General features: G+C 30.3%; 860 protein-coding genes, 1 tRNA gene, 6 rRNA genes, 14 pseudogenes, 1 CRISPR repeat array, 5 riboswitches and 2 other annotated features (1 of these 889 cut by a window edge). Of the genes and pseudogenes, 674 read left to right on the top strand and 207 right to left on the bottom strand.

The genetic code is table 11. The features are described from left to right. Positions 1–916 precede the first annotated feature (916 nt). From rpmH to Fi14EGH31_RS15145, 7 genes are all read left to right on the top strand, one after another. Entirely contained in the window at positions 917–1,051 is a 135-nt protein-coding gene (rpmH, locus tag Fi14EGH31_RS15175) for a 50S ribosomal protein L34 (protein WP_022002045.1), read from the top strand. A 41-nt stretch (positions 1,052–1,092) separates the two neighbouring features. Further along, positions 1,093–1,434 (top strand): ribonuclease P protein component, encoded by a 342-nt coding sequence (rnpA, locus tag Fi14EGH31_RS15170; RefSeq protein ID WP_022002046.1) that lies wholly within the window; start codon positions 1,093–1,095, stop codon positions 1,432–1,434. Continuing rightward, positions 1,431–2,345, top strand: coding sequence for a YidC/Oxa1 family membrane protein insertase (locus Fi14EGH31_RS15165; RefSeq protein ID WP_200765001.1), 915 nt, complete (start codon positions 1,431–1,433; stop codon positions 2,343–2,345). Before rnpA ends, Fi14EGH31_RS15165 begins: the two co-directional genes overlap by 4 nt. 10 nt (positions 2,346–2,355) lie before the next feature. Continuing rightward, a complete protein-coding gene (locus Fi14EGH31_RS15160) occupies positions 2,356–2,955 on the top strand; it encodes a Jag family protein (protein ID WP_022002048.1) in 600 nt (199 codons plus the stop codon). 34 nt (positions 2,956–2,989) lie between these two features. Next, on the top strand, positions 2,990–3,934 hold the full coding sequence (locus Fi14EGH31_RS15155; protein ID WP_117782959.1) for an AEC family transporter: 945 nt from the start codon (positions 2,990–2,992) through the stop codon (positions 3,932–3,934). 646 nt (positions 3,935–4,580) lie between these two features. Further along, positions 4,581–5,144, top strand: coding sequence for an alkyl hydroperoxide reductase subunit C (ahpC, locus tag Fi14EGH31_RS15150; RefSeq protein WP_022002050.1), 564 nt, complete (start codon positions 4,581–4,583; stop codon positions 5,142–5,144). 3 nt (positions 5,145–5,147) lie between these two features. Beyond that, complete coding sequence (locus tag Fi14EGH31_RS15145) at positions 5,148–6,752, top strand: FAD-dependent oxidoreductase (protein ID WP_117844684.1); 1,605 nt, start codon at positions 5,148–5,150, stop codon at positions 6,750–6,752. A gap of 23 nt (positions 6,753–6,775) precedes the next feature. On the opposite strand, the gene Fi14EGH31_RS15140 is transcribed toward Fi14EGH31_RS15145, so the two are convergent. Further along, positions 6,776–8,392, bottom strand: a complete 1,617-nt coding sequence (locus Fi14EGH31_RS15140; protein WP_117844682.1) for a VanW family protein — start codon at positions 8,390–8,392, stop codon at positions 6,776–6,778. A gap of 161 nt (positions 8,393–8,553) precedes the next feature. Here Fi14EGH31_RS15140 and mnmE point away from each other — a divergent pair, with 161 nt between their 5' ends. The 6 genes from mnmE to Fi14EGH31_RS15110 all read left to right on the top strand — a co-directional run bounded on the left by mnmE (position 8,554) and on the right by Fi14EGH31_RS15110 (position 13,855). Continuing rightward, positions 8,554–9,888 carry a tRNA uridine-5-carboxymethylaminomethyl(34) synthesis GTPase MnmE gene (mnmE, locus tag Fi14EGH31_RS15135; RefSeq protein WP_117844680.1) on the top strand — a complete coding sequence of 445 codons (1,335 nt, stop codon included), beginning with the start codon at positions 8,554–8,556 and terminating at the stop codon, positions 9,886–9,888. A 1-nt stretch (position 9,889) separates the two neighbouring features. Then, positions 9,890–10,111: a hypothetical protein gene (locus tag Fi14EGH31_RS15130; protein ID WP_117844678.1), complete on the top strand. Its 222-nt coding sequence runs from the start codon at positions 9,890–9,892 to the stop codon at positions 10,109–10,111. 5 nt (positions 10,112–10,116) lie between these two features. Next, positions 10,117–10,938, top strand: a complete 822-nt coding sequence (locus Fi14EGH31_RS15125; protein WP_117574336.1) for a mechanosensitive ion channel family protein — start codon at positions 10,117–10,119, stop codon at positions 10,936–10,938. Between the two features lie 133 nt (positions 10,939–11,071). Further along, on the top strand, positions 11,072–12,130 hold the full coding sequence (locus Fi14EGH31_RS15120) for a DNA cytosine methyltransferase (RefSeq protein ID WP_117844676.1): 1,059 nt from the start codon (positions 11,072–11,074) through the stop codon (positions 12,128–12,130). Further along, a complete protein-coding gene (locus Fi14EGH31_RS15115; RefSeq protein ID WP_117844674.1) occupies positions 12,123–13,160 on the top strand; it encodes a DUF262 domain-containing protein in 1,038 nt (345 codons plus the stop codon). Before Fi14EGH31_RS15120 ends, Fi14EGH31_RS15115 begins: the two co-directional genes overlap by 8 nt. 5 nt (positions 13,161–13,165) lie before the next feature. Beyond that, on the top strand, positions 13,166–13,855 hold the full coding sequence (locus tag Fi14EGH31_RS15110; RefSeq protein ID WP_117844672.1) for an MAE_28990/MAE_18760 family HEPN-like nuclease: 690 nt from the start codon (positions 13,166–13,168) through the stop codon (positions 13,853–13,855). Positions 13,856–14,024: 169 nt separating this feature from the next. Here Fi14EGH31_RS15110 and Fi14EGH31_RS15105 read toward each other — a convergent pair whose 3' ends face one another. Continuing rightward, positions 14,025–15,137, bottom strand: a complete 1,113-nt coding sequence (locus Fi14EGH31_RS15105; protein ID WP_199664715.1) for a 5-methyltetrahydropteroyltriglutamate--homocysteine S-methyltransferase — start codon at positions 15,135–15,137, stop codon at positions 14,025–14,027. Between the two features lie 225 nt (positions 15,138–15,362). On the opposite strand from Fi14EGH31_RS15105, the gene Fi14EGH31_RS15100 reads away from it, so the two are divergent. Further along, entirely contained in the window at positions 15,363–15,515 is a 153-nt protein-coding gene (locus Fi14EGH31_RS15100; RefSeq protein ID WP_022002057.1) for a hypothetical protein, read from the top strand. Between the two features lie 40 nt (positions 15,516–15,555). Here Fi14EGH31_RS15100 and Fi14EGH31_RS15095 read toward each other — a convergent pair whose 3' ends face one another. The 5 genes from Fi14EGH31_RS15095 to Fi14EGH31_RS15075 are packed head-to-tail and all read right to left on the bottom strand — an operon-like array spanning position 15,556 to position 20,690. Further along, entirely contained in the window at positions 15,556–15,963 is a 408-nt protein-coding gene (locus Fi14EGH31_RS15095; RefSeq protein WP_118487734.1) for a very short patch repair endonuclease, read from the bottom strand. Between the two features lie 21 nt (positions 15,964–15,984). Then, the gene (locus Fi14EGH31_RS15090; protein ID WP_117844666.1) at positions 15,985–17,412 is read right to left on the bottom strand and encodes an LlaJI family restriction endonuclease; all 1,428 of its coding nucleotides are present in this window, start codon (positions 17,410–17,412) and stop codon (positions 15,985–15,987) included. Further along, positions 17,412–19,397, bottom strand: a complete 1,986-nt coding sequence (locus Fi14EGH31_RS15085) for an McrB family protein (protein ID WP_200765000.1) — start codon at positions 19,395–19,397, stop codon at positions 17,412–17,414. The genes Fi14EGH31_RS15090 and Fi14EGH31_RS15085 overlap by 1 nt, the downstream gene beginning before the upstream one ends. Positions 19,398–19,413: 16 nt before the next feature. Next, a complete protein-coding gene (locus Fi14EGH31_RS15080; RefSeq protein ID WP_200764999.1) occupies positions 19,414–20,481 on the bottom strand; it encodes a DNA cytosine methyltransferase in 1,068 nt (355 codons plus the stop codon). Beyond that, a complete protein-coding gene (locus Fi14EGH31_RS15075) occupies positions 20,481–20,690 on the bottom strand; it encodes a helix-turn-helix domain-containing protein (protein WP_117844660.1) in 210 nt (69 codons plus the stop codon). The genes Fi14EGH31_RS15080 and Fi14EGH31_RS15075 overlap by 1 nt, the downstream gene beginning before the upstream one ends. 326 nt (positions 20,691–21,016) lie before the next feature. Here Fi14EGH31_RS15075 and Fi14EGH31_RS15070 point away from each other — a divergent pair, with 326 nt between their 5' ends. Beyond that, positions 21,017–21,427 carry a hypothetical protein gene (locus tag Fi14EGH31_RS15070; RefSeq protein ID WP_117844658.1) on the top strand — a complete coding sequence of 137 codons (411 nt, stop codon included), beginning with the start codon at positions 21,017–21,019 and terminating at the stop codon, positions 21,425–21,427. Between the two features lie 222 nt (positions 21,428–21,649). Here Fi14EGH31_RS15070 and Fi14EGH31_RS15065 read toward each other — a convergent pair whose 3' ends face one another. The 3 genes from Fi14EGH31_RS15065 to Fi14EGH31_RS15055 form a co-directional block, all read right to left on the bottom strand. After that, the gene (locus tag Fi14EGH31_RS15065) at positions 21,650–22,594 is read right to left on the bottom strand and encodes a hypothetical protein (RefSeq protein WP_117844656.1); all 945 of its coding nucleotides are present in this window, start codon (positions 22,592–22,594) and stop codon (positions 21,650–21,652) included. 20 nt (positions 22,595–22,614) lie between these two features. Continuing rightward, positions 22,615–22,845 carry a hypothetical protein gene (locus tag Fi14EGH31_RS15060; RefSeq protein ID WP_117844654.1) on the bottom strand — a complete coding sequence of 77 codons (231 nt, stop codon included), beginning with the start codon at positions 22,843–22,845 and terminating at the stop codon, positions 22,615–22,617. A 100-nt stretch (positions 22,846–22,945) separates the two neighbouring features. Continuing rightward, a complete protein-coding gene (locus tag Fi14EGH31_RS15055) occupies positions 22,946–24,382 on the bottom strand; it encodes an ATP-binding protein (protein WP_200764998.1) in 1,437 nt (478 codons plus the stop codon). Between the two features lie 237 nt (positions 24,383–24,619). Here Fi14EGH31_RS15055 and Fi14EGH31_RS15050 point away from each other — a divergent pair, with 237 nt between their 5' ends. Continuing rightward, positions 24,620–25,582, top strand: coding sequence for an Abi family protein (locus tag Fi14EGH31_RS15050; protein ID WP_117844650.1), 963 nt, complete (start codon positions 24,620–24,622; stop codon positions 25,580–25,582). A 112-nt stretch (positions 25,583–25,694) separates the two neighbouring features. Here the strand turns inward: Fi14EGH31_RS15050 and Fi14EGH31_RS15045 are convergent, their stop codons facing one another. The 4 genes from Fi14EGH31_RS15045 to Fi14EGH31_RS15030 form a co-directional block, all read right to left on the bottom strand. Next, positions 25,695–27,338, bottom strand: coding sequence for a glycoside hydrolase family 13 protein (locus tag Fi14EGH31_RS15045; protein WP_117844648.1), 1,644 nt, complete (start codon positions 27,336–27,338; stop codon positions 25,695–25,697). Next, the gene (locus Fi14EGH31_RS15040) at positions 27,331–29,547 is read right to left on the bottom strand and encodes an alpha-galactosidase (protein ID WP_117844646.1); all 2,217 of its coding nucleotides are present in this window, start codon (positions 29,545–29,547) and stop codon (positions 27,331–27,333) included. Before Fi14EGH31_RS15040 ends, Fi14EGH31_RS15045 begins: the two co-directional genes overlap by 8 nt. Before the next feature lie 10 nt (positions 29,548–29,557). Further along, on the bottom strand, positions 29,558–30,364 hold the full coding sequence (locus tag Fi14EGH31_RS15035) for an HAD family hydrolase (RefSeq protein WP_117574352.1): 807 nt from the start codon (positions 30,362–30,364) through the stop codon (positions 29,558–29,560). A 130-nt stretch (positions 30,365–30,494) separates the two neighbouring features. After that, complete coding sequence (locus Fi14EGH31_RS15030) at positions 30,495–31,973, bottom strand: 6-phospho-beta-glucosidase (RefSeq protein WP_117844644.1); 1,479 nt, start codon at positions 31,971–31,973, stop codon at positions 30,495–30,497. 154 nt (positions 31,974–32,127) lie between these two features. Between Fi14EGH31_RS15030 and Fi14EGH31_RS15025 the strand changes: the two genes are divergently transcribed. Beyond that, positions 32,128–33,018, top strand: coding sequence for a helix-turn-helix domain-containing protein (locus Fi14EGH31_RS15025; RefSeq protein ID WP_117574354.1), 891 nt, complete (start codon positions 32,128–32,130; stop codon positions 33,016–33,018). Positions 33,019–33,026: 8 nt separating this feature from the next. Here Fi14EGH31_RS15025 and Fi14EGH31_RS15020 read toward each other — a convergent pair whose 3' ends face one another. From Fi14EGH31_RS15020 to Fi14EGH31_RS14985, 8 genes are all read right to left on the bottom strand, one after another. After that, complete coding sequence (locus Fi14EGH31_RS15020) at positions 33,027–34,379, bottom strand: MATE family efflux transporter (protein WP_200764997.1); 1,353 nt, start codon at positions 34,377–34,379, stop codon at positions 33,027–33,029. Positions 34,380–34,448: 69 nt separating this feature from the next. Then, positions 34,449–35,309, bottom strand: coding sequence for a LysR family transcriptional regulator (locus Fi14EGH31_RS15015; RefSeq protein ID WP_107029216.1), 861 nt, complete (start codon positions 35,307–35,309; stop codon positions 34,449–34,451). Positions 35,310–35,367: 58 nt separating this feature from the next. Further along, a complete protein-coding gene (locus tag Fi14EGH31_RS15010) occupies positions 35,368–35,742 on the bottom strand; it encodes a DUF956 family protein (protein ID WP_022002075.1) in 375 nt (124 codons plus the stop codon). A 32-nt stretch (positions 35,743–35,774) separates the two neighbouring features. Next, complete coding sequence (locus Fi14EGH31_RS15005; protein ID WP_107029215.1) at positions 35,775–36,692, bottom strand: PTS system mannose/fructose/sorbose family transporter subunit IID; 918 nt, start codon at positions 36,690–36,692, stop codon at positions 35,775–35,777. Positions 36,693–36,712: 20 nt separating this feature from the next. Beyond that, a complete protein-coding gene (locus Fi14EGH31_RS15000; protein ID WP_022002077.1) occupies positions 36,713–37,528 on the bottom strand; it encodes a PTS mannose/fructose/sorbose transporter subunit IIC in 816 nt (271 codons plus the stop codon). Between the two features lie 12 nt (positions 37,529–37,540). After that, a complete protein-coding gene (locus Fi14EGH31_RS14995) occupies positions 37,541–38,533 on the bottom strand; it encodes a PTS sugar transporter subunit IIB (RefSeq protein WP_200764996.1) in 993 nt (330 codons plus the stop codon). 300 nt (positions 38,534–38,833) lie between these two features. Beyond that, positions 38,834–39,667: a PRD domain-containing protein gene (locus tag Fi14EGH31_RS14990; protein WP_117347759.1), complete on the bottom strand. Its 834-nt coding sequence runs from the start codon at positions 39,665–39,667 to the stop codon at positions 38,834–38,836. Between the two features lie 5 nt (positions 39,668–39,672). Further along, positions 39,673–41,754, bottom strand: a complete 2,082-nt coding sequence (locus tag Fi14EGH31_RS14985; RefSeq protein ID WP_200764995.1) for a PTS transporter subunit IIABC — start codon at positions 41,752–41,754, stop codon at positions 39,673–39,675. 461 nt (positions 41,755–42,215) lie between these two features. Here Fi14EGH31_RS14985 and Fi14EGH31_RS14980 point away from each other — a divergent pair, with 461 nt between their 5' ends. Continuing rightward, positions 42,216–42,518 carry a hypothetical protein gene (locus Fi14EGH31_RS14980; RefSeq protein ID WP_022002081.1) on the top strand — a complete coding sequence of 101 codons (303 nt, stop codon included), beginning with the start codon at positions 42,216–42,218 and terminating at the stop codon, positions 42,516–42,518. Here the strand turns inward: Fi14EGH31_RS14980 and Fi14EGH31_RS14975 are convergent. After that, on the bottom strand, positions 42,434–42,685 hold the full coding sequence (locus Fi14EGH31_RS14975; protein WP_022002082.1) for a hypothetical protein: 252 nt from the start codon (positions 42,683–42,685) through the stop codon (positions 42,434–42,436). The two genes, Fi14EGH31_RS14980 and Fi14EGH31_RS14975, sit on opposite strands and share 85 nt — an antisense overlap. 120 nt (positions 42,686–42,805) lie before the next feature. Further along, the gene (locus tag Fi14EGH31_RS14970) at positions 42,806–43,027 is read right to left on the bottom strand and encodes a hypothetical protein (protein ID WP_022002083.1); all 222 of its coding nucleotides are present in this window, start codon (positions 43,025–43,027) and stop codon (positions 42,806–42,808) included. Between the two features lie 157 nt (positions 43,028–43,184). On the opposite strand from Fi14EGH31_RS14970, the gene Fi14EGH31_RS14965 reads away from it, so the two are divergent. Continuing rightward, positions 43,185–43,943 carry an SDR family NAD(P)-dependent oxidoreductase gene (locus tag Fi14EGH31_RS14965; RefSeq protein ID WP_022002084.1) on the top strand — a complete coding sequence of 253 codons (759 nt, stop codon included), beginning with the start codon at positions 43,185–43,187 and terminating at the stop codon, positions 43,941–43,943. Positions 43,944–44,206: 263 nt separating this feature from the next. On the opposite strand, the gene Fi14EGH31_RS14960 is transcribed toward Fi14EGH31_RS14965, so the two are convergent. Then, positions 44,207–45,544, bottom strand: a complete 1,338-nt coding sequence (locus Fi14EGH31_RS14960; RefSeq protein WP_117831969.1) for an MATE family efflux transporter — start codon at positions 45,542–45,544, stop codon at positions 44,207–44,209. Positions 45,545–45,856: 312 nt separating this feature from the next. On the opposite strand from Fi14EGH31_RS14960, the gene Fi14EGH31_RS14955 reads away from it, so the two are divergent. Both Fi14EGH31_RS14955 and Fi14EGH31_RS14950 read left to right on the top strand, forming a co-directional pair. Further along, on the top strand, positions 45,857–46,816 hold the full coding sequence (locus Fi14EGH31_RS14955) for an HRDC domain-containing protein (protein WP_107029208.1): 960 nt from the start codon (positions 45,857–45,859) through the stop codon (positions 46,814–46,816). A gap of 436 nt (positions 46,817–47,252) precedes the next feature. Continuing rightward, the gene (locus Fi14EGH31_RS14950; RefSeq protein WP_200764994.1) at positions 47,253–49,253 is read left to right on the top strand and encodes a glycogen synthase; all 2,001 of its coding nucleotides are present in this window, start codon (positions 47,253–47,255) and stop codon (positions 49,251–49,253) included. Positions 49,254–49,565: 312 nt separating this feature from the next. Here the strand turns inward: Fi14EGH31_RS14950 and feoB are convergent, their stop codons facing one another. Continuing rightward, positions 49,566–51,905, bottom strand: coding sequence for a ferrous iron transport protein B (gene feoB / locus Fi14EGH31_RS14945; RefSeq protein ID WP_022002613.1), 2,340 nt, complete (start codon positions 51,903–51,905; stop codon positions 49,566–49,568). A gap of 132 nt (positions 51,906–52,037) precedes the next feature. Here feoB and Fi14EGH31_RS14940 point away from each other — a divergent pair, with 132 nt between their 5' ends. Next, a complete protein-coding gene (locus Fi14EGH31_RS14940; protein ID WP_118721741.1) occupies positions 52,038–53,465 on the top strand; it encodes an ABC transporter permease in 1,428 nt (475 codons plus the stop codon). Position 53,466: 1 nt separating this feature from the next. Further along, positions 53,467–54,141, top strand: coding sequence for an ABC transporter ATP-binding protein (locus Fi14EGH31_RS14935; RefSeq protein ID WP_118721740.1), 675 nt, complete (start codon positions 53,467–53,469; stop codon positions 54,139–54,141). 75 nt (positions 54,142–54,216) lie between these two features. On the opposite strand, the gene Fi14EGH31_RS14930 is transcribed toward Fi14EGH31_RS14935, so the two are convergent. Then, entirely contained in the window at positions 54,217–54,891 is a 675-nt protein-coding gene (locus Fi14EGH31_RS14930; RefSeq protein ID WP_032091063.1) for a helix-turn-helix transcriptional regulator, read from the bottom strand. A gap of 231 nt (positions 54,892–55,122) precedes the next feature. Between Fi14EGH31_RS14930 and Fi14EGH31_RS14925 the strand changes: the two genes are divergently transcribed. From Fi14EGH31_RS14925 to Fi14EGH31_RS14900, 7 genes are read left to right on the top strand one after another with little or no spacing between them, the layout of a single operon-like run. Then, the gene (locus Fi14EGH31_RS14925) at positions 55,123–55,500 is read left to right on the top strand and encodes a RidA family protein (protein ID WP_032091062.1); all 378 of its coding nucleotides are present in this window, start codon (positions 55,123–55,125) and stop codon (positions 55,498–55,500) included. A gap of 26 nt (positions 55,501–55,526) precedes the next feature. Further along, a complete protein-coding gene (locus Fi14EGH31_RS14920) occupies positions 55,527–57,143 on the top strand; it encodes a PTS transporter subunit EIIC (RefSeq protein WP_200764993.1) in 1,617 nt (538 codons plus the stop codon). 26 nt (positions 57,144–57,169) lie between these two features. After that, positions 57,170–57,508, top strand: coding sequence for a PTS lactose/cellobiose transporter subunit IIA (locus Fi14EGH31_RS14915; protein WP_032091060.1), 339 nt, complete (start codon positions 57,170–57,172; stop codon positions 57,506–57,508). A 56-nt stretch (positions 57,509–57,564) separates the two neighbouring features. After that, positions 57,565–58,764 carry a pyridoxal phosphate-dependent aminotransferase gene (locus tag Fi14EGH31_RS14910; RefSeq protein WP_117809815.1) on the top strand — a complete coding sequence of 400 codons (1,200 nt, stop codon included), beginning with the start codon at positions 57,565–57,567 and terminating at the stop codon, positions 58,762–58,764. Between the two features lie 5 nt (positions 58,765–58,769). Then, positions 58,770–60,242, top strand: coding sequence for a glycoside hydrolase family 1 protein (locus Fi14EGH31_RS14905; RefSeq protein WP_118661718.1), 1,473 nt, complete (start codon positions 58,770–58,772; stop codon positions 60,240–60,242). Beyond that, on the top strand, positions 60,235–60,378 hold the full coding sequence (locus Fi14EGH31_RS15655; RefSeq protein ID WP_317233022.1) for a proline racemase family protein: 144 nt from the start codon (positions 60,235–60,237) through the stop codon (positions 60,376–60,378). Before Fi14EGH31_RS14905 ends, Fi14EGH31_RS15655 begins: the two co-directional genes overlap by 8 nt. A 15-nt stretch (positions 60,379–60,393) precedes the next feature. After that, positions 60,394–61,218, top strand: coding sequence for a proline racemase family protein (locus tag Fi14EGH31_RS14900; protein WP_318030067.1), 825 nt, complete (start codon positions 60,394–60,396; stop codon positions 61,216–61,218). Positions 61,219–62,126: 908 nt separating this feature from the next. Here Fi14EGH31_RS14900 and Fi14EGH31_RS14895 read toward each other — a convergent pair. After that, on the bottom strand, positions 62,127–62,585 hold the full coding sequence (locus tag Fi14EGH31_RS14895) for an Lrp/AsnC family transcriptional regulator (protein WP_117347776.1): 459 nt from the start codon (positions 62,583–62,585) through the stop codon (positions 62,127–62,129). A 149-nt stretch (positions 62,586–62,734) separates the two neighbouring features. Here Fi14EGH31_RS14895 and Fi14EGH31_RS14890 point away from each other — a divergent pair, with 149 nt between their 5' ends. The 4 genes from Fi14EGH31_RS14890 to Fi14EGH31_RS14875 all read left to right on the top strand — a co-directional run bounded on the left by Fi14EGH31_RS14890 (position 62,735) and on the right by Fi14EGH31_RS14875 (position 66,388). Continuing rightward, a complete protein-coding gene (locus Fi14EGH31_RS14890; protein ID WP_117787931.1) occupies positions 62,735–64,081 on the top strand; it encodes an MATE family efflux transporter in 1,347 nt (448 codons plus the stop codon). A 23-nt stretch (positions 64,082–64,104) separates the two neighbouring features. Then, positions 64,105–64,473: an NAD(P)-dependent oxidoreductase gene (locus Fi14EGH31_RS14885; RefSeq protein ID WP_234697809.1), complete on the top strand. Its 369-nt coding sequence runs from the start codon at positions 64,105–64,107 to the stop codon at positions 64,471–64,473. Between the two features lie 168 nt (positions 64,474–64,641). Beyond that, positions 64,642–65,853, top strand: a complete 1,212-nt coding sequence (locus tag Fi14EGH31_RS14880) for an ATP-binding protein (protein ID WP_118721737.1) — start codon at positions 64,642–64,644, stop codon at positions 65,851–65,853. A gap of 211 nt (positions 65,854–66,064) precedes the next feature. Next, positions 66,065–66,388, top strand: a complete 324-nt coding sequence (locus Fi14EGH31_RS14875) for a winged helix-turn-helix transcriptional regulator (RefSeq protein WP_022002620.1) — start codon at positions 66,065–66,067, stop codon at positions 66,386–66,388. 138 nt (positions 66,389–66,526) lie between these two features. Here the strand turns inward: Fi14EGH31_RS14875 and Fi14EGH31_RS14870 are convergent, their stop codons facing one another. Further along, positions 66,527–66,826: an MGMT family protein gene (locus Fi14EGH31_RS14870; protein ID WP_022002621.1), complete on the bottom strand. Its 300-nt coding sequence runs from the start codon at positions 66,824–66,826 to the stop codon at positions 66,527–66,529. Between the two features lie 58 nt (positions 66,827–66,884). On the opposite strand from Fi14EGH31_RS14870, the gene Fi14EGH31_RS14865 reads away from it, so the two are divergent. From Fi14EGH31_RS14865 to Fi14EGH31_RS14840, 6 genes are all read left to right on the top strand, one after another. Next, positions 66,885–67,055, top strand: coding sequence for a hypothetical protein (locus Fi14EGH31_RS14865; RefSeq protein WP_199676910.1), 171 nt, complete (start codon positions 66,885–66,887; stop codon positions 67,053–67,055). Continuing rightward, on the top strand, positions 67,030–67,434 hold the full coding sequence (locus Fi14EGH31_RS14860) for a flavodoxin family protein (protein WP_199676909.1): 405 nt from the start codon (positions 67,030–67,032) through the stop codon (positions 67,432–67,434). Before Fi14EGH31_RS14865 ends, Fi14EGH31_RS14860 begins: the two co-directional genes overlap by 26 nt. 33 nt (positions 67,435–67,467) lie before the next feature. Continuing rightward, positions 67,468–67,842 (top strand): arsenate reductase/protein-tyrosine-phosphatase family protein, encoded by a 375-nt coding sequence (locus tag Fi14EGH31_RS14855; protein WP_117864148.1) that lies wholly within the window; start codon positions 67,468–67,470, stop codon positions 67,840–67,842. A 77-nt stretch (positions 67,843–67,919) separates the two neighbouring features. Then, positions 67,920–68,405, top strand: coding sequence for a hypothetical protein (locus Fi14EGH31_RS14850; RefSeq protein WP_107029197.1), 486 nt, complete (start codon positions 67,920–67,922; stop codon positions 68,403–68,405). Beyond that, positions 68,365–68,850, top strand: coding sequence for a hypothetical protein (locus tag Fi14EGH31_RS14845; RefSeq protein ID WP_200764992.1), 486 nt, complete (start codon positions 68,365–68,367; stop codon positions 68,848–68,850). Before Fi14EGH31_RS14850 ends, Fi14EGH31_RS14845 begins: the two co-directional genes overlap by 41 nt. 22 nt (positions 68,851–68,872) lie before the next feature. Beyond that, the gene (locus Fi14EGH31_RS14840) at positions 68,873–69,064 is read left to right on the top strand and encodes a hypothetical protein (protein ID WP_107029195.1); all 192 of its coding nucleotides are present in this window, start codon (positions 68,873–68,875) and stop codon (positions 69,062–69,064) included. A gap of 44 nt (positions 69,065–69,108) precedes the next feature. Here the strand turns inward: Fi14EGH31_RS14840 and Fi14EGH31_RS14835 are convergent, their stop codons facing one another. Next, on the bottom strand, positions 69,109–70,266 hold the full coding sequence (locus Fi14EGH31_RS14835; RefSeq protein ID WP_118573121.1) for an MFS transporter: 1,158 nt from the start codon (positions 70,264–70,266) through the stop codon (positions 69,109–69,111). 9 nt (positions 70,267–70,275) lie between these two features. Further along, on the bottom strand, positions 70,276–71,439 hold the full coding sequence (locus Fi14EGH31_RS14830; protein WP_200764991.1) for an MFS transporter: 1,164 nt from the start codon (positions 71,437–71,439) through the stop codon (positions 70,276–70,278). 45 nt (positions 71,440–71,484) lie between these two features. Here Fi14EGH31_RS14830 and Fi14EGH31_RS14825 point away from each other — a divergent pair, with 45 nt between their 5' ends. After that, positions 71,485–72,372, top strand: coding sequence for a MurR/RpiR family transcriptional regulator (locus tag Fi14EGH31_RS14825; protein ID WP_117828332.1), 888 nt, complete (start codon positions 71,485–71,487; stop codon positions 72,370–72,372). A gap of 10 nt (positions 72,373–72,382) precedes the next feature. On the opposite strand, the gene Fi14EGH31_RS14820 is transcribed toward Fi14EGH31_RS14825, so the two are convergent. The 15 genes from Fi14EGH31_RS14820 to Fi14EGH31_RS14755 all read right to left on the bottom strand — a co-directional run bounded on the left by Fi14EGH31_RS14820 (position 72,383) and on the right by Fi14EGH31_RS14755 (position 86,193). Beyond that, on the bottom strand, positions 72,383–72,787 hold the full coding sequence (locus Fi14EGH31_RS14820; RefSeq protein WP_107029191.1) for a C-GCAxxG-C-C family protein: 405 nt from the start codon (positions 72,785–72,787) through the stop codon (positions 72,383–72,385). 118 nt (positions 72,788–72,905) lie between these two features. After that, positions 72,906–73,829 carry a calcium/sodium antiporter gene (locus Fi14EGH31_RS14815; RefSeq protein ID WP_200764990.1) on the bottom strand — a complete coding sequence of 308 codons (924 nt, stop codon included), beginning with the start codon at positions 73,827–73,829 and terminating at the stop codon, positions 72,906–72,908. A 196-nt stretch (positions 73,830–74,025) separates the two neighbouring features. Then, positions 74,026–74,307, bottom strand: coding sequence for an HAD hydrolase family protein (locus Fi14EGH31_RS15620; protein WP_267905639.1), 282 nt, complete (start codon positions 74,305–74,307; stop codon positions 74,026–74,028). Further along, positions 74,273–74,854, bottom strand: a complete 582-nt coding sequence (locus Fi14EGH31_RS14810) for an HAD hydrolase family protein (RefSeq protein WP_267905638.1) — start codon at positions 74,852–74,854, stop codon at positions 74,273–74,275. Before Fi14EGH31_RS14810 ends, Fi14EGH31_RS15620 begins: the two co-directional genes overlap by 35 nt. 13 nt (positions 74,855–74,867) lie before the next feature. Then, positions 74,868–75,707 (bottom strand): HAD family hydrolase, encoded by an 840-nt coding sequence (locus Fi14EGH31_RS14805; protein WP_200764989.1) that lies wholly within the window; start codon positions 75,705–75,707, stop codon positions 74,868–74,870. Between the two features lie 78 nt (positions 75,708–75,785). Further along, a CRISPR array of direct repeats spans positions 75,786–76,643; the repeat unit is 32 nt; unit sequence GCGTTAATCCTTAATAAGTATGATATCTAACT. A 158-nt stretch (positions 76,644–76,801) separates the two neighbouring features. Further along, positions 76,802–77,065 (bottom strand): CRISPR-associated endonuclease Cas2, encoded by a 264-nt coding sequence (gene cas2 / locus Fi14EGH31_RS14800; RefSeq protein WP_117825347.1) that lies wholly within the window; start codon positions 77,063–77,065, stop codon positions 76,802–76,804. A 1-nt stretch (position 77,066) separates the two neighbouring features. Then, complete coding sequence (gene cas1 / locus Fi14EGH31_RS14795; protein WP_200764988.1) at positions 77,067–78,053, bottom strand: CRISPR-associated endonuclease Cas1; 987 nt, start codon at positions 78,051–78,053, stop codon at positions 77,067–77,069. Then, positions 78,028–78,765 carry a CRISPR-associated endoribonuclease Cas6 gene (gene cas6, locus Fi14EGH31_RS14790; protein WP_200764987.1) on the bottom strand — a complete coding sequence of 246 codons (738 nt, stop codon included), beginning with the start codon at positions 78,763–78,765 and terminating at the stop codon, positions 78,028–78,030. Before cas6 ends, cas1 begins: the two co-directional genes overlap by 26 nt. Then, on the bottom strand, positions 78,755–79,471 hold the full coding sequence (locus tag Fi14EGH31_RS14785) for a hypothetical protein (protein ID WP_118347337.1): 717 nt from the start codon (positions 79,469–79,471) through the stop codon (positions 78,755–78,757). The genes cas6 and Fi14EGH31_RS14785 overlap by 11 nt, the downstream gene beginning before the upstream one ends. Next, positions 79,458–80,603: a type III-A CRISPR-associated RAMP protein Csm5 gene (gene csm5 / locus Fi14EGH31_RS14780; RefSeq protein ID WP_200764986.1), complete on the bottom strand. Its 1,146-nt coding sequence runs from the start codon at positions 80,601–80,603 to the stop codon at positions 79,458–79,460. Before csm5 ends, Fi14EGH31_RS14785 begins: the two co-directional genes overlap by 14 nt. A 12-nt stretch (positions 80,604–80,615) precedes the next feature. After that, a complete protein-coding gene (gene csm4, locus Fi14EGH31_RS14775) occupies positions 80,616–81,572 on the bottom strand; it encodes a type III-A CRISPR-associated RAMP protein Csm4 (RefSeq protein ID WP_117825339.1) in 957 nt (318 codons plus the stop codon). Beyond that, the gene (csm3, locus tag Fi14EGH31_RS14770; protein WP_022002450.1) at positions 81,559–82,191 is read right to left on the bottom strand and encodes a type III-A CRISPR-associated RAMP protein Csm3; all 633 of its coding nucleotides are present in this window, start codon (positions 82,189–82,191) and stop codon (positions 81,559–81,561) included. The genes csm4 and csm3 overlap by 14 nt, the downstream gene beginning before the upstream one ends. A gap of 2 nt (positions 82,192–82,193) precedes the next feature. After that, a complete protein-coding gene (gene csm2 / locus Fi14EGH31_RS14765; protein WP_022002449.1) occupies positions 82,194–82,652 on the bottom strand; it encodes a type III-A CRISPR-associated protein Csm2 in 459 nt (152 codons plus the stop codon). After that, entirely contained in the window at positions 82,653–84,980 is a 2,328-nt protein-coding gene (cas10, locus tag Fi14EGH31_RS14760) for a type III-A CRISPR-associated protein Cas10/Csm1 (RefSeq protein ID WP_022002448.1), read from the bottom strand. A gap of 1 nt (position 84,981) precedes the next feature. Then, complete coding sequence (locus Fi14EGH31_RS14755; protein ID WP_022002447.1) at positions 84,982–86,193, bottom strand: CRISPR-associated DxTHG motif protein; 1,212 nt, start codon at positions 86,191–86,193, stop codon at positions 84,982–84,984. A 188-nt stretch (positions 86,194–86,381) separates the two neighbouring features. Between Fi14EGH31_RS14755 and Fi14EGH31_RS14750 the strand changes: the two genes are divergently transcribed. Both Fi14EGH31_RS14750 and Fi14EGH31_RS14745 read left to right on the top strand, forming a co-directional pair. After that, complete coding sequence (locus Fi14EGH31_RS14750) at positions 86,382–87,314, top strand: PD-(D/E)XK nuclease family transposase (protein ID WP_022002446.1); 933 nt, start codon at positions 86,382–86,384, stop codon at positions 87,312–87,314. Between the two features lie 53 nt (positions 87,315–87,367). Further along, positions 87,368–87,913 (top strand): flavin reductase family protein, encoded by a 546-nt coding sequence (locus Fi14EGH31_RS14745; protein ID WP_118347026.1) that lies wholly within the window; start codon positions 87,368–87,370, stop codon positions 87,911–87,913. 23 nt (positions 87,914–87,936) lie between these two features. Here Fi14EGH31_RS14745 and Fi14EGH31_RS14740 read toward each other — a convergent pair whose 3' ends face one another. Together Fi14EGH31_RS14740 and Fi14EGH31_RS14735 are read right to left on the bottom strand one after the other, a co-directional pair. Beyond that, the gene (locus tag Fi14EGH31_RS14740) at positions 87,937–88,701 is read right to left on the bottom strand and encodes a zinc dependent phospholipase C family protein (protein WP_118516267.1); all 765 of its coding nucleotides are present in this window, start codon (positions 88,699–88,701) and stop codon (positions 87,937–87,939) included. After that, the gene (locus Fi14EGH31_RS14735) at positions 88,701–89,048 is read right to left on the bottom strand and encodes an arsenate reductase family protein (protein ID WP_267905637.1); all 348 of its coding nucleotides are present in this window, start codon (positions 89,046–89,048) and stop codon (positions 88,701–88,703) included. Before Fi14EGH31_RS14735 ends, Fi14EGH31_RS14740 begins: the two co-directional genes overlap by 1 nt. A gap of 100 nt (positions 89,049–89,148) precedes the next feature. Beyond that, positions 89,149–89,322: riboswitch (Lysine riboswitch) on the top strand. A gap of 87 nt (positions 89,323–89,409) precedes the next feature. On the opposite strand from Fi14EGH31_RS14735, the gene Fi14EGH31_RS14730 reads away from it, so the two are divergent. The 5 genes from Fi14EGH31_RS14730 to Fi14EGH31_RS14710 all read left to right on the top strand — a co-directional run bounded on the left by Fi14EGH31_RS14730 (position 89,410) and on the right by Fi14EGH31_RS14710 (position 96,071). Continuing rightward, on the top strand, positions 89,410–89,886 hold the full coding sequence (locus tag Fi14EGH31_RS14730; RefSeq protein WP_022002442.1) for an ACT domain-containing protein: 477 nt from the start codon (positions 89,410–89,412) through the stop codon (positions 89,884–89,886). A gap of 2 nt (positions 89,887–89,888) precedes the next feature. Beyond that, positions 89,889–90,782 (top strand): 4-hydroxy-tetrahydrodipicolinate synthase, encoded by an 894-nt coding sequence (gene dapA / locus Fi14EGH31_RS14725; RefSeq protein WP_139940375.1) that lies wholly within the window; start codon positions 89,889–89,891, stop codon positions 90,780–90,782. 1 nt (position 90,783) lies between these two features. After that, complete coding sequence (gene dapB, locus Fi14EGH31_RS14720; protein ID WP_139940373.1) at positions 90,784–91,527, top strand: 4-hydroxy-tetrahydrodipicolinate reductase; 744 nt, start codon at positions 90,784–90,786, stop codon at positions 91,525–91,527. Between the two features lie 11 nt (positions 91,528–91,538). Further along, positions 91,539–92,837, top strand: coding sequence for a diaminopimelate decarboxylase (lysA, locus tag Fi14EGH31_RS14715; protein WP_022002439.1), 1,299 nt, complete (start codon positions 91,539–91,541; stop codon positions 92,835–92,837). A gap of 315 nt (positions 92,838–93,152) precedes the next feature. Continuing rightward, positions 93,153–96,071, top strand: coding sequence for a TOTE conflict system archaeo-eukaryotic primase domain-containing protein (locus Fi14EGH31_RS14710; RefSeq protein ID WP_200764985.1), 2,919 nt, complete (start codon positions 93,153–93,155; stop codon positions 96,069–96,071). Between the two features lie 69 nt (positions 96,072–96,140). Here Fi14EGH31_RS14710 and Fi14EGH31_RS14705 read toward each other — a convergent pair whose 3' ends face one another. Beyond that, a complete protein-coding gene (locus Fi14EGH31_RS14705) occupies positions 96,141–96,344 on the bottom strand; it encodes a hypothetical protein (RefSeq protein ID WP_195947362.1) in 204 nt (67 codons plus the stop codon). Position 96,345: 1 nt separating this feature from the next. Beyond that, entirely contained in the window at positions 96,346–96,654 is a 309-nt protein-coding gene (locus Fi14EGH31_RS14700; protein ID WP_107029175.1) for a hypothetical protein, read from the bottom strand. Positions 96,655–96,749: 95 nt separating this feature from the next. On the opposite strand from Fi14EGH31_RS14700, the gene Fi14EGH31_RS14695 reads away from it, so the two are divergent. The 4 genes from Fi14EGH31_RS14695 (at position 96,750) to hypB (ending at position 101,315) form a co-directional block, all read left to right on the top strand. Next, positions 96,750–97,346: a pyridoxamine 5'-phosphate oxidase family protein gene (locus Fi14EGH31_RS14695; RefSeq protein ID WP_234697808.1), complete on the top strand. Its 597-nt coding sequence runs from the start codon at positions 96,750–96,752 to the stop codon at positions 97,344–97,346. Positions 97,347–97,517: 171 nt separating this feature from the next. Further along, on the top strand, positions 97,518–100,322 hold the full coding sequence (locus tag Fi14EGH31_RS14690; RefSeq protein WP_200764984.1) for an FAD-dependent oxidoreductase: 2,805 nt from the start codon (positions 97,518–97,520) through the stop codon (positions 100,320–100,322). Position 100,323: 1 nt separating this feature from the next. After that, complete coding sequence (locus Fi14EGH31_RS14685; protein WP_022000769.1) at positions 100,324–100,677, top strand: hydrogenase maturation nickel metallochaperone HypA; 354 nt, start codon at positions 100,324–100,326, stop codon at positions 100,675–100,677. 50 nt (positions 100,678–100,727) lie between these two features. Beyond that, positions 100,728–101,315: a hydrogenase nickel incorporation protein HypB gene (gene hypB / locus Fi14EGH31_RS14680; RefSeq protein WP_234697807.1), complete on the top strand. Its 588-nt coding sequence runs from the start codon at positions 100,728–100,730 to the stop codon at positions 101,313–101,315. Positions 101,316–101,329: 14 nt separating this feature from the next. Here the strand turns inward: hypB and Fi14EGH31_RS14675 are convergent, their stop codons facing one another. Continuing rightward, positions 101,330–102,217, bottom strand: coding sequence for a LysR family transcriptional regulator (locus Fi14EGH31_RS14675; RefSeq protein WP_200764983.1), 888 nt, complete (start codon positions 102,215–102,217; stop codon positions 101,330–101,332). Positions 102,218–102,342: 125 nt separating this feature from the next. On the opposite strand from Fi14EGH31_RS14675, the gene Fi14EGH31_RS14670 reads away from it, so the two are divergent. The 12 genes from Fi14EGH31_RS14670 to Fi14EGH31_RS14615 all read left to right on the top strand — a co-directional run bounded on the left by Fi14EGH31_RS14670 (position 102,343) and on the right by Fi14EGH31_RS14615 (position 117,695). Continuing rightward, the gene (locus Fi14EGH31_RS14670; RefSeq protein WP_200764982.1) at positions 102,343–103,278 is read left to right on the top strand and encodes an AEC family transporter; all 936 of its coding nucleotides are present in this window, start codon (positions 102,343–102,345) and stop codon (positions 103,276–103,278) included. Positions 103,279–103,343: 65 nt separating this feature from the next. Continuing rightward, entirely contained in the window at positions 103,344–104,807 is a 1,464-nt protein-coding gene (locus tag Fi14EGH31_RS14665) for a family 1 glycosylhydrolase (RefSeq protein WP_200764981.1), read from the top strand. A 235-nt stretch (positions 104,808–105,042) separates the two neighbouring features. Further along, on the top strand, positions 105,043–105,423 hold the full coding sequence (locus Fi14EGH31_RS14660) for a TnpV protein (RefSeq protein WP_195947397.1): 381 nt from the start codon (positions 105,043–105,045) through the stop codon (positions 105,421–105,423). Between the two features lie 114 nt (positions 105,424–105,537). Further along, entirely contained in the window at positions 105,538–106,608 is a 1,071-nt protein-coding gene (locus Fi14EGH31_RS14655; RefSeq protein ID WP_200764980.1) for a hypothetical protein, read from the top strand. A gap of 279 nt (positions 106,609–106,887) precedes the next feature. Further along, positions 106,888–106,963, top strand: a riboswitch (cyclic di-GMP riboswitch). A 99-nt stretch (positions 106,964–107,062) separates the two neighbouring features. Then, entirely contained in the window at positions 107,063–108,907 is a 1,845-nt protein-coding gene (locus Fi14EGH31_RS14650; protein ID WP_195947378.1) for an ABC transporter substrate-binding protein, read from the top strand. A gap of 146 nt (positions 108,908–109,053) precedes the next feature. Continuing rightward, a complete protein-coding gene (locus Fi14EGH31_RS14645) occupies positions 109,054–111,189 on the top strand; it encodes an ATP-binding protein (RefSeq protein WP_200764979.1) in 2,136 nt (711 codons plus the stop codon). A 66-nt stretch (positions 111,190–111,255) separates the two neighbouring features. Beyond that, positions 111,256–112,071: a substrate-binding periplasmic protein gene (locus Fi14EGH31_RS14640; protein ID WP_117480493.1), complete on the top strand. Its 816-nt coding sequence runs from the start codon at positions 111,256–111,258 to the stop codon at positions 112,069–112,071. Continuing rightward, positions 112,061–114,217, top strand: a complete 2,157-nt coding sequence (locus Fi14EGH31_RS14635; protein WP_200764978.1) for an ATP-binding response regulator — start codon at positions 112,061–112,063, stop codon at positions 114,215–114,217. Before Fi14EGH31_RS14640 ends, Fi14EGH31_RS14635 begins: the two co-directional genes overlap by 11 nt. Beyond that, positions 114,217–115,725 (top strand): response regulator, encoded by a 1,509-nt coding sequence (locus tag Fi14EGH31_RS14630; protein ID WP_200764977.1) that lies wholly within the window; start codon positions 114,217–114,219, stop codon positions 115,723–115,725. The genes Fi14EGH31_RS14635 and Fi14EGH31_RS14630 overlap by 1 nt, the downstream gene beginning before the upstream one ends. A gap of 226 nt (positions 115,726–115,951) precedes the next feature. Further along, entirely contained in the window at positions 115,952–116,233 is a 282-nt protein-coding gene (locus Fi14EGH31_RS14625; protein ID WP_230308199.1) for a pyridoxamine 5'-phosphate oxidase family protein, read from the top strand. 268 nt (positions 116,234–116,501) lie between these two features. After that, on the top strand, positions 116,502–116,780 hold the full coding sequence (locus Fi14EGH31_RS14620) for a site-specific integrase (RefSeq protein ID WP_200764976.1): 279 nt from the start codon (positions 116,502–116,504) through the stop codon (positions 116,778–116,780). A 474-nt stretch (positions 116,781–117,254) separates the two neighbouring features. Further along, on the top strand, positions 117,255–117,695 hold the full coding sequence (locus Fi14EGH31_RS14615; protein WP_107029165.1) for an Hsp20/alpha crystallin family protein: 441 nt from the start codon (positions 117,255–117,257) through the stop codon (positions 117,693–117,695). Positions 117,696–117,719: 24 nt separating this feature from the next. Here Fi14EGH31_RS14615 and Fi14EGH31_RS15490 read toward each other — a convergent pair whose 3' ends face one another. The 4 genes and pseudogenes from Fi14EGH31_RS15490 to Fi14EGH31_RS14605 all read right to left on the bottom strand — a co-directional run bounded on the left by Fi14EGH31_RS15490 (position 117,720) and on the right by Fi14EGH31_RS14605 (position 119,592). After that, entirely contained in the window at positions 117,720–118,262 is a 543-nt protein-coding gene (locus tag Fi14EGH31_RS15490; protein WP_234697806.1) for a type II toxin-antitoxin system death-on-curing family toxin, read from the bottom strand. Between the two features lie 42 nt (positions 118,263–118,304). Then, positions 118,305–118,364, bottom strand: a pseudogene (locus tag Fi14EGH31_RS15485) (hypothetical protein); the annotation flags it as partial. A gap of 44 nt (positions 118,365–118,408) precedes the next feature. Continuing rightward, on the bottom strand, positions 118,409–118,690 hold the full coding sequence (locus Fi14EGH31_RS15480) for a hypothetical protein (protein WP_234697805.1): 282 nt from the start codon (positions 118,688–118,690) through the stop codon (positions 118,409–118,411). Between the two features lie 221 nt (positions 118,691–118,911). After that, positions 118,912–119,592, bottom strand: coding sequence for a GTP pyrophosphokinase (locus Fi14EGH31_RS14605; RefSeq protein WP_022000677.1), 681 nt, complete (start codon positions 119,590–119,592; stop codon positions 118,912–118,914). Positions 119,593–119,655: 63 nt separating this feature from the next. On the opposite strand from Fi14EGH31_RS14605, the gene Fi14EGH31_RS14600 reads away from it, so the two are divergent. From Fi14EGH31_RS14600 to Fi14EGH31_RS14575, 6 genes are all read left to right on the top strand, one after another. Next, a complete protein-coding gene (locus tag Fi14EGH31_RS14600; protein ID WP_032091018.1) occupies positions 119,656–120,018 on the top strand; it encodes a hypothetical protein in 363 nt (120 codons plus the stop codon). 60 nt (positions 120,019–120,078) lie between these two features. Further along, the gene (locus Fi14EGH31_RS14595; protein ID WP_200764975.1) at positions 120,079–122,004 is read left to right on the top strand and encodes an AAA family ATPase; all 1,926 of its coding nucleotides are present in this window, start codon (positions 120,079–120,081) and stop codon (positions 122,002–122,004) included. A 141-nt stretch (positions 122,005–122,145) separates the two neighbouring features. Further along, on the top strand, positions 122,146–123,546 hold the full coding sequence (locus tag Fi14EGH31_RS14590) for a glycoside hydrolase family 1 protein (RefSeq protein WP_022000674.1): 1,401 nt from the start codon (positions 122,146–122,148) through the stop codon (positions 123,544–123,546). Between the two features lie 116 nt (positions 123,547–123,662). Next, positions 123,663–124,520 (top strand): MurR/RpiR family transcriptional regulator, encoded by an 858-nt coding sequence (locus tag Fi14EGH31_RS14585; RefSeq protein ID WP_118347068.1) that lies wholly within the window; start codon positions 123,663–123,665, stop codon positions 124,518–124,520. Between the two features lie 217 nt (positions 124,521–124,737). Then, positions 124,738–125,544, top strand: coding sequence for a Cof-type HAD-IIB family hydrolase (locus Fi14EGH31_RS14580; protein WP_118347070.1), 807 nt, complete (start codon positions 124,738–124,740; stop codon positions 125,542–125,544). A gap of 201 nt (positions 125,545–125,745) precedes the next feature. Then, a complete protein-coding gene (locus Fi14EGH31_RS14575) occupies positions 125,746–126,798 on the top strand; it encodes a hypothetical protein (protein ID WP_200764974.1) in 1,053 nt (350 codons plus the stop codon). 34 nt (positions 126,799–126,832) lie between these two features. Here Fi14EGH31_RS14575 and Fi14EGH31_RS14570 read toward each other — a convergent pair whose 3' ends face one another. Then, positions 126,833–127,750 carry a nucleotidyltransferase family protein gene (locus Fi14EGH31_RS14570; protein ID WP_117792227.1) on the bottom strand — a complete coding sequence of 306 codons (918 nt, stop codon included), beginning with the start codon at positions 127,748–127,750 and terminating at the stop codon, positions 126,833–126,835. Positions 127,751–127,855: 105 nt separating this feature from the next. On the opposite strand from Fi14EGH31_RS14570, the gene ispD reads away from it, so the two are divergent. Further along, positions 127,856–128,494, top strand: coding sequence for a 2-C-methyl-D-erythritol 4-phosphate cytidylyltransferase (gene ispD / locus Fi14EGH31_RS14565; RefSeq protein ID WP_117480483.1), 639 nt, complete (start codon positions 127,856–127,858; stop codon positions 128,492–128,494). Then, positions 128,491–128,841: a hypothetical protein gene (locus Fi14EGH31_RS14560; protein ID WP_117480482.1), complete on the top strand. Its 351-nt coding sequence runs from the start codon at positions 128,491–128,493 to the stop codon at positions 128,839–128,841. The genes ispD and Fi14EGH31_RS14560 overlap by 4 nt, the downstream gene beginning before the upstream one ends. 82 nt (positions 128,842–128,923) lie before the next feature. Here Fi14EGH31_RS14560 and Fi14EGH31_RS14555 read toward each other — a convergent pair whose 3' ends face one another. The 6 genes from Fi14EGH31_RS14555 to Fi14EGH31_RS14530 form a co-directional block, all read right to left on the bottom strand. Then, positions 128,924–130,570: a recombinase family protein gene (locus Fi14EGH31_RS14555; RefSeq protein WP_200764973.1), complete on the bottom strand. Its 1,647-nt coding sequence runs from the start codon at positions 130,568–130,570 to the stop codon at positions 128,924–128,926. An 80-nt stretch (positions 130,571–130,650) separates the two neighbouring features. Next, positions 130,651–130,953, bottom strand: a complete 303-nt coding sequence (locus Fi14EGH31_RS14550; RefSeq protein ID WP_033121834.1) for a hypothetical protein — start codon at positions 130,951–130,953, stop codon at positions 130,651–130,653. An 18-nt stretch (positions 130,954–130,971) separates the two neighbouring features. Further along, positions 130,972–132,261, bottom strand: a complete 1,290-nt coding sequence (locus Fi14EGH31_RS14545) for a plasmid recombination protein (RefSeq protein ID WP_200764972.1) — start codon at positions 132,259–132,261, stop codon at positions 130,972–130,974. 346 nt (positions 132,262–132,607) lie between these two features. Beyond that, a complete protein-coding gene (locus Fi14EGH31_RS14540; protein WP_055228675.1) occupies positions 132,608–132,823 on the bottom strand; it encodes a type 2 periplasmic-binding domain-containing protein in 216 nt (71 codons plus the stop codon). Positions 132,824–133,223: 400 nt separating this feature from the next. Next, complete coding sequence (locus tag Fi14EGH31_RS14535) at positions 133,224–134,597, bottom strand: DNA primase family protein (RefSeq protein ID WP_227351978.1); 1,374 nt, start codon at positions 134,595–134,597, stop codon at positions 133,224–133,226. Beyond that, positions 134,572–135,192 carry a CHC2 zinc finger domain-containing protein gene (locus Fi14EGH31_RS14530; RefSeq protein ID WP_033121509.1) on the bottom strand — a complete coding sequence of 207 codons (621 nt, stop codon included), beginning with the start codon at positions 135,190–135,192 and terminating at the stop codon, positions 134,572–134,574. Before Fi14EGH31_RS14530 ends, Fi14EGH31_RS14535 begins: the two co-directional genes overlap by 26 nt. A 222-nt stretch (positions 135,193–135,414) precedes the next feature. Between Fi14EGH31_RS14530 and Fi14EGH31_RS14525 the strand changes: the two genes are divergently transcribed. The 7 genes from Fi14EGH31_RS14525 (at position 135,415) to Fi14EGH31_RS14495 (ending at position 143,088) form a co-directional block, all read left to right on the top strand. Then, entirely contained in the window at positions 135,415–136,521 is a 1,107-nt protein-coding gene (locus Fi14EGH31_RS14525; protein WP_033121508.1) for a DUF6076 domain-containing protein, read from the top strand. 10 nt (positions 136,522–136,531) lie between these two features. Beyond that, positions 136,532–137,239, top strand: a complete 708-nt coding sequence (locus tag Fi14EGH31_RS14520; RefSeq protein WP_055228676.1) for a hypothetical protein — start codon at positions 136,532–136,534, stop codon at positions 137,237–137,239. Between the two features lie 35 nt (positions 137,240–137,274). Beyond that, complete coding sequence (locus Fi14EGH31_RS14515) at positions 137,275–138,462, top strand: sigma-70 family RNA polymerase sigma factor (protein WP_117864223.1); 1,188 nt, start codon at positions 137,275–137,277, stop codon at positions 138,460–138,462. A gap of 77 nt (positions 138,463–138,539) precedes the next feature. Beyond that, positions 138,540–139,307 (top strand): ABC transporter ATP-binding protein, encoded by a 768-nt coding sequence (locus Fi14EGH31_RS14510; protein ID WP_033121505.1) that lies wholly within the window; start codon positions 138,540–138,542, stop codon positions 139,305–139,307. Next, on the top strand, positions 139,297–141,369 hold the full coding sequence (locus tag Fi14EGH31_RS14505) for an ABC transporter permease (protein WP_117864225.1): 2,073 nt from the start codon (positions 139,297–139,299) through the stop codon (positions 141,367–141,369). Before Fi14EGH31_RS14510 ends, Fi14EGH31_RS14505 begins: the two co-directional genes overlap by 11 nt. Positions 141,370–141,388: 19 nt before the next feature. Then, positions 141,389–142,066 (top strand): response regulator transcription factor, encoded by a 678-nt coding sequence (locus Fi14EGH31_RS14500; RefSeq protein ID WP_055228678.1) that lies wholly within the window; start codon positions 141,389–141,391, stop codon positions 142,064–142,066. Then, positions 142,063–143,088, top strand: a complete 1,026-nt coding sequence (locus Fi14EGH31_RS14495; protein ID WP_055228679.1) for a sensor histidine kinase — start codon at positions 142,063–142,065, stop codon at positions 143,086–143,088. The genes Fi14EGH31_RS14500 and Fi14EGH31_RS14495 overlap by 4 nt, the downstream gene beginning before the upstream one ends. A gap of 49 nt (positions 143,089–143,137) precedes the next feature. Here the strand turns inward: Fi14EGH31_RS14495 and Fi14EGH31_RS14490 are convergent, their stop codons facing one another. Both Fi14EGH31_RS14490 and Fi14EGH31_RS14485 read right to left on the bottom strand, forming a co-directional pair. After that, positions 143,138–143,386: a DUF6061 family protein gene (locus tag Fi14EGH31_RS14490; protein ID WP_033121501.1), complete on the bottom strand. Its 249-nt coding sequence runs from the start codon at positions 143,384–143,386 to the stop codon at positions 143,138–143,140. A gap of 96 nt (positions 143,387–143,482) precedes the next feature. Further along, positions 143,483–143,827, bottom strand: a complete 345-nt coding sequence (locus Fi14EGH31_RS14485; protein WP_117864231.1) for a hypothetical protein — start codon at positions 143,825–143,827, stop codon at positions 143,483–143,485. A gap of 179 nt (positions 143,828–144,006) precedes the next feature. Between Fi14EGH31_RS14485 and rpsF the strand changes: the two genes are divergently transcribed. From rpsF to rpsR, 3 genes are read left to right on the top strand one after another with little or no spacing between them, the layout of a single operon-like run. Beyond that, positions 144,007–144,288 (top strand): 30S ribosomal protein S6, encoded by a 282-nt coding sequence (gene rpsF / locus Fi14EGH31_RS14480; protein ID WP_022001178.1) that lies wholly within the window; start codon positions 144,007–144,009, stop codon positions 144,286–144,288. Positions 144,289–144,305: 17 nt separating this feature from the next. Beyond that, entirely contained in the window at positions 144,306–144,788 is a 483-nt protein-coding gene (ssb, locus tag Fi14EGH31_RS14475) for a single-stranded DNA-binding protein (RefSeq protein WP_022001179.1), read from the top strand. A 17-nt stretch (positions 144,789–144,805) separates the two neighbouring features. Then, complete coding sequence (gene rpsR / locus Fi14EGH31_RS14470; RefSeq protein WP_022001180.1) at positions 144,806–145,036, top strand: 30S ribosomal protein S18; 231 nt, start codon at positions 144,806–144,808, stop codon at positions 145,034–145,036. A 266-nt stretch (positions 145,037–145,302) separates the two neighbouring features. On the opposite strand, the gene Fi14EGH31_RS14465 is transcribed toward rpsR, so the two are convergent. From Fi14EGH31_RS14465 to Fi14EGH31_RS14455, 3 genes are all read right to left on the bottom strand, one after another. Further along, positions 145,303–145,695 (bottom strand): hypothetical protein, encoded by a 393-nt coding sequence (locus Fi14EGH31_RS14465; RefSeq protein WP_146137612.1) that lies wholly within the window; start codon positions 145,693–145,695, stop codon positions 145,303–145,305. A 104-nt stretch (positions 145,696–145,799) separates the two neighbouring features. After that, entirely contained in the window at positions 145,800–146,240 is a 441-nt protein-coding gene (locus Fi14EGH31_RS14460; protein WP_117575410.1) for a helix-turn-helix domain-containing protein, read from the bottom strand. 379 nt (positions 146,241–146,619) lie between these two features. After that, entirely contained in the window at positions 146,620–146,952 is a 333-nt protein-coding gene (locus Fi14EGH31_RS14455) for a winged helix-turn-helix transcriptional regulator (protein WP_107029150.1), read from the bottom strand. A gap of 142 nt (positions 146,953–147,094) precedes the next feature. Here Fi14EGH31_RS14455 and Fi14EGH31_RS14450 point away from each other — a divergent pair, with 142 nt between their 5' ends. Further along, positions 147,095–147,448, top strand: a complete 354-nt coding sequence (locus Fi14EGH31_RS14450; protein ID WP_107029149.1) for a cupin domain-containing protein — start codon at positions 147,095–147,097, stop codon at positions 147,446–147,448. Positions 147,449–147,614: 166 nt separating this feature from the next. On the opposite strand, the gene Fi14EGH31_RS14445 is transcribed toward Fi14EGH31_RS14450, so the two are convergent. The 5 genes from Fi14EGH31_RS14445 to Fi14EGH31_RS15800 all read right to left on the bottom strand — a co-directional run bounded on the left by Fi14EGH31_RS14445 (position 147,615) and on the right by Fi14EGH31_RS15800 (position 151,082). Then, positions 147,615–148,523: a radical SAM mobile pair protein B gene (locus Fi14EGH31_RS14445; protein ID WP_107029148.1), complete on the bottom strand. Its 909-nt coding sequence runs from the start codon at positions 148,521–148,523 to the stop codon at positions 147,615–147,617. Next, entirely contained in the window at positions 148,511–149,200 is a 690-nt protein-coding gene (locus Fi14EGH31_RS14440; protein WP_107029147.1) for a radical SAM mobile pair protein A, read from the bottom strand. Before Fi14EGH31_RS14440 ends, Fi14EGH31_RS14445 begins: the two co-directional genes overlap by 13 nt. Further along, on the bottom strand, positions 149,197–149,634 hold the full coding sequence (locus Fi14EGH31_RS14435) for a radical SAM mobile pair system MarR family transcriptional regulator (RefSeq protein ID WP_107029146.1): 438 nt from the start codon (positions 149,632–149,634) through the stop codon (positions 149,197–149,199). The genes Fi14EGH31_RS14440 and Fi14EGH31_RS14435 overlap by 4 nt, the downstream gene beginning before the upstream one ends. Positions 149,635–149,732: 98 nt before the next feature. Beyond that, a complete protein-coding gene (locus tag Fi14EGH31_RS15805) occupies positions 149,733–150,356 on the bottom strand; it encodes a zinc ribbon domain-containing protein (protein WP_442345806.1) in 624 nt (207 codons plus the stop codon). A 30-nt stretch (positions 150,357–150,386) separates the two neighbouring features. Then, positions 150,387–151,082, bottom strand: a complete 696-nt coding sequence (locus Fi14EGH31_RS15800; RefSeq protein ID WP_455550745.1) for a recombinase family protein — start codon at positions 151,080–151,082, stop codon at positions 150,387–150,389. A 721-nt stretch (positions 151,083–151,803) separates the two neighbouring features. Between Fi14EGH31_RS15800 and Fi14EGH31_RS14425 the strand changes: the two genes are divergently transcribed. The 3 genes from Fi14EGH31_RS14425 (at position 151,804) to Fi14EGH31_RS14415 (ending at position 153,340) form a co-directional block, all read left to right on the top strand. Continuing rightward, positions 151,804–152,319 carry an SDR family NAD(P)-dependent oxidoreductase gene (locus tag Fi14EGH31_RS14425; protein WP_117480480.1) on the top strand — a complete coding sequence of 172 codons (516 nt, stop codon included), beginning with the start codon at positions 151,804–151,806 and terminating at the stop codon, positions 152,317–152,319. A 93-nt stretch (positions 152,320–152,412) separates the two neighbouring features. After that, positions 152,413–152,856, top strand: a complete 444-nt coding sequence (locus tag Fi14EGH31_RS14420) for an Rrf2 family transcriptional regulator (protein ID WP_117864233.1) — start codon at positions 152,413–152,415, stop codon at positions 152,854–152,856. 109 nt (positions 152,857–152,965) lie between these two features. Continuing rightward, positions 152,966–153,340 (top strand): desulfoferrodoxin family protein, encoded by a 375-nt coding sequence (locus Fi14EGH31_RS14415; RefSeq protein WP_107029143.1) that lies wholly within the window; start codon positions 152,966–152,968, stop codon positions 153,338–153,340. A 32-nt stretch (positions 153,341–153,372) separates the two neighbouring features. Here the strand turns inward: Fi14EGH31_RS14415 and Fi14EGH31_RS14410 are convergent, their stop codons facing one another. Further along, entirely contained in the window at positions 153,373–154,380 is a 1,008-nt protein-coding gene (locus tag Fi14EGH31_RS14410) for an AraC family transcriptional regulator (RefSeq protein WP_234697804.1), read from the bottom strand. 95 nt (positions 154,381–154,475) lie between these two features. Between Fi14EGH31_RS14410 and Fi14EGH31_RS14405 the strand changes: the two genes are divergently transcribed. Next, complete coding sequence (locus Fi14EGH31_RS14405) at positions 154,476–155,600, top strand: MFS transporter (RefSeq protein ID WP_117828363.1); 1,125 nt, start codon at positions 154,476–154,478, stop codon at positions 155,598–155,600. A gap of 159 nt (positions 155,601–155,759) precedes the next feature. Here the strand turns inward: Fi14EGH31_RS14405 and Fi14EGH31_RS15770 are convergent, their stop codons facing one another. Continuing rightward, positions 155,760–155,912 carry a transposase gene (locus Fi14EGH31_RS15770; protein WP_107029141.1) on the bottom strand — a complete coding sequence of 51 codons (153 nt, stop codon included), beginning with the start codon at positions 155,910–155,912 and terminating at the stop codon, positions 155,760–155,762. After that, entirely contained in the window at positions 155,875–156,183 is a 309-nt protein-coding gene (locus tag Fi14EGH31_RS14400) for a transposase (protein ID WP_200764971.1), read from the bottom strand. The genes Fi14EGH31_RS15770 and Fi14EGH31_RS14400 overlap by 38 nt, the downstream gene beginning before the upstream one ends. Positions 156,184–156,512: 329 nt before the next feature. Here Fi14EGH31_RS14400 and Fi14EGH31_RS15475 point away from each other — a divergent pair, with 329 nt between their 5' ends. The 5 genes from Fi14EGH31_RS15475 to Fi14EGH31_RS14380 all read left to right on the top strand — a co-directional run bounded on the left by Fi14EGH31_RS15475 (position 156,513) and on the right by Fi14EGH31_RS14380 (position 159,537). After that, positions 156,513–156,944 (top strand): aldo/keto reductase, encoded by a 432-nt coding sequence (locus Fi14EGH31_RS15475; RefSeq protein ID WP_234697803.1) that lies wholly within the window; start codon positions 156,513–156,515, stop codon positions 156,942–156,944. Beyond that, positions 156,925–157,599 (top strand): aldo/keto reductase, encoded by a 675-nt coding sequence (locus Fi14EGH31_RS15470; protein WP_234697869.1) that lies wholly within the window; start codon positions 156,925–156,927, stop codon positions 157,597–157,599. Before Fi14EGH31_RS15475 ends, Fi14EGH31_RS15470 begins: the two co-directional genes overlap by 20 nt. 13 nt (positions 157,600–157,612) lie before the next feature. Continuing rightward, a complete protein-coding gene (locus Fi14EGH31_RS14390; RefSeq protein WP_117575470.1) occupies positions 157,613–158,332 on the top strand; it encodes an SDR family oxidoreductase in 720 nt (239 codons plus the stop codon). After that, positions 158,325–159,140 (top strand): aldo/keto reductase, encoded by an 816-nt coding sequence (locus Fi14EGH31_RS14385; protein ID WP_107029137.1) that lies wholly within the window; start codon positions 158,325–158,327, stop codon positions 159,138–159,140. The genes Fi14EGH31_RS14390 and Fi14EGH31_RS14385 overlap by 8 nt, the downstream gene beginning before the upstream one ends. Before the next feature lie 142 nt (positions 159,141–159,282). Beyond that, positions 159,283–159,537 (top strand): hypothetical protein, encoded by a 255-nt coding sequence (locus Fi14EGH31_RS14380; protein ID WP_117575420.1) that lies wholly within the window; start codon positions 159,283–159,285, stop codon positions 159,535–159,537. A gap of 178 nt (positions 159,538–159,715) precedes the next feature. On the opposite strand, the gene Fi14EGH31_RS14375 is transcribed toward Fi14EGH31_RS14380, so the two are convergent. After that, positions 159,716–160,123, bottom strand: coding sequence for a MerR family transcriptional regulator (locus Fi14EGH31_RS14375; protein ID WP_117787975.1), 408 nt, complete (start codon positions 160,121–160,123; stop codon positions 159,716–159,718). Between the two features lie 82 nt (positions 160,124–160,205). Here Fi14EGH31_RS14375 and Fi14EGH31_RS14370 point away from each other — a divergent pair, with 82 nt between their 5' ends. The 6 genes from Fi14EGH31_RS14370 to Fi14EGH31_RS14345 all read left to right on the top strand — a co-directional run bounded on the left by Fi14EGH31_RS14370 (position 160,206) and on the right by Fi14EGH31_RS14345 (position 166,744). After that, positions 160,206–161,051 (top strand): aldo/keto reductase, encoded by an 846-nt coding sequence (locus Fi14EGH31_RS14370; RefSeq protein ID WP_117787977.1) that lies wholly within the window; start codon positions 160,206–160,208, stop codon positions 161,049–161,051. Positions 161,052–161,134: 83 nt separating this feature from the next. Continuing rightward, on the top strand, positions 161,135–162,619 hold the full coding sequence (locus Fi14EGH31_RS14365; protein WP_118347080.1) for a glycoside hydrolase family 1 protein: 1,485 nt from the start codon (positions 161,135–161,137) through the stop codon (positions 162,617–162,619). Positions 162,620–162,755: 136 nt separating this feature from the next. Continuing rightward, positions 162,756–163,748, top strand: a complete 993-nt coding sequence (locus tag Fi14EGH31_RS14360; RefSeq protein ID WP_022002467.1) for a LacI family DNA-binding transcriptional regulator — start codon at positions 162,756–162,758, stop codon at positions 163,746–163,748. A gap of 136 nt (positions 163,749–163,884) precedes the next feature. Beyond that, positions 163,885–165,150, top strand: coding sequence for a PTS sugar transporter subunit IIC (locus Fi14EGH31_RS14355; protein WP_022002468.1), 1,266 nt, complete (start codon positions 163,885–163,887; stop codon positions 165,148–165,150). Between the two features lie 33 nt (positions 165,151–165,183). Then, positions 165,184–166,446: an apiosidase-like domain-containing protein gene (locus Fi14EGH31_RS14350; RefSeq protein WP_022002469.1), complete on the top strand. Its 1,263-nt coding sequence runs from the start codon at positions 165,184–165,186 to the stop codon at positions 166,444–166,446. Beyond that, positions 166,439–166,744, top strand: coding sequence for a PTS sugar transporter subunit IIB (locus Fi14EGH31_RS14345; protein ID WP_022002470.1), 306 nt, complete (start codon positions 166,439–166,441; stop codon positions 166,742–166,744). The genes Fi14EGH31_RS14350 and Fi14EGH31_RS14345 overlap by 8 nt, the downstream gene beginning before the upstream one ends. A gap of 17 nt (positions 166,745–166,761) precedes the next feature. Here Fi14EGH31_RS14345 and Fi14EGH31_RS14340 read toward each other — a convergent pair whose 3' ends face one another. Further along, positions 166,762–167,619: a LysR family transcriptional regulator gene (locus Fi14EGH31_RS14340; protein ID WP_107029131.1), complete on the bottom strand. Its 858-nt coding sequence runs from the start codon at positions 167,617–167,619 to the stop codon at positions 166,762–166,764. Positions 167,620–167,727: 108 nt separating this feature from the next. Here Fi14EGH31_RS14340 and Fi14EGH31_RS14335 point away from each other — a divergent pair, with 108 nt between their 5' ends. Genes Fi14EGH31_RS14335 through Fi14EGH31_RS14315 form a run of 5 tightly spaced genes read left to right on the top strand, consistent with a single transcriptional unit; the run spans position 167,728 to position 171,210 of the window. Further along, positions 167,728–168,567 carry an oxidoreductase gene (locus tag Fi14EGH31_RS14335; RefSeq protein ID WP_117792255.1) on the top strand — a complete coding sequence of 280 codons (840 nt, stop codon included), beginning with the start codon at positions 167,728–167,730 and terminating at the stop codon, positions 168,565–168,567. A 4-nt stretch (positions 168,568–168,571) separates the two neighbouring features. Then, complete coding sequence (locus Fi14EGH31_RS14330) at positions 168,572–169,552, top strand: aldo/keto reductase (RefSeq protein ID WP_117867524.1); 981 nt, start codon at positions 168,572–168,574, stop codon at positions 169,550–169,552. Then, complete coding sequence (locus Fi14EGH31_RS14325) at positions 169,552–170,556, top strand: alpha/beta hydrolase (RefSeq protein ID WP_200764970.1); 1,005 nt, start codon at positions 169,552–169,554, stop codon at positions 170,554–170,556. Before Fi14EGH31_RS14330 ends, Fi14EGH31_RS14325 begins: the two co-directional genes overlap by 1 nt. Positions 170,557–170,569: 13 nt before the next feature. Further along, positions 170,570–170,791 (top strand): hypothetical protein, encoded by a 222-nt coding sequence (locus tag Fi14EGH31_RS14320; RefSeq protein ID WP_106987508.1) that lies wholly within the window; start codon positions 170,570–170,572, stop codon positions 170,789–170,791. Positions 170,792–170,793: 2 nt separating this feature from the next. Next, positions 170,794–171,210: a flavodoxin family protein gene (locus tag Fi14EGH31_RS14315; RefSeq protein WP_200764969.1), complete on the top strand. Its 417-nt coding sequence runs from the start codon at positions 170,794–170,796 to the stop codon at positions 171,208–171,210. Positions 171,211–171,257: 47 nt separating this feature from the next. On the opposite strand, the gene Fi14EGH31_RS14310 is transcribed toward Fi14EGH31_RS14315, so the two are convergent. Beyond that, positions 171,258–171,938 carry a DUF6198 family protein gene (locus tag Fi14EGH31_RS14310; RefSeq protein ID WP_022002478.1) on the bottom strand — a complete coding sequence of 227 codons (681 nt, stop codon included), beginning with the start codon at positions 171,936–171,938 and terminating at the stop codon, positions 171,258–171,260. Positions 171,939–172,095: 157 nt separating this feature from the next. Between Fi14EGH31_RS14310 and Fi14EGH31_RS14305 the strand changes: the two genes are divergently transcribed. The 12 genes from Fi14EGH31_RS14305 to Fi14EGH31_RS15465 all read left to right on the top strand — a co-directional run bounded on the left by Fi14EGH31_RS14305 (position 172,096) and on the right by Fi14EGH31_RS15465 (position 180,257). Further along, entirely contained in the window at positions 172,096–172,833 is a 738-nt protein-coding gene (locus Fi14EGH31_RS14305) for a helix-turn-helix domain-containing protein (RefSeq protein WP_200764968.1), read from the top strand. Positions 172,834–172,920: 87 nt separating this feature from the next. After that, positions 172,921–173,373 carry an RNA polymerase sigma factor gene (locus tag Fi14EGH31_RS14300; protein WP_022000737.1) on the top strand — a complete coding sequence of 151 codons (453 nt, stop codon included), beginning with the start codon at positions 172,921–172,923 and terminating at the stop codon, positions 173,371–173,373. After that, complete coding sequence (locus Fi14EGH31_RS14295) at positions 173,363–174,895, top strand: hypothetical protein (protein ID WP_200764967.1); 1,533 nt, start codon at positions 173,363–173,365, stop codon at positions 174,893–174,895. Before Fi14EGH31_RS14300 ends, Fi14EGH31_RS14295 begins: the two co-directional genes overlap by 11 nt. A 316-nt stretch (positions 174,896–175,211) precedes the next feature. Next, positions 175,212–175,463, top strand: a complete 252-nt coding sequence (locus tag Fi14EGH31_RS14290) for a hypothetical protein (protein WP_032090981.1) — start codon at positions 175,212–175,214, stop codon at positions 175,461–175,463. Positions 175,464–175,628: 165 nt separating this feature from the next. Next, positions 175,629–176,144 carry a hypothetical protein gene (locus tag Fi14EGH31_RS14285; protein ID WP_200764966.1) on the top strand — a complete coding sequence of 172 codons (516 nt, stop codon included), beginning with the start codon at positions 175,629–175,631 and terminating at the stop codon, positions 176,142–176,144. A gap of 214 nt (positions 176,145–176,358) precedes the next feature. Continuing rightward, positions 176,359–176,493: a hypothetical protein gene (locus tag Fi14EGH31_RS15615; RefSeq protein ID WP_267905636.1), complete on the top strand. Its 135-nt coding sequence runs from the start codon at positions 176,359–176,361 to the stop codon at positions 176,491–176,493. Between the two features lie 89 nt (positions 176,494–176,582). Further along, the gene (locus Fi14EGH31_RS14280) at positions 176,583–177,146 is read left to right on the top strand and encodes a DJ-1 family glyoxalase III (protein ID WP_233543281.1); all 564 of its coding nucleotides are present in this window, start codon (positions 176,583–176,585) and stop codon (positions 177,144–177,146) included. A gap of 1 nt (position 177,147) precedes the next feature. Next, positions 177,148–177,699: a DJ-1 family glyoxalase III gene (locus Fi14EGH31_RS14275; protein WP_117480465.1), complete on the top strand. Its 552-nt coding sequence runs from the start codon at positions 177,148–177,150 to the stop codon at positions 177,697–177,699. 8 nt (positions 177,700–177,707) lie between these two features. Next, positions 177,708–178,472: a MurR/RpiR family transcriptional regulator gene (locus tag Fi14EGH31_RS14270; RefSeq protein WP_117575446.1), complete on the top strand. Its 765-nt coding sequence runs from the start codon at positions 177,708–177,710 to the stop codon at positions 178,470–178,472. Positions 178,473–178,547: 75 nt separating this feature from the next. After that, positions 178,548–179,771, top strand: coding sequence for an MFS transporter (locus Fi14EGH31_RS14265; protein ID WP_200764965.1), 1,224 nt, complete (start codon positions 178,548–178,550; stop codon positions 179,769–179,771). Beyond that, entirely contained in the window at positions 179,771–180,124 is a 354-nt protein-coding gene (locus Fi14EGH31_RS14260; protein WP_234697802.1) for an NUDIX domain-containing protein, read from the top strand. Before Fi14EGH31_RS14265 ends, Fi14EGH31_RS14260 begins: the two co-directional genes overlap by 1 nt. Next, complete coding sequence (locus tag Fi14EGH31_RS15465) at positions 180,108–180,257, top strand: NUDIX hydrolase (protein WP_234697801.1); 150 nt, start codon at positions 180,108–180,110, stop codon at positions 180,255–180,257. The genes Fi14EGH31_RS14260 and Fi14EGH31_RS15465 overlap by 17 nt, the downstream gene beginning before the upstream one ends. Positions 180,258–180,265: 8 nt before the next feature. On the opposite strand, the gene Fi14EGH31_RS14255 is transcribed toward Fi14EGH31_RS15465, so the two are convergent. From Fi14EGH31_RS14255 to ahpC (Fi14EGH31_RS14245), 3 genes are all read right to left on the bottom strand, one after another. Next, positions 180,266–181,693 carry a 6-phospho-beta-glucosidase gene (locus tag Fi14EGH31_RS14255; protein ID WP_117575450.1) on the bottom strand — a complete coding sequence of 476 codons (1,428 nt, stop codon included), beginning with the start codon at positions 181,691–181,693 and terminating at the stop codon, positions 180,266–180,268. Between the two features lie 84 nt (positions 181,694–181,777). Further along, positions 181,778–182,512, bottom strand: coding sequence for a MurR/RpiR family transcriptional regulator (locus Fi14EGH31_RS14250; protein ID WP_107029118.1), 735 nt, complete (start codon positions 182,510–182,512; stop codon positions 181,778–181,780). Between the two features lie 40 nt (positions 182,513–182,552). Next, complete coding sequence (gene ahpC / locus Fi14EGH31_RS14245) at positions 182,553–183,113, bottom strand: alkyl hydroperoxide reductase subunit C (protein WP_107029117.1); 561 nt, start codon at positions 183,111–183,113, stop codon at positions 182,553–182,555. Between the two features lie 256 nt (positions 183,114–183,369). Between ahpC (Fi14EGH31_RS14245) and Fi14EGH31_RS14240 the strand changes: the two genes are divergently transcribed. Continuing rightward, positions 183,370–184,194, top strand: a complete 825-nt coding sequence (locus Fi14EGH31_RS14240) for a histidinol-phosphatase HisJ family protein (protein ID WP_107029116.1) — start codon at positions 183,370–183,372, stop codon at positions 184,192–184,194. A 104-nt stretch (positions 184,195–184,298) separates the two neighbouring features. Next, on the top strand, positions 184,299–185,717 hold the full coding sequence (locus Fi14EGH31_RS14235; RefSeq protein WP_107029115.1) for an NAD(P)/FAD-dependent oxidoreductase: 1,419 nt from the start codon (positions 184,299–184,301) through the stop codon (positions 185,715–185,717). 82 nt (positions 185,718–185,799) lie between these two features. Here Fi14EGH31_RS14235 and Fi14EGH31_RS14230 read toward each other — a convergent pair whose 3' ends face one another. Further along, positions 185,800–186,486, bottom strand: coding sequence for a MurR/RpiR family transcriptional regulator (locus Fi14EGH31_RS14230; RefSeq protein WP_117346201.1), 687 nt, complete (start codon positions 186,484–186,486; stop codon positions 185,800–185,802). A 52-nt stretch (positions 186,487–186,538) separates the two neighbouring features. Between Fi14EGH31_RS14230 and Fi14EGH31_RS14225 the strand changes: the two genes are divergently transcribed. The 6 genes from Fi14EGH31_RS14225 (at position 186,539) to Fi14EGH31_RS14200 (ending at position 191,403) form a co-directional block, all read left to right on the top strand. After that, a complete protein-coding gene (locus Fi14EGH31_RS14225) occupies positions 186,539–187,150 on the top strand; it encodes an AAA family ATPase (RefSeq protein ID WP_032090968.1) in 612 nt (203 codons plus the stop codon). A 27-nt stretch (positions 187,151–187,177) separates the two neighbouring features. Continuing rightward, on the top strand, positions 187,178–188,455 hold the full coding sequence (locus tag Fi14EGH31_RS14220; RefSeq protein WP_117864264.1) for a PTS sugar transporter subunit IIC: 1,278 nt from the start codon (positions 187,178–187,180) through the stop codon (positions 188,453–188,455). Positions 188,456–188,558: 103 nt separating this feature from the next. Continuing rightward, positions 188,559–189,608 (top strand): GGDEF domain-containing protein, encoded by a 1,050-nt coding sequence (locus tag Fi14EGH31_RS14215; RefSeq protein WP_200764964.1) that lies wholly within the window; start codon positions 188,559–188,561, stop codon positions 189,606–189,608. A 79-nt stretch (positions 189,609–189,687) separates the two neighbouring features. Then, complete coding sequence (gene folD, locus Fi14EGH31_RS14210) at positions 189,688–190,536, top strand: bifunctional methylenetetrahydrofolate dehydrogenase/methenyltetrahydrofolate cyclohydrolase FolD (RefSeq protein WP_107029105.1); 849 nt, start codon at positions 189,688–189,690, stop codon at positions 190,534–190,536. 2 nt (positions 190,537–190,538) lie between these two features. After that, positions 190,539–190,727, top strand: coding sequence for a DUF951 domain-containing protein (locus Fi14EGH31_RS14205; protein ID WP_022002571.1), 189 nt, complete (start codon positions 190,539–190,541; stop codon positions 190,725–190,727). 82 nt (positions 190,728–190,809) lie between these two features. Beyond that, complete coding sequence (locus Fi14EGH31_RS14200) at positions 190,810–191,403, top strand: GNAT family N-acetyltransferase (protein WP_195946339.1); 594 nt, start codon at positions 190,810–190,812, stop codon at positions 191,401–191,403. Between the two features lie 41 nt (positions 191,404–191,444). Here Fi14EGH31_RS14200 and Fi14EGH31_RS14195 read toward each other — a convergent pair whose 3' ends face one another. Then, positions 191,445–192,227, bottom strand: a complete 783-nt coding sequence (locus tag Fi14EGH31_RS14195; RefSeq protein WP_022002573.1) for a Cof-type HAD-IIB family hydrolase — start codon at positions 192,225–192,227, stop codon at positions 191,445–191,447. A 111-nt stretch (positions 192,228–192,338) separates the two neighbouring features. On the opposite strand from Fi14EGH31_RS14195, the gene Fi14EGH31_RS14190 reads away from it, so the two are divergent. Further along, positions 192,339–193,772, top strand: coding sequence for an LTA synthase family protein (locus Fi14EGH31_RS14190; protein WP_117864272.1), 1,434 nt, complete (start codon positions 192,339–192,341; stop codon positions 193,770–193,772). Positions 193,773–193,784: 12 nt separating this feature from the next. On the opposite strand, the gene Fi14EGH31_RS14185 is transcribed toward Fi14EGH31_RS14190, so the two are convergent. The 3 genes from Fi14EGH31_RS14185 to Fi14EGH31_RS14175 form a co-directional block, all read right to left on the bottom strand. Beyond that, positions 193,785–194,738, bottom strand: coding sequence for a hypothetical protein (locus tag Fi14EGH31_RS14185; RefSeq protein ID WP_200764963.1), 954 nt, complete (start codon positions 194,736–194,738; stop codon positions 193,785–193,787). Positions 194,739–194,832: 94 nt separating this feature from the next. Continuing rightward, the gene (locus Fi14EGH31_RS14180; RefSeq protein WP_117346208.1) at positions 194,833–195,303 is read right to left on the bottom strand and encodes a phosphatase PAP2 family protein; all 471 of its coding nucleotides are present in this window, start codon (positions 195,301–195,303) and stop codon (positions 194,833–194,835) included. Further along, positions 195,303–195,527, bottom strand: coding sequence for a Smr/MutS family protein (locus Fi14EGH31_RS14175; protein ID WP_107029100.1), 225 nt, complete (start codon positions 195,525–195,527; stop codon positions 195,303–195,305). The genes Fi14EGH31_RS14180 and Fi14EGH31_RS14175 overlap by 1 nt, the downstream gene beginning before the upstream one ends. Before the next feature lie 120 nt (positions 195,528–195,647). Between Fi14EGH31_RS14175 and ychF the strand changes: the two genes are divergently transcribed. The 3 genes from ychF to Fi14EGH31_RS14160 all read left to right on the top strand — a co-directional run bounded on the left by ychF (position 195,648) and on the right by Fi14EGH31_RS14160 (position 199,123). Beyond that, positions 195,648–196,748 carry a redox-regulated ATPase YchF gene (gene ychF, locus Fi14EGH31_RS14170; RefSeq protein WP_022002578.1) on the top strand — a complete coding sequence of 367 codons (1,101 nt, stop codon included), beginning with the start codon at positions 195,648–195,650 and terminating at the stop codon, positions 196,746–196,748. Then, positions 196,748–197,512, top strand: coding sequence for a class B sortase (gene srtB / locus Fi14EGH31_RS14165; RefSeq protein WP_195932795.1), 765 nt, complete (start codon positions 196,748–196,750; stop codon positions 197,510–197,512). Before ychF ends, srtB begins: the two co-directional genes overlap by 1 nt. Before the next feature lie 96 nt (positions 197,513–197,608). Beyond that, positions 197,609–199,123: an LCP family protein gene (locus Fi14EGH31_RS14160; protein ID WP_107029099.1), complete on the top strand. Its 1,515-nt coding sequence runs from the start codon at positions 197,609–197,611 to the stop codon at positions 199,121–199,123. Between the two features lie 13 nt (positions 199,124–199,136). Here Fi14EGH31_RS14160 and Fi14EGH31_RS14155 read toward each other — a convergent pair whose 3' ends face one another. Both Fi14EGH31_RS14155 and Fi14EGH31_RS14150 read right to left on the bottom strand, forming a co-directional pair. Beyond that, positions 199,137–200,396 (bottom strand): ATP-binding protein, encoded by a 1,260-nt coding sequence (locus Fi14EGH31_RS14155; protein WP_118470612.1) that lies wholly within the window; start codon positions 200,394–200,396, stop codon positions 199,137–199,139. Positions 200,397–200,399: 3 nt separating this feature from the next. Further along, positions 200,400–201,116, bottom strand: a complete 717-nt coding sequence (locus Fi14EGH31_RS14150) for a LytR/AlgR family response regulator transcription factor (RefSeq protein ID WP_199596425.1) — start codon at positions 201,114–201,116, stop codon at positions 200,400–200,402. A gap of 163 nt (positions 201,117–201,279) precedes the next feature. Between Fi14EGH31_RS14150 and Fi14EGH31_RS14145 the strand changes: the two genes are divergently transcribed. Both Fi14EGH31_RS14145 and Fi14EGH31_RS14140 read left to right on the top strand, forming a co-directional pair. Beyond that, positions 201,280–203,784: a vWA domain-containing protein gene (locus Fi14EGH31_RS14145; protein ID WP_200764962.1), complete on the top strand. Its 2,505-nt coding sequence runs from the start codon at positions 201,280–201,282 to the stop codon at positions 203,782–203,784. 63 nt (positions 203,785–203,847) lie between these two features. After that, positions 203,848–204,426 carry a nuclease-related domain-containing protein gene (locus tag Fi14EGH31_RS14140; protein ID WP_200764961.1) on the top strand — a complete coding sequence of 193 codons (579 nt, stop codon included), beginning with the start codon at positions 203,848–203,850 and terminating at the stop codon, positions 204,424–204,426. Between the two features lie 34 nt (positions 204,427–204,460). Here the strand turns inward: Fi14EGH31_RS14140 and Fi14EGH31_RS14135 are convergent, their stop codons facing one another. After that, on the bottom strand, positions 204,461–205,777 hold the full coding sequence (locus Fi14EGH31_RS14135; RefSeq protein ID WP_234697800.1) for an MATE family efflux transporter: 1,317 nt from the start codon (positions 205,775–205,777) through the stop codon (positions 204,461–204,463). A gap of 74 nt (positions 205,778–205,851) precedes the next feature. Between Fi14EGH31_RS14135 and Fi14EGH31_RS14130 the strand changes: the two genes are divergently transcribed. Together Fi14EGH31_RS14130 and Fi14EGH31_RS14125 are read left to right on the top strand one after the other, a co-directional pair. After that, the gene (locus Fi14EGH31_RS14130) at positions 205,852–206,052 is read left to right on the top strand and encodes a hypothetical protein (protein ID WP_200764960.1); all 201 of its coding nucleotides are present in this window, start codon (positions 205,852–205,854) and stop codon (positions 206,050–206,052) included. A 48-nt stretch (positions 206,053–206,100) separates the two neighbouring features. Beyond that, positions 206,101–206,469: a cyclic nucleotide-binding domain-containing protein gene (locus Fi14EGH31_RS14125; protein WP_200764959.1), complete on the top strand. Its 369-nt coding sequence runs from the start codon at positions 206,101–206,103 to the stop codon at positions 206,467–206,469. A gap of 19 nt (positions 206,470–206,488) precedes the next feature. Here the strand turns inward: Fi14EGH31_RS14125 and Fi14EGH31_RS14120 are convergent, their stop codons facing one another. After that, a complete protein-coding gene (locus Fi14EGH31_RS14120) occupies positions 206,489–207,709 on the bottom strand; it encodes an L-lactate MFS transporter (RefSeq protein WP_118573736.1) in 1,221 nt (406 codons plus the stop codon). 19 nt (positions 207,710–207,728) lie between these two features. Next, positions 207,729–208,505, bottom strand: a complete 777-nt coding sequence (locus Fi14EGH31_RS14115) for an SDR family NAD(P)-dependent oxidoreductase (RefSeq protein WP_118573737.1) — start codon at positions 208,503–208,505, stop codon at positions 207,729–207,731. A 181-nt stretch (positions 208,506–208,686) separates the two neighbouring features. On the opposite strand from Fi14EGH31_RS14115, the gene Fi14EGH31_RS14110 reads away from it, so the two are divergent. Beyond that, positions 208,687–209,490, top strand: coding sequence for a MerR family transcriptional regulator (locus Fi14EGH31_RS14110; protein WP_146137611.1), 804 nt, complete (start codon positions 208,687–208,689; stop codon positions 209,488–209,490). A 27-nt stretch (positions 209,491–209,517) separates the two neighbouring features. Here Fi14EGH31_RS14110 and Fi14EGH31_RS14105 read toward each other — a convergent pair whose 3' ends face one another. Next, positions 209,518–210,009, bottom strand: a complete 492-nt coding sequence (locus Fi14EGH31_RS14105; RefSeq protein WP_022002589.1) for a hypothetical protein — start codon at positions 210,007–210,009, stop codon at positions 209,518–209,520. Positions 210,010–210,134: 125 nt separating this feature from the next. Here Fi14EGH31_RS14105 and Fi14EGH31_RS14100 point away from each other — a divergent pair, with 125 nt between their 5' ends. After that, a complete protein-coding gene (locus tag Fi14EGH31_RS14100) occupies positions 210,135–210,518 on the top strand; it encodes a PAS domain-containing protein (RefSeq protein WP_117825855.1) in 384 nt (127 codons plus the stop codon). Between the two features lie 12 nt (positions 210,519–210,530). Here Fi14EGH31_RS14100 and Fi14EGH31_RS14095 read toward each other — a convergent pair whose 3' ends face one another. Both Fi14EGH31_RS14095 and Fi14EGH31_RS14090 read right to left on the bottom strand, forming a co-directional pair. After that, complete coding sequence (locus Fi14EGH31_RS14095) at positions 210,531–211,358, bottom strand: M15 family metallopeptidase (RefSeq protein ID WP_118573738.1); 828 nt, start codon at positions 211,356–211,358, stop codon at positions 210,531–210,533. A gap of 7 nt (positions 211,359–211,365) precedes the next feature. After that, a complete protein-coding gene (locus tag Fi14EGH31_RS14090) occupies positions 211,366–212,544 on the bottom strand; it encodes a CapA family protein (RefSeq protein ID WP_107029089.1) in 1,179 nt (392 codons plus the stop codon). 77 nt (positions 212,545–212,621) lie between these two features. On the opposite strand from Fi14EGH31_RS14090, the gene Fi14EGH31_RS14085 reads away from it, so the two are divergent. Further along, entirely contained in the window at positions 212,622–213,353 is a 732-nt protein-coding gene (locus Fi14EGH31_RS14085) for an acyl-[acyl-carrier-protein] thioesterase (RefSeq protein WP_022002593.1), read from the top strand. Between the two features lie 74 nt (positions 213,354–213,427). Here Fi14EGH31_RS14085 and groL read toward each other — a convergent pair whose 3' ends face one another. Next, positions 213,428–215,041 carry a chaperonin GroEL gene (groL, locus tag Fi14EGH31_RS14080; RefSeq protein ID WP_118573739.1) on the bottom strand — a complete coding sequence of 538 codons (1,614 nt, stop codon included), beginning with the start codon at positions 215,039–215,041 and terminating at the stop codon, positions 213,428–213,430. Positions 215,042–215,055: 14 nt separating this feature from the next. Then, positions 215,056–215,316, bottom strand: a complete 261-nt coding sequence (locus Fi14EGH31_RS14075; protein ID WP_118573740.1) for a GroES family chaperonin — start codon at positions 215,314–215,316, stop codon at positions 215,056–215,058. A gap of 184 nt (positions 215,317–215,500) precedes the next feature. On the opposite strand from Fi14EGH31_RS14075, the gene Fi14EGH31_RS14070 reads away from it, so the two are divergent. The 11 genes from Fi14EGH31_RS14070 (at position 215,501) to Fi14EGH31_RS14020 (ending at position 224,961) form a co-directional block, all read left to right on the top strand. Further along, positions 215,501–216,109 carry a hypothetical protein gene (locus Fi14EGH31_RS14070; protein ID WP_118573741.1) on the top strand — a complete coding sequence of 203 codons (609 nt, stop codon included), beginning with the start codon at positions 215,501–215,503 and terminating at the stop codon, positions 216,107–216,109. A gap of 216 nt (positions 216,110–216,325) precedes the next feature. Continuing rightward, entirely contained in the window at positions 216,326–218,233 is a 1,908-nt protein-coding gene (locus tag Fi14EGH31_RS14065) for a BglG family transcription antiterminator (protein ID WP_117346223.1), read from the top strand. Beyond that, a complete protein-coding gene (ypdE, locus tag Fi14EGH31_RS14060) occupies positions 218,226–219,272 on the top strand; it encodes an aminopeptidase (RefSeq protein ID WP_117864575.1) in 1,047 nt (348 codons plus the stop codon). The genes Fi14EGH31_RS14065 and ypdE overlap by 8 nt, the downstream gene beginning before the upstream one ends. A 4-nt stretch (positions 219,273–219,276) precedes the next feature. Then, positions 219,277–219,597 (top strand): PTS lactose/cellobiose transporter subunit IIA, encoded by a 321-nt coding sequence (locus tag Fi14EGH31_RS14055; RefSeq protein WP_022002599.1) that lies wholly within the window; start codon positions 219,277–219,279, stop codon positions 219,595–219,597. Next, complete coding sequence (locus Fi14EGH31_RS14050; RefSeq protein WP_022002600.1) at positions 219,597–219,929, top strand: PTS sugar transporter subunit IIB; 333 nt, start codon at positions 219,597–219,599, stop codon at positions 219,927–219,929. Before Fi14EGH31_RS14055 ends, Fi14EGH31_RS14050 begins: the two co-directional genes overlap by 1 nt. Positions 219,930–219,975: 46 nt before the next feature. Beyond that, positions 219,976–221,265, top strand: coding sequence for a PTS sugar transporter subunit IIC (locus Fi14EGH31_RS14045; RefSeq protein ID WP_234697799.1), 1,290 nt, complete (start codon positions 219,976–219,978; stop codon positions 221,263–221,265). A gap of 46 nt (positions 221,266–221,311) precedes the next feature. Continuing rightward, positions 221,312–222,400, top strand: coding sequence for a M24 family metallopeptidase (locus tag Fi14EGH31_RS14040; protein WP_117864577.1), 1,089 nt, complete (start codon positions 221,312–221,314; stop codon positions 222,398–222,400). Next, a complete protein-coding gene (locus tag Fi14EGH31_RS14035; protein WP_117864579.1) occupies positions 222,401–223,576 on the top strand; it encodes a MalY/PatB family protein in 1,176 nt (391 codons plus the stop codon). A gap of 11 nt (positions 223,577–223,587) precedes the next feature. After that, positions 223,588–224,262, top strand: a complete 675-nt coding sequence (locus Fi14EGH31_RS14030) for an RDD family protein (protein ID WP_233544711.1) — start codon at positions 223,588–223,590, stop codon at positions 224,260–224,262. Between the two features lie 186 nt (positions 224,263–224,448). After that, a complete protein-coding gene (gene tnpA / locus Fi14EGH31_RS14025) occupies positions 224,449–224,790 on the top strand; it encodes an IS200/IS605 family transposase (RefSeq protein ID WP_117864581.1) in 342 nt (113 codons plus the stop codon). A gap of 12 nt (positions 224,791–224,802) precedes the next feature. Continuing rightward, positions 224,803–224,961 carry a hypothetical protein gene (locus Fi14EGH31_RS14020; RefSeq protein ID WP_158560049.1) on the top strand — a complete coding sequence of 53 codons (159 nt, stop codon included), beginning with the start codon at positions 224,803–224,805 and terminating at the stop codon, positions 224,959–224,961. 256 nt (positions 224,962–225,217) lie between these two features. On the opposite strand, the gene Fi14EGH31_RS14015 is transcribed toward Fi14EGH31_RS14020, so the two are convergent. From Fi14EGH31_RS14015 to Fi14EGH31_RS13995, 5 genes are all read right to left on the bottom strand, one after another. Next, a complete protein-coding gene (locus Fi14EGH31_RS14015) occupies positions 225,218–225,976 on the bottom strand; it encodes a MurR/RpiR family transcriptional regulator (RefSeq protein ID WP_117346228.1) in 759 nt (252 codons plus the stop codon). Between the two features lie 80 nt (positions 225,977–226,056). Continuing rightward, positions 226,057–227,538: a glycoside hydrolase family 1 protein gene (locus tag Fi14EGH31_RS14010; RefSeq protein WP_117864583.1), complete on the bottom strand. Its 1,482-nt coding sequence runs from the start codon at positions 227,536–227,538 to the stop codon at positions 226,057–226,059. Then, complete coding sequence (locus Fi14EGH31_RS14005; RefSeq protein WP_200764958.1) at positions 227,538–228,851, bottom strand: PTS sugar transporter subunit IIC; 1,314 nt, start codon at positions 228,849–228,851, stop codon at positions 227,538–227,540. The genes Fi14EGH31_RS14010 and Fi14EGH31_RS14005 overlap by 1 nt, the downstream gene beginning before the upstream one ends. Before the next feature lie 196 nt (positions 228,852–229,047). Then, positions 229,048–229,938, bottom strand: coding sequence for an RluA family pseudouridine synthase (locus Fi14EGH31_RS14000; protein WP_117864587.1), 891 nt, complete (start codon positions 229,936–229,938; stop codon positions 229,048–229,050). Beyond that, the gene (locus Fi14EGH31_RS13995) at positions 229,925–230,734 is read right to left on the bottom strand and encodes a methyltransferase domain-containing protein (protein WP_022000832.1); all 810 of its coding nucleotides are present in this window, start codon (positions 230,732–230,734) and stop codon (positions 229,925–229,927) included. Before Fi14EGH31_RS13995 ends, Fi14EGH31_RS14000 begins: the two co-directional genes overlap by 14 nt. Positions 230,735–230,832: 98 nt before the next feature. Between Fi14EGH31_RS13995 and Fi14EGH31_RS13990 the strand changes: the two genes are divergently transcribed. The 8 genes from Fi14EGH31_RS13990 to rlmH all read left to right on the top strand — a co-directional run bounded on the left by Fi14EGH31_RS13990 (position 230,833) and on the right by rlmH (position 236,904). Beyond that, entirely contained in the window at positions 230,833–231,099 is a 267-nt protein-coding gene (locus Fi14EGH31_RS13990) for a hypothetical protein (RefSeq protein WP_022000831.1), read from the top strand. Then, complete coding sequence (locus Fi14EGH31_RS13985; protein WP_107029080.1) at positions 231,089–231,826, top strand: TrmH family RNA methyltransferase; 738 nt, start codon at positions 231,089–231,091, stop codon at positions 231,824–231,826. Before Fi14EGH31_RS13990 ends, Fi14EGH31_RS13985 begins: the two co-directional genes overlap by 11 nt. An 11-nt stretch (positions 231,827–231,837) precedes the next feature. Continuing rightward, on the top strand, positions 231,838–233,007 hold the full coding sequence (locus Fi14EGH31_RS13980; protein WP_117481828.1) for a MalY/PatB family protein: 1,170 nt from the start codon (positions 231,838–231,840) through the stop codon (positions 233,005–233,007). Positions 233,008–233,086: 79 nt separating this feature from the next. After that, positions 233,087–233,953: a class II fructose-1,6-bisphosphate aldolase gene (gene fba, locus Fi14EGH31_RS13975; RefSeq protein WP_118346710.1), complete on the top strand. Its 867-nt coding sequence runs from the start codon at positions 233,087–233,089 to the stop codon at positions 233,951–233,953. Between the two features lie 120 nt (positions 233,954–234,073). Further along, positions 234,074–235,339 (top strand): UDP-N-acetylglucosamine 1-carboxyvinyltransferase, encoded by a 1,266-nt coding sequence (locus tag Fi14EGH31_RS13970; RefSeq protein ID WP_118346712.1) that lies wholly within the window; start codon positions 234,074–234,076, stop codon positions 235,337–235,339. A 100-nt stretch (positions 235,340–235,439) separates the two neighbouring features. Continuing rightward, entirely contained in the window at positions 235,440–235,643 is a 204-nt protein-coding gene (gene rpmE / locus Fi14EGH31_RS13965) for a 50S ribosomal protein L31 (RefSeq protein ID WP_022000826.1), read from the top strand. 42 nt (positions 235,644–235,685) lie between these two features. Then, positions 235,686–236,435, top strand: a complete 750-nt coding sequence (locus Fi14EGH31_RS13960) for an MBL fold metallo-hydrolase (RefSeq protein WP_022000825.1) — start codon at positions 235,686–235,688, stop codon at positions 236,433–236,435. Continuing rightward, entirely contained in the window at positions 236,425–236,904 is a 480-nt protein-coding gene (rlmH, locus tag Fi14EGH31_RS13955; RefSeq protein WP_117346232.1) for a 23S rRNA (pseudouridine(1915)-N(3))-methyltransferase RlmH, read from the top strand. Before Fi14EGH31_RS13960 ends, rlmH begins: the two co-directional genes overlap by 11 nt. An 89-nt stretch (positions 236,905–236,993) precedes the next feature. Here rlmH and Fi14EGH31_RS13950 read toward each other — a convergent pair whose 3' ends face one another. After that, positions 236,994–237,593, bottom strand: a complete 600-nt coding sequence (locus tag Fi14EGH31_RS13950) for a hypothetical protein (protein ID WP_168191683.1) — start codon at positions 237,591–237,593, stop codon at positions 236,994–236,996. Positions 237,594–237,932: 339 nt separating this feature from the next. On the opposite strand from Fi14EGH31_RS13950, the gene Fi14EGH31_RS13945 reads away from it, so the two are divergent. Both Fi14EGH31_RS13945 and Fi14EGH31_RS13940 read left to right on the top strand, forming a co-directional pair. Further along, complete coding sequence (locus Fi14EGH31_RS13945; RefSeq protein ID WP_022001182.1) at positions 237,933–238,295, top strand: hypothetical protein; 363 nt, start codon at positions 237,933–237,935, stop codon at positions 238,293–238,295. Between the two features lie 86 nt (positions 238,296–238,381). Then, positions 238,382–238,549 (top strand): hypothetical protein, encoded by a 168-nt coding sequence (locus tag Fi14EGH31_RS13940; protein ID WP_195932779.1) that lies wholly within the window; start codon positions 238,382–238,384, stop codon positions 238,547–238,549. A gap of 10 nt (positions 238,550–238,559) precedes the next feature. Here the strand turns inward: Fi14EGH31_RS13940 and Fi14EGH31_RS13935 are convergent, their stop codons facing one another. Beyond that, entirely contained in the window at positions 238,560–239,726 is a 1,167-nt protein-coding gene (locus Fi14EGH31_RS13935) for an O-antigen ligase family protein (RefSeq protein WP_200764957.1), read from the bottom strand. A gap of 96 nt (positions 239,727–239,822) precedes the next feature. Here Fi14EGH31_RS13935 and Fi14EGH31_RS13930 point away from each other — a divergent pair, with 96 nt between their 5' ends. Beyond that, entirely contained in the window at positions 239,823–240,755 is a 933-nt protein-coding gene (locus tag Fi14EGH31_RS13930) for a TRM11 family SAM-dependent methyltransferase (protein WP_117783386.1), read from the top strand. Positions 240,756–240,767: 12 nt separating this feature from the next. Here the strand turns inward: Fi14EGH31_RS13930 and Fi14EGH31_RS13925 are convergent, their stop codons facing one another. Both Fi14EGH31_RS13925 and Fi14EGH31_RS13920 read right to left on the bottom strand, forming a co-directional pair. Next, a complete protein-coding gene (locus Fi14EGH31_RS13925) occupies positions 240,768–241,679 on the bottom strand; it encodes a PD-(D/E)XK nuclease family transposase (protein ID WP_200764956.1) in 912 nt (303 codons plus the stop codon). Positions 241,680–241,764: 85 nt separating this feature from the next. Continuing rightward, positions 241,765–242,241 (bottom strand): phosphatase PAP2 family protein, encoded by a 477-nt coding sequence (locus tag Fi14EGH31_RS13920; protein WP_022001430.1) that lies wholly within the window; start codon positions 242,239–242,241, stop codon positions 241,765–241,767. Positions 242,242–242,344: 103 nt separating this feature from the next. On the opposite strand from Fi14EGH31_RS13920, the gene Fi14EGH31_RS13915 reads away from it, so the two are divergent. The 62 genes from Fi14EGH31_RS13915 (at position 242,345) to Fi14EGH31_RS13610 (ending at position 311,228) form a co-directional block, all read left to right on the top strand. Then, a complete protein-coding gene (locus tag Fi14EGH31_RS13915) occupies positions 242,345–243,709 on the top strand; it encodes an exopolysaccharide biosynthesis polyprenyl glycosylphosphotransferase (protein WP_022001431.1) in 1,365 nt (454 codons plus the stop codon). Positions 243,710–244,615: 906 nt separating this feature from the next. Continuing rightward, positions 244,616–245,482, top strand: coding sequence for a core-2/I-Branching enzyme (locus Fi14EGH31_RS13910; RefSeq protein WP_022001103.1), 867 nt, complete (start codon positions 244,616–244,618; stop codon positions 245,480–245,482). A 944-nt stretch (positions 245,483–246,426) separates the two neighbouring features. Next, positions 246,427–247,362 carry a glycosyltransferase gene (locus Fi14EGH31_RS13905; RefSeq protein WP_022001102.1) on the top strand — a complete coding sequence of 312 codons (936 nt, stop codon included), beginning with the start codon at positions 246,427–246,429 and terminating at the stop codon, positions 247,360–247,362. A gap of 359 nt (positions 247,363–247,721) precedes the next feature. Continuing rightward, positions 247,722–248,126: a sugar 3,4-ketoisomerase gene (locus Fi14EGH31_RS13900; protein ID WP_022001101.1), complete on the top strand. Its 405-nt coding sequence runs from the start codon at positions 247,722–247,724 to the stop codon at positions 248,124–248,126. A gap of 1 nt (position 248,127) precedes the next feature. Beyond that, on the top strand, positions 248,128–249,228 hold the full coding sequence (locus tag Fi14EGH31_RS13895; RefSeq protein WP_022001100.1) for a DegT/DnrJ/EryC1/StrS family aminotransferase: 1,101 nt from the start codon (positions 248,128–248,130) through the stop codon (positions 249,226–249,228). A 13-nt stretch (positions 249,229–249,241) separates the two neighbouring features. After that, on the top strand, positions 249,242–249,736 hold the full coding sequence (locus Fi14EGH31_RS13890; protein WP_022001099.1) for a GNAT family N-acetyltransferase: 495 nt from the start codon (positions 249,242–249,244) through the stop codon (positions 249,734–249,736). Between the two features lie 328 nt (positions 249,737–250,064). Continuing rightward, the gene (locus Fi14EGH31_RS13885) at positions 250,065–251,513 is read left to right on the top strand and encodes an oligosaccharide flippase family protein (RefSeq protein WP_022001098.1); all 1,449 of its coding nucleotides are present in this window, start codon (positions 250,065–250,067) and stop codon (positions 251,511–251,513) included. Positions 251,514–251,520: 7 nt separating this feature from the next. Then, complete coding sequence (locus Fi14EGH31_RS13880; RefSeq protein ID WP_022001097.1) at positions 251,521–252,777, top strand: hypothetical protein; 1,257 nt, start codon at positions 251,521–251,523, stop codon at positions 252,775–252,777. Between the two features lie 14 nt (positions 252,778–252,791). Then, positions 252,792–253,670 (top strand): glycosyltransferase, encoded by an 879-nt coding sequence (locus Fi14EGH31_RS13875; protein WP_022001096.1) that lies wholly within the window; start codon positions 252,792–252,794, stop codon positions 253,668–253,670. Between the two features lie 11 nt (positions 253,671–253,681). Beyond that, positions 253,682–254,992, top strand: coding sequence for a DUF6056 family protein (locus Fi14EGH31_RS13870; protein WP_117864605.1), 1,311 nt, complete (start codon positions 253,682–253,684; stop codon positions 254,990–254,992). A 110-nt stretch (positions 254,993–255,102) separates the two neighbouring features. Beyond that, positions 255,103–256,644 carry a L,D-transpeptidase family protein gene (locus tag Fi14EGH31_RS13865; protein WP_118346813.1) on the top strand — a complete coding sequence of 514 codons (1,542 nt, stop codon included), beginning with the start codon at positions 255,103–255,105 and terminating at the stop codon, positions 256,642–256,644. 98 nt (positions 256,645–256,742) lie between these two features. Then, a complete protein-coding gene (locus Fi14EGH31_RS13860) occupies positions 256,743–259,340 on the top strand; it encodes a transglutaminase domain-containing protein (protein WP_200764955.1) in 2,598 nt (865 codons plus the stop codon). Between the two features lie 192 nt (positions 259,341–259,532). Next, the gene (locus tag Fi14EGH31_RS13855) at positions 259,533–260,456 is read left to right on the top strand and encodes a glycosyltransferase (RefSeq protein ID WP_118346817.1); all 924 of its coding nucleotides are present in this window, start codon (positions 259,533–259,535) and stop codon (positions 260,454–260,456) included. 242 nt (positions 260,457–260,698) lie between these two features. Next, positions 260,699–262,576, top strand: coding sequence for a CHAP domain-containing protein (locus Fi14EGH31_RS13850; RefSeq protein ID WP_118346819.1), 1,878 nt, complete (start codon positions 260,699–260,701; stop codon positions 262,574–262,576). 80 nt (positions 262,577–262,656) lie between these two features. Beyond that, a complete protein-coding gene (locus Fi14EGH31_RS13845; RefSeq protein ID WP_022001902.1) occupies positions 262,657–264,420 on the top strand; it encodes a phosphotransferase in 1,764 nt (587 codons plus the stop codon). Next, positions 264,408–265,121, top strand: coding sequence for an NTP transferase domain-containing protein (locus Fi14EGH31_RS13840; RefSeq protein ID WP_022001903.1), 714 nt, complete (start codon positions 264,408–264,410; stop codon positions 265,119–265,121). The genes Fi14EGH31_RS13845 and Fi14EGH31_RS13840 overlap by 13 nt, the downstream gene beginning before the upstream one ends. 1 nt (position 265,122) lies before the next feature. After that, positions 265,123–266,664 carry a BCCT family transporter gene (locus tag Fi14EGH31_RS13835; protein WP_200764954.1) on the top strand — a complete coding sequence of 514 codons (1,542 nt, stop codon included), beginning with the start codon at positions 265,123–265,125 and terminating at the stop codon, positions 266,662–266,664. Positions 266,665–266,855: 191 nt separating this feature from the next. Next, positions 266,856–269,390, top strand: a complete 2,535-nt coding sequence (locus tag Fi14EGH31_RS13830) for a glucosaminidase domain-containing protein (protein ID WP_200764953.1) — start codon at positions 266,856–266,858, stop codon at positions 269,388–269,390. A gap of 28 nt (positions 269,391–269,418) precedes the next feature. Next, positions 269,419–271,524, top strand: a complete 2,106-nt coding sequence (locus Fi14EGH31_RS15650; RefSeq protein ID WP_117864618.1) for a GH25 family lysozyme — start codon at positions 269,419–269,421, stop codon at positions 271,522–271,524. Between the two features lie 59 nt (positions 271,525–271,583). Then, complete coding sequence (locus tag Fi14EGH31_RS13820; protein WP_117864620.1) at positions 271,584–272,660, top strand: acyltransferase; 1,077 nt, start codon at positions 271,584–271,586, stop codon at positions 272,658–272,660. Between the two features lie 95 nt (positions 272,661–272,755). After that, entirely contained in the window at positions 272,756–273,355 is a 600-nt protein-coding gene (locus tag Fi14EGH31_RS13815; RefSeq protein ID WP_117864622.1) for a hypothetical protein, read from the top strand. Positions 273,356–273,421: 66 nt separating this feature from the next. Then, positions 273,422–273,943 carry a hypothetical protein gene (locus Fi14EGH31_RS13810; RefSeq protein ID WP_117864624.1) on the top strand — a complete coding sequence of 174 codons (522 nt, stop codon included), beginning with the start codon at positions 273,422–273,424 and terminating at the stop codon, positions 273,941–273,943. After that, on the top strand, positions 273,903–274,358 hold the full coding sequence (locus Fi14EGH31_RS13805) for a hypothetical protein (RefSeq protein ID WP_117864625.1): 456 nt from the start codon (positions 273,903–273,905) through the stop codon (positions 274,356–274,358). The genes Fi14EGH31_RS13810 and Fi14EGH31_RS13805 overlap by 41 nt, the downstream gene beginning before the upstream one ends. A gap of 116 nt (positions 274,359–274,474) precedes the next feature. After that, on the top strand, positions 274,475–275,146 hold the full coding sequence (locus Fi14EGH31_RS13800; RefSeq protein WP_022001912.1) for a glycosyltransferase family 2 protein: 672 nt from the start codon (positions 274,475–274,477) through the stop codon (positions 275,144–275,146). A 10-nt stretch (positions 275,147–275,156) separates the two neighbouring features. Continuing rightward, the gene (locus tag Fi14EGH31_RS13795) at positions 275,157–275,498 is read left to right on the top strand and encodes a DUF2304 domain-containing protein (protein WP_117864627.1); all 342 of its coding nucleotides are present in this window, start codon (positions 275,157–275,159) and stop codon (positions 275,496–275,498) included. 77 nt (positions 275,499–275,575) lie between these two features. Continuing rightward, positions 275,576–277,540, top strand: a complete 1,965-nt coding sequence (locus Fi14EGH31_RS13790) for a DUF6077 domain-containing protein (RefSeq protein WP_200764952.1) — start codon at positions 275,576–275,578, stop codon at positions 277,538–277,540. Between the two features lie 189 nt (positions 277,541–277,729). Then, positions 277,730–278,863 carry an ABC transporter ATP-binding protein gene (locus Fi14EGH31_RS13785; protein ID WP_117852108.1) on the top strand — a complete coding sequence of 378 codons (1,134 nt, stop codon included), beginning with the start codon at positions 277,730–277,732 and terminating at the stop codon, positions 278,861–278,863. 12 nt (positions 278,864–278,875) lie between these two features. Further along, positions 278,876–279,649, top strand: a complete 774-nt coding sequence (locus Fi14EGH31_RS13780; RefSeq protein WP_022001916.1) for an ABC transporter permease — start codon at positions 278,876–278,878, stop codon at positions 279,647–279,649. Between the two features lie 12 nt (positions 279,650–279,661). Further along, the gene (locus tag Fi14EGH31_RS13775; RefSeq protein WP_022001917.1) at positions 279,662–281,845 is read left to right on the top strand and encodes a glycosyltransferase family 2 protein; all 2,184 of its coding nucleotides are present in this window, start codon (positions 279,662–279,664) and stop codon (positions 281,843–281,845) included. Between the two features lie 82 nt (positions 281,846–281,927). Further along, a complete protein-coding gene (locus Fi14EGH31_RS13770) occupies positions 281,928–282,326 on the top strand; it encodes a GtrA family protein (protein WP_117825799.1) in 399 nt (132 codons plus the stop codon). Position 282,327: 1 nt separating this feature from the next. After that, entirely contained in the window at positions 282,328–283,275 is a 948-nt protein-coding gene (locus Fi14EGH31_RS13765) for a glycosyltransferase family 2 protein (protein ID WP_118346830.1), read from the top strand. Continuing rightward, positions 283,259–284,767: an ArnT family glycosyltransferase gene (locus Fi14EGH31_RS13760; protein ID WP_118346832.1), complete on the top strand. Its 1,509-nt coding sequence runs from the start codon at positions 283,259–283,261 to the stop codon at positions 284,765–284,767. The genes Fi14EGH31_RS13765 and Fi14EGH31_RS13760 overlap by 17 nt, the downstream gene beginning before the upstream one ends. A gap of 9 nt (positions 284,768–284,776) precedes the next feature. Next, on the top strand, positions 284,777–286,042 hold the full coding sequence (locus tag Fi14EGH31_RS13755) for a DUF6056 family protein (RefSeq protein WP_117575352.1): 1,266 nt from the start codon (positions 284,777–284,779) through the stop codon (positions 286,040–286,042). A 26-nt stretch (positions 286,043–286,068) separates the two neighbouring features. Beyond that, on the top strand, positions 286,069–286,959 hold the full coding sequence (gene rfbD, locus Fi14EGH31_RS13750; RefSeq protein ID WP_118346834.1) for a dTDP-4-dehydrorhamnose reductase: 891 nt from the start codon (positions 286,069–286,071) through the stop codon (positions 286,957–286,959). Positions 286,960–287,045: 86 nt separating this feature from the next. Beyond that, a complete protein-coding gene (locus tag Fi14EGH31_RS13745) occupies positions 287,046–288,158 on the top strand; it encodes an AAA family ATPase (protein WP_022001923.1) in 1,113 nt (370 codons plus the stop codon). Then, the gene (locus Fi14EGH31_RS13740) at positions 288,158–288,883 is read left to right on the top strand and encodes a DUF3226 domain-containing protein (RefSeq protein ID WP_022001924.1); all 726 of its coding nucleotides are present in this window, start codon (positions 288,158–288,160) and stop codon (positions 288,881–288,883) included. Before Fi14EGH31_RS13745 ends, Fi14EGH31_RS13740 begins: the two co-directional genes overlap by 1 nt. A gap of 100 nt (positions 288,884–288,983) precedes the next feature. Further along, positions 288,984–289,946 carry a glycosyltransferase gene (locus Fi14EGH31_RS13735; protein WP_022001925.1) on the top strand — a complete coding sequence of 321 codons (963 nt, stop codon included), beginning with the start codon at positions 288,984–288,986 and terminating at the stop codon, positions 289,944–289,946. An 8-nt stretch (positions 289,947–289,954) separates the two neighbouring features. After that, a complete protein-coding gene (locus tag Fi14EGH31_RS13730) occupies positions 289,955–291,037 on the top strand; it encodes a glycosyltransferase family 4 protein (RefSeq protein ID WP_117575342.1) in 1,083 nt (360 codons plus the stop codon). 11 nt (positions 291,038–291,048) lie between these two features. Next, positions 291,049–291,885 (top strand): glycosyltransferase family 2 protein, encoded by an 837-nt coding sequence (locus tag Fi14EGH31_RS13725; RefSeq protein WP_022001927.1) that lies wholly within the window; start codon positions 291,049–291,051, stop codon positions 291,883–291,885. 3 nt (positions 291,886–291,888) lie between these two features. Next, a complete protein-coding gene (gene cps2T / locus Fi14EGH31_RS13720; RefSeq protein ID WP_022001928.1) occupies positions 291,889–293,046 on the top strand; it encodes a beta 1-4 rhamnosyltransferase Cps2T in 1,158 nt (385 codons plus the stop codon). Positions 293,047–293,107: 61 nt separating this feature from the next. After that, positions 293,108–293,806, top strand: a complete 699-nt coding sequence (locus tag Fi14EGH31_RS13715) for a hypothetical protein (protein ID WP_022001929.1) — start codon at positions 293,108–293,110, stop codon at positions 293,804–293,806. Positions 293,807–293,877: 71 nt separating this feature from the next. Beyond that, entirely contained in the window at positions 293,878–295,221 is a 1,344-nt protein-coding gene (locus Fi14EGH31_RS13710; protein WP_118346838.1) for an ArnT family glycosyltransferase, read from the top strand. Positions 295,222–295,236: 15 nt separating this feature from the next. After that, positions 295,237–296,817, top strand: a complete 1,581-nt coding sequence (locus tag Fi14EGH31_RS13705) for a hypothetical protein (RefSeq protein WP_022001931.1) — start codon at positions 295,237–295,239, stop codon at positions 296,815–296,817. Between the two features lie 10 nt (positions 296,818–296,827). Further along, positions 296,828–297,184 carry a GtrA family protein gene (locus Fi14EGH31_RS13700; protein ID WP_022001932.1) on the top strand — a complete coding sequence of 119 codons (357 nt, stop codon included), beginning with the start codon at positions 296,828–296,830 and terminating at the stop codon, positions 297,182–297,184. Further along, the gene (locus tag Fi14EGH31_RS13695; protein WP_118346840.1) at positions 297,181–297,618 is read left to right on the top strand and encodes an AlbA family DNA-binding domain-containing protein; all 438 of its coding nucleotides are present in this window, start codon (positions 297,181–297,183) and stop codon (positions 297,616–297,618) included. Before Fi14EGH31_RS13700 ends, Fi14EGH31_RS13695 begins: the two co-directional genes overlap by 4 nt. A gap of 36 nt (positions 297,619–297,654) precedes the next feature. Continuing rightward, a complete protein-coding gene (locus tag Fi14EGH31_RS13690; protein ID WP_200764951.1) occupies positions 297,655–298,704 on the top strand; it encodes an ATP-binding protein in 1,050 nt (349 codons plus the stop codon). 509 nt (positions 298,705–299,213) lie between these two features. Then, positions 299,214–299,816: an L-threonylcarbamoyladenylate synthase gene (locus Fi14EGH31_RS13685; protein ID WP_022001935.1), complete on the top strand. Its 603-nt coding sequence runs from the start codon at positions 299,214–299,216 to the stop codon at positions 299,814–299,816. Continuing rightward, positions 299,813–300,253: a ribose 5-phosphate isomerase B gene (gene rpiB / locus Fi14EGH31_RS13680; RefSeq protein WP_022001936.1), complete on the top strand. Its 441-nt coding sequence runs from the start codon at positions 299,813–299,815 to the stop codon at positions 300,251–300,253. The genes Fi14EGH31_RS13685 and rpiB overlap by 4 nt, the downstream gene beginning before the upstream one ends. A gap of 6 nt (positions 300,254–300,259) precedes the next feature. After that, complete coding sequence (locus tag Fi14EGH31_RS13675) at positions 300,260–301,498, top strand: serine hydroxymethyltransferase (RefSeq protein ID WP_200764950.1); 1,239 nt, start codon at positions 300,260–300,262, stop codon at positions 301,496–301,498. Positions 301,499–301,507: 9 nt separating this feature from the next. Continuing rightward, the gene (gene upp / locus Fi14EGH31_RS13670; RefSeq protein WP_022001938.1) at positions 301,508–302,134 is read left to right on the top strand and encodes a uracil phosphoribosyltransferase; all 627 of its coding nucleotides are present in this window, start codon (positions 301,508–301,510) and stop codon (positions 302,132–302,134) included. Beyond that, positions 302,118–302,330 (top strand): hypothetical protein, encoded by a 213-nt coding sequence (locus tag Fi14EGH31_RS13665; protein WP_032090885.1) that lies wholly within the window; start codon positions 302,118–302,120, stop codon positions 302,328–302,330. Before upp ends, Fi14EGH31_RS13665 begins: the two co-directional genes overlap by 17 nt. Then, positions 302,327–302,692: a hypothetical protein gene (locus tag Fi14EGH31_RS13660; RefSeq protein WP_118346844.1), complete on the top strand. Its 366-nt coding sequence runs from the start codon at positions 302,327–302,329 to the stop codon at positions 302,690–302,692. Before Fi14EGH31_RS13665 ends, Fi14EGH31_RS13660 begins: the two co-directional genes overlap by 4 nt. Next, complete coding sequence (locus Fi14EGH31_RS13655; protein WP_117346253.1) at positions 302,689–303,357, top strand: F0F1 ATP synthase subunit A; 669 nt, start codon at positions 302,689–302,691, stop codon at positions 303,355–303,357. Before Fi14EGH31_RS13660 ends, Fi14EGH31_RS13655 begins: the two co-directional genes overlap by 4 nt. A 67-nt stretch (positions 303,358–303,424) precedes the next feature. Continuing rightward, complete coding sequence (gene atpE, locus Fi14EGH31_RS13650; RefSeq protein WP_022001942.1) at positions 303,425–303,649, top strand: ATP synthase F0 subunit C; 225 nt, start codon at positions 303,425–303,427, stop codon at positions 303,647–303,649. A gap of 31 nt (positions 303,650–303,680) precedes the next feature. Then, positions 303,681–304,181, top strand: coding sequence for a F0F1 ATP synthase subunit B (gene atpF / locus Fi14EGH31_RS13645; RefSeq protein ID WP_022001943.1), 501 nt, complete (start codon positions 303,681–303,683; stop codon positions 304,179–304,181). Beyond that, positions 304,181–304,714 (top strand): F0F1 ATP synthase subunit delta, encoded by a 534-nt coding sequence (locus Fi14EGH31_RS13640; protein WP_022001944.1) that lies wholly within the window; start codon positions 304,181–304,183, stop codon positions 304,712–304,714. The genes atpF and Fi14EGH31_RS13640 overlap by 1 nt, the downstream gene beginning before the upstream one ends. A gap of 9 nt (positions 304,715–304,723) precedes the next feature. Further along, complete coding sequence (gene atpA, locus Fi14EGH31_RS13635) at positions 304,724–306,247, top strand: F0F1 ATP synthase subunit alpha (RefSeq protein ID WP_022001945.1); 1,524 nt, start codon at positions 304,724–304,726, stop codon at positions 306,245–306,247. Then, positions 306,247–307,101: an ATP synthase F1 subunit gamma gene (gene atpG, locus Fi14EGH31_RS13630; RefSeq protein WP_032090881.1), complete on the top strand. Its 855-nt coding sequence runs from the start codon at positions 306,247–306,249 to the stop codon at positions 307,099–307,101. Before atpA ends, atpG begins: the two co-directional genes overlap by 1 nt. A gap of 10 nt (positions 307,102–307,111) precedes the next feature. Continuing rightward, the gene (gene atpD / locus Fi14EGH31_RS13625; RefSeq protein WP_022001947.1) at positions 307,112–308,515 is read left to right on the top strand and encodes a F0F1 ATP synthase subunit beta; all 1,404 of its coding nucleotides are present in this window, start codon (positions 307,112–307,114) and stop codon (positions 308,513–308,515) included. Next, positions 308,508–308,906, top strand: a complete 399-nt coding sequence (atpC, locus tag Fi14EGH31_RS13620) for an ATP synthase F1 subunit epsilon (RefSeq protein ID WP_022001948.1) — start codon at positions 308,508–308,510, stop codon at positions 308,904–308,906. Before atpD ends, atpC begins: the two co-directional genes overlap by 8 nt. Before the next feature lie 58 nt (positions 308,907–308,964). Further along, a complete protein-coding gene (locus Fi14EGH31_RS13615) occupies positions 308,965–310,194 on the top strand; it encodes an N-acetylmuramoyl-L-alanine amidase (protein ID WP_200764949.1) in 1,230 nt (409 codons plus the stop codon). 23 nt (positions 310,195–310,217) lie between these two features. Then, a complete protein-coding gene (locus Fi14EGH31_RS13610) occupies positions 310,218–311,228 on the top strand; it encodes an aldo/keto reductase (protein WP_022001950.1) in 1,011 nt (336 codons plus the stop codon). A 59-nt stretch (positions 311,229–311,287) separates the two neighbouring features. Here the strand turns inward: Fi14EGH31_RS13610 and Fi14EGH31_RS13605 are convergent, their stop codons facing one another. Together Fi14EGH31_RS13605 and Fi14EGH31_RS13600 are read right to left on the bottom strand one after the other, a co-directional pair. Continuing rightward, entirely contained in the window at positions 311,288–312,667 is a 1,380-nt protein-coding gene (locus Fi14EGH31_RS13605) for a coiled-coil domain-containing protein (RefSeq protein ID WP_234697798.1), read from the bottom strand. Between the two features lie 106 nt (positions 312,668–312,773). Further along, entirely contained in the window at positions 312,774–313,934 is a 1,161-nt protein-coding gene (locus tag Fi14EGH31_RS13600) for a C40 family peptidase (protein ID WP_022001952.1), read from the bottom strand. 115 nt (positions 313,935–314,049) lie between these two features. Between Fi14EGH31_RS13600 and Fi14EGH31_RS13595 the strand changes: the two genes are divergently transcribed. After that, positions 314,050–315,057 carry a glycoside hydrolase family 25 protein gene (locus Fi14EGH31_RS13595; protein WP_022001953.1) on the top strand — a complete coding sequence of 336 codons (1,008 nt, stop codon included), beginning with the start codon at positions 314,050–314,052 and terminating at the stop codon, positions 315,055–315,057. Between the two features lie 8 nt (positions 315,058–315,065). On the opposite strand, the gene Fi14EGH31_RS13590 is transcribed toward Fi14EGH31_RS13595, so the two are convergent. Beyond that, positions 315,066–315,560 (bottom strand): GNAT family N-acetyltransferase, encoded by a 495-nt coding sequence (locus Fi14EGH31_RS13590; RefSeq protein ID WP_022001954.1) that lies wholly within the window; start codon positions 315,558–315,560, stop codon positions 315,066–315,068. Between the two features lie 121 nt (positions 315,561–315,681). Between Fi14EGH31_RS13590 and acpP the strand changes: the two genes are divergently transcribed. Next, the gene (gene acpP, locus Fi14EGH31_RS13585; protein WP_022001955.1) at positions 315,682–315,909 is read left to right on the top strand and encodes an acyl carrier protein; all 228 of its coding nucleotides are present in this window, start codon (positions 315,682–315,684) and stop codon (positions 315,907–315,909) included. Positions 315,910–315,947: 38 nt separating this feature from the next. Here the strand turns inward: acpP and Fi14EGH31_RS13580 are convergent, their stop codons facing one another. Then, entirely contained in the window at positions 315,948–316,427 is a 480-nt protein-coding gene (locus Fi14EGH31_RS13580) for a QueT transporter family protein (RefSeq protein WP_022001956.1), read from the bottom strand. Positions 316,428–316,501: 74 nt separating this feature from the next. Further along, positions 316,502–316,548, bottom strand: a riboswitch (PreQ1 riboswitch). 70 nt (positions 316,549–316,618) lie between these two features. Here Fi14EGH31_RS13580 and Fi14EGH31_RS13575 point away from each other — a divergent pair. The 7 genes from Fi14EGH31_RS13575 to gltA all read left to right on the top strand — a co-directional run bounded on the left by Fi14EGH31_RS13575 (position 316,619) and on the right by gltA (position 322,334). Continuing rightward, positions 316,619–317,422, top strand: coding sequence for a YARHG domain-containing protein (locus Fi14EGH31_RS13575; RefSeq protein WP_200764948.1), 804 nt, complete (start codon positions 316,619–316,621; stop codon positions 317,420–317,422). A 243-nt stretch (positions 317,423–317,665) separates the two neighbouring features. Beyond that, entirely contained in the window at positions 317,666–318,451 is a 786-nt protein-coding gene (locus tag Fi14EGH31_RS13570; protein ID WP_117788147.1) for a PTS sugar transporter subunit IIC, read from the top strand. Between the two features lie 122 nt (positions 318,452–318,573). Beyond that, complete coding sequence (locus Fi14EGH31_RS13565) at positions 318,574–319,341, top strand: DeoR/GlpR family DNA-binding transcription regulator (RefSeq protein WP_107029756.1); 768 nt, start codon at positions 318,574–318,576, stop codon at positions 319,339–319,341. A 115-nt stretch (positions 319,342–319,456) separates the two neighbouring features. Further along, entirely contained in the window at positions 319,457–319,711 is a 255-nt protein-coding gene (locus tag Fi14EGH31_RS15445) for a MurR/RpiR family transcriptional regulator (protein ID WP_234697797.1), read from the top strand. Then, positions 319,680–319,994 (top strand): SIS domain-containing protein, encoded by a 315-nt coding sequence (locus tag Fi14EGH31_RS15440; RefSeq protein WP_234697796.1) that lies wholly within the window; start codon positions 319,680–319,682, stop codon positions 319,992–319,994. The genes Fi14EGH31_RS15445 and Fi14EGH31_RS15440 overlap by 32 nt, the downstream gene beginning before the upstream one ends. Before the next feature lie 103 nt (positions 319,995–320,097). Then, on the top strand, positions 320,098–320,946 hold the full coding sequence (locus tag Fi14EGH31_RS13555) for a sulfide/dihydroorotate dehydrogenase-like FAD/NAD-binding protein (RefSeq protein WP_022001960.1): 849 nt from the start codon (positions 320,098–320,100) through the stop codon (positions 320,944–320,946). Then, positions 320,946–322,334 carry an NADPH-dependent glutamate synthase gene (gltA, locus tag Fi14EGH31_RS13550; protein ID WP_022001961.1) on the top strand — a complete coding sequence of 463 codons (1,389 nt, stop codon included), beginning with the start codon at positions 320,946–320,948 and terminating at the stop codon, positions 322,332–322,334. Before Fi14EGH31_RS13555 ends, gltA begins: the two co-directional genes overlap by 1 nt. Before the next feature lie 21 nt (positions 322,335–322,355). Here gltA and Fi14EGH31_RS13545 read toward each other — a convergent pair whose 3' ends face one another. From Fi14EGH31_RS13545 to Fi14EGH31_RS15605, 4 genes are read right to left on the bottom strand one after another with little or no spacing between them, the layout of a single operon-like run. Next, positions 322,356–322,841, bottom strand: a complete 486-nt coding sequence (locus Fi14EGH31_RS13545) for an accessory gene regulator B family protein (RefSeq protein ID WP_158562523.1) — start codon at positions 322,839–322,841, stop codon at positions 322,356–322,358. Further along, positions 322,822–324,012, bottom strand: coding sequence for a hypothetical protein (locus Fi14EGH31_RS13540; protein ID WP_118346848.1), 1,191 nt, complete (start codon positions 324,010–324,012; stop codon positions 322,822–322,824). Before Fi14EGH31_RS13540 ends, Fi14EGH31_RS13545 begins: the two co-directional genes overlap by 20 nt. Continuing rightward, positions 323,999–324,697, bottom strand: a complete 699-nt coding sequence (locus Fi14EGH31_RS13535; protein ID WP_118346850.1) for a LytR/AlgR family response regulator transcription factor — start codon at positions 324,695–324,697, stop codon at positions 323,999–324,001. The genes Fi14EGH31_RS13540 and Fi14EGH31_RS13535 overlap by 14 nt, the downstream gene beginning before the upstream one ends. A gap of 16 nt (positions 324,698–324,713) precedes the next feature. Continuing rightward, positions 324,714–324,845 (bottom strand): hypothetical protein, encoded by a 132-nt coding sequence (locus tag Fi14EGH31_RS15605; protein ID WP_267905635.1) that lies wholly within the window; start codon positions 324,843–324,845, stop codon positions 324,714–324,716. Positions 324,846–325,016: 171 nt separating this feature from the next. Here Fi14EGH31_RS15605 and Fi14EGH31_RS13530 point away from each other — a divergent pair, with 171 nt between their 5' ends. Next, complete coding sequence (locus Fi14EGH31_RS13530) at positions 325,017–325,313, top strand: helix-turn-helix domain-containing protein (protein WP_158546495.1); 297 nt, start codon at positions 325,017–325,019, stop codon at positions 325,311–325,313. Positions 325,314–325,334: 21 nt separating this feature from the next. Here Fi14EGH31_RS13530 and Fi14EGH31_RS13525 read toward each other — a convergent pair whose 3' ends face one another. After that, positions 325,335–325,796, bottom strand: a complete 462-nt coding sequence (locus Fi14EGH31_RS13525) for a hypothetical protein (RefSeq protein ID WP_117788131.1) — start codon at positions 325,794–325,796, stop codon at positions 325,335–325,337. A 134-nt stretch (positions 325,797–325,930) separates the two neighbouring features. On the opposite strand from Fi14EGH31_RS13525, the gene Fi14EGH31_RS13520 reads away from it, so the two are divergent. From Fi14EGH31_RS13520 to carB (Fi14EGH31_RS13460), 14 genes are all read left to right on the top strand, one after another. Then, positions 325,931–326,134 carry a helix-turn-helix transcriptional regulator gene (locus Fi14EGH31_RS13520; RefSeq protein ID WP_200764947.1) on the top strand — a complete coding sequence of 68 codons (204 nt, stop codon included), beginning with the start codon at positions 325,931–325,933 and terminating at the stop codon, positions 326,132–326,134. A gap of 29 nt (positions 326,135–326,163) precedes the next feature. Next, positions 326,164–326,307, top strand: coding sequence for a hypothetical protein (locus Fi14EGH31_RS13515; RefSeq protein ID WP_158560058.1), 144 nt, complete (start codon positions 326,164–326,166; stop codon positions 326,305–326,307). Between the two features lie 90 nt (positions 326,308–326,397). After that, positions 326,398–326,850, top strand: coding sequence for a hypothetical protein (locus tag Fi14EGH31_RS13510; protein WP_117825757.1), 453 nt, complete (start codon positions 326,398–326,400; stop codon positions 326,848–326,850). Positions 326,851–327,198: 348 nt separating this feature from the next. Further along, positions 327,199–330,417, top strand: coding sequence for a carbamoyl-phosphate synthase large subunit (gene carB / locus Fi14EGH31_RS13505; RefSeq protein WP_200764946.1), 3,219 nt, complete (start codon positions 327,199–327,201; stop codon positions 330,415–330,417). 113 nt (positions 330,418–330,530) lie between these two features. Then, on the top strand, positions 330,531–331,214 hold the full coding sequence (locus tag Fi14EGH31_RS13500; RefSeq protein WP_200764945.1) for a LytR/AlgR family response regulator transcription factor: 684 nt from the start codon (positions 330,531–330,533) through the stop codon (positions 331,212–331,214). Beyond that, entirely contained in the window at positions 331,211–332,341 is a 1,131-nt protein-coding gene (locus Fi14EGH31_RS13495; RefSeq protein ID WP_107029747.1) for a hypothetical protein, read from the top strand. Before Fi14EGH31_RS13500 ends, Fi14EGH31_RS13495 begins: the two co-directional genes overlap by 4 nt. A gap of 126 nt (positions 332,342–332,467) precedes the next feature. Continuing rightward, positions 332,468–332,791, top strand: a complete 324-nt coding sequence (locus Fi14EGH31_RS13490; RefSeq protein ID WP_107029746.1) for a hypothetical protein — start codon at positions 332,468–332,470, stop codon at positions 332,789–332,791. Positions 332,792–332,818: 27 nt separating this feature from the next. Next, complete coding sequence (locus Fi14EGH31_RS13485; RefSeq protein WP_200764944.1) at positions 332,819–334,837, top strand: ATP-binding cassette domain-containing protein; 2,019 nt, start codon at positions 332,819–332,821, stop codon at positions 334,835–334,837. Further along, the gene (locus Fi14EGH31_RS13480; RefSeq protein ID WP_200764943.1) at positions 334,834–336,717 is read left to right on the top strand and encodes an ATP-binding cassette domain-containing protein; all 1,884 of its coding nucleotides are present in this window, start codon (positions 334,834–334,836) and stop codon (positions 336,715–336,717) included. The genes Fi14EGH31_RS13485 and Fi14EGH31_RS13480 overlap by 4 nt, the downstream gene beginning before the upstream one ends. A 5-nt stretch (positions 336,718–336,722) precedes the next feature. Then, positions 336,723–336,920 (top strand): hypothetical protein, encoded by a 198-nt coding sequence (locus Fi14EGH31_RS13475; protein WP_048924770.1) that lies wholly within the window; start codon positions 336,723–336,725, stop codon positions 336,918–336,920. An 85-nt stretch (positions 336,921–337,005) separates the two neighbouring features. Next, on the top strand, positions 337,006–337,128 hold the full coding sequence (locus Fi14EGH31_RS15600; protein WP_267905634.1) for a hypothetical protein: 123 nt from the start codon (positions 337,006–337,008) through the stop codon (positions 337,126–337,128). A 47-nt stretch (positions 337,129–337,175) separates the two neighbouring features. Continuing rightward, the gene (locus tag Fi14EGH31_RS13470) at positions 337,176–337,388 is read left to right on the top strand and encodes a hypothetical protein (RefSeq protein ID WP_107029742.1); all 213 of its coding nucleotides are present in this window, start codon (positions 337,176–337,178) and stop codon (positions 337,386–337,388) included. A gap of 273 nt (positions 337,389–337,661) precedes the next feature. Further along, the gene (locus tag Fi14EGH31_RS13465; protein ID WP_107029741.1) at positions 337,662–338,732 is read left to right on the top strand and encodes a carbamoyl phosphate synthase small subunit; all 1,071 of its coding nucleotides are present in this window, start codon (positions 337,662–337,664) and stop codon (positions 338,730–338,732) included. A gap of 1 nt (position 338,733) precedes the next feature. After that, on the top strand, positions 338,734–341,931 hold the full coding sequence (carB, locus tag Fi14EGH31_RS13460; protein WP_200764942.1) for a carbamoyl-phosphate synthase large subunit: 3,198 nt from the start codon (positions 338,734–338,736) through the stop codon (positions 341,929–341,931). A gap of 306 nt (positions 341,932–342,237) precedes the next feature. On the opposite strand, the gene Fi14EGH31_RS13455 is transcribed toward carB (Fi14EGH31_RS13460), so the two are convergent. From Fi14EGH31_RS13455 to nagA, 4 genes are all read right to left on the bottom strand, one after another. Continuing rightward, positions 342,238–343,005: an HAD family hydrolase gene (locus Fi14EGH31_RS13455; protein WP_022001976.1), complete on the bottom strand. Its 768-nt coding sequence runs from the start codon at positions 343,003–343,005 to the stop codon at positions 342,238–342,240. Further along, positions 343,005–343,679 (bottom strand): TIGR00266 family protein, encoded by a 675-nt coding sequence (locus Fi14EGH31_RS13450; protein WP_200764941.1) that lies wholly within the window; start codon positions 343,677–343,679, stop codon positions 343,005–343,007. Before Fi14EGH31_RS13450 ends, Fi14EGH31_RS13455 begins: the two co-directional genes overlap by 1 nt. A gap of 10 nt (positions 343,680–343,689) precedes the next feature. Next, positions 343,690–344,712: a lactonase family protein gene (locus tag Fi14EGH31_RS13445; protein WP_200764940.1), complete on the bottom strand. Its 1,023-nt coding sequence runs from the start codon at positions 344,710–344,712 to the stop codon at positions 343,690–343,692. 95 nt (positions 344,713–344,807) lie between these two features. Next, a complete protein-coding gene (nagA, locus tag Fi14EGH31_RS13440; RefSeq protein ID WP_200764939.1) occupies positions 344,808–345,947 on the bottom strand; it encodes an N-acetylglucosamine-6-phosphate deacetylase in 1,140 nt (379 codons plus the stop codon). 133 nt (positions 345,948–346,080) lie between these two features. Here nagA and Fi14EGH31_RS13435 point away from each other — a divergent pair, with 133 nt between their 5' ends. The 5 genes from Fi14EGH31_RS13435 (at position 346,081) to Fi14EGH31_RS13415 (ending at position 350,158) form a co-directional block, all read left to right on the top strand. Further along, the gene (locus tag Fi14EGH31_RS13435; RefSeq protein WP_118305913.1) at positions 346,081–346,572 is read left to right on the top strand and encodes an Lrp/AsnC family transcriptional regulator; all 492 of its coding nucleotides are present in this window, start codon (positions 346,081–346,083) and stop codon (positions 346,570–346,572) included. Beyond that, positions 346,572–347,741 (top strand): aminotransferase class I/II-fold pyridoxal phosphate-dependent enzyme, encoded by a 1,170-nt coding sequence (locus Fi14EGH31_RS13430; RefSeq protein ID WP_200764938.1) that lies wholly within the window; start codon positions 346,572–346,574, stop codon positions 347,739–347,741. The genes Fi14EGH31_RS13435 and Fi14EGH31_RS13430 overlap by 1 nt, the downstream gene beginning before the upstream one ends. Before the next feature lie 90 nt (positions 347,742–347,831). After that, on the top strand, positions 347,832–348,464 hold the full coding sequence (locus Fi14EGH31_RS13425) for a hypothetical protein (protein WP_200764937.1): 633 nt from the start codon (positions 347,832–347,834) through the stop codon (positions 348,462–348,464). A gap of 9 nt (positions 348,465–348,473) precedes the next feature. Beyond that, positions 348,474–349,463, top strand: coding sequence for a helix-turn-helix transcriptional regulator (locus Fi14EGH31_RS13420; protein WP_200764936.1), 990 nt, complete (start codon positions 348,474–348,476; stop codon positions 349,461–349,463). A gap of 8 nt (positions 349,464–349,471) precedes the next feature. Further along, positions 349,472–350,158, top strand: coding sequence for a metallophosphoesterase (locus tag Fi14EGH31_RS13415; protein ID WP_200764935.1), 687 nt, complete (start codon positions 349,472–349,474; stop codon positions 350,156–350,158). 45 nt (positions 350,159–350,203) lie between these two features. On the opposite strand, the gene Fi14EGH31_RS13410 is transcribed toward Fi14EGH31_RS13415, so the two are convergent. Together Fi14EGH31_RS13410 and Fi14EGH31_RS13405 are read right to left on the bottom strand one after the other, a co-directional pair. Further along, complete coding sequence (locus tag Fi14EGH31_RS13410) at positions 350,204–350,710, bottom strand: LysR substrate-binding domain-containing protein (RefSeq protein ID WP_200765402.1); 507 nt, start codon at positions 350,708–350,710, stop codon at positions 350,204–350,206. 6 nt (positions 350,711–350,716) lie between these two features. After that, on the bottom strand, positions 350,717–351,091 hold the full coding sequence (locus Fi14EGH31_RS13405; protein WP_200764934.1) for a LysR family transcriptional regulator: 375 nt from the start codon (positions 351,089–351,091) through the stop codon (positions 350,717–350,719). Between the two features lie 129 nt (positions 351,092–351,220). On the opposite strand from Fi14EGH31_RS13405, the gene Fi14EGH31_RS13400 reads away from it, so the two are divergent. The 30 genes and pseudogenes from Fi14EGH31_RS13400 to Fi14EGH31_RS13255 all read left to right on the top strand — a co-directional run bounded on the left by Fi14EGH31_RS13400 (position 351,221) and on the right by Fi14EGH31_RS13255 (position 381,376). Next, a complete protein-coding gene (locus tag Fi14EGH31_RS13400) occupies positions 351,221–351,841 on the top strand; it encodes a flavodoxin family protein (RefSeq protein ID WP_200764933.1) in 621 nt (206 codons plus the stop codon). Positions 351,842–351,861: 20 nt separating this feature from the next. Continuing rightward, a complete protein-coding gene (locus Fi14EGH31_RS13395) occupies positions 351,862–352,950 on the top strand; it encodes an ROK family protein (protein ID WP_234697795.1) in 1,089 nt (362 codons plus the stop codon). Positions 352,951–352,983: 33 nt separating this feature from the next. Next, positions 352,984–353,268, top strand: coding sequence for a hypothetical protein (locus tag Fi14EGH31_RS15435; RefSeq protein WP_234697794.1), 285 nt, complete (start codon positions 352,984–352,986; stop codon positions 353,266–353,268). A gap of 116 nt (positions 353,269–353,384) precedes the next feature. Beyond that, positions 353,385–354,077 carry an aspartate/glutamate racemase family protein gene (locus tag Fi14EGH31_RS13390; RefSeq protein WP_200764932.1) on the top strand — a complete coding sequence of 231 codons (693 nt, stop codon included), beginning with the start codon at positions 353,385–353,387 and terminating at the stop codon, positions 354,075–354,077. Positions 354,078–354,250: 173 nt separating this feature from the next. Then, positions 354,251–354,532, top strand: a complete 282-nt coding sequence (locus Fi14EGH31_RS15765) for a 4Fe-4S binding protein (protein WP_200765401.1) — start codon at positions 354,251–354,253, stop codon at positions 354,530–354,532. A gap of 87 nt (positions 354,533–354,619) precedes the next feature. Continuing rightward, complete coding sequence (locus Fi14EGH31_RS13380) at positions 354,620–355,468, top strand: aldo/keto reductase (protein ID WP_200764931.1); 849 nt, start codon at positions 354,620–354,622, stop codon at positions 355,466–355,468. Next, complete coding sequence (locus tag Fi14EGH31_RS13375; RefSeq protein ID WP_200764930.1) at positions 355,461–356,300, top strand: aldo/keto reductase; 840 nt, start codon at positions 355,461–355,463, stop codon at positions 356,298–356,300. Before Fi14EGH31_RS13380 ends, Fi14EGH31_RS13375 begins: the two co-directional genes overlap by 8 nt. 11 nt (positions 356,301–356,311) lie before the next feature. Next, the gene (locus Fi14EGH31_RS13370) at positions 356,312–357,157 is read left to right on the top strand and encodes an aldo/keto reductase (protein WP_200764929.1); all 846 of its coding nucleotides are present in this window, start codon (positions 356,312–356,314) and stop codon (positions 357,155–357,157) included. A gap of 496 nt (positions 357,158–357,653) precedes the next feature. Then, positions 357,654–357,953, top strand: a complete 300-nt coding sequence (locus tag Fi14EGH31_RS13365) for a hypothetical protein (RefSeq protein WP_117871797.1) — start codon at positions 357,654–357,656, stop codon at positions 357,951–357,953. A gap of 145 nt (positions 357,954–358,098) precedes the next feature. After that, positions 358,099–358,938, top strand: a complete 840-nt coding sequence (gene licT / locus Fi14EGH31_RS13360; RefSeq protein ID WP_117782725.1) for a BglG family transcription antiterminator LicT — start codon at positions 358,099–358,101, stop codon at positions 358,936–358,938. Positions 358,939–359,005: 67 nt separating this feature from the next. Beyond that, complete coding sequence (locus Fi14EGH31_RS13355; protein WP_200764928.1) at positions 359,006–360,880, top strand: beta-glucoside-specific PTS transporter subunit IIABC; 1,875 nt, start codon at positions 359,006–359,008, stop codon at positions 360,878–360,880. A gap of 17 nt (positions 360,881–360,897) precedes the next feature. Next, entirely contained in the window at positions 360,898–361,593 is a 696-nt protein-coding gene (locus Fi14EGH31_RS13350) for a dihydrofolate reductase family protein (RefSeq protein ID WP_117782727.1), read from the top strand. A gap of 167 nt (positions 361,594–361,760) precedes the next feature. After that, positions 361,761–363,398, top strand: a complete 1,638-nt coding sequence (locus Fi14EGH31_RS13345; protein ID WP_117792792.1) for an AAA family ATPase — start codon at positions 361,761–361,763, stop codon at positions 363,396–363,398. An 84-nt stretch (positions 363,399–363,482) separates the two neighbouring features. Beyond that, positions 363,483–364,115, top strand: a pseudogene (locus tag Fi14EGH31_RS13340) (flavodoxin). A gap of 234 nt (positions 364,116–364,349) precedes the next feature. Beyond that, a complete protein-coding gene (locus Fi14EGH31_RS13330; RefSeq protein WP_200764926.1) occupies positions 364,350–365,183 on the top strand; it encodes a phosphate ABC transporter substrate-binding protein in 834 nt (277 codons plus the stop codon). Between the two features lie 19 nt (positions 365,184–365,202). After that, positions 365,203–366,132: a phosphate ABC transporter permease subunit PstC gene (gene pstC, locus Fi14EGH31_RS13325; protein ID WP_107029727.1), complete on the top strand. Its 930-nt coding sequence runs from the start codon at positions 365,203–365,205 to the stop codon at positions 366,130–366,132. Next, positions 366,125–366,991 (top strand): phosphate ABC transporter permease PstA, encoded by an 867-nt coding sequence (gene pstA, locus Fi14EGH31_RS13320; protein ID WP_200764925.1) that lies wholly within the window; start codon positions 366,125–366,127, stop codon positions 366,989–366,991. The genes pstC and pstA overlap by 8 nt, the downstream gene beginning before the upstream one ends. Position 366,992: 1 nt before the next feature. Continuing rightward, complete coding sequence (pstB, locus tag Fi14EGH31_RS13315) at positions 366,993–367,748, top strand: phosphate ABC transporter ATP-binding protein PstB (RefSeq protein ID WP_117851370.1); 756 nt, start codon at positions 366,993–366,995, stop codon at positions 367,746–367,748. Positions 367,749–367,760: 12 nt separating this feature from the next. Beyond that, positions 367,761–368,420, top strand: coding sequence for a phosphate signaling complex protein PhoU (gene phoU / locus Fi14EGH31_RS13310; protein ID WP_032090841.1), 660 nt, complete (start codon positions 367,761–367,763; stop codon positions 368,418–368,420). A gap of 623 nt (positions 368,421–369,043) precedes the next feature. After that, a complete protein-coding gene (locus tag Fi14EGH31_RS13305) occupies positions 369,044–370,891 on the top strand; it encodes a penicillin-binding transpeptidase domain-containing protein (protein ID WP_200764924.1) in 1,848 nt (615 codons plus the stop codon). A 9-nt stretch (positions 370,892–370,900) separates the two neighbouring features. After that, a complete protein-coding gene (locus Fi14EGH31_RS13300; RefSeq protein WP_200764923.1) occupies positions 370,901–371,611 on the top strand; it encodes a hypothetical protein in 711 nt (236 codons plus the stop codon). Between the two features lie 52 nt (positions 371,612–371,663). After that, entirely contained in the window at positions 371,664–372,356 is a 693-nt protein-coding gene (locus Fi14EGH31_RS13295) for a LytR/AlgR family response regulator transcription factor (protein ID WP_022001998.1), read from the top strand. Continuing rightward, positions 372,353–373,516: a hypothetical protein gene (locus tag Fi14EGH31_RS13290; protein ID WP_117480770.1), complete on the top strand. Its 1,164-nt coding sequence runs from the start codon at positions 372,353–372,355 to the stop codon at positions 373,514–373,516. The genes Fi14EGH31_RS13295 and Fi14EGH31_RS13290 overlap by 4 nt, the downstream gene beginning before the upstream one ends. A gap of 115 nt (positions 373,517–373,631) precedes the next feature. Continuing rightward, positions 373,632–374,312: a response regulator transcription factor gene (locus tag Fi14EGH31_RS13285; protein WP_117792785.1), complete on the top strand. Its 681-nt coding sequence runs from the start codon at positions 373,632–373,634 to the stop codon at positions 374,310–374,312. Position 374,313: 1 nt separating this feature from the next. Beyond that, entirely contained in the window at positions 374,314–376,005 is a 1,692-nt protein-coding gene (locus tag Fi14EGH31_RS13280) for a sensor histidine kinase (protein ID WP_117792783.1), read from the top strand. A gap of 171 nt (positions 376,006–376,176) precedes the next feature. Then, positions 376,177–376,941 (top strand): DeoR/GlpR family DNA-binding transcription regulator, encoded by a 765-nt coding sequence (locus tag Fi14EGH31_RS13275; protein WP_117792781.1) that lies wholly within the window; start codon positions 376,177–376,179, stop codon positions 376,939–376,941. 10 nt (positions 376,942–376,951) lie between these two features. After that, complete coding sequence (locus tag Fi14EGH31_RS13270; protein WP_200764922.1) at positions 376,952–377,341, top strand: IS1096 element passenger TnpR family protein; 390 nt, start codon at positions 376,952–376,954, stop codon at positions 377,339–377,341. Between the two features lie 120 nt (positions 377,342–377,461). After that, the gene (locus Fi14EGH31_RS13265; protein WP_200764921.1) at positions 377,462–379,795 is read left to right on the top strand and encodes a glycyl radical protein; all 2,334 of its coding nucleotides are present in this window, start codon (positions 377,462–377,464) and stop codon (positions 379,793–379,795) included. After that, entirely contained in the window at positions 379,758–380,684 is a 927-nt protein-coding gene (locus Fi14EGH31_RS13260; RefSeq protein WP_200764920.1) for a glycyl-radical enzyme activating protein, read from the top strand. The genes Fi14EGH31_RS13265 and Fi14EGH31_RS13260 overlap by 38 nt, the downstream gene beginning before the upstream one ends. Before the next feature lie 11 nt (positions 380,685–380,695). Continuing rightward, positions 380,696–381,376 carry a fructose-6-phosphate aldolase gene (locus Fi14EGH31_RS13255; RefSeq protein WP_200764919.1) on the top strand — a complete coding sequence of 227 codons (681 nt, stop codon included), beginning with the start codon at positions 380,696–380,698 and terminating at the stop codon, positions 381,374–381,376. 38 nt (positions 381,377–381,414) lie between these two features. Here Fi14EGH31_RS13255 and Fi14EGH31_RS13250 read toward each other — a convergent pair whose 3' ends face one another. From Fi14EGH31_RS13250 to Fi14EGH31_RS13240, 3 genes are read right to left on the bottom strand one after another with little or no spacing between them, the layout of a single operon-like run. Next, positions 381,415–382,077 (bottom strand): ABC-2 transporter permease, encoded by a 663-nt coding sequence (locus Fi14EGH31_RS13250; protein ID WP_200764918.1) that lies wholly within the window; start codon positions 382,075–382,077, stop codon positions 381,415–381,417. A 1-nt stretch (position 382,078) separates the two neighbouring features. Beyond that, the gene (locus Fi14EGH31_RS13245; protein WP_022002690.1) at positions 382,079–382,915 is read right to left on the bottom strand and encodes an ABC transporter ATP-binding protein; all 837 of its coding nucleotides are present in this window, start codon (positions 382,913–382,915) and stop codon (positions 382,079–382,081) included. Position 382,916: 1 nt separating this feature from the next. Beyond that, a complete protein-coding gene (locus Fi14EGH31_RS13240; RefSeq protein WP_022002689.1) occupies positions 382,917–383,288 on the bottom strand; it encodes a GntR family transcriptional regulator in 372 nt (123 codons plus the stop codon). 558 nt (positions 383,289–383,846) lie between these two features. Between Fi14EGH31_RS13240 and Fi14EGH31_RS13235 the strand changes: the two genes are divergently transcribed. Further along, entirely contained in the window at positions 383,847–384,404 is a 558-nt protein-coding gene (locus tag Fi14EGH31_RS13235) for a sugar O-acetyltransferase (RefSeq protein ID WP_117813593.1), read from the top strand. 29 nt (positions 384,405–384,433) lie between these two features. On the opposite strand, the gene Fi14EGH31_RS13230 is transcribed toward Fi14EGH31_RS13235, so the two are convergent. After that, positions 384,434–385,471, bottom strand: coding sequence for an aspartate-semialdehyde dehydrogenase (locus Fi14EGH31_RS13230; RefSeq protein ID WP_107030051.1), 1,038 nt, complete (start codon positions 385,469–385,471; stop codon positions 384,434–384,436). Between the two features lie 13 nt (positions 385,472–385,484). Beyond that, positions 385,485–386,639: a homoserine dehydrogenase gene (locus Fi14EGH31_RS13225; protein ID WP_200764917.1), complete on the bottom strand. Its 1,155-nt coding sequence runs from the start codon at positions 386,637–386,639 to the stop codon at positions 385,485–385,487. Between the two features lie 288 nt (positions 386,640–386,927). Here Fi14EGH31_RS13225 and thrC point away from each other — a divergent pair, with 288 nt between their 5' ends. Together thrC and thrB are read left to right on the top strand one after the other, a co-directional pair. Next, positions 386,928–388,412, top strand: coding sequence for a threonine synthase (gene thrC, locus Fi14EGH31_RS13220; protein ID WP_022002685.1), 1,485 nt, complete (start codon positions 386,928–386,930; stop codon positions 388,410–388,412). A 3-nt stretch (positions 388,413–388,415) separates the two neighbouring features. Next, a complete protein-coding gene (gene thrB, locus Fi14EGH31_RS13215; protein ID WP_107030054.1) occupies positions 388,416–389,309 on the top strand; it encodes a homoserine kinase in 894 nt (297 codons plus the stop codon). A 14-nt stretch (positions 389,310–389,323) separates the two neighbouring features. On the opposite strand, the gene Fi14EGH31_RS13210 is transcribed toward thrB, so the two are convergent. Continuing rightward, a complete protein-coding gene (locus Fi14EGH31_RS13210) occupies positions 389,324–389,557 on the bottom strand; it encodes a helix-turn-helix domain-containing protein (RefSeq protein WP_022002683.1) in 234 nt (77 codons plus the stop codon). Positions 389,558–389,748: 191 nt separating this feature from the next. Here Fi14EGH31_RS13210 and Fi14EGH31_RS13205 point away from each other — a divergent pair, with 191 nt between their 5' ends. The 8 genes from Fi14EGH31_RS13205 to rpsI all read left to right on the top strand — a co-directional run bounded on the left by Fi14EGH31_RS13205 (position 389,749) and on the right by rpsI (position 393,676). Beyond that, on the top strand, positions 389,749–389,988 hold the full coding sequence (locus Fi14EGH31_RS13205; RefSeq protein WP_117574898.1) for a hypothetical protein: 240 nt from the start codon (positions 389,749–389,751) through the stop codon (positions 389,986–389,988). A gap of 1 nt (position 389,989) precedes the next feature. Further along, entirely contained in the window at positions 389,990–390,721 is a 732-nt protein-coding gene (locus Fi14EGH31_RS13200; RefSeq protein ID WP_107030055.1) for an alpha/beta hydrolase family protein, read from the top strand. Between the two features lie 94 nt (positions 390,722–390,815). Next, the gene (locus tag Fi14EGH31_RS13195; protein ID WP_022002680.1) at positions 390,816–391,142 is read left to right on the top strand and encodes a PadR family transcriptional regulator; all 327 of its coding nucleotides are present in this window, start codon (positions 390,816–390,818) and stop codon (positions 391,140–391,142) included. Beyond that, the gene (locus tag Fi14EGH31_RS13190) at positions 391,135–391,734 is read left to right on the top strand and encodes a DUF1700 domain-containing protein (protein WP_200764916.1); all 600 of its coding nucleotides are present in this window, start codon (positions 391,135–391,137) and stop codon (positions 391,732–391,734) included. The genes Fi14EGH31_RS13195 and Fi14EGH31_RS13190 overlap by 8 nt, the downstream gene beginning before the upstream one ends. 1 nt (position 391,735) lies before the next feature. Next, positions 391,736–392,494: a DUF4097 family beta strand repeat-containing protein gene (locus Fi14EGH31_RS13185; protein ID WP_117574900.1), complete on the top strand. Its 759-nt coding sequence runs from the start codon at positions 391,736–391,738 to the stop codon at positions 392,492–392,494. Positions 392,495–392,496: 2 nt separating this feature from the next. Next, positions 392,497–392,685: a PspC domain-containing protein gene (locus Fi14EGH31_RS13180; RefSeq protein WP_022002677.1), complete on the top strand. Its 189-nt coding sequence runs from the start codon at positions 392,497–392,499 to the stop codon at positions 392,683–392,685. Between the two features lie 149 nt (positions 392,686–392,834). Continuing rightward, complete coding sequence (gene rplM, locus Fi14EGH31_RS13175; protein ID WP_022002676.1) at positions 392,835–393,272, top strand: 50S ribosomal protein L13; 438 nt, start codon at positions 392,835–392,837, stop codon at positions 393,270–393,272. Positions 393,273–393,283: 11 nt separating this feature from the next. Next, on the top strand, positions 393,284–393,676 hold the full coding sequence (gene rpsI / locus Fi14EGH31_RS13170; RefSeq protein ID WP_022002675.1) for a 30S ribosomal protein S9: 393 nt from the start codon (positions 393,284–393,286) through the stop codon (positions 393,674–393,676). A gap of 127 nt (positions 393,677–393,803) precedes the next feature. On the opposite strand, the gene Fi14EGH31_RS13165 is transcribed toward rpsI, so the two are convergent. Together Fi14EGH31_RS13165 and Fi14EGH31_RS13160 are read right to left on the bottom strand one after the other, a co-directional pair. Beyond that, positions 393,804–394,346: a type III toxin-antitoxin system ToxN/AbiQ family toxin gene (locus Fi14EGH31_RS13165; RefSeq protein WP_158561725.1), complete on the bottom strand. Its 543-nt coding sequence runs from the start codon at positions 394,344–394,346 to the stop codon at positions 393,804–393,806. 178 nt (positions 394,347–394,524) lie between these two features. Further along, a complete protein-coding gene (locus tag Fi14EGH31_RS13160; protein WP_200764915.1) occupies positions 394,525–394,743 on the bottom strand; it encodes a site-specific integrase in 219 nt (72 codons plus the stop codon). A 1,020-nt stretch (positions 394,744–395,763) separates the two neighbouring features. Here Fi14EGH31_RS13160 and Fi14EGH31_RS13155 point away from each other — a divergent pair. Continuing rightward, positions 395,764–397,008 (top strand): ATP-binding protein, encoded by a 1,245-nt coding sequence (locus Fi14EGH31_RS13155; protein WP_107030058.1) that lies wholly within the window; start codon positions 395,764–395,766, stop codon positions 397,006–397,008. Positions 397,009–397,294: 286 nt separating this feature from the next. Here Fi14EGH31_RS13155 and Fi14EGH31_RS13150 read toward each other — a convergent pair whose 3' ends face one another. After that, the gene (locus Fi14EGH31_RS13150) at positions 397,295–398,047 is read right to left on the bottom strand and encodes an SDR family NAD(P)-dependent oxidoreductase (RefSeq protein WP_107030059.1); all 753 of its coding nucleotides are present in this window, start codon (positions 398,045–398,047) and stop codon (positions 397,295–397,297) included. A 193-nt stretch (positions 398,048–398,240) separates the two neighbouring features. Between Fi14EGH31_RS13150 and Fi14EGH31_RS13145 the strand changes: the two genes are divergently transcribed. The 15 genes from Fi14EGH31_RS13145 (at position 398,241) to Fi14EGH31_RS13075 (ending at position 412,889) form a co-directional block, all read left to right on the top strand. Next, positions 398,241–399,062: a MerR family transcriptional regulator gene (locus Fi14EGH31_RS13145; RefSeq protein WP_107030060.1), complete on the top strand. Its 822-nt coding sequence runs from the start codon at positions 398,241–398,243 to the stop codon at positions 399,060–399,062. A 79-nt stretch (positions 399,063–399,141) separates the two neighbouring features. Next, complete coding sequence (locus Fi14EGH31_RS13140) at positions 399,142–401,742, top strand: PRD domain-containing protein (RefSeq protein WP_107030061.1); 2,601 nt, start codon at positions 399,142–399,144, stop codon at positions 401,740–401,742. 324 nt (positions 401,743–402,066) lie between these two features. Beyond that, positions 402,067–402,372 (top strand): PTS sugar transporter subunit IIB, encoded by a 306-nt coding sequence (locus Fi14EGH31_RS13135; RefSeq protein WP_107030062.1) that lies wholly within the window; start codon positions 402,067–402,069, stop codon positions 402,370–402,372. Then, the gene (locus Fi14EGH31_RS13130) at positions 402,373–403,707 is read left to right on the top strand and encodes a PTS sugar transporter subunit IIC (protein ID WP_107030063.1); all 1,335 of its coding nucleotides are present in this window, start codon (positions 402,373–402,375) and stop codon (positions 403,705–403,707) included. Position 403,708: 1 nt separating this feature from the next. Then, positions 403,709–405,139, top strand: a complete 1,431-nt coding sequence (locus Fi14EGH31_RS13125; RefSeq protein ID WP_107030064.1) for a 6-phospho-beta-glucosidase — start codon at positions 403,709–403,711, stop codon at positions 405,137–405,139. A gap of 445 nt (positions 405,140–405,584) precedes the next feature. After that, entirely contained in the window at positions 405,585–405,974 is a 390-nt protein-coding gene (locus Fi14EGH31_RS13120) for a hypothetical protein (protein ID WP_022002666.1), read from the top strand. Positions 405,975–406,060: 86 nt separating this feature from the next. Further along, the gene (locus Fi14EGH31_RS13115) at positions 406,061–406,804 is read left to right on the top strand and encodes a PfkB family carbohydrate kinase (protein ID WP_117782754.1); all 744 of its coding nucleotides are present in this window, start codon (positions 406,061–406,063) and stop codon (positions 406,802–406,804) included. 212 nt (positions 406,805–407,016) lie between these two features. Beyond that, positions 407,017–407,280, top strand: coding sequence for an autorepressor SdpR family transcription factor (locus Fi14EGH31_RS13110; RefSeq protein WP_117346316.1), 264 nt, complete (start codon positions 407,017–407,019; stop codon positions 407,278–407,280). Between the two features lie 2 nt (positions 407,281–407,282). Then, the gene (locus Fi14EGH31_RS13105; RefSeq protein ID WP_107030067.1) at positions 407,283–407,918 is read left to right on the top strand and encodes an SdpI family protein; all 636 of its coding nucleotides are present in this window, start codon (positions 407,283–407,285) and stop codon (positions 407,916–407,918) included. A gap of 108 nt (positions 407,919–408,026) precedes the next feature. Next, a complete protein-coding gene (locus Fi14EGH31_RS13100; RefSeq protein ID WP_117346317.1) occupies positions 408,027–408,593 on the top strand; it encodes a TetR/AcrR family transcriptional regulator in 567 nt (188 codons plus the stop codon). 1 nt (position 408,594) lies between these two features. Then, positions 408,595–409,353, top strand: a complete 759-nt coding sequence (locus Fi14EGH31_RS13095; protein ID WP_022002661.1) for a GNAT family N-acetyltransferase — start codon at positions 408,595–408,597, stop codon at positions 409,351–409,353. Positions 409,354–409,357: 4 nt separating this feature from the next. Next, positions 409,358–410,674, top strand: a complete 1,317-nt coding sequence (locus Fi14EGH31_RS13090) for a replication-associated recombination protein A (protein WP_200764914.1) — start codon at positions 409,358–409,360, stop codon at positions 410,672–410,674. A gap of 113 nt (positions 410,675–410,787) precedes the next feature. Further along, positions 410,788–411,144: a hypothetical protein gene (locus Fi14EGH31_RS13085; protein WP_200764913.1), complete on the top strand. Its 357-nt coding sequence runs from the start codon at positions 410,788–410,790 to the stop codon at positions 411,142–411,144. 120 nt (positions 411,145–411,264) lie between these two features. Continuing rightward, positions 411,265–411,858 carry a TetR/AcrR family transcriptional regulator gene (locus Fi14EGH31_RS13080; protein WP_107030069.1) on the top strand — a complete coding sequence of 198 codons (594 nt, stop codon included), beginning with the start codon at positions 411,265–411,267 and terminating at the stop codon, positions 411,856–411,858. After that, on the top strand, positions 411,855–412,889 hold the full coding sequence (locus Fi14EGH31_RS13075; protein ID WP_107030070.1) for a zinc-dependent alcohol dehydrogenase: 1,035 nt from the start codon (positions 411,855–411,857) through the stop codon (positions 412,887–412,889). Before Fi14EGH31_RS13080 ends, Fi14EGH31_RS13075 begins: the two co-directional genes overlap by 4 nt. Before the next feature lie 25 nt (positions 412,890–412,914). On the opposite strand, the gene Fi14EGH31_RS13070 is transcribed toward Fi14EGH31_RS13075, so the two are convergent. Further along, on the bottom strand, positions 412,915–413,238 hold the full coding sequence (locus tag Fi14EGH31_RS13070; RefSeq protein ID WP_107030071.1) for a winged helix-turn-helix transcriptional regulator: 324 nt from the start codon (positions 413,236–413,238) through the stop codon (positions 412,915–412,917). Positions 413,239–413,738: 500 nt separating this feature from the next. Between Fi14EGH31_RS13070 and Fi14EGH31_RS15760 the strand changes: the two genes are divergently transcribed. Then, positions 413,739–413,924 (top strand): 4Fe-4S binding protein, encoded by a 186-nt coding sequence (locus tag Fi14EGH31_RS15760; protein ID WP_107030102.1) that lies wholly within the window; start codon positions 413,739–413,741, stop codon positions 413,922–413,924. Between the two features lie 20 nt (positions 413,925–413,944). Here the strand turns inward: Fi14EGH31_RS15760 and Fi14EGH31_RS13060 are convergent, their stop codons facing one another. Both Fi14EGH31_RS13060 and Fi14EGH31_RS13055 read right to left on the bottom strand, forming a co-directional pair. Beyond that, positions 413,945–414,565: a LytR/AlgR family response regulator transcription factor gene (locus tag Fi14EGH31_RS13060; protein ID WP_107030072.1), complete on the bottom strand. Its 621-nt coding sequence runs from the start codon at positions 414,563–414,565 to the stop codon at positions 413,945–413,947. After that, on the bottom strand, positions 414,562–415,143 hold the full coding sequence (locus Fi14EGH31_RS13055; protein WP_107030073.1) for a hypothetical protein: 582 nt from the start codon (positions 415,141–415,143) through the stop codon (positions 414,562–414,564). Before Fi14EGH31_RS13055 ends, Fi14EGH31_RS13060 begins: the two co-directional genes overlap by 4 nt. Positions 415,144–415,279: 136 nt before the next feature. Between Fi14EGH31_RS13055 and Fi14EGH31_RS13050 the strand changes: the two genes are divergently transcribed. The 14 genes from Fi14EGH31_RS13050 to Fi14EGH31_RS12985 all read left to right on the top strand — a co-directional run bounded on the left by Fi14EGH31_RS13050 (position 415,280) and on the right by Fi14EGH31_RS12985 (position 425,949). Beyond that, a complete protein-coding gene (locus Fi14EGH31_RS13050; protein ID WP_107030074.1) occupies positions 415,280–416,554 on the top strand; it encodes an FtsX-like permease family protein in 1,275 nt (424 codons plus the stop codon). A 1-nt stretch (position 416,555) separates the two neighbouring features. Then, the gene (locus Fi14EGH31_RS13045; protein WP_107030075.1) at positions 416,556–417,317 is read left to right on the top strand and encodes an ABC transporter ATP-binding protein; all 762 of its coding nucleotides are present in this window, start codon (positions 416,556–416,558) and stop codon (positions 417,315–417,317) included. Positions 417,318–417,346: 29 nt separating this feature from the next. Continuing rightward, positions 417,347–417,670 (top strand): hypothetical protein, encoded by a 324-nt coding sequence (locus Fi14EGH31_RS13040; protein WP_117574910.1) that lies wholly within the window; start codon positions 417,347–417,349, stop codon positions 417,668–417,670. 114 nt (positions 417,671–417,784) lie between these two features. Continuing rightward, on the top strand, positions 417,785–418,801 hold the full coding sequence (locus Fi14EGH31_RS13035) for an alpha-hydroxy-acid oxidizing protein (protein ID WP_200764912.1): 1,017 nt from the start codon (positions 417,785–417,787) through the stop codon (positions 418,799–418,801). A gap of 129 nt (positions 418,802–418,930) precedes the next feature. After that, a complete protein-coding gene (locus tag Fi14EGH31_RS13030) occupies positions 418,931–419,593 on the top strand; it encodes a helix-turn-helix transcriptional regulator (protein ID WP_022002649.1) in 663 nt (220 codons plus the stop codon). A gap of 12 nt (positions 419,594–419,605) precedes the next feature. Next, positions 419,606–421,246 (top strand): putative manganese-dependent inorganic diphosphatase, encoded by a 1,641-nt coding sequence (locus Fi14EGH31_RS13025; protein WP_200764911.1) that lies wholly within the window; start codon positions 419,606–419,608, stop codon positions 421,244–421,246. Position 421,247: 1 nt separating this feature from the next. Next, complete coding sequence (locus Fi14EGH31_RS13020; RefSeq protein WP_022002647.1) at positions 421,248–421,514, top strand: RNA-binding S4 domain-containing protein; 267 nt, start codon at positions 421,248–421,250, stop codon at positions 421,512–421,514. 51 nt (positions 421,515–421,565) lie between these two features. After that, positions 421,566–421,859: a sporulation protein YabP gene (gene yabP, locus Fi14EGH31_RS13015; RefSeq protein WP_022002646.1), complete on the top strand. Its 294-nt coding sequence runs from the start codon at positions 421,566–421,568 to the stop codon at positions 421,857–421,859. Then, positions 421,859–422,245, top strand: coding sequence for a spore cortex biosynthesis protein YabQ (gene yabQ, locus Fi14EGH31_RS13010; RefSeq protein ID WP_022002645.1), 387 nt, complete (start codon positions 421,859–421,861; stop codon positions 422,243–422,245). Before yabP ends, yabQ begins: the two co-directional genes overlap by 1 nt. After that, entirely contained in the window at positions 422,242–422,535 is a 294-nt protein-coding gene (locus Fi14EGH31_RS13005; protein ID WP_022002644.1) for an FtsB family cell division protein, read from the top strand. Before yabQ ends, Fi14EGH31_RS13005 begins: the two co-directional genes overlap by 4 nt. Before the next feature lie 36 nt (positions 422,536–422,571). Further along, positions 422,572–423,324, top strand: coding sequence for an alpha/beta hydrolase (locus Fi14EGH31_RS13000; RefSeq protein ID WP_022002643.1), 753 nt, complete (start codon positions 422,572–422,574; stop codon positions 423,322–423,324). Positions 423,325–423,328: 4 nt separating this feature from the next. Beyond that, entirely contained in the window at positions 423,329–424,156 is an 828-nt protein-coding gene (locus Fi14EGH31_RS12995) for a Cof-type HAD-IIB family hydrolase (RefSeq protein ID WP_107030079.1), read from the top strand. Then, a complete protein-coding gene (locus Fi14EGH31_RS12990; RefSeq protein ID WP_117480846.1) occupies positions 424,149–424,808 on the top strand; it encodes a uracil-DNA glycosylase in 660 nt (219 codons plus the stop codon). Before Fi14EGH31_RS12995 ends, Fi14EGH31_RS12990 begins: the two co-directional genes overlap by 8 nt. Beyond that, positions 424,801–425,949: a bifunctional folylpolyglutamate synthase/dihydrofolate synthase gene (locus tag Fi14EGH31_RS12985; protein WP_195933290.1), complete on the top strand. Its 1,149-nt coding sequence runs from the start codon at positions 424,801–424,803 to the stop codon at positions 425,947–425,949. Before Fi14EGH31_RS12990 ends, Fi14EGH31_RS12985 begins: the two co-directional genes overlap by 8 nt. 4 nt (positions 425,950–425,953) lie before the next feature. Here the strand turns inward: Fi14EGH31_RS12985 and Fi14EGH31_RS12980 are convergent, their stop codons facing one another. Further along, positions 425,954–426,289: a spore coat protein GerQ gene (locus Fi14EGH31_RS12980; RefSeq protein WP_022002639.1), complete on the bottom strand. Its 336-nt coding sequence runs from the start codon at positions 426,287–426,289 to the stop codon at positions 425,954–425,956. Positions 426,290–426,298: 9 nt separating this feature from the next. Continuing rightward, on the bottom strand, positions 426,299–426,718 hold the full coding sequence (locus tag Fi14EGH31_RS12975) for a cell wall hydrolase (RefSeq protein WP_022002638.1): 420 nt from the start codon (positions 426,716–426,718) through the stop codon (positions 426,299–426,301). A gap of 189 nt (positions 426,719–426,907) precedes the next feature. On the opposite strand from Fi14EGH31_RS12975, the gene Fi14EGH31_RS12970 reads away from it, so the two are divergent. From Fi14EGH31_RS12970 to Fi14EGH31_RS12890, 17 genes and pseudogenes are all read left to right on the top strand, one after another. Further along, complete coding sequence (locus Fi14EGH31_RS12970; RefSeq protein ID WP_117826327.1) at positions 426,908–428,035, top strand: glucose-1-phosphate adenylyltransferase; 1,128 nt, start codon at positions 426,908–426,910, stop codon at positions 428,033–428,035. A gap of 15 nt (positions 428,036–428,050) precedes the next feature. Continuing rightward, positions 428,051–429,163 carry a glucose-1-phosphate adenylyltransferase subunit GlgD gene (gene glgD / locus Fi14EGH31_RS12965; RefSeq protein ID WP_022002636.1) on the top strand — a complete coding sequence of 371 codons (1,113 nt, stop codon included), beginning with the start codon at positions 428,051–428,053 and terminating at the stop codon, positions 429,161–429,163. Next, complete coding sequence (gene glgA, locus Fi14EGH31_RS12960) at positions 429,163–430,590, top strand: glycogen synthase GlgA (protein WP_022002635.1); 1,428 nt, start codon at positions 429,163–429,165, stop codon at positions 430,588–430,590. The genes glgD and glgA overlap by 1 nt, the downstream gene beginning before the upstream one ends. Positions 430,591–430,659: 69 nt before the next feature. Beyond that, positions 430,660–431,355: a type IV pilin protein gene (locus Fi14EGH31_RS15430; RefSeq protein WP_234697793.1), complete on the top strand. Its 696-nt coding sequence runs from the start codon at positions 430,660–430,662 to the stop codon at positions 431,353–431,355. Positions 431,356–431,471: 116 nt separating this feature from the next. Continuing rightward, positions 431,472–431,993 (top strand): hypothetical protein, encoded by a 522-nt coding sequence (locus Fi14EGH31_RS12950; protein WP_022002633.1) that lies wholly within the window; start codon positions 431,472–431,474, stop codon positions 431,991–431,993. 254 nt (positions 431,994–432,247) lie between these two features. Continuing rightward, a complete protein-coding gene (gene cysS, locus Fi14EGH31_RS12945; protein WP_022002632.1) occupies positions 432,248–433,585 on the top strand; it encodes a cysteine--tRNA ligase in 1,338 nt (445 codons plus the stop codon). Beyond that, on the top strand, positions 433,585–433,977 hold the full coding sequence (locus tag Fi14EGH31_RS12940) for a Mini-ribonuclease 3 (protein WP_022002631.1): 393 nt from the start codon (positions 433,585–433,587) through the stop codon (positions 433,975–433,977). Before cysS ends, Fi14EGH31_RS12940 begins: the two co-directional genes overlap by 1 nt. 20 nt (positions 433,978–433,997) lie before the next feature. Then, positions 433,998–434,720: a 23S rRNA (guanosine(2251)-2'-O)-methyltransferase RlmB gene (gene rlmB / locus Fi14EGH31_RS12935; RefSeq protein WP_022002630.1), complete on the top strand. Its 723-nt coding sequence runs from the start codon at positions 433,998–434,000 to the stop codon at positions 434,718–434,720. A gap of 20 nt (positions 434,721–434,740) precedes the next feature. Beyond that, the gene (locus tag Fi14EGH31_RS12930) at positions 434,741–435,328 is read left to right on the top strand and encodes a LuxR C-terminal-related transcriptional regulator (RefSeq protein ID WP_022002629.1); all 588 of its coding nucleotides are present in this window, start codon (positions 434,741–434,743) and stop codon (positions 435,326–435,328) included. A 58-nt stretch (positions 435,329–435,386) separates the two neighbouring features. Continuing rightward, positions 435,387–435,536: a 50S ribosomal protein L33 gene (rpmG, locus tag Fi14EGH31_RS12925; RefSeq protein ID WP_022002628.1), complete on the top strand. Its 150-nt coding sequence runs from the start codon at positions 435,387–435,389 to the stop codon at positions 435,534–435,536. Between the two features lie 12 nt (positions 435,537–435,548). After that, positions 435,549–435,788 (top strand): preprotein translocase subunit SecE, encoded by a 240-nt coding sequence (secE, locus tag Fi14EGH31_RS12920; RefSeq protein WP_022002627.1) that lies wholly within the window; start codon positions 435,549–435,551, stop codon positions 435,786–435,788. A gap of 2 nt (positions 435,789–435,790) precedes the next feature. Then, complete coding sequence (gene nusG, locus Fi14EGH31_RS12915; RefSeq protein WP_022002626.1) at positions 435,791–436,345, top strand: transcription termination/antitermination protein NusG; 555 nt, start codon at positions 435,791–435,793, stop codon at positions 436,343–436,345. A gap of 42 nt (positions 436,346–436,387) precedes the next feature. Then, complete coding sequence (locus tag Fi14EGH31_RS12910; protein WP_117792588.1) at positions 436,388–437,179, top strand: HAD family hydrolase; 792 nt, start codon at positions 436,388–436,390, stop codon at positions 437,177–437,179. Positions 437,180–437,223: 44 nt separating this feature from the next. Then, positions 437,224–437,616: pseudogene (locus Fi14EGH31_RS12905) on the top strand (RNA-guided endonuclease TnpB family protein); the annotation flags it as partial. Between the two features lie 319 nt (positions 437,617–437,935). Then, complete coding sequence (locus Fi14EGH31_RS12900) at positions 437,936–438,631, top strand: glycerophosphodiester phosphodiesterase family protein (protein ID WP_022001238.1); 696 nt, start codon at positions 437,936–437,938, stop codon at positions 438,629–438,631. Between the two features lie 116 nt (positions 438,632–438,747). Beyond that, complete coding sequence (gene adhE, locus Fi14EGH31_RS12895) at positions 438,748–441,393, top strand: bifunctional acetaldehyde-CoA/alcohol dehydrogenase (RefSeq protein ID WP_022001239.1); 2,646 nt, start codon at positions 438,748–438,750, stop codon at positions 441,391–441,393. Between the two features lie 416 nt (positions 441,394–441,809). Then, entirely contained in the window at positions 441,810–443,414 is a 1,605-nt protein-coding gene (locus Fi14EGH31_RS12890) for a CTP synthase (RefSeq protein WP_200764909.1), read from the top strand. A gap of 68 nt (positions 443,415–443,482) precedes the next feature. On the opposite strand, the gene Fi14EGH31_RS12885 is transcribed toward Fi14EGH31_RS12890, so the two are convergent. Beyond that, the gene (locus tag Fi14EGH31_RS12885; RefSeq protein WP_118721955.1) at positions 443,483–445,153 is read right to left on the bottom strand and encodes a glutamine--tRNA ligase/YqeY domain fusion protein; all 1,671 of its coding nucleotides are present in this window, start codon (positions 445,151–445,153) and stop codon (positions 443,483–443,485) included. Between the two features lie 118 nt (positions 445,154–445,271). On the opposite strand from Fi14EGH31_RS12885, the gene ispF reads away from it, so the two are divergent. The 5 genes from ispF (at position 445,272) to Fi14EGH31_RS12860 (ending at position 449,175) form a co-directional block, all read left to right on the top strand. Beyond that, positions 445,272–445,754, top strand: a complete 483-nt coding sequence (gene ispF, locus Fi14EGH31_RS12880) for a 2-C-methyl-D-erythritol 2,4-cyclodiphosphate synthase (protein ID WP_107030090.1) — start codon at positions 445,272–445,274, stop codon at positions 445,752–445,754. Between the two features lie 2 nt (positions 445,755–445,756). Continuing rightward, a complete protein-coding gene (gltX, locus tag Fi14EGH31_RS12875; RefSeq protein WP_107030091.1) occupies positions 445,757–447,181 on the top strand; it encodes a glutamate--tRNA ligase in 1,425 nt (474 codons plus the stop codon). A gap of 157 nt (positions 447,182–447,338) precedes the next feature. Continuing rightward, on the top strand, positions 447,339–448,142 hold the full coding sequence (locus Fi14EGH31_RS12870; protein WP_200764908.1) for an immunoglobulin-like domain-containing protein: 804 nt from the start codon (positions 447,339–447,341) through the stop codon (positions 448,140–448,142). Further along, on the top strand, positions 448,139–448,723 hold the full coding sequence (locus Fi14EGH31_RS12865) for a rhomboid family intramembrane serine protease (protein WP_117574923.1): 585 nt from the start codon (positions 448,139–448,141) through the stop codon (positions 448,721–448,723). Before Fi14EGH31_RS12870 ends, Fi14EGH31_RS12865 begins: the two co-directional genes overlap by 4 nt. Beyond that, positions 448,711–449,175 carry a DUF188 domain-containing protein gene (locus Fi14EGH31_RS12860; protein WP_117346335.1) on the top strand — a complete coding sequence of 155 codons (465 nt, stop codon included), beginning with the start codon at positions 448,711–448,713 and terminating at the stop codon, positions 449,173–449,175. The genes Fi14EGH31_RS12865 and Fi14EGH31_RS12860 overlap by 13 nt, the downstream gene beginning before the upstream one ends. Positions 449,176–449,196: 21 nt before the next feature. Here Fi14EGH31_RS12860 and asnB read toward each other — a convergent pair whose 3' ends face one another. Then, entirely contained in the window at positions 449,197–450,783 is a 1,587-nt protein-coding gene (asnB, locus tag Fi14EGH31_RS12855) for an asparagine synthase B (RefSeq protein WP_117346336.1), read from the bottom strand. A 456-nt stretch (positions 450,784–451,239) separates the two neighbouring features. Between asnB and Fi14EGH31_RS12850 the strand changes: the two genes are divergently transcribed. From Fi14EGH31_RS12850 to Fi14EGH31_RS12835, 4 genes are all read left to right on the top strand, one after another. Continuing rightward, the gene (locus Fi14EGH31_RS12850) at positions 451,240–451,416 is read left to right on the top strand and encodes a DUF4250 domain-containing protein (protein WP_022001248.1); all 177 of its coding nucleotides are present in this window, start codon (positions 451,240–451,242) and stop codon (positions 451,414–451,416) included. A 56-nt stretch (positions 451,417–451,472) separates the two neighbouring features. Then, positions 451,473–452,675, top strand: a complete 1,203-nt coding sequence (ilvA, locus tag Fi14EGH31_RS12845; protein ID WP_107030096.1) for a threonine ammonia-lyase — start codon at positions 451,473–451,475, stop codon at positions 452,673–452,675. 48 nt (positions 452,676–452,723) lie between these two features. After that, positions 452,724–453,644, top strand: coding sequence for a hypothetical protein (locus tag Fi14EGH31_RS12840; protein ID WP_022001250.1), 921 nt, complete (start codon positions 452,724–452,726; stop codon positions 453,642–453,644). A 112-nt stretch (positions 453,645–453,756) separates the two neighbouring features. Beyond that, positions 453,757–456,849, top strand: a complete 3,093-nt coding sequence (locus tag Fi14EGH31_RS12835; RefSeq protein ID WP_118632861.1) for a SpaA isopeptide-forming pilin-related protein — start codon at positions 453,757–453,759, stop codon at positions 456,847–456,849. On the opposite strand, the gene Fi14EGH31_RS12830 is transcribed toward Fi14EGH31_RS12835, so the two are convergent. Next, the gene (locus Fi14EGH31_RS12830) at positions 456,842–457,414 is read right to left on the bottom strand and encodes an ATP-dependent Clp protease proteolytic subunit (protein WP_022001252.1); all 573 of its coding nucleotides are present in this window, start codon (positions 457,412–457,414) and stop codon (positions 456,842–456,844) included. The two genes, Fi14EGH31_RS12835 and Fi14EGH31_RS12830, sit on opposite strands and share 8 nt — an antisense overlap. Before the next feature lie 260 nt (positions 457,415–457,674). Here Fi14EGH31_RS12830 and gap point away from each other — a divergent pair, with 260 nt between their 5' ends. Then, the gene (gap, locus tag Fi14EGH31_RS12825) at positions 457,675–458,688 is read left to right on the top strand and encodes a type I glyceraldehyde-3-phosphate dehydrogenase (protein WP_022001253.1); all 1,014 of its coding nucleotides are present in this window, start codon (positions 457,675–457,677) and stop codon (positions 458,686–458,688) included. Between the two features lie 251 nt (positions 458,689–458,939). Here the strand turns inward: gap and Fi14EGH31_RS12820 are convergent, their stop codons facing one another. After that, complete coding sequence (locus Fi14EGH31_RS12820) at positions 458,940–459,359, bottom strand: hypothetical protein (protein ID WP_200764907.1); 420 nt, start codon at positions 459,357–459,359, stop codon at positions 458,940–458,942. Between the two features lie 71 nt (positions 459,360–459,430). Between Fi14EGH31_RS12820 and Fi14EGH31_RS12815 the strand changes: the two are divergent. From Fi14EGH31_RS12815 to rrf (Fi14EGH31_RS12755), 13 genes and pseudogenes are all read left to right on the top strand, one after another. Further along, positions 459,431–459,772 (top strand): annotated as a pseudogene (locus Fi14EGH31_RS12815) (TnpV protein). Positions 459,773–460,002: 230 nt separating this feature from the next. Further along, entirely contained in the window at positions 460,003–460,452 is a 450-nt protein-coding gene (locus Fi14EGH31_RS12810) for a hypothetical protein (protein WP_200764906.1), read from the top strand. Between the two features lie 11 nt (positions 460,453–460,463). Beyond that, on the top strand, positions 460,464–460,733 hold the full coding sequence (locus Fi14EGH31_RS12805; protein ID WP_117346340.1) for a hypothetical protein: 270 nt from the start codon (positions 460,464–460,466) through the stop codon (positions 460,731–460,733). Between the two features lie 358 nt (positions 460,734–461,091). Beyond that, complete coding sequence (locus Fi14EGH31_RS12800; protein WP_200764905.1) at positions 461,092–461,787, top strand: LytR/AlgR family response regulator transcription factor; 696 nt, start codon at positions 461,092–461,094, stop codon at positions 461,785–461,787. Then, on the top strand, positions 461,784–462,977 hold the full coding sequence (locus tag Fi14EGH31_RS12795; RefSeq protein WP_200764904.1) for a hypothetical protein: 1,194 nt from the start codon (positions 461,784–461,786) through the stop codon (positions 462,975–462,977). The genes Fi14EGH31_RS12800 and Fi14EGH31_RS12795 overlap by 4 nt, the downstream gene beginning before the upstream one ends. 187 nt (positions 462,978–463,164) lie before the next feature. Beyond that, on the top strand, positions 463,165–463,614 hold the full coding sequence (locus Fi14EGH31_RS12790) for a hypothetical protein (protein ID WP_200764903.1): 450 nt from the start codon (positions 463,165–463,167) through the stop codon (positions 463,612–463,614). A 12-nt stretch (positions 463,615–463,626) separates the two neighbouring features. Then, positions 463,627–464,907 carry an FtsX-like permease family protein gene (locus tag Fi14EGH31_RS12785; RefSeq protein ID WP_200764902.1) on the top strand — a complete coding sequence of 427 codons (1,281 nt, stop codon included), beginning with the start codon at positions 463,627–463,629 and terminating at the stop codon, positions 464,905–464,907. Next, the gene (locus Fi14EGH31_RS12780; protein ID WP_200764901.1) at positions 464,888–465,637 is read left to right on the top strand and encodes an ABC transporter ATP-binding protein; all 750 of its coding nucleotides are present in this window, start codon (positions 464,888–464,890) and stop codon (positions 465,635–465,637) included. Before Fi14EGH31_RS12785 ends, Fi14EGH31_RS12780 begins: the two co-directional genes overlap by 20 nt. Before the next feature lie 593 nt (positions 465,638–466,230). Further along, positions 466,231–466,419, top strand: coding sequence for a hypothetical protein (locus tag Fi14EGH31_RS12775; RefSeq protein WP_200764900.1), 189 nt, complete (start codon positions 466,231–466,233; stop codon positions 466,417–466,419). Between the two features lie 189 nt (positions 466,420–466,608). Continuing rightward, positions 466,609–467,622: a MerR family transcriptional regulator gene (locus Fi14EGH31_RS12770; RefSeq protein ID WP_200764899.1), complete on the top strand. Its 1,014-nt coding sequence runs from the start codon at positions 466,609–466,611 to the stop codon at positions 467,620–467,622. 386 nt (positions 467,623–468,008) lie between these two features. Further along, a 16S ribosomal RNA gene (locus Fi14EGH31_RS12765) occupies positions 468,009–469,533 on the top strand. A gap of 215 nt (positions 469,534–469,748) precedes the next feature. Further along, positions 469,749–472,651 (top strand): 23S ribosomal RNA (locus Fi14EGH31_RS12760). A gap of 74 nt (positions 472,652–472,725) precedes the next feature. After that, positions 472,726–472,833, top strand: a 5S ribosomal RNA gene (rrf, locus tag Fi14EGH31_RS12755). Together the 16S, 23S and 5S rRNA genes form the textbook arrangement of a ribosomal RNA operon. A 60-nt stretch (positions 472,834–472,893) precedes the next feature. Here rrf (Fi14EGH31_RS12755) and Fi14EGH31_RS12750 read toward each other — a convergent pair. Further along, positions 472,894–473,571, bottom strand: a complete 678-nt coding sequence (locus tag Fi14EGH31_RS12750) for a YjjG family noncanonical pyrimidine nucleotidase (protein ID WP_117346350.1) — start codon at positions 473,569–473,571, stop codon at positions 472,894–472,896. Positions 473,572–473,750: 179 nt separating this feature from the next. Here Fi14EGH31_RS12750 and Fi14EGH31_RS12745 point away from each other — a divergent pair, with 179 nt between their 5' ends. The 13 genes from Fi14EGH31_RS12745 (at position 473,751) to Fi14EGH31_RS12685 (ending at position 483,484) form a co-directional block, all read left to right on the top strand. Next, complete coding sequence (locus Fi14EGH31_RS12745) at positions 473,751–475,232, top strand: Y-family DNA polymerase (protein ID WP_234697792.1); 1,482 nt, start codon at positions 473,751–473,753, stop codon at positions 475,230–475,232. Then, positions 475,232–475,654, top strand: a complete 423-nt coding sequence (locus Fi14EGH31_RS12740) for a YolD-like family protein (RefSeq protein WP_117827212.1) — start codon at positions 475,232–475,234, stop codon at positions 475,652–475,654. The genes Fi14EGH31_RS12745 and Fi14EGH31_RS12740 overlap by 1 nt, the downstream gene beginning before the upstream one ends. 50 nt (positions 475,655–475,704) lie before the next feature. Beyond that, positions 475,705–475,977: a DUF2624 family protein gene (locus Fi14EGH31_RS12735; protein ID WP_117481117.1), complete on the top strand. Its 273-nt coding sequence runs from the start codon at positions 475,705–475,707 to the stop codon at positions 475,975–475,977. Positions 475,978–476,046: 69 nt separating this feature from the next. Then, positions 476,047–476,664, top strand: coding sequence for a LiaF transmembrane domain-containing protein (locus tag Fi14EGH31_RS12730; RefSeq protein WP_200764897.1), 618 nt, complete (start codon positions 476,047–476,049; stop codon positions 476,662–476,664). 14 nt (positions 476,665–476,678) lie between these two features. Then, positions 476,679–477,881: a class I SAM-dependent rRNA methyltransferase gene (locus Fi14EGH31_RS12725; protein WP_117481113.1), complete on the top strand. Its 1,203-nt coding sequence runs from the start codon at positions 476,679–476,681 to the stop codon at positions 477,879–477,881. A gap of 99 nt (positions 477,882–477,980) precedes the next feature. Beyond that, positions 477,981–478,229, top strand: a complete 249-nt coding sequence (locus tag Fi14EGH31_RS12720) for a helix-turn-helix transcriptional regulator (RefSeq protein WP_200764896.1) — start codon at positions 477,981–477,983, stop codon at positions 478,227–478,229. 184 nt (positions 478,230–478,413) lie between these two features. Next, positions 478,414–479,772 carry an MATE family efflux transporter gene (locus Fi14EGH31_RS12715; protein ID WP_118348094.1) on the top strand — a complete coding sequence of 453 codons (1,359 nt, stop codon included), beginning with the start codon at positions 478,414–478,416 and terminating at the stop codon, positions 479,770–479,772. 78 nt (positions 479,773–479,850) lie between these two features. Next, the gene (locus Fi14EGH31_RS12710; protein WP_117346356.1) at positions 479,851–480,459 is read left to right on the top strand and encodes a helix-turn-helix domain-containing protein; all 609 of its coding nucleotides are present in this window, start codon (positions 479,851–479,853) and stop codon (positions 480,457–480,459) included. Positions 480,460–480,503: 44 nt separating this feature from the next. After that, positions 480,504–480,902 carry a C-GCAxxG-C-C family protein gene (locus Fi14EGH31_RS12705; RefSeq protein WP_022002326.1) on the top strand — a complete coding sequence of 133 codons (399 nt, stop codon included), beginning with the start codon at positions 480,504–480,506 and terminating at the stop codon, positions 480,900–480,902. Continuing rightward, positions 480,895–481,386: an HD domain-containing protein gene (locus Fi14EGH31_RS12700; RefSeq protein WP_022002325.1), complete on the top strand. Its 492-nt coding sequence runs from the start codon at positions 480,895–480,897 to the stop codon at positions 481,384–481,386. Before Fi14EGH31_RS12705 ends, Fi14EGH31_RS12700 begins: the two co-directional genes overlap by 8 nt. 130 nt (positions 481,387–481,516) lie before the next feature. Next, a complete protein-coding gene (locus tag Fi14EGH31_RS12695) occupies positions 481,517–482,332 on the top strand; it encodes a Cof-type HAD-IIB family hydrolase (RefSeq protein ID WP_200764895.1) in 816 nt (271 codons plus the stop codon). Positions 482,333–482,360: 28 nt separating this feature from the next. Next, positions 482,361–482,864 carry a GNAT family N-acetyltransferase gene (locus tag Fi14EGH31_RS12690; RefSeq protein WP_107030246.1) on the top strand — a complete coding sequence of 168 codons (504 nt, stop codon included), beginning with the start codon at positions 482,361–482,363 and terminating at the stop codon, positions 482,862–482,864. Further along, a complete protein-coding gene (locus Fi14EGH31_RS12685; RefSeq protein WP_022002322.1) occupies positions 482,861–483,484 on the top strand; it encodes a pentapeptide repeat-containing protein in 624 nt (207 codons plus the stop codon). The genes Fi14EGH31_RS12690 and Fi14EGH31_RS12685 overlap by 4 nt, the downstream gene beginning before the upstream one ends. 24 nt (positions 483,485–483,508) lie before the next feature. Here Fi14EGH31_RS12685 and Fi14EGH31_RS12680 read toward each other — a convergent pair whose 3' ends face one another. Further along, on the bottom strand, positions 483,509–484,525 hold the full coding sequence (locus Fi14EGH31_RS12680) for a M42 family metallopeptidase (RefSeq protein ID WP_118348092.1): 1,017 nt from the start codon (positions 484,523–484,525) through the stop codon (positions 483,509–483,511). Positions 484,526–484,630: 105 nt separating this feature from the next. Then, a riboswitch (Lysine riboswitch) is annotated at positions 484,631–484,799 on the top strand. Between the two features lie 48 nt (positions 484,800–484,847). Between Fi14EGH31_RS12680 and Fi14EGH31_RS12675 the strand changes: the two genes are divergently transcribed. From Fi14EGH31_RS12675 to Fi14EGH31_RS12665, 3 genes are all read left to right on the top strand, one after another. Then, the gene (locus Fi14EGH31_RS12675) at positions 484,848–486,344 is read left to right on the top strand and encodes a Na+/H+ antiporter NhaC family protein (protein ID WP_117829046.1); all 1,497 of its coding nucleotides are present in this window, start codon (positions 484,848–484,850) and stop codon (positions 486,342–486,344) included. Positions 486,345–486,395: 51 nt separating this feature from the next. Beyond that, complete coding sequence (locus tag Fi14EGH31_RS12670) at positions 486,396–487,073, top strand: Pr6Pr family membrane protein (RefSeq protein WP_117346361.1); 678 nt, start codon at positions 486,396–486,398, stop codon at positions 487,071–487,073. Positions 487,074–487,242: 169 nt separating this feature from the next. Further along, complete coding sequence (locus Fi14EGH31_RS12665; protein ID WP_200764894.1) at positions 487,243–487,737, top strand: AEC family transporter; 495 nt, start codon at positions 487,243–487,245, stop codon at positions 487,735–487,737. Between the two features lie 183 nt (positions 487,738–487,920). On the opposite strand, the gene Fi14EGH31_RS12660 is transcribed toward Fi14EGH31_RS12665, so the two are convergent. Both Fi14EGH31_RS12660 and Fi14EGH31_RS12655 read right to left on the bottom strand, forming a co-directional pair. Next, on the bottom strand, positions 487,921–490,032 hold the full coding sequence (locus Fi14EGH31_RS12660) for an immunoglobulin-like domain-containing protein (protein ID WP_009242237.1): 2,112 nt from the start codon (positions 490,030–490,032) through the stop codon (positions 487,921–487,923). A gap of 426 nt (positions 490,033–490,458) precedes the next feature. Next, positions 490,459–491,094 (bottom strand): helix-turn-helix domain-containing protein, encoded by a 636-nt coding sequence (locus Fi14EGH31_RS12655; protein WP_004610984.1) that lies wholly within the window; start codon positions 491,092–491,094, stop codon positions 490,459–490,461. Positions 491,095–491,605: 511 nt separating this feature from the next. Here Fi14EGH31_RS12655 and Fi14EGH31_RS12650 point away from each other — a divergent pair. The 10 genes and pseudogenes from Fi14EGH31_RS12650 to Fi14EGH31_RS12605 all read left to right on the top strand — a co-directional run bounded on the left by Fi14EGH31_RS12650 (position 491,606) and on the right by Fi14EGH31_RS12605 (position 499,682). Beyond that, positions 491,606–492,748, top strand: a complete 1,143-nt coding sequence (locus tag Fi14EGH31_RS12650; RefSeq protein WP_004610987.1) for an XRE family transcriptional regulator — start codon at positions 491,606–491,608, stop codon at positions 492,746–492,748. Further along, a complete protein-coding gene (locus Fi14EGH31_RS12645) occupies positions 492,741–492,947 on the top strand; it encodes an excisionase (protein WP_005336079.1) in 207 nt (68 codons plus the stop codon). Before Fi14EGH31_RS12650 ends, Fi14EGH31_RS12645 begins: the two co-directional genes overlap by 8 nt. 78 nt (positions 492,948–493,025) lie before the next feature. Continuing rightward, positions 493,026–494,219, top strand: a complete 1,194-nt coding sequence (locus tag Fi14EGH31_RS12640) for a site-specific integrase (protein ID WP_009242235.1) — start codon at positions 493,026–493,028, stop codon at positions 494,217–494,219. A gap of 179 nt (positions 494,220–494,398) precedes the next feature. Beyond that, positions 494,399–494,842: pseudogene (locus Fi14EGH31_RS12635) on the top strand (AEC family transporter); the annotation flags it as partial. Positions 494,843–494,850: 8 nt separating this feature from the next. Beyond that, positions 494,851–495,255, top strand: coding sequence for a GNAT family N-acetyltransferase (locus Fi14EGH31_RS12630; RefSeq protein WP_200764892.1), 405 nt, complete (start codon positions 494,851–494,853; stop codon positions 495,253–495,255). Between the two features lie 142 nt (positions 495,256–495,397). Next, positions 495,398–497,131 (top strand): hypothetical protein, encoded by a 1,734-nt coding sequence (locus Fi14EGH31_RS12625; protein WP_200764891.1) that lies wholly within the window; start codon positions 495,398–495,400, stop codon positions 497,129–497,131. A gap of 98 nt (positions 497,132–497,229) precedes the next feature. Further along, positions 497,230–497,463: a binding site (T-box leader), on the top strand. 41 nt (positions 497,464–497,504) lie between these two features. Continuing rightward, positions 497,505–498,371 (top strand): shikimate dehydrogenase, encoded by an 867-nt coding sequence (locus Fi14EGH31_RS12620; protein WP_200764890.1) that lies wholly within the window; start codon positions 497,505–497,507, stop codon positions 498,369–498,371. Between the two features lie 86 nt (positions 498,372–498,457). After that, complete coding sequence (locus Fi14EGH31_RS12615) at positions 498,458–498,745, top strand: putative quinol monooxygenase (protein WP_032089782.1); 288 nt, start codon at positions 498,458–498,460, stop codon at positions 498,743–498,745. Beyond that, positions 498,745–499,266: a nitroreductase family protein gene (locus tag Fi14EGH31_RS12610; RefSeq protein WP_107030240.1), complete on the top strand. Its 522-nt coding sequence runs from the start codon at positions 498,745–498,747 to the stop codon at positions 499,264–499,266. The genes Fi14EGH31_RS12615 and Fi14EGH31_RS12610 overlap by 1 nt, the downstream gene beginning before the upstream one ends. Positions 499,267–499,268: 2 nt before the next feature. Further along, entirely contained in the window at positions 499,269–499,682 is a 414-nt protein-coding gene (locus tag Fi14EGH31_RS12605) for a peptide deformylase (RefSeq protein ID WP_022002497.1), read from the top strand. A gap of 23 nt (positions 499,683–499,705) precedes the next feature. Here the strand turns inward: Fi14EGH31_RS12605 and Fi14EGH31_RS12600 are convergent, their stop codons facing one another. After that, entirely contained in the window at positions 499,706–500,869 is a 1,164-nt protein-coding gene (locus Fi14EGH31_RS12600; protein ID WP_107030238.1) for an FprA family A-type flavoprotein, read from the bottom strand. Between the two features lie 283 nt (positions 500,870–501,152). Between Fi14EGH31_RS12600 and Fi14EGH31_RS12595 the strand changes: the two genes are divergently transcribed. The 14 genes and pseudogenes from Fi14EGH31_RS12595 to Fi14EGH31_RS12530 form a co-directional block, all read left to right on the top strand. Beyond that, a complete protein-coding gene (locus Fi14EGH31_RS12595; RefSeq protein ID WP_117872112.1) occupies positions 501,153–501,368 on the top strand; it encodes a hypothetical protein in 216 nt (71 codons plus the stop codon). Beyond that, positions 501,317–501,514 (top strand): DUF4351 domain-containing protein, encoded by a 198-nt coding sequence (locus Fi14EGH31_RS15755; protein ID WP_117851445.1) that lies wholly within the window; start codon positions 501,317–501,319, stop codon positions 501,512–501,514. Before Fi14EGH31_RS12595 ends, Fi14EGH31_RS15755 begins: the two co-directional genes overlap by 52 nt. A 334-nt stretch (positions 501,515–501,848) precedes the next feature. Then, positions 501,849–504,902 carry a VaFE repeat-containing surface-anchored protein gene (locus Fi14EGH31_RS12585; RefSeq protein WP_200764889.1) on the top strand — a complete coding sequence of 1,018 codons (3,054 nt, stop codon included), beginning with the start codon at positions 501,849–501,851 and terminating at the stop codon, positions 504,900–504,902. 177 nt (positions 504,903–505,079) lie between these two features. After that, a complete protein-coding gene (locus tag Fi14EGH31_RS12580) occupies positions 505,080–505,403 on the top strand; it encodes a YdcP family protein (RefSeq protein ID WP_055158624.1) in 324 nt (107 codons plus the stop codon). A gap of 15 nt (positions 505,404–505,418) precedes the next feature. Beyond that, positions 505,419–505,802 (top strand): YdcP family protein, encoded by a 384-nt coding sequence (locus Fi14EGH31_RS12575; RefSeq protein ID WP_200764888.1) that lies wholly within the window; start codon positions 505,419–505,421, stop codon positions 505,800–505,802. An 89-nt stretch (positions 505,803–505,891) separates the two neighbouring features. Next, positions 505,892–506,116 carry a hypothetical protein gene (locus tag Fi14EGH31_RS12570; RefSeq protein WP_055039113.1) on the top strand — a complete coding sequence of 75 codons (225 nt, stop codon included), beginning with the start codon at positions 505,892–505,894 and terminating at the stop codon, positions 506,114–506,116. 76 nt (positions 506,117–506,192) lie between these two features. Further along, positions 506,193–507,587 (top strand): FtsK/SpoIIIE domain-containing protein, encoded by a 1,395-nt coding sequence (locus Fi14EGH31_RS12565; RefSeq protein ID WP_200764887.1) that lies wholly within the window; start codon positions 506,193–506,195, stop codon positions 507,585–507,587. Between the two features lie 158 nt (positions 507,588–507,745). Next, positions 507,746–508,978, top strand: coding sequence for a MobT family relaxase (gene mobT, locus Fi14EGH31_RS12560; protein ID WP_117636643.1), 1,233 nt, complete (start codon positions 507,746–507,748; stop codon positions 508,976–508,978). A gap of 3 nt (positions 508,979–508,981) precedes the next feature. Continuing rightward, the gene (locus Fi14EGH31_RS12555; protein ID WP_005611092.1) at positions 508,982–509,116 is read left to right on the top strand and encodes a DUF3789 domain-containing protein; all 135 of its coding nucleotides are present in this window, start codon (positions 508,982–508,984) and stop codon (positions 509,114–509,116) included. Beyond that, on the top strand, positions 509,113–509,334 hold the full coding sequence (locus Fi14EGH31_RS12550) for a hypothetical protein (protein WP_004844214.1): 222 nt from the start codon (positions 509,113–509,115) through the stop codon (positions 509,332–509,334). Before Fi14EGH31_RS12555 ends, Fi14EGH31_RS12550 begins: the two co-directional genes overlap by 4 nt. Before the next feature lie 4 nt (positions 509,335–509,338). Then, the gene (locus tag Fi14EGH31_RS12545) at positions 509,339–509,830 is read left to right on the top strand and encodes an antirestriction protein ArdA (RefSeq protein WP_118208032.1); all 492 of its coding nucleotides are present in this window, start codon (positions 509,339–509,341) and stop codon (positions 509,828–509,830) included. 26 nt (positions 509,831–509,856) lie between these two features. After that, complete coding sequence (locus Fi14EGH31_RS12540) at positions 509,857–510,360, top strand: antirestriction protein ArdA (RefSeq protein WP_055158607.1); 504 nt, start codon at positions 509,857–509,859, stop codon at positions 510,358–510,360. 113 nt (positions 510,361–510,473) lie between these two features. After that, a complete protein-coding gene (locus Fi14EGH31_RS12535) occupies positions 510,474–510,863 on the top strand; it encodes a conjugal transfer protein (RefSeq protein ID WP_005611098.1) in 390 nt (129 codons plus the stop codon). Then, positions 510,850–512,232: pseudogene (locus Fi14EGH31_RS12530) on the top strand (ATP-binding protein); the annotation flags it as partial. The gene Fi14EGH31_RS12535 and the pseudogene Fi14EGH31_RS12530, both read left to right, overlap by 14 nt. Here the strand turns inward: Fi14EGH31_RS12530 and Fi14EGH31_RS12525 are convergent. Then, positions 512,223–514,291, bottom strand: a pseudogene (locus tag Fi14EGH31_RS12525) (MSCRAMM family protein); the annotation flags it as partial. The pseudogenes Fi14EGH31_RS12530 and Fi14EGH31_RS12525 overlap by 10 nt on opposite strands. Here Fi14EGH31_RS12525 and Fi14EGH31_RS12520 point away from each other — a divergent pair. Genes Fi14EGH31_RS12520 through Fi14EGH31_RS12510 form a run of 3 tightly spaced genes read left to right on the top strand, consistent with a single transcriptional unit; the run spans position 514,209 to position 516,849 of the window. Continuing rightward, a complete protein-coding gene (locus Fi14EGH31_RS12520; protein WP_200764885.1) occupies positions 514,209–514,928 on the top strand; it encodes a hypothetical protein in 720 nt (239 codons plus the stop codon). The pseudogene Fi14EGH31_RS12525 and the gene Fi14EGH31_RS12520 sit on opposite strands and share 83 nt — an antisense overlap. Further along, positions 514,925–515,932 (top strand): bifunctional lytic transglycosylase/C40 family peptidase, encoded by a 1,008-nt coding sequence (locus Fi14EGH31_RS12515; RefSeq protein ID WP_200764884.1) that lies wholly within the window; start codon positions 514,925–514,927, stop codon positions 515,930–515,932. The genes Fi14EGH31_RS12520 and Fi14EGH31_RS12515 overlap by 4 nt, the downstream gene beginning before the upstream one ends. A gap of 14 nt (positions 515,933–515,946) precedes the next feature. Beyond that, entirely contained in the window at positions 515,947–516,849 is a 903-nt protein-coding gene (locus Fi14EGH31_RS12510) for a conjugal transfer protein (RefSeq protein WP_200764883.1), read from the top strand. Between the two features lie 65 nt (positions 516,850–516,914). On the opposite strand, the gene Fi14EGH31_RS12505 is transcribed toward Fi14EGH31_RS12510, so the two are convergent. Then, entirely contained in the window at positions 516,915–517,238 is a 324-nt protein-coding gene (locus Fi14EGH31_RS12505) for a winged helix-turn-helix transcriptional regulator (RefSeq protein WP_025579182.1), read from the bottom strand. Positions 517,239–517,361: 123 nt separating this feature from the next. Here Fi14EGH31_RS12505 and Fi14EGH31_RS12500 point away from each other — a divergent pair, with 123 nt between their 5' ends. The 6 genes from Fi14EGH31_RS12500 (at position 517,362) to Fi14EGH31_RS12475 (ending at position 520,382) form a co-directional block, all read left to right on the top strand. After that, entirely contained in the window at positions 517,362–517,880 is a 519-nt protein-coding gene (locus Fi14EGH31_RS12500; protein ID WP_025579184.1) for a nitroreductase family protein, read from the top strand. A gap of 399 nt (positions 517,881–518,279) precedes the next feature. Then, on the top strand, positions 518,280–518,504 hold the full coding sequence (locus Fi14EGH31_RS12495; protein ID WP_118144824.1) for a hypothetical protein: 225 nt from the start codon (positions 518,280–518,282) through the stop codon (positions 518,502–518,504). A 117-nt stretch (positions 518,505–518,621) separates the two neighbouring features. Next, positions 518,622–519,071: a LytTR family DNA-binding domain-containing protein gene (locus Fi14EGH31_RS12490; protein WP_200764882.1), complete on the top strand. Its 450-nt coding sequence runs from the start codon at positions 518,622–518,624 to the stop codon at positions 519,069–519,071. Beyond that, positions 519,064–519,477: a hypothetical protein gene (locus tag Fi14EGH31_RS12485; protein WP_200764881.1), complete on the top strand. Its 414-nt coding sequence runs from the start codon at positions 519,064–519,066 to the stop codon at positions 519,475–519,477. The genes Fi14EGH31_RS12490 and Fi14EGH31_RS12485 overlap by 8 nt, the downstream gene beginning before the upstream one ends. 5 nt (positions 519,478–519,482) lie before the next feature. Beyond that, positions 519,483–520,094, top strand: a complete 612-nt coding sequence (locus Fi14EGH31_RS12480; RefSeq protein WP_195232888.1) for a methyltransferase family protein — start codon at positions 519,483–519,485, stop codon at positions 520,092–520,094. Positions 520,095–520,181: 87 nt separating this feature from the next. After that, positions 520,182–520,382 (top strand): cysteine-rich KTR domain-containing protein, encoded by a 201-nt coding sequence (locus Fi14EGH31_RS12475; protein WP_439647251.1) that lies wholly within the window; start codon positions 520,182–520,184, stop codon positions 520,380–520,382. 114 nt (positions 520,383–520,496) lie between these two features. On the opposite strand, the gene Fi14EGH31_RS12470 is transcribed toward Fi14EGH31_RS12475, so the two are convergent. Continuing rightward, entirely contained in the window at positions 520,497–520,856 is a 360-nt protein-coding gene (locus Fi14EGH31_RS12470; protein WP_005342894.1) for a helix-turn-helix transcriptional regulator, read from the bottom strand. Positions 520,857–521,089: 233 nt separating this feature from the next. On the opposite strand from Fi14EGH31_RS12470, the gene Fi14EGH31_RS15795 reads away from it, so the two are divergent. From Fi14EGH31_RS15795 to Fi14EGH31_RS12415, 11 genes are all read left to right on the top strand, one after another. Next, positions 521,090–521,785 carry an RNA polymerase sigma factor gene (locus Fi14EGH31_RS15795; protein WP_455550742.1) on the top strand — a complete coding sequence of 232 codons (696 nt, stop codon included), beginning with the start codon at positions 521,090–521,092 and terminating at the stop codon, positions 521,783–521,785. Then, entirely contained in the window at positions 521,775–522,014 is a 240-nt protein-coding gene (locus tag Fi14EGH31_RS12460; RefSeq protein WP_005423216.1) for a helix-turn-helix domain-containing protein, read from the top strand. The genes Fi14EGH31_RS15795 and Fi14EGH31_RS12460 overlap by 11 nt, the downstream gene beginning before the upstream one ends. Before the next feature lie 457 nt (positions 522,015–522,471). Further along, the gene (locus Fi14EGH31_RS12455) at positions 522,472–522,666 is read left to right on the top strand and encodes a hypothetical protein (protein ID WP_005423220.1); all 195 of its coding nucleotides are present in this window, start codon (positions 522,472–522,474) and stop codon (positions 522,664–522,666) included. Between the two features lie 105 nt (positions 522,667–522,771). Further along, entirely contained in the window at positions 522,772–523,989 is a 1,218-nt protein-coding gene (locus tag Fi14EGH31_RS12450; RefSeq protein ID WP_117458669.1) for a tyrosine-type recombinase/integrase, read from the top strand. 207 nt (positions 523,990–524,196) lie between these two features. Beyond that, positions 524,197–526,764: an ATP-dependent chaperone ClpB gene (clpB, locus tag Fi14EGH31_RS12445; protein ID WP_200764880.1), complete on the top strand. Its 2,568-nt coding sequence runs from the start codon at positions 524,197–524,199 to the stop codon at positions 526,762–526,764. Positions 526,765–526,946: 182 nt separating this feature from the next. Continuing rightward, entirely contained in the window at positions 526,947–527,687 is a 741-nt protein-coding gene (locus tag Fi14EGH31_RS12440) for an RsmE family RNA methyltransferase (RefSeq protein ID WP_022002493.1), read from the top strand. After that, entirely contained in the window at positions 527,684–528,436 is a 753-nt protein-coding gene (locus Fi14EGH31_RS12435; RefSeq protein WP_117814077.1) for a hypothetical protein, read from the top strand. Before Fi14EGH31_RS12440 ends, Fi14EGH31_RS12435 begins: the two co-directional genes overlap by 4 nt. Before the next feature lie 8 nt (positions 528,437–528,444). Beyond that, the gene (gene mtaB / locus Fi14EGH31_RS12430; RefSeq protein WP_022002491.1) at positions 528,445–529,725 is read left to right on the top strand and encodes a tRNA (N(6)-L-threonylcarbamoyladenosine(37)-C(2))-methylthiotransferase MtaB; all 1,281 of its coding nucleotides are present in this window, start codon (positions 528,445–528,447) and stop codon (positions 529,723–529,725) included. Next, on the top strand, positions 529,725–531,191 hold the full coding sequence (locus Fi14EGH31_RS12425; RefSeq protein WP_200764879.1) for a UDP-N-acetylmuramoyl-L-alanyl-D-glutamate--2,6-diaminopimelate ligase: 1,467 nt from the start codon (positions 529,725–529,727) through the stop codon (positions 531,189–531,191). The genes mtaB and Fi14EGH31_RS12425 overlap by 1 nt, the downstream gene beginning before the upstream one ends. After that, the gene (deoC, locus tag Fi14EGH31_RS12420) at positions 531,169–531,810 is read left to right on the top strand and encodes a deoxyribose-phosphate aldolase (RefSeq protein WP_022002489.1); all 642 of its coding nucleotides are present in this window, start codon (positions 531,169–531,171) and stop codon (positions 531,808–531,810) included. Before Fi14EGH31_RS12425 ends, deoC begins: the two co-directional genes overlap by 23 nt. Before the next feature lie 142 nt (positions 531,811–531,952). After that, a complete protein-coding gene (locus Fi14EGH31_RS12415; protein ID WP_234697791.1) occupies positions 531,953–534,439 on the top strand; it encodes an excinuclease ABC subunit UvrA in 2,487 nt (828 codons plus the stop codon). 25 nt (positions 534,440–534,464) lie between these two features. Here the strand turns inward: Fi14EGH31_RS12415 and Fi14EGH31_RS12410 are convergent, their stop codons facing one another. Next, positions 534,465–535,154, bottom strand: a complete 690-nt coding sequence (locus tag Fi14EGH31_RS12410) for a BglG family transcription antiterminator (RefSeq protein WP_022002486.1) — start codon at positions 535,152–535,154, stop codon at positions 534,465–534,467. A 236-nt stretch (positions 535,155–535,390) separates the two neighbouring features. On the opposite strand from Fi14EGH31_RS12410, the gene pflB reads away from it, so the two are divergent. The 10 genes from pflB to Fi14EGH31_RS12360 all read left to right on the top strand — a co-directional run bounded on the left by pflB (position 535,391) and on the right by Fi14EGH31_RS12360 (position 548,967). Beyond that, entirely contained in the window at positions 535,391–537,655 is a 2,265-nt protein-coding gene (gene pflB / locus Fi14EGH31_RS12405) for a formate C-acetyltransferase (RefSeq protein ID WP_117346373.1), read from the top strand. Positions 537,656–537,717: 62 nt separating this feature from the next. Beyond that, positions 537,718–538,473: a pyruvate formate-lyase-activating protein gene (pflA, locus tag Fi14EGH31_RS12400; RefSeq protein WP_022002484.1), complete on the top strand. Its 756-nt coding sequence runs from the start codon at positions 537,718–537,720 to the stop codon at positions 538,471–538,473. Between the two features lie 131 nt (positions 538,474–538,604). Beyond that, positions 538,605–539,480 carry an ROK family protein gene (locus tag Fi14EGH31_RS12395; RefSeq protein ID WP_200764877.1) on the top strand — a complete coding sequence of 292 codons (876 nt, stop codon included), beginning with the start codon at positions 538,605–538,607 and terminating at the stop codon, positions 539,478–539,480. Positions 539,481–539,633: 153 nt separating this feature from the next. Next, the gene (locus Fi14EGH31_RS12390; protein ID WP_200764876.1) at positions 539,634–541,226 is read left to right on the top strand and encodes a peptide ABC transporter substrate-binding protein; all 1,593 of its coding nucleotides are present in this window, start codon (positions 539,634–539,636) and stop codon (positions 541,224–541,226) included. A 208-nt stretch (positions 541,227–541,434) separates the two neighbouring features. Beyond that, positions 541,435–543,057, top strand: a complete 1,623-nt coding sequence (locus Fi14EGH31_RS12385; RefSeq protein WP_200764875.1) for a peptide ABC transporter substrate-binding protein — start codon at positions 541,435–541,437, stop codon at positions 543,055–543,057. A 305-nt stretch (positions 543,058–543,362) separates the two neighbouring features. Next, on the top strand, positions 543,363–544,982 hold the full coding sequence (locus Fi14EGH31_RS12380; RefSeq protein WP_117829038.1) for a peptide ABC transporter substrate-binding protein: 1,620 nt from the start codon (positions 543,363–543,365) through the stop codon (positions 544,980–544,982). An 88-nt stretch (positions 544,983–545,070) separates the two neighbouring features. Beyond that, the gene (locus Fi14EGH31_RS12375) at positions 545,071–546,015 is read left to right on the top strand and encodes an ABC transporter permease (protein WP_032089801.1); all 945 of its coding nucleotides are present in this window, start codon (positions 545,071–545,073) and stop codon (positions 546,013–546,015) included. Between the two features lie 2 nt (positions 546,016–546,017). Further along, entirely contained in the window at positions 546,018–546,950 is a 933-nt protein-coding gene (locus tag Fi14EGH31_RS12370; RefSeq protein ID WP_200764874.1) for an ABC transporter permease, read from the top strand. 2 nt (positions 546,951–546,952) lie between these two features. Further along, a complete protein-coding gene (locus tag Fi14EGH31_RS12365; RefSeq protein ID WP_200764873.1) occupies positions 546,953–548,038 on the top strand; it encodes an ABC transporter ATP-binding protein in 1,086 nt (361 codons plus the stop codon). Next, positions 548,038–548,967, top strand: a complete 930-nt coding sequence (locus Fi14EGH31_RS12360; protein ID WP_107030227.1) for an ABC transporter ATP-binding protein — start codon at positions 548,038–548,040, stop codon at positions 548,965–548,967. Before Fi14EGH31_RS12365 ends, Fi14EGH31_RS12360 begins: the two co-directional genes overlap by 1 nt. A 25-nt stretch (positions 548,968–548,992) precedes the next feature. On the opposite strand, the gene pepT is transcribed toward Fi14EGH31_RS12360, so the two are convergent. Next, on the bottom strand, positions 548,993–550,213 hold the full coding sequence (pepT, locus tag Fi14EGH31_RS12355; protein ID WP_200764872.1) for a peptidase T: 1,221 nt from the start codon (positions 550,211–550,213) through the stop codon (positions 548,993–548,995). Between the two features lie 123 nt (positions 550,214–550,336). On the opposite strand from pepT, the gene Fi14EGH31_RS12350 reads away from it, so the two are divergent. From Fi14EGH31_RS12350 to Fi14EGH31_RS12335, 4 genes are all read left to right on the top strand, one after another. After that, on the top strand, positions 550,337–550,780 hold the full coding sequence (locus tag Fi14EGH31_RS12350) for a MarR family winged helix-turn-helix transcriptional regulator (protein WP_200764871.1): 444 nt from the start codon (positions 550,337–550,339) through the stop codon (positions 550,778–550,780). Positions 550,781–550,823: 43 nt separating this feature from the next. Continuing rightward, complete coding sequence (locus tag Fi14EGH31_RS12345; protein ID WP_117829034.1) at positions 550,824–552,554, top strand: ABC transporter ATP-binding protein; 1,731 nt, start codon at positions 550,824–550,826, stop codon at positions 552,552–552,554. Continuing rightward, positions 552,554–554,404 carry an ABC transporter ATP-binding protein gene (locus Fi14EGH31_RS12340; RefSeq protein WP_200764870.1) on the top strand — a complete coding sequence of 617 codons (1,851 nt, stop codon included), beginning with the start codon at positions 552,554–552,556 and terminating at the stop codon, positions 554,402–554,404. Before Fi14EGH31_RS12345 ends, Fi14EGH31_RS12340 begins: the two co-directional genes overlap by 1 nt. 200 nt (positions 554,405–554,604) lie before the next feature. Further along, on the top strand, positions 554,605–555,546 hold the full coding sequence (locus tag Fi14EGH31_RS12335) for an Rpn family recombination-promoting nuclease/putative transposase (RefSeq protein WP_200764869.1): 942 nt from the start codon (positions 554,605–554,607) through the stop codon (positions 555,544–555,546). A 44-nt stretch (positions 555,547–555,590) separates the two neighbouring features. Here the strand turns inward: Fi14EGH31_RS12335 and Fi14EGH31_RS12330 are convergent, their stop codons facing one another. After that, positions 555,591–556,490, bottom strand: coding sequence for a diacylglycerol/lipid kinase family protein (locus tag Fi14EGH31_RS12330; RefSeq protein ID WP_107030218.1), 900 nt, complete (start codon positions 556,488–556,490; stop codon positions 555,591–555,593). 108 nt (positions 556,491–556,598) lie between these two features. On the opposite strand from Fi14EGH31_RS12330, the gene Fi14EGH31_RS12325 reads away from it, so the two are divergent. Further along, positions 556,599–557,192: a ribonuclease H1 domain-containing protein gene (locus tag Fi14EGH31_RS12325; protein WP_200764868.1), complete on the top strand. Its 594-nt coding sequence runs from the start codon at positions 556,599–556,601 to the stop codon at positions 557,190–557,192. A 10-nt stretch (positions 557,193–557,202) separates the two neighbouring features. Here the strand turns inward: Fi14EGH31_RS12325 and Fi14EGH31_RS12320 are convergent, their stop codons facing one another. Beyond that, complete coding sequence (locus Fi14EGH31_RS12320) at positions 557,203–557,481, bottom strand: hypothetical protein (RefSeq protein WP_117346383.1); 279 nt, start codon at positions 557,479–557,481, stop codon at positions 557,203–557,205. A 111-nt stretch (positions 557,482–557,592) separates the two neighbouring features. Here Fi14EGH31_RS12320 and Fi14EGH31_RS12315 point away from each other — a divergent pair, with 111 nt between their 5' ends. The 5 genes from Fi14EGH31_RS12315 to Fi14EGH31_RS12295 all read left to right on the top strand — a co-directional run bounded on the left by Fi14EGH31_RS12315 (position 557,593) and on the right by Fi14EGH31_RS12295 (position 560,703). Continuing rightward, positions 557,593–558,564, top strand: a complete 972-nt coding sequence (locus Fi14EGH31_RS12315) for a glycosyltransferase family 2 protein (RefSeq protein ID WP_158546527.1) — start codon at positions 557,593–557,595, stop codon at positions 558,562–558,564. A gap of 1 nt (position 558,565) precedes the next feature. Further along, positions 558,566–559,150, top strand: coding sequence for a phosphatase PAP2 family protein (locus tag Fi14EGH31_RS12310; protein ID WP_107030215.1), 585 nt, complete (start codon positions 558,566–558,568; stop codon positions 559,148–559,150). A gap of 23 nt (positions 559,151–559,173) precedes the next feature. Next, positions 559,174–559,356, top strand: coding sequence for a hypothetical protein (locus Fi14EGH31_RS12305; RefSeq protein WP_022001205.1), 183 nt, complete (start codon positions 559,174–559,176; stop codon positions 559,354–559,356). Between the two features lie 26 nt (positions 559,357–559,382). Continuing rightward, positions 559,383–560,480 carry an AI-2E family transporter gene (locus Fi14EGH31_RS12300; protein WP_022001204.1) on the top strand — a complete coding sequence of 366 codons (1,098 nt, stop codon included), beginning with the start codon at positions 559,383–559,385 and terminating at the stop codon, positions 560,478–560,480. Between the two features lie 146 nt (positions 560,481–560,626). Further along, a tRNA-Arg gene (locus Fi14EGH31_RS12295) sits at positions 560,627–560,703 on the top strand. A gap of 208 nt (positions 560,704–560,911) precedes the next feature. Here Fi14EGH31_RS12295 and Fi14EGH31_RS12290 read toward each other — a convergent pair. From Fi14EGH31_RS12290 to Fi14EGH31_RS12275, 4 genes are all read right to left on the bottom strand, one after another. After that, on the bottom strand, positions 560,912–562,357 hold the full coding sequence (locus Fi14EGH31_RS12290) for a site-specific integrase (protein ID WP_200764867.1): 1,446 nt from the start codon (positions 562,355–562,357) through the stop codon (positions 560,912–560,914). 18 nt (positions 562,358–562,375) lie between these two features. Further along, positions 562,376–562,576, bottom strand: a complete 201-nt coding sequence (locus tag Fi14EGH31_RS12285; protein WP_226853985.1) for a helix-turn-helix domain-containing protein — start codon at positions 562,574–562,576, stop codon at positions 562,376–562,378. Positions 562,577–563,044: 468 nt separating this feature from the next. Continuing rightward, entirely contained in the window at positions 563,045–563,278 is a 234-nt protein-coding gene (locus tag Fi14EGH31_RS12280) for a helix-turn-helix domain-containing protein (protein WP_009588285.1), read from the bottom strand. Then, positions 563,275–563,694 (bottom strand): RNA polymerase sigma factor, encoded by a 420-nt coding sequence (locus tag Fi14EGH31_RS12275; protein ID WP_009588276.1) that lies wholly within the window; start codon positions 563,692–563,694, stop codon positions 563,275–563,277. Before Fi14EGH31_RS12275 ends, Fi14EGH31_RS12280 begins: the two co-directional genes overlap by 4 nt. 510 nt (positions 563,695–564,204) lie before the next feature. Here Fi14EGH31_RS12275 and Fi14EGH31_RS12270 point away from each other — a divergent pair. Further along, complete coding sequence (locus Fi14EGH31_RS12270) at positions 564,205–564,564, top strand: helix-turn-helix transcriptional regulator (protein ID WP_009588264.1); 360 nt, start codon at positions 564,205–564,207, stop codon at positions 564,562–564,564. 93 nt (positions 564,565–564,657) lie between these two features. Here Fi14EGH31_RS12270 and Fi14EGH31_RS12265 read toward each other — a convergent pair whose 3' ends face one another. The 19 genes and pseudogenes from Fi14EGH31_RS12265 to Fi14EGH31_RS12175 all read right to left on the bottom strand — a co-directional run bounded on the left by Fi14EGH31_RS12265 (position 564,658) and on the right by Fi14EGH31_RS12175 (position 582,675). Then, entirely contained in the window at positions 564,658–564,882 is a 225-nt protein-coding gene (locus Fi14EGH31_RS12265) for a hypothetical protein (protein WP_200764866.1), read from the bottom strand. Then, the gene (locus Fi14EGH31_RS12260) at positions 564,883–565,872 is read right to left on the bottom strand and encodes a serine hydrolase domain-containing protein (RefSeq protein WP_118116515.1); all 990 of its coding nucleotides are present in this window, start codon (positions 565,870–565,872) and stop codon (positions 564,883–564,885) included. A 77-nt stretch (positions 565,873–565,949) separates the two neighbouring features. Then, complete coding sequence (locus Fi14EGH31_RS12255) at positions 565,950–566,771, bottom strand: MerR family transcriptional regulator (protein WP_200764865.1); 822 nt, start codon at positions 566,769–566,771, stop codon at positions 565,950–565,952. A gap of 198 nt (positions 566,772–566,969) precedes the next feature. Further along, entirely contained in the window at positions 566,970–567,872 is a 903-nt protein-coding gene (locus tag Fi14EGH31_RS12250; protein ID WP_200764864.1) for a conjugal transfer protein, read from the bottom strand. A 16-nt stretch (positions 567,873–567,888) separates the two neighbouring features. Beyond that, positions 567,889–568,896 (bottom strand): C40 family peptidase, encoded by a 1,008-nt coding sequence (locus tag Fi14EGH31_RS12245; protein WP_200764863.1) that lies wholly within the window; start codon positions 568,894–568,896, stop codon positions 567,889–567,891. A 5-nt stretch (positions 568,897–568,901) separates the two neighbouring features. Then, a pseudogene (locus Fi14EGH31_RS12240) lies at positions 568,902–570,974 on the bottom strand (CD3337/EF1877 family mobilome membrane protein); the annotation flags it as partial. After that, entirely contained in the window at positions 570,974–573,424 is a 2,451-nt protein-coding gene (tcpF, locus tag Fi14EGH31_RS12235) for a conjugal transfer ATPase TcpF (RefSeq protein ID WP_200764861.1), read from the bottom strand. The gene tcpF and the pseudogene Fi14EGH31_RS12240, both read right to left, overlap by 1 nt. Then, the gene (locus tag Fi14EGH31_RS12230; RefSeq protein ID WP_077712158.1) at positions 573,402–573,800 is read right to left on the bottom strand and encodes a conjugal transfer protein; all 399 of its coding nucleotides are present in this window, start codon (positions 573,798–573,800) and stop codon (positions 573,402–573,404) included. Before Fi14EGH31_RS12230 ends, tcpF begins: the two co-directional genes overlap by 23 nt. Positions 573,801–573,915: 115 nt before the next feature. Beyond that, a complete protein-coding gene (locus Fi14EGH31_RS12225; RefSeq protein WP_455550741.1) occupies positions 573,916–574,422 on the bottom strand; it encodes an antirestriction protein ArdA in 507 nt (168 codons plus the stop codon). 15 nt (positions 574,423–574,437) lie between these two features. Continuing rightward, complete coding sequence (locus Fi14EGH31_RS12220) at positions 574,438–574,935, bottom strand: antirestriction protein ArdA (RefSeq protein ID WP_200764860.1); 498 nt, start codon at positions 574,933–574,935, stop codon at positions 574,438–574,440. Next, positions 574,932–575,144 (bottom strand): hypothetical protein, encoded by a 213-nt coding sequence (locus Fi14EGH31_RS12215; RefSeq protein WP_200764859.1) that lies wholly within the window; start codon positions 575,142–575,144, stop codon positions 574,932–574,934. The genes Fi14EGH31_RS12220 and Fi14EGH31_RS12215 overlap by 4 nt, the downstream gene beginning before the upstream one ends. Before the next feature lie 86 nt (positions 575,145–575,230). After that, entirely contained in the window at positions 575,231–575,452 is a 222-nt protein-coding gene (locus Fi14EGH31_RS12210; protein ID WP_002317729.1) for a hypothetical protein, read from the bottom strand. Then, positions 575,453–575,596 carry a DUF3789 domain-containing protein gene (locus Fi14EGH31_RS12205; protein ID WP_009588273.1) on the bottom strand — a complete coding sequence of 48 codons (144 nt, stop codon included), beginning with the start codon at positions 575,594–575,596 and terminating at the stop codon, positions 575,453–575,455. It abuts the gene before it with no gap. Positions 575,597–575,607: 11 nt separating this feature from the next. Next, positions 575,608–576,804, bottom strand: coding sequence for a MobT family relaxase (mobT, locus tag Fi14EGH31_RS12200; RefSeq protein ID WP_200764858.1), 1,197 nt, complete (start codon positions 576,802–576,804; stop codon positions 575,608–575,610). A gap of 183 nt (positions 576,805–576,987) precedes the next feature. After that, positions 576,988–578,382, bottom strand: coding sequence for an FtsK/SpoIIIE domain-containing protein (locus Fi14EGH31_RS12195; protein WP_200765398.1), 1,395 nt, complete (start codon positions 578,380–578,382; stop codon positions 576,988–576,990). Positions 578,383–578,440: 58 nt separating this feature from the next. Then, entirely contained in the window at positions 578,441–578,773 is a 333-nt protein-coding gene (locus tag Fi14EGH31_RS12190) for a hypothetical protein (protein WP_200764857.1), read from the bottom strand. 81 nt (positions 578,774–578,854) lie between these two features. Continuing rightward, a complete protein-coding gene (locus tag Fi14EGH31_RS12185; protein ID WP_200764856.1) occupies positions 578,855–579,241 on the bottom strand; it encodes a YdcP family protein in 387 nt (128 codons plus the stop codon). 15 nt (positions 579,242–579,256) lie between these two features. After that, positions 579,257–579,583, bottom strand: coding sequence for a YdcP family protein (locus Fi14EGH31_RS12180; protein ID WP_200764855.1), 327 nt, complete (start codon positions 579,581–579,583; stop codon positions 579,257–579,259). Next, on the bottom strand, positions 579,574–582,675 hold the full coding sequence (locus Fi14EGH31_RS12175) for an SrtB-anchored collagen-binding adhesin (RefSeq protein ID WP_234697790.1): 3,102 nt from the start codon (positions 582,673–582,675) through the stop codon (positions 579,574–579,576). Before Fi14EGH31_RS12175 ends, Fi14EGH31_RS12180 begins: the two co-directional genes overlap by 10 nt. Positions 582,676–583,168: 493 nt before the next feature. Between Fi14EGH31_RS12175 and Fi14EGH31_RS12170 the strand changes: the two genes are divergently transcribed. The 10 genes and pseudogenes from Fi14EGH31_RS12170 to Fi14EGH31_RS12125 all read left to right on the top strand — a co-directional run bounded on the left by Fi14EGH31_RS12170 (position 583,169) and on the right by Fi14EGH31_RS12125 (position 588,275). Further along, a complete protein-coding gene (locus tag Fi14EGH31_RS12170; protein ID WP_117814053.1) occupies positions 583,169–583,531 on the top strand; it encodes a hypothetical protein in 363 nt (120 codons plus the stop codon). Positions 583,532–583,766: 235 nt separating this feature from the next. After that, positions 583,767–584,750 carry a Gfo/Idh/MocA family protein gene (locus Fi14EGH31_RS12165; RefSeq protein WP_022002105.1) on the top strand — a complete coding sequence of 328 codons (984 nt, stop codon included), beginning with the start codon at positions 583,767–583,769 and terminating at the stop codon, positions 584,748–584,750. 63 nt (positions 584,751–584,813) lie between these two features. Beyond that, entirely contained in the window at positions 584,814–585,206 is a 393-nt protein-coding gene (locus Fi14EGH31_RS12160; protein WP_022002104.1) for a pyridoxamine 5'-phosphate oxidase family protein, read from the top strand. Between the two features lie 152 nt (positions 585,207–585,358). Further along, entirely contained in the window at positions 585,359–586,165 is an 807-nt protein-coding gene (locus Fi14EGH31_RS12155) for an MBL fold metallo-hydrolase (protein ID WP_022002103.1), read from the top strand. 12 nt (positions 586,166–586,177) lie between these two features. Continuing rightward, on the top strand, positions 586,178–586,330 hold the full coding sequence (locus Fi14EGH31_RS12150) for a hypothetical protein (RefSeq protein WP_158546525.1): 153 nt from the start codon (positions 586,178–586,180) through the stop codon (positions 586,328–586,330). Between the two features lie 75 nt (positions 586,331–586,405). Beyond that, positions 586,406–586,570, top strand: coding sequence for a hypothetical protein (locus Fi14EGH31_RS12145; RefSeq protein ID WP_158560215.1), 165 nt, complete (start codon positions 586,406–586,408; stop codon positions 586,568–586,570). A 76-nt stretch (positions 586,571–586,646) separates the two neighbouring features. Continuing rightward, complete coding sequence (locus Fi14EGH31_RS15425) at positions 586,647–586,835, top strand: MerR family transcriptional regulator (protein WP_234697789.1); 189 nt, start codon at positions 586,647–586,649, stop codon at positions 586,833–586,835. A 15-nt stretch (positions 586,836–586,850) separates the two neighbouring features. Beyond that, complete coding sequence (locus Fi14EGH31_RS15420; RefSeq protein ID WP_227352247.1) at positions 586,851–587,003, top strand: hypothetical protein; 153 nt, start codon at positions 586,851–586,853, stop codon at positions 587,001–587,003. A 133-nt stretch (positions 587,004–587,136) separates the two neighbouring features. Beyond that, positions 587,137–587,505, top strand: a pseudogene (locus tag Fi14EGH31_RS15750) (flavodoxin). A 92-nt stretch (positions 587,506–587,597) separates the two neighbouring features. Then, positions 587,598–588,275, top strand: a complete 678-nt coding sequence (locus Fi14EGH31_RS12125; protein WP_200764854.1) for a carboxymuconolactone decarboxylase family protein — start codon at positions 587,598–587,600, stop codon at positions 588,273–588,275. Positions 588,276–588,567: 292 nt separating this feature from the next. Here the strand turns inward: Fi14EGH31_RS12125 and Fi14EGH31_RS12120 are convergent, their stop codons facing one another. After that, positions 588,568–589,095 carry a GNAT family N-acetyltransferase gene (locus tag Fi14EGH31_RS12120; RefSeq protein WP_107030108.1) on the bottom strand — a complete coding sequence of 176 codons (528 nt, stop codon included), beginning with the start codon at positions 589,093–589,095 and terminating at the stop codon, positions 588,568–588,570. Between the two features lie 104 nt (positions 589,096–589,199). Next, positions 589,200–590,363: an EAL domain-containing protein gene (locus Fi14EGH31_RS12115; protein ID WP_117346399.1), complete on the bottom strand. Its 1,164-nt coding sequence runs from the start codon at positions 590,361–590,363 to the stop codon at positions 589,200–589,202. Between the two features lie 125 nt (positions 590,364–590,488). On the opposite strand from Fi14EGH31_RS12115, the gene Fi14EGH31_RS12110 reads away from it, so the two are divergent. Next, positions 590,489–590,947, top strand: coding sequence for a GNAT family N-acetyltransferase (locus tag Fi14EGH31_RS12110; RefSeq protein WP_107030110.1), 459 nt, complete (start codon positions 590,489–590,491; stop codon positions 590,945–590,947). 150 nt (positions 590,948–591,097) lie between these two features. Here the strand turns inward: Fi14EGH31_RS12110 and Fi14EGH31_RS12105 are convergent, their stop codons facing one another. Continuing rightward, on the bottom strand, positions 591,098–591,742 hold the full coding sequence (locus Fi14EGH31_RS12105; RefSeq protein ID WP_117576001.1) for a LytR/AlgR family response regulator transcription factor: 645 nt from the start codon (positions 591,740–591,742) through the stop codon (positions 591,098–591,100). Further along, positions 591,735–592,361 carry a hypothetical protein gene (locus Fi14EGH31_RS12100; RefSeq protein ID WP_022002094.1) on the bottom strand — a complete coding sequence of 209 codons (627 nt, stop codon included), beginning with the start codon at positions 592,359–592,361 and terminating at the stop codon, positions 591,735–591,737. Before Fi14EGH31_RS12100 ends, Fi14EGH31_RS12105 begins: the two co-directional genes overlap by 8 nt. 138 nt (positions 592,362–592,499) lie before the next feature. On the opposite strand from Fi14EGH31_RS12100, the gene Fi14EGH31_RS12095 reads away from it, so the two are divergent. The 13 genes from Fi14EGH31_RS12095 (at position 592,500) to Fi14EGH31_RS12035 (ending at position 602,370) form a co-directional block, all read left to right on the top strand. Next, positions 592,500–592,892, top strand: a complete 393-nt coding sequence (locus Fi14EGH31_RS12095) for a hypothetical protein (RefSeq protein WP_107030113.1) — start codon at positions 592,500–592,502, stop codon at positions 592,890–592,892. A gap of 58 nt (positions 592,893–592,950) precedes the next feature. After that, on the top strand, positions 592,951–593,913 hold the full coding sequence (locus tag Fi14EGH31_RS12090) for a P1 family peptidase (protein ID WP_455550740.1): 963 nt from the start codon (positions 592,951–592,953) through the stop codon (positions 593,911–593,913). A gap of 134 nt (positions 593,914–594,047) precedes the next feature. Continuing rightward, complete coding sequence (locus tag Fi14EGH31_RS12085; RefSeq protein WP_022002091.1) at positions 594,048–594,659, top strand: ECF transporter S component; 612 nt, start codon at positions 594,048–594,050, stop codon at positions 594,657–594,659. A 35-nt stretch (positions 594,660–594,694) separates the two neighbouring features. After that, complete coding sequence (locus tag Fi14EGH31_RS12080) at positions 594,695–595,279, top strand: histidine phosphatase family protein (protein ID WP_022002090.1); 585 nt, start codon at positions 594,695–594,697, stop codon at positions 595,277–595,279. 209 nt (positions 595,280–595,488) lie between these two features. Further along, a complete protein-coding gene (infC, locus tag Fi14EGH31_RS12075) occupies positions 595,489–596,046 on the top strand; it encodes a translation initiation factor IF-3 (RefSeq protein WP_032089875.1) in 558 nt (185 codons plus the stop codon). 18 nt (positions 596,047–596,064) lie between these two features. Then, positions 596,065–596,259 (top strand): 50S ribosomal protein L35, encoded by a 195-nt coding sequence (rpmI, locus tag Fi14EGH31_RS12070; RefSeq protein ID WP_022002088.1) that lies wholly within the window; start codon positions 596,065–596,067, stop codon positions 596,257–596,259. A gap of 34 nt (positions 596,260–596,293) precedes the next feature. Continuing rightward, positions 596,294–596,653 (top strand): 50S ribosomal protein L20, encoded by a 360-nt coding sequence (gene rplT, locus Fi14EGH31_RS12065; protein ID WP_022002087.1) that lies wholly within the window; start codon positions 596,294–596,296, stop codon positions 596,651–596,653. Between the two features lie 117 nt (positions 596,654–596,770). Further along, the gene (cysK, locus tag Fi14EGH31_RS12060) at positions 596,771–597,703 is read left to right on the top strand and encodes a cysteine synthase A (RefSeq protein WP_200764853.1); all 933 of its coding nucleotides are present in this window, start codon (positions 596,771–596,773) and stop codon (positions 597,701–597,703) included. 39 nt (positions 597,704–597,742) lie between these two features. After that, positions 597,743–598,414 (top strand): B3/B4 domain-containing protein, encoded by a 672-nt coding sequence (locus tag Fi14EGH31_RS12055; protein WP_200764852.1) that lies wholly within the window; start codon positions 597,743–597,745, stop codon positions 598,412–598,414. A gap of 184 nt (positions 598,415–598,598) precedes the next feature. Beyond that, positions 598,599–599,021 carry a MarR family winged helix-turn-helix transcriptional regulator gene (locus tag Fi14EGH31_RS12050; protein ID WP_048924323.1) on the top strand — a complete coding sequence of 141 codons (423 nt, stop codon included), beginning with the start codon at positions 598,599–598,601 and terminating at the stop codon, positions 599,019–599,021. A 9-nt stretch (positions 599,022–599,030) separates the two neighbouring features. Then, positions 599,031–600,326: an ABC transporter permease family protein gene (locus Fi14EGH31_RS12045; RefSeq protein WP_200764851.1), complete on the top strand. Its 1,296-nt coding sequence runs from the start codon at positions 599,031–599,033 to the stop codon at positions 600,324–600,326. 2 nt (positions 600,327–600,328) lie between these two features. Beyond that, positions 600,329–601,099: an ABC transporter ATP-binding protein gene (locus Fi14EGH31_RS12040; protein ID WP_117481131.1), complete on the top strand. Its 771-nt coding sequence runs from the start codon at positions 600,329–600,331 to the stop codon at positions 601,097–601,099. 140 nt (positions 601,100–601,239) lie between these two features. After that, positions 601,240–602,370, top strand: coding sequence for an FtsX-like permease family protein (locus Fi14EGH31_RS12035; RefSeq protein ID WP_200764850.1), 1,131 nt, complete (start codon positions 601,240–601,242; stop codon positions 602,368–602,370). Here the strand turns inward: Fi14EGH31_RS12035 and Fi14EGH31_RS12030 are convergent, their stop codons facing one another. Next, positions 602,371–602,898 (bottom strand): metallophosphoesterase family protein, encoded by a 528-nt coding sequence (locus tag Fi14EGH31_RS12030; RefSeq protein ID WP_200764849.1) that lies wholly within the window; start codon positions 602,896–602,898, stop codon positions 602,371–602,373. It abuts the gene before it with no gap. A gap of 61 nt (positions 602,899–602,959) precedes the next feature. Here Fi14EGH31_RS12030 and Fi14EGH31_RS12025 point away from each other — a divergent pair, with 61 nt between their 5' ends. The 7 genes from Fi14EGH31_RS12025 (at position 602,960) to Fi14EGH31_RS11995 (ending at position 612,362) form a co-directional block, all read left to right on the top strand. Further along, positions 602,960–603,664, top strand: coding sequence for an ABC transporter ATP-binding protein (locus Fi14EGH31_RS12025; RefSeq protein WP_117865140.1), 705 nt, complete (start codon positions 602,960–602,962; stop codon positions 603,662–603,664). Between the two features lie 2 nt (positions 603,665–603,666). Further along, on the top strand, positions 603,667–606,894 hold the full coding sequence (locus Fi14EGH31_RS12020; protein ID WP_200764848.1) for an ABC transporter permease: 3,228 nt from the start codon (positions 603,667–603,669) through the stop codon (positions 606,892–606,894). Between the two features lie 191 nt (positions 606,895–607,085). After that, positions 607,086–608,594 carry a C40 family peptidase gene (locus tag Fi14EGH31_RS12015; protein ID WP_230311153.1) on the top strand — a complete coding sequence of 503 codons (1,509 nt, stop codon included), beginning with the start codon at positions 607,086–607,088 and terminating at the stop codon, positions 608,592–608,594. A gap of 194 nt (positions 608,595–608,788) precedes the next feature. Further along, entirely contained in the window at positions 608,789–610,204 is a 1,416-nt protein-coding gene (locus Fi14EGH31_RS12010; RefSeq protein ID WP_195933371.1) for a C40 family peptidase, read from the top strand. A 69-nt stretch (positions 610,205–610,273) separates the two neighbouring features. Continuing rightward, a complete protein-coding gene (locus tag Fi14EGH31_RS12005; protein WP_195933370.1) occupies positions 610,274–611,743 on the top strand; it encodes an NAD(P)H-hydrate dehydratase in 1,470 nt (489 codons plus the stop codon). A gap of 96 nt (positions 611,744–611,839) precedes the next feature. Then, positions 611,840–612,010, top strand: coding sequence for a hypothetical protein (locus Fi14EGH31_RS12000; RefSeq protein WP_158548292.1), 171 nt, complete (start codon positions 611,840–611,842; stop codon positions 612,008–612,010). Next, a complete protein-coding gene (locus Fi14EGH31_RS11995; RefSeq protein ID WP_200764847.1) occupies positions 611,991–612,362 on the top strand; it encodes a hypothetical protein in 372 nt (123 codons plus the stop codon). Before Fi14EGH31_RS12000 ends, Fi14EGH31_RS11995 begins: the two co-directional genes overlap by 20 nt. Positions 612,363–612,391: 29 nt before the next feature. Here the strand turns inward: Fi14EGH31_RS11995 and pgeF are convergent, their stop codons facing one another. Further along, positions 612,392–613,138 (bottom strand): peptidoglycan editing factor PgeF, encoded by a 747-nt coding sequence (gene pgeF, locus Fi14EGH31_RS11990; protein WP_032089887.1) that lies wholly within the window; start codon positions 613,136–613,138, stop codon positions 612,392–612,394. A 69-nt stretch (positions 613,139–613,207) separates the two neighbouring features. Between pgeF and Fi14EGH31_RS11985 the strand changes: the two genes are divergently transcribed. After that, the gene (locus tag Fi14EGH31_RS11985) at positions 613,208–613,486 is read left to right on the top strand and encodes a hypothetical protein (protein ID WP_022001654.1); all 279 of its coding nucleotides are present in this window, start codon (positions 613,208–613,210) and stop codon (positions 613,484–613,486) included. Positions 613,487–613,503: 17 nt separating this feature from the next. On the opposite strand, the gene Fi14EGH31_RS11980 is transcribed toward Fi14EGH31_RS11985, so the two are convergent. After that, on the bottom strand, positions 613,504–615,144 hold the full coding sequence (locus Fi14EGH31_RS11980; RefSeq protein ID WP_022001655.1) for an Rqc2 family fibronectin-binding protein: 1,641 nt from the start codon (positions 615,142–615,144) through the stop codon (positions 613,504–613,506). A 99-nt stretch (positions 615,145–615,243) separates the two neighbouring features. On the opposite strand from Fi14EGH31_RS11980, the gene gmk reads away from it, so the two are divergent. The 20 genes and pseudogenes from gmk to tnpB all read left to right on the top strand — a co-directional run bounded on the left by gmk (position 615,244) and on the right by tnpB (position 635,053). Beyond that, positions 615,244–615,807: a guanylate kinase gene (gene gmk / locus Fi14EGH31_RS11975; protein ID WP_107030125.1), complete on the top strand. Its 564-nt coding sequence runs from the start codon at positions 615,244–615,246 to the stop codon at positions 615,805–615,807. 81 nt (positions 615,808–615,888) lie between these two features. After that, positions 615,889–618,078 (top strand): replication restart helicase PriA, encoded by a 2,190-nt coding sequence (gene priA, locus Fi14EGH31_RS11970; RefSeq protein ID WP_022001657.1) that lies wholly within the window; start codon positions 615,889–615,891, stop codon positions 618,076–618,078. A gap of 2 nt (positions 618,079–618,080) precedes the next feature. Next, entirely contained in the window at positions 618,081–619,331 is a 1,251-nt protein-coding gene (gene rsmB, locus Fi14EGH31_RS11965; protein ID WP_200764846.1) for a 16S rRNA (cytosine(967)-C(5))-methyltransferase RsmB, read from the top strand. 3 nt (positions 619,332–619,334) lie between these two features. Then, complete coding sequence (rlmN, locus tag Fi14EGH31_RS11960) at positions 619,335–620,357, top strand: 23S rRNA (adenine(2503)-C(2))-methyltransferase RlmN (protein ID WP_118573335.1); 1,023 nt, start codon at positions 619,335–619,337, stop codon at positions 620,355–620,357. Beyond that, on the top strand, positions 620,357–621,088 hold the full coding sequence (locus Fi14EGH31_RS11955; protein ID WP_107030128.1) for a Stp1/IreP family PP2C-type Ser/Thr phosphatase: 732 nt from the start codon (positions 620,357–620,359) through the stop codon (positions 621,086–621,088). Before rlmN ends, Fi14EGH31_RS11955 begins: the two co-directional genes overlap by 1 nt. Before the next feature lie 3 nt (positions 621,089–621,091). Next, on the top strand, positions 621,092–622,993 hold the full coding sequence (gene pknB / locus Fi14EGH31_RS11950; RefSeq protein WP_117788746.1) for a Stk1 family PASTA domain-containing Ser/Thr kinase: 1,902 nt from the start codon (positions 621,092–621,094) through the stop codon (positions 622,991–622,993). 1 nt (position 622,994) lies between these two features. Then, complete coding sequence (gene rsgA, locus Fi14EGH31_RS11945) at positions 622,995–623,870, top strand: ribosome small subunit-dependent GTPase A (protein ID WP_107030153.1); 876 nt, start codon at positions 622,995–622,997, stop codon at positions 623,868–623,870. Continuing rightward, positions 623,863–624,513: a ribulose-phosphate 3-epimerase gene (rpe, locus tag Fi14EGH31_RS11940; RefSeq protein WP_022001663.1), complete on the top strand. Its 651-nt coding sequence runs from the start codon at positions 623,863–623,865 to the stop codon at positions 624,511–624,513. The genes rsgA and rpe overlap by 8 nt, the downstream gene beginning before the upstream one ends. Beyond that, complete coding sequence (locus Fi14EGH31_RS11935; RefSeq protein ID WP_200764845.1) at positions 624,510–625,106, top strand: thiamine diphosphokinase; 597 nt, start codon at positions 624,510–624,512, stop codon at positions 625,104–625,106. The genes rpe and Fi14EGH31_RS11935 overlap by 4 nt, the downstream gene beginning before the upstream one ends. Before the next feature lie 793 nt (positions 625,107–625,899). Next, positions 625,900–626,793: a MurR/RpiR family transcriptional regulator gene (locus Fi14EGH31_RS11930; protein ID WP_117865149.1), complete on the top strand. Its 894-nt coding sequence runs from the start codon at positions 625,900–625,902 to the stop codon at positions 626,791–626,793. A 113-nt stretch (positions 626,794–626,906) separates the two neighbouring features. Next, on the top strand, positions 626,907–628,313 hold the full coding sequence (locus Fi14EGH31_RS11925; RefSeq protein ID WP_200764844.1) for a family 1 glycosylhydrolase: 1,407 nt from the start codon (positions 626,907–626,909) through the stop codon (positions 628,311–628,313). Between the two features lie 9 nt (positions 628,314–628,322). Then, on the top strand, positions 628,323–629,609 hold the full coding sequence (locus Fi14EGH31_RS11920) for a PTS sugar transporter subunit IIC (RefSeq protein ID WP_234697787.1): 1,287 nt from the start codon (positions 628,323–628,325) through the stop codon (positions 629,607–629,609). A 29-nt stretch (positions 629,610–629,638) separates the two neighbouring features. Further along, positions 629,639–630,754 carry a M20/M25/M40 family metallo-hydrolase gene (locus Fi14EGH31_RS11915; protein WP_117865153.1) on the top strand — a complete coding sequence of 372 codons (1,116 nt, stop codon included), beginning with the start codon at positions 629,639–629,641 and terminating at the stop codon, positions 630,752–630,754. A gap of 1 nt (position 630,755) precedes the next feature. Next, positions 630,756–631,652: an AEC family transporter gene (locus tag Fi14EGH31_RS11910; RefSeq protein WP_117346425.1), complete on the top strand. Its 897-nt coding sequence runs from the start codon at positions 630,756–630,758 to the stop codon at positions 631,650–631,652. Beyond that, on the top strand, positions 631,640–632,500 hold the full coding sequence (locus tag Fi14EGH31_RS11905; RefSeq protein WP_118473340.1) for a YitT family protein: 861 nt from the start codon (positions 631,640–631,642) through the stop codon (positions 632,498–632,500). Before Fi14EGH31_RS11910 ends, Fi14EGH31_RS11905 begins: the two co-directional genes overlap by 13 nt. Before the next feature lie 155 nt (positions 632,501–632,655). Further along, a complete protein-coding gene (locus Fi14EGH31_RS11900; protein ID WP_022000839.1) occupies positions 632,656–633,246 on the top strand; it encodes a rubredoxin-like domain-containing protein in 591 nt (196 codons plus the stop codon). Between the two features lie 191 nt (positions 633,247–633,437). Continuing rightward, positions 633,438–633,731 (top strand): Spy0128 family protein, encoded by a 294-nt coding sequence (locus tag Fi14EGH31_RS15745; protein ID WP_200765395.1) that lies wholly within the window; start codon positions 633,438–633,440, stop codon positions 633,729–633,731. Further along, positions 633,719–634,213, top strand: a pseudogene (locus Fi14EGH31_RS15790) (DUF7601 domain-containing protein); the annotation flags it as partial. The gene Fi14EGH31_RS15745 and the pseudogene Fi14EGH31_RS15790, both read left to right, overlap by 13 nt. A 385-nt stretch (positions 634,214–634,598) precedes the next feature. Beyond that, a complete protein-coding gene (gene tnpA, locus Fi14EGH31_RS11890; RefSeq protein WP_200764843.1) occupies positions 634,599–634,919 on the top strand; it encodes an IS66 family insertion sequence element accessory protein TnpA in 321 nt (106 codons plus the stop codon). Next, positions 634,859–635,053 (top strand): IS66 family insertion sequence element accessory protein TnpB, encoded by a 195-nt coding sequence (tnpB, locus tag Fi14EGH31_RS15740; RefSeq protein ID WP_396132911.1) that lies wholly within the window; start codon positions 634,859–634,861, stop codon positions 635,051–635,053. Before tnpA (Fi14EGH31_RS11890) ends, tnpB begins: the two co-directional genes overlap by 61 nt. Here the strand turns inward: tnpB and Fi14EGH31_RS15735 are convergent. Both Fi14EGH31_RS15735 and Fi14EGH31_RS11875 read right to left on the bottom strand, forming a co-directional pair. Further along, on the bottom strand, positions 635,009–635,278 hold the full coding sequence (locus Fi14EGH31_RS15735) for an IS3 family transposase (protein WP_396132940.1): 270 nt from the start codon (positions 635,276–635,278) through the stop codon (positions 635,009–635,011). The genes tnpB and Fi14EGH31_RS15735 overlap by 45 nt on opposite strands. A gap of 11 nt (positions 635,279–635,289) precedes the next feature. Continuing rightward, entirely contained in the window at positions 635,290–635,580 is a 291-nt protein-coding gene (locus tag Fi14EGH31_RS11875) for a transposase (protein ID WP_117845053.1), read from the bottom strand. Between the two features lie 264 nt (positions 635,581–635,844). Here Fi14EGH31_RS11875 and Fi14EGH31_RS11870 point away from each other — a divergent pair, with 264 nt between their 5' ends. The 16 genes and pseudogenes from Fi14EGH31_RS11870 to Fi14EGH31_RS11800 all read left to right on the top strand — a co-directional run bounded on the left by Fi14EGH31_RS11870 (position 635,845) and on the right by Fi14EGH31_RS11800 (position 652,100). After that, positions 635,845–636,498 carry a hypothetical protein gene (locus tag Fi14EGH31_RS11870; protein WP_227408475.1) on the top strand — a complete coding sequence of 218 codons (654 nt, stop codon included), beginning with the start codon at positions 635,845–635,847 and terminating at the stop codon, positions 636,496–636,498. 325 nt (positions 636,499–636,823) lie between these two features. Continuing rightward, entirely contained in the window at positions 636,824–636,934 is a 111-nt protein-coding gene (locus tag Fi14EGH31_RS15640; protein WP_318025949.1) for a CD1871A family CXXC motif-containing protein, read from the top strand. A 382-nt stretch (positions 636,935–637,316) separates the two neighbouring features. Then, positions 637,317–638,594, top strand: a complete 1,278-nt coding sequence (locus tag Fi14EGH31_RS11865) for an ABC transporter permease (RefSeq protein ID WP_200764842.1) — start codon at positions 637,317–637,319, stop codon at positions 638,592–638,594. A 9-nt stretch (positions 638,595–638,603) separates the two neighbouring features. Then, positions 638,604–639,260 (top strand): ABC transporter ATP-binding protein, encoded by a 657-nt coding sequence (locus Fi14EGH31_RS11860; RefSeq protein ID WP_200764841.1) that lies wholly within the window; start codon positions 638,604–638,606, stop codon positions 639,258–639,260. Further along, the gene (locus Fi14EGH31_RS11855; protein WP_200764840.1) at positions 639,260–640,636 is read left to right on the top strand and encodes an ABC transporter permease; all 1,377 of its coding nucleotides are present in this window, start codon (positions 639,260–639,262) and stop codon (positions 640,634–640,636) included. The genes Fi14EGH31_RS11860 and Fi14EGH31_RS11855 overlap by 1 nt, the downstream gene beginning before the upstream one ends. A 97-nt stretch (positions 640,637–640,733) precedes the next feature. Further along, positions 640,734–641,387 carry a response regulator transcription factor gene (locus Fi14EGH31_RS11850; RefSeq protein WP_107030145.1) on the top strand — a complete coding sequence of 218 codons (654 nt, stop codon included), beginning with the start codon at positions 640,734–640,736 and terminating at the stop codon, positions 641,385–641,387. A 4-nt stretch (positions 641,388–641,391) separates the two neighbouring features. Then, the gene (locus tag Fi14EGH31_RS11845; protein ID WP_200764839.1) at positions 641,392–642,714 is read left to right on the top strand and encodes a sensor histidine kinase; all 1,323 of its coding nucleotides are present in this window, start codon (positions 641,392–641,394) and stop codon (positions 642,712–642,714) included. 1,393 nt (positions 642,715–644,107) lie between these two features. Then, a complete protein-coding gene (locus tag Fi14EGH31_RS11840; RefSeq protein ID WP_022001899.1) occupies positions 644,108–645,589 on the top strand; it encodes an EAL domain-containing protein in 1,482 nt (493 codons plus the stop codon). A 22-nt stretch (positions 645,590–645,611) separates the two neighbouring features. Further along, positions 645,612–646,244, top strand: a complete 633-nt coding sequence (locus Fi14EGH31_RS11835; protein ID WP_200764838.1) for a flavin reductase — start codon at positions 645,612–645,614, stop codon at positions 646,242–646,244. Beyond that, on the top strand, positions 646,241–646,492 hold the full coding sequence (locus Fi14EGH31_RS11830) for a hypothetical protein (protein ID WP_022001897.1): 252 nt from the start codon (positions 646,241–646,243) through the stop codon (positions 646,490–646,492). Before Fi14EGH31_RS11835 ends, Fi14EGH31_RS11830 begins: the two co-directional genes overlap by 4 nt. 186 nt (positions 646,493–646,678) lie before the next feature. Continuing rightward, positions 646,679–647,482, top strand: a complete 804-nt coding sequence (locus Fi14EGH31_RS11825; protein ID WP_117829373.1) for a hypothetical protein — start codon at positions 646,679–646,681, stop codon at positions 647,480–647,482. Then, positions 647,371–647,934 (top strand): IS30 family transposase, encoded by a 564-nt coding sequence (locus tag Fi14EGH31_RS11820; protein WP_200765393.1) that lies wholly within the window; start codon positions 647,371–647,373, stop codon positions 647,932–647,934. Before Fi14EGH31_RS11825 ends, Fi14EGH31_RS11820 begins: the two co-directional genes overlap by 112 nt. Positions 647,935–648,276: 342 nt before the next feature. Next, on the top strand, positions 648,277–648,579 hold the full coding sequence (locus tag Fi14EGH31_RS11815; protein WP_158546531.1) for a hypothetical protein: 303 nt from the start codon (positions 648,277–648,279) through the stop codon (positions 648,577–648,579). Further along, entirely contained in the window at positions 648,554–650,911 is a 2,358-nt protein-coding gene (locus Fi14EGH31_RS11810) for a DUF7507 domain-containing protein (protein ID WP_200764837.1), read from the top strand. The genes Fi14EGH31_RS11815 and Fi14EGH31_RS11810 overlap by 26 nt, the downstream gene beginning before the upstream one ends. A 49-nt stretch (positions 650,912–650,960) precedes the next feature. Then, positions 650,961–651,263, top strand: a pseudogene (locus Fi14EGH31_RS15785) (DUF7507 domain-containing protein); the annotation flags it as partial. Positions 651,264–651,317: 54 nt separating this feature from the next. Further along, a complete protein-coding gene (locus Fi14EGH31_RS11800; protein WP_195946360.1) occupies positions 651,318–652,100 on the top strand; it encodes a DUF7507 domain-containing protein in 783 nt (260 codons plus the stop codon). A gap of 200 nt (positions 652,101–652,300) precedes the next feature. On the opposite strand, the gene Fi14EGH31_RS11795 is transcribed toward Fi14EGH31_RS11800, so the two are convergent. Next, positions 652,301–652,939: a hypothetical protein gene (locus Fi14EGH31_RS11795; protein WP_107030150.1), complete on the bottom strand. Its 639-nt coding sequence runs from the start codon at positions 652,937–652,939 to the stop codon at positions 652,301–652,303. Between the two features lie 492 nt (positions 652,940–653,431). Here Fi14EGH31_RS11795 and Fi14EGH31_RS11790 point away from each other — a divergent pair, with 492 nt between their 5' ends. Then, a complete protein-coding gene (locus Fi14EGH31_RS11790) occupies positions 653,432–657,418 on the top strand; it encodes an NPCBM/NEW2 domain-containing protein (protein WP_234697786.1) in 3,987 nt (1,328 codons plus the stop codon). A gap of 21 nt (positions 657,419–657,439) precedes the next feature. After that, positions 657,440–658,318, top strand: coding sequence for a hypothetical protein (locus tag Fi14EGH31_RS11785; RefSeq protein WP_022002108.1), 879 nt, complete (start codon positions 657,440–657,442; stop codon positions 658,316–658,318). A 417-nt stretch (positions 658,319–658,735) separates the two neighbouring features. On the opposite strand, the gene Fi14EGH31_RS11780 is transcribed toward Fi14EGH31_RS11785, so the two are convergent. Then, entirely contained in the window at positions 658,736–659,848 is a 1,113-nt protein-coding gene (locus Fi14EGH31_RS11780) for a transposase (RefSeq protein WP_200764836.1), read from the bottom strand. A gap of 85 nt (positions 659,849–659,933) precedes the next feature. On the opposite strand from Fi14EGH31_RS11780, the gene Fi14EGH31_RS11775 reads away from it, so the two are divergent. The 16 genes from Fi14EGH31_RS11775 to Fi14EGH31_RS11700 all read left to right on the top strand — a co-directional run bounded on the left by Fi14EGH31_RS11775 (position 659,934) and on the right by Fi14EGH31_RS11700 (position 676,136). Next, a protein-coding gene (locus Fi14EGH31_RS11775) for an IS3 family transposase (protein WP_107030509.1) occupies positions 659,934–661,045 on the top strand; the annotation gives its coding sequence in 2 pieces (ribosomal slippage) (positions 659,934–660,180 and positions 660,180–661,045; 1,113 coding nt in all). Positions 661,046–661,305: 260 nt separating this feature from the next. Next, on the top strand, positions 661,306–661,701 hold the full coding sequence (locus tag Fi14EGH31_RS11770) for a hypothetical protein (RefSeq protein WP_022001392.1): 396 nt from the start codon (positions 661,306–661,308) through the stop codon (positions 661,699–661,701). 91 nt (positions 661,702–661,792) lie between these two features. Beyond that, positions 661,793–662,491 (top strand): DUF554 domain-containing protein, encoded by a 699-nt coding sequence (locus Fi14EGH31_RS11765; RefSeq protein ID WP_200764835.1) that lies wholly within the window; start codon positions 661,793–661,795, stop codon positions 662,489–662,491. Positions 662,492–662,500: 9 nt separating this feature from the next. Continuing rightward, the gene (locus tag Fi14EGH31_RS11760) at positions 662,501–662,989 is read left to right on the top strand and encodes a GNAT family N-acetyltransferase (protein ID WP_022001394.1); all 489 of its coding nucleotides are present in this window, start codon (positions 662,501–662,503) and stop codon (positions 662,987–662,989) included. 85 nt (positions 662,990–663,074) lie between these two features. Beyond that, positions 663,075–664,223 (top strand): hypothetical protein, encoded by a 1,149-nt coding sequence (locus tag Fi14EGH31_RS11755; RefSeq protein ID WP_117346433.1) that lies wholly within the window; start codon positions 663,075–663,077, stop codon positions 664,221–664,223. Positions 664,224–664,269: 46 nt separating this feature from the next. Further along, the gene (locus Fi14EGH31_RS11750; RefSeq protein WP_022001396.1) at positions 664,270–665,007 is read left to right on the top strand and encodes an esterase family protein; all 738 of its coding nucleotides are present in this window, start codon (positions 664,270–664,272) and stop codon (positions 665,005–665,007) included. 16 nt (positions 665,008–665,023) lie between these two features. Then, positions 665,024–666,223, top strand: coding sequence for an ATP-grasp domain-containing protein (locus Fi14EGH31_RS11745; RefSeq protein ID WP_117346435.1), 1,200 nt, complete (start codon positions 665,024–665,026; stop codon positions 666,221–666,223). 87 nt (positions 666,224–666,310) lie between these two features. After that, positions 666,311–667,750, top strand: coding sequence for a hypothetical protein (locus tag Fi14EGH31_RS11740; RefSeq protein WP_022001398.1), 1,440 nt, complete (start codon positions 666,311–666,313; stop codon positions 667,748–667,750). A 3-nt stretch (positions 667,751–667,753) separates the two neighbouring features. Next, complete coding sequence (locus Fi14EGH31_RS11735; RefSeq protein WP_032089912.1) at positions 667,754–668,812, top strand: class I SAM-dependent methyltransferase; 1,059 nt, start codon at positions 667,754–667,756, stop codon at positions 668,810–668,812. Positions 668,813–668,976: 164 nt separating this feature from the next. Then, positions 668,977–669,246, top strand: coding sequence for a phosphocarrier protein HPr (locus tag Fi14EGH31_RS11730; protein WP_022001400.1), 270 nt, complete (start codon positions 668,977–668,979; stop codon positions 669,244–669,246). 70 nt (positions 669,247–669,316) lie between these two features. Then, entirely contained in the window at positions 669,317–669,799 is a 483-nt protein-coding gene (gene ybaK / locus Fi14EGH31_RS11725) for a Cys-tRNA(Pro) deacylase (RefSeq protein ID WP_117346437.1), read from the top strand. 73 nt (positions 669,800–669,872) lie between these two features. Beyond that, positions 669,873–671,558 carry a phospho-sugar mutase gene (locus Fi14EGH31_RS11720; RefSeq protein ID WP_117829357.1) on the top strand — a complete coding sequence of 562 codons (1,686 nt, stop codon included), beginning with the start codon at positions 669,873–669,875 and terminating at the stop codon, positions 671,556–671,558. Between the two features lie 50 nt (positions 671,559–671,608). Continuing rightward, on the top strand, positions 671,609–672,763 hold the full coding sequence (locus Fi14EGH31_RS11715; protein ID WP_107030514.1) for a hypothetical protein: 1,155 nt from the start codon (positions 671,609–671,611) through the stop codon (positions 672,761–672,763). A gap of 43 nt (positions 672,764–672,806) precedes the next feature. Further along, positions 672,807–674,171, top strand: a complete 1,365-nt coding sequence (locus tag Fi14EGH31_RS11710; protein ID WP_117872053.1) for an aminopeptidase — start codon at positions 672,807–672,809, stop codon at positions 674,169–674,171. Between the two features lie 87 nt (positions 674,172–674,258). After that, a complete protein-coding gene (locus Fi14EGH31_RS11705; protein ID WP_107030516.1) occupies positions 674,259–675,617 on the top strand; it encodes a sodium-dependent transporter in 1,359 nt (452 codons plus the stop codon). A gap of 9 nt (positions 675,618–675,626) precedes the next feature. Further along, positions 675,627–676,136, top strand: coding sequence for a GNAT family N-acetyltransferase (locus Fi14EGH31_RS11700; RefSeq protein ID WP_118306534.1), 510 nt, complete (start codon positions 675,627–675,629; stop codon positions 676,134–676,136). Between the two features lie 28 nt (positions 676,137–676,164). On the opposite strand, the gene Fi14EGH31_RS11695 is transcribed toward Fi14EGH31_RS11700, so the two are convergent. Further along, positions 676,165–677,070 carry a serine O-acetyltransferase gene (locus Fi14EGH31_RS11695; protein ID WP_032089919.1) on the bottom strand — a complete coding sequence of 302 codons (906 nt, stop codon included), beginning with the start codon at positions 677,068–677,070 and terminating at the stop codon, positions 676,165–676,167. Between the two features lie 163 nt (positions 677,071–677,233). Here Fi14EGH31_RS11695 and cysK (Fi14EGH31_RS11690) point away from each other — a divergent pair, with 163 nt between their 5' ends. Together cysK (Fi14EGH31_RS11690) and Fi14EGH31_RS11685 are read left to right on the top strand one after the other, a co-directional pair. Further along, positions 677,234–678,166, top strand: a complete 933-nt coding sequence (gene cysK, locus Fi14EGH31_RS11690) for a cysteine synthase A (protein WP_139939924.1) — start codon at positions 677,234–677,236, stop codon at positions 678,164–678,166. Positions 678,167–678,291: 125 nt separating this feature from the next. After that, complete coding sequence (locus tag Fi14EGH31_RS11685; protein WP_117346442.1) at positions 678,292–679,593, top strand: O-acetylhomoserine aminocarboxypropyltransferase/cysteine synthase family protein; 1,302 nt, start codon at positions 678,292–678,294, stop codon at positions 679,591–679,593. Positions 679,594–679,617: 24 nt separating this feature from the next. Here Fi14EGH31_RS11685 and Fi14EGH31_RS11680 read toward each other — a convergent pair whose 3' ends face one another. Continuing rightward, positions 679,618–680,154, bottom strand: a complete 537-nt coding sequence (locus tag Fi14EGH31_RS11680; RefSeq protein WP_117481835.1) for a hypothetical protein — start codon at positions 680,152–680,154, stop codon at positions 679,618–679,620. A 129-nt stretch (positions 680,155–680,283) separates the two neighbouring features. On the opposite strand from Fi14EGH31_RS11680, the gene Fi14EGH31_RS11675 reads away from it, so the two are divergent. Further along, complete coding sequence (locus Fi14EGH31_RS11675; protein ID WP_022001771.1) at positions 680,284–681,123, top strand: tRNA 2-thiocytidine biosynthesis TtcA family protein; 840 nt, start codon at positions 680,284–680,286, stop codon at positions 681,121–681,123. A 53-nt stretch (positions 681,124–681,176) separates the two neighbouring features. Here the strand turns inward: Fi14EGH31_RS11675 and Fi14EGH31_RS11670 are convergent, their stop codons facing one another. Together Fi14EGH31_RS11670 and Fi14EGH31_RS11665 are read right to left on the bottom strand one after the other, a co-directional pair. Then, a complete protein-coding gene (locus Fi14EGH31_RS11670; RefSeq protein ID WP_022001772.1) occupies positions 681,177–681,608 on the bottom strand; it encodes an RrF2 family transcriptional regulator in 432 nt (143 codons plus the stop codon). Positions 681,609–681,697: 89 nt separating this feature from the next. Beyond that, entirely contained in the window at positions 681,698–683,017 is a 1,320-nt protein-coding gene (locus Fi14EGH31_RS11665) for an aspartate kinase (protein ID WP_032089923.1), read from the bottom strand. 128 nt (positions 683,018–683,145) lie between these two features. On the opposite strand from Fi14EGH31_RS11665, the gene Fi14EGH31_RS11660 reads away from it, so the two are divergent. The 5 genes and pseudogenes from Fi14EGH31_RS11660 (at position 683,146) to Fi14EGH31_RS11640 (ending at position 685,066) form a co-directional block, all read left to right on the top strand. Continuing rightward, on the top strand, positions 683,146–683,796 hold the full coding sequence (locus tag Fi14EGH31_RS11660; protein ID WP_117829352.1) for a GDSL-type esterase/lipase family protein: 651 nt from the start codon (positions 683,146–683,148) through the stop codon (positions 683,794–683,796). 39 nt (positions 683,797–683,835) lie between these two features. After that, positions 683,836–684,255 carry a YHYH domain-containing protein gene (locus tag Fi14EGH31_RS11655; RefSeq protein WP_200764834.1) on the top strand — a complete coding sequence of 140 codons (420 nt, stop codon included), beginning with the start codon at positions 683,836–683,838 and terminating at the stop codon, positions 684,253–684,255. Continuing rightward, the gene (locus Fi14EGH31_RS11650) at positions 684,227–684,421 is read left to right on the top strand and encodes a hypothetical protein (protein ID WP_118306832.1); all 195 of its coding nucleotides are present in this window, start codon (positions 684,227–684,229) and stop codon (positions 684,419–684,421) included. Before Fi14EGH31_RS11655 ends, Fi14EGH31_RS11650 begins: the two co-directional genes overlap by 29 nt. A 2-nt stretch (positions 684,422–684,423) precedes the next feature. Continuing rightward, positions 684,424–684,468 (top strand): hypothetical protein, encoded by a 45-nt coding sequence (locus tag Fi14EGH31_RS15725; RefSeq protein WP_227408681.1) that lies wholly within the window; start codon positions 684,424–684,426, stop codon positions 684,466–684,468. 8 nt (positions 684,469–684,476) lie between these two features. Then, positions 684,477–685,066: pseudogene (locus Fi14EGH31_RS11640) on the top strand (nitroreductase). Between the two features lie 22 nt (positions 685,067–685,088). On the opposite strand, the gene Fi14EGH31_RS11635 reads toward Fi14EGH31_RS11640, so the two are convergent. From Fi14EGH31_RS11635 to Fi14EGH31_RS11615, 5 genes are all read right to left on the bottom strand, one after another. After that, entirely contained in the window at positions 685,089–685,724 is a 636-nt protein-coding gene (locus Fi14EGH31_RS11635; RefSeq protein WP_022000732.1) for an epoxyqueuosine reductase QueH, read from the bottom strand. Continuing rightward, positions 685,724–686,749 carry a tRNA preQ1(34) S-adenosylmethionine ribosyltransferase-isomerase QueA gene (gene queA, locus Fi14EGH31_RS11630; RefSeq protein ID WP_200764833.1) on the bottom strand — a complete coding sequence of 342 codons (1,026 nt, stop codon included), beginning with the start codon at positions 686,747–686,749 and terminating at the stop codon, positions 685,724–685,726. Before queA ends, Fi14EGH31_RS11635 begins: the two co-directional genes overlap by 1 nt. Further along, entirely contained in the window at positions 686,750–687,883 is a 1,134-nt protein-coding gene (tgt, locus tag Fi14EGH31_RS11625) for a tRNA guanosine(34) transglycosylase Tgt (protein ID WP_032089927.1), read from the bottom strand. Positions 687,884–687,957: 74 nt separating this feature from the next. Beyond that, positions 687,958–688,902, bottom strand: a complete 945-nt coding sequence (locus tag Fi14EGH31_RS11620; RefSeq protein ID WP_200764832.1) for a TIGR03943 family putative permease subunit — start codon at positions 688,900–688,902, stop codon at positions 687,958–687,960. 4 nt (positions 688,903–688,906) lie between these two features. Continuing rightward, positions 688,907–689,974, bottom strand: a complete 1,068-nt coding sequence (locus Fi14EGH31_RS11615; RefSeq protein WP_200764831.1) for a CobW family GTP-binding protein — start codon at positions 689,972–689,974, stop codon at positions 688,907–688,909. A 95-nt stretch (positions 689,975–690,069) separates the two neighbouring features. Between Fi14EGH31_RS11615 and rlmD the strand changes: the two genes are divergently transcribed. The 9 genes from rlmD to rrf (Fi14EGH31_RS11570) all read left to right on the top strand — a co-directional run bounded on the left by rlmD (position 690,070) and on the right by rrf (Fi14EGH31_RS11570) (position 700,827). Further along, the gene (rlmD, locus tag Fi14EGH31_RS11610; protein ID WP_117833023.1) at positions 690,070–691,209 is read left to right on the top strand and encodes a 23S rRNA (uracil(1939)-C(5))-methyltransferase RlmD; all 1,140 of its coding nucleotides are present in this window, start codon (positions 690,070–690,072) and stop codon (positions 691,207–691,209) included. Positions 691,210–691,503: 294 nt separating this feature from the next. After that, entirely contained in the window at positions 691,504–691,716 is a 213-nt protein-coding gene (locus Fi14EGH31_RS11605; RefSeq protein WP_200764830.1) for a hypothetical protein, read from the top strand. After that, positions 691,655–693,187, top strand: a complete 1,533-nt coding sequence (locus tag Fi14EGH31_RS11600) for an AIPR family protein (RefSeq protein WP_200764829.1) — start codon at positions 691,655–691,657, stop codon at positions 693,185–693,187. Before Fi14EGH31_RS11605 ends, Fi14EGH31_RS11600 begins: the two co-directional genes overlap by 62 nt. 422 nt (positions 693,188–693,609) lie before the next feature. Then, positions 693,610–693,858 carry a hypothetical protein gene (locus Fi14EGH31_RS11595; protein ID WP_117829345.1) on the top strand — a complete coding sequence of 83 codons (249 nt, stop codon included), beginning with the start codon at positions 693,610–693,612 and terminating at the stop codon, positions 693,856–693,858. 13 nt (positions 693,859–693,871) lie between these two features. Continuing rightward, positions 693,872–694,534: an acyltransferase gene (locus tag Fi14EGH31_RS11590; RefSeq protein WP_032089935.1), complete on the top strand. Its 663-nt coding sequence runs from the start codon at positions 693,872–693,874 to the stop codon at positions 694,532–694,534. Between the two features lie 196 nt (positions 694,535–694,730). Continuing rightward, the gene (galU, locus tag Fi14EGH31_RS11585) at positions 694,731–695,630 is read left to right on the top strand and encodes a UTP--glucose-1-phosphate uridylyltransferase GalU (protein WP_107030690.1); all 900 of its coding nucleotides are present in this window, start codon (positions 694,731–694,733) and stop codon (positions 695,628–695,630) included. A 372-nt stretch (positions 695,631–696,002) separates the two neighbouring features. After that, a 16S ribosomal RNA gene (locus tag Fi14EGH31_RS11580) occupies positions 696,003–697,527 on the top strand. A gap of 215 nt (positions 697,528–697,742) precedes the next feature. Further along, positions 697,743–700,645: ribosomal RNA gene (locus Fi14EGH31_RS11575) — 23S ribosomal RNA — on the top strand. Positions 700,646–700,719: 74 nt separating this feature from the next. Beyond that, a 5S ribosomal RNA gene (rrf, locus tag Fi14EGH31_RS11570) occupies positions 700,720–700,827 on the top strand. A gap of 56 nt (positions 700,828–700,883) precedes the next feature. Here rrf (Fi14EGH31_RS11570) and pdxR read toward each other — a convergent pair. Next, positions 700,884–702,272, bottom strand: coding sequence for a MocR-like pyridoxine biosynthesis transcription factor PdxR (gene pdxR / locus Fi14EGH31_RS11565; RefSeq protein WP_200764828.1), 1,389 nt, complete (start codon positions 702,270–702,272; stop codon positions 700,884–700,886). A gap of 113 nt (positions 702,273–702,385) precedes the next feature. Between pdxR and pdxS the strand changes: the two genes are divergently transcribed. The 4 genes from pdxS to Fi14EGH31_RS11545 all read left to right on the top strand — a co-directional run bounded on the left by pdxS (position 702,386) and on the right by Fi14EGH31_RS11545 (position 706,378). Continuing rightward, positions 702,386–703,261, top strand: coding sequence for a pyridoxal 5'-phosphate synthase lyase subunit PdxS (gene pdxS / locus Fi14EGH31_RS11560; protein ID WP_118473894.1), 876 nt, complete (start codon positions 702,386–702,388; stop codon positions 703,259–703,261). Then, the gene (pdxT, locus tag Fi14EGH31_RS11555; protein WP_107030584.1) at positions 703,261–703,836 is read left to right on the top strand and encodes a pyridoxal 5'-phosphate synthase glutaminase subunit PdxT; all 576 of its coding nucleotides are present in this window, start codon (positions 703,261–703,263) and stop codon (positions 703,834–703,836) included. Before pdxS ends, pdxT begins: the two co-directional genes overlap by 1 nt. A gap of 36 nt (positions 703,837–703,872) precedes the next feature. After that, positions 703,873–704,652, top strand: coding sequence for a helix-turn-helix transcriptional regulator (locus Fi14EGH31_RS11550; RefSeq protein ID WP_117787366.1), 780 nt, complete (start codon positions 703,873–703,875; stop codon positions 704,650–704,652). Between the two features lie 70 nt (positions 704,653–704,722). Next, on the top strand, positions 704,723–706,378 hold the full coding sequence (locus tag Fi14EGH31_RS11545; protein WP_022001091.1) for a glycoside hydrolase family 13 protein: 1,656 nt from the start codon (positions 704,723–704,725) through the stop codon (positions 706,376–706,378). Between the two features lie 14 nt (positions 706,379–706,392). On the opposite strand, the gene Fi14EGH31_RS11540 is transcribed toward Fi14EGH31_RS11545, so the two are convergent. Both Fi14EGH31_RS11540 and Fi14EGH31_RS11535 read right to left on the bottom strand, forming a co-directional pair. Further along, positions 706,393–707,418, bottom strand: a complete 1,026-nt coding sequence (locus Fi14EGH31_RS11540; RefSeq protein ID WP_107030582.1) for an NAD(P)H-dependent amine dehydrogenase family protein — start codon at positions 707,416–707,418, stop codon at positions 706,393–706,395. 59 nt (positions 707,419–707,477) lie between these two features. Beyond that, complete coding sequence (locus Fi14EGH31_RS11535; protein ID WP_107030581.1) at positions 707,478–708,317, bottom strand: MerR family transcriptional regulator; 840 nt, start codon at positions 708,315–708,317, stop codon at positions 707,478–707,480. A gap of 328 nt (positions 708,318–708,645) precedes the next feature. Between Fi14EGH31_RS11535 and Fi14EGH31_RS11530 the strand changes: the two genes are divergently transcribed. The 10 genes from Fi14EGH31_RS11530 (at position 708,646) to Fi14EGH31_RS11485 (ending at position 716,183) form a co-directional block, all read left to right on the top strand. Then, entirely contained in the window at positions 708,646–709,347 is a 702-nt protein-coding gene (locus Fi14EGH31_RS11530; RefSeq protein WP_200764827.1) for a response regulator transcription factor, read from the top strand. An 8-nt stretch (positions 709,348–709,355) separates the two neighbouring features. Beyond that, on the top strand, positions 709,356–711,551 hold the full coding sequence (locus Fi14EGH31_RS15405) for a sensor histidine kinase (RefSeq protein ID WP_234697783.1): 2,196 nt from the start codon (positions 709,356–709,358) through the stop codon (positions 711,549–711,551). Positions 711,552–711,718: 167 nt separating this feature from the next. Beyond that, positions 711,719–712,366, top strand: coding sequence for a YczE/YyaS/YitT family protein (locus Fi14EGH31_RS11520; protein ID WP_022000658.1), 648 nt, complete (start codon positions 711,719–711,721; stop codon positions 712,364–712,366). A 56-nt stretch (positions 712,367–712,422) separates the two neighbouring features. After that, positions 712,423–713,118 (top strand): AzlC family ABC transporter permease, encoded by a 696-nt coding sequence (locus Fi14EGH31_RS11515; protein ID WP_106987881.1) that lies wholly within the window; start codon positions 712,423–712,425, stop codon positions 713,116–713,118. After that, positions 713,111–713,416 (top strand): AzlD domain-containing protein, encoded by a 306-nt coding sequence (locus Fi14EGH31_RS11510; protein WP_022000660.1) that lies wholly within the window; start codon positions 713,111–713,113, stop codon positions 713,414–713,416. Before Fi14EGH31_RS11515 ends, Fi14EGH31_RS11510 begins: the two co-directional genes overlap by 8 nt. Before the next feature lie 134 nt (positions 713,417–713,550). Beyond that, the gene (locus Fi14EGH31_RS11505; RefSeq protein WP_107030578.1) at positions 713,551–713,958 is read left to right on the top strand and encodes a helix-turn-helix transcriptional regulator; all 408 of its coding nucleotides are present in this window, start codon (positions 713,551–713,553) and stop codon (positions 713,956–713,958) included. A gap of 13 nt (positions 713,959–713,971) precedes the next feature. Beyond that, complete coding sequence (locus Fi14EGH31_RS11500) at positions 713,972–714,304, top strand: hypothetical protein (protein ID WP_107030577.1); 333 nt, start codon at positions 713,972–713,974, stop codon at positions 714,302–714,304. Between the two features lie 157 nt (positions 714,305–714,461). Next, positions 714,462–714,902 carry an Hsp20/alpha crystallin family protein gene (locus Fi14EGH31_RS11495; RefSeq protein WP_117575928.1) on the top strand — a complete coding sequence of 147 codons (441 nt, stop codon included), beginning with the start codon at positions 714,462–714,464 and terminating at the stop codon, positions 714,900–714,902. 80 nt (positions 714,903–714,982) lie between these two features. Next, positions 714,983–715,408 carry a MarR family winged helix-turn-helix transcriptional regulator gene (locus tag Fi14EGH31_RS11490; protein ID WP_117575929.1) on the top strand — a complete coding sequence of 142 codons (426 nt, stop codon included), beginning with the start codon at positions 714,983–714,985 and terminating at the stop codon, positions 715,406–715,408. Position 715,409: 1 nt separating this feature from the next. After that, entirely contained in the window at positions 715,410–716,183 is a 774-nt protein-coding gene (locus tag Fi14EGH31_RS11485; RefSeq protein WP_234697782.1) for a sulfite exporter TauE/SafE family protein, read from the top strand. A gap of 34 nt (positions 716,184–716,217) precedes the next feature. Here Fi14EGH31_RS11485 and Fi14EGH31_RS11480 read toward each other — a convergent pair whose 3' ends face one another. Next, positions 716,218–717,177 (bottom strand): D-isomer specific 2-hydroxyacid dehydrogenase family protein, encoded by a 960-nt coding sequence (locus tag Fi14EGH31_RS11480; protein WP_200764826.1) that lies wholly within the window; start codon positions 717,175–717,177, stop codon positions 716,218–716,220. Further along, on the bottom strand, positions 717,158–718,543 hold the full coding sequence (locus Fi14EGH31_RS11475; RefSeq protein ID WP_118473892.1) for an LVIVD repeat-containing protein: 1,386 nt from the start codon (positions 718,541–718,543) through the stop codon (positions 717,158–717,160). The genes Fi14EGH31_RS11480 and Fi14EGH31_RS11475 overlap by 20 nt, the downstream gene beginning before the upstream one ends. Positions 718,544–718,660: 117 nt before the next feature. On the opposite strand from Fi14EGH31_RS11475, the gene Fi14EGH31_RS11470 reads away from it, so the two are divergent. The 25 genes from Fi14EGH31_RS11470 (at position 718,661) to Fi14EGH31_RS11350 (ending at position 738,291) form a co-directional block, all read left to right on the top strand. Continuing rightward, complete coding sequence (locus Fi14EGH31_RS11470; RefSeq protein ID WP_107030574.1) at positions 718,661–719,542, top strand: LysR family transcriptional regulator; 882 nt, start codon at positions 718,661–718,663, stop codon at positions 719,540–719,542. A gap of 276 nt (positions 719,543–719,818) precedes the next feature. Further along, complete coding sequence (locus Fi14EGH31_RS11465) at positions 719,819–720,034, top strand: type III toxin-antitoxin system ToxN/AbiQ family toxin (protein ID WP_200764825.1); 216 nt, start codon at positions 719,819–719,821, stop codon at positions 720,032–720,034. A 35-nt stretch (positions 720,035–720,069) separates the two neighbouring features. Further along, the gene (locus tag Fi14EGH31_RS11460; protein ID WP_396132909.1) at positions 720,070–720,309 is read left to right on the top strand and encodes a type III toxin-antitoxin system ToxN/AbiQ family toxin; all 240 of its coding nucleotides are present in this window, start codon (positions 720,070–720,072) and stop codon (positions 720,307–720,309) included. 85 nt (positions 720,310–720,394) lie between these two features. Next, positions 720,395–720,673 carry a PTS sugar transporter subunit IIB gene (locus tag Fi14EGH31_RS11455; protein WP_117575933.1) on the top strand — a complete coding sequence of 93 codons (279 nt, stop codon included), beginning with the start codon at positions 720,395–720,397 and terminating at the stop codon, positions 720,671–720,673. A gap of 87 nt (positions 720,674–720,760) precedes the next feature. Next, the gene (locus Fi14EGH31_RS11450) at positions 720,761–721,714 is read left to right on the top strand and encodes a sugar ABC transporter substrate-binding protein (RefSeq protein WP_117792965.1); all 954 of its coding nucleotides are present in this window, start codon (positions 720,761–720,763) and stop codon (positions 721,712–721,714) included. Beyond that, on the top strand, positions 721,714–723,015 hold the full coding sequence (locus tag Fi14EGH31_RS11445) for a sensor histidine kinase (RefSeq protein WP_022001600.1): 1,302 nt from the start codon (positions 721,714–721,716) through the stop codon (positions 723,013–723,015). Before Fi14EGH31_RS11450 ends, Fi14EGH31_RS11445 begins: the two co-directional genes overlap by 1 nt. Next, entirely contained in the window at positions 723,008–723,688 is a 681-nt protein-coding gene (locus Fi14EGH31_RS11440; RefSeq protein ID WP_117346474.1) for a response regulator transcription factor, read from the top strand. Before Fi14EGH31_RS11445 ends, Fi14EGH31_RS11440 begins: the two co-directional genes overlap by 8 nt. Further along, a complete protein-coding gene (locus Fi14EGH31_RS11435) occupies positions 723,681–724,967 on the top strand; it encodes an ABC transporter substrate-binding protein (RefSeq protein ID WP_200764824.1) in 1,287 nt (428 codons plus the stop codon). The genes Fi14EGH31_RS11440 and Fi14EGH31_RS11435 overlap by 8 nt, the downstream gene beginning before the upstream one ends. A 156-nt stretch (positions 724,968–725,123) precedes the next feature. Continuing rightward, on the top strand, positions 725,124–725,546 hold the full coding sequence (locus Fi14EGH31_RS11430) for a PTS sugar transporter subunit IIA (protein ID WP_022001602.1): 423 nt from the start codon (positions 725,124–725,126) through the stop codon (positions 725,544–725,546). Positions 725,547–725,558: 12 nt separating this feature from the next. Beyond that, positions 725,559–726,050: a PTS system mannose/fructose/N-acetylgalactosamine-transporter subunit IIB gene (locus Fi14EGH31_RS11425; protein ID WP_022001603.1), complete on the top strand. Its 492-nt coding sequence runs from the start codon at positions 725,559–725,561 to the stop codon at positions 726,048–726,050. A gap of 30 nt (positions 726,051–726,080) precedes the next feature. Beyond that, positions 726,081–726,926, top strand: a complete 846-nt coding sequence (locus Fi14EGH31_RS11420) for a PTS mannose/fructose/sorbose/N-acetylgalactosamine transporter subunit IIC (protein ID WP_200764823.1) — start codon at positions 726,081–726,083, stop codon at positions 726,924–726,926. A 1-nt stretch (position 726,927) separates the two neighbouring features. Beyond that, positions 726,928–727,764, top strand: a complete 837-nt coding sequence (locus tag Fi14EGH31_RS11415) for a PTS system mannose/fructose/sorbose family transporter subunit IID (protein ID WP_022001605.1) — start codon at positions 726,928–726,930, stop codon at positions 727,762–727,764. A gap of 12 nt (positions 727,765–727,776) precedes the next feature. Continuing rightward, the gene (locus Fi14EGH31_RS11410; protein WP_117481684.1) at positions 727,777–728,061 is read left to right on the top strand and encodes a DUF202 domain-containing protein; all 285 of its coding nucleotides are present in this window, start codon (positions 727,777–727,779) and stop codon (positions 728,059–728,061) included. A gap of 54 nt (positions 728,062–728,115) precedes the next feature. Beyond that, on the top strand, positions 728,116–728,334 hold the full coding sequence (locus Fi14EGH31_RS11405) for a hypothetical protein (RefSeq protein WP_117828392.1): 219 nt from the start codon (positions 728,116–728,118) through the stop codon (positions 728,332–728,334). Between the two features lie 182 nt (positions 728,335–728,516). Further along, positions 728,517–728,861 (top strand): hypothetical protein, encoded by a 345-nt coding sequence (locus Fi14EGH31_RS11400; RefSeq protein ID WP_117828393.1) that lies wholly within the window; start codon positions 728,517–728,519, stop codon positions 728,859–728,861. Positions 728,862–728,955: 94 nt separating this feature from the next. Beyond that, positions 728,956–730,053: an MFS transporter gene (locus Fi14EGH31_RS11395; protein ID WP_200764822.1), complete on the top strand. Its 1,098-nt coding sequence runs from the start codon at positions 728,956–728,958 to the stop codon at positions 730,051–730,053. A 13-nt stretch (positions 730,054–730,066) separates the two neighbouring features. Further along, on the top strand, positions 730,067–730,336 hold the full coding sequence (locus tag Fi14EGH31_RS11390; RefSeq protein ID WP_200764821.1) for a hypothetical protein: 270 nt from the start codon (positions 730,067–730,069) through the stop codon (positions 730,334–730,336). After that, the gene (locus Fi14EGH31_RS11385) at positions 730,333–731,103 is read left to right on the top strand and encodes an SDR family NAD(P)-dependent oxidoreductase (RefSeq protein WP_022002435.1); all 771 of its coding nucleotides are present in this window, start codon (positions 730,333–730,335) and stop codon (positions 731,101–731,103) included. Before Fi14EGH31_RS11390 ends, Fi14EGH31_RS11385 begins: the two co-directional genes overlap by 4 nt. Before the next feature lie 12 nt (positions 731,104–731,115). Then, on the top strand, positions 731,116–731,406 hold the full coding sequence (locus Fi14EGH31_RS11380) for a Dabb family protein (protein ID WP_107030565.1): 291 nt from the start codon (positions 731,116–731,118) through the stop codon (positions 731,404–731,406). A gap of 143 nt (positions 731,407–731,549) precedes the next feature. Then, on the top strand, positions 731,550–732,293 hold the full coding sequence (locus tag Fi14EGH31_RS11375; protein WP_118632794.1) for a DeoR/GlpR family DNA-binding transcription regulator: 744 nt from the start codon (positions 731,550–731,552) through the stop codon (positions 732,291–732,293). Further along, positions 732,293–733,210, top strand: coding sequence for a 1-phosphofructokinase (gene pfkB / locus Fi14EGH31_RS11370; protein ID WP_117575939.1), 918 nt, complete (start codon positions 732,293–732,295; stop codon positions 733,208–733,210). The genes Fi14EGH31_RS11375 and pfkB overlap by 1 nt, the downstream gene beginning before the upstream one ends. 33 nt (positions 733,211–733,243) lie before the next feature. Next, positions 733,244–734,971 carry a PTS fructose transporter subunit IIABC gene (locus tag Fi14EGH31_RS11365; protein ID WP_267905662.1) on the top strand — a complete coding sequence of 576 codons (1,728 nt, stop codon included), beginning with the start codon at positions 733,244–733,246 and terminating at the stop codon, positions 734,969–734,971. A gap of 72 nt (positions 734,972–735,043) precedes the next feature. Then, positions 735,044–735,478: a hypothetical protein gene (locus Fi14EGH31_RS11360; protein ID WP_107030562.1), complete on the top strand. Its 435-nt coding sequence runs from the start codon at positions 735,044–735,046 to the stop codon at positions 735,476–735,478. Positions 735,479–735,572: 94 nt separating this feature from the next. Continuing rightward, positions 735,573–736,496, top strand: a complete 924-nt coding sequence (locus Fi14EGH31_RS11355; protein WP_117828396.1) for a hypothetical protein — start codon at positions 735,573–735,575, stop codon at positions 736,494–736,496. Positions 736,497–736,629: 133 nt separating this feature from the next. Then, positions 736,630–738,291, top strand: coding sequence for a sensor domain-containing protein (locus Fi14EGH31_RS11350; RefSeq protein ID WP_107029607.1), 1,662 nt, complete (start codon positions 736,630–736,632; stop codon positions 738,289–738,291). Between the two features lie 37 nt (positions 738,292–738,328). Here the strand turns inward: Fi14EGH31_RS11350 and Fi14EGH31_RS11345 are convergent, their stop codons facing one another. Continuing rightward, positions 738,329–739,027 (bottom strand): GntR family transcriptional regulator, encoded by a 699-nt coding sequence (locus tag Fi14EGH31_RS11345; RefSeq protein ID WP_107029606.1) that lies wholly within the window; start codon positions 739,025–739,027, stop codon positions 738,329–738,331. A gap of 175 nt (positions 739,028–739,202) precedes the next feature. Between Fi14EGH31_RS11345 and Fi14EGH31_RS11340 the strand changes: the two genes are divergently transcribed. From Fi14EGH31_RS11340 to rsmH, 20 genes are all read left to right on the top strand, one after another. Continuing rightward, complete coding sequence (locus tag Fi14EGH31_RS11340; protein ID WP_234697781.1) at positions 739,203–745,958, top strand: glycoside hydrolase family 3 N-terminal domain-containing protein; 6,756 nt, start codon at positions 739,203–739,205, stop codon at positions 745,956–745,958. Between the two features lie 201 nt (positions 745,959–746,159). Beyond that, complete coding sequence (locus Fi14EGH31_RS11335; protein WP_117574631.1) at positions 746,160–746,906, top strand: copper homeostasis protein CutC; 747 nt, start codon at positions 746,160–746,162, stop codon at positions 746,904–746,906. After that, positions 746,903–747,748 (top strand): alpha/beta hydrolase, encoded by an 846-nt coding sequence (locus Fi14EGH31_RS11330; protein ID WP_107029603.1) that lies wholly within the window; start codon positions 746,903–746,905, stop codon positions 747,746–747,748. Before Fi14EGH31_RS11335 ends, Fi14EGH31_RS11330 begins: the two co-directional genes overlap by 4 nt. Positions 747,749–747,753: 5 nt before the next feature. Beyond that, positions 747,754–749,370: a hypothetical protein gene (locus tag Fi14EGH31_RS11325; protein WP_117574630.1), complete on the top strand. Its 1,617-nt coding sequence runs from the start codon at positions 747,754–747,756 to the stop codon at positions 749,368–749,370. A gap of 113 nt (positions 749,371–749,483) precedes the next feature. Further along, positions 749,484–749,906, top strand: coding sequence for a hypothetical protein (locus Fi14EGH31_RS11320; RefSeq protein ID WP_107029601.1), 423 nt, complete (start codon positions 749,484–749,486; stop codon positions 749,904–749,906). After that, the gene (locus Fi14EGH31_RS11315; protein ID WP_107029600.1) at positions 749,881–751,206 is read left to right on the top strand and encodes a TrkH family potassium uptake protein; all 1,326 of its coding nucleotides are present in this window, start codon (positions 749,881–749,883) and stop codon (positions 751,204–751,206) included. Before Fi14EGH31_RS11320 ends, Fi14EGH31_RS11315 begins: the two co-directional genes overlap by 26 nt. A gap of 8 nt (positions 751,207–751,214) precedes the next feature. Further along, the gene (locus tag Fi14EGH31_RS11310; RefSeq protein WP_200764820.1) at positions 751,215–751,868 is read left to right on the top strand and encodes a potassium channel family protein; all 654 of its coding nucleotides are present in this window, start codon (positions 751,215–751,217) and stop codon (positions 751,866–751,868) included. A gap of 16 nt (positions 751,869–751,884) precedes the next feature. Then, positions 751,885–753,249, top strand: coding sequence for a sensor histidine kinase (locus tag Fi14EGH31_RS11305; RefSeq protein ID WP_107029598.1), 1,365 nt, complete (start codon positions 751,885–751,887; stop codon positions 753,247–753,249). Next, positions 753,249–753,929, top strand: a complete 681-nt coding sequence (locus tag Fi14EGH31_RS11300) for a response regulator (RefSeq protein ID WP_107029597.1) — start codon at positions 753,249–753,251, stop codon at positions 753,927–753,929. The genes Fi14EGH31_RS11305 and Fi14EGH31_RS11300 overlap by 1 nt, the downstream gene beginning before the upstream one ends. A 49-nt stretch (positions 753,930–753,978) precedes the next feature. Beyond that, on the top strand, positions 753,979–755,928 hold the full coding sequence (locus Fi14EGH31_RS11295) for a BglG family transcription antiterminator (protein ID WP_234697780.1): 1,950 nt from the start codon (positions 753,979–753,981) through the stop codon (positions 755,926–755,928). Between the two features lie 12 nt (positions 755,929–755,940). Continuing rightward, positions 755,941–756,489 (top strand): RDD family protein, encoded by a 549-nt coding sequence (locus tag Fi14EGH31_RS11290; protein WP_022001209.1) that lies wholly within the window; start codon positions 755,941–755,943, stop codon positions 756,487–756,489. Positions 756,490–756,575: 86 nt separating this feature from the next. After that, positions 756,576–756,896, top strand: coding sequence for a PTS lactose/cellobiose transporter subunit IIA (locus tag Fi14EGH31_RS11285; protein WP_107029594.1), 321 nt, complete (start codon positions 756,576–756,578; stop codon positions 756,894–756,896). 15 nt (positions 756,897–756,911) lie between these two features. Then, positions 756,912–757,235, top strand: a complete 324-nt coding sequence (locus Fi14EGH31_RS11280; RefSeq protein WP_022001211.1) for a PTS sugar transporter subunit IIB — start codon at positions 756,912–756,914, stop codon at positions 757,233–757,235. A 16-nt stretch (positions 757,236–757,251) separates the two neighbouring features. Continuing rightward, on the top strand, positions 757,252–758,604 hold the full coding sequence (locus Fi14EGH31_RS11275) for a PTS sugar transporter subunit IIC (protein ID WP_022001212.1): 1,353 nt from the start codon (positions 757,252–757,254) through the stop codon (positions 758,602–758,604). A gap of 13 nt (positions 758,605–758,617) precedes the next feature. After that, complete coding sequence (locus Fi14EGH31_RS11270; protein WP_022001213.1) at positions 758,618–759,139, top strand: GrdB-related putative oxidoreductase; 522 nt, start codon at positions 758,618–758,620, stop codon at positions 759,137–759,139. A 38-nt stretch (positions 759,140–759,177) separates the two neighbouring features. Further along, positions 759,178–760,134, top strand: coding sequence for a N(4)-(beta-N-acetylglucosaminyl)-L-asparaginase (locus Fi14EGH31_RS11265; RefSeq protein WP_022001214.1), 957 nt, complete (start codon positions 759,178–759,180; stop codon positions 760,132–760,134). A gap of 1 nt (position 760,135) precedes the next feature. Further along, on the top strand, positions 760,136–761,242 hold the full coding sequence (locus tag Fi14EGH31_RS11260; RefSeq protein ID WP_022001215.1) for a Sapep family Mn(2+)-dependent dipeptidase: 1,107 nt from the start codon (positions 760,136–760,138) through the stop codon (positions 761,240–761,242). 8 nt (positions 761,243–761,250) lie between these two features. Continuing rightward, positions 761,251–761,991 (top strand): copper homeostasis protein CutC, encoded by a 741-nt coding sequence (locus Fi14EGH31_RS11255; protein ID WP_117825915.1) that lies wholly within the window; start codon positions 761,251–761,253, stop codon positions 761,989–761,991. Continuing rightward, on the top strand, positions 761,988–762,863 hold the full coding sequence (locus Fi14EGH31_RS11250) for a YitT family protein (protein WP_117346497.1): 876 nt from the start codon (positions 761,988–761,990) through the stop codon (positions 762,861–762,863). The genes Fi14EGH31_RS11255 and Fi14EGH31_RS11250 overlap by 4 nt, the downstream gene beginning before the upstream one ends. Positions 762,864–762,994: 131 nt before the next feature. After that, a complete protein-coding gene (gene rsmH, locus Fi14EGH31_RS11245; protein WP_118347296.1) occupies positions 762,995–764,041 on the top strand; it encodes a 16S rRNA (cytosine(1402)-N(4))-methyltransferase RsmH in 1,047 nt (348 codons plus the stop codon). A 25-nt stretch (positions 764,042–764,066) separates the two neighbouring features. Here the strand turns inward: rsmH and Fi14EGH31_RS11240 are convergent, their stop codons facing one another. After that, positions 764,067–764,918: a LysR family transcriptional regulator gene (locus Fi14EGH31_RS11240; protein ID WP_022001219.1), complete on the bottom strand. Its 852-nt coding sequence runs from the start codon at positions 764,916–764,918 to the stop codon at positions 764,067–764,069. A 96-nt stretch (positions 764,919–765,014) separates the two neighbouring features. On the opposite strand from Fi14EGH31_RS11240, the gene Fi14EGH31_RS11235 reads away from it, so the two are divergent. The 4 genes from Fi14EGH31_RS11235 (at position 765,015) to Fi14EGH31_RS11220 (ending at position 768,976) form a co-directional block, all read left to right on the top strand. After that, a complete protein-coding gene (locus Fi14EGH31_RS11235; protein WP_107029592.1) occupies positions 765,015–765,575 on the top strand; it encodes a chromate transporter in 561 nt (186 codons plus the stop codon). After that, positions 765,572–766,126 (top strand): chromate transporter, encoded by a 555-nt coding sequence (locus tag Fi14EGH31_RS11230; protein WP_022001651.1) that lies wholly within the window; start codon positions 765,572–765,574, stop codon positions 766,124–766,126. The genes Fi14EGH31_RS11235 and Fi14EGH31_RS11230 overlap by 4 nt, the downstream gene beginning before the upstream one ends. An 11-nt stretch (positions 766,127–766,137) precedes the next feature. Beyond that, positions 766,138–766,734, top strand: coding sequence for a hypothetical protein (locus Fi14EGH31_RS11225; RefSeq protein ID WP_118347298.1), 597 nt, complete (start codon positions 766,138–766,140; stop codon positions 766,732–766,734). A gap of 160 nt (positions 766,735–766,894) precedes the next feature. Next, on the top strand, positions 766,895–768,976 hold the full coding sequence (locus tag Fi14EGH31_RS11220) for a GLUG motif-containing protein (protein WP_118347300.1): 2,082 nt from the start codon (positions 766,895–766,897) through the stop codon (positions 768,974–768,976). Between the two features lie 57 nt (positions 768,977–769,033). On the opposite strand, the gene Fi14EGH31_RS11215 is transcribed toward Fi14EGH31_RS11220, so the two are convergent. Next, positions 769,034–769,465, bottom strand: coding sequence for an Rrf2 family transcriptional regulator (locus Fi14EGH31_RS11215; RefSeq protein ID WP_022001648.1), 432 nt, complete (start codon positions 769,463–769,465; stop codon positions 769,034–769,036). Positions 769,466–769,615: 150 nt separating this feature from the next. Here Fi14EGH31_RS11215 and Fi14EGH31_RS11210 point away from each other — a divergent pair, with 150 nt between their 5' ends. The 11 genes from Fi14EGH31_RS11210 to Fi14EGH31_RS11160 all read left to right on the top strand — a co-directional run bounded on the left by Fi14EGH31_RS11210 (position 769,616) and on the right by Fi14EGH31_RS11160 (position 788,802). Beyond that, positions 769,616–772,210 carry a YhgE/Pip domain-containing protein gene (locus tag Fi14EGH31_RS11210; RefSeq protein WP_118306508.1) on the top strand — a complete coding sequence of 865 codons (2,595 nt, stop codon included), beginning with the start codon at positions 769,616–769,618 and terminating at the stop codon, positions 772,208–772,210. Between the two features lie 114 nt (positions 772,211–772,324). Continuing rightward, positions 772,325–773,269 carry a 3-hydroxyacyl-CoA dehydrogenase gene (locus Fi14EGH31_RS11205; RefSeq protein ID WP_107029580.1) on the top strand — a complete coding sequence of 315 codons (945 nt, stop codon included), beginning with the start codon at positions 772,325–772,327 and terminating at the stop codon, positions 773,267–773,269. Positions 773,270–773,416: 147 nt separating this feature from the next. After that, positions 773,417–774,370: a hypothetical protein gene (locus tag Fi14EGH31_RS11200; protein WP_117831657.1), complete on the top strand. Its 954-nt coding sequence runs from the start codon at positions 773,417–773,419 to the stop codon at positions 774,368–774,370. Between the two features lie 104 nt (positions 774,371–774,474). Next, on the top strand, positions 774,475–775,959 hold the full coding sequence (locus tag Fi14EGH31_RS11195) for a glycoside hydrolase family 1 protein (protein ID WP_107029578.1): 1,485 nt from the start codon (positions 774,475–774,477) through the stop codon (positions 775,957–775,959). Between the two features lie 552 nt (positions 775,960–776,511). Next, positions 776,512–778,716, top strand: a complete 2,205-nt coding sequence (locus Fi14EGH31_RS11190; protein ID WP_200764819.1) for a GGDEF domain-containing protein — start codon at positions 776,512–776,514, stop codon at positions 778,714–778,716. Positions 778,717–778,728: 12 nt separating this feature from the next. Then, complete coding sequence (locus tag Fi14EGH31_RS11185) at positions 778,729–780,408, top strand: sensor domain-containing protein (RefSeq protein ID WP_200764818.1); 1,680 nt, start codon at positions 778,729–778,731, stop codon at positions 780,406–780,408. Positions 780,409–780,524: 116 nt separating this feature from the next. Continuing rightward, entirely contained in the window at positions 780,525–782,564 is a 2,040-nt protein-coding gene (gene ppk1 / locus Fi14EGH31_RS11180) for a polyphosphate kinase 1 (protein ID WP_117831652.1), read from the top strand. Between the two features lie 10 nt (positions 782,565–782,574). Further along, the gene (locus tag Fi14EGH31_RS11175; protein WP_107029574.1) at positions 782,575–783,642 is read left to right on the top strand and encodes a 6-phosphofructokinase; all 1,068 of its coding nucleotides are present in this window, start codon (positions 782,575–782,577) and stop codon (positions 783,640–783,642) included. Between the two features lie 76 nt (positions 783,643–783,718). Beyond that, positions 783,719–784,849 carry a GGDEF domain-containing protein gene (locus Fi14EGH31_RS11170; RefSeq protein ID WP_118347306.1) on the top strand — a complete coding sequence of 377 codons (1,131 nt, stop codon included), beginning with the start codon at positions 783,719–783,721 and terminating at the stop codon, positions 784,847–784,849. A 29-nt stretch (positions 784,850–784,878) separates the two neighbouring features. Then, positions 784,879–787,245, top strand: a complete 2,367-nt coding sequence (locus Fi14EGH31_RS11165; RefSeq protein ID WP_200764817.1) for a diguanylate cyclase — start codon at positions 784,879–784,881, stop codon at positions 787,243–787,245. Positions 787,246–787,362: 117 nt separating this feature from the next. Further along, entirely contained in the window at positions 787,363–788,802 is a 1,440-nt protein-coding gene (locus Fi14EGH31_RS11160) for a glycoside hydrolase family 1 protein (RefSeq protein ID WP_117346515.1), read from the top strand. A 408-nt stretch (positions 788,803–789,210) separates the two neighbouring features. On the opposite strand, the gene Fi14EGH31_RS11155 is transcribed toward Fi14EGH31_RS11160, so the two are convergent. From Fi14EGH31_RS11155 to Fi14EGH31_RS11150, 3 genes and pseudogenes are all read right to left on the bottom strand, one after another. Beyond that, a complete protein-coding gene (locus Fi14EGH31_RS11155) occupies positions 789,211–789,963 on the bottom strand; it encodes a hypothetical protein (protein ID WP_234697779.1) in 753 nt (250 codons plus the stop codon). Between the two features lie 90 nt (positions 789,964–790,053). Further along, positions 790,054–790,113, bottom strand: a pseudogene (locus Fi14EGH31_RS15595) (prepilin-type N-terminal cleavage/methylation domain-containing protein); the annotation flags it as partial. Between the two features lie 46 nt (positions 790,114–790,159). Further along, complete coding sequence (locus tag Fi14EGH31_RS11150; protein ID WP_107029569.1) at positions 790,160–791,080, bottom strand: LysR family transcriptional regulator; 921 nt, start codon at positions 791,078–791,080, stop codon at positions 790,160–790,162. 129 nt (positions 791,081–791,209) lie between these two features. Between Fi14EGH31_RS11150 and Fi14EGH31_RS11145 the strand changes: the two genes are divergently transcribed. The 28 genes from Fi14EGH31_RS11145 to Fi14EGH31_RS11010 all read left to right on the top strand — a co-directional run bounded on the left by Fi14EGH31_RS11145 (position 791,210) and on the right by Fi14EGH31_RS11010 (position 819,573). Beyond that, the gene (locus tag Fi14EGH31_RS11145; RefSeq protein ID WP_199596392.1) at positions 791,210–791,443 is read left to right on the top strand and encodes a hypothetical protein; all 234 of its coding nucleotides are present in this window, start codon (positions 791,210–791,212) and stop codon (positions 791,441–791,443) included. A gap of 1 nt (position 791,444) precedes the next feature. Next, on the top strand, positions 791,445–792,290 hold the full coding sequence (locus Fi14EGH31_RS11140) for a DUF3737 family protein (RefSeq protein WP_200764816.1): 846 nt from the start codon (positions 791,445–791,447) through the stop codon (positions 792,288–792,290). 2 nt (positions 792,291–792,292) lie between these two features. Continuing rightward, a complete protein-coding gene (locus Fi14EGH31_RS11135) occupies positions 792,293–793,456 on the top strand; it encodes a MalY/PatB family protein (protein WP_200764815.1) in 1,164 nt (387 codons plus the stop codon). A 259-nt stretch (positions 793,457–793,715) separates the two neighbouring features. Then, positions 793,716–794,510, top strand: coding sequence for a Cof-type HAD-IIB family hydrolase (locus tag Fi14EGH31_RS11130; protein WP_107029565.1), 795 nt, complete (start codon positions 793,716–793,718; stop codon positions 794,508–794,510). A gap of 105 nt (positions 794,511–794,615) precedes the next feature. Further along, positions 794,616–796,433: a translational GTPase TypA gene (typA, locus tag Fi14EGH31_RS11125; protein ID WP_200764814.1), complete on the top strand. Its 1,818-nt coding sequence runs from the start codon at positions 794,616–794,618 to the stop codon at positions 796,431–796,433. A gap of 125 nt (positions 796,434–796,558) precedes the next feature. Beyond that, positions 796,559–797,371, top strand: a complete 813-nt coding sequence (cdaA, locus tag Fi14EGH31_RS11120) for a diadenylate cyclase CdaA (protein WP_022001808.1) — start codon at positions 796,559–796,561, stop codon at positions 797,369–797,371. Continuing rightward, positions 797,364–798,764, top strand: coding sequence for a CdaR family protein (locus tag Fi14EGH31_RS11115; RefSeq protein WP_158560157.1), 1,401 nt, complete (start codon positions 797,364–797,366; stop codon positions 798,762–798,764). Before cdaA ends, Fi14EGH31_RS11115 begins: the two co-directional genes overlap by 8 nt. Positions 798,765–798,776: 12 nt before the next feature. Beyond that, entirely contained in the window at positions 798,777–800,129 is a 1,353-nt protein-coding gene (gene glmM / locus Fi14EGH31_RS11110; protein WP_022001806.1) for a phosphoglucosamine mutase, read from the top strand. A 94-nt stretch (positions 800,130–800,223) separates the two neighbouring features. Next, on the top strand, positions 800,224–800,877 hold the full coding sequence (locus Fi14EGH31_RS11105; protein ID WP_022001805.1) for a response regulator transcription factor: 654 nt from the start codon (positions 800,224–800,226) through the stop codon (positions 800,875–800,877). Further along, complete coding sequence (locus tag Fi14EGH31_RS11100) at positions 800,877–802,184, top strand: HAMP domain-containing sensor histidine kinase (protein ID WP_107029562.1); 1,308 nt, start codon at positions 800,877–800,879, stop codon at positions 802,182–802,184. Before Fi14EGH31_RS11105 ends, Fi14EGH31_RS11100 begins: the two co-directional genes overlap by 1 nt. A 124-nt stretch (positions 802,185–802,308) precedes the next feature. Beyond that, a complete protein-coding gene (gene murG / locus Fi14EGH31_RS11095; protein ID WP_118347318.1) occupies positions 802,309–803,385 on the top strand; it encodes an undecaprenyldiphospho-muramoylpentapeptide beta-N-acetylglucosaminyltransferase in 1,077 nt (358 codons plus the stop codon). A gap of 2 nt (positions 803,386–803,387) precedes the next feature. Next, the gene (gene murB, locus Fi14EGH31_RS11090; RefSeq protein WP_022001802.1) at positions 803,388–804,302 is read left to right on the top strand and encodes a UDP-N-acetylmuramate dehydrogenase; all 915 of its coding nucleotides are present in this window, start codon (positions 803,388–803,390) and stop codon (positions 804,300–804,302) included. A gap of 1 nt (position 804,303) precedes the next feature. After that, a complete protein-coding gene (locus tag Fi14EGH31_RS11085) occupies positions 804,304–805,056 on the top strand; it encodes a cell division protein FtsQ/DivIB (RefSeq protein WP_200764813.1) in 753 nt (250 codons plus the stop codon). Positions 805,057–805,153: 97 nt separating this feature from the next. Next, positions 805,154–806,416: a cell division FtsA domain-containing protein gene (locus tag Fi14EGH31_RS11080; protein ID WP_022001800.1), complete on the top strand. Its 1,263-nt coding sequence runs from the start codon at positions 805,154–805,156 to the stop codon at positions 806,414–806,416. Between the two features lie 19 nt (positions 806,417–806,435). Next, on the top strand, positions 806,436–807,518 hold the full coding sequence (gene ftsZ, locus Fi14EGH31_RS11075; protein WP_022001799.1) for a cell division protein FtsZ: 1,083 nt from the start codon (positions 806,436–806,438) through the stop codon (positions 807,516–807,518). 48 nt (positions 807,519–807,566) lie between these two features. After that, positions 807,567–808,340 (top strand): pyrroline-5-carboxylate reductase, encoded by a 774-nt coding sequence (gene proC, locus Fi14EGH31_RS11070; protein ID WP_117480623.1) that lies wholly within the window; start codon positions 807,567–807,569, stop codon positions 808,338–808,340. 463 nt (positions 808,341–808,803) lie between these two features. Beyond that, positions 808,804–809,181 carry a sigma-E processing peptidase SpoIIGA gene (locus Fi14EGH31_RS15720; protein WP_230308165.1) on the top strand — a complete coding sequence of 126 codons (378 nt, stop codon included), beginning with the start codon at positions 808,804–808,806 and terminating at the stop codon, positions 809,179–809,181. Beyond that, positions 809,181–809,876, top strand: coding sequence for a sigma-70 family RNA polymerase sigma factor (locus Fi14EGH31_RS11060; protein WP_022001796.1), 696 nt, complete (start codon positions 809,181–809,183; stop codon positions 809,874–809,876). Before Fi14EGH31_RS15720 ends, Fi14EGH31_RS11060 begins: the two co-directional genes overlap by 1 nt. 43 nt (positions 809,877–809,919) lie before the next feature. Next, on the top strand, positions 809,920–810,690 hold the full coding sequence (locus Fi14EGH31_RS11055) for a sigma-70 family RNA polymerase sigma factor (protein ID WP_233544733.1): 771 nt from the start codon (positions 809,920–809,922) through the stop codon (positions 810,688–810,690). Between the two features lie 24 nt (positions 810,691–810,714). Then, positions 810,715–810,957, top strand: coding sequence for a PRC-barrel domain-containing protein (locus tag Fi14EGH31_RS11050; protein ID WP_022001794.1), 243 nt, complete (start codon positions 810,715–810,717; stop codon positions 810,955–810,957). Positions 810,958–811,035: 78 nt separating this feature from the next. Further along, a complete protein-coding gene (locus tag Fi14EGH31_RS11045) occupies positions 811,036–811,476 on the top strand; it encodes a cell division protein SepF (protein ID WP_022001793.1) in 441 nt (146 codons plus the stop codon). A 29-nt stretch (positions 811,477–811,505) separates the two neighbouring features. Beyond that, positions 811,506–812,264, top strand: a complete 759-nt coding sequence (locus Fi14EGH31_RS11040; RefSeq protein WP_107029558.1) for a YlmH family RNA-binding protein — start codon at positions 811,506–811,508, stop codon at positions 812,262–812,264. A 9-nt stretch (positions 812,265–812,273) separates the two neighbouring features. Further along, positions 812,274–812,717, top strand: a complete 444-nt coding sequence (locus tag Fi14EGH31_RS11035; protein WP_022001791.1) for a DivIVA domain-containing protein — start codon at positions 812,274–812,276, stop codon at positions 812,715–812,717. Continuing rightward, positions 812,689–812,887, top strand: a binding site (T-box leader). (Overlaps the previous gene by 29 nt.) A gap of 39 nt (positions 812,888–812,926) precedes the next feature. Continuing rightward, positions 812,927–815,665 (top strand): isoleucine--tRNA ligase, encoded by a 2,739-nt coding sequence (gene ileS / locus Fi14EGH31_RS11030; RefSeq protein ID WP_117787534.1) that lies wholly within the window; start codon positions 812,927–812,929, stop codon positions 815,663–815,665. Between the two features lie 112 nt (positions 815,666–815,777). Next, positions 815,778–816,659: a DMT family transporter gene (locus Fi14EGH31_RS11025; protein WP_117480619.1), complete on the top strand. Its 882-nt coding sequence runs from the start codon at positions 815,778–815,780 to the stop codon at positions 816,657–816,659. Further along, a complete protein-coding gene (locus Fi14EGH31_RS11020) occupies positions 816,656–817,927 on the top strand; it encodes a D-alanyl-D-alanine carboxypeptidase family protein (RefSeq protein WP_200764812.1) in 1,272 nt (423 codons plus the stop codon). The genes Fi14EGH31_RS11025 and Fi14EGH31_RS11020 overlap by 4 nt, the downstream gene beginning before the upstream one ends. A 109-nt stretch (positions 817,928–818,036) precedes the next feature. Beyond that, positions 818,037–818,822 (top strand): Cof-type HAD-IIB family hydrolase, encoded by a 786-nt coding sequence (locus Fi14EGH31_RS11015; RefSeq protein ID WP_022001787.1) that lies wholly within the window; start codon positions 818,037–818,039, stop codon positions 818,820–818,822. A gap of 1 nt (position 818,823) precedes the next feature. Next, positions 818,824–819,573 carry a DeoR/GlpR family DNA-binding transcription regulator gene (locus tag Fi14EGH31_RS11010; protein ID WP_118573261.1) on the top strand — a complete coding sequence of 250 codons (750 nt, stop codon included), beginning with the start codon at positions 818,824–818,826 and terminating at the stop codon, positions 819,571–819,573. A 12-nt stretch (positions 819,574–819,585) separates the two neighbouring features. Here the strand turns inward: Fi14EGH31_RS11010 and Fi14EGH31_RS11005 are convergent, their stop codons facing one another. Next, the gene (locus Fi14EGH31_RS11005) at positions 819,586–819,777 is read right to left on the bottom strand and encodes a hypothetical protein (protein WP_022001785.1); all 192 of its coding nucleotides are present in this window, start codon (positions 819,775–819,777) and stop codon (positions 819,586–819,588) included. A 94-nt stretch (positions 819,778–819,871) separates the two neighbouring features. Between Fi14EGH31_RS11005 and Fi14EGH31_RS11000 the strand changes: the two genes are divergently transcribed. From Fi14EGH31_RS11000 to tenA, 6 genes are all read left to right on the top strand, one after another. Further along, complete coding sequence (locus Fi14EGH31_RS11000; RefSeq protein WP_022001784.1) at positions 819,872–820,513, top strand: HAD family hydrolase; 642 nt, start codon at positions 819,872–819,874, stop codon at positions 820,511–820,513. Then, complete coding sequence (locus tag Fi14EGH31_RS10995) at positions 820,510–820,956, top strand: DUF523 domain-containing protein (RefSeq protein ID WP_117825955.1); 447 nt, start codon at positions 820,510–820,512, stop codon at positions 820,954–820,956. The genes Fi14EGH31_RS11000 and Fi14EGH31_RS10995 overlap by 4 nt, the downstream gene beginning before the upstream one ends. 2 nt (positions 820,957–820,958) lie before the next feature. Continuing rightward, a complete protein-coding gene (gene manA / locus Fi14EGH31_RS10990; protein ID WP_117828417.1) occupies positions 820,959–821,894 on the top strand; it encodes a mannose-6-phosphate isomerase, class I in 936 nt (311 codons plus the stop codon). Beyond that, positions 821,894–822,181 (top strand): hypothetical protein, encoded by a 288-nt coding sequence (locus tag Fi14EGH31_RS10985; RefSeq protein WP_022001404.1) that lies wholly within the window; start codon positions 821,894–821,896, stop codon positions 822,179–822,181. The genes manA and Fi14EGH31_RS10985 overlap by 1 nt, the downstream gene beginning before the upstream one ends. 40 nt (positions 822,182–822,221) lie before the next feature. Further along, positions 822,222–822,328: riboswitch (TPP riboswitch) on the top strand. A gap of 248 nt (positions 822,329–822,576) precedes the next feature. After that, the gene (gene thiM / locus Fi14EGH31_RS10980) at positions 822,577–823,398 is read left to right on the top strand and encodes a hydroxyethylthiazole kinase (RefSeq protein ID WP_200764811.1); all 822 of its coding nucleotides are present in this window, start codon (positions 822,577–822,579) and stop codon (positions 823,396–823,398) included. Between the two features lie 42 nt (positions 823,399–823,440). Then, positions 823,441–824,100, top strand: coding sequence for a thiaminase II (gene tenA / locus Fi14EGH31_RS10975; protein WP_200764810.1), 660 nt, complete (start codon positions 823,441–823,443; stop codon positions 824,098–824,100). Between the two features lie 65 nt (positions 824,101–824,165). Here tenA and Fi14EGH31_RS10970 read toward each other — a convergent pair whose 3' ends face one another. Next, positions 824,166–824,897: a YebC/PmpR family DNA-binding transcriptional regulator gene (locus Fi14EGH31_RS10970; RefSeq protein ID WP_032090637.1), complete on the bottom strand. Its 732-nt coding sequence runs from the start codon at positions 824,895–824,897 to the stop codon at positions 824,166–824,168. A gap of 134 nt (positions 824,898–825,031) precedes the next feature. On the opposite strand from Fi14EGH31_RS10970, the gene Fi14EGH31_RS10965 reads away from it, so the two are divergent. From Fi14EGH31_RS10965 to Fi14EGH31_RS10895, 15 genes are all read left to right on the top strand, one after another. Next, on the top strand, positions 825,032–826,102 hold the full coding sequence (locus tag Fi14EGH31_RS10965; protein ID WP_200764809.1) for an NAD(P)/FAD-dependent oxidoreductase: 1,071 nt from the start codon (positions 825,032–825,034) through the stop codon (positions 826,100–826,102). A gap of 87 nt (positions 826,103–826,189) precedes the next feature. Beyond that, on the top strand, positions 826,190–826,450 hold the full coding sequence (locus tag Fi14EGH31_RS10960) for an AlbA family DNA-binding domain-containing protein (protein ID WP_048923617.1): 261 nt from the start codon (positions 826,190–826,192) through the stop codon (positions 826,448–826,450). 165 nt (positions 826,451–826,615) lie between these two features. Continuing rightward, entirely contained in the window at positions 826,616–827,218 is a 603-nt protein-coding gene (locus Fi14EGH31_RS10955; protein ID WP_117782348.1) for a Type 1 glutamine amidotransferase-like domain-containing protein, read from the top strand. Positions 827,219–827,336: 118 nt separating this feature from the next. Further along, a complete protein-coding gene (locus tag Fi14EGH31_RS10950; RefSeq protein ID WP_118347564.1) occupies positions 827,337–828,191 on the top strand; it encodes an ATP-binding protein in 855 nt (284 codons plus the stop codon). Next, positions 828,152–828,490 (top strand): winged helix-turn-helix domain-containing protein, encoded by a 339-nt coding sequence (locus Fi14EGH31_RS10945; RefSeq protein WP_118347563.1) that lies wholly within the window; start codon positions 828,152–828,154, stop codon positions 828,488–828,490. The genes Fi14EGH31_RS10950 and Fi14EGH31_RS10945 overlap by 40 nt, the downstream gene beginning before the upstream one ends. 8 nt (positions 828,491–828,498) lie before the next feature. Further along, positions 828,499–830,058 (top strand): NAD(P)/FAD-dependent oxidoreductase, encoded by a 1,560-nt coding sequence (locus Fi14EGH31_RS10940; protein WP_118347561.1) that lies wholly within the window; start codon positions 828,499–828,501, stop codon positions 830,056–830,058. Between the two features lies 1 nt (position 830,059). Further along, entirely contained in the window at positions 830,060–830,608 is a 549-nt protein-coding gene (locus tag Fi14EGH31_RS10935) for a manganese efflux pump MntP (RefSeq protein WP_032090633.1), read from the top strand. A gap of 30 nt (positions 830,609–830,638) precedes the next feature. Continuing rightward, positions 830,639–831,814, top strand: a complete 1,176-nt coding sequence (locus Fi14EGH31_RS10930) for a deoxyguanosinetriphosphate triphosphohydrolase family protein (protein ID WP_117787457.1) — start codon at positions 830,639–830,641, stop codon at positions 831,812–831,814. A 48-nt stretch (positions 831,815–831,862) separates the two neighbouring features. Further along, positions 831,863–832,189, top strand: coding sequence for a cyclic-di-AMP receptor (locus tag Fi14EGH31_RS10925; RefSeq protein WP_022000754.1), 327 nt, complete (start codon positions 831,863–831,865; stop codon positions 832,187–832,189). 54 nt (positions 832,190–832,243) lie between these two features. After that, positions 832,244–833,755 carry a bifunctional folylpolyglutamate synthase/dihydrofolate synthase gene (locus tag Fi14EGH31_RS10920; RefSeq protein WP_230311098.1) on the top strand — a complete coding sequence of 504 codons (1,512 nt, stop codon included), beginning with the start codon at positions 832,244–832,246 and terminating at the stop codon, positions 833,753–833,755. Between the two features lie 222 nt (positions 833,756–833,977). Next, complete coding sequence (locus Fi14EGH31_RS10915; protein WP_227408354.1) at positions 833,978–834,808, top strand: folate family ECF transporter S component; 831 nt, start codon at positions 833,978–833,980, stop codon at positions 834,806–834,808. 178 nt (positions 834,809–834,986) lie between these two features. Next, on the top strand, positions 834,987–835,754 hold the full coding sequence (locus Fi14EGH31_RS10910) for an ATP-binding protein (RefSeq protein ID WP_200764808.1): 768 nt from the start codon (positions 834,987–834,989) through the stop codon (positions 835,752–835,754). Positions 835,755–836,415: 661 nt separating this feature from the next. After that, positions 836,416–838,959 (top strand): cation-translocating P-type ATPase, encoded by a 2,544-nt coding sequence (locus tag Fi14EGH31_RS10905; protein ID WP_227359880.1) that lies wholly within the window; start codon positions 836,416–836,418, stop codon positions 838,957–838,959. Between the two features lie 37 nt (positions 838,960–838,996). Continuing rightward, positions 838,997–839,446: an AI-2E family transporter gene (locus tag Fi14EGH31_RS10900; protein WP_200764806.1), complete on the top strand. Its 450-nt coding sequence runs from the start codon at positions 838,997–838,999 to the stop codon at positions 839,444–839,446. 13 nt (positions 839,447–839,459) lie between these two features. Continuing rightward, on the top strand, positions 839,460–840,158 hold the full coding sequence (locus tag Fi14EGH31_RS10895) for an AI-2E family transporter (RefSeq protein ID WP_234697778.1): 699 nt from the start codon (positions 839,460–839,462) through the stop codon (positions 840,156–840,158). A 179-nt stretch (positions 840,159–840,337) separates the two neighbouring features. On the opposite strand, the pseudogene Fi14EGH31_RS10890 reads toward Fi14EGH31_RS10895, so the two are convergent. After that, a pseudogene (locus Fi14EGH31_RS10890) lies at positions 840,338–841,843 on the bottom strand (IS1634 family transposase); the annotation flags it as partial. Between the two features lie 4 nt (positions 841,844–841,847). Here Fi14EGH31_RS10890 and Fi14EGH31_RS10885 point away from each other — a divergent pair. The 8 genes from Fi14EGH31_RS10885 to Fi14EGH31_RS10850 form a co-directional block, all read left to right on the top strand. Further along, a complete protein-coding gene (locus Fi14EGH31_RS10885; RefSeq protein ID WP_118347553.1) occupies positions 841,848–842,897 on the top strand; it encodes a cytidylate kinase family protein in 1,050 nt (349 codons plus the stop codon). An 80-nt stretch (positions 842,898–842,977) separates the two neighbouring features. Further along, positions 842,978–844,141 carry an MFS transporter gene (locus Fi14EGH31_RS10880; protein WP_200764803.1) on the top strand — a complete coding sequence of 388 codons (1,164 nt, stop codon included), beginning with the start codon at positions 842,978–842,980 and terminating at the stop codon, positions 844,139–844,141. Position 844,142: 1 nt separating this feature from the next. Next, positions 844,143–844,811: an HAD family hydrolase gene (locus Fi14EGH31_RS10875; protein ID WP_107029540.1), complete on the top strand. Its 669-nt coding sequence runs from the start codon at positions 844,143–844,145 to the stop codon at positions 844,809–844,811. Continuing rightward, positions 844,798–845,277: a DNA-deoxyinosine glycosylase gene (locus tag Fi14EGH31_RS10870; RefSeq protein WP_022001876.1), complete on the top strand. Its 480-nt coding sequence runs from the start codon at positions 844,798–844,800 to the stop codon at positions 845,275–845,277. The genes Fi14EGH31_RS10875 and Fi14EGH31_RS10870 overlap by 14 nt, the downstream gene beginning before the upstream one ends. Before the next feature lie 57 nt (positions 845,278–845,334). Further along, complete coding sequence (locus Fi14EGH31_RS10865; RefSeq protein WP_317994121.1) at positions 845,335–845,694, top strand: MATE family efflux transporter; 360 nt, start codon at positions 845,335–845,337, stop codon at positions 845,692–845,694. 127 nt (positions 845,695–845,821) lie between these two features. After that, positions 845,822–847,255 (top strand): N-acetylglucosamine-specific PTS transporter subunit IIBC, encoded by a 1,434-nt coding sequence (gene nagE, locus Fi14EGH31_RS10860; protein WP_200764802.1) that lies wholly within the window; start codon positions 845,822–845,824, stop codon positions 847,253–847,255. A 5-nt stretch (positions 847,256–847,260) separates the two neighbouring features. Then, positions 847,261–848,097, top strand: coding sequence for a PRD domain-containing protein (locus Fi14EGH31_RS10855; RefSeq protein WP_227359884.1), 837 nt, complete (start codon positions 847,261–847,263; stop codon positions 848,095–848,097). Positions 848,098–848,245: 148 nt separating this feature from the next. Beyond that, positions 848,246–851,478: the 5' portion of a discoidin domain-containing protein gene (locus Fi14EGH31_RS10850; RefSeq protein ID WP_158560064.1), read on the top strand. Its footprint extends 1,636 nt past the window's final position; 3,233 of the gene's 4,869 nt are visible here — the first part of the coding sequence; its start codon is at positions 848,246–848,248; its stop codon lies off the right edge, out of view.

Raw genomic sequence — 851,478 nt, 5'->3', positions numbered from 1 at the left:
AAGTGTGAAATATCAATCATTTAGAGTACTTATTCACATTATTCACAACTTCATTTTTCGCTATGAATTTTATTAAATGTGAACTTAGTGCATATTGTATAGAATAAAAAACAATGTGCACATAGGTGTTCACAATAAAAAATACGCTGATATCAACGCATTTTTTACTAATTCACACATATGAATAACTCAGTTCACCACGTGAATAAGCATGTGCAAAACTTGTCGAAATATAAAATTTAACAAAAAATGAATATTCACAATGTGAATTTTAAGAAAAAATCCGATTTTTCCTTGAAAAATAGATGAAATGTAAAATAAAGGTTAAGATGAAATAATATTCACTTTAGGGTGTGAATATCTAAAATAAAGAGTTTATTCACATTAGATTAGTGACTATTTTGAGTATATTGTATAAATATTGATACAAAAGTACGTAAATACTTAGAAGTGCTCACTTGATTTTAGGGGAAAAACAAGGATTTATAAGGAGTTGGAGGAAAATGTGAATAAGTTTTTTTATGAGCTTTAAAGAAATTCACATGTTGTCGTACGTACTTGATTGAAAAATGTTCACAAATAATGTGCATTTAATAAGAGTTATGCTTAGTGATGTTACTTTTTTTGATAAAAGTTATTATTTTTATACAATTTTCTATCTATTTCGATATATCACAAGATGTGAATAATAAATTTAAATTCACAATAAAGAGAATTTTTCTAAATTAAAAAAGTTCACAAAAAAATGTGCAAATAATCATTAGATATTGTTATTCTTATTATTTGTCATCATTAAAAATAATGAATTTAAGAGTAGAAATATAGAATTTAGAATTGACTTGTCACAATAATTCCTATAAGATATAGGAGCATATGTTATTTGTATAAAAAGATAAAAATTTTGGAGGTGTAAAATATGAAAAGAACATATCAACCAAATAAAAGAAAAAGAGCAAAAACTCATGGTTTTAGAGCTAGAATGGCAACTGTTGGAGGAAGAAAAGTAATCGCACGTCGCCGTAAAAGAGGAAGAAAAGTATTAACTGCTTAATGTAAAATCCACTTTTTCGGTGGATTTTTTTCTAAAATTTTATGAAAAAAGAATTTAGAGTAAAAAGAAATGAAGATTTTAGCAAGATTATTGCTAGAAAAAAGAGTTTTGCGAATTCTTGTTTTATTATTTATAAAGATGAAAATCAAATTGGGCATGGACGTGTTGGTATTTCAGTAAGCAAAAAATTAGGAAACGCTGTTACTAGAAATAAAATAAAAAGACAGTTACGTATGATGATTCAAGAATGTTTTCATTTTGATGAAGAAGTTGACTATATTGTAATTGTAAGAAAAAATTTCTTAAATCATACATATATAGAAAATAAAAAAGAATTAGAGTACTTGTATAAAAAAGTGAAGAGAAAGGAGATCAGCAAATGATCTTAGATAACAAAACTAAAAAATATTTTAAAATTATTTGTTTAGTTTTATTTGTTGTAGCCTTAACTGGATGTACAGCAAATCTTGATTCAAGTGGTAAACTGATTGCTAAAAGAGCAATTAATTTAAACACACCATGGTCTATGAAGTCAGGAATTTTTGATTTCTTATTAGTTATTCCTATTTCTAAAAGTATTATTTATTTAGGAGATGTTTTATTAAATAATATCGCCTTAGGTGTTATCTTAATTACTATTTTAATTAATATTATCATTTTACCAATTATGATTAAATCAACTGTTTCTCAACAAAAGATGCAATTGATTCAACCAGAAATGGAAAGAATTCAAAATAAATATAAAGGAAGAAAAGATCAAACTTCTCAAATGAGAATGTCTGCTGAAATTCAAGCTTTATATAAGAAAAATGATATTAGTATGTTGGCTTCGTTTACAACATTCTTAACATTACCTATTATGTTTGCAATGTGGCAAGCGGTTCAACGTATTGAAATTTTATATCAAACAAATATGTTTGGAATCAACTTAGGTGCTAAACCTATTGATCACGTATTTAAGTTTGAAATAGCTTATATTGTATTACTTGCCATTGTTGCTTTAACTCAATATTTTGCGATGAAAATCAACACAATCATGTCAAAAAGAAATCCAAAATATAGAGAAACATCACAAATGCAATCAATGAACATGATGAATAATTTCATGACATTATTTATCATTTACTTTGCAGCAATTATGCCTGCAGCAATGTCACTTTATTGGATGACAACAAACATTATTACAATTGTTAGAACATGGTATATTTATATTTACCATGTTGAAAAAGCACAAAAAGAAGTTGATCAAGCAAATACAAATTATTTAACAAAGAGACAAAATAAGAATAAATAGAGGTATAAATATGAAAACATATACTGCAAAAACAGTTGAAGATGCTGTTAATAAAGCATGCCTTGATTTAGGTGTTACAGTTGATCAATTAAATTATGAAGTTACTTTAGAAACTAAAGGTTTATTTAGTAAGAAAGCTGAAATTTCTTGTTGGACAGTAGAAATGGTTCAAGAATATATTGAAAGCTTTATTAGAAAGATTTTAACTGATATGGAATTTGAAGTTGAAACAATTTCTTATGTTCAAGATGGAAGAATTTATTGTAATATTAATACAAGTAATAATTCTATTTTGATTGGTAAAGCTGGAGTTATTTTAAGAGCTATTAACTTAATTGTGAAAAATGCTGTGAGTACAACATTTAAAAAACGTTTAGAAGTAAGTGTTGATATCAATGGTTATAAAGAAGAACGTTATAAAAAAGTTGCAAGTATGGCAAGACGTTTTGGTAAAACAGTTTTAAGAACAAAAGCTGATTTAAAATTGGATCCTATGCCTGCAGATGAAAGAAAAGTGATGCATCAAGAAATTGCAAAGATGGATCATTTAAAGACTGAATCTAAAGGTGAAGGAAAAAATAGATATATGACAATCTCATATGTAGATTAAGCCGCGAATGCGGTTTTTTCTTTAGGGAGGAAAGATGGAAAATTTAATTTTTAGTTTAAATGCGACCGTGCCTGTTTTTGCGATGATTGTATTAGGAATGTTTTTTAAGAAGATAGATATTATTGATGATGTTTTTGCTTCTAGAATGAATAAGTTTGTTTTTTTAATTCCCCTACCTGTTTTATTATTTAAAGATCTAGCAACTTTAGATTTTAAGACAATTTGGGATACGAAGTTTGTTCTATTTTGTTTTTTCATTACAATTTTAAGTATTTTAATTGTTACTTTACTTTCTTTTTTATTAAAGAATAAACAAAATCAAGGGGAATTTATTCAAGCAAGTTATCGTAGTTCGGCAGCTTTACTCGGTATTGCCTTGATTCAAAACGTCTATGGAAAAGCAACCATGGCGCCTTTAATGATTATTGGGAGTGTCCCTTTATATAATATTATGGCCGTTGTCGTCCTTTCTTTCTTTTCACCAGAAAGAAAAGGATTAAGTAAAGAAGTTTGGCTTAAAACAATCAAAGGAATTTTAACAAACCCAATACTTATTGGTATCGTTGTTGGTATTTTATGGTCCTTACTTCATTTACCAATGCCAACGATGTTAGATAAGACCGTGACTTCGATTGGAAATGTAGCGACACCTCTAGGACTTATGGCAATGGGAGCAACTTTTAATTATAAAGAAGCCCTTGGGGATTTAAAACCTGCTTTATGTGCTTCATTCATTAAATTATTTGGCTTCTGTGCAATGTTTCTACCACTTGCCATCTATTTAGGGTTCCAAGGAGAACAGCTCATAGCCATCCTTGTAATGCTTGGATCAGCAACTACAGTTTCATGCTTTGTTATGGCTAAAAACATGGGACATACAGGAATACTTACCATCACAGTCGTGATGTTAACAACCATCTTTAGTGGATTTTCTATAACAATGTGGCTTTATATTTTAAAAGGAATGGGACTTCTTTAGAGGCTGTAACGAAATAAAATATTGATATAGTCCAGCAAAAAAAACAATGTTGCCAGTATTATACTGATGTACATTGTCTTTTTTTGTAGTGTGCCGGGCATGGCACTAGATAAACCAACCACAGGTATTTACCGCTAAGTGTAATGAACCACAAGTTGTTGTCAGTGATGATAAGGATAAAGGAAGTGATGTAGTGATTCCTTTGAGCGTACGAACAGACTTCACAAGAAGAGGATTGAAAAATACAAAAATGGAATTTCTCGTTGTATATTTGGGTTATAATTTGAGAAAATATCATAAATATAGATTGAAGAAAGAAAAATCAACACAATCAAAAGGTCTTCTTAACTAAAAAGTATGTACTTACAAATAAATAAAAAGTATATAAAAATCAGGTTACATCTCGCTAAAATAGCTGAAGATGTTTTTTTATACGAAAAACAAAGAAAAAGAAGCTAAACGAAACGAAATTAACTTCTTAAAAAATTATTTCGTTACAGTCTCTTTTATTTTTACAATAAATGGACATAATATATATGTATTAATAAATAATAACAATAATTATTACTATTTATATTGACGATTCTAATTTTTAGCGATATGATAAACACATAAGTTAGCAAGAGCTAACCAAGGAGGAGATTATATGTCATTAATTAATAAAGAAGTCAATGATTTTGAAGTTCAAGCATTTCAAAATGATGAATTTAAAACAGTTAAAAAAGAAGATATTTTAGGAAAATGGAGTGTATTTTTCTTTTATCCAGCAGATTTTACGTTTGTTTGCCCTACTGAATTAGAAGATTTATCAAACAAATATGAAGAATTTAAAAAAGTAGATTGTGAAATCTATTCAGTATCTACTGATACTCATTTTGTTCATAAAGCATGGCATGATAGTTCAAAACGTATTTCTAAAATTGAATACCCTATGTTAGCAGATCCTACTCATGCCTTATCAAAAGATTTTGAAGTATTAATTGAAGAAGACGGTTTAGCTGAAAGAGGTACATTTGTTGTTAATCCTGAAGGTAAAATTGTGGCTTATGAAGTCAATGCTGGTAATGTTGGTCGTAATGCAGACGAATTATTGAGAAAAGTGCAAGCTTGCCAATTTGTTTATACTCATGGAGATGAAGTATGTCCAGCAAAATGGGAACCAGGTAAAGAAACATTAAAACCAAGTTTAGATCTTGTAGGACAATTATAGTTTATGGAACAAACAATTTATGATGCCATTGTTATAGGTGGAGGGCCTGCAGGTTTAACTGCAGCTCTTTATTTAGCAAGAGCAAATAATCGTGTTCTTGTTATTGAAAAAGAAACATTTGGTGGACAAATTACTATTACATCTGATGTTGTTAATTATCCTGGTATTTTAAAAACAAGTGGAAAAGAATTGACAGAATCAATGAGACAACAAGCTCAAGATTTTGGAGCTGATTTTGTGTTAGCTGAGGTTCAAAAGATTGAAGATGATGGGGATTTTAAACAAGTAAAAACGACAAGAGGAACATTTAAGTGTTTTGGTATTGTTATAGCGACAGGTGCTCACCCAAGAAAAGCAGGTTTTATTGGTGAAGAAGAATTTAAAGGGCATGGTATTGCCTACTGTGCAACGTGTGATGGTTCATTTTTTGAAGGAAAAGAAATATTTGTTGTAGGTGGTGGCTATGCTGCTGCAGAAGAAAGTGTTTTTCTTACCAGATATGCAAAACATGTCACTATTTTAATAAGAGAAGATGACTTTAGTTGTGCTTCTTCTATTGCTTCGTTAGCAAAAAATCATGAAAAGATAACTGTTTATACAAATGTTGAAGTACTTGAAGTCAGTGGTCATACGTATTTAGAATCTTTAAAGTATCATAATAAAAAAACAAATGAAGTGATTGAATATCATGCAAATGAAAATGATACTTTTGGTGTTTTTGTCTTTGCGGGTTATCAACCGAATACATCTCTTGTAAAAGATATTGTAGAACTCAATGAATCTGGTTATATCGTTACTGATCAAAATCAAAAAACAAATAAAGAAGGTATCTATGGAGCTGGTGATGTTTGTATTAAAGAATTGCGTCAAGTCGTTACAGCGGTAAGTGATGGTGCAAAAGCAGCCACATCATTAGAAAAATATGTTGAAAAAATGCATCAAAAAACGGGAATAATACCAAAAATTCCTCAAGTAAAAAAGGAAGAACAGGTAACTGTTAATAACGATTCATTACTTGATGAACACATGCTTTCACAATTACAAGCTGTTTTTTCACGTATGGAAAATCCAATTATTCTTAAATTATTACTCAATGAAAGTACGTTATCCAATGAATTAAAAGGATATATGGAAGCATTAGCATTACAAACCGATAAAATAAAAATAGCTATAGAAAAAACAAATCAAGAGATTCCTTCTGTCAATATTTGTTTAGAAGATGGTACATGGAGTGGCTTAACTTTCCATGGTGTACCTGGTGGACATGAATTCACCTCTTTCATTCTAGGAATTTATAATGTTGCAGGACCAGGACAAAAGATAGAACAAACTTATTTAGAAAGAATAGATAAAATAAATAAAGAGATTAATATAAAAATTATAGTTTCTTTATCTTGTACGATGTGTCCAGAACTCGTTACTTCAGCTCAAAGAATAGCTTCGTTAAATAAACAAATAATAACGGAGGTCTATGATATTCAACACTTTAAACAACTTAAAGATCAATATCAAATCATGTCAGTACCATGCATGGTTATTAATGATCAAAAAGTCGTTTTTGGAAAAAAGAATATCGAACAAATTTTAGAAATCATTGAAAATGTATAAAAAAACGAGCAATGCTCGTTTTTTTATTGTGCTGTCGTTTCTGAGGGTTCAATCGTTGTTTCAGGTTGAGTTGGTTCAGTATTTGGAGTCGTTTCAGGGGTTGTTTCTGGAACTTGTTCCACTTTCATTGTACCAACAGCAATAATTGCTTCATGACCTTTATAATAACTCTTAGCTTCTTTTTTCTTTGAAAGCAATTTACCATCTTTATCATAAACCAAACGATAAGAAACAGCTCTTCCCCCATTTGATCCAGCTTGTTTAGTTACTTGTTGTCCTTCAGGAATAGTTGCATCATTTTCATATTTAGTATTATAAGCAACATCCCCTGTTCTTTCACTTGTAAACTTCACGTAACTTCCATCAACATTAGTTCCAATAATTTTACATGTTAATTTACTATTAGCATAACTTGCTTCAATCTTAATAGGGTAATCTCTATTATTTTTAAACTTAAAATCAGGACCACCCCAAGAAACAGTAGCATCTCTACCAATAGGCACATAACTAGAAATATAAGTATGATTTGTTCTTTCAGTCACTTCTAAATTAGATAAAACAACAGCATTATATAATGTTGAAGAAGTTTGACAAACGCCACCCCCAACTTCTTGAACAGTTTCGCCATTTAAATAAGCTCCTGCTTCACCAAAACCATTTTCTTTTGTTCTTTTTCCAACTGTTTGATTGTAAGAAAATTCTTCACCTGGTAGTAAGATCACATTACATTTTTCACCAGCAAGTCTGACATTGTTTTTTCTTACAGATGAACCATTTACAGTTGTTGTATATTCACCTAAAACATCTTTAAATAAATTCTTTTCTAAATCTTCTTTAGTAATACTTGGAACAATAGCTTTTGCTTTAACTTCAAATTCTTTTCCTTCTTTAGCTTTATTAAAAGCACTAATTGAATCATCTAAATCATATTTAGCACCATATTGTTCAGCTACAATTTTATAATCATTATTTTTATCTAAAGTCGCATTTTTACCTTCCTTAGATAAAGTCTTATAAATTGTTTTCATTACACTTTCATCTTCTGAAACAGATGAAGGTTTAATCTTTAAAGTTTTATTAAAATCATATTCATTTAAAGCAGTTTGAATTGTGTTATAAACATCTTTTTGTTTAACTGCTTCACCACTTTTACCTTTAGTAAAGATAACTTTTGTTTTTTCAACTTTATAAGTAGTAGGTACTAAAGTTGAATAATCTAAAATACCTGATTTTTTGATATCTTTATTAAGTTGTTTTTGATCTTTAATATCTATAGAAATATTTTCATTATGTTTTAATAAATAATGATAACCCTTAGTAAAGAAATTATTATATTTCTTTTGAATATCATTAACTTGATCTTTAATGTTAATTTTAACATTATCTTTCATATCAATTTGATATTTTTGACCATTCATTTCAAGATTTAATAATAATTGATCTTGATCTTTTTGATACTTATTTTCAAGTTTAGAAATGACCTCTTCTTTAGACATATTATTAACCTTTATGCCATTAATTGTCATATTCTTAATAAACCCTTTACCTGATGCTAGAAAACATAAAATGATATAAATAACCAATATCACTCCTATAACAGCACCTCCGATTATAGGAACTTTTTTATTCAGCTTTTTCATTTTTTCACCCCTATTTGTACATAATAATATATGATTAAAATATAGAAATCAATCGAAAAAAATCATATGTTAAAAATAAAAAATATTTGTTATAATGAGGGAGTTATTTATTGATAAAATCAACAAATTAAGATAGTATCAAGAAGAAAGGTGGTATGAAAATGAATGATGATATTATTGCTGCAGTAGCAACATCAAGACTAGAAGCAGCAATTTCAATTATCCGTTTATCAGGAAAAGATGTAATTGCTTTTGTTCAACAGTTTTTTACAGGAAAAATATTAAATAAAGAGAGTCATACCATTACTTATGGTTATATAAAAGATAATGGTGAAAAAATAGATGAAGTATTAGTAAATATCTATCGTGGAAAAAGAACTTTTACTGGAGAAGAAATGGTTGAAATTAACTGTCATGGTGGTGTTTATATTACAAATAGAGTTGTAGATATTTGTTTACATCATGGGGCAAGACTGGCAGAACGTGGTGAATTTAGTAAACGTGCTTTTTTAAATGGACGTATTGACTTATCACAAGCAGAAGCTATTAGTGATATTATTACGGCTAAAAATAGTTATGCTTCTTCTCTTGCTTTAAAAGGAATTCAAGGAAGTATTAGTCATTTTATTAAGGATTTAAAAGAAGAATTGATTCAAATTATTACGCAAATAGAAGTAAATATTGATTATCCTGAATATGAAGATGTAGAAGAATTAACAGCTGATAAGTTATTACCAATGTCTACTTCTTTAATTGAAAGGATGAATAAGATCATAGAAGATTCTAAAAATATTAAATTATTAAAAGATGGTATTCAAACAGCGATCATTGGTAAACCAAATGTTGGTAAATCAAGTTTATTAAATGCCATGTTAAAAGAAGAAAAAGCGATTGTCACAAATATTGCAGGAACAACAAGAGATGTCGTTGAAGGATCAGTGACAGTAGATGGTATTTTATTAAATATGATCGATACGGCAGGTATTCGTGAAACAGATAATATTGTAGAAAGTCTTGGGGTTGAAAAATCAAAAGAAATGATTAAAAAAGCAGATCTTGTTTTATTAGTTATTGATGGAAGTAAAGAACTTGATCAAGAAGATCAAAAGTTACTTGAACTTACAGAAGATACAAATCGTATTATTATTATTAATAAAGCTGATTTAGGTAAGAAAGTTGATTTAGAAGGAATTGAAATATCGGCTAAAGAACAAGATATTTTAGCGCTTACTAAAGAAATTAAAAAGAAATTTAATTTAGGACTTATAAGTAATCAAGAAGAATATTATCTTACAAATGCAAGACAAACACAATTATTAGAAAAAGCAGCTGTTTCTTTACAAAGTGCTATTGATGCTATGAAGATGTCTATTCCTGCTGATTTAATTGTAGAAGATTTATATGATAGTTGGTCTTGTTTAAAAGAAATATTAGGAGAACAAGCAAAAGAAGATTTATTAGATGAACTCTTTAAACGCTTTTGTATAGGTAAATAAGATGAATACGAATGAAATATTAGCACAAAGATTTTATAGATTCTTTAAGTATACAAGGAATATTGCTTTAATATCATTTATTGTTTTCCTTATATTAAATGCAATTAATACAGGAAATAGTATTTTATATTGGATTTGTTATGGATGTTTAATGATTTCTATTGTAGGAGCAATGCAATCAGTTTTGTTGTATGTTCTTTCAAAGTATTATAAAAAGAGGTAATTTGAATGGAAAAAGTATTTGAACAAATTGATAATTTGTTTGTAAATGGGGTTATAAATGGGGTTATTTCTATTATTATTGCAGGAATTGTTTTAATTGCAATCAATAAATTATTAAATAAGTTTATTAAAAAGAAATGGCCTGATAATTATGTTTTACAAAAAAGAATTAAAAAGATTATTCTCATTACAATCTTTTTAGCAATTATATGTGGTGAAGTGAAATTTTTAAAATCATTTGCGACTGCCCTACTTGCATCTGGAGGAATCGTTGCTGTTGTCATTGGGCTTGCCAGTCAAGAAGCAGCAGGTAATTTAATTAATGGGGCCATGATTATGGCTTATAAGCCATATAAGATTGGTGATTTTATTGTTGTTACAGGACATAATGTTAGAGGAACTGTTATTGATATTTCACTTAGACATAGTGTCATTGAAACATTAGAAAAGACACAAATGATTGTGCCTAATGATATTATGAATAAAGCAATTATTGAAAATATTTCACAAATAGAACATGTTAAAGCAAATTATCTTTATATCGATATTTCTTATGAAAGTGATATAGATCAAGCAATCAAAGTGATTCAAGATCTTGTTGTAAAACATCCTTTATTCATTGATGGAAGAAAAGATAAAAAGGATCCATTAGTCCCTGTGATTGTTTCTGATTTAAAAGATAGCAGTATTCAATTAAGAGCAACAATCACTAGTGAAGATAATGTACAAGGTTTTCAAATGCTGGCAGATATTCGTAAAGATTTAGTCACTGAATTTAAAAAGGAAGGTATTGAAATACCTTACCCTCATATGCATATTGTTAAATAGTGTACGCATATTTTAATAAAATAAATTAAAAAAATAAAATAGCATATAATTTATAAATAGAATTTTGCTATAATATCTCATAAAAATTAAATGTATTAAAATGATGGATAATATAAAAAAGGAGAGATAAAAAATGTCAAATGCAGTTATAGATTTGTTTTGTGGAATAGGTGGATTGACAAAAGGGTTAGAATTATCTGGATTAAATGTAGTTGCAGGGATAGACATTGATAAAAGCTGTAGATTTGCATATGAGCATAATAATAGAGCAAAATTTATTTATGGTGATGTTGGTTCCATTGATACCGAATTATTAAAAAGATATTATCCTAAAAATTCTATTAAAATTTTAGTGGGATGTGCACCATGTCAGCCTTTTTCAAAATATACTCAAAGATATAGAAAAAGAGGAAGAAATGATGATAAATGGAAGTTGTTATATTCTTTTTCTAAATTGATAGATGATTTAAATCCAAGTATTATTTCAATGGAAAATGTTCCAGAGCTAGAGAGAGAAAAAGTATTTCATGATTTTGTTAAACATTTAGAAAATAAGGGATATAATTATTCATATTCTATTGTATTTTGTCCAGATTATGGAGTCCCACAGAAGAGAAAACGACTAGTTCTTTTAGCATCAAAATTAGGCGATATACATTTGATACCGCCTATATATAATACTAATAATTACAAAACCGTAAGAGATGCTATATACAATTTAGAACACTTAAATTCTGGAGAGACGAGCAAAAATGATGCTATACATTGTGCCACAAAATTGACAAATATAAATTTGGAAAGAATTAGACAATCAGTACCAGGAGGAACGTGGAAGGATTGGGATGAAAATTTAAAATTAGATTGTCATAAGAAAAAGAGTGGGAAGAGTTATGGTGCTGTTTATGGAAGAATGGTATGGGATGAACCTTCCCCTACTATAACGACTCAATTCTATGGATATGGTAATGGTCGTTTTGGGCATCCTGAACAAGATAGAGCCTTATCATATAGAGAAGGAGCGCTATTACAATCATTTCCTATAGATTACGATTTTGTAGAAAATAAAGATAATTTTAATAAAAGAGAATTAGGAATTCATATTGGAAACGCTGTTCCTGTTGAATTAGGAAGAGCTATAGGAATTAGTATTCAAAATCATTTACGAGAAATGGAGATGGATAATCATGAATAAAAGAAAAACACCTGCAGATATAAAAAATGCAGAAATTCAAATAAAAAATTTAAGGAAGGAAATTGATTATGATACTAGAGATTATTCAATTGATTTTCTTGTACAGCAATTTAGAGATGATGAATTTTATATTCCAGATGAATATCAAAGAAAATATATTTGGAAGGAAGATGATAAAACAAGATTTATAGAATCAATTATTTTAGGGTTACCTATACCTTTTATGTTTTTTTCTGATACTGACGATGGAAGATGTGAGATTATTGATGGAGCTCAAAGAACACAAACATTAGTTGAGTTTTTAGATAATGATTTAATTTTAAATAATTTAAAAAAATTAACATCTTTAGAAGGATTTAAATATAATGATTTACCAGAATATTTTAGAAGAAAACTTAATAAAACAACTATGCGAATTATAGTTCTTTCAGATGAGACTACTTTGGAAATTAGACAAGAGATATTTAATAGAATTAATACAACTGGAGTAAGAGCTAATCCTAGTGAAATTAGAAGAGGAAGTTATACAGGTCGCTTTATGGATTTTTTAAAGGAATGTGCTAACAACGATAAATTTAAAACAATATGTCCAGTAAGTGAAAACTCAAAAAAGAGGTATGATGATTTAGAGTTGGTTCTTAGATTTTTTGCATTTTTGAATAATTATCAAAACTTTAAGCATAGAGTTGATGAATTTTTGGATGATTACGTAGAAACAGTAAAAGATAATTTTGATGAAGAAAAATTCAAATTAGAATTTGAAAGAATGGTTGATTTTGTAGATAAATATTTTGAAAATGGTTTTCGAAAAACAAAAACTTCTAAATCAACACCTAGGGTGCGATTTGAAGCAATTGCTGTAGGTGTAGGCTTGGCCTTAAGAGAAAATCCAAATTTAATACCTGATTCGATGGATTGGATTAAGGGAGAAGAGTTTAAAAAACATACAACTACACATGCAAGCAATTCTCCTGCACGTGTTAAAGGAAGAGTTGAATATGTTAAGGAAATGTTACTTAATAAGAGGTAGAAAACATGCAGTCAGTAATAGATGACTTTGATGAAAGAAAGCAAGAAATAGAAGAATATTATTCAGCTCTTGAGGAATTATATGTTTCTAAAAATATCACCAATAATGATGAAAAATATTTGGATGATGCATTTTTAAAGATGTTAAAATCTAATGCGATTTTAATGATATATAATTTAGTAGAATCAACAATTATGAGTGCAATTTTAAAAATATATGATAGTTTTTTTCAACAAGAATTAACGTATAATATGGTAAGAAAAGAAATTCAAGATATATGGTTTTCATATAAATTTAATCAGGTATATGATAAAAATGCACACTTTAACTCGTATAGAGGAAAGGCAAAAGAAATCATTGATTTTGTTTTAGATAATAAAATATTAAAATTAGATAGAAAAGCAACTGATATAAGTGGAAATTTGGATGCTCAAAAAATTAGAGATATTTGTAATAATCATGGAATTATTATACATTTGGATCCTCAATGTAGAGGAGGAGAAATCTTGAAAGAAGTAAAAGAAGAGAGAAATAATTTAGCACATGGTACGATTTCATTTGTCGAATGTGGAAGAAATTACAGTATAGATGATTTAAAAAAAATAAAGAATGAAACAGAATGTTTTTTAGAAAATATATTAGAAGGAATGAAAGATTATTATGAAAATCAATTGTATTTAAAAGCACATGAATAATCATACGATAAAAAATATTAATAGAAATTGAAAAAATAAATTTTTGATATCAAATTAAAATTTATCATATTTTAACAATCAAATAATGTGGGATGATTTTTACCCCACATTATTTGATATATTTAAACGTAATAAAATACTGGAACTTTATAATAATTGAAATAATAAACTAACCCCATACTTCTTCAGCTATTTCTTTAACAAGTTTTAATTTAGCCCATTGTTGTTCTTCTGTAAGTTTATTACCAATTTCACATGAAGCAAAACCACATTGAGGACTTAAATAAAGACGTTCTAAAGGAATATATTTAGTAGCTTCATAGATTCTTCTTTTAACAAGTTCTTTATCTTCTAAATCAGGTTTCTTTGTTGTAATAAGACCTAAAACAACTTTCTTATCTCCTGATACTTTCTTTAATGGAGCAAAGCCACCAGAACGATGATCATCATATTCTAAGAAATAAGCATCTACATTTTCTTCACCAAAGAGTAAATCAGCTACACCATCATAAGCTCCTGAACTAAAGTAAGTAGAATGATAATTTCCTCTACATACATGAGTATTAATTGTTAGATTTTCAGGTGCACTAGCAACAACTTTATTATTTAAATCTAATAAAAGTTGTTTATATTTTTCTAATTCTTCTCCTTTTCTTCCTGTTAAACTTACAGCAAGTTCAGGATTGACCATACCACCCCAAACACAATCATCAAATTGTAATTGACGACATCCAGCTACGTAGATTTCTTTTACAAATTCATTGTATGCTTTAATAACATCTTCAGCAAATGCTTCTTCACTACCATAGAAACCTAATGTTTTATCTAATAAATCAGCTCCTGTAAAGAAAGCATAGAATTGACCAGGTGAAGGAATTGTTTGCTTAGCAACTGTATTTTCATCTTCTAATGCTTTTACAAATTTAAAGTGTTCAACAAAAGGATGATCTTTACAAGAAATCTTTCCTGTCATAAAAGTATCATCAATCATAGCAGCTTCACCATCAAACGTTTGATTGCCATCTACAGTCTTTTTATGTTCAACCCCTTCAAATCCCCACATAAAGTCTAAATGCCAAGTAGAACGTCTAAATTCACCATCTGTGATAGTATGATAACCTAATTCTTTAAGTTTATTTACAAGTTCTACAATACATTCATCTTCTACTTTAGTAAGTTCTTCTTTAGTTATATTATTTAATTCATAATTTTTTCTAGCTTCTTTTAATCTTTCAGGACGTAAAAAACTTCCTACAAATTCATATCTATTTAATTGACTCATATCATTCATTCCTTTCAAGCTATGACATTATTTTATCAATCAAATAACTATTTTAAAAATACAAATAAACATCAGTTAGATATAGTTTTAAACTATATCAATATTTGTGCATCATGCACAAATGTATACAGTATTCTCATGACTTCAACACATATAATTTTTAAACTTTCTTACATATAATATAAGTAACAAAAGGGATACAAAATATTAAGGAGGAACAAAATCATGTGTGTAAATTACTATTCATATTTAACAACTAACCAAGCAGATGTACAACCAGGATGGGCTAAGAAAGACAGATTCGATTCAAGCAACACAACATTATCAAAAATTAAAAATCACGTTGTTAAAAACTATTTCTCTAAACTATTTAAATAATATATAATAATACGAAAAACCTGCACGAAATGCAGGTTTTTTAGTCTTCATTTTTTATTTCTTCTAGTAAACTTTCCATACGATAATCAAAACACTCTTTTAATTCACATTCCCATATTACAATTACTTTAATATCCATTTGTTCTAATTGTTTATAGTGTTCAATATCATTTTTCATATTTTTTTCAAATTTATTAATCCAATAATCTTGATTTGTTTTGGGAATATAAGCATATTTACAATTATAATGATGATGCCAAAAACAACCGTTAATAAAAATAGCAACATTGTATTTTGATATGTATATGTCAGGTGTTCCAGGTAATGTTTTAACATTTTTTTGATATCTAAAACCTTTATGGTAAAGATACTTTCTTACTTTGATTTCAATAGAAGTATCTTTACTTTTTATTCTAGACATATTGTAAGATCTTTGCTTTGAAACCATGATATTATTCCTGGACTTTAATTATTTATTTTTTATAGCATAAATTTTATTTTTCAAATAATGGTCAAAAGCGTCAGAGGCTTCTATGAATATAACTTCAATAGATGGTAAATCTAATTCATTCATCATTTCAAGAGAAACATTGAAATGATTTGATAAGTTCTTATTTTCAATTGGTAAAACAAAATAATTTTCAACTTTTGTTATATTATGCTTCTCAATAAATTTTTTATATGCTAAATGATATAAATATTGTTTAGTAATACTTTCTATACCTGGTTGATTAATTATTTTGTTATTTTTGATCAATAATTTGTAATATTTGGCATCATATATGTACATGATATTATCTTGAAAAGTTATTGTATCTGGTTTTAAAGTATCAGCTAAAAATGATGAAGTATTATTTAATTTCCAAATAGGTTTTTCAATTAAATCTATAAGTTTTTTTTCGTCATCTTTTGTGTAATTATTATTTTCAATATTTAGTTTGTATAAAGGAGAGTAAAGTTGATTATCAAATATTACAGCAATAACCTCTTCCCATACTAAATTAAAATTAGCCGTTCCATATGTACTAAAATAACTGATGTTATCAAAATTGCCTTTTTTTGAAATATATGCATACATCGCTTTTAATAAATATATTTTTCGCGTATTAAATTGTTTATCAAGTTCATTTTCAATACGATATAAAATATAATCTACGTCACCAAAGTCATCTAAATTGTAATTAGATAGTTCAATTTCTTCTATATTGAAAAGATATAGAAGATCTGCATTTTTTAATTCTTTAGAGCACATAGAAATTATCCAAGCATGTAATTGCCTAAAATAGTCAAGATTATTAGATATTCTTTTATTTGTATAATAATTTAAATAGTAAGGCTTATTTCCTTTTATGATTGAGAAACCATCATTTATTGTCCTATCCCAATTTATTTCACCATTACCATTTTCTTCAGTAATATTAATATCATTAGAATAAAGATCATTATCATAATAGTCATTTATAAAAAATAATAGAAGTGCCAAATAATTAAAGGAATTATTATCTTCGCTATTATTGAATATCTTGATAATTTGTTCTTTTGAATTGTATTTTTCTAAAACTGATAAAATTTGTTTTAACTCTTTAATTGGTTCATCAGTACTATCGATATATTTTGGATATATTTTTAAAACCATATTCTCTACTATTGTTATACCAACATATTTAAATATATAATAATAGTCATCGTTAAATTTTTGAGAAACAGATATTTCAATGTCTTCTTCTACAAGATCTGTTATATCTTTTTGCTTATTATTTTTCTTTACAGTACGAATTATAGAATATTCTTTTAAAATGTTAATATAATGAACAATTTTTTCTTCTGAACATTTAAATAAATTTTTCAAATCATCCTGAGAATACCTTTTTTGTTCTTTGATAAAAACAGATAACATTATAAATCATCTCCAGATGATTTAGCTTTAGCCTCAAATTCTTTTACTTTATTTGTGAAATCTTCACCAAAGATTTTTAATCCTTTTTCATCGTATTCTTTACATATTTCTGAATAAATACGAGGATTTTCAATTCCGCTAAAAATAAAATCTTTTTTTTGTTTTGCAGCATCTTCAAATAAATACATGATTATTTTATCTTTAAATAAGTTATTAAATTTTTCTTGTAATTTAGATTTATTATCAGAATATCTATCCATTAGATCATTAACATTTAAAAAGAAAGGACCTAATTGTTTATCTTCGTTAACTTTTATTTCTGTCAACTCGCAATTAATAGCTTTTCTAATACTATTCCAATGTATAGGTTCAGGATCATTGTTTATTATAATATCAAGAGTTGTTTGTTTATTTAATTCATCTTCTTTTTTATTGATACCGCAATATTCAAAATTCCATCTACGTTTAAAAGCGGTATCCATAGGGAATACACCTTGATCTGCGCTATTCATAGTTGCCCAAATAAACATGTTATCTGGGATTCGTAATTCAGCACATTGATCCGCAGGAATTTTTAATTCTTCAGAAATGTATTTTTTCATATCTTCAGAAGTATGTATAGGATATTCACTAACTCCATTATTTCTATCCAATAATTGGAATATATCACCGAATACAGAAGCAGGATTTGCTCTATTAATTTCTTCAATGATTAATAAATATGGTTCAGGTGTATCACTCATATTGCTTTCTAAAGCTTTTACTAAAATTCTTAAAAAAGGGCCAGGAACATATTTATAAGAAATTTCATCGTTATCATTGTTCACAGGTTTATAAGTTCCAACAAAATTTGCATAGGAATAATCAGGATGAAAAGTAACTCGCTCATAGTTTTCATTTTTTTTGATTAAATCCTCTTTATCTTTATTAAGTGTATAGCTTTTACCAGTACCTGGTGCTCCAAAAATAATACGGTTGTATTCAAAGTCAATATTATTAGAACTTGTATATTTTTTTCCAGTTTTGAATATAAGCTTTGAATTTTTTTTAGTCTTATTATTTATCATTCTACTTAATACGTCTTCAATATTTTCTCCGTAAGAAGAAATAGTTGGAATTAATACTTTGACATCTCCTAAAACTTGTTGCATAAATTTGGAAGAAAAAATATTGTCAAAATTTTTTTTGAGAGAAGGATTATCGTCTAATACAGCTCTAATTACAGAAATTGCTTTATTTTCTGTAAGGATACTTATTGCTTGAGTGGGATCACGTTTTAATTCAGGACCAATAAATGTTGCGTTAAATGTATCTGGATATCTAAAAAAATGTTCTCTTTTATAACTATTGTCAAAAAGGCAATCAATAGATATTTCAAATTTAAAATATTTACTATCCCCTGAATACCCAGTATCATATGGTTCCTTTGTTATATGGCCAATACCTTTAAAACCTGGATTCCAATCGATTTCTTTTTTATTAACATCTCCACCTAATGTTATAAAAACAATTTTATTTAATTTAAGTTGATTTTTTAGTGTATACACTCCATCAATAATAATATTGTTACTATTTTTTAATATGGTATGAACTGTTTCTGGAATACCACATTTCAACGTTATAAATTCGTTAGTATATGCATTAGTATATAATTGAATAATTTCGTCCACAGCATTTTCAATTATTTCTATAGGATAATCTTTAAATTTATTATAAATACTAACATAATCTTTTCCAACACGTGTTATTAGGTCTCTGTCATCTTCAAAACCTTTTCTACCATTATTTGGAAAATATTTGTCAAAAGAATCTTTGTTAAGCTTGTAAGTTGACGGTTTAATATTAAATTTTTCCCCTAATATTTTCCAATATTCGTCACGCTTTTTATATCTATTATCAGATCTTGGTAACATGGCAAAAAACATACAAACTAGAGCTTGATGTTGTTTTTCATTTAAATTTCTAATATTTATTTTTTCTTTCATAATTTTAGACTCCTTGTTATTGTTCATGGGCTTCCATGCTTTCATATTCTATACCTGCAAACGTATTTAGTATTGCTTCAAATATTATTCTTGCACCTTTAACAGGAACAGCCATACCTATTTGTTTACGTACTGATTCTTTTGATCCTTCAAAAACATAATCATCAGGGAATGTTTGTAATCTAGCTCTTTCTCTGTTTGTTAGAGCTCTATTTTCTTTATAATGATACATATGGGTTCCACCTCCACCAGAGCCAGTTACTGTGTAAGCTGGTTTAGAAGGATCAAGTTTTTTATAAATTTGACTAATCTTTGCTCCTTTAACATTTAGCTGCAAATGTTTTGGAATATTTGCTGTAAATGCATTTTGACCAGGTTTAATATATGATAATCGTTCTATTACTTTTTTTGATTGTTTTGTTAGTTCATTATTTGCAACATTCTTTTTTATTGGTGGAATTTCTATTGCTGTTTTACAGCTAACGTCAATATGTTTATATGGTTTAGTACTTGGAATTTTAAATGTACAAGGTAAATCATCTCTTATTCCAACAATAATTATTCTATGTCTTGCCTGTGGAACGCCATATTCTTCAAACTTATATAAATTAGGATAAATTTTATACCCTGCGTTTATAAGATCTTTCTTTATCTTTTCAAATGCTTTTCCTTCATTTGCACTTTTAAGCCCACCTACATTTTCTGCCAAGAACCATAAAGGTTGATATTTTTTTAGTACATTAACACCATATGTATATAAAGGACCATATTCTCCGTTGAATCCTTTTTGTTCTCCGACAACGGAAAAATCATTGCAAGGAAAACCAAATGCTAATGCATCTATATCCCCCAATGGTTCAATATCTAATTTTCGAACATCTTTATAAATAACAGTTTCAGGATTATTTGGACATATATTTTTTCTGTATGTATTACATGTATCCAAATCATAATCGTTAGCCCATTTGTGTATAATTTTATAATCTGGATCTTTAATAGTTGCAGATATTGCTCCTAAGGCTAGCCCACCAGGGCCGCAAAAAAGTTCACCTAATTTAAAAATTTTTTTATCATTTATGCTCATTATACTTTATCTCCATTTTTTAAAATAAATTCTCTTCTAAATTTTACATTTAACACATTGGCAATTTTTTCTAATTCGACTATAGTAAAACTTTCTCTTTTCATTTTAGAATTAAAATTTTGAGGTGATGTGCCTAATCTTCTCGCTAATTCAGCTTCGCTTACATTACATCTAACACACAAAATTTTAATTTGTTCTTTTATTGTCATGAAATTTCCTCCATTTTGTTTCTTATTTTTAAATTATATTTATTTTGTTTTATAATGTCAATTTAAACGTTTATTATATCATGAATATAATATATAATTTACATTTTATAAAAAATAACGGAGCTAATATGTAAGCGTTTTAATCTACGTTTTTAAATTTTCCTTGGATGTTTGTTCTTACTTTATTTCATTATAATATGATACTTTTTTCTTGGGATGAACAGATAGATTCATGTATATATGAATAAACGAAAAAGAATAATAAAAAATATCTAATATAGTGCTATAATTAATAAAAGAAATAATTTAGAAAGGAATGAGATTATATGGCTAACAAGGGAAATAAGTTTATTGTTGTACTTACTGAATCGCAATTAGGGTGGGGTGAAAAAAGATATACATCTTCACGAAATTATCGTAAAGGTGAAGCCTACTTAGCAATACCTAGAAGAATTGCGCAAGAATTAGAATTGTATAATTCTAATTATAAAGAAGGGAAAGATATTCTTGGTATAAACATTTTTAATTGTACTAGTTCAGATGGAAAATTTATTTGTCAATTAAAATCACAAGGAAGTAAATCTGCTGGAGATAAATATGCCAAACAATTTTCTGTTAACGATGATCTTCGAGCTTTAGGAAATTGGTATTCTGAAATAAATGCACGAGTTGGAGATCAGATAGAAGTGTATTTCACGTCTCCGTGTGATATTTGTTTAACGTATTTGAAAAAGTAAATATTGTTTAACATTAAAAATTAGTTATTATTCAATAGCTATATTAAATGGCTGATTAAGTTACATTTCAAACTTTTTACTTAATAATGTACGAAAATAATTATTGAGTAAAAAGCTCTTAAGTGATACGATTCTATGTCGGTGAAAAATACAGTGTTTTGTAAAGATAGTTATGTTCACTAAAGTTCTTGAAAAAAGAAAGTATAATATTATAAAGAAAAATCAAAGTATAATACTAATTATATTTTGATTTTCACATATTTTTATATTTACATCCAACCAATTATTTAACCCGTTTATTTTACCAATCATTTTATTAAACATATTATTACTTTTAAATGATAAAATTATTTGTTTATAGTTAAATTCACATTCTATATTATTTAAAACATCTAAAGGAGATATATCTAAATCAGAACATGTTTTTATAGGTTCTAAAGTATCAGCTAAAGCTAGAATAAATAATATAGGGTTCCTATTAAATTGAATTGGTTGAGCGTAAGGGAGGGTCAATTGTTTTAAACCATATTTTTCATATTTTTCTATAGTAGAGTCATCAGTTGCCAACCACATATTATGAGAAATAATACAATCAGCTAAATATGCAAATATAGGAAATTGAGAAGTACTGAAATGTAGATTATCAACATAGAAATCACTAAAATTTGCAGATTTGTTTCTTGAAAAAGATAAATAATAATTTTTAATTAGGATATCATATAACCATAATCCTCCTACTATTCCATGATCATAATGATTAATATCTGGATTCATTTTGCAATATTCTAAATAATTAAAAATAGTTCCACATGTATACATACTTTTCTTAATTGTAGTTCCATTATTAAAAGAAATTCCATTATAGTAAGGTATTTCATATTTTGTTCTAACTGTTGGTGTATGATATCTTACATAGCGAGAAGGAACTGGAAAAGTAATTCCTAAATCATAATATGCTGTAAAAGGCATACGTTTATAAAATGAATGATTATAATAAATTTTATTTTCTTTCATAATCTTTTCAAAATCTTTAGATTTTTTTCTATAATCAAATTTGTATGTCCAGTCTTTTTCTTGAATATATCCCATATCATGAAATAAAGAGACTAAAAACCAAAGATAACTAAATTCAAAAATTTCATTTTGATCATTATCAATTATTTTCAAATCATGAAATGAACTGTTTTTTATAAGAAGTCCAATAAAAAAACTGACAGTGTATGATTTACTCTTAATGTTTCACATTCTTGTAATATATCACGAATTAGATAACTTTTTCCAGCATATGCGTAAAAATCATCTATAAATTTTCTAGCATCATTTATATTTTTTGGAAATGTTAAATCGTTTAAATAATAATTCCAATCAATATTGTTATATTTGTAATAATTAGACATTGTTTCATATAAAGTTTTCATGTTCTTTCTCTTTTCTAAATATTTTATAATTCTATTTTATCGTATTACATTGATTTAATCATTATATTTTATGATGCACATTAAGCTGTCTTATGACAGCTTAATCAAATGACATATCTTTTAAATTGAATAATAATAGTTGCTCATTCTTTTCTTCTATGATATTTTCATCAAAACCATTTTTAGAAAATAAAGCATAATAGATTTTATTATTTTTCTTTAATGGTTCTAGTTTTGCAAGAGTATCTAAATATTCTGAATAAGAAAATGGACTTTCTTTGAATTTACATTCACCTATTAAATAACATTTTTCTTTTTTAGATAAAGCAAGAATATCAATTTTTGTTTCTTTAATTTCAGTATTATTATTTTTGCTTCTAACAGTTGTTTTTCCAAACCAGCGCCCTATTTTTTCATATCTAAAAGGAAGCTTATTTTTTAATTGTAATCTTGTAAGATATTGTTGACATACTTTTTCATAGGTAATAGAAGCATATCTATCTAGATTATCAGCAATAACATACTGGTAAATACCATCTACATCACCATCTTCTAGACTAGAATAGTTAGTAAATATAAAGGTGTACCAAAATCTAAAGAATTGATTAGTTAATTGATAAATCCCACGATTATTATTTGCTATTTCTTTATTACCAGCATCGATAGAGAGTTCTCTTTCTACAATACCAAGTTCTATTAAATTTTTTAAGTAAACGCTGTTTTTTGAAGTGTTGTTAATAAGTGTTTGAGTAGATATTTCATTTACTTTAGTACTTCCTAAGGCAATAGCTTCTATAATAGAATTATATAAAGCCGTTTCTCTTAATTCTTGATGTAAAAGGAATTCAACTTCGTTGAATAAGATGCACCCTTTTGTTAGTATATTATACTTTATATTTTCTTCAATAGTTAAGTCACTATTGAATTGTTTTAAATAATGAGGTATTCCACCTAGTATAGAATAAGTAATAATTTGTTGCTCTAAAGAATAATTTGGAAAGAATTTTCTAGCATCAAAGAAATTCATTTCTTTCATTTTATAAATACCAGTAGCACGACCATATAATGGATTTTTATTTGCAAGCAATTCTTTTTCAATAAAACTCATTGCACTACCACATAAAACGATCATTACATTTTCATTTTTTAGAGTAGTATCCCATAAATTTTGTAAAATAGAAGGAATAGATTTATTATTTTTACACATATAAGGAAATTCATCAATAATAATTAATTTTTTTTCTTTATAAGGTAACTCTATGATAGAGCTTAATGCTTGCTGCCAATCATAAAAAGTACTTAAATATTGGCTTGCTTTAATATTTTCTTTTAATAATGATTGAGAAAAGTTTCTTAATTGAATATTATCAGGACATTCTTGACATGAGTAAAAAATATGTTCTTTGTCTTTACAAAATTCATGTAATGTTTCTGTTTTACCAATGTGGTATCTCCCATATAAAAAAATAAGTTCTGTATTTTTTGAATGATAACGACTATTTAAAAAATTTAATTCTTGTTCTCTACCTATAAACATATATCTTCACCTTTTTTATAATTATAAGGTTATATATAATTGAAACAATGGACAAATAGTCCACAAATTTACCTAAGCAAGAATAGATAAAAAAACATTTTTTTAAATAGTGAATAAATTTTAAAACAGATAGATGATATAAGATTATTTTGGTAATAAAGTATGGTAATATAATGTTATCAATAAAAAAAGAAATACTTTTATTTTTATAATATTTTATCGAAAAGAGGGATATGAGTGAGTGTCTTACTTCAAGAAAAAACAAAACCTATATTGTCTGTTGATGAGCAAATAGATAAATTAAAAGAAAATGGTGTAACTTTTAAATATGTTTCAGAAGATAATGCCAAAGAATATTTAAGGAAAAATAACTATTATTTTAAGTTAACATCGTATAGAAAGAATTTCTTAAAAAAAGAAGTCGATGGTAAAAAAGTGTACATTGATTTGGATTTTGCATATTTACAAGATTTAGCAATCATTGATATGGAATTGAGGTATTTGTTAGTAGATTTGTCTTTAGATATTGAACACTGGACAAAAATATATTTATTAAATTTAATTCAATTACATCATGAAGATGGTTATGAAATTGTAAATGATTTTTTGGATAGTTTAGATAAAAATCAGTATGATAGATTAGAAAATGAAGTATTAAGAAATCGAAAGTCAATTTATTGTGAAGATTTAATAAATAGCTATCCTGATTTAAAAAAATACCCTATATGGGTTTTTATCGAAGTAATTTCTTTTGGTACACTAATATCATTTTATAAATTTTGTGGGGAAAGATACAATGATAAAATGATATCAAAAGATCATTTTATATTAAAAATGTGTAAAAGTGTTAGAAATGCAGCGGCACATAGTAATTGTATAATAAATGATTTAAATGCAAAAACAACATCATTATCAACAAGTTATTTAGTTACAAAAGAATTGGCAAATATAGAGAAAATTTCGAAGGTTACTAGAATTAAGAAAATGAGTAATGGTAGAATACAACAAGTAATATCTTTGCTTTATATGCATAAAAAACCAATACCAAGTGAAGGTGTTAGAAAGAATGCTGTTATAAATTTGCAAAAATTTAGTGATAGAATAAAAAGAAACGGTCACTATTATGATAATAATGATTTGATTAGGACAACTTTTGAATTTTTGAATATTGTTATTGACAATTGGTATCCAGTTGACTAAAATGAAATTGCATAAAAAAATATATAAATATATTTTGTAAGGACCGTGTAGTAATACATGGTTCTATTTTTTTACAATAAAAGCCCTCTAGCTTATCACTAAAGGGCTGTTATTATTTTTTGATCATAATAAATTGATAAGGTTTTAAAGTTGTTGGGTTGTAATTGTTGTAGTTATCTAACAAGATGTTTCCTTGGGTTTTTGGGATTTGTTGTTCTTTGTTTGTAAAGTTACAGAAACAAAGTATTTCTTGTCCTTGATAAGTACGTTTATAACCAATGACATCATCTACTGTGTTGATTTCTTCAAAATCTCCATAAACAAGAATATCTTCTTGTTTTCTAATAGAGATCATTTTTTTATAGAAGCTATAGATTGAATTTGGATCATTGAATTGACTTTCAACATTGATTTTATCTTGGCTACCTGTCATTTTTAACCATGGTTCATGATTACTGAATCCAGCATATTCACTACTATCCCATTGCATTGGTGTTCTGGTATTATCTCTACTTCTAAGGTTAAGGAAATGCATGGCTTCTTCTTTAGTAAAGCCTTCTTCTAAAGCTCTTTGGTATTGACCATGACTTCCAATATCATCAAATTCACTAATGTCTTTTCTTTCAAAGTTTTCCATACCGATTTCTTCACCTTGATAGATAAATGGTGTTCCTCTTAAATTAAAGAACATACCAGCAAGCATTGTTTGTGAATAATAATTATGCTCTTTTTTATCTAAAACAAATTTATCGATTGCTCTAGGTTGATCATGATTTTCTAAGAAACTTGCAATCCATCCAAGCTTTTGAACTTCTCTTTGACTTGTAAATAAAAGCTCTTTAAATTGTTTAGTTGTCCAATCTTGTCTTTTAAACCATTCTTCATCTTCACTAATATCAAAATTACAATAATTAAAATCAAACATCATTGAAAAACATCCTTGTTCACCAATAAAAATACCTAAATCCTTATATTGAACTCCAACAGCTTCAGCGACTGTCATACAATTATGTTTTTCAAAAGTTTCTTTCTTTAATTCATCAAAAAAGACTTCAATTCCTGGTTGATTTCTAGAATAAGCAAAACAAGCACTTAAACCATCTTGTCCATCAACAGGACCATCTAAATATCTTTGATCTTTTTTAATAAAGTTAATCGCATCAACTCTAAATCCCGCAATTCCTTTATCTAACCACCAGTTAATCATTTTATAAAGTTCTTGTCTTAAAGCTGGATTTTCCCAATTTAAATCAGGTTGTTTTTTAGAAAAAGCATGGAAATAATATTCATCTCTACCTTCTACCTTTTGCCATACTGAACCTCCAAAAACAGATCTCCAGTTATTTGGTTCTTTACCATCTTTAGAGGGTTTAAAGATATAATAATCATGATAAGGACTATTTGGATTTTTTAGTGCTTCTTGAAACCAAGCATGTTCATCTGAACTATGATTGATAACAAGATCCATAATAATCTTAATTCCTTTATTTTTAGCTTTTTCAATCAATTCTTCTAAATCAGCCATTGTTCCAAATTCAGGATTAATATCATAATAATCAGAAATATCATACCCATTATCATCCATAGGTGATTTATAAATAGGACATAACCATAATAAAGTCACCCCTAAATCCTCTAAATAATCAAGCTTTTCAATAATTCCTCTTAAATCACCAATTCCATCTCCATTAGAGTCCTTAAAACTTTTAGGATAAATTTGATAAGCTATCTCTTTCTTCCACCATTCATTACTCATTTTCTTTTTTCTCCTTTAAAATATATAATTTAGAATAATAATCTCCAATACCATCCTTATTCTCACCACAAGAACTATCACTTATAATAAGTCCCATATTCATCAATTCATCTCCATATAAATCTAAACCATTAACATGATACATCTTATCTTCATCTAAACCTAATAAAGGTAAACGACGATATCCAACATTAACTTCTTGTAAAGGTCGATAGTAACCAACAATTGCTTGTGTTTTATCATGAGAGACAACCATCCAAGCTGTCTCATTTCCTTCAAAAGGACTTTTTAAATGATAAAAAGTACCAAATTGAAATAAAGAACGATATTGTTTCATAAAAACAATTTGTTTTTTAATGATTTCTTTTTCTTCATCACTTAAATAATTAACATCTAATTCATAACCAAAAGTACCAAAATAGGCCACATTAGCGCGTGTTTGTAAAGGCACTTTTCTAAATGTTTGATGATTAGGAATATTGGATACATGTGATCCCATCGAAGATAAAGGATAAACTAGAGAGGTTCCATATTGAATCTTTAATCTTTCTATCGCATCAGTATCATCACTGGTCCAACATTGAGGGGCATAATAAAGCATTCCTGGATCAAAGCGTGCTCCTCCACTTGCACAGGATTCAAAGAGTATATCAGGGTATTTCGTCGTTAGAACATCGTATAAATGATAAACACCTAGGATATATTCATGCATGACTCTTCCTTGTGATAAAACATCATGAGTGCTTGAATAGACTTCTGACATACAACGATTCATGTCCCATTTAATATATGAAATATAGGAATCATCAATCACATTCATCATTGCCTGGGCGATATAGCTGACAACTTCAGGATTAGAAAAATCTAAAATATATTGATTTCTTCCATGACAACTCTTTCTATGAGGTGTTTTTAATACCCATTCAGGATGATTTCTATATAAGTTAGAATCTTCATTGACCATCTCTGGCTCAAACCATAATCCAAATTTTAAACCTAAATCATGAATTCTCTTTGATAAACCATTAATTCCATGAGGCAATTTATCTAAATTAGGGAACCAATCTCCTAATCCTTGATGATCATTATTTCTATTACCAAACCAACCATCATCTAACACAAATAACTCAATTCCTAATTCTTTTGCTGTATTAGCCATTGAAACAATCTTATCTTCATTAAAATCAAAATAAGTTCCTTCCCAATTATTCACCAAAATAGGTCTTACTTGATCTCGATACTTTCCTCTAGCAAGTCTTTTTTGATAAAGCTGATGATAGGTTTGTGACATCTTATTCAGTCCTTGATTACTATAAACCATTACAACTTCAGGACTTTGAAAAGAATCTAAATGATCTAATAGATATTCAAAACAATGAGGATGAATTCCCATAGAGACACGTGAGACATGATAATTATCAACTTCTACTTGGGCTAAAAAATTACCACTATAAACCAAACTAAAACCTAAAACCTCACAACTTGTTTCTTTACAATCTTCTCTTTTTAAAGCAATAAAAGGATTAAATTGATGTGAAGAACATCCTCTCAAAGAATAAATACTTTGAATACCTTCTGTAAGTTTTCTTGTTTTAATAGAACGTTCTCTTGCCCATGATCCTGTAAGTTCAATCATTTCATAATCTTGATCAGGTAAGTCTAAAGATATAGACATCATTTGATTAAGTCTTAATTTTTGTTTCCCCTCATTAACAATAAAAGCATTTCTTGTAATTACAGGAAAATCTTGATAAATAGTATAACTTAATTGAAGCTTTGTTTCAATGACTCCATCATATAAGGTAATGATAAGAGTTTGGGCTTCGTTTTCATTTTCTACATAGGTAGCAGGAAGATCTTTTAATTTTGGTTTTCCTTGTATGATTTCATGACTTACATATTCAAAGTTTAAAATATGACTCCCATTTTCTTGTAAAATATCGATAGCAGGATGACGTAAATCACCTGAACCATAAACAGGATATTCTTGTTTAATATGTTCTAATGAAAAACTTAAATCCCCTTTATAGCTACAAGGTGACATAGGACGAGGAAAGAGTTCTAATAAATGATCAAAGTCTTTACGATCATGAATTCTTTTTCCATAATAGAGTTGTCCTAATTGATTATTTTCTAAGATTTTAAACATATAACTAATTTCATTATTATACAAATGAAAAGTTTTACTTTCTTCATGAAATACAATCATAGATTTCTCCTTAATCACTAAATAGTATTTTTAAAATATCTTCTAAACCATCATCAACAACCGATTTACAAATAATATTTGCTTTAACTTTTAATAAATCACAGGCATTTCCCATAGCAACCCCTACACGACAAAATTCAATCATTTCTAAATCGTTTTCACCATCTCCAAAAGCGTATGTGTCATCTTGATTTAAATGATAATAATCAAGAATTTTTTGAATACCTGTAGCTTTTGAAATCGTTGGTGAATAGAATTCAAAAGCATTATCACTGCCATGTTCATCAAAATTAATAACATAACCAAAATCATTTTGGATATACTTTTCTATTTTTTCACGATCTTTATTTGTAACATTTGCTTCTATTTTAATCGCTCTTTTTAATACCTCATTACGATCAAACTTTATTGTAAATAGATCTTCAAAATGTCCCTTTTGAACAAAGAAGTTATAAAGTTCTTTATAAGAAGGATCAATGTATAAATGATTCGCTGTCGCAATCATATAATCACAATGAAGTTCTTCTAAAATATTTGCTGTCTTTAAACATAACTCATAATCCATTCTATTTTCATAAATAGATTTTCCATCAATTTCTACATAACCACCATTATTTAAAATATAACCGTCAAAAGTTCCATCGAGCCATTTTTCATCTAACATGGCTTTGGGTCTTCCACTACAAATAAAGAGTTTATGTCCTTGTTTCTTTAATCTATTTAATTGTTGTTTTACACCTAAAGGTATTTCATAAATTCCCATTTGTGAGCATACTAATGTCCCATCTATATCAAAAAATAATACTTTCTCTTTCATAAAAAATCTCCTTTAGCTAATTATATCACAAAGTCCCTTTCTATGATTTTCAATAAAAGAAAATATAAAAAGTACGTATGATAGTACGCAAGATAATACGTATGAAAAAAGGAATCTTTCGATTCCTTAACTAGTCATCTAAAATAGAAGATCCATTAGTCGCAATAACTTCTTTATACCAATCATAAGATTTCTTTTTAGAGCGTTTATAAGTTCCATTACCATAATCATCAACATCTACATAAATAAATCCATAACGTTTAGACATTTGATTTGTAGAGTTAGATAATAAATCAATTGGTGCCCAAGTTGTATAACCCATTAATTCAACACCGTCTTCTTCAATAGCTTTATACATTTGTCTAATATGTTCTCTTAAATAATCAATACGATAATCATCATTAATAGAACCATCTTCTTCCACTGTATCTTTTGCTCCTAAACCATTTTCTACAATAAATAATGGTTTTCTATAACGATCATATAAATCTACACAAGAAATTCTTAAACCGATAGGATCAATTTGCCATCCCCAATCAGAACTTGGAATATATGGATTTTTAATAGCTGTTTCTGTATTACCTGCACTCATTTCTAAGCCTTTTGTATCAGCAGCAACACAACTTGATGAATAATAACTAAATGAAATAAAATCAACAGGATATTTTTTCATGATTTTTAGATCTTCATCAGTCATTTTAATATTGAATCCTTTATTTTTATACATTTGTAATAAATATTTAGGATATTCACCATGAACTTGTGTATCACTATAACAATAGATTTGTCTCATTCTTTGTTGTTGTTCTAAAAGATCTTCTGGTTTACAAGTATATGGATAGTAAGTTAATTTAGTAAGCATACATCCTACTTTAGCATCAGGAATGTTTTCATGTGTAATTTTTACAGCAAGTGCACTTGCTACAAATTGATGATGCATTGCTTGATATTCTACTTCTTCAAATTCTTCAGGTTTAAATCTTGATTCAATTAATCCACCTGTCATAAATGGATGTCTAATAATTGAATCAATTTCATTAAATGTAAGCCATAATTTAACTTTATCTTTATATCTTTTAGTAATAACATCCACATAACGTGTAAAGAATTCAATGGAACGACGATCATACCAACCATTATAATCCATACAAAATGCAAGAGGTGGTTCATAATGAGACATTGTAACTAAAGGTTGCATTCCATATTTTAAACATTCATCAAAAACAGCATCATAGAATTTTAAACCTTCTTCATTAGGTTCTAATTCATCCCCTCTAGGGAAAATACGAGACCAAGCAATAGACATTCTATAAACCTTAAATCCCATTCCTGCAAGTAAAGCAATATCTTCTTTATAATGATGATAAAAATCAATCCCATGACGTTTTGGATAGTAAACTTCATCATCAGTACTTAAAGCTTTTTCAATCATTTCATCAGAAATATCACATAACCCATGAGTATTTAATAAATCTTTCATAGATTTAGGATCAGTAAATAATTGTACATCACTACAACTTACTCCTTTTCCGCCTTCTTTCCAACCACCTTCATATTGGTTAGCGGCAGTAGCTCCACCCCATAAAAATCCTTCTGGAAATTGTTTCATATTATGTTCTCCTTTTTTATCTTATTTCCTTGATTTTATTATAGCTAAATTGTTTTTTATTTGTTTGTTTTTTCATAATATAAAAACTAATTCTACTTATAAGAGGTGTTGTTTTCTATTTAAAATGATATGATTTGATAAGGAAGGTGGTTATATGGATCTTATTAAAATTGGTAAATATATAGCAGTTAAAAGAAAATCATTAGGTTTGACCCAAAAACAACTTGCAGAAAAATTAAATATGTCTGATAAATCTGTATCTAAATGGGAAAGAGGCATTTGTTTACCAGATGTAACAGTCTATCTTGAATTATGTAAGATACTAGATATAAGTATTAATGAATTTCTTGCTGGAGAAGATATACCTAAAGAAACAATTGAACAAAAAGCAGAAGAAAATATTATTCAGATTACAAAAGATAATAAAAACAAACAAAAGTATCTAAAGAAAATTATAAAATTATTAATAGTTATGCTTGTTGTTTTCATATTTATTACAAGCATATTTATCTACAAAAAATTAACACAACCACAAAACTATATAGAACCTTATTTAGAAAAAAGCACAGAAATGCAAACAGCAAATATGCTTTCTAATCATCCAGGTGATATTTTGTTATTTCATTATAATTCAAAAAAAGATTTTGATTCATTAACTATGTATTTAACCCAATATCAAAAAGGTAAAAAGATATCTGATAAAGAAATCTGTACATTTTATAATAATCCTTCAAAAGGAACAAATACCGGAAATATTGCTTTAGTAATAGATCGAGAAGCACCTACTTTGAAGATTATAGATGCTTTTGAAGATGGGTATTATATAGCTGAAGGTATTTCATTTTTAGAAAACATTAGTAACTATGATGTTTGGGATTATGATAAAATTGAAGAAAAAACAGCTATTAAATATAGTAAAAAACAAATGTTAGTGGCATTATCTTATGGAAAAAATCATGTCACATCTCTTCCTATAAAAGAGTTAGAAACAAACAAAAAGATAAAGAATGATTATACATGTATTCTTTCAATTAAGTTTAAGTAAAAACGTCATCACTTGGATGACGTTTTTTGAAAATCAAATTTATTCTTTTTCTTCATAACAATAAAGACAGTTATACAAATAAGGGCAGATAAAATAGAACCTAGAGCGGGTGTAAGTCCCATTGGTAGTAATGTTTCAGGGAAAAGTTTAGAAGTAATATAAGCTCCTGGAACTCTTATAAGGACTATGGAAATTACATTATGAATAAAGGAAATAATGGAATAACCATAAGCAGTAAAGAATCCACTAAAACAAAAATGAATAGAAGCAAACATACAATCTAAAACATATCCTTTTAAATACTGACTTCCATACATAATAACGATAGCTTCACTTGTAAATAGCGAAAGAATTTCCTTGGAAATAAATTGACAAGTAATCGCAAAGAAAATTCCAAATCCTAAAGCAATCATCATTCCATAACGTAATGTTTGGCGAGCACGTTGATGTTGTTTTGTTCCTACACATTGGGCACATATAGCAGAGATTGCTGAAAGCATACTTGATGGTACTAAGAATAAAAAGCTAATGATTTTTTCTACAACACCAACTGCTGCGGCAATATTAACACCACGGCTATTGGCAATAATCGTAATAATAATGAATGATACTTGAATAAGACCATCTTGCATAGAAATAGGAAAACCGATTTTAAAGATATCTTTAATAATTTTTTTATGTAATTTCAAATGGTATCTATGGATGACAATCAATTTTCTTTTAATGATTGCAAATAAAGCAACAATTACACTAATAAGTTGTGAAATCACTGTCCCAAATGCTGCACCAACGGCATGCATATTGAAATAACCAATGAAAATGAAATCTAACACAATATTAAAAAAACAAGCAACTGCCACAAAATACATGGGTCTTTTAGAATCCCCTAATCCTCTAAAAATAGAACTAATAATATTGTAAGCAGTAATAAAAGGAATTCCAATAAAACATATTTTTAAATAAAGTGTTGTTTCTTGAATCGCTTCTACAGGTGTAGACATAATAGAAACAATCGGATTAATAAAGAATAATAAAATCAAAGTAACAATCAGAGATAAAATCATAAAGATTATGCTTGTATTTCCTACAGTCATCCTTTTTTCTTCTTCTTTTCTTTCACCAACATAACGACCAATCATGACCGTTGAACCCATTGCAATTCCTACAAGCATAACAGTAATCATATGCATGACCTGACTTCCAATAGAAACCCCTGATAAAGAAGCAGCTCCATTGTATTGACCGACAATAAATAAATCAGCCATACCATAGAATGTTTGTAAGAAATTAGCAAGTAAAAAAGGTAATGAGAAAGTAATAATATTTTTTAAGGCACTGCCTTTTGTTAAATCTTTTTGCATAACATCAACTCCTTGCTTTGTATTATATAGGATAAATGTTAAAAGATAAAACGAAAAAAAATGTTTAATCTAGCACTTTTTTTCATGGATATGTTGCAATAATAGATTTAAGTTCTCTGATTTATTTTGTTTTAAATAAACAAGATCTATTTTTTCAAGATCAGCAAAGTATTTACTAATATCCTCTAAATAGAACTGATCTCTGTTTTCTACTTCTTTTGTAGGAAGGATTGAAAAACCTCTAGATAGATTAAGTAAAAGAAGTTGTTTGGGAAATTCTTTAACGTATTCTACTTTATTAAAAGTTGTATGATAAATTTTATAAAGTTCATCTTTACATAATTGATGATAGTTTTGATCTGTTGCTTTTGTAATATAGGGAACAGATTGCATGACCTTTTCTATTGTATGATATTTATGGATCAGTTCTTTTGAACAAACAAGAGAAACGTTTTCTTTAGATAAGGTTGTTGTTTCAATTGGATTATTTTTGTAGAAAGAGAGCATACTTGGAGAAATTAACGCATCGAGTTGATGCGCTTTTAGGCCTTCCATCAATTCATTTTCTTCAAGATAAGAATAAGAAATAGAAAGATGTGGGTATTTCTTTTCAAAGCTTTCAAGAATTTCAAAGTCTGTAAAATCTGTTGTTTTCATGCCTATATGTAAAGTATTCGTTTGTTGAATATTTTGACATAAAGTTTGATAAGAAGCATAAATGTTTTTCATTCCTTCATAGAACTGTTTTCCTTGTTTAGTAAGAGTTAATGTTCTATGTTCTCTTATAAATAGCTGTGTTTGGAGTTCTTGCTCTAAGACAGCAATGTATTTAGACATGGTTGTTTGTCCAATATGACAAGCGTTAGCTGCTTGCGTAAAGTTTTTATATTCAACAGCTTTAAAGAAATAATGTATTCTATTTAGATCCATATTATCACCTCTTTCATTATAACAAAAAAAGGAGCAATAAAGCTCCTTTGCTCAATATTTATTTACGTTTGAATAATGATTTTAAACCACGAGAGATTACTTGAAAGAAACTAAGAGAACGAACCATATTATTTGGATCAACATAATTTCTAACAGCTCTTAATGTCTTTTTATTATCTCTTGTCGAAAAGATAAAGTTTCCGTTGTTTTTCGTAACAACTGCAAAACGAGGAATCCATTTTCCTTTAAACATGACACTTGCCATGATTTCTGTTACTTCAGACCAAGGAATTTGAATATAATCATTGACGTTTTTATCATTGTAATATTCAAAAGCTTCATCCCCGACTAACACTTTACCATAGTTTGCCATTCCTAAATAAGAAGTAGCATTAATTGTTAAATCGACTTTTTTATTTAATGATTGTACCATATATTCCCTCCATAAATATTGAACTTTTTAAATTACATAATTCCAGCTAAACGAGCTAAGATACCAACGATAAATAATGCAACGATAATAACGATTGGTGAAACTTTTTTCTTTAATAACCAGCAGCAAAGTAATGTAAGTAATAATGCTGCAAGTCCAGGAATTAATTGATCTAAGTTTTGTTGTAAAGTAGTAACTTTAATTTTATCTAATCCATTAGCTCCAAGGGAAGCATATTGAGATAAAGCTGATTTAATACCTTCAGCTCCACCTTTGATTTGACTCCAATCAATATAAGCACCTTCAGATTGAGTAACTCTAGAAACAACAGGAGTAAATGAAATACTTACCCAACGTTGAACTAAAGAACCGATAATGAACATACCTAAAATAGAAGCACCTTGAGTAATTTTACCTAATAAACCACCAGATAAATCTTTTGCGATAGAAGTACCAACTTTATATCCAAATTCTTGAGTATACCAAATAAATGCCATACGGATAATATTCCAAGCAAAGAAGAATAATAATGGACCAACAATACTTCCACCTAAAGCAAGAGAAGCACCTAAAGCACCTAAGATTGGTCTTAAAGTGAACCAGAATACTGGATCTCCAACCCCTGCAAGAGGTCCCATCATACCAACTTTAACCCCTTGAATAGCTTGATTATTGATTTCAGCACCATTAGCTCTTTCTTCTTCTAAGGCTAATGTAACACCCATAACTGGAGCTGAAACATAAGGATGTGTATTATAGAATTCTAGATGTCTTTTTAAAGCATCTGCTCTATCTTGTGGATCTTTGTATAATTTTTTGATAGCTGGGATAATTGAATAACACCAACCACCATTTTGCATACGTTCATAGTTCCATGATCCTTGAAGGAACTGATGACGCCAAGCAACTGATAAACGATCTTTTTTAGTTAATTGAATTTTTTCTGCCATATTTCTTTCCTCCTTCAAGATTAATAGTCATTTAAAATATCACCTAATGGATCACCAGAACCAGTAGAACCACCATTACCAGAACCACCGTTTTCTTTTAATCCTAAGTAAATTAAAGCAATAGCAACACCTAAAGCACCTAAAGCGATTAATGTTAATTCACTTAATGCAGCTAATACGAAACCGATAGCAAAGAATGGCCAAGTTTCTTTAGTTGACATCATATTAATAACCATTGCATAACCTACAGCGGCAACCATTCCACCACCAACAGTCATACCACCTGATAACCAAGCAGGCATTTGATTTAAAACACTAGTTACTGCTTCAGCAGGAACGATACATAGTGCAGCAGCAGGAACTGCGATTCTGACACCTTGTAATAAGATACCTAAAATTTGATAGATTTCAATTTTACGGAAATCTCCTTTTTCAGCAGCACCATCCATTAAGTGAACTAATGGGATAGCGATTGTACGACAAATCATAGTTAAGAATAAACCAGCTACTGATAAAGGAATTGCAACAGCAATTGAAGTAGAGATAGCTGTTTGTGTATTAACAGTACCACCATTTAAACCTAAAACCATGATAATTGCAGAAGCAACAGAAGCTAAAGCAGCATCTGGAGCAACAGCAGCACCAACGTTTGCCCATCCTAAGGCAATCATTTGTAAAGAACCACCTAAGATAATACCTTCACTTAGATGTCCTGAAACTAAACCAATTAAAGTACACGCTACTAGCGGTTGATGGAATTGGAATTCATCTAAAATCCCTTCCATACCTGCTAATAATGCTACTAAAATAATTAACATAATAGTAATTGCAGACATTAAATTTTCCCCCTATTTCATATTTTGAAGTTCAGTCTTTGCTTTTTTAAGAAGACTGTCCATATTTTCTTTAGAATCAGCAGGTACTTTACGAACATCGAAAGTAACACCCATTTCTTTTAATTTTTCTAAAGTTTCAACATCATCCTGATCCATAGCAATGGCTTTATTAACAACCACTTTACCAACAGAGTGAGCCATAGAACCAATATTTAATTCTTTAATATCAACGCCACCTTCAATAGCTCTTAAAGCATCTTGAGGAGTTTCAAATAACAATAAAGCTTTAGTAGCACCAAAACGAGGATCTTTAGCGACTTCGATCATCTTTTTGATTGGTACAACGTTTGCTTTAACACCTGGTGGTGCAGCTTGTTCAATCATTTGTTTACGTAATGCATCTTGAGATACTGCATCAGATACAACAATGATACGTGTTGGTTGAGTTGATTTTGTCCAAGTAGTAGCTACTTGACCATGTAATAAACGTGTATCAACACGAGCTAAGACATATTTAATATGTCCATCTCCAAGAACAGTTCCTTCAGGAATAGCCCCAGCAGGTGCTGGTTTTTCAGCTTTTACTGCTTCTTCCTTTTTAGGTTCTAATTCTTCTGGACGAATGTTAACTCCGTCTCTAGCAACTTCACAGATATGAGTTGCGATTTCATGTGCGCTGTCAGTAGACATACGCATTGCATATGCTTCAATAAGCATTGGTAAATTTAACCCAGTAACGATAGCCCAATGATCTTCATGACCGTTAAGTAATAAGTTAGCTTGATTAAATGGAGTTCCACTCCATAAATCAACTAAGAAAAGAACTTCGTCTTGATTTTCAAAAGTGGAAATAGCTTCTTCCATTTTTGCTCTTAAATCATCAGGACCTTCACTTGGTTGTAAAGTCACAGCTTTTACATCTTTTTGTTCACCGAAAATCATAGAACCAGATTGTAAAATTCCATTAGCGAATTCACCATGACTTGCAAGAATAATTCCTACCATATTTTTCCTCCCTCTCTCTAATTAACATTGAATAACAAAAAAAGTAGGCCAACTATTTAAAAGAAGATACAATAAAGCTATTGCTCTTTTTTAAAATAGTTAATGCCTACTTAAAGTTACACACTATTGAATATTCAATTTAATTACAGTGATATACTAACATCAAAAAATGTAAGCGTCAATCATTTTTTTTACGTTTTTATGTTCTTTCATTATTTTTTGATATAAAAAATAATGAAAAAGATAATATATAATATAAAACAATCACAATTTATCAATAAATAAAAAAGGGGTGATCCCCTAATTTTGAAATGCACTTGATAAAATTCTTTCCAAATGTAAAGCAAGATAGCCAATTTCTGATTCTGGTAATTCTTTATGAAGTACCTTTGATAAATTATCACACATCCTTATTGCTTGTTCATAAGCAAAAGGAAATTTATTTTTGGTAAATTCACTAATATCCATTTGCAATTGTTCATTAGTATTTAAACGAATGATTAGGAATTTAATATGATTCATTAAACGGGCATAAGAAATTGATTCAACATCAATTTTCATATTTAAATCAGTTTGTAATTTAATAATACTTTCATGAACAACACGTGCTGCTTCCATAGATTCCCCTACTTTATTAGAAGAAATTGCTGAGTGAATATGTAGAGTAATAAAACCTACTTCATCATTATTGATTTCTTTATTGATAAAGCTTTTTATGATTTCTTTTGATTTTAAAGCAACTTCATATTCATCGGGGAATAAAAGTCTAATATCATAAGTAAAGGGATTTGTAGGCATGATGTTTTCATCCATACGTTTAATCGCAAAATAAATATGATCAGCCAGTGGAATTAAAATATCATGATTGACTTGTTCAAATTTATTTGTTGCTTCTTTAATGATTTCAGCTGCGATTTCAAGATAAACAGGATTGATATAGTCAATGACTTTCTTTTGTTTATCTTTAGCTTGATAGTTCTTTTGCATCATGTATTTCTTGGCGTGAGGTGGAATTTCAAAATGTTCATTTACTTTTTTACCAAAACCAATTCCTTTTGCCATAACTATTATTTCATTATCATCTTCTTTAGCTAGAATGGTATTATTATTTAATACTTTTAAGACTTGATACATTTTGTTCACCTCTTTATTTTTAAAATCGTTTCTCCACTTTTTTTATGACCATAGTTCTTTTCTAAAGGTCCTTGACCTTTAGTGATAATCATTAAAAGACAATCATCGATGGCATTTTCTTTAATATAATTCAAATCTGCATTCCATAACAGATCTCCCTTTTTAACCTTCTGATTTATTTTAACAAGAAGTTCAAACCCTTGTCCATTTAATTTTACAGTATTAATACCAAAATGAATCAATATTTCCATACCATTTTCTAATTCAATCCCTAAAGCATGTTTTGTAGGATAAATCATAGAAATCGTTCCATCACAAGGAGCAACAACCAAACCATGTATTGGACGAATCATGAGACCATCTCCTAACAACTTATGAGCAAAGATATCATCGCAGCAATCTTCAATAGGTAAAACCTCACCATCAACAATATTTCCTATTTCTACATCCGTTGTATGATAATCAATTGTTTTTTCTTCATCATAAGAAGCAGGAACGTTATTTAAATAATCATTAATCTTTGTTTTTAAAGAAGAAGCTTTTGGACCAAAGATGATTTGAATAGCATTGCCCTGTAATAAAACAGCAGCTGCCCCTGCTTGTTTTAAAGAGCCTTCGCTTACAAGACTTGGATCTTGTAAAGAAGCACGTAATCGTGTAATACAACAATCAAGGTCACTAAAGTTATATCTTCCTCCTAGCCCTTTAATAATCATTTGTACTTGGGGATCAAGTAATGATTGGTCAAAAGAGTAATCCATTTTCTTTTTATTAAAAATCGTTAATTTATTATCATCTTCTCTTCCTGGTGTTTTTAAATCAAATTTCTTAATTAAAAAACGGAATGAAAAATAATATAAGAAGAAATACATAACTCCACCAACAATAATAAAAACCCAATGAGTTTTACTATTACCTTGTAATACACCAAAAACAAGAAAATCTATTAAACCACAAGAAAAAGTAAACCCAATCGTCACCTTTAAAACATGAGCTAAAACAAAAGCCGTACCCGCTAAAAAAACATCAACGACAAATAACATAGGAGCCACAAAAATAAAAGCAAATTCAATGGGTTCTGTAATTCCTGTAAGCATACTCGTAAGGGCTGCTGATAAAAAAAGACTTCTTATAACTTTTTTTGATTCAGCTTTAGCACTGCGATACATCGCTAAAGCTGCTCCTGGTAAACCAAACATCATAATCATATATTCACCAGAGAAATACTTAGTTGCTTCAACACTAAAGTGCTTTAAATTTGGATCAGCAAGTTGAGCAAAGAAAATATTTTGGGCACCATCAATTAAAACCCCATTGACTTCCAAAGTACCACCAATAGCAGTTTGATAAAAAGGCATATAGAAAACATGATGTAAGCCAAAAGGGACAAGGGCTCTTTTAACAATTCCATAAACAAAAGTTCCCCCATAGCCACTACTAGCAATCCATTGTCCAAATTTAAAAATCCCGTCTTGGAAAGTAGGCCAAATATAAAACATCAAAAATCCTACCAAAATATAAACAATGGTAGAAATAATAGGAATAAATCTTTCTCCTTCAAAGAAAGATAAAAAATCAGGTAATTGAATTTGATAAAAGCGATTATGTAAACAACTCACACCTAAACCAACAATAATTCCTCCAAATACCCCCATTTGTAAGGATACTTGCCCACATACATTTGTAAGGGTTCCTTCAACAACTTTTTTAACAATCTCATTTCCTTTAATAACTTCATCAAAAATAAGCAAACTATGAATCGTTGAATGCATCACAAAAAAAGCAATAATAGAAGATAACACTGCTACTTCTTTTGATTTCTTTGCCATTCCTAAAGCAACAGAGGCTGCAAAAATCAAAGGCAGATTATCAAAAATTGTTTGCCCTACAGACATTAATAAAATCAATATATGATTTAAAGTTGTTCCTGTACCTAAAATACCTTCTAAACCAAGAGAAGCAATTGTTGCTTCGTTGGTAAGAGAACTCCCAATACCTAAAAACATTCCCGCAATCGGTAGTACAGCAATAGGTAGCATAAAACTACGCCCTATTCTTTGTAAAACCCCAAAAATTTTCTTTTTCATTTTCTTCCCTTTCATTTATAAAAAAGTATAGAATTTTATACTTTAAAAACACAATTTTTCGCATTTAGTGTATCATAAAATAATCTATATGTACATTTGTATAGATGAGTTAGATTATAGATATCTTTAATGGGTAAGGTATTGTATAATATTTATATATAACTAAATTCAAGGGAGGAAAAGCATATGGAAGAGAAAAGCTGGTTGAGTAAAGATGAAGTCTATTTTTTAGTATTTTTTTCTAATTTCTTTATTGGATCAATCATATTGTCTAATAGGTATCACTTTGATTCAATACGTTCATTTTTTATATTTGCTGGAGAGGATCCCTTTCCATTTACTTTATTTTTCATAGTGTTCTTTTGTTGTCTTTATTATCTTTTTAAAATTTTGATAAAAAAATACCCACTAAGAAATTTTATTAAGAGTAATGATGTTTAATGTCAAAAAGGAGAAATATTATGGAAGAAATTAAACAACTTGTTTATAACTATGCTAAAGCAATACACACACAAAATGAAAAAGATTTTAAAGCATTATGGTCATCTAAAGAAAATACTTTGATTTCACTTACGAATCAATTTAATGAAATTGATGCTATTTATAATGATTTTTTAATAGGTGGTATTCAAAGACTTTATGAATCAATTGATTTAATTATAGAAGGAATAGAAATACATCAAATAGATGATAATAAAGCATTGCTTGATAACACAAGAGCACAAACAAGTAAAATTGTTCCTACAACATTAATAACAGCATAGATTGCAGTTGGTTTAGCTCCATAAAATGTTTCAACAAGTGTTTTACTTCCAAATTTACTCATAATTAAATAAGTTATTGCAAGCATAAAAACTAAAACACTGATACTAATAATGACAATTTGTAGAGCAGTTAATGATTGACTTGATGAAGTCATTTCTTGATTCATTTGGTCAGGTTGATTGTTGTTTTGTTGATTTTGTCCTGGGGAATCTTGTTGATTATTAGGTGCTTGTCCAGTAGAATTTTCATTTGTTTGATCATTTAAATCTTGGTTTTGTGAATTTGATTAATCATTGCTACTTTTGTTATTTTGAGATGAATCTTGTTGATTAGACTCATTATTTTGACTATTTTCTCCTTGATTAGGCATTGAAGGAGGTGTTCCTTCTGCTTGTTGCATCATAGATGAAGTATTATGGTTTTTAGCATAATACAAAGTTCCTGAAATCGAACCTAAGGAAACGATAATACAAATTACACTGATTATAACGGATAATTTCTTTTTCATGTCTATCTCCTCTTGACACCTATATAGTACCCATTCTTTAACATATAAGAGTGTGAGTAGTGTGTAAAAATATGGTAAACTCATATACAATTTTGAGATATGAAAAAGATGGAGTTAAGCGCTTACATGTGTTACTATATATCTAGGAGGATTTTTTATGGGAAAATTGGATAATAAAGTGGCAATTATTACAGGAGGGAATGCCGGCGTTGGTAAAGAAATTGCGAAACTGTTTGCGAGTGAAGGAGCAAAAGTTGTTATTTCAGCAAGACGTCAACAAGTCTTGGAAGAAGCAGCAAAAGAAATTGAAGCAGCAGGAGGAACTGTTTTATGTGTTCCTACTGATATTTCTAAAGTGGATGATGTTAAAAACTTAGTAAGTAAAACAGTTGAAACTTTTGGTCAATTAGATATTTTAATTAATAATGCAGGTGTGTTAGATAAAGGATTAAATGCAATTGATCAAATTGATTATGATGATTTAAATAGAGTTATTGATATTAATCAAAAAGGAACAATGTATTGTATGTCAGAAGCTTTAAAAGTGATGAAAAGTGGAGCTTCTATCGTTAATATCTCAAGTGTTGCTGGTCAATATGGAGCAGGTGGTGCTGTTTATGTATCTACTAAAGCAGCAATTATTGGGGTAACAAAACATGCTGCTATGCGTTTTGCTAAAGAAAAAATTAGATGTAATGTTATCTGTCCAGGAAGTATTACAACAGATATGGCAGCAGGATTAACACCTGATACCATGGATATGAAAATGATGGGCGCTATGTCAGCTCATAGTGATTTAACACTTCAACCTTGTAGTCCTTTAGATGTTGCAAAAGTAGCACTTTTCCTTGCAAGTGATGATGCAGCGCCACTTACAGGACAAGTTGTTGTGAGTGATTATGGTGTAGATTTATAATATAAAAAATAAAGAGATTTCATTTATTATTGAAGCAGTCAATATTAGAAATCTCTTTTTCATTTTCAAAAAAATTTAATCATTATCTAATTTAACGGATACATACACAAATAAAAGATATGTTTATTATTATAAAGATAACCATAATTTAAAGAAAAGATATAAACACTGCCTTGATCTATAAAACCTAAACGGCAACATTGATTATTTTCAATGATTTCTTTTATTTAAATCTGTAATTTCTCGTTCTGTTCGTCGCATAACTATGCTCCAAAATGATGTTTTTTAAATTGTTTGTAATAAACAATAAATAAGAATGATGTCGTAAACCAAGTAATTGGATAAGATATAACAACTCCCTTTAATGTTGGATAGTGTGGTGAAATGAAAGTAACCCAAGCTACACGTAAAACACAAATTCCAAGACAGACTAAAAGCATTGGTTTTAATGATTCCCCACACCCTCTCATTGTCCCTGAAAAGATTTCTACACAACAGTATGAAAAATAGAAAGGCATTAAAAAGAGTATTAAACTTTGACATTGATTAACGATGGCTGGATCAGATGAAAAGAGTTTTGTAATATAACTTCCCCCAAAACATAAGATCACACTTAAAGAAACTGCTATTGTTAAGGCAATCGTTAAAGCGGTTCTTGCTCCTTTTTGGATACGATCATAAAGATGAGCACCATAGTTTTGTCCTACAAAAGTTGTAATGGCAGCTCCAATAGCAGCCATGACCATCCAAAATAAAGCATCGATTTTCACATAGACTGACCATGAAGCAATCGTTTGTGTTCCAAAAGAATTAATGTGTGTTTGTAAGACGATATTAGCGATACTATACATTGTTGATTGAATTCCAGCAGGAGCACCAATTTTAACAATTTTCTTTAATACAGGTAAATGAAATTTAATTTTTGATAATGTAAGTTGATAAACATCTTTAGAAAATATCAATTGAAGTGTGACTAAAATAGCACATACTGTTTGGGCAATAAATGTTGCAATCGCTGCCCCAGCAATACCTTTATGTAAAATAACAACAAAAACAAAGTCAAAAACAACATTAACAATACTACAAATAATTAAATAATAAAGAGGTCTTTTACTATCTCCTACAGCTCTTAAAATTCCTGAACCAATATTATAAATAGCTCCAGGAATCATCCCTAAAAAGTAAAGTTTCATATAAAGACTGGCATCATTTAAAATATCATGAGGAACACCTATCGCATCTAAACATTGATAAGAAAAGAATAAACCAAAAAGCATCATGATAATTCCACTAACAATAGCAAGCATATATGAAGTATGAACCGCTTGATGAATCTTACCTTTATTATGAGCTCCATAATATTGAGCAATAACAACAGAAGCTCCAGTTGATAAACCAACATAGAAGTTAACAACTAAGTTTGTCAAATTCCCTGTTGAACCAACAGCAGCAAGAGCATTTGTCCCACAAGCTTGACCAACAATAATGGTATCAACGGTATTATATAGTTGTTGAAAAAAGCTCCCAATTAATATTGGAAAAAAGAAAAAAAGTAATTGTTTCCAAATAACTCCTTTCGTAAAATCTTGTGTTTTATTCATAGATTACCCTCCCTATAATAAAAAACACCCAAAGGTGCATTGTTTGAAATAATGGTATCACATAATTTTTGACAAAACAACCAAAGAAGAAACATCAAAAAGTTAAATCAAGTTCATATTTCTTCTTTATGATAATACACGAAAGGAGGAACAGGAACTTACTTAAACGAAACTTAATTATAAACTTCCCTTTTTAAAAAAATAATAGTAGATAATAGTAAAAAGCAGATCTTTTCCCTTCCCTTTGATCTGTTTTTTTGTTGTTTCTATAAAATGAAAATGATAAGGTAGATAGAGAGAGGTGCAAAATCTATGTTATTTAAAGATAAATTAAAAGAACCTGTTATTTATAAAGGGAGTAATAAGGCAATAAATGAACTAAATCAAATACAAGAATATTTAAAAACACATACAAGTAAAGAATTAGAAAAGAAAGCAAGATTTATTCAGTATGGTATTGAAGGAGAAGAGAATGTTCTATTTGAATTAAAGAATAGTCATTTTCCAATGTATGTTTTACATGATATTTATATGGTAGATCATGATTTGAGTGCGCAAATTGATTATATAATTATTACGCCATCGATGGTTTATTTTATAGAATGTAAAAATCTTATAGGGACAATCACGATAGATTCTATGGGAAATTTTACAAGAGAGTATAATTATAATGGGAAAATAATTAAAGAAGGTATTTATTCACCCATAACACAAAATCAAAGACATTTAGAGTTATATAAAATGTTACGTGAAAAGGATAAAGGATCAGTAATGAAATTTCTTTATAATAAGACCTTTTCAAGTGGTTTTAAATCACTTGTTGTCCTTGCTAATCCAAAGTCTATCTTAAAAAGTCGTTATGCTCCTAAAGAAATAAAAGAAAAAGTTATTAAAGCAGACCAACTGATAGATTATATAAAGAAGCATGAACAAAGTGCTTTTAGAAATCAAAAAGATATGATTGCTATGGCTGATGGACTTTTATCTTATCATCAAAAACAAGAAATACCACCAATTCAAGAAGAAAATACATTTGAAAGTATAGCAATTAATAATGATGATCATTTAATTGAATCATTAAAAAAATATCGTATGAATAAAGCGCAAGAAAAGAATTTACCACCTTATTATATATTTAATGATATTACTTTAAATGAAATCGTTGCTTATAAACCAACAACAATAGAAGAACTCCTTTCGATAAAAGGATTTGGACCAAAGAAATGTGATTGGTATGGAGAAGATATTTTAGACATAATAAGAAGTTTGTAAAAAACTTCTTATTAATCACATGATTTTCGACAAAACAACCAAAAAAGAAACATGAAAAAGTAAAATAAAGTTCATATTTCTTCTTTATGATAATAGACGAAAGGAGGAACAAGAACTTACTTAAACAAAACTTAATCATAAATTTCCCTTTTTAAAAAAAGATAATAATAGATTAAAAAACAGATTCTCCCCCTCCCTTTTGAATCTGTTTTTTGTGCAGAATATATAAACAACATTCATTGATTATGATACAATAATTAAAAGAACATTTTGAATATGAAAGTAAATTAAAATGAAAGAATTTTTGTATGTATAAAATATTAAAAAGATACAAAAATTGCAAATTCTAATGACTATAATAGGAAATGTTAATAAGAGAAAATGATGAAGTTAGAGTTTTAAACATGATATTATTTTCAAGATGGGAGAAAAAATTATGAGTAAAAAAACAGTTCAAAAAAGTAAAAAAAGAACAACAAGAACGAATAAAAAAAGAACATCAGGTGTAAAGGCCAATACGGTTGTTGAACCAACACCAATCACAAGTGAAAAGAAAACTGATGTTAAACCAGTAGAAGTGCCTAAAAAAACTACTACTGTTGAACCAAAAGAAACAAGTGAAAAAGTTGTTGCTGCTGAATCAGCACCAGCTGTAAAAACAGCGCCTGCTAAGAAAGCAACTACTAAAAAGACAACAACTGCTAAATCAACAACAGCTACAAGTAAAAAGGCAGCTACTGCAAAATCAGAAACAACAACTGAAAAAGTCGCTGCCAAAACAACAACGACTAAAAAAACAGCTTCTACTAAGAAAGCAACTACTAAAAAGACAACAACTGCTAAATCAACAACAGCTACAAGTAAAAAAACAACTACTGCTAAACCAAAATCTGTAAAAAGTGAAACACCTGTTGAGGCTAAACCAACAGAAGTTATTCAAGAAGTTCCTGTTGAAAAACCTCAATCAATTGATTTAGGACCACGTAGAAGTGTTGCTTTTATTGGTTCAGAATGTTATCCATTTGTAAAAACGGGTGGATTAGGGGATGTTATGTCAGCTCTTCCAAAGAGTTTAGCTAAATTAAATATGGATGTTAAAGTTATTATTCCTAGATATAAATGTATTCCTCAAAAGTTCCAAGAAAAGATGGAATATAAAGGATCATTTTATATGGATCTATGTGCAGATGGAAAACAATATTATGTAGGTATTATGGAATATCAAGAAGATGGTGTTGTTTATGATTTTATCGATAATGATGAATTCTTCTCATGGGGTAATCCATATACTAATCTTATCGATGATATTCCTAAGTTCTGTTATTTTAGTAAAGCAGCTCTTGCGGCACTTAATTATTTAAATTGGACACCAGATATTGTACATTGTCATGATTGGCAAGCAGCTTTAGTTCCTCTTTATTTAAGAACAACCTTTAAAGATACAAACGTTGGACGTGCAGGTGCTATTCTTACAATTCATAACTTAAGATTCCAAGGTGTCTATGATCGAAAAACAATTCAATATTGGTCTGATCTTCCTGATTATGTCTTCAATAAAGATTGTATGACACAAAATTGGTTAGATGCGAATATGTTAAAAGGTGGTATTACTTATAGTAATGTAGTTACAACCGTAAGTAATACGTATGCTGGAGAAATTCAAACAGAAGAATATGGTGAAGGTCTTGAAGAACATTTAAGATATCATAGTAGTAAGATTTTAGGAATTGTTAATGGTATTGATACGGATATTTGGAACCCAGCAACAGATAAACTTTTAGCTGCTCAATATGATAGTCAATCTGTTATCAAGAATAAAAAAGCAAATAAAAAAGCACTTCAAGAATCATTAGGATTAGAAGTTGATGATCATAAAATTGTCATTGGACTTATTTCACGTCTTACAAATCAAAAAGGTCTTGATCTTGTCAATGATGTTATTCCAAGTATTATGGATGAACATACACAAGTTGTTGTTTTAGGTACAGGAGATGCGATGTATGAAGATGCTTTCCGTTATTATGAAAATAAATATAAAGGAAACTTCTGTGCATATATTGCTTACAATGAAAATGTCGCTCACAATATTTATGCAGGATGTGATGCTTTACTAGTACCATCAAGATTTGAACCATGTGGACTTACACAACTTATTAGTATGAGATATGGTTCTATCCCAATTGTAAGAGAAACGGGTGGACTTAAAGATACTGTTCAACCTTATAATCTATTTGATAATACAGGTAATGGTTTTACATTTGATCGTTATGAAAGTGGACTTCTTTATGATGCAATCAATCGTGCTAAAACACTTTATTTTGAAAATAGAAAATATTGGGATGAAATGGTTGTTCGTGATATGAATAAAGATGTTTCTTGGCAACAAAGCGCAAAACAATACAAAGATATGTATGTAGAATTAACACCAAAATATTAAAGCAATTTAAAAATGCAATGTTATTTAACGTTGCATTTTTTTATCCCATAATTTTTGACAAAACAAACAAGAAAGAAACATGAAAAAGTTAAATAAAATTCATAAAACTTATCTATGATAATACACGAAAGGAGGAACAAGAACTTACTTAAACTCAAAACTTAATTATCAATTTCCCTTTTTAAAAAATAATAATAGATAATAGTAAAAAGCAGATCTTTTCTCTTCCCTTGGATCTGTTTTTTTGTTGTAACAATAAAAATTGCATTGTAACAATCTAATTGTTACAATGCAAAAACTGATGTTACAATACTAAAATACCAATAAAATCAAATGATACACAACAAAAGAGGCAAGCCAAGCAATAAGGCATTGTCCAAAGACAACAATCAATGCCCATTTACCATTAAGTTCTCTTTTGATTGCAGCAATAGCAGCAATACAAGGTGTATAAAGTAAACAAAAAATAAGTAAAGATAAAGCAGCTGGTGTTGTAAGTGACATCAACAATGATTGGGTTGAACCATAAAGAATAGATAATGTCGAAACAACACTTTCCTTTGCCATAAATCCTGAAATAAGGGCTGTTGAAATGCGCCAGTCACCAAATCCTAATGGATTAAAGATTGGAGCAATATAACCAGCAAGAATAGCTAGAATGCTATCTTTTGATTCAGTAACAATATTAAATCTTAAATCAAAAGTTTGTAAGAACCAAATAACAATGGTTGCAACAAAGATAACTGTAAAAGCTCTTTGTAAGAAATCTTTGGCTTTTTCCCATAATAATTGACAGACGTTTTTAGCGCCAGGCATACGATAGTTTGGAAGTTCCATGACAAAAGGAACAGGTTCACCTTTAAAAAGGGATCCTTTTAAAATCAAAGCAAAAATAATACCCGTCAAAATACCAAAAACATATAAGAAAATCATGACTAATGCGCCCTTACCTGGGAAAAAGACGGAGGTAAAGAAAGCATAGATTGGAAGTTTTGCTGAACATGACATAAATGGTGTTAGAATGATTGTCATTTGTCGATCTCTTCTTGAAGAAAGTGTACGACTTGCCATAACGCCAGGTACTGTACAACCAAAGCCAATCAACATAGGGACAATACTTCGTCCAGAAAGTCCTATTTTTCTAAGCAGTTTATCCATGATAAATGCCACACGTGCCATATATCCACTATCTTCTAGAATTGATAAAAAGAAGAATAAAGTAACGATAATTGGTAAGAAACTTAAAACAGTTCCTACCCCATTAAAAATCCCATCTATAATCAAAGAATGCAAAGCAACATTAATTTGAGCATTTGTGAGTAAAGTGTCAACATAATTTGTGACAACAGTCACCCCACTTTCTAAAACTCCTTGTAAAAAAGCTCCAATAACATTAAATGTTAGAAAGAAAACAATTCCCATGATTCCAATAAAAGCAGGAATTCCTGTATATTTTCCTGTTAAGAATTGATCAATTTTTTGACTTCTTAATCTTTCTTTACTTTCATGTGGTTTTTTTACAGTTTGTTTACAAATATCTGTAATATAATGAAATCTATTACTTGCTATAGCAGCAGAACAATCAAGATTACTTTCTTCTTCTAATTGAATACGAATGTGTTCTAAAGTTTCTTTTTCATTTTGACTTAGATCAAGTTGTTCTAATAAAAGTTCATCTTTTTCAACAAGTTTACTTGCTGCAAAACGTAATGGAATCTTTGCGTTTGAGGCATGATCTTCAATTAAATGTTCAATCGCATTTAAACAACGATCAATCGCTTTGTTTTGTTGATTGTCTATATGTTGATAGAATTGAGGTCTTTCTTGATAATAAGCAACATGTAAAACATGGCTGACGAGTTCATCAATACCTTCCCCTTTAGCAGCTGAAATAGGAATAACTGGAACACCGAGATATTCTTCTAAATCATTGATTAATACAGTTCCTCCATTACCTAACATTTCATCCATCATATTTAAAGCGACAACCATTGGCATATTAAGTTCTAAAAGTTGCATTGTAAGATAAAGATTTCTTTCAATGTTTGTAGCATCTACAATATTAATAATAGCTTTAGGTCTTTCTCTTAATAAGAAGTTTCTTGTGACGATTTCTTCACTACTATAAGGTGACATAGAATAAATACCTGGTAAATCAGTAATCAGAGTATTTTGATACCCTTTAATTCTTCCATCTTTACGATCAACAGTAACTCCAGGAAAGTTACCAACATGTTGATTTGAACCTGTAAGTTGATTGAATAGTGTGGTTTTACCACAGTTTTGATTTCCTACTAAAGCAAATGTGAGTAAATCACTTTCATGATAGATTTGATGATCATTCATTTTATGATAACTTGATTCACCATAGCCAGGGTGATCTTTATATTGAAAAATGAATGAATCATTTTTATTTTCTGTTTTTTTAGTTATTTCTTTAATTTCAATTTTATGAGCATCTTCTTTCCTTAAAGTAAGCTCATAATCATGTATTTTAATTTCCATAGGATCACCCATCGGTGCATACTTTACCATGGTAACCTCTGTACCTTGAATTAATCCCATATCTAAAAAGTGTTGTCTTAAAGCTCCTTCTCCGCCAACAGAGAGAATAACAGCACTTTTTCCAATAGCCAATTCCTCTAATTTCATAATTTTCCTTCTTTCCTTTATAAGGATAACTTTTTAATAAAAGAGTTGCAATGATGAAACACTTTTTTTAACATAATTATTCCATTTTATTGTTAAAGTATATCGGTATATTAAAGTCGGAGGTAGAAATGTATGATAAAAAATGCACTATTAAGTTTAAAGAAAAATATAGGAAAAACGATTTTATTATTTGTAATTATTGTTGTAATTACAAATCTCGTTATTGCTGGTTTATCTATTCAATCAGCAACAAAAAAATCAATGGATCAAATTCGTAGTAGTTTAGGAAACGATGTAACTCTTTCTGTTGATTTTAGAAATATGATGAAAAACAGAAAACCTAGTGAAGCCGTAAGTAATGAGACATCATTAACAACAACCATGGCAGATAGTTTAAAAGATTTAAAGTATGTAAAAAATTATAATTATCAAATATCTACATCAGCTAACAGTAATTCTATTTCAGCGGTAGAAACTGCATCAGATAATAGTAATAATCAACCAGAACAAGCTTCAAATCAAGTTGATTTTACAATCAGTGCCAACACCACAATGAAGTATTTAGATTCTTTTACCAATAACAATTATAAACTTACAAAAGGGCGTTTACTTACAACAAAAGATCAAAATACAAATAATTGTGTTATTGAAACCAATCTTGCAAGTGATAATGATTTAAGTGTTGGTGATACTTTTACTATTACAACAACGATTAATGATGAAACAATTATTCAAGAACTTATAATTGTAGGTATTTATGAAATTCAATCAACAAATGAAATTGGTAGTGCTCATTTCAATAATCCAGTAAACACAATTTATACTGATTTATCAATTGGACAAACACTTACTGGAAGTAGTGAAAATATTACATCAGCAATTTATTATTTAGATGATCCAGAAAACGCAGAAGCTTTTGTAGAACTTGCGAAAAAGAAAAGTGATATTGATTTTGATACGTTCTCATTAGATGCCAATAATCGTCTTTATCAACAAAATGCTTCTTCTCTTGAAAGTATGCAATCATTTGCAAAGATGTTTGTATGGATCGTAGTGATTGCTGGTAGTGCAATTCTTTGTTTAATCTTAGCTCTAACAATTAGAAATAGATATTATGAAATTGGTGTTCTTTTATCACTTGGACAAAGTAAAGTTAAAATTATTGCTCAACAACTTATTGAAGTAGGGTTAATTGCAGTAGTTGCTTTTGTGATTTCTTTAGGTACAGGACAATTAACATCTCATTATATGGGAAATATGTTAGAAAGTAGTTCTTCTTCAAATGTCATGCAAATGGGTCAAAAAGGAGATCAACCAAATGACAATCAAAATCAATCAGATAGTAATCAACAAAAAAACAATACACAAACAAAAGAAAATTTCCTAGGAAATATGATTCAAGGACCATCAAATCAGGAATTAGATGTTTCGATTACAGGTGAAAATGTCATTCAACTTGCCGGTGTGACTGCAGCTATTTGTATTGTTTCTATTGCTGTACCTGCAGCCTATGTATTAAGACTTACACCTAGACAAATCTTATCTAGAAAGGAAGGTTAAGATGGAAAAGTTATTAGAATTAGAAAATGTAAGCTATAGTTATCAAGATGGCAAAGAAAAAAATCAAATTTTAGATCATGCTTCTTATTTGTTTGAAAAAGGTAAAATCTATGCAGTTGTTGGTGCGAGTGGAAGCGGGAAAACAACAACTCTTTCTCTTGCATCTGGTTTAGATAAACCTGATGATGGAAAAGTTTTGTTCAAAGGAAAAGATATTCAAGAAATAGGTTTGAATAAATATCGTCGAGAAGATATTTCAATTGTCTTTCAATCTTATAATCTTATTTATTATATGAATGCTTTAGAAAATGTTATGTCTGCTTTAGAAATTGCGGGAATCAAAAGAAAAGATAAAAAAGAATATTGTTTATCTATTCTTGAACAACTTGGACTTTCCAAAGATGAATGTAAAAGAGATATTCGACAATTATCAGGAGGACAACAACAAAGAGTTGCAATTGCACGTGCTATTGCAAGAGAAGTCGATTTGATTCTTTGTGATGAACCCACGGGTAACCTTGATGAAAAGAATTCACTAGATATCATGAATACTTTCTTAGATTTAGCACATATTCATCATAAATGTGTTATTTTGGTAACCCATTCACCTACTCTAGCAAAGATGTGTGATGTGTCTTTAAGAATTAAAGAAGGAAAAATAGAAGTAAAACGTTAGGGTTTTGCTTCCGAATTGATTAAAAAATTTTAATTAATAAAAACACCTAAGAGAATAGTATCTTAGGTGTTTTTATTAATTTCCTTGAGGCGATAAATTGCGCAAATGTAAATATACAGTATTTTTTGAAATGTTTAATTCGTCTGCAATTTTTGGAACAGAATCTTTTATTTGGAAAATACCCCTATCATATAATTGAGAAATTATAGCCTTGTTTTTATTAGAATATGAAATTGAAGAATCTTCGTATACTTCGTTCTTTACATATTCCAAAGTAGATAAAATCATTTCATCTACGTTACTTGCAAAAGTTTCAGTAACAGATTTGATTTGTACTTCTTCTTGTTTTTTAGGAACATAAGATTGAATAAAATCGTTTAAACTAATATTCATATAATAGTTCATACATAATAATCCAATAATTCTATTATTTTCACCACGAATTGCAATAGTAGTACTTTTTAATGGTTCACCTTTAGCGTTTGTAGAAAAGTAAGTTTCACTTGATTCACCGCTATCTTTTAAACGACTAAGCATTTCTAATGCTTTGTCTGTAATAGGAGCCCCTATCTTACGGCCAGTATGTTCACCGTTTACTATATTTATGACCGAGTGTTCATAACTATCTAAGCTATGCAATACAATTTCATAACCATATCCTAAATATTTTTCTAAGCCTTCTAGTAGTGTACTGTAACTTTTTAAAATTTGTTGATCGATTAATGTAAGTTGAATTTCTTTGAATTTCATAGTTACCTCCAATACCTATTATAACATAAATTAAATAAATTTAAAATAAATAATGAAAAATATTTCATTTAATAAATATATTTAATATAATCAAGTTAAAAATAAGCGCTATCATTTTATAAAATAGTAAAAAATAGTTTATAAAATTAAAGAAAGTTTATTGACTAAAATAAAATAACATACTACAATGTAATTGTGAAAAATATTTCATTAGAGAGAGGAGCTAAGAAAATGAATAGTGAAATTAAAACAAAAGAAGCCCCAGCAGCAATTGGGCCATATTCTCAAGGAATTATAGCTGGTGAATTTGCATTTGTTTCTGGACAAATTCCAGTTAATCCTAAAACAGGATGTGTAGAATCTGATAATATTGAAGGACAGGCTAAACAGTCTTTAGAAAATGTTAAAGCTGTTTTAGAAGAAGCTGGTTTTAAATTAAGCGATGTTGTTAAGACAACATGCTTTATTGCAGATATGAATGATTTTGCGACTTTCAATAAAGTATATAGTGAATATTTTAATGGAATGTGTCCAGCAAGATCTTGTGTGGCTGTTAAAGAACTTCCAAAACAAGTGCTTTGTGAGGTAGAAGTAATTGCTCATAAATAATAAAGAAAGAAAATAGGTGAAGAAATATGAAAATATTATTGATGTGCGGTGCCGGTGCTTCGAGTGGGTTCATGGCTCAAGCTATGCGTAAAGCCGCAAAAGAACAAGGATTAGATGATATTGATGTTATTGCAAGAAGCGAAGCTGAGATGACAAATAATCTAAAAGGAACAGACATTATTATGTTTGGACCACACTTAGCTTATAAGAAAGATGCTTTAGCAAAAGATTTAGAACAATATAATATTCCATTTGCTTTTATTGATAAAGATGCATATGGAGCTATTGATGGTGCAGCAACTTTAAAACAAGCAATGGATATTTTAAAAGGTGCTAAACCACAAGAAGTAGAAAAAGAACCAGTAAAAGAAGTAGAAAAAAAAGAAGTTAAAGCTGACAAAAATGTTGAAAATCAAAAAGGTTTTATGGGTTGGATTACAAATTCATTAGCACCTAAGTTAGATAAATTAACACAAAATGTTTATATTATGGCAATTCAACAATCAATCATGAGCATTTTACCAATGATTATGATTGGATCGGTATCTTCAATTGTTGGTGTATTTAGAAATTTTGAAGCATTGAGCTGGATTCCAGACATTTCACAATTGAATACTTTCTCATTTGGATTAATTGCTATTTTCTTAACAATATTAGTTCCAATGAAAGTATTAGAAAAAAAGGGAAATGAAAAATTAAAAATTTCCGCTATGTTATCAAGTTTAGCATTATTCTTTATTATCACTATACCAAATATTGCAGATGGTAATATTTCATTTGTAATGGATAAAATTGGTACTGGAGGTATGTTGACGGCTGTTGTTACTGCAGTATTTACTGCTTGGATTTTCAATGTAGCATCAAATCATTCAATGTTTAAAAAAGATACAGTTATGCCTGATATGGTTGTGGATTGGATGGATGCACTTGTTCCAGTTACAATTACATTGGTTATTGGTTTAGTTATCATGAATACTGGATTTGATTTACCATTATTTATTCGTGGATTATTCTCTCCAATTTCAGCATTTGGTCAAACTTGGTTAGGATTAATTGCGATTACATTCTTTACATGTTTCTTATATTCATTTGGATTTACTTGGATTTTATTCCCAATTGCATGGGCAATTTGGATGGAAGGTATGGATGCTAATATGGCAGCTGTAGCTGCGGGACATGTTGCACAAAATATTAACTTAATGGAAACAGTTATGGGATTAACTTATATCGGTGGTCAAGGATGTACATTAGCATTAGTTATTATGTGTATGCGTTCTAAAGTAAAACGTTTAAAAGCTATTGGAAATGTATGTGTTTTACCAGCAATTTTCAATATTAATGAACCAATTGTTTTCGGTGCACCAGTAGTTTGGAACCCAATTTTAATGATTCCATTATGTTTAAACTCAATTGTCATTCCTAGCATCATGTATTTAGTTATGAGAATTGGATTAGTGCCTGTTCCTAGCGCACCAATGCAAATGTGGTATTTACCAAATATCATTCAAGGTTATTTAACAACAGGAAGTCTTGCTGGAGTTGTTTTAGTAATCGTATTGTTTATCGTTTCATGGTTTATTTGGTTACCATTCTTTAAAGTTTACGAAAAACAACAATATTTAGAAGAAAACAGTAAAAAATAAAATTAGAGTAGAAATGAGGGAATAAAATGAATTTAGAACACGCACAAACAGCAATGAAGATTATTTTACATGCAGGAGATGCTAGAGAAAAAACAATGGATGCTTTAAAAGCTTTGGATACATTTGATATAGAAAATGCAAAAGAATTATTAAAGCAAGCAAATGAAGCTATTGTACAAGCTCATCAAGTACAAACAGATGCTTTACAAGCAGAATCTCGTGGAGAAGAATTAGAATATTCAATATTATTCTCTCATGCACAAGATACATGTATGTGTGCAAGTAGTGAATTAAATGTAGCAATGCATTTAGTTGATTTGTTTGAAGTTATTGATAAAAGATTTAAAAAATTAGAAAATAAATAATTACTTATTTGGCAGGAATATATTCCTGCCAAATTTAGAAGATAGGAGATGAATATATGTCATTTTTTGATGATGAAAATGTAAATTTAGATGTATTAAAAAGAAAAGCGTACAATTTGCGTTGGGCAGAAGTTGAGGAAGGAGTTATTCCACTAACAGCTGCAGATCCTGATTTTCCTTGTCCACCTATGGTAAAACAAGCAATGCTAGATTATATTTCTGATGGGTATTTTTCATACACACCAAAAACAGGATTTGATGATTTTAAAATTGCTTTATCGAATTATGTTAAAGATTTAAAGAATGAAAATATTCCAGCAAAAAATGTATTACCGGTAGATAGCGCAGCACGAGCAATGTATATTGTAGCAAAAGCATTTTTAAAACCTGGAGATGAAATGATTGTTTTTGATCCTTGTGATTTTTTATTTAGAGAATCATGCTTAGCAGCAGGAGCAACACCAGTATATTATTCTTGTGGAATTGATGAAAAAAAAAGAAAAATGGATCTTTCTAAATTAGAAAGTTGTATTACTGAGAAAACAAAAATGATAGGATTATGTAATCCACATAATCCTTATGGATTGACTTATACAAAAGAAGAATTAGATTATATTATGTCACTTTGTGAAAAATATGATCTTTATATTATGAATGATGAAATTTGGTCAGATATTGTTTATCCAGATGCAAAATTTGAAAGTATTTATTGTTTAGGAAATGAACGATGTCACCGAGTTATGTCTGTATTTGGTTATTCAAAAAGTTTTGGACTAGCAGGTCTTAGAGTGGGATGTGTTTATACTACAAATGATGATGCATTTGATAAATTGGTAGAAGCAAGTGATGTTATGTCTACTGCAGGAGGTGCAACTTCAATTTCTCAAGTAGCTGCCATTGCGGCAATGAATGATTCTAGAGACTGGGGAAAAGAATTTATAAAACATTTAACAGAAAATAGAGACTATGCGGTAAACTTTATTAATAACAATATTCCTCAATTACATGCATATAGACCTAAAGCAACTTATTTGTTATATGTAGATATTAAAGATTTAAACTGTACAGCAGTTGAATTAGTTGATTTCTTAAAGAAAGAAGTTAAGCTTTCAGTTGTTCCAGGCGGACATAATTATTTTGGTAATCAATCTGAAGGACATGTTCGAATTTGTATAGCTACAAGTAAAGGAATATTACATGAAGGATTAAATCGTTTAAAATTAGGTGTAGAAAAATTTGTTAGTCAGAAAGGATAATGATTATGAATAATAATGAATTCCCAAAAGGATTTTTATGGGGAGGTGCAACAGCAGCTTACCAATGTGAAGGAGCATGGAATGAAGATGGAAAAGGATTTGCGATAACTGATTTATTAACAGCAGGAACACGTAGAAATCCTAGAAAATTAACAACGAAAGAAGAATCAAGAGTTTATTATCCTGCAAAAATAGGTATTGATCATTACCATCGTTATAAAGAAGATATTAAATTATTTGCTGAAATGGGTTTTAAAGTCTATAGAATGTCAGTTTCATGGGCGAGAATTTTCCCAAATGGAGATGATGAAAAACCAAATCAAAAGGGATTAGATTTTTATAGAGATGTATTTAATGAGTGTCACAAATATGGAATAGAACCATTAGTATCAATTATGCATCATGATACACCAATGGCATTAGCTATTAAACAAGATGGTTGGTTATGTAAAGATACAATTGGTGCTTATGTTAAGTATGCTAAAACTTTATTTAATGAATATAAAGGTTTAGTTCATTATTGGATTACATTTAATGAAATTAATATGACAATGAACTATTTTGGTGATGTTTATGGTGCAGGTATCTTATCAAATCAAACAACGGTAATTGATATTAATAATGTAAGTGATGATTCAATGTCTAAAGAAAAACAAAATAAACGTTTTGCGGCATTACATAACCAATTTTTAGCTAGTGCTTTAGTGGTTAAAGCAGGACATGAAATTGATCCATCAAATAAAATTGGTTGTATGATATCATCGGATGCACATTATCCATATTCTTGTAATCCAATTAATATTTTAGCTGCACAAAACTCAATGCGTAAACTATGGTATTGTGGAGATGTGCAAGTAAGAGGTGAATACTCTTACTTTACAAAAAGCTTCTTAAAAGAAAAAGGTGTAACACTAGAAATCACAGAACAAGATAAAAAAATTCTCAAAGAAGGAACTGTGGACTTCTATTCATTAAGTTACTATACTTCTGGAACAGATTGCTTAGATCAAAAAGTTGATACAGATTCAGGAAACTTTAATTTAGGAGCTGCAAATCCCTATTTAAAAAAATCAGAATGGGGTTGGGCTTTTGATCCTGATGGATTACGTTGGGTATTAAATGAAATTTATGGACGTTATCATATACCATTATTTATTGCAGAAAATGGATTGGGTGCAATTGATGAAGTGAGTGAAGATGGTAAAGTTCATGATCCTTATCGTATTGAATATTTAAAAGCACATACAAAAGCAATGAAACAAGCGATTGATGATGGTGTAGACTTATTTGGTTATACTTGGTGGGGACCTATTGATTTAGTAAGTGCTTCAACAGGAGAAATGAAAAAACGTTATGGGTTCATTTATGTAGATTTGGATAATGCTGGAAATGGAACGTTAGAAAGACAAAGAAAAGACTCATTCTATTATTATAAAAAATTAATTGAATCGAATGGAGCGTGTGTCTTTGATGAATAAAAAAGCAATTTGTTTTAAGACGATTGAAACACATACTTTAGGAGAACCTACACGTATTGTTACTGAAGGTTTTCCTAAGCATAAAGCAAAATCTATGATGGAATATAAAGAGTATTTAGAAAATAATTATGATTAATATCGATCAGTACTTATGTGTGAACCTAGAGGTCATAAAGATATGGTTGGAGCACTTCTAGTAGAACCAATTTATAAGGAAGCGGATATAGGTGTCATTTACATGGATGCCAACCGATGGATAAATATGTGTGGGCATGCTACTATCGGAGTATCTATGACATTGGTTAATGAAAATCTAGTTAAAGTTGTAGAACCTGTAACCCATTTAACTTTAGAAATGCCAGCTGGACTTATTCATGTAGATGTAGAAGTTGAAGATGGAAAGACAAAAAGTGTTTCTTTTGAAAATATTCCTTCTTTCTTATTTGAAGAAAATTGTCTCGTAAATAATATCCACTTTGATATTAGTTATTCAGGATCATTTTTTGCTTTGGTAGATGCTGATCAATTAGACATAGAAATCAATATTAATAATGCAAATAAATTTAAAGGACTTGGAGTAAATTTATTGAGACAGATTAACGAAAAATATGATGTGAAGCACCCTACTTTACCGATAAATCGAGTGGTTAATGTAGAATTTTATCATAAGACAGATGATGGACAAAAAAATATTGTTATTAGTGAAGAAGGCATGATTGATCGTTCCCCATGTGGTACAGGAACTTGTGCAAAACTTGCATATATGTATAACACAAATAAATTAAAGTTAAATGAAACATTTATTAATCAAAGCTTTACCGGGGTTTCTTTTAAAGGAAGAGTAATAGAAGAAACTAAAATAGATAAATATAAAGCTATTATATCAAGTATTACGGGAGTAGCCTATATTGATGGATATAGTACATTTTTAATAGATGAAGATGATCCGTTAAAATATGGATTTGTTATTAATTAACATGATGAAAATGTGATTTTCCTTCCTTGTATACATTAACATTTTAATTGTTTAATATAATCAAATCTTTAAAAAAAAGAGAGAAATTTTTAAAATGGACCCTGTAAAACGGACACAAGAAAAAAGTACTTTGGTGCTTAGTCCTGTTTTACAGGGCTTTTATTTTGTGTATTATGATTATTAGAGAAATGGCGGTGTATTTATGGGAGTTAATTATTTGACAGATGAACAGCTTAGTTTATCAGAAGAAAATCCCTATGCAATAAAAGCATAACCTATTCAGAAGAATTTAAAGAACTTCTGCTTGAATTGGATTGATTATCAAAATAGGATGCAGCCAATAGAGATATTTAAAAAATATGGATTTGATCCCTATGCTTTGGGATTAAGAAGACGAAATAATTTTACGAATCGTTAAAAAGGTTGTAAGAGAAGATGGCTTCAAAGACACAAGAAGCAAAAATTGTAGTAGACCATCTACCAAAGACTTATCTTTAGAAGAACAACTGGAATAAGAACAAAGTTCTCCAACAGGAGAATGATTTTTTAAAAAGAGTGAGATCTATCAACAGAAAACAAATTACAAAACAATTGAAAAACAAACAGTAAGAGAAAAATATGAACTTATTGATAGAACGTTAAATTCACCAAAAAAATGTATTAACAGTGTCATATATTTGTGAAAAAGAACAGAACATAGAAATATGTCTATCCTTAACTTAATGATATTTCTTTACAGCTTTTTTTATTCTCGCATTGGCACAAGTTTTCTGACAATACGATGACATAGATGATTGACATAATATGATGTGTTGGAAAAACCTACTAAATGACTCTTTCTAAAACTTAATAGATTAAATTTTCATTCATTTTCAAATAACTCTTTTATTAAAAAAGATGATCTATAACTATAAACGTAATCCTTTAATATCTTTAATACGTGAAAGAATAATATTACAACTACAACTAATAACCCCTGGTAATGTATCAATAGTAGTATGTAAGAAATCCTCCATCTCACTATTAGAAGCAGCAACAGCGTGTACATGTAATTTGTTTTTTCCTGTAACACGATAAATTTGAGTAACAATATTATTTTGGTTTAATATTTCTATAACATCAGTAAACGAATTTGATAATGTTTCAATTTCAAAATAACAAGATATAGCACCACTTATTTTTTGAGGATTGATAATTGTCGTATATTCTTCAATAACCCCTTTTTTTTCTAATGCTTGAATTCTAGCTTTTACAGCAACTCTAGAAATCCCTACCTCTTTTCCGATATCAGAGTAAGAAAAACGTGCATTTTTTATTAATAATTGAACAATTTTTTGATCTAATTCATCAAGCCCATTTAAATACATAATCATTCCCCCGTTAATCATTTATTTAATACTATCATGCTCCTTATTATAAGTAAATCTTTTAAAAATTAGAGATATTGACTGAAAATAAATATTTGATTATAATACTTACAAAACGTAAGATGAATATTACGAAAGGAATGTAAAAGATGAATAGAGATTTAACAAAAGGTTCAGTTTTAAAGTCTATGCTTCTTTTTTCAATTCCAATGATTTTAGGTGATTTACTTCAACAATGTTATAACATTGTTGATACATTGATTGTTGGTCAATTTCTTGGTAAAAATGCTCTAGCAAGTGTTGGCTCATCGTTTACCTTAATGACATTTATAACATCTATAATCCTTGGTTTATGTATGGGAAGTGGAGCGTTGTTTTCAATTAGATATGGACAAAAAGATGAAAAAGGATTACAGGAAGATGTATGTGCATCATTTTTCTTTATTGCACTCGTCACGTTTATACTAACAGTAATATCTTATATTTTTCTTAATCAGCTTTCTGTTTTTTTACATGTTCCACATGAAGTGTGGGGAGATATGAAAGGCTATCTTATTGTTATTTTTATAGGAATACCAGCTATTTTTTTATATAACTATTTTGCTTCTTATTTAAGAGCTATTGGTAATTCAATGACGCCACTTATATTTTTAGCTGTTTCGGCAATACTTAATATTGCATTAGATTTATTTTTTGTCATTGTATTAAAATTAGGAGTTGAAGGCGCAGCTATTGCTACGGTGATTTCCCAATATCTTTCAGGTATTGGCATCAGTATTTACTCACTTATAAAAAATATACAGGTACGAGCAATTACAAAATTACAATATTTTCATTTAAAGAGGGTTCATAAAGTAATCTCATTTTCAGTTCTTACATGTATTCAACAATCAGTAATGAATTTAGGTATTTTAATGGTACAAGGGTTAGTAAATAGTTTTGGAACTGTGGTTATGGCAGCATTTGCTGCGGCTGTTAAAATTGATGCTTTTGCATATATGCCAGTACAAGATTTTGGGAATGCATTTTCTACTTTTATTGCTCAAAACTATGGTGCAAAAGAAAAAATGCGTATTCAATCAGGATTAAAATCAGCAGTTTGTCTTTCTATGGGATTTTGTATAATTATTTCAACTATTGTATGTATTTTTGCTAAAGATTTAATGACTATTTTTATAGATGCAAAAGAAACAGAAATTATTATGGAAGGTGTCAAGTATTTAAAAATTGAAGGTGCCTTTTATTGTGGAATTGGTTGTTTGTTTTTGTTGTATGGTTTGTATCGTGCTTTAGGTAAACCTGGTATGAGTGTCATTCTTACAATATTTTCTTTAGGTACACGTGTTGTGTTAGCTTATGTTTTATCCGCAATTCCAGCGATTGGTGTTACTGGTATTTGGTGGTCTGTTCCTATTGGATGGGCACTTGCAGATTTAATAGGATTAATTTATTATAGGCGTAAAAAAAAGGAATTGCTTTCTTTCAATATTGGGTAGGAGCTGGGCATATAGGAAAAAATGTGATAAAAATTGCTCAGGCGTTAGATATGGATATTATGGTGTATACAAGAACGTCTAGAGAAGATCATGATGGAATTCATTATGTATCATTGGGTACTTTATTAAAGAATAGTGATTATATTTCTTTGCATTGTCCATTAACTAATCATATGTTTGTAGTTTGTCTTTTCTACATTTTCTGCTTTATAGGAAATGCTTTTGTAGGATTCTATCGAGGAATCGGTAAAGTAGATGTTCCTTTTAAAGGAACAACGATGCATGTTACATTACGTGTTATTTTATCTTATTTACTTATTCATCAATTCTGTGGCTTTAGGTTGTGGTATCGGTTGGATATTTGTGAATATTTATCAAATATATGCATATAGAAAATTAAAGTTGTAAAAAAATAAGTAATAATTTAATAATCATAATAATAAAATCTGTAATATAAACGCAATAATTTATAAAATAATATAGTTTTGCGGTTTAAAACCGCAAAACTATTGAACGCTATGTATTTTTGCGATAAAATCTATATAAAATGAGGTGATAACATGATAGAAAGACCGCTTTATTTAAATAAAATAATGCCTTTTGTTGATACACCTTTTGTTAAGATATTAACAGGTGTAAGAAGATGTGGTAAATCAACAATATTAAAGATGATCCAAAAAAAATTAAAAGAAGAACACCATATTACTGATGAACAAATTTTGAGTTATCGTTTTGATTCAATGGAATATGAAGATATGACATCAAAAGAGCTTTATCAAGAATTAAAAACAAAGATTTTAAATACTAAAAAAACATATTTATTCTTAGATGAAATTCAAGAAATAAATGGTTGGGAAAAAGTAGTAAATACACTCGCTTCTGATTATGATGTTGATATTTATATAACAGGTTCAAATTCTAGAATGATGTCTTCAGAAATATCAACATATTTAACAGGAAGGTATGTTACATTTCATATTTATACATTATCTTTTGATGAATATTTAACGTTTAAAAAAAGCTATTCAACAATTTATGATATTAAACAAGAGTTTAATCAATATGTACGTTTAGGTGGTTTCCCTGCGACACATTTACAAGAATACTCACAAGATGAAGTCTATACGATTGTTAGAGATATTTATAATTCCACAATATTTTCAGATATCGTTCGTCGAAATCAGGTAAAGAAAATAGATCAGTTAGAAAGAGTGGTAAAATATACTTTTAATAACGTTGGTAATACTTTTTCTGCTAAGTCAATTTCAAATTATTTAAAGTCTGAGCAAAGAAAAATAGATAACGAAACAGTTTATAGATATTTAGAAAAACTGCAAAAAGCTTATATTCTTCATAGATGTTCACGTTATGATTTACAAGGGAAATCTATTTTAAAAACACAAGAGAAATTTTATTTAGCTGATATTTCTTTAAGATATGCTGTTTTAGGATATACAATAGATAGCGTAGCATCATCATTGGAAAATATTGTTTATTTAGAACTTAAAAGAAGAGGGTATGATGTTTGTATTGGGAAGTATAAAGATAAAGAAATTGATTTTGTTGCAACAAAACAAAATGAGAAAATTTATGTTCAAGTGACACAAGAAATTAAATCAGAAAAAACACAAAAAAGAGAATATGAGCAATTATTAGAAATTAAAGATAATTATCCTAAATATATGGTTTTAACAGATGATTTTGCAGGTGGTAATTATCAAGGAATTAAAACAATGCATATAACAGATTTCTTATTAAGTAAGGAATATTAAAAACAGATGACTACACATGGAATCATCTGTTTTTTTCTAATTATAATTAAAGCATTAAATTTGTTATTCCTACATTTTGCTTAACTTCTATAGATTACGATTGTTAACTTACTAGAATATTTTATTTAAAACTGCTAAAATTTCTAGAAATGTATATCTATGTTACAATAAAAGTAGTAAATCATTAACAATGCGATGAGGAGATGAGTTTATGATTAAGAAAGAAAACTTACCTGAATGTCCTGTAGCAACAACTGTTTCTTTGATAGGAAGTAAATGGAAATTGTTGATTTTAAGAGATTTATTAACGGGGACAAAACGTTTTGGACAGTTAAAGAAATCATTACCTGATATTTCTCAAAAGGTATTGACGGAGTCTTTAAAATCAATGGTTGATGATGGAATTGTAGAACGTGTGGCTTATCCTGAAGTACCACCACGTGTAGAATATAGTTTAACAGATTTAGGAGAATCAATGAGACCTGTGATTTCTGTAATGGAACAATGGGGAAAGGAATATAAGGAAAGTATTTAGGGTATAAAAAAAGCACCTTTTTTAATAAAGTTGTTCAAGCTAAATTAAAAGAAAAGGTGCAATACAATTATATATGATTAAAAATAATTTTGTATATAAAAATCTAATATTTGATGAATTTCATCAAATATTAGATTTTTATTTTATTTTCCATTGATGTTTTTTTAAATCAACATGATGATCATCTTTAAAAGTAACTCCTTCTTTTTCTAATAATTCTTTTTGTTCAAACCAACCAGGAACAAGTCTTCCTTGAAAATTAACGACACGATGACAAGGATAATGTCCATAATATGAGGCATTTGCTAGTATTTTACCTACTAAACGACTATTTTTTTCTCTACCAATTAAACAAGCAATTTGTTTATATGTTGCCACACATCCTTTAGGTATTTCTCCTACTGTTTCTAATACTTGATAAATTAATTCTTCATTCATAATGATCATTCCTTTTCCTTTAATTTATTATAAAAAATGAATGCAAGAGAATCAATTTATGTTAGTATTATTTAAGGAAAAGGAAGAAGTAAATGTGAAAATTGTTTTATTAAACGGAAGTCCACGTAGAGGTGGAAATACAGAAATTATGATTAATACATTTATGGAAAATGTTAAAGGTCATGATGTTGTTAAATTAAATATTGCATCAAGGATGCTTAGGATGTAAGTATTGTTGGTCACATCAAGGAGAATGTGTTCAAAAAGATGATATGGAACAAGTATGGACACATTTAAAAGAAGCAGATATTATGATTTTTGCATCACCAATCTATTGGTTTGATATGACTGCTCAATTAAAAACTGTCATTGATCGTATGTATGCAGGTGGAAGCACAGGGTTTCATTTCCACCAAACAGCTTTATTATTAGATGCTGGAGCTGATCATGTTTTTGATGCAGCGATAAGTCAATATAAAGCCATGACATCTTATTTAAAATGGGAAGATCTTGGTATTATTTGTGTTCCTAATATGGAAAATAAAGGAAGTATGAAAGAATCTTCAAAATTAGGTGAAGTTATTCAATTAGCTAAAAGTATTAAATAAGAAGATTTAAAGTAATGAAAAAAAGTTGCATTCATATGTGTTCACAATTCTTGTAGAAGTCAAATTGCTGAAACTTTAGGAAAGCATCTTACAAGTGATGTTTTTGAAAGCTATTCAGCAGGAAGTGAAATCAAAAATCAAATAAATCTAGACGCTGTTCGTTTAATGAAAAATTTGTATGGAATAGATATGGAAAAGACACAACATCCAAAGTTGATCAATGAAATACCTCAAGCAGATATGCTAATATCAATGGGATGTAATGTTGGTTGTCCTTTTGTTGGTAAAGAATTTGATGATAATTGGCAACTTGATGATCCAACGGGAAAAGAGGATCAAGAATTTATAAAAGTGATTCATGAAATCGAAGAGAAAATATTAAAACTTAAAGAAGAACTTACGAAATAAAAAATTCGTAAGTTTTTTTATTTTTTTGAAGAAAAAAGTAAAAAAATAAACGATATATATAGTAGGAGGAACTACTTATGCAACAATTAAATTTTATAACAAGCTCTAATAAAACAATCATGTATGATCAGTATTGTAAAATGCTGATAGGACATCCGTATATGCTTGCAAGAATCATTTCTTATTTTGTTGAAGAAGCAAAGTATCTTTCATTAGATGAAATAAAAAAATTGATTAAAGGAGTTCGTATTGGTGATAAAATCGGCAATCCTCATTTTTATTTAATGGATAAAGAAGCTTTTATCAAGGATGAGGGCTTAATGTGCTATGATATTTATTTCTATATCGATTTACCACAAATAGATCAATCAACCAAAAGAGTCTACATCAATATTGAAATCCAAAACAATCCTTATACAAAATATCATCTTGTCACAAGAAGCATTGCCTATAGTTCAAGAATGATTTCCAGTCAATGGGGAAGAGAATATGATAGCGAAAACTATGATGGAATGAAAAAAAGTGTATTCATTTTGGATCATGCCACAAGCTATAAAGAGTAAAGATGGCTGCATCAATCAACTCAAAATAGCAGAAAATCATTTAAGTGGAAATTATCAAGAAAAAAGAGAAAGTTATGATAAAGAAGAACAACTTATGATATACTTAAGCAAAGGGCATAGTCCTAATGATAAGTATGAAAGCTATGATGAAATACTAATGCCTATAGGTGCATTATTGAATAATACATTGAATTATCAAGAAAAGAATGAAGTAATAAAAGAATATGGCTTAGATGATGAAGAATTTAAAGAAAGGATGAGAGATATGTGTAATTTAGGAGAAGCATTGGAATTAGAAGCAAGACAAGAAGAAAGCAAAAGAAAGGATGTAGAACATGTAAGAAATATTATTGATGAATTTCATTGTTCACTTGAAAAAGCCATGGATATTTTAAAACTAACAGAAAAAGAAAGACAAGAAATTATGCCTTATTTTCAAGCATAGTGCATGTTTTATGAGAGTGGATATGTGTAATTTAGGTGAAATTTTAGAATTAGAAGCAATAAAAAGTGAGAGAGTTAGAAATATCAAAAGTATTATGACAAAACTCAAAATGTCTTTTAAAGAAGCGATAGCTTTTTTAGAAATTCCTGAAGATGAAGTATTAGAATTAGAATTAGAAGATGTATTTAATAATGATTTAAAGAATAAGAATTAAATTATTTGAATAAAGGGGACAATGCTAAGCATTGTCCTCGATTTTTAATTAAAGAGTTTTTGATCTTTTCCAGAAGGAACTTTAAAGAGGATAACAAGAACAAAACCCACTACAATAACAATTAATGATAAAGCAAATAGGATTTGATAAGAAGAAATATCAAGTATTTGTCCTGCAATGTTTTGAAAAATAATAGAACTTAGATTTCTTAAAGTTTGTACAAAAGCAAGTGCTGTAATTTGATGTTCTTTAGGAACAAGTGTACTAACAATTTTTAAATTAATCATAATAAATAACATACCTGAAGGATGTTTTGTAATTAAAGTAATAATGACTTTAAGTGGTAACCAAACATTTAAGGCATAACATAAAAATTGAATAGTAATCATACTATAAGCAATGATAAGTAATCTTTTGTTAGTAAGTTTATCCATGAATTTATGTGAAAATAAAACAAGAGGTGCTTCACATAAGACAGCAAAAGATAAAATAGTAGAAACAAGACTTACTTTTAAACCATCATTTTGAAACATAGCTGGAATATAAGTATTAGCCATATTTGTAATTCCTTGGAAAATAGCAGCAATGATTAAATAATATAGGTATTTATAGTTATGAAAGAGTGTACTTGTTTTTGTTTTTTCTTCATTGTTTTGACCAAGTTCACTAGGTGTTTGGGTACCTAGTAGGCCAATGATACAAAGAATCATTGTAATGATAAAACAAATAAAGATGGCTGATGGTGAAATAAGTTGATAAATCATTCCTGCAAGCCATGAACCAGTAGCATATCCAATGGTTCCCCAAATTCTTATTTTTCCATATTGATATGGAGAAGAGGATGCAATCTTTTCCATAACAGGATTTGTACCATTAATTAAAGTTAATACAAAACTATAACCAATTGTAATGGTTATTAAAGAAGAAGCAAACATAAAGGCAAGACCACCAATACCTGCTAAAGTAAATAAAACAAAGTTGACTTTTTTAACATCATAACGATCACTAAACATACCAATCACTGGTTGAAATATCATAGATGTTAAAAAAGAAGTAGAAACAACTAAAGAAACTTCACTTGCTTTAAAACCTTTATCTAATAAATAAATAGAAATTAAAGCAGAGAAGATAGCCCATGATAAATAATAGAAATTATACATGAGAAAATAACTTAAATAACTATTTTTATAACGTTCTAACATAAAAACCTCCTAATGAAATACTTTTAAATCTTTATTGGTTGGTACTTTAAAAAAGAAAACAAGGACCATACCAATAACACTACAAATAAATAAAACAAAATAAAACATTTGATAACCTGTAAAATCAATCAAATAACCAGCAAGCATTTGAAAGACAATAGATGCAAAGCTTTTACAAGCTGAAACAAGAGACAAAGCGGTGTTTTGTCTAGCATTATCAACAATGGTTGAAATAATTCTTAAATTAATCATTACAAAAGCCATAGTAGCAACTGTTTTTATGGTAAAAACAATCATGATTTGGATAATAAGTGATGATAGAAAACTAAAAGTAAAAAATTGAATGCATAGTAAAATAAAAACACTCATTAATAATTGTTTATTTGAAAAACGATTCATATAAAAATGAGATAATAAGGTTACAGGAACTTCTGATAAAGTAGAAACAAAGATAACATTTGAGACGTTATTGATTGGTAATCCACTCTGTTTTAACATAGCTGGTAAATAAAGATGATGAACATTGGTAATACCATAAAATAAGCAAACAATAATTAAATAATAAGGAATATGTTTAATCTTAAAAACGGATGACATCGAAATCTTTTCATTTATCTTTTCAACAGGAGGTAGAATACTTTGCGTACCTAATAGACCTATAACACATAAAAGTTCTCCTATCGAAAAGAAAACATAAAGACTATAAGCTCCAATGTTTTTATAAATATATCCTGATATGATTGTTGCAATGGCATAGCCAATGGTAGCCCACACACGAATAGAACCATATTTGAATCTTGATAGAACAGCCATTCTTTCAATGATTGGATTTGTTCCATTAGTAATTGATAAAACAAGACTATAAACAAGTGCAATTAAATAAATATTTTTTAAGAACATAAAAATAATTCCTAAAAGGCCTGCAATTAATAATAAAACACCATTAACATATTTTGATTCATAAACATCATTTAATTTACCAATAAAAGGTTGAACGATCACAGATAAAATAAATGAACAAGAAACAACAAAACTTACTTGTGAAGCACTAAAGCCTTGATCCATTAAATAAACAGATAGAAGTCCAGAAAAGAAAGCAAGACTGAAAAAAAAGAAAAAATACATTAAGAAATAACTTAAATAACTATTTTTATAATATTTTAATAAATACATTTTTTCCTCCCTTAATTTTTTATATAATAAATAAGAGGTGATGGCATGCTTTTACAAGAACAAATGAAACAAGATATTTTCTCGTATAATGAAAAAACAATCATTAATTTCATATTAGAAAAACAAGAACAAATAAAAGACTATTCTACTAAAATGATTGGTGATGAAACCTATACAGCTCCTTCTACCATCATTCGAATTGCCCATAAATTAGGTTTTCAAGGATGGTCAGATTTTAAAGAAGCTTTTTTAGATGAAGTCATCTATTTAAATAATAATTTTCAAGAAATAGATCCTAACTTTCCTTTTACTAATCAAGATACGATGATGCAAATTGCTCATAAAATAACACAATTACATATTGAAAGTGCTAAAGATACGGCATCACTTATTCAACATGATACTTTACAAAAAGCTTTGCGTATTATGGCAAAAGCAGATGTTATTAAAGTATTTGCGGTAGCTAATTTGAATTTTATTGGTGAAGAATTTGTATTCAAACTTAATCGTATTCATAAAAGAGCCTATATTGAACCTGTTCAAGATAATCAATTTCAAGATGCTATTATGACAACCAGTAATGAATGTGCTATTTGTTTATCTTATTCAGGAGAAACCCCTACTCTTTTAAAAACTGCACAATATTTAAAGGAGAATAATGTACCTATTATCGCTATTACAAGTCTTGGTAAAAATAGACTTTCTGATTTAGCGGATGTTTCTTTGAATATTTCTACTCGAGAAAAATCATTTTCTAAAATTGCAGGATTTACTTCTTGGGAATCTATGAATATTGTTTTAAATATTCTTTATTCATGTTTGTTTTCTTTGAATTATCAAGCAAATTTAGACTATAAAATTAAGGTTGCTAGAAGAGTAGAAACAAATCGTAAAATAGATAATGAAATTATTGAAGAACTTAAAGAAGATTAGTTCTTCTTTTTTATTTTAAACAATCATCTAAAATAGCAATTCCCATTTTTAATAAATCACTACAGCATCTTTTCTTCTCTTTATTTTCCTTTAAAAGAGTATGGCAACATAAACTTCCTGCCTGTTCTTTAAAATCCATAGCTAAACATTTACCACAAGCATAACTTTTAAGTTTAGACTGAGGATTTTCTACATTTCCATCACATGTTTTCAAACAAGAATAAATCATAGCAATTAAAATAGGAATACAACACATTTCTTCTAAACCAGCAACGCCTCTTCCAAGTCCTTCTGTAAGTTTGAAGAGTTCTTTTTCTTCAAAGGGTAAAATATCTTGATAGCTACAAATTAAAGCTTGAGCACAGTTATAACCATGCGTATGTAAAGATAATACTTTTTCTTCTCTTTGACTCATCACTTCTCACCTCGTTTACTAGTTTATTGATTTTATTTGTTTTTGAAATATAAAAAAATGTAAATGGAGCACCATTTACATTTAAGAAATATTTAATTTATTTTTTTGTAAATAAGATTTACATAAGGCATAAGTAAATGAAATAAAACATATAACAAAGAAGCATAACAATACCACATGGTTTCCTTAATTCTTGATGTTTCATTGTACCAAACCATAGAATTAAACCAGCAATAATTACAATGATTGTATCAACCAAAAATTTACTTTCAAAAGGAACATTACAAATTAGAGAAGTTGTCCCAATAACAAAAAGAATATTAAAAATATTACTTCCTACAATATTGCCTATCGCAATTCCAGCATTACCACGTTTTGCTGCAGTGACTGATGTAACAAGTTCGGGCAGTGAAGTTCCAAAAGCAACAATTGTTAAACCAATAAATCGTTCACTCATACCAAAATAACGAGCAATAGCACTAGCTCCACTTACTGCAAAATCACTTCCTTTAACAACAAGGATTCCTCCAATAAGGATGAATATAAGACATTTCCAAACAGGAATATCTTTTTCTTCTTCTTGAGTTTCACCATTTTTTGCCATGATAAATAAATAAACAAGATAAGCAATAAAAAGAATCCAAAGGAAAATACCTTCAATAAAAGTAATTTTCATATCCGTCATACCACAGATCATGAGAATGATTGTTATAAAAATCATAAAGGGAATTTCATAACGAATGGTTGATTTTTGTATTTTTACATTGGTGATCAAGGCTGTAATTCCTAAAATAATAAAAATATTTAAGATATTACTACCTACCACATTTCCAATAGTAATCCCCGCATTTTGTTGTATGGCAGCCGTAATACTGACGGCAGCTTCAGGCATACTGGTTCCCATAGCAACAATTGTAAGACCAATGATTAATTGGGGAATACCCAGTTTTCTAGCAATGCTTGCCGCCCCTTCTACAAACCAATCAGCTCCTTTTACTAGAAAAACAAAACCTACTAATAAAATAATAATTTGTTGAATCATAACGATTACTCCTTCCTTATATTTTGCAGTAGGTATAAAAAAAGCGGACTCCTACTGCATTGCAGTAAAAGTCTCGCTATTCAATCACTTTCCGAGTTATTAATTAACTGTACTGACGAAGAAGTGAACCGATATCATCGGCAAGCTACTCCCTTTTATGAGGTCATTCTATCAAATAATATTAATTTAAGCAACTTTAAATTAATTTTAAATATTTAAAGGCATTGTATAAACCATCTTCATTTACATCATCAGTAATATAATCAGCGGCTTCTTTAATTTCAAAGCCACCATTACCCATCGCAACATTATAAGCGCAACATTCAAACATCGACAAGTCAATTTTAGCGTCACCAAAAGAAATCGTATCTTTAGGATCGGCATGTAAATAATCTAATAGAACTTCAATAGCATGTCTTTTAGTAATACCTGTAGGTCCTAAATCACCAAATAATGCAACCTCCCCAAGTATTCGCAACTAAATGAGGGAAGTCTACTTTAGAATCTAAATGATCTTGATATGTTCTTAAAATGAAACTGATTTTATTAACATCGTCACGGTATAACTCATCCCCTTGTAAATGAATGAAACCATCAATAAAATGTTGAGCAGAACTTTTGGCATTCTCTAAGCTTGCCCCTTTGCCTTTAGCGTATTTTACCATGGTTTCAGGTCCTTGTTCTAACATATAATCATTACAATACATACCACTATTAGCTTCTAAATAAAAACCAATATGTCTTTCATTACACCAATCAACAATATTTTTTACATCTTCTTTAGATAATCCTTGATGCATAACAACATGTCCGTTATCTTCAACATAAGCGCCATTTCCACCAATCATACCATCTAAATCACACAAATTTCTTTGTAGAATTTCAGCTTTCGAACAACCTGTACAAATATACACTTTATGTCCATTGGCTCTAGCTTGATCAACAGCTTTAGCAGCAGAAGCAGGTAATTTTGCTTCATAATCGATTAATGTTCCATCTACATCTAAAAATACTATCTTACTCATAATTCTCTCCTTTTTAAATCAATTTTAAATATTTAAAAGCATTATATAAGCCATCTTCATTTACATCATCGGTAATATAATCAGCGGCCTCTTTGATCTCTGGTCCACCATTACCCATAGCAACATTGAAACCACAACATTCAAACATCGATAAATCAACTTTAGCATCACCAAAAGAAATAGTATCTTCTTTACCTAATTTTAAATAATCCAACAACACTTCGATGGCATGTTTTTTATTAATTCCTGTAGGACCCAAATCACTAAATAATGCAAGTTCCCCTTTTCCTCCCCAAGTATTATGTGCTAAATGAGGAAAGGCAGTAATTGCATCTAAATGATCTTGATAATCACGAATAATAAAGTCTATTTTATTAACATCTTCACGATAAAATTCATCTCCATGAATTAAGGTAAAAGAATCAATAAAACTTTTTGCCTTTTCTATCGCATTTGAAAGATCTGCACCTTTACCTTGACCGTATTTAATCATGACAGCTGGTCCATCTTTAATCATTTGTTCATTACAATAAACTCCACTATTTGTTTCTAAGTAAAAAGCAAGTTTTCTTTCTTTACACCAATGAACAACCTTTTTTACTTCATCTAAAGGCATTGCTTGATGCATAATGACATGATTATGATCTTCTACATAAGTACCATTACCTAAAATCATCCCATCTAACTCACATAGATTTCTTTGTAAGATTTCATCTTTAGAACAACCTGTACAAATATAGACTTTATGTCCATTAGCTCTGGCTTGATCAACAGCTTTTCTTGCTGAATCAGGTAACTTTGTTTCATAGTCAATTAAAGTTCCATCAACATCTAAAAATACAATTTTACTCATAATACTCTCCTTTGTATATATTCTATTGTACTAAAAGAAGAACATAAAATATAGTTTTTTCATTATTTGATAGAAATAAAAATAAACCTTAATAAGTATGATATCTAACTGAATTATTCGGTAAAGAAAGAATTGATAATAGAATTATGCGTTAATCCTTAATAAGTATGATATCTAACGACTATGTTTTTACAAAATCACAAATCACTACAGTTGAGCGTTAATCCTTAATAAGTATGATATCTAACTTTGAAGAACAAGTTGAAGCACAATTTAATGCTTTAATGGGCGTTAATCCTTAATAAGTATGATATCTAACTATTCAATGCACTAGCTTTAATGCTTTATGCAACTCAGCGTTAATCCTTAATAAGTATGATATCTAACTATTCAGCAGTTAAATTAAATAGAAATGGAATAGGTTGGCGTTAATCCTTAATAAGTATGATATCTAACTTATGGAGATTACAACTATAATGATAGTTTTGTAAAGCGTTAATCCTTAATAAGTATGATATCTAACTGATTATGATTATATATTTTATGATGAGTTTATCTCTAAGCGTTAATCCTTAATAAGTATGATATCTAACATAAGAAAGGAAAATATAAAAATGAGAGTTATAACAAGCGTTAATCCTTAATAAGTATGATATCTAACATGTTTAAATATATTGTAAATTTTTAATTATATAATTGCGTTAATCCTTAATAAGTATGATATCTAACAAATTGAAGGGATGTGACTGAAATGAGAATATAACCTAGCGTTAATCCTTAATAAGTATGATATCTAACTATATGGTTTATTCAAAGGTTTATTAGAAAGGAAATAGCGTTAATCCTTAATAAGTATGATATCTAACGGTATTCCAATCATACGATAGTACCATTGTAGAAGTAAGCGTTAATCCTTAATAAGTATGATATCTAACAATGAAATATTAACATATTTAATGAATAATATAAATTGATTTGTTAATATACTAAAAATATGTAAAATTAAGAAGAAAAATGATTAGAAATATCGACTATCTATCAAAAATATAAGTTTTTTCATAGAAATTCTTATAGTAATTAGGGGATAGTCGATATTAATCTATTATGAAACGTGTTTTATCAATAGAATTACCGATTTCTTGTTTCTTAATCATTTTAGAATTATATGAATAATAGATTGCAACATGATCAGCATCTGTAATGATTTTTTCTAACTCTTTAGTTAATTTTTTATATGTTGCTGGTGTAAGTTCACCTTCAAATACAGATTCTTGAACATGAAAAAGATATCTTCTTAACAACTTCATAAACTTTGGACAGTTCTTGCTTTTTACATCATAAGTACAAATTATATACATTTTACCACTTCATAATATATGGTTTATAATCATTTGATTCATTAGCGATGTAATTAGAAAGCAAGTGAACTTCACGAGATATAAGATTTCTATATGAATAGTATCTATTATTTATTTTGATTGTTTTCAAAAGATAATTTTCATATTTTTCAACAAAGAATTTAACACCTTCTTTGTTGAGATAACATCTATCACTTTTGTAATCAAAATATTCATCTTTTAATAATTTATGTCTACAAAGACTAAGAACAAGTCTATCAACCAATACTGGTTTTAATATATCGGCTAAATCAAATTGTAAAGATTCACTACATTTAGTTAAACTGTGAACAAATGAGATTTGTGAATAAAGACGACTCCTATCTATAACAGATATATAATTAGCATAAAGTAAAGAATATCCATAGCTCAATAAAGCATTTATTTCATTTTGAGGAGGATTCTTTGTTCTTTTTATAAAATGATACTTTTCTTTTTCTAGAATAATATCAAAGCTATTAAAATATATTTTCTTTGCTTGAGCTTCTAATAATAGAAGTTCAGTTACTGATTTATTTTTACATTCTTTGATAATAGATTCTATTTCAATAATATTGTCTAATAAAGGAAATTGCTTTTTATTATAATATTTCAACAGGGCCAAACAATTTTTTAATGATGAGATAATCATAGTTTTTGCTATATGGTATCGTATTGTTTCATTTTCAAAGATATGAATTTGATTAATTAGTATTTTGCCATCTAAATATTGTTTAGGTGTAAATCTTCCAATATATTGACCATAAAAATTAAAAAATAGAATAACTATATTATGTTTATTTAATAATGACAAAGTGCGTTTATTTATTGAAATCTCTCCAAAACAAATAAGCGTATCTATTTGTTCAATAGGAATGTAAGAGACATAATCTTTTTTATCTTTTAATATTAAGGAACAATCTTTACATAATAATTGGCCACTTTTATAAAGATATATTACTTTTTTCATGTGCAATATCTATCATGCCAAAACCACATGAATTTTTACTTGAAAGCCCACAGTTATAAATAAGTGATAATGTTTCAAAATTTGTTTCAATTTCTAATTTTGTCATAAAACATTCATAGAAGCAGTTTTTAAATTTCATCATTCTTCTTTTTTCATATATTATATGATCAATTTTAAATACTAATTCTTTTATTGGATAATGGTAAGCAAGGCACTTATCTTGAATATTGTTAATAATAAAATTAAGACTTTCTTTATCTGAAGGTCTGTAATATGTTGAATAATTATCTTTTGTTGAATAGATAAGCATAGGAGATAATGTTTCAATACATATTTTTTTTGTTCCTATAAAAGGTTGTAAATTAAGAATAGATATATTTTTAATTTTTACTTGTTGTTTATTAATTAATAATGAGTTATTTAAAAGAATTGTTTTATATATATGTTTTAAAAATTTTTCATCTAAAGAACTAATATAGAAATAAAAATCATCATCAAAAATTAAATGTTTATTTTCAATTTTATATTTTCCAAATAGTTGACTAAATGTAAAACATTTAAATGTTTTTTTATCATAATGATATCCATCATTATGGTAAAAATCTCCTAATTCATCTTTAGATAATAATGAATAAATAACACCTTGTAGAATGCTTTGATAACTCATAGGAACCGTAAAATTATTATAAGATAGTTGTATTTTAAGTCTCAAGTTCTCCACCTCCTATAAAATTGAAATGTCCAATACCAATATATAAAATATCTAAAGGTATATTAATATCTTTATTAAACGATATATGATATGTAAATCCTCTAGGTACTATTTTCTTTGTTTTAAATTGAATACCTTCTTGTTGACTATGTTTAATGTTTTTAATATCTACCATATAATTAGATAAATTATTGTATTGAGTTAAATAATGTTTATTGTAATAATTGATCATTTGATTATATTCATCAGTAAAATGAGTTGTTTTAATGCAAGAAGAAATCATTATATGATTTAAACTGATATTTTTTTGATTACAATCTATCATGTTTATATTTTTTAAATAAAAGAAATATCCTTGAATTTTTTGATTAAGATAGGATTGAAAAAAGAGTTTAATATAATTCATATGTTTAATATCTTCACCAATTATAAAAAATGATATTTTTAATACTTCTTCTTTTTGAAAAATAGCTTGTGTAAAAATAGGGTTTTCTATTAAAATATTAGGATAATATTTAAAATTTTCACCAGTGCAATGATAATAATAACATTCTTTAGAAAAAGGACAGGAGCAACATTTTTGGTCTACTACAAAACAATTCAATTTATATAAAAAGTTGATATATTGTTTATAGATAAATAAATTAATATTTTGATAAAAAAGTGCTCCTTGTGGTAAAATAAGCTCTATTTCAATTTTCTTCATAGGGTTCAACCTTAATAAATCCTGGTAGATAACATTCACTATCATATTTAAAAATAATTCTTGTTTTAGGCATAGTATCTGCTTTAGGAGAATTCTTTTTCCCTAATCTAATTGGAGCGAATAAGCTGAAATTATTATCATAAAATTCATAAAAATTTTTTTTAATAAATATAGAGATTGATTTATAAAAGTAATTCGTGCTATTTCCTACTCTTAAGTAACATATATCTTTATTATCAAAAGATATACTATTTAAAAATTCAATAATTTGACCTCTTCCTTCAAAATCAGATTTTTTGAAATAATCAAATTGATCTTCAATAAAATATTTTTTATCATCTTTTATTATAGTTCGAAAATAATTTCTACAAGCAATAATTATATTTCTTTTATTAAAGAATATACGTAACTTTTTAATTATTTCTTTGTTGCTATATTTATTTAAAAATACTTTTTGTCTAGTTTGATCTATCATAAATAGATTAGTCTTTTTTTCTTGTAAGTTATCAATACATTCAAATTTACTAAATTCTTGGGATTTTTTATGATTATTATTTTTCATGTTTAAACGATCACTATCACAAAGAATCATAGTATCAAAAAATATATCTTCACAACAAATACAAGAAGAAAATAATTTAAATATCTCTTCAAAATCTTTTCCAAAAAGATAAGACAATAGTTCTTTTTCAAAGTTTTTAGATAAATTTCTATTAAAATTAATAAGAAATTCTTTTATTTTTTCTTTATTATCATTTAATAGATTAAATATAATGGCATTCATAATTGCACCCTTTATACTGCTACCTGGTATATAGGGTTTATTTAATGATTTGACTTGCTCAGTGACATCTTTAGAAAAAGGTTTAAATTTATAAAATAAGAAGTACTGAGGTTTTAATTGATTATAATTTACATAATTATTAAATAGCTTGATAATATCTTTTTTACCATTATTACTAGCATTATCTGGTTGTAATTCTAATAATTTTTGAGGTGGAATAAATTGTAATAAATCTTCTATTCTATAACAATTAAAGTGATCATTTTTATCAGGATGATATAAGAAACAAGCATTTTTATTGCCTGATGATATATGAACAGGTGTTAATATAGATATTTTATAAGTCATGTTTTTAACCTCCTATATAATGTAGCCAATGCCATAGTAGTATAATGGTTTTTTATCAATATTGAATGATAGAATTTTACCTATCCATTCTTTATCTTGTGTTAGTTTTAAATAGCTTCCTTCATTAAATAAATTCATTTTATGAGTTGTTTTATTTATATATGTTTTAGAAGGATGATATTGTTTAGAAATAATTTGATAGTTTGATTCACTTAAATTGATGCATTCATCGAAAACTGATTGAGAAAGCAAAAGTTTATTATTTAAATTAGGTTTTCTTTTTATTTCTTCTATAGAAATTAATTTAAAACTGTTTTTTCCAACAGAGTGGCGAGGTCCAAAACCGAAAAAATGAGAATAAGAAAATATATCTTTTATTTTTTTAATATTTTCATTTGTTTTAACTAATATATAAAATAATCCATTAGTATATATAGTATCATCGTAATACAAAGCATTATCATCCCCTATAGAAGTGTTGTAGTAATCTTTTTTTCTTACATGTGTATTGAGTTGTTTGGTTTGTTCAAATAATATATTTTCACTAGCTTTTTGAAGACAATAGTTTTTAATGTTTATTTTTTTATTAAGTAAATCATCACGCATTTTATTGAAATCAGATTTAATAATATAGTCATTAAAAATAGATTCTGTAGTATAATTTATTTTTTTATAATTTTTTAATGTTTGTAAATAAGATAATTGATCAATACTTTTTTCTTTTAAAATATTATGATTTATATAATCTATATCAAAAATGTTATAGTGAACCATTGGTAACATATTCAATGGAAACATGGATGAATGTATAAAAAGAGGTTGATTATTAAATGAACTAATATAATTATTTAAAGCTTCTTCTCCTTGTGTATTTACTATAATATTACATATTGCTCCAAAAATAGTTTGAGCATTTGGAATATTGGTAATAGTTGATAATGGTTTAAAAACTAACTTATATTCCTTCATTGTTATTCAACTCTTCCATTTCTATTTGGATACGCCCATATCCTCGTGATCCACTACCACCAATATAATTATAATTAAGTAAATTTACACCAGTTTCTAAGTATTTATAAAGTGTTTGATAATCATCGTTATCAAATTCAAGCAAGTCTATGTAACCAATAAATTTACTACCAGCAGGAACACGTTCAATAAATCGTGGAGCATCAGCCGTCCCTTTAAATCTATTAATTTTATTTTCAGCTTTAATTTCAGTATATGTATGCTCACCTAAATATGTTTGTAATTCGATTTTACTAGATTCTGTTAAAACAGCATCTCTAAAGATAGCTCTAGTCATTTGTGGTATGTCATTTGTATTTGGCTCAAATAAGCTTAATAATTGATTATGCTCAGGCACAGGTTTTAATTCGTTATTTATAAATGTTCCATATTTAAATTCTAAAAGAGAACGAATTTTTCCTTTTAAAGTACTGCCAGGTATATAGGGTTCACCAGTTAGAGGATTTTTAATAACTTGTGAATCTGCACCTCCAATATCAAAAGTATCATCTCCACCAGTTATATGCATTCCTGACAATAATTCAATTTTTAGTTGTATTCTATGAGTCTTTTTTAACATTTTTATTTCTCCTTTTTATTTTGATTTAATACTTTATGGTAAGCAATAATACTTGTAAAAATTTGGTCTAATATTTCAATATCTTTTGGTGATTGAATAGCTTTTTCATTAATATGTTGATAGACAAAATTATATAATTCTTGAAGTCCTTTATTTCTACCTGTGTTATAAGCAGTTAAGGGAACAATGTAATAAAGTTTATTTCTAGCATCAATAAATTTATTTGGATTACGTTTTACGATTGTTACAGATTCTTTTAAGACATTTAGAATTTTTCTTAATTGATGTGGTGCTATATCTCCCATTTTATTTGCTATTTTGTAGGCTATTCCAGTATCAAGAAATATTTCAGCAGGATTAGTGTATTTTTCTGATAATGGGATAGTTATTTTTTCGGGCATATTATTTCTTTCTTTTGGTGGTTTGTTTGGTAATCTATGTTGTTTAGTGTTATAACTCATTTAATTAACCTCCCTTGTAAATAAGATAACGAGTTTCATAATAGTTACTTGTTTGTTAATTTCTTCGTCTGTTTTTAGAGTTGTTAAATCTTGTAATATTTTTTTTCTTAAAGTCTCATGGCTATTATCGATTTGTCTATATAGTGAATATTGAATAATAGGAATTGTTGAATAGTATTCATCTAGTGTTTTATTATCCATATGGGACATAATGTTATAAAATCCAGTACGAGATAATGGATTTGTTTTATCATTTAAATAACCACGATAAGTCTCTATTTTATTTAAAATATTTGGTAATTCTTCGAATGAAAAAGTACTGTTCATAATTGTAATAGCATTTTTTGAGCGGTTATCTTTTACATAAGATTTTGAGGCTTCTAATGCATTATCTGCCATTTTAATTCCAAAACGTATAGGTTTTTTAGGATTTTGAATATGTATACCAGCTGATAATGTTATATTAGGATTTTGAACAAATTCTTTAAATTCAATATGTATTTTATTGGCTAATTGTAGAATTCCATAAATTGGTCCTAAAATAACAAGATCATCTCCTCCAGCATAATTAATATAAAAGATGTTTTCGTTTTTATTTTGTAGTTTTTTACTTAAATCAAGACAAATTTGTTTTAATTTGTATCCAAAGAATAATTCTATAAATCTACTTAAAGTTAAATATTTTGATAAAGAACGTTGCAATGTTACATCATTATTTTTTCCTTGTTTAAGTCCAAAAGCAAAGATTGCTCCAAGATTATCGACATCCATTTTAAGAACTCCTAATTTTTCATCACCATAAGATTTATCTAATGTTTTTGTAATATTTTCAAAATTTAAAATAGTATTATTTTCTTTTGGAACAAGGTTAGCAAGAAGTTTAACATTTCCAGCTTCAAAATGATTAACAGCATCTATATAATAAAAGTCATTTTTATTAATTAATTCATGAGGTATTTTTTCAAAAAAGTAAATTTTTATAAAACCTAAATCCATTAAACAATTATTATAATCTAAATTAGAGTATAGGATAGTGAATTTATCGTGTTTTGTGTAATAATCAGATATATTTAGAATGTCTAAGCAATTTTGACATTTATGATCTTTTTTTACATAATTTTGACCACATAATTCACAAATTTCTTTATCTTCTAAATGTTCAACACAGAAATCATTATTAATTAAAGGATAGAATTTTTTTAATTTATATTCCTCTAATTTTGTTTTTAATGCAAGGGCCTTTTCTGTTTTGAAATTACTTAATTCAAACTTATCAACTTTCTCAATTGCGTAAACAACAGATAATGAAGTATTAAATCTTTTATAAAGTTCTTTTGTTATAGTATTGAATGTATTATGAATGATTTTTTCAGTATCATCTAAATAAGGTAATAAGAGTAATGCTCCTCCACCAGTATTGAAAATGATATTAGCTTGTGTAAGTTTAAATTTATCTAATATTGTATATGTAATGGCATTAGTAATAAGAGTAACAAATGCTGAACGTCCTCTTAAAGATTTGGCAATATTAGTTTTAGTTTTAGATCCTTCGGTAATTTTATAAATAAAACTTTGAATACCAGAGACATCAAATTCTAACATATAAAAGTTATTACAATTATTTTGTGATAAACAGCTTGCAATAGCTGTTGTAAGTTTTAAATGATCAAATAAACTTACAGTTTGATTATTTGTTTCATATGTAGAAGAAGGAATCAAGGTTGTATATTTATAAAGTAAAGAATACATACGATGATATTTATAGGGCGTTGGTTTACCAATTAATAAATTATCGAATTTTATTTCTTCAATAAATTGAGCGAATAGTTTTTTATATTCCTCAATACTTTCAATTGTATTTTGTTCAATATTATTTCTACACGGGTTCATACATTGATCTATGCTAGTTAATTTGAACTTTGAATCATAAATTGTTTGTCCAAAATCTATATTTCCCATAATAGATGATAGTCTAGACGTAATGTATTGATATCTAGTTTTTTTATGATTTTCCTCAAAATCAAAGTTTTCATCATTTCTATCAATTTTAGAAGCAATTCGATCAGCATCACGAATAATACTATCAAATTCATCAACCTCATTAATATGATGTCCACTAGATGCTTTTTCTAGCTGATCATTCAAATGAAGATAATCATGAAAAAATTTTGCAGTATATCCACTATGAATATGTGTATGATAGCCATTTGCATGTATTGGAGTAGATGCAATTTCTTGTGAGTTTAGTAAAGAAATCTTTGTAGTTCTTTGATAAAATTTCCCAATATCATGAAGCAAAGCTGCATAAGCAATATTTAAATTATTCATTTTAGCCCTCCTTTATAAATTTTTCTACACTATCAAGGCATTTTAAAATTATCTTATTCACATCTACATTTTGTTTAATTTTACCACCGTGATTAACAACATTTCTTATTTTTAAATAAAAATCATTTATGCTATCTTTATCAAGAATGTCAGTGTTTTTTGAGAGATTATTATTTTTATTACGAATTTTTACTATATAATCTTTTGAATTTATATTCTTAGATGAATTTCGTATATTTAAAAAGAATAAAAGATCTGTTGATAAGTCATAAAAATCAGATTCTTTAGCAATTTTATTTAATAATTCTTCTTTAAACGATTTACTATCTGGAAAATAATAATAATGCACAAGTTCTTCCCTAATTAGTTGATCTGTAAACGTAATAGCAATTTGTAAAGAATTATGAGCTAATAAAAGTTTAATAAATTTGATTTTTTTAATAGCATCATTTTTTTCTATATAAATATTTGATAATTTCTTTTGTATACTTTTGAGATATGGTGTAAGAAGAATATATTTATCTTTTTCTTTTAATATGGATTGGCAGAAATTATAAATTTGAGAAATAGAATGAACACAGCTATCAAATTCACAATAATCTAGCATGTGATTAAATTGATAAATGCCTTTCATCAAATTATTTATTTTATTATCATTTAAATTGTATAAATATGTATCTGATATCTTTAAAAATTGATCGAATGCCATTAATGATGAAGCAATTTTTGAATTTTCATATTGGTTAATTAAATCAATAATTAATCCTTCATTAGTTTCACGATTATAATTACCATAGAATAGATGCTTTAATTGTTTTTTAGTTGATACTTCTAAATAATTAGATATCATTGTCACTGAAATTGGAATATTTCTAAAACTATGTGTAACATCAATAATAAAATCTTCTTTTAATACTTCATTCATTTTTTGTAGAATTTCTTCAATTTTTACGAATTCATTTATAGTTATAAATTTAATATCTATATTAAATTTAGTTTTTATTTCATTTTTAATGTTTCTAGCACCTAGACTATATGACTTCTCGGTACAAAATACAAATACTTCAGAAATATCTGATTGAAATTTTTCAATGATAGCGCTCTGAACGTACTTAGAAGCATGAATTTCTTCTTTGTTATCTTCAAAAGAATAAAGCGCCTCTTCATAGCCTTCCGGAAGAGTACCAACTCCTAAAAAAGTAAAGTATTGCATAATTAATCGCCTCCTTATATATTATTATACCATATATAAAACTGTATATTGAAAACACTTTCATATAAATTCTATAGTGATATTTTTAATAAAATACTGAATTAAACAATTAAAAATAAAAAAATTCATTTTTTAAAAGAAATTTTGACTTTTAGTGTCTATATATATACTGAAAGGAGAATTTTATAATGGAAAAGATAAGACCTAGAATTGCCGATTTTAAAAATGATCTTGTATTTAAGTATCTATTATCCAATATGAAAGATGTTCAGTGTTACTATCTATTAAAACTCATCATCGAAGAGATTGCACATATCAAAACTCAAGAAATTACAGTCTTAAACTCTGAACTTAATCCCAGTCATATAAGTGATAAAGATATGATTTTGGATGTTCAGGTAAAAACAGAAGATGGGGAACTGATTGATATAGAAATGCAGAATACAAAGTTTTCTAGAGAAATCTATCATCGTTTTCAAGCTTATGAATCTCGCATGCTTGATCATCAAGTCAATCGAGGAGATAAGAAATATAGTGAAAATCTACATAAAGTAGTAACTATTCTTTTTATCGATGATATTGATAAAGACAATCTTGAATTGATAGATGCTTATATGCCTAGAAATAGACATGGATATGTAAGAAGGTTTAATTTAATAGAAAGCTACTTTGTACAACTTCCTTTTATTAAAGTCATTGAAAAAGAAAGAGGAATTAAAAGCTTTAGTAAATCAGAAATCTTAATCTACATCTTATATCAAGGACTTACCCATGATATAATGACCTTAGATAATGAGGTGGTAACAATCATGAAAGATAAACTTGAACAATTCAATGAAGATGAAGGACTTGTTTTAGCAGCAGAGAAAAGACAACTCGTTAAAATTCAACATTACCAAGAAGAACAAAGAATTCGTAAAGAATCATTAGAAGAAGGAAAAGCTGAAGGAGAATTATTAAAAGCTAAAGAAAATACTATTGCGCTTTTTAAAAGTAAATTTTCCCAAGAACATGATGAAATATTAGAAAATTTGACACTTGAAAAATACAATCTAATTTTTGATGCATTAATCAATGATCAGGATTTAGAGAGAATTAAAGAAATTATAAGTCGAGATTAATAAAGCTTGGCTTTTATCTATGGTATAATATAAGAATCAGGAGAAACATATATATGAGAAAAGATTTAGGAAATAAAATGCAATTTATGCCTTTACCTGTTTTAATGCTTGCAACATATGATCAAGATGGTAAAGCCAATGTCATGAATGCTGCTTGGGGTGGTGTTTATGATTATAATCAAGTTTATGTATCACTTTCTAAACATAAAACAACAGATAATTTAGAATTAAAGAAAGCTTTTACTTTATCATTTGCGACAAAGAAAACTGAAAAAATTTCTGATTATTTCGGTGTTGTTTCAGGAAATAAAGAAGATAAGATTGCTAAAAGTGGTGTCCATATAACACCTTCAAAACATGTTGATGCACCAATTATTGAAGAATATCCACTTACTTTAGAATGTACTGTAGAATCTTTTGAAGATGGAAATTTAATTGGAAATGTTGTGAATGTTTCTATTGATGAAGATTATTTAGATGAAAATGGTAAGATAGATGTAGATAAAATGGAAATTATTGCTTTTGATATGGTCAATAATACGTATCGTGTTTTAGGAGAAAATGTTGGTAAAGCTTTCAAAGATGGTTTTGATTTATAAAAAATAGTGCATCGTTTGATGCACTATTTGTAGTTGTGATAGTAGCGTTCTGGTAAAGGAGCGTGTTTTTTATAGTTTTGAATATATAAAGGAAGATAAATAAGAGCTTCTTTTAAGGTTTGTTGGTAGATTTTATCAAGAATATCATTATATTTTTCCATTTCTTTATTATGATGGTAGTTAATAATTAAACCTTGGAGTTTATGAAAATTGAATGTGAGATGGAAACATCCATAAATAAGCCCCCTTTTTAAAAAGCTAGGGGCTTTTAATAAATGATCAATTCTTTTTAATCCTTTAAGAGCTTTTTCAATATCTAAATAAGATAGTTCAGGAAAAAAGGATTGAATAGTACATATTTCTTTTTCTTTAAAGCGAATATGTTCATAGATTTCTTTATGCAAAGGGTCTTGATGATGTCTTTTTAAAAGAAGACGATCATAATCAGATTCTATTTCAAAATGATCCATATTTGTATTTTTAATCATCCTTTTAATATAAGGGTGCATTTGACTATCTAATAAATAATGACAAATAAAACCAAGAATATAAGCAAGTTGTGCTTCACTTTGAATAATATCTTGTGCCTTTTCAAAGAAAGTATTGGCTTTATCTTGATGCATCTTTCTTGCTATTTTATTCCATCTTTCATAAAAGAAAATATCTGGACCATGAAGACCAATTAAAAAACAATTTTCATTTCTAAGTAATAAATCTTTAATATTTTGATCATCAAGATGTTTATAAACATCTTTACCAAAACAATAATGTGTATATCCAGCAGGCATTAGAGAAGTTCCTTATATTGCTCTTCTTTAAAACCAACAAGAACTTTGTCTTTTGTTTCAAGTATAGGTCTTTTAACAAGCATACCATTAGTAGAAAGTAGTTCTAATTGTTCATCTTCACTTAAAGTCGGTAAAACATCTTTTAAATGTTTTTCTTTATAAAGATTACCTGATGTATTAAAGAATCTTTTAAGTGGTAAACCACTTTTTAAATAAAGTGCTTTTAATTCATCTTTATTTAGTTTTTCTTCAACGATATGTCTTTCATCAAATTCAATTTGATGATCTAATAAAAATTTCTTTGCTTTTTTACATGTCGAACATTTTGGATAACAAATAAATAACATAAATATCCCTCCTGAAACTATCATATCAAAATTACTACTAAATGAAAAATAATAAGGCTTATTATTGTATACTATTTCAAGATGTGATAGAATTTACTCAAATAAAGATAGAGGCGCAAGATGTTATGAGATTATTATTATTTGATGCAACAAGGTAATGAAGGAGGAGCACTTGCCGAAAGATTGTATCTATTGCATGAGGTAGAATCTTGGGTGTCTAGGAAAGACCTATTCAACTGTCATTATCTAAAGGTAATGGGGAGCTATCATTGATAACGAATTTTTTGTTGCAATGATACTCATTGCAATTTTTTATTTGTCACTTTTTATAAGAGGATGAATAAAATATAGGGAGGAAATTATGAACGATATTATTGAAGCTATAAGTTGTGAAAAAGAAATTATTCAACTTAAGTTATTAAATGTACCAAAACATCCTAAAATGATTGCGAAAATCTTTTCTATATTAAAAGATGAAGAAATTAATGTAGACATGATTTCACAAGTTACTGTTGATGATTTTGTTCAAATTGAAATTACATTAGATCAAGAATTCCAATTAAAACTAAATCAAGCAATCATGAAATTAAAAGATGAATTTAAACAAATTCAAATTTATCAAATTAGAAAATACGCTAAAGTTGCGGTTGGGGGAAAACTGGTAGAAACAACACCAGGTTTAGCAGCTGAAGTATTTGATGTTTTAGGACAAGCTAATATTCACTTTTATCAAATTACGACAAGTAAAAGAACAATTTCTTTAGTTATTGATAAAGAGAATTTAGATCAAGCAATTCAATTATTAAAAGAAAGATTTCATATTGAGGAGGATAAATAAATATGACAATTTTTGAAGGAAGTGCAGTTGCACTTGTATTACCAATGTTTGATAACGGAGACATTGATTTTGAAGGATTTAAAAAACAAGTTCAAAGAATGATTGATGGTGGTGTACAAGCTTTACTTGTAAATGGAACAACAGGTGAAACAGCTACAATTACTATTGAAGATGAATTTAAATTATTAGATCTAACACTAGAACTTGCGAAAGGGACAGGCGTTAAAGTTATTTGTGGAGCTGGTTCAAATGATACACAAACAGCTTTAAAGAAAGCACGTTATGCTAAAGAAAAAGGGGCGGATGCGATTCTTGTCGTAACACCTTACTACAATAAAACAAGCCAAAGAGGTTTAATTCAACATTATACAACAATTGCGGATGCCGTTGATATTCCAATGATTTTATACAATGTACCAGGAAGAACAGGATTAAATATTTCGGTTGATACTGTTGTTGAACTTGCTAAACACAAAAACATTCAAGCAATGAAAGATGCCACAGATAATATTGCTTATGCGATGGAAGTTTTAGCTAAAACAGCTGATTTAGACTTTGATTTATATTCAGGATGTGATGATAACATTCTTCCATTTATGGCAGCTGGAGGAAAAGGGGTTATTTCTGTAACTTCTAACTTATATCCAGAAGCAGTAGAAAAATTAACACAATTAATCTTAAAAGGAAATATTAAAGAAGCTCAACCTTTAGCTTATGCTTTAGATCCTATTTCACGTTTATTATTTATTGATGTTAATCCAATTATGCCAAAAGCTGCACTTGCGAAAATGGGAGTATGTGGTGAACATTTAAGATTACCATTAATTGAAACAACAGAAGAAAATAAAAAAGCTTTATTTGATGCAATGGATACATTTGAAAAATTGGGGTATTAAGATGAAGGTATTATTATATGGATATGGTTTGATGGGTAAAAAAGTAGCTCATCAATTAAGAACACAAGAAGGTTTTGATTTAATTGGGATTGTTTCTTATGTGTTTGATGAAAAAGCACCAGAAGCAATGTACAATAATTTAACAGAAGTCCAAGATCGTGCGGATGTGATTATTGATTTTTCACATCCAAACAATCTTGATGATATTTTAGCTTACGCTAAAAAGAATAAAACAAAAGTTGTTTTTGCAACAACTGGTTTTTCTAAGGAACAATTAGATAAGATTGAAGAAGCTTCTAAAGAAATTGCTATCTTCCAATCTTATAATACAAGCTTTGGAATTCAAATGGTGACAAAAATTTTAAAACAAGTTGCTAAAGAATTCTATGATAATGGTTATGATATTGAGATCTTAGAAAAACATCATAATCAAAAGATTGATGCACCATCAGGTACAGCAAAGCTTTTATATGAAGTAATGGAAGATGAAATTAAAGAAACAACACCTGTATATGATCGTAGTGCACTTCATGAAAAAAGAAAGAAACAAGAAATTGGAATTCAAGCACTTCGTGGTGGAACAATTTTTGGTGAACATGAAATTATGTTTGCGGGATTAGATGAAATTATTGAAATTAAACATACAGCTTTATCTAAAGATGTCTTTGTTCAAGGTGCTTTAGCTGCAGCTAAAGCCTTACAAGATAAGGATCATGGGTTGTTTACGTTAAAAACACTTTATTAGGGAGAAAAGAAATGGTTTTACAAACTGAATTTGCACAAATTAAGGGAAATGATTTATACATAGATGATGTGAAAGCAACTGATTTAGTTAAACAATATGGAACACCACTCTATGTTATGTCTGAAGGACATATTAGAAAACAATTTAATACATTAAAAACAAAAATGATTGATAAATATGAAAATACATTACCATTATTTGCATCAAAATCATTTTCATGTAAAGCAATCTATAAATTAGCAATGGAATATGGCGTAGGAATTGATTGCGTTTCTGCAGGAGAAATCAGTGTTGCGTTAAAAGCAGGATTTGATCCTAAAAAGATTTATTTCCATGGGAATAATAAATTACCTTCAGAAATTCAATACGCTTTAGAAAATGGTGTAGAAAACTTTGTCATTGATAACTTCTATGAAATTGAACTTGTTGAAGAAATTGCTTCAAAATTAAATGTTAAAGTCAATGGACTTGTCAGAATCACACCAGGTGTCTATGCAGGTGGACATGATTATATTCGTGTTGGAGCCAAAGATACAAAATTTGGTTTTTCAAGTCATGATAATACATACTTAAAAGCAATTAAAAAAGTTATTGATGCACCACATATCAATTTTGATGGAATTCATTGTCACGTAGGTAGTCAAATTGAAGAAATTCAAGCTTATGTACTTGCAATGAATAAATTTGTAGATATTGCTTATGAAATCTATGATATCTTTGGAATCGTTATTAATAAATTAAATGCTGGTGGTGGTTTTGGTATCCAATATACAGCAAGTGATCATCCACTAGAATTTGATGATGTTGTTTCTACAATCATGGATATCATCTACAAAGGATTCGACAAAAGAGATATGAAACGACCAATGGTCTTAGTAGAACCAGGACGTTATTGTGTAGGTAATGCAGGTATTACTTTATATACAGTAGGTTCATATAAATACATTAGAGATATTAGAGATTATATTAGTGTAGATGGAGGAATGACAGATAACATCCGTTCATCATTATATAACGCTAAATATGATGCTGTTATCGCTAATAAAGCTGGACAAGAAGCAAATCATTTAGTAACAGTAGCTGGTAAAAACTGTGAATCAGGAGATATTTTAATTAGAGATATTATGTTACAAGATCCTCAACCAGGAGACATTCTAGCAATGTTCTCGACAGGAGCTTATCACTATTCAATGTCTTCTAATTACAACCAATTACCTAAACCAGCAGTAGTCTTTACATACCAAGGTAAATCTAAAGAAGTCATTCGTAGACAAACTTTTGATGATTTGGTTGCATATGATGTAGATTAAAAAATATAAATTAAATTAAAATAGCCCTTGTAAAACGGACATAAGAAAAAGTACTTTGATACTTAGTCCTGTTCTACAGGGCTTTTATTTTATATATTGGGTAATCAAATAATTTGGGGACAACCTAAATATTACAAGAAATTGAATAATAAAGAGAACAACCAGAAATGGTGGGTATATTATAAAAATATTTTTATAATATACCCGAGATGAAAAATTTTTAAAGGGAATACAAAATTAGTATTCTCTTTTTATATATTTATTATTTGATACATTATAAAATATATATAATAAATTGTTTAAGGAGATTCTTCTATGAATATTACAGGTTATAACTTAGAAACATTGAGGAAAAAAATAAGGGATTTACAAGAAGAAAATAACAAATTAAAAGAATTGTTAAAAAAATCAAATATAATATTTGATGAACAAACGAATAATATAACAAATAATCTAACTGAATATAATGAAGATCAAGGTGCTTGTATAAAAGATCAATATATTACAGGTGAAATGGCTGCTATTTTTTTAACAATATTTCAAGGTAGGAGAGACGTCTATGCATTAAGAGGTTCACGAGGTGGTTATTTTCCGCAATGTAATAATAGATGGAATAGTATGTGTCCTAAACAAAACAATGTAAAAACATCATGTATAGATTGTCCGTATAAGCAATGGAAAGAATTAAACAGAAATGTAGGATTAAATCATTTGCTTGGTCATAAAGATAATTGCACAGATGTAATAGGTATTTATCCTCTTTTAGAAAATGATACATGTAAGTTTATTGTTTTTGATTTTGATAATCATGATGAAGAGAGTATAGATAATAATGATTGGAAAGATGAAGTAAATGCGTTAAGAAAAATTTGTGAAGAAAGTAATATTGATGTTTTAATAGAAAGGTCTCGTTCTGGAAATGGGGCACATGCTTGGATAGTATTCAAAGAATTTATATCAGCATCGCTAGCAAGAGATTTTGGCTATTTACTAATAGAAAAAGGAGCTGCATCAATTAACTTAAAATCATTTAGATATTATGATCGAATGTTTCCTACACAAGATCATAATCAAGGGCTTGGGAATGTTATAGCACTTCCATTACAAGGTAAAGCGTTAAAAAATGGTAATAGTGCTTTTGTTGATGAAAATTGGAATGCTTATTATGATCAATGGTTGGTTCTTAATAAAATTAATAGATTAACCAAAAAAGATGTTGAAAGGTATATTGATAAATGGAAGATCGAATTAGCAGAAGGTAAAGGATTATTGATAAATCCTAATCGAGAAGCGAGAATTAAGCCATGGAAAAAAGATGAGCCTTTTTATAAAGAAGATGTTGTAGAAAAAATGACAATTGTGCTTGCTGATGGTATTTATATTGATACTTTGAATTTAAGCCCTAGAATTCAAAATCAAATAAGGAGTTTAGTTGCTTTTGATAATCCAATATTTTATAAGAATAATAGATTAGGGTACTCGAATTGGAATCAACCAATGGTTGTTTATATGGGAAGTGATATTAATGACTATATTAAAATCCCTAGAGGACTAATGGAAAAGATTAGTGATAAGTGCTCACAGGCAAATATTCCATATGAAATTATTGATAAAAGAGAAAGAGGAAAACCAGTCAATGTAGAATTTAAAGGACAATTAAAAGATAATCAGAATACAGCAGCAAATGAATTATTAAAATATGATAATGGTATTTTAAATGCAACAACAGCGTTTGGAAAAACGGTTGTTGCAAGTTACCTTATTTCAAAAAGAAAAGTAAGTACATTGATTGTTATGCAAAGTGTCAGTTTAATCAATCAATGGGTAGAAGAGTTACATAAATTTTTAGATATAAATGAAGAATTACCAACCTATCAAACTAAAACGGGAATAATTAAAACAAGGAATGATGTTATAGGGGTTCTTTATGGAAATAAAAACACGTTAACTGGGATAATAGATGTTGTATCTGTCAATTCAATTTACGATAAAAATGGAAAAAGTAAGTTAAAAGATTCTTATGGTATGGTGATAGTTGATGAATGCCATCATAGTGCATCATCTGTATTTGAAAATGTATTAAATAAAGTGAATTCAAAATACGTTTATGGTGTTTCAGCAAATGATAAGAGAATCGATCAATTAGAAAAGAAAGTTTATATGTTGATAGGATCTATAAGACATCAATTCACAAGTAGACAAAGGATAGAACAACAAAACATTGATCATTTTATTTATCCGCGATTTACACGAGTTATTAATTTAGGTGATAGTAAACAAGATATAAATAGTGCGTATTCATTAATAGCAAAAAGTACAATTAGAAATGAAATGATAATTTCAGATATAAAAGAATGTATTAAAAATAAAAGAAGTCCTATTGTTTTAACTCGTTATAAGGAACACGCTAAATATTTATATGATGTTTTAAAGAAAGATGTGCTTGATAATACTTTCTTGATTTATGGTGATAATACTCAAAAGAAAAATAACGAAGTAAGAAAACAATTGTTAGAAATAAACCAAAATGAATCGTTTATTTTGGTTGCTACTTCACAATCTGTAGGTGAAGGGTTTAATGTTCCAAGATTAGATACACTTTTTCTTACAACACCAGTTTCAGGAGAACCATTAGTAGAACAATTTTTAGGAAGAATTAATAGAGATTATGAATTTAAGGAAAGTGCTATCGTATATGATTATGTAGATTTACATATTAGCTTTTTTAACAATATGTATAAAAAGAGGCTAAGAGCTTATAGAAAAATTGGTTTCGACGTTATTACAAATGTAGTGAATAATAAACAAGAAGCTCATCATATTTATAATTATAATGATTACTCTGAAATATTTGCTCAGGACATTCATGAGTCAAATAAGGAAATAATTGTATGTAGTCCACAATTAGATGAAAAGAAAATATTTGAATTCATTGATTTGGTGAAGAATAAACAAGAAAAAGGAGTTACGGTTATTGTTATTACAAGAGATCCTAATAATTTGCAGTTTGATAATCCTGATTATGCAAATTACTTAATATATCATTTAAAAATGGCAGGTATAATTGTTGAATTATGTGAAAACCTAGATAATCATTATGCTATTATTGACCAAGAAATTGTATGGCATGGGGGAATTAATTTATTAGGTAGACCAGATATTTATGATAATTTAATTAGATTAAAATCCGTTGATGTTGCATCGGAGTTGTTAACGTTAGATAAGGATGAATAAGATCAATATGATAATGATAAGAGCGCGCGTGAATAATATAGATTAAAAACAAGCCTCATACGCTTGTTTTTAATATCCTCTCATATGCCATATTTGTTCAGTACAGTCCTCAATAGAAAGTGTTTCTTTGTTTTTAATAAAGTCTAAAAAATCATTTTCATTTAGATTATCTTGTTCTAAAGTTCCTAGAATGCCAGCCATACTAATATGATCAATACCAAAATCCTTAAGCATATGAATTATTTTTCTTTGTGTTTCATTTATTTTTTTCATATTACCCCTCACTATTTTTTATCATTTTTATCCAGTTTTTACTGGCAAATTCAATTTCATCTTCATAATCATCAAAATCATTATAATAATAAAGTTCATATTCTTTATGATCTATAAAGAGATAACCATAGTTATAGTTTTCTAATTCAAGTTGAATGAAAATTGAATAATTTTCATAATTCATTTGTAAGAGAAGCTGTTTTATTTCTTCTTCATTTTTATTTGTAGATAGGATATGTATTTGATCATCTTTTAGATGAAAAGGATTATTTTTATAAAAAGGTTTAATTTGTATTTTTAATGTATTCATAAGCCACCTCAAAAAATATTATAAGATATTTTTCAAAAACTGAAAGATTTTTAAAAAAAGAAAAAAAGGAAGTATAGTGTAAACGAGGTGGAAGAATGCGTAGATTTGAAAGAGAAGTAGTAGATTATGAATTAATAAAAGCAATGTTGAAGGAAATGAATATTGCAAATATTGGTATGAATGATGAAGATGGGTATCCTTATGTTGTTCCAACTAATTTTGGTTTTGAAATGACAGATACACATTTAAATATTTATACTCATTTTATGAAGGTGGGAAAAAAGGCTGATTTATTAAAGAAGGATCCTCGCGTATGTGTTGAGTTTAGTATTTTTAATGATTTTCCTGATAAGAAATATAAAGGGCATTATCATGATTATCGTAGTGTTATCGCTAAAGGAAAGATGAAGATGTTAGATTATAAAGATGATCCTGAAACTTGGGAAAAGGGACACAATTTTCTTTATACATGTAATCATCGTGAGATTAAACCATTAAGTGAAAGAAAGGTTGTACCTGGTATTTATATTGGTGTGATTGAATGTGATTTAAAGGATGTTACGGCTAAATCTGAGTTCCCTTTAAGGACAGTTGAAGATGTTCCTTTTTTGAATGTTTATGAACAAGAGGATGATGAAATTCCTTTTGATATATCGGATATTATTGCTGATAGAAAGGCTAGAATGAAGTAGGAGAATCGTTTTGATTCTTTTTTTTAGACAAATTAAATGATATGTCTAAATTTATGTGAAAAAATCAACGATTATTTAATAAACAATTACTTAATAGAGGGGTTTCATGTATAATAAATTGGACGTAATTGTTTTAATTAAAGAACAATTAAGGGAGGAAGGAAAAATTAAATGAGTATGAAAAAATACGAGGAGTGGGATGCAAATCACAAGCATGACAATCCTCCAAGAGAGAAAATTGTTAAGTTAGGTAGAAAGATTACCGATGTGGCAGATCATATTTTTGGTGGCGTAAAAGTAGAAGATCCAGAATATTGGGGACTTGCTGAAATTATAAGTGATGAAATGGCTGACATTGCTTTACAAATGAAAAAACGTACACCTTATACTTTTAAAGAAATGTGTAAGTTATGTAAGATTGAAAAAAATCAAGAGGAAGCATTTCAAAAAATATTAGATGAAATGAGTTATATTGGTTTACTTGAATATGATTATGGTTATCACTATGATCATAATGGTCGCACTGCACCACAAAGTGAAAGAAGATATATTTTACCAATGTTTGTACCTGGAAGTGCAGAGTTATTTAATATGGAAGAGTTACCAGATGGATCAAATCCACGTGTAACAAATCATCCAGATGTAGCTGCTTTTTTTGAACGTATGACTTATATTCCGCTTGCAGGAATTACACAAATGGTACCACCAGGTGGTGGAGGAATTGGAATGCATGTTATTCCTGTTGAAAAAGCCATTTCTATGGAAAATGAAGCCATTGATATTGAAAAATTATCTTATTGGTTAGATAAATATGAAGGTAAAATTGGTGTAGGAAGATGTTCATGCCGTGCTTCAAGAAAAGCAATTGGTGATGGATGTGCTGATGATGATTTTGGTTGGTGTATCGGTGTTGGAGATTTTGCCGATTATTGTCGTGAAACAGGTAAAGGACATGATATTACTAAAGAAGAAGCTTTAGCTATTTTAAAACGTGCAGAAGATAATGGTTTTGTTCACCAAATAACAAATATTGATGGTGAAAATAAAATTTTTGGTATTTGTAACTGTAATGTTGAAATTTGTAATGCTTTAAGAACATCACAATTATTTAATACACCAAATATGTCACGTTCTGCTTATGTAGCTCATGTAGAAAAAGATAAGTGTGTGGCGTGTGGAAGATGTGTGGAATATTGCCCAGCAGGTGCTGTACGTTTAGGACAAAAATTATGTAAAAAAGATGGTTCTGAAATTAAGTATCCAAAACAAGAATTACCAGATGCTACAAAATGGGGACCAGAAAAATACGATTTTAATTATCGTGATAATAATAGAATTAATACTCATGAAACAGGAACAGCTCCTTGTAAAAGTGCTTGTCCTGCTCATATTGCAGTACAAGGTTATATTAAAATGGCATCTCAAGGAAGATATCAAGATGCTTTAGCGCTCATTAAAAAACAAAATCCATTCCCAGCTGTCTGTGGAGCGATTTGTAATAGAAGATGTGAAGATGCTTGTACACGTGGTAAAGTCGATGAAGCTTTATCAATCGATGCAATTAAAAGATTTATTGCGGAACAAGATTTAAATGCCAAAACGAGACATATTCCAAAAGTTGTGATTCCTGCAAGTATTCATATGGATCATTTTGATGAAAAAATTGCGATTATTGGAGCAGGACCTGCTGGTTTAACAGCTGCTTTCTATTTAGCTGAGACAGGTTATCGTCCTACAGTGTTTGAAAAAAGCAAACATCCGGGAGGAATGTTACGTTATGGGATTCCATCTTATAAACTAGAAAAAGATTTATTAGATGCTGAAATCGATGTCGCAAAAGCGATGGGTGTTGAAATTAAAACAGGAATTGAAGTTGGAAAAGATGTAACAATTCAACAATTAAGAGAACAAGGTTATAAAGCTTTCTATATTGCTATTGGATGCGCTGCTGGTCGTTTACCAGGACTTGAAAATGAAAACGCAGAAGGTGTTATGACAGCTATTGATTATTTACATGATGCAAACTGTGGTAATGCGCCATTTGCTGGAAAAGTTGTTGTCGTCGGTGGTGGAAATGTAGCCATTGATGCTTCTCGTGTATCTGCAAGAAATGCAGCAAGTTCAGTATTCCAATTTAGCTTAGAACAAGAACCAGATATGCCAGCTTCAGTTGAAGAAATCAAAGAAGCAAGAGAAGATGGTGTTACAATCAATTGTGGTTGGGGACCAAAAGAAATTCTTGCAGAAAATGGTAAAGTGACAGGTATTGTTTTCAAAAAATGTTTATCTGTAATTAATGATGGTAAATTTGCGCCAGTTTATGATGAAAATGAAACTATGACAGTTGAATGTGGTCGTTTAATCTTTGCGATTGGACAACAAAGTGTATGGAAAGATTTATTAAAAGGTGAAGATGTTAAATTCAATGGACCAGCTATTGAATTAAATCAAGTGACTTTCCAATCAAGTAAAGAAGATATCTTTGCTGGAGGAGATGTTTATACTGGACCTAAATTCGCAATTGATGCCATTGCCCAAGGTAAGATTGCTGCTGAATCATTACATCGTTATGTTCATAATGGACATATGGAAACAGGACGTAATCGTTGGCAATTTAAGCAACTTGATACAGATGATATTTTAGTAGAAAGCTATGATCGTGGACCTAAACAAGTTGAAGGTATTAACCTTGAGGTTAAAGATCGATTCAAAGATAATACACAAATTCTTACAGAAGAACAAATTAAAAAAGAAACAGCAAGATGTTTAGGATGCGGAGCAACAATCGTTGATGCGAATAAATGTATTGGTTGTGGGGTATGTACAACTAAATGTGAATTTGATGCTATCAAACTTCATCGTGATCATCCAGAATGTTCTAATATGGTTGTGGCAGAAGATAAGTTTAAAGCAATTATCCCTTATCAATTAAAACGTGTAAAAAATATTATTTTAAAGAAAAAGGTAGAACATTAAGATGCATGAATTAGGTGTTACATTTTATGTTGTTAAAGATGTAAAAAAAGTTGCGCAAGAAAATAAAGTTGATAAAATTGATTATGTGAAGTTAGAAATTGGTGAAGTTTCTGGTGTTGTTCATGATCAATTAATTGATTGTTGGAATTGGGCAAGAAAAAAAGAAGCAGTGACAGAACATGCAAAAATGTATATAGAAACATTAGAAGCAATTACTTATTGTGAAGATTGTCATGGACAATATCGTACGATTGATTATGGTAAAACATGTCCCTATTGCCATAGTGAAAATACCTATTTATTAAGAGGTAATGAGTTTAATATTAAGGAGATTGGTATTTATGAAGATTCTTGAACTTAAACAAAATATATTTAAAGAAAACGAAGTAACTGCAGATAAAATTCGTGAAGAATTTAAAAAAACAAAAAAAATTAATGATTAATGTGATGTCTTCTCCCGGTTCGGGGAAGACAACCACATTACTTCGTACGATTGAAAGATTACAAGGTATTACTCGTATAGGTGTCATGGAATGTGACATTGATGCTAGTGTTGATGCTGTTACGATCGAAAATGGTGGAGCAAAAGCCATTCAATTACATACAGGTGGTATGTGTCATATGGATGCAGCGATGACTCAACAAGGACTTAATGAAATGGGAATGGATGATGTAGATCTTATTTTCATTGAAAATGTTGGAAATCTTGTTTGTCCTGCAGAATTTGATACAGGAGCAAGTATTAATATTACGATTTTATCAGTTCCTGAAGGGGATGATAAACCAGCTAAGTATCCATTGGTTTATACTGTTAGTGATGTTGTTTTAATTAATAAGATCGATACATTACCTGTCTTTGATTTTAATAAAGAATTAGTGGAACAAAGAATCCATGAATTAAATCCAAATGCAAAAATTATCTGTTTAAGTGCAAAAACAGGTGAAGGTATGAATGAATTTATTCAATGGATCAAAGAAAATAAAAATAATTAAAAAGGTATAGATGGCTATGCCTTTTCATTTAGTTCTTTATTTAAAATTTCTAGAAAAGCTTCTTCAGCTTTAGAAAACAAACGATACTTTTTCCAAATAAGATTACTTTTAATCATAAGTGGTGGATTTAGTGGTTTAAAACACAAAGAACTTTCAGTTGTTTCATGATAAAGATGTTCAAAAGTTAAAACATAACCAACATCCTCTTCACACATCAATTGGGCATTATAAAAAAGATTATAAGTAGCTACCACATTAAGTGCTCTTTGATTACCTCCTAACCATCCCGCAATATTATTTTTAACCATCTCTTGATTAGATATAATAATTGGCTGATTCATTAGATCCTTAGGTGTAATGAAATCTTTATTCGCAAGATTATAATCCTTTTTCATAAGAATTCCTTCAAGGTCATAACCAGGAAGCTTTAAATAATCATATTTAGAAAAATTTGCAGGTTCCACAACAATCCCTAGATCAAAAATACTTTGATCAATCTTTTCTTCAACATATTGTGCATTTCCACTATAAAGATGAAATTTAATATGGGGATATTGTTTTTGAGTTTTAGCAATAGCTTTCATAATAACACGATTACATATACTTTCACTACATCCAATATGAATATTTCCACTAATATATTTTTTATTATTTCTAAGATAATCCTCACTTCTGTCTACAAGATTTAAAATCTCAATAGCTTGTTCCTTAAATAACCGTCCTTCTTCGGTTAAAGAAACAGTTCGCGTTGTACGATTAAAAAGAGTTATTTGATATTCATCTTCTAAATCTTTAATTTGTTTAGAAAGTGCAGGTTGAGAGACATTGAGTACTTTAGCGGCCTTGGAGAAACTTTGTTCCTGTGCAACTGTTATAAAGTATTTTAAGACACGTAATTCCATTAAATCACCTCATCATAAGTATATCATTATTTATAATTAAAAATAATAAATATCTATAATATATAAGTATTTGTAATTATAAATCTTCTTTTTTACAATACTCTTGAAAAACAAGGAGGAAAATTATGAGCGCATTATCAACTTTATTCCCAGTATTTTTTATGATCATTTTAGGAATGATCGCGCGTATTAAAAACTTTATTAGTTCTAAACAAAAAGAAGGAGCCAATCATATTGTTTTCAATGTATTGTTTCCTATCTTAATTTTTAATGTTTTATTTACTGCTAAAATAGAAGCTTCAGCAATATTGATTGTGCTATATGTTTTAGTTGCTTTTACATTAGCTATGGTTTTAGGTAAATTTATTGCTAAATTTACAGGAAAAGAAATGGAACATATTTCACCCTATCTTTTAACAACTTGTGAAGGAGGAAATGTTGCATTACCACTTTATACATCCATTGTAGGTGTAGCTTATGCAAGCAATACAGTTATTTATGATATTGCTGGAACAGTGATTGCTTTTATTATTATTCCTGTACTTGTTGCTAAAAAGACATCAGGAAATACAAGTACTAAGGAATTATTGAAAACAATTTTCACAAATTCATTTGTAATTGCGGTTATGTTAGGAATCATTTTAAATGTTTTAGGTGTATATGACTTGTTAAGTCAAACTGCTTTTATTGATCTTTATACAAATACAATTCAACAAGCAACAGCTCCTATTGTGAGTCTTATTTTATTGATTATTGGTTATAACTTAAAAATTAATAAAGATACTTTAGGATCATTATTAAAACTTGTAGGAGTTAGAATTATCTTTTATATGCTTGTTATTGCAGGATTCTTTATCTTCTTCCCAAATTTAATGGCAGATAAGATCTATATGATGGGTGTATTGATTTATTTTATGTGTCCAACAGGATTTGCAATGCCGATGTTGATTTCACCACTTTATAAAGGTGAAGAAGATGAAGATTTTGTTGCTGCCTTTATTTCATTATTTATGGTTATTACGTTAATTGTTTATACATGTGTCGTTTTATTTGTTGCATAGTTTGAAAATTTCATATTTTTGACATAAATATATTTTATAATAAGGATAATTGAGGAGGAAAAAAAATGAAATTTAGTAAAGATTTTTATTGGGGTGGAGCAGTAGCTGCTAACCAATGTGAAGGTGCATGGAATGTAGACGGACGTGGAATGACACGTACAGATGTAACGACAGGTGGAACAGTAAATACACCACGTATGGTTACTTTTATTGATAAAGATGGAAATAAACAAAAGTTACCAAATCATGGATTTAAATTACCAGAAGGAGCTCATTTTGCTGTCTTTGATGATGAACTTTATCCAAATCATGATGGTATTGATTTCTATCATCATTATAAAGAAGATATTGCTTTACTTAAAGAAATGGGATTCAAGATGTTTAGATTATCTATCTCTTGGTCAAGAATCTATCCAACAGGAGAAGAAGATAAACCTAATCAAGCAGGATTAGATTTCTATAGAAATGTATTTACTGAACTTAGAAATGCGGGTATTGAACCATTAGTTTCTATTTGGCATTTTGATACACCACTTGCTTTAGAAGAAAAATATGGAGATTGGTTAGATCGTAAATATATTGCCCTTTATGAAAAATACGTAACAACAATCTTTAATGAATACAAGGGACTCGTTAAATATTGGTTAACATTTAATGAAATCAATAATACAGTTAACTTTATTCCTGATGATGCAAGTGATGAAGTTTATCAAGAAGCTTATCAACATTTACATTATCAATTTGTAGCAAGTGCAAGGGCTGTACAAATTGGACATCAAATTGATCCTGAAAATAAAATTGGATGTATGATTTGTGGTATTACTTATTATCCATTAACATCTGATCCAGAAGATATTTTATTTAATCGTTCTAAATGGGAAAAAGGTATCTTCTATTGTGGAGATGTTCAATGTAAAGGTAAATATCCAACATATGCGAAACGTTTATGGAAAGAACATAATGTTAAATTAGATATTACTGAACAAGATTTAGAAGAACTAAAAAAAGGTACAGTAGATATGTATACTTTCTCATACTACATGTCTCAAGCAGTAACTACTCATGAAAATGATGATGCTGTAAGTGGAAATATGTCATTTGGTGTACGTAACCCATATTTAGAATATTCTGATTGGGGATGGGCATTAGATCCTAAAGGATTAAGATATTACTTAGAAATGATCTATGATCGTTATGAAAAACCATTAATGGTTGTAGAAAATGGTTTAGGTGCTTATGATACAGTAGAAGAAGATGGAAGTATTCATGATAATTATCGTATTGAATACTATCGTGCTCATATTGAAGAAATGGCAAAAGCCATTGAAGATGGTGTAGACCTTATTGGTTATACGACTTGGGGATGTATTGATTTAGTTTCTGCAGGAACTGGAGAAATGAGAAAACGTTATGGTTTCATTTACGTTGATAAACATGATGATGGTAGCGGAACAATGAAAAGAAGTAGAAAAGATTCTTTCTATTGGTATAAAAAAGTCATTGCTTCACAAGGAGAAGATTTAGATTAAATATATTAGAAGTTTAACTTTTTGGGTTAAACTTCTTTTTTATTATTTTTAGCACTCACCTCTTGATAATGGAAGTTGATTTTTGTTCTGTCTTGTGTATCCTAGAAGTGCCTGTTTTACGGGCTTTCCGAGGCATCAGTCATTTTGTCTGGTATTGTAAAGCAGTGTCAGATTTGTCGTAAATGTCGTAAATTTGTGGTCAAAAAAAGGATGAGAAATGGAGAGTGCTAATAAAATGAAATTAACGTATACGAATGTAAACGGATATCTAATCCCGAATCTCACCTATAAATCCGGTGAACAGATGGAGCAACTTGGCAAGTATGGTTTTCTTCGCAGAGATTATCTGAAAAACCATCGAAATTCAACCTATCAGGTGATGCTTTTACAGAATACAATTGGAGAACACCTTCTGGAAGTAGATAGGGCAGCAAGAGAACGGGAAGGAGTGATCCTGAAACAGTTGGAAGAAAAAGAACCATTACCGGATAAAGAGAAAGATCAGATGGCATGGGTAAGAGCTGCTAATCAGCATAGAGCGATTGCGGAAGAGATTATTCTCAAGGAATTGATTTATGTATTAATGTTGCTAGTAAACAATTTAGCAGATAACTAATGAAAATAGAATATTGTGAGCGAAGTAAGGCGTGAGTCATAGAAATGTGGCTTGCGTCTTTTTCTTTGCCTAAAAGGAAGTGATAAGTTTGAACAAGAAGTTTTGAAGCATTATATGGAAACCAATCCAGAAGGGACAGTACAGACTTATATCTTTCTGGTGGACAATCAAGATATCGCACTGAATATTGTGATGTCAGGTTATCAGGCACTTTGTCTGGTTCAGGAAGATGACGGATATTATTTCAGTGCAGATTCCTTTATAGAAGAAATGAGAGCTATTCAGTTTACTGGAAGCTGTCAGTATGCCTATCATTATGTGGCTTCCTGTACGGTGAAGTGGGTAAATGATAAGTTACTGACATTTTTTAAAGACGCTGGTCTTGATGGAAAAGCAGGCTGGCAGTTGCTCAAAGAGAAAGAGTATCTTGGCAAACTGGATAATCAGAAAGAAGTTGAGAAATTACTGGAACAGTATATTCTTCGGTTTGAGCGAAATCCGAAAGAAGAACCGGAACTGAGCCATTTTCACTTATTTGATGCAAAAGGAAATGTGAAAGGTGTTCGGAATATGGAGATTGTAGATTATCTGGTGGAGAATGTTCAGTTTTTTGTCGTGGGAATCACACCTTATTATTATGAACACGGCGTTTTTCTGGAAGACCATGATGGGGTAAGAATGAAATACCGTATTCAGAAGCTGGTCTATCGAGATCAGGTACAGAGTGGCGTGATCAAAAGAATCTATAATCTGCTGATCACACAGCCAAAAGTCTACAGAGAGGCATATGAACTAAATAAACAGCCTGTGCGGTGGATTAACTTTAAAAATGGATATTATGATCCGGTTACGGGTGAAATGCTGGAACACAATCCTGATTATCTGACAATCAATCAGATTCCATTTCCCTATTATCCAGAGGATTGTGAGCAGGTGTTACAAGGCGGAGAAAATATCAAAAAGTATCTTGCATTGTCTCTTCCTAATAAAGAAGAACAGCAGATAGCAGAAAAGAATGAGAGCAGAGAAGCTGTGCCAAGAACTGGCGTTGAAGCAAATACAGTAGTTAAGGATGCGGGGAAAGCTGAAAGAAAGGCAATAACAGAGAAAAAGACAATGATAGGAAAAGAGAAGAAACTATCGATCCATGAACACTTGAAAAAATATGTACAGCTTTGGGCGTGACATTATCGCAGTTTTTTCAGGAAGGTAATTCAGAGAATCTGACAGAAAAATAGAAAGAAGTTCTAGGGATATGGAACGATCTGAGTACAAATGAGCAGGAAACAGTAATGTCAATGCTGCGTGGACTTCGGAAGTAGGAGAACAGTTCGAGTATATGTATCGGCTGTTCTTTTTTTGTTTTTGAACGTTAAAACGGTAGTTTTTTTCTTGTGCATAGTAGAACGTTAAAGTATAATAAAATTAGTTTTTTTGGTATAAGTTTAAAAGCTATATCTATAATAAGGAAATCGGCAAACCAGATGAAAGTCTGGGACGCAAAGCTACAGGGCCTGTAAAATGGCAGCCAGTTGCATGAAATGAGGTGCACTGTCTGTCTGACGGTGCTTTTTTACGGTGTTATTTCACAGACGTAACAATAATGATTTTATCAGGAAAGAATGAGGAAAATAAAAGTATGAAAAAGGCAAAACGTTGTCTGATAGCAGTGGTGTCAGGTGTACTTGTAGCAACTGCTGTCTTGTCTGGATGTGGACAGTCAAAGAAAGAAGTATCTAAAAACGATGATCATCTTACCGTTTATCTGTGGGAAAATCGTTTGATGAAAAATATTGCACCCTATATCCATGAACAGTTTCCTGATCAGGATATTGAATTTATTATTGGTAACAATGATACCGATTTATACAGTTATTTTAAAGAACATGATGAATTACCGGATATCATAACAGTACGTCGATTTTCTGGAACGGATGCACAGGACTTACAGCCTTATCTTATGGATTTTGCTTCTTATGATGTTGTTTCTAAGTATTATTCTTATGCGGTGCAATATTATAAGAATGCGGATGATGAAATCCAGTGGCTGCCAATCTGTGGTATTCCGCAGACGATCATTGCCAACAAAACACTGTTTGATCAGTATGGCGTAAAGATTCCAGAAAATTATGAGGAATATGTACAGGCCTGTCAGCAGTTTTATGATAATGGCATAAAACCGTATTCCATGGATCTTGGTGAAGACTGGTCAAATAATGAGATCATCCAGGCGGCGGCAATCGGTGAGTTCACAAGCCTGGATGGTATTGAATGGCGAAACGGTGCAGAGACTGCATCGGATGAAGTAAAGTTTGATGATGCATTATGGAAACGTATTTTTTCAGAAACCAGTCAGTTTCTGAAAGACTCGCACTTTGGTAAAGAAGATATCAATATTGATGTCGATACAGGAATCCAGATGTTTGCCGCAGGAAAATCAGCAATGTTTCATGGACATCCGACGGTTATGCAGCAGCTGCAGAAACAGATGGATGCGGAGCTGATCCGTATTCCTTATTTTTCACAGACATCGGATGAATCCTATGTGTACATGACTCCGTCCTTAAACATTGCATTTAACAAAAACCTGGAAAAAGACCGGGAGAAACTGGATACTGCACTGGATGTGCTGGATTGTATGATTTCAGAAGAGGGGCAAAAGCTGATTGCGGATGGAAGCGGTGTTATTTCATTGAATACAGATGTTCCAACCATGATGCAGGATGTGCCTGGACTGGAAGAGGAAATTAACAATAATGCTGTTTATATCCGATATTCCGCTCAAAAGTCATTTGATGCAAGCCTTGAGGCTGTTCACGGATTACTGTCAGGGGAGATGGATGAAATACAGGCTTATGATACTTTGCGCAGTGTAATGAATCGTAAAGATCCAGAAGAAAAAGCAACGGTGAATTTTAAAAATGAATATTCCATCTCACTGAACGATAGAAATGGCCGTGATGCAGCATCTTCCATTTTAACTACGATCAGAGAAGAAAATGAGGCACAGCTGGCTCTGGCGCCATATTATTATTTCACTTCCTCTATGTACAAAGGAGAATGCACCAGCAGCCGGGTTGGCATGATGACAGCGAAGAGTTCAGATACAGCATTATATTATGCAAAAATCAATGGTAAACAGGTTTATGAACTCGTGGAAAATTATCTTGCTGATGCTGATGAGAATTTTTACGTAACCAATAAATACGAATTACCAATTGCATCCGGTATGAAAATGATCGTCAATCAAGCGGAAAGTAGATTTTCATTAAAGGACTTAACAGTTAATGATAAGAAAATAGACAAAGAAAAGGAATACTCGATTCTTCTTACAGACACCACAATGTCTGTTTTGAAAAAAATAAATCCGAAATGTGAGATTGAGCAGCTTAAAGATACCACATTATCAAGTGCATGGACCAAAGCAATGTCAAAAGGACAGCAGCCGTCAGCACCGGAAGACTATATAGAGGTTGAACAGTAAAAGTGGAGATAGAACAAAAGGTAAACAAAAGAAAAAAAATAACAAGGCTGTTGCTTATACTACTTATTATTCTTTTAAGCTTAGTTTGTATAAAGTATCTTATAAGTAAGTCTAATAAGTATATCAGTGAAAATGGAAAAAGCAGTATGGGAGCTGTTATTGACCAGATACAGCAGACCTATGATCTTCAGGTGAGTGGATACTACAGCCAGCTGCAGTTGGTTGAGGAATTTTTACTTCATGAGAGGGAGCTGTCTCTTGAAACGGATACGAACAAAAGTTTCTTTGAAGCATGGGAAAAAGAATCGGAAAGTACACTTATATTCCTTCAGGAAAATGGTCAGGCGATATCAGCATGTGGAACAAAAATGCGGATTGATATGCCAAGTAAATTTCTGCTGGACTTAAAGAATGGATACAATATTGGAAAACTGGTGTGTCTTGATTATGATCAGAAGAAAAAAGACGGTTATCTGGTTGCGATTCCATGTCAGGAATACACGATCAATGGGGAAACTTATACGGCAATTGGAACTGTGTATGATCATTCGAAACTGGATTCCATGTTAAAACTGAAAGGTTATGATGGGAAAGCATATTTTTTCATGCTGGATGATGACGGAAATATAACGTATACGAACCTGAGTGGTGATAAATACTTTCGTAATTATTCTTTGTTAAAACATTTAAAAGGGGAACAGGCTATTACAGAAGAAGAGGCTGATTTGTTCAAAAAGAAGTTTGATAACAGAGAATCCGGAGTTGCACTTTTGGGAAAACAGAATCCCTATTATCTGGGGTATTGCCCGATAGAAAGCAACAACACCATTTTGGTATGCATTGTGGCAAAGGGAGTTGTGGACAATGTGCTGATAGATTACCAGAAAACGGTGCTGTGTACAACAACACTCATGGCAGGTTTTATACTTTTACTTTTTGCCGGATTATTCTACAGTATTTCCAGACTTAGTCTTGCAGATCAAAAAGCAGAATATGAAAAAAGAAACAATGAACTTCATTTACAGACAATGAAGGAAATGGAAATAGTCAATCAAAAACTGAAAAAGGCAAAGAATGTTACGACAGAGGCTTTACAGACAGCGGAAAATGCAAATAAGGCGAAAACGGATTTCCTGTCTAATATGTCACATGATATTCGTACACCTATGAATGCAATCATTGGTATCACATCTTTGATCAGACATGATGCAGGTAATAAAGCAAAAGTTATAGAGTATGCAGATAAAATAGATATTTCATCACAACATCTGTTAGGAATTATCAATGACGTTCTGGATATGAGCAAGATTGAGGCAGGAAAAACAGTCTTCAAGTATTCTGACTTTTCTATTCTGGATTTTGTACAGGAGCTTGACACTATATTTCATTCTCAAATATATGAAAAGAAGCAGACGCTTACAATTATAAAAGAAAGCATCCGTCATGAGTGGGTGAATGGGGATCAGGTTCATTTGATGCAGATTTTCAGTAATCTGCTGTCGAATGCCATAAAATATACGCAGGAAGGTGGAGAAATTCAGTTTCTAGTAGAAGAATGTGAGACAAAGTCATCTGTCTATGCAAAGTACCGCTTTTTAGTCAGTGACAACGGTATGGGAATGTCGGCAGATTTCAAAGAGACAATCTTTGATCCGTTTACCCGTGCGGAAAGTTCTGTGACGAATAAGATCCAGGGAACCGGACTTGGAATGGCGATTACCAGGAACCTGGTTGAAGCAATGGGAGGTACCATTGATGTGGAGAGTGAACCGGGACAGGGAAGCTGTTTTGAGGTTCTCATAGATTTGAAAATTGCAGAGAATCGAACGGTTGCTCTGGCGGCACAAGAAGGTGAGCGGGATGGAAATATTCTGCAGGGCATGAGATTCCTGTGTGCAGAGGATAATGAGCTGAACGCAGAGATCCTGACGGAACTGTTAAAGATTGAAGGTGCGGAATGTACCATCTGTGAAAATGGCGAAGAGATTTTGAAAGTATTTGAACAGTCTGCTCCAGGTGATTATGATATGATCCTGATGGACATACAGATGCCTGTTTTGAATGGTTATGAGGCAACGAAAGCAATCCGCAGAAGTTCCCATAAACTGGCAAAGACGATTCCGATCATTGCCATGACTGCGAATGCATTCTCAGAGGATATTCAGCATTCTCTGGCAGCCGGTATGAATGCACATGTTTCAAAACCGGTTGAGATGAAGGTGCTGGAAAAGACAATAAGAAGTATAAAATCCGGGGGGGGGTACCGAACCGCAGGGCATTGAACAGTGATAAATGGAAAGTAACCAGACATAAAAGAATCGAAAAGGATAGTTAGGGATAGAAGAAAAATGAAAGGAAAAAGAGTGATTGCAGGCATTCTGCTTGCGGGAATTTTAGCAGTCACCCTGGCAGGGTGTAAAAACACAGATAACACGAAAGAAGAAACCGAAAAGCCTGTCATTACGCTTGGCAGCGACAACTATCCACCATACAATTATCTGAATGAGGATGGTGTACCGACGGGCATAGATGTAGAACTGGCTACGGAAGCATTTAAAAGAATGGGATATCAGGTGGAGGTTGTCCAGATCAACTGGGAGAAGAAAAAAGAACTGGTGGAAAGCGGAGAGATTGACTGTATCATGGGCTGTTTTTCCATGGAAGGGCGTCTTGATGATTATCGCTGGGCGGGACCATATATAGCAAGCCGTCAGGTGGTTGCTGTAAATGAGAATAGTGATATCTATAAACTGAGTGACCTGGAGGGAAAGAACCTGGCTGTTCAGTCAACAACCAAACCGGAAGGTATCTTTCTGAACCGGACGGATGAAAGAATCCCAAAACTGGGCAATCTGATCAGCCTGGGACACAGGGAGCTGATCTATACATTTCTGGGAAAAGGATATGTAGATGCAGTTGCAGCACACGAGGAATCTATTGTTCAGTATATGAAGGATTATGATGTAAGCTTCCGTATCCTGGAAGAACCTTTGATGATCACCGGAATAGGTGTCGCTTTTGCAAAAGATGATGACAGAGGAATCTGTGAGCAGATGAGCCAGACGCTGGAAGAAATGCGGCAGGATGGCACATCTCTGAAAATTATTGAAAAATATTTGGATGATCCTCAGAAGTATCTGGAGGTGGATGATCTTGGATATTAAGAGAAAGAAAAAAGAAAAACGAATCCAGCTGTTCGGTGCTCTGATTGGAATCTGTGTGGCTGTAGTCTCTCTGTTTTATTTCTTCCACGCAGAAAAAGCAGAAGCAGAGAAAAGGCTGGTAGAGATTGTAAATTATGTCAAGGTGCAGTGCTCCACCTACACCCATTATAATGAATCTTCGGAATCAAAAAGCCTTCTCCGTGCGATTGAAAGCTCCAGGCAGATGAGCACGAATATTAACATGGAAATAGAAAACGGCGGTCATCTAAGTCAGGAGTTCCTGAAAGAAAATCTTCAGACTCTCTGGGTGGATGGTATCTTTGTGCTGGATGCAGATGGAAAGACGGACTACGAATACAGCATGGATGAGTCTTTGACAGATGAGATTACGGAGTATTTGCAGAAAGACATCATCATGGAGTATAGCGGATACGAAGAAAGAACCTATTCGGAACGATTTACCAGGGAAGACGGATCTCGTATCGACATTGCAGCCTGTGCCAGAAAAGATGCATCGGGTATTGTTGCAGTTTATTATTATACACCATCGGAATTTGTCAGAAACTATACCCTGACCATACAGGGACTTTTAAATGGTTATAGTGTCCAGAAAGATGGAACGATTATTGTTGCAGACGAAGGGATTGTTGTTGCCAGCAATGATGAGAGTCTGTTAGGGCAGAATACAGCCGACAACGAAGTTGTTCAGGCAATGAAAAATCATACAGACAGTCAGCACATTTATCATCTCAAGAATGAAGGAACCGGATGTTATGGAATCATGCTGAAGCAACGAGATTATTATATCTATGCGTATCTTCCGGATACGGAAGTGTTTCATAACCTTCCATTAAGTGTAGCAGGTGTTATTTTTCTTTATTTTCTGATATTCAGTATATTTTTGTTCTGGGGTCACAGAACCAATCAGGCACATCAGAAACAGGGGCAGGAAAAAGATGAAAAATATAAAGCAGAACTATTAATAGCTGCAAAAAAGGCAGAAGCCGCCAACGAGGCAAAAACAGAGTTCCTCCAACGTATGAGCCATGATATCCGGACTCCGATCAATGGAATCCGAGGCATGGTCAATATGGCAGACCATTATGCAGATGATATGGAGAAGCAGACGGAATACAGGACAAAGGTGAAAGAGGCTTCCAATCTGTTGCTGGAACTGGTAAATGATGTTCTGGATATGAGTAAGCTTGAGTCAGGTGAAGTTGTTCTGGAAGAGAGTCCATTTAATCTGAGCAGTATTTTCAGGGAAGTATTTAATGTGATCGAGCAGATGGCTGCAGAACAGAATATCCGGATTGTATGGGAGAAAAAAGAAATCATACACCGTGATCTTATTGGAAGCCCGAGGTATGTAAAACGTGTGATGATGAATATCCTGTCGAATGCGGTGAAATATAACAGAGAAAACGGACAGATTTATATCAGCTGCAGGGAAATTCCATCCGAACAGCCGGAAATGACGATAATGGAATTTATCTGCCGGGATACCGGAATCGGAATGACAGATGAGTTTCAGAAGCATATTTTTGAACCATTTGCACAGGAGCATACCGGAAGCCGCACGAAATTTACAGGAACAGGTCTGGGAATGCCGATTACAAAGAAACTGGTCGAGAAAATGGGTGGTACCGTTACTTTTGAAAGTGAAAAAGGCGTAGGGACGACATTTGTGATCCGGGTTCCATTTAAAATAGATCCGGATGCGGATAAACGTGAAGAACAGACGGATGCATCCGAAAAATCTATAAAGGGACTGCATATTCTTCTGGCAGAAGATAATGAGCTGAATATGGAAATCACCGAATTTGTGCTTCAAAATGAAGGTGCTGACTTGACAAAAGCCTGGGATGGTCAGGAAGCTGTTGAACTGTTCAGAAATAGTGAACCTGGTGAATTTGATGTCATTCTTATGGACATTATGATGCCAGTCATGGATGGTTATGAAGCTGCAAAGATGATCAGGTCTCTGGACAGAGAGGATGCAAAGGAGATACCGATCATTGCAATGACAGCAAATGCGTTCACGGAGGACAGAATAAAAGCAAAAGCAGCAGGAATGGATGAACATGTTGCTAAGCCTGTTGATGTGGAATTACTGATAAAAGTAATTCATAAATTGGTGGGATGATGAAAAATATGGATAAAAGACAAAAAATTCTGATTGTAGATGATTCAAACTTAAACAGAGACATATTGAAGGAGATTCTTGGAGATACTTATAATTATCTGGAAGCTGAAAATGGAAATCAGGCAATCCAGATGATAGGAGAAAATATTGGAATTGATCTGATGCTTTTAGATATCAATATGCCACAGATGAATGGCTTTGAAGTCTTGGAAATAATGAAAAGAAGCCAGTGTATTGCTGAAACTCCTGTAATTATGATATCTTCTGAAGATGCTGTTGATACTATGCGTAAGGCATATGAGCTGGGAATCACAGATTATATCACACGACCGTTTGATTCTGTGATTGTAAAGAAAAGAGTTCAGAATACCTTAGGCCTCTATATGAACCAAAAGCATCTGATAAATGTGGTTTATGATCAGGTTTACGAAAAAGAAGAAAATAATAATATCATGATCCAGATTATGAGTAATATATTGGGATCTCGTAATAGCGAGAGCAGAGAACACATTCTGCATATTAAAACAGCAACGGAGATGATGCTGAGACAGCTGGTAAAAGTAACAGATGCTTATCCTTTGACAGAGGCAGATATTGCTTTGATTACAACTGCTTCTTCCCTTCATGATATTGGTAAGATTCGTATTCCGGAAGAAATATTGAATAAACCAGGCAGACTCACTGATGAAGAATTTAAGATTATGAAAAAACATAGTGAGCTTGGCGCAGCTATAATTAAGGATATGGACTTTCCACAAGATCATCGACTGGTACATACCGCATGGGAAATCTGCAGATGGCATCATGAAAGATGGGATGGAAAAGGCTATCCGGATGGCCTGAAAGGAGAAGAAATACCAATCTGTGCGCAGGTGGTATCGATTGTTGATGTTTATGATGCACTTACCAGTGAAAGATGTTATAAGAAAGCATTTGATCATGACACAGCGATTCAAATGATCCTGGATGGGCAATGCGGACAATTTAATCCCATCCTCCTTAAGTGTTTGAAAGAACTGAGTATTCAGCTTTCAAAAATGTCTGGTAAAGAGATGGATGATAATAAACATTATCATGAAATACAGAGACTTTCGAATGAAATACTCAGCGATAAATTCTTACCGAACCAGATTTATTCACAGAGTCTTGTCAAGGTCATGCAGGAAAAAATCGATTTCTTCAAATCGAACAGTGGCAAGAATTCGATTGATTACAATGCGGTTTCAGGTCAATTAACTATATTAAATGGAGAACATCAGATATTATGTCAGAGAGATAACCCGAATTTCAATTTGTTTAAAGAATTTGGAGTAAATGAAGAAGATGTTCAATGTATTCGTGTTTTATTACATCAGACATCTGTACAAAATAAAGAAATATCTGCCACGATAAAAGCGACGGTGGAAAATAACAGTCAGATGTATAGAATAAAATTGCATACATTGTGGTCGCCTTTAAAGAAGGATGGATACATTGGAATCATTGGATATTTTGACACTGTAAAATAAGTATGAAGATTACAATCATAGAGTGTATGGAATCAAATCCATATGCTCTTTTTCTTGAAATAAGTATAAACAGTTAAGTGGGGAGAGTAACAATATGCAATTGGGAAGGATAGATTTTCCAAAGGAAGACAGGTAGAAGGCATGGTACTGTGTTTGGTAAAAAAGGAGGGGGGAATAGTGGTATAATTCTCTTATTGATAGATTTTAATAACAGGAGGCTTATACCATGGAACGAGTAGTAAATTTTTTAAAAGAAGCGGAAACATATTATTTGGCAACAGTGGAAGGAGATCAACCAAGGGTAAGGCCTTTTGGAACAGCACATATTTTTGAAGGAAAACTGTATATTCAAACCGGAAAGGTGAAGGATGTTTCAAAACAGATTCATGCAAATCCAAAGGTGGAAATCTGTGCATTTAAGAATGGAGAGTGGCTTCGTGTAGCAGGCGAACTTGTAGAAGATGATAGAAGAGAAGCAAGACAGTCCTTGATGCTTATCCATCTTTAAAGAACATGTACTCAGCATATGATGGAAATACAGAGGTATTCTATTTTAAGAATACGACAGCTACATTTTCAGCATTTACACATAAACCGGAAGTAGTGAAGTTCTAAGGATAACATAAGATGGCGAAAAGTAAGAAGACAAAAATCCATAAAAAGATAGATGGTCAGCTTTTACAGATGAACAAGAAGTTTAGTAATCTCAAGGTGATGAAGGATATTGTTTCCATGATTCAGAAACCAAAATGGATGCAGGAATCAGAGACATTCCTATGACACAGATGGTATATGATGCGTTCCGTAAACAGAGAGAGCTGAACCTGATGCTTGGTTTACAGAGTAATGTGGAGATTGGTGGACGCAGTGGATTCATCTTCAATACAAAGCATGGACGTCCAATCATGCCGGCGGGAGTGAACAGCTTTCTGAAAAATATTGTCAATACCTATAATAAGAAAGAAAGCAAACTGGCAGAAGAAGAGAACCGAGAGCCGGAGCTGATGTCTCCTATTTCATCGCATACCCTTCGTCATACGGGATGTACCAGATAGGGTGAGAACAATGTCAATCCCAAAGTTATGCAGTATGTGATGGGCCATTCAGATGCACAGATCACAATGAATGTCTACAATCATATTGCAGAGAAGTCTCACGTGGAGAATGAGATGTCTAAAATGAACCTGCCAGAAACTGTACCTGCTGTGGTATAAACCATAAGTCGTTGTCGTAAAATGTGGTAAGAAAATCATACGAATACATTTTTCCAAGAATTTGTCGTAAAAATGTGGTCAAATCAAGAAAATTGAGTGCGAAAGCAAGTGAAAAATTCCTGTGAAGCCCGTAAAATCAAGGCTTCACAAAATTTTCACAAAAATTAGCACTCTGTACTTGACAGTGCTAAAAGTAAGAACTATAATGTATTTAGAAATTAGGAAAGAGATTAATAAAGAACCTAGTTTCAAAGTTAACACCGCTTGAAACAACGATGCAAAACTAAGTATCAAGATTGAAAGGGGTAATGACTTATGATGATGCCTAGTCTATTTACAGAAAATTTATTTGATGATTTCTTTGATGAAATGGATAAAGATTTTTTTGGAAAGAAAAATCCATTATATGGAAAACATGGAAGAAATATGATGAAAACAGATGTAAGGGAAACAGATAATACCTATGAAGTAGATATTGATCTTCCAGGCTTTAAAAAAGAAGATATCAATATCAATTATGAAAATGGTTATCTAACAATCTCAACAAGTAAGGGATTGGATAAAGATGAAAAGGATGAACAAGGACATTATATCCGACAAGAAAGATATGTTGGAAATATGTCAAGAAGCTTCTATTTAGGAGATATTCCAAAAGAAGATATTAAAGCAAAATATGAAGGTGGCGTTCTTCGTTTATCTGTTCCAAAAGCAGATATGAAACAAGTAGAAAATAGTTCTACTATCTATATTGAATAAGGAATCTGACGATTCCTTATTTTTTTATTTAATAATAGTTTTGATAAGTTGTATCATAATTTCTTTATCTTCAGGTCTAGAACTTGCGACAAGGATAGTAAGGGTAGCAAGAGCATCATTCTTAATTCTTTCTTTACCGTTTTTATAAAGAGCGTTATTCATATTTAAAAAGTAAAGAAAAATAGTTGCTCCAATTCTTTTATTCCCATCAATAAAACTATGATTTTTAACAATAAAATACAGTAAAGCACTTGCTTTATCTTCTAAAGTTGGATATAAATCAATCTCTCCAAAACTTTGATAAATCGTTGAAATACTACTTTTAAAAGAATCATCTCTTTCAATAGAAAATAAATCTCCTCTATTTTCAAACATCGTATTATGTATAAGATTTATACACTCATCATAACGAAGAACATAAGTATCTTTTTGGCTAACAGGAACCTCTAAATGATGATGATCATAATCATCAAGAATCTTAAAACCTCTTTGATAAGCTTTTAGAAATTCTAACATAGAAATACTACTCGGTAATTGTCCACCTGCATTTCTATATTGATCAAGCATTGTTGTTACATAATCAATATCTTGAAAATGACGATCATTAACAGCATAACCTTTTAAAAGATATTCTTTTAATATACTATTAGCCCATTTTCTAAAAAGAATTCCTTGTTTAGATTTAACTCTATAACCTACAGAGATAATAACATCTAATTAACATCGACTACAGCGATTCTGTCTTTCTTAGTACGAGGGTCATATCTTTTTAGTTTAGTTGCATTTTTTGCAACAGAACTCTTTTCGTCTAATTCTTTTTCATTAAAAATATTAGCTATGTGTCTAGAAATAGTAGACTTATTTTTGTTAAAAAGCTTACTCATTTGATCTAAGGTTAACCATACTGTTTCACCATTAGAAGAGACATTTACATCTAATACAAAATTTCCATCTTTGAACTGCACAACTTCATTTTTTTCAATCAAATCAACCATAAAAATACCATCCTTTCCTTTTGGTTCTTTAAATGATAGTAGCATGGTATATAAAGGTTGTCATTGGACAGATAGTCCACTATAAAGAGGTCGATTTTTTTTGACATGATGATATTGATGAAAATGATATGATAAAGGTAGAAAGAAGTAAAGGAGCAGGAATTCGTTATTGTTTTAATTAAATAATTATATGATAAAAGCTAACGGTTTTGCGTTAGCTTTTAGATTTTATGATGACCAAAGACTTCATTATGTATATCTTCCATTTCATAATCAATATCTGTAATGCTTTTAGCACAATCTGATAAACGATTACGAATATCATCAGAAATTTCTTTATCATTTTTATAACGTAAATGATGTTCTAATGTTGCCCAAAAATCCATCGCAATAGTACGAATTTGTATTTCTACGGGAACCATTACTTTTTCATTCGCTAAATAAACAGGAACTTCTACAACAAGATGTAAACTACGATAACCATTTTCTTTAGGATTTTTAATATAATCTTTAATCTTTAATAAATGAATATCATCTTGTCTTAAAAGAAGATCAGACATACGATAAATATCTTTAATATAATGACAAATCACACGTATACCAGCAATATCTTCAATATTTCCTTTGATTGATGAAACTTCTACAGGTAGATTTCTTCTTTTCATTTTTTCAACAACACTATGGGGAGATTTTAAACGCCATTCCATATGATGAATAGGATTATGATCAAAACGATGATGAAATTCATCATCTAAAATTTCTAATTTTGTTCTTACTTCCTTAATACCTGCTAAATACTTTTGTTCAACGTTGACATATTCATGATAAAAATCTAAATGATCTTTCGCAAAGAAAAAATCATTCATTTCACTTTTTATTTCTTTTTGCATGATACGACTCATAAAAGTTCACTCCTTATGTTTATTTTTATTATAAACGAACATAATGAACTTGAGGTGAAGTTTATGAAAAAAATCATTATTTTTCTTTTAATTATGATGAATTTAACAAGCGTCTGTGCAGTAAATGAAACACCAAGATATAAGATCATTGGTTCTTCTTATCAACAAGAAGATATTGATGAAATGTACAAAGTAAAAGATCAACTTCTTTTAAATTATAAAAAATGGGTCAAAGGTGTTGATGATGTTTATCAAGTTTTAGCAGATCATCAAGATGATTTTAATGCAAAATATTATAATGGTCTTTATACGATTGTATTAGGTGAAGGTAAAGGTAAATCTTTAGAAGGAAAGTTACAAGTTTCTTATTGTACATCAAGTAAAGAAATTAAAAAGAAATCTTGGTTGATTAAGATGTTTTCTTAATGGTGTGTACTAATAATTATTCAGTTTGTACATACTATTATAAGGAAAGAGGTGAAGTCATTGTTGAGAGAATTTGATGAACAAGCACAAAAGGCGATTGTGGTAGCTGAAAGTTTATCTTTTGATTTTGGTCATCAAAATGTTGGAAGTGAACATTTATTGCTTTCATTATTAAAGATTCATGATAATCAATTAAAAAGATTATTACAAAAATATGATGTCAATGATGCAGTTGTAGAAGAAGATATAAAAAGGTTGTTTGGCACAAATGATGATCAACCTTTTTATATGGAATATAGTCAAAGTGTAAAAAGAATATTAGAGAGAAGTATTGAATACGCTAAAGATAAAAATCAAGATCAAGTAACTTTAAATATCTTAATTATTTCTTTATTAAAAGAAAAAGAATCAGTTGCTTATGAAATATTACAAAAATATCATGTAGATGTAGAAGAAGTTATTTATTTGTTGCAGGAAAAATCTGCTTTTGAAACACCATTGGATCAAATACCAACACTTGTCAATATTAATAAAAAAGTGAAGACTAAAAAATATAAAATTATTGGTAGAGAAAATGAAATTGATCAAGTATGTACTATTTTATCTAAAAAAGAAAAAAATAATGTTTTGATTATTGGTGAAGCGGGTGTAGGTAAGTCAGCTTTAGTAGAAAAATTAGCAATGATGATCAATCAAGGAAAAGTAGTAGATTCTTTGAAGAATAAGATTATTTATGAACTTTCTTTATCTTCACTGGTTGCGGGTACAAAGTATCGTGGTGAATTTGAAGAGAAGTTTAAAAAGATTATTGATAAAGTAAAAGACTTGGATAATGTGATTATTTTTATTGATGAAATTCATAATGTCATTGGGGCTGGTGGAGCTGAAGGGGCAATTGATGCTTCTAATATTTTAAAGCCTTATCTTGCTAGAAAAGATATGACGGTTATTGGTGCTACAACTATTGATGAATATTATAAACATTTTGAAAAAGATCATGCAATGAATAGAAGGTTTTCTATTGTCACTTTAAAAGAAAATACAAAAGAGGAAACATTAGAGATATTAAAAGGAATTAAAGGTTATTATGAAAGTTATCATCAAATTAAAATAGATAATGTACTTTTAAAAGAATTAATAGAATTAGTAGATTGTCATATTAAAAATAGAACTTATCCTGATAAAGCAATCGATATCTTAGATTTATCATGTGTTAAAGCTAAATTTTATCATGAAAAAGAACTTACAAAGAATAGAATTGTAGAAACAATTGAAAAGTATTTAAATATTACAATTCATCATCAAATGGATTACCAAAAATTAGAAAAACAATTAAATAAAGATATTTTAGGTCAAGAAAAAGGAATTCATCAGATGATTGAAACATTTCAACATAAACAATTACCTATCTCCTTTTTTATTTATGGACCAACAAGTTGTGGTAAAACATTAACGGCTAAATCCTTAGCTAAATATCTAAATTATCATTATTTAAAATTAGATATGAATCAATATCAAGAAAGCCATTCCCTTTATAAACTTCTAGAAACATATCATGAACAACCAAGTCTTCTTTTATCAACTTTACAAAGTTATCCACATACTGTTTTATTATTAGATCATATTGATCAAGCATGTGAAGAAATTATTCATTTATTTTCACAAATCTTTGATGATGGTTATTATGAAGATCAAGCTAAAAGAAAGATTAGTTTTGAAAATGTTGTTTTTATAATGAGTCAAACAGGTACGTCACGTTGTTGTATGGGATTTAAAAAGAGTAGACAAACTAAGTATTTAAGGCATGAATTGTTTGATAAGGTTGATCAAATAATTGAATATCAACCTTTATCTAAAGAAATAATAGAAAAAATTATTCATTTACGTGAACATATTTCTATTGAGAAAATACACAATTTATTAAAAGAGGAACATGTTCCGATTAATCTATCTAAAATGATGAAACAAATTAAACAAATGTCCTAATAGGGGCATTTTTGTATTTTATTTACATGATTATAAAGAAAAAGAAATAAGTAAGAAAATAGAATACATTTCCTCCAGCAAACAAGATTTAATGATATAATGTAAGTATAATAATCGCAAAAGATAACGGAGGAAGAAAAGATGACGATTAAATTACCTAAAGATTTCTTTTTTGGTGCAGCAATGTCAGGACCTCAAACAGAAGGTGCCTGGAATGTAGGTGGAAGATTACGTTCTTATTGGGATATGTATTCTGATCAAGAAATTAATGCTTTCTTTAATAATGTGGGATCATATGTTGGAAATGATATGTACCATAAATATGAAGAAGATATTAAATTATTAAAAAGTTTAAACTTTAAATCATTTAGAACTTCTATGCAATGGACTCGTTTATTAGATCAAGATGGTAAATTAAATCCAGAAGGTGCCGCTTGGTATCATAAATTAATTGATTGTGCAAATGAAAATGGAATTGATATTTTCATGAACATGTATCATTTCGATATGCCTGAATATTTAGTTAAACGTGGTGGATGGCAAAATAGAGAAGTTGTTGAAGCTTATGCGAACTTTGTAAAGATTGCAATGGAAGAATTTGGAGATAAAGTAAAATATTGGTTTACTTTCAATGAACCTATTGTAGAACCAGAACAACAATTCTTACATGGTGTTTGGTATCCATATCAAAAAGATTTCAAACAATCTATTAATGTACAATATAATATTACTTTAGCGCATTGTTTAGCTGTCGCAAACTTTAGAAAATTAAAAGCAGAAGGAAAACTTTGTGAAGGTGCAAAAATCGGTATGATCAACTGTTTTGCTCCACCTTATACAAAAGAAAATCCAACTCCTGAAGATTTAGAAGCCGTACGTATGACAGATGGATTACACAACAGATGGTGGTTAGATGTCGTTGCTCATGGACATTTACCACAAGATGTTTTAGATACTGTAGAAAACGATTGGAAAGTAGAAATCAATCGTCGTCCTGGTGATGAAGCTATCTTAGCTCAAGGTAAAGTAGATTGGTTAGGATTTAACTATTATCAACCAACACGTGTTCAAGCACCAGATAGTAAATTTGATGAAAATGGTTTACCATGTATTTCTAAACCATATATTTGGCCTGAAAGAAAAATGAATGTTTATCGTGGATGGGAAATTTATCCAAAAGGTATTTATGATTTTGGTATGAAAATTAAAAAAGAGTGTCCAGATTTACCTTTCTTTATTTCTGAAAATGGAATGGGTGTTGAAGGTGAAGAAAAATATATGGATGAAAATGGAACTGTTCAAGATGATTATCGTATTGAATTTGTTAGAGATCATTTAGAATGGATCGCTAAAGCAATTGAAGATGGAGCTAATTGTTTAGGATATCATTATTGGGGTGTTATTGATAACTGGTCATGGTGTAATGCTTTTAAAAACAGATACGGATTTGTTCGTGTATGTTTAGATGATGGTTATAAACGTAAAGAAAAGAAATCAGCTTCATGGATTAGAGAAGTTGCTAGAACTAATGAATTTGAATAAAAGAGAAGGTGTCTACCAAGTGTAGGCACTTTTATTTTAGAAAATTGAAATTTTTTTAGTATATGAAAAAAATACATTTATGGGTATAAATGCATTAAAATAAAGATGGTGATGATATGAATCTATTTATAAATTTAAAAGAAAACAAAGATTTATCAAAAAATGAAAGAATCTTGGCAGATTATATCTTAAAACATCCAGAAGATGTTTTAAAAATGTCATCTAAAGATTTAGGAAAAGAATGTTTTGTTTCAACAGCAACAGTTTATCGTTTATGTGATAAATTAGGACTATCAGGATTTTCTGATTTAAAAATAAAAATAACTAGTTCTTTAGATGATTATAGAAAAAGTAATGAAGATTTTAACTTTGATTTTCCTGTTAATCAATTTCAAACACATTATGAAATTATTCAAAAAATCAAAGAAGATTATGAACAAACCCTTAATCTAACAGCTAATCTTTTTAGTCTAGACCAATTACGTCTTATTGCATCAGCAATGAAAAAAGCACAAATCATTGATGTGTATACTTCTGCAGGTAATATTAATTTTGCTTTGAATTTTCAATTTCAAATGCAAGAAATAGGTAAACAAGTAAATGTTCCTATTGATGAATACCAACAAAGACTTATAGCAGCAAGTAGTAATGAAAATCATCTAGCAATTATTATTACTTTTGGAGGAAGAGGTATATTATCTGATATTTTACCTCGTATATTGCATAAGGTAAAAACACCAATCGTTTTAATTTCATCATATGATTATACATTTAAAGATCTTGATCCGGATTATCAACTCTATATATCATCTTATGAAAATCATTATAAAAAGATTTCATCTTTTTCAACACGACTTTCTATTCTTTATATTTTAGATGTTTTATATACATGTTATTTTAAATTAGATTATCAAGAGAATATTGAAAAGAAATTGGCTTATTATAATAATATTGTAGAAGGGACTATTAAATAAATTTCAATAAATGATAATTTTGTTATCAATTCAACAAAAAAACAATGAGTTTTCTATATACAAAATCACTAAATTTTGAAAAAACAGTGAAAAATAATGAGAAAATAATTCTAATTTATAATTAAGAGAAAAAAGAATTTGAGAAAAAAATTCTTTTTTTGTACTCTAATTGTTTCAATTGAAAAGATTATTTATGATTTCAGTAGGAGGTGTTTTTATGAACGTAAAAGCAATTATGTGTGATATAGATGGAACACTACTTTCAAGTGAAGGTGTTGTTACAAAGAAGACGGTTGAAATGATAAAAAAAGCTAGAGAAAAAGGAACCCTTTTTGGTTTATCAACAGGTAGAGATGTTAATAGTATTCAAACATTACTTGGTACTTGGGGTATTGAAGGCTTGGTAGATATGATTGTTGGTACTGGTGGAGCAGAAATATATGATTATACGCTTGATATTTCTAAAGCTCAATATCCATTAGATGGAGAGTTGATTAAAGAAATTGTAAAGCATTATGAAGATATGGATTGTAATTTTGCGATTCCTGAAGATGGTATTTTTTATTCACCAAAGGATGATGAATATATTCAAGATCTTTCTAAAGGGGATAGAGTTCCTTATAAGGTTGTTGATTATAATGAATATTTAACGTCACCTAAAGCTAAGCTTATTATTATTTGTAAACCTGAATATATGGATCAAATCATTGAAAGATCTAAAACATTTCATAGTGATGATTATAAATCATCATCACTTAAAACAGCGAGTGTATTGTACGAATACATGGATCCAAGAATATCAAAAACTGCAGGACTTAAAGAAATATTAAAATTACATCATATTGATATTAAAGATATTGTTACATTTGGAGATGCAGATAACGACTATGATATGACATTAAATGCTGGTGTTGGTGTTGTTATGGCTAATGGTAGTGAAAAAACAAAGAGTGTAGCTGATTATATTACCGATGATAATGATCATGATGGAATAGGAAATTATATTGAAAAATATATTCTTTAAGAGTAAAAAGAATTAAAATCTATTATCAAAGAAAATATGAATAATTAGTATTGTTTTACAACTGATGCTGTTGATTGAGATATTTGTTTATTTTGTATTGATTTGTTTTTAGAAGTTTTTGCATAAGCAAAAGCTTTTTTTCTATTTGACAGTTTTTCTTAAATAGAGATATCATAGGTGTGATAAGTAGAGGGTAAAAGAATGGAAATAGAGTTAATTCAAGATGGTAAAGTCGTTGATTATAATAAATATCAAGAAGTAATAGAGAACGTTAAAGAATCTCTTTTTAGAAGAAATATGGATAAAGAAACAAAAGAATGGATGTATATAAGTAATTTTGTAGGCATTCTTTTAGATAAAGATAGATTAATTTTATCTTTACCAAAATCAGTTATTATTAAAGATAGCATTGATAAAGAAATATTATTATATAAATATGCAAGATTATTTGATTTATATTTTGTAGTTAATGAAAAAAAGTGTGATTTGATAAATAAGTATGAATCTATTGAAAATTGGTGCAAAAAAACTATAGAAGAAAATAAAACAAGTTCTAGTTGTCAAGAAATCATTACTTTTAAATTTGAAATGGTTTTTGAATGGATGATAGGAGAATTTTTTCAAAATCAAATAAGTATTCAAAAGGGTAAGGTTCTCTTTAATAGTCAATTATTAGATAAAGAAATAGATATTAATGATACAAAATATAACACTTATCATTGGAATGCGATAGGAAAACAGACAAAAGATCATAAACAAAAACAAATTATCCAAGAAAGAGAAAGTGTTTTTATCAATCAAAATAAAAAGAATATTCCAGATATTGTTTGTGAAAGAATCCTAGAAAATCCTAAATATGATCGTCCACAAAAAAGTTGTTGTATACTTGATGCGAAATATTATGGGTGGGATTATGAAAACGAAGCCTATTATTTGCCAGGAAATCTAGATATTTATAAACAATTTTTCTATCAAGAACAATTTCAACGTATTTATGAAAAAGAAAATGAATCAAATATAGGTGTATATAATTTTCTTGTGTTACCTGATTATTTAGGAGATACCAAAGATACGAAATGGGGAATTATAAGACAATGTGCTGTTATTGAATTTGATTATCATCAAAGTCAAAAGATTGCTATTTTACAAGTGGATATAGAGAAACTTGTGGATTTTATTTATAGTGGATTAGATATGAAAGAAGATGTACTTTCTGTTTTTTTAGGTAATAATCGTGTTGTACCGATGATTTAAGGTAATGAAAAAGTCTAACTTTAAGCTAGACTTTTTATTTCCATAATTTTTCTGGATAAATTCCTTTTTCAATAAGTTCTTTAATAGAATCTTGAACTGCTTGCTTATCTTCTGGATAAGTAACCCCAAACCATTTATCAGTTGTTTCTAATACTTTTACTGAAGCTCTGTTTGTTTTAATTAATTGATCAACAATAATAGGTAATAAATATTCTTTAGTAAGTTCATCTCCACTATCATCTAATAAGAATTCTTTAAAACCATTTTCAAGATAATCAATAAAACAAGGATAACCAGCCCACATATTCATAGAAACACGGTTATTTTCTTGAATAATATCTTTACTTTCTTCTGTTTCACAATCAATTGTTCCTTGATTATTTCTAATAATCCCTTTAGTTTCAATAACTCTATGTAAATAACCATCTTCATCTTCTACACAAATACCACGAGTAACTGTTCCATTATCACTTAAAGTATTTTTTAAGATAAAACCAGCCATGGCCATGGTAAACTCACTATTTCTATGACTATCTTCAATTAAAAAATCATGAAGCTTTTTAAAAGCAACTTTTCCATAATAATCATCAGCATTGATAATGACAAATGGTTCATTAACGATTCCTTTACAAGATAAAATAGCTTGTCCAGTTCCCCAAGGTTTGATTCTACCTTCGGGTACTGTACACCCTTCAGGAATATTATTAATTTCTTGGAAAACATATTCAACTTGAATGTGTTTTTCAATACGATTACCAATAACTTCTTTAAATTCTTTTTCGATGTCTTTTCTAATAATAAAAACGACTTTATTAAAACCAGCTTCAAGAGCATCATAAATGGAATAATCCATAATGATTTCGTCATGAGGACCGATTTTCGCTAGTTGTTTAATTCCTTTTCCATAGCGTGAACCAATTCCAGCCGCCATAATAATAAGTGTTGTATTCATAAAATTCTCCTTTTTCTAAGTTAGATTATATCATATTTCTAGAAATATCTATGTAAATTTTATTATTTTATCACGGTGTGATAAAATAATCATGAGGTGAAAAACATGAACTATAGTTTAATTCTTTTATGTGCTGGAAGTGGCAAAAGAACAGGTTTGAAATATAATAAAATTTTTTATAAAATAAACAATCAAACTGTTTATGAAATGAATATTTCTCATTTTTTAGAGGATAATAGATGTAAACAAATTATTGTTGTAACGAAAGAAAATGAAATAGATGATATAAGAACATTAGTTAATGATTCAAGAATTGAGTATGTTTTTGGTGGTAAAGAAAGACAAGATAGTGTTTATGAAGGTTTACAAAAAGTAAAAGAAAATCATGTCTTTATTCATGATGGAGCAAGACCTTATGTAAGTAAACAAAGTATTAATGATTTAGTTGAATGTTTAAAAACATATGATGCTGGGTTATTAATGGTTCCTTGTAAAGATACAATTAAAGAAGTGAAAGAGGGTATTGTTGTTAAAACTTTAAAAAGAGAAACATTGATGCAGGCTCAAACACCACAAGTATTTAAAAGTGAAGATATTAAGGTGGCTTATCAAAAGGCAAAAGATGAAGGATATGTTGCGACTGATGATAGTCAATTATTTGAAAGATATATAGATAAGGATATTAAGGCAGTATTAGGAGATTATAGTAATTTAAAAATTACAACACAGGAAGATTTAAGATGAAAGGTAAGCATATTAGAAAAGAGAAAAAGAGTATAATTTGGATTTTAATTACTTTATTTGTTTTAATAGGAGTTATTTTTGGATGTTTTCATTTTAAATCTGATGATCAAGAAAATTTAAGTCAATATAAAACAATTGTAGGAACAATTAAAAATGTGGGTGATGAAACATTATTGATAGAAACAAATGATCATCAAAAGTATTTAATTTCTATTGCGGGAGCAATAGATTCTAATAAAGGTCTTATCAAAGGAAATAGAATATATATTTACTATGAAGGAACATTAGATATAAAAAATAAAGATATCCAAAGTATAAAAGTAAAATCATATAAAGTATTGGAGTAATAAACCTAGAACAATACCTATAAAAGAAGGCTTAATAGTGACAAGTAACTATTTTGTCGCAGAGAACGGTGTGACCCGAAGGTCACGCCGTTTTTCTGTGTTCATAGGTTGTTTGCGTGATGATAGGCTCGGAAATAACGGGAATATCTACATCGTCCACGAAGTTGAAGAAAATCTTCACTTTCTGCTTGCGCTTGCCGCTGGATTTGTCCGGGGCATAGACGATGATTTTCTTGATATACTCGTTCACGATGGTCTGTGTCAGCTCCTCCACATCCACATATTTCTGTGTCAGGGCGATAAAGGCATCCAGACCGTCGTTCATTTCTTCCCGCTGTTCCACCCATTCTTCGATAACTTCAATTTCGAGCTTTAACCGTTCCTGCTCCGCTTCATAGTCCGCAGACATCTTTCTGTATCTGTCCTGATTGAGATTTCCAAGAACATAGTCCTCGTACAGCCGGGCGATGATGACATCCAGATCGGCAAGGCGTTTCTTTGCCTGTTCCAGCTTCTTTTTGTCATCCCGGATGCTGCGCTCCTGGTCAGTCCTGCGGCATTGCAGCCATTCCTCCTGAAAACCGTCCACATCGCTTCGGATATACTCATTGACTGCCCGGATGCGTTCCAGAACGATTTCACGAAGCACATCTTCCCTGATATAGTGGGCAGTACAAGTACCACGGTTGCTCTTGTAGTTGTTGCAGACGTAGTGATCCTGCTTGCCCTCAAAGCTTTTGCTTGTGGCAAAGTGGAGCTTGCCGCCGCAATCGGCACAAAACAGAAGCCCGGAGAACAATCCCTGCCGTTCCGCTTTTGCGGGGCGGCGTTTGTTTTTCCTCAGTTCCTGCACCCTGTCAAACTGTGCCTGAGATACAATCGCTTCCTGTGTGTCCGGCAGATAAAACATATTCTCCGGCTCATTGGGAATCCGCTTTTTCAGCTTGTAGGACTTGGAATAAGTCTTGAAGTTGCAGGTACAGCCTGTGTACTCCTGCCGTTCCAAAATCCCTGCAATGGACTGGTTGCCCCAGTGGTACGGTCTTTCCGGCATCGGCTTTTTCTTTCGCTTGGCATAGAGTGCCTTTGCGGTCATAATCTGCTTTTCTTCCAGAATCCTTGCAATCTGCTCCGGGCCTTTGCCGTCAATGCAAAGGTCGAAGATGAGCTTGACTACCGGAGCCGCTTCTTCATCCAGAATCCAGTGATCCTTGTCCTCCGGGTCACAGCGGTATCCGTAGGGCGGTTTGCCCATGTGCTTCCCACTGGTTCCTCTCTGCCGCAAACTGACACGGACTTTCTTGCTGGTATCACGGGGATACCACTCGTTGAACAGATTACGGATTGCGGCGAAGCTCTCGCTGTCTCCCCGGTTGCTGTCTACGCCATCATTTATAGCGATAAAGCGGACATCATAACTCGGAAAGATAATATCCGTATATTGTCCAACAGTCAGATAGTCACGACCAAAGCGGCTGAGGTCTTTGACCAGCCAGCAGCCCACAAGCCCCTGCTTGACAAGCTCAAAGCCTTCCTGCACACCGGGACGATTGAAGTTCGTCCCCGTATAACCGTCATCCACCAGAATTTTCAGGTTTGTATACCCGTGGTCACGGGCATATCGGGTTAAATACTCTCTCTGATTTGCGATACTGTTACTCTCGCCTTCCTGGGCATCCTCGTTGCTCAGACGGCAATAGAGAATGGTAATTTTCTGCTGATCCAACATAATATCCTCCTTCGGTGGTTGGTCAGCCGACAGTACCGTTGTGCATATTGGAATTATATCATGCTTTTGTGTCGCAGTCATTAACAAATCACCCCCTTGTCAGAAAAAATGAGCCGTTTTACCTTGTCGGTAAGTGGCTCATTTCCATCACACTCCGTTTCAATCACATACCATGTGTTTCCGATCTTGCACTCAATGGTTTTGCAGAAAGAGGACTGTGCCGCTTCCCAACGCTTGCGGCATTCTTCCAGAAAATCAATAGGCGGCTCAAAAATCGGATCGAAGCAGGAGCAAATATCAATATAGCCGATGGCATCGTTGATTTCTTCCATCGGGGCATCTTCCATAATCATCTTGTTAATTTCATCTACGGTTTTCTTCATAGGCAAATAGTTCCTTTCTTAAATTTCCATGTCCTGTCCACGATTGCGGGCAGGGTGTTTGTGTTCATACAGTTCCTTTCCCCTGGCGAGGATGGCATTGATAAAAGCCCAGACCTTTTCAGATGCAATCTCAATCGCATCCAGGAAAGGCTGGGCTTTTTGTTTCAGCTCCTCATAGTCTTTGTTCAGTTTTTCAAAACGGTCTTTCCATATCTTTGCGTTTTTATCTGCCTGCTCGAATTTCTGCTTGTATTTCAGCTTCTCAGACTTTTCCGCAAAGCTGCTGACCGCATAATCCTTTAGCGTGCGGCACTCATCCGCCGTCATGGTAACATTTCCCGTAATGGGATTTTTCTTGCCCATCGACTCAATCTCATGTGCAGTCATAGCAACAGACTTAGCAGCCTGAGTTTCCTTTTTCAGAGCTTCCAGTTTCTTTTTCTGCTTCTCCGTGGCAGCTTTGGCATCCGCTAAGCTCTGCTCGGCCTGTGCCCCCTGTCCGGTCACAGCTTCCAAACGCTGCTGTTCGGCCTGTACCTTGAACTGTGTCACCGTCAGATGTTCTTCGGTGCTGACACATTCTCCACGCTCTACATCGGTATAACCAGCGTTTCGCATGAAATTGAAAAAGTCATCCTGCAGCACACTGTAGGACGACTTCAAAATCTTTTTCCCTTTTGCGTTCAACATAGGATTTCCGTTTTCATCAAGAACGGGTTTGGATTCCCACTTCTTACTGCGGCTGACCTGTGTGATCGTTTCCTTTACCGTTCCCCGGAGGGATTCATCCTTGCATCGCTTCGACCACAGGATTTGTTTCTCCACCACCGGGATATAAACCACATGAAGGTGATAGTGGTACACATCCTCACCCAGAGCTTCCGACATTGCCCGGTTGCGCTCGTCGGCATGCATTACAGCGGAGAGGATATACTGCTCACCGCCCACGATCTCCACGGCGGCTTTATAGGCATCGGCATAAAACTGTTTTGCAAACTCATAGCCGCCGTGGTTGTAGAAATAAGCGGAGTTCACATCGAAAACCAACTCGCCATATTTGACGGCATCCGGTTTCAGCCCTCTGGTGGAGATGATCTTGTCCTGCTCCATCTGCTCAAACATTTTTACATAATCGTCAGTGGGAGACTTGAAGTGAACATTCAGCGCAGTACGTTCCGGCACGATGTCCACATTGGAATAACGGTCTTTTTCACGCTCATTGTGTTCCTGTACTTTTGTCACATCATCCGGAGTTTCCAAGTCCTGATTTCTGGCTAAGGTACGATCAATTCCATCATTTCTTGCCATAGATTTTTGTCCTTTCTTTAAGATTTGCAGACAGCGGAGGGCTGAGGAACGGCACTTTTTCAAAGTGTAATAACCCACTATTACACTTTCATCCATGCTGGCTACAAAGTGCCGTGGGCTCTCCGAGGGCTCTCCCGAGGGGGAATGCGGTCACTGCGGTGACCTCTGCTGACCAAGGCAAAATGTCTGCGCCTTTTACCTTGGTCAGCCCGTCTGCATGAAGCTGTTCTGCGGAACATTTCTTGCAGACGATGGCAGCGAAAACCGTATCTTTCACTGCCTGTCCATGGGCAGCACTGCGGTGCGCCTATGGGGACGGGAGATGCGGAGGGCTGTTGCCGGGGTATCACTTCTCCCGTCTTTTCTGCCATACGATGTCGTAACCAAGCACAGCGGCAAGCTCCAATACTTCCTTGTATCGTATACTTTCCCGCTGTAATTTTGCGGACAGGTTGGAAACGCTGTCGCTCCATCCGTACTCGTCCGAGAGCAGGTCAACAACTTCCTGCATGGTCATCCCGGCACGGATGATCTGTGCCTTTATTTCGTTGCGTATATTCATATTGATAAAATCCTCCATAATTCAGTTCATGTGTCGGTGCAACCTCTGCGCTCCAAGGTGGAGTGGATGCACCGAACAGTGAAAAATCTGCAATCTCCGAAATCCGTTCAGAATTTCGCTTGTGATGTCCTGTCCATATATGACCATATCCCACTTTGCCGTTTTGTGTGGTTTGGTCTGGAACAGTGAAAACACCCATTGTTCCGTGAACAGGGTACACGGTTCAGAGAAGCACGATTTCGTGAAATAGTTTCGTCCTGCGGTCAAAAACTTTGCTGTTTCCATTACCATTGATTTTTAATGCCCGAAAACAGGTCAGCTTTGAAAGCTGCTGTTTCCTATAACGGAAGAAAACAGGGGTAAATGCTGCGTACATACGTACAGAGCATGACTGGCAAAATCAATCCCGCCAGTCCTCCGGTACGTACGTACACGGCGAAACATCGTAAAATCCATTTATATGAGGTCTTGCCACAGCTTCCACGCCCATAAAGCCCCACACCCGCCGTCCGGCAGAGTTGGTGATGTTGTTGCAATGCTCCAGATTGAATCTCCCGGCATTGGCAATCATGGCATCGCTGAAGCTACGGGCTTTCAGCGGTGCAAGGGAGTTTTCCTCACACCACATCCGGTAGATTTCATAGAAATCCTTAGAGCTGATGGAAGCATCCGCTTTCAATCGGATGTATCCCTCCGACTCCATGAAATCAAAGATATTGTTGTTGTCACGCTTGACCGCTTCCCGGTTTTTCCGGATACGGTCACTCTCCGTAAACTTAAAGTTGTTGGCAACAAGCCGCTGTAAGCCTTCAAATGCCCACAGGAAGATACCCTCGGCTTCAGCTTTCATCTTCTCTGCAAGGTCAGGATCATCGGCTCTGTCCATGGGCTTTTCTTTGGTGGTCAGCACAAGCTGTCTGCGGTAAAAACCATCGCTGCGATCATATAGGGCTTGCAGATCACCATTGCTGAATGCCAGCAACCGGGCAAACATCCAGCCCTGATAACTCTGCTTGCCCTTGCGTTCCAAGTCCATTTTGCCCTGTGCAGTCACGATGGATTTTACATAGTTGGTCTGACGCAGAGCTTCCATCCGCATATCATCATCCACGCACAGCAGGATGTGTTCCAGATCGGCACGGGCAAAACGGTTTTCAGAAATCTTCCCGATGCTGCCGTCTTTCATATTCGTGCCGAAGATGGTGGACAGCACCGCACCGATTTGAGATTTACCCTCGCCACCGTTGCCTTTAATCACCATCATGCGCTGCCCCTTGTTGGAGGGAATCAGGCAATAGCCGATAAACTCCTGCAAAGTTGGAATGTCCTCGGCGTAAAGCAACCCATCCAGAAAGTTCAGCCAGATCACCGGTGCAGGAGCATCGGGATTATAGCCGACAGGCAGACGGCTTCGCACGATAGCCGGTCTGCCTTCGGTGAAAGTGCCGTTCAAGAGCAGCGTACCGTTGGCAACATGGATGCGATCCTGCTCCGGAGGGAAGTCAGACACCTGCGCTTCCAGTTTCAGCACTTCCAGAATGTTGGTGATCTTCCGTGGGATGTTGTTCACGGCACAAAATTTCAGCTTGTCGTAAATCTCCCCACGCAGAGGAAGGTCATCCGTCACTCGACCATCGGGCGTGAAAAAAGCTCCGTTTGCGAAGATGATTCTGCGCTCATGCAGAAATTCTTCACAAAACAGAGCTTCGTTGATGTTCTGCCCGTCAAACCAGACAGGAAAATTCATATTAGGCGTTTTCCGGTTCTTCGCCACGGTGCGCCACCTCCTTTTTCTTTCGTGCGGTATACTCTTGCAGAAAAGCAATTTTGTCGTCCTGCATCAGCTTGTCCACCAATGCAACCCGTTCTTCCAGATCACCCACCGTCAGCACATCTGCCATATATTCGATATAGCAGTGCATTTGGCAGGCTTCCACAAAACGGTCATCCAGAGCATCTTCCGGTGTCTTGGGTGCGTATCGTATTTTCCAATCTTCCAGCAGATGCAGATAATCCGTCAGCACCCGGAAACACAGCATTTCATTCTCCCGGAACTGACGGATATAGGGACGCTTTGGCTTGACCATAGCTGCGGCAGTGGGCGGTTTCGGGTCAAGCCCGAAGTCCGCAGCCAGCTTTTGCGCTGCTTCATAACTGCTCAGATCGAACAGTCTTGCCACAAGGTCGATTACATCCCCCTTGGCTCCGCAGCCGAAGCAGAAGAAATAATCCTCGTTCAGCTTCAAGCTCGGATGCCTGTCGTTGTGGAACGGGCAGCAAGCCATACCATTGCGGTTGACATTCAGCCCGTAGTGTTTTGCGGCTTGCTTTACGCTGATTGCCGCCTTGATGATTTCATAGATTGTCATAGAAAAACCTCCGTTCATAGTATTTAGAAAGCACGAAACACCCGCCGTGATTGGCAGGGGTTTGGCTCCTTCTACTATGGTTATGCCGGATTTTTCAAAAAACAGGCTAATCGGAGGACAACCCCGTTTCAAAAAACAGGACAACTTATGGATAGATGTAGATTTCTTTACATTAGCATGATAGAATTAAGAAAATGAAAAAACAGGACAGGAGGGGCAAGCATGAACCAAGAACTGATGACATTGGATTTTTGGCAGGATACGGTCATATATGAGGGAAAAACACTTCCTGTCGGCGCTCTTGCCTGTGATGCGCTGAATGTCCCTGCGGATACCATCGCAAAGATGAACGAGCAATGCGAGAAAATCAATCTGCTGCTTGGAATATTAAACGCCGGACAGGATGCTTCTGCACTCTGTCCTATTGCAACGGAAGCTGCTCTGACGATGCTTGATATTCTCAGTCAAACACCGCCGTTCTCCTATATGAATATCTCAAAGCACAGAGAACGGATTGAAAAAGTCTTTACTGTGGACAATGCGCTGAAATATGTGGAGTTTGCCATAAAAGCCGCAACCAATTCTTTGCAATTTGAAGAAATCCAGAACTTTGCCGATGCGATGATGCTCCAACGCTATACCGCAGTTTTCGGGCATCTGGCATACTCCCTTGGGGAATACCAAACGGCCATGCTTGATTTTGCAGAAAAATCAGACGGCAATGAAGCAGAACGCACCGCAGAGGGTTTTGCAAAAATGTTCGGCGACTATTTTCCGCCGGAGTTCTCTATCACGGAGGGCAATGCCTGGATGTCTACTTTGAATAATTCCGTTCAGTATATATCGGTCATCCGTCCCGGCGAAAAAGTTGCGAAGCTGGTCAAGCGGATGCACTATGTATCCTTTGTAGGGATGTTCCGGTCTGATCTTTTTGAGGGCTTATGTGTTGGTCATGCCCCGAAAAAATGCAAAATCTGCGGCAAGTGGTTCCTCACCACCAACGCAAGGCACACCAAATACTGCGGCGGCTATGCACCGGGGGACAAGCTGCACCGCACTTGCCGACAGATCGGCAACCTGAAAGGCAGAGAACAACGGGAGCTTGCGGACGATCATCCGGTGAAACAGATTTATGAGAAACGGCTGAACACCATAAACCGCTATGTGAAGCGTGGTACTCTGGACGCTGATCTTGCAGAGGTTATGAAAAAGCTGGCAAAGGATAAAATGCTTCGAGCGCTGAGCAATGTCGCCTATGCCAAAGGTGATTACGAAAAAGAGATGGGACAGGCTGCTTTGAAGAAAGAAGCAAAATTACGGACGAAATGAGGAATATGTAATGGCACAGAAATATGATTTAACTGATATTGGGAATGCGCTTAGCCGGGTTATGGACAATCCTATGACCAAAATAATCCGTTCTGGCTCTATTGGTGTGTTGGGCGTAGTAAACCCAGTTGCGGGAATTGTAGGCGGAATAGGAAATGATCTTCTATCTGAATACAATACCTTCAAACTCGGCCATCTACTGAACGGTCTTGCATCTGGCTTTAATCTCGAAAGAAGATTGAACGAGCTTTACAACTATGTAAACTCCAGCCCGGAAAAGGCTATTATCGTAGCCAATCTGTTCAAACAAACCGTAAATGCAGAATGCCCAAAGGTTTGCGTTATTTATGGTCTAATTCTTGCAAACCATTTAGAAACACTTACAGAATTCACGCACGAAGAATTGATTGTCTGTAAAGCTTTGGAAAACGCTACGGATTATGATCTGAAGAATTTCAAAGAAATAATGGAGAACTATCTTAAGCCAACATCAAATGGAAGAAGAATTGTATTTCCAAAAGACTTTGCAGATATTGCTGCTTTCACCACCACATGCGATTGGTGTGTATATAATAGAATCTTTGTTTCTCGCACAGCAGAGTGGGGTGAAATGGAAGAAGGCATTTTGGATATGAGCACGTACTATTACGAGGCAAATCCTGCATCTGTTCTTCTGGATAATATAAATGCTGCAAGACAAACTTGGAATTATGGTTAATTATTCCCGCTGATTACTTAGAAGGGAGGTGCGCTATGCTAAATGATTTTTCGTGGAACATGACCGGATACATACCGAAGCACCAAGTTAATCCACACGGTGACGGCATCATCCCCTATGTGGCAGAGCGCATCTTCCAACTGGAACCGGAACCGCCAGCGGTGGACAGTCTGAATGAATATATCCTGTCTGCTTTGCGGGAAAAGAATTTGCTATATTTTTCGTTCTTTCTGCACCACTACGAAACGCAGCTCAACAAGCGCATCAAAGGCTTTCTCAGTGTGGACGGCGGCAATCTGTACGACACAGACCGATTTATCGATATAAATATCTCCTGCCGGGAGCAAATGCTCCAAAAGCTGATGGACTATGATCCTGCCAAGGGTGCGGAGTATGCTACATACATCTATCCGTTCATCTGGGATTCTATGCTCCGTTTCCGCATGGGCGAAGAAAAATGGTCGGTATCCTCTCTGACCAATTACAAAATGGTGCGATCAATGGCGTGGCTGTACCATAACACCAAAGATGCGGTCAACCAGTTTTCCAAGAAGTATAACTGCGACCTTGCTCTTGCGGAAGAATATCTGAAAGTTGTCCGTGGAATCCGCAACCAGCAGCCGTTCTATATAACGGACGAGGACGGCGAGGAAACAGGCGAGGATATAGCCCTTGACGATAGCTGGAACTATACCGACATCCTCTGGAACGGCATACAAGCAGAAAAGGTACAGCGGGCATTTGAGAAGCTGAATTACCGGGAACAGACCTTGCTCGAAAAACGGTTAGCAATCTGTATGACCTGCGGGCGAGTTGGCTCATGGAAGAACCGCCCCACTTTTGAAGAATTGGCGATTATGTTTGAGGGCAGCACAGCCAGCGGTGCAGAGCGAGCCTACCGGAAAGCGGTGGACAAACTGACAGAACTGCTGGTTGCCGAAGGTGCGCTCCATGCTGTCCGGCTGAAACAGAAAACCAAAACCAAGCGCAAAAAGAAAATCGCCGCCGCAATCTACGAATATCAAGCAGACTGCGACGGCGAATGGGGCGAAATTTCAGTTGATTTTGAGAACGGCACAGCAGAGATTATCCGACTTGCTGATTGGGATACAATTAAAACGAACTGGTTTGCCAAGGAGGCGATCCGGTATATTTTATCATTGTCGCCTGATGCTCTTACAAAATATATGCTCGTCCCCCTTGAGCCGCCACTTATATCTTGAATCCTTACAACCACTGTAAGTGGTATTTGCTGTGTTCCCATGCTATCATTTTATTACAAATGATAGGAGGTATTCACATGAAACCCATTTTGAATATTGAAAATTTAACAAAAATCTATGGCAATGTGCCAAGTCAAACAAAGGCACTGAATGGGATCACCTTCCAGGTGATGCCGGGAGAGTTTCTCGGCATTATGGGAAGCAGCGGTTCCGGTAAATCCACACTGCTCAATTGTATTGCGACTGTGATTCAACCCACAGGTGGAAGCATTCAGGTGGAAGGCGATACTCTGCAATCCCTCAAGGGAAAGGCTCTTGCAGAGTACCGTGGCAAAAAAGTTGGTTATCTATTCCAGAACTTTGAATTGCTGGACAACCTGACTGGCAGGGAAAACATCCTGCTCCCGACTTCCTTGCATGGGGTATCCGAAGCAGAAAGCAGCCAGCGGCTGAAGCAGTTGGCTGACTATCTGGAAATCACTGATGTTCTGGATAAGTTTCCGTCCAAGATGTCCGGCGGCCAGCGTCAGCGTGTTGCGGCAGCAAGGGCTCTGATCTTACATCCCCAAATGATCCTTGCCGATGAACCGACGGGTGCGCTGGATTCTAAGAACGCAAGAAGTCTTATGGAGAAGCTGTCCGGCCTGAATCGTGACGAACAAGCTACGATCCTGATGGTAACCCATGATTCCAATGCCGCCAGCTTTTGCAAGCGCATTCTGTTCATCCAGGACGGCGTGATCTTTCATGAGCTTCGGCGTGGAGACGAAAGCCAGCAGGAGTTCTACGGGCGCATCCTGAAGGTGATGGCGCAACTGGGAGGGGGCAGCGCAAATGTTCTCTAATCTCATTCTTCGGAACAGCCACCGCAGCCGAAAGGAAAACGGTCTGTTTTTCAGCTCCCTGGTGATTTCTATTGTTGCCTTTTACATGATTCTTTCCATCTCCACTCAAGATGTGATGCTCTTTTTGCAGAAAATGGAGAGTGACGCAGTTGACAAACTCCTGCTTCTGATTCCTGCGTTTTATGGGATGACCCTCGGTATTCTGTTCTTTTTGATCTATTTTGCCTGCAAGTATCAGTTCGAGCGCAGACGGCATGAGTTTGGTGTTTATCTAATGTTGGGGATGCGTAGAAGTAAACTGTTTGGTATGCTTCTGGCGGAAGATTTCCTGACCAGTATTCTTGCCATGCTCATAGGCTTACCTGTGGCTGTGGTGCTTTCAGAAATTGTCAGTCTTGTCACCGCCAAGCTGGTAGGCATGGGGATCATCGGTCATCAGTTTTCTTTATCCTGGTCTGCAATTGAATGGACGCTGGCAGGATTTCTGGCAATTAAGCTGACGGCACTTCTGATTTTGAGTGGACGAATCAGCCGCCAGGAGATCGGTACTTTGCTATCCCAGCCAACGAACCGCCCCAAAAAGCAAATGCCATCTGTTATCTATGGACTGGCTGCTATATGCGGAAGTGTGATGTTGGCAGTGGCTTACTACATGGCGATTCAGGGAATTGCATGGACAAAGGTAAGTATGATGGGACTGACTTTGCTGTTGGGCATAGTTGGTACGATGCTGCTTTTCTATGGGATGCGTGCGCTGATTGCTTTGATTGTTAAGAAAGGAAAAGGAAATAAGCAGCTTCATGTATTTACCTTCCGGCAGATTCAGGAGAATGTTATTCATCAGTCAACCTCCATGGCCATCAGCTCCCTGCTGATTCTGGCGGCGCTGTGTTGTTTTGGTGCGGGCGTAGGAATTGCAGGAACGAATAGCCTGTCTTCTGGCCATGTAATCGACTATACTTTTGAAGATCATACTGCAGAAGATTCATCGCAGGTTCTTCCGAATATAAAGGCAGCCCTGAAAGAAAACGGTTTGGAAAATCAATTTTCAGAGCTTTTTGAAATGAGGGTTGGGCGTATTCGCACCACAGAAGATTATGATAATGCCTACAGCATGGACGCTGTTATGGACTCTCTTCGGAGCCTGCCCCAGTCGGAAGACCGGGATGTCCTTCTGAACAATCTTGGTTATGCCACATACCCATATTTGATTTGTTTATCGGACTATAATCGTTTGTTGGAATTGTCCGGCAAACCGGCTCTCCAATTAGGCGAAAAGGAGGCCGCTGTCTATATTGATACAGAGTTTACTACGGTAAGTCGTACCACAATGCTGAACCAAGTATTGGCCGGACAGCCCAAGGTGGAACTGGATGGTAGTCCGATTCATCTTACAGGAGAGGTTCAGTCTGTGAATTTGGTCACGGACCGTTCTATAACCTTGTCCTTTGCATTGATTCTTCCGGATGAAGCATTCCTATATTATAGCCAGGGAATGTATGATACCTATGTCAATGCGGTGCTCAGTGAGCAGGCTCTGGATGGAAATAGCCTTATGACTGCATATTTGGATTTGAACGAGAAGCTGGACGAAACTGGCATTGAATATGAAAGCTATCTTCAGAATATAGGTCGTCAGCTTTTCTACACCATAGCATCCAGTTATATTACCCTCTATCTTGCGATTGTTTTCCTGGTAGTTGCCAACACCATCGTGGGTGTTCAGTTCCTGATGAGTCAGCAGAAAACCGGGCGCAGATACCAGACCCTGATCCGCCTGGGAGCTACTTACGAAACCCTTTGCCAGTCTGCTGGAAAGCAAATTACCTGGTTTATGGGACTTCCTGTATTGGTTGCGGCTGTCAGCAGTCTGTTTGGAGTCAGGGCGTTATTTACAGGGATACTCTCGTCCCGAACCCGTGGGACAGTGTCTGAAATGCTGCTTGTATCTGCTGCTATGATTTTACTACTTTGCGTGATAGAATATATTTATATGAGAGTGGTCAAGCGCTCCAGTGATCGGTATTTGCTGACACTGATGCAGCCGCAGAGAGAAGAATAATTTGGAAGGAGGTGCTGTCATGAAAAGAATTGCTGTTGTGGAAGATGAAGTCTATATGCGGGAAGAACTCTGCGATATGCTCCAAAAGGACGGCTATCTTGTGGAGGCAATTACCGAGTTTGAAGATGCCGCTCGGCTCTTGGCAGCCCTCCGCCCTGACCTTGTGATCTTAGACCTGAACTTGCCGGAGATCAGTGGCTTTCAAATCTGCCAGGAGCTAAAGAATAAAACTGCTATCCCCGTCCTGGTGCTGACTTCCAGAGATCAGGTAAAGGATGAACTGCAAGCGTTCCAGTTGGGTGCCGATGAATATTTGACGAAGCCGTGCAGAAAAGATCGACTTCTTGCCAGGGTATCCAATATTCTCAAAAGGTATGAAGGCCGTACCAATCTCATAGAGGGACCAGATTTCCTGTTAGACCAGCAGACCTACACGCTTTATATTCATAATACCTCTGTGGTGCTTCCAAAAAATCAGGGAAAACTGTTGGTCGCTCTTTTGTCCGGCGGCGATGCTCTGGTCACGACGGAGCAGCTTTGCATGGCACTATGGGGAACCACGGAATACATAGATGAAAATGCCTTGCAGGTTAACCTAACCCGGCTGAAAAAAACGATGTCCGCCCTTGAAATGAAGCAGCGAATCGTTGCAGTTCGAGGAATGGGCTACCGTTTGGAAGCGGAGGTGTCTCTATGAAGCAGCTTTGGCACATGATAGAACGGTACTACCCCTGGCTTCTGTTGCTGCTGGGCGTGGATTGCTTTTGCGCTGTCATTCTTTGGATTTCTGACATTCAGGTATTTCAAACCTTGATCGGGTTAGTAGTTCTGACGAGCATCCTTTTGTTTTCAGCGATTCTGTTTGTACTAAACAAGAGGGAGAACACCCACATGGAACTGTTCCGAGATTTCCTCAGTGATCCTACCATCTGCAATGAAGAACGGCTGCTCAGTGCCATTAGTCAGAAAGAAGGAGAATCTGTCCGATTTTTGGCTTCGGTTTTACGGGAATACAAAAACGAGAGTAACAATATGGCGGATGCCCTACGGGACTATGAAGAATACGTGGAGGGCTGGGCACATGAAGCGAAAACGCCCCTATCGTTGCTGACCATGCTCTTGGATAACCGGAACGATGAAATCTCTCCTTCCCTGCAAGCAAAGCTGGATTATGTCCGCAGTCAGCTTCAGGAGGATGTCACGCAGATGCTGTACTATGCCCGGTTGAAGAGCAGTACAAAGGATTACCGATTTGAGGATGTCAATTTGAATGACTGCTTGGGTGAAGTTCTGGAGGACTATGCCCCACTTCTTGAAGAGAAGCATTTTGTCATTCTCAACAAACTGCAATCTGAAACAGTCTATACAGACCGTAGAGGACTTCAGTTTATGTTGGGACAAATCGTTAGCAATGCCATCAAATATAGCAGCGATAGTCCCATGCTTACAATTTCCGTGATACATTCGGAGACTGCAGATATCCTTTCTGTTGAAGATAACGGCATTGGCGTAAAAAAATATAATCTGCCGTACATTTTTCAAAAGGGCTTTACCGGGGATTCTACTGACAGCAGAAAGAAGGCTACCGGTATGGGACTTTACCTGGTTAAGAAGATGGCCGACGATCTAAATCTTCATCTGGAAGCAGCTTCCCAGTGGGGAAAGAGCTTCAAGATTGTCATCTTCTTTCCTAAATTGAGATCCAACGGAGGGAAATAATATAAACAGAAAAACGCCCGCAGGATTTTCTCCTGCGGGCAGCGTGTTGTCAGCTATCCCAAGGCTTGTATTCTGTTACAGTTTTCAAATAGGTTTCGGGATCGCCGTTCAAGATAAGGTCTGCATACTCCAAAGGAGCGTTGTAGATCAAATAATCCAGCTCTGACCGCTGATACATATTGTCAGCAATCTCGTTCTCAACGACGATAGTGTCAATCGCAATCATACTGCCGTCGCTGAATTTCACTTCCACACAGCAATTATCCATATTGTAGGCACAAGATATTAAGGTTTTCATGGTATGTCCTCCATAATTCGTAATATAAAGCGAAAATCCCGTCTGACTTCCTGTTAGAAATCAGACGGGATTTGTCCGTATGCACCCCGGAAACCGTCAGCTAACAGTTGATAAGTAAATTAGTTCCTTATCACTGTTAAGCCAAGGTATTGTTTCTTTTTTATTTTCAATATTTATATTTTCTTTTTCATCTACTAACATCCATATAGAAACAAAAAACAAATCTACCCACATATCAAGATGTTCAAAAGTCTTACCTACAATAAAAGTAAAAAATGTATATAAAATAGTTTTTAAATACTTTTTTAAATATTCTTTAAATAAGGGAGAATATTTAAAAAGTTTATTAAGATATTTTTGAATAAAAGAAAAATCATTTTTGATTAAATAATGAAATAAAATCATAAAAAATATCCAAAATAAAAATAATAGATAATTCATAATATCACCTCAATATAGAATATGAAAAAAACATGCCTATAAAGGGGTAAAATTACATAAAATAATCATTTTATTATTGCATAAAAGTAAACAATAAGATATAATGGACGAGCATGTAAAGATTATTTTACTGCCTGCTTACTAAAAAGTAAGCCAAAAGACCATAGGAGGTAAAAGAGATGAATAAATATGAAATTATGTTTATTGTAAAACCAGATGTTGAAGAAGAAGCTAGAAATACTTTAATTGAAAACTTCAAATCAATCTTAACTGCTAACGGTGGTTCAGTTGATAATGTCAACGAATGGGGATTACGTGATTTCGCTTATGAAATTAAAGATTACACAAAAGGTTACTATGTTGTAGTAGATGTAACTTGTGCACCAGCTGAAATCGCTGAATTCGAACGTTTATCAAGAATCAACGCTTCAGTATTACGTCACTTAACTCTTCGTAAATAATTAGGAGGCGTTTAACGATGATTAATAGAGTTGTTATGGTTGGTAGAATGACTCGTGATCCAGAACTTAGAAGAACTGGAAACGGGGCTGCAGTTACAAGTTTTACGTTAGCGTTAAATCGTAACTATAATTCTGCAGATGGGCAACAAGCTGATTATATTTCATGCGTTGTATGGAATAAAGTCGCTGAAAATGTTGCACAATATTGTGCAAAAGGATCTTTAGTAGGAGTTGAAGGTAGACTTCGTTCTAGATCTTATGATAATGCTCAAGGACAACGCGTATACGTTACAGAAGTTGTTTGTGACTCTGTTCAATTCTTAGAAACAAGAGCTCAAAGAGAAAGAAACCAAAGTTCTATGAACCAAGGTATGATGAATAATCAATATTCTCAACCTGCTCAACCACAAACAGATAATTTCCAAGATATGCAAACAGTTGAATTAGAAAAAGATTTTGATAATTCATTTAATATCATGGAAGACGATATTCAATTTTAGAAAAGGAGTATAAGAACATGGCTTTTAAAAGACAAAGAATGGGTAGAAGAAAAGTTTGTTATTTTACAAAAAACAAAATTACTTACATCGATTATAAAGATGTTGATTTATTAAAAAGATTTGTTTCAGCTAACGGTAAAATCATTCCTAGACGTGTAACTGGAACTTCTGCTAAATATCAAAGACAATTAGCAGTAGCTATCAAACGTGCTAGACAAATGGGATTATTACCATACGTTGGTGAATAATAACTATTAAAAAACCTTGATAAATTCAAGGTTTTTTTGTTTTTTTAAAATATATTGACATCATTTTGACATCAAAAAATTATTGAAATATAAATAATAGATGGAAACGATGAATAAAATGTATAAGGATCGACAAAAAATAAAGTCCATAGATACTAGAACATCTAGTGTTTATGGACTATTTTTATTAAAATGAAAAAATTGTTTGCAATGTTTTGCAACGAAAAGTATTTCGTTGCAAAATGAGTGGAACGAAAGAAACGATTTTATTTAAATAGGTATTGATATTTTTTATTATTTTTTTCTAAGCAACAGATATAAAATGGAACTAATGCTTCTGGATTACTTATTTCTTTAATAACACGATTTTTTAAGATACCTTCTTCTATTGCTAGGTCGGTTGTAAAGCAAACAAAATCAGAATGATCTAAGAGTTTAAGAAAATCATGACGATTATTTTCTATAATGAAATGTGTATGAGGCATATGTTTTAATACTCTTTCTTTCCAAAAACCAATATTTTTATAAAGTAGCATTGTTTGACCATCAAGATCTTTAAAAGAAAGTTCTTTTTTATTTATTAAAAGATTATTGCTTGGAAGAGAAAAATAGAGTTCTTCACTTTCCCAGTAACAAAATGTCAATAGTTTTTTAATCACTTTTTCTAAAAATGAGCAAAAAAATAGAGCATATAGATTTCTCTATACACTCTACCTTTTCATTTAATAATATTTTTGAGTTCGACAAACTGGAATTTGTAACTCTATTGTTCCAACATAATAGTCTCTTCGTGTGTCCGAACATCCTCTGTGGTCGGATAAACAGAAAAAAATGCAATATTCATAACTATAAGAATAATACATACGGCAATGATTACTGCAAACGCTATTCCTATCGTTTTCCATATTCTCTTACTTTGACGATTTTTGACTGCCATCTGCTCGGCAATATGTGCTAGTTGCTCTGCATAAGCATTCTGTTTTTCTTCAGTTGTTTGCGCATCACTATCTGCCTTTACTCCAAGTAACTGACTTGTTTGAACTTCTAATACATCTGCTAATTTTACAAGTACTTCAGCATCTGGAACCGAATAGTTTTTTTCCCATTTTGAAATAGTCTGTCTTGTCACATGAAGTCTGTTGGCAACCTCTTCCTGTGTATATCCTTTTTTCTGTCGATAAGTTTTTATATTTTCACCAAGCATCTCTAGTTGCTCCTTTCGTTTGATAAAACTAGTATACTGATTAGCCCTCAATACATCAAGCAACGCAAATTAACATTCATGCAACGCCCAATATTACAAGGATTCATCGAGTCCTCTACAAAATCGGAATTTGCACTTCCTCACTCGTCTTCTTTTTTATTGTTTCTACTAATATTCGAGCTTAACGATAAAATTCCAGAGCATAAAAATAATACCCACATTATAATATTTTCTTGATTTATCGCACTATAAATCAAGCATATTATGCTTAATATAATCTGTACAATTGAACAAATCACTCCTATTTTTTGTGTCTTTTTATCCATCATTGTCTTCTCCATAAATTCCGATTGTTCGAGCTTTTCAAATACTAACGTACTTAATTTTGTTCAAAAAGTGATTTATAGTAGTTACCAAAGTCAGCAAGTGAATTAACAATTGGAAGCATTTTTGTTCCGAGTTCCGTTAATCCGTATTCAACTCTCGGTGGCTGCTCATGGTAATCGTGGCGATATGCCAGTCCATCACTCATCATTTGTCTTAAACTATCTGTCAAAACCTTTTGTGAAATACCATCTATACTTCGTTGTAGCTCATTGAATCTCCATGGGCGCTCTTTCAAGTTACGCAAAATCAGCAGTTTCCATTTTCCTCCGATGAGAGATACTGCTGTTGCAACTGGGCATTCCGGTAATTCTTCTTTTGCTCGCATAATTCTCACCTCCGAGTCTATTGTAACACATTCAATTTTGAGTGTGCAGTTACAAAAAGGTGCGTACTTGTTTTTGTATGTGTCTCACACTATACTAATGCCATGTAATTAGAAACTACAAATCAACTATGGAGGTATTATTATGACAAATTACACAAAAACAACTATTGGAAAGGAAAACCGAATTGAGCTGCATGAAAAGTTGTCTTTAACAGGTTCAGAAATCAGTTTAAACGAACTACCTGCAGGAGCAAATGTCCCATTTGTTCATTCTCATAAAGAAAATGAAGAAATCTATGGAATTCTTTCAGGTAACGGCAAAGCAATAATTGATGGAGAAGAAATCAGCCTTTCAACTGGAGACTGGCTAAAAATCGCACCTGCTGCAAAGCGTCAGTTTTTTGCATCCGATATTTCCGGAATTACTTATATCTGCATTCAGGTAAAAGAAAATTCTCTGGAACATTTTACAGCAGAGGACGCCGTAATCGGCTAATTAAAAGTATTTATTTACAAAAATGCACAGCTCTCGATAAGCTAAGAACTGTGCATTTCTTTTTTCTTCAATTTTACAATTTCTCTATTTTTCAAACAAGAACTTTTCGATTTCAAATGGCGATAAATAAATCTCTCCACCATCATCAGTTTAATTTTCATTTAGATTAACGATTTCTTTTTCCTGTATTCTCTGTCCCTCGGATTTCCTCATGATAGAAATAATCTACGATCACCGGATGTCCCTGCGGGACTCTACCATAAGGCATTTCATTATCCACAAATGGGCAATCATACTTCTTAGCCATTTCCTCAGCTTTTACTTCAAGTGCTTCAAAGTAGCTGCGGTTATGCTTGTTATAGATCTCGTCGTAAAGTGGTACAAGATCAGGATATTTTCCGGCGATATAATCCATAATTGTCTTTTTGAAACCGCCTCGAAGATTGAGATTTTCGAGCCAGAACAGATCGCACTGATCCTTTACCCGCTCAAAGATTGCTTCAAAATTCGTGATACCGGGGAATACCGGAGATACGAAACAGACTGTACGGATACCTGCTTCATATACCTGCTTCATAGCAGCGATACGGCGCTCAATGCTAGAAGCAGAGTCCATATCGTTCTTGAAATTTTCATCTAGTGTGTTGATCGACCATGAAACGGTTACTCGTCCAAGCTTCTTCAGCAGATCAATATCTCGTACCACAAGATCCGACTTTGTGCAGATCAGAATATCTGCGTCACTGCCGATCAGCTGCTCCAGAAGTTTTCTGGTATTCCCGAATTGCTCCTCCTGTGGATTGTAGCCATCTGTCACAGAACCGATGACCACCCGCTGTCTGGCATATTTCTTCGGATTCTTAATTTCCGGCCAATGTTTCACATCAAGGAAAGTGCCCCATTCCTCCTTGTGTCCGGTAAAGCGCTTCATAAAAGAAGCATAGCAATACTTGCAGGCGTGTGTACAGCCTACATATGGATTGACCGAGTAACCGCCTACAGGCAGACTGGACTTGGTCATGATGTTCTTTGTTTCCGCCTCATTAATGAGGATTCCATTTATTACTTCTGCCATGATCTCTGTACCTCCAACACTTTATTGAATTCATCCGGCATTTCCTGAATCATATTTTCATTCCCTATGATAGGGGCAAGATCTTCCTTCATAAATACCGGAATGTCAAGCATATGCGCCTGATCTGTCAGAGACCATGCCCACTCCTGCTCCGTATGAACCTTTCTGCTCTGAACTCCAGTCATGGTGCCGACAACGATCCAGTTGATCCCGGAAAGATCAACTGAACCTGGATTGTTGAATAGCGGCTCAAAGGTAACATGATAGTGTTTTGCTCTGACATTTTCCCGTAGTGCGTCAATACGCCACAGTTCTGCTTTTCTCGTCACCGTAACACCAAACCATGCGTTTTCTAAATCTGTATCAAAATCCAGCAGATCTGGTCGCTTTGTAAGGAACAGGAACTGATGCTGTGGATTTTCACGGATTTTTTCAAATACCTCGTCTCTCCATTCTGACTTCCAGCCGGAAAGATCGCTCATGCCGGTAAGAAGAAAGTTCTGCGGACGTTTTTTTTCCATCATCTTGAGCTTACCCGGAAAGAATTCAGGGTTAGCAAAGTCATCAATCATATGCCAGCGTTTCACATTATTGCGGGCATAGCAATATGCACACCCCACTGTACATCCGATGACGATATTCATGTTTTGAATCTGATCTTTGATACAAATACTCATGATTTCTGCCACTCCTCAAGATTCTTTCTGATACGGTCGAGGTATTCCTCAAACTGGGTAATTTCTTCCTTCGAAAAACCTTTGTAGTAAATACTGCCCATTTTATCAGATACAGAATCGTATTCGTCCTTTAAGGCATGTGCTTTTTCAGTCAGAAACAGGAGTGTTTTCCTTTTGTCTGTTTCAGACTGAACGCGTCTTATCAGCCCTCGATTTTCCATTCTTTCCAGCATCGTAGTAAGAGAAGTTATCGCTAATCCACATTTAATCGAGAGTGACCTGATTGAGATTCCATCTTCCTGCCACAGTACATAAAGAATACGCCCCTGGGCTCCGTTAAACGCATCAATATTCTTTTCGCTGAGAATCTTCTCAAAGATTCGATCTCCAAGTTGTTTTATTTTGGTAACAAGAAATCCGCCATTCATTTTCATACAAAAACTCCTATATAGTATTTTATCAAATAATACTATATAGGAGTTTTACTGTCAACAGTTTGTATGTCTAAGTAGAAGTAAATTCCGATTTGTATTTATCCCGTATATGCATCTTCAGCAGTATTTTTGAAATTCTGTTTTTTAAGCCACTGCTTTTCTTCCTCATAACCGGATAATTCTGCTTCCATCTCTGCAATCTCTGCTGACAGTTCTTTCTGCTCTTTAGAATACTGCCCGTCCAGAACTGCATAACGTTCATCCGGCAACTTGCCAAGAATGTTATCTTCATAAATCCGGCAGAGCAGTTTTTCCAGATCCTGTACACGCTTCTGTGCTTCTGACAGCCTGCTTTTCAGCCTTGTAATCTCACTGGACTGCTGTGAGGTCTGTGCCTTTCTCACCGTCTCTATGAACTCTTCCCGGTTCAGCTGGGAATATTCTGCAATCGCTTTTAAAAGCTCCTTGATAAGCTCCATGACCACATCAGCGTTGATTCTGTGCTGTGTCGGGCAGAGTGTTCCAACCGGAATCTTTGAGTATGCTGAACAGGTATACTGTGGAACTCTCTTTCCATTGTTTACCCGGTGAACATACATTTTCGCTCCACAATCCGCACAATACATCAGTCCGGTCAAAGGATGTGCTTCTCTCCATCCATCTGGGTATCTTCTTACATTGCTTCTGATCCTCTGGACGTTATCAAAGGTTTCCTGATCCATGATAGGTTCCTGTGTGTCCTCGAATACTGTTCACCGATCTTCCCCGACATAATGACTTTTCTTATCCTTGAAATGTTTTCTGGTTTTAAAGTTCACCGTATGACCAAGGTACTCTCGTTTCTTCAAAATCCCTACAACAGTGGAGGAACCCCATCCATAAGGATCTTTGATTTCATCCACCCTGCCTTTCCATAACCCTGCATCCTTTTTCGCCATATGCACTGCCGGAATCTCCACCTGTTCCTCTTTCAGAATCCTTGCAATCTGATACGGTCCACGCCCGTCCATGGTCATATGAAAAATTCGCTGTACAATCTTCGCTGCTTCTTCATCAACAATCCAGTGGTCAGGGTTCTCCGGATATTTTAAGTAACCGTATGGTGTTGTGCTGGCTACATGCTTGCCGGATTTTCCCTTTGCCTTAAAGGTTAATTTAATCTTCTTGCTGGTATCCCTTGCATACCATTCATTCATAATATTTCGGAATGGGGTGAAATCATCATCCTTCCGAAAACTATCTACATTCTCATTCATTGCAATCAGACGCACATTCTTCTGTCTAAGCAGTTCCATATATTGCCCAACCTTCAGATAATCCCTTCCCATTCGGCTCATATCTTTAATCAGGATCGTCCCAACTTTCCCGGACTCCACTTCTTTCATCATGGCAAGAAAGCCGGGGCGGTCAAATCTTGTGCCGCAAATTCCATCATCCGTAAAATGAATCAGATTTGTAAAGCCATGTTCCTTTGCATACTGCTCCAGAAGCTTTTTCTGATTGGGACTCTCCGTTTAATTCGTCATCACGACTAAGACGCTCATACAACGCTGTCATGAATCCCTGTGTCTGTGCCATCCTCTGACGCCCCCCTTTCTCTAATTTGGCTCCTGTTCTCACCCCATATCCGTTCCTGTACCGGGTTCTGATGTTTCCGGGACGTATTTCCAGAAAAAATCTGGTATCCCTATGGGCAGGCTATTCTGTTTCCAAGGTTCGTGTAAGAAACCGAAAAAAATTCCTTACACATAACCCATTGCTCAGACGCCTTTTTACAGGATCGCAACATAACTTTTCTCATTTTCCTGGATTTCGTGTCGGTAAAAAAGTTTCTTACACTATACACAGGTGGCAGAGGGTAAAAAGTCGTATTGCTTTGAAATGTTTTTAAAAAAGTACAATTTTGCCCTTTGAGGTAAAAAAATAAGCCTCAAGAGACTTTTTAATCAATTTGGAGCTCCCATTCTCTAAAATTGAGTGATTAAGAAGTCTCTTCAAACTTACTACACCATGAGTGGCAAATAACATTTTCATCGAGAATAATGAGTTGAAACGCCTCATTATATAATCCTTTTATTAAGTCTTCTTCAGATGAACAGACTTTTGATTCATAATGAATATTAGAAAATTCTTGATTAATTAACTGATAAAGATCATTAAGAGGGCGAATTGGAGGGTGTAAAAGAATTATTTAATACTAATTTTTTAGGACCAGTTTGTCTAATTAAAGAAGTTTTATCAGAAATGAGAAAACGAAAATCTAGCGCAATTATCAATATTTCATCATTAGGAGCATTGACATGTAATGGTGGAAGTGGTTATTATTCAGCAAGCAAATCGGCATTAGAAAAGATGAGTATTTCTTTAAGGGATGAAGTAGAACCTTTAGAAATAAAGGTAATGATTGTTGAACCAGGCCCTTTTAGAACAAATTTTAGGGTTTCACATATTCCTAGTGAAGATAGAGGTATAGATGATTATGCGAAAATTAAGGAAGCACGTCAAAGATTAGCTCAAGATCCATTTGGTCAAAAAGGAGATCCTTATAAAGCAGCTCAAGTCATTGTTTCAATAATTGAAAAAGAAGATTATCCTAAAATGATTCTTTTAGGTAAAGGTACAACAAATTTAGTAGTAAAAATTTTATCTGATCAAATTAATGAAATAAAAAATGGAAAGATATAAGTGATCAAACAAACTTTGATGAATAAGATTCAAATGTAATGATTGACATTACAATTTGTGTTTTGTAAGATAAAAACGAAAGGGGAATATGTTATGCAAATTTCAAGTAGATTTACAATAGCTGTTCATATATTTGCGTGTATCGATACCTTTGGAAAAGATCAAAAGATAACAAGTGATTTTCTTTCTACAAGTATTAATGTCAATCCAGTAATCATTAGAAAAATACTTTCTTCTTTAAAGAAAAGTCATTTATTAAATGTTCAAAGAGGAACAGGAGGTACTACGATTGCTAAACCATTAGATCAAATTACGTTATTTGATATTTATCAATCAGTAGAATGTGTAGAAAATGGCGAATTATTCCATTTTCATGAAAATCCCAATAATAATTGTCCAGTAGGAAAGAATATACATAATATCTTAGATAATAAATTAATGAGAGTACAAAAAGTAATGGAAGATGAATTATCTTCCATTACTTTAAAAGATGTTATTGAAGATACAAGATTTTATGTTCAACAGGAAATGAAGTAGTGCAAACTACTTTTTTTTGTAAAAATATGTACTTTTCTTGTTATTTAGTGAATAATAGAGTATATTATAAATAGGAATAATTACTAGATAATGAAAGAAGGAAAAGGCTATGGAACAAAAATTTTATATTTGTAAACATTGTGGAAACATTATTGAAAAAGTTGAAGACAAAGGAGTACCAGTTGTATGTTGTGGTGAAGTGATGCAAGAACTCCAAGCTGGTATTGAAGATGGAGCTGTTGAAAAACATGTACCAGTTTATACAGTAGAAGGTGATCTTGTACATGTTGAAGTAGGAGAAGTTGAACATCCAATGTTTGCAGAACATTGGATTGAATGGATTTCTTTAAAAACAGATCAAGGCATTCAAAGAAAATATTTAAAACCTGGTGAAAAACCAGCGGTTGATTTTAAACTTTGTGATAATGAAACAGTGGAAGAAGTTTATGCATATTGTAATCTACATGGATTATGGAAAGCTTAATATTCGATGTTTGAAAAAATGAACAATAGGTTTTATTGTTCATTTTTTCTATATGCTTGAGGAGTTATGGCTTCGTATTTTTTAAAGGTACGAATAAAAGATTCGGGATTTTTGTAACTGAGTTGTTTAGAAATTTGAGAAATTGATAAAGTTGTATTAAGTAATAATTGTTTACTTTTTTGTAATTTAATGTGTGTTAATAATTCATAATAAGAATAACCAGTCTTTTCTTTTATCCATTTAGAACAATAAGGAATTGAATAATGAAAATGTTGACTTATTTTTTCTAAAGAAATTGTTTTATAATGATCGTTTATATATTGAATGATTTTTAAGTTTTCATTCTTTTCGATATTTGTTGTGATTTCAGTGTTTTCTTGAGTTTTTCTTTGTATGTAAGCAAGCAATAAAGAAAATAAATGGCATAAAATTGTATTCGAATAAGAATCTTGCATGTTATTTTCTTCGTACATTTGTAAAATAATATTTTGTATTTGTATATCTTGCTTACTATGAAAATGAAGATAACTGATTTTATCTTTTGCATAGTAATGACTTAAAAAGAAATCAAAAGTTATATCATGTTCTTTCATGTAATCAGAAAATGTATCTAGAAATGTACTTTTTCTAATTAAAATATTTAATAGGACTGTTTCATCATTAAAAACTTTAATACCGTGTTTTATTTGAGGGGCTAGTAAGAAAAGATGACCAGCTTGTAATTCAACTACTTTATCTTCTATCGTTTGAATGGCATTTCCTTTTAGGATATATATGATTTCAAAATAATCATGATCATGAATAAAAAAAGGAATGTAACGGGGATGTTTTAAAATAATTATATCTTGATTTTTTTCAAAATAATCTTCTTCTAAACTATGGGTTTGAAGAATTTCAGGATTTAGAACAATATTTAAATTATAAGCATCATCTTGATACTTTAGTTTGAAGTCTTGAATGTTTTTAGCTGTTTTTTCTAAATAGTAATATTCTCTAAAGAGTTTTTCATCTAAATCAAATTGTATTAGTTTATTTATCATTTTTATCACCATATCTATTATATATTAAAAATAGTCTATTTAATTGATTAAAATTAATCATTGTGTTTTTGATATAATGCTAGTGAGGTGAAAATATGAATAAAAAAATGATATTAAAAATAGCTATATTGAGTTGTTGCTTAGTAACAGCAAGTCAAAATGCTATAGCTGGAAATATTCCAGCTATAGCATATACTTTTAAAAATGTTGCTTTATCTACGATTGAGCTAATGACAACAATTCCTTCGTTATTTGTAATGCTTGCTATTTTATTAAATGGTTTTTTAGCAAAAAGAATGAATCATAAGACATCACTTTTAATAGGATTGCTTATTTGTGGAATAGGTGGAATTATTCCTTATTTTATTAAAGAAGTATATATCATGCTTATTTCAAGAGCTATTTTTGGTTTTGGGGTAGGAATGATTAATTCTAATTTATTAATTATGATTGTAAGTTTATTTGATGGAAAAGAAAGAAGTCAAATGATTGGACTACAAGGATCAATTGGAGGATTAGGTAGTTTTTTAACGACTTATGTAGCAGGAATGTTACTTGCTTATGGGTGGCATGTTTCTTTTCTGGTATATGTTATTGCATTTTTGATTTTCTTTTTTGTTTTAAAATATGTTCCTAATGCAAAAGATAGCCAAAATTCAAAAGAAGTTCAGCAAGAAGTGAATTATAAAAGAATAATTTTTTATTCAATCTTGTCTTTTATGTCTGTTAATTTTGCAACTTTCTTTGTAATTAAAGGCTCTTCTTTAATTACAATTAATCATTATGGAAGTGTTAGAGATGGCTCAACTGTTATTATGTTGATTTCTATTGGATCACTTCTTGCAGGCGCTATGTATGGCACTATTTATAATAGATTAAAAGATCATTCCCTTATTTTATTCTATATTATTTGTGCAGTATCATTTATTTTAGCAGGATGTATTCATAATTTATGGATTGTTTATATATCAGCATTCTTGCTTGGTTATGGTTATATGGCTTTTGTTCCCTTTTTACAGGAAAAAGTAGCAATCTATGGTAGTGTTGGAACAACAGCACTTTTAATATTACAAAGTTTAGGGTCTTTTATTACACCTTATTATGGTGTGCTTTTAAATCATTTTACCTCTTCGTTAAATAGTCAATTTATTATTACTGGGATTTTATATATTATTCTTATTCTTATTTTTGGTATCTCGAAAAGAGTAATAAAAAAATAAAGGGGGTGTTGTAACGAGTAAGTAGATTTTTAACAACTTTCGAAAGGTTACAGCCTTTCTTTTTATTTTCTTAAAGAAATATCAAAATCATCGTATTCACTTTTTTCAATGTGAACTTGTTTTTTTGATGTACTTAAAAAGAACTACCGCTTTTTTAATTCATTTTATTTTCTTTTGGCTATGATATTTCCTTATATTATGACCTATTGCCACCAGATATATCTCCAATTTTACACCATTTTCTCCTCGACGATACAATCTGTCATATTTTTGGTTAGCTTTTCCAGTCTCCAAATGTTCCTTCTGTTTCATTGTTTCTTTGAAACATCAGCTTTAATTCTTCACCGCTTTTCACATTTCTTCTTGCTTCTTTTTGATATTCTTCCATCTGGAAAATATGTGTTATTTCTCTTCCAAATTTTGATTTTGTATATTTTCCTCTCAGTGAGCATCTTTCACAATGATGATTTATAAATGTTATATTGATACGTTCATATTCACTTCTTGTATCTTTTACTACTTTCTCTACATCGAATTCCTCTCCCACTGGATAGATAATTCTTTCTCCTTGTATCCTTTTCATTTTGTTTTTTTAATCTATTTTTTTTAAGAATTATACCATCCTTGAATCTTTTTTCTTTTATTAAATAATGTTTCCAAATAAATATGTTTCATCTTTTCACCTCACTCCTATGATATCTTTTTTTATTTTGAAGAAAAGATATCATAAGAAGTTTAAAAAGGTATTTATAAAATAATCATTATCATAATTAGGAAATGTAAATTTTATTTACAAAAATAATAATTTTAAGATGTGTTTTCTAAAATGGCATTTTAATTGAATGATGAAATATTGTAAGGAGAAGAGTTCTTTTTTAAACTATAAGTGGATTAAGGAAAGAGGAGAGAAAAATGTTATCAAATTCAAAATTAGGTTTTGGTTTAATGAGATTACCAAAAGATAAAAATGGAACAATTATTCAAGAAAAAGTAAATACTATGGTAGATGCTTTTATGAAATCAGGCTTTACTTATTTTGATACAGCTTATGCTTATGCTGGTAGTGAAAAAGCTATGAAAAAAGCTTTAGTTGAACGCTATCCAAGAGAAGCATATACGATAGCTGATAAGCTACCTGCATGGAAATTAAAAGATGAAAATGATGTTCAAAGAATCTTTGAAGAATCATTGTCGTTAAGTGGTGTTGATTATTTTGATTTTTATTTATTACACAGTATAGAAAAGAAACACTATCTTACCTATGAAAAATATCATTGTTTTGATTTTATTAAAGAAATGAAAAAGCAAGGCAAAATTAAAAAATATTGGTTTTTCTTTTCATGATACACCTGAATTTTTAGATCAAGTACTAACAGAACATCCAGAAGTAGACTTTGTTCAATTACAACTCAATTATTTAGACTGGAATAATGGGGTTATTCAATCTAAAAAAAATTTAGAGATTGCTAGAAAACATCATAAACCAGTTGTGGTCATGGAACCAATTAAAGGTGGAACACTTGCAAGTTTTAGTGAGGATATTGAACAAATCTATAAAAATTATGATTCTTCAAAATCAATTGCCTCATGGGCCTTAAGATTTATAGCATCTAAGGAAGGTGTAATGACGATTTTATCAGGAATGTCAACGCTTGAACAAATGAATGATAATTTAGCAACAATGTCAAACTTTGTGCCCTTAAATAATGAAGAATATAAACTTGTAGATCAAGTAACAAAAACAGTTTTATCTAAACCAACTATTCCATGTACAGGATGTCCTTTAAATATACAAATTCCAGATCTATTTACAGCTTATAACAGTCAAATACTTTATGGTGAAAGTTCACGTTATCAAACATGGTATCAAGATCATACAAGTGATGATCATGCAAAGGCGAATCAATGTCTTAAATGCGGTCAATGTGAAGGTGTTTGTCCACAACATCTTAAAATTATTTCTTTATTAAAAGAAGTATCAAATGTTTTTGATAAATAAGGAAGGAATGAAAATGAAATTTGAAAATAAAGTTGTTGTATTAACTGGTGGTGTAAAAGGAATTGGAAGGTGTATTAAAGAGACGTTTGAAAAACAAGGGGCGCATGTTTGTATAATTGATGTTTTAGATAATGACTATTTTGTAGGGAGTATAGGGAATAAAGAGGATCTAATATGTTTTACAAATAAGGTTATCAAAGACTATGGACATGTAGATTATATTATTAATAATGCTAAGCCTATATTTAAAGGAATTGATAGTTGTAGCTATGAAGAATTCAATGAAGCATTACAAGTAGGAGTTACAGGTCCTTTTATGTTAGTAAAATTATTAAAAGATTATTTAAATGAAGATGCATGTGTCATTAATATCTCATCAACGAGAGATCGTATGTCACAACCACAAAGTGAAAGCTATAGTGCAGCTAAAGGTGCTCTTTCAGCACTAACTCATGCCTTGGCTGTTTCGCTTTCTAAAAAGGCAAGAGTTAATAGTATTTCTCCTGGATGGATCGATACAGAAAATAAAGAATATCAAGGAAGTGATGTTAATCAACATCTTGTAAAAAGAGTGGGTAAAGTTGATGATATTGCTCATTTAGTACTTTTTTTATGTAGTGAAGAAGCTGGATTTATTACAGGTGAAAATATTTGTGTTGATGGTGGAATGACAAAATTAATGATATATCACAACGATTATGGATGGAAATTAGGAGATGAAGATTATGAATAAAAATACAAGAATTAAATTAAATGATGGTTTAACAATGCCAGTAGTGGCGTTAGGTGTGTGGCAAAGTCATGAAGGTACAAAAAATGCAGTTTTGACAGCATTAAAAAATGGTTATCGCCATATCGATACAGCTGCAGTTTATCATAATGAAAAAGCTGTTGGTGAAGCAATCAAAGAAAGTGGTATACCAAGAAATGAAATTTTTGTTACAACAAAATTATGGAATGATGATGTTCGTAGTGGTAACACGAGAGAAGCTTTAAAGAAAAGTTTGGAAAACTTAGGATTAGATTATGTTGATCTTTATTTGATTCATTGGCCAGCTGAAGGTTATGTAGAAGCATATTTAGAAATGGAAAAATTACAAAAAGAAGGATTAACTAGAAGTATAGGAGTTTCTAACTTTAGAAAATCACATCTTCAAAATCTATTATCAAAGGTTCACATTGTTCCTAGTATTAATCAAATAGAAACTAATCCGCAAATGGTTGATGAAGAAACAATTCAATATTGTAAAGAAAATAAAATTGGTGTTGAAGCATGGTCACCACTAGGAAGTGGAGCTTGTTTAAACAATCCAAAAATTCAAGAAATTGCTAATAAATATCAAAAATCATCGGCACAAATTATTTTAAGATGGTTATTACAAAAAGGTATTGTTATATTACCTAAATCAGTTCATGAAAATAGAATTAAAGAAAATATAGATCTCTTTAATTTTGTACTAGAAAATGAAGATGTTGAATTAATTAATCAATTAAATCAACATAAAAGAACAGGACCTGATCCAGATAATTTTGATTTTTAGGAGACAATCATAAAAAAATACGAAGGTAGTTATTTTTTGATGTATATGTTTTATTATTTATCTATGGCTTTGTTTTTTCTGGACTTATTTCAGTATATTTAATGGATAAAGATAAAGCAAGTGAAGTAAGTTTTGTTGTATCATGTTCTTATATTTTATCTATGATACCCAACCATTTATTGGTGATTTATGTGATCGATATGATAAAAAGAAAGTAAATATGATTTTATTAGTTATTTCATCTATTTTTGGTTTTAGTTTTATTTTGGTTCATAATATTTATTTGATTGCTATTGTTTATAGTGTTGTTTTAGCTCTTTTAAATGGTATTAATCCAATTATTGAAAGAATGGTAACTGTATCAAAACATAAGTATGGTTTTATTCTTTGTTGTTAGTATTCTTATATGTGTTTTAGGAGTATTTGGTACAAAAGATGTAAAAACAATAGAAAAACAAGCAAAATGAGAAAAGAAGGATTACTTGGAATGATAGGAAAAAGTACAGCAACTAGATATATAAAGAAATAATTTTTTATTCACAATGGAACGCAATTGTTCATAAGTAAAGTAAGTATTAATCTTTAGTATATATTTTTTTACTTGGATTTTGATTATCATCAATAAGATGATTCAGAATCCTTTTTTCTTTTTCGATTTTATGATTCAAAAATTGGAGACGTTGTTTTGCCGCTTCAAGTTCTTCTTCAGCTTTTTCTTTTTGTTTTATTAAAATATCAAGACGCTCTTGAATTGCTTGATTGCCTTCTTTTTTACATAATTCATGAAAAAGTTTGATATCTTGAATAGACATTCCAAGTTCTCTTAGATATTTAGTTCCTTTAAGCCAATCGAGTGCTTGCTCATCAAATAAACGATGATTATTTTTATCTCTTTTTACTTCTACAATACCGATATCTGTATAATAGCGGATAGTATGTTCAGTTAAATTTAATATTTGACATGCTTGTTTTAATGTATACATTGTTTTCTCCTTGACATCGAGTTACACGAGGGTATTACAATTCTATTGTAGTAAAAAAAAAATAGATGTAAAGGAGAATTATATGGATTATATTACATTAAATAATGGTTTAAAAATGCCATTATTAGGCTTTGGAACAATGAATATTTTTGATGAAGAGGAGTGTACAAAAATATTAAAAGAAGCTTATGAAGAAGGTTATCGTTTGTTTGATTGTGCTCAAATATATGGAAATGAACAAATTGTAGGCAGTGCTTTAAGAAAAGCTGGAATTCCAAGAGATGAACTCTTTTTAACGACAAAAGTATGGTTTACAAACTTTGAAGGAGAAGAAGTTAGAAAGTCTTTATTAGAATCAATGAGAAAACTACAAACAGATTATTTTGATCTTGTTTTTATTCATTGGCCTTATGGGAATACATATCATGCTTATCGTGAACTTGAAAAGATGTATGAAGAAGGATTCATTAAAAGTATTGGTATATCTAATTATCAAGAGAGTCAATATCTTGATTTAGTTCATTTTAATAAAATTATTCCGGTTGTTAATCAAATAAAGGTTACTTTAAGATGTCAAAGAAAACAAATGTTAGAAGTTATGAATGAAAAAGGAACAGTCTTACAAGGATATCAAGTCTTTGGTAAAGAAGAAACTTTGCCTATTTATGAAGATGATAAAGTAAAAAGTATAGCATTAAAGTATAATAAAACAACAAGACAAATTGCGATGAAATATCTTGTACAAAATAGAATAAGTGTTATTACACGTCCGATGGAAAAACAATATATGAAAGATAATTTAAATTTATTTGACTTTCAATTAAATGAAGAAGAAATGTCATATTTATCATCATTCGACTTATTAGAGTATAATACAAAACCTTCACAAGATTATCAAAGAACAAAAAGTATGTTAGAAAATATGTAAAAGTATTTTCTAATAATGAACATACAACAATAATTATTTATCTTATGATATAGTATAAATACAAATTGAAGGAGGAAATATTAATGAGTTTGCCAAAAAATTTCTTATGGGGTGGAGCAACAGCTGCTAACCAATATGAAGGTGGATGGAACGAAGGAGGACGTGGTAAATCGAGTGATGATGTTATCACTAATGGAACACATACAGAACCTCGTTGTATTACTTTTGTTAATAAATCCGGTGAAAAAGTAAAAGCACCTATGTTTGTTGGGGCTGATTATCAAGATGTTGATCATTTTGAATGTTTTGATGATTGTTTATATCCTAACCATGAAGCTACTGATTTTTATCATCATTATAAAGAAGATATTGCTTTAATGGCAGAAATGGGATTTAAATGTTTTAGATTATCTATTGCCTGGTCTAGAATTTTCGCTAATGGAGGTATGGAAGGTGAACAACCATTAGAAGAGGGATTAAAATTTTATGATAATGTTTTTGATGAATGTTTAAAATATGGTATTGAACCATTAGTAACTTTATCACATTATGAAACACCACTCGCTTTAACTGAAGCTTGGAATTCATGGGCTGATAGAAGAACAATTGATTGTTATGTAAGATACTGTGAAGTTGTTTTTAATAGATATAAAGATAAAGTTAAATATTGGCTTACATTTAATGAAATCAACTGTATAGAAATGTCACCATGGATGGAAGGTGGTGTGCTTACAAAAGATAAACAAACAATGATCAATATGGCACACTATCAATTTGTCGCAAGTGCTAAAGTTGTTAAATTAGGACATCAAATCAATACTGATTTTAAAATTGGATGTATGTTAGCTTATGCTTTAACTTATCCAATGACATGTAATCCAGAAGATACATTAGCTGCATGGAAAAATACACATAATAATATTTTCTATACAGATGTACAATGTAGAGGATACTATCCATCTTATCGTTTAAAAGAATTTGAAAGAGAAGGAATTACTCTTCCAATTGAAGATGGTGATTTAGAAATCATTAAAGAAGGAACAGTTGATTTCTTATCATTCTCTTATTATATGTCACAAGTTGCAGCATATAATCCTGAACAATATCAAGGAGCAGGTGGAGGAAACTTATCACTTGGATTAAAGAATCCTTATTTAAGTGCTTCTGATTGGGGATGGCAAATTGATCCAACAGGACTTAGAAATGCATTAAATAGATTATATGATCGTTATCAAATGCCATTATTTGTTGTAGAAAACGGTTTAGGTGCTTTTGATAAAATCGAACAAGATGGTTCAATTCATGACACATATAGAATCAATTACTTAAGAGATCATATTAAAGCTATGGATGCAGCTGTCAATGAAGATGGTGTAGAATTAATGGGATACACTATGTGGGGATGTATTGATCTAGTTTCAGCATCTACAGGTGAAACAGCAAAACGTTATGGATTTGTCCATGTTGATAAATACGATGATGGTACTGGAGATTTATCAAGAAGAAGAAAAGATTCATTCTATTGGTATAAAAAAGTAATCGAATCTCATGGAAATGATTTAGATTAGGAAATAATGGATATGATAATTTTTAAAAAGTGAAATCTTAAAAATATCATATCTTTTTTTATTTTAAAGGTAAATAAAGATAATAAATATTTAGTTATTTGTTTATTGTGATATAATCAAAGAAGAGGTGATTATATTGAAAAAAGTAACAGTAGCTGCAATTGCAAAAGAAGCAGGAGTTTCTCCTGGAACAGTAAGCAATGCACTTAATAATAGAAAAGGATCTATTAGTAAAGAAAAAAGAGATCATATTATAGAAGTGGCAGAAAAATTAGGATATTTTAAAACTGGAAAAAGGACAGGTATTTTGACACTTGTTATTTATAGTAAAAAAGAGCGAGTTGTTGGTGACACACCTTTTTTTTCTGAATTGATTAGAGGTTTAGAAAATGAGGCAACGAAACAAGATTATAGATTAAATATTATATATATAGATAGTGATCAGATAGGAGAAATACAACAACTTGATGATGTTTCAAAAAGTGACGGATTAATTCTTTTAGGAACAGAAATGCAGTTAGAAGATGTTGAAAGATTTGAAAATTTTAGAATACCATATATTATTATCGATAATGCTTATACAAATCAAAAATGTGATTTTTTATCTATTAATAATAGAGATGGGATGTATGAAATAACAAATTATTTAGTTAAAAAAGGGTATAAAAGAATTGGATTGATTAATTCTATTAATCAAATAAATAACTTTAAAGAAAGAAAAATGGGTTATTTACAAGCTATGATGGATAATGGATTAAATGTAGTTCCAGAATTAGAAGCCTTTGTTCAACCAACGATAGATGATAGTTATAGAGATTTTAAGGACTACTTAGTAGAACTTATAAATGGAGAAGATGAGATGCCAGATGCCTTCGCTGCAGTTAATGATTATATTGCATTGGGGGCTATAAGAGCTATGCAAGAGCTTAATGTCAATGTCCCAATAACAGGATTTGATGATATTTCATTTGCAAGTTATTCAACACCATCATTAACAACTGTCAGAGTAAATAAAAGATATCTAGGGGAAGTTGCAGTAAAAAGATTGATAGAGAAATTTTCTGAAAATGAAAATACATTAAAAATAATGGTAAGTACTGAAATAATAGAACGTGATAGCACTAAATAAATAAGTAAAATATTTAGTTAAAACTTAAATAAAAATTTAGTTTGAGTATTGACCGATGAAACCACTTTCATTATACTTTTGGTTGTAGAGAGTTGCAACACTACTAGAATATGTATGAGATGGAAGGAAAAATAAAATGGATAACAAATATGTTAATAAAGCTTTGGAACTATCATCTAAGGTTGCATCAAATGTTTATCTAGATGCTATTTCTAAAGGATTGATGGGGACATTACCTATCTTGATTATTGGTTCAATTGGATGTCTTTTAGGGGTATTCCCATTTGATCCTTATTTACAATTTATTGAAAAAATAGGAGTTAAAACTTATTTCTTAGCTGCATCAACAGTAACAACAAGCTGTTTATCAATTTATGCAGCATTCTTAATTGGATATCGTTTAGCTGGAAGTTTTAAATGTGATCAAATTCCAGCAGGATTAATTTCAGTTTTTGCATTTTTTATTACTACACCACTAACAAAAGATAGTGGATTGATGATGGAATTTATGGGTGCTAAAGGTTTATTCGGTGCAATGATTGCTGCATTGATAGCTACAAGAATCTATTGTGCATTTATGAATGTTGATAAATTAAAAATTAAAATGCCAGATGGTGTACCACCAATGATTGCTAATACATTTACAGCATTAATTCCAGCAATCTTAGTAGGATTAATTTTCATTGCTGTGGCTACAATATTCTCATTTACTCCTTATGGTTCATTTACACAGTTAGTTTATACAGTTATTGTGACACCTTTAAATTCTTTAGGTGGAAGTGTATGGTCTTTAGTGGTTTTAATTTTAGTACAAATGCTTTTATGGTTCTTTGGAATTCATGGATCAAATGTTATTAGTGGTGTAATTACTGCTGTATATTTACCTATGGCAACAGCTAACTTAGAAGCATATGCTGCTGGTAAAGCTTTACCAAATATTTTATGTAATACATTCTATGATACTTTTAGTGGAATTGGTGGTGCAGGAGGTACTTTATCATTATGTATCGTTATCTTATTATTTGCTAAATCAAAACAAAATAAGACAATGGGGAAATTAGGTATTATTCCTGGGTTATTCACAATTAATGAACCAGTTGTATTTGGTTATCCTTTAATTATGAACCCATTAATGGCAATACCATTTATTCTAACACCAATTGTACAAACATTAGTTGCTTATTTCAGTATGTACATAGGTTTAGTACCAAGATTTACAGGTGTACAAGTACCATGGTGTATGCCAATTATCTTAAAACCATTACTTGCTGGGGGTTGGCAAGCTGCAATTTTACAAGTTGTATGTATTTTCATTGGATGTTTAATTTGGTATCCATTCTTTAAAGTTTCTGATAAACAAAGATATGAACAAGAACAAAGTTTAGAAGCTACCGTAGAATAGCATTTACAACAGAAAATAAATAGGAGGAAAATTATGTCACTTACAATAGAAAACAATATTCTAATGAAAAATGGGAAACCATTTTTTTACCTAGCAGATACATGCTGGTCTGCATTTACAAATATTAAAGATAATGATTGGGATTATTATTTAGATTATCGTAAATCACAAGGTTTTAACACATTACAAATCAACATCCTCCCTCAATGGGACGCATCCGCCACAGATTTATGTTATGAACCTTTTGAAGTTATTGATGGAAAATATAATTATAAAAAATTAAATTTATCTTATTTTGAGCATGCAGATAAAATGTGCGCACGTGCTAAAGAAAAAGGCTTTGAATTAGCGCTTGTTATAATGTGGTGTAATTTTGTTCCTGATACATGGGCAAGTCAATTTTATTCAAAAGGTATTATGCCAATAGATTGTATTGACAATTATATAAATATTATTCATGAAACATTTACAAAGTATGAACCACTTTATATTATTAGTGGAGATACTGATTTTAATACAGAACAATGTATTGAATATTATGTTAAATGTGCTAAACAAATAAAAGAATTAGCACCTAATTGTTTATATACAACACACATAAAAGGAAGATATACATATATACCAGATAATCTTTATTCATATTTGGATTTATGTTTTTATCAAAGTGGTCATAATGCTCAAAACTTAGGAATGCCTTACTTACTTGCAGAAGAAATGGCAGATAAATATAAAGGTAAACCGGTAATAAATAGTGAACCATGTTATGAAGATATGGGATATTCTAGACAAATGTATGGAAGATGGAGTAAAGAAGATATCATTAGAGCTGCATGGATGTCTTTACTTTCTGGAGCCAGTGCTGGAATTACTTATGGAGCGGCAGGAATCTATAGTTGGCATACTACAAATAAAGGATTTGAAGCTTCGTTGGGAGAAGGATTTGCGACTCCTAAATGTTGGCAACAAGCTTTATGCTTTGATGGTGCTTGGGATTATGGTTATATAAAATATATATTTGAAACTTATGATTTATATGGGTTAAAAGCTATACAAGAACTACTTGTAAAAGAAAATCCAGAAATTAGAATTGCTAGAAAAGATGATAAAATTGTGTTATATGTTCCACACAATATTGACATTGAATTAAATTTAGATTTATCAAACTATAAAGCAATTGCAATTGATTTAACAAGAAGATATGTTTCACCACTTCAAACAATTAATGGAAAGACAAGCATTATTAAAATGACATATTTTAATAGAGATGCATTATATATTTTAGAAAAAGATGTATAGAGTTGCGATAATTTGTTCGTTTTCAATTTCAGCAAAAAATATCTGTCATGTTTTGCAAGAAGAAATTGAAAAAAAGCAGTTGAACATAGAAGTTGAAGCATTTCATACAGAAGATTGTAGTAAAGTAATAGGTAATTATGACTTAGTTTTACTTATGCCGCAAATTAGATATAATTTTAAAAATATAAGTAAATTATTGAAACCTATTGAAACAAAAGTAATTACAAATGAACAAATTAATCATATAAATGATTTGTTAGATGTTATTATAGAAAGCAAAGAACAGTGTAAGAAATAAAAATACACTGCTCTTTTTTAATAATCATAATAATGATCAATTTTATCAATGAGATCTTTATATTTTTTCTTATTTTTTTTAAGCATCACAACATAATAAGTGACATGGGCTTCTTCTTCATTAATGGGAAGAATTACACGATCAGACATCTTACCCTCTCTTTTAATAGAAAGATTAGAAGTATAAGAAGGAAGTGTTGATGCTTTGACAATTTCATTAAAAGTAAGGCGTTCTTCTTGTAAGAGATATTTAGTTTTTGGGGTTTTTTGCATATGTAAATCATGCCAAAAACCAATATTTGAATAAAGAAGCATGGTTTGACCATCTAAATCATGAAATTTAATTTCTTTTTTACTTGCAAGAGGATGATTTAATGGTAATGATAATAAAAGATCTTCTTCAACATAAGGAATACAAAAATATTGAGAATCATCAATATATTCAGGAGTAATCACAAGGTGATACTCTTTTTCTTTTAATTTTGTAAGTAAATCTTTTTTGTTAATAACGGCTGTTTGAATTGTTATTTGTGGATAAAGTTCTTTAATTAAAGGTTCAATATCCCACATGGGTGCAGGAGAACAAGTTGCAATAGAAATACGATGAAATGATTGATCATAATCTTGTACATCATTTATCATTGTTTGAATACTTTTAATGATTTTTTGAGCATGCTTAACAGCTAATTCACCATTTTTATTAAGAACAATTTTATTTTTATAATGATCAAAGAGTTCTACTCCTAAATCACTTTCTAATCTTTGCATAGAGCGTGAAAGGGCTGGTTGTGAAATTAATAATTCTTTGGCAGCTTTAGAAATTGTTTTATTTTCAGCGATATAAATAAGTTGTTCAAGTTGATTAAGTTCTATCATATAATGACCTCCTACTATGCGTTTAAATTATAGCACATTTCTTTATTGGTATTGTACTTTTAAGTAATAAAAAAATAAAATATGTGTGTAAAAAGGAGAAACTAAAAAATGAAAACATGGTTAATTACAGGATGTTCAAGTGGTATTGGAAAAGGAATTGCGAAAGCTGTTTTAGAAAGTGGGGATCAAGCAATTGTTACGGCAAGAAATAAAGATAAAGTGATGGATATTGTAGAAGCTTATCCAGAAACGGCTTTAGCTGTTTCTTTAGATGTATGTAGTCAAGATAGTATTAAAAACGCTGTAAAAGAAGCATACGATAAATTTGGAACAATTGATGTATTAGTTAATAATGCAGGATATGGTTATCGTAGTGCAGTAGAAGAAGGAGAAATTGAAGCGGTTCAAACTTTATATCAAACAAATTTATTTGGACCTATTGAATTAATCAAAGCAGTTCTTCCTAAAATGAGAGAACAAAAATCAGGCTATATTCTAAATGTAACTTCGATTGCAGCAGCAAGATCCGCTGTAGGTTCAGGATATTATGCTTCAAGTAAAGCAGCCTTAGAATTACTTACAAATGGTTTAATGAAAGAACTTGCTCCATTAGGTATTAAAGCAATGGTTGTTCAACCAGGAGCTTTTAGAACAAGATTCTATGATGGTGAATCTTTACAAGGAACAAAAGCTCAAATTGGTGATTATGAAGCAGTCGTAGGTAAATCAAGACCAGGTAACTTTGAAAACAAACATCAACAAGCAGGTGATCCAGATAAAGCTGGTAAAGTCATTGTAGATGTTGTGCATAATGATGATTTACCAGAAATTTTAACTTTAGGTAAAGCAGCCGTAACAGCTGTTAAATCAACTTTAGAAGCAAAAATTGCAGAATTAGATAAATGGGCTGAAGTATCAGCATCATGTGACTATGATGAAGGAGAATAGAAAGATGAAGAGAGTAAGACTTGGAAAGACAAATATGTATGTAAATACGATTGGACTAGGATGTATGGGGTTATCTCATGCCAGTGGACTTCCAACGCCTAAAGAAGAAGCAGTAGAAATTTTAAGAAAAGCACATGACATGGGATATGATTTCTATGATACAGCTGAATGTTATACAGGAGTTAATCCTGATGGAAGTACAGCTTATAACGAAGAAGTTGTTGGTGAAGCTGTTAAACCATTTAGAAAAGATATTATCTTATGTACTAAATTTGGTGTTAAACATATGGGTGATCACCTTGAATTTGATAGTTCACCAGAAACAATTAGAAAATCCTTAGAAGGATCATTAAAGAAATTACAAACAGATTATGTTGACATTTATTATCAACATCGTATTGATCCTAAAGTAGAACCAGAAGTTGTTGCTGATGTGATGAAAGAATTAATTGAAGAAGGAAAAATTAAAGCATGGGGTATTTCTGAAACAAATGAAGAATACTTAAGACGTGCTCATGCTGTATGTCCTGTAACTGTTATTGAAAACAGATATTCAATGATGGCTAGATGGCATGAAAATTTAATGCCTGTATGTAAAGAATTAGGAATCACTTATGTTGCTTTCTCTCCTCTTGCTAATGGGGCACTTACAGGAGCTTATCAATCTAAAAAAGATTTTGGTAGTGGAGAACAAGATTTTAGACCAGATATGCCACAATATAGTGATGAAGGTATTAAAAAGACAAATGAATTATTAGAAGTTGTTTCACAAATTGGTGAAATACATCATGCGACAAATGCTCAAGTGTCACTTGCTTGGATGATTAATAAATATGATTTTATTATTCCAATTCCAGGATCAAGAAAACTTGATAGACTTCAATCTAACTTTGAAGCAGGTAATGTTGAATTAAGTCAAGAAGAAGTTAAAACAATTGATGATAAATTAAATACAATGGAATTTAAAGTGTTTGGAGGTCATTAATGATTCAATTAGATAAAAGGGAAGCTTTTCCCTTTTCTTCTAATCCTTTTGGATTGGTTTATGAAAATGCTATAACTGAAAATAAAGAAAATGAAGTTCAAATACATCCAATTACTTATCAATTAAATGGCATAAAAATTGCTTCTAATATCTATACACCAAAAAACTATAGTAAAGATAAACGATATCTTGCTATTGTTATCGCTGTTCCTGATGGAGCGGTTAAAGAACAAGCAGCTGGACTTTATGGACAAAGACTTGCTGAAAAAGGATATATTACAATTGTCTCTGATTGCATGTTTTTTGGTGAAAGTGAAGGAATGCCAAGACAACAAGATATTCCTTATTATCGCATAGAAGATATTAGAGGGATGATTGATGTTATCTTCTCATTTCCTGGTGTTGATTCACAACGTATCTATGGTTTAGGTATTTGCGGTGGTGGAGGCTATCTGCTTTCATGTGGACAAATGGATAAACGTTTAAAGAAAATAGCTACTGTCTCTATGTTTAATATGGGAGCGGTTAGACGTGAAGGCTTTCAAAACAGTCAAGTTGATACCGTGTTAAAAAGACTTCATGAGGTTGCTTCTATTCGAGAAAAAGAATTAAATGAAGATACTTTGATTTATAATGCGAATATGACAGAGATGAAACCAGAAGTAGGGCATCAATTACCAATTGAAATGTATCGTGAAGGTTATGAATATTATGTAGAAACACATTTTCATCCTAATAGTCATTCATGTTTTTTACAAAGAAACTTGATGGATTTGATGGTTTATGATCCAGTTCAATTTATGTATCTTCTTGATCAACCATTATTAATGATGGTTGGAGATCATGCTGATACAAATTATATGAGTGAACAAGCTTTTGAACTAGCGATTACGACAAAAGAAAAAGAACTTTATTATCTTAAAGATGCAACCCATATACAAACGTATTACAAAGAAAGTGTTGTAAAAGAAGCAATTGAAAAATTAGATATATTTTATAAATAAAGTTGGTGAAAAAATGCAAAAAGCAATTATTGTTTGTCTAAGCAAACAAAAAGATGAAATCATAAATCTATTACAACTTAATGATTATTCTTTTGAACCCTTATTATCAAATGAACAACTTTATTTGATAGGGGATATCGAAGAATATCAAATTAATTTATTAATTAATATTATTAAACACTATAAAATTATTAGAAATGAAACACAATTATATATAAGTTATAGGGAGATATAAAAATGAGTATTTTATTTATTAATGGAAGTCCTAATAAAAATGGAAATACTGTAAGACTTACTAAAAAATTCTTAAAAGATCAAGAATTTAAAACATTAAATCTAGTTGATTATAAAATCTACAGTTATGGTCAAAACTTTGAAGATGATCAATTAGATGAAGTTATTGAACAAATGAAACAAGCAGATACAATTGTTATTGGTTCACCACTTTATTGGCATAGTATGTCAGGAGCAATTCGTAATGTTTTAGATCGTTTCTATGGTTATGTAGATGAAAGCTTACTTCAAGGAAAGGATATTTATTTTGTTTTCCAAGGATATGCACCTACTAAGGAACAATTAGCGACTGGTGAATATACAATGAGTCGTTTTGCTAAACTTTATGGTATGAACTATAAAGGGATGATTGCTGAATAAAAAGACTATAAAGAAACCTAGCTTTTAGGTTTTCATTATAGCCTTTTTTATAGCTTTAAATATTTTTCAAGTTTGGTGAATTTTGGAATACATATAAAATGTTTATCAAGAAAATTCTTGAAAAAACTGATGAATGTTCCATTAAACAAAGCAACAATAATAGTTCCTATACCAATACCAACAATTCCATGAAATAAGAATAAAGACATGATAAAAGATAAAATAAGGAATGTACAATCAAAGCAAGTTTTAAATATTTTTAAAGTAATATGATATTTTTTTGATATTTCTTGAACAAAAAAATCATAGATTTGAGGATATAAATAAGATTTATAAAACATAGCGACAGCCATTGCTGAAAGTATAAAACCTATAAAAAAATAAACAATACGAAATTGAAAACATATTTCATTTTGAGTTTGAAAGAAAGGAATAATTATTTTCCAAATATCTGCCATTGTTGCATATAAAACACCTGTGATAAAAGAACTCAAATATGTCATTTTAAATTTCTTCATTAAAATACAAAAAATGATAAAAATAATCCCTTCAACAATATATTCTGCTTGCCCATAAGTAAGTGAATAAACTTTTTCACTTAAAATATAAGCGGGTCCATTTATAGCAGATAACCCCATGTTTGCAATAGTCAGTAAGTCTATTGAAAATGATAAAACTAATATTGCAATTAAATACAATATCTCACTATTTATTCTTCTTTTTTTCATTTTAATCACCTCACCACGCATTATAGAAGCATTTATCTATAAAATTAAAAATGTTTCCAAATTGGAAACATTTCTAAACATGTCTACAATTGGTAGATAGTCATTTTCTTTCTATTTCAATGAGGTTCATGTATAGTTAAAGTAGGAGGTAAGGTATATGGATAATGATAGATTTGCTAGAACAATAAAAAATGCAAGACTTAAAAAAGGGTACACTCAAAGTCAACTTGCTGATTTACTAAAAGTCAGCAACAAAACAATTAGTAAATGGGAAACAGGGAGAGGTTATCCTGATATTACCTTACTTGCTAAAATAACATCTGTTTTAAAACTAGACTATGAAGAACTTCTTCAAAGCAATGAATATATTATTCAAAAAAGAAAGAAAAAAAGAAAAGATATTTTTATCATCAGTATTGTTTGTTTTATTTTTGCAATTACATTAATTGGTATGTATAAAGTCCAAAAACAACAAAAATATGAAAATAATTATAATAATATCATCCAAAGATTATGCAGTGATTATTATGTAGGTGACCAATTGGCTTTAGCTTATCGTGAACCTGCTTCGTTAGTGGTTATGTATTCTGGTGGTTTGACACAAAAGAAAGTTATTCAACTTTGCGATTATTTAAATATTAATGATTTTAAAAAGATTAAAACAATTAAAACAGAATTTTCAAATAATCCTACAATTTCTTATATTAATCAAGATAATCAAGAAAAACAATATGAATTTTATATTATGAGTCAAAAAGGTGATATAAAAGTAACGATTGTCATACTTAAAAATAATATCATTAAAATCCTTGATGATGAGAATCATCAAGTTCATTATTATCAAAGTCAAAATATAAATTATGAAAAACTTAATATAGATCATTTACCTTGGTAATACCAAGGTATTTTTTTATAAAAATGTTATAATTTTTGTAACATATTTGACCTTTAAAAAGTATTACTAATGAAAGGAGGTTTTTGTATGGAAGAAGTCATTCAACGTGAAAAAGATCTGGTTTATCGTCTTGCTTTTAGCCAATGTCATCAAAAAGATCAAGCAGATGATATCTTTCAAAATGTGATGTATCGTTATATGAAAAGAAAACCTGTTTTTGAATCTTTAGAACATGAAAAAGCTTGGTTTATAAGGGTAACACTTAATTGTAGTAAAACATCTTTGAAGTCTTTTTGGCATAATAAAGTAGATGAAATCGATGAACAAACTTATATTTTTGAAAAGCAAGAAATTGATTTGACCCCTTATTTAAATAAGCTTTCTAAAAAGTATAATGTAGTTCTTTATTTATTTTATTATGAAGGATATTCAACAAAAGAAATGGCAGAATTATTACATATCAAAGAAAATAATGTTCGTGTTTTATTAAACCGAGCAAGAAATCAATTAAGAAAGGAGATAGAGGCTGATGAAAAATAAATCATTTAAAAGTTATTATGATGAAATTCAAGTTGATGAAAATCTTCTTCAACAAATTCCTATAAAAAAACATCATTACTATAAACCTATTTTGATTATTTCTTGTGTAGTTCTTTTATTTGTATTAGGTATTCAAAACAAAGAAACAAAAGATACATTTGAAATTCTTGCTTATAATCAAACCTATAATTCTATTACTACTCAAGCAACACCTATGGATTATTATTTAATTCATGATCAGGTCGATATAATGGATAAAGTGCAATTGAAAAAGAAATATGAAGAAAAGTATTTTTCTAAAAAAACAGATTTTAAACAATCGCAATTAGATTTAAAAAATTATGATGGAAAATATTATTTAGATGGGTATCTTACAACAAGTTATTTTACAGTAGATGTACAAAGTGACAAAATAGAATCAATTCGTATTGTTCAAGGAGGAAATCCTTTAGAGATTCATCTAGGTGGAAAAGTCTATCAAAGTGATACTACGATTTCTTATGATCTTTATAAAAAATATTATCATACAAAAAAAGGCTTAAAAGTTATTTGGAAACCAGAAGATTATCTTTTTAACTCTAAGATAAAAGATATTTCTGATAATTTTAGAATTGAAGTGAACTATAAATCAAAAGCAAGTAAACTTTTTGAAGTAGAACTTTCTTTTAATCAAAAAGGACAAATGTTTGTTCAAAAAAGAAAAACAAAACGTACAGAAATCAATACCGAATTAAAGCAATCAAAACATAAATACTTACGTTTTAGTACTTTAAGTGAATCAGAAACAATCAAAGAATTAAAAGAACTCCTTCCTCAAGAAGTTATAGATGAATTGATGAAAAATGGTTATGTTTATGAAGATAAAAAAGAAAATTATTTTAATTTCAGTAATGATAAAGATGAACCAACTTTAAGACTTGATGTTAGTTATGATAAAAATAACAAAATCATTCAATATGTTTCAAAAGAATATGGTTTTACAGATAGCATTACATCAACTCTTGAAAAAGACCCAATAGAAATTATTAAACATGCACAAGATATTTTGATGAATCAACAACTTCCTCTTACAGAAGTCATCCTTCCTAGTCATTATAGTGGAGGAAACTATAAAGCATATATTGATGATTTTTATCAATATGTTATTCAAACAGATATCAATATGCTTGTTCGTATAGAAAAAAGAGAAGAAAATGATATTGTAGAAAAAGAAGTCACTTCAAATATTTATAGCTATGATGATATTACTTCAGCAATTAATACAGTTATTGATTATTTTAATGAAAATTTTAAAGGCTGTACATTAAAAGAAATTTATTATGCGGGAGATAATGAAAATTATTTTAAAGAAATACTACAACAATATGGTGGAGATGAAGCTATTGTTTTAACATCAACATTTGATGTTGATGGAAGTGGTGGAGATGGTTCTTTAAATCCTAATAGTACTTATAAAGATTGGATTTGGTTACTTGTAAGAAATAAACAGGGTGAATGGAAACATGTAGATCATGGTTATTAAAATGGTATAAAAAAGATGAGCATCCATCAAGGATGCTCAATCTCTATACAAACACTACACTTCCAACATGGTTATTATAAACTATTTTATTGAATAAATAAAACAAAATAATTAAAAAAATTAATTTTCACATAATCCATTGATAGAAGAGTATAAAATAGAAAAAATAGTTATTTTGATAATAAGTTTTTTATTATTTATTATGTTATTTTAGTTTGAAAAAATGAATCAGTATAATAATATAATTCCTTTTTAACAAATTATTTCCCAAGAAATAATTCATAAATTGGAAGATTTAAAATAAAGGAGAAAGATGATGACGAAAGAGAAAATAGAAAATAAATTATTTTGGCATTATTTATCAGGAGGAGTATTAGCACTTATTTGGATTTGTATAGAAATTGATATTTATCCTGTTAGAAATACTGATGAATATTATTTGGGTGGATATAATCAATTAAGTTGTTTATGCTTGATTATTTTAGGAATTTTGGTTTATAAAGTTATAAAAATCATCTCTTTGAAGAAACAATTAAAAAAAGCACAGTTGTGCATAGAGCATAAATAAAGCTTGATTGTTTTTTGTGATAGATGCACAAGAAAAATATTTTTTCTTGTCTTTAAAATAAAATATCTCTAAAATACACCTAGATACCAAATGTCACCTTGCTACTGTCAGACGGCGAGGTGGCATTTATTTTTTTAGGAGGAAATTTATGAAAAAAAATTAAAAATGCCCAAAACAAAATTTGAAGCTATTGTTTTTACAGCTATTACAGCTTGGATGATAGTTTATGTGATGACACTCTACAATACAGTACTTGCAACATCATCTTTTACCAATAGTACTTTTTTAATTGTTTTAAAAAGTATGTGGATCGAGTTTGTGATTATTTTTTTATGTGCTTATTTTATTTCAAGTAAAGTTGCTAAGTATTTTGCTTTTAAAGTTGTGCAGCCAATAGATCGAGGAATTGTTATTGTTTTAATGATTCAAGTATTTACGGTTATTAGTCAAGTGGCACTTGCTAGTATTTTAGGTGTATATCATAGTTATGGTTTTGATAGTCAATTTATTCCTCATTATTTGATAACATATTGTCGTAGTTTTATGATAGCTTTACCTGTTCAACTGTTTATTGTAGGAGCCATGGCGAGATATTTATTTAGAGTTTTATTTTCTTCTACAAATGGTGTTGAGGAAGAAAAGATTGAAAAAGAATTATTAGAAGAAGGATTTGCTGAGTAGTGAAGTCTTTTTTTTACAGGTTTATGTGCAATTTTTTTGCAAAAATAGTATATCAAGAGTTGCATGTTTTTTTGCGATTCTTTGTTATATTCAAGAATAGAGGGGTTTGCTAATATATAGGTGTAAGGAACGGAGGGATAGAAAATGGTGATTGATAAAGATCTTATCTTACTAGATTTAACAGGAGATAAAGAAACAATGATTTATAATTGCTATGAATATGAAAGAACCTCAAGTAACTAAAAATACTTTAAAAGATCTTTATGCAGTTATGGATAATAAAAAAGCCATGCAAGTTTTATTAGAAGCCAAAGATGCTAAAGATGTTATTGAATATCTTAAAGCTTAAGAAGAAATTCTTAGGCTTTTTTCTTAATTTAGGAAATCCATTGTTTCATTTCATTGTAAAGATTATTGTAAAGATGAAATGGAGGAATAATGATGAAAAAAGCAGCAATTATAATAGCATCAGGTTTTGAAGAAGGTGAAGCTCTAACAATTGCAGATATTATAAAAAGAGCACATCTTCAATGTGATTTAGTAGGTTTTGAACAAGAGGTTAAAGGAGGACATGAAATCATTGTAAGATGTGATCACATCTTAAATGAGACACTTCTTGATTATGACATGGTTATTTTACCAGGGGGTTATGGTGGAGCAGAAGCGATGAAAAATAACCCAACACTCATTTCATATTTACAACAAATGAATGAAAAAGGTAAATATGTTTGTGCGATGTGTGCAGCACCTATTGTTTTAGAAAAAGCAAATTTATTAGTTGATAAAAAATTTACAGCTTATCAAGGCTATGATCAAAAAATAAAACAAGGGACTTATTTAAATGATAAAGTGGTCATTGATGGCAATATTGTTACAAGTAGAGGACCAGCAACAGCTTATGCTTTTGCTTATAAACTTGTAGATTTATTAGGTGGAGATTCGTTAGTGGTTAAAAAGAGAATGGTTTATTTTAATGCATTTGATGTCAAGGAGGATGAATAAAATGGGACGTGTTGCAGTATTAATGGCTGAAGGATATGAAGAAGGAGAAACATTAACAATTGTGGATTTACTTCGTCGAGGGGGATTAGAATGTCATACGTTTAGTTTTAATGAAGAATTTGTAAGAGGAATGCATGGGATGTATGTAAAAGCAGATAAGTATTTTAATGATGAAATTAAAAACTATGATATGCTTGTTTTACCTGGAGGAAGACCTGGTGGTCAAAATTTATTAGAAAATCAAGATGTGATTTCACTTGTTCAATATTTTAATGAGCATCATCAATATATAGCAGCGATGTGTTCAGGAACAGTTGTGTTAGAAAAAGCCAATGTCATTAAAGGTAAAAAAGTAACAGGATATACAGGTTATCAAGATAAACTTGTAAGTGGAGATTTTGTAAATGAAGTCGCTGTTTTTGATCAAAATATTGTAACGAGTCAAGGACCAGCAACACCTTATCCTTTTGCTTTTAAAATCTTAGAAGTCTTTGGTAAGGATGTTACTGAAATGAAAGAAGGATTAATGTATAATTTTGCTGGTGGAAAGTAGATGATGATATGCTTTATGGAAAGTTACCGATTGTTTTTTTAAGTACTTTAGCGAGTGAAAAGAAAGATTCAACGAATAGTCAAATTGCAACGTATTTATTAAATCATTTAGATGATATTAAGGATATTGGTATTCAAGAGATGGCTAAGGAATGTTCTGTAGCAATGAGTTCTATATCTCGTTTTTGTAAGGAAATAGGGTTAAATGATTTTAATGAACTAAGAGAATTGTTGATTACTACAAATATGACTTTTGAACAATATTCTACATCTTCTAAAGCTAAAGATAGATTAAAAGAATATAGTTCAAAAGTAAAAGAAAGTATTACAATGGTAGAAAAATCAATAGATATACAACAAATAGATGCATTATGCAAAGAAATCCAAAAATATGAACAAGTAGGTATCTTTGGTTTATTAAAAGCAGGAGCAGTTGCTTTTAATTTGCAAAGTGATTTATTGATGTTAGGAAAACAAACTTATTCAAATATTTCCTATAAGCAACAATTACAATATATTTCATCAACCAATGAAGATGATTTATTAATTATCTTTTCTTATACAGGAAGTTATTTTGATTATCCTGATATTAGAACTTTAAAGAATAGATTAAAGAAACCACAGATTTGGTTGATTTCAAGTAAACAAGAAAGTTATCCAGATTTTATTGATCATGTGATTACCTTTGATTCTGAACAAGATCAAAATAGTCATCCATATCAATTGCAATTTATAGCAAGTTTAATAGCTCAAGAATATGCAAGGAGGATTTGATCCTCCTTTTCTTAATTTAGGAAATCTAATGCGTTAGAGATTATAAAGTTATATGTTTTTGTTGAGGTGAAAATTATGATCAATAAAAGTTATAAACATTGGATGATTGTTTTTTTTATGTGTTGTTTAGCAGCCAGTTCTATTGGTTTATGTACCAATGCGATAGGTGTTTTTTATACACTTGTAGCTAAAAGTTTAAAAGTGTTAAAAGGAACTTTTGCGATGCATGCCACACTTTCAACTTTAGCGACAGCATTAACTTTATTAAAGATATCAAAAGTGATTAAAAAATATTCCTATAAAAAGGTCTTACTAATAGGTGTTATTTTATCAAGTGGTGCAACTTGGTTGATGTCTTATAGTACATCTGTTTATTTATTTTATATTTTAGGTATTTTAAGAGGAATCGGTGTAGGTATTTATGGAATGGTTCCTATTACAGTTGTTATTACAAATTGGTTTGATAAAAAACATGGCTTAGCGACGAGTTTAGCATTAAGTTTTAGTGGACTTTCAGGGGCTATCTTTTCACCTTTATTAAGTTCATGGATTACTTGTTATGGTTGGCAAATGACTTATCGTTTCATGGCTATCTGTATTCTTGTTTTAGTTCTTCCAGCATTAATTGTTCCTTGGAATATCGATCCTCGAAAAGAACATTTACTACCTTATGGTTATCAAAATAGAAAAGAAACAACTAAAGTTCAAAATAATAAAATAAAGTTACTAACCATCAGTTTCCTTTGTATGTGTTTATTTACTCTTTTACATACTTCAATTACAGGAATTTCTCAACATCTATCGGGTGTTGCTGTAAGTATTCATTTATCAGTTACTATCGGAGCAACTTTCATGTCATTTACCATGATAGGCAATATTAGTACTAAATTATTAATTGGATTTTTAAGTGATTTATTAAGTCCTATAAAAGCAGTAATCATGATGATTCTAACAAATTGTTTTTCTTTAGGTTTATTGTTTTTAGGTGTAATTCATCAAGAAATCATGTTACTTTATATCGGTTCATTCATGTTTGGTTCTATTTATTCAGTTGGTGCTGTAGGAATTCCAATGTTAACACATTATTTCTTTGGAAATGAAAATTATGCAAGAACTTATTCTTTTATTGGTTTTCTTACAAATGTAGGGAGTGCCAGTTCATTAACATTAATTGGATATTTATATGATTTTACACAGAGTTATCAAATGGTTTTTATCATTGCTTTATGTTTTCATCTAATAAATTTGATATTGTTAGTTGTTATTTGTTTACGTTATAATGGCGTAGGTGATAAATAATGAAATATTGTAGTGAATGTGGAACTAAACTTATAGAAAAAGAATGTGAGATAGATGGACTTGTACCTTATTGTCCAACTTGTAAACAATTTCGTTTTCCAATGTTTAATAGTGCTATTTCAACAATTATCTTTAATCCTACAAAAGATAAGATTTTGCTTATTAAACAATATGGAAAAGATTTTAATGTATTAGTAGCTGGATATATTATAAAAGGTGAAAATGCGAAAGAAACATTGATTAGAGAAATTAAAGAAGAAGTTAATTTAAATGTAATTGATTATACATATAATGATAATGAATACTATCAACCATCTAATACATTAATGCATAATTATGCATCATGTTCTTGACAGTGAAGATTTTAAGCTTACAAATGAAGTTGATGAAGCTCATTGGTATTCAATTGAAGAAGCAAGAAAACAAATCAAACAAGGCTCTCTTGCTCATTCATTTTTAGAAAGATATTTAAAAAAACAGCAGTAGCTGTTTTTTTAATACAAATCTTCTCCATTTGTTTCAATGACTTTTTTATACCAATAAAATGAATCCTTTTTAATTCTTTGATAAGTTCCATTTCCTAAATTATCTCGATCTACATAAATAAATCCATATCTTTTCTTAACTTCGCCTGTACCATTAGAAACTAAATCGATACATCCCCAAGTTGTATAACCTAATAAATTAACACCATCTTTTTCTACAGCATCTTTCATTGCTTGAATATGTTGTCTTAAATAATCAATACGGTAATCATCATGAATAGAACCATCTTGTTCAATAATATCTTTCGCTCCTAAACCATTTTCTACAACAAATAATGGTTTTTGATAACGATCATAGAGTTCATTAAGAGTACTTCTAAATCCTAAAGGATCAATAGCCCAACCCCAATCACTTTCTTTTAAATAAGGATTTTTAGCAGAAGAAAAAATATTACTTTCTGATTGTTTTCCTTTAGATAAATCACTACTACTTACTCTTGATGAATAATATGAGAAACTTACAAAATCCACGGTATTTTCTTTTAATAGTTCTTTATCTCCTTTTACAAAAGGAATAGATGCATTTCTTTCTTCAAGCCATTTTAATGCATAATTATGATAATAACCTCTTGCTTGAACATCTGCAAACATATAGACTTCTCGATTATCACAAATTGCTTTCCAATAATCCTCTGGTTTACATGTTTCAGGATAATAAGAACCAGCAGCTAGCATACAACCAATTTGGTTGTTGGAATCTATTTCATGAGCAAGTTTTGTGGCCATGGCACTTGCTAGAAGTTGATGATGAACAGCTGTAATCATAGCTTGCGTTTCATTTTCATCTTCTTCAAAACAAAGACCAGCAGCGACAAAAGGAAAATGTAAAATCATATTGATTTCATTAAAAGTCAACCAATATTTAACTAATCCTTTGTATCTAATAAATAAAGTTTTACAAAGCTTGTAGAAATAATCAATCATTTCTCTACTTCGCCAACCACCGATTTTTTTAATTAAATATATTGGACAATCAAAATGATTAATAGTAACAAGAGGTTCAATACCATATTTATGGCATTCTTTAAAAATATCTTCATAATATTTTAATCCTACTTCATTTGGTTTTTCTTCATTACCATTTGGGAAAATACGTGTCCAAGCAATAGATAAACGAAAAGTTTTAAATCCCATTTCACCAAATAAAGCAATATCTTCTTTATAATGATGATAAAAATCAACAGCAGTTAAAGCTGGATAAAAATGTTGATCATCAAAATCATACATTTTCATTTTACCAGTACCAACTAAATAACGATCTTCACCTAAAGGCATAAGATCTACATTAGCAACACCTCTGTTTCCTTCATTTGCTCCACCTTCACATTGATTGGCAGCTGTCGCACCACCCCATAAAAAATCTTTTCTAAATCCCATTTGTTGTTTCTCCTTTACTTTTAATTACAAAGGTATTATAGAAAATATATAGAAATTAAATAAAAAAGTTTCCAAAATGGAAACTTAATACATCAAGATAAAATCAAGAATATGTCTTAATAAATAATCATTATATTTATCATTTAATGTTGGAATATATAAATAGTTCTTTGAAAAGTTTATATTATCTTTACAACTAATCAGCCATGTGTTAACTGAACACTTTAAAATATGATGCACCACTCTTTTATCAAAGTAAAACGTATTTCCATTGATACTAATGAGTAAAAGAAGATCACCATCTTGAAAATTATATTCTTTTTCAAAATCAACATCACAGATAATAGTTTCTTTTTGTTTTGCGGAAAGTTCATTTTGAATATAGGTACAAAGAGTTCTTGCATGACCATGACCATAAACAAAGATACGTTTACTTTTCTTTATATCATTTACTAATTTTAATAAATTGATTTCATCAATTTGATTCATTGTGTAATGTAATTCATCAATGATGTGATTTGTAAAAGATGAAAATTGTTTTTCTATACTATTCTGTAATGAAAATAAGGTTTTATTGGTTCTTTCCATACTAGAAATGTTATCTAAACAAGCATCTTTAAAATCTTTCATAGTTTCATAACCTAAAGATTTTACATATTTAGAAATTTGACTTTTCGATGTATGACAGGAAAGAGCAATTGCATCAATAGACATAGTTGGAATATCATTTAAGTTATTTTTAACAAATGAACTAATAATATATTTAGGAGAAAATTCATCGTTAGAATTTAAAATAATATTTAACTTATCAATAAGCATCCTTATTTCCTCCCCTCAATATCATTTTATCATATTATTTCTATTTACCAATATTTTCAATAGTTGTTTGAATTGTCTTTTCACCTAATTTCCATTTAGCAGGACAAACATTATCCCCGTGTTCATATACAAATTGACAGGCATGTAAACGTCTTAAAAGTTCATCAGCATTTCTACCAACATTTCCAGCATTGACTTCATAGACAACGATTTTACCTTCAGGATCAATAATAAAACTTCCTCTTTGAGCTAAACCATCATTTTCATCAAAGACATCAAAATCATAGGTAAGTGAATGTGTAGGATCGCCAATCATTGGATATTCTATTTTAGAAATGTTTTCAGAAATATCATGCCATGTCTTATGAGCAAAATGGGTATCTGTAGAAATGGCATAAATTTCACAGTTCACTTTCTTAAATTCTTGATATTTTTCTTGTAGATCTTCTAATTCAGTAGGACAGACAAAAGTAAAGTCAGCAGGATAAAAGAAAAATAAAGTCCATTTTCCTAGTAAATCCTTCTTTGTGATTTTCTTAAATTGTTTTTGATGATAAGCATAAGCTTCAAAATCATCTACTTCTTTATAAAGTAAAGACACAAAATCACCTCCATCTAAAGTATGTGAATAAAAACTTAAGATTATCATCACATAATTCACAATAATTCTTTACATGTTTGACACAAAAAAGTTGCATAGAGTTCACAAAAGCTGGGTATATTAAACATGTAAAAGATAAAACAATCTTTTACAATATGAATAGTTTTTCATATTCCCTTCCCAATTATATATCAAAGAGAGCCGAGAGGCTTTTTTTGTGTTTATAAACTTGATAAAATGAGATAGGGTGATGAAAATGTATAGTGATTATCATGTACATACAAATTATAGTGATGATAGCACTTATTTAATGGAAGATGTCATTAAAGATGCGATTAAGATGAAGATGGACGAGATTTGTTTTACAGATCATGTGGATTATGGAATCAAAAAAGATTGGGATGAAGGTCCGATAGAGTACCTTTACGGACAACCGCAAGTAAATGTAGATTATCCAAAGTATTTTAAAGAAATTGAAAGTTTAAGAAAAAAATATCCTAAAATTACAATTAGACAAGGTATGGAATTTGGTGTGCAAGTTCATACAATACCACGTTATCAAAAACTTTATGAACAATATGATTTTGATTTTATCATTTTATCTATACATCAAGTCAATGATCAAGAATTTTGGACACAAGATTATCAAAAAGAAAAATCACAACAAGAATATATAGAAGGTTATTATCAAGAAATGTTGAATGTGGTTAAAAAGTATAAAAATTATAGTGTGTTAGGTCATTTGGATTTGATGACACGTTATGATGAAATTGGCAATTATCCTTTTGAAAAAGTAAAATCAATAATTACAGAAATATTAAAAACTGTGATTCAAGATGGTAAAGGTATTGAAATTAATACTTCAAGTCATCGTTATGGTTTAAAGGATTCAACACCTTCGAGAGATATTTTAAAGCTTTATAAAGAATTAGGTGGAAAGATTATTACGATTGGTAGTGATAGTCATAAGCCAGAACATTTAGGAGCTTATATTGATGAAGCAAAAGAATTATTAAAAGAAATAGGTTTTGATTCTTTTTGTACATTTGAAAAAATGAAACCAATCTTTCATCAACTATAAAAACATTTTGCAAAATAAAAAAACATGTAAATACTTGCGATATAAGAAAGAGTCGTCTATAATGTGAAAGGTTTGGATATTTTTGGAAATTGAAGGAGAAAAAAGTGAAAGAAAATTATGATGTAATCGTTGTTGGTGCAGGTCCAGCAGGAATTATGACATGTTACGAATTATATTTAAAAAATCCTGAATTAGAAGTATTACTTATAGATAAAGGACATGACGTTATGAATAGACATTGTCCTATTAAAGATAAAAAGATCAAACAATGTCCAGTTCATAAAGATCGTGAACCTGGATGTATCCCAGCGTGTTCTATTACTGATGGTTTTGGTGGAGCGGGAGCTTATTCTGATGGTAAGTTTAATATTACAAGTGAGTTTGGTGGTTGGTTAACTGACTATTTAAATAATGATGAAGTTGAAGATGTGATTCATTATGTAGATAATCTTTATTTAAAACATGGAGCTACTAAAGAAATTACAGATCCTACTACAGATAAAGTTAAAGAAATTGAACACCGTGGATATGCTGTTGGGTTAAAACTTTTAAGAGCAAAAGTAAGACATTTAGGTACAGAAGAAAACTTAAGAATTATGACCGAAATGTCTAATGAATTAAAACAACATATGGATTTACAATTTAAAACATCTGTTCAAGATATTCTTGTAGAAGACCATCATGCAACAGGAATTGTTTTAGAAAATGGACAAACGATTCACGCTAAAAAAGTTGTTTTAGCGCCAGGTAGAGATGGTTCAGCATGGCTTACAAAAGTTTTATCAAATCAAGGATTAAAACTTTATAATAATCAAGTAGATATTGGTGTTCGTGTAGAAACAAGCAATATTGTTATGGAAGAAATTAATAAGAACTTATATGAAGGTAAATTTGTTTACAATACTTCAGTAGGAACAAAAGTAAGAACTTTCTGTTCAAATCCTAGTGGTCATGTTGTTATTGAAAACCATAGTGGAACAATGCTTGCTAATGGTCATGCTTATCATGATCCAAAACTTGGAAGTAAAAATACAAACTTTGCTTTACTTGTATCTCATACATTTAGTGAACCATTCAATGAACCAAATGAATTTGCCCATGAAATATCAAGATTAGCGAATAAATTATCAAATGGTTCAGTTATTGTTCAAAGATATGGAGATATCAAACGTGGAAGAAGAACAACATATAAGAGATTAAAAGAAGGATATACAGATCCTACTTTACCAGAAGCAGTACCTGGAGACTTAGGGCTTGTGTTACCATACAATACAATGAAATCAATTATTGAAATGATTGAAGCGTTAGATAATGTAACACCAGGAATTGCGAATGAACATACTTTATTATATGGTGTAGAAGCAAAATTCTATTCAGCAAGACCAAAAGTAAGAGATGGTTTTGAATCTGAAATTGATGATTTATATGTTGCTGGGGATGGAGCAGGACTTACAAGAGGGCTTGCCCAAGCGGGTGCAAATGGTATTTTAGTCGCACGACATATTGTTGAAAATATTAAATAATAAAAAGAAAAAACATGTTTCAAAAATGGAAACATGTTTTTTTATCTTAATAAATTATTTTAATCGAAGAGATGAAAGTATATTATTTTTTTGAGGACAAAAAAGAATAGAGAAGAGATTCAAAAATAATGAGAACTTGTCCAAAGAAAGCGTTTGGAACAAGGTTATCATGGTAAAAAGGATTATAGTGACCGATGATAATAGGTAAAGTGGCATATTGACTTATTTTTGATTTTTCATTACCAGTAAAAGTAATGATATCAATATGATTATTTTTAGCTGTTTTAACAACTTCTTCAAGCCTTGTTGTAATTCCTGAATTGGAGATGACAATGAGAAAGGTTGAGTCTTGAAAACTAACATCCAACATTTCCATATGAACAACACTCATGGCACAAAAGCCATTAAGAGTTAATCTTTGTGAAATGTAATCAGCAATTGGAGCTGAAAATCCCATACCAAAAACAACGATTTTACTATTTTTATGTTTATTTAATAATTGAATAAAATGAGGTAAATAGTTTTCGTATTTTTGAGCAGGAGCATTATTATGAGTATTACTAGATAGATGATAAATCATGTCACTATAACCACTAAATTCTAATTTATTACATAAACGATAGATGGCAGAAGTTGATGTAAAATTATCTTTTGCCATTTGTCTAATGGTAATATTTTTCAATTGTTTTTGATTTTTCTTAATATATTCCAATAAAGAGACTTCCAATTCATTTAAATCAAATTTATCTTTTAAATGATCAATATTCATAAGTTTCACCTCGCAATAATTATGTCATAGAAAAAATAAAGGAGCAAGAAAAATGGCAAAAGCAATGTACGACCCTTGGTCAAAAATCGTTACAAAAAATGGCTATGCAGGAGATGAGGTTATTTCTGCTTTGCAAAAATCAATTAGACGTGCCAAAGAAGAAGATGCATGTATGTTTGCTTATGAAATGTATATTTCTTCACCACAATTATTAGAAAAAATGTGGAGACGTTTACTTACAATTTCAGTAGAAGATATTGGAATGGGAGACCCAATGGCTGCAGTTCTAGTCAATAATCTCTATCAAATGTCTAAAAACTTTGAATATGCAGATGGTGATCAACCAATGTATTTCATTCATGCAATTCGCTACTTATGTAGCTGTCAAAAAGATCGTTCAAGCGATTTATTAAAAAATATTTGTATTAAATCATTTGCGATGGGTAAATTCCCAGAAATTCCTGATGTTGCTTTAGATAAGCATACAGTAAGAGGAAAAGCAATGGGACGTGATTCTTTCCATTTCTTACATGAAGCAAGCAAGGTTATTCCACAAATGGAAGTAGATAATGATTATAAAGAACGCTATGCTAAAATCTTAGAAGAATATGATCCAGAAAATGTAGTAGATACAGCATTTACATTTAATGGTTGGCAATTTTAATTAAATATTTAAGGGGAATAGGAAAAAATGATAGAAAAATTAGAAAAGCTATTAGAGCCTTTCGCTAATAAGTTAGCACAACAAAGACATTTACAAGCTATTTCATCAGGAATGATGATGCCACTTGGATTAATTGTTATTGGATCTTTATTTTTAATTGTTGCAAATCCACCAATTAATCTAGATTTAGTTGATTTACATACAGGAAATATCTTTTTAAAAGTATTAATTAGTTGGAAACAATTTGCTGTCGCAAATTATGATGTATTAACTTTACCATATAATTATACAATGGGACTTGTTGGTCTTATTTCAGCATTTGGTATTGCTTATTGTTTAGCAGAAAGTTATCAAATGAAATCAGCAGTCTATGGTATTATTGCAATGTGTACTTTCTTAATGGTGTCAGCACCATTAAAAGATGGTGGTATCCAAACAAGCTATTTAGGAGCTGATGGATTATTTGTTGCAATTATTATTGCTTTGATTTCAGTAGAAATTTCACGATTTGTAAGCAAGAAATTAGTTATTTTATTTCCAGCAAGTGTACCAAGTGCAGTTACTGATTTTGTAAATAGTTTATTACCACTTGCAGCTAATATTATTATTATTTATGGTTTAAATATTGCTTTAGTAGCAGCTTCAGGTAAAAATTTACCAGATTTCATTATGTCTATTTTAACACCAGCTATTTCAGGTGTTGATAATATTTGGATGTTTATGGGAATTTATTTATTCTCTAATATTTTATGGTTATTTGGAATTAATGGTTCTTCTATTGTATTCCCAATTGTATTCGCATTATGTATTTCAAATACTGGAATCAATGCTGAATTAGTGAATGCTGGAAAAGAACCAACAGCTTTAATTAACCTACAAATGTTTAGATATGTATTAATTGGTGGAGCTGGTAATACATTAGGTCTTGTTTTACTAATGTGTAAATCTAAATCTAAACACATTAGATCAATTGGTCGTTTAAGTGTTTTACCTGGTATTTGTGGTATTAATGAACCAATTATCTTTGGAACACCAATTGTATTAAATCCTATTTTATCTATTCCATTTTTAATTATGCCATGTATTTCATCAGGACTTGGATATCTTGTTCAAAAAATGGGAATTGTATCATTAGGATATATTGTTGATCCTTCATTTACACCATTCTTTGCACAAGGATTCTTATCAGCATTAGATATCAGAAATGTTATCTTTATGTTTGTACTTATTGCTATTTCTGTGGCAGTATACTATCCATTCTTTAAAGTATATGAAAAAAATACTTTGGATCATGAAGGTGAATAAAATATATTGAAAAGCTACGATAAAAAGTAGCTTTTTTGTTTGCTTTTTATTTACACATATATTATTATGAAATCCACAAAAAGTATTTTAAGGAGTTTGATAAATGCAATCTATTGTAAAGATGAATGAGGAATTAAAAATACGTTTATTTTATGTACTATCAATTACAGCTATTGTTGCTAATACGATAGGATTTATATCTAATGCTATTATTTATGGTTTTACGTCTATAACAATATTTACTTTAGTTTGTGCAATTATTATGTATATTGCGGGAATTATGGGAATGTATACTAAAAATAGCAAGTTGCCGTCAGTAATTATTTTAGTATTAGGAAATATTATAGAGTTTCCTGTTTTATATTTGGTTTATGGTGCTTATTATATTTTGTATATGATTTTAGGTATTGTAAGTACAGTATTATTTTTAGAAGAAAAGTGGCAAATAATAGGTTCTTTATTTATTTTTTTTTATGATGGAATTGTTATTTATATTAAAGTGATGTATCCGCATCTTTTTGCAGGAATAGAGATTAATCCTAATCTTATTGCTATTTTAGTGACTTATTTTATAGCAATGATCAGTATTGTTATGATGTCGATTATTTTAATGAAACATTATCGTTTACAACAAGATAAACTTTCAGAACTAGCAAACCAACTTCAAGAGGTGGCACACTTAGATCCTTTAACACATATTTATAATAGAAGATATTTAGTTGAATATTTAAATAAAAAAATGAAGATTGAAAGTCAAAAATTTGCGGTCGTTTTATTAGATATAGATGATTTTAAAAGTATTAATGATCAATATGGACATATTTATGGTGATCAAACATTGCAAACTTTTTCAGATTCTATGAAGAAAAATATGGATAATAAAGGAATTGTTACACGTTTTGGTGGTAAAGAATTTATGCTTGTATTTGATGATATAAATCATGAAGTTATAGAGGATACCTTGAATAAAGTTGCTGAAGAATTTGCACTTTATGGAAAACAATCAAAAGGAATTGAATTATCTTTTAGTGGTGGTGTAGAAGTTTTTTATCAAGAAGATGAAATTGTTAAATTGTTTAATCGAGCGGATCATAAACTTTATTATGCGAAACATACAGGAAAGAAAAAGATTGTTTTTGATATCGATGTTTAATATAAATACATGTGTTTCTTTATATTGAATTTACAAGGTCATTCCTATATAATCATAAATAATATGAGGGGGACATATCATGATTATTAGTGGAAAAGAGATATCAAAAAAGATAAAAGAACAGTTAAAAGTTGAAGTTGAAGAAATAAAAAATAAATACAATAGATTACCAAAACTTGCGGTTATTTTAGTAGGGGAAAATCAAGCAAGTCAAGTATACGTTAGAAATAAAGAAAGAGGATGTTCTTATGTAGGAATGGATTCTTTAAAAATTACACATGATGCAACTTTTAGTGAAGAAGAACTTTTAAACGAAATCAAACAATTAAATGAAGATGAAACAGTTGATGGAATTTTAGTACAATTACCTTTACCTAAACATATTAATGAAGATAAAGTTTTAGAAGCCATTGATCCATCAAAAGATGTAGATGGTTTTCATCCAGAAAATGTGGCTAAGTTATTTTTAGGACAAAGAAGTTTAGTACCATGTACACCTAAAGGAATGATGGTTTTATTAGATGAAATCAACTATGATTTAACAGGAAAAGAAGTTGTTGTCGTGGGAAGAAGTAACATTGTAGGAAAACCAGTAGCGCTTTTATGTTTACAAAAAAATGCCACTGTAACAATCGCTCATAGTAAAACAAAAAATTTAAAAGAAGTTTGTCAAAGAGCAGATGTTTTAATTGCAGCTGTTGGTCGTGCTAAAATGATCAATAGTGACTATGTTAAAGAAGGCGCTGTTGTTTTAGATGTTGGTATTAATCGTGATGAAAATAATAAACTTTGTGGAGATGTTGATTTTGAGGATGTTAAAGATAAGGTTTATGCAATTACTCCTGTTCCAGGAGGAATTGGTCCTATGACAATTACAATGTTATTACAAAATACATTAGAAGCTTTTTATCATCATCAAGGAGAGTAAATATGGATTATCAATTAAATGATATAGTAGAAATGAAGAAACAACATCCATGTAAAAAATCAAATCAATGGAAGATTGTAAGAATGGGTGCTGATATTAAAATCAAATGTCTAGGTTGTAATGCTATTGTTATGTTTTCTAGACGTGATTTTGAAAAACGTTTAAAAAAAGTTGTAGAACATGTAGAGTAGTATTTATGAAATTTCATAAATACTCTTTTTTTTAGGAAGATTAAGAGCTTGATGGTATAGTCATTTTTATGTAATAATTTGAATGATAAAAAGGAAAGGGGAAGAACTTGCAATGGTTCTTTTGAAAGAAAAAATGGAAATAATTAAATATGAACTAAAATATAAACAACAAGTACAAAATGTATGTATTTCTCAATCAACATCTAGATATAAAGATGATAATGCTAAAAAGGCAACATTAGCTTTATATTGTGATCCTTATATTGATAAAGAAATCTGTTTAATACTTAAAAATGATTTAGATGAGGTGTGTGGTTATATTTTATGTGCCAAGGATTTAAAGGCTTATGAAAAAAATGCTTATCCTTATTATTTGACTTTAAACGAATTAGATGAAGTAAAGGCAGAAAGATTTTCTAATGCTAATTGTGAACTAGAACGTTTTTATCCTGAATATCCAGCACATATTCATATTGATATATTAGAAGAATATACAGGTAATGGTGTGGGTTCAAAGTTAATGCAAGCTTTATTTGAAGTTTTAAAAGAAGAAAAAGTACCTGGTATATGTGTTTTAGTTGATACAAATAATAAACGTGCGGTTAGATTTTATGAAAAAATGGGATTTAAGGCATTTGAAGAAGATCCAGGCATTATGTTATGTAAGTTAGATTAATATAATAAATGAAAAAACCTGCCAAGCAGGCGTTTTTAATCTTAGATAAGATCAAGTTTTTCTAAAGCATATGCAATACCATCATCTTCAATATCTTTTGTCACAAAATAAGCAATATCTTTCATAGCTTGTACACCATTAGCCATAACAATAGAATGTTTAACATAACGTAACATACTTTCATCATTGAAAGAATCTCCAAAGACATAACAATGATCTAAATCGCTTTTAAAATCATCCGCAACAGTTTGAATACCTGTAGCTTTTGAGTGATTCTTTGGTACGATTTCCCACATTTCTTCACTACGTTCAATAATATCAAAATCTTGAGAAATATTATCTCTAAAGGCTTGGATATCATGATCAAACCAAATAGTAAATTTATCAAAGGAAAGATTTGAATCTTCACTTGTTGAAACATTGAAACCATTATTTGTATATCTTTCTTGAATTCCTTGAACAAAAGAATTTTTAATATGAGTATTAAAATAAACATGATCTTTTGATTCTAAAACAGCATCAATTTCATATTTTTTTATAAGAGATGCAATTTCTTTACATCTTTCTTTAGATAATTGATGATGATAGATTACTTGGTCATGATAAGTGATGTATGTTCCACATCCACAAATATAACCATCAGGGTTTAAATTATGAATCTCTTGATCTATTGTAGAAATAGGTCGACCTGTATTAATAAAAATGAGATGTCCATTTTCTTTAGCTTTTTTTAAAGCTTCTTTAGCACTTTGAGGAACAGTATGAGTCTTTTCACTCAATAATGTGCCATCAATATCAAAAAATAATAATTTTCTATCTTTCATTTTTTTACTCCTTCGTAAGTATTATAACGAATAATCGAAAAAAAGGGTATTTTGTTTCTCGCTCTTTATAAAAAATTATGATAGAATGAACCAATAAAAAGGAATGATGATATGAGTTTAATAATAATTTTATTTATTGTAATGTTAGTAATCTTTAGTATTTTATGGGGAAATCGTACTTTTTCAGTAAAAACCTTAAATCAAATGATTTATCACATGATTGTTCCTTGTGATGGAACAGATGAAGGTATTTTTAAAGATTGGTTTTTAAATTGTGCACCACCAACCTTTTTAACAACTTTAATAGGAGTATTTTTATTATATAAAACACCACTTGTTTTTTTATTTGATTACCAAGGTATTTGTATTACTATTTTAATTCTTGGAACATTGCTTTACGCATTAATTAATTATCAAATTATTACGTATGTTTTTGATATGGTTAGAACATCTAAACTTTATGAAGAACATTATGTGGATCCTCAAAATGTTGAATTAGAATTTAAAGAAAAAAGAAATTTAATTCATATTTATTTAGAATCTGTAGAAAATACGTATCTTTCTAAAGAAGATGGCGGACAAGAAAAAAATAATTATATTAAAGAATTAGGTAAGCTAGCAAAAGAAAATATTAATTTTTCACATTCGAATAAAATAGGGGGTTCTTATACTATTGAAGGAACACAATGGACTATTGCTTCAATGGTTGCACAAGAAGCGGGAATTCCGCTTTTATTACCGATGTCAAAAAATAAATATGATGAAAATTCTTCATTTTTATCAGGATGTTATACATTGGGTGAAATATTAGAAAAACAAGGTTATCAAAATCGAATTTTAATGGGATCAGATGCTAACTTTGGTTGTACCTCTAATTTTTATAAACAACATGGAAATTTTAAAATAGAGGATACAACTTCTTTAAAGAAAGAAGGAAGACTTCCTCAAGATTATCATGTTTTTTGGGGATTTGAAGATAAAAAAGTCTTTGAATTTGCGAAAGAAGATTTAACAGAAATGGCTAAAAGTAATCAACCATTTTGTATGGAACTGGTGACAATTGATACTCATACACCAGATGGATATATTTGTGACGAGTGTAAACACGAATATGATAGTCAATACGCTAATGTTATTAGTTGTCAATCAAGACAAGTGGAAGCTTTTGTAAGATGGTGTCAAAAACAAGAATGGTATGAAAATACAACAATTGTTATTACGGGTGATCATAAAAGTATGTCTGAAAAATTCTTTAAGCACTTAGATAAAACCTATTTACGTACTCCTTATAATTGTTTTATTAATAGTGCAATTGAACCTCTTCAACCTAAAAACAGAAAATTTGCTATCTTTGATTTTTATCCAACAATTCTTGCGAGTCTAGGAGTCAAGATCAAAGGTGAACATCTAGGATTAGGAACAAACTTATTTAGTGCTGAAAAAACACTTTTAGAAAAATATGGGGTAAAGAAAATTAATAGTGAAGTCACTAAATATTCTCAATTTTACCGTAAAATATTGATTAATAAACAAAAGAACGTGTAGGTGCACGTTCTTTTAAGATTGAAAATGTTTTTTCATTTCTTCTTTTTCTATACTAGATAAATCTAATAGGTCCATTGCTTTATCTAATGGTATTGCCATTTTTTTCATTAAATTTTTAATCGATGCAATTCTTTCCAATTTTTGTCCTTGTACTAGTCCTTGTTCAAGCCCCATAGAATGTCCTTTTTCTATATTTTCTCTGGCTATCATTTCTCCTAAATTACACATCTTTTTAACCTCCTTCTCTATTTCTTCAAATCCATATTCTTTCATAACTTCTTTCTTTATTAAAAGATCGTATGTATTATTTAAAAAGATGACTAATGGTGTCTTTATCCAATCACTATCTTCATACTTATCTTTGATATTATGATCTTTATTTAAGTATATCATAATTTGTTCGCTTTTATCATAACTTTCTAACCTTTCAATAGTACTTCCACTGACATTTTCTAATTTAGAGTTTATGCGATTGACATGTCCATCTCGCTTTTTAGCAGCTTGTGGAAGTATCCATATGACATAGGCCTTTTTCATTCCATCATAGTTTCTATAATCATATTCCTTTCCATTTTGACTGGTAATCATTCTTGAAAGATAATCATTTCCTCTTGTTAGTGGGGCATAGCCGGGATTCTCTACATTTTGTATCTCTACATCTAGATAAATTCTTTTCATTGTTCCATCAGCTTGTGGCAGATTGATACAGCAGAAATAATCGAATTCCACTCTTCCATGATGAGCAATATCGATGACATTATTTAGCTGTTGGAAATAAGAATTCCCTTCCCGATCCTTCTTTTCTTTAATAAATTCAATGATTTCTTCTAAAGATACATCCTCAGCTTCTTTAATAAATCCTTTAATGATTCTTCCTAAGATTTCAGGATGTCCTAATATTCTTTTACAGAGTTTATCAATCATGATAATATGATCATTTGATGTGATATCTAATACTTTTTCCATTTAGTTTTTCCTCCTATTATTATATAGACAATTTTTTGATGTTTTTCTTTTTATTTTTTAAAAAAAGTAAAAAAATAACGAAATAAAAATTTCGTTATATCAAATAAATGATCAATGCAATTAAAAAACCACAAAGAACATCACTTATAAAATGAACAGCACAAATGATTCTTGATAGCCCTACAATACATGCAATAAATAAAGCAATGATTCCTAAATGAATATTAATATTCAATAAGGCAAATGCAATCGCAAAAGCACTTACTGTATGACGACTAGGAAAAGATTCTCCTGTTTTATGACCTACAAGTGGTTCAATATTAAATGTCATACAAGGACGTGGACGATTATAGAGTTTTCTAATAAGTGTTACAATCAAAAAAGAACTTAATGGTTTAATGATTGTCAATAATAGCTTTGATGAATGATTAATAAATAATATGAGAAGTGTTAAAGCATAAAGTGCGGCTGTAAGATAAGGGGTTATTTTAGCTATTACAACGCATATTTTGTCTAAATGATGTTGACGGATGTAATTGAGATTGTTTTGATAAAATTTTTCCATTATTTTAAGATAAAGACTGTTTCTCCTTTATTAAGTGTCAGTATTTTTCTTTCAATTCTTGGATGAGAATATTTTTTTCTAACGTAATTTAAAAGAATAGAAGAAGAATATCCATGGATCACAGTGACCTCTTTTACAAGAATTGAAGTTCCTTTTAAAAAATGATCTAGTTTTACTTTAGCTTCACTTTGACTACATCCGTGCAAATCTATTGTTGATAACATCCAATCACCTCTTTGATATTATAAAATAAATTTAAATGAAAAAAAATGACAAAACGAAAATATTGCTTTTATGGGTATTTTTCATTACAATAAAGAGGTAAAAAAAGAGGAGTGAAAAAGATGGCATTAACAGCAGGTATTGTAGGATTACCAAATGTTGGTAAGTCAACATTATTTAACGCAATTACAAATGCACAAGTAGAAGCAGCAAACTATCCGTTTGCGACAATTGATCCAAATGTAGGTGTCGTAGAAGTACCAGACTATCGTTTAGATAAATTAACAGAAATGATTGAACCTAAAAAGACAGTTCCAACAACTTTTGAATTTACGGATATTGCAGGACTTGTAAGAGGTGCAAGTAGAGGTGAAGGTTTAGGAAATAAATTCTTAGGAAATATTAGAGAAACGGATGCAATTTGTGAGGTTGTAAGATGTTTTAGAGATAAGGATGTAACACATGTTGATGGTGATGTAGATCCTATTAGAGATATTGAAACAATTAATTTAGAATTGATCATGGCTGATTTAGAAACAGTTGAAAAACGTATTGGACGTTTAGAAAAGAAAGCTAAATCAGGTGATAAAGAAGCTAAAGCTGAAATGAGTGTTTTAGAAAAATTAAAACCAACATTAGAAGCAAACAAACCAGCAAGAAGTATTGAATTTGATAAAGAAGAAATGTTAATTGTCAAACAATATACTTTACTTACAATGAAACCATTAATCTATGTAGCTAACTTAGGTGAAGAAGATTTAGAAGATCCAATGCAAAATCCATATTATGTTCAAGTTTTAGAATTTGCGAAAGAAGAAGGTAGCGACGTTGTTCCTATTTGTGCAAAAATTGAAGCTGAATTAGTAGGAATGGATAAAGAAGAAAAAGCTATGTTTATGCAAGATTTAGGTATTGAAGAAAGTGGTCTTGATAAATTAATTAAAGAAGCTTATAGCTTATTAGGTCTTAGAACATATTTTACAGCTGGAGTACAAGAAGTAAGAGCATGGACATTTAAAGAAGGAATGACAGCTCCAGAAATGGCGGGTATCATTCATAGTGATTTCCAAAGAGGTTTTATTAAAGCAGAAACATATAGTTTTGATGATTTAGTGAAATATGGTAGTGAACATGCTTTAAAAGAAGCTGGAAAAATTAGACAAGAAGGTAAACAATATGTAGGTCAAGATGGAGACATCATGTTGTTTAAATTTAATGTATAATGAAAAAAGCAATTAGATATATCTTATTAACTGTCTGTGTTTGTGTATTTTGTTATTCAGCATATAATTTAATTAATATTTATTTGAATTATAAAAAAATAGATGATGATTATGGAGAATTAGCTAAAACTTATACGAAAGAAAAAGAAGAAAAAGAAGAAAAGGAAAGCTATTTACAAATTAATTGGGATGAGCTTTTACAAAGAAATAAAGATGTGAAAGCGTGGATTCAAATTCCAAATACAAATGTGAATTATCCTGTTTTACAAGGCGAAACGAATGACACTTATATTCATAGTGATATAGATCATAATGAATTAAGTGCAGGTAGTATTTTTATCGCAAGTGAAAATGAAGATCCATTTAATGATTTTAATACGGTTATTTATGGTCATAATATGAAAAATGGTTCAATGTTTAATAATATTAAATCCTATACGGATCAAAGCTTTGCGGATGAACATCCTTATGTTTATATTTATTTACCTGATGGTACAGTAAGTCAATATAAGGTTGTTGTTGGTCATATTATTTCAGAAACAAGTGTTTTATATAATACACATATTGTAGATACAGCTTCATTTGTACAAGAAATGGTAAAGACATCTTCTATTAAAGTAGATTTTGATCAATCTCAAGTACAATCGGTAATTACTTTATCTACTTGTACTTCTGCAGGAAGTGAAAGTGGTAAAAGAAATGTAGTACATGCGATTTTACAAAGAAAAGAGATTGATCCTGTAAAAGAAAAAATGGAAAACTAGAGAAATCTAGTTTTTTTGTTGTTAATTGTAAATGAGCTTGAATTGAATAAGTATGTCTGATGTGCTAAAATATTTGCATGTTAAGAGGGTGTTTTAATGGTTAAAAAAAAGAAGAGAAGTTTTATGTCTAAGTTGTTTTCTAGACGTATTTTATTATTAATACAATTTATCGTTTCTATCATTTTTTTAGGATGTATTTATATATTAAAGATGTTACCAATGAAATATTATTTGATTTTATGTGGTATTATTTTTTTGTTATGGATGTTAAGTTCATTGCTTATTAAATCAGGTATTAAAAAGAAAAAGCGAGAAAATAAATATGCTAGATTGATTTTTGGAAAGCTATTATCTTTAATACTTAGCATTGCTTTAGGATTTGTTTCGGTAATGGCTTTTAAAGGAAATAATTTTTTATCTAATATTACAGGTTCTTTTACACAAACAAGAGTTATTTGTATGTATGTAAAAAAAGAGAGTGCTATTAAAAGTTTAAGAGATGTAAAAGATAATACAGAAATTGGAATTGCTAGTGAAAAAGGCTCAAAGAATATTACATCAGCAATTGCTAAAATAGAAAATAAAGCAAATAAAGATTTTCAGACAAAAGATTATAAAGATTATTCTTTATTAGGAGATGCTATCATGGATGGAGACATTGATGTTATTGTTGCTGATAATGCTTATATGGCTTTATTAGAAGCAAATCATGAAGGTATTGATGAAAATCTAAAGAGTTTATATAAAGTAGAAATTCAAGAAAAATTAAATTCTGTGACACAAGAAACAAATGTGACTAAAAATCCATTTATTGTTTATATGACAGGAATAGATACTTATGGGACAGTTTCAGCAATTTCAAGAGCTGATGTTAATCTTGCTGTCTGTGTTTCCCCAATTCAAAAACAAATATTAATTGTATCTATTCCTAGAGATACACAAATTACCTTGCATAAAAATGGAAAAATGGATAAATTAACGCATTCAGCTATGTATGGTATTAACGAGACAATTTCTTCTATAGAAGATTTCTTGGATTTAAAAGTGAATTATTATGCTAAGACAAACTTTAGTGGAATTACTAATATCATTGATGCCTTGGGTGGAGTAACAATTGATTCACCTTATGAATTTACAACATTACATGGGCATTATCATATTAATAAAGGAATTAATGAAATGGATGGAGATAAAGCTTTATGTTTTGTAAGAGAAAGATATGCTTTGCCAAGTGGTGATTTTGATCGAGGAAGAAACCAACAAAGATTACTTAAAGCCATGATCAATAAAGCTGTTTCTCCTAAAATCATTACAAACTATTCAAATATTTTACAAGCAGTAGAAGGATGTTTTGAAACTAATATGTCATCTGAAGATATAAAATCACTTGTTCAAATGCAATTAGATGATATGTCTAAATGGAAAATGTACAATGTTCAACTTACGGGAGATCCAGAAATCTCATATAAAACATATTCTATGAAAGGTAAGAAATGTTATACAATGAAACCTAATAAAAAATCTTTGAATGGTATTATTAATGTTATTAATAAAATTGAAGATGGTAAAAGAATTACTGATCAAGATGTAAAAGGATTACAAGGTGCTTAACCTGTAATCCTTTTTAAATGACAACTCTTAATTTAAAATGGTGTTGATGAGTAGAAAATTGACAATTTCCATGGAGCTTTTCAACTGTATAAGCAATACTTTGAGTTCCAAAGCCATGATCTTTTTCTTTAGATATAGGAATACCATCTACAAAAATAGGTTCATTTAAGTAATTATTTTCAATAGATATAAGTAACTTACCACATTTTTCTTGCATATTTAATTCTATAAAACGTTCATTTTCTAATAACATAACAACTTTAAAAGCATTTTCTAAACCATTAGATAGAATAGAAGTTAAATCGATATCACTAATAGACAATTGTTGAGGAATATCTAAATGATAATGAAAATCAATATTTTCATCTTTCATTCTATTTTCATAAGATGTCATAATCATATTAACAGTATCATTTAAACAATATTTCTTTCTTACAGTTTGATCGATGGCATCAAATAAAGTATGAATATATTCGATAGCATGTTCATTTTGATTATTTTCAAGATCGTTTAGTATATTGTTTAAAAAATGACGCATATCATGTCTCATTAAAATAATCTTTTTTTCATTTTCTTTCATCAGCTTCATTTCTTTTTTTGATTGTGCTTGTTTCATATAAATAACCTTATTGGTTGTTTCTATTTTTTGCTTTTCTTCATATTGTTTAAAATAAACGGTACAGAATACAAAATAACAGATACATAAAAGAAATGGTGTAAATTCTACAGTTGTTTTATTTCCAATATAAAGAAGCTTTGTATAAACGGTAGAAAGATAATCAAATATATAATAGAACATTGGAATGATACCAAAAGAAATAAGTTCATGTGATTGTTTTTTTAATAATTGAGAAATAGGTAAATAAACAAATTTAATAATGAAAACAAAAGAAATAATGAGTGTTAAAGAATAGGTTATATTATCTATATTCTTAATAAAAGAGGAAACAAAGATTGTTGTCCAGTTACTTATTTGACAACATAAATAAGCACTTGTTATAGCAATTAAACTTGGAAATAATCGTTTTTTGAAAATTAAAACAAAAAATACTAAAAGTGGTAAATGGGTAATAAAAGGATATAAAGAAATAACAGCCGATAAATCTTTAGTAAAATAGAAAATACCTTGTAATACTAAATCAATATAAAAGAATAGAAAAACACAAATGACATTCTTTTTATTGATTCTAATATCTAGAAATAGTACAGAAACAAAGATACCGAATAATAAAGTTAAAGTATAACGAATAGATTCTAAAATAGTATAAATCATATGTTAATCACCTTCTTTAAACATATATTCAAAATAAGCTTCTTTAAAAGATTTAGCATAACTTCTTGCGATGGGAACTTTCTTGTGTGTTTTTGTTTCAATTTCTATAGAATTAAAATGATCAATAGCAGGCATATGAACTAAGTAACTTCGATGACATTTATAAAATGCATCATTTGTAGTTAATTCATTACTACAATGAACAAAAGTATCTAAAACTTCTAGACATTCACCATCATTTAAACAAAATAAAACTTTTTTATTTTGTGCTTCAACACATTCAATCAAATGATAATAAATTTTACGATATCCTTTATCTGTTTTAACAATAATAGATTCAGGTTCATAATGAAATGCTTGTTTACAATCATTTAAAAGAGAGCATAGTTTTTCATAAGTTGTAGGTTTTAAAAGATATCCACTTGCTTTAACATCATAAGATTCTAAGGCAAATTCAGGAGAAGAGGTTAAAAAAATAATTTTAACGACAGAATCATTTTTTCTAATTTCATGAGCTGTTTCCATACCATTTAATAAAGGCATCATAATATCTAATAAAATAACTTCGATATGACTTTTTTGATAACTATTAATTAAAGCATCCCCATGATTAAAAAGATAAATAGAAACATCTTCATGATGTTCCCTTCCCCATTTTTCTATCATTTCTTTAACTTGATTCATATATAAAAGATCATCATCACATATTGCTATATTCATATACATCACCTAATACTATTTTATCAAAATAAAAACACTTCTTATATACATTTCACACCCTAAAAACGACATTTCGCGCCAATTATAAAAAATAACAATTAAAAAAAGTAAAATAAAAGCATAGAAGGAAATGAATAATATTCAAAGAAAGGGGATAGGGAAAATGAAAATATATAAGAAAGTGATGGCATGTATACTGACATTAATGATGTTCTTTGCACAAATGCCAGTCAACGTATTTGCGGCTAATCAAAAGAATAATATACCACTTGATATTGTCTTGGTTTTAGATGTTTCAGGGAGTATGGTAGATCCTATAACTTTAACTGATAGTACTAAAAGGATTACAATTTTAAAAGATTCAATTAATCAATTTATTGAGGGCTTTGCTGAAAATAATTCAAAGATAAATCAGGCAAATAAACAAAGTAGAATTTCGATTATTAAATTTTCAGGGAAAATACCTGATAATGCAGATAAAATAGGAAATGATACTTATCAAGAAAATCGTAATACGTATAATTATACGCAAATCATGAGTGGTTTCTTTACTGCCACAAATGAAAACAAAGCAAAGTTGGAAGATGTTGTAAACAGCATTAGTCCTGCAGGGGCAACACGTTCAGATTATGCAATGGAATTAGCGCTAAAACAAATTAAACAAAGTAAAAATGATGAAAGTAGAAAATATGCTAAAAGAATTGTCTTTTTTGTAACGGATGGTCAGCCGACGACTTTGAGTAATTTTGATGATGATGTCGCAAATGGAGCAATTAATACATCAAAGGAAATAAAAAAAGATGCAGAAGTTTATACATTTGGAATGTTTTCTTTAACTGATCCATCTATTACTGGACATGTAGGAAGTGGTAGTTGGTCAAATGCAGAAAAGTTTAATGCTTATATGCATGGAGTTTCTAGTAATTACCCAGATGCCGAAAGTTATGAAAACTTAGGAACTAGAGCAGAAAATAGTGCTTATTATATGGGTGCTAAAAGCTCAAATGAGGCTACAGCAATATTTAATAGTGTTTTAAATAAATTATTAAGTATGACATATGCTGGCGCAGATTATACAAAAGTAACTGAAGCAAAGAAAAGAATACCAAGTGATCTAACTCTGTATACAGATGAAACAGTACAAGCATTAGAAGATGTATTAAAAGATGTAAAATATGACTTAGATATTACACAACAAGATACAGTTTATGGCTATGCAGATGCTATTAATAAAGCAATTAATCAATTAAAATATAAAGCTGCAGATTATACAGAAGTAGATAAAGCTATTGAAAAAGCAAATAAACTTAATAAAGATAACTATAAAGATTTTTCAAAGGTAGAAGATGCTATTAAAACAGTTGTACGTAGTAAAAATATAACAGAACAAGATGAAGTAGATGCTATGGCAAAAGCCATCAATGATGCAATTGATGCATTAGGATTCCAATTAAAAATCAAATATGGTTCTAATGGTGGAACAGGAACAATGGCTAATCCAACTGTTGAATTAGATAAGGAATTTACTTTCTCAAAATGTGAATATGTTGCTCCAAATGGAAAACATTTTAAAGGCTGGCAAGTAGACAATACTGTTTATAAAGTAGGAGATAAAAGAGTATTTACTAAAGATGATCAAAATAAGGAAATTAAAGCAGTTTGGGAAGAACATACTTTTGATCAAAAATTAAAAGAAGTCAATGGAGTAAGTACTTTAAAAGACAAAGCAACATGTACAACAAATGCTATCTATTATAAAAGCTGTGCTTGTGGTCAAGTAAGTACTACAGAAACATTTGAAGATAAAGATACAAAATTAGGACATGAATATACAAAACAAATAAAAGATGCAAAATACTTAAAATCTCAAGGAAGTAACTGTCAAGAACATGATGCATATTGGTATGCATGTTCAAGATGTGATGTAAGTGCTAAAGATGATGAAAATGCACAAGATAAGTATTATGAATCTGCAGAAGTAGGAAATCATGTATTATCTAAAGATTGGAATAAAGATTCTAATAATCATTGGCATTCATGCACAGTTCCAGGATGTAATGAAGTTTCAGATAAAGGAAATCATGTGTATGATCAAGAAGTTGAAAGTAGTGAATATTTAGCGACTCCAGCTACTTGTATGACACCTGCTAGATATTATAAGAGTTGTATTTGTGGAGCAAAAGGTACAGAAGCATTTGCAGCAACAGGGACTCATTTAGGACATGCTTATATAGAAGTTAAGAATCCACAATTTTTAAGAGAAAAAGCAACTAATTGTAAGGAACACGATACATATTGGTATGTATGTTCAAGATGTGGAAAAACATCAAAAACAATCAATAAATATTATGAAGATAAGGATTCTAAAGGAGAACATATATCAAGTGATTGGATCATTGATCAACAACCAACAGTAGCTAAAGAAGGATCAAAACATAAAGAATGTACAGTATGTAAAGAAGTGTTAGAAACAGAAAAGATTGCTAAGTTAGAAAATGTGAAAACTGAAACAAAGAAAGAAGAAACAGCTTCTAAAAAAGAAATAAAAGTAGAAAGTAAAAAAGCTGTAACAACAGGAGATAATACAAATAGTATTGTGCCAATAGTTTTACTAGGTATAAGCTTATTAGGAATTTATATGATTGTAATGAAAAAATGTGTTCGTTAGAAAGTAAAAGAGAGAAGATTTGGTTCTTCTCTTTTTGTTATAATGGATAAGAGGTGATACATAATGCAGATAATAGTGATTATCTTTTTTGTAATTATATTATTCATATTTTTACTTTTAAGTTTATCAAGTGATGAAGATCAAAAAAGAATTGCAGGGAAAGAAGGAGAATTACAAGCAAAGAAGATATTAAATCATTATTTAAATGAAAATGATTTGTTATTGAATAATGTGAATATATCAATACATGGAAGAAATACAGAATTAGATTATGTTGTTATTAACAATAATGGTATTTTTATTTTTGAAGTAAAGAATTTTAGTGGCAAACTTGTGGGAAATGAAGATGATCAATATTGGAATAAGTATAAAATAAGTAGAGGAAACAAAGAATATATAAAAGAAATAAGAAATCCTATTAAACAACTAAAAAGAGAAATATATTTGTTAAAGGAATATTTGAAGTATTATGGTGTTGATTTATGGATAGAAGGTTATGTTTTATTTGTAAATATGAATAGTCCAGTAGAAAGCGAATATACTGTTAATGATAAAAGTGAAATAGATGATATTTTACATTTAAGAAGAAATCAAGTACTTACAAAAAATCAAATTGAAAAGATTATAAGTATTTTAAAATAAAGAGATGTCTTATATAGTACAAGACATCTTTTTGTTATTTATATATTTTATATAAAACAAGTGCAATGATTGCAGTGATAATATCCGCAACCATTTGACTACTAATAATACCATAATATCCAAAAATATTTGATAAAAGAAGAAGACAAATTGCAAAAACAATACCTTGTCTACCTATTGAAAGTAATAATGCAGGAAGTGCTTTTCCTTCTGATTGAAATAAAGTTGTAAAGACAAGAATAATCCCTACACAAGGAGAAGATAAAAGCAAAAATCTTAACATCAATGTTCCAGCTTGAATAATAGAAGGATCATTCATAAATATTTTAATAAATGATGGTGTAAATAAAGCTAAGATAATAGATGTAATAACTGCAAAAGTAAATTCTACAAATAAATCAAACTTAATAATTTCTTTTAAACGTTTAGTATTATGTGCACCATAATTATATCCAAGTAAAGGTTGTGCACCAAAAGCAAAACCAATCATGACAAGTAAAACAATCATATTGATTTTTAAAACAATTCCTATAGCTGCTACTTTGTCATTTCCATAAGCAACTAAATAATTGTTTGTCATCGCCATCGCAAAGCTAGACATTAAATTTGTAATAGAGGCGGGAATACCAATTGTAAAAATAGAAATGGCTTTATTTTTAGTAATATGTGTATGTTTTAAAGAAATTGATAATTTCTTACTTTTCTTTAAAGTAAGATAAATAAAAACAAGGTCAGATGCAAAATAACCAATAATGGTTGCGATAGCTGCACCACCAGCTCCCATGTTTAAATAGAGAATAAAAATAGGATCTAAAATCATATTGATAATTGAACCAGTAATTGTTCCAATCATTGATTCTGTAGCTAATCCTTCTGTTCTCATGAGATTACTAGGAGTCAAGGAAACGATAATTAAAGTTGCTCCTAAAGCCATATAAGTATAATATTGGCTGGCATAAGGAAGTGTTGCTTGATTTGTTCCAAGGATTGTTAAAATTGGTTTTCTAGCAATCATCATAATAAGAGAAACTAAGATGCCACAAACAATAGCTCCATAGAAACAAAAACCACTGACGTTCTTTCCTTCTTCATCTTGTTTTTGTCCAAATAAACGAGAAATAACAGAGCTACCTCCAATACCAAAGATATCTCCTAAAGCTATCATTAAAGTAAAAATAGGCGCACATAAAGAAACACCAGCAACAAGATTTGTATTTTGTGTCTGTGCTACAAAAAATGTATCAACCATATTATAGACTAAAGAAATAACCATGCTTAATACAACGGGTAAAGCAAGTTTAAAGTATGCTTTAGATATAGGCGCTTTTTCAAATAAATCATTATTATTCATATAAATATCTCTCTTTCTAGGAAAGTATAACAAAATGATTTGTCAATTATTATGACATGTGTCACAATAGAGGCATGAAAAAAATCTATGATAAAAATTTAATAAATAAAGTAAAAGAAGAATATAAAATAGACAATTATTTTTCTAAGGAATATGAATTTATAGTGATTGAATATGAAGAAGATGAAACAATAATCAATCCTTTAGAAAAAACACAATATATTCAATTTGTATTAGAAGGAACGTTATTGATTTCTTTTATTGATCAAGAGTGAAGACAAACTGTAGTTTCTCAAAGTGAAGAATTATGTATTATAGGTGATATGGAATTTGTTGATGATTTAAATCCGATGTTTTTTGCGGAAGCAAAAACAAAGATCAAAACGTTGGCGCTATCTTTAAAAGATAACAAAGAAAAGCTTAATCAAGATATAAAATTTCTACATACACTTTTAAATTCAATCGCTTCTAAATTAAAACAATCATCAACCAATCAATTTGTTTATCAAAGTGTTGAAGAACGTTTTTTATATTATTTGAAATATTATTGTTATGGTTCATTAAAAAGCATTGAAGAAGCCACAAATTATCTTCATTGTAGTCGAAGACAATTACAAAGAATCTTAAAGAAGCTTTGTGATGAAGGAAAAATGATTAAAGAATGTAAAGGAAAGTATAAAATAAAGGGGTGAAATTTTTCACCCCTTAAAATTAAGCATTTAACATTTTGTTAGCAAGTTTTTTAGCCACAACAACTAATAAAACAGCAACTGCAGCAAGAATAGCTGAACCAATGAATCCCATCACATAAGATCCTGTAGCATCAAAGAAACTTGCGGAAATCTTAGGACCAACGAAAGCCCCAATACCATAACCAATAAAGATCAAACCATAGTTTCTATTATAATATTTAGAACCAAAGATTGTTTTAACCATTGGTGCGAAAACAACAAGTAATCCACCAAATGAGAAACCAACTAAAGCAATACATGCGACAAAGTATGCAAATGAATGAGCTACTGTTAACATAAGCATTGAAATACCATTTAAAATCAAGACAAGAATTAAAGAATTCCATCCTTTTAACTTATCATAAATAACACCAAATGATAAACGACCAAACATATTAAATAAAGTCATTAAACTTACACATAAAGCTGCATCCATCGCTGATAAACCAATTTGAGTTTGAGCAATTGGTGATGTTGCAGAAACCATCATTGTTCCAGCAGCATTAGCGAAAATAAACATTACTAATAATACCCAGAAGATTGGAGTTTTAACCATTTGAGGAATATTATAATCTTTTGTATGTAATTCTTTGCTTTGTTGTGCACTTGGTACCCAACCTTCAGGAGTCCATCCATCAGGACAAGGAACGATCATCCAAGCAACAGCTCCAACACCGATTAAGAATACAACACCTAAAATTTTACAAGCCATTGGTGCTCCAAAGTTATCAATTAACATTTGAGCGATAGGTGACATAATGAAAGGTCCACAAGCAGCTCCAGCTTGAACTAAACCAGAGATAGAACCACTTTTATCAGGGAACCATTTTAATGCTGTTGGTAAACATGCAGGATAAATTGTTCCAGCACCAGCACCAGCAATGACACCATAAGCAATATATAAGAATGGAATAGATGAAGCAAAACCAGTTAAGATCCATCCTCCAGCAAATAAAACTAAACCAATATAAATTGCGATTCTTGGTTGTAATTTTTCAGCTAAAATACCACCAAGGAAACCTACTGCACAGTAGATAAACATATAAATTGTGTATGCCATTGAAAAATCTGAATTACTCCATCCAAATTGATTACAAAATGGCAAACAGAATAAACTAAAGAAGGCAGTGGCAGAAGTGAATAAACTTTGAATCCAAACTCCTGCAAAAACACGCCAACGTGTTGCTTTTGTAATTTTCATATTCTCTTTTCTCCCTTTATTATTGTAAAGTACCTAAATCAAGTGGTACACCTTGTCCATTAAATTTACCAGCTTCTCTACTAGTTCCTAACCAGTAAACCATACTAGCGATATCTTCTACTTCAAGGAATGGAACTCCTGCATACATTTCTTCAACAGATTTGAAATCTTTACCAGTTAAATCATTAATGAATTTAACATAATCCATTGTTTCACACATTGGAGTTTTAACTTTAGTAGGACATAAAGCATTAACAATAATTCCTTTAGAACCCACTTCTTTAGCAAGAGTTTTAGTTAATCCTAAAATACCCCATTTACTCATACAATAAGTAGCTAATTGAGGAGTACCATATAAACCAGAAGTTGATGAAATATTAATAATACGACCAAATCCTTGTTTTAACATATATTGAGCAGCATATTTATCAGTACGCCAAGTACCAATTAAGTTAATATCCATTACTTTTTCAACTTGTTCATCAGTTAATTCCCAAGTATAACCGAAGTTAATAACACCAGCATTAGCAATCACAACATCTAAACGACCAAATGTTTCCCATGCTGAAGCAAATAATGCTTCCATATCTTCAGTAGAAGTAATGTTTGCTTTTTTAGCTAAAACTTTTGCTCCTTTAGCTTCACAACTAGCAATTGTTTCTTTAAATGCTTCATGAGATGGATTTAACATATCAGCCAAAACAACATTAAATCCGTTTTCAGCATATTTGTAGGCATGAGCACGACCTTGTCCCATTGCTCCACCTGTAATAAGAACAACTTTTTTTTCTTCCATAATTTTTTCTCTCCCTTTGTTATTTATTTAACATCACATGTTATTTTTTTAACAAAGTCATTTTAAACTCTCAAACGATTTGAGAGTCAAGGGGGTAAAAAAGTGTCAAATAAGGTCAAAAAAGAGGAAAATATGTTATAATTTGGTGAAAACTTTAAAACAATTTGAAGGTTGGGGGATTATGTACAATACTTATACAATAGGAGAACTTGCTAAAATACTAGGAATTACAGCTGAAACAATTCGTTATTATGAAAGAAAAGGAATCATTGCGCCTATCCATGATCAAGAAACAGGATATCGCTATTATACAACTTGGGATCTTCATATGCTGATTCGTGCACGCTGTTATCTTGGCTTTGGATTATCAATTGAAGAAACAGCGGGAATACTCCAAAGTAAGTCTTTAGAAGAAATTGATGATTTATTAGAAGAACAAGAACAAATCATTCAAAAGAATATTATTTATCAAATGAATTTATTGAAAAGATTGCGTACGAATAGAAAGTTGATTAGTCGAAGTGAAAACTTAAACTTTACTTTACAAAAAAGACCAGGAATCTATCGTATTGATACACAAAAATGTTATACGATAGATTTAAAGAAAGAAGAACGTGAAGAACTTAAAGAATTTTGTCAAAAAATACCATTTGTTTTTTCTACGGCGCTTTTTCCTAAAGAACATATTGAAAATGAAAATAAGGAATTCTACTATGGAATAGGGGTAGAGGAAGAATTTGCGGGAGTACTTGATATTAAGGAAAGTGAATATGTTCATTACTATCCTGAACAGTTATGTCTTTATATGTGCGTTCCTTCTCGTTCGAGTCAAATACTGACATATGAGGTTTTACAGCCCGCCTTTGATTATATGGAAAAAAATAATCTCCAACTTGCAGGAGATGTGATTTCTCAAGTGGTTTCAATGTGGAAACCTGAAGACGAATATTTTAATTATCATACAATTTGGATTCCAGTCCAATAAAAAAGCAATTTCAACCGAAATTGCTTTTTATCTTGATCTTTGTAATGATTTTTTAAGAATAGAATCATCGATGAAGCGAATATATGTTTCTAATGTCTTTTGTCCATAAGTAAAACGTAATTTTGTTTTCTTCGGATAAGTCACTCTTTTAATTTTTCTATAATCAAATAAAACACGACCAATTAAAACTTGTTTTTGTCCAAAGAAAATAATCCATTGAATCATTAAATAGAAAACAAAAGAATAAATTGTTAAAGCATTTAATGGTAAATAAACACTATCAACATCTCCACTTAATAAATGCGTAATCATGTAATAAATACAATAAACAAGCATTACTAAATAAATAACAATAATGATTGCATAGAATATTTTTCCTTGCATGTTTAAACCACAAACCATGGTATCATCTTTCTTCTTTGTTTTAATAATTGTAGCTACGAAATTAATGACAAGATAAGTAATCCACACTAAAATAACAGCTACTAAAATAGGTAATAAATATTTTAAATCTCCCATAAAAGACGCTCCTTTAAATAATTACCTTATTATTATACAAGAAAAAACAAAAATAGTATAGTTAAAAAATAAAGACAATCAGACTTTATGTTATAATGTGGGTAAATTAAGAAAGAGGAAATACCATGGAAATAACAAAAGAAATATTAGAAAGCATTTTAGATGCTTATAGTTATGAAATTGTTTTTGTTGATCGACAACATATTGTGCGCTATATGAATAAAACAGCTAAAGAAAGATATGGTGGGCGTGTAAAAATCAATCAAAGTTTATTTAATTGTCATAGTGAAAACTCTAAAGTTAAAATTGAAGAATTTTTAAAAAGAGCCGATGCTGGTGAAGATGAAATGTTTGAAACTTATAATACTAAAACAGGTGAAAGAGAATTCTTTGTACCTGTTAGAGATTCTAATAAACACGTCATTGGTTATTTTGAAAGACATGAGATGCCTTGGGATGAAAGCAATCCTAAAGTTCCTGTAACTGAATATTGGAAACATAGAAGATAGCTTTGCTATCTTCTAATAGTTTCTAGCATAATATTCATCAAAAGTTAGACCACTTTTTTCTATTTTTTGGGCTAGATCTTTTCCTACATAACGAATGTGCCAAGCTTCATAACTATACCCTGTTAGTTCCTCTTTATCTTTTGGATAACGTAAGATAAAACCATAATTACTTAGTTGGCTTAAAAACCAAGAATATTGAGGGTGATTTTCAACTTCTTCATATTTATATTGATCTAAAGCAATATCTAATCCTAACCCCGTTGTATGTTCACTATGACCAGGACGTGAACAAGTTTCATCTGCTCTTTCTACACTATAAGTTTCTACCATATGATTATAAATTTCTTTTTGCCAGGCTGTTGAACGATAGCCTGAAGTCACATACAGTTCAAAACCTTTATTTATACAAGCTTGTTTTAAAGCTTGAAAATCATCATAAATCACTTTTCTAGCAGTATGTTTACTATAAGAACTTCCATAAGTACCTGCGTTTGTATTTATTTCAACAAGATCACTCGGTTCATAGGTTTCATCTAATTGATAATATTTATTAACAATTGTATTTAAATCATTAGGATGTTCTTGTTTGATAATTTTTCCATAAAAATCAAAATCACGATTCATATTTACAAGTGTAATAACTTCTTTTTTACTTAAATCTTGGTGTGCTTTTTGGTAGGTATCATATCTTTCTTTATATTCTTGATGATAAAAACTTATTTCAGGTGTTTGTTTCTTTTTTACCGTTTTTACTTCCTGAGTATTCTCTTTAGGAAAGAAAAAAACGATACTACCAACCATACAGATTATTAATATTAATAGACTTATTCTTTTCTTCATATAAACCTCACATTTCTATATCAATATCATCATTACTAATCATTTGTTTAACATAATTTTTGAATTCTTTAATGATATTAGCTTGATCTTTTAAAATACTATGTTGACTAGCAAGAGTAGAAGTATATTCTTTAAGTGAATAAATAGTTACAACATTATCATTATAATGATTGACAAGAGGAACATATTGAATATTTTCAATACTGATTTCATCTTCTTTTTTAACAAAATCAAAACATACCATTCCTTCTAACTGATTATAAACATCTTTCATCGTACTTAAAAAATTACCTAAAGAATAAATAACAAGTGTATGATTGATTTTTTCAATAGGTTGAATTAAATGAGGATGATTTCCAATTACAACATCAACACCTAAATCAGCAAAATAGTGAGCATATTCTTGTTGTAAATCAGATAATTCACTATGTCCTTCTTTACCCCAATGAACAGCTACAATAACTACATCACTTTGAGCTTTAGCGTTGTTTACATCTTCTTTAATTTGTTCCTTATCTAATTGTCCTAATATATAAGGATACGTTTTTAATTGTTTTTGAATAGATTTATAGTTGGTTGTTTCATTAACACCAAAAGTATAAGCTAAAAGACTAAAACGAATTCCGTTTTTTTCAATGACTCTTATTGTTTGCCGGTCTTCTTGATTTTCATATAGTCCAGAAAAGAGAATATCGGAATGTTGTTTCCAAATATGTGCAGATGATATCAAAGCATTTTTTCCTAGATCCATGGAATGATTTGTAGCACTAGAAGCCATATTAAATCCTGTATCTTGTAGATCATCAATTAAAGATTCAGGAGAATTAAAATTAGGATAACCTTTAATTCCATAAGAATCACCAGCAATCAAAGTTTCTTGATTAATATAAGCTAAATCATGATCAGAAATATATTTTTTTATATTTTGATAACAAGGTTTAAAATTATAGGTTGTATTATTTCCTTGTTTTAAGGCATATTGATAAACATTTTCATGGATAATATTGTCTCCTACTGCAACAAAGGAAACAGTAGGATAGGATGTGTTTTTTTTATTTTTTTTATGTATTGTTCTAGGTTGGATAAGAGTAGAATAATAAGAAAATATAAAATAAAAAAGTAAACATAGTGTTATTAAGAAAGTGATTGAAACAAAGAATATTTTTTTCTTATTTATTTTTTTCATATATTTTCCAGCCTTTCCTTTTGATTATAAATATATTATTATTAATTTAATAAAAAATAAACATTTTGGAGAAAAAAATGAAAAACAGTGAAACATTTGAACGATATGAAATAGAATACCAAAACGCCGATTATTATGGTGAATATAAATATGCGGATTTATTATCAAAGCTTTCTAATCTTGCAACTAAAAATGCGATGGAAATAGGTTTGTGGAAGGAAAGTTTTAATGGAAAATATGGTTGGGTATTAGTTAAACAAACAGTTAAATTAAAAAGACCACTATTAGTAGGAGAGGAACTGATAGTTTCTACCCGTGCTAAAGGGGAAAGAAAAATTCAATATTTTAGAACCTATGATTTAAAAATTAATGATGAAGTTGTAGGAGGCATTTATTCTATTTGGACATTAATAGATATTGAAAAAAGAAGAATTGTCAGACCACAAAAAGTAGGAATTACAATTCCTGAATGTGAAGAATATTCGAGTTTTGTAGAAAAATACGAGCCGCTTTTAGATATAGAGACTCAAAAAGTTCAAACAAGAGAAGTCATGTATAGTGATATTGATTTAAATAAGCATATGAATAATGCAAGATATCTTGAATGGGTCATGGATCTTCTTCCTCAAAACGTATTAGAAAAATATTTTATTGGAGAAATGACAATGCACTATCAAAAAGAAATTGCTCCAGAGAGTATTGTGGATTTATATTATGGGCAAGAAGATGATCATTTTAAAATAGAATTTAAGATTGCAGAACAAATACATTTTGTCATATCAGGAAGATTTAAAGAAAAGAAAGAGTAATGGATAAAGTTATATCATAATATACTAAGAAAAAAGTGATTCTCATTTAAAACAAGAATCACTTTTCTTATCTATTAATACATTGCAGGAGTTGGAACTTCGTTTTTAGAAGTATCTTTTGCATCGGCAATACCTGCTTCGGTTGTAATGAATAATGAAGCAATACTGCAAGCATTTAATAATGCGCTACGAGTGACTTTAGTTGGATCAATGATTCCTTTTTCAAACATATCGACCCATTGTCCATTTTTAGCATCAAAACCATAATTCTTTTGCGCAGTTTTTTGGCTTTCAACAATGTCTTCTGCATTATATCCAGCATTTTCAGCAATTTGTTGAATTGGAGCAAATAAGGCTTCCATGACAATATGAATACCTTTTTGAACATCTACATTATCAGATTTTAATTGAGGTTTAACTTCTTTATATGCTTCTACTAAAGCAGCACCACCACCAATAACAATACCTTCTTCAACAGCGGCTTTAGTGGCGTTTAAAGCATCTTCAATACGTAATTTCTTTTCTTTAAGTTCACTTTCAGTTGTTGCTCCTACTTTAATAGTAGCGACACCATTTGATAATTTACCTAAACGTTCTTTTAATTGTTTTTGATCATAAGAAGAAGTTGTTTTCGCTAATTGATTTTCAATACTTTCAATACGTTGTTTTAAACTATCTGATGGATTATTACCAGCAATCATTGTTGTATGATTTTTTGTAACGATTACTTTTTTAATTGTTCCTAATTGATCAAGAGTAACATCTTTTAATTCCATAGAAATATCTTTATTAATAAAGGTACTACCAGTTAAAGCAGCAATATCTTGTAATAATTCTTTTTGGTTATCTCCAAATCCAGGAGCTTTTGTTGCGACAACATTGAATGTTCCTCTTAGTTTATTTAAAACAAGGGTTGAAATAACTTCGTTTTCAAAGTCATCAGCAATTAATAATAGTGGTTTATTACTTTGAACGATTTGTTCAAGAATTGGAAGAATTTCTTGTAAATTATTGATTTTATGATTTGTAATAAAGATATAAGGATTTTCCATTTCAACAGTCATTTTATCATGATCTGTGACCATATAAGGAGAAACATATCCTTTATCATATTGCATACCTTCATTGATTTCTAAGACGTTGTCAAAACTATTAGATTCATCAACATTGATAATTCCATTTTTACCAACTTTATCCATTGCTGAAGCAATCAATTGACCAATTTCTTCATTACCAGCTGAAATAGTCGCTACTGAAGCAATATCTTGACTTGTTTCTACTTTATGTGAATTTTTCAAAACAACATCAGCAACTTCTTTACCTGCTTTTTCAATACCTTCACGCATTAAAACAGGATTAGCTCCTTTATCTACAGCTTTCAATCCATTCACGATCATATTTCGAGCAAGAATGGTTGCAGTTGTTGTCCCATCACCAGCTACATCATTGGTTTTATTGGCTACTTCATATACAAGCTTAGCTCCCATATTTTCAAATTTATCTTCAAGTTCTATTTCCTTAGCGATACTTACACCATCATTTGTAATTAATGGAGAACCATAACCTTTATCTAAGACCACATTACGTCCTTTAGGACCTAATGTTACACTAACTGCATCCGCTAAAACATTCACACCTTTTAACATTGATTGACGTGCGTCATTTGAAAATCTTACTTCTTTACTCATAAATATCTGCCCCCTTATTCAAATTTTGCAATAATATCTTTTTCATCAATAACAATATAATCTTGATCGTCTACAGTTACCTTAGATCCTGAATATTCTTTATAAATTACACGATCATTTTCTTTTAATGATGAAGTACATTCATCACCAACGGCAATGACACTGGCAATAGATGGAACTTCTTTCTTTTCTGTTGATAAAACAATTCCACTTGCTGTCTTATTTTCTTTTTCTTCTTTTTTAATTAATACAAACTTATGCAATGGTTTAATCATACTATTCACTCCTTTAGCACTCACCATATCCTTGTGCTAATTTGTATTATAGTCTTATATGTTAACTTAATGTGAACTTTTTAGCACTTAAATCAATTAAGTGCTAAATCGAGGTTACAAAAAAGTGCCTACTTTACCAAATAAAAAAGCTACTTTATGATGTTAGTGAAAGGAAGGATAAGAAATGATTAATAAAGAAAATTGGAAAGAAAATTATACACATATTTCAAATGAAGTGATTGATAATGAAAAGGTTTTAAGAGTTGTTAAAAGTGGAAAAATTAATGAATATGATGAAAATACATACGCTAAATTAGTTGATTCATCATTTCATAATGGAATTATTGAAGTGAAGATGTTAAGTCGTTTATTAAAAGATGCTCCTGATTTTGCCAGAGGGTTTATTGGTATTGATTATCGTATTAATGAAGATGATACAAAGTTTGAATCATTTTATGTAAGACCAACAAATGGTAGACAATGTGATGATTCAGTAAGAAAGCAGCATGGTTGTCAATATTTTTCTTATCCAACCTATACATTTGCTTATTTTAGAGAACATGGTATTACAAAATATGAAAATCAAGTAGATATTGATTTAAATGAATGGATTAGTTTAAAAGCTGTGATTGAAGATGAAAAAGCAGCTTTCTATTTAAATGATGATCTTCAACCATTATTAGTGGTAGATCAAATGATTCATGATAAATCAATGAGAGGAAATATTGGTTTCTTTGTAGATATTGGAACAGAAGCTTTCTTTAAAGATTTAAAAATTACTTATTTTGATTAAAAGATAATTTCTAGAGGTCTAACAGCGTTAGACTTCTTTTTTATGGCTTTTATATTTTGTAATATTTAACCTTTTAAATGGTAGAGATGTTAAAATTATATTCAATATCTTTTTTTGATGAGATTAGGAAAATTATTGCATTTTTAAATGTAGAAGGTTTCCTTTTGACAAAATTTTAATTTGATATAATAAAGATAGAGGAAGGTGGAAATACCAATGAGAATGTATCTAATTATGAAAGATTTTATAAATTCAAATATATATCTCTCACTAGATTACTTTGTTCAAAAGTATGATGTTTCAAAAAGAACGATTCAAAATGACTTATCATACTTAATGCGTATTTCTCCTCGAAAAGGTTTTACATTTCATAACAAAAGAGGTTCTGGATATCTCTTAGAAATAACAAATGAAGAATTGTTTAAAGATTTTATGGAAAGCTTAAATGAAGGTATCTATTTTCAGGTTAAAGAAAGACCAGCACAAATTTTAGCTTATCTTGCTATTCAAACAGGATATATTTCAATGGATAACATTGCTGATACTTTTCAAGTATCTAAGACAGTTGTAAAGCATGATATGAAAGATGTTGAAAATCTAGCAAAGAGTTATCATTTTGAATTAGAGAGAAAAACACATTATGGTATTTTGTTACGTTATGAATTAGCTTCTTTTAAAAAGTATTTAGTTGAAGAATATTTAAATCAAAATGTTTTTATTCAAACGGCAGTAAATGATGTTATTGAAGAATTTAATGACATTGAACAAAAGTTAATTAGACAGTTGAATAAAGAAGGATTGAAAATCAACTATAATGAACTTTTAAATGTGATTGAGTATTTAAAAATTGTTATTTATATTGCACATAGACAAGATGAACAAAAAGAGGAATTTATTTTTGATAAAAATAATGAAATTCATCGAATTGTTGAATTCTTAGTTGGAATATTAGAAAAGAAATATGCTATAGGATTAAGTAAAAAAAGCATAGAAGAGATTTTAAAAGTTTTACAAAAAAATATAAAAAGAGAAATAGGTTCAATATCTTCTTTTACAAATTATTTAAAAGAAGACATTGAAGAATTTATAAAACAAATAGATGAAAAATATGATACGAAATTTCTTGAAGATGAAGACTTTAAGAAAATGTTGTTAACACATGTTTCATTATTAATAGATAGATTACATAATAAAATTTCATATCAAAATCCATTAGCCAATGAGCTAAATATTACATACCCAATGATGTTTAATATCGCTCTTCAATTTTGTAGCATGTTACATGAAAAATACAACGTTGAAGTGACATTTGATGAAATTGGTTTTGTAGCGATGCATTTTGCATCACATATGGAAAAGGAAAAACAAGGTAAATTGTTATCTTATAATCGTATTGGAATTGTTTGTTCATCAGGTGGTGGAAGTGCTTATATGATCAAGATACAAATTGAATCATTATTTCCTCAAGCAGAGGTAAAAACATTTTCATTTTTACAACAAGATGAATTGAAAACATTTCAACCTGATTTAATTTTTACAATCATGCCTTTATCTCAAGAAATCAAGGCACCAATTATTTATATCAAAGAACTTCTTGATGATAAGGATTTAGTTAAGATTAAACAAATTTTACAATGTGAAGAATATGATCCTTATACTTTGATTCAAGATAATCCTATGTATTATTCATTTTTTTCTAAAGATTTTTTTAAATTTATAGAAGCAGATAGTTATGAAAATATTATTCGGATGATGGGACAAGAATTAGAGGAAAAAGGTTATGGTAAAAAAGGCTATACTGATTTGATTTTTGAACGTGAATCGTATGTAAGTACTATTTATACAAATGGAGTTTGTATACCCCATCCACTTGAAACAGACGCACTTAAAAATATGATTTCTGTAGCTATTTTAAAGAAACCCTTTGTACAAAATGGCAAAGAAATAAAAATAGTTTTTATGATTTGTTTAAAGAAAGATCAAGTTGAAATATATAAAGTAATAACTAAAAAGTTATATCGTTTAATGCAAAAGAGTAATTATGTTGAAATGTTAACGAAGGTTGATTCTTTTGAAGAAATGATGAGTTTAATGAAAGAAATAGGAGGTGGAAATAATGAATAGTGAATTGTTAAAAGAATTGAGTAATGCTGATAGTGTAGCATCAGTAGAAGATGAGGTAAGATCAATTCTTTATCGAGAATTAGCAAAATATAGTGATGAAGTTTTTAGTGATCGTTTAGGAAGCATTATTTTTCATAAAAAAGGGACTTCACCAAACCCTTTAAAAATCATGTTTTGTGCTCATATAGATGAAGTAGGTTTTATGGTAAGACATATTTCTGATATTGGTTTTGTATATTTAGTGGCTTTAGGTTCAGTTTTAAATAAAAGCAAAGAAATGCAAATGGTTAGAATTACGACGCAAGATGGTAAAAAAGTGGAAGGCTTATTAAATGTGACTAAAGATAGCAACGGTAACGTTAAAGAAATGTACGTTGATATTGGAGTTGATAGTGCAGATGAAGTAAAAGCTTTAGGAATTGATGTTGGTGACATGGTTTGTTTTGCTAGTGAAGCAAGACAGATTCAAGATAAAGTGATTGCTGGCAAGGCAATGGACGATCGAACAGGATGCTATGTCATGATAGAAGCGATGAAAAGAATTCATGGAGATGTTGAAAATGATATTTATTTTGTAGGAACAAGTAGTGAAGAAGTTGGTGTAAGAGGTGGTAAAACAGCGACTCATCTTATTGATCCTGATATTGTTTTTGCACTTGATGTTGCGAATAATCCAGAACTTGTTAAAAACTATACGAATCATCGTTTAATTGGTAAAGGACCAATGATTGTTCATTATGATAAAACTCTTTCACCAAATAAAAAATTGATTAAATATGTTAAAGAATTAGCCAGTAAACATGGAATACCTTATCAAAGCGATATGTTCGGTGGAGGAGGAACAGATGCTGGAAATGCACACTTAGAAAAAGGTGGATGTTTGGCACTTGTTTTAGGAATACCACTTAGATATTGTCATGGATCTTATTCATTTGTTCATAGTGATGATTTAGAAAGTTTGACACAGTTAGTTAACTGCTTAATAGATCATTTGACATATCAAGATTATCAAAATTTTATTAATTTTATTGGAGGATAAACAAATGACAGAAACGGAACAAATTATTGTAGGATTAATTTCTTCAGCTGGACAAAGCAAATCTTTAGCTTTTGAAGCATTGAAGAAAGTAAAAACAGGTGAATATGATGAAGCAAGAAAGATATTAGAACAAGCTAAAGAAGCTGATTTACAAGCTCACACTGTTCAAACAAAGCTTATTCAAGCCGAAATGTCAGGCTCTGGAAATAAGCCAGAAGTTGGGTTATTAATGGTTCATGCACAAGACCATTATATGACTTCTCAATTAGCAAGAGATCTAATTGAAGAACTAATAAATGTATTTGAAGCAAAGGAGGGTAAATAATGAGAATTGTATTATGCTGTGCAGGTGGACTTTCTACAACAATGCTTATGAATAGTATGAAAGATACAGTACATAACAGTGCAAAATTAAATGATGCTGATTTTGATTTTATCGCTATTCCAATTGATATTCTACAATCTGAAGCAGACAATTGTGATGTTTTAGTTTTAGGACCACAAGTTGCACATAAATTAGATGCAGTAAAACCTATCATCGAACCTCGTAAGATTCCTTATGTTATTGTTGATCAAGAAACGTATGGAAAAATGGATGGGGCAACTGTCATGAAACAAGCGTTAATTGCGCGTAGAAAAGCAGATTTAAAAAAATAATTTTATGGGGAGGAAAAAAACGATGTACTCAAAATTTGAGAACTTTATGAAAAAGTATTTAGCACCGCTTGCTGATAAAATGGATAAAGAAGTTCATTTGAGCGCTGTTAAAAAAGCAATGGTTGCAATGACACCATTGTTAATTATCGGTAGTTTTTGTTTGATTCCAGAAGCAATTCCAAATATGATTGGAGAAAAACATGTAATTTCTCAATGGATCTTAACAAATTTGGATATTATCTATATTCCTTATAATGTAGGTATGGCTTTAATGTCAGTTTATGTTACTGTAATTATTGCATATCAATTAGCTAACTCTTATAAGTTAGATATTCCAGGATGTGTAACAATGGGATTAGTATCATTCTTAATGTTAGTTGTAGAATTCACAGAAGATGGTGGAATTTCTAAAACTTATTTAGGACCTAAAGGTTTATTCTGTGCAATGTTTGCAGGATTTATCGCTGTTGAATTATTCCGTTGGTGTAAAAAGAAAAACTTTACAATCAAGATGCCAGATACAGTACCTGATTTCGTATCTCGTTCTTTTGAAATGATTCCTATTTCAGTAATCATTATTGGGTTCTTCTTAATTGTACGTATTGTTTGTGTCAATGTATTAAATACAATGCCACCATTAATCTTTACAGCAATCTTTGCACCATTAGTAGGATCTATGGATAATCCAATTGCTTATACTTTCTTAAAAATGTTACAAGCTCTAATATTCTTCTTTGGTATTCATCCATCAGTATTAAGCCCAATTACAAGCCCAATTTCGACTCAATTCTTAGCAGAAAATATTGCTGCTGTTCAAGCTGGTCATGTAGCAACTCACTTCTATGCTCCTGGACCTGAATCAGCATTTGGTAACTTTACAGGTAGTGGTGTTACTATTGGTTGTGTATTCTGGTGCTTAATGAGCAAGAATAAAGCTTTAAAACAAGTTGGTAGATTATCATTTATTCCAGCATTATTTGGAATTAATGAACCAATTCTATTTGGTGCGCCAATCGTATTAAATCCAATGTTCTTTATTCCATTTGTTATTTGTGGTGGTATTATTGGTTCATTAGGTGGATGGGCGATGTATTTAGGTATTATGAAATGTTCAACCTTTACACCACCATATGTAGGAGTATTTTTAGAAGGATTCTTAACGAATATGGATCCTATGTCTATAGTTGTTAATGCAGTACAATTAATACTATCTATTTTAATATGGTATCCATTTGTTAAATCATATGAAAAGACTTATGGTAATAAAGAAGAAGAAACTAATGCTATCAGTGCAGAAGATGCAGCTATCTTAGATGATTTAGACTTAGACTTCTAATTAATAGGCAAGTTTCGACTTGCCTTTATTTGTAGGAGGATTAAAAATGGCAAAAAGAATAAATAAAATACAAGAATTTTTAGATGAAAAAGATATAGATGCTTTATTAATTAAAAGTAAAACAGTAAAAAAATGGATGAATACTATGACTGGTAGTGGTTGTCAAGTATTGATTACAAAAGAACATGGCTATTTAATTGTAGATGGGCGTTATATTACAGAAGCCAAAGAAAAAGAACATGATTTAGAAATTATATTACATAATCCACATTTAACGGGACGTAATTATTTAGGGACAGTAGAAGAAATATTAAAAAAAGAAAATTGTAAAACGCTAGGGGTAGAAGCGTATCAAGTATTAGTTAAGGAATATCAAGAAATAGAAAAATTAGGGATAGAAGTTCTTTTATTGGATCAAGAAATTGCTCATCTTCGTATTGTTAAAGAAGATGAAGAAGTTGAAGCTATGAAAAAATCAATTGCAATTACTGATGAAATCTATCAAAAAGTAATTGAGCACATTCATGTAGGGATGAGTGAATATGAAATTAGCGCTTTAGTACAATATTATTCAATTGCATCTGGTGCACAACAAATGTCTTTTGATACAATAGTAGCAACAGGTGAAAGAACAGCTTTACCACATGGTCGTCCAACTTCAAGAAAAGTAAAAGCACATGAACCTATTATGATTGATTTTGGTATTCAATATCAAAATTATCAATCAGATATGACACGTATGTGTTTTATTGGTGAACCTGATCCAAAAATTAAAGAAATCTATGATGTTGTTTTAAAAGCACAGCTCGCTGGTCTTGGTGCTATTAAAGCAGGAGCTAAGGGAAAAGATGTTGATAAAGCAGCTAGAGATGTGATTGAGGCTGCAGGTTATGGTGAATATTTTAATCATGGTTTAGGACATGGATTAGGAATTGGTGAAGATGGTGAAGGACCAACTTTAAATTCAAAGAGTGAAACAGTTTTACAAGAACATATGATGATGTCTTGTGAACCAGGTGTTTATGTTCCTGGTGTTGGTGGTGTTCGTATTGAAGATGATGTTGTTATTATTGATGGTGTAGGTGTACCATTAAATAAAACAACAAAGGATTATATTATTTTGGAGGATAAATAAATGAAGTATGATTTTAATGAGGTTCATAATCGTTTAGGTACTTATTGTACACAATGGGATTATATACAAGATCGTTTTAATAAAAAGGATTTAATACCATTTTCAATATCTGATACAGATTTTATTATTCCTAAACCTATTACTGAAAAAATATTTGAAGTGGCACATCATCAAATTTATGGATATACAAGATGGAATCATCATGATTTTAAATCATCTATTACAGGATATTTTGAAAGAAGACATCATACACATATTGAAGAAGATTGGATTTTATATAGTCCAACAGTCATGTATTCAGTTTCTTTATTGATTCGTTTATTAAGTCAACCTCATGATAAAGTATTAACATTTGAACCTATGTATGATTCATTTTATACAGTTATCCAAGATAATGATAGACAATTAGTTGCTCATCGTTTAATATCAAAAGATGGGACATTTGAAATAGATTTCGATCTTTTTGAAAAACAAGTACAAGAATGTCAATTATTATTACTTTGTTCTCCACATAATCCAACAGGAAGAATTTGGACAAAAGAAGAAATGGATCAAATAATAAAGATATGTAAAAAATGTCAAGTAAAAATTATTTCTGATGAAATTCATATGGATATTCAATTAAGAGATAGAAAACATATCCCTTTATTATCTTATATTCATGAATATGATGAACTTTATACAGCAGCTTCATCTAGTAAAACATTTAATACACCAGGATTAATTGGTTCATATTTAATGATACCAAATGAAGAAGTTAGAGAAAAATTCTTGATGCATACAAGAAGAAAAGATTTCTTAAATTCTGTAAGTATTTTTGGTATGTATGCGACAATGATAGGTTATACACAATGCGATGATTATATTGATCAACTTAATGATTATATTAAAGAAAATATGAAAATTGTAGAAGAATTTATAAAAGAAGAGTTGCCTGATTTTAAATTTAAAACACCAGATGGAACTTATTTAGCTTGGATTGATGCAAGAGATGTTCCATATACTGCTGAAGAAATACAAGATGCTTTAGTGAATGTTGGTGGAATTGGGATTATGAAAGGTGAAATTTATGGTGGCCCAAAATATTTAAGAATGAATATAGGGTGTCCACAATCTAAATTAAAAGAAGGATTGCGTCGATTCAAAATAGCAATGGACGCTTTATATTCAAAATAGGAGGACATATTATGCATTATTTACTAATTAAAATACAATTACTGTGGACTAAACATACAAAATGGTTAGATAGAAATCCAGTAAAAGTTCCAGTGAGTAAACGTGTTATAGCTTATGCTATTGATTGGGCAGTTGGCGGTATTATTAGTGGTTTTCCTGCTGTCTTATTTTATGGTGGAATTACTGGTAGATCAGATATGTTTAGTGATCTTTATGTTTTTCCTAGCTTAGGTTTTCCAACATATTGGTCTTATCTTGCAGGTGTATTATGTATTGTTGTAGCCTTTATTTACTATATTTATATTCCTTATAAGAAATATCCAGGGCAAACACTTGGAAAACGTTGGTTAAAAATAAAAATTGTAAATAATGATGATTACAGTGATGTGAGTTTAAAAACGTTAATTATTAGACAAGGTATTGGTTTGTTTTTATTAGAAGGTTCAGCAATTGTTGTAACTAATTATTTAAGACAAATGCTTACACTTGCAACTGGTTTTTATTTTGATTATTACTTAAAATTAATTGGAATGGTTATTACGATGATTTCAGGAGTTTTTGTTTTAAGCACTGCTTCTCAAAGAAGTATTCATGATTATCTTGCGAAGACAAGAGTTGTTGGAGAAGATGAAAAGCCAGTAAAAAGAAAAGAAAAAAAGAACAAGAAAAATAAAAAGAAAAAATAATGCATAATAGTAAAATATAAAGAACAATGTCTTATCATTACATTGTTCTTTTTTTATACAATTTGAATGAAAAGAGAATTGATGACTTCAGTCAGTTGAGCACATGAAATGTGCGAAATAGAAAACCACCTGCTATGTGGGTGGTGCAATAATAAATAGTGGCTAAAAAAGCAAATTCTTTAGCACATCGTCTTCACACCGAAGTATAGACGAAAAGTGATATATAATCAACGAAGGAAAGATATAGGAGAAATATTGAGAACACTCTGCCGATATAAAGGGGTGGAGATAATAGAAGGGCATTTGATGAGTGATCATGTACATATGTTAGTAATGATACCACCAAAGTTAAGTGTGTCATCATTCATAGGATACTTGAAAGGGAAATTCGCATTGATGATTTTTGATAGACATGCAAACTTGAAATATAAGTATGGAAATAGACATTTTTGGGCAGAAGGGTATTATGTGAGTACAGTAGGATTAAATGATCAAACCGTCGCAAAATATATAAGAGAACAAGAGTAACATGATATTGCAATGGATAAATTAAGTGTGAAAGAATATGATGATCTTCAACCATTATTAGTGGTAGATCAAATGATTCATGATAAATCAATGAGAGGAAATATTGGTTTCTTTGTAGATATTGGAACAGAAGCTTTCTTTAAAGATTTAAAAATTACATACTTTGATTAACAAAGAATGTGATTATCAATTTTTTATTAAGTAAAGGATTAAATAATAAATTGATGTTAAAAAGTGCTATTACAAAATGTATTATCATTATAGCCTTTTTGTATACTTTAAAATCTTATATTATATGAATTGATAAGATATAAAAATTAGATAAAAGGAAAAATATTTAATTGGTTAAATGACATATATACATAATTTTAATACCGTAGCTGTCAAATAGACGTATGTTGTTCATTTTTTTTGAGAGTTAAAAGAATTAATATTTTCCTCTCATTAAATGTACAGAGGCAATAATAATATCAATTATATATTTAATAGAATATTCATTATATTTATTTTCTAATGAAGGAACAATAAGCTTTTCATCGAAGAAGTTTATAGAAATATCATCATTACAAGTAATTAACCAAGTTTTGATATTAAGTTTTTTAATTTTTGATATAAGCTTTTTATCAAGTCTAAAGATTGTGCCATTAGTAGATACAACAATTAATAACTTTCCTTGAGAAAAATAAGTGTTTTCAAAATCAATATCACAAATAACAACTGGGATAAATAAAGAACTGAACTTTGTTTGTATATAATTGCAAAGAATCCTATTGTCACCTTGAGCATAAAGATATATAACATTACTTTGTAAGATATCATTAACTAATTTATTTAGAAGAGAATTATTTAAATTGGTAGATATGTAGTCTATCATTTTTATAATATTGGTTGAAAATAACTTGATATTATGTGGCAAGTCATTTTCTTTAGAAAATATTGTAGTTTTTTCATTTATTTGTTTACTATAATCTAAGCATGCATCTCTAAACTCTAAATATGAATTGTATCCCAAATTTTTTACACATTTTGATATTTGCCCTTTTGATGTATAGCATTTTTTAGCGACATCTTCAATCGTTAAATGATTAATGATATGGATATTAGATTTAATATATGCGCAAAATACATACATCGATGAAGTAGGGGCATATTTGTTTAAAAATTCATTGATTTTATCTACAAGCATAATAACTATTTCTCCGTTTTAGATAAATTATACTCAAAAAAATCTCATTGTCATTAAATACAATGAGATTTTTATAATTACTATAACACGTTACCATTACTTTCAATTACTTTTTTGTACCAGTAAAAAGAATCTTTTTTATATCTTTTCCATGTTCCCTGACCATAATCGTCTGCATCTACATATATATAACCGTAACGTTTACTTCTTTCAGAAGTTCCAGCACTAACAATATCAATACATCCCCATGAGGTGTATCCAATAACGGGTATACCTTCGTCAATACATTTACCGATTTGGTCAATATGTTCCTTTAAGTACTTTATTCTATAATCATCGTGTATTTTTTTATCTGATGTAAGGATATCATATGTACCAAGACCATTTTCTGTAATAAAAATTGGTTTACGATATCTATCCCAAATTTCATTGATTGCTATTCTAAGTCCAATAGGATCAATCTGAAATCCCCAATCTGTAATTTCTAATGAATTGTTTCTTATTTTTTCAGGATGAAATTCATCATATCTTTTTTGTTCAGGAAGGAAGGCAAGAATTTTATCCTTTTTATTAATTTTTTCACCGGTACAATTACTGTAGTAGTAACTAAATGAATTGAAATCAACTGTATTTTTATTTATTATTTCTAAATCATCATATTCTATTTTAATATTGATCTTATTTTTTCTAAAATATTTTTTTGCATAAGAAGGGTATATTCCTTTTGATAATACATCAAAGAAAAAATAATTGATTCTATTTGCATTTTGTGTCAATAAGACATCTTTTGGAGAATTTGTATATGGATAAAATAATGACATACCTACCATAGATCCAATTTTGAAATTTGGATTTATTTTTTTTGAAATTTTTTTAACTAAGGCACTTGCAACAAATTGATGATGTAACGCTTGAAAAGTTGCACTATTTGGATTGCATGTTTTTTCAATGAATATTGCAGCACCAGAATAGGGAACGTTTAATGACATATTTATTTCATTGAACGCAATCCAATACTTTACTTTATCTTTGTACCTTGTTAAACACGTTTTAGCATATTTTATAAATAAATCTATTAATTCTCTGCTTTGCCAACCATTATATTTTAATGCTAAATTTAAAGGGGTTTCGTAATGTGATAGTGTTACTAAGGGTTCGATGTTATATTTCAATAATTCATTAAACACATTGTCATAAAATTTTAATCCTTCTTCATTCGGTACTTTTTCTTCACCAGTAGGATAAATTCTAGGCCAACTAATCGACATTCTAAAACATTTAAATCCCATCTCGGCCATTAAAGCAATATCTTCTTTATAATGCTCATAAAAATGAGAACCTTCACGTTTAGGATAATATTCATTTTTGTGTAAGCCATGCAATATTTCATTAACGGTTTGGTAGGAAACAACTTCTGTATTTTTGCCTTTACTAATATTTTTTGGTACAAATTTTACCATATCAGCTGTACTTAGCCCTTTGCCATCTAAATTATAACCGCCTTCTAATTGATTGGCGGCAGTTGCCCCACCCCATAAAAAATTTTTTGGGAATGTACTCATTATTTATTTTCCTCCTTTTCTAGCGTTTGTTTGTTAGCCATATTGACAAAAGGAAGATAGATTAGTACACAAATTATAAATACAATAATAACGGAAAGTGCGGTTCCTAATGAGCCACCCGCGGATAAGAATGCTTTGATTGGTTGAGGTGTTGTCCATCCAACATCTAATGTTCCGGGCAAAACGATACCAGATGATATTAATAGAGCACCAATTCCCATAGAAATAAGGGGCGACAAAATAAAAGGAACTATTAGTATTGGATTTAAAACAATTGGCATTCCAAAGATAATTGGTTCATTTATACAAAATAATCCGGGAATTAGAGATAACTTGGCCGTCTTAGTATAATCGTCTCTTTTCCAGTTGCTTTTTTTTGACAAGATTAATATAGCAACAATTAAAGCTAAGGTGTTTCCTGTTCCACCAATGCAGCCATAGTTTTCAAATAGTGTAAACCATGTGATTGGATAAGGTGAGCCGGCAACTGTTCCTGCTTGAGCAGCATATTGCAAATTAGCAACATTTAATGCAGAATATAATGCAACATGAATAGGTTGAACGGTAAATGTTCCATGAATACCAACTGACCAAAGAATCATAGCAATAAGTATTAAAATCAATGGTGTTATTGGAGAGGTACCTATCAATTGAATAGGAAATTTTAATATATTATATAATAGTGTATTAATTCCTTCTGGTTCAAAAAAATGAATAATGTAAGCAGCTATTGCAAACATAAAAATAATAATTGAGGAAGGAATAACTACTCTAAACGAATTTGCAACTTCTGGTGGTACTTGAGCTGGCATTTTAATATGTAATTTTTTATTTTTAGATAATTTGCTAAATAAATACCCAACTAGTAGACCAATAAAAATTGCTACAAATAATCCATTTGCTCCTAGATAGGAATCTGTTAGCATATTGTCTGTTTTAGGAGGATATAAAGTAAAAAATACAGCAAGGGCAATTAGACCAGTTTTTGTTTCATCTTCATGATGTTGTCGAGCCATGTTTTTTGCTATCAAAAATACAATGAAAATAGCCATAATATTAATTGTTCCATTTTGAATAGGAGATAAAATATCTTGATATTTATCTAATTCTGGAATGACAGAAATTAATAATTGTCCAATAAATCCTGTTGAATTAAAGACTACACAATTTATGCATACTGCTATTGATCCAACAAATGTTAAAGGAAAAATTTGTATAAATGCATCTCTAATTGCAATTAATCCTTTTATATTATTAAGTTTAACTGCAAAAGGAATAAAGTGCTTTTCAAAAAAGTCATTTAATTTTTTCATAGTTATCACCATCTTTCTATTATTTTTTATTTATTAGATGAATATTATCATTAAAAGAGATGAAATCATGATAATACACATAAAATAAATAAAAGTGTAAAAGTATCTCTTTATGCTTAAAGTATATATAGGAATACTTGTAAATTCAAAAAAGTTTCCATAATAGGAAACTTTTTTAATGCAACGAATATTCAAGTTATCTTATTATCTTTTCCATATCAAAAGGAAGTAAACATTCAATTTTTATTGTTTGATAAGTTAATGGATGAATAAACTCTAAACAATAAGCATGTAAAGCCATTCTTTTAATCATAGAAGAAGTTTTTCCATAAAGAGTATCTCCTATAATAGGATGATGTAAATGATTCAAATGAACTCTTATTTGATGTTTTCGACCAGTTTCAATTTGACATTTTACCAGTGTATAATTTCCTTTTGTTTTAATTTCTTTAAAATGTGTTAAAGCATCTTTACCTGTTTTAGAAATACACATTTTATTTTTACTATGACGGTCTTGACCGATAGGTAAATCAATAGTCATTTCTCTTTTAGGTAAATGTCCTTGAATGATGGCAAGATAGGTTTTCTTGATTTCTTTAGAAGCAATTAAAACATCAAAGTAAGGTTGTAAAAGTGCGCATTTACAAAACATCACCAAACCGGTCGTATCTCTATCTAAACGATGGAGATAACGAATTGGTAAATCTTGATGAGTTTGTTGGTAGTAATAACTCACATAATTACAAAGAGTATTTTTTTTACTTTTATCATCAGGATGAATAATGAGGTTGCTTGGTTTATTGACGATACAAAGCAAGTCATCTTCATAGATGATTTCTAAGGAGCTTTCTTCTTCGATAAAATCTCTGCCTTGTTCATAGGCTTTAATTGAAAGAATATCTTTATCTTTTAAAATGGTTTGATAATCAACATAAGTATTATTTAAAGTATAGTCTTTATTTTGACGAAGTAAGTGAATTGTTTTTTTAGAAAGATGCAGATAATGAAAGAATTCAAGAAGTGTCATTCCTTGAATTCTTTCATCGATTTCTATTACTAAATGATTCTTTTCTTTATGATAATGCATACACTGTTACTTTGATATCAATTGTGATATCTAAACCTTGTAAAGTATCTAAAACGCCACGTTTTTCTTTTTTAATATGATAATAGTGTGGTGTCATCATTAAAAGATTTAAAGCATCTTCACGATTAGAAATATGAACTTTTTCTTTAAAGTCATAACTTTTCACTTGATTAAAATCTAAACGAATATACTTATCACTCTTTACTTTGATTTCATCATAAATCAATTCTTTAATTTCAATTAAATGTTGATTATTAGCAGTAACATGAACAATATAACCATCTTCTTTTAATGCTCTTTTTAATTCATCTTGATTTACTACTGTAAATAAAGCACAGATAAAATCTAAACTATGATCTAAGATAGGAATATTTTTAGAATTTCCTACAAGCCAAGTAACATCTTTACGATAACGTGTCGCCATATCAATAGCAATCTTGGAAATATCTAAACCATAGATATCACTGTTTTCAAAATGTTTTTTTAAACCTTGAGTATAATATCCTTCTCCACATCCTAAATCTAAAATACTTAAATCATCTTGATGTTTGAATTCATCAATACACGTAATCACTTGATTTAAGATAGGATCATAATAGCCTTTATTTAAGTATGCTTTTCTTGCGACAAGAGATTCTTTACTATCTCCTGGATTATTGGTAGCTTTATCAGGGTTTAATAACAAATTGATATATCCTCTTTTAGAAATGTCATAACAGTGATTATTTTCACATTTTAGTGTTTTGTTTTCTAAATGAAGTTGTTGATGACATTTGGGACAAGCTAATAATTTCATAGTATCACCTCGAATGTATTATAACAAAAGACAATCTAAAAATTAACTGAATTTATGATGAATTTGTGATACTATTAAGGGCAAGGGAGGAATGCTTGATGTTTTTTAGAAAGAAACAAAAAGTAGACTTAGATGCTAAGTTTAAAGAAGTATATCATGAAGTAAATAAAATTACAGCTGATGCCGGAAATGAATTAGATGTGACCATCAAATATTCACAATTGAAATTGGCTTGTCGTAAGTATGATGAATTGATTGATTTAATTCATCAAGGAGCTAATTTTGAAGAAAAACATTTTCTTTCTTTAAAAGAAAGTGTAGAAGAAGAAACAAAGAGAGTAGAAGGTTTATTAGATGAAGATTAAAGCATATAAGAAGGATTTTGATTATACCTATACTTTAGGAGTTTTTGAAACGATTGAGTTATTAAAAAATCGACCTGATCTTGTTTTAAGAGTATATATAAAAAGTAATTCTTATAAGAATAAAGGTATTCCTATTATTGATGAAATTTGTAGAGAAAAACATATTGAATTGATTGAAAGTGATAATACAATTCAAAAATTATCAAAAAAAGATAATTGTTTTGCGATAGCAATCATTAAAAAATATGAAATGACTTTACAAGAAGGAAATCATGTTGTTTTAGTTAATCCTGGAGATATGGGAAATATGGGGACAATTATGAGAACGATGTTAGGATTCAATTATTATAATCTAGCAATAATTCGACCAGGTGTCGATGTTTTTGATCCTCGTGTTTTAAGAGCTTCGATGGGAGCAATGTTTCATTTGAATATTGAGTATTTTGATAGTTTTGAAGATTATTTAAAAAGATTTCCAAGTCATGATATTTATACATTGATGTTAAAAGGAGCAACGAATATTCATAAGGTTGAATCAAAAAAAGGCTATCATTCACTTGTTTTTGGTAATGAAAGTAGTGGTTTACCTGATGAATATCTAGATTATGGAAAATCTATTTTTATTCCTCATAGTCATTATATAGATTCATTGAATCTTTCCATGGCTTTAGGAATGACTTTAATGCATTTTTCAAAAGATGAATTTAAAGATAAAGAAGTGTTATAGGAGAGAAAAGTATGTTTGATTTTGATGAAGTTGTAGATAGAAAAGGAACAAATTGTGCTAAATGGGATACGATTGAAGCAAATAATAAACCTAAAGATGTGTTACCTATGTGGGTTGCAGATATGGATTTTAAATCACCAAAGGAAATTGAAAATGCTTTAGTTAAAAGAATTAAACAAGGCGTTTATGGGTATTCATTTGCGCCAGATGAGTATTTTGATGCGGTTATTTCTTGGATGAAAAGAAGACATGATTTTCATGTCGATAAAGAATGGATCATCCCAACACCAGGTGTGGTAACAGCTATTAAATTATGTGTAAATGCTTATACAAAGGAAAATGATGCCATTATTATTAATAAGCCTGTATATTATCCATTTGATTTTTCAATTGAATTAAATCATCGTAGAATTATTGAAAATCAAATGGTTTATAAAGATGGTTTTTATGAAATGGATTATGATGCTTTTGAAAAAGCGATTGTAGAAAATGATGTTAAAATGTTTATTTTATGTAATCCGTATAACCCAATTGGAAAAGTATGGAAAGAAGATGAATTAAAACAAATTGGGGAAATTTGTAAAAAACATGATGTTTTAGTCATTGTTGATGAAATTCATGAAGATTTTGTTTATGGAGATCATGTACATATTCCTTTCTATAATGTAGATGAAAGTTATAAAGAATTCTCTGTTGTTTTAACTGCTCCATCAAAAACATTTAACTTAGCAGGACTACAAACATCTAATATTATTATTGCGAATGAAAAATTAAGAAAAGTTTATCAAGAAACAATGAATCGTTATGGGGTTAATGAACCAAACTTCTTAGGTATTATTGCTTGTATGACAGCCTATAATGAATGTGAATTATGGGTAGATGAAATGTTGGAATATGTTTATGATAACTTTACTTATTTCGATGAATTCTTAAAAGAAAATTTACCTCATATTCATTTAGTTAAACCAGAAGGTTTATATTTAGGATGGGTTGATTTTAGAGAATGTGGTTTAAATAAAGATGAATTAGAAAAAACAATGTTAGAAAAAGCCGGTTTATGGTTAGATGAAGGATATATCTTTGGAACAGGTGGAGAAGGTTTTGAAAGATTTAATCTTGCAATTCCAAGAAGTGTTTTAGAAGATGCTTGTCAAAGATTATTAAAAGCTTTTGGAAAATAAGGTTTTTATGATAAAAACTATGGAAATTCTAAATAAAAGATAGTATTATATAACCGAAAAAAAGAAAAGGAGATTTGTTATGGGATTAGTATCAGCAACAGAAATGTTAAAGAAAGCTAAAGAAGGACATTATGCAGTAGGTCAATTCAATATCAACAACTTAGAATGGACTAAATCAGTATTATTAACTGCAGAAGAATTAAAAGCGCCAGTAATCTTAGGTGTTTCAGAAGGTGCTGCTAAATATATGACTGGATATACAACAGTTGCAGCAATGGTTAAAGCAATGGTAGAAGCATTAAATATCACTGTACCAGTAGCTTTACACTTAGATCATGGTTCATACGAAGGAGCTAAAGCTGCTTTAGATGCAGGTTTCTCTTCAATCATGTTTGATGGTTCTCATTATGGAATCGAAGAAAACATCGAAAAAACAAAAGAAATCGTTGAATTATGTCATTCAAAAGGTGTTTCAGTAGAAGCAGAAGTTGGATCAATCGGTGGAGAAGAAGATGGTGTCATCGGTAAAGGTGAAGTAGCAGATCCAAAAGAATGTAGATCAATCGCAGACTTAGGAGTAGATTTCTTAGCTGCAGGTATCGGAAATATTCATGGTAAATACCCAGCAAACTGGGAAGGATTAGACTTTGATGCATTAGATGCAATCCAAGCTGAAACTGGAAAATTACCATTAGTATTACATGGTGGTTCAGGAATTCCTGATGAAATGATCAAAAAAGCAATCACTTTAGGAGTATCTAAAGTAAACGTAAACACTGAATGTCAATTATATTTCCAAGAAGCTACACGTAAATACATTGAAGCTGGAAAAGATTTAGAAGGAAAAGGATATGATCCTCGTAAATTATTAGCACCAGGTGCTAAAGCTATTCAAGAATGTGTTAAAGATAGAATGGAAGTATTTGGTTGTATCGGTAAAGCTTAATCAAATAAAAAAAGCCTTCGGGCTTTTTTTGTTTATGTGAAATCTCTTTATTAAGTTGTTTTTTTGATGAATTTATAATATAGTATTAGGGAATATAGATAGAAGAAAAGGGGTAAAGTCATGAGTGAAATTATTGCGATTGAAGGCGGACATAAATTAAATGGTACAGTAGAAATCTCGGGTGCAAAAAATGCCACTGTAGCACTTATTCCAGCAATTATTTTAGCGGATAGTCCTGTAACGATTTATGGTGTACCAGAAATCAGCGATGTGGACGCTTTAGCAGTTTTATTAGAAGAACTTAATTGTACAGTATTAAGAAGTCATGATAGTTTAATTGTTGATCCCTCTCGTATGGAAAATGTTCCATTAGTGTCAGATGCAGTAGATAAATTAAGAGCGTCTTATTATTTAATGGGAGCATTACTTGGAAAATGTAAAAAAGTTGTGATGAAAGCACCAGGTGGTTGCTTTTTAGGACCTCGTCCGATAGATTTACATATTAAAGGATTTGAAGCATTGGGTGCCAAAGTAGAATTTGTTGATGGTGCGCATGTAATTACAGCAGATCGTTTAGTAGGTGCAAAAATATATTTAGATTTTGCTTCAGTAGGAGCAACAATCAATATCTTACTTGCAGCAGTTAAAGCTGAAGGTAGAACAGTAATCGAAAATGCAGCAAAAGAACCAGAAATCATTGATGTAGTAAACTTACTTACAAAAATGGGAGCTAAAATTAGAGGTGCTGGTACTGATACGATTACGATTGAAGGAGTAGAACATCTAAAAGGATGTACTCATGAAATCATTCCAGATCGTATTGAAGCAGGGACATTCTTAATTATGGCAGCAGCTGCAGGAGAAAGAGTTATTATTCAAAATATCATTCCACAACATTTGGAATCACTTATTTCAAAATTGAAAGAAATGGGTGTTAAAATGGAAAATGTTGGTGATAGTATTATTGTTTATGGTGATAACAAGAACTTTAATGCAGTCGATGTCAGAACACAGGTATATCCAGGTTTTGCAACAGATCTACAACAGCCATTAACAGCACTGCTTACACAAGCAAACGGACAATCACAAGTAATAGAAACAATTTATCCAGAGAGATTTAGACATTGTGAACAACTTAATAAGATGGGCGCAAATATAGAATTAGATGAATCAATGTGTTATATAAATGGAAAAACACCATTAAAAGGAGCAAAAGTAGAAGCAACAGATTTAAGATGTGGAGCAGCATTGTTAATAGCAGGGTTAATCGCTGATGGAATTACAGAAATTAGCAATGTATATCATATAGATAGAGGATATGCGAATATCGATCAAAAATTAATTACTTTAGGTGCTGTTATTAGAAGAATCAAAGTTGATGATTAAAATTATAAAAAAGGGCTTGAAAACAACATAATTTAATGTTAATATATCATAGCAACTTACTTTGTAGTGAGAAATCTACAAGGCGGAAGGAGAAATAACAATGAAAAAAGGAATTCATCCAAATTACAAAAAAGTAAAAGTAGTTTGTACATCATGTGGAGCAGAATTTGAAAGTGGTTCAGTATTAGATGAAGTACGTGTTGATACTTGTTCTAACTGTCATCCATTCTATACTGGAAAACAAAGATTTGCTAGTGCTGATGGACGTGTTGAAAAATTCAACAAAAAATACGGACTTAAATAAGAAAATGAGTACTTGGTACTCATTTTTGTTTTGGAGGAAAAAATGAAATATCATGTCTTAGCAAGTGGTTCTAAAGGAAACAGTATTTTCATTTATGATCAAGGAAACGGACTTTTAATTGATTGTGGAATTAGTAAAAGACAACTTTATACAAAACTTAATCAATTAGGATTTCATGAAAGTGATATTCATCATGTTTTATTAACACATGATCATATTGACCATAATAAAAATATTGGTATCTTTGATCAAAGTATTGTTTATTGTGGAAAAGGATGCATCCCTGGTATAGATGAAAGTCATGAATTAGAAAATTATCAAAATATACAATTAGATCATTATATAATTACACCATTACCTTTATCACATGATGCAACATCCCCTTTAGGGTTTGTAATCAAAGGAAAAGATGAAACAATTCTCTATATGACAGATACAGGTTATGTTTCACAAAAGAATATGGAATATATAAAAAATTTAGATTACTATATTTTTGAAAGTAATCATGATATTGAGATGTTAATGAATACAAGAAGACCTTTATTTTTAAAAAATCGTATTTTTGGAGATAAGGGCCATCTTAATAATGAATATAGTGCACATGTTATGGCGCAGGTGATTGGTGAAAATACAAAAGAAATTTGTTTGGCCCATTTATCACAAGAAGCTAATACAAAAGAAATGGCATTGGATACATATCAAAGAGTTTTTGACGAAGAACATATATATTTTGATAATATAAAGATTGCAGATCAAAAAGAAATTGTTTCTGGAGGACATTATGAAAATTAGAATCTTAACAATTGGTAAGCTTAAAGAAAAATATCTTGTTAATGGAATCAATGAATATGTCAAAAGATTAAATGCTTACTGTAAAGTGGAAATGGTTGAAGTACCAGATGAACCAATTCCTGATAATGCAAGTGAAAATGTAGAAAATATCATCAAAGATAAAGAAGCAGATAAAATTGTTTCTAAAATTAAAGATGATGAATATGTTATCGTTTTAGATCTACATGGAAAAGAAATTGATAGTGTAGCTTTTTCTAAACATATTGAAGAATGTATGATTAAAGGAAAGAGTACGATTACTTTTGTGATTGGAGGTTCTTTAGGTTTAGGAAAATCTTTATTACAAAGAGCAGATTATCGTTTATGTTTCTCTAAAATGACTTTTCCACATCAATTAATGAAGCTTATCTTAGTTGAACAAGTCTATCGAGCATTCAAAATCATGCGGAGAGAAACTTATCATAAGTGATGTTAACGTTCAGCGAAAATGTCACCAAAAATGAAGAAGGGTTCTATTAGTGTGAACCCTTTGTTTTTTTGTTCATTTTTTGAATGAGATTATTTAACATTTATTAATACTTGTCTGTTTTTATGGTTTGTACCTATCAATGTACAGTCATAAATAATCCCAATATATTTCATTCTTACTTTATTTTCTAGCACAAAATATAAAACTGTGATCTCTGTTGAAGTTTTTGTTTTCACTACTTTTCCATTTTTATCATATGGGACATAACAATATCCGTTATAGGAAAACATATTGCCTTCAACTATTTTTCTTGTATTTGAAATAGTAAATACCAAATTCAAATCGTAGTTTTCTGTTAGTTCTACAAATTCATAAACAGGATCAACTGGAAGATGTGCAAATTTTTCATTCAGATATTTTATGTAAAAGTCATTGAACCATATATTTAACTGATCATAATCTTTTATGTTGAACCTGACAATGTCATTGGGCAATCTTCTTTGAGCAGTACTATTATATCGTTCTATTAATCCTTTAGCTTGAGATGTATTTGCGAAAATCATTTCAATGCCAAGTTTATCCATCATAACACCAAATGATGTTATATTACCTTCAGAACTTTTATAGATAGTATGTTTGTCTGAATAAATAGCTAAGGGAATTCCTTTTTTCTTGATAAGAAGTTCCATCATCTTACAAGTGAAGCTATGAAATATGTTCCTCAAGCTTCTAAATCAACAGCTCTGGGCTTTTTCTAAGCGGTTTACGCTTTAGGAATGAGTGCTTTTCCAATGATTTGTGGCAGTATTGTCAGTCACTATTCAATGCTTTATGCTTATTTATTTTTAGCTGTTATTTGTGTTATTGCTTCAATCATTTCTTTTACCTATTGTAAATCTCATTAACAAATAAAGCTCTTACAAAGTTAATAATTTGTTAATGAAATTAAAAATGTATACAATACTCTTTTCGAAGAATCTAAAAAAGTATAAGCTACAGGTGTCTTAGGAAAGAGAGGAATAAATATTATGAGTATCAATGAAATCAATGCAGAAGCAAAAGAATCTTTAAGAAAGTATTTTAAAAATAGTCAAGATGTAAAACATGAAAATGAAGCAAGAAAAGAATTAACAAAAGAAGAAATCTTTGAATCCGTTGTAGGAGAAATCAAAGAATCAGAAATGAAATTAGAACAAAGAAATCAAATGAGAAACACATTACAACAAGATGCAAAAGAAGCATTTGAAAAAGTATGTGGAAAGAAATCTGAAGCAAAAGAAGTAGAACATATGACATTAGAAGGAATGCAAAAAGAATTAAAAGAAAATACAAAACATCAAATGGAATATGTCAATTCATTAAAACAAAATACAATGAATGCAAGAGCATAGAACTTCGAAAGAAGTTCTTTTTTTTACACTTGCTTGATATTTTCTTAACATAAAAAGGAGTAGTATTTTGTTAAGAGGTGATCAAGATGGATGTTAAAAGAAATCAATTAATTAAAACAATTGTTTGGGTAGGAATACCAATGCTTTTTATGATTGTTGATTGGGTCTATAAACATATATTTAATATAGAATATTTAGAGTTATCTATTCTTTTATTTGTAGTAGCAACAATCTATAAAACATATCAAAAATAAAAACAAATCGCTAATTACGATTTGTTTCAAACATTTCAAAACTAGATAATACAAATAAGAAGAATAAACCAGTGTGTATCCAAAAAATCGTATAATCTAAAATACCATGAATTAATAATACACCTATAAATCCCATAACAAGAGCAACATAAGAATAATGTTTTTTCACTTGATAAAGACGTTTACAATTGTCATAAACATAAGGTACAAGACAAGCTAAACCAATGATTCCAAATGATAATAAAGGATCTAGATAAACACTATGAGCATGTTGAGTTAAATGTCCATTATACTTATTTAATATCATCATATAAGTAAAAGGCCCTTGTCCTAAAAATGGTGAAGCAATAATTCCTTGAATCGCACAATTCCAAATCTTGGCTCTTACTCCTAAATTAGAAACTAAATATTCTATTCTAGGAAACTTACTTGGATTTAAAACAAAGAAACCTGCAATTCCTAAACACCCAAGAGCTATCAAAATACATAATTTATAGTTTTTATTAAAAATAAGAAATAAACAAATAGCTCCGGCAATGGCTACATAACCAGCACGACATCCTGTCATATAAAGCATAAATAAATTCAAGAAACCAACAATAACATAGAAAATACTTCTTTTTAAATCATTTTTTACGGTAAAGAATTTATAAACAATACTTACAGCAATAAATTCAATCATCATCGCATAATAGTTGGCATTGTAGAAAACACTATTTAAGCGATTTTCACGTCTTGCATAAACTTTAAAGGTGAAATGATCAACACCTAAACGATGATAAATTTGAAATTGTTCATAAATTCCATATATTGCCCAAAGAATAGATAACACAATCAACATATCAATAATAAATTCAAAGGTCGATTGATTAATATGTTTTCGATAATAAACCATTAAAATAATAGCAATAAATATTCCTAGTGTTGCAAGTGCTCCTAAAATATTTTTATGAATAATGGAGATGCTTAAAGAGATTAAAACAAACAAATAGAGAAATTTAATTTGTGGTGTTTGTTTTAAGGCAATGATTGCTTTTTCTGATACTAACAAATAAATAAATTCAATCAATAAAATAGGTCCTAATATATAAAAAGGAAAAGTAAAACTAAAACATGTAAATATTAATAACAGTTGATCAAAAGTAAACTGTTCTTTTAAGTTTTTTAAATAGTTCATAGTCGCCTCCTGGAGATAATATATCATATTTATGATTATTTAAGTAGCCAAAATGAAGATGTATTGTTAAAATAGGACACTAGAGGTAAGAAAAATATGAAACAATACTTTTATTTATTTAATTATCCACCAGAAGAATATGATTTATGTGCATTAGAATTTAAATATCTTTTTCATGAAGAATATCAACAATGTTTTATTACAAATAAAGATATTGATGTCAATATAAGTGTTTTTATGAAAGGAAAAATAGATATTTGGGCGATAAGTTCCAATTTTGATGACTTAAAAGAGGAAGTTAAACGCCAAAATCATAATTATCAAGATTTTAAAGTCATTTATTTAAAAAATCCTATTAGCCATCCAGATTATCAAGAAACACTTGATAAATGTAAAGATATTTCATGGTTTATAGCGGGCAGTGTGAATATGTCCAAACCAAAGCATACAATTGCTCTTACAAAAGTGAATGACTTATGGATTATTGGGTATTATCACCATGGTGTTCCATCATGGAAAAAATATGATGATAAACCAAATACTTTTTCAAATTCTTTAGATATTAGACTTGCAAGAACATTGATTAATATTGCTGGAGAAAATGATCAAACAAAAACAATGATAGATCCATGTTGTGGAATGGGTACAGTTGTTTTAGAAGGACTAGCTTTAGGGTATTCTATCAAAGGATTTGATATTTCAAGGGATATTTCATGGAAAGCAAGATGTAATCTTAATCATTTTGGTTTTGATGGTATGTTGATTACAAAAGATGATATTAATAAGCATCAAGGACATTATGATATTGCTATTATTGATATTCCTTATAATCTTTATACACCGATCACTTATAAAGAACAGTGTGATATTATTAATAGTGCTAGAAAATTATGTAATAAACTTGTTTTAGTAAGTTATGAACAAATGGATCAAGAAATCAAACAAGCAGGTTTTGAAATAAGAAATCGTATCTTAAGGAAGAAAACAGAATTTGTGAAATTTGGCAGATATATTTATGTGTGTTATTAAAAAATCATTGGATTATTTTCCAATGATTTTTTTGATTGTCTTTAAATCTTTATTTTCAATAAGTGCTTTAAATATATGATCATATTGTTGTAAAGTAAGATTTTCTAATAATTCGTTATCTTCTTGAGGAAATTTACTTTTAAAAAGCATTAATGTATCTTCTTTTTTACTTGCTAGTTTTCCTTCTTCATGCATTCTTTGTCCTTCATGATAATGTTGAATTTTAACAAGTTGTCTTTTTTCTGCCGCTAAAACAAGCTCTTCATCTTCATTGAATTGTTCCATCTTATCTTTCATGATTGTTACCACCTCATTATCTAAAGATATTATATCATGGGTAAGTCCATGATATAAGATGTAGATTAAGATTTCTAATCTTGAAAAGTTTTCTAGTCTTTTTTCTTTTTCAATAACTTTAATAAATGGAAGTTGGACAAAGTAGCTTGTTGCTAAGTTAAACTTTCTCACATTTCCATATTCATTTCTAGGCACATAACTGTCAATCAATACAAGATTATCTTTATCAATATCGTTAACAAAAGTAATCAAATTCACTTTATGAAGATGGTCACTGTATCTTTCATCTCCACGATTGACTTGATGATCGATCATTCTAGCTTCATAAGCTTGAAGACGATGATAGAGTTCTTTAGAGAATATACTGTTTTGCATTTCAATATCGACCAGTTCACCATCTTCTGTTATTACCTGAATATCTAAGATCATATCTTTATCACTTATATGATGAGGATTAAGCTCTGAATTTAAGACATTAATTTTCTTACATTTAATATCCATAACATCTTCGATGATAAGTTTTAATAAACGCCTACATTGTTCATCTTTCATATTTGATAATAAATACTTAAATACAAGATCATTTTTAAAATCGGTAATTCTTTTAGATTTGATTTTTGTTTTCATAGTTTCTCCCTTCATTATTTATATAGACAACAAAAATCATTTTTTCTTTTAAAAAATAAAAAAACGAAATAATTTTCTTATTTCGTTAAATCATATAAATAGCAAGGGCAATTAAAATACTTGCAAGAATATCTGTTAAATAGTGAACACCTGTAAGTAGTCTTGTACAAGTAATTGTAATAGCAAGTGCTGAGAGTAATAATCCCATATTTGGTCCTCGAGCAATAACGGTCAAAGCAATAGAAATAGCTAAACTCGTATGAATACTTGGGAAAGAATGACCTATTCTTTTTTTATCATCAATAGGTTTAAGGTCATACTTTTGAATAGGACGAGGTCTATCAATTAATATTCTAAGTAGAACAGTAATTAATAAAACGACAAATGGTTTAATAAATAAAAGATAAAAACCAGTTTGTGATTCTATCACTATTTTTAATAAAAAGAGTGAATAAAATATAGCGACCATCCAAGGACAAAATTTTGATGCAAAATAAACACAAGATTTTATAAAAGGATGTTTATACATAAATTTATTGATACCTTCATAAAAAAACTTCATATTGACCCTCCAAAGTTTTGATATATCTATTATACTATAAAAGAGAAAAGATAGCATTAATAATCGAATTACGATATAATGGACATAATAAGAGGTGTAAAAGATGAATAGAAAAATAATGCCCTTTATGTTACTTTTAATAGAAGTAATAATGTATTACTTTATATGTTTATACTTCCATATGGATTTAGATTTAATCATTGGATCAGGAATACTTTATTTCCTATTCTTATTTATATATGGACATTATTCATTAAATACATGTTTAATATGGGATGAAATTAAAGCGTTAGTTAAATCAAGTTTTTGTTTTTATATCGCATTACTTGTTTTAGTGCCTAAATCAACAGGTTATGAAAGAAGAATGCATTTGACAATTATGGTTGCATCGATGTTTATTATATGTTTACTGGCAGATCGTTATATTCGAATTGCTTTTAGAGAACAGTTTGCTAGAAAAACATTAGTTATTGGAACAGGATATGAAGCAGCAAGACTTGGTAAAATATCAAATAACAATCGTTTTGCTTTAACACAAGTAGAAGGTTATGTGGATGCGAATTGGACAGATCAGTTATTTGATTTTAAACAGGAAAATGTGATTAAAAATAGTTTTATTTATAGTTATGAAGAATTGGATGAGGCTATTAAAACTTTAAAAATTGAACAAATTATTGTGGCTTTACCAGAAGCAAGTGAAGAAGTAATTGATAAGGTGATGTCAGATATTTATGGAAAAGTTGAAAGTGTTAAGTATTTACCAGATGTTAATGGAACAATGACTTTTTCTTCTGAAGTTCAGGATTTTGATGGACAATTACTGATTGCAACAGCAAATAATGAAATGTCGGCTCTTGCTAATACTATGAAAAGATTTATTGATATTTGTGCAGGAATTGCTGGATGTTTAACGTTAATTCCTTTGATTGCTTTTGTAAAATATAAATATGTCAAAAGCGGAGATCATGATAGTATTATTTTTAGTCAAGATAGAATTGGTAAAAATGGGAAAATGATTAAAATCTATAAATTTAGATCAATGGTACCAAATGCTGAAAGAATTTTGGATGAATTGATGGAAAAAGATCCAAAAATCAAAGAAGAATATCTGACAAATAAAAAACTAGTCAATGATCCAAGAATTACACCAGTAGGAAAGTTTTTAAGAAAAACGTCATTAGATGAATGGCCACAATTTATTAATGTTTTATTAGGTGAAATGTCATTAATTGGTCCTAGACCTTATTTACCAAGAGAAAAGAAAGATATGGGTCAGTATTACAATTCTATTATTAAATGTAAACCAGGAGTTACAGGAATGTGGCAAGCAAATGGTAGAAGTGATGTTGAATTTAATTATCGTTGTAAATTAGATGATTATTATTATCATAATTGGTCTATTTGGTTAGACTTTACGATTATTTATAAAACGATTAAAGGCGTTGTTTATGGTAAGGGATCGTTATGATCTCTTTTTTTGTAAATGACGGGCATATTTTGCATCTAAGGTGAAAGTCTTTCGTGAGCATAGTTGCCGATGAATCATATAGCGGCTTGCAAGTTCCACACTGTGAGGTATGGAAGAGAGAAAGCAATAAAGTCCAAAAGAAAACCGTAATCTTAATGTGTAAATCCAGTGGATAAACGAGGAAAGATGTACAACTCGTGAGATTTCACTAGCGACAAAGCAGTAACAACGAAGAGTAAGAAGTCAGGAAATGGCATAGTGGATATGGACAGTATACTGAAGTTCTGAATGATTAAATAGTGCAAAACAAATGCATGTTTCTAATACATGTTTGACATTACAAAGTAGATGAGGTGTATTTGCTCAAAATGTATATAAACCTAGAACCTGGTATTAGAAAACTAAGTATACCAACTATTACGGATACGATTATCCAACAAGTGACGGTAAAAAAATAGAACCAATATGTGAACACTGTTTTAGTGAGTATAGTTATGGTTTCAGACCAAGTCGAAGTTATGAAAAGGAAATGCTTAAATTTCTAGATTATTTAAATGAACAATTTTTTGATTTTAAAAAAATGATATATGTCTATGAAAATAACAAAATAGCTAAAGTATCCAACATAAAGTAAAAGATGCTTAATGTCACTTTAACTTAATAACATTGAGGAAGATTATGTGAAAAAGATAAACATACATACTATACTACAAGAGTTGAAAAAATTATTATAAATTTTGGTGGTAATTACTCGATATGCGAAATTTACATTGCATTGTAAATATAGAAACTTGTTTTGTTTTTTTATAAATGCTAACATGGGATTATAAAAAATATGAAATAATGTATATAAATTTTTTAGAAATTGTATGTAATATAAAAATAAGCGAGAAGGAGAAATAGTTAATGAATTCAAACATAAAAATAGCATATATTGTTTTATGTCATAAAAATGCTGGTCAAATAAATAAAATGATAAAGAAGTTGGATTCAAAAAATTGTGATTTTTTTCTTCATATTGATAAAAAAAGTTCAATAGAAGAAGATATCATTAAAAATAATCATATTTTTGTTTTACCAAATGATAAAAGAATTGATGTCAAGTGGGGAGATATTTCCATGATTGATGCTACTGTTAATTTGATGGAGAGTGTGTTCACTTCAAAAATAAAATATGATTATATATGGTTAATAAGTGGACAAGATTTCCCACTTAAAAGTTCTCAAGAAATTATAAATTTTTTAGAAAAAAATAAAGGGAAAAATTTTATAGAAATAAATAAATTTGAAAGGGAAAATACTATAAAAAAAAGATATGAATTGTATTTTCCAAATTGGATGAGAAGCAAAAATTTTTTTGTAAGATGTTTAAAGATGGGATACATAAACATTGCACTACATTTAGGAACTCTACTTGATAGAAAAAATATACTTAACGTTGATTTCTATTATGGAAGTCAATGGTGGACATTGACCTATGAATGTGCTAAAGAAATATATGATATATTATTAAAAGGTGAATATATAGACTATTATAAAGGCTCTTTGGTTCCAGATGAATCCATATTTCAAACGATTTATATGAATAGTAGATTTAAAGACAAATACTACGATAAATTAACATATGTTAATTGGAAAGGACAAATTAATCACCCTAAAACTTTTACAATAGAGGATTGTGACGAATTAGAAAAAGTTAATTATTTAATGGCAAGAAAATTTGATGAGGATTTTGATGATAAAATTATAAATAAATTATATGATGAACTATAAGCAGTAAAAGATAAAGCCTATTATGCGAAAAATAAGTAAAAATACGATTAAAGTCAATAATTAAACAGAATGTAGGTTCGAAAACATATAGAGAAATAAGTGATAATTTTACTTAAAAAAACGCATCCGCTAGATTTTGCACATTGATTTTTCAGAGGATATGTATTTTTTTGAGCAAGTGGTATTTAAATTTATACCGATTTCTTACTCTTTTGAAAACACACCATTCAAGCCCTGCAGTACAAATAATGTCTGTCATTTTTTATAAGGCAAATATAGATTTTTTTGTTGTTGGGATGACATTTGAGTAATATAGTTTATGCTTTGCGACATTGCCAATGGCAAAGTCAAAGTAAGAAACAAGATTGTTAATTGTATAAAGTCGTGATAAAGTTGTCGTAGAAGATGGTATCATGTTGAAAGGTAGTTGTGATAGATAAAAATGTATGGAGAATAGGTGGTAATATTTTAAGAATTACTAGTTATAAAGATGAACATTATACTGAAGATGCGAAACTTACAAATAATTTGTTATCTTATTGAAGATTAAAAATACTTTTTGGTATATATTTTTGTTATTTTAATATTTGCAATGACTTCTAGCTTAATAAATTCATTAAGTGACATGGTACATTGCTAAAGAATGATAAAAAAATCACCATACCATAGTGTTTAATTTTGTTAATATTTATTTATAATATTTAATTGTTAAAGAAAGTGTGTTAATATTTATTGAATTAGAGGTAATAATGTCGTACTATTACCAATTGGATTTCCAAAGATTGTGAAGGAATATTCTTTTGCTTCTTTTGCATTAATAGCAATTTATTATTTAACAAAAAAAGATGTTATAAATGAAATAAAATCTATGTAAATTACAAATTTATTTGCACTATTTGTAATTTATTAAATTTTGTTGTATAAAGAAAGGATGAAAAAATATTATGAATAATAAACAAGTTGATATATTATTGTCGGTATATAATCCAAATGAAGAATATTTGATAAAACAATTAATTTCTTTAAATAATCAAACATATCCTAATTTAAAACTATATATATTTGATGATTGTATAAAAAAAAGGTGTAATTTAGATTTATTTGAAAAATATATCACAAATTTTTCCTATGAGGTTTTGCCATATTGTGAAGAAAATTTAAATTACATGGGGGCTTTTGAAAAATTGGTGCAAAGATCAGATGGTGAATATATTGCTTTTTGTGATCAAGATGATATATGGATGGATGATAAAGTTGAAAAGTGTGTCGCATATATGAATGAAAAGAATATCGACTTAGTTGTTACGGATAAACAAATAATTGATGAAAATGACAACGTCACTTGCAGTAGCGTTAGAAAACATAGTAATAAAAACTATGATAATTGGAATACTTACGATGATATAACTAAATATAATATCTTTGTTACTTATGCAGTAGGAATGAGTATTATAATGAAAGCTAGCTTTGCAAAAAAGTCTTTACCATTTTCAAAATACACAGGTCATGATAAATGGGTATTGGCGTGTACTTCTACAGAAGGAAAAGTAGGGTACTTAAATTTACCTTTAGTTCAATATAGAAGACATGGGAAAAATGTTAGTGGTGTATTAGTTGGAATAGAGACAAAGGAAGATTATATCAATCAGAGAATAATGCCTGATTTAAAAATGATTGAAGATTTTAAACAAAAATATCCTAATCACAAAGATTTAAATGAAATTGAGAAATTTGCTAATGCTAGAAGAACAGGTAATATAAAAACCTTATTTAAATTGAGATATCTTGCACCTGACATTGCAAAATTTGATATTGTGACAGCTCTTTTACCCAAAAAGTTATTTTCATTTATGGTAAAAATTGCCCAAAAAATAAGTTAAAAGGATGAAAGAAACAGATATTGGAAAATGAAGAAATATTTGCTAGTATTATTGTAATGTGTTTTAAGAATGAAGAGTTGCTTGAAAATATTGTTTGTTTAGTTTTGAATCAACTGTTCAAATCTTATGAATTATTATAAGTGATGATTGTATATCAAATTTAAATAGATTATTTTTTGGGACTGTTTCAAATAATTAGAACAAAAATAAATAGATCATACAATCTATTATAAAAAATAGAGGCTCATTGATTATAGAATTAATAAATTTAATAGTATTTTTTCAAATATTGAGTATTTTGATGTGATAATAATGTTAATATATAATAGTATAAGAAAAATGGATAAAGAGGTGTAAAAATGCAAGTAATAAAATATATGTTTCAACCACATGGTGATGATAGAGGACAACTTGTTGCTCTAGAAGAATTTAAAGATATACCTTTTAAAATTAAGCGAGTGTACTATATGTATGATACAGGAGAAGGAGTCCGTAGAGGATATCATGCACATAAAAACTTAGAACAAATTTTAATCTGTATACATGGAACTTGTAAAATATTATTAGATAATGGTAAGGAAAAAAAAGTTGTACCATTAGAAAAACCATATGAAGGATTGTATGTGGCTAATAATATGTGGAGAGAAATGTTTGATTTTTCTCCTGATGCAGTATTGCTAGTATTGGCTTCAGAATCATATGATGAAAGTGATTATATTAGAAACTATGATGATTTTTTAGAATTTATTAAGGAGAGTGAATAGAATGAAGATACCTTTTGCAACATTTAAACCAATGCATGATGAAATAAGAAAAGATTTAGATCAAGCATATAATAAAGTAATTGATAGCAATTATTTTATCCAAGGAAAAGAATGCGAATTATTTGAAAAAGAGTTTGCAGATTATTGTAATGCTAAATATTGTGTAGGTGTAGCAACTGGATTAGATGCATTATATTTAATTTTAAGAGCGATGAATATAGGTAATGGAGATGAAGTAATCGTTCCATCAAATACATATATTGCAACAGCTTTAGCTGTTTCATATTGTGGAGCAAAACCTATATTTGTAGAACCAGAATTAGAAACTTATAATATTAATCCAGCTTTAATAGAAGAAAAAATAACAGATCAAACAAAAGCAATTATAGCTGTTCACTTACAAGGAAGACCTGCAGATATGGATACAGTTAATGAAATTGCTAAAAAACACAATTTATATGTTATTGAAGATGCAGCTCAAGCACATGGAACAGAATATAAAGGTCAAAAAGTAGGTACTTTATCAGATGCAGCAGGGTTTAGTTTTTATCCAGGTAAGAACCTAGGCGCTTTAGGTGATGGAGGAGCAGTTGTTACAAACAATAAAGAAATTGCTGATAAAGTTAGAGCTTTAGGTAATTATGGTTCAGATTACAAATATCATCATATTTATAAAGGAACTAATAGTCGTTTAGATGAAATTCAATCAGCATTTTTACGTTGTAAATTACCACATTTAGATAAATGGAATGAATATAGAAGAAATGTAGCAAATAAATATTTTGAAGGAATAAAAAATCCATTAATTAAATTACCATTAAAAGATAGTGAAGATTATAGACATATTTATCATGTATTTGTTATTAGATGTGATAAAAGAGATGAATTAGAAAAATATTTAAATGAAAACGGGATTGGGACTGTAAAACACTATCCTATACCAATGCATTTACAAGAAGCATATAAAGATTTAAATATCAAAGAAGGAAGTTTACCAATTGCAGAAGAAATTAGTAAAACTGTTTTAAGTATTCCAATGTACTATGGAATGACGGATGAAGAAGTGAATTATGTTATTGATAAACTAAATGCGTTTAAATAATGAAAGGATAATTATGATTACATTAAGAAAACTTCAATTAAAAGATGTTCCATTAATGCTAGAATGGATGCATGATGAAGAAGCAAAACATATTTTTCAAAATAATTTTGCTGAAATAGATGATGTTGCAGCAAAAAAATTTGTAGAAAATTCTTTTAGAGAAGATCAACAACATTTTGCAATTGTTGATGATCAAGATGATGAATATTTAGGTACAATTTCTCTAAAAAATATTGATTTAAAAAATAAAAATGCTGAATATGCAATTAGCACAAGAAAAAAAGCAAGAGGAACAGGTGCCAATCAAAAAGCAACGGAATCATTATTAAAATATGGTTTTGATAAGTTACAATTGCATAGAATTTATTTAAATGTATTATCATCTAATAAAAGAGCAATTTCTTTTTATAAAAAATGCGGATTTATTTATGAAGGAAAATTTAAAGATCATTTATTTATTGATGATAGATATCAAGATTTAGAATGGTATGCTATATGTAAAAAATAGGAGTATGATATGTATGAAAAAGTTGATTCATAATGTCTATGCATATCTAAAAGAAGAAAATATATAATAAAGTATTGAAATTATTAAAAAATTAAGATTGTTCAAATATTATATTGTATGTTTATGATGATTGTGTAATTAAAAAATAAGTATAGATATCATAAAAATATATTACTCATATTGATTTGTGCAGGTATTGAAGGAGATTTTTTGTTAGCTTATTAAAGAAAATAGCATAAAAATACACAAGCAGTGAAATAAAAATAAGGGATTATTTGCTTTCACTGCTTTCTTTATATATAATTGCTTTGAAAAAAGGAGAGTTTAAATGGTTAAATCAATAATATCGAAATATAAAAATGTTCCTGTTGAAGTGAAAGCTTCTATTTATTATACAATTTGTAGTATTGTACAAAAGTGTATTGTTTTAATAACGTTACCTATTTTTACAAGATTAATGACAACTCAGCAATATGGGCAATATAGTATCTATCAATCATGGATGAATATCGTAGCTATTTTTGCTACTTTGAACTTACAATATGGGTCATTTGATACAGCTATGATTAAATTTGAAAATGATCGAGATAGATACATATCTTCTATCCAAGGGATTGTTTCAGTTTTAACATTAATAACTTTAATTATATACATCATAGCTCCAGTATTTTGGAATGATTTATTGGAATTACCATCAATACTTGTTCTTGCAATGATTGTTGAAATATTGATGAGTACAGTCTTAGCTTTTTGGACAAATAAACAACGTTTTATGTATAAATATAAACCAATGATTATTGTAACTCTTATCATATCAGTCACATCTCCTTTAATAGGGTTGGTTGGTGTACTTTTATTTGAAGAAAAGGGAATAGCACGTATTTTAGGAAATACTGCAGTATATCTATGTATTGGTTTAATTATATACATTTATCAATCATATAAAGGGAAGGCTTTATATGATAAAAAATATTGGACATATGCTTTAAAATTTAATATACCTCTTATACCATATTATTTATCACAAATGATATTTAATCAATCTGATCGAATAATGATTAGTAGAATGTCTGGCCAAACAAATGCAGCATTATATAGTGTTGCTTATCAATTCGCGGTTGTCTTAGTTTTTGTTATTAACTCTATCAATAGTTCATTTGTTCCTTGGACATACAGAAGTATTAAAGATAAAAAACATAATATGATAAAAAAAGTAACAAATATTATTATAATATTTATTGCTACAATGTTGATTGTACTTATTTTATTTGGCCCTGAAGCTATTGCTATCTTAGGGGGAAGTAAATATAAAGATGCTATTTGGGTCGTTCCTCCAGTAGCAGGAAGTTTATTATTCTTATTTTTATCACAATTATGTATAAATGTAATGTTCTATTTTGAAGAAAATAGTTATCTTGTTAAAGGATCTATATTAAGTGCTGTTTTAAATATTGTTTTGAATTTTATACTTATTCCTGTTTTTGGATACGTTGTAGCCGGGTATACAACTTTATTTTCCTATATTGTTTTTTGGTTGAGTAATCTATATTATATGAATAAATCATGTAAGGATAAAATAGAAGATTATAGATATGATACCTTGTTTGATTGGAAGAAAATATTTATTATAGCGACTGCTTTTACAGTTTTGATTATTTTATTGACATTTACATATTATACAATTTGGTTAAGAATTATATTTGTAGGTATAATAGGAATTATTGCTTTATTAAATAGAAATAAAATAATAGAATATTTTAAATTAATAAAAGGATAAGATGAATATGAATAAGACAAAGTTAACGTATAAAGTTGCTAGAAAAATATATGATTCATACCGCTTTTTAGTAGCCGATTTTAAAATAAAAAATTTAAAAAAAGTAACAAACACTAAAAAAAAGATAGTATTTATTTCACAAATGTCTAATTTGTGGATCAATGTAGATGATTTATATAATCAATTATCTAATGATGATCAGTTTGAGACATATGTTTTAATGATTCCAGAGTTTGATTATTCAAAAAAAGAATTTGATATCCAAACAATGAATACAAAGATTTATGATTTTCATAAAAATCATAATCATCAAAATACAATTAAAGCTTTTGATCAAGGAAAATGGTTTGATTTAAAAAATATTAATCCAGACTATGTTTTTTATGAAAGACCTTATAGTTCTTACTTACCAATAGAATATAAAATATCTACAGTTTCAAAATATGCAAAAACATGTTATTTACCTTATGGATATGAAATGATGAACTATATTTTTGATACTTCACTTAATGTGGATTTCTTTAGATATTTGCATATCTTTTTTGCGGATAGTTATGTTACAGAATCTTTTAATAAAAAAAGAGCACCTTTATCTCATCGATTAGGATTAAGAAAAACGATATTAACAGGACATCCTATATTTAATGCTTTTAATAAAGCACAAAGTGAAGATAATCTATTTTGGGATAATGATGATCAACATTTCAAGATTATATGGGCTCCTAGATGGACAATAGATACGCAATTGGGAGGAAGTAATTTTTTAACTTATAAAGATAACATAGTTGATTATGTTGAAAAAGATAAGAAAAGAAGTCTTGTTTTTAGACCTCATCCACTTACATTTAAAAATTTTATATCTTTAGGTTTGATTACATCTGATGAAGTAGATGAGTATTTAAGGAAGTTCCAAAATAATGAACAGTTATATTATGATCAAACATCAGAATATTTTACAACATTTTGGCATTCAGATGTTTTTGTAGGAGATATTTCATCAATTATACCTTGTTATTTTTTAACGGGTAAACCTATTATTTATTGTCATACTGATGCTGTGGATGATAATGATATTATGAAAAAAATATTTAGTGTATCTTATAATGCTTATAGTTTTGAAGATGTAGAAAAAATTCTTTTAGACTTACAAAATGGAATAGATCCATTAAAAGAAAAAAGATTAAAATTAAAAGATGAATTATTTGAAGATAAATATGTAAAATATGTAACTCAAAATATAATTAGAGTTTTAAAAGATAATTAAGAAAGGGAAAATACATGAATATAGAAGCAACAATTATTGTAATGGTTTATAAAAATTTAAATCAAGTAATCCAAACATTAGATTCAATAAAAAAGCAAACATATTCAAATTATGAAGTTATTGTAAGTGATGATGGTTCACCTAATTATACGCAAGAAGACTTTGATAAAATCACTGAACAGTATAAAAATGAATTTACGTACTTTAAACTTATAAATAACGGAATTAATAGAGGAACTGTCAAACATTTTAATAGTTTGATTAGCCAGGCAAAAGGAACAATCATTTGTCCTTTATCAAGTGGAGATCAATTTTATAATGAAAATTCTCTACAAGAAATTATGAATGCTTTTGATCAAGAAGATAAACTTATATATACTTCAAAAAGAATGATCAAAAAAGAAAATAGTATAGAATATTATCCAAGTTTATATCAGGTTTCTTTATTAGATCAATCAAATCATTTTTTTGAATATATTATGAAATACGGTAATTTTGTATCGGGGGCTTCTACTTATTATAAAAAAGAAATTTTTGATAAATATGGATTGTTTGATGAAAAATATAAGTTATTAGAAGATTATCCATTCTATGTTAACCTTGCATTTAATAACGAAAAAATTGGATATATTGATTATCCAACAATTCAATATGAATTAGGAGGTATTTCTACAGCAAGTAATAGAAATCCTTTATTAGATCAAGACTATGTAACTTTATTTAAAGATGTTTTATCTCAAAAAGATATACATTTATCACATATGACAAAAAGAGCTTTAAACTATAGAATAGATAAAATTACAAAAAAATATAATTCTTTTTTAGTTCAACTATTGTATATAGATGTTGTTATAATGCTTTGTTTAAATAAAGCAGGAATTATTAAGGGATAAATGGGGAAATTATGAGTAAATTAAAAAAACAATTTATATCTAATATACCATATTATGTACTATTCTTTATTTTATTATTTATACATATTCAATTGAATGTAAGTACAGGTGATGATGTAAATTTTGCAATTCGAGCAAAATCAATGACTTTTACAGATTTTAATATATATAAATACTATAATTGGTCTTCTAGGCAATTGATAGAAAGTGTACTTTATTTTATTTCAGTTCATAGTCATGTTTGGATGCTTTTAAACTCATTAGTTATTACAATTATAGCTAAATTAATAGAAGCAATATTTTGTAATCATACAATAAAAATGAAAATACTTTGTTGTATTGGAACACTTATCTATCCCTTGATTGATATGTCTTCTGCTGGTTGGATGGCCACAACAATTAATTATTATTGGCCATTAGGCGCTATTTTAATAAATTTATATTATTTAAAAAAAGCAAATAATCTTATTAAATTGAAATGGTATGAATATATTATTAGTTCTATAGCCTTATTATTTGCCGCAAATCAAGAACAAGGTTTTGCAATTTTGTTAGGAACTTATTTCTTCTATATAATTTACTGCTTTATCAATAAAAGGAAAATTAGTTTTTTTGTAATTTTAAATATTGTTTTAATCATTGCATCAGGAACATATATCTTTACATGTCCTGGGAATTGGGTGAGAAAGAAACAAGAAGTTAAAAATTGGTTCCCAGATTTTGGAACATTATCCTTTTTTAGAAAAATTGAAATAGGAATTTCTTCCACTGTTTATCCTATTTTATTTAAAAATAATGTACCAATGTTATTTTTATCATCAACACTTTTAATAATTATTAATACTTTTAAAAATAGTTTAGTGAAAGCAAGTACAATGATTATTTTTGTAATGACATTAGTTTTTGGCGTTTTAGGAAAATATTTAGTAGACTTATATCCAAATATTTCTTTTCTATATTCTATATTAGGAAAATACGGTATTTTAAGTTTAAGTAATTTAAAATCATTTGTTCCATATATTATGTTTTTAATAGAATTTATTACATTATTAATCATCATATTATTTTTAATTAAAGATAATAGAAAAAATATAGATATTTTTATTATCTTATTAATTGGCTTTGGATCAAGATTTATGCTTTGCTTTTCGCCAACTGTTTGGGTTTCCGGAAATAGAACCGCTCTATTTTTCTATTTTTCAATGATTATAGCAAGCTGTTTATTAATTTCTAGATATCATCATAGAATAAAAAATTTAGATTATTTTATGGCTATATTTGGAGTTTTTGCTTTTTGTAATATTATTAATTGTTTAGTTTAATAAAGCTAGAAGTAATTTGAGAATATCAAATTATTTCTAGCTTTTATTTATTAGTTATATTGTTTAGAGTTTTTTTTGATGATAAAATGAATACAAGGGAGGTTTGAGCAATGAAAGGTTATTTGAAGAAAGGAATAGCATGTTTCATTTTTCTCTTTTCAATTTCAATGAGTCTATCATTTGTTTCGGCATTAGAGGGAAATGATGAAGTAAAGATGAATGATGTTGTTGAAGTAAAAAATGGACTTTATAAAGAAAACGGGAAAGTTTATTTTTATGAAAATGATGTAGCAATTACAGGTATTGTTAATGATAATGGAACTTTTTACTATGTAAATGCAGATGGAAATGTTAAAACAGGATGGGTAAATGATCAAAATCACTGGTATTTTGTAAATAATGATGCTACCTGTAAACAAGGATGGTATAAATATTATGGTAAATGGTATTATTTAGATGCTAATGATGAAACATATCCATCATCAGCAATAACAAATCAAGCAAAAGAAATTAATGGAATTAAATATCATTTTGATGAAAATGGTGCTATTAAAACAGGGTGGATAAATGATGATGATCATTGGTATTTCTATGATGGAAATGCAAGTTTAGTAAGTGGATGGTATAAATACTATGGTAAATGGTATTATTTAGATGCTAATGATGAAGCATATCCATATGCTGCTATTACTAATCAAGTAAGAGAAATCAATGGTGTTAAATATACTTTTGATGAAAATGGTGCTATTAAAACAGGCTGGATGTTAGATGGTAATGATTGGTATTACTATGATCAAAATGGAAATAAATGCACAGGTTGGGTTTATGTTAAAAATCAATGGTATTTATTAAACGATGCAGGTGTCATGCAAACCGGATGGCAAAGAGTTTCTGGTAAATGGTATTATTTAGATGAATCAGGTCAAGGGTATATGTACACGGGTTGGCTTGATTTGAATGGTCAATGGTATTACCTAAATGCGTATGGTAGTATGTTAACAGGCTGGATAAATGTTAAAGGAACTTGGTATTATATGGATGCAAGTGGGGCAATGTGCACAGGTTGGAAGCAAATTGCTGGAACTTGGTATTATTTACATTCAGGTGGAAATATGGCTATTGGATGGTTAAAAGATAACAATCAATGGTATTATTTAAATTCATCTGGAGCAATGTTACATGATACGTATTTTGAAGCATTTTATTTTACTTCTAGTGGGGCTTTAAGAAGCGATAGTGTTTATGATTCAATGACAAGTAGAGCAAGCGGATACAGTAGTGCTACTAATTATTTGATTTTAGTTGATACAGCTAATTGTCGAGTAGCTATTTATCAAGGTTCTGTAAATAATTGGAACAATATTCATTATTATAGTTGTGCCCCAGGTAAAGCTTCAACACCTACAGTTAAAGGTGAATTTACAGTTGGAATAAGAGGATATTATTTTGACTCAGGATCATCTAGATGTTTCTGGTATACACAATTTAAAGGAAACTATTTATTCCATAGTACTCTTTATAATAAAAATGGTACAATTCAAGATAATAGAACAGGAATTCCATTATCACATGGTTGTGTAAGACTTGAAATACAATATGCTAAATGGATTTATGATAATATTCCTTCAGGAACAAAAGTAGTAGTATATTAATGTGAATTTGATGAGGATACTTAGAGTATCCTCGTTTTTTTTATATATTCTTGAAAAGAAATGGCTTACATGGTTAAATGAATATAAGGAGGGAAATCATGAAAAAGAAATTATTTATTGTATCACTTGTTCTTTCAATGTGTTTTTCTATGTTAAGTATAGTCAATGTACAAGCAAAAGAAACAATTAGAGAAGATCATTATGTAAATCCTATTTATAAAGATGTAAAAAGTAGTGTTGTTCATCATGATATTCAAACATATAGTTTAGAAGATGTTGAATATACAAGTGATCAAGAAAAACTTGTAAAGATATTTAGAGAAAATTTAATTAATAGAGAAAGTAATATTGTTCTTTATTATCATTGTGATGAAGAAATTACACAAGAATTTTTTTCTAATTTAGTACATCAGTTGTTTCAAAAGGCCATCAAACATACTGGTAATGGAAAAGAAGGAGACTATCTTAAATGGCACTGTCAAGGGTGGACAGTAAAAGCAACCATATCTGGAAATTCTAATGAGGGATATGATTTAAATATTTTTTATGATGTATCTTATTTATCTAGTTTAGAACAGGAAGAAAAAGTAGATGAAGAAGTCTCTAATTTATTGAAGTCATTAGATTTATCAAATAAGACAGATTATCAAAAAGTAAAAGCAATCTATGATTATATATGTTCAAATGTTACATATGATCATGATAACTTAAATGATGAATCCTATTCATTAAAATATACAGCTTATGCAGCTTTGATCAATAAAACAGCAGTATGCCAAGGATATGCATCGTTATTTTATCGCTTAGCATTAGATGCAGGTGTAGATACAAGAGTTATTTCAGGTGAAGCAGGGGGACCACATGCTTGGAATATCGTTAAATTAAATGGTAAATATTATAATCTTGATAGTACATGGGATGCAGGAAGAAGTACATATGCTTATTTCTTAAAAAATACAAATGATTTTGATGATCATGTAAGAGATAATGACTATCAATCAAATGAGTTTATTGAAGAATATCCAATGTGGGATGAATCTTATACAGAAATTGATTGTAATAAATATGGTCATAATTATAGTGAACCTATATATAAGTGGTCTGTAGATAATATGACAGTCACAGCTCAAAGAGTATGTGCAAATAATTATGAACATGTTGAAGAAGAAACCGTTACAGCTCAAAAAATTGTTAAAGATCCAACATGTACAGAAAATGGAATAATTACTTATATGGCTAATTTCAAAAATAATGCATTTAAGCCACAAACAAAAATAGTAGATGACAAAAAAGCAACAGGGCATAAAGTAGTTGTTGATCAAGCTAAGGAAGCAACATGTACAGAAGATGGATTAACAGAAGGAAAACATTGTTCTGTATGTAAAGAAGTCATCAAAAAACAAGAAGTAATTCCAGCAACAGGGCATAAAGTAGTTGTTGATCAAGGTAAAAAAGCAACATGTACAGAAGATGGATTAACAGAAGGAAAACATTGTTCTGTATGCAACGAAGTCATCAAAAAACAAGAAGTAATACCAGCAACAGGGCATAAAGTAGTTGTTGATCAAGCTAAGGAAGCGACATGTACAGAAAATGGACTTACAGAAGGAAGTCATTGTTCAGTATGTAACGAAGTTATCAAAAAACAAGAAGTAATACCATCAACAGGACATAAAGAAGTTCTTGATTCGGCAAAAGAAGCAATATGTACAAATACAGGTTTAACAGAAGGAATACATTGTTCAATATGTAATAAGATTATTAAAAAACAAGAAATCATTCCAGCTTTAGGACATGATTTTAAAGATGGAGTATGTACAAGATGTCATAATCAACTAAAAGGACAATGGAAACAATCAGGAAACAAATGGTGGTATCAATATGAAGATGGAACATATCCAAAAAATGAATTCATTACAATAGATAATAAACTCTATAGATTTGATCAATATGGATATATGCAAACAGGATGGTTCAAGGTCAATAATGAAGATTACTATGCTACATCTAGTGGAGAAATCAAAGCCCAATGGGTAGGATCAGGAAATAACTGGTACTATGTAGACGCTGATGGAAAAATGGTTACAGGATTCCAAACAATCTCTGGAGTTAAATATTACTTTGAAACAAATGGACTTATGAAAAAAGGATGGTTCAAAGTCAATGGAACTGACTACTACGCATCAACAAGTGGAGAAATCAAAGCACAATGGGTAGGATCAGGAAATAACTGGTATTATGTAGATGCAGATGGAAAGATGGTCACAGGATTCCAAACAATTGCAGGAGCTAAATACTATTTTGCAAGTAGTGGATTAATGCAAACAGGATGGTTCAAGATCAATGGAACAGATTACTATGCTACATCTAGTGGAGCTATCAAAGCACAATGGGTAGGATCAGGAAATATTTGGTACTATGTAGATGCTGATGGAAAAATGGTCACAGGATATCAAACAATTGCAGGAGCTAAATACTACTTTGCAGTAAGCGGATTAATGCAAACAGGATGGTTCAAAATCAATAAAGAATATTACTATGCCCCATCATCAGGATCAATCCAAGAACAATGGGTAAAATCAGGAAATAACTGGTATTATGTAGACGCTGATGGAAAGATGGTTACAGGAGATTATGCAATTAATGGAGAAGTTAATCGCTTTGATGCTAATGGTGTTTGGCTAGGGAAAATTTAATTCATTACAATTTAGTAGAAAGCAGCTCAGAAATATTTATTATATTATTTTTGAGCTGTTATATTTATAATTCAAGATATGAATGATTTATTGTTGTAAAGGTTAATTTAATATATACTTATTATGTATATATTTAATAGAAAGGAAATTTTTATACAAAAAGATTTGTGTAAAAAAGTAGTAGAAATTTAAATGGTAGAAACAAGTGTTATTATGGCAACTTATAAAGAAAGCATAGAATGTTTAAAACAGTCCATAGAATCAATTATTAATCAAACATATAATGATTTTGAATTTATTATTATTTTAGATAATCCAGATAATAAAGAACATATAGCATTTATAAATGATTATGTATGTAAGGATGAACGTATTAAATTCTATATAAATGATAAAAATATGGGGCTAACAAATACTTTAAATAGAGGACTTAAACTTGCTGAAGGAAAATATATTTGTAGAATGGATGCAGATGATATTTCTGAATTATATAGAATGGAACATCAAAAGAAGTATTTAGAAGAAAATGATTTTGATTTAATAGGTGGAATTTCACAAATGATCGATGAGGATGGAAATACTATTTATTCAATAAAAAAAGTTCCAACTAATTTTAAAAAGATAAAAAAATGTATTAAATATAATCAAGTTATTTCTCATCCAACATGGTTTGGTAAAAAAGAAGTATTTGATAAGTTAAATGGCTATAGAAATATGCCACTTTGTGAAGACTATGACTTTACATTAAGAGCAATACTTCAAGGATTTAAAATTTCTAATGTGAATGAATGTGTTTTAAAATATAGAATGACAAAGGATAGTATATCAAGATCAAATTTATTTGAACAATATTTATTTGCTAGATACATTACTAAACAATATAGTGAAGGAAAAGTAAGTGAAGTAGAAGAAGCTAAGTCGTATGTAAAGAAGAACTTAAGTGATAAAAATGCAAAGCATTATTTAAAAGGAAATGAGAGATTTAATAATGCCTTAAATAACTTAGAAGAGAAACAATATATTCAATTTATAGCAAATGGTATTGCATTACTTTTTACTTCTAAATATTATCTTGATAAAATATTTAGATTTGTAATGGTTTATTTAAACTCATAATATATTAGTAGAATATTGATTAAAAAATGGGGGGCTGTAACAAAATAAAATAAACAGCTAAAAATAGAAAAAGAACAATGGTAATTTAAAATAACGAGGGGTTTTTCATATTTTAGTTATTAAATGATGTGGGGCAAAGACAGAGAATATCTACTTCTGGTTTTCTATTTTTGATAGATTATAACTAGTTTATTTTTTTGTATTTGTTATAATGTCAATTGTGAGACAAGAGGGGGGATTGTATGAAAAAAGGTAAATTATTAAATATTGCTTTATCGATAGCGTTTATTAATATTTTATTTGTATGTTTTTCGATTATAAATGTTAATGCGGAAGAAGATACAGATACATTAAATACAAATGATGAGTCGACTGTAATGGAATCTGGTTGGACGAATAAAGAAAATCAATGGTATTATTATGATCATGGTGAAAAGAAAACAGGATGGTTACATACGGATTATTGGTACTATTTAGATCAAGATGGAAAAATGGTGACAGGGTTAGCTTCTGTAGGAAATCAACAATATTACTTTAATCAATCAGGGGCCATGCAAACAGGATGGATCCAAGCAGATGGAACATACTATTATGCAAATAATAGTGGATATATTCAAAAAGGTTGGTTGCATAAAGGGTCTTGGTATTATTTAGACCAAGATGGAAAAATGGTCACAGGGTTAGCTTCTGTAGGAAATCAACAATATTATTTTGACCAATCAGGAGCTATGAAAACAGGATGGATCCAAGCAGATGGAACATATTACTATGCAAATAATAGTGGATATATTCAAAAAGGTTGGTTGCATAAAGGATCATGGTATTATTTAGACCAAGATGGAAAAATGGCTACAGGATTGGTTTCTGTAGGGGACGAACAATGTTACTTTGATCAATCAGGAGCTATGAAAACAGGATGGATCCAAGCAGATGGAACATATTATTATGCGGATAATAATGGTTATATTCAAAAAGGATGGCTACATAAAGGATCATGGTATTATTTGGATCAAGATGGAAAAATGGTGATAGGATTAGCTTCTGTAGGAAATCAACAATATTATTTTGATCAATCAGGTGCTATGAAAACAGGATGGATCCAAGCAGATGGAACATATTATTATGCGGATAATAATGGTTATATTCAAAAAGGATGGCTACATAAAGGATCATGGTATTATTTGAATCAAGATGGAAAAATGGTTGTAGGTGATTATTATATCAATGATCAATATTACTATTTTAATTCTAATGGAGATTTGCAATTAGGTTGGTATTATAGAGATAATCAATATTATTATCTTGATTCTAATGTGGTTCTTGTTAAAGGATGGAATAAGATCACTAACAAATGGTATTATTTTAATGATCAAGGAATTATGCAAACGGGTTGGCAATTGATTAATAATCAATGGTTCTATTTAAATGCTTATGGTGATATGCAAACAGGATGGTTAAAATCAGGTAATAAATGGTATTATTTAAATAAGAGTGGTGTCATGGTTACTGGTTGGGCACAAATTGAATGGAAATGGTATTATTTTAATGAAGATGGTGCTGCTGTTAAAGATGATGTAGTTATTGATGGTAAAACATATATATTTAGAGATGATTATTCATGGATTTCAAATTGTACGAGAAAAGAGTTTGTAGAAAGAGCCAAAAGATATTTGGGATGTAATGAAAAAGATGGATCATTTAAGAAAATTATAGATTCATATAATAAATTAGATCCTTTACCAAGAGGTTATAAAGTTAAATATACAGATTCATGGTGTATGACTTTTGTATCAGCAATTGTTAGAGAATGTAATTTATTGGATCTTATTCCAGTTGAATGTTCATGTGGTAAAGCAGTAGAAAAGGCACAATCTATGGGCATTTGGCAAGAAAATGATGCTTATGTTCCTCAAATTGGTGATATTATTATGTATGATTGGGATGATAATGGAAATGGTGATAATACAGGATGGCCTGATCATGTAGGTATTGTTACAGAAGTTAACGGAAATACATTTAAAGTTATTGAAGGAAATAAAAATGATGCTGTTGAATATAGAACAATGAATGTCAACAGTAAATATATTAGAGGGTTTATTATACCTAAGTTTTTATCATAAGAAGTAGAAATACTTCTTTTTTTCTTTACTTATTAAATATATGTGGTATGATGTTCATATAAATTAACAAGGAGAAAAAAATGAACATTCTTACATATTTAGATTTTGAACTTATAAAGTTACTATATAAAGAAAATACACTTTCACAAAGAGCTATTTCTAAAAGATTGAATTGTTCTTTAGGTAAAACAAATGAAACAATAAAGAATCTTAAAGAATTAGAATATATTAATGATGATAATTCTTTAACAGATTTAGGAATAGACTTAATAAAGAAAAATAAGTCAGCAGTTATTTTAGCTGCTGGTCAAGGGATTAGAATGATTCCTATTAATAATAATGTGCCTAAAGCAATGTTAGAAATAAATGATGAAATACTTATTGAACGTCTCATAAGACAGCTTATAGAAGCTCATATTAATGATATAACAATTGTTGTTGGTTTTATGAAAGAAGAATTTGACTATTTAATTGATAAATATAATGTAAAATTAGTTGTTAATAGAGAATATCAAGAAAAGAACAACTTACATAGCTTAAATCTAGTAAAAGATAAAATAAGTAATACTTACATTATACCAGGAGATCTTTATTTTTATGAAAATCCATTTTTAAATAATGAAATTCAATCATGGTATATGCTTGAAAATAGAATAAGTAAACATAGTAATGTTACATGTAATACTAAAAATGAAATTGTTAAAGTAAAGGATGATGGTTTAAAAATGATTGGTTTATCATTTATTAATCAACATGATTCTTTATATTTAAAAGAACGTTTAGAATGTTTAGATGACGGAATGCATGATTCTTGTTTTTGGGAAGAAACGTTGTATCAAAAGAATAAAATGTTTATTTATGGAAAAATTGTTGATACAAGCTATGTAGATGAAATTAATACGTATGAAGAATTAAGAAATGTAGATGATCATTCAGCACACTTAAATAATGAGACATTATCATTGATTGCTGATGTTTTTAAAATCAATGTTGAACAAATTAAAAATATTAAAAGCTTAAAAAAAGGTATGACAAATAGATCATTTTTATTTGAAATCAATCATGATAAATATATTATGAGAATTCCTGGGGAAGGAACAGATCAACTTATTAATCGAAAAGAAGAATATGAAGTTTATCAAGTAATAAAAGATTTAAATATCAGTGATGAAGTTATTTATATGAATCCACAAAATGGATATAAGATTACAAAATATTTAGACGATACACGTGTATGTAATCAAGATAATGATGAAGATTTAATTAAATGTATGAAATTATTAAAAGAATTTCATAATCAGGATTTAAAGGTAGAACATGAATTTGATGTTTTTGAAAAAATGGAATTTTATGAAAATCTAAGAGGTCCAAAATCTTTATATAAAGACTATAAACAAACGAAAGAAAAAGTTTTATCTCTAAAGAAAATTATTGATCAATTACCAAAAGAATGGAAATTATGTCATATAGATGCAAATTGTGATAATTTCTTATTCTATAGAGAAAATAATGAAGAGAGAATAAAACTTATTGATTGGGAATATGCGGCAATGCAAGATGCACATCTTGATATAGCAATGTTTTGTATTTATTCTATGTATGATAGAAAACAAATTGATCATTTAATTGATATCTATTTTGAAAATAAGTGTGATCAACAAACAAGAATAAAAATCTATTGTTATATATCAATGTGTGGTCTTTTATGGAGCAACTGGTGTGAATATAAATATACGCTAGGTGTTGAATTTGGAGAATATTCATTGGCACAGTATCGTTTTGCTAAGGATTATTACAAGATTGTTATGGAAGAAATGGAGAATATAGAAAAATGTGTCAAGTAGAAAGAGCAATTATAATGGCAGCAGGTAAAGGAACACGTATGAGACCAATAACAAATTCGATACCTAAACCATTAGTTAAAATACATGATATTCCTATGATTGAAGGAATTATCAATCAATTGCATCAACAAGGGATCTTTGAAATCTATGTTGTTGTAGGCTATTTAAAAGAACAATTTAATTATTTAGAAGATAAATATGAGAATTTGCATCTAATAGATAATCCTTATTATGATACTTGCAACAATATTTCTTCTTTATATGTTGCTAGAAATCATCTAAAAAATGTCATTATTTTAGATGGTGATCAAATTATTAACAATACACAAATTCTTTCAAAAGAATTTAAATATTCAGGATATAACTGTATTTACAAACAAGAAATTCATAATGAATGGATGTTAAAATTAGAAAATGGTTTTGTAACTTCTTGTTCAAGAACTGGTGGACAAGATGGTTGGCAATTATATAGTGTATCTAGATGGAATGAAGAAGATGGAAAGAAATTAAAGAAACATTTAGAAATTGAATTTGAAGAGAAAAAGAATACTGATATTTATTGGGATGATGTAGCGTTGTTTTGTTATCCAAATGAATACCAATTATCTATTAAAGAAATGCATGAAGGAGATATTTTAGAAATAGATAGTTTTGATGAATTGTGTAGTATTGATGAAACATATTTAAATTGGGGGAAATAAAATGGAAAAGAAATCATTAAAGGGAAGATTAGATTATGTATCAATGATAATTCCTTTATTAGGGGTTGTCTTATTATGCGTTTTATTTATGCTTATGCCAGCAAAATCTTCATATATCATTCAAATGATTAGAGGATTTTTAGGGAATGACTGTGGCATTTATTATGCGTTATTAGGAGTTGGAATTTTTGTTTGTTCATTATATATAGCATTTTCTAAATATGGAAAAATAAAGTTAGGTAAGAATACAGATCAACCAGAGTATTCATCATTTAACTGGGGAGTGATGATTTTTACATCAACAATGGCAGCTGATATCTTATTTTATTCATTATGTGAATGGGCTTTATATGCTAATGAAAAGTATATTGATCAATTAGGTGGAATACAAAAATGGGCGTCAACATTTCCGTTATTTCATTGGGGACCAATTGCTTGGAGTTTTTATATTATTTTAGCTGTTGCTTTTGGTTTTATGTTACATGTAAGAGGAAGAAATAAACAAAAATTTTCTGAAGGATGTAGACCATTACTAGGAAATAAAGTGGATGGAGTTGTAGGTAAAACTATTGATTTAATTGCTATATTTGCACTTATTGCAGGAACTGCAACAACCTTTTCACTAGCAACACCATTATTATCAGCAGCTTTAAGTAGAGTATTTGGGTTGCCTAATGGTGTAGGACTTACTATTGCTGTTTTATTATTGATTGCAGCAGTTTATACATTTACTGTACTTACAGGAATGAAAGGTATTTCTAAACTAGCAACATATTGTTCCTATTTATTCTTTGCTTTACTTATTTATTTTTTAATAGGTGGGGGAGAAACCACATATATCTTAGAAACTGGTTTTTCAGCTATTGGTAATATGGTACAAAATTTTATCGGATTATCTACTTGGATGGATCCATTAAGAGAAACATCATTTCCACAAAATTGGACGATTTATTATTGGGCCTATTGGATGGTATGGTGTGTTGCAACCCCTTTCTTTATTGGAAAAATCAGTAAGGGAAGAACAATTAAAAATACGATTCTAGGAGGATATGGATGGGGTCTAGCAGGAACTTTTACTTCATTCATTATTCTTGGAAATTATGGTTTGGCACAACAAATGAAACATGGAATTGATATTTCGGGAATGATTGCTAAAAGTGGAGATTATTCTGCAGTTATTTTAAAGATATTTGATACTCTACCACTAGCAAGTCTAGGTTTATTATTATTAGTTATTACTATGATTGCTTTTTATTCAACAACATTTGATGCTTTAACTATGGTTGTTTCATCTTATTCCTATAAAAAATTAGATGTAGATGAAGAACCAGATAAAAAGATTAGAGTTTTCTGGGCAATTATCTTTATCTTATTTCCAATAGCGTTGATTTTTGCTGAAAATTCAATGTATAGTTTACAGTCAGTGGCTATTATCGCTGCTTTTCCAATAGGATTTATTATACTGTTGATTGTAATTAGTTTCTTTAAAGATGCAAATAAATATTTACAAGAAAAGAAAGAAAATAACAGGGATATAGAATAGAAAATTCTATATCCTTTTTGTTGAATTGAAAATGTATATCATTATAATAAAAAATAGTATTTACGAAGATGATTATTTTAGTTGATATTTGTAAGTATATTATTTTATGTGATATTATCACATTATTAAAAGCAAATAGGATTAGTAAGTTAAAATATTCTATAGATTTAAAATATTGTAGGAGGTTGGAAATGAAAAAAAAGTACATAAGTTTGTTTCTTGTTATATTATTGGGAATGATTTTTAATATCTCTAATATAAAAGCATATGAAGAAACAAATGACGTTATTGGACAAACAAAGTTTGTAGATAAAGATGGAAATATTAATACTGTAGATGTTTATGATGGAACAACGAATGAAGAGTATAACCCTTATGCACGAACAGTTTCTACAGCGAATATGGTTAATTTTAATTGTTCTAAAGCAAAGACAACGACAAATTTTACAGATTATTATACAGGACAAGAGGGATATTTATCTAAATCAAGTGCAGCGGATGCAGCTTTTTTAGGGTATGAAAATGGAAAAGTGAAGTTTATGATTTCAGGAGTTGTTGGTTTAGTAGATCCTCAATATGTTGAAGTTCTTAGCCAAGGGACTTATTATGCAAGTAACTATGAAGTTAATTCATCAGGTGATTTGTATCATTATATTTCTAATAATGTTAATGCGACAGGAAATCAAGGAAATAAGAATTATATAGGGACAGGGCCTAGTTATTTAACAAAGAATAAAGAGTATTATAGCTATGATGGACATTATTTTTATGATAACTATAATACAATGATTACAGATTATAAAAATAATGTTAGAAATAATGCTGTTAATCCTAATAATCCTTATTATAGTTATTTTCAATACTTACCAATGAGAAGTCAAACAACTTATACTGGTTCACAAATATCAAATTATTTAAATAATAAAGCAGGAAGTACTTCTAAATTATATAATACAGGTGATATTTTTATTAAGTATCAAAATAAATATGGGGTCAATGCTTTAATGGCAGCAAGTTTTGCTGCCTTAGAATCTGGATGGGGAAAAAGCAATATTGCATTAAATAAAAATAACTTATTTGGATTAAATGCTACAGATAATAATCCAGGTGGAAATGCAGATACCTTTAGTACAGTAGATGATTGTATTATGAATTTTACATCGAGTTGGATGTCTAAAAGATATTTAAATCCTACATATACTTCTTTATTTAGAGGAGGTTATTTTGGAGACAAGGGAAGTGGAATATTTGGAAAATATTCTTCAGATCCCTATGAAGGAGAAAAGTGTGCAAGCATTGCTAAAAATATGGATGCTAGTATCTCTTCTAAAGATAATGATTATTATACTTTAGGAATCAAAGATATTTATTTAACAACACATACTGCCCTTAATGTAAGAAGTAGTTCAAATACAAGTTCTAGTGTTTTATATACAACGATAAAAAATCCAGCTTATTCATTTATTATAAAAGATGCCTCTACAACTAATGGTTTTTATAAGATACAAAGTGAAGTTGCTAGTAGTGATGGAACTTATAGCTTTAATAATACAGGATATGTAAGTAATCGATATGTTACTTTATTAAATAATATTTCTCATACACAAGGATGGAAAAAAGAAAATAATTATTGGTATTATTATTTTTCAAATGGTTCAAAAGCAACTGGTTTACAAACTATAGAAAATAATCTCTATTATTTTAATACAAGTGGACAAATGCAAACGGGTTGGCAAGAAGTTAATAATAAATGGTACTACTTTGATGAATTGGGTTATGGTCAAAAAAATTGGAAATTAATAGGAAATAATTGGTTTTATTTTAATAGTAGCTATCAAATGCAAACCGGTTGGCAAGAAATAAATGGTAAATGGTATTATTTAAGTACTGGTGTTATGAAAATCTATGGAAAAACGTATTATGAAGGGTATATGATTACAGGATGGTTGCCACTAGGTAATGATTGGTATTATTTAAATAGTGATGGATCAATGGTAACAGGATTACAAACTGTAGGAAATAATTTCTATTATTTTAATGCAAGTGGAAAGATGCAAACAGGTTGGCAAGGAATCAATAATAAATGGTATTATTTTGATAATGCTGGGTATGGACAAAAAGGTTGGCAAATGATTGCAGGAAATACGTATTATTTTTTAGATAGTTATCAAATGGCGACAGGATTTCAAGAAATCTCTGGAAATACTTATTTCTTTAGTACAGGTGTTATGAAAATCTATGGAAAAACGTATTATGAAGGCTATATGGTTACTGGTTGGTTAACTTTAGGTAGTGATTGGTATTATTTTGATAATACAGGTAAAAGACTTACAGGATTACAAAAAGTAGGAAACAATTTGTTTTATTTTAATGATAGTGGTAAAATGCAAACAGGTTGGCAAAAAGTCAGCAATAAATGGTACTATTTTGATGATTCAGGCTATGGACAAAGTGGCTGGAAGAAACTAGGGAATACATGGTTTTATTTTAATAGCCAATATCAAATGTTAACAGGTTGGCAAAGAATTAATGGTAAGTGGTACTATTTAAGTACAGGTGTTATGGAAATATATGGGAAAACTTATTATGAAGGTTATATGGTTACTGGATGGCTTCAATTAGAGAATAAGTGGTATTATTTAAAAAGTGATGGTTCGATGGTAACTGGTTATTATAAAGTTGGAAATAAGACATATTATTTTAATAGCAGTGGTGTTATGCAGTAATAATATTTTTAGGGGGGGAGGAAAGATTTTGAAAAAGTTTTTTGGTTATTTGTTTTTGGCTTTTGGAATGGCTTTTGCATTGAGTTATTTTCAAAATAGTTCTGTAAATGCATTAGATGGAAGTTATGATGATGCAATTATGGGACAAAGTAGTCATATTGATCAAGATGAAAATAAAATAGAAGATGCAAAGGAAGAAAATTCTTATAGTTTACGAACTATGATTCAAAATGGTTGGTTTTATCAAGGAAATAAAAAATGTTTTTGTGATAATGATGGTCGCGTTATTGGTGAAAATGTTAAAAAGGTTATTGATGTTTCACAATACAATGGTCATATTGATTGGAGTAAAGTAAGTAAAACAGATGTAGATGGTGTTATTATTAGAATTGTTTCTCATAAGGGTGGATATTATCATATTGATGAACAATTTGAAAATAATTTAAATGGTTGTAGAAAATATAATATTCCTTTTGGAATCTATATTTATGATTATTCAAATAATGTAACAGATGCTGATAATGAAGCAACAATGATTTTAAATTATTTATCAAAATATAAAATTTCACCTTCAGAACTTTCATATCCTGTTTATTTAGATATGGAAAGACCTGAATTATCAACAACAACGAATGAATTAGTTGTTGATGCATTTGTTAATAAATTAGCAAATAGTAATTATAATACGAAGGTTTATAGCTATCGTTCACTTTTACAAACAAAATTAAATAGTCCAACTATTTATCAACATGTAGATTGGGTAGCTGCTTATACATCATCATTAGGATTTAGTAATAATTGGTATAGAGGTCCTAAAGGATGGCAATATAGCAATGGAGCATTTGTTGATGGTATTAGTGGTTATGTAGATATGAGTGTTTGGTATGATCAAGGTGTTCCTAAATATGATTATGTAGGATGGAAATATTACTATGATCATTGGTATTATGGAAGTAGTAAAAATATTCTACAAATCGGTTGGGAAAAGATTAATGGAAAATGGTATTATTTTAATACTAATGGAATTATGGCCACTGGTTGGATCAGTTTAAATGGTGAATGGTATTATTTAACAAGTAATGGTGATATGGTTACTGGTGCACAAACTATAAACAATAAAGAATACTATTTTACGAGTGAAGGTGTAATGGTCAGAGGATGGCATAAGGAAAATGATAAATGGAAATATTATAGTCCTAAGAAAATGTCAATCTATGGAAGAACGTTTGTAGAAGGTGAAAAGGTAACAGGTTGGTTACCAATAAATGATAAATGGTATTATATAGCTGAAGATGGTTATATGGTTACTGGTATTTATAAAGTTGGAAATAGAAAATATCTTTTTATGGAAGATGGTTCTATGAAAACTGGATGGTTTAAAGTAGATGGTACTTGGTATTATATTTCTCCTGATGGTGAATTAAGAGCACAATGGGTCAAATCATTAAGTAATTGGTATTATGTAAATGATGAAGGATTGATTCTTACAGGAGATCAAGTTATTAATGGAAGACAATATTATTTCAATGAAGATGGTATTATGCACACAGGATGGATGCAAGTAGGAAATCAATGGAAATATTATAGTCAAGGAACATTAAAAATCTATGGAAAAACATTTGTAGATGGTGAAAAGGTAACAGGATGGTTACCATTAGGAAATAGATGGTACTATATAGCAAATGATGATTATATGGTTACTGGATATTATAAAGTAGGAAATAGTACTTATTATTTTGATGAAAGTGGATTGATGAAAACAAGATGGTTTAAAATCAATGGTGAAGATTATTATGCAGCTTCATCTGGAGCTATTCAAGCACAATGGGTCAAATCATTAAGTAATTGGTATTATGTAGATGTTGATGGAAAAATGGTTACTGGTTATCAAACAATTAATGGTGCGAAGTATTATTTTGCAAGTAGTGGATTAATGCAAAAAGATTGGTTTAAGATCAATGGTGAAGACTATTATGCAGCTTCATCAGGAACTATCCAAGCACAATGGGTCAAATCAGGAAGAAACTGGTATTATGTAGATACTGATGGAAAGATGGTTACTGGAGATTATATAATTGATGGAAAGGTCAATTATTTTGATAACCAAGGTCTTTGGATGAATAAAATGAATTAAAAACCGATCTTACTCATTGTTTTGAGTAAAAATCGGTTTTTGTTTGGAAGGGAATATATATGAAAGAGAAAACGAAAAGAAATTCGTCTATTGAATTATTAAGAATTATTTCAATGATTGGTGTCGTTATTTTACATTATAATAATGCAAGTATGGGTGGTGCATTAGGAATGGTTTTAGATGGCAGTCCTAATCAATATTATTTATATTTAATAGAAAGTTTATTTGTTTGTGCAGTTAATGTTTTTGTAATGATTTCAGCGTATTTTCTAGCTTGTAATCAAAATAGAAAATTAATTAAGATACTAGAATTATTTGTACAAGTTATCGTATTTAATTTAGTTTTTTATGTTTTTGGAGTATTAAGAGGTCATAAAGTATTTACAGTAAGTTCATTGATTAGTAGTTTATTACCCGCTAATTACTTTTTAATACTTTATTCTGTATTATATATTATTAGTCCATATCTTAATTTAATTATTAAACAACTTAATAAAGAACAATATAAACGCTTATTAATTATACTCATGCTTATTTTTTCAGTTTGGACAATTGTTATAGATGTTGCTGAAAATATAACAGGAAATACATATTTAGGATTAAGTACTATTGGAATGTATGGAAGTCAATATGGTTATACAATTATTAACTTTGTTTTGGTATATTTTGTAGGAGCATATCTTCGTGTAAATAAAATAACATTATCTAAGAAAAAAGCAGGTATGTGGATTATAAGATGTTTAGCATTTTTATATGCTTTTTCAATGATGGAACATGTTTTACATTTACAATATACAGCAACATGGTATTATAATAATCCAATTATTATCTTAATGTCTGCTTATATTCTTTTATTCTTTATGGATATTCATTTTGAAAGTAAAATAATCAATGAATTAGCTAAAGCTGCTTTTACATGTTTTTTATTTCATGAATTCTTATTAAGACATATTAGAATTGAACAATTTGTTAATAGAGGTATTTTGGTTTTAATTGTACATCAATTAGGATCAGCATTAATTATTTATCTTATTTCATACATTGTTTATAAGATATATCATTTATGTTCACATTGGTTCTTTAAACTTATTGAACCTTACATTAATAAAATCAATATTTCAGTTGAAAAGGGGTAACACAGTTACCTCTTTTGCTTTTTAGAATAAAAAAATGTCGTTTGGTTTTAAATAAGGGGTATTGCATTTTAATAAGTCTATGAAATATTTATTGGGTGAGTAGAAATTTTAAAAAGATTTCTGTAGCATCAGCTTTTGTTGCAGCAACAACATTACCAACTACGATGGTTAGTGCATTAGAAACTAATGTGAAAAATGATTCTAATACACCTGTCACTTTAAGTAGTGAAAGACGTGGCTGGTATGAAGAGTATGGATACAAATATTATTATGATGATAATGGTGAATTACTTAAAGGGCTTCAAGAAATTGATGGGAATACGTATTATTTTTATAGCTATGATGGTCATATGGCATATTCTTCTTGGTATGATGAAGATACAATTACAGATAATGGGTTGATTGTCACTGTTAATAAAAGTGGTATTGTAACGAATTATGCAGCTATTGTTGTTGGAGATTGGACACATTATGGGGATAAATGGTATTACTATGATGCTGATATGAATCCTTATATAGGAGTTAAAACAATTAATGGTGTTAAATATTATTTTAATTATGGACAATTAGCTGAATATTTGGATGAAGTTGTTACATCAGGAGATACACTTGCTTATGTAAGAGATGGAAAAGTTATTGAAAAAACTAAATTTAAAGATAATGAATTGATTTATTTAAATGGCAATTGTTATTAATATTATTTAAATGATGCAGGTTATTATTATCCATATGATGGGGAATATACTGTAGATGGAAAATCTTTGTATTTTATTTATGGTATGCTTCAAACAAGTGACAGTGATGAAATATTAACTGATTATCGAAATGATTATCTTTATGCTTATAATAATAAAGGTGAAATTGTAGATAAGGTTAAGAGAGTAGCTGGATGGAATGAAATTGGAAATGATTGGTACTATGTTTCAAGTGAAATGAATTTTGTAGATGGTATTTATACTGTTAATGGAAAAGAATATTATTTTGAAAATGGTAGATTAATAAAATCTTCTAATGGAATATCTATTGTTTCATCATATAGAGATGAAAATGATAAGATAGTAACTTATGTCATTGCATATAATAGCGAAGGTGTTGTTGTTGAAAAGAAAAAAGCAGTAGCTAATACTTGGATTCAACTTAGAGGAAAATGGTATTACTATGATAAAAACTTGAATGAAGCTGATGGTAAGATGACAACTGGATGGTTAGAAGAAAATGATTCTTGGTATTATCTAGATAAAGATGGTCAAAAAAACAACTGGTTGGTTAACATTAAATGGTAAAAAATATTACTTTGATAAAGAAGGAAAAATGGTTACAGGAACTGTAAACATTAATGGAAAAGATTATACATTTAATGAAAGTGGTGAATTAACTACTGGAACTACTGAAAAATCAGGATGGGTACAATCAGGCAAAAAATGGTATTACTATGATAATAACCAAAAAGTAACAGGATACTATACAGTAGAAAATACTAAATACTATTTTGATGCCAATGGAGTTATGCAAACAGGTTGGTTCAAAATTGATGGAGAAGATTACTATGCAGTATCATCTGGAGCAATTATAGCTCAATGGGTAGGATCAGGAAATAACTGGTATTATGTAGACGCTAATGGAAAGATGGTCACAGGAGATTATAAAATCAATAAAGTAGTTTATCGCTTTGATGCTAATGGTGTCTGTCTTGGATAATTAAAATTATGTACAAAAATGGGATGAATACATCCCGTTTTTGTGTATATTTTGTTTGAAATATATAATTTTATTGGTATAATCAATAAGAATAGTATTAGAGAAAGAGGGAAAGTATGAAAACTTTAGTTATAATTCCAGCATATAATGAAGAAGAAAGCATTTTAAGAGTTGTTAGAAATCTTGAAAATGCTGATATTGATTGCGATTATGTTGTAATCAACGATTGTTCTAAAGATAGCACTGGAAAAATTTTAGATGACAATAATATTAATCATATTGATTTACCTGTTAACTTAGGATTAACAGGTGCAGTACAAACAGGTTATAAATATGCTTATTATAATAATTATGACGCAGCTATCCAATTTGATGGTGATGGGCAACATTTACCAGAATATATACCTAGTTTAGTAAAAGAAATAGAAAATGGATATGATATTGTTATTGGATCAAGATTTGTGGATGAAAAGAAGCATTTTAGTATGAGAATGTTAGGTAGTAGAATTATTACTGCAATGATTAAACTAACAACAGGTGCCACTATTAATGATCCCACAAGTGGAATGAGAATCATTAATAAAGAATTAATTAAAGATTATGCTTTTGAATTAAATAGAAAACCAGAACCTGATACACTTGCATTTCAAATAAAAAAAGGTTATAAAGCAAAAGAAGTACAAGTGAAAATGGAAGATAGACTTGCTGGTACAAGTATTTATACAGGGATAGGAAGTTCTATTCAATATATGTTAAAAGTATTAATAACAATTATATTCTTTAATTAGGAGGTAACGTATGAGTTTAACATTACAAATATTATTAATTATATTTACTGTTTTATTCTTTATTATTTTAGTAAAGAATGTTAAAAAAGGTAAATTAAGAACTGATTATGCTTTAGCATGGATTCTTTGTTCGATAGCATTAATTATTTTAAGTGTTTTTCCACAAATAGCTTTTTTTGCAGCTAGACTTATAGGTGTCATTTCAACAGCAAATATAGTTTTTGCAGCTATTATTTTTATGCTTATTATTTTAGTATATGTTTTATTTAATAAAGTATCTATGCTAGAAGAAAAGCAAAAAAACTTAATTCAAGAAGTTGCTATTTTGAAAAAGAAAAATGATTTAAAATAAATAATATTTATTAAATACATTACGATTTAATCGTAATGTATTTAATTGTTTAAGTTTAATAATAAGGGAGGAAATATATGAATCATCTTTTAACCTTTATATTTTTAATTTTTATTTTTTATTTTTATTGGTTAATAGGAGAGTTTGTAGCTGATTGTTTTGCTATAAAAATAAAAAATTCAACTGCATATGTTATATATGGATTTATATCTGTATTTTTTATTTCTTTTATCATAGGTTTTCCATGTCAATTATTTCAATTGAGTTGGAATGTTTATTTTATTTTATTTTGTGTTCTTTTCTTTTCTTTTTTTGTATTTTTATTATGGAGAAAATATAAAAATATTTCTACCTTTGTAAATGAATTTAAAAGTATCTTAAAAAAGGAAAACATAATAGATCATGTAAAAAATAATTGGGTTATTTATATTTTTGTTTTTTTATTCACTTTATTTTCAGTATCAAATGTAATGGCTTTATATGAGTTTGATTACGATGATGCTTATTATATAGCGAAAGTAGTTAATTCTATAGGAACACCATCTTTAATGAATGAAAGCTTTTATACAGGATGGCTTACAACATCTGTAGATTATGCACGAATGGTGAATACATATGAGATTACTTATGGTGCTCTCGCAAGTATTTTTCATATTAATCCTGTTTATTTTTGCAAAGTTTTCATGGTTATTCATAACTATACAATGTTTGCATTAGCAATTAAACAATTAGCTAGTTTTGTTACTAAAAGAAAAGCACAATATGCACTTATTTCATTCTTTTTATTTTTAATAGGCCATGGATATTTGATGGAAAATAATGGTTCTTTTTTAACAATAAGATCATTTGACTTATGGCAATTTCAAAATGCCATATGGTATGGTGGTTCAGTAGTAAGAGTACTTTCTGTACCTATCATGTGTATTGTTTGTATACCTTTGATTGAAAATAAAATGACAATTAAAAATATTATTTTTGCTGGTATCACGAGTTGTTCAATGATGTCCTTTTCGACAGTCTTTTTACCTGTTTTAATTGTTATGTTCTTTGCTTTATTTATACTTAAATTTGCTTATAATACATGTATTTCAATAAAGAAAAAAAATACTAAATGGATCATTATTAATTTATGCTGTTTCTTATTTGTTTTAGTATTATTGATTTTAACAAATAAATTGGATCATACTCCTTTATTATCTTTAGCAGATTTTGAATCTTTTAGTAATCAATTATCGCCATTTTATGGATATTATGTTTCTACTGATACAATTATGCAATATAGTACATGTATTGTAGCTATTGCTTTAGCTTTGGTGGTTAATTCAAAATATGGAAAATATCTGGCCATTATTACATTAATGCTTATTATTATTGTAGCTAAGAATAAGTTCAATGAACTACTATGTCTATCATCGTTTAATTATTTCTTTGTTATATTGAGATTTTATTCAGCAATTCAATTTATGGTTGTTTTCTTGATAGGGTTATCTATTGCTAAAATACTTGATATTATTTCTTTAAAAACAATATCTGTTTCAGTAGCAACATTAGCGATTGCTTCATCTCTCATATTTGTTTATCAAAATTATAATCAAATTAAATCGTATACATTTTTAGGTTGTGGAATTAATCAATATGGTTATGATTTTACACAAATATTTAAATACGATAATATGATGCTTGATATATTTAATGATGTAGGAGAACATTTTGATAGTTTGCCTTATGGAAATTATACATTATTGGCTCCTCCAGGATTTACTTATCATGGAAAAGTGACTTATCATCAAGGATTCTATATGTCAAGTAATCGAATTCAAATTGTAAAAGAAGGTTCTCTTTATGAAGATGAAGTGCAATTTTATCATGCTATTTATGATTATTGGAGTGAAAAAGCATCTTTTGATCAAACGAAGTTTGCATTTGATTATTATAGAGAATCATATTTCTTAACATTTTCTAAAAAACAAGCTGATGAGTTTATGAGTCATGGCTATCAATTAGAATATACAAATAATGAGTGTTATGTTATTAGATTATAGAAGCTATATTTATTTAGCTTCTATTTTTATTTTAAAATTCTAAAATATAAAGCAAAGATATGGTAGAATATACAGTGTGAAATATGAAGTGTTGGACAAATAGGTATGTATGTGGTATATATTTATAAGGTTTAATAACGAAATTATTAAGAATATAAGAGAAAAAATAAAAGATTTAGCGGAGGTCTTATGAATAAAGAAAATGCTATTGAAGTAAGAAATATGACAAAGTATTTTAAAGTTGAATATGACAAGGCTCATACTTTAAAAGAAAGATTGTTATCTTTTGGAAAAAGCAATAGAGAAGTTCATACGGTATTGAAGAATATAAATTTAGATATTAAAAAAGGTGAAACTGTTTGTTTGATTGGAACAAATGGGAGTGGTAAATCAACTTTATTGAAGTTGATGACTAAGATTATTTATCCTAATGAAGGGACAATTGAAACACATGGTAAGTTGACTTCGTTACTTGAATTGGGTGCAGGTTTCCATCAAGATTTTACAGGAAGAGAAAATATTTATTTTAATGCTGCTGTTTTTGGTTTAACAAAAGCAGAAATTGAAAAAAGAGTAGATGATATTATTGAATTCTCTGAACTTGGAGAATTTATTGATAATCCAGTTAGAACTTATTCTTCTGGGATGTATATGAGACTTGCTTTTTCAATTGCTATTAATGTAGATGCAGAAATTTTATTAATTGATGAAATTTTAGCAGTTGGAGATCAACATTTCCAAGATAAATGTTTTGATAAATTAAAAGAATTAAGAGATAGTGATAAAACAATTGTTATTGTTTCACATAGTTTAGATACAGTTAAAGATTTATGTACACGTGCTGTTTGGATCTATAAAGGTGAATTTAAATTAGATGGTGATCCAACTTATGTTATTGATGAATATTTAAAACAAGTTAAATTAGATCATAAAGAAGAAGCTAAGAAAAAATATCAAAAACCATTAGATACTTATCATGGGATTGTTGTTGTTGATATTCCTCAATCATTTGCTGAAGTTAAAAAAGATACAGCTCAATTTACAATTTCTGGATGGTCATTGAGTGATTGTTTAAATGATCGTTTAAAAGTAACTTTTGATGATCAAGAGGTTACTGAAATGAGAAAAATAAATAGAAGTGATGTTTTAATGGCTTATCAAGAAAAATATGGTGGTTATGGAACAAATGATGATGAATGTGGATTTGATTATTTTGTAGATGTAAGTCAAATGGAATTAGGAGAACATTCTATTCTTGTTCAATTATTAGATGAAAAAGATAAAGTTATATCTGAAAAAGATTTAAAGATTAATATCATATAGGAGAAAAAGAAAATGAAATTATTTAAAAACTTATATGACTATCGTGAATTATTAAAAACAAATGTAAAAAAAGATATTAGAGGTAAATATAAAGGTTCATTTTTAGGAGTATTATGGTCATTCTTAAATCCATTATTAATGGTTGCCGTTTATGCCATTGTATTTCCTTATATCATGAGAATCAAAACAGATAATTATCTTCAATATTTAATTTGTGGGGTTATTCCATGGAACTTCTTTACGACAGTTATGGGACTTGGAATGGGAAGTATTAAAAATAATGCAGGTGTTATTAAAAAAGTATATTTTCCTAGAGAAATTTTACCAATATCAGCCACATTAAGTGGACTTGTTAACTTTTTTATCGCTTGTTTGATTATTATTCTTTTCTGTGTTTTTGGAGGGCTTGGATTAAGTTGGCATATTTTATTAGTACCATTTATTGCGTTGATTCAATTTGTAATTACAGCAGGAATGGTTCTTGGTTTAAGTGCAATCAATGTTTATATTCAAGATACAGAATATATTATTCAATTTGTTATTAATATGTTATTTTATGGAACACCTATTTTATATCCGGCAGAATTGTTTCCAGAAGCTATCCGTTGGGTACTTTATTTAAATCCTTTTACACATATTGTAAGTGCCTACCGTGATTTCTTTATGTATCATACGTTACCAGCAATGTCTAGTGTGCTTTATATGGTTGTAATGGCTATTATTTGTTTTGTATTAGGAATGTTTATCTTTAGAAAATTAGAAAAAGGATTCGCTGAAGAAATTTAAGGGGTGATCTACATGAAAACATTAGATTATATAAACGTGAGAGATGCACAGGTTCATGGTCTTGTTAATCCTACATTTATTATGTATGGAAATTGTTCTTTAAAAGATTATTCTTTTGAAGTAACTGTTGATGGTAAAAAAAGAGAAGCACGTTTTTTACCAGATCTAGCAAGTGACAATTATGAATTAACATTATCATTGAGTAAAGATGATTCTAAAGTTAAAGTTTATTTAATACATGATGATCAAAAGGAACTTGTTTGTGTAAGAAAGAACACTTTAATGAAAAGAATTAAGTCAAAGATTAGAACACTTTTACAAAAAACAGTTAGAAAAACAAAAGAAACAAATAATAAGGTAAAAGTAAATACTTATGCTATTGGTAAAGAAGTTAAATATATAGCTAAGGAATATCATTTTGTTTTAACACCAAATAGATTAAAACAAAGTAAAAGACGTATTAAAGAAAATAAGAAAACAAAAAATAAATTTTTAGATGTTTATAATTTCTTAAATCAAAAAGAATATCTTTTATGGTTAGAAAAAAATGAAAAACCATTTGAAGAACATCCTCAATTTGCTTACAATCCACTTATTTCAATTTGTATACCAGTTTATAATGTGGAAAGAAAATACTTAGCAGAATGTTTAGATTCTATTTTAAATCAAACATATCAAAACTTTGAAATATGTTTATCTAATGATTGTTCAACTTTACAAGAAACAATTGATACTTTAAATGAATATGAAAAGAAAGATTCTAGAATCAAAGTACATCATCGTAAAGAAAATGGACATATTTCTAAAGCAACAAACGATGCTTTAAATATTGCTAGTGGTGAATTTATTGGTTTAATGGATAATGATGATTTACTTGCTAGAAATGCTTTAGCTGAATGTGTGGCTGTCTTAAATAAAAATAAAGAATTAGATTTTATTTATACAGATGAAGATAAAATGGATATGAAAGGATTAAGAAGAGATCCTCATTTTAAATCAGATTATGCACCTGATTCATTACTTGGAAGTAACTATATTTGTCACTTTGAAATCATGAGAAAATCAATTGTTGATGAAATCGGTGGTTTTAGAGTAGGCTATGAAGGGGCACAAGACTATGATATTTTCTTAAGATTTTTAGAAAAAACAACTCCTGAACGTGTATATCATATTCCAAAGATTTTATATCATTGGCGTATGATTGAAGGGTCAACGGCTGCCACAATTGATAGTAAAGGATATGCTGTAGAAAAAGGTAGAATGGCTGTAGAAGATGCTTTAAAACGTAGGGGTGTTAAAGCAAAAGTAACAGTACACCCAAGAGTTCCTTACTATCTAGTGAGATATGAATATGAAACAGAACCAATGGTTTCTATTATTATTCCAACTAAAGATTATGCAGATGTTACAGAGCAATGTTTAAAATCATTATTTGAAAAAACGACATATAAAAATTATGAAGTTATTTTAATGAATAATAACAGTGAAAAGAAAGAAACTTTTAATTTATTTAAAAAATATCAAAACAAATACTCAAATTTTAGAGTCATAGATGCAAATTACGAATTTAATTATTCTAAAATTAATAATCAAGCTGTTAAGGAAGCAAAAGGTGAATATATCGTATTATTAAATAACGATACAGAAATTATTACACCTCATTGGTTACAAATTATGGTTGGTTATGCTATGCAACCTCATATTGGTGCAGTAGGAACTAAGTTATTATATCCTGATAATACTGTTCAACATGCTGGTATTATTTTAGGAATTGGTGGAATTGCTCAACATTGTTTTATTGATAATCCAAGAGATGATGTTGGTTTTTATGGAAGATTATCAGTTCCATTTAATTATAGTGCAGTGACAGCTGCCTGTTTAATGGTATCAAAAGAAAAATATTTAGAAGTTAATGGTTTAGAAGAAGATTTACAAGTAGCATTTAATGATGTGGATTTTAATTTAAAATTATTAAAACAAGGATATTACAATATATGCTTGAATCATGTTGAACTTTATCATCATGAATCAAAATCTAGAGGTGATGATACAGTTGATACAAGTAGTGCAAAATATCGCCGATTTGTACAAGAACATGATTATATCAAAGATAAATGGGGTTATATGTTATATAATGATCGATTCTATAATCCTAATTTGAGTTTGAAAAAAGCATTTGTTTTAGATAAGGAATAATTAAGAATTATAAAATTGAATACTGGTTAAAAAAATGCTAGTATGTCTATGACAAAACTAGCATTTTTATTAGGAGAAGAAAATGAAAGAATTATTAATGAAATATAAAGAAATCATTATGTATCTTGTGTTTGGTGTTCTTACAACGGTCGTTAATATTGTTGTTTATTTTTTAAGTGCAGAGCTTTTACACATAAATTATTTGATTTCTAATGCACTAGCATGGTTTTTATCAGTATTGTTCGCGTATATAACAAATAGAAAATATGTTTTTGAAAGTAATAGTCAAAATATTTTAAAAGAAGCAGTTTCTTTTTTTAGTTCTCGATTAGCTACAGGAATCTTAGATATGGTACTTATGTGGCTATTTGTGTATTTTAATGTTGTTAATGATGTGATTGCTAAAGTGATTGTTAATGTCATTGTGGTTGTATTGAATTATGTATTAAGTAAGTTAGTTGTTTTTAAAGGGGATAAATAGGATGGAAAAAATAACAGTAATTGTTCCTTGTTATAATGAAGAAGCAGCACTTCATTACTATTACAAGGAAATGAGTAGGGTCATGGATGAAATGAATGACGTAGATTTTGAATTATTATTCGTAAACGATGGTTCAAAAGATAAAACATTAGAAATTATGATGGAGCTTGCTAAAAAAGATTCAAGAGTTAAATATATTTCTTTTTCAAGAAATTTTGGAAAAGAAGCGGCTATGTATGCTGGATTTGAAAATAGTACAGGTGATTATGTATGTTTAATGGATGCTGATTTACAAGATCCTCCTCGCTTATTACCAGAAATGTTAAAAGCAATTAGAGAAGAAGGATACGATAGTGCAGCTACTAGAAGAGTTACTCGTAAAGGAGAACCACCAATAAGATCATTTTTTGCAAGAATGTTTTATAAAATCATGAATAAAATATCTGATACTGAATTAATGGATGGTGCACGGGATTATCGTTTAATGACAAGACAATTTGTAAATGCTTTATTAGAATTAAAAGAATATAATCGTTTTAGTAAAGGATTATTTGGATGGGTAGGATTTAAAACAAAATGGATTGAATTTGAAAATGTAGAAAGAGTTGCAGGAGAAACAAAATGGTCATTTTGGAAATTATTATTATATAGCATTGAAGGAATCGTTGCTTTTTCAACAGCACCATTGGCGATTGCATCGCTTATAGGGATGTTGATGTTATTTATTGCTTTTATATTTATAATATTTATTATTATTAAAACACTTATTTTTAATGATCCTACAAGTGGATGGCCATCATTGGTTTGTATTATTACTTTAATAGGTGGTATACAAATATTCTGTACGGGTATTTTAGGACAATATTTATCTAAGACATATCTCGAAACGAAACATAGACCAGTATATATTGTAAAGGATACAAATATTGAAGATGAAAAAACTAAGTAATTATTTAGATAATAAAAAAGTTATTTTAACTATCTTATTGATCGTTTCTATCCTAACTCTTTTGATTTGTTCAAAAAATTCACCATTATATCCTTATAATGATTGGGTTGATGGTAATGCCTTTTTTACAATGGGAAAAGGTATGTTTAATGGAAAGGTTCCTTATAAAGATTTATTTGAACAAAAGGGACCTTTGCTTTATTTGATATATGGAATAGGTTATTTAATAAGTCATGATACATTTTTAGGTGTTTATTTATTAGAAGTTATTTCATATACAATTTTTGGCTATTTTCTTTTTAAAATTGCTAGAACTTATTTAAATCAATTTTATGCCTTATTAGTATCTGTTTTGACATTAGCTATTATTTCAGGATCGATTTCTTTTGTACAAGGAGGTAGTGCAGAAGAATTTTGTTTACCTTTTGTTGCAAGTAGTGTTTATTTCTTTATTAAAATTATTAATGAAAATGATTTTGGAAAGAAATATTTATTAATTAATGGAGCAATAGCTGGATGTGTTTCATTGATCAAATTTAATTTATTAGGTTTGTGGTTTATTTGGATGGCTTTATATTTCTTTAAATTAATTTCTTTAAAGGAAATAAAAAAAGCTTTTATAAGTTGTGTTTATTTTTTAGTGGGAATGTTTATTCCTATCTTTATATCAATTCTTTATTTTGTTATCAATGGGGCATTAAGAGATTATTATGATGTATATATTACTTTTAATCTAACTGCTTATAGTACAACTATTGATTTAAAAACAAGAATATTAAATATGTTTTCAGCAATTTTCCAACAAATGAAATACAATAGAACAATTTATATATTATTATGTCTTGGTTTTGTAAATTGTTTAACAACAAAGATTTTAAAAAATATTTGGATCAATATATTTATTTTATTATCATTTATCTTTTTAATGATTGGTGTTTATATAGGTGGATTACCATTTATTTATTATTTTTTATGTTTTGAAGCATATATTATTTTTGGATTTATTTTTGTTTTTTCAATTGTTCAAAATTATTTAAGTAGTCAAACTTTAGCGATATGTATACTATGTGGAGGAATGATGTTTTCTGTTCATTATCCATTAAAAAGTCCTAATAGAGGATATATGAATATCCCTCAAAGTGCATATGCACAATATGTTTTTAAAGATATTATTGATAAATCAAAAAATAAAACATTATTGAATTATGATAATTTAGATGGGGGATTTTATACAACATGTAATATTGTTCCTAATGTTAAATATTTTATGCGACAAAATGTTGGATATGATCGTTACCCTCAAATTATTGATGGTCAAAGAGAGGCTATTAAAAATAAGAAAATTGAATTTGTTGTGATAAGAGAATATAGAGATACAATAGGATATCGAAAAAATATTCCTTATTTAAATGATAACTATAAAGAAATAAAAAAATTCAAACAACTTTATGAAGGTATGGATTTTACTTATTATTTATATTGTCTAAAATAGGAGGACACCATGAAAAAAGTAATAGAATATATCAAAAATCATATATGGGTCATTTATCTAATCTTATTTGTTTTTATGGTTGTTAGGCATGCATCTGTAAAATTAGGAGTGGCAGATGATATATGGTTTCTTGAACAATCAAAAATGGGATTAATTAACTATACTCAAATGAGGATACAAACTTGGACAAGTAGAAATATCATTGAATTGGTGATGCTTGTTTTATTAAATATTAATAAATGGGTTTGGATCATTTTAGATAGTGGAATGTTTGTACTTGTTTTACATTCTTTAAGAAGAATAATTTCTCCAACAAAAGAAAATGATGGGATCATTACTTTTTTTCTAATGCTTGTAATCATGTTATATCCTTTTGGAACATTTGGCGTGGCTGGATGGTATGCGACGACACTTAACTATGTATGGCCACTTGCGTTAGGATTATATGGACTTTCATATATTACGCAAGTTCTTTCCAATGGAAAGATATCAATGATTCAACAAATAAGTTATGTGATTGCTAGTTTATACGCTATCAATCAAGAACAAATGTGTGCATTGTTTGTAGGATTTTATGCTTTATTTATGATATATAGTTTAGTAAAACATAAAAAAGTACCTATTTTAGCCTATATTATTTTAGTGTTATCGTTTATAATGTTAGGATATCATGCATTATGTCCTGGAAATGAGCTAAGAAAAGTTGCAGAAATGAGTGCTTATTATCCAGCTTTTTATGGCTTTAAGTTGATGGATAAGTTATTGTTAGGAGTTCTTTCAACAATAGCAATTGGTTCTTTACAACCTGCATATATTATTTTTGTTTGGAACATTATGTTGATTTATATCATTTATAAAAATATAAAAAATAAAGGACAATATTTACTAGTAGGTCTTATGACCTTTGTTACCTTTGTAGTTAGTGTAAGTGATAGATACTGTAATCATAGAGGGTTTTATCAAATCTTTAACGTGTTTAATGATTATACAAAAGTTATTGAACACATTTCGTTGAATATGAATGTTTGTTTAATTATTCTTTATTTTATATGTATTTTATTGATTAGTTTTTATGTAATAAAAACTAATCTAGGAAATAAGACAATGTTTATAAGTCTCATAATTATTTGTGCAGCATTTTGTTCAAGAGTTGTACTTGGATTTTCACCATCTATTTTTGTTTCTGGAACAAGAACGTTTGTGAATTCATATTTTTTGATCGTAATTGCAACGTTTTTATGTGTTAATTCAAGAAAATTAGAAAGTGTGCTATAATAAGTATGCTGATTGGAGGTAAATCAATGAAAGTATTAGTAACAGGTGTTAATGGTCAATTAGGCTATGACGTTATGAATGAATTAAATCAAAGAGGACATGAAGCAATTGGAAGTGATATTACTGAAAGTAATGAACATTTTCAAAAATATGTTCAATTAGATATTACAAATAAAGAAGCTGTAGAATTAGAAATTACAAAAATCAATCCTGGTGTTGTTGTTCACTGTGCAGCATGGACTGCTGTTGATTTAGCAGAAGATGATGATAAAGTAGAAAAAGTAAGAGCAGTCAACGCTAAAGGAACAGAAAATATTGCTTTAACATGTAAGAAAATTGATTGTAAAATGATTTATATTTCTACAGATTATGTATTTAACGGACAAGGTGAAACACCTTGGGATCCTGATTGTAAAGATTACAAACCATTAAATGTTTATGGACAAACTAAATTAGAAGGTGAACTTGCAGTTTCTTCTAATTTAGATAAATATTTTATTGTTCGTATTGCTTGGGTATTTGGTGTTAATGGTAAAAACTTTATTAAAACGATGTTAAATGTTGGAAAGAAATATCCACAAGTTAAAGTTGTTAATGATCAAATTGGAACACCAACATATACTTATGATCTTGCTCGATTATTAGTAGATATGGCTGAAAGTGATAAATATGGTTATTATCATGCGACTAATGAAGGTGGATATATTTCATGGTATGATTTTACAGTAGAAATCTTTAAACAAGCAGGATATACTACAGAAGTTTTACCAGTAACGACTGAAGAATATGGTTTATCTAAAGCTGCTAGACCATTTAATAGTAGATTGGATAAGTCAAAACTTGTAGAAAATGGTTTTAAACCATTACCTACATGGCAAGATGCTTTAAGTAGATATTTAAAAGAAATTGAATATTAATTAATTTATATGTGATATACTATTTCTAACATAAAACTTATGTTAGAAATAGTTTTTTTATTATTTTTAAAGAAAGGATAATTATATTGAATACACATATTAAAAGTTTTAATATTTATGATTTTAGAGGAATTAAAAATTTAAAATTAAATGATTTAAAAGGCATTAATATTATTACGGGAGATAATAACAGTGGAAAAACAAGTGTATTAGAAGTGATTAATTATTTAAGTGGTGTAGATAGTTTAAGCAATCTTGCTTATTCTACAACGCGAGGCGTAAATGATTATAATCAAGCAAATACTAGATTTTTACCATATGAAAGAATTCAATATTTATTTCCTATTGATCAAAAAAGTCCAGTTATTCATTATTGTTTTGAAATGAATAAAAAAATTGATGTAAAAATTGAAAAGAAGAAAGCCTATGATATTTTACCACAAAGTGAAATTAGAAAATTACAGGGATATACTTTTGACAAAATTAAAGAACAAATAACAAAATATGATGATTCTTTCATAGAAAATACAGAAGAAATTGAAATATCTTATTTAAAATTTTTATTAGATGATAAATTACTAAAAGAAGAAAAGATAACACAATATAGTAGAATAAAAAGAGCTGAAAGTAAATTTTATATCAATACTGTCTATGTAACACCATTTAAACACACAACAAATGAAGTTTATCTTACAGAAGTGTTAAATAATCCAAAGTACTATCAAGAAATGATAGAAGTACTAAAAGAATTTGATGACAATATTATGAGTATCAATGCTGATACTCATAATTTAACAAACAAAAAAAGATATATGATTTTATCTAAAAATCATAATCAAGCAATACCTTTAGAACTTTATGGTGATGGAATGAAAAAAGCAATATTACTTATGAGTGCAGTTATTACTGCACAAAATGGAATATTACTTTTAGATGAATTTGAAACAGCAATACACACATCAGCAATGATTAAAGTTTTTTCATGGATTTTAAGGGCATGTAAAAAATTAAATGTTCAAATATTTTTAACATCACATAGTGAAGAAGCAATTAATAAATTATTAATTTGTTGTCCTGAATTACAAAATGATATACAACTCTATACTTTATATAAAAGAGAAAATCAAACAAAAGTAAGAACATTAACTTGTAAAGAAGCAATAGAATTACATGATGATTTAGGATTGGAGTTAAGGTAATGAATTCAATTATTATATGTGAAGGATTAACAGATTGCTTATTTATACAGTATTACATGAGAAATGTATGTCATTGGTCAGATAAATCTCAAAGAAAAAATAAGATATTTAAATGGTGTAGAGAATTGATGAATGATTCAAATTCATTATTATTAGGACACAATGGTGGTAGTAGTAGACTATGTGAAGCTTTTGAAAGTGTTATGAAAAGTAATTACTATGCTCAAGACAGTGAAATATATCATAATGTTGTAATTATGACGGATAGAGATGATGATCAATCTGAAAGAAATATAATAAATGATTTAATGTTCATTATGAATCAATATAAAGTAATAAATATTAATGAAATTAAATCTAACGAATGGTGTATCTTAGAATTAAGTAATAATTTAGGAGAGATAATAAAAATAAAATTATTATTAGTTGTACCTTTAGATACACATGGAGCAATAGAAACAGTACTATTGGATTCTCTTTCTAAAAACGATGAATATGATCATCATATTGTTGAAAAAAGTAAAGAATTTGTAAGAAATGTTGATTATAAAAATCAATACTTAGAGAAAAGAAGACATCGTGTAAAAGCTGAGTTTAATGTGTTTTTCAGTATTAGGGTTCCAGAAGACTATTATACTGAAAGACAGAAAATATTTATGAATTTTCCATGGAAAGATAATCAATATATTCAACAAGTATTTCAAAAATTAAATGATTTATCTTAAAAGGTTTCTAAATAGAAATCTTTTTTTAAAGAAAGTTCCATGACTATAATACCAATATTTTTTATGCTATACTATTTCTAGCAAAGAAAGGTAGTAAATTATGAAAGTATCATTAGTAATGGCTGTTTATAATGGCGAAAAGTATTTAATTGAACAATTAGATTCTATTAGAAAACAAACGTATCTAATTGATGAAGTAATATTAATAGATGATGTTTCTACTGATAATAGTTATGAGTTGATTCATCAGTATATCGATGGTTATAAACTTATTAATTGGAAACTTATAAAAAATGAAAATAATTTAGGATATCGTAAGAATTTTAAAAAAGGATTAGAGATAGTAGATGGGGATATCATCTTTTTAAGTGATCAAGATGATCGTTGGCATTTAAATAAAATAGAGGTGATGGTTGAAAAAATGAGTCAATCCAATATTTTATCTCTAGCATCGAGTTTTAATTTTATGGATCAAGATGGAAATTGTTTCGAAGTGAATAAAATAAAAGGACGTTCAAATAATAATTTACTTTTTAAAGAAGTAACAGAAGAATTAACGGAAATCGATTTAAAGAGTTTATTAGAAATGAATTTTTCTCAAGGTTGTTGCATGGCTATCAAAAAAGAAGTTAAAGATGAATATTTAAAAGTAACACAAGGTAAATTGCCTCATGATTGGGAATTGAATATTATTTCTGCTATTCAAAATGGATGTTATTATTTAGATATTCCTTTAATTGATTATAGAATTCATAATAATAATACAATTGGAATGGATAATATTGTTGATGGGAATATTATTAATGAAAAGAAACAAAGAGTGAATGAACGTATTGAACAAACAAAGGCACAAATAGAAAATGTGAATTTTGCATTGGGATTAGAGCTAAATAGAGAACAAAAAAAATATTGTTTAAAATATAAAGATTATTTAACACAAAGAGTTTTAATGATGAAAGAAAAGAAAGCTTGTTCTTTGATTTTATACTTTTTAAAAGGAAAATATAAAGGATTTGGAAGAGTTAAAACTTTTTTAGGAGATTTAGTAAACATTATTAAATAGGTGATTATATGGGAAAAATATTATTAATATCAAATATGTATCCATCTAAAAAATATAAACATTATGGTGTGTTTGTTCAAAATACAGCAAGTATTTTGAAAAATAATGGATATCAAGTAGATGTATCAGCTTTAAAAAAGAAAGATAGTAAGTTAGGAAAATTAGGTGGATATTTAAGTTTTTATATAAAAAGTATCTTTTTGTGTTTATTTCATCATTATGATTATCTTTATGCTCATTATATTTCACATTGTGCATTATTAATTAAAATCATTAAGAAATTAAAACCAAGTATAAAGGTTATTGTAAATGTTCATGGAAATGACGTTGTTCCAGAAGACGCACATGATGAGAAGTTTATTCCTTTAGTTAAATCAACATTACCTCTAATAGATTTATGTATTGTACCATCAAGTTATTATCAAAAGGTCATGATGGAACAATATGGATTGAATGAAGATAAAATCAAGATTTTTCCTTCAGGAGGTATTAATTTTGATGTCTTTCAAGAAATAGAAAACGCTAAAGAAAAATTGCATTTAGATCCAAATAAAAAATGTATTGGTTACATTGGAAGATATGAAAAAAGAAAAGGATGGGAAGTTTTTTTAGAAGCAATCAGCTTATTAGAAAATGTAGAACAATATCAAATCGTGATGGTGGGTGTTGGAGAAGATGAAGAAAAAGCGAATGCACTTATTCAAGAATATCATTTAGAAAACGTGATAAAAAAATATCCAATGCAAACTCAAAAAGAATTGGCGTTATTTTATTCAGCTATTGATATCTTTTGTTTTCCAACCTATCGTAAAAGCGATAGTTTAGGATTGGTTGGATTAGAAGCTATGGCTTGTGGTTGTATAGTTATTGCATCTAATATGGCAGGACCAACAAGTTATATTAAAGATCAAGAAAATGGTTTTTTCTTTAAACCAAGAGATGGTAAAGATTTAAATCAAAAAATAGAAGATATTTTATCAATGAATGAACATCAAATAAAAGAGATTAAAGATCATGCTTATCAAACGGCCAAAGCGTATGATGTAAATGATATTTCTCAAAATCTAGTGGATATTTTTAATGGAATATAGGATGTGAAAGTATGGATGTGTCAGTTATTATTCCTATTTATAAAGGGAATGGATATATAGAATCTTTATTAAATAAAATAGAGAAAAATTATCAAGAAAGTCAAAAAGAAATAGAGGTTATTTTTGTTAATGATTATCCTGATGAAGAAATTATTGTAGGTAGTCAACATGATTTTCCAATTAGAATTATTAATAATGAAATGAATCAAGGAATTCATCAAACAAGAATCAACGGTTTAAAAAAAGCGTTAGGTAAATATATTTTATTTTTAGATCAAGATGATGAAATTAGTGACTTTTTTATTAAAAGTCAATTAGAACATATTGGAGATGCAGATTTATGTATTGCTAATGGTATTATGGAATCAGAAAATGGGAAATGTTTGATTTATAAAAATCAAAAATCACAAGATTATTTAAAGAAACAAATTGGTTTTATTAAAGTAAGAGACTTAATTGTTTCACCAGGTCATTGTTTGATTAAAAAAACAAGTATACCAGAATATTGGACAAAGCATGTCATGTCTGTTAATTCGGCAGATGATTACTTTTTATGGTTGTTAATGATTGAAAATAAATGTCAATTTAATGTGAATTATGATGTATTATATACCCATAAGTATACTGGAGAAAATGTTTCAGGAAGTCTAGATCAAGTGCATAACTCTAATATGGAAATGGTTGATTTATTAAAGAAATATTGTCATAATGTCAATGTTGATTTATTGAAAAGAACTATTACATATAAATATGATATGAAAAAACAAGGGAAATTAGTCCCATCAATAAAAAATATAGATTTATTTTTATATAATACAATCTATCAATTATTATGGAAAGGTATGTAAAATATGAAAAATGTATTTATTATAGGGAGTAAAGGAATACCTGCTAATTATGGTGGCTTTGAAACCTTTGTCGAATATTTAACAAAAAATAAAGTAAGTGAAGAAATAAAATATCATGTTGCTTGTTTAGGTGAACAAGCTGAAGAATTTGAACATAATCAAGCAAGATGTTTTAAAATACAGGTTCCTAATATTGGACCTGCTAAAGCTGTTTATTATGATATAGCAGCTTTAAAAGAAGTCTATAAATATGTAACTGAAAATAATATAGATGATGCAATTATTTATATTTTAGCTTGTCGTATAGGCCCTTTTTTAAAGAAATATGTTAAAATGTTTCATTCAAAAAATATTCAAGTATTTGTAAATCCAGATGGACATGAATTTAAAAGAGCTAAATGGAACTGGTTTATTAGACAATATTGGAAATTATCTGAAAGATTGATGATTAAAAATGCAGATTATGTCGTTTGTGATTCACAAAATATAGAAAAATATATACAAGAAGATTATAAAAAATATCAACCTCAAACAACATTTATCGCTTATGGAGCAGATGTTGTTGATAACAGTGATGAAGAAAAATTCGAAGTATGGGCTAAGGAACATGAGGTTTCAAAAAATGAATATTATTTAATTGTTGGACGTTTTGTTCCTGAAAATAATTATGAAACAATGATTAGAGAATTCATGAGTTCAAATACAAAAAAAGATTTAGTGATTGTTACTGGATATCAAGAAAGTAAGTTGTATCATATTTTAAATAACAAGTATCATTTTGAAAATGATCAAAGAGTTAAATTTGTAGGTACAATTTATGATGATGCATTATTAAAAAGTGTAAGAAAGAATGCTTTTGCTTATTTACATGGTCATGAAGTAGGAGGAACTAATCCTTCCTTGTTAGAAGCCTTAGGTTCTACTTCTTTAAATCTTTTATTAAATGTTGGCTTTAATCAAGAAGTAGGTTTAGATTCATGTATTTATTGGGGTAAAGAAAAGAATAATTTAAAACATCTTATAGAACATGTTGAAACATTTGATCAAGATTATATTGATACTTTAGGAAAAGCTGCTAAAGATAGAATTAAAAATGCTTATAGTTGGACAAAGATTGTTTCAGACTATGAAAGCTTGTTCTTAAGAAAAAAAGATTTGTAGATAATTGTAATTTGTTATATAGTATAAAAGAAGAAGAGAAAAATATCGTGGAGGAACAACTATGTTTAAAAAAATAGTCGCTCTATTAATGACATGTGTTTTATCAATGTCATTAGTAGGATGTAGTACTAGTGATTCTAGTGATAAAACAACAACTAAGAAACCTGCTACATCAAACAGCATTAAAATTAAAGATGTTAATGATTTCCAAGAAGCTGATGGATTAATCAAATATTTTACAATTGATGATAAAAAAATAGCAATTCCTGAAACAGTAGGAGAATATGCAAATTATTTATCACAAGTTGGAACAGTTACTTTAAATGATACAGGTGATAAAGTAGAAGATGTTGAATTAGATGCTAATGGGATTTCATCGATGGCAGCATATCTAAATGTAGAATTAGATAGTGGTGATGTTGCACATTTCTATTTAAGATATGAAAATCCAACTAAAAAAGCTATTAGTGTAGCAGAAGCATCTGTAACGTTTATTGAAGTAAAATATGATGAATACGCTGAAGAAGAATACGATAAAGCAGCTAAAGATGTTGTTGTAGAAACAAGTGAAGGATCGTTAGCTTTAAATAATAAAGTAAAATATGCACAAGTTAAAAAGGTTTTAGGTGAACCAAACCAAGAAACGGATGGTAGATTCCATTATTCAAATGATGCAGGATATAAATACATGTTTGATTGCTGTAACGAAAATAGAAATGGAATTTTTAGAGGATTTAGTATCGAATATCCAAGTAAATAATAAAAATATCTGCTTTTTATAAGCAGCTATTTTTATATAACAATAACTTATTTAAAAAAGGAACATTAATAATGGCGCAATTAAAACAAATGATAAATAAGAATAAATTTTATATTATAGGAACATTGATTCTCTTTCTATTTTTATTTTATTGTTCAACAAAATTATGTATGAATGTAGCACCAGATGAATATATGAGATATGATATCCCCTTATTTATTTACAATCAATCATATTTACCTAAAGGTGATGAAAAAGAAATATTAAATGCAATATGGGGATTTTCTTATGGATTTACACCTTATCTTCCTTCAATAATTAGTTTTTTCTTTATGAAAATAGCTTCTATCTTTACAACTGCTCCAGTACATTTATTGATTGTGGCAAGACTAACAAGTGTTCTTGCGGGGGCACTTACGTTTTTTGTATGTTGTAAAATTGGTGAAGAAATATTTAATCATAAGATGACAATATATCTTTTTGCTATTTTTGTTTCACTATTACCACAATTCATGTACTTATCTCTTTATTTAAATAATGATTCGTTTTCAATATTTACAACAGCACTTATTGTTTATGGTTGGATTAAGGGAATAAAAACAAATTGGAATTGTAAATGGTGTATTTTTTTAGGTGTTGCTATAGGACTATGTGCATTAACCTATTATAATGCATATGGATTTATATTATGTAGTATTATTGTATATTGTATGAGTAGTTATAAATTACATTTTACATTTAATGAGTTTTTAAAAAAAGGATTTCTAATAGCAATTGCTGCCTTAGTTGTTGGTGGATGGTTTTTTATTAGAAATGCAATGATCCATAATGGAGATTTTTTAGGAATGAATTCTATGTACGATTGTGGTGAAAAATATGCAATGCCAGGTTATCAATTATCACAAAGAGATACTTATCAAAATCAAGGAATTAGTGTGTTTTCTATGATTTTTGATACAAATTGGATAATAACAACTATAAAAAGTTTTATTTGTACCACAGGATATATGCAATATATGATTAGTGGAAAACGTTTTTATTTATATTTAATAATAATTTTGTTTGGTATGATTATGATGCTTATTGCTTTAAAAAGAAAATATCAATTCAAATTTAAATTTGAAAATTATTTTATAATATGTTTAATTTTATGTATTTTGACTCCAATTATTTTATCAATAAAATATTCTTATTCTATAGATTATCAACCTCAAGGAAGGTATATTGTGTCTATTTTAATTCCAATTGCTTTATTTATGAGTATTGGTTATGAATATTTTAGTGAATTTATTGAAAATAAAATACAAATAAAATCAAGATATATAGAGTTATCAATGATAGGAATCTATATTTTATTATTCGTTATTTGTTATTCAAGTTATATAGCTGTTTGTTTCGGAAGTACAATAATTTAAATTGAAGGTGATTATGTGTTTGATTCAAAATTAAAGAAATTAGGTAAAAATGTTGTATTAGGATTTTTTGCTGCTATAACATCATTACTTACATTGTTATGTTTATTTAATAATGCGTATTTAAGTTGGGATGAACATACGACAATTGTTGCTGATAAACCATTTTATTTATTATTATGGTTTGTTATAGTATTGTTTTTTGTTTATTTTGTTAGAAAACATTATAGAACACAGGATACTTATTATTTTAATAAAATATTTATTATATTAAGCTTGATATTATTGATTGTTGGTATTTTTATGATTTTCAAATTTGATTTTGTTCCTGTAGCTGATCAAGCATCTATTTTAGAAGCAGCAGCTGGATTAAAGAATGGCAATTATAGTTATTTTACACCAATGGGATATGTAGGAAAGTGTTCTAATCAAGCGGGAATTGTTGTTATTCTTTATTATTTATCATTTATTTTTGGAGAAAATAATTATCAAGCATTTCAAGTACTTAATATTATAGGTTTATTAGTTAGTTATTATTGTTTATGCAAAATATCACAAATTAGTTTTCATAATGATGAGTTAAAAAACTGGACACTTATTTTATTATTTATATTTTTCCCTTTAACATTTTATGTTGCATTTGTATATGGAAATGTCTTTGGACATACTTTTTCGCTGTTTGCCATATTAGCAGGGTATCAATATTTTGAAACAGGTAAAATAAAATATATACTACTATCGATTTTTTCAATTATTTTCGCAATGATGTTTAAATCAAATTATATGATTGTTTTTGTTGCAATGGTTATCTTTATTTTATTTGATATTATTTTAAATAAAAAATATACATCTATTATTTTATTGATTTTATTTGTACCGGCTTATTTTGCATCTTCAATGATTCCTAATACAATTATCAAAAATATTACAGGTATTGAACTTGGTAAAGGTATACCGATGATAGCATATGTAGAAATGGGATTACAAGATAGTGATGTAGCGCCAGGATGGTATAACGGCTACAATTGGAGCGTATATGAAAATAATAACGGAGATTATGATGTGGCAAATTCACAAGCAAAAAGCGATTTAGGTAATACGTTATCTTATTACATAACACACCCTGGAGAATTTATTCACTTTTTATATCGAAAGACAGTTTCACAATGGTGTAATCCTGACTTTCAAGGAACTTGGGTAACGAGGCATAGTAGTTTTTATATTCAAAGTGAGTTATGGTACCAAATATATAATGTCTATGAAACAGTTATTTTATTAGGAACATTAGCTTATATTTACTTTACTGGAAGACATATGAAATTACACAGATTATTGTTACCAACTATTTTTATTGGTGGATTTTTATTTCATTTATTTTGGGAAGCAAAATCACAATATACTATTACATATTTTGTTTTATTAATTCCTTATTGTGCAAAAGGTTTAATGGATATGACAAATGAAATGATTGATTCATTCCGCAATATCAGAATTGTTAGAAGTATACCTAAGAAAATTGGGATGATTATTAAAATGGATACTGTTAGATTTATAGTATTTATTACAGCTCTTGCTTCCATTATAAAGATAATCGCTTAAAGAAATCATTATGTATCTTATCTTTGGAACATTAACAACAGCTGTAAATATTGTTGTCTATTATTTATTTTCAAATATTATACATATTAACTATTTATTTTCGAATGCTGTAGCATGGTTTTTATCTGTTTTATTTGCGTATGTTACAAATAGAAAGTATGTTTTTGATAGTAAAAATAATCAAATTATCAAAGAAGCAATTTCTTTTTTTGGTTCTAGGTTAGCAACAGGAATCATGGATATGGTATTAATGTGGTTCTTAGTGAATTTTAATATTGTTAATGATGTTGTTGCTAAAGTTGTTGTCAATGTGATTGTTGTTATCTTAAATTATATTTTAAGTAAGTTAGTTGTATTTAAGAAATAATAAGGTTTCTGAGTATTCAGTGCCTTTTTCTTTTTGCTAAAATAAGCTATTTTTTAGAAGTAAAAAGTGCTAAAAATGGTTTACCAAACTCCATTTGGGAAACGTATTCTGCTTTTTCAAATGGATATGGTGGAGTTATTATTTTAGGTATTATAGAGAATAAAGATGAAACATGGTCTACTTCAGGATTAGATGCTGACAGTTGTCAAAAATTAATTAAACAATTTTGGAATGATATTAATAATAGACAAAAAGTAAGTATTAATTTATTAAGAGATGATGTAGAAGTTTATAAAAAAGAAGATGATCAAATTATTGTGATTCATGTTCCAATGGCAAGAAGGGAAGAAAAAACTGTCTATATTAATAATAATTTATTTCATGGAACATATAGAAGAAATCATGATGGTGATTATCATTGTACACGTTTGTAAGTTAAAACAATGTTACGTGACCAAGCAGAAAAAACAATGGATATGGAAGTGCTAGATGATGTTCCATTAGAAGATTTAAACTATGAAACAATCCTAGGTTATCGAAATAGACATCAAGTATTAAATGCTGGACATCCCTTTGAAAGATTAAATAATGATGAATATTTAAGAAGCATTGGTGCAGCAGCTATTTCAAAAGAAGATCATCAATTACATCCTACAGCAGCAGGAATGTTGATATTTGGAAATGAGTATAATATTGTACGTCATTTTCCAGATTATTTTTTAGATTATCGAGAAGTTTTAGATCCATCTATTCGTTGGACTGATCGTTTACAATCAAGTTCAGGTGAATGGTCTGGAAATATATGTGACTTTTATTTTAGAGTCTATAATAAAATCATTAAAGATGTTAAAGTTCCTTTTTCGATGAAAGGAGGGGACAGGATAGATGATACACCTGTCCATAAAGCACTTCGTGAAGCATTGGCTAATTGTTTGATTAATGCAGATTACTATGGGACAAGAGGGGTTGTTATAAAAAAAGATCAAGATAGAATTATTTTTGAAAATCCTGGATATATTAGAACTGGAAAGGAACAAATGCGAAAAGGTGGGAAATCTGATCCGCGTAATAAAACTCTTATGAAAATGTTTAATCTTGTAAACATAGGTGAACGTTCTGGAAGTGGTGTTCCTAATATCTTCAATACATGGGAAGATCAAGGATGGAAAGAACCTGTTATTGAAGAAAGGTTTGATCCTGATCGAACTATCTTAACACTTGAATTTGTAGATAAAACAAACAAAGAAAAAGCGGCGAAGAAAAGTGGCGAAGAAAAAACGGCGAAGAAAAGTGGCGAAGAAAAAACGGCGAAGAAAAAAATAACAAATAAAACAAAAGAAAAAATGATAAAAATAAAAGAATATCTTAGTGAAAATAAAGAAGCAAAAACAAAAGATATTGCAGAATATATTGGTTTAAAACATTCTAGAACGAGAGAGATTCTTTCACAAATGGATTCTGCAGAATCAATTGGTACAAACACAAATAGAAAATATAGGTTAAAAGATAATCAAAAATAGAATTGTCTTTAAAGATGAAATAAAATGTAATATATATGAAAAGAGTTCTCAAATAGATTCATTGCTATGATGATTTATTTCAAAATTTATTAAAAAGTAATCACAAACTTGTCAGCATAGGTGATTACTTTTTTTGTTCATTTTTGGTTTAAATAAAAAACAACTCTCATTAAACAGAGTTGCTTTTTAAATGCCTCCTTTCTAAACACAAGTAAAATCTCTATATTAAACTGAGAACGCGAAATGTGTTTTTAAGATATGATCTCAGATTTTTTATTTTCTGTGTGTCGGTAGTGAAATATCTTTTTTTAAATTTTATTTGTATAGAGATTTCACTGTTATTTTATATAAAATAGGTTGATTTTTGCTTGTTTAGGGAAAATTAAAGAAATAGTGGGAAAATCGTTAAGAAATATGCTAAATATTTTATTGAAAGAGATAAATATCCAGGGATAAGGGTATCATTTTAAATAATAAAATAGTATAATATCACAAAATGAGGTGGAATCATGGAAACAGTTTTGGTAGAAAAAAAGAACATAAACGAGGTTGTTGAATTATTAAAACAAGATGAGGTTGTGGCTTTTCCTACCGAGACTGTTTTTGGCTTAGGTGTGAAGTTTGGAAATCTTTCGGCACTTGAAAAAATCTATGAAATTAAACATAGAAGTCATAGTAAAGCAGTATCTTTGATGATCTATGATTCTCAAGATATAGAAAAATATGCTTATGTAAATACAAATGCTCAAAAATTGATTGATGAATTTATGCCGGGAATGATAACTCTTGTTTTAAAAAAGAAATCAATTTTATCAGATGATTTTACAGCGGGATTAGAAACGATAGGTATAAGAATACCTGATGATCCATTTGTATTAGAATTATTGAAAAGAGTAGGGCCAATGTTAGTAACAAGCGCTAACATTTCAGGTCAAGAGACACTTTTAAATGATTTAGATGTGTATCATGAATTTAATGGGAAACTAAAGATGATCGTCAAAGGAAAATGTCAAAATACTCTAGCAAGTACAGTGGTAAAAATTGATGATGATGTAACAATATTACGTCAAGGTTGTATTAGTGAAGAAAAAATCATGGAGGTATTGAAGTGAAAATTGCAATGGCATGTGACCATGGTGGTCTCAGATTAAAAAATGTATTAAAAGATGATTTAGAAAAAAATGGTTATGAAGTTGTAGATTTTGGTACATACACAGAAGAAAGCTGTGATTATCCAGATTATGCTTCTAAAGCAGCAAAAGCTGTTGCTGATGGAACGTGCGACAAGGGGGTTGTTGTATGTGGAACTGGAATTGGTGTCAGCATTACTGCCAATAAAGTAAACGGAATTCGTTGTTCATTATGTCATGATGTATTTAGTGCAAAAGCAACACGTCAACATAATGATTCAAACATGTTGGCAATGGGGCAACGTGTTATAGGGGAAGGCTTAGCTTTAGAAATCTTACATGCATGGCTTGAAAGCGAATATGAAGGCGGAAGACATGATGCAAGAATTCAAAAAATGATGGCTTTAGAAAAGGAGTAATAAATAATGAAAGATACACAATTATTTGAAAGTGTTGAAAGAGAATTAAATAGACAAAGAAATAACATTGAATTGATTGCTTCAGAAAACTTTGTTTCTGAAGAAGTATTACAATTAGCTGGATCAGTTCTTACAAATAAATATGCTGAAGGATATCCAGCAAAAAGATATTATGGGGGATGTCAATTTGTTGATGAAGTTGAAGAACTTGCAAGACAAAAAATTTGTGAAATCTATGGGGCAGAACATGCTAATGTTCAACCACATAGTGGGGCACAAGCTAATACTGCAGTTTATTTAGCTTTATTACAACATGGAGATAAAGTGTTAGGTATGTCACTTGCTGATGGGGGACATTTAACACATGGGCATCCATTGAACTTTTCAGGAATCAACTATGAATTTTATAGCTATGGTGTTTCAAAAGAGACAGAAACAATTGATTATGAAGCTTATAAAAAACAAGTAGAAGAAATTAAACCAAAACTCGTTGTTGCTGGAGCAAGTGCTTATAGTAGAATTATTGATTTTGAATTTATGGCTAAAGTTGCTCATGATAATGGCGCATTATTTATGGTAGATATGGCTCATATCGCTGGACTTGTAGCTGCTGGCGTTCATCCATCACCATTTCCATATGCTGATATTGTCACAACAACAACACATAAAACATTAAGAGGACCTCGTGGTGGTGTCATCATGTGTAAAAAAGAATTTGCTGCAGATATTGATCGTGCAGTTTTCCCAGGTATGCAAGGTGGACCATTAATGCATATTATCGCTGCTAAAGCACAATGTTTCTATGAAGTACAACAACCAGAATTTAAAGACTATGCAAAACAAATTATCAAAAATGCTAAAGCAATGGAAAAAGTCTTTAAAGAAGAAGGGTTCAGATTGGTTGCTGGAGGAACAGATAACCACTTATTACTTGTTGATGTTAAAGCAAGTTGTGGTATTTCTGGTAAAAAAGCACAACGTTTACTTGATGAAATCAATATTACAGCTAATAAAAATGCAATTCCTTTTGATACAGAAAAACCATTCAAAGCTTCAGGAATTCGTATTGGAACACCAGCAATGACAACAAAAGGATTCAAAGAAGAAGACTTTGAAGAAGTTGCTAGAATTATTGCTTATCGTTTAAAAAATGAAGAAACAGATGAAATTAAAGAAGAATGTTTAAAACGAGTAGCAAAACTTACTGAAAAGGTCACAATGTATTCAAATATTAAATATATCTAGGAGGCAATTATGTCAGTAACAATATTAGATCATGCTTTAATTCAACATAAATTAACAATTATGCGTGATAAAAATACATCAACTTATATTTTTAAACAAAACTTAGATGAAATTGCTAAACTTATGGCATTTGAAGTAACACGCAATGTTTCATTAAAAGATAAAGCAATTGAAACACCTGTTTGTCTAATGGTGGGAAAAGAAATGGATCAACAAATTATTCTTGCACCTATTTTACGTGCAGGAATTGGTTTAGTTGATGGTTTTAGAGATATTATTCCAACAGCTAAAGTTGGACATATTGGAATGGAAAGAGATGAAGAAACTTTAATTCCACGTGAATATTATGCTAAATTTCCAAAAGGTCTAGAAGATGCTTTAGTCATTGTTTTAGATCCAATGCTAGCAACTGGTGGAAGTGCTAATATGGCAATTGAAAATATTAAACAAAGAGGAGCAAGAAAAATCAAACTTGTTTGTTTAGTAGGAGCACCAGAAGGAGTTAAAGCGATTCAAGAAGTACATCCTGATGTTGATATTACACTTGCAGCATTAGATGAAAAATTAAATGAGCATGGTTATATTGTTCCTGGACTTGGAGATGCCGGAGATCGTTTGTTTGGAACAAATGAATAATAAAGAAAAGCTTTTTAAAGATTTGCTTTATGCATTGACATTATCAGGTAAAATATTTGGAACTTTAATAGCTGGCGTCATATTGGGTTTATATTTGGATAGTATATTACTAACCAAACCTCTTCTGACGTTAGTATTTCTTGTTTTAGCGTTTATAGAAGTGATGAGAACATTATTAAAAGGTGGAAAATCATGAATGAAAAGTTAGTTTTTAAGAAATCATTTTTTAATTTTTTGATAGGTTTTATCGTTTTTTCAATTATTGGTTTGACGATGAAATCTATCAGTTATCCGCTAGGTTTTTTGCTTGGATATTTATTTAATCTTGCAATTTTTTATGTTATTATTATCACGTCTGATATGATATTGAACTTAAAAAGATCTACAAGTTTAATTATCTTATTAAATATAGTCAAACTTGCAATTTATGCGATTGGTTTTTTAATTGCTATTTTTATTCCAAAATGGTTTAATCTGATGGGTGTTCTTTTTGGATATATGGTCATTAAAATAACCATATATATTGTAAGTTATCAAATGAAGGGGGTGAAAGGGTGAGTAACTTCTTAGATTCTTTACAGGTAGAATTAATCTTTTCATTGATTATTATGGTGGTGATGGCTATTTTCTTTATTTATGCCGGAAAAAAATTTGCAACTGCTGATCCAACAGCAAGACCTAAAGGTGTTGTTTTAGTTGTTGAAACAGGTGTTAAAATGATTTACGACTATTTAAAAAGTATCATGCCAAAGAAATTTGAAAAGAACTATTATCCATACTTTGCAATGCTCTTTGCATATTTGATCATTGCCAACTTAAGTGGATTATTAGGATTTGAAGCACCAACTTCAAATTATTCTATTACTCTTGCATTAACAACAATTACATTCTGTTTAATTCAGTTTAATGCAATCAAAAAACAAGGATTATTATCTTACATTTGGGGTGCTGTATGGCCACCAACAAACTTATTAAGTATTCTTTCGCCATTGATTTCGTTATCAATGCGTTTATTTGGGAATATTTTAAGTGGATCGATCCTTATGTATTTAGTTTATCAATTAACAGGTTATATTTCAGGGTTATTGATCAACTTTAACTTTTTAGGACCAGTGATTGCTCCTTGGCTACATTGTTATTTTGATGTCTTTGCAGGATGCATTCAAACATTGGTATTCGTTACATTATCATCTATCTTGATAATGATGGAAAATCCAGATTAAGTTCTTTACTAGCTTGCTAGTTAAGATATAAATGAAAAATGAACTATTTTTTAGGAGGAAAAAAATTATGGTAAAAGGTTTAATTGCTATTGCAGCAGGTCTTGCTGTATGTGCAGGTTTAGGAACAGGGATTGGTGAAGGGATTGCTGCTAGTAAAGCTGTAGAAGCTGTTGGTAGAAACCCAGAAGCTGAAGGTAAAATCCGTACTATGATGATCTTAGGGATTGCCTTATCAGAAACAGTTGCCATCTACGGTTTATTAGTTTCTTTAATCTTATTATTCGTATATTAATAATTGAAAATCTGACAAAGGAGGAATAAAGATGCCAGATATAGCAGGAAAATTATTCCCTAATCTTACAACACTGATTGTTCAATTATTATCTACAGGAGTTTTGTTACTTATTTTTAAGAAGTTTTTATGGAAAAATGTCATGGAATATTTTGCTAAAAGAGCAGATTACATAGAATCTACAATCAATGAGGCAAAAGAAATGAACGAAAAAGCTTCTGCAAATTTAGAAACAGCTGAAAAAGAAGCACGTGAAGCGGCAAGTAAATATCGTGAAATTCTTGATCAAGCAAAAGATGATGGTCAAAAAGTGAAACAACAAATTATTGACCAAGCAAACGAAGAAGCAAGAGCTAAAATTGAACAAGCACAAAAAGAAATTGAAACAGAAAAGAAACAAGCTCAAGCAGATATGAAACAAGAAATTGTGGATGTTGCTATTGAGGTTGCAACTAAAGTGATGAACAAAGAAATGAATGAAGAAATCAACAAAGGATTAGTAGAAGAATTTGTTGATGATGTGGTTAACTAATGAGTGTTGTTGGCGATAGATATGCTGAATCTTTATTTGATTTAGCAAAAGAAGAAAATCAAGTCACTCAATATCTTGATGACATCAAATTAGTTGGTGAGGTTCTAGATAGTGATCCTCAAATTGTTCAATTCTTTAATCACGTTCTTATTGAAAATGATAAAAAGATTCAATTATTGGATCAATCATTTAAAGGGAATGTTGATCAATATGTTTTAAATTTCTTAAAACTATTAGTGCAATCAAGAAGAATTCGTTATATTGATGATATTGTTAAATCTTATATTAATTTATCAAATCAATATTTAGGTATAGAAGAAGGTATGATCTATACACCTTATGAATTAACTGATCAACAAATTCAAGATATAGAAAAAGCAATCAGTCAAAAAGAAAACAAAAAGGTTACTTTAAAAGTATCTATTGATCCATCATTATTAGGTGGTATTAAAGTTCAAATTGCTAACCGTATTTATGATGGAACAATTAAAAATAAAGTAGAAATGCTTAAAAAAGAACTATTAAGAAAGTAGGTGGAAATAGTGGGGCTTAGACCAAATGAAATTAGTGCTTTAATTAAAGAACAAATTAAGCATTATGACGATATCATTGAACAAAAAGATGTCGGAACAGTCGTGACTGTTGGTGATGGTGTAAGTGTTATTCATGGGTTAGATAATGCCATGTTAGGTGAATTATTACTTTTCCCAAATGATGTTTACGGAATGGTCATGAATTTAGATGAAGATAGTGTAGGAGCCGTACTACTTGGATCTGAAAGTACGATTAAAGAAGGAGACGAAGTTAAACGTACTGGAAGAATTATTGAAGTCCCTGTCGGGGATGAAATGTTAGGAAGAGTTGTTAATCCATTAGGACAAGCAATCGATGGTCAAGGTGAAATCAATACTGGTAAAACTAAACCAATCGAACGTGTTGCTAGTGGGGTAATGACAAGAAAATCAGTTGATCAACCATTACAAACTGGTATTACATCAATTGATGCTATCATTCCTATCGGTAGAGGTCAACGTGAGTTAATTATCGGTGACCGTCAAACAGGTAAAACTGCAATTGCTATTGATACAATTTTAAACCAAAAAGGACAAAATATTTATTGTGTTTATGTTGCTATTGGACAAAAGAATTCAACAGTTGCACAAGTTGTTGAAAAATTACGTCAAGGTGGAGCAATGGATTATACATGTGTTGTTTCTGCCGGAGCGAGTGAACTTGCACCAATTCAATATATTGCACCATATGCTGGATGTGCAATTGCTGAACATTGGTTAGATGAAGGAAAAGATGTTTTAATTGTTTATGATGATTTATCGAAACATGCGGTAGCTTATCGTACAATGTCGTTATTATTAAAAAGACCACCAGGACGTGAAGCTTATCCAGGGGATGTCTTCTATTTACATTCAAGATTACTTGAACGTGCTTGCCGTTTAAATGAAGAAAATGGTGGAGGATCAATTACTGCTTTACCAATCATTGAAACACAAGCTGGGGATATTTCAGCATATATTCCAACAAACGTTATTTCAATTACTGATGGACAAATCTTCTTACAACAAGAATTGTTCAACTCTGGATTTAGACCAGCTGTAGATACAGGATTATCTGTATCACGTGTAGGTTCTACTGCACAAATTAAAGCGATGAAACAAGTATCTGGTTCATTAAAACTTGAACTTGCTCAATATGCAGAAATGCAAGCTTTCGCACAATTTGGTTCTGACTTAGATGCTGCTACTAAAGCAACATTGGATCATGGGGCAAAAGTACGTGAAGTATTAAAACAAGCACAATACTCACCACGTAGTGTACCAACACAAGTCATTACTTTATTTGCATTAAAATATGGTTATACAAAACAAATAGCTGTAGAAAAAGTAAAAGAATTTATGGATGGTTTAGTAGAAAATATTCAAATGGCTCATCCTGAATTTATTACTGAAATAGAAACTCAAAAAGTGATTTCAAATGAATTAGAAGCGAAGATGAAAGAAGCAACAGGCGCTTATGTTGATCAATTCTTAAAAACACAAGGGGCTAACTAATGCCTGGATCAATGCAAGAAATTAAGCGTCGTATTAAATCCGTTGAATCTACTAAAAAGATTACAAAAGCAATGGAATTAGTTGCGACATCTAAACTTCGTAAAACAAGAAATCAACTTGATGAATTAAAACCTTATTATCAAGGTGTTAGACAAACATGTGCAGAAATTTTAGCTTCTAATAAAGGGTTAAAAGATTCTGCCTATCTCGCTGAAAATAAAGTAGATAAAGATGTTTATATTGTTATTTCTTCAAGTTTAGGATTATGTGGTGGATATAATGCCAATGTCTTTAAAGAAATTAGTCAACAAATTAAAGATGAAGATTATGTTTACTCAATTGGAAGTAAAGGAACAAATTATTTCCGTAGAACGCATCAAGGACCAATCAATACTGATTTTGCTTCATTAAATTCAACATTAGCTTTTGATGAAGTGACTAAATTAGTAAAAAGTGTCACAGATCTTTATATTAATAAAGAAGTGGGAAGTATAAAAATCATTTATACTGAATTTGTTAATAACTTAACATTTAAACCACGTACAGTAACACTTTTACCAATTGATACAAATGAGTTTGAAAATATTGAAATTACCAATAAATTCACTATTTTTGAACCAAGTCCTGAAGAAGTTTTAGATAGTTTAATACCAATGTATTTACAAGCTGTCGTTTATGGCTATCTTGTTGAAAGTGTGACAAGTGAAAATGCGTCACGTAGAACTTCAATGGAAAATGCTACAGATAACGCAGAAGAATTAACAGAACAATTATTATTAAAATACAATCAAGCTCGTCAAACAGCAATTACTAATGAAGTTAGTGAAATTGTTGCTGGAGCTAATGCGCAATAAGGAGGTCAATATGGCAAATATTGGGAAAATAATTAGTGCCCGTGGGCCAGTTATTGATATTGCATTTGCTAGCGAAGATAAATTACCTCGATTAAATACAGCAATTCGTATTCAAAATGGTGAAGAAGAATTAGTCGTAGAAGTTGCTCAACACATTGGAGATGATGCAGTAAGATGTATCGCCATGGGACCAACTGATGGGGTAGTAAGAGGAATGGATGCTGTTGATACAGGTCACCCAATTTCAGTTCCAGTAGGAAATGATACATTAGGACGTATGTTCAATGTTTTAGGTGAACCAATTGACGGTAAAGGTGAATTAGGAAATGATGTTCCACGTATGCCTATCCATAGATCTGCGCCAACTTATGCAGAACAAATGACAACTACAGAAATCTTTGAAACAGGAATTAAAGTTGTAGACTTAATTTGTCCTTTTATCAAAGGTGGTAAAATTGGGTTATTCGGTGGTGCCGGAGTAGGTAAAACAGTATTGATCCAAGAATTTATTAACAATATCGCAACACAACATGGTGGGTTATCAGTATTCGCAGGTGTTGGAGAACGTAGCCGTGAAGGTAACGATTTATACTATGAAATGAAAGAAAGTGGCGTTTTATCTAAAACATCACTTGTCTTTGGACAAATGAACGAACCTCCAGGAGCACGTTTACGTGTTGCCTTAACTGGTTTAACAATGGCTGAACAATTCCGTGATGGACAAGGTCAAGACGTGTTATTATTCATTGATAACATCTTCCGTTTCACACAAGCAGGTTCAGAAGTTTCTGCCTTACTTGGACGTGTACCATCACAAGCAGGATATCAACCAACTTTAGCAACTGAAATGGGTGCTTTACAAGAACGTATTACATCAACTAAAAAAGGATCAATTACATCAGTACAAGCGGTCTATGTACCAGCAGATGACTTAACTGACCCTGCACCAGCAACAACATTTGCTCACTTGGATGCTAAAATCGTCTTGGATCGTTCAATCGCTGCTTTAGGTATTTACCCTGCAGTAGATCCACTTAACTCTTCATCAAGAGCCTTAGATCCATTAGTTGTAGGTAAGGATCATTATGAAGTAGCTCATGGTGTTCAACAAATCTTACAACGTTATCAAGAATTACAAGATATCATCGCAATTCTTGGGATGGATGAATTAGGTGATGAAGATAAATTAATCGTTGCACGTGCAAGACGTGTACGTAACTTCTTATCACAACCATTTACAGTAGCTAGTCAATTTACTGGTTTAGATGGAAAATATGTCCGTGTAGAAGATACTGTTCAAGGATTTAAAGAAATTCTTGAAGGTAAATGGGATCAATTACCTGAACAAGCATTCCATAATGTTGGTACTATTCAAGAAGCTGTAGAAAAGGCTAAACAAATCGAAAATGACTAAATTTAAGCTAAAAATCATTACACCTCAAGGTATTTACCAAGAAGTGGAAATTGATCAGATAAATCTTGATACAACTGCTGGACAAATAGGTATTTTAGCTCATCATATTCCACTAGCAAGTGGTGTAAAAGTGTCTCAAATGAATTATATTATTGATGGAAAAAGAACATATTTTTCTGTCGCAGGTGGTTTCATTTATGTAAATGAAACAGAAACAACTTTAATTGCTAATGCAATTGAATCACAAGAAGAAATTGATTTAGAAAGAGCACAAGAAGCAAAAAGAAGAGCTGAAGAAAGACTTAAAATACAAAACGATGAAATCGATATGTTAAGAGCACAAGCAGCTTTGCAACGTGCAATTACACGTATTCATGTCAAAGGTTTATAGAGAAGAACTTCCATTCTTCTCTTTTTTTTGTATAATAGTTTTAAGGAGAAAAAAGAATATGAAAAAGAAGTTTATAGGAGTTATTGGGATTGTTATCGTGGTGATAGTGGGAGGTATTTATTATCTTACACGAGAAGAAAAAATTGAATTATCATTAAAAAATAAAAAAGAGATTATTGTAGAATATGGAAATACAGTTCAATATTCATTCGATGATCTTATTCAAACAAAAGACATAGATAAAGATAAGTTGAAAGAAATAAAAAAAGAAATAAAAATAACAGATAATCTAAAAAATGAAGATCAAAAAGATTATCCAGCAATTGGAAACTATACAATAAATATTAAATATCAAGATCAAAAACTAAAAAAGAAAGTGATTGTTAAAGATACTACAGCTCCTGTTTTTAATGAAATAAATGAAGTTTCATTTGAAGAAGGAACAGAAAATTATGATTTTAATCAAGAAATCAAAGCAACAGATTTAAGCAATGTTGATTTACAATATGATTTATCTTCATTAGATGTAAATAAAGCAGGGGATTATCAAATAAAAGTATTTGCGAAAGATAGTTCAGGAAATCAAGCAGAAAAAGAAATAACTGTACATGTAAAAGAAAAACCTAAACAAGAATTATCAGCAGCTAAGATTTATCATGGCGGAGGAAAAGTGATTTGTATTGAAGCAGGACATCAAGCACGAGGAAATAGTTCATTAGAACCTAATGGACCAGGTTCATCGACAATGAAAGCAAAAGTGACAACAGGGGCAACAGGATGTGTAACGGGGAAAACAGAATCACAAATCAACTTAGAAGTGGCACTTAAATTACAAGAAGCTTTATCAAATCAAGGTTATACTGTGGTTATGTGTCGTACATCACAAAATGTCGATTTATCTAATGCTCAAAGAGCTCAAATGGCAAATGAGGCAAATGCAGATGCATTTATTCGTTTACATTGTGATTCAAGTGAATCATCTTCTTCTACAGGAACATTGACACTTGCGCCTTCAACTTCTAATAGATATTGTGCAAGTATTGCAAGTCAATCACAATCACTTTCAAAAAGTATTGTGAATAATATTTGTAAGGCAACAGGTTCTAGAAATAGAGGAGTTTCAATTGTTGATAATATGACAGGTTTAAATTGGTCAAAAGTTCCTGTTACTATTGTAGAAATGGGATTTTTATCAAATCCAGGAGAAGATCGATTACTTTCAAGTGAGGATTATCAAAATAAAATTGTTCAAGGAATTGTAAATGGAATTGGTGAATATTTAAGTTAAGATTAGAAAAAGAGGAAAAAGTAATGGAAAAAGTTACATTAGGGAGAACAGGAATTACAGTGAATCGTAATGGTTTTGGGGCATTACCAATTCAACGAGTAACTGGAGAAGATGCAACAACAATTTTAAGAAAGGCATATGATCAAGGAATTCGTTTTTTTGATAGTGCAAGATGGTATAGTGATAGTGAAGAAAAGCTAGGAAATGCATTAAGTGATGTTAGAAAAGATATTTATATTGCAACGAAGACAGGATCTACTACAGTAGAAGGTTTTTGGAAAGACTTAGAAACAAGTTTAAATAATTTAAAAACAGATTATATTGATATTTATCAATTCCATAATCCTTCATTTTGTCCTAAACCAGGAGATGGTACAGGTTTATATGAAGCTATGTTAGAAGCAAAAGCACAAGGAAAGATTCATATTATTGGTCTAACAAATCATCGTTTACCAGTAGCTATAGAAGCTTGTGAAAGTGGATTATATGATACAATTCAATTTCCATTTAGTTATTTAGCTGATCAAAAAGATATTGATTTAGTACATAAATGTAAAGAACACAATATTGGTTTTATTTGTATGAAAGCATTATCTGGAGGTTTAATTAATCGTTCTGATGCAGCATATGCTTATTTAGCACAATTTGATAATGTCTTACCAATATGGGGAATTCAAAAAGAAAAAGAATTAGATGAATTTATTTCTTATCAAACAAAAGCACCTGAACTTACTCAAGAAATTAAAGATTTAATTGAACATGATCGTAAAGAGTTAGCTGGTGATTTTTGTAGAGGATGCGGTTATTGTATGCCTTGTCCAAAAGATATCCAAATTAACCAATGTGCTAGAATGTCTTTAATGTTAAGAAGAGCACCAGCAGCAAGTTGGCTTAATGATCATTGGCAAAATGAAATGAAAAAAATAGAAGAATGTTTAAATTGTGGAAAATGTATGACAAAATGTCCATATCATTTAAACACACCTGAATTATTAAAGAAAAATTATAAAGATTATAAAACATTCTTAAAATAAAAAGATAGACAAAATTCGTCTACCTTTTTTCTTTATAAAGAAAAAGGCCCAGATGGACCTTATGAGACATGTCTAATTGTTATAATTCTTTTATAGTAATAAGAACCAGGTTGAAAATCACTAATTTTAACACAAGCATTTGGATCATTTCCAAAAGTATGCGATCCGCCACCACCACAGTGAATTAAACTTCTAGTACCATCACTATTCAACATTACAATTCCAATATGTGTAACTGATCCAGTTCCAAAGCAAGCTAAATCACCAGTTTGTGAATTTGACCAGCTTACCCCTGAAAACATAGATGAATAACCTGCTGCGGTTGTTCTACCTACAGATTTTCCTGCATGGTTTAAACAATAATAGACTAATCCAGAACAATCAAACATATTTGGTCCATTTGCACCCCAATAATAACGGCATCCTAATTTTGAACGAGCTACTTCATAAATTTTATATCCAAGATTAGAAGATGTTGTGTTATTTGTGTTAGAATTGTTAGCGTTATTGTTTGTATTACTATTAGAGTTATTATTACTTGAATTATTATTACTACTTGAATTATTATTGTTGTTATTTGAATTATTATTACCAGTATTATTTGAATTATTGCTATTTGTATTATTTGATGCTGGTGGAGCAGGTCTAGCTGTTGATGGTTTTGTTTCATAAGCTTCAGCATTGAATTTATCAATAGCAGCAGCTAATGATTCACTTGCAGCACCATAATCATATATAGCATCTTGCGTAGAAGCAATTTGTTTTCTTTGTTCTTCTAATAATGTTTCATATTGTACTTGAATAGCAGCTTGTTCTTTCTTTTGTTCTTCTAAAACAGCTTTTGCGTTTTCTAAAGTAACTTTTTGATTTTCAATTTCCTTTTTCTTTTCTAACATTTGAGCAATCAAATCTTGGTCACTTGAAGTAAGTGTATTGAAACTATCTATTCTAGATAACATATCAGTAAAATTATCAGCCCCAAATATATAATTGATAAAAGTATTTTCATTCATATAAGATTGCATGACATACATACGATCTTTTATTTCTTGATTATCTTTATCTATATCTGCTTGGGCATTTTGTATAGATGTTTCAACATATTGAATTTCAGCTTCTTTAGATGAAATATCCGAATTTAATGAATTTAGCTTTTTTTGAACACTGTCTAATGTTTGCGTTGTACTCGCCGCAGCACTTTTTTGATTTTCTAAATCTTTTTTTAACTTCTTATTTTTAGCTTTGAGATAGCTGTTGAATTCTTCGCATGTTTTCTTATTACTATTTGTTAGTTTTCCACTTGCACATAGTGACATATATTTTGATTCATCTTTTGAAAAATCAATAGCTTCTACAGGTTTTATACAATAGCATGTTGATACAAGCATTGTAGATGCAACAAATCCTACAAAATATTTTTTAATTTTCAAAAAAAACACCCCCTCATATTATTTATACCTCACTTTCTAAAAAAAGTAAATAAAAGTTGTTTTTATACAAAATAAAAACCTTTAAGCTTATAAACTTAAAGGTTTTCAGTCATTACTAATAAGGTCTAACTGCACAAGTAAATCTACTTACATTAGATGCAATCTTAACAACATCACCTGTTTGTGGTGCATGAATATATTGACCATTACCAATATAAATACCTACATGTCCACTTTTCCATAAGATATCTCCTGGTTGAGCTTGACTTAATGGAATAATTGCTCCAGATTGACCTTGAGATCCAGAATAGTGATCAAGTGAAACACCTGCTTGTGCATAACACCACATAACCAAACCAGAACAGTCAAATGAATTAGGTCCACTTGCTCCCCATACATAAGGACAACCTAATTTAGAATAAGCAGCAGCTACAACTGTAGAACCATACTTATTTGTAGTAGGAACATTTGTAGATGGTCTAATAGTTGTGGAACCACTACTGCTACTACCTGATGAAGATGATTGAGTAACAACGACTGATGATAAGAATGAATCTAATGAACTTTGAGTATCAGAAATTTTAGATTGTTCACTTTCAGCAGATGCTAAATCTTTTTGTTGTTTAGCTAATAGATCTTCATATTGAGTTTGTAAAGTATATTGTTCGTTTTGTTGAGAAACAATATTTGCTTTTACTGTTTCAATAGTTGCTTTTTGAGATTCAACTTGCTTCTTTTCATCAGCAATTTTTTCTACTAATTCTTTATCGAATTGAGTGATTTCATTGACACTATCAATTCTTGAAAAGAAATCAGAGAAGTTTGAAGCACCAAAAATAAATTCAATATAACTATTACTATTATTGTATGATTGCATAGCATACATACGTTCTTTAACTTCGTTTTCTTTAGCTGTGATACTTGCTTCTAATGATTTAATTGAACTTTCCAAATAGTTGATTTCTTGTTGCTTTTGTTCAATTTGGTTATTTAAATCAGCAATTTTAGAAACAACGTCATCTAATGAACTTTGAGTATCTGAAATTTTAGATTTAGATTCATCAATAGAACTTTGTAACTGATTGTTTTTCTTTTTTAAGTATGAATTAAATTGTTTACAAGTATTATAATTACTATTAGATAAACTTTTACTAGAACAAAGTTTCATATATTTATCTTCTTGTCCTTCAAAGTTTACTGCATGAACTTGACTTGTAGAACAAAAAAAGGATACTAACAAAGTAAAACAAATCATGGAGATTAAACTCTTTTTCATAACTATAATTCCTCCCGTAGCTATTATCTTATTTTTTTAACCAAAAGTAAATATAAACAACGATAATAATAACATTTTTGACATTGTGACATATTTTATAATGAGGTGAAAAATTTTGGTAAAACATGGAATTGATGTTTCTAAATTTCAAGGGTTGATTGATTGGCAAGAAGTTAAAAAACATATTGATTTTGCAATCATTAGATGTGGGTATGGAAGTAATCTGGAAAGTCAAGATGATCCGTATTTTAAAAGAAATGCGGATGAATGTACACGTTTAAAAATCCCTTTTGGGGTTTATTTATATTCTTATGCAACCAATGAAAGAGAAGCCCTATCAGAAGCTAAACATGTATTAAGACTCGTAAAGGATTATCAAATGGCCTATCCTGTTTATTATGATTTAGAAGATAATAATACAACAGGAAGACAAAGTAATCAAACAATAGCGAATATTGCACAAACATTTGCTCAAAGACTCGAACAAGAAGGTTACTATGTAGGAATGTATGCATCATTGTTTTGGTTTAGAACTAAACTTACAAGTCCAATCTTTAATGAGTATACAAAATGGATTGCAAGATATAATGATGAACTTAATTATGATGGAGAATATGGTATGTGGCAATATAGCGCTACAGGAAATGTTTTAGGAATTGATACAATGGTGGATCTAAATTATGCCTATAAAGATTTTCCACAAATCATCGAAGAAGGTGGTTATAATAATTTTTCTAATACGAATTTAACAAGGTATAAGATAGGCGATGAGGTAGAATTTCACCATGTATTTTTAACAAGTGAATCTACGCAACCATTAATGCCATATCGTCATTTTGGAATTATTACGAGAATTGTTCAAGGTGCAAGAAATCCCTATCTTATAGGACAAGATGCCGGCTGGGTCAATGATCAGGTCATAGAAAGAAAGATAAGATATTTAAGTGCACCTGATTATACAGGCAATAGTTTTACAGATGCATTGCGTTCTATTCAAGAAGATGCTTCTTTTGCTAATAGAACAAAATTAGCTAAATTAAATGGAATAGATAATTATACAGGTTCACAAAGGCAAAATGATGAATTATTAAGATTACTTAAAGAAGGAAAATTAAGGACATAAAAAAGAGCTTAGATTCTTTTTTCATAAGCTCTTCTTAAAGCACCACTTTTTAAAGTGATTTCTCCACAATATTTAAAACCATATTTAGTTAAAAAACTTTGCATAGAAAGATTATCATGATGTGTATCCATTCTAACACTATGATAATCTGGATACATAGCAACTACTTGATCTAAAATCGTAGAAGCTAATCCTTTTCCTTTATATTCATTATCAACAGCAATACGATGTACACATATATAAGGACAATTTAAAATCCATTTTCCTTCAATACGGTTATAAGCAGGTTCTCCATGAATCGTTACCATACACGTTCCTAAAATAACACCGTCTTCTTCTAAAACATAAGCTTCATTATTTTCTATATCTTTTTCAATTGTTTCTTCATTAGGATATCCATCTTGCCATTGATCAATATCATTATTTTTGAAATAAGTTTTTGCTTGATTAATAATGTCAATGACACGTGAAATATCTTCGATTTTCGTTGGTCTTAAAATCATTATTTTACCTCCCAAACATATTTTCCTAAATGATATAGACTTTTAGTTTGTTTGTCAAATTGTTTTGTTTACAAATCAAAAGCATTTGTTATAATAGCTTTATACAGAAGGAGGAAATAAAATGGTACTTGATCAAATCAAAGAAATTTTAAAAGATACAATGGATATTGATGAATCAAAAATTACTTTAGATGCTAAATTAAAAGAAGATCTAGAATTAGATTCATTAGATTCAGTTGAATTAATCATGTCTGCTGAAGAAGAATTTGGAATTGAAATTCCTGATGAAGACGTTATGAATTTTAAAACAGTAAACGATATAGTAAACTATATTGAAGAACATAAATAAAAGCTATAACAAGCATTTCGCTGTTATAGCTTTTTTTACTATTCTAAAATATAGTTATTCATAAGTTTTTTATTTTTTTCTAAACATTTAAATAAGAATGCTCCAATAATTAAAACAATAAATTCACCAATGAAAACATAGAATGCATTAATCATAAATGGTAATTCTAAAGCTAGATAAAGTTCTAAACCAACGATTAAACCATTGACAACCCCACCAATTAAAGCTCCAGCAAAAACATTTTTAACATAATACATACCAAGACAAGCAATCAATGTTGCAGCTGTTCCAAAACAAATGTCATATAATCCCATTGGAGATGCAAGGTTTGCAAGCAAACATCCAATAGTAAGTCCTGGAATAAATTTCTTGTTGTAACATGCAAGTAAAACAATAATTTCAGTTAAGCGCATTTGCACTGCTCCATAAGCAATAGGTGAAATCAAAATTGTTAAAACTGCATAAGCAGCACCAATCATGGCATTCATTACAATTAATTGTACCTTTTTATTATTCATTTGTAGTCCTCCTCTTCTAAAGTACAGTTAGAAGCCAAATAAAATAAAAAAGATGACAGAGCCATCTTCATTACTTATTCTTAGTTTTTTATACTGGGTTTGGCTCTCGAACCAGTCTTTGACATTATACTAAAACGGGTAGTGAAAATCAATATATTTTATTTTATAATAAAGGTAAGGAGATGATGATTATGTTATGTCCAAAATGTCATAGTTTACTAACAAAAGGAGCCAAATATTGTGATATTTGTGGAACAAGAATATCACAAGAGGATATCCAAGTAGAAGAAGTAGGTTCAAGGGTTAAAAATAGAGAAAAACATAAAAAAGAAGTGCGTAAAAAAACTAAAATTATTATTTTAGGAATCATAGCACTTGTCGTGGTGATTGCTATGTTAGGATTTATTTTATTTTTTAAAGGAAATAAACCATCTTATTCACCAGATAATCTTGTTAGTCAACATGTTGAAAAACCATTGCATTTAGAAAAAAGTAAAGTTACATTAAATATTGGAGATGAATATACCATTCAAACTAATCTTAAATGTACTTATCAATCGAAAAATGAAAAAATATGTATCGTAGATACAAATGGTAAAATTAAGGCTTTATCATCAGGTAAGACAAAAGTAATTTGTACTAGTGAATCTGGTAAAGAAAAAGCCCTTCAAGTTATTGTAAATGAAAAAATAGAAACAACAGTAGAAGAAAATACAGATGAGGATGAATATATATTTGCTCATAGTGATACAGAACTTCTTACAGAAGCTGATTTAGAAAATAAAGATGATTCTCAGTTACGGTTAGGACTTAATGAAATTTATGCCAGACATCATTGTACGTTTAAAACACCTGAGATTGCAGACTATTTTAAATCTAAAAGTTGGTATAGTGCAGACGAAACTTTGACATCAGAAATGATGAATAATCATATGTCAGAGTATTTTAATGAAATTGAATTAAAAAATATTTCCTTTATTCAAGCACATCGATGAAAATAATTTGCATACACTAAATCATAAATGAAAAAATATATGAAAATAGTTATCAAAATCTATAAATTTCATTTTCAATTCATAAAAGATATGTAAAATGAAAGTGTAATCAAAGAAGATTATAAAGTCATTCTTCTCTTAGATATTTTTTTGACAACTATATTCATTGAATGACGTAGGAAAAGTAAGCGACGCCCGTTTACTTTTCCTTTTTTCGTTCTTTGAAAAACAAGATGCATTAAAATGCCTGATCAAGTTCCACCAGGTGTATCTCGTGCATTCGAAGTTTTAGTACCAGCTATTTTAACATTGATCATTACTGCTTGTATTGGATCAGCATATTATAACATAACAGGTTTATATTTAAATGATATTATTAAAAACAGTATCCAAGATCCTTTAGGAAGCTTAGGTGCAACTGTTCCTGGTTTTATTATTTTATATTTAGTAATCATGTTATTCTGGTTAGTAGGTATTCATGGTAATAATATGGGATCAGCTGTTAAAGAATCAATCTTTACTCCATTAGCACTTGAAAGCGTTGAAAAATTCAACAGAGGTGAAAAAACAACAAACATTATTAATATGTATGCTATTCAAATGTGGGGTGAAATTGGTGGTTCTGGATGTACATTAGGTTTAGTTATTGCTATCTTTATTTTCTCTAAACGTGAAGATAACAAAGCAATCGCTTCATTATCATTAATTCCAGGATTATTCGAAATCAACGAAACAGTTACATTTGGTATTCCAATGGTATTAAATCCAATCTTAGGTATTCCATTTGTATTAACACCAATCGTTCTTGAAATCGTAGGTTATGTATTAACAGTTATTGGATTCTGTCCAGTTGCATGTTTAACAGTACCTTGGACATGTCCATCATTGATCTTTGGATTCTTGGCAACAGGTGCAAATATTATGGGTGCAGTAACTCAAGCAATTTTAATTGCAATTTCTGTAGTTATTTACACACCATTCTTAATTTCTTACGAAAAATATCAAAACAAACAAGCTGTAGAAGCTTAATAGAGCTTGGAGAAATCCTAAGTTTTTTTTATAATAAATAAAAAGTATGTTTAAAACGCAACTAATCGCAAGTTGCGTTTTTGTATATAGGTAGCTATAATCTCTTCAAGGAGTGATGAAATATGGCTATTACTGCAACAAAAAGATTACAAGAAATTGTTGATTTATTAGATCAAAAAGGATATGTCAAAGCAAAAGAACTTTCCCAAAAATATCAAGTAAGTATGGAAACAATTCGTAAAGATTTAACTTTTTTAGAAGAAAAAGGAGTTGTTAAAAAAGAATATGGTGGAGCAACACTTGCAACGTTAGGGACAGAAAAAAATATCGAATTTAGAGAAAAACAAAAATATGATGAAAAAAAAGAAATTGCACGTTGTATTTCTTCAATATTAATGGCACATAATAGTATGATCATTGATTCAGGAAGTACTTGTCAAAGTTGTTGTTCATATATTAATTTAATGCCTTCAAAAGATATTTTTACGGTTTCTATAGGTGCATTTGAACAATTAGATGGAAATTTACATAATGTGTTTTTAACTCCTGGTAAAAAAAGAGAAAAAAACCAATCAATAGTAGGACATTGGAGTGAAGAATATCTAGATAAAGTTCAAGTAGATGTCTGTGTTTTAGGAACTTCTGGATTATTAAATAGTGATGGACCAACATGTCATTCCTATCAAGAATTAGGAGTTAAAAAGAAAATGATTGAAAAAAGTGATTATGTTTTTGTGGTTGCTGATAGTAGTAAGTTTCAAGAAAAAGGATTATATACAGTTTGTTCTTGGGAAGAAATCGATGGTATTATTACGGATCATCGCATCTCAACAAAAGTATATGAAGATTTAAGTCAAAAGGTTTCTGTTTATATTGGAAAAAAAGAATAAAAATTTTTCAAAATAAAAAGTGATTTTTTTAAGATATTTGAAAATAAATTATAAAGTATTCTATAACACTATTTATTGTTGTAAGAATATTTTATTTTTATATTGAGGTGATACTATGAGCTTACTTTATAAGTTAGAATATCAAGATAACTTTACAGATTTAGAAAAAGGTATAGCCAATTATATTCTTGATCATAAAGATTATATTGTTGATTTGAAAATAACAGATTTAGCTGAACTTACATATACATCACCATCAACAATTTCAAGATTTTGTAAAAAATTAGTTGAAAAAAGCTATAACGACTTTAGAATACATTTTGCCTCTTCAGTAATAGGTGATTATAAATCTAAAACATATATCATCTGATCAAAATAGACAAGCAATGCTTTCTAATAAAGATAGTGTTGCTATTGTGATTTTGTATTCTGGAGAGAAACAAGAGATTAAAAGAATTGTGAATTATATTAAACAAAAAGAAGGTACAGTGATTGCTGTTAGTTCTATTAGTGATAGCTATTTAAGAAAAAATGCAGATTATATAATGGATATTATATTCTCTTTATTGTTTAAAAATAACTATAATATTAACTTAATTGAAAAGCTTGAAAGAGCAAAAAATATTCAAAATATAGAATTTTTAAAAAATTAAAACAACGATTTTCTTTTAGTAAATCTTACTAGAAGGAACGTTGTTTTTTTATTCACATAAGCGTATAATAGAGGTAGTCTAAAAGAATTGGGGGAAACCAGAAATGTACAAAATAGTCAAAAAAGAAAGACTAAATGATGTTGTTGAATTAATGGAAGTTCATGCTCCAATGGTTGCTAGAAAATGCGAACCAGGTCAATTCATTATTTTAAGAGTTGGTGAAGATGGAGAAAGAATTCCTTTAACAATTGCTGATTATGATCGAGAAGCTGAAACAATTACAATTATTTATCAAATTGTAGGTTTTTCAACTCGTCAATTAGCAAAATTAAACGAAGGTGATGAAATCACTGACTTTGTTGGACCTTTAGGTGTACCAACTGATTTACATAAATCAAATCATGTTGTTGGTATTGCCGGTGGGGTTGGTAGTGCACCATTATATCCACAACTTAAAAAATTAGCTGAAATGGGTGTAGATGTGGATGTTATCATTGGTGGACGTGAAGCACAATATGTATTATGGGCAGATAAGTTCAAAGCTTTCTGTAAAAATGTATATGTGATGACAGATGATGGATCTTTAGGAGAAAAAGGATTTGGAACTGTTAAATTACAAGAATTAATTGATAATGGTGATCCAATTGATGAAGTTATCGCTATTGGACCAGTACCTATGATGAAAGCTGTTGTTGGGGTGACAAAACCTCATAATTTAAAAACAATGGTTTCATTAAACCCTATTATGATTGATGGTACAGGTATGTGTGGATGCTGCCGTGTTACTGTTGATGGCAAAATTAAATTCGCATGTGTTGATGGACCAGACTTTGATGGTTTATCAGTAGACTTTGATGAATTAATGGCTCGTCAAAGAATGTTTAAAGAAGAAGAACATCAAGTAGATGCGAATGCAGATCGTATTTGTAATTTAATGGGAGGTGCAAAATAATGCCTAATATGTCACCAAATAAGGTTAAAATGCCTGAACAAGATCCTAATGTAAGAAATAAAAACTTTGAAGAAGTTTCTTTAGGATATACAAAAGAACAAGCTATGGAAGAAGCAACTCGTTGCTTAAATTGTAAAAAACCATTCTGTATGGATGGATGTCCAGTAGGAGTACCAATTCCTGAATTCATTCATCATGTTGCAGAAGGTGAATTTGAAGAAGCTTATCAAACAATTACAAGAGAAAATGCATTACCTGCAATTTGTGGACGTGTTTGTCCTCAAGAAAATCAATGTGAAGGTAAATGTGTTAGAGGAATTAAAACTGAATCAGTAGGAATCGGACGATTAGAAAGATTCGTTGCTGATTATCATAGAGAACATGGAAAACCTGCAGAATTAAAAATTGAAAAAAATGGTAAAAAAGTTGCTGTTATTGGATCAGGACCTGCTGGTATTACATGTGCTGGTGAATTAGCTAAAAAAGGTTATGATGTGACTGTTTTTGAAGCATTACATAAAACAGGTGGGGTATTATCTTATGGTATTCCAGAATTCAGATTACCTAAAAAATTAGTACAAAGCGAAGTAGATGGTGTTGCTGCTTTAGGTGTAGATTTCGAAACAAATGTTGTTGTAGGACGTTCAATTACAATTGATGAATTACAAGAACAAGGATATCAAGGAATCTTCGTAGGTAGTGGTGCTGGTTTACCACGTTTCCAAGGAATTCCTGGGGAAAACTTAAACGGTGTTTATGCAGCGAACGAATTCTTAACTCGTGTTAACTTAATGAAAGGATATCAATTCCCAAATCATCCAACTCCAGTTAAAGTAACAGATACAGTATGTGTTATCGGTGCTGGTAACGTTGCTATGGATGCCGCAAGAACTGCAAAACGTTTAGGAGCTAAAAACGTATATATCGTTTATCGTCGTGGACCTGAAGAAGTTCCTGCTCGTGCTGAAGAAGTACATCACGCTAAAGAAGAAGGAATTATCTTCAAACTATTAACTAATCCAGTTAAAATTGAAGGTGAAGATGGATGGGTTAAATCTATGGAATGTGTTGAAATGGAATTAGGTGAACCTGATGCATCTGGAAGAAGAAGACCAATCGCTAAAGAAGGATCTAACTTCACAATTGAAACAGGAACAGTTATCGTTGCTATTGGACAAAGTCCAAACCCATTAATTAGACATACAACTCCTGGTTTAGATTGCCAATCTTGGGGTGGAATTATCGTTGATGAAGATTCAATGAAAACATCTAAAGATGGTGTTTATGCAGGTGGAGATGTTGTTACTGGCGCAGCAACAGTTATCTTAGCTATGGGTGCTGGTAAAAAAGCAGCTAAGGCAATGGATGAATATCTACAAAATAAATAGTATTTAAAAAGTCAATTCACATTACGAATTGACTTTTTCTTTGGCTGTCATTAAATATAAAATGATATTTTCGCATAAAGCTAGAATAACAATCATATTTATTTTTGGAATAAATAAACAAATAAGTTCTATACATATTGTAATTTTTGCTTTTTTATTTATAAATGGAATATATTTAAAAAATAACATAAATAGTATTCCAAGTGGAATAAATAATAATAAGAAATACGAACTTAAATATTTATAAGAAAGCATAGATAGAAAAAATATTAAATTGGAAGATACAAAACATTTAACAGGACTATCACAATGATATCCACCTAAATTCACTCTTAATCCGGAAAATGCAAGCATCCAAACTAGTGTCATAAGTCCTTCATGTAAACATAATCCTAGAATAAACATAAATATATTAACGATTGAATTAAATATTAAAACTTGTTGACCATACTTATATACTTCATAATCTTGATCAAAATCATATTTATCATAAATTTTCTCTAACATCATCATTTGTTCCTTTTAATAAAAATTTCATGTAATAAATACCATCTTTATAAATGTTCTTTTTCTTAACAATTAAATCAGATTCAATTTTACATCTATCATAATCATAAAAATCATTTTCTGAATAAAGTTCAACTAACGTATAAATACCTTGACCTTTGATATGCAAAGTTATTTCATTATGTCTTTTAACATAATCTAATATTTCAGAAATAACATCAATAAAATCTAAATCATCATATTTTTCATTTTGGCTAATTTCAAAGAAAGGTTTAATACTTATATTATCATCTTGTAACCTATTGATTTTTACAGAAATCAAAATATCAAATACCGGATTTTTAGATGCAACTAATTTTTGGTAAGTGTTTTTAGATTGATATTGTTCAATAGCTTTGGATATTTCAGTGTTTGTATCGTTGTTTAAGTGTTTAATGTGTTCTAATATCCAATGAATACGATGTTTCTTATCATCAATATCATAACTAATGTTTTGTATGAGACGTAAGCTTTGTTTTATATATTTTTCTTTTTGTAATTGTTTTTCATATTGCATCTTTTCTGTGTATATTCGATTTAGGTAAATACCATTAATTATAATAAGAATGAAAGTAATCAATAATAAAATACAAATAATAACAGGACTATAAGATGCAGTTACTTCTACATTATCATAACTGATCATTCCAAAAATACTTAAAATAACAACTTCTGTGATAATTACTAATGAGTATTGTTTGTTAGGAACAGGAAATGTGAACTTTAAATGTCTAAGTAACCAACAGGTTACAAGTATTAAAAATAATTTAGAAGTTATACCTGCACAAATGTAGTATACAGTTTCATATCCAGCATCTAGTATTTTATTATATAGACAATAAGATATGTAAGGATAGTTAATCATTAAAAATAAATATCCACCAAGTATAAACATATCGCCAAATTGAATTTTATGTTTCCCTAATATGATAAAAGAACAACTTATAATAAAATAACTTACTAAGAGTACAAAACCATTTTCTTTAAAAATATCACATAATTCACATATTAAGAATAAAGAAGCAAGTAGAAGACAAAACTGTTTTCTACTTGAAAATGAATAATAAAGGTAAACGAAAGCAGTAAGTGTAAATACTTCTACAAAATTAAGAAATATACTATAAGCTACCATTGAGTAAATAATCCTGATAAGTTAGTTTAAATTTCTTTTTATATGTTTTACCTATATTGATTTCTTTCTTATTTCTTAAGATGATGAACTTGGAATTTACATCATAGACAAAATCTAAATTAATAAGATAGGATCTATGTACTTGAATGATATTGTTATTATTGAGTTGAGTTTTAAATTCTTTTATTTTTTCTTTGAATTTGTATTCACCATCTAATGTGACAATTTTTAAGTAATGACCATCAGCTTCTATGTAGATAATATCACTGGTATTAATACGTACATGTTTTTCTCTAGCGTTAATGACAATAAAACTTGTATTTTCTAAATGTTCTTTAAACATTTTAAAGAAGATAGACATGTCTTCATTTAAATGATCCTTTCTAATGAAATAAAATGGTTGAAGTTCCATGGATTTATGAACAAAGTTATTGTTCATGGTCACAAAAACAATAAGTGCTTTGGGAAACCTCTTTTTAAGTTCTATAGAAAAATCGATACCATTTATTGATTTACTTAAATGAACATCTATAAAAATAACTTGGTAGTCTTTTGTGTTATCAATCTCTTCGAAGTGATCCCCTAGACAAAAGAAATGGGCATCAGTGAATAGATTGTTATTTTTGAGTATATCAACAAACTCCTCTACAAAAGTACTTGTATCCTCTAATATCAAAATATTCATAATGATGCCACCTTCCTTATTTGTTTAAATCCTTTAATTGTTCAGGTTTTTTGAATTCATATAGATTTAATAAAGATTCTGATGATGCACTACTATATGCAACTCCACCTAACAATGCAAAGTATTTTTCAATTAAATAGTTTATCATAATTACCTCCTTAAGTGTACTTTATATTTGACACGAATATAAAGTCAATAGAACGTGCATGAAAGAATAGTTATCGTTCCTGAAGGTATCTTTTATAATGCGTAAAATGCACGATTTAATTGTTAACATGAATTAAAAGGGTGACGGATAATGAATGTTAATGAGATAATTATGAATAAAAGAATAGAAAGAGGCGTTTCTAGAAAAGAGCTTGCAGAGGGCTTAGGAGTAAGTGAGAGTACTATTTATAGAATTGAAACAAATCCTAATTTAAATCCCAATAATAAATTAGTAAAAAGAATTTATGATATTTTACGTATGAATGTAACGATTATTGTGGATGATGCACCAATATATGATGAGCATGCACATGAGATAGATTTTGAATCATATAGTCCTACAAGTAAAAGTATTATTTTTAAAACGATTGCAAAAGAAGAAAAAATGAAGAAATTAAAAGAAAAATAGTTATCTGATCGATAACTATTTTTAGGCTAATGTGATTTTTGTAATTGTATTGTTTGAAAGCGTGTAGGTCATTTTAACTGTTTTATTCTCACTATAGGCAATATATTGATTGTTCGCTTCTTTGTGATTTTCGTAATCTAAATTATTTTTTTCTAAACCAACGTAGAAATTACCTTCAACTTTGTAATGATCTGTAAAGAGTTCTACTTTTTTAACTTTATTCTTTTTATTTAAAGTAATTTGAATAGAATCATTATAATAAACTGTATCATTATTCTTTTTTGATTCTATATACTGATCACCAATATAATCATTTATATGATTTATCCTAGAATCCTTTGTAATTCCACGACCATCTTCAACGATAATTGTAAAACCAATATCATTATTTGTAAGAAGTTCTTCTGTTTTAGTGTCTTCCTTTTTTGAACAACCACATAATAATAAAATAAAACAACAAATAAAGAGTATTTTAGATTTCATAGAATTCCTCCTTTAGATAATTGTACGAAATATTTGATTTTTATTAAAGTAAAGATTTATAGACAAAATGTTAATCCTTAGAGCATATCTTCTTCTTATTTCGTGTTATGATGAATAAAATGAGGAAAGATTCTATGACACTTGGAGAACGTATTCAAAAATATCGGAAAATGAAGGGATTATCGCAAGAAGAATTAGGTAAATTACTACATATATCAAGACAAACAATATCAAAATGGGAAAGTAATCTGTCATCACCTGATATACAAAGTTGTAAGGCTATGGCTGATGTTTTTGGTATCTCTTTAGAGAAACTTTTAGATGAAAGCAAAAAATAAAAACGGATCAAAGTACTAATCATCGAAATATGATTATTATCTTTGGAATTGTTGTTTTTCTAGCATTTATTATGGAAAGCTATGTAGCAGTTAAGATGAGTGAGAGAATGGATGCATTGGAAGAAGCAAATTCTTCGTTGCAACAACAAATCAATGACTTTTATGGTGATTAACCAATTTCACTAGATACAAATTCTATTTGTTCTTATTTTAGTGGTTATATCAGTAATATTAAAAAGGATAGTTATAATATAAATATTGATTTGATTTTAAAAAATTATCAAGATAATACAACAGCACAAGTTATTTTTAAAACAGATAAAGATACATATACACTTTCTTTAAATAAAGAAGAGGATCATTTTAAAGGAACAATAAATCTACCTATTCAAACAGTTCGATTTGCACAACTTATTTCCCAAACAAATGGTGAAACAAATTTTGGAATGTTAGATGCAGATATCAACTTTGAAAACTATTTAGATGAAGATGCTAGTGGTGGAATTATGTTAGAAAGTTATAATGAAAAAAAGAACAAAGGTGATTTTACTCTTTCATTTAGTGGAAATAAGACAAAGAAAGATGAAATCTATTTGTGGGATAAAGAATATAATTTTAAAAGAAATACAGAATATCATGATGTGAAAGGAACAATTTATATTAATAGTGATAAAGATATATTGAATTTGAAAAAGCATATACATGTAAAAATATAAAAAAAGAAGATACTGTGATGGTTGAATATACGTATACAAATGAAATGGGAATAAAAAAGAAACAAGAAGTAACAGCTCAACGTAAAAAGAATTGGCGTGAATATCATTTGGCATGGAAATAAAAAATTAGTATGATAATTATATTTTAATTTATTTAATTCCCAATCATTATCTTATATAATCTTTCTATGGATAGAGCGAAATTGCTTATAGGAGGCCATTATGAAAAAAAATCTACTTATGACAATTCAATATAAAGACATGGGCCCTTTTTCGCTTTTTATTTTTTAATTTGAAACATATCTTTTCTAAGATATGTTTTTTTTACAATCAAAAGGAGGATTAAAGATGCCAAAAAGAGAAGATATTAACACAGTATTAGTCATTGGTTCAGGACCAATTATTATTGGTCAAGCATGTGAATTTGATTATTCAGGAACACAAGCTTGTAAAGCATTAAGAGGATTAGGGTATAAAATTGTTTTAGTCAATTCTAACCCAGCTACAATTATGACAGATCCAGAAACTGCAGATGTGACATATATTGAACCATTGAATGTAGAAAGATTAACACAAATCATTGAAAAAGAAAGACCAGATGCTTTACTTCCTAACTTAGGTGGACAATCAGCTTTAAATCTATGTTCTGAATTAAGTAATGCCGGAGTTTTAGACAAATATGACGTTCAAGTATTAGGGGTAAAAGTAGATGCTATTGAACGTGGAGAAGACCGTTTAGAATTCAAAAAAGCCATGAATGAACTTGGTATTGAAATGGCAAGAAGTGAAATTGCAAATACGGTTGATGAAGCTTTAGCTATTGCTGATAAATTAGGATATCCAGTAGTTGTAAGACCTGCCTATACAATGGGTGGAGCAGGTGGAGGACTTGTTTACAATGTTGATGAATTAAAAACAGTTGTAAATAGAGGGTTGCAAGCAAGTTTAGTACACCAATGCTTAATTGAAGAATCTATTTTAGGATGGGAAGAATTAGAATTAGAAGTTGTAAGAGATGCTAAAAATAACATGATTACAATTTGTTTTATTGAAAATATTGATCCATTAGGAGTACATACTGGAGATTCTTTCTGTAGTGCACCAATGCTTACTATTTCTAAAGAAGTACAAGATCGTTTACAAGAACAAGCTTATCGTATTGTTGAATCAATTGGAGTTATTGGCGGTACAAATGTTCAATTTGCTCATGATCCAGTAACAGATCGTATTGTTGTTATTGAAATCAATCCAAGAACATCACGTTCATCTGCTTTAGCTTCTAAAGCGACAGGTTTCCCTATTGCCTTAGTTTCAGCAATGTTAGCGGCTGGACTTACATTAGATGAGATTCCTTGTGGTAAATATGGAACGTTAGATAAATATTATCCTGATGGGGATTATGTTGTTATTAAGTTTGCTCGTTGGGCTTTTGAAAAATTCAAAGCTGCAGAAGATAAACTTGGTACACAAATGAAAGCTGTTGGGGAAGTTATGAGTATTGGTAAAACTTATAAAGAAGCTTTCCAAAAAGCAATTCGTTCTTTAGAAACAGGACGTTATGGTTTAGGATATGCAAAGAACTTTAATGATTTATCTAAAGATGAATTATTAAAATTATTAATTAATCCAACAAGTGAAAGACAATTCATTATGTATGAAGCTTTAAGAAAAGGAGCTACTGTTAATGAATTATTTGAACTTACAAAAATTAAACATTATTTCATTGAACAAATGAAAGAACTCGTTGAAGAAGAAGAAAAAATTGCTTCTTATAAAGGAAATCAATTACCAGATGACGTTTTAAAACAAGCAAAGAAAGATGGATTTGCTGATAAATATATTTCTAAGATATTAGATATTGAAGAAAAAGAAATTAGAAATCAAAGACTTGCAATGGGTATGCATCAAGTATGGGAACCTGTTCATGTATCAAGTACAAAAGATAGTTCTTATTATTACTCTACATATAATGGAAAAGATCAAGATGAAGTTTCAAATAATAAGAAAATCATGATCTTAGGTGGAGGACCTAACAGAATTGGTCAAGGTATTGAATTTGATTATTGCTGTGTTCATGCTTCTCTTGCCTTAAAGAAATTAGGATTTGAAACAATCATTGTAAACTGTAACCCAGAAACAGTTTCAACAGATTATGATACATCTGATAAACTTTATTTTGAACCATTAACATTAGAAGATGTTTTAAGTATTCATGAAAAAGAAAAACCACTAGGAGTTATTGCTCAATTTGGTGGACAAACACCATTAAATCTTGCAAGTCAATTAAAAGAAAATGGTGTAAATATTTTAGGAACAACACCTGAAACAATTGATATGGCTGAAGATCGTGACTTATTTAATGAAATGATGGAAAAATTAGAAATTCCAATGCCTGAATCAGGAATGGCAGTTACAGTTGATGATGCTTTAGAAATTGCTCAAAGAATTGGTTATCCATTAATGGTAAGACCATCTTATGTATTAGGTGGTAGAGGAATGGAAGTTGTTTATGATGATGAATCATTAAAACAATACATGGCTGCTGCTGTTGGGGTAACACCTGATCGTCCTATCTTAATTGACCGTTTCTTAAATGATGCGATGGAATGTGAAGCAGATGCTATTTCTGATGGAGAAAATGTTTTTGTACCTGCTGTTATGGAACATATTGAACTTGCTGGTATTCACTCAGGGGACTCAGCGTGTATTTTACCATCTAAACATATTCCAGTAAGACATGTACAAACAATTAAAGAGTACACAAAGAAAATTGCTAGAGAAATGAATGTACGTGGTTTAATGAATATGCAATATGCCATTGCTGATGATAAAGTTTATGTTTTAGAAGCAAATCCACGTGCTTCAAGAACAGTACCTTTAGTATCTAAGGTATGTAACATCAACATGGTAAAACTTGCAACAGATATTGTTACACGTGAACTTACAGGTAGACCATCACCTGTTAAAGATTTAAAAGATAGAAAGATTCCACATATTGGTGTAAAACAAGCTGTTTTCCCATTCAATATGTTCCCTGAAGTTGATCCAATTCTAGGACCTGAAATGAGATCAACAGGAGAAGTATTAGGTTTAGCTAATTCTTATGGGGCAGCAATCTTTAAAGCAGAAGAAGCAACACAAACAAAATTACCAACATCAGGGCGTGTGTTAATTTCAGTATCTGATCGTGATAAAAAAGATGTTGTTGAACTAGCAAGAAAATATTATGATGCTGGATTTGAAATTGTTGCTACAGGTAAAACATTTGAATTAATCAATAGCAATAATATTCCAGCTATCAAAATTAAAAAGATCAAAGAAGGTCGTCCAAATATTGTAGATGCTCTTACAAATGGTGAACTTGATATGGTGATCAATACGCCACATGGTAAAGAATCTGCACATGATGATAGTTATATTAGAAAAACAGCTATTAAAATGAAAATTCCATATATGACAAATATTGCTGCTGCAAATGCAGCTGTAGAAGGTATCTTAGAAGCTGAAATTCATGGAACACATGAAGTAAAATCGCTTCAAGAATATCATAAAGCAATTAAAGATTAATATGAATGATTGTTAGGAAGTCATAAGATTTCCTAACAATTTTTTTATAAAAGAAATATTTACTATTAATCACGTATACATTTTTATATAATTAAAAAAAGGAGTAAGTATTTATGAAAATAGGAATTATTGATGATGATCTTGTATTTAGTAATATATTAAAAAAACAAATAGAAAATAGTAATTATTTTTGTGAAAATGATATAGATATTTATAATGATGATTTTCAAACAATTGATATAGAAAATTATGATTTTTTATTTATTGATATTATTTTAGCGCAAGATGATGGAATTTCTTTAGCAAAAAAAGTAAACAATAAAACAACAAAAATTATATTTATTTCTAATAATGAAGCACTTGTTTATGATTGCTTTGATATACATCTTTATTTTTTTATAAGGAAAGCATTTTATGAAGATGATTTTAAAAGATTACTTACTAAAATAGAAAAAGATGAAGCAGAAAGTAATAAACAATATTTGGTGGATGAAAAAAATAATCAATATATCCGTTATGTAGATATTTGTTATATTCAATCTCATAGAAATATGTGTACTTTTTTTACAATAGATCATGAGTACCAACAGTATATAACTTTAAAAAGATGTGCAGAAACATTATGTAAGAATATTGCTTTTTATAAAATAAATTCTTATACAATTATTAATTTTAAATATGTAACGAAAATCAATAGTCAAAGTGTGACACTTTCTAATAAACAAACATTCAATGTTTCTAGACAATCAAAAGATATTGTAGAAAAATATCATGCATATAGGAGATACTTACAATGATTACTTTTTTATATTTTTGTTGTATTGAAATTGCGCTGATTTATCTTTTGGATGTTCCAAAAGAATTTTTTAAGAAATATTTAATTGTTTGTCTGTTATCAAATAGTTTAATAAACGCTATTGCATCAACCTTATTGTTACAAGATGTTTTGTTTTTAGAAGTTATATGTTTTTTTCTTTTTTATTTCCTAGATAGGAATATAACGGAAATTTTATTTTATCTTTCATTTTCATTGGTTATAAAAGATATAGTGCTTTTATTACCATTTTATGAAGCTATTTCATTTATTGTTTTCATGATTATTATTGCTTTGATGATATATATAAAACATTTTTATCCTATAGATAATCAAAATATGTATTGGGGATTATTAATGCTTATTTCGATAAGCACGTTATGTGTATATCACATCCTTTATTATGATTTTTTAGATGTGTTGGGCGTAAATCGAAATCTAATTATTCTAATAACTTTAGTACTAACAATCATTTTTTCTTATTATCTATTTTTTAGATATACAAAACTTTATCATGAACAACAGCTACTCAATCAAGCTGTAAATTATTTTAAGAACGATCAACAAAATTATGCATTTATTGAAAAGAAAAATAATGAATTAAATAAATTAAAACATGATTTAAAATATGAATATTTACAAATGAAAGAATATGTTAAAAGGAAAGAATTTGAAACAGTAAATCAAATGATTGATCAAAAGGTAGCATCTCTTGATCAAGAAGAAATGATAATTACTTCAGGAAATAAATTATTTGATGCATTTGTAAACATGAAATTAGAACAATTAAAACTAGAACATATTACGCCAACAATGATTATTTCAATTCAAGATATTTCTTTTATTAATGATGAACATTTAAATATTATCATTAGTTATCTTTTTGATATAGCAATGAATTGTATTCAAAATAATGAGTTAGAAATAAAAGCTATTCAAGATGAATGTGTATTTGAAATTGCAATATTTATTAGTCAGGGAATTGAAAATATTGATCGTATGAAATACGATACATTAAAATTAATTCTAAAAAAATATCAGGGAAGTATAAAAATTATTCATGAAAATCAAAATATAAACATTTCACTATTAATACCTGTTAGCAGATAACAGGTATTTTTTATGTCAATTATCCTCATAAAATGGTCAAACGTCCTAAAAGCATTATCATTTTTTTAAAGCTTGTTACAATGTAATCAGAAGGAAATAATCATAGTAGAACGGAGGAAAGTTATTATGAAAAACAAAAAAGTCATTACATCAATTTTAAGTTTAGCATTTGTTTTTATGTTTTCTTTAGGATGCGTAAGTGCAGCGACACAAACAAGAAATGTTGTTGTTTATACAACTAAAGACACATCAGGGTTAATTATTTGTATAAATGAGCATAAAGCAACTTGTACAAATTCTAAAGCAAAAAGTACCGTTTCGACTAAATATTTAGTGACAGGTGGAACGCAAAGTATAAAAAATTTAGATTCTGGAAAAACCGCACAAATAAAAGTTATTGGAAGACTTGGAAATGCAGAACAAACAAAATATTCAACAATTAAATTTTAAATAATATAAAGAAAGAGGCGAAATACTATGATTGAAATGAAGCATTTAGACATCAAATTTGATAACCAAATAATATTTAAGAATGCCAACTTTAAAACATGTCCAGGGAAAATAACAGGTATCATAGGAAAAAGTGGATGTGGAAAAACAACATTCTTAAAAGCGTTAATCTATCAATACAGTAATCAAACACTTTCTATTGATGAACAAGTAATTACTGATAAAAACAAAGAAGATTATTTATTGAATTATGTCAGCTATATTGATCAATTTGGTACATTCTTTGAAAATATGAAAATACGTGAACATTTTGAATTTATAAGTCAATTAAAGAATCAAGGGTTTGACCAAGATAAAATGTTAGAAATGCTTCATTTAGTAAGATTAGATAATATAGATCTATCCTACTTTCTTTCTTCTTTATCCATAGGACAAAGAAAAAGATTTTTAATAGCATTGGCGATGTATAAAGATGCATCAATCATTATCATTGATGAACCAACTGCATCTTTAGATCAAGAAAATAAAGAAATTATTTTAAACCTGTTACAAAAACTAAAGAAAGACAATAAATATATTATTATTACGACACATGATGATTTTTTAATTGAACATTTGGATATCATTTATGAAATAGAAAATAAGCAACTTTACTGTCATCAGGAAATAAAAGAAGTTCAGAAGAATTTAAAAATAGAAAATACAAAACATCAAAGAATCAAAAAATATTTTTTCTATAAAAATCAAAGACAATGGTTTCAATTCATATTGGTAATGTTACTGGGATTTATTATGACAGTTTCTATTTCTACCAATATAAGTGACAGTATTTTACAGGAAAATCAGCTTGCAAACGGTATAGAAAGAGCAAATAAAGCAGAAGTCTATACAGGAAAAATGAATGATGCTTTTTTTGGAAATGATGGTTATTTTATAGGGGATCAGATAAATAATCTTGATATTAGTGATGATGAACTCGCACAAATGAAATCAATCAAGCATGTTAAAGGTGTTTATCCTTTTGATGTTTTTGATACGATCAATCAGATGCAAAATGTATCAACGACGAGTGTTTACTTTCAAGGAAACAAGGTAAATTTTGATTATTTACAAGATGGCAGTCCACTTGTGGCGCCTTATTATTCTTTTCAAAATATCAAAACAAATGGTAAAAAGCTTAAAGGAAACGCTATCAGTCAGTCATTGGCTAATAAGCTAGGAATAGATAAGGATGAAAAGAATTTTAAGATTTCTGTAGAGGTCTATATACCTGTCCAACAATACAGTTATCAAGGAGAAATGAATGAATCAGGGCTAAAGGCAGAGATGTCGCAAGTCCTTACTAAAAAAGTAAAACTTGATTTAGAAGTAGATCATATCATTTCTGTCGATGATTACTATAATGAATTTTTGAGTGCAGGATATACTATTTTAATGCCAGAAAAATCATTTTATAGTTTATTGAATCAATACAATAATCAGACACCAGATAGTTTATTAGACGCTAAAGAATTAAATGCAACAATTACACCTTATCATAGTAAGAATTATGTTATAGAAGTAGATCGTATAAATAATTTAAAAATAGTAGAGAAAGAAATAACAAAGATTTCTAAAAATCTTGCAACCTATGATCAATATAATTCAGTTATTGATATGACAGATATCTATAAAGAAGAAAGAAAAGGAAGATATATCTACATGGTTATGGTGGTTCTTGTCGCCATTGTACTTTATGCAATGGTACAAATCAATGCACTTGATGATCGTAAAAATGAAGTAAAACTATTAAAACTTTATGGACTAAATGATAAGAATGTTCATTCATTGATTAATGAAAATGGCTTTGTTCAATTATTATTGTCACTTGCATTAGGTATACCGGGCTTCTTTATCGCAAGAAAGATGGGGTTTTTTGCAGTCAATGATCAAAGTTTAATCATCAGTTTATTACTTTTCTTTAGTATTCAAATAGCTGTTTCTATCATTATTTACATCTTGTATTTATTCTACAGTAAGTATTTTGTTAAGAAGGTGAAACAATGATTGAAATGAAACATATTAATTTATCCTTTAGGGATAAAGATTTATTTACTGATCAAGAAATTAAAATTGATTCAGGAAAAATTACATTAATTACAGGAGAGAGTGGCTCGGGTAAATCGACTCTATTATTTGAACTTGCACGACTTACAGATTATGCAAATAAGGAATATATTTATGAAAATGAAAAAATGTCTGATTTAGATGAGGAATCATTTAGAAGAAAAATCGCATTTGTTTTTCAAGACTGTCGACTTTTTAATGATCTATCAGTCATTCAAAATATTGAATTCTTTAGTCAACTTGGTCAGGTTGAATTTAAGAAAGATAAAATGATGAATTTGTTAGATGAACTTGATTTAAATATTGATTTAAATGGAGAAGTAAAAGTGTTATCAGGAGGGCAAAAACAAAGGCTGTTGATTTTATGCTGTATGATGAAAGAACCTGAAATCATTTTTTTGGATGAACCGACAGCGTATTTAGATGATGAAAACAGAAGACGTATGAGAAAAATCATTTATGACTTATGCTATAAATATCATAAGACAGTTGTCATTGCTTCTCATGATTTAGATATGTTAGAGATTGCAGGTAAACACTATCATATTGAAAGTCAAAAAATTCTATTAAAGAAAAATACCATTAAAGAAAATAAGAATTTAATTGCAAGAAAAACAATTCAAACATTTCCACTTAATTATTATTTACATGCACAAAAATCAAATAAAATCCATTATAAAAGAAATATCATCATTTCCTTTTTGATGATCATTATGACCTATATGATGTGTTTTCAAGCCTATTATCAAAAAGAAACAGAAAGAATGATTAATAAAGCAATTGATAATGAATTAAGAATTTCTTATAAGGATGGTGGAAATGCTTATGATATGGCTGGAATGCCAGTTTCTAGAACACTTGTACAAGATTTATCACAAAATAATATGATTCAAAATATTTCTCCCTTTTTTGAATGGAATGTGGCTCATATGACGGTTAATGATTCATCTTTTAAAGAAACAGTGGTCATACAACCCTATTATAAGAAAATGAAAACAGTCAAAAAAAACAGCAATCCTGTATTTTTAATTGATAAACAAAAAATAAATACGGACAAGATTTATATTTCTTATTCTCTTTATCAAAAAATAAAAGGACATATTCATTTGACTGGAACAATGCAGGTGCTAAAAAACAATGAATTTGAATTTGTTGAAATTCCTTTTGAACTTTCAAATGCAGATACTGTTGATAAGGATATTGGTAATCGTTATACGAAATCAACTGAAAATATTATTTATATTTCACAAAATCTCTATCAAAAAATCATCAATCAATGTATTCCTGATGACTCGTATCAATCAAATGTCTATATCTTAAAAATAAATTCTTATAAGAACATACAGGCAGTAACAGATTTTATTAAAAAACACGATCAACAAATTAAAGTTTATAATCCAGTATCTTCTTCAATTCTAAGTCAAACAACATCATTTGGATTTGAAATGATTTACAATTTTTCAAAGATCATATTTATACTCTTTGTACTTTCATGTTTTATTATAGGAATGTTTGATGTTGTCATAAGACGTTATCAATATGCCTTGTTGCTTGTCAATGGTTTCAATAAAAAGCAATGTTTAAAACTTATTTTAAAAGAAAGGATTAATTATTGTTTACTATCTATTGTTTTAGCACAAGTTTCAGTGATGAGTGTTTTCTACTTACAATATCATGTCTTGACAAGTATAATCATAGAAAGAGCATTAAGTGTTTTAATAATTATAAATTTAATTATTCTTTTTGTACCATGTTTTACATTTATCATTTTAATGAAAATAAACAATGAAGGAAATATGTTAAAAACAAGTGAGGGGTGATTACTATGAAAAAAGTTCCAGTATTTGTTGTACTCATAGGATGTGTATTCAGTTGGCTAATAGCAAGTATGAATCCTGTTACAAAGATTATTGATCAATCAACATATTCATATTTTAATTATCAATTGATGGCAATTGGATTCGCAATTAGTTTATTAGTAGGAATTATATTGTTGTGGGTCATAAAGAGAAATAACAAGTAAAGTGAAATTTTATTATAGGCAGGTCAATAAGATCTGCCTTTTATTTATAAAGGATTGGAAGAATTTTAGAGAAGTAGTTATTCTTGTGGTATACTTAAACAAAGAACATGACTTAAATAAAAAGTATGAAGAATGTGATGCATTATTGACACCATTAATGGTCTTTTTAAATAATGTATTAGATTATAAGGGAAAACAGGAATTATAGAAGAGTATGGATTTGATACAAAGAAAATAGAAAGTGAGGTTAAAGATATGTGTGATTTAGGTGAAAGTATTGCATTAGAAGCAAGGAATGAAGGAATTACTCAAGGAATCAAACAGGGTAAACAAATGGAACGTAAAAAAAATATTGAACATGTTAGAAGTGTTATAAATGAATTAAATTGTTCATATCAAAGAGCGAGGGATATTTTAATATTATCAGAGGATGAAAGAAAGGATATTGAAAAGTATTTTCAATCATAGAAAGAGAGAAAAATCTCTTTTTTCTTATACTAAAAAATTGTTAATAAAATAAAATTACAGAATAATAAAAAATTATAAATTAGTGTTGAAAAATGTTATCAAATCTACTATACTATTCAAGAACAAAAGGAGATGAGGGCTATGTTACAACAAAGTGTCAAATATGATTGCTTACAATTGAATACGAGTACCTCATTTTTATATTCTCATTGTTTCTAACATATCATTTTTAATTGATATGTTTTTTTATAACAAAAAAAAGGAGGAAAATATATGAAAGCCTATTTAATCTTAGAAGATGGAAACGTATTTGAAGGTGAAAGCGTAGGGGCTAACAAAGAAGTTGTCAGTGAATTTGTATTTAATACTTCAATGACAGGATATGTAGAAGTATTAACAGATCCTTCCTATGCAGGACAATCTGTTGTCATGACATATCCATTAATTGGAAACTATGGAGTATGTTTAGAAGATCAAGAATCTACAAAACCTTATGTTGAAGGATTTGTAGTGAATGAACTTGCTAGACTTGGAAGTAATTTTAGAAAAAATATTGATTTAAAAGATTATTTGATTGAACATGACATTCCTTGTATTCAAGGAATCGATACAAGACATTTAACTAAAATCATTAGAAATAAAGGTTGTATGAATGGAATGATTACAACAACAAAATATGATGATTTAAGTGAAGTGATGGAAAAAATACATAACTTTAAAGTAACTGGTGTCGTTGAAAAAACAACATGTGACAAACCATATAAAGTAGGAACAGGAGATCGAAAAGTTGCTTTATTAGACTTTGGTGCTAAGAAAAATATTGCTAAATCATTAGCAAATAGAAATATAGAAGTCACAGTTTATCCAGCATCTACTCCTGCAAGTACAATCATTGAAGGAAACTATGATGGAGTGATGTTATCAAATGGTCCTGGAGATCCAAGCGAAAATGTTGAAATCATTAAAGAAGTTAAAAAACTATCTGAAAGTGGTTTACCAATCTTTGCAATCTGTTTAGGACATCAATTGATGGCTTTAGCTCATGGATTTAAAACTGAAAAATTAAAATATGGACACCATGGTGCAAATCATCCTGTTAAAGATTTAAATACAGGTCGTGTTTATATTTCTACACAAAATCATAACTATGTAATTTGTGATGATTCTATTGATCGTAATATTGCAAAACCTTGGTTTATTAATGTAAATGACCAAACAATCGAAGGTGTTGAATATATGGGTAAAAATATTAAAACAGTACAATTTCATCCAGAAGCATGTGCTGGTCCATTAGATACAGATGCTTTATTTGATGAATTTGAAAAAATGATGGAGGTAAAATAAGATGGCAAGAGATTTAAGTATAAAAAAAGTATTAGTTATCGGTTCAGGGCCTATCATCATTGGTCAAGCAGCAGAATTTGATTATGCTGGAACTCAAGCTTGTAGAGCTTTAAGAGAAGAAGGGGTAGAAGTTGTTTTAATTAACTCCAACCCAGCAACAATCATGACAGATGGTGATATCGCAGATAAAGTTTATATCGAACCATTAACTGTACCTGTTGTTAAAAAATTAATCATGGAAGAAAAACCAGATAGCATTTTACCAACATTAGGTGGACAAAATGCATTAAACATCGCTATGGCTTTAGCGGATGAAGGATTCTTAGAAGAACACAATGTTCGTACAATTGGGACAAATACAGATACAATCAAACTTGCAGAAGATCGTTTAGAATTTAAAAACTTAATGGAAAGAATTAACGAACCATGTGCTGCATCCATCGTTGTTAACCATGTTAATGATGCTTTAGAATTTGCAGAAAAAATTGGTTATCCAGTTGTTGTAAGACCTGCTTATACATTAGGTGGTACTGGTGGAGGTATCGCAAATAATGAAAAAGAACTTCATGATATTTGTTCAAATGGTTTACGTCTATCAAGAGTAAGTCAATGTTTAATTGAAAGATGTATTGCTGGATGGAAAGAAATCGAATATGAAGTAATGAGAGATAGTGCAGGAAACTGCATTACTGTATGTAACATGGAAAACTTAGATCCTGTTGGTGTTCATACAGGAGATAGTATTGTTGTGGCACCAAGCCAAACTTTATCAGATAAAGAATATCAAATGTTACGTTCATCAGCTTTAAATATTATTACAGCTTTAAATATTGAAGGTGGATGTAATGTACAATACGCTTTAAATCCAAATAGTTTTGAATACTGTGTTATCGAAGTAAACCCTCGTGTTTCTCGTTCATCAGCTTTAGCTTCTAAAGCAACAGGTTATCCAATTGCTAAATTAGCAGCTAAAATTGCTTTAGGATATACCTTAGATGAAATCAAAAATGCCGTTACAGGTAAAACATATGCTTCTTATGAACCAACATTAGACTATGTGGTATGTAAAATTCCTAAATGGCCATTTGATAAATTCGTTGATGCTTCAAGAAAATTAGGAACACAAATGAAAGCAACTGGAGAAGTTATGTCAATCTGTAATAACTTTGAAGGAGCTTTAATGAAAGCTTTACGTTCTCTTGAACAAAATGTTTTCTATTTACATTTAGATGCCTTTACAAAATTAACACATGATGAATTAAAACAAAAATTAAAAGATGTTGATGATCAACGTATCTTTGCTGTAGCTGAATCCTTAAGAAAAGGAATTACAGAACAAGAAATCCATGAAATTACTAAAATTGATGTTTGGTTCATTGATAAAATAAAACATTTAGTAGAAATGGAAGAAAGAATTAAAACAGAAGAATTAACAGTTGATTTATTAAAACAAGCAAAAAGATTACAATTCCCAGATAGAGTCATTGCTGAATTAACTGGAAAAACAGAACAAGAAATTCATCAAATGCGTAAAGATAATAATATTGTTGCAGCTTATAAAGTTGTTGATACATGTGCGGCAGAATTTGATGCACAAACACCTTATTACTATTCAATTCAAGGTGGAGTGAACGAAGTAGAACCACAAAGAGAAAAGAAAAAAATCATGGTTTTAGGATCAGGACCAATTCGTATTGGACAAGGTATTGAATTCGATTACTGTTCAGTACATTGTGTATGGGCTTTAAAAGCAGCTGGATACGATACAATCATTGTTAATAACAACCCTGAAACAGTATCAACAGACTTTGATATTGCTGATCGTTTATACTTTGAACCACTTACTGCTGAAGATGTAGAAAGTATTGTAGACATTGAAAAACCAGATGGAGCAATCGTTCAATTTGGGGGACAAACAGCTATCAAACTTACCAAAGCACTTACAGATATGGGTGTTAAAATTTTAGGAACAGATGCCGATGATGTAGATGCTGCAGAAGATAGAGAAAGATTTGATGAAATTCTTGAAAAATGTCATATTGATCGTCCAAGAGGTTCAACAGTCTTTACTGCAGAAGAAGCAATTGAAGTTGCTAATAAATTAGGATATCCAGTTTTAGTAAGACCATCTTATGTATTAGGTGGTGCTGGTATGGAAATTGCCTTAAATGATGGTGATATTAAAAAGTTCATGAAAATCATTAATAGACAATACCAAGAACATCCAATTTTAATTGATAAATACTTATCTGGTAAAGAAGTTGAAGTTGATGCAGTTTGTGATGGACATGGTATCTTAATTCCAGGTATTATGGAACACGTTGAACGTGCGGGAGTTCACTCGGGAGATAGTATTTCTGTTTACCCACCACAAAAAATCAAACAAGAAATTAAAGATGTGATCGTTGATTATACAAAACGTCTTGCTAAAGCATTACATGTTGTGGGATTAATCAATATTCAATTTATTGTTTATGAAGATCAAGTTTATGTTATTGAAGTTAACCCAAGATCTTCAAGAACAATTCCTTATATTTCAAAAGTTACAGATATCCCAATTGTAGCTATTGCTACAAAAGCTATTATGGGACATACAATTGAAGAACAAGGATATTCTTATGGTATTGTTCCTGAAAAAGAAACAATTGCAGTTAAGATGCCAGTGTTCTCATTTGAAAAAATCAAAGGTGCAGAAATTTCTTTAGGACCTGAAATGAAATCAACAGGTGAAGTTTTAGGTATTTCTAAAAACTTAGATGAAGCTATTTATAAAGCATTCATGGGAACAGGTATTCAATTACCTAAGAAAAAGAATATCATTTGTACAATTAAAGATTCTTCTAAAGAAGAATTCTTACCAATCGCTAAACAATATTATATGTTTGGTTATGATTTATATGCCACAGAAGGAACATATAAATTCTTAAAAGAACATGATGTACCTGTACATTTTGTTAACCGTATATGTGAAAAAACAAATACAATCTTTGACTTAATGTTTACGGATACAGTAGATTTAGTTATTGATATTCCAACAAGAAATGATAACTTAAAAGATGGTTTCTTAATTAGACGTTTTGCTGTAGAAGCTGGTATTCCAATTTATACTTCACTTGATACAGCAAAAGCACTTATTGATTCACTTGAAAAACGTAAACATGGTGTGCCATCGTTAATTGATATTACAAAACTAAGATAATTAAAAAATGGTCGAAAGACCATTTTTATTTTGGCATAATTTTAAGGAGTATTTTGGACTATCTGTCCATTTATAAAAAAATATATTTTTCTATAATGAAAGAAGGAAGCTTTTTATGAATCAAGAAAATACTTCTTTTGAAAAATAAAAAAACTGATTGCAAGAAGAAATGCTCTCAAACTTTTCCTTATTCGCTTCCCTGATGTAGATCCAATTTTTTTAGAAAATCTATCAACCAAACAATATGAAGAACTCTTTGATTTACTTTTAATAGGTAAGAACTTAGACGAAATAAAAAAGGCTATTTTAGATATAGCCTAATTCTTTACATGCATAATAAATACCATCTTCATCAATAGAAGTTGTCACAAAATCACTTAATTTCTTTAACTCATTATTTCCTTGTCCCATACAAATCGAAAAAGAAGCATGTTTAAACATTTCAACATCATTTAAAGAATCCCCAAAAGCTACATAACTTTTCATATTCCATAACTTCATAAAATAAGCAATGCCAGTTGCTTTAGAAATTCCTTTAATAGTAATATCAGCATAACTACTTTCTCCTACCATCACATCAAGTTCTTCAATATCTTTAAATTCTTGATAGTCATAATCTAAAGGACCATAAGCAATCATGGCACCTACTTCTTGATTGGTATAGCTACCAACAGGGGGAATTGGATTATTGAAATAATTACATGAACGAATGACATTTTCATTGGGTTCCATATTAATAATTCTTGGTGTACATTTAAGAGCTAAAGGAATGTTGTGTTTTTTAGAAGCGTCTAAAGCTTTTAAAACAACAGTTGTAGATAAACTTTCTTTGTGAATAAGTTTTAAATTTTTATCTAATAAAGCTTGTCCACTATTGCATACATACCCATCAAAGGCAAAAGTATCATAAATGTGAGTATTCTTTAAAGAGTCAACACTTCTACCTGTAGATACTAATAAAAGATGACCTTTTTCTCTTAATAAATTTAAGGCTTTGATGGTACTTTCTGGTATTTGATGATCTGTGGTTGTTCTTAAAGTACCATCAATATCAAAACAAAACAATTTCTTCATTATTTACCTTGAGGGAAAAATTTTGCAAGTGAATTTGCTACTGCTGAAATAGGCATTGTTTGAACCACAATTTTACCAGGACCAGTAACCACGGTATTAAATAATCCCTCTCCTCCTAAAAATTTATTTTTTAAACCAGGAACTGATTGGATATCCATTTTACAAGTAGCATCCATCATTGCAAGATAACCGGTATCAATAACCATTTGTTGACCTGGTAGTAAATTGTATTCTACGGTACTTCCATCAATTTCAACAAAACATGTTCCGTGTCCAGAAACCTTTGTTAAAATAAAACCTTCACCACCAAATATACCAGAAGAAAATTTCTTATTAAAGAAAACCGATGTTTCTACATTTTCTTCACTAGCTAGAAAAGCAGATTTTTGAATGATGACTTCTTTTCCAGGCTCTACATCAATAGCGACAATTTTTCCAGGAAAACTTGAGGCAAAGGCAATTAAACCATCTTCATTTGCCGTATAACTATTTCTAAATAAAGTTTCACCAGAAAACATTCTACCGATGATTTTACCAGCACCACCACCGTTTGTTTCCATTTTCATACATGGATCCATCCAAGCCATAGCACCACTATCACTAATCATTTTTTCACCTTTATTTAAGTGACAAATAACAACAGGGAGAGTATCTCCAACAATTTCGTATTCCATAATCTTTCTCCTATAAAGCCACACAAACAGGTTGAATAATATCTAAAGTATTTCCTGTAGGCTTAATTTCTTCTTTTTCTTCATTAAATGTATAAAGCTCTAAACGGTCTTCTTCTTGACTTGCCACAACAATATAACGATCATCAATAATATTAAAATCACGAGGTCCTTTTCCAGTATGCACCATATAAAGTAAAGTGATTTTTCCTGTTTCTTGATTAACGCGATAAAGGACAATGCTATCATGTCCACGATTGGAAACAATAATATGTTTACCACTTGATGTCATATGAATAGCAGCAGCACTTGAAAAGCCATGAAAATGACGAGGTACACAATGAATAACTTGAATCAAAGTAAAGTGTCCATCATGATATTGATAAACCATAATACTGTTACTAATTTCATTGACGAGATAACAATATTTACCATCGTGAGAAAAAATCATATGACGAGGCCCACTACCAGGAATCACAGATTGACTTAATGATGTTTCTTGTAATTTTTCATTAATAAATTCATACATAACAATTTTATCAGCACCTAGGTCAACACTGTAAAGATATTTATGATCAGGAGTAATTCCTACATAATGAGCATGAGGACTTGTTTGTCTTTTAAGTAAATCAATTCCTGAACCATGATGGTGAACAACTGAAAGTTTATCTCCAATTTTATGATCCTTTAAAGGGAAAGCAGCAGTTGCTCCAACGTGATAATTGGCTGTAAATAAATATTTTTGATCAGGACTTAAACATAAATGAGTATAAGAACGACCATGGGAATTATAAAAAGAAAGTTGTTTTAAATCATCTTCTTCAATATGATAACTTGCGACACCTCCTCCTTCCCCAACACGTGCATCTTTTAAAGATACATAAAGATAATCATCTTTTTTAATAACATAAGAAGGAAAATCTTCGGTAGGAATATGTTTATTTAAATGAAGTTCATTTTTAGTTTCATCTAAAGTACATACATAAAGACCTTTTTCTTTTCCTTTAGCATAACTTGATACATAAAAACGATACACAAAATCGCCTCCTTTTGAAATAATTGTACCATAAAATAACTATAAAAAGCTTTCTATATAAGAAAAAAAAGAGATGCATGAAGCATCTCAAAATCTTATTTTTGCCCAACGCCTTTACAATAAGTTTGAACAACTTCATAATCTCTATCTAAAACAACAAGATCAGCATCATAACCAACGCCAATTGTTCCTTTACGATTATCAACATGTAAACATCTTGCTGGGTTTGATGTACATGCATTAATCGCGTAATTAACAGGAACTAATGCATCTTCAATTAAGATTTTTAATCCTTTGTTTACATTTAAAGTAGAACCAGCTAAGTTTCCTGCTTCTACTAAATGAGCACTTCCATCTGGATAAATGACAACTTCTTGTCCACCAAAATCAAATTTAGTACCTACAGGAAATCCTTTACACATTAAGGAATCAGTAATCATAATACTATAATCAGGACCTTTTGAAGTAAAGAAATTATTTAAAGCGGCAAGAGTAGAATGATTTCCATCACAAATAATTTCTCCATACATATTTCTAATACGTAAAGCACCACCAACAAGACCATTTGCACGATGCGTAAATGGTGTCATCGCATTATAAACATGAGTCATACTTCTTGCTCCATGAGCGTATGCTTGAACAGCTTGTTCATAAGTTGCATTTGAATGTCCAATACTTACGACCACATTATTTTGACTACAATATTTTGTAAGAGCGTAATCTTCATCATTTTCAACAGCCATAGTAATATATTTAATTAAACCATGAGCAGCTTTTTGATATCTTTTAAATTGTTCAATATCAGGTTTAACACAGTATTCTTCAGGTTGAGCACCTTTATGTGCTTTATTTAAATAAGGACCTTCAAAATGAATACCTAAGATTTCAGCACCTTCATAACCTTCTTCCACAACTTTTGCGACATTACTTACCGCATTTGTAAGAACTTCTTCACTTTGAGTAAGAGTTGTTGCAAGGAAAGAAGTAACTCCTTCATCAACGATTCCTTTTGTCCATTTTCTTAAACCTTCAGGATCAGCATCATTTGTGTCAAAACCATAAGCTCCATGACAATGAATATCAATAAAACCAGGAAGAATTCTTAAATCTCCATAATCTTTAGTGACTTCTTTTTCATTGTAAGGATATATTTCTTTAATAATTCCATCTTCTAATTCTAATTGTGCAGGAATGAATTGATCAGCAATCCAAACTTTTTTACTTTGTATAATCATAATTTCACCTCAACTTTATTATAGAACACTTTACTTATCTAGACAAGAAACATCTTGCTTATTCCTCTAAAAATTCAATTTACCTTATTATTAAATTAGTATATAATTGAACCATAATAAGGAGGAGAAGGATATGGATGAAAATTTACTTTTATCATTAATTGAAAACAACGCAAAAATGGAAGTCGTTGATCTTGCGGCCGCCTTAAACGAATCAGAAGAAAATGTTGAAAATACAATTAAAGATTTAGAGAAAAATAAAACAATCTATGGTTATCATACATTAATCAATTGGGATAAAACAAATCATGATGTATGTACAGCTGTTATTCAAGTTAATGCAAAACCAGAAAGAGATTATGGTTATGATCGTATTGCTAAGAAGATTTATAATTTTCCAGAAGTAGATACAATGTATTTATTAGCAGGAAATTATGAATTCTTATTGATTGTTAAGGGAAAAACAATGGTTGAAGTTGCTAAATTCGTTAATAGTCGTTTAGCGGTTATTGAAGGTATTGAAAGAACAGCCACAATGTATGTTTTGAAACAATATAAAAACATGGGTAGACTTGTTGAGGATGATAATAAAGATGCAGCAGAAAGATTATTGGTAACTCCATAATGGATTTTGAAAAAGTTGTTAATCCTATTGTAAAAGATATTCCACCTAGTGGAATTCGTAAATTTTTTGATTTAGCTAATCAAATGGAAGGTGTTATTTCTTTAGGGGTAGGTGAACCTGATTTTGCAACCCCTTGGACAATTAGAGAAGCTGCAATCTATTCAATTGAAAAAGGAAAAACATTCTATACAGCAAATCAAGGATTATTAGAATTAAGAAAAGAAATTTGTAAATATCAAAAAAGAAGATTTAATTTAGATTATAAACCAGAACAATGTATTGTCACTGTTGGGGGATCTGAAGGAATCGATTTAGCCTTTAGAACAATTATTAATCCAGGTGATGAAGTCATTTTATTACAACCAAGTTATGTTGCTTATACACCGGGTGTTGCACTTGCTGGTGGAGTGGTAAGAAACATTACTTTAACAGAAGAAAATGAATTTAAATTAACACCTGAACTTTTAAAAGAAGCTATCAATGAAAAAACAAAGGCCATTCTTTTAAACTACCCAAGTAATCCAACAGGTGGATTCATGACAAGAGAAGACTATGAAAAATTAGTTCCTATCTTTAAAGAATCAGGAATTATGATTATTACGGATGAAATCTATGCAGAACTTTCTTATGAACATAAATTCTGTTCAATTGCATCTTTTGATGAAATCAAAGATCAAGTTATTCTTGTCAGTGGTTTTTCTAAAGCTTATGCGATGACAGGATGGCGTTTAGGTTATGTTCTTGCGAATGAATATCTAGTTAAAATGATGAAAAAAATTCATCAATATGTCATTATGTCAGCACCAACATGTGCTCAATATGGAGCCATTGAAGCGATGAGACATTGTGATGAAGAAATTGAAAAAATGCGACAAGCTTATCTTGCAAGAAGAAACTTCTTAGTCAAAACATTTAATGAAATGGGACTTAAAACATTTACACCACAAGGTGCTTTCTATGTTTTCCCATGTATTAAATCAACAGGGCTTACATCAGAACAATTCTGTGAAGAATTATTAAATGATCAGTTAGTAGCCTGTGTGCCAGGAAGTGCTTTTGGTGAAGCAGGAGAAGGATATATTCGTGTTTCTTATGCTTATAGTTTAGAAGAACTTAAAGCAGCAACAAAGAAAATTAGAAAATTCTTAGAAAATAAGGGAGTTATTTAACTCCTTTTTTTTGGTTTTAAAACAGATACAAATTAATCATAAAAATCATCATCTCCCTATAATATAGATAAAGAAAAGGGGATGATTTTAATGGTAGTTAAAAGTTATGAACAAATGACAGATGTATCAATTATGGAGGTAAAAACATATTTATTAATTCATAGTGACGGAATTTATCAACAAGGTATTTATGATTTAATGAATACGTGTATTGATGTTTTTCAATTAAAAAGAAAATTAAATAAAAGAAAAGATATTCAATTATGGCTTTTTTCAAATATTAAAAGATATATTGATTGTTGCTTATCTTATAATGAAATGGAATATCATTTAGTCATGATGAATTTATTAATCAATCAACATTTTAAACCATTAGTCGAATATAAATATAATTTATTTTATTATATTTTAGATCATAGTGATTTTAATATAGAAATTTATTGTCTAGTAAGGCATTTGCTTACATTTAAAATGAATCAACTCAATCAAGTCATCTTAGGTATGACACATTATAAAATGATAAGTGATGAACAAACACATTACTATGCAAGTCTTATTCTTCTATTAGAAAAACAATATAAACAAGCTTATTTTCATTTACCATTTGTAACACTTGATGAAGCCTTTAAACGCTTTGAAAAATCTCTTTATAATTATTCACCATATCGTTATGAAATGTTGTATCATAAAGACAAGACATATTCACTTAATTATGCAAGATAGGAGAAAACTATGGACAGACTCTATTACACATATCTTATTATCAAAGAATCATTAGATTATATACCAGCAATAGAAATTAAGATGTTATTAGAAGAAAAATATCAAATTAAAGTAGATATAAAAACGGTTTATCAAGCAATTAGAAATATTAACGAATTATCTCATTATATTTATCAAAAAGATATTATTAAAACAAAACATCGTAAAGGCTATGCAATAAATGAAGAATTCTTTAATGATGGACAAATACAATATTTATGGGATAGTATTCTTTATAATAATGATTTAGATCAAAAAGAAGTAAATATACTACTTACAAAATTACAAACATTAAGTTCAAATAAACAATTATCCCGTATTCAAAATCAAACAATTAGACAAAATGATATAAGAAATTATGATTTGTTATTAAATATGACAACCATTATTAAAGCTATTAATGAAAAGAAAAATATTTATTTTAAGTATGTTAATTATGAAATAAAAAGAAATAGGTTGGTAGAAATATCAAATATCCATGGTAATCATCAAGATAATAAAGAGTTTTATATTATTTCTCCGTATAAACTCATTCAAAATAATTCTAAATATTATGTGATTGGTTATTTTGATAAAAGACCAGATAGTTTATCTCTTTATCGATTAGATCGTATGAGACTTGTAAGAAATCATAAGAGTAAATATTTTGAAGGAGAACAATTTGATGTAGAACAAATTGATAATCCAATTAATATGTATATTTCCGGAGAAAAAGAAGATTTAGAGATTAGTTTTGATCAATCGATTATTAAAGAAGTTGTTGATAAATTTGGACAAGATAATCGTGTGACAAAAGATTATGAAAATCGTTATCATTTAATAGTAAAAGATGTTTTAATTAATGAAGGGTTAATAGGATGGTTAATGATGTTACAAGATAAGATTACAGTTATTAAACCCTATTCTTTACAAGAAGAAATGAAAAAAAGAATTGAAAAGACATTAAAACAATATCAATAGGAGAAATTATGATTTATATAACAGGTGATAAACATGGGAATTTTAGTGAAGTTTATGCATTTTGTTATAAAAATAAAACAACAAGAGATGATCTTATGATTGTTTTAGGAGATGCAGGTATTAACTATTACGCTAATGAACAAGATATTTATTTAAAAAATAGTCTTTTACAATATCCGATTACTTTCTTTTGTATTCATGGTAATCATGAAGAACGTCCTGAAAATATAGAAGGCTATAAAACAAAAATATTTCATGATGGGCTTGTCTATTATGAAGAAGAATATCCTCATATATTATTTGCGAAAGATGGTGAAGTGTATCAATTTAATGAACAAAGTGTTTTAGTTATTGGTGGAGCTTATAGTGTTGATAAAAACTATCGTTTACAAATGGGATATAATTGGTATCCAAGTGAACAACCCAGTGAAGAAATAAAAGATAAACTTTTAATGTACGTAGAAAAGAATCCACAAATAGATGTTGTACTTTCTCATACTTGTCCTTATAAATATCTTCCTCGAGAAGTATTTATGAAAGGTATTAATCCTTTAAAAGTAGATTATAGTACAGAATTTTTTTTAGATAAATTAGAATTAAGCTTAGATTATAAGAAATGGTATTGTGGACATTTTCATACTGATAAAAAGATAGATTGTATGATATTTATGTTTAATGAAATTGTTGAATTTTAAAAAGCTGCTACAAATGTAACAGCTTTTTAGATAGGAAATATTTTATTATTGATTATTGAATACTTTAGGTAAATCTTTTGTTTTTTTCCAATCAAGATCTTTTATTTGTTTAAGAAGTGGTTGATAGAATTGTTTTTTATCTTTTGGATAAATAGCATAGTAGCTCGCATGAGCTTCTTGATCAGTAATAGGTATTAAAATACGATTATCTTCTTCGCTGTCTCTTTGCATTGTAATGTCGCTTTTAAAATTAGGTAAAGCAGACATCTTTGTAAGTTCATTAAAGACAAAGGGATCATCTTGGAATAACAAATGAGATTCAGGAATCATTTGTTTACATACTTCATTCCAAAATCCAATATGTGATAATAAAAGAACACTTTGTCCATCTAAATCAGAAAATGAAATTTCTTTAAATGGTGCTAAAGGATGTGCCGGAGGCACAGATAAGTAAAGTGATTCATTTAAGAATTCTTGGCAAATATAGTTTTTATTATCTAAAGGATGTGTTAATACAATTAATGAATAGTCTCCATTTTCTAAACCATTAATGAGTGTTTACTCATCTTGAATAAGAAAACTTTCAAATTGTGAATTTGTATTTGTTTGAAAAGTATATTCAATTCCCCATAAAGGAGCAGGTGCACAGCTAGCAAAAGATAAATAATTTTGATTATGTTTTGTCAGTTCTTTGATCATTTCTTCTCTACCATCAAGTAACTTTTTCGCAAATTCAACCGCAAGTAAACCATTATCATTTAATTCTATTTTATTTTTCTTACGATTAAATAACGATAAACCTAAATCTTCTTCTAAACGTTGCATGGATTTTGTAAGGCCAGGCTGAGAAATAAGAAGTTCTTCAGCTGCTTTAGAAATCGTTTTATTTTTTGCTATAGCAACAAGATGTTTCAATTGGTTGAATTCAATCATTGTATCACTTCTCCTTTTCCGTATTATAACACAGTATAACTTTTGGTTATAGTGATATTTGTTTTTAGTCATGTACAATGGGATAAATAATGATTAAAATAATAGTAAAGAAATGGAAAAAGAAATAAGATGAAAGTACTTATTATTAATGGTAGTCCTCGTCCTCAAGGAAATACAAAAGTTGCTTTAGATGAAATGGTGAAGATTTTTGATCAAGAAGGAATTGAAAGCGAAATCGTACATGTTGGCAATAAAGACATTCGTGGTTGTATTGCTTGTATGTCATGTAAAACAAGATTAGATCATTGTGTTTTTGATGATTGTGTCAATGAAGTGGCTAAAAAATTTGAAGAAGCTGATGGTCTTGTAGTAGGAACACCTGTTTATTTTGCTTCTGCTAATGCTACATTAATTGCTTTTCTAACAAGATTATTCTATAGTACATCTTTTGATAAAAGTATGAAAGTAGGTGCTAGTGCGATTGTCGCAAGACGTGGTGGTATTTCTTCAACTTATGATGAAATCAATAAATTCTTTGCAATCTCAGGTATGCCAATTGCTTCTTCACAATATTGGAATGCAATCCATGGTAGAGAAATGGGAGAAGCAAGCCAAGATGAAGAAGGATTACAAACAATGCGCGTTCTTGCTAGAAACATGTCATTTTTAATGAAATGTATTCATGATGGTAAAGAAAAATATGGTTTACCAGAAAAAGAAGAATTCCGTCGTACAAACTTTATAAGATAAAAGAAAGGTGTGAAGATAAAATGTATACATCTGATCTATTTAAAAAATGGATTATTGATCATCAAAATGATGATTATCAAATCAATGTAGAAAGTGAACAAACAATTAAATTAACAACATCTTATGGTGAAGCTACCATTCAATTTACTGATGTTACCAATGGAACAATTGTTGAATTTAATATTATTTCTTATAAAAATCAAGAAGTGCAGTTTTATCTTCATTTTGAACTTAATGATGAAAATCATGCCCATCAACTTTATGATGAAATGATTGAAACATTAATTGGTTTAAAAGACAAAAAAACAACCCGTGTTTTATTATCTTGTTCCTCAGGTCTTACAACATCAATGTTTGCAGATAACCTTAATTCTGTAGTAGAAATGTTAGGGGAAGATTATCACTTTGATGCGGTTGATTATTCAAATATTTATGAACAAGTAGAAAATTATGATCTTGTTTTAATCGCTCCACAAATTGGCTATATGTTAAAAAGATTACAAGAAAGTTTACCTGATAAACTTGTTTTACAAATACCAACAGCAACTTTTGCAAGTTATGATGCAATTGGTGCGATTAAATTTATTCAAAGTGAAATTGAAAATTATAATAAAGAAAAGAAAGAAGAACAAGTTAAGAAATGTCACTGTTGTAAAAAATCAAATAAACGTATTCTTTCTATTGTTTTATCAACTAATAGAGCACAAACTCGTATTTATTATCGTGTTTATGATAAATCAACAATTATTGATCAACAAACGATTATTAAAGCAAGTCTTGATATGAATGATCTTTATGATATTATCGATACTGTTTTATTAAAACACCATACAATTGATGTTATTGGTATTGCCACTCCAGGTATTATTAAAGATAATCAACATTTACGTTCATCCATTGATGGTAGAGATCAAGATATTAAAAATGAATTTGAAAAGAAATATCATATCGATGTCTTTATTTATAATAATGCTAATGCAGCAGTAGTAGGGTTTTCTTTGGAACATGAAGAATATAAAAATATTATCTTTCATTCACAACCTTTTGGTTTTGGGGTTGGTGGTCAAGGAATTCTTGTAAATGGGCAAGTTATTACAGGAAAAGAATGAATTGCGGGAGAAGTACGTTTCTTTTTAAGAAGAATGCAATTATCAGATGATTGCCAACATCTTGCTTGGAGTCAAGCAGGTGTTAAGGAACTTGTAATTAAATCATTATTACCATCCATTTCCTTAATTGGTCCTGATGCCATTGCACTTTATTCACCAATGATACCAGATACTTTAGAAATAGAAAAAGGATTGCTATCTTTTGTACCAAAAGAATTCATCCCAACATTCTATTCTATTAAAGAACCTTGGTATTATATGTTAGATGGTATTACTAAATTATGCGATGAACACTTAGATGAAAAAGGGGAATCTTAATTGATTCTCTTTTAATATTAGAAAACAACAGTTACTAGGATATTTTAAATACTCTTATTGTAATAGAAATTCAAGCATGTTATTGTATAAAAAAATTAAACTATGGAGAAATCAAAATGAAAAAATTGGGATTGATTGGTGGAGTAGGTCCAGAAGCAACATTGCAATATTATAAAGAAATAGAGTATGGCGTTATGAAAAAACTAGGTAAGCCAGTTTTACCTGAAATTACGATAGAAAGTCTTAGTTGTTTTAAAATGATACCATTTGGAGCTACACAGGATTATGAGGGAATGACAGAATATATACTTGGGGCAGTAAGAACTCTAGAAAAAGCAAATTGTGACTTTATTGCATTGGCATGTTGTACAGGGCATATGGTATTTGATAGAGTTGCAAGGGAAACTGCTATCCCTATGCTTAGTTTGGTTCAAGTATGTGTAAGTGAAGCGAAAAAGAAGAAATTTAATAAATTGTTATTGCTTGGAACTGAAGGAACAATGAAAGACGCCTATTTTAAAGAACCATTTGAAAAGGAAGGAATACAAGTTGTTACACCGAGTGAAGAGGATTGCAAGTGGATAGGATGGCATATTGAAAATGAATTAGAACATGGTGTTATAACAAAAGATACAAAAGAGAAGTTTATTGAAATTGCTAATAAAGGTTATAGTGATTTAGGCGTAGATGCAATAATTCTTGGTTGTACAGAATTGCCAATGGTATATGGAGATGTTGAATTAAAAATTCCTACATTAGATGCAACTAAAATTCACATTCAAAATATCATAGATGAAATATTAATATAAATAAGAGAATCATTTTGTGAGTTTTACTTAGTGATTTGATAAAATAGCAATTTTTAAGCGAAGACTTAAAATGGAACTCAAAAAAACTAAACGACCACACTAGAGTATTGATTTACTCCGGTGCGGTTATTTTTGCTTTACACATCCATTTCTAAGTGATTTTCAGTTAATTCCTGCACTTCAAATTTCAATTTATTAATGGTGAACAAATTACTGTCACTGATAAATGTGTAGGTTGTGGTATTTGTACGAAAATCTGTCCACGTGGTTTATTATACGTTGAAAACAATAGAGCAAAGAGAAAACAAAATACTTGTGAGTTTTGTTTAGCTTGTGCACAAAACTGTCCATCAAAAGCAATTATTACAAAAATCAAAGATGCTAATTCCAAGGCACGTTATCGCCATGAAAAAGTAAGTCTAAAAGATATTATAGAAGCAAACCAACAAGTATAACTTCCAGTTATACTAACATGCACTATTGATATTGTACATATATAGAATTAAAAATTAAAATAAAGATAGAAATTGGAGGAGATAATAATGAAAACTTTTGAATTAAACAATAAACAAACAATCCCTGCTGTAGGATTTGGAGTCTTCATGATTCCTAATGATGGACCTACTTATGATGCAACTTTAGCTGCTTTAAAAGCAGGATATCGTCATATTGATACAGCTGCAGGATATATGAATGAAAGTGATGTAGGAAAAGCGATTAAAGATAGTGGCATTGATCGTCAAGAAATCTTTATTACTTCTAAATTATGGTTACAAGATTATGGTTATGAAAATGCTAAGAAAGGTATTGAAACTTCTTTAAAATTATTAGGAGTAGATTATATTGATCTTTATTTATTACATCAACCATATGGTGATTATTTAGGAGCTTGGAAAGCTTTAGAAGAAGCTTATCAAGAAGGTAAGATTAAATCTATTGGTATTTCTAATATTACCATTAATTTATGGAATAAATTTAAAAATGGTATGACTGTAACGCCAGCAGTTAACCAAGTAGAATTTAACCCATTTGTTCAACAAAAAGAATTAAGAAAAGTGATGGCTGAAAATGATATTCATTTAGAAGCATGGTATCCGTTAGGACATGGAAATAAAGATTTATTAGAAAATGAAACAATTGTTTCATTAGCTAAAAAATATAATAAAAATGCTGGTCAAATTATCTTAAGATGGATTTATCAAGAAGGAGTTATTTCTTTACCTAAATCTACAAATGAAGAAAGAATGAAAGGAAACATTGATATCTTTGACTTTGAATTAACAGATGAAGAAATGAAAGAAATGCAAGCCTTAGATACAAACAAACCATCTCATAATCCTGAAGATCCTGCCAATGAAACACGTTTAAAAGGAATAAAAATTCATGACTAATTTTATTACTTTAAATAATGGATACCAAATCCCTCAACTTGGATTTGGTACCATTCAACAATTTGATAAACAAATTGAAGATAATGTAGCTTTTGCCTTAAACCATGGCTATCAACTCATTGATACAGCCAATCGTTATGGTAATGAAGTAGAAGTAGGAAAAGGATTAAAATTATCAGGATTAAAAAGAGAAGATTATTTTTTAGAAACAAAATTAGGACCAACACTTTATGAAAATGATCAAGCAATTGATGATACTTTAAAAAGATTAGGTGTTGATTATGTTGATGTGATGATTTTACATCATCCTGTAAATAACTATGTTTATGCTTATAAGATGTTAGAAAAAGCATATAAAGAAGGAAAAATCAAAGCGATTGGTTTATCTAACTTTAGAGTTGAACAAATTCAAGAAATCTTAGATCAATGTGAAATTCCACCAATGATTATGCAAGTAGAATGTCATCCTTATTATCCAGCAGAACATGTTTATGATTTTTGTAAGGAACATCATATTCAACTTCAATCATGGTATCCATTAGGACATGGAAATAGCGATATGTTACAAGAACCTGTATTTGTTGAACTTGCTGAAAAATATCATAAATCAACAGTTCAAATTATCTTAAGATGGCATATTCAGATGGGATTTGGACTTGTTCCAGGAAGTAAATCAATGGATCATATTAAAGATAATGCAAATATCTTTGATTTTGAATTAACAGATGAAGAAATGAAACAAATTGCAGCTGTTAATAAACATGAACCTTTCTATCATGTAACAGAAGAATCATTACATCGTATGGCTACAACAAAATGTAATTTTGAATAAGGAGAATAACAATGGAATACAAAACATTAAATAATGGAGTGAAAATGCCAGTTGTTGGTTTTGGTGTTTTCCAAGTGAAAGATGAAGAAGAATGTAAAAGAGTTGTTTTAGATGCAATTGATGCAGGGTATCGTTTAATTGATACTGCTCAATCATATGGTAATGAAGAAGCAGTAGGTAAAGCAATTCAAGAAACAAGTGTACCTCGTGAAGAATTATTTATTACGACAAAAGTATGGATTTCTAATTATGGTTATGAAAAAGCAAAAGCTTCTGTTGAAGAATCTTTAAAGAAAATGCAATTAGATTATTTAGATTTAGTTTTATTACATCAACCATTTAAAGATTATCACGGTGCTTATCGTGCTTTAGTTGATCTTTATAAAGAAGGTAAAATTAAAGCCATCGGTGTTTCTAACTTCTATCCAGATCGTTTGGTTGATTTAGCATTAGATACAGATGTTGTACCTACTGTTAATCAAGTTGAAGTGAATCCTTTCCATCAACAAGACGTTGCTTTAACATATAACACTAAATATGGTGTTCAATTAGAAGCATGGGCTCCATTTGCTGAAGGTAAAAATGGAATTTTAACTAATGAAACATTAACTGCAATTGGACAAAAATATCAAAAATCAGTAGGACAAGTCATTTTAAGATGGCTTGTTCAAAGAGGAATTGTCCCATTAGCTAAAACAGTAAGAAAAGAAAGAATGCAAGAAAACTTAAATATCTTTGATTTTGAATTAAGTGAAGAAGATATGCAAACAATTGCTTCACTTAATAAAGATACTAGTTCATTCTTTTCACACTATGATCCAGCAACAGTAGAAATGATTTGTGGATTAAAACGTTAATGAAAAAACTATGCATTATAGTATGCCTTATGCTTGTAAGTAGCTGTCTCTATATAAATAAAAAATCAGACATTCAATCTCAAAATACTTAAATAACTACAAATACAAAACGATATAAGAACTTTTCATTAGATAATGTTCCCCAAAGTCGATATGGTGATATTCATTATAATGCATATATTCCTAAAGCATATGACAAAAGGCAATCATATGCTTTATATATTACGGTCTTTATTTTCAAGGTGTAGGAGAAAACTTAAAAACTGAAGAATTTGCTTTTACAAGTCAAAAATATAATAATCACATGATTATTTTAGTGCCACAATTAGAAGATTGAGGAGAATTATCTACCAATAAAACCATTGCTTTAACAAAATATTTCTTAAAACATTATGCCATTAATTCAAAACAAGGTTATATCAGTGGTTATTCTGGTGGCGGAGAAACTCTTTCTTTAGTTTTAACTAAAAGTCCAGAGCTTTATTGTAGAGCATTGATGTGTTCATCGAAATGGGATGGGTATTTTAATAAAGTTGTAGAAAATAAAACACCAATTTATTTTGTTATTGGTGAAGATGATGAGTATTATGGTTCTTCACCTTTTAAAGAGGTTTATCAAGAACTTGTAAATTTTTATAAAAAACAAGGTTTAAGTGATGAAGAAAATGAAAATTATGTTGATTTAGATGTAAAAAATAATGATTATTTTTTAACACAAGGAATTGAAAATCAACATGGACAAGGTGGTCATTTGTTTAGTAATGACCCAAATATTATGGGATGGTTATTTAATTGATAAAAATGATTGTAACCGTTTTAAAACTATGCTATTATACCTAGGAAGTTTTTAGGATAGTGATTGTTTAAGTACAAGCTAAACCTATTTATTGCCACCTTTTTTAAGCATGCAATAAATAGGTTTTTATTTTGGGGGGGTGATTATGGAAATAAGTAAGATCTTAAATAACAATGTAGCTGTTGTTATGGAAAATAATGAGGAAAAGATTGTGATGGGAAGAGGAATCTGTTTTAAAAAGAAAACAGGTGATACGGTTGAAGCCAATCAAATTGATAAAGTTTTCTATTTAGAAAATCCTGAAGCATCGAAACGATTTAAAGAACTTGTCGTAGATATTTCTTTAGAGTATTTACAAATAGGGGAAGAAATCATGAATGAAGCAAGATTAAGTTTAGGAAAGTCTTTAAATGATGGGATTTATATTTCAATGGTCGATCATATCTATACAGCAGTTGAAAGAGCTAAAGAAAATATTTTAGTGAAGAATGCTTTGTTATGGGATATTCAAAGATTTTATAAAGAAGAATACGCTATTGGTAAAAAATCTTTAGAAATCATTGAAAAGAAAACAGGCGTATTATTACCTAATGATGAAGCAGGATTTATTGCTTTACATATTGTTAATGGACAATTAGATGACGATGTTCATGATATGTATAAAATTACAAAGATCATGCAAGAAATCGAAAACATTGTTCGTTATCACTTCAAAATAGAATTTAATGAAGAAAGTGCTTATTACTATCGCTTTATTACACATTTAAAATTCTTTGCCCAACGTTTACTTGAAGAGAAAAAACAAAACCAACAAGAAGATGATTTATTAGATGTTGTACAAACAAAGTATGCTAATGCTTATAAATGTGTAGAAAAAATAGCTATGTACATCAAAAAACAATATAACTATGAACTTTATGACGAAGAAAAACTTTATCTAACAATACATATTCATCGTGTTGTTTATTTAGGAAATCGTCATTAACTTGGATGGTGACATTAAGTTGGCCAAACCTTCAAATTTCAATACTTGAGAAATATGGAGGAAAATTATGAGTAAGTATGAAAGTTTAGCCAAAGAAATTTTGGCAAATGTTGGTGGAAAAGAAAACATCAACAGTTTAACACATTGTGTTACAAGATTACGTTTTCGTTTAAAAGACGAATCTAAAGCAAATGATGATGCTTTAAAAAACAATCCTGGTGTTGTGACAGTTATGAAATCTGCTGGACAATATCAAGTCGTTATTGGAAATCATGTACCTTTAGTATACGCAGATGTATGTGAATTAGCAGGTATTTCTAATGACAAACCACAAGAAGAAGTTGCTCCTCAAGGTGCCTTCAATAAGTTAATTGATATTATTTCAGGATGTTTCCAACCTATCTTAGGGCCATTATGTGCTGCTGGGATTATTAAAGGATTAAATGCTTTATTAGTCTTTATTTTAGGAACAAGTTTCAATAATAGTGGAACTTATATGATTTTAAATGCAATTGGTGATTCTATTTTCAACTTTTTACCAATTATTTTAGGATATACAGCTGCTAAAAAATTCAATGTTAATGTTGTTGTAGGGATGATTATTGGAGCTACTTTATGTTATCCAACAATTCAAACAGATACATTATCAGCCGCTGGAAAAGCAATTGGAACATTACCAATGATTGGTGATTATTATACTAAATTTATTGGTATTCCATTTGTATCAGGAAATTATACAAGTACAGTTGTACCAGTTATTTGTATTGTGGCTTTAGCAGCACAAATTCAAAAACTAGCTAAAAAATATGTATCAGAAATGTTACAAAACTTCTTTGTACCATTCTTTGTATTAATTATTTCACTTCCAATTGGATTATTAGTCATTGGACCAGTTGTAAGTTTACTTACAAGTATCTTATCTAATATCTTTGCTGGATTATATGCTTTTTCACCATTAGTAACAGCATTAGTTGTTGGTGCTTTCTGGCAATGTCTTGTTATTTTTGGTTTACATTGGGCATTAGTACCAATGGCCATGGTTAATATTGGAAACTTAGGTTATGATACAATTTTACCAGGTATGTTAGGAACAACATTTGCTGCTACTGGCGTTGTTGCAGCAATGTATTTAAAATTAAAAGATAAAAACAAAAAAGCTTTAGCTATCCCAGCTGTTATTTCAGCATTCTGTGGGGTAACTGAACCAGCTATTTATGGTTTCTTATTGCCAGAAAAAACACCATTTGTATTCTCTTGTATCGGTGGTGCTGTAGGTGGAGCTATCATGGGGGCTGTTGCTGTTAAACAATATGTTATCGGGGGACTAGGAAGCTTTGGTGTAGTAAGTTATATTTCACCTAAAGGTGATGCAACTGGTATGGTTGTTTCATTGATTGCAGGTGCAGTTTCATTAGTTGTTGGTTTTGTTTTAACAATGTTATTCTATAAAAAAGAAGAAACAGTTGTAGAAAATAAAGAAGTTAAAGTAGAAGAAACAGTTTTATCACCAATTAAAGGTGAAGTTAAAGCGATTGAAGAATCAAGCGATGCCGCTTTTGCTTCAGGTGCTTTAGGAAAAGGTGTTGTCATCTTACCTCAAGAAGGTAAAGTTTATGCACCAGTAACTGGAACAGTTACAGTTTTATTCCCAAGTTTACATGCGATTGGAATTACAAGTGATGCCGGTGTTGAATTACTTGTTCATGTAGGTATTAATACTGTTCAACTTAATGGAGAAGGGTATATAGCTCATATTAAACAAGGTGATCGTGTCAACCAAGGTCAATTATTATTAGACTTTGATATGGCTAAAATTCAAGAAGCAGGATATTCTTTAGAAACACCTGTTTTAGTAACAAATTATGCAGATTTAAAAGAAATTAAAAATACAAGTGAATCTTCAGTAAAAGCACAAGAATCTTTAATTGAAGTGAAGTATTAAGAAAGAAGGTATTGGTTATGAATAGACCTTATGTTATCTGTCATATGTTACAATCAATCGATGGAAAGATTGCTGGTGGATTCTTTAGAGAAAAAGAAACAACAAAGCTTGCAAAAATCTATAGTGAAATTTCTACAAATTATGATGGTGATGCTATCATTTATGGAAAAACAACAGCGCTTGAATTATTTTCATTAACACATTTAAATAAATCCTCAAATATTACTTACAATCTTACAGATCATGTTTATCAAAAAGAAAATAAAAAATGGCTTGTTGTTATTGATCTAAAAGGAGAAATTGCATGGGATTCATCTATTTATAAAAATAGAAGATTACAAGATAAAAATCTTATTGTCATACTTTCAGAGGCTATTTCTAATCAATACCTTGAATTATTAAAGAAATTAAATATTTCCTATCTTTTTGCAGGAAAAAAAGAAATATCTTTAAAGGTAGCCTTAGAAAAGCTTTATGATTTATGTTCAATTAAAAAGCTCTTATTACAAGGTGGAGGCATTACTAATAAGTTCTTTATTGAAGAAGACCTCATTGATGAATTAAGTTTAGTTGTTTCACCTGTTGTTTCAGGAGAAAGTAATCAACCTAATCTTTTTGAAGATTGCAAAGATTATCTTGGAAATGTTTTTGATTTAAAACAAAGTGATTTATTAAATAAATCAGGGTTGTATTTAAAATATATAAGAAAATAGTGGGACTTTGGTTTCACTATTTTTTATTTGTATAACATAATTTAAGGCTGCTTTTATTGGTGAATTCATAAAATAAAAAGCAATTTTATATGCCAAGGAGAAGTGCTATTGTTTGATGGAAAAAGACAATAAAATCAAGTATAATAGTTTTTAGAGGAGATGGTTTTATGAAAATAGTACCTACTGGAATAGAAAATTTTAAAGAATTAATTGATAAAGATGCGTGTTATGTAGATAAAACAAATCTTATCGAAAAAGTATTAAAAGAAAAGGTTGTTTTATATACAAGACCTAGAAGATTTGGTAAGACACTGAATATGTCAATGCTTTATTATTTCTTTTCTAATAAGGAAAAAGAAAACGCTTATTTGTTTGATGGATTAAATATCTCTAAAAATAAAGAAGCATTAAAACATCAAAATCAATATCCTGTAATTTTCATATCTTTAAAAGATATGAAAGAATCAAAAATAGAAAATCAATTAGTAAAATTTTCATACATCATTGCCCGTCTTCTTGATCAATTTGAAGATATATTAGATGACGATATCTTCAATGAAAGAGAAAAAAAGCTATTAAAAAGATATCATTTAAATACAGCTTCAAAAAACGAACTATCTGAATCATTATTAACTATATCACTGTGCTTAAGAAAATATTACCATCAAAAAGTCATCATTCTTATTGATGAATACGATGTACCATTACAAGCAGCCTATCAACATAACTACTATGATGAAATGGTAGAGTTTTTAAGAAATGTCTTTTCATCATCTCTTAAGACCAATGATGCCTTAGAAAAAGGTATCATGACAGGATGTTTAAGAATTTCTAAAGAAAGTATCTTTACAGGGTTAAATAATTTTTCATCATATTCAATCTTAGATAATATAGGTAATGAATTCTTTGGTTTTACAGAAAAAGAAGTCAAACAGTTATTAAAAGATTATGACCTATTTGATTCTTTTGATGAAGTCAAAGAATGGTATGATGGGTATCTATTTGGAAATCTTGAAATCTATAATCCATGGAGTACTTTAAGCTATGTTAAGAATAAAAAAGCAGATTCAAGCTTTGAACCAATTTCCTTTTGGGCAAATACCAGTGGAAATGAGCTTGTTGTAAATTATATACAGACAGGAGATAGAGGATTAAGAAAAGAGTTTGAATTATTGATGAATGGACAAACAATAGATAAAGTCATCAAACCAGAACTTACTTATCGAGAAATGGATAACATCAATAATATCTATAGTTTCTTACTTCTTACCGGTTATTTAAAAGTCATTGAAAAAACAGGAGATAGCCAGTATAAACTCATTATTCCTAATAGAGAAGTCTATGAAATCTATAAACAATCATTTATGTCTTATTTTAAAGATTATACAAGTGCTAGAAAAAATGAACTTTATCAAGAATTTATAAATGGTGATGCAAGGAAAGTCAATCTCTTGCTTAATGATATTTTGATAAGAAGTATTAGTTATTTCGATAATCAAGAAAGCTTCTATCATGGATTTTTAGTAGGATTATTAAATGATTATGAAGTTGTATCAAATAGAGAAGCAGGTAATGGAAGATTTGATATATGTGTATTGCCTGAAACAATCTTGGATACAGTACTTCTTATTGAATGTAAGCATTCAGCAAGTGAAGATGATTTAATAGAAGATGCAAATGCTGGAGTCAAACAAATCATTGATCAAAAATATCTTGAAGAAAAAAGATTTAAGAAATATGCTGGTGCTGTAGGATATGGCATATCCTTTTATAAAAAACAATGTTATGTGGTTAAATGTGAATAAAATATTCTTAAAAAGATATATAGTGGGACTTTGGTCTCACTTTTTTAGTATGTATTTTAGTTATGATAGCATGCAAATTTAATTATGTATTTCTTTATGTTTATTGATAAAATATTTATTAAAAAGGTAGATAGGGGGTATTTAATGAAAAAGAATGTAAGGGTGTTATTAACTGTATTGGTTATTATTATTGCAGCAGTAGGAGGATATTTTGTTTATCGTGGACAAGATACTTCTACAACTGAAACAGTAGAAAATGAACCAAGTGAAGAAACAAAAAGTACAACAAATACACAAATAAGTGGGAAAACATTGGTCGTTTATTATTCTGCACAAAATCATACAAAAGATGTTTCTGAAAAGCTTGTTGAAAATTTAAATGCAGATTTTTTTGAAATTGAACCTAAAGAAAAGTATAGTGAAGATGATTTAGATTGGACAGATGATAACTCAAGAGTAACAAAAGAACATGAGGATAAATCACTTAGAAATGTAGAATTAAAAACAACTAAAGTAGAAAACTGAGATCAATATGATACAGTGCTTATTGGCTATCCAATATGGTGGGGGATTGCGGCTTGGCCAGTAGATACGTTTGTTAAGACTAATGATTTTTCAGATAAAACAGTGATTCCATTTTGTACATCTGCTTCTTCGGGTTTAGGAGAAAGTGGAACAAGGCTTCAAAAGGAAGCCAAAGGTGGTAATTGGAAATAAGGGCATCGTTTTAGTTCTTCACCAACAGAAGATACAATTAAAGAATGGACCGAAGGTCTACAATAAAAGTTTATGCTTAGGTATAAGCTTTTTTCGTTTTACATAAACTTAACATAAACCATACGTTCTTTTGATTTTAGAAAATGTAGAAAAACACTATGATAGTGTTGTCTTAAGAAAGAGTATCAAAAATAAATAATATCTTAAGAGAAAACAAAGGAAGGTAAATAAAAAATGAAAAAGAAAGTATTAAGTGTTTTAATGGTTTTCATGATGTGTCTTGGTTTAGCCGGATGTGGCGGAGGATCAAATAGTGCATCAGATGACATTAGTGGAAAGGTAAGTTTAAACGGATCAACTTCAATGGAAAAATTCGTCAATGCCTTATCAGAAGGAATTAAAGAAAAATATCCAAACTTACAATTAGAAGCACAATTTACAGGATCTGGTGCAGGTCTTGAAGCAGTTGCTTCAAAAACAACAGATATCGGAGATTCATCTCGTGCTTTAACTGATGAAGAAAAAGCAAAGGGATTAGAAGAAAATATTGTTGCTATCGATGGTATCGCAACAATTACAAACAAATCTAATAAAGTAACAAACTTAACAAAAGATCAATTAGCAAAAATCTATACAGGACAAATTACTAACTGGAAAGATTTAGGTGGACAAGATGAAGCAATCGTTGTTATCGGACGTGAAGCTGGTTCAGGAACTCGTGGAGCATTTGAAGAATTATTAGGAATTGAAGATCAATGTCAATATGCTCAAGAATTAAATGAAACTGGTGCTGTTCTTGCTAAAGTTGCTAAAACTTCTGGATCAATCGGTTATGTTTCATTAGATGTATTGGATGATACAGTTTCTCCTCTTCAATTAGATGGTGTTGAACCAAGTGAAAAAACTGTAAAAGATGGAAGCTATGCTTTACAAAGACCATTCGTAATGGCTACAAATGGAAAAATTAGTGAACAATCTAAACAAGTTCAAGCAGTATTTGATTTCATCAATAGTGATGCTGGACAAAAAATCATTAAAAAAGTTGGATTAGTAACACCAAATAAATAAAAATAAAGAGGGAAGTATTATGGAAAAAAAGTTATCAATTATTAGCCATAAGAAAGCAAAATCCCTAGTAGAAAAAACAGCCGCGATGATCTTTCGTGGCTGTGCTATTATCTCTGTTTTAGCAGTTGTTACTATTACAGGATATATGATTATTTCAGGGACACCTGCCATTTTTAAAGAAGGAATTACAGGTATTTTGTTTTCTACAACATGGGCGCCAACAGCAGCTCATCCTCAATATGGGATTGCTTATGTTATTTTAACTTCTATTGTAGGGGTTTTTCTAGCAATTTGTATTGGAGTACCTATTGGTTTATTTACAGCAATCAACCTTGCTGAAATTGCTCCAGCAAGACTTAGAAAAATATTAAAATCAGCAATTGAATTACTTGCGGGTATTCCATCTGTTGTTTATGGATTATTAGGTATTTTGATTGTCAATCCAATGATGTATAAATTAGAATTAATGATCTACCATGGATCTAAAACACATCAATTTACAGGTGGTGCAAATCTTTTATCAGCTATTATCGTACTAGCAATTATGATTTTACCTACGCTTATTAATATTTCAGAAACTGCTTTAAAGGCAGTCCCTGACGATTATCGTAAAAGCTCATTAGCTCTAGGTGCAAGTAAAATGCAAACAATTTTTAAAGTTGTTGTACCAAGTGCTAAATCAGGTATTATGTCAGCCATTGTACTTGGCGTAGGACGTGCTATTGGAGAAGCAATGGCTATTTTGTTAGTAGCCGGAAATGCAGTATCTCTTCCACTTCCATTTAATTCGGTACGTTTTTTAACAACAGCCATCGTTTCAGAAATGGGATATGCCAGTGGTACACATCGTCAAGTACTATTTACAATTGGACTTGTGCTGTTTATCTTTATCATGGTTATTAACTTAGTCTTAACATATGTTTTAAAAAGAGGTGACTTAGATGAATAATACAATCTTAGAAAAAAAGAAACGTGTCAGTGATCAAGTTCTTTATGCACTTATTCAATTAAGTTCATTTCTTTCAATTTTTATCTTATTAGTTATTATTGGTTATATTCTCTATCGAGGAATACCGGCCTTTGATTTTTCTTATTTAGTAAATACAATAAGTATTATTAATGATACTGTAGGTATATTACCTAATATTATTAATACACTTTATATTGTTATTGTGACACTTTTAATTGCTTGTCCAATAGGAATTGGTGGAGCAATCTATTTAAATGAATATACAAAAAATAAAAAATTTGTCAGTATCATTTCATTTACAACAGAAGTCTTAGCAGGTATTCCTTCAATTATCTATGGATTATTTGGAATGTTGTTCTTTGGATCATTTTGTCATTTGAATTTCTCTATTTTAACAGGGTCACTTACACTTGCCATTATGATTTTACCAATTATTTCAAGAAATACCCAAACAGCTTTAGAATGTGTTCCTAAAAGCTATCGTGAAGCTGCTTTAGGAATTGGATCAACAAAATGGTATATGATTCGTACAGTACTTTTACCAAGTGCCATTCCTGGTATTTTAACAGGAGTTATTCTTGCAATGGGACGTATCGTTGCTGAATCCGCTGCCTTATTATTTACGGCAGGCTCAGTTGCTATTTTACCTACTAATATTTTTAAACATTTGTTAAGTAGTGGGGGAACTCTTACTATTCAATTATATTTAGAAATGGCTAAAGGAAATTATGAAGTTTCATTTGTGATTGCTCTTGTTTTAGTAGTTATTGTTTTAGGTTTAAATATGTTAGCTAAATGGATCAGTCGCAGATTTGATGTAAATAAAGGGGATAATTAAGATGGAAAATAAAATAGAAGCAAGACATCTGAATTTGTATTATGGACAAAAACATGCTTTAAAAGATGTCAGTTTAGATATTAAAGAAAATAAAATTACTGCGTTTATTGGCCCTTCAGGGTGTGGTAAATCAACATTTTTAAAAACGTTGAATCGTATGAATGATTATGTTGATAACGTTAAAATTGAAGGGGATGTTATCTTAGATGGTGAAGATATCTATGATAGCCGTGTAGATACAACATTACTTAGAAAAAAAGTCGGAATGGTTTTCCAACAACCAAATCCATTCCCTATGTCGATTTATGATAATGTGGCTTATGGACCACGTATTCATGGTATTAAAAATAAAAAACAACTTGATAAAATCGTTGAAGATAGTTTAAAAGCAGCAGCACTTTATGATGAAGTTTCAGATCGTTTACATTCAAGTGCCTTAGGTTTATCTGGTGGACAACAACAAAGATTATGTATTGCTCGTGCTTTAGCTGTGCAACCAGAAGTTATCTTATTAGATGAACCAACAAGTGCCTTAGATCCAATTTCAACACTTAAAATCGAAGAACTTTTATTACAATTAAAAGATCAATATACGATTGCTATCGTTACTCACAATATGCAACAAGCAAGTCGTATTGCTGATTATACTGCCTTCTTCTTAGTTGGAGAAATGGTAGAATATGGATCAACAAAAGATGTCTTTGGTATGCCAAAAGATAAAAGAACTGAAGATTATATTACTGGTAGATTTGGATAGGAGGAAAGAAAGATGCCAAGAAGTCAATTTGATCAAGAGCTTAATAAGATGCACGTTGATTTAGATAGAATGTGTCATCTTGTTGTTTTAGCTATTGAAAACTGTGTTACAGCATTTAAGGAACAAGACTATGAACTTGCTCGAGATATTATTCATGGAGATAAACAAATTAATGATGTGGAAAGATCGATTGAAGCAAAATGCTTATCTTTGATTTTAAAACAACAACCTGTGGCCTCTGATTTAAGAGATGTTTCAACTGCTTTAAAAGTAGTTACAGATTTAGAAAGAATTGGAGATCAAAGTGCAGATATTGCGGAATTGATTTTAGAAATGAAAGAAATGGATAGTTTCTTAATGATTGGTCATATTCAAGATATGGCAAAAATTGCAACTAAAATGGTTAAAGAAGCTTTAGATGCTTTTCATCAACATGATTTAAAACATGCTTTAGAAGTAAAGAAGATGGATATTAAAATGGATGAATTGTTTGATCAAGTTAAAGAAGATATTATTCAAATGATTAAAGAATCAAATGATAAAGGTGATTTAACAATCAATTTTTTAATGATTGCAAAGTATTTTGAAAGAATTGGGGATCATGTTGTTAATATCTGTGAATGGATTGAGTTCAACCAAACAGGAAAACTTAACAATACGCGATTAATTTAGACCTCTTTTAGAGAGGTTTTTTAGTTGTTCAAATATGTAAATACATTTAATTTATTTAAATATATTAAGTTTATCATGTGTTATTATTGGTGTGCTTTTATTTCAAATAACTATCGAAAATAGTAGTTAAAAAAGAGTGACTATGATATAATTTTTCCGAATAGTTATACACGGCAGGTAGTTATCCTTGGTCGTTTAGATCGAAGGGCGTATTCTTCGTTTACATAGATATCCCTAGGGAAATATGAAAAGCGGAGGTGATGGAAATGACAGCTTATGAAGCTATCATGATTATGTTAGGTACACTAACATTAATGATGTCGATAATAAGTATTGTTATTAAATTACTTCTATATATAATAGAAAATAATGCAAAAAAATAACTACCTCGAAAAGTTTTGGCGAACATTGAGGTAGTTATTTTTCTCAAGAAAATCCAAGGCTAGTCGTTTATGACTATTCCTTTTTTCATTTATATTATAATTTATGATAATTTCTAAGTCAATATCACAAAATGACAGTTTAAAAAAGCTTTTCATGCAAATAAAGAACATCTTGTGCAATAAATATATCATTAATGCTAATCATCATATATAATTGTATTAATTAGGGAGGATTACCATATGAACAAGAAAAGAAATATTATAATTGGGTCAATAGTTTGTGTACTGCTTATGACAGTGGTATTTTTTGTTTTTAATCATGGAAAAAGTAATGAACAAGTTGTTACAGAATATTTTGAACTTTTAAAAAAGAAAGATTATAAACAAATGTATCAAATGCTAGATCAAAAGACAGTCTATACTCCTACACAAAAATATTTTATTGAAAAGCATAAAGAAATCTATGATGTAATAAATCCAAGTAATATACGGGTAAAAGTAATAGATGAAAAAGATAATATGGTTCAATATCAAATATCGATGGATACTGTAGCTGGAAAAGTTAAATATAAAAATAAGATTGAAATTAAAAATGAACAAATTAAATTTAATAAGCAACTTATTTTTGATGAATTTTCTGATAAGAACAAAGTAAAAGTGATTACGACACAACCTTATAGAGGGTATATTTTAGATAGAAATGGAAAATATTTAGCTAAACAAGGAAATGCTTATTCATTTGGTCTTGTAAGAGGAAAATTAAATGGTGAAAATGATTATGCACAAATAGCTAAGTATTTAGAAACGGATGTTGAAACCATTCAAAAGAAAATGAGTGCATCTTGGATCAAAGATGATTCTTTTGTACCTATTAAAAATGTATCAGAACAAGTAAAAAATCAATTGATTCAACAAGGAATTTTAAATATTAAAGGTGTTAAAATCAATACGATTTCTACGCGTGTTTATCCTTATGATAAAATAACATCTCATATCATTGGATATGTCCAAAATGTTAATTCAGAAGATTTAAAAAAACATAAAAGTGAAGGATACACAAGTAGTTCAGTAATTGGAAGAAGTGGGATTGAAGCCACTTATGAAAAGCAGTTACGTGGAGAAGTAGGTGGAAAAATTGTCATTGTTGATGAAAATAACAATATCATTAAAACAGTTGCCCAAAAAGAAGCGAAAGATGGAAAAGATATTCGACTAACAATCGATATCAATTTACAACAAAGTCTTTATAATGAATATCAAAATGATAAAAGTGCTTCTGTTGCTTTAAATCCACAAACAGGAGAAGTTTTAGCGCTTGTTTCAACGCCATCTTATTCAAATAATGATTTTGTCTTAGGACTTTCAACGGATAAATGGAACGCTTTAAATAATGATAGTAATCAACCAATGATGAGTCGTTATAAACAAACCTATACACCTGGATCAACAATGAAGCCGATTACAGCAGCTATTGGTTTAGAAACAAAGACAATTGATCCAGATAAAGATTTAGGGGCTAAAGATAAATGGCAAAAAGATTCAAGCTGGGGAAGCTATTATGTAACAACATTACATGCTCCTTCACCTAATAATTTAAAGAATGCGATCACGTATTCAGATAATGTTTATTTTGCTAGAAGTGCTTTGAATACTGGAAAAGATAATTTATTTAAATATTATAAAAACTTAAAGATTGGTGAAAAGATTCCTTTTGAACTTACTTTAAATAGAAGTCAGTATATCAATAAAAATCAAAAAGTAAGTGATCAATTAATTGCAGATAGTGGTTATGGACAAGGACAAATTCTGATGAATCCTTTACAACTTGCAAGTATCTATAGTGCTTTTGTAAATAATGGTTCAATCTATCAACCCCATATCGTTCAAGGAAAAACAGGAACAGCAGAAATCAAACAAAGCCAAAGTGATACCACAGGAACAGAACTTGGTTGGTTTACAGTAATGACGACAGATAGTAAACAACCTCTTTTAATAACAACAATGGTTGAAGATGTTAAAGATAGAGGTGGCAGTGGTTATGTTGTTGAACATACAAAAACATCTTTAGATTTATATCTTTCTAAGTAGGTAAAAACTATGAAGAATAAGATAGTTTTAAGTTATCGATTCATTATACTAGTTTATTATTTATTGGCTTTTTTGATTGTTATTATGAATATTAATCATTTAGAAAGGGTATTAATCTATTCTTTGATTTTAATCGTTTTGTTTGGTATTGTAGTGCATATTTATATATTGAATATTCCAAAATTATTGTTGTCAAATAAGTATATTGAAAAGAATTTATCTACAGTAAAAGAAGCAATCGATAAAATTCATAATAAGTCTATTAATGACAGTTTAATAACAATATATATTTTTCTTTTAGAAATTTCTAATTATAAAGAAGAATATCAAAACTTTGTAGAACAAAATAGTAAAAGAATTTTTGATGAAAAGCAAAATAAACATTGGTATACTATAAAATTACAGTATTATTATAATTTGAATAAAAAAGATGAATATTTAAAATTATATGATCTTCAATTGGATAATAAAGTTAAAAACCCACTTTTTAAAATTATGTATCTCATTTTAAATGAAGAATATGAAGAAGCTCTTGAATTATCAAAGAAGGTTACAAGTCAACAAAAAGACATAGGATATGTTATGAGGCTATATTATAGAATTATTTGTTTAGAACATTTAGAAAAAGAAAATGAATTGAATGATTGTATTAATGAGATGGTAGAATTCAATGATCAAATACATTATGTTAAAGAAATTAAAGATAAGTATAAAAAATAATAATATGGTATACTTCTTTTCGTAACTTTATTTAGAAAGAAGTGAAATATGAATGTTAATAAAGATAGTAGATGATGATCAAGTTTTTGTAAAAAAGATAAAAGATATTGTTTATGATAATTTTAAAGATATCTTTCTTGATTATTCGATAGAATGTATAACGAGTAATTTTGAAGCTCAGTATTTTGAAAAAGGGGATATTTTCTTTTTAGATATTGATTTAAAAGAAAAAAATGGCATAAAAATTGCTGAAGAAATTAGAGAAAATAATTCTAATGCAATCATTATATTTGTTTCAGCAATGAATGATATGATTTTTGATTCATTAATTGTACAACCTTTTTACTTTATTAGAAAAGATAATTTTGATAGAGATATGAAAATCGCATGTACTCTAATTCAAAAATATATTAATAAGAATCATAAAATTATTACTTTTGATTTTAATGGTAAAAAAACAGCTATTCAATTATCAGATATCATTTATTTAGAATCGTTTTTACATGAAATTACGATTCATACATCCTCTAATTTTTATAAATATTCGAGCACTTTTAATAAAATGATGTCTCTTATAAATTCTACTAATATTGTTAGAATTCATAAATCATATGCAGTTAATTTATTTTGGGTCAAAGAAATTTATAAAGAAAAGTTATTATTGAGAAATGGAGTTACTTTAAAGATTGGAAAGAAGTATCAACAAGATGTACTTGCATCGTATAAGGAGTATTTATTAAAATGATGTATTTATTTTTAGATTATTTAGAAGTGTTATTGGTAGCTTTATTAATTTGTATTTTTTGTGATGTTGAACAAAAAAATAGATATTGTTTGATTTCATCAGTAATTAGTTTCTTAGTTATGGAATTTATGCAAACTTATGATTTGTTTGGCAATGAAATGGCATATGCAATAACAATTATTAACTTTATAATTGTTTCTGTTATGAAAAAAGAAATTAAATTTTATAATTTTATTCCTTGTATATTTTCTCAATGGATATCTGTTTTTACTTCAACTATAGTTTTATTTTTCTTTAAAGTAATAACAAATTATAATATAGGAAATATTATAAAGCTGTATAGAATACCTATCATTTTTTTAGCAAGAATTCTTTTCTTTGCACTTATTGTGGTATTAAATTATTTCAAATCTAAAATAAAAAATACAATTATTGAAAAAAATAAATATTTATTAACAATTACTATGATGTTGATTTTTGGAATATATTTTATTTTGTTGAATGATATAGGTCATATGCATCTAATTATAGATGATATCTATTTAGTTTTACTTTTGTTAACAGTTTTATTTTTTGTAGTTTGTATTTTGTTTTTACATATGACACGACTTTATAATGAAAAAACAGAATATATGTTAAAGAATCAAGAATTAGAATATGTAGAAAAAAATCAATCTTTAGTACATTATCTTCATGATAATATTTTAAAAATACAACATAGTTTAAGATATGGATTAATTTTGATAGAAAATAACATAGATGATAAAAAATATGATGATGCTAAACATCAAATAGAACAATTTTATGATTTATTAGATAATAAAATAAATATTATGACGAATAATTATATATTTGATACTTTGTTAAATGATTATATTTTTCTCATAAAATCTAAATATAATGCCAAAGTAAAATCATTGATCAATATAGGAAATGATTCCTTTTTTAAAGATGTAAATAATTGTACAGAAATAATAACTATTATCTCCAATTTCTTTGAGCAATCAGATAAAACATATTTAGAAATAAAATTAATTGAATATGGAACATATATTGAATTAGATTTATTCGTAGAAAGTAATTTTGATAAAATAAATGATGATACCAACATTGATTACTTTGATGATTATGCACATCTAAGAAGAATTTTTGATAAATAATAAAAAGGACTTATACAGCATGGTATAAGTTCTTTTATTTCTAATCAACTTTTAACCTAAACTTAACATAATCTCCCCTTTGCTATGTTAAGATAATGTAAAGGATGTGGAAATAATGAAAGAATGTATATATGTAGTAGAAGATGATGAAAATATTAGAGAAATTATAGATTTAGCTTTAACAAGTGCAGGGTATAATGTTAAACAATTTTCTAATGCTTTAGATGCTTTAAAAAGTATGGAAAATGATCAAGTGGATCTAGCTGTTTTTGATTTAATGTTACCTGGCATTTCAGGAATTGATGCTATCAAAAAGATACGTGAAACTGATCAAGAATTACCTATTTTGATTTTAAGTGCGAAGGACCGAGAAATTGATAAAGTCAATGGTTTAGATAGTGGTAGTGATGATTATATGACCAAACCATTTGGTGTTTTAGAGTTACAAGCTAGAGTACGTTCTTTGCTTAGAAGACATGCTCCTAAAGCAGTGCCAATTATCGAAAGTCAAACTTTAAAAATTGATAAACAAACAAGAACAGTGATGCATAATGGACAAGTCATGGAACTTACCAATAAAGAGTACCAACTACTTTTATATTTGGTAGAAAATCATACACGTGTCGTAGAAAGAGATGAAATTTTAAATCATATTTGGGGGTATGATTTTATTGGTGAATCAAGAGTTTTAGATGTGCATATTCGTGCTCTAAGAGCTAAATTGGATGATGATGGAAGTAAGTATATTAAAACTATTAGAGGTGTAGGATACCGCTATGTTGAGGAAGTGAAATAAGATGAATAAAGCTCTATTTAAATATTTTGCAACAGTTTTAATTATTACGTTATTATTTTCTTCAAGTGTTTCAATGGTGATTCTTTCTGATCAAATGATGCAAACAACAAGAAAAGATATGTACTATACGGTAAAGCTTGTAGAAAATCAAATTGATTATCAAAAACCTTTAGATAATCAAGTAGAGAAACTTAATGATTTGGCTTATACAAAAGATACTCGACTTACAATTATTGATAAAGAAGGAAATGTTTTAGCGGATAGTGATAAAGAGGGGATTCAAGAAAATCATAGTGGACGTAGTGAATTTAAAGAAGCTTTAAGTGATCAGTTTGGTTATGCGACACGTTATTCTTCAACTGTTAAAAAGAATATGATGTATGTAGCTTATTATCATCGTGGTTATGTTGTTCGTATTGCGATTCCTTATAATGGTATCTTTGATAATATAGGACCACTTTTAGAACCATTATTTATTAGTGCTGCTTTATCATTATGTGTTGCTTTAGCTCTTTCTTATCGTTTTTCTAGAACACTTACTAAACCATTAGAAGAAATTAGTGAAGAGGTTTCTAAAATTAATGATAATCGTTATTTAAGTTTTGATCATTATCAATATGAAGAATTTAATGTTATTGCGACAAAACTTAAAGAACAAGCAGATACAATAAGAAAAACGCTAAAAACTTTGAAAAATGAAAGATTAAAAATAAATAGTATTCTTGATAAAATGAATGAAGGGTTCATTTTATTAGATACAAATTATGAAATACTTATGGTCAATAAAAAAGCTAAACAACTTTTTAGTGATAAAATGGAAGTGAATCAACCTATCCAAGATTTTATCTTCGATCATCAAATTATAGATCAATTAGAAAATATCGGTGTAGAACCTAAAATCGTTACTCTAAAAAAAGATGAAGAAGTTTATGATTGCCATCTTGCTAAAGTAGAATATGGAGTGACTTTGCTCTTTGTAAATGTTACTGAATCTGTTAATGCTACAAAAATGAGACAAGAATTTTTCTCAAATGTTTCCCATGAACTTAAAACACCTATGACATCCATTAGAGGTTATAGTGAATTATTACAAGCAGGAATGATTAATGATCCTAAAGTAAGAAAACAATCTCTTGATAAAATACAAAAAGAAGTTGATCATATGTCACAATTGATAGGTGATATTTTAATGATTTCAAGACTTGAAAACAAAGATATTGAGGTCATTAAACATCCTGTTCATCTCCAACCAATTGTTGATGATATTTTAGAATCATTAAAAGTAGAAATAGAAAAAAGAGAAATTAAAGTTATATGTGATTTAACACCACAAACTTATCTAGCAAATCATCAACATGTCCAACAATTGATGAACAACCTTATTAATAATGCTGTTAAATATAATAAACAAAAAGGAAATTTAAATATTCACTCTTATCTTGTTGATCAAGACTACATTATTGAAGTAAGTGATACAGGTCGTGGAATTTCACTTATTGATCAAGGGCGTGTCTTTGAACGTTTCTTTAGATGTGATGCAGGGCGTGATAAGGAAACAGGTGGTACAGGTCTTGGACTTGCAATTGTAAAACACATTGTTCAATATTATAAAGGAACAATTCATTTAGAAAGTGAATTAGGTAAAGGAACAACATTTAAGGTTGTTTTACCAATCATTAAGGACTCATTGTAGTCCTTATTTTTTTTATGAAAAAGTATCTAACTTGATAAAATATGTAATTTTACATATTTTATCAAGTAAAAAAATGTATTTTTGCGTATTTTATCAAGTTGAGGATAAGAGGTATTCATTTTCAAGATATTTTGAATATGATAAAATGACTTTAAAGAGAGGTTGATAAAGATGCTTCAACAAGAAAGACATGAACAAATACTTGCAAGATTAAATACTGATGGAAAAGTAAAAGTTAAAGAATTAGCTGTTGATTTTGAAGTCACAGAGGATTGTATTCGTAAAGATTTAACAGCTTTAGAAAAAGAAGGACTTTTAAAACGTATTCATGGCGGGGCTATGCAAGTAAGAAAGAATCTTCATGCTTATCATGTAGATGAACGTATGAGTGTGCGCTTAACTCAAAAGAAAATTATTGCTAAAAAAGCAGTTGAATTAATAGAAGAAAATACAGTGATATTTTTAGGAATTTCTACCGTGAATTTAGAACTTGCTAAATGTATTTATCAAAAAAATATACCACTCACTATTGTTACTAATATGATTGATATTATGCAATTATTTAGACAAGGTGATCATCATGTAAATCTTATTTTTATTGGAGGATATTTTAATCGTGCTAAAGATGGCTTTATTGGTGCATTGACAATTGAACAAATTCACAATTATCGTTTTGATCTTGCTTTTATTGGAACAGTAGGCATGAATATTCATGATGATAAGGTAACAACGTATGATGTTGAAGATGGACTTACAAAAAAAGAAGTCATGGATGCAAGTAAAAAATGTTATCTTGTGGCAGAAAATGAAAAGTTCAATTTGGATGGGAATTATGTTTTTGGGCATTTAAGTGAATTTACCGGATATATTGGTGAACAAGAGTTAGGAAGTCCTTTTAAGGAAAAAATAATGGAGTATGGATTAGAAATTATTTAGGAAAGATAGTATGGAAAAACAATATTTATTAAAAGTATACCCTGCAAAAAAATCAAGAGTTGCTTGGAGGAAGATTGAAATTTGTGGAAATGATACACTTACTGATTTATGCACAATAATTCTTGATGCATTTAATTTTGATCATAATCATTTTTATGAATTTTGCATGGATAATCGGCCATATAGTAACAATGCTTATACAATAGACAGAGACACAGATTATCCAGAAATTAATATAGTCATTGATACTATGGAGTTATACGAAAAACAAAAAATTTCTTTGCATTATGATTTTGGAGATGATTGGATGTTTACAATCGATGTTGTTAAAATCGTATCAGTAGAAAATTATTTTAAACCGCATGTTATTGGTTCAAAAGGAAAAGTTAAACAATATTGATAAAGCTCAATCTAAATGATTGAGTTTTTATTATAAAACAATAAAACGATTATTGAAATTTATTATTTTTAGATTTATAATAGCCTTGTAATAAGAAAAAACAATAAAAGGAGGCGTGTTATGAATTGTTTATATCAAACAAAAAGAATTTCTGATTTAAAAGAAAAGATGTTGAGCAGTAAACGTTATGCTTCTATTGAACAAGCACGAATCATTACACGTGTTTATCAAGAAAATGAGAAATTATCTATTCCTAAAAAAAGAGCTCTTTCTTTAAAAGCAGCATTAGAGAAATTAGAGATTTCTGTTGAAGATGAAGAGTTGATTGTTGGAAATCGTACAAAGGGTGTACGTTACGGGGTGGTTTTTCCTGAAAGTGGTTGTTCGTGGATCAATCAAGAATTTGAAACGTTACCAACAAGACCACAAGATCAGTTTTTAGTAAAAGAAGAAGATATTAAAGAATTTAGAGAAAAGATTTATCCTTATTGGAAAGGAAAATCTTTAGAAGATGCAATTAAAGGAACTTATGGAATAGAAATTAATGAAATAAGTAAAGTAGTAAAAATTAATCAAAAAGATCATGCTCAAGGTCATATTTGTCCTGATAGTGCTTTATGGTTAAAACTTGGTCCTCAAGGTTTAATGGAAAAAGCAAAAGAAAAATTAAAGAATTGTAAAGATGAACAAAAAGAATTTTATGAATGTACGATTCTTGTATTAGAAGGAGCAGTTCATTTTATGCAAAGATATCATGATTTGATTGAAAGGGAAAAAATCGAATCATTAAAAGAAGTGGGAAAGATTTGTACGAATCTTTCTAAAAGACCTCCAGAAACTTTTCATGAAGCGGTGCAATCTTTATGGTTTTTATTTGTGATATTACATATGGAATCCAATGCTTCTTCTTTTTCACCAGGGAGAATGGATCAATATCTTTATCCTTATTATCAAAGAGATATAGAAAAAGGTAGTCTTACTAAACAAGAAGCTTTAGAAATATTAGAATGTTTGTGGTTGAAATTTAATCAAGTTGTTTATTTAAGAAATCAAAATAGTGCTAAATATTTTGCTGGATTTCCAATAGGATTTAATATTGCGATAGGAGGCGTGGATGAAAAGGGAAATGATACATATAATGATCTTTCTTTACTTTGTTTAAAAGCACAAGAGCATTTAGGATTACCACAACCTAATTTATCTGTAAGACTTAATAAAAATTCTAGCCATGAATTAATGCAAGCTGCTATCAAAGTTGTTTCACTTGGTAGTGGAATGCCACAATTTTTCAATGATGAAGCTATTATTCAACCAATGATTGAAGATTTAGGAATTGAAGAAAAAGATGCACGTAATTATGCTATTGTTGGATGTGTTGAACTGACAACACATGGCAACAATTTAGGATGGTCTGATGCAGCCATGTTTAATTTAAATAAAGTATTAGAACTTACTTTGAATCATGGAAAATGTTTACTAACAAAGCAACAAATAGGATTAGATTTAGGAAGTTTAGAAACATATAAAACTTATCAAGATTTAGAAAATGCTTTTCAAAAACAAATTGATTATTTTATTGATAAAATGATGGCTGCAGAAAAGATTGTAGAAAAAGCACATCAAGATTATTTACCAACAGCTTTTCTATCTACTGTTATTGATGATTGTTTAGAAAAAGGATTAGATGTTACTAAAGGTGGAGCTAAATATAATCTATCAGGTATTCAAATGATTCAAGTAGCCAATCTTGCAGATTCTCTAGCAGCTATTAAACAACTTGTTTATGATGATAAAATGATAAGTCAACATGATTTATTAAATGCTTTACAAGAAGATTTTAAAGGCTATGAAATCATGCAAACAATGCTTTTAAATAAAGTGCCTAAATATGGAAACGATGTAAAGTGGGTCGATGAGCTTGGAAATCAATGGGCATGTTACTTTAGAGAAAAGATGAAACGTTATACAAATTATAGAGGAGGCCCTTATCATACAGGGATGTATACTGTTTCTGCACATGTTCCAATGGGTGAAAATGTAGGAGCATCACCAGATGGTAGAAATGCTTTAAAACCACTTGCTGATGGAGGTATGTCACCTGTCTATGGTAGAGATCTACAAGGACCAACAGCTGTTTTAAAATCTGTTTCAAAACTTAATAATTCATGTACGACGAATGGTGGCCTTTTAAATATGAAATTCTTACCAGAATTTTTTAAAACAGAAACAGGCTGTTTGAAATTTGAAAATTTCTTACGTGCTTTTGTGTATCTAAAAATACCTCATGTACAATTTAATGTCGTTAGAAAAGAAGATTTGCTTGATGCTAAAGTTCATCCTGAAAATCATCAATCGTTGACAATTCGTGTTGCTGGTTATACAGCATACTTTGTTGAACTTGCTGGCAAGCTACAAGATGAAATTATTGAAAGAACAACTTATGAAAATATCTAAAGCATTGGTTTTTGATATTAAAAGATTTGCAATACATGATGGCAGTGGTTTAAGAACAACAATTTTTTTTAAGGGGTGTCCACTTCGTTGTCTATGGTGTCAAAATCCAGAAGGATTAAACACTCAAAGACAAGTCATCTATTTTAAAAATAAATGTATTCATTGTAGATGTTGTCAACAATTCAAAGAACAAATTAATTATCAAAACGATCGACCATATTTTCAAAATCATCAAGACTTTGATCAAGTTATTAAAACATGTCCTAGTGGTGCTATTCAATATGATAGTCAAGAGTATACTTTAGATAAATTAATGAATAAAATTAAAGAGGATGAAGTTTTCTTTCAACATGGAGGAGGTGTTACATTTTCCGGTGGAGAACCCTTTATGCAAGGTGAATTTCTTATTGAAATTTTAAAAAGATGTCAGAAAGAAAAGATTCATACAGCTATTGAAACATCATTTTATACATCATTAGAACTTATAAAAAAGGCATTGCCTTATTTAGATTTAGTTTATATAGATTTAAAAATATTTGATGAGCAAAAACATCAAGCCTGTACAAATGTATCACCACAACTTATTAAAGAAAATATTCGGTATGTTTTACAAAGTGAATATAAAGATAAAGTGATCATTAGAACACCACTGATTCCAACAATGAGTGCAACGGATGAAAATATTAAACAAATTGTCCAATTTTTAATTCAAATAAATCCAGAAGTAAAATATGAGATGCTGAATTATAATCCTTTAGCTTCAGCTAAATATGAACTTGTGAATTTAAAATACGGATTAGAATCATATCAAATGTTTACCAAGCAACAAATGCAACATTTTTATGATGTTGCTTTACAAGCAGGAATAAAAAACTTAATAAAAGAATAGGAGAAAAGAAAATGGAATTTATAATTGATACAGTAAACTTAGAAGATATAAAAGAAGCAGTAGAATATATGCCAATTGTAGGAGTAACAAGTAATCCTTCAATCGTAAAGAAAACAAGTCCAAAAGACTTCTTTCAACATATGAAAGAAGTAAGAAAAATCATTGGAAAAGAAAGAAGTCTTCATATTCAAGTGATTTCTAAGGAATGTGATGAAATCGTTAAAGAAGCCCATCGTATTATTGAAGAAATTGATGATCAAGTTTATATCAAAGTGCCTGTTTCTTATGAAGGAGTCAAAGCTATTAAACAATTAAAGGCAGAAGGAATAAATGTAACAGCGACAGCTGTTTATGATTTGATGCAAGCCTATATGGCCTTGGCAGCAGGAGCATACTATATTGCACCTTATGTCAATAGAATAGGGAACCTAGGAAATGATCCAATGGAACTGATCAATGAATTATCTAATAGAATCGTACAAGATGGTTATGATTGTAAGATATTAGCAGCAAGCTTTAAAGGGGTACAACAAGTAAGAGATGCCTTCAATTATGGAAGTCAAGCAATCACAGCGCCAGTAGAAGTCTTAAAACAAATCTTTGCGAATCCAAGTATTGAAAAAGCGGTAAATGATTTCAATAGTGATTGGTATGATGTTTATGGAGAAGGTAAAGGAATTTGTGATTTATAATAAAAGAAATGCTCAAGTTCATTTGAACGGAGCATTTTTTAATATTCTTTTTTGTTTAAAAGTTTTAAACTAATGTGATAAGAAATTATATTACAGATGAATGTGAATATAACAGTTGCAAGTGTTACCATAGATAAATGATTTTCTATAAGTGAATCAATAATTGTTTCTAAATCAAAACCAATGAATTTTGTTAGAAAATAAATTAGAGCTACAAATAAGAAGATACCACCAAAAACAATGATCATTGCAAGTTGACTTCTTTGTGCTTCAAAGTAGACTCCTACAGGAGTTATGATCGCAATCACAAAATAAGAAAACATAAGTGTTAGTAGGCAACCTTGTAGAAAATCACTATTTAGAAAATGAAATGATTGTTGAATACGATAGTAACCTATACTTGAAATACAAATCGCTAAGAATAGAAAAAGTAATCCTAATAAAATACCTAAGCTATATTTTTGTTTAAGATAATCTTCTTTTTTTATAGGCAAAGTAAATAAAGATGTAAAGCCATGATTGATACTATCATAACTAATTGTACTCATTAAAATGATACCTGGAAATACACTGAAATAACCTAAAACAAAGGTGGGTTTCTTATAGAAATAAGAAGAGCCAAAACCAAATAAAACAAGAAAGAGAAAGAGTAATTTGCTTTCTTTGATATATGAAAAATCTTTAATAAATAGTCCCTTCATTTTATTCACCCCTTAACATCATAGAAAATAAAGTATCAAAATTATTCTTTTCAATAATAATTTCTGGATAGTTTTCTTGATAGAATTGTTTTTGATTTGTTAAAGCAGTATAACCATAATTTTCTTTTCTCGTCTTTATAAAGTAATTATGATCTACTTGATTAAATTGTTCTTCTGTTAATTTTAACAAACCATATTGATCTAATAAACAATCCGTTGTTTCATGGAATATAAATTTGCCATCATCAATCATATAAATATCATCACATAGACCTTCTAAATCAGAAGAAATATGAGAACTAATTAAAACTGAACGGTTTTCATCTTCTTCCATAAATTCTCGAATTAAGTCAATGATTTCTTCTCGAGCAAGAACATCTAAACCATTTGTTGGTTCGTCGAGAATAAGAAATGAGGCATGATGTGATAAGGCAATTAAAACATTGAGTTTTGCTTTCATACCGGTAGAGAATTCATTGATTTTTTTATCTAAAGGAAATTGATATTGTTTACATTTTTGTAGAAAGTAATCTAAATCAAAATCTTTATAGGTGTTATTTAAAAGATTTATTAAATCTTTCAATTTAAGATATTCACATAAAGAAATATTAGCTAGTGTACAACCAATTTTATTTTTATCAACATCTTTATAATCTTTATCTAAAAGTGTAATATCACCAGAATCGATATGAATGAGATTTAAAATGGCTTTAAAAAGTGTAGTTTTTCCTGAACCATTTTTTCCTATTATTCCAGTAATGGAACCGGGTTTTATTTCTAATGAACAATCTAAATGAAAATGTGAATAAGTTTTTTGAATATGATTAACTTTTAACATATTACTCCTCCATTAATAGTTCTAGCATTTCTTTAATTTCTTCATAACTCACACCAGCTTGTTTTCCTTTTTGAATGGCTTTTTCTAAATAATCTTCTATCTCTTTTCGTGCTTCTTCTAGAAGTGTTTCTTCATTAACAGCAAGAATAAAAGTTCCTTTACCATGAATTGTTTTAGTAAGACCTCCGTTTTCTAAAAAATCATAGGCTTTTTTTACAGTAAGAGCACTAATTTGTAATTCTTTAGCAAGACTTCTTACAGAAGGCAAAGCATCATTTTCTTTTAAAGTGTGGTTATTGATTTGTTTCTTTATCTGATCGACAATTTGTTCATAAATTGGAATCATAGATGAGTGATTAATAATTATGCGCATATAAGTCCTCCTCCATCTATAAACAGTATATAACAGTATAAAACAGTTTGTCAACTGTTTGGGCAATCCAGCCAATGAAATAGTGAGAGAACGATGATAAAATAAGGCAGAAGGAAGATGAAGATGATGAGTAATCATGTTATTGGATATGGAATGAATGAGGTTGTAGAAACAGCAGTTACCATGTTTTAAAAATCTGAGATAAGCGTAAATACTTGCAAGAAAATTATTAATGCATGCCTTGATAGTTCATGTAGATATGATAGGAATAAATATGAAACTATAGAGTATCTTTATGAAGATTATTATGGAAATTGTCTGAAAAAAATTGAAAAAAGGAAGATCAAGTTGTACTTGGGCGTTGGGAAATTCCTAGTGAAATTAGAGAAGCTATTGTAGCACCACAAATTTGTAAAGAATGTTATAACAAGTTGTCTCAAAAATATGATATGGAAAAAGCATTTGTTCCTGACGATGAAAAGCATGTGGTAAATTTTATATTTTTTGTTGAAATATTTTATTTAAAAGATAATAATAGTTGAAAAAGGAGTGTTGAATATGACTGAAAAAGAAAAGATGGAAGCAGGTTTATGGTATGATGCGAATAATGATCAAGAACTCATAGATCAAAGATTAGTTTGTCAGGATTTATGCTTTGAATTAAATCAACTAAAACCAAGTGGTGAAAAAAGAAATGATATAATTGAAAAGATTTTAGGATATTTTCCAGAAAATCTTGTTTTGTTAAGTCCTTTTACAGCAGATTATGGAAAAAATATAAAATTAGGAAAGAATGTTTTTGTGAACATTAATAACTATTTTATGGATGGGGCATCCATTGAAATAGGTGATCATGTTTTTATTGGTCCTTCTTGTGGGTTTTATACAGCGAATCATCCATTGAATTATACAAGAAGAAATCAAGGACTAGAAAAAGCTTTACCAATTAAAGTAGGGAATAATTGTTGGTTTGGGGCCAATGTTTCTGTGATGCCAGGAGTTACCATTGGTGCGGGGTGTGTGATTGCAGCAGGAGCAGTGGTGACTAAAAATATGCCAGACAATAGCCTGATTGCAGGTGTTCCAGCAAAAGTCATTAAAACAATTGAACAATAAAAATGACCTCCATTGGAGGTCATTGCCTTTTATTTTAATAAACCTAATTCAATCATTTTTAATCCGATGTCTACAGAGTTATAAGCAGCACCTTTCATTAATTGGTCACCTGTAATCCATAAACTTAAAGCGTTATCTTTATATAAATCTTTTCTAACGCGTCCAACGTGAGTTAATTCATCACCAATAAAGCTTGTTGGCATTGGATATACTTGGTTAGCTAAATCATCACATAAATCGATACCTGTACTATTTCCTAATAATTCAAAGACTTTATCCATATCGATTGTTTTTTTAGTTTCAATATAGATTGATTCACTATGTCCACGTAAAACAGGAACACGTACACAAGTCGCATTGACTTCAATATCTTTATTGAAGATTTTTTTAGTTTCATTAACCATTTTCATTTCTTCTTTACTATATCCATTTGATAAATCAAATTTATCAACTTGAGGAATACAGTTGAAAGCAATTGGAAAATGTTTTTTATCTCCAGCACAAGGTAATGTTTTAGCAACAGGTTCTTTACCATCTAAAACTTCTTGGCTTTGACGATAAAGCTCTTCCATACCAGCAACACCAGCACCAGATACAGCTTGGTAAGTAGAAACAACGATTCTTTCAATATCAAATTCATCATTTAATCTTGTTAATGCACTACACATCATAATTGTTGTACAGTTTGGACAAGAAATAATTCCATGATGATTTACTAATGCTTCACCATTTACTTCAGGTACAACTAAAGGAACATTAGGATCCATTCTAAAATGTGAAGTATTATCAATATTGACACATCCAGCTTCTACGGCATATTTCATATATTTTTCTGAAATACTTCCACCAGCAGACCAGAAAGCAACTTCAACACCTTCAAAACTGTTTTCAGTTAATTCTTCAACAACAAATTTATGTCCTTCAAATTCGATTTCTTTTCCAGCACTTCTTGCAGAAGCTAATAATTTAATACTTTCAAAAGGAAAGTTAAATTGGAAAACACATCTTAACATTTCACGACCAACGGCACCAGTAGCACCTACAATAGCAATTTTAAATTTTTTCATTTTTATAATCTCCTTATCCTCTTACTTTGAAAATAACAGCATTTTCATCATTTAATTTATTTTTTAAATCAGCTAATTCAATTTCTTCTGTTATATAAATATGATCATCTTTTTCACTATAGTATGTTTCATAAGGAATATCTACAGGTTTAGATGCTCTTACATAATAGCGTGAAGAAGAAATAGGGTAAACATGTTTACAATCTTCATAATCATGTGACCATCTTTCTACTTGGTGTGTTTTCATGATATCACTGACAACAGCTGAAGCAGTGACATAACGTCCAGCACCACGACCATAATAGATGATGTTATTAACATAATCGTTATCGATTTCAACAACGTTGTAAGAATCCATAACATTAGCAACAAGTTCATTTAAATTAACAAGTGTTGCGGAAACATCAATTCCTAAACCATCTTTAACAGGTTTTGCTTGAGCAATCATTTTAAAACGATAACCTAATTTTTTAGCATAGTCCATATCAAGCTTTGTCACATTACGAATACCACTTGCTTGAATTTGATCAAAATCAACAAATTTTTGATAACCATTTTGTGCTAAGATACAAATTTTATGAGCAGCATCAATTCCATCTAAGTCTAAAGCAGGATTAGCTTCAACATATCCTAAACCATCTGCAATTGATAAGGCTTCATCAAAATCAAGATTTTCATTTTCCATTAAAGTTAAAATAAAGTTTGTTGTTCCATTTAAAATACCAACAATTTCTTTAGTGTTATTTGCAATCAAACTTTCTTTTTGACTTGCTAGAACAGGAATACCTCCCCCTACAGAAGCTTCATAGAAAATATGTACATCATTTGCTTTAGCAGTTTGGAAAATTTCTTTTCCATAATGAGCTAATAAAGCTTTATTAGCTGTAACTACATGTTTTTTGTTATTTAATGCTTCTAAGATAATGTTTTTCGCAATTGTTGTTCCCCCAATAAGTTCAACCACGACATCAATTTCCTCATCATTAATAACATCATGATAATCTTTTGTATAGATAATTTCCTTAGGTAAGTCTACTTCTTCAAGACCACACCCGTATTTAACAACAATTTCTTGTTTCATTACTTTTTCTAAACGTGTTTTTTCATTTGTAAGAATTTCAATGACCCCATATCCTACAGTACCAAGTCCAATAACACCTATTTTCATGATAGTCCCCCTTATAATAAAAATAGACCAAATGGTCTATTGAAAACTTAACATAAACAAACCATTATTCTTGAGCTTTATTTTTTAAATGCATCAATAATAGTTTTAATGGTTATCATAGTTAAGCCTCGCTTTCTTTACTTTTTTGATATAATAGCATGATTGTATACAGTAGTCAATTTTTTCTCATAGTTTCTTTCCTTATATTATATTAATAATAAAATCTTGGATTGTTGACTTTGTATACAATATTCAATATAATAAATTCAATTATTGGAGGATATAGCGATGAATAAGACATATGTAAGTACGCGTAATCATCAAGATCAAATCAATTTCTATCAAGCAATTGTACAAGGAATTGGTGATGATGGGGGATTGTTAGTGCCTAATTTTGATTTTCAAAAATTAGATTTAAATAAATTAGTTCAATTAAATTATGTAGATTTAGCAACAGAGGTGATTTCAACTTTTGTTCCTGAAGATGGTAAAGAACTTATCCATCAAGCATGTTTAAATGCATATGGAAAAGGTTTATTTCCAGAAATTGTTGTTCCTGTAAAAAAAGCAGGAGATGTTTATGTAGCTGAATTATTCCATGGACAAACAGCTGCTTTTAAAGATATGGCATTATCTTTATTACCACATTTAATGACTTTATCTTTAAAACAATTAAAAGAAGATCGTGAAGTCATGATTTTAGCAGCAACAAGTGGTGATACTGGTAAAGCTGCTTTAGAAGGATTTAAAGATGTTGAAGGAACATGTATTAAAGTATTTTATCCATTAGATGGAGTAAGTGCGATTCAACAACAACAAATGGTTTCTCAAGAAGGAAAAAATGTTAAAGTTGTTGGAATTCATGGTAACTTTGATGATGCTCAAAGTGCTGTAAAAGTAGCGTTTGGAGATAAAATGTTAAAAGAAGTAAGTGATCAACATCATGTTTTCTTATCTTCAGCTAACTCGATTAATGTAGGACGTTTGATTCCACAAATCGTATATTATTTCCATAGTTATTTTGAACTTGTAAGAAATAAAGAAATTGAAATGGGTGATCAAGTAAACTTCTGTGTGCCTAGTGGAAACTTTGGAAACTGTTTGGCAGGATGGTTTGCGAAAAATATGGGTCTTCCTGTTAATAAATTTATTACCGCATCTAATAAGAATAATATTTTAACTGATTTCTTTACAACAGGTAAATATGATGCTAATAGGGAATTCTTTAAAACAAATGCACCGGCAATGGATATTTTAGTATCAAGTAACTTAGAAAGACTTGTATGGTATATGTCTGGAAAAGATGGTGATAAGGTTAAAGAATACATGGAAAAATTAAAAGCAGATGGTATTTATGAAGTTGATGATGAAACATTTGCACGTATTCAAGATCAATTTAAAGCAGGATATTTAAATGAAGAAGAAGTTTTAAAAACAATTAAAGATTGTTATGAAGATAATGGTTATGTTTTAGATACACATACAGCATGTGGTTATGGTGTATTAAAACAATATCAAAAGGAAACTGGAGATCAAACTAAAACAATCTTACTTTCAACAGCTTCACCATATAAATTCCCTGAATCTGTTTATAAAGCATTATTCAATGAAGAATTAGATGTTTATGATGCAATTGAAAAATTAAATGAAAAAACAGGTGTAGCAGTACCTAAACCATTAGTTGGAATTAAGGATAGAGAAGTGCTACATAAAACACATATTGATAAAACAGAAATTATTAATTTTATTAAATCAGAAATGGAAGGACTTTAAAGAATGAAAGTCAAAGTCAAAGTACCAGCAACAAGTGCCAATTTAGGACCAGGATTTGACGTTGCTGGATTAGCGTTAACTTTATATAATACCTTTACTTTTGAATTAAATGAAGGTGGATTAAATATTACAGGTTGTCCAACACAATTTTGTAATGAAGAAAACTTAACATACCAAGCTTTTAGCCAAGCAGCTCAAAGCTGCGGTTTAGATTTTAAAGGTGTCAATATTCATTGTGAAAGTCAAGTTCCTTATACAAGAGGTCTTGGAAGTAGTTCAACATGTATTGTGGCAGGAATCGTTGGAGCATTTGCTTTTAAAGACAAAACAGATGATCGACAAGAAATTCTTGAACTTGCGACCAAGATTGAAGGACATCCAGACAACGTTGCACCAGCTATTTTTGGTGGTTTAACAGTTTCGGTCATGGAAGAAGAACAAGTACTTACATTAAATGTTCCTGTAAAACATGAATATCGTTTTGTAGCTTTAATTCCACCATTTACTTTATCTACTGAAGAATCACGTAAAGTGTTACCACAAACATTAGATCGTCAAGATGCAATCAAAAATGTTTCCCATTTAGCTCTTGTCGTTGCTTCTTTGATTAATGGTTATGATGATGGTTTAAAATTAGGATTTAAAGATCGTTTACATCAACCTTATCGTGGTAAGTTGATTCATAATTATGATGAAATTATGAATGTTTTAGAAAACGATGAAAATGTTTTAGGATGTTATTTATCAGGGGCAGGACCTACTTTAATGGCAGTTATTCGTGAAGAAGATAAAATGGGTGTTGTTCGCTTAAAAGAAGAACTTGGATCATTATTAAATGATTGGGAAGTTATTAAATTAGAATTAGATCATAAAGGTTATACTTGTGATTATGAATAAGGGATAAGGAGATTTTACTCCTTATCTTTCTTTTTTTCTTCAATAATGCTTAGATAATCAATACTTTTTTCTAAAAGTTTAGAAAGTAATTTCCAAGTATCGAGGGACATTTCTCTTTCGTTATTCTCATAGTGAGAGTATGTACGCGGGGATACATGGATCAATTTAGCTATGTCTTTTTGTTTTAAATCTTTATCCTCCCTGGTATTTTTTAAATTAATATAAATATATTTCTTCTTTTTAGTCATTTTTTACCTTTCTTTATTTCTCTACTAACACGCTATAATCATAGTATCAACGGAGTATGGAGTGTTCTTATTTTCATTATATGGAAAGATTAATTAGAATTGTTGTAATGGAACAATTTGGTCTTTTTTTTGATAAATTCATCATTTAGACATATTATTTGTTATAATGAAAAATACATGGAGGTATTAATATGGAAGGTATTACAGAAATTGATAAAACTGAATATATAGATGAATGTAAAGAAATTGTAAGAAATGAAATATCAGAGGAATTATCTGATGAAATGCTTACAATTGTAACAAATGAAATTATGGATACATGTTTATTTATTGGTGGAGATTTTAAAAAAGAAAATATTATAGATATTACAAAACAATATGTTACAATGGGTGGCATTCGAAGAATCAAGAAAGCACATGAGGATATTTAAAATGCAACATTATTGTGAAATTCCTACACCTAAAGGTACACTTAGAGGTTTTTTTCATAAACCTAATCAAGATAAACATCCGGTTTGTTTGATTTTTCATGGTTTTACGGGACAAAAAACAGGAACAAAGTTTTCTTATGTTCAATTATCCCGTATGTTAGAATCAAAAGGAATAGCATCATTTCGTTTTGACTTTTTAGGAAGTGGAGAAAGTGATGGTAATTTTGTCGATATGACTTTTCAAGATGAACTTTCTTGTGCAAGAGTGATTTTAGAAGAATGTTTAAAAATGGAAAATTGTACTGAAATCTATGTTTTAGGTCATTCAATGGGTGGCGCTATTGCTAGTGAACTTGCTAAGCTTTATCCAGATGTGATTAAAAAGATGGTCCTATGGGCACCTGCTTTCAATTTACCAGATGCGCTTCATTATTTAACAGGACAAGTTGAAAGAGCGAAAACTTATGATCATGGTGGGTATGAAATATCAGATGATTTTGTAGAAGATATTTTAAAAAGAGATTTTTATCAAGAATTAGATACTTATCAAAATGATTTACTTGTGATTCATGGAACAAAAGATACAACAGTTCCTTATGAAATCAGTAACAAATACATGAAACTATTTCATAAAGGAACAAAGTTTGTTTCGATAGAAGATGGCAATCATAATTTTGATAAACTAGCTGATATTAAACAAGTTTTAAAATTAACTTTAAAATTTTTTGAATAATGTGTTTAGCACATTATTTTTTTATCAACAAATTTGTTGTAATATAATACTATACGTTATATAATATTATTGTAAAAAGAATAGGAGGGCAAATATGATATTTAATACAGGGGCTGCTTTGTTAGACGCCATTGTTTTAAGTGTTGTCGCTAAAAAAGAAGAAGGAACCTATGGTTATAAAATTACACAAGATGTGAGAAAAGGAATCGATGTTTCAGAATCGACACTCTATCCTGTCCTTAGAAGATTACAAAAAGATGATTGTTTAGAGACATATGATAAACAAATTGATGGTAGAAATAGAAGATATTATAGAATTACAGATAATGGAAAGAATAAATTAGAGATGTATAGAAATGAATGGATAAGTTATACAGAAAAAATTAATTCATTATTAAAAGGAGGGGATAATAATGAATAAGGAACAATTTTTAGATGAATTGGAAAAATTATTACAAGATATAGATTCAATAGAAAGAGATGAAGCACTTAATTATTATCGTGATTACTTTGAAGATGCAGGAAGTGAACATGAACAAGAAGTTATAGATGAATTAGGAACACCTGAAAAAGTTGCACAAACAATTAAAGAGGGACTGGATATAAATGAGCAAGAAAATGAAGAAGTAATTCATCATTATAATGAAAGAAATACAAGTATATTACGAGGAATCATTGTTGTTTTATTAGTTTTACTTATTTTACCAACAATTGGTGGTGTTGGTGGTTTAGTAGTAGCAGCGTTTGGTTTATTTCTTTCAATTGTATGTATCGGTATATTTGGTACATTTGGATTGTTATGTGCTTTAGTTGCTTTAGTTGTTGTTGCTATTAAAATGTTTATGGATGGTTTAATTGCTGGTGGTCTTATTTGTTTAGGTGTTGGTTTATTATTATTTTCTTTAAGTTATTTAACTTCTTTAATGACAGTCAGTATTTTTAAATATTTACCCCAAGCATTTAGAGCACTCATTGATTTAGGTAAAGATATTTATAATAAGGTGGTGGATTAATATGAAAATTTATAAATGTATTGCACTTGTAACATTAATTCTTGGTCTTGCTTTATGCGTTGGTGGTGTTTTGATGAATGGCTTAGATCAATTACCTGGTGAAGCACAAAAAGTAACGAATTATGTTAAATTTAAATCTTTTGGTAAAGCAAAAGATGTTAATTTGGAATTAGGTGTTGATGCTCATTGTAACCTTGATTTAGAATTATCAGCATTAAATGGTAAAATCGTTTATTATGATGGAAATACAATTAAAGTAGAAGGAAGTCATGTTAATAAAGATTATGATTTTAAATATAATGGACAAGTTGCAGATATTTCTTTTACGGGTGTTACTCGTAAAAAAGAAACAAGTAACCTTACTTTATATATTCCAAGAAATATTCAATTTAATCACATTGATTTAGATATTGATGCCTCAAAGATTACAATTGAAGATTTACAATGCAATCAATTAGAAATGGAAAGTGATACAAGTAAAGTAACAATCAAACATTTACTTGTTAAAGGAAATACTGATATTTCTAATGATATGGGGGATCTTGAGATTTCAAATTTAGATACGTATAACTTAGATTTAGAAAATGATATGGGAAATGTATCTTTAGTGATGACAGATACAAGAGATCAATATAAAGTGACAAAAGATGGAAGTATGAGTTCTATTCATATAAGTAATGCAAGTCAAGTAATAGGAAATAAAAATATTGATATCGATACAGATATGGGAAATGTCACAATTCATTTTAAGGGGGAATAATAATGAATAAAAAGTTATATCGTTCAACTAAAGATAAGGTATTAGCAGGTGTATGCGGAGGACTTGGAGAATATTTTGATGTAGATCCAACGCTTGTAAGACTTGCTTGTGGTTTGCTTTGTTTATATGCAGGAACAGGACTTCTTGCCTATGTTGTTGCAGCATGTATTATACCTGTAGATCCAAGATAGTTTTTATTTGATATTAGAATAAAAAATATTCGATTTTGTCGCATTATTTTGTTGACATTGATATTGTGATTTCATATAATTAAAAAGGTTTCATAGGCAAAAACCTTTTAAAGTCCCCGGTAAGGATAAACAAAGGAGAAAAGAAAAAGATGAGACAAACAACAATGGCAAATGCTGCCACAATCGAAAGAAAATGGTATGTAGTTGACGCAGCTGGACAAACATTAGGTCGTTTAGCTTCAGAAGTTGCTACAGTGTTAAGAGGGAAAAATAAACCTACTTACACACCACATGTTGATACTGGTGATTATGTAATCATTATCAATGCTGACAAAGTAGTTATGACAGGTAAAAAATTAGAAAACACTAAATATTACCGTCATTCAGGATGGTTAGGTGGTCTTAAAGTTAAGACAGCTAAACAATTCTTAGAACAAAATCCAACAGGATTTGTTGAAGCAGCAGTTAAAGGTATGTTACCACATAACACTTTAGGTAGAAAACAAGGAATGAAATTATTTGTTTATGCTGGTGATAAACATCCTCATGCAGCACAAAATCCAGTAGAAATGAAAGTGAAAGGGTAAGGTGAAAGATAATGGCAAACGTACAATATAGAGGAACAGGTAGAAGAAAATCTTCTGTAGCACGTGTTATCTTAACACCAGGTACAGGAAACTTCGTTATTAATGGAAAAGAAGCTAGAGAATATTTAGCATCAGACGTATTAAACATGATCGTTAATCAACCATTAGAATTAACAAACACTAAAGACAAATTTGATGTAACTGTTAATGTTTATGGTGGAGGGTACTCAGGACAAGCTGGTGCAATCCGTCATGGTGTTGCTAGAGCTTTATTACAAGCTGGTGACGATTATAGACCAACATTAAAAGCTGCAGGATTCTTAACTCGTGATTCACGTGTTAAAGAACGTAAAAAATATGGTCTTAAAAAAGCACGTCGTGCTCCACAATTCTCTAAACGTTAATTTATACGTTTATTCAGAGAAATTCAAAGAAACTCAAATCGGCAAAACTCGATTTGGTTTTTTTGTTTTTTGTAAAATAAATAAAAACGGTATGCAACTAGTATGCAACAAATAAAAATGGAATGACCTAATGAGTGTCATTCCATTCGTTCATTTTTTCTTCTAATAAATTAAAATTGCAATAAGCAAATTTAATTATGTTTGTTTTCTTTTGATAATTGATAATACTTATGGTTTTATCAAAAATTGTTTTTTTCTTTCTTTTGCAAAATTCATACTCTTTTGCAAGTAAGTCTCGATCTTTGTGGTTGCGTATATCAATTTCATGATAACAATTATTTGCAACAGGAATTGCTTTTTTTAAATCAATAACAGATAATAGTTTTTTGATTTCGCCATTGCCTATATCTTTAATAATATCTAATTTATGTACTTCTGTTTTGTTTATGTTTTCGTAAATAACCAAGTAATCAGCACCATTATTTTTCAATTTTAAATGTTTTGGTTTTGCGGAGGTTAAAGGAACAAAATAAGGAATTGAGTTATTGTATATAATGATTCCTACATAGGGTTTATTTTCATAATCATGACGTTGCTTATTCAAATAAACTTCAGAATCATAAGAATATAAGTATTTAATATAATCTATATCTATAGTATAAAATTTCACTTTAATCACATTCCCTTTTTGTAAAATAAAAGGAAGGATTTGCATCCTTCCACACTTTAACGCCCTACACTTGTGGCGGTAGGAGCCGTACTGTTCGGTAATTTCTACCTTCAAATAAATTATACACAATTAAGTGTACAAGTCAATTATTAATATTGACTTATACATTATATTCATATTACTTATTTTTTATACTTTCTGGATAGTAAATACTATTAACTGCATCAATCAACAAATTAATATCAATATGCGTATAAACTTTTTCGGTCAAGCTCATTGCTCCTTTATGTCCAACAATAATTTTTTGATATGTAGGAGATACTTTCGCTTCAGCTAATAATGAAATACAGGTATGTCTACAACAATGAGGTGTTTGATCAAATCCAAGTTGTACCATTAATGGGAGAAAATAGCTATCATAGTAATTTCTATATTTGAATTGTTTATTTTCTTCGGTGTGTAATAAATATTCTCAATTATGCAACAAATTGGATTTTGAAAACAACTTGCATATTAAAATACTAAATGCTATAATCTAATTGCAAGTTAGAGATCATTGTATCAATGCAAAAAGGTAAGAATGTGTCAGATTCTTACCTTTTTTGAAATTTTAGAGTGTTCTTAGCACTAGGCTCGTTATCGTTTGAATATCTTGTCCAACCATTTGCATATGTAGTATACTAATACACCTGCCACGACAGATATTATTAAGTTAGAAATCATTGTATCACCTCCTTTCAGGGGAGGACGATAACAAAGTAATTATATCAAATATTGTCGATAATGAATATGAAATGCTAAGTTAAATTTAAAATATACATATACAATATATTTATTTTTTTGTATAGATTAATTAGTGATGTTGTTCTTCCCTGAAAACATAAAAAATTAATAATATATTTTTAGGTTTGTTAATAAAGTTTTAAAGCGTTTTGACAATGCAACTTATATGCAACAAAATTACGCTATCTCCCTTAATTTATCGTGTTTTGTAATTCTCAAAATGTTAGTAATAACTTTTATGAGATATCTAAAGAAGTATTTTAACTTTGTAAGAAGTTTGAATACTTCTTTTTTTTAAAATAAGGATATACTGACAATAATGAATATAGTAAAGAATGGTTAAATTTGAAACTTTGTATTATCATAAGAAATCAATAATATTATTACAATGGGTAGAAAATAGAATTACCTAGATGTTGGTTGAAATATTGGAATATAGTAGAATGTAAATTTGAAAGAAATTTATATTTGTGTAGGTATAATAAATGATAACGTGTGAAAATGCTTCATTATATCAATATACTCTATGATAATAAAAGTGCTTCTCACGGTACCTTAAATAACAAAATTTATAAAATAGTACCATGAATTTAGGATTTATGCTATGATAGTGGTAAAGATTGGAGGAAAAATCATGTTTAATAATGTGTATCCAAGAGAAAAGTATTTAAAAAAAATCCGTCCGTTTTATGATTCGGATATTATAAAAGTAATTACCGGCATTAGAAGGTGTGGAAAATCATTTATTTTAAAAGCTATTATGAATGAGTTGATTGATAGAGGAATCCCAAAAACACAAATTATTTATATTCCTTTAGATAGAAGAGGGTACAAAAATATAAAAACTTCTGAAGAACTCGAAACAAAAATAGAATCTATGCTAGGTGATGATGAAAATTATTATTTATTTATAGATGAAGTGCAAAATGTTTTTGGGTTTGAAAGTGTAATTCATGCATATGCTGAAGAAGGATATTCAATATTCCTTACTGGTTCAAATTCTTATTTACTAAGTGATGAAATTTCAACAAAACTTACAGGTAGGTATCTAAACTTTGAAACTTTTACACTAGATTTTTCAGAGTATTTAGAAATGAAACGATTCTTTAAAAAGAAAATAGATCAAGATATATATGTTGAGTTTGAAGAATATATTTTAAATGGAGGCTTTCCAAAAACTATAGAGTTTGATGATATTCAAGCAAGGCAAACATACACTAGAGGAATTATATCTGAAATTTTTGAAAAAGATGTTAAAACAAGAAAAAGAATTTCAAATGTTCCAGTATATGAAAGAGTACAATCTTTTCTTTTAAATAATTATTCAGCACCATTTTCGCTAAGTAATCTGCTTGAATGTTTGGAAAAGGAAGGATATAAAACAAAGGCAACAACAGTTAGAGGTTATATCGAAGATTTAAAAAAAGCAAAAATAATATATGAGTGTAATCGCTTTGATCTTAAAAGTAAAAAATCTTTAAGAAGAGAACAAAAATATTATTTATCAGATTTGGCTATATATTTTGCTATGAATACGGATAATAGATTGAGTTATGGACCTTCACTTGAAAATATGGTTTATTTATATTTAGCGAGCCAAGATTATCAAATTAGCATTGGTAAAATAGGTAAATTGGAATGTGATTTTATTACACGGAATACGAGTGGTGATTACGCATATATTCAAGTTACTTATACCATGCAAGGTGAGGATATAAAAGCCACAGAACGGATTAAGGAGAGAGAGTACAGACCATTTAGAAAAATAAGGGATGGTTATCCTCGCTATATTGTTTCATTAGATAGATTTCGTGATCAACAAGAAGGTGTTCATCATATAAATGCTATTGATTTGTTTTTAGGTAAAGAAAAAATATAATGTGTAATAAGTTATTTTGCATTGTTTTGACAATTCGACTATTATGTAACAAAGTTATCAAATATGCAACAAATTGGATTTTGAAATCAACTTGCACATTAAAATATTAGATGCTATAATCTAATTGCAAATTGGAATGCAATTAACATCAAAACGAAAAGGTAAGGAATGGTACGCCTTACCTTTTCTATTTTTAAGAGTTAGCTATTGTAGGAAAATAGTCATTTATAAATATAATATGGTTTACAATACAATTGTTAGAATTTTTTTTATTAGAACTATATTATTATTTTCCGGCTACACAACCGCTATCAACAGGAAGTATAACACCATTTATAAAGGATGATGTATCTTCACATAAGAATAGTGCTGCATTAGCAATATCTTCTGGTTTTCCTAAATGACCAGCTGGGTTTGATTCTTCTGCTTGTTTATAAGCTTCAGGCGCAATTTCTTTAAGTGAATTTACTAATTCAGTTTCAATAGTACCTGGGGCAATAGCATTAATAGTAATATTAGATGTTGCGTAATCAAGTGCAGCTGCTTTTGTGATACCCACAACACCATGTTTTGCTGCACAATAGATTGAATTTCCTTTGACCCCTAATAGTCCAGCACCTGATGCAGTGTTGACAATACGTCCAAAACCATTTTCTTTCATTATTTTTATTTCTTCAATCATACAGTTTGTAACAGCTATTAAGCAAATTCCAATTACTTTATTGACTTCTTCACTAGTACATTCATCAAGTGGTTTTGCTGGAATACCAAATCCTGCATTATTCATAGCGTAATCTAGTTTTCCAAATTGTTCTTTTATCCATATATAGGCACTTTTGATTTCATCAATATCAAATAAATTAACATGTTTATAAACAACTTTTTTTCTTTGATCACATAATTCTTTTGCCAAAACTTCTCCTTTATCGTCTTGAACATCAAAAATAATAACTTGACAACCTCTATCAGCAAACATGCGAACCATAGCTTTTCCTATTCCGCTTGCTCCACCAGTAATTAATACAATACGATTTTTCATTTTTCTACCTCCAAATTTGATTATATATAAATTATAATTTATGGAGTAACTCTATAGTCAAGGAAGGTTTTATTTATCTAATTTAGGTATGATTGCTTCTAAATATACATGAAATTGCAGAAATAAATCTTGTATGATATAATTCTATATCAATAAAACATAGGAGTAACTTAAATGTTAAGGAGTTTAGATTATGAAAATTAGTGATGCAGCTAAATTGTTGGGAATCTCTACAGATACAATACGTTATTATGAAAAAGAAGGAGTTATTACTCCAAAAAGAACAAGTAAAAATAATTATCGTGATCTAGACAATAGAGATATTATTTCATTATTGATTTGTATATATAATCGAAAAATTGGCTATTCTATGAAAGAATCGGTAGAATATGTTGAAGGTATACCAGTTTCTAAAATAACAGATATTTTAAATAAAAAAATTGATGAACTAGAGCTAGAAGTAAAAGAAACTAAAAATCTTATTAATTATTTAACAACTTTAAAAATGGAGTCAGAAATAGACTTTTATAATATTGGAAACTATTGGATTACTGTTGAACCTAAATGCTATTTATTGCCATATGCAAAAATTTCTCAATCAGAAATATGTTTTACTAAAGATAATCCAAGATATTATGCAAAATTATTTGAATATCTTCCGTTTATTAACCAAGCACAAGTAACTAATGTAGAAAATATATGTGATTCTCCACAAAGTGTAACAGAGTGGTTTTTTGTAATACCAGAAATTATTTATAATCAAATTCCTCAAGAATTTTTAGAAGATGCAAAAGTTATGCCAAGGAGACATTGTTTAAATACGGTTGTTATTAATGAAGATTGGGAATACCCAAATACTGAAATTTTTAGAGATATTTTTAGTTATTTGAAAAAACACAATATTAAATCTTGTGGAATTGCAACAGCAACTTATCCAAATTACTATTTTCAAGAAAGTGGTAAAAAAGTACGTTATGCGAAAGTTAAAGTACCTATAGAATTGAAAGGCGTATAAAAAATATAGATTTTATAAAAGTGTGCATATTTATTTTTTTGTTTTATAATATGAATATATTTAGAAAAGGAGAAATTTTATGAAAAAGAAATATGAAGTTCTTTTTTATATCGATAAACTATCTACACAAAAAAATCAAAATAATCCCTCTAAAATGTTATTTTCAACGAAAGAATTAGCAAGTTATTTAAATATTCAACGTTCTAATTTATCTGCTATTTTGAATGAGTTAGTTAGAGAAAACAAATTAGAAAAAATATCTGGGAGACCTGTGCTTTATAAAATACATAATAAATTAGATGAAAATGATCTAATCTTTAATCAACTTATAGGGGTTAATGGAAGCCTCGCTAAGCCCATTCAAGATATTAAATCAACGCTCTTATATCCTGGAAAAAAACCTATTATTTTATTGACAGGGGAAAGTGGTACGGGTAAGAGTTTATTTGCTAAAAAAATATATGAATTTTGCAAAGAAAAAGGACTTGTTAGTCAAAGTGGGCAATTAGTGAAGTTAAATTGTAAGTACTTTATGAATGATGAAACTATGATTAAAAATATATTTGTTGATTATAGAAAATCTACTATAGATAAAGCAAAAAACGGAATGATTTATTTTGATAACGTTCATTTAATACCAGAAAAATATAAATCAATTATATATGATTTAATTGAAATGAGTTCAATAAAAGAAAATAATTTTATGGTTGTTTTGTCATCTGATTACTTTAATGAAAATGCTTTAAAAAGCAATGCTCTTGATAATATATCAATAAAAATTGATTTACCTTCTTTAGATAAAAGAGGATTGGTTGAAAGACTAGAAATAGTGCAAGAATGTTTTAAAAATGAAGCAAGAAAAATCGATAAATCGTTTGTTGTTGAACCTGAAACCTTAGAATGTTTATTGCTTTATCATTGTAAAAATAATATAAAACAACTTATAAATGATATTTCTAGTGCATGTTCACATGCTTTTTTGAAGAATTTAGATAATGATTCAAATGTTTATGTTTATCTTGACGATTTTCCAATCTATGTAAAAAAAGGATTTATTTTTTATAAAGAAAAGGACATAGAACTAAATAAAATTATTTCACATGATTTTTTATATTATTATTCAAAAGACACTATTGAAAAAGTAAAAATAAAAGAAAGTAATTATACTGTTTATGAACATCTTGAAAAACAAGGCACACGAAAAACTGATACCTCTCTTTTATTGAAAAATAGATATGAACAATTGATATCATATTATAGGCAATATATTGATAAAGAAAAAATAGATGAGTTGACCATTGGAAAATATGTTTCACAAGATATTATAGATATAGTAAAAGAATTTTTAGATAACTCATCACAAAAATTAAAAAGAATATTTACTCAAGATGTCTTTCTTATTTTATCGCTTCATTTGACAAAAATAATAAATAATAATCAAAATGAATATATAAATTTTGATTTAAATCAGGTAATAAATAAATATCAAAAAGAATATATATTAAGTTTAAAATTAATAGAAAATCTTGAGAAAAGATATAAAATATCCATTCCATTAGGTGAAGCGATAAATGTAGTTTTAATTTTACTTTTGAATCAACTGAAAGAAACTGAAAATAAACCAGTATTACTGATTGCTATGCATGGAAAGAACGTTGCAAATTCTCTTGCTGGTGTTGTTAAACAAATGTCAAATAGTAATAGTGTTTATTCATACGATCTTTTATTAGAAAAGAAAATGCAAGTGGCTTATGAAGAAATGAAATCATTGATAGAGAAAATTAATAGAGGAAAGGGTGTATTACTTATATATGATATGGGTTCTGTAAAAACTATGGGTAAATTAATATCTAAAGAAACAGGTATAGATATTCGTTTTATTGCTGCCCCCTCCACAATACTTGCCTTGGAAACTGTAAAAAAGATGAGTTGTAACGATAATTTAGATGATATTATGTCTGGATTGGAACAAAGTTATCAACATTATTTTCCTACTATTGTTGAAAACTATTATCGCCAAAAAAAGAAAAATATTATTATCACTTTATGTATGAATGGCGAAGGTGGTGCTATTCAAATAAAAAAATATTTAGAAGATTCATTGGAATTACAAGATATTGATATTTTTCCATTATCAATGAGCAATCAAAAAGAATTACTGTTTAAAATTAATGAATTAAAAAAGTTATATAATATTTTATGCACAATGGGACCATTTGATCCTCAATTATATGGCGTTAAATTTATTTCAATAACTCAATTATTCAATACGCCATTAGATAAATTAACTTTATTAATTTCAAGTTCTGATCAAGATATTGTCATAAAAAAGAAAATAAAATATTCATTAATATTTAATAATATTGAGAAGCAAGCACCTAATATTGATATTGATATCTTGAAAAAAGTATTGCCAAAATTTATTCAGGAATTGGATCATCAGTATAAATTGTCCTATGATAAAAAGATAGGGATTATTATGCATCTTAGTGGAGTTATCTGTAGTTTGGTTGATAATATTCCAATTCCTAAAAAATTTAATTATAAAAATATAATTTTGACACATAAAAAAACTTATGAATATTTATATGATATATTAGAGATAATAGAAGAACCTTTTCATATTCGATTTTCTGATTCTGATATTGCAAGTTTGATTATGATTATCAAAGAAATTTAATACTTATTTTAGTAGCTTATTGTAAAGTAAGCTATTTTTTTATTTATTAGTGTATAAAGTGTATAAAAAATATTTAATAGTAATAAAAAGATAAAAATTTATTGCTTATAGAAATATAAATTAAAGTAAGAAATAAATAGGGATGAAGAAAAAAGTGTATAAATTTAAAAAAAAGTGTATAAATAAAATAAAATAAGCAAAATACGTTATTTGAATAAGAAGCGGTTACATTTTATACTACAGTTGTTAAGTAAAAAGAAATAAAAGATCGATCGAGTGTTCAATTTACTTTGACACTACCAAATTTAAAGAGAGGGAAGATTTATGAAAGTATTATTAATGTGTGCTAATGGTTTGTCGACAGGCATTTTAATGAATAAGATGAATCAATGGGCGAAACAAAATAACGAAGATTTAGAGGTAAAAGCAATTCCAATTGATGATTATTTAAGTGTTTATAAAGATTATGATGTCTTATTAGTGGGACCACAAATGAGATATAAAATTAAAGATGTTCAAAAAGCAGTAACTGATCGACCTTCGGCTGTTATTAATCCTTCAGATTATGCTTTGGGGAATGTTGAAAATATTATAAAAGAAGTAAAAAGAATGATAAAGGAGGAAAAATAAATGGATAAGTTTATGCACTTTGTTGAAGATAAAATGTCTCCAATTGCTGATAAATTAGGGGAACAAAGACATTTATCTGCAATGCAAAAAGGTTTTATGACAGTATTGCCATTGATTTTTGTTGGAGCGGTATTTATGGTTATTGCTAATCCACCGGTAACTGCAGATATGGTAAAATCAGGAGGAATTTGGTCTATTTTTTCTGGGTGGCTTAATTTTGCAACAAAATATAAAATGACAATTTTAGTTCCTTATAATATGTCAATGGGATTACTAGCAATGGCAGTTGCTTTTGTTATTGCTGATAATTTAGCAACGTCATATTCAATGAAAGGTATTACTAGTGGTTTAACAGCTCTTGTTGTTTTCCTATTAGTTGCAGCACCTGCTAATTATTTAGCTTTAGCAGACGGAACAACTTCATTATTAATGAATTGTACATATTTAGGTGCACAAGGACTATTCACTGCTATTATTGTGGCTTTATTAACAGTGGAAATTACAAGATTCTGTGAAATACATAATATTACAATTCGTTTGCCAGAAATTTGTCCACCAGCATTAACAAATTCTTTTAGAACAATTGTACCTATGGTTATCAATGTTTCTATATTTTATATTTTAAGTTTGTTAAGTAGTAATTATTTAGGAGTATCGATTCCAGCGCTTATTGAAAAAGTTTTAGCAACTCCTATTGCTGCCGTTGACTCTGTTCCTGGATCATTATTCTTATGTGCATTTATGCTGTTATTATGGTGTTGTGGTGTACATGGGCAAATGGTTACAATGGCGCTTACTGCTCCTATTACAACAGCAGCTTTTACAGCTAATGCAGCATTAGTTGCAAAAGGACAAGCACCGATTTTTCATCCTATTTTTATGACATTAGGTATTGGATTTTTGGGAGGAACAGGAAACACATTTGGATTATGTGTTTTATCTTGTTGGAAAGCAAAATCACAACAATTGAAAGCTTTTGGAAAAGCTACAATTGTACCTAGTATTTTTAGAATTTCAGAGCCAGCGTTATTTGGTGCTCCAATTATGTTTAATCCTGTATTAATGATTCCATTTATTGCCAATGGATTAATTGTTGCTATTCTTTATTGGTTAGCATGTTCATTTGGTTTAGTGACAGCTCCTTATTTATTGATTAGTGGAACGTATCCTATTTTTTTAAGTATATTTGTTTATTGTCTAGACTGGAGAGTATTAGTTTTTGTAGCATTGATGATTCCATTAACATTAGCTATTTGGTATCCATTCTTTATTGCATATGATCACTCTTTATGCAAGAAAGAAGAAGCTACGAAATTAGCTGAGGAGGAAGCATAAAATGGAGACTTTGCCAAAAAACTTTTTGTGGGGTGGAGCAATAGCTGCTAATCAAGTAGAAGGTGGCTATAATGAAGATGGTAGAGGTCTTGCTAATATGGATGTGGTTCCAAGTGGAAAAAATCGTTTTCAATATATGTTTGGGAATGTAAAAGATCTTTCTTTTAAAGAAAAAGAAAAATACCCTGTTTTAAAAGGAATAGATTTCTATCATCGATATAAAGAAGATATTGCTCTATTTGCAGAAATGGGCTTTAAAGTATTAAGATTATCTATCTCTTGGTCAAGAATATTTCCACGTGGAGATGAAGAACACCCTAATGAGAAAGGTTTGCAATTTTATGATGACATTTTTAAAGAATTAAAAAAATATCATATCGAGCCTTTAGTGACACTATCTCATTATGACTTTCCACTTTATTTGGTGAAAGAATACGGTGGTTTTAAAAATAGAAATATGATTGATTTTTATAAAAAGTATGTAACAGTTTTATTTAAGAGATATAAAGGCGTTGTTCATTATTGGCTTACTTTTAATGAAATCAATTGTACGCTAGTTTTACCTTATCTATCAGCGGGAGTGATTATAGATCAAAATGAAAGTAGAGAACAACAATTATACAATGCAACTCATCATCTTTTAGTAGCGAGTGCATGGGCGGTAAAAATTGGTCACGAAATTGATCCAACAAATAAAATTGGAAATATGTTTGCGGGAGGCACATGGTATCCATATACTTGTCATCCACAAGATATATTTGCAGCAATTACAAAAAATAGGGATGCATTCTTTTTTTGTGATGTACAGGCGAGAGGTTATTATCCTTCGTATAAATTAAGAGAATTAGAAAGAAAAGGTATTACTATTCCTTTTGAAGATGATGATAAAGAAATTCTTAAAAATAATACGGTTGATTTTCTTTCGTTTTCTTATTATGCAACTCATGTTGTTAGTGGAGACGAGAGAATAAATGAGGAGATAAAAAATAATCCTCTTGCTACTTTAAAAAATCCATATTTAGGTGAAATTTTATATAAAAGACAAGATGATCCAATAGGGTTACGCAATACATTGAATATGTATTATGATCGTTATCAAAAACCATTATTTATTGTTGAAAATGGTACAGGAACAAATGAAGTATATGTCAAAGGCAAAGAAATTAATGATGAAAGACATATTGAATATTATCGAGAACATATTAAAGCATTAAAGGATGCTGTTATTATAGATGGTGTTGAATTAATGGGGTATACAACATGGGGCTGCATTGATTTATTAAGTGCTTCATCTTGTCAAATGTCAAAAAGATATGGATTCATTTATGTGGATTTAGACGATAAAGGTCATGGGACAATGAATAGATATCGAAAAAAATCGTTCTATTGGTATAAAAAAGTAATTGAAACAAATGGTGAAAATCTAGATTAGTTTTATAATTTTTCTTCCTTGACAATATATAAAACTGAAATGAATTTTCGTTATGTACCTTGTATAACAAATTGGATTTTGAAATCAACTTGCACATTAAAATATTAGATGCTATAATCTAAATGCAAATCTGAGAACAATTGCATCAAACGAAAAGGTAAGGAGTGCCATTCCTTACCTTTTCTAGTATTTTAGAGTGTACTTAGCACTAGGCTGGTTATCGTTTAAATCTTTTGTCCAACCATTTGCATATGTAATAAACTAAAAACATGCCACGACAGATATTACTAAATCTGAGAACAACTTACACCACCTCCTTTCAGGGGAGGACGATAACAAAGTAATTATATAAAATATTGTCGATAATGAATATGAAATGCTAAGTTAAATTTAAGGTGTTTTAGTTAATGAAAGTATTGTGATGTGTTTGTTTACATCTTGATAATTGCTATTTTATAATGGGGATTACAAACTTGTTATAAAGGCGGAAAAAGGAGCAACTTTTTGTGGATTTTTAGATGTAGGTTCCATTGGAATTTCTAAACCTGAACAATGGTTTGATTTAAGAACATGGATAAATGAGGGATGTAGGGAGTTTCAAGAAGAAGATAATAGTGATTTAGGAAATGTTTATATTATAAAGTTACCAAAGGATAAATTAAAAGTTTTGGCTGAAACTAAAAGAATATTTGCTTTAAATATCAGTACAGGTACCCTTTATAAAAAGGTGAATAAATTACCATATGCAATAATGAAAGATGTTTATGAGTCAAAAGCAGATACATATATAGAACAAACGTCTTTTCCGGAATGTTATGAATTTAGAAGTAATTAAACTTGATGTTCAAATATTTCTTTTTTTTTAATAAAAGAGAATACCGTTTATAATGTGAATGAATAAAGATTTATTATGGAGGAGTTATGAAAGTATTGTGTTTTGGATCTGCTAATTTGGATCATGTATATAAAGTAGATCATTTTACGGTACCGGGAGAAACTCAAGGATGTCTTGAATATAATATTAAATGTGGAGGAAAAGGCGTTAATCAAGCGATTGCCATGGCATTTGCTGGTAATGATACTTATTTTGCGGGAATTATTGGTAGTGATAGTGGCTTATTGAAAGATGCTTTAGTAGATAAAGGTGTTCATATTGATTATATGAAGATTTCTAATAAACCAACAGGGCATGCAATTATTGAAGTTGATCAAAGTGGACAAAATCATATTCTTTTATATGGTGGAACAAATAAAGAAATTGATTTTGAATATATCGATGAGGTACTTTCTCATTTTTCAAAGGGTGATATTGTTGTATTACAAAATGAAATAAATAATGTTCCTTATATCATAGAGCGTTGTTATGAAAAAGAAATGAAAAGCTTTTTCAATGCAGCTCCTTATGATATAGCTGTTAAAAACTATCCTATTGAAAAAGTAACTTGGCTTGTTGTTAATGAAACAGAAGGAGCTGCATTAAGTAATGAAGAAGATTACGAAAAGATTATTCAAACATTAAAACAAAAATATCCTCATACCCACATTCTTTTTACAATGGGAAAAGAAGGAAGCAGAGTTTTAACAGATAAAGAAGATATAAAAGTAGAAGCACTAAAAGTAAATGCTGTTGATTCAATTCCAAATTATGAGGAAGTGTTTGAATAAATTCAAATGCTTTTTATTTTTAAATGAAAGGTAAACTTTTTCATGAAAAAATATGTTCAAACATATTAAGTCTATATACCACAATAGAAATTCTAAATTTTGAAATTAAAGAAAATTTGAATATATGAGAAAAATGGTCTTTTATTTATTTTTTAGTATGTTATAATACATTTAACAATTAAGTTAAACATTAAATGTAAAGGATGATGAATATGGCAATGCAAGATACGCTTCATGCTTTGGCGGATCCAACAAGAAGAGAAATACTTAATTTGCTTAAGCAATCAAGAATGTCTGCAGGTGATATTGTTAAAAACTTTTCTGTATCAGGAGCGGCAATCTCAAGACATCTTTCTGTTTTAAAAGAAGCAGGTTTAATTCGTGATGAGCGAGAGGGAAAATTTATTTATTATGAGCTTAATACAACGGTATTAGAAGAAATTATGTTATGGATGAGTGAGTTAAAAGGAGAATGATTATGATGAAACGAAATAAAAATAAAGTAATATTATCTTCTATTGTTGTTTTACTTCCAATGGTTATTGGTTTGCTTATATGGAATCAATTACCAAAAGATGTTGCTACACATTTTGGTTTTAATGGACAACCTGATGGTTATTCATCAAAAGAATTTGCAGTATTTGTCTTACCATTAATTATATTTGTGATTCATCTTTTTTGTATCTTTGCTGTAAGTACAGATCCAAAATCCAAAAATATTAATGACAAGATGTATTCAATTGTTTTGTGGATTTGCCCTTTGGTTTCAGTATTTATTTGTAATTGTATTTATGGGTATACATTAGGTTTTATTAAAAATATTGGCTTTATTACAGGGTTATTATTAGGAACGTTGTATATTGTTTTAGGTAATTATCTTCCAACTGTAAAGCCTAATTATACAGTTGGAATACGTGTTCCTTGGACTTTAAATGATCAAGATAATTGGTATCATACTCATCGCTTTAGTGGCAAATGTATGGTATTAGGTGGGGTCCTACTTATTATGCTGTTACCTTTTATGGATATGTTTATGCTTTTTACTTTAGCTCTTGTACCAGGAATCTTACCAATTATTTATTCCTATTTATATCATCGAAAGAAAGCTAGATAATATAAAAAATGTATTTGAACTTGAAAGGGTTTGGATACATTTTTTTAATAATTGATAAAACTAATATGATTAGTTAAAATAATAATATAATTAATTAGGAGAAATACTATGAGTAATATTAGTCGAGAACGAATTATTGAAACAGCAGCAAATTTATCAAATAAAGCAGGGTTAGAGAATTTATCATTAAAGATGATTGCTGAAGAGCTAAAGATAAAATCCCCTTCTCTCTATAATCATGTTTCTAGCCTTGATGATATAAAAAAACAATTAATGCTCTATGGCTGGAAACAAATTGAAACATTAACGATAGAAGCAGCTGTTGGAGTGACAGGATACGAGGCATTAAAAAACATGTGTTATGCATTTTATAATTATGCAATTAATAATAAAGGAATCTTTACAGCGATGCTTTGGTATAACAAATATGAAAGTATTGAAAAAGAAAATGCAACCAGAAAATTATTTGAAATGATTTTTAAAGTGATGAAAACAGTAAATATAAGTGATGAAAATATCAATCATATCATAAGAACACTGCGCAGTTTTTTAGAAGGATTTTCTTTGCTTGTAAATAACAATGCTTTTGGTAATCCAGTATCTATAAAAGAAAGTTTTGATTTATCATTAGAAATTATAATAAATGGAATTAAAACATTAGAAGGGACTGAATAATATGAATCAGTATATAAATTTGACATTAGAAAATATTGAAAAAGAACATATTTGTTGCGCTATAGGAGATAAAAAACATCAAGCAGGTGTCACACAAAAAAAAGAATGGATTAAAAATAAAATAAAAGATGGACATGTATTTAGAAAATTGGATGCTAGAGGTAAAGTGTTTGTTGAATACGAGTCTATAGAAACAGCATGGGTGCCTATTAGTGGAAGTAATTATGAATATATTTATTGTTTATGGGTGGCAGGAAGTTTTAAAGGAAAAGGAATAGCTAATGAATTATTGGAATATGTGATTAACGATTCTAAAGAAAAAGCTAAAAGTGGGGTATGTACACTTGTTTCTAAAAAGAAGAAGCCTTTTCTTGGAGAAAAGAAATTCTTTGAACATTATGGCTTTAAAGTAGTTGATACAATTGGTGAATATGAATTAATGGCACTTCAATTTGATAATCATGAAATACCACGCTTTAATGAACAGGCAAGAACTATGAAAATAGAACAACAAGATTTTACAGTTTATTATAGTTATGAATGTCCTTATGTTGAATATGGAGTTAAAGAATTATCAAATTATGCTAAAGAAAATAATTTGATAATTAATTTTATTAAAATAGATACATTAGAAAAGGCTAAAAATGTTCCTTGTATCTTTAATAATTGGGCTAATTTTTATAAAGGTGAATTTATATCGAATACAATATTAAATGCAAAATCATTTGAAAAACTAATGACAAAGATAAAAGAGGAATAAGAAAATGAATTTATTTGATATGAATGAAAATACAAGACAACTCCCACTAGCAAGCCGTATGAGACCAGAGAAACTCGATGAAATAGTTGGCCAACTTCATATCATAGGGAAAGATAAATTGCTTTATCGTGCAATAAAGGCTGATCGTTTAGGTTCTATTATTTTATATGGACCACCAGGGGTAGGGAAAACAACGATTGCTCGAGTAATTGCGAATACGACAAAATCATACTTTTGTAAATTAAATGCAACAAATGCAGGAATCAAGGATTTAGAAAAAATCATTGAAGAAGCTAAATTTAATCAAAATGCTTATCAAAAAGGAACAATTTTATTTATTGATGAAATTCATCGCTTTAATAAAACACAACAAGATTATCTTCTTCCTTTTGTTGAAGATGGAATTGTTATATTAATAGGAGCTACAACAGAAAATCCTTATTTTGAAGTCAATAATGCTTTACTTTCAAGATGTCGTATCTTTGAATTAAAACCTTTAGAAAAAGATGATTTAATAACCTTAATTGATCGTACATTAAAAGATCAAGAAAAAGGTTTAGGTAAAGAAAAGATTATAATTGATGAAAATGCTAAAAGCTTCCTTGCAGATCAAGCAGGAGGAGATGCCAGAAGTGTTCTAAACGCCTTAGAACTTGCTTATCTTACAACTGAAAGAAACAAAAAAGGGATAATTTCAATTACTTTAGAAGTAGCTGAACAATGTATTCGAAAAAAGGCCATAAGATATGATAAAAATGGTGATAATCACTATGATACTATTTCTGCCTTTATTGAATCGATGAAACATACCGATCCAGATGCAACACTTTATTATCTAGCAAGAATGTTGATTGCTGGAGAGGATGTTAAATATATTGCTAGAAGAATTTGTGTTTGTGCATCTGAAGATATAGGTTTGGCTAATTCACAAGCTCTTGTTGTAGCGACAAATGCTTTTCTAGCGGTAGAAAGAATAGGAATGCCAGAGTCTACAACAATTTTAGCACATGCTGCTTTATATGTTTGTTGTTCGCCTAAATCAACAGCGGTTTCTAATGGCATTTATCAAGCAATGGATGAGGCAAACAAAACAACGGATGTTCCTATTCCAGCATTTTTACAAGATGCAAGTTATAAAAATGCTTATAAATTAGGAAGAGGTGTTGGTTTAGATAATGTTCATCAATTTCCTAATCATTATTCAGGTAAAAAATGTATGCCTGATGAATTAGATCATCATCATTATTTTAATTTATCACAAATGGGTAGTGAAAAAAGAATCCAAGCATTTTTAGATTATCTTAAAAATAATACAAAGTAGAAGTTATTATTTGAATAGCTTCTTTTTTAAATCAACATTCTTCTTTATTTGTGTTGTTTGGTTTCATTTTTCTATTTTTTATAATAAACCTGTAAGAAATGGAGGAAATGAAAATGAATACAGATAAAATTTATGCAGAACAACTTGCTAATGAATATGCGCCAAAGGATACATCAAAGGTAGTGGCTCTTCAAAAATTAAATGCAAAGGCAAAATTACCAGCTAATATTTTTACTTATACTTTAGGAATTATTTCAGCTTTATTGATGGGTGTTGGAATGTGTTTATCAATGAATGTCATTGGTAGTGGGACAACGGGTATGTTTGTTTTAGGTGTTATTATTGGTTTAATTGGTTTAATTGGAATGGGAATTAATTATCCGGTTTATAAGAAAATACTTGTTCGTGGAAAACAAAAGTATGCTTTTGAAATTATGGAACTTGCTAAAGAAATTAGTGATGAAGAATAACGGTAATAATATTTAATTAATATTAATTAAGGTTCATTTTTTCGGTTAAACTTATAATATGATAATATAAATAGTTTAAATGGAAGTAAAATTTCATAAATAAAACAAAGGGTAAAGATTATGAATAAAAATGAAAGTAAATATTTTAATACAGCGATAAAAATGGATCAGGCTTTTCTAGAACTTTTAGAAAAGAAAGACTTTGCTTATATTACGGTTAAAGAGATTTGTCATGAAGCAGGTGTGAATCGTTCGACCTTTTATTTACATTATGAAACATTAGATGATTTATTAAAGGAAAGTGTTGAATATATGAATCGTCATTTTCTTGAGCACATGGGACAAGATTCACGAAATTTTGTGAATAAGATCAATGATTGTTCAAAAGATGAACTTTATCTAATTACACCCAAATATTTAAAACCTTATTTAAGTTATATTAAAAGGAACAAACGTCTTTTTTTAACAGCTATAAAAAAAGCAAAAGTGCTACAACTTAATCAAAGTTATTCACAATTATTTCAACATGTTTTAATGCCAATCTTAGATTGTTATCAAGTTCCTCAAGAAGAAAGAAAATACATTATGTCTTTTTATATACAAGGCATTATAGCAATTATTACTCAATGGCTAAAAGATGATTGTAAAGAAGAAATAGAATTTGTGATGCAAGTGATTCAACGATGTATCAAACAACCAAAGGGGAATTTATGAAAGCAGGAATTTATTTAGGAAAAGAAAAAGTAAAAATACAAGAATTACCTCTTCCTGAAGTGGGTAATTATGATGTTTTAATACAAAATATTTATTCAAGTATATGTGGAACAGATGTGGCTGTTTTTATGCATGGTCCAAATACAGGACATAAAGTGAATGTTGGTGGTGAATTTGGTCATGAAACAATTTCAAGAATTGTTAAGGTGGGAAAAGAAGTTAAGGATTTTAAAGTAGGAGACCGTGTTTATCCTTATCCTTTATATGCTAAAGATGATACTTCAAGAGCGGGGACACTAGGTGGATTTTCAGAGTATATATTAGTACCAAATGTTAAGAAAAATCATTCTCTCTATCAGGTAGACAAACGTATTTCAGATAAACTAGCAAGTTTAATTGAACCTTTTACTGTAGGCTGTCGAGGGGCTAGAAGGGGCATGATTCTAAGTGGTCAAGGGTATGTCAAAGGACAAAATGCGGTTGTTTTTGGCAGTGGAACGATTGGTATTGCTGCAGCGGTTGCTTTTAAATATTTTGGGATGGAAAAAGTGATGATTTGTGATTATTCAGCTTATCGTTTAGAAATTGCTAAAAAATTAGGTTTTGAAACATGTAACCTACAAGTAGATGATTTTATAAATCATGCCAAAGATTATTTTGGAATGGCTTATTCTTTAAATGGTCCAACTGCAAATATTGATTGTTGGTTAGATGCAGCAGGTGCTAAAAGTATTCTTGATGATTTTTTAAAACTAGGAAAAATAGAAAGTCGTTTTGTTTCAGTAGCGGTCAATAAAGAACCACGCTCCATTGATTTATTGCATATGACATATGCACAACAAAGTATTATTGGCTCTGGTGGTTATATGAAAGAAGAGGTTGATGATGTTCAAGAAATCATGGCTTGTGGTAAGTGGAATTTAGAAAGTATGATTACTCATGAATTTCCATTAGAACAGCTTGATCAAGCTTTATATAAGGCTAGTGATGTCAATAATTCTTTAAATGTGATTATTAAAATGAAAAAATAAGTGTCGCTATAGGCTGGCACTTATTTTATTGAATAGTTCTTTTATAATTTTCTCCCCAATTCCACATAGAATCAAGAATAGGTTTTAGGCTTTTTACTAAGTCAGTTAAACTATATTCGACACGCGGTGGTACTTCAGCATAAACTTTTCTATGAACAATCCCTTTTGTTTCCATTTCTTTTAAATTAGAAGTTAAAACTTTTTGACTGATTTTCCCAATACTTCTTTGTAATTTCCCAAATCTTTTAGAACCAGGCATTAAATCACGAATAATTAATACTTTCCATTTATTTCCAATAAGGGTAAGTGTTGTTTCTACTGGACAAGCAGGTAATTCATTATTTTCCATTTTATTTCCTTCAAAATGCTTATATTAAACAATAATTTTAAAATGGATAGTATATAGCACTTTAGAGTGCATATATTTGTGTAAAGTTATTATAATAGCGAAGATGAAAAAAATAATTATTTCATAATGATTAATAACGATGGAAGTAAATGTGAATGATTCGTAAAACTTTTAAATGATACGCCAGTACAATATTTAACTATTGTAGAGCTGTATTTGAAGATAATAAAGCTGAAAAAGAAATATGGATAATCCAATTTTTGAAGTGTTTTATTTAGCTGATGCTCAAGTATTATTGCTGATAATGGACAATCACCAAAAGAATATACATTATAATATTTATTTCTAAAAATAAGAGATGTTTTAATAAAGAAATATTGATTAATGGATTATTAAAATATTGGTGGAAGAAATTTACTCACAAGATACAAGAGGTGCTTTAGAAGTTTTTGGTTATATGAAGCAAGTGAAGAATATATTGATTTAGTGTTTTTAGTCATATAGTAAGAGATTCTATTTTTATTGGTAAAACAATAGAAAATAAACATGAGTATTTTGTACAAAATAGCTGTATAGGGTGTAAATTATGTTATAGTGTTTGTCCACATATTACTCAAAAACTTGTTATTAATCAACATCTAAAGAAATTTGTTCTAAACAATATATTGAATTATTATAAAAAGTAAGGATTGTGTGTCCTTACTTTTTAAATACTCTCTTTGAAGTTTCTACCAATGGGTAGAATAGTAGAATTTTTTAAAATGAGTTCTTTAGCTTTTATTTCTTGAATATAGTTTTTATTTACGACAAATGATTTATGAATTTGAATAAAGTCAGAAGAATTGATTTCTTTTATAAATAAAGATAAATTTTTTCTTTCAATAAAATCACCATTATCATGATGAATTACAAGTTTATGATTCATGGATTCTACATACATAATTTGAGCAAGTCTTAATTCAAAAGACATTTGTTTATTTTTATAATGATATGTTTTAAATCTAGTAAATATTTGTTGATGAATAGTTTTTGATTTAGAGTGAAGATTGTTTTCTAAATCATCTTTTTCAAAATATAAATGAATCCCTAATGTTAAACATTCATTAAGTAAATGAAAGTCATTAGGACCAATAATATAAATTAAAGTTTCTGGATATCTATTGATTTGATGAATTTTATCTAAATCATTGAGGGTATTTATTTCAATAAAGTAGATATCATCATAAGATGCAGGATTGAATTTTTCTAAATAGTAATCTTTTGAGGTAAAGTGTTTTTTGATGATTTCAAAATAACACTCTTGTATATTACAAGCTATAGAAATCATTTTTTACCTCCATGTATTTTTTCTAAATAATAAGATAAAGCTTCTTGTTTATCTAATTGATCTAGAATATGATATTTATCTTTAAAGATAACGCCTTTACTTTTTAAAAATTCAATTGCATCGATAATTTCTTTTCTTTTTCTAGTAACGATTGGTTGAAAAGAAAAAGAAGAGCCATCTTTCATCAATACTTTAAAAATAACATTATAACCATTGGTTCCATAAAAAAGCATTGGAACTGCTTCATAAGTGACATGAATAGATATAATCTTATCTAGTTTTATTTTCATTTGATATTCCATATTTCTAGTGAAAATTGTTTTAAAAAATGCTTGTGATTTATCGATTACATTATTATAAAAAGTGTATTTAAGATAATATTCATCCACTTCCCAAATATTATTACAAAATGCCATACTAGGAAGAAAAATAAAGATAATCAAAAAAATAAGCATAAATCCACAAATATTCATTCCTGAAAATGGACTATAAATGATTAAAAAAACAGCCCAAAAAATAATGATGAATGAATAAATAAAACTTAATTTATAATGGGGTTTTCCTACTTTGTACTTCATGCTATCCCTCCTTTAACTGTATTGTATCATAAGTAGATTTATTTAAGATGTTGTTTGTGTCATTTCTAGGTTGTTGGTGCCACTTTTATTGTAAGGTGTGATGGAAAGTTTATGATGGAGTTAGGAGGTGGGAGCAATGAAGGTTTTTTCACTAGCTACGTTAACATTAAAAAGGAATAAAAAACAATATATGATTTATGGACTCACACTTATTTTTGCAATTGTCATTCATTTGATCTTTTCAGAATTTATCAACAATCCCTATTTAATAGAAGAAGATAGGGCTAGAGGAATAGATGGTCCTCTTGGAGCGGATATACCATTATCAATGGGATTACCATTTTTAATTATTTTATTTTGTTGGTTTATGATTATTTATGCCAGTCAATATAATTTCAATAAAAAACATCAAGAATTTGGAATTTTATTTACTTGTGGATTTAACTTGTTAGATTTTATTAAATATACATTGATTCAAATGGGGATTGTTTTTATCTTTGTTTTACCGATTTCATTTATTTTAGGTGTTCTTAGCTTATTTTTCATTCATTCAAAGATATATCCTTATCTACAAATCAATTATTCAATTTATACCATTATGCCAAGTACCTTTTTTACAACGATTTCAGCTTTATGTGTATTAGTTGTTATTGTGATCATCTTTTTAATAGGGCAACTTCATAAAAGTGATATTTATACTTTAATGAATGATGAAAATAAGGTACAAGCTATTCATTTTGTAAGTTTTAAAAAAATGATGATGTATTTACTTATTTATTTGATAGGATTTTGTTCAATTATAACGGTTGAAGGAAATTTAATAAATTATATTCCGCCAACAGCTTTAGGTGTTGTGGGAATGTATGGATTATATAAGTATTTATTACCACAAATCTTTTTAAAAAATAAAAAGAATTTAAAAGGAGAACAAATATATATTTGTTTATCACATGTGGGATTGATGATTAAATCAACAGCTTCGTTAATTGGCTTACTTACATTATTGATTACAGTTTTATTACCTGTTTTAGCGTCACAAAATATTGAAAGTAATGAATTTGTGACAGGAATGATCAGTTATTTGTTTATTGTAGCGATGGTAATTATTTCTATTTTATATAAGATGAATATGGAAAAGAAAAATAAAATGAAGGAATTTAATACTTTAAATAAAGTAGGTTATGTTTATAGTGATTTAAAGAAGATGCTTTTGAAAGAAAATATCCTTTATTTTATTTGTGTTTTAGTAATTCCATTACCTTATTTAATCTTTATGGCGAGAGAGTTTATTTTAATGAATTCTACAATGTTATTTTTCTATAGTGGATTATTTATCTATTATGTAGTGACATTATTGATTTGTCTTTTATTAAATTATTGTGTAGGGAAAGTACAACTAGGAGGACAATAATATGAAAACAGTTTTACGAGCAAAAAATATGACAAAAATTTATGGACTTGGAAGTAAACAACCATTTACAGCTTTAGAAAATATTGATTTAGAAATTAAAACAGGAGAGTTTATTGTTGTTATGGGACCATCAGGTTCCGGTAAATCTACTTTAGTAAATAATATTTCAACAATAGATATTCCTACTAATGGGAGTTTGTATATTTTAAATCAAGAAGTGAAACAAATGTCTGAAAATCAATTAGGAAAATTTAGGTATCAATATTTAGGTTTTGTTTTTCAAAATTATAATTTATTAAATTCTTTAACGGTTTATGAAAATATTATGATTCCTTTAAAACTCATTGGCGAAAATAAAAAAGTTATTGATGAAAAAGTCCATCAAATTACAAAAGAATTAGATATTGAATCACTACTCAATAAATATCCTCATGAATGTTCGGGAGGACAACAACAAAGAGTCGCTATTGCTAGAGCATTAATTGGAAATCCTAAAATCATTATTGCAGATGAACCAACAGGAAACTTAGATAGTCAAAATTCACATGAAATATTATCTATCTTTAAAAAGATGAATGAAAATCATATTACAATTGTTATGGTCAGTCACGATCCTTTAATTGCTTCTTATTCATCAAGACTTCTTTATTTAAAAGATGGTAAAATTGAAAAAGAATTATTTAGAGGAAATAAAACACAACAAGAATATTTTAAAGAAATTGTAAGTATTAATTCAAAGGAAATGCAAAAGATGTTGGACTAAGATATAATAAATAAAAGGAGATGATTTATATGGGGTTTAATATTTATATTTTTATCATTGCTGTTATTATTGTAGGTCTTTATTTTTATATGAATAAAAATAAAGAAAAGAAATATGAAGAAAAAAGATATGATTTGATTGTTATCTTTAAGGAGGAAAAATATACAGATATTAGAAATAATGAATCTCTTAACCAACTAGCAAACTGGAGTTATTATTCTAAAAAAGGATTTAGAGGTTTTTGTTTACAAACAAAAGAAGAGTTAGAAGAAACAATTATTCAAGAACTAGCTTTAGAAAAAGATGATTTTGAAGTGATTAATGGAGATCCAGAATTGTATGTACCTTCATAGAAAGGATTACTTGTTTGTACAACTTGTACAAACAAGTTTTTTAATGAAAAACTTGATTTTTATTAAAGGACAGGTGTAAGCTTTTGAAGAATGAATAATAAAGGATGAAGGAAAATGAATGTTAATGAAATAAGAGAAAAAAGTAGAAGTGTTATTGGACCTTATTGTAAGTCATGTCCAGTATGTAATGGAAAAGCTTGTTCAAATAAAATACCTGGCCCAGGGGCTAAGGGAACAGGGACAGTTGCTATTAAAAATTATGATGCTTGGCAAAAGATAGAAGTTAAAATGGACACATTAGCTGAAAATAAAGAGATTGATACAACCTTTAAAATGTTTGGTAAATCATTTAAATATCCTATTTTTGCTGGACCAGTAGGAGCTGTTGGTCAACATTATAGTGATTTATACAATGATAATAGCTTTAATGAAATTTATGTACGTGCTTGTGCTAAAAGTGGGATTGCAGCTTTTACAGGTGATGGTTTAAATGAAGAAATTATGATTCATGCAACACATGCTATTAAAGAAAATAATGGCATTGGTGTTCCAACGATTAAACCTTGGGATAAAGATACTTGCTTTAAAAAATTAGATCTTGCTAATGAATCAAATGCTTTTGCGATTGCTATGGATATTGATGCTGCAGGACTCCCTTTTTTACAAGGAAGAATTCCTCCAGCTGGTAGAAAGAGTGTAGAAGAGTTAAAAGAGATTATTGATTATGCCCATGTTCCTTTTATTGTTAAAGGAATTATGTCAGTTGAAGGTGCACAAAAAGCGATAGATGCAGGTGCTAAAGCAATTGTAGTTTCTAATCATGGTGGTCGCGTTTTAGATGGTACACCAGCAACAGCATGTGTTTTAGAAGAAATTGCTGATCAATTTAAAGGACGGGTTAAAATCATTGTTGATGGAGGAATTCGCAGTGGATTAGATGTTTTTAAGGCTTTAGCTTTAGGAGCTGATGCCGTGATTATTGCACGTCCATTTGTGAATATGATTTATGGTGGTAAAGATGAAGGTGTTGAAGCTTATGTTCAACAGTTAGGACAGGAGTTAAAAAATACAATGATGATGACAGGTGTTTCTTCTTTAAAAGAGATATCTAAAAAGAATATTTATAAATAGAGTGTTTTGTGTAATAAAACAAAATACTTTTTTTTATTATAATAATAATCATTGTTTATGAATTATTATCGTGATAATATATAGATATGAATTATTATCATAATAATAAGGGAAATGAGGAAGAATAGTATGTACAAAAGTTTAGAACCTTATGCAAAATTAGTTAATTTTTTAAGTGCTGCATTAGGTGACAATTGTGAAATAGCTTTACATGATTTGACATCTAAAGATCAAGAAATTGTAGCTATTTCAAATAATCCAATTTCAGGAAGAGAAGTTGGAGCAAAATTATCAAATTTATCTTTACATTATTTAGAAGAAAAACAATATTTAAATCATGACTTTGTCATGAATTATAAAACTGTAGGTAATGATGGTAAATTAATGAGAGCAGCGACTTATTTTATTAAAGAAGAAGGTCGTGAAATGCCCGTAGGAATGTTATGTATTAATGTGAATATTTCAGATTTAGAATATTTAACTTCTACAATTAAAAAGATTTTAGGGATTAAGGAAGAAAAAGATATTGAATTTAAAATGGATAATCCAGTTGAAATCTTATCATCTCCATTGGATGAAATGATTGATATGTATATTAAAGAATGCTTAGAAAAGATGGGATTCCCAAGTTATTTCTTAGCTGAAAGATTAAATGTAGATGAAAAGATAAAAGTTGTAAAATATTTACAAGAAAAAGGGACTTTTAAGGTTAAAGGTGCTATTGTATTAGTGGCTGAAAAATTAGCGGTATCTGAACCAACAGTTTATCGTTATTTGAAGAAAAATGTATAAAGGAGAATATGAATGAGTGATTTAGTTTATGTAAGTGGACATAGAAATCCAGATACAGATAGTATTTGTTCGGCAATTGCTTATAGTTATTTATTAAATGCAACAAATAAATATAATGCAATTCCTGTACGTTTAGGAGAAATTAATAGGGAAACTGAATATGTTTTAAAACGTTTTGGAGTAGAACATCCTGTTTTACTTAAAACAGTTAAACAAAAAGTTGAAGATTTAAATTATGATAAAGTAACTGTTTTTTCTAAAGATTTAACTTTAAAAACAGCTTGGTTTTTATTAAAACAACAAAATTTAAAATCTGCACCTATTTTAGATGAACATGGACAATTATTAGGTTTATTATCTACTTCTAATATTATTGAAGGTTATATGGATCAATGGGATAGTGAAGTTTTAAAGAAAGCTAAAACTCCTGTAGAAAATGTAATTGATACTTTAGAAGCAAATGTGATTTATTTAAATAATGCGTTAAAAGTGATTGAAGGAGATATTCACATTGCAGCAATGTCAGGTAGTGAAGCTAAAAAACGTATTCATGAAAATGATGTTGTGATTGTAGGTGGAGATAGAAGTGATGATTTAGAAGAACTTATTTCAGTTAAACCATCTTTAATTGTATTAACTGGTTCTTTAACTGCTGATGAAAATGTTGTAAAAAAATGTGAAGAACAAGGAATTTCAATTATTTCTACACCATTTAATACTTATCAAACATCTCAACAAATTGTTCAAGCAATTCCTGTTGAATATGTCATGATCAAAGGAGATATTAAAACTTTCTCTACAGATGATACTTTAGATTATATGAAAGAAGTTATGTCTGAAACAAGATATCGAGGATATCCAGTTATTGATTTAAATAATCGTTGTGTAGGAAGTATTTCTCGTTTTGCTTTATTAAAAGGATTAAGAAAAAAAGTTGTTTTAGTAGACCACAATGAAAGAGGACAATCTATTCCAGGTATTGAAGAAGCTGATATTTTAGAAATCGTGGATCATCATAGGGTAGCTGATATCCAAACAGTAGGACCATTAATGTTTAGAGGAGAACCATTAGGTTCAACAGCTACAATTGTAACTAAAATGTTTGATGAATTAGATGTTGAAATGCCAAGTCATATTGCTGGTTTATTATTAGGTGCGGTTGTTTCTGATACATTATTATTCAAATCACCAACTTGTACACCAGTTGATACTAAGATTGCTAAGAAACTAGCTAAAATTGCAGGTGTTGATATTCAAGAATTTGCAATGGAAATGTTTAAAGCAGGAACTTCTTTAGTTGGTAAAACTGTAGATGAAATCTTTAACCAAGACTTCAAAAAATTCAGTTTTGATAACTTACAAGTAGGGGTTGCTCAAGTAAACTCAATGGATATTGAAGGATTCTTACCATACAAAAAAGATATGTTAGATTATATGAATAAATTTGCGGAAGATAATAATTTAGAATTCACATTATTATTACTTACAGATATTATCAACGCTAACAGTGAAATCTTTGTTGGTGGACCACGTCCTGAATTAGTAGAAAAAGCATTTAATGTTCAATTAACGGAATGTCAAGGAACATTAGTTGGTGTTATTTCTCGTAAAAAACAAGTAGTTCCAGCAATTACTGCTGTTATGAGTGAATAAGATGAGATTAGATAAATTTTTAAAAGTATCAAGAATTATTAAAAGACGTACTTTATCCAAAGAAATTTCTCAAAGTGAACGTGTAAAAGTCAATGGTAAGGTAGCTAAACCTTCAACAAAGTTAAATGTTGGAGATTTGATTGAAATTGAATTTGGAAGAACGATATTAACGGTTAAAGTTAAACTTCTTAAGGAACATGTTTTAAAAGATGAAAGTACAATGCTTTATGATATTGTTGATGAAAAAAGAAAAGAAGTAAATGAATAAGAGAATGTCATGAACATTCTCTTTTTTCATATGATGTAGAGGAGGGATATTATGGATAATCAAATACATTTTGAACAAACACCTTATCATCATGTGTATTTAAAAGATCGTAAGACATTGGAGCTTACAGGCATTAAAAAAATTGAAAGTTTTGATTCTTTAGAATTTTTAATTGAAACATCTTTAGGATATTTAAATATTAAAGGTAGCGATTTAGCACTTGTGCGTTTTGATCAAGAGAAAAAAGAGGTCAGTATTAAAGGAAATATTGATGCGATTTCTTACTTATCGAATAAAAGAACAACAAAGAGTAAAGATAGTGTTTTAAATAAATTATTAAAATAATGGATTTAATTACACAAATACAAGGAATAGGGTATTCTTTTGTATACGGGATTATCTTTACCTTTGTATATCATTTTATTTATAGTCATCTCATCAAAATTAAAATCAAATTTATTTATTTTATTATGCAAGGTTGTTTTGGTATTATTTTTGCTGCAATCTATTTTATAGGCTTATTAAAAATCAATGAAGGTATTTTAAGAGCGTATTTTTTAGTGAGTGTTTTAGCGGGATATGTTGTTTATCAAAATTTGATGCATGAAAAAATGTATATTGTGATCGTTAAAATAAACCAAAAATTAACACGACTATTTAAACCTGTGCGCTTTGTTTTTTTGAAGTTTGATGGTATAATAGGGTCTATAAAAAAGAGGGTGAAAAGATGACAAAAAAAAGACTAAAAAAAGTGTATAAACCAATGGCTTATATTTCTATTGGATGCTTTTTAATATACATCTTATTATCTCAAGCCATGTCTGTTTTTTCAAGAACAGCAGAAATTGATAAACTCGAAAAAGAAGTCGCAATAGTAAAAAAAGAAAAGAATGATTTACAAAATGAAGTAAGTCTTTTAAATGATGATGATTATGTGACACGTTATGCAAGAGAAAACTATGTTTTCACAAAAGATGGGGAACAAGTTGTCATCTTACCAGATATAGATCAAGAAAAATAAGCAAAGATTGCTTATTTTTGTTTTAGGAGATTTTTTATGATTATTCAAGAAGAAATGTATATACGTTCATTAAAAAGAACAAGAAAAATAGATATTTATGTTCCAGATGATTATCAAACATCAAAAAAAAGATATCCTGTTTTAATTATTAATGATGGACAAAATGCTTTTTTTGATGAGCAATCTTATATAGGAAAAAGTTGGGGGTTTTTACAAGCGGTAAAGCAATTAAATATTGATGTGATTTTAGTAGCTATCTATTGTAATTTTGAACTTTTAAAAAGAGAAGATGAATATGGGCCATGGATTATGAATCAAGATTTATCAAGAGAATATGGTACACATAGACTCGTAGGAGGAGAAGGAAATGCTTATGTGACATTTCTAACAACGCAATTAAAACCTTATTTAGATCAAAACTTTCCTACTAAAATAGATGATTATGGGATAGTGGGAAGTTCAATGGGAGCTCTTATTTCATTTTACGCTTTTTTAAAGTATCCTACGATCTTTAAAAAATGTGCTATTTTATCAACAGCATTTTGGATTTATGAAGAAGAATTTGTAAATTTATTGAAAGTCAGTTCAATAAGTCATAATATGTTGTATATGGATGTTGGTGGTCAAGAAGATGATAAAAGGTATATTCCAAGTAATGAACATTTAAAAGAATGTATCGAGGGAAAATTACAAAATTATCAATATCATTTTTTTCCAAATGGAAAGCATAGTGAATATGATTGGTCACAAAGAGTACCACTTTTTTTAGAAATGTTTTATGGAGGATAATTGTATGTATCGATTAATGTTTTCAGATTTAGATGAAACTTTATTAGTAAATCATCATGTACCAAAGGTAAATCAAGAAGCTATTTTAAAAGCTAGAAAAGAAGGTTTAAAGTTTGTTCCTTGTACAGGAAGAGCTTTTAATATGATTCCAGATATTTTAAAAGAAATAGGCACATATGATCAAGCAGGAGAGTATTCTTTATGTTTTAATGGAGGATTGATTGTTGAAAATAAAAATAATAAGGTTCTTCATTTCAAAGGATTAGAGTTTGAAAAAGCAAAAGAAATATTTGACAATGCAAGAGATTTAGATGTTTGTGTTTTAGTATTTACTTTAGATTGTTGTTATATTTTTCATGCTGATGAAGATGAAATTCAAAGAAAGATTGCTCAAAAAGCTAAATTTGAAGTGATTGATGATTTTGATATTTCTTTTTTAAAGAATGAAAAAATAGCTAAGATTTTATATGAAAAAAGAGATATGGATTATTTAAAAGTACTAGCTTTAAAATTACCTCAAAGTATTCAAGATACATGTAGTATAGCTTTTTCTAGTGGACGTTATTTAGAGATGAATACTAAAGGTGTTGATAAGGGATATGGAATGCGTTGGTTAGTTGATTATTTAGGCTATGATATGGATGAAACGATTGGTATTGGGGATAATTATAATGATGTAGAAATGATTAAAACTGCGAAATTAGGATGTGCTGTTGCTTGTGCGAGAGATGATATTAAAGAATTGGCACAGTATGTAACAAAGAAGGATTATGATGAAGGGGCAGTAAGTGAAGTTATTGAAAAGTTTGTATTAGGAGAAGATCATGAATAGATTTAAAACAATAGTAGAAATTGAATCTCAAAAAGAATATTATCAAAAGTTACATCAAATCATTGAAAAAGAATATGAAACTAAAACAATTTATCCACCAAAACAAGAAATCTTTAGAGCACTTAATTTATGTGATTTTGATGATGTTAAAGTTGTTATTTTAGGACAAGATCCTTATCATGAACCTCATCAAGCAAATGGACTAGCTTTTTCAGTAACTAAAGATGTTCGTATTCCTCCTAGTCTTGTTAATATTTATAAAGAAATACATGATGATTTAGGATTACCTATTCCTCATCATGGGGATTTAACTTATTGGGCTAAACAAGGTGTTCTGTTACTTAATAATGTTTTAACTGTTGAAAGAGGTAAAGCTAATTCACATAAAGGATTAGGATGGGAAACTTTTACTTTAAATGTTGTCCGTTATTTAAATGAAAGAGAAAAGCCGCTGGTTTTTATTCTTTGGGGAAAGAATGCTATTGAAAAGAAAAAATATATTGATTCTAGACATTTAGTTCTTACAAGTGTACATCCTTCACCACTTTCAGCTTATAGAGGATTTTTTGGATCAAAACCATTTTCTAAAACAAATGCTTTTTTAATAAAAAATGATATGACACCAATTGATTGGAGTAATCCAGATGTTTAAAACAGTAGATGAAGCCATTCATTTTATAGAATCTCAAAGAGCTAAACGCTCTTTTGAAGATTTTCAAAAGATAATAGAAAGATATCAAATACCTATTGATTTAAAAAATGTAATTCATGTAGCAGGAACAAATGGTAAAGGGTCAACTGTTACATTTATAAAAGATTTATTAATGAAACAAGGATATCATGTAGGTACTTTTACTTCACCTTATATTATTAAACATCATGAAAGAATTTCAGTTGATGGAAAACCTATATCAGATGATGATTTATTAAGATTCATTAATCGATTACTGCCTTTAATACAACAAGAACATCTTTCAATGTTTGAAATAGATACGTTGATTATGTTGTATTATTTTAATGAATTAGATTTAGATTATCATATTATTGAATGTGGTATAGGAGGACTTCATGATAAAACAAATGTGATTAAAAGTAATGTTGCAGTGATAACAAATATTGGTTATGATCATCAATTTATGTTAGGTGATACTTTGTTAGAAATAGCACATCATAAAGTAGGGATTGTTAAAGAAAATGTTCCTTTATTTACAACTGAACAAAATAAAGAAATATTAAGTTATTTTAAAGATTATTGTACAAAACATCAAAGTACTTTTTATCCTTTACAAGTAGAAAAACAATATCAGTATCCTTATCATCTACATTTTCATCAAAAAGAATATGTATTACATTTACCAACATATCAAGTAAGTAATTTAACGCTTGCTTTAAATGTTGTTGATTATCTTTGTGATTTAAATGATGAAGATATTCAAGCGGTGATCGATGATTTTAAATGGCCTTGTCGTTTTGAACAATTTGGACATCTTTATTTAGATGGTGCTCATAATATCAGTGGAATAGAGGCATTAATTCAAACAATCAAAGAAAGAAAGTTGGAAGATGTTGGAATTGTTTTTAGTGCTTTGATGGATAAAGATTGTCAAAAGATGTTAGATATGTTGAAAGAATTTGATGTTGTGATTGCTGATTTTGATGATGAAAGAAGTCAAGGGGGACATATTTCCTATCAAAAAGCTATTGAAATAATGAAGGCTAAACATCAAAATATTGTTGTAACAGGATCATTACATTTTGTATCAACAGTACGAAAATATGTAATAAGTGCGTAAGCACTTATTTTACTTTATATTGATAATCTAAAGGCTCATCAAATTCTGCCCATAATAAATAAACAAGTAATAACATTACTGTTTTACCAGTATCAGTTACGATAATAAAATGATCTCTACCAGCTTGTTGCAATGTTCCTGTATAAATCTTATCATTCCATGTTTTGGAACCGGTATAACTAAAATAGAATGTTCCTTTTTTACCAACGTTAACACGTAAGATATTTTCAACATATGTTTGTTCTACGGGTTGAGTAGGGGGAACAGTTTGTTGCCTGGTAAGATTTTCATTATCATCTTCTTTTACTAAGTAAGGGTTTAAATCATCAAAATAATCCATAGAGACCTCCTATAAGTCACAATTATCTTTTAACCCTGGGTTATAAAAACAATGTTTTTTATATCTTCCAGATAGTCTTCCATAAAACGTTTCTGGACAATCAACATTTGTGCCAGGATTTTTAAACCATAAGGCGTTCGTGGCGGGTTCATTTCGATAGCCATTAATACATCTTAAGGCAATGTCTTTTTCATTTTGACTCACAGGTTCATTAAATAGCGGTTGTCCTACTCCAGCAAATTGATTTGTCTGATAGACAACTTCACTAATAGTTCTGACATTTCTAAAAATGTCACAATTTGCGACAACACGATTGACAACGACATTTCCTACAAGGAGCATGCCTTCTTCGCCCTCTCCTAAAGCTTCAGATTTTATCAATCTCGCCAATAATTCGACTTCTTTTTCGGTATATGAAATTCGAGCCATGTTTTCACCTCAAAATAATTTATGATTATCCTTTAAATTTATGTCAAAAAAGGAGTACAATAATATTAGCCTAAGTATTTGATCTATTATTGCTTAAAAACTTAAATAATTCCGTGAATTATAAAGTGAAATATGATAAGATAAAGATGTAGATTAAAGCGCTTACATTTTGTATAGGAGGAGTTAAAAATGGGAAAAGAAATTGTCGCTATGATTTTAGCTGGAGGGCGTGGAACACGTTTAAAAGAACTTACAGCAAAAGTCGCAAAACCGGCAGTTCACTTTGGGGGGAAATATCGTATCATCGACTTTCCACTAAGTAACTGCGCAAATTCAGGTATTGATATCGTAGGTGTACTTACACAATATGAATCAGTTTTACTTGGAACTTATGTTGGAGCTGGAACTAAATGGGGATTAGATGGAGCTAATTCTTTGGCTGCTATTTTACCAGCACGTGAAAGAGACGAAGTAGGAGCCACTTGGTATGCAGGTACTGCAGATGCCATTTATCAAAACTTAGATTTCTTAGATCGTTATGATCCAGAATATGTTTTGATTTTATCAGGAGATCATATTTATAAAATGGAATACGATCAAATGTTAGAAGCTCATAAACAACGTGGTGCAGATGCTACAATTGCAGTATTAAATGTATCACTTAAAGAAGCGAGTCGTTTTGGTATTATGAACGCTCATGAAGATGGAACTATTTATGAATTCGAAGAAAAACCAGAACATCCAAAATCAACTCTTGCATCTATGGGTATTTATATCTTTACTTATAAACAATTACGTAAATATCTAGTAGCTGATGCAAAAGATAAAGATAGTAAACATGACTTTGGTATGAATATCATTCCAGCAATGTTAAATGATAATAAAAAGCTTTATGCTTGGGAATTTGATGGATATTGGAAAGATGTTGGTACTGTAGATAGTTTATGGGAAGCTAACATGGATTTACTTAAAGATAAAGATTTAGATTTATATAATATCAAAAAAGATTGGAAAATCTATACTGAAGACACTTTAGGAAAACCTCAAATTATCGGTGAAAAAGCAGAAGTTAAAAACTCTCTTGTTACTCAAGGATGTATGGTTAACGGAACTGTTGAAGGATCTGTTTTATTCAATAATGTCAATGTTGGAGAAGGCGCAAAAGTTGTTGACTCTGTATTGATGCCTGGTGTTCTTGTAGAAGAAGGGGCAGAAATCTATAAAGCCATTATTGATGAAAATGTAGTTGTTAAAGCTGGAACTGTCATTAATTCAGAAGCTAAAGAAGTTGAATTAGTGAGCGATAATAGTAGATAAGAGGGGGAAGTAAAGATGGCAAAAGTTATTGGTTTAGTAAACTTACATTCAGATATAGAATTTACGGGATTAACAGAAAGAAGACCAGTGGCCTCTGTAAGCTTCCTTGGTCGTTATGGAATTATTGACTTTGTTTTATCAAATATGTCAAATTCTAAAATAGATGCAATTGGGGTTATGATTCAAAAGAAACCACGTTCTTTATTTAAACATTTAGGAAATGGTAATTCTTGGAACTTTAACCAAAAAGCTGGTGGTGTTTCATTACTTTATAATGAAAAATATGCTAACGATCCTAAATACAATCATGATATTAACAACTTAGTTGAAAATATTCATTTCTTAGAAACAAGTAATGCAGATTATGTTGTGATTGCACCTGCTCATATCGTTACCACAATGGATTATAATGATGTGATTACAGCTCATGAAAAATCAGGAGCAACAATCACAATGACTTATCGTAAAGCAAAAGATGCAGATGTTGCTTGGGTTGGTTGTGATGTTTTAGAAATAGATAAAGATGGTTTATTAACTGGTAAAACAATTAATAAAGGTACAAGAAAAAGACAAAATATTTCATTAGAAACTTATGTAATCAATAGAAAAGAATTATTAGAAATCATGAAAAAAGCACATAAGATTTCTGCTTTCTATGATTTAAAAGATATTCTAGGATATTTATGTGATGAAAAACAAATTCATACTTATGAATATAAAGGATATGCTAGATGCTTAGATTCTACAGAAGCATACTTCAAATATTCATTGGAAATGTTAGATATTGATATTTCATCACGTGTATTTAAATCAAATTGGCCAATTTATACAAATACAAACGACACACCTCCAACAAAATATTTAGCAAACGCTAATGTAAAAAAATCATTCGTAGCTAATGGCGCAGTAATTGATGGAACTGTTGAAAATAGTATTCTTGGACGTGAAGTTACAATTGGAAAAGGTGCAGTTATTAAAAATTGTGTTATCTTCTCTGGATCTAAGATTGCTTCTGGAGCAGTATTAGAAAACGTAATTATTGATAAACGTGCAAAAGTTGAAAAGAAATTAGAATTAAAAGGAACAGAAACAAGTCCACTTTATATTAAAGAAGGAGACCGTGTTTAATGAGAGTTATGTATGTTGCCAGTGAAGCGACTCCTTTTATCAAATCGGGTGGTTTAGCTGACGTTATTGGTTCATTACCAAAAGAAACAGCAAAAAAAGATGTTGAAAGTATTGTTGTTATTCCTAAATATCAAGATATGAAATTTGTAGATCAAATTGAATATGTAACAAATTTTGATATCTATATGGGATGGAGAAAACGCTATTGTGGTATATTTAAAGCTGAAGTAGATGGTGTAACTTTCTATTTCATTGATAATGAACAATATTTTGGTAGACCAGGATTATATGGTTATGATGATGATTATGAAAGATTTGCATTCTTTGATTTTGCGGTTCTAGAATTAATTAGTCATTTAAATATTAAACCTGATGTTTTACAATTAAATGATTGGCAAACAGCAATGATTGCAATGCTTTATAAAGAAAGATATTGTTATTATGATTATTATCAAAATATTAAAATTGTATTCACAATTCATAATATTTTGTTCCAAGGAAAAGCTGATCCAAAATTATTGGAAGAATACTTTGCGTTAGATAGTTATTTATATTATAACGGGAACTGTCGTAATGATGGATGTTTAAATATGATGAAAGCGGCAATTTTCTACAGTGATGTTATTACGACAGTGTCTCCGACTTACGCTAAAGAAATTTTAACTGATCAATATGGTGAAGGATTACAATCTATTCTTGAAATGAGAAAACATGATTTATATGGTATTTTAAATGGTGTTGATTATGATGTTATCAATCCAAGTAAAGATCAAACAATCGTTAAAAAATATTCAGCTCGTTCAGTTAAAAATGGTAAGTTGGAAAATAAATTAGCATTACAAAGACAAGTTGGATTACCAGAAGATCCAGAAGTTGCTTTAATCGGTATCGTAACAAGATTAACTGAACAAAAAGGATTAGATTTGATTATTAATCAATTTGAAGCAATGTGTCAAAGAAAAGTTCAAATCGTTATCTTGGGTTCAGGAGATCGTATGTATGAAGATGCTTTAAAAGGTGCAGCATGGGCGCATCAAGATAAAGTATCATTCCAATGTAAATATGATTTTGTATTATCAAATCGTATCTATGCAGGATGTGATATGTTCTTAATGCCATCATTATTTGAACCTTGTGGTTTGTCACAAATGATGTCATTAAAATATGGAACAATTCCTATTGTTAGAGAAACAGGTGGTTTAGCTGACAGTGTTCAACCATATAATGAATTTGAACAAACTGGTACAGGATTCAGTTTTTCTAACTATAATGCACATGAGATGATGGATACAATTGATTATGCATTGCATACTTTCTATGATTATCCAGATGCATGGGATGCAATAGTGCAACGTGCAATGGCTGAAAAATTAGATTGGGATGCAAGTGCAGAACAATACATTCGTTTATTTGCGTCATTACTTTAAAAATAGAGGAGTATCACTTGGTGGTACTTCTTTTATTATCTTGAAAAGTATTGATAATAAGGGTATTATATGAAATATAAGGGAGTTGTTGACGTGAATAAAAAAGGAAACAAAAAGGGGTTTACATTAGTAGAAATTATTGTTGTACTTGTTATACTTGCTATACTTGCAGCTATTGCAGTTCCATCAGTATTAGGATATGTTGAACAAGCAAAAGAATCTGAACAATTATATAAAGTAAGAGATGCATTGATTGCATCACAAACAACTTTGATTAGAACTTATGGGACTGATGGTGAATTTGGTGAGGATAATGGCTCTAAAAATGGAAATAAAAAATTAACTAAAGAACAGGCTGCTGATTTAAAATCAAAAGCAGGATTGGAAAAAAATCCATATATATTGATTTTTGGAGCGGGGCATACTTCTTATAAAGGAAGTGCAGATGAAGAAAAAATGTATCATGTTTACTGTGTTATCTATCAAGAAACAAAAGATAGTAAGCCATGGTTTTATGATGGTAAAATATGGTCTCATAAATATTTATGGTCTAAAAGCGGAGAAGCAAATGCTAAAGAAGAAGTGGGGCGTGCAATGTATACAAAGGCTGAAAATGGCATTAACTATAATCGTATGAAAGGTGTAAAGGATTCTACCAAACAAGATGTTAAAGTACAATTGTATTGTGCTTATATTAAAGGTGAATCTAATGCTTCTGATAATGTTCCTGGTTTTTGGAATGATATAAGAAATAAAAGCAATTAATGTCAGTTTAAACTGGCATTTTTTTTTAGAACAAAATGAAGAACAAAATGGTCTTTTCCATAGAGTTGTCAAAATCAATAAAGTCGTGTAGAATAATAAGAAGACGAGGTGATGATATGAAAAGCATAATAAAATTAATGGTGGTTTTTGTTTGTGTTGTTTCATTAGTTGCTTGTGGAAGAAAAGATACAACTGTTTCAGCAAATAAAGATGGTGTTTTATATGAGGCAGGTGTAGGTGTTTCTTTTTATTATCCTTCTGATTTTAAATTAAGTGAGGGTAATCCAAATGATGGAGTTACACGTTTTACTAAAGAAAATCAAATATTATTTTATAAAGTAGAAGAAAATGAATATGATAACGATACTGATCAATTATCTGAACTTTATAAAGGTGAATTAGAGGCTTCAGAAGTTTCATCATTAAAAGTTAAAATGCCAGCTTTAGAAAGTGGACTTAAATGTTATGAATATAAGGGAAGTTATGTAAAAACTGGATTGAAGTTTATTCATTTAGTATATTTTGATGATAAGAATACGTATGTTTATGGTTATGAAGCAAATCGAAAAGATTTTAGAAAGAATTTAAAGAAAATGATTGTTTATTTAGAGTCTTTTACGAAGTCTTCTGGATTGTAAAATAAATATTTTGTGATAGAATAAGGTCAATAAAAAAAATTATAGGTAAGAGAAGTATATTGATGATATTTTATAGAGAGGGCATGCTGGTGGAAATTGTCTAAATGATTGAATAGAAATGCACTTACTTGAGTCTTTTGAAAAGAAAGAACGTTGATTGCGTTAAGGTCATGATAAGCATCGTCTATCTGGTGGAAGAACACGGCAGTGTCTAGATAGTGTATGCTTTTTTTATTAGAGGAGAGAGGAACATTATGAAATTATTTAATACACTTACAAATAAAAAAGAAGAATTTAAACCTTTAAAAGAAGGTGAAGTAAGTATTTATGTATGTGGACCTACAGTTTATAACTATGTTCATATTGGAAATACAAGACCAATGATTGTTTTTGATGTTTTAAGAAGAACATTTGAATATTTAGGGAATAAAGTGACTTTTGTTTCAAACTTTACTGATGTAGATGATAAAATTATTAAAGCAGCTAAACAAGAAGGTATTACTGAAAAAGAATTAACTGATAAATATATTAAGGCTTATGAAGATGTTAGAAGAGGATTAAACTTAGAATTTCCTACTTATGCACCTAGAGTTACAGAAACAATGGATCAAATTATTTCTTTTATTCAAAAATTAGTAGATAAAGGTTATGCATATGTAGTTGATGGAGATGTTTATTTTAGAGTTTCTAAAGTAAAGGAATATGGCGAATTATCGGGTATTAAAATTGAAGACCTTGTAGCAGGTGCAAGTGAACGTGTTGAAGATAAAGGTGTTAAAGAAGAAACAACTGATTTTGCTTTATGGAAGAAAACAGATGAAGGTATTCAATTTGATAGTCCTTGGTCAAAAGGGAGACCAGGATGGCATACAGAATGTGTTGTTATGATCAATGATATTTTTGAAAATGGGCGTATTGATATCCATGGTGGAGGTCAAGATTTAAAATTTCCACATCATGAAAATGAAATTGCTCAATCAAGAGCTTTAAATGGACATCCTATTGCAGATACATGGATGCATAATCAAATGATCAATATTAATAATGAAAAGATGTCTAAATCTTTAGGTAATGTTGTTTGGGCTAAAGATTTAATTGTAGAACTTGGATGCAATGTTTATAAATGGTTTATGTTATCAAGCCATTATAGAAATCCTTTAAATATGACAAATGAGATTATTGAAGGTGTAAAAAAAGAAGTAGCTAAAGTAGAAAACGTTTTAAAACAAACATCTCTTTATGTACAAGTAAATCATCTTGATGGTGATGGCTTTAATAAAGACACTGTTGATCATATGGTAGATGCTTTAGCGGATGATTTAAATACTTCTTTATCTTTAACTGAAATTTTAAATCAAGTTAAAGTATTAAATCAAGCAATGCGTGTTAAAGAAAAAGACAATACTTTAATTTTAAAAGAATATAATACTTTACTTAAGATGACAGATGTCATTGGATTTGTTTTTAAACCAAAACAATTAGATGAAGATGAATTAGAATTATATTCAAAATGGTTAGACGCTAAAGCTGTTAAAGATTTTGAAAAAGCTGATCAATATCGTGAAGAATTAATTCAAAAGGGGATTATTTAATGAATCCAGATTTTATCAATCCATTAGTTCTTGCTTATTTAGGAGATAGTGTTTTAGAACTTTTAGTTAGAGATTATTTAGTAAAAGAAAGTGAACTAAAAAAAGTAAATGAGTTGTGCCAAGAAGCAACTCATTTTGTTAGTAGTTTGTCCCATGAAAAATTTATTTTACATTTATTAGAAATTGATTTTTTAACTGAAAAAGAAGTTGGTATTTTTAAAAGAGGGAGAAATACAAAAACTTCTAAAAGAGATACTAAAGAACATCGTTATTCAACAGGATTTGAATGTTTAATAGGACATTTATATTTAAATGAATGTAAAGATAGAATTTATGAGATATTTGATGAATTCAAAAGATATGTAAATGAGACAAATTTGAGACAAATTTGAGACGAAAAATGGAGAAAAATATGAAACAATATATATATGGAAAGAACCCTATCATGGAGGCGTTAAAGGGTGCAAGTGTTTATAAGATTTATATGTTAAATGGGCATAAGGATCCTAAAATTTTTGATATTTGTAAAAGAAATCAAATTCCATTAGAATTTGTTGATAAGAAAGAATTTGATAAGAAGGTAGGAAAGGTTGTTCATCAAGGAGTGATGGCCTATATTGAAAATTATCGCTATTATACAATTGATGAAATTTTAAAAGATATTCCTGAAAATAAACAACCTCTATTACTTATGTTAGATGGTTTGGAGGATCCTCATAATCTAGGTGCTATTTTGAGAACATGTGATGCTGTTGGTGTTGATGGTGTTATTATTGGAAAAAATAGAAGTGTTGGATTGAATGGAACGGTTGCGAAAGTTTCAACAGGAGCTATTCATCATGTAAAAGTAGCACAGGTAACAAATTTAACAAGAACATTAGAAGATTTAAAAAAGAAGGCATTTTGGGTCGTTGGTTGTGAATTAGAAAATAGTCAAGATTATAGAAGTGTTGATTACAATATGCCTACAGTATTAGTTATTGGTTCAGAGGGATTTGGAATGTCAAGATTGGTAAAGAAAAGTTGTGATATTAATGTTGTTTTACCAATGGTAGGACATGTGAATTCATTAAATGCATCAGTAGCTGCATCTGTTCTTTTATATCAAGTCTATAACTCACGTCATCCTTTATAGTAAGAAAGGAGAGACAAACTATGATAGCGTATAATGAACAAGAATTATTGTATTTATATCATTTAGGTTCTTCAATAGCGTATAAATTGTTGTTAGATGAGTATAAAAATAAAATTGAAATTTTTGTGAAACGTTATTGTAGAGAAACAGCATTAACTTCTGCAGAAGATTATAGTCAAGAGGCGTTACTTGTTTTGATTGGAATTTTTGATCGCTATCGCTATGATAAGAATGCTTCTATAAATACATATTTTTCATATGCGATTAATGATGTATTAAAATTACAAAAAAGGATACTTAATAGAGGTAATAAAATTTCTACGATTTCTTTAGATCAAGAAATCTATGGAAGTAATATGCGTATTGAAAATATTATTGCAGATCAAAAGAGTTATAATAGACCGGAATATCAATTACGGTTAAATGAAAACAAAAGTTATTATTTAAATAAAATAGAAAAAGCAAGCTCTTCACTTGAAAGAAAAATATTTGATTGTTTTATGAAAGGATATAAGAGTAAAGAAATTGCTGAATTGTTGAATATTGATATTCGTTGTGTCTATAATGCGAAATATCGCTTACAAAAAAAGATGGACAAATCTAAATAAGATTGACTATAGCTAGCTTTTATGCTAAATTATAGTGGCATAGAAATGAGTTGATAAGATGAAAGAAAAAATCATTTTAGTGTGTAGTGAATGTTTATCGAGAAACTACACAATGACTAAAAATAAACGATTAAATGTAAAAAGATTAGAATTAAATAAATATTGTAAACGTTGTGGAAAGCATACGTTACATAAAGAAACAAAATAAGGAGGCTATGTCGTGTTTGGTAAAAAGGCGGAAACAGAAGTCGTTGAAGAAGTAGAACGTGAATTAAAATTTAAAGAGTGGTTCAATTTAAAAGGAATCAGAGCTGAAATTAAAAATGTTCATTGGTTAACAAAAAAAGAATTATTTAATAATTCTTTAACTGTATTAGTGTTTACTTTTGTAATGGGGTTATTCTTCTTTGGTGGAGATGCCGTTATTGCATTTATATTGAAAGCATTGGGGATGAATTAATTATGGCAGGAATGAATGATGAAGGAAGACAATGGTATGTTGTTTGTACATACAATGGTCATGAAAATAAAGTAAAAGAAAACTTAGAAAAACGTATTGAATCAATGGGATTACAAGATTGCTTATATAATATTATTATTCCAGAACATGTAGAAACAGTTATTAAAGATGGTAAAAAAATCAACAAAGTAACAAATATGTTTCCTGGATATGTTCTTGTAGAAATGGTTATGACAGATGAAGCTTGGTATGTTGTACGTAATACTTCAGGGGTTTCAGGATTCATTGGTTCTTCTGGTGGAGGAGCAAAACCTTTCCCACTTCAAAAACATGAATTAGATCCAATCTTAAAGAATATGGGTATTAGTACTTCAGCAATCGAAATTGACTATGCTGTTGGAGATGAAGTAAATGTTATTTCAGGTCCATTTGCTGGTAAAAGTGGAACTGTTGAATCGATTGATTTTGAAAAAGAAACGGCTAAAGTACTTATTGATTTCTTAGGTAATCAAACCCCTATGGAAATTGATTTAGTAGCATTAGAAAAAACATTCTAGACAAATGTATTCACATTTGTCTTTTATATTATGGAGGTAAAGATGTCTAAATTATTTTTCTTTGATATAGATGGTACATTGATAGATTGTAATAAAGGGCTTTATGGTATATCAACAATAAATAGAAATTCCTTTGATCAGTTAAAACAAAAAGGTCATGATGTATTTCTAGCTACAGGTAGATGCAAATGTTTTATTACAAAAGGTGTTATGGATTATCCTTTTAGTGGATATGTCACTTGTAATGGGGGCTATGTAGAATATAAAGGAGATGCTATTTATAAAGCTGTTGTTCCAGCAAAAGCAATAGAAGAAACAATTAAATTATCTAAAGAACATCATTTTAGTTTCTATTTTGAAAGTAGCGATTATATTTATGTCTTAGATAAAAATGACCCACAACATAAAGAATTTGCTAGAGTATGGGGAATGAAAGATGAAACAATTATTGATGATTTTGATCCACAAGAAATTGAAACATATATTGGAATGATCGTTGTCAATTCAAAAGAAGATATTCCTCTTTTAGTTGAAACATTATCTCCATATTTTGATATTCAAAGACATCAAACAGGATGTTCGTTTGATTTAACATTAAAAGGTGTTTCTAAAGCTGTAGGAATCCAAAAATTAGTAGAAGCACTTCATAAAGATATCAAAGATACGATTGCTTTTGGAGATGGACGCAATGATTTAGAAATGTTAGAAACTGTTGGAACAGGTGTTGCAATGGATAATGCGGTTCCTGAAGCAAAATTTGTGGCTGATGAAATATGTCCAGATGTCAATGATGATGGAATTACAACATGGTTGAAGGAACGTGACTTTATTTAAAGTGAACTTTTTTGTTATAATGACAAAGGTGATTATATGAAAGAAAAAAATTAACAATGAAAGATATAGATCATAAGCTAAGTCGTGAAATTGTAAATACAGCAAAAGCACATGATGTCTCAGTAATCAAATTAGAGCGACTACAAAACATCCGCTCAACGACAAGAACAAGTCGAAAAAACAATCATAGCCTGCATACATGGTCATTCTATAGACTAGCTACATTTATAGAATACAAAGCAAAACTGGCAGGCATAGAAGTTGAGTATGTAGATCCAGCATATACAAGTCAGATCTGTCCGATATGTGGAAGAATCCAACATGCAAAAGACAGGAATTATATATGCAGATGTGGATATCAAACACACAGGGATCTGCTAGGAGCCATAAATATATGCAACTCAACTGAGTATATTGGTAACAGATATACTGCCTAGAGAACTATAGGTTCTGCTCTAGGAAGGGTAATGGCATACCCCTAACTTGCACTGCGACCTATCAGAAATGAACTGGTCAGCCAACAATGTTGGCAGGTAGCAAGAATCCTCTGTCTTTAGACATGGGGAGTGTCAAAACAAGAATATTTAGTGAATGTAGTATGTTAGAATGTAATAAAGATCTTGAACTTTATTATTTAGATTCTTTTAAAATAGTACATGAAAAGTAGACTCTTTATAAAAGTCTGCTTTTTAAATTACATTTTTTTGGTGTATTCTTAACAATAAAAAGAGTAAAATAGGCTTTGGAGGTGAGACTATGTTGTTGTTAGGACATAGAGGTTATAGTGATCAATATTCTGAAAATACAATGTTAGCTTTTTCAAAAGCTATTGAAAGTGGATTTGATGGTATTGAAACAGATGTGCATAAAACAAAAGATGGTGTTCTTGTTTTATGTCATGATGAAAAAATCAATCGAACAAGTGATGGAAAAGGTTATATTAAAGATATGACTTATGAAGAGCTTTGTGCATATAATTTTGGAACAAAAGAAAATCCTCAAAGAATTCCTTTGTTGAAAGAATTATTGGAATTATGTAAAGGAAAAAATGTAAAGATCAACTTAGAAATTAAAACAAATAAAATTCAATATCCAGGAATAGAACTAGAAAGCTATCAAATGATCAAAGAAATGGGGATGCTAGATCAAGTTTTATTTTCAAGTTTTTATGTTGATTCTCTTTATAAATTAAGAGCAATTGATTCATCTTTATATTTAGGTTATCTTTTTGAAGATGATTATGAAAAAAATAAACAATTATGTCTAACACAAAAATTTCATGTACATGCACGTGAAGATTTTCTAGATGAAGATGAAATTGCACTCTTTTTAAAAGCTGGATTAGACATCAATACATGGGGTGTAAAGAACCGTTTTAGATATGCTTATTTTAAGGAAAAAGGTGTCAATATTGTTATTGCAAATAAAAATTTTAAGAAATTAAAAATGTAATCGCTTACGTTATTTTTTCACATCAAACAAGCGATAATGCTTGTTTTTTGTATGTTTTTCATGTAAGATGGTTGTGTACAAATGAAAAATTTCACAATAGTTATGGAGGAAATAAAATGGCAGAAAAAAAACCCGTACAACAAGCTGTCCCAACTGAAGCAGAAACTGATGCTCATGTTGATGACCTTGTAAACAAAGCTTTAAAAGCTTTAGAAGAATTTGAAGATTTTACACAAGAACAAGTAGACTACATCGTCGCTAAATGTTCTGTAGCTGGACTAGACCATCATGGTATTTTAGCTGAAGCTGCAGTTAACGAAACAGGACGTGGAGTATTTGAAGATAAAGCTGTTAAAAACTTATTTGCATGTGAATATGTTACTAACAATTTACGTCATTTAAAAACAGTAGGGATCATCAATGAAGATCCATTAACTGGTATTACTGAAATTGCTGAACCAGTAGGTGTTGTTTGTGGTATCGTTCCAACAACTAACCCAACTTCAACAGTAATTTTCAAATCATTAATCGCTTTAAAAACAAGAAACCCAATCATTTTCTCGTTCCACCCAAGCGCTCATGAAAGTTCAAAACAAGCTGCTATCGTAATTAGAGATGCTGCTATTGCTGCTGGTGCACCAGAAAACTGTATCCAATGGTTATCAATTAAATCTATGTATGCTACTAATGCATTGATGAATCACCCAGGTGTTGCAACTATCTTAGCAACTGGTGGTAACGCAATGGTTAAAGCTGCATATTCATGTGGAAAACCTGCTTTAGGTGTAGGTGCTGGTAACGTACCTGCATATGTTGAAAAAACATGTGTATTACCAAGAGCTGTAAATGATATCGTATTATCAAAATCTTTCGACAATGGTATGATTTGTGCTTCTGAACAAGCAGCAATCGTTGACCAAGAAATCTACAGTGATTTCATGAAAGAAATTAAAAGATTCCATGTTTACTTTGTAAATAAAGAAGAAAAAGCTAAACTTGAAAAATTCATGTTTGGTGCAGAAGCTTATTCAGACAATGTTGCTCAAGCTAAATTAAATCCAAATGTTGTAGGTAAACCTGCTGAATGGATTGCTGAACAAGCTGGATTCAAAGTGCCTGCTGAAACACAAATTATCTGTGCTGAATGTAAAGAAGTAGGACCAAATGAACCATTAACTAGAGAAAAATTATCTCCAGTATTAGCTATCTTAAAAGCTAAAAGCACTGATGATGGTATCGCTAAAGCAGCTGCAATGGTTGAATTTAACGGTTTAGGTCACTCTGCTGCAATTCATACAGAAGATCATGAAATTTCTAAAAAATTCGGACATGCATGTAAAGCAATCCGTATCATTGAAAACGCTCCATCAACATTCGGTGGTATTGGATCAGTATATAATGCATTCATTCCATCATTAACATTAGGTTGTGGTTCTTACGGACATAACTCAGTATCTAACAACGTAAGTGCTGTTAACTTAATCAATATTAAGAGAATAGGGAGACGTAATAACAATATGCAATGGGTTAAACTTCCTCCAAAAGTATACTTTGAAAAGAATTCAATTAGATACTTAAGAGATATGAAACATATGGAAAAAGCCATGATCGTTACTGATAGAAGTATGGTAAATCTTGGTTATGTTGAAAAAATCGAAGACGTTATTAGAAGAAGACGTAATCATGTAGATATCGAATTATTCTTTGATGTTGAACCAGATCCAAGTATTGATACTGTAAGAGAAGGGGTAGAATTAATGAGAAAATTCGAACCTGATTGTATCATTGCTTTAGGTGGGGGATCATCAATGGATGCTGCTAAAGTTATGTGGTTAATGTATGAAAACCCAGAAGTTAACTTTGATGATATCAAACAAAAATTCATGGATATCAGAAAACGTGCTTTCAAATTCCCTGAATTAGGTAAAAAAGCAAAAATGATCTGTATCCCAACTACATCAGGAACTGGATCAGAAGTTACTCCTTTCGCAGTTATCACTGATAAGAAAGAAAACAAAAAATATCCATTAACTGACTATGCTTTAACACCAACTATCGCTATCGTTGACCCTGAATTCGTAATGTCATTACCAGGAGCAATCGCTGCTGATACAGGTATCGACGTATTAACTCATGCGGTTGAAGCTTATGTTTCAATCTTAGCATCTGACTTTACTGATGGATGGGCTAAACAAGCTGTTAAATTAGTATTTGAATACTTAGAAGAATCAGTTAAGAAAGGTACTCCAATTGCTAGAGAAAAAATGCATAATGCTGCAACTATCGCAGGTATGGCATTCGCAAATGCATTCTTAGGAATGAACCACTCATTAGCTCATAAGATTGGTGGAGAATGGCATATTCCTCATGGTAGAACAAATGGTATCTTATTACCACACGTAATTAGATATAACGGAACTATTCCAACTAAATTAAATATCTGGCCAAAAATTGAAAACTATAAAGCTGATGTTAAATTCATGGAATTAGCTCAATTAATTGGATTAAATCCTAAAACTCCAGCTGAAGGTGTTGAAATGTTCGCTGATGCTTGTGAAGAATTATGTCACAAAGTAGGTGTTGCATCTAACGTAGAATCTCAAGGTATCTCAAGAGAAGCTTGGGAAGAATCAGTTCATAGAATTGCTATGAATGCTTACGAAGATCAATGTACACCAGCTAACCCTAGAATGCCTATGGTTAAAGATATGGAAGATATCTTACGTAAAATTTACGATTACAAAAATAAATTTGATAAATAATAGTTAAGGTAGGCATGTCCTACCTTTTCTTTTTTATATTTTTTGTAACGGAATTTATTCACATTTTATTATGAACAACAAAAAGAAGAATTTGAACTATATGCACAATTAGCAAATTATGAAACGCAGTTTTATGAGTAAGAATTTCTCTTAAGAGAAAGTTCATAATGAATTCATATAGAATTGTTATATTAATCATGTCGGATGAAGACAATATAATAAACAAGTATAAGTGACCCCTCTCCCAAAAATTCACTTATACGCAAAGGAGGAACGCGTGTTCCTTTTTTTTGTGCAAAAATAATTAATTAATTATTGCAATAAATATTTAATATTGTTAGAATAAGAAAGGGCAATACAGTGTCTTCCATAGGAAGGCACTTTTTATTTTTATAGATACTAGAGGAGGATAGAAAATGGCTAAATACATATTTGTAACAGGTGGAGTTGTGTCTGGTCTTGGTAAAGGGTTAACAGCTGCATCTTTAGGAAGAATTTTAAAACAAAGAGGACAAAAAGTCTTCATGCAAAAATTAGATCCATATATTAACGTTGATCCAGGAACAATGTCACCTTATCAACATGGGGAAGTATTTGTTACTGCAGATGGGGCAGAAACAGACTTAGACTTAGGACATTATGAAAGATTTATTGATGAACAATTAAATAAAAACTCATCAATTACAACAGGTAGAATTTATAGTAACGTTATTTCAAAAGAAAGACGTGGAGATTATTTAGGAGCTACTGTACAAGTTGTTCCTCATATTACAAATGAAATTAAAGAAAGAATTTATGCAGCGGCACGTAGTTCTAAAGCAGATATCGTCATTACTGAAATTGGTGGAACAACAGGAGATATCGAAAGTTTACCTTTCATTGAAGCTATCCGCCAAGTAAGATTAGATTTAGGATATGAAAATACTGTTTATATTCATACAACTTTACTTCCATACATTGGAGCAAGTCATGAAGTAAAAACAAAACCAACACAACATAGTGTTAAAGAATTAAGAGGTTTAGGTATTCAACCAGACTTTATTGTTTGTCGTAGTGAACATCATATTGAAAAAGAATTAAAAGACAAAATTTCATTATTCTGTAATGTACCAACACAAAATGTTATTTCTAACTACGATGTAGAAAATTTATATGAATTACCACGTATGTTATTAGATCAAAAAATGGATGATTTAGTATTACAACATTTACAAATCAATGCACCAGCAGCACATATGGAAGAATGGGATGCATTAGTTAATCGTGTTAAAAACTTAAATCAAGAATTAAATATTGCTTTAGTTGGAAAATATGTTCAATTACCTGATGCTTATTTATCAGTTAATGAAGCTTTAAGACATGCAGGATATTATGTAAATAGTGTTGTTAATATTGATTTTATTAATTCAGAAGAATTAAATAAAGAAAATGTAGCAGAAAGATTAAAAGATGCTGATGGAATTATCGTTCCAGGTGGATTTGGTGATCGTGGTATTGCTGGTATGATTGATGCTATTGAATATGCACGTACAAATAATGTACCACTTTTAGGTATTTGTTTAGGTATGCAATTAATTACCATTGAATATGCTAGAAATGTTTGTGGTATTAAAGATGCTAATTCATTAGAATTTGATGAATTATGTAAAAATCCAGTTATTAACTTAATGTCAGATCAATCTTTAGAAGATATGGGTGGTACACAAAGATTAGGTGATTATGAATGTCAATTAAATCCAGGTACACATGCAGCGCGTCTTTATGGAAAAGAATTAATTAAAGAAAGACATCGTCATAGATATGAATTTAATAATAATTATAAAGACGTTTTAGTTGAAAATGGTTTAAAAGTTGCAGGATTTAATCCAGAAAGAAATCTTGTGGAAATTGTTGAAATTGAAGATCATCCTTACTATGTAGGATGTCAATTCCATCCGGAATTTACTTCAAGACCAAACCGTGCACAACCTTTATTCCAAGGGTTGATTTCAGCAGCACATGATCGTAAATATAATAAATAAAAAAGCAATATCGAAAGATATTGTTTTCTTATACAAAAAAGGAGATTGTCGAGGCAATCTCCAAATTTTTATTTCTTAGGTAATTTAAATGAGCTCTTTAATGAAACGACTCTATTAAATACAAAATGATCATCTGTAGAATCTTTGGTATCAATACAGAAATATCCATTTCTTACAAATTGGAATGAATCACCAGGTTTATATTTTTCAATAGCTGGTTCAACATAACAATCTTCAATAACAGTTAATGAATTAGGATTTAAATTTAAAGATCCATCTTCATTATAAACACCTTTTTCTTCATCAACTAAGTTTTCATATAAACGTGCTGTTACTTTCTTACAATGATGAACAGGAACCCAATGAATTGTACCTTTTACTTTTCTACCAGTAAATCCTGTACCGTTTTTAGTAATAGGATCATAAGTACAATGAACAACAGTTACTTTTCCATTTTCATCTTTTTCAAAATCAACACATTTAACGAAATAAGCATTCATTAAACGAACTTCATTTCCTGGGAACAATCTAAAATATTTTTTAGGTGGTTCTTCCATAAAGTCATCACGATCAATCCATAATTCTCTTTCAAATGGTACTTTTTCATAACCTAAATCAGGATTTTCCATGTTGACCATCGCATCTAAATATTCAACTTGTCCTTCGGGATAGTTATCAATTACTAATTTAATAGGATCTAAAACAGCCATCACACGAGGTGCTTTAGGTTTTAAATCATTACGAATACAATATTCTAACATCGCATAATCATTTGATGAGTTACTTTTTGTAACACCGACTAATTCCATAAAAGATTTAATTGATTCAGGTGTAAATCCTCTACGTCTTAAAGCAGCGATTGTGACTAGTCGAGGATCATCCCAACCATCAACAATACCTTCATCTACTAAACGTTTAATATAACGTTTTCCTGTAATAACGTTTGTTAGATAAAGTTTTGCAAATTCAATTTGTTTTGGTGGATGTTCATAACCAATTTCTTGAACGACCCAATCATATAAAGGACGATGATCTTCAAATTCAAGAGTACAAATTGAATGAGTAATTCCTTCAATGGCATCTTCAATTGGATGCGCAAAGTCATACATTGGATAAATACACCATTTATCTCCTGTATTATGGTGTGTCATTCTGGCAACACGATAAATAATAGGATCACGCATATTGATATTTGATGAAGCCATATCAATTTTAGCTCTTAATACTTTTGATCCATCTTCAAATTCACCATTTTTCATTTTTTCGAATAAATCTAAGTTTTCTTCGATTGAACGATTACGATATGGAGAATCTTTACCAGGTTCTGTTAAAGTACCACGGTATTCTCTAATTTGTTCAGGACTTAAATCACAAACATAAGCTTTTCCTTTTTTGATTAAAAGAACAGCAGCTTCATACATTTGATCAAAATAGTTTGAAGCAAATTTGATATCACCATCATATTTAGCACCTAACCATTCTACATCTGAAACAATACTTTCGACGAATTCTGTTTTTTCTTTCATTGGATTTGTATCATCGAAACGTAAATTGAATGTTCCATTATATTTTTTAGCTAATCCATAATTTAATAAGATTGATTTAGCATGACCAATGTGTAAATAACCATTTGGTTCAGGAGGAAAACGTGTCGCAATTTTTGTATATTTTCCTTCCGCTAAATCTTGATCTATAATTTTTTCAATAAAATTTTTACTTACTACTTCTTCTTTATCCATAGGAAGTCCTCCCATAATTTTTATATGTTTTAGTTTACCATATTTTCCTTGATTATAAAACATCCAATACTTCATAAATTAGAAAATATGTGCTAGAATGTTTGCGGAAGGTGATAGCATGTTTAGAATAGGACAATCGATTGATATTCATCAATTAGTAGAAGGAAGAGATTTATATATTGGTGGTGTAAAAATTGACCATGATAAAGGTTTATTAGGACATAGCGATGCAGATGTTTTATTACATGCCATTATTGAAAGTATTATTGGGGCATTAGGTCTTGGTGATATTGGAAAACATTTTCCAGATACGGATCCTCAATATAAAGGAATTTCTTCAATGGTTTTATTGGAACATTGTTATCAACTGATGGATAAAGAAGGTTATGAAATCAATAACCTTGATAGTATTATTATGTGTGAAGCACCTAAGATGGCTCCACATATTCAAAAAATGAGAGAAAATGTCGCAAGTAAATTACATTGTGACATCAGCCAAATTAACATTAAAGCAACACGTGGAGAAAAACTTGGTTTTGTCGGCAGACAAGAAGGAATGGTAGCTCAAGCGGTTGTATTATTAAGGAAAAAAGGAGTATAGAAATGGCAAAAGTAAGAACAAGATTTGCACCTAGTCCAACTGGATATATGCATATCGGTAACTTAAGAACAGCATTATATGAATATTTAATTGCTAAACATGATCATGGAGATTTTATTTTAAGAATTGAAGATACTGATCAAGAAAGAGAAGTTGAAGGTGCTGTTGATATGATCTATAAAGTTATGGATCAAACAGGATTAGGTTATGATGAAGGACCTAATAAACCAGGAGAAGTTGGACCTTATGTTCAATCTGAAAGATTAGCTATTTATAAAGAATATGCTGATAAATTAGTTGAATTAGGGGGAGCACATTATTGTTTCTGTGATGAAGAAACAATCAATAAAGCAAAAGAAGAATCTGATAATGAAGAATTAGGATATATTGATCCTTGTAAACATCTTTCTTTAGAAGAAGCAAAACAAAGAATCGCTAATGGTGAAAAATATGTTGTTAGACAAACAATTCCAAGTACTGGAATTACTTCTTTTGAAGATGAAGTTTATGGACATATTGAAGTAGAAAATGCTGGACTTGCTGAAGGTGTTTTATTAAAAAGTGATGGTTATCCTACATATAACTTTGCGAATATTGTTGATGATCATTTAATGAACATCACACATGTTGTAAGAGGAAATGAATATTTATCTTCAACACCTAAATATAATTTAATTTATCAAGCATTTGGATGGGATGTACCATCATATATTCATTGTCCACCTGTTATGAAAGATGAAAAACATAAATTATCAAAACGTAATGGGGATGCATCTTATCAAGATTTAATTAATAAAGGTTTCTTAAATGAAGCAATCTTAAATTATATTGCTTTACTTGGATGGTCACCTGAAGGTGAACAAGAAATCTTCTCATTAGATGAATTAATTGAAGCGTTTGATGTTAAACGTATTTCTAAATCTGGGGCTATTTTTGATATGAATAAATTAAAATGGATCAATAGCCAATATATTAAAAAATTAGATACAAAACAATTAACAGAATTATGTTTACCATTCTTAAAAGAAGCTTATGATTTAAGCAATAAAAGTGAAGCATGGATTGAAAAATTAGTAGAAGTGCATAGAGATCATATTTCTTGTGGTGAAGAAATCGTTGAACAAGTTAAATTATTCTTTGAAGATGAAATTCATTTAGAAGAAGAAGCTATTGAATTTATGAAAGATGAAGCTATTCCAAATACTTTAGCTGTATTTAAATCTAAAGTCGCAGAATTAGCTGAAGAAGATTTTAAACAAGATCAAATTTTTGCTTGTATTAAAGCGACACAAAAAGAAGCAAAAGCAAGAGGAAAAATGTTATACATGCCTTTACGTATTGCGACAACTGGTATTATGCATGGTCCTGATTTAGCAGCTTCTATGGAATTATTAGGTAAAGAAAAAGTATTAAAAAGATTAGGATAGGAAATTACTCTTATCCTTTTTTTATGTTTTTTTTACATAGAGTTTGATTTATGTTGCTTTTTTTGAAATGAAGGCATAATATATTGTCAAAAGTACGGTACTTTTCACAAAAAAGACATAATGAGATGGTATAATAGGTTAGAAAGAGGTGATAACAATGAAGAAGAAAATAATTGGTATTGTTTTAACATTCTTTGTTGTTGTAAGTACTCTTCTTACGATTTTTGCTTTTAGAATAACACCCGTTACTTTAAAAAGAGATACTTTTGTTTATGAATATGGAACACCAATTTCTAATAATCCGGCAGATTATGTCAATGCTAATGCAAATGTTATTAATGAGGTACAATTAAATTTTTCTAATTTAAAAAATGAGATAGGTGTTTATAAAGTATCGGCTTCTTATGCGGGAGTAGAATTTCCATTTTACATTAAAATTCAAGATACAACAAAACCAGTTGTAACTTTAAAACAAGTTGTTTTTAATGTGAATTTAAATGAAGAAATTAGTGCTTTGAATTTGATCGATAAAGTAGATGATCAATCAGAAGTTATTGCTTATTTTTTAGAGGATGATGGAACAAAAAATACAACTCTTAAATTCACAAAAAAAGGTTCTTATATAGTTAATATTCTTGTAGAAGATGTAGTGGGAAATCAAGCGGCTAAATTAAGAGCTAAGATTGTTGTGGGAAGCTTAGGAAATCATCCAACGCTTGAAGGTATTGATGATGTTGAAATTGTTCAAGGAACACATTTTGATATTATGGAAGGTGTTAAAGCTAGTGATGGTAATGGAAATGATATTACACATCAAATTAAGATTTTGAAAAATATAGTCAATACTGAAGAAGTAGGAACCTATGAAGTTATTTACTCAATTACAAATAGTCAGGGTAATAATATTCAAAGAACAAGAAAAGTAGAAGTGATTAAAAATGAAAGTGAGAAGAAAAAATGAGTGTAACTTTAGCGATGATTGTGATATCCGTAGCCATTTATGTCATTATTAATTTTATAGATCATTCAGATGAAAAATCAGTGTTAGCTATTAAATATGGAGCTTTTTATCCTCCTAAAATAGAATATAAACAAGAGTATTGGCGCTTTTTAACAGCTAATTTTGTTCATGTTGATTTAGTTCATATTTTTATGAATTGTTATGCACTTTATTATTTGGGTGGAACTTTCTTTGAACCTTTTTTGGGAAGTTTAGAATATTTGTATCTAGTATTAATTTCTGGAATTTTTTCTTATCTTATTACTTATATGACATCTAAAAAAGAGGGACGTTATCAAAATACGATTACTTTAGGTGCAAGCGGTATTTTTTATGGGTTTTTGGGAGCTATTGTGACTTTAGGTGTTGTTTTTCAAGGACCATTTTTAATGGTTTTAAAACAATTTATTCCTGTCATTGCTATTAATGTTGTTTTTACGTTGGCAGATAAAAATATTTCTAAAACAGGGCATTTAGGTGGCTTTATTGGTGGTGTTATTGCTATGCTAGTGCTTATTGGAAGTGGCTTATGCGTTTATTAATTGATGGAGATGCTTGTCCTGATCGTCAAAAAGTTATTGAACTTGCTTTGCATTATGGAGTAGAAGTTTTATTGTTTATTGATTTTGCACATGTTATTGAAGATGAAAGAATTCAAATAATTATGTGTGAAGTAGGAAAAGATAGTGTTGATCAAATGATTCTTTCTTATTTACAAGAAGGTGATCTATTGATTAGTCAAGATTATGGACTTGCAAGTTTAGCTTTGCTTAAAAATGTAACGATACTTCATGTATCGGGGAAAAGAATTACAGAAGATAATATTAATAATTTGTTGACTTCTCGTTATTTAGGACATCTTTCTAGAAAACAACATAAGCATGTAAAAGGACCAAAAAAAAGGAATTATAGGACATCACAATTCTTTTTAAGAGAATTAGAAAAGATATTTATTGAAAATAAAATAAACGAAGAAAAAGCAATACTAGAATAAACATCTAGCATTGCTTTATTTTTATTTTCCAGAATCTCCATAGTTTTTAAGCACACGAGCACTTGGATCATCAACATCACAGTTTTCCCATTCTTTATTTGGCATCCAGAAATCTTTGATCCATTTTCCTTGTTGTGGGAAGAATGATTCAAAAATATCTCTATACATTAATGATTCTTTGGTGAAAGGTGTACAATATGAATATTTATCTTTAGCATTTAAAACATCTTCATCACTGTATTTATCTTCAGCTAATTCTTTTAAATAATCTACCATTGAATGACCAACAGCATCAGAAAAAGCTGCTTTTTCTCTAAATAAAATATCGTGTGGTAAATAATCAGTTCCTTCAAAAGCATGTCTTAACAAATATTTTCCTTTATTATAAACATTCATTTTTTTAGCAGGATCAATAGACATAGAATAATCAACAAAATCAAGATCAGCAAAAGGAACACGTCCTTCAAGAGCATGTGCAGAAATACAACGATCGGCTCTTAAGACATCATACATATAAAGTTCTTTGATTCTTTTACTTGCTTCTTCTTGGAAAGCTTTAGCGTTAGGTGCAAAATCAGTATATTTATAACCAAATAATTCATCTGAAACTTCACCAGTCATAATAACTTTAATATCGGTATTTTGGTGAATATATTTACATAAAATATACATGGCCATACTCGCACGAATTGTTGTAATATCGAAAGTTTCGAGATGATAGATGACTTCTTTTAGATGTTGATAGAGATCTTCTTTATTCATAATAACTTCTGTATGTTCTGTTCCTAAATAATCAGCAACTTGTTTAGCATATTTTAAATCAATAGGATCACTTTCCATACCGATAGCGAAAGTACGAATAGGTTTATCTGATAATTTTTGACCAATGGCGCATACTAAAGAAGAATCTAATCCACCGCTTAATAAATATCCAATTGGTGCATCAGACATAAATCTTTTTTCTACGGCTTTTTCAAGTTTTGTTTTTAATTTTCCAGCAATTGTTTCTAAATCATCATCAACGATTGTTTTAGGATCACTTAAATCATTATAACAAACAAATTGACCATCTAAATAATAATGTCCTGGTGGAAAAGGCATAATATCATCACATAAATCAAATAAAGCTTTGGCTTCGGAAGCAAAACATATTTGATGTTCTTTTTTACTATAACCATAAAACATAGGTCTAATTCCCATTGGGTCTCTTGCTGCCATTAACTGTTTTGTTTTGTTATCGTATAAAACAAGAGCAAATTCAGCATCTAAATATTTACATAAAATTTCAAGTCCATATTGTTCATATAATGGAATCAAAACTTCACAATCACTACCAGATTTAAAAGTATAGCTACTTTCTAATTTTGTTTTTAATGCTGGATAGTTATATATTTCACCATTACATACAAGTGTATAATCTTTATAAACAAAAGGTTGATTTCCATTTGTTGATAAATCCATAATTGATAAACGGTTAAATCCCCATGTTATTCCATGATCAATTGAGACATGTTGATAATCAGGCCCACGATACGCTGCTTTATCTAAAGCTTTTTGGAAAACCTGTAATTCAAATTCTTCACTTCCAACGACTAAAAAACCACACATTTTAATATCCCCCTTATAATTAAAAAACGCACATAGTGTGCGAGTATCGTGTAACATATAAATCCAAAGATATACATGGTACGGAAAATACTTCAAAGAGTACTCGATACCCGCTAGTTGTAACATAACTAGAGACGTTCTAGCCTACTTGCATTGCTTTCGGTAGACAGCTCGAAGGTGTTCTTCATATTTTCGTTCACTGCTAGTCTTTCACCTTCTACTAGCTCGCTGTTGCTTCGTAAAAATACTACTCTCCTTGTCTTTGCTTTTAACTTGTTTACAGTATAGTATAGGATTTATAAAAAATCAATAAGAATTAATTAATATGATAAAAAATATTTAATTTTATACAATTATAAAATGTGAATAACTTTTGAGACAAATTTGAGACAAAAAACATAAAAAAATCATGTATAATGTTAATGTCTAGAAAAATATAAATAAAGGAGTTTAAAAATGCCAAAAGATATACACATGTTAGTAAGTATGATTAATATGAAATTAAGAGACGATGATATGCAATTATCACATGTTCTTTCTGTTTATGATTTGGATGAAACTGAGTTTATGAAAAGATTAGATGAAAACGAATATTTTTATGATGAAAGTACAAATCAAATTAAAACAAAATAATTGTTTTATCGAAGAATAGTGATATAATTATGAATACTTAAACGGAGGGAATTTAAATGTTAAAATTAGAAGATTTTAAAGCGGCTAAAAAAAGAGTTGATGAAGTTATCTTACCAACTCATTTAATACATAGTGATGCCTTTTCTGAAGAATGTGGAAATGATGTCTACATCAAACCTGAAAACTTACAAAAAACAGGAGCTTTCAAAATTAGAGGGGCTTACAATAAAATTATGAAATTAGATGATGAAGCAAAGAAAAAAGGGTTAATTGCTTCTTCAGCTGGAAATCATGCACAAGGTGTTGCTTATGCAGCAAAAAAATTAGGGGTCAAAGCAACAATTTGTATGCCAGCACATACACCATTAATTAAAGTTGATGCTACAAAAGCACATGGGGCGGATGTTGTATTATATGGTGAAGCTTATGATGAAGCTTATGAAAAAGCTGTAGAATTACAAAAAAGTGAAGGATACACTTTTGTTCATCCTTTTGATGATGAAGATGTTATGGAAGGGCAAGGAACAATTGCTTTAGAAATTATGGAAGAACTTCCAGATGTTGATTATATTTTAGTACCAATTGGTGGTGGTGGATTAATTTCAGGTATTGCTTGTGCAGCAAAGCAAATCAATCCATCTGTTAAAATCGTTGGTGTTGAACCAGAAGGTGCAGCGAGTGCCCTTGCCGCAGTTGAAGATGATCAACTTGTTAAATTAAGTGAAGTAAGTACAATCGCTGATGGTACAGCAGTTAAACAAATTGGAGAAACTCCATTTGAATATATTAAAAAATATGTTGATGAAATCGTAACTGTAAGTGATTATGAATTGATGGAAGCCTTCTTATTACTTGTTGAAAAACATAAATTAATTGCTGAAGGATCAGGTATTTTATCATTAGCAGCTTTAAAGAAATTACATTGTAAACGTAAAAAAGTTGTTTCACTTATTTCAGGTGGAAATATGGATGTTATGACAATTTCTTCGATGATCAATAAGGGACTTATTTCAAGAGGAAGAATTTTAACATTCTCTGTACAATTACAAGATATTCCAGGACAATTAGAAGTTGTTTCTCATTTACTTAATGAATGTAATGCAAATGTTATTGGAGTTGAACATAACCAATTTAAAAACTTTGCTCGTTTCTCTGAAGTAGAATTAAGAGTGACTTGTGAAACAAATGGTGAAGCTCATATTCAAGCGATTGCTGATAAATTTAAAGAAAATGGTTATATTATTCAAAAAATTAACTAATCTTATAAACCGCTTAGGCGGTTTTTTATTTTCGATGAGGTGAAGATCATGATTTATAAATATTTTAAAGAGTGTAAAAAATTAACTGTATTGATTACTTTATTAGGCATGCTTATTGGTATGCTTTTTTTTATAACTAAAGATACACCACCAACACTGGTACTAAAAAAGAAAAAAATCAATATTGAATATGGACAAACTTATTATGCTAATTTTAAAGGCTTAGTGGATACAACAGGAATGAGTAAAGAGGAGATTTGTTATTTAAAAAAGAATGTAAGTATAACAGATAATCTTCAAAATGAAGATCAAAAAAGTTATCCAGCAGTAGGAAAATATAAGATTTTTATAAAATATAATAATAAGCTTTCAACGATTCAAATTATTTGTAAAGATACATTAGCACCTGTACTGGCATTTCCTAAAAATGTAGATGTTATAAAAGAAAGTGATTTAGAAAGTATTGATTTTAAATCATTGATCATAGCTACCGATTTATCACCATTAAAAGAAATTCAAATAGATACAAGTCAAATCGATATTCATAGAATAGGTGAATATCAAGTAAAAGTATTTGTAGAAGATATTTATAAAAATAGAAGAGAAAAAGAATTTAAGGTCAATGTTATAGAAAATAAACAAGAAACAACTAATTCTCAAAATAATCAAGAAAATAATATGAATAAGATTGAAAGTGAAAATAATAAACCGAATGAGGACATTACAATCTCTCAATCAAATGAAAAAAATAATGTAAAGGATCATTTAGATAATGATCATCAACAAACAAAGCCCCAACAAACGGTTTATTGGTATGAATGTTATCTTTGTGGATTATATGTTGATTCAAATGTTTCTTTAGAAGATGCTAAAAAGAAGTTTGATCAAACAAAGTGTACAGATGCTATTGAATTTTCAGGAATAGAGTGGAGACATAGTAGATTTCATTATGGAATTAATCATTCTTAGAAAATTGAAGGAGGAGTAAAAGTGAATTGTGTTTATAAGTGGATTTTAGGTCCGTAGGCAATCAGAGATTGTCTTTTTTTATTAGAAATTATTTATGATGGAGGAATATGAAATGAAACAGAAAAAAATATTTGATAAAGTTATGAAAATATTTGCAGTTATGGTGTTTATTTTATCTATGTGTTTTTCACAAAAATATGCAAATAATGTCGAAGCATGGGATAATAGTACACCTCATGAATTTACACGTATTAAACAAATTGATTATCCATGGTGGTGGTCTTCTAAAATAAGTAGTGCGAAAAAATGGTCCACTTATATGTGTAAGTATGATAATAAATATGCTTATTGTTTAGAAGCAAGTAAAAAATCACCATCAGCTGGAAAATACCCAGCTCAAGTGATTGAAAATAATGAGGCTGTAAGAAAAATTCTTTATTATGGATTTGGAGGACCAGGCTATGATCAAGCAATTAAAGAAATGTATACAGTTGAATTAAATTCTTGTGTTCCTGATGATTTTGGAGAAAAGCATGGTAACTTTGATGATGGTGCTTATTTGTTTACCCATATTTGGCTTTCTTATGCTTATGGCGGAGATTTAATGGGGTTAAACTTAAAAGATTTCAATGCTAAATGGCCAAATGCAGATGGTAATAGTGGTTATGGAGATAATATTTTATGGGGCTATAACTGGCTTATGAATCAACCTGATATTGGTTATGCTTATTTTAGCCCCAGTCAAGATGGTGGAGTTACAGCCTCTTTTAAGGCTGAATTTGATAAGGTAAATAAACTTCAAAAAACAAATACTGTTAAATTAGAAGGAACAAGTCATTCTACCATTCAAGTTCCTTTACAAAATAATGTTACACTATATAACGTAACAAAAGGAACGATGCAAACAGGGGGAACGGTAACTGTAAATGGTGGAGAAAGTTTCTATTTAACAGCACCATGCAAAAATAGTCCAGAAAATTATAAGTCAGGAAATATTGCGGGAAAAGGTTGTGAAATGTTTACTGCATTAGCTATTAAAGATGGTGCAGAAGGAACACAAACAGAAGGTTCATGGAATTTAGATCCTGATGGAAATAAATTAAAATATGAAGTTGAATGGTTGGATTTTGGAGCGTTACGCCTTTCTAAGGTAGATAATACTTCTGAATTTCAAAAAAATTCTAAATTTAGATTAATTTCAACTTCTTATACAGGATATGATGAAACTTTTGAAGTCACAAAAGATGAAAATGGAGATTATGAATTATTTATTGATTATTTACCTGTAGGAACTTATTCACTTACTGAGATTGAATGTGAAGATCACTTTGCACCTGTTGTTGCTAAATGGCAAGTGACAATTGTAAAAGATAAGACAACAAAGAAAATTGTTGTAAATACATTAAGACCAACAGGAACATTAAAACTTCAAAAGAAACTTGAAGATGCATGTCAAGGAGCTGTTGATCTTGCAGATAAAGATATTAAAAAAACAAAATATAAAGTTGTAGCAATGAATGATATTGTTGATACAGTATCTTTGAAAAAATTATATTCTAAAGGGGAAATAATTACTTTAGGAAGTGGAAAATGTATTGTTGATACAAATGATGGTCAAATGATTACTTATTCAAATGGTGTACAAGTTTCAAAAGGGATAATGAATGAAGAAGGAATTATTTCTGTAGATGAAAATGGTCAATTAGAAATGACAGGAATTCCTCTTGGAAAATATCAAGTTGTTGAAGTTTCATGCCCTCAAGGTTATGTTTTAGATTCTACACCTTATGATTTTGAAATTACACAAAAAGATCATACAACAACAATTTATACAAACTCTCATGAACAAACAAATCAAATTACTAAGACAACATTTACTAAAACCGATGTTACTGGTGATCAAGAAGTTAGTGGTGCTAAAATGTCTATTACGGATTTAGAGGGAAAAGTTATTGATGAATGGATTTCATCTAATAAGGCCCATGAAATAGATGGATTAGAAAGTGGAAAAACTTATTATTTAAATGAGGATACAAGTCCAGCAGGATATGTAAAAGCAACGAAAATTGAATTTAAAGTCAATGAAGATGGAAAAATTCAAAAAGTAAATATGAAAGATAAAGTTGTAACAATTTCTAAAGTAACTTTAGGTGGTGAAGAAATTCAAGGAGCTTTATTACAAGTAATAGATGAGGAAGGAAATACAGTTGATCAATGGTATAGTGATGGAAATGAACATCCTGTAAGTGGGTTAGAAGAAGGAAAAACGTATACTTTACATGAAGATTTAGCACCTTTAGGATTTAATTTAGTAAATGATATATCTTTTACAGTTTCTTATGAAAAAGAAAATCAAAAAATAGAAATGATTGATACTTTTGTTAAAGTTTATAAACAAAAAGAAGATGGCAATTTGTTAAAAGGGGCACAGCTTACAGTTGTTTCTACAAAAACAAAAAATAGAATTGATCAATGGATTACAGGACAACATATTTTTGATATTAATGATGTTATGAAGAAAAAATTGTTAAAAGGGGATATGTGTCAAGGTAAAAATGAAGAAGGTATTGAATATAAAGTTGTTCCCCAATTAAAATCAAATGATTATTTTTTAATGTTGAAAGATGGAGAAGATGTGACATATTATTGTATAGATATTCAAGGAGATGAGACAGCCCACTTAATACAAGGACTTAATAGTGGGGAAAAATATATTTTAAGAGAAACATTGACACCTTGTGGATATGCAACAGCTAAAGAACAAATTTTTGAAATAAGAGAAAAGAATATTGTTTTAAAAGTTGTTGATGAAGATATTAAAGTGGATATTTCTAAAAAAGACATAACAAATAAAAAAGAATTGTCTGGAGCTCATTTACAAGTGAAAAATGAAGATGGAGAAGTTCTTGATTCTTGGATTTCAACTGATCAAGAACACCGCATTTGTCATTTGGAAGTTGGTAAAAAATATATTTTAGAAGAAACAATGGCACCTTATGGTTATGAAAAGAGTGAAAAAGTCGAATTTGTGATTAAAGATACTGGAGAAATACAAAAAGTCATCATGTATGATCAACCAATTATTCAAGCAATTAAAACAGGTGATAGTTCAAAGTTGAATTATTTTATAATGCTTGGTGCTTTAAGTGGAATTTGTATTTTTTTATGTAGAAAAAGGGATGTTAAATCCCCTAAATCTAAATGATTTCATCAATAAGACCATATTCTAAAGCTTCTAATGGATCTAAGTAGTAATCACGATCACAATCATGAATGATTTTTTCTAATGATTGTTTAGAATTTTCACTTAAAATAAGTGAAAGTTTTTTCTTTTGTTTGCATATTCTTTTAGCGTTTATTTCAATATCACTTGCTTGTCCTTCTAAAGAGGCAAGAGGTTGATGTATCATTATTTCACTATTTTTTAATGCACATCTTTTTCCTTTGGAACCTGCACTTAAAAGAATAGAAGCCATACTTGCTGCCATGCCGCAACAAATTGTGCTGACATCACATGAAACAAAGTTCATTGTATCAAAAATTGCTAGTCCTGCAGAAACACTACCGCCAGGTGAATTGATATACATGTAAATATCATTTTTATTATCTTGTGCTTCTAAATAAAGTAATTGACCAATAATTGAACTTGCCATGGCATCGTCGATAGTCCCTGTAAGTAGAATAATTCTTTCTTCTAAAAGTTTGGAATAGATATCGTAGGCATATTGATGATTTTTATCTTTTTCTATAACGGTTGGTATTAGATGCATAAAATAACCTCCATATGTAATTATAGAAATTAATAATAAAAATTATTCTTTGCACTGATGAAATAAGTAAAAATTTTTTTAAAAAAATAGTAGAAAATAGTGTAAGCGCTAACGATATAATGAAATGGGAATTATTAGAAAAATAAAGGAAAAATTAATGCATCTTATACAAGAAATCAACGTTGTAATAGTTGCTTTTGTGAAGTTTTTGACTTATAATAATGGCATAAAAGCTATTTACAAGGAGGAATATTAATAAAATGGCAGTAAAAGTAGCAATTAATGGATTTGGACGTATTGGACGTCTAGCATTCAGACAAATGTTTAATGCAGAAGGATATGAAGTTGTAGCAATCAACGATTTAACTAATCCTAAAATGTTAGCACACTTATTAAAATATGATTCAGCACAAGGTAAATATGCATTAGCTGATACAGTAGAAGCTGGTGAAGATTCAATCACAGTTGATGGAAAAGAAATCAAAATCTACGCTAAAGCTAACGCAGCTGAATTACCATGGGGAGAAATCGGTGTAGACGTAGTATTAGAATGTACTGGATTCTATGTATCTAAAGCTAAATCTCAAGCTCATATCGATGCTGGAGCTAAAAAAGTTGTTATCTCAGCACCTGCTGGAAATGACTTACCAACAATCGTATTCGGTGTAAACGAAGGTACTTTAAAAGCTTCTGACACTATCATCTCAGCAGCTTCATGTACAACTAACTGTTTAGCACCAATGGCTAACGCTTTAAATAATTTAGCACCAATCAAATCTGGTATCATGTTAACAGTACATGCTTACACTGGAGATCAAATGGTATTAGATGGACCTCATAGAAAAGGTGACTTAAGAAGAGCTCGTGCAGCTGCAGTTAACATCGTTCCTAACTCAACAGGTGCTGCAAAAGCAATCGGATTAGTAATCCCAGAATTAAATGGTAAATTAATTGGTTCTGCACAACGTGTACCAGTTCCAACTGGATCTACAACTATCTTAACTTCAGTTGTTGAAGGTGAAGTTACAGTTGAAGAAGTAAATGCAGCTATGAAAGCAGCAACTACTCCATCATTCGGATATACTGAAGAACCATTAGTATCTTCTGATATCGTAGGAATCACTTACGGATCATTATTCGATGCAACTCAAACTATGGTTAAACCATTAGACAACGGAACTACTGAAGTTCAAACAGTTGCTTGGTATGACAACGAAAACTCATATACTTCTAACATGGTTAGAACTATTAAATATTTTGCTGAATTAGCTTAATCTAGCGAAAAATATGCTAAATAAAAAAAGGGTTTCAAGATAGAAGAAGCCCTTTTTTTTACGCCAAAACCCGCATGAAATCAACATTTTTTTGATTTGCGGGTTTTTATTTTTTGTAAGTAAAATAATGCTCAAAAATGCCCTAAAAATGGGCTATACCAAAAAAATACCAAAAAAATTCGAAAAAAGTGCAAAATTTCCACCAAAAAAGCATCAAAAAATCATTAATTTTTGATGCTTAAAATAAGTGTCTATTCAGGGTTATTTTTATAACATTCGACAAGTGGATAAAGGATATTCACAATCGAATTATAGGTTTTTTTATCGATAAGATTTTTTGTATTAATTGCGTAATCAAAAACCTTGGATAGTTTTTCTATTCTTTGATGATCTTCGTTATAATCTCCTTTAGTAACTAATTGAATATTCTCTTCAAATAAATCAATGAGTGTACTAGAATTATCTTCATCATCCAAATCAAAGAGCTTCAATACATATATTAAATCATTTTGATTTTTAATGTGCTTAACTATTTCAATATTCGCTTTATAAATAGCAATTTTAATTTGTTTTAATAATTCTTCACTAATTGATAGATCTCTATCAAAGTCTATTCTCCCACAAAAATATTGTAAATTACCAATCAAGAAGTAATCTTCCATGATCATCACATCGGCATCTTCTCCGGTAAGTACTTCAACAGGTAATTGAAAATAAAACAAAGAGAAAGCATGGATGAAAGATGAAAGAAATAGAATATATTCAAGTTGGAGATTATCAATTACCGAACTTAAAAGTAGAAGAAATGCATTTAAATCGCTTTGGAAGAGCAAAACTAGATTATTTAAAGAAGCATGATTATCTACTATATTTCAAATTATTATCAAAAAATGAATTAAATGATTATCTATTAAAAGTACAAAAAGAAGCTGATGATTTATATGACAGATTGGTTGAAGAATATAAGACCAAGTGGAATGTTACTGAAGAACTTAAATAAAACGATCAAATGAAGTGGGTTCAAATGATGAATAATATTAAGAGCTGTGTGGATGAAATTGTATATAAGACACTTTTAAATTAATAATGTAAGCTATTTTCAATTATGAAAGTAGCTTTTTTAGATAGGTGTAACTATTTAATTTTTTATTTTCGTGCCATAAAACTGACTTCCATGCCAGAAAGATACCGATTTAAAAGAAAATAAATAAAATAATAAGTGTAGAGAGGAAATATAAAAAATATTTCAAAAAATACTTGAGTATAAAGTGACTCTATAGTCTATGTTAAAGATGTCAAAGGAGGAAATGACTTATGGAAAAGAGTAAAAAGACATTAAAAATGATTGGAATTTGTATTATTGGACTTGTAATTGTGGTGGCTGTAAATATATTGAAAAAACCAGAAGATCCATTTAAAAATGATGATCGTGTTAAACTTGGATATCAACATGTTGAAGAAAGTGATATATTGAATAGTAAAGATTATGATTCATATTATGTTTATTTCTATGAAACAGGAAATGAAAAATGTAAAGATACAAATGAAGTGGTCAAATCTTATATTAGAGGAAAATCAAGTATTTATGTATTCAATATGGAAGAAGCAAAAGATATCAAAACAGGAAAAGATCTTGATTATAAAAACGTTACAGATTATAAAGGTATCACAGTAAAACAAGTACCAATGCTCATTCATGTAGAAAACAAAAAGATTGATCATGTTTATTACAAAGCAAGTGATATTAAAAAAGCACTTGATTAATAAAAAATGTCATGGAGAAACGTTCGCATATTATTCAATCAATTCGTAATTTTAAAGATATTGAAAATCAAGTAAATTTAGATATTAATAGAATTGTACGTAATAGCTTTCAATTAATAAAACCCAAAGTAACCTGTGTTATTATTAATGATAATAATGATCAATTAATAAACAGTATAAAAAAAGAAATGAAAATATTTGATGAGATTATTGTAGCTAATATTCAAAAAGAATCGTTTACAAATAAAATAAATTGTTTCTTAAGTAAGAATAAGATTTAATGTTATCAATATGATAATAAACAAGAAATTCAAAATGATATTTTACAGTATGTTCATTGTTCTTGGTGTATTTTCTTAGAAGTGAATGAAAATTTTGATAAGAAAAATAAAGATATTTTATATAATATTTTCTCCCTATTTAATGAAGCGATTGAAAAGGAAAATATAATGTTTACATTTTATAATTTGAAGAATAATGAATACTATCATGCACATGCGATTTATAGTCAACATAATCATGAATCAAACATTAACGTAGAATTGAATATTTAATTAATAGAATGATCCACTCATTAAATAGACATGGGTGGATCATTGTTTTATACTTAATATAAGAGGATGTAAGAGAGGTAGATAAATGCAATGTTTAGTTGTTGATGATGATAGAAAGTTTAGTTATAAATTAAGTGGTTATATTGATAGTTTTTTAAAAGGAATTTTTAAAAACTATCAAGTGTTAGAAATAAATGAAAAGTTTGCTGATTTTTCTCAATATCAGAATATTGATTTGTTATTTATTGATATCGATTTAAAGGACTTAAATGGTATCAACATTATAAAAAGATTACAAATGAACAATGTTGATTATCCGATTATTTATGTATCATCAAGACAAGAACTTGTTTTTTCTTCTCTTTCAACACAACCGTTTTATTTTGTAAGAAAACAAAATTTAGAAAATGATTTAAAAGAATTATTTAAGCTATTAAATATTTATTATAAAAAGACAATGAAGATGATCACATTTGATTATTATGGACGAAAGACAAGTATCTTTTTAAAAGACATCCATTATATTACTTCTTTTGGACATGATATCAGTATTGTATGTGATCAAGAAACGTATACTTATCGCTCTAGTTTAAAAGATGCTTTAAAACTGATAGATAGTCCAATTATTGTACAAGTTCACAGAAGCTATGCAGTATCTATGATGTACATTAAAGAAGTAGATAAAAATAATATTATATTAAAAGATGAAACATGTATTACACTTGGAAAAAAATATGTAGATGAATTCATGTTTCAATATAGGGAGTATTTGATATCATGAGTTTATTTGATTTAGTTATAAATATTATTGAAAGTTCTATTATGTGTTATTTTATCTATAAATATTTTGATTTTAAACAGGTGGAAAAACTATGGCTTTTTATTCTTGCTGTTTTTGCAACAATAACGGCAGGAAATTATTTTATTAGTGAAAGTTGGTTGGCAATTGTTTTATTGGCTGGAGTACTTATTTTGTTTTTGAAAGTTTTCAATAAAAAAATGAGTATAGAGAATATTATTGTTTGTTTATCAGTTTTGATAATGGACTTGGTTTGCAATATGATTACTTTAATATTAGGAAGTTCACTGGATTTTATAATATCTGATCCAGCAGCAAAGCTAAAGATTCTAATGATTGTTTCTAAAACAATGTATTTATTGTTTTCTTTGTATATTTTGAATAGAAAAATGAAATATAATTCTAATTTGGATACTAAAAGATGGACGAGTATTATAAGCGTTTTCTTGATTCTATTATTAGAACTTTATATTCTTGCTAATGATTATACGATTAACAATATAAATCCAACAGATACTTTATTCTGCATGTTCTTAACTGCCATAGTTACCTTGGTTATATTTAACATTTATGGGAAACTTTTAAAAGAAAATGAAGAATCAACACGTATTCGTTTAAAAAATGAAGAAATAAGATATAAGAAAGAAAATGAAAAAGTGCTTTCTAAAATGTCTGAAGATATTTATCAATTAGAACATAATTTAAGATATATCTTAATGCAGGTAAAACTAAATGAACAAAATAAAAAATATGATGAAAATATTGAATTGATAGATCAGTATATTCGTAACTTTGGAAAATTTAAAGCCATTATTAATACTGATAATCCTTATTTTGATTATTTTATGAATCAAAAAATTAATGATTTAAGTAATAATGGAATAGATGTTCATACATCTATTAATATTTCACATTCAGATTATTATTTAGATAGAGAATATGTAGAATACCTCATAAAAGTTATTAATTTATTTAAATTAGAAGCTACCCAAATAACAATCAATATCTATGAAAAGCAAGAATTTAATATTATCGAAGTTCTGACTTCGAAAAATATGAAACTAACATTTGATAATTCTCTTAAACAATTAGCACAGCATTTAGATGCTCAATATAAAGTGACACAAGATAATGAGTTATGTGTTTTTAAAAGTATTCAATCAATGAAGTAGGTTAAAATAGCCTACTTTTTTATTTTTGTGCCATAAAAGTCACTTCCATGCCAGAAAGATACCTATTAGAAAGAAAATAAATAAAATAATAAGTGTAGAGAGGGAATATAAAAAATATTTCAAAAAGTACTTGAGTATAAAGTGACTCTATAGTCTATGTTGAAGGTGTCAAAGGAGGAAATGACTTATGGAAAAGAGTAAAAAGACATTAAAAATGATTGGAATTTGTATTATTGGAATTGTGATTGTGGTGGCAGTAAATATGTTGAAGAAACCAGAAGATCCATTTAAAAATGATGATCGTGTTAAACTTGGATATCAACATGTTGAAGAAAGCGATATATTGAATAGTAAAGATTATGATTCATATTATGTTTATTTCTATGAAACAGGAAATGAAAAATGTAAAGATACAAATGAAGTGGTCAAATCTTATATTAGAGGAAAATCAAGTATTTATGTATTCAATATGGAAGAAGCAAAAGATATCAAAACAGGAAAAGATCTTGATTATAAAAACGTTACAGATTATAAAGATATTACAATAAAACAAGTACCAATGTTGATTCATGTAGAAAACAAAAAGATTGATCATGTTTATTACAAAGCAAGTGATATTAAAAAAGCATTAGAATAGTAGGTGAAAGTTATGTTGAAGTTTGCATTAGAAATGTTGTGGACGGAAAGAAAAAAGACTTATGGTTTAATTATTTCTATTGTTACAACACTGGGTATTTGTTTATTGTTTTTACATTTTATTGTAAATCCTTATCTTGCTAGAAAGGTAACCTATGATGATATGCTTGATTTTAGTGAATCTTTCTGCATTATGCTGATGGGATTATTCATTTTAATGGTCTGTGTTTCGTTAATTTGTTATTCATGTAACTATTATATGAAACTTCATGCTAGAGAAATAGGAATGCTTAAAATTGCAGGATTTAATCAAGGTAAAGTAGTTCTTTATCAATTGATTCAAATGATTATGCTCATGATTGTTTCAGTAATAATCACCTGTTGTTTATCATTAGTGACAACACCCATCTTTTTAACGATTGTTTATCGTTATTGTCACATTCATCAAAGTGTTTTCTATTTTAACTTTAAATTATTTAAGATGTTAGGAATTTTAGTTGTTTGTATTTTAGTTATTTTAATCGCAATGCAAATCAACTATATCAACAATAATTCTTTATCATCACTTATTAAAGATAAATATATTACAACACAAAAAGAAGATCATCGTGTCTTTATCATTCCTGATTATATTTATATCTTAGGTTATTTCTTAGGACTTTATGCGATGTATGTAGGAGAAGAATTAGATGCTGGGTTTGCGATTGCTTCTTGTATTGGGGCTATTAGTGCTTATGGTTTGTTCTATTACTTTATTCCTCATACTTTAAATGAAATGGTTGATTCATTGAATCTAAAAGGCGAAGATACGATTGTTTTAGGTGATTTGGCTTTATTTATGCAACAAAGCAAACTATTAATTGTCTTTATTATGTTAGCTGTAATTTTAATACCAACATTTATTTTCTCATCAATTCATATGAAGATGTTGCATATTGCTTTACACATTGGTGCTATCTTAATTAATTTTGTTTTATGTTTAAGTGTTGTCAGTCGTTTTGATATCGATGCTTTAGAAAAGAAAGAACATTTTAAAAATTTATGTAAGATGGGACTTACAAATCAAGATGTCAAGAAAATATCTTATAAAGAAGGAAATGGATTTTATGTTGTATTATGGATTTTTGCAGGTATTTATATTTTAAGTATTGCTTGTACGTTTTTAATTCGTGCATCGATTGATTTAGGACTTGTTGGTATTGTTTTACTTGAGTTTGTTGTTCCTTATGGAATGGCTGAATTGATTGTTTATTTAAAGAAAAGAGGTCAAAATTATGAGTTACATGGAAATTAGAAATTTAAAGAAAGTTTATAATCCTTATGGCATTCATCCTAAGGTGGCTTTAAATGGATTGGATTTTGAAGTAGAAAAAGGAGATTTTATTTGTATTATGGGAGCCTCTGGTTCAGGAAAAACAACACTTGTTAATATCTTGTCAACGATTGATGAAGCAACTCATGGACAAATTTTTCTTAATCAAAAAGATTTACTTCTTTTATCAGAAAAAGAAAAAGCAAATCTAAGAAAAGAAGAAATTGGATTTATTTTTCAAAATTATAATCTTATTGAATCATTAACAATCAAAAATAATATTTTATTTTCATTAAGACTTAATAAAGTAGATCAACAAACACAATTAGAAAAATTAAACGAACTTACAAAAATGTTAAATATCGAAGAAATCATTGATAAATATCCTTCCCAATGTTCAGGAGGACAACAACAAAGAGCAGCAATTGCGAGAGCGTTGATTAATGAGCCAAAGATCATCTTTGCGGATGAACCAACAGGAAATCTCGATAGTTTAAATGCTAGAGAATTGATGGAATATTTCGTTAAAATCAATGAAGAAAAACATACAACGATTATTATGGTTACTCATGATAGCTTTGTTGCTTCTTATTCAAAGAAAGTTTATTACATGAAAGATGGACATTTAGATTTATCGATTGATCGTAATACAAAATCACAAGATGATTATTATAAAGAAATTGTTAAAGTTACAACTCAAATGCATTTATAAATATTATAAAAAATAATTTGTGATATATTATTTTTCTAAATATAAATTTCGCTGAATTATATTTATCATATTTCATACAAAAAAAATACCAAATAAATTCATATTATTAATAAATAGTTAAGAATGGTATAAAATACAAATGAAAAAAAGCTTTGATAAATAAATATTATTAAATATATAAGTAGATAAAACAAAAATTAGCTTAATTTAGCGAAAAATATGCTAAATAAAAAAGGGTTTCAAGATAGAAGAAGCCTTTTTTTGCGCTAAAACCCGCATGAAATCAACGTTTTTTTGATTTGCGGGTTTTTAGTTTTTATGAATAAAATAATGCTTAAAACTGCCCTAAAAATGGGCTATACCAAAAAAATAACAAAAAAATGCAAAATTTTCACCAAAAAAGCACCAAAAAAATCATAGATTTTGATGCTTAAAATAATTATATAGTAAATTAATTGTGAAATATAAAATTAAATAGAACGCTAATGAAGAACTTAAACAAACAGGTAAATGATGAATAATATTTAATGATTGGTAAATGAAATTATTAAAATTTAAGATAGTGTAAAATAAAAACCAATTCGAGCTAATCCATGAATTGTTTTTTTTGTTGTTATGATAATTTTCCAGTTGCACTGCATGTAAGTGTGACAGTTCTTGTAACGGTTACACCTGGTGCATGTCCTGTAACACTAGCTATTGCTTTGTTACCACTCTTTGAGGCTTTTTTATTACTTAATGACCAACTAGAAGATGGCTTTACTTACATTTCTAATGTATAATTATACAAAAAGTATTTTGTTAAAAATCTGAAAGAAGTAAAAATGATGTTTGATCAATGAATGTTTGAACGATTATAAGATTTGCATAATCAAGAGTATTTTTATAGTTTTATTAAATTATTTTGTAATAAGTATTGACTGTGGAGCCACTCCATAGTGTTCAATGATGTCGAAAGGAGGAAAGGTAATATGAAAACAAATGAATTAGAAAAAGAAATTGGTCTTTCAAAGTACACAATTCGATATTATGAAAAGGAGGGGCTTATTCAACCTAAAAGAGAAGAAAATGGTTATCGTGATTATGACGATGAAACAGTTCAAAAGTTGAAAATTATTAAATTTTTAAGAAATCTTCAAATATCTGTTGATGATATTAAAGCTATCTTAGATGGTGAATTAGATTTTAGGCATTGTTTAAAAATCAATCAAGTGAACATGCAAAAACAAATAGAAAGTATGAATGAAATTAAAGATACAATAGATGATTATTATGATAAAGATCTACCTTTAATAGAAGAATTAAGTGAAATTAAAAATAATAATAATAAAATGGGATTAGGTTTTCAAAAAACGACTTCAACAGTTTCATTAGGAAGAAAACTTACACCAGAACTTGCAAGAAGACAATTAATTATTACTTTTATAGGAGCACTTGTAGTTGCTGTGTCATTTTCTAGAATGCCTTATGATTTAGGAAATATGAGAGTTTTAGTAGGCGTTGTATTTTTTATAGTTACATTTATGTTAATGATAGCATTTTCTTTTAAACAAACATCAGCGATGATGTTAGATAATATACTTAATCAATCTGTAGAATTTTTAAGTGATGGTATTTATTATTATCAATTTAATGGACCAATAAGTAATTTCAAATATTTCTTTGCGGTTGTTTTTAATAAAAAACATCAATTTATGCATAAATGTTTATATGAAGATATTAAAAAACTTGAAGTTATTGCTAAGAAAAAATATATGAGTACAGGAAGTCCATTGGCTTATGAAACTTATGTTTCTGATTTTAAATTCACATTTAAAGATGGACAAACATTCTATTTCTATTGGCCAATGATTTTAAATGATGATGCAAGATATATTGCGACAATTGTAGAAAAGAAAGTAGAATATATTGAAGATCCTTATAATATTCTTTATGCAATGAAACAAGGAATAAATCTTAATGATTATTTAATAGGAAGATTATAATAAAAGTATGCTATAAAAGAGTCAAATTTTAATTTGATTCTTTTGCATTTTTATAAAAAAACAAATAAAGGGTATATAAAATTTGCTGTTTTTGATACTCAAAATAGTTTGTAAACACCAAATCATAAAAAAACATCAAAAAAGATCAATGAAAAAAACGTTGATATAAAGGCAGAAAAAGAGGGGAATAGAGAAAAAAGATAAAAAAATACAGAAAAAAAGCTTTACAAAAGGGAGAGGGGATGGTAATATAAATGGGCACTCGACGAGAGAGTCAAGTGAGAGGACATTGAAAACTGAACAGGAAAGAATAAAACACAACGTCAATTAAGTTTAAGAAATAAAAAAGAGCTAAACAGACTAAGAGATTGTCTGAAAGGAATAAGACAATGGAGAGTTTGATCCTGGCTCAGGATGAACGCTGGCGGCGTGCCTAATACATGCAAGTCGAACGCTTCACTTCGGTGAAGAGTGGCGAACGGGTGAGTAATACATAAGTAACCTGGCATCTACAGGGGGATAACTGATGGAAACGTCAGCTAAGACCGCATAGGTGTAGAGATCGCATGAACTCTATATGAAAAGTGCTACGGGACTGGTAGATGATGGACTTATGGCGCATTAGCTGGTTGGTAGGGTAACGGCCTACCAAGGCGACGATGCGTAGCCGACCTGAGAGGGTGACCGGCCACACTGGGACTGAGACACGGCCCAGACTCCTACGGGAGGCAGCAGTAGGGAATTTTCGGCAATGGGGGAAACCCTGACCGAGCAACGCCGCGTGAAGGAAGAAGTAATTCGTTATGTAAACTTCTGTCATAGAGGAAGAACGGTGGATATAGGGAATGATATCCAAGTGACGGTACTCTATAAGAAAGCCACGGCTAACTACGTGCCAGCAGCCGCGGTAATACGTAGGTGGCGAGCGTTATCCGGAATTATTGGGCGTAAAGAGGGAGCAGGCGGCACTAAGGGTCTGTGGTGAAAGATCGAAGCTTAACTTCGGTAAGCCATGGAAACCGTAGAGCTAGAGTGTGTGAGAGGATCGTGGAATTCCATGTGTAGCGGTGAAATGCGTAGATATATGGAGGAACACCAGTGGCGAAGGCGACGATCTGGCGCATAACTGACGCTCAGTCCCGAAAGCGTGGGGAGCAAATAGGATTAGATACCCTAGTAGTCCACGCCGTAAACGATGAGTACTAAGTGTTGGGAGTCAAATCTCAGTGCTGCAGTTAACGCAATAAGTACTCCGCCTGAGTAGTACGTTCGCAAGAATGAAACTCAAAGGAATTGACGGGGGCCCGCACAAGCGGTGGAGCATGTGGTTTAATTCGAAGCAACGCGAAGAACCTTACCAGGTCTTGACATCGATCTAAAGGCTCCAGAGATGGAGAGATAGCTATAGAGAAGACAGGTGGTGCATGGTTGTCGTCAGCTCGTGTCGTGAGATGTTGGGTTAAGTCCCGCAACGAGCGCAACCCCTGTTGCCAGTTGCCAGCATTAAGTTGGGGACTCTGGCGAGACTGCCGGTGACAAGCCGGAGGAAGGCGGGGATGACGTCAAATCATCATGCCCCTTATGACCTGGGCTACACACGTGCTACAATGGACAGAGCAGAGGGAAGCGAAGCCGCGAGGTGGAGCGAAACCCATAAAACTGTTCTCAGTTCGGACTGCAGTCTGCAACTCGACTGCACGAAGATGGAATCGCTAGTAATCGCGAATCAGCATGTCGCGGTGAATACGTTCTCGGGCCTTGTACACACCGCCCGTCACACCATGAGAGTCGGTAACACCCGAAGCCGGTGGCCTAACCGCAAGGAAGGAGCTGTCTAAGGTGGGACTGATGATTGGGGTGAAGTCGTAACAAGGTATCCCTACGGGAACGTGGGGATGGATCACCTCCTTTCTAGGGAGAGAAAGTTGTGCTTTCTTGTTTGGTTTTGAATGTCCATGACATTCAAGAGGACATTGAAAACTGGATAGTAGTAAAAAAAATTGCGAAAACGATAAAGAAGAGATTAGACATTAAAGAAAAAATAAGGTCTAGTACGAAAAGTCGAAAGTAACTAAGATTTTACAGCAAGTGTAAACGAAAAAAAGTTCAAGCAAGCAAACCTAGAAGGTAAAGCAAGAAAGGGCGTATGGGGAATGCCTAGGCACACTCCGGCGAAGAAGGACGCAGCAAACAGCGAAATGCGACGGTGAGCGGTAAGCACGTGAAGAGCCGTCGATATCCGAATGGGGGAACCCACACGGAGTCATATCCGTGTATCACATGTCGAATACATAGACATGATGAGGCGAGACGCAGGGAACTGAAACATCTAAGTACCTGCAGGAAGAGAAAATAAGAATGATTTTCTGAGTAGCGGCGAGCGAAAGGGAAAGAGCCCAAACCGATCTGAGGATCGGGGTAGTAGGATCATCGATAAATCAAACAGAGGATCATAGAGGAATCACATGGGAAGGTGAGCGAGAGAGGGTGAGAGCCCCGTACTCGAAATGAGAGACTGGAGAGAGATGACACCTGAGTAGGGCGGGACACGAGAAATCCTGTCTGAATCAGCCGGGACCATCCGGCAAGGCTAAATACGAGAGAGTGACCGATAGTGAACCAGTACCGTGAGGGAAAGGTGAAAAGAACCCCGGGAGGGGAGTGAAAGAGAACCTGAAACCATATGCCTACAAGAAGTCAGAGCCCGTTAAAGGGTGATGGCGTGCCTTTTGTAGAATGAACCGGCGAGTTACTGTATGGAGCGAGGTTAAGCAGGATATGCGGAGCCGAAGCGAAAGCGAGTCTTAAGAGGGCGCGAGTTGCATGCAGTAGACCCGAAACCGGGTGATCTAGCCATGACCAGGTTGAAGTTGGGGTAAAACCCGATGGAGGACCGAACCGACCCCCGTTGAAACGTTGGCGGATGAGTTGTGGCTAGGGGTGAAATTCCAATCGAACCCGGAGATAGCTGGTTCTCCCCGAAATAGCTTTAGGGCTAGCGTCGAGAGAAGAGTTGCGTGAAGGTAGAGCACTGAATATGTGATGGCCCCATCTCGGGGTACTGAGCATAATCAAACTGCGAATGTCACGCCAACATGCTCGGCAGTCAGACAGCGGGTGATAAGGTCCGTTGTCAAGAGGGAAACAGCCCAGACCATCAGCTAAGGTCCCAAAATGTATGCTAAGTGGAAAAGGATGTGGAGATGTACAGACAACTAGGAGGTTGGCTCAGAAGCAGCCATCCTTTAAAGAGTGCGTAACAGCTCACTAGTCGAATGACTCTGCGCCGATAATTTACCGGGGCTAAGCATACTACCGAAGCTATGGATCCCAAGGGATGGTAGGGGAGCGTTCCATGAACGGAGAAGTACGACCGAAAGGACGTGTGGAGATCATGGAAGAGAGAATGCCGGTGTGAGTAGCGGAACGTGGGTGAGAATCCCACGCACCGAAAACCCAAGGTTTCCAGAGGAAGGTTCGTCCGCTCTGGGTAAGTCGGGACCTAAGGCGAGGCCGAAAGGCGTAGTCGATGGACAACAGGTAGAGATTCCTGTACCCGTATATATGTGAAGGAATGACGGAGAGAGGAAGCTGCAGCCAGCGGCTGGAAGAGCTGGTGCAAGCGAGATATCGGGATGGCAGGCAAATCCACCATCCGAAACGAGAAGGCGTGAAGCGTACGGAAAGCTACGGCGAGTACGGAAGGCAGTGGAGGAACTTCCAAGAAAAGTTTCTAACGTTAAGTATATATGGCCCGTACCGAAAATGGACACACATGGGTGAGGAGAGAATCCTAAGGTGAGCGAGAGAACTATAGCTAAGGAACTCTGCAAAATGACTCCGTAACTTAGGGAGAAGGAGTGCTCATAGAGATATGAGCCGCAGTGAAACGGCCCAAGCGACTGTTTACCAAAAACACAGCTCTCTGCTAAGCCGCAAGGCGAAGTATAGGGGGTGACGCCTGCCCGGTGCTGGAAGGTTAAGGGGAGGGGTTAACGCAAGTGAAGCCCTGAACTGAAGCCCCAGTAAACGGCGGCCGTAACTATAACGGTCCTAAGGTAGCGAAATTCCTTGTCAGGTAAGTTCTGACCCGCACGAAAGGCGTAACGATTTGGGCGCTGTCTCAGCTGTAGACTCGGTGAAGTCTTAGTACCTGTGAAGATGCAGGTTACCCGCGACTAGACGGAAAGACCCCATGGAGCTTCACTGCAGGTTGATATTGGGATTTGATGCAGCATGTACAGGATAGGTAGGAGGCAAAGAGATGGATACGCCAGTATTCAAGGAGCCGCTGTTGGGATACTACCCCTGTTGTATTGGATTTCTAACCGGACGACGTAGAGCCGTTGACGGGACAGTGTCAGTCGGGCAGTTTGACTGGGGCGGTCGCCTCCCAAAGAGTAACGGAGGCGCCCAAAGATACCCTCAGCTTGGATGGAAACCAAGCGCAGAGTGCAAAGGCAAAAGGGTGTTTGACTGCGAGACCTACAAGTCGAGCAGGGACGAAAGTCGGGCTTAGTGATCCGGCGGTGCTGAATGGAAAGGCCGTCGCTCAACGGATAAAAGCTACCCTGGGGATAACAGGCTGATCTCCCCCAAGAGTTCACATCGACGGGGAGGTTTGGCACCTCGATGTCGGCTCATCGCATCCTGGAGCTGAAGTCGGTTCCAAGGGTTGGGCTGTTCGCCCATTAAAGCGGTACGCGAGCTGGGTTCAGAACGTCGTGAGACAGTTCGGTCCCTATCTGTCGTGGGCGCAGGAAATTTGAGAAGAGCTGTCCTCAGTACGAGAGGACCGGGATGGACGCATCAATGGTGGACCAGTTGTCACGCCAGTGGCATAGCTGGGTAGCTAAATGCGGAAGGGATAAACGCTGAAGGCATCTAAGTGTGAAACCCACTTCAAGATGAGATTTCCCATTGCGCAAGCAAGTAAGACCCCTTAAAGACGATAAGGTAGATAGGTCAGGAGTGTAAGCATGGTGACATGTTAAGCGGACTGATACTAATAGGTCGAGGGCTTGACCGAAAAGGCAAGCGAGCTTGAAAGAAGAAAAACTACTGTCTGGTTTTGAGTGTCCTGAAGACACTTGACAAGAAGAATCTGGTAATGATAGCATGATGGACACACCTGTACCCATTCCGAACACAGAAGTTAAGCATCATCGCGGCGAAGATAGTACATTGTGCGAAAATAGCTCGTTGCCAGTTCCTTCTTTTTTTTTTTATGTTTTTTATTCATCAAAAAAAAGTTCTCCTGTATGAGAACTTTTATAACATATTTTCTAATTCTTTTAAATCATGGATAATATAATCAATTTTTATGGATGTTTTATCATGTTGTGGATTATACCAACATGTATCAATTTGTGCATTTATACCGCCTTGCATATCACTTGTAAGAGAATCACCGATAATAAGTGCTTTATCTTTATCAAAGTGTTCAATATGTCTAAAACAGTAATCAAAAAACTCGATTTTAGGTTTTTGATATCCAATTTCTTCAGAGATAAAAATATCTTTAAAATATTTATTTAAATCTAATAACTTTAAACGATTATATTGCGTACTAGCCACACCATTTGTCACAACGTAAAGATCATATTTTTTAGAAAGATATTCTAATATTTCAATGGCATGTTTAATCAAATAGGCACCATGCCCTAAATTCCATTGATATTCATCTTCAAAGGCTACACCATCTTCTTCGATTCCAAGTTCATTAAATAATTTAACAAAGCGCGTATAAACTACTGTTTTTTTATCAATTAATCCTAATTCAAAATCTTTCCATAATTTTGAATTTATTTCTTCATAAATTTCAAATATTTCTGATGTTAATTCTAAATGATGATCACTAAATGTTTTATGCATAGCATAGTCTTCAGCTTTTTTAAAATCAAGTAAAGTACCATCTATATCAAATAAAAGTGTTTTATATTCTTTCATAAATTCCTCCTAGGTCTTTATTATATAGAAAAGTTTAAAAAAATAAATAAAAAAGTGTATACACCATAAATAATCAGTTAAATATTATTTATAAAATAACTTATTACTTTTTTTGAATTTTTGTTATATATTTAGATAAGATATTTTACTATATTTTTATGAAAGAAAGGAGATGTAAAATGGGCATTTTTTTAGCGATGGACCTTAAATCATTTTATGCTTCTGTCGAATGTATTGAAAAAGGTTATGATCCTTTAGATACAAATCTTGTTGTTGCTGATGCTAGCAGGACAGAAAAAACAATTTGTCTAGCTGTTTCTCCTTCTTTAAAGAAATATGGTATTTCAGGTAGAGCAAGATTATTTGAAGTAATCCAAACCATTAACAGAGAAAATAATAAAAGGTTAAAAGAAAGTCATTATTTTAATGGTGAATCATGCTTAGAAAGTAAACTCCAAAAAAATAAACATTTAAAAATAGCTTATGAAATAGCAACTCCAAGAATGTCCCATTATATGAAGTGGAGCCAAGAAATATATAAAATTTATCTTAAATATGTTTCTCCTGAAGACATTCATGTTTATTCAATTGATGAAATTTTTATGGATATAACACATTATACTCACATTTATCAAAAAACACCTAGAGAGTTAGCTTCCCAAATTTTAAGTGATATTTATGAAACAACAGGCCTTATAGCTACAGCAGGAATTGGTACGAATTTATATTTATGTAAAGTCGCAATGGATATAGTTGCTAAGCATATAAAAAAAGATGATAATGGGCAACGTATTGCCTTACTTAATGAAGAAAGATATCGAAAGTATTTATGGAATCATCGTCCAATCACTGATTTTTGGCGAGTAGGGAAAGGATATGCTAAAAAATTAGAAAAAGAAGGACTTTATACAATGGGAGATATCGCAAAATGTTCACAAGGTACAGAGAATGAATATTATAATGAAAAACTTCTTTATGATTTATTTGGTGTTAATGCTGAGTTACTTATTGACCATGCTTGGGGTTATGAATCATGCACAATGAAAGATATTAAAAATTATAAACCCGAAAGAAATAGTGTTGGAACAGGTCAGGTATTAAGTTGTCCTTATAATTTTGAAAAAACAAAATTGATTGTTAAAGAAATGTTAGATCTGTTAGCACTTGATTTAGTAGAAAAAGGATTAGTAACCAATCAAATTGTTTTAACGATTGGTTATGATAAAGATAATGAATATCATGGAGAAATGATGATCGATCGTTATAATCGAAAGATTCCTAAACATGCACGTGGAACAATCAATTTAGAGCGTTACACTTCATCATCAAAATTGATAATTAAAGAAGTAATAAAGAAATTTGATGAAATAGTAAATAGGAATTTAATGGTTAAAAGAATCAATATTTCAGCATCCAATGTTTTATATGAAGATAAAGTAAAAGATATGATTTATCACCGACAATTGAATTTATTTACAAACCATCAAAATATAAATCAAAAAGATGAAAAAGAAGCTTTAGAAAAAGAAAAAAATTTACAAAAAGCAACTCTTAAAATCAAACAAAAATATGGTAAAAATGCAATTCTTAAAGGAATGAATTTAGAAGAAGGAGCAACAACAAGAGAAAGAAATGAAATTATAGGGGGACATAAAGCGTAATGGCCACAATAAAAAATATTCATGATTATGGTGATATCATAAATCTTCCTTATAAAAAATCTAAAAAGTATAAACATATGTCTCAAAAAGATCGTGCAGCACAGTTTGCTCCTTTTGCTGCACTTACAGGACATAAACAACTTATTCATGAAACACAAAGAATAACTGAAGAAAAAAGAGAAATCGATGAAAATAAACAACAAATTTTAAATCAAAAATTAAACTATTTTATAGAAACAAAAGAAAAAGTAAAGATTACTTATTTTAAAAAAGATGCTAGAAAAGCAGGTGGAAGTTATCAAACAATGATACAAAGTATAAAAAAACTAGATATGAATAATAAAATAATCACTCTTCAAAATAAACAAATTATAAATTTATCAGACATTTACGAAATTGAGGCAATAGATCATAATGATTGAAGCAAAAATTTTTTAGAGATATAATATTTATAAAGAAAGAAGGGGTGAATATGAAGGATATAAGAGCATTAAATCATAATTTACAAAATATGACAAAGAAGGAGTTGAGTAACATTTGCAAGGCACATCATTATTCTTTAAATGATGATGAACTTAAAATTGTACTGCATTTGATGAAAAATAATCCTTCGTCAATCCTTAATGAAGAATATCAAATTATTTTTTTAATTGAACTAAAAAAACAAACATCAGAAAAAACTTCAAAAGAATTTAAAGATATTTTAAATCATGGATTTATTCAAGAGTTAGAATTACTTCATTAATAGCACGAAAGTGCTATTTTTGTTATGACAATTTATGCTATAATGATGAAAATTAGTGAGGAGAAATGTATGAAAAAAATTGAAAATACAGTTATAGGTCTTATTTTCATCATTATTGGAGTTATTATAGGATTAAATACTTTTCATATTACAAATATAGATTTATTCTTTGATGGATGGTGGACATTATTTATTATTATTCCTTGTTTTCTTGGCTTATTTAAAGATCAAGATAAAACAGGAAATATCATAGGTCTTATTGTAGGGATCTATCTTTTACTTTATTGTCAAGGTATAATAAGTTTCCAATTTGCATGGAAATTAGTGGTTCCTGTTATCTTTGTATTCATAGGATTGAAAATGATTTTTAAAGATACTTTTACCAAAAAGAAACCACATCAAAATATTTATGATGGTAAATTATATACAGGTGGAAATTATGATGTCACTTTTAATGGATTAATATTAGATTTATCAAAAGCCTATTTAAATGAAGAAACAACAATTACAATTTCAACTTTATTTGGTGGTGTTGATTTATATTTACCTGATGATGTGAATATTCAAATACAATCATCTAATTTTTTAGGTGGTGTTGATCTTCATAAAAGAGAAAATAAAATTGAAAATACAAAAGTTATTTATCTTAATGCACGTTGTATTTTTGGTGGTATAAATATTAAATAAAAGGAGTAAGTAGAATGGAAAGAAATTATCCAGAAATTGTTATTTCAAATGAAGGTGTTACTTGGCTTGATAAAGGTCAAATGTGGATGTATAAAAATAATTTAGAACAATGTGATCCAAATATCAAAAATGGAGAACTTGTTGATATTGTTACACGCGATGGAAGATATTTAGGAACAGGTTTTATTTCTTTAGAAAGTCATATTACAGTGCGTATTTTATCAAAAAATCAAAATGAAATAATTGATCGTCAATTTTTTCAAAATAGAATACAACAAGCCTATGATTTTAGAAAAACTGTTGAAGGAGATAATTTATCTAATTGTCGTTTAATTTTTGGAGAAGCTGATTTATTACCTGGACTTGTGATAGATCGTTATAATGATATTTTAGTAAGTCAAATCAGTTCTTATGGTTTAGAACAAATTAAAGATATGATTTATGAAATTGTTTTAGATGTCTTAAAAGCAGATGGAGAAGATGTTAAAGGTATTTATGAAAGAAATGATATCCAAATTAGAACTAAAGAAGGTTTAGAACAATATAAAGGCTATTATAAAAATAAAGATTTACCTACACAAACAATTATTAATGAAAATGGTTTATTATTACATGTAGATGTTGAAAATGGACAAAAAACAGGATATTTTTTAGATCAAAAATCAAATCGTTATTTACTTAGAAAAATTGCTCATGGAAAACGTGTCGTTGACTGTTTTAGTCATACAGGTGGTTTTGCCTTAAATGCTGCTATGGGAAATGCTAGTTATGTTGTTTCTGTTGATGTTTCTAAAACAGCATTAGATCAAGGCTTTCAAAATGCTAAACTTAATCATTTAGAAGAAAAAATTGATTTTGTACAAGCAGATGTCTTTGATTATTTAGATGAATTAAAAGAAAATGAATTTGATATAATTGTTTTAGATCCACCCGCATTTACGAAATCAAGAAGAACTGTTCAAAAAGCTTATAATGGTTATAAAAGAATCAATAAACAAGCAATGAAAGTTTTAAAAAATGGAGGATATCTTATTACATGTAGTTGTTCACGTTTTATGGAAACAGCTAATTTTGAAAAAATGTTAAGAGAAGCCGCAAGTGAAGCAGGCGTTGTTTTAAAACAAGTTTCTGTTACTCAACAAAATGCAGATCATCCTATTTTATGGACAATGGAAGAAACATCTTATTTAAAATTCTATATTTTCCAAATTATTTAAGAGTTAGATTTTTTCTGACTCTTTTCTAAATTATTTCCTTGGAAATAATTTATTGCAACAAAATAACAGAAAGAATATAATACATATTGGGTGAAAAAGATGGACAAAAGTACAAATGCGGTTGCTTATGCACCGGGATATTATATTCGAGATATACTTACAATTTTAAATATCTCTTATAACGATTTTGCACAAAAGATGGATATGAATCTAGATGAAGTGACACAACTTATTTTAGGGGAATGTGAACTTAATGAAGAAATTGCTAAAAAATTAGAAGCTTTTTTTCATGTAGAAGCATCACGTTGGCTTACTTTAGAAAAGCAATATCGTATGACAAAGAAATGATTTCATTTCTTTTTTCTTTGCTAAAATATGCTTTATAAGCATAATATTATCTACAATAAAAGTATTGGAATAATAAAAATAAAGAAGATAAAATATCACTATACATTTAAGTTATAGTAGATTACACAATTATTATTGTACATCTTGAATTAAAAGAAATAGAATAGTAAACAGGAGGGATAATATGAAGAAAAAGAAAACATTTGATATGTTAAATGGTTCTATTTGGAACAAGCTCATACTTTTTGCTTTACCATTAGCAGCAAGTAGTATTTTACAACAATTATTTAATGCAGCAGATGTTGCTGTTGTCGGAAGTTTTGCAGGAAGTGGGGCATTAGCTGCCGTTGGAGCAAATGGGCCAATCATTAATTTACTTGTTAACTCATTTGTAGGGTTATCAATAGGTGCTAATGTTGTTATTGCATCATTTATAGGACAAAATGATGAAAAGAGAACATCACTTGCAGCACATACTTCAATTTTAATGTCGGTGATTATTGGAATTGTTTTATTGTTTGTAGGATTCTTTTTCGCAAGACCTATTTTAGAGTTGATGTCAACACCAGATGATATTATTAATCTTGCAGAAGTATATTTAAAAATTTATTTTATTGGGGTTCCTTTTGTCATGCTCTATAACTTTGCTGCAGCTGTTTTAAGAAGTAAAGGAGATACTCAAAGACCACTTATTGCATTATTTATTGGTGGAGTCATTAACGTTATTTTAAATTTATTCTTTGTTGTTGTTTTACATATGTCTGTAGAAGGAGTAGCTATTGGAACTGTTGTTTCTAATATCTTTAGTTCTATGATGTTACTTTATTGGTTAATGCATGAAACAGATGCTTTAAGAATTGATTTAAAACAATTAAAAATCAATGATCGAATCTTAAAAAGAATTGCAAAAATTGGGGTACCTGCTGGTTTACAAGGCATGGTCTTTTCTATTTCGAATGTCTGTATTCAATCATCATTAAATGCTTTAGGTTCAGATGCCATTGCAGCCAGTTCAGCAGCTTTAAACTATGAATATTTTGCTTATTATATATTAAGTTCATTTGCTCAAGCTGCGGTTACATTTATTGGACAAAATTATAGTGCTAAAAAATATGACCGTTGTAAAAAGATTACACTTCAATCTTTCTTATTAGGGGGAGCAACAACAATGGTTGCTTGTATGATATTTGTAATTTTTGATCATTTCTTCATTAGTTTCTTTACATCAGATGTTTCAGTAGCTAGTTTAGCTTATACAAGAATGAAAATTATTTTACCATTCCAATTCCTTAACATGTCAATTGAAGTTTTCTCAAGTGTAATGAGAGGTGTTGGTTATTCTAGTGTTCCAGCAGGTATTTGTGTTGCGGGAATTTGTGGAGTAAGACTTGCTTACTTATATACAATTTATCCATCAATTGCCTCATACGATCATTTATTAATCATTTATCCAATTAGTTGGTTTGTTACTGTATTAGCACTAGCACTTGTTTATTTCATTCATGTACGCCCAAAAGTTTATCATCATCAAGCAGCAAATTAAGGCTGCTTTTCTTATCTCTACGATGCGTTTGTTTACATTTTGTATGAATATACATAAAATGCAAGTGAGGTGAAAGTTATGAATCAAGAAAAAATAGGGAATTTTATTGCTCAAAGAAGAAAAGATAAAAAGCTTACACAAGCTAAGCTTGCAAGCTATTTAGGAATTAGTGATCGTACAATTTCTAAATGGGAAAGAGGGAAGGGTCTACCAGATCCTATGTATATGTTAGAACTCTGTCGAATATTGGATATTTCGGTCAATGAGCTGTTAACGGGAGAATTTATCGAAGAAAGAAATTACCAACAAAAAGCAGAAGATAATTTATTGATGATGGCAGATCAAGAAGTAAAACAAACAAAGAAAATGTTCTTTTATGAAAATGTTATTGGTATTGGTTCAACGAGTATCTTTTTGATTTTAATTTTTATATCTGTTTATTTTGTTGAAAACAGTGTATTAAAAGTCATCTTGTTTATCTTAAGCTTTATCTTTTTGATTATTGGTGTATCAATTGCTTTAAAAATAGAAACAGAAGAAGGCTATTATGAATGTCAAAAATGTCATCATAAATATATTCCAAGCTATCAACAAGTTTATTTTGCAATGCATTATGGAAGAACAAGATATATGAAATGTCCACATTGTCAAAAAAGAAGTTGGCAAAAAAAGATTTATTCAAAATAAAAATTCGTTATAATAAAGATATAAAAAGAAAAGGAATTTGAAAGATGAATAAACATGTAGAAAAAGCAAAAGAATTAAGAAATGCTACACCCATGGTTCATAATTGTGCACAAACAATTATGGAAGTTTATGCCGATGATTTAGGAATCAATAAAGAACTTGCTAATCATTTGGGATGTAACTTTGGTGGTGGTATGAAATGTGGGAGCGTCTGTGGTGCTATTACCAGTGGTTTAATGATTTTAGGAGCAAAAGGAATTGATTCACCAGCAAAAGTGAACCAATTTATCAAAACAATTTCTAATAATCATCATGGACTTATTAATTGTGCAGATTTACTTAAAGAAAATGCAAAGAATGGTGGACAAAAGAAACCTCATTGTGATGGGATGATTCAAGAAGTCATTGAACTGATTGATCAAATGGAGAAAGAAAATGATTGAAGAAATTGAACAAGGCATGATTTTATATACTCAAGGAAATAAAATCAAACATGATGTTGCTCATTTTTTAAAAGTGCATCAATATGCACGTCTTATTGGAAAATTAGAGCATTTAGAAAAAAGAGAACAAGAAATACTCGAAGTAGCTGCTATTGTTCATGATATAGCTTGTCCAATGTGTCGTGAAAAATATGGAAATTCTGCAGGATATTTACAAGAACAAGAAGGACCAGCTTTAGTAAAAGATTTCTTAAAAAATTATTCTTTAGATAAAGCTTTTATTGAACGTGTGGCTTATTTAGTAGGACATCATCATACGTATAAAGATGTAGATGGTTTAGATTATCAAATTTTATTAGAAGCTGACTTTTTAGTAAATGGTGATGAATCGAATTTAACTAAAGAAGCTATCGAAAAAATGAAAAAGAATGTTTTTAAAACAAAAACAGGAATAGAACTATTAAATCATATTTTTGAATTATAAAATATGTTATAATGAAAGTCCTTGGCAGGGGCGTGAAAAAGCAATGTGAAAACATTGTTTTTTCTTTTTAAGAAATAATTTTGTTTTTTATAAAGGCTTTGTTATAATAGTCGCAAAGGTAGGTAGAAAAATGTATAAATTAATAGCATTAGATTTAGATGGAACATTAACAGATAAAAATAAAAATATTTTAGAAGAAACAAAACAAGAACTTATTAAATTAGCACAAAAAGGTGTTATTATTGTTTTAGCTTCTGGAAGACCAACAGCTGGTATCTTTAAAGAAGCAAAAGAATTAACTTTAGATCAAGTAGGAGGATATTTATTATCTTTCAATGGAGCAAGAGTATTAGATTATAAAACAAATGAAGTTGTCTATGAACAAACATTATCAAGTGAAATAGCACATGAAATGTATGATCGAGCAAAAGCCTTTGGTTTATCTCCGCTTACATACAATGCAACTGAAATCATTACAGAAGATATAGGAAATCATTGGATTCAATTAGAAAGCTTTACAACAAAAATGAATATAAAACATGTACAAGATTTTAAAAAAGAAGTAAACTTTGATGTCAATAAAGTATTAATTACTGGAGAACCAGCATATGTTGCTCAAATTCTAGATGAATTCAAAGCTCCATATGAAGGAAAGATGTCTATTTATAGAAGTGATCCTTATTTTATTGAATGTATGGCTAATGGTATTGATAAAGCAGCTTCTTTAGATGTTTTATGTAAGAAATTAGGAATTAAACAAGAAGAAACAGTTGCTTTTGGTGATGGTTATAATGATTTATCATTAATTGAATATTGTGGATATGGTGTTGCTATGGAAAATGCTGTAGATGAAGTAAAAGAAAGAGCAAACTACATTACTTTATCTAACAATGATAATGGAATTGCTTATTGTTTAAAACAATTAGAAGAAAAAGGACTTATTTAAACTCTTAAGAAATTAAGAGTTTTTTAAAATGATAAAAAAACAAATCGCTTTTCATAGCACAGAAATAGAAGAAATGTATACCCTTTATCAACAAGCATTTCCAAAAAATGAACAAATGGATTTAACTCGATTATTTGATGAATTACATTTAGGCGCTATTTATGGTTATTATCAAGAAAATCAACTTGTAGGTTTTGCTATTTTATGTATTCAAAGTCAAATAGCGCATATTTTATATCTTGCTGTAAAAAAAGAATATCGTGATCAAGGTATAGGAAGCTATATTCTTAATGATCTAGCAAAACAATATGATTCTAAAAAGATTATTGTAGATATTGAAAAAATTAAAGATACTTCTAATAAAGAACAAAGAATAAAAAGAAAACAATTTTATTTAAAAAATGATTTTAAAGAAACAGATGTCTTTTATACTTGGCAAGGAGAAGATTATGTTATTTTAAGTAAAAATGGAATTGTTCAAAAAAAAGAATTTTGGAATTTTTGGGATTCCTTAAAGAAGGAGAAAAAATGAAGTTAGTTGCACCTAAACTATCCTATATAGAAAAAACAAGTTTTGAAGAATGTTTAAAAAAAATGAAATTTCAAGATGTTCATATTGATCAAAATATTCAACAAAGAACAATAATTCAAGATTTAACTTTTGATGGTTGTCTCTTTGAAAATATTGATTTTACTAAAGTTTCATTAAAGCATCTTGATTTAATAGATGTTACTTTTGATAAATGTGATCTATCAAATCAAAATTTTGATCATCAATATTTAAATCGTGTACAATTTAAAAACTGTAAATTAACAGGAACTTCTTTTATTGAAACAAATTTAAAAGATGTTTTATTTGATCATTGTCAGGGACGTTATAGTAATTTATCATCAAGTCAATTGTTAAATGTTATGTTTGATCATTGTGATTTACAAGAAGCATCATTTTATGATGCAAACTTTAAAAAAATACAATTTAATGAAACAAATTTAATACAAAGTGAACTTGCTTCATTACATCATAAAGGATTAGATTTATCTACATGTCAAATACAAGGGGCAATGTTTGATCTAGCAAGTTTAAAAGGATTGATTATTAATGATTTTCAAGCTGTAGATTTAATAGGGATCCTTGGTGTTAAAGTAAAATAAAAATGTTGTCATTTGGCAACATTTTTATGCTATATAAGCAAGTAATAATTTTAAAGTATTTTCTACAGCTTGAAGATGTGTTCTTTCCATACCATGACTAGCTGCTACACCTGGGCCAATTAAAGCGCCTTTAATATTTTGACCACCACGTAAAGCGGCTGAAACATCACTGCTGTAATAAGGATAAATATCAATAGCGTATTGTAACTGATGTGTACTTGCAAGTTCAATGAGTTTAGAAGTTAAATCATAATCATAAGGTCCACTACCATCTTTAGCACAAATACTGACATCATATTCACTACAAGCTAAATCTTCACCAATACACCCCATATCTACAGCAATCAATTCATCAATATTAGGATGAATATAACTACTTCCGTGTCCTACTTCTTCATAAGTAGAAATAATAATAATGAGATTATGTTTGGGTTTAATATGATTATTAGCTAAATGCTTAAGCATTCCAAATAAAATAGCGACAGATATTTTATCATCTAAAAAACGTGATTTAATAAAACCAGATTCTGTAATTTCAGTTTTAGGATCATAAGCAATATAATCACCATTTTGAATACCTAAAGCTTGTACATCTTCTTTATTTTTAACTACTTCATCAATTCTTACATGCATATTTTCACAACCTCTTGGTGCACTTTTAGCATCTTTATAAACATGAACAGCAGGATAATTAGAAAGAATTGTTCCTGTATAACATTGACCATCTCTTGTATGAATACGACAATATTCACCATCCAATGTAGGAATAATTGGACCACCAACATTTGTAAAAGCTAATGTACCATCACTTTTAATACTTCTTACCATTAATCCTAAAGTATCAACATGTCCACAAAAACCAATCGTATAATCATCTTGACCTTCAACATAAATTTCAAGATTTCCTTTATGCGTTTTCTTTGTTTGAAAACCTAACTTTTCAGCTTCTTTTTGACAATAGTGAATTACTTTCTTACTATAGCCAGAAGGGCTATCTATTGCCATAATATCCTTTAAAAAATCTAATATATATTTATTCATATCAATTCCTCCATAGGTATTATAACATATTAAATTGTATCTATTTTTATACATTTTAATTGACAAGTATGTTGGACTTTGTTATTCTTGAAAAGACAAAATAGAAGAATTGGTAGAGGTGCATGAATCAAGAGTAATTGTTGATAATGTTTGGTGACAGTCAACAATGAAAGGGAAACGTGCCGAAGAAAATAACAGCACCAAATGTTATTTATCTGGGAAATTATAAAATATATAATTTCTTGTCACTTTTTAGTGGAGAGCTATCTTGTATGTAAAGTACTTTGATATTCTCAAGGTACTTTTTTTATGGAGGAAAAGAATGAATTATGTAAAGACAATATGGGCTTTATTACCGCCTGTAATCGCAATTATTTTTGCTTTAAAAACAAAAGAAGTTTATATTTCATTACTCATTGGAGTTGTTTCAGGGACTTTATTACTGACAAATTTTCATCTTGTTGAAAGTTTAAATTTATTGTTTGATACAGTTGTTAATTGTTTAAGTAAACCTTCTAATATTGGAATTTTAATATTTTTAGTAATGTTAGGAATTATTGTAACTTTAATGACTAAAAGTGGAGGAAGTCAAGCTTATGGAAAATGGGCTAAAAAGAAGATGAAATCTTCTAAACAATCTTTGTTTTCTACTTTTATTTTAGGCGTTGTTATCTTTGTTGATGATTACTTTAACTGTTTAACAGTTGGAAGTGTTATGCGTGAAATTACAGATGAATTTAAAGTTTCAAGAGCAATGCTTGCCTATATTATTGATAGTACGGCAGCACCTGTTTGTATTATTGCACCTATTTCATCATGGGCTGCAGCTGTAAGTGGTTATACCTCAGGGGATGGTTTTCAATTGTTTTTAAATACAATTCCTTTTAATCTTTATGCTCTTTTAACAATTGTCATGGTTTGTTATGTTATTGGCAGTGAGTTTCATTTTGGAAAGATGAAAAAACATGAATTAGCTGCTCAAAATGGCGATGTTTGTTTTGGGGATGATTCTTATCAGACAAATGAAGAAATTTCTTATAATCAAAAGGGGAAAGTTCTAGATTTGATTTTACCCGTTATTGTTTTAATTATGAGTTGTATTATTGGAATGATTTATACTGGAGGATTCTTTGATGGAAAAGATTTAATTACTGCTTTTAGTCAATGTGATGCTTCAAGAGGGCTTGTTTATGGTACATTTGTTACTTTGATCTTTGTCTTTATTTTATATATTCCAAGAAAAATTATTTCTTATAATGAATTTGTAGAATGTATTCCTGAAGGTTTTAAAGCAATGGTTCCGTCTATTTTGATTTTGGTTCTTGCATGGTCTTTAGGAGATTTAGTTTCTAATCAGTTACAAGCAGGAGCATTTGTTTATAATACGTTACAATCTGCTTCTATTTCAACAGCTATTTTACCAGCATGTTTATTTATTGTTGGGGCAGGTCTTTCTTTTTCAACAGGGACATCTTGGGGAACTTTTGGTATTTTGATTCCGATGGCAACTTCTTTATTTCCAGAAGGATCAACAATGTTGGTGATTTCCATTGCTTCCATTCTTGCAGGTGCCGTTTGTGGTGATCATATTTCACCTATTTCAGATACGACAATTATGGCTTCTACAGGGGCAAAGTGTAATCATCTTTATCATGTAACCACTCAAATTCCATATGCCTTAGTTGTCGCAAGTGCTTGTTTTATAGGATATCTTGTTGCTGGATTTACACAAAATGTATTATTAACACTATTTGTTGCTTTTGTTTCATTATGCATCATTATTTTTGTAATTCGTCTTTATCAAAAAAAGAGTTCATAAAAACATTTGAACATCAAAATATATTGTGGTATAGTGTTGCGGGTGATAAAAATGAAAAAGAGTAAGATATCTTTAATAATGAAAATCATTGCAGTAGTCGCATCTCTTTATGGAATGTTACAATCATTAGATCATTGGATGTTTTTTACGTATTTTACGAATTTATCCAATATCTTTATAGATATTATGTTAGTGATTTTCATTATTTATGATCTAAAAAAAGCAAAATATATACCACAAGGGATGTACCTTATTAAATTTATGGCAACGATTTCCATTACATTAACGTTCTTTGTTTATATGTTGTTACTTGCACCAACGAATAGTCAAGGATTTATTGGTGCCTATTTAAATAATGGAGCAGGAAGTTTATGTGTACATTTTATTACACCAGTTCTTGCTATTATTGATTTTCTATTATTTAGTGAACACTATAGACCAGATGAAAAACATGTTTATTATTCAGTAGTACCACCACTTGTTTATGTAGGTTATGTGATTGTTTTAGGACATGTTTTTCATATAAGATGGTATGGTGATATGTTGGCTCCTTATAATTTTTTAAATTATGGTGCACCAACAGGATGGTTTGGATTTGATTTATCTTTATTAGGTTCAAAAACATTAGGTATTGGAACTTTCTATATGATTGTTGTTTTATTAATTATTTTTATTGGTTTAGGTACTTTATTTTTAAAATTAAAGAGAACAAAGAAAGATTTATATTAATCTTTGTTAGAATAATTAAAAGATTGTAATAATTTGGGATTACCCCTTTTATTACAATTTTTTTGTTATGATACACAGGCAAAAATGATATTATTTTAGTTTTTTGAAAAAAACAAAAGAAAAAATTGAATTGTGATAAGATAGTAAGGATTTATAGAGGGGGAAATTTATGGATATCATGGTTGTCTTTCAAACAATGTTAAAATTGTTTTTATTACTTATTTTAGGATTTGTTTTATTTAAATGTCATATTTTTGATGAATATACAAATAAAAAAATATCAGCTTTAATTGTCAATGTTGCTTCACCAATGTTGATTATTAGTTCTATTGCGGGGGTTGAAGGAAGTAATAAAAGTATTGTCTTTTTAATGATAAGTGCAGGTATTTTAATGTATATCGGTTTTATTATTTTAGGGAAAATCATTAATCGAATCTTTCCATTTCCTAAAAAAGATTGGCCTGTTTATGAATGTATGGTCGTTTTTGCGAATACAGGATTTATGGGATATCCTGTTTTATTAGATGTTTTTGGACAAGAAGCTGTTTTCTATGCATCACTTATTCATATGGCTTTTAACTTTTTTGTGTATACATACGCTATTATGTGTCTAACAAAAGGAGACGATAGTGAATTTATTTTAAATTTTATATCTGATTTTTGATTATCCGCATAAACACTATACTTTCAAGCATTTTGAAATATAGGAAAGCACTCATTTTACCACGAATTTACCACGATTGAATGAGCCTTGATATGACGTAAGAATTTGAAAAGGACACCGTATAGTTTGGTGTCCTTTTACATGAAAATCATTAGTCGCTATTGATTGTTATTATACATTTTGTTAATTGTTCTTATTTCTTTTACGTTTTTTACCGAATAAAACAGCTAATACACCGGTTGAACCAGCAAACATAGAAGTAAACAATCCTACGTTTGTCATATCACCTGTTTTTACAGGGTTCTTTTGTCCGCTAGGCTTTGTTGGAGTAGTTGGCTTGCTCGGTTTCTGTGGCTGTTGTGGACTTACAGGTTTATTTGTTGCTTTTTCTTTTACGGTAACTGTAATTGTTTTTTCAGTAATTGCACCATTTTTATCTACTACACGGAAAGTTACATGATAAGTGCCAGCCTTAGAAGTATCTACATCATTTGCAATAATGTTATCTTTTGTTAAAATAATCGTTCCGTCCTCTTTATCTGTTGCTGTCGCATTTACCAATGGGTCGAACGTATCGCCTACATTCAATGTAACATCATTTGCTGAAATGATTGGAGCAGAGTTAAGGTCGCCTGTATTTTGTTTCACAGTTACAGTAATCGTTTTTTTAGCAGAAGCTCCGTTTTTATCTGTTACTTTATAAGTCACATGGTAAGTACCAGCCTTAGAAGTATCTACATCATTTGCAACAATATTATCTTTTGTCAAAGTGATAGTTCCGTCCTCTTTATCTGTTGCTGTTACATTTGCCAATGGGTCGAAAGTATCGCCTACATTCAATGTAACATCATTTGCAGAAATAGTTGGTGCTGTATTGTCTTCTCCTTGTGAGTTTAACGATAATTCCACTTTTAAAACGACGTTTCCGTCTTTATAAGTACCGCAATCATACTCATAAGTAACTGGTTTTTTTACATCATCTACCGTTATAATCCCCGTATCTTTGTCTAAAGTTCCATTTGCAGTAACTTTTACTTTTGAAATATCTATTCCTTGTTCAACATCTTTTTTTAAGTCGATTTTATTTCCTTTGATATCAATATAACCGTTGCCTACAAAAGCATGATTATTTTCAAGAACTTTATTCTCTCCGACATTTAACCAGTATAAATCATCGCAAATTAATTTTTTAATTTTTGTGTTTTTACTTATATCAAGACCTCTTATCCCTTGTTCAAAAATTTCACCGCAACGTAGCATTTCAAGTTCTAAATTATTGCTTAAATCTAATTTTTTAATAGTTGTATCATGACAAAAAAGGCGTGTCAGTTTTGTGTTTTTTGTTACATCTAATTCAGCTATATTTGTCATATAACATGATAGTTGTTTCAAATTAGGGTTCTTACTTATATCAAGTGTTTTTACTTTTGTATCTCCTATATCTAAAGTGACTAATTGCGGATTATGTGTGACATCAAGTTCCATTAATCCTGTATTGCTACAAGATAGTTGTTCTAAGTTAGGATTGTTTGTTACATCTAAATTGGAAATAGAGGTACTATCTGCAAATAACGTATTCAATTTTTCATTCTTAGATACATCAAGACTGTTAATTGATGTATTATCGCAAACGAAAGCTTCCAAATTCGGATAACGTGTTAAATCAACGCTTCCTACTTTTGAAGAACGACAATCTAATCTTTTTAAAGATGAGTTTTTAACCGGACTTAAGTCTGAAACAGAAGTCGTAGAAACATCTAAAGACTGCAAATTTGTTAGATATTGAATACCCTCTAATGAAGATATCGTTTTCATACCATGTAAGTTTAAGAATTGGGCTTTTGATATTTCATCAACAGATAACACACTATCGCCGTCTTTATCAAATTCTGCAATGATTTGTTCTCTAAATACTTTGTCTGGAAAATGTGTTTCATCAATAGCAATGCTTCCAGCTTTTACTTCTGTATTTTTGCTTGCTTCAACGGTCTTATCTTCGGTAACCACTTCTTTTTCTGGTGTTGCAGGTGTTTCCTGTTTTGCACTTTCTTCTTTTAAAGTTTCTGCATTTTCAGCAGTTTCTTCCTGTTCCTTGTCTGTTATATTCTCTTGTACTTCTGCGTTTTCTGTTTTCTGTTCCACAGGAACTTGCTCTGTCTTGTTTTCTTCTACAACGGCTTCCTGCACAACTTCTGTGTTTTCCTGTGCCATGACAGGAGTAGGAAGCCCTGTAAGTGCAGTTGTTGTTCCAATCATCAATGCGGAACTTACTGCAAGGACTTGTTTTTTCTTCATAGTTTGTTCACTCCTTATTTTTCATAAATTCTTTGCATAGAAAAACGCACAAACTCCCCCTTATAACTGGATAATCTGTGCGTTCTGTTTATTATTGATAGAATTGAAAAAAGGGCAGAATTTACTTGTCTGTCTGTCTGTCTGTCGCAAGCGTAACAATGTGTGAACATGACTGTCAACCCTTTCTTTCAAAAAAATTCAATCCTTGCTTCTATACAAAAAACATTATACTGGAAACAAACACCTCTTTCAATCTTTTTATGCGTGCAAGATAAAAAAATTGAGACATCACACTTTTCCTTTTTTCCTCTTGAGTACCCACAACAGAAAAGAAAAAGCCCTGTCAAGAGCTTGCCACCATTGGTGGTGCTTTGCACTCTTGATCGGGCTTTTTGTTTGCTGTATCTTCTCGCAAGAGGAAAAAGATTACTCGTCCTCATCATCAAAATGGTTATTCCTTAATACTTCCCGTAACAGTTCCATATCCTCTTTTGAGTTCGGATTTATCATTTTCACGACTTGATAAGGTGTCCTATATTTATGTCCCTCTATGCTTTCCCCAAACATATCCATACTGTATAAATCATCATAGCGGTCTAGTAATTTTTGAAACTTCAAATGCTGGATAAATTCTTTGATTGGGTAAAGGTCGGACGCTTCAATGCTTTTCCCGTTGATATAGTCTGTAATGTATTCCCGTAACTTTTCCAACTCATATTCCAGCCATTCTTCCTCGCTGTCAAAGAAGTTATCATAGTGTCCGTGTTTCAGTTCTGCATTTAGACGTTCTTCTGTTCTTAAAAACTGACAGACTTCTTTTTCAGACTGATTGACATACTTCCATTCTCCCGATAATAATTCATTCGGCGTTACGTCCAGCACTTCCATTATCTTTTCCAGCGTTTCATAAGCAGGATAGTTCAACCCTCTTTCAATCTTGGAAAGGCTCTGCATATTGATACCGATTTTGTCCGCAAGTTCCTGTTGTTTCATTCCCCTAAATTTTCTTATGGTCTGTATATTATTTCCTAAATGGCTTATTTTCATTGCACAACCCTCCATATCTCGTTATATCTTCACTGTTATAAGTCTATCATGCTTAATATGATTTGTAAAGACAAAAAAAGATATTGACAAATAAGCATATAAGAATTACTATGCTATTGTGAGTGAATAAGCACAATAGAATGAAATACAAAAACATTCAAAAAGAAATACCCATCTGATTAAACCCGTAGATATGAATATTGGTTGAAATGGAACTTGTTAGAAAAGGCAAAACAGGACTTGCTGACAAAGTATTTCTGACACGGTGGCGGAAGCCTCTCAGGCTTACCGCCATGACACCTTGTGTCAAGGGGAAGAAATGCTTTGTCGGCTGGCGAGCCTGCGAGCCTTGACTGTGCCCCCGTTATCTAACAGGGGGGCACTATTTCACAAAAGACAAGTCAAAAACCATACAACCCCAAACCTGTGAGTAGTAATGAGAAGTTTTAAGAAGATAGTAATTTCACATTCTTTTGAATAGTGGTTTACAGGTATTTCAAGGCTGTTGTGGGATTGGAGGAATACAATGAACAATTTAGAATTTGCACTTGAAATGAAGAACAAACGTCTTGCAAGCGGTCTTTCACAAGGAGAACTTGCAAGTCTTACCCATGTATCAAGATATAGTATCAACCGCTTTGAGAACGGAAAAGCCAACGCAAGTAAAGAAACACAGAACATTATCCTGCGTTGTCTGAATTACTATGTCTGTGATAAGCCTTTTTATCTGCTCGTTGATTATCTGTCTGTCCGTTTTCCAACGACTGACGCATTAGAAGTTATCCGAAAGGTGCTTGGCATGAAAGCGGACTATTTTATCCATTATGACTATGGGTATTATGGCTATAAGGAGCATTATGCCTACGGGGAAATCAAGGTCATGGCTTCTGATGATGAACACATGGGTGTATTTTTAGAATTAAAAGGGGCAGGCTCACGCAACATGGAATATGTCTTACAGGCACAGAACAGGGATTGGTATTCATTTTTAAACCGCTGTCTTGACTGTGGCGGTGTTATCCGACGTTTTGACTTGGCAATCAATGATATGTGCGGTCTGCTGGATATTCCCGTTTTGTCTGAAAAATACAAAAATGGCGGTGCGGATTGTCGCTGTAAAAACTATGAAAATGTACAAGGTGGAAAACTAAGCGGAAAAAACCGTAATTTAGCAAGTACCCTTTATATCGGCTCAAAGGCAAGCACAAAATATTTCTGCCTGTATGAAAAACAAAAGGAACAGGCAACCAAAAAGAAACATACGGATATTATCAACCGTTTTGAAATTCGTCTGCGTGATAAAAAGGCAGTACAGGCAGTTGAGGAATTGTTATTGACATATAACCCTCATGGGTTGGTGTTTTACCTTATTACTGATTTTGTGCAATTTCCCGATTATCCGCTGTGGGAGATATTCATTTCCCATGACAGTTTACCTTTTGAAATGAACCCCGTACCTGTCAATATGGAACGCACTCTGCAATGGCTGGAAAGACAGGTCATGCCGTCAATCGTGATGATAGAGGAAATCGACAGGCTGACAGGCTCAAACTACATGAAAATGATTGATGAATGTACCCACCTTTCCGAAAAACAGGAAATGCTTGTAGAACAGATGTGTACGGATATAGCAGATGTAATCGAAAGTGAGGGGGTGTTTTATGAGTAATGCACAGGATATTCCCGTATGGGAAAAATATACCCTTACCATTGAAGAAGCGTCAAAGTATTTCCGTATCGGAGAAAACAAGTTAAGACGCTTGGCAGAGGAAAACAAGGGCGCTGGCTGGCTCATTATGAATGGCAACCGCATACAGATTAAACGCCGACAGTTTGAACAGGTTATTGACAAATTGGACGCAATCTAATGCAAATGAGCCTTGTATGTGTTATGATGAACACAAGTCATATCAAGGCTCTTTCCAACAAGGAAAGGAGCAGACACCATGAAAGAAAAAAGACGGGATAGTAAAGGACGTATCCTGCATACTGGAGAGAGCCAACGAACAGACGGGAAATACTTATATAAATATGTAGACGCATTTGGAAACACAAAATATGTGTATGCTTGGAGATTGACACCCACAGACCCGACACCAAAGGAAAAACGGGAAAAACCCTCACTTCGTGAACTGGAACAGCAGATAAGACGGGATATTGAGGACGGTATCGACAGCACAGGCAAGAAAATGACACTTTGCCAACTTTATGCCAAACAGAACGCACAGAGAGCAAATGTGAAGAAAAGTACACAGAAACAACGGGAACAACTCATGCGGTTATTGAAAGAGGACAAGTTGGGTGCTAGGAGCATTGATACGATAAAACCCTCTGACGCTAAGGAATGGGCGTTACGCATGAAAGATAAAGGCTTTTCCTATAACACCATTAACAACCATAAACGCTCGTTAAAAGCGTCATTCTATATCGCCATACAAGACGATTGTGTAAGGAAGAACCCTTTTGATTTTAAGTTAAGTGAAGTCCTAGAAAATGATACCAAAGAGAAAGTCGCATTGACAGAGGAACAGGAACAAGCCTTACTCTCATTTATCAAGACAGACAATGTGTATCACAAGCATTATGATGATGTGCTGATACTGTTAAAGACTGGACTTCGTATCTCGGAACTGTGCGGACTGACAGTAGCTGATATTGATTTCAAGAATGAAGTTGTAATTATCGACCACCAGTTACTAAAGAGCAAGGAACAGGGCTATTATATTGAAACGCCTAAGACGAAAAGCGGAATAAGACAAGTGCCATTAAGTAGAGAAACAATACAGGCATTTCAACGGGTTATGAAGAAACGCCCAAAGGCAGAACCATTTGTGATAGACGGACAGAGCAATTTCTTATTTGTCAATCATAAAGGCAAGCCCAAAGTTGCGATTGATTACAACGCCTTATTTGTCCGTATGGTAAAGAAATATAACAAGCACCACAAGGACAATCCCTTGCCACATATCACACCGCATACGCTACGCCATACATTCTGCACAAGACTGGCAAGCAAGAACATGAACCCAAAAGATTTACAGTATATCATGGGACATTCAAACATTAGTATCACAATGAACTGGTACGCTCATGCGTCCATAGATACCGCAAAATCAGAGGTTCAGCGTCTAATCGCATAGAAGTATTTACCACGATTTTAACCACGCTTGATAGCGAAAATATAAGAAGATAGACCTAGATATGTGAGGTTTACCACAAAAGCAAAATGCCCGTAGAGCCTATAAAATAAGGCTTTGCGGACATTTAAGGAGATATAAAAAGATAGTCAAAAAGACATATATAATTTAAATTAAATTTTAAACAATTATTAACACCAGGAATTATTTTGATTTTTGTAGGAATATTTATTTACTTATTTGATATTCAACTTCCTAGTGTACTTATGGATACGATTAATAGTGTTGGTTCACTTACAGCTCCACTTTCAATGATGATGATTGGTTCATCATTAGCTGTTTATCCTATTAAAGATAGTTTTACAGATTGGCGTAGTTATGTCTTTGCTTTTGTTCGTTTAATGATTGTTCCTTTTGTAACAATGATCATGTGTCGTTTATTACACATTGATGCTTATTACGCTAATATTACAATTATTACAAATGCGATGCCAGTAGGATCAATGGTTTTAATGCTTGCTACACAATATAATGCAAATGTTAAAATTGTAACTAGAAATATTATTGTATCAACATTGTTATCTGTAATCACAATTCCAATTGTTGTAGCAACAATGTTATTATAGGGGAAGTTATGGAATATAAAATTTATGATCAATTGCCAATAGAGGCAAAAGAAATTAGAATTAAAGTTTTTATGGAAGAACAAGGTTTTAAAGATGAATTTGATGATTTAGATGAAGTATGTAAACATCTTGTTGTTTTTGATCATCAAAAAGCAATTGGAACGTGTCGCTATTATTATGATGATCCTTTACAGGCAAATGTTATTGGAAGAATAGCAGTGATTAAAGAATATAGAGGTAAAAAGGTAGGACAATATATTGTACAAAGTGCATGTTCACTGATGAAAGGAAATGTTTGTTTACATGCCCAAGTTCAAGCAAAGCCGTTTTATGAAAAATTAGGATTTAAAGCTTATGGTGAAATAGATTGTGATGAATTTTGTCCACATACTTGGATGAAAAAAGAGATGTGAAAACATCTTTTTATTATGTCAATAATTGACAATTGAAAGAGCTTACGCTACAATTTAGACAAAGGAGACACATAGTCTCATTATTTAATGATTTAATATGGTACAATAAGTCTCAATTAAGAAAAAGAAAGGAAAAATTCAAATGAAAATCAAAAAAATATTTTTATCAATGTTGTTGATGATCGTAGCTATATGCTTTTGTCCAACAAAAGTATTTGCGACAAGTACGATAGAAAGAACAACAACATTAGACGTAAGCAAATTTATTCAAGATGAGGAAAATAAAGAAGAAGGATGGAGTTGGAATTCAACTACAAATACATTAACATTAACAAATGTGAATTTTAATACGGGTGATAACAAGAGCATTGTTTTACCATCTGATAGAGATATACATATTGTATCAAATGGAAATAACAAGCTTATATCTGGCAAAACAGTCATTTATGGCAAAAAGGATGGTCCGGGATTTATTATATTTGGTGGCAATGGATTATTAGAATTAAACTCTAAGAAAGAATTACCAACAATAGATGCTAATGATCTTTTATTTGAAAGTGGAACAGTTAATGCTATTGGAGGCAGCATAATTACTATGCAAACTATAAAAGTTGACGGTGGATATGTCAAAGTTGATACCTCACAGGTAAGTGACGATGGTTGGACAGATGGACTCTATGCATGTGGAAGTATCGAAATATCTAGTGGGACAGTAGATATTATTTCAAACAGAGTAGGTATATTTGCTACAGGAACAGGACATCCAAATCCAACGACAGGAATAAAGATAACTGGAGGGAATATTGATGTATCAGCCAAATTATATGGAATGTGTTCAGGAAATAATACATACAAAAAAGACGTTTACATTGAAACAACAGGTACAATAGATTTTAAAGACAGTTCAATAGGTATAGCGTTGGCAAATGGAAATTTAACAATTAAAAAAGGAAACGTTATTTTAAAAGAAGGCAACCGATTATATGTGAATTCTAAAAGTAACACGCAAGGAACAGTAACAATTGAAAAAGCTGATTATACAAAAGTTAATGAAGCAAAATCAAAAGTACCAGCTGATTTAAGCGTTTATACGGATGAATCGGTAAAAGCATTACAAGATGCTTTAGCAGCTGTTGTAGAAGATAAGGATGTTACTGAACAAATTGCTGTTAATGGTTATGCAACATCAATTGAAAATGCTATTGTAGGTTTAAAATATAAATCTGCTGACTACACAAAAGTCAATGAAGCAAAAGCAAAAGTGCCAAGTGATTTAAGTATCTATACAGATGAATCAGTAAATGCATTAAAAGATGCACTTGCTTTAGTAGAAGATGGAAAAAATATTACAGAACAAGCAACGGTAGATGGTTATGCAGATGCTATTAATAAAGCTATTGAAGGACTTGTTAAGAAACCTATCATATATAAAGTCATTGAAGGTGAAGGAAAAACTTTTGTAAAAGAAAGTGGAAAAGATATTTCAATAAGAATAGATCATGAATATACAGAAAATGTAAAAGTAGAAGTAGATGACCAAGAAGTTGATAAAGTGCATTATAAAGTAACAAAAGGTTCTACAATTATTACTTTTGATGATATGTATTTAAATACACTTGCTGTAGGAACACATCATGTAAAAGTAACATTTAAAGATGGTTATGCAACAACAACTTTAATCATTAAAGAACAAACAAAAGATAATAATGAAAAGAAAGATACCATATCAAATAATCAAGAAAATGTAAAAGCTGAAAATAAACAAGAAGTTAAAAAGGTAAATACAGGTGATAATACAAATATTATAGGTATTACTTTATTATTGGTAGGAAGTTTGATAGTTTTAATTTATTTAAATAAAAAGAAAACAGCTTAATTAAGAAGATATCGTCATAGTAGGCGATATCTTTTATTAGGTATATTAATAGATATAAAAAATCTTTGACAAATAAATGATGAAGTGGTTTAATACAAATAAATACAGTGAAAAGAAGTAGTAGATGATCAAAACATAAGTAGAGAGCTTTTGGTTGGTGAAAAAAAGTTATGTTTGATGATTGAATTCCTCTTGGAGTAGAGTATTGAAGTAAGTAGATATCTCCGGGAACACCCGTTAACGTGTATGAGTATGTAGGTACTTAGTAAGGTTATTATTGTGAAATAATAACGAAGTAAGGTGGTAACGCGATGGTCTCTTTCGTCCTTATGGGATGAAGAGACTTTTTTATTAATATATGGGGGAAATAAAAATGGAAAAAAGAATTACAGGACATACAGAATTATTAGGTTTAGTAGCAACACCAATTAGACATTCTAAATCACCAGTGATGCACAATGCTGCTTGTCGTGCTTTAGGATTAGATTATGCTTATTTAGCTTTTGATATTCAACCAGATCAATTAGAAGATGCGGTTAAAGGTTTCAAAGCTTTAAATGTAAGAGGATGGAATGTATCTATGCCTTATAAAACAACAATTGGACAATATTTAGATCATATTACACCAATTGCTAAAATGTGTGGCGCTATTAATACTGTTATTAATGATCATGGTGTTTTAACTGGAACTATTACAGATGGAACAGGTTATATGACAGCTTTAAAAGATCAAGGAATTGATATTATTGGTAAAAAGATGACAATTGTTGGTGCAGGTGGAGCAGCTACTGCAATCGTCATGCAAGCTGCATTAGATGGTGTTAAAGAAATCAGTATTTTCAATATTAAAGATGCTTCATGGGATCGTGCTTTAGAAAATGTAGAAAAAATCAATTCACAAACTCAATGTAAAGCACAATTATTTGATTTAAATGATCATGAAACATTAAGAAAAGAAATCAATGAGTCAGTTATTTTTACAAATGCAACAAATGTAGGTATGGGTAAATTAGAAGGAAAAATGGTTTTACCAGATACTTCTTATTTAAGAAATGATTTAATTGTTTCAGATGTTATTTATATGCCAGAAAAAACAAAATTATTAGAAGAAGCTGAAAAAATAGGATGTAAAACAATTAATGGTCTAGGAATGATGCTTTATCAAGGAGCTGCATCTTTTAAATTATGGACAGATAAAGATATGCCAATTGATGTTGTAAAAGAAGCTTTAGACTTTTAAAATGTTATGCAGTGCATAGCATTTTTTTATTTGACAAATAGAATATTTTATTATACTGTTGATATATCAACTAACGGAGGTATACTATGATTAAAATTGTTGCAGAAAATTATATTAAAGAAGAATATCAAGAAGAATTTTTAAAACTTACAAAAGAACTTATTATTTTAAGTAGAGAGGAAAAAGGAAATATCTCTTATCATCTTTATCAAGATATTAATGATGATAGTCATTTTACTTTTATTGAAGAATGGCAAAACCAAGAAGCAATTGATGAACATAATCAAACAAAACACTTTACAACAATTGTTCCTCAAATCAAAAGCTTTGCTTCAAAACCTTCAAGAGCAATTAAATATAAAGAGGTGCAATAATGAATACATTAGAAACAATTTTTACAAGAAAAAGTGTTCGACAATTTAAAAATCAAAAAGTAGATGAAAAAGACATCAAAACAATCTTAAAAGCAGGAATGTCAGGACCAACATGTGTTAATTCAAAAGATTGGTCATTTATTGTAATTGATGATCAAGAAGTTTTAAAACAAATGTATGAAGCGAATGGTGTACCAGCGAAACCATTACTTGAATGTGCTTTTGCTATTTTAATTTGTGGAGATTACTCAAAAGCATTTAAATTCTCTAAAGATTATTTTGCTGTAGATGGTTCTATTGCTGGACAAAATATGATTTTAGCAGCTTGGTCTTTAGGTATTGGAAGTGTTTGGCTTGGTACATGGCCACAAATGGATCGTGTTTTTGCCCAAAGTAAATTGTTTGATTTACCAAATGATCAAATTCCTCATTCAATCATTGCTTTTGGTTATCCTCTAGATGAAATTAAAGAGAAAGAAGAATATTATGATGAATCTGTTGTTCATTATAATAAGTGGTAAAAATGGTTAAAGAAATTATTAAAGATGAATTCTTTTTAAAACAAAAATCAAAGTCATGTACAAAAGAGGATTTATATATCGCCAATGAATTATTAGAAACAATTCAAGCTTACAAAGAACAATGTGTTGGTATGGCAGCGAATATGATTGGATATTTAAAAACAATGATGGTTGTTTTAGATGAAAATAAATATCTTATTTTAATTAATCCTGTTATTTTAAAAATAAATGGAAGAACGTATCAAACAGAAGAAGGTTGTCTATCATTACAAGGTGTAAGAAAGACACAAAGATATGAAAGTATCAAAGTAAGTTATTTAGATCAAAATTTTAAAAAGAAAATTAGAACGTTTAAAGGGTATACAGCTCAAATCATTCAACATGAACTTGATCATTTTGAAGGAAAAATCATATAAAAAATCAGCAATAGCTGATTTTTTTAATGACATATTTCTTCAACAAGTTGATTAATTGCCTCTTGATTTTCATCTTTATAAGTAGATTTAATTGTGACCGTATTTTCACAAATAGTAACATTTTTCATTGGAGTAAGCATTTCTTTCATCACTTTATTTGCAAGAGGAGCCCAAGAACCATTTTCAATAAGTCCAACAGTTTTATTTTGATATCCTTTATGTTGTAATCTATGTAAGAAATCTTCCATTGGACTAAAAACACCACCATCATAAGTAGCTCCGGCTAAAATCATTTTAGAATATCTAAAAGCATCTTCAACTGCTTCAGCCATGTCATCTCTTGTAAGATCAGTGAAGGCAACTTTAACACCTTTTTCTTTTAATAAATCAACTACTTTTAAAGCCACTTCTTTGGTATTTCCATGGATAGAAGCACTTGCCACTAAAACCCCTTCATCTTCACTTTGATAACTACTCCAAATTTGGTATTTATCAATATAATATCCTAAATTATCTTTTAAAATAGGACCATGTAAAGGACAAATCATTTTAATATCTAAAGTGCTGGCTTTTTTTAATAAAGCTTGTACAGGAGCACCATATTTACCAACAATATTAAAATAATAACGTCTTGCTTCACAAGCCCAATCTTCATCATGTGATAAAGCCCCAAATTTACCAAAGCCGTCTGCTGAAAATAACACTTTTTCAGTTGTTTCATATTCTACCATGACTTCTGGCCAATGAACCATTGGCGCCATGATGAATTTTAAATGATGATTTCCTAAATCTAATTCTTCTCCTTCTTTAACCACAATACATCTTTCATCTAATCCTTCAATATTAAAAAATTGAGGAAGCATCGCTTTTGCTTTGGCACTTAAAACAAGTTTTGCTTCTTTATACTTTTCTGTAAATAATTGAATATTTGCGGAATGATCAGGCTCTAAATGAGAAACAATCAAATAATCAGGAACACGTTCCTTTAATTCCTTATCTAAATTATCAAACCATTCTTTTGTCTTTCTTGCATCAACTGTATCCATAACTGCAATCTTTTCATCTAAAATAAGATAAGAGTTATAACTAACCCCATGAGGTACAATATATTGACTTTCAAAAAGATCAAGTGTTGTATCATCAACCCCAATATATTTAATAGATTCACTTATTGTTATATTATTCATAAAAATCCTCCTTTTTTATGTATTATATCACTAATATAAAGGAACAAGATATAAATTATTGATTATGTTAATTTTTATCATATCAATTCTTACAAATTGTAATTTGAAATTATAATGATACAATAAAAATAAATATATATATTTAGATGTTTGGAGGATAAGTATGAAAAATATATTTGAAGTATCTCCTGAAAGCCATTATAAATTTGAATTGAAGAAATTAGGAAATATTAAAAAAGGAAGAGAACATTTAGGAGAAGAAATGCTTGTACTTGTTTATTGATTGTTAGAATATTGTATGAATGATGTTTTATTTAAGAATTTTAGAATTGAAAAAACAGATGAAATCTTTAAACAAGCTAGTTATCTTATAGAATGTGAATTTGCGAAAAATGCTTTACCTCTTGACGTTGATGAAAGTACATTTATTAGTACGCTTGTGCAAGCATTAGAAACATTAAAAGTCGGTATTTTGAGACTGGAAAACTTAGTACTTTAGAAACACTTTTAAAAGTAAAACTAGGAAGTTTATCAAAAATTCTAGAAGAACAATTATCAAATATAAGCATTGAACAATTAGATGAATTAACAGTTAATATTCTTAATATTAATAGTGAAGAAGATGTTATGAAATTACTTCATTAAAAGGGAAATCATGTTTCCCTTTTTTTATAATAAATTTTATTTTTTAGCACTTTAGTGTTGTTATTGTGACGTTGGTTTTGTCTAGTTTCATATAGTCCCGTAACGCCCTAGTTACAAGGGTTTCACGGATTTTGAAAATTTGTAGCTGTTCATCAAAAATCGTCATTTTTCAGAAATTTGGGGTCAAAATTGGCGTCAGATAGCACACCAGAGAGAAAAATTAAATATTTTATAGACTATGGAACGTACACTTTTGGCGTTCCTTTTCTATTTCCAGTCGTTCAGAAATGGACGGCTTTTTTCATACCCAAAATCGAAAGGAGAAAGAAGAAATATGAATAAGCTAGTAAAGCGATTGCTGACAGGAACGCTTGCTTTTGCAACCATTTTCACGGCATTACCAGTGACGGCGGTTCATGCTTCCGGCAATCAATACTGGACAGAATCAGCAGAACGTGTCGGCTACATTGAACACGTTATGAATGACGGTTCTATCAAATCTACATTCAATGAGGGACACATGAAAGTTGAGGGCGAAACTGCCTACTGTGTGGACATCAATACCAGTTTTAAGAATGGATATAAAACACGTTCTGACGCAAGCACCCGTATGAGTAGCGATCAAATTGCGGACGTTGCTCTTTCCTTAGAGTACGTCAAGCAATATACCGCTTCTCATACGAACTTGAATTACAAACAGGGATACTTGCTGGAACAGTGTGTTGTCTGGCAGAGATTGAGTGAACAGCTCGGCTGGCAGTGCGATAACGTCAGAGCTTCCTATAATGAAATTTCACAGGCGGTACAGAATGAAGTGTACGCTGGTGCGAAAGCATTTGTGAAAGCAAACAAGGGACGTTATGAATGTGGCGGTTACATTTATACTGGCGAAGGACAGGACATCGGACAGTTCTGGGCGAAGTTAAATGTGGGAAATGCAAAGGTCAAAAAGACTTCTTCCAATCCCACGGTCACAGATGGAAATGCCAACTATTCCTTTGAGGGTGCGACATTTGGTGTCTATTCTGATAAGGGCTGTAACAGCCAGCTTGCCACACTTACTGCCGATGGAAACGGCGATACCAAAGAAGTTGAGGTAAAAGCCGGAACAGTTTACATCAAAGAACTTTCTGCTCCAAAGGGTTACAAGCTGGATTCTACTGTCCATGCCTTAAATGTGGAAGTTGGAAAAACAGCGACATTAACTGTTGCTGACACTCCAAAGGTCACAGAGACTTTGATTGATTTATTCAAAATTGACATGGAAACAGGAAAATCCACTCCACAGGGAAATGCTTCTTTAGAGGGTGCAGAGTTCACATGGAGCTATTATGACGGTTACTACAATGCAGACAATCTACCTGCAAAAGCTACCCGTACATGGACAACCAAAACCGTTGCCGAAAAAGACAGTGACGGAACTATCCATTATGTATCCAGACTTGCCGACAGCTACAAAGTATCCGGCGACAGCTTCTATACACAGGACGGTAAGAATGTACTGCCACTTGGTACACTCACTGTTACAGAAACAAAAGCACCAAACGGCTACTTATTAGATGGTGCATATATGCAGACTGACGGAAGTTCCGAACAGATTAAGGGGACATACCTTACACAGATTTCCGAAGATGGCGAACTTGCCGTACTTTCTGGAAGCAACCAGTATTCCGTATCCGATAAGGTTATCCGTGGCGGTGTGAAAATCCAGAAACGTGACCTTGAAACAAAGGATACCAAAGCACAGGGAAGTGCGACCTTACAGTACACAGAATTTAATATCATTTCCTTAAATGACAGTCCTGTACTGGTTGAGGGAAAATTATACAGCAAGAATGAAACGGTAAAGAAGATTCAGACAGGCATTGACGGAATTGCTTCTACTTCTGCTGACCTGCTCCCTTACGGAAATTACAGATTAGAAGAAAGTAAAGCACCAGAGGGCTACTTGACAGACGGTGCAAAAACAATCGACTTTTCTATCACGGAAGATGGAAAAATCGTGAATTTGACCGACAAATCCCACTCTGTCTACAACCAGATTAAACGTGGCGATATTGAGGGTGTAAAAATCGGTGCAGGTACACACAAACGTCTTGCAGGTGTTCCATTCAGAATTACAAGCAAGACAACGGGAGAATCCCATATTGTAGTTACTGACAACAACGGTCAGTTCTCCACTGCTTCAAGCTGGGCTTCCCATAAGGTCAATACTAATGCCGGAAAATCCAGTGAGGACGGTGTATGGTTTGGGACATCTGAACCAGACGACAGCAAAGGTGCATTACTCTATGATACCTATGTGATTGAGGAATTAAAGTGTGATTCCAACGCCGGATTTAAGCTGATTCCAGCTTTTGAGGTAGTCGTATCCAGAAATAAAGTGACCGTAGATTTAGGGACACTGACCGATGAATACGAAAAAGAAATCACAATCCATACCACAGCTACCGACAAGAAAACAGGCGAAAAAATGATTGTTGCCGGAAAAGACATCAAGATCGTGGACAAAGTCACACTTGATGGCTTGGAAGTTGGAACAAAATATAAACTTTCCGGCTGGCAGATGTTAAAGGAAGAAAACGCCGAACTTCTGATTGACGGGAAACGTGTAGACAATGATTACACATTCACTGCTGACAGCGAAAAAATGACGGTTGAGATTACTTACAGTTTTGATGGTTCAGCTCTTGGCGGTCAGAACCTTGTTACATTTGAGGAATTGTACGATATGAGCAATCCGAAAGAGCCTGTCAAGGTTGCCGAACATAAAGACATCAACGATGATGGACAGACGGTTCTTATCACGGAACGTATCATCAAAATCCATACGACTGCTACGGACAAGAACGGCAAGAAAGAAATCGAAGCCGGAAAAGATGTAACGATTGTGGATAAAGTCACATTAGATGGTCTGGAAGTTGGAACAAAATACAAACTTTCCGGCTGGCAGATGTTAAAAGAGGAAAATGCAGAACTTCTGATTGATGGAAAGAAAGTATCCAATGATTATGAGTTCACAGCCGACAGTGAAAAAATGACGGTTGAGATTGCGTTTACCTTTGATGGTTCTTCACTTGGTGGTAAAAACCTTGTTACCTTTGAGGAATTATACGATATGACCAATCCAGACGAACCAAAGAAAGTGACGGAACATAAGGACATCACAGACGATGGACAGACCGTGACAATCAAGGAAGTGCCGGAAGTCCCAGACACACCAAAGGATACCGACACGCCGGATACACCATCTACGGTTACTAAGACAAGTGACAGTCCAAAAACAGGCGACAATACCAATATCTATGCTTACCTTGCCATGCTCGGTCTTTCCTGCGTAGGGCTTGGCGGTATGCTTTACTTCAAACGCCGTAGAAAGAAATCATAAGGCGGTAAGGTAGCGGTTGGTAGAGCGTTCAAGGTCGCCACCCTTTTTGCAACTTCACGCTCCAGTGAAGCTCTGATTTACGGGGGCGTGAAGTCCACTAGGGGCGTGGGGAGTGTAGCTCCCCACAACGTACAGCAGGAAAGAAACTAAAACAGAAAGAAAAGAGGTCAATTATTTATGGAATTAAGATTTGTCGTACCAAACATGGAAAAGACATTCGGAAACTTGGAGTTTGCCGGAGAAAATACTACGGAACAGCAGAGAATCAACGGGCGTATGGCTGTCATTAACAGAAGTTACAACCTGTATTCCGATGTGCAGAGAGCCGATGATGTAGTTGTGACACTTCCTGCCAAAGCTGGCGAAAAACATTTCTCGCCGGAGCAGAAAGTAAAACTTATCAACCCACGAATTACTACCGATGGCTATAAAATTGGGGAACGTGGATTTGTTAATTACATCTTACTTGCAGACGATATGTTACCAGCAGAAAGTAAATAAGGGGGTATTCAGATTATGAGATTAGCAAATGGAATCGTCATTGATAAAGAAAAGACTTTCGGAGTGTTGAAGTTCTCCGCATTACGCCGTGAGGTTCATGTACAGAATGAAGATGGAACGGTCAGTGAGGAAATCAAGGAACGTACTTACGATTTGAAATGCAACACACAGGGACGCATGATACAGGTATCCGTTCCGGCGACTGTGCCGTTAAAAGACTATGACTACAACGCCGAAGTGGAACTTATCAATCCTGTTGCAGATACGGTAGCCAATGCAAATTACCGTGGTGCAGATGTGGACTGGTATGTAAAAGCAGACGATATTCTTCTAAAGACCAAAGGCACTCATGCCGGGAATCCACAGAACAATGCTCCACAGCAACCACCGAAGAAATAAATTCACAATTTAGATTTTCATTGTACTGGTCAAGTGTAATTGATATAATGTATTAAATAATTAAATCGAAACTCGGGGAGGAAAATCAAATGAAAATAGGAAAAGTTGAAATTAGCTCATGCCCATATTGTGAAGGAACTGATATTAGATACGGATACCAAAGTGGTGATTGCAGGTTGTATGGAGCGTCAGGCTTCTTAGATAATCAAGAACCGATACATCATTTAGTATGTGCTGAATGTGGTGCAATTATTTTTACATGGGTAACTAATCCTAGAAAATATTCTAAAACTATTCCAGAACGAGCTATTTAAGTTTAATACTTATATTCGCAAAGCAGTTAGTCTACACGATTGACTGCTTTTCTTATGTCCAAAGAAAGGAGTTTTAATGAAAGTATGGGCGTTTAAAGGTAACAGGATTCGTGCCAGTGACAAATCGCTGGTCTATCACTTCTGTATTGGCTGGCTGTTGCTCCTGTTTGTTGCGGTGTTCCTGCTACTGAACCTGCGACAGCTTCTTGTTACTGACTGGAAAGATTTTAACCTGCTCCATGCCGGAATTACTTGGACTGTTTACAATTCCATTACGGTTCTGATAGCGACTGGTGTTTGTGCATTGGTCGCTTTTCTCTACTACCGTTACGGATATGACCGTATCAAGCGGTTGCTCCACAGGCAAAAACTGGCTCGTATGGTGCTGGAAAATAAGTGGTATGAAGCAGAAAACACCAAAGACAGCGTTTTTTTCACTGACCTGCAAAGCAGATCAAGAGAAAAAATCGTGTGGTTTCCAAAAATCTACTACCAGATGAACAATGGCTTGCTCCATATCCTATGTGAAATCACAATGGGAAAATATCAAGAACAGCTCCTGTCCTTAGAGGATAAGCTGGAATCGGGGCTGTACTGTGAGCTGACTGACAAGACATTACATGACGGATATATCGAATACACCCTGCTCTATGATATGATAGCGAACCGTATTTCGATTGATGAAGTGGTTGCCGAAAACGGCGGTCTGCGGTTAATGAAAAATCTGGTGTGGGAATATGATTCACTTCCCCATGCCCTTATCTGCGGTGGTACTGGTGGTGGAAAGACCTATTTTCTGCTGACCATCATTGAAGCCCTGCTAAGAACCAATGCGGATTTATACATTCTTGACCCGAAGAACGCTGACCTTGCAGACTTGGGAACGGTCATGGGAAATGTCTACCACACAAAAGACGATATGATTGACTGCGTCAATGTCTTTTATGAGGGCATGGTCACACGCTCGAAAGAAATGAAACTGCACCCGAACTATCGCACAGGGGAAAACTATGCCTATCTGGGGCTTGCTCCACAGTTCCTTATCTTTGATGAATATGTGGCGTTCTTGGAAATGCTCACGACAAAAGAAAGCACAGCCCTGTTAAGCCAGCTAAAGAAAATCGTCATGCTCGGCAGACAGGCTGGATACTTTCTGATTGTAGCTTGCCAGCGTCCAGACGCAAAGTATTTCGGGGACGGTATCAGAGATAATTTCAACTTCCGTGTGGGACTTGGTCGCATGAGTGAACTCGGTTACGGTATGCTCTTTGGAAGTGATGTAAAAAAACAGTTCTTCCAGAAGCGAATCAAAGGGCGTGGATATTGTGATGTGGGAACAAGCGTCATATCGGAATTTTATACTCCCCTTGTACCCAAAGGCTATGATTTCTTGGGTACGATTGGGGAACTTACACACATAAGGCAGGACGGACAGGTGGCGTGCGAAGCGAAAGCCACAGGTACGGACTAGCCTTGCTGGTGTGGCGGTAGCCACGCCAGCATATATCAAGCCCCTCGGTATCTAACAGAGGGGCACAAATCACAAGGAAACATACACAAAAGTTACCGATTCTTGGCTGAAATCAAGTGTTTGGTAGCTTTTTTTACTGCTGTGACATCTGATAAAAAATGTCACAGTTTTTTCGTAAAGGGGGTATCGCACTGAATGATACAGAGTGGATACAGGATTTTGCAGACAGGCGTTTGCAGTACGGTGTATCCCAGACGAAACTTGCGGTCATGGCTGGAATCAGCCGTGAACATTTAAGCCGTATCGAATCCGGCAAGGTGGCGGTCACAGAAGAAATGAAAGTGAAACTTTTGGAAGCTCTGGAAAAATTCAATCCAGAAGCACCGCTTACCATGCTGTTTGATTATGTGAGGATACGGTTTCCGACACTGGATATTGGACATATCATCAAAGATATTTTACAGCTCAATATTCAGTACATGATACATGAGGACTTCGGGCATTACAGTTATACAGAACACTACTACATCGGAGATATTTTCGTATATACTTCTCCCGATGAAGAAAAAGGTGTCCTGCTGGAACTGAAAGGAAAAGGCTGTCGCCAGTTTGAAAGTTATCTGATGGCACAGGAACGGAGCTGGTATGATTTCCTTATGGACGCTCTGGTGGACGGTGGTGTGATGAAACGCCTTGACCTTGCCATCAATGACCATACAGGAATGTTGGATATTCCAGAACTGACCGAAAAATGCCAGAATGAGGAATGTGTATCGGTGTTCCGTTCCTTTAAGTCCTATGCTTCCGGCGAACTGGTCAAGCATGAGGAACAGGACAAGGCTGGTATGGGCTATACACTTTATATCGGCTCATTGAAAAGTGAGGTGTACTTCTGTGTTTATGAAAAAAGCTATGAGCAGTACATCAAACTTGGGATTCCCATTGAGGAAGCACCGATAAAAAACAGATTTGAAATACGGTTAAAAAATGAACGTGCTTATTATGCTGTCCGTGACCTGCTGACTTACTATGACGCTGAACGGACGGCATTTTCTATTATCAACCGTTATGTACGCTTTGTGGATAAGGAAGCAGACAAGAAACGGAGCGACTGGAAATTATCTGTCCGCTGGGCGTGGTTCATCGGGGAAAACAGAGAGCCGTTAAAGCTCACGACCAAACCCGAACCCTACACACTGGACAGAACCCTACGCTGGATTCAACGGCAGGTTGACCCGACACTCAAAATGCTGGAAACAATCACAGCGAAAACAGGGATTGATTATCTGAAAGAAATCCGTAAATCCACGAAACTGACAGAAAAGCACTACAAGATAATCGAACAACAGACCACATCGACCGAAGATGTGATTTTGGAAAAGGAGAATTGAAACATGCAACGATTATTATTTGATTTCCTGTTCTTCTCTTTAGGTGGAACAGTTGGCGTGATTGCCATGTGTATTTTACAGGCTGGCAGACAGTCTGACCGAAAAATGATGGAACTGAAAGGAGAAAAGAAAGCATGAATTTTGGACAGAACCTTTATAACTGGTTTTTAAGCAACGCACAGAGCCTTGTGCTGATGGCGATTGTTGTTATCGGAATCTACTTGGGATTCAAGCGTGAGTTTTCCAAACTTATCGGATTCTTGGTAGTTGCCTTAGTAGCCGTTGGTCTTGTATTCAATGCGTCCGGCGTAAAAGACGTATTGTTACAGTTATTCAATAAGATTATTGGAGCGTAAGCCTATGGAAGAATGTAGCGTATTGATAGAAAGCACCTTGCCAGCGGAGGATAAAACCTCTCGCTGGTTCAATCTCCCCATTGATTATGAGCTGTTCCGTGACCTGCTCGGTGTGGAAGCCGACAGTGGCGATTATCAGATTATAGATATGAAACTCCCTTTTGCTGGCGATATTGTAAGAACAACCAGCGTCAGACGATTGAATAAGCTGTACTTTGCTTACATGGAGTTACCGCCAGAAGTTCAACAGGCATACAATGACTTGATTTCCTATTGTGGTGGTGTTGAGGATTTATTGCAGAAATCAGAAGAATTTCGGTTTTATCCAGAGTGTCACAATATCATGGACGTTGCCCGTTACCGACTGGAACACAACATTGAATTTTCTGCCCTCTCCGAAAAAGGGAAAAAATACTTTAATCTGGAAGCCTATGCACAGGAGCTGGAAGAAACAGGACGTTATGCTGTCAGTGAAAACGGTATGTTCAAGCTCTGATAGACACCGAAAGGAAGTGACCGCTTATGATTGATGATATGCAAGTCTATATAGCCAATCTTGGCAAGTACAATGAGGGAGAACTGGTCGGGGACTGGTTCTCTTTTCCGTTGGACGAAGAAGTGATTGCAGAACGTATCGGCTTAAATGCAGAGTACGAAGAATACGCAATCCACGATACGGACAACTTCCCGATGGAGATTAGCGAATATACTTCCATCGAAGAACTGAACCGTATTTATGAGCAGTTGGAAGAATTACCAGATTACCTGCTGGACGACTTGGACAGTTTCGTATCCTATTATGGAAGTCTGGAAGAACTGGTGGAGCATAAGGACGACATCATTCTGTATTCCGGCTGTGAAACGATGACCGATTTAGCCTACTATCTGATTGATGAAGAACAGGTACTCGGAGAAATCCCGTCCTCTTTACAGAATTATATTGACTACGAAGCCTACGGGCGTGACCTCGATATAGAGGGGACATTTATTGCAACAAACGCTGGTATCTGTGAGGTACTGCGTTAAGGGCTGGCAGATCAGCACCGCCACTGGTGCTACTGTCAGCTTTTCTCTTGGGGGCAGTCTGGAAAATCCGGCTGTCCCTGTTGTTAGGAAAATGAAGAAAGGAGCATTTACAAGTGAAGAAAATCCGAAGTTATACAAGTATCTGGAACGTGGAAAAGGTTCTGTATGCCATCAATGATGTCAACCTGCCATTCCCTGTGACCTTTACCCAGATTACATGGTTTGTGCTGACGGAATTTATCATTATTTTGTTTGCAGATGTACCGCCACTTTCCATGATTGAGGGTGCGTTTTTGAAATATTTCGGGATTCCCGTTGCCCTTACATGGTTTATGTCACAGAAAACCTTTGACGGGAAAAAGCCATACAGTTACATCAAGACGATGGTACTGTATGCTCTGCGTCCCAAAGTGACTTATGCCGGAAAAGCCGTGAACCTGCATAAGCAGAAATTTGAGGAAACTATCACGGCAGTAAGGAGTGTGACCTATGTTCCCGATTAAATATATCGACAATAACCTTGTCTGGAATAAGGACAATGAGGTGTTCGCCTACTATGAGCTGATACCGTACAATTATTCATTCTTATCCCCAGAACAGAAATACCTTGTGCATGACAGCTTCCGTCAGCTTATCGCACAGTCCCGTGAGGGAAAGATTCATGCGTTGCAGATTGCAACTGAAAGTTCAATCCGAAGCATACAGGAACAGTCAAAGAAGCTGGTAACTGGAAAGCTCCGTGATGTAGCAATCCAAAAGATAGACGACCAGACCGAAGCCCTTGTATCCATGATAGGCGACAATCAAGTAGATTACCGTTTCTTTCTGGGATTCAAGCTTATGGTCACAGAGGACGAAGTCAATCTGAAGAACATCAAAAAATCGGTATTTCTGACATTCCGTGAGTTTTTGAATGAGGTAAGGCATACGCTGATGAACGACTTTGTTTCTATGAGCAATGATGAAATCAACCGTTATGTGAAGATGGAAAAACTGCTGGAAAACAAAATCTCCCGTAGGTTCAAAATCCGCCGACTGGAAGCCAAAGACTTTGCGTATCTGATGGAACACCTCTACGGCAGGGACGGGATAGCCTATGAAGATTATGAGTATCCTCTTCCAAAAAGAAAATTAAAAAGAGAAACACTGATTAAGTATTATGACCTTATCCGTCCTACCCGTTGCGTGGTGGAAGAAAGCCAGCGATATTTGCGTCTGGAACATGAGGACAGTGAAAGCTATGTGTCCTACTTTACGGTCAATGCCATTGTCGGAGAACTGGACTTCCCATCATCGGAAATCTTTTATTTCCAGCAACAGCAGTTCACATTCCCTGTGGATACGTCCATGAATGTTGAGATTGTCGGAAATAAGAAAGCCTTAACCACTGTCCGTAATAAGAAAAAGGAATTAAAGGACTTGGACAATCACGCCTATCAAGCCGGAAATGAAACAAGTTCAAATGTGGTGGAAGCCTTAGACAGTGTCGATGAACTGGAAACAGATTTAGACCAGAGCAAGGAAAGTATGTACAAGTTAAGTTACGTCATACGGGTATCTGCACCCGATCTTGACGAACTGAAACGCCGTTGTGATGAAGTCAAGGACTTTTACGATGATTTGAATGTGAAGCTGGTTCGCCCTGCCGGAGATATGATGGGACTGCATGGAGAGTTTCTTCCAGCCAGCAAACGTTATATCAATGATTATATCCAGTATGTGAAATCCGACTTTTTAGCCGGACTTGGTTTCGGTGCTACCCAGATGTTGGGCGAAAATACAGGAATCTATATCGGATATTCCGTGGATACAGGAAGAAATGTCTACCTGCAACCGTCCCTTGCCAGTCAAGGGGTAAAAGGTACGGTCACTTTATTTCTGGATACGACTACCTCAAAAGCTGGAATCAGCTTAAATCCGGCGTTGGAATCACACTTTAATTCCTCAATCACATAGGTATCATAGAGTAATGCACCTTTGCTGTCGTCTGGTTCAGATGTCCCAAACCATACACCGTCCTCACTGGATTTTCCGGCATTAGTATTGACCTTATGGGAAGCCCAGCTTGAAGCAGTGGAGAACTGACCGTTGTTGTCAGTAACTACAATATGGGATTCTCCCGTTGTCTTGCTTGTAATTCTGAATGGAACACCTGCAAGACGTTTGTGTGTACCTGCACCGATTTTTACACCCTCAATATCGCCACGTTTAATCTGGTTGTAGACAGAGTGGGATTTGTCGGTCAAATTCACGATTTTTCCATCTTCCGTGATAGAAAAGTCGATTGTTTTTGCACCGTCTGTCAAGTAGCCCTCTGGTGCTTTACTTTCTTCTAATCTGTAATTTCCGTAAGGGAGCAGGTCAGCAGAAGTAGAAGCAATTCCGTCAATGCCTGTCTGAATCTTCTTTACCGTTTCATTCTTGCTGTATAATTTTCCCTCAACCAGTACAGGACTGTCATTTAAGGAAATGATATTAAATTCTGTGTACTGTAAGGTCGCACTTCCCTGTGCTTTGGTATCCTTTGTTTCAAGGTCACGTTTCTGGATTTTCACACCGCCACGGATAACCTTATCGGATACGGAATACTGGTTGCTTCCAGAAAGTACGGCAAGTTCGCCATCTTCGGAAATCTGTGTAAGGTATGTCCCCTTAATCTGTTCGGAACTTCCGTCAGTCTGCATATATGCACCATCTAATAAGTAGCCGTTTGGTGCTTTTGTTTCTGTAACAGTGAGTGTACCAAGTGGCAGTACATTCTTACCGTCCTGTGTATAGAAGCTGTCGCCGGATACTTTGTAGCTGTCGGCAAGTCTGGATACATAATGGATAGTTCCGTCACTGTCTTTTTCGGCAACGGTTTTGGTTGTCCATGTACGGGTAGCTTTTGCAGGTAGATTGTCTGCATTGTAGTAACCGTCATAATAGCTCCATGTGAACTCTGCACCCTCTAAAGAAGCATTTCCCTGTGGAGTGGATTTTCCTGTTTCCATGTCAATTTTGAATAAATCAATCAAAGTCTCTGTGACCTTTGGAGTGTCAGCAACAGTTAATGTCGCTGTTTTTCCAACTTCCACATTTAAGGCATGGACAGTAGAATCCAGCTTGTAACCCTTTGGAGCAGAAAGTTCTTTGATGTAAACTGTTCCGGCTTTTACCTCAACTTCTTTGGTATCGCCGTTTCCATCGGCAGTAAGTGTGGCAAGCTGGCTGTTACAGCCCTTATCAGAATAGACACCAAATGTCGCACCCTCAAAGGAATAGTTGGCATTTCCATCTGTGACCGTGGGATTGGAAGAAGTCTTTTTGACCTTTGCATTTCCCACATTTAACTTCGCCCAGAACTGTCCGATGTCCTGTCCTTCGCCAGTATAAATGTAACCGCCACATTCATAACGTCCCTTGTTTGCTTTCACAAATGCTTTCGCACCAGCGTACACTTCATTCTGTACCGCCTGTGAAATTTCATTATAGGAAGCTCTGACGTTATCGCACTGCCAGCCGAGCTGTTCACTCAATCTCTGCCAGACAACACACTGTTCCAGCAAGTATCCCTGTTTGTAATTCAAGTTCGTATGAGAAGCGGTATATTGCTTGACGTACTCTAAGGAAAGAGCAACGTCCGCAATTTGATCGCTACTCATACGGGTGCTTGCGTCAGAACGTGTTTTATATCCATTCTTAAAACTGGTATTGATGTCCACACAGTAGGCAGTTTCGCCCTCAACTTTCATGTGTCCCTCATTGAATGTAGATTTGATAGAACCGTCATTCATAACGTGTTCAATGTAGCCGACACGTTCTGCTGATTCTGTCCAGTATTGATTGCCGGAAGTGTTGCAGGTGCGGTGGCTGGTGCAAGTGTTGCCAGAGCCGGAAAGCCAGCAACGAACCAACCGCCAAAGAAACGGGAAAATACCTCTGCCAGCATGGGAAGCCGTGTCGGTTCTGCTGTCGGTGCTGTGATGGATACGAAAAATAAAGTCCGTGACAGTGCTTCCTCTCTGAAAGAAAATGTGAAAGATTTACCGACACAGGCTGGTTATGCTGTTCACTCTGCAAAACAGAAAGCAAAGGATAATGTATCAGATTTTAAGCGTGGCGTTGTGGAAGAACGGGAAAACCGACAGGAACAGCGTACACAGAAACGCAACCTGCACAGGGAAAATATCTCACAGAAAAAGCAGGAATTACAGAAAGCACAGGAAGCAAAGCAGACAGTTCATGCGAATGGATCAGCGACAGCCGGAGCTACCAGAAGCCATGAACGCCCTGTTGCCACACCTGTTCCAAAAACAGCACAGACCGATACGGTCATAAAGCCGGATATGAAGCGTCCTGCTACTTCTCCTGTGATAAAAAATGCAGAAGTCAAGGCTGGAAAAGAAACTGTCCGAACCAATATCAGACAGGAACAGCAGGTCAAATCGGTTGCCAGAAAGAACCAGACAAACGTAGCGGAATCCATCAGCAATCATAAGAAATCTACGGTACAGAAAACACAGGTCAATGGGAAATCTGCCCGTAAGACTGTTACGAAACAATCAGAGAAAGGACGGAAGAAATGAGATTAAAACGTATCCTTATCATAGGTACGATATTTCCTGTCCTTTTCTCTATTGTCCTCTTTTTCGGGATATTGATTTCCGGCGAAGATGACGACAGTTCCAACAGCTATTCGCCTGTCTACTCTGGCATGAATCTGTCAGCCGATGTCCTCAAACATCAGCCGATGGTAGAAAAATACGCCAGAGAAAACGGTATCTCGGAGTATGTGAACGTCCTGCTTGCCATCATACAGGTAGAAAGTGGCGGTACGGCTATTGATGTCATGCAGTCCAGCGAAAGTCTGGGACTACCGCCAAACTCCTTAAGTACAGAAGAATCCATTAAGCAGGGGTGTAAATATTTTGCGTCCCTGCTTTCTTCCTGTAAAGCAAAAGGCATGAATGACATTAACGTGGTCATACAGTCTTATAACTATGGTGGTGGCTATGCAGACTATGTGGCGAAAAATGGAAAAAAGCACAGCTTCAACCTTGCAGAGAATTTCGCAAAGAATAAATCCGGCGGTACAAAAGTGACCTATACGAACCCGATAGCGGTCAGTAAAAATGGTGGCTGGCGTTATAACTACGGAAATATGTTTTATGTGGAGCTGGTCAACCAATATCTGACTGTAAAGCAGTTCAGCAACGCAACCGTACAGGCGGTTATGAATGAAGCATTGAAATATCAAGGCTGGAAGTATGTCTACGGTGGCAGTAACCCGAACACCTCTTTTGACTGTTCTGGTCTTACCCAGTGGTGCTACGGAAAAGCCGGAATCAGTCTGCCACGAACCGCACAGGCACAGTATGACGCAATCCAGCATATTCCATTGTCACAGGCACAGGCTGGCGATTTGGTCTTTTTCCATTCCACTTATAATACCAGCGACTATGTAACCCATGTAGGAATCTATGTAGGAAACAATCAGATGTATCATGCCGGAAATCCAATCGGCTATACCGATTTGACCTCTGCCTACTGGCAACAGCACATCATTTGTGCCGGAAGAATCAAACAATAGAAAGGACTTGAAATATGTTTAAGAAGAAAGAAAAAACAGAGAAAGCACCTAAGAATAAGAAAGTGCATACCATGAAAGTCGGGACACATAAGAAATCTGTCCTGCTGTTGTGGGTGGTGCTTTTAGCAAGCACCACCTTTGGTGTGTATAAGAACTTTACCGCCATTGACACCCACACGGTACATGAAAAAGAAATCCTTCAGCTAAGATTGAACGATACCAACGGTATTGAAAATTTCGTCAAGAACTTTGCGAAAGCCTACTACTCATGGGATACCAGCAAGGAAGCCATTGAAGCAAGAACAACGGAAATCAGTAAATACCTTACCAAAGAATTACAGGACTTGAACGCTGATACCATCAGAACGGACATACCAACCAGTGTTACGGTTACAAATGTGCTGGTCTGGAATGTAGAACAGTCTGGAACGGACGATTTTACCGTTGCCTACGAAGTAGATCAGCAGGTAAAAGAGGGAGAACAGACACAGGCAGTCACAGAAAACTACACCGTGACCGTTCATGTGGATAAGGACGGTGCAATGGTCATTACCCAGAATCCTACCCTTGCTCCGGCAGTGCAGAAATCAAAGTATGAACCAAAAGCAAAGGAAGCCGATGTCAGTGTCAGCTCCGATACAGTCAAGGACGCTACCGCTTTCTTGGAAACATTCTTTAAGCTCTATCCGACAGCTACGGAAAAGGAACTTGCCTATTATGTCAAAGACGGAGTGCTTGCTCCTGTATGCGGCGACTATGTATTTTCGGAACTGGTAAACCCTGTCTTTACCAAAGATGGCGATAACATCAAGGTCAGTGTGTCCGTAAAGTATCTGGATAACAAGTCGAAAATGACGCAAATCTCACAGTATGAGCTTGTGCTTCATAAGGACGATAACTGGAAGATTGTAGAATAAGTTTGTAAAAAATGCTAAAAGAATATCATGGTAAATAATTTATAAAAAGTTATTTACCATGACATTTATTTTTGAATCAAATATTGTTCTCCCCAATTACATAGTTCATCAAGAATGGGTGTCAGTGTTTCCCCGAATTTTGTTAAAGAATACTCTGTTTTTGGAGGAACAACTGGATAAACCTTACGGTTAATAAGTCCATCTTTTTCAAGCTCTCGAAGCTGTTGAGCTAGCATTTTATCAGTCGCTTTCGGAATTAGTTTATGAATTTCATTGTACCGTAACGTTTTGTTCATTAAATGCCATAAAATAACAGCTTTATATTTTCCACCAATAAGTTGAATGGTTGCCTCAACTGGACAGCTAAAACCACAACAATTATTTCCCATAATATCTTCACTTCCTTTTTGGATAGTATATTACAAAATAGTGCGTTCTTGTATAAAAATACTATTTCAGATAGAATTATAGTACAGGTTGACCTAATATACAAGAATTAAGGAGATTTTAATATGTCATTATTAGATATTGCTAAGAAAAGATATTCTGTTAGAAAATATGAAGATAAACCAGTTGAAAAAGAAAAGTTAGAAAAAATACTTGCTTGTGCTCATGTTGCACCAACTGCGGCGAATTTACAGCCGGTTAAATTGTTAGTGGTACAGGACAAAGAGCGATTAAAAAGCATTGCTAAAGCTGGAAATATTTACAATGCTCCACTGGCAATTATCGTTTGTGCAGACCATTCAAAGGCATGGACAAGACCTTTCGATAATAAACAGACGACAGATATAGATGCTTCTATCTTAACAGATCATATGATGTTGCAGGCGACAGAATTAGGATTAGGAACTGTATGGGTATGCTTTTTTAAACCAGATGTAATCAAGAAAGAATTTCAGTTACCGGATAATTTAGAGCCTATCAATATTTTGGCTATCGGTTATGGAAAAGGTATTGCAGAAGATTCAGAACGTCATTCAGAAACACGTATTCCTATGGAAGAATTAGTTTCTTATGATTATTTATAAATTTGGACAGAGATTATAGGTTGGGACAAAAGGCTTGCGTCATACTCTATATAGTATGCTCCGCAAGCCTTATTTCCATATATTCTATTTTGTTGTAGCTTTAAAAAGTCGTTCTGTACCGCTAATTTCAGCTAAGACAATATCCGTCATACGTTGTAGATTGGCAACGTGATACGGATTGACCTGTTTTCCCATTCGATCGTATCTTGTTTTTGCATACCAGAAAGATACTGCTGTAAAACTGTCATACACTTTTCCAACAGTATCTTTCGTTCTTCTTGAAAAAGCTCATAATTACAATGGGCATATCGAACGATATTAACGGAAAAGTTGACAAAGTACATTTTTAGAAAGATGAATTGAAACACCATATTTTGATAGAATTAGGAGTCAAAAGATATGACAGGGATTAAAAAAAGAGATATTAAAAAAATGTTGAAACTTGGTGCTAAGGCTGGTGGAGTATCGTTTGCTGATGTTCAGACTGATATAGAAGCTACTATTGATAAAGCAATGACCAGTACAGACCCACAAGTACAGGAAAATTTCAAAAAGTTGTTTGGAAGTAAGCGTCCCACGTCAGAAGAATATATCTATAAAATTGCAAAGAAAACAAAACTTTAATTGGCTAAAGTAAAATTTGGGTATTTTAAATGCTGTTAAGGGTATTTGAACTTAAAGTGCTTGCGATTGTTTTGGAGAAATATTAAACTTCTATTAAAGTACATGGAGGAAAGCATATTGAAACTGCAACTATTGGAAAAAAAAGATTTGGTTGAACCTGAAATAGATATACGATATTCAAGTATGACACAACCTTTAAATCGGATTGTTCAATATATCCGTCAACAGGAATATCTTATACAAGGAATTTTTGAAAAAAAGCTGTATCAGATACCATTAAATGAAGTCTTGTATTTTGAAACTGTTGATAAAAAAACATTTATGTACACTCAACACAAAATATTTGAATGTAAAAAGACACTTTCTGCTATTGAACAAGATTTAATAAGGTCAAATGTTGTAAGGATAAGCAAAACAGCCTTATTGAATATTTCTTGTCTGGTCTGTGTTAAACCTTACCCTAACCACAGATTATTGGCAGAACTTAACAATGAAGAAAATCTAATTGTTTCAAGAAAATATATTCCTATTCTAAGAGATACGATAAGGAGTGGCTATTATGAATAAATTTTTAAGGACATATCTTCCTGCATTTTCTATGGCGTTTACATTTATTATTTTGTATGCAACGATAAGCAATATTATAGCAGGATATTCTAAAGACAGATTTTGTTTTTTTATTTTGCAGGTGTCTGTTTATCTTATGGTGTCAGTGATTGTCGATTGGCTTCTATCATTTATAGATTTTAGCAAATATATATATCACTTTATTGCTGAAATGATTATATTATATCCAATAACTATTGGTGTGGCATTTATAGGCAAATGGTTTGTGTTTAGTGCAATTAACATTACATGGTATTCATGTGTCTATATTTTAATTATGATAGCTATTCATTGCTATTTTTATCATATTTCCAAAAGACAAGCTGATGAAATAAACAATTTTTTAAAATTAAGGAATAAGAGGTAATAGTAATGGGCGATATGACAAAATTTAATAGTGCTATTGAATATTATACATTTAATGTGTTGCTAATTTGTTTACTTATTTCCGAAATATTTATTTTCTTTTATACACGTTCAAAACAAAATAGAACTGAAAAAATTGACACTAGAGATTTAGGAACGAAATGGTTGTTATATTTAAACTTTGTATTTTGCTTGATAATTAGTTTTCTATGTGTCAGTCAAAAAGCTCCATTTTACATAAGAGAATTGACGTTGCCTGCTTACTTTGCAAAAATTGGTATGTTAATTATAGCAGTCGGGATTTGTATTCGTATAAAAGCTGTTTTAACTTTAAAAAAGGCATTTACATTAAATGTTCAGATTAGTAAAGAACAACAGCTAATAACAAATGGTATGTATAAATTTGTCCGCCACCCTGCCTACACTGGAAGTATTCTGTCATTATTAGGCGTGAGTATTGCATTAAAGAATATCCCTGCTATAGTGATAGTTGCTATTTGTAGCTTTGTTTGTTATCAAATAAGAATAAATGTTGAAGAAGCAGTTTTACAAAAATATTTCAAAGAATATAAGTTATATAAAGAAAAAACATACAAACTTTTTCCGTATATATATTAAAATTGCTGATGTTTTGAAGATAACTTTAGTAATGGTATTGACTAGTTATTTTTTATGAAGAAATAAAATTTGTAAGATTAAGCGAATATGAGAGGAGCTTTTATGAGTAATCAATCGTGGGTGTTTTGCCCTATTTGTAACAATAAGACACGAACCAAAATACGGAACGATACAGAATTGATAAATTTTCCGTTATTCTGTCCGAAGTGCAAACAAGAAACTATAATCAATATGAAACGTGGAAATATAATTATCAGAGAGCCAGACGCTAAGACGCAGAGCCGATAATTTGTAAGTTATTATAACTTATAGATTGTCGGCTCTTATTTGTTACCTGCGGAGCAGATCAACAAATAAATGTTGAAGAATCTGTATAGAAAAACAGAGAAAATAAGAAGCAAATTACTTCTTATTTTCTCTGCTGTTCAAGATACCGTCAATTGTACCTTGAATGATTTTTAATTCGTTATCACTCAATAAATCAAGTGACGAATCTATCTGACGGCGGGCTGTATTTTTTTCAACATTCTTCGCTGGATAGAAATACTCGTCAACAGATATATTGAACATGGTAACTAAATCATGGAATAACTGAAAGCTAGGGTGTTTTCCGATATTTTCAATATCTGCGATATGACGTTCTCCGTAAAAGACTTTATCGCCTAAATCATTTCTGGAAAGCCCTGCTTTTTCTCTGGCTTCTCTGATTGCCAGTCCTAAAGGACGAAAATCAAAGCTGTGAGTATCTTTCTTTTTTCTCATTTTTAATCACCTAGCATGAGTTTATACTTCATGTTATGTGATTAGAATGTGTTAAAAACTCATATTATATGCACTGTAAATTCAAGTAAAAATATTACCTCGTTCGGTAAATAAAAAAAACCGTTCTGTGGGTAATCTCTTTTATAATGTCCAAAAATATAGGGACGGTTTTGGTATAACCAGAGCTGTCCTTTTTCTATTTTCACAGGCTTGCTCTGGTCAAGGAGAAATTTGTGATTCTAAGTAAAACAGGCAGTCTATACCGACAACCGAATTTATTTTCTCTTTTTCTTAGTATATCATCAGCCCTTGAACATGAATTAAAAACTCATATATCAGGTGTTTTAAAAACAGTCTATTTGTTATTGGTGCAAATAGGCTGTTTTCATATTTTCAAAAAGTTTTTCAATTCTGCAACAAATCACACCCTGCCGTACAGATATGGTGCGGAAAGAGGGATACATACTTTTCACTTCATAGCGAAAGGGGGTGTGATTTTGAAACCATCAGACTTCCAAAAAACAATACAGTGTCAGTTTGACTGTAAGCTCAAAAAGGTTGTGAAAGGCATTGTCCGTAACTACCGCAAGGAATTAGCCAGACGACAGGCAAAGGAAGTATCCTTTTGTGAGCTTCCAGAGATTGTTGTTGAGAAATTGATTGTATGGGACGATTACGAAAGTGAATATACAACATTCGATGTGTGCGGTACAGAAATCCGTGTACTTGATGAAGAACTTGCAGAAGCACTGAAACAGTTGCCGGAGCAGAGCCGAAACATTGTATTGATGTTTTTCTTCTTGGATATGAGCGATTCGGAGATAGGCGAAAAACTGAACATCAACCGAAGCGCATCATACAGGCACAGAAGAAATTCACTTGAAGAAATCAGAAAGCAGTTAAAGGAGAAGAAAACAAATGAAGAATAAGCAACACACACTTCCATCATTTTTTCTCATATCATCAGCCGTGGACGGTAACGAAAACGCCATAGAAAAGCTGTTGCTGTTCTATGAAGCCTACATATCAAAATGCTGTTTACGCCCGTTTTACGATGAATACGGCAACGTATACATTGTGGTTGATATGGAATTAAAGGGGCGTATCAGAGAAGCCCTTTTAAAAATGATATGTGAATTTGAAATAGACGAACATTAAGTAATATTTGAGCGGAGCATGATTTAATAAACTCCCCTCTTTCCTGTTCCGCTTTTTCTTATCATTCTGTATCAGTCCATTTGTAAAAATGAATTGATACAGGCTGACAAGAGCCTAACAGTTCTTTGACAAGTGAATAAAGCAGTCAGATACGTTTGTGCTTGCAGTGAGCCATCAGAGGTTGTACGCCGTGACTTTTCCAATCGGGAGATAGCGATTCATGCAATGATCTGGGAGCGACCGTTGGAAAAGTCGTTCTGCCATGACCTGCAACACAGGATAATGATACACCCGTATGACACGGTTCAGCCCACAGGAATGGGAATGGTTGAGATACCAGCGGAGCTTGCCGAAGCCGTCTGATTGCTTGTAAAAAGCACATGGTAAAGGAGAGTGATACTTTTACTGGTGTGCAGAAAATGACGATAATACAGGTCGGTAAAAGGAGGACTGACAGATGAACAAAACAAAAGAAAGACCAACCTCACAGCCGATAACGGTAAATATAGATAAATTGTCTGCAATGTTATCTTGTGGTCATGCTACTGCAAGAAAGATTGGAGAACAGGCAGGAGCAAAAATTGTGATTGGACGTAGGGTTCTTTATTCGGTAGAAAAAGTCAAAAATTACCTCTCATATCTGGAAGAATAACACCCTTTTTCATTTATGTTTCTTGTGATATATGGTATAATATTTATAGACATAACCACGTCATGAGAACAAAAAAGGGGGCTATTACAGAAAGGAATGTTTCTCATGGCAAATAGCAGAAAAGACCATAAAGGAAGAAAATTAAGAGAGGGCGAAAGCTGGCGTAAAGATGGTAGATACAGTTACCGTTATACAGATATAAGAAGCGGAAAACGTCTGACAGTATATGCAAAGGATTTACCGGAATTAAGGGAAAAGGAAAAGCAGATTGCAAAAGACTTGGAAGATAACATTTTAACTGATGGAGCAATCAAAAAACTTACTCTTAATAAATTGTTTGAAAGATATATGTCCACTAGGGAGCTGAAAGAATCTACTAGAGCAAATTATCTGAAAACATGGGAGAATCGTGTCAAAGACGAAATTGGAAACATCAAGGTTGTTCAGATTTTACCATCACACATCAAATCGTTTTACTCAAAACTTTCTAAAGCAGGATACGCATATTCTACAATAAAATTTATTAACAATATGATTTATCCGGCACTGGAAATGGCTGTTGATGATGATATTATCCGCAAGAATCCGGCAAAGTTTTCTATCAGTGATTATGGTAGACAGGCAGAAGAACGTATTGCCTTAACAGTTTTACAACAGGAAAAAATGCTGGAATTTGTGAAAAATAATCAAGTATACAACACCTACTATCCAATGCTCAGAATCATGTTAGGAACTGGTGTAAGGTGCGGAGAACTGATTGGATTGACTTGGGAAGATGTAGATGTCAGAACAAAAGCGGTAAGTATTGACCATCAGTTGATTTATAAAGATTTAGGAGATGGCTATAAATTCCATATTTCCACGCCAAAGACGGATTCTGGAATCCGAACTATCCCTATGACATCAGATGTACAAAGAGCATTTGAAGAACAAAAGAAATTAAACTTTATGCTTCAAAAAGGAAAAGATGTTGAGATAGACGGTTATAAAGGATTCATTTTCATGGCAAAGTCCGGCAGACCACTCATGCCTAATGCGATAAACAATATCTTATATAATATTGTAGACGCATATAACAAAAAAGAAGTTCAAATTGCAAAAACTGAACATAGAAATGCTGAATTGTTACCAAAGGTATCTGCTCACATTATGCGACATACGGCTTGTACCAGAATGGCAGAAAAGAGAATAGACGTAAAAGTTCTTCAATATATTATGGGACACGCCCACATAGATGTAACAATGGACGTATATAACCATGTAAGTGAGATGTCCAGAATTGAGAGTGAAATCACAAGGCTAGAAAGCGTAGCAATTAGCTGACACCAAAAATAAAAAATTGGTGTCAAAATGGTGTCAAACCAAGAAAAAGTGATGATTATAAGGAAGAAAAAGTGTTGCAAACCTCGTAAAATCAAGGTTTGCAAAAAAAATCTCAAAAAATTAGCACTCACCTGTTGACAGTGCTAAAAATATGAATATAATAAAATTAGCACTAGGGATAAAGGAGTGCTAAAGGAGAGTGATAACATGGATATCGAAAAATTTACAGCCAAGATGCAAGAGGCAATTCAAAAAGCAAGTCAATTAGCATTAAGTTATAAGCATCAAGTAATTGACATTGAACATGTATTGTATGTTTTATTGAATGATAGTAGTGGTATTTTTCCAAGGGTGTTATCTAAGCTAAATAAAGATAAAAATCATTTTATTCAAGTATTAGAACAAAGGCTTCAACAAAAAACGACACTTGAAAATATTGATGTCAATAGTATGAGAATAAGCTATAGCTTAAATGATTTACTTGCAAAAGCAAATAATCAAATGACATCGTTTAAAGATGAATATATGTCAGTAGAACATGTCATTATGGCATTATTTGAAATAAATGAAAATTGGATCAAAGATTTATTGAACCAAGAAGGTATGAATAAAAAGGATACAAAAAAGGTAATTTTAGAAATGCGGGGTGATCATATGGTAGATAATCCAAATCCAGAAAATACTTATGAAGTATTAGAAAAATATGGACGTGACTTAACAAAAGATGTGGAAAATGGAAAATTAGATCCAGTTATTGGGCGTGATGATGAAATTCGTCGTGTGATTCAAATCTTGTCACGTAAAACAAAAAATAATCCAATTTTAATTGGTGAACCAGGTGTTGGTAAAACAGCCATCGTTGAAGGATTGGCATGGCGTATTTATAAAAATGATGTACCAATTTCTTTACAAAATAAAACTTTATATGAACTTGACTTAGGTTCACTTGTAGCAGGTGCTAAATATCGTGGTGAATTTGAAGAAAGATTGAAAGCTGTTTTAGGTGAAATTAAAAAAGCAAATGGAAATATCATCTTATTTATTGATGAAATCCATCAATTAGTAGGTGCTGGTAAAACAGATGGTGCGATGGATGCCGCTAACTTATTAAAACCAATGTTGGCTCGTGGTGAACTTCATTGTATTGGAGCAACAACCCTAGATGAATATAGACAATATATTGAAAAAGATGCGGCTCTTGAAAGACGTTTCCAAAAGGTACAAGTTGATGAACCAACAATTGATGATAGTATTGCTATCTTACGTGGTTTAAAAGATTCTTTTGAAAGACATCATGGGGTTAAAATCAATGATAGTGCTATTATTGGTGCTGTTAATTTATCACAAAGATATATTACTGATCGTTTCTTACCAGATAAAGCAATTGATTTAATTGATGAAGCGTGTGCTTCTATTCGTATGGAAATTGATTCTTTACCAGAAGAATTAGATGGTATTACACGTGAAAAGAATCGATTAGAAATGGAAAGAATTTCGATTGAAAAAGAAGATAGTAATGAAGATAATGTAAAACGTTTAAATGATATTAAAGAACGTATTGCTTCTTTAACTGAACAAGAAACAGCATTAAAAGCAAAATGGAAAGAAGAAAAGTCTTCATTAGATCATATTAAAGAATTAAAGAATCAAAAAAATAAACTTGTAGCTTTACAAGATAAATATATGCAAGAAGGTAATTTACAAGAAGCTTCTAAACTTCAATATGGTGATATTCCAAAAATCACCAAAGAAATTGCTGATCTTGAAGCAAAAGAATCGGATGATGCTTTACTTCAAGAAAAAGTAACTGTTGATAATGTCTCAGAAGTTATTTCAAGATGGACAGGTATTCCAATGAATAAATTAATGGCTTCTGAAAGAGAAAAACTTTTAGCCTTAGATGATACATTAAAAGTACGTGTTATTGGTCAAGATGATGCAATCACTAAAGTAACAGATGCTATCTTACGTAGCCGTGCTGGTATCAATGATGAAGAAAAACCAATTGGATCATTCCTATTCTTAGGTCCTACTGGTGTTGGTAAAACAGAAGTTGCTAAAGCATTGGCTGAACAATTATTTGACACTGAAAAGAATATTGTGCGTATTGATATGTCTGAATATATGGAAAAATTTAGTGTTTCACGTTTAGTAGGGGCTCCACCAGGATATGTTGGTTATGAAGAAGGTGGACAATTAACAGAAGCAGTAAGACGTCATCCTTATAGTATTGTATTATTAGATGAAATTGAAAAAGCTCATCCTGATGTTTTCAATATTTTACTTCAAGTTTTAGATGATGGACGTATTACAGATAGTAAAGGAAATACAGTAAGCTTTAAAAATACAATTATTATTATGACAAGTAATATTGGTTCTCAATATTTATTAGAAGGTAATAATGAAGAAAATAGACAACATGTTAAAGAAGAATTAAAAGTGCACTTTAAACCAGAATTTTTAAATCGTATTGATGAAATTGTTATGTTTAATTCATTAGATAGTTCAGTAGTAAGAAAAATTATTGATAAATTTATTGGTCAATTAGTTCATCGTTTACAAGATAAAAAGATTACGATTTCTTTAACTGATCAAGCCTATCAAATGATTCAAGAAGAAGGATTTGATCCAATCTATGGAGCAAGACCATTAAAGAGATTTATTCAATCTCAAATTGAAACAAAACTTGCTAAAGAAATTATTAAAGGAACAGTTCATCAAGGACAACATGTAGAAGTTGATTATCAAGATGGATTTGTTTTAAAAGCTCAATAAGGAAGTAGTATAAAAGCTACTTCTTTTTTTATAAAACTATTTTGTATTTAGAAAGAAAATAATAGCTAATTAAGTACGAGAAATTGTACTTTTCTTTTTGAAATTGTAGGAATATAAATAAAAATGTAAAATTGTTTTTTCTTGGGGAAATATTATGCTAGAATATGTTGGGGTGAAAGACGATGCAAAAATATTTTATAAATGAAAATATCGAATTAAATAAATCTTTCAAAATAGAAAGTAGTGATCAACATCATATAGAAAAAGTAATGCGTAATAAAAATGGTGATCAAATTATTTGTGTAGACTTAAAACATATTCAATATTTATGTTCAATTGAAAATGTTCAAGAAGGTACAATTTTACCAATTGAAAAATTAGATATTAATAATGAATTAGATGTAGAAGTTACACTTGTTTATGCTTTACCTAAAGGAGATAAATTTGAATTTGTTTTACAAAAAGCTTGTGAGTTAGGAGTTCATCACATTATTCCATTAAGTTCTAAAAGATGTGTTGTTAAACTTACTAAAGACAAATTCAATAAAAAACTGCCCCGCTATCAAAAAATATTAAAAGAAGCAAGTGAACAATCAGGAAGAAATAGAATACCTTCAATAGAAGAAGTAAAAACAATTAAAGAATTAAAACCCTATTTAAAAGATTATAATTTAGTGGCTTATGAAGAAACTGCTAAACAACATGAACATGGTGAATTATTTCATACTTTACAACAATTAAAAGCAGGAGATCAATTATTGATTATTGTTGGTTGTGAAGGTGGCTTTGATGAAAGTGAAATTCAAGAATTAAATGAGATGGGTGTTAAATGTTGTTCATTAGGTAACCGTATTTTAAGAAGTGAAACAGCACCACTTTATTTAATGAGCGTCATTGGTTATTCAAGGGAGCTTACAAAATGATTAAATTATTAAAGAAATATGGGGTAGAGTTAAAATTAAAAAAATGTGATTTGTTTCGTCTTATTGAAGGACAAAAAGATACTTTTCTTGAAGATGGTTTTGCTTTTAAAATGACAAATGAAGAAGAAATGTTTAAATATGAAGTGATTTTAAATGGTATTTATAATAAGACAAAAATAGAAGGGGAATATAAGAAATTTGTTTATGAGACACAAGATGCTATTCAATATTTAAATTATGAAGAAAAACAAAAAATGTTTAATAGTATTATTAGTGAAACGTTAAAAAATTTAAAACTCATGAAAGTTGATCAACAAATTATTTTAATTCCTTATTTAGAACCTTTTATAAATGAAAGATATTTAAATAATTATATGTTATTAACATTAAAACAACATCAATTGTATGTTAAAAATTATCAAAGAAATATAGAAAATCCTTATCAACTTTATGGTTTAAAAGTATTACGTTCTGCTTTTTCTTCTTTAAAAGGAATAGCTGAAGATGAAAATTATGAATATTATTATTATGATGGTTTAAAGAAAATCTATATTTTTGATAAGAAAGAATATGGTTTAGTAGATAGTTTTCCAATAGTTGATAAATATTTCCAAGGAAATACATCTTTAGATGATATAAGAGAAGTTATGACTTATTATAAACAACCTCAACAATTTATAAATCAATTACATGAATTAAATTATTTAAGTGATAAAGTACATAAAAAAATTATGAAAAAATTAAAGTAGGTGAAAGAATGAAAGTTGCATTCCATACATTAGGATGTAAAGTTAATTCCTATGAATCTCAAGCAATGTTAAATATGTTTGAAGAAGCAGGATATGAAGAAGTTGATTTTAAAGAAGTGGCAGATGTTTATGTTGTTAATACATGTACTGTCACAAATACAGGAGATAGTAAATCTCGTCAAATGATACGCAAAGCAATTCGTAAAAATCCTCAAGCAACCGTTTGTGTTGTTGGATGTTATAGTCAAGTAGCACCTCAAGATATTGAAGCAATTGAAGGTGTAAGTATCATTTTAGGGACACAATTTAGAAATGAAATTGTTGATTTAGTAGAAAAGTATCAACAAACACATGAAAGAATTGTGAAAGTTTCTGAAGTTAAACAATTAAGAAAATTTGAAGATTTAAATATTGATCGTTTTTTACATACAAGAGCTTATTTAAAGATTCAAGATGGATGTAATAATTTTTGTACATACTGTATTATTCCTTATGCTAGAGGAAGAGTGCGATCTAGAAAACCAGAAAGTGTTATTAAACAAGCAAAGGAATTAGTAGCTAAAGGATATGTAGAAATTGTTTTAACAGGGATTCATACAGCAGGATATGGTGAAGATTTAGAAAATTATAGTTTTTATGATTTATTAGTAGATTTAACAAAAATAGAAGGATTAAAGAGACTTCGTATTTCTTCTATTGAAACAAGTCAAATTACTGATGATATTATTGATTTAATTTCAAAATCTAAAATTATTGTGGATCATTTACATGTACCGCTTCAAGCTGGGTGCGATGAAACACTTAAACGTATGAATAGAAAATATAATTGTGAACAATATTATGAAAAATTATCAAAAATTAGAAGATTGATTCCTGATATTGTTTTTACAACAGATGTCATTGTTGGTTTTCCTGGAGAAAGCGAAGAAGAGTTTGAAAAAACTTATGAATTTATTAAAAAAGTGGGATATACACAACTTCATGTTTTCCCTTATTCTATGCGTAAAGGAACACCTGCAGCTCGCATGGTACAAGTTGATGAAAAAATTAAACATGAAAGAGTTAATCGTTTGATTGCACTTTCTCATGAATTAAATGAAAATTATGCAAAATCTCAAATTGGTAAAACTTTAAGAGTTCTTTTTGAAAAAGAAGATCATGGATATTATGTGGGACATGGAGATAATTATTTACTTATAAAAGTACAAAGTGATGAACAATTGATAGGACAATTGAAGAATGTTATAATTGATTCATATGATGAAATGTTAATTGGAAGAGTGGTATAATGAAACGATTAAATGAGTTGTTTGATATTGATAATGATATGAAAATATATTCAATTCATAGTGATTCAAGATATGTAAAACCCTATTCTATATTCTTTTGTATTGAAGGATTGAGTGTAGATGGACATCGTTATGTGGATGATGCTATTTTTCAAGGAGCAAAAGTTATTGTTCATAGCAAGGATATAGAAAAACAACCAGGCATTATTTATATTAAGGTAGCAGATGCTTTAGATGAATTAAATAGAGTTTCTAATGTATTCTATGATTATCCAAGTAAGAAAATGCGTGTTGTTGGAGTGACTGGAACAAGTGGTAAAACAGTTGTTGCTTCAATGGTTAAAAGTGTAATGGATCATTATTGTAAAGCAGCTTACATGGGAACAATTTCTTTAGAGTATGATGGGGTAGAAGAACAGTGCCCTTATACGACACCAGAAACTTTATATGTACAAAAGAAATTGTTTGATATGGCAAGACGTGGTGTTAAGGTTGTTGCCATGGAAGCAAGTAGTCATGGTTTGGCACTTAAAAGAATTGATGCAGTCGATTTTAATATTGCTGTTTTAACAAATATTTCTGATGAACATTTAGATTTTCATGGAACTAGAAGACAATATATTGAAAGTAAGAAAAAATTATTTTCAATGTTATCTACAAATTCGATTGCTGTTTTAAATAAAGATGAAGAAGTTTTTGCTGAATTTAAAGCAGCTACGAAAGCAAGAATTATGACTTATGGTATTAAAAATGAAAGTGAAATTATGGCTAAAAATATAGAACTTTATATTGATCATAGTGAATTTGATCTTTCATTAAAAGGAAATCTATATCATATTGTTTGTCCAACAGTTGCTGATTTTAATATTTATAATGTTCTAGCAACGGTAGGAGTACTTGTTGGTTTAGGATTTGATGATCGCATGATCATTGAAGCCATTAGTGATTTAAAACCAGTTAATGGAAGAATGGAGCTTATTCCTAATAAACATAAAATTACGATTATTGTCGATTATTGTTGTCATACAAAAGATTTTGAAAATGTTTTTAAATTTGCAGATCGTGTTTCTAGAGGAAATATTATTGCTGTTTTAGGAGCACCAAGTAAAAGACATATGGCAAGAAGAAAGAAAATAGGATCATTGGCCAATAGATATTTAGATCATGTGATTTTGACTGAATTAGATGATCGAGGAGAAAATATTGAGGAAATTTGTAAAGAAATCCAAAGTGAAATTACAGATATTCCAAGCATTATTATTCCTAATCGTGCAGTGGCTGTAGAACAAGCTATTGAACAGGCAAGTCCAGGAGATGTTGTTTTATTATTAGGAAAAGGTCATGAAAAATTTATTGCCTTAGAAGTTGGTCAAAGAGAGTATGAAGGAGATAAAGCGATAGCATTAAAAGCTATTAAAAGAGTATACGAAGGAGAAGAAGAAAATGAACTACAACAAAATGATTGATCATACTGTTTTAAAAGCAGATACACCTTTAGAAACAGTTAAAAGAATTTGTGATGAAGCAATGGAATATGGTTTTGCAAGTGTTTGTATTAATCCATGCCATGTTGCTTATTGTGCAGACTATCTAAAAGATAGTGATGTCAACGTATGTACAGTTATTGGTTTTCCATTAGGAGCTAATACAAGTGCAGTGAAAGCATTTGAAACAAAAGATGCGATTGCTAATGGGGCTGATGAAATTGATATGGTAATGAATATCGGAGCTTTAAAAGATAAAAATTATGATTTAGTAAGAGATGATGTTAAAGCGGTAGTTGAAGCTGCTAATGGAACATTAGTAAAAGTTATTTTAGAAACTTGTTTACTTACAGAAGATGAAATTAAAAAAGCATGTGAATTATGCGTAGAAGCAAAAGCTGATTATGTAAAAACAAGTACTGGTTTTTCAACAAGAGGGGCTACAATTGAAGATGTTAGAATCATGAAAGAAGCTGTTCATGGAAAAGCAAAAGTAAAAGCTGCAGGTGGTGTTAGAACACCTGAAGATATGGTGAAAATCGTTGCTGCTGGAGCTGATCGTATTGGAACAAGTGCAGGATGTTCTTTAGTTAAAAAATAAGTTGGATGTAATTTTAATTTTTTAATGTTATTTACAAAATATAGGTATAAAATGAAAAATATGTAAATGGTATTCGAAATGAATATCATTTACTTTTTTATTCCAAAAATAATATATAACTAAAGAAGAAATGAGGGATTATATGGGAAATACACCAAAGAAAATAAAAGTAAGAGGTGCAAAAGTACATAACTTAAAAAATATCAATGTTGATATACCATTAAATCAAATAGTTGCTATTACAGGTGTTTCAGGGTCAGGAAAATCATCACTAGCCATGGGTGTTCTTTATAGTGAGGGTTCAAGAAGATACTTAGAATCTTTATCAACTTATACAAGAAGGCGTATGACGAGTGCTACGAAGGCACAAGTAGATGAAGTTCTTTATGTTCCTGCGGCTTTAGCACTTCACCAACGACCAGCTGTTCCAGGTATTCGTAGTACGTTTGGAACAGGGACAGAACTTTTAAATAGTTTAAGACTCATGTATTCACGTCTTGCTAAGCATTGTTGTAAAAATGGTCATTATATTGAACCAACTTTAAATGTGGCAGCTGAAAAAGAAATCATCTGTCCAATTTGTAAAGAAAAAATACATGCACCAAGTGCTGAAGAGTTAGCTTTTAATAGTCAAGGAGCTTGTCTTAAATGTGGTGGAACAGGAATTGTTAGAACTGTTGATATTGATTCGCTTGTTCCTGATAAAACACTTACTATAGATGAAGGAGCAGTCGTTCCATGGAACTCATTAATGTGGACTTTGATGACAGATGTTTGTCGTGCTATGGGAGTAAGAACAGATGTGCCTTTTAATCAATTAACTGATGAAGAAAAAAATATTGCTTATTATGGACCGGCGGAAAAGAAACATATTTTTTATAAGGCTAAAAATACAGATCATGCAGGAGGAATGGATTTTACTTATTTTAATGCAACTTATACAGTAGAAAATGCTTTATCAAAAGTTAAAGATGATAAAGGAATGAAAAGAGTTGAAAAGTTTTTAAAAGAAGAAATTTGTCCAGAATGTCAGGGAACACGTTTATCAAAAGAAGCAAGAAAACCTTTGATTAGAGGAATTGGTTTAGATAAAGCTTGTCAAATGCCATTAAATGATTTAGTAGAATGGGTAAGAGGTATTCCAGATTCAATGCCTGATGAAATGAAGCCAATGGCTCGTGAAATCTGTGATTCGTTTTTAGATGTTTCTAAAAGGCTGTTAGATTTAGGATTGGGCTATCTTTCTTTAGATAGAGCTGCTTCTACACTTTCAACAGGAGAAAGACAACGTATGCAACTTGCTAGAGCAGTAAGAAATCGTACAACAGGTATTCTCTATGTTTTAGATGAACCTTCTATTGGATTACATCCTTCTAATATTTATGGACTTATAGGAGTCATGAATGATTTAATTCATGATGGAAATTCTATTTTATTAGTAGATCATGATACTGAAATTATTAAAGAAGCGAATTGGCTCATTGAAATGGGACCAGAAGCAGGAAAAAATGGAGGTTATGTTTTTACGGAAGGAACAATAGAACAAATTAAAAATGATAAAAAGTCAATGATTGGGCCATTCCTTACAAATCATTATGATGAAAAAATGCGTCCAATATCTCCAATTGAACAACTATTTGAATTTGGAAAAATTCATCTTTCAACAAATCAAATACATACAGTCCATCCTTTAGAAGTAGATATTCCTAAAGGAAAATTAACGGTTGTTACAGGAGTGTCAGGTTCTGGAAAAACAACGATGATTCTAGAAAGCTTGTTACCAGCGATTCAAACTAAAATCAATGACTCATCATTACCTGATCATATTAAAGATGTTCAAATGGAAGGAATAGAACATATTAAACTGATTGATGCTTCACCTATTGGTATTAATATTCGTTCGACTGTTGCTACTTATATTAATGTTCATGATGAACTTAGAAAAAGATTTGCCAAAACAGAAAGCGCTAAGTCTAAGGGGTATAAAGCAGGAGATTTTTCTTATAATACAGGAAAGCTTAGATGTCCAACTTGTGATGGAACAGGGACATTAAGTTTGGATGTACAATTCTTGCCAGATGTTCATGTGACTTGTCCTGATTGTCATGGTTCTAGATATAATAAAGAAAGTTATTTTATTAAATATAAAACGTCAAAAGAGAAAGAGTATTCTTTACCTGAATTGATGGAAATGGATGTGAGTTTTGCTAAAGAAGCTTGTCAAGATTTAAAAGGTGTTTATCGAAAACTGGAAGTATTAGAAAACTTAGGTTTAGGATATTTGACATTGGGTGAGGAAACACCAAGTTTATCTGGTGGAGAGGCACAACGTTTAAAACTTGCAAGTGAAATGAGTAAGTCTCAAAATGATTCAATTTTTATCTTTGATGAACCTACGATTGGATTACATCCTTTAGATGTTCAAATATTAGTTAAAGTTTTTCAATCACTTGTAGATCAAGGTGCGACAGTCGTCGTCATTGAACATGATCGTGATGTGATGAAAAATGCGGATTATATAATTGATATGGGGCCAGGTGGTGGTCGAGATGGTGGAATGATTGTAGCTACTGGTAGTGTTGAAGAAATAAAAAATAATATAAAGAGTATTACAGGTAAATATTTATAAAAAAATAGAAGTTCAATGTGAACTTCTATTTTTGTCTTGCTGAAACAATAAAGTGTAATGCAAAATAAGCCACTTCATCTTCAGTAAATCTTTTATGATAAATAGATTCAATAGCGTCATTTAAGATTTCTGCCATTGCAAATTCTTTAGGATGTCTTTCTTTAATCTTTGCAGTTAAAGGATTTTCGATTTGACTATCATCTAATAATCGATCAAGTGCAGGTGTTAAATGTAATCCTAAAGAAACAAGTAATTTTTCATTATTTCTTAAATCTATACCTTTTTGTTTAAATAAAGAATCTAAAGTGTTTTGTAGAACATCAATAATTTCATCATCTAATAAATTAACACCAGCATTAAATTCAACATCTAATACGTTATTTTTAGATAGGTACATTGAAATAAGTGCTAATTCTGATTCTGGAAATTCAATATCAAATTTTTTACTAAGAATATTACAAATTTCAACTGCTGAATCATAGTTAGTATTTGCTTTATATGATGTGATTTGTCCTTGACTTAAAGGAATGTAATTGTTTGTTTTGATTCTAAGCATTGCAATTGCAAGATGTACAACGAGATTTTGCGTAAATTGTGGAGATAATGTTAAATGATTTTTCTCAATTACTTCATTTACTGCTTCGCGACATACTTGTTTTGATAATTCTAAATCTTTATCAGCAGCGCTTGATAAAGCTTGGTTTGTTAATGTCATAAAAAAGCCTCCTAAAATGTCTACGTAAACTATATACTAAATCAATTAGAAAAGCTAGGAAAAAATAAATATTCTTTATAAGAGCATATGATTGGATTTTAGGAATGATTCCTGTTATACTAAACTTGTAAAATAATTATGTAAGCGCTCATCATTTTCTTTAAGTTTTTGTTGTCTATGCAAAATGTAAGTGCTATAATTATGAAGGAATTTTGATTTAGGAGGAAATAAACAAAATGGCTGTAACAGATAAATTCAATGAAGAATGGAATGGATTTAAAGGAAGACTTTGGAAAGAAGAAGTAAACACTCGTCAATTCATTCAAGATAACTATAAACCTTATGATGGAGATGAATCATTTTTAGCTGATCCTACAGAAGCTACTAATAAACTTTGGGGAAAACTTCAAAAGTTACAAAAAGAAGAAAGAGCTAAAGGTGGAGTATTAGAATGTGAAACTAAAGTAGTAAGTGGACTTACTGCTTATGGTCCTGGATATATCGATGAAGAAATGAAAGATTTAGAAAAAGTTGTTGGTTTACAAACTGACAAACCTTTAAAAAGAGCTTTCATGCCTTATGGTGGTATCAAAATGGCAGAACAAGCTGCTGCAACTTATGGATATGAACCAGATGAAAAATTACATGAAATTTTCACAAAATATCATAAAACACATAACCAAGCAGTATTCGATGTTTATACACCAGAAATTAAAAAAGCTCGTCATAATAAAGTAATTACAGGTTTACCTGATACATACGGACGTGGACGTATTGTTGGTGACTATCGTCGTGTTGCTTTATATGGTATTGATTTCTTAATTGAACAAAAAGTAAATGATTTCAATCATTGTGGTAGTGGATCAATGACTGAAGACATCATTCGTAAAAGAGAAGAAATTGCTGAACAAGTAAAAGCATTAAAAGGTATGAAAGAAATGGCTGCTATCTACGGATATGACATTTCTAAACCAGCTAAAAATGCTCATGAAGCATTCCAATGGTTATACTTTGGATATTTAGCTGCAATCAAAACTCAAAATGGTGCTGCAATGTCAGTTGGACGTATTTCTACTTTCTTAGATATCTATGTAGAAAGAGATTTAGCTAACGGAACATTAACAGAAGAAGAAGCACAAGAATTAGTAGACCATTTCGTTATGAAATGTAGAATGGTTAAATTTGCTCGTATTCCTTCTTACAACCAATTATTCTCTGGTGACCCAGTATGGGCTACACTTGAAGTTGCAGGTTTAGGAACTGATGGACGTTCAATGGTTACTAAAAACTGTTTCCGTTTCTTACACACATTAGAAAATATGGGTCCTTCACCAGAACCAAACTTAACTGTATTATATACAAAAGCATTACCAGAAAACTTCAAACGTTTTGCTGCTAAAATCTCAGTAGATACTAGCTCAATCCAATATGAAAATGATGATGTAATGCGTCCTGTATGGGGAGATGATTACTCAATTTGTTGTTGTGTATCAGCTACTCAAACTGGTAAAGAAATGCAATTCTTTGGTGCACGTGCAAACTTAGCTAAATGTTTAACATATGCTATCAATGGTGGTATTGATGAAAAAACTAAAGATCAAGTAGCTCCAAAATATCGTCCAATTACTTCTGAATACTTAGACTATGATGAAGTTATGGAACGTTATGACCAAATGATGGAATGGTTAGCAGATCTTTATGTTAATACATTAAACTTAATTCAATATATGCATGATAAATATTATTATGAAGCTGCACAAATGTCATTAATTGATACTGATCTAAAACGTACTTTCGCAACTGGTATCGCTGGATTCTCACATGTAGTAGATTCATTAAGCGCAATCAAATATGCTAAAGTTAAAACAATCAGAGATGAAGATGGTATCGTAGTAGATTATGAAGTTGAAGGTGACTTCCCAAGATATGGTAACGATGATGATCGTGCTGATGATATCGCTGTATGGTTATTAGGTGAATTCTTAGCTAAAATCAAAAAACATCATACTTATAGAGATTCAGAACCAACAACTTCTATCTTAACAATCACTTCAAACGTTGTTTATGGTAAAGCTACAGGTTCATTACCTGATGGACGTAAAGCAGGTGAACCATTATCACCAGGTGCTAACCCATCTTATGGTGCAGAACAAAATGGTTTATTAGCTTCATTAAACTCAGTTGCTAAATTACCATATGAATGGGCATTAGATGGTATTTCTAATACTCAAACAATCAATCCAGATGCTTTAGGACATGATGAAGGTGAAAGAGTTAATAACTTAGTACAAGTTATGGATGGATATTTTGAACAAGGTGCTCATCACTTAAATGTTAACGTATTTGGAACTGAAAAATTAATTGATGCTATGGAACATCCAGAAAAAGAAGAATATGCAAACTTCACAATTCGTGTATCTGGATATGCTGTTAAATTTATTGACTTAACTCGTGAACAACAATTAGACGTTATCGCAAGAACTTGTCATGAACATATGTAATCAATAACTTAATCAAATAATGAAAACAACCTCTTATGAGGTTGTTTTGTTACGGAGGAAAAATGGAAACAATTGGTAGAATTCATTCAATAGAAAGCTTTGGATCAGTCGATGGTCCAGGAGTACGTTATATTTATTTCTTACATGGATGTCCTTTAAGATGTCAATTTTGTCATAATCCCGATACATGGGGTTCAAAGAAATACGAAGAATATACTCCTGAAAAAGCACTTCAACAAGCAATGAAATACAAAACATATTGGGGTAAAAAAGGGGGCATTACGATTAGTGGTGGAGAACCTTTAGCTCAAATCGATTTTGTTTTAGAGTTATTTAAACTTGCTAAAAAAGAAGGAATTAATACGTGTATTGATACCAGTGGAGGATGTTTCACGAGAGAAGAACCTTTCTTTTCTAAGTTTAATGAACTTATGGAGTATACAGATTTATTACTTGTAGATATTAAAGAAATTAATAATGAAAGACATCAGCTTTTAACAGGAAGAAGTAATGAAAATATTCTTGATATGGCAAGATATTTATCTGAAATTGATAAACCAATTTGGATTAGACATGTTCTTGTTCCTGAAAGAAGTGACTATGATGAAGATTTAATTGAATTAGATCATTTTATTTCTACACTTTCAAATGTTTATCGTGTTGAAATTCTTCCTTATCATACTTTAGGTGTATTTAAATGGGAGGAATTGAATATTCCATATCAATTAGAAGGAATTAAACCTCCAGTTAAAGAACGTGTAGAAAATGCAAAAAGATTATTACATGTAGATCGTTATACACGTTATTTAGATAATTAATGAAAAAAGAGTTCATGAATTTAGATTTATCATCTAAATCATGTAACTCTTTTTCAATTTATAATTGCATATTTACTTTATAATTAGAGTTGTTTAAAATAAGAGTAAAGGAAAAAAAGGAGATTATAATAATGAAATTAGGAGCAATTGAAGCAGGTGGAACTAAATTTGTAGTTTGTATTGGAAATGAAAAAGGAGAAGTTTTAGAAAGAGAATCATTTCCTACAGAAGCACCTGAAAAAACAATGGAAAATGTTTTTAAATTCTTTGATGGAAAAGAAATTGAAGCATTAGGTGTAGGAAGCTTTGGACCGATTGATCCGGATCTTACAAGTCCAACTTATGGTTATATTACAACAACACCTAAACCAGGATGGAACAATTATAATATTATGGGTACTTTAAAAGAAAGATATGATATTCCTATGGCTTTTGATACAGATGTCAATGGGGCTGCTTTAGGCGAAGCAACATTTGGTGTGGCAAAAGGATTAGACAGTGCCCTTTATCTTACAATTGGAACAGGAATTGGTGGAGGAGCCGTTGTTGGTGGTAAACTTGTACACGGGTTACTTCATCCAGAAATGGGACATATGAAAATGATTGTAAGAGAAGATGACACATATTCAGGTAAATGTCCATATCATGGAACATGTTTTGAAGGTTTAGCTGCTGGTCCTGCTATTGAAGCAAGATGGGGAGTAAAAGGAAGTGAACTTCCAGAAGATCATCCAGCATGGGATTTAGAAGCTTATTATATTGGACAAGCGATGGCAAATTATATTTTAACTCTTTCACCTAAGAAAATTATTCTTGGTGGTGGTGTTATGCATCAAAAACAACTTTTCCCAATGATTCATAAATATACTCAAGAATTCTTAAATGGTTATATTCAAAAAGAAGAAGTGACTACTGATAAAATTAAAGATTATATCGTTTATCCAGGATTAGGGGATAATGCAGGGGTTGTTGGAGCTTTAGCTCTTGCCATGAGTGTAGTAAAATAATGAAGTAGAGAAATCTACTTCTTTTTTTAATAAAAAATGGAAGCGGATACATGATTTTGTTGACGGTGTGTGAAAATGGGATATGGTTGAAGGAAAAGATAAAAAAGGAGAAAGGAAATATGAAAAAATACTTTCATTTTTTTTATATTGTTTATGGTTTTAACATTAACAGGATGTGGTGGACCAAGTGGAGATGACATTTCGACTTATACGTATTCAAGTGAATTGGATATCAAAAACTTAGATTCATCAGATGCTGATGATCAATGTCCATTGCGTGCTATCCATGCTGTTATTGATGGGTTGATGAAAACAGATAAAAAAGGAAATATTACGTATGGTATTGCGAAAAGTGAAGAAGTTTCAGAAGATGGATTAGTTCATACTTATAAACTTAGAAAAGATGTAAGATGGGATAATGGTGATCTTGTAACAGCTCATGATTTTGTTTATGCATGGCAAAGAATCTTTAAGAAAAAAGGCAGTTATTATTATATGTTTGCAGATGGTATAGCAAGCATTCAAGGTGCACAAGAATTATCAGATAAAATAGATGTTGGTGAAGAACTTACAGATGATGATTTAAATTCTATGGGTGTAAAAGCATTGGATGGTTATACATTAGAAGTAAAAACAACAGTACGCGTTTCGTTTTTAGATGAATTGCTTGCTTTTCCACCATTCTATCCAATTAATGAAAAATTTGCTGAAAAACAAGGAAGTAAATATGGTAAAAGTGCTAAAACAATTTTAGGTAATGGAGCTTTTAAGATGATTAATTTGGAACCTGGATCAGTAGCTGAATTTAAAAAAAATGAAAACTATTATGATCAAAAACATGTAAAACTTCAAAGACTTGTGATGAAACTTGTCCAAGAACCTAAAGTAGCTGCACAAGCTTTTGAAGCAGGTGAAACAGATTATGCGCCAATTAATTCTGATTTAGTTGATAAATATAAAGAATATGACTCTTTTAAACAAGTTTATGATGGTTTTTTATTTTATATCTCAATAAATTTTAAAAATGAAGATCTTGCAAATTTAAATGTAAGAAAAGCCATTTCATATGCTATTAATAGAAAAGATTTATGTGAAAATGTTTTAAAAGATGGTTCACAAGTTGTTAAAGGATTTATTCCTTCAGGCTTAGCTACAAGCCCATGTGGTGTAGATTTTAGAAAAGATTCTGGTGATTTTACGTTTTATGATAAGGCGCAAGCTCAAGATTTGTTGAATGAAGGGTTAAAAGAATTAGGAAAATCTGAAATTACATTAAGAATTACTTATGGTACAGATAAATCACCAATGGATGTATTTGCAACTTATTTACAAAATGCTTTAAGTAAATTAGATGGTATTAAAGTAGAAATGGTAGCTACTACTAAACAAGATCGTATCTACAACAAACAAAAAAATGGTGATTTTGATTTAGCAGTAACACGTTGGGGACCGGATTATAGAGATCCTACAACTTATTTAACAATTGCATTATCAACAAATAGTAACAACTATGGAAAATGGTCTAATAGTGAATATGATCAACTTGTAGGTCAAGTAGGGGTTGAATCAGATGTGAATAAACATTGGCAAGAAATGAAAGATGCAGAAAAAATCTTATTAGATGATTATGCATATATTCCTGTTTTTGAAAAAGGAGCTGCAACTTTACAAAATCCAAAAGTAAAAAATCTTGTGATTAAACCATGTTGTACAATTTCTTTTGAATATGTAGAAAAAACTGAATAAAAAGGAAAAGGCATAATCAAAATATTATGTCTTTTTTTAATAAAAAGCTATCATATTAATAAATTAATATATTGTATTGTATACAAATATGCAAAATAGTATTGACTTTTAAAGACTAATCCACTATTATGAAGTTAATAAATCGATAAATTGTATACAACATGTCGATTTATTGCACAAAAGATAATTTAAGAAGGGAAGAGAGAATATGAAAAAACTATTATCAATGGTGCTTTGTGCTATGATGGCTCTAACTCTTGCTGGTTGTGGGGGCTCAGGAGGAGATTCATCTACTTACACTTTCTCAAGTGAATTAGATATCAAAAACTTAGATTCATCAGATGCCGATGACGGATGCTCATTTACAGCAATGCATGCTGTTATTGATGGGCTTATGAAAACAGATAAGAAAGGTAATGTCGTAAACGGTGTTGCTTCATCTTCTGAAGTTTCAGATGACGGGTTAACTCATACTTACAAAATCAGAAAAGATGCAAAATGGGCTAACGGTGATCCTGTTACTGCAAATGATTTCGTTTATGCTTGGCATAGAATCTTCCAAAAGAAAGGTCAATATTACTACATGTTCTGTGATGGTATTGCAAGTATCGTAGGGGCACAAGAAATGTCGGATAAAATTGACAATGAAGAAGATATTACAGATGCTGATTTAGATGCAATGGGTGTTAAAGCAATCGATGATAAAACATTAGAAGTTACTACAACTACTCGTGTTTCATTCTTTGATGAATTAATGTCATTCCCATGTTTCTATCCAATTAACCAAAAATTCTGTGAAAAACAAGGTGATAAATATGGTAAGAGTGCTGATTCTATTTTAGGTAACGGTGCTTTCACTATGACAAAATGGGAACCAGGTTCAGTAGCTGAATTTGAAAAAAATGATAAGTATTATGATGCTAAAACAGTTAAAATTGATAAATTAGTAATGAAATTAGTTCAAGATCCAAAAGTTGCTGCTCAAGCATTCGAAGCTGGTGAAACTGATTTTGCTCCAATCAACTCAGACTTAGTTGATAAATACAAAAAAGATGATTCATTCAAACAAATTAATGAAGGTTACTTATTCTATATTTCAGTAAACTTCCAAAATAGTGACTTAGCTAACTTAAATGTAAGAAAAGCAATCTCACTAGCAATCAATAGAAAAGACTTATGTGAAAATGTCTTAAAAGATGGTTCACAAGCTGCTAAAGGATTTGTTCCATCAGGATTATCAATTTCTCCAGAAGGAAAAGATTTCCGTGATGAAGCTGCAACATATACTTCATATGGCAAAAAAGCTGCACAAGCTGCTTTAGATGAAGGATTAAAAGAATTAGGAAAATCTGAAATTACTTTAAGATTAACTTATGGTACAGATGAATCTCCAATGGATGTATTTGCAACTTATTTACAAAACGCTTTAAGTAAATTAGATGGTATTAAAGTAGAAATGGTAGCTACTACTAAACAAGATCGTATCTACAACAAACAAAAAAATGGTGATTATGATTTAGCTACAACTCGTTGGGGACCTGACTATGGTGATCCTACAACTTACTTAACAATGGGTATTTCTACTAATGGTAACAACTATGGTAAATATACAAACAGTGAATTAGATGCATTAATGGATAAAGTTGCTAATGAATCTGATGCTAATACTCGTTGGAAAGAAATGATTGATGCAGAAAAAATTATGATGGATGATTTATGTTACATCCCAGTATTTGAAAAAGGTACTGCAACTTTACAAAATAAAGATGTAAAAGGTTTAGTAATTAGACCTGTAGGTGTTCCATATACATTCCAATATGTATCAAAATAGTCGATAAAATTAACAGAAACACAATATTTCGGTATTGTGTTTCTTCTTAAAAAAGAATAAAAAAATATGTTGTCTTCCAATTAATATAAACGTCAACAATTAATGTATAAAAAACAATTGTGCTATTTTGTTCTTGAATGTAGATTGAAAAATATATTTTTTGTATAAACACTAATGCAATTTTGTATACAAAGTTCGTCTTTTTTATTGACTTCTATAACGCATTGTACTAATATTAAAGCATAAATTTTTATTGTATACGTATTAGTGTATACAAAGGCGATTTATAGAAGGGAAGAGAAAAAATGAAAAAATTATTATCTATGGTACTTTGTGCTATGATGGCTCTAACTCTTGCTGGGTGTGGGGGATCTAGTGATGATTCATCTACTTACACTTATTCAAGTGAATTAGATATCAAAAATTTAGACTCATCAGATGCCGAAGACGGATGCTCATTTACTGCATTACATGCAATTATTGATGGGCTAATGAAACCTGCTAAAGATGGTACTACTACATATGGTATTGCTAAATCTTCAGAAGTTTCAGAAGACGGTTTAACACACACTTATAAATTAAGAGATGCTAAATGGTCTAATGGTGATGCTGTGACAGCAAACGATTTCGTTTATGCATGGCAAAGAATTTTCAAAAAGAAAGGAAACTACTATTACATGTTCTGTGATGGTATTGCTAGCATCGCAGGTGCTCAAGAATTATCAGATAAAATCGATGCAGAACAAGATTTAACTGATGAAGACTTAAACAAATTAGGGGTAAAAGCTGTAGACGACAAAACGTTAGAAATTACTACAACTACAAGAGTTTCGTTCTTTGATGAATTAATGTCATTCCCATGTTTCTATCCAATTAACCAAAAATTCTGTGAAAAACAAGGTGATAAATATGGTAAGAGTGCTGATTCTATTTTAGGTAACGGTGCTTTCGTTATGACAAACTGGGAACCAGGTTCAGTAGCTGAATTCGAAAAAAATGATAAATTCTATGCTGCTAAAGATGTAAAAATCGACAAATTAGTGATGAAATTAGTTCAAGAACCAAAAGTTGCTGCTCAAGCTTTTGAAGCAGGTGAAACTGATTTCGCTATTATCAACTCAGACTTAGTTGATAAATACAAAAAAGATGAATCATTCAAAAATATTTCTGAAGGATTCTTATTCTACGTTCAACCAAACTTAGAAAATGCTGATTTAGCTAACTTAAATGTAAGAAAAGCTTTATCATTAGCTATCAACAGAAAAGACTTATGTGAAAATGTTTTAAAAGACGGTTCACAAGCTGCTAAAGGTTTCGTACCTTCAGGATTATCAATTTCTCCAGAAGGAAAAGATTTCCGTGATGAAGCTGCAACATATACTTCATATGACAAAAAAGCTGCACAAGCTGCTTTAGATGAAGGATTAAAAGAATTAGGAAAATCTGAAATTACTTTAAGATTAACTTATGGTACAGATGAATCTCCAATGGATGTATTTGCAACTTATTTACAAAATGCTTTCTCTAGCTTAAAAGGATTAAAAATTGAAATGGTTGCTACTACTAAACAAGATCGTATCTACAATAAACAAAAGAATGGAGATTTCGATTTATCAGTAACTCGTTGGGGACCTGACTATGGTGATCCTACAACTTACTTAACATTAGCTTTAACTGACAACAATAACAACTATGGTCATTGGTCAAATGCTGAATATGATTCAATCATGGGAAAAGTTAACAGTGAAACTGATGCTAATGCTCGTTGGCAATTAATGATCGATGCAGAAAAAATCTTATGTGAAGATTTAGGATATATTCCAGTATTCGAAAAAGGAACTGCTACTTTACAAAATACAAAAGTTAAAAACTTAGGTATTAAACCAGTTGGTGTTCCATATACATTCGAATATGTTTCAAAATAGTTCAATCTAAAAAAGAACATAGAGAAGACAACACAATATAGTATTCTGTATTGTGTTTCTTTTTTAAATAAATATAGGAGGAAAAAAGATGAGTAATTCAACCTTAAAATATATCGGAAAACGTTTAGTTATTTCGTTAATTACTTTATTCGTTATTTTAATGGTATTATTTTTAATGGTTAAATTTTTACCAGGTTCTCCAATTAACAATGAAAAACTAAGTGCTTCAGCCAGAGCTGCTATTGAAGCACAATATGGATTGGATCAACCAATTCCGGTTCAATTCGTACGTTATATTCAAAATATGTTAACAGGGGATTTCGGTGTTTCATTTAACTTATATAAAGATATGCAAGTATCTTCACTTGTAGGAAGTGCTGCAAAATTATCTATGATTTACGGTTTATGTGCAGTAATTATTGGAACAGTTATTGGTATGTTCTTAGGAGTATTTGCTGCATTACATAAAAATACAATTTGGGATACAATTGCTACTGTTATTTCTGTAATTGGGGTTTCCATCCCATCATTCGTATTTGCAATGTTAATTTTATTATTATTTGCTTCAAAATTAAGATTGTTACCAACTTCATATAGTTCATCGAATGCAATTAAATCATCAATTATGCCAATTTTAGCTTTATCTGTCGGTGTTATTGCAAACGTTGCACGTTTTACACGTACTGAAATGGTTTCAGTTTTAACAAGTGAATATATGACTCTTGCAAAAGCAAAAGGGTTAGATCGTAAAACTTTAATTTTCAAACATGCATTAAGAAATGCTTTAATTCCAGTTATTACAATTTTAGGACCTATCTTAGTTAACTTAATGACAGGTACTATGGTTGTTGAAAAGATTTGTTCTGTTCCTGGATTAGGTAAATTATTAATTAATAGTATTTTATCAAATGATTATAACATCATTTTAGCTTGTTCATTCTTATATGCTGCAATGTATATCTTTATGATGTTAATTATTGATATTTCTTATGGAATTATTGATCCAAGAATTAGATTAGGAAAGGATGATTAATAATGGATTTAGAAAAGATTGAATTTTTACCAGACGATTTTGAATTCGTTGGAGATAAACAAGACATTACTAAAGACGTTGTTGCTCCATCACTTCCTGCTTGGAAAGATTCTTTAAATCGTTTTAAAAAGAATAAAGGTGCCGTTATCGGTTTAATTTGTATTTTAATTATTGCTGTATTTGCAATTTTTGCACCAATGTTTTCATCTTATAAATTTGATGCAATCAATACAAAAATTGCAAGTATTTCGCCATGTGCTGAACATTTCTTTGGTACAGACACTTATGGGCGTGATTTATTTGTACGTGTTTGGACAGGTACAAGATATTCATTATTTATTGCTGTAGTCGCAATCTTCATTGACGTGATTGTAGGTATGACATATGGACTTATCTCTGGTTATTTCGGAGGTAAAGTTGATTCAGTAATGCAAAGAATTCAAGAAATCATAAACTCTATCCCAACTTTAGTAATATTAACATTGTTATTAATGGTGATGAAAGCATCATTATTCACAATTATCATGGCTTTATCATTTACTGAATGGATTGGTATGTCGCGTATTACAAGAGCTCAAGTTTTAAGAGTAAAAGAAGAAGAATTCGTTTTAGCTTCACGTACTTTAGGAGCTAGTAACTTATTTATTATCTTTAAAGAAATTTTACCAAATATTTATAGTCAAATGATTATTATGATTATGATGTCTATTCCAAATGCTATCTTCTATGAAGCATACTTGTCTTTCGTTGGTTTAGGTTTACCAATTCCAATGGCTTCATTAGGTACATTAATTAATGATGGATTTAACTCAATTACTATTTACCCTTACATGATGGTAATTCCAGTTATTATTTTCTCTATCTTAATGTTAAGTTTCAACTTATTTGGTGATGGACTTCGTGATGCACTTGATCCAACTATGAAGGAGATGTAATTATGGCAGAAAGAGAAAAAATATTAGAAGTCAGAGATTTAAATATCTCTTTTAAAACTGATAGTGGAACTGTTAATGCAATTCGTGGTGTTAACTTAGATTTATATAGAGGTGAAACAATCGCTATCGTTGGTGAATCTGGATCAGGTAAGTCAGTTACTACTAAAGCAATTATGGGTATCATGGCTGGAAATGGTTCAATTGATGGTGGTTCTATTAACTACACTTGGACAGATGAAAATACAGGTGAAAGAATCACAAAAGACATTTGTCAATTAAGTGAAAAAGAAATGCAAAGCGAAATCCGTGGTCGTAAGATTGCAATGGTTTTCCAAGATCCAATGACATCATTAAACCCTACAATGACAATTGGAAATCAAATTATGGAACCAATGATTCATCATTACAATACACCAAAAGAAGAAGCTTATAAAAAAGCTGTTGAATTATTACAATTAGTAGGTATTACAAATGCTGAAAAACGTATGAAAAACTATCCTCACCAATTATCTGGTGGGATGAGACAAAGAATTGTTATCGCAATTGCTTTATCTTGTGATCCTTATGTTTTGATTTGTGATGAACCTACAACTGCATTGGATGTTACTATCCAAGCTAAAATTCTTGAATTAATTCAAGATATTCAAAAGAAAAAAGATTTATCAGTTATTTATATCACACATGACTTAGGTGTTGTTGCTAAAGTAGCTGATTATGTAAATGTTATGTACGCTGGTAAAATCGTAGAAACTGGAACAATTGATGAAATTTTCTATGATCCACGTCATCCATATACTTGGGGATTATTATCATCTATGCCAGATTTGGATACTGATGATGATGAATTATACACGATCCCTGGTACACCACCAAACTTAGCACATGAAGTAAAAGGTGATGCTTTTGCTCCACGTAATAAGTATGCTTTAAATATTGACTTAAGAATTGAACCTCCAATGTTTAAAGTACCTGGTAGTACAACTCATAAAGTTGCTTCATGGTTAATGCATGAAAAAGCACCTAAGGTTGAAATGCCAACTGAATTAAAAAACAGATTAGAAAAAATGAAAAAGGAGGGTGTTGAATAATGGAAAAGAAAGAACCTATCCTTGTCGTTAAAGATTTAAAACAACATTTTAAAATTAATCGTAACTTTACTGTAAAAGCGGTAGATGGTATTTCCTTTGATATTATGCCAGGTGAAACTTATGGTTTGGTAGGTGAATCTGGTTCAGGTAAATCAACTACTGGTAGAAGTATTATTCGTTTATATAAACCAACTTCTGGATCAATTGTTTTCAACGGAAAAGAAATTGGAGGAAAATTAAATAAGGAAACATCTAAAGAATTACATACAAAGATGCAAATGATTTTCCAAGATCCAATGGCTTGTTTAAATCCAAGAAAGAAAGTTATTGATATCATTGGTCAAGGTTTAGATATTCATAAATCTTATTCTTCTATTGAAGAAAGAAATGAAAAAATTTATGAAATGCTTGAACTTGTTGGTTTATCAAGAGAACATGCTTCACGTTATCCACATCAATTCTCAGGTGGACAAAGACAACGTATTGGTATTGCCAGAGCTTTAATTATGAATCCTGATTTAATTATTGCTGATGAAGCTATTTCAGCGTTAGACGTTTCTATTCAAGCACAAGTTGTTAACTTAATGAAAAAGATTCAAAAAGAAACAGGAATTGCTTATTTATTCATTGCTCATGACTTATCAATGGTTAAATATATTAGTGATAAAATTGGGGTATTACATTTAGGTCATCTAGTAGAAACAGGAACTACTGAAGAAATCTTTGATAACCCAATTCATCCATATACAAAATCATTATTAAGTGCAATTCCTCATCCTAATCCACGTGTAGAAAAAGTACGTAAATCATTTACTTACGATTATAAAGAAAGTGGAGTCGATTATACAAAAGGTACTGAACATTTAGTAGATGGAACTCATTATGTTTTAGCTACTGATGAAGAATTTGAAAAATGGACAAAAAAATAGTTTAGAGCGAAAACTCTAAACTTTTTTATTTAGTAGTATTTTTTAAAATATGAAGTAATATCTCGACTTGTTTTTCCATCATTGTTAAGGAACAATATTCATAAGGACCATGATAATTAAAACCACCTGTTCCTAGATTAGGACAAGGAAGTCCCATAAATGTTAAACGTGCACCATCTGTTCCACCTCTAATTGGTGAACAAGAGGCTTCTAAGCCATTTTCTTTAATAGCAGCTAATGCTTGTTCAACAATAAACATATGATCTTTTAAAGCTTCTTTCATATTTAAGTAGCTTTCAGTAATTGTTAAATCAATAATTTGATAACCATATTTTTTATTTAAGAATTCAACAATGTCAATAAATTCTTGACATTGTTTTTTTGCTTGTTGTAAGTCATGATTTCGAATTATATAATCCATTGTTGTTTCTTCACAAGTTCCTTGAATAGCATGAAGATGATTGAAACCTTCATAGCCTTCAGTAGATTCAGGACGCATATGAACTGGTAATAATGAATCAAATTCATAAGCAACACGTGTAGAATTAATCATTTTATTTTTAGCACTTCCAGGATGAATACTTCTACCATGAATATTCACTTTTGCTGAAAAAGCATTAAAGTTTTCATATTCAACAATATGAATATCTCCTCCATCAATTGTATAGGCATAATCAGCATTAAAGTATTTCACATCAAAATGATTACTTCCACAACCAATTTCTTCATCTGGTGTAAAAGCAATTTGTATATCATTATGTTTAAATTCAGGATGTGTGTGTAGATATTCAACCATTTGCATAATGATAGCAATTCCTGCTTTATCGTCAGCTCCTAATAAAGTTGTTCCATCTGTAGTAATTAAATCATGATGAATAAGATGTAAGAGTTGAGGATATTGTTCAGGGTCTAGATAAAGTTTTTTATCTTCATTTAAAGTAATTTTTTGTCCTTGATAATTTTTGATAATTTGTGGATGAATATCTTTACCACTTGCATCAGGGGAAGTATCCATGTGGGCAATAAAACCTATGACATCTCCTTGATGATTATTATTACTAGGAATTGTTCCATAAACAACACCAAATTCATCTATTTTTGCGTTTTCAATTCCTAATGATTTTAATTCTTCAACTAAATAATTTCCTAATTTTAATTGTTTTGAAGTTGAAGGAACAGTATGTGAATAACTATCTGATTGTGTATCAAAACTGACGTAATTTAAAAATCTTTCTTTAATTTCCATTTGTCTTCCTCACTTTCTTCATTATTATACAACGAAAAACTATGAACTTCTATGAAATACTTTACAAATCAAAAAATGTATGTTACCATACAATTCGTAACCGAACAATACAGGAGGAATGATATGTATAGAGATCCAATTGGACATCGTATTAAGACCATAAATAATTTAATGAGAAAAGCAATGGATAAGAAAGTAGGTCGGAGGCCTGATCGAGCTACTTTAATGCATTGTTGGATCATTGGGTTTGTTCAAGATAGAGAAGATAGTGGGCTTGATACATTTCCTAAAGATATAGAAAAAGAATTTTCAATCAATCGTTCTACGACATCAGAAATGTTGAAATTGATGTGTAAAAAGGGAATGATTGAACGAGAAGAGGTAGAGTATGATGCAAGATTAAAGAAAATCGTTTTAACAGAATCTTCAAGAAATCATAATCGACAAATTGAAGAAAATCTGAAAGAAATGCATCAAAAACTTGTTAAAGATTTATCTGAAGAAGAAATAAATACGTTTATTAAAATAGCCGATAAATTAATTAATAACATCAAAGAAGATTTATAAATATTCATGAAGTTCGGTAAATGAATAGGAAAGGAAGTCAATTATGGTAAAAACTTTAATAAAACAAATCAAAGAATATAAAAAAGATTCTTTACTTACAATGTTATTTGCAACATTAGAAGTTGTTTTAGAAATTATGATTCCTTTACTTATGGCAAGTTTAATTGATAAAGGAATTGAAGCGGGAAACATGTCAAATGTCACAAAATATGGGGCTTTGATGTTTGTTATTGCCCTTGGAACATTATCTCTCGGTTTTTTAGCAGGAAATCACGCAGCAAAAGCTTCTACAGGATTTGCTGCTAATTTAAGAGATGCGATGTATACTAATATTCAAACATACTCATTTTCAAATATTGATAAATACAGTACAGCTGGACTTGTAACACGTCTTACAACAGATGTTACAAATGTACAAAATGCCTATCAAATGATTATTCGTATGTGTATTCGTGCACCAATGAATCTTATTTGTGCCCTTGCAATGGCGATGATGATCAACTTTAAATTAAGTATGATTTTCGTTGTAGCGATTGTTTTCTTAGTAGCTGTGCTTGTAACAATTATGTATCATGCTACAAAATACTTTAATGATGTTTTTCCTAAATATGATACTTTAAATGAAAGTGTTCAAGAAAACGTTGTAGGTATTCGTGTTGTTAAATCTTTTGTTAGAGAAAAATATGAAAATGAAAAATTTAGAAAAGCAGCACAAAATATTTATAAATTATTTGTTAAAGCAGAATCTGTTTTATCTTATAATAGCCCAGCAATGTTAATTGCTGTCTATGGTTCAATTTTAATGCTTTCATGGTTAGGTGCTAAAGCGATTGTAGGAGGAACCCTTACAACAGGTGAACTTACAAGTTTATTTAGTTATGTAATGAACATTATGATGTCATTAATGATGCTTTCAATGGCATTTGTTATGATTACAATGTCACTTGCTTCAGGAAGACGTATTGCTGAAGTTATTAATGAACAATCTGATTTAGTATCTCCTCAAGAAGCTTTAACTGAAGTAAAAGATGGTTCAATTGATTTCAATCATGTTGTTTTTTCTTATAAACATGGTAGTGGAGAAGCTGTTTTAAAAGATGTAGATCTACATATCAAAAGTGGTGAAACAATTGGTATTATTGGTGGTACGGGAAGTGCTAAAAGTAGTTTAGTTAATTTAATTTCACGTTTATATGATGTAGATGAAGGTAGTGTTGTTGTTGGTGGACAAGATGTTCGTAATTATGACCTTGAAGTTTTAAGAGATGAAGTTTCTGTCGTATTACAAAAGAATGTCTTATTCAGTGGAACAATCTTACAAAACTTAAGATGGGGTAATGAAAATGCTACAGAAGAAGAATGTAAAGAAGCTTGTCGTTTAGCTTGTGCTGATGAGTTTATTGATCGTTTTGAAGATGGTTATAATACGTATATTGAACAAGGTGGTTCAAATGTATCTGGTGGACAAAAACAACGTTTATGTATTGCTAGAGCATTACTTAAAAATCCTAAAATCTTAATTTTAGATGATTCAACAAGTGCAGTTGATACTGCTACAGATGCAAGTATTCAAGAATCATTTAACGAACGTATCCCTGATACAACTAAAATTATTATCTCTCAACGTATTTCATCAGTACAAAATGCAAGTCGTATTATTGTTTTAAATGATGGAGTAGTTGATGGATTTGATACACATGAAAATTTATTAGAAACAAATGAAATTTATCGTACAATTTATGAAACACAAATGAAAGGAAAGGAGGAAAAATAATGAAAGAAGGAACAATGAAACGTTTACTTAAGATGTTATGGAGTAAATATAAGATTCATTTAATTGTTGTTGTTTTATGTATTATTGGAAATGCTTTATTTAATGTTCAAGGAACAATGTTTATGCAAACATTGATTGATGATTATATTGTTCCTTTATTAAAGAGCTCTTCTCCTGATTTTAGTGGATTATTACATGCTTTAATTCGTGTAGCTTGTTTATATGCTTGTGGGGTTGTATGTGCCTTTACCTTTAACCGTATTATGGTTTATGTAACACAAGGGTTCTTAAGAGATTTAAGAATTGATATGTTTGAACATATGGAATCTTTACCAATTCGTTATTTTGACAGAACTCCTCATGGAGATACAATGTCAGTCTATACAAATGATATTGATACCTTAAGACAATTGATTTCTCAATCAATTCCTCAACTTATTTCAAGTTGTATGACAATTGTGACAACATTTGTCTCAATGATTATCTTAAATATTCCTTTAACTGTATTAAGTGTATGTATGTTAATGGTAATGCTTGTAGTTTCAAGAAAACTTGGTTCTTTATCAGGAAAATTCTTCGTTAAACAACAAAATGATTTAGGTAAAGTTAATGGTTATATTGAAGAAATGATTTCAGGTCAAAAAGTTGTTAAAGTGTTCAATCACGAAGAACAAGCTATTGCTGATTTTAGAAAATTAAATGATGAATTAAGAGAAAGTGCTTATCAAGCTCATAAATTTGCGAATATCTTAATGCCAGTTACGGTTCAATTAGGAAATGTTTCTTATATTATTTGTGCCTTCGTAGGAGCAATTCTTGCTTTAAATGGACATTTCTCACTTACAATTGGGACACTTGTTGCTTTCTTAACACTTAATAAAAGCTTTAATCAACCAATTGGACAAATTTCTCAACAAATCAATGCTGTAGCGATGGCACAAGCAGGTGCAGGACGTATTTTTGATTTATTAGATCAAGAAAGTGAAGATGATCAAGGTGTTGTGACTTTATGTCGTGTAGAAACTGTTGATGGAAAAATGGTTGAAACAGATAAAAGAACTGGGCATTGGGCTTGGAAACATCCAAGAAGCGATGATCATGTTGAACTTGTAGAAATGAAGGGTGATATTCGTATAGAAGGTGTTGATTTTGGTTATTTTGATGATCGTATGGTTTTACACAATGTTGATGTTTATGCTAATCCTGGTGAAAAGATAGCCTTTGTTGGAGCGACAGGTGCAGGTAAAACAACGATTACTAACCTAATTAATCGTTTCTATGATATTCAAAAAGGATCAATTACTTATGATGGTATTGATATTAAATTGATTAAAAAAGATGATTTAAGAAGATCATTAGGTGTGGTATTACAAGATACACATTTATTTACTGGAACAGTTATGGATAATATTCGCTATGGTCGTCTTGATGCTACGGATGAAGAATGTATTGAGGCAGCAAAACTTGCTAATGCTGATTTATTTGTAAAACATTTACCAGAGGGTTATCAAACAATGCTTACAGGAGATGGAGCTAATTTATCTCAAGGACAAAGACAATTATTAGCGATTGCCCGTGCTGCTGTTGCTAATCCTCCTGCACTTATTTTGGATGAAGCAACTTCTTCTATTGATTCTCGTACAGAAAAACTTGTACAAGATGGTATGGATAAATTAATGCATGGTAGAACAACACTTGTTATTGCCCATCGTTTATCAACAATTAAAAATAGTGATTGTATTATGGTCTTAGAACAAGGACATATTATTGAAAGAGGAAATCATCAATCACTTATTAAAGAAAAAGGTAAATATTATCAATTATATACAGGAGCTATTGAAATGGATTAATCCATCAATAGCTTTTTCTTTGGACTAAATGTCCATTGAAATAGTAAAAATTGAAAGATAAAATAAGTATAAGAAATGAGACATTTGTGAGACAAATTTGAGACAAACTTGAGACAAATATTAAGTACATACATGTTATAATCTACTTGTAATAAATCTAGATGACGTTACTTCAACTCAATAGAAAGTAGGTAATGTGTATGATACCCATCAATAAGGTAACCTCTGATAGTGCATGTCGGATATTCTTAAGTAATGATGTCAGTTTTGCATCTTTTATTAATGCAGTTGTATTTGAAGGAGAACAACTCATTCGTCCTGAAAATCTTGTGCGTTATGAAAATGATACAGCTTTTATTATCAATGATTCAAAAAGAATAGAGGATAAAAAAAGAAGAAGAGATATTGTTGTTAAAAGTGATATTAATGGAATCTACTGTATACTAGGAGTAGAACATCAAAGTAGTGTTGATCAAGCAATGGTGGTTAGATGTGCCATCTATGAAATGTTGGAATATTTAAAACAGTTAGAAAATAAAGAGTATAAAAGATTAGTACCACAAATCATGGTTGCCTTTTATACAGGACCAAAGAAATGGAATGTACCTGTAAAACTCAGTGATTATTTTGAAATACCAGAAGAATTAAAGAAATGCTTTAATGATTGGAAAATCATCTTAGTAGATGTTAAAGAAATGGATACAAGTAAGATCAAAGATGAACAAACACGCTATTTTATAGAAGCCATTCAAGCAATGTATAAGGGAGACTATATAAAATTACATCAAAAAAGAAAGATGAATACCAATAATTTGATTTATGCAGCGATAATTACAGGGAGTTTGGATATGATTAAAGATATTGTAGAAGGAGATGAGATGGATATGTGCGAAGGAATGGAAAGAATGGCAGAAGGATTTAGAAGTGAAGGACGTGAAGAAGGTATTCTTGTTGGAAGAAATGAAGGTAAATTAGAAGAAAAACAAAATACTTTATTAATGCAATTAAGATGTAAGTTAGGAGATTTATCAAAAGAAACAGAAAATACGATAAGAAGTAGTACGATGGAAAAAGTAAATAAGCTTACAGTATCTATTTTTGATATACAAAGTGAAAATGATGTTTTAAAGTTAATTCATTAAACAAAAAAAAGAAATCATGAAAAGCAATGATTTCTTTTTAAATATTATTTTAAAGGAACTAATAATTGAATTGATTTTTGTAAATTATGTACATCAATAGGAAGATGTGTGCCTTCTTCACCATCTATATCCATTGTAAGATCTTGATCACAAGTAATGTGAATATGTTGTCCTTGAATATAATGGATAAAAGGACTCTTATCGTGTTTACCAAAACGATAATCTTTAATGAGTGCAATTAAATCTGTGATTGAACATCTTTTTACAATCACTAAATCTAATTTACCATCATTGATATCTGCAAAAGGAATAATACCATCGAAACCACCAACACGATTAGTGTTTGTAATTGCAAACATATAAGCATCTTCTTCAAAAGATTCATTATCTACAGTTACATTTAAATGAAGATTTGTTGATAATTGTTGAGGAAGTTGTGTCATTCCTTTAAAATAATAAGCTAAAGGACCAAATTTTTTCTTTTCTTCTTTTGATACAACAAACGAAATATCAGAAAACATTCCCGCTGCTGCTACATTAATAAAATATTGGTCATTGATTTTCCCAACATCACTAGAAATAACATTGAAATTTTTAATCATTTCCACAATACCATTTACTGAACTTGGAATATTTAAATAATTAGCAAAATCATTAACGGTACCTGCTGCTAAAATACATAAAGGAATTTTTTTATGACTATCAACCATTCCAGAAATAACTTCATTTAAAGTACCATCACCACCAACAGACATGATAAAATCATATTGATTTTCATCACAGTCTTTTGCTTTATAATAGGCATCATCTTTTTTTTCTGTATAAAATATTTCAAAATGTTCTACAATGTTTTGTAATGTTAATTGACCAATAATACGATCTAGTTTATTTTGAATAATATGTTTTCCAGATGATGGATTAATAATAATAAGACAACGTTTCATGTTACTACCTCACTTAAATATACTATATACATTTTAAAACAATTAAAAAAGATATACAATCATTGTTTCAATGATTATAATAAAATAGAATAAGCAAAGGAGTTTATTATGGCAAAATTTTATGCAGTAAAAGAAGGAAAAAAACCAGGAATTTATATGTCATGGGATGAATGTAAAGAACAAGTTAATGGTTATTCAGGAGCAGTTTATAAATCTTTTACAAGTGAAGATGAAGCAAAAGCATTTATTGGTAAAGAAGTAAAAAAAGTAAGTGATGATTTAACTTTACTTGCTTATGTTGATGGTAGTTATAATATTAAAACAAAAGAATATGGCTATGGTTGTGTTTTAATTGAAGGGCAACAAGTTATTCAACAATTATTAGGTAAAGGGAATATTCCTGAGTATTCTTCAATGCGTAATGTTTCAGGAGAAATTCTTGGGTGTATGAATGCTATTCAATATGCAATTGATCATCATTATGAGTCTATTTGCATTTATTATGATTATGAAGGTATTGAAAAATGGGCGACAGGTTTATGGAAAGCAAATAAGGAACAAACTCAAAATTATGTTAAAACAATCAATGATATGAAAAAGAAGATAGATATTTATTTTCAAAAGGTTTTAGCACATAGTGGGGATTATTATAATGAAGTTGCTGATGGGCTGGCTAAAAAAGCAGTGGGTATAAAAAAATAAAGCTTGAAAATTAAGCTTTATTTTTTTTAGCAATAATATTAATAATAATATAAACAACTAGAACAATAGCATAAATCCATAAGAAATCGCTTTTGATATATTGAGCATCACCAGACCAGCATCCAAACCATTCTCCACATTTTTTAACAAGAATAGCAAGTGCATAAGATAATGTACCACATCCAATAACACTTAATAAGACTTTCACAATTTTATTAAGAATCTCTTTAAATAAAATAATAGAGATAAAACATACAGCTGTAACAAATACATTAATAACAAAATGCATATAATTTCCTCCTTTAGATACCTTAATAAAATAGCATAAAATCAAGGTAAATGCAATAAAACGTGAACTAATAGATAAATTATGATAAAATATTTTTGGAGGATTTTAATTATGAAATTACTAACAGTATGTATCCCTTGTTATAACTCAATTATGGAAATGCATAAAGCAATTAACTCATGTCTTTTAATGAAAGATGAGGTAGAAGTTTTAATTGTTGATCGTCATTCACATGATGAAACTTTACAAGTTGCTAGAGAATATGAAGAAGCTTATCCAGATACCGTTAAAGTTATTACAACTAAAGAAGATGTTCCTTTTTTAAAAACAGCTTTAAAATATAGCGAAGGACTTTATTTTAAGATACTTCAATGCTTTGATTATTTAGATCAACCATCACTTGTAAGTGTTGTAGAAACAATTCGTGATTTTATTCGTATTCAAGCAAATTTAGATGTATTACTTACAGATTATAAATATGTAGTTCCTCAAAAAAAAGAAAAAAGAGTTTCATATAAAAATATTTTTCCAACAGAAACTATTTTTGAATGGCATAATATAAAAGCATTTCATAAGCATTTTCAAATAGATTTAGGATCAGTTATTATTAAAACAAGTACTCTAAGAAAAATAAAAACGGATGAAGAAAATATTTTTTATAATGAGTTAACCGTTTATGGAATAATTCCTTATATTAAATCAATGTATTATTTAAATGTACCATTTCATTGTTATGGATCACATCGAAAAATTCATATTTCTAAATCAAATAGCTATATAGATTTAATGAAAAGTTTATGGGATTTATATGATGTTTATTCATTAAAGAGTAGAAGACAAAGAACTTATGTTATTGAATATTTATCAAAGGTCTATGTGCTTACTGTTTATTTATTATTAAAATCAAATCAAAAGGAACAAATTGAATTATTAAATGCATATTTAGGATTTAATGATCCTAAATTATACAAAGCACTTACAAAACGTGTTTATGGATTTTTATTAAGTAGTAATAATCAAAAATTATATGATATGTTAATTAAAATATTTGAAAAAGTATATCAATTAGAAATAGAGGAATAGAATGAAGAAGAAATTATTATTTGTTATACCCTTAAGTTTATTTGTTTTAGATTATTTATTGATTTATTTTCAAATCATCCAACCATTAGATTGGATGATTTATCATTTAGTACAAAATTTAAGATGTGATTTTATGACATCCTTTTTTAAACTTTGTTCAACATTAGGAAGTACATGGTTTTATGTTTTATTAGTTGTAGTATTAATGTTTTTAAAAGATAAAAAAGAACTTTTGATAGGTATCCATTTACTAATAGGACAAGGAATAAATAGACTTATTAAATATATTATTAAAAGACCAAGACCTCCTCAAAGATTACATTTAGTAAAAGAAACGAATTATAGTTTTCCTAGTGGACATAGTATGTCAGCAATGATTGGTTATGGATTATTGATTATAGAAGTTTATCAAAGTTCTTTAAAATATAAAAAACTTATCATGACATTATTAGCAATGATGATTTTATTAATAGGTTTAAGTAGAATTTATCTAGGTGTACATTATTTTTCTGATGTTATAGGTGGCTTTTTGCTGTCTTTAAGCTATTTATTATTTATTTATTATAATACCTCACTTTATACATAGAATGTGTAAAGGAGGTTTTTTTATTGGATATTGATATCATTAGTGGTTTATATCATTATGGTTTGACCATTATAAAATATGAACAAGATTATTGTTTAGTAGATTTAAAGACTCAAGAAGTTTATGAAAAAATGAGTATTTATTATATAAAAAGATTATTAAGAAGTTGGAATAAGCATCGTAAAAATATAGAGAGTGTGATATAATGGAAAAAAGTTTGAGGTGGTTTAAAATGAGGACAGTAAAGAATTATGTAGGAATTATTTTGTGTGCGTGTGTTATTATTTTTATTTATAAAACATTTGATATTTCATTGTTTTCCAATATTTTATCAGCTTTTATTCCTTTAATAGTAGGAGCAATACTTGCTTATTTTTTACAACCATTGGTTTATAAATTTGAAATGTTTTTAGATTCTTTTCAAAATAAAAAGCTTATTAAATATAGTCATACAATTTCTTCTATTTTTGTTTTTGTTGTCTTTGTTTTAATTATTGTTGTTTTAATGATTGCAATCATTCCAGCACTTGTCAATTATGTTGTTAATATTGCGGATAATTTAACCTTGTATATTAAAAACTTTGAAAAAACATTGGAAACTTATTTAGGAAGTAATCTTGCCAGTGAAGTTATCATTAAGATAGATGAAATGGTTGTTAAATATGTTAATTCAATTGAAGCTATTGATCCTATTGCGACACTTGGGACTCTCTTTAAAGCAGGAAGTACGATTATTACAGCTGTTTTAGGTTTGATTTTTACACCTTATGTTTTAATTGAAGCAAAAAAGCTTGTAGGTATCTTTGATCGTTTATGTTCACTTTTTATGTCAAAAGAAAAAATAGAACTTATTCATGATTATGCAGTACGCTCACATCGAATCTTTGGACAATTTATTTATGGTAAATTCTTAGATTCGTTAATTATTGGAATTATCGCATTTATTGGACTCGCTATTTTAAAAGTAAAATTCTTCCCAATTCTTGCTGTCTTTATTTTGATTACGAATATGATTCCTTATTTTGGACCATTTATCGGTGGGTTTCCTGCTGTTCTTGTAGCCTTGATGACAGGAGATTTATTCCATGCTTTAGCGGTCTTAGTTTTTGTCTTTGCTTTACAACAATTTGATGGTTTATTCTTAGGACCAAAGATTCTAGGAGATGTTGTTGGTATTTCACCATTTTGGGTTTTACTTTCTATTACCGTCTTTGGACATTTCTTTGGCTTTATTGGAATGTTCCTTGGAGTACCAATGATTTGTGTCATTCGTATGCTTTTTAATGATATCATTGACTTTCGTAATAAAATGAAAGAATTAGATACATAGATTGTATTTTAAATAAATATTTGTTAGGATAATAGAGGCTTTGTCCTCGTAGCATAGCTGGATAATGCAATCGCCTCCTAAGGGCTAGGCGTAACAAACGCCTTTTGATATGATAACTAGATAAAATTGAATAGATTTTTAAGAATGTCCCAGTACCTCAGCAGGATAGAGGGTTCGCCTCCTAAGCGAAACGTCGCAGGTTCGACTCCTGTCTGGGACGCCACAAACTCCGCTGAAAGCCTTATTTTACAAGGTTTTCAGCGTTTTCTTATTTATAGCTTTCTATTTACGCTGAATATGAATTGTTTTCAATCAGTCATTTTTTATTCGATATTTTTTTAAGACTTTTAAGGAAGTAGGCTTGCTAACACTTTTTTATTTTTGAAGAAAAATCGCTGGTTTTTTTGAAATTTGCTAACACTTTTGAAAATTTATTTTTGGAGTGTTTGCTTTAAAAGCTGTGCTTTCATCTCTGGCGATAAAGATTTAATTAGTTCCAATAATGCCATATCACTATCTGTTAAGTCTGTATCTTGCTTTGGATTGTCTGTATCATCATTAAGCGTAGAATAAAATTCTTTATCCATTTTTTGTGCATTGAAACGTCTGTCCTCGTCAATAATTTCTGAATAGACATCTGTAACCATTTCTGCTTCTGCATGACCAGTATCGCCTTGTACGGATTTAACATCTCCGTTTGTCATTTTGAGTTTATAACCCGTACTTAAATGGCGTAGGCTGTGAAATACCACAACTTCATAATCGTTTTCTTCACAGAGCTTTTGAAACCTATCTCTAACAATACGGCTTTCCACGGGATTGCCATTATCTAACGCAATAACAAGGTTGTAATCATTGTAGGCACTTCCTAGAAATTCCTTTAATTCCTGCTGGTCTTTTTTATATTGCACCAATAGTTCCGCAACTGTTTTAGGTAACCAGACAACACGATTACTTGTTTCTGTTTTTGGCGTTTTCAAGACAAGCCTTGTGGTACAATGCGGTTTTTGCGTTGGGAAAATCTTTAAAATATCCTTTTCCTTTAATTTCTGCATAGCTTCTGCATTTACTCTTGAAAGTTCTTTATTGATGATTACCTTTGCATTATTTGTAGCAATGGACTCTTCATCAAGAATAACATCTTCCCATGTAAGTCCTGTAATTTCTCCAATTCGCATAGAGCAGGAAAAAGCTAAGTGCATACAAATTGAAAGTAAATCATCTTCCGTGGCTTTTACCGCTTCTCGAAATGTTTGAACACTCCACACTTTTCGCCTAGTCTTTGGAATTTTTGGTAACGTAGCCAAAGACGCAGGGTTTCTTTTGTTTGTATCAATATACTCCCAGCGGATAGCTTGATTTAAGGCACAGCGGATAATATCATGTATTTTCTTGATGTTTGCTGGTTGAACACAACGACCAGTTGCTTTTCTGTTTGCCCGTGGTACTTCTGGAACGCTCAATAAATCATTGTAGTATTTTGATAGGCTTTTTGTAGTTATTTCATTCAGTTTCCAATCTCCGATAATCGGATTGATATAATTTTCAATACTGCCTACCTTACCACTAAATGTACTCGGCGACCATTTAGATGTGCCGTATAGATTAACAAAAATTTCTAGGAAATCACGCAATGTAATATCTTTGTCTACAACATCTAACTCTTTTTTAGAATTTTCAATCTGGTGTGCAAATTGTTCTTCTAAAGGAACTAGCACATATCCAAATTTCTCTTGATAGTATTCTATAAAGGCTTTTCGCTGTTTCGCTTCTTTTCTTGTTTCCAACGTGTCCCATTTTTGCTTTCTCTCTCCTGCACTATCTAAATACCAATAAATAACTGAAAAACTTGATTTTCTTTGTTTGATTGAAGCCATAATTTTCTCTCCTTATAGTTAAATTCCATTTAACCATTTATCGAAAGAAACCTTTGATACCCGTATGGCTTTACCAGCACGAACATAACTGAATTGACCGCTTTTTACCAATGAATAAGCTACCTTTTTGCTAATGTCCAGTTGTTCAGCAATTTCCTCTACTGTATAAGTCTTTTTATCCTTTGTAGGAGATTGTGCATTTTGTGTATCACTTATCACTATTAAGACCCCTTTCATTTGTGACAGCAACAAAATACACTCGTCTAACAAGACAATTATAACACACCTAAATAAAATGAGAAGATAGATTTTGTTGCTGTAACTATAAATTATAAGCAGACAGACGGCTTTGGAAAGCTCCGTTAGTATCTCAACTATTCCCATTCTTGTGGGCAGAACCGCACCATGCGGACGTATCATTATTCTGTGAGGGTAGGTCGTGGCAAAGCGGCTTTTCCAACGGTCGCTCTCGGATCACTGCGTGGGTCGCTCGCTTTCTTTTGGAAAGGTCATGGCGTACAGTCCCCGTGGCTTGCTACCTCACAAACGTATCTGTCTGCTTTATTCAATTTTCAAAGAACTATCGGCTATTCAGCCTATCAAAATCAATTCTAGTCAAATTGATTTTAATAGAATGACAAGTGAAGTGGCAGGAAAGGGGGAAGTACCAAACTTCACTTATATGTACTACATCACTACAATTTCAAAATTCATCAGCATATCAAGCAATGCTGTCTGAACTCTGTTTTTTAAATCAGCGTCCACAACCATGCAAACATTACCGTATTCGTCATACAATTTACGCAGGCATAATTTGGAAATGTAACCGTCATAAAACTTCAAAACGGTTTCAACTGCTTCTGGTTCGCCCTCTGTGGCTGATAAGATTACCTCAAAAGGCAAATGCTCATGTTTCTTCATTTACGTTCCTCCATGATTTTTTTCATTGTTTCAAGTGTTTTTGTTCTATGATATTGGACGTTAGAACGTGGGATTTTGATAAATTCGCTGATTTCACTATCGGACATATCCATAAAGTAGGACAACAAAATAATGTTGCGTTTCTTTTCTGTCAATGTTTTAAGAGCTTCGCTTAGCTGGTCGTCCTCAACCCATACTTCAATGCCTAAAATGTTAAATACGGTGTAATCACTTTCGTATTTATCAAATGTTCCAAAGCGTTCCTGCTCATAATCTGGAATATCAGAAAATGGACATTCTCGTTTTTCACGTCGCTTCATATCACGATAGCCTTTTTTGACAGCTCGTTTGATAACCTTTTTTGAAAGACAATCAAACTGTGCTTCAATGGCTTGTTTGAAAGAAGATGTTTTCATTTGCTCACCTCCTTTCCGTGCTGGATTGAAATGAACTTTTGTTCATTTCCCCCTTTCCGCACCCTAACTTCCCAAAGAGGTGTCAAACTACCAAGATTTTCAAAAAATTATTTCTATAAAATAAAAACAGCCCATTTGAATGTAACTACACAAACAGGCTGTTATATAAATACTATTTATATGAATTTTTAACTCATGTAATGGGTATGATGATTGAAGCACTAGACAGAAATAATTATCCAGTTGAGAACGACGTAGCGTTCTTCTATATGTAATCATGGCATAGCCCCCTCAAACCAGAGCTATACCAAAAGAAAAGGACAGCTTTGGTTATATCCAAAACCGTCCCGTTATCGTTTTTAAGACGTGCAAAAGCATATTATCTAAGAACGGTTTTTTTTATTTACCGCACACGATAATATCTTTTGAATTATTACTGCATACTATATGCACTTTTAACACATTCTAAATACATGGCATGAAGTTTAAACTCATGCTAGGTGGTTTAAAATGAGAAAAAATAAAGAAACACAAACCTTTGATTTCAGACCGTTAGGACTGGCAATCAGAGAAGCCCGTGAAAAAGCAGGGCTATCCCGTAATGATTTAGGCGATAAGGTATTCTATGGAGAACGCCATATCGCAGATATTGAAAATATCGGTTCACACCCAAGTTTTCAATTATTCCATGATTTAGTTACCATGTTCAATATATCGGTTGATGAATATTTCTATCCACCAGAGAAAGTTGAGAAAAGCACAGCTCGCCGTCAGATAGAAACATCACTTGACTTATTGAGTGATAACGAATTAAAAATCATTCAAGGTACGATTGACGGTATCTTGAATAGCAGGGAAAGCAAGAAGTAATCAGCTTCTTGTTTTCCCTATTTTTCTTTTTAGTAGCGTTCTCTACTAGCTTTTGTTTGCTGATCTGCTCCGCAGGTAGCAAACAATATTAGATTAAACCTTTGTCTTTTTCGTAATCTTGTAAATATATTCTTCTGGTGTAGGGCGTTTATTTCCAAAATACTTTTTGAAATTTGCCTGCACCTCTGGGTCGGTACTATTCATAGCTTCATCAATCGTTGCTTCAATATCAGCCCGAACATCAGCCAATGATACACCGCCAGCTTTTGCACCAGCTTTTAATGCCTTTTTTATATCTCGTTTTTTTAATCCCATCATTTACAAAGTTCTCCTAATAGTAATAAATGGCTCAATATACTTTTGTATAAAATCTATACGGTCGAATATTGTTGGCTTAAAATATGATGTAACTGCTATCACTATATTTTCTGACGAATTTACATATATAACATTCCCACTATTTCCTATGGCTGCATATACATTTTCATTCACAATCCACCAAAGATACCCATAAGACATATTTCTATATTCTTCTCCACATTTATAATTTGGCTTTGTTATTTCTTCAATCCATTTAGATGATATAATTTGTTTCCCTTTATGAACTCCTTTATCTAAGCAAAGCTGTCCAATTTTTGCCATGTCTGTTGCAGAAAAGCATAAACCATAGCCTGCTGTTCCTATTCCTTTTGGGTCGCAAAACCATATGTTTTTTTGTGGGTCTTTACACATGGTAAAGTGTTTATGTTCTTCGGCAGTTTCCGCTAAATAATTTATATGTTTTTCTACTCCAATGGGTTCAAATAAAAACTTATTTGCAAAGTCCACAACTTTTAGACCACTCGTTTTCGATATAATACCAGTTAGTATATGTATGCCTAAAGTTGAGTATTTAAATTGTCCAGTCAATCCTTTTCTTCCACCTAGAAAATCTAAAGCTGAAACAGTCCAATCATCACTTGAGCAAATTTTAGTCCACGGTTCGTACTTATACTTATATGGTGCAGTCATAGTCAGTAAATGCTTGATTGTAACTTTTTGAATTGTTTTTTCTCCTCTTTTAATTTTATATTCAGGGAAAAAATCTAATACGGGTTGGTCTATGCTTTTTATAAATCCTTTATCAAGTGCTATTCCTACAAGTAATGCTACGATACTTTTGGTTGCAGACATAACATGACAAGCATCTCCTTTTTTATAATTATTCCATTCATCAGAATAAACTTCTTTACCGTCTTTGTAGCATGATATTTGACAGATATTAGGCTGTTTCTCTTTAATAAAATCGTGTAGTTCTTTTCTATTCATAGTATCAATCTCATCTCCATTTCACGTTATTGTATCTGAAACTTCTATTCACAAAAATTTTAATCTTTGATGTATACCTATTTCTTTTTTACTGGATAATAAATTTCAGTTATAAGTTCATCTTCGTTTGAAGTTTGTGTCAAATCGGTAATATAAACTTCATAAAGCGGACCATTATTTTCATAACCGTTCTGCTCTGCCCATTCACATTGTTTCGTATAAATAGAAGGCAAATTAGAATATCTGCCATGTAAAGTTGTTTTTAAGCATAGTCCGGGGCGAAAATCTCGAGTTCCCGTAACAAATTCTTCTACTGGAATAGCAAATTCTGTGTCCAAACCCAAAGGAGTAAACTCATCACTATGATAAAGTACCATAGGTGGAGCATTGACAGTTAATTTGTCATGTTGAATTTTTCTTAATATTGAATTAAAACAACAAGCGTATTGTTCTTCCATTTCAAACTTATAAACCATTTTACGAACAGAAACCAAATACATAGTTGGTATTTCAACAAGTTGTACATCAATCTTATTCAAATAAGACATGATTGATTTTCCTTGTTTCAAAACTGCTATATCCTCATTTAATTGTTCTGTAATTTGTGAATATATCTGTATTTGCTTTTCTAATTCTGACTTTTTCTTATAAAGCTCTATGGATAATTTTTCATTTGGTATTTCTTCTGATGTAATAATCGCTTTGATTTCTTCCAAAGAAAAATTATACTGTTTTAAACGGTTTATAAGTAACATAGTTTCTAATTGCTCAATGGAATAATATCTATAACCATTCTCTTGATTGATTTTACTGGGATTTATAAGTCCAATTTCATCATAATAACGAAGTGTTTTTGTAGAAACTTTACATATCTTTGAAAATTCACCAATAGATAACATAAATATCCTCCTCTCAACTTACTTCTATTCTCATGTTACACCTTGACGTAAGGGGAAAGTCAATGCAGTAATTTTATCCACTATCCCTTACTTACACCTAAAATAACATGATAAGAAATGAATTTCCAACCTTTTAGTAGTTTCTGACAAAGGCTTATACGCTACTAAAAAGTAGTATACAAACCTTTGTCTAACTTATTATCCTATAATCTTCCAGTTACTATCCTTATGCAATACAAGTTCATACTGCGAAACTAAAGTTGCCTTTGTCTGATTATCAAGGAATTTCACAGCAACATTGACTTTCACATTGTCCCCGTCCTTTGTGAATATTGGATTTACCAATTCAGAATAAAGGTAGTCCCTGCCGATAGGGTCAAGCACATTTCCCGATACATAGTAGGCAAGCTCCTTTTCTGTCGCTGTCGGGTACAGCTTAAAGAATGTTTCCAGAAAAGCGATAGCGTCATTGATTGTATCAGCGTCTACGCTGTTGTCTGCTTCTGGTGTCTTTGGTTCATAGTCTGATTTTTCGATTGCTGGGGCAAGGGTAGGGTTCTGAACGATTACCATATTTCCGTCAGCGTCCACATGGACTTTTACCGTATAGGTTGCTTTCACATTGCTTGTCTGTTCTCCCTCTTTTATCTGCTGATCTACTTCGTAGGTAGCAGAAAAAGTGTCCGTGCCAGACTGTTCAATGCTCCATACAAGCACATCTGTTACCGTGGAGCTGGTCGGTATATCTGTTCTGATTGTATCCACATTCAAGTCCTGCAATTCCTTTGTCAGATAACCGCTGATTGCCTGCGTCCTTGCTTCAATCGCTTCTTTGCTGTTATTCCATGTATAATAGGACTTCGCAAAGTTCTTCACGAAATTTTCAATACCGCTGGTATCATGTAATCGTAACTGGATTGTTTCTGTTTCGTGTACCGTGTGCATATCAATAGCGGTAAAGTTCTTATATACGCCAAAGCTCACACTTGCGATAAGCACCGCCCACAATGCAATCACGGATTTTTTATGTGTGCCTACTTTGAAAGTACGCACCTTTTTTTCTTTGACATTTTCTGTCTGTTTCTTATTCTTCTTAAACATATTTTTCAAGTCCTTTCTATTGTTTTGCTCGTCCTGCACCGATTAAGTGCTGTTGCCAGTAACTATTCGTTAGGTCTGCATATCCTATCGGGTCGCCAGCATGGTACATCTGGTTATTTCCTACATAGATACCGACGTGGGTTACATAACTTCCTGCGTCATAGGTGGAATGAAAAAATACCAAGTCGCCAGCCTTTGCCTGCGATAAGGGGATATGCTGGGTTGCGTCATACTGCATTTGTGCCGTTCTCGGTAAAGAAATACCAGCTTTTCCATAGCACCATTGCGTCAGCCCCGAACAGTCAAAGGAAGTGTTGGGGTTGCTACCGCCGTACACATATTTCCACCCTTGATATTTCAATGCTTCATTCATAACCTTTTGTGCCAGTTCGCCCGATATTTGAGGAATAGTCAAATACTGATTGACTAATTCAACGTAAAATTGGTTGCCGTAGCTGTACCGCCAGCCCCCATTTTTCGCCACAGCGATAGGGTTCGTATAGGTTACTTTCTTTCCACCCGATTTTTCTTTTGCGAAATTTTCCGCAAGATTGTATGTATGCTTCTTGCCTTTTCCTGCCACATACCCCACATAGCCACCGCCATAGTTATAGGATTGTATCGCTACATTCAAATCGTCGATACCTTGACTTTTGCAGGAAGAAAGCAAGGACGCAAAATATTTACACCCTTGCTTGATTGAGCTTTCTGTATCTAAAGAATTAGGCGGTAAACCAAGACTTTCCGAACTCTGCATGACATCTTCTGCCGTACCGCCACTTTCTACTTGAATGATAGCCAGCAGGACATTGACATACTCGGAGATACCGTATTCTCTGGCGTACTTTTCCACCATAGGTTGATGTTTCAACACTTCTGCGGATAGGTTCATACCGCCAAAGGAAGAAGAATAGTTACCGCCCCCGTCGTCGTCCTCTGCACTAATCAGCACCCCGAAAAACAGCACAATGGAAATGAGGATAGGAAACAGACTGCCAATCATGGCGATATGCTTCAATCTCATTTTTTCTTTCGTCCTTTCTGTAATACGGTCTTTTCTACATTCCTATGGTTTGTCAGTGGAGTTTTCACATCAGAACCACCCGAAGATAGCGGACGTTCTTTCACAACATTTGTCTTGACTGGCTCACTTGCTTTTGAAGTGGTCGTTGTGGCAGGGCGTTTGACTTCCTGCATTTTTTCAACGCTCGGCTTTGCGGTTGTGGCTGGTCGTTCATGTGGACGGGTAGCTCCTTTTGTCGCTGATCCGTCCGTATGCGTTCTTTCCTGCCTTGCTTCTTGTGCCTTTTGAAGCTCCATACGCTTGTCTGCGATATTCTGTCTATGCTGTTGTTGTTTTTCTAAACGTCCCGATTGTCGTTCTTTCTGTTCCTGCACGATACCACGCTTGAAATCGGAAATACTGGACTTTGCCTTTTCCTTTGCGGAGTGGACGGCATAAGCGGTCTGTGTCGGCATATCTTTGATATTCTCTTTGACAGCGTTTGCCTTGTCTTTGACTTTATTTTTTGTATCTAAGACTGCACCCACCTTTGAGCCTGCACGCTGTCCCATGCTGGAAGCGGTATTGCCCCGATTTTCTTTAGAAGCCGTATTTTTTCTTTCTGTCCGCTTGCCAGCAACGGCACTTCCAGCTACCGCACCAGCCACACCGCCCGTAATACCGCCAGCACTTACAGCCCTTGCGATACGGTGTTCCATACGCCTAGCCCTATGTCGCATAAACAGATACGGTCTGCGGAATATTCTGCGTCCCATGCTTTGACTGTCGCCAGCGTTTAAGCTGAACATACTCATTAAGTCGCCCAGCTTCATGTAGATACCAGCAAAGCACACTATCTGTAAGAACGCTATCATAAAGAACGGATAGTCTGCGGAAATGTTGTAAAACATACTGGAAATGCTGAAAGCAACCGTTACAATGAGGGTAATTCCTGCCCGTGTCATTATGGTATTAAATACCCTTACGATTGCCTGCTTTGCCATGCTTTCATAGCTCGGTATCATGGAGAGTAAAAAGCTGATAGGCAAGAACATTGCAAAGATAATAAAAAGTATCTGGCTAAATATCATCATGCCCGTAAGCAAGAATACAAATATCGTGATACCAAGATTAAAGAACAAGAGAAAGAACACCATACCCAAGCGGTTAATGACCTGCGGTATCGTCAGATTGTTGTTGTCGTTATCCTCAATTTCTGTTTTTACGACTTCCTCTCTTGTTTCGCCGTCCTCGTCCTCTGGACTTGCCGATACCAGAGCTTCTACACGGTCTGTACCGATTTCCTCTGCGTTACTGTTGCCAAATTGAAGCAAGAGCCACGGCTGTTGTACTTGAATGGAAAACAAGCTGTCCCGTATCAAGTCCACGCTGTCCTTGCCCTCGCTGTCAGAGTTGGGGAGCATGATTTTTGTTCCCAAGTCCAGCGAAGCGGTGCTGATGTCGCTTGAAAAGTCATTGACTTTCTTTATGTAGTCGGGAGCATAGGCAATAAACGAAGCGGACAGAATGAACACCACAACAAAGTTGATAACGGCGTGTAATGCCTTGCTGGTTTCCCGTTTGATAAGTCCCGTATAGGCAACATACATTCCCACCACTAAGATAATCAGCAGTAGAAATCCCACATAAAATCCCGTAGAGGAAAAGCCGTTCTCGGTAACGCCTGCTAAGGTCTGTATGCTTTTCCCGATACTGTCTGCCATATCATTGATAAAATCCAGCTTGTAGGCTTCCTGCACCACATAACCCGCTGCATTGCTTAAATATAAACTGATAGTCCAGACAAAGTTCGTAATGCAGTAAAGCCCGTACTGCACCGATTTTCCGATACCGTCCAGCCAGTTCCACGGCAACCACGACCAGCTATTATCCACATAAAAATCAAGCTGGTAATTGGAAAGGGGATATTTGGAATAAAGATTTTCTGCATTGATAGTGTCGTCCACAAGCCCCGTCGCATGAGCCACCGTCCCCAGAAGTGAAAGCAGGATAAGGGAAAGTGCCACGACGAACAGAGCCATTTTGACAAAGTGAAGTATCTTCTTTTTTGTGAACGCACCTTTTATCCTTTCTTTCATCACTCCACCTCATTTCTTTTCACTGGTGGTCTGGTATCAAAGGCGTGTAGCAGTTCTTCAAAGACGGGGTGTATCTGCACCACACCGACACGTCCGTATAAGTCCTGCAATAAACATTGTCCGTTCTCTAAATCACGCAAGCGTTTCTGGTTGTTCTCGTCGTCCTTGTCGATACCGAAAAACTCTAAGGTCTGTTTTATCTCGTTAATGTCCGTACTACGAAAGGCGAATTTCAAGCCGATATTGTTTTTCAGACTTTCTTTTGACACGTCGCCAGAAGATTGTGTAACGAAATAAACGCCTGCCTGCATTGCACGTCCAGCACGCACCAGCTTATTTGATAAGGTTTCGCCTTGTGCCACATTTAAGAACGCCCACGCTTCGTCAAGGTCTACAATCTTAAAGATAGAACGGTCGCTATGGATAAAATCAAGGGCAAAGGTACTAATGACAATGAGCATAGATACCGATAATAATTCAATAGTCGTGTATTCCTCAAAGGTCGTGTCCTTATCTGGCAGTACAAGGTCGGCTACTTGAATGATGTTTAATTGATTATCCAGACTGATTGCATTTTCCACTGTTCCGTCTGAAAACAGAAGATGTGCAAAATTGTAGTCTGTGAAACTGTCGATATGGTCGGCAATGTTCTTTGATACTGGCGTATCTTCACGGCATAGCTCGTCTATCACATGAAGTAAGCCCCGACTGTCGCTTTGGGTAACGGCACGAACCGCCTTACGAAGTACGGGGAACTTTTCGCCGTCCCTAGAGGAAATACCCGTAAGGAATGTCAAAATGTCGATTGCCAGACTTTCAGCGTCTTTCACATTCTTCATAATCACGAACGGGTCAAGCAGTCCTGCATTGTCCTTGTCGCTGGTTAGGTTTACAATATTGATTTCATGGGCTATCTCTGGGAGTGTTTCTTTCCAGTTTCCACGCTCGGATTTTGGGTCTAAGATAACCGCTTGTCCCCCAAAGAGAACAGAGTAATAAACAAGAAGATTGTTGCAAAACGACTTTCCACCGCCAAGCGAACCGACAAAAGCAGACGCTAACGCATTGGTAACAGTGCCTTTAATTCCTTGACTGGCAAGAGAGGGCTGTAAGTACACATTTCTTCCCGTATCAACGGAATATCCAATATAGATACCCGACGTTTCGCCTAACTGCTGGGTCGCTCCAAAGCCAAGCCCAGCTAGAAAATCACTTTTGACATACTGCACATAATCATTGATATATCGCTTGCTGGCTGGTAAAAATTCAGAATGTAGCCCTAACATATCCCCAGCAGGACGCACCAGCTTCACATTGAGGTCGTCGTAAAAGTCCTTGACTTCATCACAACGGCGTTTCAACTCGTCCAGACTGTCAGCCGATACCCGTATCACATAGGACAGCTTATACATACTTTCTTTTGTCTGGTCTAAATCGGTTTCCAGCTCGTCCACGCTGTCTAATGCGTCCACCACGTTTGAACTGGTTTCACTTCCAGCTTGATAGGCGTGATTATCCAAATCTTTCAATTCCTTTTTCTTATTGCGGACAGTGGATAACGCCTTTCTGTTTTCTACGATTTCTACATTCATGGACGTATCGACGGGAAAGGTAAATTGCTGTTGCTGGAAATAGAAGATTTCAGAGGACGGAAAATCAAGCTCGCCTACAATCGCATTGACGGTAAAATAGGACACATAGCTTTCCTTGTCCTCATGTTCCAATCGTAAATACCGCTGGCTTTCCTCAATCACACATCTTGTCGGACGAATAAGGTCATAATATTTTATCTGCGTTTCTCTCTTAAATTTCTTCTTTGGTAGCTGATACCCATAATCTTCATAAGCGACACCGTTCCTGCCGTAAAGATGTTCTATGAGATACCCGAAGTCGTTCGTTTCCAAGCGTCGCACCTTGAAACGTCTTGATATTTTGTTTTCTAACAGCTTTTCCATTTTCATATAGCGGTTGATTTCATCATTCGGCATGGAAACAAAGTCGTTCATCAGCGTGTGATTGACTTCATGCAGAAATTCCTTGAATGTCAGCCACGCCGATTTTTTGATGTTCTTCAGATTGAGCTGTTCTTCCGTAACCATGAGCTTAAAGCCAAGAAAAAAGCGGTAGTCCACTTGATTGTCCCCAATCATAGATACCAACGCTTCGGTCTGTTCGTCTATTTTTTCTAATGCCACTTCACGAAGTTTCCCCGTTACTAATCGTTTGGATTGTTCCTGCATACTTCGTATGGAGCTTTCTGTCGCTATCTGCAAGGCATGGATTTTACCCTCACGGGACTGTGCGATAAGCTGGCGAAAGCTGTCATGCACGATAAACTTTTCTTCTGCGGATAGAAAAGAATAGTTGTAGGGTATCAGCTCATAGTAAGCGAACACCTCATTGTCCTTGTTCCAGACAAGGTTGTTGTCAATATATTTTATCGGGAACATAGTTCACACTCCTTACTGCCGTGATATTTTCATGTAGTATCTGCTTATCCAGTTTCACGGCTTTTCCTGCATAAGTGATTTTGGGACGCAACGCATAAGTAATCTGTGATTTTAGAAAGCTGTAAGGCTTCTTGCCGTCAAAGGTTTTCTGGCTCATAAACCAAGTGAGGAAAACGGGAATACCGAAGTATTTTAGAAACGCCCCCTCAATCATGGAAAGTGGCGGTAAGTCCCCAAACAGAATGATGATAAATTCCGTAATCACAAACCATGTAATCTGTGTAAAGGTAACGGGAAAGGGTAAATTGAAGTCGTTGATTGCATACAAGACTTTTTCCACGTTCCAGATACCCGTATAAGATTTAATCTTTTTCAAGTTCTTTCAGCTCCTTTCGTAAGTTCTAAATGAGAAAAGGACAGCCATTTTCAGACTGTCCCTTAAAGAGAAATACGCTGTCAGTAGCAACCATATATGTTGCTGATCTTCCAGCTTATCGTTTGATTTCACACATACCGTATCTTGTTTTTACGAAGTAATCTTGAATTTCAATATCTCTGCCGTAGGCTTCACAGTCTATGTAATGGTAGAGGGCAGGCGGTATCTCGCCAAGTGCATTTTCGTTATAAATCTTTTCATATGCTACATCTTCCATACTGTTGCACCCAGAATAGCAGATAATATCGTCGATATGGTCTGCCAGTTCCTCGACACTTCCGTAATAAGAAACAAAATCGTCCAGCTTATCCAATACTTCCTCTGGAAAGTCTTGTATCAGTTCATAGATACGGTTCAGTTCATCAATGGACGTATATTCTTCCAGCTCGCAGGGGAAGTTTTCGCTATCATGGATAGCGTATTCTTCATAGCGTCCGTTTAAGCCGATACGTTCTCTGATTTCTTCCTCATTTAAGGGAAAACGAAACCAAGCTCCTTTGACACCGCCCTCAACATAATCGCCTAAATTTACGATATAGACTGCCATATCATCAATACTCATCAGACCACCTCATTTCTAGGGTAGTTCATAAATGCCGTGTTCCGTTTCCACGAAATGTCCGTTGTCGTCCAGATATTGTCCGTAGGCTTCAAAGTCAAAATATTTGATAAGCCGTTCCTCAATGCCAGCAAAGGTAGGGTCATGGTCTAACAGATGTTTCGCTACATCAGCCATGTTCTTGCACCATGAATAATGGATAATGTCATTTCGGTGGCTGTGCAGTTCGTCAAGGTCAGTAAACCAGCATAACAGCTCCGCACAATCTTCTTGCAAATCCGCTGGCAGACTTGCATAGGTGGAATAAAGGTCATTGAGCCTTTCGACGCTGGTATCTTCCCGTACATCATCAGAAAAGGGAAGTGCTTTGTCTACAATGCGGTAGTTCTCGCTTTCAGCGTCTACCCCTAACTTTTCTAAAAATTCTTCCTCGTCAATCGGCAGGGTAAACCAAGCGGACAACAATTCCTCATTGGTTGCTTGTGTGCTTTCGATACACACCCTTAATTCATTCATGCGTTTTCACGTCCTTTCTTCAATGCTTCTGCTATGACGGCATAGGGAACGCCGAATACATAGCGTGTAAAATCTTCTAATTGTTTCGTCGGATAATCAGCAAGGCAGATACGCTTTAATTCAAACCACACCGCACGACGTTTGTAGGGCAGGTCTGAAATATATTGACAGCCGATTTTTGCCTGCATATCCGTAAAAATATCATTCAATGTATCACTTCCAATCTTGATAAATCTTAAATTTGGGTAAGAAAAAAGCGGTCAATCCCGAAAGAAAAACCGCTTTTCACAATGTTTTATGCACCGATAATCTTATTGAACAGCTCCAGCAACACATCTTTTACACCACCAGCATTGAACACCAATCCGACGGCAACAAGGGCAACCACCAAGAAGCCGATAAGTTTTGAAAACTCACGCTTGAACCCTAAATAGATACCGATTACCACGATTGCCATTAACACTAATGACTGTGCGTTGCTTAAAAACCATTGATACAAATTTTGTCCGAAATTCATTTAATTGTCCTCACTTTCTTTGTTTTCTTTGATTTCTTCCATGTGTCTGTCAGCTTCCTTGCCGACGCTTATAATACACATCAAGACTACGCCGATACCCATTCCAAGCGATACCAGCAGTAAGTCTTTTCCTAATTCCCACATTTTCATCACTCCTAACTTTCCACTAAATCTTTTGCAGGGGTCGTCTGCTGTTTGATTATCATTTCATGCTTTTCTGTGAGCTTTGCCTGCTGTTCAATCATTTCCATGTAGTCTGTACCGTTTCCCTTATCAATCTTTTTCAGCATTTTCAAGGTTGGGGCTACCTGCCGTTGCACCCAACGCAATGTGCGGTCTAAGGTGTAAGGCTCTGGCTTTGTCGTCAATTTCAAACTCTGTCTGTTATCGCCGATAAACCAAGCCCAGCGGTCATTGAGTTTCCAGTCATTTTTCCGCTTGTCTGGTTCTTCATCAACAAACCGTACATACTGATTGATGATAGAAAAGGCGGTCTGTTCAGCGTCATAATAGGTCAGCAAATCCCGTACCGCATAATAAGCACGTTCATTGCGAAGCCGTATCTCAAAACGGTTGATAATGTCCGCTTCATCAAGCGGTGTCCCTAACTTGACGTACTGCTCATAGTCCTTTTCATAGATACAGAAATACACATCAGATTTCAGCGAACCAAGATAAAGGGTGTGCCCCATATATTCTTTTTCGTCCTCTCTGTGCTTGATAAGCTCGCCCGACTGGTAATATTTGTAGCTTCTGGACTTTCCGATATATTCCCGTTTCCTGCATTTTTCCGCAAGCTCTGGAATATCTAAAATGCCCGTATGGTCGTTGATAGCAAGGTCGATACGCTTCATCACGCCACCGTCTACCAATGCGTCCATGAGGAAGTCATACCAGCTTCTTTGTTGTGCCAGCAGGTAACATTCAAACTGTCGGCAACCACGCCCCTTTAACTCTAAAAGGACACCTTTTTCCTCGTCAGCCGACGTATAGATAAAGATGTCCCCTAAAGAATAATGCTCCGTGTAACTGTAATGCCCGTAATCTTCATGGAGCATATAATAGATATTCAGTTTTAATATGTCTTTGATGATATGCTGTATATCCAGCGTAGGAAAACGAATTTTCACATAATCAAACAGCATGGTAAGCGGTGCTTCTGGATTGAACCTTGCCAGTTCCTTATGCAGAGTATTCAGAAGTTCCTTTGACGGTTTCATTTTTCCGCTTTCTATCTTGTTGAGATATTCCCTTGTAATACCAGAAGCCACCGCCAGCTTGCCTTGTGAGATACCGTAAGCAATCCGTTTGTCCCGTAATTCTTTTATCCCTTGTTCTTCATTCAGAACCATACCCCCAATCTGTAAAGTGTGAAGTTTTTTAAAGCGACTTCACAGCCGATTTTTGCAAGAAAACCATGCCAGAAGCCTTATGTTTCCTATGTTTTTTGTCTATTGTCTATTTGCAAACGTACCCCTCTGTTAGATACCGAGGGGTTTTACCTGCTGGCATGGCTTACGCCACACCAGCAACGGCTAGTCCGTGCCGTCGCCTTTCGCTTCGCACGTCGCCGTCCCGTCCTGCCTTGCTTGTGCAAGAGAACCGATTATCTGTAAAAAATCATGTCCTTTCGGGACTAAAGGCGTGTAAAATTCGCTGATAACGCTTGTTCCCACATCACAATAGCCACGCCCCTTGATACGCTTCTGGAAAAACTGCTTTTTCACATCTGAACCAAACAGCATACCGTAACCAAGTTCACTGATACGCCCCAGTCCTACACGAAAGTTGAAATTATCCCTTATCCCGTCCGAGAAATACTTTGCGTCTGGTCGCTGGCAGGCAACGATAAGGAAATAACCTGCTTGTCGTCCCAACATAACGATTTTCTTTAACTGGCTAAGTAGGTTTACGCTTTCTTTTGTCCCCAGCATTTCAAAAAATGCCACATATTCATCAAAGATAAGAAAGCAGGGTGGCAGTCCCAGATAGGCGTAGTTTTTGCCCGTCTTATAGTTCGGGTGTCGCTTCATTTCCTCGCTTCTTTGTACCATTCCCTCATAAAAAGCATTGACGCAATCTATCATTTCTTCTTTGGTGTGATAGACGTTCGGCATGACTGTTCCCAAGTCTGCAAGGTCGCTGTTCTTCGGGTCTAAGATGTAAAGGACAGCGTCAGTATGCAGTAAGGCTTCAATGAGTGTCAGCAAAAAGTATGTTTTACCGCCACCAGTTCCACCAGCGATAAGGGCGTGAGGAAGTGCGTCATATTCCCAGACAAGATTTTTCATCAGTCTAAGACAGCCGTTTTCTGCCCGTACTTCATCAATGGTAATGCGGTTTGCTATCATATCATAAAGCAGGGTATATTCGATATAGCCGTCATGCAGGGCCTTGTCGGTCAGCTCGCAATACAAGCCACTTTCCAATTTATCCTCTAACCGTAAAAGCTGGTCTTGATATTTTCCTAATGTAATTTCACAGCGGATATGAAGCAGTCCCTTTTCCATTTGATAGTAAATCTTTGGAAACCAGACGATTTTTTCCCTTGATCTGCTTTGCAGGTCAGTAAAAAAACCGCTGTCTTGAACGGTATCGGCTTCATACCACTTATTTTCCAGTATCATTCTTGCCAGCTTTTGACGGTGCAGGAGCTTCTTGAAACTGTCGCAACAGAAGCGGTAATACAGAAAAGCGACCAATGCACAAATACCAGTCGCTATCAGTATGGTTATGAAGTTGTAAGGGGAGAGCGTCAAGCCGTTCTCTAACAAGCTGAAATGCTCCCAATCGGTACGCATGAGCTGTTTCATATTCAGTAGCAAAAGAACTGCCACGAATACAAACAGAAGTGTACCAGCACAGAAACGATATACTAAGCCTTTGTCGCTGGCTCTGATACGCTTTCCCTTGTATTTGTAGAATGTCACAAATGCTCCTTTCTTTACATGGAAAAAGCGGTCAATCGTAAAGACTAACCGCTTAATACTAAATTGCACTTACATCAATTTCAATAGATTTTCCCCATACATCTTTAGATATAATTCGTAATGTACCATTGATAAATATAAATTCGCTATCCAAGTTTGTATATCTGGGTTTTAAATCTCTTGCAAATTCTTCATCTCCAATAATTTCTACAAAAGAGTAGTTAGTATCAATCATAGGAATAACCTTAAATATTTTACTACATACTGGATTTGCATAGGTGGAAAATAGAACTCTGGCTTCATGCATAAAAGCATTAGTATCTCTAAAGTCCATATAATCTCTTAATGCAGATTGAGAAGCAGAAAATTTTTCAAATTCTTCTTTTGTCATATTATCAATCCTTTCTTAAAAGTTGTTATATTTCATATTATAACATTCAAGAATAATTACAGCAATGACAAGAGAATTTCATTATTTACTTTTTGGTTGTCCCTGCGATGTATGGTTCTGTGGACTGCCTGCGTTCTGGTTGCCTTTATTCTTCAACTCAATATCCTCTGCCTTTACATACCAGTCCACCTCTGCACCGCCAAAAATCTTTCTTGATACAGTGTCGGCTACTGGATTGACAAGCTCCACGACTGCGTTGTATGGAAATTCCCTTAACGGTACTTCTGGCGGTACGGACACGGGGATAATTCCACCATGCAGACTGCACTTCAAATCATAGATACGCTTTTTAAGCTGGGTACTCGGTGTCCCGTCCTCATTCTGCAAGAACACATCACGCACCGCTGTAAATTTCAATTCTCCAAATGTTTTCTCTTTGTCAATAACAAATCCGTTTGATAATCTCATAGTTTCTTCACTCCTTTACTTTTCTTCAACTGTTACAATATCATCAGCAAGCAACACATAATCGGTATGTCCCATATCCCCGATTGCGTAACCTCTGCCGTATAACTTCGGATTGACAAGTTTTACTTTCTGTTCATACTTGAAATGCTTTTCGCCAGCCTGCACGGGAATTTCCACCACAACATTTTCGCCTTTCTGTACGTCAGAATAAAGGTTGTAACTTCTTCTTGCGAAAAATCTGCGGTTATCTTTATCTCTGTCAAAAACATGGTCGCTTTCGCCTGCAAATTCAAGTGTTCCAAAAGACTGTGCCATATCTGGCACGACATATTTCATTTCCATAGTGTTTTACCTCGTTTCTTTCTATTTTTGATAAATTGATTGTGATTTCTTATTCTGGCGGTTAAGGAAGTACCAGCAAGTCCACCGCCAGAAGCAATCAACATCACGATAAACGCCATAAGATTTGTGCTGTCGCCCGTTTTGGGACTGTCTGTTTTCTTTGGTGTATCGGGTGTCTGTGGTGTTTCTGGTTTCTCTGGTTCTTTCGGTTCTTCGGGCGTTTCTGGTACTTCTTTGACAGTAACCGTCTGCCCGTCGTCCTCAATGTCTTTGTGTTCCGTAACCTTTTTCGGTTCATCTGGATTGCTTACATCATACAATTCTTCAAAGGTTACAAGCTGTTTACCGCCAAGAGAAGAAGCGTCAAAGGTAAAGGAAATCTCTACTTTCATACTTTCTTTATCAGCGATAAAGGTATAGTTATTCTCTACACGCTTTCCATTGATAAGAAGTTCAGCGTTTTCTTCTTTCAACATCTGCCAGCCTTTCAACTGATACTTTGTGCCGATTTCCAAGCCCTCTAAAGTAACCGTATCAACGATTGTAACGTCTTTTCCTGCTTCAATCTCTTTGTTGCCGTCCTTATCGGTAGCGGTCGTATGTATCTTGATGATACGTTCTGTAATTAAAACAGTCTGCCCGTCGTCCTCAATGTCCTTGTGTTCCGCAATTTTTACGGGTTCGTCTGGATTGCTCAAATCGTATAATTCCTCAAATGTTACCAGATTTTTACCGCCAAGCTCGGACGCATTGAATGTATAAGCAATTTCCACTTTCATAGCTTCATCATCAGCGACAAAGGTATAGTCGTTTTCTACACGCTTTCCGTCAATGATAAGCTCGGCGTTTTCTTCTTTCAGCATTTGCCAGCCTACAAGCTGATACTTAGTGCCTTTATTCAAACCGTCTAATTTGACCGTATCAACGATTGTTACCTCTTTTCCTGCAAGGATTGTCTTTTCGCCGTCCTTGCTGGTTGCTGTGGTATGGATTGTGATTTCTTTTTCGTATTCATCAGTCAAAGTCCCTAAATCAATCACACGGTTATTTCTTGATACTACGATTTCAAATGGTGGGATAAGCTCAAAGCCTTTGTTGCTTTCACATCTCAGTTCTTCAATGATGTAAGTATCATAAGGTAATGCACCTTTGCTGTCGTCTGGTTCAGAAGTTCCAAACCATACACCGTCCTCGCTTGTTTTGCCTGCATTAGTATTGTGCTTATGACTAGCCCAGTCAGCAGAAGTGGAGAACTGCCCGTTATCATCAGTTACCACGATATGACTTTCGCCCGTCGTCTTGCTTGTGATCCTAAACGGAACATCAGCAAGACGCTTGTGTGTGCCTGCACCGATTTTTACGCCCTCAATATCGCCACGTTTCACTTGATTGTAGATAGAGTGTGCTTTGTCGGTTAAATCTACGATTTTTCCATTTTCTGTGATTGAAAAGTCAATCGGCTTTGCACCGTCTGTCAAGTAACCGTCGGGAGCTTCACTCTCAACGATACGGAAGTTTCCATAAGGTAAAAGGTCGGCAGAAGTAGAAGCGATACCCTCAATATCCGTATGGATTGTTTTTACCACTTCATTTTTCTTGTATAGCTTGCCCTCAACCAATACTGTATTGTCATTTAAGGAAATGATGTCAAAGGCAGTATCTTTCAAAGTAGCACTTCCTTGTGGTTTGGTATCGCCCGTTTCTAAATCTCGTTTCTGGATTTTCACACCGCCACGAATGATTTTATCTGATACGGAAAACTGGTTACTTCCAGTCAATACGGCAAGGTCGCCGTCCTCGGTAATCTGTGTTACATATAAGCCTTTCATCTGTTCGGACTTATCGCCAGCCTGCATATATGCACCCTCTAACAAGTAACCGTTTGGAGCTTTTGTTTCCTCAACGGTTAGCGTTCCTAAAGGAAGAACCGCTTTTCCGCCCTGCATATAGAAACTGTCGCCAGCTACCTTGTAAGCGTCCGCTAATTTTGTAACATAATGGATTGTATCGTCGCTGTCCTTTTCAGCGATTGTCTTTGTCGTCCATGTACGAGTAGCTTTTTCTGGAAGATTGTTCTTGTTGTAGTAGCCGTCATAATATTTCCATGTAAACTCCGCACCTGCCAGAGAAGCGTTCCCTTGTGGGTTGTCTTTCTGCGTTTCCATGTCGATTTTGAAAAGCTCAATCAAAGTGTCTGTTACTTTCGGTGTATCAGATACATTCAAGGTCGCTGTTTTTCCGACTTCTACCTTTAAGGAATAGACCGTATCATCAACCTTATATCCTTGCGGAGCAGATAATTCCTTGATATAAACTGTTCCTGCTTTAACTTCTACAATCTCTGTATTACCGTTACTATCAGTCGTAAGGGTGGCAAGCTGTTCGTTACAGTCTTTATCAGCAAAGACACCGTATGTTGCACCAGCGATTGAATAGTTGGTGTTGTTCTCTGTAATGCTGGCATTACTGGAAGATTTCTTCAATGTGGCATTTCCGACGTTTAAGTTCGCCCAGAACTGTCCGAGTTCCTGCCCCTCGCCAGAGTAGATATAACCGCCACATTCATAGCGTCCTTTGTTTTCTTTGACAAAGGCTTTTGCTCCTGCGAATACTTCGTCCTGCGTTGCTTTTGAAATTTCATCATAAGAAGCTCGCACGTTGTCGCATTGCCAGCCCAGATGAACGCTTAATCTCTGCCAGACCACAAGCTGTCTTAAAAGGTAGGCGTGATTGTTGCTTATTCCGCTGTGGCTGTCTGTGTACTGTTTTACATATTCAATGGATAAGGCAACGTCGCTTATCTGGTCGGCAGTCATGCGTGAGCTTGCGTCAGCTCTCGTCTTATAACCATTTTTGAAGTCTGTGTTAATGTCGATACAGTAAGCGTCCTCGCCCTCAACGGTCAAATGCCCCTCGTTAAAGGTAGAACCAATCGAACCGTCATTCATCACTTTTTCAACGATACCGACACGCTCATTGGATTGCGTCCAGTATTGCTTGCTTTCCGCATGAACGGGTGTACTCGGTAAGGTGGTAACGACAGTCGCTAGGGTAAGTACGCCCGTACACAATCGTTTCAATATCTTTTTCATAAATCTAATGCTCCTTTCATTTTGGGTATAAAAATAGACGCTCATTTCTGAACGTCTATAACATACGAGTATCTTGATTTCTAGTGATAAATGATTTATATTTTTTGTATAGCAACTTGTAAATTAGAGCTTTGAATAAGGTTTTGTTGCTAACAGCTTGCTAACACTCTACGGTGTATGAGGGTACATCAGAGAATATCAACAACTAAACATAACAAGCACTTATGCTTTAATTTACGGCATTAAACGCTCCCAAGAGGATAATCGAACTTCTAGCTATCACGGTTCACAGAGAACTCCTAAGCGATAGATCGGGTGTTCGAATCACCTCGAGGACGCCAATATGATTAAAAAGTCTTGATTTTCAAGGCTTTTTTATTAATTGAAATTTGGCAATAGAAGTGAAAATAATAAATAAAAATTGATAGAAAGAAATGTGTAATGTAGATGATTGTTTAAATAGTTCAATTAATTACAATAGATGAGGTTGAATATGATAATAGGTTTTTTATTTACTATAAAGGGTGCATTTAATATATTGAAGGGGTTAAACTATTTTATTTTCAAAGATAATTTTAAAATGATTCCTATGGAATTAACATCTGTATATAAATCACCTGTTAGTGTTTATGAAATTACGTATATATATTGTTATCAATCTATTCATCAAGGAACGAATGTAAAATATAAAACCAAAGGACATGATTATAAAAAAGAAGTAGGAGATATTGACTTCTTTTATTATGATGAAAGATTACATATTGTTTATGAAGATGAAGAATATGTTACTTCTTATATGATTTTAGGAATATTTTTATTTTTATTTGGATTAAGAATAATTTTTTTGTACATATAAAAGAGGATATGATATTTTAAATTTAATGCAAAAAAAGATTGTAGGACAGTATCTACAATCTTTTTTGTTTTGGTATTAGAACAAAACTCCTAATATTTATGTTTGTGTTCTGATATCAGAACACAAGATGCTGTTTGATGTTTTTTGTTCTATAATGAGAACATGAAATAATATGATATTTGTTAATTTTATTTATACACAAATATGATAAAATAAAGTCACAAGGGGGATTTGTATGGAAAAAGAATTGAACTGGGCAGTCATAGGAACAGGTGTGATTGCTAATGAAATGGCACAAGCTTTACAAAGGATGGATAAAACACTTTATGGAGTTGCTAATAGAACACAGGCAAAAGCTATTGATTTTGCAAAGAAGTATGGTGTTAAAAAAGTCTATGATGAAATTGATGAAGTGTTTGATGATGAAAATGTTGATATTATTTATTTGGCAACATCACATAATACGCATTATCAATTTATGAAAAAGGCGTTAGAACATGGAAAGCATTTATTTGTAGAAAAATCAATTACGTTAAATAGTCGTGAATTAGATGAAATGATAGCACTTGCTAAAGAGAAAAATTTAATTCTTGCAGAAGCCATGACCATTTGGCATATGCCAATCTATAAAGAATTATGGAAAATCGTGCAAAGCGGTGAACTTGGTAAAATGCAAATCATGACAGTAAACTTTGGAAGTTTTAAAGAATATGATATGAATAATCGTTTCTTTAATATGAATCTTGCTGGTGGGGCTTTATTAGATATTGGGGTCTATGCTCTTTCTGCAGTACGTAGTTTTATGTCTAAACAGCCAAATGAAATTGTAAGTCAAGTGAGGTTTGCACCTACAGGCTCTGATGAACAAGCAACGATTTTGCTTAAAAATGAAGATCAACAAATGGCAACGATTGCTTTATCAATGCATTCAAAACAACCTAAAAGAATTATGGTTTCATTAGAAAAGGGGTATATTGAAGTTTATGAATTTCCTCGTGGACAAAAAGCAACGATTGTGGATGCTGTAACAGGGAAACAAACAGTTATTGAAAAAGGAAATACTGAAAAGGCACTTTATTATGAAATGTGTGATATGGAAGAAGCTGTTAGAAATCAAGATGATTCACATTTAAATTTAGAGTATACAAAGGATGTCATGGATATTATGAGTCAACTTCGTAAAGAATGGAAAATGCAATATCCAGGAGAAAAATGGTAAGGACAAATTTTTTGTCCTTTTCTTTATGCAGTGATAAAATAAAGTAAATAAAGGAGGATCATTATGGATAAAGTATTAAAATTTTTAAAAGATGCAGAAACTTATTATTTAGCAACAGTAGAAGGTGATCAACCAAGAGTAAGACCCTTTGGAACAGTACATGTTTTTGAAGGAAAGCTTTATATTCAAACAGGAAAAGTCAAAGATGTTTCAAAACAACTTCATCAAAATCCTAAAGCAGAAATTTGTGCTTTTAAAAATGGAGAATGGTTACGAGTAAGTGGAAAATTAATCGAAGATGATCGTAATGAAGCAAGACAATCTATGTTAGATGCTTATCCAAGTTTACAAAAGATGTATAAAGCAGATGATGGCAATACGGAAGTTTTCTATTTTGAAAATGCTACAGCTATTTTTTCATCATTTATTCATGAACCAGAAATTATTGAATTTTAATCATAAGTTATCTATTAAAGAAGCTATAATTTTTATATAAATGGACAAATAAGATGAATTGTCAATATATGGATAGATAAAGAGGATTATGCATTGTTGTTAATATTTCATTTAATATAATAGAATTAGATAAAAGAAAGGATGAAATATCTATGTTAAAGAATGAAAAAGGACAAGCAGTTGCACCAAAAACAGTCATAATGACAAAAAAAGATTTTGAAGATCAAGGAAATACCCGTGTTTATTGGTTAGGTGGAGGAGGAGCCATGATCAATGACCATGGAACAGTGATTATGATAGATCCCCTATTAGAAGGATTTGATATGCCTTTATTGATTGATATGCCAATTGATGTAAAAGATGTACCGCATGTTGATGCTATTTTAGTATCCCATGTAGATAACGATCATTATTCAAGACCAACGTGTAGAGATTTAAAAGATATTTGTAAAGAATATCATACTTCTTATTATGTTGCTTCTTTAATGAAAGAAGAGTGTGGTGTAGATGGAATTGGACATGATATAGGAGATCATATTCAAATTAATGATATTGATGTTGAACTTACACCTGCTGATCATGCTTGGCAAAATCAAATTGCTAAATATAATTATCGTGTATGGGAAGATCGTGAATATTGTGGTTTCTATGTAAAAACACCAACAAAGAAAATTTGGTATGTAGGAGATTCTAAATTGATGGACTGTCAATTACATATGGACCCGCCAGATGTTATGTTCTTTGATTTTGCAGATAATCCTGTGCACATTGGTTTAGAAAATGCCTATAAACTTGCCAATACTTATCCAAATACAAAACTTGTTTTAATTCATTGGGGAAGTGTTGATGCACCTGAAGCAAGTGCTTTTAATGGAAATCCACAAGATATTTTAGACAATGTCGTTAATCCTGAAAGAGTTGTTATTTTAGCACCGGGTGAAGAATATGTTGTTGATTAAGAAGTAGAAATCATGAAATACAGTGAAGTTAAAGATTTTAATTATGATGATTGTTTTAAACTTAGATGTTTAATTGTTGAAAAATATGACAAACATAAAGAACCATTTACGATTAGAATTTATATGGATGATCTTATTATCTTTCAATATATCATGCAAAGATGAAGGAAATGTTTCTCGTGGTAGAACCCTTCTTTGTACAAAGCAAAGTGAGTGTTGTTTTAGGTATCAAGCTAAGTTATGGTTATAAAGATTTATGTTTTAGCTTTAAAATCATCACTTCATCAACAAATGCCACTTGCTTGGAAAAAGGAACAATTTTTTTATCAGCAACAACTGTTCTTATCAAATGTGCAAGAGAATACTTTAAGAGATGATAGAAATATCATCTATTTTAATACCTAAAAGGTATCGTTATTGATAAATTATAAGTATTAGATATTTAAAATAAAGCGAATTATAATAAATATGTAAAGAAAGAGTGATACGAATAACAATTGAAGAAGCAAGTAAAAAATATAATATTCTAATTCATATCCTTAAAGAATATGAAAGTTGGGGATTGTGTCAAGAAGTTAAAAAAGTAATGGGATCTTGGCAATATGATGAAACAGACTTAAAAATATTAAGTTTGATTATGACATTATACGATTTAGATTTTTCGGTTTAAGAAATAGAAAAATATATGAAACTTTCTTTAAAAAAGAATGAAAATGAATGTTTAAAACTATTAAATAAAAAAAGAAAAGGAATCTTAGATGAAGTTCATCTAAAAGAAAAACAATTATCCAGAATTGATTATTTAAGATATGAAATGGATCGGGGAAATAAGAAATGAAAAAGATTTGTACATTGATGTAACCTTTACTTTTAGTTTTTACCTGTAGTGCTTGTAGTAGTAAAAAAGCAACCGCTAAAAAGAAAACAAAACACAAACAGATTTAAAGGAAGCCAATTCAAAATCATTAGTTATTTATTTCTCTTGGTTTGGAAGTACTCAAAATATTGTCAAGGAAATACAAAAACAAACCAATTCAGACATCTTTGAAATCATCCCAGAAGTAGCTTATAGTGATGACTATGATACGGTTGTTGATGATGCGAAAAAGGAATAACAAGAAAAATCAAGACCAAAGATTAAAAATAGAGTTGAAAATATTGATGAATACGAAACCATTTACGTAGGATATCCAAACTGGTGGGGAGATATGCCTATGATTCTTTATACATTCTTTGATGATTATAATTTATCTAACAGAACGATTGCACCATTTTGTACAAGTGGTGAAAGTAGATTGTTAGATACTGAAAAAACAATTCAAGTAGTGGTACAGTGGTAAAAGGATTGCACGTTTCAAAGTCAGCATTAAAAGAGGATTCAAACGATGTAAAAGAATGGGTAAATGAAATTAAATAAAAGGAGAGAAGAAGGATGAATTTATATACAACAGATAAAGAATATAAAGAAAGATTTGATTATTTTTTAGAAGAAGTTAAAAATGATGAAGGAAATAAATTAGATGAACCTACTCGTTATTTAGCTATCTTATCCGTTTTAATGGGAAACCAAGGAATTTGTGCTTATGAAGAAGTTCTTGAAAAAGCTTTAGATGTTTTATCACCTATACAAGTTAAAGAAATGGTTTATCAAGCAACTGACTATTTAGGATATGGAAGAATGCTCGAATTTTTAAAAGTTACAAATGAAGTATTTAATAAAAAAGGAATCGAACTTCCATTACAGTCACAAACAACAACGACAATTGAAAATAGATTAGAAAAAGGAATCCAAGCACAAGTAGATATCTTTGGTGAACATATGAATGAAGCTTGGAAAAAAGCAACAGTCAATAAATGGTTAGCTTCTAACTGCTTTGGTGATTACTATACAAGAACAGGTCTAGATTTAAAACAAAGAGAAATGATTACTTTCTGTTTCTTATATGGACAAGGTGATTGTGTTCCTCAAGTTATGGCCCATATTCAAGGAAACTTAAATTTAGGAAATGATAAAGCTTTCCTTACAAATGTTGTTTTACAATGTGTTCCATATATGGGATATCCTCGTAGCTTAAATGCACTTGCTTGTATTAATAAAGTAGAAGACTAAATATTGAATATTTGTGGTATTGCAAAGCAATACCACTTTTCATATATAGAGGGGTGGGAAAACGATGGAAACTATTGTATTACAAGGAAGTTTACCAGTAAATGATCAATGAATATCCTCTGAAAACTTTATCAAGTGAGCAAATGAAAAGAGGTATGAAGTAAGAAGCTTTAAGGTTTCGAAAATGAATATTAAACCTTGTCTTGGCTGGGTTGCCAAATCATTATTACGTAATGATTTCTTTATGGACAAATATAGGATTTTATAACAAAAAAAGGGTTTAGCTGAACCCTTATTCAATTTCTATCCAATATCTTTGAATTGTTTTACTATCTTTAACAATTTCATTTTCTAAAATGGCACCATTGTTTTTAATTGATTTTGCAGAACCAATATTATCTTTATCACAAACAAGTAATACTTTATCAATATTTAACTTTTGACATTCTTTTAAAGCTAAACCGATGATTTTAGTTGCATAACCTTTTCTTCTTTCACTGGGTCTTACCCCATCTCCAATATGTCCACCATAATTTAATAAATAATCATTAAGTTCATGACGAATGTTGACGGCTCCAACCATTTTGTTTCTTTCTACATCTAAGGCGAAAAATGTTGAATCTTCTACCAAACCAGGTTTTGGATTTTTTAAATCAAGATTATTAATATAATAATCAAAATTATGATAATCATTTTTAAAAATAGAAGCTGGAGAAGTATTAGCTTCAGAATGATTATTATTATAATCAATCCACTCCTTCAACATATCAACAATTAAATCTTGATATTCATTTGATGCTTTTACTAATTTAATAGACATAATATAATCTCCTTTTATTGAAATATTTCTATTATTATAACATTTGTAGAACATAATAAAACCCTTTATTAAGTTGTACTTAATAGAGGGAAAGTGCGTATTATCTATTTTATTAAATATTTTAATAAATCTTTAATTGTGACAATGCCATAAAAACATTGGTTTTTTAAAACAATAATATCTTCATAAAAATGTGAATGTTCATTTTCAAGAAAAAGTTGACAAACATTTTTAATAGGAAGATGTGATGGAACAATCAAAGAATCTTTAAAAAGATTAGGTTCAACAATATCTAAATCACAAAGTATATTTTCTCTTTTTAAATAACCTAAATAATGTCCTTCGTCATTGATAACATAAATTCTTTGAGTGGTATTATTTTCTTCAAAAATTTGATAAGCATTATTTATATTTTGATAAGTTTTTAATGTACAAGGGAAATGACAAAGAAAATCTATTGTAGGAATATCTAATGTTTTCTTATATTTGTTGTATAATTTTTTGATAGTTTCTTTGATAGCTGGTAAAAGATCATCAAAATTATCAACAGGTTTCTTTAAATAATAACCTTGACCATATTCAATACCTAATTGAATTAAACATTCAAGTTCTTCCTTTGTTTCAATACCTTCAACAATTAATTTATAATGCATAGCTTTACAATAGTTGACCATGACTTCTACCATTGTACGCTTATCTTTATTTAAATGAATATCTTGAATAAGTTCTTTATCTAATTTGATATATTCAGGTTGTGTATGATTGATTCTATTTAAATTAGAATAACCTGAACCAACATCATCAATAGCAATTTCAAAACCTTGACTACGATAATGTCTAACGGCTTGTTTAAATAAATGTTTATCCTCAATAGAAGTTGTTTCCGATAATTCAAAGACAATATTATTAGAATCTAAATGATATTTTTTTAAATATTCTTTTGTAAATCCTTGAACAAAATCTGAATCTAATAAAATATTAGCATCTACATTAATAAATAACTTCTTACCTAAAGGCATTTGTTGACTTGCTTTAATAGCACATTTACGACATAGTTGATCTAATTTCCATGATTGTTCAAGTGTATTGGCAATCTTGAATAATTCTTCAATATTAAGAGTACATGATTCTAAAGTGATACGGCTTAAGGCTTCAAAAGATACTATTTCTCCTGTTTTTAAGGAAACAATAGGTTGAAAAACACTTTTTATTTTCTTTTCATTAATTATTTTAAAAAATTCATTGATTTTCTTTTCGTTTAATTTCATTTATCTATCCTCTAATCTTTTTAAAATATATAGAAAGAAGAATGATATTTCTATCAATAAAAACTAAGGAAATTGTAAAAAATAGGTAAAAAGATTTTGTTATAATAAAACAAAGGAGAAAGCATATGAAAGAAATAGAATATAAAGTACTAGGTGTAGATGATTTAGAATTATTAGTAAAGATAAGAATAAAAGATTTAAAAATGTTTTCTAATCAAAAAATAACAAATTCTACAATAGAAAACATTAGAGTTTTTTATAAAGAAAAAATGTTAAAAGATGAATGTCATACATTGGTGGGCTATCATTTAAATCAAATTATTTCAACAGCTACAATTTACTATTATGATATCCTTCCAAGTAATGAAAATTCCAAAGGAAAAGTTGGACAAATAACGAATGTTTGGGTAGATGAAAATTATCGACATTTAGGGATTGGTAGATATATGGTAGAATATCTTATTGAAAATTATCAAAAAGATGTTGGAATGATTTGTTTGAATAGTTCAAAAGAGGGAATAAACATGTATTTACATCTTGGATTTAAAAAGAAAGATAATTATTTGATTTATAAGAATGGATAGTGTTGAATAATATTATTTACAATAACTATTTTTCTTTATAAAATTGGACGAGAAGTAAGTATACCGTTGCCAATATGCGGAATAAAAATGGTTGTAAGTAGTAATCCTTCACTATTGAGTGAGGGTTTTTATTTTATAAAAAAAGGAACATTAATTTTGTTCCTTTAAGCTTTCTTTATAGCTTCTTCCAATAGGAAGATGTGTTTGTTCTTTTAAAATAACTTCTTGATTTTTAATTTCTTGAATAAATCTTTTGTTAATAATGTATGATTTATGAATTTGAATAAAATCAGGAGATTGTATTTCTTTAATAAATTGACTTAATGTTTTTCTTTCAATCATTTCTCCATTAATAGAATGAATAATAATTTGATGTCTAAGTGATTCGATATAATAGATTTGTGATAATCTTATTTTTGAAGTAATTCCATTTCTTTGATAAAGATAATATTGAAAGTTTTTTTGAATTTGTTTTTGAATAAAATCATGATAATGAATAAATTGCTTTTCTAATTCATTATTAATGAAATAAAGATGTGTTTGCATTTGTAAACAAATACTTACAAGATCAAAATCTTTAGGTCCAATAATATAAATAAGTGTACTATCTAATTTCTTAAGATGATTTAAAATATTTAAATCATTCTTTTTTTCTATTTCTACAAAATAAATATCTTGAATTGTTTGATGCGTATAATTCGTAAGTTTATATTCTATTTGTAAATCATTGAAGAATTGTTGAATAAGTGGTTCTATTTGTTTGTAATGTTTTGAAATAAGAGAAATTCTAATCATGTTTTTTCTCCTTTTCAATAGCTACAATATATTGATCAAGATTTTTATTTGAACGTATGATATCTAATAAATGATAAGAATCAACAAAACGTACACCATTTTTTTTCATGAGTTCAATGCCTTTACTAAAAGTTTCTTTATCAGAACTTACTAAATTTTCAATAATATATTGAGAACCATCCAACATATTAAATTTAAACACAATTTTATTTCCAGAACCATTTACTAAATATTTTGATGGATAAAAAGAATAACGATAATAAGATATTTGTACAAAATCAATTTGTGAAAGTTTTAAATTGATTTGATATCTAGGATATTTATTTTTAAAAAGAAAAGAATAAAGATACTTTGCTTTATCTAAATTTTTATCAAAATAAATGTATCTTAAATATTTTTGATCAACTTCCCACATAGTATTAGCGAAAACTATTCCTGGTAATACTAAACTATAAATTATTAATAATATAATAATAAGAACACCAAAAAACATTATTCTTTCATAAAAATGTTTATACATGATAAAGAAAACACCTAACCACCAAACAACAAAAAGTAAAATAACAAAGTTTAATAAGATGATTTTTCTTTTCTTTATTTTTCCAACAGTAACTTTCATAACTTCCTCCTGTACGCGTATTATAACATAGTTTTTTTATTTGGATTTTGTTGTTGGGGACAGGTTGATGGTTGTTGGTGCCTCTTTGCTATTTATTTAAAAGAATAGGATTAAAGTATAGATAAGGAGGAAAAGAAGATGAAGAAAAAGGTAATAATGATCGGTGTTGTTTTAATTGTGTGTTTAGGAACTATTTTTTATAATATGCAAAAGAGGGATCCTTATAAAAGTTATAATCATTTAAAAACAAGTGAAGTTTTAAAAGTAAAGGAATTTAATCGATATTGGGTTTATTTTTATTCAATGGATAATCAAGAAAGCATGGACTCTAAAAATGGGATAGCTCGTCTTAATAAAGCAGTAAGTAATGTTTATTTTGTGAAAATAAAGGATAAAGAAGTAGTTATTGAAAATCAAAAAGTTAAATCAGCTACATTACTTTATATAAAGGATCATCAAATAACAAAAGAATACAAAGGATTAAAACAATTAAAAGATCATAGTGATGAAATATTACAAATGAGTTGGTAGAAAAAAGTTTAAAGCTTTTTTCTACTTTTTTAGTATAATGATAAAAAAGAGGAAAAAAATGATGAAAGAAATAAAATTAACGGATATTAAAGGTGTAAAAGTAGGACAATATGAAAATCAAGAAGCAGCTACAGGATGTAGTGTTGTTATTGTAGAAAATGGAGCGACAGCTGGAGTAGATGTTCGTGGTGGGGGTCCTGCTACAAGAGAAACAGATTTATTGAATCCAATCAATATGGTGCAACAAATTCATGCTGTTATGTTAAGTGGTGGGAGTGCTTTTGGTTTAGATGCAGCTAGTGGTGCCATGCAATATCTTGAAGAACATGGTGTTGGTTTTGATATGTCTGTAGCAAGAGTACCAATTGTATGTGGTGCTTCATTATTTGATTTATCGGTGGGAAATTCTCATGTAAGGCCAGATAAAGAAATGGGGTATAAGGCTTGTCAAGATAGTGAAAATGATTTGATTAAAGAAGGAAATTATGGCGCTGGTTGTGGTGCTAGTGTTGGTAAACTTTTAGGATTTGAACATGCCATGAAAGGTGGTATTGGAACATATGGTGTACAAGTTGGAAATGTTCAAGTAGCAGGGATCGTTGCTGTCAATGCTTGTGGAAATGTTATTGATTATCAAACGCAAGAAATATTGGCAGGTGTTAATATTGATAAAAAATGTGTTTCGGCTAGTCAAATTATTTTAGATCAAATGGATCAACTTAGAAAATTACCGGATGGTAATACAACCATTGGATGTATTGTAACGAATGTCAAACTGACTAAAGCACAATGTACAAAGATTGCTGGAATTAGTCATAATGGCTACGCTAAAAGTATTGATCCAGTTCATACAATGAGTGATGGGGATACAATTTTTGTATTAAGTACAAATGAAGTTGATGGAATGGTTGATGCTGTTGGTATTTTAGCTGTTGAAGTCATTTCTAAATGTATTCAAAGAGCGATTAAAAAAGCTAAGAGTGGATATGGTTTATTAGCTTATCAAGATTTGAAAAAATAATCGAAAAAGCATATAATTTTCTCGTTCGTATATTTTGATATTAAAAGAGATCTATAAGACTCTTATTAAGACATTTGAAATAGCGAATACCATAAAAACGTTGCATCTTTTATGAGCGACAGTAGGAGGATTATATGAAGTCGAAAAAGACACAGTACATGACTTCAATGGCTTTATTTTTAGCGATTGAAATCATTCTTGTTGTGACACCCCTTGGATATATTCCAATTGGACCATTAAATGCCACAACAATGCACATTCCTGTCATTATTGCAGGAATCGTATTAGGAAAAAAGGCAGGAGCTGAGTTGGGCTTTGTTTTTGGATTAACAAGTTTAATCAAGGCAACGATTCAACCAGGCATTACATCCTTTTGTTTTTCCCCATTTGTGACAATAGGCACAATGTCAGGAAATTACAAAAGTCTTTTAATTGCTTTTGTTCCTAGAATTTTACTTGGCTATTTAGCTGGACTCGTTTTTGGAATCATGAAAAAGAATAATCGTGAAAACTTAGGTGTTGTTGTAGGTGCTTTAACAGGAGCTATTACGAACACAGTGCTTGTTTTATCAGGAATATACATATTCTTTGGTGAAGCATACGCGAGTGCGGTAGGAGTGCAATACTCTACTTTAGTAACGGTATTATTAGGAGTTGTTTCTACAAATGGTATTTTAGAAGCTATTCTGGGAGCTATTGTTTCACTAGCTATCTACAAAGCATTAAAACCAATCTTAAAATCATAGCAGGTCGATTGACCTGCTTTTTAAAGGAGATCTTTATGAAATACATATTTGTTAGACATGGAAAGACACATTTTAATGAAATACAGCTCAAACAAGGATGGTGTGATTCACCTCTTACAAAGCAAGGAATAAAAGAAATAGAAAATATGGCAGAACAGTTAAAGGATTATAAAATAGACGCTGCTTATACTTCTCCAATATTACGAGCAAAAAATACAGCACAAATAATTTTAAAAAATCATTCTGTTTTATTAAATGAAGATGGCCGTTTAAAAGAAGTGAATTTTGGTCTTTTAGAAGGATTACCCTGTTTATTTGTAGATAAACTTCAATTAGAATCTTCTAATTGGTTAGATGATTTACAAATGGATTATACTGGATATGAAGGTGAAAATGTTGAAGATGTAATTCAAAGACATTTTGAATTATTAAATGATATAGAAAAGAAATTTCAAGATGATGATACGATTTTAATGGTAGGTCATGGATGTTCTTTATATGCATTTATTAAAACGTTATTAAAAAATAAAACACTTGATTTTCCACAAAATGCCAGTGCAATTATAGTTAATAAAGTTAATAATGAATATCAATTAGAAACAGTATTGAATCCAAAATAAAAAATCTTGAAAATCTTGAAATAATAAATAATTTTATTGACATGAGTGGCATATGATGGTAATATCTACGTGCAATAAAAAGTAGTGGAAAGAAGAAGTGCCTACTTCTCGCCTGATTGATTTTGTCGATAGGCAAATGTCACTAAGATTTAATCTTAATGTCAATGGTGGGTACTCAGTGTGCTCACTTTTTATTTCAACTATAATAATTGGAGGTGGCTTTTATTAGCAGATTTGATAACAGAAAACCAAAACAACCTGATGATTTAGTAAACGAAAGAGTTCGTTTTAAGGAAGTATTGGTTATTGATCAAAACGGTGATCAATTAGGAGTAAAAAGTAGTAGAGAAGCGTTGGATATTGCTTATGATGCAAATTTAGACTTAGTTTGTGTTGCACCTAATGCAAAACCACCAGTTTGTCGTATTATGGACTTTGGTAAATATCGTTTTGAACAACAAAAGAAAGCAAGAGAAATGAAGAAAAACTCTAAAGTGGTAACTTTAAAGGAAACTCAATTATCAGTAACTATTGATACGCATGATAAAAATGTTAAATTAAAAAGAACATTAAAATGGTTAGAAGAAGGAAACAAAGTTAAAGTTGCAATCAGATTTAGAGGTAGACAACTTGCACACGTTGATTTGGGTAAAAAAGTTATTGATGACTTTGTTGAAGAATGTGCAGAAGTTGGTCAAATTGAAAAACCAGCAAAATTAGAAGGACGTACTTTAACAGCTATATTAGCACCAAAAAAGAAAAAATAATTAATGGAGGAAACAATTATGCCAAAAATTAAAACACATAGCGGATTAAAAAAACGTTTAAAAAGAACAGGTAGTGGAAAATTAAAACGTAGCCATGCTTACATTTCACACTTATCACACAATAAAACTCATAAACAAAAGAAACACTTAGCAAAAGCTACAGTAGTAAGTGCTTCAGATTACAAGAGAATTAAATCAAGATTACCTAAATAATTTTAGTTAAAAATAAATACAGGAGGAATACACAATGGCAAGAGTTAAAGGTGGATATACAACTAGACATAGAAGAAAAAAAGTTATTAAATTAGCCAAAGGATATTTTGGAGCTAAACATAAATTATATAAAACTGCTCATGAACAAGTAATGCACTCAATGGCATATGCTTATAGAGATAGAAGAAACTTAAAAAGAAATATGAGAAAATTATGGATTGCACGTATTAACGCTGCAGCTAGAATGAATGATATCTCATATTCTAAATTAATGCACGGTTTAAAATTAGCTAACGTTGAAATCAACAGAAAAATGTTATCTGAAATCGCTATCTGCGATCCAGAAGGTTTCACAGCTATCGTTGAAACAGCTAAAAAAGCTTTAAATGCTTAATAAATCATGGACCAACTGAGTTGGTCCTTTTTTTATTATCATATTCGTTGACATTCTTTTTAAATAAGTATATTCTTAAATCATACTAAATCCATAGGAATAAGGAGAAATATAAATATGAGTGAAATAAAAAATAGTTTTTTAGACTTAGTAGGTCAAACACCATTAGTCAGAGTAAATAACTTAATTAAAAAAGATGAATTGAAAGCAGATGTACTCGCAAAACTAGAATACTTCAATCCCGCAGGATCAGTCAAAGACAGAATTGCTAAGGAAATGATCCTAGATGCACTAGAAAAAGGATTGATCAATGAAAATACAACATTGATTGAACCAACAAGTGGAAATACAGGAATTGGACTATCAGCCGTAGCAACAGCATTGAATCTAAAGATCATTATTACAATGCCAGAAACAATGTCGGTAGAAAGAAGAAATCTTATGAAAGCTTATGGAGCTGAATTAGTCTTAACACCAGGAAGTGAAGGAATGAAAGGAGCAATCGCCAAAGCAAAAGAATTGGCATCACAAATCGAAAACAGCTTCATTCCAGGACAATTTGAAAATCCAGCGAATCCAACAGCACACTATAAAACAACAGGACCAGAAATCTATGAACAAACAGAAGGAAAAGTAGATATCTTTGTAGCCGGAGTAGGAACAGGAGGAACAATTTCAGGGATTGGGAAATACTTGAAAGAAAAGAATCCAGAAGTAAAAGTAGTGGCAGTAGAACCAGCAAGCTCACCAGTATTATCAACAGGGAAAGGTGGAGCACATAAGATCCAAGGAATCGGGGCAGGATTTGTACCAGAGACATTGGATACAAAGATCTATGATGAAATCATTACAGTAGAAAATGAAGATGCATTTGCGACAGGGAAAGAAATGGCAAAGACAGAAGGAATCTTAGTAGGGATTTCATCAGGAGCAGCATTATATGCAGCCAAAGAACTAGCAAAGAGAGAAGAGAATGCAGGGAAGACAATTGTCGTCTTATTACCAGATGGTGGAGATCGTTATTTATCAACACCTTTAATTCAAGATTAGGGAAATTATTTTCCCTTTTTTTAAAAGGAAAATATAGGAATGAAAAATTTTCAATTCAAGATACAACAAGAAGTATTAGATTTAGGGGTAAAAATAAAAGGTGTAAGAATACATGGTATTAATAATACTGTGTATTCTTCATCTTTAAATGATTATATTGATGTTCATGTTAAACGTCTTTTAGAAAATAATACACTTGATACGTTAAAAGAAAATAGAATTATTCAAGGTTTTTATGATTTACATAAAGAAGTAGGAATTCCTAAAAGAAAGAATTTACCTGCAAGTGAAAATTTATTAAAGAATTTATTAAAAAAACAAGAATTTCATAAAATTAACCCATTGGTAGATATCTATAATCTAATTTCAATGGATACTAAACTTGCATTAGGGGCGCATGATTTAGCAAAAACTGAAGGAAATATTAGTTTAAAGTTAACAACAGGGAATGAAAACTATATTCCTTTAGGTAGCGAAGAAGCAAAAGTTGTTAAAGCAGGTATTTATAGTTATATAGATGATGCTAATGATATTATTTGTTTTAGTGAAATAAGACAAGTTGATAAAACTAAAGTCACAAATGAAAGTGAGGATATCTTTTTTATAGTTCAAGGGAATAAGGTGACATCTAATAAGTATGTAGAAGATGTAGCTAAAGAATTGATTACAGTTGTAACTTATTATTTAGGTGGAGTAGGAGAAATTCTTTAAGACATTTTAGAGCATATTCTAAAATGTTTTTTTTATTTTATGAAAAAAATCAAAATAAAAGGGTTAACATGATAAAATAATCAAGTCTTATCCAATTTCGCTAAATATGTCGAACTCGACGTATTTTTTATTGCTATTTATGTAAGCGCTATTATAATAGAAAAAGGGAATAGGGGAGATATCAATGAATCAAGAATATCAAGTTCTTGTTGTGTTAGATTTGTTGGTGACACAAATGAACAAATTTGCAAGTAGAAAACTAAAACCTTATGGAATCAAGTTTAATGAATTGAATATTATTCGTTTTATTGAAAAGGCGGATGGTCCAGTTTATCAAAAAACAATTTGCCAAGAATTTCAGCTTTCTCATTCAACAGTAGTGGGAATTGTTTTTCGCTTAGATGATTTAGGTTATCTTTTAATTGGTAATAGTCGTGTGGATAAAAGACATACGAATGTTACAATTACAGAAAAGGGAAAACAATTGATTCAAGAGACAGAAGATATCTATCAAGAAATCATAGGAAAGATGAAAGTGATTATTTCTGATGAAGAAATGAGTACAATTATTCAATCTGTTGATCAAATTAAAGAATTGTTTAAATAGGAGGTTATTATGGGAACGTTTAAGTTTTCAATGAGAATGCTTGTTAAAGACTATAAAAAGAGTCTTTTTTATGGGATTACGTTAATCTTTGCAGTAGCAGTATGTTTTGTGTTTTTTAATATTATCAATAATACTGATTTAGCTGATCAAACGATTGCTAAAAGTGGGGGTACATGGAATGATGTACAAATGCCTTTTTCTTCAGTTTTGTCATTTTTAATTATTTGTTTTTGTTGTTTTATGATTTTTTTCGCCAATAACTTTTTTCTTTCAAGAAAAACAACAGAGCTTGCAATCATGGCGATGTCAGGATCAGGTTATATTAATTCTACAATGTATGTACTTTATCAAACATTTACCTTATTACTTTTAGCAACACCACTAGGAATATTAATAGGAAGAGGAGTTGTGCCTTTTTCCAATGCTTATATGTATCAAATGTTAGGTGTTCATAAAGATCCATCGATTATACCAAGTGAAGCCTATATTTATTCTTTTGTTTTAGTGGCGATTGTTTTATCAATGATTTGTGTATTAACAGCAGGTTTTTTACATAAAAATGATATTCAAACATTACTAAGTCAAGAAAAAGAAATGAAAGTGAAGAGAAATACAAAGAAAAGTGTTTCTATTACTTTTATTGCTATTTATATATTAGGAATTGTAATGATGTTTATGAATCCTCATGAAGCTACGGCTTATATTGTTCCTACTTTAGTTGGTTTAGGTGGTGCTGTTGGGATGATTCGTTATGTTTTACCTGATGTGGTAAGAAATTTAAAAAGAGGTGTTTTTCTTACAAAAAGATATGTTTTAATATCTATTTCAAATTTAAATTATTCAATTCAAAGATCGTTGCTTTTATTTTCTTTAATGACAGTAGCTGTAACGGGAATGCTTGCTATTTTAGCGGCTAATATTCATTCACCTCGTGAATTTACGACAGGAGTTATTGGCTATGTAGTTGTGATTGTTTTACTTGTTGTATCGATTATTTATAAGTTATCAATGGAAGCTATGACAAGAAGAAAATTATTTTTGAATTTATGGAAAATAGGATATACCAGAAAAGAACTTAGAAAAATTGTAGGACAAGAAGTGATTAGTTATTATCTTATTTTAATCTTTATACCACTTGTCTATATAGCATTTATTTCAGGACGTTTTATTTATTATGGAGATATGACATATTCATTTGCTTTCTTATATGCTTTATCTTATATTATACCAATTATTATTTCAGGATTTATTACTTATTTTCAATATCTTAATGCAGTTGTTAAACCAATTAAAGGAGGAGAATAGAAATGGAAAGAAAAGAAATACTTGTAGCAGACAAGATTACAAAAATATATGGAATTGGAACAAAAACACTTTATGAAGCTTTACATGAAGTTTCACTAACAATGTATGAAGGTGAATTTGTGTGCATTATGGGACCTTCTGGGGCTGGTAAATCGACCTTCATTAATAACCTTTCAACTATTGATATTCCTACAAAAGGAAAAGTCTTTATTAATGGTAAAGAAGTACGTGTTATGTCAGAAGGGGAAATTGGTAAGTTTAGATATGAAAATTTAGGTTTTATTTTCCAAGAATTTAACCTCTTAGATAGTTTAACTATTTTTGAAAATATCGCTGTACCACTAACTCTTGCAAATGTGGATAAAAAAGAAATTACCAAAAGAGTCGAAGAAGTTGCTAAAAAACTTGATGTAGCGCAAACTCTTGATAAATATCCTAATGAATGTTCAGGTGGTCAAAGACAAAGAGTAGCTATTTGTCGTGCTTTAGTTACTAATCCTAAATTGATTGTTGCTGATGAACCAACTGGAAATCTTGATAGTAAAAACTCTCATGAAATTCTTTCTTTATTTAAAGAACTTAATGAAAAAGAAGGTGTCTCTATTTTAATGGTAACACATGATAGTAAGATTGCTTCTTATTCTTCTAAACTATTATATATTAAAGATGGAATTATTGATCGTACGATTGAAAGAGAAGGATTATCACAAAAAGAATATTTTTATAAAATAGTTGATATTAATTCAAGTGAATCACAAGAACTTTTTGAATAATGGGTATCATTAAACTTGCATTTGTTTCTTTAAAGAAAGAAAGGTCAAAAAGTATCTTTTACTTTTTGACCTTTCTTCTTACAACTATTTTTATATTCTCTTTTTTTAATCTTACGTTTAATCCTTATTCAGGCATTCATTTGGGAAAAGATGATACAACCTTTGTGACGCCCATTGCAGTCTTTGTTATTGTTATTGCTATGCTTTGTGTTTTTCTCGCAAATAACTTTTATGTTTCTAATAAAGGAAAAGAAATTTCAATTATTTTGATGTCAGGAGCAAGTATTTATCAATTAGGCTTCTACTTATTCTTACAAGTCTTTACGATTATGCTTTGTGCGATTCCTTTAGGTCTTGTTTTAGGTTATTTACTCATTCCATCGATCAATTCATTATTTATGATGACTTTTAAATATAGCGGACAGCTTTTCTATTTATCAAGCCAAACTTTTCCAGCAACATTTATGATTCTTGCTTTTGAAGTTATGTGGTGTTCTATGTTGAATTTGGGGTATTGTGTTAGAAGCACGATTAATTCTATGATTCATGATAAAAATAAAATAGATTTAAGTGGTTTAAAAGGTCCACAAATTACGAGCAAAGTTTTTATTATTCTTTATTTTGTGCCAATGGTTTTATTCTTATTTGTGAAAGATTCAACTTCTTATATGTTTATAGCTTTATTTGGTTTAATAGGAATATCAGGGCTTATTAAAAAAGTATTACCAGAATATATTCGAAAAAGGCAAAGAAATAATTCATTAGAGAATTCAAAAGATTTAATTTCATTAGGATTTTTTCATAGTGATATTCAAAAAATCTTTGGATTATTGCTGATTTCGTTGCTTTCCTCTGTTTTACTTACTTGTATTATCGTCTATACAATAAAACAACCACTTGTTTCAATGGTTGCTTTAATGTCTTATGTTTCAGTGATGATTTTAATGTCATTGACGATTGTTTTTAAAATAGGAATGGAGCTTTCTAAAAGAAAAGGTAATTTTGAAAATCTTTGTCGGTTAGGTTTTTCTCTTGAACAATTAAAAAGAATCATAAAAAAAGAAATGATTTGTTTCTATGGTGTTATTCTTTTACTTCCATTATCCTATCAAATCATTATCTTATGTAATTTACTTCTAAGAGCTAAAATTACGTTTTATTTATTTTTAATTATCTTAATTATACAAATTGTTCCTTTATTTATAAGCTATTTATTAAGTATCAAACTTTATAAAGGCATTTTACCAACTTCTATCATTATGGAAAAATAATTATTTAAAGAATCTTTTAAAAAAGGATTCTTTTTTCTTTACTTCAAAAGGATTACAAGGAGAGTCGGTCTTTAAATCATAAAATGTGACTTCTTGGTTTGTGGTTTCAAATACACAATAAGTAGGATGAGGGTACTGACCGCGAGGAAAAGTCATACTTCCTGGATTGATAAAAATTGTGTTTTCTTTTTTATAATAAGTTGGATTATGTGTATGACCAAAACAAACGACATCTAGATGATGATTGGAAGCATACGCTTCAAGTTCATAAGGGGATTCATCAATGTGGAAAAGATGTCCATGACAAATAAAGAATTTCAAATGATCAATATCCAGTGTTAAATCTTTTGGTAAATCAACAAAATCATTGTTTCCTCGAACATTATAGAAGTGATCTACTTCTAAAGAAGTATAAGGCATATAGATATCACCACAGTGAATATAATAAGATGCTGGATGATTTTTAATAAATTGTAATAGGGTTTGTTTGGTCATAGAATGACTATCGGATAAAATCATAATTTTCATAAATAACCTCCTTAAATATGTTATAATTATTTTATCATAAAATAAGAAAGTGAGGTATTTTATGTCAGCATTTATACAATTTAAAGATGTGAAAAAAACTTATAAAGTAGGAGATATTGAGATTCATGCCAGCAATGGTGTTAATTTTGAAGTCAATAAAGGTGAATTTGTGGTTATTGTTGGACCGAGTGGAGCAGGTAAAACAACGATCTTAAATCTACTAGGAGGAATGGACCAACCTACAAGTGGTTCAATTATGGTTGATGGTCAAGATGTTGCGCGTTATGATGAAGCAAAACTTACGCAATATCGAAGAGATGATATTGGTTTTGTGTTTCAATTTTATAATCTTGTGCAAAACTTAACAGCTTTAGAAAATGTTGAACTTGCTTCACAAATATCTAAAGATCCTTTAGATGAAAAAATGGTTTTAAAAAGGGTGGAGCTAGAAAATCGTATGAATAACTTTCCTGCGCAATTATCAGGTGGAGAACAACAACGTGTAGCAATTGCTAGAGCGATTGCGAAAAATCCTAAATTGCTTTTATGTGATGAACCAACGGGAGCTTTAGATTATTTAACAGGGAAAGCTATTTTAGCTTTGCTTAGAGAAATGTGTGATAAGTATAAAATGACAGTTATTGTGATTACTCATAATAGTGCTTTAGCCCCAATGGCAGATCGTGTGATTCATTTAAAAAATGGAAAGGTTGATCGAATGTTTTTAAATGAACATCCTCAACCTATTCAAGAAATTGAGTGGTAATAATGAAAAGAAATGCTTATGTAAAAAATCAAATAAGAATTATTAAAAAAACAAAAGCACGATTTTTATCTATTTTTTGTATTGTTTTTTTAGGAGCTTCATTTTTTGCAGGACTTCGACAAAGTCCTTTGATTATGAAAGAATCAATGCACGATTATTTACAAACATATAAATGGAATGATTTGAACTATATTGCAACATATGGTTTTGATGAATCTATTATTCAAAAAGTTGAAAAAGTAAAAGGAGTAGAAGCTGTTGATTATGGTTTTCGCTTTGATGCTTTAATGTCATATGATGAAAAAGCAAATATCGGGATGACAGTTTATAGTGATGATGATTTTTCAAAGGGGGTAGATCTACCTGAATTATTAAAGGGAAGATACCCTCAAAAAGATAATGAATGTTTGATGGATTATCAGTATATAAAAAAATCATCTTTGAAATTAAATAATCAAATTACTTTAGAAAATGATTATGGTAAAAAAGAATATAAAATTGTAGGAATCATTAATGATAGTCGTTATGTAAGTGATTTAGAAAGAGGTACAAACAGTTTAGGTGATGGGAATAATAGTGGGTTTATTCTTGTTTTAAATCAAGGAAATGAACATATGGCTGTTCCTGATGAATTGTTTGATTTACATGATCAAAAGACTTTTTATAATGATTTGCGTATTCATTTAAAAAATGAAAATCATTTATATGAATTTGATGATGATTATGATGAGTATGTAAAACCAATCAATAAAAAAATCAAAGCAATTTTAAAAGATTATAATCTTGATTTTTACAATCAAACAAAAGAAGATGCTTTGAATAAAATAGCTGATGGTGAAAAAGAGTATCAAGATGGTCTAAAACAATATCAAGAGGGAATGGATGCTTATCAAAATGGTATGAATCAATATCTTGATGGTAAAAAACAATATGATCAAGGATATCTTCAATATCAACAAGGCTTAAAAGAATACCAAAGTGGTTTAAAACAATATCAAGCTGGTTTAAGTCAATATCAAACAGGGTATCAAAAATACCAAGAAGGACTTAAACAATACCAAGCAGGTTACCAGACTTATTTAGATTATGTAGAAAAAGTTGATCAATATGATACATCTATCCAAACTGTTGAAGCTGCGTTAAGTCAATTTGGTGGTTATGAACAAGCTAAAAATATTCCAAGTGATTCACCTTATTATCAACAAGCACAAACTTTGATTGCAAGCTATGATCAATTAAAACAAAATGAATCACAAATCAATACTTTAAAAACACAATTACCTGTTATTAAACAAGAACTTGATCAAAATAAAACAGTTTTAGATCAAACAAATGCTCAACTTGTACAAAGTAAACAACAATTAGATACCTCAAATCAAAAAATAAAGGCTTCTAAAGCTCTTTTAGATCAAACAGGAATCAAACTTGCTGATTCTAAAAAACAATTAGACGAAGCTAAAAATACTTTAGATAGTAACTTACCACAATTAGAAGAAGCTAAAGTAAAATTAGATCAAGCACAAAGTGATTTAAATGAAGCTAAACAACAAGCAGCTGATTTACAAAAAGGAAAGATCATTACCTTAACTAAAAATGAAAGCGCAGCAATCTTAAGTTATAGTGGTAACTGTGATTCAATCTCAGCTTTATCAATTCTGTTCCCAGTGCTCTTTTTCTTAGTAGCAGCTCTTGTTTCAATGACAACAATGACAAGAATGGTTGAAGAACTAAGAGTACAAAATGGAACATTAAGAGCGTTGGGCTATAAGAAAAAAGATGTGATTATGCAATATTTGATCTATGCTTTTCTAGCAACATTCTTTGCTAGTAGTATTGGAATTGTTTTTGGAACATATTTCTTCCCAAGTATTATTTACTATTTATATCGTATTATGATGTTTGATATAGGAGCACCAACACGTATTATTTTTGAACTGGCAACATGTATACAAACATATATTATTTCAGTCGTGATTATTTTATTTGTCACTTTTATGGTCTGTTATAAAGAATTACAAGCTGTTCCAGCGCAAATTTTAAGACCGAAAGCGCCTAAGCTAGGGAAAAGGATATTACTTGAAAGAATTACTTTTATTTGGAAGAGATTATCATTTAATCAAAAGGTAACAATGAGAAATATCTTTAGATATAAAAAGAGATTCTTTATGTCTGTTATTGGAATAGCAGGTTGTACAGCACTGATCGTTGTTGGTTTTGGAATCAAGTATTCTGTTTCTCCACTAGCAAGCGAACAATATGGCAATATGTGGATTTATGATGGTGTTGTAAATTATAAAGATGATTTAACAGCAACGACAAAAAAACAAGCACAAGATGATTTTAAAGGGCAATCTCAAGTGAAATCAACAATGGGTATTTACAATAAAACGATCACGATTGATCAACAAATGGTAACAGTTGAAATTCCAAGTGAAACAAAAGATTTTGATCAATATATTCATATGATTGATTATCAAACAAGCAAGACTTTAAATCTTAAAGATGATGGTGTTTACATCAATGCAAAACTTGCTGAAATATTAGATTTAAAAGTTGGTGATCAACTTACATTATCATTAGATAATAAAGATTATAAAGTAAAAATTGCAGGTATTTATAAGCTTTATTTTAGACATTATATTTATATGTCTCCAAAATACTATGAAAACTTAACCAAAGATGAAGTTCATTATAATAGCCAATATTTTAAATTAAATAAAAAAGCAAGTGAAAAGAAACTTACAAATTATTGTGATCATCATGAAAATATTACTTCTATTCAATATGTTAGTGGTATTTCAGAAGGATTCTATAGTCAAATGGAAAGTTTAGATAGTGTTGTCTTTATTTTAATTGTTTGTGCAGGTGCACTTGCGTTTATTGTTTTATATAATCTAACAAATATTAATATTCAAGAAAGAAAAAGTGAAATTGCAACGATTAAGGTTTTAGGTTTCTATCCAAAAGAAGTCTATGATTATGTCTTTAGAGAAAACATTATTCTAGCCTTTATTGGTTCGATTGTTGGACTTGGTCTTGGTAAGATTATTCATGCTTATTTGATTAGAACGGTTGAAGTAGATATGGCGATGTTTATTAGAACAGTTAATATCAGATGCTATATGATTGCTATTATTTTAACAATGGCATTTACATTCTTGATTAATCTTTATATGCGAAGAGTTCTTAAAAAAATAGACATGGTTGAGTCTTTGAAAAGCATAGAGTAATCATAAATATTATTTAGGATTACGTAAAATTAAGGATTTTTTCAAAAAAAATTAAAAAAAACTGAATCTTCTAAATCCCTTGCTATGGTTGATATTCAAGGGATTTACTACTTGTATAGACAGGACAAAGGGTGGATTTTTAGTTGATTTTACGTTATAATACGTTTGTATTTGTTGAAAGGAGGAGACGAATGGAGAGAAATATTAAGGAAAGAGTTAGTCAATATGTAGATGAAAACAAAGTCAAAGAGAAGTTAACTCAGTTTTTCCAAGAAAAAATTGTCAATAGAAAAGCGATGTTTATACCTATTACAGGTGTTGCAACATTTATGTTAGTAGGATACGCTGCTGCTGATACAAAAGCACCAGAAATCACATCTGATCAAATTGAGGTTCCTTATGGAGAAAAATTTGATGTTGATACTGTAGATGTAACTGACAATCGTGATAGCAGAGATGACATTCAAGTAAGTGCTGATCTGGCATCATTAAATGTTGAACAATTAGGAGATTATAAGGTTACTGTAACAGCTACTGATTCATTTAATAATGAAACAACAAAAGAAGTTACAGTAAAAGTAGTGGATCAAGAAGGTCCAAAATTTGAAACTTTAGGTTCAAATGAAGGTTATGTAGTTGAAGTTCCTATTAATGGAAGTAGTGATTTATCAAGTTATGTAAAAGCATCTGATAATGTAGATGGTGATGTAACACCATTTATTGAAGCAGATAAAACTTTAGATACTTCTAAATTAGGGACACAAACAATTACATTAAAAGCCACAGATGTTTCAGGAAATGAAACAGAAAAAACAATTGATTTTGCTGTGACTGATGATGATGCACCAGTAATTACATTGAAAAATGGTGCAGATGTTACATTAAATTATGGGTCAGATTTTAACTTATCTGATTATGTAGATGTTACAGATAACTTTGATGGTGTCGTTCAACCTCAAGTAGAAGGAAGCATTGATAACCATAAAGAAGATGGTGTACAAACTTTAACAATTAAAGCAACTGATTCATCTGGTAATGAATCTTCTGCTCAATTGAATGTTGCTGTAAAAGATACAGAAGCACCAAAAATTTCTTTATCAAAATCAGAAGTTTCTGTAAACGTAGGAGCAAGTTTAGATTTATCTAACTACTTATCAAGTGCAACTGATAATAAAGATGGAGATGTAAAAGGAAAAGTATCAATTCCTTCTGTAAGTACTTCGAAAGCTGGTTCTTATACAGCTACTTATACAGTAAGTGATGCTGCTGGAAATCAAGGTAGTGCGTCATTAACTGTAAAAGTTAATGCGGTACGTACTTCTTCTAAAAAAGGTTCTGCAGTTACTAGTACTACTTCTAGACCAAATTATTACGGAACATCAGTTGTAGGTGCTGCCTATTCAAGACTTGGGTGCCCTTACGTATGGGGTGCTGAAGGACCAAATACATTTGACTGCTCTGGTCTAGTAAAATGGTGTTATGCTAAAGCTGGTAAATCTTTACCACATTCATCAAGTGCGATGAAATCATCTGGTACTGTAATCAGTATTTCGAGTGCACAACCTGGGGATATCTTATGGAGACCAGGACATGTAGCAATTTATATTGGTGGTAACCAATACATTCATGCTCCACAAACTGGAGATGTTGTAAAAGTTTCATCTGGTGTAAGTAGCTTTACATGTGCAATTAGACCTTAATATTAAAAAGTCGTGGAAAAATCACGGCTTTTTTTGTACTTTAAAAGAATATATTTTTAATAATGAATGAAACTAATTATTGATTGTTTGGGTATAATAAAATTGAAAAAAGATTGATAAATTCTACAAATTTGCATTTTTAAATAAAATGTGTTATAATAATAAACGGTTAAAAAATTCAAAAGGAGAACATTATGAAAACAGACATACAGACCAAGCTCAAAACATTGTTTGATGAGAAAATTAAAAACAGAAAAGCAATGTTTATTCCAATCGCTGGGGTAGCTGCATTTATGTTAGTAGGTTATGCTGGTGTGGATCATGAAAATCCTGAGATTGTATCAAGTCATATTCAAATTCCTTACGGTGAAAAGTTTGATACGGATGCAATTGATGTTGTTGATAATCATGATAGTAGAAGTGAGCTGTTAGTAGAAGCTGATGATGATTCCTTAGATGTTAAACAATTAGGAACATATCAAGTTGAAGTGCGTGCAACAGATCAGTTTAATAATACTGATGTTAAAACAATTCAAGTAGATGTTGTTGACGAAGAAGCACCAAAATTAAAAACGTTAGGTGCAAATGATGGATATTATATTGAAGTACCAGTTTATGGTAGTCAAGATTTATCTTCATATATTAAAGCAGTGGATAATGTAGATGGAGATGTGACACCATTTATCGAAAGTGATAAACAATTAGATACTTCAAAACAAGGAACACAAACAATTAATGTTTCAGTAAGTGATAATAGTGGTAATACAACCGAAGAAGCGTTTAAGTTCTTTATTGCTGATATGCAAGCTCCAGAAATTACTTTAAAATCAGGAAGTGATATTACAGTAGATTATGGTAGTGAATTTAAATGGCAAGACTATGTATCAATTAGTGATAACTTAGATACAAATATTCGACCTAAAGTAGAAGGAACAATTGATACTAAACAATTAAATCAACAAAAAGAAATGACAATTATTGCTACTGATGGCGCTGGTAATTCATCAAAAGTAACATTGAATGCTACTGTTAAAGATATTACTGGACCAAATATCGTTTTATCAACAAATAAAGTATCTGTTGATAAAGGAAGCAATGTTGATTTAAAATCATATATTACATCTGCCGTAGATAACTTAGATGGTGATATGAAAGATAAGATTTCATTCAATACAATTGATACTTCTACAACAGGAGTAAAGACAGTCACATATACAGGTGTGGATTCAGCAGGTAATAAATCAGAAGTACAATTACAAGTGGAAGTAACATTCTCTGGAGAAAGAATTGTTAATACAGGTCTTTCTAAAACAGGATGTCCATATGTATGGGGATCAACTGGTCCTAATTCATTCGATTGTTCAGGATTTACACAATGGGTATATAGACAAAATGGTATTTATATTCCAAGAACTTCATCAGAACAAAAAGCTGCTGCTAAAAAAGTAGTAAGTTTATCTGAACTTGAAGTTGGAGATATTTTATGGCGTTCAGGACATGTAGGAATTTATATTGGAAATGGACGATATGTTCATGCACCACATACAGGAGATGTTGTTAAAGTTTCTTCTGGTGTAGGTAAATTTACATGTGGACTTAGATATCAATAAAGGTTTCGATTTGAAACCTTTTTTTTTGCTTTTAAAAACGATATAATATATCTAAAGAGGGTGATTTTTTTGTATATTGCAACAAGTAGTCAATTAAAAAGATATGATCAAGCATTGTTGGATTATGGCTATTCAATTGAGCAATTAGTAGATAAAGCCAGTGATTGTTTATTGAAACATTTTGATAAGTATCAACATATTATGATTGTTTGTGGGCCAGGGAATAATGGTGCTGATGGGATTTCATTAGGAATTAAATTACACCAAGAAGGTAAAGAGGTATTACTTTGCTTAACGGGAAAAGAAGAAAAACTCAGCCAAGCAAATAGATATTATCTTGATCAAGCACAATCTTTATCGATAGAGTGTTTATTTGTAAGTGAAGAAACACTTGAAGAATTTCAAAAAAGTGTTCCACATTTTGATGTGGTAGTTGATGCATTATTTGGCTTTGGACTTAATAGTGATTTAAGAGGAATTGTTAAATATGTTGTTGATCTTATAAATAATATAGAGGTAGATGTTATTGCGATAGATATTCCTACAGGTTTAAATCCTGATACAGGAAAACCTTATAATAGCTGTATTTGTGCGTATCAAACAATAACGTTAACAGCTTATAAGCTTGCTTTTTTAAATCCAGAGAGTGAAATGTATACAGGGAAAGTCATTTTAGAATTATTAGACGCTAAATCTTTTCATGAAGAAATGCTATTTTCACAACCAGTTGATTTTAAATGGGCCAAATATCATATAAAAGAACGTTTATATGATGGACACAAAGGAACTTATGGAAGAATTATGCATGTAACAGGGTGCTATCATTATCGAGGAGCTGCACTTTTAGCAGCTAAAGCAGCTGTTTATACAGGAAGTGGATTAGTTACGGTTTGGTCTAATGAAAAAGTAATTGATGCATTGAGTTTGTTTTGTCCTGAGGCGACATCGTGTCAAAGACAGTATTTTGATGAACGTTTATTACAAGGAAAAGAGGCAATTCTTATAGGAAGTGGACTAGGTTTAAATGATGATAGTGAACGCTTTGTCTGTGAACTTTTAAGTCATACACAAGTTCCAGTTGTGATTGATGGTGATGCCTTGACCATTCTTGCAAAACACCCAGAATTATTAGAAAATCATCATTCCTCTTGGATTTTAACACCACACCATGGAGAATTTAAAAGATTTGTGAATTTTAACCAAACAAGTGAACTGGTGGATCAAGCGAATGCATTTGCAAAAAAATATCATGTTACCTTAGTTTTAAAAGGTCCACATACTCTTATTAGTGATGGAAATGAAACATATCGTATTATGTCAGGAAATAAAGGAATGTCATCTGCAGGTATGGGGGATACACTTGCTGGAATTATTAGTAGCTTTTTAGGACAAGGTTATTTGCCAAAAGATGCGGCTATTTTAGGAACGTATTTACATGGTTTATGTGGTGATGAAGTCTATAAAGAAAATTATACGGTTGTTGCTTCAAAAGTAATTGACCAAATTCCTCAAATGATGAAAAAAATGAAAAAAGATTGATTACGAAACGTGTTCGTTTCGTAATTTTTTTTACCTTTTTAAAAAATAAAAAGAAAAAGATCAAAAAATTGTCTATATAATAGTAGGAAAAATTATATGGACAAAGTACTAGAAATCACATCAAACGATCATATTATTATGATTAATAAACTCTGTAAAAGAATATTAGGACATCCTGAAATCTTAGGAAGAATCATTAAAGGATTTATTAAAGAAGCTGAGGGTGTATTTTTAGAAGAAATCATTGATGATGATATACTTAAATAAAGATCATAATATCAAAGATAAGTATGAAGATAGTGATTGGATAAAGACACCGTTAGTCATCTTTTTAAATAATACATACGATCTTTTAGTAAAAAAAGAAGTTATGAAAGAATATGGATTTGAAGAAATAGAGAAGGAAGTTAAAAAGATATGTAATTTAGGAGAAATGATAGCCAGAGAAAATATAGAAAAAGGACATTCTATGGGGATTGAACAAGGACAAAAGTTGGAAAGAATTACATTAATTAAAAATATGACGGAAAGTTTACAATGTTCCATGCAAAGAGCTATGGGTGTTTTAAAATTGACAGCTGATGAAATAAAAGATGTTGAAGAATATTTTAAATCTTAAAATCATAGGCGATATGAATTTCATATCGCCTATTTTCTTTTAATGATTGTTACATTTCTTTGACCATCATGATTGACACGATGTGAAAAGAATAAATCATTATTTTCATTTGTACAATAAGAAGAAACTTGAATATTTTCTTCTAAAACCCCTAAATTTAATAATTGTTGTTTATTTAATCCTTTATTGTCTAATAAATAATGAGTTTCATCTGTTTTTTGATAAAAAGGTGAAGTATCAAAGTTCATTTTCTTAACTTGATTAATCACATCATCTTGCACTTCTAAGTGCTTTTTAGAAAGACAAGGACCTATTAAACAATACATTTCTTTTGGATTACAATTTTCTTTTTCAATAAGATAACGAATTGTATGATCAACAATTTGTCTAACTGTACCAAGCCATCCTGAATGAATAGCACAAACGATTTTTTGATCTTTGCAATAAACTAAAATTGGTGTGCAATCAGCATGAAATGACAGTAAGAATAAATCTTTATCTTTCGTATAAGTTGCATCTACTTCATAGAGGTCATCTGTTTGTTTTAACATATTGGTACCACCATCTTTCATTAAAAAGACTTGTTTTAAATTGGTAGAATGTGTTTGTCTAGGGGCTACCATATGTTCTAAATCTGTATTTAGTAATGAAGCAAGTTCTTGTCTATTTTCTAATACTTTTAAATAATTTGGATTATTTAAAGAAATATCCCCTAATTTCCTAGTTGTTGTATATGCTTCTACATCTTCATGTAAATTCCATTTTATTAATTTCATTTGTTTCTCCTTTACAAAAGTCCAATTCTTTTTAATACATGACCATACCTTATATTAGGAGGTGTTATTATGAGTTGTAATTGTCAACAAAATACATGCTGTCAAGGACAATATGGAAACTTTGATAATAACGGTTATGCAAATTATTTTAATTCAAATATAGGAAATGGTTTTACTCCACAACCAATTATCGCTCCTAAGAAAGTATGTACAACATTTCAAAATCAATATGTAGAACAACCTATTATTTGTCCAATTGAATGTCGTCGCGTTAATAACATTGTTTATGTTCCACGTTATTACCCTCGCTATGAACAAACATGTTATACACAAACAAATCGTTACTAAAAATAGATGCTTAGCATCTATTTTTTTGTAAGTTCTTGTAAAAACTCATCATCTGGATCAATATAGATTGTTTTATAATTATCCAAAATTACTTTTCCTGGTTTACTACCTGCAGGTTTTTTGAGTGTTTTGACGAGTGTATAGTTTACCGGAACACTACTTGAATTTTTTCCTTTTGAATAGTATGCAGCAATTTTAGCAGCTAAACGAATCGTATATTCATCTAAATCTTGTGCTTTAACAATGACATGGCTTCCCGGCATATCTTTTGCATGGAACCACATATCATAACGATGCGCATATTTAAATGTTAAATAATCGTTTTGTAAGTTATTTTTACCAATATCGATTTCAATTCCATCTTTTGTAAGATATTGTTGAAATTGAGGACGTTTTTTCTTACGAATTGTATTTTTTTGTTTTTTCTTTTTTAAATATCCTTCGTTTTCTAATTCTTCTTTGATTTCTAAAGCATCATAATATGTTGCTTGTGACATAGCGGTTATTAAAGAATCGAAATATTCAATTTCTTTTTCAGTTAAATCAATTTGTTCTAAAAGAACATTGATTGAATTTTTAGCTTTTTGATATTTTTGATAATATTTTTGAGCATTGGCTTTTGGATCTAATTTAGGATCTAAAGTAATATCTAATTTTGTATTATCATAATAATTGTCAACAACAACATGAGTCATTCCTTTTTGTATTAAATGTAAAGAAGCATATAATAAATCTCCTTTAATACGATAATCATCGCTATTATGTGAATCATCTAAGGTTGCTTTTAATTTCTTTAATTTTGAAGTATTTTTTTGATATTCATTTTGTATAAATTTTAAAAGATTACTTGTTTGTTGTTTAATTCTTTCTTTTTGATCTATTTCATTAAAGTGAGTATCTAAACCATCAAATAAAGAATATTTTGAAGTTTCTCCTTGTAAATGTGTTAGTTCAATAACATGAAAATATTCTTTATCATTCACTTTAGTAATATAGAGATTTTGAGAATTTTCTATTTCTTTCATAATCTCTTTAAAAGATTCATCTTGATCAATACGATATAAGATTTCTTTAGATAAAATAGGAGACATTCCTTGATAGATTTTAGTAAGTTGGTTATCTTCTACAAATTCGCTTCTAAAAGGATCAAGTTTTTTTATCATTGGTGGTAATTGATAAAGGGCTCCGGGTTGTAAAAATCTTTCACTATTCATACTTGGTGAAATATGTTTAATACAATCAATGATTTTATCGTTTTGACCTACTAAGATAATATTTGAATGTTTACCCATCACTTCTACATAAAGAATATATTCAATATAATCACCTAATTCATTATGACAGCTAAAAGTGATTTTAAAAATACGATCCAAATCGATTTGTTCAATATCTTTAATATAACCACCTTCTAAAAGCTTACGATAAAGCATAGTAAGCGGATTAGGAGATTCTGGTGTTGGATAAGATAAAGATGTTAATTGAACACGTGCATACATTGGATGACTTGAAATCAATAACTGATAATTCTTTTTATTTGCACGAACTTGAAATAAAAGTTCATATTTTGATATTTGATAAATTTTATTGATACGACCGCCTTTTATTGTTTCTATCAATAAATTTTTTACTTGATGCATCATAATGCCATCATATGCCATAGTTATCACCCCAAAATACTATAACATATTTGAAATTTAATTGACATTATCTCTTTGTTATTGTAGAGTTATTTTTATAAAAAAAGGGGTGTGGAAGAATTGAAAAGAGGAATGTTAATCATTCTTAGTGGGCCTAGTGGTGTTGGAAAAGGAACAGTAAGAGAAGAATTGTTCAAAGATGATAGTTTAAATTTAAGTTATTCTATTTCAATGACAACAAGAAAACCTAGACCTACAGAAACAGATGGTGTGGATTATTTTTTTGTTGATGAAAAAAGCTTTGTTGATAAGATTGCTCAAGGTGGCTTATTAGAATGGGCAAGATTTGTAGGTAATTATTATGGTACCCCTAAGGATAATGTAGATCGATTATTAGACGAGGGTAAAAATGTCGTTTTAGAAATCGAAGTTCAAGGAGCATTGCAAGTCATGAAAAAATGTCCTGATGCATTGACTATTTTCTTGGTACCACCTTCATTAGAAGAATTAGAAAGACGTATTCGTGGTAGACGTACTGAAAGCGAAGATATCGTAAAAGAACGTTTGGATAAAGCACGTAAAGAAATTCAAACAAAAGATGAATATAAATATGTTGTAGAAAATGACGATGTTCATCTAGCGAAAGATAAAATAGCAAAAATTATTAAAGAACATCAAAAGTAACTGTTGGTTTTTATAACTGACAGTTTTTTTGATAAAGCTACAATAGATGTGGTAAAATACAAACAAAAGAGAGGTGGAAATATGTATATTGTTAAAGTTCTTGTGGAACATGCAATCTATAAATTAGATACGACCTATGACTATTTATCTAAATATCAAGTTTTGGCAGGTTGTCGAGTCCATATCCGTTTTGGTTATCAACAACTTGTAGGTTATGTTGTTGAATGTCAAGAAACACTTTTTACTCAAAAACAATTAGAAGAAAAAAATGGTTTTAAATATTCTTTTATCCAAGATGTCATTGATCAAAAACCATTACTTAATCAAGAATTACAAGAGCTTGCAAATTATCTTTCAAAACAAACGCTTTCTACAAGAATCAGTTGTTTACAATGTATGCTACCACCTCAATTAAAACCAAGTACCAATCATAGTGTTGGCATTAAATATCAAAAAGTTGTTTCCTTTGTAAAAGATATTCCCCTTAAAACAACAAAACAACAAGAAGCTTTAAATTATATAAAAGAACACGATTTATTACCCATAAAGGATTATCCTTTTTCAACAGCTCTTTTAAATAATATAGAAAAACAAGGAGCAATTATTTATAAACAAGTAGAAGTTTATCGAAATCCTTACAATGAACATCTACAACAAGAAGATTATCCCTTGACTACTAGCCAACAAAAAGTTGTTAATCAAATATTAGCATCTTTTCATCAATTTAAAACCTTTTTACTTTATGGAGTCACAGGTTCAGGAAAAACAGAAGTTTATTTACACCTTTCTAGATTTGTGATTGAACAAGGAAAAACTGTCTTGATGCTTGTCCCTGAAATTGCTTTGACTCCAATGATGGTCTCTGCTTTTAAAAGCCGTTTTGGAAAAAGTGTCGCTATCTTACATTCAAAATTATCAGCGGGAGAAAGATATGATGAATATCGTCGAATCATTGATGATGAAGTAAAAATCGTCGTTGGAGCAAGAAGTGCTGTTTTTGCACCACTGGAAAATATAGGTTTGATTATTATGGATGAAGAACATGATGCCAGTTACAAACAAGAAAGTCCACCACGTTATTTAACATCTCAAGTAGCGAGAAAAAGGGGTGCTTATCATCAATGTCCAGTTGTTTTAGGTAGTGCCACACCTTCTCTTGAAAGCTATAGTCGTGCTTTAAAGGGTGCCTATGAATTATGTATACTTTCTCAAAGGGTCAATCAAAAACCTTTACCACAAATTGAATTGATTGATATGGTCGAAGAAATGAAAGCACATCATTATGAAGTATTATCAAGGAAGATGAAAGCTAAAATACAAGAAACAATCGATAAAAATGAACAAGTGATTTTATTGCTTAATAAAAGAGGTTATTCAAGTTATGTTCGTTGTTTAGATTGCGATGAAGTATTAAAATGTCCTCATTGTGATGTATCTTTAACTTATCACAAAGATACTCATACAATGCGTTGTCATTATTGTGACTTTCAAGTACCTTACCAGCAAAAATGTAGTCATTGTGGAAGTACTAATATTAAACTGATTGGTAGTGGTACCCAAAAGATAGAAGAATATTTACAAAATAATTTTATAAATTCAAGAGTGATTCGTTATGATGTTGATTCTACAAGAAAGAAGCAAGGACATCATCAATTGCTTAAACAATTTGAAAATCAAGAAGCAAATATTTTAATTGGGACACAAATGATTGCTAAAGGATTAGATTTTGAAAATGTGACTTTTGTAGGAGTTATTAATGCAGATCTTTCTTTAAATATTCCTGATTTTAGAGCAAATGAAAGAACATTTCAATTATTAGAACAAGTTTCTGGTAGAAGTGGTCGAGGGAAGAAACAAGGAACAGTGATGATTCAAACGTATAACCCTGATCATTTTGTTTTACAATGTGTTAAAAATCATGATTATCAAAGTTTTTATCAAAAAGAAATGGAAATGAGAAAACTTGCGAAATATCCACCTTATTGTTATTTAATAAGTATTTTAGTGCAAGGTAAAAAAGAAGATGATGTGACTTTTTGCAGTCAACAAATAAAGGAATATTTAGTAAAACAATTACCGAAGGCAATTGTTTTAGGACCTGCTAATTGTACGATTTATAAGATGAATGATATTTATCGAAAGAGAATGACACTTAAAATAACGAATACAACACATGTTTATGAGGTGTTGCATGCAATGAGTGATTATTATAATAAAAAAGGAAGAAAGGTAAATGTGATATGTGATTTTAATCCATACACAACGATATAGTTATGGCAAGAGAAAATGCATTTATGATTTTAAATCAATATTTTGAAGATGAGAGTTTTTTAAATATTGCTTTAAATGAACAATTAAAGAAAAGTAATTTAAAAAGAGAAGATAAAGATTTATGTACAACCATTGTTTATGGAACAATTCAAAATCTTTTATATATTCAATATCAACTTCAACCTTATATTAAAGGAAAAAGAGTAAAGAAAAAAATAAGGACACTTCTTTATATGTCTTTATATCAATTGATATATTTAGATAAAATACCTGAATATGCCATTATTAATGAAGCGGTTAAAATAGCTAAAAAAGAAGGTTATCAAACAAGTCAATTTGTAAATGCGGTATTGAGAAATTTTACAAGAAACGAAAGAAGATCATTAGAGGAATTAGATGAATTAGAAAAAATCTCGATTATGACATCACATCCTTTATGGATGGTCAAAATGTTTAATAAACAATATGGCTTAGAAAAAACAAAAATGATTTGTGAAGAAGATAACATGCCTCCTACAAGAAGTGGGAGAGTCAATACATTAAAAACAACAAAAGAAGAGTTATTAAAAGAAAGCTGTTTTGAAGAAGGAACATTGTCTCAAGATGCTCTTTTATATAAAAGAGGAAATCTAGCCTATACTTCTTATTACAAAGAAGGTAAAGTAACGATTCAAGATGAATCAAGTCAATTAGTAGCAAGACTTTTAGATCCTCAAAAAACAGATTACGTTTTAGATATGTGTAGTGCTCCAGGAAGTAAAACAACACATCTTGCAGCATTAATGGAAAATCAAGGAAAAATAGAAGCTTATGATTTATATAAGCACAAAGTAAAATTAATAGAACATAATTTAAAACGTTTAGGTGTTAAAAACGTACATGTTCAAGCAGGTGATTCTACAAAGCTCATAGAACACTATCCTCCTGAAACGTTTGATCGTATTTTATTAGATGCACCTTGTTCAGGATTTGGGGTTTTAAAACGTAAACCAGAAATTAAATATCATGATTCGAGTGTGATGGATGGTTTAATCCCATTACAAGCACTTTTATTAGAAAATGCGTATAATTTATTGAAAAATGATGGTACAATGGTTTATAGTACATGTACAATCAATAAAAAGGAAAATGGGATGATGATTGAACATTTTGTTCAAAAACATCCTGATATGAAAGTTATTGAACAACGTACAATTTTGAATTATGAATATCACACAGATGGATTTTATATGTGTAAAATGAAAAAGGGATAGAAGATGGAACATTTATATAATTATTCTTTAGAAGAATTAACTGAATATTTTAAATCAATCAATGAAAAACCTTTTAGAGCAAAACAGGTTTTTCAATGGTTATATCAAAAAAATGCTTTTGATTTTCAAGAAATGTCTAATATATCAAAAGATTTAAGAGAAAAATTGGAAAAACAATGCATCATTGATACCTTTGAAATACAAGAAAAACAAGTATCAAGTGATGGAACTATCAAATACTTATTTAAAATGATTGATGGTAACTTAATAGAAGCCGTTTTAATGAGACATGATTATGGTCAATCATTATGTGTAACAAGCCAAGTAGGATGCAATATGCAATGTGCATTCTGTGCTAGTGGACTTTTAAAAAAACAACGTAACTTAACAGCTGGTGAAATGGTGAATCAAGTCATGGCAGTCACTAAAGATACAGGTATTCGTGTTTCACATGTTGTTGTCATGGGAACAGGTGAACCTTTTGATAACTATGATGAAGTGATGAAATTCGTTAGAATTATTAATCATCCTCATGGTTTAGCTATTGGAGCAAGACATATTACGATTTCTACATGTGGACTTGTCAATATGATTGAAAGATATAGCAATGAAGGGATTCAAACAAACCTTGCTATTTCTTTACATGCCCCTAATGATGAAATTAGAGACCAATTAATGCCTGTAAATAAAGCGTTTAATATGGATTCTTTAAGAAAAGGTGTTGCAGATTATATCGAAAAAACGAATCGTAGAGTGACATTTGAATATATTTTATTAGATGATGTCAACGATTCACTTGTACATGCCAGACAGCTTGCTCATTATATGAGAGGATTGAATGCGTATGTGAATTTAATTCCTTATAATAGTGTTGATGAACATGGTTTTAAACCAAGTAGTCATGTAGAGGAATTTAAAGACGAACTATTAAGATTACATATTAACTGTACGGTTAGAAAAGAACATGGTAGAGATATAGATGGAGCATGTGGTCAGCTAAGAGCAAAACGTAGTGGGGTGATATAATGGAATATTATGCATTGACTGATATTGGAAAAATCAGAGAAAAAAATCAGGACCAGGCAGCAACAGCAATTAATTTGAAAGATCAGGTTTTAGGTGTTGTTTGTGATGGTATGGGAGGACATAAGGCAGGAGAAATTGCATCTCATGTTGTAGAAGAACATGTACTTACATGTTTTAAAGCCAATCCACCTTTTTTGGATGATGAAGAAGTGACAAATTGGTTAATGGATACTGTTTTAGAAGCTCACCAAATTGTAAAAAGAATGGCTAATATGCAAGAAGATACGAAAGGAATGGGAACAACTGTAGCGATTGCGGTGGTTGATGGTGATGATGCTTTCTTTTGTCATGTAGGTGATAGTCGTATTTATGTTTATGATGATCAAGAAATTATTCAAATGACAAGAGATCATACATTAGTGAATGAACTTATTCAACGAGGTGCGATTACTGAAGAAGAAGGAAAGAATCATCGTCAAAAGAATGTTTTAATGCAAGCTATTGGTGTTGAAATGAATATTGTACCAGATATTCAAAAGTATAAATTAAATGGGAAGAATATTTTGATTTGTAGTGATGGGTTATTTAATTCTTTAGAAGATGAGGAAATTTTAAATATTGTTAAAAAAAATATGAATGTTAAAGATAAAGTTCATCTATTGATTGAACAAGCAAATGAACATGGTGGACATGATAATATTGCTGCTGTGTTAATAGAAGGAGGACGTTAAAAAATGAATAAAATCATTGCTGAACGTTATGAATTGATTGATATTATTGGTCAAGGAGGAATGGCAGATGTTTATCTAGCAAATGATACGATTTTAAATCGTACAATTGCTATCAAGATATTACGTACATCTTTAGCGAAAGATCCAATTTATATTGCAAGATTTCAAAGAGAAGCTTCAGCAGCAGCTGCGCTTTCACATAAAAATATTGTTGAAATTTATGATGTTGGTGAAGATAATGATCAATACTATATTGTCATGGAATATGTACCTGGTAGAACACTGAAAGAATTAATTGCTAAAAGAGGAGCTTTACATGTAATGGAAGCTATTGACATTATGAAACAAGTACTTTCAGGAACAGCAAGAGCACATCAAATGGGAATTATTCATCGTGATTTAAAACCACAAAATATTTTAGTAACGGATACAGGAACAGCTAAGATTGCTGATTTTGGAATTGCTTCTATTCAATCACTTACACAGTTTACACAAACAGATGTGATTATGGGTTCTCTTCATTATTTAGCACCAGAATTAGCACGAGGAGAAAAAGCGACAGTTCAAAGTGATATTTATGCTTTAGGAATTGTTTTTTATGAATTATTAAGAGGACAAGTACCATTTAATGGTGAATCTCCAGTGAATATTGCTTTAAAACATATGCAAGAAGATTTACCATCACTTAGAGAATTTAATCCATCTATTCCTCAATCAGTAGAAAATATTATTATTAAAGCAACTGCTAAAAACTTAAATGATCGTTATAAAAGTGCTACGGAAATGTTAGAAGATTTACAAACATGTTTATCTAGAACAGATGAAGAAAAACTTGTTTTTGATCATAGTGATGAAGTGAATGATCCTACGATTGTTGTAAATCCACGACAAATCTTTGATGAAGAAGAACCAGAAGAAGTTGAAGAAAGAGCTGTTGAAAAGAAGAATAATAATGGTAAAGGAAAACAAATTTTAGAAAAATTAAAAAATCCTAAAGTTCTTGCAGGAGTCGTTGCAGGTGTTGTTTTGATTATTGGAATTATTTGTTATTTCTTACTTTTTGGTGGAAATAAACAACCAAATGTAATGCCAGATTTAGTTGGATTGAAACAAAGTGAAGCAGAAAAAATATTAAAAGATTATGATGTTACAATTAATAAGACAGTTTTTAAAGAATTATCTGATGATTATAAAAAAGGTTTAATTACAAAAACTGATCCAGAAAAAGGTTCTTCTATTAAAGAAGGAGATGTTATCACAATTACTGTTTCAAAAGGTAAATATATTGTTTTAGATGATTATACGGGATTAAGTTATGATGAAGCTAAAAAGAAATTAAATAAGATTGGCTTTAAAGTTGATATAAAACGTGAAGTTTCTGATAAAAAGGCGGGAACAGTTTTAGAACAAAGTTTAGAAAAAGGTTATAAACAAGATCCTACAGATAAAGATCGTACAATTACACTTACGATTTCTAAAGGATCCTATGTGATTTTAGATGATTATACAGGTATGAGCTATGATGATGCCTATAATAAATTGAGTGGTTTAGGATTCAATGTTACAAAACGTGAACAAACTTCTGATCAACCGGCAGGTACCGTTATTGATCAAAATTTAGCGAAAGGCTATAAAGTAGATCCAACAGATACAAATAGAAATATTACTTTAACGGTTTCTACAGGATATAGTCAAACAGTTCCTTCTGTTGTTGGTTTAACACCTGATAGTGCGAAGTCGAATCTTGAAAACTTGGGATTTACCGTTTCTATGGAAGGAACACAATTCCCAGAATCTGGTGGAGATGAACGTTATATTGGTGCAGTTTATAAACAAAGTATAGCTGCAGGAACAAAAGTAGATAAAAAAGGAACAACAATTACAATCTATTATTATGAAGACTAACATAGATAAAGGGCGTATTGTCAAGGCATTAGCTGGTTTTTATTACATTGATGATGGTCATGAAGTTCATCAATGTCGTGCCCGTGGAAAATTTAGAAAACAAGATATAAAACCAGTTGTTGGTGATTTTGTAGAATTTCAAAAAGGTAACCATGATGATGGTTACCTTCTCAAAATATTAGAGAGAAAAAATGTTTTAAGAAGACCACCGATTGCAAATATTGATCAAGCATTACTTGTTTTTTCAAGAAAAGAGCCTGATTTTTCAACAATATTATTAGATAAGTTCTTATTATTGATAGAACACTATCATATTAGACCAATCATTGTTATTTCTAAAATGGATATTGAAGGGGATGACTCTATTTATCAATATATTCAAGAATATAGAAATGCAGGGTATACTGTGATTGAAACAAGTTCTAAACAAAATAAAGGAATAGATGAAATCAAGGAAATCTTTAAAGATCAAGTGACTGTGATTACTGGACAAAGTGGTGTTGGTAAATCAACGCTTTTAAATGCGTTAGATATTTCTTTGAATTTAGAAACAAATCAAATATCGAAAGCTCTTGGAAGAGGGAAACATACGACAAGACATGTTGAACTCATGAATTTATATGATGGTTATGTAGCAGATACTCCTGGTTTTTCATCTCTTGAATTAGAGATGGAACCAATAGAAGCAGCGAGAGCATATCATGATTTTGATGAATATGCTACTGATTGTAAGTTTAGAGGATGTTTGCATGATAGTGAACCTCATTGTGCTGTTAAAGAGGCTGTTGATGAAGGAAAGATTTCTAAAGAACGTTATGAACATTATTTAACAATGTTAAAAGAATTAAAGGAAAAAAAGGAGAAACGATATGATTAAAGTTGCACCTTCTCTTCTTTCAGCAAATTTTGCTTGTTTGAAAGATGATATTGAAAAAATTGAAAATGGAAAAGCTGATTGGCTTCATTATGATGTTATGGATGGACATTTTGTACCTAATATTTCTTTTGGATATAGTATTTTAAAAGATGTTTCTAAAGTAACAAATTTATTTTTAGATGTTCATTTAATGATCAGTGAACCTCAAAAGTATGTAGATGAATTTATTAAAAGTGGAGCAAATTTAATTGTTTTTCATATTGAAGCAATGGAAAATAAAGAAGATACTTTAGCACTTATTCATCATATTAAAGAAAATAATGTACAAGTAGGAATAAGTATTAAACCAAATACACCGGTTGATGCTATTCAAGATTATTTATCTTTATTAGATGTTGTTTTAGTGATGTCAGTTGAACCGGGGTTTGGTGGACAATCATTTAAAGAAATTGCTCTTGATAAAATTAAAGATCTAGCTACTAGAAGAAAAGAAAATAGTGCACACTATTTAATTGAAGTAGATGGTGGTATTAATGCTACAACTGGAAAACAATGTAAAGATGCAGGAGTAGATGTTTTAGTTGCTGGAAGTTATGTATTTAATAGTGATGATTACACACAAAGGATTACTTCTTTAAAATGAAAATAGCGTTATGTGCAACACATTTAGAAAAGATGATACTTCCTCAAGACAGAGAATACATTGGGGTGGATCATGGTGTGGAAGAATTATTGAAACAAGGAATTACGCCAAAGTTTGCCATAGGAGATTTTGATTCCTTACAAAATAGACAAACTTTAGAAAATCTAAATATTCAAATTTTACCGGAAAGAAAAGATGTGACAGATACGCATGCAGCTATCGAATATGCAATTTCAAAAGGTTATGATGAAATTGAAATCTATGGGGCTACCGGTGGACGTCTCGATCATTTCTTTGCAGTGATGTGTTTATTAGAAAAATATCAATATATAAAGTTAAAAGTTATTGATCAACAAAACTGTATTCAATTATTAAAACCAGGTAAACATTATATTTATAATCAAGGATATTATTATTTCTCATTGTTTGCATTAAATGAGAGTATTATTTCTATTGATCAAGCAGAATATACTTTAGATCGTTATCTTTTAAAAAGAGAAGATCCTCTTTGTGTTTCTAATGAAGTCAAAGGTGAATACGCTATTATTGAAAATAGTGGAAATATTATTTTAGTTCAATCAAGGGATGCTTAGGCATCTTTTTTGATTGCTCAATATTTACCAAATAAGATATTAAATTTAATAAATGGACAGGTGTAAAAGATGTTTTTAGAATAAAGTGTTATATTATAAGAAGAATATTTAAAAGAGGATGGGTGAACTAAAGTGGAACAAACAGTAAGTAAAATTGAAGAATTATTAGAGAAGCCATGCTATGTGATAGATTTTCTTCCTGAACAGGTAAAACCAAGTTCAAGAGGACAATTTTTTGATGTGGAATGTTATTTACTCAATAGTGATAAACATTTTTTGATGTGGAATGTTATTTACTCAATAGTGATAAACATTTTTTGCTGAAAGATAAATTTGTAAATATCATTATAAAATTAATGTGTTATTATCATGTATCTATACAATTGGATGATTGGATTGACCGACCATCTTTACAAATATTAGAGGATGCAATCAATACAATCATGAATAACCATTCAGGTTGGTTGAATATATTGCTTCCAGATGAAACTGTTCTTGTGGTTTTTGAGTGGGATAACTTAAATTTAACAGTGTATAATCCATCAAAGGAAATACAGGTACTTATGCAAAAGATAGCTTGTTCAGAAGGCCTTTTTTGGCGAAAATCAGATATGATTTGATAATATTTCAAAATTAGAAATGTTTTATAAGAGAAGCAAATAATTCTTATATAAAATAAATTAATGGAGGGTGTTTGTTTTTATATAATAACATGAAAAGATTTTTTGTAGAAAAACTGTGTTTTTGTTTTCTTTTTTATTATATGCTATGATATCAAAAAGGATGTGATGGTATGTTATTAATTGATAAACTAACAAATAAAGTTGATTTTTCTAAAAGTGAAATTATAATTGCTGATTTTATTATTCAATTAGGAGAAAAGATAAAAAATTATTCAGCAAGAAGTATTGCTAAAGAAACTTATACATCACCAGCGACTGTTTTAAATTTATGTAAGAAAATAGGTATTGAAGGTTTTGATAACTTTAAGAAGGCTTATTTAAGTGAAATTGAGTATTTAAATCAACAATTTGGAGCAGTTGATCCTAATTTACCCTTTGATCAAGGAGATACTATTTTTAAAATTGCTAATAAAATGGGTTCTTTATATGAAGAAACAATTAAAGATACATTATCTTTATTACATCATGATTTATTTCAAAAAGCTGTTCAATTATTAAATAATAATAACAATATTCATATTTATTCATATGGAACAGCTTTAAATATAGCAGAATCATTTAAAGAAAAAATGATGAAAATAGGAAAGAATGTATATATTACTAATAATTTAAATTATCAACGTTATGAAGTAAATTGTATTCCTAAAGGGGATTGTGTGATTTTTATTTCTTATTCTGGAGAAACCAAGACACTTATCAATATGGCAAAAACATGTCAAAAGAAAAATATTCCTTTTTTAAGTTTAACTTCTTTTGGAGAAAATACGTTAAGTCAAATGAGTGATGCTAAATTGTATATTTCTACAAGAGAAAATTTAACGCATAATATTGCAAATTTTAATAGTAATTTATCTATTTATTTTTTATTGGATTTATTGTATGCTTCTTATTTTTCTTTAGATTATGAAAATAATTTTAATAAAAAATTACAACTTACATCTAAATCAGAAAGTACAAGACATTCTTCAAATCCAATATTAATGGATGAATCTAAACAGTGTTAAATAATAAAAAATATTTAATTCTAAAATTTTTAAACATTGTTAAAAACGAAAGCTATTCAATTATAAAAGCCTTTCTTCTATGTTTTAATAACCATAGAAGGAGGGCTTTTTAAATGAAAATATCAGATAAATTCTTATGGGGAGGTGCAACAGCAGCTAATCAATATGAAGGTGGTTACCTTGCAGATGGAAAAGGATTAAGTATTGCCGATGTAGAGATGGGAGGAAATATTGATCATCCTCGAGAAATACATGAGAGTGTGCATCCTCATACTTATTATCCAAGTCATGAAGGAACAGGCTTTTATGATCATTATAAAGAAGATATTGCTTTGTTTGCGGAAATGGGATTTAGATGCTTTAGAATGTCTATCAATTGGACACGTATTTTTCCTCTAGGAGATGAAGAAAAACCGAATGAAGCTGGATTAAAATTTTATGATCAAGTTTTTGATGAATTATTAAAATATCATATAGAGCCAGTGGTGACGATTTCTCATTATGAAACACCATTACATTTAGTTCAAAAATATGGTTCATGGAGAAATAGAAAAATGATTGATTTCTTTATGAATTATTGTCAAACAATTTTTAAACGTTATAAAGATAAAGTAAAATATTGGATGACTTTTAATGAAATTAATGAAACGATGAATAAGAAAAATCCTTATCATCAAGCTGGTATTCTTTTTCAAGAAGGAGAAGATAAGGCATCAACTGTTTTACAAGCAAGTCATCATATGTTTGTAGCAAGTGCCAAAGCAGTTATTTTAGGACACCAAATTAATCCAAATTTTAAAATTGGTTGTATGGTTCAATATCCAGAAAGCTACCCAGCAACTTGCCAACCAATAGATCAAATAGCTAAAAGAGAATATATGTTGTTTACACATTATTATTTAGATGTGATGTGTAGAGGATTTTATACGAATACATGTTTGGCTAAACAAGAACAATTGGGAGGAAAATTGATTATTGATGAGGGTGATGAAGAAATATTAAGAAAGGGAACGGTTGATTTTATTGGCTTTAGTTATTATTTTTCTTCTATTGTTTCTTATCAAAGAGATGGTTCAATTAATGCTAAAGGACGTAATCCTTATTTAGAACTTACGGATTGGCGTTGGCATATTGATTCTTTAGGATTAAGAGTTGCACTTAATGAATTATATGATCGTTATCAAATACCATTATTTGTTGTTGAAAATGGATTAGGGGCTGTTGATCAACTTAATGAAGATGGTACTGTAGATGATCAATATCGTATTGATTTTTTAGGAAAACATATTGAGGCTTTAAAACAAGCTATAGAAATTGATCATGTTGATGTTATTGGTTATACAACATGGGGATGTATTGATTTAGTTTCTGCTGGAACAGGAGAAATGAAGAAAAGATATGGTTTTATTTATGTTGATAAAGATGACCAAGGAAATGGAAGTTTAAAAAGATATAGAAAGAAATCATTTTATTGGTATAAGAAAGTAATTGAAACCAATGGACAAACAAAATTTGAATAGGAGGAGAAAATGATGAATAGTTTTTTTGATAAAATGGGTGAAAAACTGATGCCATTTGCATCTAAAGTAAGTGCAAATCGTTATTTAAATGCGATTAAAGAAGGTTTCTTTGGCGTAATGCCAGTTATTATTGTTGGTTCCTTATTCTTGCTTTTTACAAGTATTCCTATTAATGGTTATAGTGAACTTATGACAGGGCTTTTAGGGGAAAATTGGAGTCAAATATTTATGGTTCCTTATCGTATGAGTTATGGAATCATGTCAATTTATGTAGTTGTAGGAATTGCACGTTCTCTTGCACATTTTTATAAAGTAGATACAAGAGAATCAATTGTTGTATCATTTATTGCTATCTTCATGTTAACACCTGTTTTAGTAACAGAAGATGGACTAAAAGGATTACCACTTGATAATTTTAGTGCATCAGGATTATTTTTAGCAATTATTACAACTTGTTTAGCAGTAGAAATCTTTAGATTTGTTGTTCAAAAAGGATGGACAATTAAATTACCAGATTCAGTACCTCAAAATGTGGCTAAACCATTTGAAGCTTTAATTCCAGTAGTTATTATCTTTATTATTTTTAACTTTGTAAGAATTGGTTTTGAAATGACAAGTTTCAAAAGTGCACAAAATTTCATTTTTACAATGTTACAACAACCATTACAATCTATTGGTAGTACATTACCAGCTACAATTTTAGTTTTATTAATAGAATCAATTTTATGGATCTTTGGTTTACATGGATCAAGTATTGTTTCTTCAGTAATGAATCCTATTTGGAGATCATTATCTGCTGAAAACGCTGCAGCAATTGGACTTGGAAAAGCTGCTACACATATTGTCAATTATCAATTTATTGCTAACTTTGTTAAATTAGGAGGAACTGCAGCTACTTTAGGATTAGCACTTGTTATTGTCTTTACTGCTAAATCATCTAGATATAAAGCTTTAGGTAAATTATCATTAATTCCTTCATTATTTAATATTAATGAACCATTGATCTTTGGTATGCCAATTGTTTTAAATCCAATTATGGCTATTCCATTTGTGATTGCTAATATTACAATGGCAATTGTCACTTATGCTTCTACATATATTGGATTAGTCCCAGTAAGTATTGGGGTCGAAGTTCCTTGGACAACACCACCAATTATTTCAGGTTTCTTATTATGTGGTATTAGAGGAGCTTTATTACAAATTGTATTATTATTAATTTCAATGGCTATCTATTATCCATTCTTTAAAATGTTAGATAAACAAGAAGTCAAAAAGGAATCTATTGAAAAGGCATAATTGCCTTTTCTTTAATATAGGGGGAAAATATGTTATATAAATATGAAGAAGATTATGTTGAACAAGAAGCTGATTATTCTATAGAACTTTTAAAACAGTTAGCAACTATTCCAGCACCATCTTATCATGAAGAAAAAAGAGCACAATTTTGTAAACAGTGGTTTAAAGAAAGAGGTATTGAGACAACAATTGATAAGATGAATAATGTTGTTATTAAAATGTTTGATGATAATCAAGATATTGCTGTATTTTGTGGGCATCTTGATGTTGTTTTTGCTGATATGGAACCGTTAAAAATAACACAAAAAGGGAATTATTTATATGGACCAGGAGTAGGAGATGATACAGCTAATGTTGTTCATTTAATGCAAGTGATTCATTATATTCACCTTCATCATTTACATGGAAAGACAGGTATTTTGTTTGTTTTAAATACGTGTGAAGAAGGTTTAGGAAATTCTAATGGGTGTCGTTATATTGTTGAACAGTATAAAAACCGTATTAAATCATTTATTTCTTTTGATGGATATTTGAATCAGTGTACAAATAGTGCTGTAGGTTCTAAACGTTATCGTTTGACTGTTCATTGTCAAGGAGGACATTCTTATGCTGATTTTGGCAAAGAAAATGCTATTGAGACTTTAAGTAAAATTATGTATGAATTAAGTCATCAACAAATACCAACAGAAGCTAAAACAACTTATAATTTTGGAAAAATAGAAGGTGGAACAACAATTAATGCAATTGCTTCTACAGCTACATTACTCTATGAATATCGTTCTTCTATGCAAAACTGTTTAGATATCATGGAGAAACAATTTCAAGAAATTGTTTCACACTACTCAAATGTAGAAATTGAAATTTTAGGAGTAAGACCTGGAAATGGTTTATTAAATCAAGAGAAATTTGAAAAATTTACAGATCATAATGTGAGATTGATTAAAGAATATTATTTAGATGATGTAGAAAAATGTGCTAATGGTACAGATTCAAATATTCCTTTATCTTATGGAATATGTGCTAATACGATTGGAACTTTAATGGGAGAAAAAGCACATACTTATGATGAATGGATTGATTTAGATTCTTATAAGATAGGTTTTAAAGTCATGATGAATATTATTTTAGAATATTTTAGGGATTAAAATGAATGTTTATTTAGTAATTAATAAAATTTTACAATTGTTTATGATGATTGTTTTAGGTTTTATCTTAGGAAAAATGAAAGATTTTGATGAGAGTTTTATTGATAAAATGAATCGTTTTGTTTTAAATATAACAATGCCTTGTTTAATTATTTCATCTGTAAGTGCCAATAAAAATGGTATTCCTTATCAAGATTTATTTTTATCAATGATTATTTTAATTATTATATTACCTATTTTTGCTTATTTGTGTTTGAAAATAAGTTCTTTAAAAGATAAATCACTCTATTTATTTATGATAATCTACCCTAATGTAGGTTTCATTGGTTTTCCTCTATTACAATCATTATTTGGTAAACAATCGCTTTTATTAACAGCTTTAATCAATATGCCTTTTAATCTATCATTGTTTACTTTAGGAATGATGATTATGTCAAATAATAAATCATTTCAAATAAAAAAACTCATTACGCCAGGAATTATTGCTTCATTGATTGCAGTGTTATTATATATTTTTTCAATATCATTACCTGAAACATTGTTACAACCTATTCAATTGATAGGTAATATGACAACACCATTAGCAATGATTATTATTGGAGCAACACTTTCTAAATATCCTATCAAGAAAATATTACTCGATAGAAAGATTTACTTATTTACAATATTCATTGATTTAATCATTCCAATGATTTTTTCACCATTAGTTCATTTTCTTATCAAAGATACAATGATTCAAGCAATGACGATGATTATTTTAGGGATGCCTGTAGCTAATGGTGCTGTTTTATTTGCGAAAAGATATCAACAAAATGAATTTTTAGCAGCAAAAACAGTTTTTCTATCAACTTTATTATCAATTATAACAATACCGGTGGTGGCTCTATGTTTCATTTAAATAAAAAATATTTTTTAACATTGATAACAGTTATTTTAGGTGCTTTTGTACAAGCTTATGTCATCAAAGTCTTTATTCAACCAGCTAATTTATTATCAAGTGGATTTACAGGAGTTGCGATATTGATTGAAAAGATTACATCAACTTATTTTCATTTCTCATTTTCTACTTCTTTAGGAATGATTGTATTAAATGTACCAGTAGCTATTTTATGTTATAAAAGTATTAGTCCTAGATTTACGTTCTTTTCTTTATTAGAAGTTTTTCTAGCAAGTTTCTTTTTAAAAATAATTCATTTTCCACCTTTTTTTGATGATACTTTATTGAATGTGATTTTTGGTGGAACTCTTTATGGATTGATGACAGCAGGTGTTTTAAAAATGAATGCTTCAACAGGAGGAACAGATTTTGTTGCATTATATATTTCTAATAAAAAAGGAAAATCGATTTGGAGCTATGTTTTTATTTTTAATTCAATTATATTATTGATTTTTGGATTTATGTTTGGTTGGATCCATGCAGGATATTCTATTTTATTTCAATTTATTTCTACTAGAACAATAGATTCATTTTATCATCGTTATGAACGTGTTACTTTACAGGTAACAACAAAAAAAGCACAAGCTGTGATGAATAAATATATTAAAAATTATCGACATGGAATATCATGTGTTGAAGCTATTGGAGGATATAGTCATGAAAAGATGTATTTATTACATACAGTTGTTTCTAGTTATGAGGTTTTAGATATTGTAGAGTTAATGAAAACAGTAGATTCTCATATTATTGTTAATGTTATAAAAACTGAAAATTTTTTTGGTGGCTTTTATCGCCCACCGATTGATTAAAGCAATTGAAAGATTGCTTTTTTCTTTTTAAAAAAGAGTTATAATAATAGAAAGAGTTAAATAATGTTTCTAAAGAGATTGACAATGGAGAATTATATGTTATACTTAAGTAGTAATCATTCCTAATAAGGAATTAAAAAAAGGAGAAAAGAAATATGGCTAAATTTGTATGTAAAGTATGTGGATATGTTTATGAAGGAGATGCAGCACCAGCTGAATGTCCAGTATGTCATGTAGGAGCTGACATGTTTGAAGAAGTAAAAGGTGAAATGAAATTAGCGGCAGAACATGAATATGGTATTTACGCTAAAACTGTAAAAAATAATCCTGATATTAGTGATGAAGATAAAAAATATATCTTTGATCAATTAAAAGCAAACTTTGAAGGTGAATGTTCAGAAGTTGGTATGTATTTATGTATGGCAAGAATTGCTCATAGAGAAGGTTATCCTGAAATTGGTTTATATTGGGAAAAAGCTGCTTATGAAGAAGCAGAACATGCTGCTAAATTTGCTGAAATGTTAGGAGAAGACTTAGAACCAAATATGAAAGCAACTACTAAAGATAACTTAGCTTGGCGTGTTGATTGTGAATTTGGAGCAACAGCTGGTAAAGTTGAACTTGCTACATGTGCTAAAAAGAATAACTTAGATGCAATTCATGATACTGTTCATGAAATGGCTAGAGATGAAGCTAGACATGGTAAAGCTTTAAAAGGTTTATTAGATAGATATTTTGGGAAATAATAGAATTATTGAATTATAGAAGGGCTCAATTGAAATGAGCTCTTTTTATCTACAGTAGTAATTAAATTCTCAAAAATTAAAATATTATAATCAAAAAAATGTGAAAGATATTTGTTGAAGTATGATAGTATTAAGTTGCTAGATATAAATATTTAGCAACGCCTTTTTTATTATTACTATACACTATCTAAATTATAACTTTAAATAAACATGCATCCTTCCCACCTGCAGCGCCTGCACAAGCAACAGTTACAAAAAATTTAGAGTTTGCAGAAGCTAAAGGAAATGAAACTGGTGGTGTTTATAATGTTGAAAAAACATCTAAGTTAAATTTTGCTACAGCATTCCCACATGCAGGGCCATATGAATATACAGTAAAAGAAACTCAAGGTACTGATAAAGGAATGACATATTCTACAAAAGAATATCGTTTAAGAGTTTATGTAGCAAACAATACAGATAGTCTACATACATTAAATCTATAACTGTAGTAGATACAGAAACTGGAGAAAAACCAGATAAGTTATCATTTAAAAATACGTATGAAAAAAATGGTGGGGAAGATTTTAAAGAAAATCAAGCCTTAGTTGTAGAAAAACAAACAGTAGGAGAATTAGCAGATAAAACTAAAAACTTTACTTTCAGATTAACATTAAGAAAAGCAAAGACAGCAAAAGATGAAACAATCATCGGAAAAATTGGAAATAAAGAAGTAAAATTTACATATGGAGAAGAAAAAGAATTCCAATTACGTGATGGTGAACAATTAGTATTTGAAAAACTACCAGCAGGGACAAGCTACAACGCAGTCGAAGTTGGTGAAACTGATGGATATACACCAAAAGTAACAGTCATCGAAGACGGTAAACAAAACGCAGATAAAGCAGGAACAGATGCAGGTGATTTATCAAGTGCTGCAACAGGACAAACAAACTTAGTAGGTGAAAAAGAAAATAGAGTAACATTTGTCAATACTTATAAAGATGTAGCAGTAACAGGAATTATCACAAACAATATGCCATTTATCGTATTAGCTGGATTATTAGCAAGTGCAATCATTGTTTTAGCTGTTGCTAAAAAGAAAAAATGTCTGAATAATTTGTAAGTTTTCTACAATAGATAAACAAAAGGCCTTTATATCATAGATGATTGCTATAGTATAGTATAAGAGCCTTTTTCTTTATGAAAAAAATATTATATCTTTGAAATAGTTTTATTCAAAAGAGTTTGTCAAGAAAAGTGTGCAAGTAATTTAACAATTACTAAAATAGGTTATTCAATTGTAAGTGTCAAATAAATAATGGATGAATTCAATACAATAAGGATGTACTTAATAAGGAGGCGCATCTTTTTTGATAATTAGAGGAAAAGAAAAATGGAAGGAAGTTATCGAAGCACAGAAACAAAGTGGTTTGACAATTAAAAAGTATTGTAATGACAATCCTATTTGTATTTCCAGCTTCTATAAACAAAAGGCTTTGATTCTTGATGAAGAAAATATTTTTATTCCTGTCATCATTGATAAAAGTAATGATGTTATTGATTTTGATATTGACCGTCATCGTATTTTCTGTTCCAAACAAAATTTCAAGATTTTATTGGAGAACCTGCTATGCTTATCAATAATGATGAAATCAAAAATATTTATGTTGCCAAGCGGTTTTGTGACATGAGAAAACAAATTGATGATCTTACTTTGATTGTTACATCTCAGTTCAGCATGAATGTCTTGGATCATAGCCTGTTTATTTTTACTGATTTTTCACCAAGTTACATTTGGCTTCGTAGGATTATAATGTCTGTTTAATAGATTTTTTAGTTTGTAAGAGAAATCATGACTAATCGTTGTTTGAATATATGGCTTAATATATTTTGCCTTGAGATTGTTTTCCTTCATGATCGAGTAAACATAATTTTGACTTACCTTGTCACCCTTTTTGTTCAGTAGTTCTGTTATTTTTGGTGATCCATATATTTCATGCGATTCCTTATGGGTTTTCTTTTGCTTTTCTTCCTTGACTGCTTTATAAATATCTGTTTTGTTTATTTTCCCAGTATGCCAATAGCCTTTTTTAACACTTCTAACACATCTTGTGTATCTTTTAATTCTTTTCTTAATCTTGCAATTTCTTTAGCCTCATCACTAGAAAAATTACCAGATCCTCGAGACTCAATTTTATTGCCATTTTTATTTGCATCTTTTATCCATTTATGAATTGTACTATCTGCAATACCAAAACTTTTAGCAATAGAAACTTTGGATTCTTCAGGATGTTGGTTAGCATAATCTACAACTCCTTGTTTAAATTCATCATCAAATACTGGTTTTGTCATAGTCTTTCTCCATTTCTTTTTTTACTTATGACATTGTACCAAATGATGTTTAATTCTTCTATTTAACTTGTACAGTTTTTATACTAACATCAATATTTATATTATTATACTGTGGTTTGGAAAAATAAAAAATTGTATTTCATCAACGTTTCATAAATGGTGTGTATAATATTATTGAAAGTAGTTATAAAAGGCTTTTGTTTAAAAAATAAAGGAGGATAAAATTATGGAAAAAAAGTAGCCAGAGGTGCATTCCTATTACTTATGTTATGTTTGAGCTTAAGTACAGTTGGGTGTAAAAAAAGTAATGAAAGCAATAAAATTAAAGAAGGACAATCAATAAGTTCTGAAGAGAAGGGTACGTCAACTAACAAAAAGGATAAAAATGCAACATTTAAGCCATCAGATTATACTTTAAAAACAAAAAAAGAATATGTTTATGAATATTTAGGTCTTAAATTTAAACTTTCAAATAAATTTAAAAAGTATATGAATGATAAAAAGATAGCGATGTTAGATGATCAAAGTCCTATAAATAAGGAATTAAAATATGCTTTTTTAACTTTTAATAAAATGACTAAAGAGCAAAAAAAAGCAGTTGTTGATAAAAAGGAAGGTGGTTATGAAAAATGGGAAAATGGGCTTAAAAGAATTGGAACTATTGGTATATTTGAAAAAAATACAGCAGAAGAAAAAATATCTAAAATGACAAAATGTGATACTCATACTAAAATAGGAGTTTCAAGTGATGGAAAATACGATTGCTATTTTAGTACGAACAGCGAATCTGAAATTAAACTTCTGAATGAATTTAAAAAAACTGAGATTCAAATTATAGAAAAAAAAGAACGTCCTAAAAACGGTTTTGTTCTATCAGAAAAAACTGATTTAGAAAATACAGAAGCATTTAAAAAATAATCAGTTAGGAATTTACGTAAACTATTACTAAAAGACATAAATGGTTAGGATTTTACAAGTAAATATTTTGAGAAGTATGGTAAACGTATTTACAATTTAGCGTAAAGTTTGTGTAAAAGAGATTCCAAATTTAGTTGAGGTTTAGAACGAAATAAAAATTAAATGTTTTAATATTGTTAGTGTTGTTACAGATAATGTTGATGATAATGGTGAAAACAAGGGAGTAATTGAAAAAGAATTAACAAAAATAAAAAATAAGTAAATGTAAAGCGGTGAAAGGTATATGGTTAATTAGTTTTAAAAAGGCCGTACTTTCTCTTTAGTAATTGTCTTTATTAATATGACTGTGACTTACTATGGATATAGTCATGGAGCGACTAGAGTTGAATTGGAGAAGGCAATAAGAATTTGCTTGGAGTGTGTTGGAATTGGATAGAATTAAAAAAATTGAGACATTTAAGCTTGATAAGAATTTGAGAAAATTGAAATATATAATATTGATTGTATTTGTAATAATACTTCCTCTATTTTTAGTTGATATTTTAGGACAAGGGTCTCCATATTTTTGTAAGCTTATTAGTCCAATTGGTATGCTTGGACTTTGGAAGCTATTTATTCAGTTATTAGCCCAATTTCAGTATTCAGGCATAGACTAGACGAAGAAAAGTGCATCAGTTGCGGTAATGTGAAAAAGTTTGCTAAATGAATATAGATCCAGTTGAAAATTGTAATCATCTAGAATGTATCAGATGTGGACGATGCAAAAATGCATACAATTAGTTGTGGAATAAAAAAATAGAGAGGAGCTTATTAGAAAAGTGATAAAAAACGCAATAGCATACATTACAAGAAAAAAAAATAGAACATTTATTATTTTTGTTATTTTAACAATAGTTCTTTCTTGTTTGTATTCTTGTTTAACAATAATGAAATCAAGCAATGAAATAGAAAAGACTTTATACGAAAGTTCTAATTCTTCAATATCAATAACAAAAAAAGATGGTAAATATTTTAATGTTAATCAATTTAAGGATATTGAAAAATTAAAAGAAATTGAAGAAACAATAATTCAATATGATGGATTAGCAAAATTAAAAGGTGCTAAAGTAGTTAGTGGAGAGCAAAAAATAAATAGAGAAGATTTATCTGATAAATTTAAGAATGTTGTTTCACTCGAAGCTACAAATAATACTAAAAGAAACATTTTATTTAATAGTGAAGTATTTACAATTAAAGAAGGTAAAAATATAGAGAAAAATGATAAAAACTCAATTATTGTTCATGAAGAATTCGCTAAACAAAACAATCTAAAATTAGGTGATGAAGTTGATCTTGAATTACTAGATATTGAAAAAAGTGGAAAAATAAAAAGTCATAAATTTAAAATTATAGGTATCTTTTCTGGTAAAAAACAGGAAACATATACAGGATTATCTTCTGATTTTAGTGAAAATATGGTGTTTGTAGATTATTCAACAAGCCAAGAGATATTAAATAACTTAGAAAATAATAAAATTGCAAATAAAATTTTAATGTATTCTGGTAGTTTAGAATCTACAAACTTAGTCTTAAATAAATTGAAAGAGCTTAAAATTGATGAATCAAAGTATTCCATTGAAAAAGATTCTAATGTATTTGAGGAATCTTTAGAGTCAGTAAGTGGAATAAAACATATAATAAAAGTAATGACTTATTCTATTATGTTAGGAGGAATGATTGTTCTTTCATTAATCTTAGTTCTATGGTTAAGAGAAAGAATTTATGAAATAGGTATATTTTTATCTATTGGAACATCTAAGATACAAATTATAATGCAATTTATATTCGAGTTAATATTCATATCGATACCAAGTATAATATCTTCCTTATTTTTAGGAAATGTATTACTAAAAGTAATTGTAGATGGATTCATTAACTCAGAGGATTCAATAATTTCCGGTGGAAGTTTAATAAATAATAGTGGTTTTATGTTAAATATAGTAGCACTTGGACAAAGTTATTTAATATTAATAAGTATTATTGTTTTATCAGTTGTATTTGCTTCTTCATTAATATTAATCAAGAAGCCTAAAGAAATATTATCAAAAATAAGTTAGGAGAAAATAATGGATATATTAGAAATAAAGAATGTGGCATATAGTTATGTAAATTCTAAAGAAAAAGTTTTGTCAGGAGTAGATCAAAAATTTGAACTTGGGAAGTTTTATGCGATAGTAGGAAAGTCAGGGACAGGAAAAACTACACTTCTTTCCTTACTTGCTGGACTTGATAAACCTAAAACAGGAAAAATATTGTTTAAGAATGAAGATATACAAAAGAAAGGATATAACAATCATAGAAAAAATAATATATCTTTAGTATTTCAAAACTACAATTTGATAGATTATTTAACACCGATTGAAAATATTAGATTAGTAAATAAATCAGCAGATGAAAGTATCTTGTTTGAACTAGGTTTAGATAAAAAACAAATAAAAAGAAATGTTTTGAAATTATCTGGTGGACAGCAACAAAGAGTAGCTATTGCTAGAGCATTGGTATCAAATGCGCCAATAATACTAGCTGATGAACCTACTGGTAATTTAGACAGTGTTACTGCTGGAGAAATAATTGATATATTAAAGACGTTGGCTAAAGACAAAAATAAATGTGTAATAGTTGTAACACATAGTAAGGAAGTAGCAGATTCTGCGGATATTATTTTAGAACTAAGTGGTAAAAAGTTAAAAAAAGTAAATAAAATGAATTTGGAGGTTGAATAATGATAAAAAATGCATTTGCTTATGTAACTAGAAAAAGCTTAAAATCATTAATTATTATGTTAGTTATTTTATCTATGTCTACTTTAAGTCTCATTAGTTTATCTATTAAAGATGCTACGGACAGAGCTTCAAAAGAAACATTGGCTAATATAACAAATAGTTTTTCTATGGAGATAAATAGACAAGTAAATCCAGGAACACCTAGAGGTGGGGGAAATGTAAAAGGTGAAGATATTAAAAAGATATCTCAAACAGATAGTATAGACTCCTATGTAAAAAGAATAAACAGTGTTGCAGATTTAGTTGATTATGATATTATTGAAACTTCAGAGACTCTTGCGAATCAATCACCTGAAAGAGCGAAGAATTTTAAAAGAACAGTTATGTTAACTGGGGTTAATGACTCATCAAAAGAAACAAAATTTGTATCAGAAGCATATAAATTAGTAGAAGGAAAGCATTTAGAAAATGAAGATAAAAATAAAATATTAATGCATAAAGATTTAGCTAAAAAAAATAATCTTAAAGTTGGAGATAAGATAAAATTAAAATCTAATTTATTTGACGCTGATAATGAAAAAGGTGCAGATGAAACAGTAGAAGTAGAAATTAAAGGTCTATTCGATGGGCATAATAGTGGTGGAGTAAGTGCAGCACAGGAACTATACGAAAATACATTAATCACTGATATTGATACGGCCGCTAAAGTTTATGGTAATACAGAAGATACAGCTGTATACCAAGATGCAACATTCTTTGTAAAAGGTGATAAGAATCTTGATAGTGTGATAAAAGATCTTGGGAAATTAGATATAAATTGGAGAGAATATAATTTGATTAAAAGTTCATCAAATTACCCTGCATTACAACAATCTATATCAGGTATCTACTCAATTTCAAATAAATTATTTGTAGGTTCATTAATATTTGCAGGAGTTGTAGTTTCATTATTACTATTCTTATGGATGAATGCTAGAAAGAAAGAAATAGCAGTATTACTATCATTAGGTATATCAAAATTAGAAATTTTTGGTCAATTCCTAATTGAGATGATATTTATATCAATCCCCGCATTCGTTGGTTCTTATTTCTTAGCTCAATATACAGCTGATAAGCTTGGGAATAATATATTGAATAAGGTTACTGGTGATATAGCTAAACAAATAGCTAGACAAGCTGCATCTAGCCAATTAGGTGGTGGGGCAGAAGCTGAAGGATTTAATAAGACATTATCAAGTTTAGATATAAATGTATTACCTAAATTCATAATTTATGTAGTTATATTTATGAGTTTAGTACTTCTTGTATCATTGATTATTTCTTCATTCGATATATTAAGAAGGAATCCAAAAGAATTATTAATTGACAATAATTAAAAATTTTGGTGCTTTCTAGCACCGAAATTTTTTTGACTTTTAAATATCAAATAATATGCTGTATAATATAAGTGTATAGGCTTAAGTGGAGGTATTTATGAAAATATTAATTGTTGAAGATGATAATATGATCAGAGAGGGAATAAGTGAATATCTTTTGGAATTTGGATATACTGTTATTCAAGCTAAAGATGGAATAGAAGCTTTGTCAAAATTTAATAACGCTATAAATTTGGTTATCTTAGATATTCAGATACCTTTTATAAATGGTTTAGAAGTGTTGAAAGAAATTAGAAAGAAAAGCAATTTACCAATTCTAATCTTGACTGCATTTAGTGATGAAGAATATAAAATTGATGCATTTACTAATTTAGCAGATGGATATGTAGAAAAGCCATTTTCATTGCCAGTCTTAAAGGTTAGAATAGATTCTTTGATTAAGAAGAATTATGGACATTTAGAGAAGTTTGAATATAAGGATTTATCGGTTAACTTTAATAGCTATACAGCTAAAATAAATGATGAAGAAATAGATGTAAATGCAAAAGAACTAGATGTATTAAAGTGTCTATTGGATAATAATGGACAAGTATTAACTAGAATGCAAATTATTGATTATGTATGGAAAGATAGCGAAGAAATTCCTTACGATCGAGTAATAGACGTATACATAAAAGAACTTAGAAAAAAATTGCAATTAGACTGCATAACCACTATAAGGAATGTGGGATATAAATTGGAGATAAAATGAGAAAATGAAAAAATTAAAGATATTTCCCAAAATGTTCATACAAATATTTTCTGTTCTTGGAATAATAATTATATTAGTTCATTTATTAGTTTTCTTTATTTTTCCTAAAACATATTTGGAGACCAGAAAAGAAGAGGTCTATAATAAAGCAAATGAAATTTCCAGTATTATGAATGGAAAAGAAATAAAATATATAGAACAAACCTTGGAACTTTATTCTAAAAGTAGCGAAATAAAGGCATTTATAAAAGAAAGAAATAATAATAATAATGAAATAAAAATCAAAGATAATATAGATGCTAATTTAGAAAGTAATAGTAATTCTTTGATAATTGAAGAAAGAGAAATAAAGCTTAATGATGGTAAAAAAACATATCTACAATTTGTCTCTACAGCTGATATGCAAAAAGATGCAAAAGATTTAAGTCTTAAATTTTTACCATATTCTTTGTTAATATCAATTTTATTTTCTTCTATTATTTCTTTAATTTATGCAAAATTAATAAAAAACAATGTACAAGAAATACAAATTGTTACTGATAAAATGATGAAACTTGATAAAAAAATACGTTTAGAAGTTAGCTCTAATGATGAAGTTGGAGAATTAAAACAACAAATTAATGATTTGTATTCTACTTTATTAAGAACAATTGACGATTTAGAATTTAAAAATAAAGAAATTTTAAAATTAGAAAAGTTAAAATATGACTTTTTTAAAGGTGCATCCCATGAACTTAAAACTCCTCTTGCTAGTCTTAAAATAATACTGGAAAACATGAAATACAATATTGGAAAATATAAAGAAAGAGATATTTATATTAATGAATGTATTGAAATCGTTGATAGTTTAACAAAAAATATTTCTCAAATATTATCAGTTCATTCTATAGAAAATTTGAATAATGATGAAGAATATTTGAAAATAAATGATACATTAGAAGATGTATTAAAAAAGTATGAAATATTAGCACATCAAAAGAAAATAACTATCAATAATTATATATTAGATGAGAATGTTTATATAGGAAAAACAGCTTTAAAGATTATTTTATCTAATTTGATTAGTAATGCGGTAAAATATACTGATGTAAATGGGGTAATTAATATTGGGATGGTTAATGATTGGTTATATATAGAAAATTCATACGGTAACAATAAAATTTCGAATATGGATGAAATATTCGATGTTAAATTTGATTTAAATAAGGAAAATAGTAATGGATTAGGTTTATATATTGTAAGTAATATTCTGAATAATTACAATATAGAATATAAAGCATTGCAGGATGAAGAATTTTTTATCTTTAAAATTAAAATATTATCTTAAGTAAGATATAATTTTTTAATAGTTATTGAAAAATAGAGACTTATTAATTGTGGAAATAAAAACTTTTTTCTTATTGAAAGTGAAAAGAAAATAATTGATAAATGATTATTCCACTCTAATTGATCACTTATTCCGATTAGGTTGATCAAGTATTCCGACAGACTTGATCAACTGCTATTTTTCATTAAATTCCGATGGGGCTGATCAATCATTATGATGAACCTGACCATCTAAAAGTTTTGGTTATTAGATATCAGCTAAAGCACTTATACAAAAGTTTACTAAGCTATTCTGTACTAATAAATTGAAAACATAGACTTGCTGAGTTGAATGTTACGCTAGAAAAGTCCATTCAATACGTTGAATAAGTCCACTTTACCAAAATATTGAATATGTTTATAAAGTCAAAAGGATTTAATATATTCTTCTTGCAATAATTTCTATATTAAAAATTTGAAAGGGACTGTTTATTTTAATATTCTCAAAAAATTAAATAGATTAATAAAAAATATGGGAAAAAACGCATAAAATTGTATGCTATCATACCATCAAGTTATAAATAGATGTGTCCAAAATAGTAAAGCATTTATTGTAGCTTAGGTAAGCTAAACTAAATCGGTTCAGTTTGCTATCTAAAGTAGTTAATTATTAATGAATAGGTACAAACTCGTTTTTTAATACTTCTTTAAATTTTTATTACATATAAACCTTATTCATTAAAATATTTATAGGAGGTGATACAACACAAAATAATGAAAGCTTTTAGATTTTAATAGCAATCTAAAAAGCTACCACTCTATAAAACTTAATATTATAAATCGCTTGTTAATCTTAGATAGAGGGTAGACTTATAAGTTAATATTCTAAAAGTTAAAAATAAGATTATTGTTAAAGATGTCTAGATAAAAATTAATTTTGGTACATTGCACAATTATAGATATTATGATCCATTTAATGATTCTAACTCTTAAATTTATAGACAGGTAGCATTCTCAAATAAACATTAAGTGTTTAAATAACAATTCTTATTTAATATTGAGTAGTTGTAAAAAAAGAATTTAAGTAGAATGAATAATTTATAAAAGAAATAATAGAGTGTATCTATGAGAATATGATATTAGGTATTTTCATTTTAATAATAACTTCCCGAAAAAATATTAAAACCTCATAAAAAAAGATAATTTTACTGTAAATCATTTCTATACATGCTTAATCATTATATTTTATGCACACATAAATACGTACTTTTATAAATTGGTAACTTAATTCTAAGTAGTTTAAAGAATTATAACTTTTGATTAAAAATAAAATTCATTCTCCCAAATGAAAAACGTAACAATTCCGAATCAAATTTTATAATTCTTTTTTTCATTTATATAATAAGGAGGCATTTATGATTCATTCAGTAAAAGATTTTGTAGATAAAAAAATGAATAATAAATTAATTTGTTTTAATAATGTTTTAGATGATTATTTATTTTTTTATGATATAAAAAAGGATTCTTTTTGTGCTACAAAAAGAAATAAAAAACATATCGAAGATGATCATGTCTTTTTAGATGATTATAAAAGTATAAAAGAAAAAATATATTTTAAGGATAGAAATATAATTGATAATTTATATAACAAAATCATTCGTAAAGAAATTGTTTTGGGAACTATTTATGAAAAAAACAAGTTAAAAATAAAAGAATATATTGGTGTTGAAAACTTATTTGATTCTTTTAAATTAAATAATGCAGGATTTGCTTTGATGATGAAAGTAGATCAGTATGATGAAATTCATTTTACGACTTACTATAAATATGGTGACTTTGTAAAAAGTAGTATAAAAAAATGTATTATTTCTTCTTTGAAAAAGAAACAAAAATATATTGAATTGGATTCATGGAATTTTTTAATTATTGATTTAGAAGGAGACGCAGAAGATGCAAAGAATCTTTTTCAATGTATTACCAATTCAATAAATCAGTTATTAAATGATAAGAAACAAAAAATCTATTTTTCAATAGCTGCAGGAGCTATTGAATTGAGTAAAGAATTTTATTCTTATGACAGAGTGTTAGAGTGTTTGAATTTTTCTTTAAATCGTGCAGAGGGATTTAATGGAAATAAGTTCTATCTATTTGATATGCAACACTATATAAGATTAAAAAGAAAAGAAGAAATATTAAAACATATTTATTGGGCTATTAATCATGATTTTGAAGGTTTCGAACTTTATTATCAGCCGATTATTGATATAAATACAAAATCAATAATAACTTTAGAAGCACTATTGAGATTAAAAATGAAAGATGAGTACATTCAACCGAAAGAATTTATTTCTTTACTTGAACAAACACACTTAATTCTTCCTGTGGGAAGATGGGTTTTAAAAACAGCTATGGAAAGTTGGAAAGAATTGCAACAATTGATTCCAGGTCTAAAAATGAATGTGAATATGTCATTTGTGCAAGTAAATCAAAATAATAGTGTTCAAATGATTATAGATATTATAAAAGAAATAGATACAACTTTATTAGGAATAGAAATAACAGAAACAGGGGAATTAAATTCAAATCAATATTATAATTTTTGTATAGGGCTAGAAAAAGGGAAAAGAGCACTTATATTAGATGATTACGGATCTGGATTTTCAAATGTACATCGTTTAACAGCGGCAAAACCACAATATATAAAAATTGATCATTCATTTACAAAACATATTATAAAATCGGATTATTATCGAAAAATATTAAAAAATACTATTACAGATGTAATTAAATCTTTAGGCGCTGATTATATGCAAGGTTGTTTATTTGCAAGACCAATGGATAAGCATTCTTTTATAAAAAATCATAAAAGAATGAGTGAAAATTTCTTAAATAACTAAAAGAAGATATATAGGGGGAAATATGAATTTAGATTTTTTAAAAAGGATAACAGGGGGACTATTCTTATTAACAACAGAATTTAACGGTATAAAGAATGGTTGTATTATTAATAATTGTATGGAGGTTTCAACAAATCCATCATGTATTTCTATATCGGTTATGAAAAATAGTTATACAAATGAATTGATAGAAAAATGCAAAAAATTTGCGATTAGTATTTTAAATAAAGATGTATCAAGTGAAATGGTAAAGAAGTTTGAACTTTTTTCAGGAAGAAAAAATGATAAGTTTCAAAATATTTCAACAGTTATGGATAAAAATAATGTTCCTTATGTAACAAAAAATGTAAGCACTGTCATAAGCGCTAATGTAATCAGTAAATTTGATTTAGGAACACATACACTCTTTATTGCGCAAGTTATTGATATCAATGATATCAATAATAGTAAGCCTATTACATATGATGAATATCAAAAAAATGTGGTATTAAAAGAAAAAAATAAAGCATCATCTCAACATATTATAGGATGGAAATGTCGAAGATGTGGTTATGTACATATTGGTGAAATACTGCCTAATAATTTTATTTGTCCTTTATGTGGCCGAGGAAAGGATGACTTTGATCCTATATTTAAAGAGGAAATAGAAAATTGAATTTAGTAGTATATTATCAAAGTAATGGAAAAGTAGTAAATCACAAGTATTATATTGAAGTGATTGATCATGATAGTTGTTCATCTGTTAAATTTGATCTAATTACAAAAAGATTTATATTCTTTGAAAAAAGAAGAATAAGAAAAAGAGTTTATATGGAATTAAATAAATCAAAGTTACTTTTAGAAAGTATGGATTTTAACTTATCATGTAATGAAAAATTACAATTTCCTGTATTAAAAATATAGCAGGGGTATTAAATGAGAGATGAATGTGGTCTTAGAAAGTTAAAAATCATATAAAAACAGCTGTGAAGAGTAAATTTTTTCTAGCTAAAAAATATGATAAAATAGTAGTAAAAAGGGAGAATATGGGGAACCATGTTCTCTTATTTTGTAAGCGCCAACCAAAATCTAACGAAAGGATATTTCATCATGCAAAGTATAACACATTTAATTAATTCTATTGAATCTTTTTCTAAACAAAATTTTAAATTCTCTCAATATTTTCAACCTTTAAACATCTTGAACAAGATTCCTGATTCTATTTCTGATCATTTAAACAATGTTGATTTCATTTATCATCTTGATGAAGCTTCCAAACATATTGATTGGCTCAATGACTTCTTTGAAAACAATATCAATCCCATTACCAAGAAACAGCTGTCTCATTTGAAATCTTCTAATAATAAAGATATCCAAATCCCTTATGCTGATTTAAAAGTTGATGAACCTCCTCTTTTTAAAAATGATTCTGTTCAACAGCTTTCTTTTGAAGATATCAATCGTAATGGCACTATCACACCTGTAAAAAGAAGAGACCCTGATTCTTTTAACTTTGATGGTATTTGTCCTTACTGTGGTGATAAAGCTAAAGATTTTATCTCTATCGTTGAAAACAAAATTAAATCTAACAAGCTCTCTTCTATTGATGAAACCATCAATTATTTGATTCTTCATCAATCTGATGAAATCGCTAATTTAGAAACTATTTCTACTAAAACCTTTTACAACTATGTACATCAAGGGAGAACATCTATAAAACCTATCGATCTTCCTCGTATGGTTAGAAAGAAGACAAAGAAAAACTGGAAAACCTATATTCCTAAAAGAAAAAAGGAACTTCCATTGCAGAAAGACCAGATTATATCAATGAAAGAGGTGAATTTGGTCATTGGGAAGGTGATCTGGTTACTGGTCCCAGAGATGGACAAAATGGAGCTTATCTTACTTTATTAGAAAGAAAAACTCGATTTTATTATATGATTTCTATTTCTTCCAAATCATCAAAGAAGGTATATATGCAAATCAACAAGCTTCACAAGTTTTATGGGAAGAGCTTTAAAGATATTTTCAAATCCATTACTTTTGATAACGGTAATGAGTTTTCAAGATGGAAAGATATGGAAATAAAGCCCAACACAAAAGAACAAAGAACTAAAATTTATCTTGGTAGACCCTATCATTCTTGTGATAGAGCTTCAAATGAAAACTGCAACGCTCTTGTCAGGTATTTTATTAAAAAGGGAACAGATATTAATACAATCGATAAAAAAGCAAGCATTGATATAAACAACAAAATAAATCAAAAGAAAAGGAAGATACTTGGATATCTTCCTGCTGAAAAATTATTTCTTGACGAATTAACAAAAATTAACGTAACTGAAAATACGATTTTCTATAAAAATTAATTACTTTTTTCTCTTATTTCCAGTTTCTGCTTGCAATTCGGGTTTTTATAAAAAAAAGATTAGTCGATTTAAAATGTGGCAAGTATAGAAAACCTATTTTAAAAGGAAAATACGCTAAAACGACAATGACAACATAGTTTTAAAATAAATTCCCAAAAATTTGCAATAATTTACTAAAAAAATGAGAAAAACATATATATACTAAGTGTTAATATTTATATATATATTAAGTATTAATATATATATAAATATTAAGCAGGGCAGTTTAGTCTAAAAATAAAATAAATTATATTTGTTTTACAAATATATAGTAGTCTCTACTGGTCTGACTTAGCTTAGAATATGGAAAGGGAGGAAAAATATACAATGAAGAAAATCTTAAAACTTGTTATTTGTTGTGTTTTAGTGTTAGGATTGATTACAACTATTTCGGCTAATACTAATAAAACTAGTGCACTTGGTGAAACTAGTAATATTGAAAGTTTTGAAACGAAATATAACTATGATACAATTGATGTCAATAAATCACCTAATTTTCACGTTAATGACACAACATCAGATGCTTCACGCATTCGTACTTCGCCGCATTTTATTAATACTAATAAATTTACGACGAGTAATGAAAAAAAATGCACAATTAAATAAATATGGAGCAATATTGTTGTTATCAGATTTATGGTGTGCTTATGATTGGGGAGATGCAAATGTTAGCTATGATCAAGTATTAAAAAATGAGTGGGCACTATCACCCCAAACAAATATTAACAATATTGTAGTTGATGTCAAAACAAAAGATGGAACGTTTAGCAGACGAACATTACAGTTCAATGATGCAGATTGGAAGATGTATTTAGAGGTTAAGGATACTAATGGGGACAGAGCAGTTTTCACACCGAACAATAGTAATGGAACAATTAGAATTAAGAAAAATGGAACTAATACGGATATCACTACTTTAAAGTTAGTTCAAGGTCGTGTTACTAAGCAAATGAATAAGGGAATCATTGAATCAAGTAAACATAATTTCGATATGTTTAAAGGAGGTTATGGTAGCCCAAGTTACAATACAAACCAATGGAAACCTGAATACGCTCAAAATTTAAATCAATATACTACTTATTTTGTTAGAACTGTAAATTTTGGAGGAAAAATTGGATCGGTTGATTTGCTTATAAAAGCTACTAATATTATTGATGTAAACTGTTCTGGTTGTTTAACATACGCGATGAGCAAGCCAACTATTGTAAATCAGCAAGCTATTAAAATCAATAAAAGAAGTATAAATTTTGATAAAAATAAAGATTCAAAAAATGTTCAATTCAGTATTACAGGTGACAATACTGCTAATGTTAATTTAACTTTAAATGGCGAAGGTAGTGCTACCGATAATGTTCAAATTCCTATGCCAACAGATAAGGATGAATTTGAAATTGATGTCAAAGAAGTTTACGGCAATGGTTTTAAAACTACACCAGAAAATGGCTACCATGTGAAATTTAAATCTAAATATGCAATCAATGGAATTAATCATATCAAAATTTGGAGTTATTCATTAGATAATGGAAATACATGGAGCGAATATGAAGAAATTCCTAATTTAAATTTTATTAACGCTAAGCCTAAAGTTACTTATACAACAGATGGGCATGGAACATTAAGTAAAAATGAAGAAATTGTTGATATCAATGGTAGCCCAGAAGGAGTTAAAGATACTCCAAATGAAGGGTACAATTTTAAAAATTATGTTGTAAATAAAGACGTAAAATTAAGAGATGGTACTGTTATTAAAGCAGGAAACGCTATTGAAGAAAATCAAATTTCTCAAATTGTAGTTGAAGAAGATATTGAAATTCAAGCAGTTCATGAATCAAAAATTGATATATCATTAGATGACCGTTTTACATGTAATCAACCAGTTGACAAAGTTTATAATGGTCAAGAACAAAAGTGGACTCCAACTATTAAAGATAATGTTACAGGAAAAGATTTAGTTGAAGGTGTTGATTATGATGTTGTTTATAGTCAAGATTTAACAAATGTAGGTGATGTAACAGTATCTATCAAAGGTAAAGGTATATATCAAGGTGAAAAGCCACTTTCATATAAAATTACCCCTAAAAAAGTTAAATTAACAGCAAACAGCGCAGAAAAAGAATATGATGGGAACCCAATTAGTGATTCTGGATATTCTGTATCTGACGGTGGATTTGTTAAAGGAGAAGAATTTGATATTAGAGTTACTGGTGAGCAAACATTTGTTGGTGAATCGAGCAACACAATTACAGCAGTAACTCCTAAAGGTAATGCTAAAAAAGAAAACTATACAATTGAGTTGGTTCCTGGAATTTTAAAGGTTACTGATGGAACTAAAAACAAACCAATTGATTCTAACAAAGTTATTAAAAAATCACATGACAATTCTAAAACTTATAGGTTGGGAGAAGTCGTTGAATTTACTATTGAAGCTACTAATATTTATGGTCAAAATAAAAATATGATTATTGAAGAGCAAGAAGGGGTTACTATTACTGGTAATACAAGGTTTGAAAATGTCGAACCTGGAAAAACTGTAACCACTACAGCTCAACATACAGTTACTGAAGCAGACATACTAAAAGGTACTGTATATACAAATAAAGTAAGTGTTTCTTTTGAAAATGGTAAGAAATTTGAAAATACTGATAAGGTAGCTATTGAAACTAAAAATTCTAAATTAACAGTAAATAAACGTACTGTAAGTACACCAAAAGACGGGAATGTGTACGCTCTAGGTGAAAAAATTGAATATGAAATTTCAGTTACAAATAGCGGTAATCTAACTGTTAAAAATATAGAAGTAAATGATGAATTAACAGGAGATAAATGGACTGTAAAGGAATTAGCGCCTGGGCAAACAAGCGAAACTTTTAGAACATCTTATACTGTAACTGAGAAAGATGTTTTAGCAGGTACTGTAAAAAAACAAAGCAACAGCTAAAGGAGAAAGTCCTGATAAGGACAACTTAGAAACAAAAGTTGATCCTGGAATAAGGGAAGAAGCTGTTGAAACTTCTAAACCAAGTTTTGTAGTTATTAAAGAAGCTCAAGAAGGTTCTTACAAATTAGGTGAAACAGTTGTTTATAACATTAAAGTTATTAACAACGGTAATGTATCAATCAACGACATCAATGTTAGAGATGATTTAACTGGTGATACTTGGACAATTGATACTTTAAAACCAGGAGAAGAAAAAGAATTAACTGCTAAGTATGTTATTACTGAAGATAACATATTAGATGGTGAAATTGTAAATGTTGCTAGTGCTAAAGGTCAAGATCCAAAAGGGAATGATATAGAAGAAACTGGTTCATCAACAATTACTCCAGAAGAAATTAATGCTCATATGATTGTTAATAAGAAAACAGTAAGCAATCCAAAAGACGGTAAATCTTATAAATATGGTGAAGAAATTAAATATGAAATCACTGTAACAAATGACGGAAATGTTACTTTATACAATGTTAATGTTAGTGATAAATTAACAGGAGATAAATGGACTATTAAAGAATTAACTCCTGGAGAAACTAGTAAAGTATTCAAAACATCTTATAAAGTAACTGAAAAAGATGTTCTAGCAGGTTCAGTTGTTAATACAGCAACCGCAACAAGTGATGATATCTTAGATAAAATTACTCCAGAAGTCGTTCCTGGTAAACAAGAAGAAAATGTAGAAGCTGCAATTTCAAGTGTTTTAGTTGAAAAAAAAGCTAAAGAAGGTACATATAAAGTAGGTAATACTGTAACTTATGAAATTAAAGTTATCAACAATGGTAATGTTACTGTTTCGGGAATCAAAGTTATTGATGAATTAACAGGAGATAAATGGACTATTGATAACTTAAAGCCAGGAGAAGAAAAAATATTCACTACTAAATATGTAATAAAAAAAGCAGATGAAGATAGAGGATATGTAAAAAATACTGTTAAAGTAGAAGGATTAGGATCTAATGGAAAAGATGTCAGTGTTAATGGTGAATCAACAATTAAAGTTGAAAAAACTGAAGTTGTTACAAAACCTACAACAGGTGATGATACTCAATTAATTCTATGGGCTACTTTAGCAATAACATGTGGTGGAATTATTATTTATTTAACTTCTAAAATAAGAAGAAAAGAAGAAAAATAATATTTATTGAATTGATTACTACAATAGAAATCATTCAATAGATAAAACTTAGTAGAAACAGATCTCATGAAACAGAAGAGGTCTGTTTTTACTACATATATTAAAACCACAAGATTTTGAAAAGCAGTTTCAAATATCATGGCTTGAAATAAAACCTAACAAATGATGTGGGGCAAATTTGCCCCACGTTTCTTTATACATTAGAAATCAATTTCGGAAATATCTAAGTCTGATGATGTATCAACATCATCATTTTGTGCGACAGGCAGTTGCTTATATGCCATGTTTATAGGGGCATGATATTTTCTATTTACAAATGGTTGCTCAAGATAGTTAGCTATAAACTTGAAATGTGTCAAGGAATATAGAAATCCTGTAGGTGAAAGTCCTACCTCATGTGCACTAGTGCTATTCGAGAAGCTTAATCTAGTGCACCACTGTGAAGTGATGTGTGAAGGAGATGACCAATTGAATTGTTTGTAAAGACGTTGAAAGAATGAAATGATTCTTACTTTAAGGTTATATTGTAGGCCATCAGCTTCTTTAGATGGATTGAAAATCACATCTACAAGATAAATATCTCTAAATTGTGCTATAGTGATATTAGGGTATGGTTTTTTAAAATTGACAATGTAATCAATTTCATTGTCGGATGCACGATTGTTGGCTGCCAAACCTTTATCACTGTGGTTCAATGTAGAATCTATACCTTTTTCTTTTAAAGGACGAATAAGCTGACGCTTAGAATGGCCAGTAATAATAGCTAATTTGTCATAAGATAAATTATGATCATCATTTAATTTTTTAGACAATAAATCAATAGCTTCTTTTTTGTCCAATAAAAAAACCTCCTTCATATAACATGATAGAGGATAAATTATAGAAAGAAAATAATGGTGACATTTTTGCGGGATTTTACGGTGACATAATTGCTGAATCTTAACAGAAATATAAATGTTGTTGTTAAAATCATAAAGATATGCTATTTTGATAGATAGGAGATAATGAGGAGGGGTGTGTATAGAAAGTGAAACAATAACAAATCATTGTCTTGTTAATTGAATAAATGATAAATAATTGTTGAATAAAGAAGGACTATTAAAAATATAGAGAACTCACCTAAGTAGAAAAAATATCTAAGTCGAAAAGAATTTAGTTGAATTAGAGAAAAGTTGGGTTTGAGATGATCTTTACCTTTTTATATTAATGTTAATGAAGCCTTTATGTAAAGCAACAGACAATGAAATCGACAAAGAGTATTTTTTTAGATTTATGGGAGAGATAAACTCAAGTTTATAAGTTTATTTGCTTTCGGTAAAGGAGATGAATGTATGAGAAAAAAATCAAAGAAAGCAATAAGTAGTATTTTAGTTTTGTTTGTGTTGTTTCAAATAGTATGTCCCGTTTCTTCCTATGCAATAGAAAATGGTGGACAAGAAACTCAAGAAACGACGAATGAAAGCTTAGTGATGGATGAAAACACTGGTAAAGATGAAGATAACAGTGCTCAGGATTCTTCAAAAGATGAAGAAAATATTGTTGTTATGGCTGCTCACCAAAGTGAAGACTATAAATATCTTTCTGATTTAGATTATATTACAGAAAATAATTGGTCTTATGCAGGATGGGGAGAAATCAAAAAAGACAAGAATATTGAAAATGGGCAAATCAGTTTACTTGTTGATGGAACAAGGGTCTATTTCAGTAAAGGTATGGGAGCGCATGCTTCTTCACAACTTACCTATGATGTTTCTGGTTTTTCAGGTACATATACCCGATTTGTTTCTAAAATGGGAGTCGATGCTTCTAAAAATGGTCTAGGAGAAGTTTGGTTTAGAATTTCTGCTTCAAAGGATGGAACAAATTGGGATGAACTTTATAAATCAAATCCAGTAACTTCAAAAGACAATGCCTTAGATGTAGATTTAAATATTAAAGATTATAAATATTTAAGATTATATGCAGATAAAAATGGCTCAAATGCAGTAGATCATGCTGTTTATGCAGATTCGCGAATTGTAAAAGAAAACTATGATCTTTCATCAGAACTTTTTGATGATATTAAAAAGGTATCTTACTATGATGAAATTCTTTCTAAAAATACAGTAGAAGAAAACTATAATAATCATTTCGATACAGTATTAAAAAGAGAATTTGTTAATCGCATGGGTTATTGGAATTTACAAAACAGTATCAAAGATGATGATACTGGTGAAGCTAAAGAAGCTATTAAATGGATTTTTAATGACCAAGAAAACTTACAACTATTTATTGAAACTGGAAATGTAGGAGATTCTTTAAAATGTGTTAGTCTATTAAAAGAATTATATAGTAAGCACAAAGATGATCTTAATGATCAAACACAAGGTGATGTTTATAAAAAGATGATGATTGCCTTAGCAATTGCTTATAGTACAGATAGAAACGGTTCACCGTTGAGTTTCAATATGCAACCGAATTCTTATGATGCTTTAAAAAGATATGAAATTATAAAAAACTTATACGATTCAGGTCTGTTTGCTAGAAAAGATGAATTTAGTACATACAACATGGAACTTATTCGAATGGTAATGAATGATTCTATTAGTAATGATGAAATCGATTGGTTAAGACATTACTCGCAATCACGTCATGGAACGGATCTCAATAAAGCTCTAAACCCTTATAATTATATGCATTATGTTTCACCAAACTATGCTCAAGATAAACTTTATGATGCAAACAATAAAGAAACATATGATACGAAGTATCAATTAAGTAAATATAACATTCCTTATGGATTAAATAGTGATGGAACAAAGACATCAAGAACATGGATGGTTATGGAAGCTGGAGGTATTTGTTGGAATATTTCAAGATTAGGACAAAACTTAAATCGTGTTTATGGAATACCAACAGTAGGTATCTATCAACCAGCTCATGAATCTTATTTTACTTATTCACAAAATAGTGATGGTAAAGGTATCTGGAGTATTGGAAACAATATTTTTGGTTGGGGACAAAGTTCGTCAAAATGGTATGGTGGAAATGGAACACGTTTATTATTAAATTGGAATAATAAATCATTTACACGACCACATATGGGATTAAAGGTTGATCTAGGTAATGGAGTGAAATCGGATGTAGGAAATAACGGTGGATATCAATTATTAGGACAAGCTGCTTTAAATAACTATGAAGCTTATCAAAAATCGCTTTATTATAACTTAATTGCTAATTCTTATGAAAGTGGAACACAAAAAGAAGAAGTTTATAATAAAGCACTAGAAGTTTTAGATATCAATTTAGATAGTTTTGAAGCAATACTTAATCTTTATAAACAAAAAGGTGATAAAGTAACAAGTGCAAATTGGCTAGAATTCGCTAAAAGAGTGATTTCAACATATACATACTATCCAATGGCTATGACAGATTTATTAAGAGTGATTAATCCTTATTTGAATAGAGAAGATGCACTAGAAGTTGATATGTTAAAAACAGAAGCTTTGAATAAAGCTTTAAATGCGACAGATGATGAAGTGTTACAATCAGGAGCATGTAGAGAAATTGCCCGTGAACTCCTAGGCAGTGACAAAGTCGATTTAGCTTCATTCTCTTTTGATGGAGAAAATGCGGGTAAGATCGTTATGAATTCAAAATATGATGATTATGATTTCCAAGTCCAATATAGTCTGGATGGGGGAAATACTTGGGAAACCTCATTAGAACATAAAATAGTTTTATCTAAAAAACAAATCGAAAGTATTACTGCTGATAATGATATCCAAGTTAAAATATCAGGATCAAATCAAGTGTTTACGATTGATATTTTAAAAGGTGAAAATATTTCTTCAAAAACACTTGCGATGAATGATGATGAAGATTCCTTTGTTGGAAAAACAGAAGTTTTAGAATATAGTACAGACAATGGAAAAACATGGAAGGCTTTTGATCGTGATACGAGAATTACAGGAAATCAAACAGTGCTTGCTCGATACAGAGCACATGGGGTGTATTTAAGTGGAGATAGTACAGAATATAACTTTACTGAAAATAACGATAAAGAGAAAAAATATGTTTACGTTAAAGATATTTCTTACGTATCTTCTGGAAGTTCTCAAAGTGGATATGCTGCAAAAAATATGATCGATGCCAGTCCATTTACAACATGGCATACAACGTGGGGACAAGTTGCTAAAGATAAAACCTATGTCGTAAGCTTTAATGAAGTAAAATATTTATCACAAATTACCTATGATCCTGCCGATGGTGTCAATGGGCGAATCAAATCAGCAAAGGTTTATGTAAGTTTAGATGGTAAAGAATGGACCTTAGCGGGAGAAAAAACAAATATGGCAAATAACACCGCCAGAAAAGAACTTGTTTTAGATGAATCTCTTCCAGCAAAATTTGTGAAAATCGAAGCAACGGAAACTTATGGAAACCACGAAGGACCAAATAAATATGTAAGTGGAAGAAGATTCAATTATTATGAAGATACAACAAAAATATATAAAGATCCAAGTATCGAATATTCAGTAACTTCACTTACTAATAAAGATGTTGTAGCGACTTTACAACTTCCTTCAGGATTTAAAGCTGTTGGTGAAAGTACATATACATTTGATAAAAATGGTGAACATACATTCACTTATAAAGATTTAAATAATAAAGAAAAAACAATCAAAGCCAAAGTTTCATGGATCGATAAAGAAGTTCCAACTGCTACAGTAGAATATGATATTACAGAAAAAACAGAATTTGCGGTGAAAGCAACTTTAAAAGATTTTTCAAAAGAAAATGTAAAAGTGCTTAATGGTGATGAAAATGGTAGTCATACTTTTACAAAAAATGGCGAATTTACTTTTATGATTCAAGATGAAGCAGGTAATATTGGTTATGTTACCGCAAAAGTAACATGGATTACGGCTAAAGATACTGAGGTGGATGATGATTTATATGTTAAATCAGACGATTATGTTGTTAAAGATGATGTAATTAAAAATATTGATGCAAATACTTCATTAGAAGAATTAAAATCAAAATTAAATACAAATGCGAAACAATTCAAACTTATTAAAAATGGTCAAGAAGTTGATATAATTTCAACAGGAACAATTCTTGTTCTTGATAATGATAGAAGTTATACATTAGTTGTAACTGGAGATATTAATGGTGATAGTTATCATAATGAATTAGATCTAACTCTTTTAATTAATCACTTGTTAGATCGTACTTTGATTCAAAATGAAATAGAATCAATGGCATCGGATATGAATGATGATGGTGAAATTGATATTGTCGATCTTTCAATAATGAACAAGAAAACACTTAATTAGTGGTAAAAGAAGGAGAAAAAGATGAAAAGAAAAATTATCTCAGTTATAACAACTTTTGTATTAATACTATCTTCTCATTTTTCAATGATTTACGCATTGGATAAACCTCATTTGAATTTAAATGAAAAAGAAGATTCAGTAGAAGTAACACTGAATCTTCCCAAAGTAGAAAATGGGTTAGATGCTTTCTCTGGTAAAATTGATTATGATCAAAATAAATTAGAACTTGTTAAAGTAAAACAGGTATCAAAAAAATTAAAAACACCAGAGTATAATGAAAAGAATGGAAAATTTATTTTATTGATCAATTCTAAAACCATTAATGAATCGGTTGATGCAGTATGCTTTACATTTAAAGTTAAGAAAAATGTTACAGGGGATACAACGGTAAAGGTAACAAAATTAACAGGATCTACTTCAAAAAATCAAAAGATTAATTTAGATGATGTACAAACTGTTTTTACAACAGATAAGAAAGAAAACAATTCCAATACGGGTAACGGTTCTAATAGTTCAAATACATCTAAAGACAATGGTTCAAAAAATGATACGAATAAATCAAATACAACCAATAAACCAAATGATTCTCATAAAAATAGTGATGGGAAAAACACAAGTAAACAAAATAAGGTTAGTTCAAATGATAGTTTAAGTAAAGAGGAGACTAAAAAAGATACTGATACTAATAAAACAACATCTTCCGAAGATAAAACTTCTTCAAATGAAGATGAAAGAAGCGTTTTACAAGATGACAGTAAACAAAAAAAGGAAAAAGAAAATAAAAAAAATATTAATGGAAAACCGATAGTTGAAAAAAAAGAACTAATCTATCCAAAAATCTTGATAGTCGTTGCACTTTTGATTTCATTGTTACTACTATATCTAAGAAAGAAAAAATAGATAAAAGAAAGGGTAGCCAAATAATTTAGAGGAAAAGCTAAATTATTTAGGGAACCACTTTAAGGGAGATTAAGAAAACTCTGTTGAAAGTTAGGGGTTCTCTAGGTGGCTAACCTAAAATACTAAAATAAAATTTATGAAAAAGAGAGCAAATACGGAATGTAACTGTTGGCACCTTCTATTTTGTCATAGCCGTTAGTTCCATAATAATTCTGCTTATATGTACGATTGAGCCTCTCTTCAATTTGTGGCGCTCTAAATAATCGAGTGCTTTAGCGAAATTCGCTCTATATTATTAGGGGGGATATTGATGTGGAATCAGTATTCCCTCTAAAATATTCAGTGCTTTTTTAAGAGGAAAATTAGGATGATGTCTGGTCCTGGTTTTCCTCCTTTTATTTATTTTCTATTTTTATTTTATTTTTTGTAGGCTCCTCTAGGATTTCCTATACGTTTTATTCTGTCTGTATGTTCATTCATTGTGTAAGTTTCATATTTGTTTTGAGAATATATGATTCTGTTTCTTGCACGTTGAAAATTGGACATACCATTTGCATTGGATAAGATCTTCTTTACATAATTGTTTTTACCTTCACATGGTCCATTAGATATACGTCTGTCATTTATCCATGTAAAAGAGTTGAGTATTTCTTCTTTCCAATGTTCAAGCGTCACCGCAACACTTATACTTTCTTCCACTTGTGTATGTCTGAATCTTTTAATTACTGCATTGAGTTCCTTTCTTTTATTAGAATTATTGACTTCTTCTTTTGAAACTTGATCGAATATCAAATATCCTTCTTTGGCATTATAGGTCTGTCTAAGTTCATCATCAAAGCTTAATAAAGTTTCAAGTATCATGTTTTCAGTTACATGACATTCCATTATCTTATCATATTTGAACGTTTCATTGTCTATGCTATTTTTGGATTTTAACAGTATCTTGTAACGATGTTTCAATAATCTGTATTCTCTGGATTTTTTATTTTTAGCATATTTACACATAATTCTTTTTCGAGTATGATTGAGTTGATCATTTATTAGTCTGGTAACGTGAAAATGGTCAACAAGCAAGGTCGAATTTGGAAAATATATCTTTAATATAAAGCTCATATCAGTGCATATGTATTCGACCTTTTTTCTTTCTTCCAAATCAATCTTAAATAGATAGTTAGACATGATATCATGTGTTCTGGATTCAACGATATCAATAATCAAATTGTTTTCAAAGTTCATAAGGATTTTATATTTGGAGTTTCTAGAGAAATGAAATTCATCAATCAATAGAACTCTAGGAAGGCTATGTCTTTTAATTCTGACAAAAGTATCAAATATTTCCATGATTCTAGTAGAAGAAACACCAAACATTCTAGCAATGGAAGCATAAGTAGCATTATAAGGTTTTAACCTGTTTAGAATAGAAAAGATAGCTGTTCTAGTAAAAGACCAATCACCATAAGCAATAGGATTTACATCAGAAAAAGAAGCATTACAGTCAATGCATTTATATCTTTTAACATAAGTAATCATCTTTACAGGTGGATAGGTTACACTTTATTGTACAATTCTAAAGAGAACTGTTTATAATAAATAAAAATGAAATGAGGTAACCAAAATGGCAAGAGAAAGAAGAAATTACACTGATGAATTTAAAAAGAAAATTGTTGAATTGTATAATAGTGGAAAACCAAGGGCTGAACTTGTAAGAGAGTATGAGTTAACACCATCAGCTTTATCATCATGGATCAATAAATACAATAATTCAGGTTCATTTAAAGCAGAAGATAACAGAACTCCTGAAGAAAATGAATTAATCAAGCTTCGTAAAGAAAATCAACGATTAAAAAAGGAAAATGATATTTTAAAGCAAGCAGCGCTGATTATGGGACGAAAATAAATGTTATTTTATCCAATTCGTATAAATATCCAATCAGCGCGATGTGTAAATTACTCAATATTTCAAGATCATCTTTATATTACGCTAAAAATAAACCTGCAAAAAAATATAACGCAGAAGAAGAAAAACTAACACAACATATTAAAGAAATATTTAAAAATAGTCGTAATAACTATGGATTTAGAAAAATCAAAGTTGAATTAAAGAAAAAAGGTATTATAGCCAGTAAGCGACGAATTAGACGTATCATGAAGGAAAATACGTACACAGTCAAACAATATAAAGTGCATAAACAGACATGCAATAACGATAAAATAGATAACAAGTTAAAACGAAATTTCAATCAAGAAGAAAGAATGAAAGTAATTGTAAGTGATTTAACTTATGTCAATGTTGCAGGAAAATGGAACTACATATGTTTAATGTTAGATCTATATAACAGGGAAATTGTAGGCTATGCAGCAGGAAAACATAAGGATGCTGATTTGGTTAGAAAAGCAATAACTACAATAAAATATGATTTAAATAAAATTGAAATATTTCATACAGACAGAGGAAATGAATTTAAAAATAATATTATAGATGAAGTACTAGATACTTTTAAAATAGATAGGTCACTTAGCGCTAAAGGATGTCCATATGATCATGCAGTAGCAGAAGCAACCTATAAGATAATAAAAACAGAATTTGCATTTAATAGAATATTTAATGATTTTGAAGAATTAGAAAGAGAATTGTTTGATTATGTAAATTGGTATAACAATATTAGAATTCATGGTTCACTAGAATATAAGACACCTATTGAATATCGTTCAAATGATCAGAAATAGAGTCAGGGATCCTGTTTAAGAGGTTCAAAGGTTGAAAATATTGAGAGAATTTAAAATTTTGTTTAGAAAAAGATTCAATAGAATCAATTAAATGTGTTATACTTTGCATGATGAAATATCCTTTCGTTAGATTTTGGTTGACGCTTAAAAGTATATCTTAGTAATCATTTTATTGTTTATGTAGATAAATTGGAAGGTAGTGTATTTACGCTATTTAATATAGATTTTTGACACTATCAAAATAAAAAGGAAAGTGTTATATGAAAAATCATGTAAAAGTGAAGATTGATGTAATCTTAAATAATAGTTTATTTAAGATTACAATGATTGTTCTATGTTGTTTGATATTGTCTACTTCTATTATTAGAACGGATAATTTTATAAATTGTATGTTTAATGGGTTAGTCATTTTTGCTTTATTAATAAATATCTATCATTTACCAATAGTAAATGATTATATAAAGAAGTACAAAAAGAAATGTGGATTTATAATATTATTAATAGCATGTATTGTTTTTGGTTTTTGGTATTATTTTCAAATTGGTAGATTAGTAGGTTTTACGATCATTTGTATTTCCTTTTATTTGATTATATGGGGTATATTAAATACTTATAAAATTAAAGAATTGTTTTACATGTTGTTAAATCTTATATAGATCTAACAATTTTTTTATATGTTGGTGTACATAATTTTCTATGTGCAACTCATTTATGTTTTGTTATAATAGGACAGAAGGTGGTGATTTTATGCCAGTTGGCGTTCTAACAAATGTATGTGCTGTCTTTATTGGTACATTTATCGGAGGATTTATTAAAAAAATATTACCAAAACATCTTATTGAAGAACTTCCAAAAGTATTTGGGATTTGTTCAGTTACGATTGGGATTATTTCTATTTTAAATGTAAAAACATTGCCTATGGTTATTATGGCTATTATTTTAGGTTTTGTTATTGGAGAACTTTGTCATTTATATGATTATGTTCATCATATTTTTACCTATTTGCTTGATAGGTTGCCTTTTAGTATAGAAGATAATCAAGAAGAATATATGCATCTTTATTTATTAGTTGTTTTGATGTTTTCAATGTCTGGAATGGGATTATTTGGAGCTCTTACAGAAGGAATGTCAGGTGATGCATCTGTTTTAATTTCTAAATCGGTTTTAGATTTTTTTACAGCTGTTTTATTTGGAGCTGCTTTAGGTTATGCACAAAGTTTAATATGTGTTCCACAATTACTTATTTTACTTGCATGTTTCTTGCTAGCAAAAGCAATCTTACCATTTGTAAGTGCAACAATGATTGCTGATTTTAAGGCTTGTGGTGGTGTCATTACAATGATTACAGGGTTAACTGTTTCTAAAATATTAGATGTAAGAGCGATGAATCTTGTTCCTGCACTTATTTTAGTCATGCCTTTTGTTGGTCTTTATGCCATGATTTAGGAGAAAATCATGTTAAAACAAGTAACGATACAAGATTTAGAATTACTTTATCATATAGAAACAACCTGTTTTCCTATACAAGAGGCAGCAAGTTACCAATCATTAAAAGAAAGATTAACAGTTTATCATGAAGGATTTGAAATTTTTTATATTGATCATCAAGCAATCGGTTATATTGGTGGTCTAAGAAATAATGAATGTAATCTACCAGATAGTATGTACGAAAATGCTTTTTTACATCAAGAAAATGGAAAATATCAAATGATTTTTTCAGTCTGCATTTTACCTGAATATAGAGGACATGGTTATGCTAGAGAAATGGTAAAGGAATATGTAGAGAAAAGAAAAAATGATGTAGACGGATTTATTTTGACATGTAAAGATCATCTTATTCCTTTTTATGAAAGTTGTGGTTTTAAATTTGTAAAAGTTTCAGCATCTACTCATGGAAATGCTAAATGGAATGATATGGTAATTGATTGTCGTGGAGAAATATAATATTTCTCTTTTTTTGTACTATTTGTCCAATGACGAAAAGGTTATTTAGGAATAGAATAAGAATATAGAATAAAGGGGAATGAATATGGATCAAATATATAGAGAATATAGTGAAAAATATAAACATATATTGCATTATGCAGGAATCATGAAAAAAGAAAATGTTCTTTTTGAAAATCAAGAAATAATTGTTTTAAAGGATGTTAAAGATTATCAAGATTTTGATTATAGTTATTTTGAAAATTGTGAAATAGAAAAGAGTTGTATTTATCATAAAATTACATATGCTTTAGCTGTTTTAAAAAAAGTAGAAAATGGGATAATTGTTGATCAAATGAAAACTGTAGGTTGGTTAAATACGGTCTTGGATCAACATTATTCCGCATATAAAACAGACCTTTGGTATTTACATAAAGGTAATTGGGATAAGTGCTATTTAGAAGAACATTATGATTTTTTATCAGCGATAGAGGTCTATTTTTATTTATTTGGCAAAGAGGAAACATTTCGATTATTAGAAGATAAAAATCAAGAGATGGAACATTCTTTAAAAATAATAGAAGAATTAATTAAACAATATCAAAAGGAATGTCAAGACGATCAATATGCTTTATTAAAACACTTTTTAGTATTGATTTTTAGTCAACAGTTAGAAAAAATAGAAGTAGAACATAAGGAAATTGTTTTCCAATTATTAAAAGAAATCATCGAATTAAAATCAATTGTATTACCTTTATTATTATTGTGTGATTTTTATCAAAAAGATTTTGATGAAGAATGGGCTACTATCTCTAAAGAAGTTGATCGTAATTATTTAAAAGAACAAATAGCCTATATACCTTTTACTGAAAGTGAAGATTATTTAGATTTAAATATTACAGATGTTTTAGTTTATAAAGATAAAATAGAAAAAATACCAGCGGGGTTAATGAAATATTTCAATAATTTGAAAGAAGTATATGATGATTTAAAAGAAAAACTATCATTTAATCAATCTCTTTTAGAAGTAGAAAGAATAATTTTATTAATGGAAAAAGACTATCAACTTTATCCTTTTGAATCATTTGTTAGTGAATTAAAGATTCATTATTCAAAAGAATATTTTATTTTAATGAAATTATTAGAAATAGTTATGAAGGATTGTCAAGAAGCAAAATTAGGAAGAGAAACAGTTAAATTAACTTTATCATTGATGATGAATCAAAAACTAAGATTAAAAATATTTGGTTTTTAAATAGGGAATACTTTGTGCTACAATAAAAGTAGTAGGAGGTATTTTTATGGAAAAAAGATACTATAGTGAATACAGTCAATGTTTAGATAGAAATATGGATTTTATCGTTTATGGACATAGTGGTGTGCCACTTCTTGTATTTCCAGCACAAGATGGTCATCCTCAAGATTATGAAAATTTTGGAATGGTCGATGTGATCAAAGATAAAATAGAAAATGGTTATGTACAATTGTTTTGTGTCGGAAGCATTGATGAAGAAAGTTATTCTGATGAAATGGGAGACAAAGCACGTCGTAGTTATTTATTAGAACAATTTTATTACTATATTTGTGATGAAATAGTGCCTAGAATAAAAGAAATTAATGGTACAGGAAAGATGATTTATACGACAGGATGTTCTTTAGGAGCAACACATGCAACAAATATGATGCTTCGAAGACCTGATTTATTTATGGGTTGTGTTGCTTTAAGTGGATATTATGATACTGATCTTTTCTTTGGACAATATGTTGATGAAAATATTTATAATAATAGTCCTTTAAAGTACTTAAATGGGATGTCAAGAAATCATCCTTATGTTGATTTATACAATCAAAGACATATTATTCTTTGTTGTGGACAAGGTGCATGGGAAGATGAAATGGTTAAATCAACAGGATTAATGAAAGAAACATTTGATCGTTTAAGTGTCAATGCATGGTGTGACTTTTGGGGAAGCGATGTCAACCATGATTGGCCTTGGTGGCGTAAACAATTACCCTATTTTTTAGGACATATTTTATAAAGGGGGAAATCGAAATATGAATTTAGTCTTTATTTCACCAAATTTTCCAACATATTATTGGAACTTTTGTAAATCACTTAGAGAAAGAGGTGTTACAGTTTTAGGGGTTGGAGATGCACCTTATGATGATTTAGTAAATGAAACAAAGGAAAGCTTAGTAGAATATTATCGTGTAAATAATCTTCAAAATTATGATGAAGTTTATCGTGCAATGGGATTTTTTATTGGGAAATATGGACGCATTGATTATATTGAATCACAAAATGAATTTTGGCTTGAATTAGAAGCTCAGTTAAGAGAAGATTTTAATATTCATCATGGGTTGAGACCAAAAAAATTAGAAGTGATGAAATTTAAATCAAAAATGAAAGATGTTTATAAGAAAGCAAATGTTCCAACAGCAAGATATAAAGTATTTAAAGATGATCAAGAACTTTTAGATTTTTGTAAAGAAGTTGGTTTTCCAATTGTTGTAAAACCAGATAATGGTGTGGGTGCTTCTTTTACATATAAATTAAAAAATAACAAACAAGTTAAGGAATTTTTAAAGAATTGGGATCGAAATATTAGCTTTATTGCAGAAGAATATATTGATGGTCTTGTAGAAACTTTTGATGGTATTACTGATAGTCAAGGAAATATTTTGATTTGTTCAAGTCATGTGATGATGGAATCTATTATGGATACGGTCAATGAAGGTGGAGATACTGCTTTTTATGGACAAATTGTTGAAGGTAGTGATATTAAAGAAGTAGGAAGTCGTGTTGTTAAAGCATTTGACGCTAAACAAAAATTCTTCCATTTTGAATTCTTTAGATTAGGTAAAGATAAAGCGGGTTTAGGAAAAAAAGGAGATCTTGTTGGTTTAGAAGTCAATATGAGAGCACCTGGAGCCTATATTCCAGATATGATGAATTATTCATATAACGCAAATGTCTATGATATCTTTGCGGATATGTTGATTTATGATCGTTGTTTTATTGAACCTAAACAACAATATTGTATTGGATATGCTGGAAGAAGAGATGGTTTAAAATATAAACATCATAGTCAACAAATACGTATGAAATTTAAAGATCAACTTATTTCTCATGAAATTGTACCTGATGCATTAGCAGCGGCAATGGGAAATCAGGTTTATTTATTAAGAGCAAAAAATGAAAAAGAAATTCAAGAAATGATTAAATATGTATTAGAAAAAAAGGATTCGTTTTGAATCCTTTTTTATAGTTCATGAACAATTAATAAATATTTCATAAACTCATTATTATGTTATAATAAACATACCAAGGAGGTCATCGTTATGAAAAAAAAGTTTCTAGCATGCATGCTTATCATGATGCTTACAATAACAGGTTGTTCAAGTAAATCAATAACACAAACATTATTTGTTGAAAAAAATAATAAATATGCTTTATGTACATTAGAAGGAGATTTAAAAACAAAGTTTATTTATTCTTCTTATAAAAAGGTAGAAAATGAAGGATACGTGGTTGTTCATGATAAAAAATATGAATACATTTCAACAGATGGTAAAAAATTAATTAAATATAAAAAAGGAACAACATTATCCGTTGTTGAAAATATGATTGTTGCTAAAGATGCTAAAGGCAAGTATACAATTTATGATCAACAAGGGAAGGAATTATATAAAGATAGTAAAAAGGTAAAAATTTATATGTATGATTTACCTGTTATCTATAAGAATAAAAAATATTCTGTTTTAAATAGTGAAGGTGAAGTTGTAACTACTTCTAAAAAAGCAATCAATTATGCTGGAATTTATCATGATTCATTTATTACAGTAGCATATAAAGATAAAACTGTACTTTTTGATACTTCTTCAAATAGTCAAATTGATGAAGAAGGATTAACTATTAAATTAAAAGGGCAATATAAAATTGTCGCTAATGATTATAAAAAAGGTTTTGTTTTATATGATCAACAACAAATAAACTTAGCGTATGTTTCTTTAAAAGGAAAGGTTAAATTTGAAAAGAATATAGAAGTTGATTCTGTAAAATTCAAAGATTCATCACTTATTTTAAAAAATGAGGATGGTATAAGATTGTTATCTTTAGATGGTAAAAAAGATGTTGTAGCGACAAGTTATTATAAAGATGTAAATAATTATTTATCTAAAAATGCAAGTTATATTTATGGTCCACATAAATTTACTAAAGATGGTAAAGAAAAAGATGTTAAAGGTATCCAGTTAAATCCTAATGTTGCTTCGGTACACGGTCATATTTTCCCAGTATATGTTCAAAATAAAGGATATCAATATTATGGTTTTAATGGTAAAGAAGCAATTAAAACAATTTATAAAGATGCTCAAGATTTTGATCAATATGGAGTGGCGGTTGTTTCTAAAGATGGTGAAAAGTATTATTTAATGAATTCTAAAGGAGAAAAACAATCTAAAAATTATGTAAAGATTGAATCTATTGGAGAAGGATATTATGCAGCCTATGAAACAAATAGTAAGTATGAAATTATTAATACTGAAGGAAAAATAGATATTCATGATTATTTCATGGGTGAAAGTCAAGCTTTTGAATTTGATGGTAAAGTTTACGCTTTATTAAATAAAAGTGGAACAACATATTTATATGATATGGAAAAAGGTGAATCTGTATTTTCTCTTGAAGGAGAATATCAATTATATAATGGTAAGTATTTAAGAAAGAAAAATCATAAAGCATATTATGATTTGGAAGGAAATTTAATTTATAAGGGGTAATCTATGGAATATTATATTGTATTATTAGTTTTCTATGCAATTACACTTATCTTTTTAAGATTAGTGTTTGCTGAAATTGAAGGTAGACAAGCAAGAAAGATGTCAAATGTACGTTATTTTTTAAGATACCATTCAAAGTTTGTTTATCGTAATCAGTTTTCAATTATTTTTGTAGCATTTCTTTGTTATATGATTGTTTCTGTGGAAAAAGCATTTTCTACAATGTGGTTTTTACAATTGTTAGGTTTTATTGCGGTAGGAGTTATTAGTGATGCTCTTTCACAAATTGTTTATTATTATTATATTAATTTTCGTTTTAAAAAGGATATTGTTGAAAGTGAAGAATTAAAAAATGAAATAGAACAAGCTGTTTTAAATCAAGGCGAAGAGCTCATGCAACAAACGATTCCTAGTTATGAACCACATAGAATAATTGAAGATTATTTAAATGAAGAAAATCATTTAGCTGTTATATCAGTAGATGGTGGAAATTTTACTTCACAATTTGAAAAATTACCACCAATTACGTATTCTGTAGAATTAAATCCAACAAAAGCAAGAGAAACCTTAGAAGAAAAAGGTGTCAAAGTAACAACTTTTACTTCACAAGGGAAAATGCCTTTTAAAGATGAAAAATTAGATGTTGTTGTTAATGAGTTATCTAATTATGATAAATTTGAAATGTATCGTATTTTAAAACCAGGTGGTTATTTAGTTGTTGATCAATTAGGAAGTGACAATTATAAAGAAATTATTAATATGTTTATTCCGTTTAAATTAAAAGGACAATGGAATAAAGAAGCTTGTCAGTCAACTCTTACAGAGATAGGATTTGATATTGTTGATAGTTATGAAGATGTAGGACATATTCGTTTTCATTCTTTATCAGCAGTTCTTGCTTTTATGAAGAGTATTTCTCCTGAAAGAGTGGAAAAATATGAGCAATTTATGAACTTCTATGCCGATGTATTAAAGAAAATCAAAAAGAACCAATTTTATGAAATTACTACTCATAAATTTATGGTGATAGCAAGAAAAAATGATATGAAACAGGAAAATTAAAAAAATTTCCTGTTTTTTTAATTTATGAATTAAAAAAATGTAGTATATATCGACTAAATTTGATTTGAATATGTAAACGCTTTATTTTTTTAGAAAATCTCTAGAAATTCTAAAAATATGATGCTATAATTGTATCATAGAAATTTTTAAGGAGGAGTCATATAATGGCAAAAGAATTATCTTTCGTAGTATCTGATCCAGTTGGATTACATGCTAGACCAGCTACTATCTTAGTAAACCAAGCTAGCAAATTCACTAGCAATATTAAATTAGTTTATAATGATAAAGAAGTAAACTTAAAATCTATCATGGGAGTTATGTCTTTAGGTGTTCCTACTAAAGCTACAGTTACTATCGTAGCTGAAGGTGATGACGAAGAAGATGTAATTGCTTCAATCGCTAAAGTAATCAAAGAACAAAAAGTTGCTGAATAATAGCATTAATGAAAAGGGAATCAACATGATTCCCTTTTTTTATGCTATAATGAATTCAGAGGTGTAAATCATGGCTAAGAAGTTTAAAACAAATGCGCTTAGAATGTTGGATAAAGCAAAGATTGCTTATTCGATAAAGGAATATGAATATGATGAAGATCATTTAGATGGAAGACATGTAGCAAGTCAGGTAGATATGGTGCCAGAAGCTATTTTTAAAACACTTGTTTTACATGATAACCATAATGAATATCTTGTATGTTGTGTTCCTGTTTTAGAAGAAATTGATTTAAAAAAGCTTGCTAAATTAGCAGGTAGAAAAAATGTAGAAATGATCCATCAAAAGGACTTATTACCTGTAACAGGTTATATGCGAGGAGGATGTTCTCCAGTAGGAATGAAAAAACAGTTTCCAACGTATATGGATGAAAGTATTTTAAAAGTTGATGAAGTTGCTTTTTCAGCAGGAAAGCGTGGTTTTCAAATGATTGTCAAGGCTCAAGATATTTTGACATACTTAAATGTCGAAACGGGAGATATTATACGAAAATAATTTGAAAACGGTTACATTTTTCTATAGTTTTTGACAAAGAGCTTTGATATACTTATATTAAGAGGTGGTAAAAATGAATTATAACGAAAAGTATCAAAAATGGGTTAGTAAAGAAGATTTAGATCCTGCTTTAAAAGCAGAATTATTATCAATGGATGAAACTGTAAAGGAAGATGCATTTTATACAGATGTTGAATTCGGAACAGCAGGGATGAGAGGTATCTTAGGTGCAGGTACAAATAGATTAAATATCTATGTTATTCAAAAAGCAAATGTTGGTTTTGCTAAATACATTGCATCTTTACCAGAAGGTAAAGAAAGAGGTGTAGCTATTGGATATGATAATAGACATATGTCTTATAAATTTGCGATTGAATCAGCAAAAGTATTAGCAACATATGGTATTAAATCATATATCTTTGAATCATTACGTCCAACACCAGAATTATCATTTGCAGTGCGTTATTTAAAATGTGCTGGTGGTATCATGATTACAGCAAGTCATAATCCAAAAGAACATAATGGATATAAAGTATATGATGATACAGGATGCCAATTATTACCAGAAGCAGCTGATCAAGTTGTACAATATGTAAATGAAGTAGAAGATGAATTAAATATTAAAGTGTTCTCTGATGAAGAAGCTTATCCATATATGACATGGATTGGTGAAGAAGTAGATGAAGCTTATTATAAAGAAGTTATGGCAATTGAAGTTAATTCAGGAATGGATAAAAGTGATTTTAAAATTGTTTTCTCTCCACAACATGGAACATCAAATATTGCAGTTAGAACATGTCTAACAAGACTTGGATATGATCTTGTACCAGTTTTAGCTCAATGTGCACCAGATCCAGATTTCTCTAATACAAAATCTCCAAATCCTGAAGTACCAGCTTCTTATGAATTAGCGATTAAAAAAGCAAAAGAAGTTGATGCTGATGTAGTAGTTATTACTGATCCAGATGGTGATAGATTAGGTGTTGTTGCTAAACATAATGGTGAATATGTTTTAATGTCAGGTAACCAATCTGCAGCTGTTTATTTGGAATATATTTTAAGCCAAATGAAAGAAAAAGGAACATTACCTGATAATGCAGTTATGTATAATACAATCGTAACTTCTGATTTAGGTGAATTAGTAGCCAGAAGTTATGGTGTTGATGTAGAAAAAACATTAACTGGATTTAAATTTATTGGTGATAAGATTCGTAAATATGAACAAACTCATGAAAAAACATTTGTATTTGGTTATGAAGAATCTTATGGATGTGTTATTAAAGATTTCGTTAGAGATAAAGATGCAGTGCAAGCTGTTTTAACTGCTGCAGAAGCAGGTAACTTCTATAAAAAACAAGGTAAAGATTTAGTTGATGTTTTAAATGAATTATATGCTAAACATGGTACATTTAAAGAAACTCAAATTGCTTTATCTAAAGCAGGAGCTGCAGGAGCTGCACGTATTAAAGAAATCATGGATAATTTAAGAAAAGATGCACCTCAAGAAATTGGTGGTGTTAAAGTTGTAAAAGTTGAAGACTATGGAAATAGTACTTGTTCTGATGGAACAACTATTCAATTACCAAAATCTAACGTATTAAAATATTACTTAGAAGATGGCTCATGGATTGCAGCAAGACCATCAGGTACAGAACCTAAATGTAAATTCTATTTCTCAATCAAAGGCAGCGATGCTGATGATGCCGCTAGTAAAACAGAAGTATTCCATAAAGCAATGATGGAAATTATTGGTGAATAGAAAATGAAAGAAAAGCAATTCATAAAAAATGAATTGCTTTTTTTATAAAAATGCTAATTAAGTTTATAATTAATTTAGTAGAAGCACTTATTGTTTCTTATTCTTTAAGTCGATTATGTCATGTTAAAAAACAAAAACTCTATTTTGTTTTGAATACATTAATGACTTTTTCTATAGAAATAATAAGTGACTATTTTGATGCGAATTATGCACCATTAGCCATTGCTTATATTATATGTTGGAATATTTTATTATTATTTTTTACTCGAAAAGAATATATATATAATTTATTTATGTGTATATTTAATGAACTCTTAATTACCTTGAGTGCATTGTTACCCTTGATGTTTATAAGTCATTATTATCTATTATTAGCGGCCGTAGAAGCTAAAATCTATCATTTATTATTATCTGTTCTTTTTATAAGATATCAAAAAAGATATCGTTATTTTATTAATAAATATTGGGTTTTAGTGATGATGAATTTGACAGCTTGTTTATTGATTTTAAATTTACAGGGTAGAATAATCATGGAAGGCAGTTATACATTTAAAACAATTATGACTATTTTCTTGTGTATATTTGTTGTTTTTTTATCATTAACATTTTTTGCTTTTTTAGAAGAATCTAATAATGAAAAAGAAAAAGTTACAAAACAGTTAGAAGAACGTAAATATCAAAATATTACATATGATATGATGAAAAGGACAAAAGAAGAACTCTATCGTTTAGAACATTCATTAACTTATTATATGTTATCTATAAAAAAATATTTAGAGACACAAAATCAAGATGAAGTATATAAAATCATTGATTCGTATATTGAACGCGTATCTAATGTGAATATTGTCATTTATACAGGAAATGATTTATTTGATTTATCACTTACAACGCATTTGAGTCAAATGTCATCTAAAGTCAATATGTGTATTATGATTAGTAAAGATGAATTTTATAATCATATTCAATTTATTGAATTTGTTTTATCATTGTTAGATTTGATTGAATCAAAAGATGTAAGTTTATTAATAAAAGAAGATGGTTTTGTTAAACTTATACAAATAAGTGCAGAATATGATTTTATTGATGAAAATCAAGTAAAAGAGATTGTGAACCGTGATTATGAATTTGATTGTCATTATCAAATGATAACGGATCAAAATCTGCATCTATTAAAAATAAAAATAATTGAACATTTTGAATAAATAAGTGTTATAATTTTTGAGTATTAAAGAGAGGATGGAGATTATGTACGCTAAAAATACTTGGGAAAAGTATAAAGATCAATTAAATGAAGTATTTGATTATAATGAAGGTTATAAACATTATATTTCAAAAAATAAAACTGAACGTGCCTGTGTTAAAGATTCTATTAAATTAGCTGAAGAAAAAGGTTTTAAACCATTAGAATCATTTGATACCTTAAAATCAGGGGACAAGGTTTATGTAACAAATAGAGAAAAAAATATTGCTTTATTTATTATTGGTAAAAAACCTTTAACTGAAGGAATGAGAATATTAGGGGCTCATATTGATTCACCAAGAATGGATTTAAAACAAAATCCATTATATGAATCAGAAGGTTTTACTTTAGCTGATACACATTATTATGGTGGAATAAAAAAATACCAATGGGTAACAATTCCTTTATCTTTATATGGTGTTGTTTGTAAAAAAGATGGAACTGTTGTTGATGTTGTCATTGGTGAAGATGAAAATGATCCAGTTGTAGGAATTAGTGATTTATTAATTCATTTATCTGCAGATCAATTAGATAAAAAAGCAGCTAAAGTTATTGAAGGAGAAAACTTAGATGTAACATTAGGAAATATGCCATTATTTGGTGAAGAAAAAGATGCTGTTAAAGCGAATGTTTTAAAATTATTAAAAGAAAAATATGATATTGAAGAAGAAGATTTCGTGTCTGCTGAAATTGAAGTTGTACCAAGTGGTAAAGCAAGAGACTATGGTTTGGATCGTTCAATGGTTGCTGGATATGGTCATGATGATCGTGTTTGTGCTTATACTTCACTTACAGCTATTTTAGATAGTGATGTCAGTGAATATACAAGTTGTGCTATTTTAGTAGATAAAGAAGAAATTGGTTCAGTAGGAGCTACTGGAGCGCATTCATTATTCTTTGAAAATACAGTTGCAGAATTATTATTAAAAATGGGAATTGATAGTTTTGTACAAACAAGACTTACAATGTCTCGTTCTAAAATGTTATCAAGTGATGTTTCTGCTGGTGTAGATCCATTATTTGTAAGTGTAAATGATAAGAAAAATGCTGCTTATTTAGGAAATGGTATTGTTTTTAATAAGTATACTGGTTCTAGAGGAAAAAGTGGTAGTAATGACGCTTCTGCAGAATATGTAGCTCAAGTGCGAGCAGTGATGGATAATGCTAATATTCACTATCAAACCGCTGAACTTGGACGTGTTGACCAAGGTGGAGGCGGAACAATCGCTTATATCTTAGGTAATTATAATATGGATGTTATTGATGCTGGAATTGCTGTTTTAAATATGCATGCACCAATGGAAATTGTAAGTAAAGTAGATGTTTATGAAACATATCAAGCTTACAAAGTTTTCTTAAAAGATGCTTAAAAAATACTTCATTTTGAAGTATTTTTTATTATCTATTTTTTCGTCAATATGATATGATGATTGTATTGTTAGAAAAGGTAGGTTTTTATGAAAGAAAGAGAACAATTTAAATCAAGAATTGGATTTATTCTGCTTTCTGCAGGATGTGCAATAGGTATAGGAAATGTTTGGAGATTTCCTTATGTTGTAGGAGAAAATGGTGGAGGAATATTTGTTTTATTTTATCTTATTTTTCTTCTTTTAATTGGAGTACCTATTTTAAGTATGGAATTTTCTGTTGGAAGGGCAAGTAAAAAAAGTCCTGTAAAATCTTTTAAAGTATTAGAAAAAACAAATCAAAAATGGCATTTACATGGTTATATGTCTTTACTAGGAAATATTTGTTTAATGATTTTTTATACGACAGTTTCAGGATGGATGTTAAAATATTTTTATAATTTTTTAACAGGTCAATTTAATGGATTATCAACAGCAGATGTTCAAAATGTTTTTTCACAAGTTTTAGCTAGTCCTTCAACAAATGTTTTTTGGATGATTGTTGTAGTTGCTTTAGGTATGTTTATTTGTTCTAAGGGACTTCAAAATGGAGTAGAACGTATTACTAAAGTTATGATGATAGGTTTATTAGGATTAATTGTTGTATTAGCAATTCATGGTGTTTTATTAGATGGTGGTATGGCAGGTGTTAAGTTTTATTTATATCCTGATTTTCAAAAGATTTCTGAAATTGGTTTAATGAATGTCATTGTTTCAGCAATGAATCAAGCATTTTTTACACTAAGTATTGGAATTGGATCAATGGCTATTTTTGGAAGTTATTTAAATAAAGAACAAACGCTTTTAAAAGAAGCAACGAATGTTGCAGTACTAGATACTTTTGTAGCTATTATGGCTGGATTAATTATTTTTCCTGCATGTTTTTCATTTGGTATTAATCCAGATAGTGGGCCTAGTTTAATTTTTATTACTTTACCTAATGTATTTGTTTCGATGGCTGGAGGACAAATATGGGGTGCTTTATTTTTCTTATTTATGTCTTTTGCTTCACTCTCTACTGTAATAGCAGTATTTGAAAATATTATTGCATGTACAATGGAATTATTAAATATAGAAAGAAAAAAAGCAGTTGTTATTAATTTTATAGTGATTAGTATTTTATCATTACCTTGTGCATTAGGATTTAATGTTTTAAGTGGTATTCAACCATTAGGAACAGGTTCTACAATTTTAGATTTAGAAGACCTTATTGTTAGTCAGTTCTTATTACCGTTAGGATCACTTGTTTATTTATTATTCTGTACTTCTAAATATGGTTGGGGATTTGAAAACTATCAAAAAGAAGCAAACATAGGTAAAGGATTAAAAGTTCCACATTGGGTTAAATTTTATGTTACAATAATCTTACCAATCATTGTTATTTTTGTTTTTATAAATGGAATTATATAGGAGAAATCTATGAATGTAAGACTTGCATGTGTTGATGACTTAAATGAAATTATGGAATTATATCATCTTGTTAGTGATATGATGGAAGATAGTGCATATGATATAGGCTGGCGTAAAGATGTTTATCCAACTAAAGAAATTGTTCTTTTAGATATAGAACAACAAACACTTTACGTTTTAGAAAAAAATGAAAAAATTATTGGTGCAATTGTTTTAAATCATGAATATGAAGAATGTTATCAAAATATTTATTGGCAAATTTATGCTGAAGATGAAGAAGTAACAATTATACATCGCTTTTGTATTCATCCAGATTATAGAGGATGTGGAAAATATTTATTAAAACAAATTATAAAAATAGCAAAAAAAGATGGACAAAAATCCATCCGTTTAGATGTAGTATCATCTAATAAGCCAGCTATTTGTCTTTATGAAAAATGTAGTTTTTTATTACAAGGTCATCAAATAATGGATTATGGAAAACCAGTTATTGCAAGTTTATATGAAAAGATCATTTAAACAGGTTGTCAATTGACAACCTGTTTTTTTATTCGAATTCATTTTGATTAAAATCTTCAGATGTTTTTGAATACTTAAATCTCATAACTGCTTTATTATTGACAATTGTACCACTTGGTACAGATTTAATAATAAAAGTATTTCCTCCAATAACAGATCCTTCACCCACAACAGTATCTCCACCTAAGACACTTGCATTAGAATAAATAGTAACATTATCTTCAATTGTAGGATGTCTTTTTACATTCTTTAAACTTTGTCCACCATGAGTAGAAAGAGCTCCTAAAGTAACCCCTTGATAAATTTGAACATGTTCACCAATAACAGTAGTTTCACCGATAACAATACCAGTTCCATGATCAATCATTAAATATTTACCGAGTGTTGCTCCTGGATGAATATCAATTCCTGTTAAACTATGCGCATGTTCTGTCATAATACGAGGAATTAGTGGAATATTCAATTTATATAATTCATGAGCAATACGATTGACCATAATTGCATAATATCCTGGATAAGAAAGTACGATTTCTGAAATAGAAATAGCGGCTGGATCGCCATCAAATGTTGCTTGTGCATCTGTAGCAAGGTATTCTCTTATTTGGGGAATTGTCTTCAAAAAAGCTAATGTTTTATCTCTTGCTTCCTCTTCTTTACAAGCATCTTTACAGTTTTCACAATAGTCAAAGGCAAGTAAGATTTGATTTTTTAAATCATTATAAATGATTTGAATTTGATCACCTAAATAATATTTAACATAATCACTTTTAAGACCTTTTCTTCCAAAGAAGCCTGGAAAAATAATATCTTGTAAACGTTCAAGAATATCAATGATAATTGTTTTATCAGGCTGTCTAATTGTATCGACCTTAGAAATATCATTGTGTTTTTGATAACTTTCAACAATATCATCAATAACAGTATCTAACTTCATAATTAACCTCCATTTTTATTATAAATATAGTATCAAAAAATAGGATTATGTTCAAATTATTGAATAATAAAATATAAAAATGTATACAATCTTTATTGACAAAGAAGAAATGATAGTATATAGTTAAATCATACTAAATCCATAGGAATAAGGAGAAGTAAATATGAGCAAAGTAAAAAATAGTTTTTTAGACCTAGTAGGGAATACACCACTAGTAAGAGTAAACAACTTAATCAAAAAAGATGAATTGAAAGCAGATGTTCTAGCAAAACTAGAATACTTCAATCCCGCAGGATCAGTCAAAGACAGAATTGCTAAGGAAATGATCCTAGATGCACTAGAAAAAGGATTGATCAATGAAAATACAACATTGATTGAACCAACAAGTGGAAATACAGGAATTGGACTATCAGCCGTAGCAACAGCATTGAATCTAAAGATCATTATTACAATGCCAGAAACAATGTCAGTAGAAAGAAGAAATCTTATGAAAGCTTATGGAGCTGAATTAGTCTTAACACCAGGAAGTGAAGGAATGAAAGGAGCAATCGCCAAAGCAAAAGAATTGGCATCACAAATCGAAAACAGCTTCATTCCAGGACAATTTGAAAATCCAGCGAATCCAACAGCACACTATAAAACAACAGGACCAGAAATCTATGAACAAACAGAAGGAAAAGTAGATATCTTTGTAGCCGGAGTAGGAACAGGAGGAACAATTTCAGGGATTGGGAAATACTTGAAAGAAAAGAATCCAGAAGTAAAAGTAGTGGCAGTAGAACCAGCAAGCTCACCAGTATTATCAACAGGGAAAGGTGGAGCACATAAGATCCAAGGAATCGGGGCAGGATTTGTACCAGAGACATTGGATACAAAGATCTATGATGAAATCATTACAGTAGAAAATGAAGATGCATTTGCGACAGGGAAAGAAATGGCAAAGACAGAAGGAATCTTAGTAGGGATATCATCAGGAGCAGCATTATATGCAGCCAAAGAACTAGCAAAGAGAGAAGAGAATGCAGGAAAGACAATTGTCGTCTTGTTACCAGATGGTGGAGATCGTTATTTATCAACACCTTTAATTCAAGATTAGATAGGGGAATTTGAATGATTGAAGAATTAAGACATAATTTCCGTAATGGACGAATGTGTAAATAGTTTTATTTATTCATAAAACAATATATAATATTTATACAAAAGAAAGATGAGGAAATTAAAATGGCAGTAACTAAAAGAGAAGATAGAAAATTTAAATTTGAAACATTACAATTACATGTAGGACAAGAACAACCAGATCCAGCAACAGATGCAAGAGCAGTACCTATTTACCAAACTACTTCATATGTGTTTAAAAATAGTGCACATGCAGCAGCTCGTTTTGAATTAGCAGATGCTGGAAATATCTATGGACGTTTAACAAACTCTACACAAGGTGTATTTGAAGATCGTATTGCCGCTTTAGAAGGTGGGGTAGCAGGTTTAGCTGTTGCTTCTGGAGCAGCTGCAATCGCTTATACTATTCAAGCTTTAGCAGGACAAGGTGAACATATCGTTGCTCAAAAAACTATTTATGGGGGAACTTCTAACTTATTAGCGCATACATTTACTCAATACGGAATTACAACTACTTTCGTAGATGCTCATAATTTACAAGAAGTTGAAGATGCAATTCAAGAAAATACAAAAGCAATTTATTTAGAAACTTTAGGAAATCCTAATAGTGATATTCCTGATATCGATGCAATTAGTGCAATCGCTAAAAAACATGGATTACCAGTTGTTGTTGATAATACATTTGGTACACCATATCTATTTAGACCAATTGAACATGGTGCTGATATCGTTGTTCATAGTGCTACTAAATTTATTGGTGGTCATGGTACAAGCTTAGGTGGTGTCATCGTTGATGGTGGTACTTATGATTGGGCTAAAAGTGGACATTATCCATGGATCAGTGAACCTAACCCAAGTTATCATGGAGTGAAATTTACTGAAGCTGCAGGACCAGCTGCTTTCGTTACTTATATTAGAGCAATCTTATTAAGAGATACAGGAGCTACAATTTCTCCATTCAATGCATTCTTATTATTACAAGGTACAGAAACATTATCTTTAAGAATTGATCGTCATAATGAAAATACTAAAAAAGTTGTTGAGTTCTTACAACAACATCCAGCAGTAGAAAAAGTAAATCATCCTTCATTACCAGATCATCCAGATCATGCTTTATATGAAAAATATTTCCCAAATGGTGGAGGATCAATCTTTACTTTCAATATTAAAGGTGGCGTAGAAGAAGCTCATAAATTTATTGATAATTTACAAGTATTCTCTTTACTTGCTAATGTCGCTGATGTTAAATCATTAGTTATCCATCCAGCAACAACTACACATTCACAATTAACAGAAGAAGAATTAGCTGATGTTGGAATTCAACCTAATACAATTCGTTTATCAATTGGTACAGAACATATTGATGATATCTTATTTGATTTAAAAGAAGCTTTAGATCAAATTTAAAAACTTGGCAAATGCCAAGTTTTTTTATTCTGTTTCAGTTGTTGAATCTGAATTTGTATTTTCATTTGATGAAGAATCATCGGTTGTATTTTGTGATGAATCACTTTCATCGCTGTTTGTTGTATTATCACTTGATGTACTTTCTTCATTTTCAGATGAAGAAGATTCTTCTTGTTGGATTTCCTTTTTTGTAGATGTTGACTTGTCTGATTTTGTTTTATTTTGTTGATCTACTTGTTTTTCTAATTGATTAATTTGTTTTTGTTGATCTTGATAATGTTCATATGCAAAATACCCACCAACTCCTGCACCAATAATTAAAAGTAAAATAAGTAACGTGATAAAGAAAGTAGAAACTTTAGAACGTCCATTTTTTTTCTTTTTCACTTTCGTTTTTGTCTTCTTTCTTGTTACCTTTTTTGTTTTAGGTCTTTTTTTATTTTTACTTTTTGTATAGGAATAATCAGTATTATCATAATATTCTTTTTCTAAATCATCTTGTTGATTATCGTTTTCATCTATATTTTCTTCTTCATCGTTGAATTTAAATCTTTCAGCCATAATTATCACCTCGCTATCATTTTATATATCAATATGAATTGAATTTGAACTTTTTATGTGAATTATTTGAAAATATTTGACTTTAGATATGAATTTTGTTTTTATAAATAGAGAAAGTGAGGATAAAAGATGGATAATTTGGAGTATTTAAAAGAAGTAGAGAAGAGTATTCAAAAAAAATATAAGAAAAAATTATGGAGACCTTTTTGCAAGGCTATTAATCAATATGAATTAGTAAAACCTGGAGATAAAATTGCTGTATGTATTTCTGGTGGAAAAGATTCTATGTTGATGGCTAAACTCTTTCAAGAATTAAAAAGACATAATAAATTTGAATTTGAACTTGTTTTTATGGTGATGGATCCTGGGTATAATCAATTAAACAGACAAATGATTATTGATAATTCGAAAAAATTAAATATTCCAATTCAAATATTTGATTCACAAATATTTGATTCTGTTTTTAATATAGAAAAATCTCCTTGTTATTTATGTGCGAGAATGAGAAGGGGACATTTATATGCGAATGCAAAGGAATTAGGATGTAATAAGATTGCTTTGGGACATCACTATGATGATGTTATTGAAACTATTTTAATGGGTATGCTTTATGGAGCACAAATTCAAACAATGATGCCTAAACTTCATAGTTTGAATTTTGAAGGAATGGAACTTATTAGACCGATGTATCTTATTCGTGAAGATGATATTAAGGCATGGAGAGATGAACATGAATTAACATTTTTACAATGTGCATGTAAATTTACTGAAGAAAATCAAGATGCTCATGATGAAGAAAATGATTCTAAACGTTTAGAAATTAAACAATTAATTAAGGATTTAAAGAAAGTAAATCCTTTTGTTGAAGGAAATATTTTTAAAAGTGTAGAAAATGTCAATTTAAAAACAATTATGGCTTATAAAGATGATGAAGGAAAACATCTGTTTTTAGAACATTATGATGATTAATCGTGTAGAAATACACGATTTTTAAATAAAAAAACATATCAATGATATGTTTATTAGATAATATATTCAATTTGATATCCATGTAAATCAGCAAGATCTTCTAAAGTATAGGATTCTAAATAATCAGTAATAACTTTATTTAGTCCTTTATAAAAAGGAAGAGTTAAACATTCACTATAACGAGGACATTGATTAGGTTCAGTTTCTAAACAGGCAACACAAGCGATTGGACCTTCAACAGCAACTAAAATATCTTTTGCTGTATATTTATTTATATCTCTTGTAAGAGAATATCCACCTTGGGCACCTCTAACGCTTTTAATAAGTCCTGCACGAATTAAAGGAGTAGCTATTTGTTCAAGATATTTGATAGAAATTTCTTGTCTTTTAGCAACATCTTTAAGTGATATATTCCCTTGTTCTTTATTTTGGGCTAAATCAATCATTAATCTTAGAGCATAACGCCCTCTTGTTGATATTTTCATATGACCACCTCTTGTCTATTATAACATCTTTTTTAGATAATTCCTAGAGAAATTATATGAATTAAATAAAAAGAAAAAGACCAAAGTCTTTATTCTTGTTCGATAAATGTATTATAGATAGCACGAATTGCATCATTAAAGTGAATGTTTTTAACACCAACAATGATATTTAATTCTGAAGAACCTTGATCAATCATTTTAACATTGATTTTTTTATTAGCTAAAGCTGTAAAAACTTTTGCTGCAACTCCACGACCATCTTTCATACCACGACCAACGATAGCAATTAAAGCAAGGTCAGATTCAAGTTCAATTGAATCAGGTTCAACGGCACGATGTAAGTTAGCTAAAATTTCTTGTTCATGTTCAATGAATGAATTTAATTCAACAATTACGTTCATTGTATCAATACCAGAAGGTGTATGTTCATAAGATAGACCAGCTTCTTCAATAACTTGTAAAACTTTTCTACCAAAACCAATTTCATCATTCATCATATCTTTTTCAATCATGATTGTCGCAAAACCTTGTTTACCAGAAATACCAGTAATAATATGATCTGGTTTATGCACAGTACTTTCAACGATTAAAGTTCCAGCATCTTCAGGTTTATTAGTATTTTTGATTACAATAGGAATTCCTTGAGAGCGAATAGGGAAAACAGCATTTTCATGCAAAACACTTGCTCCCATGTAAGAAAGTTCACGTAATTCTTTATAAGTGATTGTTCCAATCACTTCTGGATTTTTAACAATACGTGGATCAGCAACTAAGAAACCTGAAACATCTGTCCAGTTTTCATAAAGTTTAACTTGACCACATTTAGCGACGATTGAACCAGTAACATCACTTCCCCCACGAGAGAAAGTTCTAATTTTTGTAGGATCTTCACTACATGAACCATAGAATCCAGGAATAACACAATTTTCTACTTCACTTAATTTTTTAGATAAAACAGGATCTGTTTTTTTATCATCATAATTTCCATGTTCATCGATAAAGATACATGTTGCAGGATCAACAAATTCAAATCCTAAATAATTCGCAAGTAAGATACCATTTAAATATTCCCCACGACTTGCTGCATATTCTTCACTGATTTGATCTTGGAAGTTTTTCTTAATAACTTCAAATTCTTCAGTAAGATCAACTGTTAAATTAAGTTCATCGATAATACTTTGATAACGATCTTTGATTGTATCAAAAGTACATTCAAACTCTTGTTCACTTTCTGCGTTATATGCTTTGTATAATAAATCAGTAACTTTGATATCATCTTTAAAACGTTTACCAGGCGCTGAAGGTACAACAAAACGACGATCTGGATCACTTTTGATAATGTCACCGACTTTTTTAAACTGATGGGCATCTGCAAGAGATGAACCACCAAATTTGACGATTTTCACCATAATAATTCTCCCCTCATATTAATGATAATAAAATATCACTTTTTTCAAGTATATTCAATATTTTTTCAATATTGAAAAAATAAAACAATAAAAATATAATAATATTATATAGAAAAGAGGTCGACATTATGAGAGAAAATATGACATTTCTTACAAATTACTATCAAATAAGAGAAATGACAATTGATCGTATGAAAGAAATTATTGATCAAAATAAAAATGCAAAGGAAGGAGGTACTGTCTTTTTTGGAGATTCTATCACCCAATTTATGGATATAGAAAAATATTTTCCTGAAATAGAAAATAAATATAATTGTGGTATTGGTGGAATTACTTCCACAATGCTGCTTCATTTTATTGATGAAGGAGTTTTAAAATTTAAACCTAAACAACTTGTTTATATGATTGGTACGAATGATTTAGGAAAAACAGTTATGCAATCACCTAAAGATATTGCTATTAATGTCAAAGAACTTGTAGAAACTGTACATTATAATTTACCTGAATGTGAAATTTATGTGGTCTCACCATTACCATGTTTACCAATGCATGATTATAAACATACACCTGGTGTATTGAGAAGTAATGATTTATTAAAAATGATTTATAAGGAATTTAAGAAGACAATTCCTTATGAATATGTAACTTTTATTAATGCTTATCCAATATTATGTAATAAAAAAGGTGAACCTGTTGAAGTTTACTATGAAGATGGACTTCATATCAATCATGAAGGATATCTACGTTATACAAATTGTTTAAAAGAATATATTTTATAATTAAAAAGGAATAGAAATATGAAAAAATGAATATCAAAGGTGGCATCTGTTATTGTTGTTTTACTTATGACAATTACCCCAATAAGTGCCCATTCTGGTAGAACGGATGCTAATGGAGGACATTGTTGTCGAACAAATTGTGCAAAATGGGGACTTAGAGATGGAGAATATCATTATCATAATGATGGTGGATCAAGTAGTTCTTCATCAAATTCAAGTGGTAATTCTTCTACAAATCAAAGTGCTACACCTAAAGCTGTGGATTATACAAAACAAGGAGAAACGGCTGGATATAATTATAAAAAAGCAAATCTTGATGCAAATAAAAAAGCAATCGAAAATGTAAGAAACTTAGAGGATGAAGATACAAATAGTGAATACACTTTAGAGAAACAAAAGAAAGTCTACAAGGAAAGTTATCAAAGTACTTATGAGCAAGAAGAAAAAGAAGCTTTCTAAATATGATCAAGAAGATCTTGATAATGAAAAGCAAAGTGATGAATATTATCGTAAATATAAAAATTATAAAGTCTATGATGTTTTAGACAAAAAATATAAAAAAGAATATAACAAGTACAAAGAACAAGGGGTAATAGTAGCACAGCAGGTGGAGCAGGTGTTGTAGCTCTGGGGGTTATTGGATATATTCTTTATAAAAGAAAAAGGAAATAGAACAAAGAATGAATACATTTGCAAATATAATAACAAGAAGAAGTACAAGAAAATATTTAGATAAAGAAGTTAGTCAAGAATTGTTAGAGAAAATTATAGAAATAGGAAGATATGCACCAAGTGGAGGTAATAGTCAAAGTAATCATTTCTAGTTATTCAAAATAAACAAATAATCGATCATTTAGTTAAAATGGTTGAAAGAGCGTTTTCTCAAATGGAAATTACCGAAAATATGTATAGAAGTTTACAAAATTCAATCAATCTTTCTAAAAAGGGCGAATATGTATTTTGTTATAATGCACCTGTTTTGATTATTGCTGCCAATAAAAAAGGTTATGGAAATAATCAAGCGGATTGTGCTCTTGCTCTTGAAAATATGATGCTTGAAGCTAATGAATTAGATCTAGGAAGTTGTTATATTAATCAATTAAAATGGCTCAATGAAGATCAAAAAATTTTATCTTATTTACAAAGTTTAGGTATGAATGAAGATGAAAGGGTCTATGGTTCATTAATTGTCGGTTATCCTGATACAAATGATGGAAAGCCTTTAAGAAAATCATTGCCTAGAAAAGGTAATGAAGTAACATGGCTTTAATATAAAAAACAAGAAATTATTTTTATAACTCCTTGTTTTTTTCTCTTTCTAACATATCTTGATAAGAATAAACACAACCACAATAATTTTGTCGATAAAGATTATATAATGCTGCAAATTTAACTGATTTTAAATAACCATTGTTCTTTTTAAAATCACTGAAAAGAAATTGTGTTTTTTCTTGAGGAAAGCTTGCGCCAATTTCATTGATCCATTGACTATTTTTATGTGGAGAAACACTTAAAACAGTTGTCCAATAATCAAAGTGATGTAAAGATGCATAATCATAAGCATCTTTCATTCTCTTTGAATAACAAAGATAACAGCGTTTTCCACCTTCAGGTTCATCTTTATATTGAGAAATATCTTTTAGATATTCTTTTGGTTGATATTCTTTTTCAACAACTTGAATATTTTGATTGAAATCTTGATTAAAGCATTGAATAAAATTTTCTAATTCATGAAATCGTCGAAAATACTCAGTATCTGGATAAATGTTTGAATTAGAGTAATAAATAGTTATATCGAAAAATTCAGATATTTCTTTTAAAACGTTTCCGCTACATGGCCCACAACAAACATGGAGAAGTAGGGTGGGTTTTGTACCTTTAATTTTTTCTAATTCTTCTTTGAGTTTTAAGTCGTAATTGATTTTCATTATAAAATCATCATGCTATCACCAAAGCTAAAGAAACGATATTTTTCTTTGACAGCTTCTTTATAAGCTTTGAAAATAAGTTCTTTTGAAGCAAAGGCACTAATCAACATTAATAATGTTGATTTAGGTAAATGGAAGTTTGTAATCAAACAATCAATAGCTTCAAATTTATATCCAGGATAAATAAAGATATCAGTATTTTCACTTGTTGCTGTAAATTTACCATATTTTTTCATATTAGCTTCTAGAGTACGTGTTGATGTAGTTCCTACCGCAATAATTCTTTGACCATTAGCTTTAGCTTTATTTAGTTTATCAGCGACTTCTTCACTGATTATATAGAATTCACTATGCATGTGATGATCTAAAACATTTTCTTCTTTAACAGGTCTAAATGTTCCAAGGCCAACATGTAAACATACATCAAGAATTTCAATACCCTTATCTTTTATTTTTTGATTGATTTCTTCAGTAAAATGTAAACCAGCTGTAGGAGCTGCTGCACTTCCTTCAATTTTAGCGTAAACTGTTTGATATCTATTTTTATCTTCAAGTTTTTCTTTAATATAAGGAGGTAAAGGCATTGTTCCTAACTGATCTAAGATTTCGTAGAAGATACCATCGTATATCATTTCAAAAACACGAATACCTTCATCTTTGATTTCAATACATTTTGCTTTTAATAAGCCTTCACCAAAAGTAATGACTGTATTCATTTTTACAATACGTGCATTACCGCATAAACATTCCCAAGTATCTTTCTTTAATTCTTTTAATAAAAGAACTTCAACATGTCCATTTGTTTCTTCTTTAATTCCAAATAAACGAGCAGGAATAACTTTTGTATTATTTCTTACTAAAACATCACCTGGTTTTAAATAATCAAGAATATCATAAAAATGTCTGTGTTCAATATTTCCGTTTTCTCTATTTACTACCATTAATCTAGAAGTATCTCTTTTTTCAACAGGATGTTGAGCAATGAGTTCTTCAGGTAGTTCAAAATCAAATTCACTTAGTTTCATTTAAAAAGCCCTCTTATAAACATCTCTACCATATTTATCTAAAAATTCTTCTTTAAAATCTAATAAACGATCTTCTTGAATTGCTTTACGAATATCTTCTGAAAGTTGTAATAAGAATCTTACATTGTGAATCGATAACAATGTTTTTCCAAATAATTCATCTGATTTATGAAGATGTCTTAAATAAGCTCTTGTATAATTTCTACAAGTATAACAATCACATTCAGGATCAATAGGAGTAAAATCTTCTTTAAACTTTTCATTATTAATATTCATACGTCCATGATGTGTCATTAAAGCACCATGTCTAGCAACACGTGTTGGTAAAACACAATCATACATATCAATACCACGAATCGCAGCTTCAATTAAATCAATTGGATTACCAACTCCCATTAAATAACGTGGTTTATCTTCAGGTAACCATTGAACCGCATCTTCGACCATTTTATACATTACATCTTTTGGTTCACCAACGCTCGTTCCACCAATTGAATAACCAGGGAAATCCATTTCTACAAGTGCTTTGGCACATTTTTCTCTTAAATCAGGATATTCTCCACCTTGAACAATTCCAAATAACGCTTGTTTTTCATTATGATGCGCTTCTTTACCTCTTTTAGCCCAACGAATTGTTCTTTCAACACTATGTTTCATATAATCATAAGTTGCTGGATAAGGAGCACATTCATCTAAAGACATAATCATATCTGCTCCTAATTTGTTTTGAATATCGATTGCTTTTTCTGGAGATAAGAATAAAGACTTACCATCAATAATACTTTTAAAATAAACGCCTTCTTCTTTGATCTTTCTTGTTTTTCCCAAAGAAAAAACTTGAAATCCTCCACTATCTGTAAGCATAGGACCATCATAGTTCATAAACTTATGAAGACCACCCGCTTTAGCAACAATATCTTCCCCAGGTCTTAACCATAAGTGATATGTATTAGAAAGGATTACTTGTGATCCCATTTCTTTTAACATTTCAGGGGCAATCCCTTTTACTGTAGCTAGTGTACCTACAGGCATAAACATAGGTGTTTCTACATCTCCATGGGGAGTATGTAAAATCCCATATCGAGCACCACTTTGTTTACAAACATGTTTTAATTCATACCAAAAATCTTTCATTTTTCCACCTCTTTTTGCCTATTCATTATACATGAAAGTATTTATAAATAAAATAGAAAAAGAGCTAAAAGCTCTTAATCAAATGTAACATATTCATTTTCTAAAGGTTTAGCACCTTCTAAATGATCAACATGTAAAATAGGAATATTACTTTGAATAGATTCATCATATTCTAAACTAATGGTTCCATCAACCACTAACCATTCATCTTTAATTAAATCTTTAGCGTATTTACTAATACATACTAAACCTAAAAGTTGCATATCATCACTACAACATACCATGGCTTGTCTACCTAAAACAAAACCATTTTCAATTAATTTATCACGGCCAATCACTTTACCTTTGATCTTAATTGTTTTATTTTCATAGATTTGAGGATTTTCCATAATATGCATACAGAAAATACCATAATCCATATCATTTACTTCAATATAATCATCATTTAAGTTATATGGTAAATCATTAACAGTTAAATCTTCAATTTGTCTATTTTTATTTTCATAAACAATTTGACACATTGGATTTAAAGATTTAATACTTCCTCTAATAGGATATTTCTTTGTATTTTCATCACATCTATTAACAATAACTAAATCACTACCAGTAATATGATAAACAAATTGACCACGCATATTATTGTAATAAAGATCAAATGTTTCAGCAGAAACAGTTGTAAGAATTTGAACAACTTGCCATTGGTCAATACAAATTTCATCCACGAATTTTGTATTATCCCACATTCCGTTATATTCAATCATCACTTGTGTTGGTTGGTATTTTTGATGTAAATGAAGAAGAGTTTCATAATTTAAATCTTCTTCGTTTTCAATAAATTCAACAGAAGCATTTTCTTTTTCTAAAGCTGGAATATCAAAAGCGACTTCACCTTCTTCGCAGGCAATGATCAAAGTTTTTTCATCTTCACCAAAACCTTGTTCAAGAAGAGTATCTTGGATAAATGAAGATTTTCCACTTTCTAAAAATCCAGTAAACAAATAAACTCTTGTTTTATTCATACGCTTATCCTAAAAATAACTCCTTAATTGTATTTTCATCTAAGTCTTTACCAATTACACAAACTTGACCTGTATAAATAGGTTTACCTAAACGAATTTCAAATTCACCTGGTACTAAATCAAAATACCACCAATCTTCATTTCCACTATCTACAAAACCTTTAGCTCTTAAAACATTATCATCATTACATAATTTATTTAAGATATCACTTAATTCAACTTCGTTATATTTTTTAACAGTGTCAAATCCAATACTATTAAATACTTCATCAGCATGATGGTGATGATGTCCACAACCACATTCATGATCATGGTCATGGTGATGATGATGTCCACAACATTCATGGTCGTGATCGTGTTCATGATGGTCATGTCCGCAACATCCATGTTCATGATCATGTTCGTGATGATCATGTCCGCATTCACATTCGTGATCATGATGGTGATGATGTTCATGTTCATGTAATAATTCTTCTTGAATGTTCACTTCACAAGCATTAATGATATCTAAACCATTTAATTTATCCCAAGCAGTTGTAATGATTGGTGAATGATCGTTTAATCCTTTTAAGATATCTAAGCATTCTTTTAATTGGAATTCAGTTAAGTCTTGGCTACGACTTAAAACAATTAATGATGCATGTTCAACTTGGTTATTATAGAATTCACCAAAGTTTTTAGTATACATACGACATTTTTTAGCATCTACAACTGTAATAAAATTATCTAATTCCATTTCATCACTATTAACAGTAGATACTGCTTTAATAACATCAGATAATTTGCCAACACCAGAAGGTTCAATAATAACACGATCAGGATGATACGTATCTAAGACTTCTTTTAATGATGTTTCGAAATCTCCTACTAAACTACAACAAATACATCCAGAGTTCATTTCGTTGATTGTAACACCAGAATCTTTTAAGAATGTTCCATCAATTCCAATTTCTCCAAATTCATTTTCTATTAATACGATTTTTTCATTTTGATATGCTTCAGCAATTAATTTTTTAATTAATGTTGTTTTTCCAGCACCTAAAAAGCCAGAAATAATATCTATTTTACTCATATATTTCACCTCCGCTAGATTATAACACTCATAAATCATTTCATCAAATGATAATACCTGTGTTATAATGATTGACAAGTAAAGGGTGATAAAAAATGAAATGTCCAATAATTAAAAGATGTGGAGGATGCTTTTATCCACAAGATCAATATCAAGAAGAATTAAAAGAAAAGACATTATTTATAGAAAAAGAAATAAAGAAAACAAAATTAAAAATAGATGTAAAACCAACAGTAGCTTCACCATTAGTTAATGGTTATCGAAATAAAGCAATTGTTGCTTTTAATCAAAAATATGAATACGGTCTCTACGAAGAACATAGCCAAGATATTATTCCTTATAAACACTGTTTATTACACGAAGATATTATGGATGAAATTTTACAATATATACAAAGTTATTTAAGAAAGTATCGTGTTTCTATTTATGATCGTAAAAGACATAAAGGATTATTAAGACATATTTTAATTCGTCGAGGTGTTAAAACAGATCAAACAATGGTTGTTTTAGTATGTAATGAAAATATGTGGCGTGGGTCTAAACAATTTTGTAACCAATTAGTTAAGAAGTTTCCAAGTATTAAAACAATTGTCTTAAATGTCAATACACGTAGAACACCAATTGTTTTAGGAAATGAAGATAAAGTTCTTTATGGAAAAGGGTTTATTGTTGATGAATTATGTGGTTTGAAATTTAAGATCTCTCCACAATCTTTTTATCAAATCAATCATGATCAATGTGTTAATCTTTATACCAAAGCTTTATCCTTATTGAATATTAAAGGAAATGAAACAGCAATTGATGCTTATTGTGGTATTGGAACAATAGGAATGATTCTCTCACAAAATGTAAAACAAGTTATTGGAGTAGAAAGTAATAAAGATGCAATCAAAGATGCAAAAAACAATGCACGAATGAATCAACTATCTAATATTCAATTTGTATGTGATGATGCAACTGAATTTATGAAAAAACTTGCGAAAGAGAAACATAAAGTAGATGTGGTCATTATGGATCCTCCAAGAAGCGGTTCTACTAAACAGTTTATGGATTCGGTTAAAATACTAAATCCAAAACAAGTTGTTTATATTTCATGTGATCCAACGACACAAATTAGAGATATACAATACTTTAAAAAGATTGGTTATCATACTCATACAATGTATCTTTATGATATGTTTCCACATACAAGACATGTTGAGACGGTGTGTTTGCTGTCAAGAAAAGATAAATAAAGGCTGAAAAGTAGCGCATTTCCGGATTTTTTGCTTAGTTAGCATCATTAGAGAAGCCTTGCGGAAAGCTCGACTTTCTTGTATGGAAACATATCTACTTATTAGTCTGACCAGAGAAAAAAAGTGGATGGTCAGAAAAATGTTGTAGGTTTTAGGCTGTGGATTAGATGTCATAGGTTGTGGCATTGGGATTGTTGTCAGAGACAACCGCAGTTTAAGCCACTCAATACTATTAGGCGGATTTGGCAGTGAAATATATAACAGGAAAATTATTGTGTATGTGGAGGTTAAAAGATGAGTAAAAATGCACAAATATTACTAGAAAATTTAATTGAACAAGAATTTCGAAATAATGATAACTATAGCAACATATCAGAATATTTTGAATTTTTTTCAGCAAGCCAAATATTGAAAAATCAAGGATTAAGTGACGATGAAGTAGATAATGGTATTGTTGGAAAAAGGATTGGATGGAGGATGCGATTCGATTTATTTATTTTTAAATAATTTACTTATTACGCCAGATGTTGTTGAACATATATCTGCACCAAAAGATTCCATTCTGGAAATGATAATTATCCAGTCAAAGAAGACCACATCATTTGGAGAAGATGCAGTGATGAAGTGGAAAACCATCTCTGGAAATCTTCTGGATTTATCAAAAACAACAACTGATTTTACGGCAAGGTATAATGCCGATATTCTCGAAGCATTTACTACGTTTAGGGATACATATACACGTTTGATAACCAGCAGGGTAAAGTTGAAATTTAGATTTTACTATGCAACATTAGCATCAGAATTACATCCTAATGTAATTCAGCAAGCCGAAGAACTGAAAGATACCATAAAAGGATTATTCCCGAATGCAGTTGTTGAGGTAACTTTTGTTGATTCTGATACTCTGTTTGAAATGTATAATGCGGTGATAGAAAATAGAGTGAATCTTAAATTTGCAGATATTCCAATTTCGCCAAATCAAAAAAATTATGTTGCGTTAGTTGATTTGAAAAGCTATTTTAACTTTATAGTAAATGATGAAGGCGATGTGAGAAAGAGTTTTTTCGATTCTAATGTGCGTGATTATCAAGGAAAAAATAATGTAAACAGTAGTATATCCGAAACATTACATAGAGCCGATGATAATGATTTTTGGTGGTTAAATAATGGAGTTACAGTACTGGCATCCGAAGCTACATTGGTAAATAATAGAGAGTTACAAATTGTTAATTCTGAAATTGTTAATGGATTACAAACTTCAATGGAAATATATAATTATTTTTCCGAAAATAGAGAAGCATTAGAGTCAGAAAAACGTTCCATATTGCTAAGGATAATTGTTCCTGATAATGAAGAATCAAGAGATCAAATTATCTTTGCTACAAATAATCAGACAAATATTCCTAAAGCAACATTGCGTGTGACGGATCCTATACATCTTCAAATTGAAATGTATTTTAAGAGTAGAGGATTATTTTACGATAGGGGAAAAAATTATTATAAAAATCAGGGACATAAGCCTGCGGAGATTGTTGGGGTATCTTTTCTTGCACAATGTCTTATTACAATTTTCCTGAAAAAGCCAGACTATGCACGAGCAAGACCATCAACATTGCTGAATGACGAAAAAAAATACAACGAATTATACGAAAAGAATAATGATCTAGAGGTATTTTATAGAGTAGCTTTACTAGGTAAAAAAATCCAGAAAAATGTAAGAAGTGGTTCTGATTATTCTTCAGCAGAAAAAAGTGATATTTTATATTATGTACTGTATGCAGTTATTGCAGATGTATTGGGTAAGAGAAATATTACTCCCGCTGATATTAAGAACTTGGATATGGATTCTGTAACGGATACCTTAATTGAAGATATTCGAAATAGAGTATACGAAATATATAAACAGCATGGAGGAAATGGACGTGTAGCCAAAAGTGCAGAATTTATACAGTATATAGATAATATGTTAGATGAATAAAGTGAAGACAACCCTCCCGGCCATCATGGTCAGTAGGGTTTCGTACGTTTATGAAATTATGCATTAACATCAATACTAACACCTGATTTCAGTTGGACGGTGATGTGGTCATCTCAGATGATTATCTGTTGGATCCAGCGTCGCACCAGTGATTCGTCGAATTCGGTGAGATGGGTAGTCTGCTGTGCGATGCAATCCTACAGGTCATTGATCCATCATTTGTACCTGCATCAAGTGTGGTGACGTTTATAGATGAAGCGCTGGTTCGAAAGTATATCGAGCAGATCAAGATATTTGAAGACCATTTCATGGTTTGCTTTAAGGCAAAGTTGGAAATAGATATTCGAAGATAGGTTTTTATAAGTGTTTGTAGCAAAGGCGAAGGCTCCTGCTTATTTTTTGCTAAAGTTTAGGGGGATAGATTGAAAAAACAAAAGAAAATTGTTATTAATCGAGATAATGTTGAAGAATTTGTACGTTCACGTAATACTTCAAAAGATTATTCTAATAAAACAAGAATGCAAAGACAAAAATTATATATTCAAACTTATATTAATCAATTGAAAACTAAACTTACAAATGATTATTCAATAACACTTCAAAAAATGTATGATTTTTATAGTAAATTAAAACAGCTTGTATTACAATTGTTTTATGAAGAAGATAAGTAGGAGGGGTGTTTTTATGTATAAGATAAATGATTTATATGATTTAACACATAGTCAAGCAAAGGATTATTTATCAAAATATGAGTATCCTTGGCAAGCTTTAAAAGGAATTAAAGATTTTATTATTGAATTAGGAGAAACTTTAGGGGATGAATATCAAGAAGTGAATGAACATGTTTGGATTCACAAAGATGCTAAAGTTTTTGATAGTGCTTATATTGGTTCACCTTGTATTATTGGTGCAGGAACAGAAGTGAGACATTGTGCTTTTATCAGAGGAAGTGCATTAGTAGGGGAAAATTGTGTTATTGGTAATTCTGTTGAGTTAAAGAATGTTATTATTTTTGATAATGTACAAGTTCCTCATTATAACTATGTAGGTGATTCTATTTTGGGATATAAGTCTCATATGGGTGCAGGATCAATTACAAGTAATGTTAAAAGTGATAAGACATTAGTAGTTGTAAAAGATAGATTTAATCACGAAGAAATTGAAACTGGACTTAAAAAAATGGGTGCAATGCTAGGAGATTATGTAGAAGTAGGATGTAATAGTGTTTTAAACCCTGGAACTGTTATTGGAAGAAATAGTAATATTTATCCATTATCTAGAGTAAGAGGCGTTGTACCAGAAAATTCAATTTTTAAGGAACTTAATGATATTGTAGAAAAGAAATAATTATTAGAGGCAATGTGATTTAAAAACATTGCTTTTTTATTGATATTATAATCATACATGTAATTAAAATTATAAAAATTTAAATTAGATGAGTATTTAAGTAATTAAAATAGCATATTGGTTATAAAGGGTTGATAAAAATTAAAAAAATGGTATGGTTTAAGTAAATATTCTATATGAAGAAAGGATAGAAAAAATGAATAAAAAAGTAAGAAAAGCAATTATACCAGCGGCAGGATTAGGGACAAGATTTCTACCAGCAACAAAAGCAATCGCTAAAGAAATGTTGCCAATCGTAGATATTCCAACAATCCAATATATCATTCAAGAAGCAGTAGACAGTGGAATAGAAGAAATCTTGATTATTACAAACAGTAATAAACATGCAATGGAAAATCATTTTGATAAAAACTATGAACTAGAAGAAAGATTAAAAGAATCAGGAAAACTAGAACAAGTAAAAATGATCCAAGATATCGCAGATATGGCCAATATCTACTATATCAGACAGAAAGAACCAAAAGGATTAGGACATGCAGTACTTTGTGCTAAATCTTTTATAGGAGATGAACCATTTGCAGTCTTACTAGGAGATGATGTGGTTGTCAATAAAGAAGGAAAACCAGCTTTAAAACAATTAATAGAACAATATAGTAAAACATCAGCATCAGTAATTGGAGTACAAACAGTCGATAAAAAAGATGTCAGCAAATATGGAATCGTAGAACCATCAAAATCACATCCAGCAAAGGGAAGACTGGTAAAACTAACAGATATGGTAGAAAAACCAGCCGTAGAGAAAGCACCAAGTCAACTAGCAGTCTTAGGGAGATATGTATTGACACCTGAAATCTTTGAATTGTTAGAAACACAAGGAAAAGGTGCAGGAGGAGAAATCCAGTTAACAGATGCCATTAAAAGACTACTAGATAGACAAGCAGTCTATGCATATGATTTTGAAGGAAAGAGATATGATGTAGGGGATAAATTTGGATTTATCAAAGCAACAATCGATTTTGCATTAGATAGAGAAGATTTACATGATCAAGTGAATGAATATATTCATACATTAGTTGAAAAAGAAAAAGCTAAATAAAATATTATAAAGAAGCCTTTATTTAAGGGCTTCTTTTTTATAAAAATGAGTATAAAAGTATAATAATTTTTCTTTTTACAATATCTAAAATACTCTATAAACACCAAATCATAAAAAAAGCGTCAAAAAAGATCAATGAAAAAAACGTTGATATAAAGGCAGAAAAAGAGGGGAATAGAGAAAAAAATAAAAAAAGATAGAAAAAAAGCTTTACAAAAGGGAAAGAGGATGGTAATATAAATGGGCACTCGACGAGAGAGTCAAGTGAGAGGACATTGAAAACTGAACAGGAAAGAATAAAACACAACGTCAATTAAGTTAAAGAAATAAAAAAGAGCTAAACAGACTAAGAGATTGTCTGAAAGGAATAAGACAATGGAGAGTTTGATCCTGGCTCAGGATGAACGCTGGCGGCGTGCCTAATACATGCAAGTCGAACGCTTCACTTCGGTGAAGAGTGGCGAACGGGTGAGTAATACATAAGTAACCTGGCATCTACAGGGGGATAACTGATGGAAACGTCAGCTAAGACCGCATAGGTGTAGAGATCGCATGAACTCTATATGAAAAGTGCTACGGGACTGGTAGATGATGGACTTATGGCGCATTAGCTAGTTGGTAGGGTAACGGCCTACCAAGGCGACGATGCGTAGCCGACCTGAGAGGGTGACCGGCCACACTGGGACTGAGACACGGCCCAGACTCCTACGGGAGGCAGCAGTAGGGAATTTTCGGCAATGGGGGAAACCCTGACCGAGCAACGCCGCGTGAAGGAAGAAGTAATTCGTTATGTAAACTTCTGTCATAGAGGAAGAACGGTGGATATAGGGAATGATATCCAAGTGACGGTACTCTATAAGAAAGCCACGGCTAACTACGTGCCAGCAGCCGCGGTAATACGTAGGTGGCGAGCGTTATCCGGAATTATTGGGCGTAAAGAGGGAGCAGGCGGCACTAAGGGTCTGTGGTGAAAGATCGAAGCTTAACTTCGGTAAGCCATGGAAACCGTAGAGCTAGAGTGTGTGAGAGGATCGTGGAATTCCATGTGTAGCGGTGAAATGCGTAGATATATGGAGGAACACCAGTGGCGAAGGCGACGATCTGGCGCATAACTGACGCTCAGTCCCGAAAGCGTGGGGAGCAAATAGGATTAGATACCCTAGTAGTCCACGCCGTAAACGATGAGTACTAAGTGTTGGGAGTCAAATCTCAGTGCTGCAGTTAACGCAATAAGTACTCCGCCTGAGTAGTACGTTCGCAAGAATGAAACTCAAAGGAATTGACGGGGGCCCGCACAAGCGGTGGAGCATGTGGTTTAATTCGAAGCAACGCGAAGAACCTTACCAGGTCTTGACATCGATCTAAAGGCTCCAGAGATGGAGAGATAGCTATAGAGAAGACAGGTGGTGCATGGTTGTCGTCAGCTCGTGTCGTGAGATGTTGGGTTAAGTCCCGCAACGAGCGCAACCCCTGTTGCCAGTTGCCAGCATTAAGTTGGGGACTCTGGCGAGACTGCCGGTGACAAGCCGGAGGAAGGCGGGGATGACGTCAAATCATCATGCCCCTTATGACCTGGGCTACACACGTGCTACAATGGACAGAGCAGAGGGAAGCGAAGCCGCGAGGTGGAGCGAAACCCATAAAACTGTTCTCAGTTCGGACTGCAGTCTGCAACTCGACTGCACGAAGATGGAATCGCTAGTAATCGCGAATCAGCATGTCGCGGTGAATACGTTCTCGGGCCTTGTACACACCGCCCGTCACACCATGAGAGTCGGTAACACCCGAAGCCGGTGGCCTAACCGCAAGGAAGGAGCTGTCTAAGGTGGGACTGATGATTGGGGTGAAGTCGTAACAAGGTATCCCTACGGGAACGTGGGGATGGATCACCTCCTTTCTAGGGAGAGAAAGTTGTGCTTTCTTGTTTGGTTTTGAATGTCCATGACATTCAAGAGGACATTGAAAACTGGATAGTAGTAAAAAAAATTGCGAAAACGATAAAGAAGAGATTAGACATTAAAGAAAAAATAAGGTCTAGTACGAAAAGTCGAAAGTAACTAAGATTTTACAGCAAGTGTAAACGAAAAAAAGTTCAAGCAAGCAAACCTAGAAGGTAAAGCAAGAAAGGGCGTATGGGGAATGCCTAGGCACACTCCGGCGAAGAAGGACGCAGCAAACAGCGAAATGCGACGGTGAGCGGTAAGCACGTGAAGAGCCGTCGATATCCGAATGGGGGAACCCACACGGAGTCATATCCGTGTATCACATGTCGAATACATAGACATGATGAGGCGAGACGCAGGGAACTGAAACATCTAAGTACCTGCAGGAAGAGAAAATAAGAATGATTTTCTGAGTAGCGGCGAGCGAAAGGGAAAGAGCCCAAACCGATCTGAGGATCGGGGTAGTAGGATCATCGATAAATCAAACAGAGGATCATAGAGGAATCACATGGGAAGGTGAGCGAGAGAGGGTGAGAGCCCCGTACTCGAAATGAGAGACTGGAGAGAGATGACACCTGAGTAGGGCGGGACACGAGAAATCCTGTCTGAATCAGCCGGGACCATCCGGCAAGGCTAAATACGAGAGAGTGACCGATAGTGAACCAGTACCGTGAGGGAAAGGTGAAAAGAACCCCGGGAGGGGAGTGAAAGAGAACCTGAAACCATATGCCTACAAGAAGTCAGAGCCCGTTAAAGGGTGATGGCGTGCCTTTTGTAGAATGAACCGGCGAGTTACTGTATGGAGCGAGGTTAAGCAGGATATGCGGAGCCGAAGCGAAAGCGAGTCTTAAGAGGGCGCGAGTTGCATGCAGTAGACCCGAAACCGGGTGATCTAGCCATGACCAGGTTGAAGTTGGGGTAAAACCCGATGGAGGACCGAACCGACCCCCGTTGAAACGTTGGCGGATGAGTTGTGGCTAGGGGTGAAATTCCAATCGAACCCGGAGATAGCTGGTTCTCCCCGAAATAGCTTTAGGGCTAGCGTCGAGAGAAGAGTTGCGTGAAGGTAGAGCACTGAATATGTGATGGCCCCATCTCGGGGTACTGAGCATAATCAAACTGCGAATGTCACGCCAACATGCTCGGCAGTCAGACAGCGGGTGATAAGGTCCGTTGTCAAGAGGGAAACAGCCCAGACCATCAGCTAAGGTCCCAAAATGTATGCTAAGTGGAAAAGGATGTGGAGATGTACAGACAACTAGGAGGTTGGCTCAGAAGCAGCCATCCTTTAAAGAGTGCGTAACAGCTCACTAGTCGAATGACTCTGCGCCGATAATTTACCGGGGCTAAGCATACTACCGAAGCTATGGATCCCAAGGGATGGTAGGGGAGCGTTCCATGAACGGAGAAGTACGACCGAAAGGACGTGTGGAGATCATGGAAGAGAGAATGCCGGTGTGAGTAGCGGAACGTGGGTGAGAATCCCACGCACCGAAAACCCAAGGTTTCCAGAGGAAGGTTCGTCCGCTCTGGGTAAGTCGGGACCTAAGGCGAGGCCGAAAGGCGTAGTCGATGGACAACAGGTAGAGATTCCTGTACCCGTATATATGTGAAGGAATGACGGAGAGAGGAAGCTGCAGCCAGCGGCTGGAAGAGCTGGTGCAAGCGAGATATCGGGATGGCAGGCAAATCCACCATCCGAAACGAGAAGGCGTGAAGCGTACGGAAAGCTACGGCGAGTACGGAAGGCAGTGGAGGAACTTCCAAGAAAAGTTTCTAACGTTAAGTATATATGGCCCGTACCGAAAATGGACACACATGGGTGAGGAGAGAATCCTAAGGTGAGCGAGAGAACTATAGCTAAGGAACTCTGCAAAATGACTCCGTAACTTAGGGAGAAGGAGTGCTCATAGAGATATGAGCCGCAGTGAAACGGCCCAAGCGACTGTTTACCAAAAACACAGCTCTCTGCTAAGCCGCAAGGCGAAGTATAGGGGGTGACGCCTGCCCGGTGCTGGAAGGTTAAGGGGAGGGGTTAACGCAAGTGAAGCCCTGAACTGAAGCCCCAGTAAACGGCGGCCGTAACTATAACGGTCCTAAGGTAGCGAAATTCCTTGTCAGGTAAGTTCTGACCCGCACGAAAGGCGTAACGATTTGGGCGCTGTCTCAGCTGTAGACTCGGTGAAGTCTTAGTACCTGTGAAGATGCAGGTTACCCGCGACTAGACGGAAAGACCCCATGGAGCTTCACTGCAGGTTGATATTGGGATTTGATGCAGCATGTACAGGATAGGTAGGAGGCAAAGAGATGGATACGCCAGTATTCAAGGAGCCGCTGTTGGGATACTACCCCTGTTGTATTGGATTTCTAACCGGACGACGTAGAGCCGTTGACGGGACAGTGTCAGTCGGGCAGTTTGACTGGGGCGGTCGCCTCCCAAAGAGTAACGGAGGCGCCCAAAGATACCCTCAGCTTGGATGGAAACCAAGCGCAGAGTGCAAAGGCAAAAGGGTGTTTGACTGCGAGACCCACAAGTCGAGCAGGGACGAAAGTCGGGCTTAGTGATCCGGCGGTGCTGAATGGAAAGGCCGTCGCTCAACGGATAAAAGCTACCCTGGGGATAACAGGCTGATCTCCCCCAAGAGTTCACATCGACGGGGAGGTTTGGCACCTCGATGTCGGCTCATCGCATCCTGGAGCTGAAGTCGGTTCCAAGGGTTGGGCTGTTCGCCCATTAAAGCGGTACGCGAGCTGGGTTCAGAACGTCGTGAGACAGTTCGGTCCCTATCTGTCGTGGGCGCAGGAAATTTGAGAAGAGCTGTCCTCAGTACGAGAGGACCGGGATGGACGCATCAATGGTGGACCAGTTGTCACGCCAGTGGCATAGCTGGGTAGCTAAATGCGGAAGGGATAAACGCTGAAGGCATCTAAGTGTGAAACCCACTTCAAGATGAGATTTCCCATTGCGCAAGCAAGTAAGACCCCTTAAAGACGATAAGGTAGATAGGTCAGGAGTGTAAGCATGGTGACATGTTAAGCGGACTGATACTAATAGGTCGAGGGCTTGACCGAAAAGGCAAGCGAGCTTGAAAGAAGAAAAACTACTGTCTGGTTTTGAGTGTCCTGAAGACACTTGAAAAGAAGAATCTGGTAATGATAGCATGATGGACACACCTGTACCCATTCCGAACACAGAAGTTAAGCATCATCGCGGCGAAGATAGTACATTGTGCGAAAATAGCTCGTTGCCAGTTCCTTCTTTTTTTTATGCTTGTTAACTAAAAAATCCTAACAGATTGTGTTAGGATTTTTAAATACATTGTTTTAATTTCTCTACAATTAGTTCTATTTTTTCACTATCTAATGAGGAATAGTTCATAACATAAATATTATTGTTTTCTTCATTATTTTTGTAATATTGAGAAAGTGGACTTAACTTTATTCCTTTACTGTAGGCGTTGTTAATAATGTCTTTTTCTGCTTTTTCACTTTTTATTTTCATTAAAAAATGAACACCGGTAGTTTCATTATAAATTTCAATCTTATTATTTATACTGCTTGTTTGGAAAGCATTTAAGATTGTATTTTGTTTTTTTAAATAATAATTTCTTAAACGATTAATATGTCTTTCAAAATGCCCGTTTTCAATAAATCTAGAAAGTGTATATTGTTCAAAATTTGAAACGGTACATGAATAAAATGAAAGACGTTTATAATATTCATCAGCTAATGATTCTGGTAATACCATATAGGACATACGGATGGTTGATGATAGAGTTTTAGTAAAGGTATTCATGTAGATGATTTTATCGGAAACATCGATACTTTGTAGGGTAGGAATTGGTTTTCCTCCTAATCTTAATTCACTATCATAATCATCTTCAATAATATAATGTTTTTCAACTTTATTTGCCCAACCTAAAAGTTCATATCTTCTTGAAATTGGCATAACAATACCTGTAGGAAAATGATGAGATGGGGAGATGTGTATTACGTCAATTTTCTTTTCTTCTAATTCATTTGGATCAATTCCATATTCATCCATATCCACATATTCAAAATCAACATTCATACTTTTATAAATTTGCGCAGTTTTTGGATAACCAGGGTTTTCTAAGCCATATTTAACATCGTTTCCTAAAAGTTGAATAATCAAGCTATATAGATATTCTGTACCTGCACCAATAATGATTTGTTCAGGTTTAATATTCATATCTCTAAAATCTTTTAAGAAATTCGCAATGTTTTTTCTTAGTTCAAGAATTCCTCCACAAGGTGAGTTGATCATTAACTCTTCTTGATTATTTCTTAGTACTTCTTTCATGGTCTTGATCCAGGTAGTAAAGGGAAAGATATCACTTTCAGTTTGATTACTAGAAAAATCAGCTAAGTAGTGATTATGTCCACTTGTTAAAATCACTTTCTCTTTATTCATTTGTTTTTTAGAAGGAATATTTTTTAGATCAGTGACATAAAAACCTTTTTTTGGTAATGAATAAATAAATCCTTCTGACATAAGTAAACTATAGGCATTTTCAACAGTAATGATACTTACTCCAAGATTTTTTGAAAAAGGTCTCTTTGATGGTAATCTTTCTCCTGGTTTTATGTTTCCTAAAATAATGTCTTTTTTTATACATTTATAAAGATATTCATAAAGGGAATCTGACCCTATATTTGTAAGATTATATGTTAACATAATTGATTCCTCCTTAAACTGACCTTAATGAATATATTTAATTTGAATATTTTAATATGTTCACATTTAAGTATAATAAAAGCCATAACAAAAGTAAACAGGGGGATTAAAAAATGTCAAATGAAAGATATGCATTAAATAAACAATTAGCACAAATGTTAAAAGGTGGTGTTATTATGGATGTAACAACACCTGAGCAAGCAAAAATCGCAGAAGAAGCTGGAGCATGTGCTGTTATGGCACTTGAAAGAATTCCTGCAGATATTCGTGCAGCAGGGGGAGTTGCAAGAATGTCTGATCCAAAAATGATTCAAGAAATTCAAGCAGCAGTAAGTATTCCAGTTATGGCAAAATGTCGTATTGGACACTTTGTAGAAGCACAGCTTTTACAAGCAATTGAAATTGATTATATTGATGAAAGTGAAGTTTTATCACCAGCTGATGATGTTTATCATGTCAACAAAAGAGAATTTGAAGTACCATTTGTTTGTGGAGCTAAAGATTTAGGAGAAGCACTTCGTCGTATCAATGAAGGAGCAAGTATGATTCGTACAAAAGGGGAACCAGGAACAGGAGATATCGTTCAAGCCGTTCGTCATATGAGAATGATGAATAAACAAATTGCCCAAATTTCGGCTCTTCGAAAAGATGAACTTTTCGAAGTTGCAAAACAATTACAAGTACCATATGAACTTATAGAATATGTTCACGATCATAAAAAATTACCAGTTGTTAACTTTGCTGCTGGTGGAGTTGCTACACCTGCAGATGCTGCATTAATGATGCAATTAGGAGCAGAAGGAGTCTTTGTTGGTTCAGGAATCTTTAAATCAGGAAATCCTAAAAAACGTGCAGAAGCAATTGTTAAAGCAGTTACAAATTATAAAGATGCAAAATTGATAGCAGAGTTATCAAAAGATTTAGGAGAAGCAATGGTTGGGATTAATGAACAAGAAATTGAAATTTTAATGGCAGAAAGAGGAAAATAATGAAAGTGGGAGTATTGGCTTTACAGGGTGCTTTTATTGAACATGAAAAAAAGTTAGAAAAGTTGGGAGTAGAGTGTATTGAATTAAGGCAAAAAAAAGATTTGGAACAAGATTTTGATGGTTTAATTCTTCCTGGTGGAGAAAGTACTGTTCAAGGAAAGCTCTTAAAAGAATTGGATATGTTTGATATTTTACAAAAACGTATTCAAGATGGCTTACCAACACTTGCTACATGCGCAGGACTCATTTTATTAGCTAAGGAAATAGAAAATCAAAATCAAACTTATTTTTCAACAATACCTATGACGGTTAAAAGAAATGCTTATGGTAGACAACTAGGAAGTTTTCACACCATTGAAGAAATGAAAGGAATAGGAAAAGTACCTATGACTTTTATTCGCGCACCTTATATCGAAAGTGTACAAGATGGTGTTGATATTCTTTCTAAAGTGAATGACAATATTATTGCTGTTCAATATAAAAAACAATTAGCACTTGCTTTTCATCCTGAACTTGATGAAGATGATTCAATTCATCAGTATTTTATAAATATGATCAAAAAGTCTACAATGTAGGCTTTTTTCTTATATAATAAAAAAGAGGTGAATAAAATGGATCATCATCTAGAAATTGTTAAAACAAATATTAAATATCCTATTGTTTTTTATAATCATCAATTTAATAAAAGTCGACCAGTAAGTTCCCACTATCATCAAGATATTGAAGTTGTATATGTCGTTTCAGGAAAAGTAGAAGCATATATTGATGGAAAGAAAGAAATATTTTATCAAGGGGAAATGTTTATTATTAACTCACATAGTGTACATCAATTCAATTTTCCTGAATTTACACATTTATATACATATTTATTGTCAGTTGATGTCTTTAAAGAATTTCAAATTCAATCTTATTTCTTTAAATTAAAAGCTCCATCAAACAAAGAATGGTTTAAACCTTGGTTAGAAATGAAATATATTCACCATCTTTTACCAATAGAACAACATATTTTAATGTATCAACTTTATCAAAAACTCATACAGGATTGTTTATTAGATAAAAAACAAGAAGAAAACACAAAAGAAATTTATAAAATAATAGAAGAAATAGAAAAAAGATATAACCAAGATTTAACACTTGAAATTATAGCTGAACAATTTCACTTTCATCCTAATTCTTTATCACGATTATTTAAAAGACAAACAACGATTTCCTTTTATCAATATTTACAAAAAATAAGATTAAAACATGCTTATTATGATTTAATACATACTAACATGAAAATCATTGATATTGCTTTAAATCATGGATTTAAAAATGTAAAATCATTTGAAAATGTTTTTAAAAAAGAATATCATACAACACCAACAAAATATCGAAAAGTTAATAATTGACTATAAATTGTTAAAAAAGGCAATGAATTTCCTTTATAAAAAGAGAATAATAAAAGCAGGAGGAATCAATATGGAATGGTGGAAAAAGAGTGTTGTTTATCAAATTTATGTAAAAAGCTTTCAAGATAGTAATAATGATGGTGTGGGAGATCTACAAGGTATTATTTCAAGACTTGATTATTTAAAAACATTAGGTGTTGATGTATTATGGTTAACCCCTATTTTTAAATCTCCAAATGATGATAATGGCTATGATATTTCTGATTATAGAAGTATTCAAAGTGAATTTGGAACAATGAGTGATTTTGAGGAATTATTAGATAAAGCGCATCAAAAAGATATCAAAATTATTCTTGATTTAGTTTTTAATCATACAAGTGATGAACATTTTTGGTTTCAAGAAAGTAAAAAATCTAAAAATAATCCTTATCGAGATTATTATATTTGGAAAGAAGGAAATGAGGGAGATGTTCCAAATAATTGGACAAGCTGCTTTCAAGGCTCAGCTTGGGAACTTGATGAAAAGACAAATGAGTATTATTTGCATTTATTTTCTAAAAAACAACCTGATTTAAATTGGCAAAATCCTAAGGTAAGACAAGAATGTATTGATATTATGAATTACTGGGTAGATAAAGGTGTTGATGGTTTTCGTTTAGATGTCATTAATCTTATTAGTAAGGATGAAAGTCAATACTATGTAGACAGTACTATTAAAGGTCATCAAGTATGTGCAAATGGACCACATATTCATGAATATATTCAAGAAATGAATCAAAAAGTATTTTCTAGAAAAGAACTTTTAACAGTAGGAGAAACCCCTGCTGTAACAATCGAGGATGCTAAAAAATATGCTCCTTTAGATAATAAAGAATTAAGCATGGTCTTTCAGTTTGAACTAATGAATGTTGATGGTGCAGAAGTTAATAAATGGACAGATCAAAGATTTTCTTTAAAAGATTTAAAACAAATTATGTCGAGATGGCAAGTAGGAATGTATCAACAGGCTTGGAATTCTTTGTTCTGGAATAATCATGATCAACCACGATGTGTTTCAAGATTTGGTGATACTTCTTCTCCTTTGTGTCATGAAAAATCAGCAAAAATGTTGGCGATATGTTTACATATGATGCAAGGGACACCTTATATTTATCAAGGGGAAGAATTGGGGATGACAAATGTACCTTTTAATTCACTTGATGATTATCGAGATATTGAAACATTCAATAGTTATAAACAACTTGTAGAAATAGAAAAATCGGTAAGTCATGAAGATATGTTACGCTATATGAGAAAATCAAGTAGAGATAACGCTAGAACACCAATGCAATGGAACAAAGAAAAAAATGCAGGGTTTAGTGAACATATTCCTTGGATTATGATGAATCCAAATTATCAAACAATCAATGCTGAAGCAGAAATGAAAGATACAAATTCTATTTTTCATACTTATCAAAAATTAATTCAATTAAGAAAAGAATATGAAATCATTACTTTAGGTAAATATGAGTTAATAATGAAAAATGATGAAAATATTTATGCCTATAAACGTCTTTATCAAGATGAAGAACTTTATGTTTATTGTAATTTTACGGATAAGGAAGTAAGCTATGATGCATCTATTTTAAATAATGAAAAAGTATTGATTCAAAATTATAATCAACATCAAAAAGGAATTCTTAAACCCTATGAAAGTATTGTTTTCTATCAAAAAAGCAGAGCCTAAGCTCTGCTTTTACATTAAATATGATATTCCATAGGATAAGTTAAATAATCTAAACGATCTAATTCATCAACTGTAACTACACCAGCAGGTGCAACTAAAACAGTTGGAATACGATTGACAATCGTTGCACATGTATGTTCAACCGTTGCAGGTTTTACAACATGAAACTCTGTATCTGGTTCACCTGTAATTTTCCAATCACACATATCTCCATCATCTTCTCCATAAACTTTACCAATACATTGTGTTTCAATAATTGGTCCTTGGAAGGTTTCTGTTGTAACAACAGCAGCCATACCAATACAATTTCCTTTTGGAATGGTTTTTCCTAAAGTAGAAGAATAAAGATCTGTTTCATGGAAATAAGGAACACATTTTTGAGTTTGTGACTTAATTGTCCATCCCATACGTGCAGCTAAAGCTTCATTTGAATTCCATACATAAGAAGGTTCTAATACTTCTGGATGAGCAATACTTGCTTCAAATTCTTCAGGTGTTAAACCAACTCCATGAGCTTTGGCAAGAGCTAATCCATAATCTTCGACATTATAACTTACAGCACCTTCAATCTTTTTAATAGAGTGACATCCACCGGCGACTAAACCAACCATATTTACCCAGAAGATATCTTCCATACCACTACCAACAAAAGTACATCCATTTTCTTTAGCGATCACATCTAATTGATTTGTACGAACTGGATCAGTTGTCCAACTATAAGTTGCTTCTTCACATGTAGAAATAACGCTAATTCCTCTTGATAAACATTTTACATAATGATCGAAGCAATCACTGACTAAACTAAATAAAGTGACAACAGCGATATCAGGATCTGTTTCATCTAAAACTTGATCAGCTTGATCACTAATACAAACACCAGTCTTAATACCAAGACCTGCAAAATCACCAATATCCATTCCAATAATAGCTGGATTAGTATCAATGGCACCAACAATCATTGCACCATTTTCATAAAGATAACGAATAATATATTTTGCCATCTTTCCACAGCCATATTGTACAACTTTAATCTTTTCCATATTGTATGCCTCCTATTTCTTTACTTATATCATAGAGTCTTATCCAACATGAGAGTCAACTATTTTTTAAAAAAAACAGGAACTTGTAATCTTAAAAACATTGAACGTTCATGATGATCAAACATACTGAGTTCACTTAAAACTTCACAAATATAATCTCCATATATTATTAAATTGTTCATTCGACAATAATCAAGAAGACGTTTTGCATAATCTATTTCTTGATGAAAATCATCAAGATAAATACAAGCATACATTCCATTTTCAATAATTTGAATATCTTTTTCAGGAAAATGATCATCCACAAATACAAAAATACGATCTGAAATAAACTCTTGTTTTAAAAATCTTTCTTTGGAAAGAAAAGTACCCGCATTACAATAATAAATTTGTGAATAATGACGAGAAAGCATATTATTTTTTAATTGATTTAAAAGATGTTCATAAACATCTAAATCATGTTCATAAAAATTAATGTCAGTATTCATGACATAAATTCTTCGACGGTCAATATATTCTAAAGTAATTGTCCCACTTGGGGGTGATTTACGATACCTTTCTAAACTATAAATCGTTCTTGAAATAGCATCTTTAGTTCTTTGTAAATCATTGATTTGTATAGAAAGCTGTTGTTTCTTTTTAATTAAAATGGCTTCAATTAAATTAATATCTTCTTTATCAAGAAGTTCCTTAATTTCTTTAAGATTCATTTGAAGTTCTTTCATATATTGAATCAAATCCAAACGTGCATTTTGTTTAATATCATAATAGCGATAATTTGTCTCAGGATTAACATAAACAGGCTTTAATAAATCAAGTTCATCATATAATCTTAAAGTTGTTACAGTAATATGATTCATTTTGGCCATTTCACCAATACTTAAATAGTTATTATTCATTCGTATCACCTCAATAAGATTATAGCAAACTCTCTTGTTAGGTGAGAGTTATTTTAATTATTCATTTAAAAATAGACAAATAATCTTATATTAATGAGAGATTTCCTTTTTTACGAAAGATTATGTACAATAGAGTTAGTTTTAATCTTAAGAAAATCTTTAGAAAGATAAAAAGAAAATATTTATAAATCATCTCTATACTTTAAGACAAGAGGTGAGGAAGATGGAAAGATTAAACAAAATGATTTTAATAAGCTGTATTTATGCAGGGTATATATGTATTAGTTTTGCATTGTTTTCAATGCTTAGATAAGGAGTTAAAAAGGGAATGGAAAAATATCATGTATTAGTTGTTGAAGATGACACAGAAATTGCAAATGCAATTAAAATTTATTTAGAAAATCAAGGATATGATGTTTATGTAGGAAATGATGGATTAGAAGGCTTAGAAATTATTGAAAAAGAAACGATTCATTTAGCAATCGTTGATATTATGATGCCAAGGATGGATGGTTTAACAATGGTTTCTAAGCTAAGAGAAAGATATGATTTTCCAGTAATTTTTCTTTCAGCAAAATCAGAAGATATTGATAAAATCATGGGACTTAATTTAGGTGGCGATGATTATGTAACAAAACCATTTGTACCTATGGAACTTATGGCTAGAGTACGCTCACATTTAAGAAGATATGGACGTTATTTAGATGTGACAGCACCAAAAGGAAGTGATCATGTTTATATTTGTGGAGGTCTTGAACTCAATGTTGATACAAAGACAGTTTCAGTGGATGGTAAAAATGTCAAAGTGACACCCATTGAATTTAAAATACTTGAATTATTAATGAAAAATGCAGGAAAAGTATTTTCGGCAGATGATATTTATGAACGCGTTTGGAACGAAGAAGCAATCAATAGTGAAACCGTAATGGTCCATGTTCGTAATTTAAGAGAAAAAATAGAAATTAATCCTAAAAAACCACAATATTTAAAAGTTGTTTGGGGTGTTGGATATAAAATTGATAAACAATAGGAGGAAACATGAAAAATAAAAGAATACTTAAAATCTTTTTGTTTTCTATTTTAATTGTTGCATCTCTTGTTACTTATTTAAGTTATGGAGTAAAAGAAAAGACAACAACATCAAGTCTTAATTTAGAAAATAATAAGAGTGATTTTACAAATATTTTGATGGAAAAAAGCATTATGTTAGATGTGAAAATTCAAAGAAGAAAAGGAGATTATGATTTATTTAATCATTATGTAAGCGGAGATATTGATGGTGAAATAAATGATGGTTATTCTTTAAAAAGTGCTTTTAAAGATTTTATCATGTATTTAGAAGATAATAATTCTCGAGAAAGTCGAGGAATTCAATATTATGTTTATGATAAAAGCAATGAAAAGATTTGTTTTACAAATTCTAAAAAGAATTTAAGAAAAGCATTTGAATCTAATGATAAAAATATTTTAAAGAATTACCAATGGTATACAACCATTGATTTTGATGAAAATGGGAATGTTTCTTTACAAGGAAGTAAGTCTAACGATTGGGAAGGCTCTTTCTACAATACATCCTTTGATCAACTCTTTAAAAACGATTATTTAGATGAAGAAGAAAACGATATTATCAACAATATTACTGTTAAAAATCCAACAAATATCAAAGTATTGATTGCAGTTCCTAAAAAACTACCAACAAATAGTTATTTGGAACAAAACTATACGAATCAAGTTTCTATTTCTGATACTTTAATGACCTATGTTTTTGTATGTATTGCAGTATTAGTTGTTTGTATGTTATTAATTCCAGTAAGAAAAGTTATTGATATCGAACCCTTTAAAACTGTTGTCAACATTAAACTTTTCTTTATGTTTATTCTTTATTCTATTGCTACAGCTTTGTGGCTTACTGTTATGACAGAAGTTTTAAGAGAGTCATGGAGTGGGACTTTTGCCTGGATGATAAGAGAAAAAGGTATGGCGGGTGCAGGTGTTGCTTTAGAACCATTAGTTAATATCTTTGGGTGGTTTGTTTTCTATGCTTTAATTATGTATTTTATATTTTATATTAAATCGATTCTTGTTTTTGGAAAAGATTTTCTAAAAAAACATACACTTATATGTAGTATTTATCGTTCTTTTAAAGAAGAAATTAAAAGTTTGGTACAATTTGATTTGAAAAATCAAAGTGGAAATATTGTTTTAAAAATAGGAATTATGAGTGGTATCTTTATAGAAGGAATACTGTTATTTATTAGTTTCTTTATGTCGGTAACAGGAATGGGTGTTTATTACTACAGTATAAGAGTTTATGTTGTACTTACGTGTCTAGTATCTTTTGTAGCAGTAATTATAATCATGTTAATTTCTAAAAAGATGCTTACACAGGTTACAAATGATTATCAAATTCTTTTACAATCAGCGCATCATTTATCTCAAGGAGAATTTAACGATAAAATCAATCAAGATCTTGGATTATTTAATTCTTTGAAAGATGAACTTAATTGTATCAATGATGGTTTTAAAGATGCGGTAAGTAAAGAAGTTGCATCACAAAAGATGAAAACTGAATTGATTAGTAATGTTTCTCATGATTTAAAAACACCTTTAACATCTATTATTTCTTATATTGATTTATTAAAAAATGAAGAACTTACAAATGAACAACAAAATGAATATATTGAAATTCTTGATCGAAATACTAAAAGACTTAAAACACTTATAGAAGATTTATTTGAAGTTTCTAAAGTCAATAGTGGTAATATTCAATTAAATCCTATTGACTTAGATATACATGCCCTGTTGCAACAAGTACTCTTTGAATATCAAGAACAATTTGAACATCATCATTTAAATCTAAAAAATGATTATGAAAATAAAAAAATCATTTGTCATTTAGACAGTGAAAAAACTTATCGTGTTTTAGAAAATTTATGTCAAAATATTTGTAAATACGCTTTAGAACATACACGAGTTTATTTACAAATCGTTGAAACGAATCAACAAGTCATTGTCGTTTTCAAAAATATTTCAGCACATGAAATATCAAATTCAGATGATTTAACAGAAAGATTTGTACAAGGGGATACTTCACGTAAAAGTGAAGGTTCTGGTTTAGGACTTGCCATTTGTAAAAGCTTTGTGGAGGTTCAAGGTGGAACTTTTGAAGTGAATGTAGATGGTGATCTCTTTAAGACAACAATTATCTTTCCTAAGAAAATAGAAAATGATTAAAAAGATTATACCCTGGATCTTACTCTTTCTCCTTCTTCTTATAATCAATACAGAAATGATTTTTATGATTTATAAAACTATCTCATTTTTGAGATAGTTTTTCGTATTTTGAAAATAAAATTCAAAGATTAAAAAATAAGTATAATACTTTTGAAAGAGGTGAAAGTATGAAATTTAAGTTTTCAATCAAACTAGCAACTATTTCTTTAATTGGAAATATTATTATTGCTATAGGTGTTTCAACATGTCGTATATCACAAATGGGAATTGATCCATTTACATCAATGACAACAGGAATCAGTAGTTTATTAAATATACCTTTAGGTGTTTTTCAAGGAAGTGTTAATGCAATCTTATTTTTAATTTTAATTTTATTAAGTAGAAGTAATTTAAAATATTTAAATATTGGTGCCATTATTAATATGTTTTTACTTGGTTTCTTTGTACAATTCTTTAATAATGTTTATTGTCAATTATTTAATGTTTCTTCACCGGATGTTATACCATTTTCATTACCAATGAAATTCGTGGTTTTAGCGATTGGTATTTTATTTGTTACACTTGGATGCTCTTTATATATCACATCAGATCTTGGAACTGGATGTTATGATGCTTTATCTATTTATATGGCAGATGTGATGTCACCATCTTATCCAGTATGCCGTATTATGACAGATGTTGTTTGTGTTTTAATTGGGTTTATTACAGGTGGACCATTAGGAATTGCGACAATTATTTTAATGTTTGGTACAGGTCCCTTAATTAGTACATGGAATAAATTGGTATCAAAACCAATTGTTGAAAAATTTGCCTAAAATATTCCTCGGTAATTGTAGAGTTATCGAGGATATTTTTGTATAATGGACACGTTATGAAAGAAATAAAAAGAGGAATGAAAAATGGAATACCAATTGCTTTAGGCTATTTATCAGTGTCTTTTTCTTTTGGAGCGATTGCTGTATCAATGGGATTTAGTGTGATACAAGCAGTTTTGATCTCGCTATTGAATCTTACTTCAGCAGGGCAATTTGCTTCACTAGGAATTATTGCAGGACAAGGGACCTATTTAGAAATGGCGATCGTGGAATTGACCGTGAATATTCGTTATGCGTTTATGTCACTTTCACTTTCCCAAAAAGTAGATGAAAAGTTTAAAGGAATTTATAAATGGCTCTTAAGCTTTTTTATTACCGATGAAATCTTTGCCTTATCGATGCTTGAAGAAAATGTGAGTCGGACTTACTTCTTTGGGCTTGCTTCAATTTCTACGGCAGGATGGATGCTTGGAACAACCTTAGGGGCAATGCTTGGCTCTATTGTACCTACGGTCATTAGTAATGCTTTATCAATTGCTTTATACGCCATGTTTATCGCAATTATTATTCCAGGAATGAAAAAAGATAAAAATATAATTAAAGTAGTAGCTCTTGCAATTATTATCCGTTCAGGTTTTTACTACTTACCCATCATCAATCAATTATCAAGTGGTTTTGCGATGACGATTTCAGCTCTTACAAGTGCTTTTATAGGCGCTGTGTTATTTAATAAGGGGGAAGCACATGGATAAACAGTTTTATATTTATTTAGCGATCATGTCGCTTATTACTTATGCTATTCGTGCGATACCACTTGTCTTTATTAATAAAAAAATTACGAACCCAACCATTCAATCCTTTTTGGATTATATTCCTTATACGGTCCTTGCAGCGATGACCTTCCCAGATATTTTTTATTCAACAGGTCATTTGATTTCTGGAATCGTTGCAACAATCATTATTATTTATGCATCTTATAAAGAATTAAGTCTCATTCAAGTCGCTTGTATTGGATGCTTTGTTGTAGTAATGATTGAACTTATTTTATAGTATTTGACGCCTTTTAAAGCGTCTTTTTTTCTATGTCAAATAATTTTGACATAGAAAAAAGTCCTATGTAAAAGATATTTGATAGACTCTATCAATAGATTATGAAAAAATGAAAATGAAAGGAGAAAGAAAATATGGAAATAGGTAAAAAACTAAAGGAGGCACGTTTAAATAGGGATTTGACTCAAGAAGTCATTGCTGAAAAACTAAATGTTTCTCGTCAAACAATATCCAATTGGGAAAATGAAAAATCTTATCCTGATATTATAAGTGTCATTGAGTTAAGCAACCTTTATTCCATAAGTCTTGATGATTTATTGAAAGGGGACGATGCAATGATGGAACACTTACAAGAAAGCACAAACGTTGTTAAAAGTAATCAAAAACTATTAAGAGCGATTATCTTAAATATTATTGTGGTAATCTTGTTGGTTACACTAGGAATGTTTTTACCAAGTAAAAGTTATTATTTAGTGATGATCTTTTGTCTTGCTATTGTGAGTTCATCATTGTTGCTTTATCAAATGATTAAACGTATTTAAGGAGGAACGGATCATGGAAGTAAAAAGTATTTTAGCGATTATATGTGCGGCTATTGCACTTGTTGGGGGAATTGAAACAGTTTATCAAATTTATCGATTAACGGTGATTGATGCCACAATTCGTGGTTTAAAACATCCTAAACTATGGGGATTACTCGCAAGTAATGGAAATAATTCAAGTGGTTTACTACTTTATTTGATAGGAAGAAGAAACTATCCTATAAATTCTATTGATTCTAATCAAAAAACAAAAATGATTCAAAGAAAAAAAGCAGCAGGAATCTCTTTATGTTTTATGGTTGTAGGAATCCTTGGGTTGATTTTAAGTATAAGTATAAGTTTATAATTTTTAGCACTCGTATCTTGACAGTGCTAAAAGTAAGAACTATAATGTATTTAGAAATTAGGAAAGGTATTAAAAAAGGTCCTAGTTTCAAGAGTTAACACCGCTGGAAGTAACGATGCTAATGACTAAGCATTTATATTGAAAGGGGAAATGACTTATGATGATGCCTAGCTTATTTACAGAAAACTTATTTGATGATTTCTTTAATGATTTTGATGAAGATTTCTTTGGAAAGAAAAATCCATTGCATGGAAAACATGCAAGAAACATGATGAAGACAGATGTCAGAGAAACAGATACGACATATGAAGTAGACGTTGACTTACCAGGTTTCAAGAAAGAAGATATCAATGTCAACTATGAAAATGGATATTTGACAATATCAACAAGTAAAGGCTTGGATAAAGATGAAAAAGACAAAGATGGACGTTATATCCGTCAAGAAAGATATGTTGGAAATATGACACGAAGTTTCTATTTAGGAGATATTCCAAAAGAAGATATCAAAGCTAAATATGAAGGTGGAGTACTTCGTTTATCAGTACCTAAATCAGATATGAAACAAATTGAAAACACTTCTACAATAAGCATTGAATAAGGAATGTCATTTGACATTTCTTTTTTTATTGTTTAAAATAGTTCAAAAATGAACTATCTAAAAATGAAGGGAGTGATAATATGAATATTGATTTTGCTAGAAAATTAGAACTTGCTTATCATCAACAATGTAAAGATCTTTGTCATGAATTTCATTTAAAGCAAACAGGGTTTGATATTTTGATGTTTTTGGGAAATAACCCCCAATATAAATATGCTAAAGATATTGTGGAAATAAGAAAAATCAAAGCAAACCTTGTTTCAATTCATGTGGATCAGTTAGTTGATCAAGGATATTTATCTAGGATAGATGTTCCAGGAGATCGAAGAAAAGTTGAATTAGTTTTGAATAAAAAAGCGAATGATGTTATAAAAAAAGGAAAAGCGTTTCAAAACCATTTCTTTTCTTCACTTTTTTCAGATATTGATGAAAAGCATCAAAAGATATTTAAAGAAACATTAGAACTTATGAAAAAAAATATAGATTGTTTATTGGAGGAAAAATAAATTGGAAACAAATATTTTATTTATTATTCTTGTAACCTTTTTTGCTGGAATGGGAGCAGGTCTAGGAACAGGTTTTGCAGGAATGTCAGCGGCTGCTGTTATTAGCCCAATGCTCATTGCTTTTTTGAAAATGGATCCTTATATGGCAGTAGGTATTGCTTTGTCATCAGATGTCCTTGCCAGTGCGGTTTCAGCTTATACTTATGGAAAAAATAAAAATTTAGATATTAGAAACGGTTTATTGATGATGGTAAGTGTACTTATTTTTACGGTAATAGGTAGTTATGCGGCAAGTCTTTTACCATCTTCAACAATGGGAAGTTTTTCAGTTTTTATGACTTTTATTTTAGGAGTTAAATTTATTGTTAGACCAGTAATGACAACGAAAGAAGCAATGAATAATGTTTCTTCTAAAAAAAGAGCAATCCAATCTATAATTTGTGGAACTTGTATAGGTTTTATTTGTGGTTTTGTTGGAGCAGGTGGAGGTATGATGATGCTTCTTATCTTAACAACAGTCATGGGATATGAACTTAAAACAGCAGTAGGTACGAGTGTTTTTATTATGACCTTTACAGCCCTTACTGGAGCTATTTCACATTTTATGATTGGCGGGTTTCCTAATTTGACAGTATGGATTTTATGTATTCTCTTTACTCTTATTTGGGCAAGAATTGCTGCTTTATTTGCGAATAAAGCAACTCCTAAAACCTTAAATAGAGCAACAGGAATTGTTCTTGTTGTTCTAGGAATTGTTATCTTTTTATTTTCATAAAATAAAATTGAGGAATGAATCCTCAATTTTTTATTTATTGATTAGCCATTTCTATGATACCTTTAATACCACTTTTAACCATATTTTTAACGGCTGTATTTGTATAGAAGGCCATGTGTTGAGTCATGATGACATTAGGAAATTGATGGAGATAAGCCATATTTTTATTAGAAAGAATATCACTTCTATGATCGATATGCGTAATGCCTTCTTCTCCTTCAATAACATCGAGTCCTAAAGCTCCAATTTTTTTACTTTCAATAGCCTCAATAATATCTTCCGTATCAATAAGTTCACCACGGGAACAATTGATCAAAATTACATTATCTTTCATTTTTTGAATAGTTTCTTTATTAATTAGATGATACGTACTTTTAAATAAAGGAAGATGCAAACTTATGGCATCACTTTCTTTTAATAAAGTATCTTTATCTACATAAGTTGCATATTTTTTAACATCTTCATTTTCCTGAAGATCATAAGCTAAAATACGACAACCAAATCCAGAAAGAAGTTGAATAAACGTACGTCCAATATTTCCAGTTCCCATAACACCAACGGTTAAATCATGAAGTTCTTTTCCTTGTAAACCACTTAAAGAATAATCATTGACTTGTCCTCGCCATAAAGCTTGTTTATAGTTTCTCATACACATTAATAAAAGCATTAAAGCAAATTCGGCAACTCCATTAGGTGGATATTTCGCATTACATACTTGAATTCCAATTTCTTTAGCGTGTTCTAAATCAATATGATTCAAACCAATTGTACGAGAAGAAACATAGCGAATACCAAGATCATACCATTTATCTAATAGTTTTGCATTAATGTCTCCTTGACCTAAAATAGTTACACCAATACATCCATCTACATTATCTGCATTTTCTAAAGTGGGTACTTGGTGATTTAAAACAACAGAAACACCATATTTCTTTTCATATTCTTTAAAATAACCCATTTCATCTTGTCTTACTTCATAAGCATAAATTTTCATATGAATCCTCCATTTTCAATTTCACAATATAAAGACCGTCTTGGAAGGTATCAACATAAATAAAACCACGATCATCAACTAAACAATCTTCGGTAATTGCGACTTTAGAACCTGGTAATAAAGTGTCATCTTCATTATTAAAAAGATCAACTTCTGGATCAGGAGGCATAAAGTAGGCAATTTCTTTTGGAATAAAAGGATCCGTCGTATCAAAGACTCTAAGTCCAGCTCCAAAATAACAATTATAAATTAAACCTTTATAAGGTTCATAACAATCTTTTCCAAAAGCATCAAATAAATTATGAGGTCCAAAAGGAACACGAACACCATCAACAATATTAAAGTTCTTTCCATGAGTATATCCAACAGGTACTTCTGGATATGGGAAAATAGAAATAAGTGATGGATTTGTCGGATCTGTAGTTTCGACAATTCCAATCGTATTCATTGGCTGTGTTACAAGCTTTTTAAAGAGACCGTCTTTATTTTCGTTAGAAAAATAACGAGGTCTTTCCCCTTCAGTAGAAACAACCGCATAAGGTAAATCACCTAAAGGCATGTAAGTATGAATAGACATCCCAGCAGCGCCTCCTCCAAAAGGTGGATTCATTGGTAAATAACCGATTAATTGTGGATTTGTGGGATCGCTGACATCGATTTGACAAGCGCCAAAGTTTGCAACCGCAGCATAACAAATATGATCTTTAACAGTAACAGCATGAACTGTTGCCATTTCTAAGAACTCTTTTGAACCAAAGGCAACATGACCACCACCAGGTTTATTAGCACGGTATTGATTATCTGCCCACCATGAACCGACTTCTACTGGATGGGTTGGATCTTGAATATCTATGATTCTTAAAATAAAAGTTAAAAAACCTGGCTTATTTCCTACACAATAAACATAACGGCCACCATTATAGAAGAAACGATGAACGCCTGCCATTCCTTTACATTCAAACTTACCTAAAAGTTTTGGATTCATAGGATCTGTTTCAATATCCCAAATCATCATACCACCCCAAAAAGGAAGGGTATTTCCTTTAGGAGTTCCATGTAAAACATCCATCGTTCCACCATGAGCTGTAATTAAATAACCATCCCCTGATTGTATCTTTGGTAGACTTTGACCATCTTTGATGCCTTCTTTGACCCAAGGTCCTTCTACCCATTTAGAAGGAGTAGGATGATAAGGATCGGTTACATCAATAATATTAAAACCATTATGTCTAAAACAAGCAACATAAAGATAATAACGATCTTCTTTGCTTTTATGAAGAGTCATTTGAAAACCAGGTTTTCCATTTAATCCTTCATAAGCTACAAATTCCATATTTTTCATCAACATTTCTTTTCTTTGTGACATTGTTTGTCCTCCTTATTTATCTACTTTTATTTTAAAACAAGATTTAAAAAAGTAAATTAACATTAAATTAATGGCATTAAAGAAATTCTAATGCTAGAATAAAAAAGAGGCGAAAAAATGAATAGTCAAGAACTTAAATGTTTTGTTGTGGCGGCTGATCGTTTAAACTTTACAAGAGCTGCCAAAGAACTTTATGTCACACCACCAACAGTAACACATCATATTCAACATTTAGAAGAGGAACTTGGTGTTAAACTCTTTATTAGAAATAGTAAATCAGTACAGCTAACAACAGCAGGCGAAATCTTTTATCATGATGCTCATGATATCTTATTACGTATGGAAGCTATTCCTAATCGTTTAAATGCCGTAAAAAGCAATGAACAAACTCTTTTAAAAATAGGTTGTACAATGTCACAAGAAACAAAATACCTTACCCAAGCATTACGTTTATTTCATAGAGAAAATTCAAGGGTTAGTCCACGTATTTATTTAGATGACTATTTTCAATTAGTGAATCGACTTGTTGAAAATCAACTTGATTTTATTTTAGGAACTAAAATAATGATGCAAGATCGACCAGAGTGTACTTTTAGAAAGCTTTCAACAAGTACAACAAAAGCCATTATTCCTAAGAGTATCTTTCAAACGTCTAAAGAAATGATTTCATTTAATGAAATCCAAGATTGTTCTTTTATTACACTAAGACAAAAAAGTATTCCTAAATTAAAGGAAGATGATCTTGAACATTTTCTTTCAACAAAAGTAAGAGAAAAAAATGTGATTAGACAAGATGACATCGAAGCTGTACTTGCCTTAACATTAAGTGGTTATGGAATTGGTATTTTACCGGATTATGCTTTTTCAATTCAAGATTTAGATGAGAGTGTGAAGGTTGTTTCTCTTCAAGAAAGCTTAGAAATAGATTATGGAATTATTTATCTTAAAAAAGATAGAAATAAACTGCTTAAAGAATTCATAGAATGTTTTAATAAATAGAGACAAAAAGAGTATAAATAAAAGTATACTTCATATACTAATAATGGTTGATTTCTATATTTAATAGTAATTGACTTATACATTAAAAAATGTATAATTTATTTGTAGATAGAAATATCGATAACGAGAGAGGTCCTGCTATAGTGGACGATTTAAAACGAGAGTGGCCTTGCTTTAGTAGGCGATTTAAAACGAGAGAGATCCTGCTATAGTGGACGATTTAAAACGAAGAATTCTAGTTTATGAGTTCTTCGTTTTTCTTCATAGAGAGAAAATATGAAAATACATTTAAAAGATAATAAAATTGCTTTATATGATATAGAAAGCGATTATAGGCAGTATTTATTTCAGTATGATTTTAGAGTGAATTTAAAATTGGGTAGAAGATTTGTAGGAATTATTGTTGGAATAGAAGATTATACATATTTTATACCATTAACTTCAAAGCCTTTAAGAAAAAATGGAAAAGAAGAAATCCGAGAACAACAGTAGAAATTTACAACGAAAGTCACGAAATCATTGCTGCATTGCTTATTAATAACATGATACCTGTTCCTCAAGGTGTATATAAAAGAATAGATATCAATAATGATAAGTATAAAGATTATTTAAATAATGAGTATATATATTTAAAGAAACAATCTACTCGTGAAGAAATAGAAAGAAAAATTAATAACGTTGTCAATGCTGTTTTTGTAAAGAAAGATGAATTTTTGACGAGTTTTTGTTGTGATTATTTAAAATTACAAGCATTGTGTGATCAATGAAAATATAAATAAACAACTAAAATAGATATTGTGTATTTTAGCTATTTCATTTATTATATTAGTACTATGTGTTTGGAGGTCTTATATGAAGATAACATTATTGTCAAAACCAGGTTTTTCAGGAAATATGCTTGTTCGTAAAATAGAAGAAGTAGCTAAAAGTCAATTAATGGATATTGAAGTGTTTTTAAATGAGCATTTACAAGAGGCCGATGTAGTTTTACTTACGCCACAAAGAAGTGAAGATTTAAAGGAAATTAAAAAGGTAGTTAAAGTGCCGGTAGGCGTAATTTCTTTAAAAGATTATGGTTTGTTAGATGGAAGTAGTATTATAAAATATGCAAAACAGTTGATTCAAAAATAGAATCAACTTTTTTTATGACATTTGTCATATTTACATAGATGACAAAAATCATTAAAATTAAATAAAGGGAGAATAGGAGGAAAACGCATGTCTTTTTATAAAAATAAAGCTTTAAAAATAACATGTATTGTAAGCCTTATTATGATTTGTTTTGTCTATCACCATTATTTAAACACTGATACTAAACAAATTAAATTTGGAGCAACTTATATGACAATGAATAATACCTTCTATAAAGCTGTAAATAATGAAATAGAAAATGTTGTTAATAATCATGGGGATGTTTTATATACTAGAGATCCAGCTTTGGATCCTAAAAAACAAAATGAACAAATCAAAGACCTTGTTTCTTTAGGAATAGATGTTTTAATTATTAATCCTGTTGAATCTTCGAGTATTAATAAAACATTAAAAGAAGTCAAAAAAGCAGGAATTAAAATTATTGTAGTCGATGCTCCTATTAGTGATGATCAAATTGCAGATTGTACAGTTGTTTCAGATAATTATGATGCAGGAGTACAGTGTGCTAAAGATATGATGCAACGCTTTGATCATGCACGTATTGCTTTACTTGAACATTCTAAAGCCTTGTCAGCGGTTGATCGTATCAACGGCTTTAAAGATACAGTTGCTTTAAATGAGAATTATCAAATTGTAGGAAGTGAAGATTGTTTAGGACAAACGGAACTTGCTTTACCTGCTTTAAATAAAATTATTCAACAAGGAATTGATTTTGATGTTGTCTTTTGTTTGAATGATCCAACGGCTTTAGGAGCACTGGCTTCTATAGAAGAAAATGATTTAGGGCATGATGTTTTTATTTACGGAGTTGATGGTTCACCAAATATAAAGAAATTGTTGGCAGAAACGAAAGAGATTGTGGGGACATCTTCACAATCACCTACTTCTTTAGGAAAAGAAACAATCAAGGTGGCTTATAAGATGTTACATCATAAAAAGTATAAACGCTCAATTATTGTTCCAACAAAATTGATTACCAAAGAAAATATAGAAGAATATGATATAACGGGGTGGCAATAATGAATCATCTTACAAAAGAATATGTTACAAAGTTAAAAGATTCATTATTGTTTATTAATGCGGTTGTTATTATCTATAATGCTTCTTTATTTTTACTTTCTACCAAATATATTTCAGTGCATTATTATGCACGAGATTTCTTAAATAAAGTATCTTATATTACTAGAACACCACAAAATATCTTTTTTGAATCAATTTTTCTTTTTATCATTCTTGTTTTATTAATGAAATTAAGAGAAAAAGATAATTTAAAAATGGCGAATGGTCTTGTTTATATTGAAATTATTCTTTCATTTTTATTAATTATTCGTTTAAATGGTTCCTATAATGGAATTTTACTCTTTGTTTTTGCTGATTTACTTTATAATATGAGAAATATTAAACATATGGCCTTACTTTTATTAATGGCCTTTGGTTTATTATTGATTTCAGATTATAATATTTTATCAAATATTATACATATGCCAAGTATTGAATCTTATTTATCATTTTATCCAAATTCGAGTCGTACATTTATGTTATTTGCTAAAAATATTTTAGCTTCATTAAATGTTGTTGTTTTTATTCTTTATCTTATTTGCCAAGTTTTAGTTCAACAAGAAGAAACAAAGAAAATCAGTAAAGAACTTCAACTTGCTTCAAAAGTCAATGATGAATTAAAAACATATTCTGCTTTATCTGAAAAAATGGCAGAAGATAAAGAAAGAAAAAGAATTTCAAGAGAGATACATGATACTTTAGGACATGCCTTAACAGGTATTTCGGCGGGAATTGATGCTTGTATTGCTTTGATTGATATTGATCCACAAAAGTCAAAAGAACAACTTTTGGTAATTAGTAATGTTGTTCGTGAAAGTATTAAAGATGTTCGACGTTCTTTATATAAGTTAAGACCGGGAGCACTTGATCAAAGAACTTTAAAAGATGGTTTGATTAAAATGATTGAAGAATTCCAAAGTGTTTCTCATTTAAATGTTGATTTGTATTATGAATGGGAAAATGTTGATTTTGAAAATACGAAAGAAGATATTATTTTTAGAATTATTCAAGAAACGATGACAAACGCTTTAAGACATGGACATGCTTCTCATATTGAAATTCATCTTTTTGATGAAGAGGAAAAATATATGATTATTATGCAAGATAATGGAAGTGGCTGTAAGGAAATTCATTATGGATATGGCTTGAAACAAATGCATGAACGTGTTGCTATATTAAATGGAACGATACATTTTTATAGTGAAGAAGGATTTAGAACAGTTGTAGAAATACCAAAAATAGGAGGAAAAAAAGATGATTAAAGTCATGATAGCGGATGATCAAGAACTTATTAGACAATCCTTACAAATCGTATTATCAACACATGAAGATTTGAAAGTCGTAGATGCTGTTGAAAATGGTTTTGCAGTTCTTGAGAGTATAAAAAAAGAAAGGCCGGATGTTATTTTAATGGATATTCGTATGCCAGAAATGGACGGTGTTTATTGTACAAAGGCGGTCAAAGAAAAATATCCAGATATTAAAATCATTATCCTTACCACTTTTGATGATGATGAATTTGTCTTTAGTGCTTTAAAATATGGAGCAAGCGGTTATTTATTAAAAGGCGTCAGCATGGATGAACTTTATCATGCCATTTGTACAGTTTATAATGGTGGAGCGATGATTAATCCTGATATTGCGACAAAAGTATTTAAACTTTTTTCCAAGATGTCTATGAGTAATTATGCTATCCAAGTCGATGATTCTTTATCAAAAGATTTAACACAGGCTGAATTGAAAGTCATTCAACAAGTTGGTTTTGGTTTATCTAATAAAGAAATTGCTCAAAAACTTTATTTATCTGAAGGAACTGTGCGTAATTATGTTAGCATTGTTTTGTCAAAATTAGAATTACGTGATCGTACGCAACTTGCCATCTGGGCTGTTCAAACAGGGGTCACAATGCAAGAATTTGGTGACGATAATGACTAGAATAAAAAAGGGTATTCTTACGTTAGTAAGTCTTTCTTTAGTTCTTATTTATTGTTTGATCAATGATCCAAGTCGTGATATTACTCTTACTTTAGGACTTTATGCTGGAAGTAGTTGGGATGTGCCTAATGGGGAAAGTTATCAAGTTATTGATCAAGCAATCAAGAAATTTGAAAAGAAATACCCCAATGTTCATGTTGAGTATAAAAGTGGAATTATAAAAGATGATTATTCTTCATGGCTTGCTAATGAAATTACCAAAGGAACAATACCTGATGTGTTTATGGTACTTCCTGATGATTTTAATACGTTATCTTCTATTGGTATTTTAAAGAATTTAGATCGACTTATTAAAGAAGAACGAATAGATACTTCTCTTTTTTATCAAAGTGCTTTATTTGCTGGAAATAATGGAAGTCAATATGCACTTCCTTATGAAATCAATCCAACAATTATGTGCATCAATCATGATTTACTTACCAAAGAAGGTATTGCTATTCCTTCAAGTAATTGGACTATTGATGATTTTTATAATATTAGTAATCAAGTTACAAAGGATACAAATAATGATGGTGTCATCGATCAATATGGCTATTATGGCTTTGATTGGCAAGATGTTCTTGATTGTTATGGGTTACAAGTTTTTAAAGAAGATAATTGTCATCTTGATAAAAAAGAAGTCAAAGAAGCGTTTTTATATTTGACAAAGCTTAAAGCTTTATCAAATGGCTATCAAGTTTCATCAGAAGATTTTGATCAAGGGAAAGTCGCTTTTTGTCCTTTGACCTTTGCTCAATACCGTACCTACCAACCTTATCCTTATCGTATTAGTAAATATACATCTTTTAAATGGAGTTGTATTTCAATGCCGGGAACAAAATCAAATACGATTACAACACATTTAGACACTTCATTAATAGGAATGTCTTCACAAACAAAGCATCAAGAAATAGCGTGGGAATTTTTAAAAATGTTGACGATGGACGAAGATATTCAACAATCTCTACTTGATAATTCGAAGGGAGCCTCTCCTTTAAAGAAGGTCATGTTATCAAAGAAAACAAAGGAAATCTTAGCACAAGATGCAGTTTCTTATGCTTCTTTAGATTCAGATGTTTTAAATAAGATTTTAGAAAACACGTTAGTAGAACCAAAGTTTAAAGAATATGAAAATATTCTAGAAAAAGCAGATTATTTGATTAATCAAAGTATTGATCAAGGAACAATTGATAATGATCTTAATAAGATACAAAAGAAATTAGAAAATGAATTGAAATAGATAGCTTGTGGCTATCTTTTTTATTTATGACAAATGTCATAGTTGGAATGATATTTGTCAATTTTTTTATGATTTTTGTCACTTAAAAGTCGTGATTGAAGACACATTGCAAGTGCTTTCATATTTGGTATTCTATAGGTGCAAGGAGGGAAGGACATGAAATATTTAGTATTAGTAAGTCATGGTGAATTTGCAGCTGGTTTAAAAACATCATTAATGATGTTGGCAGGACAAAGGGATGATGTGATTGCTTCAGGTTTACCTGATGGAAAGACAGCAGATGAATTTGCGGAAATCTTTAAAGAAAGTGTTAAGGACATTCATGAAGATGATGAAATTGTTTTATTAGCGGATATTGTAGGAGGATCACCACTTACAACTGCTTTAAATGTTTTAGCTGAAAAAGGTTTAATGGAAAAGACAACAACAATTGGTGGGATGAATTTACCATTAGCCCTTACTTCAGTATTAATGAAAGATACTTTACAAGGAGATTCCTTTGTACAAGCTGTCTTAAGTGAAGCAACAACTGCTTTACAAGAATTTAAAGTCGTAGAAGACGACGAAGATGATATTTAAGGAGGAAGAAAAATGTCAGTTTCATTTATTAGAATTGATGATCGTATGATTCACGGTCAAACATGTACACGTTGGGCAAGAGAATACCCATGCGATGGTTTAGTGGCTGTAAACGATAAAGCAGCAAATAATTCAGTATTAAAAGCAGCTTACAAATCAGCCAGTGGAAAGAAAACATTTGTATGGACAATGGAAGCTTGGCAAAAGAAAAGTCAAAAGGTTTTAGATAGTCAAGATCAATATTTCTTAATTACTAAAAATCCTATTGATATGAAAAAAATTCTTGTTGATCAAGGATTTGATTGTGGTATTAAAACAGTTATTGTTGGACCTTGTAATGATCGTGAAGGGGCAACAAAACTAGGAAACAATCAATCGATTACACAAGAAGAAGCAGAAGCTTTTGAAGCTTTGGCTAAAGCAGGTTATACAATCAAATTTGCTTTATTACCAGATGTTTCAATTGGAACATGGGATGATTTTAAAGATAAATTTGGTTTTTAACAAATATATAAATAAAGGGGAAGAAAAATTATGACAATTAGTTGGTTACAAGCGGCATTACTTGGTTTATTTGCTTGTTTATCAAGTATGCCAGGATTAGGTGGTACTTCCTTTGGTAACTACACATTAGGTCGTCCTTTAATTGGGGGACTTGTTTGTGGGATTATCTTAGGAGATATCAAAACAGGTATTTTAGTAGGAGCAGCAATGCAAGTTGTCTACATTGCATTAGTTACTCCAGGTGGAACCGTTTCAGCAGACGTTCGTGCTGTAAGTTACATTGGGATTCCACTTGCAATGGTAGCGTTAAATAGTTATGGTTTATCAGCTGCCACAAAAGAAGGAGCAGCTCTTGCAACTTCATTTGGAACAATGGTTGGTACTTTAGGTACAGTATTATTCTATGGAACAGCAACAATCAACTTAGCATGGCAACATGTTGGATGGAAAGCTGTTGAAAAAGGGGATTATCATAAATTATATCTTGTAGATATGGTATTACCTTGGATTTCACATATTTTATGTTCATTTATTCCAGCCTTAATTATGTGTAAATTAGGAGCAGATGTTGTTGAACTTATTAAAACAACATTACCTATGGATGGATTAGCTATGAAAACTTTATTTACAGTTGGATCATTATTACCATGTGTCGGAATTGCAATCTTATTAAAACAAATTGTTACAAAAGCAGTAGATTTCATTCCATTTTTCTTTGGATTTACTCTTGCTGCTTCAATGGGAATCAATTTAGTTGCAGCAACAGTGATTGCTGGTATGTTTGCTTTAATTAACTACAAATTAAAAATGTTACAAAATCAAAGAATAGCTGCACCTGCAGGAGACTTTGATGATGAAGATGAGGAGGATATTTAAGATGGAAAAGAAACTATCTAAAAAAACATTAACTAAATCCTTCCACAATTGGTATTATGGAAACTTAACATGCTTCTCTCAAGAACATATGCAAACTTTTGGTTATCTATGCTCTATGTTACCAGTAGTAGAAGAACTTTATGATAAAAAAGAAGATCAAGCAAGATCAATGAAAACATACACTGCATTCTTTAATACAGAACCTCAACTTGGTACTGTTATTGTTGGGATGACAGCTGGGTTAGAAGAAGCACGTGCCAACGGAACAGAAGATGTTGATGATGAAACAATCAACGGTTTAAGAGCTGGTTTAATGGGACCAATCGCCGGTATTGGGGATTCCCTAGTTGTAGGAACAGTTATTCCTATTTTACTTGGTATTGCTTTAGGTATGTCTACAGGAGGTTCACCTCTTGGAGCTATCATGTACATCATTGTATGGAACTTATTTGCTTACTTTGGAATGAAATTCTTATATTTCAAAGGATATGAATTAGGTGGAAAAGCGGTTGATTTCTTAGTTGGTCCTCAAGGGGAAGCTTTAAGAGAATCAGTAACAATGTTAGGTGGTATTGTTATCGGTGCTGTATCAGCAACATGGATTTCAGTAACAACTTCATTTACGATGACAGCAGCTGGAGCTAAAAAACCATTCTTAGATTTACAAAAAACATTAGATGGTGTTTATCCAGGATTATTAACAGCTGTCTTTGTTGTTGGATGTTGGTATTTATTATCTAAAAAGAAAATGTCACCAATTAAAGTAATGTTATTATTAGTTGTTGTTGCCTTTATTGGTGTGTTTGTTGGATTCTTCAATCCAGGATTATCTTATTAAAAGGAGAAAAAAATGAATAGTCAAGAAAAACAAGGATATATAGATGAAATTAACTATCAAAAGAAAATGATTCATAATCTTATAAAATGGTTACGCAATTTGTTCTTCCTTTCCTCTCTGGGAGTCTTATTGATGTATTATTTTTCAAATATCCTATTTATAAAAATCTTTGCAATCATATTAATAATAATATCTATATTAGCGATTATCCTTGTTGGAAAGGCTATTTACAGTGGTAAGAAAAACATAAATAAAATTGTTGATCAGTTTTCCTTAAAATATAAAAACTCTCTATAATCATACATAAAACCGCTTAGGCGGTTTTTATGTTATGCTTTATTTGGTGATATTATGATAACAAATAAAATAAATACATTATTAAATAATAGTCAACAAAATGATTTAGATTACACTATATGTAAATATATTAAATTAAACTTAAAAGCAGTATCTTCAATGTCCATTGAAGAACTTGCAAAACAAACCTATGTTTCTAAAGCAAAAATCTCTAAATTTATAAAAAAATTGGTTATGATAACTATATTGCCTTTAAAGATGATTGCTTATTAGAATTAGAAATTAGAAATCAAGTAAATAATAGCCAACATCAGCTTACAAAAAAACAATTACATAATTCATTTGAATGGATAGAAAATAATCTATTAGAAATTAACCAAAATCAAATAGATGATTTTATTAAAGCAATAGAAAAAGCTAAACATGTTTATCTTTACGGAGTTGCTTATTCTCATTTGCTTTGTAAGTATCTTCAATATGAAGGTGATCTTTTTCAAAAAGATATGTTGGTTTTAGATGAAAATGAATCAACAATTGAACTAAAAGAAGATGACTTATTACTTGTTATAGGAATTGAAGAGGATGCTTTAAATAAACAATCTTCACGTTATTTAAGAAAGCTTTTAAGAAGTCAAGGGCGTAAACTTTTGATTTCAACACAGATGATTGATCAAAAGATGTTAAACTATTTTCATGAAACATTGCTTTTACCTATCGATCATTTAGAAATGAAAGAGAGAAGAATCATGTTTCATTGTTTGATAGATATGATGATGTCTCGTTACCATGAATGTGCTTAGGCACATTTTTTTTGTCCTGTCAAGAAAGTTTATGAAATATAAAAAGAAAAGAAATTTATTTATTTATGAGTAAATTAATGAATAGGAGGGGACTATGGAAGAAAAATTAACAATGAAACAATTATTAGCTATTTTAGCCGCAGGTTTGTTTTCTTTTTGTGGTGTTTTGATTGAAACAGCAACGAATATTACATTTCCAACATTGATGAATGAATTTCAGGTTTCTACATCTTTAGTTCAATGGATGACTACAGGAAATTTATTAATGATGGGAATTCTAATTCCTATTTCATCTTATTTAAAAAGAAGATTTCAAACAAAAAAATTATTTCTAGTAGCGGGATTTTTATTTTTAATAGGATTGATTGTTGATATCTTTGCACAACAGTTTACTTTATTGCTTATAGGAAGACTTATACAAGGAGCAGGTGTAGGGGTTGCTTTACCAATGATGTATAACATTATTTTAGAGGAATCACCTCAAAGATTTCTAGGATTAATGATGGGATGTGGTTCTTTTGTAACAGCGGCTGCACCAGCGATAGGTCCTACCTTTGGAGGAATAATGACACAATATTTTACTTGGCGTTATATTTTTATTTGCGTTTTACCAGTTATTGTTCTAGCAAGTTTTATAGGTTATTTTTGTATGAGTGAACAAATAATTAATAAATATGAAAAATTTGATCTTTTAAGTTTTATAGCGGTAGCGTTCGCTTTTGTTGCTTTGATTATGGGATTTTCTAATTTGAATCAAGTTGTTGATCATTTAGTGTTTGTTTTATGTTGCTTTATCATTGGAATAAGCAGTTTATATTATTTTACTAAAAGACAATTACATATTAAAAATCCATTAATTCACTTAGATATCTTTAATCATAAAAGTTTTATGTTTCATACTTTAGCTATTATGTTTCTACAAATGACAACATTAGGATATGGTTTATTATTACCAACATTTGTACAAATTGTTTTAAAACAACCCGCTACAGATGCAGGGGTCGTTTTACTTCCAGGAGCCATTGTTGGTGCTGTATTTGCACCTGTAGGTGGTTTGATTTTAGATCGTTTTGGAGCTAAAAAACCTATTATTTTAGGTATATGTTGTAGTTTTATTGCCACATTTTGTTTCTTATTCTTTTTTGAAAATCTTACTTATCAATTATGTATGATGCTTTTATTTTATCTATAGTTTAGGAATTGGGTTGATTGTAGGTAATACGATGACATGTGCGATGTCTTATTTACCTATAAATTTACAAGCAGATGGAAATGCAGTATTACAAACATTAATGCAACTTTCAGGGGGAATAGGAACATCCATTACAGCTGCTATTTTAGCGTTTGTACAACAAGGAATAAATTTATATGATGGGACAAATAGAGGTGCATTGTTTGTTTTGATTTTTTTAATGTTTAATATTAATATTGTTATTTTAAGTCAATATTTTGCTTTTAAAGGAGAAAAAAAATGAATTTTAAAGATAAAGTGGTTGTAATTACCGGAGGAACAAGTGGTATTGGAAAGCAAACAGCTATTGAGTTTTCAAGAAAAGGAGCCCATGTTGTTGCTTTTACTGTAGATAAAGAGGAAGTGTGTAAGCAAGCAATAAAAGAAATAGGAAATGAAGCTTTTTATATTCACTGTGATGTTTCTAAAGAAGAAGATGTAAAAAAAGCTATTGAAGAAGTTGTTTTAAAATATGGGCGTCTTGATTGTGCTTTTAATAATGCGGGTATTGGACCAGATGGTGTACGTATGCCTTATGAATCCTTAACAGAAATTTCTGAAAAAACATGGGATTTAGTAGTTGATGTGGATATGAAAGGTGTTTTTCTTTGTTTAAAATATGAATTGTTACAAATGCAAAAACAAGGTTTTGGTACAATTGTTAATACGGCTTCTATTGGTGGATATAAAATGGCACCTGGATTTGCTGCTTATGGTCCAGCTAAAGCAGCAGTTATTGCTTTAACAGAAATGGCAGCTTTAGAAAATGCGGCATTTGGTATTCGTGTCAATGCCATTTGTCCAGGTCCAACCATGGGAACAGAACTTACCAAAAATTCACTTTCAACTAATCCTCATGAAGAAGCAATGTTGAAAGAACATGTGATTCCTATGAAAAAACTAGCGATGACTCAAGAAGTCGTGAACGCTGTCTTATGGTTAAGTAGTGACCAAGCAAGTCATACAACAGGACAAAAAATATTTATAGATGGTGGAATGCATATTGCTTAAAAGGGAGAAAAGATGATTAAACATGTATCGGTATTTACTTTAAAAGATAAAAGTGAAATTAAACATTTTGTTGAAATGTTAGAAGAAGTTGGTAAAAATTGTCCTTTGATTATTAAAAGTGAAGTAGGGGTAAATATAGGTGAACAACCACCTGTGGGACCTCATTTCGGTGATGTGATTCAAATTGTTGAGTTTTCTAATCTGATAGACTTACAAAAATATCCCCAATCAAAGGAACATCAAAAATTATTAATGGATGGTACAGAAATGGAAACTGTTACCGCAATAGATTATATAATTTAAGCATTCATTCAGATATTAAAGAGCATTCATTCAAAATAGTGCTCTTTTTTTTATTTTACATTCATTTTTATGATTAAACAGTCAAAATATAATTGATTTTATGATTGAACGGTCATATAATGAACGCGTAAGAGGTGATCAGTATGGATAATCAGCGCCATCAAATTATTTTAAATGAATTAGATAAAAAAGGAAATGTGACTGTAGCTTCCCTTGTTGAACTTACAGGAGCGAGTGAATCAAGTATACGAAGAGATTTAGTAGAACTTGATCATCAAGGATTCTTAAAAAGAGTTCATGGGGGTGCAACCCTTATTCCTAAGGTAACACAAACGATTGAAGATCCATTAGGAAAAAGACAGTTATTAAATGCTGATGAAAAGAAAAAAATTGCAAAGTATGCAGCAGGAATGATTGAAGCCAATGATGTGGTTTATTTAGATGCAGGTTCATCAACTTTAGAGTTGATTGAATATTTAGATCAAAAAGAAGCACACTATATTACTAATGGTTTAATGCAAGCTCAACAATTGACCCTTAAAGGATTTCATGTAGTATGTCTTGGTGGAGAAGTGAGAAATATTACAGGGGCATGTGTGGGTGCTAATACGATGAAGTCATTAAGTCGTTATCATTTTTCTAAAGGTTTCTTTGGAACAAATGGCATTGATTTAATGAATGGTTTTACGACACCAGATAGTGAAGAAGCTGCTATTAAGGAATTGGCTATGGAACGTTGTCAAATGAGTTATGTTTTATCGGATCATAGTAAATTTAATAAGGTATATCATGTGACCTTTGGTCAAATAAATGATGCGGTGATTATTACAGATCATTGTGAAAAAGAAATTAAAGAACAAGCGACAGTTGTGGAGGTTAGAGATTAATGATTTATACAATTACTTTTAATCCATCTTTGGATTATATTATGCATGTTGATTGTTTTGAAGAAGGGGAAACAAACCGTTCAAAGCAAGAAGAAATTTATCCTGGAGGTAAAGGCTTTAATGTTTCAACAATTTTAAGTCGTTTAAATCTTGAAACAACAGCTTTAGGTTTTGTTGCAGGATTTACTGGTGATGAAATTGTTAAAGAATTAAAAGAAAGAGGATTTGACTGCGATTTATGTCAGTTAGAAAATGGTCTTTCAAGAATTAATGTGAAGATGAAAGGGGCTAAAGAAACTGAAATTAATGGAAGTGGTCCAGATATTCCTCAAGAAAAACTAGATGAATTATTTGATAAATTAAATCAATTACAAGAAAATGATATTTTAGTTCTTGCAGGAAGTATTCCATCATCATTACCTAATGATATTTATGAACAAATCATGAAAAAACTCGATCAACAAGGAATTAAAATTATTGTAGATGCAACGAATGATTTATTAAAGAAAGTATTACCTTATCATCCTTTCTTAATAAAACCTAATCATCGTGAATTAGAAGAATTATTTAATGTAAAAATAGAAAATCAAGAAGATTTAATTTTCTATGCAAGAAAATTACAAGAACAAGGAGCAATTAATGTTCTTGTATCTCTTGGAAAAGATGGTGCTATTTTAGTAAGTGAGGACGATCATGTTTATTATTGTGCAGGTGCTAAAGGAAAATTATTAAATAGTGTTGGTAGTGGAGATAGCATGGTTGCTGGATTTATTGCTGGATATTTAAAAGAAAAGAAATATGATGAAGCTTTAAAACTTGGAAGTGCTTGTGGAGGAGCAACTGCTTTTAGTGAAGATCTTGCTGAAGCTTCAATGATTCAAGAAGTCTATAAACAATTAAAAGTGGAAGAACTATAAATGAAAATCTTAGATTTATAAAAAGATGTTTCGATTGATGTTAACGCTACATGTTTAGATAAAGATGAAGCTATTAATACATTAGTTTCATTAATGGCAAAACAAGGAAACTTAAATGATCAAGATGTTTATAAACAAGGAATTTATGCACGTGAAGAATTAAGTACAACAGGAATTGGAGAAGGAATTGCGATTCCTCATGCTCAAAGTGAAGCTGTAAACGCTCCAGGACTTGCGGCAATGGTTGTTAAAGATGGTGTTGATTATCAATCTTTAGATAATCAACCAGCAAAACTTTTCTTTATGATTGCGGTCCCTAAAACAGGTGGAAATGAACATTTACAAATTCTAGCAATGTTATCTCAAATGTTAATGGATACGGATTTTAAAGATTCATTAATTAATGCTCAAAGTGTAGAAGAATTTATGGATTTGATCAATCAAAAAGAAGCTAAACAAAAAGCTAAAGAAGAAGAAAAAGAAGAAGCGCAAAAAGAATTTACAGGAACTTATCGTTTGCTTGCAGTAACTGCTTGTCCAACAGGTATTGCGCATACTTATATGGCGGCTGAAGCTTTGGAAGAAAAAGCGAAACAAATGGGAATTACAATCAAAGTCGAAACTGATGGTAGTAGTGGAACTAAAAATGCTCCAACTGCTAAGGAAATTGAAGAATGTGAAGCAATTATTGTTGCTGCTGATAAAAATGTTGAAATGGCACGTTTTGATGGAAAGCCAGTGATTCAAGTAAAAGTTGCAGATGGTATCAATAAAGCAGAAGAATTAATTAATGAAGCTTTAAGTGGAAATGCACCAATTTATCATGCAGATCATGTTTCTACAACTGTAGAAAGTGAAAGTGATGAAAGTGTTGGTCGTCAAATCTATAAACATTTAATGAATGGTGTCAGTCATATGTTACCATTTGTTATTGGTGGAGGTATTTTAATTGCCTTAGCTTTCTTATTTGATGATTATACAATTGATCCAAGTAACTTTGGTAAAAATACACCATTAGCTGCTTTCTTTAAAACAACAGGAGATACAGCCTTTGGATTTATGTTACCAATCCTTGCAGGATATATTTCAATGTCAATTTCAGATCATCCAGGTCTAGCTGTTGGATTTGTTGGTGGAGCCTTAGCTAGTCAAGGAAATTCAGGATTTTTAGGAGCTTTAGTTGCTGGTTTTGCAGCTGGATATTTAATGAAAGGTTTACGTAAATTATTTGATTATTTACCAGATACATTTGAAGGATTAAAACCTGTTCTTTTATACCCATTCTTTGGATTATTATTAATGGCATTACTTATGACATTTATTATCAATCCACCAGTTGCTGCTATCAATACAGCTCTTACAAATGCTTTAAATTCAATGGGTGGTTCAAGTAAAGTTATTTTAGGAATGTTACTTGGTGGTATGATAACTGTTGATATGGGTGGTCCAATCAATAAAGCAGCTTATGTTTTTGGTACAGCATCAATTGCTTCAGGTAATTATGATATTATGGCAGCCGTTATGATTGGTGGGATGGTTCCACCACTTGCTATTGCACTAGCAACATTCTTCTTTAAAAATCGTTTTACTGAAAAAGAACAACAAACAACACTTACCAATATTATTATGGAATTATCATTTATTACAGAAGGATCTATTCCTTTTGCAGCATCAGATCCATTACATATTTTACCAGCATGTGTTGTTGGTTCTATTGTAGGAATGTTTGGTTTAGCCTTATTAAAGAAACCTTTAAAATAATATTGAATTCTAGGTGAAAGCCTAGAATTTTTTTTCTAAAAATGGGTAACCTTTTTTAGAAAGGAAAATGTTATGAATGAAAATGATACTATTTTATTATTAAGAGAATGTGATTCTGGATTAAAGATGGCTATTTCTTCTTTAGATGAAGTTTTAGATGTAATAAAAAATAAACACTTTAAAAATCAATGTATAGAATCTAAAAATAAACATCAGACTTTAAAAAAAGAAATTGATCAATTATTAAAAGAAAATAATATAAAAGAAAAAGAGCCATCATTAATGGCTAAAAGTATGTCATGGTTAAAAATGAATTTTAAAATACAAATGAATGAAGATGACCAAACAATTGCTTCTCTTCTTTTTGAAGGATGTTCTATGGGAATAGAATCATTATTTAAATATTTACATCAATATGACCATGCTGATACTAAGATAAAAAAGCTAACTTATGATTTAATTGAAATAGAAAAAGAATTATCAGATAAGATTCAGAATTATTTATGATTACGAAAAATTATTTCGTAATCTTTTTATTTTTTTAAATAAAAAAGAAGAAAAAAGATAAAAAAATGACGATATACATAGTGGAGGTAAAACCATGGATACTATAATAAAAGATACACTTAGTCAGCATAAAATCATGTTGGATCAAAATTGTAAATTGATGATCAGTCATGAAGAAATGTTATCAAGAATCATCAAAGAATTTGTAGAAGAAGCAAAACATTTAAGTATTGAAGAGATTATCAAAATTGTACAAGATGAGCATCGTTTTCAAAGATTAAATAATGAAAATACGATTTCAGGATATGGAACAGTCAGGTTTGATTTCTTTGGATGTATTGATTTACCACAATTAGATCATACTATTAATAGAATCTATTTAAATGTAGAAATACAAAATGATGCCTATCCCAAATATTCTCTCATAACAAGAGGAGATGCATATTTATCAAGAATACAGACAACACAATGGGGAAAGGAATATAATGATCAAAACTATGATGGGATGAAAAAAGTCTATTTAATATGGATACTACCACAAGCAGCAAAAAAAAGAGATGGACAAGTAAGTATTTGTAAAACAGATGAAGAAAAGCAACTAGAAAAGGTAGAAACCTATGACAAAAGAGAACAAATCGTGATATACTTGGATAAAGAACATGATACTAATAAAAAGTATCAAGAGTATGATGAAGTATTAACACCATTAGTAGTATTATTGAATAATATATTAGATTATCAAGGAAAAATAAGAATCATGAAAGAATATGGATTTAAGGAAATAGAAAAGGAGGTCAGGGAAGTGTGTGATTATGCAAATATACTAGAAAAAGAATATTTAAATAAAGGAATTGGAATAGGTGTTGAAAAAGGAATAGAACAAGGAACACAAAATGAAAGAATTAAAAATATAAGAAAACTAATGATAAAGCTAAAAATGTCATTTAAAGAAGCTATTCAATTTTTAGATATACCTGAAGATGAAGTGAAAGAGATAGAAAAATATTTTAAATCATAGAATAATTAAAAAAGTTGTATGTATATTTATCATACAATTTTTATTTATTATAAAAAATTTGCAATAAATGTCAAAAAGTGTTGAAATTATCGGGGGGGGGTATTAAAATTATAATGATAGGGAGTAGGTACATATGACTTTTCAAGAAAAGAAAGAAATTTATAAAAAAATAATTGTTTCTTTGGATTATTGTGTAGATGATTATTTATATATTCTAGATGTTGAAAAAAATGAATATTTTATTTCGCCACATGCAGCTACAAGATTTAAAATGGAAAATTATTATTTTAAAAATCCATTAAATGAATTTAAAAAAATTGTTTATTATAAAGATTATGAATTACTTTTATCTGATTTAAATAAAATTTTATCTAAAGAAAAAGATTTTCATAATATGCAATATAGATGGTTAAATAAAGAAAGTATACCTGTTTGGATTAATTGTAGAGGTACAGTTATTTGTGAAGATAATGAAGTAAAATATATTATAGGGTGTATTAATGAAATAGGTAAGAAACAATACGCTGATAATGTAAGTGGTTTATTAGGGGAAGAAAGTTTTAAGACGATTATTTATCCTATAGATGATGATTTTCATACGGGATTTGTTTTAAGATTAGGAATAGATGATTTTAAAAACATTAATGAAAATTATGGTTTAAAATTTGGAGATGAAGTTTTAAAACAAACAGGTAAGTATATAAAAGAATTTTTAAATGAACATCAATCACTTTATAGAATAGTTTCTGATGAATTTATTATCTTAGATTTATTTGGTACAAAAGATGATGCAATTTGCCTTTACCAACAAATTCAAGAAAGTACAATCAATTTTATTGAATCTATGAATTATGAAATCTATTATACAATTTCAGCAGGAATATTAGATTTTTGTAGTCATCCTACAGCAAGCTATACTGAAATCATGAAATGGACTGAATTTGCTTTAAATAAAGCCAAAGAAAGTGGTAAAAATACATATAATATTTTTTTAGATGAAGATTATCAAAAATTTCAAAGAGAATCTTCATTAATAAGATATTTACATCAAGCAATAGATCACGCTTATGAAGGATTTGATGTTTATTTTCAACCAATTATTAATATAAAAGAAAATAAAGTAGAAAATTTAGAAGCTTTATTACGTTTTGAATGTTCTGATTTTGGAAAAGTTTCTCCTCAAGAATTTATTCCTTTACTTGAAAAAAGTGGATTAATTATCCCTGTTGGTAAATGGGTTTTAGAAAAGTCTATTCAAGCTTGTTTAGCTTTACAAAAGTGGGCACCTGGTTTAAAAGTAAATGTCAATATTTCTTATATACAAGTATCTAAATCTGTTGTTTTAAGAGATATTTTAAATATTATTAAAAAATATAATGTAGATCAAAATAGATTAGTTATTGAACTTACAGAAAGTGGTTTTATTGAATCTGATCGTTTCTTTGTAAGTTTCTGTAATCGTTTAAAAGAAAATGGAATTCTTTTAGCACTTGATGATTTTGGAACAGGGTATTCTAATTTTCATTACTTATATAATTTAAAACCTGACTGTATTAAAGTTGATCGCGGATTAATGAAAAATGCATTAGCAAATCAATATGAAAATATGTTACTTAAACATATGATTGATATGGCACATAGTGTAGATGTTAAAATGTGTATAGAAGGAATTGAGACACAAGAGGAATTAGATAAAATATTGGAAATGGGATGTGATTATATTCAAGGATATTATTTTAGTAAACCATTACCATTTAATGAGATTGAGGAATATTTAAAGAAAAAAAGGAAATAGTCTCAGTTGAGATTATTTCCTTTTTTAATGTATAAAATTATTGTGCAACACTATAGAAGTTAGTTGTTTGGTAATTATAAATAATATTTGAAGTATTAAATAGGAGCCCATTAGATAAGTGAATATTGTCGTTAATCATAATAGCTGGATCATTTTCATTAAGATTTAATAATTGAGCATCTTCTTTGCTCAATTTAATAGCAGTTAAATATTTATCAGCAAAACCAAAAGATAATTTTAAATCATCTTTTAAATATCTAAAAATAGATCCTTCAGCTATTTCCTTACCTAAATAAGGAACAATATCTTTATTATAATAAGTTCTTTCTAAAGCATATGGAACACCATCGACAATACGTAATCTTTTTAGATAATAAACAGGAGTTCCAAGCTTACAATTCATTTGCTGACTAAGCTTTTCATCGGTTTCAATCACTTGAATATCTAATAACTTGTTAATAATTTTATTACCAGGATTATCTGTTGTAACACCTCGTGTTGAATTTAAATAGACTGTTCCCTTTTTTTTAGGTGCACGAACAAACATTCCATTTCCCTGAACTGAATAAACAATACCTAAATTTGTTAGTATTTTAATTGCATTACGAATTGTATTACGACTAACTTTATATTCTTCTATTAGTTTTTCTTCAGTAGGTAATTTGTGGTTTTCTTCAAATTCTTCGTTCATTATTCTCTTTTGAAGATCATTAACGATCATTTCATATTTTAACATGTAATCACCCATGCATAATTATAACATAATGTTTTTTTTTCACAATATCCTTGTTTTTTATTAATGATAATTTATTGGTATAAATTAGAAAGATTCTATTTTTTGTGCGAAAGCGCTTTACAGCATATAAATGTAGGTATATAATAAATTTGTACCAATGAATTTGGAGGGGGATATGATGAAAAGGATATTGAAAGTATTACTAGTGGCTTTAATGGTTGTAGCTTCAATTGTTAGAGTCGATGCAAAGACAACGATATCGCAAAGAGTTCAAAATATAATCAATAATATGAGCTCTACAGATAAAGTTGCACAAATGATCCAAACGGATACCCGTTGGATTACACCAGAAGAAGTTGCTGAATACAAGATAGGTTCAATTTTAAGTGGTGGTGGTGCTGCACCATCATCAGGAAACCAATTAAAAAATTGGGCAGATTCAGCAAATAGTTATCAACAAGCAGTTATTAATAGTGGAGGTATTCCATTGCTTTATGGAATAGATGCTGTTCATGGAAATAATAATTTATATGGAGCAACAATCTATCCTCATAATATTGGTTTAGCAGCAGCTAATAATCAACAGTTAGTTGAAAATATAGGTAATGCGACAGCCAGCGAAGTAAGAGCAATGGGTGCCAATTGGACATTTACACCAACATTAGGAGTTCCTCATAATGAACGTTGGGGACGTACTTATGAAACTTTTGGTGATGATGTAGAACGTGTTACCTCTTTAGGAAATGCTTATATTAAAGGAATTGAAAAAGATGGGACAACTCTTTCAACTGCTAAACATTATGTAGGTGAAGGTTTAACAACGAATGGAACTAATCAAGGTAATGTTGAATTGAGTGAAAGTGATTATAATGACTTGATTAATGCGAATATGGATAATGAAATTGTTAAAGAAATTCTTACTCCATATAAAAAAGCAATTGATCAAGGCGTTCAATCTATTATGGTTTCTTATAATAGTATTAATGGTAAGAAATGTCATGGAAATAAAGACGTTATTACAACTTTATTAAAAGAAAAATTAGGTTTTGAAGGTATTGTTATTAGTGATTATAATGGTTTAGATCAAATTGAAAATCAATCATCTTATAAAGATAAAGCGATTGCATGTATCAATGCTGGTGTTGATATGTTGATGGTAGCTGAAAAAGATGGTGATACACCTCGTTGGAAAAATTTATATAATGCATTAGTAGAAGCAGTTAATGAAAATAAAATTAGCGAAGAACGATTGAATGATGCTACAGCACGTATTTTAACAGCTAAAGAAAATATTGGACTTTTAGATGATTCTTCAAAGGCTTATGCTAATACAGATGAACAAGCATTATTTGGTGGTCAAGAACACCGTTCACTTGCAAGACAAGCAGTGAGTGAATCATTGGTATTATTAAAAAATGATATAGTTAAAGATAATCAAACTATTATGCAAGCATTACAAAATATGGATAATTTAATGGTTGCAGGAAGTGCTGGCGATGATATTGGTAAACAATGTGGTGGCTGGACAATTACGTGGCAAGGAGCAACTGGAAATACGACAAAGGGTACAACGATTTTCAGTGGTTTAAAGGCAGCCATGGATAAAAAGGGTGGTACTGTTAATTATAGTGCTAATGGCGTATTTACAGATTCAGATAAAAAAGTAGACGCAGCAATTGTTGTTGTAGGAGAAGATCCATATGCTGAAAGTAGTGGAGATAGAAGCGCTGGACAATTAAAATTACCAGCAAGTGATATCAGTACAATTAAACAAATTGAAAATAGTCATCCTGATACACCAATTATTTTAGTTTTAACAACAGGACGTCCTATTGCTATTGCTGACTATGTTAATGATCAACATATTAAAGGAATTGTTAATGCATGGCTTCCAGGTAGTGAAGGTGAAGGTGTTGCTGATGTATTATTAGGTGATAAAGATTTTGTGGGAACAAATCCAATTACATGGACTTGGTATCCTCAAGATATTACAAGTAAATATACAGATACAAGTAAAGTTTTATATCCAGTAGGATATGGTTTAAAGAAAGCAGAAAAAACAGGTAATTTTACAACAATAGATGATCCAAATGTTGTTGATTTAGGAAAAACAAATGGAAAATTAGAAGCAGAAGATTTTGTAGATGCACATAGTAGTATTCAATTAGAAAATAATGGTACAACTGTAGGTTATTTACAAGATGGTCGTTACATGACTTATAAAATTAAAGTACCTGAAAAGGCAGCTTATAAATTAACTGTTCAAGTAGCGCGTCAATATGAATCAACTATTGATGGTGCCTTTGAATTATACTTAGATGATGAATTAGTTTTAGAAAAGAAAAATACATCTGTTGTTTCAACTGGTAGTTGGACAACATTTACAGCTCAAGAGATGAAAGCCTTAGTGAGTTTAAAAGCAGGCGTTCATGAACTTAAACTTGTGGCACGTGATGAAGATTTCAATTTTGATTATTATACATTTGAAAAAGCAGGTGATTATGTTGGACCAGTAGTTCCTGAAGAAGTAACTAATGTTGGAACAGGTGCAATGTTACAAGAAGGTGCTGTTGAAGTAAGTATGTCTTCTTCAGAAAATTCTCAAAGCATGTCATGGTATAAAGGAGAATTTGAAATCTCTAATAAAAATGCGACAAAAGATGCATTAGATTTACGTGTAGCAGATGATTCTACACAAACAACAATTATTGTTAATGATCAAAAAACATATCAAAGTGTTTTAGGAATGGGAACTTCTATTGAAGAAGCAACAATTCATAATTTATTAAAAATGAGTGATGAAAACCGTCAAGCATTTTTAAGAAGATTATTAGATCCTGTTAATGGTATGGGAATGTCTTTAATGAGGGTTACAATTGGAACATCTGATTTTACAGCTCAAGATTTTTATACTTATTATGATGGAACTGGTAAAGAATTAGACGGAAAACCAGACTGGAATAATGTAACAGGTAAAGGATTTAGTATTCAAAAAGATCAAGATTATGGTGTTATTAAAGTTCTTAAGGAAATGATGACAATTGCTAAAGAATTAGGAGTTGAAAATAATCTTAAATTCTTTGCTTCATCTTGGACACCACCAGGATGGATGAAAACAGCTACTTCTAGTAGTAAATCATATGAAAATAATGATTTATTATTAAAAGGTGGAAAATTAAATGATGCTTATATTAATGATTTAGCAAAATATATGGTACGTTTTGTTGAAGAGTATAAAAAACAAGGTATTCCAATTTATGCAATGACTCTTCAAAATGAACCATTACTTGAAATTAACTATCCAAGTTGTGCAATGACAGGAACACAAGAAGCTAAACTTGCTAAAGCTATTAAATCAGAATTAGCACAAAGTACAATTTTAAATGATCAAGAAAAGAATGTTAAATTATGGGCTTTTGATCATAACTTTGATGGTGCTGATAAATTTATGAAAGATTTCTTTAAAGAAGCTGGAAATGATTATAATATTGATGGTATTGCCTTCCATCCATATGGAGGAAATGCTTCAACGATGGGATCTTTCTATGATGATTACAAAGATCAGCTAAGTATGAATTTAACTGAAAGATCTGTTTGGGGAACAAGTGGAGCTAATGATATTATCACTTGGTTAAGAAATGGTTCTGAAAGCTATAATAGTTGGGTAACAATGTTAGATAGTAATATTGCAACTCATCATTGGGTAGGAACACCTGATCCAACATTATTTGTACAAGATGCAAATAATCCTCAAAGATATTGGGCTACACCTGAAGTATATATCATGTCTCAATTTACTAAATATGTAAAACCAGGATATGTACGTATTGATACAAATAATGGAAGTAGTTCAACTGTTACAAATGTTGCATTTAAAGATCCTGAAACAGGAAAAATTGTTATGATTGTAGCAAATCGTAGTGGTGCTGATCAAAAATTTAAAGTGATGATGAATGGTACACAATTTAATGCGGTTTTACCTGCAGGTAATGTAGCAACTTATGTATGGGATGGATCTATAGCTGAAGTTAAAGGAAATGAAATTCCAGGTGTTTTAAAAGCAACAGATGCTATTAACTATGATAAATTAAAAGTTAAAGATGATGGTTCTGGATTTGGAGATATTCAAGATGGTGCATGGGCAGATTATTTAATTGATGTTAAAGAAGCAGGAATTTATAATGTTTCAATTCCTCATGCTATTGGACCAACAAGTGGACCATCTGTTGATAGTAATATTGATAATAAGCAAATTATTTTGAAAGTAGATAATGAAGAAGTTGGGCATACAGTTACTAAACGTTTTGATACTTGGTCTAGTAGTTGGAATGCATGGAGCACAACAAGAAACGTTCAAATTCAAATGAAGTTAAATGCAGGTGTACAAAGACTTACATTAGCTTTACCACAAGGAAATATGGATGTTGGTGCTTTGACATTTACTAAAGCTAAAGACGTATTAAATGTTCCAGGATATATTCATGCATTAGATTATAGTTATGGTGAAAATATTATTGCTGAAAATAATGAAAATGTAGGCTTCTTTGATGATGGCGACAAATTAGAATATACAGTCAATGTTCAAAAAGCAGGCAATTATAAGATGAAACTTGAATATGCTAAAGGTGAAAAAGATGCTGAATTTGATGTTTATGTAGATAATGTTTTAACAACATCAAGCACTTTAGAAACAACAGGAAGTTTTAGTACTTATAAAACAGGAACAGTTGCTATTGATTTACCAGAAGGTAGTCATAAAATTATGTTTGTTCCTAAAAATACTGGTGGATTTAATTTAAAATCATTATCATTTGGTTCATATATCCAATTAGAAAATGATTCATTAAAAGAAGGAAAATTAAATGGTCAAAAGATTACAGTTCAATTAAAGGATGGTAAATTTAATGAACAATTAAATAAAGATAATTGGCATATTGATTTACCTCAAGGTGTAGATTTTGATTTAGATAGAGTAAGTGATACTAAGGTAACAATTACTTTAAAAGGACAAGAAGTTGTAGATTATGATAGTAATCGTACTTTAAAAGTTGAAGTCGATGCTAAAGAAGTAGGAGATAAAGATTACTTATTAAGTGATCAAACAGTTATTGAAGCTGTTGATGATGAAGAAGTGTTAGAAGATATTGGTAATCTTGATTTTGATAGTAATACATTTGTTTTAAAGATTAAAGGTGGTAAATTTAATCAAAAAATAAAACCAAGTGATTTAACTTTAAGTGAAGAAATTTCACAATATGTAAAAGTAAGTGAAGTTAAAGTAAATAAAGATGGTACAGAAGTATCTGTTACATTAGAACGTACAAATACAAATTATGATGATTTTGCAGGAACAATTAATGTTAAACCAAGTGGTTATAGTGAAGGTGATTTAGATTTAGTTGCTAATATTAAATTATTAAAAACAGATCGTTTACCAGAAAGCATTAATGTAAAAGATGAAGCTGTTAAATTAAATGAAAGTGATGCTTATCGTAAAAGAGGTACTTTAGTAAATGGTGCTAAAGGAGATTATTTAGATTTCTTCTTAAATATAGAAGAAGAAGGAAACTATGTTTTAACTTATAAAGTTAAAGATAATGAAGCTGTTGAAAATGGTTTAAAATTAAGTGGTGGTTTAGGACTAGCAACAGATAACTTAGGTAGTGTTTCTTTTGGTAAATATTGGGGAAATGCTCAAGGGTATGCACAAATGTTAAACTTAAAAGCTGGTGAACAAACTTTAAGATTTGAAGTAAATAATCCAGGTTTTGAATTAACAGATTTACAAATAAAAAAATTAACAGATGTAATTGAAGTTAATGATACAAAAGATGGAAAAACAACAATTTCTGCTGATCAAGTTGTTGATGGTTCAAAAGAAATTGGTTGGGCAATTGAAGATTCTTCAACTAAAAATATTGGGTTTGGATCAGCAGGTACTTATCAAGACTATTATGTTGATGTTAAAACAGCAGGGTTGTATGATTTAAAAGTTAATTATAGTCATGATTGTGGTAGTGATACAAAAGCTGTAGTTATGAGAGTTGATGGCAATACAACAACTCAATTAGGAGAAGTTACTTTAAAAAATACTGGTGGATGGGCTAACTATCAAGATAGCGATACAATTGAAATTAGATTAGAAGCTGGTAAACAATTTATCCGTATTTATGATGATATTGATGGATTTAATTATCGTCATGTTCAATTAACATTTAAAGGTAAACAAGATGTTACACAACCAGAAATTACTGGTAAAGATGCTATTGTTTATGTAGATGATGAAACTGATATTAAAGATTTATTAGAATTAAAAGCAATCGATGATATTGATGGTGATTTATCAAATAAATTAACAATCAGTGGTGATTATAATTGTCATCAAGCAGGAACTTATACACTTACAGTAACTGTAAGTGATCAAGCTGGTAATGAAGCAATTCAAACATTTACAATTAAAGTTGTTGAAAAAGCAAAACTTGTTATTGATTCAAAAGAATTTATAGTAGGTGATAAATTTGATCCATTAACTGGTGTAAAAGTTTATGATGTTGATGGTACAGATATCACAACAAAACTTACAGTTGTAAATAATAATGTTGATCCAAGTAAAGAAGGAACTTATCAAGTTATTTATAGTGTAGTAGATGCTCTTGGTAATGAAGTTGAATTTACAAGAGAAGTTATTGTAAAGAAAGTAAAAACAGATGTTGAACCATCTAATCCGGATGTTCCATCGGTATCAAAACCAAATGATTCTTCATCTGATAATCAACTATCATCTTCAAATGGTGGACAAGAAACAATTGTTGGTCAAGTTGTTAAATCAACAAAAACAGGAGATAATACACAACTTGTTACAATGATGAGCATGCTTTTATTAGCTGGTATAGGATTTATAGTTTTAAAAAGAAGAAAATATAATCATTAAATTCAAAATATGTGAAATGTAATAAATGAAAATATCAGTTTAGAGAAATCTAGAAATTTAATGAAGGAACAATCAAAATAGGTTGTTCCTTTTTATTAAGGTGATCTTACCATTTAATGATATTGAGAAATATTTAAAGAATCTTAAATAGAAGGTTACTTTGACCTTCTTTTTTGTTATAATGAAATAAGGGAGATATTTATGGAAAGATTAGTTGAAATATGTTGTGGAAGTTATGAAGATGCTTTAAATGCTTATAAGGGAAAGGCAAAACGTATTGAATTAAATAGTGCACTTTATTTAGGAGGATTGACACCTAGTTTAGCTTCTTTAAAACTTACAAAGAAGAATACAAATTTAAAGGTCATTACAATGGTAAGACCAAGAGGTGCTGGGTTTTATTATAATGATATTGAATTTGAAGTGATGAAAGAAGATGCGAGATGTTTGTTGGAAAATGGTGCAGATGGAATTGCTTTTGGATGTTTAAATGAAGATGGGACAATTCATGAAAAACAAACAAAAGAAATGATTGATATAATTAAAGAATATCAAGGAGAAGTTGTTTTTCATAGAGCTTTTGATTGTGTAAAAGATCCTTATGTTTCTATTGAATTATTAATTCAATTAGGAGTAGATCGTATTCTAACAAGTGGCTTAAAACCAAAAGCAATGGATGGAAAAGAACTTATAAAGGATTTACAAACAAAATATGGAAAACAAATAGAAATATTAGCTGGAAGTGGTATAAATGCTAGTAATGCCAGAGAAATGATGAATGATACAGGAATCAACCAAGTGCATAGTTCTTGTAAAGATTGGATCAATGATCCAACAACAAAGACACATGAAGTATCTTATAGTTATGCACCTGCTCCTCATGAAAATGATTATGATGTTGTTTCTATTGAACTGGTGGAAGAAATAGAAAGGAGTATTCAAAAATGAAAGTAGAAAATTATTCGTATGAAACATTTCCTAGATATACTAAAGAAATAGAAGGTGCTTTAGAATTAAAAGGAAATAAAGAAAATTTAAGATGTAGAATGTTAGATGTTGAATATCAACAAGGATGTATGATACGTTTTCTTTTTCCAAATACAATTTTAGATGAAACAAAAAAATATCCTCTAGTCATTCATATTCAAGGTTCAGGATGGTATCAACAAGATATGAATGATCATATTTTTGATTTTATGCCAATTGTTAAAACAGGCTATGCTTATGCTATTATCCAATATCATGGAGCACCAGAATATAAATATCCTACACAGATAAGTGATGTAGAAAAGGCAATCGCATTTTTAAAAGATCATTATCAAAATTATCCAATTGATTTTAATAATATCTTTTTAAGTGGAGATTCTTCTGGAGGACATATTGCTTTATTAATAGCTTTACAAAAGAAATATGAATTCAAAGGTATTATTGATTTATATGGAGTTACAAATTTTATGACTTTTAATGATTGGTATAGTAAATATGATTGGAAAGAAGAAAGAAATGCAATTGACTTTCTAGGATCTTTAGACAATCAACTTTTAATAGAAGTATCACCTATAACTTATCTTAAAGAAAATATGAATTTACCACCTTTCCTTATTTTGCATGGGGATAAAGATCATGTTGTTCCTATTACTCAAAGTATTGAACTCTATGAAAAATTAAAAGAGTATCATTATGATGTAACTTTTGGAAGAGTACATGATGCAGATCATGGTAGAAGTATTTTTTATAATGAAGATGTTTATCAAACAATTATTAACTTTTTAGATAGTAAAAAGAGATGATGTTTGTGGAATTACATATTAAGAATTTTGAATACCAAAATATTTTAAAGCAACAAACGAATAAACAATTAAGCAAACTATTTTTATGCATGTTTTTATTAGCGTTTTCAATAGAATCTATAGGTTATAATTTTAAATGGTTGTATTATATTTTATTTATTATTGCAACTTTGTTATTACTCTCTTCGTTTCGTGCATTAAGGTTGAAAAAGAAGAAAGTACTTGGTTTTGAACTTATTTATATTGATGAAAACAACCGTTTCTTTTATAATAATCTATTTATAGAAATGAAAGATCTCCAAAACTATGTTATAGGAAAAGATGAGATTATTTTAAATTTTATAGATTATATGATTGTTGTAGAAAAAGATGAAAATCTTTATGATTATTTAAATCGATTTGTAAAGAATAAAAAGCCAATCTATATAAAAAAAGCAAGATTATCTATTATTGTTCTAACTATTCCTTTTGTGCTTTTTTCACTCAGTTTAGGAAATCTGCTTTTAGGAAGAATTTATAGTTATTTAAATCATGTAAAAATGATTTCTTTTTCAATTATTTTTATACCTATTATACAAATGATAAGTATAGTATTAGGATTCATGTTTATCTTTTTTATAGCGAAGAAGTTTAAAAAAGGAATTGGTCTCTATGTAGGTTTAGGATTGATTATCTTATATATTGCTTTGCCTTTTGTTGTAGGAAATGATATTCATCTTTTAGATAACAATAGGGCTTATACATGTCAAAATCAAAAGCTAATACTTTATAGTCATTATGTTAAAGGTTATGGTAAAATTGAAAGACAAATAAATCATGTTTCTAGTAAAGCAAAAGTTGGTAATTATCAAAGTATTCTTTATATTTTAGATCATCAAAAAATAAAAGTGATTTCTTTAGAAAAAGAAGATCAAAATGATCAATTACTTTTAAAAATAAATAATCAAACATATATGGGAACTTATATTTCAACAGAATATAGCTTATCTTTTGAAAATAATGAAGCTTATTTTAAAAAGAATTATTCTTCTGAAGTTTTAAAATTAAAGAGAATTAATAATCATATGCTTTACTTTAAATATAATAATAATTATTACTTTATTTATATTTTAGAAAAACAAAATGCTATAAGACTTTATGATCTTTCTAATGAAAGAGATTTAATATTACGTTTAGCTTCAAATCCTTTAGAACAATTTAAATCTCAAACAGACGATGAAGATATAAGCAAAGAGTCACAAAATCAAACAGAACAAACAAATCAAGAAGAAAGTATAACTACGAATAATATAACTAATGAAAATCAAACGACAACAAATGAAGACGATCCAGAAAGAGTATATTTTGAAAAAGTATACGAATTATTAAAATCTCAAAATAAACTAGAAAATCCATGTTTTGATTATCAATTTAATGCTAAAGGTTTTCCGTATGCAGTTGTAAGTACAAATGATGAATATACTTTATCTCTTGTTTTTAATAAATATAAAAATAATGAAGAAGATTATGAAATTGTTTTAGAAAAATACGTAACAAAAAGTAGTACACAAAGTCTTGTTGATTTTTATTTAGTGAATACGAAAACTTTAGAAGTCATAGATCAACAAAGAGATTATTGGTAGGATTAAGAATTATCTTGATCCTTTTTATTTATGTTTTATTAATGGCATAGGTACTTATCTTAATACTATCTTAATGCCTCTAATTTTATAATAAAGGAAAAGAGGGGATTACTATGATAGATTATTTATTAGTGGTTGTTTTGATTGGTATTTTAGTGATTATTTATCGACAAATGATAAAAGTAGATGATGTATTAGATACTATAGAACATCCAGATGTATTGGTTATTTATGAAGATCAATATAAAGATATAAAAAAATATGAAAGTAAAAAAATTAAGTGTATGAGTAAACAAGATATTTATCAATTTGAACAAAGTTATCAGTATGTGATTCTTTGTTGTCAGGATGATTATTATAATTTATTGATGAATTATCGTATTCAAAGAGATATGTTTAATACCCATGTTTATGCTTTATGTGGTGAACAAAACTATATAGAACTTTACAGTGATAATATTGATATCTTTCAAAAAAAAGAAGATATAGAAAGGGTTATAAAAAATTTATATGATCAAAAGAAGAACGAATGTTGAAATTCTTGCTTTAGGATTTGCGATTGTTATTTTAGTAGGAACATTTTTACTTTTATTACCTATTTCTAGTAATCATACTGATTTTTTAGATGCTTTATTTACAGCGACAAGTGCAACTTGTGTTACGGGATTAGTAGTTTATGATACAGCGACACATTGGACATTGTTTGGACAAATTGTCATTTTAATTTTAATTCAAATAGGTGGATTAGGATTTATTACAATTGGTGTTTTTTTAGCTACGTATCTTAAAAAGAAGATTAGTTTAAGACAAAGAGGGTTAATTGAAGAAAGTGTAAGTTCTTTAAAATTAGCAGGTGGGGTTAAACTTGTTAAGCATATTATTAAAGGGACATTTTTATTTGAAGGTATTGGAGCTGTTATTTTAAGTTTGGTGTTTATAGAAGACTTTGGTTTATTGAAAGGTATTTATTTGGGTATATTTCATTCTGTTTCAGCGTTTTGTAATGCGGGATTTGATTTATTAGGTATAATAGAACCGTATGGTTCTTTAACACCTTATGCTTCTAATATCGTTGTGAATATCACAATTATGATTTTAATTATTATAGGTGGATTAGGTTTTGTTGTTTGGCAAGATTTATACGAAAAGAAATTACATTTTAGAAATTATTTATTACAAACAAAAATAGTTTTAATTACATCTTTTATCTTTATTTTTGGTGGTGCTTTTTTATTTTATATTTTTGAATATCAACATGCTTTAGCATCACTTAGCAGTGAAGAAGCAATTCTAGCATCATTTTTTCAATCAATAACATGTCGTACAGCAGGTTTTAATACCATTGATGTCTCTCATTTAAAACCAGCAACGAGTTTATTAATGATGTTAATGATGTTTGTGGGAGGAAGTCCTGGTTCAACTGCAGGTGGTATTAAAACAACAACTTTTGCAGTCTTGATTATTTTTGTTTATTCAACTATGACAAATAAAAGTGAAGCTAATGCTTTTAATCGAAGATTTGATAGTAAGACAATCAAAAAAGCATGTTCTGTTTTTTTGATAAATTTTATCTTCATTATAATAAGTTCTTTTATTATTTTTAATGATCAACCTCATTTACCGATGCAAGACACTTTTTTTGAAATATTTTCAGCATTAGGAACAGTAGGAATATCTACGGGCATTACACGTGTCTTATCAATGACTTCAAAAATAACCATTATTTTATTAATGTATTGTGGAAGAGTGGGAAGTTTAACACTTGCTTTATCTCTTTCAAAGAAAAAGAAAATATCAAATTGTAAAAATCCAGTAGAAAAAATATCTATTGGTTAGGAGGATTTATGAAAACAGTATTAATAATTGGAATGGGTCGTTTTGGACACCATCTTGCTAGAAATATGAACGCATTAGGAAATGAAATTATGATTGTAGATAAAGATGAATCACGTTTAGAAGATCTTACAAGAGAAATTTCTAATATTAAAATAGGAGACTGTACAAACGAAGATGTTTTACAAAGTTTTGGTGTTTCCAATTTTGATATTTGTTTTGTTTGTATTGGAACAAATTTCCAAAGTAGTTTGGAAATTACAAGTTTGCTCAAAGAATTAGGAGCCAAGTATGTTATTTCTCAAGCAACAAGAGATATACACGCTAAATTTTTATTAAAAAATGGGGCGGATGAGGTTATTTATCCTAATCGTGACAGTGCTGAAAAATTAGCAGTGCGTGTAAGTAATGATAATTTGTATGATTATGTTGAATTGGATAATGAATATTCTATTTATGAAATTCCTGCATTATGTCAATGGTTAGGAAAAACAATTAAACAAATTAATATTCGAGCAGCTTTTCATATTTATATCATAGGAATCAAAAAAGATAATAAAACAGATTTTTTACCTTCGGTAGATTATGTTTTTAATGTAGAAGATCATCTTTTAGTTATAGGAAAGAAAAAAGATGTTGATATGATTCTAAAATGTATGTCATGATGATCTTGGTGATTTGATGAAAGAAAAATTAAGGTATTTAGTTTATTTTGGTATTATTATTTCGATTGAATTATTTTGTTCACTTACTTTAAATTCAATGGGAATTAGGAAAGAAAATATTTTAATGGTATTTATTGTAGGAGTTTTATTAATTTCTACATTTACTAAAGGATATTTTTATGGTTTATTAGCATCTATTGTTAGTGTATTATGTTTTAACTTTTTATATATTGACCCTAACTACGATTTTCATATTAGTGATCCTAATGATTTTATGCTTATTCTTTTCTTTTTGATGACTTCTGTTATTGCTTGTAGTTTAACGGATCGTTTTCAAAAACAAATTCTTATTTCTAAAAAGAATGAAGGTATTTCTAAACAATTATATAGCTTATCAGAAAGATTATTGAACGTTTCAGGGATCGAATATATTTTATTAAAAGGAAATCAATATATTGAAGAAAGTATTCAAATAAAAACAAATATTTCCTTGGAAATAAAAGAAGAAAGTAAAAATGTAATTCCTATTATAGGAATGAATCGAGTTTTAGGAAGTATTGAAATATTAAGTCATCAAGGACTCAATGAAGATCAAATGATTATCATTAAAGCAGCTGCTAACCAATTAGGAAATGCTTTAGAAAGAGAACTTACTTATTTAGAACAAGAAAAAATAAAGGTAGCGATGGAAAGAGAACATATGCTTAACAGTATGTTAAGAAGTATCTCACATGATTTAAGAACACCACTTACAGGAATCGTTGGAGCAAGTCAACTCATGATGAATCAAGATCATCTTACAAATGAGGATATTTATTCACTTGCAAAAGACATACATGATCAAGCACATTGGCTTACTCAAATCGTTGAAAATATTTTAAACATGTCTAAAATAGAAAGTGGAAATTTAGTCTTACATAAAAATTTAGAAGTTGTAGATGATTTGATTTATGAAGCAATACAACATTTACCTGAATTAGAAAAAAGAAATGTGGTTGTAGATGTACCTCAAGATTTATTATTTATTAATGTAGATGGTAAATTAATGGTTCAAGTATTTATTAATATTTTAAATAATGCAATCAAGTATACAAAAGAAAAAGATCAAATTACGATTCATGTAAAGAAATTAGAAGATGAAGTACAATTTATGATTAAAGATACAGGATCTGGAATTTCTAAAAATATTTTAGATCATATTTTTGAAGAATTTGTAACAGATACCAATGTTTCTAATGATAGTCAAAAAGGAATTGGTTTAGGATTAGCTATTTGTAAAGCAATTATTCAAGCTCATGGTGGAAAAATTTGGGCTAAGGATGAAACAGATGGAGCATGTTTTATTTTTACTATTCCTAGTGATAAGGAGTTGAATGTATAATGAATGATTTAATTATGATTGTAGAAGATGATCCATATATTTCTCATTTTCTGCAAATGTCTTTTGAACAAGAAGGATATCGTATATTAATGACAACAAAGGGTCATGAAGCATTAAGTCTTTTTTATAGTCATCAACCTGATATCGTTATTTTAGATTTAGGTTTACCAGATATTGATGGTCTTGAAGTAATTCAAGAAATTAGGAAAATTTCTTCAAAACCTATTATTGTTGTTTCTGCACGATTAGAAGAACAAGAAAAAATCAAAGCACTTGATTTAGGAGCAAATGATTATGTTGTAAAACCATTTTATATGGGAGAGCTTTTAGCTAGAATTAGAGTAGCTAAAAGATTATCTAAAAAAGAAGATGAAGAAATAAAGAAATATCAAAAGGATTATTTAGAGGTTGATTTTATTTCTAGAAAGGTATTAATAGATCAAGAAGAAATTCATTTAACACCGATTGAATTTAATCTTTTAAAGCTTTTAATTGAACATCGTGGTAAAGTATTAACACATAATTACATTCAAAAAGAAATCTGGGGTTATCAAGATCATTCTAATCAAAATGCATTAAGAGTATTTATGGCTACTCTTCGTCGAAAAATAGAAAAAGATACGAATCATCCTCGTTTTATTGTCACAGAAGTAGGTGTAGGATATACTTTTAAAGATTAACAAGGGAAACCTTGTTTTTTTATTTCCTAACAATTAGGAAACATAATTAATGTTGTGTAAAAAAAATTACTGTTATAATGATAATAAATGGAGGAAAAAAGATATGTTAAATGATCGACAAATGCATGTAATTGATCTATTGAATGATAAAAAATGGATTACTGGAAAAGAGATGGCGCATATTCTAAATGTTACAGATCGTACAATACGTAATGATATAGAGCATATTAATCAATTTTACGATTGTTTGTTAATTAGTGCTGATAAAAGGAAAGGTTATCATATTGATCAAACACTTTTATCAAAACAAGATATTGAACCCAAGGAAATTATTCCACAAACATCACATGAAAGATGTGTTTGGTTAATACAGGAATTATTGTTTAAAGAAAGTGAAATTAACTTAATTCAATTGCAAGATCGAGTTTTTATTAGTGGATATTCGATAGATAATGATTTAAAGAAAATTAGAAGAATGATTAGTAGTTATTCAAGTTTAAAAATTGTTCGTAATAAAAATACAATTTATCTAGTAGGAGATGAAGCAGATAAAAGAAAACTTTACAAAGATTTGCTGACAGAAGAAACTAAAGGGAATTTTATGAATTTAAATTCTATTGCTGATTTATGGGAAAATTTTGATTTATTAGAAGTTAAAGATATATTAGAAGAAGTTTGTGAAATGAATGATTACTATATTAGAGATGTGAGTTTTCCTATGATTATGATACATGCAGGTGTTTCAATAGAAAGAATTATTAATCATAACTATATTGAAGATAAAACTTATAATGAAAAACTGAAGGATAGTTTAGAATATAAGGTGGCGAAAGATTTTTTTTCAAAAGTTTCGCAAGTGATACATATACCCGTTATTGAAGATGAAGTGGTTTTATTTTCGTATCTTTTATTGGGGAAAAGTGGAAAATTCTATAATAGAAATAGAAAAGAAAGTGAAAATTTGAAATATATTTTTTATACAATTATAGATAAAATAAAGGAATATTTTGGTATAGATCTTTCAAATGATTATGATTTAAAACTTGGATTAATTACACATTTACAGTCTTTATTGGAAAGACAAGTGAACAATGTTAAAGTTACAAACCTTTATTTAAAGGAAATTAAAAGAAAATACCCTTTGGTTTTTGAAATGGCAGTACATTCTGGTGAGGTTATTACTGAATGCACAGGATACACTATTAACGAAAACGAGCTGGCATTTCTTGCTTTGCATTTGGGAGCAGCTTATGAAAGAAGCCAAAGTATGTATCGTCATCGGGGAATAGTCATCATTCCTCACAATCAAATGTTATCTATTCCTTGTGTAGAAAAATTAAAAAATAGATTTGGGGAGAGAATGGAAATTCTTGAGATATTTCATTTTTTTGAAGAATTGCAGGTTGAACAATGTCAACCAGATTTCATTTTAACAACAGTTCCCTTAAAACATCAACTTGACATACCAACTCTTCAAATAACTTTATTTGTAAATAACGAAGATGAAAGTAAAGTATTTCAGCTTCTTAATGAATTAGATAATAAGCTTTATCACAATGATGTAGTGAAGATGTTAAAAAAACTTATTAAAGAAAATTTATTTCATGTACATCAAACATTTCATGATACAACAGAAATTTTAAATTATTTATGTGATGAATTGATAGATAATGATTTAGCTACAAAAGCATACAAAGAAGATGTTTTTAAAAGAGAAGCAGTCTCAGCAACCTCATTTATGTATGGTTTTGCTGTTCCACATTCTATAGAAGTATCTACCAAAAAATCATGTATTTCTGTATTGATTTTAGATAGAAGTGTGAAATGGGGAGAATTTGATGTGAAATTTATTATTTTATTGGGAATTAGAGAAACAGATAATCATTTATTAAAAATATTTTTTGATTGGTTATCAAGTATTGTCGCTAATTCAAAGAAATTTGAACAATTATTAGAAGTAAATAATTATGAAGAATTTATGAAAGAAATTATCGCTTAGGAGCTAATGAAGATGACAAAAAGAAATATATATATAAATGCACCTTTAACAAGAAGAGTGCTTAGTTATTTTATTGATTGGTATTTAGGAGCACTTTGTGCTGCTTTTCCAATTGCTGTGGTTTCACAAAAATTGTATGGAACAATGTTAAAACAAAATTTATTAAAAATTCAACAACCTTATGGATTTATTGCGGGGATTATAGGAGTAATTTTTGCTTTGTTTTACTACATTTATATTCCTTTCTTTGTTTATAAAGGACAGACTGTAGGAAAACGAATATGTAAAGTTAAAATTATTCAAAATAATAATCAAGAAGTATCGTTAAAATCATTGGTTTTAAGACAAGGTTTAGGAATGATTGTAATTGAAGGTGTTTTTGTGAGTGCAAGTGCATTGTGGCATCAACTTGTTTCTTTATGCATACACGTAAATATTGTTTCAATGATGATGTATGTTGGGTTTGTTGTGGGAGGAATAAGTACATTGATGATTATTTTTACCAAGGAACATCGTGCAATACATGACTATATAGGAAATACAAAGGTTGTAAGTGTTTGATTTCCTATTGCTAGGAAACGTCTCTATCAGCCTAAAGATAAAGAAATATTTATAATAATAGATGTAAAGATATTGGAGGAACAAAAATGGACAATTTAGAGTTAGTTAGTTTTCAAATTATTTCTGCGGTAGGTGTAGCAAAATCATCTTATATTGAAGCAATGAAAATTGCTGAAAAAGGTGATTTTGATTTAGCTAAAGCAAAAATAAAAGAGGGAGATCAGGAATTTGTAAAAGGACATGAAGCACATGCAGGTTTGATACAAAAAGAAGCAAATGGTGAAAAAGTTGTACCAAATATTTTATTGATGCATGCAGAAGATCAACTTATGTCTGCTGAAACAATTAAAATGATGGCTCTTGAAATTATAAAATTGAACCAACGTCTTTATTCGTTAGAAAAATAAGAAGGGAGAAGGAGAATGAAAAAAATTTATTTATTTTGTAGTGCAGGAATGTCAACAAGTATGTTAGCGAGTAATATGCAAAGTGTCGCTAATGCACACAATTTGCCTATTAAAGTGGCAGCTTTTTCACACAATAAACTTGAAGAAATTATAGAAAAAGATACCCCTGATTGTATTTTACTAGGTCCACAAGTGAAATATATGTATGAAGAAACAGTTGAACAATTTGGAAATACAGGTATTCCTATTGCGGTCATTGATCAAGCGGATTACGGTATGATGAATGGTGAAAAGGTGTTAAAATCAGCAATTAAACTGATTAAATCAAATAAAAAATAGAAAGAGGACAAGTCTTATGATGAAAAAACTTGAAAAAATACTAATGCCTCTAGCGGAGGCGATTGGGAGAAATAAGTACCTCATGTCAATTCGTGATGGTTTTCTTGTTTCAACTCCATTATTAATTGGAGGTTCTATCTTCTTATTGATAGCGAACTTTCCAATTCAAGGTTGGATTAATTTTTTAGAAACAACTGTGGTTAATTCTTCAACAGGACAGACATTAGCATCTTTTATTTCAAAACCAGCAGGGGCTACTTTTGATATTATGGCAATCTTTGCTGTAATTGGTATAGCGTATTCCTTTGCTGGAAAAATGAATACAAATAAGATATTTGGTGCAGCCGTTGCCGTTGTTTCATGGTTTTTAATTATGCCATATTCAGTTAGCGGTAGTGTTGATGTGGCAGGTAAAGCAGTTGATGTAAGTTTAAGTGGTATTCCTTTAGGTTGGGTAGGATCAAAGGGTATTTTTGTCGGAATTATGTGTGCTTTTTTATCAGTCCATATTTATACATATGTGGAACGTAAAGGTTGGACAATTAAAATGCCAGCAGGTGTTCCACCTACAGTTGAAGAATCATTTGCTGCATTAATTCCAGCGGCGATGGTAATGATCGTATTCTTTACAATTAACTTATTATTTGGTTTTTTAGGTACAAATGTATTCCAAATTATTTTTGAATTTTTACAAACACCATTATTAAATTTAGGAGATACATTAGGAGCAATGGTTGTTGCTTATATTTTCTTACATTTATTTTGGTTCTTTGGAGTAAATGGTGGTTCGGTTGTTGGTGCCGTATTCAATCCAATTTTACAAACATTATCAGCAGGAAATATTGCTGGTGAACATCATATTATTTGCCAACAATTCCAAGATTTATTTGCTACTTTTGGTGGAGCAGGATCTACTTTATCATTAGTTATTGCGATGCTTTTATTCTGTAAATCAAAACGTATTACAAATTTAGGTAAACTCTCTTTTGTTCCTGGTATTTTTGGAATTAATGAACCAATTGTTTTTGGATTACCAATTGTATTGAATCCAACATTATTAATACCTTTTGTATTAGTTCCAACAGTGAATATTGTTATTTCATATTTTGCAATGGCTATGAATTTAGTACCAATTTGTTCTGGAATTAATATTCCTTGGACAACACCAATTGTTATTTCTGGTTTCCTTGCAACAAATTGGGCAGGAGCTCTTTTACAAGTGTTGTTATTAATTTTAGGAATCTTTATCTATATGCCATTTATTAAAATAATGGATAAACAATATCTTGAAGAAGAAAATAATATGCAAAATGATGAAGAAGAAGAGGATGATATTTCATTAGATGATCTTTCATTTGATGATTTGTAGGAGATGAAAATTTATGAAAATAATCATGATTTATGACCAAATTCAATCAGGTGCTGGTATTAAAGACGATCATGATATTCCTTTAGGAGCAAAAAAGGAAGCTGTTGGTCCGGCAGTTATGATGGAACCATTTTTAAAGAAAGTAGATGGAAAAGTCGTGGCATGTCTTTATTGTGGAGACGGGACGTATCTAAAAAATCCTGACGAAGTAAGTCGAAAATTATGCGCAATGGTGAATAAATTAAAACCTGATGTTGTAATGTGTGGTCCTTGTTTTAATTATTTGAATTATGGAAAAATGGCAGCAAGAATTGCTTACGATATTAATCAAAATACATCTTCTAAAGCAATTGCGGCCATGTCAGATGATAATCAAGAAACGATTAACGAATATAAAGATAAATTATGTATTATTAAAACACCTAAAAAGGGTGGTATAGGTTTAAATGAGTCTTTAGAGGGAATGTGTGTTCTTGCAAAGGCTCTTTACCAAGAAAAAGAAATTGAAGAATTTAAAGAAAAATTTTGTTTTTAGGATGCTGTTTAGCATCCTTTCTACTAGGAGGAAAGAAAATGTGGGGAATAATAGCAACATGGCGTATGGCTGTTGAAGGAATTAGTGAAGCAAGCCATATTTTACAAGAAAAAGGAGATGCAGGAGATGCAATAGAAACAGCAATAAAAGCAGTTGAAGATTTTCCTTATTATAAATCAGTTGGTTATGGAGGACTTCCTAATGAAGAAATGGAAGTAGAGTTAGATGCAGCTTATATGGATGGAAATACATTAAGTATTGGAGCAGTTGCGGCTATTAAAGATTTTGCAAATCCGGTATCAATTGCTAGACGCTTATCTAAAGAAAAAGTAAATAATATTTTAGTTGGAGAAGGGGCTGAAAAATTTGCTCATAAAGAAGGCTTTGAACGTAAAAATATGCTTACAGACCGCGCTAAAATTCATTATAGAAATAGAGTGAAAGAAGTCCGTGAACAGGAAATAAAACCTTATGCAGGACATGATACAGTTGGTATGGTATGTCTTGACCAACAAGGGAAAATGACATCAGCAACTTCAACAAGTGGTTTATTTATGAAGAAAAAAGGACGTGTTGGAGATTCACCAATAGCGGGTTCAGGATTTTATGTTGATTCAAGTGTAGGTGGAGCTTCAGCAACTGGATTGGGAGAAGATCTAATGAAAGGATGTATTTCTTATGAAATCGTTCGCTTAATGGCAGAAGGTATGCACCCTCAAGCAGCTTGTGAAAAAGCAGTTAATCAACTTGATCATCGTTTAAAAGAAAGAAGAGGTCATGCAGGGGATCTATCGTTAATTGCAATGAATAATAAAGGAGAATGGGGAGTTGCAACTAATATTGAAGGATTCTCATTTGCGGTGGCAACGGAAAATCAAGAACCAATTGTTTATCTTACAAAAAATAAAGATGGAAAATGTATTCATGAAGTTGCAAGTCAAGAATGGCTTGATCATTATATGAAAACAAGGATGGCACCTTTAGAGGAAAAATAGTATGGAAGAAGAAATTATAAAAAAAATAGATATGCTTTCTTTAAGAATGATTGAGGATATTAAAACGATTGTAAAAATGCCAAGTGTTGAAGGAACTTTTCAACAAGGGGCACCTTTTGGTAAAGATATTGCTTTAACACTTGACAAGGTTTTAGAAATTGCTCAATCTTTAGGGTTTGAAACAAAAAATTTAGATCATTATATAGGATATGCACAATATGGTAAAGGTGAAGATTATATTGGCATTATTGGACATTTAGATGTTGTACCTACAGGTTTAGGTTGGAAACATCCCCCATTTAGTGCGTATGAAGAAGATGGATATATTTATTCACGAGGAATATTAGATAATAAGGGTCCAATTATGACATGCTTGTATGCATTATATGCGATTAAAGAACTAAATATTAAACTTCATAAGCCTGTAAGAATTATTTTTGGCTGTGATGAAGAAACTGGATTTAAAGATTTAGAGTATTATTTAAAACATGAAAAGCCGCCAGTCATGGGGTGGACACCGGACTGTAAGTATCCTGTGGTTTATGCAGAAAGAGGAAGAGCTGTTATTGAAATAAGTGCTAAAGAAAAACAAGTTGATGAATTTTTTTTGTTTATTAATAACTATTTTTTAAATGCTAATACGAATGCAGAAAAACTCGGTTTAGATTTTAAAGATGAAGAATTTGGTATAAATGAAATGCGTAATTTTGTATTGAAACATGAAAAAAGTAAACTTGTTTTTTCGGTCACATTTTCTTATCCTGCAAATATGACGCTAGAAACAATTGTTGAAACAATTAGAGAAAAAGCAAAAAACATGGAAGTAACATGTGTTCAACATTATTTTCCTGTAAAATTTGAAAAAGATTGCCCAATGGTTTCTTTGTTGTCTAAGGCTTATGAAAAAATAACGCATTTAGATGGAACACCTGTTACCACTACGGGAGGAACTTACGCTAAATTAATGCCTCATATTGTTCCTTTTGGTCCAAGTTTTCCGGGTCAAAAAGGTATTGGACATCAACCAAATGAATGGATGAAAATTGAGGATTTGAATACCAATGCAAAAATATATGCATTAGGAATTTATTATTTAGGAATGTTATAGGAGAGAGTATGGAAAGAATAATCGAAATATGTTGTGGAAGTTATGAAGATGCTTTAAATGCTTATCATGGTGGAGCAAAACGCATTGAACTTAATAATGCTTTACATTTAGGCGGTTTAACACCATCTCTAGCAACTTTAAAACTTACAAAAAAGAATACAAACTTAAAAGTAATTACGATGGTAAGACCAAGAGGAGCAGGATTTTGTTATAACGAGATTGAATTTGAAGTGATGAAAGAAGATGCAAAGTCTTTATTAGAAAATGGAGCCGATGGAATAGCTTTTGGTTGTTTAAATAAAGATGGTTCTATTTGTATTAAACAAACAAAAGAAATGATAGAAATCATAAAAAGTTATCAAGGAGAAGTTGTTTTTCATCGTGCATTTGATTGTGTTGAAGATCCCTATACTTCGATAGAATTATTAATTGAATTAGGAGTGGATCGTATTCTTACAAGTGGGTTAAAACCTAAAGCGATAGATGGAAAAGATCTAATTAAAAATTTACAAGAAAAATATGGAAGTCAAATTGAAATTCTTGCAGGAAGTGGCATGAATGCAAGTAACGCCAAAGAAATGATGAAGTATACAGGAATTTATCAAGTTCATAGTTCTTGTAAAGACTGGATCAATGATGCAACAACACACAGACATGAGGTCTCTTATGCTTATGCCCCTGTTCCTCATGAAAATGATTATGATGTTGTCTCTAAGGAATTAGTTGAAAAAATTGTGAAAAGTATATGATAAAAAAACTAAATAAAAATAAAAAAGCAAGAACATTGGTAACGTTTCTTTGTGTTTTGATTTCTGCGTTAAGTCAAGCGTATGTCATTCAAGTCTTTATTCAACCTGCAAATTTATTATCAAGTGGATTTACAGGGGTAGCTATTCTTATTGAGAAAATTACTTCTACTTATTTTGGCTTTTCGTTTTCAACATCATTAGGCATGATTGTTTTAAATGTACCGGTTGCTATTTTATGCTATAAAAATATTAGCCCTAGATTTACACTTTTTTCATTACTACAAGTATTTTTAGCGAGTTTGTTTTTAAAAGTGTGTCAATTTCAACCTTTATTTAATGATATTTTATTAAATATTACTTTTGGGGGAGTTTCCTATGGATTAATGGCAGTTCTTGTACTTAGAGGAAATGCTTCCACTGGAGGGACAGATTTTATTGCTCTCTATATTTCTAATAAAAAGGGTAAATCTATATGGGAATATGTTTTTGTTTTTAATACTTTAATTCTTATGATATTTGGATCAATGTTTGGTTGGATCCATGCAGGATATTCTATTTTATTTCAATTTATTTCAACAAAAACAATCGATTCTTTTTACCATCGTTATGAACGTGTAACATTACAAATAACAACAAAAAAATCAAAAGAAATTGTAGAGGCCTATATCCAATATTATCGTCATGGTATTTCTTGTGTTGAGGCTATTGGAGGATATTCAAAACAGCCAATGAATTTATTACATACAGTGGTTTCAAGTTATGAAGTCCAAGATATTGTAGACTTAATGAAAGATGTGGATCCTGATTTAATAGTTAATGTTATAAAAACTGAAAATTTTTATGGCGGTTTTTATCAACAACCAATAGAATAAAAACTTATTTTTTATATATCCAAAATAGAAAAAATATTTTTACTACTGCTAATAATAAGTCTGTTATCTTTCTATTGTTTCTTAAAAGATTATTCGTTATATTATAATAGTAAAAAGAATGAGGAATAATTATGAGTGAACAAATACATAAAAGAAGAAAAAGATATAAAGGGACACACCCTAGAAATTTTGAAGATAAATATAAAGAATTAAATCCAGAAAAATATCCAGAAACGATTGAAAAAGTTATTTCTAAAGGAAGTACACCAGCAGGAATGCATATTTCTATTATGGTTGATGAGATTCTAGATTTTTTAGATATTCAACCCGGACAAGTTGGTTTAGATTGTACATTAGGTTATGGTGGTCATACTTCTAAAATGTTAGAAAAATTAGAAGGTCAAGGTCACGTTTATGGATTAGATATTGATTCAATTGAAATTGAAAAAACAACACAAAGATTAAGAAATAAAGGATTTGATGAAAATATTTTTACATCGGTCTTAACGAATTTTAGAAATATCGATGAAGTAAGTGAAAAATATGGAAAGTTTGATTTTGTATTGGCTGATTTAGGTGTTTCATCCATGCAAATAGATAATCCTGAAAGAGGATTCTCTTATAAAAAAGAAGGACCATTAGATTTAAGATTAAATCCCAAAGCTGGAAGACCAGCTTCTGAAATCTTAAAAGAACTCTCTAAAGAAGAACTTGAAAATATTTTAGTAGAAAATTCAGATGAACCTTATGCAGATATTTTAGCTAAAAACATATATTCTTTTATTCGTTCAGGAATGGAAGTAGAAACAACACGTCAACTTTATAAAATCATTGATAAGACATTAAATTTTATTGAAGATAAAAATAGAAAAGATATTGTTAATAAAACAGCAGCTCGAGTTTTTCAAGCTTTAAGAATAGAAGTCAATCAAGAATTTGAAGTTTTATATGAATTTGTTGAAAAACTACCTCATATTTTAAAACCAGGAGGAAGAGTAGCTATTTTAACTTTCCATTCAGGTGAAGATCGTATTGTTAAAAAGACTTTTAAAGAAATGAAAAATAGTGGTGTTTATGAAGATGTATGTCGAAATGTAATACGACCTACTAAAGAAGAATGTCATCGAAATTCAAGAGCTAAATCAACAAAAATGCGTTGGGCAATTAAAGCTAAATAATAAAAGGAATAATGATTTTTGGTCATTATTCCTTTTTAATAAGCTCAAATATTTCTTGATAGAGAGGAAGGAGTTTTTTGTCTTTGTGCATGACAATATGATACGTTCTTTGTATTTGAAAATCATTATTTTTTAAATAAGTTATTTCTTTTGATTCTTTAACTAAAGAATAAGGAAGTATCGAAAAGCCATCATTTTGTTTAACGAGTTCAATTAAAGCATGAGGATTTGTACATTCAATAGTTGGCACAATATCTAAATCATGACTTATAAAATAACTATGAACAAGTTCATAAATAGAACTTCCTTTTTCACGTGAATAATAATCATAATGTTCTAGTTCTTTTAAATCTTTTACTTTTAATAAAGGATGTTTTGGATGAACAATAATAACAAGTTCATCTTGATAGAAGGCTATTTTTTTTAATTGATGAAGCGGTGTTGTTTCAATTAAAGCAAAATCAAGTTCATTTTTTAAAAGTAAATTTTCTATATATTCAAGATTATTAACGATAATATGAAAATGAATAGTTGGATAAATCATTTTTAATTTTTTTAATAATTGAGGTAAAAAAACTTGTGCCATAGTGACACTACAACCAAAAGAAATATTTTCTACATGATCTTCATACATTTCATTTTCCATATTTTCAAGAGATGAAAGAATCTGTAATGAATGATTATATAAAAGATGAGCTTTTTTTGTAGGATAAATTTGACGGTTCATACGATCAAATAAGGGTGTTTGATATTTTTCTTCCAATTCTTTAATAGCTAATGAAACAGAAGGTTGGCTAATGTGTAATTCTTTGGATGCTTTAGTAATACTTTGATTTTGATAAACACTCATAAAGATTTCTAGATGTCTAAATGTCATAATGCCTCCTTATATAGGTAAATACCTATGTATAATATTATTATATAATATTTTACAGATGGATCAATGTGTATTAAGATGAAATAGGTGATAGAAATGAAGGAAAAAAGAAAATTATTAATGGAATTGTTTACCTCTACACTTTATTTATCAGCATTTACTTTTGGTGGAGGTTATGTGATTGTTTCTTTATTAAAAGAAAGATTTGTGGATCAACTTCATTATATTGATGAAAAAGAAATGTTGGATTTAGTAGCGATTGCACAAAGTGCTCCAGGAGCAATAGCTGTTAATGGAGCGATTGTTTTAGGATATAAAATGGCAGGAATTTTAGGGATTATTGTTTGTGTGATTGGCACAATCATTCCACCAATCGTTATTATTAGTGTGATTGCTTATTTTTATAAAATATTTATTACCAATAAAATCATCAGTGCAATTCTTCTTGGGATGCGTGCTGGAATTGGAGCGATTATCGTAAGTGTGGTTTATGATATGGCCTTAAGTGTCATGGATGAACATAAAGAAAGAAATATTTTAATTATGATAGGAGCTTTTGTTTTAAATTACTTTTTAAATGTGAACATTATGTACATTATTTTAGGATGTATTTTACTCGCATTTGTTGAGCTATTTATAAGGAGGGAAAGAGCATGATTTATTTACAATTATTTTGGGCATTTTTCCAAATAGGACTCTTTAGCTTTGGGGGTGGTTATGCCGCATTACCTCTTATTAGTCAACAAGTAATCTCCACCTATCATTGGATCAGTCAGAATACATTTACGGATCTTATTACGATTTCCCAAATGACACCAGGTCCCATTGCGGTCAATTCTTCAACATTTGTTGGACAATATGTAGCTCATTTACCTGGTGCTCTTATTGCCACTTTTGGTTGTATTTTACCTTCATGTATCCTTGTTTCATTACTTGCTTATTTTTATGTAAAATATAAAGATATGAAAGTAATGAAAACAATTCTTTCTTATTTAAGACCAGCGGTTGTTTCGATGATTGCGATTAGTGGAATCAGTATTTTGATTTCTTCATTTTTTAAAGATTCATTAATTGGTATTTCTTATATAAGATACCATGCAATTATTGTTTTTATCCTTTGTTTAATATTACTTAGAAAATATAAAATGAATCCAATTTTAGTTATGGTTCTTGCAGGAATCAGTGAGGTTGTTATTCAAATGATATAGGAGGAAAGAGAATGTATATTTATTATCCAAGTTGTAATTTTGCTACAATGCATCTTCAAACAGCAAAAAAAGTAAGAGATTATTTTGAAAAACAAATGCCGATTGCAAAATGTTGTAAAATTGATAAAAGAGAATTTGAAAAAGGTGATATTGGTTTATATGTATGTCAAGCTTGTAGAAAGCAAATAGAGAATCAAGTAAAGACTATGTCTATTTGGGAATATTTTGATCAATTAGATAATTTTGATTTTCCTGATTATCATGGACAAAAAATGTATTTACAGGATTGTTTTCGTGATAGAAATCATCCTGAAGTACATCAAGCTGTTAGAAGTCTTTTAAAGAAAATGAATATCGAAGTTATTGAAATGAAAAATAATAAAGACAATTCTATTTTTTGTGGAACACTCCACTATGAAACAAAAGATTTAGATGATATACATCTATCTCACTATCCTAAAGAAATACAAGAAAGATATATGCAAGAATATGTTCAACAATTTTATGATAAACAAATAGTTTGTGTATGTAATCGATGTTTAAAAGGAATTCTTTTAGGAAAAGGAAAAGGTGTTCATTTATTAGAATTGTTATTTAATAAAAAATAAGATGTATTTAAGAATATTTTATAATAGATAGCTCAAGGAACAGTCCTTGAGTTTTTGTTTGTAAAAAATGAAAGCGTTTAAGTTTATAAATTGACATTTTTAGAGTTCTTATATAAAATAATGATACAGGGAGTATCAATAAAAAAAGGAGGGAAATAAAATGAGAAATGGACACAGTAAAAGTTTTATATTAGGAATTATAATAAGTATTTTCTTTAGTATGACATGTATGTCGATACCAGTATTTGCGAAAGATGCCCCAAATGGTATTTGGACAGATTATGCAGCAACTGATTTTGCAGGAGGAAGTGGAACAGCTGAAGACCCATGGCAAATTGAAACAGCAGAACAGCTTGCTAAATTGGCGGTAGATGTTAACTCTGGTATAGTCGATAAAACTCATGCCAAAGAATATTTTGTATTGACAGCAGATCTTGATTTAAGTGCACATCGTTGGATTCCGATTGGTTATGGAGATTCTAACGATAGTTTTCATGCATTTAGTAGCTACTTTAATGGTAATAATAAAACAATTACAGGTCTTTATGTAGATGAAACTCAAGAAGGAGTAAGTGCTGGCTTATTTGGAAATTTTAGTGGATATGAGCTAAAGAATATTATCATATCTGATGCTTATGTAAAAGCATCATGTAAAGATAGAAATGCAGCAGGAGTTCTAATTGGAAATGCTTCACAAGGATATGGGATGTCTATTTCTGTGAGTGATTGTAAAGTTTCAGGAACAGTAGAAAATACCAAAGCATTGAGTGGGGGATTAGTAGGGTATAACAGTTATGGAACTTATAAAGACTGCGTGGTAGATGTTGAAGTTATTGGCGGAGGTAAAAGTGGTGGCTTCATAGGTGAAGATTTTAATGGGATTTATCAAAACTGTATCGTTAAAGGTAATGTGAGAGGTTCATGGTCTGTAGGAGGATTTGCAGGGGTTTTATTCTTTGAAAGCGGTGTGGATAAATGTGCTTCTTATGGTAAAGTAACAGCAAGCGATTGGAATGTGGGTGGCTTTGCTGGATATGTTGAGTCAGATGTTGAAATAAAAAATAGTGTGGCTTTTGGTGATGTAGAAAGTATAGTTACTGATTTTGAACCAAAAGTTGGTGGTTTTGCAGGTACAAATGATGGCAGTACTATTACTAAAAGTCACTCATCTGGAAAAATTACTAGTTCTTCAAAAACATATAGCCCAGGAGGCTTTGTAGGAAATCCAAATAGTAATGGGATTTTTATAGATAATTCTTTCGATGTAGAAAAAAATCCAAATTTAAAAGCAATGGGAGGATCTGATAGTACAGATTTAACAGGTGTTCAAACTAGTACAACAAAGGATGTTTTATCAAATATTTGCGAGGATTATTATGGTGAGCATGATTGGAACGATACCATGTCAGTAGATAAAGAAGCTACTTGTAAAGAATCTGGTGAAAAATCTTTTCATTGTAGAAGGTGTGATGTTACAAGCGGAACACAAATAATTGATCCAAAAGGACATCATCTTCAATTAGTAGAAGAAAAACCAGCTACTTGTACAGAAGATGGATTTGAAGAATACTGGAAATGTGAAGATTGTGGATTAATGTATTCAGATAGTAATATGATAAATTCTATAAGTGAACCTATTGTTATTAAAGCTACAGGACATAAATTTGGTAATTGGCAAATTGTGCGAGAAGCTACTGAAAAACAAGAAGGTGAACAAAAGAGAGTCTGTGAAGTTTGTAAGTATGAAGAAATAGAAAAAATTTCCAAAGTTGTACCATCTCCAGGACAAGAAGAATATAAAATTTTAGATGGTGCTGATAGTTCATGGACACAAGATGCTCATAAAGGCCTTGTAATTAGAGGTAATGGGGAATTTTCAAAATTCAAATTTGTAAAAGTAGATGGTATTATTGTTGATATAAAGAATTATACTGTTAGCGAAGGTTCAACTGTTGTAACATTAAAAGAAGATTATCTTAATACACTAGCAGCAGGAAAACATACATTTGAAATTGTATGGACAGATGGCTTGGCAAGTACAACATTTACTGTTGTTAAAGATAATAATAACTTAGTACAAGTAACAGGTAATAAGAATGAAAGTATAACTGTAAAACAAGACAATAAGAATAGCATAATTACAAAAACAGGAGATACTACTAATTACGTTTTATATAGTATACTTCTTATGATATCTTTTGTTGGATTAGTTGTTATAGTTAAAAAAATTGAAATGATTTAAGCAAAAAATAGAAATAGAACCATATAATAAAAATAGGCTTATTCAAATAGCCTATTTTTATATTGTATTTTGATGAACATAATTTGTAATTTCACCAAGATTGATTTCTTTGAGTTTTTGTTTATATTGATTTTCAGCAGCATCTAAATGATTGATAATGATATCTTCTGTATGTTGAACATTTAATGCTGGATCAAAGACTTTATCAACTAAATGTGTAGTTTCAATAAATTTTTCTTTTCCTTCAATTGCTTCAAAAATATCTAAAAAAGAAATATCATTCATTTTTTTGTTTAAAATAAAACCACCTAACTTACTTGCTTTAGAGGTAATAAGACCAGCTACTACAAGTTGTCTTGTTACTTTTTTTAAATATGAATCAGAAACATCTAACATTTTACTTAATTCATGACTTTTAAGTGGTCCTTCACTTGTACCAATAAGCAATAAAATACAAATTGCTTGTTCAAAACTTTTTCTAATCCTCATTGTAATCCCTTCCCTTTTTTTATTATAACTAATTTTTTATATTTTGTATGTAAGAATATTGACATTTGTATTGAAAAAACTATAATACTCTATAGACATTATATATCTATAGATGTAAAATGTCTATAGAAGATAGAAAGAAGGATATTTATGATTAAGCAAGAGTGGAAAAACATTTTAAAAAATCATTGGATTCAAATTGTTTTAGTTGCTCTTATTCTTATTCCTAGTATTTACACTGTTGTCTTCCTTGGATCTATGTGGGATCCATATGGTAACAGTGGAAATCTTCCTGTCGCTGTCGTTAATAAAGATAAGGCAGTTGATTACAATGATAAGAAATTAGATGTTGGTAATCAACTTGTTGATAAGTTAAAAGACAACGATTCATTAGATTTCCATTTTGTAAATTCAAAAGAAGCAAATAAGGGACTAAAAAATGGTGACTATTATATGGTCATTACGATTCCAAGCAATTTCTCCAAAAATGCAACAACTTTGTTGGATAAAAATCCTAAAAAGATGGTTTTAAATTATACAACAAATCCAGGTACAAACTATGTTGCATCAAAAATGGATGATTCAGCAATCGCAAAAATTAAAGCTGAAGTTTCAGCTTCAGTAACAAAAACATATGCTGAAACAATCTTTACTTCAATTGGAACAATGTCAGATGGATTTGCTGAAGCCAGCGATGGTACTCAACAATTATCTGATGGTATGACTCAATTAGAAGATGGTAACAAAACAATTAGTGATAACTTAAAAGTATTAGCAAGTAGTTCTTTAACATTTAAAGATGGTACAAATACTTTAACTAAAGGTTTAAAAGATTACACAAATGGTGTTGTTACAGTAAATAATGGTATTTACCAATTAAAAACAGGTGTTGGTACTTTAGGTAGTGCTACTCCTACATTAGCTAGTGGTGTAAGTGATTTAAATGCTGGCGCTCAAGCATTAAATAAAGGTGTTAGTGATTATACAGCAGGTGTAAGTCAAGCATTAGCTGGTGCGAATCAATTGGTTGAAAATAACACAGCATTAAATGCAGGTGTTAAAGCATTAGGTGAAGGTGCTGAAAAATTAGTTGTAGGAAATCAACAAGTAGTTGATGGTGTAAAAAAATTACAAGAAAATCTTGAAACTTCCAAAAAAACTATGGCAGCAAGTCAAGATTCATTGACTCAATTATCTGATGGAAAAACATCATTAGATAATTATGCTACATTAATTAAAACATTAAATGCAAGTGGTGATGCTAAAAAACAAGGAATTGCTAGTAAATTATTAACTAGTGGAATGTCAAGAGCAGAAATCGATGCTTATGGTTTAACAAATTATTTCCCTGTAGATAAATATAAAGACGGTGTAGCTTCATATATGGATTCGGTTGCTACTTATACAACAGGTGCATCTACAGCAATTAATACATTATCTAGTTCAACTAAATCAAGTTTAAATGATTTAGATGCAGCTCTTAATGGTGGAACTTTAACAGATGGTACAAAAGTTCCTACAGGATTAGTAAGTGGAACTCAAACAGTCCAAGCTGGATTAAATGAAGTGAATGCAAAAGTTAATGGTGGTAAATATGTAACTGTTGACAATGATGGAAATATTAAACAAGTAACTGTTGATTCTAAAGATGCTTTAGTTGCAGGTGTTCAAGCTTATACAGCTGGTGTGGATAGTTTACAAAAAGGTTTAACACAAATTGCTGATAACAATACAGCTTTAACAAGTGGTGCTACTGCTTTAGCTGATGGTACTTCAAAATTAAACAGTAATGTTCCTGAATTAACTAAAGGAATTACAGCTTTAACAAGTGGTGTTGATCAATTGGCTACAGGTACTTCAACATTAGTAAGTAATAATGCTACATTAATGAATGGTGCTAATCAATTATCTGATGGTGCTGGTCAAATTAGTGATGGTGCTAGTAAGTTGGCTGCTGGTTCTGATACTTTAGGTGATGGAATTAAGAGTGCAGCTGATGGTGTAACTACTTTAAATGGTGCATTAAAATCTGGTGCAGAAGAAAGTAAGATTGATTCAACAGATAAAACTACTGATATGGTAGCTACTCCTGTTGAAACAAGTCATAAAGAAATTTCTAAAGTTGAAAATAACGGTCATGCAATGGCTCCTTATATGATGTCAGTTGGTTTATATGTAACATGCTTAGCATTTGCTTTAATGTATCCAATTAGACATGGTATTAAAAAAGCTGAAAATGCATGGAAATATTGGGCAAGTAAAGCAACTGTTATGTATACAGTTTCTACATTAGCAGCTATCGTAATGGTTACTGCTTTAAGATTAATTAATGGATTTGAACCTGTTAATTTAGGTTTAACATACTTACTTGCAATTCTCGTATCAGCGGCATTTATGTCACTCGTTATGTTGTTAAGTTTAACAACTGGATTTATTGGTGACTTCTTATTACTTGTATTCATGATTGTTAACTTAGGTGGTTCAGCTGGTACTTATCCATTAGATACAGGTCCAGCTATCTACAAAGCTATTCATAAATTTGTACCATATACTTATAGTGTAGATGGATTTAGAAAAACAATTAGTATGACAGCTCCTTCAATTTCAGTTGAAATTGCAGTGTTTGCAGGAATCTTAATAGTATGTTCATTATTAACAGTTGTTTACTTCAAATATAAAAACAAAGAAGATAAACATGCAATTCCTCAAATGTTTGAAGAAGTAAATTCAACAAAAGCTGAATAGTATAAAGGAATCCTAGAAATAGGGTTCTTTTTTATATGTAGTTCAAACTAAAAGTAAAAAATCTTTTGTGAATAATTTAACAAAATGATAAAATAAAGGTAGGAGGATGAATCTATGGAAATTAAAAATGTTGTTGTTATTGGTGGAGGCGTTTTAGGAAGTCAAATTGCTTATCAAGCAGCTTATTGTGGTTTTGATGTAACGATTTGGCTTAGAAGTGAAGGAAGTATAGGAAGATGTCAGCCTAAATTAGATCATTTAAAAGAGGTTTATCATGCTACGATTACTTTAATGGATAGCGATAAAGGAAAGACACCTCAAAATTGGGCCATGGGTATTAGTGATTATGAAGATTTTGATAAAGAACAATGTTTAGAAAAAGCTAATAAGGCCTATGAAAATATTAAATTAGAATTAGATTTACAAAAAGCAGTCAGTGATGCCGATTTAATTATTGAATCAATGGCTGAAAATGTAGAACAAAAAATAGATATTTATAAAAAAATGGCAGATTTATTACCTGAAAAGACAGTTATCGTTACGAATTCATCTACATTATTACCATCGAAGTTCGCTAAATATACAAAACGTCCAGAAAAATATTTATCATTACATTTTGCAAATAGTATTTGGAAAAATAATATGACAGAAGTCATGGCACAAAAACAAACGGATCAAAAATATTTTGATTTGATTATGGATTTTGCTAAAGAAATAAGAATGATTCCATTACCTGTAAGAAAAGAAAAATCAGGTTATTTATTAAATTCAATGCTTGTTCCTTTATTATTTTCAGGAATGGATCTCTATGTTAATGGTATAAGTGATCCTGAAAGTATTGATAAAGCTTGGACACTTGGTACAGGTGCTCCTAAAGGACCTTTCCAAATATTAGATACAGTAGGACTTACAACTGCATATAATATTGTTTCTATGTATTTGAAGGTTCCATCATTTTTAGCTCCTTATAATTTTAAAGGTATGGCTAAGATGTTAAAGAAATATATTGATGAAGGAAAACTTGGTATGTCTTCAGGAGAAGGTTTCTATAAATATTAGAAGAATCGTTTTGATTCTTCTTTTTTTGTCAAAATGAGAATATTAAGTAGATTATTGGAATGAAATTTCCAAGTTTTTTATTTTTTTAACAAAAAAAGAAGAAAAAAGTAAAAAAATAAACGATATATATAGCAGGAGGAACTACTTATGCAACAATTAAATCTTATAACAAGCTCTAATAAAACAATCATGTACGATCAGTATTGTAAAATGCTGATAGGACATCCTTATATGCTTTCTAGAATCATTTCTTGTTTTGTTGAAGAAGCCAAACATCTTTCATTAGATGAAATAAAAAAGCTAATTAAAGGAGTCCGTATTGGTGATAAAATCGTCAATCCTCATTTTCATTTAATGGATAAAGAAGCTTTTATCAAAGATGAAGGATTGATGTGCTATGATATTTATTTCTATATCGATTTACCACAGCTAGATCAATCAACCAAAAGAGTCTACATTAATATTGAAATTCAAAACAAGACAAGTCCAGGATATCATCTTGTCACAAGAAGCATCGCTTATAGCTCAAGAATGATTTCCAGTCAATGGGGAAGAGAATATGATAGTGAAAATTATGATGGAATGAAAAAAGTGTATTCATTTTGGATCATGCCACAAGCTACAAAGAGTAAAGATGGCTGTATCAATCAACTCAAAATAGCAGAAAATCATTTAAGTGGAAATTATGAAGAAAAAATAGAAAATTATGATAAAGAAGAACAACTTATGATATACTTAAGCAAAGGACATAGTCCTAATGATAAGTATGAAAGCTATGATGAAATACTAATGCCTATAGGCGCATTATTGAATAATACATTGAATTATCAAGAAAAGAATGAAGTAATAAAAGGATATGGCTTGGATGATGAAGAATTTGAAGAAAGGATGAGAGATATGTGTAATTTAGGAGAAGTTATCGAATTAGAAGCGTTGGAAAAAGGGACAAAAAAAGGGACACAAAAAGAGAGAATTAGAAAGAATATAGAATATGTAAGAAAAATGATGACAAAATTGCAAATGACATTTAAAGAAGCAATTCAATTTTTAGAAATTCCTGAAGATGAAGAAAAAGAGATAGAAGAATATTTTAAATCATAGAATAAAAAAATTAAATATAATTCTTATTTTTTCAAATTATGAAATGAAAGAGTTCCTTGTTTACTAAGTGCTATAATACATTTAGAAAAACGGAGGTAGAGAAAATGAGTTTTCCAAAAGATTTTTTATGGGGTGGAGCTATTGCTGCTAACCAATATGAAGGTGCTTGGTTGGAAGATGGGAAACAACCAAACGTTACAGATGTACTTGTAGGTATTATGTCTAAAGATCCTGGTATTCAATGGAATGAAGATAAGAAAAAATATGAAATGAAATTAAATTCTGATAAAGTTTATTTATCACATGATGCCGTAGATGGGTATCATCGTTACCGTGAAGATTTAAAATTAATGAAAGGTATGGGATTCAATAGTTTTAGAACTTCTATTGCTTGGGGAAGAATTTTCCCTAATGGGGATGAACTTGAACCAAATGAAGCAGGTCTTGCTTATTATGATGATATGTTTGCATGCATGAATGAATTAGGAATGGAACCTGTCATTACTTTATCACATTATGAAACACCATTACATTTAATTACTGAATATGGTGGATGGTCTAATCCTCAATTAATTGATTTTTGGTTACGTTATGTAAAAACTGTTTTTACACGTTATAAAGGAAAAGTTAAATTCTGGCTTACATTTAATGAAGTCAATGCGTTATTTAGAATGCCGCTTGTTGCTGGCGGGGTTTTAACAATTAAAGATCCTAAAGATCCTAGTGATCCAATTGGTTCAACTACAAAACAAGATCAATGGGATGCTTATCATAATATCTTAGTCGCAAATGCGAAAACAGTTCAATTAGGACATGAAATTAGTGAAGATTACCAAATTGGCTGTATGATGACAGCTTCATCAGTAGCTACTTATCCATATAACTGTGATCCTTTAAATGTTGTTGGAACTTTAGATGCTCAACGTATGAATATTTTCTTTATGGCAGATCCATTCTGCTTAGGTATTGTACCAACTTATTTAAAGAAAGTATGGAAAGAAGATCAAGTAAATGTAGAATTTAGTGATGAAGAATTAAAATTGATTAAAGAAAATACAGTTGATTTCTTATCATTTAGTTATTATCGTTCAACAACATTTGATCGTGATGTGAACTTAAAAGTAGATACAGGTGGACTTACATGCCGTGATAATCCATATCTTAAAGATAAAGCACCTCAACCTTGGGGATGGGCTGTTGATCCGGTAGGATTACGTTATACTTTAAATGTTTTATATGATCGTTATCATTTACCATTATTAATTGTAGAAAATGGTGTTGGTTTAGATGAAAATATTGATGAAAAAGGTGAAATTCATGATGATTTCAGAGTTCATTATATTGAAGAACATTTAAAGAATGTTAATGATGCTATTGAAGATGGTGTTGATTGTCGAGGTTATTTATATTGGGGACCAATTGATGTTGTATCAGCTGGTACTGGTGAAATGAAAAAACGTTATGGTTTTGTTTATGTAGATCGTTTTAATGATGGACATGGTACGCTAGAAAGAAAATTAAAAGATTCTTATTATCGTTATAAAGAAATAATTGAATCTAATGGAGAAGTTTTATTAGAGGATGAATAAGGTGTGATTTTAAAAATCACATCTTTTTTTGATATTTTTTTAGTGTAATCATATATGATGATAAAGGGGTAAGCAAGATGAATACCTATGTATAACTTATTGTATGAATGGTATCTTATTTATCATGACTTATGAGATTTGCATATTTTCTAGTTAAAGGAATTAAAGAATCCTTTTTTGATTTTTAGCCATAGTATCCACCTCTTTAAGACAAGTATATAATATTTTAAAAAAGTGATAGATTATACTCCTCGGTTTAAAGTAATAATAACGGTGTTAAATCAAAAAATGTGTCAGATGGTTAATTAAGTTTTTTAACAATGTAATTTCTTTTATTTTTGTTTTTGATAAGAATAAATTGATTTTTATTTAAGAAAAAATATAATAAACATCATAGACAAATCATGAACAGGTTTTTCTTCCTTAAATAATTTTTTGACAATAATATTCTGAAATTTGTACAAGACTTGTAGAATTTATTTGAAGGCCATTTGGTCTTTTTTTTATCTTTTTTATAGGTTTGTGTTATAATTGATGAAAAGAGGTGAAAAAATGGAACACTCAATTAAAGCAGGACTTATGATTACAAGTGCCTCTGATTATAATATGGAAATATGCCGAGGAGCAAATGAAGCGTGTAAAGAACTGGGAATAGAACTTGTTATCTTTTTTGGTGGTTCAGTTGATCCAAATGTAAAGTTTGTACAATCTTCTGATTATCAAAAAGCAAATGTCTATGCTTTTGCAAATTATTTAGATTTAGATTTTTTAGTTATTCCCGCTTCAAGTATTTGTCGTACGGATCAAAAAACAAGAGAGGCTTTTCCAAAATATTTTCATATACCAGTAGTTACTTTAAATTCACAAATAAAAGATTATCCTTTTGTTGTCTATAATAACAAAAGAGCTGTTTATGATGCTGTAAGTTATATGATTGAAAAAAATCATTGTCAACATATTGGAATTATTACTGGTTATGATAGTGGGGTTACTGCAAAGCAAAGACTTGCAGGCTATCAAGAAGCCTTATCAAGTCATGATATGCTTTTTGAAGAAAAGTATATTTTATCGACACCTGGTTATAATATTGATTCAGGGAATTTAATGAATAAATGGCTTCAAGAAAATCCTGAATTAGATGGAATTATGTGCGTGACGGATGATATTGCTTATTATTTATATCGTGAATTAGAAAAAATAGGGAAACGTGTAGGTAAAGATATTATGGTGTCTGGTTTTGATGATAAACCAGAATCAACACATATGGTTCCACCGCTTGCTTCTTGTCATGCGGATGCTTCTTTTATTGCTTATTTAGGAATAAAACAAGGCTATGATCTTTATAAAAATGGTTCTACACAAAATCAATATATAGATGCCCATTTTATTCCTCGTCTTTCTGTTGATTGTGAAAACCATGAAGAAACTGAAATTGGTGAATTTATTCTTTTTTGTAGAGCTGAAAAAGAAAGTAATGAATATATAGCTCAAGGAATGACACAATATGTTTTTGATAATAAATTGGTTTATAGTTCCAATTATCAAAAAACTGTATGGAGTTTCTTTACTTATTTATTGGATCTTTCGGTAAAAGATTGTACGAAACATTGCGTTTATCAACAAATAGGAGATTATATTAATTTGATTTTTAATGAAGATGATATTCGTTATTTGGATTTAGAAAGACTCTTTTTGTGTCTATCATTTTTAATAAATACTGAAAACTACCTCAACATGGAAGATAAAATAAAACTCCAGTCTTTTAAACAATATATTTATTTACAAATGATTAGTAGTTATAATTATCTTCTTTTGTTAAAAGAAAAGCGTTATACAAGGAGAATGAGAAGTATTGGACAAGTGAATAAAGGGATGTTGTTTGAATCTTTGAATGATGATATTTATGCTATTGCGGATAATATACCTTCTCTAGGTATTCATAATGCACAGCTTTATCTTTTTGAAACACCTGTTATGACTTATGAATTTAGACCATTTATCATGCCAAAAACAATGGAATTAATTATAAATGTAGAAAATGGCCAAAGACAGCCTATTAAAAATACACATGTGTTACTAAAAGATGTTTTAAATCTTGCAAAGCAACCTTATAAAATACTTACAAGCATTTACTCTAATGAAAATTTTTATGGCTTTTTGGTGACGGATTGTACATATTTTGATTTAGAAACACTTGAATATCTTTCTAATCAAATTGGGATATCTTTAAATGTCAATGCCATTGTTAGAGAACTAAATAGTATTTCTAATACAGATGAATTAACTCATATTTATAATCGACGAGGACTGATTCAAAATATTAAACTTCTTTATAAAGAATATAAAGAAGTTTCTGAAAATCTTTATTTCTTTATAGGAGATTTAGATAATTTAAAATATATCAATGATACATTTGGACATGACCAGGGAGATAAAGCAATTCAAATAGTATGTGAAATACTAAATGATATTTTTCAAACACATGCTGTTATTGGACGCTTAGGTGGCGATGAATTTGGTATTGCGTTTACTTGTAAAAATGAAGATTTTATTATTCATATTGATTCATTAATTCAAGAAAGAACACAATATTTTAATGAAAAATACCAGTTACCTTATTATGTCAGTTTATCCTATGGAATAAGTGTCTTTGACTATAATAGTCCTTTTGATTTAAATCATACCATTAGATTGGCGGATTCATTAATGTACGAAAGAAAAAAGGAAAAACATTTACAAAGAGGAAAAAAAGGATAAGGAGGAACTATTTTGAAAAAAAACAAAATAAATCTTTCAAGAGAACAATTGGAAGAAGCTATTCAATTATTTAATCGAAGTATGGATGATTATTTATATCTTTTTGATATTCAAAATGATTATTATAGTATTTCAAAACATGCCGTAAATCGTTTTTGTTTGCCAAGTTATCATTTTTGTGATGCAACAAAAGCCCATAACTATTTTGTTTATGAAGACGATCTTCCTTTATTATTTGATGAGTTCAATAAAATTAAATCGGGAGAAATTACTGAGCATAGTTTACATTATCGTTGGTTAGATCGACAACATAATCCAGTTTGGATCAATTGTCGAGGTGATGTGATTTTAGATGAATTTAATAAACCTTTATACCTTATTGGTTGTGTTAATGAAATTGGAAAAAGACAAAAAGCAGATAATATTAGTGGACTTTTAAGAGAACCAAGTTTAGAGGAGTATATTTCTTCTAAAAGTAAAAATAATATTACAGGTTATTTTATGCAAATTGGTATTGATGATTTTGAAGAAATCAATGGGCGTTTTGGTTTAAAGTGTGGAGATGAAATTTTAAAACAGTTTTCTAGGTGTATGCAATCGTGTATCAATGAAAATCAAAAGATTTACGAATTGGGAAATGGTCGCTTTATAATTATGGACTTAGCAAATCATACAAAAGAAGATATCTTAGAACTTTATGATGAATTAAAAAAATCAGTTGAGGTTGCTTTAGAAGAGAGTGATTATCGCATAGTTTATACGATTTCAGTAGGGATTGTTGAGATTGATAAAGAAATGAAAGACTATGATACACTTATTAAATATTCAGAATTTGCTTTAAACGAAGCTAAGAAAAAAGGAAAGAATAGTTGTTATTTCTTTACACAAGATAAATATAAACAATTCATTCGAAGAAGAGAAATTCGCGTTGGATTACAAAATGCAGTTGATCACAATTTTAAGAATTTTGATGTTTATTACCAACCAATTATTGATATACATACAAGAAATCTTATAGGTGCAGAAGCTTTAATGCGTTTTAAAATGAAAAGAAATGAACAAATTGAATTTGTTTCACCAGCAGAATTTATTCCTATTTTAGAAGAATCTGGTTTAATTATTCCTACTGGTCGTTGGATTTTAAGACAAGCGGTTGCTTGTTGTAAAAAGTGGCAAGAATTTATTCCTGAATTTAAGGTGAATGTTAATTTGTCCTATGTACAAATTATTAAAAGTAGGATATTAGATGAAATTAAACAAGCTTTAAAAGATTATAACTTAAAACCTGCTTTGTTAGGAATTGAGGTAACTGAATCAGGTTATTTAGAAAATACATATCATTATAAAAAACTTTGGTCATCATTAAAAGAAGAAGGAATTACGCTTGTTTTAGATGATTATGGAACAGGTTATTCAAATGCATATCGTTTAAGCAATTTAACACCGCATTATATTAAAATAGATCGTGTTTTAACCCAAAAAGCACTTTCTTCAAATTATGAAAGAAGTATTTTGATTTATATTATTGAAATGGCACATTCTTTGAAATTGAATGTATGTATTGAAGGTGTTGAAACGGAAGAAGAGCTTCAAGAAATCAAAAAATTAAATCCAGATTATATCCAAGGTTATCTTTTTGGGAAACCAGCGCCAGAAGATGAGTTTTACAATCGACAAATTAAGAAGAAATAATTCTTCTTTTTTGAATTTTACATAAACTTGATAGATGGTAGATTGTTGAAGGTGTAAAATGTTTTTATATTAAATAAGAAAGAGTGTATAAATTATTATATATTGGGGGAATAAAAATGAACGTATGCCGAGAAAATAGAGAGTTATCATGGCTTAAATTTAACGATCGTGTTTTAATGCAAGCAAAAGATCCACAAGTACCACTTGCGGAAAAGTTAAGCTTTATTTCAATTTATCAAACAAATTTAGATGAGTTTTTTATGGTACGTATAGGATCACTTTATGACCAAATGTTATTTTATCCAGATTCCAAAGACAATAAAACAGGAATGACGGGTTTAGAACAATTAAAAGCATGTTTAAAAAAAGTCCATTATCTTAATAAAAAGAAAGATCGTATCTATGAAAATGTGATGTCGGAACTTGGACAATCAGGATGGTCAGTAATAAAATATAAAGATATTGAAAGCAAAGAAGACCGCCGTTATTTTGCTGATTATTTTGAAAGAGAATTACTACCACTTATTTCACCACAAGTTATTTCTAAAAGACAACCATTTCCATTTATCAATAATCGTGAAATGTATGTCGTTGTACATCTTGAATCGAAAAAAGGTAAAAGGAAAATGGGAATTATTTCTTGTGCTAATGCAATGGATGAAAGACTGATTGCACTTCCAAGTCAACCACAAAAATTTATTTTAGTAGAAGATATTATTTTACATTTTGTTTCACGTATTTTTTCTAAATATTCTGTAAAAGAAAAAGCACTTATTCGTGTAACAAGAAGTGCGGATATTGATGAAGATGATCATTCATTAGAAGGGCATGAAGATTATCGAGAAATGATGGAAAACTTGATTAAACAAAGAAGAAAACTTTCGCCAATGCGTTTAGAGATGACACCAGGATTGGACGAACTTGAAGTACTTATGTTGATGAATTTCTTGAATTTAAAGAAAAATCAAGTTTTCATTAATAATTCACCTCTTGATTTTGGTTTTGTGGGTGAATTAAGAGATCGTTTAAGATATATTTGTCCAAGTATGTTCTATAAACGTTTAGAAGCAAGAAATAATGCATTCGTTGAAAATAGAGTACCAATGATTAAACAAATCTTAAAAAGAGATTTATTACTTTCTTATCCGTTTGAATCTATGTCACCATTTTTAAGACTTTTAGATGAAGCAAGTAATGATAAAAATGTGGTAAGTATTAAAATGACACTTTATCGTGTAGCAAAGAATTCTAAAATCGTAAAATCTTTAATTAAAGCAGCAGAAAATGGAAAAGAAGTTGTTGTTTTAGTTGAATTAAGAGCGCGTTTTGATGAAGAAAATAATATTGGTTGGTCGAAACGTTTAGAAGAGGCCGGATGTCGTGTGATTTATGGTTTAGATGGTTTAAAAGTGCATTCTAAATTATGTTTAATCACGTATAAAAATGAAAAAGGAATTCAATATATTAGTCAAATTGGTACGGGAAATTATAATGAAAAAACATCAAAACTTTATACAGATTTATCATTAATGACTTCTAAATATGAAATCGGAGAAGAAATTAATGGAGTCTTTAATCATTTATGTTTAGGTGAAACCGAAAATCATACAGATTTACTCATGGTAGCACCACATTGTATGATCAGTCATATCTTTAAGTATATCGATGAACAAATCGAACTTGCTAAACAAGGAAAAGAAGCTTATATTGGCTTTAAATGTAATTCGGTAACCAGTAAAAAGATGATTGATAAGCTTATTGAAGCAAGTCAAGCAGGGGTTCAAATTGATATGGTTGTAAGGGGAATTTGTTGTCTTATTCCTGGTGTTGAAGGAGCAACAGAAAATATTCGAGTTCTATCAATTGTTGGAAGATATTTGGAACATTCTAGAATTTATATTTTTGGTAAAAATAATCCAACTGTTTATATTTCTTCAGCTGATTTAATGACACGAAATCTTGAAAGACGTGTTGAAGTGGCAGCGCCTGTATTAGATGAAAAATTAAAACATAAGTTACTAACAATGTTTGATTGTATGCTTCGTGATAATGTAAAAGCATGTTCGTTAGAAAATAATGGTAAATACAAACGTATAAAAAATAAAAATAGAGAAATGAATAGTCAAGAATACTTTTTTAAAAATGATGTGAAATAGGAGGAGTTTTATGAGAGTTGGAATTCTTACAAGTGGTGGTGATTGCCAAGCACTTAATGCGACAATGCGTGGTTTAGTAAAAGCACTTTACCAACAAAGAAAAGATATTGAAATTATTGGCTTTTTAAAAGGTTATCAAGGATTGATGTATGAAAAATATAAAAAGATGTCTTTAAGTGATTTTGAAGATATTTTAAATGTTGGTGGAACGATTTTAGGTTCTTCACGTTGTCCTTTTAAAAAAATGCGTGTTATTGAAGATGGCTTTGACAAAGTTGAAGCAATGAAAAAAACATATAAGAAATTGAAACTTGATTGTCTTGTGGTTTTAGGGGGGAATGGTTCTTTAAAATCGGCGAACATGTTAGCACAAGAGGGTTTAAATGTGATAGGACTCCCTAAAACAATCGATAATGATACATGGGGTACAGATTATACTTTTGGTTTTCAAAGTGCTGTGGATATTGCAACAAACTATTTAAATGAAATTGAAACAACCGCTAAAAGCCATAGTCGCGTTTTCGTTGTAGAAATCATGGGACATAAAGTAGGACATATTTGCTTACAGGCAGGTATTGCAGCAGGAGTGGATGCGATTTTACTTCCAGAAATTCCTTATGATATTAAAGTGGTTGCAAAAAAAATCAAAGAAAATCAAAAAACAGGAAAAGAATATACAATCATTGCTTGTGCAGAAGGAGCTATTAGTGAAGAAGATAGTCTTTTATCGAAGAAAAAATACAAAGCAAAAGTTGCAAGTCGCCAAGGACGTTCGGTTGCTTATGAAATCGCTGAACAATTACAAGAGTTGATTCCTAATGAAATTCGTGTGGCGTTAGCTGGACATATTCAAAGAGGAGGAAATCCTTGTAGTTATGATCGTTTTATGGCAACACGCTTTGGGGTATATGGGGCAAATCTTCTTTTAAACAAAGATTTTGGAAAACTTGTTGTTTTTGATAAAAATGAAATCAAAGCGATTCCTTTAAGTGAAACAGCAGGTAAATTAAAATTTGTTGATCCTGAGTGTGAAGTTGTTTCGAGTGCTAAAAAAATGGGGATTACATTTGGCGAATAAACAGCATATAATGGTGTTTTTTCACATCGATAAATAGTGTATAATAAAGCTATGTTGATATGAATGAAGGTGTATTATGAGTAGTGAAATAATGAGTTTAGAAATGGATGTTTTTTGTTTATTGTTATTGATTCGAATTTTATATCAAATGTATATCAATCGTGAACAAAATGATCATAGGAACTATTTTTATCATACCATTGCTTGGGCTTGTGTTTATTTGTTTATGGATGCAATTTGGATCATGAATGTAAAACATCTTCTTACTTTTAATAAGATTCAAAGTGGAATATTTAATAGCTTCTATTTTTGTTCACTAGCAATGCTTGTTTGTTCTTGGTATATTTATGCTCAAAAAACATTTCATTCAACTGTTTTTGAGCATAAAAAACGCTTAGTGCTTACTTTTATTCCACTTATTTTTTTTATAGGATCTTCTTTGGTTTCTTATTGGACACATGGATTATTTGTTATTGATCAAGCAGGAAACTATCATCGTGGCAAATTGTTACCATTCTATTTTTTAATTTTATTTGCTTATATCCTTTATCTTTCAATAAAAGCAGGATATTTATCTAAAAAAGCAAAGAATTACTTATATCAAAAGGAATATAAAGCGATTGCTCGTTTTTCTTTTCTTCCTTTTATTACTGCGTTAATTCAAATTACAGTAGATCATTTACTTATTTTTAATCTAGGACTCGCATATTCAATTTTTATTGTTTATAATTATTTTCAACAAAACCTTATTTCATTAGATCCACTTACCAAAATCAATAATCGAGAACAATTGGATATTTATTTAACAACGAAAATGAAAGAAAATCATCAAAAAAAAGATCTTTATTTATTTTTATTAGATATTGATCAATTTAAAAAGATAAACGATGAACTTGGGCATGTTGTTGGAGATCAAATCATTTTAAAGACAGCCGATATATTAAAACAAATTGCACATTTACATAATTGTTTTATTTCACGTTATGGTGGAGATGAGTTTATCATCGTATGTGAAAGAGATAAAAATGAAGAGATAATGCCTGTATTTAATGATTTACAAAGATTATTTCAGCAATCTCATGAAGGTTTACCAGATTTTAGTGTGAGTATTGGTTATGCTAAATATGATGAGTCATTAAATTATATTCCAAAATTTATTGAAAAAGCAGATCACTATATGTATCTAAATAAAAATGTGAAAAAGTGATAAAAATGAGTCATGGAAGGAGTATGTGTATGCCAAAAAGAAAAGCGAAAATATTGATTGTTGATGATGCCCAGATTAATCGAATAATTTTATGCGAATTATTGAGGGATCAATATCAAATTTTAGAAGCAGAAGATGGAAAAAAAGCTTTAGAAATAATGAAAGAAGATAAAATGATTGATTTAGTCTTATTAGACATTGTAATGCCTAATATGGATGGGTATCAAGTTCTTGAAAAGATGAAGGAACAACGTTATTTAGAATATCTTCCTGTTATTATTATTTCTTCAGAAGGAAATACGACTTCTATGGAAAAGGCTTATGAACTTGGAGCGACTGATTATATCAGAAGACCTTTTGAAAGTTATATTATTAACCGAAGAATTAAAAACACTTTAATGCTTTATGAAAAACAAAAGAAACTGGTTCATTTAGTAGAACAACAAATTCAAAAAAGAGTAAACAATAATACGACATTAATCAATGTCTTAGGACATATCGTTGAATTTAGAAATGGCGAAAGTGGTTTACATATACAACATATTCAAACGATTACAAAAATGCTTTTACTACAATTGGGTAAAAAATCGCACGAATATAAGTTAAGTGATGCAGATATCTTACTTATTAGTACAGCTTCATCTTTACATGATATTGGAAAAATTTCGATTGATGAAAAGATTTTAAATAAACCGGGACGACTTACAAAAGATGAATTTGAAATCGTGAAACAGCATTCTTCGATTGGCGCAGAAATGTTGAAAACAGTTCCTAACTACAATAATAATGATTTATTGGAGTATGCTTATCAAATATGTCGTTGGCATCATGAAAGATATGATGGACATGGCTATCCTGATGGATTAGTTGGTGATCAAATTCCTATTTCAGCACAAGTTGTTTCAATTGCGGATGTTTATGATGCTCTTACGAGTGAACGTTGCTATAAAAAAGCATATAGTCATGAACAAGCTATGAAAATGATTGTTGATGGGCAATGTGGGGTTTTTAATCCTCTGTTATTGGAATGTCTTTGTGATATTAGTGAAGAAATGAAAGCGTCTTTATTTGAAAATGAAAATTATGCAGATCAAGCAGTTGTTTCAAAGATGACAGATGAGCTAGTTATTAAACAATTTAGAAGTGAAATGCCTAAAGAAAAAAATAATGAGTCTCAAAACAGAAAATTTTTTCAGGAAATGACATTTGAATACGATGCATTTAAAGATGCTGTTTATATTTCTTCACAAGCAGCAAAAGATCTAGGAATTGATGAAATAATTTATCACCCAAAAAATCATGAATTTTCTTTTTTTAATAAATCAACAATTAAATTACTTAAGGATAAACTCAAAGAAACAACACATTTAAATCCAGAGGTTGACTTAAAGATTTATGCACATATTGGAAAACAAAAACAATGGTATCATTTACAAGCAAGTACGAGATGGAATGGAAGTGTTTATAAAGGATTTGTTGGAAAACTTGTTAAAGACAACAATATTCAAGTTATACATAATATTCAAGAAAATATTTCTTTAAAATATACATATACTGAAATAAAAGATTTTATTGAATCCTTAAAAGATATTTTTACGGTTGTTCGTTTGATAGATTTTCAAAAACATCAATCCGCAAAAGCAGAGAATGATCAAATAGAAATTATTGAAGGCAATTGTTATGATTACTGGAAAAGAAAAGATGTTTGTGTCAATTGTATTTCTAAGCAAGCGTATATCAAAAAAGGGCAAGCTTTTAAATTAGAATTTGTTGATTATAACATTTATGCCATTATTGCGCAGTATGTAGAAGTGGATGAGCGCCCTTGGGTCTTAGAACTTGTTTATAAAACAAAAGAAGATATTATTTTAGGAGCTCATGGAAAAACACGATTCTTAGAAAATATCGTAACTTATAATAAAGAGTACTATACAGATGTTTTGACTGGTGCTTATAGTCGACGTTATTATGAAGAATACGTTCAATACATCAATGATGTATCAGCAGTAGCAATGATTGATGCTGATAATTTCAAAGCAATTAATGATCAATATGGTCATAATGCTGGCGATCAAGCGATCAAAGCTGTTTCTAAAGCTATTCAATCATGCATTCGACCTGATGATATCTTTATACGTTATGGTGGGGATGAATTTGTACTTATTTTCCAAGATATTCATTATGATGCTTTTACAACTCGATTGTATCAAATTAGTGAATGTGTAAAACAAACAAAAGTAGATGATTATGAAGATTTATCATTATCAACTACTGTTGGGGGTATTTATGGAAATTCAAAAGTCAATGATGCAATTAAAAAAGCCGATAAATTGATGTATGAAGGAAAGAAATCAAAGTGTTCGGTCGTTGTAAAGAAAACAAGTGAGGTGGACTAAGGTTCACCTTTTGTATTTGTCAAGTTATTTTATAATACTGAAAAAAGTAAGCGTTTTTTCAAGGATAAGCTATAATGGATTTTGAAATTTTGTATATCAAAACAAGGAGGAAGAAAAATGAGTTTTCCAAAAGGATTTTATTGGGGTGGAGCAACAGCTGCTAACCAATTAGAAGGTGGCTGGCAAGAAGGTGGTAAAGGTATTTCTTGTCCGGATATTTGTACAGGAGGAACTGCTACAAAAAGTAAAAGAATTACACCAGTATTAGAAGAAGGGACATTCTATCCAAGTCATGATGCGATTGATCATTATCATCGCTTCAAAGAAGATATTGCGTTATTTGCGGAAATGGGATTTAAAATGTATCGTTTTTCTATTGCATGGACACGTATTTTCCCAAATGGTGATGAAGATAAACCTAATGAAGCAGGTTTAAAATTCTATGAAGAATTAATTGATGAATGTTTAAAATATGGTATTGAACCACTCATTACAATTTCTCACTATGAAGTACCATTTAACTTAACAAAAAAATGGAATTCATGGGTAGATCGTCGTATGATTGATTGTTACTTAAATTTCTGCAGAGCTATTTTTACTCGCTATAAGGGAAAAGTAAAATATTGGCTAACATTTAATGAAATCAATAGTGCAACAACAGCAATGGGAGCATTTTTAGGACAAGGTATCTTAAATGAAATTAAAGAAATGGAATTTATGGATCAAGTAGACGTTCCTCAAAACCGTTTCCAAGGATTACATCATCAATTTATAGCAAGTGCTTTAGCAGTAAAAATGGCACATGAAATTGATCCAAACTATCAAGTAGGATGTATGCAAATCATGGCCACAAGTTATGGCCTTACATGTAATCCAGATGATCAAATTGAAAATCAACAAAAAAATCATTTAATGAACTGGTTCTGTAGTGATGTTCAATGCCGTGGTAAATACCCAAATTATATGGAAAGATATTTCAAAGAAAATAATATTGAAATTAAAATGGAAGAAGGCGATGAAGAAATTCTTGCAACTGGTCCAGTAGATTTCTATACATGTTCTTATTATATGTCAAATTGTCAAACTGCTGATAAATCAAAAGAAGGTGGAAAAGGAAATATCTTAGGTGGAGTTCCTAATCCATACTTAAAAGCTTCTGACTGGGGATGGCAAATTGATCCAGTTGGTTTAAGATATTCTTTAAATGAAATCTATGATCGTTATCAATTACCGATTTTTGTTGTAGAAAATGGGTTAGGTGCTTATGATACAATTGATGAAGATGGTAAAGTAAGAGATAGCTATCGTATTGATTATTTAAGAAGTCATATTGAACAAATGCATGAAGCTGTTTTAGATGGTGTTGATTTAAGAGGATATACACCTTGGGGATGTATTGACTTAGTATCAGCTTCAACTGGAGAAATGGCAAAACGTTATGGATTTATCTTTGTGGAAAGATATGATGATGGTACAGGTGATTTTGCTAGAAGAAGAAAAGAATCTTTCTATTGGTATAAAAAAGTTATCGAAACAAATGGAGAAGATTTAAAATAATAGTAAAAGAGCTCAATTGAGCTCTTTTATTACTTTGTTATAAAATTAATACCACGTGCTTGCGAGTGATAACTCTATAGCTTTAGCGTTAAGCAAAAAGCCTCCAGTGATAAACTAAAAATAGCTTAACAGTTAGAAATAGAAATCAAGAAGATAATATTTAGATAGATTTACTCCTTTTAGTAACAAACAACCATGCCATCTTTATCGAATTAATACCTAAATTTATTGGCAAAGATAGTTGTAATGCGTTATAATCATTTTGTTTTTCATATATAAATTATATAACAAAAAAGAACAATGTTTCAGCTTTTGCTGTTTCATTGTTCTTTTTCTATTTTTGACTGTCAGGCTTCGGTAAGTGAAGACTTTGGAAGTACATACCGCGTCTTTTAGGCATGTTTATTACTATTGTGGTAAAGTATCTTTGTAATTAGAATAATCATTTTTTACAACATCAGCATAAGCTTTATAAGCCTCTTCAAGTGTATTGTATTGTTTTTTTCCATCTATGTATGATTTATATTGACTAGAACCACTTTTACCGGTTGGAGCGATCGCTATATATGGTTTATGAGCACTATCTTTTCGTTTTCGTGCAGTCGTTGATGATGAAATGTAGAATTTTCCATCAGCTGTACTAATAATGACAGGAATTTGTGTGTTAGCATTGATTTTATCTGTATCAACTGAAGTCCAAAATAAATATCTTTCAGATTCTTTTCCTTTTTTTGCGTTTCCATAATAGGCCCATGTACCATGGTTTAATAAACTCTTATTTTCAATCTGTTTGTTTAATTCTGGAACCATTGTTGAACCATCACATTTTGAATCAATTTCAAAAAAATCTCTATTTTTAAGATCATTTTCTAATAAACCGCTATTATTTAATGCACTATGTAAATTAGATGAAAAATCAATAGTAGATTCTTCTGCCTTACTTCCTTTCCAATTAAAAACAACAGTATTCTTTTCTTTGTTGTATGAGATTTCACAAACACCACCGGCTTTAGGAATTCCTTTCCAGTTATCAGTGTCAGGGTCTGATTTCTTGTGCGTAATACCAGCAATAGTTACAGAATCAAAAGCTTGCCAATCATCTTTCTTTTGTGTAAGTTCTACTTCTCTTACAATATCTGTTTTATATCCTGTTTTTCCCATCGCAATGATATCTGTACAAGCAGCACGAACGTTGATGAGGTCACGCGATTCTCGACTTTCTTCAAGGTATCCTTGACAAGCTGGAATAGCGATAGCTGCAAGAATGGCGATAATTAGAAGAACTACTATTATTTCTACAAGAGTAAATCCTTTATTTTTTTTTCATAGGCACCCCTTCTTTAATGAATGATTTATTTTACTTTATCATATTTTTATTAATTTGTGAGCATTTATGAGCTTTTTTTGTTTCTTCTTCTAATACTTTTAAAAAATATTGTGCAGGTTTAGAAAGGACACGATATTTTTTCCAAATAAAGGCAAGTGATGAAGTGATTTGTGGATCAAGGGGTCTAAAACACAAAGAACTTTCCCCACTTGTATTAATGAGGTTTTTTAAAGAAATCACAGCTCCATTACATTCCTTTGTTAGAATACTGGCATTGTAAATTAAGTTATAGGTTGCAATAATATGATATTTAGAAAAATAAGGATTGGCCCAGTTTTCTATTTGTTTATATTTTAATTCTTGTGAGGAACAAAGAAGAGGAACATCAATTAAATCTTGAGGAGTAATCGATTCTTTTAAAGCAAGAGGATGTTCTTTGTTTATATAGATTCCCCATAAGTCTTGATAAGGTAAAGATAAATGATTGTATTTATAAATATTAGCAGGTTCAATAATCAACCCAAAATCAATTAAACCTTTTTCAAGACGATCTGTCACATCTTGTTCATTACCACTGAATAAATGGAATTGGATACGTGGATAATCTTCTTGTACACGTTGAATGGCTTTACAAATGATTTCGATGCCTAACGTTTCTCCACTGCCAATACATACTTCACCACTTAAAGTTTCATCGAATAACATAATTTCACTTTCTGTTTTTTCAACCAAACTGACAATTTCTTCAGCACGTTGGCGAAGTAAAATACCTTCTTCAGTTAAAGTAATCTTACGATTACCACGAATGAAAAGCTGTTTTTGTAAATGATCTTCAAGTTCTTTCATTTGTCTTGATAAAGTGGGCTGAGTCACGTTTAAGCTTTCAGCTGCTTTTAAAATTGTTTCCTCTCTTGCAATCGCAAGAAAATATTGTAGAAGTCTAAATTCCATGATTTCACATCCTTTGTTTTTATTTTAAAGCTCTTTGTTATGCCTTGCAAGTATAGAAATATATTTGTTATAGGTATTTGATAATATAGAGATAAAGAATTACAATAATAAAGGAAAGTGGTGATAGCTTTGGGAAAAGAAGTAATTGAAGAATTAATTATGAATTTAAAAGATGCAGGATGTGATGAAGAACTTATTACAAAGTGTATTAAAAAATATAATAATGATGATTTGAAGATGTTGATAAAATCATTACAGTGTCATCGTTGTTGTTTATTAGATAAATTGCATGAGGAACAAAAGAAAATAGATTGTTTAGATTATTTAATATATATGTTAAAGAAACAAATGAAGGAGGATTAAGATGGAATTAGTTAAACAAGCTTATCTAAAAGGAGAAAGAGCTTTATTTAAAAGTCATGATTTAAAAGTTGAAGATAGTATTTTTGCTGATGGAGAATCGCCTTTAAAAGAAAGTGATCATATAGATATTAGTGGAAGTATTTTTAAATGGAAATATCCTTTATGGTATTGTAATCACGTCAATGTAGAAAACAGTACCTTACTTGAAACTGCTAGATCAGGTATTTGGTATACTCATCATATTAATATTAAAAATAGTGTCATTGATGCGCCTAAGACCTTTAGAAGAGGGACACATATTTCTTTAGAAAATGTCAATATGGTTAATGCTCAAGAAACCTTATGGAAATGTAGTGATATTAAGTTACATAATGTGGTTGCTAAAGGTGATTATTTTGGAATGAATAGTGAAAATATTGAAATTGATGGTTTGAATTTATCAGGAAATTATTGCTTTGATGGTGGTAAGAATATTACTGTTAGAAATTCTAAACTTGTTTCAAAAGATGCTTTTTGGAATTGTGAAAATGTCACGGTTTATGATTCAGTAATTATTGGTGAATATCTTGCATGGAATACGAAAAATACTACTTTTGTGAATTGTACAATTGAAAGTTTACAAGGATTATGTTATATCGAAGGATTAAAGATGGTAAATTGTAAATTAATTAATACCACTCTAGCTTTTGAATTCTGCAAAGATATTGATGCACAAATTGTAAGTCATATTGATAGTATTACAAATCCTATTTCTGGTAAAATTAGTGCACATAGTATTGGTGAAATGATTATTGATGATCAAATCATTGATCCAAGTCAAACAAAGATTCAATTAAAGGAGATGTAAAGATGTACGATTTTTCAAAGATGACCAATCGTTTTAATACAAATTCATATAAATGGGATGTTAAAGAAAATGAACTTCCTATGTGGGTAGCTGATATGGACTTTGAAACAGCTCCAGCCATTATAGATGCTTTACATAAAAGAGTGGATCATAAAATCTTTGGTTATAATACGGTACCTGATGATTATTTTGAAGCTTATCAAAATTGGTGGGAAAGAAGACATCATTTTCATATGGAAAAAGATTGGATGATGTTTGTTACAGGAGTTGTTCCTGCTATTTCTTCGGTAGTAAGAAAAGTGACAACAGTAGGTGAAAATGTCTTGATTATGTCACCAGTTTATAATATTTTTTATAATTCTATTTTAAATAATGGAAGACATGTTTTATCAAGTGACCTTGTTTTTGATGGGAAAGAATATCATATTGATTTTGAAGATTTAGAAAGAAAACTTTCTTTAAGTCAAACAACATTAATGATTTTCTGTAATCCCCATAATCCAATAGGTAAAATTTGGGATAAAGAAACTTTACAAAGAATTGGTGATTTATGTGCAAAACATCATGTTATTGTTTTAAGTGATGAAATTCATTGTGATATTACCAATCCTCAAAAAGAATATATCCCTTTTGCTTCCGCTTCAAAAACAAATTTAGAAAATACAATTATGTGTATTGCACCAACCAAAGCTTTTAATATGGCAGGGATGCAAACAGCCTGTATTGTTGTAGCTAATGAGGTATTAAGACATAAAGTTAATCGTGGAATTAATACAGATGAAGTAGCAGAACCAAATAGTTTTGCAATTTGTGCAACGAAGGCAGCCTTCAATCAAAGTGAAGATTGGCTTAATGAATTAAACCAATATATTCAAAACAATAAAGATTATGCGATTTCATTTATTCAAAAAGAAATGAATGATGTTTATGTAGTGCCTACAGAAGCAACTTATCTTTTATGGATCGATTGTCATAAGGTATGTTTAGATAGTGTTGAACTCACTTCTTTTATAAGAAAAAAAACAGGACTTTACGTAAGTGATGGTCTTGAATATGGTGAAAATGGAAAAGCTTTTATTCGTGTGAATGTAGCTTGCCCATTTGAAAGATTAAAAGATGGCTTGAATCGTTTTAAAGAAGGAATTTATTTGTATCAAAACAAATAAATTCTTTTTTTAAAGAAAAACGTATAAAAAAAACACAATATAAATAATAGGAGGATCAAAAGATGAAAGAGAAGATAACCATACCATTTTATAATGACCTATTATTTAAGTATTTTGTTTATGATAATGAAGATTTAGAAGTAATAAAGAGAATGATAGGAAAGTAAGGTACGAGAAATTGTACTTTTCTTTTGCTTTAATATTGAAAAATAAATCATATTTCTTTAATATGTTTTTGAAGATAAAGGGGATAAGTTTAATGATAAAATTAATTGCGACAGATATGGATGGAACTTTTTTAGATTCTTCTAAAAGATTTTCAATGGAATTTTTTGATATTTTTGAGGAACTTAGAAAAAGAAAAATAAAATTTGTAATTGCATCGGGGAACCAATATTTCCGTTTGTATCAAAAATTTTTACCGATTTCTAATGAAATGTATTTCATAGGAGAAAATGGAAGTTATATTGCTAAGGGGGTAAAATTGATTGCGACAAATACGTTAAAAAAAGAACAAGTACAAGCGGTGATTCAATTAGTAGAATCTCATCCAGAATTGAATATGATTTTATGTGGGGTTAAAAGTGCCTATTGTTTAAATGAATTTAAACATTTAGAACCAGTGGTACGTACGTATTATTGTAATTACCAATTTGTAGAGAGTTATGATGATATTGATGATGAAATTATGAAGATTGCTATTTATGATCCAAATCATCAAATCATTCGTTATGCAGATGATATTGCTTGTGGTTTAGATAAAGGTGTTAAGGCAACAACTTCAGGTAATGAATGGATTGATATTCAAAATGAAGATATTAATAAAGGTGTTGCCATAAAACGCTTACAAAGAGAATTGAATATTAAACCAGAAGAATGTATGGCGTTTGGTGATCAAATGAATGATTATACTTTATTAAAATCTGTCAAATATAGTTATGCTATGGCCAATGCTGTTCCACGTATTAAAGATATTGCTTATGGCATTGCTAAAAGTAATGATCATCAAGGTGTATTAGAAGTTATAAAAAAAGAAGTTTTGAATCAAAAATAAAGTGTAAACTCTTACATTGAAAATTGTTTTTGACATATTAAAATAAATAATGACAATTGAAATTATTGTGATATAATGAGGAAGTTATTGAAGGGAGAGTAGCGTATGAATATTAGAAATATAGCGATTATTGCCCATGTAGACCATGGAAAAACAACATTAGTAGACCAATTATTAAAGCTATCTGGAACATTAGAAGACCGTGAACAAATTAGTGAACGTGCGATGGATAGCAATGCCCTTGAAAGAGAAAGAGGAATTACAATTCTTGCTAAAAATACAGCAATTAATTATAAAGATTATCGAATCAATATCATGGATACACCAGGCCATGCTGACTTTGGTGGAGAAGTAGAACGTATCATGAACATGGTAGATGGTGTTTTATTAGTAGTAGATGCTTATGAAGGAACAATGCCACAAACACGTTTCGTTTTAAAGAAAGCTTTAGCTGCTAAAGTAAAACCTATCGTAGTTATTAATAAAGTAGATAGACCTGTAACACGTATTGATGAAGTTATGGATGAAGTCTTAGAATTATTTATGGAATTAGGCGCAGATGATGACCAATTGGAATTCCCAACAATCTATACTTCAGCTTTACAAGGAACATCGAGTTTAGATCCTGATATTTCAACACAAGTACCAAATATGGATTGTTTATTTGATATGATTATCAAAGAAATACCTGAACCATTAGTAGATGTTGATGGACCTTTACAATTCCAACCAGCTTTATTAGACTATAATGATTATGTAGGACGTATTGGAATCGGACGTATTCAAAGAGGTAAGATTCATGTTAATGAATCAGTCACTTGTGTAAGAGCTGATGGAAGCCACACACAATTTAGAATTCAAAAATTATATGGATTTATTGGATTACACCGTATTGAAATTGAAGAAGCAAGTGCAGGAGATATCGTTGCTATTGCTGGTCTTGCTGATATCGGTGTTGGTGAAACAGTATGTACAACTGGTCAAGAAGAAGCTTTACCGTTATTACATGTTGATGAACCAACAATTCAAATGGTTTTTGGAACAAATACTTCACCATTTGCTGGTCAAGATGGTAAATTTGTGACTGCTAGACAAATTGAAGAAAGATTATTTAAAGAAACAAATAGAGATGTATCTTTAAAAATTGAAAGAATCCAAAATAAAGAAGAATGGATTGTTTCTGGACGTGGAGAATTACACTTATCTATTTTAATTGAAAATATGAGACGTGAAGGTTATGAATTACAAGTTTCTAAACCTAAAGCAATCATGAAAGAAATCGATGGTGTTTTATGTGAACCATATGAAGAAGTAACTATTGAAGCACCTGATGATTGTATTGGAGCGGTTATTGAATCACTTGGATATCGTCGAGGTGTCTTAGAAACAATGGATTCTCGTGATGGACAAACACGTGTTGTTTATACAATTCCGTCAAGAGGTTTATTTGGATTTATGACAAATTTCTTAACAATGACAAAAGGATATGGAATTATTTCTCACTCATTTATTGATTACCGTCCAATGGAAGGTGAAACAGTTGGTAAGAGAAACTTAGGTGTTTTAATTTCAATTGATAGTGGACAAACAACAGCTTATTCACTTGGAAGTGTTGAAGACCGTGGAGTAATGTTTGTTGGGCCTGGTGTGGATGTTTATGAAGGTATGATCGTTGGTGAACACAGTAGAGATAATGATTTAACAGTTAATGTTACTAAAGGAAAACAAATGACAAATACTCGTTCATCATCCAAAGATTCAACAGTTGTTTTAAAAAGACCTCGTCAATTTAATCTAGAATCTTGTTTAGATTATATTAATGAAGATGAACTTGTTGAAGTAACACCTGAAAATATTCGATTAAGAAAACGCTATTTAACTGAAAACGAAAGAAAACAACAATATAGAAAAAATAATGCATAAGAGCTCTTTTAGAGCTCAATGGAGTCAACTTAAGATGAAAAGATAGATTTTGAATAAAAATCTATCTTTTCTTTATAAAATAGAAAACATCAAGTATAATATGTTTGAAGAAAGTAGGGGATAAAATGATAGCAGGTATAGAAGTTAATCTATCATTAATTTTAAACATTATTCGTACAATTATTGATTTATTATTAGTGTGGTATATTTTATATTTAGGAATTAGTATGTTTAAACAAAATATGAGAACGATGCAGTTATTTAAAGGGGTTCTCATTATTTTGTTAATTAAATTAGTAACAAGTGTTTTAGGACTTTCAACAATGTCTTATTTAGTAGATACGGTTTTGACTTGGGGAATTATTGCGGTAATTGTAATCTTTCAACCAGAAATTCGTTCATTACTTGAAAAAATGGGACAAACTAAAAGAGATTATCATATGGAACGTTTATCAAATGATCAAAAGGAACATTTGTTAGATGAAATTGTTGATTCAGTGACAAAGTTATCAGAAACACAAACAGGGGCCTTGATTACTTTTGAAAGAGGACAATCTTTAATAGATTATATTAATACAGGAACTAAAATCAATGCCGATATTAAATCAGAATTATTTAATACGATCTTTTGGGAAGGAACACCTTTACATGATGGGGCAGTTATTATTAAAGATGACCGTGTTGTTTGTGCAGCTGCCTTTTTCCCACCAACTCAAAAGGATCTTTCACCTATTTATGGGGCAAGACATCGTGCTGCTATAGGAATAAGTGAAATTACTGATTCATTAACAGTTGTAGTTTCTGAAGAAACAGGAACGATTTCTTTTGCTATCAAAGGAGAACTTATTAAGATTCCAAGAAAGGAATTAAGAGCAAGCTTAGTTAATGAACTAGGTTGGTTTAAATCAGAAGATGAAGAAGGTGATGAAGATGAGTAAAAATAATCAAGAACATCGTGATTCAACAACTGATTTTTTCTTAAATTTTATTTCAAAAGAAAAAGAAAAACCAAAAACAGAAGAAAAACATATCACTTCTCAATCTATTAATGATGAAATAGATTCAAGGGGAAGAGCTTTTGTCAATGGTGCTATTAAAGTGATGAATTTTATTAATTCTACTTTAGATAGAATGTTACAATCAGGATTATCTTTAAAAATATTATCATTTATTTTAGCAACGATTTTACTATTTACAGTTAATGGAGGTAATTTTGAAAATGTATTTTCAACACCTAATTCAGGAGATTATATTCAACAAGTCCCTGTGAAAATAGAAAATTTACAAGATGATTTTGTTGTAGCTGGAATGCCAGAGACTGTAAGTGTAGGCTTAGTTGGTCCTTCTATTGATATTTATAATGCTAAATTGATGAAAAATTATGAAATATATGCTGATTTTTCGGGAATAGGGGAAGGTGAACAGACAGTAGAATTGAAATCAAGAAATTTCTCTAATGATTTAGAAGTTCTCATTGTTCCTCAAACAGTAACGGTAACAGTTTCACAAAAGGTAACTAAAACGTTTAGTTTAGGATATCGTTTTAAAAATGAAGATAGCTTAAAGGATAAACATTCTGTTTCAGTAGATAGTATTGAACATAGTGAAGTAGAAGTAAGGGGTTCACAAGATAATATTGATAATGTTTATTCTGTTGAAGCAGTTATTGATTTAAAGGGAGTGACAGATTCGTTTACTCAAGAATGTAAAGTAAAGGCTTTTGATCGAAGTGGAAAAGCTTTAAATGTAAGTGTTATTCCTTCAACTGTTAAAGTGGATTGTTCATTGTCTAATTATAGTAAGACAGTTCCACTTGTACCTGAATATACAGGAAATGTGGCTAATGGATATGCAATCGATCAAATGACTTTTTCAAAAGATAAAGTAAAGATTTATGGTGATGAAAGTAAATTAAAGGATATTAATAATATTAAAGTTAAAGTGGATGTAAGTGATTTGGAAGAAGGTCGTACATTTAAAGACTTAAAATTGTTAAGTGTTTCAGGAGTTAATAAGATGTCATTTACTAAAGTGGATGGAACAATTACGCTTGTTCCTTCTGAACAAAGACAATTTACAGATATACCAATTCAAATAAAAAATGGCAAAGAAAACAATGTTTCTATGTCAAGCGATACATGCAATTTAACAGTTATTGGTACAAGTGATCGTATTAATGCTCTTACAAATGATGACATTAAGGTCTATGTAGATGTCGTTGGGTTAAAAAAGGGTCGACATAATGTGAAATTAGAAGTAGAATTAAGTGACGAAACTTTAACATATCGTTTAGATAGCGATGAACAGATTCGCGTAAATATAAAGAAATAGGAGAGATTTAAAATGGGAAAATATTTCGGAACAGATGGCTTTCGTGGGGAAGCTAATAAAGATTTAACAGTTGAACATGCTTATAAAGTAGGAAGATACATTGGGTGGTATTTTGGAAGAAATAAAGATCATGCTCAAGTTGTTATTGGGAAAGATACAAGAAGAAGTTCTTATATGTTAGAATATGCACTTGTTGCTGGACTTACAGCAAGTGGTGCTGATGTTTCTTTAATGCATGTAACAACAACACCAAGTGTTGCTTATATTACAAGAACAGATGGTTTTGATTGTGGAATTATGATTTCTGCTTCACATAATCCATATTATGATAATGGTATTAAGGTTTTAGATTGTAATGGTCATAAAATGGATGCGAAGGTTGAAAATTTAATTGAACAATACATTGATGGTGAAGTAGATGAAATTCCATTTGCCACAAAAGATGAAATTGGATGTGCAACAGATTATTCAGTAGGTAGAAATAGATATTTAGGATATTTAATGTCAATTCCTACACGTGCTTTTAAAAATATTCGTGTTGGTTTAGATTGTGCAAATGGTGCAAGTTCTAATCTTGCTAAAAGTGTTTTCGATGCTTTAGGAGCAAAAACTTATGTGATTCATAGTGAACCAGATGGTTTAAATATTAATACAAACTGTGGTTCTACACATATTGAATCATTACAAGAACTAGTAAAATCTAAAGGATTAGATATTGGTTTTGCTTATGATGGTGATGCTGATCGTTGTTTAGCTGTTGATGAATTTGGAAGAGTTATTGATGGTGATTTAATTCTTTATGTTTGTGGTAAATATTTAAAAGAACATGGTGAATTATCTAATGATACAATTGTTACAACAGTTATGTCTAACTTAGGTTTATATAAAGCGTTAGATAAAGAAGGTATTAAATATGAAAAAACAGCTGTTGGAGATAAATATGTTAATGAAAACATGGTGAAAAATGGTCATTGTATTGGTGGAGAACAATCAGGACATATCATTTTCTCTAAACATGCCACAACAGGAGATGGTATTTTAACATCTTTAAAAATTATGGAAGCAGTTATTGAAAGCAAAAAAACATTAGCTCAATTAGTTGAACCTGTAACAATTTACCCTCAATTAATGAAAAATGTATATGTAAGAGATAAAAAAGAGGCTCAAAATGATGTTGAAGTACAAAAAGTCATTAAAGAAGTTGAAGATAAGTTAGGTGATGAAGGACGTGTTCTTGTTCGTGAATCAGGAACTGAACCAGTTGTACGTGTTATGGTTGAAGCGGATACAAATGAAAAATGTTTACAATCTGTAGATTATATCATTACTAAAATGAAAGAACGCGGATTTGTTATCGAAAGATAAAATCACATATTATCACAAAATATTGCCATATATTATGGCAATATTTTAACTATAATAGGTCATAATAAAATAGGATACAAATGAGGTGAAGAAGATGTTATTTAAAATTAATATTATAGATGATGAAAAAAATCTAAATGATTTGGTAAGAACTTATTTAGAAAAAGAAGGCTATAGTGTTTGCTCGTTTTATACGTATGATGAAGCTTTACTTCATAAAGATGATGATGTACATCTATGGCTTATAGATATTATGTTAGATAAGGCAAGTGGTTTTGAATTGTTTAATGAAATAAAGGCAAGTAAGCCTAAAATGCCAATTATATTTATGTCAGCTAGAGATCAAGAATTTGATCGTATTATTGGTTTAGAAAAAGGCTCAGATGACTATATTACAAAACCATTTAATATTAAAGAAGTTATTTTAAGAATTAATAATTTATTAAAACGTGCTTATGATAATCCATCTAAGATACAAATAGATGGTTATGATATTGATTTAGAAAAAAGAAGAGTCTTCTATAACAATAATGAAATCATTTTAACAACAAAAGAATATGATCTACTTGTTTACTTTTTAAATAACAAAGGATTAGCTATTTCAAGAGAACAAGTTTTATCAAAAGTATGGGACGAAAATTATTTTGGTAGTGATCGTGTCGTTGATGATACACTTCGAAGATTGCGTAAAAAAATGCCAGAAATTAATATTCGTACGATTTATGGATTTGGATATCGTTTAGACTAATGCTTACGAAATATTCTTTACAAAAACAACTTGTTATTATTTTTTCAATTATTGCAATAGGTGTTTTAGCAATTCTATTGCCTATTATTGATAACAACTTAACACATGTTATTGATAATGAAATGTATGATGTTTTGACACGCTCACAAAATGATTTTTACTCATATGATTTTTCTCCTGATTATGCAGGTTCAGATAAACAAATTTATCATTTTACTTATAACATTAATGAAGATACGCTTACAACAGCGCAAAATATTTCTGCTAAGAAATATCAAATATTAGATTATGTTTTTCAAAATGATCTTTATAAGATGGTTAAGAAAAATAAAAAGAAATTACAAGAAAAGGTTAAAATGCAGGACCAAACAGTATATTATCAAATTGTAAAAGCGGATGATTCTAATTATATTATTTCACTTGTTTATAGTGATTATTCTAAAACATTGATTAATAATCTAAAGGAGCAAGTTATTGATATCTTTTATGTTGCTTTTTTAATTATTGGACTTGCTTTATTTATTTGGGTTTCATCTTTAATAAAACCATTGAAACTTATTAAAAATTATATAGATGATATAAAAAATGATAAAGAAAGTGAATTGCATATTCAAAGAGAAGATGAGATAGGTGTTTTATCTTCTTCGTTAATAGAAATGAAAGAAGAAATAGATCGACAAAATGAAATTAAAGAAGAAATGATTCATAACATTTCTCATGATTTAAAAACACCTATTGCTTTAATTCAAACATATGCTCAAAGTATTAAGGATGATATTTATCCTTATGGAGATAAAGATTCATCAGTGGATGTTATTTTAGAAAATACAGATCGGTTAGAAAAGAAAGTAAAAAGTTTACTATATTTAAATCGATTAGATTACATAAGTGGACAAATTGGAGATGAAACATGTTCAATGAAAGAATTGATTGAACATATTGTTTTCCAATTAACAGCTATGCATTCACAAATAGAAATTATTACAGATTTACAAGATTCATCTTTTAAAGGAAAAGATGATTATTGGCGTATTTGTATTGAAAATATTATAGAAAATGCTGCTCGTTATGTACACCATGAAATTAAAATTATTTTAAAAGATCAATATTTAGAAATATTTAATGATGGTGAACCTATAGATAATTCAAATCCTGAATCTTTATTTCAACCTTATGAAATAGGTCATAAAGGACAATTTGGTTTAGGATTATCTATTGTTTATAAAACAGTAACAATGTATGGATATAAAGTTGAAGCTGTTAATAGAGTTGATGGTGTAAGTTTTATTATTCAAAAGAAAGATTAGTCGAATGATTAATCTTTTTTTTAAAAAGTGTTGCTTTTTTTGATAAAGAGTGGCACTATTTTAGAGTTATCAATTCTCAAAAATAGAGAAAAAGAGTATAATAAACTTTAAGGAGTGAGTAAAGATGAAAGTTGTTGTTGCTGCTGGAGGAACAGGTGGACATTTATACCCTGCTCTTGCATTAGTTGAATATATAAAAAAACAAGATCCAAATTCAAAATTTTTATTTATTGGAACAAAGGATCGTTTGGAATCTCAAGTTGTTCCCCAACTTGGATATGATTATGTTGGTTTAAATGTTAAAGGATTAGCGGGTAATCCTTTAAAGAAAGCTCATGCAGCTTTGTTATTTGTTAAATCTATTGGAAAAGCAAAAAAAGTTATAAAAAAATTTAATCCTGATATTGTTGTTGGTTTTGGTGGATATCCAAGTGCTTCAGCTTTAGAGGCTGCTGCAAGTTTAAAAATTAAAACGATGATTCATGAACAAAACTCAATTATTGGTTTAACAAATAAGATTCTTATAAAAAAAGTAGATAAGATCATTTGTTGTTATCAAAAAGCGTATGAAGAATTTCCTCAAGAAAAAACACTATTGCTTGGAAATCCTCGTGCAAGTGTTGTCAGCCATGAAGTTCCTAAAGATATTTATGATAAATATGGTTTAGATAGAAATAAAAAAGTTGTTACGATTGTTATGGGATCATTAGGATCACAAACAGTTAATCAAACAATGAAGGAATCGATGAATCAATTTGTTGGTAAAGAATATCAAGTACTTTATGTTACTGGGAAACCTTATTATGAATCAATGAAAGATTATGAAAATGAAAACGTAAAAATCATCCCTTATGTTGATGATATGCCTTCTTTAATGCATGCGACAGATCTTATTGTTTCGCGTGCAGGAGCCAGTACCCTTGCTGAATTAACAGCTTTAGGCGTACCAGCTATTTTGATTCCTAGTCCTTATGTAGCAGCAAATCATCAAGAATATAATGCACGTGAATTAGAAAATAACCATGCTGCTAAAATGATTCTTGAAAAAGATTTAACAGGAGAAAAATTGATTTCTACAATTGATAGTGTTATTAATGATCAAACTGCACTTCAAATTTTAACAGAAAACGCTAAAAAGTTAGGAAAGCCAAATGCAGTTGAAGACATGTATCAAGAAATTATTTCGATGTTAGGAGACTAATGATGAAGTTTGAAAAATATTATGAAGAACTTAAACAATTAGATGTTGGAAAAGTTCTTAAAGATGAACCGTTATATAAACATACAACTTATCGTGTAGGTGGGCCAGCAAAATTATTTATAAAAGTTCAAAATGTCGGTGAGTTGATTGAAGTGATAAAGTATTGTCGTAAGCATCGTATTCAACTTTTTGTTATTGGAAGAGGTTCAAATTTATTATTTTCAGATAAAAGTTTTGAAGGAATTATTATTTCCCTTGAAGATATGAATCAATATCATGTCAATGGGAGCGAAGTAACTGCCCAATGTGGTGTTACAATGATTAAACTTGCTTATGATTGTGCTAAAATTGGTTTGAGTGGTTTTGAATTTATGGGAGGAATTCCTGGAAATATCGGTGGTGGTATTTTTATGAATGCAGGGGCCTATAAATCATGTTTAAGTAAAGTTGTTAAATCAGTAAAAGTATTAGATGAACATTTAAAAGTGGTTGAATTATCTAAAGATGAAATGGATTTTTCATATCGACATTCCATCATTCAAGACCATCCTAAATGGATTGTCTTGGAAGCTACTTTTGTTTTGGAAAATAAAAGTGTTGAAGAAATTAATGAAACTTTAGATAAAAGAAAAGAAAGAAGAATGTCTACGCAACCTTGGAATAAACCAAGTGCAGGAAGTGTTTTTAGAAATCCAGAAGGTGCGGCTGCATGGAAATATATTGATGATGCAGGTCTTAGAGGTTATGAAATTGGTGGAGCACAAGTCTCTCCAAAACATTCTAACTTTATTGTAAATAATGGTTATGCTTCTGCTAAGGATATTCATGATTTGATTTTTTATGTCCAAAAAACAGTTCAAGAAAAGTATGGTGTTTTATTAAAACCAGAAGTACGTTTTATTAATTGGGAGTCTTAAGATGACAACGTATGTATATAATGAACATGATGAAAATCAAGTGTTAACAATGAGAAATAAATTAAAAAAGAAAAAAAGAAAAAGAAGAATTAATTTTGTGCTTATTGTTTTGCTTTTGATATTTTTAGTGATTTTTTTCTTTGGAGATATGTCTAAAGTAAAAAAAATAACTGTTTCAGGATGTCATTTGACTTCTGCTGAAGAGATTATTGAACGATTACCGGTTAAATCAAAAAAAACTTATTTTTTTAAAGTAAATAAAAAACAGGTTGAAACAGAGGTTGAAAAAATGATCTTTGTTGAAAAAGCAACTGTAACGAAAGATTTGATAGGGAATATAAAGATAAGAATTAAAGAAAACAATGCTTCTTTATATGGCTATATTAATAATATTTTATATGTTGCAGATCAAGATGGCATTTTTGAACAAGATCAACAACAAAAATGGATTTCTTATGTACAACGTTGTCCACAAATGATGAATTTTGACGAAGAACATTTCCAATCATTTGTGAAAGCATATGTCAAATTACCATCAGTTGTTCAAAATCAAATCTCTAGTATTGTCTTTGAACCTGATGAAAAAGATCAAACCAAATGTAAGTTGGAACTTAATGATGGTAAGGTTTTTTATGTACGTATTGAAGACATGGAAAAACAACTTACATCAACAAATTATTACTTGGTTATTCAAAGTTATCCTGATTATAAATACTATGATTATTTAGGAAAAAATGTCTATGTATACAATTAAATAGTGTATGAAAAAAGCTACGTGTTTGAAACTAAAACCTTTAAATATCGTAGCTTTTATGATAATATAATGATATATGTAGTAAGGGGAGATAGACATGAATGAAGTTTATGCAGTATTGGATATAGGTAGTGCTTCAATTGAATTGTTAGTTGGTGAAATTATCAATTCTAATTTACATGTTCTTTTTTCTAAAAAGGTCCCTAGTCATGGTGTAAAAAAAGGCATCATTGAAGATGAAAATTTATTAGTAAATGATATCAAAGGAGTTGTTCAAGAAGCTAATGATTTTCTAGATGGAGAAATCAAAGCAGTTGGTCTTACAATCCCTACTATTCGTTCTAAACTTTATCAAAGTAATAGTAGTGTATCACTTAGTGATCATGATAAGATTTCTAAGGATGATATTGTAAGAGGTTTGAAACTTTCTACTAAATTCAAAAAATCTCATGAAGAAGAGGTGGTTTGTGTAATACCAGTTCGCTTTAATGGTGATTTTGGAATTAGTCAAGTACCTCCTATAGGAGAAGCTTCAAGAAATTTAATTATTGATACATTGATTATTACTTCACAAAAACAGATTTTATATCCATATATTATGGCTGTTGAAAAGGCAGGTTTAGAAGTTATGGATATTTGTATCAATGCCTTTGCGTGTGCAAAGGAAGCTTTTGATGCGATTTATCTTCAAGAAGGTGCATTGATTATTGATATGGGATATAAAACGTCAACAATATCTTTCTACAAAGATGGATATTTAAAATATTTAACAGTATGTTCAGTTGGGGGTTATAATTTGACTAGAGCAATTGCTCAACATTTACAAATTTCTATGAATCAAGCTGAAACATATAAAGTCAAATATGGTTCTTTGGATTATACTGTTGGACAAGAGGATACTATTCATACAACTGAGCTTCCAGATGGTCGTAAAGATTATACACAAAAAGATTTTGCGGGTATTTTAGAAGAAGCTGCAGTTGATATGTTAAATGTTATTAAAGAAAAAATGGGTGTTATTGATAATGGACAACATTATGAAACACTGATTGTTGGTGGCGGAGGAGAACTTGAGCTACTAGATAAAGTTGCTGGTCGTGTTTTAGAAGGTCCAGTGAGAGTTTATCGTCCAGATATTATTGGCATTAGAGATATGGCATTTGTTTCTTCTGTAGGAATGATTTTTTATATGTCTGATCGTGCTAAATATCTTGGTCCTTATGAAACATCTGTTGTTTTACCGGATATTTCTAATACAATGGCTGTGAGATTTAAAGGACTTACGAAAGTAAAAGATACAAAAGAGAAAACTGGAAGATTTAGTAGATTACTAGATACTTTCTTTGGTGAAGAAGAATAGATAAAAGAGAGGGTAAATCATGAACGAAGAATTAGATTTTGAACAAGTTGCAAAAATAAAAGTAATCGGTGTTGGTGGCGGAGGAAACAACGCTGTTAACCGCATGGTTGAAGAAGGCGTTAGAGGAGTAGAATTCTTTGTCGCAAATACAGATGTACAAGTATTACGTCGTTCGCCTGTAGAAAATAAAATTATTTTAGGAAAAGATTTAACAAAAGGTTTAGGAGCAGGAGGTAATCCAGAAGTAGGAAAGAAAGCTGCTTTAGAATCTGAAGGAGATATTAGAACTGCCCTTGAAGGTGCAGATATGGTTTTCATTGCTGCTGGTATGGGTGGTGGAACTGGTACTGGTGCAGCACCTGTTTTCGCTAAGATTGCTCGTGAATTAGGAGCATTAACAGTAGGTGTTATTACTAAACCATTTACTTTTGAAGGAATGAAACGTAAAAAACAAGCAATCGAAGGTATTGATGAATTACGTTCTAATGTAGATAGTATTATTGTGGTTTCAAATGACCGTTTATTACAACTAATTGGTGGACGTCCAATGCAAGAAGCATTTAGAGAAGCTGATAATGTATTAAGACAAGGTGTTCAAACAATTACTGATTTAATTGCTGTTCCTGCATTTATCAACCTTGACTTTGCAGATATCTGTGCAGTTATGAAAAATAGAGGAAATGCGTTAATTGGTATTGGTATGTCATCAGGAGATGATAAAGCAAAAGAAGCTGCAAAACGTGCAATTTCTTCACCTTTATTAGAAGTTTCCGTAGCAGGTGCTAAAGACGCTATTATTAACGTTACAGGTGGACCAAATATTTCATTATATGATGCTAATATTGCTCTTGAAACAATTACTCAAGAAGTTGGAGATGACATTAATACTTATTTAGGTATTGCTATTAATGAAAACTTAGATGATGAAATTATTGTTACTGTTATCGCAACAGGATTCGAAGAAGAAAAGGAAGAAGTAACTGTCCAACCTTCAGTAGCAAGACCTTTAGGTGAAGAACCTCAAACTTTTGAATCATATGATGATGACGAAGATGATGATGATGGTTTTCCACCAGCATTTATCAAAAATAGAAGAATTTAATAAGATGAGCTAACGATGTTAGCTCATTTTTATAAAGGAGGAATTTAAATGAAAATTGGATTTATAGGATTAGGAAATATGGCGGGGACAATTTGCCAAGGTCTTATTAAAAGTGATTTTATTGATGGTAGTGAGGTATATGGATATGATATAAATAGTCAACAGCTGATGATGTTTGAACAAGATTTTGGTATTCATATATGTTCAAGTGAACAAGACGTTGTTAAAAATTGTGATTATTTGGTGATGGGGGTTAAACCAAATGTCGTAGAAAGTGTCATTTCAAAAATAAAATCAGTCATTGATCAACAAGTGATCGTTTCAATTGTTGCTGGTTATGGAAATGATAAATATGAAGAATTATTACCGGGAACACATCACTTAACAATTATGCCAAACACACCAGCTAAGGTATTAGAAGGAACGACTTTATTTGAAAAAGACAATACTTTAACAGCTGAAGAATTAAATTACGTACAAACAATGTTTGAAAGCATTGGTGAGGTTTATCTTATTGAAAATTATCAAATGGTTGCCGGTGGTGCTTTAAGTGGTTGTGGACCAGCTTTTGTTTATATGTTTATTGAAGCTTTAGCAGATGGTGCAGTTTTAAATGGTTTGCCTCGTGATTTGGCTTATAAGCTTGCCAGCCAAACTGTTTTAGGAAGTGCAAAAATGGTTAAAGAGACGCAATTACATCCAGGTATTTTAAAAGATCAAGTTTGTTCTCCAGGTGGTATTACGATTCAAGGTGTTAAGGCTTTAGAAGAAAATAATTTTAGAAACGCTGTGATGGAAGCAATCGATCGTTCAAAAAAATAATGTGTAGAAAGTATGGATTTTTGTCCATACTTTTTTAAATGTCCAATCTTTTTTGACATCTTTTTTACTTGTCATCATATATGATGATAAAGGGGTAAGCAAGATGGAGGTCTATGTTGAATTAACTTATTGTATGAATGGTATTTTATTTATCATGACTTATGAAATGATTTCATTATTGCTTAATATTAATTGGTCATTTTTGAAAATCCTTTTCTTGAGTTTTTTAAGTAATATATCGATTGTTCTCATTTATATAGACTATTTACCATATATAAGTTTTTTATACTGGATTGTCCTTTTTTTATTTATTTTTAAAAAACAATTTTTCTTATATTTTCCAGTTTTTTTAATTGTTTATTTTTCAATACTATTCTTTATCAATACCCTAATAAAAGAATCATTTATATACAACGGAATCTTGATTACTCCCATAAATTATAAAGATATAGTTATTGTTGTTATGATATGTGTTTTTTTAATCATTGAAACAATTTATTTAATTTATACAAAAAGAAAAATAAAACAAAAAGATGATCTATATGATGTAACACTTATTTTTAATAATAAGATTTATCATCTTTCAGGGTTTTTAGATAGTGGTAATCATGCAAACTATCTAGGTTATCCACTTATTTTTATTAAAAAAAGTAAAATTGATACTTATCAACAATTAGATACATTGATTATTGATGGCTTAAAAAAAAGAAAAATAGATATTATTTTAGTTGACCAAGTTTTAGTAAATAAGCAATCTTTAAGAAATGTTTATATAGGTGTATTGGATGAATTAGATTATGATTGTTTATTAAATAAAGAATTGATGGGAGGGATTATTTGATGTGGCAAATGATTAGACAGTTTTTAAATACAAAACAGTATCTTTATTATATAGGAAGACATGATATTTTACCGCCTCCTTTAAAAGGTCAACAAGAAAAGGAAATAATTGAAAAAGCAGTTTCTGGGGATCAAAAAGCAAGAGATTTATTGATTGAACATAATTTAAGATTGGTTGTTTATGTTGCTAAAAGATATGACAATAGCGCCAATTGTCCTTTGGAAGATTTAATTAGTATTGGCACAATTGGTTTAGTAAAAGCAATCAATACTTTTAAGGCAGATAAAAATATTAAACTTGCGACGTATGCTTCAAGGTGTATTGAAAATGAAATACTTATGTACTTAAGAAAAAATAATAAGATTCGTTATGAGATTTCTTTAGATGAACCTTTAAATATTGATTATGATGGTAATGAGTTATTATTAGGAGATATCGTAGGAACAGATGATGATCTTGTTGAACAAGAGATGTTGAAAAGTGATCAAAAGAAAATTTTTTATGAAGCTTTAAAAGAATTGAATGAAAGAGAAAAAGAAATATTGATTTTAAGATATGGTTTATCTAATAATGATGAATTGACACAAAAGGATGTTGCTGATTTATTAGGTATTTCACAATCCTATATTTCTAGATTAGAAAAAAAGATTATAAAAAAATTAAGAAGTCAATTAAATTATGATGAAGTGAAATAGTATATTTTTATCAAAAAAAGCCACACTAATTTTGGTGATTATTGTGGAAAAAGAAAGTTTTATGAGCACTATCCCTATTCAAAAAACTCTTTCTAAAGAAGAATTATATACATTGATTCAAAATTATCAAAAGAATCATGATCAAAAAAGTAAAGAAATGATTATTCTTTCTAATACAAAATTAGTGTTATCTTTAATGAAAAGATTTTACCAAAAATCAAATCATTATGAAGATCTGTTTCAAGTAGGCATCGTTGGTCTAATAAAAGCAGTCGATCATTTTGATACCAATTATCAATTACAGTTTTCAACGTATGCAGTTCCTTTGATCATTGGTGAAATGAAACGTTATTTAAGAGATAATACACAAGTTAAGATTTCTAGACCAATCAAGGATTTAGCTTATGCTATTTTAAAAGAAAAGGAAAAATATTTAAATCAATATCAAAGAGAACCAACGATTCAAGAATTATCACAAAATTTAAATATTGAAAAACAAAATATTATAGAAGCAATGCAATCTACTCAAAGCATTGCTTCTTTCCAAGATGTTGTAGGAAATGATAATCAAAATGAATTATCATTATCAGATATTGTCTCACTTGATCCAGAAACATTGAAACATTATCATGATCACCTTGATTTAAAAAATGCCTTTGATTGTTTAAATCAAAGAGAAAAGAAAGTAATTCAAGAAAGATACTATCAGGGTTATTCGCAATGTGAAATAGCAGATGAGCTTTTTGTATCACAAGCGCAAATTTCTCGAATTGAAAAAAAAGCTTTAGAAAAATTACATAAAAAATTAGTCTAAAGCATATTTTATAGGGGTGATCGTATGAGATTTGTATCATTACAATCAAAAGATGTGATTAATGTTTATGATGGTAAAAAAATAGGGTATATTGCGGATATTGAATTAGATTGGTGTCAAAAATGTATACGTGCTTTAATTGTCGAAAAAATGAATTTTTTTCATTTTTTTTGTTTTTTTAAAGAGCCTCCTGTCTTAGTTATTCCGATTGAATGTGTGATTTCTTTAAAAGGCGATGTGATTTTAGTGAATATTGAACAGGTTTAGCTAGATTTCCTTGTTGATACCTTTGATAATCAATAAATGTATGGTATAATATTGAGGAAATAAAAGGAGGATGACTTCATGGGTTACGGTGAAAAAGTAAAAAAATGGTTTTTCGATGAAGATGGGGATGGAGAAGATATTGCTGAAGATTATGATGCTGTAGAGGTTGATACTGTACCTAAAACAAGCTTATTTGAACAAGCAAAACTTTCTAAAACAAGCGAAGCTGTGAAATCATTAAATATGAATAAAGATAGTCATTTAGTTTTATTTGAACCACGTTCATTTGGAGAAACTCAAGATATTGCAAATTATTTAAAAACAAAAAAAGCAACAGTTGTTAATTTACATCGTTTACAAAAAGATCAAGCTAAACGTGTTGTTGATTTCTTAAGTGGTGTTATTTACGCTATTGAAGGTGACATTCAAAGAATAGGACCCAAAATTTTCTTATGTACACCTCGTAATATTTCTGTTGCAGGAACAATTGATCTAGATGAAGATGAACAAGAAGATTAAAAAGTATGGTTTCCATACTTTTTTAAGTTATGTTTGAACATTTTAAAGGGGAAGAAGTCTTTGTAAAAAAGGTACTTGATTATTTGGATCAAGTACAATATAAACAAAGACTTATTTTAACGCAATTTTTAGATCCGTATCATCAATCAATTGTTAAAAGTGTTATTGGGCATCAAGATGAAGTTCAAGTTTTAGAAAATGGTGGTTTTATTCATAGTGAAAGTCAAAGAATAATTATTGCTCCTTATTTTTATGAAATAGAAAAGGAAGATTTTGAAATCGTTGTTTGTAAGATTATTTATGCAAAAAATTTTGAAAAATTAACACATCGAGATATTTTAGGTGCTTTAATGTCTTTAGGAATTAAAAGAGAGTTATTTGGAGATATTGTTGAAAAAGACAAAGATTTTTATTTAGCTGTTGATCGACATATTTATGAATATTTAAAAGATCATTTATCAATGATTAAAAGAAGTAAAGTAAAGTTTGTTGAATGGGATGAAGAAATAGAAGTAAAAAATGATTATTTAGTAAAATCATTTATTGTATCTTCATTTCGATTAGATAAGATCATTTCTTCTTTTTATAAAATTTCAAGACAAAAAGCAGCAGAATTTATTCGTGCTGGTCATGTAAAAGTTAATCATAAACCGGTTGAACAAATAAATTATTTATGTAATAATAAAGACATAATATCATTCAAAAAACATGGTAGAGTGATGTTTGTTGATTGTAATAAACAAACACGCTCTGATAATTATGTGGTTGAAGGGTATTTTTATAAGTAGGGAGTGAACATGATGTTATTGAAAAAACAAGTATTTGGTTATAATAAGTCACAAGTTGATGAATTGATCAATGAAAAAGATAATGAAATAAAACAGTTGAATGATCAAATTAAAAAATTACAAGAAGATTATCAACAATTAGAACATCAAAAATCATTATTACAGCATCGTGTAAACATCCAAGAACAAACAAATGAAGAAATTGCACGTCTTGCATTAAAAGAAGCAAGCGAACTTATTGACAAAGCGAAAAAGAATGCTAATATGATACTGAGCGAATCGCTAGAGTATGTTCGTTCGTTGTCTGGTGAGATGAGCGACTTTAAGGCGCAAGCTGTTAAATTTAGAGCTTCGGTCGAAAAAATGTCAAAAGATATCCTTGAGTCTATTGACCAGTCAGAAGTTTATAATTTAATTAATGAAGATAAATACGATGAAGGAGACAGTTTATAATTAGAGTTTTAAGAGAGCTGATGGTTGGTGTAAATCAGTAACAAAGATTATAATGTATCACTCTGGAGTAGCCCTTTGAATTAAGTAGAAGGTGACGTTAATCGCGTTAAGATTTCAAGAGCGTATGAAAATACGAATTAAGGTGGTACCGCGATCACATCGTCCTTAGGATGATGTGTTTTTTTATTTTTAAAGAGAGGAAAGAAAAAATGAATTACAAAGACACATTATTAATGCCAAAAACTGACTTTGAAATGCGTGGAAACTTACCAAAAAAAGAACCTAAGTATGTAGAACGTTGGCAAGAAAACGACATGTATAACAAAGTTATCCAACAAAACGAAGGAAAAGACAGCTTTGTCTTCCATGATGGTCCTCCATATGCTAATGGAAATATGCACATGGGGCATATGTTAAACAAAGTCATCAAAGACGTTATTTGCCGTTATAAAAATATGAATGGTTTCTATACACCATATATTCCTGGATGGGATACTCATGGTTTACCGATTGAAAATGCTATTCAAAAATTAGGTGTTAATCGTAAAGAAATGCCTACAGCTAAGTTTAGAGAAAAATGTGATGCTTATGCACATGAACAAGTAAATAAACAAATGGAACAATTGATCCGTATGGGAACATTTGCGGATTATAAACATCCATATTTAACATTACAACATGAATTTGAAGCAAGACAAATTGAAGTTTTTGCTAAAATGGCAATGGATGGATTAATTTTCAAAGGATTAAAACCAGTTTACTGGTCACCATCAAGTGAATCTGCTTTAGCAGAAGCTGAAGTTGAATATCATGATATCAAATCACCAACAATTTTTGTTAAATTCCAAGTTAAAGATGGTAAAGGAGTCTTAGATAACGATGTTAATTTCGTTATTTGGACAACTACTCCTTGGACAATTCCTGCTAACTTAGCAATCTGCTTAAATGCTTCTTATAACTATGCATTAGTAGAAACTGAAAAAGGAAAATTAATTGTCTTAGATACTTTAGTTGATGAATTAATGGCTAAATTTGAAATCACAGATTACAAAGTTGTTAATCATTATAAAGGATCTGAATTAGAATACATCACATGTCAACATCCATTATATGATAGAGAATCATTAGTTATCTTAGGAGATCATGTAACATCTGACTCTGGTACTGGATGCGTTCATACTGCACCTGGATTTGGGGCAGACGACTTCTTTGTAGGTCAAAAATATAACTTACCAGCTTATTGTAACGTTGATGAACATGGTTGTATGATGGAAGATTGTGGTGAATGGTTAGCTGGTCAATATGTTGATGACGCCAATAAAACAGTAACTATGAAATTAGATGAAATTGGAGCTTTATTAAAACTTGAATTCATCACACACAGTTACCCACATGATTGGCGTACTAAAAAACCTATTATCTTTAGAGCAACTGATCAATGGTTCTGTTCATTAGATAAAATCAGAGATAAATTATTAAGTGAAATTGATAATGTTAACTGGTTAAATGAATGGGGACACATCAGAATCTATAACATGATTAGAGATCGTGGAGACTGGTGTATTTCACGTCAACGTACTTGGGGTGTACCAATTCCTATTTTCTATTGTGAAGATGGAACTCCAATTATTGAACAAGAAGTATTTGATCATATTTCTGAATTATTTAGAGAACATGGTTCAAATGTTTGGTTTGAAAGAGATGAAAAAGATTTATTACCTGAAGGATATACAAATGAACATTCACCAAATGGTATCTTCAAAAAAGAAAAAGATATCATGGATGTATGGTTTGACTCAGGAAGTTCACATACAGGTGTGATGGTAGAAAGAGGATTTAATTATCCAGTAGATCTTTATTTTGAAGGTAGTGACCAATATCGTGGATGGTTCAACTCATCATTAATTATCGGTGTTGCTGCTCATGGTAAAGCTCCTTATAAAACTGTCTTATCACATGGTTTCGTATTAGATGGTAAAGGAAATAAAATGTCTAAGTCATTAGGAAATACAGTAGATCCTATTAAACTTGTTAACCAATATGGTGCTGATATCGTAAGATTATGGGCTACTTCTGTTGCTTATCAACAAGATGTTCGTATTTCTAATGAAATCATGAAACAAGTGGCTGAAGGATATCGTAAAATCCGTAATACCATGAGATTCGTTTTAGGTAACTTAAATGACTTCAAAGCAAGTGATTTAGTAGAAATCAAAGATTTACCTGGTGTTGATCAATATATGTTAGCTAAATTAAATGAATTAATGAAAGCTTATGATGAAGCTTATGCAAATTATGACTTTGCAACAGCTAACCAAGAAATCTTAAATTACTTTACAAATACTTTAAGTTCATTCTATATGGATTTCACAAAAGATATCTTATACATTGAAGATGCAAATTCTCCACGTAGAAGACAAGTTCAAACTGTTTTATATCATCATGCTAAAACAATGATGAAATTATTATCAACAGTACTTGTATTTACTGCTGAAGAATTACATGATCATTTCCATTGTGATGAAAATAAAGCAGAATCTATCTTCTTAGAACCAAAATATGAATTATTTGATATTGAAAATGAAGAAGAAGTTTTAGCTTATTTCTCTAAATTTATGGAAGTAAGAAAAGATGTTTTAAAATCTATGGAAGGTTTAAGAAATGAAAAATTAATTAAATCGAACATGGAAACAAAAGTAACATTATCTTTAAAAGATGAATATAAAGATATTGCTAACTTAAAGGATGATTTAAAACAATTATTTATTGTGGCTAAAGTTGAATTAGTTGATGATACAACTTTAGAAGAATATGAAACTAGCTACATTAAAGTTGAAAAATTCAACGGTGTACAATGTCCAAGATGTTGGAACTATTTCGATGAAGATGAAATGAATGGTGAATTATGTTCACGTTGTGCAAGTGTAGCTCATCGTGTAGCTGAATAGCAGATAAAAGGATGTATCGAAAGATACATCCTTTTCTTTTTAAAAAACAATTTTGTAATGAAAAATAAAGCGAACTGTGTTATTATTTACGAGATTGTAGGTGAGGGAGTATATGAAAAAAGAAATATTAGGTAAATGTATGCTATTAATGTCTGCTCTTATTTGGGGAAGTTCTTTTATTGTTATGAAAAATGCTGTGGATTTTATTTCTCCATTTACGCTATTATGTATACGTTTTGTGTTAAGTACAATTTTCATTTCTATTTTATTTTTTAATAAAATAAAAAAAATCAAAAAACAAGATCTATTAGGTGGTTTTTTAGCAGGTCTAGCCTTATTTAGTGCTTTTTCAATTCAAACATTTGGTTTGCAATTGACAACACCTGGTAAAAATGCTTTTTTAACAGCCGTTTATTGTACGATTGTTCCTTTATTAAGTTGGCTTTATTTTAAAAAGAAACCCGATAAAGCACAAATATTTGCGGCTATCCTTTGTTTTATTGGAGTTGGTTTTGTTTCTTTAGATAGTTCCTTAAAGGTGAATTTAGGTGATCTTTATACTTTGATTGGTGGTTTTTTATATGCTGTTCATATTATTGTGTGTGAAAAAGCAATGAAAAAGACATCTCCAATTATTATTACTGCCTTACAATTTGCATTTGCTTCTATTTTTTCATTTATAGCAGCCTCTTTATTTGAAGATATTTCAGTTGTTTTCCATATTGATTCAAGTATTTATCTTCAAATCTTATATCTGGCATTTTTTGCAACTACATTATGTTATTTATTTCAAAATGTGGGACAAAAATTTGTTAATGAAAATATAGCAGCGTTATTATTAAGCTTAGAATCTGTTTTTGGAGTTTTCTTTTCCATATTATTTGGACAAGAAATAATGACACTTCAAATTGGATTAGGATTTATGATTATTTTTATTTCGGTTTTGATATCAGAAACAAAGTTATCTTTTTTACATAGGGGAGGAAAACAATGATTAAAAAATTACTTACAATAACTTTATCATTGATGATGATTTTTACATCATTCGTACCAGTTTTCGCTGAAGGGGAAGAAGTCAATATTGTAGGACAATATGGAATTGTCATCGATAAAGATACCGGGCAAGTTTTATACAATAAAAATGCCCATGATAAAATGTATCCAGCAAGTATTACAAAAATTTTAACATGTATTGTTGCTATTGAAATGTTAGATGATCTAGATAAAACAGCTACGATTACTCAAAGTGATATCGATACAGTTTGGGAAACAGGAGCTACTTCTGCAGACTTTACTGTCGGAGAAGTTGTCACTTATAGAGATATGTTGATGGGAGCAATGTTACCTTCAGGTGCAGATGCTTGTCGTGCTCTAGCTAATAATACGTGTGGTAGTCAAGAAAAGTTCGTTGAAAAAATGAATCAATTGGTAAAAAAATTAGGATTAAAAGATTCTCATTTTGTAAATACAACAGGAATTCATGATGATGATCATTATACAACAGCATATGATATGGCTAAAATTACCCAATATGCTTTAAAGAATAAAAAATTTGTTGAGGTCTTTGATAGATATCAATATACGTCAAGTGATGGTCAACATCAATGGGTCAAAAAAGTTATTTATAAAAGTAAAAGAGACCATATTGATACATCAATGATTGAAGGATGCAAAAGTGGTTATACAAGCAAAGCTCAAAGTACTTTATCAAGTTTATTGAATATCAATGATCATCATTATGTTTGTGTTGTTGGCTTTTCTAAAAATAGTGATGGCTATAATCATTGTACCGTAAATGATACCCTTGCTTTAGGTAATTATGTAAAAGATCATTATTCAGTTGCGAATATTATTAAAAAAGATACAAAAATGAATTCTGTTAAAATAAAAAATGGTCAAACAAATAAAGTTGATGTCATCACAGAAAAAGATATCGAAGCTGTTTTACCAAATAATTACAATCCATCTGATATAAAATATAAATATCATTTAAAAGATTTAACAGCTCCTGTTAAAAAAGATCAAAAAGTAGGAACAATGGATGTTTACTATCGAGATACAAAATTAGAAACAATTTCACTTAATACAACACAAGCAGTAGATGAAAGTGGTTCTGTTGTTTTTATGAGAAAAATGAAGAATGTTGTTTTACCATGTGTAATGGCAGTTGTCATCATTCTTGTGGTTTTATTATTAGTAAGAAAAATCATGATTAAACAAAGACGTAAAAAAAGACGTCAACAAAGAAATCGTAAAAAGTAGGTAAACCTACTTTTTTTACTTACATATGCTTAATTATTATACGTATATATAAGTAGATACATTGACATATACTTATATATACGTATAATATAAGCAAGAGGTGAGAAATATGGCTTATAAATGCGTATTTAGTGATATTGATGGAACATTATTGAATTCAAAACATCAAATAAGTGAAAAAACAAAAAAGAAAGTACAACAGTTAGCTATACAAAATATTCCTTTTGTTCTTGTTTCGGCAAGAATGCCTAAAGGAATGCATTATTTTTTAGATGAATTACAAATAAAAGCACCTATGGTAAGTTATAGTGGAGGTTTGATTTTAGATGAAAATCAAAAAGTAATCTATTCAAAAGGATTTTCAGTAGAAATGGCGAAAAGACTTTATGAATATATTAAATATTATTATCAAATTCCTGTTAATTTTTATGTTGAGAATCATTGGATGGTTGATGAAATAGATGAAGGAATTGAAGAGGAAAGCATTATTACAGGATTGAAACCTGAAAAATTGGATTTAAATGGAATTAAAAAGGTTCATAAACTATTAGTGATTGCTGAATCAGGAATTGTTGATCGTTTAGAAATGAGCTTAAAAGAAAAATTTAGTGGTTTAAAGATTTATAAATCAAAAGATACTTATTTAGAAATTATGGATGAATCGGTATCAAAATCCAGTGCAATTCAATTTTTATGTGATAAAATGAAAATAGGTCTTCATCAAACAGTTTCTTTTGGAGATAACTATAATGATTTAGATATGCTTCTTTTAACAGGAAAAGGATTTGCGATGGCTAATGGAGCGCAAGGTGTTTTAGAAAGTATTCCAACACATACGCTTTCTAATGATGAAGATGGAATCGTTTATGCATTAGATAATTTAGTAGGTGAATAAGGTGTATCAAGAAGAAAGAATTTATAAAATATTAGAAATATTAAAAGCTAAAAAGACAATGACCAATCAAGAAATTATGGATCAATTTCATATTTCTAGAGATACAGCAAGAAGAGATATTGTTCGTCTTGTAAATGAAAATTTGGCAGTTAGAACACATGGTGGTATTACATTAAATGATGTACATCAAATTGGAAGTTATCAAACAAGAAAACAAGAAAATGAAGAGATAAAAAATGAAATTGGAAAAATAGCTGTTTCTTTGAGTGAGAACAATAAAGTAATCTTTTTTGATACTTCAACAACGGTGGCTGCTTTATGTCAATATGTAGAAGGTAATATAGAAGCTTATACTCATTCTTTAGATAATATTGAAATATTATCGAATCATTGTTTATGTCAGATGATTGGTGGAACTTACTTTAAAAAGAATCGTTATATGTATGGAAGTCAAACGTTGAATATGATTGATCAAATTTATTTTGATTTAGCTTATGTAGCAGCAGCAGCTGTGATGGAAGATGGTATTTATGTTGAAGAATTTGAAGATGCTATGATTAAAAAAAAGGTAGCAAGTCGAAGTCAAAAAGTTTGCTTAGTTGTAGATCATAGTAAATTTAATAAAAAAAGTTCTTATAAAGCTTTAGCTTTTCAAGATATTGATGTTCTTGTTGTTGATTGGTTACCTGATACTTATCGAGAAAAGATAGAAAAAGCAGGATGTCAAATAATATATACAAAAGAAAAGTAGATTCGCATGAATCTACTTTTTAGCAAGCATTTTATCAAAAAAATAACCAATTACTCTGAAAATCATGGCTAAACCAAAGATAGATAAAGCACCAATTGTTTCATATTTATGGAAAAGGAATGTACATAAAAAATATGTAATGATTCCTAATGCTGCTCCTAAACCTGTTAACAATGTCATGAAAACATCTTTTTGTTGTTTCATAATTTCACCTCAAGAACTATTCTAACATAACAAAAACTAATAAACAATAAATAGAAGTTGTGCTATAATCTAGATAAAGTGAAGGGGGAAGTCTATGTATAATACGTTGATTTTTGATTTAGATGGAACACTTGTAGATTCAATAGAAGATTTAGCTTTATCTACAAATATATTAATGAAAGAAAATCATTTTCCTACCTATGATTTAGATACATATAAACAATTTGTAGGAAATGGTGTTGATAAATTAATAGAGCGTGCTTTACCTGAAAAATATAAAAAAGATGTGAGAAAATATCGTGCACGTTTTGATGAAATTTATAAAGAAAATTGTTTAAAACATACAAAACCTTATTCAGGAATGAAAGAATTAATTGATGAACTTTATCATCAAGGGTATAAATTAGCAGTTGTAACGAATAAACCAAAAGTAAATGCAGTAACAATTGTAAATCATTTATTTCCTAATAAATTTATGTATGTTTTCGGAAATACGGTTTATCAACCAAAAAAACCACATCCTTGTTTAGTACAACTAGCTATGCAGTTAATGGAAAGTAATAAAAATGAAACATTGATGATTGGTGATAGTAATGTAGATATTGAAACAGCCATCAATGCTAAAATTAAATCTATAGGGTGTGAATGGGGCTTTAGAGGAAAAGAAGAACTTGTTCAAGCTGGAGCAACTTATACTGTTTCTAAACCAAGTGATATTAAGGATATTCTAAAATGATTGCAGTATCGAGATGTTTAATTGGTGAAAATTGTACATATGCTGGAAAGAATAATCTTTGTAAGGAAATAAAGGAACTTTATGATCAAGGTTTAGCGTTACCACTTTGTCCAGAAATCTTAGGTGGTTTACCAATTCCTAGAACACCTTGTGAAGTTACTGGAGAAAAAGTGATTGATCAAAAAGGAATTGATCGTACAAAAGAATATACACAAGGTGCTAAAATTGCTTTAGATAAATGTTTAGAAAAAAACATTAAAATAGCTGTTTTAAAAGCTAAAAGTCCAAGCTGTGGAAAAAATCATATTTATGATGGAACATTTTCACATCAACTTGTTGAAGGTGATGGTATTTTTGTACAGATGTTAAAAGAAAAAGGAATTGCAGTTTATAGTGAAAATGAAGTAACAGAGGTTTTAAAATTAATAAATGGAGGAAAGTAAAAATGGGACATATTTTATGGGTAGAACCTGTATTTAAAGAAATGATTTGGGGAGGAAACCAACTTAAAGAAAAGTATGGTTATGCTATTCCAAGTGATCAAACAGGAGAATGCTGGGCACCTTCAGCACATCCAAATGGTGATAATAAAATCAAAGAAGGAGAATTCAAAGGACAAACACTTTCAAAAGTTTTTGATGAACACCGTGAACTTTTTGGAAATATCAAAGATAAACAATTTCCATTGCTTGTAAAGATCATCGATGCTTGTAATGATTTATCTGTACAAGTTCATCCAAATGATGAATATGCAGCTCTTCATGAAAATTCATTAGGAAAGACAGAATGCTGGTATGTATTAGATTGTAAAGAAGATACAAAGATGGTCATGGGACATCATGCTAAAACCAAAGAAGAACTTGTAAAAGCTATTGAAAATGATGATTATGATCATTTATTAAATAAGTTTTATATCAAAAAAGGAGATTTCTTTTATATTCCAAGTGGAACAATTCATGCTATCTGTAAAGGTTCATTGATCTATGAAGCACAACAATCATCAGATATCACATACCGTGTTTATGATTATCATCGAAAAGATAAAGATGGAAATGAAAGACAACTTCATGTAAAACAATCCATCGATGTGACAACAGTGCCTTATAAACCTTATGATCTAGCTAAACAAGTAGAAGAAACAATAGAAAATGGAACAAGAAAAGAACTCGTATCATCTAACTATTTAACATTAAATAAATATGATATGACAGGATATAATAAAGTCATCAATGATAAACCATTCCAACTTGTATCAATCATTGAAGGGCAAGGAACAGTAGAAGGAAAAGAAGTTAAAAAAGGAGATCATTTTGTTGTATGTTCAGATCAAAAAGAAGTTGATTTTGATGGAACAATGACAGTCATGATTTGTACATTATAATGAGATGTTATCATTGTAGTCATGAAATAAAAGATTCTGCTTTTGCTTATAAGGGTAGACAAGAATGTAAAGAATGTCATAGTATTTATCAAATCCATTTTCCTTCAGGAGTAGGATTTATTCCTATTGTGATTGCCTTTATACCGGCTTTATATATGGTAACAATTTTAAGATATGCATTTATTGTTGGACTTGCGATCTTTGTTATCTTTTATTGGGCCATTGATATTATTATGAATAATATTTTAATTTATTTAGGTAAATATGAAATTGAAGAAATTGAATAAAACTTGTATTTAAAAAAATAAAGAGTATCATTAAATATGTAAATAGAAACAGGGGAGCTTGTAGGCAGGCTGAGAGGAAGTCATCAAACTTCGACCCTTTAACCTGATATGGATAATGCCATCGTAGGAAGTCAACATTTCGATTTTTTTACAGGAGCATGTCTCCTGTTTTTTATTTAAAAAGAAGTATCCACATATGTGGCGGATTGAAGGGGAGCGCCTTGAATCTTGTATTAAGCGAAGGGAAGCTGTGTTCCAGCGTGAGAGGATACCACAAAGTATCGACCGAACTACCATAAAGTTATTTCATAAACGAAGTTTATGTTTTTGATGATGGGTAAGTTTGGTCATCTTCATATTTATGAAATAACTTGTAAAAAACAAGGAGAGAAAATATGTTAGAAGAAATGTTAAAAAATGTGAGAGAAAAAAGTCCACTCATTCATAATATTATAAATTATGTTACAGTCAATGATTGTGCTAATGTCGTTCTTGCATGTGGGGCATCACCAATTATGGCAGATGATCAAAAAGAAGTTGCTGAAATTACTTCGATTTGTACAGGACTTAATATTAATATTGGAACACTTAATACGCGAACGATTGAATCAATGGTCATTGCTGGGAAAAAAGCTAATGAACTTCATCATCCAGTTGTATTAGATCCTGTAGGAGTTGGAGCATCTACGTTAAGAACTCAAACAGCTTTAAAATTATTAAAAGAAATTCAGTTTTCAGTTATTCGTGGAAATATTTCAGAAATCAAAACTTTAGCTTTAGGAAGTGGTACAACGAAGGGTGTTGATGCTAATCTTGCAGATAAAGTGACAGCAGAAAATATCCATGAAGTTGTCAGTTTTGCTCAAGAGTTTTCTAAAAAAACAGGGGCAGTTATCGCTATTACAGGGGCTATTGACTTAGTATGCAATGAAAATATTGCTTATGCAATTTATAATGGTCATGAAATGATGTCTTCGATTACAGGAACAGGATGTCAATTATCAGCACTTACGGCTTCGTTTATTTCCGCAAATCCTGATTATTTACTTGAAGCAACAGTTGCTGCAGTATGTACCATGGGTCTTGCTGGAGAAATCGCACATGAAAGATTAACACCATTAGATGGTAATGCAAGTTATCGAAATTATATTATTGATGCTATTTATAATATGACTCCTAAGCAATTACAAGAAGGATCTCAATATAAAAAAATCTAACTAGATATGTGATTACTCTAAAATAATGAAAAGAGGAAGATTATGAAAACAACAGATAAGATGTTAGAAGCAACAAAAGAACTATGGAAATCTTATAATGAACATCCTTTTGTTAAAGGAATACAAGATAGTTCATTAGATAAAGATAAATTTAAATATTATATTATGCAAGATTATCTTTATTTAAAAGAATACGCTAAAGTTTTTGCGATTGGAGTTGCTAAAGCAAAAACTTTAGAAACAGCGAATCTTTTTGCTAAATATATTGCTGTAATGAATGGTGAATTAGATGTTCATAGTGGTTATATGGGAAAATTTAATGTAAGACAAGAAGAAATAGATGATATGAAACCATCACTTGATAATTTATCTTATACCTCTTATATGCTACGTGTTGCCTATGAAGAAGGAGAAGTAGAAATCTTGGCAGCTATATTATCTTGTGCTTATAGTTATGAAGTTATTGCGAAAAAGATTGTTGAAAATAATCCAAATTCAATCAATGATGAATTTTATGGGGATTGGATCAAAGGCTATGCTTCTAATGAATATGCTAGTGGTAATATTATTTTAATAGAAACAATGAATCAACTTACTAAAGATTATACAGAAAAACAAATTCAACATCTTATTGATATCTTTGTAGCATGTTCAAGATATGAACTTGCATTTTGGCAAATGTCATGGGATAAAAGTTGTTAGTAAATAAAAAAATGAAAGAGACAAAACATCTTTCATTTTTTCATTATAAAGAAAAAGAAGGAGAATTATTCTCCTTCATAATTTTCAACGTTATGGTAGATTTTATCTACATCGTCACAAGCATTTAAAAGATTCATTAATCTTTCAAATAATTCCATATCTTCACCTTCAAGAGATACATATTCTTGAGGTGTTGTAGCGATTTCTTCTACATCAAATTCAGCATTAGGACAAGCTGCTTCAATAGCATCTTTCATTTTATATAAATCAGTTGGTGCACCAGTTAATTCAATTGAACCATCTTCATGAGTTTCAATTTCTTGACAATCAGCTTCACCTTCCATTAAAGCTTCTAAAGTTTGTTCTTCATCTAATCCTTTAAAAGTTAAAATAGAATATGTATCATATAAATAAGATACTGAACCTTCATTTCCTAATTTAGCTTTAGATTTTGTAAATGCAGGACGTACTTGAGAAATAGTACGATTAATATTATCAGTTAAGCATTTAACAATAACAGTTGAACCACTTGGACCATATCCTTCAAATGTTTTTTCTTGATAATCTTCAGTAGCTCCACTTTTTACTTTATCAACTGCACGTTTAATAACGTCAGCAGGAACTTGTTCTTTTTTAGCTTTAGCAATAATTCTTCTTAATGCTAAGTTACCATCTGGATCAGTACCACCAGCTTTAGCAGCTAAATAGATTTCTTTTCCATAACGAGAATATAATTTTGCTTTTGCTGCAGCAGTTTTTGCCATAGCAACTTTACGCACTTCATGTGCTCTACCCATAAAAAAGCCTCCTTAATTGTATGTAATCTCAATACTTGGTTATTATAGCGAATACATCGAGGTTTTTCAAGGTTTAATATAAATGACAAACGAGTTTTGTTCATGTATAATGAAAAAGCAAATGAGGGATAAAGATGGAAACAATTGTTATTATTGGAGCAGGTGCAAGTGGACTTGCATGTATGAATGAATTAGTAAAAACAAATAAATATAATATTATTGTCTTGGAACAATCTAATAAAGCAGCTAGAAAAATACTTGCTAGCGGTAATGGAAGATGTAATGTTTCAAATTTGAATATGGATATTAAGTACTATAATCATCAAGACCCTTTAATAGAAAAATTAATTAAAGAATTTGATGTCGTCAATTTTTTTAAACAACTTTCTTTAAAACTACGTTATGAAAAGAACCTTGTTTATCCATATTCACTTTCAAGTTTATCTGTTAAAAATGCTTTAATGAAAAATATGGATAATGTATCGTATATCGATAATTGTGAGGTTCTAGCAATAAAAAAAGCTAAAACATATGAAATTATTACGACGAATGGTCATTATCAAGCGGATAAAATAGTCATTGCGACAGGATCACCAGCCAGTCATTTATCAGGACAAAATAATTTAAAAATGTTAGAAAAAATGTATATTTCCATGATTCCATTTACACCAAGTCTTGTTCAAGTAAAAACAAACCCCGTTTTTAAAGTTTTAAAAGGACAAAGAGTAAAGGGAATTGCAATGCTTTATGATCAAAATCAATTGATTGAAAAACAAACAGGAGAAATCATGTTTACAGATTATGGTCTATCAGGTATTTGTATTATGCAATTATCTAGATATTTAGAGCATTTAAAAAATCCAAAACTTATTTTAAATTTATTGCCTGATATTGAAAAAGAAGAATTTCAACACTATGGTTTGGAAGGATTCTTTCATGAAAAAATCGTTCAGATTTTTAAAGAAAAAAATATTGATCCTCGTTGTTTAGAATTCAAAATCATCGATACAATGTCAATTGAAAAAGCACAAGTTTGTCATGGTGGTGTTTCTTTAAAAGAAGTAGATGAAAATTTACAACTTAAGAAATATCCAGGCATTTATGTTTGTGGAGAAGCTTTGGATGTTGATGGTGATTGTGGAGGTTACAATTTACATTTTGCTTTTGCAAGTGGTGTACATGTGGCAAAATCGATAAAGAAATAAAAGAGTAGTAAATGTGTTGTAAATAGAAATGTTATAATGAATATATAAGTGGAAAAATTATATTTACCAAATAATAAGGAGCTAACTATGGAAAGTCAAGAAAAGCACAATATAGAATGGAAATCAGTTTGGAAAGATGAATATTTAGTTGGTATATGTGCGTTTGCCAATGCACAAGGTGGTAAATTTTTTATTGGTATAGATGATAATGGGAAAATTATTGGTGTGGAAAATTCAAAAAAATTATTAGAATCCTTACCAAGTAAAATAAGAGATGCTATGGGAATCGTAGTAGATATTAATTTAGTCCCTATTTACATTTGTGTGTCTAATACCAAGACAGTATAATTATACATTTCACGAATTGCGTAAGCAATTAGAAAATCAAGTAGTCCAAATTCCATAAAATGAAATTTTAGGGCAAATTACAGACATTGGCTTGGCTGTAGTATTTTTAAACAACGTGTGTTAGACTACTGTTATACAAATCGAAATTTATAAAGGAGAATATTGATGAAACTGTTTTTATGTTCGCACTTTTCAAGTGTGGGAAGTCTGATAAAGGAAGAAATTGAAAATAAGAAAGTCGCATTTATTCCAACAGCTTCACTGCGTGAAGGCTACACCGGTTATGTCGGCTCGGCTCGAAAATTATTCAAAAAGTTGGGAGCAATCGTAACTGAAATTGATATTTCAACGGAGGCTTATTCAACGATACAGTCTGTTTTTGAAGAAGCAGATGTGATATATTTTACTGGCGGAAATTCTTTCTTTCTTATGGATCAGCTCCGTAAAACGGGAGCTGATGGGCTACTGAAAAAGGAATTGGCAAATGGAAAATTGATGATCGGCGAGTCGGCAGGCGCAATTATATGCGCTCCAAGCATCCAATATATCGAGCAAATGGATGAAAAGCCGGAGGACTACTCACAAGAAGATGATGCAGGGATTGATTTGATTGATTTCTATGTTCTTCCGCATTATCTTACAGCACCATTTAAGAAAGTTACCGAGAAAATAATGACTGAGTTTTCGGATTTGAATCTATGCCCAATTAACAACCGTCAGGGAATTGTAATTGATGGTGAAGATTCAAAGGTTATTTGCAAAGACTAATTTGAAAATTCCAATCTAATAAATTGCATGATAACTTAGAGTAAAAATGAATACCCATTAGCCGGAAATGAATAGAAAATGAATAAAAGAGTGGTGTTTCGTATAATTATGAGTTAGTATGCATCAGACACATTTTTGTAAAAAGGGAGTTAATTTATGTAAAAAAAATAATTTGGAATATATAGAAATAGATGTTCCGTCTTATCCAATAGCTATATCTTGTAAAGGAAACTATTATTTTAGAAGTGGGAGTACATCACAAAAGTTGGCAGGTATTGAATTAGAAAGTTTTATTTTACGTAAAAGAGGAGCAACTTGGGATAACGTTCCATACCCATTAGTAAAAATAGAAGATTTAGATCAAAACGCTATTCAAAAGTTTAAAGAACTTGCAATTCGTAAAAAAAGAATAGATGATACGATTTTAGAAGAAGATACGGAAACATTATTAGATAAACTTCATTTGATAAATAATGGTTATCTTACAAATGCTGCCTTACTTTTGTTTTCAAAAGATCCAGAGAGATATTTTACAGGTGCTTTTATAAAAGTAGGATTTTTTGAAACAGATGCTGATTTAATTTATCAAGATGAAGTAAGAGGATCGCTTTTTGAACAAATTGATAAAGTTATAGAACTTATTTTCTTTAAATATATGAAAGCTAAGATTTCATATGATGGACTTCAAAGAGTTGAAGAATACTTTGTAAGTGAAGCAAGTATGAGAGAAGCTATATTAAATGCTATTGTTCATAAACAATATGAATCTGGTGTACCAATACAAATAAGTGTTTATAAAGATAAGCTCTATATTACAAATGTTGGAAAGCTTCCAGATCATTGGACAGAAGAAACTCTTTATCAAAAACATGGCTCTAAGCCCTATAATCCTAATATTGCGCATGTTTTCTATTTAGCAGGACATATTGAGTCATGGGGAAGAGGTATAGAAAAATATTTGATTCATGTATAGAAAATGATTTACCAATGCCAAAATATTATATTAATCCTACGGATATTATGATTGAATTTGATGCACCTCAAAGATTGGTGATTGATAACTTTTCAAAGGTGACTAATAGGGTGAACGATACAATGAATAAGATACTAGAATCCCTATATGATGATCCTGGATATACAATTACCGAATTTGCAAATATTATGAAAATGAGTAGAAAGAGTATTTCAAATAATATTAAAAAGTTAAAGGATTTAGGAATTATTGAAAGAGTTGGAAATAACAAAAAAGGATATTGGAAAATAAAGAGATAGGAGAAGGTATGTTAAAAGTAAGTAATATTGCAGTTTCTTTAGATGAAAAAGATTACGCTAAAGTTATTGCGAATACATTAAATATAAGAAAATCACAAGTAAAGAATGTAAAGATTGCTAAAAAGGCAGTCGATGCAAGAAGAAAGAATAAAGTACATTTTAATATGGGCTTTACTTTTGAATATGTCGATGAAGATCAATTATTAAAAACACATAGTAAACAAGTAAGTAAAGTTAAAGAATATCATTATGACAAGTTAACACCAAATAATCAAACAATCATGGTTGTTGGAAGTGGGCCAGCAGGATTATTTTGTGCCTATAATTTAGCGCGTAGTGGGCAAAAGGTAATTTTGATTGAACAAGGTAAATGTGTTGATGAAAGAAAAAAAGATATCGATACTTATTTAGAAACAGGTAAGTTAAATACTCAAAGTAATGTTCAATTTGGAGAAGGAGGAGCAGGAACGTTCTCTGATGGAAAGTTGACGACAGGTATTAAGGATTATCGTAAACAATTTGTATTGAATACTTTTTATGAACATGGTGCAAGTGAAGATATTCTTTACTTAAATAAACCACATTTAGGAACAGATGTTTTAATTAATGTGGTTAAAAATATTAGAAAAGATATTGAAAAATGTGGAGATGTTCGTTTTGAAACAAAATTGGTAGATATTATTATTGAAGATAATCAATTAAAAGAAGTTGTTTTAGAAAATAATGAAGGAACATATAAAGAAAAAGTAGATCAACTGGTATTGGCTATTGGTCATAGTGCGAGAAAAACATATGAAATGCTTTATCAAAAACAATTAGAAATCTCTCAAAAAGCTTTTGCAGTGGGAATGCGTATTGAACATAGTCAAGAATTTATTAATAAAAACCAATATGGAAAATTCTATGATCATCCTGCATTAAAAGCGGCTGATTATAAATTGGCGGTGCATACAAGTCAAAAAAGAGGAGTCTATACTTTCTGTATGTGTCCTGGTGGTTATGTCATGAATGCAGCCAGTGAAGAAAAAAGACTGGTTGTTAACGGGATGTCTAATTATAAACGTGATAATAAATACGCTAATAGTGCTATCTTAGTCAATGTGACACCGGATGATTTTGGTAGTTCACATCCGCTTGCAGGAATGTATTTTCAAAGAAAATTAGAAGAAAAAGCTTTTGAACTAGGAGGAAGTGATTATTCAATTCCAGTTCAAAGAGTGGAAGATTATTTAGAAAATAAAGAAAGTAAAGAAAAAATAGAGACAAGTTTAAAAAGAGTTAAAAATGCTCAATTGAATGCATTACTTCCTGAAATCCTGAATATAAATTTAAAAGAAGGACTTCTTTTAATGAATAACAAGATTAATGGGTTTACAAGTGATGCCACATTACTCGGAGTAGAATCAAGAAGTTCAGCACCAATTCGTTTTTATCGTGATGACAATATGGAAAGTAATATTAAAGGGATTTATCCAATTGGTGAAGGTGCAGGATATGCAGGTGGTATTATGTCAAGTGCAATTGATGGTTTGAAATGTAGTGAGGTATTACTCAAAGGAGAGAGATAATGTGTCATTATTTGAACTTGTTGTTATTTCAATTTCATTAGCGATGGATGCTTTTACTGTTTCGATGATGTATGGTATTTCTATGCCAAAAGGAAACATCAAGAAACAAAGCTTCATTGCTTTTTATTTTGGCTTTTTTCAGGCATTGATGCCTTTTTTAGGATATCATTTAGGATGTGTATTTTCAAAAAAGATACAAGCCTATGATCATTATATCGCTTTTATTTTTTTAATGATTGTTGGTATCAATATGTTAAAAGATGCTTTTAGTGAAGAAGAAACAAATTATAATTTTAAATTATTAGATTTAACAATTCTTGCTTTTGCAACAAGTATTGATGCTTTTGCTATTGGTATGACTTTTGCTTTTTTAGAAGTAGCTATTTATCAAGCTTTATTGATTATAGGAATTATTACTTTTCTATTATGTTTGTTTGCTTTACAAATTGGACGTTATTTAAACAACAAGTTTCAAAATAAGGCACTTATTTTTGGGGGCATTGTTTTGATTTTAATTGCTTTTAAAACATTGTTGGAGCATCTTTTTTGAAAAAAGTATATAATGAAATAGGTGACAAGTATGAAAGAAGAAGAAAAAATTATAAAAAATACTATAAAGAGAACAAAAGAATATGATCGAACACTTTCTCCATATGCTTGTAAAACAAGTGAATGCCAAAAATTAAGAAAAGAAGAAAGTGAACATGAAGAGTTTGATATTCGTTGGCCTTTTGAAGAAGATATTGATCGTATTTTATATTGTAAATCTTATCAACGTTACACAGATAAAACACAGGCTCTTTCATTTTTTCAAAGTGCTCATATTTCTAAACGTTCAATCCATGTTCAATGGGTTTCGCGTATTGCCAGACAAATAGGAAAAGGTTTGAATTTAAATTTAGATTTAATTGAAGCGGCTGCTTTAGGACATGATTTAGGACATGCTCCTTATGGTCATGTAGGAGAAAGAGCGTTGAATGAAAAACTACAAGAAAAGGGTTTTGGATATTTTTGTCATAATGCTAATAGTGTACGAAATATTCTTTATTTAGAAAGAAATGGGAAAGGCTATAATGTTTCTTTACAAGTCTTAGATGCTATTTTGTGTCATAATGGTGAAATGCTTTCTAAAAAATATGAACCAGATCGTAAAAAAACAAAAGAACAATTCTTACAAGAGTATCATGATTGTTGGCATAAAGAAAATGCCAGTCTTGAGTTAAAACCAATGACTTTAGAAGGATGTGTGGTTCGTATTTCAGATGTTATTTCTTATATTGGAAAAGATATTGAAGATGCTATGAGTGTAGGTATCTTACAAAAGAAAGATCTTCCTGAAAATGTAGTAAAAGTATTAGGAGATAATAATAAATCAATTATGAATAAATTAATTGGTGATTTGATGATTCATAGTTATCAAAAACCATATTTACGTTTTTCTCATGAAGTCTTTGAAGCATTATCTACTTTACTTTCTTTTTTAGGGGAAAAGGTCCATCATCATCCAGTTCTTGAAAAAGAAAATGCTAAACTTTCAAGAATGGTCAAAGAACTCTTTGATGTTTATTTAGAAGAATTAGAAAATAATGATCAAGATTCAAATATTGTTAAGTTTAAAAATAAGATGGTAGAAAATTATCAAAAGACGCCCAATCCATTGATTGTCTCTGATTATTTATCAATGATGACAGATACTTATGTTTTAAATGATTATGAAAGAAAATTTTTACCAATTCTTCATGGCGAAAAACTTTAATAATTATTTTATTTGGTGTAAAATATAAATATACAGGAGGGATGGCTTATGAAATTAATTATTGCTATCGTAAATTCTGATGATAGTTCATCAGTACAAGCCGCACTTACAGAAGAAGGATACTTCGTTACAAAATTATCAACAACAGGTGGATTCTTAAAGAAAGGAAATACAACATTCTTTATTGGAACAAATGATGATAAAGTTGAACATGCTGTAGGTATTATTAAAGAAAATTCTAAAAAACGTGTAGAAAAAGAACCTACTGTTCCACCTACTGAAATGGGAGAATTTTTTACTCCAATCATGGTAGATGTACTTGTTGGTGGAGCAACAGTTTTTGTATTAGATATTGAACAATTTGAAAAATTTTAGAAAAAGGACATTGTCCTTTTTTTTTAATCCTTTATAATGTTTGTGGGTGAAATTATGTCTATCAAATTATTAAATGAAAAAAGAATGGATGAATTAATACAATTTATCCATCAAGAAGAAATAACAAAAGAATATTTAAAACAAAATCAAAAGATTATTTATGTCAATGAAAATCAAAATATCAATGGGGTTATTATTTTTGATGTTATCAAAAATGAAATAGAACTTTGTTTAGGAACTGATGAAATTAAACAACAATTAATAGCAGTCATTAAAAAAATAGCTCTAAAAGATATCATTTATCAAAATAAAATCATACAAATAAAAACAAAAAAACAATTTAAACACTATGAAGAAGTCTATGACTTTATTCATCAACAAAAAGATCGTGTCTATAGTTTAGATAACTTTAAAAAATATATGCAAGAATTTTATAATATCCAACATGCTTTAAAATGTATCCATGTTTGTGGAACAAATGGGAAAGGGTCGACTGTTAATTACATGAAAGAAGTTTTAAAAAAACAGGGGTATACTGTAGGAACTTTTACTTCACCAGCACTTATTTCTAGGTTAGATGTCGTACGTATCAATGATGAATGGATCAAGGAACAATTTATTGTTGATGTTGCTAATAGATATGTGGATAATTGGTTAAAGTATGAGATTTCTTTATTTGAAATAGAAGTCTTTATTTCAATTCTTTACTTTATTTATCAAGGTGTTGACTATGCCATTTATGAGGTTGGATTAGGTGGAGAGTTAGATGCAACGAATATTATTTTACCAATGGTTTGTGTTAATACGAATATTGGTTTAGATCATATGGATTATTTAGGTGATAGCTATGAAAGTATTGCTAGAGCGAAAGCGGGAATTATTAAAGAGCATGTTGATTTTATTACAGGAGAACATAAACAAGAATGTGTTGATATTTTTAGAGATACTTGTGAAAAGCATCATAGTCATTTGATACGTTTAGATCGTATACATGATTTACAAGATGGTGAAAATGTAAAATATACATATAAGGATTATAATATTGTTTTAAATACGCCAGCTCTTTATCAAATTGAAAATAGTGCTTTAGCATTAGAAACCTTATTATATTTAAAGGAACATCATTTTATTGAATTAGATGAATCTTCAATTGTTGAAGGTTTATTTGAAGCTAAGTGGGCAGGACGTTTTGAAATCATAAGTGAAAAACCACTGATTATTTTAGATGGGGCCCATAATCGAGAAGGTGTTGATGAACTCTATCGTTCTGCACGTAAATTACATAATTTAAAAATCATCTTTTCAGCATTAAGAGATAAAGATACGGACTATATGATTGAAAGATTATTAGATTTGACGTATGATATAACCGTCTGTGAATTTAAACATCCACGTAGTCAAAGTGCAAAATTATTAGCAGGGGACTATCCGGTAAAAATTGAACCGGATTTTAGAAAAGCTTTAGACGATATTTATTTACAAGAAGGAACATTTTTGATTACGGGATCATTGTATTTTATTTCTGAAGTAAGGAAATACTTATTACAAAAGATTCATAGCAAATAATAAAGAAGGAGGAGTCTACTTTTAGTAGCAATTGTGTACGGTTTTATATCGGAATTAACGCCCGTGGACTAGCAAGAGGACGAAGCGGGAAAGCATATGTACGGTTTTATATCGGAATTAACGCCCATGGACTAGAAAGAGGACGAAGTGGGAAAAAACATATGTACGGTTTCTTACCGGAATTAACGCCTGTGGACTTATAAGAGGACGAAGCAGGAACAATTGGTTTTTTTAAGTAGCAATCAAACGATGATTCAAATTATTTTAGGGGTTATTATTGTTTCGATTGGGATATTTGTTTTTTATAAATATCCAATGAAAAGCGATGTGCGACAAATGACATTGGGGGCTTTATTTGTCATTCTAGCTATTATTTTAAAAAGGTTAGCTGTGATGGTACCTTTTCTTGGCTTTCCAAGTTTAAAAATTACATTAGAGGTATTACCTTTAATCGTTGCTGGTTTAACATTACAACCAGGGTATTGTTTTATAGTTTCTATCGCCACAGATTTTCTAGGTCTTGTTCTAGCAAATGCAGGAGGATTTCCTTTCTTAGGATTTACTTTAAATGCGGTTTTACAAACTGAAATACCATGTCTATTAAAGATTTATTTAAATGAAAAAAATGAAAGATTATTAGAAAGAATTGTAAAAATAGTAATGGTCATTATTTCGTTACTAGGATGTCTTTATGTTTTTAAAATCAATGAAGTTAATATTTCAGGATCTTCATATCAAGTAACATTACCAATTAAATTTACAATCTTTGTCATCATTGCAGCAATGCTTACTATTCTCTTTATTTTTATAAGATATTATAAAAATAAACTCAAAGAAAAAGATTTATGCTTATTTCATTTAAGTATTCTATCAGTTGTGGCTATTGAACTAACAGTAACGATGTTTTTAACACCATATTGGTTACAAACAATGTATGGAATACCATTCTTTGCATCACAATTTGTAAGAATTTTAAAATCATGTGTGATGATACCTGTAGGTATTATCATTGTATATACAATGAATCGAATGATTCAAAAAGTTATTAGATAAAGTTTTGGATATTGTCCAAAGCTTTTTATTTTGTACCAAAAATAAAAGATCAAATTAATAAAGAAAATTTGATAATTTTTGACAAATTTATAGCAAAAATTACAAAACGGGCAATTTGTTGTACTTAAAATTAAAAAACAGGACAATTGGTGTATTGTATAGATGGAGGTGTTGCTTTATGCATAGAAAAAGTTCGATTTCTATTAGAGAATGGCTTGAAAATTCTAATAAAGCACTTTTAGTAACGGGTATAAGACGTTATGGGAAATCTATTTTGCTTAAGCAGATTATGGATGAAATGAAAGAGGATCAAGGTGTTACCGATGATCATATTATATATATGAACCTGGAAGATATGAAATACGCATTTATAAAGAATGCGATGGATTTGTATGGGTATGTGGAGAAACTTATCGTTGATGAAGAAAAGTATTACATTTTCTTAGATGAGATTCAGATGGTTGAAGAATTTGAACGGGCTATAAATTCTTTTCACGCAACAAAAAATGTAAGTATTTTTATCACGGGTTCCAATAGCTGGCTGTTGTCGGGAGAATTAGCAACATTGTTATCCGGAAGATACGTGAGTTTTCGGGTGATGCCGTTTCGTTTTCAGGAAATGTGTGAGATGTTGGGAGTAAAGAAAGAAGAAGCGTCTGAAAAAGAATTTATGGACTATATTACATGGGGCGTAATGCCACAGCGCTTTTATTTTAAAACCGAAGAAGAAACTAAAGTGTTTATGACAGATTTGTATGATTCTATTGTGTTGAAGGATATTTTCTGGCGAGGTCAGGTGAGGGATGTAGATGCACTGAACAGACTATTGGAATACATTGTATTGAACTCTTCGCAGACATTTTCTCCAACATCGATTGCCAAGTATTTTGAAAGTGTAAATCGAAAAGTAGCACCGGATACTATAATAATTATATGGAAAAGATAGTTGCAGCGATGGTCATGAATAAAGCAATGCGCTATGCTATCCGAGGAAAAAGGGTATTGACCAGGTTTGATAAATATTATCTGACAGATGTAGGGTTTGGAAAAATCAAAAATACAGATTCAAGACAGAAATAGGTGGTCTTATAGAAAATGTTGTATATAATGAGTTTTTAGTTCGGGGATATGAAGTATATGTGGGAAAAACGACAAAGGGTGAGATTGATTTTGTAGCAGTGAAAGACGGAAAGAGTATTACCAGGTCGCATATTTGCTAGCAACGGAAGATGTCATAGAAAGAGAATTTGGGGCATATAAGGATATTCAAGATCATTATCCGAAATATGTACTTTCCATGGACAGATTTGATTTTTCAAGAGAAGGAATCATACATCAGAATATAATAGATTATTTGATGGAAAGGTAAAAAACCCGTTGACAGATTCGAAAGAATCGACTATATTAACTTTAATAAAAGGGAGTAACTGGCGCCTGTAAGTCTTGCAAAGTAGAGAATCAGGCGTTTGCGATGTCGTCAGTACGATGAGTGATCATCCGTATCGTAATGAAATGGTGAGACTTTTATTGCATATTTTTGGTGTGCAATAAAGGTCTCTATTTTTGTACACCAGATGAGCCATAATAGGAAAAAGGAGGTACAAATTATGTTGACAAATGAGCAGGCGAAGGAAAATCTAAAGAAATACGGACCGAATGAACTGGAAGAGGGAAAGAAAAACAGCGTCTTTCAAATATTTTTAGAACAGTTCAAGGATTTTCTTGTAATTATTCTGATCATCTCCGCGGTGATCTCAGGATTTCTTGGAGATGTGGAGAGTGCGATTGTAATTTTTGTAGTTATTACGATGAATGCGATTCTTGGAACGGTGCAGACGGTGAAGGCAGAGCAGTCGCTGAATAGTTTGAAGCAGCTGTCGGCACCGGATGCGAAAGTTGTGCGTGACGGGCAGTTGATGCAGGTGCCGGCGAAAGAAGTGACCGTCGGTGATGAAGTGATTGTGGAGGCAGGAGATTTAATTCCGGCAGATGGAAAGTTACTTACAGTTGCAAGCCTTAAAGTGGACGAAAGTGCACTGACAGGTGAGAGTCTTTCAGTGGAGAAGTCTTTAGATGAAGTGCCGGAGGGCGCAGCACTCGGAGATCAGACAAATCGTGTATTTTCCGGAAGCTTCGTGACTTATGGGCGAGCATCTTTTGAAGTAACGGAAGTCGGAATGAGTACGGAGGTCGGTAAGATTGCCGGACTTCTGAAAAATGCATCAGAGAAGCAGACACCGCTTCAAAAGAATCTGGATGATTTTGGTAAGAAGTTGTCTATTACAATCCTTGTATTTTGCGGAATTTTATTTGCCATCAGCGTGATTCGCGGAGAATCGATTGTAAATGCATTTCTATTTGCGGTAGCGCTGGCGGTGGCAGCTATCCCAGAGGCGCTTAGTTCTATCGTGACCATCGTGCTTTCCTTTGGTACACAGAAGATGGCGAAGGAGCATGCAATCATCCGTAAGCTTCAGGCGGTTGAAGGACTTGGCAGTGTGTCAATCATCTGCTCTGATAAGACGGGAACTTTGACGCAGAATAAAATGACTGTGGAAAATTATTATGTAAATGGAGAGAGTGTCTGTTCCGAAGAGATTGATCTGAAGGATCCGGCACAGCGAGAGTTACTGATGTTCAGTATGCTTTGCAACGATTCTACAAATCACGATGGTCAGGAGATTGGGGATCCGACGGAGACAGCTCTTATTAATCTTGGCAGCCTTTTGGGAGAAGATTATGCACAAGTACGTGATGAACACCCAAGGCTTTCCGAGGTACCGTTCGACAGTGACAGAAAACTTATGTCCACGGAACATTTTATAGACGGACGGTACGTTATGGTCGTAAAAGGTGCGGTCGATGTGCTGCTTGATCGCATGAGTCACATTCAGGATGGAGATATTCTAAGAAAGATTACAGAAGAAGACCGCGTCAGAATTGAAGTGCAGAATAAACATTTTTCAGAAAACGGACTGCGAGTTCTTGCATTTGCATTTAAGACGATGGAACAGGAGCAAGGGCTTACATTAAATGATGAAAATGACCTGACATTCCTGGGACTGATTTCCATGATGGATCCGCCGAGAGTGGAGTCTAAAGATGCAGTCGCAGAATGCATCAAGGCTGGAATCAAACCGATCATGATTACAGGAGACCATAAAGTAACAGCAGCGGCTATTGCCAAACGAATCGGAATTCTGGAAAATATGTCGGAAGCCTGTGAAGGTGCGGTTATTGAGGATATGACTGATGAAGAACTTCAGGATTTTGTACCACAGATATCCGTCTATGCGAGGGTTTCACCGGAGCACAAGATCCGTATTGTGCGGGCATGGCAGGAGCGTGGAAATATCGTGGCAATGACGGGAGACGGAGTGAATGACGCTCCGGCACTGAAGCAGTCAGATATCGGAGTTGCCATGGGAATTACGGGAAGTGAAGTGGCGAAAGATGCGGCAGCTATGGTGCTGACGGATGATAACTTTGCAACGATTGTCAAGGCAGTGGAAAATGGACGAAACATTTTTCAAAATATTAAAAATGCGATTCAGTTCTTGCTTTCTGGAAATTTTGCAGCGATTCTTGCAGTTTTGTACGCATCACTTGCAAGTCTGCCGGTTCCATTTGCACCGGTACATCTGCTGTTCATCAACCTTCTGACAGACAGCCTGCCGGCGATTGCACTTGGACTGGAGCCGCACAATCCGGAAGTGATGAAAGAAAAACCGCGTGCCATGGGAGAGTCCATTTTGACAAAACCATTTCTTACAAGCATCGGAGTGGAAGGTCTGTGTATCGGAATCATGACCATGACAGCATTTATGATCGGATATCGCGATGGAAATGCAGTGCTGGCAAGTACGATGGCATTTGGAACACTTTGCAGTAGCCGTCTGGTTCACGGATTTAACTGTAAGGCAAACAAACCGATCATTTTTACGAAACGATTCTGGAATAACACTTATCTGATCGGAGCATTTGTACTTGGCTGGCTTTTGATTACAGGAGTACTGATGATCCCAGCACTTCAGGAAATGTTCAAAGTGCAGACACTGACGGTGGCACAGTTGATGACTGTATATGGACTGGCACTTTTGAATCTGCCGGTTATTCAGCTGCTGAAATGGATTAGAACACGAAAGAAATAGAGGATTTGACAGGATATTGAATAAAGGAAGGAATTGAATGGAACTGAATAAGGAAAATATGCGGAAAATCCGGAAGCTGATTTTGTTCACAGCACTGCTGATCGTGGTGCTGTGGAAATATGAAGAGGTGTTGGAGGTACTGGGATATGTGGGACATCTGATCTTTCCGTTTCTGCTTGGAGGAGCCATTGCGTTTGTATTGAATGTACCGATGAACTTTATCGAGCGGCACTTGTTTATGGAAAAAGTAAGAAAAAATAAAGTGTTAGATAAGCTTGCAAGACCGGTGAGTCTGTTGAGTGTACTTTGTATCGTAGTTGGCGTGTTGACGGTAGTAATCTTTGGTGTTGTACCTCAGCTTGTAAATACATTTGGAAATCTGGGGCAGAGTATTACCCAGTTCATCCCACATGCACAGGCGTGGGGGAAAAGAGGTCTTTCATGGAAACAAGGAGGTTGTCGAACTGATCAACAGTGTACAGTTTGACTGGGACAAGATTGTGGAGACACTGATTGATTTCCTGAATAATGGTGCTGGAAATATGCTGAGTTCGACACTCACCGCTGCAAAAAGCATTATCAGCGGAGTTTCAACATTTGTCATAGCTTTTTTATTTGCAATTTATATTTTGCTGCAGAAGAAAAAGCTTGGGATACAGGCGAAAAAGGTACTGTTTGCATTCGTACGAAGAGGTCGTGTGGAGGCTGTGGTGGAAGTCTCTTCCCTTACTTACAGCACATTTTCAAGCTTCCTGACCGGACAGTGCCTGGAGGCTGTGATTCTCGGAAGCATGTTCGTATTGGCCATGACAATCTTCCGGCTGCCGTATGCACTGCTAGTGGGAATCTTTATCGCATTTACCGCACTGATACCGATCTTTGGAGCATTTCTTGGCTGTGCGGAGGGAGCATTTTTAATCTTCATGGTCGATCCGATGAAGGCACTTATGTTCATCGTGTTGTTTCTTGTGCTTCAGCAGATAGAAGGGAACCTGATTTATCCGCATGTGGTAGGTAATTCTGTAGGGTTGCCGTCCATCTGGGTGCTGGCAGCGGTCAGCATCGGAGGCAGCCTTATGGGAGTAGTTGGAATGCTGATATTTATACCGATTGTGTCGGTGGCATATGCATTGTTCCGGGAAATTGTGTATTTGAAGCTGAAAAAACAGGGTGTAGATCCGGCAGAGCTGGAGGTTTAATAAAGACAATTAAGTCAGACCATTGAAGTGCTTATGTGTAGAATAATGTAAAAAATTAAGAAAAGTTCGTGTAGTTTAGTGTAAAAAAACGATAAAAATACATTGATTTTTACACGAATAATTCATATACTACCTGACTTTAGAAGTTCAAGACAAAAAAATGGTGCTAACTCGTTAACCTAGCGAGCATGCATCATTTTTATTTGTCTATCTGCAAGATAGTAATTTGTAAGTGGCTGATTGAGTTTTTTGCCAAGTTCTGTTATGAATTCAGAAGCTCGAGTTATATTGATGTATTTTTTATCATTTACTTTGACTAGCCTAAAATTTCTATAGAATTCACATATCTTTGATGTGCTGTATTTATTATCCAGAACTTTGAACTGTAATATTCTTGTAAGTAAAATCGTAACATAACATATTAAGAAATGTCCCTTGATACTGTTTTCTTTTTGAAGATATACAGGACGTGCATCAAGTTCACTTTTCATTACTCTAAATGACTCTTCGATTCTCCACAAGTTATGATAGGCATCATATATTTCGACATCCTTCATTTTTATTTCAGAAGTAACAAGCATATTATATCCTGCAAGGTCTCTGTCTTTTTTTATTGCTTCTTCATTTAATGTTACTATAGGATGATCACCATCGTTTGATGTAATAGTTATATATTTTCCAGATTCTCCATATTCACTTTTTTTAGCGGAATATGTTTTTAAATTTCTTGCTTTTTCAACCATCTTATCGATTTCCATAAGTTTTTTTCTTGCAAGTTTTGGATTGTAGGTACAGACTCTTTTTTCTCTTATTGTTTTTTTGACAATCTTACCATCATCATCTTTATAAGAATAGTCAAAATCTTCAATACATGACTTGTATCTGTATACTGTATTTCCATATTCATCCTTTACATCTTTATAATCATTATTAAGAAGTACCCATACCTTTTCTTTTTCAGAAAGCTGTTTTACAGATTTTGAAAATATATATCCATCACTGTTATTGACTGCCTGTATTATATTTCTTGCGCAGTTCAGCCCTTTATCGGCTATCTGAATAGTTTTTCCAGAGATATTGTTTTGATTTTTCATATCCTGAATGATGTTTCTCAATATTGGTTTTTCAGATTCGTTTCCAGGATACATCTTCTTGCCGATAGGAATTATATTGGCATCAAGGAGGAGCCCCATACCAACAATAGAATCATTTTTATTCTCTTTGGATGGACCGCGTCTTTGAAAGTCATTTTCCTTATCGATTTCAAAGAAGAAGTTGGTACAGTCAAAAAAAGAATGAGAAGTATCCGTACCATAGTTTTCTTTGGTGGCTACAGTAAATATTTCAACCAGCTTTTCATATTCGCTGCCAACGAATTCTACAGCGTCAAGAAGCTGATCATAGGAATAGTTCATTTCCTTAAATAAAGAAGGAAGAACATCATGAAAAGTCTTGTATTTAGAACAGAGCGCAACAGCTCTGGCAAATACAAGTGATGAAAAAATGTCAAAGACATTGAACTGAAAATTCCTGTTGGACTGTAAGAAGCCAAAGTGCTGTTCAACATCCAGGTTATTAAGGATATTGGCCAGAGGGAAATAGACAAGATATTTTTCAGGAGAAATATCGGAAATAAGTTTTTCAGTTTTCTTTTGGACTTCTTTTTCCATTTTCTTTTCAGCATTTGGATTGTCTAATACAATTATTTCCATTTTATCTTTTAATTATGGAATGAAAGATAGAAAAAGAATAGATGAATGTATTAAGTTTGGTATTGTTGATACAATCATTGTTTCTTTAATGATTACTTTATTATTTGAACTTCTTGCTCATCCATTATCACAATTATTTGGATTATCAGGAAGTACACAAGAAATGATTGATATTTGTAGTACAGCTTTACATATAGCAAGTCTGGGATTTGTTTTTATGGGTATTTCTGTCGCGATTCAAGGTGTTTTACAATCTATTGGTTATGCCATTAGACCTTTAATTATTGCTTTACTTCGCTTGGTTATTTTTGTATTTCCAATAGCCTACTTCTTTACTTTAACAGAAAATGTAACAACACTTGTTTGGTGGACATTTCCAATTTCTGAATTGTTGACAGTTATTGTTTCATTTATTATCTTGAAAAAATCATATAATGAAAGAATAAGTCCTATTAAAAATGAAAGTATAACAAATAATTTAGTAATTGCTATTTCAAGAGAACATGGCACAAATGGAAAAGAAATTGCGAGACAAGTCGCTAAAGAATTAAACATTGAATTTTATGATAAAGAAAGAATCAAAGAATTTGCTCTTAAACATGGATTTGTAAGTAATAAAGAAAGTGAAGATTATATTTATAGTCAATTCTTATCATTAGACATCAATAAAAATTCAATTATTCTTTTATCAAATGTTATTAAAGAAATTGCGAAGAAAGGAAATTGTGTTATTGTTGGAAGAGCTACAGATTATATTTTAAAAGAAGATGAAAAATTAGTAAGAATCTTCTTATATGCTCCTTTAGAATATCGTCTAAATAAAGTAATGGAAATTTATCATGATAGTCATGAGGATGCTCTTCGATATATTCATAAATCGGATCATTCTAGAAAAGGTTATTATGAAGTTATTTCTAATAAAACATGGGGTGATAAATCAAACTATGATTTATGTTTAGATTGTAAATTAGGAAATGAAACAATCAAAGATATTATTTGTAACTATGTTAAATCTTTAAATAAATAAAGAAGTCTTTCAAAAAATGAAAAGACTTCTTTTCTTTTAAAGATATTCTATATAATGTCTTTTACATAGGGAGGGCTTATATGAGTAAATTAAGAGATCATTATTTATTTCATGCAGGTATTTCATGTTTTTTTTATTTAGGGTATGGTGCCTTTACAGTTGTTTTGTCAATGTATTGTCAAGATATAGGAATGTCAGCCTCACAAATTGCTTACATTGTATCCTTTGCACCACTTTTATCTATTGCAACACAACCATTTTTTGGATACTTGGCAGATAAGTGGCAATCACCAAGAAAAGTATCTATTTTATTATCATTTGCGAATATACTTTGTATGTTTATTTTTGCAATTAGTCGTAATTTTTGGATTTTACTTTTATCATCAGGTCTAGCAGTATCTTTTATGAATGCTGTTACTCCTTTAACAGATCGTATTGGTGTTTCTTCACCTTATCAATTTGGTAAGATTCGTTTATGGGGTTCTGTAGGTTATGCCATTATGGCACAAGTCAGTGGACTTTTATATCAATATATTTCACCATTTGCTAACTTCATGGCTGGTATTTTAGGAACATTAATTACCATTATTTGTATTTATATGGTTTCTGATCCAAAGCTTTCAGAAGTTCCCGAAAAAGAAGAAAATAAATTATCGACAGTTGTTGTTATGAAAGAGCTTGTTCATAATATACCATTTATGCTCTTTCTAGTGATTTCATTTTTCTTTTGGGGAGCATGCTCCACAAACTTTAACTATTTATCATTATTTATTAAATCTCAAGGTGGAACAGCTTCACAAGTAGGAACCTACCAACTTTTTGCGACATTATTTGAAATTCCGATGATTCTAGCAACAGACTATATCATTAAAAAGATACCTTATCGTTATATCATGATGTTTGCGATTATCATGTCAATGATCAATTTTGCATGGTATGCAACTTTACCTTCTGTTAATATGATTATTTATGTTTTTGTATTTAAAGGTTTTTCTACTGTACTCTTTACGATGATTACTGTAAGATTAGTAATGGTTTTAGTAAAAGAAGAATATGTCTCTACAGCCTATGGAATTCAAGCTATGCTTGGTAAAGGCGTAGGTGCAATGCTTTTCCAATTAATTGGAGGTAGAATTATTGATTCCATAGGAATGAATGGTTTCTATTTATTCTTATTTGAAGGAATTACGATTGCTTTTGTAGTGACACTTTTCTTTAGAATGCCTAGGAAAGTGAGAGTGTAGTATGTTAGAATTAAATGCTGTTATTTTTGATATGGATGGTTTGATGATTGATACAGAACCTGTAGGAAAGATGTTGGTGAAAACATCTCATGAAAAATTTGGTTATGAAATTACTGAAGAAATGTTTTATCATTTGATTGGTACAAATGAAAAGACATCAAAAGCTTATTATCATAGTGTTTTTGGTGAAGATTATCCTTATCAAAAGATTAAAGATTATCGAGATCAATTAAGAAAAGAATATTTTAATAGTCATCCTTTAGAAGTAAAAAAAGGTTTATATGATTTATTAGAAGATTTAAAAAAGAAAAATATTAAAATGGCAGTGGCTTCTTCAACACGTTATGAACGTGTTTTATCTAATTTAAAGAGTATTAAAGTTGATCATTATTTTAATGCCATTATTGGTGGTGACCAAATACAACATGGGAAGCCAGCCCCAGATATCTTTTTAAAAGCAGTTGAGTTGCTAGGGGTAAGTAAAGAAGATGCCCTTGTTTTAGAAGATAGTAAAAATGGAATTTTAGCAGCACATGCAGGAAATATTCCTGTTATTTGTATTCCTGATTTGATTCATCATTCTAAAGATATTCTTGATTTAACTGTAGGATGTTATGATTCTCTTGATCAATTAATAGATGTTATTGTTAAAAAAGATGACAAAGCATAATATAGAACCCGTTTATAATCAAGATTCTAGGATTCTTATTCTAGGATCTTTTCCATCTGTAAAATCAAGAGAAGCCAAGTTTTTTTATCATCATCCTCAAAATCGTTTTTGGAAAGTTTTAGCTGCTTTATTTCAAGAAGAAGTTCCACAAACAATTGAAGAGAAGAAAACTTTTTTACTTAGAAATCATCTTGCTTTATGGGATGTTATTGAAAGTTGTGACATTAAAGGATCAAGTGATTCAAGTATTACCAATGTTAAAGTCAATGATTTAGATTTAATTGTTAAAAATTGTCCTGTTGAAAAAATCATTACTAATGGCAAAGCTGCCAATCGTTATTATCATCAATATTTTGATTATAATTTACCCGTTATTCAATTACCTTCTACTTCACCAGCGAATGCCATGTATTCACTTGAAAAATTAATTGAGAAATGGAAGGTGATTTTATGGAAAGAGATTTAACACAAGGAAAGATAGGAAAATCTATTTTATTATTTTCTATTCCGATGATTTTAGGGAATTTATTACAACAATTTTATAGTTGATACTTATATTGTAGGAAAATATATTGGTAGTAATGCATTAGCTGCTGTTGGATCAAGTTATACATTAATGACATTTCTTACTTTTATTATTATTGGTTTATGTATGGGAAGTGGTATTTTATTTTCAATGTATTTTGGAGCTAAAAAATATGAAAAGATAAAAATGTCATTGATTCTAACAATTGTTTCACTTGGAACAAGAGTTCTTCTAGCCTACTTATTAGCGCCTTCATTTGGTGTAGAAATGATTTGGTGGGCAATTGTTATTGGATGGATTTTAGCGGATACAATTGGTATTGTATATGGTATAAAAATAGAAAAATGGTTCAAGTAAAAAATACTGCTTTTGCAGTATTTTTTATTAGCTATTTTGACTAGACAAGTGTATAATAATCTTTACCGTATGTGTCTACTTAGTATTATTTGGCATGATACGTAAGCGCTTACTAAAGGAGTTCGCTATGAAATATTTACAAAGATTAGGTAAATCACTCATGTTACCTGTTTCAATCATGCCTATAGCAGCACTACTTAAAGGAATTGGGTATTGGATTGATCCTACTGGATGGGGTATACATAACCCAATTGCTGCTTTACTCATTGCTGCTGGTGGAGCAATTATAGATAACCTTCCCATTTTATTTGCGATAGCTGTTGCTATGGAAATGTCTAAAAAAAGAGATACAGCAATAGTGTTAAGTGCTCTTGCTTGTTATATGATGATGACAACAATTCTATCATCTAAATGCATCGCATTAATATTGCAAATTCCAGAATATGCTGTGGATTTAGCTTTTCATAATACGCAAAGTGCTTTTATTGGTATTTTGGTAGGTTTGATTGTGGCTATTTCTTTTCAAAAGTTTGATCAAAAAAGATTACCTCAGTTTTTAGCTTTTTTTGATGGAAAGAGATTTGCTTCCATTGTTTCTATAGGAATTACACTTTTGATATCTTTAATATTTATTGATATTTGGCCAATGTGTTATCACTTTTTTATTTGGTTTGGAAAAGAAATCGCTAATTTTGGACCTCTAAGTGCAGGAATCTATGGTGTTTTAAATCGATTATTGATTCCTACTGGTTTACATCATGCTCTCAACTCTGTATTTTGGTTTGATGTTGCAGGTATTAATGATATTGGCAAATTTTGGGGAACAATTTCAGGTGGTGTTAAAGGTGTTACAGGAATGTATCAAGCAGGATTTTTCCCAGTAATGATGTTTGGGCTTCCTGGAGCTGCTCTAGCTATGTATCGTTGTGCTAGAAAAGAGAATAAGAAAAAAGTAGGTGCTATCTTATTTTCAGCTGCTTTGGCTTCATTTTTTACAGGTGTGACTGAACCACTTGAGTTTGCTTTTATGTTTGTAGCACCAACACTTTATTTAATTCATGCTTTACTTACAGGGATGATGCTTTTTATTGCAGCAACTTTTAAATGGATGGCAGGGTTTGGTTTTTCTGCAGGACTTATAGATTATGTTTTAAGTTTTAAATCACCATTTGCTAATAATATTTTATTTTTAATTCCTTTAGGAATTATATGCGGATTGATTTATTACATTGTTTTTAGAGTATTGATTACACGTTATAATATTATGACACCTGGAAGAGAAGAAAATGAGGTAAAGAAAGTAGAGAAAGTCGAAAATAATTTTGATGAAATTGCTATTCAATTATTTGAAGCATTAGGTGGTAAAAAGAATATTATAAGTGTTGATCATTGTATTACGCGTTTACGTGTAGAAGTTAAAGATATCTCAATAATAGATAAACAGACTCTATCAAAGATGAATTTTTCTCATGTTGTTGAAGCAAGTGAGCATGAAATACAAATCATTATAGGAACTGAAGTTCAATTTATTGCTGAAATATTAAATGAAATACTAATGTAGGAGAAATGAAATTGAAGATTATAAAAATATTTAATAATAATAGTATTGCTGCTTTATCTGATGAATTAGGGGATATTATTTTAACAGGATCAGGAATCGGCTTTCAAAAAAAGATAGGTGATTTAGTTGATGAATCACGGATTGAAAAAACATATATCTTTAAAGAAAAAGGTGAAAAACGTATCCGTAGAGGAATCAATGATATTGAACCTATTTATTATGAAATTACTAGTTTATTAGTAAGCAAAGCAACAGAACAATTGAATACCCAATTTTATGGGGAAATCTTTCTAGCAATTAGTGATCATATTGCTTTTGCTATTAAACGAAAAAAAGAAAATATTGATTTGCCAAATGTAGTTTTATCTGAAACAAAAGCTCTCTATAAAAAAGAATATCAGTTGGGTTTATGGATTATAAAAATGATTAAAGAAAAAACAGATATTCAATTAGAAGAGGCAGAAGCAGGGTATATTGCATTACATTTAGTTAATTTTTCTACTAAAAACAACGCACAAAATACTTCTAAAATTGTTAACTTTGTAAGAGATGTCATTGAAGTGATTGAACAGACAATGAATGTTCAATTAGAATTAGATTCTATCGATTATGCAAGATTATCTACACATCTTAAGTTTTTAGCTGAAAGAGTTTTTCGACATGATATAGGAAATACAATAGATACAACAGAAAATATAAGAGATATGTTAAAAGAAAATATTCGGTTATCTCTTTGTGTTAATCGGATAAAAAAATTAATTCAAAAAAAATATCATTATACATTACCACCAGATGAACAAACATATTTATGTATACATATCAAAAAGAATTGTCACATTTAATGTAAGCGCTTGACAAAAAGTAATGCTATTTGTTATTGTATAGACAAGGATTGTTACTTTAAGTAGGCAAGACCAAATATATTGACGGCATTTTAGAAATGTTGTTTTTATGTTTGGTCTTTTCTTTTTAAAGAGAAGGGAGAAAAATATGAAATTGAAAAAGAAAAGTGTTGTAGCTGTATTAACATTATCGATGTCAATGGGTTCAGTATTATCGATGGTACCAGTTTTTGCAGAAACATCTCAACAAAATTTAGCGTTAAACAAAACAGCTTATGTTTCAGCTGAATATGGCACAATGCCTAGAAAAAATTTAACTGATGGTAATGAAAAAACACGTTGGTCAACAGAAAGTGGACCTACTCAATGGGCATATATTGATTTAGGACAAGAATATGAAATGAATAAGTTTCAAATGTTTTGGGAAAATGAATCGACTTATGCCTCAGCTTATAATATTTATGTTTCTAATGATCTTAATTCTTGGGGTGAACCAGTACTTTCAAGAACAGATAATAAAAATGTTGTCAGTGAAGAATTATTAGGTAGTAAAGTAAGTGGTCGATATGTTAAGTTAGAAGTTACAGAAATGAAAGGGTATCCTAATGTTTCATGTTATGAATTTAAAATTTTTAATACAGATGAAAAAGTACAAGATCCAAATACAAATGTTGCATTAAAGAAAACAGCAATCGCAAGTTCTCAGGAAGCAGAAAGTGTTAAAGCAGCAAATGCAGTAGATGGAAATACATCATCAGGTAGTTCTCGTTGGGGAAGTAATATTGGAAACGGACCAGATTGGATCTATGTTGATTTAGGTGAAAGAATGAATGTCAATACGGTTAAGGTATTCTGGGAAACACGTAAAGCAACAGCTTATAAGATTCAAATTGCTGATACTGAATCTACGCCTCAAGAAAGTGATTGGCAAACAGTTAAAGAATTTAAAGATCGTCCAAAATCTTTAACAGAAAAAATTGTTTTAGATCAAATCTATAAAGCAAGATATGTGCGTTTATATGTTGATTCACATACTTCAGAAGATCCAGATGGTGGTATCGCTTGGAATACGATTTCTATTTATGAATTAGAAGTTTATGGTGGAAATCCTGATGAAAAAATGTCAATGAGTGATGTTTTAAATGGAATTCAAGTAGAAACACCAAAAACTGGAGATAAAAAGTTAAAAGTCACTTTACCAGAAGTTGAAGGTTATACTGTTGAATATAATGGTACTGATTTTGAACAAGTCATTGATGAAGATTTAACAATTTATCAACCTATTAGTGATAAAAATGTTAAAGTATCATTCAAGATTACAGATAATGATACAAATGATTATAAATTCAAAGAAATTGCTGTTACAGTTCCAGGTAGTCAAAAAAATGATGAAACAGCGAATAAAGCACCAAATGTTTTACCAGAATTAGCTGAATGGAATGGTGGACATGGAAACTATACAGTTTCTAAAGGGGCAAGAATTGTTTATAAAGATAGTTCACTTCAAAAAACTGCAGAAGCACTTGCTAATGATTATGAAGATATTACTGGAAAAAGTATTGCTGTTGTAAAAGGTGAAAGCAAAACAGGAGATATTACTTTAGCTCTTACAAAAGATAAATCATTAGGGTTACAAGATGAAGGATATTTAATGGATATTGATGATTCAATCAATATTAAAGCTGAAACAACAACAGGGGCTTATTGGGCAACCAGAACGATTTTACAAAGTATTAAACAATCAGGAAATGTTCCTTGTGGGACAACAAGAGATTATCCACTTTATAAAGTAAGAAGTTTTATTTTAGATGTTGGACGTAAAACATTTACAATGGATTATTTAAAACAAATCGTTAAACAAATGTCATGGTATAAAATGAACGATTTCCAAGTTCACTTAAATGATAATTTAATTTCAATTGAAAGTTTAGCTGACCCAATGACAGGTTATTCAGCATTTAGATTAGAATCAGATGTTAAAAAAGGTGGAAACAATGGTTTAAATCAACAAGATTTAACAAGTACAGATTTATTCTATACAAAAAAAGAATTTAAAGATTTTATTAAGGATTCAAGAGATTATGGTGTAAGTATTGTCCCTGAAATTGATACACCAGCACATTCATTAGCACTTACTAAAGTAAGACCTGATTTAAGACATGGAACAAATGGACGAGAAAATGATCATCTAGCTTTAAGAGATAAATATGATGAATCATTAGGATTTGTACAAAGTATATTTGATGAATATATGAAAACAAGTGATCCTGTTTTCGATGAACAAACTACAGTCCATGTTGGTGCAGATGAATATAATGCAGATAAAGAAGCTTATCGTCGATTCTCAGATGATATGTTGAAATATGTACAAGATTCAGGAAGAACAGCACGTATTTGGGGAAGTTTAACTCAATGTTCAGGAAAAACTCCGGTTAGAAGTAAAGATGTTCAAATGAATTTATGGAACTTTGGTTATGCGAATATGGATCAAATGTATGAACAAGGTTATGATTTAATTAACTGTAATGATGGTCATTATTATATTGTTCCTAATGCTGGATATTACTATGATTATTTAAATAACAATATTTTATATAATCAAGCAATCAACTCGATTAGTGGTGTCACAATTCCTGCAGGTGATGAACAAATGCTAGGTGGCGCTATTGCTGTATGGAACGATATGACAGACTATTTAGAAAATGGTATTAGTGAATATGATGTTTATGATCGTTTACAAAATGCAATTCCATTATTTGGTGCTAAATTATGGGGTAAAGGAGATAAAACATTAGATCAAGCTAATAGTTTAAGAACAACATTAGGAGATGCTCCAGGTACAAATTTTGGTTATGAAGCAGCTAAAGATGAAAATGGTATGATTGCTCATTATGATTTAGATAATCTTGATCAATTAAAAGACCATGAAAATATCGAACTTGCTTCATTAGACAGTCATGATGCATTACGTTTGTTAGGAAATAAAAGTTATGCTACTACATCATTTAGTACTGTTGGTTTGAATAATGATTTACGTGTAAAAGTTAAACGTGAATCTTCAAGTGAAGAGGAACAAATTTTATTTGAAAGTAGCTATGGATCAATTAAAGCTGTTCAAAAAGAAACAGGAAAAGTTGGATTAAGTAGAGAAAATCATGATTATTCATTTAATTATGAATTACCAGTTAACCAATGGGTTGAATTAGAATTCAAAAATAGAAAAGAAGTTATTGATTTATATGTAAATGGTCAATTAGTAGATACTCTTGGTGATGATGAACAAGTAAGTGGTAGACCATTAAAAGCAACAATGATGATACCGTTTGAAAGAATTGGAAGTAAGGAACATGCTTTTAAAGGATATGTTGATGATATTCGTTT

Origin of the sequence: Faecalibacillus intestinalis (assembly GCF_015097455.1) — a bacterium.
Lineage (GTDB): Bacteria > Bacillota_I > Bacilli_A > Erysipelotrichales > Coprobacillaceae > Faecalibacillus > Faecalibacillus intestinalis.
Note: the sequence above shows the minus strand (reverse complement) of the source record. Positions and strands in the feature narration are given on the sequence as shown.

Bases quoted from the DNA above. Each gene is read 5' to 3' on its own strand.
- Fi14EGH31_RS11875 (WP_117845053.1), bottom strand. From the start codon at position 635,580: ATGACAAAACCAGTATTTGATGATGAATTTAAACAAGGAGTTGTAGAT.
- tenA (WP_200764810.1), top strand. From the start codon at position 823,441: ATGAAAACAACAGATAAGATGTTAGAAGCAACAAAAGAACTATGGAAA.
- Fi14EGH31_RS11665 (WP_032089923.1), bottom strand. From the start codon at position 683,017: ATGGTGAAAATCGTCAAATTTGGTGGTTCATCTCTTGCAGATGCCCAT.
- Fi14EGH31_RS14240 (WP_107029116.1), top strand. From the start codon at position 183,370: ATGTATAGTGATTATCATGTACATACAAATTATAGTGATGATAGCACT.
- Fi14EGH31_RS14585 (WP_118347068.1), top strand. From the start codon at position 123,663: ATGAATCTATTTATAAATTTAAAAGAAAACAAAGATTTATCAAAAAAT.
- Fi14EGH31_RS12720 (WP_200764896.1), top strand. From the start codon at position 477,981: ATGGACAAAAGTACAAATGCGGTTGCTTATGCACCGGGATATTATATT.
- Fi14EGH31_RS12900 (WP_022001238.1), top strand. From the start codon at position 437,936: ATGTTGTTGTTAGGACATAGAGGTTATAGTGATCAATATTCTGAAAAT.
- Fi14EGH31_RS13235 (WP_117813593.1), top strand. From the start codon at position 383,847: ATGACTGAAAAAGAAAAGATGGAAGCAGGTTTATGGTATGATGCGAAT.
- Fi14EGH31_RS14155 (WP_118470612.1), bottom strand. From the start codon at position 200,396: ATGATTTATACTATTTTAGAATCTATTCGTTATACTTTAACTTTATTA.
- Fi14EGH31_RS13045 (WP_107030075.1), top strand. From the start codon at position 416,556: ATGAAAACAGTTTTACGAGCAAAAAATATGACAAAAATTTATGGACTT.
- Fi14EGH31_RS15095 (WP_118487734.1), bottom strand. From the start codon at position 15,963: ATGGTTTCAAAGCAAAGATCTTACAATATGTCTAGAATAAAAAGTAAA.
- Fi14EGH31_RS12120 (WP_107030108.1), bottom strand. From the start codon at position 589,095: ATGTCTATTAAATTAGTAAAAGCATCAAATGAATATCAAGATTTAATT.
- Fi14EGH31_RS14110 (WP_146137611.1), top strand. From the start codon at position 208,687: ATGTACAATACTTATACAATAGGAGAACTTGCTAAAATACTAGGAATT.
- Fi14EGH31_RS14555 (WP_200764973.1), bottom strand. From the start codon at position 130,570: ATGTTGGATCAGCAGAAAATTACCATTCTCTATTGCCGTCTGAGCAAC.
- Fi14EGH31_RS11405 (WP_117828392.1), top strand. From the start codon at position 728,116: ATGATAACAAATAAAATAAATACATTATTAAATAATAGTCAACAAAAT.
- Fi14EGH31_RS13210 (WP_022002683.1), bottom strand. From the start codon at position 389,557: ATGACTAAAAAGAAGAAATATATTTATATTAATTTAAAAAATACCAGG.
- Fi14EGH31_RS14890 (WP_117787931.1), top strand. From the start codon at position 62,735: ATGAATAGAGATTTAACAAAAGGTTCAGTTTTAAAGTCTATGCTTCTT.
- Fi14EGH31_RS15090 (WP_117844666.1), bottom strand. From the start codon at position 17,412: ATGTTATCTGTTTTTATCAAAGAACAAAAAAGGTATTCTCAGGATGAT.
- Fi14EGH31_RS13520 (WP_200764947.1), top strand. From the start codon at position 325,931: ATGACACTTGGAGAACGTATTCAAAAATATCGGAAAATGAAGGGATTA.
- Fi14EGH31_RS12055 (WP_200764852.1), top strand. From the start codon at position 597,743: ATGAAAAATTTTCAATTCAAGATACAACAAGAAGTATTAGATTTAGGG.
- Fi14EGH31_RS12830 (WP_022001252.1), bottom strand. From the start codon at position 457,414: ATGCATCTAATACCAACCGTTATAGAAAAAGATAAAAATCATCAATAT.
- Fi14EGH31_RS12545 (WP_118208032.1), top strand. From the start codon at position 509,339: ATGGAAGAATGTAGCGTATTGATAGAAAGCACCTTGCCAGCGGAGGAT.
- Fi14EGH31_RS13390 (WP_200764932.1), top strand. From the start codon at position 353,385: ATGAAAAAATTGGGATTGATTGGTGGAGTAGGTCCAGAAGCAACATTG.
- Fi14EGH31_RS12930 (WP_022002629.1), top strand. From the start codon at position 434,741: ATGATAGCGTATAATGAACAAGAATTATTGTATTTATATCATTTAGGT.
- Fi14EGH31_RS11240 (WP_022001219.1), bottom strand. From the start codon at position 764,918: ATGACATTTAGACATCTAGAAATCTTTATGAGTGTTTATCAAAATCAA.
- Fi14EGH31_RS11670 (WP_022001772.1), bottom strand. From the start codon at position 681,608: ATGAAAATATCAACAAGAGGGCGTTATGCTCTAAGATTAATGATTGAT.
- acpP (WP_022001955.1), top strand. From the start codon at position 315,682: ATGGTACTTGATCAAATCAAAGAAATTTTAAAAGATACAATGGATATT.
- Fi14EGH31_RS13135 (WP_107030062.1), top strand. From the start codon at position 402,067: ATGAAAGTATTATTAATGTGTGCTAATGGTTTGTCGACAGGCATTTTA.
- Fi14EGH31_RS12730 (WP_200764897.1), top strand. From the start codon at position 476,047: ATGAAAAAAATTGAAAATACAGTTATAGGTCTTATTTTCATCATTATT.
- Fi14EGH31_RS12870 (WP_200764908.1), top strand. From the start codon at position 447,339: ATGAAGAAGAAAATAATTGGTATTGTTTTAACATTCTTTGTTGTTGTA.
- rlmN (WP_118573335.1), top strand. From the start codon at position 619,335: ATGGAACATTTATATAATTATTCTTTAGAAGAATTAACTGAATATTTT.
- Fi14EGH31_RS13255 (WP_200764919.1), top strand. From the start codon at position 380,696: ATGGAATTTATAATTGATACAGTAAACTTAGAAGATATAAAAGAAGCA.
- Fi14EGH31_RS15140 (WP_117844682.1), bottom strand. From the start codon at position 8,392: ATGAAAAAGCTGAATAAAAAAGTTCCTATAATCGGAGGTGCTGTTATA.
- Fi14EGH31_RS11335 (WP_117574631.1), top strand. From the start codon at position 746,160: ATGGAAAGATTAGTTGAAATATGTTGTGGAAGTTATGAAGATGCTTTA.
- Fi14EGH31_RS11835 (WP_200764838.1), top strand. From the start codon at position 645,612: ATGAATTTAGATTTTTTAAAAAGGATAACAGGGGGACTATTCTTATTA.
- Fi14EGH31_RS13030 (WP_022002649.1), top strand. From the start codon at position 418,931: ATGTACAAAAGTTTAGAACCTTATGCAAAATTAGTTAATTTTTTAAGT.
- Fi14EGH31_RS13230 (WP_107030051.1), bottom strand. From the start codon at position 385,471: ATGAAAAAATTTAAAATTGCTATTGTAGGTGCTACTGGTGCCGTTGGT.
- gap (WP_022001253.1), top strand. From the start codon at position 457,675: ATGGCAGTAAAAGTAGCAATTAATGGATTTGGACGTATTGGACGTCTA.
- Fi14EGH31_RS12100 (WP_022002094.1), bottom strand. From the start codon at position 592,361: ATGAAAGTTACTGTTGGAAAAATAAAGAAAAGAAAAATCATCTTATTA.
- tgt (WP_032089927.1), bottom strand. From the start codon at position 687,883: ATGAAAGATTTTTGGTATGAATTAAAACATGTTTGTAAACAAAGTGGT.
- Fi14EGH31_RS11100 (WP_107029562.1), top strand. From the start codon at position 800,877: ATGCTTACGAAATATTCTTTACAAAAACAACTTGTTATTATTTTTTCA.
- Fi14EGH31_RS13125 (WP_107030064.1), top strand. From the start codon at position 403,709: ATGGAGACTTTGCCAAAAAACTTTTTGTGGGGTGGAGCAATAGCTGCT.
- Fi14EGH31_RS14750 (WP_022002446.1), top strand. From the start codon at position 86,382: ATGGAAAAGATAAGACCTAGAATTGCCGATTTTAAAAATGATCTTGTA.
- Fi14EGH31_RS13295 (WP_022001998.1), top strand. From the start codon at position 371,664: ATGTTAATAAAGATAGTAGATGATGATCAAGTTTTTGTAAAAAAGATA.
- Fi14EGH31_RS11650 (WP_118306832.1), top strand. From the start codon at position 684,227: ATGAGCAAGAAGAAAAAGAAGCTTTCTAAATATGATCAAGAAGATCTT.
- Fi14EGH31_RS12695 (WP_200764895.1), top strand. From the start codon at position 481,517: ATGTATAAATTAATAGCATTAGATTTAGATGGAACATTAACAGATAAA.
- Fi14EGH31_RS14355 (WP_022002468.1), top strand. From the start codon at position 163,885: ATGGATAACAAATATGTTAATAAAGCTTTGGAACTATCATCTAAGGTT.
- atpC (WP_022001948.1), top strand. From the start codon at position 308,508: ATGACTAAATTTAAGCTAAAAATCATTACACCTCAAGGTATTTACCAA.
- Fi14EGH31_RS12105 (WP_117576001.1), bottom strand. From the start codon at position 591,742: ATGATTAGAATTTCTCTTATTTCAAAACATTACAAACAAATAGAACCA.
- pstA (WP_200764925.1), top strand. From the start codon at position 366,125: ATGAATAATACAATCTTAGAAAAAAAGAAACGTGTCAGTGATCAAGTT.
- Fi14EGH31_RS14980 (WP_022002081.1), top strand. From the start codon at position 42,216: ATGGAAGAAATTAAACAACTTGTTTATAACTATGCTAAAGCAATACAC.
- Fi14EGH31_RS12220 (WP_200764860.1), bottom strand. From the start codon at position 574,935: ATGAATGAATTAAGGGTGTGTATCGAAAGCACACAAGCAACCAATGAG.
- Fi14EGH31_RS14330 (WP_117867524.1), top strand. From the start codon at position 168,572: ATGAAGAGAGTAAGACTTGGAAAGACAAATATGTATGTAAATACGATT.
- Fi14EGH31_RS14270 (WP_117575446.1), top strand. From the start codon at position 177,708: ATGCTTTATGGAAAGTTACCGATTGTTTTTTTAAGTACTTTAGCGAGT.
- Fi14EGH31_RS14290 (WP_032090981.1), top strand. From the start codon at position 175,212: ATGACGAAAGAGAAAATAGAAAATAAATTATTTTGGCATTATTTATCA.
- Fi14EGH31_RS15040 (WP_117844646.1), bottom strand. From the start codon at position 29,547: ATGATTGTATTTCATGAAGAAAGTAAAACTTTTCATTTGTATAATAAT.
- Fi14EGH31_RS12580 (WP_055158624.1), top strand. From the start codon at position 505,080: ATGGAATTAAGATTTGTCGTACCAAACATGGAAAAGACATTCGGAAAC.
- Fi14EGH31_RS11935 (WP_200764845.1), top strand. From the start codon at position 624,510: ATGAAAATAGCGTTATGTGCAACACATTTAGAAAAGATGATACTTCCT.
- rplM (WP_022002676.1), top strand. From the start codon at position 392,835: ATGAGACAAACAACAATGGCAAATGCTGCCACAATCGAAAGAAAATGG.
- Fi14EGH31_RS10910 (WP_200764808.1), top strand. From the start codon at position 834,987: ATGCATAGAAAAAGTTCGATTTCTATTAGAGAATGGCTTGAAAATTCT.
- Fi14EGH31_RS13245 (WP_022002690.1), bottom strand. From the start codon at position 382,915: ATGTTAAAAGTTAATCATATTCAAAAAACTTATTCACATTTTCATTTA.
- Fi14EGH31_RS14660 (WP_195947397.1), top strand. From the start codon at position 105,043: ATGAAATTAACGTATACGAATGTAAACGGATATCTAATCCCGAATCTC.
- Fi14EGH31_RS13860 (WP_200764955.1), top strand. From the start codon at position 256,743: ATGAAAAAGAAATTATTTATTGTATCACTTGTTCTTTCAATGTGTTTT.
- Fi14EGH31_RS12510 (WP_200764883.1), top strand. From the start codon at position 515,947: ATGTTTAAGAAGAAAGAAAAAACAGAGAAAGCACCTAAGAATAAGAAA.
- Fi14EGH31_RS11420 (WP_200764823.1), top strand. From the start codon at position 726,081: ATGACAATTAGTTGGTTACAAGCGGCATTACTTGGTTTATTTGCTTGT.
- Fi14EGH31_RS11220 (WP_118347300.1), top strand. From the start codon at position 766,895: ATGAGAAATGGACACAGTAAAAGTTTTATATTAGGAATTATAATAAGT.
- Fi14EGH31_RS13350 (WP_117782727.1), top strand. From the start codon at position 360,898: ATGAATAGACCTTATGTTATCTGTCATATGTTACAATCAATCGATGGA.
- Fi14EGH31_RS13020 (WP_022002647.1), top strand. From the start codon at position 421,248: ATGAGATTAGATAAATTTTTAAAAGTATCAAGAATTATTAAAAGACGT.
- Fi14EGH31_RS14970 (WP_022002083.1), bottom strand. From the start codon at position 43,027: ATGAAAAAGAAATTATCCGTTATAATCAGTGTAATTTGTATTATCGTT.
- Fi14EGH31_RS11980 (WP_022001655.1), bottom strand. From the start codon at position 615,144: ATGGCATATGATGGCATTATGATGCATCAAGTAAAAAATTTATTGATA.
- Fi14EGH31_RS12480 (WP_195232888.1), top strand. From the start codon at position 519,483: ATGGGCGATATGACAAAATTTAATAGTGCTATTGAATATTATACATTT.
- rnpA (WP_022002046.1), top strand. From the start codon at position 1,093: ATGAAAAAAGAATTTAGAGTAAAAAGAAATGAAGATTTTAGCAAGATT.
- Fi14EGH31_RS13930 (WP_117783386.1), top strand. From the start codon at position 239,823: ATGAAACAATACTTTTATTTATTTAATTATCCACCAGAAGAATATGAT.
- Fi14EGH31_RS14450 (WP_107029149.1), top strand. From the start codon at position 147,095: ATGACAAATTACACAAAAACAACTATTGGAAAGGAAAACCGAATTGAG.
- clpB (WP_200764880.1), top strand. From the start codon at position 524,197: ATGGATATCGAAAAATTTACAGCCAAGATGCAAGAGGCAATTCAAAAA.
- Fi14EGH31_RS12785 (WP_200764902.1), top strand. From the start codon at position 463,627: ATGTTGAAGTTTGCATTAGAAATGTTGTGGACGGAAAGAAAAAAGACT.
- Fi14EGH31_RS13795 (WP_117864627.1), top strand. From the start codon at position 275,157: ATGAGTTTAACATTACAAATATTATTAATTATATTTACTGTTTTATTC.
- Fi14EGH31_RS12670 (WP_117346361.1), top strand. From the start codon at position 486,396: ATGAAAAAGAGTAAGATATCTTTAATAATGAAAATCATTGCAGTAGTC.
- atpE (WP_022001942.1), top strand. From the start codon at position 303,425: ATGGTAAAAGGTTTAATTGCTATTGCAGCAGGTCTTGCTGTATGTGCA.
- Fi14EGH31_RS11395 (WP_200764822.1), top strand. From the start codon at position 728,956: ATGGAAGAAAAATTAACAATGAAACAATTATTAGCTATTTTAGCCGCA.
- Fi14EGH31_RS13290 (WP_117480770.1), top strand. From the start codon at position 372,353: ATGATGTATTTATTTTTAGATTATTTAGAAGTGTTATTGGTAGCTTTA.
- Fi14EGH31_RS12630 (WP_200764892.1), top strand. From the start codon at position 494,851: ATGGAATATAAAATTTATGATCAATTGCCAATAGAGGCAAAAGAAATT.
- Fi14EGH31_RS12860 (WP_117346335.1), top strand. From the start codon at position 448,711: ATGCGTTTATTAATTGATGGAGATGCTTGTCCTGATCGTCAAAAAGTT.
- Fi14EGH31_RS14905 (WP_118661718.1), top strand. From the start codon at position 58,770: ATGAATAATAATGAATTCCCAAAAGGATTTTTATGGGGAGGTGCAACA.
- carB (WP_200764942.1), top strand. From the start codon at position 338,734: ATGGCAAGAGATTTAAGTATAAAAAAAGTATTAGTTATCGGTTCAGGG.
- Fi14EGH31_RS11825 (WP_117829373.1), top strand. From the start codon at position 646,679: ATGCAAAGTATAACACATTTAATTAATTCTATTGAATCTTTTTCTAAA.
- Fi14EGH31_RS12125 (WP_200764854.1), top strand. From the start codon at position 587,598: ATGAATTTATATACAACAGATAAAGAATATAAAGAAAGATTTGATTAT.
- Fi14EGH31_RS12800 (WP_200764905.1), top strand. From the start codon at position 461,092: ATGCAATGTTTAGTTGTTGATGATGATAGAAAGTTTAGTTATAAATTA.
- Fi14EGH31_RS13525 (WP_117788131.1), bottom strand. From the start codon at position 325,796: ATGAAATCTAAAATACTCTTTATTTGTTGTTTTATTTTATTATTATGT.
- Fi14EGH31_RS14550 (WP_033121834.1), bottom strand. From the start codon at position 130,953: ATGAAGAAAACCGTAGATGAAATTAACAAGATGATTATGGAAGATGCC.
- Fi14EGH31_RS11440 (WP_117346474.1), top strand. From the start codon at position 723,008: ATGATTAAAGTCATGATAGCGGATGATCAAGAACTTATTAGACAATCC.
- Fi14EGH31_RS14985 (WP_200764995.1), bottom strand. From the start codon at position 41,754: ATGAAAAAGAAAATTTTTGGGGTTTTACAAAGAATAGGGCGTAGTTTT.
- Fi14EGH31_RS15080 (WP_200764999.1), bottom strand. From the start codon at position 20,481: ATGAGCATAAATGATAAAAAAATTTTTAAATTAGGTGAACTTTTTTGC.
- glgA (WP_022002635.1), top strand. From the start codon at position 429,163: ATGAGAGTTATGTATGTTGCCAGTGAAGCGACTCCTTTTATCAAATCG.
- Fi14EGH31_RS13830 (WP_200764953.1), top strand. From the start codon at position 266,856: ATGAAAAAAAAGTACATAAGTTTGTTTCTTGTTATATTATTGGGAATG.
- Fi14EGH31_RS11265 (WP_022001214.1), top strand. From the start codon at position 759,178: ATGTGGGGAATAATAGCAACATGGCGTATGGCTGTTGAAGGAATTAGT.
- Fi14EGH31_RS12290 (WP_200764867.1), bottom strand. From the start codon at position 562,357: ATGGCTTCAATCAAACAAAGAAAATCAAGTTTTTCAGTTATTTATTGG.
- Fi14EGH31_RS14385 (WP_107029137.1), top strand. From the start codon at position 158,325: ATGAATAAAAATACAAGAATTAAATTAAATGATGGTTTAACAATGCCA.
- Fi14EGH31_RS12165 (WP_022002105.1), top strand. From the start codon at position 583,767: ATGGAAAAAGAATTGAACTGGGCAGTCATAGGAACAGGTGTGATTGCT.
- Fi14EGH31_RS14940 (WP_118721741.1), top strand. From the start codon at position 52,038: ATGATAAAAAATGCACTATTAAGTTTAAAGAAAAATATAGGAAAAACG.
- Fi14EGH31_RS13770 (WP_117825799.1), top strand. From the start codon at position 281,928: ATGAAAGAATTATTAATGAAATATAAAGAAATCATTATGTATCTTGTG.
- Fi14EGH31_RS13450 (WP_200764941.1), bottom strand. From the start codon at position 343,679: ATGGAATACGAAATTGTTGGAGATACTCTCCCTGTTGTTATTTGTCAC.
- Fi14EGH31_RS13480 (WP_200764943.1), top strand. From the start codon at position 334,834: ATGATTGAAATGAAACATATTAATTTATCCTTTAGGGATAAAGATTTA.
- Fi14EGH31_RS11465 (WP_200764825.1), top strand. From the start codon at position 719,819: ATGAAAATACATTTAAAAGATAATAAAATTGCTTTATATGATATAGAA.
- Fi14EGH31_RS13160 (WP_200764915.1), bottom strand. From the start codon at position 394,743: ATGGTACAACTTGGATTTGATCAAACACCTCATTGTTGTAGACATACC.
- Fi14EGH31_RS14575 (WP_200764974.1), top strand. From the start codon at position 125,746: ATGGAAATAGAGTTAATTCAAGATGGTAAAGTCGTTGATTATAATAAA.
- Fi14EGH31_RS12805 (WP_117346340.1), top strand. From the start codon at position 460,464: ATGGAGAAACGTTCGCATATTATTCAATCAATTCGTAATTTTAAAGAT.
- Fi14EGH31_RS13900 (WP_022001101.1), top strand. From the start codon at position 247,722: ATGCAAGTAATAAAATATATGTTTCAACCACATGGTGATGATAGAGGA.
- Fi14EGH31_RS11765 (WP_200764835.1), top strand. From the start codon at position 661,793: ATGCCAGTTGGCGTTCTAACAAATGTATGTGCTGTCTTTATTGGTACA.
- Fi14EGH31_RS15130 (WP_117844678.1), top strand. From the start codon at position 9,890: ATGAATACGAATGAAATATTAGCACAAAGATTTTATAGATTCTTTAAG.
- Fi14EGH31_RS12975 (WP_022002638.1), bottom strand. From the start codon at position 426,718: ATGGCTCGAATTTCATATACCGAAAAAGAAGTCGAATTATTGGCGAGA.
- Fi14EGH31_RS13535 (WP_118346850.1), bottom strand. From the start codon at position 324,697: ATGAATATTTTGATATTAGAGGATACAAGTACTTTTGTAGAGGAGTTT.
- Fi14EGH31_RS11815 (WP_158546531.1), top strand. From the start codon at position 648,277: ATGGAAAGGGAGGAAAAATATACAATGAAGAAAATCTTAAAACTTGTT.
- Fi14EGH31_RS12685 (WP_022002322.1), top strand. From the start codon at position 482,861: ATGAAGTTAGTTGCACCTAAACTATCCTATATAGAAAAAACAAGTTTT.
- Fi14EGH31_RS14545 (WP_200764972.1), bottom strand. From the start codon at position 132,261: ATGGCAAGAAATGATGGAATTGATCGTACCTTAGCCAGAAATCAGGAC.
- Fi14EGH31_RS12850 (WP_022001248.1), top strand. From the start codon at position 451,240: ATGCCAAAAGATATACACATGTTAGTAAGTATGATTAATATGAAATTA.
- Fi14EGH31_RS12415 (WP_234697791.1), top strand. From the start codon at position 531,953: ATGGGAAATACACCAAAGAAAATAAAAGTAAGAGGTGCAAAAGTACAT.
- Fi14EGH31_RS11540 (WP_107030582.1), bottom strand. From the start codon at position 707,418: ATGGAAAAGATTAAAGTTGTACAATATGGCTGTGGAAAGATGGCAAAA.
- Fi14EGH31_RS12090 (WP_455550740.1), top strand. From the start codon at position 592,951: ATGATGAAAGAAATAAAATTAACGGATATTAAAGGTGTAAAAGTAGGA.
- Fi14EGH31_RS11105 (WP_022001805.1), top strand. From the start codon at position 800,224: ATGTTATTTAAAATTAATATTATAGATGATGAAAAAAATCTAAATGAT.
- Fi14EGH31_RS11925 (WP_200764844.1), top strand. From the start codon at position 626,907: ATGAAAATATCAGATAAATTCTTATGGGGAGGTGCAACAGCAGCTAAT.
- Fi14EGH31_RS13880 (WP_022001097.1), top strand. From the start codon at position 251,521: ATGAATAAGACAAAGTTAACGTATAAAGTTGCTAGAAAAATATATGAT.
- mtaB (WP_022002491.1), top strand. From the start codon at position 528,445: ATGAAAGTTGCATTCCATACATTAGGATGTAAAGTTAATTCCTATGAA.
- Fi14EGH31_RS13495 (WP_107029747.1), top strand. From the start codon at position 331,211: ATGATTACTTTTTTATATTTTTGTTGTATTGAAATTGCGCTGATTTAT.
- manA (WP_117828417.1), top strand. From the start codon at position 820,959: ATGGGACATATTTTATGGGTAGAACCTGTATTTAAAGAAATGATTTGG.
- Fi14EGH31_RS13840 (WP_022001903.1), top strand. From the start codon at position 264,408: ATGTGTCAAGTAGAAAGAGCAATTATAATGGCAGCAGGTAAAGGAACA.
- Fi14EGH31_RS14190 (WP_117864272.1), top strand. From the start codon at position 192,339: ATGAGTTTAATAATAATTTTATTTATTGTAATGTTAGTAATCTTTAGT.
- Fi14EGH31_RS14520 (WP_055228676.1), top strand. From the start codon at position 136,532: ATGGCACAGAAATATGATTTAACTGATATTGGGAATGCGCTTAGCCGG.
- Fi14EGH31_RS13775 (WP_022001917.1), top strand. From the start codon at position 279,662: ATGAAAACATTAGATTATATAAACGTGAGAGATGCACAGGTTCATGGT.
- Fi14EGH31_RS15075 (WP_117844660.1), bottom strand. From the start codon at position 20,690: ATGACAATAAAAGAACAAATTAAAATTTTGTGTGTTAGATGTAATGTA.
- Fi14EGH31_RS14305 (WP_200764968.1), top strand. From the start codon at position 172,096: ATGGATAATGATAGATTTGCTAGAACAATAAAAAATGCAAGACTTAAA.
- Fi14EGH31_RS15490 (WP_234697806.1), bottom strand. From the start codon at position 118,262: ATGCTTGATCAATATAGAAATGCAGGTGGACAATTACCGAGTAGTATT.
- Fi14EGH31_RS10955 (WP_117782348.1), top strand. From the start codon at position 826,616: ATGAAACTGTTTTTATGTTCGCACTTTTCAAGTGTGGGAAGTCTGATA.
- Fi14EGH31_RS13080 (WP_107030069.1), top strand. From the start codon at position 411,265: ATGAATAAAAATGAAAGTAAATATTTTAATACAGCGATAAAAATGGAT.
- Fi14EGH31_RS13225 (WP_200764917.1), bottom strand. From the start codon at position 386,639: ATGAAAATAGGTGTTATTGGACTTGGTACTGTAGGATATGGGGTCATT.
- Fi14EGH31_RS14280 (WP_233543281.1), top strand. From the start codon at position 176,583: ATGATGAAAAAAGCAGCAATTATAATAGCATCAGGTTTTGAAGAAGGT.
- Fi14EGH31_RS14925 (WP_032091062.1), top strand. From the start codon at position 55,123: ATGAATAGTGAAATTAAAACAAAAGAAGCCCCAGCAGCAATTGGGCCA.
- Fi14EGH31_RS14540 (WP_055228675.1), bottom strand. From the start codon at position 132,823: ATGAATATACGCAACGAAATAAAGGCACAGATCATCCGTGCCGGGATG.
- Fi14EGH31_RS13110 (WP_117346316.1), top strand. From the start codon at position 407,017: ATGGCAATGCAAGATACGCTTCATGCTTTGGCGGATCCAACAAGAAGA.
- Fi14EGH31_RS11510 (WP_022000660.1), top strand. From the start codon at position 713,111: ATGGATAAACAGTTTTATATTTATTTAGCGATCATGTCGCTTATTACT.
- Fi14EGH31_RS11200 (WP_117831657.1), top strand. From the start codon at position 773,417: ATGCAACAATTAAATCTTATAACAAGCTCTAATAAAACAATCATGTAC.
- Fi14EGH31_RS13035 (WP_200764912.1), top strand. From the start codon at position 417,785: ATGAATGTTAATGAAATAAGAGAAAAAAGTAGAAGTGTTATTGGACCT.
- upp (WP_022001938.1), top strand. From the start codon at position 301,508: ATGTCAGTAACAATATTAGATCATGCTTTAATTCAACATAAATTAACA.
- Fi14EGH31_RS11380 (WP_107030565.1), top strand. From the start codon at position 731,116: ATGATTAAACATGTATCGGTATTTACTTTAAAAGATAAAAGTGAAATT.
- Fi14EGH31_RS13735 (WP_022001925.1), top strand. From the start codon at position 288,984: ATGAAAGTATCATTAGTAATGGCTGTTTATAATGGCGAAAAGTATTTA.
- Fi14EGH31_RS11905 (WP_118473340.1), top strand. From the start codon at position 631,640: ATGTTTCATTTAAATAAAAAATATTTTTTAACATTGATAACAGTTATT.
- Fi14EGH31_RS12000 (WP_158548292.1), top strand. From the start codon at position 611,840: ATGGACAAAGTACTAGAAATCACATCAAACGATCATATTATTATGATT.
- Fi14EGH31_RS13580 (WP_022001956.1), bottom strand. From the start codon at position 316,427: ATGAATAATAAAAAGGTACAATTAATTGTAATGAATGCCATGATTGGT.
- Fi14EGH31_RS14115 (WP_118573737.1), bottom strand. From the start codon at position 208,505: ATGGAAGAAAAAAAAGTTGTTCTTATTACAGGTGGAGCAATGGGACAA.
- pflA (WP_022002484.1), top strand. From the start codon at position 537,718: ATGGAAACAATTGGTAGAATTCATTCAATAGAAAGCTTTGGATCAGTC.
- Fi14EGH31_RS12950 (WP_022002633.1), top strand. From the start codon at position 431,472: ATGAAAAGCATAATAAAATTAATGGTGGTTTTTGTTTGTGTTGTTTCA.
- Fi14EGH31_RS11590 (WP_032089935.1), top strand. From the start codon at position 693,872: ATGTATAAGATAAATGATTTATATGATTTAACACATAGTCAAGCAAAG.
- Fi14EGH31_RS11870 (WP_227408475.1), top strand. From the start codon at position 635,845: ATGTTATGTTTGAGCTTAAGTACAGTTGGGTGTAAAAAAAGTAATGAA.
- Fi14EGH31_RS12265 (WP_200764866.1), bottom strand. From the start codon at position 564,882: ATGATGGGATTAAAAAAACGAGATATAAAAAAGGCATTAAAAGCTGGT.
- Fi14EGH31_RS13910 (WP_022001103.1), top strand. From the start codon at position 244,616: ATGAATTCAAACATAAAAATAGCATATATTGTTTTATGTCATAAAAAT.
- Fi14EGH31_RS13370 (WP_200764929.1), top strand. From the start codon at position 356,312: ATGGAATACAAAACATTAAATAATGGAGTGAAAATGCCAGTTGTTGGT.
- Fi14EGH31_RS13855 (WP_118346817.1), top strand. From the start codon at position 259,533: ATGGTAGAAACAAGTGTTATTATGGCAACTTATAAAGAAAGCATAGAA.
- Fi14EGH31_RS12515 (WP_200764884.1), top strand. From the start codon at position 514,925: ATGAGATTAAAACGTATCCTTATCATAGGTACGATATTTCCTGTCCTT.
- tcpF (WP_200764861.1), bottom strand. From the start codon at position 573,424: ATGTTCCCGATAAAATATATTGACAACAACCTTGTCTGGAACAAGGAC.
- rsmB (WP_200764846.1), top strand. From the start codon at position 618,081: ATGGCAAGAGAAAATGCATTTATGATTTTAAATCAATATTTTGAAGAT.
- Fi14EGH31_RS13515 (WP_158560058.1), top strand. From the start codon at position 326,164: ATGATTATTATCTTTGGAATTGTTGTTTTTCTAGCATTTATTATGGAA.
- Fi14EGH31_RS12505 (WP_025579182.1), bottom strand. From the start codon at position 517,238: ATGGGAAATAATTGTTGTGGTTTTAGCTGTCCAGTTGAGGCAACCATT.
- Fi14EGH31_RS12040 (WP_117481131.1), top strand. From the start codon at position 600,329: ATGGAAAGAAAAGAAATACTTGTAGCAGACAAGATTACAAAAATATAT.
- pdxT (WP_107030584.1), top strand. From the start codon at position 703,261: ATGAAAGTGGGAGTATTGGCTTTACAGGGTGCTTTTATTGAACATGAA.
- Fi14EGH31_RS12190 (WP_200764857.1), bottom strand. From the start codon at position 578,773: ATGACAAAAGAAGAATTTGAAAAATTTTCTGCTTCTCAATCTGCATTA.
- Fi14EGH31_RS15115 (WP_117844674.1), top strand. From the start codon at position 12,123: ATGAATAAAAGAAAAACACCTGCAGATATAAAAAATGCAGAAATTCAA.
- Fi14EGH31_RS12250 (WP_200764864.1), bottom strand. From the start codon at position 567,872: ATGTTTAAGAAGAATAAGAAACAGACAGAAAATGTCAAAGAAAAAAAG.
- Fi14EGH31_RS10950 (WP_118347564.1), top strand. From the start codon at position 827,337: ATGCATCAGACACATTTTTGTAAAAAGGGAGTTAATTTATGTAAAAAA.
- Fi14EGH31_RS14365 (WP_118347080.1), top strand. From the start codon at position 161,135: ATGAGTTTGCCAAAAAATTTCTTATGGGGTGGAGCAACAGCTGCTAAC.
- Fi14EGH31_RS12565 (WP_200764887.1), top strand. From the start codon at position 506,193: ATGAAAGTATGGGCGTTTAAAGGTAACAGGATTCGTGCCAGTGACAAA.
- Fi14EGH31_RS12710 (WP_117346356.1), top strand. From the start codon at position 479,851: ATGAATCAAGAAAAAATAGGGAATTTTATTGCTCAAAGAAGAAAAGAT.
- Fi14EGH31_RS13490 (WP_107029746.1), top strand. From the start codon at position 332,468: ATGAAAAACAAAAAAGTCATTACATCAATTTTAAGTTTAGCATTTGTT.
- Fi14EGH31_RS14085 (WP_022002593.1), top strand. From the start codon at position 212,622: ATGAAAAACAGTGAAACATTTGAACGATATGAAATAGAATACCAAAAC.
- Fi14EGH31_RS12455 (WP_005423220.1), top strand. From the start codon at position 522,472: ATGAACAAAACAAAAGAAAGACCAACCTCACAGCCGATAACGGTAAAT.
- Fi14EGH31_RS14830 (WP_200764991.1), bottom strand. From the start codon at position 71,439: ATGTATTTATTAAAATATTATAAAAATAGTTATTTAAGTTATTTCTTA.
- Fi14EGH31_RS13260 (WP_200764920.1), top strand. From the start codon at position 379,758: ATGAAATTATTGAAAGAACAACTTATGAAAATATCTAAAGCATTGGTT.
- Fi14EGH31_RS11745 (WP_117346435.1), top strand. From the start codon at position 665,024: ATGAATTTAGTCTTTATTTCACCAAATTTTCCAACATATTATTGGAAC.
- Fi14EGH31_RS14100 (WP_117825855.1), top strand. From the start codon at position 210,135: ATGGAAATAACAAAAGAAATATTAGAAAGCATTTTAGATGCTTATAGT.
- Fi14EGH31_RS12440 (WP_022002493.1), top strand. From the start codon at position 526,947: ATGCAAAAATATTTTATAAATGAAAATATCGAATTAAATAAATCTTTC.
- Fi14EGH31_RS11135 (WP_200764815.1), top strand. From the start codon at position 792,293: ATGTACGATTTTTCAAAGATGACCAATCGTTTTAATACAAATTCATAT.
- cysK (WP_139939924.1), top strand. From the start codon at position 677,234: ATGAGCAAAGTAAAAAATAGTTTTTTAGACCTAGTAGGGAATACACCA.
- Fi14EGH31_RS11920 (WP_234697787.1), top strand. From the start codon at position 628,323: ATGATGAATAGTTTTTTTGATAAAATGGGTGAAAAACTGATGCCATTT.
- Fi14EGH31_RS12600 (WP_107030238.1), bottom strand. From the start codon at position 500,869: ATGAATAATATAACAATAAGTGAATCTATTAAATATATTGGGGTTGAT.
- atpD (WP_022001947.1), top strand. From the start codon at position 307,112: ATGGCAAATATTGGGAAAATAATTAGTGCCCGTGGGCCAGTTATTGAT.
- Fi14EGH31_RS14810 (WP_267905638.1), bottom strand. From the start codon at position 74,854: ATGAGTAAGATAGTATTTTTAGATGTAGATGGAACATTAATCGATTAT.
- Fi14EGH31_RS11615 (WP_200764831.1), bottom strand. From the start codon at position 689,974: ATGAGTAAAATAGATATTATTTCTGGCTTTTTAGGTGCTGGAAAAACA.
- Fi14EGH31_RS14755 (WP_022002447.1), bottom strand. From the start codon at position 86,193: ATGCAATACTTTACTTTTTTAGGAGTTGGTACTCTTCCGGAAGGCTAT.
- Fi14EGH31_RS14445 (WP_107029148.1), bottom strand. From the start codon at position 148,523: ATGGCAGAAGTAATAAATGGAATCCTCATTAATGAGGCGGAAACAAAG.
- Fi14EGH31_RS13185 (WP_117574900.1), top strand. From the start codon at position 391,736: ATGAAAATTTATAAATGTATTGCACTTGTAACATTAATTCTTGGTCTT.
- Fi14EGH31_RS13140 (WP_107030061.1), top strand. From the start codon at position 399,142: ATGAAAAAGAAATATGAAGTTCTTTTTTATATCGATAAACTATCTACA.
- Fi14EGH31_RS12690 (WP_107030246.1), top strand. From the start codon at position 482,361: ATGATAAAAAAACAAATCGCTTTTCATAGCACAGAAATAGAAGAAATG.
- Fi14EGH31_RS11250 (WP_117346497.1), top strand. From the start codon at position 761,988: ATGATAAAAAAACTAAATAAAAATAAAAAAGCAAGAACATTGGTAACG.
- mobT (WP_117636643.1), top strand. From the start codon at position 507,746: ATGTCACAGTTTTTTCGTAAAGGGGGTATCGCACTGAATGATACAGAG.
- Fi14EGH31_RS11550 (WP_117787366.1), top strand. From the start codon at position 703,873: ATGGATCATCATCTAGAAATTGTTAAAACAAATATTAAATATCCTATT.
- Fi14EGH31_RS14640 (WP_117480493.1), top strand. From the start codon at position 111,256: ATGAAAGGAAAAAGAGTGATTGCAGGCATTCTGCTTGCGGGAATTTTA.
- Fi14EGH31_RS10930 (WP_117787457.1), top strand. From the start codon at position 830,639: ATGAAAGAAGAAGAAAAAATTATAAAAAATACTATAAAGAGAACAAAA.
- Fi14EGH31_RS14950 (WP_200764994.1), top strand. From the start codon at position 47,253: ATGAGTAAAAAAACAGTTCAAAAAAGTAAAAAAAGAACAACAAGAACG.
- Fi14EGH31_RS12660 (WP_009242237.1), bottom strand. From the start codon at position 490,032: ATGAAGAAAAAACAAGTCCTTGCAGTAAGTTCCGCATTGATGATTGGA.
- Fi14EGH31_RS12300 (WP_022001204.1), top strand. From the start codon at position 559,383: ATGAGGACAGTAAAGAATTATGTAGGAATTATTTTGTGTGCGTGTGTT.
- Fi14EGH31_RS13115 (WP_117782754.1), top strand. From the start codon at position 406,061: ATGAAAGTATTGTGTTTTGGATCTGCTAATTTGGATCATGTATATAAA.
- Fi14EGH31_RS12725 (WP_117481113.1), top strand. From the start codon at position 476,679: ATGGAAAGAAATTATCCAGAAATTGTTATTTCAAATGAAGGTGTTACT.
- Fi14EGH31_RS12640 (WP_009242235.1), top strand. From the start codon at position 493,026: ATGAAAGAAAAAAGACGGGATAGTAAAGGACGTATCCTGCATACTGGA.
- Fi14EGH31_RS12185 (WP_200764856.1), bottom strand. From the start codon at position 579,241: ATGAGATTATCAAACGGATTTGTTATTGACAAAGAGAAAACATTTGGA.
- Fi14EGH31_RS13885 (WP_022001098.1), top strand. From the start codon at position 250,065: ATGGTTAAATCAATAATATCGAAATATAAAAATGTTCCTGTTGAAGTG.
- Fi14EGH31_RS13435 (WP_118305913.1), top strand. From the start codon at position 346,081: ATGGATGAAAATTTACTTTTATCATTAATTGAAAACAACGCAAAAATG.
- Fi14EGH31_RS14630 (WP_200764977.1), top strand. From the start codon at position 114,217: ATGAAAAATATGGATAAAAGACAAAAAATTCTGATTGTAGATGATTCA.
- Fi14EGH31_RS13985 (WP_107029080.1), top strand. From the start codon at position 231,089: ATGAAGATTAAAGCATATAAGAAGGATTTTGATTATACCTATACTTTA.
- Fi14EGH31_RS11230 (WP_022001651.1), top strand. From the start codon at position 765,572: ATGATTTATTTACAATTATTTTGGGCATTTTTCCAAATAGGACTCTTT.
- Fi14EGH31_RS14920 (WP_200764993.1), top strand. From the start codon at position 55,527: ATGAAAATATTATTGATGTGCGGTGCCGGTGCTTCGAGTGGGTTCATG.
- Fi14EGH31_RS11995 (WP_200764847.1), top strand. From the start codon at position 611,991: ATGATGATATACTTAAATAAAGATCATAATATCAAAGATAAGTATGAA.
- Fi14EGH31_RS15770 (WP_107029141.1), bottom strand. From the start codon at position 155,912: ATGAAACAGAAGGAACATTTGGAGACTGGAAAAGCTAACCAAAAATAT.
- Fi14EGH31_RS13760 (WP_118346832.1), top strand. From the start codon at position 283,259: ATGAAAAAACTAAGTAATTATTTAGATAATAAAAAAGTTATTTTAACT.
- Fi14EGH31_RS13970 (WP_118346712.1), top strand. From the start codon at position 234,074: ATGAGTGAAATTATTGCGATTGAAGGCGGACATAAATTAAATGGTACA.
- Fi14EGH31_RS11130 (WP_107029565.1), top strand. From the start codon at position 793,716: ATGATAAAATTAATTGCGACAGATATGGATGGAACTTTTTTAGATTCT.
- Fi14EGH31_RS13305 (WP_200764924.1), top strand. From the start codon at position 369,044: ATGAACAAGAAAAGAAATATTATAATTGGGTCAATAGTTTGTGTACTG.
- Fi14EGH31_RS12345 (WP_117829034.1), top strand. From the start codon at position 550,824: ATGGTAAAAACTTTAATAAAACAAATCAAAGAATATAAAAAAGATTCT.
- Fi14EGH31_RS12410 (WP_022002486.1), bottom strand. From the start codon at position 535,154: ATGACATTAACAAACCAAGCTTTATCAAGCGCTGCTGATAAAGATTTA.
- Fi14EGH31_RS13025 (WP_200764911.1), top strand. From the start codon at position 419,606: ATGAGTGATTTAGTTTATGTAAGTGGACATAGAAATCCAGATACAGAT.
- Fi14EGH31_RS12625 (WP_200764891.1), top strand. From the start codon at position 495,398: ATGAAAATCAAAAAAATATTTTTATCAATGTTGTTGATGATCGTAGCT.
- csm3 (WP_022002450.1), bottom strand. From the start codon at position 82,191: ATGTTAAAAAAGACTCATAGAATACAACTAAAAATTGAATTATTGTCA.
- Fi14EGH31_RS11845 (WP_200764839.1), top strand. From the start codon at position 641,392: ATGAAAAAATTAAAGATATTTCCCAAAATGTTCATACAAATATTTTCT.
- Fi14EGH31_RS13085 (WP_200764913.1), top strand. From the start codon at position 410,788: ATGAATACAGATAAAATTTATGCAGAACAACTTGCTAATGAATATGCG.
- Fi14EGH31_RS11520 (WP_022000658.1), top strand. From the start codon at position 711,719: ATGAAATTTAAGTTTTCAATCAAACTAGCAACTATTTCTTTAATTGGA.
- rpmI (WP_022002088.1), top strand. From the start codon at position 596,065: ATGCCAAAAATTAAAACACATAGCGGATTAAAAAAACGTTTAAAAAGA.
- Fi14EGH31_RS14380 (WP_117575420.1), top strand. From the start codon at position 159,283: ATGTTCTTATATTTTATCTATGATACCCAACCATTTATTGGTGATTTA.
- Fi14EGH31_RS11050 (WP_022001794.1), top strand. From the start codon at position 810,715: ATGAGATTTGTATCATTACAATCAAAAGATGTGATTAATGTTTATGAT.
- Fi14EGH31_RS14695 (WP_234697808.1), top strand. From the start codon at position 96,750: ATGCGTAGATTTGAAAGAGAAGTAGTAGATTATGAATTAATAAAAGCA.
- Fi14EGH31_RS10985 (WP_022001404.1), top strand. From the start codon at position 821,894: ATGAGATGTTATCATTGTAGTCATGAAATAAAAGATTCTGCTTTTGCT.
- Fi14EGH31_RS13420 (WP_200764936.1), top strand. From the start codon at position 348,474: ATGGACAGACTCTATTACACATATCTTATTATCAAAGAATCATTAGAT.
- Fi14EGH31_RS12715 (WP_118348094.1), top strand. From the start codon at position 478,414: ATGAAGAAAAAGAAAACATTTGATATGTTAAATGGTTCTATTTGGAAC.
- Fi14EGH31_RS11455 (WP_117575933.1), top strand. From the start codon at position 720,395: ATGAAGATAACATTATTGTCAAAACCAGGTTTTTCAGGAAATATGCTT.
- Fi14EGH31_RS11355 (WP_117828396.1), top strand. From the start codon at position 735,573: ATGGATACTATAATAAAAGATACACTTAGTCAGCATAAAATCATGTTG.
- Fi14EGH31_RS13940 (WP_195932779.1), top strand. From the start codon at position 238,382: ATGGATGTTAAAAGAAATCAATTAATTAAAACAATTGTTTGGGTAGGA.
- Fi14EGH31_RS11445 (WP_022001600.1), top strand. From the start codon at position 721,714: ATGAATCATCTTACAAAAGAATATGTTACAAAGTTAAAAGATTCATTA.
- Fi14EGH31_RS12780 (WP_200764901.1), top strand. From the start codon at position 464,888: ATGAGTTACATGGAAATTAGAAATTTAAAGAAAGTTTATAATCCTTAT.
- Fi14EGH31_RS14000 (WP_117864587.1), bottom strand. From the start codon at position 229,938: ATGCATTATCATAAAGAAAAGAATCATTTAGTAATAGAAATCGATGAA.
- Fi14EGH31_RS11900 (WP_022000839.1), top strand. From the start codon at position 632,656: ATGGCTAAATTTGTATGTAAAGTATGTGGATATGTTTATGAAGGAGAT.
- Fi14EGH31_RS14045 (WP_234697799.1), top strand. From the start codon at position 219,976: ATGAAAAAGTATTTAGCACCGCTTGCTGATAAAATGGATAAAGAAGTT.
- Fi14EGH31_RS14570 (WP_117792227.1), bottom strand. From the start codon at position 127,750: ATGAATACAACACTTATTATTATGGCGGCTGGAATTGGTTCACGCTAT.
- Fi14EGH31_RS12315 (WP_158546527.1), top strand. From the start codon at position 557,593: ATGAAATTACTAACAGTATGTATCCCTTGTTATAACTCAATTATGGAA.
- Fi14EGH31_RS14185 (WP_200764963.1), bottom strand. From the start codon at position 194,738: ATGGAAAAAGTATTAGATATCACATCAAATGATCATATTATCATGATT.
- Fi14EGH31_RS15035 (WP_117574352.1), bottom strand. From the start codon at position 30,364: ATGAAAGAGAAAGTATTATTTTTTGATATAGATGGGACATTAGTATGC.
- groL (WP_118573739.1), bottom strand. From the start codon at position 215,041: ATGAGTAAAGAAGTAAGATTTTCAAATGACGCACGTCAATCAATGTTA.
- Fi14EGH31_RS14180 (WP_117346208.1), bottom strand. From the start codon at position 195,303: ATGGAAAAATTTTATCAAAACAATCTCAATTACATCCGTCAACATCAT.
- Fi14EGH31_RS12665 (WP_200764894.1), top strand. From the start codon at position 487,243: ATGGATATCATGGTTGTCTTTCAAACAATGTTAAAATTGTTTTTATTA.
- Fi14EGH31_RS14040 (WP_117864577.1), top strand. From the start codon at position 221,312: ATGGCAAAAAGAATAAATAAAATACAAGAATTTTTAGATGAAAAAGAT.
- Fi14EGH31_RS11695 (WP_032089919.1), bottom strand. From the start codon at position 677,070: ATGAAGTTAGATACTGTTATTGATGATATTGTTGAAAGTTATCAAAAA.
- Fi14EGH31_RS14120 (WP_118573736.1), bottom strand. From the start codon at position 207,709: ATGAAAATTACAAAAGCAACACGTTGGCGTGTTTTTGCAGGAGTTTGG.
- carB (WP_200764946.1), top strand. From the start codon at position 327,199: ATGCCAAAAAGAGAAGATATTAACACAGTATTAGTCATTGGTTCAGGA.
- Fi14EGH31_RS12675 (WP_117829046.1), top strand. From the start codon at position 484,848: ATGAATTATGTAAAGACAATATGGGCTTTATTACCGCCTGTAATCGCA.
- Fi14EGH31_RS15125 (WP_117574336.1), top strand. From the start codon at position 10,117: ATGGAAAAAGTATTTGAACAAATTGATAATTTGTTTGTAAATGGGGTT.
- Fi14EGH31_RS14655 (WP_200764980.1), top strand. From the start codon at position 105,538: ATGGAAACCAATCCAGAAGGGACAGTACAGACTTATATCTTTCTGGTG.
- Fi14EGH31_RS13675 (WP_200764950.1), top strand. From the start codon at position 300,260: ATGAAAGATACACAATTATTTGAAAGTGTTGAAAGAGAATTAAATAGA.
- Fi14EGH31_RS14320 (WP_106987508.1), top strand. From the start codon at position 170,570: ATGCAAAAAGCAATTATTGTTTGTCTAAGCAAACAAAAAGATGAAATC.
- Fi14EGH31_RS12985 (WP_195933290.1), top strand. From the start codon at position 424,801: ATGTTTAAAACAGTAGATGAAGCCATTCATTTTATAGAATCTCAAAGA.
- Fi14EGH31_RS13130 (WP_107030063.1), top strand. From the start codon at position 402,373: ATGGATAAGTTTATGCACTTTGTTGAAGATAAAATGTCTCCAATTGCT.
- Fi14EGH31_RS10965 (WP_200764809.1), top strand. From the start codon at position 825,032: ATGGAAACAATTGTTATTATTGGAGCAGGTGCAAGTGGACTTGCATGT.
- Fi14EGH31_RS12705 (WP_022002326.1), top strand. From the start codon at position 480,504: ATGAATAAACATGTAGAAAAAGCAAAAGAATTAAGAAATGCTACACCC.
- Fi14EGH31_RS12370 (WP_200764874.1), top strand. From the start codon at position 546,018: ATGGATTTAGAAAAGATTGAATTTTTACCAGACGATTTTGAATTCGTT.
- Fi14EGH31_RS15110 (WP_117844672.1), top strand. From the start codon at position 13,166: ATGCAGTCAGTAATAGATGACTTTGATGAAAGAAAGCAAGAAATAGAA.
- Fi14EGH31_RS11495 (WP_117575928.1), top strand. From the start codon at position 714,462: ATGATGATGCCTAGCTTATTTACAGAAAACTTATTTGATGATTTCTTT.
- Fi14EGH31_RS15720 (WP_230308165.1), top strand. From the start codon at position 808,804: ATGATATGTGTTTTTTTAATCATTGAAACAATTTATTTAATTTATACA.
- Fi14EGH31_RS13090 (WP_200764914.1), top strand. From the start codon at position 409,358: ATGAATTTATTTGATATGAATGAAAATACAAGACAACTCCCACTAGCA.
- Fi14EGH31_RS14965 (WP_022002084.1), top strand. From the start codon at position 43,185: ATGGGAAAATTGGATAATAAAGTGGCAATTATTACAGGAGGGAATGCC.
- Fi14EGH31_RS14285 (WP_200764966.1), top strand. From the start codon at position 175,629: ATGCCCAAAACAAAATTTGAAGCTATTGTTTTTACAGCTATTACAGCT.
- Fi14EGH31_RS14030 (WP_233544711.1), top strand. From the start codon at position 223,588: ATGCATTATTTACTAATTAAAATACAATTACTGTGGACTAAACATACA.
- Fi14EGH31_RS12740 (WP_117827212.1), top strand. From the start codon at position 475,232: ATGGCCACAATAAAAAATATTCATGATTATGGTGATATCATAAATCTT.
- Fi14EGH31_RS12335 (WP_200764869.1), top strand. From the start codon at position 554,605: ATGATACCCATCAATAAGGTAACCTCTGATAGTGCATGTCGGATATTC.
- Fi14EGH31_RS11270 (WP_022001213.1), top strand. From the start codon at position 758,618: ATGAAAATAATCATGATTTATGACCAAATTCAATCAGGTGCTGGTATT.
- Fi14EGH31_RS14460 (WP_117575410.1), bottom strand. From the start codon at position 146,240: ATGCTTGGTGAAAATATAAAAACTTATCGACAGAAAAAAGGATATACA.
- Fi14EGH31_RS11620 (WP_200764832.1), bottom strand. From the start codon at position 688,902: ATGAATAAAACAAGAGTTTATTTGTTTACTGGATTTTTAGAAAGTGGA.
- atpG (WP_032090881.1), top strand. From the start codon at position 306,247: ATGCCTGGATCAATGCAAGAAATTAAGCGTCGTATTAAATCCGTTGAA.
- murB (WP_022001802.1), top strand. From the start codon at position 803,388: ATGAAGTTTGAAAAATATTATGAAGAACTTAAACAATTAGATGTTGGA.
- Fi14EGH31_RS15030 (WP_117844644.1), bottom strand. From the start codon at position 31,973: ATGAAACAATTTCCAGAAGGATTTTTATGGGGTGGAGCTACTGCCGCT.
- Fi14EGH31_RS11225 (WP_118347298.1), top strand. From the start codon at position 766,138: ATGTATATTTATTATCCAAGTTGTAATTTTGCTACAATGCATCTTCAA.
- Fi14EGH31_RS14175 (WP_107029100.1), bottom strand. From the start codon at position 195,527: ATGTTATCAACAATAGATTTGCACGGATGTAGTCAAAGTGAAGCTAAA.
- Fi14EGH31_RS12475 (WP_439647251.1), top strand. From the start codon at position 520,182: ATGAGAGGAGCTTTTATGAGTAATCAATCGTGGGTGTTTTGCCCTATT.
- Fi14EGH31_RS13765 (WP_118346830.1), top strand. From the start codon at position 282,328: ATGGAAAAAATAACAGTAATTGTTCCTTGTTATAATGAAGAAGCAGCA.
- Fi14EGH31_RS12650 (WP_004610987.1), top strand. From the start codon at position 491,606: ATGAACAATTTAGAATTTGCACTTGAAATGAAGAACAAACGTCTTGCA.
- Fi14EGH31_RS13180 (WP_022002677.1), top strand. From the start codon at position 392,497: ATGAATAAAAAGTTATATCGTTCAACTAAAGATAAGGTATTAGCAGGT.
- Fi14EGH31_RS13725 (WP_022001927.1), top strand. From the start codon at position 291,049: ATGGATGTGTCAGTTATTATTCCTATTTATAAAGGGAATGGATATATA.
- pstC (WP_107029727.1), top strand. From the start codon at position 365,203: ATGGAAAAAAAGTTATCAATTATTAGCCATAAGAAAGCAAAATCCCTA.
- Fi14EGH31_RS11345 (WP_107029606.1), bottom strand. From the start codon at position 739,027: ATGTTAAAATATGAAATGATCGTTAATGATCTTCAAAAGAGAATAATG.
- Fi14EGH31_RS13050 (WP_107030074.1), top strand. From the start codon at position 415,280: ATGAAGGTTTTTTCACTAGCTACGTTAACATTAAAAAGGAATAAAAAA.
- Fi14EGH31_RS13590 (WP_022001954.1), bottom strand. From the start codon at position 315,560: ATGATTTTAAGACCAACGAAAATCGAAGATATTTCACGTGTCATTGAC.
- Fi14EGH31_RS10945 (WP_118347563.1), top strand. From the start codon at position 828,152: ATGGGGAAGAGGTATAGAAAAATATTTGATTCATGTATAGAAAATGAT.
- thiM (WP_200764811.1), top strand. From the start codon at position 822,577: ATGTTAGAAGAAATGTTAAAAAATGTGAGAGAAAAAAGTCCACTCATT.
- Fi14EGH31_RS12735 (WP_117481117.1), top strand. From the start codon at position 475,705: ATGAAGGATATAAGAGCATTAAATCATAATTTACAAAATATGACAAAG.
- pknB (WP_117788746.1), top strand. From the start codon at position 621,092: ATGAATAAAATCATTGCTGAACGTTATGAATTGATTGATATTATTGGT.
- Fi14EGH31_RS14345 (WP_022002470.1), top strand. From the start codon at position 166,439: ATGTATAGAGTTGCGATAATTTGTTCGTTTTCAATTTCAGCAAAAAAT.
- Fi14EGH31_RS11755 (WP_117346433.1), top strand. From the start codon at position 663,075: ATGGATCAAATATATAGAGAATATAGTGAAAAATATAAACATATATTG.
- Fi14EGH31_RS14700 (WP_107029175.1), bottom strand. From the start codon at position 96,654: ATGAATACATTAAAAATACAAATTAAACCTTTTTATAAAAATAATCCT.
- Fi14EGH31_RS14405 (WP_117828363.1), top strand. From the start codon at position 154,476: ATGAATAAAAAAATGATATTAAAAATAGCTATATTGAGTTGTTGCTTA.
- Fi14EGH31_RS13615 (WP_200764949.1), top strand. From the start codon at position 308,965: ATGAAAAAGAAGTTTATAGGAGTTATTGGGATTGTTATCGTGGTGATA.
- Fi14EGH31_RS13500 (WP_200764945.1), top strand. From the start codon at position 330,531: ATGAAAATAGGAATTATTGATGATGATCTTGTATTTAGTAATATATTA.
- Fi14EGH31_RS12260 (WP_118116515.1), bottom strand. From the start codon at position 565,872: ATGAATAGAAAAGAACTACACGATTTTATTAAAGAGAAACAGCCTAAT.
- Fi14EGH31_RS11915 (WP_117865153.1), top strand. From the start codon at position 629,639: ATGTTATATAAATATGAAGAAGATTATGTTGAACAAGAAGCTGATTAT.
- Fi14EGH31_RS14160 (WP_107029099.1), top strand. From the start codon at position 197,609: ATGGTTAAAAAAAAGAAGAGAAGTTTTATGTCTAAGTTGTTTTCTAGA.
- glgD (WP_022002636.1), top strand. From the start codon at position 428,051: ATGGCAAAAGTTATTGGTTTAGTAAACTTACATTCAGATATAGAATTT.
- Fi14EGH31_RS11255 (WP_117825915.1), top strand. From the start codon at position 761,251: ATGGAAAGAATAATCGAAATATGTTGTGGAAGTTATGAAGATGCTTTA.
- Fi14EGH31_RS15160 (WP_022002048.1), top strand. From the start codon at position 2,356: ATGAAAACATATACTGCAAAAACAGTTGAAGATGCTGTTAATAAAGCA.
- Fi14EGH31_RS11315 (WP_107029600.1), top strand. From the start codon at position 749,881: ATGATCAAAAGAAGAACGAATGTTGAAATTCTTGCTTTAGGATTTGCG.
- Fi14EGH31_RS14870 (WP_022002621.1), bottom strand. From the start codon at position 66,826: ATGAATGAAGAATTAATTTATCAAGTATTAGAAACAGTAGGAGAAATA.
- Fi14EGH31_RS15480 (WP_234697805.1), bottom strand. From the start codon at position 118,690: ATGGTTGATTTGATTGAAAAAAATGAAGTTGTGCAGTTCAAAGATGGA.
- Fi14EGH31_RS13935 (WP_200764957.1), bottom strand. From the start codon at position 239,726: ATGAACTATTTAAAAAACTTAAAAGAACAGTTTACTTTTGATCAACTG.
- Fi14EGH31_RS13055 (WP_107030073.1), bottom strand. From the start codon at position 415,143: ATGAAGTACAAAGTAGGAAAACCCCATTATAAATTAAGTTTTATTTAT.
- Fi14EGH31_RS12750 (WP_117346350.1), bottom strand. From the start codon at position 473,571: ATGAAAGAATATAAAACACTTTTATTTGATATAGATGGTACTTTACTT.
- rlmD (WP_117833023.1), top strand. From the start codon at position 690,070: ATGAAATGTCCAATAATTAAAAGATGTGGAGGATGCTTTTATCCACAA.
- Fi14EGH31_RS12810 (WP_200764906.1), top strand. From the start codon at position 460,003: ATGGAAAAGAGTAAAAAGACATTAAAAATGATTGGAATTTGTATTATT.
- pdxR (WP_200764828.1), bottom strand. From the start codon at position 702,272: ATGTTAACATATAATCTTACAAATATAGGGTCAGATTCCCTTTATGAA.
- Fi14EGH31_RS12210 (WP_002317729.1), bottom strand. From the start codon at position 575,452: ATGAATTTCGGACAAAATTTGTATCAATGGTTTTTAAGCAACGCACAG.
- Fi14EGH31_RS12585 (WP_200764889.1), top strand. From the start codon at position 501,849: ATGAATAAGCTAGTAAAGCGATTGCTGACAGGAACGCTTGCTTTTGCA.
- Fi14EGH31_RS13700 (WP_022001932.1), top strand. From the start codon at position 296,828: ATGTATCTTATCTTTGGAACATTAACAACAGCTGTAAATATTGTTGTC.
- Fi14EGH31_RS11300 (WP_107029597.1), top strand. From the start codon at position 753,249: ATGAATGATTTAATTATGATTGTAGAAGATGATCCATATATTTCTCAT.
- Fi14EGH31_RS13565 (WP_107029756.1), top strand. From the start codon at position 318,574: ATGGCTATTACTGCAACAAAAAGATTACAAGAAATTGTTGATTTATTA.
- Fi14EGH31_RS14370 (WP_117787977.1), top strand. From the start codon at position 160,206: ATGGATTATATTACATTAAATAATGGTTTAAAAATGCCATTATTAGGC.
- Fi14EGH31_RS11660 (WP_117829352.1), top strand. From the start codon at position 683,146: ATGAGAGAAAATATGACATTTCTTACAAATTACTATCAAATAAGAGAA.
- Fi14EGH31_RS13105 (WP_107030067.1), top strand. From the start codon at position 407,283: ATGATGAAACGAAATAAAAATAAAGTAATATTATCTTCTATTGTTGTT.
- Fi14EGH31_RS14590 (WP_022000674.1), top strand. From the start codon at position 122,146: ATGACGATTAAATTACCTAAAGATTTCTTTTTTGGTGCAGCAATGTCA.
- Fi14EGH31_RS14275 (WP_117480465.1), top strand. From the start codon at position 177,148: ATGGGACGTGTTGCAGTATTAATGGCTGAAGGATATGAAGAAGGAGAA.
- Fi14EGH31_RS12025 (WP_117865140.1), top strand. From the start codon at position 602,960: ATGTCAGCATTTATACAATTTAAAGATGTGAAAAAAACTTATAAAGTA.
- Fi14EGH31_RS11770 (WP_022001392.1), top strand. From the start codon at position 661,306: ATGAAAAATCATGTAAAAGTGAAGATTGATGTAATCTTAAATAATAGT.
- ppk1 (WP_117831652.1), top strand. From the start codon at position 780,525: ATGAACGTATGCCGAGAAAATAGAGAGTTATCATGGCTTAAATTTAAC.
- Fi14EGH31_RS12085 (WP_022002091.1), top strand. From the start codon at position 594,048: ATGAAGTCGAAAAAGACACAGTACATGACTTCAATGGCTTTATTTTTA.
- Fi14EGH31_RS12380 (WP_117829038.1), top strand. From the start codon at position 543,363: ATGAAAAAATTATTATCTATGGTACTTTGTGCTATGATGGCTCTAACT.
- thrC (WP_022002685.1), top strand. From the start codon at position 386,928: ATGAATAAGACATATGTAAGTACGCGTAATCATCAAGATCAAATCAAT.
- Fi14EGH31_RS11785 (WP_022002108.1), top strand. From the start codon at position 657,440: ATGAAAAGAAAAATTATCTCAGTTATAACAACTTTTGTATTAATACTA.
- Fi14EGH31_RS11280 (WP_022001211.1), top strand. From the start codon at position 756,912: ATGAAAAAAATTTATTTATTTTGTAGTGCAGGAATGTCAACAAGTATG.
- Fi14EGH31_RS11025 (WP_117480619.1), top strand. From the start codon at position 815,778: ATGAAAAAAGAAATATTAGGTAAATGTATGCTATTAATGTCTGCTCTT.
- Fi14EGH31_RS14065 (WP_117346223.1), top strand. From the start codon at position 216,326: ATGAGAATGTATCTAATTATGAAAGATTTTATAAATTCAAATATATAT.
- Fi14EGH31_RS11155 (WP_234697779.1), bottom strand. From the start codon at position 789,963: ATGGGAAAAACAGGATATAAAACAGATATTGTAAGAGAAGTAGAACTT.
- Fi14EGH31_RS12255 (WP_200764865.1), bottom strand. From the start codon at position 566,771: ATGTTATCTATTGGTGAATTTTCAAAGATATGTAAAGTTTCTACAAAA.
- Fi14EGH31_RS14745 (WP_118347026.1), top strand. From the start codon at position 87,368: ATGAGAAAAGATTTAGGAAATAAAATGCAATTTATGCCTTTACCTGTT.
- lysA (WP_022002439.1), top strand. From the start codon at position 91,539: ATGGTTTTACAAACTGAATTTGCACAAATTAAGGGAAATGATTTATAC.
- Fi14EGH31_RS13330 (WP_200764926.1), top strand. From the start codon at position 364,350: ATGAAAAAGAAAGTATTAAGTGTTTTAATGGTTTTCATGATGTGTCTT.
- Fi14EGH31_RS13950 (WP_168191683.1), bottom strand. From the start codon at position 237,593: ATGGAACTTCTTATCAAGAAAAAAGGAATTCCCTTAGCTATTTATTCA.
- Fi14EGH31_RS14375 (WP_117787975.1), bottom strand. From the start codon at position 160,123: ATGTATACATTAAAACAAGCATGTCAAATATTAAATTTAACTGAACAT.
- Fi14EGH31_RS11435 (WP_200764824.1), top strand. From the start codon at position 723,681: ATGACTAGAATAAAAAAGGGTATTCTTACGTTAGTAAGTCTTTCTTTA.
- rplT (WP_022002087.1), top strand. From the start codon at position 596,294: ATGGCAAGAGTTAAAGGTGGATATACAACTAGACATAGAAGAAAAAAA.
- Fi14EGH31_RS10995 (WP_117825955.1), top strand. From the start codon at position 820,510: ATGATTGCAGTATCGAGATGTTTAATTGGTGAAAATTGTACATATGCT.
- Fi14EGH31_RS11150 (WP_107029569.1), bottom strand. From the start codon at position 791,080: ATGGAATTTAGACTTCTACAATATTTTCTTGCGATTGCAAGAGAGGAA.
- Fi14EGH31_RS13485 (WP_200764944.1), top strand. From the start codon at position 332,819: ATGATTGAAATGAAGCATTTAGACATCAAATTTGATAACCAAATAATA.
- Fi14EGH31_RS14295 (WP_200764967.1), top strand. From the start codon at position 173,363: ATGAAAAATAAATCATTTAAAAGTTATTATGATGAAATTCAAGTTGAT.
- Fi14EGH31_RS11715 (WP_107030514.1), top strand. From the start codon at position 671,609: ATGCTAATTAAGTTTATAATTAATTTAGTAGAAGCACTTATTGTTTCT.
- Fi14EGH31_RS14495 (WP_055228679.1), top strand. From the start codon at position 142,063: ATGAAGCAGCTTTGGCACATGATAGAACGGTACTACCCCTGGCTTCTG.
- rpsI (WP_022002675.1), top strand. From the start codon at position 393,284: ATGGCAAACGTACAATATAGAGGAACAGGTAGAAGAAAATCTTCTGTA.
- Fi14EGH31_RS12495 (WP_118144824.1), top strand. From the start codon at position 518,280: ATGACAGGGATTAAAAAAAGAGATATTAAAAAAATGTTGAAACTTGGT.
- ahpC (WP_022002050.1), top strand. From the start codon at position 4,581: ATGTCATTAATTAATAAAGAAGTCAATGATTTTGAAGTTCAAGCATTT.
- Fi14EGH31_RS13995 (WP_022000832.1), bottom strand. From the start codon at position 230,734: ATGAAATTATTAGCTTGTCCCAAATGTCATCAACAACTTCATTTAGAA.
- Fi14EGH31_RS14710 (WP_200764985.1), top strand. From the start codon at position 93,153: ATGAATATTACAGGTTATAACTTAGAAACATTGAGGAAAAAAATAAGG.
- Fi14EGH31_RS11295 (WP_234697780.1), top strand. From the start codon at position 753,979: ATGTTGTGTAAAAAAAATTACTGTTATAATGATAATAAATGGAGGAAA.
- Fi14EGH31_RS14300 (WP_022000737.1), top strand. From the start codon at position 172,921: ATGGAAGAAGTCATTCAACGTGAAAAAGATCTGGTTTATCGTCTTGCT.
- Fi14EGH31_RS11780 (WP_200764836.1), bottom strand. From the start codon at position 659,848: ATGATTACTTATGTTAAAAGATATAAATGCATTGACTGTAATGCTTCT.
- Fi14EGH31_RS15445 (WP_234697797.1), top strand. From the start codon at position 319,457: ATGAGCTTACTTTATAAGTTAGAATATCAAGATAACTTTACAGATTTA.
- Fi14EGH31_RS13905 (WP_022001102.1), top strand. From the start codon at position 246,427: ATGAATAATAAACAAGTTGATATATTATTGTCGGTATATAATCCAAAT.
- Fi14EGH31_RS12840 (WP_022001250.1), top strand. From the start codon at position 452,724: ATGATTTATAAATATTTTAAAGAGTGTAAAAAATTAACTGTATTGATT.
- Fi14EGH31_RS14335 (WP_117792255.1), top strand. From the start codon at position 167,728: ATGAAAACATGGTTAATTACAGGATGTTCAAGTGGTATTGGAAAAGGA.
- Fi14EGH31_RS12575 (WP_200764888.1), top strand. From the start codon at position 505,419: ATGAGATTAGCAAATGGAATCGTCATTGATAAAGAAAAGACTTTCGGA.
- folD (WP_107029105.1), top strand. From the start codon at position 189,688: ATGATTATTAGTGGAAAAGAGATATCAAAAAAGATAAAAGAACAGTTA.
- Fi14EGH31_RS14225 (WP_032090968.1), top strand. From the start codon at position 186,539: ATGGCAAAAGCAATGTACGACCCTTGGTCAAAAATCGTTACAAAAAAT.
- Fi14EGH31_RS14930 (WP_032091063.1), bottom strand. From the start codon at position 54,891: ATGAAATTCAAAGAAATTCAACTTACATTAATCGATCAACAAATTTTA.
- Fi14EGH31_RS15145 (WP_117844684.1), top strand. From the start codon at position 5,148: ATGGAACAAACAATTTATGATGCCATTGTTATAGGTGGAGGGCCTGCA.
- Fi14EGH31_RS13710 (WP_118346838.1), top strand. From the start codon at position 293,878: ATGGCGCAATTAAAACAAATGATAAATAAGAATAAATTTTATATTATA.
- Fi14EGH31_RS11685 (WP_117346442.1), top strand. From the start codon at position 678,292: ATGGCAGTAACTAAAAGAGAAGATAGAAAATTTAAATTTGAAACATTA.
- pepT (WP_200764872.1), bottom strand. From the start codon at position 550,213: ATGGAAATTAAAGAAAGATTTTTAAATTACGTCAGTTTTGATACACAA.
- Fi14EGH31_RS14055 (WP_022002599.1), top strand. From the start codon at position 219,277: ATGACAGAAACGGAACAAATTATTGTAGGATTAATTTCTTCAGCTGGA.
- Fi14EGH31_RS11850 (WP_107030145.1), top strand. From the start codon at position 640,734: ATGAAAATATTAATTGTTGAAGATGATAATATGATCAGAGAGGGAATA.
- Fi14EGH31_RS12995 (WP_107030079.1), top strand. From the start codon at position 423,329: ATGTATCGATTAATGTTTTCAGATTTAGATGAAACTTTATTAGTAAAT.
- galU (WP_107030690.1), top strand. From the start codon at position 694,731: ATGAATAAAAAAGTAAGAAAAGCAATTATACCAGCGGCAGGATTAGGG.
- nagE (WP_200764802.1), top strand. From the start codon at position 845,822: ATGAAATATTTACAAAGATTAGGTAAATCACTCATGTTACCTGTTTCA.
- Fi14EGH31_RS11705 (WP_107030516.1), top strand. From the start codon at position 674,259: ATGAAAGAAAGAGAACAATTTAAATCAAGAATTGGATTTATTCTGCTT.
- Fi14EGH31_RS15060 (WP_117844654.1), bottom strand. From the start codon at position 22,845: ATGAAAACTTTATATGAAACAATGTCTAATTATTACAAATATAACAAT.
- Fi14EGH31_RS14740 (WP_118516267.1), bottom strand. From the start codon at position 88,701: ATGCCTGCTGGATATACACATTATTGTTTTGGTAAAGATGTTTATAAA.
- Fi14EGH31_RS14400 (WP_200764971.1), bottom strand. From the start codon at position 156,183: ATGAAAAGGATACAAGGAGAAAGAATTATCTATCCAGTGGGAGAGGAA.
- Fi14EGH31_RS13430 (WP_200764938.1), top strand. From the start codon at position 346,572: ATGGATTTTGAAAAAGTTGTTAATCCTATTGTAAAAGATATTCCACCT.
- rlmB (WP_022002630.1), top strand. From the start codon at position 433,998: ATGAAACAATATATATATGGAAAGAACCCTATCATGGAGGCGTTAAAG.
- Fi14EGH31_RS14650 (WP_195947378.1), top strand. From the start codon at position 107,063: ATGAAAAAGGCAAAACGTTGTCTGATAGCAGTGGTGTCAGGTGTACTT.
- Fi14EGH31_RS11500 (WP_107030577.1), top strand. From the start codon at position 713,972: ATGGAAGTAAAAAGTATTTTAGCGATTATATGTGCGGCTATTGCACTT.
- Fi14EGH31_RS11275 (WP_022001212.1), top strand. From the start codon at position 757,252: ATGATGAAAAAACTTGAAAAAATACTAATGCCTCTAGCGGAGGCGATT.
- Fi14EGH31_RS13155 (WP_107030058.1), top strand. From the start codon at position 395,764: ATGTTTAATAATGTGTATCCAAGAGAAAAGTATTTAAAAAAAATCCGT.
- Fi14EGH31_RS12390 (WP_200764876.1), top strand. From the start codon at position 539,634: ATGGTTTTAACATTAACAGGATGTGGTGGACCAAGTGGAGATGACATT.
- Fi14EGH31_RS11060 (WP_022001796.1), top strand. From the start codon at position 809,181: ATGTGGCAAATGATTAGACAGTTTTTAAATACAAAACAGTATCTTTAT.
- adhE (WP_022001239.1), top strand. From the start codon at position 438,748: ATGGCAGAAAAAAAACCCGTACAACAAGCTGTCCCAACTGAAGCAGAA.
- Fi14EGH31_RS12835 (WP_118632861.1), top strand. From the start codon at position 453,757: ATGAAACAGAAAAAAATATTTGATAAAGTTATGAAAATATTTGCAGTT.
- rpmG (WP_022002628.1), top strand. From the start codon at position 435,387: ATGAAAGAAAAAATCATTTTAGTGTGTAGTGAATGTTTATCGAGAAAC.
- Fi14EGH31_RS14665 (WP_200764981.1), top strand. From the start codon at position 103,344: ATGAAATTTAGTAAAGATTTTTATTGGGGTGGAGCAGTAGCTGCTAAC.
- Fi14EGH31_RS13280 (WP_117792783.1), top strand. From the start codon at position 374,314: ATGAATAAAGCTCTATTTAAATATTTTGCAACAGTTTTAATTATTACG.
- Fi14EGH31_RS14325 (WP_200764970.1), top strand. From the start codon at position 169,552: ATGATTCAATTAGATAAAAGGGAAGCTTTTCCCTTTTCTTCTAATCCT.
- Fi14EGH31_RS12050 (WP_048924323.1), top strand. From the start codon at position 598,599: ATGAATCAAGAATATCAAGTTCTTGTTGTGTTAGATTTGTTGGTGACA.
- Fi14EGH31_RS14195 (WP_022002573.1), bottom strand. From the start codon at position 192,227: ATGAAAGATAGAAAATTATTATTTTTTGATATTGATGGCACATTATTG.
- Fi14EGH31_RS11710 (WP_117872053.1), top strand. From the start codon at position 672,807: ATGTACGCTAAAAATACTTGGGAAAAGTATAAAGATCAATTAAATGAA.
- Fi14EGH31_RS12170 (WP_117814053.1), top strand. From the start codon at position 583,169: ATGATAATAGGTTTTTTATTTACTATAAAGGGTGCATTTAATATATTG.
- cas2 (WP_117825347.1), bottom strand. From the start codon at position 77,065: ATGTATATAATTTGTACTTATGATGTAAAAAGCAAGAACTGTCCAAAG.
- Fi14EGH31_RS15605 (WP_267905635.1), bottom strand. From the start codon at position 324,845: ATGATAAACTATTTAATTGAAAAATACTTTGCATTGTTAGGTGGAGTT.
- Fi14EGH31_RS11545 (WP_022001091.1), top strand. From the start codon at position 704,723: ATGGAATGGTGGAAAAAGAGTGTTGTTTATCAAATTTATGTAAAAAGC.
- Fi14EGH31_RS13365 (WP_117871797.1), top strand. From the start codon at position 357,654: ATGTGTTCATCGAAATGGGATGGGTATTTTAATAAAGTTGTAGAAAAT.
- Fi14EGH31_RS14560 (WP_117480482.1), top strand. From the start codon at position 128,491: ATGAAAGGTAAGCATATTAGAAAAGAGAAAAAGAGTATAATTTGGATT.
- Fi14EGH31_RS14735 (WP_267905637.1), bottom strand. From the start codon at position 89,048: ATGTTATTTATTTGTTATCCAAAATGTTCGACATGTAAAAAAGCAAAG.
- pdxS (WP_118473894.1), top strand. From the start codon at position 702,386: ATGTCAAATGAAAGATATGCATTAAATAAACAATTAGCACAAATGTTA.
- Fi14EGH31_RS13070 (WP_107030071.1), bottom strand. From the start codon at position 413,238: ATGGAAAATAATGAATTACCTGCTTGTCCAGTAGAAACAACACTTACC.
- Fi14EGH31_RS12940 (WP_022002631.1), top strand. From the start codon at position 433,585: ATGAATCCAGATTTTATCAATCCATTAGTTCTTGCTTATTTAGGAGAT.
- Fi14EGH31_RS12645 (WP_005336079.1), top strand. From the start codon at position 492,741: ATGAGTAATGCACAGGATATTCCCGTATGGGAAAAATATACCCTTACC.
- Fi14EGH31_RS11855 (WP_200764840.1), top strand. From the start codon at position 639,260: ATGATAAAAAATGCATTTGCTTATGTAACTAGAAAAAGCTTAAAATCA.
- Fi14EGH31_RS13405 (WP_200764934.1), bottom strand. From the start codon at position 351,091: ATGATTGAATTCAACCAATTGAAACATCTTGTTGCTATAGCAAAAAAT.
- pfkB (WP_117575939.1), top strand. From the start codon at position 732,293: ATGATTTATACAATTACTTTTAATCCATCTTTGGATTATATTATGCAT.
- Fi14EGH31_RS14825 (WP_117828332.1), top strand. From the start codon at position 71,485: ATGCTTTTACAAGAACAAATGAAACAAGATATTTTCTCGTATAATGAA.
- Fi14EGH31_RS12280 (WP_009588285.1), bottom strand. From the start codon at position 563,278: ATGAAGAAACATGAGCATTTGCCTTTTGAGGTAATCTTATCAGCCACA.
- Fi14EGH31_RS14815 (WP_200764990.1), bottom strand. From the start codon at position 73,829: ATGATTCAACAAATTATTATTTTATTAGTAGGTTTTGTTTTTCTAGTA.
- Fi14EGH31_RS11360 (WP_107030562.1), top strand. From the start codon at position 735,044: ATGAATGAAAATGATACTATTTTATTATTAAGAGAATGTGATTCTGGA.
- Fi14EGH31_RS14840 (WP_107029195.1), top strand. From the start codon at position 68,873: ATGTGTAATTTAGGTGAAATTTTAGAATTAGAAGCAATAAAAAGTGAG.
- Fi14EGH31_RS13870 (WP_117864605.1), top strand. From the start codon at position 253,682: ATGAGTAAATTAAAAAAACAATTTATATCTAATATACCATATTATGTA.
- pgeF (WP_032089887.1), bottom strand. From the start codon at position 613,138: ATGAAATTAATAAAATGGAATTTACATGAAGATGTAGAAGCATATACA.
- Fi14EGH31_RS15070 (WP_117844658.1), top strand. From the start codon at position 21,017: ATGGCTAACAAGGGAAATAAGTTTATTGTTGTACTTACTGAATCGCAA.
- Fi14EGH31_RS14990 (WP_117347759.1), bottom strand. From the start codon at position 39,667: ATGTATCAAGTCTTAAAAGTATTAAATAATAATACCATTCTAGCTAAA.
- Fi14EGH31_RS15435 (WP_234697794.1), top strand. From the start codon at position 352,984: ATGCAATTATCAGATGATTGCCAACATCTTGCTTGGAGTCAAGCAGGT.
- Fi14EGH31_RS13345 (WP_117792792.1), top strand. From the start codon at position 361,761: ATGAAAATAGTACCTACTGGAATAGAAAATTTTAAAGAATTAATTGAT.
- Fi14EGH31_RS12655 (WP_004610984.1), bottom strand. From the start codon at position 491,094: ATGGAGGGTTGTGCAATGAAAATAAGCCATTTAGGAAATAATATACAG.
- Fi14EGH31_RS14530 (WP_033121509.1), bottom strand. From the start codon at position 135,192: ATGACAATCTATGAAATCATCAAGGCGGCAATCAGCGTAAAGCAAGCC.
- Fi14EGH31_RS14820 (WP_107029191.1), bottom strand. From the start codon at position 72,787: ATGAGTCAAAGAGAAGAAAAAGTATTATCTTTACATACGCATGGTTAT.
- cysS (WP_022002632.1), top strand. From the start codon at position 432,248: ATGAAATTATTTAATACACTTACAAATAAAAAAGAAGAATTTAAACCT.
- Fi14EGH31_RS13005 (WP_022002644.1), top strand. From the start codon at position 422,242: ATGACAAAAAAAAGACTAAAAAAAGTGTATAAACCAATGGCTTATATT.
- Fi14EGH31_RS13540 (WP_118346848.1), bottom strand. From the start codon at position 324,012: ATGGTAGCTTATAGTATATTTCTTAATTTTGTAGAAGTATTTACACTT.
- ychF (WP_022002578.1), top strand. From the start codon at position 195,648: ATGGCATTAACAGCAGGTATTGTAGGATTACCAAATGTTGGTAAGTCA.
- Fi14EGH31_RS12970 (WP_117826327.1), top strand. From the start codon at position 426,908: ATGGGAAAAGAAATTGTCGCTATGATTTTAGCTGGAGGGCGTGGAACA.
- Fi14EGH31_RS11740 (WP_022001398.1), top strand. From the start codon at position 666,311: ATGAAAAAAAAGTTTCTAGCATGCATGCTTATCATGATGCTTACAATA.
- Fi14EGH31_RS12700 (WP_022002325.1), top strand. From the start codon at position 480,895: ATGATTGAAGAAATTGAACAAGGCATGATTTTATATACTCAAGGAAAT.
- Fi14EGH31_RS11505 (WP_107030578.1), top strand. From the start codon at position 713,551: ATGGAAATAGGTAAAAAACTAAAGGAGGCACGTTTAAATAGGGATTTG.
- typA (WP_200764814.1), top strand. From the start codon at position 794,616: ATGAATATTAGAAATATAGCGATTATTGCCCATGTAGACCATGGAAAA.
- Fi14EGH31_RS12570 (WP_055039113.1), top strand. From the start codon at position 505,892: ATGAAAATAGGAAAAGTTGAAATTAGCTCATGCCCATATTGTGAAGGA.
- Fi14EGH31_RS13780 (WP_022001916.1), top strand. From the start codon at position 278,876: ATGAAATTATTTAAAAACTTATATGACTATCGTGAATTATTAAAAACA.
- Fi14EGH31_RS15085 (WP_200765000.1), bottom strand. From the start codon at position 19,397: ATGAAAGAAAAAATAAATATTAGAAATTTAAATGAAAAACAACATCAA.
- Fi14EGH31_RS11035 (WP_022001791.1), top strand. From the start codon at position 812,274: ATGATGTTATTGAAAAAACAAGTATTTGGTTATAATAAGTCACAAGTT.
- Fi14EGH31_RS12365 (WP_200764873.1), top strand. From the start codon at position 546,953: ATGGCAGAAAGAGAAAAAATATTAGAAGTCAGAGATTTAAATATCTCT.
- rpe (WP_022001663.1), top strand. From the start codon at position 623,863: ATGATTAAAGTTGCACCTTCTCTTCTTTCAGCAAATTTTGCTTGTTTG.
- Fi14EGH31_RS13195 (WP_022002680.1), top strand. From the start codon at position 390,816: ATGATATTTAATACAGGGGCTGCTTTGTTAGACGCCATTGTTTTAAGT.
- Fi14EGH31_RS14205 (WP_022002571.1), top strand. From the start codon at position 190,539: ATGGATTATCAATTAAATGATATAGTAGAAATGAAGAAACAACATCCA.
- Fi14EGH31_RS12460 (WP_005423216.1), top strand. From the start codon at position 521,775: ATGAAGAATAAGCAACACACACTTCCATCATTTTTTCTCATATCATCA.
- queA (WP_200764833.1), bottom strand. From the start codon at position 686,749: ATGAAACTAAGTGAATTTGATTTTGAACTACCTGAAGAACTCATTGCT.
- Fi14EGH31_RS12745 (WP_234697792.1), top strand. From the start codon at position 473,751: ATGGGCATTTTTTTAGCGATGGACCTTAAATCATTTTATGCTTCTGTC.
- ispD (WP_117480483.1), top strand. From the start codon at position 127,856: ATGAACTATAGTTTAATTCTTTTATGTGCTGGAAGTGGCAAAAGAACA.
- Fi14EGH31_RS15655 (WP_317233022.1), top strand. From the start codon at position 60,235: ATGAATAAAAAAGCAATTTGTTTTAAGACGATTGAAACACATACTTTA.
- Fi14EGH31_RS14070 (WP_118573741.1), top strand. From the start codon at position 215,501: ATGATTAATAAAGAAAATTGGAAAGAAAATTATACACATATTTCAAAT.
- Fi14EGH31_RS11340 (WP_234697781.1), top strand. From the start codon at position 739,203: ATGATGAAAAGGATATTGAAAGTATTACTAGTGGCTTTAATGGTTGTA.
- Fi14EGH31_RS11175 (WP_107029574.1), top strand. From the start codon at position 782,575: ATGAGAGTTGGAATTCTTACAAGTGGTGGTGATTGCCAAGCACTTAAT.
- Fi14EGH31_RS13960 (WP_022000825.1), top strand. From the start codon at position 235,686: ATGAAATATCATGTCTTAGCAAGTGGTTCTAAAGGAAACAGTATTTTC.
- Fi14EGH31_RS11350 (WP_107029607.1), top strand. From the start codon at position 736,630: ATGACTTTTCAAGAAAAGAAAGAAATTTATAAAAAAATAATTGTTTCT.
- dapB (WP_139940373.1), top strand. From the start codon at position 90,784: ATGAAGGTATTATTATATGGATATGGTTTGATGGGTAAAAAAGTAGCT.
- Fi14EGH31_RS14895 (WP_117347776.1), bottom strand. From the start codon at position 62,585: ATGTATTTAAATGGGCTTGATGAATTAGATCAAAAAATTGTTCAATTA.
- Fi14EGH31_RS12890 (WP_200764909.1), top strand. From the start codon at position 441,810: ATGGCTAAATACATATTTGTAACAGGTGGAGTTGTGTCTGGTCTTGGT.
- Fi14EGH31_RS15005 (WP_107029215.1), bottom strand. From the start codon at position 36,692: ATGGCAGAAAAAATTCAATTAACTAAAAAAGATCGTTTATCAGTTGCT.
- Fi14EGH31_RS13240 (WP_022002689.1), bottom strand. From the start codon at position 383,288: ATGCGCATAATTATTAATCACTCATCTATGATTCCAATTTATGAACAA.
- Fi14EGH31_RS14960 (WP_117831969.1), bottom strand. From the start codon at position 45,544: ATGAATAAAACACAAGATTTTACGAAAGGAGTTATTTGGAAACAATTA.
- Fi14EGH31_RS12110 (WP_107030110.1), top strand. From the start codon at position 590,489: ATGAAAGAAATAGAATATAAAGTACTAGGTGTAGATGATTTAGAATTA.
- Fi14EGH31_RS14900 (WP_318030067.1), top strand. From the start codon at position 60,394: ATGTGTGAACCTAGAGGTCATAAAGATATGGTTGGAGCACTTCTAGTA.
- Fi14EGH31_RS11040 (WP_107029558.1), top strand. From the start codon at position 811,506: ATGTTTGAACATTTTAAAGGGGAAGAAGTCTTTGTAAAAAAGGTACTT.
- Fi14EGH31_RS12180 (WP_200764855.1), bottom strand. From the start codon at position 579,583: ATGGAAATGAAATATGTCGTGCCAGATATGGCACAGTCTTTTGGAACA.
- Fi14EGH31_RS11020 (WP_200764812.1), top strand. From the start codon at position 816,656: ATGATTAAAAAATTACTTACAATAACTTTATCATTGATGATGATTTTT.
- Fi14EGH31_RS14125 (WP_200764959.1), top strand. From the start codon at position 206,101: ATGGAATTTGTTGATGATTTAAATCCGATGTTTTTTGCGGAAGCAAAA.
- Fi14EGH31_RS12770 (WP_200764899.1), top strand. From the start codon at position 466,609: ATGAAAACAAATGAATTAGAAAAAGAAATTGGTCTTTCAAAGTACACA.
- Fi14EGH31_RS14515 (WP_117864223.1), top strand. From the start codon at position 137,275: ATGCTAAATGATTTTTCGTGGAACATGACCGGATACATACCGAAGCAC.
- Fi14EGH31_RS11375 (WP_118632794.1), top strand. From the start codon at position 731,550: ATGGATAATCAGCGCCATCAAATTATTTTAAATGAATTAGATAAAAAA.
- Fi14EGH31_RS12375 (WP_032089801.1), top strand. From the start codon at position 545,071: ATGAGTAATTCAACCTTAAAATATATCGGAAAACGTTTAGTTATTTCG.
- Fi14EGH31_RS11410 (WP_117481684.1), top strand. From the start codon at position 727,777: ATGAATAGTCAAGAAAAACAAGGATATATAGATGAAATTAACTATCAA.
- Fi14EGH31_RS14880 (WP_118721737.1), top strand. From the start codon at position 64,642: ATGATAGAAAGACCGCTTTATTTAAATAAAATAATGCCTTTTGTTGAT.
- Fi14EGH31_RS13380 (WP_200764931.1), top strand. From the start codon at position 354,620: ATGAAAACTTTTGAATTAAACAATAAACAAACAATCCCTGCTGTAGGA.
- Fi14EGH31_RS13755 (WP_117575352.1), top strand. From the start codon at position 284,777: ATGAAAAAAGTAATAGAATATATCAAAAATCATATATGGGTCATTTAT.
- Fi14EGH31_RS11385 (WP_022002435.1), top strand. From the start codon at position 730,333: ATGAATTTTAAAGATAAAGTGGTTGTAATTACCGGAGGAACAAGTGGT.
- Fi14EGH31_RS13875 (WP_022001096.1), top strand. From the start codon at position 252,792: ATGAATATAGAAGCAACAATTATTGTAATGGTTTATAAAAATTTAAAT.
- Fi14EGH31_RS14525 (WP_033121508.1), top strand. From the start codon at position 135,415: ATGAACCAAGAACTGATGACATTGGATTTTTGGCAGGATACGGTCATA.
- Fi14EGH31_RS12990 (WP_117480846.1), top strand. From the start codon at position 424,149: ATGAATAGATTTAAAACAATAGTAGAAATTGAATCTCAAAAAGAATAT.
- Fi14EGH31_RS14220 (WP_117864264.1), top strand. From the start codon at position 187,178: ATGATAGAAAAATTAGAAAAGCTATTAGAGCCTTTCGCTAATAAGTTA.
- Fi14EGH31_RS15805 (WP_442345806.1), bottom strand. From the start codon at position 150,356: ATGGATCAGGAAACCTTTGATAACGTCCAGAGGATCAGAAGCAATGTA.
- Fi14EGH31_RS11605 (WP_200764830.1), top strand. From the start codon at position 691,504: ATGAGTAAAAATGCACAAATATTACTAGAAAATTTAATTGAACAAGAA.
- Fi14EGH31_RS14260 (WP_234697802.1), top strand. From the start codon at position 179,771: ATGAAATATTGTAGTGAATGTGGAACTAAACTTATAGAAAAAGAATGT.
- Fi14EGH31_RS11260 (WP_022001215.1), top strand. From the start codon at position 760,136: ATGGAAGAAGAAATTATAAAAAAAATAGATATGCTTTCTTTAAGAATG.
- Fi14EGH31_RS15015 (WP_107029216.1), bottom strand. From the start codon at position 35,309: ATGGATCTAAATAGAATACATTATTTCTTTAAAGCTGTTGAATATAAA.
- Fi14EGH31_RS14645 (WP_200764979.1), top strand. From the start codon at position 109,054: ATGGGAGCTGTTATTGACCAGATACAGCAGACCTATGATCTTCAGGTG.
- Fi14EGH31_RS15020 (WP_200764997.1), bottom strand. From the start codon at position 34,379: ATGCAAAAAGATTTAACAAAAGGCAGTGCCTTAAAAAATATTATTACT.
- Fi14EGH31_RS13475 (WP_048924770.1), top strand. From the start codon at position 336,723: ATGAAAAAAGTTCCAGTATTTGTTGTACTCATAGGATGTGTATTCAGT.
- licT (WP_117782725.1), top strand. From the start codon at position 358,099: ATGGAAATAAGTAAGATCTTAAATAACAATGTAGCTGTTGTTATGGAA.
- Fi14EGH31_RS14415 (WP_107029143.1), top strand. From the start codon at position 152,966: ATGGAACAAAAATTTTATATTTGTAAACATTGTGGAAACATTATTGAA.
- Fi14EGH31_RS10925 (WP_022000754.1), top strand. From the start codon at position 831,863: ATGAAATTAATTATTGCTATCGTAAATTCTGATGATAGTTCATCAGTA.
- pstB (WP_117851370.1), top strand. From the start codon at position 366,993: ATGGAAAATAAAATAGAAGCAAGACATCTGAATTTGTATTATGGACAA.
- Fi14EGH31_RS13250 (WP_200764918.1), bottom strand. From the start codon at position 382,077: ATGAAGGGACTATTTATTAAAGATTTTTCATATATCAAAGAAAGCAAA.
- Fi14EGH31_RS12775 (WP_200764900.1), top strand. From the start codon at position 466,231: ATGAATTGTTTTTTTTGTTGTTATGATAATTTTCCAGTTGCACTGCAT.
- Fi14EGH31_RS15000 (WP_022002077.1), bottom strand. From the start codon at position 37,528: ATGTCTGCAATTACTATTATGTTAATTATTTTAGTAGCATTATTAGCA.
- Fi14EGH31_RS13785 (WP_117852108.1), top strand. From the start codon at position 277,730: ATGAATAAAGAAAATGCTATTGAAGTAAGAAATATGACAAAGTATTTT.
- Fi14EGH31_RS14975 (WP_022002082.1), bottom strand. From the start codon at position 42,685: ATGAATCAAGAAATGACTTCATCAAGTCAATCATTAACTGCTCTACAA.
- proC (WP_117480623.1), top strand. From the start codon at position 807,567: ATGAAAATTGGATTTATAGGATTAGGAAATATGGCGGGGACAATTTGC.
- Fi14EGH31_RS13395 (WP_234697795.1), top strand. From the start codon at position 351,862: ATGTATACATCTGATCTATTTAAAAAATGGATTATTGATCATCAAAAT.
- yabQ (WP_022002645.1), top strand. From the start codon at position 421,859: ATGGATTTAATTACACAAATACAAGGAATAGGGTATTCTTTTGTATAC.
- Fi14EGH31_RS11635 (WP_022000732.1), bottom strand. From the start codon at position 685,724: ATGAAAATCAATTACGACTTAAAACTCAAAGAAGAATTAGAAAAAATT.
- Fi14EGH31_RS13805 (WP_117864625.1), top strand. From the start codon at position 273,903: ATGGTCAAAAAAACAACTGGTTGGTTAACATTAAATGGTAAAAAATAT.
- Fi14EGH31_RS11750 (WP_022001396.1), top strand. From the start codon at position 664,270: ATGGAAAAAAGATACTATAGTGAATACAGTCAATGTTTAGATAGAAAT.
- Fi14EGH31_RS15165 (WP_200765001.1), top strand. From the start codon at position 1,431: ATGATCTTAGATAACAAAACTAAAAAATATTTTAAAATTATTTGTTTA.
- Fi14EGH31_RS12485 (WP_200764881.1), top strand. From the start codon at position 519,064: ATGAATAAATTTTTAAGGACATATCTTCCTGCATTTTCTATGGCGTTT.
- Fi14EGH31_RS13075 (WP_107030070.1), top strand. From the start codon at position 411,855: ATGAAAGCAGGAATTTATTTAGGAAAAGAAAAAGTAAAAATACAAGAA.
- Fi14EGH31_RS12020 (WP_200764848.1), top strand. From the start codon at position 603,667: ATGAAAAGAAATGCTTATGTAAAAAATCAAATAAGAATTATTAAAAAA.
- Fi14EGH31_RS13415 (WP_200764935.1), top strand. From the start codon at position 349,472: ATGATTTATATAACAGGTGATAAACATGGGAATTTTAGTGAAGTTTAT.
- Fi14EGH31_RS14095 (WP_118573738.1), bottom strand. From the start codon at position 211,358: ATGAAGAAAAGAATAAGTCTATTAATATTAATAATCTGTATGGTTGGT.
- Fi14EGH31_RS10875 (WP_107029540.1), top strand. From the start codon at position 844,143: ATGTTAGAATTAAATGCTGTTATTTTTGATATGGATGGTTTGATGATT.
- Fi14EGH31_RS12470 (WP_005342894.1), bottom strand. From the start codon at position 520,856: ATGAGAAAAAAGAAAGATACTCACAGCTTTGATTTTCGTCCTTTAGGA.
- gltX (WP_107030091.1), top strand. From the start codon at position 445,757: ATGGCAAAAGTAAGAACAAGATTTGCACCTAGTCCAACTGGATATATG.
- Fi14EGH31_RS15045 (WP_117844648.1), bottom strand. From the start codon at position 27,338: ATGAGTAATGAATGGTGGAAGAAAGAGATAGCTTATCAAATTTATCCT.
- Fi14EGH31_RS11910 (WP_117346425.1), top strand. From the start codon at position 630,756: ATGAATGTTTATTTAGTAATTAATAAAATTTTACAATTGTTTATGATG.
- Fi14EGH31_RS14500 (WP_055228678.1), top strand. From the start codon at position 141,389: ATGAAAAGAATTGCTGTTGTGGAAGATGAAGTCTATATGCGGGAAGAA.
- Fi14EGH31_RS14730 (WP_022002442.1), top strand. From the start codon at position 89,410: ATGAACGATATTATTGAAGCTATAAGTTGTGAAAAAGAAATTATTCAA.
- Fi14EGH31_RS11480 (WP_200764826.1), bottom strand. From the start codon at position 717,177: ATGAAAATTTATGCTTATGAAGTAAGACAAGATGAAATGGGTTATTTT.
- Fi14EGH31_RS14410 (WP_234697804.1), bottom strand. From the start codon at position 154,380: ATGATAAATAAACTAATACAATTTGATTTAGATGAAAAACTCTTTAGA.
- Fi14EGH31_RS13820 (WP_117864620.1), top strand. From the start codon at position 271,584: ATGAAAGAGAAAACGAAAAGAAATTCGTCTATTGAATTATTAAGAATT.
- Fi14EGH31_RS13790 (WP_200764952.1), top strand. From the start codon at position 275,576: ATGAATCATCTTTTAACCTTTATATTTTTAATTTTTATTTTTTATTTT.
- Fi14EGH31_RS10870 (WP_022001876.1), top strand. From the start codon at position 844,798: ATGACAAAGCATAATATAGAACCCGTTTATAATCAAGATTCTAGGATT.
- Fi14EGH31_RS11450 (WP_117792965.1), top strand. From the start codon at position 720,761: ATGTCTTTTTATAAAAATAAAGCTTTAAAAATAACATGTATTGTAAGC.
- Fi14EGH31_RS12275 (WP_009588276.1), bottom strand. From the start codon at position 563,694: ATGAAAACATCTTCTTTCAAACAAGCCATTGAAGCACAGTTTGATTGT.
- Fi14EGH31_RS10905 (WP_227359880.1), top strand. From the start codon at position 836,416: ATGTTGACAAATGAGCAGGCGAAGGAAAATCTAAAGAAATACGGACCG.
- Fi14EGH31_RS14435 (WP_107029146.1), bottom strand. From the start codon at position 149,634: ATGAAAATGAATGGCGGATTTCTTGTTACCAAAATAAAACAACTTGGA.
- Fi14EGH31_RS12045 (WP_200764851.1), top strand. From the start codon at position 599,031: ATGGGAACGTTTAAGTTTTCAATGAGAATGCTTGTTAAAGACTATAAA.
- Fi14EGH31_RS11700 (WP_118306534.1), top strand. From the start codon at position 675,627: ATGAATGTAAGACTTGCATGTGTTGATGACTTAAATGAAATTATGGAA.
- Fi14EGH31_RS14105 (WP_022002589.1), bottom strand. From the start codon at position 210,009: ATGGGAGATTTAAAATATTTATTACCTATTTTAGTAGCTGTTATTTTA.
- Fi14EGH31_RS11210 (WP_118306508.1), top strand. From the start codon at position 769,616: ATGATTAAGCAAGAGTGGAAAAACATTTTAAAAAATCATTGGATTCAA.
- ispF (WP_107030090.1), top strand. From the start codon at position 445,272: ATGTTTAGAATAGGACAATCGATTGATATTCATCAATTAGTAGAAGGA.
- Fi14EGH31_RS10900 (WP_200764806.1), top strand. From the start codon at position 838,997: ATGGAACTGAATAAGGAAAATATGCGGAAAATCCGGAAGCTGATTTTG.
- Fi14EGH31_RS13925 (WP_200764956.1), bottom strand. From the start codon at position 241,679: ATGAAAACAAAAATCAAATCTAAAAGAATTACCGATTTTAAAAATGAT.
- Fi14EGH31_RS11425 (WP_022001603.1), top strand. From the start codon at position 725,559: ATGTCAGTTTCATTTATTAGAATTGATGATCGTATGATTCACGGTCAA.
- rpsR (WP_022001180.1), top strand. From the start codon at position 144,806: ATGGCTTTTAAAAGACAAAGAATGGGTAGAAGAAAAGTTTGTTATTTT.
- Fi14EGH31_RS12610 (WP_107030240.1), top strand. From the start codon at position 498,745: ATGAATACATTAGAAACAATTTTTACAAGAAAAAGTGTTCGACAATTT.
- Fi14EGH31_RS14420 (WP_117864233.1), top strand. From the start codon at position 152,413: ATGCAAATTTCAAGTAGATTTACAATAGCTGTTCATATATTTGCGTGT.
- Fi14EGH31_RS13285 (WP_117792785.1), top strand. From the start codon at position 373,632: ATGAAAGAATGTATATATGTAGTAGAAGATGATGAAAATATTAGAGAA.
- Fi14EGH31_RS11515 (WP_106987881.1), top strand. From the start codon at position 712,423: ATGAAAGAAATAAAAAGAGGAATGAAAAATGGAATACCAATTGCTTTA.
- Fi14EGH31_RS11735 (WP_032089912.1), top strand. From the start codon at position 667,754: ATGGAATATTATATTGTATTATTAGTTTTCTATGCAATTACACTTATC.
- Fi14EGH31_RS13275 (WP_117792781.1), top strand. From the start codon at position 376,177: ATGCTTCAACAAGAAAGACATGAACAAATACTTGCAAGATTAAATACT.
- Fi14EGH31_RS13915 (WP_022001431.1), top strand. From the start codon at position 242,345: ATGAATAGAAAAATAATGCCCTTTATGTTACTTTTAATAGAAGTAATA.
- cps2T (WP_022001928.1), top strand. From the start codon at position 291,889: ATGAAAAATGTATTTATTATAGGGAGTAAAGGAATACCTGCTAATTAT.
- Fi14EGH31_RS13685 (WP_022001935.1), top strand. From the start codon at position 299,214: ATGGAAACAGTTTTGGTAGAAAAAAAGAACATAAACGAGGTTGTTGAA.
- Fi14EGH31_RS14010 (WP_117864583.1), bottom strand. From the start codon at position 227,538: ATGAGTACATTCCCAAAAAATTTTTTATGGGGTGGGGCAACTGCCGCC.
- Fi14EGH31_RS11810 (WP_200764837.1), top strand. From the start codon at position 648,554: ATGAAAAAAAATGCACAATTAAATAAATATGGAGCAATATTGTTGTTA.
- Fi14EGH31_RS14620 (WP_200764976.1), top strand. From the start codon at position 116,502: ATGACACAGATGGTATATGATGCGTTCCGTAAACAGAGAGAGCTGAAC.
- Fi14EGH31_RS11290 (WP_022001209.1), top strand. From the start codon at position 755,941: ATGACAAAAAGAAATATATATATAAATGCACCTTTAACAAGAAGAGTG.
- Fi14EGH31_RS11790 (WP_234697786.1), top strand. From the start codon at position 653,432: ATGAGAAAAAAATCAAAGAAAGCAATAAGTAGTATTTTAGTTTTGTTT.
- csm4 (WP_117825339.1), bottom strand. From the start codon at position 81,572: ATGAAGGAATATAAGTTAGTTTTTAAACCATTATCAACTATTACCAAT.
- Fi14EGH31_RS12385 (WP_200764875.1), top strand. From the start codon at position 541,435: ATGAAAAAACTATTATCAATGGTGCTTTGTGCTATGATGGCTCTAACT.
- Fi14EGH31_RS11045 (WP_022001793.1), top strand. From the start codon at position 811,036: ATGGGTTACGGTGAAAAAGTAAAAAAATGGTTTTTCGATGAAGATGGG.
- Fi14EGH31_RS11190 (WP_200764819.1), top strand. From the start codon at position 776,512: ATGGAACACTCAATTAAAGCAGGACTTATGATTACAAGTGCCTCTGAT.
- Fi14EGH31_RS13610 (WP_022001950.1), top strand. From the start codon at position 310,218: ATGGAAAAAGTTACATTAGGGAGAACAGGAATTACAGTGAATCGTAAT.
- Fi14EGH31_RS11195 (WP_107029578.1), top strand. From the start codon at position 774,475: ATGAGTTTTCCAAAAGATTTTTTATGGGGTGGAGCTATTGCTGCTAAC.
- Fi14EGH31_RS11930 (WP_117865149.1), top strand. From the start codon at position 625,900: ATGTTATTAATTGATAAACTAACAAATAAAGTTGATTTTTCTAAAAGT.
- Fi14EGH31_RS13545 (WP_158562523.1), bottom strand. From the start codon at position 322,841: ATGTTAGAGAAAATTTATGATAAATATGATTTTGATCAAGATTATGAA.
- Fi14EGH31_RS15615 (WP_267905636.1), top strand. From the start codon at position 176,359: ATGAATATGAAAGAACCTCAAGTAACTAAAAATACTTTAAAAGATCTT.
- Fi14EGH31_RS13265 (WP_200764921.1), top strand. From the start codon at position 377,462: ATGAATTGTTTATATCAAACAAAAAGAATTTCTGATTTAAAAGAAAAG.
- Fi14EGH31_RS15055 (WP_200764998.1), bottom strand. From the start codon at position 24,382: ATGTTTATAGGTAGAGAACAAGAATTAAATTTTTTAAATAGTCGTTAT.
- Fi14EGH31_RS13190 (WP_200764916.1), top strand. From the start codon at position 391,135: ATGAATAAGGAACAATTTTTAGATGAATTGGAAAAATTATTACAAGAT.
- Fi14EGH31_RS11840 (WP_022001899.1), top strand. From the start codon at position 644,108: ATGATTCATTCAGTAAAAGATTTTGTAGATAAAAAAATGAATAATAAA.
- gltA (WP_022001961.1), top strand. From the start codon at position 320,946: ATGCCTAATATGTCACCAAATAAGGTTAAAATGCCTGAACAAGATCCT.
- cysK (WP_200764853.1), top strand. From the start codon at position 596,771: ATGAGTGAAATAAAAAATAGTTTTTTAGACTTAGTAGGTCAAACACCA.
- Fi14EGH31_RS14130 (WP_200764960.1), top strand. From the start codon at position 205,852: ATGAAAAAAATCTATGATAAAAATTTAATAAATAAAGTAAAAGAAGAA.
- mnmE (WP_117844680.1), top strand. From the start codon at position 8,554: ATGAATGATGATATTATTGCTGCAGTAGCAACATCAAGACTAGAAGCA.
- Fi14EGH31_RS13990 (WP_022000831.1), top strand. From the start codon at position 230,833: ATGTTTTTTAGAAAGAAACAAAAAGTAGACTTAGATGCTAAGTTTAAA.
- Fi14EGH31_RS14455 (WP_107029150.1), bottom strand. From the start codon at position 146,952: ATGCGAGCAAAAGAAGAATTACCGGAATGCCCAGTTGCAACAGCAGTA.
- Fi14EGH31_RS13980 (WP_117481828.1), top strand. From the start codon at position 231,838: ATGTTTGATTTTGATGAAGTTGTAGATAGAAAAGGAACAAATTGTGCT.
- Fi14EGH31_RS14615 (WP_107029165.1), top strand. From the start codon at position 117,255: ATGATGATGCCTAGTCTATTTACAGAAAATTTATTTGATGATTTCTTT.
- Fi14EGH31_RS14675 (WP_200764983.1), bottom strand. From the start codon at position 102,217: ATGGAATTACGTGTCTTAAAATACTTTATAACAGTTGCACAGGAACAA.
- Fi14EGH31_RS11955 (WP_107030128.1), top strand. From the start codon at position 620,357: ATGGAATATTATGCATTGACTGATATTGGAAAAATCAGAGAAAAAAAT.
- Fi14EGH31_RS11535 (WP_107030581.1), bottom strand. From the start codon at position 708,317: ATGAATAATAACTATTTAAGTATTGGTGAAATGGCCAAAATGAATCAT.
- Fi14EGH31_RS13355 (WP_200764928.1), top strand. From the start codon at position 359,006: ATGAGTAAGTATGAAAGTTTAGCCAAAGAAATTTTGGCAAATGTTGGT.
- Fi14EGH31_RS14915 (WP_032091060.1), top strand. From the start codon at position 57,170: ATGAATTTAGAACACGCACAAACAGCAATGAAGATTATTTTACATGCA.
- Fi14EGH31_RS13835 (WP_200764954.1), top strand. From the start codon at position 265,123: ATGGAAAAGAAATCATTAAAGGGAAGATTAGATTATGTATCAATGATA.
- asnB (WP_117346336.1), bottom strand. From the start codon at position 450,783: ATGTGTGGTTTTTTAGTCGTTGGAAGTGAAGAATTTGAATTACAGGTT.
- srtB (WP_195932795.1), top strand. From the start codon at position 196,748: ATGAAAAAAGCAATTAGATATATCTTATTAACTGTCTGTGTTTGTGTA.
- Fi14EGH31_RS14605 (WP_022000677.1), bottom strand. From the start codon at position 119,592: ATGAGTCGTATCATGCAAAAAGAAATAAAAAGTGAAATGAATGATTTT.
- Fi14EGH31_RS13150 (WP_107030059.1), bottom strand. From the start codon at position 398,047: ATGAAAAATCGTATTGTATTAATTACTGGTGGAGCAAGCGGAATAGGA.
- Fi14EGH31_RS14505 (WP_117864225.1), top strand. From the start codon at position 139,297: ATGTTCTCTAATCTCATTCTTCGGAACAGCCACCGCAGCCGAAAGGAA.
- Fi14EGH31_RS14140 (WP_200764961.1), top strand. From the start codon at position 203,848: ATGCAGATAATAGTGATTATCTTTTTTGTAATTATATTATTCATATTT.
- Fi14EGH31_RS14600 (WP_032091018.1), top strand. From the start codon at position 119,656: ATGAAAAAAATCATTATTTTTCTTTTAATTATGATGAATTTAACAAGC.
- yabP (WP_022002646.1), top strand. From the start codon at position 421,566: ATGGATAATCAAATACATTTTGAACAAACACCTTATCATCATGTGTAT.
- Fi14EGH31_RS12435 (WP_117814077.1), top strand. From the start codon at position 527,684: ATGATTAAATTATTAAAGAAATATGGGGTAGAGTTAAAATTAAAAAAA.
- Fi14EGH31_RS11005 (WP_022001785.1), bottom strand. From the start codon at position 819,777: ATGAAACAACAAAAAGATGTTTTCATGACATTGTTAACAGGTTTAGGA.
- Fi14EGH31_RS14250 (WP_107029118.1), bottom strand. From the start codon at position 182,512: ATGCTTATTGATAAGTTAAATATTATTTTAAATTCTAACGATGAATTT.
- Fi14EGH31_RS12885 (WP_118721955.1), bottom strand. From the start codon at position 445,153: ATGGATAAAGAAGAAGTAGTAAGTAAAAATTTTATTGAAAAAATTATA.
- cas10 (WP_022002448.1), bottom strand. From the start codon at position 84,980: ATGAATAATTTAAATATTGCTTATGCAGCTTTGCTTCATGATATTGGG.
- feoB (WP_022002613.1), bottom strand. From the start codon at position 51,905: ATGAAATTAGAGGAATTGGCTATTGGAAAAAGTGCTGTTATTCTCTCT.
- Fi14EGH31_RS11415 (WP_022001605.1), top strand. From the start codon at position 726,928: ATGGAAAAGAAACTATCTAAAAAAACATTAACTAAATCCTTCCACAAT.
- Fi14EGH31_RS14015 (WP_117346228.1), bottom strand. From the start codon at position 225,976: ATGCTTGTAGATAAAATCAATGAATTTTTAAACAAATATGCCCCTACT.
- Fi14EGH31_RS13640 (WP_022001944.1), top strand. From the start codon at position 304,181: ATGAGTGTTGTTGGCGATAGATATGCTGAATCTTTATTTGATTTAGCA.
- fba (WP_118346710.1), top strand. From the start codon at position 233,087: ATGGGATTAGTATCAGCAACAGAAATGTTAAAGAAAGCTAAAGAAGGA.
- Fi14EGH31_RS12010 (WP_195933371.1), top strand. From the start codon at position 608,789: ATGAAAACAGACATACAGACCAAGCTCAAAACATTGTTTGATGAGAAA.
- ilvA (WP_107030096.1), top strand. From the start codon at position 451,473: ATGTTAAAATTAGAAGATTTTAAAGCGGCTAAAAAAAGAGTTGATGAA.
- Fi14EGH31_RS14075 (WP_118573740.1), bottom strand. From the start codon at position 215,316: ATGATTAAACCATTGCATAAGTTTGTATTAATTAAAAAAGAAGAAAAA.
- ypdE (WP_117864575.1), top strand. From the start codon at position 218,226: ATGAATAGTGAATTGTTAAAAGAATTGAGTAATGCTGATAGTGTAGCA.
- Fi14EGH31_RS13040 (WP_117574910.1), top strand. From the start codon at position 417,347: ATGGGGTTTAATATTTATATTTTTATCATTGCTGTTATTATTGTAGGT.
- Fi14EGH31_RS12615 (WP_032089782.1), top strand. From the start codon at position 498,458: ATGATTAAAATTGTTGCAGAAAATTATATTAAAGAAGAATATCAAGAA.
- Fi14EGH31_RS12150 (WP_158546525.1), top strand. From the start codon at position 586,178: ATGAAATACAGTGAAGTTAAAGATTTTAATTATGATGATTGTTTTAAA.
- rpmE (WP_022000826.1), top strand. From the start codon at position 235,440: ATGAAAAAAGGAATTCATCCAAATTACAAAAAAGTAAAAGTAGTTTGT.
- Fi14EGH31_RS13920 (WP_022001430.1), bottom strand. From the start codon at position 242,241: ATGAAGTTTTTTTATGAAGGTATCAATAAATTTATGTATAAACATCCT.
- cas1 (WP_200764988.1), bottom strand. From the start codon at position 78,053: ATGAAAAAAGTAATATATCTTTATAAAAGTGGCCAATTATTATGTAAA.
- Fi14EGH31_RS11720 (WP_117829357.1), top strand. From the start codon at position 669,873: ATGAATTATAACGAAAAGTATCAAAAATGGGTTAGTAAAGAAGATTTA.
- Fi14EGH31_RS11165 (WP_200764817.1), top strand. From the start codon at position 784,879: ATGCCAAAAAGAAAAGCGAAAATATTGATTGTTGATGATGCCCAGATT.
- Fi14EGH31_RS14215 (WP_200764964.1), top strand. From the start codon at position 188,559: ATGCAATCTATTGTAAAGATGAATGAGGAATTAAAAATACGTTTATTT.
- Fi14EGH31_RS13845 (WP_022001902.1), top strand. From the start codon at position 262,657: ATGAACATTCTTACATATTTAGATTTTGAACTTATAAAGTTACTATAT.
- Fi14EGH31_RS14145 (WP_200764962.1), top strand. From the start codon at position 201,280: ATGAAAATATATAAGAAAGTGATGGCATGTATACTGACATTAATGATG.
- cdaA (WP_022001808.1), top strand. From the start codon at position 796,559: ATGATAGCAGGTATAGAAGTTAATCTATCATTAATTTTAAACATTATT.
- Fi14EGH31_RS14785 (WP_118347337.1), bottom strand. From the start codon at position 79,471: ATGAAGAAAATTGAAATAGAGCTTATTTTACCACAAGGAGCACTTTTT.
- Fi14EGH31_RS12555 (WP_005611092.1), top strand. From the start codon at position 508,982: ATGCAACGATTATTATTTGATTTCCTGTTCTTCTCTTTAGGTGGAACA.
- rlmH (WP_117346232.1), top strand. From the start codon at position 236,425: ATGAAAATTAGAATCTTAACAATTGGTAAGCTTAAAGAAAAATATCTT.
- Fi14EGH31_RS13740 (WP_022001924.1), top strand. From the start codon at position 288,158: ATGAATTCAATTATTATATGTGAAGGATTAACAGATTGCTTATTTATA.
- Fi14EGH31_RS11860 (WP_200764841.1), top strand. From the start codon at position 638,604: ATGGATATATTAGAAATAAAGAATGTGGCATATAGTTATGTAAATTCT.
- Fi14EGH31_RS13690 (WP_200764951.1), top strand. From the start codon at position 297,655: ATGGATATGGAAGTGCTAGATGATGTTCCATTAGAAGATTTAAACTAT.
- Fi14EGH31_RS10970 (WP_032090637.1), bottom strand. From the start codon at position 824,897: ATGGGTAGAGCACATGAAGTGCGTAAAGTTGCTATGGCAAAAACTGCT.
- Fi14EGH31_RS12395 (WP_200764877.1), top strand. From the start codon at position 538,605: ATGAAATTAGGAGCAATTGAAGCAGGTGGAACTAAATTTGTAGTTTGT.
- Fi14EGH31_RS12245 (WP_200764863.1), bottom strand. From the start codon at position 568,896: ATGAGATTGAAGCATATCGCCATGATTGGCAGTCTGTTTCCTATCCTC.
- Fi14EGH31_RS12980 (WP_022002639.1), bottom strand. From the start codon at position 426,289: ATGGATTATTTTGATGATTTAAACCCTTACTTAGTAAAAGAAGATGAT.
- Fi14EGH31_RS13205 (WP_117574898.1), top strand. From the start codon at position 389,749: ATGGAAGGTATTACAGAAATTGATAAAACTGAATATATAGATGAATGT.
- Fi14EGH31_RS13270 (WP_200764922.1), top strand. From the start codon at position 376,952: ATGGAAAAACAATATTTATTAAAAGTATACCCTGCAAAAAAATCAAGA.
- Fi14EGH31_RS12080 (WP_022002090.1), top strand. From the start codon at position 594,695: ATGAAATACATATTTGTTAGACATGGAAAGACACATTTTAATGAAATA.
- Fi14EGH31_RS12500 (WP_025579184.1), top strand. From the start codon at position 517,362: ATGTCATTATTAGATATTGCTAAGAAAAGATATTCTGTTAGAAAATAT.
- rsmH (WP_118347296.1), top strand. From the start codon at position 762,995: ATGAGTGAACAAATACATAAAAGAAGAAAAAGATATAAAGGGACACAC.
- Fi14EGH31_RS13730 (WP_117575342.1), top strand. From the start codon at position 289,955: ATGGGAAAAATATTATTAATATCAAATATGTATCCATCTAAAAAATAT.
- Fi14EGH31_RS14200 (WP_195946339.1), top strand. From the start codon at position 190,810: ATGATAAAAAGGAAAGGGGAAGAACTTGCAATGGTTCTTTTGAAAGAA.
- Fi14EGH31_RS11680 (WP_117481835.1), bottom strand. From the start codon at position 680,154: ATGGCTGAAAGATTTAAATTCAACGATGAAGAAGAAAATATAGATGAA.
- Fi14EGH31_RS13945 (WP_022001182.1), top strand. From the start codon at position 237,933: ATGAGTATCAATGAAATCAATGCAGAAGCAAAAGAATCTTTAAGAAAG.
- Fi14EGH31_RS12790 (WP_200764903.1), top strand. From the start codon at position 463,165: ATGGAAAAGAGTAAAAAGACATTAAAAATGATTGGAATTTGTATTATT.
- Fi14EGH31_RS11215 (WP_022001648.1), bottom strand. From the start codon at position 769,465: ATGAGGATTAGAAAAAGTTTTGAACAAGCAATTTGTATTTTATTGCTT.
- pflB (WP_117346373.1), top strand. From the start codon at position 535,391: ATGGCTGTAACAGATAAATTCAATGAAGAATGGAATGGATTTAAAGGA.
- ileS (WP_117787534.1), top strand. From the start codon at position 812,927: ATGAATTACAAAGACACATTATTAATGCCAAAAACTGACTTTGAAATG.
- Fi14EGH31_RS11305 (WP_107029598.1), top strand. From the start codon at position 751,885: ATGAAAGAAAAATTAAGGTATTTAGTTTATTTTGGTATTATTATTTCG.
- Fi14EGH31_RS14135 (WP_234697800.1), bottom strand. From the start codon at position 205,777: ATGAATAATAATGATTTATTTGAAAAAGCGCCTATATCTAAAGCATAC.
- Fi14EGH31_RS15100 (WP_022002057.1), top strand. From the start codon at position 15,363: ATGTGTGTAAATTACTATTCATATTTAACAACTAACCAAGCAGATGTA.
- Fi14EGH31_RS15105 (WP_199664715.1), bottom strand. From the start codon at position 15,137: ATGAGTCAATTAAATAGATATGAATTTGTAGGAAGTTTTTTACGTCCT.
- Fi14EGH31_RS11205 (WP_107029580.1), top strand. From the start codon at position 772,325: ATGGAAATTAAAAATGTTGTTGTTATTGGTGGAGGCGTTTTAGGAAGT.
- Fi14EGH31_RS14685 (WP_022000769.1), top strand. From the start codon at position 100,324: ATGCATGAATTAGGTGTTACATTTTATGTTGTTAAAGATGTAAAAAAA.
- Fi14EGH31_RS12270 (WP_009588264.1), top strand. From the start codon at position 564,205: ATGAGAAAAAATAAAGAAACACAAACCTTTGATTTCAGACCGTTAGGA.
- Fi14EGH31_RS12450 (WP_117458669.1), top strand. From the start codon at position 522,772: ATGGCAAATAGCAGAAAAGACCATAAAGGAAGAAAATTAAGAGAGGGC.
- Fi14EGH31_RS14510 (WP_033121505.1), top strand. From the start codon at position 138,540: ATGAAACCCATTTTGAATATTGAAAATTTAACAAAAATCTATGGCAAT.
- murG (WP_118347318.1), top strand. From the start codon at position 802,309: ATGAAAGTTGTTGTTGCTGCTGGAGGAACAGGTGGACATTTATACCCT.
- Fi14EGH31_RS14150 (WP_199596425.1), bottom strand. From the start codon at position 201,116: ATGAATATAGCAATATGTGATGATGATCTTTTATATATGAATCAAGTT.
- Fi14EGH31_RS14485 (WP_117864231.1), bottom strand. From the start codon at position 143,827: ATGAATTATCTATTATTTTTATTTTGGATATTTTTTATGATTTTATTT.
- ybaK (WP_117346437.1), top strand. From the start codon at position 669,317: ATGGCTAAGAAGTTTAAAACAAATGCGCTTAGAATGTTGGATAAAGCA.
- Fi14EGH31_RS13575 (WP_200764948.1), top strand. From the start codon at position 316,619: ATGTTATGTCCAAAATGTCATAGTTTACTAACAAAAGGAGCCAAATAT.
- Fi14EGH31_RS14865 (WP_199676910.1), top strand. From the start codon at position 66,885: ATGTTAGTATTATTTAAGGAAAAGGAAGAAGTAAATGTGAAAATTGTT.
- Fi14EGH31_RS11490 (WP_117575929.1), top strand. From the start codon at position 714,983: ATGAATATTGATTTTGCTAGAAAATTAGAACTTGCTTATCATCAACAA.
- Fi14EGH31_RS15025 (WP_117574354.1), top strand. From the start codon at position 32,128: ATGGATCTTATTAAAATTGGTAAATATATAGCAGTTAAAAGAAAATCA.
- Fi14EGH31_RS14670 (WP_200764982.1), top strand. From the start codon at position 102,343: ATGAGCGCATTATCAACTTTATTCCCAGTATTTTTTATGATCATTTTA.
- Fi14EGH31_RS12015 (WP_230311153.1), top strand. From the start codon at position 607,086: ATGGAGAGAAATATTAAGGAAAGAGTTAGTCAATATGTAGATGAAAAC.
- Fi14EGH31_RS13100 (WP_117346317.1), top strand. From the start codon at position 408,027: ATGAGTAATATTAGTCGAGAACGAATTATTGAAACAGCAGCAAATTTA.
- tnpB (WP_396132911.1), top strand. From the start codon at position 634,859: ATGCTTATCAATAATGATGAAATCAAAAATATTTATGTTGCCAAGCGG.
- Fi14EGH31_RS13800 (WP_022001912.1), top strand. From the start codon at position 274,475: ATGAAAACTTTAGTTATAATTCCAGCATATAATGAAGAAGAAAGCATT.
- Fi14EGH31_RS12310 (WP_107030215.1), top strand. From the start codon at position 558,566: ATGAAGAAGAAATTATTATTTGTTATACCCTTAAGTTTATTTGTTTTA.
- Fi14EGH31_RS11730 (WP_022001400.1), top strand. From the start codon at position 668,977: ATGGCAAAAGAATTATCTTTCGTAGTATCTGATCCAGTTGGATTACAT.
- Fi14EGH31_RS14265 (WP_200764965.1), top strand. From the start codon at position 178,548: ATGATCAATAAAAGTTATAAACATTGGATGATTGTTTTTTTTATGTGT.
- Fi14EGH31_RS14340 (WP_107029131.1), bottom strand. From the start codon at position 167,619: ATGATAGAACTTAATCAACTTGAACAACTTATTTATATCGCTGAAAAT.
- Fi14EGH31_RS11330 (WP_107029603.1), top strand. From the start codon at position 746,903: ATGAAAGTAGAAAATTATTCGTATGAAACATTTCCTAGATATACTAAA.
- Fi14EGH31_RS12330 (WP_107030218.1), bottom strand. From the start codon at position 556,490: ATGAAACGTTGTCTTATTATTATTAATCCATCATCTGGAAAACATATT.
- Fi14EGH31_RS13715 (WP_022001929.1), top strand. From the start codon at position 293,108: ATGTTTAAAAAAATAGTCGCTCTATTAATGACATGTGTTTTATCAATG.
- Fi14EGH31_RS14005 (WP_200764958.1), bottom strand. From the start codon at position 228,851: ATGAAAAAATTAAATGACTTTTTTGAAAAGCACTTTATTCCTTTTGCA.
- Fi14EGH31_RS12340 (WP_200764870.1), top strand. From the start codon at position 552,554: ATGAAAGAAGGAACAATGAAACGTTTACTTAAGATGTTATGGAGTAAA.
- Fi14EGH31_RS11000 (WP_022001784.1), top strand. From the start codon at position 819,872: ATGTATAATACGTTGATTTTTGATTTAGATGGAACACTTGTAGATTCA.
- Fi14EGH31_RS12205 (WP_009588273.1), bottom strand. From the start codon at position 575,596: ATGTGGGAATTAGGAAAAGACTTACTGCTGGTATCGCTTGGAATGGGT.
- Fi14EGH31_RS14090 (WP_107029089.1), bottom strand. From the start codon at position 212,544: ATGAAAAAAATAAATAAGAAAAAAATATTCTTTGTTTCAATCACTTTC.
- Fi14EGH31_RS13850 (WP_118346819.1), top strand. From the start codon at position 260,699: ATGAAAAAAGGTAAATTATTAAATATTGCTTTATCGATAGCGTTTATT.
- Fi14EGH31_RS14020 (WP_158560049.1), top strand. From the start codon at position 224,803: ATGGATAAATTAAGTGTGAAAGAATATGATGATCTTCAACCATTATTA.
- Fi14EGH31_RS13865 (WP_118346813.1), top strand. From the start codon at position 255,103: ATGAAAGGTTATTTGAAGAAAGGAATAGCATGTTTCATTTTTCTCTTT.
- Fi14EGH31_RS13470 (WP_107029742.1), top strand. From the start codon at position 337,176: ATGTGTGATTTAGGTGAAAGTATTGCATTAGAAGCAAGGAATGAAGGA.
- Fi14EGH31_RS13600 (WP_022001952.1), bottom strand. From the start codon at position 313,934: ATGAAAAAGAGTTTAATCTCCATGATTTGTTTTACTTTGTTAGTATCC.
- dapA (WP_139940375.1), top strand. From the start codon at position 89,889: ATGACAATTTTTGAAGGAAGTGCAGTTGCACTTGTATTACCAATGTTT.
- Fi14EGH31_RS11115 (WP_158560157.1), top strand. From the start codon at position 797,364: ATGAGTAAAAATAATCAAGAACATCGTGATTCAACAACTGATTTTTTC.
- Fi14EGH31_RS12350 (WP_200764871.1), top strand. From the start codon at position 550,337: ATGTATAGAGATCCAATTGGACATCGTATTAAGACCATAAATAATTTA.
- Fi14EGH31_RS11160 (WP_117346515.1), top strand. From the start codon at position 787,363: ATGAGTTTTCCAAAAGGATTTTATTGGGGTGGAGCAACAGCTGCTAAC.
- Fi14EGH31_RS12325 (WP_200764868.1), top strand. From the start codon at position 556,599: ATGGCAAAATTTTATGCAGTAAAAGAAGGAAAAAAACCAGGAATTTAT.
- Fi14EGH31_RS14850 (WP_107029197.1), top strand. From the start codon at position 67,920: ATGCAACAATTAAATTTTATAACAAGCTCTAATAAAACAATCATGTAT.
- rfbD (WP_118346834.1), top strand. From the start codon at position 286,069: ATGAAAGTATTAGTAACAGGTGTTAATGGTCAATTAGGCTATGACGTT.
- Fi14EGH31_RS11310 (WP_200764820.1), top strand. From the start codon at position 751,215: ATGAAAACAGTATTAATAATTGGAATGGGTCGTTTTGGACACCATCTT.
- Fi14EGH31_RS12360 (WP_107030227.1), top strand. From the start codon at position 548,038: ATGGAAAAGAAAGAACCTATCCTTGTCGTTAAAGATTTAAAACAACAT.
- Fi14EGH31_RS13400 (WP_200764933.1), top strand. From the start codon at position 351,221: ATGAAAGTACTTATTATTAATGGTAGTCCTCGTCCTCAAGGAAATACA.
- mobT (WP_200764858.1), bottom strand. From the start codon at position 576,804: ATGGTTCTGAATGAAGAACAAGGGATAAAAGAATTACGGGACAAACGG.
- Fi14EGH31_RS12030 (WP_200764849.1), bottom strand. From the start codon at position 602,898: ATGAAAATTATGATTTTATCCGATAGTCATTCTATGACCAAACAAACC.
- Fi14EGH31_RS12115 (WP_117346399.1), bottom strand. From the start codon at position 590,363: ATGAAATTAAACGAAAAGAAAATCAATGAATTTTTTAAAATAATTAAT.
- Fi14EGH31_RS14230 (WP_117346201.1), bottom strand. From the start codon at position 186,486: ATGAATATTGATCATTTAAAAGATAAATTTGATTTAAATGAATTGGAA.
- ssb (WP_022001179.1), top strand. From the start codon at position 144,306: ATGATTAATAGAGTTGTTATGGTTGGTAGAATGACTCGTGATCCAGAA.
- Fi14EGH31_RS14805 (WP_200764989.1), bottom strand. From the start codon at position 75,707: ATGAGTAAAATTGTATTTTTAGATGTTGATGGAACTTTAATTGACTAT.
- Fi14EGH31_RS14705 (WP_195947362.1), bottom strand. From the start codon at position 96,344: ATGAAAAAAATAAATGAAACACAAAGAAAAATAATTCATATGCTTAAG.
- Fi14EGH31_RS13425 (WP_200764937.1), top strand. From the start codon at position 347,832: ATGGTAGTTAAAAGTTATGAACAAATGACAGATGTATCAATTATGGAG.
- Fi14EGH31_RS13570 (WP_117788147.1), top strand. From the start codon at position 317,666: ATGCCTGATCAAGTTCCACCAGGTGTATCTCGTGCATTCGAAGTTTTA.
- Fi14EGH31_RS14835 (WP_118573121.1), bottom strand. From the start codon at position 70,266: ATGTTAGAACGTTATAAAAATAGTTATTTAAGTTATTTTCTCATGTAT.
- Fi14EGH31_RS15430 (WP_234697793.1), top strand. From the start codon at position 430,660: ATGAAATATAAGGGAGTTGTTGACGTGAATAAAAAAGGAAACAAAAAG.
- glmM (WP_022001806.1), top strand. From the start codon at position 798,777: ATGGGAAAATATTTCGGAACAGATGGCTTTCGTGGGGAAGCTAATAAA.
- Fi14EGH31_RS12175 (WP_234697790.1), bottom strand. From the start codon at position 582,675: ATGAAAAAGATATTGAAACGATTGTGTACGGGCGTACTTACCCTAGCG.
- Fi14EGH31_RS15475 (WP_234697803.1), top strand. From the start codon at position 156,513: ATGTTATCAAATTCAAAATTAGGTTTTGGTTTAATGAGATTACCAAAA.
- Fi14EGH31_RS12155 (WP_022002103.1), top strand. From the start codon at position 585,359: ATGTTAAAGAATGAAAAAGGACAAGCAGTTGCACCAAAAACAGTCATA.
- Fi14EGH31_RS11235 (WP_107029592.1), top strand. From the start codon at position 765,015: ATGAAGGAAAAAAGAAAATTATTAATGGAATTGTTTACCTCTACACTT.
- Fi14EGH31_RS14875 (WP_022002620.1), top strand. From the start codon at position 66,065: ATGATTAAGAAAGAAAACTTACCTGAATGTCCTGTAGCAACAACTGTT.
- Fi14EGH31_RS15010 (WP_022002075.1), bottom strand. From the start codon at position 35,742: ATGGTACAATCATTAAATAAAAAAGTCGATTTAACAATTAATGCTACT.
- Fi14EGH31_RS11140 (WP_200764816.1), top strand. From the start codon at position 791,445: ATGGAATTAGTTAAACAAGCTTATCTAAAAGGAGAAAGAGCTTTATTT.
- Fi14EGH31_RS11080 (WP_022001800.1), top strand. From the start codon at position 805,154: ATGAATGAAGTTTATGCAGTATTGGATATAGGTAGTGCTTCAATTGAA.
- Fi14EGH31_RS11675 (WP_022001771.1), top strand. From the start codon at position 680,284: ATGGATAATTTGGAGTATTTAAAAGAAGTAGAGAAGAGTATTCAAAAA.
- priA (WP_022001657.1), top strand. From the start codon at position 615,889: ATGTATATTGTTAAAGTTCTTGTGGAACATGCAATCTATAAATTAGAT.
- Fi14EGH31_RS11600 (WP_200764829.1), top strand. From the start codon at position 691,655: ATGGTATTGTTGGAAAAAGGATTGGATGGAGGATGCGATTCGATTTAT.
- Fi14EGH31_RS10960 (WP_048923617.1), top strand. From the start codon at position 826,190: ATGGAAAGTCAAGAAAAGCACAATATAGAATGGAAATCAGTTTGGAAA.
- Fi14EGH31_RS15465 (WP_234697801.1), top strand. From the start codon at position 180,108: ATGCATCATGTTCTTGACAGTGAAGATTTTAAGCTTACAAATGAAGTT.
- Fi14EGH31_RS12425 (WP_200764879.1), top strand. From the start codon at position 529,725: ATGAAACGATTAAATGAGTTGTTTGATATTGATAATGATATGAAAATA.
- Fi14EGH31_RS13660 (WP_118346844.1), top strand. From the start codon at position 302,327: ATGAATGAAAAGTTAGTTTTTAAGAAATCATTTTTTAATTTTTTGATA.
- Fi14EGH31_RS12225 (WP_455550741.1), bottom strand. From the start codon at position 574,422: ATGAGTATTGATGATATGGCAGTCTATATCGTAAATTTAGGCGATTAT.
- Fi14EGH31_RS14035 (WP_117864579.1), top strand. From the start codon at position 222,401: ATGAAGTATGATTTTAATGAGGTTCATAATCGTTTAGGTACTTATTGT.
- Fi14EGH31_RS13200 (WP_107030055.1), top strand. From the start codon at position 389,990: ATGCAACATTATTGTGAAATTCCTACACCTAAAGGTACACTTAGAGGT.
- Fi14EGH31_RS12095 (WP_107030113.1), top strand. From the start codon at position 592,500: ATGAAGAAAAAGGTAATAATGATCGGTGTTGTTTTAATTGTGTGTTTA.
- Fi14EGH31_RS14315 (WP_200764969.1), top strand. From the start codon at position 170,794: ATGAGTATTTTATTTATTAATGGAAGTCCTAATAAAAATGGAAATACT.
- Fi14EGH31_RS11430 (WP_022001602.1), top strand. From the start codon at position 725,124: ATGAAATATTTAGTATTAGTAAGTCATGGTGAATTTGCAGCTGGTTTA.
- Fi14EGH31_RS13375 (WP_200764930.1), top strand. From the start codon at position 355,461: ATGACTAATTTTATTACTTTAAATAATGGATACCAAATCCCTCAACTT.
- nagA (WP_200764939.1), bottom strand. From the start codon at position 345,947: ATGATTATACAAAGTAAAAAAGTTTGGATTGCTGATCAATTCATTCCT.
- Fi14EGH31_RS12160 (WP_022002104.1), top strand. From the start codon at position 584,814: ATGGATAAAGTATTAAAATTTTTAAAAGATGCAGAAACTTATTATTTA.
- Fi14EGH31_RS13060 (WP_107030072.1), bottom strand. From the start codon at position 414,565: ATGATTTCTATAGCTTGTAATATACAAGAGTGTTATTTTGAAATCATC.
- Fi14EGH31_RS14050 (WP_022002600.1), top strand. From the start codon at position 219,597: ATGAGAATTGTATTATGCTGTGCAGGTGGACTTTCTACAACAATGCTT.
- Fi14EGH31_RS13530 (WP_158546495.1), top strand. From the start codon at position 325,017: ATGAATAAAAGAATAGAAAGAGGCGTTTCTAGAAAAGAGCTTGCAGAG.
- Fi14EGH31_RS11170 (WP_118347306.1), top strand. From the start codon at position 783,719: ATGAGTAGTGAAATAATGAGTTTAGAAATGGATGTTTTTTGTTTATTG.
- Fi14EGH31_RS14390 (WP_117575470.1), top strand. From the start codon at position 157,613: ATGAAATTTGAAAATAAAGTTGTTGTATTAACTGGTGGTGTAAAAGGA.
- nusG (WP_022002626.1), top strand. From the start codon at position 435,791: ATGGCAGGAATGAATGATGAAGGAAGACAATGGTATGTTGTTTGTACA.
- Fi14EGH31_RS12320 (WP_117346383.1), bottom strand. From the start codon at position 557,481: ATGCATTTTGTTATTAATGTATTTGTTACAGCTGTATGTTTTATCTCT.
- Fi14EGH31_RS11015 (WP_022001787.1), top strand. From the start codon at position 818,037: ATGGCTTATAAATGCGTATTTAGTGATATTGATGGAACATTATTGAAT.
- csm5 (WP_200764986.1), bottom strand. From the start codon at position 80,603: ATGACTTATAAAATATCTATATTAACACCTGTTCATATATCATCAGGC.
- rpsF (WP_022001178.1), top strand. From the start codon at position 144,007: ATGAATAAATATGAAATTATGTTTATTGTAAAACCAGATGTTGAAGAA.
- Fi14EGH31_RS11470 (WP_107030574.1), top strand. From the start codon at position 718,661: ATGAATAGTCAAGAACTTAAATGTTTTGTTGTGGCGGCTGATCGTTTA.
- Fi14EGH31_RS11475 (WP_118473892.1), bottom strand. From the start codon at position 718,543: ATGTCACAAAGAAAAGAAATGTTGATGAAAAATATGGAATTTGTAGCT.
- Fi14EGH31_RS10940 (WP_118347561.1), top strand. From the start codon at position 828,499: ATGTTAAAAGTAAGTAATATTGCAGTTTCTTTAGATGAAAAAGATTAC.
- Fi14EGH31_RS11530 (WP_200764827.1), top strand. From the start codon at position 708,646: ATGGAAAAATATCATGTATTAGTTGTTGAAGATGACACAGAAATTGCA.
- Fi14EGH31_RS15120 (WP_117844676.1), top strand. From the start codon at position 11,072: ATGTCAAATGCAGTTATAGATTTGTTTTGTGGAATAGGTGGATTGACA.
- deoC (WP_022002489.1), top strand. From the start codon at position 531,169: ATGAACTACAACAAAATGATTGATCATACTGTTTTAAAAGCAGATACA.
- Fi14EGH31_RS13555 (WP_022001960.1), top strand. From the start codon at position 320,098: ATGTACAAAATAGTCAAAAAAGAAAGACTAAATGATGTTGTTGAATTA.
- Fi14EGH31_RS13465 (WP_107029741.1), top strand. From the start codon at position 337,662: ATGAAAGCCTATTTAATCTTAGAAGATGGAAACGTATTTGAAGGTGAA.
- Fi14EGH31_RS14310 (WP_022002478.1), bottom strand. From the start codon at position 171,938: ATGAAAAAAAGAAGAATAAATAGTGAGATATTGTATTTAATTGCAATA.
- Fi14EGH31_RS13300 (WP_200764923.1), top strand. From the start codon at position 370,901: ATGAAGAATAAGATAGTTTTAAGTTATCGATTCATTATACTAGTTTAT.
- Fi14EGH31_RS15420 (WP_227352247.1), top strand. From the start codon at position 586,851: ATGAAACTTTCTTTAAAAAAGAATGAAAATGAATGTTTAAAACTATTA.
- Fi14EGH31_RS12540 (WP_055158607.1), top strand. From the start codon at position 509,857: ATGATTGATGATATGCAAGTCTATATAGCCAATCTTGGCAAGTACAAT.
- Fi14EGH31_RS15155 (WP_117782959.1), top strand. From the start codon at position 2,990: ATGGAAAATTTAATTTTTAGTTTAAATGCGACCGTGCCTGTTTTTGCG.
- ftsZ (WP_022001799.1), top strand. From the start codon at position 806,436: ATGAACGAAGAATTAGATTTTGAACAAGTTGCAAAAATAAAAGTAATC.
- Fi14EGH31_RS14440 (WP_107029147.1), bottom strand. From the start codon at position 149,200: ATGAGTATTTGTATCAAAGATCAGATTCAAAACATGAATATCGTCATC.
- Fi14EGH31_RS13455 (WP_022001976.1), bottom strand. From the start codon at position 343,005: ATGAAGAAATTGTTTTGTTTTGATATTGATGGTACTTTAAGAACAACC.
- Fi14EGH31_RS14935 (WP_118721740.1), top strand. From the start codon at position 53,467: ATGGAAAAGTTATTAGAATTAGAAAATGTAAGCTATAGTTATCAAGAT.
- Fi14EGH31_RS12550 (WP_004844214.1), top strand. From the start codon at position 509,113: ATGAATTTTGGACAGAACCTTTATAACTGGTTTTTAAGCAACGCACAG.
- Fi14EGH31_RS13890 (WP_022001099.1), top strand. From the start codon at position 249,242: ATGATTACATTAAGAAAACTTCAATTAAAAGATGTTCCATTAATGCTA.
- Fi14EGH31_RS14580 (WP_118347070.1), top strand. From the start codon at position 124,738: ATGAACGTAAAAGCAATTATGTGTGATATAGATGGAACACTACTTTCA.
- Fi14EGH31_RS12680 (WP_118348092.1), bottom strand. From the start codon at position 484,525: ATGAATAAATATATATTAGATTTTTTAAAGGATATTATGGCAATAGAT.
- Fi14EGH31_RS11760 (WP_022001394.1), top strand. From the start codon at position 662,501: ATGTTAAAACAAGTAACGATACAAGATTTAGAATTACTTTATCATATA.
- Fi14EGH31_RS13095 (WP_022002661.1), top strand. From the start codon at position 408,595: ATGAATCAGTATATAAATTTGACATTAGAAAATATTGAAAAAGAACAT.
- Fi14EGH31_RS10920 (WP_230311098.1), top strand. From the start codon at position 832,244: ATGTCTATCAAATTATTAAATGAAAAAAGAATGGATGAATTAATACAA.
- rpmH (WP_022002045.1), top strand. From the start codon at position 917: ATGAAAAGAACATATCAACCAAATAAAAGAAAAAGAGCAAAAACTCAT.
- Fi14EGH31_RS12865 (WP_117574923.1), top strand. From the start codon at position 448,139: ATGAGTGTAACTTTAGCGATGATTGTGATATCCGTAGCCATTTATGTC.
- Fi14EGH31_RS14995 (WP_200764996.1), bottom strand. From the start codon at position 38,533: ATGGTAGGAATTATTCTTGCAAGTCATGGTGAATTCGCTAATGGAATT.
- Fi14EGH31_RS13000 (WP_022002643.1), top strand. From the start codon at position 422,572: ATGATTATTCAAGAAGAAATGTATATACGTTCATTAAAAAGAACAAGA.
- Fi14EGH31_RS11985 (WP_022001654.1), top strand. From the start codon at position 613,208: ATGAGTTGTAATTGTCAACAAAATACATGCTGTCAAGGACAATATGGA.
- Fi14EGH31_RS12620 (WP_200764890.1), top strand. From the start codon at position 497,505: ATGGAAAAAAGAATTACAGGACATACAGAATTATTAGGTTTAGTAGCA.
- csm2 (WP_022002449.1), bottom strand. From the start codon at position 82,652: ATGAGTTATAACACTAAACAACATAGATTACCAAACAAACCACCAAAA.
- thrB (WP_107030054.1), top strand. From the start codon at position 388,416: ATGAAAGTCAAAGTCAAAGTACCAGCAACAAGTGCCAATTTAGGACCA.
- Fi14EGH31_RS14690 (WP_200764984.1), top strand. From the start codon at position 97,518: ATGAGTATGAAAAAATACGAGGAGTGGGATGCAAATCACAAGCATGAC.
- Fi14EGH31_RS14255 (WP_117575450.1), bottom strand. From the start codon at position 181,693: ATGGGATTTAGAAAAGATTTTTTATGGGGTGGTGCGACAGCTGCCAAT.
- Fi14EGH31_RS10880 (WP_200764803.1), top strand. From the start codon at position 842,978: ATGAGTAAATTAAGAGATCATTATTTATTTCATGCAGGTATTTCATGT.
- Fi14EGH31_RS13145 (WP_107030060.1), top strand. From the start codon at position 398,241: ATGAAAATTAGTGATGCAGCTAAATTGTTGGGAATCTCTACAGATACA.
- Fi14EGH31_RS13895 (WP_022001100.1), top strand. From the start codon at position 248,128: ATGAAGATACCTTTTGCAACATTTAAACCAATGCATGATGAAATAAGA.
- Fi14EGH31_RS12910 (WP_117792588.1), top strand. From the start codon at position 436,388: ATGTCTAAATTATTTTTCTTTGATATAGATGGTACATTGATAGATTGT.
- phoU (WP_032090841.1), top strand. From the start codon at position 367,761: ATGCCAAGAAGTCAATTTGATCAAGAGCTTAATAAGATGCACGTTGAT.
- Fi14EGH31_RS14350 (WP_022002469.1), top strand. From the start codon at position 165,184: ATGTCACTTACAATAGAAAACAATATTCTAATGAAAAATGGGAAACCA.
- Fi14EGH31_RS12795 (WP_200764904.1), top strand. From the start codon at position 461,784: ATGAGTTTATTTGATTTAGTTATAAATATTATTGAAAGTTCTATTATG.
- Fi14EGH31_RS14955 (WP_107029208.1), top strand. From the start codon at position 45,857: ATGTTATTTAAAGATAAATTAAAAGAACCTGTTATTTATAAAGGGAGT.
- Fi14EGH31_RS11320 (WP_107029601.1), top strand. From the start codon at position 749,484: ATGATAGATTATTTATTAGTGGTTGTTTTGATTGGTATTTTAGTGATT.
- Fi14EGH31_RS14910 (WP_117809815.1), top strand. From the start codon at position 57,565: ATGTCATTTTTTGATGATGAAAATGTAAATTTAGATGTATTAAAAAGA.
- Fi14EGH31_RS11285 (WP_107029594.1), top strand. From the start codon at position 756,576: ATGGACAATTTAGAGTTAGTTAGTTTTCAAATTATTTCTGCGGTAGGT.
- Fi14EGH31_RS14625 (WP_230308199.1), top strand. From the start codon at position 115,952: ATGGAACGAGTAGTAAATTTTTTAAAAGAAGCGGAAACATATTATTTG.
- Fi14EGH31_RS11800 (WP_195946360.1), top strand. From the start codon at position 651,318: ATGATTGTTAATAAGAAAACAGTAAGCAATCCAAAAGACGGTAAATCT.
- Fi14EGH31_RS10855 (WP_227359884.1), top strand. From the start codon at position 847,261: ATGAAATTGAAGATTATAAAAATATTTAATAATAATAGTATTGCTGCT.
- Fi14EGH31_RS15405 (WP_234697783.1), top strand. From the start codon at position 709,356: ATGAAAAATAAAAGAATACTTAAAATCTTTTTGTTTTCTATTTTAATT.
- Fi14EGH31_RS12145 (WP_158560215.1), top strand. From the start codon at position 586,406: ATGGTTATAAAGATTTATGTTTTAGCTTTAAAATCATCACTTCATCAA.
- Fi14EGH31_RS11085 (WP_200764813.1), top strand. From the start codon at position 804,304: ATGACAACGTATGTATATAATGAACATGATGAAAATCAAGTGTTAACA.
- Fi14EGH31_RS12605 (WP_022002497.1), top strand. From the start codon at position 499,269: ATGGTTAAAGAAATTATTAAAGATGAATTCTTTTTAAAACAAAAATCA.
- Fi14EGH31_RS14490 (WP_033121501.1), bottom strand. From the start codon at position 143,386: ATGAAAACCTTAATATCTTGTGCCTACAATATGGATAATTGCTGTGTG.
- atpF (WP_022001943.1), top strand. From the start codon at position 303,681: ATGCCAGATATAGCAGGAAAATTATTCCCTAATCTTACAACACTGATT.